Consider the following 914,407-nt stretch of genomic DNA (forward strand, 5'->3'; position numbering starts at 1 on the left):
AACAACTGGTTTTCCGGGGTGACCCTCGACTTCACCGAAGCCATAATGTCCACCCAGACAGTCGAACTCCACGTCGACGACTACTTCGGCTCGTTGAATCTGATCGTCCCCGCCGGAGCCACCGTCGATCTGAACGGCCTCGACCTGATCGGCTCCAGCATCAACAACAAGGTCCGCACCGGCCCTCCACCGGGCCCGCTGCACCTCGTCGTCCGCGGTCAGCTGCGCTTCGGTTCGGTCACCGCCAAACACCCCTTCATCGCGCACTGGCGCAAACTCATGGGCCATTGAGTTGACCTCCGAGGTCATGGCGGTGACCGGTCGGCGGACGGTAGCCTCCTGATATGACCGCTGCGGAGCACCTGGAAGAGCCCATCAAGGGCCGGATGGTGCTGCTGCCGACGCCCCCACCAGATGGGTTCACAGCTCGTGATCTGCCCCGCCTGATGGAGGTCGTCGATGGCCGATTCGAACTGCTGGACGGTGAAGTCGTGATGATGGCGCCGTCGAACGTGTGGCACAACGAAGTGGTCGACTGGTTGAAGTTCGAGTTGCGGCGGTCGGCGCCGGCAGCGATGTATGTCGGCGCCGAGCAAGGGATCAATCTCGGCGGTTCGGTTCCGGAACCGGATCTGCTGGTCGTCTCGAGGGCAGCGGTCACAGATGACTCGCTCATTTTCCAGCCTGCGGACGTGCATCTCGCTGTCGAGGTCGTCTCGCCGCGCACCAAAACGAAAGACCGCGTGTTGCGACCCGCTCAGTACGCCGAGGCCGGCATCAAGCGTTTCTGGCGCGTCGAGAGGGAGGCGGCCCGCTCGATCGTGGTCTACACCTTCGAGCTGCGCGCAGGCGGCTATGCACCGACTGGCGAGCATCGGCGCCGACTGGAGATCGATCGCCCGTTCCGCATCGATATCGAATTGCCCGATCCGACTTACTGATCGGCACGAAGCGGTCGGTGCTAGGTGTGGACGCCCAGGCGGTGGGCGAAGGCGCGCAGGGGAGTGCGGCGGTCGTTTTCGAGGAGTTCGGAGACGATGTGGCGGGGCAGGGATTGGTATTTGATCCAGTCGGGGCCGCCTACGCGTTCGGCGTGCAGTAGGGCGTCGAGGGCGCGCCGGTGGTGGCCGGTGCGGGTCCACGCGACCGCGGTGTCGGCGAGGTGGCGGGCGCGGGAGGCTTGCGGGAGGCCGATGGTGGCAGGCATTTTGTCGGCAGCGGCGAGGGCCTCGGCGTAGCGCTCGGAGGAGACGTTGACGTCTACGGTCTGCATGACGACTTGGGAAGGGCCGAAATAGGTTTCGTAGTCGCGGCGGTCGCTGCCGAGGCGCAGGGCCACTTCGCTCGCGGCTTCGATCAGGGAGAGAGCTTCAGGGACGTTCTGGGCGCGGCCGGCGGCGGTGGCGCCTTGCAGGACCAGTGAGCCGTAGGACGACAGATGGGCCGGGGTGGCGTCGCCGGTGGGTTCGAGTTCGGCGGCGGCGCGCAGGGCGACGCGGCGGGACTCGTCGTAGCGGCCCTGTACCAGCAGTTGCCAGGCGACCGAGCCGCGAATAGTGGCCAGCAGCAGCGGATCCGAGCCGCGTTCGGCGGCGGTGAGGGCCTGCCGGATGGCGAGGAACGCGGGGTCGGTCTGGCCGAGATGGACCAAGGTGCAGCCGGTGACCCAATACATCCGAGCCAGAAGCTCGTTCGCGGGGGCGACGGCCCCGTTGCGGGCGGCATGCGCGGTCGCGCGCAACTGGGTGAGCCCGGACGGCAGGATCGTGGTGAGCAGCTCGTAGCGGCCAACCCAGTACGCGCCCCACGCGTAATCGACTGTGCGGGAAGCTTCGTCGAGGGTGATGGCCTGTTCCTCGGGCACCTCGCCGAGTAGATCGTCGACCGGCGTCAGCGCGCGGCGGATGGCGACGATGCCCGCTCCGGGATTGCCGGACGGCACACCATGGCGTTTTCCGATCAGATCGGCGATATCGACGTCCAATGCGCGGGCCAGCTTCTGCAGGCTGGCGATGGAGGCGGTCTGCCGTCCACCCTGTTCGAGTTTGCGCACCAGGTCGACACTGACCCCGGCCTGATCGGCGAGCTGACGTTGCGTGAGCGCTTTGCCGCGGAAGCGCCGGATCCGCACGCCGATCGACGAATCGTCCATCTACCCAATTCCTTTGTTACATCTGTGTTTCAGGGTACCGACGCTAGGGGATAGCGCTAGCTGAAAGTGGGACATTGCGTACGACTTGTTCGTCCCGACTTCGGAATACCGTTGTTTTTCTGCAACTTTGAGAAGCAAGGGCGGCGGCAATGACAACCATGGCCATTCTCACGTGCGACAACCAACGCTCAGCCGAAAAATTAGCCTTACCGGAAGGATCCGCCACCGGATTCGGCGAGGGGTGAGCGCCGTGTTCGAAAGCTGCCATTCCCCACACGAAGTCGCGCATCTGCTGCGGCGGCGTTTCGGCCTGCCGGTGCAATTGCTCGCGGGCCGTCCGATGATCACCACCGGCTCCATCCTCGGTGCCCTGGTCATGCCACCGCACCTGGGCCAACAGGTCCTCGCGGCACTGGACCCGGACCTACAGGCTCCCGTGGTCGCCGACCCCGGCGGCCGCAACTGGACCTTCCTGGTCACCTCGCCCAGCCCGGCCAAGCCGGTGGCCATCGCCGTCCGCACCCATCTGGCCGCCCATCAGGTCACCGTTGTCCCGAGCGGCCGCTACGTCCTGCTACCCACGACCGACTCCCTGCTCGGCTGGCACTGGGCCGTCGAACCCGCCCCGGGCGCCCTGCGCCTGCCGCCGCGCTCGGCCGTCATCGAAGCCGTCCACCGCGTCATCGCGTTACCCGCACCGACCGCCTGACCGCCTGCGACCCGTCCTATCCGTTCTCGGCTGGGGCGGGTCGTGCGCGGTGGCCGCAGGCGACGGCCACTGTCCGGCATCGGCTGGGGCGGGTCGTGCGGTCAGGCCGCGGACGCGCCGAGTTCCTCGCTCCGGGTGGGGTAGTCGGTGTAGCCCTCCGCGCCGCCGACGTACATCAGGTGGGCCTCCCGGATCTGGTTGATCGGCGCTCCGGTGCGGAGCCGATCGACCAGGTCGGGGTTGGCGAGGAAGGACCGGCCGAGCGAGACGAAGTCGGCGCCTGCCGCGAGCAGGCGTTCAGCGGCCACCCTGCCGCCGTCGACGGGCAGGGGCACACCCCAGCCGAGGTTGGGATTGGCGATCACGCGGCCTGGCCAGATCTCGCGAATCTGTTGGAAGACGCTGCTTTCCGGATCGGCGAAGACGATGTGCAGATAGGCGAGGCCCTGGCCGGCGAGGGCGGTGACGAGGGCCGGGTAGATGGCCGCGGTGTCGCCCTCGTCGATGCCGTTGACGCTGACGGCGGGGGAGATGCGCACGCCGACCCGCTCCGGCCCGATGGCCGCGGCGACCGCGGTGACGACCTCGACGGTGAAACGGATGCGGTTGGCGACCGTGCCGCCGTACTCGTCGGTGCGGCGGTTGGTGTTCTGCGACAGGAACTGGTGCAGCAGATAGCCGTTCGCACTGTGGATTTCCACGCCGGCGAAGCCCGCGTCGATGGCATTGCGGGCGGCCGCGACGAAATCGTCGATGGTCGACTGGATTTCGCCGACGGTGAGCTCGCGCGGAACCACCGGATCCTGGGGGCCGCTGGGGGTGTGGATGGGCTCGGGCAGCGGGATCGGCGACGGCGCCACCGGATCCACCCCGCTGTTGTCGGGGTGGCCGACCCGTCCGCCGTGCTGCAATTGCAGGAACATCCGCCCGCCCGCGGCCTGCACCGCGTCGGTGACCCGACGCCAGCCCGCCACGTGCGCGGCGGTGTATATGGCGGGGATGTTCGCGTAGGTCTGCCCCGCCTGATTGGGTGTGGCGGCTTCGGCGATGATCAGGCCCGCGGACGCGCGCTGGGCGTAGTAGGTCGCCATGAGTGGGCGGGGGACACCGTCGGCGGCCGCGCGATTGCGCGTCATCGGCGCCATCACCAGGCGGTTCGGGAGGTCCAGGGTGCCGAGGCGAGCGGGCTCGAAGAGCTGGGCGCCGGCTGCTGTGTTCGTCATGCGGGTACGGTAAAACCTGACACTGATGTCAGAATCAAGTCCAGCGGTGAAATATGAGGTAGCGGAATGCGAATCGGGGAGCTGACACAGCGCACGGGAGTCAGCGAGCGCTCGCTGCGGTACTACGAACAGCAGGGCCTGCTCCTGGCCGAACGCACGCCCGGCGGCCACCGAGACTATCCCGAATGGGCGGTCGACCGCGTCATCCACATCCAGGAACTGTTCGCCGCCGGCCTGAACAGCAAGAAGATCGCGCAAATCCTGCCGTGCATGCGCGACTCCGACGGCGGCGCCAACGAATACGCCACCCCGGAACTGGTCACCGAACTGACCGTCGAACGCGACCGCATCACCCGCACGATCGCCGACCTCATCCGCTCCCGCGACGTCCTGGACGAAGTGATCGACCGCGCCGCCGAACGCTTCACACCTGCGAACATCGCGTAGAAAACAGCGACCCGGCGCGGGTTTCTACTCATGTGCCGCCGACCCCCGGCGCCGACCCTTGAAGCATGACTACAGCTATCGATCCGGTGCTGCTCATGCGTCTGTCGGGACAGTTCACGACGCTGGGCGCGCAAATGTGCGACCTCGGCCGAGATCTCCAAATATTGCGATCCCAGATCGCGGCCGGAGTCACTGAGGCACAGTCGATTTCAGAAGAACGCGTCGCCGAAGCCGTCCGCGCCGCCACGCGCACGCCCGCGCAGCCAGAGTCTCCTGAAGCTGAATCCGCGTCGACCACGCCGGAATCTGCACCGGCCATTCCGGAGTCGGAGTCGGCCGAGCCGGAGTCCAGGTCGCCCATGCCTAACCAGGTTGCGCCTATGTCAGGGTCTGGAGCGCCTATGTCAGGATCGGCTTCGTCTGAGCTGGAGTCGGGATCGACCACGCCGGAATCTGCACCGGCCATGCCGGAGTCCGGGTCGCCCAAGGCTAACCAGGTTGCGCCTATGTCCGCGTCGGGGTCGCCGATGTCGGTAGCGGCTTCGTCTGAGCTGGGGTCGAGGTCGGTCATGCCGGAGTCGGCGTTGCCGAAGCCTGAGTCGGCGTCGGCAACTTCCGAGTCGATGCATTCGGAAACGCAAGGGGGGCCAACGGAGGCATGGCCGACAGGACAGCGGGAGTGGTCGGCGGGGGCGCGGCCGGGGGCTCCGCAGCCGTCGCAGCCGATGGCTGGGGCGCAGGCTTGGCCGGGTGCGCAGCAGGGTGGGCACGGTGCGGCGGAACAGCGGGGTGCGGCTGGAGGGCCGGGGTATGGGCAGCGGCCGGGGCAGCCGCCTTTCGGCTGGGCGGCACCGCCGCAGGGTGCGTGGGCTCAGGTGCCGCCAATGGGGGCGCCGCATGTGCCGCCGGGGATGCGGCCGCCGGTGCGTAAGCCGGCTGGGATTCCGTGGTGGCAGCGGGAAGGTGTGATCAGCAGGCTGCTGGCGGTCGCCGGTGTGGGGGTGACCTTGGTCGGTGTGGTGATGCTGCTGGTGCTGGCCGCGCAGGCTGGGATTTTCGGGCCGGTGCCGAGAGTTGTTGCGGGCGCGGTGTTCTCCGGGGCGCTCGTGGCGGTCGGGATGCGGGTGTATGGGCGCGCGGGTGGTCACGTCGGCGGTATTGCGTTGGCGGCGACTGGTTTTGCCGGTGCGTATCTCGATGTTGTCGCGGTGACCTCGATTTATGAGTGGTTGCCTCGGGCCGGTGGTCTCGGGCTGGCCTTTGCGATCGCGGCGGGCGGTGTGGCGTTGGCGCTGCGGTGGAACGCGCAGGCGCTGGCGGTGCTGGTTGTTGCTGGGGCGGCGTTGCTCGCGCCCGTGGTTACTTCGGAATTGGTGTTGCTCGGCTTCCTCATTGTTTTGCAGTTGACCTGTGTGCCAGTGCAATTGGTGAAGGATTGGCCCGCACTGCATGTGGTGCGGACGCTGCCCGCGGTGCTGGCCACGTTGCTCTACGTGGCGATCGCGGGCTTCGATTCCGCCCAGCGGGATCGTGTGCACTGGGTGCTCGTCGCGGCGGTTGTCGTCGCACTGATCGGACTGGCGGGAACCCTCCTCGTGGTCCGTAAGCGCCCTGGCGATCTCATTGCCACCGTGGCTTTCGCGATCTCCACGATTCCGTTGCTGGCGGTGGTGGGCTTGTTCGACCGGGTGCCGAGCATGATCATCGCGGGCGCCGCGGCGGTGGTCCTGACGACGGTCGCCACGCTGGCCATGGTTCCGAAACTCGCCGCCGCGACCAAGATTCCGGCGCATACCGGGATCGCCGCCGCGGTGACCGGCGCATTCGCTCTTCTCGAAGTCTGCGTTCAGGCGACCGAGGTGCAGACCGCGCCGATCGCTTTGTTCCTGGTCGCCATCGGCTACCTCGGCGTGGCCGGGCAGCGGCGCAACCGGGTCGCCGCGGGGATCGGCGGCGTCTTCGCCCTGCTCGGCGCGCTCACCTTCCTGTCCCGGGTGGATCCGGAAACGCTTGCGACGCAACGCCTCGCGGACCAGTACCTAAATCTTCCGACCGCGCTGGCGGCGGTACTCGGTGTGGCCGTGCTCGCCGTCGCGGTGTGGGGCCTGCGCCGGACCCCGGCGCTGGACCGGGACGACACCGGGCGATCGATGCTCCTGATCGTCGCGGGCGCGGCCGGGCTCTACGCGGTCACCGCCACCACGGTCTCCATCGGCATCGCGACCGGCGCGGCCGACGGCTTCGTCCTCGGCCACAGCGCCGCCACCATCCTGTGGATGGCCGCCGCCACCTCCGCCCTGCTGTATGGCCTGCGCAACCTCGCGCGCTCGGCGGCCATCGCGAAAGTCGCACTGGGATCCGGTCTTCTGGTCACGGCCGCCGCGCTGGCCAAACTGTTCCTGTTCGACCTCGCCACCCTCGACGGACTCGTCCGAGTCGCCGCCTTCCTGGTGGTCGGCGTCCTGCTCCTGCTGGCAGGCACCCGCTATGCCCGCGCCTTCGCCGAAGCGAGCACGACCAACCCGCCATCGCGCTGACCCCCAACGGAACAGGGCCCGTCCACAGCGGACGGGCCCTTCTTCGCTGTCGTTTACTCCTGCTCGCGGCGGCGCAGCAGTTCGTTCACACTCACCGTGCGCCCGTCCTCGCCGCTGTGCCGGCCCTGCTCGGACCCCGCGATCCGGCGACGCGAGGACCGCAGCTCCGCCATCCAATTCTCGATGCTGCTGCGGCTGTCGTCCGGCGCTGCTTCGGGCTCCGGAGCAGCGTGGTGGGTGGGCCGGTGCTCTTCCGGCTCGGGTGTGAAGGGCTCGGTATTCACCGGTTCCGGCTGCGCTGGTTCCGGTGCGGGCGGCACCGTCCGCGATACCTCGGGCGCGGGGACCGGCGGCAGGACACGCGGCCGCGTCGGGTCGGGTGCGGGCGGCATCGGCACGGGTCTGGGCGGCTCGGCCTTCCGTGACTTGGGCGGCAGCACCCGCGGCTGACGCGGCGGCTGGGCCGGTGGTTGCGCCGGCGGCTGGGCCGGTGGTTGCGCTGCCGGCTGGGTCGGCGGCACCTTGTCCAAGCGCTGGGTGGGAGCCTCGGCCTCGATTTCCGCGACGGTGCGCGGCCGGCGCGGCGACTTCGGCGGGCGCTGACCGTCGGCCAGTACCGGCATCACCATGGTGACGGGGTCGGTGACCGGCGTGGTCTTCACCAAGTCGACCAGCTCGCCGCCGCCGGGCCGCTCGTCGTCGAGGATGGGTTCGCCCAGCCCGATCTTCTGCTGGATCTTCTTCATCCACTTCGGCGCCCACCAGCAGTCGTCGCCGAGCAGCTTCATGGTCGCCGGCACCAGCAGCATGCGCAGAATGGTGGCGTCGATCAACAGCGCCGCGACCATGCCGTAGGCCAGGTACTTCATCATGACCAGGTCGGAGAACGCGAACGCGCCGACCACCACGAGCAGGATCAGCGCGGCGGCGGTGATGATGCGGCCGGTCTGCGCGGTGCCGATGCGCACCGCCTCGGTGGTGGAGGCGCCCTGGGCGCGCGCTTCCACCATGCGCGAGAGCAGGAAGACCTCGTAGTCGACCGACAGGCCGTACACCACGGCGATGATCAGCACCAAGATCGGCGACATGATCGGCTGCGGCGTGAAATTCAGCAGTCCGGCCCCGTGACCGTCGATGAAGATCCAGGTCAGGATGCCGAGCGTGGACCCCAGCCCGAGCGCGCTCATCAGCGCGGCCTTGATCGGCAGCACCAGTGAACCGAAGGTCAGGAACATCAGCAGCATGGTGACCAGCAGCACCAGGCCGATCATCATCGGCATGCGGTCGACCAGCGCCTCGATACTGTCCTTGGTGATCGCGGGCGTGCCGCCGACATACATCTGGACGTCGTCGGGCAACGACATCGAGCGCAGGTAGTCGATGGTGGGGTCGGGGTTCTCCGAATCCGCCAGTGTCGCGGTGGTGCGGTACACATTCGGATTGGTGGTGGACCGCGACGGCACCTCGAACTGACCGGTGAGCCCCGGCGCGGCGTTGGCTTCCTTCCACACCTTGCCGACGCTGCTGCTGTTCGGGGAATCGAACACCAGCATGATCGGGTCGGTCTTGCGCAGCGGGAAGATCTCGTCGAAGTGCTGCTGCGCCAGGCGGGTCGAATTGTCCGGCGGCAGATAGCGTTCGTTGATACCGCCGAACGCCAGGTTCTTCACCGGGATGATGAGCAGCAGCAAGATGATGGTGATCGGCACCGCGATCTTCAGCGGATGCTGCATCACCCAGCGGGTCTGCCGGCCCCAGAATCCGCTCTCCACCTCTTCGGCGGTCTTGGTCTTGCGCATGAACTTGAACCCGAGCCAGTCCACGCGCTTGCCGAGCACCGCAAGCATGGCGGGCAGGATGGTGATCGAGGTCAGCGCGGCCAGCGTCACCGTGGCGATGGAGCCGTAGGCGATGGACTTCAAGAAGCCCTGCGGGAACAGCAGCAGGCCCGCGAGACTGGCCACGATCATGGTCGCGGAGAAGACGACCGTGCGCCCCGCGGTCATGACCGACCGGCGGACCGCGGCCTTGGTGTCGTAGCCCTCGGCCAGTTCCTCACGGAACCGGCTGACGATGAACAGGCCGTAGTCGATGGCCAGGCCGAGGCCGATCATCGAGACGATGTTGCCGACGAAGTTGTTCACCTCGGTGAACCTGGTCAGGAACATGATGATGCCGTTGGCGCCGATGATCGTCAGACCACCGATGATCAACGGCAGTGCCGCCGCGACGACGCCGCCGAAGATGAAGAACAGCAGCAGGGCGACCGCCGGGAAGGCGATCACCTCCATGCGTTTGGAGTCGTGGGCGATGGTGTCGTTCAGCGTGCCCGCGACCGCTTGCAGGCCGGCGACCTCGGTTTCGATCCCCGGAACGCCGAACTGGTCCTTGACCACCCGGTAGTTGCGCACCATGTCGGTGTCGTTGTCGCCGACGATGGCGACGGACGCGAAGGTGTACTTCTTGTCCTTGGACCCGAACAGCGAGGGCTGGGCCGGACCGGTCTCGGTCTGCCAGTAAGCCCCGTTGACCTTGGCGATCTGCTTCGGATATTCCTTGGGCAGCCGGTTCAGGCTCTCCAGGATCTTCTGCTTGAACTCCGGGTCATCGATGGTCTTGCCGGCGGGCGCGGAGTAGAGCACCAGCACATCGCCGGAATGATCACGCCCGTAGGCGGAGTCCGCGATCCGCGCCGCCTGCGTGGACTGCGACGTCGGATCGTCGAACCCGCTGGAGCTGAGATGGTCTTGTACGCCCATGCCGTAGTAACCGAGCGCCAGCAGGGCAGCCGCGACTATGCCTAGGACGGCGAAGCGCAGCCGGTAGACCAGATCGCCCCAGCGTGTGAACACTAAGCGACTCCTTGGGCGGGGCGAGAGGTGAGCAGTGCCGACAGCGGCCGGAACGGCTGCAGCCAAGCACCCTCGTCGGGCAGCGACTCGAGGCTGACCCGTGGCAATGGTTCACGGAAGACACCCGGGATGTCCTCGAGATCGATGAACTCGAGGGTATCCGATGTGACGGCCCAACTCGCGTGCTCGCGGAAGCCTAATACTTGTACGGGGATGCCGTGCGCGGCAAGTTTTTCCAGTGGCTCGCGGAAGGCCTGGCCGTCCGCGGAGGCGACCATGATGCCCGCCAGTCCGGCGCCGCGACTGCGTAGGTCGATGTGCGCCAGCATGTCGGCGTCGACATCGGAGTCCTCGTCGACCTTCGGCTTGGCGAAGACGGCGTAACCGACATTGCGCAGCGCCTCCACCCACGGCCGCACCACGTCGGCGGTGCCGGGCGCGATATTGGTGAAGACGGTGGCTTCGGCTTCGACCCGGCTCTGGCTGCCGACCGAGAGCTCGGCGGTGCGCGCGAGCAGCCAGCGGCCGAGCGCGTCGAAGCGCGGGCGGTAGGCGGCAGTCGGTCTGCCGCCGAGGATGGCGCCTAGACCCATGTCGAGATTGGGCGCGTCCCAGACGAGCAGAACCCGGCGCACGTCCGGCGTCGAGACGCTCAGAACTTCGGGGCCCTGCACCTCCCCGGCAACATCGGTGACCTCGGCGGCCAACTCACTGGCGATCATCATTCGATCTTGCCCCATATGAACTCGGTGATGGCGCTTCCGGCGCGATGTGCCTTGCCTTCGAATTTCGTGACAGGGCGGTCGAACCCGATCGGGGCGGTGTCGCGATGCTCCGCGCTGACGCCGCCTGTGGCCTCGTTGAGGCCGATGAACTGGGACTCTCCGGCGCCGACCGCCGCGATCCACTCGGCGTAGTCGGCGTGGTCGGTAGCGACGTGCAACACACCGCCGGGCCGCAGGCGGCTGGCGATGAGGGCGAGCGTGGCGGGCTGCAGCAGCCGGCGCTTGTGGTGGCGGGCCTTCGGCCACGGGTCCGGGAAGAAGACCCGGACGCCGGTAAGCGAATTCTCCGCAACCATGTTTTCGAGGACGTCGACGGCGTCGCCGCGCAGCAGCCGGATGTTGTCGATCTGCTCGCGTTCGATGCGCTGCACGAGCTGAGCCAGACCCGGCTGGTACACCTCGATGCCGATCAGGTTCAGGTGCGGCTCGGCCTGGGCCATCTCGGCGGTCGCGGTACCGGTGCCACAGCCGATCTCGATGACCAGCGGGGCGTGGCGCCCGAACCAGGCGTCGGCGTCCAACGGCTCGTCCCCGACCGGGCGGCCGATCGTGGGCCACATGCGGTCCCAGGACGCCTGCTGATTCGGGGTCAGCGCGCCGCGACGGGAGCGGAAGCTGGTGACCCGCGGGTACAGGCGGGAGCCGGTGGTGGAGCGTCGTCCGGCTTCGAGGGGGACCGCGGCTGTGGACGGCCCCGGAACCGACTCGTCAGTATGGTTAACGGCGTCGTTCACGCGGTCTATTGTGCCTTCCCGCCTCTCCGCGTATTCAGGCCAGGCCCAGGTGCGGAGGGAGACGGCGTCGGCGACCGGCGGTTTCCTGGTCGGCTGACTTGGTCGTTGTCCGGCTCACGCCGCGCGCGCGGCTCGCACCGGACGGGCCGGGACCGACTCGTCGCGCAGCGGCTGGCCCAGCACGACCCGGGCGGCGGTCGAGGCCATTTCCAGCAGCCCGCGCAGACCGGTGGGGGAGGCGAGGACCGACCAGACCGTGGTGTCGGTGTTGCCGGTCGCGGGTTCCCCGGCGATCCGGGCCGACAGCCAGGCGAGGCTGATCGGGGTGTGCAGCACCAGCATCGAGAAGTGCTCGCTGAGGCGATCGCGCACGTAGGTGACGGTCGCGCCGCCGTCGCGGTAGCGCTCCACCTGCCCGTCCACCCCATCCATGTGGATGACCTGATCGTGGACCGGCTGCACCACCAGCAGCGGACAGTCCGGGGTGGAGTGGCCCAGCCGCAGATCGTCGAACATGGCCTGGAACTCGGGGGTGTCGAGCATCTGCTCCAGCGGTTCGCCGGTGAGGAAGTCGCCCAGCTTCTGATTGGCGAGCCCGACGATGGAGCCGACCGGGGTCGAGCTTCCCGCGTGCGCGACGAACTGCTGCCCGTCGGCGGTGAGCCCTTCGCGGACCACCGCGCCGAGCACGGGATAGAGCTTGTGCAGGGCGGCGATGACGACGGCGGGCAGCCCGGCGTAGGCGGTTCCGTTGAGCCGCAGGAAGACCTGGCCGGGGTCGCCGACCGGCGCGCCGAGCACCGCGCCGACGATATTGAGCTCCGGCGCGTAGGTCGGCGCCATCTCGACCAGCCAGGAGCTGGCCATGCCGCCCCCGGAGTAACCCCAGGCCGCGACCGGCGTGCGCGAATGCAGGCCGAGCGGCGCGAAACTCAGCGCGGCGCGCACGCCGTCGAGCGCGCGGTATCCGGGTTCGCGGGGCGCGCCGAAGTTGCCCTGCGGTCCTTCGTGATCGGCGATCGACACCGCCCAGCCGCGGCGCAGCGCATTGGCGACGAGCAGCCATTCGAACTGGGTGACCGCGCCGATCGCCCGCGCGCCGCGGCGCAAAGCGTAAGAGGGCGCGCATTTCTCGGTGACCGCGTCCATCGCGGTCTGGAACGCGAGCAGCGGCCGATCGACCTCGGGGTCCGCCCCCGCGGGCAGCAGCACCGTGGTGATCGCGACCTCGGGCGTGCCGTCCATATCGTTGCTCCGGTAGAGCAGCTGCCAGGCCGAGACCTGCTGCGGGACAATGCCGAACAGCGCGAGCTCGATCTTGCGGCTGCGCAGGACGGTGCCGGCGGGCCGGTTCGCGAAACCCTTGGGCGGCCGGTGGAACGGATCCGCGCTGGGCAGCGGCGGGGTCTTGCCGGAGAGCAGCTGGGCCGAATTCAGCAGGATCTGGGTGGAATTCACCAGGATCCGCGCGGAATTGTGCAGCACCTGGGCGGCATTGCCGCGCGCGGGCATCGCGTCGATCCGGTGCTCGCGCAGCTGCTTCGGCGCGGTGTCGGCAATGGTGTCGATGCTCATCACAACCCCTCCCGCCCGCCCCGGTGGACGGACTTCTCTGTATATCGGAACAGCCTCGACATCCGTTCCGGGAATCGGCGCGAAAAGTGCATATTGTTCGAAAACGACTGGTACGCACCGTTACTCATGCTGATCCACCTGCTGAGTATGGGGGAGCGCGCGGTGTCTGTGAACCCTGGTTATAGGACTGGCGCCCGGCACTAGACTGCGGCCATGAACTCACCGACGGTGTTCATCACCGGTGCGGCCGCGGGTATCGGGCGGGCCACGGCCCTGCTTTTCGCTGCGCAGGGCTATCGGGTCGGCGCGTACGACATCGACGAGATCGGCCTCTCCCGGCTCGCCGCGGCGATCTCCGAGGCCGGTGGCACAGTGCACACCGGCCTCCTGGATGTGACGAACGCCACGCAGTGGTCCGAGCGGCTCGCCGAATTCCACAGCGCGACAGGCCGGCTCGACATCCTGATCAACAACGCCGGCATCCTGCGCTCGGGCCCCTTCGAGGAGCTCGAACCCGCCGTGCACCGCGCCATCATCGAGGTCAACGTCGTCGGGGTCATCAACGGCACGCACGCGGCGTTCCCGTATCTGCGGGACACCGCGGGCGCTCAGGTGGTGAACCTGTGCTCGGCCTCGGCGATCTACGGCCAGCCCGAACTCAGCAGCTACGGCGCCTCCAAGTCGGCGGTCAAAAGCCTCACCGAGGCCCTGGACCTGGAGTGGGAACGCCACGACATCCGGGTGCTCGCGATCTGGCCGCTGTTCGTCGCCACCGCCATGGTAGACGGAATCGACACCGGGACCACGCAATCGCTCGGTATCCACCTGACCGCCGAGGACGTGGCCGCCGGCATCTGGTCCGCCGTCCGCAAGCGCGGCCGGCTGCCGAAGGTGCACTACGAGATCGGCGCGCAGGCCAAGGTGCTGGCGGCCGCGGGCAAGTACGCCCCGAGCTGGGCCACCCGCACGGTCAACAAATACCTGGCCAAACGCTGAACCAAAGGCGTGGTCGGCGCGTGCGGCAGCGCTGCGTCTGACAGAATTGCGCAGCGAGAAGGGGGTATGGAGCCTTGCCGACAGCGACCGAATTCAATGGGCAACCGCGCGAGCGCGGAGTGCCGACACGGGAACAGGATCAGCTGGATCAGCTGCTCGTCCAATTACAGGCGTCCGGGGCGGATCCCCAGATCGGATATCACGCCGGCGTCGCGGTGAACTCCTGGCGGCGACCGCCGCGCATCCAGGTCACCGGGCGCGCGCACGCGGGCCGCACCACGGTGCTGCACGCGCTGGCGCTGATGTCGGCCGCGGAGACCGGTCCGGTGGACGAACCGGGCCAGCCCGATCCGGTGATCGACGCCGATCTCGTCGTCTACGTGCTCGCCGGTTCGCCGCTGCCCGCCGACCGCCGAATCCTGGACGCGCTGCCGCCCGAACGCACAGTGGTCGTACTGAACAAGGCCGACGCCATCGGAACCCGTTGGGCCGACGCCGTGTTCGCCGCCGACCAGTACAGCCGCGAGCTGGGGATCGTGGTGCTGCCGGTGGTCGCCTCGCTGGCCGTGCGCACCCGCGCCGGCGCGGTGTCCGATCCCGAGCTGGCCACGCTGCGCCGGCTCGCCGAGTCCGGTGATCCGTCGCTGACGCTGTCCTCGGACCTGTTCACCTCGCCGACCCTGGGCCCCGACGTCGCCGAACGCGAGCAGCTGCTGGAGCGCTGGGATTTCTACGGCATCACCTGCGCGCTGAGCGCGCTGCGCCGCGAACCCGGCCTGTCCGGACATCAGGTCATCCAGATTCTGCACGCGGTCAGCGGCGTCGATCCGCTGCATCGCCTGCTGCATCGCCGCTACGAGCAGGTGACCGCGCTGCGCGGCGGCGAGATGCTCGACGAACTCGCGCGGCTCGCGGCGCGTGCGGTCCCCGGTGTGCACGGCCGGGCCCGCGACCTGATCGAGGGCTACCTCGACAGCGACGACGCCATGTGGACGGCGCTGTGCGCGGGTGTGGCCAATCCGTCGGTCGCGCACCTGGCCGCCGGGTATCCCTCGCCCGCGCCCGCCGACGCCGACGACGCGCTGCACCGGGCGGCGCGCTGGCGCGCGGTCGTCTCCAGCGACATGTCTCCCGCGGCCCGCCGCTCCGCGCTGCGCGTGCACAACGGGTACGTCCGGCTATGGGAGCGAATGAGCAGTGCCGGACTCTGATCCCGCTGCGCCCCCAGCCGATTCGCCGGCCCCGGCCCTGCCCGCCGAGGTCGAGAAGGTGGTGGCGCGCTGGAACCCGCAGGGCGCGGCCCTGCTGACGGCGATGCGGTCCGGGAACGGCGCGGCGCGGGTCAGCCTGATCGGCCCCGATGACGCCAACACCACGCTGCTGCGCACCGAGCTGGCGCGGTTCGAACCGCGCATCGATCTCACCGACCCGATGCCCGATCCGGGCGCGGCGGTGGAGCACACGTCCCCGTCGGGCGCGGCGCCGAACACCGTCGTGCTGGTCCTGCTCGACGCGGGCAACACCCTGGGCACCGGCACCCTGGATCTGCTGCGCCGCCTGCGCGCCGACGACATCCGAATCCTGCTCGCCATGAACGCCATCCACGCCTACAGCGACTGGCGTTCGGTGCGCCGGCACAATCAGGAGCTGCTCACCGCCCACGGCTACGACGACCTGGACATCCTCCCGGTCTCCGCGAAACTGGCCGGCGCGGCCCGCGCCACCAACGACGCCAGCCTGCTCGACCGCTCCGGCCTCACCGCGCTGCACACCGAGCTGACCGCCGCCGCGGCCGGCGCCCCCGCCGCGGGCCGATTCGCGGCCGTCACCGGCCGGGTGCTCACCGACACCCGGCAGCGCATCGTCGACCAGGTCGAGAAGCTCCGCGCCGCCACCGAGGTGGACCGCTGGCGGGAGGAGCGCGCCACGCTGCTCGCCGGGCGGGACGGCGGCCGCGCCAGCGTGATGGCGGCGCTGCGCGGTCAGCTGCACCTGGCCCGGGTCGATCTGATGACCGAGGTCGGCTCCCAGGTCCGTTCGCTGCATGTCGGGGCGCGCGCCGAACTCGACCGGCTGCGCCCGAAAGAGCTGAGCGCCTACCCGGATCGCTTGCAACTGGCGGTAACCGAGCTGACCGGGGCCCTGGACCAGCAGATCGACCGCCGGCTGCTGGTCTTGGTGGACCGCCTCGACGGCGCCACCGAGCTGCCGCATCGGCGCCGTGATCAGGCGCCGCGGGTGGGCCCGGATCCCGAACCTCGGCACCGGGGTGTCGAAGATCACTTGATGGTCGCGCTCGGCGCGTCGGCGGGCGTCGGTCTGGGCCGTCTGCTGGTGGCTCCGCTGGCCCTCGTGCCGGCCCTGGATTTCGCCAGTATTCCGGTAACGCTGCTGCTCGGCGGCCTGGTCGCGTGGTGGGTGGTGCGGGCGCGCCGCCAGGTTGCCGACCGCCAGCATGTCCGGCAGTGGGTCGCCGACGCGCTGGTCAACGTCAAGGCACAGCTGGAGCAGCGAGTTGCCACGGCGCTGGTCGAGTCGGAGACCGAACTGGCCGACCAGGTGGTGCGCGCCAGTGCCGCTCGGATCCTGGAAACCGACCGTCGAGTGGCCGAATTGGAGGCCAGAATCCGCCGTGCGGGCACCGAGCAGCCAGGGCAACTCGCCGCCTGCAAACGCGATGTCGACACGCTGGATCAGCATCTTCGCCCTGTTGATCCGGCCTAAGAGTGGGTAATAAGACAGCACCCCAATTCCGTACTGGTCGTCATACCGCGTTAACCTCTAGGCAGGAACCTGGGCGTCCGCTTCGTCCTTGTACGCCGTCCAGCCGGGGCGCGCTTTACGACTGGTCGTAGCGGGAGCCTTCACCGCCAATGGTGGCGCTTGGTGTGTGCGCAGCACCCTCGACCGCCCATCTCAGGAGAGTTTTCATGACCTCAGCGACCATTCCTGGTCTGTCCGACGGCAACGCGCCTACCGCGCACCGCGAACTGCTCGCCTGGGTACAGGAAGTCGCAGAGCTCACCCAGCCGGAGCGGGTGGTCTGGGCGGACGGTTCCGACGCGGAGTGGGATCGACTAACTGCTCAGCTCGTCGAAGCGGGCACCTTCAAGAAGCTCGACGAGAAGAAGAAGCCGAACTCGTTCCTGGCGCTCTCCGATCCCTCCGATGTGGCGCGTGTCGAATCCCGCACCTACATCTGTTCCAAGACCGAAGCCGACGCCGGCCCGACCAACAACTGGGTCGACCCCGCCGAGATGCGCGCCACCATGACCGAGCTCTACAAGGGTTCGATGAAGGGCCGCACCATGTATGTGGTGCCGTTCTGCATGGGCCCGCTCGGCGCCGAGGACCCCAAGCTGGGCGTCGAGATCACCGACTCCGAGTACGTCGTGGTGTCGATGCGCGTGATGACCCGCATGGGCGCCGCCGCGCTGGAGAAATTAGGCACCGATCGCCCGTTCGTGAAGGCGCTGCATTCCGTGGGCGCCCCGCTGGCCGAGGGCCAGGCCGACGTGCCGTGGCCGTGCAACGACACCAAGTACATCACCCACTTCCCCGAGGACCGCGAGATCTGGTCCTACGGTTCCGGTTACGGCGGCAACGCCCTGCTCGGCAAGAAGTGCTACTCGCTGCGTATCGCCTCGGCGATGGCGCACGACGAGGGCTGGCTGGCCGAGCACATGCTGATCCTCAAGCTGATCTCCCCGGAGAACAAGGCCTACTACATCGCGGCGGCGTTCCCGTCGGCCTGCGGTAAGACCAACCTCGCGATGCTGCAGCCGACGGTTCCCGGCTGGCGCGCGGAGACCCTGGGCGACGACATCGCCTGGATGCGTTTCGGCGCGGATGGCCAGCTGTACGCGGTGAACCCGGAGTTCGGCTTCTTCGGCGTCGCGCCGGGCACCAACCACAGCTCCAACCCGAACGCGATGGCCACCATCGACGCGGGCAACACCGTCTACACCAACGTCGCGCTGACCGACAACGGCGATGTGTGGTGGGAGGGCCTGGAAGGCGAGCCCGATCACCTGATCGACTGGAAGGGCAACGACTGGTACCTGCGGGAGACCGAAACCCTCGCCGCGCACCCGAACTCGCGCTACTGCACCCCGATGTCGCAGTGCCCGACGCTGGCGCCGGAGTGGGACGACCCGCAGGGCGTGCCGATCTCGGCGATCCTGTTCGGCGGTCGCCGCAAGACCACCATCCCGCTGGTGACCGAGTCCTTCGACTGGGAGCACGGCGTGTTCATGGGCGCCACCATGTCCTCGGAGCAGACCGCCGCGGCCGAGGGCAAGGTCGGCACCGTGCGCCGCGACCCGATGGCGATGCTGCCCTTCCTGGGCTACCACGTCGGTGACTACATGAACCACTGGATCTCGCTCGGCAAGAACGCGGACGCGAACAAGCTGCCGAAGATCTTCTACGTCAACTGGTTCCGCCGGGGCGCCGACGGCCGCTTCCTGTGGCCCGGATTCGGCGAGAACTCCCGCGTGCTGGAGTGGATCGTCGGCCGCATCGAGGGCTCGGCCGAGGGCGAGGCCACCGCGATCGGCACCGTCCCGCACGCCGCCAACCTCGACCTCGAGGGCCTGGACGTCGACCCGGCCGATGTCGACGAGGCGCTCGCGGTGAACGCCGAGGAGTGGCGCAAGGAGATCCCGATGATCGAGGAGTGGTTCGAGTTCGTCGGCGACAAGCTGCCCTCGGGCGTGCGCGATCAGTTCGAGGCGCTCAAGGAGCGCCTGGGCTGACCTGCCCCTGACGAAATGCCAACCGCCCGCACCGTTCCGAACGGTGCGGGCGGGATTTTTTCCAGCCGCCTGTCTGTTGTGCGAGGTTTGCCAGGCGGGTGCCCTATGCTTGCGCCGACCAGTCGACGATGACGGTCCAGCCCGGCTGCCCAGAGTTGGCTATCGGCTGAACCGCTTCCCGATCGAGAGGTGGTTTGCGCATGACCGATCTGGAGTTCGGCGGACCACAGACTCCGATGGTGGCGGGCCTGGATCTCGCCGGTGCGAGCACCCCGCTACGTCGTGCCGCGGGGCGGCTGGAGGCGGTGCTGCCGCCCGGCTGGCGCGTCGAGGTCGTCGACGCGCGGACTCCGGACGGACAGCCCACCCTGCGTGTTGTTATGCCTGATTAGCCGGTCCAGCCGAGGGGCATCAGCAGCGACTTCTGCTCACAGAACGCGTCGATGCCCTCCGGGCCGTTCTCCCGCCCGAGGCCGGAATTCTTGTAGCCGCCGAACGGCGAGCTCGGATCGAAGGCGTACCAATTGATCGCGTAGGTGCCGGTGCGCACCTTGGCGGCGATCTCCGCGCCGTGCTCGATATCGGTCGTCCACACCGAGCCGGCCAGGCCGTACTGCGAGTCGTTGGCGATCGCGACGGCCTCCTCCTCGGTGTCGTAGGGAATCACCGCCAGCACCGGTCCGAAGATCTCCTCCTGCGCGATGGTGGACTTGTTGTCCACGTCGGCGAAGATCGTCGGCTCGACGAACCAGCCGCGCTCGACGCCTTCGGGGCGGCCGCCGCCGAGCACCAGGCGCGCGCCCTCGGCGATGCCCTTGGCGATGTAGCCCTCGACGCGATCGCGCTGGGTCTCCGAGATCAGCGGGCCCAGTTGCACGCTCGGGTCGGTCGCCGGGTCGCCGGCCTTCATCGTCTTCACGTGTTCGACGAGCGCGTTCAGGATCTCGTCGTAGCGACTGCGCGGGGCCAGGATGCGGGTCTGGGCGACGCAGCCCTGGCCGGAGTTCATCAGGCCGGAGAAGGCGAGCTGCGGGATGGCCGCGGCGAGATCCGCGTCCTCCAGAATGATCGCCGCGGACTTGCCGCCCAGCTCGAGCGAGACCGTTTTGAGTTGGCCGGTGGCGATTGCCCCGATTTTGCGGCCGACCGCGGTGCTGCCGGTGAAGGTCACCTTGTCCACATCCGGATGCGAGACCAGGTACTCGGCCACCTCGGCCTCGGCGGGCAGCACCGAGAGCACGCCCTCGGGCAGGCCGGCGTCGGTGAAGATGTCGGCGATCATATTGGCGGTCAACGGCGTCAGCGGCGCGGGCTTGAGCACCACCGTGCAGCCGGCGAGCAACGCGGGGGCGAGCTTGTTGACGGCGAGGAACATCGGGACGTTCCAGGCGGTCACCGCCGCGACGACGCCGCGCGGTTCCCGGGTGACCCGGGTGGTGCCGAACATGCCGGTGCGAGTTTCGGCCCAGGGGAACGACTTCGCCAGTCCCGCGTAGGTGTCCAGGGCGGCGGTCGCCGGAATCTGGTTGAGCATCATGGCGAACATCTGCGGTGCGCCCATTTCCGCGGTGAGCGCGGCGACCAGGTCCGCCGAACGCTCCTCGATCAGGCGCGCGGCGCGGGTCAGCACCTGTGCGCGCTCCTCCGGTGCGGTCTGCGGCCAGGGCCCGGAATCGAAGGCCTGCCGGGCGGCGGCAACCGCGGCGTCGACGTCGGCGCGTTCGACGACCGGGACGCTGCCCACCGGCTCGACCGTGACCGGCGAGATGACCTGGAGGCGCTCGGAGCTGGTGGGCGCGGTCCATTTGCCGCCGATGAACAAGCTGTCGTAATGCATGGGAACACGTTACAGTTTTGTCGCCCGCTTGTCTGTAACATGTTTCAGTTTTCTTTCGCGCCAGGGTGCTGAGCTGCACGAATTCCAACCTGTCGGTTCGCTTCTCGGAGAACGCACTATTGCGTTCTGTTGCTGGAGAGAGGATGCTGATAGCTACTGATCAGCTCGCTCGATTCTCGGAACCGAATGCAGGGGAGACGAGTTATGGCGGTGCAAGTTGTCGGACGGTCGGTAATGACCAGCGACCAGACCGAGCATCAAGCTAGAAGCGTGGGCAGTGGCGGCTGGGTGGTTTCCTTCTTACCAGGGCGCACGCTGACAATCGAGCAGGCCACAGCCGCAATGCAAGCCGCGGAGGCGGTGGCGTTCGTCCGGTCGCTGGCTGATCTGGTCGGGCTCACCACGTTGGAGACGGTCGGGCTCGCGATTCAGGAATCGCCTTGGAGTGAAACGGTTTCCGGCGGCGCCTGTGTCAGACGCAGCTGGCGTAGAGGATGGTTGGAGAAGTAGAGCTACTTCGTCGCCACTACGACAAGGTTGCTCACGAGTAACTCTCGGATTCGCGGGACGCGGACCAGCCACCAGGCCCAGCTTGGGTGATAGCGCGGGAACAATGCCTGGACGTCGGCGGAAGTGTTTGCCGCCCAGCGCAATCCGTCTTCCGCTCGGACCGCGAACAATGACTCTCCGAAACGGTTCTTTGGGTCTCGGCCGTGTTTTTTGCGGTACCGGCGGGCTGCGTATTCGCCGCCGAGATAGTGCCAGGGGCCGGTTTCGTGGCCGCCGAAGGGGCCGTGCCAGATCGTGTAGGACAAGACGATCAAGCCGCCGGGCTTGGTGACTCGTACCATCTCGTCGGCCATCAGCCAGGGATTCGGTACGTGTTCGGCGACATTCGACGAGAAGCAGATGTCTACCGCGTTGTCGCGAAAAGGCAGAGCCATGCCGGAGCCGCGTACCGCGCCCGCTACCTGGAGGCCGGCGGCGTGCATTTCCGACGGATCCGGTTCTACGGGGATGTATTTGGCGCCGGTGCGGGCGAACTCGTCGGCGAAGTAGCCGGGGCCGCCGCCGACATCGAGGACCGTGGCGCCCTCGAGGCCGCGGCCGGTGACGTCGCGGTAGAAGTCCGCGATCATGGTCGCGCTGTCCGAGGCGATGCCGCCGTAGAACAGTGCCGGGTCGCTCTGCTCGAACCGGAAACTGCTGAGCAGCCGCCACGAGCGCCGCAGCGTCGCTCGCCGCGCGAACCGGGACAACGGCCGCCATCCAGGCAGCGGTCCCGTCACTTCGGCAGGCTTGATGTCAGCTCTCGGCACGACGGGGAGTCTCGCATAACCGGCGCACCCGCCCTGCGGCCCGGGTTCGGTGCGGGCCCGGTCGCCGCGCGCGACCGGGCCCGCGGCGGGTCAGCCGACGCCGCTGGAGGCGCCGCTGCCGGTGGAGGTCGACGAGGTGATCAGGGCGAGCAGGATGCCGAGGAGGCCATCCATGTCGCCGCCCGCGCCACTGCCGGTTCCGGTGTTGCCGCCGGTTCTCGTTCGAATCGCTTTCATGTGTCCTCCTCATCAATGCCGAGTGCGGTACCCGACCACGCCCGCCGGGTTCGGCGGGTGGCGGGAGGTTATCGAAGACTCGCTGTGAAATGTCGGCGTTTCAAAAAACTCGTCGTGACGCATTCGCGCCATTCTTTTGCGGGGAGTTGCAGGTGGGAGGGTTGCCGTGGGGATGCGGCAAGTTATGGTGTAGCGCGATATCTTGTTCCCGGCCGTTCTGCGCGGCCTGCAACTGACGACCGAGAGAAGCTCCACCGTGCGCGAAGTCCTCCTGCTCTGCTGGCGTGACACAGGGCACCCGCAGGGCGGCGGCAGTGAGCGGTACCTCGAGCAGGTCGGTGCGCAACTCGCGGCGCGCGGGGTCAAGGTCACCCTGCGGACCGCCCGCTACCCCGGAGCAGCCAAGCGGGAACGCGTCGACGGCATCGAGATCAGCCGGGCGGGCGGGCGCTACACCGTCTATCCGCGGGCGCTCGCCGCGATCGCGCTCGGGCGGCTCGGGCTCGGACCGTTGCGCGGCCTGAAGCCGGACGCGGTGATCGACACACAGAACGGCATCCCCTTCTTCGCGGCGGTCACCGCCGGCGCACCGTCGGTGGTGCTCGTGCACCACGGGCATCGCGAGCAGTGGCCGGTCGCCGGTCGGCTGGTCGGGCGGATCGGCTGGTGGATCGAATCCCGGTTGTCCCCGCGCGTGCACCGCGACAACCAGTACCTCACCGTCTCGCTACCCTCGGCCGAGGAGCTGGCGACCCTCGGCGTGGAACGGGAACGCATCGCGGTCGTCCGCAACGGCGCCGAACCGGTGCCCGCCGGCGCGCCCACCGGCGCCGCGCAGACCCGCACCCCGGAACCGCGGATCGTGGTGCTGTCCCGGCTGGTGCCGCACAAGCAGATCGAAGACGCGCTGCAAGCCGTCGCCCGGCTGCGCGGCCGCATCCCCGGCCTGCGCCTCGACGTCATCGGCGGCGGCTGGTGGGCCGAGAACCTCCAGGCCGACGCCGACACCCTCGGCATCGCCGACGCCGTCACCTTCCACGGTCACGTCGACGAACGGCGCAAACACGAACTCCTCGCGCACGCCTGGGTGCACGTGCTGCCCTCGCGCAAGGAAGGCTGGGGCCTGGCCGTCATCGAGGCCGCGCAGCACGGCGTGCCCACCGTCGGCTACCGCAGCTCGCGCGGTCTCACCGACTCCATTGTCGACGGCGTGACCGGACTGCTCGTCGATGACGTCACCGATCTCACCGAAGCCGTCGGCGACCTGCTCGAGGACGCCGAAGGCCGCACCGTGATGGGGGAGAAGGCGCGCGCCCGCGCCCGCGAATTCTCTTGGGAGCAAACCGGAAACGGGGTGTACGAGGTGCTTGCCGCCGCCGCCCGCGGCGAGCAGGTCTCCGGGCTCGTCGCCGCGCCCGCGGTCCACCTCTGAACAGCCGCCACGGATCTTCCGCCGGGGCTGTGGACTCGCCGCGAGATCGACCCGGCTGTTAGCGTGACGCTGATGTGGTTCGGTGCCGTGAGGCCGTGGATGTTGCTGGGGGCTCGGTGTTCGGCACCTATGTCGTAGTACTCGTGATCGCCGGAGTGGTGCTGCTCGGGCTCGCGCTCTCGCTGCGCGAACTGGGTTACGCCCGGCGCGCGATCGAAGTGCTCTCCGGGATCGGCTGCCTCGGCTACGCCGGATACCTGATCTACCTCTCGGCTTTCACCGATACCGAAACCTTCGCGGTGTACTGGGGCCTGCTGATCTGGCCGGTCCTGCTGCTGATCGACGGCATCCGCGCGATCGATGTCTCCGACGTCGAAAGCCCGCGCTTCGACTACGACGACGAACCTTCCGAATCGGAGACCCGCCGCAGCACCGCCTCCCAGGAGCGCCGCGCCGCCCGCCGCGCCGCGTCCCTGGCCGCGATCCGCGACAAGCACACCGAGACCGCAGACTGACCTCGCCCGGTCCTGCTACCTGCGCCGCGCCAGAGCCGCGATGAGCAGGCCGCCCAAAAGCAGCCCCGCCCAAAGGATATGCGCGGCTCCGGCAATAAATCGGTGCGCCGCTTGCGATTCGATGACCTGAACTCCCGGCACCCGATACAGCGCAAGCTGGCTGTCGGCGTAAACCGGCTCCAACTGGCCGAGCGTCTTCGCTGAGGCGCCGAGCGGCCCCGGCGTGGTCCGCTCCACCAGCACCCAGCCCACCCCGAATCCGGCCAACCGTTCCGCTGAACCACCGTGCAACAGCAGCTCTTCCACCTGCCGCGCCCGCTCACCCTCCCCGGAGACAACCGCCCCACGCACCGGCAACACACCCGTCTGCAACACATCATTCGGCAACATCCGCGGCGCCGGATCCAACACCGGCGCCTTCCCGCTATAGGAAAACTTCCGGAACATCCCCCCAGGCAACACCGCGACATCCCCCGGCCCATCGATCCGCTCAGCCACTTGCCCCCACCCCGCCGGATAATGCACCGGCCGCACCGCACCACCGACCCCCCAGCCCAAATCGATCAGCGGCAGGATCAACATCGCGATGAATACTGTTGCGACCAAGCCGGTTCCACCACCAGCGACAGATGCCTTGTGGATGCCTGTGGACAATTCGCCGACCTGCGTTTCCCGCACCGCCGCCCCCTCCCCGGACCGACCCGCCAGCCGAACAGCGAGCGCCCGGCACCCCGCCGCCGCACAAAGCGCATACGCAGGCATCGCCAACGCCACATACTTCTGCGTGTCACGCAGCAGCCCGGCCCCCGGCACATGAACAACCAACCACTCCATAACCTCCCGCCCAACCCCGGTAGCCGCCAGCGCCGGCACCACCACAGCCACGCCGGCGAGCACCAGCAACGCCCGCCGAACCCGACTCGAATCCCCCTCACCACCAGCCCATTCGGTGCCAGCAGAACCCCCAAGAGCCGCTACACGGTCGTCTTGGCCGGTAGCCGACTTTCGTCCCGGATCGGCCGCGTGGTGGTCTGTTGTCGGCCTGCGGCCTGGATCAGTCGCACGGTCGTCTTGGCCAGTAGACGTCCCGCTGCCTGGATCAGTTGCGCGGTCGGCTCTGGCCGTAGTCGCCTCACCGCCCGGATCCGCAATGCGGTTGTCCAGGCCTGCCCTCGCCCCGCCAGTAGGTTCCGCGTCAGTGTTGGCTGGCTCGACGTTGTTGGCGGCGAGCGCAGCACCAGTGTGGGTGCCGTCGCCGCTCTTGGTGGTCGCTGTGTCGGTCGTTTCGGCTCGGTTTTGGATCGCTATGCCGGTGCTGCCGGAGAGCGCCGAGTTGGGCTCGACGGGATGGCCGAGGGGGTCGCCGTGCTGGTCGGGTCGAACGAATTCTGGGTGCGGTGGCCGGTTGGTGTCAGTCCGGGCGCTCTTCGGCCGTGCGGCGACCGCGCGAAGGCCGGTCGCGACGAGGGCCAGCAGGGCGAGGGTGCCGATCAGGGCCAAAATTGTTGTGCGGGAAGGGGGGACGGCGTCGGCGTTCCAGATGCCGCCGAGCCCGGCGAGGCTGCCGAGGGTGCCGAGGCCGGGTTCCGCGCGGGCGGCGAACGCGGCGATGCCCGCTGGGTCGGACGGTTCGGCACCGGCTCCGGACAGCACCGTCGCGGTCAGCCAGGGGGCACTCGCCAGCACGAGCAACAGCAGCGCGCCGGGGATCTGCCGCCAACCGAGTAGCGCCAATGCGGTCACACCAGCCAGCAGGGCCCCTGTCGGGGTGAGGCCAGCAGCCGCGAAACACGCCGCCAACGCGCCCCACGCCCCAACGGAACCGGCTGCGCGCCAGCGCCACCGAGCCCGCTGGACAGCTTTTGTTCGCGAGCCGGCCGGAGCGCCCTCGGTGGCAGGCGGGCCGCCGGTGGCGGGAGTTCCTGATGCGCGCCGGGCAGTCGCGGTTCGGCGCAGGCGATAGGCGGCAAGGGCGGTCCAGGGGAGGGCGGCGTAGCCGGCGAGCAGGCTCCAATGGCCTTGCAGGAGTCGCTCGGCGACGTAAGGATTCCACAGGGCGACGGTGGTGGCGACCAGTTGCGGTCCGAGGCCGACCCGCAACAGCTCGCGCACCAGGACCGCTGCTCCGTACCCAGCCGCCCACAGCGCGATCAGCAGGATCGCCTTGACGAGAACCCCGCCGTCGATACCTGGCGACAACACCGCGAGCAACGCATCCTGCGGCACTGCCCGCGGCGCCGCATCCCCGAGCCCGAGCGCCGAGTCGGTCAGATAGGACCGCGGCGTACTCACCGCGTCCCGCAACAGCAGGTACCCGGGCCCGAGCAATGGCCCGGCGATGAGCAGCGTCAGCCCCGCGCTGTACCCAGCCGGGACAAACCGCCGCCACCTGCTCCAATCACCCACGGCTCGCCACCCTACGTGCCCCTCCTTCGACCAGAGTTCTCCCGCTGACAATCGCGGCTCAGCGCCGTGGGATGTCCGACGGTGTTGTTCAGCGGCGGGTGAGGCGGGCAAGGCAGCGAACGGCGTCGCGGTGTGAGCACGGAGACCCGGCCTGGAATTCGGCGGCTGGCAGCGGGGGTCCAGTTGGGCGGGTGGTGGATCGCGTCGAGTTCGGCGTGGGGTGATTATTCCGGGGGCAAGCCGGCTGCCGCATTGGAATTTCGCGGCATTGCTTCGAGGACGACGCCCGAGGTTACGCCGCCTGGGACCTGCCAGGTGGCCGTGACATGGCCGGTGCTGCCGGCGGGTGCGAGATCGGTTGGCGGGATTCGGTTGATTCGCAGGGTGATTCGGTCGGAGGTGGGTGTTACCTCGATGGCGGGGTCAGGGGCGTTGCTGGTGTTCTGGGCCTGGGGTTGGGTGTGTCCGGCTAGTAATGCCAGGGCTTGGGTGGTGAGTACTTCGTCGGCGGGGCCGTCGTAGATCCAGCGGGTGCCGAGGACGCCGTGTTCGGAGGTGCCGATCAGAGCTTGCTCGGCGCCGGGCACGGGAGCGCCGCGGTAGGTCATCGGAACGTGGTAGGCGGTGCCGGGGTATTCGGAGACGTCCAGGACGATCATGAATTCGATGCCGACCTCGCCGGCGGGGTCGTCGAGGCGGAAGCCGCCGGCTTTGCGCAGGACCGGTGTGCGGGTACCGCGGAACCATTCCTGTTTCGGCAGCCACGTGGTCAGCAGCTCCAGCTTGGTCGGTTCCATCGTGGTGTTGTGTACGACAGCCATGTCCAGACCCTAGGCACTCGGCCCCAGGTCCGCGGCCGGAAGCGACCGCACGGTGGGCTGGGGTGCGGGTGCGCGGCGGTGAGGTGCGACGATGGGGTGTGCCTGCCGTTCGTCGTTTACCCGTTGTCGCGGATTTGACGTTGGTGACGGCGGGGGCGATGACGGCGAACGTGGCGGGGTATCTGCTGCAGGTGCTGGCCAGCCGGTGGCTGGGGGTGGCCGGATTCAGCGAGTTCGCGAGCTTGCTGGCGGTGCAGCTGCTGTGTGCGGTGCCGGCGCTGGCCTTGCAGAACGTGGTGGCGCGGGAGCTGGTGCGCGGGGCGAGTGTGCCGGCGCTGCGTCGGTTGCAGTGGCGGTGCGCGGTGATCGTGGCGGTGCTTGCCTTGGTCTTGGTGCCGTTGGTGACGCTCGCACTGGATGTGAACGTGCTCGCCTGCGCGGCCGCGCTCGGCGCCGCGCCCGCACTGGTGCTGCTGGCCGGTGAGCAGGGGATTCTGCAGGGCAGCAACCGCTTCCGGCGGCTGGCGGTGGTGCTCGGGGCCGCGGGGGTCGCCCGGGTCGCGCCCGCGCTGGTGGTGCTGGTGCTCGGCGGCGGCACGTCGGCGGCCTTGTTCGCCGCGGCGCTCGGCCTGGCCGCCGCCGCGGTGTTCGCGCGCTTCGTCGCGGGCGCGCCGCGGGTGCGGGCGGCGCTGGCCGAGCACACCGTCGGAGTGCTGCCGGTGATCCGGGCCGCGCAGGTGCAGGCCGCGCTGATGGCGCTGTCCTCGGCCGACCTGATCGTGGTCCGGATGGTCCTCGGCGACACCGACGACGCCAGCCGCTACGCGCTCGGCACCGTCGCCGCGAAGATTGCCTTCTGGTTGCCGCAAGCCGTCGGCGTGGTCCTGTATCCCCGGATGGCGCAACCGGCCCACTCGGCCCGCGCGATCCGGGACGCGCTTGCCGTACTCTCCGGAATCGGCATCGTCGCGGTGCTGGGCGCGGCGCTCGCGGCGCCGCTGGCGCCGCTGTTCGCGGGGTCGGATTACGCCCCGATCCAGGGCCTGCTCTGGTTGTTCGCCCTGCACGGCGCGATCCTCGCCGTCTTGCAGGGCGCGGTGCTGTCCGCGATCGCGTTGGACCGCACGGCACTGGCCGCGCTGGCCTGGGCCGGTCTGGCCGTCGAAGTCACGCTGACGCTGCTGTTCGCCCACTCGGTGCCCGCCCTGATCACGATCTGCGTCTGCGTCGCCGCGACCACCACGGCGGTGGTCGCCGCGACGGTACTGAGAACGGCCGACACACCGTCGGATTGAGCGCGCGCGGCGCCACTGTGTTTGCGCCCCAGCCGTTTACGATCCTCGGATGATCACCGCTGTGCACACCCTCGTCTACGCGGACGATCCCGACGCCGCCCGCGCCTTCTTCCGCGACGTACTGCGCTGGCCGCACGTCGACGCCCACGACGGCTGGCTCATCTTCGGAACCGGCCCGAGCGAGCTCGGCGTGCATCCGGCCGACATGGACGCGACGCACCACGAGATCTCGCTGCTGTGCGACGACATCGCGGCGACGGTCGCCGAACTCGCCGACCGCGGAGCGAAATTCGACGGTGAGGTGGTCGACCGCGGGTTCGGGTTGTGCGTCACGATGCGCATCCCGGGCTCCGGCCGCATGCTGCTGTATCAGCCGCGCCATCCGGTCGCCTACTCGAAATAGCCCGTCCCGCAGCTCAGATCAGCGCGGCGGCGGCTTCCGCGCAACCCCACGCCACGGTGACGCCCGCGCCGCCGTGGCCATAGTTGTGCACCAGCAGCGCACCGTCGAGCTGCTCGCGTTCGACGCGCACCGTGGGCCGCGAAGGCCGCAGTCCCACTCGATGTTCCAGGATGCGCGCGCCGGCGAGCTCCGGATGGATGCGGGAGCAGCGGGCCACGATGTCGCGGGCGGTCGCCGGGTCCGGGATCAGATCCCAGGAGCCGGGTTGCGAAGTCCCGCCCAGGATTACGTAGCCTGGCCGCGGGAGCAGATAGGTCAGTTCGGTTCCCGCCGCGGCGAACCACTCGGTGAGACCGGGGTTTTCGACAACCACGATCTGCCCGCGCACCGGCCGCACCGACGGATCGGGCACCAGCGTGCGCGCGCCGAGACCGGTGCAGTTCACGATCACCGGCGCCACCCGGGCCGCCGCCCCGAACCCGGCGACGGCGCGTTCCTCGAGCACCGCGCCGGCGGCCGCCAGCCGCCGCGTCAGATAGTCCAGATGCACCCGCATGTCCAGCAGCGGGACGGTCGCGCGCAGTCCTTGATCGAAGCCCGCGGGCAGTTCGTCGGCGGTCGCTTCGCGGGCTCCGTCCAGCGCCGCGGTCCAGGCCGGCATGAAATCGAGCGGAGTGTCGGCCTGCACTCCGGTCACCAGGCGCACGCCGGTCGACGGTGTTCCGGCCAGCCCCTCGTACTCCCGCAGCGACCGCACCGCCCACGCGCTCACCAGCTCGGCCGGATCGATGTGATAAGGCCAGATCAGCGCACCCGCCACCGCCGAAGTCGTCCACGCGGCAAGCTCTTTCGCCCACACCCGCACCCGCGCGCCCCGTTCGGCGAGGACGATCGCGGTGGTCAACCCGGCGACCCCACCACCCAGCACCACCACATCCGAGTCACTCATACCGGCACATTAATCCGGCCCTCGACCGCTGAGAAGCGTTGTGCCCAAAAAGAATTCGGCCCCCTGGCAGAAGCCGGGGGGCCGAATTCGAGTTTCCTGCGGTCAGAGCTTTCGAGTGTCGATCACCTGGGTCGGCGAATCGTCACCGCGCACCGGGCCACCCGGGGCGGGCCGGGCGCCGCCGGCCGGAGCCGAACCGCCGCGGATGCCGATGAGCGCACCGACGATCAGCAGGATGGCGCCGAGCACGCCGAGCACGATCGGCATGATCCGGCCGAACAGCGACAGCTTGTCGATGTTCTCCTTGGCGACCGCGATCTGCGACTCGATGGTGTTCTCGTCGAAGACGATGTTGCCCTTGAGCGCGGTGACCTCGGGCTTGTCGGCGGTGCGGGCGTAGTACATGTGGATCTGCTCGCCGCCCTTGATCACGGTGCCGGTCTCCGGCTCCACCCACAGGTCGCGGGTGTTGGTGTAGAACCGGGTCATGGTGACCGGGCCGTCACCCTCGACGCCCCACTTGGCGGCCGGGAGTTCCAGCTTGTTGGTCGGCGCCTTGATGACGTCCCACATGTTGGTAGCCGGGATCGACTGCTGGAAGTGGTAGACCTTCATGTTGTTGATCTCGGTCTCTTCGACGAAGTTGATGTCGAAGGTCTTGCGCGCATTGAGATCGAAGTACGGGTAGCTCTTCTTCTCGGTGCCGAGCGGGAAGCGGTACTGCAAACCCACGTGCTGCACCGGCTCGGCGACGCTCTTCATTTCCTTGTCGACCCCGACCGCGATGGACCCGTTGGGCTGCGTGGCGACCGGTTCACCGGTCTTGCGGTCGATGGTGACGCGGTCGATGCTCGCGGTCAGCAGGCCGGTGTCGCCCTGCTTGTCGGTGCGGCGCAGCGTCTGACCTGCCTGGACGGTCATCTCGGTGGCGTTGGACGGCTCCTCGACGGTGAGGAAGCGCTGCGAGACCAACGGCACGTTGCTATCGACCTTCGCCGAGCCCTCGGGCGCGGTGAGCGACTTGGCGTCGAGCACCCGGCTCTCGGATCCGGGGGCATTCTTGGCGATGGTCGTAATCTCGAGATCGAGCGGAGTTTTCGCCAGTTTGCCGACGGTGTAAGCCGGGATCATCAGCGCTAACACAATCATGAACGCGCCGAGACCCACGAGCAGGCAGGCCACCGTCCTTCTGGTTCCGGCACTCAGTGCCATGCAAACACTCCTCGTCTTAGAACACACAGGTCGTTCCGCGTACTGCGGGCAGCCCGCGGCACTCGTGAGCCCCGACACTAACAGGACCGAGTAGTAACATGCCCTGCCGAGTCGAGTTTCCGACCAAAATCGCGCTGAGTGTAGCGCGAAAAGTGAAACGACGTGTTCTCACCTGGGGAATCGATACGGCAGACTGGAGCGCGATGACCGCCACCACGCCTGTGTCCGCCGCCACGACGCCTACCCCAGTCCGATCGCGCGGGTTCGTGCCCGCCCTGGAAGGCATGCGCGGACTGGCGGCCCTCGGCGTGTTGGTCACGCACGTGGCATTCCAGACCGGAGCGACCGGCATGCCGGTCGTCGGGCGGGTGTGGGAGCGCTTCGACATGGCCGTCGCGGTGTTCTTCGCGCTGTCCGGATTCCTTCTGTGGCGCCCGCACGCGGCGGCCGCCCGTGGACTCGGGACCGCGCCGTCGGTCGGCCACTACTTCCGGCATCGCGCTGCCCGCATCCTGCCCGCCTATTGGGCCGTGGTCGTCGCTGTGCTGTTGCTGCTGCCCAGCGCGGCCGACACCGCCGGCTGGCGGGTCTGGTTCTCCAACCTCGCGCTGCTGCAAGTCTTCATCCCGCTGACCCTGACCGACGGGCTGACCCAGATGTGGAGCCTGTCGGTGGAGGTGGCGTTCTATCTGGTGCTGCCGCTGCTCGCGTTAGCCCTGGCGTGGCTGCGCGGCGCCGCGGCCCGCTGGCGGGTGCCGGTATTGACCGTTGCCGCGCTGATCTGCCTGAGCTGGAACTTCATCCCGGTGCCCACGCCGGACGCGATCAACGCCGACAACTGGCTGCCCGCCTACCTGCCCTGGTTCGCCGCGGGCATGGTGCTGGCCGAGCTGGTCGACATCCGGCTGAGCTCAGGCCCGGCGCGCTGGGTCCGCGTCCTCGGCAACCAGCCGCTGATGTGGGCGATCGCGCTGGCGGCCTTCCTCTTCTCCGCCACCAACCTCGGTGGCCCCGCCGGCCTGACGCGCGCCGAACCATGGCAATACGCGGCGAAGATGGCTCTCGGCATGATCATCGGCTTCACTCTGCTCGCCCCGCTGGTTCTCGGCGAACGCCGGCACCGCTGGCTGGAATCCCGGGTCGCCGCCACCCTCGGCCGCTGGTCCTACGGCATCTTCCTCTGGCATCTCGCGGTGCTGTCGATCGTCTTCCCGGTCTTCGGCATTCTGCCGTTCGGCGGGAACTTCGCCTGGGTCCTGTTGTTGACCATCGCCATCACCCTCCCGGTCGCCGCGGCCAGCTACGCGTTGATCGAAGACCCCGTCCGCCGCTTCGCCCGCGACCGCGACCGCGCGAAAGCCGCAGCAGTCGGGGTGCAGCCCGAGCCGGATCAGTCGCGTCGGCGGCGCGGGAGGGCAGCGATGCCCACCGCGACTACTGCGATCAGGGCCGGGAGTTGCACCCACAGAGATCCGCCCATATAGCCGCCTTGGGCACGCCAGGGGCCGGTGGACAGGGCGGCGGCCGAAACCGTCGTACCGATACCCGCCACTGCCGCAAGGTATTTCGAGGTGATTCGCGGTGCGAAGCGGGCAGCGGCGACACCGGCCGCGGTGAGGACCGCGCCGACCGGTCCGGCGATCACGGTTGCTACGACGCCTACTCCGAGCGCGCCGAGGACGCGATTTCCCCAGGTCCGGGGGATGTCGGGTACCTCGGAATCAGCCTGGGCGGCAGCCGGACTCGGCTCTGCGGCGGCGTCCGGCGCAGGCCGCGGTCGAATACCGAGTATCGCGGATAGGCGTCGCCGCCTCGGAATGGCCAGCAGCGCAAGGGGGATCAGGAGGAGGAGGCCGCCGAAGATGCCGAGGCGATACCAGCGGTCGTCCGGGAAGGAGACGGTGATCTCGCCCGCGTCCGGGGGCAGGATCCAGCCTTGCTGCCAGCCGTTGACCACGATCGGGGTGAGTTGCCGGCCCGAAGCCGTGGTGGCTTTCCAGCCGACATTCGTGCTCAGCGGCAGGACCAGGAGACGGTCCTGGGTGGCGCGCGGGGTCGCTTCGAAGCCGGTGCGGTGCAAGCGGAGCCGATCGACCGAGAACAGATCGGTGGGCCCCACGCTGACGTCGGCGCGGCCGATCGACAGGGGAAGTTCCCCGGACGAGCCGTCTTCCGTGCAGACCTGAGCCGGCACCGGCGCGCCGGACAGCAGTTCCGCCGCCGTCGCGGTGACCGTGGTGCGCACGAGCTGTCCGTCGATGTTGATCGTGGGGCCGAGCGCGCACGGAATGGTGACCGGCCGATCGGCGGGCGCGGGCGCGGGGTAGTCCGGCCCGAGGACCTCGACCTCGGCCAGGCCCGGCGGTTGCGTGATGGCGAAACCGAGTGCGGTCTTGTCCAGCACCGGCTTCCAGGACTGAATGCTGACCTCGATCTTGTCCGTCAGGTGGGGGTGCAGCGAGATCCGGGATGCCACACCGGGTTCGGCGTCCGGGTCGAGTTCACGCACCTGCGGTCCGTCGCCGAGGTTCACCGCGACCGACAGCGGTTCGGCGGGCAGCCCGCCCAGCGACGGCGTCAGGTTCAGGCCGTCGACCAGGGCCGGTTCGGGCAGCTCGATGGTGAAGGTCGGCTTGGGCCCGGCGAAGTCGCGGATGGCGTCTTCCGGCGCGGTCCAGCTGGTCCGAATGTCACCGTCGGTCGCGGCGAACGCCGCACCGCGCAGCTCGCCGACATCGGCCTGGCCGCGCGCGATCGGGCGATCGTGGTCGGTGAGCAGCGCTTCCAGCGCCGGGCCTTGCCGGGTGCGCACGGTCAGGTCCGGGGTGACGCTCATCGGTTCCGGAACCTGGAGTGTGCGTTCGAAGGTGCCCGGTTCTTCGGCGGCCAAGGCCAGCGCCTTGCTGCACCGCACCCGGTCGGGGGAGTCGAAACAGGCGCTGCGCCCAGGGAATTCCTGGCCCAGGTCCCAGGCCTGCACCTGGGTGCCGGCGGCCAGCGGCGGCAGCACGGTCCGGTGCCGGATATCCACCGGCAGTGGCGTCTCGCGCACGCTGGCGTCGTCGAGGCCGAGTTCGCTGATGCCGAATTGCCCGCCGCCGGTGCCGTTCTCGGTGCGGATCGCGGTGATGGTGATCCAGGTGGTGCGGCCGACGGGCAGCGAGATCGAGAGCGGCTCACCGGGTTCGGTGATGCGGGCGGACACGCTGCCGTTGTCGGTGCGCACCTCCACCCATTTCACCGGGGCGCCGATGGCGGCCGGGCTGGTGGTGAGGGTGAGCAGTCCGGCGGACTTGATCGGCTTGTCCAGGTCCAGCCGGAGCCATTGCCCCACGGCGCTGTCGATGCCGCTGCTGATCCAGGAGGTGGCGGGGTCGCCGTCCACTACGGCGGCGGTGGAGCTGCCCGGGGCCGCGCCGCCGAGCTGGGTGGCGTCCGAGGCCGCGCTGGAGGCCGTGATGGTGGCGCCGGACCATTCGCCGCGCACCAGATCCGCGCCGGGAACCGGGTAGTCGGGGACCAGGTTGTGGGTGCGGCGCGGGTCGTCCGGCGCGCGCAGGGCCGAGTTGTGGTTGTCGACCTTGCCGAAGTCGGTTTCCCGATCCATTGGACTGTCGGTGACCGTCACCGGCCCCTGCGGCAGGCCGGCGCGGGTCGCGTCGGCGGCGAGCAGACTGGGGACGCCCGTGTTTCCGGAGCGGCGCAGGCGTTCGAGTACCTCCGGCCCGCCCTGCACGGTCGGAACATCGCCCAGCCCCACGGTATAGGCGCCGGGGAACGAATTCGGCGCACCGGTCCCGCTGCGCACCTGGGTCGCCGTCCCCGGCGGGCGTACCTCGACGCGGTAGATCTCGATCGCCGGATACGCGGGACGCAGATCCCCGTCCGCGACCAGGCCGTCGGCGATGACGGAAGCCTCGATCGGCGAACCGAATTCGGCCACCTTGGTCAGCCCGGGGGAGCCCTCGATCGCGCGGTGCGCCAGCAACGGCCGGGTCGACCGCGAGGACTCCGGGTCCAGATCGTTGCGCAGCACCAGAACGCCGATGCCCTGATCGGCCAGCGTCGTGGCCAGCCCGGCCGACGGTCGTCCGTCGGCGATCAGCCGCTGCACCGAATCCATCGCGCGAATGGTGCCGGGCGGGTTCAGCGGCACCGAATCCCGGATCGCCCACGGCGTACTCGCCAGCGCCTGCAACGGTTCGTCGCGGGTCAGGCCCCACACCTGGCTGCCGAACGGCGCGCCCGGCACCACCAGAGCGCGAGTGCCGGAAGCATTGCGGGACAACCACTCCGCGGTCTGCTGCCAGTAGGCGGGCACCTGGTCGTAGGCGCCGCGAGGCGCCAGCTTGCCGGTCCAGGCCAGCGAGGTCGACAGGGCCAGCGCGGTCAACAGGAGTGCGGCGACGGCCACCCGCTTGTCCCGCTCGGGATGGGCGAAGGCATTGCGCCACACCGGCATCGGCACCGCGGCGGGCAGCGGAATCCGGGCCAGCAGATGCGCCAGGCCCAGCACCAGCGGCAGCCGGATCAACGGCTCCAGCTTGTGCACATTGCGCAGCGGCGCGCCGCCGGAATCCAGGAAGACGCGCACCGATTCCGCGAACGGCCCGCTCAACTCGCCGACATAGCCGGCACAGATACCGGTCAGCCCGACCAGCAGGATCAGCGTCAGCCGCCCCCGATACGGCATCGTCCGCAGCGCCAGCCCGGCCATGCCCGCGGCCGCGATCAGCCCGGTGGCCAGTACCGCGGCCGGCTGGGTGACCAGTACCGCGCCCGCGATCCGCTCGGGCGAGACGAACGGCGTCCAGCTGTCGGTGCCGCGCAGCACCTCACCCAGCGACGCCCACTGCGTCGTCACGCCGGAGGATTCGATGTAGTCCAGGAACGGCGGCGACACCTTGCCGAGCAGCAGCAACGGCACCGCCCACCAGAACACCGCCAGCACCAGCAGCGGCACCCAGGCCAGCGTGAACCGCCACCAGCGCCGGTCCGGGCGCGCGGAAGCCCACCACAGCAGGGCGGGCAGGAAAGCCGCGACGGTGGCGACGGCATTCACCGAACCCATCAGCGCGAGCGCGAGCGCACTGCCCGCGGGACTGCGGGCACCGCCGAGTTTCCGTTTCCGATACCCAGGCCCGCCCGTACCCCGCACGGAATCGCCGCGCGTTGCTGTTGCCAACGCCGCGGGTGCGAGCAGCACCCAGGGCGCGAGCATCATGGGCAGCGTCTCGGAGGAGATCGAACCGAGCGTCGTCAGTACGCGCGGCGACAATGCGAACGCGGCCGCCGCGAGCACCCGAGACCCGCGACTGCCGATACCGAGGGTCTCGCACAGCCGGACGATGCCCCAGAACCCGGCGAGCAGCAGCAGCGCCCACCAGATCCGCTGCGTCACCCAGGCGGGCAGGCCGAGCGCGTGCCCGGCCGAGAAGAAGGCGCCATGCGGAAAGAAGTAACCGTAGGCCTGGTTCTGCACCTGCCCCATGGGGGCCTGGCTGCTCCACAGATGGGCGGCGCGTTCCAGGAACCCGAACGGATTCTGCGCCAGGTCGTATTTGGTGTCGGCCACCGTGCTGCCGGGCGCTTGCAAGAACGTCAGCAGGAAGGCCGCGACCACGGTGCCGGCGAGCCAGCGTTTGCCCAGCGGCGCGGCGTCGGGCGCACCCGTCGCCGCGCTCTCGATCGAATCGGCGGGAGACGCGGAAGTCACTGGCATACGAGGTCAGGCCCGGGGCGGCGGCGTGGCGAGCGCACGCGCGGCCCCGGGCCTGCCGGGTCAGCTACTGGCATGCGAGGTCAGGCCTGCGCGGCGGCGCCGCGAGCATGCCGGAACGGAGAACGGGGTCAGCGGGCGCCGTACTCGACGTTGTTGAGCAGCGAGGAGTCCGGGTCGCCCTTGTCCAGCTCGGGGCGGGTGTTCTGCTGCACCGCCGCGGTGATCGCGAACACTGCGATCACGCCCAACACCGCGCCGGCGACCGCACTCGCAACCCCAGGAACAGCAAACTTCATCGCGGCACTCCAATACATTGATGCAGGCACATTCCGGAGCAACTTAGCAGTAGTCCAGATCACTTCCTACCCTCAGCCCGGCGATCCGCAGGTCGACCTGGGAGAAAGGCCGGAATGAGCCGAAACTTCCGGCCTGCGGGACACCGAAATGCGCGTCGGCCCGGAACTCGGCATGATCCCGGTCATGAGCGACAGACTGGTGGTCGTCACCGGCGCGGCCAGCGGCATCGGCCAGGCCACCGCCCGCGCCTTCGCCGCGCGAGGCGCCCGGGTGATCGGCGTCGACCTCGCCGACGTGGACGGTTACCGCGCGGACGTGTCCGACGCGGCACAGATGGAAGAGCTCGCCGCGGCGGTCCTGCGTGACCACGGCGTCCCCGACGTGCTGGTCAGCAACGCGGGCATCGGCATCACCGGCCCCTTTCTGGCCACCACCGCCGCCGACTGGGACCGCATCGTCGGCGTCAACCTCCTCGGCGTCGTGCACGGAGCCCGCGTCTTCGCGCCCGCCATGGCCGAGCGCGGTTCCGGACATATCGTCAACGTGGCCTCCGCGGCCGCCTTCGCTCCGTCCCGCTCGCTGTCGGCCTACGGCGCGACGAAAGCCGCCGTGGTGATGTTCTCCGAATCCCTCCGCGGCGAACTGGCCGCCCACGGCGTCGGCGTCACCGTCATCTGCCCCGGGCAGGTCAAAACTCCGATCACCACGAGCACCCGCTTCGTCGACCTCTCCACCGAGGACGAAGCCGCCGCGCGAATCCGCATGGGCGAGCAATACCGCAGAGCCTTACCACCCGAGAAGGTCGCCGCGGCGATTCTGCGAGCAGTCGACAAGAACCCGCCGATGCGCTCGGTCGGCATCGACGCCAAACTCGCCCACGGCCTCTGGCGAACCGCCCCTTGGTTGATGCGCCGCGTCGCCCGCAACGGACCGGCCGACCGCGTCGGCCGCTAGCCGTTGTGGCCCGGCTGGTTGCCGCCCCAGACCGTTGTCGTCCGGCCGCGTTGCGGCGAGCGGCCATGACATTCCCGATTGTCGCGGGCATGGCGTAGACCGAGCTGACCGCTGGTGGTGCCGCGGCCGAGTCCGGTTGCGGCGACTTCGATCCGGCTCAGTGTTCGGGCAGCGTGCAGTGCAGGCCACCGAGGAGGGTGCGGAGTTTGGCGGTGGTCTCGTCGAGTTCGGCGCGGGGGTCCGAGGCGGCGACGATGCCGCCGCCGGCGAAGGCGCGGATCGAGCGGCCGTCGGCGGAGAGTTCGGCGCTGCGGATGGCGACGACCCATTCGCCGTCGCCGTTGGCGTCGCACCAGCCGACCGCGCCGCCGTAGAAGCCGCGATCTTCTTCAGTTTCGGTAATCGCTTCCAGGGCAAGGTTTGTGGGGGTGCCGCAAACGGCGGGGGTCGGGTGCAACATGATCGCCAGGTCGAGGGCGGTGATGGAGGGATCGCGCAGGGTGCCGGTGATCGGGGTGGCCAGGTGCCAAACCTCGTGGGTGTGAACCAATTCCGGGCCGTCGGGGATGTGCAGCTCGCGGCAAACTGGGGTGAGGATGTCGCGGATCCAGTCGATGACGAAGGCGTGCTCGTCGCGATTCTTGGTGCTGGACAGCAACTCCTGTGCCCGCGCGGCATCCGCCTCCGGATCGGCCGATCGTGGCATGGTCCCGGCCAGTGGCCGCAGCGTCACGGTGCTGCCGTGCCGGGCGACGAGCACTTCGGGTGTCGCGCCGATCAGCGTCGCCCCTGGTCGCCCAGCAGGTGACAGATCGACCGCGAACACATTCGCGTGTGGATGCCTGGTGAGCAGGTGCGCGGCGACCGTCTCCGGATCCAGTGCGCTATCGGATTCGGCCAGAACGGATCTCGCGGCAACCACTTTGCGCAACGGCTGCCCGGGATCGTTCAACTGCTCGACCAGTTTCGCGACGCGCGCGATATGTTCCGCGGGGCTCGGCATTTCGGTCACCACTCGCACCGGCGGCAGATCCGGCACCGCGGCCGGCCGCCACGGCCCCGCTGTGTGCTCAGCCTGCTCGGGCACCGTCAACGCCGCCGGTCGGCTCGGATCGAACGGCAGCGCACCGACAACCAGCTCGCCCGCTCCGCTACGCAGCGCGTCGACCGCTGCCCCCACCTCGTCGAAGCTGCGGCGACTCCCGGCCGCGCGCATCACACCGCTGGGCTGAGCAAGCAGGAATCCGTCCATGGTCCCTCGACCCTAACCCCGCACCCACCGCCGATTCCGCCCCAGCGACGCACGTCTCACCCCAACCCTCCCGCCGCGCCCACCATCTCCCGGCACCGGACCAGTCCCGCCGGAAACCCCTGCGCTCGACATCCGCCATCTCCCGGCCGGACCGGACCAGCCACGCAGGCGCATAACCCTGATTGCGCCCGCCAACGATCCTGCGCCCAGTGTGGCGCGGCAAGGAGTTGCGTGACGAGATCCTGACGTTCGGTTATTTGGCTGGTTCTTTGCCGGGCGGAACCATCAGCACCGGGCGGTGGCAGTGCTTGAGGACCGCGTCGGCGACGCTGCTGTGCAGGAGTGCGCGCACGCCGGTCGCGCCGCGGGTGCCCGCCACGATGATGTCCACATCCAGCTCGTCCGCGCACTCCACGATCGTGTTCCAGATCGTCGTACTGCACTCGGCCGTCCGCGCCTCCGCGTTCAGCCCGGCGAGTTTCGCCAGCCGCACACCCTCGGTGTTGATGGTGCGGGCGTCGACGTAGGCGATGTCCTCGATCTCCTCGTCGGGCAGCCATTCCGGTTGCATGACGCCGGACAACCCCGACAGTTTCGCGGCTTGGCGCACCATCGGCTCCCAGGCGGTGAGGACCACGGCGCGGTTCGCCGAGAGGAACCGCCCGGCGTATTCGATGGCGCGCTTGGCATTTTCGGATCCGTCGTACGCGATGAGCATCAGATCGCAGGGCACGGCGACCTCCCGGTGCGGGGTTCGGCTACCTCCCAAGGTTACTCCCGGCACACCCGTCGCAGGGGTCGGCGCGCGGCCGCCGCGTACCCGGGGATGCCGGGTACGGCGCGGCGCACTAGCGTGAATCCTCATGCGGAAGACGCCTCTCGTCCTGCTCGCGGTTCTCACCTCGGTCGTCACCGGCTGCTCCGGTGGCGGCTCGTCCAATTCCGGTTCGCCGTCGTCCGAGCCGACCGCCCCCTCGGCCGGGCCCGCGACCACCGTGCAACGTGACTGCAACGCGGCCTACCTCGCCCAGTTCACCCCGCGCGAGAAGCTGGCGCAGTTGCTGACCGTGGGCGTCAGCAGCGCCGCCGACGCGGCGAACGTGGTGCGCGACGAGCAGGTCGGCGGCATTTTCGTCGGCAGCTTCACCGACAAGGCGTTCCTCGCCAACGGCCAGGTCGCACAGGTGAAAGAGGCCGCGAAGGTCCCGCTGATGGTGACCATCGATGAGGAGGGCGGCCGCGTCTCCCGGGTCAAGGACCTGATCGGCGCCGCGCCGTCGGCCCGCGTGACCGCCGAGACCATGACGCCGGAGGAGTTCTATCAGGCCACGCTGATCCGGGCCCGCAAGCTCAAGGATCTCGGCATCACCGTCGACTTTGCGCCCGACGTCGACGTGAGCAGCGAGCCGGACGACGCCGTCATCGGCGACCGCTCGTTCTCCGACGACCCGCAGGTCGTCACCAACTACGCCCGTGCCTACATCCGCGCTATGAACGAGGTCGGGCTCGGCTCGGTCATGAAGCACTTCCCGGGCCACGGCAACGGCTCCGGCGACTCGCATCAGGGCTCGGTCCGCACGCCGCCGCTGGCCGACCTGATCGGCTCCGACCTGGCGCCTTACCGCGATCTGGTCGATTCCGGCGCCGCCGTCATGGTGGGCCACCTCGACGTGCCCGGCCTGACCACCCCGAACGTGCCGGCCAGCATCAGCCCGGAGGCGATGGCGCTGTTGCGCAACGGCGTCGGCTACGGCGCGGCGCCGTTCAACGGCGTCATCTTCACCGACGACCTGAGCGGCATGAAGGCCATCACCGCCCGGATGGACATCGCGGACGCGGTGCAGGCGGCCCTGGCGGCCGGCGCCGACAACGCGCTGTGGATCACCACGGCCGCGGTGTCCGAGGTGCTCGATCAGCTGGAGCAGGCCGTGACGAGCGGGAAGCTCCCGATCGCACAGGTCGACGCGTCGGTGCTGCGGATGGCGAAGTACAAGGGCATCTCAACGCAGTGTTAAGGCCGCCTCCGTCCGGTACCCCCGGGCCGTAGGATCGCTGTCTGCCCCCGGCTCTCAGATAAGACAGGCGATCGGTGAGCAAATCGTGCCCACCGAACTTACCTTGGAGTAATATAGGGGCTTCACCTTGCGGTAGGAGACAGTGGATGGCGGGCGGAACGAAGCGACTTCCCCGGGCGGTTCGTGAGCAGCAGATGCTCGACGCCGCCGTCGAGGTGTTCTCGCGCAAAGGTTTCCACGACACCTCGATGGACGCGATCGCGGCCGAGGCGAAGATCTCCAAACCGATGCTGTACCTGTACTACGGCTCCAAGGACGAACTGTTCCGCGCCTGCATCCAGCGGGAGGGCCTGCGCTTCATCGAATCGGTCGCACCCGCGGGCAACCCGCTGCTGTCACCGCACGAGCAGGTCCGTACCGCGCTGGAAGGCTTCCTCGGTTTCGTCGACGCCAACCGCCGCTCCTGGCAGGTGCTCTACCGTCAGGCGATCGGCCAGCAAGCTTTCGCCTCGGAGATCGAGAACGCCCGCGAACGCGTCATCGAGCTCACCGCGAAACTGCTGGAATCCAGCGCCAAGCACGCCGAACCCGGCACCAACTTCGACGTGGTCGCGGTCGCGGTGATAGGAGCCGGTGAGGCCATCGCCGACCGCGTCGCCAGCGGCCGCATCGAAGTCGAAGAGGCCGTCAATCTCCTCGACGACCTCGCCTGGAGCGGCCTGAAGGGTCGCAAGAAGGCCGAATAAGCGCCGGATTCGGATTGCGCTGCCGTTAACGTCCTGCCAAGGTGCGTGAGATCAACTGGTACGGACTGGTCCGGGTGGACCGGGGGATAACGGGGCGGAATGTTCGGGATGTTGAAGCCGTGTTCGCACGGCGCCGAGAGGTATGGGATCGATCCGGCGCAGTGGCGGGCACACATGTGCGGGCTGTGCCTGGGTCTGTGTGACGGGCAGGGCCAATTGGCCCGGGCCGCGACGAATACCGACGCGATCGTGCTGAGCGTGCTGACCGAGGCCCAATTGGCCGCGCCGATGCGCCGGACCACCGCTGGGCCCTGTGCGCTGCGGGGGATGCAACGGGCCGAGGTCGCGGCCGCGGATTCGCCGGGTGTGCTGCTGGCTTCGACGGCGTCGTTGCTGCTGGGGTCGGCCAAGATTCGTGATCATGTCGAGGATCGGGACGGCTCGGTGCTCACCAGACGCCCGATGGCGCGAGTCTCCAACCGCTGGGCCAACGGCGCGAGAATCCAGGCCGAACGCATCGGCTTGGATGTCGAACCGCTTGTCGCCGCGATCAGTTCGCAGTCGGAGCTGGAGCGGAACGCATCCCGCGAGGCGAGCTCGCTCGACGCGTTGACCGTCCCCACCCAGACCTGTGCCGCCGAATTCTTCGCGCACACCGCGGTGCTTGCCGGTCGAACGGACAACATTGCTCCAATGCGCGAGGCGGGCAAACACTTCGGCCGAATTGCCCACCTGGCCGACGCCGTCGAGGATTTCGAAGACGACCTGGCGAACGGCCGATTCAACCCACTCGCTGCCACCGGCACCGATCTCCCTGAGGCCTACGACCTACTGCGCCAATCGGATTCGGACCTGCGCCGCGCCGTAGCGGTAGCCGAGCTGGCCGATGTCCCCACTGTCCGCTGGATCCTGCTCGACCCGCTGACCGCGCTGATGCGCCGCCTCGGCACCGGTGTCGGAGCGCCGATCGCCCATGTCTGCAAGACATCCCATGCCCGGCACGAACAGAATCACTACCCAGGCAGCCCGACCCAGCTGCCGCCACACCAGGAACCACCGCGCCGCCGCCCGCCGCATCGGCGCCCGGGAGTCGGCGAATCACTCGCCCTGATCATGGGCGTCTACTGCACCGGATACGCCTGCTGCGCCGATCACACCAGGCCGTGCTCCGGTGAACAGCGCCCGGCATGGTGGAAAGAGCATTGCGGCAACTGCTGCGACTGCGCCGAGTGCGCCTCCAACTGCGGTGACTGCTGCAGCTGCGGCGGCGACGGCTGTTGCTGCGACGGTTGCTGCTGCGACTGCAGCTGCTAGTTCGTCCGACGCCACTCGCCGGATTGCGATGTCCTCGACGTCCTGACAGGGTGCGTGAGATCAACTGGCACGGACCGGCCGCGTGGCCGGGAGATCGGGGCGGAAATGTTCGGGATGTTGAAGCCGTGTTCGCACGGCGCCGAGAAGTACGGAATCGATCCAGCACAGTGGCGGGCGCACATGTGCGGCCTGTGTTTGGGTTTGCGTGACAGGCAGGGTCAATTGGCTCGGGCCGCGACGAATACCGACGCGATCGTGCTGAGCGTGCTGACCGAGGCGCAGTTGGCCGCGCCGATGCGCCGGACCACCGCCGGTCCGTGCGCACTGCGGGGGATGCAGCGAGCCGAGGTCGCGGCCGCGGATTCGCCGGGTGTGCTGCTGGCTTCGACGGCGTCGTTGCTGCTGGGGTCGGCCAAGATTCGTGATCACGTCGAGGATCGGGACGGCTCGGTGCTCACCAGACGCCCGATGGCGCGAGTCTCCAACCGCTGGGCCAACGGCGCGCGGAGCCAAGCCGCGCGGATCGGCCTCGACATCGAACCGCTTGTCGCCGCGATCAGTTCGCAGTCGGAGCTGGAACGGAACGCGTCCACGGGGTCACTGGACGCGTTGACCGTTCCGACCCAGATCTGCGCCGCCGAATTCTTCGCGCACACCGCGGTGCTCGCCGGTCAGCGGGACAACATCGAGCCGATGCGCGAGGCAGGCAAACACTTCGGCCGAATTGCCCACCTGGCCGACGCCGTCGAGGATTTCGAAGACGACCTGGCGAACGGCCGATTCAACCCACTCGCTGCCACCGGCACCGACCTCCCCGAGGCCTACGACATACTGCGCCAATCGGATTCAGACCTGCGACGAGCGGTCGCGGCAGCCGAGCTGGCCGACATTCCGACCGTTCGCTGGATCCTGCTCGACCCACTGACCGCGCTGATGCGCCGCCTCGGCACCGGTGTCGGCGCACCGATCGCCCACGTCTGCAACACCTCGCACGACCACTCCGCGCACAGTCACCACCCCGGCGGTCCGCGGCGCCTGCCGCCCCGCCCTCGTCCCGGCTTGGCCGAATCCATCGGCCTGCTCGTCGGCGGCTACTGCACCGGTTACGCCTGCTGCGCCGACCACCGCCGACCGTGCAGCGGCGAACCGAAGCCGGCCTGGTGGAAGGGCGGTTGCGGCAATTGCTGCCGCGACTGCTGCGCCGACTGCGGTTGCGGCAAGAAGCGCAAGAAGAAGAAAGGCAGCGGTAACGGCGGCGGCCCCGAATGCGGCTGCGACGGTTGCTGCGACTGCTGTGATTGCAGCTGTTAGCGGCCGCGACGACCCGCGCCCCGAGTCGTCGACTCGGGGCGCGGGTCTCGTGAATCAGCTCAGCGCAGGGTCGCCGTCAGATGCGGGTAGCCCTTCTTCGGGTTCCGGATCGCCAGATCCCAGCCGCCTTCGACCTGATCCGCGTACACGTTCACCGTGGACGGCAGCAGGATCGGCTTGCCGAACTTGACCGCGTAGGTGGCCTGGTCCGGGACCCGGCCCTCGATGTTGGCGAGGATGTTGGCCGCCGACCACATGCCGTGCGCGATCGGCTTCGGGAATCCGAAAGCCTTGGCGCCCAGCGCGGAGGTGTGGATCGGGTTGTGGTCGCCGGAGGCGGCCGCGTACCGGTTGATGATCTTCTGATCGACCCGGAACTGCCGCATCGGCGGCGGGGGCACCTCGTCCGGCTTGGGCTCGGGCTTGGGCCCGCCCGACAGCGAGGTCCGCTGCTGGTGCAGGAACGTGGTGACCTGCCGCCACACCAGTTCGCGGCCGACGTTCACCTCGGTGACGGCGTCGACCAGCAGCCCCTTCGGGTGCTCGCGCAGGTTCTCGATGTGGGTTTCGAAGTCCAGCGGCTCGGCCACCGAGATGGCGCGGGTGCGCTCGATCCGGTTCTCCGCGTGCACCGCGCCGACCGCGACGAACGGGAAGTCGCGGGCCACCACCAGCTGCATGGCCAGCGGGAAGCTGAGCACGAACGGGTAGGTGAGCGGCAGCGCGTCACCGAAACGCAGACCGGTGGCCCGGCAGTAGGCGGCCAGGTGATCGGGATCGACCCGGAAGCCTTCCAGCCGCACCACGCGGTCGGGCAGCTTGTTGCCGCGCGCCGAAAGCAGCGGCACCGGAACGGCTCCCAGCGCGGCCTTGACGAAAAGGCTGCTGTTCTTGGGTGGTGCGGTGAGCGTGATCATCTGCGTCATCATGCTCCGATCAGGGACTGACCGCAGACGCGAACCACGTTGCCGCTCACCGCGTTCGATGCCGGGCTGGCGAAGTAGGCGATGGTCTCGGCCACGTCGACGGTCTGGCCGCCCTGCAGCAGCGAGCTCATCAGGCGGCCGGCCTCGCGGGTGCCGAGCGGGATGGCGGCGGTCATCGCGGTCTCGATGAAGCCGGGCGCGACGGCATTGATGGTGATGCCCTTCTCGGCCAGCTTGGGCGCTTCGGCGTTGACCATGCCGATGACACCGGCCTTGGAGGCGCCGTAGTTGGTCTGGCCGCGGTTGCCCGCGATGCCCGCGATGGAGGACACGTCGATGACGCGGCCGCCTTCCTTGAGCGCGCCGCGGGCGACCAGGCCCTCGGTGATGCGGTGCGGCGCGGCCAGGTTCACGTTGATGACCGAGTTCCAGCGGCCCTCGTCCATGTTGGCGAGCAGCTTGTCGCGGGTGATGCCGGCGTTGTGCACGACGATGTCGATGCCGCCGAAGCGCTCGGTGCAGAACTCGGCGAGCTTCTCCGCGGCGTCGGGGGAGGTGACGTCGAGCGCGAGCGCGGTGCCGCCGACCTTGTTGGCGGTGTCGGACAGTGCTTCACCGGCGGCCGGGATGTCCGCGACGACGACGGTGGCGCCATCCCGGGCGAAGACCTCGGCGATGGTCGCGCCGATGCCGCGGGCGGCGCCGGTGACCACGGCGACCTTGCCCGCGAGCGGCTTGTCCCAGCTGGCGGGGGCCACGGAGTCGGCGGAACCGACCCGGATGACCTGGCCGTCGACGAACGCCGACTTGGCCGAAAGCAGGAAGCGCAGCGTGGATTCCAGGCCGGTGGCCGCCGCGGAAGCCTCGGGCGAGAGGTAGACCAGCTGTGCGGTCGAACCGCGCAGCAGTTCCTTGGCGACCGAGCGGGTGAAGCCCTCGAGGGCGCGCTGGGCGATCTGCTCGTCGACGCTCGAGGTCAGTTCCGGCGTGGTGCCGATGACCACGATGCGACCCGACGCGGTGAGGCTGCGCAGGGCCGGCTGGAAGAACTCGAACAGCTGCGAGAGGTCTTCGATGGAGCCGATGCCGGTCGCGTCGAAGACCAGCGCGCCGTACTTGGTGCCCTGGCTCAGCGAGTCGGCGAAGGTGTAGTCGGACAACAGGTTCCGCACCGGCTCCGCGACGCGGCCCTTGCCGCCGATCAGCACCGGGCCGCTCAGCGGCGGCTCGCCCGCCTTGTAGCGGCGCAGGTTCTCCGGCTGCGGCAGGCCGAACTTGCTGGCCAGGAACTGCCCGGGCGCGGAGTGTACGAACGATCCGTAGAGGTTGGGAGCACCCTTGCTCTTGCTGGCTGCCACTGTTCCACCTTTTCTGTCGTGGTTTGTCGCGTTCGCGTCCGTGCCCCGGGCACGAATTACGCACGTCACGGGGTACGGTGTCGACAATGAACTTACTCCAGAGTAAGTTTAATGTAAACCAACACCGACGGGGCGCATTACCCCCGGACATCCGACGAGACCGTGGAGACTCGAGTGACTAGCAAAGCCCGTTCGGCCAAGAAGCCTGTGAAGCAGCCGAAGCCCGTCGCGATCGTGGGCGGCAACCGGATTCCGTTCGCGCGCTCGGACAAGGCCTACGCGCACGCGTCCAACCAGGACATGTTCACCGCCGCGCTGGATGGTCTGGTCAGCCGGTTCAACCTGCAGGGCGAGCGCCTGGGCATGGTGGTCGGCGGCGCCGTGCTCAAGCGCGTCGGCGAGCACGGCATGATCCGCGAAAGCGTGCTCGGCTCCAAGCTGAGCCCCTACACCCCCGCCCACGACCTGCAGCTGGCCTGTGGCACCGGCCTGCAGTCCATCGTCACCGTCGGCGACGCGATCGCCGCGGGCCGCATCGACGCGGGCATCGGCGGCGGCACCGACACCACCTCGGACGCCCCGATCGGCGTCAGCGACACCATGCGCGAGTGGATGCTCGACGCCAACCGCGCCAAGTCCAACAAGGACCGGCTCAAGCTGGTCGGCCAGCTGCGCCCGTCCATGGTCGGCATCGAGATCCCGCGCAACGCCGAGCCGCGCACCGGCCTGTCGATGGGTGAGCACGCCGCCATCACCGCCAAGGAATTCGGCGTCGCCCGCGAGGCGCAGGACGAGCTGGCCTACCTGTCGCACAAGAACATGGCCGCCGCCTACGACCGCGGTTTCTTCGACGACCTGATCACCCCGTTCCTCGGTCTGACCCGTGACGACAACCTGCGTCCCGGCTCCACCATCGAGAAGCTGTCCACCCTGAAGCCGGTGTTCGGCGTCAAAGCCGGCGAAGCCACCATGACGGCCGGCAACTCCACCCCGCTCACCGACGGCGCCTCCGCGGTGCTGCTGGCCAGCGACGAGTGGGCCGCCGAGCGCAACCTCCCGACCCTGGCCTACCTGGTCGACTCCGAGGTCGCCGCGGTCGACTACATCCACGGCCCGGACGGCCTGCTGATGGCGCCCACCTACGCGGTCCCGCGCATGCTGGCCCGCAACGGCCTGACCCTGCAGGACTTCGACTACTACGAGATCCACGAGGCCTTCGCCTCCGTGGTCCTCGCCACCCTGCAGGCCTGGGAGTCCGACCAGTACTGCAAGGAGCGCCTCGGCCTCGACGGCGCCCTCGGCGCCATCGACCGCTCGAAGCTCAATGTCAACGGCTCCTCGCTCGCGGCCGGTCACCCGTTCGCGGCGACCGGCGGCCGCATCGTCGCCTCCACTGCGAAGATGCTGGCGGAGAAGGGATCCGGCCGCGCGCTGATCTCCATCTGCGCCGCCGGCGGCCAGGGCGTCGTGGCGATCCTGGAGCGCTGAAAGCTCCTGCCCTGAGCTGAGTCAACCGGACCGCGCCTCGGAACATGTGTTCCGGGGCGCGGTTTCGTTCGTCCTGCTCAGCGGATGAGGGTGGTGCGTTCGGTGGCGAAACGGACCAGGGCGGGGGCGAAGCGCCAAAGGTAGTACTGGGCGCGCGATTCCGGTGTCACGGGCACGACCTTCTTGTTCTTCTGGACCGCACGGACGATCTGCCTCGCGACTCGGTCGGGGGTGTAGCCGCGGAGGCGGTAGAGGCGGTCGTAGCGGTCCTGCATGCGGGCTTCGGTTTCGGGGGAGACGCCGGACATGCGGGTGGTGCGGACGATGTTGGTGTGCACGATGCCGGGGCAGATGGTGCTGACGCCGATGCCGCTGCTGGTCAGTTCGGTGCGCAGGCAGTCGGAGAACATGAAGACCGCGGCCTTGCTGGTGGAGTAGGCGGTGAAACCCTGCTGGGGCGCGTAGGCGGCCATGCTGGACAGGTTGACGATGTGACCGCCGAGCCCGCGGTCGGCCATGGCCCCGGCGAAGGCGCGGCAGCCGTGCACGACGCCGCTGAGGTTCACGTCGAGGACGCGCTGGAAGTCCTCGGCGGAGGTCTCCAGGAAGCGGCCGGCCTGGCCGATGCCCGCGTTGTTGACCAGGACGTCGGGAACGCCGTGCTCGGCAAGCACGTCCTCGGCGTGTTTGCCGACGGCCTGCTCGTCGGAAACGTCGAGTTGGTAGGCGTGGCCTACGCCGCCTTCCTTGGCAAGCAGCGCCACCGTTTCCTCGGCCGCCGCGAGATCGATGTCGGAGACAACGATTTCCGCGCCGTCGCGGGCGAAAGCCAGGGCGGTCTCGCGGCCGATTCCGCTACCGGCCCCGGTGATCACGACCAGCTGATCCTCGAAAGGCCTGCGGTGCGCGCCCATCCGGGCCCGGCGCAGACTGCGGGCCGGCGGCGCGCCGGCGGTCGCGTCGATCAGTTCCATGGTGGCGGAGGCGAGCAGTTCCGGATGCGAGAACGGCAGCCAGTGCCCGCCTTTCACCACCCGCAGCCAGACCTCCTCGGCCCACTGGTCCTCGTCGGAGTACGCGGATTGGCGCACCGCCGGGTCCCGGGTGCCGATGATGATCTGCACAGGCACCTCGGTGCGCGCGTCGCGAGCGCGCAGCGGATTCGCGAACCAGGTCGCGCGGTAGATGCGCAACCCGCTCGTCATGTCCTGCTTGAAGGTCGGCGCGAGATGGATCTTGTCGGGTTGCGCCCCCTCGCTGTTGGAAAGCATGGTCCGCCAGCGCTCTTCGCTCATTCCGAACCGAATCGCCGCGTGCGGCAACGCGGGCAGCGCGAGAATCGTCGAATAGGCGAAGGAGCCGAGCTGGGCGAGCGGCAGCGCGATATTGCGCGGGGTCGGGCGGGCGAGCCTGCTGCGGGCCCACTGCGCGGTGTGCGCCAGGCTCGGCCCGGAGACCGAGGTGAAGGAGGCGACCAGCCGACGGGCGTCGGGGCGGCACACGACCTCCCACATCGCCACGCTGCCCCAGTCGTGCGCGAGGACGTGCACCGGTTCGTCCGGGCTCAGTTCCTCGATCACCGTTACATAGTCCTGCGCCAATGTGTCGACGGAGATATCCAGGGAGCCAGGCGGATTGGTGGACTCGCCGTGTCCGCGATTGTCCACGCTCAGCACCCGGAACCGATCCAGGAACTCGGGCGCCACGTTGTCCCACAGGTGGTGGGTGTCCGGCCAGCCATGCAGCAGCAACAGGGTCGGCCCGTCCGGCGTGCCCTGCTCGTACACCGCGATGTCTACCGCACCGTTGCGCACCAGGTGTTTGACAACCATGGACTCACCCCACATCCGGACCGCCGTTGGTCCTCGGAACTACGTCTCCCGCACCCATTCTGTCCCAGACGCGTCCGTCCCGAAACCCCACAGAATAGGCGCCCTCGCGACACGGCAGGGCCCGGTCTCGAATCACCGAGCCCCGCAGCGGAATTGGAGCGCTACTTGCCGGGCAGCTCGTTGTGGCCGCCGAAGGCCTTGCGCATCGCGGAGAGCGCTTTGTCCGCGTAGAGCGCCTCGCCGCGCGAGGAGAACCGCTGGAACAGGGCCGCCGCGAGCACGGGCGCGGGCACTCCGGTGTCGACGGCGGCGTCCAGTGTCCAGCGCCCTTCGCCGGAATCCGACACCCGTCCGCTGAAGGTTTCCAGCGCCGGATCCGCGTACAGAGCACCGGCGGTGAGATCGAGCAACCAGGAGGCGACCACGGACCCGCGCCGCCACACCTCGGTCACCTCGGGAATGTCGATGTCGTACATATAGTGCTCGGGGTGGTCGAGCGGTGTCTCCTCCGCGGAGAACTGGCCGTCGTGCTCGGCCCCGATGTTGGCCTTGTGCAGGATATTCAGGCCTTCGGCGTAGGCGGCCATGGCCCCGTATTCGATGCCGTTGTGCACCATCTTCACGAAATGCCCGGCGCCCGCGGGCCCGCAGTGCAGGTAGCCCTGCTCGGATTCCGACGGCTCGCCCTGGCGTCCGGGCGTCCGCTCCGCCGCGCCGATGCCGGGCGCGATCGACTTCAACAGTGGGTCAAGGTATTTCACCTGCTCCGACTCGCCGCCGATCATCAGGCAGAAGCCGCGCTCCAAACCGAAGACGCCACCGGAGGTTCCGATGTCGACATAGTGGATCCCCTTGGGCTGCAATTCTTTCGCCCGCGCGATGTCCTCGTGGTACCGGCTGTTGCCGCCGTCGATGACGATGTCGCCGGGTTCCAGCAGCCCCGCCAGCTGGTCCACCATCGCCCCGGTAGCGCCCGCCGGGATCATCACCCACACCACCCGCGGCGTCTCCAGCTTCGCCACGAACTCGGTCAGCTCGGTGGTTCCACTGAAGCTCTTACCTAGCTCACCCTGCAACATCTCGATGTTCTCGGGGTGCCGATCCAGGCCGACGGCGGTGTGCCCGTCCCTGGCGATGCGGCGCACGATGTTGGCGCCCATCCGGCCCAGTCCGATCATTCCCAGCTGCATGCCATCCCTCTCCTCGTGTACGGCTTCGCCGAAGCGCTGGCGGTGATGCGATCCAGTCCGTTTCCGATTGTCCCGCGTGGTGGGCCGGAAACCTGGTGAGGCGGGATGTAACACGCGTAGCGGGTCGCCGATAAACAGATCGGCTCCGCGTAGTTGCCAGACCCCCGACCCGGCAACTGCGCGGAGCCTTTCCGTATGTTTTGCGGGGCGCCGGCTGCTCGTCCGTGCTGTGCGGACGGTGTCGGCGCGGCCCACTATCGTGGGCGGAGACTCGCACCGGGCGAGTGCCTTTCACCTGACTGTATTTGTTTCAGAGACACGGGGAGGACGGTTCGTGACGAACGAGTCGAGTACCGGACGCCACGACCGCGGTCGAGGGCAGGGTGAAGTCACCTTGCGCCAACTGCTCGAGGCGAAGCGCACAGCCGCCGCCGAACAGTCGGGTGGATCACAGAACGAATCGATGCCGACGGTGCCGCTGCGGACGGTCGCGCGCGACGATCAGCGCGCGTTCTCCGATCAGCAGCGGATCGAGGACCCGCCCACCGAGGTCCTGCGCCCCGTCGCCGCCACCCGCGCGAAGCCGGCGCCCGGCTCCGGCTCCGGCGCCTGGTGGAAATCGCCGACCACCCGCCGGATCGGAATCGCCGCGGGCGCCCTGCTCGCGGTCGGTCTCATCGGCTACGCCACCGACTGGATCCGGTCCTCGGGCGAGGTCCCGCGCGGCACGGTCGTCGCGGGCGTCGACATCGGCGGGATGGACAAGGCCGCGGCCGACGCGAAACTGCGCGCCGCCCTGTCCGGCCGATCCGCTCAGGAACTGCCGATCCGCATCGGTGACGTGCAGACCCAGCTGCTGCCCAGCGCCGCCGGTCTGGCCGTCGACTGGGACGCCACCTGGGACAACATCGGCGGCCAGCCGATCAACCCGTTCACCCGTTTCGCCTCGATGTTCACGATGCGCACCGTCCAGGTCGCCAGCAGCGTCGACGACAGCGCGCTCGACCAGCAGCTCACCGCACTGCGGGTGCACGATCGCCCGACCGTCGAGGGCACCATCAGGTTCGACGACGCCAAGCCGGTCGCCGTGCCGCCGGTGCCCGGCCGCGAGCTCGACGCGCCCGCCGCTCGCACCACCCTGATCGACAACTGGGTGCTCGGCGCGGCCCTGGACCTGCCGGTGCATCCGGCGCCGGTCACCGTGCAGCCGGAGGCGCTCACCAAAGCCTTGAACGAGATCGCCACCCCCGCGGTCTCCGCCGACGTGACGTTCACCGGCAAGGACGCCACGGGCAAGGAAGCCACCGCGAAGCTCGACCCGGCTCAGATCGGGACCATTCTGTCCTTCGTTCCCGACGGCCAGGGCGGTCTCGCCGCGAAGTACGACCAGAACATCGCCATCGGCCTGCTCGCACCGCAACTCGCGCCCTCCGAGATCGAGCCGAAGGACGCCACCTTCGCCGTCGCCGGCAGCGCGGCCCGGGTCGTCCCCGCCGTCGTCGGCAACAAGGTGAACTGGCAGAAAACGCTGGATCAGCTTCCGGCGCTGCTGCTTTCACCCGCGCAGCGCTCCGCCCCGGCGATCTACGAGAAGGTCGCGCCCAAACTCACCACCGAGGCCGCCAACGGCCTCAAGATCGTCGAACCCATGGGCTCGTTCACCACCGGCGGTTTCAGCGGCCCCTCCGGCGTGAACATCCGCACCGTCGCGGCCAAGGTCAACGGCGCGGTCGTGAAACCGGGAGATGTCTTCTCGCTCAACGACTTCACCGGCCCCCGCGGCGTCGCCGAGGGCTATGTCGAATCCGGCATCATCGACCACGGCCGCCCCAGCACCGCTGTCGGCGGCGGCATCAGCCAATTCGCCACCACCCTGTACAACGCCGCCTATTTCGCCGGTATGGAGGACGCGGGCCACACCGAGCACAGCTACTACATCTCCCGCTACCCGGCTGCCCGCGAAGCCACCGTCTTCGACGGCGCCATCGACCTCAAATTCCGCAACAGCACCCCCACCGGCGTCTACATCGAAGCCATCGCCACCGGCTCCGACATCACCGTTCGCCTCTGGGGCACGAAATCGGTCGAGGTCGAGTCCATCACCGGCGAGAAGACCAAGCCCACCGAACCCAACACCGTCAAACTCCCCAAGGGCAAAGACTGCATCGCCTCCGAGGGCGCGCCCGGCTTCACCATTTCCGACACCCGCGTCATCAAGGACCGCAAAACCGGCAAAGAGGTCTCCCGCCACACCCGCACCGTCAAATACGACCCCATCCCGGTCGTGAAGTGCGAGTGAGCGTTCAGTTCATAGTGCCCTGCATAGGAATGTAGATTTCGGCCGCTTCGACGAAGCCCGACCCGGTCAACTCGGCCAAGGCCAAGGCTTCGTCGATCTTGCGGAGCGCCTTGCGCACATAGGGGCGGTCGTCCCATTGATCGCCGACCTCGTCGAGCGCTTCGGCGTTGCCGGACAGCCAGTTTCGGAAAGGGCGGATGTCCGCGGGTGTCGCGTAGCCGCCGATGCTGTAGTTACTGGAGATGGTCCAGTCGGATTCCCAATGCAGGGCGGGGAATTCTGTGGGCAGCGAGCCCAGTAGCGGCTCGTTCCCCGACAGCGGCACGTAGTCCTCGGTGTCCGCGCGCTCGGCCAGTTCGCTCGGCCACACCTTGCCGCGTTCGATCCAGCCGGGGAGCAGGGCGGCGAGAAACTCGACCACACAGAATTGGGCGTTGCCGGTGAGCGCGCCCGCGGCGGAAATATCGTCGCCGTCGGCATTGCGGATGGTTTGACGGCCCGCGCGCAACGCCAGCGCCGCATCCCGCAGTAAATCGAGTTTCCAGCGGAAACCGATGGCCAGGTTCTCGTCGGTGGGCAGCGTCCCGCTCACCTCGGGCTCGACATGATTCACCAGCGCCGGATCGATCAGTGCGATTTGGCCGCGGGCCAAGTCGTCGACCTGGTCGACAGTGGAATCGCAGTATCGGGCAACGGTTTCGGCGACCGCCGCCGGATCTTCTTCGGTGACGAAGAACGGACGGCCCCACAGGTAGAGAAAAGTGTCGAAATCGGGGCCTGCATAAGCCTTTCGGGTCCCCAATCCCCAGGCGTTCGCGCGGAACCGGACCTTCGCCTGCCGGACCGCGTGGTCGATCAGGTCGTCCAGATCATGATCGCCGCCGTGGCCGGCCAAAAACGGAACAACCCGCTGCTCGACCAGGCCGATGTCGATCGGGTGAAAGCTGATGTCGTAACCCATGAGACCACTCCTCGAACGCGACAGAACCGGCGTACTTTTCCCGATCGGCCGCCGCTACGCAAATCGGAGCTGCGGGTGCGAGACTCGTTTTGCGTGCGATGGTATCGAGGGTTGGAAAGCGAATCGAAAATGTTTATCGGACAGCGCATTTCGGTGACATGTGCTGTACGTTGCCCCCGGGGAGGTTCCGTTCAAGGGTGCTGACCCGTGTTTTTGTTTGAACGATGACAGGATCTGAATGACCACCACGCAAACCATGTCGCCGATTCAGCGTCGCAATCCGCTGCTGACGTGGCTGGTGTTTCCGCTCATCACGCTGGGGATCTACTTCCTCGTCTGGTACTACAAGATTCATCGCGAGATGGCCGACCTCAAGCGGGACCAGAACGCTCCGGTCTCCGGCCCGCTGCTGGTGATGATCTTCCTCAGCTGGACCGGTATCGCCGCCCTGATCAGCTTCTGGCGCACCGGAACCCGGATCAGCGAGGCGCAGGAGTCCGCGGGTCTGGAGGGTACCTGCAAGCCGCTGTACGGGTTCTTGCTGAACCTGGTCTTCGGCCTCGGCATCCTGTACTACCAGCTGGAACTGAACAAGATCGCCGACCGCATCGACCCGCAGCAATAGCACGCCGGTCCGCACGAACGAGCCCGGATCTCCAGGGATCCGGGCTCCGCGTGCGTCGGTGGGGCAGCCATAAGTCATTTTCGGTGTGTCGGTCGCTCGGTCTACCATTCGCGGCAGCCACCGCGTGGGTGGTCCGTGCGAAATTTCTGGGGGCGTTGTGACCGACGATCCGGTTCTCACCGAATTGTTGAAGGTGCTCGAGGGCAATCCCGAGGTGCTGCCGTTGCGGGTTCGGGTGATCGAGTTGCTGGCCGAGCGGGCACGATACGCCGACGCGCTGGCGCAGTGCGCTACGGCGCTCGGGCAGGATCCGGGCAACGAACAGGTGCTGGCACTGCTCCAGCAGTGCACTGCCGCCCTCGCGAACCCCGGGGCGCAAACGTCTGCCGCGCCGACGTATTCGGCGCCCGCCCCGCAACAACCTGTCGCGCCTGAGCGGCCCGCGGGGTTCGATTGGCAGGCCGCGGAGCGAGAGGTAGAAGACATCGTCGCTCCGGCTTTCGTCGACGGCGGGGAGCCGGTGGCAGTCGCCGCGGGTGATGTGGGGCGGTTCGGCAAATCCAAGATCACTCTCGCCGATGTCGGCGGAATGGACGACGTCAAACAGCAGTTGGATTTGTCGCTGCTCGGTCCGTTGCGAAACCCGGAGCTGGCCAGGGCCTTCGGGACCAGCGCGCGGGGTGGACTGTTGCTGTACGGCCCGCCCGGGGTGGGAAAGACGTTTATCGCCTCGGCTGTCGCGGGTGAGCTGGGCGCGAACTTCTATCCGATCGAGATCGCCGACATTCTCGATATCTACACCGGCGCGAGCGAACGGAATCTGCACGGCATCTTCGAGGTGGCGCGGCGCAATGCGCCCTGTGTGCTGTTTCTCGACGAGGTCGACGCGCTCGGGCACAAACGCAGTCAGATGTCGGGGTCGGCGACGATGCGGACCGTGGTGAATCAACTGCTCACCGAAATGGATTCGGCCACCAACGACAATGACGGGGTGTACATCCTGGGTGCTACGAACCACCCCTGGGATATCGATGTCGCACTGCGCAGACCAGGCCGTTTCGACCGGATGATTCTGGTGACGCTGCCGGATCCGGAAGCTCGCGTGAGTATTCTGCGGCACCACCTGAAAGACCGGCCCGTCGAGGGGATCGATCTCGGCGCTATCGCCAATCGAACCGAGGGGTTCTCCGGCGCCGACTTGGCCCATATTTGCACCTCGGCGACGCAACTGGCGATGGCGGACGCGATCCGCAGCGGCACCGTGCGACCGGTGCGGATGGCCGATATCGATCAGGCGCTGGCGCAGGTGCGGCCCAGCGCCGGGTCCTGGTTCGAATCCGCCCGCAGCGTAGTGGAATTCGCGAATACCGACGGCGCCTACGACGAACTGGCACGGTATATGAAACGCATGAAGCTGCGGTGACGTCCGAGCTGGACCGGGCGTGGGTGCTGATCGGGCTGGATCGGCTGGACGCGGCCCGGGAGCAGTCGGCGCTGGTGCTGGCCGGCCAGCCGGATAATCCGGACGCGCTGGCGATCATGGCGTACGTCACGCACAAGTCGGGACAATACGAGCGCGCGGCGGAATACGCGGGCAGTGCGCTGGCTCAGGACCCGACCTATGAATTCGCCTGGCGGGTCAAGGCTTTGGCGACGCTGGAGCTCGCCCGTGCCGCCACGCCGGGCGCGGAGCGCGACCGGCTGTACGCGCAGGCGGAATCGTTCGCGCGCGGTGCGGTGGACAATGGTCCGGAGCAAGCGGAAAACCACCGCGTAATGGCGCTGGTGCTACGGGATACCAATCCCGCCGCTGCGCTCGAGGTGCTGGATCACGCGCTGGAGCTCGATCCCGAAGACGTCAATGTGCACGTGGCCCGAGCGGTGGTATTGCGGTATCAGTTGCGCGACTTCGACGGTGCGGACGCGGCTTTGAATACCGCGTTGCAGCTGGATCCGGAGCACGCGGCCGCCCTGCACGAGCTGGCGCTCAACGATATCGATTTGAATCGCCCGGAGTCCGCGAAACGCCGCTTACATCTTGCCGCCCAATTGGATCCGCGGCGTGGCGCCGACGTACGGGAAGCCCTGAATTGGCTCGCGGCCGACCAGGCCCGGCGCCGTGCCGACCACAACGACGTCGCCAGGCCGGTTCCTGCGCACAGTAGCGCTACGCCCGCCGCGCCCGCCAAGAACTTGGGCTGGGTACTTTGGGGCGTGATTGTCCTGATCGGCCTCCTCGTCCGCGCGGTGTGGGGAGCCTCCGATTCGGACTCGCCCAGGGATTCCCCGACCTCGCGCTACCCGGCTCCGACGATCATCCAGATTCCGTCGCAGCTGCGGAACCCGCCCACCTTTCGAGTGCCGAACTTCCCCACTCGGACGCCGAACTGGTCGAACTTTCCACGCTCGACCCAGATTGGGATCCCGCCGACTCCGCGCTGACCGCGTGCTTCAATTGTTTGTTCCACGCGGAATCGAAATGCGTTTGTGCAGTGTGCACAGCCGCATTCGGTTGCGCCCGCTGGCATATCGAGCAGCTATTGCTAGCACTATGGTCGCCAATCGTGAACCGCCGCTGAATGTTACAGGTTCATTGATGTGAAAGATGTCTCACCGTAACTTGCCGATTGCTGAAGTCGGCTTGCCTGGCAGGGGAGTTGGGGGCTGGCGGAATGTCCGGCTACCAGGCTGAAGTTCCGCAATATTGCCGGTTTCTTCGCGCACCTCACCGCGGTATGGGTGGGCGTTGTGCGCGAGGATTGCTGGCTATCGGGGTTTACCGACCGCACGTAAGGGGTACATGGATGTTTCAGATCCGCGCGCCCGAGTGTGGTCCGGGAAGTCGATCCGGTTCGAGGCAAGGACCTCGAGGTTTCATAATGAAATCCCCGTTAACAGTCGGCTATTGGCAATCTTTCCATTCTGTGAACTCGTATTCCATTGCGCTACTTCAGTTGTGATAGGACTGACGTGGTCGTCAGTCATCTCGCTGCCGATGTGTGAATCTTTCCTGAGGGGAATCGTTTTTATGAAGAAGTTCAGCGCGTTCGTGATCGCCGGTGCTGCCGCGGCCGGCATCCTGTTCGGTGGCGCCGGTGTGGCCGGAGCCGAGGAGGAGACCCCGGTGGACACCGGCTCGGCCAAGCTGCTCACCGCGCTGATCACCGGTTCGGCCGGTGCGAAGACCGACCCGGCGGACACCGCGGAGCCCGAGACCGGCGGCACCGGCTCGGCGTCCAAGGAGCTCATCGAGGCTCTCACCAAGCTGATCACCGGTTCCTCGGCCACCAAGCCGGCCCCGACCGAGTAAGTAGCACTGTCGCGAAGTGCCCTCCCGCAGCTGCGGGAGGGCACTTTTGCGTTGCCGGGATTTTTGTTCTCCGGGATTCATATTTTTCACGTTGCTCGGACGCTGCGGGCAACCCTTCGGAACCGCGACGCTTTCGCCCAGGTAGCGGCATCTCTCCAGCTCCGTGGGGTCACACCCGGCCCACTCCGTGGGTGAACAAACTGCAACTGATCGTTTGCGCGATGTTCACCGAGGTGTGTGGAACTGACCAATTCGGGTGATAGAAAGAGCCGGTATCCGCCGCAGGCCGCGGTGCGATCTTTGTTGATGAGGGAAGAAGAGTTATCCATGAGCAAGATCCGTGCGCTGGGTGTCGCCGTCGCGACCGCCGGTTTCCTTTTCGCCGGTGCCGGTATGGCCTCGGCTGATGTCTCCACTGTCACCGACCCGGTCGACACCACCTCCGGCTCGGCCACGGGCTCGGCCAACTTCGCCACGCTGCTGAACAAGCTGCTCTCCACCGGTTCCGGCGACCCGATCAAGCCCAAGGGCGTTGCCGAGGAGACCGGCTCGGCGTCCGGCTCGGCGAACTTCGCCACCCTGCTGGCCAAGCTGCTCTCCACCGGCTCGGGCAACCCGATCCCCCCGAAGTCCTGACGCCTCGCGCGTAAGGAAAAGCGGCCCGGAGCGATCCGGGCCGCTTTCGCTTTATCCGCGGGTATTACAACGGAGTTCGCATGAGGATCACGTTGTACTGGCTGTGCACGGTCAGCAGGAAGTACAGGTCCCGGCCGGTTTGATACGGGAAGATCATCGGGGCGTAGGCGGTGGGGAGTTCCGCGGCCGTGATCAGCACCCGCGGCTCGCTCCAGGGCCCCTCCGGCGCGGGCGCGGTACGCAGCACCACCGAATTGAACGGGTCGGTAGTCAGCATGACGAATTGACCCAGATGGTCGTTCCACATCACCGACTGTTCGGCGACGCCGCCCACAATGGGCGCAGCGACCTTCACATCGGGCTTCCACTCCTTGCCGTCCCAATATTCGTAGGCATCGAGATCGGCGACAGCGGGTTCGGGCGCCCGCGAGACGAATCCGGGATTGTCGCGGCCCGCGGGCGTGCCGTACCGATAGACGAATCCGTCGCGCTTGACGAAAGCGTTCTGCTGAAAGTTCTCGAAGCCGTCGACATTCGCGCGGCGGGTATTGGGCAACTGCCCCCAGGTCTGCCCGCCGTCACCGGACACGGCGAGGGTGGAGAAGTTGGTGCTCCACTTGCCGTGGTCGCCCCATTCCCGCACCGACATCATGCTCATGTACTGCACCCCGCCCACCGAAATGCCCGCGGTCGGAATGAGACTGATCTCGATGCCCGGAATCTTCGGGCTCGGCAACGGATTCGGCACGACGCTGTCGAAGTAGATGCCGTGGGACGGATCGTGGGTGCTGCTGCGGAACAGCATGTTCGAGCTCCACGCCCACATGCTGCCCGCGAGCAGGTTGGGCATGCCCAGGCCGGCGCTGTCGCCGAACGCGGTGATCATCCGGCCGCCGCCGTCGTCCCACATGATGCCGAGGTCGGTCCCGATCATGTTGACCCGCTCGGTCTTGTTCGGGCTGCCCATGCCGGTCATCTGGAACACGGCCTGAGTCTGGCCGGGCAGCTTCGGCAGCCCCTCCCAGCCGTTCAGCACCGGAATCGGATTGATGTTGTTGGGATCGGCCGCCGCGGGTCCGGCGATGACGAGAGTTAGGGCGGCAACGCAGGCACCGGTTCTGGCCAGTGCAGACAGCGATCGGTTCATCCGGACGGTCCCCTTCTGTGGCGCGCGCGGTCTGCCCGATCATAAACAGCGCGGCCCGGGATGAACCCGGGCCGCGCTGTCTGTGTATTCGATTGTGAATCAGCCTCAGAAGGCGGCTTCGTCGAGCTCCATGATGTCGTTGTCCAGGTTCGACAGGATGGCGCGGGTCGAGGTCAGCTCCGGCAGGACGTTGCGCGCGAAGAACTGCGCGGTGGCGACCTTGCCGTGGTAGAACGCCTCGTCCGAGCCGTTGTCGAGGGCCTTGATGGCGACCTCGGCGCCGCGCAGCAGCTGCCAGCCGATGAGCAGGTCACCGACCGACATCAGGAAGCGCACCGAACCCAGGCCGACCTTGTAGAGCTCCTTCGGGTCCTGCTGGGCGCCCATCAGGTGCCCGGTCAGGGTGGCGGCCATGGCCTGCACATCCTCGAGCGCGGTGGCCAGCAGCTTGCGCTCGGCCTTCAGGCGGCCGTTGCCGGCCTCGGACTCGATGAACTTCTGCACCTGGCCGGCCACGTGGGCCAGCGCGACGCCGCGATCGCGGGCGATCTTGCGGAAGAAGAAGTCCTGCGCCTGGATCGCGGTGGTGCCCTCGTAGAGGGAGTCGATCTTGGCGTCGCGGATGTACTGCTCGATCGGGTAGTCCTGCAGGAAGCCGGAGCCACCGAAGGTCTGCAGCGATTCGGTCAGGTACTGGTAGGCGCGCTCGGAACCGACACCCTTGACGATCGGCAGCAGCAGATCGTTGACGCGGAACGCGGTGTCCTTGTCGGCGCCGGAGACCAGTTCGGCGATCTGGTCGTCCTGGTGGGCGGCGGTGTAGAGGTAGATCGCGCGCAGGCCCTCGGCGTAGGCCTTCTGCAGGGCCAGCGAACGACGCACGTCCGGGTGGTGGGTGATGGTGACGCGCGGGGCGGCCTTGTCGGTCATCTGGGTCAGGTCCGCGCCCTGGACGCGCTGCTTGGCGTAATCCAGCGCGTTCAGGTAACCGGTGGACAGGGTCGCGATGGCCTTGGTGCCGACCATCATGCGGGCGTTCTCGATGACGTCGAACATCTGGGCGATGCCGTTGTGCACCTCGCCGACCAGCCAGCCCTTGGCGGGCACGCCGTGGCCGCCGAAGGTGACCTCACAGGTGGCCGAGACCTTGATGCCCATCTTGTGCTCGACATTGGTGACGAAGACGCCGTTGCGGTCGCCCTTGGTCTCGGTCTCGAAGTCGAAGTGCCACTTCGGTACGTAGAACAGCGACAGGCCCTTGGTGCCCGGGCCCGCGCCCTCGGGGCGAGCCAGCACCAGGTGCATGATGTTCTCGAACAGGTCGTCGGAGTCACCCGAGGTGATGAAGCGCTTGACGCCCTCGATGTGCCAGGAGCCGTCTTCCTGCTTGACCGCCTTGGCGCGGCCGGCGCCGACGTCGGAGCCGGCGTCCGGCTCGGTCAGCACCATGGTGGCGCCCCAGTTGCGCTCCGCGATGATCGAAGCCCACTTCTTCTGCTCTTCGGTGCCGTTGTTGTAGAAGACCTCGGCGAAGCCGGCGCCGGCGGCGTACATCTGCGCGGGCGGGTTGGCGCCCAGGATCATCTCGCCCAGGGCCCAGCCGACGACCGACGGCGCGCCCAGGCCGCCGAGCTCCTCGCGGACCGGAACCTTGGACCAGCCGGCGTCCTCGAGGGCCTTGTAGGACTTCTTGAAGGACTCGGGGAGGGTGACGGTGTGGGTGGCGGGGTCGAAGACCGGCGGGTTGCGGTCACCGTCGACGAAGGAGTCGGCGAGCGGGCCCTCGGCCAGGCGACGCACCTCGTTGAGCATCTCCTTGACGGTGTCGCTGTCCAGGTCGCCGAAGGCGCCGCTGTCCAGCAGGGAGCCCAGGCCCAGTACCTCGAAGAGGTTGAATTCCAGGTCGCGGACGTTGCTCTTGTAGTGACCCATGTTGTCTCTCACTCTCCATTGAGTCGGGTGCGGTCGGTGGTTGGCCGTTCCCGCCCGTTCGTGCGCCTCCGGGTAGCCATGCCGTGTGCAGCTTGCTACTCGCGGGTAACTTACGTGCCATATTACCGGCGGGTAATCACTGCGGCAAAGGCTCGAGCGGGCAATGTGACGCGAAAGACACTGCGGCTCATTGCCCCTGGTTGGGACTGCGGGTAATGGGACGCTCGGCCCGTTTCCGGGCGCCCGACGGCGCTTCCGGGCTCACCGATTGCTGAACGGTTACGGTGAGGTGTGCATATCGAGACGAGCGCCGGACCGGCCGAGATCGAGCTCGACAAGCCGCGTTCCCCGGCCTTCCTGCTGCTGCTCACCCACGGCTCCGGCGGTGGCGTCGACGCGAAAGACATTCTGGCAGTGCGCGATACGGCGCTCGGACTGGGCGGGGCGGTCGCACTGGTGACCCAGCCGTACCGAGTGGCCGGAAGGCGCGCCCCTGGATCGGCGGTCAAGCAGGACGAAGCCTGGCTGGAGATCGTCGCGGCCCTGCGCAAGAAGGTGAAGAACGTGCCGCTGATCCAAGGCGGACGAAGTAATGGGGCGCGAGTGGCCTGCCGGACGGCGGTCGAGGTCGCGGCCCGCGGCGTCATCGCGCTCTCCTTTCCGCTGCACCCACCCGGCAAGCCCGAGAAAACGCGGCGCGAGGAGCTGCTCGCGGCTGGGGATATCCCGGTGGTGGTGGTCAACGGGGGCAGCGATCCGTTCGGGATCCCGGCGGCGGCCGACGCCGCCGAGGTGCGGGTCATCGCCGGACAGCCGCACTCGTTCCGCACCGGGTTCGATGTCATCCAGGCCACCGTCGAGCCGTGGCTGCGGCGCTGGTCGAAGTAGCACCGCGGGGTGACCCGCCATCCCTCGCCGGCGTGATGCGGCGCTTCGCCCGGTAGCTCGAAGATCGGTGCATGACGTTATCTCGCGCCCTCGCCGGTGCGCTGCTGGCCGCGGCGGCAGCCGCCGCCGCGCTGACCGCCTGCACGGCCGAGGCGGCCCCGGAACCCACGCTGACCTGGCAACCCTGTGCGGAGAACGGCGCCTACGAATGCGCGTCCCTGCCGGTGCCGATCGACTGGGCGAACCCGGACGGGGACGCCATCGAGCTGGCTGTGGTGCGCGACCGGGCCTACGGCTCGGACCGGGTCGGCACGCTCGTTTCCCTGCCGGGCGGCCCCGGGAGTTCCGGCGTCGACCAGATCCTGCGCGGCACACCGTTTTCCGCCGGGCTGCGGGCCCGGTTCGACATCGTCAGCCTCGATCCGCGCGGGGTCAAGCGCAGCAATCCGGTGCGCTGCGACGCGGGCCTGGTGACCGGACGGCCGAACCTGGTGCCGGACGCGGGCGGCCGCCTCGACCAAGCCCATTCCTATGCCAGGGAGCTCGCGGCCAGCTGCCGCGAGCACACCGGACCGCTGCTGGACCATCTGGACGCCGAGAGCGTCGCACGTGATGTCGAGGCGCTGCGGAAAGCGCTGGGGGAGCAGCAGATCAGCCTCTACAGCCGGTCCTACGGCACCATGCCCGCGCAGCGGTACGCGGAGCTGTTCCCGCGCCACCTGCGCGCGTCACTGCTCGACAGCGTCGACGACCACAGCCTCGGCGGCGCGGAATTCCTTGCCTCCCAAGCTCGGGCGGGACAGGACACTTTCACCGAGTTCGTGGCGTGGTGTGCCCGCGAACCGCACTGCGTCCTGCACGGACAGGACGTGCCCGGGTTGTACGGCGAGCTGTTCGCCGCCGCCACGCGCGGCGAATTACGTGATGCCAAGGGCAAGGCGCTGGCCCCGCTCGATCTGAGTAGCGCGGTGACGCAACGGCTTTACCGTCCCGAGTGGGCCGAACTGGCGCAAGACCTGCGGACGCTGGCCGCCCAGCCCCGGGGTGCGGCCGAACTTCCGGCGGCGCCGCGGCGCACCGGGGAGATCGTGCCCATGCCGCAGATCATCTTCTGCTCGGACTGGCAGTTCGACATCGCCGAGCAAGACCAGTGGCAGCGGCTGTGGCGGGCACAGCGGGACAACGCACCCACGCTGCGGTCGCACTTCGCCTGGGGCGCGGCCAGTATCTGTTCCGGCTGGCCGGTGGCCCCGAAGAACCCGCCGCACCGCCCGCTGATCCAGGACGGGCCGCCGGTTCTGATCCTCAACTCCCGGCACGATCCGGCCACACCGCACGAATGGGCGGTCCAGGTCGCGGCGCAGACGCCGGGCGCGAAGCTGCTCAGCTACGACGGCTGGGGTCACGGCATGTACGACCGCTCGCCCTGCGTTACCGCCGCCGCCGACGGCTATCTGATCGACCTCCGGCTGCCGCCGGGCGACAGCTGCCCGGCCGCCTGATCACTCCGCGTCGCCGCCGGATTCCGGCAGCGGCCGGGTGGCGACCACCAGGGCGTCGATGGCGTCGCGGCCCTCGGTGGGCCGCAGCACCCGGTCGGCGAGCCGGACCCGGACGTGGCTCGCCGCCGGTCCCAGGTCGGCGGCGATGTCCTCGGGCGTGAAGAGGATGGACGGGTCCTGCGGCCCGCCGTACCCCTCGGTGAGATTCGAGCTGTCATGTCCGAGGACGAGCAGAGTCCCTTCGGGCGCAAGCAGATTCGCGGCCCGGCGCACCACCTCGCGGCGCTGTGCGGCGGGCAGGTGCAAGAAGACCATCAGCACCAGCTCGTACGGCCCGGCGATCCCCGCGCCCGCCAGATCGGTGACATCGGCGCAGTGCCAGCTGATCCGGCTGCGCACCGACCGCGACAGCCGGGTCGCGACGGTGCGCCCCTTGTCGATCCCCACCTGCGAGTAGTCGATCGCGTCCACCTGCCAGCCATGGGTCGCCAGCCACAACGTGTTGCGGCCCTCGCCGCAGGCCAGGTCCAAGGCGCGGGGATGCTCGGGCAGCGCGCCGCCCGGCGTCTCGGGCCGCAGGATGATGGCACGTTCCAGCCCGTACACGTGCTCGACGACGGTGCTGTTCGGCGGCGCACCCCAGACCAGCTCACTTTGCGCGTATCGCGCGTCCCAATCGGCCGCTTCCATGGGTGCGAGTCTATTGACGAAGAACCGGCGGCCGCCCCAGGGACGACCGCCGGTTCGAGTGCCGCCGTGTCAGAGCGTGGTGCGCATCAGCAGAACGTTGTACTGGGTGTGCACCGTCGTCACGAAGTACAGGTCGCGCCCGGTCTGGTACGGAAAGATCGACGGCGCGTAGGCGGTAGGCAGTTCGCGGGTGTCGATGAGCACCTCCGGCGGGCTCCACGGGCCCTCCGGGCTCGGCGCGCGCCGCATGACCACCGAGTTGAACGGGTCGGTGGTCAGCGAAACGTATTGTCCGAGATAGTCGTTCCACATCACCGACAGCTCGCCGACGTTGCCCATGATCGGCGCCGCCGCGTTCACGTCGCCGCGCTTCCAGGTCTCGCCGTCCCAATACTCGTAGGCGCCGAGGTCACCCAGGGCGTCCTCGGGGACCCGGGCCACGAACGCGGCATTGTTGCGTCCGTCCGGGGTGCCGTATTCGTAGATGAAGCCGCCGCTCTTCAGGAAGGCGTTCATCTGGAAGTTGGCGTGACCGCCCTCGTTCGGCCGCCGGGTGGCGGGCAGCTCGAGCCAGGTTTCCCCGTTGTCCCCGGATACCGCGAGGCCGGAGTAGTTGGTGGTCCACTGGCCGACGTCGTCCCAGCTGGCCACCGACATCAGGCTCATGTACTGCGCGCCGTTGGCGGCGATGCCCGCGGTCGGAATGCGGCTGATCTCCAGCATCGGGATCTTCGGGCTGGCGATCAGGTCGCGCGCCTGGCCGAAGACATCGCGGACGACGCTGTCGAAGTAGATCCCGTTGGCAGGGTTCTTGGTGTGGCTGCGCACCAGGATGTTGCTGCGCCAGGCCCAGGTGCTGCCGGAGAGCAGGTTCGGGAAACCGAGACCGGCGGTGTCGCCGAACGCGGTCAGCATCTCCCCGTGCCCGTTGTCCCACATGATGCCCAGGTCGGTGCCCAGCACGTTGTAGGTGTGGGTGCTGTTGGGGCTGGCCATGCCCGTCACCTGGAATACCGCTTTGCTGCGCCCCGGCAGATGCGGCAGGCCGTTGGTGCCGTTCAGCACCGGAATCGGATTGATGGCGTTCGGGTTTGCCGCGGCTGGGGAAGTGACCGTCAGTACGAAGGCCGTGGCACCCGCGACCGTGGACAGCAGGATGGAAGCGGTCTTGTGCAAGTCGGTGAAGCCCTCCGGGTCACGCCGAAGCGGGCACGCCGACACAGACCGTCACGCGTCAAGCGCCACACTTCGACTGGCTGGCAAATCAGGCGGAATGCTAACAGCCTGGCCGGATCGGATTGTGGCGGGCATCACTATCATGCGAAATTGATATCGCAGTGTTCGCCTATTGTTTGCGGCTGCCCCTGGCCAGGCGCAGGATCAGGGGGAGCTGGGTCGCGCGTTCCAGTGCGAAGGTCCGGCGTGCCGAGGCCTGCCAGGAGCGATCGAACATGCGCTTGGCGCCGGCCACCGCGTGCGGAGACCGGTCGGCGATGCGGTCGGCGAGCTGTTCGGCGGCCTTCAGTGGATCCGCGGTGACCTCGGTGACCAGGCCGATGCGCTCGGCGTAGGCGGCGTCCACGACATCGGCGGTCATGGTCAGCATCAGCGCCTTGTCGATGCCGATGAGCTGGGATAACGAGGCCGCGCCGGTCATATCGGGCACCAGGCCGTGCTTGGCTTCCATGACCGAGAATTCGGCGTCTGGAGTGGCGAAGCGGACATCGGCGGCCAGTGCGATCTGCAGCCCGCCGCCGTAGCAGCGGCCGTGCACGGCCGCGATCACCGGCACCGGCAGCCGGCGCCACGCCCAGCAGGCCTCCTGGAAGGTGTTGGTGCCGCGCCACGGGAGCGGGACGAAGGCGCGCACGATCGCCAGTGGATCGCTGGTGGCCTTCGCGACGTCCAATCCGCTACTGAAACTGGGCCCGTTCCCGGTCAGGATCACCGCGCGAACGCCCTTGCGGGCGGCGATGTCATGCGCGGCGTCGATCAATCCGCCGAGCATCTCGAGGGTCAGGCCGTTGTGCTTGTCGGGTCGATCGAGGGCGACGTAGGCCCGATCGCCCTCGAATCGCAGTGTGACGTTGGAGCTCATCCTCGGATCTTACCCAGCAGTCAGTTCTTCGGGCGGAACCATTGCCAGGCCTGCGGCGGCTCTGTTCTAATCGAGGTCAGTTCCCGTCAGTGCTGACGGGAAGTGGAGTGGAGGAACAATGCTGCCAGCCGGAATGGATCCGCGGACACCGGTTCTCGTCGGCGCCGGACAGGTCGTGCACCGGGCCGGGGAGCCGGGTTACCCGGGGCCGGTCGAGCTCGCCGCCGAATCCTTGCGCCGCGCGGCCGCCGACAGCGGCGCCGGTGCTCGCCTGCTGCGCTCCGCCGACCTGATCGCCGCGGTCGCCCCGGTGAGCAAGCCCTATGCCGACTTGGGCGCGCTGGTCGCCGCCGAACTCGGGGCGGCCCCCAAACGGACCGTGCAATCCGCGCGCTTCGGCGGAGACGCGCCGCAACGGCTGCTCAACACCGTCGCCCAGGCGATCGCCGACGGGCAATCCGAAGTCGCGCTGCTCACCGGAGCCGAGGCCGTCGCCTCCTGGAATGCCGCGAATCGTGCGGGCGTGCAGGTGGATTGGCCCGAGCAGGCCGAAATACCCAGCGAGATCATCGGATCCGAGCGCGGGCCCAACTCCGAGATGGAGACCGCGGCCGGACTGTGGGGGCCGGTCTACTTCTACGCGCTGATGGAGACCGCACTGCGGGCCCGGCTCGGGCTCAGCGAAGCCGACCATCGGGCGCGTATCGGCGGGCTGTGGTCGCGACTGTCCGAGGTGGCCACCCGGAATCCCTACGCCTGGATGCCGACAGCGCATTCGGCCGCCGACCTGACGACCCCGTCCGCGTCGAACCGGATGGTGTCCACGCCCTATCCGAAGTTGCTCATCGCGAACCTGACGGTGGATCTCGGTGCGGGACTCATCGTGTGCAGCGCGGCCGCCGCCGACGCGGCCGGCGTGCCGCGGGACCGCTGGATCTTCCCGCACGGCGGCGCCACCGCGACCGACGAATGGTTCGTCACCGAGCGCGCGGACCTGAGCGTCTCGCCCGCCATCGCCGCGGCGGGGCAGGCCGCACTCGGGCACGCGGGCATCGGCATCGACGATGTGGCGCAGCTCGACCTGTACTCCTGCTTCCCGATCGCGGTGCAGGTCGCCGCCGAGGCGCTGGGCCTGCCGATCGACGATCCGGCCCGGCCGCTGTCGGTCACCGGCGGGCTGACCTTCGCGGGCGGGGCGGGCAACAACTACTTGACGCATTCCCTCGCGACCATGGTCGGGCGGCTGCGCGAGCGCCCCGGCGACTACGGGCTCACCACGGCACTCGGCTGGTACATCACCAAGCACGGCGTGGGCGTCTACTCGGCGAAACCGCCTGCGCGACTGTTCCGTTCGATCGAGGCCGAGGTTCCCGCCGCCAGTCGCGCGGTCGCGCCCGGGTACACCGGTCCCGCTACCGTCGAGGCCTACACCGTCGCCTACCGCAAGAGCCGCGACGGCGGCGACGAACCGGAGGCGGTCGTGATCAGCGCCCTGAACCCGGCGGGCGCACGCATACTGGTGCGGGCCTCGGATGCCGGCACCGTCGCGGCGTTCACCGGTGGTGATCCGATCGGCGCGCCCGCCGAGATCGCCGCCGCCGACAAGCTCACCCTGCTCTGAGAGGAAAACCCATGTCCGACTTGGTCTTGGTCGAACGGCGTGGCGCGATCACCGTGCTGACCGTCAACCGCCCCGAGGTTCGCAACTCCATCAATCTGGCCGCCGCACAGGCCATCGAGGCGGCGATCGACGAGTTCGAGGCCGACGACTCCGCGCGCGTGCTGGTCCTCACCGGCGCGGGCGGAACCTTCAGCGCCGGCATGGATCTCGTCGCCGCCTCCAAGGGCGAGATGCCGATGACGCAGCGCCGCGGCCCACTCGGAATCGCCGCGAAACCACCTGTCAAGCCGATGATTTCGGCCGTGGAAGGCTTCGCGCTGGCGGGCGGTTTCGAGCTCGCGCTCTCCGGTGACCTGATCGTCGCGGCCGACAACGCGCAGTTCGGCATTCCCGAGGTGAAGCGCGGGCTGGTCGCGGTCGGCGGCGGCGTGCTGCGCCTGACCCAGCGGCTGCCGCGCAGCATGGCGGCGGAGCTGGCGCTGACCGGCGGACGGGTCGGCGCCGAGCGGCTCTATCAGCTGGGTCTGGTCAACCGGCTCACCGCACCCGGCGGCGCGCTCGAGGCCGCGCTGGCCCTGGCCGCCGAGATCGCCGCCGCCGCGCCGCTGGCGGTCGCCGCGAGCAAGCGGATCATCGACGAGTCGCCGGACTGGAAGACCGACGAGGCCTTCGCGAAGCAGGGCGAAATCGCGCTGCCCGCACTGTTTTCCAAGGATGCCGCCGAAGGCGCGCTGGCGTTCGCGCAGAAGCGCGACCCGCAGTGGCAGGGGCGCTGACCCCGATGGCCGAGCGCGTCCGGGAGACGCAGGCGCAGCGCACCGCGCGTATGCGCACCCGGCTCCTGGACGCGGCCGTGCAGAGTCTCGTCGACGACGGATACTCGGGCACAACCACTTTGGCGGTGCAGAAGCTGGCGGGCGTGCCGCGCGGCACCCTGCAGCATCATTTCCCGACCAAGGCCGATCTGCTCGCGGGCGCGGTCGAGCACCTGGCCGCGCGCCGATGGGACCAGCTGACCCGGGAATTCGAGGCCATTCCGCCGGGCGCCGATCGGCTGGAGGTCGCCGTCGAGCTGACCATGGGGATGCTCAGCGGACCGTCTTTTCTTGCCGCACTGGAGATCTGGGTGGGGGCGCGGACCGATCCGGAGTTGCTGGCGGCCTTCCTGCCGCTGGAGCATCGACTGTTCGACATGATGCACACCAGCATCCGGGACGTCTTCCGCGCCGAATTCCCGGACGATCCCAGGGTTCCGACGATCACCGAGTTCACCCTCGAGATCATGACCGGTCTGGCTATGCGCGCCCTGCTCACCGGCGATGTGGATCGCAATCGGATCCTGCGGTGGCGCTGGCGGAACGCGGTGCGGATCCTGCTCGGCACCGCGCCGCCGGAATCTCTCACGGCAGCCCGCGCCGTGGGGATGCCTGTGGACAACTTCGACTAGGTGGCGGTGTCGAGCAGGACTCGCGCGCAGCCGGCGGGGTCGTCGTAGAACGGGGTGTGCCCACTGCCGCGCAGGGTGACGTGAGTCGCGTTGGGCAGCACGGCTTTCGCGCGCCGGCTCTGGGTGGCGTAGGTGAGCAGGATGTCCCGGTTGCCCCACGCGATGGTGACCGGAAGGTCGGCGAGCGCGGCGGGGTCGGGCAGGCGCGCGTCGGCGAAGGAGTCCAGCGCGGGCTGGAAACCCAGCACCCGGGCGCCATTGGCGGTGTCGATGGCGATCCGCGGGTCCACCGCCCAGGCCTTGCCGAAGACCAGGGTGAGGAAGACGGTCCGGCCCGCGGCGGTGCCGAGGATCTGGGGTAGCACCGGTCCCAGTGGCCCGAGCAGTCCGCGTGACCGGCCCAGCGACTGCTGGCACCAGATGCGACCGGCCTTGTCCCAGAACCCGATCGGTGAATAGGCGGTGACCGAGCGGGCCAGCCCGCGCGCGGCGAGGTTCAGGGTGATCAGGCCGCCCATCGAGTTGCCCGCCAGGTGCGGTCGTTCGATCCCTTGTGCGGCAAGGAAATCCGCGAGCGCGTCGGTGAGGGTGTCGACGGTGGTGCGCGGCAGCGGCGCGGATTCCCCGAATCCCGGCAGGTCGACCGCGATCACCTCGAAGGACTCGGCGAGCCTGTCGATGATCGGCTCCCACACCTGCCAGCGGCTGCCGACCCCGTGCACCAGAATCAGCGGTTCTCCCTTGCCGACCCGGTGGTGATTCAACGTCATGCGCGCGACCCTCTGATTCGGTTACTGGCAACAGGCCAATAGTACTGTAACGGGCCGGTCGCAACCTGGAAACCGCTGGCAGAAAGCCCGCTCGTCGGTACGATAAATGGTATGGCAACACGTAAGGTCACCCTCTCGCTGGACGAGGCGGCCTGGTCCTTCGCCGAACAGGCGGCGGCCCGCGCCGGAATGTCACCGTCGGCCTGGATCTCGAAGGCGGCCCGGCGCGAAGCGGTGCGTACCGGCGTCGGCCCGATCCTGGATTCGAGCGCCGAGGCCGCGGCCGACGAAGCGGAACTGGCCGCCGCGGAGCGGGCGATGCGTGCGCAGGGGTGAAATCTGGACCTACCACCCGCACGGCTCCACCCGCCGTCGCACCATCGTCCTGATCAGCAGTGACGGCATCCACGAATCGCCCCGGCGCTGGCTGATCGCCGCCGAGCTCCTGGACGCGGACCCGAACGACATCCTCGCGGTCACCGTCCCCGGCCACGGCTGGGTGCACGCCGGCAATATCGGCCGCATCTACCGCGACTGGCTGGCCGAACGCGTCGACGAGATGTCCGCCGACGACGTCGAACGCCTCGACACCGCGCTGCGCGCGGCCATGGACCTGTGATCCGTTAGGCCGCGGCCACGATGCCGACCCGCGCCTGAACGCCGGCCTCCAACCCCTCGGCGATCCGGACCGGCTTCTTCACCGGCAACACATAGGTCCGCCGCGCCTTGTCCGGGAAAACCGAGGTCGTCCACCGGGTGGCGCCGATGGTCACATTCACCTTCACCGCTCCGAAACCGTTGGCCCGGTGCGCGTACAGCTCCTCGATCTCATCGGAGACCTCCTCGGGCAACGACACGAAATGCCAGGACGCCATCCCGTCGTGCTCCCACAACTCCGCCGTGAACGAATACTCCGATGCCACCCCCGGACTGTAACTACGGGCACCGACAGAAAACTCGAATCGATACGCTGGCCGGGTGCCCCTAGTCGAGGTGACCTACGCCCCCCACGTCCCCGAAGCCACCCTCCGCGCACTCGCGGACCAGCTCCCGCACCTGGTCTCGCTCGCCGTCGAATGCCCGGAGGAGCCCTACGACCACGACCTCCAGCCCGGCGACGTGGAGATCCGGTTCCGCCCACTCGGCCCGTTCGACCGCAGCGGACTCGACGCCGTCATCGAGATCCGCTCCAAATGGTTCGAGAGCCGGGCGAGCAACCGGCAGGACCGCGTGGACGATCTGCACGAGGCGCTGGAATCCGCCACGGGCCTGGAGAACTTCGGAATCTACCTCGCCATGCCCGTCGCGGCCTGGGCGCAGAGCGAGTAGGAAAAGCAGGAAAGCCGCTGCTGGGCAGCGGCTTTCCTGGTGGAGCCGATGACGGGAATCGAACCCGCGCTGTCTGCTTGGGAAGCAGAAGTTCTACCATTGAACTACATCGGCAGTGCTTGTACGCGTCCGTGAGCTTAGCAGACGGGTCGCGGCGGGAGGCAAGTCCATTATCCGTTCGTCTGGATGGGGTGGGCCCGTCGATTGGCTATTCGCTCACTATCGGAGGAGGCTCGACGGATGAGTACGGAAGACGGGCATGTGCCCGGGCTATTCAGCCATGAGACCGCGCCGCTGACCGCGTATCCCGCGGCCGATGACAGTGGCGCCCACCATCGTCCGGTGTTCAGCGCCGACGAGTCCGCCGCGGCCAAGGACCCGGCGGCCAGAAACAGCGACTAAGGCAAACCGGGGGCGGGGGATCGCGGCAAAACGGGCAGAGCACCGGCCGCGCGGCACGGCACAGCGGGTGACCACTACGCTGCTGGGCGTGCTGCTTTCCGATCGTGACATCCGTGCGGAGATCGCCGCTGGGCGTCTCGGCGTCGAACCGTTGCTGGAGAACCTGATCCAGCCGTCGAGCATCGATGTGCGGCTGGACCGGTTGTTCCGGGTCTTCGACAACTCCCGCTACACCCACATCGATCCGGCGCAGCGCCAGGACGAGCTGACCAGCCTGGTCGAGCCCGCCGAGGGCGAGCCGTTCGTGCTGCACCCGGGCGAGTTCGTGCTCGGGTCCACCCTGGAGGTGTGCACGCTGCCCGACGATCTGGCCGGCCGGCTGGAGGGCAAGTCGAGTCTGGGCCGACTGGGGCTGCTGACGCATTCGACCGCGGGTTTCATCGATCCGGGCTTCAGCGGGCACATCACCCTGGAACTGTCGAATGTGGCGAACCTGCCGATCACGCTGTGGCCGGGGATGAAGATCGGGCAGCTGTGCCTGATCCGGTTGAGCAGCCCGGCCGAGCACCCGTACGGCAGCGCGTCGGTCGGATCGAAGTATCAGGGGCAGCGCGGACCGACGCCGTCGAAGTCCTACCTCAATTTCCCGCTGTCGGCGGACGTGGTCAACAAGGTCGAGGCGCGCTGAAAATGGTGGCGGGCCGCGGCCGGTAGCCACAGCGCGAGCAGCACCACCGTGGAGAGCGTCCAGCCGAAGAGCAGCGCGGCGTGAACTCCGGTCTCCGGGAACAACACCCACACCACGAAGCGTCCGGCGAATTGGCAGCCGAGTAGCCCGGTGATGGTCAGGCGCGCCCAGTTCCGGCCGCGCCAGAGCGGTAGCAGCAACACGGCGTAGAGCGGTGCGCCGATCAGGTGGTATACCGTGCCGACATTCCATCCGACGGGTGGAATCAGCAGGACGACAAGGTGATTGATCGCGTGCACGCCGACGCCCGCGGTCGCGATCCGCACCGGAAGCGGTGTTGTGGACATGCGCGCAACGCTAAAACCGCACCCCGCCGCCGGTATTGGACGAATCGGCCACAACCTGTGCCGACACCGGGAGCCTCGGGCGTTCCCGCTCCGGCAGATCTTCAGTCGGTGTGCGGATGAGGCGGCCAGGCGAGAGACCCGCGAATCGGTGGCAGGCACGGGTCAGGTGGGACTGGTCGTAGTAGCCGAAGTGGGCGGCGACGGCGCTCAGGTCGGGTGCGGGTGTGCCCGCCAAGGCGGTCAGCGCGCCGGAGAACTTGACCAGAGCGCCGTAGTCTTTCGGCGGCAGTCCCACTTGGTCGGCGAAGCGGCGGCGGAAATGCCGGTGACTCCAGCCGATCTCCTCGGCCAGCGCACTGACCGAGGCGCGGCCCGCTGAACGCTGTAGCAGTCGCACGGCATGGGCGACCGCCGGATCATGGGCTTCGGCATCAGCGAATTGCCCCCGCAGGAACGCGGCGACCGCAGCGAATCGGTCCGGCCAGCCGCCGGACTCGGCGAGGTGCTCGGTCAGCTCGAGGGCGGGCCGCCCCACCAGATCATCCAAACGCACTGTCGTATTGCGTAACTCGTGCAGCGGCACACCGAGCAAACGGCGCGCGGCCAACGGGTTCAGCTGAATCTGCACGCTGTGCATCCGGCCCGCGTGCTCGGCGATACCGGCGTGATCATGCAATCCGACCACCAACGCGGTGGGTTCGACCCGGCGACCGCCGAACACCCCGTCCAACGCGAACACGATCTTCACCGTGCCGCCGGGAATCTTGCGCCGCCGCACCGGTTCCGGCTCGCGGACGTCGAACCCGAAACACCGGATGACCTCGAGTCCGTCGAACAGCGCGGTGGGGGCATGCACTACCTGGCGCGGCCGCACCTGAAAGGTCCCGCGCAACTCCAGGACTCGTGCGGTATCCATCGCTCCACACTAGGTGCGAAAGAGGGTGCGGCCGAGTCCGCCTCGTCGACTGTGGAAATGAGGCGGACCCGGCCGGTGACGCAACGCCCCGGGCGCAAGCGGGTAACCCGGGGCGGCGGCGGGGACCGACGACGCAATTTTCAGTCCCCGCCACCCGCTCCCACCGCCAGGGCCGTCGTGATGACGACGGACAACGGGGGGAGCGTGTCGCCGCGTCTCGGTGGACTGACCCAGAAGCACCCTTCCCGGGTCCAGCGGCCGAGACCGGTCGGCAACATCACGGCACTGCCGATCGCGGGTATTCCGATATCGAGCCGGTTCAGTACCTCCAATACCTGTGTCCCCGGCCGGCTGTCCGGCGCGGCGAGAAAGCTCCAACGGATCTGGCGGGCCAGCATCGGACCCCTCGTCCCCTGCTGTTCCAGTGCCGCCCTGACCTTTTCGGCGCGGGCCGTGGGCAAGTGCACGACACTGACACGGCCACTGATGGGCAGCATCGCGAATCCGCCACGCTCGATCACCGGTAAGTCGTACTCGTGCCGATAGAAGGCCACCCAATCGTCGACTGTCCTGAGTTTGTCCACATTCACGGCCAACTCCTTGCCTCCTGCATCAAGGGTCGCCTGAGGAACGCGGATGCGGTAACGCCCTGCTGCCCGCATTCCGCTGCCCTTCCGCTGCCTCTGCTCGACGGCGGCGTCTCCCGAAGCCGACGCACCGCGAACTAACTCATAGCGACACCGAATTGTTTGTGGCCGTAGGCACAAAGCCCTCGTACCCTGGGAAAGAGTTCGTTCGAAGGGATGACATCGTGGTCAGGCAGTGGTCAGGAAGAGAGACCCGTGCCCTTCGCGATGCCAAGCGGATGAGTATCCGGGAGTTCGCGGCGCATCTCGGTGTGCACGAACGTCTGGTGTCGAAGTGGGAAGCCGGCGGCGCCCGGGTACACCCACGTCCTATCAATCAAGCCGCACTCGATACATCCCTGGCGAGGTCCGACGATGTGGTGCGGGCCCGGTTCGCGGACTTGATCGAGCACCTGGGTACTCCCGGCCCCAGGTCCGCTCGATCCGGCGAGCCTGGTTTCGAGACGCCGGCCGCAGCGGCTGGTGTGACGTATTCGAGCGACGCGGACCTTTTGGCTCTCATAGATGCCGGTGCGATGAGGGGCGATGCGTTAGCTGAGATTTCGGAGAGGGATCTGATCATGGCGGCTGCCCACGAGGCCAGCGAGCACGCCGGCCAGGCCGAGAGCACCAATGTGGGTGCGACCACTTTGGAACAGCTCGACGCCGATGTCACGCGCATCGCGAACGATTATGTGCACATTCCACCGGTGCCGATGATGGTCGAGATGTTGCGGGTGCGGCGCCGGGTGTACCGGCTGCTGGAGGGGCATCAGCGCCCCGCTGACACCTCGCATCTCTACCTGCTGGCGGGAACCCTGTCCGGGTTGCTCGCCAATGCCAGCACGGATTTGGGTTACTACGACGCCGCGGGCGAGCAGATCCGGGCGGCCTGGGCGTACGCGGAACTGTGCGGGCACAACGGTTTACGTGCTTGGACCCGTGGTATGCACGCGCTCATCGAATACGGGGCCGAGCGTCCGCGCCGCGGCGTACTGCTCGCGCAGAGCGGGCACGAGTACGCGGAGTCGGCGACGGCGAAGGTACGGCTGCTCAATATCGAGGCCCGGATCTGGTCGAAGATCGGCAGCCCTACCGACACCGACCGCTGTATCCGGGCCGCCGACGACGCGCGCGAGCTGGCCGCCACCGACGACCTGCACGACGAGGTCGGCGGCGTCTTCGGCTTCCCCGACGCGAAGTCGCAGTACTACGCGGGCGCCACTTACATCCATCTCGGTGAGGCCGAACCCGCGCTGACCGCGACCCAGCGCGCGATCGAGATCTACGCCAACGGTCCCTCGGAGAAGCGCTCCTACGGCGCCGAATCGCTGGCCCGGGTGGACAGCGCCGCCGCGCACCTGATCAACGGCAGCCTGGACGGCGCCGCCGAGGCCCTGCATCCGGTGCTCGGTCTGTCCGAGGACAGACGCATCGTGCAGCTGGAGGCGCGCCTCACCGGGGTGCGCCGCCGGATGGCGGCGCCCACCTTCCGCAACGCGTCGGAGGCCCGTTTCCTGGACGAACGAATCGAGGAGTTCTGCGGCGCGACGGCGGCGAAGGGGATACCGCCAGGTAACTAGCGGTGCGGGCCATCGATTGATCCGTTGCCGAGGATGGCACCATGGATCGGGTGAGCCCCAGTCATCTACCGCATCAGCCGCCGCGTGCTTTGGAGCAGTCCACGAAGCTGCAGAACGTCCTCTACGAGATTCGTGGGCCGGTACACGCGCATGCGGCACGGCTGGAGGCCGAGGGGCATCGCATCCTCAAACTCAACATCGGTAACCCGGCGCCGTTCGGTTTCGAGGCGCCCGATGTGATCATGCGCGACATCATCGCCGCGCTGCCCTATGCACAGGGCTACTCGGAGTCCAAGGGCATCCTGTCCGCCCGCCGCGCCATCGTGACCCGCTACGAGCTGGTGCCGGGCTTCCCGGAATTCGATGTCGACGACGTCTACCTGGGCAACGGCGTCTCCGAGTTGATCACCATGACGATGCAGGCGCTGCTCGACAACGGGGACGAGGTGCTGATTCCGGCGCCCGACTATCCGCTGTGGACGGCGATGACCAGCCTGGCCGGCGGCACCCCGGTGCACTATCGGTGTGACGAGTCCAACGGCTGGCAGCCCGACATCGCCGATATCGAGTCGAAGATCACCGACAAGACCAAAGCGCTGCTGGTGATCAACCCGAACAACCCGACCGGCGCGGTGTACTCGACCGAGGTGCTGCAGCAGCTGGTCGACCTCGCGCGCAAGCATCAGCTGCTGCTGCTGGCCGATGAGATCTACGACAAGATCCTCTACGACGACGCCAAGCACATCTCGCTGGCCACGCTCGCGCCCGACCTGCTGTGCCTGACCTTCAACGGCCTGTCCAAGGCCTACCGGGTGGCCGGCTACCGCTCCGGCTGGGTGGTCATCACCGGTCCGAAGGATCACGCCGCCGGTTTCCTGGAGGGCCTCTCGCTGCTCGCCTCCACCCGCCTGTGCCCGAATGTGCCCGCGCAGCACGCCATTCAGGTGGCGCTCGGCGGGCATCAGAGCATCGAGGATCTGATCCTGCCGGGCGGGCGACTATTGGAGCAGCGCGATGTGGCCTGGGAGAAGCTCAACATGATCCCGGGCGTCTCGTGTGTGAAGCCGAAGGGCGCGCTCTACGCCTTCCCCCGGCTGGATCCGAATGTGCATGAGATTCACGATGATTCGAAGCTGATCCTGGATCTGCTGCTACAGGAGAAGATCCTGATGGTGCAGGGCACGGGCTTCAACTGGCCCGAGCACGACCATCTGCGGATCGTCACCTTGCCCTGGGCGCGCGACCTCGCCGTTGCCATCGAAAGATTCGGCAACTTCCTCTCCAGCTACCGTCAGTAGCCCCTGACTTCAGGGGGTAAAACAGACCACCAGTCTGGATAAACGCCACTTTTAAATACTCACTAGCGCAAAACTCGGAGTTTTGTGTACAGTGGCTCTCGGCACTTCTAGTGCCCGGTCGGGTTGTCTACCCCCCCTGGACAACCTGGCCCTCGGGTTCGGCCGCCTACCCCCCTGGGCGCCGGCCTGCGGGCGGCGGAGACATCCCCCTGCTCTCCGCCGCCCCCTCCCGAAATCTCTTCGCGCAGTTCAGCGCCCTCTTCTTCGCACCGTCCACCGCGAGTTTGAAAATCAAATCCTTTAAGCTCGCCTGGTGACGGAGCACCATCATCACCACCACGACCATTCCGGGCCGATCGCGATCGGCGCCACCGCGGCGCGGGTGGTCATCGGGTTACTCACCGTCATCGGCATCGCCGTCGTCGTCGGCGCGTTCTTCCTCTGGCCGAGCAAGCAGCACATCGACATTCCGCTACCCATGCAGAACGCGGGCGGCGGCGCGGTGCAGACCGAAGCGGGTACCGTGCTCGCCCAGGACCGGGGCGCTTGCGGCAGCCCGTCCATCGGCAAGGTGTTCGCCGACCAGCCCGAAGCGCCGCGCAACAACAGCTACCAATGCGACCGCAGCCTCGTCAGCATCGAATCCGGGCCGCACAAGGGCAGCAAGACGCTGCTCGAAATCGCGCCCGGGCCAGGGCAACCCGAACTGAAGGCCGGCGACGAGATCCGGGTGGTCCGGCAGACCGACCCCAACGGGACGCCGCTGTACTCGTTCGAGGACTATTCGCGCGGGCTGCCGCTGCTCATGATCTTCCTGGTGTTCGTGGTGGTGGTCGTCGTGGTGGCGCGCTGGCGCGGCTTCCGGGCACTGCTCGGGCTGGTGATCGCGTTCGCGGTGCTGGTCGGATTCATGCTGCCGGCGATCCTGGACGGGAAGCCCGCGATTCCGGTCGCGCTGGTCGCGGGGGCGGCGATTCTGTACGCGGTGCTCTATCTGGCGCACGGGGTTTCGCTGCGCACCAGTTCGGCGCTGCTCGGGACGCTGGCCTCGATGCTGCTCGCCGCGGTGCTGTCCTGGGTGGCGATCGAGATCACACACCTGACCGGTCTGTCCGAAGAGCAGAACACCAACGTGGCGACCTACATCGGGCACGTCAGCATCACCGGCCTGCTGCTGGCCGGGTTCATCATCGGCTCGCTCGGCGTGCTCAACGACGTCACCATCACCCAGGCCTCGGCGGCGTTCGAGCTGGCGGCGCTGGACGAAGGCGCCTCGCGGCGTGAGATTTTCGCCGCCGCCATGCGGGTCGGGCGGGACCACATCGCCAGCACCGTCTACACGCTGGTGCTCGCCTACGCCGGTGGGGCGCTGCCGCTGCTGTTGCTGTTCAGCGTGGCCGGCCGGTCCATCCGGGACGTGCTCACCGGCGACGCGGTGGCCATCGAGATCGCGCGGTCCTCGGTCGGCGGTATCGCCCTGGCGCTTTCGGTGCCGTTGACCACGGGTATCGCGGTGATGCTGGCGCGGCCGTTCGGGCACAAGCGGCCGCAGCCGCCGGTCGCGCCGCGGCGTGCCCGGCACGCTCGGGCCTGAGCCGCGGCTAGCCCTGTGGGGGCGGGGCCGGGAACAGGTCCGGCGGAATGGTCGGGACCACGATCGGCGGAAGGAACGGCACCGTAAAGGTATTCGGGCCCGGCGTCGGCGGCGGCGGCGTGGTGGTGGCACGGCGCGGTGGCGGCGCGACCGTCGACTCGGTCTCGGTCGTGGTCGTCGCCGGAGCCACCGCGATCTGCGGTTCCAAGGTCGTGGTGCGCGGGACGCTGGAGGTGGACGCGGGCGTCGAGCCCTCGCTGCTGTTGGAATCGCGGGTCAGCACCTGCTGGCCGTAGCCGAGGCCGATGCCGATCGCGGCGATCACCACCAGCGCGCTCACCGTGAGCACGGCGCCGTTGAGTTCGCGTTTGCGGCGCGGCCGGCTCGCCAGCGCGTCCGGCAGGTCGTCGTAATTCTGGGTGCGGGCCTTGGGCGTCTGGGCCGTGCCCCAATCCTGGACCTGATCGTCGTTTCCGAGCCAGTCGTCGTCGGCGAGATCGTTCTTGCGCTTGCGCTTGCTCTTCTTCGGCTGGGCCGACAGCCAGGCGGGCGATAACTCGTCCTCGTCGAACGGCATCGCGGCGGGTGCGGGCGCGGGCGCCGCGGCGGGACGGGCGGCCGGGCGCGCCAGCAGGGCGGCGCCGCGGGCGGTGACCGTCTCCGGGTGCTCCGGGACGATGATCGGCACGCCGATCCAATGCTCGAGCACCTTGGCGATCAACGGGATCCGGGCGCAGCCGCCGATGGCGAGGACGCCGTGCACCGGGCGTTCGGCGCGGGTGATCACATCGCGGGTCATCCGGGCCGAGGACTCGACCGCCGTCACGATCAGCGCTTCGAAGTTCTCCTGTGCGAGCAGGACCAGGCCCTGTTCGCTGGGCAGCGCGACCGCGGTGTTGGACGAAAGTTGTTCCTTGGCTTCGCGGCACAGCGCGTCCAGCGCCGCCAGGCCGGCCGGGTTCTGCGGGTGCGCGATCCGGCCCGAGGCGATCTGCTGCTCGCGAATCAGCGAATCCAAGTAGTCGCCGCTGATTTCGCTGGTGCGCTCGGTGTAGCGGACCTCGCGAGTGTGGGTGTCGACGACGCTGACCGTCAGGCCGGAACTGCCGAGGTCGTAGACGACCAGGGAGTTGATGCCGCGGATTTCGCCTGTCGCCATGGCGTATTCGAGGGTGGCGTAGATCTCCGGGACCAGCTCGTAGTCGGTGATCTGCTGGCGGGCCATGGCCGCGCGGACCGACCGGGCTTGTTGCTCACCGCGATACGCGATGGCGGTGGCGCGGATCTCGGGTGTGGTCTCCAGGGTGACGCCGACCGCTTCGGCGGCCAGCTCCTCGCCGCTGTGGTCGCGCACCGGGATGGTGTGCAGGTCGAAGGCCTGCGGGTGGATGGGCGAGTTGGGGTTCACGGCGTGCGGACGCGCCAAGCGAACTGCGCCGGCCCCCACCGAAACTCCCAAACCTGATGCTTTCATCAGCTGCCCATCTTTTTTCACGCTTTCCGACATGCGAGCCCGCACCGCCGACGGCGCCGACTCCAGGGGACCTTACCGGCGATGTTCGATCCCGCTCAAGCGCCCCGTGCCCTCATTCACGACAGCGTCGAACTGCGACTCTACGGGGTGCCGAGACCCGAGTACACCCATCCCGCCGCTCTCCAGGTGGCACGATTGAGACAGTTCCGGCCGTCGATGATGGACCGCGCCCGCACCACGCGGTCCAGTTGTGCGGGGCGCAGTGCCGTGAATTCGTCCCACTCGGTCAATACCAGGACGACGTCGGCGCGATCACAGGCCTCGGCCACCGAGGTGGCGTAGTTCAGCGTGGGGAAGACGCGGCGCGAATTCTCCACGGCCTTCGGGTCGTACACGGTGACGACCGCGCCGTGCAGCTGAATCATTCCGGCCACGTTCAAGGCGGGGGAGTCGCGCACGTCGTCGGATTCCGGTTTGAAGGCCGCGCCGAGCACCGCCACGTTCGCGCCGAGCAGCGAACCGCCGCAGGCGCGGGCGGCCATGTCGACCACCTTGGTGCGGCGGCGCATATTGATGTTGTCGACCTCGCGCAGGAAGGCCACCGCGTGGTCGGCGCCGAGTTCACCGGAGCGGGCCATGAAGGCGCGGATGTCCTTGGGCAGACAGCCGCCGCCGAAACCCAGGCCCGCGTTGAGGAATCGGCGGCCGATGCGGGCGTCGTAGCCGAGCGCGTCGGCCAGCATGGTGACGTCGGCGCCGGTCGCCTCGCAGACCTCGGAGACCGCGTTGATGAACGAGATCTTCGTTGCCAGAAAGGCATTGGCGGAGGCCTTGACCAATTCCGCGGTGGCCAGGTCGGTCAGGAGGAAGGGGACCTCGTTGTCGATCAGGTCCGCGTAGATCTCGCGCACGAGTCCGGTCGCCCAGGCGGCGTTCTCGCGGTCCTGATCCACGCCCAGCACCAGCCGATCCGGGCGCAGCGTGTCCTGGACCGCGAAACCTTCGCGCAGGAACTCCGGGTTCCACGCCACCTCCACCGCGGCGGAGGTCAGGGCGCGCGCCCGATTGCCCAGTGCCGCGGCGGTTCCCACTGGCACCGTCGATTTTCCGACGATCACCGACGGCCGATCCAAGAGCGGCGCGAGCGTATCCACCACGGCGTGCACGTATTTCAGGTCTGCGGCGTACTCGCCCTTCTTCTGCGGGGTGCCGACGCCGAGGAAGTGCACGTCCGCATGCGCGGCGGCTTCGGCGTAGGAAGTGGTGAACCGCAGCCGTCCCGCGTCGAGGTTGCGCCGCAGCACCTCTTCCAATCCTGGCTCGTAGAACGGCACCACCCCGTCGGACAGCTTCGCCACCTTGCCCGGGTCGACGTCCACCCCGATCACGTCATGCCCGAGTTCGGCCATGCACGCCGCGTGCGTAGCCCCGAGGTACCCGGTTCCGAAGACTGTGCAACGCATGATCGATTGGTAATCCGCCACCATGGCCATGCCCCGACCTCGAAGCAAGGCTCGCGGCAACATCAGATGTACAAGCGGTGTGCGGTGTGATGACCTGGGCTTATGTGATCGCGCTAGCATCTGGTCGGTGCGCCGGAAACGAACGACTCCGCTTCTGCTCGGCCTCGTCGTCGTTCTCGCGACCGCGATCACCGCCCTCTGGCCGGTCTATGTTCGCCCCCGCACCGATCCGCCCGCCCCCGCCGACGCCATCCTGGTCCTCGGCGGCGCCCACGACGGCCGGGAACAACTGGGCCTGCGGCTGGCCCGCGACGGCTACGCGCCCTGGGTCGTCTTCTCCGACCCCTACACCAACAGCCCGATGATCAACCGAATCTGCCACGGCGGCTACAGCTTCCGCGTCACCTGCTTCGACCCTGCGCCGCGCACCACCCGCGGGGAGGGCCGCGAACTGGCCCGCCTCGCCCGAGCCAACAACTGGCGCAGCGTCATCGTCGTCACCTTCACCCCCCACATCTCCCGCGCCCGCTACATCCTCCAGAAATGCTGGCCCGGCGACCTCCGCTTCGCCGATCCCCGGCCGGACCTCTCCCCGGCCCGTTGGGCCTACGACTACGTCTACCAATCCGCGGCCTATATAAAGGCCTACTTCGAGGACTGCTGAGCCGGTTCCGCGCAGAATGCCTGGTCAACTGCGGGCGGGTGGCATCAGTTTGATTTCGGAGGTGGGCAGGCTTACATTGGCGCTGGTGGGCCGGTTCTGGCCTGCGGTGATGCAGTGTGGCAAACCCCTCTGGGAGGGCAGATGGAATACGACTGGTCAGCTGAAGATCTGGCCTTCCGGGACGAGGTTCGCGGCTTCCTTGAGGCGAAGCTGACGCCGGAGCTGCGGCGCGCCGGGCGGCTGGCGACGAGCGTGTACCCGGATCACGAAGCCAGCATGGAGTGGCAGCACATCCTGCATGAGCAGGGGTGGGCGGCGCCGGCCTGGCCGGTGGAGTTCGGCGGGCAGCCGTGGAGCTTGACGCAGCACTACATCTTCGGGCGCGAGCTGACGCTGGCGGGGGCCCCGCTGCTGTCCCCGATGGGCATTCGGATGGTGGCGCACGCGATCATCGCGTTCGGCACCGCGGAGCAGAAAGCCTTCTTCCTGCCGCGCATCCTGACCGGGGAGGTTTTCTTCTGCCAGGGCTATTCGGAGCCGGAATCGGGTTCCGATCTCGCGTCGCTGAGTATGGCGGCGGTCGAAGACGGCGAAGACCTGATCTGCACCGGCAGCAAGATCTGGACGACGCACGCGACCGAGGCGAACTGGATCTTCTGCCTGGTCCGCACCTCGCGCGCCGGGAAGAAGCAGCAGGGCATCACGTTCCTGCTGATCGATATGACCGCACCGGGCATCGAAATCCGGCCGCTGGTCATGACTTCCGGCGAAGAAGTGCAGAACCAGGTCTTCTTCGACAACGTGCGGGTGCCCAAAGCCAACGTGCTGGGGCGCGTCGACGAAGGCTGGACCGTCGCGAAATACCTGCTCATCCATGAGCGCGGCGGGGCGCTGTCGCCGTTCCTGCAGGTGCTGGCCGAGGACGTGGCCGCCGCGGCGGCCGAGCAGACCGGGCCCGACGGCACTCCGCTGATCCAGGATCCGGCGTTCGCGAACAAGCTGGCCGAAGCCAGGATTCGCACCGAGGTGCTCGAAATCCTGGAATACCGCACGCTGTCGGCGATGGCGCGGGGCAAGAACCCCGGCCCGGCGTCCTCGATGCTCAAGGTGCTCGGCACCGAACTGAGCCAGAAGCTCACCGAACTGAAGCTGGAAGCGGCGGGACCGCGCGGCCGGGTCTACCAGCCGCACGCGAGCATGCCCGGCGGCCCGGTCACCGAATACACCGCGCCCGCCGACGGTTACGTCAGCGGCGAGGAGTGGCAGGCGGTCGCGCCGCTGCACTACTTCAACGACCGCGCCGGCTCGATCTACGCGGGCAGCAACGAAATTCAGCGAAACATCCTCGCCAAAGCAGCATTGGGGCTCTGATGGACTTCTCACTCACCAAGGAGCAGGAACTTCTGCGCGAGGCGCTCGCCGGATTCCTCAGCGCCCGTTACGACTTGGAACGCAGCCGCAGCGCCGTGAAGACCGGCGCCGGCTGGCAGCCGGCGGTGTGGCGCGGATTCGCCGACGAGCTCGGCATTCTCGGCGCCACGCTGCCCGAGGATGCGGACGGCATGGGCGGCGGGCCGGTCGAATTGATGGTCATCGCCGAAGAACTCGGTCGCGCGCTGGTCGTCGAACCGTATGTCGACACCGTCGTGCTCGGTGCGGGACTGCTGCGCCGGACCGGCGGCAAGCAGGCGGACGCGGTACTGCGCCAGATCGTTTCGGGCGAGGCCCGCACCGCCTTCGCCGCACTCGAGCCGGCCTCGGGGCAGACCTTGCACGACGTCTCGGTCACGGCTCGCCGCGACGGCGACGGCTGGGTGCTGGACGGCAGCAAGGTGGTGGTGACCAGCGCGCCGCTGTCGACGCACCTGATCATCGTGGCCCGCACCGCCGGCGCACGTCGCGACCAGGCCGGAATCTCGCTGTTCCTCACCGAATTCGACCCGGCCGACCCGCCCGCGGGCGTCGAGGTGCACTCCTACCGCACCATCGACGACCGTCTCGCCGCCGACCTGACCTTCGCCGAGTTCCGTCTCCCGGCCGACGCACTGCTCGGCGCGGAGGGCGCGGCCTGGGCGGCGATCGAACCCACGCTGGACGAAGCGATCGCGGCGATCTGCGCGGAAGCGGTCGGCTGCATGAGCAAAGTTCTCGACGACACCGTCGAATACGCCAAGCAGCGCCAGCAGTTCGGCGTCCCGATCAGCAGCTTCCAAGCGCTGCAACACCGCATGGTCGACATGTACATGGAGCTCGAACAGGCCATCGCCGCCACCTACCTGGTGATCTACGCCCTCGACGGCAGCGCGCAAGCGCGAGCACGAGCCGCCTCCGCCGCAAAGGTCACCATCGCGCGTGCGGCCCGTTTCATCGGCCAGAACGCCGTGCAGCTACACGGCGCGATGGGCATGACAGAAGAACTGGCCATCGGCCACTACTTCAAACGCCTGACCGCCATCGAATCCGAATTCGGCACCAGCGACGCGCATCTGGCCCGCTACGCGAAGCTGACACAGTCCGCCTAGTCGTCCCCGGCTGACCGCACAGGTTGGAAGCGCAACAAATTCGGCCCCGGATCCATGGTGGATCCGGGGCCGAATTCTGTTGGTGCTGCTAGTTCTTCCGGCCGGGGGCCTTCGCGCCCGACTTGAAGCCAAGGCCGCCGGGCTTGGCGGTCGGCGGAGCCACCGCGGTGGTGCCGTTGCCATTGGTGGGCTGTTCCGCCTCGGTGGTCGGTTCCACGGGGGCGGATGCCGGTGCTTCGGCTGCCGGGGCAGGTTCGGCCTCGGTGGGTTCAGCCGGAGCCGGCTCAGCAGGGGCAGTAGTCGGGGCCGCTGCGCCCGGCGCCTTCGGGCCGGGGCGCTTGAAGCCGGACTTCATGGCCAGGCCCTTGGGCGCGACGGTCGGCTTGACCTCTTCGGCCGGGGCCGGAGCCGCTTCGGCGACCGGGGTTTCCGCGGGGGTTTCCGCCGGTGCGGCCGGGGCCGGGGTTGCCGGAGCCTTCGCGCCGGGGGCCTTCGCCTTGCCCTTCATGCCGAGGCCCTTGACCGGGGGAGCGGCTGGGGTTTCGGCGGCCGGAGCCTCGGCCGGAGCCGACTCTTCCTTCGCGCCGGGTGCTTTCGCTGCACCCTTCATCGCCAAGCCCTTGCCGGGAGCCTTGGCCGGGCCCTTCATGGCGAGGCCCTTGACCGGGGCGGCGGGCTTTTCGTCGGCTGCCGGTTCGGCGGCTTTCGCGCCGGGTGCCTTGGCAGCGCCCTTCATGCCGAGACCGCCGCCGGGTGCCTTGGCGGGGCCCTTCATGGCGAGGCCCTTGACCGGGGCGGCGGGCTTTTCGTCGGCTGCCGGTTCGGCGGCCTTCGCGCCGGGTGCCTTGGCAGCGCCCTTCATGCCCAGGCCGCCACCGGGTGCTTTCGCGCCCTTCATAGCCAAGCCGCCGCCGGGCGCCTTGCCGCCCTTCATGGCCAGACCGCCACCGGCCGGCTTGGCCGCCGGTGCCTTGGTTTCCGCCTCGGCGGCAACCAGTTCGGGTTCGGGCTGCGGTTCGGCCTTTGCCTGCTTGGGTTCCTGGATGACGACCAGGTTCTCGCCGAGCTGCTTGGCGTCGACGCGGGTGATCGCGTCCAGCATCAGCTGGGAGACGTCCACGACCTCGACCCGGTCGGCGGCGTCGATGTCGTCCTGGCGCGCGGTGACGCCGTCGGAGAGCATGACGCGGCAGAACGGGCAGCCGGTCGCGATCTTGGTGCCCGCGCCGGGCGAGGAATCGATGGTCGCCAGCGCCTCGTCGACTCGGTCGACGTTGATGCGCTTGCCGAGTTGCTCCTCCATCCACATGCGCGCGCCACCGGCGCCACAGCACATGGAACGTTCGCCGTGCCGCGGCATTTCGATCAGCGTCGAACCCGAGGCTTCCATCAGCTCACGCGGAGCGTTGTAGACCTTGTTGTGCCGGCCCAGGTAGCAGGGGTCGTGGTAGGTGACGTTCTGCGTCACCGAGGCCACCGGCACCAGCTTCTTCTGCCGCACCAGGCGGTTCAGCAGCTGCGTGTGGTGCACGACCTCATAGGTACCGCCGACCTGCGGGTACTCGTTGTTGAGCGCGTTGAAGCAGTGCGCACAGGTGACGACGATCTTCTTCTTGGACTGCTCGACACCGTCGAAGACCTCGTTCAGGGTCTCGATGTTCTGCTGCGCCAGCTGCTGGAACAGGAACTCGTTGCCCGCGCGGCGCGCGGAGTCACCGGTGCAGGTCTCGCCCTGGCCGAGCACCATGAACTTGGTGCCGGCGGTGGCGAGCAATTCGGCGACCGCCTTGGTGGTCTTCTTGGCGCGGTCCTCGTAGGCGCCCGCGCAGCCGACCCAGAACAGGTACTCGTAGCCGTCGAACGAGTCGGCGTCCTTCCCGTAGACCGGGATCTGGAAGTCCATCTCGTTGATCCAGTTGAGCCGGTCCTTGGCGTTCTGGCCCCACGGATTGCCCTTGTTCTCCAGGTTCTTGAACAGACCCGCGAGCTCGGAGGGGAACTCCGATTCGATCAGCACCTGGTAGCGGCGCATATCGATGATGTGGTCGACGTGCTCGATATCGACCGGGCACTGCTCGACGCAGGCGCCACAGGTGGTGCAGGACCACAGCACCTCGGGGTCGATGATGCCGTTGACGTCCTCGCCGCCGACCAGCGGGCGCTCCGCCTCGGCCTTGGCGGCTTCGGCGACCTTGTCCTTGTTCTCCCCGGCCAGCAGGTACGGCGCCTTGGCGTAACCGTGGTCGCGCAGCGACATGATCAGCAGCTTCGGCGAGAGCGGCTTACCGGTGTTCCAGGCCGGGCACTGCGACTGGCAGCGGCCACATTCGGTACACGTCGTGAAGTCGAGAATGCCCTTCCAGGTGAAGTCCTCGAACTTGCCGGCGCCGAAAACGGCGTCCTCGCCGAGCTCTTCGACGGCCTCCAGGTCGACCGGCTTGCCCGCGATGGTCAGCGGCTTGGCCGCGCCGAGGGCGACGCCGCCGTCGTCTTCACGCTTGAAGTAGATGTTCGGGAAGGCCGAGAACCGGTGCCAGGCCACGCCCCAGGTGATGTTGCGGCCGACCAGGAACAGGAACAGCGCGCCGGAGAGCAGCTTGATCAGGGCGAAGATCGACACCATGACCGGGCTGGCGGGCAGCAGTTTCGCGACCTGCTGGGTGAAGAAGTCCGACCAGGTGTGGGATTCGCCGTAGGTCGCGATCTTGCCGGCCTTCACGAAGACCATGCCCAGGCCCTCGACGAAGACGATGGACTCGATCACGTACGCCGGGCCGAACTTGGAACCGCTGAACCGGGACAGCCGTTCGGGCACCCGCGGATGGTTCAGCTGGCGGATGACGACCAGGGTGACGATGCCGACGACGGTGCCGATGCCGAGGATCTCGTCCATCAGGTGGTAGATGCCCCAGCTGCCGATGATCGGCCAATGGAAGTGCGGGTCGATCGCCTGCCCGTACGCCTCGAACCAGAGGATGAAGCCGGCGAGGAAGCCGATCATGACGAGCCAGTGCGCCCAGCCGACGGTGCGGAACTTGTTCATGCGCGTGTGCGCGAGGAACTCCACCATCATCTGCTTGAAGCGAGGGATGAACGGCCGCCACCGATCCGGCGCGCTCTGGCCGAGCATGACCGTGCGCGCGATCTTGCGGACGCCGTCGATGAACGACGCCCAGCACAGGAGGGTGAGCGCCGCCCCAATCACGCCCAGCGTCACTGTCAGGGCATTCATGTCGCGACCTTTCTTTCGAGGCAACACGAGTTGTCGTGGCCTGCCGACCACGGTTGGCTCGTATCGTAACCGCCAGTAAGTTACTCACGGGTAACTTATGTGACTCATTGTACGATCGGTAGTTGCGTAGTGCCCCCTCTTACTGGGGCTTGACCTGCAAATCGCCTGTGAGCAATTTCACCCGATCGGTACCCATCCCTCGTGAGTCCGGGCGAATTACCACCGTAAACGGCGGCCGCAGCGGTCCATGCGGTAAGGACAGGCTTAGTACTCAGCGTTGTACCGACTCGTGGCCGAAATGTGCTGATCGCGTAATGGATCTCGCATCTTTGCTGCGATTCGATTACGCTCGGCTCGTTCTGTTTGCATAAACCTGTCTTCACACTGCTCGGGGAGAATCCGTAAGGGCCCAACCACCTTTCGGGTTGAAGAGCGATCTCGCGTGACGAAGGCCTGGCTCGCGGACAACCCTGATGAAGGATGGAAACTGAATGAACTTCCGCAGAACCACCGCGGCTGCAGCGTTGGTCATCGGTGCGATGACCGTGGGTATGGGGACCACACACGCTGACCCGGCCGCTCCCGCTCCCGCCGAGCTCAAGTACTCGGTGAAGCTGGTGGACAAGACCGTCGTTGCGAAGCTCCAAGGGGGAACGTTCGAGCTTTCGACGGTGGAAGAACCGGCCGCTGACCCGGCCGCCAAGCCCACGTTGACCGAGGTCGCGAACATCAAGGACGAAACCGGCGCGCTCGTGATGAGCATGCCGATGAAGTTCGACGTCGCGGGCATCTCGGTGCCGGTCAAGCCGGTCGTGAAGGAAGACGGCAAGGTGCTCGAGCTGCTGCCCGAGCGTCCGGCCGCCCTGCCCGCCGACCAGGTGATCAACACCGTCAACGTCAAGCCCGTCGCCTCGCCGATCGAAGATCAGCGGGCGATGAACAACTTCACCACCCAGTTCGGCCTGGCCACCGCGGTGGGCGGCTTCGTCGGCACCGCGCTCGGTGTTGTCGTCGGCGGCATCGTCGGTTGCATCCTCGGCCTGCCCCTCTTCGGCATCGGCTGCATTCCGGCCGCCGTCGCGGGCGCCGGCATCGGCGGCATCCTCGGCACGGTCGCCATCGGCGGCCCCGCGCTGGCGCTCGCCGGTATGGATCTGCTGCAGACCATGCAGGCCGCTCCCGGCACCAGCAAGTGGAGCGACCAGAACATGAACGCGAACCAGCCGAAGTAACAGCTGGACAGCACGGCCCGAGTGGCCCGTTCCCGAACCGGGAGCGGGCCACTCGGCGTTGCACGGTCAGTCCGGCAGGTCGAGGGTTCCGTTGAACGCGACCTGTCCCGCGCGCCGTCCCAGTCGTCCGAAGCTGCGCTCGGCCATCTCGAAGGTGCCGTCCTCGCGCACCAGCAGCACGGTGCTCGCCCTGGTCCCGTGCGCCAGGTGCGCGACGAACCGCGCCGAGGCCGCCCGCTCCAGCGCCCGCGGAATCCCGGTGTCCGGCAAGTGCTCATCGGGCGCTTCGGTCCGGTCGGCCAGCACCTCGAAATACTTCTCGACCGCGCCCGGTTCGGTTTCCACCACTTTGCGCAGCCCGTCGAGGCCGTCGCGGACCTTCGGCCAGATCGGATCCGGCGCGCTCAGTTCGGCGGCCGGGCCGGGTGCGGCGGAGGCGATCGACCGGCCGTTGGACAGGCCGTGGAAGCCGGGGGCCAATTCCCGCGGTTGCCCGGGCCTGCCGTTGGAATGCCACCAGAGCGTCGCGAGATCCGAGACCACCACGTGGTATCCGTTGTAGTCGTCCGGTGCCGCAGCGACGTCCTGAAGGTACTTCCCGGGGCCATCGAGATCTTGGTCGCCGCGCAAGAAATCCATGAGCAGCGATCCGCGGGAACGAGCGTCGGCGCGTTCACCTTTCGGGTTGCGCACATTCGTGACTCCCGCGAACCGCCCGGCGGCGGTGGCGAGCCCGAGCCAGGTGCCGATCCCACCGCGCGCGCCCAGGTCCCGCCCGGCCAGCACGCCGGGCACCTCCGGCCACCACCGCATCGGCTCGGCGGGCCGGGTATAGAACTCGTCCCGGTTGGCCGCGACGATCAACCGGTACTCCGGATGCGCGCGCCAGCCCAGCAACACCAAACACATAACTAGAGAGTGCCTCAGAAATGTGAAAAGGCCGACAGCGCACGGCTGTCGGCCTTTTCACACGGCGAGCGTCAGTTGGTGTTGACGCGCAGGCCCGGGTTGTCGGAGAGCACCACGTTCAGCGGCTGCGCGAACAGCTGCGGCGCGTTGCCGGTGAGCATGCCCAGGAACTCCGGGATCGCGCAGACCGGGTAGTCGGCGACCGAGGACGCGCTGGAGATGCCGAGCGCCAGCCGGCCGGTCACGATCGGGCCGCCGCTGTCGCCGGGCAGGGCGCAGATGTTGGCGGAGAAGCTCTGGGTGAGTTCGCGGTCGCCGACCTGCACGGTCTGGTCGACGGCGTTGACCACGCCGCAGCTGAATCCGGTGCGCGAACCGGACTTGCAGACCGGGGCGCCGACCACGGGGGTGGCCACGCCTTCGATGATGATCGGCGCGGCGCCGTTCACCTTGACGCCGCTGTTGTCGAAGCGGCCCTTGTGCTGATCATCGATCCGCACGATGGAGTAATCCTGGCTGCCGAGCACCGACTTCTGGAAGGAGCCGAGCTGGTTGCCGAGCCGGTCGCCGACGAGTTCGTGCACGGCGGTGGGCTGATCGAGGGCCGGGTTGCAGTGCCCGGCGGTGATGTTGACGGTCTTGCCGCCCTGGGTGCCGTTGAAGCCGAACGAGCAGCGCAGCGAGGAGCGGCCCGCGACCGAGGCGTAGCCGTCGCCGCCGGTGAGCGAGGCGCGGTCGATCGCGCCCGCGATCGGGGCGGCCTCGGGCAGCTGCTCGGCGGCGACCGGCGGCGCCATCACCAGGACCCGGGACGGGTCGATGAAGCTCGGCATCGGCAGGCCGGGCTGGTCCACCCGCACCGCGATGCTGTTGTTGACGGTGTCGATCGCGACGCCGCGGATCAGGGCGGCGACCGGCGCCGGCTGCTCCTCCAGCCAGCGCTGGAACGCGGACTTCTCACCGCGTAGCGCGGATTCGCTCTTGGCGACGGCGCGGACCTCGAAGCCGGCGTCCTGGGCGGCCTTGCGGGCCTCGTCGGCGCCGGGGCCCTGGGTCAGCGCGACGACGGCCTGCCCGGCTTCGTTCAGCCAGGAGCCGCCGTAGACCTCGGGGAACTGACGCTGCGCGGTGGTGGCGAAGGTGGCCAGCTGCTGGGACACATCGGCCCGGCGCAGGTACTCCTCCGGCGAGATCTTCAGGTCACGGGTGACCGCGGCGATCAGCTCGGCGGGCAGAGCGGGCGCCGGGGCGGGTTCGGGTTCGGCGTTCGCCACCGCGGCAGTCGGTGCGAACAGCAGAATCGCCGCCGAAGCGGCGATCGCGGATTTCGAACGGAACTTTCCCAGACTTGGCAGACGCATGCCGAAACTATATGGGGTCCCGTCCGGTATCACTACTCCAAAGATGCTGTTTCGCCGAACTATCGATTTGCCCGCGTTATCCGGCGACTGGGCGGGTGCGAATGCTGATGCCGCTGCCCAGACCGCCGCCCGCGGAGGCGTCGATGTCGGCCAGGATCGGCCGGATCGGAATGCCCAGCGTGGCGGTGCCGCCGTAGGGCGCCAGCGCGGTGTTCGCCTCGTTGCAGTTCGGGGCGTCGGCGACGTTGGAACCGCTGGTGATGCCGAGCGCCAGCGTGCCGGAGACGATCGCGCCGCCGCTGTCACCGCCCAGGGTGCAGGCCGAGCTGGCGAAGCCGCGCACGATCCGGCTCACGCCGTCGGCGGTGTAGAGCTGGGTCTCGACCCGGTCCGCGACCACGAAGCCACAGGTGAACGTGGAGGACTGGCCGGACTTGCAGATCGGGGCGCCGGTGATCGGCTCGGCGGTGCCGGTGATGGTCAGGGTGGTGCCGTTCGCGCCGCGCACCGACGGCTGATCCATGCCCGAGCGCACCGCGCGATCGGTCAGCTGGATCACCGAGTAGTCCAGGCCGCTGTCGCCGCCGACCTTGGCCGAGACGAAGGTGCCGAGTTCGACGCTGTTCGGGATGTCCTTGACGTTCGGGTAGTAGACCGTGGCCTTCTCGTCGGCCTTGCCCAGGTTCGGGTTGCAGTGTCCCGCACTGATATTGAGCGCGTTGCCGGCCGCGTCGGTGCTGTTGAAACCGAACGAGCAGACGTCGACGCCCTCCAGCGAGGTGTCGTTGAGCGCCTTGGGCGCGCTGATGTAGGTGTCGCCGCCCATCGGGCGCCGCTCCACCGGACCGCCGCCGCCGGGCGAGAGGACGACCTTCACGTTGGCGATCAGGGTCGGCAGGTTCAGCGCGTGCCCGACGGTGGTGTTGGCGACGCTGAGCACCAGCTGGCTGTTCAGGAAGTCGATGGCGACCGAGTTGATCGCGTCGGACAGGCTCACCGGCAGCGTGCCGATCCACTGGTTCACCTGCGTCAGCGAGGTTTCCAGTTTGGCCGCGGAGACCGGCGCCAGGCGGGTCTGGTAGCCGGCGGCCGCGGCGATCTTCGCGGCGTCCGGGGAGGTCACGGCCACAACGGGTTTGCCGTCCGGGCCGATCCAGGCGCCCGCGTAGGTGTCGGGCTGGGCGGCCCGGAAGTCGCGGGCGTAGGTGCTGAGCAGCTGGGCCTTCGCGGCGCGCTCCAGGTACTCCGCGGGGGAGATCTTCAGGTCGCGCTCGATGGCCTGGGCGAGTTCCGCGGGCAAGTTTTCGACAGTCAACTGCGCGGGTTCCGACGGTTCCGCCGAGGCGGGCGTGGTGGCGAGGACGGGGGCGAGGAGAACGGTCGCGGCGATGCCGATCGAGGCTGCCTTGACCGCGGCGCGACGCGCCACCAACTTGCGCATGAAGTCCCTTCGTAGGCACAGGCGTGCCAGCTACATCCGTGCACCAGATCCGTTGGCGCGCAGTCTTCCCAGCAACGGACCGAGGTTCCGCTATTTTTCCGGCAACACCGGTCAGCGGATCACTTTAGGGCACAAACCCGAGTTGGTCTCTAGTGAATCGACCGATTCAGTTCGGGACCGGTATCAGGATCGTCGGTGGGGTCCAATCGTTTTCGGGTGGTTCCCAGGCCGGCGGCGCGCCGAAGCCGGGCCGCGTGGTGGTGGTCCGGCGCGTGGTGGTCGGCGGCGGCGTGGTGGTGGTCGGCTCGGCCGTGGTGGTCGGCGGCGGTGGCGGCGTGGTCGTCGGTTCCGGCTCTTCGGTCGTGGTGATGGTGATCGGCGGCTCGGTGGTGGTCGGCGGCGCGACGGGCTCCGGCGGCGGCGCGATCGTCGGGGTGACGGTGGCCTGATCGGACTTGGCGTCGCGCACCTGCGGGACCTCGGTGCTGTCCGTGCCGCGGAACAGCACCGCGACGCCGATGCCGCCCAGCACCAGACCGATCAGCGCCGCGACCGCGATGAGCAGCGGAATGCGATTGTCGCGTTTCTTGGCCGGTTCGGGCGCGTCGGCGGGCTGCCCGGTGAGCACCTCGGTCGGCGTCGGCGTGGACGCGACCACGGGCAGCGGCGACGCGGCGGGCAGGGCGGCCGAATAGGCCTGCGCGGACGCCGCGGCCGCGGGCACCGTGGGAATGATGTCGGTGACCACCGTCGAGTTCTCGGCGTTGGTCGGATCCGGCGGCGTGGCGCCGGCCGGGGTCGCGAGCACCGCGGCGAGCGCGGCGCGGGCGGCGTCGTAGGCGAACGCCTTGTTCGGCTCGGCGGTGTCGACCGCGGGCAGATCCGCCTCGCTGACCAGCACCACCGAACGTAGGCCCAGGTAGTCCAGGGCTTCGCGGAGCGCCTGGACGTCCTGGTTCAGCCAGTGCGCCGGATGGGTCGCGTAGAACTCGGCGGGGCCGCTGAGGTGCTCGGCGGTCAGATTGATCAGGCAGAACAGCGCGGTCGCGACCAGGTCCTCGGCCCGGTAGGCCTCGCCGTCGTCGACCGGCAGGCCGTTCGGATCACCGACGGCGGCGATGAATCCGCTGATGGAATGCGAGTTCCCGGTCGGCGGCGGGCCGCCGAGCACGGTGTCACCGTCCTCGGCCATGTGCAGGACCGACTCACGGACGACATACTGCAGCTCGCCGGCGTCGGTGACGATCGCCGCCGTGCTCTCGTCCTCGGCGATCCGCAGGCCCACCCCAGTGGCCATCCAATTTCCTCGCTTCGATCTGGTCGACCGCGCCGGAACTACACCGGTAGCGAGCCCTGCTGGTGAGCCGCACACCCCATGGCGCGAAGCATCGACAATAACTCCGAGCGTGAGGTCGCACCGATCCGGCGTCGGATCCGGGCGACATGATGCTCCACCGTTTTCGCGGAAATGTATAGCCGTGCGCCGATCTCCCGGTAGGTGAGACCGAGCAGAACCAGCTCGGCGACCTCGCGTTCGCGTTCGCTCAGCACCGCCTCGGCCTCGGCGGCGGGCGCGGGTTTCGCGCCCGCGGCGGGCCCGGGCGCGGGCACCGGAAGCTGCTGCGGACGCAGTTCGGCCCGGGCGTTTCGGGCGAGCTCACCGAGGGCGGCGGAGGTGACGGCGTCGGCCGCGGCGGCCGTGGCGGACGCGGCGGCCAGCTGGGCGGCCTCCCGGGCCAGGCCGAAGCCGCGCAGTCCGGCGACCGCGGCCTCCACCCGGGTGGCCACGATCTGTTTACGCAGCACGGCGATCCAGGTGCGGGCCGCGAGCGCGAGCGCGGCAGCGTGCCGGTCGCCCGCGGCAGCGGCGGTGTCGAGCGGGCGGGCCGCGGCGAGCAGCCGCTCCGGGTTGTGCGCCGCGATCGCCGCCTGCACCGCGTACCAGTGGAAGACGTTGGCCCAGCCGGAGGGCTGGTGTACCCGGCGCAGCAGCGCCTGTGCGGCCTCGACCAGCGGGGCGATGCGGCGTTCTTCGTGCAGCAGCACACCCGCGGTCCAGAGTTCGCCGATCGGCAGCATGGTGAGCAGGTCGGCGTCGACCGCGTCGAACAGCGGGCAGGCGGCCTGCCAGGCCCGGGTGAGCGCGGCGTGGTCGCCGGCCCGGCGGGCCAGCCCGACCACGACGCCGTGCGCGAGCAGCTGGTCCCGGATGTCGAGCCGATCCCAGGTCAGGGCGCCGGCGGTGGCCGCGGCGCCCTGCTCGTCGCCGTCGAGCAGGGACGTCCAGGCCGAGAGCACCTGGAGTTGATGGCAGCGCAGCCCGCCGGCGGTGGCGCGTTGCAGGGCATCGGCCGCGCGTTGCGGTGCGCCGGTGCTCAGGCAGAGCAGAGCCGCGATGGACACCGCGGTGCACGGCAGGAAGACGTCCGCGCCGGGGCCGCTGTCGGCGGCCTGCACCAGCGCGGAAACCGCCCCGGAGGTCCGGGATTCGGAGTCGGACTCGGCGAGGGTGTCGGCCAGGGCGACGGCGATCAGCCGGGCCTGGGTGCTGGCCTCGGTCGGCGGCCAGTTCGGCGCCGACTCCGCCAGTTTCGTCGCGGTCGCGATATTGCCCGCGAGATAGTGCACGGTCGCCCCGACCGCCCAGTCCGCGGCGGTGCGGTCCGGGCCGAGCCAGGTGTAGAGCTGGGCGGCGCGGCCGACCAGGCCGCGGCGGGTCAGCACCGCCGCGCAGATGCGCACGGCGTCGGCGAGATCGGTTCCGGTGATGCCGGAGCGGGCCAGCATCGGTTCGGCCAGGCGCATCGCGGTCTCGCCGTCGCCGGTCTGGGCGGCCGCTTCGGCCCAGCGCAGCGCCATCTGATCGGGGTCGGCGCCGGCGGCCGCCGCGGCCGCGTAATAGCGCACGGCCTCGCGACCGGCATGTTCGGCCGCGGCGCAGAGGAATTCGGCGAGTTGCTGGTCGCGGACGCCGGATTCGGCCAGTAATAACGCGGTGTGGTCGCGTAGTAGGCCGGCGTCCAGGCGGGCGGTGAACAGGCGTCGCTGCACGGCGAGGTAGCGGTGGTCGCCCAGCAGGGTGCGCAGCGGGGCGATCGCCGGTGCCAGCAGCAGGTCGGCGTCGGTGACCAGCGCGGTTGCCCGGGCTCTGTCGATCAGAGCCTGGGCGGCAGCGGGTTCCACGCCGAGTACCTCGGTGAGCTCGCTGGAGTCCAGCCCGGTGCCCGTGGTCGCGACGGCCAGGGTTTCCAGCAGGTCCGGAGCCAGATCGTCGAGCAGGGTGCGCGCCCAATGGGTGACGGCCAGGTCGACCGCGGGGATGCCGGCGTCGAGGCGGGCCGAGCAGGCCGCGGCCAGCGCGGTGACCACGCCGCCCCGGATTCCGCCGGTGTGCTGATGAATGTGCTGAGCGACATGCAGCGGCACCGTCATACCGAGCTCCCGGGCGAACGGGCCGATATCGGCGACGCCGAGCGGGCGCAGGTCGAGCACCCGGCCGCGCCGCGCCACCGCGTCGGTCAGCGCCCGCAGGTACGGATCGTGCGGCCGCGGCTGCACCGCGACGACGATGGTGCAGCGCCCGGACTCGATGATCTCGCACAGCGATTGGAGATCATCGGCGCCCAGGGTGTGCGCGTTGTCGATCAGCAGCGCCGGGCGCGGCCCGGCCGGATCGGACTCCGGGCACGGATGGCAGACGGTGTCGCAGAGTGGAATTCCCTGCTCGTGCAGCCGCGCCCGGATCGCCGCGAGCAAGGTGGATTTGCCGGTGCCGGAGCGGCCGCGGATCAGATGGACGGCCGGGGCGTGGGCGTTGCGGCGGGCCGCGGCGGAATCCAGCTCCCGGAAGATGTCTCGCGCACACGGCATCGTGTCGAATGCGATGTCAGGCACGCGAATCTCCGATCATGTTTGCCAGCGCATAGCTTACCGGCGCGTGATCGACTCTGTCACCGGTTGCGCAGTGGCGCAACATATCCGGGCCGCGTAGTGGCCTCGCCGTCGGGCAGTACCGTGCCCCGGTATCGCCGATAATCCCCCGTGTCGCCGAGACGACCGAATTCGACGCTGCGACAGTGTCGCCGGGCGTCACACGCTCTGTCATTGGTGAACCTCGTTCGAAACCGGATGCCCCGGCAATGCTGGTCTTGACAATCCGCTGCCGCGGAATTCGGGTCCGGAATGACCCACCCGTTCTGTCGGTTGCTGGCAAACCGCCGTTACCGTAAAACGCCGATTCAATTGTCTACGATGATTCGAAGCGGCGCTGCCTCTGGAGTCATTCAACTGGGCGCCCTTTTCAGATAGGGCGCGTGCGGCACGGCGCGGGGGAGTGGCCGCGGGGGATTCGCAGACCCGGCGAAGGCCGGGATCCAGTCGCCAACATGCGGATAGTCGTCACCCGCTTGGATCCCGACCTTCGCGGGGACGACGAGACCGCCCGAGCCAAGGGAATTCAGGGTCAGAACAGGGGGTCGTGCCGGATGTTCTTGGTTTGCGTGCCTGCCGCCATCAGGCGGAACTTGGTGGTCTGCACCATCGACGGGGAGCCGACGATCTGCACATCGCGGTCCGCCCACGGACCGAAGCTGGCGACCACCTTGCCGATCTGCCCGGTCATCCGCGGTTCGAGCCCGGGCAGGGGCGGTTCGGGCTCCCCGGAATCCAGATGCCACCAGGGGTTTTCATCGTATTCGGCGACCGGTGTCACGGTGAGCCACTTGTGCGCGGTGGCGAGTTTGCTCAGCGTCTCCAGGTCGTAGAGATCGCAGGGGTGGTGCCCGCCGACGAACAGGTGCACCTTCGGGTTGGTGCGGCGTTGCGCCATCTGTAAGAGCTGGGCGCGCAGCGGCGCGATGCCGGTGCCGCAGCCGATCATCAGCATCTTGCGTTTGGTGTTGCGCGGGATGCCGAGCCCGCCCAGCGGCGAGCCGAGCAGCCACTGATCCCCGACCTCGGTCTGGTTGACCATGGCCGGGCTCACCCAGCCGCCGAGCACGCCGCGGATGTGGAATTCGATCTCACCATTGGCATTCGCGGGGACCGACGGCGAGAGGTAGCGCCACATCCGCGGCCGCGCCGGGACCTGCACACTGATGTACTGCCCGGCGGCGTAGCGGATCGGCTGGTCCAGCCGCAGCCGCACCACCGCCAGATTGCGCAGCACCATCCGTCGTTCCAGGACGGTGCCGGTCCATACCGCCGGGGTGGATTCCTTGGCGGCGGCGCCGATCATGGTGTCGGCGATCAGGGTGAGACCCTCGTCCCAGGCCCGGTCCACCTCGTCGGTCCACATCTCGTTGCCGGCGAAGCGGCTCATCGCGGTCTTCAACGAGTGCGCCACCGCCTGGTAATGCTCGTCCCGCACACCGTATTTGCGATGGTCGCGGCCGAGCTGGGCGAGGAAGGGCAGGAGTTTGTTCGGTTCTTCGAGCCGGTCCAGGGTGTAGGAGATTGCCCGGACCAGGCGGTCGCGCTGGGAGTCCATTGCGGCGGGGAAGAAATCGCGCGTCTGGGGATACTCGGTGAACAAGATCGAATAAAAGGACCGGGCTAGCTTTTCGGGCCCGGACTCCTCCGCAGCAACCGCCTTGAACGTGGTTCTGATCAAAGCGACAGTCCGCGAATCCATATGCGTCACAACCCCATTCCGCGCTCGAACACAAGCCGTGCCAGCGAGTGAAAGTAGTGCGGGTCACTCAACAGCAGCCGATGATTGGAGTGTAGGGGAGGTTTGCCAGCTACGGAATCAGTTGTTTAAACATCACGCGTGTAATTCCGCCAAAACCAGGGGCCAAAATGTGAAAAGCCTTGGAAACCAACTGGTATTCAGTGTTTCGTGGCGAAATCAGCCAGTTTTTCGTTGATTTCGCTTGACCCGTTTTGCATGATTCGCCCGAATGTCACAGGAAGAGCGATCATGTGGCAACAGTCTGCGCACCGCCAGTTACCTTGTCCGGCAACCGATCCGCATCCGGCGACCTGGGCGGGCGAAGAATTCGCCGGACGATCCGACAACTACCGCTCGCCAGCTAACCTCCGTGGTCGCCAGCAAACCTGGCGTACGGTCCGCTACCGTTTGCGGGCAAACAAAACGGGCCCCGGGATCCAGTCCGCTTTCCGGCGGACCGGGACCCGGGGCCCGTGCTGTTGCTGAACAGATGCTGGCGCGTCAGCGCTGGTGTCGCGGCTTCCAGACCACCAGCGCCGTACTGCGTTGCGGAGGCGTGAAATCCGGCCGGTAGCCCGCCCGCAGCCGCTCCAGCTCGGCGGCCAGCTCACCCATCCGCTGTTGCAATTCCTCGACCTGATTGGTCAGTTCGATGATCCGCTTGATGCCGGCCAGGTTGACGCCCTCGTCCTGGGACAGCCGCTGCACCTCGCGCAGCAGCTCGACATCCCGGGACGAGTAGCGCCGCCCGCCGCCCGAAGTGCGTTGCGGCGTCACCAGACCCAGGCGGTCATACGTGCGCAGTGTCTGCGCGTGCATACCCGCCAGCTGGGCCGCCACCGAGATCACGAAGAACTCGGTCCGCGACGTCGCCCCGGAACCCGAGCCCGGCGCCTTCTTCGGATCATTGTGGGACATTACGAACCTGCCCATCCCGCACGTGGATCGAAACCGCTGGTCTTCTCCGCCTCCTGATAGCGCTTGAGCGCCTCGGCGGCTTCGTCATCCAGCTTCTGTGGCACCGCGACCTTGACGGTGACCAGCAGGTCACCGGCGCCGCCGCTGCGCTTGGGCACGCCGCGACCGCGCACCCGCAGGATGCGTCCGTCGGCGGTACCCGGCGGCACCTTCACCCCGACGCGACCCTCCAGCGTAGGCACGGAAACCGTTGTGCCCAGCACTAATTCACTGTAACTGACCGGCAGGACCAGGGTCAGGTCGTCGCCGTTGCGGCCGAAGACCTTGTCCTGGCTGACGTGCACCGTCACGAACAGGTCGCCCGAGGGCGCGCCGCGCAGGCCCGCCTCGCCCTGTCCGGCCAGCCGGATCTTCTGCCCGTCACTGACACCCGGTGGAATCCGGACCGTGATGGTGCGGGTCCGGTTCTGGATGCCGCTGCCGTGGCAGTCGACGCACGGGTCATCGATGATCGAACCCGAACCCCGGCAGTCGTCGCACGGCTCGCTGAAACCGAACGCGCCCTGGTTGCGGCTGATGATGCCGGTCCCGTTGCAGTTCGGGCAGACCCGGGGACTGGTCCCCGGCTTCGCGCCGCTGCCGTGGCAGGTGGTGCACGGCGACGGACTGGTCATGCGCAGCGGCACGGTGACGCCCTGCGCCGCCTCCCGGAAACCGAGGGTCGTCTCGGTCTCCACGTCGGACCCGCGGCGCGGGCGGCTGGTGGGGCGCTGGCCGCTCCGGTTGAACAGGCCGCCGAACAGGTCACCGAGGCCACCGTCGGCGGCGCCGCCGGCGCCGCCGAAGATGTCACCGATATTGAAGTCCTGCGAGAAGCCGCCCGCCGCATTGGGATTGAACCCGCCGCGACCGTAGCCGCCACCCGCGAACAGCCTGCGGGTCTCGTCGTACTCCTTGCGCTTGGCCGGGTCCGACAGCACGGCGTGCGCCTCGCTGACGGACTTGAACTTCTCCTCGGCCTTGGTATCCCCCGGATTGGCGTCCGGGTGCAGGTCACGAGCAAGTTTGCGATAGGCCTTCTTGATCTCGTCCTGCGTGGCGTTGGAGGAGACGCCCAGCTCCTTGTAGAAGTCCTTCTCGATCCACTCCCGTTGGCTCACTGTGCATCTCCTCCTTTCGCACTAGTCGCTGGTCGCTTCGGCATCAGCATCCGATGCCTCTGTCTCTACTGCCGGTTGCCCGGCCTCGGCCACCGGATCGGTTACCCCGACGAGCGCGTGCCGAAGCACCCGGTCGCCGAAGCGGTAGCCCTTGCGCATGACGAGCCCGATCACCGGATCGTGGCCGGAACCCTCGTGCTGCACGGCCTCGTGCAAGGTCGGGTCGAAGGGCTCGCCCTCCGCGCCGAACTCCTCGAGGCCCTGCTTGTGCAGCGCGCCGGCGAGCTTGTCGGCGACCGCCTTGAGCGGGCCCTCCAGGTCGCCGTGCGCGCGGGCCCGGTCCAGATCGTCGAGCACGCCGAGCAACTCGGTGACCACGGACGCCTTGGCCCCGTCGATCGCGGTCTTGCGATCGCGATCGACGCGGCGCCGGTAGTTGGCGTACTCCGCGGTCAGGCGCTGTAGATCGGCGGTGCGCTCGGCGAGCTCCACGCTGATCGTGTCGGCGAGTTCCTCGGAGATCACATCGGATTCGGCGCCGTTGCCGGCCACGGCGGAGTCTTCCGCCGCGGCCGGTTCCCGCACCTCACCCGTTTCGGGATCGATCTTTCGCTTGTCCACGAAGGTGACCGGCTCCTGCTCCGAGTTACCCTGCGTCACTTCTTCTCCGTGTCGATCGGCTCGTCCACGACCTCGGCGTCGACGACCTGGTCGTCATCGGCCTGGGCCGAGGAACCGTTGCCGGACGCGGCGGCGTCGGCGGCCTGCGATTCGTAGATCGCCTGGCCCAGCGCCTGCGACTCGGTCGCCAGCTTCTCCACCGCGGACTTCACGGCCGCGATGTCGGTGCCCTTGAGCGCCTCGTTGGCCTCGGCGATGGCCGCCTCGACCTTCTCCTTCACGTCGGCCGGGACCTTGTCCTCGTTGTCCTTGATGAACTTCTCGGTCTGGTGCACCAGGCCCTCGGCCTGGTTGCGGGTCTCGGCCTCCTCGCGGCGAGCCTTGTCCTCGGCGGCGTGCGCCTCGGCGTCCTTGACCATCCGGTCGATCTCTTCCTTGGACAGGCCGGAACCGTCCTGGATCTTGATCTTGTTTTCCTTGCCGGTGCCCTTGTCCTTCGCGGTCACGTGCACGATGCCGTTGGCGTCGATGTCGAAGGTGACCTCGATCTGCGGCACGCCGCGCGGGGCGGGCGGCAGGCCGGTCAGCTCGAAGGAGCCGAGCAGCTTGTTGTGCGAGGCGATCTCGCGCTCACCCTGGAACACCTGGATCTGCACCGAGGGCTGGTTGTCGTCGGCGGTGGTGAAGGTCTCCGAGCGCTTGGTCGGAATGGTGGTGTTGCGCTCGATGAGCTTGGTCATCACGCCGCCCTTGGTCTCGATGCCCAGCGACAGCGGGGTGACATCGAGCAGCAGGACGTCCTTGACCTCACCCTTGAGCACACCGGCCTGCAGCGCGGCGCCGACGGCGACGACCTCGTCCGGGTTCACGCCCTTGTTCGGCTCCCGGCCGCCGGTCAGTTCCTTGACCAGCTCGGAGACGGCGGGCATACGGGTGGAGCCGCCGACCAGCACGACGTGGTCGATGTCGCCGACGCTGACGCCCGCGTCCTTGATCACGGACTGGAACGGCGCGCGGGTGCGATCCAGCAGATCGGAGGTGATCTTCTGGAACTCGGCGCGGGTCAGCTGCTCGTCGAGGAACAGCGGGTTCTTGTCCGCGTCGACGGTGATGTAGGGCAGGTTGATCGAGGTCGACTGCGAGGACGACAGCTCGATCTTGGCCTTCTCGGCGGCCTCGCGCAGACGCTGCAGGGCCATCTTGTCCTTGGTCAGGTCGATGCCGGCCGAGGCCTTGAACTTGTCGACCAGCCAGGTCACGACGCGCTCGTCCCAGTCGTCACCACCGAGGTGGTTGTCGCCGGAGGTGGCGCGGACCTCGACGACGCCCTCGCCGATTTCCAGCAGCGAGACGTCGAAGGTGCCGCCACCGAGGTCGAAGACCAGGATGGTCTGTTCCTTGTCGCCCTTGTCCAGGCCGTACGCCAGCGCGGCCGCGGTGGGCTCGTTGACGATGCGGAGCACGTTCAGGCCCGCGATCTGGCCGGCTTCCTTGGTGGCCTGGCGCTGCGCGTCCTCGAAGTAGGCGGGGACGGTGATGACCGCGTCGGTGATCTCCTCACCGAGGTAGGCCTCGGCATCGCGCTTCAGCTTCATCAGCGTGCGCGCGGAGATTTCCTGCGGCGTGTACTTCTTGCCGTCGATCTCGGTGGTCCAGTCGGTGCCGATGTGGCGCTTGACCGAGCGGATGGTGCGGTCGACGTTGGTGACCGCCTGGTTCTTGGCGGGCTGACCGACGAGCACCTCACCGTTCTTGGCGAACGCGACGACGGACGGGGTGGTGCGCGATCCTTCAGAGTTCGCGACGACTACCGGCTCGCCGCCTTCGAGAACGGCGACGACCGAGTTCGTGGTCCCGAGGTCGATTCCGACCGCACGAGCCATGGTGGTTCCTCCTAGTTGACGTATTACGGGTGGGTGCCGGGCGCGCGGAGCGCGGCTCCAAGCACCTGTTGCGGAGCACGATCCCAGCAACGCTGAGCGTGGTCGGCTCAATCCTGCCCTCGGTCGCGCCGGGAGTCAACTTAAACTTGAGTCGCACACGCTCAACATCTAGTTCTGCTCAACCGGCCACCTGCGCGATCTATTCCCAAGGCCGCGCCGGCCGCCCCCAGCCATTCTCGTCAGGCGGCCCCGAACCGGCCACGATGTGGCCGCTTCGTAATCAAAAAAGACCGAATGGTCCGGTTACTGGAGGCCCTCGAACTGGATGCGCTCCGGCGGCGTCCCGGTCTCCAGGAGCCGGTTCACGGTCGCGTGCACCATCGCGGGCGAACCGCAGACCAGCACCTGGTGCGCGTCGAAGGCCCCGTGCGTGCCGATCACCTCGGCCAGCGTGCCTTGCAGCAATTCCTCGGGCGCGAAGCCGATATCGACCCGCGAGTGCTCGTACCAGTCGTCGGTCCAGCCCGGATCCGCCAGGCTGTCGACCACGGGAACGACTGTCAGCCAAGGCAATTCCTCGGCCAGCAGTGTCAGCATGTCGCCGGCGTAGAGGTCGCGCGGGCTGTGTCCGCCGAAGAACAGGTAGGTGCGCGGCGGCTCCGGGTGCCGGGCCAGCTCCAGGATCTGCGAGCGCATCGGGGCCAGCCCGGTGCCGCCCGCGATCATGACGATCTCGTCGCCGTCCGGGTCCACCTGGAACATGCCCGCGGGCGCGGCGATCCGCCATTCGTCGCCGGTCTGCGTTTCGGTGACCAGGGTGCTGCTGAGCCAGCCGCCGGGCACCGTGCGCACGTGGAACTCCAGCTTGCCGTCCAGCGACGGCGGCAGCGCGGGCGACAACCGCCGCCGCACCTCCGGGTGCTGCGGCACGCGTACCTCCACCGACTGTCCGGCGGTGAACGGCACGAATTCGCCGATCAGGCGGATCACCGCCAGGTCGTTGCGCAACCGGTGATGCCCGACGACCGTCGCCCGCCATTCCGGGGGCGCGATGAGGCTGGGATCGATCTCCAAAGGTCTCTCGCTTACACAGGATCGGAGGTGATGATGTGCTCAGGGGTGCCGACCGAAAGCAGGGCTCTGCGCGTATCGGCGATCATGCGGGCCGATCCGGCGATCTGGATCTGGCGGTCCGCCCACGCGCCGAAGCTCGCGACGACCGCGCCGAGGTTGCCGGTCAGCCGGCGATGCATGCCGTAGGGCTCCTCGGCGGGCGGATGCGGGAACCACCACGGGTTGGTCTTCTCCTCGCAGACCGGAACGATGGTGAGCCACGGATTGCTCTGCGAGAGCTGCCACATGTTCTCCACGTCGTACAGGTCGCAGGGGTAGTGCCCGCCGATGAAGAAGTGCACCCGCGGATTCACCCCGCGCTGACCCATCTCGATCAACTGCGCGCGCAGCGGGGCGATGCCGGTGCCCGCGCCGATCAGCAGCACGTCGCGGCGGCTCTCCCGGTCGACGTGCAGCCCGCCGAGCGGCGCCGCGATCTGCCAGCGGTCCCCGACCCGGGTCTCGTTGACGATGGCCGGGCTGACCCAGCCGCCGCGGATCTTGCGGACGTGGAATTCGATCTCCCCGTACGGATTCGCCGGAATCGCGGGGGAGAGATAGCGCCACATCTTCGGCCGCTGCGGCACCGTGATCGGCACGTACTGGCCGGCCTGATAGGGGATCGGGGTGTCGGATTGCAGCCGGACGATCGCCAGATCCTCCAGCACGCGCCGGTGTCCGACCACTGTCGCTTCCCAAAAGGGTTGCGACTTATCGGAATTGGTACCGATGGCCATGGACGCCGAAATCAGGATGGTGACATCGCGCCAGCCCTCGTGCAGGTCGCGGTTCCAGCCGGCGCCGTTGTAGGACCGGAACGCCTGTAGCAACGCGTGCCCCGCCGCGTCGTAGTGCGAGGCCTCGACGCCGTATTTGCGATGGTCGCGGGCGAGCTGCTCGAGAAACTTCTGGGCCCGCTCCCAGTCTTCGAGATGGTCCAGCACCCATTGGATCGCAGTGCACACCCGCTTGGCCTGCATATCCATCGCAGGCGGGAACAGCTCTCGGAGCTGGGGGTTCTCGGCGAACAAAAAGCCGTAGAACGTGCTGATCAACCGCTCGGGTCCGTTCGGTGATTCGGTCACCGTACGGAAGTTGGCGCGGACCAGCGCTGCTGAACGCGCATCCACGACGTGGAGCTTCCTTTCCCTCGTCTTGCCCAGGGACATACCCGTCGGCCGTGTCCGACCAGTATCCAGGAAAAACCGGAGGTCGTCAGGGTATGGCCGTGAGGAACGGTAATCCGTCGGCAAACCAGGCTGTACGCGGGCCTACGAGGGAACTGAACGCTTGGGTCAGAAGTCAGATACTCAGGACGGTTTTGCCGCGCGCTCCAGGTTTGGCGAGGACCGCGGCGGCCTGTTCCAAGGGCACTGTCGACTCGATCGGGATCACCACGTCGCCGTCGCTCACCCGCCGGAGTAGTCGGGCCAATTCCGGTGCGGCGCCGTTGGATTGGAAGTTGCCGCCCTTGATTCCGCGGTCCAGCAGCGCGGGCTGGTCCGCGGACCCGATGGTGGAGAAGACGTTGCCGCCGTCGCGCACCAGCGCGGTGAGCTCGGTGAGCTGCTCGGGCGGACTGACCAGATCGAAGAGCACGTCGACGCCGTCCGGGTAGAGCACGGCCACCTGCTCGGCCACCGAGCCCTGGGTGTAGTCGATGGTCTCGGCCGCCCCGAGCCGGTTCATCTGATCGGCCGCCGCGCCGCGCGCGGTCGCGATGACGTGCGCGCCCGCGAGATTGGACAGCTGCACCAGGAAGACGCCGACGCCACCGGTGGCGCCCACGATCAGCACGATCTCGTCCGGCTCGATCTTGGCCGCGTCCACCAGATCCTGGGCGGTGACGCCCGCGGTCGGCACCGCCGCGGCCGCCATGGTGGCGATGCCGTCGGGAATCCGGACCAGGGCCGCGTCCTCGGGCAGGACCGCGTACTCGGCGAAGGCGCCGTGGCCGGCCCGGCCGGCGAGGAACTTGCCGGCCACCCGATCCCCGGCCGCGAAGCGGGTGACCTCGGCGCCGGTCTCGACCACCGTGCCGGCGCCGTCCACGCCGAGAATCAGCGGAAAGTCGTGGGGCATTTTCCCGTCCAGGAAGCCGTCGGCGATTCTCTTGTCGAATGGGTTGACGCCGGCCGCCTCGAGCTGCACGCGGACTTCCCGCGGGCCCGGCTCCGGGACCGGCATATCGGTCAATTCAGGGGTTGCTCCGAACTCACTGATCGATACTGCGCGCATCGTTCCGCTCCTCGTTTCGGGCTGAATATGACCCATTCACCAACAATCAGAACCGTCCTATGAATCCCTACACCACCTGTGCCGTGATTCATCGCATTCGACCCGGGTGCGGCGTAGCGTGGACGATTGGCGCTGGTCAGCAGCCCCGCTGGTAGGTAGCTGAGAAATTGCAAACTTGAGCGGAACAGACTCAACCTTTCCGACGTTGGATCAGTGGAACCCACTCGACTAGCAGGAAGGTGACCGTGGACTCGTTCAATCCCACCACCAAGACCCAGGCGGCTCTGACCGCCGCTCTGCAGGCGGCCTCGGCCGCGGGCAATCCGGAGATTCGTCCGGCGCACTTGCTGGTGGCGTTGCTGGATCAGACCGACGGCATCGCCGCGCCCTTGCTCAAGGCGGTCGGAGTGGACCCGGCCGCGGTCCGGCGCGAGGCCCAGGACATCGTGGACCGGCTGCCGCGCGCCAGCGGCGCCACCACCCAGCCGCAACTCGGGCGCGAATGCCTGGCCGCGATCACCGCCGCCCAGCACCTGGCCAAGGAGATGGGCGACGAGTACGTCTCCACCGAGCATGTCATGGTCGGCCTGGCCGCCGGCGACTCGGATGTGACCATGCTGCTGAAGAAGTACGGCGCCACCGCCGACGCGCTGCGCGAGGCGTTCACCACCGTGCGCGGCAGCGCGAAGGTCACCACCCCCGATCCGGAGGGCAGCTACCAGGCGCTGGAGAAGTACTCCACCGACCTGACGGCGCTGGCCCGCGAGGGCAAACTCGACCCGGTGATCGGGCGGGATTCCGAAATCCGCCGCGTCATACAGGTTTTGAGCCGCCGCACCAAGAACAACCCGGTGCTGATCGGCGAGCCCGGCGTCGGCAAGACCGCCATCGTCGAAGGTCTCGCCCAGCGCATCGTGGCCGGGGACGTCCCGGAGTCGTTGCGCGGCAAGAACGTCGTCTCGCTCGACCTGGGCGCGATGGTGGCCGGCGCGAAGTACCGCGGCGAATTCGAGGAGCGGCTCAAGGCCGTGCTCGAGGACATCAAGAACAGCGCGGGACAGGTCATCACCTTCATCGACGAGCTGCACACCATCGTCGGCGCGGGCGCCACCGGCGAGTCCGCCATGGACGCCGGCAACATGATCAAGCCGATGCTCGCCCGCGGTGAGCTACGCCTGGTCGGCGCCACCACGCTGGAGGAGTATCGCCAGCACATCGAGAAGGACGCCGCGCTGGAGCGCCGCTTCCAGCAGGTGCTGGTCGGGGAGCCCTCGGTGGAGGACACCGTCGGCATCCTGCGCGGCATCAAGGAGCGCTATGAGGTGCACCACGGCGTGCGTATCACCGACTCCGCACTGGTCGCGGCGGCCACGCTGTCCGACCGCTACATCACCGCGCGCTTCCTGCCGGACAAGGCGATCGACCTGGTCGACGAGGCGGCCTCCCGGCTGCGCATGGAGATCGACTCGCGCCCGGTCGAGATCGACGAGATCGAGCGCTCGGTGCGCCGGTTGGAGATCGAGGAGATGGCGCTGAGCAAGGAGACCGACGAGGCCTCCAAGATCCGCCTGGAGAAGCTGCGTGCCGAACTCGCCGACGGCAAGGAAAAACTGAACCAGCTGATGACCCGCTGGCAGAACGAGAAGGGCGCGCTGGACCAGGTGCGCCTGCTCAAGGAAGAGCTGGAGTCGCTGCGCGGCGAATCCGAGCGCGCCGAACGCGACGGCGATCTGGGCAAGGCCGCCGAGCTGCGCTACGGCCGGATCCCGGAGCTGGAGAAGAAGCTCGCCGCGGCCGAAAAGGCGTCCGCCGCGGCCGGCGACGGCGAGATCATGCTCAAGGAGGAGGTCGGCCCGGACGATATCGCCGACGTGGTGTCGGCCTGGACCGGCGTCCCCACCGGCCGGCTGCTCGAGGGTGAGACCCAGAAGCTGCTGCGCATGGAGGACGAGCTCGGCCACCGCGTGGTCGGCCAGACCGAAGCCGTGCAGGCGGTATCGGACGCGGTGCGCCGCGCCCGCGCCGGCGTCGCCGACCCGAACCGCCCCACCGGCTCGTTCCTGTTCGTCGGCCCCACCGGCGTCGGCAAGACCGAGTTGGCGAAGGCCTTGGCGGACTTCCTGTTCGACGACGAACGCGCCATGGTCCGCATCGACATGAGCGAGTACAGCGAGAAGCACGCGGTGGCCCGCCTGGTCGGCGCCCCGCCCGGCTATGTCGGCTACGACCAGGGCGGTCAGCTCACCGAAGCCGTGCGGCGGCGGCCGTACTCGGTCATCCTGTTCGACGAGATCGAGAAGGCGCATCCGGATGTCTTCGACATCCTGTTGCAGGTGCTCGACGAGGGCCGGCTCACCGACGGCCAGGGCCGCACCGTCGACTTCCGCAACACCATCCTGATCCTGACCTCCAACCTCGGTGCGGGCGGCGATCCGGAGCTGGTGCTGGAAGCGGTGCGCCGGGCGTTCAAGCCGGAGTTCCTCAACCGTCTCGACGACGTGGTGATGTTCCATCACCTGGACGAGGATCAACTGCGCTCGATCGTCGACATCCAGCTGCAGCAGTTGCAGAAGCGGCTCGCACAGCGCCGGTTGACCCTCGAGGTGAGCGAGGCGGCTCAGCTCTGGCTGGCCATGCGCGGTTACGACCCGGTCTACGGCGCGCGGCCGCTGCGCCGGCTGATCCAGCAGGCCATCGGCGACACCCTCGCCAAGGAACTGCTGGCCGGTGAGGTGCTCGACGGCGACACGGTCAAGGTCGACCTGGACGCCAACCGCGACACTCTCGTGGTCGGTAAGTAGGAAACGGACGGTCCGACCTCACGGCCGGACCGTCCTTCCACGCCTACCCTGGAAGTCATGACGAACCCGAAGGATCCTTGGGGGCAACGTCCGGAGGACGCACCGACCGAGCACATCGGTCCGCCGGCTGCGCCACCCGAGTACGGCCAGGGACCGTCGGTCTACCCGTCGACCGAGCAGTACGACGCGTGGTCGCCCCCGCCGCCGAATGCCACCCAGCAGCTCCCGCGGGCCGAAAGCCAGTGGGGCGCCTATGAAAGCGGGGGCTACGGCAACCAGTACCCGCATCCCACCGTGCAGGCCCAGCGTCCGGTCCCGCCCGGTGCGACACCGCCCGGCCTGCCGCCGAACGCGGCGCCGCCGGGCCCGCCGAAACGCAACACCGGGCTCTGGATCGCGCTGGCGCTGGGCGTGATCGCGCTGATCGCCGTGGCCGGCGTGGTCGCGGGCGCGCTGCTCGGCGGCCGCGATTCCGGGTCGGGCACCGCGGCGAACACCACGGCCCCGCCGGTGTACACGGTGCCGACGCTGCCTCCGCAGTCCGGGCAGAGCACCACGGGGATCCCCGGAGTGCCCGGGTTCGACAACCTCGGCGCGACCATGGGCACCATCAACGCCAACGCCGGCGGCACCCTGACCCTGGACTCCGCCTCGGGCGGCACCGTCACCGTGCACACCGATGACATGACACAGGTGATTTCGCTGTCCGGCGCGAAGGTGTCGGACCTGCCCGTCGGTGACATAGTGATGGTGCAGGGTGACAAGAATCCGGACGGGTCCATCTTGGCCAAGTTCATCATCAGCACCGCGCTGCCCGGCGGGCCTCGATAGCGAGGTTCGGCTCGGCGCGCACTCAATGACGAACTCTGCCGGGCTGCGCCCATTAAGGTAGACGGCGATGACGGCATTGTGGTTCGGGTTGGCGGCGATCGCACTGGTAGGTGCGATCGTGCTGCTGTATTTCGATCGGGTCCAGCGGCAGCGGACCGGTCACGCACGCCAGGTCTGGGCGAAAGCCCAGGGCTACACGTATGTGTCGGTGGAACCGGCGCTGCCTTCCACCTGGCGGCGCGGTGCGCTGGCAAAGCTCGGCTACCTCTCCGCCGTGGACGTGGTATCCGGAATTCGCAAGGGCGAGAAGTTCGTGCTGTTCGATCTGGAGGACGCGGCGACTCTGGTCGCGGTGCGCCGGCAGATCGGTTCGGATATCGATGTGGACATGCGCCTGAAGACGGCCTCGCCGCCCAAGGACGCCGACCTGGAGTTGCTCGGCGCGATCGGCGACCGGGTGGTGTTCGCCACCAATCCCGAAATCGCCAGGCACGCCGTGGATCAGCGGATGGTCGCCTTCATCGAGACCCTGCCCGACACGGTGCAGATGCTGTGGTCCGAAGGCAACTGGACCCTCGGCATGCTCTCCATCGGCACCTCCGCCAAAGACTGGGAGACCGCGATCGACGCGGTGCTGCGGCTCTCGGGTCTGCTGCATGTGCTGCCGCCGGTCGCCGATCCGCGCACCGGCGCCGCCGGCCACGATCCGGGCCGTCCGCGACCGCGCAAGAGCGAGGACGAGGAGCCCGAGTTCGAGGCGGCCGAGCGCGAAGACGACTGGGACATCGAGGAGTTCGACGACGAACCCGAGCCGCGCACCCAGGAACCGCCGCGCCGCCCGTCGCTGGCCGTGGTCCCGGACGCCCGCTCCCGGACGCGTGACGAGCGCGCCGACGAAGACGACGATCCCCACGGGCGCGACGAGGCGCCCCAGCCCGGCGGACCGTTCCACCCTGGATTCCGGCCGTATCAGGGACCGGTCCCGCAATAGTTCGCTGATTGGAATGTGGTCGCGATGACCGAGAGTTCTGCTTCCGCACGCCTGCCCGGCGTCACCCGCCCGGTCGCCTTGATCACCGGACCCACCTCCGGCATCGGCCACGGCTACGCCACCCGGCTGGCCTCGCTCGGTTACGACCTGGTGCTGGTCGCCCGCGACACCGAGCGCCTGACCGCGCTATCGGGGGAACTGGAGCGCAAGTTCGGCACCCGCTCGGAGGTGCTCGCCGCCGATCTCGCCGCGGCGAAGGACCGGGCGCGGGTCGCCGACCGGGCCGCCGCGGGCATCGAATTCCTGGTCAACAACGCGGGATTCGCGCACAAGGGCGAATTCTGGACGCTGCCGTACGAGCAGTTGCAGTCCCAGCTCGACGTCAATGTCACCGCGGTGCTGCAACTGACGCACGCCGCGCTGCCCGCCATGATCGCCGCGGCCAAGGGTTCCATCGTGAACGTGGCCAGCGTCGCGGGCCTGGTGCCCGGACGGGGCTCGACCTATTCGGCCTCCAAGGCCTACGTCGTATCCTTCACCGAAGGCTTGGCGGGCGGCCTCGCCGGAACCGGTGTGCGGATCCAGGCGCTCTGCCCCGGATTCGTGCGGACCGAGTTCCACGAGCGTGCCGGTATCGAGATGTCGTCGACGCCGAAAGCGATGTGGCTATCCGTCGAGCAAGTGGTCAACGGTTCTCTGGACGATCTGGAGAAAGACCGGGTGGTGTCGGTGCCCGGAGTGCAGTACAAGGTGCTCACCACGGCGGCTGGCATGATTCCGCGAGCCCTGCAGGTGCGCATGAGTCGCGGCCTGTTCAATTCACGCGGAAGGACCTGAGAAGACATGAGCGAGGGAACCCTGCTCGATCGCGACAAGCTGGCCGCGCTGGTGCGCGAGCTGGCGGTCGTGCACGGCAAGGTCACGTTGTCCTCCGGCAAGGAGGCCGATTACTACGTCGATCTGCGGCGCGCCACCCTGCATTACGAGGCCGGCCCGCTGATCGGCCGGCTACTGCGTGAGCTGGTCGCGGATTGGGAGTTCGACTCGGTGGGCGGTCTGACCATGGGCGCGGACCCGGTGGCGCTGGCCGTCATGCACGCTCCGGGCCGCCCGATCAACGCTTTCGTGGTGCGCAAGGCCGCCAAGACGCACGGCATGCAGCGCCAGATCGAGGGCCCGGAGATCGTCGGCAAACGCGTGCTGGTGGTCGAGGACACGACCACCACCGGCAACTCGCCCCTGACCGCAGTGCGCGCGCTGCGCGAGGCGGGCGCTACCGTCGTCGGTGTGGCCACCGTTGTCGACCGGGAAACCGGAGCCGATCAGGTGATCGCTGCCGAGGGCCTGGAATATCGTTCTATCCTCGGTTTGAAAGACCTTGCCCTGGGTTAGCCTGGGCACGGTTTCCAGGGTTGTCCGGTGAAGGGTCGTGTGAGTCACCCATGGTGAGCATTGCTGTCAACAAAAATCGCGAGAACGTTGCGATGCTCGGAATCGGTGCCTACCGCCCGCAGCGAATCGTCAGTAATGACGAGGTGTGCGCGGTGCTGGATTCCACTCCCGAGTGGATCTACGAGCGCACCGGTATCCGCAATCGCCGCTGGATCAGTGGCGAGGAGACGCTGCGTTCGATGGCGGCCGCGGCCGGCGAGCGCGCGCTGAACAACACCGGCATCGACCGGTCGAAGATCAGCGCCGTGATCCTGTGCACCTCGAGCTGGCTCAAACTCACCCCGCACGGCGCTCCCACCATCGCCCACGACCTGGGTATCAACGGTGTTCCCGCATTCGACCTGACCTCGGGTTGCGGCGGTTTCGGGTACGGCCTCGGCGTTGCGGCCGACCTGATCCGCGCGGGCTCCGCCGAATACGTACTGGTGATCGGCGCGGAAACGATGACTGTCGGACTCGATCCGACCGACCGCGGTACCGCCATGATCTTCGGTGACGGCGCGGGCGCGGTCGTGGTCGGCCCGAGCGACGAGAACGGCATCTCCCCGACGGTGTGGGGCAGCGACGGCGAGCACGCCGAAGCGATCGCCCAGGACGTCGACTTCCTGGAATACATGAACAAGGCGCAGGCCATGCAGGGCATCGACCCGGAGACCGAGGCGATCGGCCGGATGTCGCTGCGCATGCAGGGCCCGAGCGTCTTCCGCTGGGCCGCGGTCACGCTGCCGCGCGCGCTGGCCTCGGCGCTGGAGATGTCCGGCGTCGCCAAAGAGGACATCGAGGTGTTCGTCCCGCACCAGGCCAATGCCCGCATCAACGAGCTGATGCGCAAGAACCTGGGCCTGGCCGAGGACATCCCGATGGCCAACGACATCGAGAACACCGGCAACACCTCCGCCGCGTCCATTCCGCTGGCGATCGAGGAAATGCTGGTCTCCGGCAAGGCCAAGGGCGGGCAGACGGCGCTGCTGCTCGGGTTCGGCGCGGGCCTGAGCTACGCGGGCCAGGTCGTCATCCTGCCGCCCGCGCCCGCCGAGCCGAGCTTCTGAGGTTCCTCCCATGCGTGCGTTCAGAGCCGGGTACCTAGCGGCCGCGGCGGTCACCGTCTTCGGGGCGGTCACCGGCCGGGAGAAATTGCAGTGGGCCGCCAAGCCGCTGCTGATGCCGTTGCTCGCCGCGGATGTGGCGACCGCCGGCGTCGAGATCGATGCCACCGATCGGAAGGTGCTGCTCGGTTCGCTCGCGGCGGCCACCGTCGGGGACATCCTGTTGATCGATCCCGACAACGACCGCCGCCTGATCGCGGGCGCGTCGTCGTTCGCCGTGATGCAGACCGGGTATTCGGCGCTGTGGTTGCGCAAGGGCGCCCGGCCGTTGCCCGCCGTCGCGCTGCCCCGGGTCGCCGCCTGGCTCGGCGCGGGTGCGCTGCTGCGGACCAAAGCGCCCACTGTCGCACTGCCTTTGACCGCCTACGGTGCGACGCTGGGTACCGCTGCCGTCCTGGCCTCGGATCCGGACCTGGCGCCCGGCGCGAAAAACGTTGCGGGGCTGAATATCCCCGGCACCGATCCGCGCAGCCGCTTGGGGCTCGGCGCTTTGCTGTTCACCGTGTCCGATGGACTGATCGTGCTGCGCCGCCTGTTCGCGCGCAGCACGCGCTCCCGGCATGTCACCGAGGGCGTCATCCTCACCACCTACGCGGCGGCGCAGTACCTGCTGGCCGACCCGCGCGCGCACCAGGTCACAGCACGAGGATGATGCGATCCCGGTTGGCGGGATCGACCCGGATCGAAATGGTCTCGCCGACGGCGACTTTCGGGCTGTCGGCGGGCATCAGGTCGAAAGTGATGGAGCCGGTGTAGGTTTCGGCGCCCGGGATGGTCAGTTCCAGTTCCAGCTGCGTCATTTCGCTGTGATGGTCGGTGCGTTCGAGGGCCCGGCGGCCTTTGACGGTGGCCCAGCCCTCCAGCCCGTGCCGCCAGAGTTCGCGGTCCGCGCGGGAGGGACGGTTGGCCAACAGCATGCCCAGGCCCAGGCAGGAGCCGAACAGGCCGACCATCGCGACCACCTGATAGGGCACGGTGCCCGGCGGGGCGTGGTGGATGAGCCAGCCGAGCCACAGGCCGAGCAGGACCAGGTACCCGGCGGTGATGCCGAGCACCGTGCGAAGAATGCGCCCGTGATCCATGCCAAGCCTTCACCCGGAAACCCTGCACCTCCAGGGTAGGTCGACAGGTGCGGCCGTGAACCGGCCTTGACGAAATCTGGTCAGCCTTTGAGACGGAGCACAGCCAGCACCCGCCGATGGTGGGTATCCGACACAGGCAGATCGAGTTTCACGAAGATATTGCCGATGTGCTTCTCCACCGCCCGCTCGGTGACGGTGAGCGATTCGGCGATCGCGTTGTTGGACAGGCCCTGGGCCATCAGTTCGAGGACTTCGCGTTCCCGCGGGGTGAGCCGGGCCAGCGAATCCTGTTGCCGGGAGGCGCCCATCAGCTGACTCACCACTTCCGGATCCAGGGCGGTGCCGCCGGTCGCGACCCGCTGCAGGGCGTCGACGAATTCGCGCACGTCGGCCACCCGGTCCTTGAGCAGATAGCCGACGCCGCTCGCGCCGCCGGCCAGCAGCTCGGTGGCATAGCGGGTCTCGATCCACTGTGAGAACACCAGCACGCCGGTCATCGGGTACTTGCGGCGCAGTTCGATCGCGGCCAGCAGCCCTTCGTCGGTGAAGGTCGGCGGCATCCGCACGTCGACCACGGCGACATCCGGATTGTGCTGTCCGACAACGTCGCTCAGGGTGGAGGCGTCGCCGACCATGGCGACCACCTGATGTCCGCGTTCGGCGAGCAGCCCGGCCAGGCCGTCGCGGAGGATCGCGCTGTCCTCGGCGATGACGATGCGTAACGGGGTGGTCATCACGGGCCTACTTTCGGCAGCAGCAGGGTCACCACGGTCGGGCCGCCGGTCGGGCTGTCCACGGTCAGCGTCCCGTCGACCGCGCGCGCTCGCGCCGCCAGGCCGGAAAGTCCGCTCCCGCCCGCTGTTTCCGTATCACCCGGGGGCAGCACGCCGCCGATTCCGTTGTCGCGCACCGTGATCGCGATCGTGCGCCCGTCGTGCGGGACGACCGAGACCCAGGCCCGGTTGGCGTGCGCGTGCTTCACCACATTGGTGAGCAGTTCGGCGACCGAGAAGTAGGCGATGGCCTCGATGGCGGGGCTGGGCCGCTGCGGCAGCGTCACCCGCAGGTCCACCGGGACGGCGCAGCGGGAGGTCAGCGTTTCCAAGGCCGGTTCCAGGCCCAATTCCAGGGCAGGCGGATGGATTCCGCGCACCAGTTCGCGCAGTTCGGTGAGCGCCTCCTTGGAACTGGCATGGGCGTTGGCGATGAGATCGCGTGGATCCCCGCCCGCGTCCAGCCGTTCCTCGGCGCGGCCCAGTGCCATGGCGATGGTGACCAGCCGGGCTTGGGTGCCGTCGTGCAGGTCGCGTTCCACCCGGCGCAGGGTTGCGGCGGCATCGTCCACGACGGCGCGGCGGCTTTCCTGTAACTCCGCCAGCTGCTTGTCGCGGGTGGTGGCCGAGAGCAGGGTGAGCGTGAGCGCCCGGTGCACCAGGCAGAGCGCCCGCACCAGCCACGGCAAGGCGAAGCACAGCACGAGGCCGATCGCCGCGACGCCGAGCACCCGCGGCCAGGTGTCGACGTAGAACGACCCGAACTGCATCAGCGAGTGGTGTTCGACGCCGTTCTCGTCGATATTGACGGGCCGCAACGCCGCCCAGAAGATCGGGGAGAGCGCGACGAACACGGTCATCGCCACGACGATCAGGGCGAGATAGCCGAGCACGAGGCCCAGCGGCACCTGCACCACCAGGAACAGCAGCGCCCGCCAGCTCGGCCGGTCGGTGAAGGCGCTCTTCAGGAAGCCGAAGACGCCGGGCTGCCGCTGGAACGGCGGCGGCGGCTCCACCGGGGTATCGAGCAGGGTCCGCGTCAGCGCCCGGTAGATCCGGCCGAAGGTGCGCCCGCCCAGCAGCGCCAGCGCCAGCAGCGGAATGCCGATGATGGTGATCGAGACGTACAGGCCGCCGCCGATGGCCACGAACAGGTAGGTGACGACCACCAGTCCGAGCGCGAAACCCGCCAGCAGATAGGCAAGCTCCTTCCAGGCCCGGACCTGGAAGGGCGCGCGCAGGATGGTGCGCCACACCTGCGGCCCGGCCGGTGGCGGCGGGTCGAGGAAGACGGTCGGTTCGGCCTGTGTCTCGGTCATGTATTCCATGCTTGTCGGTGCGGCAACGGCTTTCGAGGGAGCTGTCCGCCGAAACCATGGTGGTGCCAGCTACACCTCGTACGATCGAGGGGGTGAACGCGTATCCGGGGCCGTATTACGGTTACCCACCCTATGTCCGGCCGCCGCAGCATCCGCAGGCGAACACCGCCATGGCGCTCGGCATCGCCGCGTTGGTCGGGACGGTCATGTGCCCACTCCTGGTGGTGCTCGGCCCCTTCGCCTGGGTGCTGGGCAAACGAGCGATGGACGAGATCGACGCCGCCGAGGGTGCGCTGGACGGCCGCGGCAGTGCGCAGGCCGGGTACATCTGCGGCATCATCGCCACCGTTCTGTTGAGCCTGGGCGTGGCGGCTTTCCTCACCATGTTCATCGCAGTCGGCATATCCCTGTGATGTCGCAGACCCACCGAAGCGGAACGCTGACGGCTAACATCTCCTCATGAGTTTTCCGCCGTCGATGGACAAGTCCGGCCAGCCGGATCAGCCCTATGGGCAACAGCCGTACGGCCAGCAGCCGTACGGCCAATCCGATCCGCACGCGCAGCAGCCGCAGCAGCCGTACGGACAGCAATCCGACCCCTATGCCCAGCAGCAGCCGTACGGGCAACAGCCTTACGGGCAGCAGCCCTATGGTCAGCAGCCCTACGGGCAACAGCCGTATGGTCAGCAGCCCTATGGCGCCGCGCCGTACGGCAGCCCCTACGGCCAGCAGGAACACCCGCAGTCGACCCTGGTGCTCATCCTGGGCATCCTCGGCGTCACCCTGTGCGGGCTCTGCGCGCCGTTCGCCTGGTTCATGGGCAAGAAGGCCATGGACGAGATCGACGCCTCCGGCGGCGCCATGGGTGGCCGCGGCAAGGCGCAGGCGGGCTTCATCCTGGGCATCATCGGCTCCGCGCTGATCGCGCTGAGCCTTGTCTTCGTGATCATCGCGATCCTCGCCGGCGCCTTCAGCGCCAGCACGTACTGATCACGGCGCCGCTGGAATTAGCATCGTCGGAGTGACTCACCCACAGCCCGACACTGCCGAGCAGGTTCCCGGACCAACGGAATGGGGCGAGCATCCGCACGGTGTCGGGCCGTGGTCCGAAGAATTCGGGACCCAGGCCCCGGATGACGCGCGCCTGGACCCGGAGCTGCTCGCGCACGGCGACCGCCGCAATGTCGTGGACGCCTATCGCTATTGGACCCGCGAGGCCATCGTCGCCGACATCGACCGGCGCCGGCACCCGTTCCACGTCGCCATCGAGAATTTCGGGCACGATGCCAACATCGGCACCGTGGTCCGCACCGCCAACGCCTTCGCCGCGGCCGCGGTGCACATCGTCGGCCGGCGGCGCTGGAATCGGCGCGGCGCGATGGTGACCGATCGCTATCAGCACCTCGAACACCACGCCGACCTGGCCGAACTGCTCGCCTACGCGGCGCGGCACGGCCTGACCGTCGTGGCCGTGGACAACGTGCCGGGCGCGGTGCCGCTGGAGACCGCCGACCTGCCGCGCGACTGCCTGCTGTTGTTCGGGCAGGAAGGCCCCGGGGTCACCGAGCACGCCAAGGACGCGGCGGCGCTGACCGTCTCGATCGCCCAGTTCGGGTCCACCCGCAGTATCAATGCCGGGGTCGCGGCGGGCATCGCCATGCATGCGTGGGTTCGGCAACACGCCGATTTGTCCGACTCCTGGTAGCGAGTTGTGTAACAAATAGGCCACGTAATGTGCGTACAAGCTGGCACCATTGAGGAATGACATCGCGAAGCCCGAATACTGGGCAGGACGCTGCATCGACGCCCGAACTGTGGTCCGAGCGAGCCGATATGGCGGAATCCGCGATCATCTCCCGGCACCTGCGGGCCCTGTGGGCCTTCCCGGGCACCGAACTCGGCGTCGTCGGCTGGCCCGCCACCAAGCGGGAACGCGCCTTCGGATACTGGCACTACTGGTGGCAGGCGCATCTGATCGACTGCGCCGTCGACGCCGCCAATCGCGTGCCGACCCCGGCCCGCCGTAAACGAATCGGCGAACTGGTGCGCTCGCACCGGGTGCGCAACATCACCGGCTGGACCAACAAGTACTACGACGACATGGCCTGGCTGGCCATTTCCCTGGAACGCGCCGAACGCACCCAGGGCATCACCGAGGTGCGCGGCGCGCTGATCGCGCTGGAGAACAAGCTCTACGACGCCTGGAATCCGGCGGTCGGCGGCGGCATTCCGTGGCGGATGAACTCCGATTTCTACAACGCCCCCGCGAACGGTCCCGCGGGGATCGCGCTGTCCCGGCTCGGCCGGCACGGGCGCGCGCAGGAGATCTCGGACTGGCTGGAGGAGAACCTCCGCGACGCGGAGACCGGCCTGATCCTGGACGGCATCCACCTACCGTCCGGGATGATCGAGCGGCCGATCTTCAGCTACTGCCAGGGCGTGGTGCTCGGGCTGGAAGCCGAGCTGGCGGTGCACACCGGTGAACAACGGCACGTGGAACGGGTCCATCGGCTGCTGCACGCGGTCGAGGAGCGGATGACCACCGGCGGCGTGATCCACGGCGGCGGCGGTGGCGACGGTGGCCTGTTCAACGGAATCCTGGCCCGCTATCTGGCCGTGGTCGCGCTGATGCTGCCGGGCGAGGACCGCCCGCAGGTCGAGGATCGCCAGCTCGCGGCGGCCCTGGTCCGGAAATCCGCGGCGGCGGCGTGGGCGAATCGCCTCGAGGTGGAGGGCGAGCCGTTGTTCGGCGCCGATTGGGGCAAACCCGCCCGGGTCCCGGGCGGGAGCGCCGGTGCGGGTTTCTTCACCTCGGGCGGGTCGGTGACCGCCTCGGAGATTCCCGAGCGCGACCTGTCCGTGCAGCTGTCGGGCTGGCTGCTGATGGAAGCCGCCTATCAGGTCAGCGCCGCGGGACTCTAGCGTTCCGCGGGGGCGGATTCCACGTCGAACTCCTCGGCGGGCTTGGCCATTTCCTGCCGGTAGTGCCGGACACCGAGCACGGTGCCGATGATCAGGCCGATCACCAGCGTGGCGATCACCAGCGGCATCAGCGACGGCACCCGCTGCAGCCAGCCGCCCGCGTAGTAACCGACCAGCAGCAGCACCGGCGCCCAGATGATCGCGCCGATGGTGCTGGCCACGGTGTACTTGCGGTGATCCATCCCGGCCGCCCCGGCGACCATCGGGCACAGCGTGCGCACCCACGGGATCCAGCGCGCCACCAGCACCGCGAGAAAACCGTGGCGCTGCAACAACTCCGAGACGCGGGCCAGGTTGCGGGTGTTGATATAGCGGCCGTTCTTGCGGGCCACCAGGTGGTGGCCCGTGCGCTGCCCGATGACGTACCCGACCTGGTTGCCGGCGATCGCGGCGACCATCGCGCCCACCGAGAGCGCCCAGACCTGGGGTTCGCCGGTGGCGTGCGCGGACATGACGATGCCCGCCGTGAGGAGCATCGAGTCGCCGGGCAGGAACAGCCCGATGATCAGCGCACATTCCAGGAAGACGAAGGTGAGCACCACCGTCCAGACGAGCGTGGGGCCCGCCGAGAGGAGCGGGTCGAAGGACCCCACCGCGAGGGGCTCGACCGCGAGAAGAAGAGGCGCCGCAGCCACCGGGTCAGCGGGTCGATTCGTTGGTCGTGCCGGTGAGCTCGGCGTCGAGGATGTCCTTGGCCGGGGTGTTGCCGCGGTTCATCAGCTTCTTCGCGACGGCCATGATGCCGGGCAGGATCGAGACGAACACGATCAGCAGGAAGATCGCCTCGACGTGGTCCCGCACGAACGCCACGTTGCCCAGGAAGTAACCGATGATGGTGACGCCGCCGCCCCACAGGATCGCGCCCACGATGTCGAAGGCGACGAACTTGCGATAGGTCATCTGCGAGACGCCCGCCAGCACCGGCATGAAGGTACGCACGATCGGGACGAAGCGGGCCAGGATGATCGTCTTCGGGCCGTGCTTCTCGAAGAAGTCGTGGGTATCGGTGATGTAGTGCTTCTTGAAGAAGCGGGTGTCTTCCTTGTGGAAGATCTTCGGGCCGATACCGCGGCCGATCCAGTAGCCGGTCTGGTCGCCGAGGAAAGCCACCAGGATGGTCGCGGGCAGCAGCACCCAGATCGAGACCGGCGGATTGGGCTGCGCGGACAGCATGCCGCCGGTGAACAGCAGTGAATCACCGGGCAGGATCGGGAACAGCAGACCGGTCTCGATGAAGACGATGATCAGGATCGCGGGCAGTACCGCGTTCGCCAGCCAGGTCTCGGTGAGCAGTGTCATCGGGTCGAGGATGTTGCTCCACACCGACTTATCGGTCGCTGCCAGTAGATCGGTCGCTGCCAGCAGATTCACGCGGCCTCCTGTTCGGGGGTCGGCCGGCGCGCGTCACGTTGCACCGTTCGAGTGCCGCCAGCCCGATTACCCGGCCCACAGTACCGGGTAACGCCCCCTGGCTTAGGGTGTGCCTGACAGAATTGTCTTTTGCCGCATCAACACGGAGGTTGTCACTGTGCCCATCGCGACTCCGGAGGTCTACGCCGAGATGCTCGGTCGGGCCAAAGCGAACTCCTTCGCCTTCCCGGCCATCAACTGCACCTCGTCGGAGACGATCAACGCGGCCATCAAGGGCTTCGCCGACGCCGGCAGCGACGGCATCATCCAGTTCTCCACCGGTGGCGCGGAATTCGGTTCCGGCCTGGGCGTGAAGGACATGGTCACCGGTTCGGTGGCGCTGGCCGAGTTCGCGCACGTCATCGCCGCCAAGTACGACGTGACGATCGCGCTGCACACCGACCACTGCCCCAAGGACAAGCTGGACGGCTTCGTGCGCCCGCTGATCGCGATCTCGCAGGAGCGCGTCAACGCCGGCCTGAACCCGCTGTTCCAGTCGCACATGTGGGACGGCTCCGCGATCCCGATCGACGAGAACCTGGAAATCGCCAAGGAGCTGCTGAAGGCCACGCACGCGGCCAACATCATCCTCGAGGTCGAGATCGGCGTCGTCGGCGGCGAAGAGGACGGTGTCGAGGCCGAGATCAACGACAAGCTCTACACCTCGCCCGAGGACTTCGAGAAGACCATCGACGCGCTGGGCCACGGCGAGAACGGCAAGTACCTGCTGGCCGCCACCTTCGGCAACGTGCACGGCGTCTACAAGCCGGGCAATGTGAAGCTGCGCCCCGAGGTGCTGGCCGAGGGCCAGCGGGTGGCCGCCGCCAAGCTGGGCCTGGGCGGCGACGCGCAGCCGTTCGATTTCGTCTTCCACGGCGGCTCGGGCTCGCTGAAGTCCGAGATCGAGGATTCGCTGCGGTTCGGTGTGGTGAAGATGAACGTCGACACCGACACCCAGTACGCCTTCACCCGTCCGGTCGCCGGTCACATGTTCGGCAACTACGACGGCGTGCTGAAGATCGACGGCGAGGTCGGCAACAAGAAGGTCTACGATCCGCGCTCCTACCTGAAGAAGGCGGAAGCGGCCATGGCGGCACGTGTCGTCGAGGCGTGCAATGATCTGAAGTCTGCGGGACGGTCGATCAGCGCCTGAGCCTTTGCCTTACGGGTGTCAAAGGATTCACGCTGGCTCTTTCGAGCGACCTGCAAGCAGTCGCAAGCGGGCCGGTGAGGGAGCAATAGGAAGTTCATGAGTTTGGATGTGCGCGTGCTCGGGCCCGTCCGGTTGTTCGTCGGTGGTGAACCGGTGGCGGTCGGCGGGCCCAAGCCGCGCGCGTTGCTGGCGGCGCTGACCGTCAATCGGCGCCGCGCGGTGTCCTCGGCCGTGCTGGCCGACATGGTGTGGAACGAGGATCCGCCCGACTCCTACGCCGCGAGCTTGCAGGTGTTCGTCTCGAATATCCGTAAGGCGCTGCGTAATTCGGGGGTGGATCCGGCACAGGTGCTGCGCACCGAGTCCTCGGGCTATCGGCTGGAGATCGCTGAGGAAGCCTGCGATATCGGCCGGTTCGAGGCGGCCCGGGAGGCCGCGGCCAAGGCCGCCGGCGTCGGCGATCACGAGGGCGCGTCGCGGCTCTACGCCGCCGCGTTGCAGGAGTGGAGCGGCCGGGCGCTGGCCGATCTGGCGGGGCTGGGCTTCGCCGACGGTTTCGCCACCGCCATGGACGAGGAGCGCCTGGTCGCCGCGGCCGCTCGGGTCGACGCCGAAATCGCCTGCGGGCGGCACTCTGCGGTGATCGGTGAGCTGCGGTCGATGACCGCCGAGCATCCGCTGCGCGAACCGCTGTGGGGGCAGCTGATCACCGCGCTGTACCTGTCCGGACGGCAGGCCGACGCGCTCGCCGCCGCCCGCAAGGTCAAGGATGTGCTCGCCGAGGAGCTCGGCATCGATCCGGGTCCGGCGCTGGTGGAGCTGGAACAGCGGGTGCTGCGCCAGGAACCGTTGAACACCAGCGAGTTCCGGCGCACCGAGGACCTGCACAAGTACATGACCGAGACGGTCACCGAGATGCCGCGCACGGTCCGCAACGGACAGCTGCGCCTGCCCGACGGCCGGGCACAGGTGATCCCGCCGGCCGGGCTGCGGATCGGCCGGATGACCGACAACGATCTGATCCTGGACGATCCCAAGGCCAGCCGGTATCACGCGCACATCATGCCGAGCCGGGCCGGACTGCTGATCAAGGATCTGGGCTCGGCCAACGGCGTCTACGTCAACGAGGAAGCCATCGACAACGGTGCGCTGCTCGGTGACGGCGATGTCATCCGGATCGGCGCTACCGCGCTGGTGTTCCAGGCGATCACGTAATCCGCTGAGCCCCTAGTCGCCGGTGGATTCGCAGGCGACGCCGTCGCCGTCGCCGTCGAGGTAGGGCCAGTACCCCGGCTCGCCGCGCCGCAGGTGCCAGTTGCCGTCGGCCCGGGCTTCGGCGCAGCTGGTGTAGAACTGCTTCTTCGGTTTGCCGGCGTCGGACGGTTTCGGATCCGGCCCGATTATTTCGGCCTGCGCGGTGGCGGGCACAGGGCCGAGGATGGCGGCCGCGGGCGCCAGCCCGAATCCGGCTACCAGGCACACGGCGCCGAGGGCCGAGGCCGCACGGCGTGGATTCCTGCTGCTGTTCACGGTTTCCATCGTGCGCCGACTTCCGGATCGATGCTATTCCCGCTGCTGGCGGCTTGATCGGAAAGTCTGACCGGGATCGGGCGCACTGCCGGGTAGGGTCGTCCGCTGTGTCCAAGGCCAGGCAGCTGCTGGCCGCGGCCGGTGCCGCGGTGCTGTGCAGCGCAGTCGACCCGGTTGCTGTCGCGGCGCCGAAAACCGAACCGGTGCAGGTCATCCCGGGCGTCGGCCCATGTCTGAGCGACCCCGAGCCGGTGCACGAGGACCTGGTTCCGGAAACGCTCGAGGTGCCGATCCCGTATCCGGTGGTCACGGTGCTCCCGCCGCCGGCGCCCGAGCCCACGCCGGTGCGCACGAAGATGCAGCTGCCCATCGATCCGTGTGTGAACCCGTGCCCGGACCTCACCGACACCACCGAGCCGCCGCCGAGCCTGGCGAACCGGCTCGGCATTCCGGAGATCTTGTTGCGCCCCAATCCCTTCCACTTCGCGGTTCCCGGGCCCGGCCCGGATCCGGGCCCGGTGCCGCCCGCGCCGCCCCGGGTGGAACCGCCGACCGAGAGCGCTCCGCGGGTGCCGGGCCGCGCGGCGCCGCGGATCACCGAGGTCGTGGAGATCGCCAAGCTGACCGGCGCGAATTCGGTCAACCGCACCGACAAGCGGTGGCAGGTCGACGGCACCGACCTGGGCATCATGTGGGAGAGCGCGCCCGGTGAGATCGCCACCGCGTTCGGCGACACCGTCGGCCGCGGCTTCCATCCGCCGGGCGGCATGGGCGGGGACTGGCGCAGCAATGTGCTGGCCTTCAGCACCGATCGGGACCTGTCCGACGGGATCACCTACGACTCGATGGTGACCGACGACCGCTGTCACGCGGCCGAGGTGCTCTCCAGCCGCAAACTCGACAACGTCGAGATAACCACCATCCCCACCTCGGGCTTCGCGCTCGGCGACCGGCAGTACATGAGCTACATGTCGATGCGCACCTGGAACAGCGTGCCCGGCACCTTCTATACCAACTACGGCGGCATCGCCTACTCCGACGACCACGGCCAGACCTGGACCAAGGACCCGCACGCCCGCTGGGACAACATCTTCGGGCTCGCGAATTTCCAAGTGGCGGCGATGGTTCCGCAGGGCGAGCACGTCTACATGTTCGGCACCGCCAACACCCGGCTCGGCGCGGTCGGGCTGGCCCGGGTGGCCAAGGATCAGCTGCTCAACACCAGCGCCTACCAGTACTGGAGTGCCGGACAGTGGCGTGCGGTGGGCAGTTCCGGCGAGGTGTCGCCGATCGTCGACGCGCCCGCCGCCGAGCTGTCGGTGCGCTACGACGCCGAACGCCAGGTCTGGCAGATGAGCTATCTGGATACCGGGCGGGCGGCGATCGTGGTGCGCGAAGCGAACGCGCCGCAGGGGGAGTGGTCCGGCGGGACACCGACGGTATCGATCGCGGACCACGCCGAGCTGTACGGCGGCTTCATCCACCCGTGGTCACGCGGGCGGGAGCTGTACTTCACCATCTCCACCTGGAGCGACTACAACGTCTACCTGATGCGGGCGACGCTGGCGGATTAGGCGAAGCGCACTTCGGCCAGCGCCCGGCCGAACAGCTTGCGGCCCTCGGCCGAACCGCTCAACATGATGGTCCCGGTACGGGTTCCGGCGTCCAGCGATTTGATCTTGCCGGAGAATTCGACGGTGGTCGCGGCGTCCGCGGCGACCGGCACGAACCCGGAGAACCGCACGCTGAACTTCTCGATGGCGGTGGGATCGCCCAGCCAGGAGGTCAGATATTCGGCGGCCAAGCCCATGGTGAGCATGCCGTGCGCGACCACGGTCGGCAGGCCGACGAGTTCGGCGGCGCGATCACTGAAGTGGATCGGGTTCGGGTCGCCCGAGACGCCGGCGTAGTTGGCGAGATCGCCGCGGGTCAGGCAGGCCGAACCCGGGGGTAGCGCGGTGCCCGGGGTGAGGTCGTCGAACGCGGGCAGGGTGTGCACCAGCGCGGACGCTTTGGCCGGCACGTCCAGCGGAGCGGCGTCGGCGGGCAACTCGAGCAGCGGGCCGTTCTCCAGCACCGGGGGGCGCACGTGCATGAAGATGCTCTCCACCGCGTCCACCAGATTGGGATCCACGTCCGCGCCGCGGCGCGCCACCAGGGTGCTGGAGCCGACCTGCGCGATCTCGCCGTGCTGGTTGCGCAGCACGAACTTGACGTGGATGAAGTCGTTGTCGCCGAACTGGCGCAGCGAATCGATGAGGATCTCGGTCTGCATCCGGTCGCCGGCGAGGATCGGCCGGTAGACCTCGAAGACCTGATCGGTCTGCAGCACCTGGCTCAGGTCGTAGTCGGTGAGCACCGAGTCCATCAGGGCCTGGGTGTTGGTCATGCCGATCACCGAGGCGAAGGTCGGCGGCGCGATCAGGCCGTCGTAGCCGAGCTTGCGGGCGTCGGGTTCGTACTGATGGGCGCCATGATGGTTCTGCACGGCGCGGGCGAACTCGCGCACCTTCTCCCGGCCGACCTCATAGTGGTCACGCACCTGGAAGCGTCGTCCGGCCAGCCCAGTCGTCTGCTCGACGGCCCCGGTTCCCGGTTGCGCCATCGTTTGTTCCCTCATCATGATCCGGGCCATGTTACTGGCGTATCGGACCAGTGACCAGGTGACTGTGATGCGGGCTACGGGTGACCTGGGCCTCCGTCAGCAGGGTGTTCAGCCCGCTTGACGGAGGCTCGTGGTTCAGCTGCCGGCCGGCGGATCGCAGACCTTCCAGCCGTCGCCGGTGCGCTCCAGGTCGAAGGTGCGCGCCGACTTCTTCGATGGATCCGCCGCGGTGTAGACGGTGGCCTGGGCCAGCGCCTTGCTGTCGGTGATCTGGATGGCGTCCACGGCATCGATCACCGGGATGGTCTTCTGCTCCGCCGACAACTTGTGCACGCCGGCGAACTCGGCCTCGGGCAGCTTCGCGTAGAACTCGTGCAGCGAACCGCAGGTGCTGTTGCGCAGCGCCGCCAGGTCACCGTCCTTCAAGGCGCTGGTGTACTCGCCGATGGCGCTGCGGACCTGGGCCTCGGGCGAATTGTCCGTGCGGTTGGCGAAGGCGACCCCCGCGACCAGCGCGACGACCACCGCGGCCACGGCGCCAGCGCCGATCAGCAGGCGCTTGGACTTACCGGATGCGGGGGCGGTGGCCGGCGCGGCGGGTTCGACGCGCTGGGGCGCGGCCATCGGCTGCGGCTGCTGCGCGCGCTGCTGCGGGCCGGCGGGCTGGAACACCGACTGGACCGGCAGCGTCATCTGCACGTCCGCGGGCGACTGCGCCTGTGGCACCCGGCGGGGTTGCGGCGGCTGCTGCTGCGCGGGGCCTTGCTTACCAGGCTGTTTCGGGCCCGGCGCGGGGCGCGGGGTCATCGGCGGCTTGGAGATCGCCGGGCGCGGCGGCACGGCGTCGGTGCGAATCTTCTGTGTGGCCTGCTGATCCGGGCGGTGCTGGATCGGGAGGGCGGTGGTTTTCGGGTCGTCCTCCGGTTTGGCGACGATCTTCATCGCGATCGTCTCGGCATCGGCGCCTGCGATGTTCGGGGCGGGCGGCGGCGGGGGGACGTCGGCCGGCTCGTCGTTCGGCATCGCGGCGGTCTCGGCGTCATCGTCGGCCTGGTCGACGGGCGCGGGCTCCGGGCGCTGCTGGATTTTCATGACGACGGTCTGCGCGTCCGAGCCCGCGGGCTGGTCGTCGGATTTGGTTGCGTCCGAGCCGGTTTCGGCGACGGCGGGTGCGGCGACCCCCGGCTTGGCGTCACCCGGCTTGGAAACTGTGGGCCTGGCGACCGCTGGAATGGACTGCGGCTCGGCAGTGGTCTGTTCGCGCCGGATGACAGACGTGGCGGCATCGGCGGCACCCGCGTCGGGCGCGATCGCCTTCGGCCCAGCTTCGGCAGGCTCCGCGGCTGCCGCCTCGACCGGCGCATCGACCTTCGCGGGCTCTGCTGCCGTGGCCGGCTGGTCGGCCTTCGCGGACTCTGCCTTTGCGGGCTGGTCGACTTTCGCCGGTTCCCCGGCCTTCGCAGGCTCCGCGGCATTCGCCGACTGCGCGGCGCTTGCAGGCTGAGTGGTGTCTGCCGACTGCGTGGCGCTTGCCGACTGCGTGGCGCTTGCAGGCTGCGTGGCGCTTGCCGACTGAGCAGCGCTTGCAGGCTGAGCGGCGCCTGCCGACTGAGCGGTGCTTGGCGACTGCGCGGCAGTTGCAGGCTGAGCGGACTTGGCGGGCTCTGTCGCTTTTGCAGGCTCTGCACTCTTGGCAGCCGGTGCGGCTTGGGCCGGCTGCGCGGCCTGGGTGGGTTCCTCGGTTTTCCACTCGCTGCGCTTGGGCGCCTCGGCCTGATTCGGCATCTCGACCGTCGGCGCTGCCGAGCTCACGGCTTGGGGGCGATCATCTTTCGGCTCCGCCGCGGCCATCGGCATGGTCGGGGCGGCGGTCGAGTGCTTGACGGTGGGGTCGTCGGCGGACGGTTCCGCGGCGGCGTCGGGTCGCGCGTCCGGCGCATCCTGCGGACCGGCGGGTGCCGGGGCCGGCTTCTTCTCGTCGTTCGGGTCGGACACCTAATACCCCTCGCTCAGGCGGAACATGTGGAACTCGACGGCCAGCCTAGTGGGCATATCGGTCCTACATGCAGAATGAACCGCATGACCTCCTTCGGTGACTTGCTCGGACCGCAGCCGGTACTCCTCCCGGAAAACACGGATGCGGAGGAGGCGCTGCTCAACAAGGCCGACCCGGTGCAGGTCGCGGCCGACCACCCGGCGGCCTCGATCGCCTGGGCCTACCTCGCCGAGGCGGCGCTGACCCGCGGCGGCGCGGACGGCGCCGACGCGACGGTGAATCACGACGTCGTCTCCGCCTACGCCTTCGCGCGCACCGGCTACCACCGCGGCCTGGACCTGTTGCGCCGCAACGGCTGGAAGGGTTTCGGCCCCGTGCCGTGGAGCCACGAGCCCAACCAGGGTTTCCTGCGCAGCGTCGGCGCGCTGGCCCGCGCGGCCAAGATCATCGGTGAGACCGAGGAGTACGCGCGCTGCCTGGACCTGCTCGAGGACTGCGACCCGCGGGCCGCGGCGGAACTCGGACTCGGGTAGTAGTTGCTGGATCCGAACTCTCGGATAGTCGTAGCCCGGACGACCAGCGCAGATCGGCTGCGCAAGTCCTGGGCGCGGCTGCGGCTGTCCTGGTTGCCGATCGTGCAGTGCGCGCTCGGCGCCGCGCTGGCCTGGTCGGTCGCGCACTACATCATCGGGCACCCGCAGCCGTTCTTCGCGCCGACCGCCGCTGTGGTCTCCATCGGCGTCTCCTTCGGGGCGCGCCTGCGCCGTTCGGTGGAGCTGGTGGTCGGCGTCGCGGTCGGCATCGGCATCGGCGACCTCTTCATTTCCCGGGCCGGCACCGGGATCTGGCAGATCGCGCTGGTCGTCGTGGTGGCCATGGCGCTGGCGGTATTCGTCGACGGCGGCTCGATCATCTCGATGCAGGCCGCGAGTTCGGCGGTGCTGGTCGCGACCCTGATGCCACCCTCCACCGGCACCGGTTTCCCGCGCATGATCGACGCCCTGGTGGGCGGCCTGGTCGGGGTGGTGATGGTGGCCGCGATCCCGCTGCACCCGGTGCGCCGGGCCCGTGAGCAGGCCGCGGAAGTCCTCGCGGTGATGGGCAAATCGCTGTCCGTCTGCGCCGACGGGCTGCTGGAACAGGATCAGGACAAGATCCAGTCCGCGCTGGATTCGGCGCGCGCGACCCAGGCGCAGATCGACTCGCTGCGCTCGTCGCTGGAGGGCGGCCGCGAGATCAGCCGGATCTCCCCGCTGTACTGGAATTCGCGCACCCGCCTGGACAACATCCGCGCCACCGCCGACCCGCTCGACAACGCGATCCGCAACACCCGCGTCCTGCTGCGCCGCTCCCTGACCCTGGTGCGCGACGACGAGATCCTCGACTCCCGCCTGGTCGAGGAGGTTCGCAAACTGGCCGAGGCCGTCGACGTGGTGCGGCAGATGATGCTCGCCGACCCCGGCGACCAGCCCGATCAGGCCGAGGCCGCGCGCGTGCTGCGCCTGGTCGCCAAGGGCGCGAAACCCGAAATGGTGCAGGGTGCCGGGCTTTCCGCCCATGTGGTGTTCGCGCAGGTGCGCTCGATCGTGGTCGACCTCATGCAGGCTTGCGGCATGCAGCGGATCTCCGCGATCGCGCTGCTGCCGCCGACCGTGCCGCATCCATACGTGACGCCGGCGGACTGAGGGTCAGGTCCAGAACCGGAAGAGCCTCGAGCCCTGCCCGCTCCAGTAGCTGGGTACGCCGGACAGTTCGAAGAGCCAGTAGATCGAATCGAAGAACACCCGGTTGATCTGCGGCGTGAAGAGCAACGCGAACAGGATGAGCATGCCGAACGGCTTGAACTGATCCAGGGTCTGCCGGGTCTTGTAACTCAGCGACGGCTCCAGGACGCCGTAGCCGTCCATGCCCGGCACCGGCAGGATATTCAGCACGAACGCGGTGATCTGCAAGAACGCCAGGAAGCTCAGCGCCAGCCAGAACGGCGCCTGCGGCAGGAGTTCCACCGTCAACCGGCCGGATCCCGGTTCGGCGGCGAACCCGAACGGTTCCGGCGCGAACAGCCGGACGATCGCGAGCATCACGATCCCGCAGACCAGATTCACCGCCGGACCCGAGAAACTGATCAGCCGCTGGATCCGGGGACTGAAATTGTGGCTGTGCACATAGACCGCACCGCCGGGCAGTCCGATGCCGCCGAGCGCGATGAACACGATGGGCAGCACGATCGAGAGCAGTGGATGCGAGTACTTGAGCGGATTCAGCGTCAGGTAGCCGCGCATCTCCACGTCCTGGTCGCCGGCTCGCCACGCGGTGAAGGCATGGGCGAACTCGTGCAGGCACAGGGTGACCACCCACCCCGCGACCACCATCAGGAAGACGCCGACCCGGGCCAGATTCGAATTCGGCTCGGCGATCCAGGCCAGCACGCCGCCGGCGACGGTGACGGCGACGACCGCCAGGAACACCGGGCTCGGTCGCACCGCGGCACGGCGCTGCGGGAAGGAGTACGTCATCGGACCAGCAGCCAGGTCTCGTGATGCCGGTAGAAGCTCGAGCGCGGCACGGTCCGCTCGGCGCGGATGCCGTCGCGCGTCACGATCGCGCCGGGGGTGCCGAGCTGCGCCGCCCGGCCTTCCAGCCAGATCCGTCTGCTGAAGCGGCCGCGCTTGACCGTGGCCCGCACGCCGGGCAGGTGCAAGCTCGGGGAGACCTGCATGGCGGTGACAATGCCGGAGAACAGCTGGTTTTCGTCCACGTACGCCTCACCCTCCAATTTCGCGCCGTCCACGCCGGTGATGGTCGCCCGACCGACCAGCACGGTGCCGGTGTCGTCGCGGATCAGCGGCGTCGCGGTAGCCCGGCCGTCGATCGCGCGCTTGGCGGCGGCATTGCCGGTGCCGGTCTGATAGGCGCGGGATCCGTAGGTCTTGTCGATCGGCACATAGCCGATCTCGACGTGCAGTCGTTCGGTCTTCATCAGGTGGGTCAGCACCGCGGCCAGCGCGGCGTCCTCGCCGAGCACGATCAGCCGGGGCAGGCTGTCGGCGGCGAGGACGGGAAGCAGTTCGTCGATGACGCTGAGATCCGGGATGGCGGCCGTCGGAGTGGTGGGCAGTGCCGCGAGCGCGATCGGTACCGGTGCGCCGTCGCAGCGGAGAACGTGGGTACTCAAACTGCCGTAACCCCTCCTCGTTCCGGGCCGACACACCCGGCGCGCGGGTGGCCGACGGTGGCCGCTTCCGGCCCAACCATACCGGCCGATTCCCGTTTGTCCTGCCCTGCGACCAGGCTGGTCATAGGGCGTCGGCTAAAATGAGTTACCGGCCACCTCCTCCAGACGGGTAGGTAGCTGCAACACGAGTGTGTTGCGCCTCGAACCGTAGGAGACAACGATGCCGGCGATCGTCCTGATCGGCGCCCAGTGGGGCGACGAAGGCAAGGGCAAGGCCACCGATCTACTGGGTGGCCGCTTGCAGTGGGTGGTCCGTTACCAGGGCGGCAACAATGCCGGTCATACCGTGGTGCTGCCCAACGGCGACAAGTTCGCCCTGCACCTGATCCCCTCCGGCATCCTCACCCCGGGCGTCACCAATGTCATCGGCAACGGTGTGGTGGTCGATCCCGGCGTGCTGCTCGCGGAGCTGGCCGGTCTGGAAGAGCGCGGCGTGGACACCTCCGGTCTGCTGCTCTCCGCCGACGCGCACCTGATCATGCCGTACCACGTGGCCATCGATAAGGTCACCGAACGCTTCCTCGGCAACAAGAAGATCGGCACCACCGGCCGTGGCATCGGCCCCTGCTACCAGGACAAGGTCGCCCGCGTCGGCGTCCGGGTGGCCGACGTGCTGGACGAGAAGATCCTCACCCAGAAGGTCGAAGCCGCACTGGAATTCAAGAACCAGGTGCTGGTGAAGATCTACAACCGCCGCGCGCTCGAGCCGCAGCAGGTGGTTGATGAGGTGCTGGAGAAGGCCGAAGGCTTCAAGCACCGCATCGCCGATACCCGGCTACAGCTCAACGAGGCCCTGGAGCGCGGCGAGACCGTGCTGCTCGAGGGTTCGCAGGGCACGCTGCTCGATGTCGACCACGGCACCTACCCGTACGTGACCTCGTCCAACCCGACCTCGGGCGGCGCGGCGGTGGGCTCGGGCGTCGGCCCGAACAAGATCACCACGGTGCTCGGCATCCTCAAGGCCTACACCACCCGCGTCGGCTCCGGCCCGTTCCCGACCGAGCTGTTCGACAATTTCGGCGAGTTCCTGGCCAAGAACGGCGGCGAGGTCGGCGTCACCACCGGCCGGGCCCGGCGCTGTGGCTGGTTCGACGCGGTCATCGCCCGGTACGCCACGCGCGTCAACGGCGTCACCGACTACTTCCTGACCAAGCTGGACGTGCTGTCCGGCCTGGACACGGTGCCGATCTGCGTGGCCTACGAGATCGACGGCGAGCGGGTCGAGCAGATGCCGACCACGCAGACCGATTTCCACCACGCCAAGCCCATCTTCGAGGAACTGCCCGGTTGGTGGGAGGACATCTCCGGCGCCAAGACCTTCGAGGAACTGCCCGCCAACGCGCAGGCGTATGTGCTTCGGCTGGAAGAGCTTTCGGGCGCGCGCATCTCCTGCATCGGCGTCGGGCCGGGGCGCGAGCAGACCATCGTCCGGCACGACGTGCTCGGCTGACCGTTCCACCATCTTCTACTGGGCTGCGGCACCCGGTTCCGTTAGCATGTGGCGAGCACATGATCGGAATCGGTGTGCCTGAGCGGTTTTTGAATAAGGATGGTGTTGTCGACGTGTCGACTCGGAACCGGAAAATGTGGAACGGGTTCTCGCGGAGCACGTTTCGGGTCGCGGTCGCCGCGGTGTCGATCGCGTTCGCGGGCGGTCTGGCGGGGGTCGCCCTGGCCCAGCCCGTGCAACCGGGGGTGACAAAGCAGGCCCCGCCGGCGGCGGAGGAGCCCGCGCCGGAGGAGCCCGCGGAACTGCGATCGGCGAATCCGCAGGCCGCGCCCGCGCCGCGCGCGCCGCGGACCACGCCCAAGCCGGAGCCGACTCCGGAGCCCAAACCGCACGCGGTCCAGTTCGGTGACGTGGTAGTGCCGGTACCCACGGAGGTGCCGGCCGAGGTGGTCGATTCGGTGAATCAGGCGCTCAACGGCGGCCAGCCGCGACCCTAGGCGGGTAAACTCGGCCCTATCGCTTCGGTCTACGGCGGCAGCCTGTCCACGCGGTTGTCCGCTCCCTCGTCCTGTGTCTGGCACGGTTGTGTGATTCTCTCAATCCGGCTGCTACACACGTGAGTTCGCGGTTGGGTTCGATCATGTTCTTGTAAAGAACTACAGTTAGTACATGGCTCGGAATTGGCCGATGATCGAGCGCGAGACCGAGTTCGAGGCGATCCGGTCCGCGCTCACCGGCACGGGATATGTCGGTACGGTGCTTACCGGCGACGCTGGGGTGGGCAAAACGACGCTGGCCAGGCAGGCCACGGCGGCGGTGGGCGGCAATATTCGCTGGGTCGCGGGGACCGAATCGGCGCGCAGCATCCCGCTGGGGGTGTTCGCCCATATGGTCGGCGTCTATACCGCGCACGACCCGGTGACCTTCATGTCCGCGGCGCGCGAGGCCCTGCTCGCCGACGGGCACACCATCATCGGTGTCGACGACGCCCATCTGCTGGACCAGCTTTCGGCGACCTTGCTGCTTCAGCTGGCCATCGACAAGGCCGCGCACATCGTCGCGACCGTGCGCAGCGGGGTGCCCGTGCCCGACGCGGTGACCTCGCTGTGGAAAGACGGTCATCTGCTGCGCATCGACCTGAATCCGTTCACCCAGCGGCAGAGCGTCGACCTGGTGGAATCCATGCTCGGCGGGCAGCTGGAGGGCTTCACCGCCAACCTGATGTGGGAGTCCTCCGGCGGAAACGCCTTGTTCCTGCGGCATTTGGTGGAGGGCGCGCTGGAGGCGGGCACGCTGCGCCAGGTGAACGGGGTCTGGCAGCTGCGCGGTCGCGCCGCGGTCACCTCGGAACTCGCTGCGCTGCTGGAGGATCGGGTCGAGCAGTTGCCCGAAGAAGTGCTGCGGGTGCTGGAACTGCTCACCTTCTGCGAGCCGATCGATCTCGACGTGCTCGCCGGCCTGGCCGGTGAGGAAGCGGTCGAGGCGGCCGAAACCCGGGGCGTCATCCGGGTGGTGGAGAACGCGCACCAGTTGATCGTGCGTTACAACCATCCGCTCTTCGGTGAGGTCATTCGGCGCCGGCTCGGCATCGCCTCGGCGCGCCGCCTGCGCGGCAAGCTGTATTCCGCCTTGAAGGACCGCAAGATCAACTCCGCCGCCGACCGGATCCGGCTGGCCGAATTGGCTTTGGACAGCGACAAATCCGCGGATCTGGAGCTGTTCGAGGCGGCCGCCGCCGACGCCATCGCGCTGGCGAATCTGCCGCTCGGCGAGCGTTTCGCGCGGGCCGCGGTGGAGCGGCGCGGCGGGGTGGAAGCGGCCGATCTGCTGGCCCGTGCCCTGCTGTGGCAGGGCCATCCGATCGAAGCCGAACGCACCCTCGCCAGCTTCGATCCGGACGAGCTGAACGAAGTGCAGCTGGTGCGCTGGGGCAGCACCCGGGTCTCGAATCTGTTGTGGGCCATGGGCGATGCCGATCACGCCGACGAGGTGCTGGCGCTGGTGCGCGGCAAGGTGACGCATCCGGGCTGCACGGCCACGCTCGACGGCCTCGCCTCCGCCGTCGCGGTGAACGAGAACCGGATCGCCGACGCCATCGCCGACGCCGACACGGTCATGCAGGCGAAAAGCGTGCCGCCCTGGGCGGTGTGGTGGGCGGCGTTCGGCGGTGGGCTCGCGCTGGCGCTGATGGGCAAGGGCGAAGCCGCCCGGCAGTACGTGGCGCGCGGGCACCAGGTGGAGGGGGAGATCGACGGGCTGAACCGGTTCATGTCCACCCACGCCGAGGTGCTCGCACTGACCTTCACCGGCGATATGGAAGCGGCGAAGCGCTGCGCCGCAGCCTATTTCGGTTACTCCGCACCCGGTCAGTACCTGGCCTGGGGTATGTCGAAGATCTTGCAGGGCACCGCCGACGTCGCGCAGGGACGTTTTCCCGACGGCATCGAACATCTCGAGCAGGCCCTGGCCGCGCTCGCCGCCGAGGGTGCGGCAGCCTGGATGACGCCCGCGCGGATCCGGCTGGCCGAGGCGTATTCGGCGCTCGGCCGCACCGCGGAAGCCGCTGAGACCATCGCCGAGACCGCTCGGCGCGGTGGCCGGCACGTCGCCATCTACGACCCGCAGCTGGAGATCGCGCGCGCCTGCCTGGCCGCGGCCGAGGGCGCGGTCACCCCCGCCATCCGGCTGGCCATGGGCGCTGCCGACGCCGCGGCACGTTCCCAGCAACACGCTATCGAGGCGATGGCGTTGCACGCCGCCGCCCGGTTCGGCGAACAGTCGGTGGCGGGCCGGCTCGCCGACCTCGCCGCCCGGGTGGACGGGCGGCTGGTCCAGGTTCAGGCTCGGCACGCGGTCGCGCTGGCCGCGCACGACGGCGGCGGATTGGATGCCGCCGCCGCCGAATTCGAGCAGATCGGGGCGCTGTTGTCGGCCGCCGACGCCGCCGCTCAGGCCGCGCTGGCGCACGACCGCGCGGGCGACCGCCGCCGGCTGCACGAATCCGCCGCCACCGCCAACCGCTTGGCCGCCGCCTGCGGTGGGGCCAGCACGCCGTCGCTGCGCCAAGCCGCGCAGCCGCTGCCGCTCACCGTCCGGGAGCGCGAGATCGCGAACCTGGTCGCCGCCGGCCTGTCCAACCGGCAGATCGCCGATCGGCTCACCGTCTCGGTGCGCACCGTCGAAGGTCACCTGTACCGGGCATGCAGCAAGATGGACGTCACCGACCGGGAATCGCTCGGCGCCCTCATCCGGGGAGAATCCCCGGACTGATCGATACTTCGAATTGACAGCAACCATTCAGCAACGGATATTGTGCGTGCGCGGTCCGCAGGGACGGACCGCCTCGGCTGCAATCCTGATGGTGGTGATTCGACGTGGCTCGTCGGTACGAAACGCGCAACGCGACAGCTCGGCGTCTCGCCCGTCCCGCGGCCGGTCTGCTGCCGCTGGCCATCGCGCTCGCCTGCACGGCACCGGCGATCGCGGCTCCCGCGCCCGTCCAGCCCGGCATCACCACCCAGAACGAACCGGCAGCGCCCAAGCCCGCGCCGGTTCAGCCCGGCGTCACCGACGAGAGTCAGAACGCCCTGGCCGGCAACCCGCCGCGGCCTGACGACGACCTGACCATGCAGCGGGTGCGCCCCGCCCCGGACACCTCCGCCGCCCCGCCGATCGACGAGGGCCTGCACTGGCCGGTACCGGTCGAGCCGGTGGCTCCGATCGCCCCGCCGCCGAACATGCTGCGCATCGGCGACTTCACCAGCACCGTGCCCGCCGAGGTGCCGCGCGAGCTGCTCGACGGTGTGAACACCGCCGCGGCCGAAGCCGAGGCTTTCGTTGCCACCCAGGGCCGTTCCGTTGGCATCAACCCGAGCCGATCGGACAAGATCGCCGCGGCCACCGCCGCCGGCGCGCTCGGCGGCGCCGCGCTCGCGGGCATTCCGATGGCGGTAGTCGGTGGTGTCGGTGGCGGCGTCATCGGCGCGGGTATCGGCGCGGGCATCGGTTTCGCGGTCGGCGTCGGCGGCACCGCCGCGGCCACCGCGATCATCTCGGGCGCCGCGGCGCTCCCCACCGCGGGCGCGGGTGCGATCCCGACCATCGTCGGCGGTTTCGTCGCGGGCTGGCCGATCGCCGCCGCCAGCACCGGGGCCGGAGCCCTGATCGGCGGAGCCATCGGAGCCGCCGCCGGAGCCGCCGCCCTCGGCATTCCGTCCGCGGCAGTCGGCGGGGTGCTCGGCGGCCTCGCCGCGGCAGGCTACGCCGCCACCGCTATGTAGTGATCTCGCGACAATCGCCGGGCGGTCGCGACCGTCTGTCCGGTGTGCCCGTCCGAGTCCCAGTTCCGCTTCGGTGACCCGCCAGGGCGGGTCTGCACCCTTCCGCTCGGTGCGTTACCGTCGGTGCACCTCGAGCGTGCCGCTGCCGGCCGGCGGAGCCGTCCATCCCGTGCGGGTACGGGTTGACGTGGCCGTATTCGCGCATTCGTGGGCCAATCGCCGCCGGATCGCGGTGTCCGTGTAGGCCGTCGAAAACTGTTGATGTGGAAGGTTGTGGATGGATTTGAGGTTGCCGGTTCGGGTTGGTGCGGCGATGCTGGCGCTGGGCGTGCTGGCGGGCTGCGGGTCGGGGGCGGGGTCGGAGGAGACGACCGGGCCGTTGACTTCGGCGGTCGATCCGGCGACCCGGACGTTGAGTCCCGAGCAGGAGCGCAACGTGCGGATCCAGAAGCAGTTGCTGGACCTCGGCTGCAACACCAACAGTTGCATTCAGACCTATTTCGCCTGCATGGACGGGCAGCTCACCGGCGAGGCGTGCGAGTTCTACCAGCGGCATCCGCTGAACTGAGTCAGAAGAGCGTCGGTTCGCCGAAGCCGGGGGTGCGCTCGATCTCGAGCAGGCGTTCCTTGGTGTGGATCCCGCCCGGGGCGGAGAAGCCGTGCAGGGCGTTGTCGGCGGCGAGTACGCGGTGGCACGGAATGATCAGCGGAATCGGGTTGCGGCCCAGGGCTTGTCCGACGGCCTGGGCGGCGCCGGGTGCGCCGATGCGGTCGGCGACCTGGCCGTAAGTGCGGGTGTGGCCCGGGGGAATCGCGCGGGTGATGTCGTAGACGGCCTGGTGGAACTCGGGAATTCCGCTGATGTCCACGGGGATCCAGCGCAGGTCGTCGAGTTCACCGGCCAAGTGGGCCCGGACGCCGGCGATGGCCTCGGCGATCGCGCCGGTGGGCGCGGACTCGGGAATGGGCTCGCTGTCGGTGGAGCGGCGGCGCGTGATGCGCGCGCGGGTGGCGGCCGGACTCGATTCGGGCAGTTGGAATCGGATCACGGCACCGCCGCTCCAAGCGATCGCGCAGACGCCGATCGCGGTCTCGAAAAGCGCTGCCTCGCCAGGCAGTCGAGTGGACGCACTCATAGTGCTAAGTGTGCACGGCTGGTCTGACATCGTTGTACAGACCAGTCCACTCACTGAAAACTGGCCTGGACGGAGCCGCAGCTCGGATTCGGATTGGTCATGCGCAGCACCCGCGGCTGCCGCGGGACCGCCGGCGCGTCGACATCCGGCACATCGCTGCGGCCGTAGATCGCGACCAAGTCCGAATATTGGCGCTGAGCTTCGTAATCCGGCGCCAGAGTGGATTCGAAGAGTGGTCCGGCTCCGACGAACCGGTCGAGCCGAAAGAGGTCCTGCCGACGTGGGGGTGCGAAGTGGAAGATCGCGTAGACGAAGGCGGCGACAACGAGGAAGGTCAGTATTGCGGTCATGGAAGACAGCGTGCGCGCAACTGGCCTTGCCAAGAAAGAGCCAATCCGTGAATACTGGACTGTATGGCTACGAGAGTGATCGGCGCGGGCAGCTTGGCCAGGGATCTGGGGAACTGGCGCAGCGTGGGTGAGGACGACGAGGCGGGCAGCCGCCGTTCGGCCCGCCCGGCTTATCTGGCGCTGGCCGAGGGCATCCGTCTGCTCATCCACGACGGGCGCGCCCCGCTCGGCGTCGCGCTGCCCAGTGAACGCGATCTGGCTACCACCCTCGGCGTCAGTCGCACCACCATCACCTCCACCTACGCGCTGCTGCGCGAGCACGGGTACCTGATCAGCCGGCAGGGTTCGCGCAGCACGGTCGCGCTCCCGCCCGCGGTGCCGCACGACGGCACCCGGCCGGCCCGCAGCATCCTGGCGATGATGGCGCAGCCCGAGCTGGCCACCGTCGACATGACCTACGCCGCCATGGCCGCGCCGCTGGAGATGCAGGAGGCGTATGCCACCGCGCTGCAAGGAATTCCGGCGTACCTGGGCACGCACGGTATGGATCCGGTCGGCCTGCTCGCGCTGCGCGAGGTGGTGGCCCGGCGCTACACCGAGCGCGGCCTGCCCACCGAGCCGGACCAGATCCTGATCACCCTCGGCGCACAGCACGGACTGCGCCTGCTGCTCAACGTGCTGACCGCGCCCGCCGCCCGGGTGCTCATCGATCACCCCACCTATCCGAACGCGATCGAGGCGATCCGCGATGTCGGCGCGCGGCCGGTGCCGGTGCCGCTGCTGCCCGAAACCGTCGGCGGCGGCTGGGATCTGGACGGAATCCGCAGCGCCGCCAGGCAAACCGCCGCCACCCTGGCCTATCTGGTGCCCGACTTCAACAATCCGACCGGGCTGCTGCTGGACGAGGCGGGCCGCGCGGAGCTGGCCGCCATCGCCCGCGAGACCAGGATGACGGTCGTGGTCGACGAATCCATGGTCGACCTGAGCCTGTCCGGCGCGCCGATGCCGCCGCCGGTGGCCGCCTTCGCCAAGGGAGCCGAAATCGTCACCATCGGTTCGGCTTCCAAGTCGTTCTGGGGCGGTCTGCGCGTCGGCTGGGTGCGCACCAACCAGGCGCTGATCACCAAGCTGCTCGGCATCCGATCCACCGTCGACCTCGGTACGCCGGTGATGGATCAGCTGGCCACTGTTCACCTGCTGGAAAACGCCGGCGTTATCCTGGACCGGCGCCGCGACCAATTGCGTGCGCAGCGGGCGGTTCTCATGACCGCGCTGGCGGACGAGCTGCCCGAGTGGCGGGTCAGCCCGGGGGCGGGCGGCATGTCGCTGTGGGCCCAGCTCCCGGCCCCGGTGTCCACCGCGTTGGCCGCTACCGCGCCGAACCACGGCGTATTGCTCGCCGCGGGACCACGTTTCGGCGTGCAGGGCGCGTTCGAGCGCTTTATCCGCCTGCCCTTCACCCACCCGGAGGCGGACCTGCGGCTGGCGGTCAAGGGTATTGCCGCGACGTACGAAGCCCTGACGCCGAGGGCAGCGGAGCCTTTGCAGTCGCTGACCCTCTACTGAGACAAGAAATGCCGTGCCCAGTTCCGCGGGCACGGCATTTCTCGTCAACCTGAAAATCTAGTCGGCCCAGACCGATTCGATCGGGGTCGCCTCGTCCGGCGGCGGGGTCGGGGTGCCCGCCGGGGTGCGCGAGAAGCGCGGCGCCGGCGCGTGCTGGACGACGCCGTCGATATCGATCAGGCCGGTGCGCGCCACGATGTGCTCGTTCGCGGTGGCCTCGGTCAAGGTCAGCACCGGGGTGGTGCAGGCGTCGGTGCCGTCGAAGATCGCGGTCCACTCGTCCCGGGTCTTGGTCTTGAACTTCTCGGTGAACAGCTTCTTCAGCTCGTCCTGGCCGTTCGGGTCGATCTGCATCGGCAGGCCCTCGGGCTCGATCTCCAGGCCCTTCAGCAGCTCGGCGTAGAACTGCGGCTCGATCGCGCCGACCGCCATGTACTTGCCGTCGGCGGTCTCGTAGGTGTCGTAGAACGCCATGCCGGTGTCGAGCAGGTTGGTGCCGCGCTCGTCGGACCACAGGCCCACGCCGCGCATGCCCCAGATCATGTGCGAGAGGGCCAGCGCGCCGTCGATCATGGCGGCGTCGATGACCTGGCCCTTGCCGGAGTTCTGCCGTTCCACCAGCGCGGCGAGCACGCCGAACACCAGGAACATCGAGCCGCCGCCGAAGTCGCCGACCATGTTCAGCGGCGGCACCGGGCGCTCACCCTTGCGGCCGATCGCGTTCAGCACGCCGGTCAGGGAGATGTAGTTGATGTCGTGGCCGGCGCGGTCGGCCAGCGGTCCGTGCTGGCCCCAGCCGGTCATCCGGCCGTAGATCAGGCGCGGGTTGCGGGCCAGCGCCTCGTCCGGGCCCAGGCCCATCCGCTCGGTGACGCCAGGACGGAAGCCCTCCAGCAGCACGTCGGCCTTCTCGACCAGGCCGAGCACCTTCGCGATATCGGCCGGATCCTTCAGATTCGCCTCGACGATGGTGCGCCCGCGCCACTGCGGCCGCTCCATGAACCCCGGCAACTGGTTCGGGCGCTGCACCCGCACCACATCGGCGCCGAGGTCGGCGAGCAGCAGCGCCGCATGCGGTCCGGGCCCGATCCCGGCCAGCTCGACAACCTTGATGCCCGCGAGCGGACCCTGCTTGGCGGTGGTTGAAGTACTCACGCCCTACCTCGGTTCATCGTTGATCCTGCGTCCCCCGGACAGCCCCGGAGATGTATTGACAGTATGACAATAACGCCCCGACCCCCGCCCGCGCCCTCCGCTGTGCACGCAACCAGCAATTAGGCGAGAATTCGAGCAACCGAACAAAGACCGGAGGGGCATTTCTCGTGAGCGTGTGGGGCGAGGTCGTTGTCGGCCTGGCGATAATGATCGGCTTGCTCGGGATCATCGTCCCGATCTTGCCGGGCGTCATTTTGATCTTCGGCGCGATCCTGGTGTGGGCGATCATGACCGGTGGTGCCACCGCGTGGATCGTGTTCGCCGTCGCCAGCGTCTTCCTGGTGATCTCCGGCGTCATCAAATACACCTGGCCCGGCCGCAAGATGAAGGAAGCCGGCGTCTCCAACCGCGCCCTGTTCCTCGGCGCCATCCTCGGCATCGCCGGGTTCTTCATCATCCCGGTGGTCGGTCTTTTCGTGGGATTCGTTCTGGGCGTTTATCTTTCGGAGTACCAGCGCCTGAAGCAGGGTGAACCGGCTTGGCAGACAACCAAACACGCGCTCAAGGGTGTCGGATTGTCAATGCTCATCGAACTTTTCGGGGCGCTGCTCGCGACCGGTATCTGGCTGATCGGAGCCTTTGTCGCCTAGCTAACGCTCGATGATGGGCAGCGGGAGGGTGGCGTTGGGGTCGATCTCGGGGAGCTGTTCGCGGTGCAGGGGGAGGGTGGGCTGCTCGGCGCGGGGGAGCGGCGGGATCGACTGGGTGCGGGGCGGGAGGCGGTAGAAGTCGCGGGCGTTGTCTTCCAGGACGGCGAACATGTCGGTGCCGACGACGTCGCAGATGAGGTCGACGTCGGAGTCCTGGAAGGGGCGGCCGGCGCGGGTGCCGGGCAGGTCGGTGCCGAACATCAGGGCCTGGGGGTTCACGGCGTGGATGCGGCGCAGGGCATGGGCAACGTTCATCGAGACGCGGCCGAAACCCGTTGCCTTGACTCGCGCGCCGCGATCGACGAGGTCCAGCAGGTACGGCAGGCTCTCCTCGGACATGCCGAGATGATCGATGGAGAGCGCGGGGAGTTTCGAGATCACCGGCTGCAGCGAGGCCAGCATCGAGCCGTCGATGTAGACCTCGACATGCCACCCGACCAGCTCGTGCGCGCGCAGCGCCTGCAAGGTCATGCCGGTGATGTCGGCGGCGGCGCGCTTGAGGTTGAACCGCAGCGCGCGCACGCCGATCCGATCGAGTTCGACGATCTCGTCGTCGCCGGTCTCCAGGTCCAGCGCCGTGACCCCGACCCAGCCCGGGCCCAGCTCGGCCAGCGCCGTCTTCATGAACGTCTGGTCGGTGCCCTGGAACGAGGCGATGACCACCGCGCCACCGCCGACATCGAAGCGCGCCATGCGCTTTCGATAATCGGCGATGGTGTACGGGTCGGGCAGGTAGCCCTCGTTCTCGGTCAGCGGAAACCGCGGATCGATGATGTGGACATGGGCATCGAACACTTGTACAGAATGCCTCAGATACGGAGTTTTCGCTCCCGTGGAACGGTCTCCGTCAGACCTTGTTGGGTTCGCTGGCGCGCAGCATGTCTTCGCGCTCGACGACCTTGACCCGCTCGCGGCCCTCCGGCTCGCCCAGGGCGCGCTCGTGCGCGTCCAGGCGGTACCAGCCCTGCCAGGTGGTGAACGGGATGCCCTTGCCTTCGAGGAAGGTGGTGACGGCGTCCAGCTCCGGCTCCGGGGCCGGGGTGAAGTGGGTGCTGTCGTCGAGCAGGCAGGCCACGGTCTCGTTGGCGTCGCCCTTGGTGTGGCCGATGAGGCCGACCGGGCCGCGCTTGATCCAGCCGGTGACGTAGGTCGCCGGGAGGTAGCGCGCGGGGCCGTCGGCGTCCTCGTCGGCCAGCACGCGACCGGCCTCGTTCGGCACGGTGCCGGCCTGCTCGTCGAAGGGCAGGTTGTTGATGTTCTGCGACAGGTAGCCCACCGCGCGGTAGATGGCCTGCACGTCCCACTCGCGGAACTCGCCGCTGCCCTTGACGTTTCCGGTGCCGTCGAGCTGGGTGCGCTCGGTGCGCAGGCCCACGACCTTGCCGTCTTCGCCGAGCACCTCGGCGGGCGACTCGAAGAAGTGCAGGAACAGCTTGTGCGGCCGGTTGCCCTGGTCGCGGATCGCCCACTGCTCCAAGGTGTTGGCGACCATGTCGACCTGCTTGGAGTGCCGGCGCGCGGCCTCGGAACCGGCGTCGTAGTCGATGTCCTCGGGGTCGACGATGACCTCGATGGTCGGCGAGTGGTCGAGCTCGCGCAGCTCCAGCGGCGTGAACTTGGCCTGCGCCGGGCCGCGGCGGCCGAAGACGTGCACCTCGACGGCCTTGTTCTCCTTCAGGCCCTGGTAGACGTTCGGCGGGATCTCGGTCGGCAGCAGTTCGTCGCCGGTCTTGGCGAGCACGCGCGCCACGTCCAGCGCGACGTTGCCGACGCCGAGCACCGCGACCTTCTCCGCGTGCAGCGGCCATTCGCGCGGCACGTCCGGGTGGCCGTCGTACCAGGACACGAAGTCCGCGGCGCCGTAGGAGCCGTCCAGCTCGATGCCCGGGATGTCGAGCGCGCGGTCGGCGTTGGCGCCGGTCGAGAAGATCACCGCGTCGTAGAAGCGGCGCAGATCGTCCAGGGTGATGTCGGTGCCGTAGTCGATATTGCCGAGCAGGCGGACCTGCTCCTTGTCGAGCACCTTGTGCAGGGCGGTGATGATGCCCTTGATCCGCGGATGGTCCGGCGCGACGCCGTAGCGGATCAGACCGAACGGCGCGGGCATGCGCTCGTACAGGTCGATGCTCACTTCGGCATCGGACTTCATCAACGCGTCGGCGGCGTAGATACCGGCCGGTCCTGCGCCCACGATCGCGATGCGGAGCGGGCGAGTGGCTGCACTCTGTTCGGTCATCTCTTACGCGCACCTTCGGTAGAAAATAATGGCGTCCTTCTTAGCCTAGGCTAAGTCGACGCACGGCTGCGGTTGCCCCTGGCGATGCCGACGCGGGTGCTGCTGGCTCGTAACTGCACTGCCCCCAGGTCGCTCCCGCGCCGTACAGCCACATGGTGATGGCGGCGAGGCACGGTCTCGCGATTCTATCGGTGGCGCTATGCCCGGCCTGCACGGGTGCCGCCGACCAGGCATAAGGAATCATCGACGCATGACCGAGCAGCAGCCGACACCTGACGACGAGCCCATCCTGGTCGACCAGACCGATAAGCGGTCCATGGCGCCGTTCATCGCCGCCGCGGTCCTGGCCGCGGTCGTGCTGGTGGCGGTGTTCGCCGGCGGTCTGCTGTCCCCGGCTGAGAAAAATGTCACAGAATCCGACCGGATCTCCGCGGCCGTCAGCAACTACGTCGGCGGCCGGGCCCAGCAGGACCAGGTACCCGCGCCGGGCACCGCGTGCGCCGGGTTCGACGAGGCGAAGTCGCCGCTGGCCGCGCAGTTCGGCGGCGGCGGCCGAAAGTCGGTGGAGGTCGCCAGAATCGAAGGGCAGACCGTCAACGGGGACCGGGCCAAGGCCACTGTCACCACCAAGCTGGACGGCAAGGAGACCACCGAAACCTGGAGCCTGGTCCGTACCGACGGCCGCTGGCTGGTGTGCAACTGACACCCGGAGCGTCGCTTTCGGTGTTTGACAGCCCGGCCTCGTTCCAGGCAATCTCAGTCCAGGTCATGAGTACCAGCGCCAAGCCCCGGCTCGCTGGTCGGCAACCCTCCTCCGCGGTGGGGTGCTCCGGGTGACGACCTGGCACGCATCCGAACCCCGATGCGGCAAGTGCGGATTCACAGGAGGATCGACATGACTTACGCCGGTGACATCACCCCGCTGCAGGCGTGGGACCTGTTGCGCGAGAACCCCGAAGCCGTCCTGATCGACGTGCGCACCGAAGCCGAATGGCGCTTCGTCGGCGTACCCGACACCACCGCGATCGAGCGCCCCACCGTGCTCATCGAATGGGTCGACGGCACCGGCGCGCGCAACCAGGCTTTCGCCGACCAGCTCAGCAAAGCTCTCGACGGCCGCGCCCCGGAAGCCCCCGTGGTGTTCCTGTGCCGTTCCGGCCAGCGCTCCGCGCACGCCGCGACCGTGGCCACCCAGCTCGGCATCGCCCCGTCCTACAACGTGGACGAAGGTTTCGAGGGCCCGCTCGACGCGAACGGTCACCGCGGCGGCGCCGGCTGGCGCGCCCGCGGCCTGCCGTGGCGGCAGTCGTGAGCTCGGATTCGGTGGAGGAGACGTCATGATCACTGGTGGTGCATTCGACAAGCCGCTGCCCGAGGGTGTCGGCCCGGCGACCCTCGGCGTGCGGGGCGGCTTGCGGCGCAGCGGTTTCGAGGAGACCTCCGAGGCGCTGTATCTGAGCTCCGGCTTCGTCTACGAGAGTGCCGAAGCGGCCGAGGCGTCGTTCACCGGCGACATCGAGCACTTCGTCTACTCCCGCTACGGCAACCCGACGGTGGCCATGTTCGAGGAGCGGATGCGGTTGCTCGACGGCGCCGAAGCGTGTTTCGCGACCGCGAGCGGCATGTCGGCCGTCTTCACCGCGCTCGGCGCGCTGCTGGGCGCCGGTGATCGGCTGGTCGCCGCCCGCAGCCTGTTCGGGTCCTGTTTCGTGGTGTGCAACGAGATCCTGCCGCGCTGGGGCGTGGAGACCGTCTTCGTCGACGGTGACGACCTGGACCAGTGGGAGCAGGCGCTGTCGGTGCCGACCCAGGCGGTGTTCTTCGAGACGCCCGCCAACCCGATGCAGACCCTCGTCGACGTCCGCAAAGTGACCGAGCTCGCGCACGCGGCGGGCGCGAAGGTGGTGCTGGACAACGTCTTCGCCACCCCGCTGCTGCAACGCGGCTTCGACCTCGGCGCCGACGTGCTGGTCTACTCCGGCACCAAGCACATCGACGGCCAGGGCCGCGTGCTCGGCGGCGCCATCCTGGGCGACCACGACTACATCGACGGCCCGGTCAAGAACCTGATGCGCCACACCGGCCCGGCACTGAGCCCGTTCAACGCCTGGACCTTGCTCAAGGGCCTGGAGACGATGCCGTTGCGGGTCAACCACTCCGCCGCCTCCGCGCTGCGCGTCGCGCAGTTCCTGGACGAGAACAAGGCCGTGAACTGGGTGCGCTACCCGTACCTGGAATCGCACCCGCAGCACGCGCTGGCCAAGAGCCAGATGAGCGCGGGCGGCACCGTGGTCACCTTCGAACTCAACGCGGCGCCCGACGAGGCGAAGAAGCGCGCCTTCGAGGTCCTGAACCGCTTGCGCATCGTCGACATCTCCAACAACCTCGGCGACGCCAAAACCCTGATCACCCACCCCGCCACCACAACTCACCGGGCAATGGGCCCCGAGGGCCGCGCCACCATCGGCCTCACCGACGGCGTGGTCCGAATCTCCATCGGCCTCGAGGACGTCGAAGACCTCCTCGACGACCTGGACCACGCCCTGAGCTGACGGATCAGTCCTGCGGTGGCGGCAGTCGGCGCAGGACTTCGTCGAGTTTGGTGTCCAGGCCATCGAGCCTGTTCTCCAGGCCATCGAGCCTGTTCTCCAGGCCATCGAGCCTGTTCTCCTGACCGTCGAACCTGTTCTCCAACGCTTCGACCTTGATAGCGAGGTTGATTACTGTTTCGTGCACTTGGTCAAGCTTGGTATCCAGGGCGGCCAGGTGATTGCCGATGACTGTCAAGGTCGCCGAATCGCGTGCCCCTCCGATGTCCATGCGTACCTCCAGCTTGGCTACTCGGCTTTCGAGCTCGGCCATGTCGAGATCCTCCCCGTGATCGTACAAGCGCGGTCAGCTGTCTTCCGCTCGAATGCTGGTTGATTCGGGAAAAGAAAACACCCCCCGATGCACCGAATGTGGATAAGTCGGGGGGGTGTGGATAACTCGGTCGAACGGTTAGCCCAGGGCGCGCAGGCGCGGTGCCAGGTCGCGCTGGAACAGGTCCAGGAAGCGGCGCTGGTCGTGGCCGGGGGCGTGGAAGACCAGGTGGTTCAGGCCCGCGTCCAGGTACGGCTTGATCAGCTCGACGGCCTGGTCCGGGTCGCTGGCGACGATCCAGCGCTTGGCGATCTGCTCGATCGGCAGGGCGTCGGCGGCGGCTTCCATCTCGATCGGGTCGGTGATGGAGTGCTTCTGCTCCGGGGTCAGCGAGAGCGGAGCCCAGAATCGCGTGTTCTCCAGTGCCAGTTCGGGATCGGTGTCGTAGGAGATCTTGATTTCGATCATCCGGTCGATGGCGGCGACGTCGCGGCCGGCCTTGGCGGCGCCCTCGGCGACGGCGGGCATCAGCTTCTCGGTGTAGAGCTCCATGCCCTTGCCGGAGGTGCAGATGAAACCGTCGCCCGCGCGGCCCGCGTACCGGGCGACCAGCGGGCCGCCGGCGGCGATGTAGACCGGGATGCCGCCCTTGGGCACGTCGTAGATGGAGGCGCCGACGGTGTTGTAGTACTGGCCTTCGAAGTCGGTGCGGTCACCGGTCCACAGCGCGCGCATCAGGTCGACGGCCTCGCGCAGGCGCGCGAACCGCTCCTTGAATTCCGGCCATTCGCCTTGGTAGCCCGTGGCGATCTCGTTGAGCGCCTCGCCGGTGCCGACACCGAGCATGATCCGCTCCGGGTACAGGCAGCCCATGGTGGCGAAGGCCTGCGCGATCACCGCCGGGTTGTACCGGAAGGTCGGGGTGAGCACCGAGGTGCCGAGCTGGATGCGCTTGGTGCGCTCGCCGACCGCCGCCATCCAGGCCAGCGAGAACGGCGCGTGCCCGCCCTTGTGCCGCCACGGCTGGAAGTGGTCGCTGACGGTGGCGCTGTCGAGTCCGTGCTCTTCCGCGAGCACCGCGATTTCCACCAGTTCGCGCGGCCCGAACTGTTCGGCCGACGCTTTGTATCCCAGTTTGAGATCACCCATGTGCGCACTCCTGTCGCTTTCGCTGCCTCGGCCGGACGCGGGAGTCCCCGCTGTCGACCGACCTTCTTCGACATTAGTCAGCGGATTCGAACGGAGTTCGTAGGGTTCCACAGACACACGATGGTGGCGGGTAGCCGATAATTGACTGGTGACTCCAGACAACGAACCGATCCTCTCCTACCTCACCGATATGGACGGGGTGCTGGTGCACGAGGATCAGTTGATCCCCGGCGCCGACAAGTTCCTGGCCGAACTGCGCGCCAACAACACGCCGTTCCTGGTGCTCACCAACAATTCGATCCGCACCCCGCGCGACCTCCAGGCCCGGCTGCGCCACACCGGCCTGGACATCCCGGAGGAGGCGATCTGGACCTCGGCGCTGGCCACCGCGACGTTCCTCAACGACCAGCGCCCGCACGGCACGGCCTACGTGGTCGGCGAGTCCGGTCTTACCACCGCGCTACACGAGATCGGGTACGTGCTCACCGACAGCGACCCCGACTACGTGGTGCTCGGGGAAACCCGCACGTACTCCTTCGAGGCGATCACCACCGCGATCCGCCTGGTGGAGAAGGGCGCCCGGTTCATCGCCACCAACCCGGACGCCACCGGCCCGTCCCGTGACGGCCTGCTGCCCGCGACCGGTTCGGTGGCCGCGCTGATCACCCGCGCGACCGGCAAGGAACCGTATTACGTGGGCAAACCGAATCCGCTGATGATGCGCTCGGCGCTGCGCCGGATCGGCGCGCATTCGCAGTCCACGGTGATGATCGGCGACCGGATGGACACCGACGTGATCGCCGGGCTGGAGGCCGGGATGCGCACCATCCTGGTGACCACCGGCATCTCCACCAGGGCGTCGGTGGAGGGGTTCCCGTACCGCCCGACCTCGGTGGTGGAGTCGGTGGCCGAACTGGTCGGCCGGACCGACAAGCCGTTCGGCTAAGCCCTCTCGGCCAGCTTGTCGAGGACCTCCGCGAGCCGGGTCAGCGCCTCGACGGTGCGCTCGAATTCCGCGTAGCCGAGTTCGCTGACCACCCGGTCCGCGATCACCGCGTGCGGCGGGCTGATGCGTTCCACGGCGGCCCGGCCCGCCGCGGTGATGTCGACCAGCTTGGCCCGGCGATGCGCCGGGTTCGGGCGGTATTCGGCAAGTCCCTTGTCCACCAGCAGATCCGCGATGCGCTGCACACTCTGCCGGGTGATGCCCATCGCGCGCGCGATGCCCGACACCGGCAGCGGTTCCCGCAGCACCGCGCCCAGCACCTGCCACCATGCCGCCGTCAGCCCGGCGGGCGCGGCCAATTCCTCGGCGATGGCGAGGAATTGGCCGTTCAGTCGAAATGACGTGATCGCCGCCGTGCTGAAGAGTTCCTGTTCCGGTGTCATGCCTGGGATTTTGCCTGCTCGTAGGCGTCGAGTTCGAGATAGGCGGCCGGCTCGCTGTGCGCGAAGAGCCGGTACCAGGCGTCGAGGATGTGCGGTTCGTAGACGCCGAGCCGGCCGAGCACCTCGCGGGCGAACGCGAACGGGGCGGTCCCGGACGCGGTGATGACGTCGCGGTCGGTCACCGCGAGCTCGTCGACATACCGGTCCGCGCCCGAATATCCGCTGTAGACAAGGAATTCCGCGACATTGCTGGTGTGCCTGCGCTCGTCGAGCAGGCCTTCCTTGGCGAGTCCGAAGGTGGCGCCGCAGATCGCCGCGACCGGCACGCCGGCCTCGACGAACGCACGCGCCTTGCGCGCGAACGGCACCAGCTCCTCGCCCATCCAGGTATCGGCGCCCGGCAGCAGCAGCATGGCGCTCTCCGCCGGCGTCAGGTCCGCGAGGGCCAGGTCCGGCACGATCCGCATGCCGCCCTTGGTGGTGATCGGATCCTTGGTCAGTCCGACCGTGCGCACCTCGAACGTGCCCGGCGCGATCTGCCATTCCGGGTTGTTGATGTGCGCGGTGGCCGCGCCGATCTCCCAGTCGGCCAGGGTGTCGTAAACGGCTGCGTGAACTGTCTTCGTGGTCATGACAGTATCCTGTCATATTTGACAGTGTGCTGTCAATGGTTAGGTTCCCAGCGCGGTCGCGATGATCTCCGCGCTGTCGGCATGCAGGGCCTGCGCGGCCGTCTGGCCGGTCGCCGCCAGGTAGGCGTCGACCAGTCGATTGCCCGCCGCGTACCCGGCGCCCGTCGGCAGGCCGACCGGCGTCGCGCCGTAGCGCTCGGCGCTGGCGTCGCCGTGCACCCAGGCGGTGAAGTTCTGCATGCCGGTAACACCCAGCCCCGTAATGACTTTGGCGAAAACCGCGTCGTCGTCCAGGCTCGGCACACCGATGCGGGCGTAGCCGAGCTCGTCGCCGTAGAGCTGCCGCGCGAACGCGTCGGCCAGGCCCTCGGACACCACGTGCTCGCCAACGGTGACGGTCGCCGGGTTCCACACCACGCCGCCCGGGCTGTAGCGCAGGTTGTGGTTCAGCTCGTGCACGGCGGTGGCCGCCAGCCGTTCCACGTTCTCGGCGAAGGGCCACAGCGTCAGGACGATGAAACCGGGCATGCTGCCGTTGCCGGTCATGCCGAGGCAGGGGCCCATGAAGTGCTCGTCGCCGGGATCGCCGAGGACGAACAGCACAGTGATGTCGGGGACCTGGATGTCCGGGGTTGCGGCCAGTTGCACGGCGAGCGCGCTGTCGAGGGCCTGGTGGATTCGAGTCCAGGCGTCGGCGGTCGCCAGTGTTTCGAGCGCGTCGAGGCAGCGCTGTTCGTCGCGATCGATCGGAAAGCCGGAGGCCATGTGGTGCATGGCCACCAAGTCGATCTCGCCCGGGAAGTAGCGGTACATGTCGGTGACGGGCTCCAGCATCGAGCGCAGCAGGTCGGCGCGTTCGACGACCGGAGCCCGCAGGATCCGCCGCATGTCCGAGTAGGTGTCGAGAACGGTGATGGTCATGTTCTCGACCGTAGAAAATGACGCTACGTCAAAGTCAACGCAGCATCGGTGTCAAGCCCGGCGCAGAGCGAAGATGCGCAGGTCGCGGCTGGTGCGGTCGCGGTAGGCGGCGTAGGCGCCGGTGACCTCGACGAAGCGCGCGAAGACGCGTTCCTTGTCGGCGTCGGGGACGAGCATCGCCGTCACCGGGATGCGTTCGCCCGCGATGGCGACCGTGGCCGCCGGGTCGGCGAGCAGGTTGCCGGTCCAGGCGGGGTGCTTCGCCTGGCCGAAGTTGCTGCCGATGACGTAGAGCACGTCGCCGTCGTGCACGTACAGCAGCGGCTGGGTGCGGGGCTGACCCGATTTCCGGCCGGTGCTGGTGAGCAGGATGACGGGTGCGCCGATCGGGCCGAGCACCGTGTACTTCGCGTCGGTGCGCTCCAGCACGGCACGGTCCAGCGGCGTGATCGTGCGGATGAACCAGGACCCGGGTTTGGTCGAGGCGAACCGATTCGCGGCTCGGGAAAGAACATTCGTGCGCGAACCCCACTGCCGGTCCGGGAACTGCTCAGCCATGGGGGCGACTATATCGGCCTGGGCGGGATACCCCCTTCGGTGATGACCGTCTCGCCACCGGCTGCAATAGCCCCGGATTCACTAAGCTTCTGATCATGGCCGACACCGCCCCGTCCACTGTCTACATAGCCTCGCCCGAAGGCGACACCGGTAAATCGACGGTGGCACTGGGCGTGCTGCAGATGCTGTGCGCCACCACGGCCCGGGTCGGCGTCTTCCGGCCGATCACCCGATCCACCGCCGAGCCGGATTACATCCTGGAGCTGCTGCTCGAGCACAGCACCGCCGATATCGACTACGAGCAGGCGGTGGGCGTCACCTACGAGCAGGTGCACGCCGATCCGGACGCCGCGATCAGCGAGATCGTGATGCGCTTCCACGAGGTGGCCAAGGTGTGCGACGCGGTGGTCGTGGTCGGCACCGACTACACCGATGTCGCCAGCCCCAGCGAGCTGCGGTTCAACGCCCGGATCGCGGTGAATCTGGGCGCGCCCGTGCTGCTGGTGGTGCGCGGGTCCGAGCGCACGCCGGACGAGGTGCGTCAGCTCGCGGAGCTGTGCGCCAGCGAATTGGCCACCGAGCACGCGCAATTGGCGGCGATCGTCGCCAACCGCTGCGAGCCCGACCAGCTCGCCGAGATCGCGGTGGCGCTGAAAGGCTTCAATGTTCCCTCGTGGACTCTGCCCGAGGTGCCGCTGCTCATCGCGCCGACCATGGCGGAACTCTGCGGCGCGATCGACGGCGAAATGTACAGCGGCGACCCGGAATTGCTCCAGCGCGAGGCGCTGTCGGTCATGGTCGGTGGTATGACGGCCGAGCACATTCTGGAGCGCCTGTCCGACGGCGTCGTGGTGATCGCGCCGGGCGACCGCTCGGATGTGCTGCTCGGCCTGGTGAACGCCCATGAGGCGGAAGGCTTCCCGTCGCTGGCGGGCATCATCATGAACGGCGGCATGCTGCCGCATCCGGCGGTGGCGCGGCTGATGGCGGGCTTGAAGCCGCGGCTGCCGATCCTGGCCACCGAGCTGGGCACCTACGACACCGCCAATGCCGTGCACCACACCCGCGGCCGGATGGCGGCGGGCAACCCGCGCAAGGTCGACACCGCGCTGGCGCTGATGGAAGACCATGTGGACGCCCCGGAGCTGTTGCAGCGCATCAAGGTGCAGCGCACCACGGTCGTCACCCCGCAGATGTTCGAGTACCAGCTGATCGAACGGGCCCGCGACAACCGCAAGCGCATCGTGCTGCCCGAGGGCACCGACGACCGCATCCTGCGCGCCGCCGGACGGGTGTTGCAGCGCAAGATCGCCGACCTGGTCATCCTCGGCGACGAGACCAGCATCCGGGCCCGCGCCGCCGAACTGGGCGTCGACATCGGCGACGCTCAGGTGCTCGACCCGCGCACCTCCGGTTATCTGGAGGATTTCGCGGCCGAGTACACCGAGCTGCGCAAGCACAAGGGCATGACGATCGAGCGGGCCCGGGAAACCATGGCCGACATTTCCTACTTCGGCACCATGATGGTGTTCAAAGGCATTGCCGACGGCATGGTCTCGGGCGCCGCGCACACCACGGCGCACACCATCCGCCCGTCCTTCGAGATCATCAAGACCGTGCCCGGCGTCTCCACGGTGTCCAGCGTCTTCCTGATGTGCCTGTCGGACCGGGTGCTGGCCTACGGCGACTGCGCGGTGGTCCCGGATCCGAGTTCGGAGCAGCTCGCCGACATCGCGATCTCCTCGGCGCGCACCGCCGCCCAGTTCGGCATCGAACCGCGCATCGCCATGCTCTCCTACTCCACCGGCGAATCCGGCAGCGGCGCCGACGTGGACAAGGTCCGCGTGGCGACCAAGCTGGTGCGCGAGCGCGAGCCGGAGCTGCCGGTCGAAGGCCCGATCCAGTACGACGCGGCGATCGAGCCGACGGTCGCCGACACCAAGCTGCCCGACTCCGAGGTCGCCGGTCGCGCAACGGTTTTCGTGTTCCCGGATCTCAACACCGGCAACAACACCTACAAGGCGGTGCAGCGCAGCGCGGGCGCCATCGCGATCGGCCCGGTGCTACAGGGTTTGCGCAAGCCGGTGAACGATCTGTCCCGCGGCGCGCTGGTCGCCGACATCGTGAACACCGTCGCCATCACCGCGATCCAGGCGCAGGCGCAGGGACAGTGACTATTCATCCAGGAGGCATGATGTCCGGCCAGGCCAACGATCTTGTGCTGGTGCTCAATTCGGGGTCCTCCTCGATTAAATACCAGCTGGTGGACCCGAATTCGGGAGCGGTGGCCGCCTCCGGCCTGGTCGAGCGGATCGGCGAGTCGAACGGCGCGATCGAGCATCGAGCCGGTGACCGGGTGGTCGAGCACGAGGGCCCGATCGCCGATCACAAGGCCGGATTGCAGCTGGTCTTCGAGATGTTCGCCGAGACGGGGTACGACCTGGCCGGCGCGGGGCTGCGCGCCGTCGGGCACCGGGTGGTGCACGGCGGCGAGGTGTTCTATCAGCCGACGCTGATCACCGACGAGGTGGTCGCGGCCATTTCGGCGCTGTCCGAGCTCGCGCCGCTGCACAACCCGGCCAATGTCACCGGCATCGAAAGCACCCGCGAGCTGCTGCCCGGGGTGCCGCAGGTCGCCGTGTTCGACACCGCGTTCTTCCACGGCCTGCCCGAGGCCGCCAAGACCTACGCCATCGACGCCGAAGTCGCCGCGCGGTACGGCATCCGGCGCTACGGCTTCCACGGCACCTCGCACGAGTACGTCTCGGGCCGGGTGGCCGAGGTGCTGGATCGTGCTCCAGCCGAGGTGAATCAGATCGTGTTCCACCTGGGCAACGGCGCCTCGGCGTCGGCGGTGCGCGGCGGCGCACCGATCGACACCACCATGGGCCTGACCCCGCTGGAGGGCCTGGTCATGGGTACCCGCGGCGGCGATATCGACCCGGGCATCCTGCTGCATCTGATGCGCTCGGCGGATCTGGACGTCGACGGTGTCGACCAGCTGTTGAACCGCGACTCCGGGATCAAGGGCCTGTCCGGGGTCAACGACTTCCGGGAGTTGCAGCGCCTCATCGACAATGGCGACGCGGCGGCGCGGCTGGCCTACGACGTCTACATCCACCGGCTGCGGCGCTACCTCGGCGCATACCTCGTGGCGCTGGGCCGGGTGGACGCCATCGTCTTCACCGCCGGGGTGGGGGAGAACAGCCCACAGGTTCGCGCCGACGCGCTGGCGGGGCTGGCGGGCTTCGGCATCGAGGTCGATCCGGCCCGCAATACCGCGAAAGACCGCGCGGCCCGGCGTATTTCCCCTGATGGCGCGGGGGTCGCGGTCCTGGTGGTGCCGACCAACGAAGAGCTCGCCATCGCCCGCGCCGCGCACCGCGTGGTCACCGCCTAGCACCGATTCCCAGGAGACTCCAAGGAAACCTCACGGAATCCTCATGATTCGCACGGCATGATCAGTGGCGGATCAGGTTCGCCCGGTACCGCCGGATTCGCACCGACCATCGCACGACTTCGGGAAGCCGCCTCCCTCGCCGCCACCCGAACCGCCGCCCCGGCTGCCCCCGGCGCGGCAGCGCGTGGCCGGTGTCCTGCGGCGCCGACTGCAGACGGACTGGTCCGAGCCCGGCCGGAACCTTCCCCCGGCCGGGCTTTGCTTTGTCAGACCAGGATTCGGCGTCAGAACCAGGATTTCGCGCGAATGGTGTTGGCCAGGTCGATGAGGGCGTAGCGATGCCCGCGGCCGGGCGCGGACCGGGCCAGGGTGCGCAAGCCCGCCTCGGTGCCGTCGCGCAGATCGCGTTCGGTGAACGGTGCGCTGAACAGGGTGGCATCGGACAGCCGCGGGCGATTGCCCGCCTGCAACCAGGCCAGGGCGGCGCCGAGCACCAGGACCCGCAGCTGCACCGCGCGGCGCTCGCCGGTGGGCACGGCCTGCACTCGGGAGGCCGCGATATGCAGGGTGGCTTCGTCCAGCCGATCGACCGGTGCGGCGGTCAGCAGCAGCAGGACCGCGGTCATCCGGGCGGTCGTGAAGGCGCGGGAGGTGGCCGGGACTTCGTCGAGGGCGCGCACCGCTTCCTCGATCCGACCGGCCTCGGCGAGCTGCCGGGCCAGGCCGAACGCGGCGCTCACCACCGCGCGGTCGGTGCGCCAGACCGTGGCGTACATCCGCTCGGCGTAGGCGCGCCACTGCTCCGGATCCGTCGAATCCCAGTGGTGCAGGACCAGTTCCGCGGTCGCGGCGAGCGCCAGCTTCGGGGCGATCTCGCCGGGCAGCTGCCGCAGTACCGCATCGAAATGCCCGAAGGCCTGCTCGTAGTTCTGCTCGACCAGTTCGGTGCGGCCGAGATACCAGTCGATCCGCCAGTCGCCGGTGGGGAGCTGATGCAGCAGATGCCGCACCGCGGCGGCCTCGCCGAGATCGAGCCGGGCCCGGGCCTCGGCCAGCGTCAATTCCAGCTGCACGGTCTCCGGCGCGTTCCCGGGATCGCCCGCGGCCCGCTCCCGGGCTTCCTGCAGCGACTCCAGCGCTTGGCGCGGGTCGGGCTGCATGGCCGCGGCGAGCAGCGGCGCGGAGGGATCGGCCGGGTCGATCACCGGAATCGGCAGGGCCGCGGCGCTGTCGCGAGCCTGGAGCAGCTTGCTGCGGCCGATGCCGTCGGCGTAGGCGTCGGTCTGGCTGAGCAACTCCTCGGTGCCGAAGCTGGCTCGCTGTGGACTGAACACTGTGGACAACTGGGGATGTTCCACACCGGTGTCCAGCGCCAGGATTTCCCGCAGGACACCGGCGAGCTGTGCGTACATGGCCCGGGCGGACGGGAAGCGGTGCGCCGGATCCGGTTCGGTGGCGCACAGCAATAGCCGATGGAAGAACTCGTAGCGCGCCAGCACCGGATGCTCGGCCGGATCCGGGATGCCGTCGGCGTAGCGGCCCTGCTCCATCGGCATGTTCAGGGTGAGCACGGCCAGCGTGCGCCCGACGGTGTAGATGTCGGAGGCCACCGTCGGCCCGGTCTTGGCGATCTCCGGCGCCTGGAAACCCCTGGTGCCGTACAGGTTTCCGTACGCCTCGATGGTGGCCACCGCGCCGAGGTCGATCAGTTTCACCTGATCCTCGGTGATCATGATGTTGTCGGGCTTGAGGTCGTTGTAGGTGAGCCCGATCGAATGCAGATATTCCAGTGCCGGAAGCACTTCCAGCACATAGGCGATCGCCTCGGCCACCGGCATCCGGTCCGGCCGCCGGTAGGAGTCCAGGACGGTGCGCAGCGAGCGCCCGCCCACGTACTCCATCACGATGTAGCCGATGGATTCGCCGTCCGGGCCCGGATGCTCGACGAAATTGTGGATCTTGACGATGCTGGGATGGGCTACCTCGGCCAGGAATTGCCGCTCGGCCACGGCCACCGCCTGCGCCTCCGCGTCACCGGCGTGCAACAGGCCCTTGAGCACCACCCAGCGGTCGCTGACGTTGCGGTCGACGGCGAGGTAGATCCAGCCGAGGCCGCCGTGCGCCAGACAGCCCTGGATCTCGTACTGGTTGGAGACCATGTCGCCGGGATGCAGCGAGGGCCGGAAATCGTAGGCTGCGTCGCAGGTTTCGCAGACACCCGTGGTGCTCGCGGCACGCACGCCGGTGGCGCGGCCGACCGGGTTGCCGCAGCGCCAGCAGAACCGCTTCGCCTCGGCGACGATCGGATCGGTGAGCACGGCCGCCAGCGGATCCGCGGGCGGCACGTCCGGGATCGGCACCAGCCCCGCGCCGAGCCGCCGGACCGACGGCCGCGATCGGGCCGTCCGCACGCTGCGGCCGGAGGTGCGATGCGCCGCACCGGAGTTCGCGCCCGAGCCGGGACGGCTGTCCGCGGCGGCGAGCGCGGCGGCCATCGTGCCGGGTAGCTCGGGCTCCGGCGGTGTCAGCGGTGCCTGCGACACCGCGACGGTGGGGTCGAAGCCATGCGGGTCGTGGCCCTGCGGCTCGGCTTCGGCCGGGCCGGACGCGTGCTCCGGCTGCGGGGACGTCCAGAACCCGGCGTAGATCGGCTGGGTGCGTTCGTTGTCGGACTCGTCGTCGTTCATCGGCTCAGTCCTGGTAGGTCGGGGCCGGTGGGCCGGGCGAGGGGCCGAGCCCGGAGAGCCATTGCCGGTAGAGCCGTTCCCAGGTGCCGTCGCCACGGACCCGGTCCAGGGTGCCGTTCACGAAGCGCACCAGATCCTCGGCCCCCTTGGGTATTCCGATCCCGTAGGGCTCGACGCTGATGCTCTCGCCCACCACCTCGGTGTAGGGATCCTGCGCGGCCAGCCCGGCCAGGATGGAGTCGTCGGTGCTGACCGCGTCCACCTGCCGCTGCTGCAGCACGACCAGGCAGTCCGCCCAGGTAGGCACCGAGAGGATGGTGGCGGCGGGCTGTTCGCGGCGGATGCGGTCCAGCGAGGTGGTGCCGGTGACCACGCACACCCGCTTGCCCGCCAGATCCGACAGGCCGGTGATGCCGGAGTTCTTCATGGTCAGCACCCGCTGGTTGGCGCGCAGGTAGGTGGTGGAGAAGTCGACCTTCTGGCGGCGTTCGCAGGTGATCGTCATCGTCTTGACGACCAGGTCGACGGTGTGGTCTTGCAGCGCCCGCTCCCGGTCGGCGGAGCTGAGGCTGCGGAACTCGATGAGCTCGGCGCTGCCGAGCAGATCCTTGGCCACCTCGCGGGCGATGTCGGCGTCGAAGCCGACGATGCTGCCGCTGAGTGGGTCGCGGAAGCTGAAAAGGTTGCTGCCGGTGTCCAATCCGACGACCAGGCGGCCGCGGGCGCGAATCTTGTCCAGGGCCGCGCCGCGGGCGCCGTCGGGGCGCAGGCTGGCCGTGGGATCGCCGCATTTCTGCCCGTTCTCCGGCGCGACCGGTGTATCCGTCTGCACCGGAACGGCTTTCGCGGGCAGCGGCGGTGCGCCGAAGCTGCTGGTCTTGTTGGGCGGCCGGGAATCGGCGTCGCTGACGCAGCCGCCGAGGAATGCGGTGGCCGAGAGCAGGGCGGCGAGCAGGCCGAGCCGGGTTTTCATCGGTACTCCCGTAGTCGTGGCCAGATGCCCAGGCCGACGAAGGCGGCCGCCGCGATACCGAGCACCAGGGCGCCGGGACCGAGGAAGTCGAGGACCCGGGCGGCCTGGGAGATGTTGCCGCGCAACGTACTCCGGGTCTTGTCCAGACCGAGTTCGAGCGCGCGGTCCAGGGCTTCGACCTGGGCGGCGGCGTCCGCGGCGCCGGGCCCGGTGGCCACCACGGCGGCGCCGGTGAAGTCGCCGCGGTCCAGGGTCTCGTTCATTCGCTGATGGGCCGTGCGCCAGCGATCCAGGGCGGCCCGGGCTTCGGCGAGATGGTCGGCGGCGGGCGCGTCCTTCGGATAGCCGGCCAGCAGTTCGTTCATCCGGGTCATGCCGGTGTTGTAGGTCCGGTCGTAGTCGCCGGTCGCGTCGCGGTTGACCAGCTTCAGGGTTTCGGCGGATCGGGCCTGCTGGGCCAGGATCCGGGTTTCGGTGAGCCGGGACGCGGGCGCGGCGCCCTCGTCGCGGCCCTGGATCACCGCCGCGGCGGAGACGGAACCGGCGAGCACGGTCCAGGCCAGCAGAATCAGGACCGAGCCGCTGGCCAGCAGCAAGCCCGCGTTGAAGGTGCGCCGCCAGTGCCGGGCCAGGTCGCGCTGCACCCAGGCCAACGCGCCCAGCGTCACGATCAGCAGCGCGATGGCCAGCCAGGGCGGTCGCACGTGATGACTCTGCGCGGCGTCGACCGCGTCGGAGCGATGACCCTGTAATTCCTGCGCCATCGGCAGCAGCGTGGTCTGCATCTGATTCGACGCTTCGCTCAGATACGCCGCGCCGACCGGGTATCCGATGCGGTTGTTGGTGCGCGCGGTCTCGATCAGTCCGGTGTAGATCGGCAGCCCGGTGACGATGCCGGTGCGCAAACGATGATCGGGGGAGTTGTGGTCCACGGCCTGCCCGGACTGGGTGACCAGTTCCGCGGCGGCCTCGCCCACCGCCTGGGAGTACCGGTCCCGCACAGCTTCCGGTTCCACCCCGCCGGAGATGAACGCGGTCGCGGCGGCGGCGTCGGCGATCGAGAGCGAGGTGTAGAGCCGGTGCGCGGAGTGCGCGTTGGGTTCGGTGTTGTCGAGCAGGACGTCCAGGGCGTGCTGCCGGTCGCCGACCGCGCCCGCGGTGACCCACCCGGCCGTCAGACACAAGGCGATCAACAGCAAGCCGAAGGCGATGAGCCGGCCGGGGGAGGACTCCGCGAAGGACCGCACGTTGGCCGGGTCCAGCTGCTCCCGCACCTTGGCGACGGGGACCCCGCGAAGCTGCTTGCGCACGGACAACTGCTCGGTCCGAGCCATCTTCACCTCCGGGGATGGTCGCCGGGCGGAGCCGGCGGGGTGGGCGAGGGGAGGGTCCGCGCCTCCCTGTGCCCCTGCGTCGCAGTTTATTGTGGGCATACCGGTGCCGTGGATGTGAAACGCCCCTGGAAAACCAGTCTGCACCCACGGCGGACGAGGATGGTCGGCGATGCGTGGTGACGGGGACGGGTGGTCCAAGGACCCCAGCGGCGTTCGGCATTGGGGCCGTTTCGGGGCCGCCGGACTGTTGTTGCGCGCCCCCCTGCCCGGCGGCGGTTCCGCGGTGCTGTTGCAGCATCGCGCGCTGTGGAGTCATCAGGGCGGCACCTGGGCCCTGCCCGGCGGCGCCCGCGACAGCCATGAGACGCCGGTGCACGCGGCGGTGCGCGAGGCCTGGGAGGAAGCGGGCATCAACCCGGCCGATGTGCGTGTTCGCAGTGAGCGCGTCACCGCACAGGCTGCCAGCGGCTGGACCTACACCACGGTCGTCGCGGACGCGGTCATGACCCTGCCGACCAGCCGCAACAAGGAAAGCACCGCCCTGGCCTGGGTCCCGGAGGCCGAGGTCGGCGAGCACCCGCTGCATCCCGGTTTCGCCCTCGCCTGGCCGGCCCTGCGCGCGGCCCCGGCCCGCGTCTGCCTCGACGATCTGCCCGACGGCGATGAGGCCCGCCAGGTCGCGGCTGCCCTGCCTCGCACGGTCGACCTCGCCGATCAGGGCTTCTACTGGCTGCACGCCGAACCCGACGGTCCGGGCACGCACGCGCGCATCGTCGACAACTCCGACTCCGAAGCGCCCGCGACCGAGTCCCTGACAGCCGCGGTCCTGGCCCTGACCCGCGGCCAGCTCCTCACCTGACCACCGCGTCGGCAACCTGACCAGCCCTGGCACTGCTACGGCTGGGACCTGACGAGCGACACCGCGACCGCTCACGCGTTGGCGAGCAGCGCCGCTTTCAATTCCCGCGCGGCCGCTTCCGGATCCCGCGCCTCGGTGATCGCCCGGACCACCACGATCCGATCCGCGCCCGCGTCCAGCACCTCCGGCACCCGCTCCAGCTCGATCCCGCCGATCGCGAACCACGGCCGCGTCGGATGCGCGTCGGCGGTGGACCGGAGCAGATCGATGCTCGACGGCGTGCGCCCAGGCTTGGTCGGCGTCGCCCACACCGGCCCGGTGCAGAAGTAATCGATGTGCTCGTCGATGGCGGCCAGCCCGGCCTGCGCGCGATTGTGGGTAGAGCGGCCGATCACCACCTCGGGCCCGAGGATCCGGCGCGCGTACCAGGGCGGCAGGTCACCCTGGCCCAGGTGCAGCACGTCCGCGCCCGCGGCGAGCGCGATATCGGCGCGATCGTTGACCGCGAACAGCGCACCGTGCCGGCGGGCCGCGGCTTTCAGCTCGGCGAGCGCGCCGAGCTCGGCCTTGGCTTCGAGCGGCCCGAACTTCGCCTCACCCGCCGAGCCCTTGTCCCGGAGCTGGATGATGTCGACTCCGCCCGCCAGCGCCGCGTCGGCGAACTTGGCCAGATCCCCTTTTTCCCGGCGTGCGTCGGTGCACAGATACAGCCGTGCGGTAGCCAGCCGTTCCCTGGGGGAAAGTGATCTTTTCTGATGGGAGGGATGCACGACTCCGACGGTAGCCGCGCTACCGTTGGTATGCGAACGGGTGGGGGTGGAAAAAGGCACAGGAAAGCGGTGAACGGAATGGGGACGCTGGCCGTCGTTGGTGGCGGCGCCATCGGGCTCGGTGTGGCCTGGCGGGCGGCCGAGGCGGGCTGGTCGGTCACCGTGTTCGATCCCGCGATCGGCTCCGGGGCCTCCTGGGTGGCGGGCGGCATGCTCGCGCCGCTGTCGGAGGGCTGGCCCGGTGAGGAACGCGTCCTGGAGTTCGGCGCGGCAGCGCTGGCGCGCTGGCCGGAATTCGCCGCCCGGCTCGATGCCGAGTCCGGTGTGAATGTCTGCGTCGCGGACGAGACGCTGACCGTCGCCCTCGATGCCGCCGACGCAGCGGACCTGCGCACCATCGCCGACTGGGTCGGCGGCCGGGCCGCGGCGGGCGGCGGGGCGCTGGACGGGGTCGGCTCCGACCTGCGGGTACTGGATCGCGCCGGGGTGCGCGAGTTGGAACCCGCGCTGGCGCGCACGGTGCGCGCCGGGCTGCTCGCCACCGCGGAACCCGCCATCGACAATCGCCGCCTGCTCGACGGGCTGCGGAAAGCCTGCGCCGCCGCCGGCGTCCGGATACGCGCCGAAGCCGTCGAGAATCTCGACCTCGACTTCGATCAGATCGTGCTGGCCGCGGGCGCGGCCTCGGCCCGCCTGCGCCCCGAACTGCCGGTCCGCCCGGTCAAGGGCGAGATCCTGCGGCTGCGCCACCGGCCCGGAGCGACTCCGGTACCGCGCCGGGTGATTCGCGCCCGGGTGCACGGCAGACCGGTCTACCTGGTGCCGCGCGGCGACGGAATCGTGGTCGGCGCAACGCAATACGAAGCCGGGTTCGACACCACCGTGACCGTCGGCGGCGTCCGCGACCTGATCGCCGACGCCGAGGCGATCCTGCCCGGCATCGGCGAATACGAACTGTCCGAAGCGAGCGCGGGTTCGCGCCCCGGCAGCCCGGACAACCTGCCGCTGATCGGCAGGCTCACCGGCCGGCTCGTGGTCGCCACCGGCCACGGCCGCAACGGCATGCTCACCACCCCGCTCACCGTCGACGCGGTGCTGGGCGAGCTGGCCGGATCCCCGCTGCCGGCAGCGCGATCCGCTGACCCGCGGCGTTTCTCGACGCCCTCCGCGTCGGACTTCTCGTCATCTCTAGGAGGAATTCGATGACCGCACTTTCGGTCCCGATCGGCGTCACCGTGAACGGGCAGGACCACGAGTTCGCCGAATCGCTCACGGTGCGTGAGCTTTTGCAGCGCCTCGAGCTGCCGTGCCAGGGCGTGGCCTTGGCCGTCGACGGCGCTGTGTTCCCGAAGTCCCGCTGGGATTCCCCGGTCGGCCGGGGCTGGAACATCGAGGTGCTCACGGCGGTGCAGGGTGGCTGACCTGGACCCGTTACGCATTGCCGGCCGCGAGTTCGGCTCGCGCCTGATCATGGGCACCGGCGGCGCGGAAAGCCTCACCGTGCTGGAGGAAGCGCTGCTGGCCTCGGGCACGGAGCTGACCACCGTGGCCATGCGCCGGGTGGACGCGGCGGGCGGCACCGGCGTGCTGGATCTGCTGAAGCGCCTGGACATCATGCCGCTGCCCAACACCGCCGGCTGCCGCACCGCCGCCGAGGCCGTGCTCACCGCGCAGCTGGCCCGTGAGGCCCTCGACACCAACTGGGTGAAGCTGGAAGTGGTCTTCGACGAGCGCACCCTGCTGCCGGACCCGCTCGAATTGCTCACCGCCGCGGAGCAATTGGTCGACGCGGGCTTCAATGTGCTGCCCTACACCAATGACGATCCGGTGCTCGCGCGCCGCCTGGAGGACGCGGGCTGCGTCGCGGTCATGCCGCTGGGCTCGCCGATCGGCACCGGCCTGGGCATCGGCAATCCGCACAATATCGAGATGATCGTGGCCGCCGCGGGCGTCCCGGTGATTCTGGACGCGGGCATCGGCACGGCCAGCGACGCGGCCCTGGCCATGGAGCTCGGCTGTTCGGCCGTCCTGCTCGCCACCGCCGTGACCCGAGCGCAGCAGCCCGCCCTGATGGCGGCCGCGATGGCCGACGCGGTGCGCGCCGGATACGGGGCCCGGCTGGCGGGCCGCATTCCGAAGCGTTTCTGGGCTCAGGCTTCTTCCCCATCCCGATAACCGCACCTCCGGGTTCTTCTCATCCTCGAGGATGAGAAGACTCGGCACCTTGTGCTGACGCATCCGCGCGAGTTTTACGGAATGCTTGGCCGCATGATCGAACTGAGGGGCCTGACCAAACACTATGGCCAGACCGTCGCGGTTCAGGATCTCTCGTTCACCGTCCAACCAGGACAGGTGACCGGCTTCCTCGGACCCAACGGCGCTGGTAAATCGACCACGATGCGGATGATCCTGGGCTTGGACCAGCCCACCGCGGGCACGGCGCTGATCAACGGCATGCCGTACCACGAACTAGAGTCTCCGCTACGTGAAGTCGGCGCGCTGCTGGACGCGAAGTGGGTGCATCCGAATCGTTCGGCGCGCTCGCATCTGCGCTGGATGGCGGCGACCAACGACATTCCGGCCACCCGGGTCGACGAGGTGCTGAAGCTGGTCGGCCTGTCCGAGGTCGCCGGCAAGCCCGCGGGCGGTTTCTCGCTGGGCATGTCGCAGCGGCTCGGCCTGGCCGGCGCGTTGCTCGGCGATCCGCAGGTGCTGCTGTTCGACGAGCCGGTGAACGGCCTGGATCCCGAGGGCATCCTGTGGATCCGCCGCTTCATGCAGCGGCTGGCCTCCGAGGGCCGCACCGTGCTGGTGTCGAGCCATCTGCTCTCGGAAATGGCGCAGACCGCCGAGCATCTCGTGGTGATCGGCCGCGGTCAGCTCATCTCCGATTCCAGCACCAAGGAATTCATCGAGAAGGCCTCGGAATCGACGGTGCGGGTGCGCAGCCCGCAGCTGGATCAGCTGCGCAGCCTGCTCACCTCGAACGGGATGACCGTGCGTGAGGAGGACGGCTCGGACGCGTTGATCGCGGTGGACGTCACCAGTGACGCGGTCGGAAAACTGGCCGCCGCCAACGAGATCACGCTCTACGAGTTGTCCCCGCAGCGGGCTTCGCTGGAGGAGGCGTTCATGCGGATGACCGGCGGCGCGGTGCAGTATCACGGCGTCGGCCTGGATGAAGTGATGGGAGGTGCGCTCTGATGGGCGTGTTGACAGCGGAACGCATCAAACTGACCTCGACCAGGTCGCCCTGGTGGTGCACGGCGATCATCATCGTGCTCGGCTTGGGTCTGCCCTTGCTGTTCACCTTGATCACCAATGCCACCTACGGCTCCGAAAACGCCAGTGAGGCGCCGAGTCTCACCCCGGCCATGGCGTCCAGCGGCATCGCCGGATTCGGCGTCATGGTGCTGATGATCATGGCGGCGCTCGCGGTGACCAACGAATATCGCTTCGGCATCATCCGGACGACCTTCCAGGCCACGCCGCATCGCGCTCGCGTGATCAGCACCAAGGCCGGGCTGCTCGGCGTCTACGGCGCGGTGCTCACCGGCGCGCTGGTGGCGCTGGCCTACGTCCTGGTCAAGACGCTCGCCCGGGCCGAGCTGGCGCCGAATCTCGAGCTCTCGGGCGCGGATTCGTGGCGACCGCTCTTCGGCGTGCCGATCTACGGGTTCCTCTGTGTGGTGCTCGCGGTGGCCATCGGCGTGCTGGTGCGGCAGTCGGCGGCGGCGATCTCGCTGCTGATCCTGTGGCCGTTGCTGATCGAGGGCCTGTTCGGCGCGATCCCGTGGGTCGCCAAGAACGTGACGCCGTTCCTGCCCTTCGCCAACGCCAACCACTTCCTCGGCTCGGGCGGGGAAACCTCCATCAGCCAGTTCCACTGGGGACCCTGGGGCGGCCTGCTGTACTTCGCCGCGTTCGTCGCGATCGTCTTCGGCGCGGCCCTGTATTCGGTGAACAAGCGCGACGCCTGAGAGAGACGACCCGGGTAGCCTTCCCTCGCCACTCGGGTTGGGCCGCGACCTTGTCGGGAGGTCCGCGTGCCCCGCGCACATCGCCTGCCACTGCCCGGTGGACGGTGTGACCAGCACGGCCCGGTGCGGATTCGTCCGCACCGGGCCGTGATGCTTCTCCCAAGACTGTGTGGGATTCCGGACAAACGGGACTGTTTATCCGGACAACCCGGACAAGCCGGGGCGAATGTGAAACATATCTTTGCAAAACCGTGCTGACCAGCCAGTATTCTCGACCACAGCAATCCTCGAGTTATCCGCCGTCGGGCCTCTTGCTGTGCCCGCATCGACCGATAGTGGGGTAGCACGTTGACGACGCCGAGTAACCTGCCGACGCCTGATCTCCTGAGCTACGCTCGGGGCGTGAGGGATACACCTTCCGGCGGTACCGAACCCGTGCCGGAGCCGGAGGACAACGGGGGCGTTCCGCCTGAAGTCGTCATACCGCTGGAGTCGTCGGACGAGCCGAAGCCGCCGCGTCGAGGGGGTCCATACTTTCGCCGGGGCCAGCTGTCCGCGCTGATGTCGGCCACGAACCAGCGCCCGGACTTCATCGGCGTACTGCGCCGGGCCCGTGAGCAGCTGCCCGGTGATCCGGCTTTCGGTGACCCGCTGTCGGTTTCGGGTCCCGGCGGTCCGCGCGCGGTGGCCCGCGCCGCGGACAAACTGGTCGGCGATACGCCCAGCGCGGCCCGCGAGATCGGCTTCGGTGCCCTGCAGGTCTGGCAGGCGATGCTGGAGCGCGTAGGCCGCGGCAAAGGTAGCGCGGAAGTAACTGTCATGTTCACCGATCTGGTGGCGTTCTCCCGCTGGTCGCTCTCCGTCGGCGACGAGGCCACCCTGGAACTGCTGCGCGGCGTCGCCAAGGCCATCGAGCCGCCGATCGCCGACCGCGGCGGTCATGTGGTCAAACGCATGGGCGACGGTGTGATGGCCGTCTTCACCTCGGCCGATCGCGCGGTCCGGGCCGCGGCGCACGCCAAGCGCAACCTGGAGAACGTGAGCGTGCACGGCTATCGCCCGCAGATGCGGATCGGTCTGCACACCGGCTCGCCCCGGGAGATCGGCGGCGACTGGCTGGGGGTGGACGTCACCATCGCCGCGCGTGTGATGGAGGCGGGGGGCAACGGCAACACCATGCTCTCGGAGGCGACCTTGAAGTCGCTGCGACCGGAGACGCTGGCAGAGCTGGGTTACGCGGTGAAACCCTATCGCCGCAGCTTCTTCGCGGCGCCGCTCAGCGGCGTGCCGGAAGACCTGCGCATCTATCGCCTGTCGGAGAGTTAGCCGATTCCCCAGGCGATCGCCCCGCCGGCGGCCAGCACGGCGCACACGGCCAGCGCGATCGCGAGCGGGCGTGTGGTCTTCCAGAGCGAGTAGGCCCCGCCGGCCAGGAACCCGGACAGGGCGAGCAGCAGGATCACAGAGACGTCGGTCGACATTGTGCTGATTCTGCCGGGTTGCTCCCGACCGGGCTTACCCCGGGTAAACCAGGCCCCGACCTGCGTAGATAGTTAACAAGCACGCGTGCTTGCTTTTTTCTGGCCCGGATGTGATGCTGGGCGCTATGGGAAATCTGGCCGCGGACCCGGAGGTCATCCGGATCGGCAACTGCTCCGGGTTCTACGGTGACCGGCTCGGCGCCATGCGGGAAATGCTCGAGGGCGGGCAGCTCGACGTGCTCACCGGCGACTACCTCGCCGAACTGACCATGCTCATCCTGGGCCGGGACCGGATGAAGGATCCCGACCTCGGCTATGCCAAGACCTTCGTGCGCCAGGTGCAGGACTGCCTGGCGCTGGCGCTGGAACGCAATGTGCAGATCGTCGCCAACGCGGGCGGGCTCAATCCGGCCGGGCTGGCCGAGAAGCTGCGTAAGGTCGCCGCCGATCTCGGGCTGGACGCGAAGATCGCGCACGTCGAGGGCGATGACTTGCTGGGCCGCGCGGGCGAACTCGGACTCGGCGCGCCGCTGACCGCGAACGCCTACCTCGGCGCCTGGGGGATCGTGGAGTGCCTGAACGCGGGCGCGGACATCGTGGTCACCGGCCGGGTCACCGACGCCTCGGTGGTGGTCGGCCCCGCGGCGGCGCACTTCGGCTGGGCCCGAACCGATTACGACCCGCTGGCGGGGGCCGTGGCGGCGGGGCACGTCATCGAATGCGGCACCCAGGCCACCGGCGGCAACTTCGCCTTCTTCCAGGAGCTCGCCGATCTCGGGCGGCCCGGCTTCCCGATCGCCGAGATCCGTGCCGACGGCAGCAGCGTCATCACCAAGCACGACGGCACGGGCGGCGCGGTCACCGTGGATACGGTGCAGGCCCAGCTCATGTACGAGATCCAGGGCGCCCGGTACGCGGGGCCGGACGTCACGACGCGACTGGACAGCATCGAACTCACCCAGCAGGCCCCGGACCGGGTGCTGATCAGCGGCGTGACCGGTGAAGCTCCGCCGCCGCGGCTGAAGGTGTCGTTGAACACCCTCGGCGGCTTCCGCAACGAGATGGAATTCATCCTCACCGGGCTCGATATCGAAGCCAAAGCCCAACTGGCGCAACGACAACTGGAATCGTGGCTGACGGTGCGGCCCGCCGAGCTGGACTGGACCCTGGCGCGGCTGGACCGGCCCGACGCCGAGACCGAGGAGCAGGCCAGCGCGCTGCTGCGCTGCGTCGTGCGCGATCCGGATCCGAACAAGGTCGGGCGGGCGTTCTCCAGCGTGGCGGTCGAGCTGGCGCTGGCCAGCTATCCGGGGTGCAGCTTTACGACCTTGCCCGGCAACGGATCTCCGTACGGCGTGTATTCGCCCGGGTTCGTCGATGCCACGGCGGTGCCGCACGTCGCGGTGCTGCCGGAGGGTACCCGGGTCGACATCGCCCCGGCGACGGAAACCCTTGCGCTGGAGGAGGTTTCGGAGCCCGCCGGGCCGGAGACCTGGCCCGCCCGCGACACCCGGCGGGTGCCGCTCGGCACGATCGCGCTGGCGCGCAGCGGCGACAAGGGCGGTGACGCGAACATCGGCGTCTGGGTGCGGACCGACGACCAATGGCGCTGGCTGGTGCACACCCTGACCGTTGAGCGCGTGCGCGAACTGCTGCCCGAAACCGCCGCGTTGCCGGTGACCCGGCATGTGCTGCCGAACCTGCGCGCCGTGAACTTCATCATTTCCGGCCTGCTCGGAAAGGGCGTGGCCTACCAGGCGCGCTTCGATCCGCAGGCCAAGGGGCTCGGCGAATGGCTGCGCTCCCGTCATGTCGATATCCCCGTGGAGTTGCTGTGAGTCCTTGGAATTCACCCGAGCGCCGCGAGTTGCGCGCCACCGTACGCGGTTTCGTCGAGCGGGAGATCCTGCCGCACCTCGACGACTGGGAGCGCGCCGGCGAGATCCCGCGTGAGCTGCACAAGAAGGCCGGTGCGCTGGGCCTGCTCGGCATCCAATTCCCGGAAGCCGTCGGAGGTTCCGGCGGCGACGGCATCGACGCGATGATCGTCTGCGAGGAGATCCATCAGGCCGGCGCCTCCGGCGGTCTGTTCGCCTCGCTGTTCACCTGCGGGATCGCGGTGCCGCACATCATCGCCTCGGGCAACGCGGATCTGATCGAGCGCTTCGCCCGGCCGACGCTGGCGGGAGAGAAGATCGGGTCGCTGGCGATCACCGAGCCGGGCGGCGGTTCCGACGTCGGACATCTGACGACGACAGCGCGCCGCGACGGCGACCATTACATCGTCAACGGCGCGAAGACCTTCATCACCTCCGGCGTGCGCGCCGACTTCGTGGTTACCGCGGTCCGCACGGGCGGTCCCGGCGCGAGCGGTATCTCGCTGCTGGTGGTGGAGAAGGGTACGCCGGGCTTCACGGTCAGCCGCAAGCTGGAGAAGATGGGCTGGCTGGCCTCCGACACCGCCGAACTGTCCTACGTCGATGTCCGGGTGCCGGTGGAAAACCTGGTGGGGCCGGAGAACTCGGGCTTCTATCAGATCGCGGGCGCGTTCGTCAGCGAGCGCGTCGGCTTGGCCGTGCAGGCCTACGCGCAGGCCCAGCGCTGCCTGGATCTCACCCTGGAGTGGGTGCGCAACCGGGAAACCTTCGGCCGCCCGCTGATCAGCCGCCAAGCCGTGCAGAACACGGTCACCGAGATGCACCGCCGCACCGACGTGGCCCGCGTCTACACCCGGAATGTGGTGGAGCGCGCGGCGAACGGCGACACCGATCTGATCGCGGAGGTGTGCTTCGCCAAGAACACCGCCGTGGAGGCGGGGGAGTGGGTGGCCAATCAGGCGGTGCAGCTCTTCGGCGGCCTGGGCTACATGCGCGAATCCGAGGTGGAGCGGCAGTACCGCGACATCCGGATCATCGGCATCGGCGGCGGCACCACCGAAATTCTGACCGGATTGGCGGCGAAACGATTGGGGTACCAGTCTTGACCACACTGCGCAGCACACTCGACAGCGCGTCGCCGGAGTACGCGGCGGCCGCGACAGCCATGAGCGGCAAGCTCACCGAGATCGAAGCCGAGTTCGCCAAGGCGATCGCCGGCGGCGGCCCGGACAAGCTGGCCCGGCATCGCAAGCGCGGCAAGCTGACCGCGCGTGAACGCATCGAACTGCTCATCGACGAGGACTCGCCGTTCCTGGAACTGTGCCCGCTCGCGGCGTGGGGCAGCGATTTCCATGTCGGCGCGAGCGTCATCGCGGGCATCGGCGTGGTCGAAGGCGTCGAATGCATCATCGTGGCGCCGGATCCCACGGTCCGCGGCGGCACCTCCAATCCGTGGACGCTGCGCAAGAACCTGCGCATCAACGACATCGCGATGGAGAACCGGCTGCCGGTGATCGGCCTGGTCGAGTCCGGCGGCGCCGACTTGCCCACGCAGAAGGAAGTCTTCGTGCCCGGCGGGCGCATGTTCCGGGATCTGACCCGGCTCTCCGCCGCCGGAATCCCCACCATCGCACTGGTTTTCGGCAACTCGACGGCGGGCGGCGCCTACATCCCCGGCATGTCCGACTACACGGTGATGATCAAGGAGCGCTCCAAGGTGTTCCTGGGCGGTCCGCCGCTGGTCAAGATGGCCACCGGTGAGGAATCCGACGACGAATCCCTCGGCGGCGCGGACATGCACGCCCGGGTGTCCGGCCTGGCCGACTACCTGGCCGCCGACGAGCAGGACGCGATCCGCCTCGGCCGCTCCATTATCAAGCGGCTGAACTGGGAGAAGAAGGGCCCGGCCGCGCGCGCGGAGGTCATCGAGCCGCTGTTCGACGCCGAGGAACTGCTCGGCATCGTGCCCTCGGATCTGAAGATCCCGTTCGACCCGCGCGAGGTCATCGCCCGCGTGGTCGACGGCTCGGATTTCGACGAGTTCAAGCCGCTCTACGGCAGCAGCCTGGTCACCGGCTGGGCGGAGCTGCACGGCTATCCGGTCGGCATCCTCGCCAACGCTCGCGGCGTGCTGTTCTCCGAGGAATCGCAGAAGGCGACCCAGTTCATCCAGCTGGCGAACCAGAAGAACACGCCCCTGCTGTTCCTGCACAACACCACCGGCTACATGGTCGGCAAGGAGTTCGAGCAGAAGGGCATCATCAAGCACGGCGCGATGATGATCAACGCGGTCTCCAATTCGAAGGTGCCGCACATCTCGCTGCTGATGGGGGCCTCCTACGGGGCCGGGCACTACGGCATGTGCGGGCGCGCCTACGACCCGCGCTTCGTCTTCGCCTGGCCCAGTGCGAAATCCGCCGTCATGGGCGGCGCGCAGCTGGCCGGTGTCATCTCCATCGTGGGCCGTGCCGCGGCCGAGGCCAAGGGCATGCCGTTCAACGAGGAGGCCGACGCCGGGATGCGCGCCATGGTGGAAGCGCAGATCGAGGCCGAGTCGCTGCCGATGTTCATGTCCGGCCGGCTCTACGACGACGGCGTGATCGATCCGCGCGATACCCGCACGGTGTTGGGAATGGCGTTGTCCGCCATCCACAATGCCCCGATCAAGGGCGCCGAGGGCTTCGGCGTCTTCCGGATGTGAGGCCGCCAATGGTTATGAATGTTCTGGTTGCCAATCGGGGTGAGATCGCCCGGCGTGTGTTCGCCACCTGTCGCCGGATGGGGCTCGGCACCGTCGCCGTGTACTCCGATGCCGACGCGGCCGCGCCGCATGTCGCCGAAGCCGATGCGGCAGTGCGGCTTCCGGGTAATACGCCCGCCGAGACCTATCTGCGCGGCGAGCTGATCATCGAGGCCGCGCTGGCCGCGGGGGCCGACGCGATTCATCCCGGCTACGGATTCCTCTCGGAGAACGCCGATTTCGCGAAGTCCGTGCAGGCCGCGGGCCTGGTCTGGATCGGCCCGCCGGTCGAGGCGATCGAGCAGATGGGCTCCAAGGTCGCGTCCAAGAAGCTGATGGACGCCGCCGGGGTCCCGGTGCTGGCCGAACTGGATCCCGCCGAGGTCACCGACGCGCACCTGCCGGTGCTGATCAAGGCGTCCGCCGGTGGCGGCGGGCGTGGCATGCGGGTGGTGCGCGAACTCGCCGACCTGCGCCCGCAGCTCGAGGCGGCCCGGCGCGAAGCCGAGTCCGCCTTCGGCGATCCGACCGTCTTCTGCGAGCGCTACCTGGAGACCGGGCGGCATATCGAGGTCCAGGTGCTGGCCGACGAGCACGGCACCATCTGGGCGGTGGGCGAGCGGGAATGCTCCATCCAGCGCCGCCATCAGAAGGTCGTCGAGGAAGCGCCTTCGCCGCTGGTGCAACGGATTCCGGGCATGCGCAAGCGCCTGTTCGAGGCGGCGCGGCTGGCGGCCGGCGCGATCGACTACACGGGCGCGGGCACGGTGGAATTCCTGGCCGACGAGGCCGGCGAGTTCTTCTTCCTGGAGATGAACACCCGGCTGCAAGTGGAGCACCCGGTCACCGAGTGCACCACCGGCCTGGACCTGGTCCGGCTGCAACTCGATATCGCCGCGGGCGGCCAGCTCGCCGCCGAACCGCCGGTCATGCGGGGGCACTCGATCGAGGTCCGGCTCTATGCCGAGGATCCGGCGCAGGACTGGCAGCCGCAGAGCGGCCCGGTGCACCGGCTGGATATCCCGCTGGTCGCCACCGAATTCGACCTGCTGGACCGGCCGGGCGTGCGCTTGGACACCGGCGTGGTCGACGGCTCGGTGGTCGGCGTGCACTACGACCCGATGCTGGCCAAGGTCATCTCCTACGGCGAAACCCGCGGCGAGGCCGCGCGAGTGCTGGCCGCCGCGTTGCAGCGCGCGGAGATCCACGGTCTGGTGACCAACCGCGATCTGCTGGTGCGGGTGTTGCGGCACCCGGCCTTCCTGGCCGGTGACACCGACACCGCCTTCTTCGCCACGCACGGGCTGGACACGCTCGCAGCGCCGTTGGCGTCCGAGGCGGACGAGGCGTTGTCCATCGTGGCCGCCGCCCTCGCCGACGCCGCCGCGAACCGCACGGCCGCGAAGGTCGCGGGCGGGCTGCCCAGCGGCTGGCGCAACCTGCCCGCGCAGCCGCAGCGCAAGTCCTACGAGAGCCGGGTCAGCGGCGTCCACGAGGTCGGCTACCGGTTCGGCCGCAATGCGGTCACGGTCGAGGGCCACGACGGGCTCGCCGTGCTCGAGGCCACCCCGGATCGGGTCGTGCTGGCCGTTCCCGGCGAACGCGGCGCGGTGCGCAGGCAATTCGATATCGCCCGCTACGACGACCTGGTGTGCGTCGATTCGCCGCTGGGCCCGGTCGCCGTGCGCCGGCTGCCGCGGTTCAGCGACCCGGCCGACCAGGTCGCCACCGGCTCGCTGCTCGCACCCATGCCGGGCAGCGTGATCCGGCTCGGCGCCGAAGCCGGCAGCCCGGTCACCCAGGGGCAGCCGATCCTGTGGCTGGAGGCGATGAAGATGGAGCACACCATCGCCGCCCCGGCCGACGGCGTGCTCACCGCCCTCAATGTCACCGTCGGCCAGCAGGTCGACGTCGGAGCCGTGCTCGCGGTGGTCGAGCCCGCGGAAGCAGAAGTCGAGGAGTAGCAATGAGTTTCATCGAAACCGAAGAGCAGAAGGCGCTGCGCGGCGCGGTGGCCGCCCTGGCCGCCAAGTTCAACTACCGCGACTACGTGCTGCCCAAGGCCCGCAAGGGCGAGCCGCTCGACGAATTGTGGGACGAGGCCGGCAAGCTCGGCTTCCTGGGCGTTAACCTGCCCGAGGAGTACGGCGGCGGTGGCGCGGGCATGTACGAACTGGCGCTGGTGCAGGAGGAACTCTCCGCCCAGGGCGCGGGCCTGCTGCTGATGGTGGTGTCCCCGGCCATCTGCGGCACCATCATCACCAAGTACGGCACCGATGAGCAGAAGTCGCACTGGCTGCCCAAGCTCGCCGACGGCACCGGCAAGATGGTCTTCGGCATCACCGAACCCGACGCCGGCTCCAACTCGCACCAGATCACCACCACCGCGCGCCGTGACGGCGACGACTGGATCCTCAACGGCCGCAAGATCTTCATCTCCGGCGTGGACCAGGCCGAGGCGGTGCTGATCGTCGGCCGCACCGAGGATCACAAGTCCGGCAAGCTCAAGCCCGCCTTGTTCATTGTGCCGACCGATGCCGAGGGCTTCCAGAAGACCGCCCAGGAAATGGACATCATCGAGCCGGATCACCAGTTCACCCTGTTCCTCGACGATGTCCGGCTGCCCGCGTCCGCCCTGGTGGGTTCCGAGGACGCCGCGCTCATGCAGCTGTTCGCCGGCCTCAACCCGGAGCGCATCATGGGCGCCGCCATGGCCGTCGGCGGCGCGCGCTACGCCATCGATCGCGCGGTGGAGTACGCCAAGGAGCGCACCGTCTGGAAGACGCCGATCGGTGCGCACCAAGGCATTTCGCATCCGCTGGCCCAGGTGAAGGTCGAACTGGAACTGGCCAAACTGATGATGCAGAAGGCCGCCACCCTCTACGACGCGGGCGACGAGATGGGCGCCGCCGAAGCCGCGAACATGGCGAAATACGCCGCGGCCGAGGCGAATATCAAGGCGCTCGATCAAGCCATCCAGACCCACGGCGGCGCGGGACTGACCCGCGAGGTGGGCTTGGCCGCCATGCTCGCCGCCGCCCGCATCGGCCGGATCGCTCCGGTCAGCCGGGAAATGGTGCTCAACTTCGTCGCCCAGTTCTCGCTGGGCCTGCCGAAGTCCTACTGAGGAGACGCGATGAGTGACACCGCACCCTACGTGCGTTATGAGCTGCGCGATGGTTTCGCGGTGCTCACCCTGGACTCGCCGCACAACCGCAACGCCCTGTCTTCCCGGCTGGTCGCCGAGCTGCTGCAAGGCTTGGATCGAGCCTGGGAAGACCCGGCGGTGCGCGGCATCGTCCTCGCGCACACCGGCAACACCTTCTGCGCGGGCGCCGATCTCAGCGAGGCCGCCAACGCGGACCCGGCCGTGGCCGCGGACGAACGCACCCGCGTCATGATCGGCGTGCTGCGCCGTCTGGTGGAGATCCCGAAGCCGGTGATCGCGCAGATCGACGGCAATGTCCGGGCCGGCGGCATGGGCATCATCGCCGCCTGTGACCTCGTCGTCGCCGGTCCGGGCAGCTCGTTCGCGCTCACCGAGGTGCGAATCGGGCTGGCGCCCTTCATGATCTCGCTGACCCTGCTACCGCGCCTGGACCCGCGCGCGGCCAGCCGGTACTACCTCACCGGCGAGAAGTTCGACGCCGGGACCGCCCAGGAGATCGGGCTCGTCACGGTCACCGCCGAGGATCCGGCCGCCGAGGTCGCGCGCCTGTGCGGTGAGCTGCGCAAGGGTTCGCCGCAGGGCTTGGCCGAGGCCAAGAACCTGGTCAACGGCGGCATCCTGGCGGCGTTCGACGACTCCGCCGAGGAGCTGGCCAAGCGGTCGGCGAGCTTCTTCGGCACCCCCGAGGTGCAGGAGGGCATGCTGGCCTTCCTGCAGCGTCGGCCACCGAGCTGGGCACAATAAGCCCATGGCGACACCCCACGAACCGAAGCAGGACCGCAGCCGGGCCACCCGGCAGCGGCTGCTCGAGGCGACCATCGACTGCCTGGCCGAACGCGGCTGGGCAGCCGCCACCGTGTCGGTGGTCGCCGAGCGGGCCGGGGTGTCGCGCGGTGCGGCCCAGCATCATTTCCCGACCCGGGAAGACCTGATCACCGCGGCGCTGGAGTACATGTTCGACACCCGGATGGCCCAGTCGCAGTCCGAGGCGGTCGCGCTGGCCGAGGTCGCCGAGGGCCTGACCCGCACCCAGGCCGTGGTGGCCGGGCTGGTCGAGTCCTACACCACCACCCTGTTCAAAGCGGCGCTACAGGTGTGGACCCATGCCGCCGCGGACCCGGTGCTGCGGGAGCGAATCGTCCCGCTGGAAGCCAAGTTCGGCCGGATCGCGCATCGCCGCGCGGTGGCGGCGCTCGGGGTCGACGATTCCGATCCCGTGGCGCACCACCTGGTGCAGGCCACCCTCGACCTGGCCCGCGGCCTCGGCCTGGCCGACGTCCTCACCGACGATTCCGCGCGCCGCAAGCAGATCGTCGACCAGTGGTCGATCACCCTGCACTCCGCGCTGACCGCCTGACCAGCGTTTTCATCCGAGATGTCACACTCCTGAGCCCGGCTTCGTCTCCTCTGTGAACGCGGAAGAACACCGCGAAAGCCGGACAGAGGAGCAGAACATGTCGAACACGAAGAAGATCGCGGTGGCCGGAGCGACCGGACGACTGGGCCGCCACGTGGTGGATGTGCTGATCGAGCAGGGCCACGAGGTGGTCGCGTTCTCCCGGGCCGACGGCATCGACATCGAAACCGGTGCGGGCCTGGCCGAGGCCCTCGGCGGCGTGCAGGTCGTGATCGACGCCTCCAGCACCCCGTCCGCCGACAAGGACATCGCCACCGAGTTCTTCACGTTCTCCGCGAAGAACCTGCACGCGGCGGGGCAGCAGGCGGGCGTCGAGAAGCTGGTCGCGGTCTCCATCATCGGCATCGACCACGCCACCGGCGGCTACAACGCCGCCAAGCTGGTGCACGAGCAGGTGCTGCGGGACGGCCCGCTGCCGGTGCAGATCCTGCGCGCCGCGCAGTTCCACGAGCTGGTCGAGGTGATGCTCGGCTGGGGCACTCAGGGCGAGGTGGCCCGCCTGCCGAAGATGCGGACCCAGCTGGTCGCCGCCCGCACGGTCGCCGAAGCCCTGGTCGAGCTGGCCGTGAATCCGGCCCCGGCCGGTGCCGAGGGCCCGCTGCCCGAAATCGCCGGGCCGCGGCCGGAAACCATGGCGGGCGCCGCCGCGCTGCTCGCGGCCGAGCGCGGCCTCGAGGTCACGGTCGAAGAGGTCAGCGACCCGGCCAACCCGGACCGCGAGCAGTTCGAGGACGGCACGCTGCTGGCCGCGCCGCACGCCACCCTGGGCGGCCCCACCTTCGCGGAATGGCTTGCCGCCAAATAAGTTCCGCTCAGCAGCCCTGCGGCGCCTGACCGGCGTCGAGGGCGTACCAGGTCGAGCCGACCATGAAGCCGACCACGCCGCCGAGGATCGCGCCGGGAATGGCGCCGAACAAGAAGATGGGCAGGCCCACGATCGCGCCGATCGTGGTGCCGAGCACGGCGGCGATCGCCGAGCGGAGCTCGATGCTGTCACCGGGAGCCATGCAGGCCGCGACGGGCGTCGCCACCGGCGGCGCCGGTTCGGCCGCGACGACGGGCACGGGCGCGGGAGCGGCGGCGGCGACACCCCCGAATCCGACGATGAGCAGCACGGCGACAACGGCGCCGAGCACAGTGCAGGCCAATCTCTTGATCGTGTTCACGCAGGTTCCTGCTCGTTCGAAAGTGATTGCGCCACCGGGAATTCAGGCGCTGGAACATCTTTACCCAAAACCAGCCCGGTTCTCACGTAATCGGCGAATCGCATTACCGCATAGCGAGTCTCGCACTAATCCGACGGATGCTTGGCCGGTTTCACGTGCGAGAACCAAGCCGCCGCTTCGGCTTCCGGCAGCACCTGCTCGAAAGTGAGGTCGCCCGGCAGGTACGGGAAATACCGGCCGGCCGGCCAGTTCCGCTGATACGGCTCCGGATCGAGGACCAGCAGCCGGACGCCGTCCACCACCGGGATGTCCCAGGGCGTCCCCTCGTTCCAGATCCAGTCCCCGTCCGGCGCGACGAGGTTGAACGATCCCTTGGTGAGCACCATGCCCTCGGCATCGCGGCAGGCGGCCACCGCGTCGGCGGCCGGCGCCTCGCCCGCGACGTGCCCGCCGCCGATGAGCGCGTCGGCGAGCAGGGTGTGCAGCTGAAAATTGTCGCCGAGACCCGACATGCGGAAGCGGTAGCCCGTCCCGCTGTCCCGATGCAGGACCAGCAGGGGTTCGTCCTCGAAGACCTTCAGGAGGTAGTCGAACTCCTTGCTCCAGTGGTCGCCGGACTGCTCGGCGAACGCGTCGTGGCGTTGCCGCAGCATTTCGCGGATCGGCCCCAGGCGCTTGCGCACCGCGGGCCGCTGCAACATCGCCAGCGCCGCCATCCGCCACGAGGGGAGGGACCACCAGGCCACGACGTCGCTCTCGCCGAACAGCTCGAACAACTCCGGGATCAGCGGGTCCTGCTCCGGGTGCGGCATGTCGGTGCCGTCCATGACCTCCGGCCACCGCTGTGCGAATTTCCGCGCGCCCTCCAGGCTCTGGGCGAGGTTCGCGAGGATGCGCGGCGCGCACGGCACCGGATCCGCGCCGGATTCCACGCACGCGCCGATGATGACCGCCACATGGCCGCGGGCCACGGCGGGCACGTCGTTGAGGAAGCCGGCCAGCGCCGGCCCGGCCAGCGCGTATTCCTCGGGTGTCGCCGCGCCGAAGCGCGCTCGCAGTTCGATGTCGGCGCGCTGCATGTCCTCGGGGTCACCGCCCCGCACGGCCAGCTCGAAATTGCTTAGTGCCGTGTGGAATTCGTCCCGCACCCCGTTCACCCGCGTCACCCTAACGGCCGGGGCGGGGCCTGTCGAGCCGTGCACCGGGCCCGCCGGAGCCGGTGCACAGCCCGAGCGTTCAGCGTGGTGCGGTCAGGTCGTAGAGCGTCACGCCGTCGACCTCGGTGGCGGTGAAATGCTCCTGGACCCACTGCGTGATCTGTGCGGCAGCGCCGTCGCCGGCCCCGCGACCATCGCCGCCGATGAAGTAGTGGATCTTCCCTTGGGCCACATACTCCGTGAACTGTTCCAGGGTCGGTGCGGGATCGCTGCCATTGAAGCCGCCGATCGGCATCACCGGCAGTTCGGTGGCCAGCTGGAAGCCCGCGGCGGTCTGCGAACCGATGGTCGCCGCCACCCAGGTGTAGTCACCGCTGTCGCGTTCCAGCAGCGCGGTTACCTGGGTGCTGGGAGTTGCCGCGTCGAGAAGGCCGCTAGGACCGCCCTTTCGTCCGTCGGTTTGCCCATTCGCCCGACCGGCGGCCTGGCCATCGGCCCGTCCGGCGGCTTGTCCGTCCGCACGGCCGTCGGCCTGCCCATCGGGTCCGTCGATCCGTACGGCATTGCCCGGCCCCCTCGCGGGGGCGCCCTCCGGCCCGCCCAGCATCCGCATGCCGCCGGTGTCCGGGCCCGCGGTCGGAATCGAACCCTGATGTGCGGACGCGATCGTGTCGACGCTGTAGGCGACCGGGCCGGACAGCCCGACGAACGCCGCCGCCAGCATCGTCGCCGCCGCGAGCTTGCGCGGCGCGGGGAACACCACGGCGAGCGTGGCGAGGATGCCGACCCCCAGCACCGCCCAGCGCAGCCAGGGCACAAAGCTCGCACTGCGCGAGAGCAGCACCCAGGCCGTCGCCGTGGTGAGGCCGAGGGCGAGGGCCAGCGTGAGCCGGACCCAGAGCCGGTCGCGCGCCTGCCACAGCTGCACTGCGCCCGCCCCGACCAGTGCGGCGATCGCGGGCGCCAGTGCCACCGTGTAGTACTGGTGGAAGATGCCCGCCATGTAGCTGAACACCAGCCCGGTCACCAAGAGCCAACCGCCCCAGAGGATCAGCGCGGCACGGCGCGGATCGGTCCGGGCGACCTTGCCGCGCAGCAGCATTCCCGCGATCAGCCCGACCAGGGCGGCCGGGATCAACCACGCGATCTGCCCGCCCTGCGCGGCGTCGAACATCCGGCCGATGCCGGTGCTGCCCCACATGCCGTTGCCGCCGGGCGGCAGCTCCGCGCCGCCACCGCCGACGCTGCCGGTCTCGTTGCCGTTCAACCGGCCGAGCCCGTTGTAGCCGAGGGTCAGTTCCAGGATCGAATTATTCTGCGAGCCGCCGATCCACGGCCGCGATGACTCAGGCCACAGCTCGACTGCCAGCAGCCACCACCCGGCCGCCACGACCATGGACGCGCCGGCGGCCAGCAACTGCCAGATCCGTTTGCCCAGTTTCGGCGGCCCCGCGATCAGGTAGGCGAGCGCCAGCGCGGGCACGACCAGCAACACCTGCAACTGCTTGGTGAGGAACCCGAATCCGATGAACGCACCGGTCAGCACCAGCCAGCGGGTGCGCCCGTTCTCGATCGCGCGGGTCATCGCCCAGGCCGCGCCGATCATCAGGAACACCAGCAGCGCGTCCGGGTTGTTGAACCGGAACATCAGCGCGGCAACCGGAGTCACCGCGAGCACGAGACCCGCCAGCAGGCCGGCCGTGGGTCCGAACGGCCTGCGCACGGTCGCCCACAGCAGCGCCACCGAGGCGACGCCCAGCAGTACCTCGGGCACCAGGATGCTCCAGCTGTTCAGCCCGAACGCCCGTACCGACAATTCCATCAGCCACAGCGACGCCGGCGGTTTGTCCACCGTGATCGAATTCGCGGCATCGGAGGACCCGAAGAAGAAGGCTTCCCAGGATTCCGAACCGGCCTGTACCGCGGCCGAATAGAAGGAATTGGCCCAGCCGTTGGCATCGAGATTGCACAGATAGCCGATCAGCGTGGTGAGCAAGAGTGCAACCAATGCCGGGAGTTCCCAGCGGAATCCACGCTCGCGCTGCGGCGCCGCAGGCCGCGCCGGTGCCGGGTTCAGTGTCGCAGTCACAGTTCACCAGCCTTGACCAGGCGTTCTTGCGCTTCGAATCGCTCCGGACCGCCGCTGTCACGGAATACCCAGCGCAAACCGACGAAGCGAATCAAGGTTGCCAGCAGGTTGGCCGCGACCAAGACGAAAAGCTCCACCTGAATCGGCGCCCCCGCGGCCCAGTGGTGCAGCGCGAAAAGCGACCCACTGGTCAGCGCGAGTCCGACGCCGAAAATGGCCAGGCCCTGGAATTGGTGGGACACGACGCCATTCGATCCGCGCACGCCGAAGGTGAAGGCACGATTGGCGGCGGTATTGCCGACCGCGGTGATCAGCAGGGCGGAGAAGTTGGCGAGCTGCGGGCCGGCAATCGGTTGCAGTGCGAGATAGAGCAGCAGATAAGCCAGGGTGCTGAGCACTCCGACCAGGGCGAAGCGCACCAGCTGGCCGATCATGCCCAGGGGCACGCCGGGCACCAGCGGCTCGCGGCCGACCGACCGGCGCAACTCCTCCAGCGGTAGCGCGCCGGTGGTCAGCGCCCGGGTCAAGCGCCCGATGCCGCGCAGGTCTTTGCGCGCGGTGTCGAGGATGTCGACCCGGCTGTCCGGATCGTCGATCCAGTCGACCGGCACTTCGTGGATCCGTAGCCCCGCCCGCTCGGCCAGGATCAGCAATTCGGTGTCGAAGAACCACTCACCGTCGCGCACCAGCGGCAACAACTTGCGCGCCACGTCGGCGCGAATCGCCTTGAAACCGCACTGTGCGTCCGAAAAGCCAGCTCGCAGAGTAGTTTTCAGCAGCAGATTGTAGGAGCGGGAGATGAGCTCCCGTTTGGGCCCGCGGACCACCCGCGCCGCCGAACTCAGGCGGGTCCCGATCGCGAGATCGGAATGCCCGGAGACCAGCGGCGCGACCAAGGGGAGTAGTGCGTTCAAGTCGGTGGACAGGTCGACATCCATGTACGCGACGACCGCCGCGTCGGAGCCCTCCCACGCGGCGCGCAGCGCTCGGCCGCGCCCCTTGGCGTCGAGGTGGACGACGCGCACGTCGTCCAGTTCACGTTCGAGTAGCCGGGCCACCTGGAGCGTGGCGTCGGTACTGGCGTTGTCGGCGATGGTGATCCGGGCCGGGAACGGAAAACCGGCGGCCAGGTGCGCGTGCAGTCGGCGCACGCACACCCCTAGATCGGTCTCTTCGTTGTAGACGGGGATCACGACATCCAGCACGGGCCTGATCGCCGTCGGCCCCGCGGGTCGCGGGGCAGTCGCGGTTTCGCGAGTGGGCACTGTGGTCATGACGACCACGGTCGCCGACCTCGCTGGAGCCCGGCTGGGTCTCAGCTGTGAGGTCGCTGCGACCCCTGCGCGACTAGCTCAACCGGCGAATCCGCAGGACGGTGTCGGTGCGTACGCCGGTGGTCCCGTCCGGTGCGGTCCACTCCCGCGCGACCTCGTCCTTGGTTTCCACCTGCCATTCGCCCGGCACCTCGGCGATCGCGTCGAGCATCTCGTCGAGAGTCGGAAAGTGCACGTCGGGGTGGTGGTCGTGCTGCTGGTTCGACGCCCAGCCGGCGTGGCTGCCGATCAGCAGCACCCCGCCCGGCGCGACCGCCTCGGCGGCGGCCCGGCGCAGGATGTCGTTGCGTTCCCCGTCCGCTTCGACCGGCGAATGCAGGAACTGCGCGGACACCAGGTCGAAGGCGCCCTCCGGAAACGACTGCGTCAGGTCATGTTTCGTCCAGGTGATGCGATCGCCGACGCCCGCCGCCTCGGCGTGACCGGCGGCGCGCCCGAGCGCGGTCGCGGAGATGTCGGCGGCGGTGACGGTCCAGCCGCGCTGGGCCAGCCAGATCGCGTCGCCGCCCTCGCCGGAACCGAGATCCAGCGCGGTGCCCGGGGTGAGATCGGCGGCCTCACGCACCAGCAACGGGTTCGGGTTGCCGGTCCAGATCTGGTCGCGCTCCTGGTAGAAGGCTTCCCAGAAATCCTGCGCGGACTGGGGCGCAGTGCTGTCGGTCATGCGGGTCTCCTATCACCGGGTGGCGTCACGTGCCCGGCCATGGTGCGCCCGAACCGCACCACCGCGCCACTTTCCTTGCCGTTTCGGCAACACGGTTCCGGGCCGCGCCCAGCAGGCCGCCCAGCGCCGAGCCCCTGGTTGGTACGGTCGGATTCGTGAGACACGGCGGGCAGCAGCGCAGCGATCGGGCGATCGGTACCGCCTCGGCGGGGCCCAAGCGCGTCGACGCCCGGACCGAGCGGTGGCGCGCGCATCGGCTCGAGGTGCGCGCCGAGTTCGTGGACGCGGCCTTCCGGGCCCTCGGCAAGTTCGGGCCCGAGGTCAGCATGGGCGATATCGCCAAGGAGGCCGGTGCGGCGAAACCCAAGCTGTACCGGCATTTCGAGGACAAGACCGACCTCTACAACGCGATTGTCGACCGGGTCCGCGACATGCTGTGGGACCGGATCGTCGCCGGTGTCGACCTCACCCACGATTCGGTGCGCGACCTGGTGCGCCGCGGCGCCGCCGACTACGTGCTGGTGGTGACCGAGCACCCCAACGTCTTCCGGTTCATGCTGCACAGCCATTTCACCCAGCAGGCCGACGAATCCGAGCGGGCGCTGCAATCGGCGCGGCAGTCGGCCCGGCGTGCGGCCGAGATGTTCGCGGGCCTGCTCGACCACCGGATCGATGTGGACAGCATCGAACTGGTCACCTATTCGATCTTCGGCGCCGTCGCCTCGGCCACGGACTGGTGGATCGGCGCGAACCGCCGCCAGGATCCCGCCCTGCCTGTGGAGAAGTTCGTCGCCTACCTCGCCGAGAGCATCTCCGCCCTCGCCGAGGCCAACGCGCGCCTCAACGGCATCACGATCGATGCCGACCAACCCCTGCACCAAGCCTTCTCGGCCGAGTAACTCAACACCGCACTGCCGCAAGCCCTTCGGACCACGCTGTCCGAGTCGATGCCGCTTCGTCGAGGCCAACTGTGTTTGCGACATCTCCAGTATGAACCTGCCCACCGACAAGTTTCGCCGCCCGGATCAAGCCTCCACGATGCGGCCGCGGGCATTGCGCTCGCGCTGCCAGCGCCAGGCGAATTCGCCCGGTTGCGGAGCCGGACCAGGGAGTTCGTTGTCGGTGCGGGGGACCGCCATACCCGCGATGAGCATGGCCAGGGTGCGCCGGCGCAGCTGCGCGGTGCGCTGCAGATCCGGCATGCTGATCGCCGAGCAGGCCTCCAGCACCAAGCCCAGATCCTGTGCGTTGACCTCGGGGCGCAGCCGGCCCGAGGCGTGGGCGCGGCGCACGATTTCGGTATTGACCGCACCGGAGTGCATGACGTCGGGCAGCATCTCCTCGTCCGGGGTGAAGGTGCCCGCCAGATGGACCGTCAGCGAGTGCACGTCGGCGTCGACGACCCGCTCCAGGAATCCGACCAGCCCCTGCCAGCCGTCCGAATCTTCCAATGCCGCATCGGCTTCGGCGTTGTAGCGGCGCAATCCGTCGTGGCAGAGCTTGCGTAACAGCGCGTCCTTGCTCGGATAGCGGCGATACAGGGCGCTGATGCCCACCCCGGCCTGGGTGGCGACGGCGGCGATCGGGGCGGTGGGGTCGGCCAGGAACACGGCGCGCGCCGCCTCCAGGATGAGGCCGTCGTTGCGTGCGGCCTGTGCCTTGCGGCCGGGCAGGCCCTTGGGAGCTGGGGTGTCGGATGTCTTCGGCATGACTTCAGATTACCACTTGAAACGGAATGATCCGTTCTGCTATGTTGGAAACAGAACAAAGCATTCCGTTTCAAAAGGAGAATCTGATGAGCGCCACCATCACCCCCTTCCGCATCGCGATCGACCAGGCCGACCTGGACGACCTGCAGGCCCGGCTGGCCCGCACCCGCTGGGCCGATCAGATCCCCGGCTCCGGCGACGCCTACGGCGTGAGCGTGGATCGGGTGCGGCACCTGGTGAACTACTGGCGCGACGGCTTCGACTGGCGCAAGGTCGAGGACCGGCTGAACGCCTACCCGCAGTTCACCACCGAGATCGACGGCCAGAACATCCACTTCGTGCACGTGAAAGCGCGGCGGGACAACGCCTTTCCGCTGATCCTGACGCACGGCTGGCCGGGCACCTTCGTCGAGTTCCTCGGCGTCGTAGAGCCGCTGACCGCCGCCGGTTTCGACCTGGTCATCCCGTCGGTCCCGGGCTATGGATTCTCCGGCGTGACCACCGAATCCGGGTGGAACGATCAGCGCATCGCCAAGGCCTGGGCCGAGCTCATGGCTCGCCTCGGGTATGCGAAGTACGGCGCGGTCGGCAATGACGGCGGCGCGCAGATCTCGCCGGAACTCGGCCGGGTCGCACCGGAAAGCGTTGTCGGAGTCCATGTTTCGCAGGTGTACTCGTTCCCGTCGGGGGATCCGAGTGAAATGGCCGATCTCACCGCCGACGAGCAGCAGTCGCTGGCCACCCTGGACTGGTTCGTCAAGAACAAGATGGGCTTCAACATCCTGCAGTCCCAGCAGCCGCAGACCCTGGCGCACGCGTTGATGGATTCCCCGACCGGCCTGCTCGGCTGGAACGGTCAGCTGCTCGGCCCGGATCTGGACGACGATTTCGTGCTCACCAATATCGCGATCCACTGGCTGACCGGCACCGCGGGCTCGGCGATCCGGCACTACTTCGAGAAGGCACGGGCCGAGCAGCCGGCCGAACCGACCACGGTGCCGCTGGCGCTGTCCGGGTCGACCGGCGATTTCCACGGCATCCGGCGCTTCGCCGACCGTGATCACCGCACCATCGTGTCCTGGCGCACGCATGACGTGTACACCCACTACCTGCACCACGTCGCGCCGGAGTTGATGGCGACCGAGATCGCCGAGTTCTTCGCGCGGTATCGGTAGACAGTCGCTTATGTAGCCGAGACTCCGGACCATGGTTCGTCTCGTTCTCCGCTGATGTACTTAATCCATCAACAGCACAACAGCATTCAACAAGGAGAACAACATGCGAATCGCAGTCTTCGGAGCCACCGGAACCGTCGGCCGGGTCGTCGTCGAGCAGGCGCTGGCCCAGGGCCACGAGGTCACGGCCTTCACCCGGAACGCGGCGAACGTCACCCAGCAGCACGACCGGCTGCGCGTCGTCGAAGGCGATGTGTTCGACCCGAACTCGGTCGAGCGAGCGGTCGCCGGACAGGACGCGGCGATCATCGCGCTCGGTGACGACCGCACCGGTCAGGTGCGCTTCGGCGGCACCAAGTCGGTCATCGAGGCGATGAACCGGACCGGGGTCAAGCGCCTGATCGTGCAGTCCAGCCTGGGCGTCGGCGACAGCCGGCCGAACCTGAACTTCCTGTGGAAGTACATCCTGTTCGGGATCGTGCTGCGCAAGGCCTACATCGACCACGGCCGGCAGGAGGAATTGGTGCAGGCCAGCAACGTGGACTGGACCATCGTCCGGCCCGCCGCCTTCACCGACGGACCCCGGACCGGCGCCTACCAGCGCGGGTTCGGGCCGAACGCAAAGGGCCTGGCGCTGAAGATCTCCCGCGCCGACATCGCGGCCTTCTACCTCGAGCAGCTGACCGACCAGACCTACCTGCGCCGCGCCGTGAGCATCTCGAACTGAGCTCCACGGCCATGACCAGGCCGACCACCGCCCGCGAACCACCTGTGACCCACGACCCGGAAGGGCGTGGGTCACAGGTGTTTTCAGGCATGCTCGTGCAGTTCGCCCCAGGCCGGGAACGGGTCCGCGAACGTCCGCCAGAGTTCCTGGCCCGCAGCGAATTCGGCGTCTGTCAGCAGGGCGTGGTCGAGCCGGTCGCGCAGCGCGGCGCCGTCGAGCTTCACGCCGATGAAGACAAGCTCCTGTCCCGCGGGAACTTCCAGTGCCGACCACCAGGCGGCCGGTTCGAAGGTCAGATTCGGCCCGGCCTGCGACCACACGGCGGCGAGCTCGGGGCGGCTGGCGATCCAGCAGAAGCCCTTGCTGCGCAACATTCCTCGCAACTGCTCGAGCGCCGCCGCCAGCCGCTCGGGATGGAACGGGCGGTCGGCGGTGTAGGTGAGGCTGCTGATCCCGTATTCCTCGGTCTCCGGCACATGTCCGCCCGCGAGTTCCTCGGCCCAGCCCTCGGCCTCGGCCGCGACCGCCGGGTTGTACCTGCCGGTCTCGAGCACCTCGGCCAAGTCGACCGCGCCGCGCACGGTGCGCAGGATGTGCGCGCGCGGATTCATCCGCCGCACCGTCGCTTCCACTGTTCCCGCGGCGTTGGCGCTCACCAGATCGGTCTTGCTGATCAGCAAGACGTCGGCGAACTCCACCTGGTCGACCAGCAGATCCGCGATGCTGCGCTCGTCGCCCGCTCCCGCCTCCAGCTTCCGGTCGGCCAGCGCCTCGCCGCGCACGACCTCGGCGAGGAAGGTGGACGCGTCGACGACGGTCACCATGGTGTCCAGCCGCGCGAGCTCGCCGAGCGAGAAGCCGTCCTCGAATTCCCAGTCGAAAGTCGCGGCCACCGGCATCGGCTCGGAGATCCCGGTCGATTCGATGACCAGCTGATCGAACCGGCCTTCCCGGGCCAACCGGCCCACCGCCTCCATCAGGTCTTCGCGCAGCGTGCAGCAGATGCAGCCGTTGGTGAGCTCGACCAGCTTCTCCTCGGTCCGGTCGAGGTGACCCTGCCCCGCGACCAGCGCGGCATCGATGTTGATCTCGCTCATGTCGTTGACGATGACCGCCACCCGGCGGCCCGCCCGGTTGGCGAGGATGTGATTGAGCAGCGTGGTCTTGCCCGCGCCGAGGAAGCCGGACAGCACGGTGACGGGCAAGCGGGTGTCGAGGGAGGCAGTCATAGGCTAATGATAATCGTTTTCATTTAGCGGCCCGCGACCGGCCAGGAAGTGACGGAAATCGAGGGGAGCGGGGGTGTCGCGCCAGTCGTCTGGTCGTAGGGTCTCCTGTGTGAAACTTCTGCCGATTCCCGCCGACGGGCAGACCCCTGTTCGAGTCCTCACCATCGCGGGCACCGACTCCGGCGGTGGCGCCGGGATCCAAGCCGATTCCCGGACCATGGCGCTGTGCGGTGTGCACGCCTGTGTCGCCGTCGCGGCGGTGACCGTGCAGAACTCGGTGGGCGTCAGCGGCTTCCACGAGATCCCGCCGAATATCGTGGCCGACCAGGTGCGTTCGGTGGTCGGCGATATCGGGATCGGTGCGGCCAAGACCGGCATGCTCGCCTCCACCGCCATCATCGAGGCCGTGGCCGGCGTGTGCCAGGAAGTCGGCATCGGCCGCGACGGATCGATCCCGCTGGTGGTCGACCCGGTCGCGGCCTCCATGCACGGCGATCCGCTGCTGCACGAATCGGCGCTGGACGCGGTGCGATACACGCTGTTCCCGCTGGCCACCGTGGTCACCCCGAACCTGGACGAGGTCCGGCTGCTGACCGGCGTCGACGTCGTCGACGACGCCACCGCCCGCCGCGCCGCCGAAGCCCTGCGCGCGCTCGGCCCGCAGTGGGCCATCGTCAAGGGCGGCCACCTACGCACCTCGCGGTTCAGCACCGACCTGCTCTTCGACGGCGAACAGTTCCTGGAATTCACCGCCCCGCGCATCGAGACCGGCAACGACCACGGCGGCGGCGACACCATGGCGGCGTCCATCGCGTGCGCGCTCGCCAACGGCTACTCGGTGCCCGAGGCGGTCGAGTTCGCCAAGGAGTGGACCCGCCGCTGCCTGGAGGCGTCCTACGACCTGGGTGCGGGCCATGGTCCGGTGTCCCCGCTCTGGCGCCTGAATTACGCCTGACAGCTCATCCGCCCCGCCGCTGCGCGGCTGCCATTCCTAAATCTTCCCGAAGGCGAGCGCGACATTGTGCCCGCCGAAGCCGAAGGAATTGTTCAGCGCGTAGTCGATGCGCTGCTCACGCGGCGCGCCCGCGACGATATCGAGCTCGATCTCCGGATCTCGATTGTCGAGATTCAGTGTGGGCGGCACGATCTCGTCCCGCAGCGTGAGCAGGGTGAGGACCGATTCCAGCGCGCCGACCGCGCCGATCGAATGCCCCAGTGCGGATTTCGGCGCGTAGACCGAGGCGTGCGGCGTGGTCGCGGTGATGGCCTCGGCCTCGGAGGCGTCGCCGATCGAGGTCGAGGTGGCGTGCGCGTTGACGTGCTGGATATCCGAAACCTGAAGTCCCGCGGTCTGTATCGCCTTGCGCATGGCCCGCGCCGCGCCGCTGCCGCCCGGTTCGGAGGCGACGATGTGATAGGCGTCGGAGGTGATGCCCGCGCCCAGGACCCGGCCGAGAATGTGCGCGCCGCGGGCACGGGCGTGCGTCTCGGATTCCAGGACCAGGAGCGCGCCGGCCTCGCCGAAGACGAACCCGTCTCGATCCCGGTCGAACGGCCGTGAGGCTCGTTCGGGCTCGTCGTTGCGGGTGCTCATGGCCCGCATCATGGCGAAACTGGCGATCGGCACCGCGTCGATGTGACCTTCCACGCCGCCGGTGACCACCACGTCCGCCTCGCCGGTGCGGATCAGCCGCCAGGCGTGCGCGATCGCCTCCGAGCCCGACGAGCACGCCGACACCGGTGCGAAAACGCCTGCCTTCGCGCCGATTTCGAGGCCCACCGTGGCGGCCGGACCGTTCGGCATCACCATCGGCACGGCCATCGGCGACACCTTCCGGTAGCCGCCGGCGCGCATCGCGTCCACCGCGGCGATCAGCGCGTCGGCCCCGCCGAGCCCGGTGCCGATGGCTACCGCGAGCCGTTCACCGTCCACCTCGGGGGCCCCGGCGTGCTGCCAGACCTGGCGGCCGAGCACCAGCGCCAGCTGCTCGACGTAGGACAGTCGGCGCTGTTCGATCCGCGTCAGCCGCTCGCCGGGGTGCACGGCGAGGGTGCCGCCGATCCGCACGGGCAGGTCGTACTCGCCGACGAAATCGCTGGTCAGCGAGCCGATTCCGCTGCGCCCGGCGAGCAATCCGGCCCAGGTCGCCTCGGCATCGTCGGCCAGCGCGGTGGTCGCGGCATAGCCGGTGACGACCACATTCCGAGTTTCTGAAGCGATTGTTACAGTCACGATGACATGGATACCTGTAGCAGTCGCTACAGTCAACCCATGGCCCGCCCACTCGACCACGCCAAACGCGCCGAGCTGCTCGCCGGCGTCGTCGCCTACATCGCCGACCACGGTCTCGCCGAGCTGTCGCTGCGCCCGCTCGCCGCCGAGCTCGGCACCAGTTCGCGCATGCTCATCCACTACTTCGGGACCAAGGAGGAACTGCTGGTCCAGGCACTGGCCACGCAGCGTCCCGACATCGCCGCCCTGTTCGCCGAGGTCACCGATGCCGAGACGCTCCGGGCCCGGCTGACCGCCTTCTTCGAAGCCAACGCCGACGGCCGCGGTTCGGCGAGCGTGCGGGTGCTGCTGCAAGTACTCGGCGCGGCCTGCGCCCCCGCCGGTCCCTACGCGCGGTACGCCCACGACGCGATCGCCGTGTTCGTCACCGCCTTGGCCGCGGCGCTGGACCGGATCGATGCCATCGACGACCCGGAAGCCGTTGCGACACTGCTGATCTCCGGCCTGCGCGGCATCATCCAGGACCGCCTGATCACCGGCGACGCCGAGCGCACCACCCGCGCCGCGCGCCGCCTGATCGAGCAGAACATTCGCTGATCCGCGGCCGTCGTCCGCGCCGCGCGTGGGTAACTTGATGTTTGCCGTTAGGCGGTCAATGCTGGCTCCGACACATCCGGGCTAGGGAAGGGTCGACGTGACGGCGGATTTGCCAGCACCCAACTTCGGGGCCACGCGGTGGGTGATGCTCGCCGTGCTGTGCGCGAGCCTGCTGCTGGTCGCCATGGACGCCACCATTCTCAATGTCGCTCTGCCCTCGCTGATCGACGACCTGCACGTCGGCCAGCTGGAACAGCTGTGGATCATCGACGTCTACGGCCTGGTGCTCGGCGGCCTGCTCATCACCACCGGCGCGGTCGGTGATCGGGTGGGCCGAAAGCTGTTGTTCCTCAGCGGTTTCATTCTCTTCGGCATCGCCTCGGTGGTGGCGGCGACCGCGCAGAGTTCCGGTCAGCTGATCGCGGGCCGGGTCCTGCTCGCCCTCGGCGGCGCCATGGTGATGCCCTCCACGCTCTCGCTGATTCGCAATATCTTCGCCGACCCGAAGGAGCGCACCCTCGCCATCGGCATCTGGGCCGCGGTGGCGGGCGCGGGCGCCACCATCGGCCCGATCGTCGGCGGCCTGCTCGTCGAGGATTTCGGCTGGGCCTCGGCGTTCTGGCTGAATGTGCCCGTCGTGGTCGGCACCGTGGTGGCGGGCGCCTGGTTGCTGCCGGAATATCGGTCACCGCAATCGGGGACGCTGGATTGGCTGTCGGCGGCACTGTCCATCGCGGGAATCGTCGGCCTGGCCTGGGGTATCAAACACATCGCGAAAGGCTCGGCCGGTGGTGTGGATTGGGGAATCTTCGTGCTGGGTCTGCTTTTTCTGGCGTGGTTCGCGCGCCGCCAGCTCGTTTCGGGGGACCCGCTGCTCGATGTCCGGCTGTTTCGCAACGGGCCTTTTCTGGCCGCCGCCCTGGCCACCCTGCTGGCCATGCTCGCCATCGGCGCCGCCCTTTTCCTGATTTCCCTGTGGCTGCAATATATTCACGGCTATTCCCCGTCCCAGGCGGGCCTGCGCACCATGCCCTCGGCGATCACGCTGCTCGCCGCCTCGCTGTCCACGCCCTGGCTGATGCAGCGCATCGGCGTGCGCGGGGTGCTCGCGCTCGGGCTCGGCGCGCTCGCCCTCGGCTTCCTCGGCCTGGCGTTGAGTCCGGAACCCACCACCTATCCGGTGATCGCGCTGGTGCTGGCCACCTTCGGTCTCGGCGACGGACTCGCGGTCACCGCGGCCGCCGCGGTCCTGGTCTCGGCGGTGCCACCGGAACGTGCCGGGCAGGCGGGGGCGGTCTCGGAAACCAATTACGAACTGGGCATCGGCTTGGGCGTGGCGCTGCTCGGCAGCATCCACGCGCGCCTCTTCAGCGAGAACATGACCGACCTCCCGCTGCACGGCGTCGCGCTGGAGGAAGCCCGCGGCTCGGTCGGCGGCGCGGTCGAGGTGGCCTCGGAATTGGACCCGGCAGCGCGCTCCCAGGTGCTCGCCGAAACCGGCCACGCTTTCGACGTCGCGCTCACCATCACCTCCTATATCTCCGCGGCGATCGTCGCGGCGGTGGCCGTGGTCGCGGTCTGGCTGGTGCCCCGGGGATTTCGGGTCACCGGCGGCCATTGACGAATTTCGCCGATGTAATTCGCCCGGTTCGAAATGCAAATAATGCCGAATTGTTTCCGCGCGCTATTTAATCCCTGGTTGAATGGCCAAGGGTTCCAGCCGAGTAATTCGAAATAGGGAGACCGGAAGACCGAATTCCATGGGAGGCAAGATGGCCAGCAGTGCGAACGGCAAGCCGAGCCGCAAGACCACCACATCGCCGCGCGCGATGAAGGTCGCCGACACCGCGGACAAGGCGGCCGGCAAGCCGGTTCGGGTCGCCCGGGTGGTCGAGCAGCCGGTCATCACCATTGTCGATCGGATAAAGCGCAAGCCGGTCCGGGTGCAGCGCATGGTCGAGAAGCCGATCGTGGAAATCCAGGACAAGGTGATCGAGAAGCACGTCACCGTGGAACGCCGCACGCACAAGCCGGTGGTGAAGATCGTCGACAAGGTCATCGAGGTACCGGTGCCGCAGATCAAGGAGCGGGTGGTCGAGAAGCCCGTGCCGAAGGTGGTCCGGAAGGTCGTGCAGAAGCCGGTCATCAAGGTGGTCGAGAAGGTGATCGAGGTCCCGGTCGAGAAGATCGTCTACAAGGTGGTGCGGCGGCCGGTGCGGAAGGTCGTCACGATCTACGAGGACAAGCCGGTCATCAAAATCGTGAAGGTGCGGCGCGAGGTGGTGCGCGAGAAGGTCGTGGTGCGGCCGGTCACCAAGGTGGTCACCAAAACCGTCGACAAGGTGATCGAGCGGCCGAAGGTCATCCAACGGACCGTCGACAAGACCGTGAACTGGGAAGTCGACAAGATCGTCGAAAAGCCCCGGATCAAGGAGAAGGTCATCCAGCGACCGGTCGAGCACGTGATCGAGAAGATCGTGGAGAAGCCGCGCATCCGGCTGGTCGAGAAGCCGCGCGCCACCACCATCGAACAGACCGTGCCCCGGGTCGCCACCCCCGCCGTGCAGCAGGCGGTGGAACCGATGGTCCGCAACGGCAAGCGGACCGGTCGACGGCCCATCGATGATCTCCTGGGCAGCTCCATCGGGGTCAAAGGTCGCTGGGACGGCGACTACTGGCCCGACGAGAACGGCCGGCGCCGGCACTGAGCCCGCGCTGGGTCACCGACGGCGGTGACGATTTCGGCGCCCCTCGAAATCGTCGCCGCCCCCCGGCTTCTTACACGGACGCGATCGGCAGGTACACCTGGTTGCCCGCGCCGGCGAACTCCGCCGACTTCTCGGCCATCCCGGCCTCGATCGCCTCGACATCGGTAAGCCCTTGCTGCTCCGCGTATTCCCGCACGTCGGCGGAGATGCGCATGGAGCAGAACTTGGGCCCGCACATGGAGCAGAAGTGCGCGGTCTTGGCGGGTTCCGCGGGCATCGTCTCGTCGTGGTACTCGCGCGCGGTGTCCGGATCCAGCGACAGCGCGAACTGGTCGCGCCAGCGGAATTCGAAACGGGCCTTGGACAATTCGTTGTCCCGGTCCTGCGCGTGCGGGTGCGCCTTGGCCAGGTCGGCGGCGTGCGCGGCGATCTTGTAGGTGATCACGCCGACCTTCACGTCATCCCGGTTCGGCAGTCCCAGATGCTCTTTCGGGGTGACGTAGCAGAGCATGGCGGTGCCGGCCTGGGCGATGATGGCCGCGCCGATGGCCGAGGTGATGTGGTCGTAGGCCGGTGCGATATCGGTGGCGAGCGGGCCCAGGGTGTAGAACGGAGCCTCCTCGCAGAGTTCCTCCTCGAGGCGCACGTTCTCCACGATCTTGTGCATCGGCACGTGGCCGGGGCCCTCGATCATCACCTGCACGCCATGGGATTTCGCGATCTTGGTGAGTTCGCCGAGGGTGCGCAGTTCGGCGAACTGGGCCGCGTCGTTGGCGTCGGCGATGGAGCCCGGGCGCAGGCCGTCACCGAGGGAGAAGGTGATGTCGTACTTCGCCAGGATCTCGCAGAGTTCCTCGAAGTGCGTGTACAGGAACGATTCCTGGTGGTGGGCCAGGCACCACGCGGCCATGATGGATCCGCCGCGCGAGACGATGCCGGTGACCCGCTTGGCGGTGAGCGGCACGTAGCGCAGCAGCACGCCGGCGTGCACGGTCATGTAGTCCACGCCCTGCTCGGCCTGCTCGATCACGGTGTCGCGGTAGATTTCCCAGGTGAGCTGGGTGGGATCGCCGTTCACCTTCTCCAGCGCCTGGTAGATCGGCACGGTGCCGACCGGGACGGGGGAGTTGCGCAGGATCCACTCGCGGGTCTCGTGGATGTTCTTGCCGGTGGACAGGTCCATGATGGTGTCCGCGCCCCAGCGGGTCGCCCACACCATCTTCTCCACCTCCTCGGCGATCGAGGAGGACACCGCGGAGTTGCCGATATTGGCGTTGATCTTCACCAGGAACTTCTTGCCGATGATGGTCGGCTCGAGTTCGGGATGGCGGTGGTTGGCCGGGATCACCGCGCGGCCCGCGGCGACCTCCGCGCGCACCAGTTCTTCCGAAACCCCTTCGCGCGCGGCGATAAAGCGCATCTCGGGGGTGACGATGCCCTGGCGTGCCCAGGCCAGCTGCGTCGGCGGCCCCTCGACGTCGGGCTTGGTCCAGGTGTCGCGCAGCTTCGCGAGTCCCGCCTCCAGATCGATGGCGGCGGTGTCGTCGGTGTACGGACCGGAGGTGTCGTACACATCGAAGTGCTCACCGTTGGTGAGATTGATGCGCCGCACCGGAATCCGCAGGTCGTCGACCTCGAGATAGTGCTTGACGCTGCCTTCGATCGGCCCCGTGGTAACGGTGTCGACAGTTTCGGACGTGGCTGTGTTTACCCGCCCCGCCGACTCCGCAAGCTCCGTCGGCTGCCATCCCCGTGTTTTGCCCATGTAAATCTCTCCCTACGCCGGCATTACCCGGTCAGGTTCATACGGTCGACGGCCCTGAACGCCCGGAAATAGGGCTAGCCGTCCTCTCAGCCCGCTGGTGCGAGCCCCCGTTCGGTGTGCAGTTGTTTTCGGGCCCGACCATACCCGTTCGCTACCGCCCGGCACGCACCGAATGCCGGATTCCGGTCGATCCGCACAAGCCGCCCGGCGGTTCGCCGGGGGCCACTCGGGCGATCCACCGAGGGAGTCACAAGCCGATGTCGGTTGGGCCGCGAACCAGGGCACGGTCCTCGTGCCGGTGCGCCGGGCTGGTCCGCGCGGACCAGCATCGAGGGCGTCTCTTCGTTCGTGCCGCCACTCGACTTGGAGGACAAAAGTGCGCGTTGTACATGCCATGATCGCGGGAGCCGCCGCCGTCACGCTGATCGCCGGCGCCGGATTCACCGCCGAGATCGAATACCCGCCGAGTCTGGTGGTCGCCGACGCCGCGGAGTCGAATGCCGAGACGACCAAGGCGCTGCTGACCCAGGCCCGGATGCGGGCCAAGAGCGCGGCTCAGCGCGCCGCCGCCGCGGCCGGCGCGGCCATCGTGGAGGCGGAATGGTCCGCGCTGTCGGCGGTCAAGGCCACCGAGGTGGGTGTCGCGGCCGAGGCGGCCGCCCGGGCCGCCGAGGATGCGCACGGTGCGATCGCCGCGGGCGGCGTGGTCGAGCGCGCCGCGGCCATTCAGAGTGCGAGCGAAGCGCTCACGGCGGCGCTCGCCGCGGCGGCGCGACCCGCCGATGTCGAGAAGGCCACGCTCGCCATGGCCGCCGAGGAGAAAGCGGTCAAGGACTGCCGCGCGGTGTACAGCCGCGCTCAGCTCACCTTTCCCTCGTAGGCGTCGCGCATCGCCTGCACGTCCAGCTTGCGCATGCCGAGCATGGCCTTCATGGCCCGGTTGACGGCCTCCTTGTCGTCGCCGACCAGGAGTTCATTGGCTTCGGCGGGCCAGATCTGCCAGGGCACACCGTATTTGTCGTTGAGCCAGCCGCATTCGATTTCCTGGCCGCCGTCGGCGAGCAGGGCCGCCCAGAGGCGGTCCACCTCGGCCTGGCTGTCGCAGTTGACCAGCAGCGACATGGCGTGCGTGTAGTGGTAGTCGCCGCCGCCGTTGATGCCGGTGAACTTCTGGCCCGCCAGCTCGAAGTCGACGGTCATGACGAGACCGGCTTCGCGCGGGCCGGACTCGGTGTAGCGCTGGACATCGGTGATCTTGGCGTCGGGAAAGAGGGAACAGTAGAACTCGGCGGCTTCTTCGGCCTGGGTGTCGTACCAGAGGTTCGTGACGATTTTCTGCATGACGGGGTCCTCCCGGTCTAGTGCATGGCCTGTGCCCCATACCGACGATACGACGCCCCGAAATTCATCGCTGGGCTACCGCTCGCGCGGGCCGATGGGGAAACCGAGCGCGCCGAAAGTCGCGTTCAGGTTGATTTCGACCTGGGTGAGCAGGTCGTTGACGTCGGCCAGCATGGACACGGTGTTCTCGGTGCGGCAGCCGACCTGCTCGGGCGCGTTGGGCGCCAGGCGCGATTTCAACCAGTTGAACGTGTCGGCCATGCCCAGCGACGGCAGGGTCAGGTGCTCGCTGAGGTGGTCGCGCTTGTAGACCACGGAAGTGCCTGCGGCACACCACTGCTGGGACAGCCGGTCATTGGTCCACGCCGGCACCGCTTCGTCGAATACGCCCTGGTACAAGAAGATCGGCGCGGTCGGGGCATTACGGCCCAGCACCGTCGAGTCGAAGACCTCCTTGATCTCCGGCAGCGCCAGGAAGTCCTTGATCGGAATGTCCAGCATGCGCTGGTAGTCGATGAACATCGAGGTCAAGGCGTTGCGCGGCAGGCACTGCGCGTTGACGCGCTCCATGTAGGCCCGGCCCTCGGGGGTCAGGTGCCGGTAGGTGACCTCCTTGAACGACGGGTACGCCTTGGACAGCGAGGCCATGCCGATGCCGACCAGACTGGAGAACATCGAGCCGTTGGTGTGCAGCAGCGACACCACGTCCGAGGTGGGCGCGCCGAGCGCGATCCCCTGCACGTTGAGTTCCGGAGCATAGGTCGGCTGCATTTCCGCGGCCCAGCCCGAACCCATGCCGCCACCGGAGTAACCCCACATCGCGACCGGCGTATTCACCCCGTCCAGGCCCAGCGGCTCGAACCGTTCGGCGGCGCGGATGCCGTCCAGCGTCATATAGCCGGGTTCCTTGGCGACCGCCAGATGTCCTTCCAGCCCTTCGTAATCCGGGATGGAGACGGCCCAGCCCTGGCTGATCAGCGCGGCGAGGGCGATCAGCTCACTCTGTGAGTGGATGCCCTCCAGGCCGGGCAGCCCCGCGCCCTGCCGCAGCACGAACGACGGCGCGCAGTCGGGACTGGCGCTGTCGTAATAGAACTGGAGCGAGACCAGCGGCCGGGACCGGTTCGGATCGGCGCCCGCGGGCAGGATCACGGTGCTCACCGCGACGGCGGGCTGTTCGAAAAGATCAGTGGTGCGGTACATCAGCTGCCAGGAGCGCACGTTCAGCGGCAGCACCGTGATCACCGCGAGCCGCACCTCCCGCGACTTCAGCACGGTGCCGGGTTCCGCGGCTTCGAAGCCCACGGGCGGCTGATAGAACGCGTCCTGCGACGGCGGCGGCACCGCGGCGGCGGGCGCGGCGGTGACGCCACCGGTCAGCAGGGTGGCGGCGACGGCGACGGCCACCCCCATCATGGCCGCGACGACGCGCGATCTGCCGCGCCGAGTCCGATCTCCATTGATCACTGACACGTTCGCCTTCTTCCTCATCGACGTGAGAGTGATTACAACAGACCATCCAGTTAGGAACAAGATGCCTTGTTGAAAGACGGCCCGCTAATCTCGAAGCCATGACCCGCAGCAACTCCGCCGCGCGGCCCGCTCCCGCCTCGACCCAGGCTCCGGTGCGGCGCCGGATCCGCGGCCTGGACGCCGAACAGCGCAGTGCGCAACGACGCAGCCAACTGCTGGACTCCGCGACCGAACTGTTCGCCGCACAGAGCTTTTCGGGGACCTCGATCGAGCAGATCTGCCAGCACGCCTTCGTCGGAACGAAGGGTTTCTACGACCATTTCGACAGCAAGGAAGCCTGCTATATCGCGCTGCTGGAGCAGGTGACGGTACAGATCCAGGACCGGGTCGCCGCCGTCGCGGCCGCGGTCGCCGATCGGCCGCGCCCGGAACGCATCGCGGCGGTCCTGACGGAGTTCGTGCACGCCATCGCCGACGATCGTCGCCTGGCCAAGGTCACCTTCGGAGAGGCCGGCGGCATCTCGCCGACCGTGGAGAAACAACGTCGCGGCAACCGCCGCTGGGCCGCCGCGTTCCTCGAACAACAGTGGTCGGAGCAGGCAAACCCGGACCGTGCGAGCCTCACCCTCGCCCTGGCGACTGTCGGCGGCATGTTCGAGTTGGTCGCCGACTGGCTGCACCACCACGACGACGGCGGCGCCCCGGACACGGCCGACAGCTTGACCGCCGACCTCATCCGGTTCGTCGCCGTCGTCGACGCCGGCCGGGCGGCCACCGCCTCCTGATCAGGCGGGCTTGCCGCCCTTGGCGGAGCCGGAGCTGAGCAGGCCGAGCACATCGAGCAAGGCCTTCATCGGCCCCGAGCAGGTCGGGACGGACGGACTGGTGCAGCCGAGTTCGGCGGACCCGGAATGGGTCGCCGCGGCGGCCGTGGCCGCGAGCGGGACCGGGACGAGCAGTGCGCCCGCGAAAACGGCAGCGGCGATACGACGTTTCATAGGTGGTTCTCTCTGGTAGATCCGGCCCCTCCCGGCGCCGAACGCTACCGGCGGGCAACCCGCCGGGGCAGACCCCGATTCCGGGGCCAATGCCGTTGTGGGGTCGATGCCGTCGCGGGGTCGGCCGGTTCAGTCGTGCGCGGGCCGGATCCGGCCGCGGACCTCGCCGAGACCGATGCGACCGAGGCCGGGTCCGGGCGCGGAGGCGGTGAGGACGATCTCGTCGCCGTCCTCCAGGAAGGTGCGCTTCTGGCCGTTGACCGGAATGGGTTCGCTGCCGCCCCAGGACAATTCGATGAGCGAGCCGCGCTGTCCGGGTTCCGGTCCGGAAATGGTGCCCGACGCGTAGAGATCGCCGGTGCGGGTCGAGGCGCCGTTGGCGGTCAGGTGCGCCAGCATCTGCGCCGGTGACCAGTACATGCGGGAGTACGGCGGGTGCGAGACCTCCGCGCCGTCCCAGTGCACGGTGAGACTGATATCCAGGCCCCACGGGTCGGCGGCCCGCAGGTAGGGCAACGGTGCCGGTTCCTGGACCGGCAGCGGGATGCGTGCGGATTCCAGGGCGGCCAGCGGGGTTATCCACGCCGAGAGCGAGGTGGCGAAGGATTTGCCCAGGAAGGGGCCGAGCGGCTGATATTCCCAGGCCTGGATGTCGCGGGCCGACCAGTCGTTGACCAGGGCGACGCCGAAAACGTGGTCGGCGCAGTTCTCGATGTCGATCGGCCTGCCGAGCTCGGAGCCGGCGCCCACCACGAAACCCAGTTCCGCTTCGATGTCCAGCCGCTTGGACGGACCGAAATCCGGTGTGCCCGAGTCGGTCCGGCGTTGTCCGCGCGGCCGGACGATATCGGTGCCGGACACCACCACGGTCCCGGCCCGGCCGTGGTAGCCGACCGGCAGATGCCGCCAATTCGGCAGCAGCGGTTCCGAATCCGGCCGGAACAGCCGGCCCAGGTTGGTGGCGTGGTCGATGCTGGCGTAGAAGTCGACGTAGTCACCGACCTGCACCGGCAGCTTCAGCTCGACCTCGGCGAGCGAATGCACGGCCGCGTCCGGGATTTCGGCCTCGGCGAGCAGGCGAACCCGCTCGCGTACCTCGCGCCAGCGCCGCGGGCCCGCGGCCAGGAACGGGTTCAGGCTGGGCGCGGCGAAGACCGGATCATCCAGCGCCACAGCGAGATCGATGACCGCGTCGCCCAGCCGGACGCCGACGCGGTAGGGGCCGTTCTCGGGCGCGAAGACGCCATAGGGCAAATTGTCCGGCCCGAACTGCGATTCCGGAGCTACGTCGATACGAGTCATCACAGCGCCGGCCCCTCGTGCCGGTCGCCGTCCGGCCCGCGCCCCGACCAAGTCCACGCGTAGGCCGGGTCTTCACAGGCCAGCGCGCCTTCCCCGAGCTCGAGCGGGCGGAAGGTGTCGACCATGACGGCCAGCTCGTCGAAGAACTCCAACCCGATGCTGCGCTCGTAGGCGCCGGGCTGCGGACCGTGCGCGTAACCGCCGGGGTGCACCGACACCGAACCCTGCCCGATCCCGGATCCCTTGCGCGCCTCGTAGTTTCCGCCGCAGTAGAACATGATCTCGTCGGAGTCGACATTGGAGTGGTAGTACGGCACCGGAATGGACAGCGGGTGGTAATCCACCTTGCGCGGCACGAAATTACACACCACGAAGTTGATCCCCTCGAACGCCTGATGCGCCGGCGGCGGCTGATGGATGCGCCCGGTGATCGGCTCGAAGTCGGCGATATTGAAGGTGAGCGGATACAGGCAGCCGTCCCAGCCCACCACGTCGAAGGGGTGGGTCGCGTAGACCATCCGGGTGCCCGCGACCTGACCGCCGGGCCGATGCTTGACCAGCACCTCCACCTCGGTACCGGTCTCGAGCAGGGTGTCGCGGGGCCCGTGCAGGTCGCGCTCGCAGTACGGCGAATGTTCCAGCAGCTGACCGAATTTCGACAGGTATCGCTTCGGCGGCGTGATGTGGCTCGAGGCTTCGATCGCATAAGCGCGCAACGGTTCCGGGCCGGTGGGCACCCAGCGGTGCGTGGTGGCCCGGGGGATGAGCACCTGATCGCCCTGCCGTGCCCGCAACGGACCGAAGACCGTCTCCACGACCGCCTCGCCCGACTCCACGTAGACCAGCTCGTCGCCGATCGCGTTGCGGTACAACGGCGATGGCCGCCGTGCGACCACGTAGGAGATCCGCACGTCGGCGTTGCCGAGAATCAGCCGCCGCCCGGTGACGACGTCCGTCTCGGCCGGGACGTCGCCCGGGAACAGGTCGTGCAACCGCAGATGCCGGTGCCGCAGTGGATGATTCGGTGTGGTGCGCTGATCCGGCAGCTCCCACACCGTCGAGTCGACAATGGCGGGTGGCAGGCCGCGGTGATAGAGCAGCGAGGAATCCCCGGAGAACCCCTCCTCGCCCATCAACTCCTCGTAATAGAGGTTGCCTTGCTCGTCGCGATGCTGGGTGTGCCGCTTCGGCGGAACCGAGCCGACCTGCCGATAGAACGCCATGTCCGCATGCTAATGCGCGGTGCCGCGAAATAAAGCGAAGCTGCCGGATGGTAGGCATTTTGCACGGAATTCTGCCAGTCCATCCGGGATGTGACCGACCAATTGTCTACCTGGCAGCCAAACTCCTTGTCATCTCACTCTTTCGGCAGTCCGAACTCCGCGATGACCGGCGCGTGATCGCTGGGCGCCTTGCCCTTGCGCTCCTCGCGGTCCACGTCCGCGTTCTTGACCGCGTCGGCCAGCGCCTGCGAGGCGAGGATGAAATCGATGCGCATGCCCTCGCGGCGCGGGAACCGCAGCTGGGTGTAATCCCAGTAGGTGTAGACGCCCGGCCCGGGCGCGAACGGCCGCATCACATCGGCGAATCCGCTGTCCAGGAACGCCTGGAAGGCCGCACGCTCCGGCGGCGAGACATGGGTCTTGCCCGCGAAGACCTCCATCGACCAGACGTCCTCGTCCCGCGGCGCGATATTCCAATCGCCGACCAGGGCGACCTTGGCCGCCGGATCCTCGCGCAGCCAGCCGGTCGCGGTATCACGCAGGGCGGTAAGCCATTCCAGCTTGTAGACGTAGTGCGGGTCGGCCAGGGTGCGCCCGTTGGGCACATACAAGCTCCACACCCGGACCCCGCCGCACGTCGCGCCCAGCGCCCGGGATTCCACCACCGGGGCGCTGATCAGCGATTCGCCGGCGTCCTTGTCGAAGCCGGGCTGGCCGGGGAAGGCGAGCTCGACCTCGTCGAGCCCGACGCGGGAGGCGATGGCGACGCCGTTCCACTGGTTCACCCCGAGATGGGCGACCTCGTAGCCGAGTTCCTCGAACCGCTCGAACGGGAACTGGTCGTCGCGGCATTTGGTTTCCTGCATGGCGAGCACGTCGATGTCCTGGCGGTCCAGGAACTGCGCCACCCGATCGATGCGGGAGCGAATGGAGTTGACGTTCCAGGTCGCCAAACGCACGAAATGCCTACTTTCGGAATCGGATTCGAGGTTATCGGGGCGCGGCGTAGCGGTAGCCGTGGTGCTCGAGGAAACCCAGGTCGCGGTAGAGCGCGAGCGCCGCGGCGTTGTCGGCTTCCACCTGGACATAGGCGTGGGTCGCGCCGCGCGCCGATCCCCAGCGGATCAGCTCGGCGCACACCAGCGCCCCGAGGCCGTGGCGGCGGTGCGCCGCCGCCACGGCGATACAGCTGAGGCCGACCCAGCGGCGCAGGTCCGGTGCGGTGGTGAGGGCGGCCCGGCCGATGGCGATGGGGTCCGGCACGCCCAGGGCGGCGAAACCCAGTTTGCCGTCGCGGACCGCCGTGAGCACGTCGGACGCGGGCTGCTCGGGCACCGCCATCAGCACCGGGTTCTCGCCCCGATAGCGGTGCAACTGCAACCAGGCCGCGTCGGGTTCGGGCGCGGTCCGCACCATCGGCGGGCCCTGGGGGAGCACGAAATTATCGATATCGATGCCCAGGACGACCGTCTCGTTCCAGGTGCGCCAGCCCTGCGGGACCGGCGCCAGCCGGTCGGGGAGCAGCAACTGGAACGGCAAGCCGCGCTCGGCGTACCAGGCCGCGATGCGTTCCAGCGTCGCCGCGGCCAGCACCGCCGGTGCACCCGAACGACCCAGCGGAGCAGCGGAATTGGCGCGATTGGTGTACCCGTGCCCGGCGCGCAGCAGCCAGCCGTCGATCCACTCCTGCTCGGCGCCCGGCCAGCCGTCGGCCGCGGCGGTCTCCAAGGCGCGGATCTCGCTGGTGCGAATCGGCCTGGGGCCCAGTGCTTTCAGCGCCACCACCTGGTCGGCCCGCACCGTGACCAATTGGTCCGCACCGACTTTGACCGTGGGCGGTTCCAGCGACACCAGCTCGCCGATCACATCGGTCAGCGGTGGCGTGGAGCCCGCGGGGAGCCGATAGCGCATGACCACCCGGGCGCCGAGCGGGATCGAAGGTTCAGTTGTCATCTACCCATGATTCAGTCGTCGTGGCCGAACGGATCCGGCACGGTGCCGGGCACCCAGCTGAGTCCCGGTGTGCCCCAGCCCTCGCGCTTGATCGCCTTCTTCGCCGCCCGCGCGTGCCGGCCGATCAGCACGTCCACATACAGGAAGCCGTCCAGGTGGCCGACCTCGTGCTGGAGCATGCGGGCGAAGAAGCCCTTGCCCTCGATGTCGACCGGTTCGCCGTGCTCGTCGGTGCCGGTGACCCGCGCCCAGTCGGCGCGGCCGGTCGGGAACTGGAAGCCCGGGACCGAGAGGCAGCCCTCGTCGTCGTCCTCCGGGTCCGGCATGGTCTCGGGGATCGCGGAGGTCTCCAGCACCGGGTTGAGCACCGCGCCCTTGCGGCGGGTGGCGGTGCCGTCGTCGGTGATGTCGGGGCAGTCGTAGACGAACAGGCGCAGCGGGACTCCGACCTGGTTCGCGGCCAGGCCGACTCCGTTGGAGACGTCGAGCGTCTCGTACATGTCCGCGATCAACTCCGCCAGTTCCTCCGGTGTCTTGGTAACCGGTTCGGTCGGGTTGTGCAGAACGGGGTCACCGACGATCACGATGGGGAGGACTGCCATGAGAAACAAGCCTAACGTGTGCGCCAGGTCATCTCGGGCCCGGTGGCCGGGGCATGACACGCCGCTAATCCGTAGTAAACGAACACGCCGCGTTGGAGCTGAGCTACCCCCGGGCTGCGTGGTTGAATGATCCGCGACGTACAGGCACCATTTTCGTCTGCCGCGGTGTGAGCTCAGCGCCCGGAGGCGGCAGCGGAGCGTGACCATGAAGGGCGTCGCGAACACCGCCATAGAGACTGGAACTCGGCGAGGGAGCAAGATGGACGGCGCAGCGGCTCGGAATCTCGAGACGGTAACCGGCGGGGCCAAGGGGACGGAAGAAGGCGCAGCCGACGGGGTGGGCGGGCACAACGACGGCTTGAGTCGCCGTGAGCTGGACATCCTGGCCTTCGAACGGCAGTGGTGGAAGTACGCGGGCGCCAAGGAAGAGGCCATCCGCGAACTGTTCTCGTTGTCCCCGACCCGCTACTACCAGGTGCTCAACGCGGTCGTCGATCGTCCTGAAGCCCTGGCCGCCGACCCCATGCTGGTGAAGCGCCTGCGCCGATTGCGGGCCAGCCGGCAGAAGGCCAGAGCGGCTCGTCGCCTCGGATTTCAGGTATGACCCCACCAGTTGCGTTCACCGAAGCTGAACTGCGGCTAGGGTCGTGGGCGTGAGTGCTCCCAATCCCACCTCCGGCGGGCCGCCACTGCGCGCGCTGGCGATGGTGTTGATCGCGTTGGCCATCGTGTTCGCCGGGCTCGGTGCGATGTCGCTGTCGAATTCCGATTCCGGCACCGTGGCCGAAACGCCGTCCAGCACACCGAGACCGGTGCCGCCGGCCACCTCCGCCGCGCCGCGGACGACGGCGCCGGCCACGGCGACGACGACGGCTCCGGCGACGACCACGGCTGCGCCCGCCACCACGCCGCCGACCAGCAGCGCGCCGGAAACCACCACGCCGCGCGCCACCACCGCCGCCCCCGCGGCGACGGTGAATCGCGCTGTGCCGGTGCAGGTTCTGAACAACAGCCTGGTCGCCGGGCTGGCCTCCAAGACGGCCGCCGAACTCACCGCCAACGGCTGGACGAATGTCTCGGCCGGCAACTACGCGGGCGGGACCATCGCGAAAAGCACCGTGTACTACGGCAATACGGCTGGTGAGAAGGAAGCGGCACAGCAGATCGCGAATGAACTCGGCGTCGGCGTCGAGCCGAAAGCGGCGGGCGTGGATTCCGGCGCGGGTGTGGTCGTCATTTTGACGGGTAACTGAATACCAAGCACCAAGGGCGAAGCGCGGGTGACACGGCCCCTGCACGGTTCGACACGGCGGGCGTGGCATCATCTTGTCCGGTAACGAACGTGTTCACCCCGCTGTACTTATAAACTCGGTACTCGCAAAGGAGTTCCCCCGATGGCCCCGTCCACAACTCGTCGCCCGTCCTGGCGGACTGTGACCCCGGTGCTTGCGGTCGCGGTCTTCGGCCTCGCTGCCTGTACCAACAGCCAGGAATCGAGCGACGTCAAGGGAACCACGCCGCCGATGTGGACCGGCGCCGACGCCCCGCCCAAGGGCGAGCTCGGCAAGGAAACCGGCAGCGCGCACGCCAACCCGGGCTACAAGATCGACCTGAAGGACGCCTCCGGCGCCTCGGTCGGCATCGCGAACGTCGTGCAAGACGGCCAGCACCTGCAGTTCACCATCGAGGCGCACGGCCTCAAGCCCGGCTTCCACGGCCTGCACATCCACTCCATCGGCAAGTGCGAGGCCAATTCCGTGGCCCCCACCGGCGGCCCGGCCGGCGCGTTCCTCTCCGCGGGCGGCCACCTGCAGGTCGGCAACGCCAACGCCCGCCCCGCCAGCGGCGACCTGACCTCGCTCGAGGTGCGCTCCGACGGCGCGGCCAAGCTGGTCACCACCACCGACGCGGTCACCATGGACGACATCAAGGGCAAGGCCCTGATGATCCATGCCGACGCGGACAACTTCGGGAACATTCCCAACCGTTATCTCCAGGCCAACGGCGCCGCTGGACCGGACCAGACCACGCTAGCGACAGGCGATGCGGGCGACCGCGTCGCCTGTGGCGTGATCCAGTAACGAAGGTGGCGACATGGCCGGGGCACGAGGCGCGAACGTACCGTTCAAAGGTTCACCCCGGCCGACGATCGGCATCGAGTGGGAGATAGCGCTTGTCGACAAGGTGACGCGCGATCTCTCCAACACCGCCTCGGCGGTCTTCGACGCGGTCGGTGATCTGCGCGCCCACGACGGCACCCCGCAGATCACCAAGGAGTTGCTACGCAACACCGTCGAGCTGGTCACCGGCGTGCACGACAACGTCGCGAGCGCGGTCGACGACCTGCGCGGCACCATGGACACGGTGCGCCGCGCCGCCGACCCGCTCGGCGTCGACCTGTTCTGCGCGGGCACCCATCCCTTCGCGCAGTGGTCGGCCCAGCAGCTGACCCGCTCCGAGCACTACGACGAGCTGATCGAGCGCACCCAGTGGTGGGGTCGCCAGATGATGATCTGGGGCGTGCACGTGCACGTCGGAGTCTCGCACCGGGACAAGGTCTTTCCGATCCTGAACTCGCTGCTGCTGTCGTATCCGCATCTGCTCGCGCTCTCCGCGTCCTCGCCGATGTGGGCGGGCTCGGACACCGGGTACGCCAGCAACCGGACGCTGATGTTCCAGCAGCTGCCCACCGCCGGCCTGCCGTTCCAGTTCGACAACTGGCCCCAGTTCGAGTCCTTCGTGCACGACCAGCTCAAGACCGGGGTGTTCGAGCAGCTCGGCGGCATGCACTGGGATATCCGGCCCGCGCCCAAGTGGGGCACCATCGAGGTGCGCGTCTGCGACGGCATCTCCACCAAGACCGAGCTGGCCGCGATGGCCGCGCTCATCCACTGCCTCATCGTCGACCTGGACCGGCGCCTGGAAGCCGGCGAACAGTTACCCTCGCTGCCGCCGTGGCATGTGCAGGAGAACAAGTGGCGGGCCGCGCGCTACGGGCTGGACGCGATCATCATCGTGGACGCCGACAGCAATGAGCGGTTGGTCACCGACGATCTGAGCGAACTGCTGAACCGGCTGGAGCCGGTGGCCAAGCAGCTCGGCTGCGCGGCCGAGCTGGCCGCGGTCGCGGAGATCCCGGTCCGCGGGGCTTCGTATCAGCGTCAGCGCAAGGTCGCGGCCGCCGCCCAGGGTGATTTGGTGACCGTGGTGGATTCGCTGGTCAAGGAACTCGACACCTAGTCCGGACCGCCTGTTCAGCTGGCCAGGAGGCTGGCGTTCACGCGCCGTTTACTATGGTCGACGTGCTAGTCGAAGATCCAGGTTCCGGTGCCGGAAGTGTGGCGCAACGGTCTTCCGTGCCGCCGTCCCGGATCTGGGTCACCGCAGGTGTTTTGGCCGTCCCGGTGTTGTTGATCACACTACAGCTGGTGGCCTCCTGGCAGGGCTTCCCGGGACCGCTGGAAAGCGTGTGGCAGGACTACGCCGGTACGCCCAAGTCGATGACGGTGCCGTGGGCCGGACTGGTGCTCGCGCTGGTCGGTCTGCCGCCGCGCCGCCGGATCATCGCGGCCGGCGCGGCCGTCGCCATCGACGCGGTGTGCGCGGGCATCCGGCTGCTGGCCGGTGCGCCGTTCAGCGTGGGCAACGGACCGGTCATCGTGCTCACCGCGATCGCGGTGCTGGCCTGGTGGCGCTGGGCCGGGGTGGAACGCCGGAACGCGCTGCACGCCGCCGCCCTGGGCGCGCTGCTCATCCTCGCCACCAAGGTCGGCGATGTCTGGCTGCACGTCACCACGCTGGCCCGGCCCGCCGTACTGGACGAGTACGTGATCCTGGCCGACCACGCGCTGGGCGACCCGTCGTGGGTGATGGGCCGGGTGCTGGACGCGCTCGGACCCGCCGTCTCGGCCGTATTGCACTGGGTCTACATCGAATTGCCGGTCGCCGCGATCGTGGTCGCGGTCTGGCAGTTGCGCCGGGTCACGGCTTCGGGGTCGGCAGGAGGCGCAGCCGACGGGGTGGGTGAGCACAGCGGACGCTGGCCTTCGCATTATCTGGTCCGCACGTTCCTGGTGCTCGGCTTGATCGGCCCGGTCTTCTACGTGCTCTTCCCCGTAGTCGGCCCGATGTTCGCCTTCGGCCCGGACGGCCACGGCCTGCAAGTCGGCAACTATTGGCCCGGCGTCCTGCCGCCCCTCGATCGGAACCCGGCCGAGCTGGCCTTCGACGACTACACCCCCCGCAACTGCATGCCCTCCATGCACACAGCCTGGGCCCTATCCGTCTTCCTGCACACCCGCCGCGATCTCACCGGCGCCCGCGCCCCCGCCTGGCTGCGCTGGATGGGTTCCTTCTGGCTCTTCGGCACCCTCGCCGCCACCCTCGGCTTCGGCTATCACTACGGCGTCGACCTGGTCGCCGGCGCGGTCCTGTGCCTGACCGTCGAGTCCGCCCTCCGCGAACCCGAACGCGGCTGGGCCTGGTTCCGCATCCGCCTGGTAGCCGGCGGCGCCCTGACCTTCGCCGCCCTCCTCCTCTCCTTCCGCTTCCTGGCAGTCCCCATGGCCGAATACCCGGTGCTCTCCGGCACCGTCGTCCTAGCCGCCCTCGCCGGCGTAGCCGCCGCCTTCCACGCCACCTGGTTCGCGCACCGAGACCGCGACGCGGCCCCGGCGTCGGTCACCGACTAAGACCTTTCGCGGTGCTCAATCCACCCAGTTCTTCAGGGATTCGGTATCGAGGTCGACCCGCACCGGTTCCGGCAGGGATATCTTGGAGCCGAACGGCACGGTCAGGATCCTTTCGTACCGGCCGCCACGCGGCTCGCTGTAGACGACGAGTTCGCACGAGTCCCGATCGATCAGCAGGTATACGGGGATGCCGGTCTGCGCGTATGCGATCGGCTTCTCCTGCCGATCCCTCAGGTCGGTGTCCCGATCATGCGAGGTCACCTCGACAACAAGGAGGACCGGCTCAGGGTTGGCCCATTCGGGCTGACCGGCGAATACTCCGGTGGGTGCGAGAACGCCGTCCGGCCGCGCGCGACCGGACCGGTAGGTCTCGACCTCGAGGCCCTGCTCATAGAAGAGCCAGAGTTCGGGACGCAATAGCAGGAAGGTGCGGGTCAACCACTCGAGAATGCAGCCGTGGTCACCATCCGGCATTGCTTTAGCCCCCAGTCGTCCATCAACGAACTCCAGCCGCACACCTTCTGTCACACGATCGGCCGCGCGAGCGAGTTCCTCGAACTCTTCAGTCGTCATGGAAGACTCACTCACGGCAGTCATGTCCTCACGGTATCAATGGATTTGGATCGGCATGGAGCAAACCGACAGACACCCAAGGGTACGGTTGATGGCCTGGCCGGAAGTCCGGCCAGGCCATCGACGTGCTCGAATCGTTGTTCAGCTGGCGCTGGCCGCTCGGCCGTAGCGGGCGCGGGCTTCCCGCGGGGTCACCGTGATCGGGTTCTCGGGGGTACCCGCGGCGAGGTGTTCGGCGTAGAGGCGGGCGGTCATGGGGCCGAGGAAGTTGCCGAGGACCTTTTGTTTGGCGGTTTCGTTGGCCAGGGCTTTGACGGCTAGGCGGACCGGGAGGCGGTAGCCGAGGTCGAGGAGGGCGGGGTGGTCGAAGCCGCCGGTGACGCGCATCCATTTGGGGAGGGTGGCGATGGCGGCGGGGGCGACGAGGCGGCTGCTGGCCCAGAGTTTGGGGCCGCGGTCACGAGGGGTGTGCAGGAGATAGTGCATGCCTTGGTGGGCGCGTTCGGAGGTGCACAGTTTAGGGCGCATTTCCGCGAAGTAGTCGCGGACTTCGGCGCGCGAGGTGGGGACGTCGGCTGGTTTGCAGGTCTGCAGTTCTGCCGCGATACCGCATTCGGCCCAATACCGTTGCTCCTCTTCGGGACTCAGCGGGCCGGGGCCGTACATCTCGTAGCACTTGAGGACCGAGTGCCAGCCGGTGACGTGGATCCAGAGCTGGGAGGCCGGGTTGTTGGCGCTGTAGCGCTTACCACTGATCGGCTCGATGCCGGTGGCCTGGGCGTGCACCCGCATCAGGTGCTCGGAGGCCTCGATCGCCATGCGGCTGTCGGCGACGGCCGCGATGAGGAAGTAGGCGAAGGTGTGGTCGAGGCGGCCCTTGGGATCCTTGTAGATGCCCTGCACGTCGGCGACGGCGGCGGTCAGATCGGGGTCGAAATGTTCGAGGACGACCGCGCGCTGGAAGCCGATGACCGCGGTGGGCGCGGTCCACACCTTCCAGGTGGGTGACTCCGGTCCGAAGAACCCGTAGTCGACCTGCCGGATGGTGCGGGCGGGTGCGTCGAATTGGGGTCGCGTCATCGGCTGCTCCTTTGCAACGATGTCCTACTAATTTTAGGCGTTCATCTCGTACGCGCCGGCCTGCGCGCGGGCCTGGGCGAAGACCTGGTCGAACCGCGCCCGGTCGGCGACCGGACGCCGGACCAGATCCAGCGCCCGGGTCTGCTGGGCCTTGGTGGCGGCGGGCTTGGTGTGCAGGGTCAGCGCGTTCTTGGCGAACTCGCGCACGAACCCGTCGAAGATCTGATCCAGCACCGCGGCGTCGGTGCCCTCGATCTCGGCCTGCTCCAGCACCAGCTGCGCGTAGGGCAGCGCGGTGAACAGCTCGCCGAGCGCGAACAGGAAGTCGACGTCGCGCTGCTGCGCGGCCGTGGGGGCGGCGGCCGCGAGCAGGGTCTGGAAGGCCAGCGCCTGCTCGGTGAACACCGCCACATTCGGCACGTGCGCGAACTTCGCGAACACCGGCCGCCAGTCCCGGAACCGGATCCGGCCCAGCCCGCTGCTCGGTCCCTGCCGGAACAGGAACTCGTCGTCGGCGGCGTCGCGCCGGGTCGGGACGGCCGGGTACTGCGCGCCCGCGAACTCCGAACGCAGCTGCGGCACAGCGGCACTCGCGCGCGGGGCGAGCTTGCGACTGGACCAGCTCAGCGCGCCGGACACCGCGCGCACCGCGCCCTTGGGCGCCGCACCCGCACCGGGCAGGTAGCGCAGCGCGGCCAGGCCGGCGTCGCTGGGATGGAACATGTAGTTGGCCATGAACTTCAGCGACAGCGCCATGTTCACGTGCACCGTGCCCTCCAGGCGCGGCAGGCCGAACAGCCCCAGCATCGCCATCGGGAAGTACATGTCGTTCTCGAAGCCGCGCGCGGCGATGACGTCGGCGAGGTCCTCGATGACGCGCTGCCCCTGCCGGGTGACGCTCATCTTCTCGATCGCGTTGAACAGCAGGTAGCGGCGATCGTCGGGGGAGGCGGTGCGCAGATAGTCGATGGCCCGCTCGCTGTACAGCTTCATCGCGAGCAGCCGGGCGTAGGAGTCGGTGACCAGCGCCTGCACCTGCGGGAAGTTGGTCACCCGGTGCCCGAACAGGATCCGGTTCTCGGCGTGGTTGATCGCCTCGTGGAAAGCATGCTCGCAGGCGCCGACCGCACCGAACCCGAGGTTGAACTTGCCGACGTTGACGGTGTTCATCGCGGCGTGGAACGCGGCCTCGCCGCGGTGCAGGATGTCGTCCTCGGCGACCGGGTACTTCTCCAGATCGAAAGCGGCGACATACATCTGACTGTCCACCACATTGCGGCCCAGCTTGTAGTTCTTGTGCCGGCTGTCCGCGACGAAGAAGAGGTACCCCTCGTAATCCTCCTGCGTCGGCTTGCTGTCCAGCGCCGTCGCGCTGTCGATGATCGGCTTGTCGGCGCGCCGGCCGAACACCGAGACCATGGCGGCCAGGTTGCCGTTGCCGATGTAGTGCTTGCCGCCGGTCGCGGTGTAGCCGCCGCCGCGCTTGGGTTCGAGCACCATGTCGGTGGAGTAGACGTCGGCGCCGTGCTCCTTCTCGGACAGGCCGAAGGCGAAGATCTCACCGGAGTCCAGCAGCGCCGCGGCCTTCGCCTTGGCTTTGGCGTTGTCGCTCTGCCAGATCGGGCCCAGCCCGAGGATGGTGACCTGCCAGACGTACCAGTAGGACATGCCGTAGAAGCCGAGGATCTTGCTCAGCATGGCGATGCGGCCGGTGTCCCAGCGCTTGTTCGGATCGCCGTTGGCCTGTGCCGCCGGGGTCAGGAAGGTGGCGAACACCCGCTCGCGCTTCACGAAGTCCAGGAAGTCGGAGTACCAGACCCGTTCCCGGTCGTCGTGCTTGAGCGCGGTCTTGCCCCGGGCCTCGAACCAGTCGACCGTCGCGCGCAGCAGACGGCGGGTCTCGGCGTCGAACTCGGCGAATTCACAGGTCTTCGGGTTGAACAAGGTCATCGGGTCTCCTTGGCGGGCGGGCAACTTCATTCGCGACTGTAGCATTATTGTTCACCAATGTAGGAAATTGATCGCCGCTGCTATCTTGGTGCGCATGGGTAGCGATCAGGCCGTGGCGCCACGGCAGCGCGCGCAACATCTCGGGCCGGAACGCCGCCGGCCCCAGGTGCTCGACACCGCGCTGGAGATCGCCGTGGAACACGGCATCGCCGCGGTTACCATCGCGGCGGTGGCCGAGCGGATGACGGTGACCCGGCCGGTGGTGTACGCCTGCTTCGCCGACCGCGTCGAGCTGATCCAGGAACTCATCCAGCGCGAGGAGGACCACCTCATCAGCGGCCTGCTGGAGGCCACGCCGCGCCGCGCCGTCGATGCGGGCGAGACCGTGTTCGTCGAGGGCTTCCAGGCGCTGCTGGAGATCGCCGCCGCCCGCCCGGACTCCTGGCGGCTGCTGTACGGCAATCCCGATCCGGCGGTGGCGGATTCGTTCGGCCGCGGTCGCGAACTCGCGGTCGCCCGCTGCACCGAACTGCTGCGCCCGACCCTGCGCGCCTGGGGCACCGCGGACGCCGAGCGCAAACTGCCGGTGCTCGTCGAGCTGTGGGTGTCGGCCGGTGAGGGCGCGGTGCGCACCCTGCTTGCCGACGACGGCGCGTGGACGCCGCAGGCGCTCGGCGCTTTCGTCGGCGCGGCGGTCTATCGCGCGCTACGCCAGGCCTGAAACCGGCTCAGACGTCGTCGATTTCGTCGCCGAGCTCGTTGATCCGCAGCAGTCCGTCGCGGTGCCGCTGTTCCCGGTAGGCGGTGCGCCCGAGCAGGTGCGCGATCACCGGCGCGGTGAGCATGGTGAACAGGCCGGTGAGCGCGAGCATCCAGGCCTGCCCGTCGCTGCGGAGCTGGATGGCGGCCCCGACCAGGATCAGGATCAGCCCGATCACCTGGGGTTTGGTGGCGGCGTGCATGCGGGTCAGGGTGTCGGGGAAGCGGATGATGGCGATGGCGGCGGTGAACGCCAGCAGCGCGCCGGTGAGGATCAGCACGCCCGACACCACGTCGAAGATCAGGCTCATCGGTCGTCCCGGACGCGGAAGCGGGTCACGGCGGCGGAGCCGAGGAAGCCGACCAGGGCGAGCGCGACGATGGCGGGCACGTCGGTGGTGTCCCGGTCGTAGGCCGCCCAGACCGCCAGCCCGGAGGCGGCGATGGCGGTCAGCGAATCCACTCCCACGACCCGGTCCAGTGTGCTCGGCCCGGCCAGGATCCGGAAACTGGTGATCCCGGCGGCCGCGATGAGCAGCACGCCCGCGATCACGGTGACGACCATCATCGGGACACCGTCCGTTCGAACGCCGCGACCAGCAGCCGATCCAGCCGCCGGGTGGTCTCGTAGAACCGCTGCACCGCCGCGTCGCTGCTGACATCGAGGACGTGTACGTACACCACGCAGCGCCGCCGGTCGAGCTCGAGCACCATGGTGCCGGGGATCAGGTTGAGCAGGTCGGTGCACAGCACCATCACCAGATCGGAGCGAGTACTGAGATTGACCCGCAGCACCCCCGACACCGGCGGCGGCGCGGGCCGGATGGCGAACCAGGCGATCTGGAAACTGGATTCCAGCGCGTAATACACACTCACCACGGTCAATTCGGCAAGGGCCCACAGATTCAGGTGTCCGGTGACCGGTATCCGAGGCAGCGGCAGCGCGAAGATGACGATCGCGCCGACGGCCAGTCCGCCGAGGATATTGGCGATGCTGAGGTCGCCCCACAACGCCATGTAGACCAGCGCCAGCCAGATCAGCAGCCCGCCCCGCAGGAGGACCGATCTGTTCACCCGGAAAGCCTCGGCGTTCACCGGAACTCTCCTGGATCACCGAGGACCGCAACGATATACACCGCCGAGTCGTGCAGGTCGGTGGCCGCGCGGTCGGCGATGCCGAGGATCGGGCCGGCGAAGACGGTGAGCGCGAGTCCCATGGTTCCCAGGACCGCGGTCGCACCGACCATCAGGACCGGGATGCGGCCGGGATCGGTGCGTTCGTCGTAGAGCACGTCGTCTGTCTCCTCCATCAGCGCCGGTGGCTTCGCGGCCGCGAGATGACCTTCGGGTGCGTCGGACCGATTCCGCCAGAAGGCTTTCGCCCACACGATCGCCACCACGTACAGGGTCAGCAGGCTGGTGACGACCGACCCGGCGACCAGCACCCAGGCCAGCGCGCTGCCGTCCATCGCACCGGCCTGCAACAGCGCTACCTTGCCGATGAACCCCGAAAACGGCGGTACACCAGCCAGATTCAATGCCGGAATCAGGAACAGGACGGCGATCACCGGGCTGGCCGCCAGACCGCCGAGCCGGCGCATCGACGTCGATCCCGCCTGCCGCTCGATGATGCCCACCACCAGGAACAGCGTGGTCTGCACCAGAATGTGGTGCGCCACATAGAAAACCGCGCCCGCGAGCCCGGCCACCGAGGCAAGTCCGATGCCGAACACCATGAACCCGATGTGGCTGACCAGGGTGAAGGACAGCAACCGGCGGATGTCGCTCTGCGCGATCGCGCCGAAGACGCCGACCAGCATGGTGAGCAGTCCGCAGACCAGTAGCACGGTGTCGAACCGGCCGTCCGGCGCGAGCAGCGAGTGCGTCCGGATGATCGCGTACACACCGACTTTCGTCAGCAACCCGGCGAACACCGCGGTCACCGGGGCGGGCGCGGTCGGGTAGGAATCGGGCAGCCAGTTCGACAGCGGGAAGACCGCGGCCTTGATACCGAAGGCCACCAGCAGCACCGCGTAGACCGCGGTGCGGATCCCCTCCGGCGCCTCGCCCAGCCGCAGCGACAGCTGCGCGAGATTCAGCGTCCCGGTGCTGGCGTACGCCAGGGCGATTCCGGTCAGGAAGATCAGCGACGACAGCATCGACACCATCACGTAGGCGACGCCCGCCCGGATGCGCTCCGCGGTCGCGCCGATGGTGAGCAGCACGAACGACGCGGCCAGCAGGATCTCGAAGCCGACGAACAGATTGAACAGGTCGCCGGCCAGGAACGCCGCCGAAACACCCGCCGTCAGAACGAGATACGTGGGCCGGAAGATGGAGGTCGGCTGCTTTGCGTCGCCGTCGCGAATGTTCTGGCCGGAACCATAGGCCGAGACGCACAGCAGCACGATGTAGGAGACGAGCAGCATCGCCGCCGAGAGCCGGTCGGCCACCAGCGAGATCCCGATCGGGGTCCGCCAGCCGCCGACCTGCACCACCCCGGTGCCATGCTGGTCGGTCAGCATCAGCATCAGCGCGCTGATCACCACACCCGAGGTCAGCACGAGCACCGTGATGTAGCGCTGAATCATGCGCTGCTGCCCGAAGATCAGCGTCACGGCCGCGCCGAGCAGCGGAATCAGGACCGGCAGCGGAATCAGGACCGGCAGCAGGCCGGGCGCGAGCTGATGACTCATTCTTCCGGCTCCTCGACCTGGCGGCGGGTGGCCACCTGGACGTCTTCCGGATCGTTGTCGACCTCTTCGGAGGTGGTCAGGATGTAAGCGCGATAGGCCAGCGCGAGCACGAAAGCCGCCAGCCCCATGGTGATCACGATGGCGGTGAGCACCATGGCCTGCGCCAGCGGATCGGCCACGCCGGTGTGCACGTCGTCGGTGGCGCCCAGGATCGGCGGCGTCCCGTCCGGCCCGGCGACCGCGATGATGAGCAGGTTCACCGCGTTCCCGAACAGGATCATGCCGAGCAGCATCTTCGAGACGGCCCGTTCCAGAATCAGATAGACACCGCACGCGACCAGCACCGCGATCAGCACCAGCAAGGTCAGATTAGAACTCATGCTTCCTCGAGCTCCTTGTCCAGGCGCGCGCCCAGGCTGCGCAGTACGTCCAGCACCAGGCCCACCACGATCAGGTAGACGCCGAGGTCGAAAAACAGTGCGGTGACCAGCTTTACGTGCCCGATCACCGGGATGGTGAGCTCGAGGATCGCCGAGGACAGCGGCGGCGCGCCCAGCAGCAGCGAGGTGACGGCGGTCCCGGCCGCCAGGGTCAGGCCCGCGCCCAGGACATGTCCGGCGTCGACGGGCAGCGCCTCACCGAGTTCGTAGCGGCCACCGGCCAGGTATCGCAGGGTGAGCGCGAGCCCGGCGGTGAGCCCGCCCGCGAAACCGCCGCCGGGCGCGTTGTGACCCGCGAAGAAGAAGTACACCGACAGCACCATGATGGTCGGGAACACCAGCCGGGTGGTGATCTGGAGCACCATCGACCGATCCCGCCGATCCACCAAACGTCCTGCGGGCAGCCAGCTCACGAGGTCCGGGTCGTAGTGCGGGGAGTCCACCGCGCGCGGTGCGCTGCCGAAGCGCCGGGTCCGGAAGACCAGCGAGGCGACGCCGGTGGCGGCGACGATGAGCACCGAGATCTCGCCCAGGGTGTCCCAGGCCCGGATGTCCACCAGCAGCACGTTGACCGCGTTCTTGCCGCCGCCGAACTCATAGGCGGCGTGCGGGATCAGATGCCAGATCGGCTCGGCGCCGCGCGCGGCGGTCGCGAAAGCCGCCAGCACCGCGACGGTCACGCCGACGCACACCGCGAGCACCGCGCGGTGCGGGCGGTACGCGGCGGTGCGGCTGTCCTCGATCTCCGCCGGGAACGCGCGCAGCACCAGCACGAAGATCACCAAAGTCAGTGTCTCGACCAGGAATTGGGTCAGCGCGAGATCCGGAGCGCCGTGCAGGGCGAAGATGACGCCGCAGCCGTATCCGGTGACGCCGACGACCAGCACGCTGGCCAGGCGATTGCGTAAGACGATGGCGCCCAGCGCCATCGCCGCCATGATCGCCCCGACCGCCAGCTGGACCGGCGTGTCCCACAGCCGCAGCTGCACACGCTGGCGCGCACCCAGCATCAGCATCGCGATCGGCAGCAGGACGAGCGTGCCGAGAATGGTGGCCTGGCTCAGCGGCAGCGAACCACGCTGCACGGTGGCGGTCATCCGCCGCGACAATCGGTCCATGGCGCGCAGGGTGGCGTCGTAGGCGCGATCGGCGTTGCCCAGGCGATGGTGGGCCGCGGCGGCGATCTGCTGCCGGAAGGCGAACACCGTGGCGCCCGCCAGGAGAATCCCCGTGGTGAGCACCAGTTCGATGTTCACGCCGTGCCACAGCCCCAGGCCGGAAAACGACGTGCCCGGCAGGGTTTCCGCGTACGGGTCGATCAGCCGGCCCACCTGCGGCGAGGCCAGCCCGCCGAGCAGTCCCGCCAGCGCGAGGATCGCGGGCGGCAAGACGAACAGCTGGTCGGGCGCGTTCCAGTGCACGCCGGCCCGGTCGTCGGTGGCCGGGTCCGGCCGGCGCACGCGCGGCCGGCGCGGCGGCTCCCGATGCTCGCCGGGCAGGCGGGAGATATCGATCGGATGCCACAGCACCGGACCGGTGTCGTCGAGCTCCTCGGTGGGCCGCCAAGGCTTTTCGGCGAACGCGCCCCAGACGAACCGCACGCTGTAGGCCACCGTCAGCGTAGACGCGAGCACCACGCCGAGCAGCAACCCGTTGCGCGCCAGACCGGGCAATTGCCCCGGATCCATGACCGCGCTGAGCGCGCTTTCCTTGCCGGCGAACCCGAGCAGCGGCGGCAGTCCCGCCATACTCGCGGCCGCGAGTACGGCGATCCCGCACAACCACGGCGCTTTCCGTCCCAACCCCGAGAGCCTGCGCAAATCCCGGGTCCCCGCACAGTGATCGACGATCCCGACCACCATGAACAGGCACCCCTTGAACAGCGCGTGCGCCACGATCAACGCCACGCCCGCCAGCGCGCCCTCGGGTGTGCCGAGCCCGAGCAGCAGAATCAGGAATCCGAGCTGGCTCACCGTCCCGAAGGCCAGCAGCAGCTTCAGATCGGTCACCTGCATGGCCCGCAAGCCGGCCAGCAACATCGAGAACACCCCGAGGGTGAGCACGAGCGGATGCCACACCGGACTCGTCGCGAACACCGGCGCCAGCCGCGCCACCAGATACACGCCGGCTTTCACCATCGCCGCCGCGTGCAGATACGCGCTGACCGGGGTGGGCGCGGCCATCGCGCCCGGCAACCAGAAGTGCAGCGGCACAATGGCGGACTTGCTCAGCGCCCCGACCAGCAGCAGCGCCACCGCGACCTGGACCGCGACGCCGGTCGGCGGCTGCTTGGCGAGCAGATCCGAGAGCAGATAGCTCCCGGTGCGCTGCCCCAGAATGACGATCCCGACCAGCATCGCCAGCCCGCCCGCGCCGGTTACCAGCAGCGCCTGGATCGCCGCGCGCCGGCTCGCGGGCTGCTCCCCGTTGTGGCCGACCAGCAGGAACGACAGCACCGTCGTGGTTTCCCAGAAGACGTAGAGCAGCAGCATGTTGTCGCTGGTGACCAAACCGAACATGGCGCCCGCGAAGCCCACCAGCTGGGCGGCGAACATGCCGAGCCGCGGTTCGTCGTCGTGGAAGTAGCGCGCGCAGTAGACCAGGATCAGCGCGCCGATGCCGAGCACCAGCGCGGCCATGATCGCCGCGAGCGTGTCGAAGCGCAGCTCGATGTTCAGCTCGATGGCCGGCGCCCAGCGGATCCGAACCCGTTGATCGCCACCCCAATTCGCGATCACCCAGAGCAACGAGCCGAACGGCGCCAGCGCGAGCAGCAGAAAAGCGTTGCGTCCCCATACCCGTACGCACACCGGCGCCACCAGTGCGGCGAAGGCGTGTGCGAGCAGGATGGCGAGCAAGCCGGGCGCTCCGTGAGGTCGAAGAGGCAGGGGCGGCGGGGACTTTCGCGCGGCCTAGGCGGACGTGGCGACGGCGTCCCCGGGCGGCGCTTCGTCCGGTCTGTGTCTGTGCCGTGGACGGGCGCGATAGAGCACCAGCAGCCCGGCCGCGCACCCGGCGGTCAGCAAGAGCGCCACCCGTGCGGGCGTCCCCGGTTCGGGTAGTCCGGGCCGGTCCGGCCAGGCGATCTCGCGTCTCGGTAGCGCGGTGATCAGCGAGGGCAGGAACAGCGCCGCGATCGCGAGCACTCCGCTCGGCGGGTAGTGTGGCCGAGCCATGCCGCAGCAGTACCCGGCGATCAAAGCCAATCCGGCACTGCCGATTCCGAAGCGCACATCGCTGTTGTGCGCCCCGCTCAGCAGGTCGAACAGTCCCAGCCCCAGGATCGCCAGGATGGCCACCGTTGCCGACGGCAGCCGTGCGCCGAGGAGGATGCCGGCTCCGGTCAGCGCCAGCAGGACCAAGACCAGCCACCACGGACGCGGCGTATCGCCGAGCGCGTCCGCGGCGGCGACCAGCGGGACCGCCAGCAGTGCGCCGGTGCCATCACGTCCGGGCAGGAGCATCGCCGCGGCCAGGGCGGCCAGGGCGCTCGCGGCGATCGCCACCCCGATCTCGACGCCGTGTCCGTCGTACCGGGCCGCCTCGGTGTATTGCCGCGACAACCACTCGGTCACGGCGAGTACCACCAGCGCGAGCACCGTGGCCGCGAGGATGGGCGTGATCGGCAGCTCCACCGAGACGCCGGGTGGCGGCGGTGTCCGGCCGATCCGGGTGCGGTGGCGCAGGGCACTGATGAACAGGAAGAAGATGGCGATGGCGATGAGCGTGCGCGGCGGCGTCTCCAGGACGGAGTACGGATCCTGGTCGCGGATCTCCAGCACCTCGGCGAGGTCGCCGACCACGAAGGTGCCCGCGCCACCCAGCGCGAAGCCGAAACCCGGTCCCTGGCGGCCGGACTTCCAGCATCTCAAGGCCGCCGCGCCCAGCGCGCCCAGCAGCACCCCGCCGCACACCGAGTCCACGTAGTTCTGGGTGGTGAGCAACTCCGGGGCCGAAACCTGGCGCCCGATGATGTGATTCACCAGGAGCGCGATGGCGGCGCCGAAGGCCCACCACCACGCCGCCGCCGCGCCGACGAAGGTGCGCATCAGCACCGCGATGGCGACGGCCACGATCACGCCGATCGCCGCCCCCCGGGGCACGCTGTTGATCAGGCTGGAGATCCGGTAAGGCGTGCTGTTCTCGGTCCAGCTGAAGGTGATCGGTAGGAACAGCGTGACGCCCCCGACCGCGGCCCCGCAGTAGGCCGTGACCGAGTCGAAGAGTTCGCCGCGCCTTCGCACGCAGCGAACTTACCCCCGTTGACCTCTCGAAGCCGGGATTGCCAAAGGTTAGCTATCGGTGTCGGATTAGACCGCGGAGGCGTAGCGGCGCAAGGCCTCCACCTGAACCGGGTCCAGCGAGGGCCGCACCACCGCCCGCGCCGAGGCGATATCGGCGGCGGTCACGTCGGCCGCGCGGACATCCCGGCGCATCGCCGACAGCGCCGCCTCACGCAGCAGCGCGGCGCAGTCGGCCGCGGAGTATCCGTCCAGATCCTCGGCGAGCGCGGGCAAGTCGACGCCGCCCGCCAGCGGCACCGACCGGCCCTCGATGAGCGTACGCAGGATCGCCAGCCGCGCAGCCCCATTCGGCGGCGGCACAAAGATGGAGCGCTCCAGCCGGCCGGGCCGCAGCAGCGCCGGATCGATCAGCTCGGGCCGGTTCGTCGCGGCCAGCACCACCACATCGCGCAGCGGCTCGACGCCGTCCAGCTCGGTGAGCAGCGCCGCGACCACCCGGTCCCCGACACCGGAATCGCTGCTCTGCCCGCGGCGTGGTGCGAGCGCGTCCACCTCGTCCAGGAAGATCAGCGACGGCGCGGAATCCCGGGCCCGCTGGAACAATTCGCGCACCGCCCGCTCCGAGGAGCCGACCCACTTGTCCATCAGCTCGGCGCCCTTGACCGCGTGCACGCTGAGCTGGCCACTGCCCGCGAGTGCCCGCACCAGGAAGGTCTTGCCGCAGCCGGGCGGACCGTAGAGCAGCACGCCGCGCGGTGGGTCGACGCCGAGGCGGGCGAAGGAATCCGGATGCCGCAGCGGCCAGAGCACCGACTCGGTGAGCGCCTGCTTGGTCTCGGCCATGTCGCCGACCTCGTCGAGGCCGAGGCTGCCGATCGCGAGTTCCTCCATGCCCGAACGGGAGAGCGGGCGAATGACTTTCAGCGCGCCGAGCAGGTCGTCCTGCGCCAATTGCGGCGGCGTCTGCTCCTTGGTGCTACGGGAAGCCGCGCGTAAGGCCGCTTCCCGGCACAGCGCCGCCAGATCGGAGACCACGAAACCCGGTGTCCGCGCCGCGATCTCGTCGAGCTGCAAATCGCCGGTCGGCACCTTGCGGAGCAGCTGCTCCAGCAGTGCCTTACGGATCGCCGCGTTGGGCAGCGTAAGCGCGAGTTCGCGATCGCACAGATCGGGCGCGCGCAGCCGGGCGTCGACCCGGCTCGGATGCGCGGTGGTGGCCAGGAACGCGATGCACGGCGAGGCCACCGCCGCCCGCAATTGATCGAGGATCAGCGTGGCGACCGGCTCGGGCTGCGCGGGCAGCAGCGCGTCGATATCGCTGATCAGCAGGATTCCGCCCTGCCCGGACCCCACCTCCGCCACCGCCGCGGCGACGTGCCGCAACCGGTTGCCGCCCTCCTCCGCGCCGACGGTCGGGCCGTCCAGTTCCACCACGCGCCGTGGCGCCGCCACCGCTCGCGCCAGCGTCGTCTTGCCGACGCCCGCGGGCCCGGTGATCAGTACGCCGAGATGCGGTGTGGCCCCGAGGGTTTTGAGCAGTTCGGGTTCGTCGAGGGCGAGGCTGAGCCATTCGCCGAGCTTGGCGGCCTGGCTGTGCACGCCCGCCAGATCCTCGACCGCGACCGCCGAGAACGAGCCGCTGGTGGCGGTGCGGCCCAGCTGCCCGCCGTCGGTGGTGGCGACCGAATCCAGCGCCGCGGCCCCCGGCAGCGGCGACCCGACCTCGGCGATGTTGTGCCGCGAGATCGCGCCCGCGCCCCACACCACCGCGGTGTTGGGCTGCACGCTCACCGGGCCCGGCGGCGGATCGGTGGCCGTCACGGTGAGCAGCTCGGTGGTCCAGGCGATCCCGAAGGTGCGCGAAAGTGCCTGGCTGGCAGCCGAAGACGGCAGATCGGGGCCGAGATCACGCGGCAGCAGCGACACCGTGTCGCCGACCGTGACGACCTTGCCGAGCAGGGCCTGCCGCAGCGTCGCCGCCGGAATGCTCTGGGTGGCGTAGGCCGAGCCGCTCACCGAAATCTGCCTGGCCCCCTGCACGATCGCGGGCGACACCACGACCGTGGTGTTCTCCCGCAGCCCGGCATTGGACAGCGTGACGTCGTCGAGCAGCGCCACGCCGGCCGGTGTGCCGGCGGGTGCGATGCCGACCACGGCGGCGGTGCGGCGCGAGCCGAACAGGGCGATTCCGTCCCACTCCCGCAGGCCGAGTGCGGCCAGTGCTTCGGGATGCAGCCGCACCACCCCGCGCCGGGCGTCGGCGGCGGACGGATTCAGGCGAGCGGTGAGCGGAAGTTCAGCCACCGTGCCATTCTGCCCGCGTCGCCGCGGATGTGCGGGTGACTTTGTCTACTTGACGATCCCCGCCGCGATCGCGACCGGCTTGCTCGCGTTGTTCGACGCCAGGCATACCAGCTTGGCGGTGCCCAGGGCGACGTTCGGGCTGCCCGTGAAGCTGCTGTTCGGGTTCTCCTGCAGGATCTGCTCCACCAGCGTCTTCTGCGCGGCGCTGTCGAGCGCCTTGAAATCGGTGCAGGTGGTGCGCGAGGCGGTGCCCAGCGTGGAGGTGTCGACCGCGCTGGTGGTCGCCGCGGCGCTCGCGGTGCTGGTACTGGACGTCGAGGTCAGCGGGCCGCCTTTGCGCAGGCCGCTCGCGTCGCTGGAATCGTCGGACCCGCCGCAGGCGGTCAGTGTCAGTGCCACCGCGCCGGCGGCCAGGACCATGACGGAAATTCGCTTCATGTCGTGCTTTCCCCGGTGCCTCCGGGCGCCGGAACCTCCGGCGCGTTCGGTGCAGCGTACCGGGTGTGATCCAGCAACGATCAATGCACCTGCGACTGCCAATCGGCCGGAACCCGCTCGCGCGGACCGGGCACACTCTGATCGGCCGGGTGGCTGTGCGGCGCCGCCAACTCCGGTCCGTCGCCGTACATTTCCTCGGTCTCGTAGTTCCAGAACCAGTCCTCGCCGGGCTCGTAGCTCTGGATGAACGGGTGCCCGTCGGCCTTCGCGTGCGCGGACGCGTGCTGCGCGGGGGAGGAGTCGCAGCAGCCGACGTGACCGCACTGCGCGCAGCGGCGCAGATGCACCCACCAGCCCTGGGCGGCCTCGCATTCCACGCAGCCCGGCCCGCTCGGCGCGACCTTCGGATCGATCCCTTCGATGGCCTCAGACATCAGTTACCTCCGGTGCTGGGTTATCACGGTGCAACGGCAGTCGGACGATGAAACGCGTATTGCCCGGCTCGGATTCGACGCGGATATCGCCGTCGTGCTTGTTCACCACGATCCGGAACGAGATGTCCAGACCGAGGCCGGTGCCCTCACCGACGGGTTTGGTGGTGAAGAACGGTTCGAAGATACGGCGCAGCACCTCCTGCGGCACGCCCGGCCCGGTGTCGCCGATTTCGATGGCGGCGCAGTCGCTTTCCTGGTAGGTCCGGACGGTGAGCGTGCCCGCGCCGCCCATCGCGTAGACCGCGTTGTCGATCAGGTTGGTCCACACCTGATTCAATTCCGCCGCGTAGCAGGGGATCTGCGGGAGCGAACGGTCGTAGTCCTTGACCACCTGGATCGAATCGCCGATCTTGCGGCCCATCATCACCAGCGTGCTGTCCAGCAGTTCGTGCAGGTCCACCACCTGGAACGGGGCCCGGTCCATCTGCGAATACTGTTTGGCCGCACCGACGAGGGTGGAGATGCGCGTGGTCGAGTCGGCGATCTCGTTCATCAGCAGCTCGGTCTCGATGGTGTAGTTCAGCCAGCGGATCGCACCCTCGAACACCTTGTTCGGGCATTCCTGCAAGGCGCCGTGCACCGTCTCCAGCCAGTCGACATCGATGCCGGCCTGGACGAAGTTCGGCGCCAGATCCCAGCCGCTTGAGATGTCGTGGTCCTCGAACCACTCGCCGAGCGCCTCCTCCCGGTCGCTGGCCTCCATCGTGGTCAGCTCCGGCGCCTTGGCCACCTTCTCGGCGGCCTCCTCCTGCAAACGCACCAGCGTCACGAAGGCCTCCGGGGTGAACTTGCCCTCAGCCATCATCGCCAGCTTGTGCCGCATGCCCGCGACCCGGTCGCGCAGCCCGGAAGTCGCGCGCACCGCGGCGGCCGCCGGATTGTTCAGCTCGTGCGTCAGGCCCGCCGACAGCGAACCCAGCGCGAGCAGCCGTTCCCGTTCGGCCACCCGCTGATTGGTGTTGCGGTTGCCGTAGAACGCGCCCTCCAGCAGATGCACCGCCATCGGGAACCACTCCCGCATCATCCGGGCGAAGGCGGCCGCGTCCAGCACGAAGAAGCGGGACTGCCGGGTCACATACATCGACCCGGTGTAGTTCTGTTCGACGTTGTCGCCGAGGTAGGCGGTCCAGGCGCCCGCGTAGGCGCCGCGGAAGGCGGTGCGGTTGATCTCGATCTCGGTGCCGCCGGACAGCTTGGTGATCCGCACCTCGCCGTCGATCAGCACATAGAAGCAGGTCGCCGGGGCGCCCTCGCGGAAAACCGGTCCGGGCTCGATGTATTCGATCTTGCCGTCGGCGCACAGCTCGTCCAGCTGTGCGTCGGTCAGCTTCTCGAACAGGAACAGGGTGCGCAGCTCGGCGGGGTCACAGACCCCGTGGGACTTACGCGCCGCGATCTCTTCGGTCATTTCACCGCTCCTACGCCAGGTACCGATGCACGAACATGACGGCCATCGCGCCCTCACCGACCGCGGAGGCCACCCGCTTGGCCGATTCGGCGTGCACATCGCCGGCCACGAACACGCCGGGCACGTTGGTCTCCAAATGATGTGGCGGCCTGGGTAGCTCCCAGCCGCCCGGGCGCGAACCGTCGACGGACAGGTCCGGGCCGGCCAGCACGAATCCCGCCTGATCGCGCTTGACGACGCCGTCGAGCCAGTCGGTCTGCGGCGCCGCGCCGATGAACAGGAACAGCCGCTCGGCCTCGGCTTTCTCCTCGACGCCGGTCGCGTTGTTGCGCAACACGATCCATTGCAGGTGATCCTCGCCGTCGGCGCCGATCACCTCGGTCTCGGTGTGCACCTTGATGTTCGGGACCTGCTCGATCTGCTGGACCAGGTAGTGCGACATGGACTTCTCCAGCGAATCGCCCCGGACCACCAGATGCACCGCGCGGGCGTTGCGGGACAGGAACACCGCCGCCTGCCCGGCCGAATTCGCGCCGCCGACGATGTAGACGTCGTGGTCGGCGCATTCGGTGGCCTCGGTCATCGCCGAGCCGTAATACACGCCGCGTCCGGTGAATTCGTCCACGCCCGGCGCGGGATGCCGGCGGTAGTCGACGCCGGTCGCGATGATCACGGTGTGCGCGCACAGTTGCCCGCCGTCGGCGAACTTGACGGTGCGGGCCGACCCGTTCACCTCCAACCCGACCACCTCGCGGGTGGTGATGACCTCGGCCCCGAACTTCGCGGCCTGCCGCCGGGCCCGGTCGGCCAGCTGCGCCCCGGACAGACCGTCCGGGAAGCCGAGGTAGTTCTCGATCCGGGAACTCTGCCCGGCCTGCCCGCCGGTGGCGGTGCGCTCCACCAGCACGGTGCGCAGGCCCTCGGACGCGCCGTACACCGCCGCGCCCAGGCCCGCGGGGCCGCCGCCGACCACGATCAGGTCGTAGAAATCGCCGGCCGGGTTGACCGTCAGGCCGACGTGCTCGGCCAGCTCGCTGTCGCTCGGCTCCACCAGAGCCTGGCCGTCGGAGGTGATGACCACCGGACATCGATCGGCCCCGACGCCCGCGGCTTCCAGCAGCCGGCTGCCCTCGGCCTCCTCGGCCAGGTACCAGCGGTAGGGGAGCTGGTTGCGGGCCAGGAACTCACGTACCTGTGAGCAGCGCGGGGACCAGCGGTTGCCGATCACCTTGGTCTCGGTGACGGGCCGGTTCGCCATGCCGCGCCAGGCTTCCAGCAGGCCGTCCAGCACCGGATAGAGCTTCTCCTCCGGTGGATCCCACGGCTTGAGCAGGTAATGGTCCAGGTCGACGACGTTGATCGCGTCGATCGCGGCGGAGGTGTCGGCATAGGCGGTGAGCAGCACGCGCCGGGCGTAAGGATGCAGGTCCATGGCCTGCTCGAGGAATTCGATGCCGTCCATGCCGGGCATCCGGTAGTCGGCGATCAGCACCGCGACGGGCTGGCCGCGCAGTTTCATCTCGCGCAGGGCATCGAGCGCGTCGGCGCCGGATTCCGCGCGCAGGATCCGGTATTCGGCGCCGTAGCGGCGGCGCAGATCACGCACGACCGCCCGGGAAACACCCGGATCGTCATCGACGCTGAGAATGGCCGGCTTCGAGGCAGCTGGAGCAGTCACCTGGCCAGTATCCCGTGTGCGGGAATCGGCTGGGGCGCCCCACTCGTTCGCCTAGAGCTGATGATGCAGGACCAGATCGAGTTCGGTTGGTGTGAGCAGGCGTTCGAGCTTCTCCTCGGTCGGCCGGGCCTTCGCCGGACGTCCGTCCTCAGGTTCGATCGAAGGCAGCAGCGGAAGATCGTTGGTACGGCGACGGGGTAGGAGCGAGCGCAGTTTCACAGCCGATCACCTCACGCTGGATGGGAAAGTTGGTGGCAGTGCGTCTGTTGGACTGTCTATCAGCCATTCTGCGCCCGTCATTACATCGGGCGGTGACCAGAAGGCCAAAATGTGACCCGGTTGTATTCCAATTGGCTCCCACTATTATGTGTGACATCTCGTTACCCACACACCGGAGGCACCGTTGCCGAAGAATCTCGAAGCGTCCATCGATATCGCCGCGTCCCCGGAGCAGGTGTGGCAGGTGGTCTCCGACCTGAAGCGCATTCCGGAGTTCAGCCCGCAGACGGTGCGCACGATCCCGGTCGGCAAGATCAAGACCGGCACCTTCGCCATCAATCTGAACCGGGACGGAAAGTTGTTCTGGCCGACGACCTCCCGCGTCGTGCGGTTCGAGCCCAACTCGGCCATCGCCTTCAAGGTCCTGGAGAACCGGGCGATCTGGAGCTTCACCCTGGAGCCGACCGCCACCGGTACCCGGCTGATCCAGCGCCGTGACTCTCCGAACGGGACCACACTGTTCTCCCGTAAGTCGATCGAACTCGGGATGGGCGGTTACGAGCGCTTCGACGGGGTCCTGGTGCGGGGCATGAACGAGACTCTGCAGGGCATCAAGACCGCCGTCGAAGCGGGCCGGTAGTTACTTCCAGTTCGGGAGCGTGACCACCTGGGCCGCATAGGACAACCCGGCGCCGAACGCGATCAGCAGCGCGGTCGCGCCGGGCTTCGTCTCGCCCTTGCGCAGCATCGCCTCCATGGCCAGCGGGATCGAGGCGGCCGAGGTGTTGCCGGTCTCCTCGATGTCGTTGGCCAGCGCGCAATTCTCCGGCAGCTTCAGCACCCGGGCCATGATCTCGATGATCCGGCCGTTGGCCTGGTGCGGGATCATCGCCTCCATGTCCTCGGTGGACAGGCCGGCCCGATCGATGGCGTCGCGGCACACCTTCTCCAGTGAGTGTGCGGCCCAGCGGAAAACGGCGGTGCCCTCCATCGCGAGATAGGGGCGGACCGCGTCCAGACCCTTCTCCTCGATCTCGGTGAAGAACTCGATCCAGTCCTTGTCCTGGCGGATCGCGTGATGCTGGGTGCCGTCCGAGCCCCAGACGGTGGGGCCGATGCCCGGCTCCTCGGCCGGACCGACCACCACCGCGCCCGCGCCGTCGGCGAACAGGAACGCGGTGGAGCGATCGGTCGGGTTGATCGTGTCGGTCAGCTTCTCCACGCCGATCACCAGCACGTTCTTGGCCGTGCCGCAGCGCACCAGATCCGAGGCCAGCGCGAGCGCGTGGCAGAACCCGGCGCAGCCGGCCGAGATGTCGAAGGCCGCGGCGCCGTTCATGCCGAGCTCGGTCGCGATCCGCGGGGCGGCCGCGGGGGTGAGTAAGAGGTGGGTGGAGGTCGCCACGATGACGCAGTCGACCTGATCGACCTCGATCTCGGCGGCCTCGATGGCATCGCGCGCGGCGGCGACGCTCATGGACTGGATAGTTTCGGTGTCGTCGGCGAAGCGCCTGGTTTTTATGCCCGAACGAGTGCGAATCCACTCGTCGCTCGAGTTGATCGGCCCCGCGACTTCCTCGTTGGTGACAACCCGGGCGGGGCGATACACGCCGAGCCCGAGAATCGCGGTGTGCTCTGCTCCCGTGGTCTGGGCGATTCGAGCAGACATATGCGTCTCCTATACCTGGCGCTGCCTCATCAGTGATGCCTCTGCACAGACATGAGGCCCCCTCATATTAGCCCGGAACTCGCTCGGCGGAAGCGCGTATTCTGACTTTTGCCGGGTATACCCCCTCGAGCACGCCTTTTTGGTACGGGCGTGCGTCCCCCAATAAGTGGAGGTTTCCATGCTGGGTCTCGGGATTATCGGATGGATCATCATCGGCGGACTTGCCGGATGGATCGCAAGCAAGTTCATGGGGACGGACGCCCAGCAGGGCATCCTCCTGAACATCGTGGTCGGCGTCGTGGGCGGTTTGCTCGGCGGCTGGCTGCTCACGCTGTTCAACGTCGACGTCGAAGGTGGCGGTCTCATCTTCAGCTTCCTCACCTGTCTCGCCGGTGCGGTGATTCTGCTGTTCCTGGTCAAGCTGGTGACCGGCCGCCGCTCAGTGCACTGACAACGGTCTACGCCGTGGCCGCGTGCCACGGGCTCCGTTCCCGTAAGGTGTGATCGCTTGCGCTGGCCCTATCGTTGAGGGGCGCAAACCTTCTGCACCGAGCACGAAAGAGGAGCCTGTGGCACGCCGTCCCACCCCGCCCGGCACGCCCGATACCACTGCCGTCGGCCATGTGGTCGACCTGGTTCGGTCCGCGATTCCCCCGCTGCATCCCGCCGGGCTGCCGTTCGTCGCCGCTCCGCTCGCGGTCGCGATGCTCGGCGGCAAACGCAAGTGGGTCCGCCGGACGGGCCTGCTGAGCGCGGCCGCGATCGCGGCCTTCTTCCGGCATCCGCACCGGGTGCCGCCGAACCGTCCCGGCGTGGTCGTCGCTCCCGCCGACGGTGAGATCGCACTCGTCGACACCGCCGTTCCGCCCGCCGAACTGGGCCTGGGCGACCAGCCGGTGCCGCGGGTCAGCATCTTCCTGTCCGTGCTCGACGTGCATGTCCAGCGGGTGCCGGTCTCCGGCACCGTGCGCGAGGTGCTGCACCAGCCCGGCCAGTTCAAGTCGGCCGATCTGGCCGACGCCAGTTCGGTCAACGAACGCAACAGCATGGTCCTGGAGACCGCGTCCGGGCAGCAGCTGGTCGTGGTGCAGATCGCCGGCCTGCTGGCCCGCCGCATCGTGTGCGACGCGCAGAAGGGCGACGCGCTCACCATCGGCGACACCTACGGCCTGATCCGCTTCGGATCCCGGGTCGACACCTACTTCCCGGCCGGCACCGAACTACTGGTCCAGCCCGGGCAGCGCACGATCGGGGGCGAAACCGTCCTGGCCGTGCTGGCCGGTTCATGATGGAGGCCGCCCTGTCCCCGTCCCAGCGCTCCACTCCGACGCCCGATAAGCAGCGGCGCCGGCCGATCCGGCTGCTGCCCAGCGTCGTCACGATCCTGGCGCTGTGCGCCGGGCTGTCGGCGGTGAAGTTCGCCCTGGACGGGCGGCTCGACATCGCGCTGGCGATGATCGGTGCGGCGGCCGTGCTGGACACCCTGGACGGGCGGCTGGCCCGAATGCTGGACGCCACCACCAAGATCGGCGCGGAGCTGGACTCGCTCTCCGACGCCATCTCCTTCGGTGTGGCGCCGGCGTTGGTCCTCTACATCACGCTGCTGGACGAGAGCAGCGCCGGCTGGATCATCGCGCTGCTGTACGCGGTCAGCCTGGTGCTGCGCCTGGCCCGGTTCAACACCCTGCTCGACGACGACACCCGGCCGGAATGGTCGCGGGAGTACTTCGTCGGTGTGCCCGCGCCCGCCGCCGCGCTGATCGCGCTGGTGCCGATCGCGTTGTACGTGCAGTTCGACGACCCCTGGTGGATCGGGTTCTGGCCGGTCGCGGCCTGGACGGTGTTCGCGGCGGCGCTGGCGGTCAGCACGATTCCGACGCTGGCCATGAAGTCGGTGTCGGTGGCCCCGCAGGCCGCCGCCGGGCTGCTGGTGCTGGTCGCGGTCGCCGCGGCGCTGCTGGTGACCTATCCGATCGTGCTGCTGCTGATCCTGGTGGCGCTGTACCTGGGCCACATTCCGTTCGCCTGGCACTCCCAGCGCTGGGTGGCGGCGCGGCCGGAAACCTGGCAGCACAAGCCGGCCGAACGCCGGGCGCAGCGCCGGGCGCAGCGCCGGCGACCGGCGCTGCGCCGTCCCGCGATCCGGGGTTCCAGCGCGCGGTTGCGGCTGCGCCGTCCCGGCGCGAAACGCCCGCAGTCCGGCGACGTCAACCGCTGAGCAGGTTCTCCGGAGGATTCCGCAAGCCCCGAAAGGTACTGTCACACCTGGCAATCGAGCCGAGCACGGTGCCGAGTGCGGGAGAAGGTGACGGTGGAGTCCGACGGTCTGCGCGAATTCCCAGCGCATCGCCCGCGCTTGTTCGCGCTCGCCTACCGGCTGCTGGGCTCGGCGAGTGCGGCCGAGGAGGCCGTACAGGAAACCGCGCTGCGTTGGAACGGCGTCGGGCGCAGCACGATTCGCTCCGTCGAAACGTGGCTGACCAGTACCGTCGTGAATCTGTGCCGTACCAGGCTGGTTTCGGAGCGGGTCCGCCGCGCCGAGTATCCGGGGCCGTGGCTGCCCGAGCCGGTGCCCACCGCCCGGGGTGAACTCGGCCCGCTGGAATCCGCCGAAGAGCGCGAACAGGTTTCGCTGGCGCTGCTCAGTGCGCTGGAGCGGCTGGAACCGGTGGAGCGTGCGGTCTACGTGCTGCGCGAGGGCTTCGGGTACGCGCACCGCGAGATCGCCGACATGCTCGCGGTCACCGAGGCCACCGCGCAGCAGAGCTACCGCAGGGCCCGGCAGCGGGTGCGAGAGGTGAAGGGGCGCTTCACGATTCCCGGCGACGATCCGCGTGCACCGATCGAGCGGTTGCTGAAGGCGGCGCGGGCCGGCGATATCGACGAGCTGGAGCGCATGCTGGCCGCCGGCGTCGTGCTGACGATCGACAGCGGTGGGCGCGACGGCGTGGTGGCCGAGGCTGGGTCGGTGGCGCATTATCTGGCCGGGTTGTTCGGGTCGGAAACGCCGGGGCGGGAGGTCGGGCTCGAGGAGGTCAACGGTGTGCTCGCGGTGGTCGCGCGGGTGCGGCGGGAGCCGGTGCTGGTGCTCGATATCGAGGCCGCGGCGGACATCGTGCATTCGGTGCGCGTGGTCGTCAGTCCCGGCAAGCTGGCCTATTTCACGCGCTTGACCTGCTGATCGACGCCGTCGACACAATCGTCAACTAGTGGTTGACGATTGTGAATCGTCAACCTATCGTTGACGGCATGACTTCTTCCTTCCGTCTCGACGACCTCATCTCCGGCATCAAGAAAGCCCGCCCGGACAACGCGCTGGACCAGCTCTCCGACGCGGTCGTGGCCGCCGGTCATCTCGGCGAGCTGGCCGACCACCTGATCGGCCACTTCGTCGACCAGGCCCGCCGCTCCGGCGCCTCCTGGACCGATATCGGCGCCAGCATGGGCGTCACCAAACAGGCCGCCCAGAAGCGGTTCGTGCCCAAGGATCCCGGTGCGGCCGCGGCGGCCATGGATCCGAACGCCGGCTTCGCCAAGTTCACCCCGCGCGCCCGGCAGGTCGTGGTCGCGGCGCAGGAGGCGGCCCGGACCGCGGGCAACCCGCAAATCGCCACCGGGCACCTCATCCTGGCCTTGATCTCGGAAGCGGAAGGCCTGGGCGCGCAGGAGATCATCGCCAACGGCGTCACGCTGGAAGCGGTCGGCGCGGCTGCCCTGGCCTCGCTGCCGGCGCCGGAAGGCGAAGTGCCGCCGATGGTTCCGTTCGACGCCGAGGCGCGCAAAGTTCTCGAACTCACCTTCCGCGAGGCGCTTCGCCTGGGCCACAACTACATCGGCACCGAGCATCTGCTGCTCGCGCTGCTGGAGCAGGAGAACGGCGCGGGCCTGCTCACCGGCCTGGGCGTGGACAAGGCCAAATCCGAAGCGCATCTGCAGGAACTGCTTTCGGTGTACCTGAGCCAGCAGCCCGCGGCGGACTGAGGGATTCAGGCCGGCGAACCAGGCGCGCTGAGCCGCGAGACCGCTGCCAGGCGTACCCGGTTGGTGGCCCCGGTTTTCGCCATCAGGTTGGTGACGTGGGTTTTGACGGTGGTGACGCCGACGTGCAGGGCCGCGGCGATCTCCGCGTTGGACTGGCCATCGGCGACCAGGGCCAGGACCTCGGCTTCGCGCGGGGTGAGGCCGAATGCGGCGGTGGGGTCCGCGAGTTCGGCGGGCGTCTCGGTGCGCGCCGCGATCGCCGAATCGACCATGCGCTGCAAGACATCGGGGGAGAAGGGCCGGCCGCCGGCGGCGGCCCGGCGGATGCCGTCGAGCAGATCCGCGGGTGCGGCGTCTTTGACGAGGAAACCGCAGGCCCCGGCGGACAGCGCCGGATAGAGGTGGTCGTCATCGTCGAAGGTGGTCAAGGCGATGATCCGGGTGGCCGGGTGGTTCGCGAGAATGGCGGCGGTGGCGCGGATTCCGTCCATGCCCGGCATCCGGAGGTCCATCAGCACCACCTCGGGGCGGGTCTGCTCGGCCAGGCGCACCGCGTCGGCGCCGGTCGCGGCCTCGCCGATGACTTCGAGGTCACCGGCGGTCTGGCAGAGCATGCGCAGGCCCGCGCGGACCAGTTGCTGGTCGTCGACGATGAGTACCCGGATGGTCATGAGGCGGCCGCCGCGGTGGGCAGGTGGGCGGCCAGTCGCCAGCCGCGGCCGGTGGAGCCGGCTGTGAAGGTGCCGCCGAGCAATGCGACGCGTTCGTGCAGGCCGATCAAACCCACACCGCGTGAGCCGTTTTCAGCCGGCGCCGGGCCGGAGCCGTTGTCGGACAACAGGAAGTCGACCGCACGCTCGCCCTTCGAGATCTCCAGGCGCGCGTCGACGCCGGTGCCCGCGTGTTTGACGGTGTTGGCCAGGCCCTCCTGGGTCAGCCGCAGCAGGGTGAGGCCCACGGTCGCGTCCACGTCGGTGATGTCGCCGCCGATCCGCGTCTCGACGCGCAGTCCCAGCCGCTGGGTCCGGTGCACCGCCGTGGCGATGGCCTCCGGCAGATCCGCGGGTGCGACGAAGGATTCGCCGGTGGCCTGGGGATCGCGCAGGATCGTCACCAGTTTCCGCAGGTCCACCAGGGTGGCTTTGCCGCTGGCGTGGATGTCGTCGAGCACCTCGAGCAGGGCGGGCGGTGCATCGGGCACCGCGTGCCGGGCCACGCCGACCCGCAGCACGGTGGAGGACACGTGGTGGGCGATCAGGTCGTGCAGTTCGCGGGCGATCGCGGTGCGTTCGACGGCACGGGCCGCGGCGATCTCCGACTCCCGGCGCTGCGCGATTTCGAGAGACTCGCGCCGCGCCCGCTCCGCGTTCTCGCGGGCGGCCCGCAGCAGCACGCCGATGAGCAGCGGCGCCGCGGCCATGACGAGGGCACGATAGCCCGTGGCGGCGACGCCGCCGGTAGCCGGATGCGCCAGGTAGGCGCCCGCCAGCGCCGCCGCGGCCAGCAGCGGCCGCCAACCACCGTGGCGGGCAGCGAGTTCGGCGAGGGCGATGGCGGCGACCACCTTCGGGACCGCCGGACCGACCTGCCCGATCTCGAAGCCGATCAGCAGCAGCGCGGTCGTGGTGAGCGCGGTGGCCAGCGGCCAGCGCGGACCACCGGCCACGGCCAGCACCGCCAGCGTCGCGATCAGCCAGTCGACGGGGGCCGGTCCGTCGAGGAGCAGCAGCATGCAGCCGGCGCCGAGTGCGAACAGCACCGTCATCCGGATCGGCAGCGACCTGGCGTCCAGCAGCCACTCCACGCCACGGCCCACGCCGCTCGACTCCACCACGTACCCATAATGCCCGGTCGCCGTACCCGGGCGGCTCCTACCGAGGGAGGAGCGGACTCCGCCCCGGGGCCGCGATTCGAGCCCGCCGGACGGATTCGTTCTTCGCGCCGCACGGTCAGAGTCGAGACATGACCGATGAGATCGACAACCCCGACGTCCCGGCGGCCGCACCCGCCGCGCCGAAACCGAACCGGCGCAAGCTGTTCGGCATGACCGCTGCCGGACTCGCGGCCGGTACCGCGGTCGGGCTGGCCGGTGGGATCGGACTCGGCGCCGACTCCAACCCGCCGCGTGCCCACCATGGCGGGCAGCGCCGCTTCGCCGGAAAAGTGGTGCTGATCACCGGCGGCACCTCCGGGATCGGCGCGGCAGCGGCCCGGCAGTTCGCCGCCGAGGGCGCCCAGGTGGCGTTCTGCGGGCGGCGTACCGATCGCGGGCAGGCGGTGGAACGCGAAATTCGGGCCGCCGGCGGCGAGGCCACCTACATCCGGGCCGATGTCTTGGTGGAGAACGACATCCGCGACTTCGTCGAGGCGACGGTCCAGCGCTACGGCGGGCTGCACGTGGCCTTCAACAACGCCGGCATGACCATTCAGAAGAAGCTGCACGAATACAGCGCCGACGAGTTCGATCGCGTGCTCGGCACCAATCTGCGCGGGGTTTTCCTGTCGATGAAATACGAAGTACCGCAGATGATCCGGTCCGGCGGCGGCACCATCGTGGTCACCTCCTCCAGCAACGCCCTCGCCACCGACGCCGGTCGGGCCGCCTACACCGCCGCCAAGCGCGGGCTGGTGGGGCTGGTGCAGTCCGCGGCCCTGGACTACGCGGCCGACGGGATCCGCGTCAACACCCTCGTGCCCGGCACCACCGACACCGAGCTGGTGCGCCGGGCCGGGGGCATGGAAGCCCTGCCCGACGACGCCTATCAGGTGTTGATGAAGCAATGGGCGAAATCCAATGTGCCCGGTCTCGGCCGCCTCGCCACCGCCGACGAAATCGCCGCTTTCGCACTGACTCTCGCCTCGCCCGAGCATCCATACCTCACCGGTGCGCAACTCGTCATCGACGGCGGAAAGACCGCGCACGCATGAGCGGCGTGCGGAAGTTCCTGCGCGGCGAACACGCCTTGGCTCAGCTGATCCGTTTCGCCGCGGTCGGTGGCGTCAGCAACGTCGCCTACCTGCTGCCGTTTCTCGCGTTGCACGGCACCGGGACTCAGGTGGCCAACCTCGCGGGCTCGGTCCTCAGCACCGCGTTCGCCAACGAACTACACCGCCGCCTCACCTTCCGGTCTCGCGTCAGCTGGTACACCGCGCAGCTCAAAGGCGGTGGTACGGCCGTGGCCGCGCTGGCCGCGACGTCGAGCACGCTCGCACTGCTGGAGCTCACCGCTCCAGGGTTGAGCGGCACGGCCGCGGCCGTCGCGGTGCTGATCGTCACCGGAGTGGTGGGCGGCCTGCGCTTCCTCACCCTGCGCCATTGGGTCTTCCCCGGGGCTCCGGCGCGAATCCCGGTGCCGGCGTGATCCTCAGATATCGGGGACGTTGCGGGCGAGTTCGTCCAGCCAGGCGGCGGCGGACGCATCGCTCGGGGCGCGCCAGTCTCCCCGTGGTGAAAGGGAGCCGCCGGAACCGACTTTCGGCGCGTTCGGGAGGGTGGAACGCTTGAATTGACTGGTTTGGATGAAGCGGCGCAGGAACTCGGCCAGCCAGTGCTTGATCGTCGGCAGATCGTAGGTGTTGCGCTGGTCCTGCGGGATCAGGTCGGGCCAGCTGCCGCGCGTGGCGTCGGACCAGGCGTGCTGGGCCAGGTAGGCGATGCGGCTCGGCCGGTCGCCGAAGCGGAGCAACTGGTAGAGGTGGAAGTCTTGGAGTTCGTAGGGGCCGACGGTGGCTTCGGAACTCTGGCCGGGTTGGCTGTCGTCGCCGTTCGGGACGAGTTCCGGCGAGATCTCGGTCCGCAGAATGGATTTCAGGACGGCGCCGGCGTCCGGGCCGAACTGATCGGTGTCGGCGGACCAGGCGATCAAATACTTGATCAGGGTTTTCGGGACCGAGGCGTTCACGCTGTAGTGCGCCATGTGGTCACCGACGCCGAAAGTGCACCAGCCCAGGGCGAGTTCGCTGAGGTCACCGGTGCCGACCACCAGGGCGTTGTGCTGGTTGGCCAGGCGAAACAGGTGCGAGGTTCGTTCTCCCGCCTGAACGTTCTCGTAGGTGATGTCGTATTGCGGTGCGCCGTCGGCGGCGGGATGTTTCAGGTCGCGCAGCATCTGCGCGGCCGACGGCCTGATGTCGATCTCCTCGGCGGTCACGCCCAGCGCGTCCATCAATCGATGTGCGTCGGTGCGGGTTCGGGTGCTGGTTCCGAAACCGGGCATCGTGTAGGCGAGCACGTTCGCGCGCGGCAGGCCGAGTTTGTCCATCGTCTCGGCCGCCACGATCAAGGCCTGGGTGGAGTCGAGGCCCCCGGACACGCCGATCACCAGGCGCTCGACGCGGGCCGCGCGCATTCGGGTGCTCAGGCCCTCGACCTGGATGTGATGGACTTCGGCGCAGCGCTCGTTCAGCGCCGCCGGATCGCTGGGAACATAAGGGAAGCGCGGAATTTCGCGCTCCAGCGGTACCGCCGTCGCCGGGATCGGGAGTCCTACTTCGACCCAGCGCATCGTCGTCAATCGCTCGCGATGGTCGTGGACGTTGTCGGCGAAGCTGGTGGTACGCAACCGGTCCGCGGCCAGCCGCTGCAGGTCGAGATCGGCCAGCACCAGGCGCGGTTCGTCGGCGAATCGTTCGCCCTCGGCGAGCAGGTCGCCGTTCTCGCAGATCAGGGCCTGGCCGTCCCAGGCCATATCGGTCGTCGACTCACCGTGTCCCGCGGCCGAATAGAGGTACGCGGCGAGATAGCGCGCCGAGTGCGAGGTGCACAAGGCCCGGCGATAGTCGGCCTTGCCGATCACGATATTGCTCGCCGAGAGGTTCACCAGCACGCTCGCACCAGCGAGGGCGGCATAACCGCTGGGCGGCAGCGGAACCCAGCCGTCCTCGCACACCTCCAGGTGAAAGGTGAACCCCGCCAGGTTCGTCGCGGTGAACAGCAGGTCGGAACCGAACGGCACGCGCTGTCCGTCGATCGTGATCTCACCGCTCAAAGACTCACGCGCGGCGGCGAATTGGCGCTTCTCGTAGAACTCCCGGTAGTTCGGCAGATAACTCTTGGGCGCCGCGCCGAGCACCCGCCCTTTACTCACCGCGATGGCGCAGTTGAACAGCCGTCCCTGGCTGCGCACCGGTGCGCCGACCACCAGCACGGTGTCGATGTGCATGCTCGCCGAGACCAGCCGGTCGAGCGCCCGCTCCACCGCGTCGTCCAGGGCGTCCTGATGGAACAGGTCATCGGCGGTATAGCTGGACAACCCCAGTTCGGGAAATACCGTCAGCACCGCACCCCGCTCCGCGGCCCGCCGGGCCAGCTCCAGGGTCTGTTCGACGTTGTAGGCCGGATCCGCGACCCGCACCCGCGGCACCGCCACCGCGACCCGGGCGAACCCATGTCGGTACAGCGATTCGAACGGCACCCGCATCGGCCGCCTCCTCTCCGGAGTTGATCATGGTCGGTGTCTGATTCGCGGCGTTCACTACGCCCTCCGTGGTTACGCGGTGCTGCCTCCTCCGGGCGCTGAGCTCACACCGCGTTGCCGAATCTACGCCCGCCCGCGCAGTCCGCCACCCCAACGCGGCCAGCTGGCCTGGGGTTTCGGCTCCGGAATCAGCGAGCGCCTGCCCATGTCGGTGACGTACATCGGCAGCTGATCCGACATCGGGCCGAGCATCCCGAGCAGCTTGCCGCCGAGCGCGGCGCGGTATTCGGTCATCGTCAGCCCGACCAGCTGCCGGAACTCCACCCGGCCGTACGGCGCCTGCAGCACGCCCAGCTCCGGATCCACCACGAACCCCACCGCGTGGATCAGCGAATCCGGTCGATCCGCCGCGATCGGGCCGTTCGACTTGATGGTGTGGCCCGGCTCGAATCGCTTACCCGACTGGAAGACATAGCGCGCCAGATTCTGCAGGAACCGGACCGGCCACTGCGGCGCCCGCAGTTCTCCGTCCGCCCGCACCAGCCGGAAGGTGAACTCGAAACCCCAGCCGGACTCCGCCGGGTTGTCCCATTCCTTCTCGTACAGCTCGCTCATTCCGAAGCTCACATAGTGCCAATGCGGCACCGGCTCGCTCCGCGCGTACGCGCACACCCCGTCCAGTGGTTCCGCGCCCCCGGCCGACCACGGATCCTCGGCCCGCCACCGCCGCGGCTCGACCTCGCCGTATAACTCTCCCAGCGCCCCCTCGATCGCATCCCATCCGGGTCTACCACTCACCCGCCCAACCCTAGGTCCGCGCGGCGTTTCCCCGCATTCGAGGTCAGCCGAGGCGGGCGACCAGGTGGGCCAGCCGGTCCGCCAGCTGAACCCGCACGGCCTCGTCCCGGACCAGTCCGTCGGCGCCAACCGCCTCCCGCGACACAGTCACCCGGCCGGACGCGTCGTCGACGATCTCGGCGCCCACATAGCCGAGCACCGTGCGCAAACTGGCCACCGCGCCCTCGCCCCGGCCCTCGAAGGCGACATTGATCCAGGCGACCGGCTTGTCGCTGAGTTCGCCGCTGCCGACCGCCCACTCCAGCAGGTTCTTCAACGCGCCGGGCAGCAGGCCCGCGTACTCGGGTGTGCAGAACAGGACGGCGTCGGCGGCCGCCAGTTGCTGCCGCAGTCCGGTCACCGCCGCCGGCGCGGGCGCGTCGCCGGGGACGAACTGCGGGAGCTCGGTCAGCCCGCTGTACAGCACCGTCGTGACTCCGGCCGGCGCTGTGGCCTGCACGGTCCGCAGTGCGGCGGTGTTCGTGGACGCGTCTCGCGTGCTGCCCGAGACCAACAGGATGACCGGCTCTGAACCCATGCCGTGGCCAACGCGGGGGTGGCCGGCTTTATTCACCGCCCCTTCGTTGTGTGAAGTAACACCGGTTCATTTGTTGACCGGTTAGCTGGCGGGGCGGCGGGGGGTGCCAGCTAAGCTATAGCGATGGCGGATGACACGGATGACACGGATTCCGACCTAGTCGCGGGAGAACGTCGCTCGGACCTGCTGGCCGCGCTGTCGTACGTGTCGACGGACTATGGGCCGGACGGCGAGTACATCGTGAACGGGGATCTGCCGCCCGAGGTGGCGCCGCCCTTCATCAGGGCGATCATGCGGGTGGAAGCCGAGCTGTTGCTGCACGACGCGGAACTGGTCACGGTCGACAACGAGGAGCCGCGCACCCCGGACGAGCGTCGGACCGACGCCTTCGTCGCGCTGGTGCTGCGCATCGACGACCGTCCTTAGTCGCCGCGAGGGGGCGACCTTGCACTCGCCATCGTCGAGTGCTAGAAATGGCTTTGGCACTCTCTAGCTGTGAGTGCCAGGTCGGGCCGGTGAGACCGGGTTCCATCGACACCCTCGGTCGTCCGTCGCGGGCACCGAACCTGGCCGGCGTTAATGGGGCGATCCGACAAGCGGTCGTCCTGCGTGTCAGCCTCATTACTTGGAGGATCCACTCGCAATGGCCAAGATGATTGCGTTCGACGAAGAGGCCCGCCGCGGTCTCGAGCGGGGTCTGAATGCCCTCGCCGACGCCGTAAAGGTGACGCTCGGCCCGAAGGGTCGCAACGTCGTTCTGGAAAAGAAGTGGGGCGCCCCCACGATCACCAACGATGGTGTTTCCATCGCCAAGGAGATCGACCTGGAGGACCCGTACGAGAAGATCGGCGCCGAGCTGGTCAAGGAAGTCGCCAAGAAGACGGACGACGTCGCGGGCGACGGCACCACCACCGCCACCGTGCTCGCCCAGGCGCTCGTGCGTGAAGGCCTGCGCAACGTCGCGGCCGGTGCGAACCCGCTGGGTCTGAAGCGTGGCATCGAGAAGGCCGTCGAGGCCGTCACCGCCAAGCTGCTCGACACCGCCAAGGAGATCGACACCAAGGAGCAGATCGCTGCTACCGCGGGCATCTCGGCCGGCGACGCGTCCATCGGTGAGCTCATCGCCGAGGCCATGGACAAGGTCGGCAAGGAAGGTGTCATCACCGTCGAGGAGAGCAACACCTTCGGGCTCCAGCTGGAGCTGACCGAGGGCATGCGCTTCGACAAGGGCTACATCTCCGGTTACTTCGTGACCGATCCCGAGCGTCAGGAAGCGGTCCTCGAGGATCCGTACCTGCTGCTGGTCGGCTCGAAGATCTCGACCGTCAAGGACCTGCTGCCGCTGCTGGAGAAGGTCATCCAGGCCGGCAAGCCGCTGCTGATCATCGCCGAGGACGTCGAGGGCGAAGCCCTGTCCACCCTGGTGGTCAACAAGATCCGTGGCACCTTCAAGTCCGTCGCCGTGAAGGCCCCGGGCTTCGGTGACCGTCGCAAGGCGCAGCTCGCCGATATCGCCATCCTCACCGGTGGCGAGGTCATCAGCGAAGAGGTCGGCCTCTCCCTGGAGACCGCCGGCATCGAGCTGCTCGGCACCGCCCGCAAGGTGGTCATCTCCAAGGACGAGACCACCATCGTCGAGGGCGCGGGCGACGCGGAGGCCATCAAGGGCCGCGTGGCGCAGATCCGCACCGAGATCGAGAACTCGGACTCCGACTACGACCGTGAGAAGCTGCAGGAACGTCTGGCCAAGCTGGCCGGCGGCGTTGCGGTCATCAAGGCCGGCGCGGCGACCGAGGTCGAGCTCAAGGAGCGCAAGCACCGCATCGAAGATGCCGTGCGCAACGCCAAGGCCGCCGTCGAAGAGGGCATCGTCGCCGGTGGTGGCGTGGCCCTGCTGCAGTCGGCTCCGGCTCTGGACGAGCTCACCCTCGAGGGTGACGAGGCCACCGGCGCCAACATCGTGCGTGTCGCGCTGTCGGCTCCGCTGAAGCAGATCGCCTTCAACGCCGGCCTCGAGCCGGGCGTCGTCGCCGAGAAGGTCTCCAACCTTCCCGCCGGCCACGGCCTGAACGCCGACTCGGGCGCCTACGAGGACCTCCTGGCCGCCGGCGTCGCCGACCCGGTCAAGGTCACCCGTTCCGCCCTGCAGAACGCCGCCTCCATCGCGGCGCTCTTCCTCACCACCGAGGCTGTCGTCGCCGACAAGCCGGAGAAGGCCGCCGCTCCCGCCGGCGACCCGACCGGCGGCATGGGCGGCATGGACTTCTGAGTCCTGCCCCCAGGCAACCAGTTTCACAACCGAAGGCCGGTCCACCATTGGTGGGCCGGCCTTCGGCGTTGACAGCGGATCGGGCTACTTTGCGAACACCTCATCTAGGCTGGTCGCGGTCAACGTGCGTCGCGTCCAATAGTGCTGCTCGGCGGCAGTAGCGGTGTGGATGGTTTCCAAGATGTGTGATGGCAACTGACCGAACTTGATCGTCATCAAATCGATCAAGGTTGCGATCCGTTCTTTGGCTTCACCTCGGGCTTCGCCCCGGGCCTCACCTCGGGCTTCGCCTTCGGCGCGGAGTCGGTCGGCGGTGGTCATGAGTGCCTCCTTGGCTCGAGGGCCGATGGTCCGTTCGAAGAAATAGGCGAGGTCTTCGAGGGGTCTATCACCTGCTATCAAAATGTACGTCATGTGCGGAATGAGGGCATCGACTCCGTCCGGGGTGCTTGCGACCGCTCGAAAGTTCTCCTCCAGTGGTTCCAGGATCATCGTCATGGTCCTCGCGTCGGCGTTCTTCAGATCAAATTTGTGGAGGTAGTGCACGATATGTGCTGGTGGGGTCAGCAGCCGGGCCTGTAGTGCTGCGACGTCGATGGTGGCGATGTCGTCCAACAGAAACTGGAAACGGGGGAGATGCGATCCCAGGAGCTGGAGCATGGTCGGATCGGCGTCGTACAGATCAGCGAGTTCGGTGGGTGCCGACCACGCCCGGCCGGTGTGGTTGTTGTGCACCACCAATGGAATGACCACGGGAATTGCTCGGGCAGAGGGGTTTTGGTCCAAGTAATGGTTCCAGATACCGGTGACGTAGCTGAGCATGCGCAGCGGCATCATTCGGTCCGAACAACTCTGGTGTTCGATCAGCAGGTAGATGAACGCGTCGTGGCCGTCGCAGCGGGTCCGGAACACCAGATCGCTGTAGCTCGAGCGCAGTTCGTTGCTGACGAAACTGCACGACATTAGCTCTAGTCGGTCCCAATCCAGCCGCGCGGCAACCTCTTCCGGCAGGGCTGTCCGCAAATGCGATGCGGCGTTGGCTGGCAGGCCAAGCACTTTCCGGAAGTGTGCGTCATGCGGATTGGATGGTGTGACGGCCATGGCGCCGGACGCTACTCGGCGATCCCGTGCGACTCGCCCAAAACGCAATAATGCGTTTGCAATATTGCGATTCTGACCCGAGGGGCCTTCTGTCCCGGGAACATATAGCGCATGGCTACTGGAAGACTGCCTGATGAGGGCATGTCTGACGCCGCTTCGTTGCTAGGAGGAGGGTTCATGGGTTCGTTCGAGTACTGGCCGCCGCCCGCGTTGCCGCCCGGGTGGCATCGGTTCACGTTGTTCCACTGCCCGATCGGGTTGTGGGACATCAGGTTCGAGGATGAGCGGTACGACAGGATCAAGGGGGAGCCGCCGGAGGGGTGCACTGTCACCGAGATCGGGCGGTACTTCGCGCTGGAGTGCGCGCGGCCGGGACCGACCTTTCTGGACGCGGTGGCGACCACCTGTGCGGACATTCGGGACCGGTACGGGCTGTCGATGTACGACCTCGGCATCGAGAACGTCGACGAGTGGTCGGCCGACGGCCTGAACGGCTGGGGCGCAAAGGTTCTCGGCCAACTCGCCCTGATGTCGGTCGAGCGGGCCGAGCTACTGGGCTATCACGCCGAGGACCTGGTGCGGTTCATCCGGATCGTGGCGGGCGACGGTCGTGGCCTGGACGACGCGCGCTGGTAATGTGCGGCGCGGGGAAGGGGGCGCCACATGAATTACCAACCACAGGGCTATGCGCCATATCCGCCAGCGCAATCGAAATCCGCTGACGGTGCGGTCGGCATGGCCGCCGGGATTTTCGCGCTGCTCGTCGGGCTCGCGTACGCGGCGTTGACGTTCAACGCGGTCAGCGCGCGGCGGGAGGTGCAGCGCGACTTGGACACTCGCGTGCCCATGGATGGCAGCTACCAGGTGTTGTGGTCGGGCTACGGATTGGCGTCGGTCCTGCTGCTGCTCGGCGCGGTCCTGTTGCTCTGCCGGACGACCGTCGGCCGGGTCCTCGTCATCATCGGTTGTGTCGTCGCGATCGCCGCGACCGGGCTGTACACCCTGATCGAGCTGATCGATTCGCTGGACAGCAAGCACATGCGGGGCTCGGCGCGAGTCGTCGCCGTGATCTTCTCGCTCGGGTTCGCGATTCCGCCGGCTGCGGCCCTGGGGCTGGCGTCTGTCCGCGCCACCGGCCGCTGGATTCGGACCAAGTAGCCCCGGAGCCGCTCAGCCCGCGAGGACGAAGGCCACGAGGAAGCCTGCGGCGGTAGCCATTCCGACCCACCAGCCGCCCTCGCGGTAGGCCTCGGGCATCAGGGAGTCGGCGAGGACTGCGATGGTGGCGCCGCCGGCGAAGGCTTGGACGGTGCTGATGTGGGTGGCGGAGAGGTTGTCGGACAGGGTGTGTCCGAGCAGGGTCACCAGGACGAGCAACAGACCTGTCGCGGCCCAGAGGTAGAAGGCGCGGGCGGGGGAGAAGTCGTGCTTGTCGCGCATGAGGGTGGCACCGCTGATTGCTTCGGGCACGTTGCCGACCGCCACCGCGACCAGCAGGACCAGACCACCGCCGGAGGTGAGGGAGACGCCCAGGGCGGTGTTCTCGGGAACGCCGTCGAGGACGGTGCCGAGCATCAACGCCCAGCCGATAGCGGCGGCCCCGAGCTTCGCCTCGATGAAATGGTTTGCCACGACATAGATTCCGGCGCCCGCGAACAGCGCCGCCGCCGCGATCCAGACACCGGCTTGATGAAACGCGGGCTCGAACAGCTCCGAGGACGCGGCCGCGATCATCGTGCCCGCGCCGAACGCCATCAGCGACGCCAGCACCTGTTTCGGCAAGGTCCACCGCAGGCCGATGGCCGCCCCGATAAGCAGCGGCAGCGCGGTCCCGAGCCCGTAGAGCAGCGCTTTCAGCATGCGCCACACCCTAGGCGGCGCGCTCCCGGGCGTTCCCGCCGCCCATGTCAAGAGCAATGCTCGCTTTCATGAGCTTCGATCACTGAAATCAGATGCCTTCAACGGCAAGCACTTTGAACGGGGCGACAGGAATGCCTTCGGCCATCGGTCCGCCTTTGTCGAATTGCGACGCGGTGACCAGCGCTTTACCGCCGACATAGACCATTGTGGTTGGGATGGACAGGGATTCGTCGGTGAAGACCGCATCGCGGGTGGCGGCCGCATAATCCTCGGACAACGTCCAGCGGCTCAGGGTGTTCGTCCGGTTGTGGACAACTCGCAGCGTGGTTCCGGAGAGATCGAGCCCGTCGCCGTTCTTCAGATCGCCGCCATCGAGCCGGACCTTGTGGATGGTTGTGGATGAATCCACCGCTGTCGCAATCCGATACAGGTCTCCCGTGGGCATGTCGACGACCAGCAGGTACTTCCCGGCGGGATCGGCGACGATCCCGTTGAAGCTGAAGCCGCCGTCACGCGGCGTGATGACCTTGCTCAGATCGAAAGCCGTTGCCAGCTCCGCGGTTCCACCCTGGGCGACCTGCTCGGGAGTAACACGGTAGACGAGGGCCCGCACGGAATCGGTGAGGTACGCGGCGCCGTCGGGAGTAATGGCCAGATCGTTGACGAAACGCGGATCGGCGCCGGGCACGGTGAAGGTGGCGAGCAGAGTGCGAGTTCCGGTGTCGTACACCGAGACTCCCTTGGTCGAGTCGGTGACCCAGAGCCGCCCGGCCGGATCGACTTTCAGCCCGTTGGCCGTGCCGCGCCCGTCGGCGCCCGCGGGCAGGAACACCTCGGCTCGCGCGGCCCCGGCGGCCGCGCGGTAGATCGCTCCGGTGCTATAGGAGCCGACATAGGTTGCGCCGGTGCGCGAGTCGACGGCGATGCCCTCGGGGTAGGCGCGTTCGCCGGGAAGTTCGTAGGCGGTGCTGACGCGGGGCGCGGGCTCGCTCGACGTCGTCGAGCCGGATCCGCAGGCGGTCAGCACCGCGGCGGCGGCGAGGACGGTGGTCGCGGCGACGGGACGCGGCAGATTCATGGTCGATCCTCTTATCGAATGAAGTCACATTGAGCAACGAGGACGAACATAGATTAGAGTTCTAACTATCGTCAAGAGTCGAATGAAATGATGGACGGTTACGATGCGTGCATGACGTCGATGCCGGCCGCCGAACGCCTCGGTTCCTATCTGAAGCGCGCCGAGCAGGCGATGGCCGCGGCGAAGACGGCCGCGCTGAAACCCGCGGGCCTCACCGTCCCGCAGTACGCCGCCCTGCTCTCCCTCGACGAGAACCCGGGAATCTCCGCGGCCGCCCTGGCCCGGCTGTGCGGGGTCACCCCGCCCACGATGAACACCGTCCTGGGGAACTTGCAGGAGCGCGGCCTGATCGAGCGCACCCCGCACGCCTGGCACAAGAACGTGCTGGAGACCCGCCTCACCGCGAAAGGCGAGACGGTCATGAAGGACGCCGACAAGCGCGCGATCCACGTGGAGCGCACGGTAGCGGCCGAGTTCAGCGCGACGGAGCTGAAATCGCTGCAGAGCTTGCTGACCCGCTGCGCGGATCGATTCGACTCGATCCGCCCGGAGTAGCTAGATCGGGTCGGTCACCCGCAGTCGCTCGGCCAGTTCGTTGAAGATGTAGAAGTTCGGGATCGAGGCCACCGCCACCAGTGAGATCCAGCGCCCGTCGACCTTGATCCGCACCAGCCCGCTGCGCGCGTCGATCAGCTGGATCTGCTCCCATGGGTAGGACTCCCCGCGGAACACCAGCGTGTCCAGATTCAGCGCGATATCACCGAACTGCATGGTCTCGCCGTTGTCGATAGCCGTGACGGCGCTCGGCAGCTGGGTGGCGGTGATCGCCGACTGGATCGTCTTGCCCCACTCGCGGCCGTTGCTGAACAGGGTGTCGTCGAAGGTCGCGTACGCGCCGGGACCGGTCATCTCGAACGCGTACTCGGTCACCGCGGAGGTCTGGAACGGAATCACCCGCTGCTTCACCTGCGCGGTCTCCCAGCGGAATCCGGCGATCCGCTCACCCGAGCGGTACACCGTCATGCCGAAGTCGAACAGATCCAGCCGCGCGGACCGATGCTGCCGATTGCTGCGCGCACGCCAAGCCGCGGGCACAGCCGGGACCAGGGCGAGCAGCCCGGCGGCGGCCCCGCCCGCGGGCGCGCCGACCGCCACACAGATGACACCGAGCACCACGCAGCACCCGACGACGATGCCGCAGCCGCGTACGAACGTATCGCTCACGGGTGCGGGCAGATACGTCTGACGATGCGTACCGAGTTTCTGGTACTCGGCCATCAGGTGGATCAGTTGTGATAGCGGTACCGTGCGCCCGTCATCGGTCTCGCCCGTATCCTGCTCCAGGGTGTTCGGAGTGGCCATAGTCCCTCCACGAGGCGGTTTTCCGCGCGAAGCGTATGTCACTCGGGCCCGACTCGCCACCGCGACCCCGTGCGACGCGCCGGAGTTGGCGACGAAAGTCAGGGCGTGGCAACCATCGGAATATCCGATTTCTCTCCCACCCGGTCGAAATGCTCCTTCAAAGACGCTGTGGCACATCACTTTCAGTGCGAGCAGGGTCGTCAGTCCCGCGCGCACATCAGGATTCGGGACAGCTATGACTACGGCGCGGCCGGCGGTGGTTCCCGGCGTCGGCATGAACCCGGCAAACTTCGCGTTTCAGGGGAACCGGTCCGTTCGAAAAAAATTCTACGATTCCCCTCCAAAATTGCCCACGGGCCGCGGCCGCCTCGGTATCGTCTGTTTCGGCAAACAGCCAGTGACAGCGGAGTGGCGGCCGTTAGATCGGAGTCGTTGTATGGCAGGTGATTTCCCGCCAACTTCCGGCTAACGCGCGGTCAGCCGGAGGTTGAAGCGAAGGCCCCGATCCATGACGAGGGGATCGGGGCCTTCGGTATTGTCTGCCCCAATGTCACAGGATGCGAATACGGGACGAATGTATGCCGGGCAACCCGTAGAGGACCGGCAACGTCAGCGGCGTGCGCGTTTTCTGGAGTCGGGCCTCACGGTCTTCGCACGCGACGGCTACGCCAATAGTTCGGTGGGCGCTATCTGTAAGGACGCCGGGCTCTCCTCGCGCCAGTTCTACGAGGAGTTCACCGGCCGCGAATCGCTGCTACTCGAGCTCTACGAGCAGATCGATCGGGAGTCGCGCGAGGCGGTTACCGCCGCGCTGGACAAGAAGGCCGAAGCCAGCGCGCTCGAGATCATCGACGCGGCGGTCCGCGCCTACGTCGAAGCCATCGGGGCCGATCCGCGCAAGGCGCGCGTCGCGCTGGTCGAGGTGGTCGGCGCCGGGCCCAAGGTGGAGAAGTTCCGGTTGGAGCTGCGCCGCGTCTGGGGCTCGCTGCTCGCCAGCGCCGCCGAGGATGCCGCGATGCACGGTGAAATCCCCACCGGCGACTACGAAATGCGCGTGCTGGCCATCATCGGCGCGGTCAACTACGTGGTCGATTCGTGGAGCGGCGCCGACCCGCGACCGCCGCTGGACGATGTGATCCGAGTGCTCAGCCGGGTGATCATGGGAGCTGTCGGGGCGTAATGGAGACCGTCCCCATTCAGGTCCCGGACGGCAGCACGATTCCGGTGCGGCTGTTTCCGGCCCAGGGTGCGCACAAGCACCCCGTGACCCCCGACGCGCCCCGCCCGGTGGTGGTGCTCCTGCCCGGATTAGGCGTTCCCGGCGGGTATTACGAGTATTTCGCCGGTCAGCTGGCCGGTCGCGGCTTCGATGTCGCGATCGGTGAACTGCGCGGCAACGGCGACAGCATGCCCAAGCCGAGCCCGTCGAGCAGCTACGGTTACCACGAACTGGTCTCGGTCGACTTTCCCGCCATCCTCGAGGTGGTGCGCACCCGATTCCCTTCCAGCACTCCGTATCTGCTCGGGCACAGCATGGGCGGCCAATTCGCCGTCCTGTACGCCTCGCGCATCCGCGGGCGGCTCGGCGGGCTGATCCTCGTCGCGTCCGGAACCCCGTACCACAAGGGCTATCCGGGCGTCTTCGGTCCGGGCATCCTGTTCGGCACGGCCGCGGCCTCGCTGACGGCCAACCTGGCCGGCTTCTGGCCCGGCGACCGAATCACGGTGGGCGGCTTCGGCCGTCAATCGAAGGTACTGATCTCGGACTGGGCGCGGCTGGCCCGCACCGGGCGGTTCCGGCCGGTCGGCGCCGATATCGATTATGAGGAGCGCATCGGCCGGCTGAAACTGCCGGTGCTGTCGATCACCATCGCCGGTGACGACCTCACCCCGCCCGGCTCGGCCGAGCATCTACTCTCGAAAATGCCGAAAGCCGAAGTGACCGAATGGCATCAGCCGGAAAAGCTCGGTCACAACGGCTGGATCACCGATCCCGCAAGCACTCTCGACCGGATCGAGAAGTGGCTGCGGGACCGGTAGTCGTTCAGCGGGACTTGTTGTCCTCGCACAGCATCTGGGTGAAGAACTCGTAGATCAGGGCCGCCTGGAATGCCGACTGCTTATTGTCGGCCGCGCCACCGTGGCCGCCCTCGATGTTCTCGTGGTACCAGAAGGTGTGGCCCTGTGCTTCCAAGAGCGCGGCCATCTTTCGCGCGTGTCCCGGGTGCACGCGGTCGTCGCGGGTGGAGGTGGTGAGCAGGATCGGCGGGTACTCCGCCTCGGCGCGCACATTCTGGTACGGCGAGTACTTGCTGATGTACTCCCACTCCTCCGGCTTGTCCGGGTCGCCGTACTCGGCGACCCAGGACGCGCCCGCCAGCAGCAGGTGGTAGCGCCGCATGTCCAGCAGCGGCACCTGGCAGACGATGGCGCCGAACAACTCCGGGTACCGGGTCAGCATCACGCCCATGAGCAGACCGCCGTTGCTGCCGCCCACCGCGCCCAGCTGCCCGGCGGTGGTGATGCCGCGGGCGACCAGATCCTCGGCGATCGCGGCGAAATCCTCGAACGCCTTGTACCGGTTGGCCTTCTGCACCTGGGTGTGCCATTCCGGGCCGTACTCGCCGCCGCCGCGGATATTCGTCATCACCCAGGTGCCGCCGCGTTCCAGCCAGCCCATCCCGGAGGCGCCGCTGTAGGCGGGGGTGCGCGAGACCTCGAAGCCGCCGTAGCCCGACATCACCGTCGGGCCCGGCCGGTCCATGCGGTCGCGATGCCGGAGCACGAAGTACGGCACCATGGTTCCGTCCGCGGAGCGGGCGAAGAACTGCTCGGTCACGATGCCGTCGGCGTCGAAGTACTCGGTTTCCTGCTTCAACTGCGTGGTCTCGCCGCCGATCGAGCAGGCCAGCAGCGTCGTCGGGGTGGTGAAACCGCTTGTCATCAGCATGAATTCGTCGCCGCCCTCGAGCGGGTCCAGATTCACCACGCCGGTGGTCGCCATCGGCGGGGTGTCGGCCAGCGGCCGTCGCGCCCAGCCCTCGGAGCCCGGAGTAAGGACGTAGAGCTTGGTCTGCACGTCCTTGAGGGTGGACAGGATCAGGTGGTTCTCGGTCCAGCCGTACCCGTGCAGCGCGGTGTGCGCGTCGGGGGTGAACAGCACCTCGAATTCCCTTGTACCGGAGAGGAATTTCTCGAACTCGATGGCCAGCAGCGCGCCGGGCGGGTAGGTCTCGCCGCCCACCTCCCACGCCGACTTCAGCCGGATGGTCAGCCAATCCTTGTACCAGGATTCGCTGGCATCGCTCGGCACGTCGAGATGGCGGAGCGTGCCGTCGGCTTCCAGCAGATGGACTTCCTCGTTGAAGAAGTCCGAGGCCCGTCCGACATAGTGGCGTTCGTAGCCGGGCGTGCGGTCGTAACCGGCCGACACCGCGACATCGCCCGGCTCGCCCTCGAAAACCGTTTCGGCGGCGGCTAATTCGGTGCCGCGCCGCCAGCGCTTGGCGATCCGGGGATAACCGGAATCGGTGAGCGAGCCCGGGCCGAAATCGGTGCCGACATAGACCGAATCGATATCGATCCAGCTGATCCGCGACTTCGCCTCGGGCAGCTGGAACCCGCCGTCCGCCGCATCGATGAATTTCCTGGTCTCGATATCGAATTCGCGGACCACCTTGGCGTCCGCGCCGCCGCGCGACAGACTGATCAGCGCCCGGTGCTGCTCCGGCCGCAGCACGCCCGCCCCGCCCCACACCCAGTTCTCGTCCTCGGCGGCCGCCAGCGCGTCCACATCGATGAGCACGTCCCAAGCCGGGGACTCCTTGGCGTACTCCGCGAACGTGGTGCGCCGCCACAACCCGCGCGGATGCTCGGCATCGCGCCAGAAGTTGTACAGCCACTTGCCGCGACGACCGGGATAGGCCACCTTGGTGTCGTCGTCGAGCATGTCCAGGATGCGGCGCTCGAGCTCGCTGAACCGGTCGGAGGACGCAAAACGCCCTACGACCACGTCGTTATGGGCCCTGGCCCAGTTCAGAGACCGCTCGTCGGTCACCTCTTCGAGCCAGAGGTAAGGATCGCTCATGCCAGACATTGTCACCTGGATGACGAGTAGCAGCCGCTCGGGTCACCAATAGTGCGCCACATCGAGCACCACCCGGGAGCCGTTGCCGGGCCCGTCGAGGGTGAACACGCGGAATGGCAGCCGGGCGCGAACGCCGAGTCCGACCGTGGTCTGGCCCTCGAACGAACCCGCCCACGCGACCTGGCGGAAGGTGCTGTAGCCGGTCACGTCGGTCAGTTCGGTGCGGTTGGCGGGGTGGTAGGTGCTGTTGCCCGCGTTGTCGTAGGCCGGGGCGTAGACGGCCACGTTCAGGAAAGCGCCGCCGCGCAGCGGGACCGGGGCGCCGGAACCGTCCTGGGTCACCCGGTCCACGTAGCCGACCCGATACCCCGAGACCGGGCCCGCGAGGTCGACGACCAGGCGGTCGTAGCACTGGTGCCGGCCGGAACGGATGTTCGTCACCGGGGCGGTGGAACCGTACGGGACCGACTTGTCCAGCGAACCCCAGACCAGGCCGCAGTAGGAGGGCGTCGAACCGGCGGGGCCGGCGGTGACCACCAGGGTCGCCAGCGTCACGAGCGCGGACAGCACGACAAAGAGGGAGAATATGCGACGCATGCCGCACCAGCCTTCGGCAGAGAAACATCAGGTACCCGGTAGATCGGGCGGATCGGAGACCCCGTTAGGCACGGATCGGTCGCGGGTTCGTTGCGAAATGGGGCCGGGAACCTGCGCGGATGCGGTTTTCGTTGAGATCGATAGTCCGCGATGGAAAGGAATCCGAGTGCCGCACTTCGTGTGGGAGCAGCACTGCTGCCTGCCGCTACTGCCGTCGGCGGCCATCGCCGACGCGGCGCGCTATCCGGTGGGGTCGTACGTGTCGATCAACGTGGGGTACGCGCCGGAGTCGACCGCGGACGCGGTCGCCATGGCGGAACTGTTCCGCAAGGACGCCCTCGACGACGGCCGCTTCCGATTGGTGCAGCGCTACCGGGACATCGCCGCCTGCGCGGGCGAGTCGATCGCGCTGGCTTTCGATCTCGAGGACTCCGGGCCACTGGGCGGCGACCTCGACAACATCGAAATGTTCCACGAGCTCGGTGTCCGCTCGCTCGCCACCACCTACAACCACGCCAATGCCGCCGGCTGCGGCTGCCTGGACACCGAGGACACCGGCCTGACCGCCTACGGGCGCGACATCGTCCGCACGCTCAACGCGGCCGGCATGTTCGTCGACGGATCGCACTGCTCCCGGCGTAGCGGCCTCGACATGGCCGAGCTCACCGCGGCGCCGATGATCTACAGCCACTCCAATTTCGCTGCGCTGTGGGCACATCCGCGCAATATCACCGACGAACAGGCGCTGGCCTGTGCCCGCACCGGCGGTGTGATCGGAATCAACGGCGTAGGAATCTTTCTGGGGCACAACGCGGAATCCGAACGCGCCGAGCGCGTGGCGGCGATGGCGCGGCATATCGAGTACGGGGCCGAGCTGGTCGGGATCGAGCACATCGGCGTCGGGTCGGACTACTCGTTCGATGGCGACGAATTCAACCAGGAGATCGCGGAGCACCCGGAGAACTTCTCGGCGGAGTACACGAAATACGGTCCGCTGCAATGGACTCCGCCGGAGGACTGGCTCGGCGACGGCGAAGTCCCCGGTCTGGACGAAGTGCTCGCCGACCGGGGATTCTCCGAGTCCGACCGGGCCGCCGTATTCGGCGGCAACTTCGCCCGCATCGCGGGGGAAGTCTTCCGGGACTGAGCCGTTCAGCCGAGGCGGACCAGCATTTTGCCGGTGTTCGCGCCGGTCAGCACGCCGAGGAAGGCGGCCGGGGCCTGCTCGAGACCCTCGTACACGGTTTCCCGGGTGCGCACGGTGCCGTCGGCCAGCCAGCCCGCGGCCTTGCCGATGTATTCGCCGAAGATCGGGAAGTAGCTGCTCACCAGCATGCCGCGCAGCGTCGCCTCCTTGGTCGCGGCGTGGTACAGGTCCGGCCCGCCCGCGGCGGCACCGCCGTTGTAGCCGCTGATCGCGCCGACCAGCGCCACCCGGCCGTGCTGGCGCAGGGCGTCGACCGCGACGCGCAGGTGTTCACCGCCGACACTGTCGAGGTAGACGTCGATACCCTCGGGTGCGGCCGCCGCGAGCTGACCGGCGAGATCGCCTGCGCGGTAGTCGATCGCGGCGTCGTAGCCGAATTCCTCCAGCAGCAGCCGGCTCTTCACCGGCCCACCGGCGGAGCCGATAACCTTGCCCGCCCCAAGGGCTTTCGCGATCTGCCCGGCCACGCTGCCGACCGCGCCGGCGGCCGCGGAGATGAACACGGTGTCGCCCGGCTGGACCGGAGCCACATCGGTGAGCGCCGCGTACGCGGTCAGTCCGGTAGTGCCCAGCACGCCCAGGTAGTGCTGCGGCGCGGCCAGTTCCGGGTCGACAGGGGTGGCTGAGGCGGCGTCGAGCACCGCGTACTCCCGCCATCCGGCGAAGTGCGAAACTGTCGCGCCGACCGGGATCTCGGTGACGCGGGAGGCGATCACCGTACCGACCGCCGAGCCTTCCAGCGCTGCGCCGAGCTGGAACGGCGGGATGTAGGACGGGCGATCGTCCATCCGGCTCCGCATGTACGGGTCGACCGACATCCAGGTGTTGCGCACCAGGATCTGGCCCTCGGCCAGGGCGGGCAGTTCCCGCTCGACGAGGGCGAAGTGCTCGGCGGTGGGCGCGCCGGTCGGGCGCGCGGCCAGCTGGAACTCCCGCGAGGTGGTGGGGAGGGTGGCGGTGGTCTCGGTCAGGAGCGCGTTGTTTGTCATGCGAATGACGTTATGAGCCAGCGCGACCCGATCCGAGGTCCGCGGATGACGCGCACCGGTCCAAACGCGCCACGCTCACGCGGAGAGCGCGCGCAGCTGCGACGGCGAGGTCCCCGACCAGCGCCGGAAGGCTTTCCGCAAGGCTCGGTCATCGGTGAATCCCAAGCGGTTCGCGATCGCGGCGGTCGTCAGACGGCCCTCGCCGAGGAGGGTTTTCGCCTGTTCGTAGCGGACTGAGTCGTACTCGTGCCGCCAGGTGGTGTCGTGTTCGGACAGGTGCCGCTGCAGGCTGCGCGGGCTCATGGCGAGCCGCCGCGCGACCGTCGCCAGGGTGGGATCGCCCTGCGCGATGGCCGCCGCCAGGGCGATCCGGAACGCCTCGAGCGGACTGGGCAGCGGGCGGGCCGAGGCCAGCACCAGATCCGCGTGACTGCGCAGTAGATCGGCCAGCATCGGGTCGGCGCGGGGGAGCGGCGCCGTGGCATCGGCCGCGGCGAAGGTAATGCTGTCGGCCTCGGCGTCGAATTCGATCGCGGCGGTGCCGAACGCCTCGACCAGGACGCCGTGTTCCCGGGGCGCCGGGTGCCCGAAGGTGACGCGGGTCGGCACCACCGCGCGCCCGGTGGCCTCGCGGGCGCGGCGCAGGTAGTAGGCGAGCACATATTCGTTGACCACCGAGGCCGCCGCCGGATCGTGCGCGCTGGTGCGGAAGCCGACGGTGAGGTCGCCGTCCTGCCGCAGGTCGAAACCCTCGATGGCGGCGGTGACCAGGCGGTGGTACGGCTGGGCGGCGCGCATGGCGTCGGCCAGCGTCGCCCCGGTGGTGACGAGGTAGTCCCAGGTGGTCAAGGTTCCCAGGGGTGCGGCGGCGGCCACCGCGAGGCCCGCACCCGGACCCGGCCGGGCGGCGGCGAGCGCCTCCCACAGCTGGATCAGCGACCGCAGGGGCACCCGGGTGAGATCCCCGCTCAACGAGTGGTCGTCGGTGCCGTGGATGGCGGCGAGCCGGCTCGGATCGACCCCCGCGTGCCGGGCCGCGTCCCGGACCAACCGGACCAGCTGGGTCGAGGCCGTGCTGTCGGTCGGATCGAACGCAAGCCGTTTGCCGCCATCCGGCTCGCCGAAAACCACCCGCCCAGACTATCCAGCGCCCACGCTCGTCGCAGGTCCGGCGAATGTTCATACTGTTCGGCGCACCGGGCGGCCAGGTCGCCGCGGGTTGATGCCGGTATTTGCGGGGGGACCGGTGGGCTAACCCGGGGCGACGGAGTTAGGCTCGGGGGCGTGACTTCCCACTACGATGTCGTCGTTCTCGGCGCTGGTCCCGGCGGTTACGTCGCTGCGATCCGTGCCGCTCAACTCGGCCTGCGAACAGCGATTGTCGAGCAGAAATACTGGGGCGGTGTGTGCCTGAACGTGGGCTGCATCCCGTCGAAGGCACTGCTGCGCAACGCCGAGCTGGCTCATATTTTCCACAAGGAAGCCAAGACCTTCGGCATCTCCGGTGACGTGAGCTTCGACTTCGGCGCCGCGTTCGACCGCAGCCGCAAGGTCGCGGACGGCCGGGTCAAGGGCGTCCACTTCCTGATGAAGAAGAACAAGATCGACGAGTTCGACGGCAAGGGCTCCTTCGTCGACGCGAACACCCTCGCGGTCGAGTTGACCAAGGGCGGCTCGGAGACCATCACGTTCGACAACGTGATCATCGCGACCGGCACCGTCACCAAGCTGCTGCCGGGCACCCAGCTCTCGGACAACGTCGTCACCTACGAAGAGCAGATCCTGACTCGGGACCTGCCCGGGTCGATCCTCATCGTCGGCGCCGGCGCGATCGGCATGGAGTTCGGCTACGTCCTGAAGAACTACGGCGTCGACGTGCGCATCGTGGAGTTCCTGGACCGCGCGCTGCCGAACGAGGACGCCGACGTCTCCAAGGAGATCACCAAGGCGTACAAGAAGCTCGGCATCACCATCTCCACCGGCGCGGCCGTGCAGTCCATCGACGACGACGGCTCCAAGGTCACCGTCCAGATCAAGGACAACAAGACCGGCAACGTCGAGACCGTCACCGTCGACAAGGTGCTGCAGGCCGTCGGCTTCGCGCCCCGCGTCGAGGGCTACGGCCTGGAGAACACCGGCGTGCAGCTGACCGACCGCGGCGCCATCGCCATCGACGACGCCATGCGCACCAACGTGCCCAACATCTACGCCATCGGTGACGTCACCGCGAAGCTGCAGCTCGCGCACGTCGCCGAAGCCCAGGGTGTGGTGGCCGCGGAGACCATCGGCGGCGCGGAGACCCTCGCCCTCGGCGACTACCGCATGATGCCGCGCGCCACCTTCTGCCAGCCGCAGGTCGCCAGCTTCGGCTTGACCGAGCAGCAGGCCCGCGACGAAGGCTACGACGTGAAGGTCGCGACTTTCCCGTTCACCGCCAACGGCAAGGCGCACGGCCTCGGCGACCCGACCGGTTTCGTCAAGCTGATCGCCGACACCAAGCACGGCGAACTGCTCGGCGGCCACCTCATCGGCCCCGACGTCTCCGAGCTGCTCCCCGAACTGACCCTGGCCCAGAAGTGGGACCTCACGGTCAACGAGCTGGCCCGCAACGTCCACACCCACCCGACGTTGAGCGAGGCCCTGCAGGAAGCGATCCACGGCCTGGCCGGCCACATGATCAACTTCTGAGCCGGTCGAAAACCGCTGTGCGAGACTGACTTCGTGACGATCTCGAACGACCCGGTGCGGGTACCCTCCCGCACCGGGTCGAACTCTATGGCCTGGCTGTGGCTGGCCGTCGGCTTCGTTCTCGCCCTCATGGCCGCGGGTGTGCTGGCGCTGGTCGACACCCAGATGATTCGTTCCCAGGTGTACGAGAGCCATGCTCAGCCCGCCGGCCTCACCTACGAGAACGGCCTGGGCCGGAACTACCACGTCGAAATCGCGGAACAGCACAGCATGGTGCTGAACCGCCGCCTGCCGGACAAGATCTTCATCGGACACGGCCCGGGTGTCACCTACGGCCACCCGGTCTATCTCCAATCCACGGGCACGGAACCGTTCGAATCCCGAGCGGTCGAGTGGAGCCAGGACGGCGTGCGCATCGAATTCACCTCCGGTCATGAGCTTTTCGTCCCCGCCTCCGCGTTCACCGGTGGGCGCTGACCAAGAGACAGAGGGATTGATGCGTCGGAAGTTGCTTCTCGGTAGTGCATTGCTGCTCGTCGTGCTGCTGCTCGTCGCGGTCGGCGGCTATTACCTGATGAATTCGCGGACCTATCAGCTCGCTGGGCGGCTGGTGGATCGGGTGGATGCCAGCGCGAAGGTGGTGGCACTGACACTGGATGACGGACCGACGGGGAAGACGGCCGAGGTCCTGAAAGTGCTTGCGGAGTCGGGGGTTCCGGCGACGTTCTATTTGAACGGGCGGGATCTGGCGGCGAACCCCGAGGCCGGGCGGGCGATCGCGCAGGCAGGGCACGAGATCGGGAATCACACCTATTCGCATCGGCGGATGGTGCTCGTTTCCTCGGGAACGGTGCGGGACGAGGTGGAGCGAACCGACGCCGAGATCGCGAAAACCGGCTACCAGGGGCCGATTACGTTCCGGCCGCCGTATGGGAAGAAGCTGTGGGGGCTGCCCAGGTATTTGGCCGACCACGACCGGACGACGGTCATGTGGGATGTCGAACCCGACTCCGGGAAGGTCGCCTCGACGGACGAGATCGTGGCCGAGACGGCCGGCAAGGTGCGGCCGGGATCGATCGTGCTGTTGCACGTGATGAGCGATCAGGGTGCGAACTCGCTGGCCGCGATCCCGCGGATCGTCACCGAATTGCGGGGTCAGGGCTATGAATTCGTCACCGTGTCGAAGCTGATCAGCTGAGCATGCCGTAGGCCCCGGCGGGGGTGAACCGGGCCAGCACCCGCCGATCCTCGACCATGGCCCGGCGATATTCGTTCCAGTCCGGGTGTTCGCCGGTGGCCTCGCGGTAGTAGGCGACGAGCTCCTCGACGGTGGCGTCGTCCGGATTCTCGGCGATCGGCGTCAGCTCGACCGTGCCCTCGATGACGGCGTAGGCGAAGAAGTCGTCACGCGTGACATGCAGCGCGGCCCAAGGGTCCCGGCGCAGGTTGTGGTACTTGGCGCGGTCGGCGGTGATGGAGATGCGGATGACGCCGTCGTCGCCCACCAGGTGCAGCACGTTGGACAGCTGCGGCCGGCCGTTGCGGCGGATGGTGGTGAGCACGGAACGGCGTGCGGTGCGGGCGAAATCGACGGCTTCGGAGAGATCCATAACACAGTCAACCGCGGGTGCGGGCCGGACGTTCCCGATTCAGTCGCGGTGGTAGGCGGCCTGGGCTTCCTGAATCCGAGGCATGTTCGTTTCCAGCACCCGGATCAGCGATTCCAGATGCTCGGCGACCTGCGCGCCGATGTCGGTCAGGGTGTATTCGACCCGCGGCGGAATGGTCTCGTGCACCTCGCGATGCACCAGTCCGTCGCGTTCCAGGCCCTGCAGGGTCTGCGAGAGCATGCGCTCGCTCACACCGTCGACGCGGCGGCGCAAAGCGCTGAACCGGTACGGGCCTTCGCGCAAAGCGACCAGGGCCAGGGTGCCCCAACGGCTGGCGACATTCTGCAGAACCGGACGTGACGTGCAGTTCCGTGCGAAAACGTCGGCTTCCAGCGTGGGGTCGTCGGCCTCCACCGACGGGGTGCGCTGGGTACTCATGCAACCGATAGTACCGGACTTGACATGGGGTGCTTGCGGAATAAATAGTGCTTACTATTAGTTAGTGCATGTCGAACAGTACCTAACCTGGAGGTAGTCATGACCGTTGCAGTCACCGGAGCAAGTGGCCAGCTGGGCCGTCTCGTCGTCGAAGCGCTCGTGCGCGCCGGGTCCACTCCGGTCGTCGCGATCGTGCGCGATCCGCAGAAGGTCGCCGATCTGGCCGGGCCCGATGTCGAGATCCGGCAGGCGTCCTACGACGATCCCGCCGCGTTGGATCGCGCGCTGGCCGGCGTCGATCGCGTGCTGCTGATCTCGGGCAACGAATTCGGCAAGCGAGTCGACCAGCACACCAACGTGATTCGCGCCGCCGAACGCGCCGGCGTGGAGCTGCTCGCCTACACCAGCATCCCGAAGGGCGCCGCCAATCCGCTGATCCTCGCGCAGGAGCACATCGGCACCGAGGCCGCGCTCGCGGATTCGACTGTGCCGCATGTCATCCTGCGCAACGGCTGGTACTGGGAGAACTACCTCGGCGGCCTCGGGCACGCCGTGGAAACCGGGGTGCTGAACGGCGCCGCCGGCGACGGCCGGGTCGCCGCGGCGGCCCGCGCCGACTACGCGGAAGCCGCCGCCAAGGTGCTCACCTCCGAGGGTCACGCGGGCCGCGTCTACGAACTCGGCGGCGACGAGCGCCTCACCTATGCCGAACTGGCGCAGGCGATTTCCGAGGCGGCGGGCAAGCCGGTGCGTTACGGCAACCTGCCGGAGTCCGAGTACGCGGCGGCCCTGGCGGGCGCAGGTCTGCCCGCGCCTTACGCCAAGGCGCTCGCGGACGCGGACACCGGCATCGCTCAGGGCGTCCTCGACGTGGACTCCGGCGACCTGCAGAAGCTGCTCGGCCGTTCCTCCACTCCAGCCGTCGAGGTCTTCCGCGCGGCCCTGAGCTGACCGCCGCTCAAATCCTCAGACCCATTGCACCAGCTGGATGATGATCCCGTTCGGATCGGCCATCTGGAAGTAGCGTTCACCCCAGGGCTCGGTCTCGATCGGTGTCACGATCGGCACGCCCGCGGCGCACAGGCGCTCGTACTCCGCGTCGATGTTGTCCACGGTGAACGCGACCAGCAGGCCCTCGCCCGCCGCGCCCGCCTTGTTCGTCGGCTTGAAGGATTTCAAGCCGACGGCCAGGTAGACGACGCTCATCCCGGCCTCCGGGTGGCCGAGGGAGACGAATCCGTCGGCCGACATCAGCTCGGCGAAGCCGAGGGTGTCGATCAGGAACTTCGCCGAGGTCTGCGGGTCGGCGACGTTGAGGGAGATGGTGGATGCGGTGATGGTCATGCGGCCTCCTCGTGCTCGATGAACAAACTCTATACTTAGTACGCTGTACCTTGTAGAATAATTTCCGAGCCGCTGCACTATGAGCTGAGTCACATCGATACGATCGAGGCCCCAGCGGAGGAGGCGACTTGGCGGCAAAAGAACGCACTGGTGCGGGCGACCCGGCGCGCACGCTCGAATTGCTCTGGCGGGTACCGGGAAAGCCGGCGCGCGGACCGAAACAGCGCAGCAGTATCGACGCGGTGGTGACGGCCGCGCTGGAGATCGCGGACTCGGCCGGGTTGGAGGCGCTGACCATGCGGGCGGTGGCCGCGCGGCTCGGGCTGACGCCGATGGCGACCTACACCTATGTGCCGGGCAAGGCCGAACTGGTCGACCTGATGCTGGACACCGTCTACCAGCGGATGCCGCGCCCGGACCTGTCCGGCCTGGACTGGCGCGCGCGGGTCACCGCGATCGCCGAGGCCAACCGCGCGCTGCTGGCGCGGCATCCGTGGGTGGCCTACCTGCCGACCACCCGGCCGCCGCTCGGCCCGGGCGTCGCCGCCAAATACGACCACGAATTGCGGGCTTTCGAACGCATCGGGCTCAGCGATGTGGAGATGGACGCGGCGCTGACCCATCTACTCGGCTTCGTCACCTCGGTCGCCCGCGTCGCCATCGACACCGAACGGGCGGCCGCCGACAGCACGATGTCCGACCATCAATGGTGGGAACGCGCCGCGCCGCTGCTGGAACAGGTATTCGACACCGAGCGTTATCCGGTGGCCGCCCGGGTCGGCGCGGCCGCCGGGCAGCACCAGGACGCGGCCTACAGCGCCGGCCACGCCTGGGAATTCGGCCTCGCCCTGGTGCTGGACGGGTTGGAGACGCTGCTGATCGAGCGCTGAGCCTCAGAACCCGTCGCGCTGGATGCGCAGCGTGGTGATCGAGGAGGCCAGGCCCTCGTATTGGTTGACGAGCAGGACGATTTCGATGAGGCGGCGCTCGTCGTAGTGCGCGGCGAGCGCCGCCCAGGCGGTGTCGTCGAGGTCGCGCGTCGCCACGATCTGATCGACGGCGGTGAGCAGCGCCCGGTGCTTGTCCGACCAGCCCCCGGCGGCCGGGCCGGTGCGCAGGCGTTCCAGGATCTCGGGCGTCACACCGGCCTTCTTGCCGAGCCGGATGTGGTGATCCATCTCGTACTCGCACTGCCGGAGGTGGGCGACCCGCAGGATGACCAGCTCGGCCTCGTGCCGGGGTAGCCGGCCGCCGGGCATGAGTTTGCCGGAGTAGTGCAGCCAGCCGCGGAACAGGCCGCCGGTGCGGCCGAGCGTGCTGAACAGGTGTGCGTCACTGGTGCCTGCGGCGCGTGAAAGAATCTGCCAGACAACCCAATTGATGGGCCCGAGCTCGCGGACCCGGCCAGGGGCGATCCGTGGTTCCGTCATCGCAGTTCGCCTCTCACGTGGAGTTCCCCGCCCGTCTGGGCCAGCGCTGGCGAGCGTACCTGTGAAACCCGCGATGATCGAGAGCCGCCCGCCCGGGCGACCGGTTCGCGCTCGTCCCTAATCCCCCTGCAGTTCTCGGCTTTCGGTGGCCCCGCGCCGGTAAGGCGGGCATCATCGGAACGGGTGCGTTAGGCGAAGCAGGGCGGCCACGCGCGCTTCGAACAGGTTGGCAGGGGATAGCGATGCTGGTGAAGATCAGGGCGGGAGCGCAGCTCTCGGCGGCCGAACAGGAGTTCGTCGACTGCCTGCGTTCCTACCCGAGCACCGGCCTCGCCGCGGTGGATGTGCACGTCGGAGTGCACGGCACCCGCCAGATCGACGCGGTGGTCATCACCCCGCGCGGCCTCACCGTCGCCGAGATCCGCGGTTTCCGCAAGCGGCAGAGCGGAATTCTCAATATCACCGCCGAGGGGCCGTGGCAGGTCAGCGCGGCGCCCGCCGACCTCGACGACAGCGAAACCGATCCCGTCGACCGCCTGGAACAGTGCGTGTACGCGGTCCGCGCCAAACTGGAACGGGCACTCCAGGATCCCGGGGACGTCTGCGGTGTCGTGGTGCTGGTCCCCGAACGCGGCGCGATGGTCCGCCCGGCCCGCACCGCGATCCGGCCCGGCCTCGACGTGGTGATCGCGAACGTCGACGACGCCACCGAGCTCCGCATCTACCTGGAGGGCTTCTCCGCCGCCGCCCGTAGCTGGACCGTGGACCGGGTGATCCACGTCGCGCAGGCGCTGGGCCTGGATCACCCGCCGTCGCGGGCGGAATTGCTGGCCGACGGATTCGACGAGGTGAAACCCACCCCGCTCGGCGAGGTGACGCCGTCGGACAAACCGCCCCGCCCGCAACGTCCGCCGCACACCCCGGGCCCGCAGACCAGACGGCAGAAAGCAGGCGCGTGGGGCGCGGTGGTCGTCGCGGTGATCGGCATGATGCTCGTGTTCTGGGTAGTGGCAAAGGTTTTCGTCGACGGCTCCGCGCACCCCGACCCGGCGCCGGCGCAGACCACCTCGGTCACCCCGTCACCCCCGCCCTACACCCCCAAGAACTGCTTCCCGTTCCAAACCGCCTGCTGATCCCGTCGGCCCTGGCTAATCCCGCATGGCGCGGCCGAGTTTCGTGAGCTCCAGCGCCTGCTGTGCCCGGGCCAGCACATGGGTTCGCGACGTCTCCAGGTGTGCGAGCAGCGCCCGCAGCGCGGTGTCCGGATCCCCGGCCAGCAGGTGCTCGGCGATCGTGATGTGATCCGCCGTCATCGCGGCGATGCGTTCGGGCGTATACAGATCGAGCGTCCGCACCGGCCGCACCCGGGTGTAGACCGACGACAGCGCCTCGGTCAGCGCCGCGTTCCCCGCCGCCGCCAGCAGCGTGGTGTGGAATTGCTCGTCGGCGGCGACCAGCGCGACCCCGGGCTCGGGCGGATCGTCCCGCAGCCGCTTCCACCTGTGGAGCTCCGCGTGCACCAGCGAAAGATCGTGTGCCGCACCGGGCTCCCGCGGCTCCCAGCCGGAGAACGACGCGGGTGCGTTCGCCCGGCCCACCACGCGCTGAATCCCCCGGGTCTCCAGCAGGATGCGCAACTCGTACAGCTGATCCAGCTCACCCAGCCGGGGCCGGTACGGGTACAGGCCGTCGGATTGGCGCTCGACCAACCCGTCGGCCTGCAACCGGGCCAGCGCCTCGCGCACCGGAGTACGTGAGACACCGTAGATTTCGGCCAGTCGCTCCTCCCGCAGCCGTTCGGTGGGCACGATCGTGCCCGCGGCCAGATCCCGCCGCATGGCGTCGTACACTCGCTCGCCCAGGGATATCCGCCCCCTGCCGCTCATGGGCGACTCAGATCGCCATCGCCGAGCGGACCGCGGACTCCGCGCCCGCGCCACCGTCGCCGGTGGAACTCACCCGTCCGGACTGCAGCACGTAATAGTGTTGCGCCGCTTGCAGCGCGAAGCCGATGTGCTGCTCCACCAGCAGCACGCTCAAGCCGCCGCGCCGGGTGAGATCGATGATGGTGCGCTCGATCTCGGCGACCACCGACGGCTGGATGCCCTCGGTGGGTTCGTCGAGGATGAGCAGTTTCGGCTCGGTGATCAGCGCCCGCGCGATGGCCAACTGCTGGCGCTGGCCGCCGGAGAGCAGGCCTGCCTTGCGGGGGAGCAGTTCCCGCAGCGCGGGAAACAGGTCGAGCGCCTCATCGATCAGGGCCTTGCCGCGTTTCCGGCCGTCGGCCACGACCTGCAAGTTCTCCGCTGTGGACAGCTGGGGAAAACTTTGCTGCCCCTGCGGAACGTAGGCGATCCCGCGCTTGACCCGCCGCGACGGGGACAGCTTGGTGATGGTCTCGCCGTCGAACCGGATCGCCCCGGATTTCGTGCCGATCAGGCCGACCGCGGTGCGCAGCAGGGTGGTCTTGCCCGCGCCGTTGTGACCCATGATCGCGACCACGCTGTCGTCGGGCACGGTCACCGAGACGCCGTGGATCACCTCGGTCCGGCCGTAGCCGGAGTGGATATCGATCAGCTCGAGCATCAGGCCTCTTCCAATCCGTGCGCGGTTTCCGCGGTTTCGAGTTCGGTGCCGACCGCCGCCGCGGTGCCGAGGTAGACCTCCTGCACCTTCGGGTCGGCCTGGACCTGCTCCACGGTGCCCTCGCTGAGCACCTTGCCGCCGGCCAGCACCGTGACCGAGGTGGCGAAGGCGCGCATGAAGTCCATGTCGTGCTCCACGACCACGACCACGCGGTCACCGCCGATGCGGCGCAACAGGTTTCCGGTCTCCTCGCGCTCCTCGGCGCTCATGCCCGCGACCGGTTCGTCGAGCAGCAGCACCGAGGCGTTCTGCACCAGCAGCATGCCGATCTCCAGCCACTGCTTCTGCCCGTGCGCGAGCACACCGGCGGGCTGGTCGCGCAATGCGCCCAGTCCGGTGATCTCCAGTGCCTCTTCGATACTCGGCAGCACCGACTTGCGTCGGCGAAGTAGCGTCAGCGCTGAACGGTTGGCACCGGCCGCGATATCCAGGTTCTGCAAGACGCTCAGCTGCTCGAAAACGCTTGCCGTCTGGAAGGTCCGGCCGACGCCGAGCCGCGCGATCTGATGCACCTTCTTGCCGAGCAGCTCCGCGCCCGACTTCTGGGCCGAGCCGGTGGCGGGCACCAACCCGGTGATCGCGTCGATCAAGGTCGTCTTGCCCGCGCCATTGGGACCGATCAAGAACCGCAGGTCGCCCTGCAGCACCGTCAGATCCACGTCGGTGACGGCCTTGAATCCGTCGAAACTCACCGAGAGGCCCCGGATTTCGAGGTATTCGCTGTCCATGCCCGCGTTGCCGCCGAGCTTGGGTTCATGGGCGATTGTGGTCATCGCGATTCCACCTTCTCCGGCTCGACGGTTTCGACGGCCGGCGACTCCTGCACCACGACCGCCGTTCGGGAGCGCCGGAACCTGCTGTCCACGAAGCCTTTCAGCATCGGCCACACACCCGCCAGGCCGGCCGGAATGAACCCGACGACCACGATGAACAGCACACCTTGCAGATAGGTCCAGCCCGACGGGAACTGTTCCGAGAGCGCGGTCTGGGCCCAGGCGACGCCGATCGCGCCGAGCACCGGGCCCAGCAGCGTGGTGCGCCCGCCGATCGCGACGCCGATCAGGAAGGCGATCGAGGGCACGACGCCGATGTCGGCGGGGGAGATGATGCCGACGATCGGGGTGAACAGCGCGCCCGCGATACCGGCGAAGAAGGCCGCCACGACATACGCGACGATCTTGATATTGGCCGGGTCGTATCCGAGGAATCGGACCCGCTCCTCCTGGTCGCGCACGGCCACCAGCAGTTCCCCGTACCGGCTGTGCATGAGCTGGCGCACCAGTGCCACCACGACCAGCAGGGTGCCCGCGGCGATGAAGAACAGCATCTGACGGTTCACCGGGTCCGACAGCTTGAAGCCGAAGAACGCCCGGAAGTCCGACAGGCCGGTGAAACCGCCGATGGCTTGCTGGCCGGTGAGCAGGATGGCCAGCGCGGCGGCCAGCGCCTGGCTCAGGATGGCGAAGTAGGCGCCCTTGACCCGGCGTTTGAACACGCCGTAGCCGAGCACCGCCGCCACCAGTCCGGGCAGGATCAGGATGCCGAGGATGGCGACCGGCGCGGACGCGAAAGGCTGCCAGAACGTGGGCAATTCGCGGATGCCGGAGATCTCCATGAACTCCGGCACGTCGTTGCCGAGCCGCGCGGCGTCGGTCATCTGCAGGTGCATCGCCATGACGTAGGCGCCGATACCGAAGAACACGCCCTGGCCCAGGGTGAGCATTCCGCCCCGGCCCCAGGCCAATCCGATGCCCGCCGCGACGATGGCGAAGCACAGGAACTTGGCGAGCAGGTTCAGGCGGAAGTCGCTGAGCACCGCCGGCGCCACCGCGAACAGCAGGACGGCGGCGAAAGCGAAGCCGCTCAACGCGGTCAGCGAAGAGTGCCGCTGCAGCTTCTCGGTGAGTGTGGTCATGCCAGACTCCTTGTCCGGACAGTGAACAGCCCCTGCGGGCGGACCTGCAGGAAGATGACGATCGCGGCGAACACGATGACCTTCGCGATGGACGCGGTGGTCGAGTATTCGATGAACGAGTTGAGCAGGCCGAGCGCGAACGCCGCGATGACCGTGCCTTTGATCTGCCCCAGCCCGCCGATCACGACCACGAGGAACGCGTCGATCAGATAGCTCTGCCCGATGGTGGGGCTGGTCGAGCCGATCAGCGTCAGCGCCACGCCCGCGACGCCGGCCAATCCGGAGCCGATGAAGAAGGTGCTGATATCGGTGAAACGAGAAGAGACCCCGCTGGTTTCGGCGAGGCCACGGTTCTGCACCACGGCGCGGATCCGGCGGCCCAGCGGCGTCGTCTTCAGTACTACGGCCAGCACGGTCACGGCGGCCACGGCCAGCACCAGAATGAAGATGCGGGTCTTGGGCACCACGGCGCCCATGATGTCGACGCCGCCGCTGAGCCAGGACGGCGCCAGCACGTTCTTGGCGGGCGCGCCGAAGAGGTCGCGCGCCAGCTGCTGTAGCACCAACCCGACACCGAAGGTGACCAGCAGGGTGTCCAGCGGCCGGTGGTACATCCAGCGGATCAGGCCCATTTCCAGCGCCGCCCCCAGCGCTCCGCCGACCAGGAACCCGATCAGCAGGGAGACGAACAGCGAGACGCCCGCCGACGAGATGACCTTCTGCACAACGTAAGTCGTGTAACAGCCGGCCATGATGAACTCGCCGTGCGCCATGTTGATCACGCCCATCTGACCGAAGGTCAGCGACAGGCCCAGCGCCGCGAGCAACAGAATCGATCCCAGGCTCAACCCCGTGAAGAGCTGCCCGACAACCACATCCATGAAGGACTCCTAACGGTGTCGGCCGGACCCCGGCCCGTCACCAGGACGGGCCGGGGTCCGGCACGTGGCGAACTACTTCAGGCCTTTGGCCCAGTCGTAGGACTTCAGGTACGGGTCCGGCTGCACGGCCTTGCCCGAGTCCCACACCGTGTAGATCAGGCCGTCCGGGCGGATCTCGCCGATCCGGGCGGTCTTGGTGATGTGGTGGTTGGAGCCGTCGATGGTGACCAGGCCCTCGGGCGCTTCGAAGCTGACGCCGTCGGCGGCGGCCTGAATGTCGGCGACCTGGAAGGACTTGGCCTTCTCGACGGTGTTCTTCCACAGGAAGACCGAGGCGTAGGCGGCTTCCATCGGGTCCGAGGTCGGCTTGTCGGCGCCGAAGGCGGCCTTGTAGTCGCTGACGAACTTCTTGTTCACCGGCGAATCGACGGTCTGGTAGTAATTCCAGGCGGTGAGCTGGCCGGCGATGTTCTGCGCGCCGATGCCCGCGACCTCCTCCTCGGCGATGGACACCGAAACCACCGGCATCTCGGCGGCTTTCAGGCCCGCGTTGGTGTACTCGCGGAAGAACGCGACGTTGGAGTCGCCGTTGAGGGTGTTGAACACCGCACCGGCCTTGGCGCTGCGCACCTTGTTGATGATTGTGGAGAAATCGGTGGAGCCGAGCGGGGTGTAGTCCTCACCCTTGATCTCGATGCCGTTGGCCGCCGCGTACGCCTTGATCTCGCGGTTGGCCGTCTGCGGGAAGACGTAGTCCGAGCCGACCAGGTAAAGCGACGTCACACCCTTCTGCTTCAGGTAGTCCAGCGCCGGGATGATCTGCTGGTTGGTGGTCGCGCCGGTGTAGAAGATGTTCTTGCTGTCTTCCAGGCCCTCGTACTGGACCGGGTAGTAGAGCAGCGAGTTCAGGCTCTCGAATTTCGGCTTCATGGCTTTGCGGCTGGAGGAGGTCCAGCCGCCGAACACCGCCGCGACACAGTCGGAGCTGATCAGCTTCTCGGCCTTTTCGGCGAAGGTCTTCGGGTCCGAAGCGCCGTCCTCGAGTACCAGTTCGATCTTCTTGCCCAGCACGCCGCCGGCGGCGTTGATCTGGTCGACCGCCAGCTTGGTGGAGTTGGCGACGGTGACTTCGGAGATCGCCATCGTGCCCGAAAGCGAGTGCAGCGAACCGACTTTGATCGAGTCTTTGGAGGTGTCGACGCACGAGGCGGCGCTCGAGCCGGTGGCGGCGTCGTCCTTGGCGCCACAGGCGGTCAGCAACAGGCCGGCGAGCGCCAGCGCGGTGGGCGCGACCAAGATTTTGGTCAGGCGGGCATGTTGCCGGCGGGCGGCACGGGATTCTGGCATGGGGCGAACCCTTCTAACTTCATCAGGTGGAGCGGCGGCGCTGGATGCGCCGTGCCGAATACGCCCGCCTGCGGCACCGGCACGGTCCGTAACGGCTGCTCGCGGGTCGCCGCGGCGGCCTGTGGACCGCGCTGTATACAGCGGCTGTATTCGTGATCCGAACGGTAGCCAGAAGTTGTTGCGGCGGAATATCTCTCGGTGACGAGTCCGTTGCGAGCGTTTCGTCCAGGTGAATTAGTGCTCACCGCAAGGAGTTCCGGGAGGTGTACGAAAAGGTTGCCGGGAGCACTTGCGAAGGTCACAGTTATCTCACGGCTACCGCGTTTCGGGCCTGGGAAACCTACGGTGACGTAGTGTTTTGCCTACGGTTGCGTAGCTCGACAGCGGTACGGCACTCTTCGTTTTGTACAACGTCAGAACCCCGAATTCGTGGCTACAGGGGCCGCGGCAGTGAGTCAGGGAGGACCACGGTGGGTCACTACAAGGCGAACGCGCGAGATCTCGAGTTCAACCTCTTCGAGGTCCTCGAACTGGACAAGCTCCTCGACACCGGCGCCTACGGCGATCTCGATTCCGACACCGTCCGCGAGATCCTCGCGGAGGTGAAGCGGCTGGCGGAGGGGCCGATCGCCGAGTCCTTCGCCCCGGCCGACCGCGACCCCGTGACCTACGACCCGGCTACGTACTCGATCTCCGTGCCCGAACCGCTGCGCAAGACCGTCGAGGCCGTGCGCGAAGCGGACTGGAGCCGCCTCGGCCTGCCCGAGGGCATGGGCGGCACCGCCGCGCCGGCCGCCGTGGTCTGGGCGGTGCAGGAAATGATCACCTGCGCCAATCCGTCGGCCAGCTTCTTCAACATGGGCCCCGTGATGGCCTCGGTGCTGTTCAACGTCGGCACCGACGAGCAGAAGCGCTGGGCCACCGAGGGATACGAGCGCGGCTGGCAGGGCACCATGGTGCTGACCGAGCCGGACGCCGGTTCCGATGTCGGGGCGGGGCGCACCAAGGCGATCAAGCAGGAGGACGGCTCCTGGCACATCGAGGGCGTGAAGCGGTTCATCTCCGGCGGCGACGTCGGCGAGACCGCGGACAATGTCTTCCACCTGGTGCTGGCCCGGCCCGAAGGCGCCGGCCCCGGTACCAAGGGGCTGTCGCTGTTCTACGTGCCGAAGTTCCTCTTCGACTCCGAGACCCTCGAGCTCGGCGACCGCAACGGCGTCTATGTCACCGGCGTCGAGCACAAGATGGGCCTGAAGTCCTCCCCGACCTGCGAGGTCACCTTCGGCGGCGCGGTGCCGGCCAAGGGCTGGCTGGTCGGCGAGGTGCACAACGGCATCGCCCAGATGTTCCAGGTGATCGAGAACGCGCGCATGGTGGTCGGCATCAAGTCGACCGGCACGTTGTCCACCGGATACCTGAATGCGCTGGAGTACGCCAAGACTCGCGTCCAGGGCGCCGATCTGACCCAGATGGCCGACAAGGCCGCCCCGCGCGTCACCATCACCCACCACCCGGACGTGCGTCGTTCACTGGCGCTGCAGAAGGCCTACGCCGAGGGCCTGCGCGCGGTCTACCTCTACACCGCCGCCCACCAGAACGCCGATGTGGCGGAACTGGTTTCGGGCGCCGACGCCGAACTGGCGCACCGTGTCGACGACCTGCTGCTGCCCATCGTCAAGGGCGTCGGCTCCGAGCGCGCCTACCAGTACCTCACGGAATCGCTGCAAACCTTCGGTGGTTCCGGGTACCTGCAGGACTATCCGATCGAGCAGTACATCCGCGACGCCAAGATCGACTCGCTCTACGAGGGCACCACCGCGATCCAGGCCCAGGACTTCTTCTTCCGCAAGATCATTCGCGACAAGGGCGCCGCCCTGGCCCACATCAACGGCCAGATCACCGCCTTCCTGGACGGCCAGACCGGCCGCTTCGACACCGAACGCGCCCTGCTCGCCACCGCCCAATCCGACGTCGCCGCCATGGCCGCCACCCTCACCGGCTACCTCATGGCCGCCCAGCAGGACCCCGCCGAGCTCTACAAGGTCGGCCTCGGCTCGGTCCGCTTCCTGATGTCGGTAGGCGACCTCCTCATCGCCTGGCGCCTGCTGGCCCAGGCCGAAATCGCCGCCGCCGCCCTCTCCGAAGGCGCCACCCCCAAGGACACCCCCTTCTACCAGGGCAAAGTAGCCATAGCCACGTTCTTCGCCAGGAACGTCCTCCCCGAACTGACCGCCACCAAGGACATCCTCGCCACCCTCGACAACGACATCATGGCCCTCGACGAATCGGCCTTCTAGCCGATCAGCGGGGATTCGCAACTATCCTTACTTCATGCCGGAAGTAAGGAGGCTGTGATGGATGCGCTGGCTCGATTGACGTCCAAGGGGCAGATCACGGTGCCGAAGGCCGTGCGAGATGCCTTGGACCTGCAGGTGGGAGACAGCGTCCACTTCCGTGTGGAGGGGCAAGTGGTAGTGCTGGCTCGGACTCCGGACCTGCTCGAATTGGCGGGGAGTGTGCCGGTGCCCCCACGGATTCAGGGCAAGTCCTGGGAGGAGATCCGGAATGCGGCGTGGGCCGCGCAGTGGGGGGAGAACGAGCCGTGACGGTCTATCTCGACACCAATATCCTGGTGCGCCATCTCACGCAGGACCCGCCGGAATCAGGCAGACGTGCGACCGCGTTCCTGGCGAAAGCCGACGAGTTGCACCTCTCGGACCTGATACTGGCCGAGATCGTCTACGTAATGCAGAGCGTCTACCGCGTGCCGAGACCGCAGGTCGCCGCGTTGTCCAGAGCGATGATCGGTTCTCGGAACATCGTCACGAACGATCCCGCCCTGCTGGTCAGAACCATTGATGTCTACGAACAGCACCGGCTGGCGTTCGCGGACGCGTACCTGGTCGCTCTCGCCGAGGCATCAGCAGGATCGGCGATCGCCTCGTTCGACAGAGGTATCGACAAGGTGCCGGGCGTTACCCGGCTCGAACCCGAGGATGCGCCTCACTGATCCGGGGTCGGCCAGGCGTGGGCTTCGAGGCGGGATTGGACGCGGACGACGTCGGGTTCGGCGGGCATGTCGTTGGTGACCTTGGTGATCATCACCTGGATGTCGGTCTTGTCGGCGGGGAAGTCGCCGGTGCTGGCGAGTTCGGCGGCGATCAGGCGGACTTCGTCGTCGGAGAGGCGGCGGCGGAGCAGGGCGATCAAGGGGATGTAGTCGGATTCCGGGACACCGTCGGGGTATCCGGCGCGCAGCCATTCGATGATGGCATGCAGGAAGGGGGGCACGGCGGCTCGTCAGTCCGACTCGGTGAGCGGAGTGGCCAGGGGCCAGCCGCCTGCGGCGAGGTGTGAGGCGACGCGGGCCACGTCCTGCGGTGCGGGCTGTTCGATGGCGAAGCGGGTGATCGCGGTCTCGATATCGGCGTGGCTGATCTCGGACTTCGGGTTGCGGTCGGCGACAAGCTCTTCGGCGATGGCCACGACCTCGTAGTCGGTGAGATGGCGGTGCAGCACGGCGAACAGCGCGACGTAATCCGATTGCGGGACGCCCTGGGGGTATCCAGCGCGCAGCCAGCCGATGACGCGGCCGAGTAGTTTCTGCCGTGAGGCCTGTTGTTCCGTCATAGCGCCGCCCTTCAGGACTGTCCGAACAAGTGGATGCCGAACTTGGCGGCGAGGAAGGCCTTCGCGGTGTAGAGAATGCCGACGATGATCGCGGCGAGCACCAGCAGGAAACAGGCCCACGCGCCGGCCAGGGCCGGATAGTTACGCCGGGCCGCGCTGCCGTCGGACTGAACGCTATCCGCGGACGACCACAGCCGCACGCCGACCGCGAAGATGATCGGCAAGCCGGCGCCGAGGATCAGCGCCGCGAGCGTGACATCCCACAGGGCTTTGAGATTCGTGGTGAGCGTATGCATGCCTGCTCTCCTACTTCTTCGCCGAGCGGATACCGGCGGGCACCTCGGTGGAGGTGATCACCTTGGTCTCCACCTCCGAGACATTGACGACCTCGGTCGAACTTGGCCACTCGTTGACGTTGTGCGTGTCGACCGGGTTGCGCTTGGACCGCAGCCACATCAGCGTCGACAGCGCGATCAGGATCGCGAAGACGACCAGCACACCGGCCAGCCCGCCGATGAAATGCGCGATGGCCCAGCAGATCGCGCCGGCCACACCGGCCAGCGGCAGGGTCAGCAGCCAGGCGACCACCATCCTGCCCATCACGCCCCAGCGCACCTCGGCGCCCTTGCCCAGGCCGCTGCCCAGGATGGAGCCGGTCGCGGTCTGCGTGGTGGACAGCGGCAGCCCGAAGTGCGCCGAGGTCAGAATGATCGCAGCGGAAGCGGATTCGGCGGCCAGGCCCTGTGGGGAGTCGATCTCGACCAAGCCTTTGCCGAGGGTGCGGATGATCCGCCAGCCGCCGAGGTAGGTGCCGGCCGCGATGGCGACGGCACAGGCCGCCATCACCCACAGCGGCATCTCCGCGTCCTTGGTGAGCGTGCCGTGCGCGACCAGCGCCAGGAAGATGACGCCCATCGTCTTCTGCGCGTCATTGGTGCCGTGTGCGAGCGAGACCAGCGAGGCCGAACCGATCTGCCCCCAGCGGAACCCGGTGGTGACCTTCTCTTCGTTGGAGCCGCGGGTGATCCGGTAGACCGCGCGGGTACCGATGGCCGACACCAGTGCGGCCACGATCGGCGCGAGCACCGCGGGCAGCACGATCTTGGTGAGCACGCCCTGGGAATCACCGGTCCAGATCACCCCGCCCCAGCCCAGCGAGGCGATGGTGGCGCCGATCAGTCCACCGAACAGCGCGTGCGAGGAGCTCGACGGCAACCCGAACAACCAGGTGAGCAGATTCCACAGGATGCCGCCGACCAGGCCCGCGAACACGATCCGCAGCAGGTCTTGGCCGTGCACCGAGTCGAGCTGCACGATGCCCTTGGCCACGGTCGCGGCGACCGCGACCGACAGGAACGCGCCGATCAGGTTCAGCACCGCCGAGACCGCGACCGCGACGCGCGGGCGCAGCGCCCCGGTGGCGATCGAGGTGGCCATCGCGTTGGCGGTGTCGTGGAAGCCGTTCGTGAAATCGAAGGCGAGTGCCGTGACGATGACGATCACGAGTACCAGTAATTCGGCGGTCACGTGTCCAGTCTCCCGTATGGTCTGTCCGGATTGCCATGCGGTTGCCGTATGTCGCGCCCAGCGTATGAGCTAACGTGGATCCTCACCGCCGCGCCTTCTGGCAGCCCTGTGGCCGGTCGCCCGCGAACAATCTGTCGATCCACGCGTTCGCTTCCGGGATCCCCACGAACCCCGCGATGATGTGCTCGCCCGGGAAGATGTCGAGCTGTACCGGCACCCCCTGCGCGCACCAGTCGTCGTAGAGGTTCTCCGCTCCTTCGAGCGGAACCCACAGCTCGTGCGTGCCGTGATAGATGTACACCGGCACGGCCGGGGCGGTCTCGCCCATCCGGTTCTCGGCCAGGATTCGCTGGATCAGCGGGTCCTCGAGGGGGTCCGGCGCGTCGGTCAGCATTTCCGCGGGGACCGGCAGGATCGCGCCCAGCACCGCCTCGCCGGGGAAACAGAGGTCCTTGAAGAATTGCGCGAGGCGCCAGCCGTTGTCGTTGAGCATCCACAGCATCTCCGGGTACTCGCGGGCGACCCCGAGGGCGGCGGCGAGGAAGACACCGGAGGCGGCGTTATGGCCGCTCATGGTGTGCAGAAGAAGTTCGAAATCGGCTGGGACGCCGCCGAATACGGCGCCGACGAGAGCCAGTTCCGGAGCATAGACGGGGGCGAGCTGCGCCGCCCAACCGGCGGCGATCGCGCCGCCGGAGTAACCGGTGACGACCGCGGGCGAGTCCGGGCTCAGGCCCAATCCGGGGCTGCTGACCGACCCGCGTAGCGAATCCAGAACCGCGTGACCGGCCATTCGTCCGGCCGCGTAGGCCTGTCTGGGGCCCTCGTGGTCGGGCACGATCACCGCGTAGTTCTTGGCCAGCGGAATCTGCGCGGCGATCAGATCCGCCGACGGGCCCTTGCGTAGCTGATAGGACGGGGCGCAGGTGTGGCCCAGGGAATCGATGGCGACGTTGTAGGCAACCACCGGCCGCGCCCCCGGTCCGGTCCATGGGGCCTGTGGCACCAGCAGTGTCGCGACCACCGGCACCGGATTACCCTTGGCATCGGTGGAACGAATCAGCAGTTCGGTGGAGGTCACCGGCGTGAGCGTCAGCCCGATGCCGCCCACTCTGGTGGCGAGCACGGTGCCGGGCGCGGTCTCCTCGAAGCCGGCGGGCGGATCGTAGAACGGATCACCGATGGGCGTCGGCAACACCGTCGCCGGATCGCGCACCACCGGTCTCGCTAGCTTCTCTATCTCCTCGACCGGCGTCGCTTGTGCGGCGGTAGCACCGCCGACGCACATCACCGCTAGTAGGACGACGGCTCTGGGCGCCGTCTTTCGCAACCACTTTCGCAATGCCGAGACCCCGTTCCGAACGCGTATCGGACCAATCCCGCGAACAGTCTGGTCCATTGACCACGGCTTTCCGGGGAAGCGCACCGAAGGATTCGGAGATGTGCTCGTTGTCAGGGCAATAGAGCGCGAACAGTGTCGATGGTGTCGGCGTCGGCGGGACCCTTGTCGGGGCGATAGCGGACGACGCGGGCGAAGCGCAGCGCCACCCCGCCGGGATAGCGCGGGCTCACTTGGACACCGTCCAAGGCGATTTCGACGATCAGCTCGGGCCGCAGATACACGGTGTGCTCGTCTCGGGCGCGCTCGTGCCGCGGGAATTCGGCTGTCTGCCAACCCAGCAGCGCGTCGGTCAGGCCCTTGAAGGTCTTGCCCACCATCACCGGTTCGCCCGATTCCGGATCGCGCGCGCCCAGGTGCAGATTCGACAGATAGCCGGTGCGGCGGCCGTAGCCCCACTCGGCGCCGAGCACCATCAGGTCCAGGGTGTGTGTCGGTTTGATCTTCTGCCAGGCCCGGCCGCGGCGGCCCGCGGCGTAGGGCGCGCTCAGCGATTTGATCATGACGCCCTCGTGGCCGGAGGCCAGGACGCCGTCGAAATATTCGGCGGCGGCTTCCGCGTCCGGGCGGATCAGCGCCGGGATGCTGTATTCGGAGGCCACCTTGGTCAGGGCGGCGCGGCGGCGGGCCAGCGGGGAATCGAGCAGGTCTGTGCCGTCCAGATGCAGGCAGTCGAAGAAGTACGGGTGCAGGAGCAGTTCTCTGGTCACCGTCGCCGCGTCGGACTCGGAGACCGCCGCGCCAGCAACCGCGGTGCCGGGGGCGTCGGGGGCGGCTGCGGTGGGGGTGAGTACCGAGGTCGCGAAGCGGCTCATCGTCTCCTGGAACGGGCGTGGCCGGCCGGAATCGGTGAGCGCCAAGGTTTCTCCGTCCAGCACGACGCTGGTGCAGTCGAGCGCGGCGACCAACGCCACCAGTTCGGGCACGCGGTCGGTGATGTCCCGCAGCGTCCGGGTGAAGACCCACACCTGCTCGCCGTCACGGTGCACCTGGATGCGGGCGCCGTCCATCTTGTGCTCGACGGTCACCTCGCCCTCGAATTCGGCGAGCACCTCGTCCAGCGAGGCGCCGGGCGAGGCCAGCATCGGCTGGATCGGCCGGCCCACTTCCAGCCGGAACTCTCTGAGGGCCGACTCGCCCCCGGTGAGCGCGGCCGCGGCGGTGACCGGGAGTTGCCCGGACAGCATGTACGCGCGGCGGACCAGGTCGACCGGAACCTCCGCGGCCGCGGCCACCGCTTCGGCGACGATCGCGGTGAGCGCGCCCTGCCGGATCTCGCCGGTCAACAGGCGCAGGAGAAAGCCCTGTTCCGCCGTGGTCGCGGCGGACCACAGCGCGGTCAGCAACTCCTTGCGGCGGGTGGCCGAGCCGCTTCCGGAGACCTCGGCCAGTTCGCTGAACGCCTGGTCGACGCCCGAAACCGTCAGCGTCGCACCGGCTGCGGGACTGCCGTCCAGCCCGGTGAGCGTGCGCCAGCCGGTGCCGATGCGGCCCTGCCGCAGTTCGCCCGAGACCCACGCCACGACCGGCGCCAGCTCCTCCGTCGTGGCGGCGGCGAGCAGCGCGGAGAAGGTGGCGATTTTCGTCTTCCGGGACCGGGTGGCGCGAACGGTCTCCGAAGCCTGGACGACATCCGAGAGCAGCACCCATCGACCGTAGCGCGCCCCTGTGACAATTGGCTCAGCTCGGCTGCTAATTCTGTATTGGCAGGGGTGCGAAATGGCGCTTAAACTGGACATATGGCCAAGACTTATGTCGGGGCGCGGCTACGTCAGCTGCGGACCGAGCGGGGACTGAGTCAGGTCTCACTGGCCACCAAGCTGGAGATCTCGGCGAGTTACCTCAACCAGATCGAGCACGATGTCCGCCCGCTCACCGTCCCGGTGCTGCTGAAGATCAGCGAAGTGTTCGGCGTCGACGCCACCTTCTTCTCCTCCCAGGACGACACCCGGCTCATCGCCGAACTCCAAGAGGTGGTGATGGACCAGGAGCTCGGCATCGAAGCCGACACCCAGGAGATCGCCGACATGGTCTCCGCGCACCCGAGCATGGCCCGTGCGCTGGTCAACATGCACAACCGCTACCGCAACACCAGCGCCCAGCTGGCCGCCGCCACCGAGGACCGCTTCGCCGACGGCTCCGGCAGCGCCGCGATCAGCAAGCCGCACGAGGAGGTTCGTGACTTCTTCTATCAGCGGCAGAACTACATCCACGAATTGGACACGGCCGCGGAGAAACTCACCGACCGGATCCGGTTCCACGGCGGCGACGTGAACCGGGAGATCGCGCGGCTGCTGCGCGACCACGACGTGCGGATCGTGGAGCGCATCGACCTCGGCGAGGGCGTGCTGCACCGCTACGACCCCGAGGCCCGAGTGCTGGAGATCGCGCCGCACCTGTCCGGCGGGCAGCGCACCTTCAAGCTTGCCGCCGAACTCGCCTACTTCGAATGCGCCGAACTGCTCGAAAAGCTGGTCGAAGAAGGCAATTTCGCCACCGAGGACTCCCGCAAGCTGGCGATGCTCGGCCTGGCCAACTACTTCGCCGCCGCGACCGTGTTGCCCTACACGCACTTTCACGAGGTCGCCGAGGACTTCCGCTACGACATCGAGCGCTTGTCGGCCTTCTTCACCCAGAGCTACGAGACCATCTGCCACCGGCTTTCGACCCTGCAACGGCCGAAGCTCCGGGGCGTGCCGTTCTCCTTCGTCCGCGTCGACCGGGCGGGAAACATGTCGAAACGCCAGTCCGCCACCGGTTTCCACTTCTCCTCCAGCGGCGGCACCTGCCCGCTGTGGAACGTCTACGAGACCTTCGCCTACCCCGGCAAGATCATGACCCAGATCGCCCAGATGCCCGACGGCCGCAAATACCTGTGGGTGGCAAGAACAGTCGAGCGCCGCGCCACCCGCTACGGCCAGCCCGGCAAGACCTTCGCCATCGGCCTGGGCTGCGAACTGCGGCACGCCGCCCGCGTCGTCTACGCCGACGGCATCGACTTGGACTTGGCCACACCCACTTTGATCGGTGCGGGCTGCCGAGTCTGCGAGCGCACCAACTGCCCGCAGCGCGCCTTCCCGCCGCTGGGCAAGGTGCTCGACATCTCCGAACACCGCAGCTCCGTTTCGCCGTACGTGCTGAAATAGGCTCTCGCGGTTAGGCTGGTCGGCGATCCATGCACGGGACACGTCGGGGGGAGCACCCATGACCCAGCCGGAACCGCGCTACGAGATGCCCACCGGCATGTACATCTACGCCACCCCGGAAGGCTGGCGGCACAGCATCTTCACCGAGAACTCCATGGTCTGCGGCCACCTCTACCGCGTCGCCGCCGACGCCACCGCCTTCCAAGCCAGGCAATCGGCCACCGAAATGCTCACCGAATACGCCCGCGAATTCCACGGCGCCGACATCAGTCTCAGCTGGACCCGCGAAGCCGCCGACAAATGGATGGCCGACGTCGTCCGGAGGTCGTGACCGCAAAGATCTCAGGTCGCCAGGAGGTGGAGGAGGTGGGTTACCTCCGACTGGATGGCGGTGCGGGCGGGGGTGAGGTATTTGCGGGGGTCGGAGAGGGTCGTGTCCGGGGTGAGGGCGGTGCGGAGGGCGGTGGTGGCCTGGATGTTCAGGCGGGTGGCGAGGTTGATTTTGGTCATGCCGTGGTGGATGGCGGCGCTGAGGCCGGAGTCGGGGACGCCGGAGGAGCCGTGCAGGACCAGGGGGACGGGGACCTTGGCGGATAGTCGGGCGATGAGGTCGTTGTCCAGTTCGGCGGTGCGGGTGTGCATGGCGTGGGAGGAGCCGACGGCTACGGCCAAGGCGTCGACGGTGGTGGCGGCTACGAAGTCGGCGGCTTCGGCGGGGTCGGTGCGGGCGCCGGGGGCGTGGGCGCCGTCTTTGCCGCCCACTTCGCCGAGTTCGGCTTCGAGGAAGATGTCGCGGGTGTGGCACCAGGCGGCGATGTCCTTGGTGGCGGCGACGTTCGCGGCGTAGTCCAGGGTGGAGCCGTCGTACATGACCGAGGTGATGCCGAGTTCGGCCGCGGCGGTGATCAGTTCGAAGGATGTGGCGTGGTCCAGGTGGACGGCGAGGGGGGCGGTGCTGTCGGCGGCGATGCGCAGGCAGGCCAGGGCGAGCGGCGCCAGGCTGCCGTGGTATTTGACGGTGTTCTCCGAGATTTGCAGGACCGCAGGGCGATTCGCGGCTTCGGCGGCGGTGGCGATGGCCTCGGCGTGTTCCAGGGTGATGACGTTGAAGGCACCCAAACCGCCGGGGCGGGCGGCGGTGATCAGTTCGGGTACTGGCGTCAACGGCATGGGGGAGACTCCTAGGTGGTGGTTCGGGCTAGCTTTTCGACGACGACGGCCGGGGCGATGCGGGTCCGCAGGCAGCGATCGATTTCGCCGGCCACGGGAATGACGACGGCGGCGGCGGAGGTGGCGACGGCATTGGTGAGGATGGCCGGCCAGTCGGGGTCGCCGCGTTCGGACAGGGCGGCGATGACCGCGGCGGCGGCGGAATCACCCGCGCCGGTGGGGTTCCCGGCGAGTACCTCGGGGAGTTCGGCGACCCAGGCGCCTTCGGGGGTGATGGCGATCATGCCTTCGGCGCCCCGGGTGGCGATGATGGCGGCGACACCGCGTTTGAGCAGCGGGCGGACCGCGTGCACGATCTCGTCGGGGGTGACGGGGACCAAGCCGGTGAGGCGTTCCAGCTCTTCGGTGTTGGGCATGAGGACGACGCCGGGGATCTCGGCGGCCAGGCGCAGCGCCTCGCCGTCGACGTCGCAGATCGTCGGAACGCCGGCCTCGACGGCGATGCGGGCGATCTCGGCGGGCAGGCCCGGATCGATCCCGCCGGGTAGGGAGCCGGAGATGACGAGGCCGTTGATGTCGGGGAGCAGGCCCGCGACCCGGATCGTGAGCTGTTCGGCGGCATGCGGATTGGAGACGCGCGCGCCCGGCTCCCAGAGCGCGGTGGCGGTGCCGTCGTCGGATTCGCTGATCACCACGGTGCGCCGCACCCAGGGCAGTGCGTGCACGAAATCCACCGGCATCTCCAGCTCGGCGGCCGCGGCGAACGCATGGTCCGCGAAACCGGTTGCACGCGCGTACTTTCCGAGCTGGTTCAGCACTCTCGTGACATTGATGCCCTTGCCGCCGATGCGCTGCTCGACCGAGCGCACGCGGTGCGCCTGGCCGCGTTCGAAACGCTCCACGCGATAGGTCATGTCGTAGGCGGGATTCATTGTCACGGTGAGGATCACGACAACCACTGTCCACGTCTGAGCACCCGGCGCAAGTGCAGATCGTCATCGGCTATGACCAAGTCGGCGAACTGCCGTGTTCGCAGGTCACCGACGTCGGTCAGCCCGGCCGCCGCCGCCGGCACGGCGGTCGCCGCGCACACCGCGTCCCGCAGCGGCACATGACATTCCGTGACGGCCCACGACACGCATCGCAACAGGGTGGATGTGCCGCCGGCGATGGATCCGCTCGGCACCCGCGCGATGCCGTCGAGCACCCGCACGGACTGCGGCCCGAGCCGATACTCGCCGTCCGGCATGCCCGCCGCCTGCATCGCGTCTGTGATCAACGCCACATGGCCGGGCGCGGTAGCGAAAACCAGTGCGGCGAAGCCGGAATCGATATGCACGCCGTCGCCGATCAGCTCGACCACCGCGTCGCCCGCGGCCGCGGCAACCATCGCGGCGGCCACCGGACCGGCCGACCGGTGGTGCAGCGTGGGCATGCCGTTGGCGAGGTGCGTGACGAGGTCGCCGAACCCGCTCGGCCGCAAAGCTTCCCGGAACGAGCGGAAGTCACTGTCGGTGTGGCCGAGCGCGACGACCACTCCGTGCTCCGAAAGCAGCTGCGCCACTGTCGGATAGCCCGGGAGTTCGGGCGCGATCGTCATCATCCGCAGGTGCCCACCGGCGGCCGCGATCAACTGCTCGGCCAGCTGCGGGTCGGGATCGATTAGGAACCTAGGATCCTGCGCCCCGCACCGCGCGACCGCGAGAAACGGTCCCTCGGCGTGGATTCCGCCGATCAAGCCGTCGTCGGCCAGCTCCCGCAACACCGTCGTCTGCGCGACCATGTCGGCCGCGGCCCCGGTGACCACACTCGCCACCACGGTGGTCGTGCCCTGCGAATGATGAAATTCCGCCGCCGCCCGCGCCTCCGCGGCATCGACGGTGTCGAACCGATGCCCGAAACCGCCGTGGTTGTGGATGTCCACCAGCCCGGGCAAGACAGTCCCTTCGAACGCCGGTTCCGGCGAACCAGGATGTGCGGCGAGCCATTCAGCAAACGACTGTACGTTCGTGATTCGATCCCCGACGACGCTGACCACGCCGTCATCGAGCAGGTGTGACGCCGACACCACCCGCCCACGCACCGCGAACTCGCGGGCCGCCATCACGTACCGACCTCCAGGGCTTCGCCACACAGCTCAACCAGGCCAATTCGCGGCTGGGCCGGGTGGTTTCGGCTGGTTTCGATCCAGTGGTCGCGGCGGGGGTTCACGCGAGCTCTCCGTGGCGGGCCAACAAGGCCGCGCCCGCCAACCCCGCGCGCGCACCGAACTCGCCGAGCACCACCGCCGGTGCGGGGACCAGGCGGAGGCGCTCGGTGAGTGCTTGGTGGAGGGGGTCGGTCAGGGCCGCGCCGGCGCCCGCGAGGCCGCCGCCGAGGATGATCAGTTCCGGGCAGGTGGCGTGGATCAGGCCGACCAGGCCGTCGGCGAGGGCGTCGACGGCGTCGGCGAGCACCGCCTTCGCGTCGGTGTCGGTGTCGCGGAGGGCGAAAATCTCTGCGGCGCTCGCGGTTCGGCCGGTTCGTGTGGCGTAGGCGCGGGCGATGGACGCGCCCGAGGCGACGGTTTCCACGCAGCCGGTGTTGCCGCAGGCGCAGGGCAGGCCGTTGTCGTGCCGGACCGAGATGTGGCCGTATTCGCCGGTCTGGCCGATGCCGCCGCGCACCAATCTGCCGCCGACGGAGAGGGTTCCGCTGATGCCGGTGCCCAGGATGACCACGCACACGTCGTCGTGGCCGCGGCCCGCGCCGAAGCGCCATTCGGCCCAGCCCGCCACGGCGACATCGTGTTCGATGAGCACCGGCATATTCCAGCGCGAGCTGAATCGATCACCGATGTGCACGTCGCGCCAGCCGACGTTGGCACTGAACACGGCGATGGAGCGGGCGGTATCGATGATGCCCGGCAGCACTACCGACGCCCGGGCTACCGACGCCCGCTGTTCGGTGGTCAGCTCGGCGAGCAACCGGTCGCCGAGCACGCCCATCGTCTCGAAAGCCGCTTCGCCCTGGGGTGTTTCGAGCACGCCGGAAGCCAGCACGGCGCCGGCGGAGTCGGTGACCTCGCCCTTCATGGTGGTACCGCCGACGTCCAGCGCGAGGACCAGCGCGTCCTCCGGAACTGCGGTGGCGGGGATCGTCAGCATGTCCGTGACCCTAGCGGTCTGAACTCGCGGTTCCCCGCCTCCTCGGCAACCGCGATCCCGGCCGGTGATCCTGGGCGGCGGGCCTGGCCGGGGACGCTGCACCGGCGGTGCCCGGTACCGCGTCGGCCCGCCGTGGATTCCGTATCGTCGGACTGCATGGCGCGGCGGTTCACTGATCGAGAATGATCGAGCGGTTCAGGTTACGCGGGTGGTCGGCGTCGAGGCCGAGGTCGGCGGCGCGCAGCAGGCAGAGTTGCTGCACCCGAACCAGATCCGCCATCGGGTCGATATCGCGATGCTCGAGGTGTGCGCCGGTCACGGCGACGTCCTCGGTGAAGCCGGGTTCCAGCGCGCCGAAAGCCCACACCGCGCGACCGGGGGCGGCGATGCTGATCGGTCCGTGCCGGTACTCGGTGGCGAGGTAGCCCTCGGTCCAGGCCTGGCAGGATTCGCGCAGTTTCAGGCCCGCCTCGTCGGCGATGGCGGCGGCGAAACCCATGCCGACGAAGCTGATCTGCTCGGCGCGGCGCACCGACGCCAGTGCTTCGGCCGGGTCTTCGGCGAGCACCTCGCGGGCCTGCGCGATGACCGGAGCGAGGTCTTCGCCCAGGTGCCAGCGCAGGATCGCCAGCGTCGTCGTCGCGAATCGGGTTTGCACCACCGACTTTTCGTCGACCTCGTCGATGAGGATGGCGTCGCCCAGGTCGAGCACGGGGGTGCCGGGGCTGCTGCAGATGACGGTGCGCGGAATGTGTGCGGGGATCTGCTCCATCGCCCGCACCACCTCGGTGGTGGTGCCGGAGCGGCAGATGAACAGGTAGCGGTCGTATTCCCGGCCGAGGCGCAGCTGACTGGCGGGCCAGGCGTCGGTCAGGCCCTGACCGGCTTCTTCGCGCAGGGCGGCGATGGCGCGGGACATGAACAGGGAGGTGCCGCAGCCGACGACGGCGACGCGTTCGCCGGGTTGCGGCAGGACGGCGCGATGTGCGGCGGCGGTGGCGGCGGCCCGCGCCCAGTCGTCCGGCTGGGTCGAGACCTCGGCGGCGAGGTGCGTGGCGGAGCCTGCGGAGTGACCAGGCGTGTCTGCGGAGGTGTGAGCGGAGGTCGGCACCTTCCCAGAATCACCCCGGTGATCGTTCATGTCAACTTTACAACCAAATCAGTCACAAACGAGCACCGCGCGGGTTAGATTATCTGGCAAGGCGGTGGGTTGCTCCCCATCATCGGCGGGTCCGGCCTGTGCCGGGTGCAAATTGAAAGGTTCTGCTCGTGAAAAGAACATTCCGCGGAGTGCTCGCGGGAATCGCGATGTCCACCGGCGTCGCCCTGGCAGTCACATCCTGTGGTTTCGGCGGCGACGACAAGGCCGACTCCGACACCACGATCAACTTCCTGGCTCCCACCTACAGCGACGGCGCCACCGGCACCAAGGCCCTGTGGGACGGCATCATCGCCGAGTTCAAGAAGAAGCACCCTGACGTCACGGTGAACCTGCAGATGGAGTCCTGGGACACCATCAACGACGTGATCCGCACCAAGCTGCAGGACAAGTCGACCACCCCGGACCTGCTCAACGTGGACGCCTACGCCAGCTTCGCCGGTGACGGCATGCTGTTCCCGGCTGCCGAGATCGCCTCGCCGGCAACGCTGTCCGACATTCAGCCGGGCTTCGCCAAGAACGCCTCGCTGAACGGGACGCAGTTCGCGCTGCCGCTGTTCGCCTCCACCCGCACCCTGTTCTACAACACCGAACTGTTCCAGCGCGCCGGCGTCGCCAATCCGCCGAAGACCTGGGACGAGCTGACCGAGGCCGCCAAGAAGATCCAGGCCCTCGGCGACGGCGTGTCCGGCTACGGACTTCCCCTGGGCAGTGAGGAGGCCCAGGGTGAGACCTCGATCTGGACGTTCGGTGCGGGCGGCAAGTGGGCCGACGGCGACAAGATCACCGTCGACACCCCGGCCAACCTGGAGGGCGTGAAGGCGATGCGCGCGCTCGTCGACGCCGGTGTGACACAGCCGAATCCGGGCGCGACCGACCGCAAGGACGTGATCAACGCCTTCATCCAGGGCAAGATCGGCATGATCGAGGGCCTGCCGCCCACCATCGGCCAGATCCAGTCCAAGAACGCCGCGCTGAAGTACTCGACCGCGCCGTCGCCCACCAAGACCGGTCAGCCGGTCACCCTCGGCGTCGCCGATCACCTGATGGCGTTCAAGAAGGACGGCAAGAAGGCCGAGACGATCAAGAAGTTCGTCGATTTCTTCTACACCGCCGACGTCTACTCCGGCTTCGTGCAGAAGGAAGGCTTCATCCCGATCACCAACAGCGGTGCGGCGAAACTGGCTGGTGACCCGGTGACCAAGGCGTTCGCGGCGACCCTGCCGGTGGCGCAGTTCTACCCGAGCAACAACCCGAAGTGGGGTCCGGCTCAGGGCGCGATCCGGCAGCAGATGGGCACGATCGCGCAGGGCGCCGATCCGGCCGCGGTGCTGACCAAAATTCAGGACGCCGCGAAGTAGTCGTGGCGGTGGCGGTAGTTGTCTCGGTGTGTGGAGGGCGTTAAGTGGTTGTGAGTCAACGTAGTTCGAGGGCCAGGCAAACCCTGGGCGCATTGCCCTGGATCGGTCCGACCCTGGTGCTCATCATCGCGATCGTCGCCTTCCCGGTCGGCTACATGCTGTGGACGAGTACCCGGGACCTGAGCCAGTACGGCCAGGACCGGGGCTCGGCCGGGCTGGGCAACTACCGCGCCCTGTTCGAGATCGAGGAACTGGGCTCGGTGCTGCTGCACACCGTGGTGTGGGTGGCGGCGGTCGTCGGCATCACCCTGGTGTTGTCGGCGGCGCTGGCTCAGTTCCTGAACAAGCAGTTCCCGGGGCGCACCGCGGTGCGGATGGCGATCCTGGTGCCCTGGGCCGCGTCGGTGGTCATGACCACGACGATCTTCTACTACATGCTCGATCCGGATGTGGGCATCGCGAACCGGTTCCTGGTCGACATCGGCTTGCTGGATCGCGGTTACGGTTTCACCAAGCAGCCGACGCAGGCCTTCATCGTCGCCATCGTGGTGGGCGTATTCGTTTCCATCCCATTCACGACGTACACGATTCTGGCTGGGCTGCAAGGCATTCCGGCCGAGATCGTGGAGGCGGGCCGGGTCGACGGCGCGAGCGCGTGGCAGCGCTACTGGCATCTGCTGCTGCCGCAACTGCGTCCGGCCATCGCGGTGGCCACCATCATCAACATCATCAACGCTTTCAATTCGCTGCCGATCCTGAAGGTGCTCACCGGCAGCATCGCGGGTTTCGGCGCGGACACCACGACAACCTTGACCTTCAAGCTGATCCAGCAGAACCAGCAGCTGGACACGGCGGCCGCGATGAGCGTGCTCAACTTCGTGCTGATCATGGTGATCATCGCGATCTACGTGAAGGTGATCAAGCCGACGCGGGAGGTCGACGCGTGACGAACTCGGTAACCGAAAAGCCAGTGTCCCAAGCGATTTCGCCGAAGCCGCCGGTGGTCGAGAAAGCTCCGCGCCGGCGCTGGGGCCTGACGGTGATCGGCGTCGTCATCGCGGCGCTGTTCCTGCTGCCGTTCGTGGTGATGGTGCTCGGCTCGTTGAAGAGCGCGGCCGAGATGCTGCGCATTCCGCCGACCTACCTGCCCGAGTCCTGGCATCCGGACAACTACGCCACGATGTGGGACACCCCCGAGACGCCGCTGCCGTTCAATCTGGTGAGCACCATCATCATCTCGGTGTTCGCCACCGCGCTGGTGCTGGTGGTGGCCATCCCTGCCGCGTATTACACGGCGCGACGCCGCTTTCCGGGCCGCGCGGTGTTCCTCGGGCTGGTGCTGATCACGCAGATGATGCAGCCGACGGTGCTGGTCACCGGCCTGATCCGGGAGTTCTTCACCCTCGGCATCAACGACACCTGGCTGGCCATGATCCTGGTGAACGCCGCGTTCAATCTGTCCTTCGCGGTGTGGATCCTGCACAGCTTCTTCGCCTCGGTGCCGGTGGAGATCGAGGAGGCCGCGCAACTGGACGGGCTCAGCCGCTGGCAGATCCTCACCAAGGTCTCGTTGCCGCTGGTGTGGCCGGGCATCGTCACCGCGACCATCTTCACCGTGGTGGCCTGCTGGAACGAATTCGCCGCCAGCCTGGTGGTATTGACCACGCCGGAGAACCAGCCGCTGTCGGTCGCGTTGACCAAATTCGTCGGGCAGTACGACACCGCATGGCATTACGTGTTCGCCATCTCCACCGTCGGCATCATCCCGGTCGTCATCCTGTTCGCGCTAATCGAGAAGCGCCTCGTCGCCGGGCTCACCGCCGGCAGCGTGAAGTGATCGAGAGATGTTGCCGCGCAACGGTGTATCTGCGGTCATCTGCTTGTCCGCAGCGCTGTCAGGCCCGGTCCGCGCGGTAAACTCGAGGCGTGGCCGGGGACCCGAGGGGTGGACGCAACTACGCTGGACTGTCCAAGGAACAGCGAGTGGCCCAGCGCCGGACCAGGCTGATCGACGCCGCCCTCGAACTGTTCGGCACCCGGGGTTACGCCAGCACACCCATCGAACGGCTGTGCACTGCCGCGAATGTGTCCACGCGCAGCTTCTACGAAGACATGGGCAGTCGCGAAGCGCTGCTGATCGCGCTGGTCAACCGGATCTCCTCGGACGCGGTCGACCAGGCGATCGCCTCGCTCACTCGCAATCGCGGGGCCGGGCTTTCGGTCCGGGTGATCGGCGCCTTCCGCTCCTATCTCGCCGTGACCTGCGCGAACCAGCGCTCGGCCCGGGTGCTGTATGTCGAGGTGGTCGGCGTCAGCCCGGTGGTCGAGGACTGGCGCCGGGAACAGCGCCGGCTGCTCGCCTCGCTGCTGGTCGGCGAGGCCCGGCGCGCGGCCGAACGTGGCGAGATCAAGTCCCGGCGCTTCGATCTGTTCGCCCTGGCCGTGATCGGTTCGGTCAACGCACTGGCCCAGGAGCTGGTGCAGACCACCGTCCCGGGCGCGTCGATCTCGCTCGACGAAATCTGCGAGGAGATAGCGTTTTTCGTCAATTGCGGCCTCGGCTCGCACTGAGCTCGTTGCCACGCGTGGGCAGCACCGCGCCGTGTGGTCAGATTGGTGCCGTGGAACTTCAGATGTCCGTATGCCGGGGCGGTGTGCGATGACCGGGCCGATCGACCGCCCGCAGCGGTGGAACCGGCTGCTGGAGTTGCTGGCCGAATCCGGGCGGCTGTCGGTGGAGGAGGCCGCCGAGCGCTTGGGCGTGTCCCCGGCCACCGTGCGCCGCGACTTCACCGCGCTCGCCGAACAGCAGCTCGCCACCCGGACGCACGGCGGTGTGGTCGCCACCTCCGTCGCCTACGACCTGCCCACCCGCTACCGGCAGACCGGCGGCGAGGCCAAGCAGCGCATCGCCGAACACGCCGCGGGGCTGGTCGAGCCGTCCTCGGTGGTCGGGATCAACGGCGGCACCACGACGACCGCGGTGGCTCGCGCGCTGGCCGGCCGCACTGACCTCGCCGAAGCCGGCGGCGATCAGCTCACCATCGTCACCAACGCGCTGAACATCGCGGGCGAGATGGTGCTCCGGCCGCATCTGCGCACGATCTGCCTCGGCGGTGTCGCGCGCCGGGAGTCCTACGAACTGCACGGGCCGCTGGCCGAACGCGCGCTGGCCGAATTGCGCCTGGACTCCTTGATTCTGGGCGTCAACGCGATCACCGCCGACGGCGGCGCGCAGTGCCGGCACATCGACGAGGCCGGTGTCACCACGGAAATGGTGCGCCGCTCCCGTCAAGTCCTGGTGGTGGCGACGGCGGACAAGCTGGAGCGCACCGCGCTGGCCCGGATCTGCGGGATCGATCAGGTCGACGTCCTGGTCACCGATACCGACGCCAATCCCGCGGCCGTTGCCGAGATCCGGGCCGCGGGCGTGCGGGTCGATCTGGTCTAGCCGGCGGACACCGGCCGCGCCGGGCGCAGCGAGCGGGCCCAGACGCTGAAACCCCAAGCGACGAAACCGGCGTAGACGATGTAGAGAACGGCCGACGGGTAGTAGCCGGCTCGCAACAGCAGTGGCACGCCGACGATGTCGACCGCGATCCAGATCAGCCAGAATTCCGCCCACCCGCGCGCCATGCCATAGGTGGCCAGCACCGATCCGGTGAAGATCCATGCCTCGGCCCACGGCCCGTAGGAGCCGAGCCACTCGAACAGCTGCGCGAAGGCGATGGTGCCGAGCAGCATCGCCAGCACCAGAAACCCGCGTTCCTTGGCGGTGGCCCAGCGCGGATCGACGCCCCGATGCTCCAGCCCCGTCTCGCGGGAATGGCGATACCACTGATACCAGCCGAACACGCTGACCGCGATGAACATCAACTGCCGCCCGGCCTGCCCCGCCATGTTCAGCTGCTGCGGCGTATTGAAGACCCCGCCCACGAACACCGTGAACAGCAGCGCGTTGCCGGCGATGCCGACCGGCCAGGCCCACACTCGCCGCCGCATCCCGCCGACCGCCGAGGCCAGCCCGAACCCGTTGCCGATCACCTCGCGCCACAGGATCTCCGAGCCCGCGATATGCAGTTTGGCGTCGAGTAGCGCGTATATCGGGTTCACCAGAGGTACAACTACCAGCAGGACCGAACCCTTCCGGCACGCGCCCGGCGTAACGCTCGCGCAATCTGGGAGCTCGATGCGCAATGTCCGTGCAACCGGCCCCTTCTAGGGTGACCGGCATGAGCACGGAGATCGACCCTGATGTGCAGCGGCCGGAGGCCCCGGGAGGCACGGGGATTCATATCAGCGGACTGACGAAAACCTTCCGGGTCGGCCGCAAAACCGTGCCGGCGCTGGACTCGGTCGACCTGCACACCGATCAGGGCGCGTTCCTGTCGCTGCTGGGTCCGTCCGGGTGCGGCAAGTCGACGGTGCTGCGGATCCTGGCGGGCTTGGAGCAGCCGACCTCGGGCAAAGCGCTGATCGATGGGCAGACCCCGGCGCAGCTGATCGGCCGGCACGAACTGGGCATCGCCTTCCAGGATTCGGCGCTGTTGCCCTGGCGCTCCGTGGAATCCAACATCAAGCTGCCGTTGCAGGTCGCGGGCCTGAAGCCGGATCCGGAACAGATCGCCGACCTGGTGCGGCTGGTCGGCCTCGAGGGCTTCGAGAAGGCGAAACCGGCGCAGCTGTCCGGCGGTATGCGCCAACGGGTTTCGATCGCCCGCGCGCTCGTGGTGAAGCCGACCGTGCTGCTGCTCGACGAACCCTTCGGCGCACTCGACGACATGACCCGGCAGAAACTCAACCTGGAACTGCTGCGGATCTGGACCGAAAAGCCCGCCACCACGCTGATGGTCACGCACGGCATCGCCGAAGCGGTGTTCCTCTCCGACGTGGTCGCGGTGATGAGCCCGCGTCCGGGCAAGGTGCTGGAACTGGTCGAAATCGACCTGCCGCGCCCGCGACTACCGGAGATGATGCGCACGCCCGAGTTCCACAAGCTGCACGACTACCTGTCCGAACTGCTCTTCGGGAAGTCCGGCAAGGGCGGCGTCGCATGAAACGGCTGGGCGGACTCCTCGGCGGGACCGCGCTGATCGGCGGGTGGTGGATCGTCGCGGCCATGGGTGTCGCGGGCGGCACCGTCCCGACACCGTGGCGCGTACTGCACACCATGTACACCGACGGCTGGGGTCTCTACGGACCGAATTTCCAGATCACCGCGCAGGGCGCGCTGCAAGGTTTCCTGTGGGGCAACGCGCTCGCCATCGGCCTGGCCGTGCTGGTGATGCTGATTCCGCCGATCGAATCGCTGGCCACCCAGCTGGCCATCCTCAGCTACTGCACTCCGCTGCTCGCGCTCGGCCCGATCATTCTGGTGGTGTTCGGCGGCCGCACGCCGACGGTGTTCCTCGCGGCGATGTACTGCTTCTTCACCACGATGGTCGGCACGGTGACGGGCTTGCGCTCGGCCGACCGGACCAGCCTGGACCTGGTACGCGCCTACGGCGGCGGCCGCTGGCAGCGGCTGTACCGAGTGCAGTTGATCTCGGCGCTGCCGAGTACCTTCGCCGCCTTGAAGATCGCCGCGCCGTCCGCGGTGCTCGGCGCGATCCTCGGTGAGTATCTCGGCGGCGTGGACAGCGGCATCGGTGTCGCCCTGACCGCCGCGCAGACCGCCTACAACGTGCCGCGCACCTGGGGCATGGCGCTGGCGGCCGCCGCCCTGGCCGGGCTCGGGTATCTCCTCGTCGCTCTGGTGGCCCGCCTGGTCGCCCCGTGGACCACGCAGGAGGCACGATGAACGCGCTGCGCAGAATCGGGCGCTTCCTGTTCCCGCTGCTCACCTCGATGCTGTTGATGTTCCTGATCTGGTACGTCTTCTTGAAGGCCTTCCCGCAGGTCGGACCGCGGGTGGGCAAATCGCCGGGCGATATCTGGCGCTACCTGGTCACCGCACCCGGCGCGGCGAACGCCCGCCAGGTGATCGGCGACGAACTGCAGATCACGTTGCGCGACGCCGGCATCGGGTTCACCGTCGGCATGGCGGTGGCGCTGGTCGCGGCGGCGCTGTTCGTCTCCTTCGCGACCGTCGAGCAGACCTTCATGCCGGTGGCCATGATCCTGCGGTCGGTGCCGCTGGTGGCGCTGACCCCGATCATCGTGCTGATCTTCGGCCGGGGCCTGGGCGGGGTGACCGTGATGGCGGCGATCGTGGTGCTCTTCCCGGCGTTGGTAATGATCATGGCCGGGTTGCGCAACGCCCCCAGGCAAGCCATGGATGTGGTTGCGGCATACGGTGGCTCGCGCTGGACCGGACTGCGCATGGTCGCGATACCGGCCGCGCTGCCCTCGGTGTTCGCGGCCGCGCGCATCTCGGTGCCCGGCGCGCTGATCGGCGCGCTGATCGGGGAATGGCTGGGCAGCGGAACGGGTCTCGGAGCCGGGATCATCCGCGCCATCCCGACCTTTCAGTACAACAAGCTGTGGGCCTCGATCGTGCTGGTCACCATCGTTTCGGTGGTGCTGTACGCCATCGTCGGCGTGATCGAGAACCTCGTGCTGGAGCGTTTCGGCCCGGAGGCCGGACGACGGTGACGTCTGGAACGTGCGCTTAAAGTGTTGGAAACGGTGTCGACCTAGATTCAGCGCATGAACCCCGTGCAACGCTCTTCGTTCGGGACGGCTCTGAATCGTCGCTCCTTTCTTCGTTACTCCGCGCTGACCGGTGCCGCCCTCGGCGGCGCCGGAATACTCGCCGCCTGCGGCGCCGACGCCGCCGACACCCCGGGCGGCAGCAAGCCCGACGGTTCCAAGCACGGGTCGGTCGCCATCCAGCTGTCCTGGATCAAGAACATCGAGTTCGCCGGCGAGTACTTCGCCGACCAGAAGGGCTATTTCAAGGAGGCCGGGTTCGGGTCGGTCGACCTGATCGCCGGCGGCGCGGCCGCCACCTCGGTGGAGGCCGGGCTGGACACCGGAAAGGTGTGGCTGGGCCTGTCCGCACCGCAGACCACCGCGCCCGCGATCCTGGAGGGCCTGCCCGCCAAGATCGTCGCCACCACCTTCCAGAAGAACCCGTTCTGCATCGTCAGCTCCGCGGGCAAGCCGATCAAGTCGCCGCAGGAGATGAAGGGCCGCCGAATCGGCGTGCAGGACACCAACCAGCTGATCTTCGCGGCACTGCTCGCGGCGAACGGCATGCAGCCCGGGGACGTCACGATCGTGCCGGCCCAGTACGACCCGACACCGCTGGCCAACGGCGAGGTCGACGGCTGGGTCAGCTACGTCACGAACGAGCCGATCACCCTGGCCGCCAAGGGTTTCGCGAACACCAACTTCCTGTTCGCCGACTTCAACCTGCCGCTGGTGGCGGAGACGCTGACGGTGAAGCAGTCCACCATCGACTCCGAGCGCGACAAGCTGAAGGCGTTCCTGGTCGCCGAGATCAAGGGTTGGAAGGACGCGGTCGCGAACCCGGCCGAGGCCGCGCGGCTGGCGGTCGAGATCTACGGCAAGGATCAGAAGCTCGACCTCGCCGAGCAGACCAAAGAGGCTACGGCGCAGAACGATCTGGTCGTCTCGGCCGACACCAAGGCCAACGGGCTGTTCACCATGACCGAGCAGCTGGTGGAGCAGAACATCGCCGCCTTGCGGTCGGCCAAGATCGACATCAAGGCCGAGCAGCTGTTCGACCTGTCGGTACTGCGTGAGGTGTACGCGGAGAACCCTGGCCTGATGTGAGCACCGTGCGGCGCCGAACTACGCGGCGCCGCACGGCTTCCCGATTCACAAGGCAGTGATGAACGCCTGTTCCGCGGTGTCGTAGGCGCGGTGGTCGGTGGCCGGCGCGGTGCGCGGTGATCGGCTCTGGCCGGTGCGGCCGGAGCGGGCGGCCAGCAGTTCGGCGGCGATGGAGAGCGCGGTTTCCCCGGCGGTGCGGGCGCCCAGGTCCAGCCCGGCGGGGGAATGCATGGTGGCGAGGGTCTGCTCGTCGAAACCGCCCGCGCGGAGGTCTTCCATGCGGCGGGTGTGTGCGGCGTAGGTTCCGGCGGCTGCGAGATAGCCCAGCTCGGGCAGGCGCAAAGCGACTGTCAGCAAGGGGATTTCGAACTTCGGGTCGCCGGAGAGGACGACTATGGCGGTGCTGGAATCGATTTCGCCCGCCGCGGAGAGGGTGTTCAAGTACCGGTGCGGCCAATCCACCACGACCTCGGCGCCCGGGAAAGCCTCGGGGGTCGCGTAGGTCTCGCGGGAATCGCAGATGGTCACCCGGTACCCGAGTAGTCGGGCCTGCGTGGTGAGCGCGGCGGCGGTCGCGTTGGCGCCGAAGATGATCAGCCGGGACGGCGGCGCGAAGGAGACCACGAACAGATCCGAATCCGGTAACGCCACCAGTTCGGTGTTGTGCCGCTTGTCGGTGATCAGGTGCTGGCCGATCAGGTCGGGGTCCGGGTTCCACACCACGGTGAACAGCGTGACCCGCCGGTGCGCGGCGATTTCGGCCGCGATGGTCGGGAACTCGGGAAAGTCGCGGCGCGAGAAGGGTTCCACGAAGACATCGACCATGCCGCCGGTGCTGGAGCCGGTCTCGCTCGCGGGCACGCCGAAGCGGTGCATGCCCCGGGCGCCGGTCCGGGCGGCCTCGACGGCGGCCTGGTGCACGGTGTGCTCGACGGTGCCGCCGAGCATCGAGCCGTACACGGCGCCGTTGGCATCCACCAGCAAGGCGGTTCCGACGGTCAGCGGCCCGGATCCGACGGTCCGAACGATGGTGGCCAAGCCCCCGGTCCGGCCGGAATGCCACACCCGCAATAGGTCATCGACGATGTCGCGCACTGTTCTAGCTCCGATCCACCCATGCGTCCGCTGCCGGGAAATCACGATCGATTCCCGTCGCCAAATCGTCGCACGTGACGCACACCATATCTGCTCGAGCGACCGAATAGGTGCCCGCCCCGGAAACTCCCGCGCATTCGGCGGATATCGAGGTCCAGTGATTGTGCACGGCCACAACGAGACGCTCAGACGTGTTGTGAGACACAGTTTGAACGAGTGCCCGGCTCGGGGCGCGCGGGCGAGCGCGTTCCGGAGAGTGGGATGCGGCCATGCGCACACGGTAGTCCGGCAGCCATTTCCGGGGGGTTACGGAGAACCGACCTTAACGAAATATTTCGACACACAGCCGATGTGATCTCGCGCCTGTCGGCTAGCGGACTGCCGAGTCGTAATCGATGCTGGACCGATGACGGACGAGAGCGGTCTCGCTGGGTTGAACGCGCTGCCCGAGGCGGCGGCGACGCAGGCATTGCTTGCCTGTTGCTCCGCACCGGAATGGGCGCGCGTGATCGTCGCCGCCCGGCCCTACGGCAGTGCCGCGGAATTGTTCGCGACCGCCGACGCGGCGCTGGCGGCATTGCCGGAATCGGAGATCGATCTGGCGCTCGCGGGGCACCCGCGAATCGGCGCGCAACCCGATACCGCGGCGTCGGCGCGCGAACAAGCCGGAGTCGCGGATGCGGCGGATACGGTGCGTGTGGCGCTGGCCGAGGGCAACCGGGCCTATGAGGAGAAATTCGGCCACATTTATCTGGTGTGCGCGACCGGTAAATCCGGCGCGGAATTGCTCGACCTTCTGACCACCCGGCTCGGAAACGATCCGGCGACCGAAAGGCAGGTCATGCGAACAGAACTGGTGAAGATCAACCGGATCCGGTTGGCGCGTTTGCTGGGCGGCGCCGCATGAGTACGTTGAGCACCCATGTGCTGGACGCTGTGCGCGGAGTTCCGGCCGTCGGCATCGGCGTCGCGCTGCACGCCGGCGCGGATCAGCTCGACTCGGCGACCACCGACTCCGACGGGCGCATCGGCAAGCTGGGTTCGGACCTGCCGCCGGGGACCTACCGGCTGGTGTTCGACACCGGGGCCTACTTCGCCGGACAGCGGGCGGAGGCCTTCTTCCCGGAGGTCACCATCGCCTTCGTCGTGGCCGAGGAGCGGCACTATCACGTGCCGCTGCTGCTGTCGCCGTTCGCCTTCTCCACCTATCGAGGGAGCTGACCATGGAACTGTCCGGCCCGATCGTGCTGTCCGACAACCGATACGGCAAGGCCGAGAACCGGATCGTCCGGGTCTACCGGGACGGCTCGCGCCACGAGATCCGCGACGTGAACGTCTCCACGGTGCTGCGCGGCGATTTCGCGGCGGCCTACACCGCGGGCGACCAGTCGAAGGTGCTCCCGACCGACACCCAGAAGCAGACCGCCTACGCGTACGCGAAACTCGAGGGGCTGCAACCGATCGAGGACTACGGGCTGGCCTCGGCCCGGCGCCTGGTGGACCGGACCGAGCCGGTGCACAGCGCCCGCATCGAGATCGAAGAGTATGGGTGGCAGCGAGTCTCGGTCGGCGGCGTGCCGCACGACCACACCTGGACCCGGCTGGGCCCGGAGGTGCGCACCGCGACGGTCACGGTGGCGGGCAAGGGTGACCGGCAGCGCGCCTGGGTGATCGGCGGCGTCAAGGACCTCGTGATCCTGAAGACCACGGGGTCCGAATTCGCCGACTTCCTGGTCGACGAGTTCACCGTGCTGGAGCCCACCTTCGACCGCATGCTGGCGACTTCGCTGGTCGCCCAATGGCGTTTCGCGACCACCGAGGGCGTCGACTGGGACGCCGCCTACGCCGGCATCCGGCAGCGCATGGTCGAGGTCTTCGCCACCCAGCACTCGAAAGCTTTGCAGCAGACCCTCTTCGAGATGGGCAAGGCCGCGCTGGAGGCTTACCCGGTCCTCGCCGAGGTCCGTCTCGCCGCACCCAACAAGCACCACTTCGACTACGACCTGAGCCGTTTCGGCATCGAGAACAGGGGCGAGGTCTACCACGCCGCGGATCGGCCCTACGGCCTCATCCACGCCACGGTCGCCCGCGCCGACGCGCCTGACCCGGGACCGGCCTGGGTGGCTTGACCGGTGTTATTGCGCGGAGCCGCGCAGTAGTCCGGTGCAGGCCTGAATGATGTTCTGCACCAGCTCCGGTGCGCTCGTGTGCATCAGGCCGGCCCGCTTCTCCAGCTGACCGTCCAGCCACAGCGAGGCCAGGCCGTGCGCGATGCCCCACCAGGCGACGGACACGGTGTCGGCCCGCTGTGCCGGAATCAGCCCGGCCGTGACGCAGTCGCCGACCGCCGCGCCCAGCACGTCGAAGGCGGCCTCGCCCGCGACCATGGCATCGGGATGTTTCTCGGGCTGGGACAGCTCCGGCCGGAACATCAGCCGGAAGTACGCGGGCTGCTCGCGGGCGAAGCGCACGTAGGTTTCGGCCAGGGCGGTCAGCGCCGTCAACGGGCTGTCCGCCGCCGCCCGCGCGGCGGCGAGTTCGGCGCCGAGCCGTTGAAATCCATTGGCGGACAACGTCGCCAGCAGGGCAGCCCGATCCGCGAAGTGGTGGTAGGGCGCGCCGGTGCTGACGCCTGCCTCGCGGGCCACCCGGCGCAGGCTCACCGCCGCGATGCCTTCGGTCTCGATCAGGCGCAGGCAGGCTTCTATCAGCGCGTCGCGCAGGGCGCCGTGGTGGTAGCTGGTCCGCGTCACCGTCCGAGCCTAGGCGACGTGCTCTGGACGCTCAATCTAAACGGTGCTTAAATGATCTGAGCGGCGCTCAGATGGTGAGCGTCAGACTGGACGGACATCATGATCACACGCGTATTAGTTACCGGCGCAACAGGATTCGTCGCCGGACAGGTCATCACCGAACTACTGGAGCACGGCTACGCGGTCCGTGCGACGGTGCGCGACCTGTCCGCGACGGGCAAGCGGGCGCACCTGGCCGAGGCCGCCGCGCGTCTCGGCGGCGACCTGGAATTCGCCGCGGCCGATCTGGATCGGGAAACCGGCTGGGAAGCGGCTGTTTCCGGCTGCGCGGCGGTCTTCCATGTCGCGTCGCCCTTTCCCGCCGCACCGCCGGACAACGAGAACGAACTGATCACTACGGCCGTCGAGGGCACCTTGCGGGTGCTGCGCGCGGCGGCCGCGAGCGGCAGCGTGCGCCGGGTGGTCCTCACCTCCTCGATCGCGGCCATCACGCACGGCCACGACGTCCACGATGTGGTCCGCACCGAGGCCGACTGGTCGGTGGTGGAGAAGAGCGCCGCGTATCAGAAGAGCAAGACCCTCGCCGAGCGCGCGGCCTGGGATTTCGTCGCAGCCCTCCCCGCGGCTGCGCGCTTCGAACTCGTCGCGGTCAATCCGGGCATGATCCTCGGCCCGGTGCAGTCCGCCACGGCCACCAGCACCTCGCACGAACCGGTCCGCCTGCTGCTGTCCGGCGGTGTCCCCGGGTCGCCGCGAGTCGGCTGGGCGACAGTGGACGTGCGCGACCTCGCGGTCCTGCACCGCCTGGCCCTGGAGACGCCCGCGGCCGCGGGCCAGCGCTATGTGGCCGCGGGCGAGCATGTCTGGATGCGCGACTTCGGCCGTACGCTCGCCGCCGAATTCGGCCCGCGCGGCTACCGCGTCCCGACCCGGGTCCTGCCGGACTTGCTGGTGCGCGCGATCGCGCTCTTCGACAAGACCATCCGCCTGACCGTGCCCACCCTCGGCATCGAGGAACGGCTCAGCTCGGAGAAGGCGCGGCGCGAGCTGGGCTGGACCATGCGCCCGGTCCGCGGCTCGCTCCTCGACACCGCGGAAAGCTTGATCCAGCACGGCGTCGTCCCCGGCCCGCGCCGCGCTGCGGCACCGGTCCCGGCCCGGTCGACGAGCGCGTAGGAGACACGGAGATGTTGATGGCCACGCCGGTGCGGGTGACGGCATCTTGCCGCAGTGCTGAGTTCCCAGATTGTGGACACCTGTGCACAGGTCCGGCGGGTGGTTCGGCCGGAACCGGGCCGGGGGATGGGTCGCTCCCGATCCCGTGAAGACCATCCGGAATGCTTGTGGGGTACGGCCGGGCCGGTCGCCGCTTTCGGCGGACCGGATCCGGCGCGCCATGCGAGAAGGAGAGCAAGGGTGACGTCCACGCGGTTGCCGGAGAATGTCCGGGCCAGGATCGAGTCGATGCTGGATTCCGTCGACGCCGAACTGCAAGCCCATTACCCCGGCCCGGACGGTCGTGACCAGCCGATTCACACCGCCTACGTCGGTGCTGATCGGGCGACGGTCGAGACGCCGAAGGAATGGGGTGCGGCAGCTGTCGAGTTGCTCGACAGCCAGCAGACGCTGCTGTCCGAACTCGACGCCACCGGCTCCCTGGCCGCCGTGCGGACCCGCCTGGAGCAGGAACCGATCCAGGACATGCGGATCGACTTCGAGGACGGTTACGGCTTCCGCAGCGACGCCGAGGAGGACGCGGCAGCGGCCAACGCGGGGGCCGTGCTGGGTGCCTGGGCCAACAATGGCGCTCCCCACAGCTTCGGTATCCGGATGAAGGGTCTGGCGGGCAATGAGCGCCGCCGCGCCCTGCGCACGCTCGAACTGGTGCTGGACGGCATGGGCGGGGTGCCCGAGGGCTTCGTGTTCACCGTGCCGAAGATCCGCTCCGCCGGGCAGGCCGCCGCGCTGGCCGCCATGTGCGAGGGCATCGAGCGGGGCTCCGGCCTGGCCGAGGGCACGCTGCGCTTCGAACTGCAGATCGAGAGCCCGCAGGCGATCATCGCCGCCGACGGCACCGCCCCCATCGCCACGATGATCGCCGCCTCCGGGCAGCGGTGCAGCGCACTGCATTTCGGCACCTACGACTACACCGCCGCATGCGGCGTCGCGGCCACCGATCAGGCCCTCGACCACCCGGCCGCGGATTTCGCCAAGTCGGTGATGCAGGTGGCGGCGGCGCAGACCGGCGTGTGGATCTGCGACGGTTCCACCCAGATCGTGCCGGACGGCGATCCGGAGTTCGCCCTCCGTAACCACCACCGGCTGGTCGGCCGGGCCCTGACCCGCGGCTACTACCAGGGCTGGGACATGCACCCGGCGCACCTGGTGACCCGCTGGCTGGCGACCTACGACTTCTTCCGCAAAGCTATCGACGTGGCCGTGCCGCGCCTGGAGGCCTACCTGGATCGCCGCTCCGGCGGCGTCATGGACGAACCGGCGACGGCGGAAGCCCTGGCCGCCACCGTCCTGCGCGGCCTCAGCTGCGGCGCGCGCACGGCCGGCGAACTGCCCGCGCAGTTGACGCCGGAGACGTTGCGGGCGCTGGTCGCCCGCACGCCCCTGTCCTGAAAGCACGACCCGGAAGGCACGATGAGCGAACTATCCGACTTCACCCTCCTGCCGGATCTCGCGGTCCGGCCGCTCGGCGGCTCGGTGATCTGGGCCGATGACGAATTCTTCGCCGAGAAGGAGAATTTGATCAACCCGGGCCCCGCCGGCTATCGCCCATCGACCTTCGGGCACAAGGGGCAGGTCTACGACGGCTGGGAAACCCGCAGGCACCGCGGCAAACCGGGCGACGACAGCGCCATCGTCCGGCTCGGCGTCCCCGGTGTGATCCGCGGCGTCGTCGTGGACACGGCCTGGTTCAAGGGCAACTATCCGCCCGCGATCTCGCTGTCCGCCTTGGAGATCGACGGCTACCCGGCGGCCGAGGAAATCGCGCGGCGCACGGATTGGGTCACGCTGATCGATCGCGCCCCGGTGGCGGGGGACAGCCGCAATCCGCTGCGGGTGGACAGCGAAACCCGGTGGACCCACGTCAAACTCACCATGCACCCGGACGGCGGCGTGGCCCGGCTGCGCGTGCACGGCGAAGGCCGGCCCGATCGGAAACTGTTCGGCTTGGGCCCGCTCGACCTGGCCGCGCTGGAAAACGGCGCCCTGGTGCTGGACTGCTCGAACCGCTTCTACAGCGAACCGAACCAGATGCTCTATCCCGGCCTGGCCCGGGAAATGGGCGACGGCTGGGAGACTGCCCGCCGCCGGGACGACGGAAACGACTGGGTGCGCATCCGTTTGGCGGGCCCCGGCCTGATCCGGCTCGCCGAGATCGACACCTCCTACTTCCTCGGCAACAGCCCCGGCGCGGCGAAGCTGACCGGCACCACCACCGACGGCACCGAGGTGGAGCTGTTGCCGCGCACGGAGTTACAGCCCGACACCCGGCACCGTTTCGCGATCACGCCGATGGCGGCTTCGGTCGAAGAGGTCCGCTTGGACGTCTACCCGGACGGCGGCCTCGCCCGCCTGCGGCTGTACGGGGAGCTGGGCGCATGAGCGACCATTTGTACGGCCCCGACCGCGATTTCATCGGCTACGGCCAGCATCCGCCCGACCCGCGGTGGCCCGGCGGCGCCCGCATCGCGGTCCAGTTCGTCCTGAACTACGAGGAGGGCGGCGAGAACAACGTCCTCGACGGCGACGAGCACTCCGAGACCTTCCTCTCGGAAATGACTCCGGCCGTGGCCTTCCCGAACCGGCACATGAGCATGGAATCGCTCTATGAGTACGGCTCCCGGGCCGGACTGTGGCGCATCCTGCGCCTGTTCGAACGGCGCGGCCTGCCCCTCACCATCTTCGCGGTGGCCCAGGCCATGCAGCGAAACCCCGAGGCGGTGGCGGCTTTCCGGGAGCTCGGCCACGAAATCGCCAGCCACGGCCTGCGCTGGAAGTCCTACCAGCTCACCGATGTGGAGACCGAACGCGCGCAGCTGGCCGAGGCCGTGCGCATTCTGACCGAGCTGACCGGCTCGGCCCCGCTGGGCTGGTACACGGGCCGCGATTCGCCGCGCACCCGCGAGCTGGTCGTCGAGCACGGCGGTTTCGTCTACGACTCGGACTCCTACGCCGACGACCTGCCGTACTGGGTCAAGGTGCACGATCAGGATCACCTGGTGGTCCCGTACACCCTCGACACCAACGACATGCGGTTCGCCTCCCCGGCCGGATTCCCCACGGGCGAGCAGTTTTTCGCGCACCTCCGGGACGCGTTCGACGTGCTCTATCGCGAGGGTTCCGAGGGCAGTCCGAAGATGCTCTCGGTCGGCCTGCACTGCCGCATCGTCGGCCGACCGGCCCGCCTGGCCTCGCTGGAGCGCTTCCTCGACCACATCCAGTCGCACGACAAAGTCTGGATCACCCGCCGCATCGACATCGCCAACCACTGGCGCGCGACGCATCCCGCCTGATCCGCGAACGACGAAGGCCGCCTTCCCTTTATCGGGAAAGGCGGCCTTCGTCGTTCTGGGCCTACTTCTCGGCTTCGAGGGCCCGGCGGCGCACCCGCCGCGCGGCCGCGACCATGTTCCGCAGCGACGGCTCCAGCTGCCAGTAGTGGCGGGTCTTCAGGCCGCCGTCCGGGTTGGCCCAGAGCCGTTCCGGCGTCACGGCTTTCGCGGCCGCGGTGAGCAGCTCGTCCAGCTCGTCGATGTCCGGGATACGCGCCGAACGGCTTTCGTACACGCCCGGGCCGACGCCGTGGCTCAGGCCGTGGCCCGACGCGCAGTCCTCGGTGAGCGCGTTGAGCACCCATTCGATGGAGCGGGTCGCGACGATCGCGGTGACGTCGCAGTCCAGTTCCTCGATCGCCTCCACCACTTCGGAGCGGCCGGAATAGGAGATGTGCGTGTGGATCTGGGTCTCCGGCTTGACGCCCGAGGTCGCCAGCCGGAAGGCGCCGACCGCCCAGCGCAGGAACTCCGCCCGGCCTTCCGGGCGCAGCGGCAGCAACTCGCGGATCGCGGGCTCGTCGACCTGGATGATCGCGATGCCGGCGCGCTCCAGATCCACCACTTCGTCGCGGATGGCCAGCGCCACCTGGTCGGCGGTCTCGTACAGCGGCTGATCCTGGCGCACGAACGAGCGCGCCACCATGGTGACCGGACCGGTCACCATGCCCTTGACCGGCTTGTCGGTCAGCGACTGCGCGTAGGTGATCCAGTCCACCGACATCGCCGCGGGCCGGGAGACGTCGCCGTAGATGATCGGCGGTCGCACACACCGGGATCCGTACACCTGCACCCAGCCGAAGTGGGTGGTCGCGAAGCCGTCGAGCAGCTCGGCGAAGTACTGGATCATGTCGTTGCGCTCGTGCTCGCCGTGCACCAGCACGTCGAGACCGATGTCCTCCTGCAACCGGATGGTGGCCTCGATCTCGGCCTCGATCCGCTTGCGGTACTCCTCGTAGGACAGCCGGCCCTCGCCCAATTCGTAACGGGCCTGGCGGATCCGGTTGGTCTGCGGGAACGAACCCAGTGTGGTCGCGGGCACCGGCGGCAGATTCAGCTTGGCCTGCTGCGCTTCCCGCCGCACCTCGTACGGTTCGCGCTCGCGCATCGCCGGCGTGACCGCGTAAACCCGTTGCCGCACCGCGTGCTTCTGCTTGAAGTGCACCTCGGTGGGCCGCTTGCGCCACTTGTCCGACGGGCCCTCGGTGAGCGCCTTGGCGAGCGAAACCACCTCGCCCACTTTTTGTTTCGCGAACGCCAGCCGGTCGGCGACATTGCCCTCGATGTCGTACTCGACGAGCAGGTCGTAGGGCACGTGCAGCAGCGTGCTGCCGGTGGAGACCACCAGATCCGGACACACCTGCGCCAGCGCGTTCAGGTATTCCAGTGTCACGTAGCGGTCGGCCCGCCACACGTTCTTGCCGCTGATCACGCCCGCGTACAGGCGCTTGCGCCGGATGCCGGGGATCGCGGCCAGCTCTTCGGGCTGGATCCGGTAGCTGGACAGGTCCAGGCCGATCGCCTCGACGTGAGTCCGCGCCAGAATCCGCAGCGCCTCACCGAAATCGCCGTACTGTCCGGTGACCAGGATGCGCGGGCGCAGCGGGGCCTTGGATAGTCGCTCGTAGGCCCGCTCGAACGCGGCCAGCTCGGCGGCGCCGCGGTCACTGGTGAACGACGGCTCGTCCAGCTGCACGCAGGTGGCGCCGCGCTTGGCGAGGATCTCGAAGAGCTCCTCGTACACCGGCAGCAGCTTGTCCAGCAGGCTCAGCGTGTCGAACTCCGCCGCACCGGGCACATGGCCCGCCTTGGACAGCAGCAGCAGCGACACCGGGCCCAGCATGACCGGGCGCAGCTCGATGCCCTTGGCCTTGGCCCGGTCGAACTCGTCCAGCAGCGCCTCGGCGTGCAGCGAGAACGCGGTGTCGGGGTCCAGCTCGGGCTGGCGGTAGTGGTAGTTGGTGTTGATGTACCGGACCAGTTCCAGCGGCGGCAGATCGGGCCGGCCGCGCGCCATCAGGAAGTAGAAGTCCAGCGGATCCATCACGTCCTGGTAGGCGCGGAAGCGCTCGGGCACCGCGCCGAACATGAGCGCGTTGTCCAGGATGTGGTCGTAGAAGGAGAAGGTGTTGCCGGGCACCTGGGTCAGGCCGGTGGCGGCCAGCTCACTGAACTGGCTCTCCTGGATTTCACGGCCGACTTCGAGGAGTTCCTCGCGCGGGATCGCACCGCGCCAATAGGCCTCGAGTGCCCGCTTGAGTTCTCGGTGCGATCCGATCCTCGGGTAGCCGAGAATGCTGGATCCGTAGCCGTCGGTCACGTTCACCATGAGCGCTAATCCCTTTCGATGCCTGTGCGGCGCCCACTACTACGAATGGACGCCGCACATGTTGCGCTTGGGTTGCCGAAGTTCAGTATCAGGCGCGGTTGTACTGGTAGAAGCCGGCGCCGGTCTTTTTGCCGAGCAGCCCGGCTTCGACCATACGCATCAGCAGCGGCGGCGCGGAGTACAGCGGCTCCTTGAATTCCTGGTACATCGAATCGGCGATCGACTTGACCGTGTCCAGACCGACGAGGTCAGTCAGCGCCAGCGGGCCCATCGGGTGGGCGCAGCCCAGCACCATGGCCTTGTCGACGTCTTCCTTGGTCGCGAAACCGGACTCCACCATGCGGATCGCGGACAGCAGGTACGGCACCAGCAGCGCGTTGACCACGAAGCCGGAACGGTCGGCGGAGCGCACGCACTGCTTGCCGAGGACCTCGGCGGCGAACTGCTCGGCGCGCTGGGACACCGACTCGCTGGTCTTCAGCGTGGTGACCAGCTCGACCAGCGGCAGCACCGGCACCGGGTTGAAGAAGTGCATGCCGACCACGCGCTCGGGGTTGGCGGTGGCGACGGCGATCTTCATGATCGGGATGGAGGAGGTGTTGGAGGCCAGCACCGCGTTCGGGTCGGTGACGACCTTGTCGAGCTCGGCGAAGATCGAGGTCTTGACCTCTTCGCTCTCCAGCACGGCCTCGACGACCAGCTGGCGGTCGGCGAAGTCGCTGAGATCGGAGGTGAAGCGCAGTCGCCAGGCGGCCTGCTCCCGCTCCCGCTCGGTGATCTTGCCGCTGCTCACGCCGCGGTCCAGCGACCGCAGGATGCGAGCGCGGCCGGCGGCCGCGAGCTCCCGGGTCTGTTCGTAGACGAGCACGTCGACATGCGCCCGGGCGCACACCTCCGCGATTCCGGCACCCATCTGTCCGGCGCCGATAATGCCGACGCGCTGAATCTTCTCGCTCACGGTCCCGCTCCTGCTGGGTCTGGTCTGGCTGTGGGCTGACTTGTGGTCTGGATCAAAATATAGGGACGCCCTCCCCGCCGAGGGCTGTTCAGCGGGGAGGGCGGTACACCCCTACTGGGGATTTTCAGTTCTCAGGTGCCTGAGAACCGTGGGGACTCAGTGGAACTGGCCCTCTTCGGTGGAGCCCTTCAGCGCAGCGGTGCTGGTGTTGGGGTCAACCGTGGTGGCGATCGAGTCGAAGTAGCCGGCGCCGACCTCACGCTGGTGCTTGACGGCGGTGAAGCCACGCTCGGCGGCGGCCTTGAACTCGCGCTCCTGCAGGTCGACGAACGCGGTCATGCCCTCGCGGGCGTAGCCGTGCGCCAGGTCGAACATGCCGTAGTTCAGCGAGTGGAAGCCGGCCAGGGTGATGAACTGGAACTTGAAGCCCATCGCGCCGAGCTCACGCTGGAACTTCGCGATGGTCGCGTCGTCCAGGTGCGCCTTCCAGTTGAAGGACGGCGAGCAGTTGTAGGCCAGCAGCTGGTCCGGGAACTCGCCACGGACGGCCTCGGCGAACTTGCGCGCGACCTCGAGGTCCGGCACGCCGGTCTCCATCCAGATGAGGTCGGAGTACGGGGCGTAGGCCTTGGCACGCGCGATGCAGGGCTCGATGCCGTTCTTCACACCGAAGAAGCCCTCGGCGGTGCGGGTGCCGTCCAGGAACTCCCGGTCGCGCTCGTCGACATCGGAGGTGATCAGGGTGGCGGCCTCGGCATCGGTGCGGGCGATGACGACGGTCGGCACGCCGGCGACGTCGGCGGCCAGGCGAGCCGAGGTCAGGGTGCGGATGTGCTGCTGGGTCGGGATCAGCACCTTGCCACCGAGGTGGCCGCACTTCTTCTCCGAGGCGAGCTGGTCTTCCCAGTGCGAACCGGCGACGCCGGCCGCGATCATGGCCTTCTGCAGCTCGTAGACGTTCAGCGCGCCACCGAAACCGGCTTCGCCGTCGGCGACGATCGGGGCCAGCCAGTTCTCGACCGAGGTGTCGCCCTCGACCTTGGCGATCTCGTCGGCGCGCAGCAGCGCGTTGTTGATGCGGCGCACGACCTGCGGCACCGAGTTGGCCGGGTACAGCGACTGGTCCGGGTAGGTGTGGCCGGACAGGTTCGCGTCACCGGCGACCTGCCAACCGGACAGGTAGATGGCCTTCAGGCCGGCGCGCACCTGCTGCACGGCCTGGTTGCCGGTGAGGGCGCCGAGGGAGTTGATGTAGTCCTCGTTGTTGACGAGATCCCACAGGATCTCCGAGCCGCGACGCGCGAGGGTGTGCTCCTCGACGACGGTGCCCTGCAGCTTCACAACCTGCTCGGCGGTGTAGCTACGGGTGATGCCCTTCCAACGGGGATTGGTGTCCCAATCCTGCTGGATTTCCGCAGCGGTCTTCGGGGTGCCGGTGGTCGACATCTCTGACTCCACTTCCTCTGGGTTCTCGAACTGCTGGAGCAGCAATTTGCAGGCTTGCTAGGCCCATGGGGTGTACTTCCACACGATGGCACATCAGGAAATAGCCGTCTACCTGTTGCTAATGTGAATCTCAGCTAGGTTTCAGGCAGTGTTTGCTAACTTTGTGAAATTTGCGGGCTAATTGCAAGCATCCAACTTACCCGCCGGTAGCGCTGACGTGCGGTTTTACCGTAACGCTCGTACTGTTTGAGATCTCGCGCGGATCGGAGGCCGCGCCGAGTGGTTGTGCGGGCTTGTGAGTCGATTCACAGGTTCGGGCGGGTGCCCGCGGTGTGGGACGCGCCACCCGATGCGTCGACTCCGGTTCGGCAATCGGGCACACTGAGCCGGAATCATCTCGGGCAGGCGTCCAGTAGCGCCTCGATTCGATCGAAGGAGCCACCTTTGCGGAAACTGTGCGCCGCCGCCCTCGTCGCGGCCGCCTCCCTATTATCGCTGCCCACAGCCGGTGCCGACCCGATCCTGGGCAGTGTGGAATCGGTGACGGCGCTGGCCCCGGCGGCGACCCTGCCCGGCTCGGTGGACGCCGCGCGCCTGCTCTACCGGACCACCACCGCGGGCGCCGCGGAGACCACCGCGAGCGCCGCGGTTTATTTCCCGCCGGGCCCGGCGCCCGCCGGCGGCTGGCCGGTGATCGCTTGGGCGCATGGCACGGTCGGGCTCGGCGACGACTGCGCCTACAGCGTCGCCGGACCTTCCGCGGTGGAACGGGACTGGGCCTATCTGGGGACCTGGCTGCGGCAGGGCTACGCGATCGTGGCCGCCGATTACGCCGGCCTCGGCACGGAGGGTGAGCATCCGTACCTGAACGGGACCGTGGAGGCGCACAACGTCGTGGACGCGGTCAAGGCCGCGACCAGGCAGTACAGCTCGCTGTCGAAGAAATGGGTGACCGTCGGCCAGTCGCAGGGCGGCGGCGCGGCGGTGTACGTCGCGCGCTATGCGAGCGAGTTCGGCGGCTCCGAGCTCGACTACCGCGGCGCGGTGGCCACCGGCGTACCCGCCTATATCGAGGACGTCCTGCTGCCGCTCGGACCGGGCGTACCGCCGGTCAAGCTGGGCGCGCACAGCACCGCGTACGTGCTCTACATCCTCAACGGCCTGCGCGCCAGCTACCCGGAACTGGATATCGAGTCCTACCTGACCGATTCCGGCAAGCAGTGGCTGGCCCGGGCCTCGACCTCCTGCATCGAGCCGTTCGGCAACGAGCTCAGCGCCGCGGGCGTCGTCCTCGGCAATCTCTTCGCCCGCCCGCTGCTGCAGATCCCGGACCTGCTCGGTGTCCTCACCCGCACCATGGGCCTGCCCGAAACCGGCTACGACAAGCCGCTGTTCCTCGGTCAGGGGCTGCGGGACACCGACGTGATCACGCCGGCCACCTTGCTCTTCGCCGAGAAGTTGCAGGCCAACGGCCAGCCGGTCACGCTGCGCACCTACAACGAGGACCACAGCGGCGCGGTGAACGCGTCGCTCGTCGACTCGATTCCGTTCGTGCGCGGCCTCCTTGGCTGAGCGCTCACTCCGGCGGGAGTTGACCCGCGAGCGCGCGCAGCCCCGTGCCGATGGCGTCCGGGCCCGGGGCGTGCTCGGGGTCGACCAGCCATTGGATCAGCAGGCCGCCGATCAGGGTCTGCAGGACGGCGCCGACGGCGTTGTCGTCGCTCGCGGGGCCGAACAACTGGGAGAGTTCGCGGCGGGCGCGCTCCTGTGCGGCGCCGAGTTCGGCGCGCAGCTCGGGGTCGTGCAGGGCCTGGGGGAAGCTTTCGACATTGGCCGACCAGAGCGCCGGCTGCTCGGTGAACGATGTGGTCAGCCGGGTCAGGAAGGTGTTCAGGCGCGCGGTGGGGTCGGCGGGATCGCCGGTGGGCAGCGAGTCGAGGATCTGCTGCACCGCGGTCGCGCTGGACTCCATCATCGCCTGCGTGAGCAGCTTGTCGCGGGTGCCGAAGTGGTAGTTGATGGCCGCCAGGTTGGTGCCGGAGGCGGCGACGATGTCGCGCACGGTGGTGCGGGCGTAGCCGCGGTCGGCCAGGCACTGTTTGGCTGCGGCGAGCAGGTCTTCTCGGGTTCCCACCCTGGGCACGATAACAGGCGGACATACGGTTGTTCGTGACGGGTGTTTCAAACAAGCGTTTCTGACAAGCGTTTGAAACGTGTGTATGGTCGGGCTTATGACGGCACAGCGACTCGTTTCCCCCTTCGAATCCCGCTATTTCGGCGTCGGCACGCTCGGCAGCGTCCCGACCGGCGGCATGCCCCTGTTCATCGGATCCACGGTGCGGGGCATCGTGGACCCTCAGCTGCTGCGGCGGGCACTCGACGAACTGGCGGCAGCGCATCCGCTGCTCCGGAGCCGGGTGCGTACCGACGGCCCGGCGCGGTTCGTCCGTGACGACGACTTCCGGCCCCAGCTCGAGATCTCCGAGGGCGGCGCCGCCGAGTACTCGAAACTGGTCAACGCGGAACAGGATTGGCGGGACGGCCTGTTCGCGGCGCACCTGCTGCGCGAGGGTGCGCGGCAGCAGGTGGTGCTGGTCCTGCATCACGGAATCAGTGACGGCAGATCGGCTTTCGCGCTACTGGCCGAACTGTGGGAGCGCTATACCGCGCTGCATTCCGGTTCCGCGCTGCCGCAACCGGATTCGACGGAACTGCCGGAGGCAGTCGACGGCCGGCTGGCCACGATCGTGACCGACGCCGAGGTGACGGGCTGGCTGGATCGGATTCGCGCCGGTGCGGCCACGATGGGGCCGGAAGCCGCGCCGCGCACGCTGTTCCGGGACGGGGACGGCGCCGGCAACGACCCGCTCGGGCGTTTCGCGATGCGGCGCATCGCGTTGGATCCCGGCGAAACCGCCGCGCTGGTCGCGGTGAGCCGCGCGGCCGGGTTGTCGGTCAACAGCGTGCTGACCGGCGCGGCGCTGATCGCGTTCCGGGCACAACTCGCGCCCGCGGCGGGTGCGCTGCCGATGTTCTGCGGGCACGCGGTCGACCTGCGGCCGGAATTCCGGCCGGCGGTGCCGGCGGGAACCGTCGTCAACTACGCCTCCGGGGTGGGTACGCCGGTCGAGGTGGCGCCGGACGCGGATCCGCTCGAGGTCGGGCGGGCGGTCGCCGCGGGGATGCTGGTGGCGACGGAACATCGGGAGGCGGCGGTCTTCCTGCTGGCAGCTCAGCGGGTCGACGACGAGTTCACCGCCGCGTTGCTGTCCGCGCCGCCGACGCTGGCGATCTCCAATATCGGCCGGCTGCCGGCGCATACGCTGCCCCGGGAACTCGTCTTCGTCCGGGACGACGTCTACGCGATGGGGCCGGGGATGCCGCCCAAGCTCACCGTGTTCACCGTCGGGGACCGCCTGACTATCCAGGTCGAGTACGACACCGCGCTGTACAGCAGGCCGCAAATGGCGCGGATCAGCCATACGCTCACCGAGACGGTGCGGCGCGCCTGCTCGGTCACTCCGGCGACGGGCGCCCGATGAATCGAATCGTCATTTGGCGGGTCCACTTGCGCGGCTTCTTCTTCGGCGGTTCCGGCGGGATGTCGTCGATGTCGGTCTTGACTTCGTAGCGCCGGATATAGGCGCCCGCGAACGCCTGAACCGTAGCCGTGACGGGGATGGCGAGCAGTGCGCCGGTCGGTCCCAATATCGCCGCACCCGCCAGCACCGCGCCGAAGGCGACGGCGGGGTGCATGTCCAGGGTGGTCGCGGTGATACGCGGTTGCAGCACATAGTTTTCGAACTGCTGGTAGAGCAGGATGAAGCCGAGGATCCACAGTGCGGTGGTTGGGCTGTTCACCAGGGCGACGATCACCGGCAGCGCGCCGGCCAGGTAGGTGCCGACGGTGGGGATGAACTGGGAGAGCACGCCCACCCAGAGCGCGAGGGCGAAGGCGGACGGCACGTCCAGCACGCGCAGCGCGACGTAGTGCGCGAGGGTCGAGCACAGCGCGAGCAGGCCGCGGGAGTAGATGTAGCCGCCGGTCTTGTCCACGGCGATGTCCCAGGCGCGCAGCACATGTCGCTGCTTGCGCGGCGGCAGCAGGGAGCAGACGGCGTTGCGGAAGCGGGGACCGTCGGCGGCGAAGTAGTAGGTGAACAGCAGCACGCCGAGGGCCTGGAAGAGCACTCCGACCGCGGCCGTGCCTATGCCCCAGGCATTTCCGGCGAGACCGGTGAGCAGGCCCTGGAGTTTGTCGCTCCACTGGGTGGCGTACTTCTGGATGTCGGTGCCGGAGATGTCCTGGTGAAAAGTGTTGTTGAACCAGTCGACTGCTTCATCGGCGTACTGCGGCGCGTTCTCCACCAGGGTGGTGACCTGGTCGACGAGCAGCGCGCCCAGGGTCCACACGAAGCCGACCACGATGAGCAGCAACCCGAGGAACACCACGCCGGTGGCCGGGCCGCGCCGCACGCCGCGGGCGGCCAGCCAGTTCACCGCGGGCTCGATCGCGAAGGCCAGGAACAGCGACACCATCAGCACGGTGAGCAGGCCCTGAAGTCGTTGCAGCACCCAGAATCCGGCGATCAGCCCGGCGACGGTGGCGGCGGCGAGCAGGAACGCGCGCAGCAGCCAGGGTGGCGGGCCGGCTGTCATCTCGGCGGTGACCACCGCGTTGGTCGTCGTCTCGGGCAGCAGGTTCTCGGCGGGTTCGGTGGGTGGCGTGATGTCGTCTTCCCCAGGCACATCGTCAACGTACCCACGGGGGAGGCGGTTAGCCCGCAGGCTCGTCGCGAGTCACAGCCGCTCGCCCGGGCGGGACCGCGGGCCGAGCGGCTGCGCCCGGCTCAGGCCAGGATCACCGCGTCCGGCGGCGAGTCGCCGAGGTCGACCATCTTGCGCAGGATGGCCGGAGCCAGGGCGAATTCGAATTCCGAACCGCCGCTTTCGAATACATACGTCAGGTAGTCGTCGCGGCCGACCTGTGCCCGGCGCACCGAGCAGTTCTCTCCGACGATGACCCAGGTTCCGATGGACAAATGCTCGAACATCACGCCTCCCACCCTCTGGACTATGCCAATCTGACGCCGTGGACTATGCCAGTCATAGCGGGTGGCTGTCAATGGCAATTCGCCGGGCGCGCAACGGGCTACGAGCCGATCGAATACTCCTGCTGGAAAGCCCACCACTCCTGCGGGTACACGGCCTCGTCGAACTGCAGCACGGTCGCGTCCAGCGCGTGCACGGTGAGCCGATAGGCCAGCACCGCAGCGGGATTCGGCAGCCCGAGATGGGTGCGCTCGGTCTCGGTGGCCAGCCGGGCGCTGACCTGATCGCGGGCGTAGGTGACCTTGCGGCCGGTCGCCGATTCGACGTACTGGGCGGTGCCGCCGGACAGGCGCTCGCGGCTCAGCAGGCCGGGGGCGGTCTCGGCGAGCGCGCCGGGGAACCAGGAGGTGGCCAGCTCGCTCAGCCCGGATTCGTTGGTGACCAGACGGCGCCGCGCGATCACACTGCTGCCCTTGGGGATTCGCAGCGCGGAGGTGACGTGATCGGGTCCGTCCAGCAGCTCTGCGGACAGGATCGTCACCGACTCCTGCTCGGTGTACATGGTGCCGTAGCGCCGTGCCCGTTCGTAGCGCTCACGGGCCTGCGGCGCTATCCGGCTGTCGGCGACGAAGGTGCCCGCGCCGCGCTGGGAGATCACCAATCCCTGCTGCCGCAGTGTGTTCAGCGCCTTGGACGCGGTCGGTCTGGCGACCTTCCAGGCCGCGGCCAGTTCCCGTTCCGAGGGCACCTCCGCGCCGGGCGAGAGTTCGCCGCTCATGATCTGGTCGCGGATGTAGCCCGAGATCTGCAGGTACTTCGGGAGCACTTCTTCGATTTCCGGCACCGAACGCCTTCCGCTGGCGAGACCTCCATAGACCACCGGCCAGTGTAGCAATCTGCCGGCAGCCCAGGGTGCGCTACATCACAGGGGTACGGCACCGGCAAGTGGGGAGCGACGGATTTACCGGCCGGTAGAGTCTGGATTCTGTCTGACCTTGGGGTGCAGGCGCGTTGGTGGACCGAGCAGAAGGGGTTGCGACCCAGATGGCGGTACCGGATATCGGACAGCACAGGGCCCGTGAATTGTATGCGGCGGCAACCGGATCCGGTGGCGACCGCTTCGAGCTGGCGCCGGAGGTAGCGCAGAACCTGGCGGCCGCGTGCGACAAACTCATCGAGGATCTGCGAAAGGCCACGGCCACCGGCGATCTCGTCACGGGTGTGGCGGGTTTCCCGCAACTGCCCTCCGGGCAGGCGCTGACCAAGGGCTTCGGCGCCAAGGGGCGTGAATTCCTCGACACCGTCACCGCGTTCCAGGAGACGGCGCTGCTGTTCAAGGCCGCGTACCTGGCGGCAGGCCATCGGCTGGCCGAGGCCGACGCGGCGAACAAGGCCGCGCTGCAACTGATCTCCGACTACCTGGATCCGCGATGACGGGCCGCGCGCGGGGGTGATGGTGCTGGATGCCATGGCCGCGGCGGCCGCCGACGAAATCCGGGTCCGGCAGCGGGCGCTCGCCGCCGACGCTGAAACCGCCGGAGCTGGAATCGATCCCGGCTACGTACCGGAGCGTGAGCGCTTCGGCGGATACTCCCACCAGGAGATCTGGGACCGTGTGCACGAAGCGCTGGACCCCGCGGCGCTCGGCCGGGCCGCCGCGGCGTGGCAGGTCAACGCCGACGCCCTCGGCGCCGCGTTCGAGGGTTTCGCCGCGGTCGCCGGCCGCGAATTCGCGGACTGGACCGGGCGTTCGGCCGACCAGGCGCTGCGCGCCACCCAGGAGTTCGTCGCCCTGGGCCTGGGCGCGCAGGAGGTCTGCGACACCATCCGCCGGCTGCTGGAGCTGAACGGCGAAGCCGCCCAGACAATTCGGGGGGCGATCGCGCCGCCGCCGCGGTATCTGCCGCTGGACGATCCGGTGGCCGAGGCCGTGCACGGCGGCCGAAGACGGATGGAGCACGACCTGTCCGCCGCCGCCGCGCAGGCCGAGGCCCAGGACGTCATGACCTACCTCTACAACCCCACCATGCCCGCCACCGGCGACAGTGTTCCCCGCTTCGCAGGCGGGAGCGGCACACGGTGAGATGGGTACTCACCCCGGACGAATTCACCTACGTCTGGGCGAACGAAACGAATCTGGACCGGCGGCCCTATCCGGTCAACCTGATGCCCGCCTCGCTGGTACGCACCGAAACCGAGTACGCCGCACTGCGTTTGCCGCAGCGCTTCGCCCGCCAGGCCGATCCGGATCTGGCCGCCGCGCTCATGCTCTGCGCCCGCAACGACGCCACCACCCTGACCCTTTCCGGCGATCGCGGCGCCGATCGGGTGCTGGTCTTCGCGGCGGCCGTGCACCACCACGCCGCCATCCTGGTCGGCACGCCCGAGAAGATGACGGTGCAGATGTGCCACGCCCGCAACCTCGGCGAGCGCCTGGTCCAGATCATCGGCCCGAACCGGCCGGGCCGCCAGGGCGCGCTACGCGAAGCCCAGGACGCGGTGCTCAACCAGGGCGAGGCGAACACCAACGGGCATCGCGGCGCCAACCGGTTCCGCAAGATGCTGCGCCAGCCCACCGACGGCCGCGGCTTCCTCACGGTCACCGTGGAACCCGACAACCCGATGTCCCCGCCGACCCGGCACCGCACCTGGCTCGATATCAGCGGTGACGGCCGCTACCTGCTCACCACGTCGCACGACCTGATCCTCACCCCGGTTTCGGACGCGGACTTCGCCGCCCAGTTGTTGCGCCTCGCCCAAATCCGCTGACCGCCGTGGTTCTCTTGAGAGATGCCGAAGTGGACTCAGCCCGTGACCGAGGCTCTGCAGGCCGACGGCTTGCGCCTGGAAGATCTCGACACCTCCGGTACGCCCGGGTTCAGCGGTGACAAGAAGTCCGGCCAGCAACTGCTGGCCGAGCGCGCCACGGTGCTCTCGGGTCTGCAGGAGCGCCTCTACGCCAACGGCCGTTCCGGCGATCACCGCAGCGTGCTGCTGGTGTTGCAGGGCATGGACACCGCGGGCAAGGGCGGCATCGTCCGGCACGTCATCGGCTCGGTCGACCCGCAGGGTGTCGACCACGCCGCCTTCGGCGTGCCGACGCCCGAGGAGCAGCAGCACCACTACCTCTGGCGCATCCGCAACGCCCTGCCGCGGGCCGGCCAGCTCGGTGTCTTCGACCGTTCGCACTACGAGGACGTGCTCGTCGTCCGGGTGCACAATCTGGTCCCGCCCTCGGAGTGGGAACCGCGCTACGACGAGATCAACGCCTTCGAGCGGGAATTGGTGGAACAGGGCACCACGCTGGTGAAGGTCGCGATGTTCGTCTCGCTCGACGAACAGAAGCGGCGCCTGCGCGAACGGCTGGAACGACCGGACAAATACTGGAAGTTCAACCCCTCCGATATCGACGAACGCGCGTACTGGCCCGCCTATCACGAGGCATATCAGGCCATGCTGGACCGCACCAGCACCGACTGCGCACCCTGGTATGTGCTGCCCACCGACAAGAAATGGTTCGCCCGGCTCGCGGTCACCGAACTGCTCATCGACGCGCTGCAGAAGCTGAAACTGGAGTGGCCCCCGGCGGATTTCGATGTCGCCGAGCAGTTGCGCCGCCTCGAGAAAGCGTGATCGGTCTCACCACCGGCATTTTTCGGAAACTCTCAGGTTCACCCAGGAGGATGTGGGCCGTGCCCGACCGTGCCCGGAAGTTTCCCGCAACTACCATCGGGTCGGCAGAGCTGAAACCGGCAAGGCGAGCGAAAGGCGTGGTGAACGCACGGTGAGCAAGAAACCGGGTGGGCGAAAGAATCCGAATCCGCTGGCGAAGGTGCAGCGGGCCGACCGGAACCGCAATCTCGCGATCCAGCTCGGCGTGGCCGCCGTCATCATCGGCCTGATCGCGGCCATCGGGATCGGGATCGCGCTGAAGAAGAAGGAAAAAGACGATCCCGGGCCGACCCCGGCCATCGCCACGGCCCCGGCCGCGAACGGCATCACCGGCTCGATCACCGACAACGGTTCGATCCGCATCGGCAAGCCGGACGCGAAGACCACCGTGCGCGTCGTCGCCGACCTGCAGTGCCCGGCCTGCCAGAGCTTCGAGGCCCAGTACAAGGACGTGCTGGAGAAGAACGTCGCCGACGGCAAGATCGCCGTCGAGTACAACATCATCTCGTTCCTGGACAAGGCGTCGGGCACCCAGTACTCCACCCGCGCGGCCAATGCCTCCTACTGCGTCGCCGAGACCGATCCGTCGAAGTACCAGGCCTGGCTGGGCGCGATGTTCGCCCAGCAGCCGCTGGAGGGCGCCGGCGGCCTGAGCAACGACAAGATCATCGCGATCAGCAAGCAGGCCGGCTACGGCGATGAGATCGCGAGCTGCGTCAACGATCAGAAGTACAGCAAGTACATCAAGCGGATGACCGATCAGGCCTTCAGCGAGGGCATCCAGTCGACGCCGACGGTGTTCGTCAACGGCAAGCAGATCCAGCCGACGCAGCTGGAACAGGCGATCGCGGGAGCAGCAGGGCAGTGATCGACGCGCCACCCCGGTCCGCGTGGCTGGTCCTGCTGGGCGGACTGGTCGGCTGGCTGGCCTCGGTGACCCTGACCGTCGAACGGATCAGGCTCTACACCAACCCGGACTACCAGCCGTCCTGCAGCATCAACCCGATCCTGTCCTGCGGGACCGTGATGGGGCGCCCGCAGGCGTCGGTCTTCTTCGACGTACCCAACCCGCTGATCGGGGTGGTCGGCTTCTCGGTGGTCGTCACCCTCGGCGTGCTCGCGGTCTCCGGGGTCCGGATCCCGCGCTGGGCCTGGGGCGGACTGTGGGTGGGCACGCTGCTCGGCACCGGCTTCATCTGCTGGCTGATCTTCCAGAGCCTGTACCGCATCAACGCGCTGTGCCCGTACTGCATGGTGGTGTGGGCGATCATCACGCCGTTGCTGGCGGCGATCACCCAGATCCTGTGGGGCGGCGCGCGCGGCCCGCTGGGCGTGGCCGCCGAATGGCGCTGGACCGTGGTGGCGATCTTCTACGCGGTGGTCCTGCTGCTGGTCTTCCTGCAGTTCCAGGACTACTGGCTGACTTTGGTTTAGCCAGTAGCCGCCGTGCGGCGGTGGTAGGCGGCGTCGAGCACCCGGGCCAGCTCCTCGTTGAACTGTTCGTGCGCTTCGGTGTTGCCGAGATGGCCGGTCGGCAACACCGCCATCCGCACGAAACTGCCGGTCTGCCGGAGCATCTCGGCGATCTGCTCGGCGTGCGCCACGGGCGTCATGTCGTCGAAGGAGCCGGCCAGGATCGTGGTGGGCACCACCAGGTTCCGCGCCGACTCGCCGAGATCCATCTCCGCGAGCAGGAAACCGAACCGGGCCCGGACCAGCGCCGGGCAGGAGCGGACGATGTTCAGGCTGAAGTCGAGCAGATCGCCTTCGGCGGCGGTGCTCATGATCTGCCGGGCGAAGAGCCACTTCACCGGGGCGATCGGGGGGAAGACGATGGGGAATCCGAGGCCGAAGCGGCCCATCAGGAACGGCAGCGGGACCTTGAGTTTCAGCAGCCGGGCCGGCCGGTTGAACAGCGGCACCACGGTGGTCTCGAAGATCAGGTGCGCGGCGGCGGTATTGGTGAGCAGGACCGAATTCGCCCGCGCCGGTACCTGTTCGGGGTAGCGGCCCGCCCAGGCTTGCAGGGTCATCCCGCCCAGGCTGTGGCCGACCAGGACGGCGCGCTGATCGGCGGCCAGGGTCGCCTCGAGCACGTCGGCGAGGTCGTCCGCGAGCAGGTCCATGCTGAGCTTGCTCGAGCCGAACTGGCTGGCGCCGTGGCCGCGCTGGTCGTAGGCGATGACGCGGTACTCGCCGGCGAAGGCGTTGATCTGGGCGTTCCAGTATTCGATGGCGCAGGTCCAGCCGTGCACCAGCACGATGGCCGGTGCGTCCTCCGGGCCGTAGGAGTGCACGCGCAGCTGCGCGCCGTCTCGGGTGGTCACCGGAATGACCTGGTGGGAAACGGTCGGCGGATTGAACGCCGCGGTCGCGTAGGTACGGGAACGCAGGTTCGCACGATGGGTGTCGAACAGGGCGCTGGATAGGCCTGTCCACACCGTCGTCAGCAAGGCACGCATCGGACACTCCTTTGTGTTACTGATCGACACAGTAACGCGAAGGGGTGCCCGCTAGCTAGGGCTAGCAGTGAAAAGTTATGGAGTATTCAGCCTTACCAGCGTGGCCCCCGCTGCACCTCGTCCACTTTCGGGCGGACGTCGGCGAGGTAGATACCGGTGGCGATGATCGCGATGAAGGTGAGCAGCCCGAGGCCGCCCAGCCCGCCCGCGAGCAGCGGAATCACCAGTAGGAACAGGGAGACCCCGAGAATCGCCAGCCACAGCTGCTTGGTCTGCTTGTCCACCGCGGTGAAGGCGTCCGGACGCTGGCGGATCGCATGGATCAGCGCGAAAATCGTCGCGCCGAGCGCCAGCAGCCACAGCGCGGCCTCAATCCAGAGTCTCACGTGCAAGACAGTCACCTCACCATCCTAGGAGCAACCCGGCCGCTTCCTTGTGCACCGACCAGCGCACGCGGGGAGTCGTCCGGACAATTGTCCGCCTGGGAGGGGTCATAGCGGGCGGTTCTGTCGTGCCGGATGTGTGAAATCCCTTGAACAGCAAAGCGACCCCGCACCGGAAACGATGCGGGGTCGCTTTGCGAAAGGTTTACGCCTTCTTAGGGGCGGCCTTCTTCGCGGGGGCCTTCTTCGCGGCCGGAGCCTTCTTCGGGGCGGGGGCCTTGACCGGCTCGGGGGCCGGCACGGTCTCGGTGGTGACCTCGACGACCTCGGCCTCGACGACCGGGGCGGCGTCGACGACGGGCGCGTCCTCGACCTTGGCCGGGCGGCCGAGCAGGCCGTTGACCCGCTCCAGGGCTTCCTCGGCGCGCACGGCGGCATCCTTGTACGCGGCCTCGGCCCGTGCGGAGGCATCCTTGTACGCCGCTTCGACGCGCTCGATCTGGTCCTCGACCAGGTGGTTCGCGCGCAGCCGCTCGACGGTCTCCTCACCGCGCACGGCCAGGTCGGCGTAGAGCTCGAGCACCTTGGCCCGGTACTCGTCGGCCAGCTTCTTCAGCTCGTCGGCGGTGAACTTCTCGCGCAGCTCGGCGAGGTCCTCGGGCAGCTCCGAGGGCAGGCCGGCCAGACGCTCGCGCAGGCTCTCGAACTGGGCCTGCACGTCGGCGGGCACGTTGGCGAAGCGCTCCCGGGCCTCTTCGACCCGGCCGGTGACGTCGGTGCCGGCGGCGCGCTCACGCACCTGGGTCACCACATCGGTGACGACGGCGTAGACGGCATCGCCCGCGCCCACGGCGGCGAGCAGCGGCTTGGTTACGGTGACATTCTTTTCGGTCATAATTCTTCGTTCTCCTGGCGTGGCGGAGTTTCGTTTGTCGTACGCGGAACGGCGCTGTCCCATGCAATTCCCCCCTGCTCGTCTCCTCCGTTTTCCCGGCGAAACGATTCATAGATATCCAGCAGGACCTGCTTCTGCCGCTCGGAGATCGAGGTATCGGCCAGCAGGGCATCCCGGACCGGACTGTGCGGCCGTTGTTCCAGATAGCCAGCCCGTACGTACAACACCTCCGAGGACACCCGCAGTGCCTTGGCGATCTGCGCGAGTACTTCGGCGGACGGATTTCGCAATCCACGCTCGATCTGACTCAGGTACGGATTGCTCACTCCCGCCAGTGCGGCGAGCTGTCGCAGCGAGACTTGCGCGGCTTCTCGCTGAGATCTGATGAAACCTCCGATGTCGTGCGCTGCACGTCCCACTTTTTCTCCGACACCTTCGGATTGCTCGTCGGGTTGTGCGGTGTACTCGGCGGGAACCTCGGGCTGGTCTGCCATCACTCACCTTCTGGCGGTTGTACGGGTTCAATTCTAGGGCAGGGTGCTAGCTCTTGCAAGCACTCTGTTAGCACCAATCGGGCAAATGCCGGGCGGCGCTCGATCCGCAGTGCTCGCAATGGTTTTCGCGGCACGACTTACGGCTCGTCAGCCGTGGAACAGCAACTCGGAAATCGTGTAGATCGCGAGCCCGGCGAGCGCGCCGACCACCGTGCCGTTGATCCGGATGAATTGCAGATCACGCCCGACCTGCAATTCGATCTTCTTGCTCGCCTCCTCGGCGTCCCACTTGGCCACGGTATCGGTGACCAGGGTGGTGATCTCGGCGGCGTAGTTCTGCACCAGGTAGCGCACGCCGCGATCGAGCCAGCCGTCGACTTTGGCCCGCATCTCGTTGTCGTCGCGCAGCCGCTCACCGAGCTGCTGTACGTTCTCGGCCACCTTACGGCGCAGCGTACTGCCCGGATCATCGGCCGACTCCAGGATCAGCCGTTTGGCGGCGCGCCACGTGGCCTCGGCCATGCCGGTGATTTCCTCGCGGCCCATCACCTGCGCCTTGATCCGCTCCGCCTTTTTGATCATGGCGTCGTCGTGCTGGAGATCGAAGGCGAATTCCTCCAGGAAACGATTCGCCGCCAGCCGCACCTCATGGTCCGGATTGGAACGCACCTTCCAGGTGAACTCCACCAACTCCCGGTAAATCTTTTCCGCCAGCAGGATATTGGCGAATTTCGGGGCCCAGGACGGCGCGTCGCGCATGACGACCCGGTCGATGGTCTCCTGGCTGCCCAGCGCCCACTGGTGCGCGCGCTCGGCGAGCATGTCCAGCAGTGGCAGCTGCCGGTTGTCGGCCAGCAGTTCGGCCAGCACCCGGCCGATCGGCGGGCCCCACTCCGGTTCGGCGATCCGCTTGACGATGGTGTTGTCGATGATCTGCTGCACGTCCTCATCGCGCAGCACCCCGACGACCGCGCGCAGAAGCGTCGAACTCTCCTCCGCCACCCGGGCCGCGTGCCCCGGGTCGGCCATCCAGCGCCCGATCCGCAGCGACACCTCTGCCGACTGCACCTTGGCCGAAACCACCTCGGGAGCCAGGAAGTTGGTACCGACGAAACTGCCCAGGCTGGCGCCGAGCTGGTCTTTCTTCTTCCGGATGATCGCGGTGTGCGGGATCGGCAGGCCCAGCGGATGCCGGAACAGCGCGGTCACCGCGAACCAGTCGGCCAGCGCGCCGACCATGCCCGCCTCCGAGGCGGCGCGGACGTAGCCGACCCAGTCGCCGCCCTGCCCCCGCGATTCCAGCCAGCGGCAGAACAGGTACACGAGCGAGGCGAAGGCCAGCAGCCCGGTCGCAAACGCCTTCATCCGGAACAGGTCGCGCCGCTTGCTCTCGTCGTCGACGAAGAATCCATTGGGCACGGACGGGACGGACGGGGTGGGCGCAAGCGTCGTTGGCGCGTTCTCCATGATGTCCATTCTGCTGTGTCGTAGTGACGGGGCCCGGTCGCGCGCGGCCGGAATGTGTGGGATGCCCCGCATCGGGGACCCAAACGTGACGCAGTCCGGTAGCCGGGACCTAAGCTGGGAGGCAAAACCACCGCAGCGAAGAGCGCAAATTCACCAGGTTCCACGGAACCTCCGACCGAGGGAGCTAACGCTGTCCACCGAAGACCTTGTCGACGTCGACGCACGTGGCGAGCGTCCGGCGGCGCGCGGCACCGCAGTGGACGGCCGCAAGCGCCGATGGCGCCAGCACAAGATCGACCGCCGTGAGGAACTCGTCGACGGCACCCTGGCGGCCATCCGCAAACGCGGCAGCAACGCCGGCATGGACGAGATCGCCGCCGAGATCGGCGTCTCCAAAACCGTCCTCTACCGGTATTTCTCCGATAAGAACGACCTCGTGCACGCGACCATGCAGCGGTTCATCGAGACCACGCTGATGCCGCGGATCTACGGCGCGATCAACCTCGACGCCGCCGAATACGAGCTGGTGCGCTCGGCGCTGGCCGAATACGTCGGCACCGTCGACGAGGACCCCGAGGTCTACCGGTTCATCATGGGCAACGGCTCGGGTGACCAGTCCTCGCTGGCGGAGTTCGAGAAGCTCTTCGCCGAGGTGGTCTCCACGGTCATCATCGACCGCGGCCGGGCGCACGGCGCCGAGACCGAGGGCGCGCTGCTGTGGTCCTATGTGCTGGTCGGCGGCATCCAGCTGGCCACGCACTGGTGGACCACCGACAAGACGATGTCGCGCGATCAGGTCATCGATTACCTGACCATGATGGCGTGGAGCGCGATCGAGGGCATGATGCGCGCGGGCGGTTCGCCGGCGAAGTTCGCCCAGATGCCGCATGTGCTGCCCGAGAAGGAATCGGACTGACGCCACCGGGTGTGACGGGCGACTCGCGTGCCTTGCGCGGTTGGTTAGTCTGAGACGGATGCGGTGCGCCAGGGGGCACCGTCTGCGCGGTCGGCACCAACGGAGGTACCTCGATGGCGAAGCAAGTCCCGACTTCCCGGCTTGCTCGCGGCACCAAACTGGGTGCCGTCGCTGCCAGTTCGGTGTTGCGCAGTCAGCGCACCCGCCTGTCCATGCGCGGCAGATCCGAGGCCGTGCGCGCGAAGATGGCCGAGGAGTCGATGATCCGCACCACCGAGCAGGTGGTCATGGTGCTGGGCACCATGAAGGGCGTCGCCATGAAGCTGGGCCAGATGCTGTCGGTGCTGGATCTGGACCTGGTCCCTGAGGCGCATCGGGAGCGCTTCCAGAAGCGGCTGGCCGTGCTGCGCGACTCGGCGCCGAACGTGTCGTTCGAGGCGATGAAGCAGGTCATCGAGGAAGACTTCGGCCGCACCCTGGACGAGGTCTTCGCCGAGTTCGACCCGGAAGCGGTGGCGGCGGCCTCGATCGGCCAGGTGTACCGGGCGCGGCTGCACGACGGCCGGGATGTCGCGGTGAAGGTGCAGTACCCCGGTATCGACGCCGCGGTGCGCGCGGACCTGAAGAACCTCAACATGTTCCGCAAGGTGCTGCAGTCGGCGCTGCCCTGGGTGACGCCCGCGGTACTGGACGAGCTGCGGCTGAACATGGAGGGCGAGCTCGACTATCACGCCGAGGCCGCCACTCAGCTGGAGATCGCCGAGCTCTACGCCGGGCATCCGTTCATCGTGGTGCCGCGGTCGCTGCCGGAGCTGAGTTCGACCCGGGTGCTGGTCAGCGAGTACCTGCCGGGCCGGGGCTTCGAGGAGATCCGGCAGCTGCCCGATGCCGAACGGAATCGGATCGGCGAGATCATCTACCGGTTCTACGTGGGTTCGCTGTTCACGTTCAACGAGTTCTGCGGTGACCCGCACCCCGGCAATGTGATGCTGGCCGACGACGGCCGCGTCGGCTTCCTGGATTTCGGTCTGTTCAACCGGATGGATCCGGACTACGTGAAGTTCGAGGCGATCTGCCTGCGCGCGGCCGCCGAGGACCGCGCGGAAGACTTGCAGCGGTTGATGATCGAGCGCGGCGTGATCGAATCCCCGGAGGAGGTCGGCCCCGAGGAATGCCTGGAATACGTGCTGGCCGCCTCGGAATGGTGCCTGATCGACGAGGAGCTCACCATCACCCCGGACCTGGCCAGCGGCGCGTTCCTGCTCGCGGTCGACCCGCGCGCCAGTGAATTCGCCGGCATGAAGCAGCAGAATCTGCCGCCGGAACATCTGTTCTCCCGGCGCGCGGATTTCCTCACCTTCGGCATGCTCGGGCAGCTCAACTGCACCGCGAACTGGCATCGGGTGGCCCGCGAATGGCTCTACGACGAGCCGGCGGTCACCGAACTCGGCAAGATCCACGCGGAATGGCTGGCGGAGCATCCGCCGGTAACTCCGAAGAAGAAAACGCGCGCCAAGCGCCCCCGACGTACCTGAGCGAAAAGAGTCTTCCCCATGGCAGAGAATCGCGAATTCGACCTGATCCTGTTCGGCGCGACGGGTTTCGTCGGCAAGCTGACCGCCGAGTACCTGCGTGACGCGGCGCCGGCGACGGTTCGGATCGGGCTGGCCGGGCGGTCGCTGGACAAGCTGACCAGCGTGCGCGCCGAACTCGGTGCGGGAGCTGCCGATTGGGGCCTGATCGTGGCGGACTCCGGCGATCAGGAAGCGCTGGACGCGATGGCGGCGCGCGCCAAAGTCGTTGTCACCACGGTGGGCCCGTACCTGCGCTACGGCATGCCGCTGGTCGCGGCGTGCGCCAAGGCGGGCACGCACTACGCCGACCTCACCGGTGAGCCGTTGTTCATCCGCGATGCCATCGACGCCTACCACGACGAGGCCGTGGCCAGCGGCGCGAAGATCGTGAATTCCTGTGGCTACGACTCGATTCCGTCGGATCTGAGCGTGTACCAGCTGTACCGGGCCACGGTCGCCGACAACACCGGCGAACTCGAGGACACCACGCTGATCGCCTCGCTCAAGGGCGGCGTCAGCGGCGGCACCATCGACTCCGGGCGGGCCATGATGGAGGCCATCGCCGCGGATTCCTCGAAGGCGTCGGTGATGATGCACCCGTACTCGCTGAGCCCGGACAAGTCGATGGACCCCGACGTGGGCCGCCAATCCGATCAGGCGCTGGAGCGCGCCAGCAAGATCGATCCGAGCCTGGACGGCTGGGTGTCGACCTTCGTCATGGCCGCGCACAACACCAAGGTCGTGCGGCGCAGCAACGGCCTGCTGGGCTGGGTGTACGGCAAGAACTTCCGCTACCGCGAGGTAATGAGCGCGGGCAAGTCCGCCGCCGCGCCGCTGGTCGCCGCCGGTATGGCCGGCGGCATCGTCGCGACCATGGCGGTCGGCGCGGTGCTCTCGCGCGCCGAGGTGGGCCGCAAGCTACTGGACCGCGTGTTGCCCAAGCCGGGCACCGGGCCGAGCGAAAAAGCCCGCGAGAGTGGCTGGTTCGCCATGAAGACCTACGCGCGCACCACCTCCGGCGCGAAGTACGTGGCCACGTTCTCCGGCAAGGGCGACCCGGGCTACAAGGCCACCGCGGTCCTGCTCGGCGAGTCCGGGCTGTGCCTGGCGCTGGACACCGGCAAACAGCCGGAGCTCGCGGGCATCCTGACCCCGGCCGCCGCCATGGGCGAAGCACTCACCGAACGGCTGCGTGCGGCAGGCATGACCATTGAAGTCGAACGCGCCTGACCATACTGCGTTGCGGCGGCATCGAAACCGGTGCCGCCATGTGCGACCGGCGCGCAGGCTGTGCGCCGAGCTAGCTCCGCTTCCGGAGCTCCCCAACGACGAGGAGCCGCAATGAATCTGGCCCGCCGCGCGATGAATCACCCGGCCTTGGCGGCTGTTTACGAGCGCGCCTGGCGACCCGCGGCGTTCTTTGCCGCCAGCGGACGCACCATGGACACCGACCGCCGCGACGCGGTCCGGCAGTTGCGGCTCGGGGGATCACAGAAAGTGCTCGATATCGCTTGCGGGCCCGGCAATTTCACCAGGTATTTGAGTAATACATTGTCCGGCAATGGCTTCGCGGTCGGCTTGGATTACTCGCAGCCGATGTTGGCTCGCGCGGTCTCCGACAACACGGGCCCGCGGGTCGGCTATCTCCGCGGCGACGCCGCCCGGCTACCGTTCGCGGACGGCACTTTCGACGCGGTCTGCTGCTTCGGCGCGCTGTACCTGATCCCCGACCCGATCACCGCCACCCGCGAAATGGCGCGGGTGCTGGCACCGGGCGGCCGGATCGCGATCAGCACCAGCCACCGCGACAACTCCGCGTTCGGTCAGGTCAGCAAGGTTGTCGGCGGCTGGAGCGGGCTGCGCGTCTTCGACAGCGCGACCTTTCCCGGCCTGTTCGCGGAGCTGGGTCTGGTCGAGGTCGAGCAGCAGGTGCACGGCCTGCTGCAATACGTCAGCGCGACGCGGCCGGCCTAGATGGTGGCCGTGTCGATGACGAAGCGGTAGCGCACGTCGCTGGCGACCACCCGGTCGTAGGCGTTGTCGATCTCGTCGGCGGAGATCACCTCGATCTCCGCGCCGATCCCGTGCTGGGCACAGAAGTTCAGCATCTCCTGGGTCTGTGCGATACCGCCGATCATCGAGCCCGCCAGTGACCGGCGGTAGCCCGCGATCGTGAAAGGCTTGACCGCCAGCGGCTTTTCGGGCAGGCCGAGGATGACCAGGGTGCCGTTCAGGTTCAGCAGCCGCATGTAGCTGTCGATCGGCAGGTCCGCGGAGACGGTGTTGATGATCAGGTCGAAGCGGTTGCGCAGTTCCTTGAAGGTCTGCTTGTCGCTGGTCGCGTAGTAGTGGTGCGCGCCGAAGCGCTTGCCGTCCTCCTGCTTGCTCAGCGAATGGCTGAGCACGGTGACCTCCGCGCCCATGGCCGCGGCGATCTTCACCCCGACGTGTCCGAGCCCGCCCATGCCGATGATCGCGACCTTCTTGCCGGGACCCGCGTTCCAGTGCCGCAGCGGCGAGAACAGCGTGACGCCGGCGCACAGCAGCGGCGCGGCCACGTCCAGGCCGATGCCCTCCGGGATCTGCACCACGAAGTTCTCGGTCACCACGACCTGGGTCGAGTAGCCGCCCATGGTGTAGCCGTCCGGCTGCACCGACGGATCGACCTCGGAGTTGTAGGTCATGGTGTTGCCGTTGGCGCAGTACTGCTCCTCGTCGGCCAGGCACGGGCCGCACTTGCCGCAGGAGTCCACCATGCAGCCGACGCCGACCCGGTCGCCCACCTGGTGCCTGCTGACGGCGCTGCCGACGGCGGCGACCACGCCCGCGATCTCGTGGCCCGGCACGCACGGATATTTGGTGCCGCCCCACTCGTCGCGCGCGGTGTGGATGTCGGAATGGCAGATACCCGCGAACTTGACGTCGATGAGCACGTCGTGCGCGCCGAGCTCCCGTCGTTCGATGGTGACCTTCTCGAAGGCGCCGTCCGGCGCGGGGATGGCATAGGCTGCGGCGCTCGTCATGAATACATGCCTACCGCCGCATGCCTCGGTTTGCCAAGCACCCCCGGTGGGGATTGCCATTCGGTGGTGGTGATTGTTCCGCCACAATGGAAAAGGGTGTCCTCCGGAGGCAGGAGCGGCGATGGACGAGCAGTGGCGTTTCCTCAGCGATGACGTCCGGCCGCCGCGCACCGACCGGTCGGGCGGCGGCGGACGGGTGCTGGCGGTGATCGTGGTCGCGATCCTCGCGGTCACCACCTTCCTGGGGTTCCGGGCCGAGCTACCCCAGTGGGCGCCGTTCGCGGGCCCGGAGATCGTCGACGCGACCTATACGACCGAACCGATCCCGACGCTGGACGCGCCCACCGTCACCGCCGCCGTCCGGCCCGCCCTGGTGCATATCAGCACCTCCACCCGGCCGTTCGGGCTGGGCGCCGCCGGCTCCGGCATCGTGCTCACCGCGGACGGGCAGGTGCTGACCAGCCACCACGTGGTCAAAGGCGCGGACACCGTCACGGTGACCGACGTCGGCAACGGCGAGGTCTACCAGGCCAGCGTGCTGGGCTACGACTCCGGCGCCGACATCGCGCTGCTCGAACTGACCGGCGCGGCCGATCTCACCACCGCCACCATCGGCAACTCCGGCGACGTCCGGATGCGCGACGAAGTCCTGGCCATCGGCAACGCGGGCGGCGTCGGCGGCCAGCCGGCCGCGGTGCCCGGCGTCATCACCAACCTGGATTCCACGATCGTCGCCCTGAATTCGGCGGACCTGTCCCGAAAAGCCTTGTCCGGCATGTTCGAGATCGCCGCGCCGGTGTCCTCGGGACAGTCCGGCGGCGCACTTGCCGACCGCAACGGCGCCGTCATCGGCGTGATCACCGCCGCCTCCGGGGACCCGGCCCAGAAATCGGCCGACGATGCCAACGGGTACGCGGTCCCGATCGAGCGAGCCATGCGCATCGTGCGCCAAATCCGTTCCGGCACACCTACCGACACCGTGCACATCGGCCCCACCGCCACCCTCGGCGTCATCGCCTCCAACGCCGAGCCGAGCGGTGCGGGCGCCCGGGTCGAGGCCGCGATCTACGGGATGCCCGCGCACGCGGCCGGACTGCTCGAAGGCGAGGTCATCACCGCTGTCGACGACCACGCCGTCACCACCACCCAGTCCCTGCACGCCGCCCTGAACAGGTACCGCCCCAACGAAACCGTGGCGCTGATGGTCACCGGCCCGCGCGGCAACCGCACGGTGCACGTGCTCCTGACCGTCGGTCCACCCAACTGAGCCGGGCTGGCAGAGTAGGGCCGGTGCGACTCTTTGCCGCGGTGCTGCCGCCGGAGGACGTGACCGCCGAACTCGCCGCCGCGGTCCGGGATTTGCGGACGATCGCGGGCGCGGACCGGCTGCGCTGGACCGGGCGGCTCGGATGGCATTTCACGCTGGCCTTCTACGGCGAAGTCGGCGCGGACGCCGTGCCGGAGTTGTCGGCGCGGCTGCGGCGGGTGGCACAGGGGAGCGACCCCTTCGACCTGGCGCTGCGCGGCGGCGGGCATTTCGGGGACCGCGCGCTCTGGGTCGGCGCCCGCGGCGGTGTGCCCGCGTTGCGGCGGCTGGCCGAAGGCGCGGCGGCCGCCGGGCGCGCGGCGGGTATCGAGCCGGGGGAGAGCCGCCGGTACCGCCCGCATCTCACGCTGGCGCGCGGCTCCGGCACGGATTTCACCGATTATGTTGCCGCGCTGGAGGATTGGGATGGACAGGCGTGGACGGTCGACGCCCTGTGCCTGATCCGCAGCCGGCTCCCCAGGTCCGGGGTGCCGGGGGAGCAGCCGCGCTACGAGACACTCGAGCGGTGGTCGTTCAGTTGAAGACGACGGTGCGCCGGCCGTGCACGAGGACCCGGCCCTCGAGGTGCCAGCGCAGGCCGCGGGCCAGCACGACGCGCTCGATGTCGCGGCCCTGCCGGACCATGTCGCGGACGTCGTCCGCGTGATCGATGCGGGAGACGTCCTGCTCGATGATCGGGCCCGCGTCGAGTTCGGCGGTGACGTAATGGCAGGTCGCGCCGATCAGCTTCACGCCGCGGGCGAAGGCCTGGTGATACGGGCGCGCGCCGACGAAGGACGGCAGGAAGCTGTGATGGATGTTGATGGCTTTGCCGGACCAGTGCTCGCACAGCTCGGCCGGGAGGACCTGCATGAAGCGGGCCAGCACGACGGCGTGCGGGTCGTGGGCGTCGACGAGCTTGCGGACCGTGTCGAAGGCGGGGCCGCGCTCGGCGGGGTCTTTCGGGAATTCGACGTGATGGAATTCGATGCCGTGCGCCTCGGTCATCGCCGCCAGGTCGGGGTGGTTGCCGATGACGGCCTCGATGGTCGCGGGTAGCTCGCCGCTGGTGGCGCGCCCGAGTAGGTCGTGCAGGCAGTGCCCGTCCTTGCTGACCAGCAGGACGATGCGGCGCTTCGCCCCCGAGTCGAGCAGGTCCCACTCCGTCTCCGGCCCCAGATCCGCCGCCACTCCGGCGAAGCGATCCCGCAGTTCCGCGAGTCCGAACGGCACGGTGGCGGCTTTGATCGCCTGCCGGGTGAAGAACCACCCGCTGTCGGTGTCGGAGTGGTAGCCGGCCTCGATGATGGAGCCGCCGAACTCGGCGATGAACGAGGTGATCCTGGCGATGATGCCCGGTTTGTCGGGGCAGCCCAGGGTCAGCACGTAGCGGCGGTCGTCATCGGACAAGCTCATCCGGCCATTCTCCCAGGTGAGCCCGGACGGCCGCGCAGCCGGGATTACTGTCGGCGGCTAGAGCTTGTAAAACGGTTCGGCGTAGCGGAATTCGCCGCTGATCTGCGGTTCGTAGGCGGTGAGGGCGCGCACCTGGAAGTGTGTGGTCCAGCTCGGCTCGTCGGGGGCGATGCCGAGCCGAGCGGCGGGGACGAAACCGAACTGCGGGTAGTACTCGCGGCTGCCGAGCAGGCCGACCAGGGGTTCGTCCAGGGCGTCGGCGGCGCCGAGGGCGGCGTGCATGAGGGCCGCGCCCGCACCGGCCCCCTGATGTTCGACGCGGACGCCGATCGGGCCGAGCGCCAGCACCGGGTAGGGGCCGACGGTGGCGCGGGTCAGGCAGACGTGGCCGATCACCGTGTCGTATTCGACGACGACCAGCGACAGCGTGGGGATCCAGCCGGAATCGCTGCGCAGCCGGGCGACGAGTTCCACCTCCGGTGGTTCGGCCCGGGCGCTGCCGCCGCGCTCGGCGGCCTCCGGATCGTCCTGGTACGCGATCGCGTCACCGTTCGCGTACTGCGGTCCGAATGCGCTGCGGTGGACGGCGGCGATCTGAAGGACATCGTCGGCACGCTCGCGACGGATCAGCACGTGTCGACACCTCCAGTTGGATTACCCGCCCGTTCACCGACCATACGAGTGTGCGGGAAAGCACCGCGGCCCCGCAACGGAATTCGCCACAACACCACGCGGCCTAGACTCTGGCCCTATGGCCGACTCCTCCGTACTGACCCGGGCCGACGTGGCCGCGATGATCGATCACACCCTGCTCGCCCCGGAGGCGACCGCCGCGGAGGTGGCCGCGCTGGTGGCCGAAGCGCGCGAGCTCGGCGTCTACGCGATCTGCGTCTCGCCGTCGATGCTGCCGGTGCGCGCACCCGGCGTGGTCGTCGCGACCGTCGCGGGTTTCCCCTCGGGCAAACACCATTCGCTGATCAAGGGCGCCGAGGCCAAGTTCGCCGTGGACCAGGGCGCCGCCGAGGTGGACATGGTCATCGACGTGGGTGCGGCGCTCGCCGGTGACTTCAACGCCGTCCTCGCCGACATCATCACCGTCCGCGAGGCCACCGCCGACCGCGCCGTCCTGAAGGTGATCATCGAATCGGCCGCCCTCCCCGACGAGGCGATCGTGCGGGCCTGCCGGGCCGCCGAGCAGGCCGGCGCGGATTTCGTCAAGACCTCCACCGGTTTTCACCCCGCGGGCGGCGCGAGCGTGCACGCGGTGCGGCTGATGGCCGAGACCGTCGGCGGACGCCTCGGCGTCAAGGCCAGTGGCGGCATCCGCACGGCCGAGGCCGCCGCCGAGCTGATCGCGGCCGGTGCGACCCGGCTGGGCCTGTCCAAGTCCCGGGCCGTGCTGGCGGGCTTCCCCGCCTAATCCGTTACCCAGTCGGCCATTACGGCGGCGAGTGCCTCGGCGCCGTAATGGCAGTCCTCCGGACGGGCGTATTCGGCGGGAGAGTGCGAGATGCCGGTGGGATTGCGGACGAACAGCATCGCGGTCGGGACCTTGGCGGCGAGGATGCCCGCGTCGTGCCCGGCGGCGGTGGGCAGGACCGGGAGGTCGCCGAGCCGGCTGAGCGCGCGGTTGATGCGGGCGCGCGGCGCCGCGGGGAATTCGACCAGGGGAGTGACGGACTCGGCTGTCACGCGGAGCTCGACGCGATCGCCCGCGGCGTGCTTGCGGGCCTCGGCGCTGATCCGCTCGACCAGGCGGGTGAGGGTGGGTTCGTCGGCGGCGCGGGCGTCGAGCCAGGCCAGGATCTCGGAGGGGATCGCGTTGGCGCCGTTGGGGAGTACCCGGAGTTTGCCGAAAGTGGCTACGGCCGCGTGTAATTCGGCGGCCTGGCGGGCGGTGTGCACCGTGGCGGCGTAGGCCGGCATCGGATCGCGGCGATCGATCAGGCGGGTGGTTCCGGCGTGATTGGCCTCGCCGGTGAAGGTGAACAGCCAGCGGCCGTGTGGCCAGATGGCCGAGGCGACGGCCAGCGGCCGGTCCAGGAGATCGAGGGCGCGGCCCTGCTCGACGTGCAGTTCCACGTAGACGCCGACCCGGTCGGTCAGCGTCGGATCGGCGCCGAGGTGGCGGGGATTGCGGCCGGCGCGGGTCAGCGCCTCGGCCAGGGTGACGCCGTCGGCGTCGCGCAGCGCCAGGGCCCGTTCGGGTTTCAGCTCGCCGGTGCTGAGTTGTGATCCGGCACAAGCGACTCCGAAACGCGCACCTTCCTCGTCGGCGAAGGCCGCGACGGCGACCGGCCGCCGCGGTGCGATACCGCGGGCGCGCACCAGATCGATGGCGGCGAAGGCGGACACCACGCCCAGCGGTCCGTCATACGCCCCGCCGTCGGGCACCGAGTCCAGATGCGATCCGGTGACGAAGGCGTCCACCGGATCGCCCTGCCACCCCGCGGGCAGCCACCAGGCCCACAGGTTGCCGTTGCGATCCTCCTCGACCGGCAGGCCGCGCTGCTCGGCGCAGTCGATGAACCACTCGCGCAGGGTGAGATCCGCGTCGCTCCAGGCGAATCGGCGATAGCCGCCGGTCGACGGCTCGCGGCCGACCTCGAGAATCGATTCCCACAGCGCGTCGAAGCTCATGCTGCGTAGTGTGCGCCGCGCCGCCGCGTTCCGCCGCGGTTCCGGGGATCAGCAGCGGACGTCGGTATTGCCCTGCGACGCGGGCAGTTCCGAGCGACCGCCCGACAGCTGCACGGTGATCCCGTCATCGGTCACGCCGATCGAGGTCGGCTTCATGTCGAAGGGGTAGCTCTGCAGGCTCTTGGAGATCACGTCCACGATGCCCTGCACCAGGTCGGTCGGCAGGCCGAGGCCGAGCAGTTCCGCGGACTGCGTCTGCACCTCGACCACCCCGTTGGTCACCACCGGCTTGACCTGGAGTTCGGCCAGGCCGCCCAGTACCTTCAGGGTCAGCATGCCGCTCGACTTCGACGAGCTCACGCCGGTGACCAGGCCCGCGAGGGTTTCCTTGATGCCCTCGTTGCTCCAGTCGACGTCGGCCGAGGAGCTGCCGATGGTGCCGCCGCCCCGGCCTTCGTCCACCACCTCGAGGTCGTTGAACTTCGCGTGCACCACCATGCCGACCGCGGGGCCGAACTTGGTGTCGTCACTGTCGACGGTGACCCGGCCGACCTTGCCGTCCAGGTAGGTGATCAGCAGCGGCTTCACGCCGAAACCCACGTCGATCTTCGAGCCCATCTCCTGCTCGAACTGCGCGGAGATGCAGTTGGCGACGCGGTGGCGGGCATAGGCCTCGCCGCCGATCAGGAGCGCCGCGAGGAGCGCGACGACCACGGCGAGCGCGATCGTGAGGGTGCGCCGGCTGACCCGAGCGGGGGGTGGGGCTGTGTTCATGCCGCCGATTCTTCCCGACGATTTTGTGTCGGCTCTGTGGGCGCGCTGAGGAGTTGACTACACGCGCTGCCGGTCAGGACGGTGAACGCGCCGTCGATTGTGATATGTGACACAAGATTCGAGCGTAGCCTGATTGCCATGGCTGGCGATGCGGCGGGCCGCGCACCCGAATCCGTAGATCATGGGTGGCGTGTACTGCGGCGGCTGGCCGCCCGGCACGCCGGATACTTCACGACTCGGCAGGTGCTGCGCACCGGATGTGAAACACGTGTACGCGCCGGACTCGGCGACGGCACGGTGGTGCGGGCCGGGGTCGGCCTGCTCCGACTAGCCGAGTGGCCGGACGGACCGCTCGACGAGTACGCCATGTGGGCGGCCTGGTTCGACGGCGCCGCCGCGGTATCGCACCAGAGCGCCGCGGAACTGCACGGCCTGGGCAGCCTGCGCCCCCGATTCCTGCACCTGTCCGTCGGCGCGGGCCGCCCGCCGGTGACGCCGCGTCTGGTGGTGCTGCGCCGCTCGCTGGTCGGCACCGACGTGGAATCGGCGGGCCCGTTCTTGGTCACCACTCCGGTGCGCACGGTGCTGGACCTGGCCGAAGCCGATATCGGCCAGACCGCGCTGGACGAGGTGATCGGCGACGCGGTCGCCATCGGCCGCTGCCGCCGCGACGAAATCCATTCCGCCAGCGTGCGTTTGCCGCCCCGGGCGGCGGGCCGCATCCACCGTGCCCTCACGCGGCTGTGAATGCGCACTGAAACCGCCTGCGCGGTGCGGTATGTCGGCTATCGGGCAGGGTTGTCATCCGCATGCGCCGGACGCGCGATCGTGGCAGGGTGACTGATCATGGGGACGATGGGTCACGGTAGGTGGGATCTCGTCTTTCCGTCCGGCGCGCCCGAGCGAGTGGGCGACATGTTCGCTACCGCGGTGGTCGCGGACGCGGTCCGCGGGCACGACGCCGATCTCGCGCAATCGGTGGAAACCTGCCGGGATTGGAACCGCCGCTACCGCACCATCTTCCGGGCCATGACCGCGCTGTCCGCCTGCTCGCCGGCGCACGCCGCCGGTATCGCCGCCGATGGCCTCACCTCGGCTCGTGGCCTGCTGCGGTTCGTCACCGAGTACGTCGTCGCACCGCTGGACAGTTTCGATGTCAGCGCGGTGCAGCAGCCCGAACCCCTGGGCACCGGCCGTATCGCGGGCAGCGCGGAACCGCCCGCGCGCTTGGAGGTGCCGTATCAGGGCACGGTTCTCGTCGAGGAGACCCTGCGCGGCCGGCTCACCGACTGGCGGCATCGCGGCATCATCGAGCCCGGCTTCGCGGCCGCGATCGAGCGGGTGATCGATCATCCGGAGTGGTTGTCGCTGCCCGGCTTTCGCGTCGTCGTCGCGGGCGCGGGCGAACTGGCGCCGGTGCGTCCGCTCTTGCGCTGGGGCGCGGACGTGCTCGCCATCGCCCGGCCCGGACCGGCCCGCTGGAAAGAACTCGAGGAACTGGCCCGCGCCGGCGCCGGCGTGCTGCGTTACCCGATCACTCCCGGCCCGCGCCCGTTCAGCGGGGGACCGGGGGCCGATATCACCACCCAGTTCCCCGCGCTGATGCATTGGCTGCGTGCGCATCTCGCACCCGCCGAGGGCGGGCCGCGCCCGGTGTTCGGCGGCTACGCGAACCGTTTCGGACCCGGTGGCGTCCGGCTGGCCGCCGCCATCGACGTCCTGGCCGAGGACCTGCTCAGCTTCCGGCCGGACGCGGCGCTGGCTGTTCTCGGCTCCGCGACCGACTGCTATGCGGTACCGGAATCCGTTGTCGCCGACGCGCATCAGCGGCTGCACGCGCGCGGCGCACGGCGCCTGGGCCAGGACTTGCTGCGCGTGCTCACCAGATCGGCGCTCTACCAGCCGAATTACGGCATCCGGCTGGCCGATCGGGCGGGCGATCTCTGGAGCGTGGCCGACGCCATGATGCCCGCCCAGGGTCCGAATCACGTCCTGGCGCAACGGATCCAGCGCTGGCGCGGCGTCCTCGCGCACAGCTCGGGCCGCGATGTCTCCTGCAATGTCGCGCCCCTGATCTGGACCCGCAACCTGGCCGCTCAGCCCCGGCTGGCCGCCGCCTACCGCAGCGCGCATCGGTTCGGCATCGAGATCTTCGAATCCGAAACGGCCCGCACCCTGCTCGCGGCGAAACTCGTCGCCGATCTCTCGGCCCCGGCGGCCGATGCCGAGGTCAACCCGGAAGGCTTGTTCGCCATGGGCGCGGCGCACAGCGGCCTCTGGCGGCAGCCCTTCGAACCGCGCTCGATCCTGCCGATGGCGGCGCTGTCCGGACGCGTGCGCTCGCTGCTGCGCCGCGCCTAGACCGCCGCGGCGTCCTTCGGCGCGACCGCCGACCACGGCACCGACAGCACGCAATCGCGCATCCGCCGCCGGTACTCCCGGACCGGAAAGCCTTCCTCCCGCAAGTACTTCGACGCTTGCCGCCAGCGCACGCGCGGGCCGAACGGGGCCAGCGCCGCCGCGCGCGCCCAGGACCGGTCCGCCGCGGTGAGCAGCGTGTGCACCGGCTCGCCGGGGATGTTGCGGTGTATCAACGCTTTCGGTAGTCGCTCGGCGATATCGGAGGGCCGGTCCACCGTGAACGGATCCCAGGCCAGCGTCAGCGACAGCGGGCCGGTCCGGTCCAGCAGGACCCAGGCGCAGCGGCGGCCCAGCTCATCACAGGTTCCGTCGAGCAGCAGGCCATCCGGGGCCAGGCCGGACCGGATCGTCGCCCAGGCGGCGGGTACCGCGGACTCCGGGTACTGGCGCAGCACGTTGAACGCGCGGACGAAAACCGGTCGTAGTCCGGCCAATTCGAAGCCGCCGCGCGCGAAAGTCACCCCGTCCTGTCCAGGTACCACGCGTTCGGGATCGATCTCCAGTCCGACCACCCGCACGTCGGGCCGCACCGTACGCAGCCGGGCCGCCAACTCCAAGGTCGTCCACGGGCTGGCCCCATAGCCGAGGTCCACCACGAGTGGATCGGCGGCCGCCCGCAACCGCGCGCCGACCAGCTCGTCGTGCACCAGCCAGCGATCGCTGCGGCGCAACCGATTGACCCCGGTGGTGCCCCGGGTGATGGTCCCGAGTGGTTTGTTCAGCTGGTGGGGTTGCGCGCTTCCAGCCACTTCACCGTCTCTTCGGCTTCGGCGCGGAACAGGTCGACCAGGTTCACCAGCATCAACTGTTCCAGCCGGGGACCGACCATCGGAATGAACACCTTCGCCTCCGGCGAGAACCGCATGGTGCAGCCGGTGTCGGTGGGGAACAGGCGAATTCCGCCGCCCAGGCTGCCGGGGCCGGCCGGAATGGACGCCGAGAACTTGCCGACGGTTTCCGCGCCGTCGAACGGGCCCCAGCTCTCCTTGCGGGTGATGATCATGTCCTTGCGCATCACGGCCTGCGCGATTTCGGGGAGCATCTCCCGCGGCAGCGTGTGGTGCAGCACGACCTCGATGCCCGAGTCGCTCACGTCGAGGCTGACGACCTCGTTACCCGGCGTGTACTTCCGCATTTCGGCGACCCGCGCCTCCCAGTACTCCCGAGTCGACAACGCCTCGTAGAGCTCTTTGGTGGTGTGCAGCGGGTAGCGAGCGGAGTAATCCAATCGACGTGCCATGCCCGCACACGTTACCGGGATCGATTGCTGGCCCATCGCTCGGCGCGCATCTCACAGTGGGTGCGGGAAAACTTTGGCCGGGACCACAGCGCGCTGCCGGTCCCGGCCGAAAGTGTGATCAGTGCGCGGCGATCCAGGTGTTGGTGAACTCTTCCTCGGACTGCAACAGCTCGGTCAGGTGTTCCTGGATCGCCTTCTCGATCTTGCCGCCGAACAGCGGGATCTTCACCTCGATCTGGCCCTGCACGGTCGCGGTCGAACCGGCGCCGTCCTCGCTCAGGGTCACGGTGCCGCGCACCTGGGCGGGCGCGCCCTCGACGGTGGCCTCGAAGGTCGCCGTGTCGCCGGTCCAGCTCTCCACCCGCGGAATGATCAGATCGCCGGGGCGGACCGCGGTGATCGCGGGCGGCAGCAGCTCGGCGGCGATGGCCTGCACCATATCGACCCGGACCTGATCACCGTTGGCGCTGAAGGAATTCAGCTTCGCGTTGTCCCCGCCGACCTCGGCGATGCGGTCTTTCCAGTACTGCTCGTCGGCGAGTGCCGCACGGACGGCGGCGGCCGGGTGGGAGTAACGAGCCGTGTACGCCAAGGGTGTAGCCATGGACGAACACGCTACCGTCTGGGGCGTGCGAACTTCACGGGTGGTGTCATCGGACAACCTGCGCGATCTGCTGGCCGGAACGGGCGCGGAATTGCGTGAATCGGTGCGGCTCGCGGACCTGACGACGTTGCGGGTCGGCGGTCCGGCCACGGTCGCCGTCTGCGCCTCGACGGACACACTGGTGCGGACCGTTGGCGCGCTCGACGCAAAGGGCGTTCCGGTGCTGCTGGTAGCGGGCGGCTCCAATCTGCTGATCAGCGACGACGGTTTCGACGGCGTGGTCGTCGAGATCGCGACGGGCAACGTCGAGCTCGGCGCGGACGGCGTGCTCGCCGAGGCGGGCGCGAATTGGGACGGCGTCGTCGCCCGGACGATCGAGGCGGGCTTCGGCGGGCTCGAATGTCTTTCCGGGATACCGGGTTCCGCGGGCGCGACCCCGGTGCAGAACGTCGGCGCCTACGGCGTGGAGGTCGCGACCCTGCTGCGTCGCGTCCAGCTCCTGGAGCGCGCGAGCGGTGCGATCCGCTGGGCCGAGCCCGCCGAACTCGGTTTCGGATACCGCACCAGCAAGCTCAAGCACAGTGACGACGCGGTTGTCCTCGCGGTCGACTTCGCACTCGACCCGTCCGGTACCAGCGCCCCGCTGCGGTACGGCGAGCTCGCCCGGACGCTGGAGGTCACCGACGGCGGCACCAGGCCCGCCGCGCTGGTCCGCGCGGCCGTGCTGGGGTTGCGCGCGGGCAAGGGCATGGTGCTCGATCCGGCCGATCACGACACCTGGAGCGCGGGCTCCTTCTTCACCAATCCGGTCGTTCCGCACGCGCGCGTGGACGCGGTCCGGGCGCGGATCACCGCCCATGTGGGCGATGTCACGATTCCGACCTATGCGGCGCCGGACGGCGTCAAGTTCTCGGCCGGTTGGCTCATCGAGCGCGCCGGTTTCGCGAAGGGTTTCCCGGGGCCCGACGCGGCGGCGCGGCTGTCCACGAAACATACGCTGGCCCTGACGAACCGGGGCGCCGCCACCGCGGCCGACCTGGTGGCGCTGGCCCGCATGGTGCGCGAGGGTGTCGAGGCCCGCTTCGGCATCCACCTGGAGCCGGAACCGGTGACGGTCGGCCTGACCCTCTAACCAGGCAAAACGGGCATCATACCGCTTCGATAGCCGATCGAACCAACACTGCCGCGTAAATTCGAGGCAGTGAACAACCGTCCAGTGATCCGCAGACCGGTCGGCGTGCTGTCGATGCTTCTCCTCGTAGTCGTCGCCCTCGTCGTCGGCTGCTCGAAGGAGGAGGGCGGTCCTGCCGAGGCGGGCGGCCCGGTCGCGAAGGTGACGATCACCCCCGGCAACGACAGCGCGGACGTCAACCCGACGGCCCCGGTCTCGGTCGAGGTCGAGAACGGCGCGATCGATCAGGTCGCGCTGACGAACGCGAACGGCAAGCAGGTCAAGGGCGAATTCAGCCCGGACAAGCGCAGTTTCAAGATCACCGAGCCGCTCGGCTACGACGCCGCCTACACCTGGTCCGGCACCGCCCGCGGCACCGACAACCAGCCGGTCCCGATCGAGGGCGCTTTCCGCACCGTGGCCCCGAAGTCGATCGCCGGGGCGACCTTCCAGATCGCCGACGGTCAGGAGGTCGGCATCGGCGCGCCGATCATCCTGCAGTTCAAGGGCCATGTCTCGAACAAGGCCGAGGTGGAGAAGGCCATCACCGTCACCACCAACCCGCAGACCGAAGGCGCGTGGGCCTGGTTCCCGGACGACAACGGCGGCTCCCGCCTGCACTGGCGGCCCAAGAACTACTGGCAGCCCGGCACCACCGTGCACGTCTCGGCCAAGCTCTACGGCCTGGACATGGGCAACGGTCTCTACGGCGACTCCGACCTGACCTCCGACTTCACCGTCGGGCGCAGCCAGATCGTGAAGGCGAACGCGCCCAGTCACCGCATGCAGGTGGTCCGAGACGGGCGGGTCGTCATGGACTTTCCCGCCAGCTACGGCGAGGGCAACGAGCCGCGCAACGTCACCCGCTCCGGCATTCACGTGGTGAGTGAGAAGCATGAGCTGGTCAAGATGTCGAACCCGCCGTTCTACACCAATGTCGACGAGCGCTGGGCGGTGCGCATCTCCAACAACGGCGAGTTCATCCACGCCAACCCGGAATCCTCGGCCGCGCAAGGCAACTCGAACGTCACCAACGGGTGCATCAACCTGTCCACCGACAACGCGCACGAATACTTCGTGACCGCGCTCTACGGCGACCCGGTCGAGGTCACCGGCACCTCGATCCCGCTGTCGGCCTCCGACGGGGACATCTACGACTGGACCATCTCGTGGGAGCAGTGGAAGACGATGTCCGCGGCGCAGGGTAAGCCGGCCCAGATTTCGGCCACCCCGGTCGCCCCGGCCGCGCCCCGGTAAGCGCCGAGAACGACGCACGCCCACGGTCTTTCCAGGCCGTGGGCGTTTGCGTTCTCCGATCAGCCGCGTCGCGCGAACCGTCCGGGCTCGGTGCCCTGATCCCGCGGCCTGACAATGATTTGATCCAGATTCACATGCGGCGGCCGCGACGCCACGAACCCGACGATCTCCGCGATATCTTCCGCCACCAGTGGGTCGATGCCGTCGTAGACTTTCGCGGCCCGCTCCTTGTCGCCGTCGAACCGCACCAGCGAGAACTCCGTCTCGACCGCGCCGGGCGCGATTTCGGTGAGCCGCACCGGCTTTCCGAGCAGCTCGCCGCGCAACGTCCGGTGCAGCACCGCCTGCGCGTGCTTGGCGGAGGTGTATCCGGACCCGTTGTCGTAGTGCTGGAACGCGGCCACCGAGGTGATCGTGACGATCAGCCCGTCGCCGGAATCGATGAGCTTGGGCAGCAGCGCCTTGGTGACTCGCAGCGTGCCGAGCACGTTGGTCTCCCACATCCAGCGCCAGTCGTCGAGATCGGCGTCGGCGACGGTGGCCAGGCCCTTCGCGCCGCCCGCATTGTTGACCAGCACCGCGACATCGGCGACGGCGGCGCAGAAGGCCTGCACCGATTCCGCGGAGGTGACGTCGAGTTCGAGTGCGGTGCCGCCGATTTCGTCGGCGAGCCGCTGCAGGCGGTCCAGCCGGCGGGCGCCCACGTAGACGTGATAGCCCTGCTTGGCGAGCTCCCGGGCGGTGGCCGCACCGATGCCCGAACTAGCTCCGGTCACGACCGCGCTGCGCTTACTCATGACCACCGATCCTAGGTGCCGGCAGTTAGCCAGGCCTGCGGATGTCGCCGGAATCACCGCTACCCGACGTCGCGGCTGAGCAGATCGCCCGTCGTCTCGCGGCGCAGCAGTTCCCGGCAGTGGCCGTCCTTGATCGCGACGATCGGCGGGCGGCCGACGCCGTTGTAGGTGGAGGCCAGGCTGTGGTGGTAGGCGCCGGTGACCGGCACCGCGAGCACTTCCCCGGGATGCAGGTCCGCGGGCAGCCGCACCTCGGCGGCGAGGATGTCGCCCGCCTCGCAGTAGCGCCCGGCGATCGTGACGGCCAGGTCCGGGCCGACGGGGTGCCGGTTGGCCAGCACGGCGTCGTAGCGCGCACCGTACAGGGCGACGCGCGGGTTGTCGCTCATCCCGCCGTCCACGGTGACATAGGTCCGGCCGTTGTCGAGGTGCTTGACCGACAGCACCCGGTACAGCGTCAGCCCGGCCCGCGCGACGATGGCCCGGCCCGGTTCCAGAGCGATCCGCGGCCGCGGGAAACCGTGCCGCGCGCAGGCGGCGTCGAGGGAGTCCTCGATGACGTCGGCGAGTTCGGCCAGATCCAGTTCGGGGTCACCGCAGCGGTAGGCCACCGCGTGCCCGCCGCCGAGGTCCAGTTCGGTGAGGGTGTGGCCGCTCTCGTCGCGCACCACGGCCATGGCCGCGACCAGGCGGCGGACCGCTTCGCTGAACGGGAAGGTGTCGTGGATCTGCGAGCCGAGATGGCAATGGAAGCCGACCAGGCGCAGATTCGGTTGCCGCAGTACGCGTTCCACGGCTTCGGCGGCCAGCGCGCTACCGATCGGGAAGCCGAACTTCTGGTCGGCCACGCCGGTGCGGACGGCCGGGTGCGAGTCGATATCGATGTCCGGGGAGATCCGCAGCAGCACCCGCTGCGGTGTGGTGGCCAGCGCGGCGATCAACGGGATCTCGTGCAGTGAGTCGATGACGATCCGACCGACACCGGCCTGCACCGCCGCCTGGAGTTCGTGGAACGGTTTGCCGTTGCCGTGCAGCACGATCCGCTCCGGGTCGACACCGGCGGCCAGGGCGATGGCCAATTCGCCCGCGGAGCAGACGTCGAGGCAAAGCCCTTCGGCGGTAACCCATTCGGCGACCGCCCGGGTCAGCAGCGCTTTGCCCGCGTAGTAGATCTCGGCCTCCGGGAAATGCTTGCGATAGGCGCGGCAGCGGTCCCGCACCTCGTCCTCGGCGAGCACGTAGGTCGCGGTGCCGTACTGATCCGCGATGTCGGCCAGGGCGACCCCGGCGACGGTGATCCGGCCCTCGGCGTCGTAGTGGGTGTCGGCCGGCCAGACCGTCGGCGCCAGGCGCGGCGCCATGGTCGAGCCCAGCGAAGGAAACATGTCGAGCAGGGTCACGGTGTCTCCAGGTGTCGTCCCCGCTGTTCCGTATGCGGGGCCGAGGTCAGGACTACGCCGGTGCCGGGGGCCGCGGTATCGCCGATGACGTTGTCTTGACGTTTCGCGGGCCGATCTTGACGCCCTCTTTGCCCGGACACAGCGACCGTTAGCCTGTGGGCATGGCTATACGGGAAGCGGTCAGCGCGGACGGAACCACCCTCGTCTACCGGGTCAGCGGGCCCGCCGGCGCGCGCCCGCTGGTGCTGGTGCACGGCTGGTCGGCCAATCTGCGCTGCTGGGGCACCGCCGCCGACGAGCTGGCCGAGCGCTACCGCGTGATCGCCGTCGATCTGCGCGGCCACGGCTACTCCGATATCCCGGCCGCCGGTTACGACGACCCGAAGAACTGGGCCGCCGATATCGCCGCCGTGCTGGCCGCCGAGGGTGTCGAGCAGGACGCGGTCCTGCTCGGCTGGTCCTACGGCGGCATCGTGATCAGTGATTATCTGACCGCCTACGGCACCGGCGCGGTCGCCGGGGTGATCTACACCGGGTCGATGGCCAATATCGGCCGGGCGCCCGGCGCGGCGACCGGGACCGCGATGGATGCCGCGATCCCGGGGGTGTTCGAGGAGAGCCCGGGCCGCGCCACCCGCGCGTTCGCCGCGTTCGGCAATGCCAACACCGGTCCCGGCGCGGACAAAGGTGTCGACGCGCAGCGCCTGTTCGGCGGCAGTCTGTCCACTCCGCCCGCCGTCCGCAAGGCCCTGTTCGTCCGGACCGTCGACAACACCGAAACCCTTCGCGCCCTGGATATTCCGGTGCTGGTGCAGCACGGCACCGCCGATCCGGTGGTGCCGATCGCGAACGGCCGCTACATCGCCGAGGCCGTTCCGAACGCGCGATTCTCGATCTGGGAGGACGCCCAGCACGGCCTGTTCATCGAAGATCGGGCCCGCTTTCTCGCCGAGGTCACCGACTTCATCGATAGCCAACTAGCCTAATAGCACATACATTCGAATTAAGCACCCTGAGCGGCGTGATCGTGCTCACAAAATCGCTGTGATCGCGGTCACTTGCCCCGCTCCGGGGCGTCTGAGCCGGTGATGCACCGTGCACTATGGATGATGTGAGTCAACGCCCGGACCTACGGCCGAATCGGATCGCCGTGTTGTCGGTGCACACCTCACCACTTGCCCAACCGGGCACGGGTGACGCGGGCGGCATGAACGTCTACGTCCTGCAAACCGCCCTGCAACTGGCTCGGCGCGGCATCGAAGTGGAGATCTTCACCCGCGCGACCTCGTCGAATATGCCGCCGGTGCAGGAGGCCGCGCCCGGCGTCCTGGTGCGCAACGTGGTGGCGGGCCCGTTCGAGGGCCTGGACAAGCGCGACCTGCCGACCCAGCTGTGCCCCTTCACCGCCGAGGTGCTGCGCCAAGAGGCGCGGCACCTACCCGGCTATTACGACCTGGTGCATTCGCACTACTGGCTGTCCGGGCAGGTCGGCTGGCTGGCCCGGGACCGCTGGCGGGTGCCGCTGGTGCACACCGCGCACACCCTGGCCGCCGTCAAGAACCGCGCGCTCGCCGACGGTGACTGCCCCGAGCCCGCCACTCGGGAAATCGGCGAGAAACAGATCGTCGTCGAAGCGGACCGGCTGGTGGCCAACACCGCCGAAGAGGCGAGACAGCTGATCGAGCTGTACGGCGCCGAAGCCCGCCACATCGACATCGTCCCGCCCGGCGCCGACCTCACCAGATACCAGCCCGGCGACAAGCTCCGCGCCCGCGCCGAACTCGGCCTGCGCCCCGACGAGCAGATCGTCGCGTTCATCGGCCGCATCCAGCCGTTGAAGGCGCCCGACGTTCTGATCCGCGCCGCCGCCGTCCTGCTCGACGAGGACCCGGGCCGCAACCTGCGCGTGCTGATCGTCGGCGGGCCCTCCGGCACCGGCCTGGAACGCCCCGACTCCCTGATCCGGCTGGCCGCCGAACTCGGCATCACCGACCACGTCACCTTCCTGCCGCCGCAGCCCCCGGATCGCCTGGTCCAGGTGTACCGGGCCGCGGACCTCGTCGCGGTGCCCAGCCACAACGAATCCTTCGGCCTGGTCGCGATCGAAGCGCAGGCCAGCGGCACCCCGGTGCTCGCCGCCGACGTGGGCGGGCTGAGCACCGCCGTGCGGCATGGTGAAACCGGCCTGCTGGTGCCCGGGCACTACATCCCGGACTGGGCGGCCGCGCTCGGTGCCCTGCTCGACGACCCGAACCGGCTCCGCCGGATGAGCGCGGGCGCGGTCGAGCACGCCGGGAACTTCTCCTGGGAGCACACCGCCGACGGGCTGCTGGCCAGCTACTCCGCCGCGCTGGGCGATTTCCACGCCGCGCTCGCGCACCGCGAAGGCCACGAGGTGCTGCTCAACGGCCTCTACGGTGCTCCGGGCGCTCGCGCGCGCACTGCGTCCCGCTAGCGGAATCGGGTAACCGATACTTGTCATCCTGAGCGCAGGATCCACGAGGACAGGAGAACGACGCCGATGTCGGTGCCAGCCACCGCGCAGTTGATCGACGAGACGCTGCGCGATCGGGAAATCGAATACAGCCGCACCGGCGAGGACGTTTTCGTTGTCATCCTGCCGGGCGAGCGCAAACTGAAGACCACGGTGATGCTCACCGTCGGCAAGCACGGTCTGCGCATCGAATCGTTCGTCTGCCGTAAGCCGGACGAGAACTTCGAAGGCGTCTACAAATTCCTGCTGCGCCGCAACCGCCGCCTCTACGGCGTGGCCTACACCCTGGACCGGGTCGGCGATATCTACCTCGTCGGCCGCATCGCCACGCACGCGGTCACCGCCGACGAACTCGACCGTGTCTTCGGGCAGATCCTGGAGGCCGTCGACGGCGACTTCAACGTGCTGCTGGAACTGGGTTTCGCCGAATCCATTCGCAAGGAATGGAAATGGCGGGTCTCGCGCGGTGAATCGTTGAAGAACCTGCGCGCTTTCGAACATCTGGTGGACGCCTCCGACAAGTAGGCCCGCGCCCAATATGATCCTTCGGGCCGCCGCGAACGCGGCGGTCACGGTGCTGCTGTCGGAAGTGGGGGCCTGATGACCATTCTCGCGCTGGATGTCGGGGCGACGAAAATCGCTGTCGGCGTGGTCGGAACCGACGGGATGACCCATGAGGTCGGGCGTATCCAGGTGCCGGCGGCCGGGGTCTGGGAGGCGTGCCAGGAGCTGCTGCTGTCCGTGGCGGGGGAGGACGATGTGCCGATCATCGGCATCGGCGCGGCCGGTCCGGTGGACGCGCCGTCCGGCTCACTGTCGCCGCTCAACATTCCCGAGTGGTCGAGCGGGTTTCCGATCGTGTCCGCGGTGAAGGAGCTGTTCCCTTCCGCCTCCGTGCGTTTCGCAATCGACGGGGTGTGCCTGGCGCTGGCCGAACGGCATTTCGGCGCGGCCCGGCAGACGCCGGACGCGCTGGCCATGACGGTGTCCTCGGGCATCGGCGGTGGCGTGATCGTCGGCGGCATGGTCGCGGTCGGCCACACCGGCAACGCCGGTCATATCGGTCACATCGTGGTTCCGGGGTCGATGGATCCGTGCGCGTGCGGGGGCGTGGGCTGCGTGGAAGCCGTTGCGAGCGGGCCGTCTTCGGTGCGCTGGGCGCAGGGACGGGGCTGGACCGGCACCACCGGGGTCGAGCTGGCCGAGGACGCGGTGCACGGCGACCGCATCGCCAAGGCGGCGCTGCGGCGCGCGGGAATCGCGCTGGGGCAGGCGATTTCCTCGGCGGCGGCGTTGCTGGACGTCGACCTGGTCGTGGTCGGCGGCGGGTTCGCGCAGGCGGGGGAGCCGCTGTGGCGGCCCATGCAGGAGTCGCTCGGCGCGCACGCCCGGATCGGATTCCTCAAGGATCTGCGGGTCGTTCCGTCCGAACTGCAGGACCGGGCGACGTTGATCGGCGCCGGTCTGCTCACCGCCCTCTCAGCGCCCGCCTGAGTTCGGCCTGCCAGAATGGGCCCCATGACGTACACCCTCGTGTTGCTGCGCCACGGCGAGAGCGAATGGAATGCCCTGAATCTGTTCACCGGCTGGGTGGATGTGCACCTGACCGACAAGGGCATCGCCGAGGGCAAGCGCGCCGGTCAGCTCATGGCCGAGAAGGGTGTGCTGCCGGATGTGGTGTACACCTCGCTGCTGCGCCGCGCCATCAGCACCGCCAACAACGCTCTCGACGCCGCCGACCGGCACTGGATCCCGGTGATCCGGGACTGGCGCCTGAACGAGCGCCACTACGGCGACCTGCAGGGCAAGAACAAGGCCCAGGTCAAAGAGCAGTACGGCGACGAGCAGTTCATGCTGTGGCGCCGTAGCTACGACACCCCGCCCCCGCCGATCGCCGCGGACAACGAGTACAGCCAGGAGGGCGACCCGCGCTACGACGGCATCGAGGTCCCCAAGACCGAATGCCTGCTCGACGTCGTCAAGCGGATGGTCCCCTACTGGGAGTCCACCATCTCCAAGGACCTCCTGACCGGCAAGACCGTCCTCGTCGCCGCCCACGGCAACTCCCTGCGCGCCCTGGTCAAGCACCTCGACCAGATCTCCGACGACGACATCGCCGGCCTCAACATCCCCACCGGCATCCCCCTCGTCTACGAACTCGACGAAAACCTCCGCCCCCTCCGCCCCGCCGCCTACCTCGACCCGGAAGCCGCCGCCGCCGGCGCCGCCGCGGTCGCCAACCAGGGCGGCAAGTAACCAGCTGAACTACCGAGCGCCGTGGTCGTTTTCGACCACGGCGCTTCGTCGTCTCAGCAGTCCGCCTCGAACGACGCCTCGATCTCGCCATCGGTCGGATAGCGCACGTCCTCGATCGGCTCCAACCCCATATGCGCCAAGATCCTGTTGACGCCCACCGTCAGCTCGGTCCCCGACCGAGTGGCGTAGAGCCGCACCCCGCGAATGTCTTTCGGCATCGTGCTCTCGATGTCATCCACGCGCTTCTCCAACTTGCCGACGCGGCGATCGAGCTCGACATAGGTCATCAAATCCCCCTTGCTAGATCGAATGATGCGGGAAGGCTATCGGATACCACCGACAGGAACCAGGCCGTTCAGCGCGTTGGTTTGGCGGCGATCCGAGCAGGCAAGCCGCGGCGGCGACCGCCTAGAAGAAAAGTGGGACCGGGGCGGTTAACTATTGGCGTGGACAACCGGTTACGGTAAGCCCAGATTCTGATGTCTGAAGTGGGGGATTTGCGGCTATACGCTGGGGCTATCGTCAGCCGTGCGGCGTATGTGAACTGGTATTCACCAGATTTTCCGTTAGCCGGATGTTCTTACCGACGAGTAGGTTCGGTATGCTTCGGGCGTTCGATCAGTCCGAGAGGTGGATCACGTTCGATGAAGTACGCGTTGCGGGCCACGGTGGCTTCGGTAGCCACTGCTGTGCTCCTTCCTTTCCTCACCACCGGCGCCGCGGCGAATGCCGCGCCCGCGTCCACGGGGCCTGACGGCGGCGCCGCGGGTGCCGCCTGGACCGCCACCGAAGACGGCGCCCAGCAGTACCCCAACGTCAACATCCAGTGGGATGTGCCGATCACCATGAGTGACGGCACCGTCCTCAAGGGCAATCTGTACCGGCCCGCGGATGCGGCAGGACGGCCGATCGACACCCAGACGCCGACCATCGTCAACCTGACGCCCTACACCAAGCTGGTGTCGAACCTCGGCGACAGCGCGCTCTCCATCCCCGGCTTCTCCGACGCTCTGCTGGCGCTGTTCCGTCAGATCGACATGTCGGGCACCCCGCTGTCCGGCGTCACCGACCTGACCAAGGCCTTCGGCGGCGGCGAACTCCGCAACTTCGCGGTGGATCGGCAGATGATCAAGAGCGGCTACAGCTGGCTCGTGGTCGACGTCCGCGGCACCGGCTTCTCCCAGGGCACCTGGGACATGCTGCGCCAGCGCGAACAGCAGGACACCGTCGAGGTCATCGACTGGGCGTCCAAGCAGTCGTGGTCCGACGGCAAGGTCGGCATGAACGGCATCTCCTACTCGGGCATCAACCAGGTGCAGGCCGCGCAGCAGAACCCGCCGGCGCTGAAGGCGATCTTCCCGGTGGTCCCGGGTAGCGACCTGGTCCAGGACGTGCTGGCCCCCGGCACCGGCTTCGGCTTCAACTTCATCCCGCTGTGGCTGACCGCCATCAACGGCCTGAAGTGGGTGCCGGACGTCGCCTCCATCGTGAACGGCCAGTTCGACACCAAGTGGCTGGCCGACCGCGCCGCGGACCCGATGACCTTCATGGACGTGCTGCTCAACGTCTACACGACCACGAAGATCGACGACCTGGATCCGCGCGCCAAGGCGCTGCTCACCGATTCCGAAGGCCGCCGAAAGGATTGGTGGAGCGACCCGGGCAAGATCAAGATCCCGACCTTCGTCACCGGTGGCTGGCACGACCTGTTCACCTACTCGGAATCCAAGATCTACGAACAGATTCCGCTGCCCCCGGGCCAGAAGCAGCTGCTGATGGGCAACACCTACCACGTCAACTCGGGCAACGAGTACGGCAAGCCGGGCCTGCCCCCGCGCCTGGACGTGCTGCAGCGCGCCTGGTTCGACAAGTGGCTCAAGGGCATCGACAACGGCATCGACGGCTACGGCCCGGTGACCCTGCGTCAGCAGGGCGGCGGCTGGATCACCACCAACGGTTTCGGTTTCGGTTCGGTGTCCAGTCGTGAGGCCGATGTCGAGTCGGCACACCGCCGGATGTACCTGTCCGCGGCCAACAGCGGCACGGCCCAGTCGGTGCACGACGGATCGCTCACCGCCGCGGCCAATTCCGATACCCAGCGACTCACTGTCGCTCCGGGCCTCACCACCCTGTGCTCCAACGACGCGGCACAGGGTAGTGCGGGCGTGCTCTCGGTCATCGACGGCTGTGCGAAGGATTCCCGGGTCGCCGAACTCAACGGCCTGACCTTCACCAGCGCGCCGGTCGCCGAGGAGACCGCCATCTCGGGCCCGATCGCGGTGCGGCTCAACACCGTGCACGACGCCGCCGACGGCTACTGGGTCGTCACGGTGAACGATGTCGCGCCCGACGGTCAGTCGACGGTGCTCTCCTCAGGGCAGCTGATGGCCTCCATGCGCGAGATCGACGACGCGAACAGCGCCAAGTCGGCCAACGGCGACTACACCGATCCGCGCCCGTTCACCTCGCTGGATCGCCGTCAGCAGACGGTGCCGGGCGAGGCCACCACGCTGGATATCGCGCTGCCCGCGACCGAGGCGGTTCTGAAGCCGGGTCACCGCCTGCGGGTGGATGTCTTCGCGGGCAACTTCCCGAAGGGCCTGCCGGTGCTGCCGATGCTGGTCGACACGGGTCTCAAGCCGCAGCACGTGCAGCTGGATCCGAACCGGCCGAGCTTCGTCAACATTCCGGTGCGGGGCAAGCCTGGCTGGTGAGCCCGGCTCGCTGAAAAGCCCTGAAGCGCCTCCGTTTCCCTGGAAACGGAGGCGCTTTGTCGTTGCGCCATGCGGCATTTCGACGAGTCCGCGCCCCGTGTCCTGTGCGCGTGCACCAAATCGCGGGTCTTTCCGCGGTTTCGGAGTCCGGCGTGACTACTCGCAAGTAATTTAGGAAGTAGCTACTCCCTAAGAAAGTGAGCGCTACGACGATGCGTGCCGCATTGCGTTCCGCGGTGGTGTTATTCGCCGCCGGACTCCTGAGCCCTCTGCTGACCCCGAACGCCGCGGCCGGCCCGATCCCGGTCGGCCCGGACGGCGGCGCGGCCGGCGCCGCCTGGGCCGCCACCGAGGACGGCCCGCAGCCGTACCCGAATGTCATCATCGAATGGGATGTCCCCATCACGATGAGCGACGGCACGGTACTCAAGAGCAATGTGTACCGCCCGGCCGACGCCGCCGGCCGGCCCATCGCCGAACCCACGCCGACCATCGTCAACATGACGCCCTACACCAAATTGGGCTCCATGATCGCCGACAGCCTGATCTCGATACCGGGCCTTTCGGACGCGGTGCTGCAACTTTCGCGCGATATCGACATGTCCGGCACCCCGCTGTCCGGCGTCACCGATCTGACCAAGGCCCTCGGCGGCGGCCTGATCCGCAACTTCACCGTCGACCGCCAGCTGATCAAGAGCGGCTACACCCAGGTCGTCGTCGACGTCCGCGGAACCGGCTTCTCCCAAGGAATCTGGGACATCCTGCGGGCCCGGGAACAGCAGGACACGGTCGAGGTGATCGACTGGGCTTCGCGTCAGCCGTGGTCCAACGGACGCATCGGCATGAACGGCGTCTCCTACTCGGGCCTGAACCAGTTGCAGGTGGCGGCGAAGAACCCGCCCGCGCTCGCCGCGATCTTCCCGGTTGTGCCCAGCCGCAACCCTTTCCGCGATCTCGTCGCACCCGGAGGGGCGCTCGGCGTCGCCTTCATGCCGATGTGGCTGGCCGCGGTGAACGGCGGCAAGCTGGTGCCGGATCTGACCGGACTCGCGCAAGGTCGTTTCGATACCCGTTGGCTCGCCGACAGGATGGCCGATCCGTTCACCTTCCTGGACGCGCTCTTCAGTGTGCTGACCGCGCCGCAGATCGGTGATCTGAACCCGAAGGTCGCCGAACTGCTCGACGGGAACAGCGCGGCCCGGCGGTCCTGGGAGACCGACGCGACGAAGATCCAGGTACCGACCTTCGTCACCGGCGGCTGGCACGACGTGTTCATCAACTCACAGACCGACGTCTACCACCGAATCCCGTTGCCACCCGGCCAGAAGCAACTGTTCATGGGCGACGGCTACCACATCAGCAACGGCAACGAATCCGGCCGCCCTGGCCTGCCGCCGCGCATGGACGTCTTGCAGCGGGCCTGGTTCGACAAGTGGCTCAAGGGCATCGACAACGGCATCGACAAGTACGGTCCGGTGACGATGAAGCAGGAGGGCGGCGGCTGGATCACCGAAGGTTCCTTCCAGCAGCCGGTTTCGACTTATCGCCGGATGTATCTGTCGGCCGCCCGCAGCGGCACCGCGAACAGTGTGTACGACGGTTCGCTGTTCACCGAGCCGAGCCCGGACATCGCCCGGGTCTCGGTGGCGCCCGGGCTCACCGGTCTGTGTTCCCGGGACACCACCCAGCAGCTGGTAGGCATTCCGCAGATCATCGTCGCCTGTGCCGAGGACTCGCGGATCCAGGAGCTCGGCGGTCTCACCTTCACCAGTGCCCCGGTCGCGGAACAGGTCTCGATCTCCGGTGCGATCGCGGTGCGGTTGAACACAGTGCACGACGCGACCGACGGATACTGGGTCGCGACGGTGAACGATGTCGCGCCGGACGGACGTTCGACCGTACTGTCCTCGGGTCAGCTGGTCGCCTCGCTGCGCGCCATCGACGAATCCCGCAGCACCCGCCTGCCCAACGGCGACTACACCGAGCCGGTGCCGTACTTGTCCTTGGCCGACCGGCAGCCGACCGTCCCAGGTGAGCCGGCGCAGCTGGACATCGCGATCCCAGGAGTGAATGCCGTCCTCCAACCCGGTCATCGCCTGCGGGTGGACGTGTACGCAGGCAACTTCCCGAAGGGCCTGCCACCGATGCCGATGCTGCTCGAAACCGGTTTCCGCCCACAGCATCTGCTGCTGGATCCGAATCAGCCGAGCTATGTGAACCTGCCCGTCTCGGGCGATCCGGGCTGGTAGTTCCCGGCCGGGGCGACAGGGGGTCAGTCCTCGACGGCGAAGGCTGATTCCAGCGGTGGGAACATCGCCCGGACATCGTGGCCGCCGAACCACAGTCCCACGATGAAATTCGCGGTGGCTTCGAGATATCGGGCCCGCGACAGCCCGCCCGCGCGGACCGGATGCAGCTTCAAGTCCTCGACCAACCCGGCTACCGAGTCGAGCGCCGCCGGGTCGTCGCCGCAGAGCGGCACCGCCAGTGCGCGACCCTCGAAGGAGCGTTCGGGCCCTTCCCAGACCTCCGCCGCCAGCAGGTTGAACGCCTTGATCACGTGCGCGCCGGGCACGGTGGCGGCAATGCGCTCGGCAACGGCTTCCTCCGACAGCGGGAAAGTCGTCGGCCCGTGCGGATTCGCGAAGTCCGGCGCGAACGCGTTCGTGCAGTCGATGAGCGTGCGCCCGCGCAGCACCTCGGCATTGCCCCGCAGCACCTCCTCCAGCGCACCGACCGGCAGCCCGAGCAACACCGCCGCACCGAATTCCGCCGCCTCGGTGATACTCCCGTCTCGCGCGCCGATCGCGACCGCCAATTCCGCTGCCGCCTTCCGGTTCCGGGCTCCGACCATGACTTCGTGCCCGGCCGCGACCCACCCGCCGCCGAGGGCGCGCGCCATATTTCCGGCGCCGATGATTCCGATTCGCATATCCAGCTCCTAGCGGGGTGTGACAACTGTGGATGAATCCGGCACCGACGCTAGGGAATTCGATAGGCACCCCGAGGTGCCGAACGCCGATGGCAAGCTGGTGTCATGACAGCCGTGCTCTCCGCGCCGATCACCGCCGAAGAGGTGGAATTCCCGCCGGTCGACTACATCTCCGACTGCCCGGTCCGGATCGGCGTCGACATCCTCGGCAACTCCTGGCTACCGGTCATCGCCTATACCCTGCGCCACGGCCCGATGCGTCCCGGCGAGTTGCGCACCGCCATCGGCGGCATCAGCCAGAAGATGCTGACGCAGACCTTGCGCCGGATGGAACAGCTCACCCTGGTGCGGCGCCGCCGCTACGCCGAGGCCCCGCCGCGCGTGGAGTACGACCTCACCCCCGCCGGCCGGGACCTGTTGATTCCGATCTTCGCGCTCGGCGAATGGGTCGACAAGCACGGCCGGGCGGTCAGCGCCGCGCTCGCCGGGGCCGACGACGAGTCCTGACGGCCCGGCGCCGGGGTGACACTGCTCTCATCCACGTGCGGAAGACCCGCGACACGCCTCCGACACGCTCTGCGACGTCCCGGTGAAACAGCGCGTGAACAGGCAGCAAACGGGCTTGGAAGAGGCCATGACCTGGGGGAAACTTCATGCACCCCGGTCGGGGTAGCCGGTCGGCGACCGTACGATTCAAGGGTGAGTGTTCCGCAGGCCGTGTTGCTGGCAGTCCTCGCGGCTGTCGTAGGCCTGGCAGTCGGCGGGCTACTGATTCCGTATGTGAACGCCCGCCAAGCCGCGCGCCGGCAGGCCGACTCCGGCTTGACCATGTCGCAGGTGCTGGACCTGATCGTGCTGGCCTCGGAGAGCGGTATCGCCGTGGTGGACGAGTACCGCGACGTGGTCCTGGTGAACCCGCGCGCCGAGGAATTGGGCCTGGTCCGCAACCGGCTGCTCGAGGAGCGCGCCTGGGCGGCCGTGGAGAAGGTCCTGGCTACCGGCGAGGACGCGGAGTTCGACCTGACCGCCAAGCATCCGATTCCCGGCCGCAGCCGGATCGCGGTGCGCGGTGTGGCCCGCCCGCTCTCACCCGAGGAAACCAGCTTCACCGTCCTGTTCGCGGACGACGATTCCGAGCAGGCGCGCATGGAAGCGACCCGCCGCGACTTCGTAGCGAACGTCAGTCACGAACTCAAGACCCCGGTCGGCGCGATGAGCCTGCTGGCCGAGGCTCTGCTGGAATCGGTCGACGATCCCGAAGCCGTGCGCCACTTCGGCGAACGCGTGCTCGGCGAATCCCGTCGCCTCGGCAAGATGGTGACCGAGCTGATCGCGCTGTCCCGCCTGCAGGGCGCGGAGAAGCTGCCCGAACTCGAGGTGGTCGACGTCGACACCGTGGTGATGCAGGCGGTCGACCGCTCGCACACCGCCGCCGAGGCCGCCGGTATCACCGTCAGCACCGACCGGCCCAGCGGGCTGGAAGTGCTGGGCGACGAGACCCTACTGGTCACCGCCCTGTCCAACCTGGTCGAGAATGCCATCAACTACTCACCGCGCGGTTCGCACGTCTCGGTGAGCCGGTCGCTGCGCGGCGAGCATGTCGCGATGGCGGTCACCGACCGCGGTATCGGCATCGCCAAGGAAGACCAGGAGCGAGTGTTCGAACGATTCTTCCGTTCGGACAAGGCGCGCTCGCGCGCCACCGGCGGGACCGGACTCGGTCTGGCTATCGTCAAGCACGTGGCCGCCAACCACAACGGTGAGATCACCCTGTGGAGCAAGCTGGGCACCGGTTCGACGTTCACCTTGCGTATCCCCGCTCACCTCGAAACCGACGGCGACGAAGAGCCCGAAGTGAGCACGAGAGAAATCAGCCCGCGTCCGCAGGGACCGGGCCGACCCAATGGTGTGGAGGCACGCAGATGACGAGTGTTCTGATCGTCGAGGATGAAGAGTCGCTGGCCGATCCGCTCGCGTTCCTGCTGCGCAAGGAAGGCTTCGAGGTGACCGTGGTCGGCGACGGGCCGTCCGCGCTCGCCGAATTCGACCGGTCCGGCGCCGATATCGTGCTGCTCGATCTGATGCTGCCCGGCATGAGCGGCACCGACGTCTGCAAGCAGCTGCGCACTCGCAGCGGCGTGCCGGTCATCATGGTGACCGCCCGCGACAGCGAGATAGACAAGGTGGTCGGCCTGGAGCTGGGCGCCGACGACTACGTCACCAAGCCGTACTCGGCGCGCGAGCTGATCGCCCGCATCCGCGCGGTGCTGCGCCGCGGCGCGGGTGACGAACTCGACAGCGGCAGCGAGACCGGAGTGCTGGAGGCGGGCCCGGTCCGGATGGACGTGGATCGGCACACCGTGCTGGTCAACGGCAAACCGGTCACCCTGCCGCTCAAGGAGTTCGACCTGCTCGAATACCTGCTGCGCAACTCCGGCCGGGTGCTGACCCGCGGCCAGCTGATCGACCGCGTCTGGGGCGCCGATTACGTCGGCGACACCAAGACGCTGGACGTGCACGTGAAGCGGCTGCGGTCGAAGATCGAGGCGGATCCGGCCAAGCCGGAGCACCTGGTCACCGTCCGCGGGCTGGGTTACAAGCTCGAGGCGTGACGGGGGCGGATCCTTCGCTCCCTACGAGCGAAGGATCCGCGCTGTCTAGGGCAGGTAGGTCCAGGTCGGGCCGACGCCCGGGACCTCGACCAGGCGCAGGCTGATCCAGCCCAGGTCGTCTTCCTGCATGCACTCGTAGATCGGCACGTCGGCGTTGTTGCCGCGGCAGGCGATCGTGCGGTTGGTCCCGTACGGGCTCATGACCAGGTGCTTGCCCTGCTTGACGGCCTCCAGGGCGGCCGGGGTGTTGGCGGGCACGAATTCCGCGGTGAAATCGGCGTACTTGGCCGGATCACCGTTCGGTTCCGCGTGCGCGACGCCGGTCAGCGAGAGGGTCGTGCCGAGGGCCAGGGTGGCGAGTGCGAACGCTTTCTTCATGGTCAGCCATCCAACCGCAAACAAATGAAGCGCGCATGGCGAGCAGGTAGCCGCGGAGATTACTTACTGCTCCCGGAACTGCCGGCGGAGCTGCCGCTGGGCGGGCGGCCGCGATTGGAGCCGCCGGCGCTGCCGGGACTGTCGGGCTGGGGCCGGCGCACTTCGACCTCGATCGACCACGTGCTCTCGCCCTGCTGCGCGATGACGGTGTAGTCGATGGCGTGGACCGGTTTCCAGTACACGATGGCGGTGCCGTCCGGGCCCGGCACGGCCACCCCGAGGAATTCTCCGTTGCCGGTGAAATGTACTGGTAGGTCGGCGGATTCGCCGCTGACCTCCGCGGTCAGAGCGTATTCGCTGCCGATGTACTTGTAGCCGGATCCCGAGATCCGCAGCTGGGTGACCTCGGCGTGCGCCGCGGGCGTGGCGAGGGTGATCGCCGCCGCCAGTGCGACCAGGCCGAAACCGGTTCGGCGGCAGGGAATTCTGGATGCCTGCATGGGTCTTCTCCTGTGCTGCCCGTGGTGTCGGGCCATGGACACGGTAGATAGCGCCGGGTCCGGAACGTGTGCGATAGAACAAATACTGGACAACTGACCGGTCCGGCACGGGTTTGCGGCAGCGAGATCGGATTCTGTTGTGAATGTTCAACATTGCGAGACCCGCGCACGGCGGAGCGGGTGACCGGTCGAGGACCGGTCACCCGCTCGCCGCACCGCCCTAGCTACTGCCGGCGCTACCGGATCCGAAGCTGCCGGTGCCCGAACTCCCGGTGCCGCTGCGCTTGCTGCCGCTGCCGGAGCTGCCGGTACCGGGGGACGACGCCTTGCTCACCTCGACCACGATCGACTGGGTGTGACCACCCTGCTCGACGGTGATGATGTGCTGCCCGGCGCTGCTCGGCTTCCACTCGATGCTCGAATGACCCGGCGGCCAAGGCACTTTCGGTGCACCGATGAACTCGCCGTTGTCGCTGAAGTAGACGAGCAGCCCGACCGACGCGCCGCTGAGCTCGGCGCTGATCGTGTACTTCTCGCCGACCACCAGCTTGTCGTCGGAGACCGAGACCGAGGTGGGCGCCGCGTACGCCGACGGCGCCGCGAGCACGGTGGCCGCGGCCACGGCGGCAAAGGCGGTCAGCCCGGCGCCTGCTCGGCGCGGGGTGATTCGGGGTGTCTTCATGAGAGGCTCCCTAGCTGACGTTTCCGAGCGCCTTGCCCGCGCTGCCGGTGTTGGGCGTTCCGGGATTGCCTGGCGTCCCGGGATCGGGGTCGACCGGATCCGACGGATCGATGACATCCACGATCAGCGATTTCGTGCTGCCGCCCTGTGCGCACGTGATGATGTGGCGGCCCTTGGTCTTCGGGGTCCAGTCGATCGATGACTCTCCGACCGGCCAGGGCACTTTCGGCCCGGTGAGGTCTTGGCCGTTATCGGTCCAATAGACCAGTAGTCCGAAACCCGCACCGCCGACTGTCGCCTTCAGCTGGTAGGTGGTGTTGATCGCGTGGTTGGACCCGGACACGGTGAGGGTTTCGACCGCGGCGTGAGCCTGGGGCGCGGCGAGCACGACGATCGCCGATGCCGCGGCGAAACCGGTGAGCCCGGCGCCGAAGCGACGCATGGAATTCATGGTGTTCTCCTGTGCTGCCCGCAGGGGAGCGGGCTGTGCGCACAGTAGGTCAGCCAGTAAGTGAAATGTGCGTGTTTCGCAAAACTGACCAAGCGCCCGTTTGGTTAGGCGTGTTCGGCATTCCGCTGCGCGTGCACCGTCGCCGGATGAATCGCGACCAAACCGAGGCCCTCGCGACGCTTGCAGTGCCGGGCCAGCTCCTCATAGGCCGGTACGCCGAGCAACTCCTTGAGCTCCGGCGCGTAGGACTGCCACACCGGCTTGCTCCCGACATGCGCGTCCGGCGACCCGGAGCAGTACCAATCCAGATCCTCGCCGCCCGAACCCCAGCCGCGCCGGTCGTATTCGGTGATCGCGGTGCGCAGGATCTGCACGCCGTCCGGCCGGTCCACCCACTCCTGAGTGCGGCGGATCGGCAGCTGCCAGCAGACATCCGGCTTCACCGTGTGCGGCTCCAAGCCCTGGCGCAACGCCATGGTGTGCAGTGAGCAGCCGACGCCGCCCTCGAAGCCGGGGCGGTTCAGGAAGATGCAGGCGCCCTCGAAGCGCCGGGTGCGCAGCGCGGGCTCGTCCTCGAGTTCGTCGAGCTCGAGATAGCCCTTCTTGGTCACCTTGCCGCCGGCGTTGGTGGCCTCGCCCATCAGCTGCCAGTCGGCGGGTGTGAGCATTTTCACAGCAGCCTTCAGGCGCTGCTGGTCGTCGTCATCGGACAGGAAGGCGCCGTGCGAGCAGCAGCCGTCGTCCGGGCGCTCGGCGATGATGCCCTGGCAAGCGGGCGTCCCGAAGACGCACGTCCACCGCGACAGCAGCCAGGTGAGGTCCGCCGCGATCAGATGCTCATCGTTTGCCGGATCGACGAACTCGATCCACTCGCGCGGGAAATCGAGATCGACTTCCGGGCTGGGATCCATTTTCCCCGCTGGTCGAGGCCGGGTGGAAGCGTTTGCGGAGGCACCTTCCGTCACACGTCGAACGCTAACAGCTCCCGCGCCTCGGCTGTAGCGCGGACGGACCCAGTACCGTGTTCATGTGCGGCTCGGTGTGCTCGATGTGGGATCCAATACCGTCCACCTGCTGGTGGTGGACGCGCACCGTGGTGGCCACCCGATGCCTATGAGCTCGACAAAGGCGACTTTGCGCCTGTCGGAGAACATGGATGACGCGGGCCGGATCACCGTCCAGGGGGCTGAGCGTCTGCTCTCCACCGTGGCCGAATTCGCCAGCATCGCCGAAACATCCGGGTGTGTCGAACTGATGCCGTTCGCCACCTCCGCGCTGCGCGAAGCCAAGAACTCCGACGAGGTGCTGGCCCGGGTCCGGGCCGAAACCGGCGTCGATCTGCAGGTCCTGTCCGGGGTCGACGAGGCCCGGCTCACCTTCCTGGCCGTGCGCCGCTGGTACGGCTGGAGCGCCGGCCGCATGCTGAACCTCGATATCGGCGGCGGCTCGCTGGAAATGAGCAACGGCGGTGACGAGGCCCCCGATGTCTCGCTCTCGCTGCAACTCGGCGCCGGTCGCCTGACCAGGGATTGGCTGCGCGAGGACCCGCCCGGCAAGCGGCGCATCGCGGTGCTGCGGGACTGGCTCGACGCCGAGCTGGTCGCGCCCTCGAAACAGCTGCTCGAAGTGGGGAAACCCGATCTCGCGGTGGGTACTTCGAAGACTTTCCGGTCGCTGGCGCGACTGACCGGAGCGGCACCCTCTGCCGCGGGACTGCGTGTGCGTCGTACACTCACCGCCTCAGGTCTGCGCCAACTGATTGCGTTCATCTCGCGGATGACGGCGGCGGACCGTGCAGAATTGGAAGGCGTAAGTTCGGATCGGTCACGGCAATTGGTGGCTGGCGCATTGGTCGCGGAGGCGAGTATGCGTGCACTATCGCTGGAATCTCTCGAGATTTGTCCGTGGGCGCTGCGGGAAGGACTCATCCTGCGCAAACTGGATACCGATATGAACGGCGGACCCAGGGCGACGCACCTGCCGTCGGCGGGCGGCGCCGCGCTGCCAGGACCGTTCGCGGCGCCGGATTCGACAGAAGTGGTGTCGTCATGACTGATGAATCCAAACAGCTATCCGTCGCGGAGCTGCTCGCGCGCAACGGCCAGGGCGGCTCCGGTTCCGGCGGTGGCGGCCGGCGCCGGCGCGGTGGCCGGGGGATCTCGGTGGCCGAGCTCAGCGGCGACATGCCGGTCGTCGGCGGTCGCGGCAGCCACGCGGCCCCCGATCCCGAACCCGAGGCGCCCGAACCGGCGGCCTATCAGGCGCCCTACGAACCCGCGTCCTACGAACCGCCCGCTTACGACCCCGCGCCTTACGCGCCCGCCGCCTACGAACCGCCGCAGTTCGATCCCGTTGCACCGGAACCGGTTTCCTATACTCCGCCGGTTCCGGAACCGGAAATGCCCAGCTACTCGCCGATGTCGGGGCCGATCACCCGCTACGACCCGCTGGCGAATTTCGGTGACCCGGCCACCGCGTACCAGCCGCCGACGGCGGAGTACCAGTCCCCGGACTATCAGCAGGATTACCAGTCGCCGGTACCCGATTACCCGGCTCCCGGCCGGTCGAATCTGGTGATGCCCGGGCGGGAGATGCCGCCCGCCACGCCATCACGGCACAGCGCGCCCGCCGACTCCCCGGACCCCTACGGTCAGGCCCCGGGCCCGTATGGCCAGGCTCCGGATTCGTATGGCCAGGCCCCAGGTCCCTACGGTCAGGCTCCGGACTCCTATGGTCAGGCTCCGGATTCGTATGGCCAGGCCCCGGGCGCATACGGTCAGGCTCCGGACCCCTACGGTCAGGCTCCCGGCGCCTATGGCCAGGCTCCGGACTCCTATGGCCAGGCTCCAGGCGCCTATGGTCAGGCTCCGGATTTGTATGGCCAGACCCAAGATCCGTACGCGCCGGCGCCGGATGCGTACGGCAAGCCCCAGGATCCGTATGCCTACGTCCCCCCCGACGCACCGGCCGCCGACTCGGCCCCGCCGCTCGGCTCCGGTCGCACCGGCCGTCGCCGCAGGCACGCCGAGCCCGACGACGACACCACCGATGTCGGCCCGCCGCTGCACGATCTCGGCCACCACGACCCCGAACCACCCCGCCCGGAACCGCCGCTGCCCCGTAACGGCCGGGCCGCCCGTCGCCGCGCGCAGGCCGAGGAGGTCGACACCGGCGCCTGGTCGCCGCACGACGAGGAGGTCGATACCGGCGGCTGGTCACCCCATGACGAGGATTCCGCGCCCCTGCCGCTGACTCCGCTACCCGCGCCGCCCGAGCAGCGCCGGGCCACGCGGCGCGACAGCGGCCTGCCGGCTTGGTCGGCCCGAAGACGCAAACCGAATGCGGACGACGCACCGGAGTCCGGCGGTATCTCGACGGCCGCGTGGTCCCTGGCCAGCCAGGACCAGCAGCTGGTCTCGGGGTCCACGGTGGCCGGCGATCTGTTGCGTGACGGCGTCGAGCGCGCCGAACGCCGGGACGCCGAGCGCGAGAACGGCAGCCGGGGAAGGCGTGGCCGCTCCAAGCGCAAAGAGCGGGAGATCGATCCGGACGACGGCTACACCGATGTGCACGACTCGTTCGACGACGACGAGGACGACGACGAAGAGCACAGCGGTGGCTTCGCCGCGCGTCTGGCCGCCGGCCGGGCCCGGTTCACCCGCCGCCTCGGTGCTGACCGGGACACCGAGGACGACGACGAGCACACCGGCGGCCTCGCCACCCGGCTGGCCGGTCGCGGGTCCCGGACCGCGCGCCGGTCCGAACACGAGGCGAACCGCCGCCAGTGGGTCATCCTGGGCAGCCAGAGCACCGGCGCGGCAGTCGCCGGAATGTTGCTGTTCAAGGGTTTCGAGCGCATGTGGGAGATGCTCCCGTGGGTCGCGCTGGCGCTGGCCATGATCGTGATCCTCGGCTTGGTGGCGCTGGTGCGGATTCTGCGCCGGACCGATGACATCCTCAGCACCGTGATCGCCGTAGTGGTAGGCATCTTCGTCACGCTGGGACCGCTAGCCTTTCTACTCAGTACGAATTGAGTAGGGAGTCGCTGTGGGGCACATCGGGCAGGCGGACGACACAGAAGCGAGCGAAGTGCAGGGCGACGCTCGCGAGACCGAGCGGGCCGGATCTGGGTCGGTGGGTGAGCACGGCCCACCGGGTCGGGGCATCAAAGTAGGCCTGTCCACGGCCTCGGTATACCCGCAGAACACCGAGGCGGCATTTCGCTACGCGGCCGAAATCGGTTACGACGGTGTGGAATTGATGGTGTGGGCGGAGCCGGCCAGTCAGAGCCTGGCCACCGTGCAGTCCTACGTCCGCAAGTACGACGTGCCGGTGCTGGCCGTGCACGCGCCGTGTCTGCTGATCTCGCAACGGGTTTGGGGTTCGGACCCGATCGCGAAACTGGAGCGCAGCGTGCACACCGCCGAGGCGCTGGGGGCGAGCAGCGTCGTGGTGCATCCGCCGTTCCGCTGGCAGCGCCGCTATGCCGACGGATTCGCCGAGCAGGTGGCCGAGCTCGAGGAGCACAGCCCCGTCATCGTCGCGGTGGAGAACATGTTCCCGATGCGCGCCGACACCTTGTTCGGGCGCGGCGCGAACTCCGCCAAGCGGCTGGAGCGCCGGGGCGGACCCGGCTGGGGCCTAACGGCTTTCAGCCCGTCCTACGATCCGACCGACACGGGTTTCCGGCACTACACCCTGGACCTGTCGCACACCGCGACCGCGGGCACCGACACGCTCGCGCTGGCCACCCGCATGGGTTCGGGCCTGGCCCACCTGCATCTGGCCGACGGCCGGGGCGCCGCGCACGACGAGCACCTGGTCCCGGGGGAGGGCACCCAGCCGTGCGCCGAGGTCTGCGCCATGCTGGTGCGTTCCGGCTTCTCCGGGCACGCGGTCGCCGAGATCAACACCCAGAACGCTCGCACCACCGCCGAACGCGCCGCGATGCTGCGCCGCACGCTGGCCTTCGCCCGCGTCCATCTCAACGGTCTGGCGCCGGCCGCGGCGACGACGCATCCGCGCGCCGATCTGATCTGAGGCCAATTCACAATCCGATCCGGAATACGGATCACATTCCGGCTCGTTCTACGCTGTACGAAAGTCGTCGCACGCCACCGTGCGCGACCGACCATTTTCGAGCGACCTGCAAGCAGTCGCTACGGAGCCGTACGACAGGAGTGACGATGCCGGAGCTGACCGTCGATCTGGAGGCGCCGTTCAGTCGGGTGTGTGCCCTGACCGAACTCGCTGCCCCTGGTCGCTACGCGGGCGTCATCGACCCGACCTGGACCATCGGCAAGAAGGTGCACGGCGGCACCATGGTGGCGGGCAGCGCCGCCGCGGCGACCGCCTTCCTGCGCGGCACCGACCCGGCGCTGGCCGAGATGGCGCCCATCTCGGCGAGCTCGGACTTCCTCGGCGCGCCGGAACCCGGCGAGGTCGAATACCAGGTATCCCTCCGCAAGGTCGGCCGCCAGATCTGCCTGGCCGACGCCGAGCTGATCCAGGACGGCCGCACCTGCGTGCGCACCGCGTTCACCTTCGGCCATCTCGACGACATCGATCCGCTCTACGCCTATGAGCACTCCGACATGCCGGCCGAGCCGCCCGCCGACGCCCTCGGCTACGACGCCGATTCGCCGATGGGCAGCATCGTGCACGTCGGCCAGGGCGCGCGGGTCTTCATCGACCGCGAATGGGCGCACTTCCTCGACGGCAAGCAGGGTGAACCGCGGTTGCGGCTGTGGATGCGCCCGCTGGACGGCGACCAGGCCGACCCCGACGTCGCGATGTACTTCGCCATGATGGCGGCCGACATGAGCCCGCCGGTCCCGATGAACCTGGGCCACTTCGGCTGGGCGCCGACCGTCCAGATGACCACCTACCTGCGGCGCAGGCCCGCACCCGGCTGGCTGCGCATCATCGCCTCCAGTCACGAGGTCGGCGGCCGCATGTTCGACGAGGATCAGCTGATCCTGGATTCCACCGGAGCCGTTGTCGCGCAGAGCCGCCAGCTCGCGCTGATGCCCCTTCCCCGCTGATTCGTCCCACGACACGCCGCGATTAGGGTCTAGGCCCATGACGAGAATTGCGGTGATCGGTGGTGGCCGGATCGGTGAGGCGTTGGTCGCCGGTTTGCTCGAGTCCGGGCGGGCGGGCAAGGACCTGGTCGTCGTGGAGACCCATGCGGATCGGGCCGAGCTGATCGCCGGCCGGTTCGGCGTGCGGGTGACGCACTCGGTGGCCGACGCGGCCGTCGGCGCGGACCTGCTGGTGATCGCCGTCAAGCCCGGTGACGTGGACAGCGTGCTGACCCAGCTCGGCAAGGCCGATCTCAACGGCGGCGACCAGGATCAAGTGCTGGTGTCGCTGGCGGCTGGTGTGCCGACCGCGCGCTTGGAGGCCAAGCTGCCCGCAGGCTTCCCCGTGGTGCGGGTGATGCCGAATACCCCGATGCTGGTCGGCCAGGGCATGAGCGTGCTCGCTCCGGGCCGTTACGCCCGTGCTGAGCAGCTGGAGCTGGTGACCGACGTGCTGGCCTCGGTCGGCAAGGTCGCCACTGTCTCCGAGGCGCAGATGGACGCGGTCACCGCGGTGTCCGGTTCCGGGCCCGCGTACTTCTTCCTGGTGGTGGAGGCCATGGTGGAGGCCGGCGTGGGCCTCGGCCTGACCCGCGCCGTCGCCACCCAGCTGGTGGTGCAGACCATGGTCGGCTCGGCCGCGCTGCTCGACGAGTCCGGTCAGAGCCCCGAGGAACTGCGCGCCGCGGTCACCTCGCCGGCCGGAACCACCGCCGCCGCCCTGCGTGAGCTGGAGCGCGGCGGTGTGCGCTCGGCCTTCATGGAGGCGCTGCACGCGGCCAAGGCGCGGTCCGCCGAACAGGGCTCCGGGGACTCCGGCTCCGCGAATTAACGCCATACGACTTTTTGGTGTCCGGCGGACTCCCAGCGTGTGACGCTGATTTCTCACACCCGTCGCAGTAATCCCACTGGCACCGCTAAGCTTCAAGGAGCACGTGCGTGTCTGTTCCGCCGGTGGGGAAGCCGGTGGCGCGGACGTGCCGGAGGTCAATGGTGCAATGATGTCTAACAAGATGTCTGCGAACAGCTCGGGCTCGTCACCAGGTTCGTCAGGTCCTTCGGGCAGCAGATCGAGCGCGGGGCAACCCCTGCTCGGCGGCGGCACGCAGTTCCTGACGGTCGCCGAGGTGGCCAGTTTGATGCGTGTTTCGAAAATGACGGTCTACCGCTTGGTGCACTCGGGTGAACTACCCGCGGTGCGGGTGGGCCGGTCCTTCCGGGTGCATGCGAAAGCAGTGCACGACTATTTGGAGACGTCCTACTTCGACGCCGGTTGACAGTGGGTTTTTCGCACTGATGGTGTCCAGGTAGAAGGCGGTTTCATAGGTAGCAAGGTGCCCCGGTAGGATGAACCCTCGGTTCGTGTTCGCCTGCCGGCGGCACCGCTTCGTGGTGTCCGGTGTCTGCTGGCGGCGCGGGCACTGAAGTAAGGCGCACGTCACTGACGTGCGCGCCGAGTACTACTGAGAACGCGAGGAAACCCTATGGGTTCTGTGATCAAGAAGCGCCGCAAGCGCATGTCGAAGAAGAAGCACCGCAAGCTGCTTCGCCGCACGCGTGTTCAGCGGCGCAAACTCGGCAAGTGAGCGACTGCCGGATCTGAGCGGTCCGGCTGGGCGCCCCTGCCAGCGCAGGTAGTTCAGCGAGCCCGTCACCCTAGTGGTGACGGGCTCGTTTTTTGTGCCGAACTCCGAATCTTTGTGGGCGGTGACAGAAATCATCGTTATAAGCAGGTAAACACCCTCGGTGTCTCGGACGGTAGCGGCTACGCTGGAACCGCACACAATTCAACTGGGGGGCCTGGTAGGTGGGATCCGGCGCTGTGGGATCTGAAGTACGAGACGGCAATTCGCCCAAGGTGGTGCTCGTGACGGGCGCCAGTCGCTTCTTCGGCGGCAACGTGGTGGCCAAGCTCGCGCAGGACCCTTCGATCGAGCGCATCCTCGCGGTGGACACCATGACGCCGAGCCGGGAGCTGCAGCGCCGCATGGGCCGCGCCGAACTCGTGCGCGCCGACATTCGAAACCCGTTGATCCGCAAGGTGATCGACAGCAACGAGGTGGACACCGTGGTGCACGCCGCGATGCTGACCCGGCCACCGGCCGGCGGTACCCGCGCGGTGATGAAGGACCACAACGTGCTGGGCGCGATGCAGCTGCTCGCGGTCTGCCAGAAGGCGCCTTCGATGCGCCGGGTGGTGGTGCGTTCCACCTCCGCGGTGTACGGCTGTAGCGCGAAAGACCCGGCGAAATTCACCGAGGAAATGAGCGCGCGCACACCGCCGAAGAGTGGATTCGCCCGTGACCTGATCGAAATCGAGGGTTTTGTGCGCGGTCTCGCCCGGCGCCGTCCCGATATTTCCACGTCGATATTGCGTTTCGCGCCGATCATCGGCCCGCGGCTGGCCGGGCGGGCGGTGCAGTATTTGCGTTCGCCGCTGGCGCCGACGGTGTTCGGGCGGGACGCGCGCATGCAGCTGCTGCACGAGGAAGACGCTGTCGCCGCGCTGGTGCAGGCGGCGCGGATGGCGCCCGGCGGCACCTTCAACATCGCCGGTGACGGCGCGCTGGCGCTGTCGCAGGCGGTACGGCGTGCGGGCCGGGTCGAGCTGCCGCTGCCGTTCGCGCTGTTCCGCACCGCGGGGCGCGCCCTGATGGGGCCGGTGATGCGGGAATTCAGCGGCGAACAGCTCGACTATTTCCATTTCGGTTGTGGCCTGGACACCACGCGGATGCGGACGGAACTCGAGTTCGTGCCGCGCTGGACCACGGTGCAGGCGTTCGACGACTTCATTGGGGGCGCAGCGTCGCGACCCGTCTTCGATCCCGCGTGGATCGATGCCGCAGAAAAGAAACTGCTCGGCCTGCTCGGGGCCGGTACGGGAGCACAGTCATGAACCACGTAGCGAAAGTCATCCCACTCCACGATTCCCACTTCGAGTCCCGTCCGCGTGCGACGGCTCGGCGCTGGCCCGAACCGGGAGAATCGGCGCCGAGCCAGGTGACTTCGCTGACCGAACGGCTCGCGGCGGCCGAACCGCCGGAGCCGCAGTCGCTGTCGGATCTGGTGCGGGGCGCGCTCGGCACCGGCATCAGCCGGACCGCGGATTTCGCGCGGCGCCGGCTCACCGGCGACTACCAGGTCGACGAGTTCGGCTTCGACGAGCACCTGCTGGAATCGGTGATCCTGCCCGCGCTGCGGCCGATGTCGGATCTGTGGTTCCGCGTGCAGGTCAGCGGGGTCGAGAACATTCCGGAGGTGGGCGGCGCGCTGCTGGTCGCCAATCACGCGGGCACCGTTCCGCTGGACGGCCTGATGTTGCAGCTGGCCATCCATGACCATCACGTCAAGCAGCGGGCGTTGCGCCTGCTCGCCGCCGATCTGATCTTCGAGCTGCCCATGCTCGGCGTGCTCGCCCGCAAGGCCGGTCACACCCTGGCCTGCCGGGAGGACGCCGAAAGGCTGCTGCGCGCCGGCGAATTGACCGGCGTGTTCCCCGAGGGCTTCAAGGGCATCGGCAAGCACTACTCCGACCGCTACAAGCTGCAGCGTTTCGGCCGTGGCGGTTTCGTCGCGGCGGCGGTGCGCACCGGCGCGCCGATCATCCCGGTCTCGATCGTCGGCTCGGAGGAGATCTACCCGAAGATCGCCGATCTGAAGCCGCTGGCCCGGCTGCTCGGCCTGCCGTACTTCCCGGTGACGCCGCTGTTCCCGCACCTGGGCCCGCTCGGCGCGCTGCCGCTGCCGTCCAAGTGGTACATCGAATTCGGCGAGCCGATCCCCACCACGAGCTACGACGCGGAAGCCGCCGACGACCCGATGACCATGTTCGAGGTCACCGACCAGGTCCGCGAAACCATCCAGGGCACGCTGTACAAACTGCTCACCAAGCGCCGCAATCCCTTCACGGGCTGACGCGGTTTCACCGCACCGTCCGGATGAGCCAGAGCGGCGGGTAGGTCACCGACACCATCTCGACGTCCTCCTCCGCGCTGGTCACTCCTTGGGCGCCCATGGGCAGGTAGAGGACCTCGCCGGCCCGCGCCGTGACCGTCTCGCCCGAGGTGTGCACGGACAGCATCCCTGAGATGACGATGTGGACTTCGTCATAGGGAAAGTGGTGTTCGCCGCTGACCCCGGCCCGGACGCGCTCGAGTTTGGCACTCATAGCCGCGCCCGGATCATCGAGAACGACGGCCGAGAAGTACCCGAGATCCCCGACCTGTTCCAGCTTCTGATCCGCGCTGTCGAACACGCGGACATCCGGCGCGCCCGGGTCGGATTCGGCGAGTTGCCATGCGGGATCGGTGAATTGCCAGTACGGCGGGTAGAGAACGTACACCGCCTCGGTGTCTTCGTCGGCGCGACCGACGGCCGCGGCTCCGGTGGGGTAGAAGGCCAGGTCACCGACGCCTTGGGTCCGGGACTCGCCGCCGATCTGCCAGGTGATCGCGCCCTTGGTCACCACAAGGATCTCGTCGTAGGCGAAAGCGAAATCGAAGGTGGCGCCCTTGTCGAGCCGGGTGAACCCCGCCGTCAGCTGACCGTCGCGGGCGTCGTCGACGGCATTGCGCAGCGACATCCGGCCACCCTCGAGACCTTCCCAAGCCTCGCCCCCGGCGCTGCTGAGCCGTCGAATGCGCTGTTGCCGACCCGGATTCAAGCGGACTTCGACCGCGACGTCGAGCTTGGTCGAATTGGCTTCGACTTCGGCCCGGCCGTACTTCGTATGGAATTTCTCGACGATGGCGGCGACGCTGCCCGGATCGGTGACGGCTGTCGCGCCGGAATCGACTACCGCCGCAGCAACACCGGGGACCGCCAGCCGGACCCGCGGCGTGGCGAGGACATTCCGGTACCAGGAGCTGTCCGAACCATGGATCGGCAGCAGGTACAGCGCGCCGCGCTCCTCGACGAAGCCCACGGGGCGGTCGGTCGCCCGGCCGGTTCGCCGGCTGCGGACGGTGAGCTGGATTTCGCTGGAGCTCTGCGCGGCCAGGCGGAATTCTGCGATTCCCACGGAATCATCTCCGATCGCATTGCCCGATAAGGGCATTCGGATGCAAGGGTTCCGCTGGGTACAGCGCGCCGGGCGCGCTGTCGATTCCCGCGTCCGTCAAGCCCCGGCGACAGCCAGGGCCGACAGCGACGTGCTAGCGATCGCGGCGGCGGGTGACCGCCGCGGCTACCGCACCGCCGGCCGCGCCGAGCGCCAAAGCCGTGGGGACGCCGATCTTCGCGGCTTTCCGGCCGGTGCGGAAGTCGCGGATTTCCCAGCCGCGGTTTTTCGCGACCTCGCGTAAATCGGAATCCGGGTTGATGGCGACGGAGGTGCCGACCAGCGACAGCATCGGCACGTCGTTGTGGCTGTCGGAATAGGCGGTGCAGCGTTTCAGGTTCAGTCCTTCGCGAATTGCCAAGGTGCGCACCGCGTGTGCCTTGCCGAGGCCGTGCAGGATGTCGCCGACGAGCCGGCCGGTGAATTTGCCGTCCACGCTTTCGGCGACCGTGCCCAGCGCGCCGGTGAGCCCCAGTCGCTTGGCGATAACCTGCGCCAGTTCGACGGGCGTCGCCGTCACCAGCCACACCTGCTGGCCGGCGTCCAGGTGCATTTGGGCCAGCGCCCGGGTGCCCGGCCAGATCTTGTCGGCGATGATCTCGTCGTAGATCTCCTCGCCGAGTTCGGCGAGTTCGGCGGTGGAGCGCCCGGCGATGAACGCCAGCGCTTTCTCGCGGCCGGAGGCCATGTCGGCGCTGTTCTCTTTGCCGGTGACCCGGAATTTCACCTGTTTCCAGGCGACGTCGACCAGGTCGGAGGTCTTGAAGTATTTGCGCGCGGCCAGCCCGCGGGCGAAATGCACGATGGACGCGCCCTGCACCATGGTGTTGTCCACGTCGAAGAACGCGGCGGCGGTCAGATCGCGCGGGATCTCCGGCCCGGTGGAGTCGGCGGCGAGTTCCGCGTCGTGCAGCGACAGGGCGGCGTCGGCGCTGGCCTCACCGGCCAGATTCGCGCGCACCTCTTCCTCACTCGGCCCGAACGGACTGCGCGGCAGCCGGGTGAGCTGATCGTGCAGGCTCTGGCCGAGACGACCCTGATTCCATCTGACCGGGAATTCGCCGAAGCGCCCCGCGATGAATCCGGTCCTTTCGACCTTCTCTCGTTCCGGCACCAGTACCTCCGCCCGGCGTAGCGACTGAGGTCCACCCTAACCGGCGGCGGCGACAACGACTGGAAGGTACGCAGGGGATTTAATGAACGTCATGACCAATCCCACACATTCGGTGACTTTGCTGACGCGAGCGGGCTGCGGCCTGTGTGGCGTGGCTCTCGAGCAACTGCGCCGGGTTTGCGGCGAATTCGGCATCGAACCGCAGACGCTGGATGTCGACGAGGCCGCCGCCACCGACCCTGGCCTGCGCGCGGAGTACGGCGATCGGTTGCCGGTAGTGCTGCTCGACGGGCGTGAGCACAGCTATTTCGACGTGGATGAAACCCGGCTGCGGGCCGATTTGACGCGCTGAACCGGAGCTGTTCGCGCCGTTTTTGGACGCTTGCCTGGTCGCAGCCGAAAATGAGGCCAATTTCACCGACTTTGTGAAGGGCTGCACAAGCAGTTACGGTGGTGGCACGCGACCCGCTTGCCGAGGCTGCGGAACCGCCCCCTGAAATCCGACACTTCGACCATGGCACCGGACCGTCCCGGGCCAGAGGACGAGCAAACCGGACCTCGAGTAGTCCGGAACGAGGAGCCGATACGTGACAGAGCAGCATGAGGCGCCTGGCGGCGTCTCCGGCAGGGCTCTGCAGAAGCCGGTGTCCACGAAGGACATCCCGCAGGCCACCGTGGCCCGGCTGGCTACCTATCTCCGGGTCCTCGCCATGCTGGCCGATGACGGAGTACTCATCGTATCGAGTGAGGAACTCGCTGTCGCGGCGGGTGTCAATTCCGCCAAGTTGCGCAAGGATCTCTCCTTCCTCGGACCCAACGGCGTACGGGGTGTCGGCTATGACGTGGCCAAGTTGCGCACCAGGATCGAGGATGTGCTCGGACTCTCCGGAGGACATCGTGTGGTGCTCGTCGGCGCCGGGAACCTGGGCCGGGCCCTGGTCGGCTACGGCGGGTTCAAGCGGCGTGGCTTCACCGTGGTCGGGGTGTTCGACCACGATCCCGCGGTGATCGGGCTGCCGGTCGCCGGGCTACAGGTGCGGGACGTGGCCGAACTGCCCGCCGCCGTCGGACACCTGGAACCCACCATCGCCGTCATCACCGTGCCCGACGCCGCGGCGCAGGACGTGTGCGACCTGCTGGTCGCGGCCGGTTTGCAATCCATTCTGAGTTTCTCCCCGTCGGTGCTGATGGCGCCGGAGACGGTGGAGGTCCGGCGGGTCGATCTCGCGGTCGAGATGCAGATGCTCTCCTTCGAACGTACTCGCAACAACGAGCCCGAATCGCTGCCTGTGGCGCACGCCGGATCCGGGCGCATCGCCCGCCGCGTGCCGCCCGCCGCGCACCGGGCCCTCGAACACACGAAGTCCTCGCATCAGGCAACGGAGCCAAGCAGCAAGGGATCGGTGGTTACCCCGTGAGTGTCCTTCTCGTCGGTATCTCGCATCGGAGCGCACCGGTCTCCGTCTTGGAGAAGGTGGCGATCACCGACGCCGACCGCCCCAAGCTGATCGACCGCATGCTGGAATCCAGCCACGTGTCCGAGGCGATGATCGTCTCCACCTGCAACCGCGTGGAGATCTACGCGGTGGTCGACGCTTTCCACGGCGGTCTCGCCGAGGTCGGCGAACTGCTCACCAAGCACGCCGGCATGCCGCTGGCGGATCTGACCAAGCACGCCTACGTCCGCTACAGCGAGGCCGCCGCCGAGCACCTGTTCGCGGTGGCCAGCGGGCTGGACTCGATGGTGATCGGCGAGCAGCAGGTGCTCAGCCAGATCCGCAGCGCCTACGCCACCGCCGACGCGCAGCAGGCCGTGGGCCGCACGCTGCACGAGCTGTCCCAGCACGCGCTGCGGGTCGGCAAGCGAGTGCATTCGGAGACCGGCATCGACCGGGCCGGCGCTTCGGTGGTGTCGGTGGCGCTGGATCGGGCGCGTACGGTCCTGGGTTCGATCGAGGGCCGCACCGCGGTCGTGGTCGGCGCGGGCGCGATGGGAAGCCTTGCGGTGGCGCATCTTTCGCGCGCCGGCATCGGCCGGATCATCGTGGTGAACCGCACCATGGATCGGGCGCAGCGGCTCGCGGAGACCGCGGGCAGCTACGGCGTCGAGTCCACCGCGCTGGAACTTTCCCGGCTGACCGAAGCGATGGCCGCCGCCGATGTGGTGATCACCTGTACCGGCGCGGTCGGCGCCGTGGTGACGCTGGCCGATACGCACCGGGCGCTGGCCGATCGCGATCGGGCCGCCGCCTCCGCTCGGCCGCTGGTCTTCTGCGACCTCGGGCTGCCGCGCGATGTCGAGCACGCGGTGGCGGGCCTGCCCGGCGTCGCGGTCATCGATATCGAGACGCTGCAACGTGATCCGGCCGCCGGCGCGGCCGCCGACGACACCGCCGCCGCGCGCTCGATCGTCGCCGACGAGCTCGCCAAGTACCTGGCCGGTCAGCGCATGGCCGAGGTCACCCCGACCGTCGCGGCCCTGCGTCAGCGCGCGGCCGAGGTGGTGGAAGCCGAACTGCTGCGGCTGGATTCGCGGCTGCCGCTGCTGGCCGATCCGGAACGCGACGAGGTCGCCCGGACCGTGCGCCGGGTGGTCGACAAGCTGCTGCACGCGCCGACGGTGCGGGTCAAGCAGCTGGCGTCCACGCCCGGCGGCAACAGCTACGCCGAAGCTTTGCGTGAGTTGTTCGAGCTCAAACCCGGTGCGGCGCAAGCGGTTGCGGCACCGATGGAAATCTCGGCACTGGCCGGTGAACACCGGGGCGGCGAAGCCGGGATGGGCGAGATCAGCTTGGCGGACGACTTCACGGCAGGTCATCTCGGTGATGAGGAGGCCCAGGCATGACTGTGTTCACCCAAGCCAGCGGCTCCGCCGCCAGCCATCCCCCTGAGGCTCAGGAAATCGAGGGCAACGTGACAACCCGCGGCATTTGGCGCATCGGCACCCGGGGCAGCCTGCTGGCGCTGACCCAGTCCGGCACAGTGCGGGACGCGCTGATCGCCGCCGGCCACGAGGCCGAACTCGTCGTGGTCAAGACGCCCGGCGACCTGTCGTCGGACCCGGTCGCCAAGATCGGCGTCGGTGTCTTCACCTCCGCGCTGCGCGACGAGCTGGCCGCCGGGAACATCGACATCGCGGTGCACTCCTACAAAGACCTGCCGACGGCGCCGGACGCGCGTTTCACCATCGCCGCCATCCCGCCCCGCGAGGATCCGCGCGACGCCCTGGTGGCCCGCGACGGACTGGTGCTGGGTGAACTGCCCGCCGGTTCCCGCGTCGGCACCTCCGCGCCGCGCCGGGCGGCGCAGCTGCGCGCGCTCGGCCTGGGCCTGAACATCGTGCCGTTGCGCGGCAACCTCGACACCCGGCTGCGCAAGGTCGCCGAAGGCGAACTCGACGCGGTGGTCGTCGCCCGGGCCGGACTGGCCCGGATCGACCGCACCGACGCGGTGACCGAGGCGCTGGAACCGGTGCAGATGCTGCCCGCGCCGGCCCAGGGCGCGCTCGCGGTGGAATGCCGCAGCGACGACACCGCGCTGGTCGAGGCGCTGACCCGGCTCGACGATGCCGCCACCCGGTCGGCCATCACCGCCGAGCGGACCCTGCTCGCCGTACTGGAGGCCGGTTGCACGGCACCGATCGGCGCGCTCGCCGAGGTCGTCGAATCACTCGACGACGACGGCCGGATCGTCGACGAACTGTCGCTACGCGCGTGCGCGGCGGCCATCGACGGATCCGATGTGATTCGGGCGTCGGTCGTGGGTTTGCCGCAGGACGCGGCCGAGCTCGGCCGTGCACTGGCCCGTGAATTGCTGGAGCTGGGCGCCCGTGCGCTGCTCAGCACAGCCGAACCGGAGAACGGTTCCTCAGACTTCGCCAACCCGAGCCCAATGGAGAACAGCCAATGAGCCGCGCAACCAAGAAGCAACCAGGTCGGATCCTCTTTGTGGGGTCGGGGCCCGGTGATCCGGCGTTGCTGACCGTTCGTGCGCGCGAGGTGCTCGGGCGGGCGACGCTGGCTTTCACCGACCCCGACGTCGACAAGGGCGTGCTCGCCCTGATCGGCTCGGCCGTCGAGGAGAACGAGGACGGCACCCGCCCGGTGGACGTGCGTCCCGCGCTCGGCGAACCCGCCGAGGTCGCCAAGACACTGATCGCCGAGGCCCGCAACGGGCACGACGTGGTCCGGGTCGTCGCCGGTGATCCGCTCACCGCGGATTCGGTGATCACCGAGGTCAACGCCGTCACCCGGTCGCACATGGTGTTCGAGGTGCTGCCCGGCCTGCCCAACGCCTCCGCGGTGCCCAGCTACGCCGGCATCGCGCTGGGTTCCGGGCACACCGAGGCCGACGTGCGCGGCGAGGTCGACTGGGCCGCGCTGGCCGCCGCGCCCGGCCCGCTGGTGTTGCACGCGACCTCCGGCCACCTCGCCGAAACCGCCAGCGCGCTGGTGGAACACGGTATGGCCTCGCAGACTCCGGTCGCGGTGACCGTGCGCGGCACGACCCGCCAGCAGCGCACCATCGAGGCCACCCTGGCCACGCTGAACAGCGCCGCTTCCGAACTGGTCGGCCCGCTGATCGTCACCATCGGCAAGGTGGTCGCCGCGCGGTCGAAGATGTCCTGGTGGGAATCGCGGGCCCTGTACGGCTGGACCGTGCTGGTGCCGCGCACCAAGGATCAGGCCGCCGAGATGAGCGAGCGGCTCGTCACGCACGGCGCCATCCCCATGGAGGTGCCGACCATCGCGGTGGAGCCGCCGCGCAGCCCCGCCCAGATGGAGCGGGCGGTCAAGGGCCTGGTCGACGGCCGCTACCAGTGGGTGGTGTTCACCTCCACCAACGCGGTGCGCGCGGTGTGGGAGAAGTTCGCCGAATTCGGTCTGGACGCGCGCGCTTTCAGCGGCGTGAAGATCGCCTGTGTGGGCGAGGCGACCGCGGAGAAGGTGCGCTCGTTCGGCATCAACCCCGAGCTGGTGCCGTCGGGGGAGCAGTCCTCGGAGGGCTTGCTCGCCGATTTCCCGCCCTACGACGACGTTTTCGACCCGGTCAACCGGGTGCTGCTGCCGCGCGCGGACATCGCGACCGAAACCCTGGCCGAGGGTCTGCGCGACCGCGGCTGGGAGATCGACGACGTCACCGCCTACCGCACGGTGCGCGCTTCGCCGCCGCCCGCCGAGACCCGCGAGATGATCAAGACCGGCGGCTTCGACGCGGTCCTGTTCACCTCGTCCTCGACGGTGCGCAACCTGGTCGGCATCGCGGGTAAGCCGCACGCCCGCACCATTGTCGCCTGCATCGGGCCCAAGACCGCCGAGACGGCCATCGAATTCGGCTTGCGCGTGGACGTGCAGCCGGAGACGGCGCAGGTCGGACCGCTGGTGGAGGCTTTGGCCGAGCATGCCGCCCGGCTGCGCGCCGAGGGCCTGCTGCCCCCGCCGCGCAAGAAGAGCCGCCGCAGCAGCAGCCGCTAGGAACGAAACGCTCACTGCGCTGTGAGCGTTTCGCCCTCGGGCCGGGCGTCGCACCGGTCCGAGCCTTTTCGGGTCAGCGGCTGTATCGCATCAGGGTACGCACCAACCGGCAAGTAGTGTCCGATGGCGGCCGAATTCCGATGACTTCGGCGGTGCGCCGGATCTTCTCGTTGGTCGCCTGATCCGGCAGATAGGTGCCCGAATCCAGCAGGGCGATGGTCAACCGCATGGCCTTGAGCCTGCGGTTGTGCCGGATGTACCACTTACGCGGCCGTCCCGCCGGCAACGGCCGCTTCTCCAGCGGCACGTACGGAGCATCGATAAAGGTCGTTTTCGCGGGCAACTGCGTTCTCCCCTCGCGATCGGGGATCCTTGTGGATCCCCTCGAACACAATGTCGATTTTACTCCTACCCACCGACAAAAACGCCTGGCAGCAATGGTTTTCGCGCCCGGCTCAATCGGTGCAGACCGACTCCTTGATCTGCGGGTTGCGCCCCGTCGCCGCCGCCTTCGCCTTCGCGTTCGCCGCCGACTTGGTGGAACCCCGTCCGATGGACCAGGATCCGTCCCGCGCCTGCGCCACCGCCCCGCACTTGTTCACGAAATTCAGCGCCACCTTGCAATCGGACTTCTTGCAGGTCTCGATCGCCGCCCGCTCGGCGCGCTGCTTGGTGCTGTAGTTGCGCCCCCATCCGGTCTCCCCGGTCGACGGCGAGTAGGCGATCGCCCCCCACTCATCGGATTTCGCGTTCGCGGGCCCCGCCACCACGGTCAGCACCGCGGCGGTCACCGCCGCGCTCAGCGCGACCCGCGCCAGCACGCTGTTCCCGAACTTCTTCATGATCGTCCCCGCAATCCTTTGTGCGGCAAGCCATTGCGCCGCGTTCCCGCCAACAGTCCCGCCGGCGCCTTCTCGCCGACCGAACATTTCCTTAACGACTTTCGATCAGTCCATGGCCCACCCCGCCTCAGCGGCCATCGCGGGGGAGGGTGCGCAGGAGCTCGGCGGCGAGGCGCTGCGCGGCGGGAGCCGCTGCGCCGGGATCGCCGCCGGGGCAGGACACGTAGATCTCGAGGAACAGCAGTCCGTCCCGGAGCCAGATCTCGGCGTTGTCCGCCCGCTCGTCCACCGCGAGTTTCGCCTCCTGGCCCAGCGCACTGACCGGCTGGAAAGCGGTTCCACTCCGGGAAGTCGCGTTCGCATAGGAGCGGCGCGCCGCCGCCAGCCGTTCTTCCACGGTGTCGTAGCGGGTCGTGTCGGGCCGGTACGCCCGGATCCAGACTCGTCCGCCGCCAGGTTCGGCGGGGTCGCGCTCGAAATCGCAAGTGGCCGAATTGCGGTCGAGATCTCGGTCGTCGACGTCGGGCCGCAGCAGCGGGTCGGGCAGGATCGACGCGGGTAGTGCGCACAGGTCGGGGAGCGCGGTGTAGACCGGGTACGCGTCCTTCGAATAGCCCAGCAGCGGGCCGGGTTTCCAGACTGCGGACATGGACAGCAGCAGCGCGAGCAGCACTGCCGGCACCGCGCACAGCGCCCAGGTTTCCCACCCGCTGAGGGGTGCTTTCCATCGGCTCACCGCAGCGCCTCCGTGACCGCACGGGCGACCTCGACGACTTGCCGTTCCGCGGCGGCGGCATCCGCCGTGCCGGAGAGCGCTACCGAGACCCGGTATCCACCGACCAGCGTTCGCGCCTCGGCATCGATGTTCCCGTTGCTGACCGAAGTCCAGAAATAGCCCGGCAGGTCCGCGATGTCGACGGTGTTGTGCTCCGCGTCGTCCTGTAGCCGGACCTCGGCGAATTCCGATCCGGCGTACCGCGGCGCGCTCGCCGTGACCAGCACCGCCAGCTCCCTGCTGCCGTCCCGCTTCCCGCTGGCGGTCCAATAGCATTGCCAGCCACTGGATTCCGGCGTCACCTTTGCCCCGGGCAGCGCCTGTTGCACTTGCTCCGCGCTGAGCACCGAGCAACTGTCCACGGCGGCGGGCTTCCCACCCAGCAGCCAGGTGACGGCTCCCCAGCCGACCGAGACAGCCACCCCGACGCTGACCAGCGTGATCGTCCATTGGCGTAACCGAGGCGGCCCTTCGAACGGCGGCACGGCGACTTCCTCCGCCCTGCGCCCGATCGCCGCCCGATGACGCTCCCGCAGCGGATCGAGCATCTCCGCGAACCGGCGATCAGCGGTCGGCCGATTCGGCGCACCCACCCAAACAACGCTCCCGTCGTCCAAATGCAGCACCGGCCGCCACCGCCCGAACCCCTTTCGCGCCTCGATCGCGACAATCCGCGTCCATGGGATACGCACGTGTCCCGGCCGCCACGGTCTACCCAATTGACGGCAGCTGATCTCCGCATCGGTGAGAACCGTCTTGTTCCCACGCAGGTACAGCGCGTAAAGCACGAGCAACACCACCGGCAGCACATACGCCAGCGGACGCAATTCGAGGGACTTGTCCAGTATCGGCGTCAGATACACCGTCGGAAGCGCCGGGCCGATAGCGATCAGCGGCAGCCACCATTGAACTCGCGACGGCCGGATCACCTCGGGTCCCCGCGACGCAACGTCGAGCTCTGTCATCTCAGCGACCGTCCTGGGGGAGGGTACGAAGAAGTTCGGCGGCAATGCCTTTGGCGACGTCACCTGGTGCGAGGGGATCGTTGCCCGGCATCGCCACGTAGATGTTGATCAGCAGCACGCCGTCGCGAACCGCAAGGTCGGCGTATGCGAAGTCTTCCAAGGTGGCGACGGCGAGTTTGGCTTCCTCGCCGAATCCGCCGACCGGAGCGAAAGGCGTTCGGGTGCCGGATTTTTCCTCGTCGTAGCCGCGCCGCACTTCGATCAGACGGTCGGCCGCGCTGTCGCCGGTGTCGGCTCCGGGGCGGGACACGGCAACCTGAATGCGGCCCAGTACCGGTTCGTCGTCGCCGGGCGCGAAGACACAGGTGCTGTTGTTGCGATCCAGGTTCTGATCAAACGTCTGCGGGTGCAGAGCCGGATCGGGAAGCAGCGCTGGGGGAATTGTTGTGCACAGGTCCGGGAGTGCCGCATGGACTGGATACGCGTCCGGCGCAAAGCGCTCGGGTGAATTGGACTTGGCATAGCCCACCAGAACGGCTCCGAGCAATGCCGTAACGCCGAGAGCCGCTATCAGCCAGCCACGCTCCCATCCACTGAGTGGTGCCGCTGGGCGTCTCATAAATCCCCCTTCACGATTCGCGTCGCAGCGCGGTGACCACGGCCCGAGTAACGGCGGTGACCTTTTCTTCCGCGGCCGCGGCGCCGCCGGAAACCGGGCGGATGACGACCGCTACGAGGTATCCGCCCACCACGGCATGGGCTTCGGCTTCGACGTCGCCGCTGCTGATCGCGCTCCAGAAATAGCCGGACAGGTCCGGGGCATCCTTGACAACGTGCTCGGCGGAATTCTTCAGCCGATCTCGGCGGAACGATTTCCCGGCAGAGTGGACGCTGCGATCGGAAATGGATACCGAGAGTTTGGTAGCCGGAACGTAAGTGCTGTCTGTACGTTTTTCGGAAGTAGCCCAATCGCAGTAGCTGCCACCGTATCCGGGTTTCCTCTGCGCGCCGGGCAGGACTTCGGCAACCAACTCCGCGCTGAGCAAAGCGCAAGCGTCCGCCTCGGGTACCTGGTCGCGATTCGGCGCGTTCACCGCCCCGAACATTGTCGCGATCAAGCCCGCGCTGCCGGCGGCGATCAGCCCTTGCCGCAGCATGCTCGGCCGGTCCTTCAGCTGCGGCACTTCGATGTCCGAGGCCGCCTGACCGGTTGCCGCCAGATGCCGCTGCCGCAGCGGATCGAGCATTTCGTCGAACCGGCGGTCCGCGACCAGACCGCTCGGCGTGCCCGCATAGACGACAGTCGCGTTGTCGAGATGAATTACCGGACGCCAGCTTCCGTAGAACCTGCGCGTTTCGATCGCCACGACCTGCGACCAGGGAATGTGCGCCCGCCACGCCCGCCATGGCCTACCGAGTTGATGGACTGTGATCCCGGAATCGGTCAGGACTGTCCGGATGCTGATCAAATACACCGCGAATATCGTGTACACCAGAACCGGAAGCGCGATAGCCGCGGTGCGCACCAATACGTCGGAGGAAACCGGCCACATCATGAATGGAAAGGCCAGCGTCGGCATGGCCACCACGAGCGGCGGCAGCCACTGCGACCATCCCGGCCGGATGACCTCGTCCGCGCGCGGCGCGATCTCGAGTTCTACCAACTTCCCCCCTTGATCCCCGCGTCACGGTACAACACAGGCGCGCAGCTGGTACAGCGGAACGCTCCGCCCGCTATCGATGGCCGGGCGGCGCAGGCATATATTGAGGTCATGACCGGAATGGACCGCCCGCGGCGGTTGCGCCGCACCCCGGCAATGCGCCGGCTCGTCGCCGAAACCACCCTGGAGCCAAGGCAATTGGTGTTGCCGATGTTTGTGGCGGATGGGCTGGATGAGCCGCGTGAGATCAGTTCGATGCCGGGGGTGATGCAGCATTCGATGGATTCGCTGCGGAAGGCGGCGGTCGAGGCGGTCACGGCCGGGGTCGGCGGGCTGATGCTGTTCGGGGTGCCGCGCCCGGAGGACAAGGACGCGAGCGGCAGCCGGGCCAGTGATCCGGACGGCATTCTGAATCGCGGGCTGCGGGCACTGGCCGACGAGGTCGGTGGGTCCACGGTGATCATGGCCGATACCTGTCTGGACGAGTTCACCGATCACGGGCACTGCGGGGTGCTGGGCGCGGACGGGGCGGTCGACAACGACGCCACCCTGCACCGCTATGTCGATATGGCGCTGTCGCAGGCCGACGCGGGCGCCGACCTGCTCGGTACCAGCGGCATGATGGACGGCCAGGTCGGCGCGATCCGGCGCGGGCTGGACGCGGTCGGGCGCACCGACACCGGCATCCTCGCCTACGCCGCGAAGTACGCCTCCGCGTTCTACGGCCCGTTCCGCGAGGCGGTGGGCTCCTCGCTGGAGGGTGATCGCCGCACCTACCAGCAGGATCCGGCCAACCGCCGGGAAGCCATCCGGGAACTGGAACTGGATCTGGCCGAGGGCGCCGACATCGTCATGGTGAAGCCGGCCATGTCGTACCTGGACATCCTGCGCGATGTCGCCGATCGTTCCACCGTCCCGGTCGCCGCGTACCAGATCTCGGGCGAGTACGCGATGATCACCGCCGCCGCCGAACGCGGCTGGATCGACCGCCGCGGCGCGGTCCTGGAATCGCTGACGGGCATCCGGCGCGCGGGCGCGGACATCGTGCTCACCTACTGGGCCACCGAAGCCGCACACTGGTTGTCGTGACGCATCACCTACCGCCGATGCCGGGACCCATCCCGTCCCCGCAGCCGGCCCCGTCCATGCCCGAGGACATCGGCACGGCTCGCCAGCTCTGGTGGGGCGTGACCGGTGTCGGCGTGGTGCAGTTGATCGCCTCGTTCCTCGCGATCAGCGGTCAACGGAACGAGATCACCAAGCAATACTTCGATCAGATGCACGAGGCCGATCCCACGTTCACGATGGCGCAGGCCGAGCAGATGACGTTGGCGATAATGATCTTCGGCGGCGTCGTCGCGGGGCTGGTCCTGGTCGGTCTGACTCTGTTGTTCGCGCATCTGATGGCCCGCGGAAAGTTCTGGGCGCGCGCGGTGCTGACGATGATGGGCATCTGGCTGGTGCTGATCGCGCTGCTCAATGTGTTCGCGCACTTGTTCGGCGCCGGCTCGGTCGATACCGGCGGGGCGATGCTGGTGGCGGGCGGCGCGGCGATCGTACAAGGCGTGCTCGCGGGCGGCGCCGTCTACCTGATGCACCGCAAGGATTCGACCGCCTATTTCCTGGCGCATCGACGCCGCTGAGTCGCGTACTCGGCCAACCGATTACAGACCGGGTGGTTTAGCTACCGCCCGGTATGGGCATGTATGGTGAGGGTTGTCACAGCGGACTTGGGAACCGGTTGCCGTCGGTAAGACGTTCGGCGCCGGGGGATCGGAGGCATTGATGCGAGTGGTCATCCAACAGCCGCAGAGCATTCGGCGAGACCTGCTCGTGCTGAGTCTGCTGATCCTGTTCGGCTTGGTCACTGTCGCGCTGTTGCTGCTGCCAGGGATGGTCGGCTGAGCCGACCCAGTGTTGTTCGCCGAACCTGGCGCGCGCTGGCGCGCGGTCGCCTACGGGCCCCTCCTGTGCCTGGTCATCCTGCTCCTCGAACTGGTCACCGGTAGCCCCGTGCACTGGTTCGCCCTGCTTTTCTGTGCCGCGTTGATCGCGGGTTTCGTTGCGCTGCAAGTGATCGCCGGACAGCGCCATGTGAGTGTCGAACTGACCGAGAGCGCGCTGCGATCGGGCACCGAGTTGCTGCCGTTGACCGAGATCGCCGAGGTCCTGCCCGCGCGCGCGGACGTCGAGTACGAGGAAGAGTGGGAATCCGCCCGCGCGCTCGGTGAACTGAGCGGGGTGCCGCGGCGACGCACCGGCATCGGGTTACGCCTGCGCGACGGTAGCGTGGTGCAGGCTTGGGCCAAAGACCACCGCGGCTTGCGCGCCGCGCTCACCGCCGCGCTGCCGGCCGAGGAGAACGGAGCGGACCGTTGAGACGAGGGATCGCGTTCGGCGAACTGGCGCTGGTGGTGCTGTGCGTACTCGGCGCGGTAGCGAGCTGGAACCGGGGGCTGGTCACCACCTCGTTCGCGGCCGCCGGTGACATGCCCGCCTTCGACGCCACCCGCTACGTCGCGCCGTGGCTGCTGCTGGCCACGCTGTTGCTGGTATTCGCCGGGCTGTTCGGGATCGACGCGGTTTCCCGGATCCGTCGCGGCATCACCTAGTAGTTTGTCTGCAGGCTCGTGGGTGATCGCCTGTCGCCCAGGCCTTTTCGATGAGAGGTGTTGTTCGTGAAAACTCTGTTTGCGAAATTCGGTGTGGCCCTGGTGGCTGCCGCCGCGCTCGGACTGGCGGCCGGACCCGCCGCGGCGCAGGGGTTGCCGCTGGAACAGGCCCCGGCGGAGGAGGTCTTCGCGCCGGAAACCGGATCGGCGGGGATCTACAACAACGCCATGTGCATGCTCCACACCATCAGTGCCTCGGTGCCCTGCATGTACACCTAGTTATTCGCTCCAGTGCTGGTAGACGTCCATCACCCGGCCGCCCCGGGTGCCCGGCGCGTTGAACAGCAAGCTGATGGTGCCGTCGGGGTGTGTCGCGGACTCGGCGACGACCTGCCGCAGCGAGGCGTACACCCCGCCGTACTGGTCACGATAGATCTCGGTGTCCGGGTGCAGGCCCGCGCCGATCTTGGTCAACGGAACGAACATGGTGACCAACGCCGGCACGGGGCCCGCGGCCACCGCCACGGTCTCGTTGTGGCTCAGCCGCACCCCGGCCCGGCCCTGATCGAGCTGAAGCACCGGATCCACTGCGGCGGCTGTCCCGCTACCCAAGGCGGCGCACGCGGCACACAGTGCGGCTAGCGTGAATGTCCTGGTTATAGCGATCCGCATGGAACCCTCCCGATCGTTAGCGGATGAATCGATGGCTCGAGGTTACGCACCAGCAACCTTGCGGTGACCGATATCCGCCGAAACCAAGATCGGCGTGTTGCCACCCGCCGGGTGGGGTTCGTCACCTCGACTACACCCTGTCGTCGACCGGTTCCGGGACAGCTGAGAGACTGGGGGCCGTGAGTTCTTCTCCGCGTGTGGTTCCGGTTTCCGCTCAGCTCTTCGAACGAGCTGGTTCGGTGATTCCCGGCGGCGTCAACTCGCCCGTGCGGGCCTTCCATTCGGTGGGCGGTACGCCCAGATTCATCGCCTCGGCCAAGGGGTGCACCCTCACCGACGTCGACGGCAACGACTATGTCGATCTGGTCTGCTCCTGGGGGCCGATGATCCTCGGTCACGCGCATCCGGCCGTGGTCGAAGCGGTGCGGCAGGCTGCCGTCGGTGGTCTGTCCTTCGGCGCGCCGACCGAGGGCGAGATCGAACTGGCCGAGCTCATCGCCGAGCGCGTCGACCCGGTAGAGCGGGTCCGCCTGGTGAACTCCGGCACCGAAGCGACCATGAGCGCGGTCCGCTTGGCCCGCGGCTACACCGGCCGTTCCAAGATCATCAAATTCTCCGGCTGCTATCACGGTCACGTGGACGCGCTGCTCGCAGACGCCGGTTCCGGTGTCGCGACCCTCGGCCTGCCCACCTCGCCCGGCGTGACCGGCGCCCAAGCCGCCGACACCCTGGTGCTGCCCTACAACGACCTCGCGGCCGTCGCCGCCGCGTTCGCCGCGCACCCGGGGGAGATCGCGTGTGTGATCACTGAGGCGGCCGCGGGCAACATGGGCGCGGTCGCGCCGGTGCCGGGATTCAACGAGGGCCTGCGCCGGCTCACCACCGAGCACGGCGCGCTGCTGATCATGGACGAGGTGATGACCGGATTCCGGGTCAGCCGTTCGGGCTGGTTCGGCATCGACGGCGTCGCCGGGGATCTCTACACCTTCGGCAAGGTGATGAGCGGCGGCCTGCCCGCCGCCGCGTTCGGCGGTCGCGCCGAGATCATGAACCGGCTGGCCCCGCTCGGCCCGGTCTACCAGGCGGGCACCCTGTCCGGTAACCCCGTCGCCGTCGCCGCCGGAATGGCGTCGCTGCGCGCGGCCGACGACGCGGTGTACGCGGCCCTCGACGCCAACGCCAAGCGCCTCGGCGGCCTGCTGGGAGACGCCCTGGCCACGGCGGGCGTCGAGCATCAGGTGCAGTTCGCGGGCAATATGGTGAGCGTGTTCTTCGCCGACCGCCCGGTCACCGACTATGCCGCCGCCAAAGCCAGTCAGACCTGGCGTTTCCCCGCCTTCTTCCACGCCCTGCTCGACGGTGGCGTGTATGCGCCGCCGAGCGCGTTCGAGGCCTGGTTCGTCTCCGCGGCACTCGACGACGACGCATTCGACCGTATCGCCGCCGCCCTGCCCGCCGCCGCCTCCGCGGCGGCCGCGGCAGCAAATCCCGAAGGATCCCGCGCGTGAGTTCCGATCTCGAACAGCCCGGCGCCGACAAGCGCGAGCTAACCAGCTTCGCCCCCGATACCGCCGCCACCGGCGCCGAGTTCAGTGGTGACCCGGCCGCTGTGCAGGCCGCCGCGGCCGCCTTGGACGCCGGTCTCGCCGCCGCCGATGTCGAGGCGGAGGCCGTTGCCGCCGCCGTCGTGCACGCCGTCGCCGCGGATCTGGCCGCGGAGGGCGATGCCCGGGCCGCCGCCGAGTTCGCGGCCGCCGGCGAGCCCGACGCACCCAGCCAGGACGCGCCGTTCAGCGAAGCCGAGGCCACCGCGAGCGAGCGGCAGGTGTCCGCGCTGATCGACCGCGCCGAGGCGGACGACGCCGCCGACCCACTCAGCGATGCCGTTGTGGCGGAACAGGTTTCGGGCGAAGCCGCCGCACAGGTGGCGTTGACCGAGGGCGCCGAGGCCGCGGACGCGGTGGCGCGCGCGGGCGAACCGGAACACGAGGCGCCCGCCGAAGCGGCGCCCCGCGTCGGCGGCGCGGTCGCTCGACCCCGCGCGGTCGCGCCGGACGAAGAAGACCTGGCCCCGGTCGACGACAGTGTCGAGACCATCGTGCACGTGGTGCGCCACGGTGAGGTGCACAATCCGCGCGGCATCCTCTACGGCCGGCTCCCCGGATTCGCCCTGTCGGCGGCCGGCCGAGCGCAGGCCGGTGCGGTCGCGCGCTCGCTGTCCGACCACGACATCGCGCTGGTCATCGCCTCCCCGCTGCAGCGCGCACAGGAGACCGCCGCGCCCATCGCGGCCGAGCACAACCTGATCGTGCGCACCGACGAGAACCTGATCGAAGCCGGCAATACCTTTGAGGGCCTGCGGGTTTCGGTCGGCGACGGCGCGCTGCGCAAGCCCCGGCACTGGTGGAAGCTGCGCGACCCGTTCACCCCGTCCTGGGGCGAGCCGTACCTGCAGATCGCGCACCGCATGCTGGCCGCGGCCAACAAGGCCCGGGTCGAAGCGGCCGGGCACGAGGCCGTGCTGGTCTCGCATCAGCTGCCCGTGTGGACGCTGCGCCGTTTCCTGCAGGGGCAGCGTCTCTGGCACGACCCGCGGCACCGCCAGTGCTCGCTGGCCTCGCTGACCTCCCTGGTCTACCAGGGCGACACCCTCGTCGACATCGTCTACTCCGAGCCCGCCGGCGGCTCGGATCCCACGGTGCACGGCGCATGAAATCGGTGCTGCCCGGCAAGTCCCGTCGTCTCGCGCCGGTGCTGTTCGCGTGCGTGGCGCTGATCGCCGCACTCACGGGCTGCTCCACCGGCACCGACGCGGTGGCTACCGGCGGCACCTTCGAATTCGTCTCGCCCGGCGGCAAAACCGATATCTTCTACAACCCGCCGAGCGCCCGCGGCACCATCGGCACGCTCTCCGGCCCGGATCTGATGACCGGAAAGCCGCTGTCCGCCAGTGATTTCGCGGGCAAGGTCCTGGTCATCAACCTGTGGGGTCAGTGGTGCGGACCGTGCCGGGCGGAGGTGCCCGCGCTCGAAAAGGTCTACGAGGCAAGCAAAGACAAGGGCGTCGCGTTCCTCGGGATCAATGTCCGCGATCCGCAGCAGGACAAGGCGCAGGACTTCGTCACTTCGAACAAGGTCGGCTACCCCTCGATCTACGACCCCGCCATGCGGACGCTGCTCGCCCTCGGCGGCAACTTCCCGACCAGTGTCATTCCCACGACGCTGATCCTGGACAAGCAGCACCGCGTCGCTGCCGTCTACCTGCGCGCGCTCACCGCGTCCGACCTGCAGTCGGTCGTCGACGATCTCGCCGCGGAGGCGAACGCGTGATCCACGGCTCCACACTGCGCACCGGTGCGCTCCGATGACGGTCCTCGCGAACGTGGGCGATTCGTTCCAGCAGACCGCGGCCACCGGGCCGCTGCTGCTGGCGCTCGGAGCGTGTGTGCTGGCCGGACTCGTCTCCTTCGCCTCCCCGTGCGTGGTGCCGTTGGTGCCTGGGTACCTGTCCTATCTCGCGGGCCTGGTCGGGGCGGAAGTGCCGCCGGTCACCGTGGCGCAGGCGAAAGGCGCTGGGGCACAGCCGGGATCGGTCGCGGTCGAGGAATCCCGGCGGGCGATGCGGGCCGGACGACTCCGAGTCGCCGGTGCGGCAGGGCTTTTCGTCGCCGGGTTCACCGTGGTGTTCGTGCTGGCCACCGCCACCGTCTTCGGTGTCATCAATACCTTGAACGTGAATCGTGAACTGCTACAGCGCATCGGTGGCGTGGTCACGATCGTGATGGGTTTGGCGTTCATCGGGTTGATCCCCGCGCTGCAGCGCGACACCCGGATGGAACCGCGACGGTTCAGCAGCATCGCCGGCGCGCCGCTGCTCGGCGCGGTGTTCGCGCTGGGCTGGACGCCGTGCCTCGGGCCGACGCTGTCCGGGGTGATGGCGGTGTCCGCGGGTACCGACGGCACGACCGCCGCCCGCGGCGTGGCGCTCATCGTCGCCTACTGCCTGGGGCTCGGATTGCCGTTCGTGATCCTGGCTTTCGGGTCGGCGAGCGCGTTGCGCGGGGTGGGCTGGTTGCGCCGGAACTCGCGCACCATTCAGATCGTCGGGGGACTGCTGCTCGTCGCGGTGGGCATCGCGCTGGTCACGGGGGCGTGGGATCTGTTCGTGGCCTGGGTGCGTGACGCGTTCGTCTCCGAGGTGACTCTGCCGATATGACCGTGACCGAAACTTCCACGGCTGCTGCTCCGAAGCCGCCGCGTCAGTCGCTGCCGGGCCGGTTGTGGGCGCTGGTGCGCAACGCCTGGCGCGGGCTGACCAGCATGCGCACCGCCTTGGTGCTGCTGTTCCTGCTGGCGCTGGCCGCGATTCCGGGCGCGCTGCTGCCGCAGCGGAACCTGAACGAGCAGAAGGTCAACGAGTACATCGCGAACCGGCCGACGCTGGGTCCGTGGATGGACCGGTTCGAGCTGTTCGACGTGTTCTCGAGCTTCTGGTTCACCGCGGTCTACGTGCTGCTGTTCGTCTCGCTGGTGGGCTGCATCCTGCCGCGCTGCTACGACCACTTCAAAGCCCTGCGCACCGCGCCGGTGAAAGCGCCGCGCAATCTGTCCCGGCTGCCGCACCATCATTCGGAGACGGTGGCGCGCACCCCCGAACAGGTCATCGAGCAGGCGCGCGCGCAGTTGCGGGGCTGGCGCACCGAGGTCCGGCCCGGGCAGCGTGACGGGGAGATCACGCTGTCGGCGGAGAAGGGGTACACCCGCGAACTCGGCAACCTCGTCTTCCACCTGGCCCTGGTCGGCCTGCTCATCGCGATCGCCGTCGGCAAGCTGTTCGGGTACGAGGGCAACGTCATCGTCATCGCCGACAACGGACCGGGTTTCTGCACCACCTCGCCCGCGGTGTTCGACTCGTTCAAGGCCGGCAACGTCAACGACGGCACCGGGATGACCCCGATCTGCGTGCGGGTCAAAGACTTCAAGGCCGAATACCTGAAGACCGGTCAGGCCGAGATGTTCACCTCGAACATCCAGTACCAGGCCGGGGCCGACCTGAACTCCAACACCTGGCGCGACACCACCATCCAGGTGAACCATCCGCTGCGCGTCGCCGGTGACCGGCTGTACCTGCAGGGCCACGGTTTCGCGCCGACGTTCACCGTCACCTTTCCGAACGGGCAGACGCGCACCGAGACCATCCAGTGGCGGCCCGACGACGCGCAGACCTTCCTGTCCAGCGGTGTGCTGCGCATCGATCCGCCCGGCGGCATGTACGCCACCGAGGAGGAGCGCCGTAAGAACCAGATCGCGATCGATGGCCTGTTCGCGCCGACCGCGATGTTCCACGGCAGTCTGCTGACGTCGGCGTTCCCGAAGATGGAGGACCCGGCGGTCGCGGTCGACATCTATCGCGGCGATACCGGCTTGGACACCGGGAAGCCGCAGTCGCTGTTCGCGCTGGATCGGGAGATGATCGCGCAGGGCCGGCTCAACAAGGAGGCGCGGATCAACCTGCGCCCCGGTGAGTCCACCACGCTGCCCAACGGGACCAAGGTGAGCTTCGACGGCGCCAAGGAATTCGTGAATCTGCAGGTCTCGCACGATCCGGCGCAGCAGTGGGTACTGGTCAGCGCGCTGGCGATGATGGCCGGGCTGCTGGTGTCGCTGGTGGTGAAGCGCCGGCGCATCTGGGTGCGGGTCTATCCGTCGCCGGATGATGCCGGTACCGTTGACCAACGACGCGCCGTAGTAGAGATGGGCGGCCTCGCCAGAACCGATCAAGCGGGCTGGGGCGGCGAATTCGACCGGCTGCGCGCGCGCCTGCTGGACCCCACCAAGACCACCTCGGGAGAGTGACCATGCCGATCGACGAGACGCTCGCCGGGTACAGCAACCTCGCCTTCAAATCGGCGTGGGTTGTCTATGTGCTCATGCTCGCGCTACTGATCGTGCAGTACTCGGCGGCGCAGAAGCAGCTGTCCGAACGCGAACTGGTCACCGCGGGCGGCGGTCTCGCCCCGAACACCCCCGGCCGGATCGAGGAAGTCCCGAAGCGGCCCTGGCCGGAACGCTTCGGCAACATGGCGTTCTCGGTGCTGATGGTCGGCATCGTCCTGCACGTCGGCTCGATCGTGCTGCGCGGCTTCGCGACCCATCGCTTCCCGCTCGGCAACATGTACGAGTTCGTCGTGATGGCCACGGCCGCCGCGATGGTCGTCGGCGTCGCCTTCCTCAATGAGCGCAAGTTCCGCTCGATGTGGGTCTTCCTGCTGGTCCCTGTCCTGGTCCTGATGTTCGTCGCCGGCCAGGTCCTCTACGCCGAAGCCGCCCCCGTCGTCCCCGCCCTGCAATCCTTCTGGCTCCCCATCCACGTCACCGTGGTCAGCATCGGCAGCGGCATCTTCCTGCTCTCCGGCGTAGCCAGCCTGCTGTTCCTCTTCCGCCTGCGCCAGCCCGAAGGCGAAGAATCCAGCACCTTCGTCGGCCTCATCGCCCGCCGTCTCCCCGACGCCCGCACCCTCGACCGCCTCGCCTACAAAACCACCATCATCGGCTTCCCCCTCTTCGGCGCCGGCGTCATCCTCGGCGCCATCTGGGCCGAAGCCGCCTGGGGCCGCTTCTGGGGCTGGGACCCCAAAGAAACCTGCTCCTTCATCGCCTGGGTCCTCTACGCCGCCTACCTCCACGCCCGCGCCACCTCCGGCTGGCGCGACACCAAAGCCGCCTGGATCAACATCGCCGGCTTCGTAGCCATGCTCTTCAACCTGTTCATCATCAACATGGTGATCAGCGGCCTGCACAGCTACGCGGGCCTGAACTAGCGCAGGCGGTTTCGGCTCAGGCGCGGGAGGAGATCTGCTGGACGCCCCAGCTGTTGCCGTCGGGGTCTTCGAAGAAGAGGAAGCCGACGTTGTCGAGGGGATCTGCGGTGGGGGAAGGGTTTTCGCCCAGCACCTGGATGTCGGTTACGGTGACGTCGCGGGCTACCAGTTCCCGGTGGGCCTGGTGGATGTCGGGGACGACTAGTTGGAGGCCCTTGATGGAGCCTGGTTCCATGTGGGGGACTGCGCCTTCGCCGATCACGATGGAGCAGCCGGAGCCGGGTGGGGTCAGCTGGACGATTCGCATGTCGTCGCCGACCTTTGTGTCGTGGTCGACGATGAAGCCGAGCTGTTCGCTGTAGAAGGCTTTCGCGCGGTCGATATCCGAGACCGGGACGATAACGACCTCGAGGGTCCAGTTCATGGTTGGTCCTTTCGGAGGGGTGCTCGGTGGGGGCGAGGGTCAGCGGGGCCGGCGGGTGAACAAGGGCAGTGCCATTACAGCCGATGCCCAGAGCCAGATCAGGGAACCGCCGGTGAGCATCCAGCGGAAGTCGCTGGCGGCGAAGGTGATCGCGGAGAGAATCAGGTAGACCGTGGGGATGGCGATGGTGGCGGCGAACCAGGTGGTGCGGCCTTCCTGGCGGAAGCGGCGGGCGAAGACGATGGTGGCGGCGATCAGGGCGAGGGCGGCCAGGACGGGGGCGACGGCGTGCAGGGCGCCGTGCCAGGTCAGTGATGCGGGGGCCTCGTCGGGGGTGCCGATCGGGTAGCCGAAGCCGGGGTCGACGACGAAGACGCCGCCCGCGATCAGGCCGAAGCCGTAGGCGGCGAACAGGCGCGGGCCCCAGGTGCTGCCGATTCCGGTGGTCAGGACGCGGGAGAGGCCGAGGGCGCCGGCCAGGACCAGGAGGCCGCTGAGGATGAAGTTGGTGATCTGCATCCAGCCGAGTTCGCTGAGGCTGAGCATGCTGAGGGGGTGCTTGACCGGGTCGAAGCCTTCGCGGGTGGCCGCCTGGATCAGGACGCTGCCGACGAACAGCGGGCCTGCGATCGCGCCGCAGGTCAGCAGGGCTGTAGTGCTGGCGGCCTGCTTCCGTGCGGCGGTGCCGGCGTAGGAGAAGAAGGAGGTGGTCATAGCGGGTACTCCTGGCAGGTTTTCCGGAGCGGTATGCCGCACCGAAAGCGATTGTTATCCCTTCTGACGTCGCACCATCGCGGAATTCATCGCTGGGCCTGCGGGAACCTCAGCCGCGGCGAAATCGGTTCAGTCCTCTTGACGAATCGGCCCGGAATCGGGCCGTGACAGCAGGCGTCCGCACCTACTGTGACTTGCATGGACATCAAGTTGCAGGCGAACGTCATCATGCTCGGCGTCAAGGATGTCGATCGCGCCAAGAAGTTCTATGTCGAAGGTATGGGCTGCGAAATCGAGCAGGACTACCCAGGTTTCGTCCGGCTCGGACTGGGTGCGGGGTCCTCCGCGCTAGCCCTCTACGAGTGGGACGCGGTGGCTCAGGAAGCGGGCGTCTCGGCCACGGGTTCCGGCTTCCGCGGCTTCTCCTTCCACTTCCTCGCCGACTCCCGCGACCAGGTAGACGAGGCCATGCGCACCGCCGTCGCGGCCGGCGCCACCGTCCTCAGGGAACCCACCGAAGCTGAATGGGGCGGCTACGACGCCTACTTCACCGATCCCGACGGCTACATCTGGAAGGTCGCCACCGCCTCCTAGCTCGGCATGCGAAAGTCGCTGGGGCGGGTCAGATGTGGAACGATCGCTGGCGTGAGTGGGGTGGACCAGCGGGTGGAATCGTTGTCGTGGCCGGCGGAATGGAAGCGGAACGACAAGCGCGAGCGCAAGTATCGGGCCCGGGGTAGCGACGGCGTGCACGTCGTCTGGGTGGATCATGACGGCGTCGGTGAAGAAGGCTTGCTGGTCCCGTCGGTTCGGTCGAGCAAATTGCAGGGGATTCTGTTCACCGTTTTCGGCGGCCTGTTCACCGCGGCGGTGCTGGCGAGCGTGCCGTTCATCGTCATCGACGGTGCGTGGGACGCGATCGGCGGGGTGCTGTGTGTCGGCGCCTTCGCGGTGCCGACGCTGCTCCTCGGGATCCATTCCTGGCGGCACGCGGGCAGTAAACATCTGACCGGCTTACGACTGACACCGACTCGGGTGATCTTCGGCAGCTACGACGGCAGTCACGTCGCGATGCGCTGGGAACAGATCTCGCGAGTTCGCCCGTTCCTGAACGCGGGCACCTCTCGCCAATGGTGGAACGCGTTCGCCATCGAGGTACACGATCTGGAAGCGGTCCTGAGCCACGTCGGCCCGAAAGCCCTTCGCCTGCACCGGATGGCGAACGGCCCGGCCGCGGTGACATTGCACGACAACCATCTGGCAGTACACCCACTCCTGGCGTACCACCTGGTCCGGTATTACTTCGACAACCCAGCCGATCGCCCGAACATCACGCAAGCACTCGCGTGACGCCGGACGACCTCAACGCTCGGAAGACCCGTCCCCGTCCCGCCGCTGCTTCGACAGCCGCCACAGGAAATCGGGATCATCATCCGGCCCCAGAACCCGCTTCTGCGGGGCTCGCGGGGCCGGCTCGCCCATCCGTTCCGGACCGAAAGCCTTCCAGCACAGCACCGCGATTACTACGACTGCGATGAGTGCCAACAGGTACGTCACGTGGCTCACCTCCTGGTTAGAAGGTTAGCCGCGTGCGTGCCCGATGCACACCGCAGACACGAAATTGTTGGGTTGGACCGGGCGCGGGCATTGACAGGGACCCGCGCCCCCCGGGCACTCAGCGGACGGATGCCTCGGTGGTCAGCGAACGCAATAGCTGCAGGACTTCGGACTCACGAAACCGGCGGTGACCGCCGGGGGTGCGCAGCGACCCGAGGCGCCCGGCATGGGCCCAGCGGGTGACGGTCTTGGGATCGACGTGGAACATGGCAGCAACTTGTCCCGGTGTCAGCAGGGTGTCCTGGCCGCCGACGGTGATCGCACTCATAGCAAACCTCTCCGTTCTCGACAGTTCCCTCATCAGATGGCGCCATCGTTGCACCCCAACCCCTAGGTACGCGAACCACCTACATTTGGTAAAGGCGAAGTAATGGACAAAACGGATAAGCGCCCGACCTCGGCGATGGGTAGGGACCGAGGGCGGGCAACAGCTTCGCATACGCTGGCAGACGTGAGCGACGCAACTCAGCCAGATCGGGCATCCGCCCAGCAACCCCCGCAGCCGAACAACAAGCGGCTGGTCCGCAATCTCGCCCTGTACACCCTGGCCAGGCTGGTGCTGGTCGCGGTCATCACGGCCGTGATCGTGCTGGTGGCCAAGCTGGTGAAAGTCGAGATCCCGATCGTGGTGGCGGCGCTGTTCGCGCTGATCATCGCGATGCCGCTGTCGCTGACCCTGTTCAAGAAGCTGCGCACGCAGGTCAACGAGGACATCGCGGTGGTCGACGCCCAGCGCCGCCAGGACAAGGCGCAGCTGCGCGCCCGGCTGCGCGGCGAGGCGGAGGACAAGTGAAGTTCTGCGATCAGAGCGCACCGCGGGACTGGGTCGACAACGCGGTCCGCCTGATCGACGCCGACACCCAGCGCAGCGCCGACACGCATCTGCTGCGCTATCCGCTGCCCGCCGAGTGGGGCATTCAGCTGTACCTGAAGGACGAATCGACCCACATCACAGGCAGTTTGAAGCATCGGCTGGCGCGCTCGCTGTTCCTGTACGCGATCTGCAACGGCTGGGTCACCGAGGGCACCACCGTGGTGGAGGCGTCCTCGGGTTCGACCGCCGTCAGTGAGGCGTATTTCGCGAAACTGCTCGGGCTGGACTTCGTCGCGGTCATGCCCGCGAGCACCTCTCCGCAGAAGATCGCCTTGATCGAAGCGCAGGGCGGCCGTTGCCATTTCGTGCAGCGCCCGCCGGATATGTACACCGAGGCGGCGCGGCTGGCCAGCGAGTACAACGGCCACTACATGGACCAGTTCACCAACGCCGAGCGCGCCACCGACTGGCGCGGCAACAACAACATCGCCGAATCCATCTTCCAGCAAATGGAATTGGAGCCGTGCCCGGTCCCGGAGTGGGTCGTGGTCGGCGCGGGCACCGGCGGCACCAGCGCCACCATCGGCCGCTACATCCGCTACCGCCGGCACGCCACCAAACTGGCCGTGGTGGATCCGGAGAACTCCGCGTTCTACGGCGGCTACGAGACCGCCGACGTGGGCTATCAGACCGGAATGCCGTCCCGCATCGAGGGAATCGGCCGGCCGCGGGTGGAGCCGTCGTTCATCGGAGAGGTCATCGACCGGATGATCCACGTGCCCGACGCCGCCTCCATCGCGGCCGCGCGGCACGCCAGCGTCGCCCTCGGCCGGCGGGTGGGCGGGTCCACCGGCACCAACCTGTGGGGTGTGTGGGCGTTGATCGGCGAGATGATCGCCGCGGGCCGCTCCGGCAGTGTCGTCACGTTGATCTGCGATGGCGGGGACCGCTATTCGGGTACCTATTTCGACGATTCCTGGGTCGCCGCGCAGGGCATGAGCCTGGCCGAGCCCACCGCGATTCTGGAGAAGTTCCACGCCACCGGGGCCTGGACCGCTTAGGCCCGCATGCCGGACACCCCCGCGCTCCGCTCGGAGCGCGGGGGTGTTTTTTCTGTGGGCGAACAGCCGCAGTCGTCAATTTTTGTTGACACGAGGCCGCGCGTCAACCAAAATTGACGACATGACAGAAGCAACCAACCTGGCGGCCGCCGCCGGCAGTCCCGACCCCACGGTCGGGCTGCGCGCGGTACTCGCCCTGCGTCGGCTGCTCGAACGATTGGAAGCGATCCAGGTCGCCAACGCCCGCGAACAGGGCTGGTCCTGGCAAGCCATCGCGGAAGCGCTCGAGGTCAGCAAGCAGGCGGTCCACCAGAAGTACAACCGGAGAGGCAGGAGCCGCTGATGTTCGAACGGTTCAGCAAAGAAGCCCGCATGGCCGTGGTCGTCGCGCAGGAAGACGCGCGCGAACTGCACGCCCCGACCATCGATGTCGAGCACGTGCTGCTCGGTCTGTTGTCGCAGGGCGACGACACCTTGAAGGCGCTCCTGGCAGCGTCGGGTCTCACCCACGCGGGAGTGTGGGGCGCACTGTCCGAGCAGGGCGCCGCCGGACCGCTGGGCCAGGCCGACGCGGAGGCGCTGCGTTCCATCGGCATCGACCTCGACGCCGTCCGGGAGAGCCTGGAGGCCACCTTCGGCGAGGACGCCCTCGACCGGGCAGTGCCTGCCGAGGGCAAACGCGGATTCTTCGGGCGGGGCAAAGGCTTCGGGCACATCCCCTTCACTCGCGAGGCGAAGAAGGTGCTGGAGCTGTCGCTGCGGGAAGCCCTGGCCCGCAAGGACAACGGCATCGAAGCGGGACACATCCTGCTCGCCGTCCTGCGCGCGCCGAACGCGACCACCACCCGGCTGCTGGGTGGTTCCGAGGCGATCAGCGAGTTGCGTCCCAAGGTGCACGGACTGCTCGACCGCGCGGCCTGAGGTGTCCGGGGCGATCGGAACCGGACTGGACACCGTGTTGTGCGCGCGCCCCGTCCGCCCATCGGGCCTAGCATGGCCCCATGCAGCTTCTGATTCGGTTGATCATCAACGCAGTGGCCATCTGGCTGGCCGCCGCCTGGGTCGACAAGATCGACATCGTCTATCCGGCGGACCAGGGCAACGGCGGGAAAATCATCACGGTGCTCGTCATCGCGGCGGTGTTCACCCTGGTGAACGCCCTGGTCAAGCCGCTGGTGAAAATGCTCTCGCTGCCGCTGGTGGTGTTGACGCTCGGACTGTTCCTGCTGATCGTCAACGCCCTGATGCTGTTCCTGACCTCCTGGATCACCGACGCGTTCTCCGATTACGGCCTGCACATCGGCAGCTTCTGGGCGGCGCTCCTCGGCGGCATCATCATCTGGCTGGTCAACTGGGTGCTGGGCATCCTGGTGCCCGACAACGACTGACCGGACCGCGGCACTGCCCGGCGCGACGCACCCCCGGTGGACATCCACCGGGGGTGCGTCGCCGGTATTCGGACCTAGGCGAAGGCCAGGGCGAGCGCCGTCAGCGCGGACCACACCAGCAGGGCCAAGCCGGAATCGCGCAGGGCCGGAATGAGTTCCAGCCCCTGTTTGCCGCCGCGCACCGGGGCGTTGGCGCGCACCGCGAGCGGAATCGCGAGCAGTCCGACCAGCACGAACGGCGTCTTCGCGACCAGCGCCAGCGTCGCGATGAACGGGATCACCAGCAGCGCCAGATGCAGTGTGCGGGTGCGCGGATCGCCGAGCTTGACCGCGAGCGTGGTCTTCCCGGACTCGGTATCGGTCGGAATATCGCGCAGATTATTGGCGACCAGCACCGCGCTGGAATACGAACCGACCGCCACCGCGAGCACCACGCCGACCCAGTCGATCTTCTCGGCCTGCACGAACTCGGTGCCGAGCACCGCGATCAACCCGAAGAACACGAATACCGCGATCTCGCCGAATCCGCTGTACCCGTAGGGCTTGCTGCCGCCGGTGTAGAACCACGCGCCCGCCAGGCAGGCGACGCCGACCAGCAGCAGCCACCACGCGGTCGTCGCCGCCAGCACCAGGCCGAGCACCGCGCCGATTCCGAGGCTGATGATCGCCGCGTTCTTCACCGCGCCGGGCGTGGCCAGCTTCGATCCGACCAGCCGCAACGGCCCGACCCGCTCGTCGTCGGTGCCGCGGATACCGTCGGAGTAGTCGTTCGCGTAATTCACGCCCACGATCAGCGCCAGCGAAACAAGCAGCGCGAGAACGGCTTTCCACCACACGAATCCGTCCAGTGCGGCGGCCGCGCCGGTGCCCGCCAGCACCGGCGCGATCGCGTTCGGCAGAGTACGAGGGCGCGCGCCCTCGATCCATTGCGCTGCAGTAGCCATGCGCCGAGCCTAATGGGCGCGCCCGTCCCCGGCCTCCTGGGCGTGCGGCACACCACACGCCCCCCGCCCCGCCACGCGCCGGAAAACCAGGAGGACCGAGCGGGTGCCGCTGGCTTAGGATTGCCGAGGAATGTTGCCGGAACACAGCGGCCCGGACGGGCACAGTCGAGGGACGATGCCCGCAGGCGAATCGGTCGTGGTGGCCCTGCTGGGTGAGATCGCGCTACGCCGCGACGGCACGCTCACCGCGGTCCCGGGCAGCCGATCCCGCCTGCTGCTGGCCGCTCTGGCCCTGCACCCGGGCCGGGCCCGCAGCGCCCAGGCCCTGATCGAGGACGTCTGGGGCGAGCAGCCGCCGCGCGCTCCGATGAACGCCCTGCACACTCAGGTCTCGCGGTTGCGCTCGTCGCTGCCGGACGGTGCACTGGAGATCGGCCCGGCCGGGTATCGGCTGAGCCTGCGGCCCGACCAGGTCGACCTGCCCTTGACGGCGGATCTGCTCCGGGACGCGCGCGCCTGCCTGGACAACGGCGATACGGCGGGCTGCGTCCAGGCGGCGGCGCAGGCGCGTTCGCTCTGGCGGGGTGAACCCGCTGCCGATCTCCCGCCCGGCGGAGTGGCCGACGAACTGTCCACCACCGCCGCGGCCCGGCTGCGCGAACTCGACACCCTCGAACTGACCGCCCGTCAGTCCGGCGGCGACTTCGACGGCGCACTCCGCATCGCCCGTCAGCTGGCCGCCGAACAACCGCTCGACGAACCTGCCCAGCAGACCCTCATGCGCCTGCTGGCGCTGACCGGCCGGGGGAACGAAGCGCTGGAGTCCTTCGCCGCCTTTCGCACTCGGCTCGGCGACCAGCTGGGCGCCGACCCGGGCCGCGACCTGGTCGACCTGAACACCGCGATCCTGCGCGGAGAACCTCTGGGCAGCAACGGCATCGGGCGCCCGCCCGGTTTCGGGCCGATCCACCCCAGCACTCCGCCGCCCGGAAGCGCGCAGCTCTCCGCGGCCGGATCACCACCCGTCGAGGCACCGGATTCGGCACATGGCCGCAATGTGGCAGATCCGGCTCGCCTGGCGACTACTGATCTCGAAAGCCGGGAAACCAGTCGGCCGTCGACCGACTCGCGCGGTACCAGGGGTGTGCCCGCAACACCCGGCAGAACCTCGTCCACTAGTCGGGACCCCTATGCGGATCTAGGCGTGGCGAACCTTGCTGCGCTCGGCGTCACTGATTTTTCCGGCGAAGGTGGCAGTCGCCGAGCCGGTGCAGGCGAAGCGTTCAGTGGCGCCACAGATCCCAGTGTCCGCCGCGAGGGTGGCGCGGCTGTCGCGCCCGAGGCGTCGATGGCGAGCGGGCTGCGCGCCGCGCCGAACGCTCTGCTGGGGCGCGAAGACGATCTGGCCGCGCTCGCGTTGCTGCTGCCCGAGTCGAGGGTGGTGACCGTGCTCGGCCCTGGCGGCACCGGAAAGACCCGCATCGCCAACGAAGTGGGAGCCCGTGCGGCACAGCATCTCCCGGTGGTGCTGGTGGAGCTGGCCTCCATTCGCGCGGACAGCACCGAGGAGGGCGCGCGAGCCGAGATCGAGGGCACGATCAGCGCCGCGCTCGGTTTGAGCGAATTGCCGATGGACACCACCGGATTGCGCAAGCAGTACGTCGCCGACGCTCAGCAGCGGCTGCGTGAGGCGGCGGTCTCCGGTGCTGAGATCTACGAATTGGCTTCGCTGCGAGGGCATTACGTGCCCGAGGCGCGCCAACGCCTGCGGGACGCGCTGGCGGCGCGGCCGATGCTGCTCATCCTCGACAACTGTGAGCACCTCGTCGAAACGGTCGCGGTGGTGGTCGCCGATTTGATCGGCGCCGGTCCGCGGCTGACCGTGCTCTGCACCAGCCGCGCACCGCTGATGATCACCGCCGAGACCGTGTATCCGCTGCCGCCCTTGGCCATCGACGCGGCGGGTTCACCGGCGACCGATCTGTTCATGTCGCGGGCGCGGGCGGTGCGGCCGACGGTCCGGCTGGATCCGGAGGTGGTCGCAGAGCTGTGCCGCACCCTCGATGGCCTGCCGCTCGCCATCGAACTCGCGGCCGCGCGGGTGCGCACGATGAGCGTCGAGGAGATCAACGATCGGCTCACGGATCGATTCACGTTGCTGCGCAGCGGCGATCGCAGTTCCCCGGAACGGCATCGCACGCTGCACGCGGTGATCGATTGGAGCTGGAATCTGCTGGAATCCGATCAGCAGCTGGCCCTGCGCCGAATGTGCCGATTCCCAGCGGGATTCACGCTGTCGGCCGCCGAGGGTGTGGCGGGTGACCTCGGCGATGTCGCGGCGGCCGTGGACGGGCTGGTCAACCAGTCGCTGCTGACCGTGCTCGACGACGAGCAACTCGGCACCCGCTATCGCATGCTGGAAACGGTCCGCGAATACGGCGAGGAACAGCTCGCGCTGGCGGGTGAGTCCGATCAGGTGATGGATCGAATGGTGTTGTGGGCGCGCCGTTTCGCCGTCGAGGCCGCCGCCACCCGGGAGCAGGCCGATCAGATCCGGTTGGCGCTGTCGGTGGCCGCGGAACTCGACAATCTGCTGGCGGTGCTGCGCTACGCGGTGGAGCGGCGCGACTCGGTGACCATGTACACGGTGTTCCCGGTGCTCGGCTGCCTCTGGGTGATCCGCGGGTCGCACGTGGAAGTGATGGCCTGGGTGCGCCGCCTGCTCGCTCTCGACCCCGTCGGCGATCCGGACGAGCCGTCCATCGAGCTACAGATGACCTGCTACCTGCTGGTGTTCCTGCACCTCGCCTACATCGGCGACGACGTGCGCGCCCTGGCCCGGCTCCGGATCCGGGTGCGCCGCTTGCTGCGCCGCCGCGATATCAGCCCGCACGAACAGTTCCTGGGCCGGATCATGGTGACCCGGGCCGACGGCAAGGGCGTCGGCAGGCTGCTCGCCGGGGGCGTCCGCTCCGCCGATCCAGCCACCCGATCCAGTGCGCTGATGCTGCGCGCCAACGTCCGCGAGAACCTGGGCGACGTGCGCGGCTCCACCGTGGACGCCATTCGCGCGCTGGAGGAATTCCCGCCCGCCGAGGTCTGGAACGTGGCCATGGTGTGCCGGCATCTCGGCGGCGTCTGCGGGCAGGTCGCGCGTTACGACGAGGCGGTCACCTATTACACGCGGTGCCTCGAATTGCTCCGGAAACTGGGCACTTCGGAGGAGAGCATCGAAACCCGGGCCCACCTCGCGGCGGCCCTGGTCGGCGCCGGCCAGCTGGCCCGGGCGCGGCAGGAAATCGATCTCGCGCTCGGACCGGACGCCGCGGAGATCGACGCGATCTCCGGCGCGCCGAACCAGCTCGCGGGCATGGTCACCGGCGCCGCGGCCGAACTCGCACTGGCCGAAGGCGATATCGAAGAGGGGCTGCGCCGGCACTGGCGCGCGCTCGAGCTCTACAACTGGCCCGAGCCCACCCTCGGCCCGGGCCCCGGCAGCATCATGCTCGGCGCGATGGCCTTGGACGCGCACATCCTGCACGGCGCGGTCGCCGAATCCGGTGACCTGGCACCCCGCCTGATCGACAACGCCTTGGCGATCCTGAACCAACTCTACGACCTGCCCCAACTCGGCTCGGTAGCCTGCGCGATCGGCTCCTACCTCCTGGCCACCCGCGCCGCCCCGGCCCGCGGCCTGGAACTCCTCGGTCTCGCCACCAGAGTCCAAGCCCGCCAGGACTATCCGTCCATGCAGGTCACCCGCCACCTGGACGCGGCCCGAACCGCCGTCGGCCCCGACCGCGTCGCCGAAACCCTCAACCGCGTCACACATCTGGGGCGCAAACGCGCCGCCGATCGAATCATGGAGCTACTGCAAAAGATTCACGACGGCCGCTGAGCGACAGCGAAAGGCCGAGGGATTCCAGGGAATCCCTCGGCCTGCGCCGGTATTCAGCTGATCACGCCCGGCGCATGTACGCGCGCACCGTGATCGGCGCGATGATCAGGATCACCGCGAGGGAACCGAGCAGCGACCACGCCAGATTCGGGCCGTAGTGGTTGCTGTTCATCAGCTCCTGAGCGGCCTTGACCATGTAGTACACCGGATTGGCGTGGTTGATGGCCTGCAACCAGCCGGGCATCGAGGAGACCGGGGCGAAGGCGCCGGAGACGAAGGTCAGCGGGAACATGATGATCATCGAAATGCCCTGCACCGCCGAGGCGCTCTTGCCGGTGACGCCGACCAGCGCCCAGATCCAGCTGATCGCGAAGGAGCACACGATCACCATCAGGCACGCGGCCAGCACGCCGACGAAGCCGCCGCCGGGGCGGTAGCCCAGGATCAGGCCCATGATCACGGTGAGCGTGGTCGCGATCAGATAGCGGACCATGTCGGCGATCAGTGCGCCCGACAGCGCCGAAATGCGGGCGATGGGCAGCGATTTGAATCGGTCGAAGACACCCTTGTCCATGTCCTCACGCAGCTGGGTGCCGGTGACGATGGAAGTCAGCACCACGGTCTGGACCAGGATGCCGGGGATGAACAGGGGCAGGTAGTTGTCCACCGAGCCGAACATCGCGCCGCCGAAGATGAAGGCGAACAGCGCCGTGAACAGGATCGGCTGGATGGTGACGTCGAAGAGTTGTTCGGGGTTGTGCTTGATCTTCAAGAGCCCGCGATAGGCCATGGTCAGCGAGTGCCGCACCGTTTGGCGCAGGCTGACCCGGTTGCTGACCGCGGGGATCTCGGCGAGGGTGCGGCCGGAATCGGCTGGGGCGGTGAGGGTTGCGGTCATGCCGCGCTCCGTTCGGTGTCGTCGGAGGTCTCCGTCGCGGCCGGGCGGCCGGTGATGGTGAGGAAGACCTCGTCCAGGCTGGGTTTGGAAACGTTGATCTCTTCGACCCCGATCTCCCACTCGCGCAAGCGAATCAACAGATCGGTGGTCATGTCGGCGGTGCGCAGCGGTGCGGTGAGCCGACCGGCTTCGGGGGTGATCTGGGCCTCGGCGCCGAGGAAGTCGCTGACGATGCGGCGGGCTTCGTCGAGCTGGGCCCGGTTGACCAGGGTCAGGTGCAGCGAGGAGCCGCCGACCGAGGCCTTGAGCTCGTCGGCCGTGCCGTCGGCGATCACCTTGCCGTGATCGATGACGGCGATCCGGTCCGCCAGCTGATCGGCCTCGTCCAGATACTGCGTGGTGAGCAGCACCGTCGAGCCCGCACGGACCAGACGGCGGATGGTCTCCCACATCTGGATGCGGGTGCGCGGATCGAGTCCGGTGGTCGGCTCGTCCAGGAACAGCAGCGGCGGCGCGGAGATCAGGCTGGCGGCCAGATCGAGCCGGCGCCGCATGCCGCCGGAGAACTGCTCCAGCGGCTTGCCGGCGGCCTCGGTCAGGTCGAACTCCTCGAGCAGCTCGGCGGTCTTGCGCCGGGCGTCGGCCCGGCTCAGCCCGAGCAGCCGCGAGAAGATCATCAGGTTCTCGGTGGCGGTCAGCTTCTCGTCCACCGAGGCGTACTGCCCGGTGACGCCGATCAGCGAGCGCACGGCGGTCGGCTGCTCGACGACGTCCCGCCCGAAGATCCGGGCGTTACCGCCGTCCGGCCGCAGCAGCGTGGCCAGCATCCGGATGGTGGTGGTCTTGCCGGCCCCGTTCGGTCCCAGCACGCCGTACACCGAACCTTGCGGCACGGCCAGGCTCACGCCATCAACGGCGCGCTGCTCCCCGAACACCTTGACCAGCTCGTTCGCCTCTACGGCGAGTACTGAGGTGGGTGCGAATGAAGTCATGCGACTACAGTGCGCGGCCCGTCTTGCACCGCCCTTGCACGCCGATCACACCGGCTCTTGCACGCCGATCACACCGGCATTGCACGGCGCGCGGTCGAGCTAGTTCGCGGTGTGCTCGGTGAGCAGGAGTTCGCGGACCTTGGCGCGGTTGGGCTTGCCCGGGCCGTGCAACGGGAGCTCGTCGAGGATGGCGAGTTCGCGGGGGGCGGCGATGGCGTCGAGTTCGCGGACGACGTGGTCGCGGAGTTCGTCGAGAGTGGGCGGGGTGGCGCCCTTGGCGGGGACGACCGCTACGGCGACGCGCTGGCCGAGGCGTTCGTCGGGCAGGCCCAGGACGACGCACTCGCTGATCGCCGGGTGGGTGCCCAGCACGGCTTCGACGACCTGGGGGATGACCAGAAGGCCACCAGTCATGATGGCTTCGTCGAGGCGGCCGCTGATGGTCAGGACGCCGTCCTCGTAGACGCCGGCGTCCTCGGTGCGGAACCAGCCGGGTTCGGCGAAGGCCGGGTGGTCGGGCTGATAGCGGTAGCCGACCGCGACCATGGCGCCCCCGAGGACGACGCGGCCGTCTTCGATGCGGACCTCGGTGCCGTCGAGCGGGACGCCGTCGTAGACGCAGCCGCCGCAGGTTTCGCTCATGCCGTAGGTGCGAACCACGTTGATACCGGCGGCTTTAGCGCGTTCGTAGACGTGCGGGGGCGTGGCCGCGCCGCCGACGAGCACACCGTCGAGCTGGGCGAGCGCTTCGGCCGCGACCGGCGCGTCCAGGGCCTTGATGAGCTGGGTCGGGACCAGCGCGGTGTAGCGGCGCGGCCCGCGCATTCCGGAGATGGCTCCCGCCAGCGCTTCCGGGAGGAACCCGCCGGAGACATCGAGCACGGTCGGCTCGGTCCCGGCCTGAATGCTGCGCAGCAGCACCTGGATTCCGGCGATGTGATGGGTCGGCAGCGCCAGCAGCCAGCTGCCCGGTCCGCCCAGCCGCTCATGCGTCGCGGCGCCGCTGGCGCGCAGTGCGGCCGCGCTGAGCATCGCGCCCTTCGGCACACCGGTGGTGCCCGAGGTGGTGACCACGAGCGCGACATCCTCGTCGATCGGTTCGCCCGGGCCGAGCGCGTCGGACAGGCGACGCGCCTCGCGACGGTCGCTGGTGGGGATCGGTAGCCACGCGGGCCCGTTGCCCTCCAACGCTTCCCGCAGATGCGGCAGCACATCGCCGACACCGGACCCGGTGGGCATCGGCAGCGTGCGCAGTTTTCTACTCACGCTCGCACCTCGCCTGCCGTTGATCCTGTCGTGCCCAGAGGCAAGATGCCCATGGTTCGATCGCTGCGCCCTCTCACGGTAGGGATCGTGTCATGCCCGCGCCGCCGCACGCGGAACGGGTCGGTTGGAAAAGAAGCTCAGCTACGCCTGGCATGGTGTCTGCGATTCACTCGTCGGACGGTATGCGTCGGGTGCCCGGACATCGGCGGTCGGACACCTCGGTAATTCGATGGGTGGCAGGGCGCGAGTCACGCTGCCGGACTCGGCGAGAACGCCGCGGGTATCAACGTTATCGTCCTCGCCCGGCCCGGGGTTGGCAACTCGGCCGCCGCTACAAGATCGTTGATCAGTGATCTGAACTGCGGGTATCCCGACGGATCGGATGATCCGGCGGAATTTCGACCAGCACCACCGGTACGCCGTCGGGATCCCGCACCCACATTTCGATCAGGCCCCACGGCTCCCGCACGGGCGGGCGATCGATGGGAATCCCGCGCAGCGCCAATTCCGCCGCCGCGTCCGAAGCCGAGCGCACCTGCAACCAGATCGCCCCCTCGAACCTGCCGGGGGAACCCGATCCGCCGTGCGCCGCCACCTCGACCAGCGACTGCCCAGCGAAGAAGACGGTGCCGCCCGGATACTCCCGCGCGATCGCCAGTCCGAGCGCGTCGCGATAGAACGCGAGCGTGGCCGGATAGTCGGCGGGCCGCAGGATTATCCGGCTGCTGAGGATCTCCATCGTGTCCGTCCGGGTCAGAAGTACCAGGGGTACGGGGTCCAGTCGGGCGCGCGCTTCTCCAGGAAGGAGTCGCGGCCCTCGACGGCCTCGTCGGTCATGTACGCCATCCGGGTGGCCTCGCCCGCGAACAGCTGCTGGCCGACCAGCCCGTCGTCGAGCAGGTTGAACGCGTACTTCAGCATGCGCTGGGCCTGCGGGGATTTGCCGTTGATGTCGGCGGTCCACTCCAGCGCGACGTTCTCCAGCTCGGCATGGTCGACGACCTTGTTCACCGCGCCCATCTGATGCATTTCCTCGGCGGTGTAGGGCCGGCCGAGGAAGAAGATCTCGCGCGCGAACTTCTGGCCGACCATCTTGGCCAGATAGGCGCTGCCGTAGCCGCCGTCGAAGCTGCCCACGTCGGCGTCGGTCTGCTTGAAGCGGGCGTGCTCGCGGCTGGCCAGGGTGAGGTCGCAGACCACGTGCAGGCTGTGCCCGCCGCCCGCGGCCCAGCCGTTGACCAGCGCGATGACGACCTTGGGCATGAAACGGATGAGGCGCTGAACCTCGAGGATGTGCAACCGGCCCGCGCGGGCCTGGTCGACGGTGTCGGCGGTCTCGCCGCTGGCGTACTGGTAGCCGTTGCGGCCGCGGATGCGCTGATCGCCGCCGGAGCAGAAGGCCCAGCCGTCGTCCTTGGGGCTGGGGCCGTTGCCGGTGAGCAGGACCGCGCCGACGTCCGGGGTCATCCGCGCGTGATCGAGGGCGCGGTAGAGCTCGTCGACGGTGTGCGGCCGGAAGGCGTTGCGCACCTCGGGGCGATCGAACGCGATCCGGACGGTGCCCTGGTCGACATGTCGGTGGTAGGTGATGTCGGTCAGGTTCTCGAATCCAGGAACGGGCCGCCACAACTTCGGATTGAACGTCACGCCAGAGATTATCGTCGCGTGGCGCGCACTAGCCAGTGGGCGGTTGGCGAGACTTAGGACTTGACGGTGTAAAAAGACGCGTTACCGTGCAAGTTATGAACGATCGAGTGGAACCTGTTTCAGGCAATGGTGCGCGGCCGCGAATCGACCGCAGCATGGTCGACGAGAGCCGCTACGAGAAGCATGGCGGCTTCCCCAAGGTCTCCCAGGCCGAGATCGGGACGAACTTCGGCCCGTTCGTCGAGGCGATGCGCACCCTGCAAGATCTCGCCGTCTGCGTCGACGCGCCCGATGAGGTCTTCGGCGCGGCCCTCGCCCAGGCGAAGGAGCTGATCGATCTGCTCGAGCCGCATCGCGCTCCCGAACTCCAGGGTCCCGCCGGACGCGCCGTGAAACTTCCCGGCCGCGGTAGCCTGCTGCTCTTGCCCTGGCGCACAGTCGAAGCCGGACCGGACGGCATCACCATGGCGGGCGAGTTCCGCCGATTCCATCTGGGCGGCAACGGCGCCGCGCACGGCGGTGTGCTGCCGCTGCTGTTCGACGACCTGCTCGGCATGATCGTGCACTACGCCGGCCGCCCGATCAGCCGCACCGCGTATCTACATGTGAACTACCGCAAGATCACTCCGCTGGAAACGCCGCTCGCGGTGCGCGGGCGCGTCGACCGGATCGACGGGCGCAAGACTTTCATCACCGCGGAATTGGTCGATGAGCAGGGCGAAATCCTCGCCGATTGTGAAGGACTCATGGTTCAGCTGCTGCCGTGGCAGCCCTGAATCGGGCAGCGCCACATCTTCGCTGCCAGTGGTGCGTATAGTGGCCAGCGCTCGTTCATCGACATCGATCCGGAGGAACCTGAAAGTGGTTGCAGCACTGTCTGAATCCCTGCTCAACGACGCCAATCGTACGGCTTTCCTTGCCGATGCCAAGGAGGTTCTGGACGCCGAGGTGTCGGACAAGGGTGGTGCGTCCGGCCTGGCCGTGAAGGGCGCCTACGCGGCGGCCAAGAAGGTCAGCCCGACCATCGTGCCGGATGCGCTGGAGTCGTTGGCCCCCAAGCTCGTCGAGCAGCTGGAGCCGTTCTGGCAGGAGCACGTGGCCAGCGGCTCGGGCAAGTTCGCCGACCTGCTCGTCTCGAAGTCCGACGCGGTCGCCGAGTCGCTGCTGGCCGTCACCGACGCCCGCGCCGACGCGTCGACCCGCCCGGCTCTGCAGAAGGCCTACTCCGCCGTCCGCTCCTCGGCCAAGAAGAACGTCATCGAGGCCCTGCCGCGCGTCGGCGATCTCGTTCAGCGCCACGCCGGCTGAAATCTCTGCCCGCCGCACACCGAAAATGCCCGCCCCACGGGCACTTCGGTGTGCGGCTTTTTTTCTGCCCGGGGAACCGCTCTGTGCTGGCAGTTACTGTGAGCAGGGTGACGAAGACTCGGGACCTACTGTCTGAGAGGCTGGAGGCGTGAACCCGTCTACAGCACAGGCGCAGGTAGTCGTCGACGAACTTGTGCGCGGGGGTGTGCGGGATGTCGTCCTGTGTCCCGGCTCCCGGAACGCTCCGCTGGCTTTCGCGTTGCAGGCCGCCGACGCGGCCGGGCGGCTGCGACTGCACATGCGGATCGACGAACGCACCGCAGGCTTCCTCGCGATCGGTCTCGCGGTGGCCAGCGGTTGTCCGGTCCCGGTGGTGATGACCTCGGGGACCGCGGTGGCCAATCTCGGTCCCGCTGTGCTGGAGGCGAACTACGCGCGAGTGCCGTTGATCGTGCTCAGCGCGAACCGGCCCTACGAGATGCTCGGCACCGGCGCCAACCAGACCGTCGAACAGCTCGGCCTCTTCGGCAGCCAGGTGCGCGCGACGATCAGCCTCGGGCTGGCCGAACTCGGCGTCGACAACGGCAACGGCTGCTACAGCCAGCAGAACAGCGTGTGGCGTTCGGCGGTGTGCCGGGTGCTGGCCGCCGCGCGCGGCACCCGCTCGGGCAACGCGGGCCCGGTGCATTTCGACATCCCGCTGCGCGAGCCGCTGGTGCCGGATTCGGATGCGGTGGGCGGGCTTCCGGTGCCGGGTGAGGTCGCGCCGCTGGGCCGGGAGGCGGGCCGGCCGTGGACCGCCACGCAATACGCCACGCTCGACGTTCCGCTCGAGATCGATCTCACGCCCGACACCGTGGTGATCTCCGGTCACGGCGCCGGCCTGCGCCCGGAGCTGGCCGCGCTGCCGACCGTCGCGGAACCCACCGCGCCGCTGCACGGCCCGGCCCTGCACCCGCTGGCGCTGGCGCAGTTGCGGCCGCGGCAGGCGATCATCACCGGACGGCCCACCCTGCACCGCCAGGTGTCGCGGGTGCTCGCCGATCCCGAGGTCACCGTTTACGCGCTGACCACCGGCCCGCGCTGGCCCGATGTCTCCGGCAATGTCGTGGGCACCGGAACGCGCGCGGTGACCAGTGGCGCGCCGCGCCCCGAATGGCTCGCGCGCTGCCGCGAATTCAACGCGAAGGCGAGCCAGGTGGTGCGCGAGGAACTCGCACGGCATCCGAAGCCGACGGGCCTGCATGTGGCGGCCGTGGTGCTGGAGGCGCTACGCGACGGCGATCAGCTGCTGCTGGGCGCGTCCAACCCGGTGCGCGACGCCGCACTGGTCTCGCATCCGCGCCCGGGGATCAAGGTGCTGTCCAACCGCGGTGTCGCGGGCATCGACGGCACGGTGTCCTCGGCGGTCGGCGCGGCGCTCGCGCACAGCGGCCGCACCATCGCGCTGATCGGCGACCTGACCTTCCTGCACGACGCGTCCGGCCTGCTGATCGGCCGGGGCGAGCCGCGCCCGGCCGATCTGACCATCGTGGTCGCCAACGACGACGGCGGCGGCATCTTCGAGCTCCTGGAACAGGGCGATCCGCAGTACGCGGGCGTGTTCGAGCGGGTCTTCGGGACACCGCACGGCATGGATCTGGCCGCGCTGTGCGCCGCCTACCGGATTCCGCACCGTCAGGTCGACCCCGGCCAGCTGGCGGTGGAACTGGCCGGGAACGCGCACGGCCTGCGGGTGCTGGAGGTCGCCACGGAGCGGTCCAGCCTGCGGGAACTGCACGCTACGGTGCGCGCGAAGATCTAGATTTCCTCGGTGTACTCCGGGCCGCCCGCCGCGGCGGGTGCGTCCGGATCACCGCGGTACTCGTCGTCCAGCGGCACCGAGATCGACTGCTCGACCACATCGGCCGCGTTCGCCGTGAACGCGTCGCGATCCAGGTGGTCGGCCAGCTCGCGTGCGGATTCCTCGGATTCCGCGGCCGGATCGGGATAGGCCGGGACGGACTGCTCGATCAGGTCGGCTTCGGGAACCTCGTCCAACGTGCGGGTCGTGCTGCGATCGATCATCGTGCGCTCCTCTCCGCGACTGTGTGCTCACCGGATACCCAGAGCCCGGTGCGGGACACCCCCACACTGCGCCGTGCGGGCATATCCGGCAACCAGGCCACCCTGACCGGGCGTTATTCGCTGTCCAGCGCCCCCGTCCCGTTGGCGGGGTACTCCACCAGCGCCAAGGTGCGGTTGGCCATGAACCGCGCGGTGCGCACCGCGGTGCCGGTGCGCGTCACCTCGCTGACTTCGACTACTCCGCGCGCGATGCGCACATCTACTCGCCGCCCCGCTCGGGTGGCGGCGATTTCGTAACTGCGAGACCCGGCGCCGAAGTCGACGACGATCTCCACACGATCACCCTTCATCTTCCAATTCTCCTCTTTTCCAGCGGTTTTCGCCGTTACGACTTGGTGTCGGAGGGTGCTCGGCGATGAGTTCCGGCGGCTCGCGCCGTCTTATCGGCAGAGGATGTCCCTTGCCCGAAGGAGCCCCATGAACCCCGCATTCGACTTCGAATCCGCCGCCTCCGCGATGGCGGCGGTAGTCGCCGGTATCTCCGGTGACCAGCTGGCCGCCCCGACCCCGATGGCCGAGACCGATGTGCGCGATCTGCTCGTTCATGTGATCGGTCTGACCGAAGCCTTTCGGCAGGCCGCGACCAAGGAGGCGGTCGGCCGTTCCGAAGCGCCCCGGATCGGTCCGGAGGCCGAACTGGTTCCCGATTGGCGGGACCGTGTTCCGGCGCAGTTGAAGGCTTTGGTCGAGGCGTGGCGGGAGCCCGCGGCCTGGGCGGGCGAGACCGAAGCCGGCGGCGTCACGATGCCCGCCGAGATCATGGCCGTCGTCGCGCTGGACGAGCTGGTCATCCATGGCTGGGATCTCGCCCAGGCCACTGGTCAGCAGCTCACCGTCCGCGACTCCGACCTTGCCGTCCTGCTCGAATTCCTGCGCGACACTCCGCCGGAAGGCACCCCCGGCCTCTTCGGCCCCGTCGTCCCGATTCCGGACGACGCACCCGTCTTCCACCGCGTGCTCGCCCTGACGGGCCGAAACCCGGCATAGTCAGCAGAGTTCGCCCGCCCGTCGCCCGACCACCACCCCCCACGGAATCGCTCCGCGATGCTGTGTGGACCGCCATAGCCCGGTGATCATGCTTCGCATTAGTGTCGGGGTGTGGCGAAAACAGAGCGGCGGGAATCGGTTCGGGCCTCGCTGGACAAGCAGCCGCACGAGGTCGCGTCGATGTTCGACGGGGTCGCGAAGCGGTACGACATCACCAACACCGTTATTTCCGGTGGCCAGGATCGGTATTGGCGCTGGGCGGTGCGGAAAGCGGTAGCGCCGCGCCCCGGTGAGCGGGTGCTCGACCTCGCCGCCGGCACCGGCGTGTCCACCCTGGATCTGGCGAAGTCCGGCGCCTGGTGCCTCGCGGCCGATTTCTCCCAGGGCATGCTGCAGGCCGGGCAGTACCGGAACGTCCCGATGGTCGCGGCCGACGCGACCGCGCTGCCGTTCGCCGACGACTCCTTCGACGCGGTGACCATCTCCTACGGACTGCGCAACATCTCCGAGAGCGAGCAGGCGCTGCGCGAGATGCTGCGCGTCACCAAGCCCGGCGGCCGGTTGGTGGTGGCCGAGTTCTCCACGCCGGTGATCCCGGTGTTCAAGACCGTCTACATGGAGTACCTGATGAAGGCGCTCCCGCAGGTCGCGCGGGCCGTCAGCAGTAACCCCGACGCCTACGTATACCTCGCCGAGTCCATCCGGGCCTGGCCGAATCAGCGGCAGCTGGCGTTGCGGATCGCCGACGCGGGCTGGTCCTCGGTGAAGTGGCGCAATCTGACCGGCGGCATCGTGGCGCTGCACCGCGGGTACAAGCTCTGAGACGTGGTGAGATCACTCACGCATGAGGTTTCCGGGCGGTAAAACGCCAGGTCAGCTCCAGATCTCACGGCCGGAAATTTCTCCGGTGAGGAAAATTGTCATCTGCCGCTAACGCGGGGTAAATGGCCCGCAATGGCTGATCGCCATGATCGGTGGCATGACCGACGCAGGAAGGACTTCCGCCCGCACGGCGTGCTCGTACTGCGGCGTGGGCTGCGGCATCACGGTCGAGACCAAGCCGGGTCCGGATGGTGCGCCGGTGATCGCGAAGGTCAGCGGGGACAAGCTGCACCCGGCGAACGCGGGCCGGTTGTGCACCAAGGGCGCCACGCACGCGGAGCTGATGCGCGCGCCGGGCCGGATGGCCACCGCATACCGGCGGCCCGAACGCGGGCAGGCGCCGGTGCCGGTCCCGGTGGACGCGGCCGTGCGCGAAGCCGCCGACCGCTTGCGCGCCATCCTCGACGCGCACGGCCCCGACGCCCTCGCGCTCTACGTCTCCGGTCAGCTGTCGCTGGAAGCGCAGTACCTGGTGACCAAGCTGGCCAAGGGTTATCTGCGGACCGTCCACCTGGAAGCCAACTCGCGGCTGTGCATGGCCAGCGCGGGCACCGGCTACAAGCAGTCGCTCGGCGCCGACGGCCCGCCCGGCTCCTACGACGACTTCGAGCACGCCGACCTGTTCTTCGCGATCGGCGCGAACCTGGCCGACTGCCATCCGATCCTGTTCCTCCGCATGGCGGATCGGCTCAAGGCCGGGGCGAAATTGATCGTCGCCGACCCGCGCCGCACCGACACCGCCGCCCGCGCCGACCTGTTCTTGCAGCTGCGGCCGGGCACCGATCTGGCGCTGTTGAACGGACTGCTGCACCTGCTCGTCGACAACGACGACATCGACAAGGATTTCATCGCCGCGCACACCGAGGGCTGGGAAGCGATGCCCGAGTTCCTCGCCGAGTACACCCCGGCCCGGGTCGCCGAGATCACCGGTTTGGCCGAGGCCGACATCCGCACCGCCGCCCGGTGGATCGGCGAAGCGGGCGAGTGGATGTCGCTGTGGACGATGGGGCTGAACCAGTCCACCCACGGCACCTGGAACACCAATGCCCTGTGCAACCTGCACCTGGCCACCGGCGCGATCTGCCGGCCGGGCAGCGGGCCCTTCTCGCTGACCGGTCAGCCGAACGCCATGGGCGGACGCGAAATGGGCTACATGGGACCGGGTTTGCCCGGTCAGCGCAGTCTGCTCGTGCCCGCCGATCGCGCGTTCGTGGAAACCGCCTGGGGCCTGGCGCCCGGGACCATTCGCACCGAGGCCGGGCCGGGCACCGTCGAGATGTTCCGCGAGATGGCCGACGAGAAGATCAAGGCCGCCTGGATCATCTGCACCAATCCCGTTGCCTCCATGGCGAACCGGAAGACGGTCATCGCTGGGTTGGAAGCCGCGGAACTGGTGATCGTGCAGGACGCCTACCTCGACACCGCGAGCAACGCCTACGCCGATCTGCTGCTGCCCGCGACGCTGTGGGCCGAAGCCGATGCGCTGATGGTGAATTCGGAGCGCAACCTGACCTTGTTGCAGCGCAGCGTGGACCCGATCGGCGAGGCGCGGCCGGACTGGCTGCTGATCGCACAGGTCGCCACGGCCCTGGGCTTCCCCGGGTTCGACTACGCCTCCAGCGCCGAGGTTTTCGCCGAGATCAAGCGCTTCGCCAATCCCGCCACCGGCTATGACCTGCGGGGGATGAGCTACGAAGAACTGCGCGCGGGACCGATGCAGTGGCCGTGCCCGGAGCCCGGTCGGCGCCGCAACCCCATTCGCTACCTGAACGACGGCGTCAGCCAGGATCTTTTCGTCGACGAGGCCGGGCGGCAGCCGCGGCTGGCGTTCGCCACGCCGAGCCGCCGGGCGGTGTTCTGGCCGCGCCCGCACATGCTGCCCGCGGAGATGCCGGACGACGACTACCCGTTCGTGCTGAATACCGGCCGCCTGCAACATCAGTGGCACACCATGACCAAGACCGGCCGGATCGACAAGCTGACCAAACTGACCGGGCAGCCGTTCGTCGAAGTGCATCCCGAGGATGCCGAGCGGCTCGGGCTGGCCGCGGGCGATCAGCTCGAAATCGCGTCCCGGCGCGGGCGGGCGGTGCTGCCCGTGCGGATCAGCGACCGGGTGCGCCCCGGTGACTGTTTCGCGCCGTTCCACTGGAACGACGAGCAGGGGGAGTATTTGACCATCAACGCCGTCACCAACGACGCGGTCGATTCTGCCTCGCTACAGCCGGAATTCAAGGCCTGTGCGGTACAACTGCGCCGGGTCGCTGTCGTTCCCGCCCCGGAAACCCCTGCCGTCCTATCGCCGACCCAGCATCCCCTGGCGGTGATGCTGGGGCTCGAGGCCGGCGTCGCGCCCACCTTGAGCGATGTCGAGCAGATCTACCTGAGCGGGTATCTGGCCGCGCTGCAATCGCTTCCGGTGGCGGGCCAGCCGGTGCTACCGGAGTCCGCGCCGTTGTCCAGCCGCAGCCGGCTGTGGATCGACGGGCTGCTGGCCGGAATGTATTCCCGCACCGCCGGCGCCGAGGCGGGCGCCCCGGCCGAAGAGCTCGCGGCCAAACAGGTCACGGTGCTGTGGGCGTCGCAGACCGGCAATGCCGAGGAGTTCGCGGCCTCGGTGGCCGAGCAGCTCGCCGAATCCGGTTTCGCGCCACGGCTGCTCGCGATGGACGCCTGTGCACTGAGCGCGCTGACCGGGGATGTGCTGGTGATCACCAGCACCTTCGGCGACGGTGGTCCGCCCGACAACGGCGCGGACTTCTGGGAACGCCTGGACGACAGCGTGACCCGGTTCACCGGCCTGCGGTACGCGGTGTTCGCCCTCGGCGACTCCTCCTACGACGACTTCTGCGGGCACGGACGCAAACTCGATCAGAAGCTCGCCGAACGCGGTGCGACCCGGTTGCTTCCGCGCGTCGACAGCGAGCCGGACTACGAGGAATCGGCTGCCCGCTGGCTGGACGAGGTGCGCACCGCCCTCGGCGGTGACACCGATCCCGACGGTGGCTCGGCCGATCGTGTGGTGGAACAGCTTCCGGCGGAACGGGAGTTCGCCGGCGCCCGGATTCAGACCCAGCCCCGGCCCAGCGGATCCACGCTGCTCCTGCCGAGCGCACCCGCGCCGAGCCGTACCCGCCGACCCGGACCGGCATTGTTCACCCGCAACGCCCCGCTCTCGGCGCCGCTGGTGCGCAACGAGATCCTGTCCCGGCCCGGTTCCCCGAAGGAGGTGCGCCAGTTCGGGTTCGACCTGCGCGGCCTCGAGGCCGGGTACGAGGTCGGCGACTCCCTGGGCATCTGGCCGTCGAACTCCGAGTCCCTGGTCGCCGAGTGGCTGGCCGCCACCGGCCTCGACGGCCGTCGCGTCATCGACATCGACGACCGTGAACTGCCTTTGGCCGAGGCGCTGCGCACCCGCTACGACATCACCAAGGTCAGCCACGACCTGCTCAGCTTCCTCGCCGAGCGCAATCCCAGTGTGCGACTGGCGAAACTGCTGCGCCGCGACAACCGCAACGAGCTCGACAGCTACCTGTGGGACCGGCAGGCCGTGGATGTCCTGCGCGATTTCCCGGTGCAAGCCGATCTCGTCGAATGGCTCGGCGCCCTGAAAAAGCTACAGCCGCGCCAGTATTCGATCTCCTCCTCGCCGCTGGTCGACCCGGACGAGGTGCAGCTGACCGTCGGCATCGTCCGCTACGGCGATCCGGTCGCCTCGGCCGACCGCCGCGGCGGCGTCTGCTCTACCTTTCTCGCCGACCGCGGCGCCGACACCCAGGTCCCGATCTTCCTGCAGCGCGCGCCGCACTTCCGCCCGCCCCTGGACCCGACCGCTCCGATGATCATGGTCGGTCCCGGCACCGGCATCGCGCCTTTCCGCGGTTTCCTCCAGGAACGCCGGGCCCTGGGCGCCACCGGACGCAACTGGCTCTTTTTCGGCGAGCAGCACGCCGCGCAGAATTTCTACTACCGCGCCGAACTGGAGGACATGTTCCGGTCCGGTTTCCTCACCCGCCTCGATCTCGCCTTCTCCCGGGACCAGCGCGAGCGCGTCTATGTGCAGCACCGGATGATCGAGCACGGCGCCGAACTGTGGTCCTGGCTGCGCGACGGCGGCCACTTCTACGTCTGTGGCGACGCCGCGCGCATGGCCAAGGACGTCGACGACACCCTGCTCGCCATCGCCCGCATCCACGGCAAACTCGACGAGGACGCGGCGCTCGCTTTCAAGAAGCAGCTGATCGCCGACAAGCGCTACGTCCGCGACGTGTACTGACCTGTGCGCCACCGGAACCGTTAGACGGCAGGCGGATTGAGCCGGGCGAAGTCCGGCAGACGGTAGTACGGGTAATAGGGGTAGGGCGGTGTGGTGGCACTGGCCTTGTCCAAACGGGCGACCTGCTCGGCCTCGAGCTCCCAGCCGACGGCGCCCAGGTTCTGCCGCAACTGTTCCTCGTTGCGCGCGCCCACGATGACCGTCGCCACCGTCGGCCGCCGGAGCAGCCAGTTCAACGCGATCTGCGGCACGGTCTTGCCCGTTTCCGCCGCGATCTCGTCGAGCACGTCGACGACGTCGTAGAGCACCTCGTCATCCACCGGCGGGCCCGCCTCGGCGGTCTGATGCAACCGGCTGCCGGCCGGAAGCGGCTGTCCGCGACGGATTTTGCCGGTGAGCCGGCCCCAGCCGAGCGGGCTCCACACGACCGCGCCGACACCCTGGTCCTGGCCGAGCGGCATCAGTTCCCATTCGTAGTCGCGGCCGACCAGCGAGTAGTAGACCTGGTGCGCCACATAGCGAGTCAGCCCGTGGCGGTCCGCGGCGGCGAGTGATTTCATCAGCTGCCAGCCCGCGAAGTTGGAGGCGCCGAGGTAGCGGATCTTGCCTGCCCGGACCAGATCGTCCAGCGCCGCAAGGGTTTCCTCGACCGGGGTGTGCGCGTCGAAGGCGTGCAGCTGGAACAGGTCGAGGTGATCCACGCCGAGCCGTCGCAGCGATCCCTCGACCGCGCTGATCAACCGCGCCCGGCCGGACCCCGCGTCGTAGGGCCCGGGTCCGGTCGGCAGGCTCGCCTTGGTCGAGAGCAGCAGCTGATCGCGCCGGCCCTTGATGGCCGCGCCGAGCACCTCTTCCGAAGCGCCGTCGGAATAGACGTCGGCCGTATCGAACATGGTCACGCCGGCTTCCAGGCTGATGTCGACCAGCCGCCGGGCCTGCTCCGCATCGGTATCACCCCAGGCGCTGAACAGCTCACCTCGTCCGCCGAAGGTGCCCGCGCCGAAGCTCAAAGCCGGGACGACCAAACCTGAGGCGCCGAGCCGCTGGTACTCCATGATGACTCCTAAAGGGTCTATAGTTCCGTTAACGCGGAGAACGCTACACCCAATTGGCCACAAATGGAACTGGAGACCCATTAATGCCTGAAGAAGAGCTGTCACCAGGCTCGATCCGACCCGGCGGCCGCACCGCCCGGGTCCGCGAAGCGGTCCTGCGCACCGCCGGCGACCTGCTCGCCGAGCACGGCTTCGCTCACCTGGACCTCACCGAGGTCGCCGCCAAAGCCGAAGTCGGCAAGACCACCGTCTACCGCCGCTGGGGCACCGTCCCGGCCCTGGTCGCCGACCTCCTCGCCGACATGGCCGAGCAATCCGTCGCGCGCGCCGACACCGGCTCCCTGCTCGGCGATCTCACCGCCAACGCCCGCCTGGTCGCCGCAACCCTCGCCGACCCCCGCCAGGGCCGCCTCTTCCGCGCCGTCATAGCCGCCGCCACCTGCGACGAAACCGCGGCCACCGCCCTGCACCGCTTCTACGACATCCGTCTCACCGAGTGGGGTCCCTGCGTCGAAGCCGCCATCTCCCGCGGCGAAGCCCCGCCCGGCACCAACTCTCGAGCCGTCCTCTCCGCGGTCTCGGCCCCCCTCTACTACCGCCTCCTCGCCAGCGGCGACCCCATCACCGAAACCATCGCCGACCAATCCGCCTTGGCGGCCGTAAACGCCGTCACCGCAGGCATATTCGTCACCAGCTGAGAGAGCCATTCGCAGGTCGCCGTGCACGTGGCGGCGCGCCCGATCAGGCGGTGTGCGGCAACTGAATTCGGGTGCCGGTGACGTCGGCGTAGTGGCCCATCAGCTCGGTACAGATCGCGGGCCAGGTGCGATGCAGAACGGATTTGCGCGCGGCCCTGGCGAATCGGGCGCGAATGTCTGGATCGCGGAGGGCGCCAACGGCACTCGGGAGAAGTTCGCTGAACCGGTCGACCGGCAGCAGGTATCCGTTGCGGCAGTGGGCGATCAGGTCGCGGGGTCCGCCCGCGTCAGGGCCGATCACCGGGACGCCCGAGGACAGGGCTTCCTGCACGCCCTGGCAGAAGGTTTCGTGTTCGCCCGCGTGGACCATCACGTCGAGGGAGGCGTAGGCCTCGGCGAGTTCGGTGCCACCCAGTTCGCCGGTGAAGATCGCTGTGGGCATCAGGGCCGCGAGCTCGGCGCGATCCGGCCCGTCGCCGACGATGACCAGCTGGATGGCCGGGTCGTCGGCGAGGACGGCCAGGCGCTCGACATGCTTCTCGGGGGCGAGGCGGCCGACGAACCCGACGAGCAGTTTCTCGTGTCCCGCCAGCCACCGCGCACGGAGCTCGGCGCGCTGGGCATTGGGGTTGAACCGGGTGATGTCGACGCCTCGGCCCCAGCGGTGGACGCGTGGAATGCCATGGTCGGCAAGGTCTTCGGCGGCCGCCGTGGAGGGGGCGAGGGTGCGGGTCGCGCCTTCGTGCAGGCGGCGGGTCCAGGCCCAGGCGGCGCGGCTGGCCAGGCCGAGGCCGTAGCTCTTGGCGAAACCGGCGACATCGGTCTGATAGACCGCGATCGTCGGCAGATCCAGGCGCAGAGCCGCGCCGAGACCGCCCGCGCCGAGCAGGAAGGGGGAGGCCAGGTGCACGACGTCGGCGTCGAAATCTCGGATGGCGGCGGTGATTCCGGGCTGCGGCAGGCCCACCGGCAACGAGCTGATCTTCGGGACCATCATGGCGGGGACCCGGTGCACCGGAAAGCGACCCTGTGCGCGGGGCGCGGGCGGGACGCCCCGGACGGTGTCGGGCGCGATGATCAGCGCGTCATGGCCGTGCTGGTCCAGATGATCCAGCACCCGCAGAACTGAGTTCACGACGCCGTTCATATTCGGCAGAAACGACTCCGCGACGATCGCTACACGCACCTGCTCAGACTGACCGGCGCAGCGCGCCGGGCCTCGACGGCGACGTGAAGCGCATGGAAAGTTCCGGCGAACTTATCTGCGCCGCATGGTTCAAACGTGCGGCGCGCGCCAGCGCGGATCGCCCAGATTCTCCGGGGTCGTGATCGTTTCCAGCAGCGTGCGCAGGTTCCGCACCGCCGCCGCGCCATGCGTTTTGACGAGCTTGCGCTCCACGCCGCGATGGAATCGGCGGGCCGCGGCCAGCGCGCTGTCGCCCTTCTCGCTGAGATAGAGCAGCTTCGCCCGGCCGTCGCTGGGGTCGGGCCGGCGTTCCACGTACCCTCGCTTCTCCATCTCGTCGACCAACTGCGCCGCGCCCTGCTTGGTGATCGTGAGCCGATCGGCTAGCTCGCTGATGTTCATCGGACGCAGGTCGAGACTGCGGAAGACGTAACCGTAGGAGGGCCCGGCATCGCCGAAGCCCCGTTCGGCCAGGGCTTCTCGCAGCTCGTGCACGAATTGCTGGTAGCCAAGGCCGAGCAGAATTCCCAAATCCAGGTCTTGCGCGGAACGAGTCATGCCGCCATGATAGTCAAGTCAACTTGTTCAAGTTAACTTGTCTATTTAAGGAGCCGTATGCACCTCATCACCGCCGCCGACGCCCCGCAGTTCGAACTACCGCACGCACAGTTCAGCGGCATGGCCTCGCCCAGTCGCGGCTCGTCGCAGCTGTGCACCTGGCGGCTCACCGTGCCGCCGAACCTGGAAACCGGAGCCGCCCACGTCCTGGACCGGGACGAGGTCTTCATGCTGATCTCGGGTCAGCTGGAAATCAGCGGTCAGCTGCTCGAGGCGGGCGACGCGCTGGTCGTGCCCGCGGGCAGTCCGATCGCGGTCGGCAATCCGGGCGCGGAGCCCGCGGTCGCGCACATCGCGATCGCCGCGGGTTTCCAGGCCGAGATGGCCGACGGCAGCAAGCTCAGCCCGCCGTGGGCGCAGTAGCGCGCCGCCGCATCCGCCGGATCACCCACAGGGCGGGCAGCGCCACGCCCCAGGCCACCACGATCACCGAGGCCGCGGGCAGCAGCGCGACTCGCGCGTCCCGCCCCGCGACCCGGACCAGATCGGGATCCTTGCGGCTGTACTCGACCTTGATCCGCTCACCCCGGGTGAGATTGGTCGGGTACAGCACGCCGACCTTCGGGTTGTGGTTCTTCCCGTCCGGCGTCACATAGCTGACCGTCGAACGCAGCCGCCCCGCCGAGAGCACCTCGGCCGTGGTGGTGCCTTTGTCGGAGCTGATCAGATAGTCGTCGCGCCACGCGGCGAACACCAAGAGGACCATCAGCACACTGATCACCGTCGCCGTGGCGACCACGGCGGTAAAGGTCCGGCGCAGGCGCACATCCCGCGCATCGCCCCCCACGGAATCGCTGCGCGATGCTTCAGACCGCTTGGTTTCCGACACCAATCCAGCCTACTGAGCACCTCCACTAACCTGGCGCCCATGTCCCGAAAATTCAGCTTCACCGTGCCCTACAGCATCCCGGTCGAAGATCTTCACCGGGCACTTACCAACGACAACGCCTGGCAGACCCGGTTCGCCGAAGCGACGACTGCCACTCTCGAGCTCGCGCATCCCGACGGCGCGGACACCATTCGCATCCATATGACCGAAAAGGCCAGCGAGGACAAGATTCCGAGCCTGGTCACCAAGGTGCTCAAGAGCGAGCTGCACTTCACCCGCACCGACAACTGGGGCCGTCTCGACGGCGAGATCGCCCGGGGCACCGTCGTGGCCGCGACCGGCGGCATCAACTCCGAGATGTCGGGCACCTACGAAATGCGCCCGACCGCGGAGGGTTCCGAGATCGAGGTGGTCGGCACCGTGGATGTGAAGGTCCCGCTGGTGGGCGGCGCCATCGAGCCGCTGGCCGAGCAGTTGCTGCACCGCGTGCTCAACAGCGAGCGCGAGTTCATGCAGGAATGGGTGGCCAGCCAGGCCAACGCCTGACCTTCCTGCCGCGCCACCCCACTCCCGCGCCGGGTGCTCAACGACGAGCCCCGGCGCTCTTCGTCCCGCTATTCGGTGCAGGCCTCGAAATCGCCCATCGCCTTCGGATCGAATTCCTTCGGCTCCACCAGCACCAGCCAGTTGCCGGAGTTGTCCCGGATGACCGCCTCGGTGCCGTACGGCCGTTCCGCCGGTGGTTGCACGAACTCCACCCCTTTCGCGGTCAGCTCCTCGAACGCCTTCTGACAGTTATCGGTCCGCAGCCCCAGTGCGCCGTGCGTCCCGTTGGCCAGCGCCCGCCGGATCGCGTCGGCGAGATTGTCGTCGAGCGGCGGCCCCGGAACCATCAATGTCACTTCAAGTTCGAGATGATCCGGCTGCGCCACCGTGACCCACCGGAACCCGTTCTCGCCCATGGTGACGTCGCTGGTCTCCACGAAACCCAGCTTGTCCACGTACCACTGCTTGGCCTCGGTCTGATCGTTCACATAGACCGTCACCAGGGAAACATTCGAAATCGTTGTCATGCGTCCAGGCTATTTGCCCAGGCCACTCCCGGGCTTCTCCGAAATTGCGCAACTACGGATCGCCGGGTTTCCGGTCGGAGAGGCCGTGCATGAAGATGTAGCAGCCGGGGATGTGCGGGGCGCCGCCCGCGAACTTCGCCTGATATTCGGAGGGGCTGACGCCGACCAGCTGGCGGAACTTGGTGCTGAAGGAGCCCAGGCTGCTGTAGCCGACCAGCATGCAGATTTCGGTCACCGTCAGGTTGGTGGCGCGCAGCAGATCTTGGGCGCGTTCGATGCGGCGTTCGGCGAGGTAGACCGCAGGGGTCCGGCCGTAGACGGCGGCGAAGGCGCGCAGGAAATGGAACTTGGAAATTCCTGCGGCGGAGGCTAATTCGTCGAGGTCGAGGGGGTCGGCGTAATTCCGGTCCGCCAGGTCCCGCGCTCGCCGCAAATGGGGGAGCAGATAGAGCGCGGGCAGGCCGGACATCAGGCGAAGGGTTGCAGCTCGTCGTGGCGCATGGACGCGCGGCCGGCCAGTCGCCAGGCGCGGGCGGTGATGTCGAGGTCCTCGTCGGTGACCAGGTTGCCCATCACCCGGACGGCGGTGCGCTGCAGGTACTTCGACCGCATCACCGGCGGACCGCCGAGCGGGACCATGCGCGGGTGGGTGGCCAGGCCCGCGATACGCCGGGCCGCGGAGAAGGTCCGGCCGTAGCGGGCCCGCAGCAGTTCCGGCCAGATGTGCGTGAGATCGGGTTCGTCGAGCAGTTCGGACAGCATGTGGCCGCCTTCGAGCCCGTAGTCGATGCCCTCACCGTTGAGCGGATTCACACAGCCCGCGGCGTCACCGATGAGCACCCAGTTGCGGCCTGCCACATTCGACACCGCGCCGCCCATCGGCAGCAGCGCCGAAGCGACCGCGCGCAGCTCTCCTTCGAATCCCCACTCCTCGAAGCGCTGCGAAGTGTAGTGCTGCAGTAGCGGTTTCAGCGCGATGTGCGACGGCCGGGCCTCGGTGGCCAGCGACCCGACGCCGATGTTGACCTCGCCGTTGCCGAGCGGGAACACCCACCCGTACCCGGGTACCAGATTGTTCTCGGCGTCGCGCAACTCCAAATGCGAAGTGATCCATTGATCGTCGCTGCGCGCGGACTTGATGTAGGCGCGCGCCGCGGTTCCGTAGGCGTACTGCCGATGCCATGTCCGCCCGAGCTTCTTGCCGATGGGGGAGCGCACGCCGTCGGCGACGACCAGCGTCGCGCACTCGATCGTGCGCGTGCCGTCCGCTGTCTGCACCGTCACCCCGGTGACGCGGTCGCCCTCGCGGGTGACATCGATCACCTTCGTGCCGTCCAGCATGGCCGCCCCGGACTTCACCGCGGTCTCGCGCAGCTTGTCGTCGAGTTCGGTTCGGGGAACGGCGCTTCCGTAAGTCGGGAAGGAACCGTCGGGCCAGGGCAGCAGGGCCTCGCGGCCGAAACCGGTCATCCGCAGACCGTGATTCACGGTGTGCGCGCGGACCCAGTCGCCCAGCCCTAGCTGCTCGAGCTCTTTGGTCGCGCGCGGCGTCAGCCCGTCACCGCAGGTCTTGTCCCTGGGGAACACGGCGGAATCGATCAGCAGCACCTCGCGGCCCGCACGCGCGGCCCACGCCGCGGCGGCCGAGCCGGCCGGGCCCGCGCCGACAACCAGAACCTCGGTGACATCCGGTGAACCCATGCGCTCAATACTTGCAGGACCGTGCTGTTCGTGTCGACGCGGTGTGCCCGCCAACACGGCGAATCCGGCGCGGCCGAGCCGTCTCGCGCGTCCACGATATGGAAGGCTGGTTGGTGCACCACATAGTGACGGTGTTCATGGGCCGCGTGGCTGGGACACGCTAGGTTCTTACCGTGGGGTCGGACGCATCGCTGGGAGAAGAAATGAGCACATCGGCTGTGGATGAGCAGAATACGGTGGTGGCCGGGGTGGACCTCGGTGACCTCGAGCTCGCGAACACCGTGCGCAACGGCCTGGAGCAGGTCGAGAAACTCCTGATCGACGAGCTGTCCGACGGCGAGGACTTCCTGCAGGAAGCGGCGCTGCACCTGGCCAAGGCCGGCGGCAAGCGGTTCCGCCCACTGTTCACCATTCTCACCGGTCAGCTCGGCCCGAATCCGACCGATCCCGCGCTGATCACCGCGGGCACCGTCGTCGAACTCGTGCACCTGGCCACCCTGTACCACGACGACGTGATGGACGAGGCCCCGATGCGCCGCGGCGCCGCGAGCGTTAATTCCCGCTGGGGCAACAGCATCGCGATCCTCGCCGGCGACTACCTGTTCGCGCACGCCTCCCGGCTGACCTCCACCCTGGGCCCGGACGCCGTGCGCATCATCGCCGAGACCTTCGCCGAACTGGTCACCGGCCAGATGCGGGAAACCATGGGCGCCCGCGAATCCCAGGATCCGGTCGAGCACTACCTGCGCGTGGTCTGGGAGAAGACGGGTTCGCTGATCGCCGCGTCCGGTCGTTTCGGCGGCACCTTCTCCGGCGCCGACACCGACCATGTCGAACGCCTGGCCCGCCTCGGCGACGCCGTCGGCACCGCCTTCCAGATCTCCGACGACATCATCGACATCTCCTCGGCCGCGGAGCAGTCCGGCAAGACGCCCGGCACCGACCTGCGCGAGGGCGTGCACACCCTGCCGGTGCTGTACGCGCTGCGCGAGGAGGGCGCCGACGGCGACCGCCTGCGCACGATGCTTACCCACCCCGTCGGCTCCGCCTCCGACCATCCCCGTGTGCTGGCCCGCCCCCTGGAGACCGACGCCGAGGTCGAGGAGGCCCTGGTCCTGCTCGGCCGTTCCCGCGGCATGGTGCTGGCCAAGGAGAAGCTGCAGGGTTACGCCGACATCGCGCACACCGAGCTGTCCGCGCTGCCCGCCGGCCCGGCCAACGACGCCCTGGAGCGACTGGTCCGCTACACCATCGAGCGCGTCGGCTGAGCCACACATCGCGCGGGAACCTTGCCCGCCGTCCTATCGTTGACCTCGTGTAATGCCAGCGCAGTGACGATGGCCCAGGGCTGCCCGACGCGACTGCTCATTTCGCGAGGACATGGGTAACTCGTCGGGTACCGGCTAACTCGGCCACCACGTCACCGCGGCCGCCAGCGTCACTGTCGTGGCACTCGAGTCTGGCCTGAATACGCGGAGAGGCGGATGAGCGAGGTATGCACGGCGGTTACGCGAACGGCTTGAAGACCTTCGGGCTCATGGTCGGGCTTTCGGCGCTGATCGTGTTCGCCGGGGCCATGTTCCGCAGTCCGACGATCTTGGTCATCGCGATCCTGATCGCCGTCGGCACGAACGCCTACGCCTACTTCAACAGCGACAAGCTCGCGTTGAAGGCCATGCATGCCCAACCGGTGAGCGAGCTGGAAGCGCCCGTCATCTACCGCATCGTGCGCGAACTCGCGACGACCGCGCGCCAGCCCATGCCGCGGCTCTACATCTCCCCGACCAATGCCCCCAACGCCTTCGCCACCGGCCGCAGTCCGCGCCATGCCGCGGTCTGCTGTACCAGCGGCATCCTGCAGATCTTGGACGAGCGGGAGCTGCGCGCGGTGCTCGGGCACGAGCTGTCGCACGTCTACAACCGCGACATCCTGATCTCCTCGATCGCGGGCGCGCTCGCCGCCGTCATCTCCGGCCTGGCGAACCTGGCCTTCCTGGCCTCGATGTTCGGCGGCAACCGCGACAACGGCGGCGGCCCGAATATCCTCGGTGTGCTTTTGATCTCATTACTGGGCCCGATCGCGGCGACCCTGGTGCGGCTGGCCGTCTCGCGCTCGCGGGAGTTCCAGGCCGATCAGTCCGGCGCCGAATTGACCGGCGACCCACTCGCTCTCGCGTCGGCGCTGCGCAAGCTGGAGCGGGGCGTACAGGCCGCTCCGCTGCCCCCGGAGCCGCAATTGACCACCCAGTCGCACCTGATGATCGCCAACCCGTTCCGCGCCGGCGAGCGGGCCGCGCGCTGGTTCTCCACCCACCCCCCGATGGCTGAGCGCATCGCCCGCCTGGAAGAACTGGCGGGCGGCCCGCGCGATCACTGAAATCGCAAGCCGCCCAGCCGTTTTCGCGTCTATCGGTAGTTGACGAACTGCAGCGCGATACCGAAATCCTCACCCTTCAGCAGCGAGATCACCGCCTGCAGGTCATCGCGCTTCTTGCTGCTGACTCGCAATTCCTCGCCCTGGATCTGCGCCTTGACGCCCTTGGGGCCTTCGTCGCGGATCTTCTTGGAGATCTTCTTGGCGTGCTCGGTGTCGATCCCCTGGACCAGCGTGCCGGTGATCTTGTAGATCTTGCCGGAGGCCTGCGGTTCGCCGGCGTCGAACGCCTTGAGCGAGATATCGCGGCGGATCAGCTTCTCCTTGAACACCTCGAGCGCTGCCCGGACCCGCTCCTCGGCCTCGGCGGTCAGCACGATGTTCTCCTCGCCGGACCATTCGATCGTGGCGCCGGTGCCACGGAAGTCGTAGCGGGTGTTCAGTTCCTTCTCCGCCTGATGCAGGGCGTTGTCGACCTCCTGCCGGTCGACCTTACTGACGACATCGAACGACGAATCGGCCACACTGCGCTCCTGTTCCTGACGGTACTCCGGACATCGTTAGTTCTACCCGGAAGCTCGACGGTAGTCCCGCCGCATCGCGGCACGGGCACTCCGGGCAGCACGGTGATGCCACGTGGAGCACGCCTTAAACCGGCATTGTGCAGCCGGTTTGCATTGAGGGTGCGGGTTCGATGTATTCTCGTCACCGCGCCTAGCGTGATGGCAGATTGCCCGAGCGGCCAATGGGAGCAGACTGTAAATCTGTCGGTGAAAGCCTACGTAGGTTCGAATCCTACATCTGCCACTCCACTCGATAGAGGGCTCGTGCTCGTAGAGAGCACGAGCCCTTTCTCGTTTCGTCGTGTTTTTTGGGGGTGCAACCCCCAAAACCCGCCCGGCGGGGCTGCGCCCCCCGGACCCCCTCCTTGGCTCTGGTCCGGATGGCGATCTCCCGCTAAACCGGCTCTGACCAGCCGATTTGGAGGGTGGACCCGGGAGTGTGTAATCTCGTTCAAGACTTCGCCGCGCCGAGTCAGTCAGTGAGACCCGGAGCGGATGCTGTCATGCCCCCTTAGCTCAGTCGGCAGAGCGTTTCCATGGTAAGGAAAAGGTCAACGGTTCGATTCCGTTAGGGGGCTCGCCGGATTGCCGGTGGTGACCGACTCGGCATCGCTACGTGTCCCACACTGTGGGGCTGGGTGCGACGACACCAATTGGCAATGCGCACCGTGGCGGTGTAGCTCAGTCGGTAGAGCAAACGACTCATAATCGTTGTGTCGCCGGTTCAAGTCCGGCCATCGCTACCAATAACCCAGACCGCTAGGTTGACGCGAAAGAAGGAAAGTCGTGGCCGCGAAGTCCACCGATGTCCGGCCAAAGATCACCTTGGCCTGCGAAGAGTGCAAGCATCGCAACTACATCACCAAGAAGAACCGGCGCAACGACCCGGATCGCTTGGAGATCAAGAAGTACTGCCCGAACTGCAACACCCACCGGGCGCACAAGGAATCCCGCTAACCCCGGGATGACATACAGCTAGAGCTGCTCGAGGCCGGACGAGAGTCCGGCCTTAGCGCTATCCAGGGCAAGAGCGATATACGGACCGACGCTAGTGACTGCTCGCAGGTCACTCGAAAAGGTCAGCCGCCATTCGCGGTCACGCCGGGATCCCTTGTAAGTCGGCGTGATTGCTCCGCCGACTCCGGGCTGCGGGGTCAGATAGGTACAGTCCTCCCGTGACAATGAACACCACCGGTACAGCAGACGAAGTCCAGGCGAGTGTCGAGTTCGACGCCGCCGCCCATGCGGCGGCCATGGTCGGTCACCACTACCGCGTCGACGACTACTACGAGGTCGGCCGCGAGAAGGTCCGCGAATACGCCCGCGCCGTGCAGGACTACCACCCGGTGCACTGGGACGAAGATGTCGCGCACGAGTACGGCTACGAGAGCCTGGTCGCGCCGCTCACCTTCATCTCGCTGGTCGGCATTCTGGCCCAGCGCAAGCTGTTCGAGCAGATCGTCACCGGCTACGACCTGAGCCAGATCATGCAGACCGATCAGATCCTGGAATTCCACCGGCCGATCAAGGTCGGCGACCAGCTCACCTGTGACGTCTACCTGCACTCGTTCCGGCAGGCCTTCGGCGGCGACATCATCGTCACCAAGAACATCGTCACCGACCAGCACGACGAGCTGGTGCTCACCACCTACACCACGCTGATCGGCCGCAGCGGCGGCGATATCGACCCGAACCTGCAGGGCGCCGTGCGCGGCGTGCTGATGCACGGCATCGGCGGCGAGCTGCCCGACCACCGGCCGCGCACCAACGGCCTGGACGGCCACGCGATCCCGGCCAAGGCGCCGAAGATCGAGCCCTCCAAGCACGCACTGCGTTTCGAGGACATCGCGGCCGGCGACGAGCTGCCCGCGCGCACCGTCCGGCTCACCCGCGGCGATCTGGTCAACTACGCCGGCGTCTCCGGCGACGCGAACCCGATCCACTGGAGCGACGAGGTGATCAAGCTCGTCGGCCTGGACAACGTGGTCGCGCACGGCATGCTCACCATGGGCCTGGGCGGCGGTTTCGTCACCTCGTGGCTCGGCGATCCGGGCGCGGTCAAGGAATACAACGTGCGCTTCACCAGCCCGGTCTTCGTCGGCGCCGACGAGGCGGCCGAGGTCGAATACACCGGCAAGGTGAAGTCGGTCGATCCGGAAACCCGCACCGCGGTGATCGCGATGGTCGCGAAGTCGGCCGGGCGCAAGATCTTCGGGCGCGCGACCGCGACCGTGCAGCTGTCCTGAGCGAGCCTGGCGACCCCGGATTGGTAATTCGCGCGGCAGGTAACGTAGACTCGTGCTCCGGGGTCACCAGCCGCTGCGCGCTGCTCTCGAGCAGCGCGCGTGTCATGTGACAACCGGAAAGCTATAACTGAATACACAAGCGGTTGGACGCTTTACAACGGTCCAGCCAAAGGGGCGTAGCTCAATTGGCAGAGCAGCGGTCTCCAAAACCGCAGGTTGCAGGTTCAAGTCCTGTCGCCCCTGCCCTAATGCCAGCGACGAGAGAGGATCGACGTGGTCGACGAGCGGGATACTCGCCACGACGCGGCCGACGATGGCGATGACAGCGCCACGGTGGCTCGGCCGAGTGGTAAGCGGTCCGCGCGCCGGGGTCGCGGTTCCGCCGCGGACACCGGATCGATCGCCACGATCGATCGCCCGTCGCTGAAAAAGGCAGACAAGACCAAGGCCGAGAAGCGGGGAAACCCGTTCAAGCGCCTGAGCAAGTTCCTGCGCGAGGTTATCGCGGAACTGCGCAAGGTGATCTGGCCCAACCGGAAGCAGATGGTCACCTATACGACCGTCGTTCTGGTGTTCGTGATCTTCATGGTCGCGTTCATCAGCGGGTTGGACCTGGCGTTCATCAAGGGTGTCAACTGGCTGTTCGGCTAGCCTGGGACTCCGGTGCAGCGCCGCTACGCCGAGAAGTTCGGTAGCCGATAGTCCGGCAGGCAGACGATGTACGTGACGACACAGGAAGTGAGTGCCCAGTGAGCACCCCGGAGAACGACACAAACGACGAGTTCCCGGTCGACGACGCGGTGGAAGCCGCCGAGACCGCCGGGGAATCCGCTGCTGTCGACGAAGCCGAGGCTGCTCCGGCCGCGCCTGAAGCGCCCATCGACGCCGAGCCGGCTGATCCGGTTGCCGAGATGACCGCCGCGCTGCGTCGCGCTCCGGGCGACTGGTACGTCATCCACTCCTACGCCGGCTACGAGAACAAGGTGAAGGCCAACCTCGAGACCCGTGTGCAGAACCTGGACCTCGAGGAGTACATCTTCCAGGTCGAGGTGCCCACCGAAGAGGTCACCGAGATCAAGAACGGCCAGCGCAAGCACGTCAACCGCAAGGTGCTGCCGGGCTACATCCTGGTCCGGATGGAACTCAACGACGAATCCTGGGGCGCGGTCCGCAACACCCCCGGCGTCACCGGTTTCGTCGGCGCCACCTCGCGTCCGTCGCCGCTGACCATCGCCGACGTGGTGAAGTTCTTGGTCCCCGCCGCGCAGCAGCAGAAGAAGCCGACTGCCGCCGAAGCCGCCGCCGGCGCTGCCACCTCCTCCGATGTGGCCCCCAAGCCGACCATCGAGGTCGACTTCGAGGTCGGCGAGTCGGTCACCGTCATGGACGGCCCGTTCGCGACGCTGCCCGCCAGCATCTCCGAGGTCAACGCCGAACAGCAGAAGCTCAAGGTGCTGGTCTCGATCTTCGGCCGCGAGACGCCGGTCGAGCTGGCGTTCACCCAGGTCGCCAAGATCTAGTTTTTCGAAAATGGGGCCCCGCCGTGGGCCCCATTTTTGTACGACGGGACCCGCTCGATAGTCGAGGTCGCGATCCCGGTAAGGTATATGGGTTCGTGCGTGAATCCAGGAAAAGTCGTCCTGGCTTCGCCGCGCCCGCCTAAGGCTTACGGCAACCGTAAGGAACCGAAACCAAGGAAGAAAGATGCCCCCCAAGAAGAAGAAGCTCGCCGGGCTCATCAAGCTGCAGATCGAGGCCGGTAAGGCGAACCCGGCTCCGCCGGTCGGCCCCGCGCTCGGTCAGCACGGCGTGAACATCATGGAGTTCTGCAAGGCGTACAACGCCGCCACTCAGCAGCAGCTCGGCAATGTCATCCCGGTCGAGATCTCGGTCTACGAAGACCGCACGTTCGACTTCAAGCTGAAGACCCCGCCCGCCGCCCGGCTGCTGCTCAAGGCCGCCGGTGTGCAGAAGGGTTCGGCTGAGCCGCACAAGACCAAGGTCGCGAAGGTCACCATGGATCAGATCCGGGAGATCGCCAAGACCAAGCAGGAAGACCTGAACGCCAACGACATCGATCAGGCCGCGAAGATCATCGCCGGCACCGCGCGCTCGATGGGCATCACGGTCGAAGGCTGAAAAGCCGCAATCCATGTGGGAGGGCCGGCCAGGCCCGGAAACCACATCTGAACTAGAAACAAGGACAGAGCAACATGGCAAAACGAAGCAAGGCGTACCTCGCCGCGGCCGAGAAGGTCGACAAGGACAAGCTGTACTCCCCGCTGGCCGCCGCGCGGCTGGCGAAGGAGACCGCCACCACCAAGACCGACGCGACCGTCGAGGTCGCCGTTCGTCTCGGTGTGGATCCCCGTAAGGCCGACCAGATGGTCCGCGGCACGGTCAACCTGCCGCACGGCACCGGTAAGACCGCCCGCGTCATCGTGTTCGCGGTGGGCGACAAGGCCGCCGAGGCCGAGGCCGCCGGTGCGGACGCCGTCGGCGCCGAGGACCTGATCGAGCGGATCCAGGGCGGCTGGCTGGACTTCGACGCCGCGATCGCCACCCCGGATCAGATGGCCAAGGTCGGCCGCATCGCGCGTGTCCTGGGCCCGCGCGGTCTGATGCCGAACCCGAAGACGGGCACCGTCACCCCCGATGTGACCAAGGCCGTCAACGACATCAAGGGCGGCAAGATCAACTTCCGCGTCGACAAGCAGGCCAACCTGCACTTCGTCATCGGCAAGGCGTCCTTCGACGATGCCAAGCTGGTGGAGAACTACGGCGCCGCGCTGGAGGAGATCCTGCGTGTGAAGCCGTCGACCGCCAAGGGTCGCTACGTCAAGAAGATCACGGTTTCGACGAACACCGGACCGGGCATCCCGGTGGACACGAACCGTACCCGCAACCTCCTCGAAGAGGATGCGGTCTAAGTAGCACCCGGCTGTAACGCCTGAAGGGCGGGAACGCGAATCGCGTTCCCGCCCTTTGCTATCGGCGGACTACTCGGAGTCTTCGGACTTCCGCCAGCCGAGCAGCACGGATTCGCCCTCCTGGACGCCCCAGGGCAGGAAGATCGCGACGATCACGGCGCAGACGACCACCGCGCCCGCGGCGACCAGCGAGGCCGCGTGTGATCCCTCCAGCGCGGCGGATTTCATTGCGGTGATGAGGTTTTCGCGCTGGCTCTCCAGGAAGGAGGGCAGCTCCTTCTTGCGGATCTCCAGGACGCTGAGCGGGCTGGCCTGGACGAGACTCTTCTGGTCGTCGTTCATGATCGTGGCCGGCACCTTGGCGATCAGCGGTTCGACCCGAGTTGTGTAGTAGGAGGCCACGATCGAGCCGAGCACCGCGACGCCGAGCGTGCCGCCGATCTCGCGGGTGGTGTCGTTGACCGCCGAGCCGGCGCCGGCCTCGTCCATCGGCAGTGCGCCCATGATGGATTCGGTGGCCGGGCCCTGCACGATGGCCAGGCCGAGCGCCATCGCGACCATCGAGGGCAGGACGTCGGTGAGGTAGCCGCTGGTCACGGTGACCTGGCCGCCGAGGTAGAGGCCCAGCCCGGTGAGCAGCAGGCCGAACACGATGACCGGCGTGGTGCCGAGCCGCTGCGCGAGCAGGGTGGCGACCGGTGCGCCGATCGCGACCGAGAACGCGAACGGCAGTGAGGCGATACCGAATTCGAGCGGGGTGTATTCGCGCACGCCCTGGAAGTACTGGGTGATCAGGAACAAGAACCCGAACATCGAGAAGTAGCCGATCGCGATCGACAAGGCCGGCAACGAGAATCGGCGGTTGCGGAACAGCCGCATGTCGAGAATCGGTGCGCGGGTACGCAATTCCCAGGCGATGAAGGCCGCCGAGAGCGCCACGCCGAGGGCGGCGGTGCCGAGCGTGGTCAGGGACAGCCAGCCGTTGTGCGGCGCCTCGATGATGGCCCACACCACCAGCGTGATGCCCGCGACGGACAGCGCGATGCCCGGCAGATCCAGCTTCCCGGCGTGCGCGGAGCGCGATTCCGGCACCCAGAACCAGGTGGCGGCCAAGGCGATCATGGCTACCGGCACATTGATCCAGAACACCGAATGCCAGGAGAAGTGCTCCAGCAGCCAGCCGCCGGAGATCGGGCCGATCGCGATGGCGAACCCGGCCATGGCGGTCCAGGCGGCGATCGCGAGCGCGCGTTCGCGGCGGTCGGTGAAGATATTGATGATCAGCGCCAGGGTCGCGGGGAACACGGCCGCCGCGAAGACGCCCATGGCGGCCCGCGAAGCGATCACCGCGCCCATGGATTCGGAGAGCGCACCGGCGATCGACATGGCGGCGACGCCGGCCAGGCCGAGCATCATCATTCGTTTACGGCCGTAGCGGTCGCCGAGATTGCCGAAGGCCAGCAGCAGGCCGGCGAACGTGAGGGTGAACGCGTCCACCACCCATTGCAGGCCGCTGACGCTGGTGCGCAGCTCGACCCCGATGGACGGTAGCGCCACGTTGACGATGGTGTTGTCGAGGACGACCAGCAGTTCGGCCAGGCAGATCACGGCCAGGGCGAGAAAGCGCTGCGCTCGTCGTTCCAGCAGCTGTGGTGGATCGACTATGGAGGTTGCCATAGTTCAGCAGCTAAGCAGTAAGTGTCACCGTAAGTAACACCTGCAAGCGGCGACTTCGGCCACATTCAGTAGTCGATTGTGATCGGGAACACAACGATGGAATGGCGGATCGGCACCCGTTCGACCCCGTTTTGGCAGATGGGGGGAGGTGCCTGTACCGTAGGAGCAAGTAATCGACCAGTTCGATAACTACCCAATCCGTTCTACCGAAGACCGTTGGTCGCTGCGCCCGTCCGGGCGCGGTCGAAGGTCCGGCAATATTGCCGGCGGCCCACGCAGGGATGAACCGAGGTTAGGGAAATGATTCGGTCAAACGAATGATTCCTGTGCGCCCCGGAACGCCTTGCGTTCGGGGCGCTTGCATTTCCGCCGGCCCCTGGTTTTTGGAAGTTCGATACGAACCGACCATCCAGAGAGGAGGCGAAGTATGGCAAAACCCGAGAAGGTCACCGCGGTCGCGGAGATCACGGAGCAGTTCAAGAGCTCGACGGCCACCGTTGTCACGGAATACCGTGGCCTGTCGGTCGGCAAGATCACCGAGCTGCGTCGTGCCCTGGGCGACAACGCCACTTACTCCGTCGCCAAGAACACCCTGGTCAAGCGCGCTGCCGCCGAGGCTGGCGTCGAAGGCCTGGATGACTTGTTCGTCGGTCCGACCGCTATCACCTTCATCAAGGGTGAGCCGGTCGACGCCGCGAAGGCGCTCAAGGCTTTCGCCAAGGACAACAAGGCGCTGATCATCAAGGGCGGCTACATGGACGGCGTCGCGCTGTCCGTGCCCGAAGTTGAGCGGATCGCCGACCTGGAGTCCCGCGAGGTCCTGCTGGCCAAGCTGGCCGGCGCGATGAAGGCCAACCTGTCGAAGGCTGCCGCTACCTTCGCCGCTCCGGCGACGAAGATGGCCCGCCTGCTCGTGGCCCTCGAGGAGAAGCAGCGCGCCGGTGGCGCCGTTGCCGATGCTCCGGCCGCCGACGCCGAATAAGTCACCCAATACCCCCAAACATTTCATCGCCGCTCACGCGGAGATGACCCCATCGAAAGGAAATATCAATGGCTAACGTTGACGAGCTGCTCGAGACCATCGGCGGAATGACCCTGCTGGAGCTGTCCGAGTTCGTGAAGGCGTTCGAGGACAAGTTCGACGTGAAGGCTGCCGCTCCGGTCGCCGTCGCCGCCGCCGGCCCGGCCGGTGCCGCGCCCGAGGCCGCTGACGAGCAGGACGAGTTCGACGTCGTGCTGGAGTCGGCCGGCGACAAGAAGATCCAGGTCATCAAGGTCGTTCGCGAGATCGTCTCCGGCCTGGGCCTGAAGGAAGCCAAGGACCTGGTCGAGGGCGCCCCGAAGGCGATCCTGGAGAAGGTTGCCAAGGATGCCGCCGAGGCCGCCAAGGCGAAGCTGGAAGAAGCCGGCGCCAAGGTTGCCGTCAAGTAATTCAGCTGAATTGCTCGAAACGAGCGGTCCCGATTCCGGGGCCGCTCGTTTTGCATTTCCGGACTCGCATACCGGCGGTCCTTACCTGGCACGGGTGTCTGGGTTACTCTTCGGTCAGGTTGGGGTGCGCCGCATCTCGCACGTGAGATACAGTGACCGGACCCACTGTGACGTGACACACCGCGAAGACCGCGCGCGGTTCGGCACGTGGGGGGCTCGCTGAAGAATTTGTGGAGGTTGGCGTGGGCGTCGAAGTCAGGACCGAAAGTGTAACCAAGTCCTTTGGTTCGCAGCGTATTTGGCAGGACGTGAGCATTACGCTGCCGTCGGGCGAGGTCAGTGCGCTGCTCGGCCCGTCCGGTACCGGTAAGTCCGTCTTCCTGAAGTCGTTGATCGGCCTGCTGCGCCCCGAGCGCGGCTCCATCTTCATCGACGGCACCGACATCACCACCTGCTCCAACAAGGAGCTCTACGAGATCCGCAAGCTCTTCGGTGTGCTGTTCCAGGACGGCGCGCTGTTCGGCTCGATGAACCTCTTCGACAACACGGCGTTCCCGCTGCGTGAGCACACGAAGAAGTCCGAGACCGAGATCCGCAATATCGTCATGGAGAAGCTGGAGCTGACCGGTCTGCTCGGCGCCGAGGGCAAGCTGCCCGGCGAGATCTCCGGCGGTATGCGCAAGCGCGCCGGTCTGGCCCGTGCGCTGGTGCTGGACCCGCAGATCATCCTCGTCGACGAGCCCGACTCCGGTCTGGACCCGGTGCGTACCTCGTACCTGTCGCAGCTGCTGATCGACATCAACGCCCAGATCGACGCCACCATCCTGATCGTGACGCACAACATCAACCTGGCCCGTACCGTGCCCGACAACATCGGCATGCTGTTCCGCCGCCAGCTGGTCATGTTCGGCCCGCGCGAGGTGCTGCTCACCTCCGACGAGCCCGTGGTCAAGCAGTTCCTCAACGGTCGCATGATCGGCCCGATCGGCATGTCCGAGGAGAAGGACGAGGCGCAGATGGCCCGCGAGCAGGCCATGGTCGACGCCGGTCACCACCACGGCGGCGCCGAAGAGGTCGAGGGCATCATCCCGCAGATGAAGGCGCAGCCGGGTATGCCGGTTCGCCAGGCGGTTGCTCGTCGCCAGGCCCGGGTCCGGGAAATCATGCACACGCTGCCCCGCGCCGCGCAGGACGCCATCCGCGAGTCGCTCGCCGGGGAGGGTGACACGCAGGTGCTTCCCGCCTACACGCAGGCGGGACCCAACTACGACGGTGGCACACCGGAATTGGGCGGCGGATACGACACGACCGTGCGCCACAACACAACTAAAGGGTAACCAGCAGGTAGCATTCGCCGGGTGAACCCCACCCTGGTGCGTTTCCGGACTCCGGTCGAGTCTGCATTCGGCCAGGCAGGCAACATCTTTGCGCTCCTCGCCGATGTGGCGCGCAAGACGTTCAAGCCACCGTTCCAATGGCGTGAGTTCATCGAGCAGTCCTGGTTCATCGCCAGCGTCTCGATCCTGCCCAGCGCGCTGGTCGCGATCCCGTTCGGCGCCGTCGTCTCGCTGCAGACGGGTTCGCTCGTCAAACAGCTCGGCGCCGAATCCTTCACCGGCGCCACCAGTGTGCTGGCCACCGTGCAGCAGGCCGCTCCGGTGGTCACCGCGCTGATCATCGCGGGCGCCGCGGGTTCCGCCGTCGCCGCCGATCTCGGATCGCGCACCATCCGCGAGGAGATCGACGCGATGGAGGTGCTCGGCGTCGACCCGATCCATCGGCTGGTGGTACCGCGGGTGCTCGGCATGATGCTGGTCGCGGTGCTGCTCAACGGGTTGGTGTCGGTGGTCGGCATCGCCGGCGGCTACTTCTTCAACGTGCTGCTGCAAGGCGGCACGCCGGGCGCCTATCTGGCCTCGTTCTCCGCGCTGGCGCAGCTGCCGGACCTGTGGATCGGCGAGATCAAGGCGCTGATCTTCGGGCTGCTGGCCGGAGTCATCGCCGCGTATAAGGGCTTGCATCCCGGCGGGGGCCCGAAGGGCGTCGGTGAGGCCGTGAACCAGTCCGTGGTGATCACCTTCCTGGTGCTGTTCTTCGTGAATTTGGTGCTGACGCTGGTCTATTTGCAGGTTGTCCCGGCAAAGGGAGCCTGAGCCATGGCGACCCAGTACCGAGCTCCGGTGGTGGCGAAGTCCATCCGCCTGGCCGAGCGGGCCGCCAAGGCGCCGGTGACGCTCATCGATCGCGCCGGTGAGCAGATGCTGTTCTATTCGCGCGCCATCGCCTGGATTCCGCGGACCGCGGTGCACTACCGCAAGGAAGTGCAGCGGTTGCTGGCCGAGGTGACCTTCGGTTCCGGTGCGCTCGCGGTGATCGGCGGGACCATCGGCGTGATCGTGTTCATGTCCGCGTCGGTGGGTTTCGTGGTCGGCCTCCAGGGTTTCAAGGCCCTGGACGCGCTCGGCACCTCGGTGCTCACCGGCTTTCTCACGGCTTATATCAACACGCGCGAGATCGCGCCGCTCACCGCGGCTTTGGCGTTGTCGGCGACGGTGGGCTGTGGTTTCACCGCGCAATTGGGCGCGATGCGGATCTCGGAGGAGATCGACGCGCTCGAGGTGATGGCGGTGCCCGGCATTCCGTTCCTGGTGACCACCCGGGTGATCGCGGGCTTCCTCGCGGTCATTCCGCTCTACATCGTGGGCCTGCTCGGCACCTACCTGGCGTCGCGGACGGTCAGCATCTGGTTCGAGGGGCAGTCCAGCGGCGCCTACGACCACTATTTCAGCCTGTTCCTACCACCGCAGGACGTGCTGTATTCGTTCCTCAAGGTGCTGATCTTCGCGTTCGTGATCATCCTGGTGCACTGCTACTACGGGTTCAACGCCAGTGGCGGGCCGGCGGGCGTGGGCATCGCGGTGGGGCGGGCGGTGCGCTCGGCGATCGTGCTCGTGAACGTGCTGGATTTCTTTCTCAGCCTGGCTATCTGGGGGACGTCGACGACGGTGCGGATCGCGGGATGAACCGGGTGGAGCGGTGGCGCGCGACGGAACCGATCCGGATCCGTCTGCTCGGCGTCGCGTTCTTCCTGATCCTCGCGTTGTTCGTGTGGGTGTGCGTCGCCGTCTACGACAAGCAGTTCGTGAAGTCGGTGGACGTCGAGCTGGTCACCGACAGCGTGGGAAACGCGCTGACCCGCAATGCCGAGGTGAAGGCGCGCGGGGTGACGGTCGGGGAGGTGCGATCCAGCCGGTCCCAGGACGACGAGGTCATCCTGGATCTGGCCATCGATCCCGGCAAGGCCGCCATGATCCCGGTCAACGCGACCGCCCGCCTGCTGCCCAAGACCCTGTTCGGCGAACGGTATGTGGACCTGGTGATCCCAGGTGCTCCCAGCGCGCAGCACCTCACCAATGGCGTTGTGCTGCAACAGGATCGAAGCGGCAACGCGATCGAGTTGAGCCGGGTCTTCGACGACCTGCTGCCGCTGCTGCAAGCCATCCCGCCGCAGGATCTCGCGGCGACGCTGGGTGCGTTGGCGCAGGCACTGGTGGGCCAGGGCGATGAGCTCGGCGCGGGCCTCGACGACCTGGAGAATGTCTTCCGGCAGGTCAACGGTGTGCTGCCGGAATTGCAGGATGGGCTGCGCAGCCTGGCCACTGTCGCGGGCACCTACTCCGAGGCGCTGCCGCAGCTGATCGACGCGCTCGACAACCTGCGCACCACCAACGCGACGATCGTGCAGCGCCGCGGCCAGCTCGACGAGCTGTACGCGATCCTCACCCCGGCCTCCGCCAGCACCGCGGATTTCCTGATCGCCAACCGCGACAACATCATCGACCTGGCCGCCGACTCCCGGCCCGCCCTGGAGATGCTCGCCGAGTACTCGCCGACCTACACCTGCGTGATGGCGAACTTCGCCAAGATGAAGCCGCGCATCGACGACATCTTCGGGCAGGGCACCGATCGGCCGGGTTCGCGGGTGAGCATCGAATTGACCAATACCCGCGGCAAATACCTGCCGAACCAGGATGAACCGCGCTGGCTCGACACCCGCGGGCCGGCCTGTTTCGCGGAGTTCCCGGTGGGCGTGGACGCGGGCCAGTATCCGGGCGGGCCGAACAACGACGGCTCTTATCAGCCGCCGACTCGCTACCCGGGCGATCAGACCATCGGCTTGATGACGGCCCCGCAGTACGCGATGTATCCGACGCTGGCGGGCACACCCAGCGAGCAGCGCTCGCTCGGCGCGATCTACGGTGCGGCGCACGGGGTTTCGCCGGAGCAGGTGCCGAGCTGGCTGACCCGGGCCGGGGCGCCCGCCTTCCGCGGCAGCGAGGTGAGCGTGCGATGAGGCCGATGTTGCGTGGTGCGGGACCAGCTCTGCTCAAACTGATCATCTTCGTGATCGTGACGCTCATCGCGACCACCGTCCTGGCGCTGTCCATCGCCAACTACACCGGCGGCGGCACCCCGTTCAAAGCGGTGTTCGCCGACGCCACCGGGCTCAACAAGGGCGACGAGGTGCGCATCGCCGGCGTGCGGATCGGCAAGGTCACCAAGGTCGCTATCAAGGACAGGCGCCTGGCCCTGGTGGAGTTCCAGGTGCAGGACCGCAGCTGGCTGCCCGCCTCCACGATCGCCGCCATCCGGTACCGGAATCTGGTCGGCCAGCGCTATCTCGCGCTGGAACAGGGGACCGGCGCGCAGGGCCGGAAACTGAACAAGGGCGCGACCATCCCGATCGAGCACACCAAGCCCGCGCTCGATCTCACCACGCTGTTCAACGGTTTCCGCCCCCTGTTCCGCACCCTCACCGCCGAGGACGTGAACAAGCTGGCCTTCGAGATCATCCAGGTCTTCCAGGGTGAGCAGGGCACCATCCACGATCTGGTGGCGAGCACCGCGAGCCTGACCAACAAGATCGCCGACAAGGACGCGGTGATCGGCGATCTGATCACCAATCTGACCCGGGTGCTCGACGCGGTCAACAAGCGCGACGACCAGTTCGACGAACTGATCGTGAACACCTCGGCGCTGGTCGCCGGGCTGTCCGCGCAGCGCGACGTGATCGGGTCGTCGGTGAGTTCGCTGGGCAACCTGGTCTCGGCCACTTCCGACCTGCTGGTGCCGGTGGTGCCGACCTTGCAGGGCTCCATCGCCGGATTGAGTCAGCTGACCGGCACGGTGAACGCCCGCTCCGGCGAGGTGAACCAGTCGCTGTCGAACCTGCCGCGGAAGATGGAAAAGCTCGGCCGGGTAGGCAGTTACGGCTCCTGGTTCCAGTTCTATCTCTGCGGTATCGACATCGTGGTCGGCCCGGGCGCGGTGGACGCCCCACAGTTGAACCTGCCCGCCGCGATGCCGACGATCAATCAGCCGCTGTACACCAACGCGGCGCCGCGCTGCTCCGGGAAGGCCCGCTGATGGACGACCGGATCCTGCTCGGTAAACGCAGCCCTGCCTTTCTGGGCACGCTCGGGCTGTTCCTGATCCTGTGCGCGACGGTGTCGGCGTTCTACCTGGACCGGCTGCCGATCATCGGCGCGGGCACCCGGTACACCGCGGAATTCTCCGAGGCGGCGGGCCTGAAGAAGGGCAACGAGGTCCGGATCGCCGGGGTGAAGGTCGGCTCGGTGCACGACATCAAGCTCGACGGCGACAAGGTGCTGGTCGACTTCCGCACCCAGAACGCCTGGATCGGCAATCAGACCACCGCGTCCATCCAGATCAAGACGGTGCTGGGACAGAAGTATCTCGCGCTGGATCCGCAGGGCCCGGCGGCGGCCGACCCGGCCAAGCGGATTCCGTTGTCGCGCACGGTAACTCCCTACGACGTGATGGAGGCGTTCACCGACGCCACCCGGCAGATCGAGCAGATCGACACCGCGCAGCTGGCCACCAGCATGCGGGTGCTGTCCGAAGCCTTCGCGACCACGCCCAGTGAATTGCGCGGCTCCATCGACGGTCTCGGCCGGCTCTCGGAAACCTTGGCCAAGCGCGACGAGCAGCTGAAGAAGCTGTTCGCCGCGACCCGGCAGACCACCCAGGTGCTCGCCGATCGCAACGCCCAGTTCGAGCAACTGCTCGCCACCGGCGGACAGTTGTTCGCGGAGTTGAACATCCGGCAGCACTCGATCCGGCAACTGCTCACCGGCGCGCGGACCGTCGCGACCGAATTGAGCACGCTGGTGCGCGACAACGAAGCGCAGATCGGGCCCGCGCTGACCAATCTGCGCGGCGCGATCGATCTGCTCAACGCCAACGAGCAGAACATCTCCAAGACGCTGGAACTCGCGGCGCCGTTCTACGGGCTCTACGCCAATGTGCTCGGCACCGGCCGCTGGTTCGACGCGGTGATCGTCAACCTGATGCCGCCCGCGCTGCCGGAGCTCCCCGGCTACCGCGATCCCGTCCGGAACATGGGAGGCAGCTGATGGCCGGCAAGTGGCGCGCACCGCTGACCGCCGTACGGACGAGCAGCCGGGGCGCGAAAACCATCGCGCTGCTGGCTGTTGCCGCGGTGGCGTTGTGCGGGACGGTCTGGTGGCTGGATTCCCGGTTGAACACCACGCACATCACCGCCTACTTCGATCGCGCCGTCGGCATCTACGAAGGCTCGGACGTGCGGGTGCTCGGCGTCGCGGTGGGCCGCATCGATGCCATCGAGCCGATGGGCGACCAGGTGAAGGTCGTGATGAGCGTGGATCGCAGATACGACATTCCCGCCGACGCCAAAGCCGCGCAGGTCACGCCGTCGGTGGTAGCCGACCGCTATATCCAATTGATGCCGGTCTACCGCGACGGCCCGAAAATGCCTCGCAACGCGGTGATTCCGAAAGAACGCACCGTCACGCCGGTGGAAGTGGACGAGCTTTATCGGAGCATCACCGAACTCACCGAGGCACTCGGCCCGAACGGGGCCAACAAAGACGGCGCGGTGAACGATCTGGTGCGTACCTCGGCCGCGAATCTCGCGGGCAACGGCGAAGCGCTGGGCCGCACCATCACCGAACTCAGCAAAGCCGCCAAGCTGCTCGCCGACGATCGCGGCGATATCTTCGACACGATCAAGAATTTGCAGGTCTTCGTCAGCATGCTGGCGGAAAACGATCAGCAGGTCCGGCAATTCAACGCTCAGTTGGCCGACCTCGCCGGCTTTCTCGGCGACGAACGCGAAAACCTCGGCGAGGCATTGCACCTGCTGTCCATCGCGCTCGGTGACGTAGCCCGCTTCCTGGACGAGAACAACGCGCTGATCGGCGACAACGCCGTCGCGCTCACCTCGCTGACCCGGACCTTGGCCGAGCAGCGCGACGATCTGGCGACGGCGCTGCCGGTGCTGACATTGGCGCTGAGCAATCTGATCAACGTGCACAACGGCGAATCCGGCACCCTCGACATGCGCGCCAATTTCACCGATCTGCAAGACCCGTTCGGGGTCATCTGCAAAATGATCGACCTGTCCAAGCTGATGCCCGGCGACCCGAAATTCGAGGCGGTGGGGCGGCAGATGCGCCCGATCATCGAGCACTGCAAGGAGATCGCCGACCAGATCACCGCCGGCGTCCAGACGCCCTCGCTGATCCTGCCGTTCGGCATTCTCAGCGGGGAGAACCAGCAGCGGAATCCGGTGCCGGGCACGGTACCCGGCACGCCGTCCGACCAATTGCCTCCGTCGCGGCAGCCGGGAGGTATCCGGTGATATTCCGGAAGGTCTGGGCCGCGAGCAGTCTGCTCGGTCTCTGCGCGATCGTGCTCACCGCGTGCGGCAATGGTATTTACAGCGTTCCGCTGCCGGGTGGCGCGAATATCGGCAAGCACCCGATGCGCCTGCAGATCGAATTCGACGATGTGCTGGATCTGGTTCCGCAGTCCGCGGTGAAAGTCGAGGGCGTGCCCGTCGGCCGGGTCGAGGCGATCGACCTGGGACCAACCGGCTGGACCGCGAATGTCCGTGTCGTGGTGAATGATTCCGTCGATCTGCCGGCCAACGCCCGCGCCGAGGTGCGGCAGTCGAACTTGCTGGGCGAGAAGTTCATCGAACTGTCCACGCCGGCCGACGCGGTTCCGGCCCGGCTGGTGAGCGGCGCGGTGATCCCCGTGGACCGCACCCGCGCCGCCGTCGAGATCGAGCAGGTGCTCGGCGCGCTGTCGCTGTTGCTCAACGGCGGCGGCGTGGCCCAGCTGGCGCCCATCGTCTCGGAACTGAACAAAACCCTGGGCGGGCGCGAGGATCGGGTCCGTTCGCTGCTGGAGCAGGCGAACACCCTGATCGGCGGCTTGAACCAGCAGGTCGAGGACATCACCCGGGCGATCGACGGCCTGGCCGTGCTGAGCAGCCGGGTCGGCGCCCAGACCGGTCAGATCGACAAGATCCTGGCGGAACTGCCCGAAGGCATCAGGATCCTGGATGAGCAACGGCCCCAGTTGGTTTCGCTGCTCGCACAATTGGATCGGGTGGGTCAGGCCGGATTCGACGTGATCAACACCTCCAAGGACAACCTGATCCGCGACCTCACCTCACTGCGACCCACGCTGCAGCAATTGGGTGCGGCCGCACCGGATCTGGTGACCGCGTTCCCGCTCATCCCCACCTATCCGTTCCCCGACTCCTCGCTGCTGGGCACCTTCGGCGGCCAGGTCAACACCTGGCTGTCGGTGGACCAGCAGATCGGCGTCACGCTGGGCAATCTCGGTGTGGGCAAACCGGACCCGGTCTACGTTCCGCCGCCGTACGGCCCGCCGGTACCGGTGAATCCGGCTAATCCGTACTACAACGGCAACGGGCCCCGCCCCGGCTGGCCGACCGTCTTCGCGGCCATCCCGGTCCCGAGAAGTCTGGTGCCGGAAGGGACGCCGAATCGCCTGGGCCCGGTCTTGGAGGGCTTGGGCGTGACACCGCAGGGGATGGGGCCGCGATGAGTCGTCTGGTGCGCTTTCAGCTGATCGCGTTCGTGGTGATCGCCGTGCTCGGCGTCGTCTATGTGGGCGCCAAGTACATCCGGCTCGATCACATGCTCGGTTTCGGGCAGTACACGGTGCGGATCCAGGCCGCCCAAGCCGGTGGGGCCTACAAAGGAGCCGAGGTCACCTATCGTGGCGTGGCCGTGGGCCGGGTCGGCGACCTGGAACTCACCGGCGACGGCGTGATCGTCCCGCTCGTCATCGATACCAGCGCGCCGCGGATTCCGGCGACGGCGAAAGCCGTGGTGGCCAACCGTTCCGCGATCGGCGAACAGTTCGTCGACCTGCAACCGGACAACGACAACGGCCCGTATCTGCGGGACGGCTCGGTGATCGAGGGGCTGGACACCCCCGTCTCGGTGGAACGGCTGATCACCAGCGTCGACCACTTCACCAGCACCGTCGACCTGGCCGCGCTGAGCACCACCGTCACCGAACTCGGCAAGGCCTTCGAGGGCAAGGGCGGCGATCTGCGGACCCTGGTGAAATCGCTGACCGAGTTCAGCGCGGCCTTCGACGAGAATCTGCCGCAGACCATCGAACTCATCCGCGCGAGCCGCATCGCCCTGGAAACCCAGGCCGCGCAGTCCGGCGAGATCTTGCGTTTCAGCGACGGCCTGGACCGGCTCAGCGCGCAACTGCGCTCCAGCGACCCCGACATCCGCCGGTTGATCGGCACCGGCACCGACGCGGGCTCGGCCGTCAGCGACCTGCTGCAAGAGAGCGGTCCGGCCCTCACCGAGGACCTGGCCAACCTGCGCAGCCTGCTACAGGCCGTCTCGCCGAAGTTCTACGCGCTGCGCCCGCTGCTGCAAATGCTCCCGCAGCTGTCCATCGGCGCCTCGGCCACCGCCCCCGGCGACAACACCAGCCACTTCGGCTTGGTTCTGGAGGTGAACAACCCACCCGCCTGCACCGTCGGTTACGAGGGCACCCAGGCGATTCTCGAGGAGATGAAGCGCCGCGATCCCGACTTCGACGACACCGTCGACGAATTCCCGTTCAACAAGGACGCGAAATGTACGGTGCCCTTCGGTAATCCGACGGCCGTGCGCGGCGGCCTGCGGGCCGAACTGGCCGATCCGGCCATCGCGCAGCCATGGGACAAGACGCCCAAGACCGATCCGCCCAAGCTCAACCTGAACCCGATCGCCGTGCAGCTGGCCACCCTGATGGGGGTCACGCCCAAGCATTGACCGCAGACCGAAGACGTGAGGTGTGTGCGCAGTGAGTGTTGATTTGTCGAAGGAAGTTCCGGAGAACGCCGAGCTGACAGCGGAAGCTCCGCCCGAGTTGCCCGCGGCCCGCAAGCCGGCGCCTTTCGTGGCGACCGCGCTCGCCGCGGGCGCGCTGGCCGTCGCGGTGGTGGCGGCGCTGTGGTTCGGCACGGGTTGGTTGCAGGCGGCCTATTTCACCGACGGCCCGCGCGCGGCCGCCCGGGACAGCGCGCTCGACGCCGCCCGCCAGGCCGCCCTGAATATGACCTCCATGCGCCTGGCCGATGTACCCGGTTCGCTCGCGCTGGCCCGGTCCTCGATGACCGGCGAGATCCTGGCCTCGGCGGAACAGAACACGGCCCAGTCGGTCCAGCTGGCGACCCAGACCGGGGTCGAGATGTCCTCCAAGGTGCTCGGCGCGGCCCTCACCTCGCTGAACAGCGAACGGGACAAGGCGGCGGCGCTGATCGTGCTGCAGGTGACCGAGGCCAAACCCGGCGCCGCGGTGTCCAACTATCGCTACACCTGGAATCTGGAGATGACCAAGGTCGGGGAGGTGTGGAAGGCCGAGCAGGTGGCCTCGCTGACCCAGCCGGCGCTGCTCGACGGCCCGGTCGCCGGCACCGCACCGCAGGAGGGACCGAAGTGACCGCCCGCCGTCCCGTCAACCGGGTCACCTCCCGCCCCCTGGCCGGCGCCCGCCCGGCGGTCGCGCCGGAAACCGCCGCCGCGGCGCCCGCCGGGCGCGGTTTCGTCCTGCGCGCACCCGATCTGCCGGCTCGCTCGTCGTGGTTTTCGGTCCTCGCGTGCCTCGGCGTGACCGTTCTGCTCGCCGGAATCGCGGGACTCGCGGCCCTGCGCCCGGGCGTCGACGACAGCAACGCCGCCTTCCTCGACGCCGAGGCCACCGAGGAGGTCCGGGCCGCCGCCGAGCACGCCCTGCGCACCATCTACGGCTACGACCTGAAGCAGATCGACGGCTATGAACAAGCGGTACGCCAGGTGGTCACCGGGAAGATGCTCGCCGATCTGGAGAACTTCTCCGGCACCACCGTCGACGCCATCAAACAGGCCGAGACCAGCGCCGATGCCAAGGCCGACCCGATCGGCGTGACCCTGCTCGACGGCGAACGGGCGGAGTTGCTGGTCAACCTGGTGATCAGCGCGAACAAGGGCGGTCAGGCCCAGCAGAGCGTGGCCGGTCCGGTGGTGCTGCACATGAGCAAGATCGACGGGCGGTGGCTGGCCAGCGACATCGTGGACCGGTGAGCAGGGCGAGATGCGCCGGTGGAGCGGGCGATCTCGGATAACCGGCTGGTCGGTCCTGGCACTTGACGGTTTTCGCCGGAGCCGTCACGCTATTCACAACAGCGGCAGCTGTCACAGTGGCTCCAGATGCCCCGTTGCTCTCGACGCAGCCAGCGATTCGAGCACGGCGCAGGCGCCAGCCGCGCCGGTTTTGCACCCGGCGCGCCAGCCACGCGGACGCTCGTCCGGGTGGTATTTTCACACCTGGCGGAGGTGTGCCTTTGACACCACCGGGTCAGGTGGTGTAAGTTTGGACGTTGCGCTGGCTGCCTCCTGTCCATACCTCGATTTGCACACGTAAGTTCCACCCCTTCCGGTGTTACTTCCGTTGTTTGCTGTTCGGGTTTCGTTCGGGTTGTGACCAGCGGAATTCGAAAGCGAAGCAAGCGACGGCCGCGGACCACCACGCGGCGCGCGTGAGGTGCTGGAAGGACGCATCTTGGCAGTCTCCACCCAGACCAAGGCAGTTGCCGGAATCCCCGGAGCCCCTAAGCGGGTGTCTTTCGCGAAGATCCGTGAGCCCTTGGAGGTGCCCGGACTTCTCGATCTACAGACAGATTCTTTTGCATGGTTGATCGGCTCGCCGTCATGGCGTGAGAAGGCCGCCGCGCGCGGCGACGGCGGTCTCGTCGGTGGGCTCGAGGAGGTGCTCGAGGAGCTCTCGCCGATCGAGGACTTCTCCGGCTCCATGTCCCTGTCGTTCTCGGATCCTCGTTTCGAAGAGGTCAAGGCCTCCATCGACGAGTGCAAAGACAAGGACATGACCTACGCGGCGCCGTTGTTCGTCACCGCGGAATTCATCAATAACAACACCGGTGAGATCAAGAGCCAGACGGTCTTCATGGGTGATTTCCCGATGATGACCGACAAGGGCACGTTCATCATCAATGGCACCGAGCGCGTCGTCGTTTCGCAGCTGGTGCGTTCGCCGGGCGTCTACTTCGACCACAGCGTCGACAAGACCACCGAGAAGGACCTGCACAGCGTGCGCGTCATTCCCTCGCGTGGCGCGTGGCTGGAGTTCGACATCGACAAGCGCGACACCGTCGGTGTCCGCATCGACCGCAAGCGCCGTCAGCCGGTCACCGTGCTGCTGAAGGCGCTGGGCTGGACGAACGAAGAGATCGTGGAGCGCTACGGCTTCTCCGAGATCATGATGTCGACGCTGGAGAAGGACAACACCGCCGGTCAGGACGAGGCGCTGCTGGACATCTACCGCAAGCTGCGTCCGGGCGAACCGCCGACCAAGGAATCCGCGCAGACCCTGCTGGAGAACCTGTTCTTCAAGGAGAAGCGCTACGACCTGGCGCGCGTCGGTCGCTACAAGATCAACAAGAAGCTCGGCATCCACGTGGGCGAGCCGGTCACCAGCTCGGTGCTGACGAAGGAAGACATCGTCACCACCATCGAGTACCTGGTGCGCCTGCACGCCGGCGATCGGATGATGACCGCCCCCGGCGGCCAGGAAGTTCCGGTCAACGTCGACGACATCGACCACTTCGGTAACCGTCGTCTGCGTACCGTCGGCGAGCTCATCCAGAACCAGATCCGCGTGGGCCTGTCCCGCATGGAGCGCGTGGTCCGCGAGCGGATGACCACCCAGGACGTCGAGGCCATCACGCCGCAGACCCTGATCAACATCCGCCCGGTCGTCGCCGCGATCAAGGAGTTCTTCGGAACCTCCCAGCTGTCGCAGTTCATGGACCAGAACAACCCGCTGTCGGGTCTGACCCACAAGCGCCGCCTGTCGGCGCTGGGCCCGGGTGGTCTGTCCCGTGAGCGCGCCGGTCTGGAAGTCCGCGACGTGCACCCCTCGCACTACGGCCGCATGTGCCCGATCGAGACCCCGGAAGGCCCGAACATCGGCCTGATCGGTTCGCTGTCGGTGTACGCGCGGGTCAACCCGTTCGGCTTCATCGAGACCCCGTACCGCAAGGTCGTCGACGGCCGCGTCACCGATGAGGTCAAGTACCTCACCGCCGACGAAGAGGACCGCCACGTTCGCGCGCAGGCCAACTCGCCGGTCGACGCCGAGGGCCGCTTCCTCGAGGACAAGGTGCTCGTGCGCCGCCTCGGCGAAGAGGTCGAGTTCGTCACCGCCGCGCAGGTCGACTACATGGACGTCTCGCCGCGCCAGATGGTTTCGGTCGCGACCGCGATGATTCCGTTCCTCGAGCACGACGACGCCAACCGTGCCCTGATGGGCGCGAACATGCAGCGTCAGGCCGTGCCGCTGATCCGTTCCGAGGCGCCGCTGGTCGGCACCGGCATGGAGCTGCGCGCCGCGGTGGACGCCGGCGACGTCGTGGTCAACGAGAAGCCCGGTGTGGTCGAAGAGGTTTCGGCCGACTACGTGACCGTCATGCACGACGACGGCACCCGCAAGTCCTACCGGATGCGCAAGTTCAACCGCTCCAACCAGGGCACCTGCTCCAACCAGCGCCCCATCGTCGATGAGGGTGTCCGGGTCGAGCAGGGCCAGGTTCTGGCCGACGGCCCCTGCACCGAAAACGGTGAAATGGCCCTGGGCAAGAACCTGCTCGTGGCGATCATGCCGTGGGAAGGCCACAACTACGAGGACGCGATCATCCTGTCGCAGCGCCTCGTGGAAGAGGACGTCCTCACCTCGATCCACATCGAAGAGCACGAAATCGACGCCCGCGACACCAAGCTGGGCGCCGAGGAGATCACCCGGGACATCCCGAACGTCTCCGACGAGGTGCTGGCCGATCTGGACGAGCGCGGCATCGTGCGCATCGGCGCCGAGGTCCGCGACGGCGACATCCTGGTCGGCAAGGTCACCCCGAAGGGCGAGACCGAGCTGACCCCGGAGGAGCGCCTGCTCCGCGCGATCTTCGGTGAGAAGGCGCGCGAGGTGCGCGACACCTCGCTGAAGGTGCCCCACGGTGAGTCCGGCAAGGTCATCGGCATTCGCGTGTTCTCGCGCGAAGACGACGACGATCTGCCTCCGGGCGTCAACGAGCTGGTCCGCGTCTACGTGGCCCAGAAGCGCAAGATCCAGGACGGCGACAAGCTGGCCGGCCGGCACGGCAACAAGGGTGTCATCGGCAAGATCCTCCCCACCGAGGACATGCCGTTCATGCCCGACGGCACCCCGGTCGACATCATCCTGAACACCCACGGTGTGCCGCGTCGTATGAACATCGGCCAGATCTTGGAGACCCACCTCGGGTGGATCGGCAAGGCCGGCTGGGACGTTCATGGCGCCGACGGCGTCAAGCCCGACTGGGCCGCGGCCCTGCCGGAGGAGATGCTGGCGGCTCCGCAGGACTCCAACATCGCGACCCCCGTCTTCGACGGCGCCCGCGAAGAGGAGCTGACCGGTCTGCTCGCTTCGACCCTGCCGAACCGCGATGGTGAGCGCATGGTCGACGAGAACGGCAAGTCGATCCTGCTCGACGGTCGCTCGGGTGAGCCTTTCCCGTACCCGGTCGCGGTCGGCTACATGTACATCCTGAAGCTGCACCACCTGGTCGACGACAAGATCCACGCCCGTTCGACCGGCCCGTACTCGATGATCACCCAGCAGCCGCTCGGTGGTAAGGCGCAGTTCGGTGGTCAGCGCTTCGGTGAAATGGAATGTTGGGCCATGCAGGCGTACGGCGCCGCGTACACCCTGCAGGAACTGCTCACCATCAAGTCCGACGACGTGGTCGGCCGCGTGAAGGTCTACGAGGCCATCGTCAAGGGCGAGAACATTCCGGAGCCGGGCATTCCGGAGTCGTTCAAGGTGCTCCTCAAGGAACTCCAGTCGCTGTGCCTCAACGTCGAGGTGCTGTCTTCGGACGGCGCCGCGATCGAGATGCGTGACGGTGACGACGAGGACCTCGAGCGTGCGGCCGCGAACCTGGGCATCAACCTGTCCAGGAACGAAGCCGCCACCGTCGACGACTTGGCGAACTGATGCGTTCGGCGTCCCCCTGTCGCCCGCTCGCGCGGGCGACAGGGTGGCGCGCTCGACCCACTAGTGAACTTTTGCTCGAATTCGACCCGAACAGGGGAAAGGAAGTTACGTGCTAGACGTCAACTTCTTCGATGAACTCCGGATCGGCCTGGCCACCGCCGAAGACATCCGCCAGTGGTCCTACGGCGAGGTGAAGAAGCCGGAGACCATCAACTACCGCACGCTCAAGCCGGAGAAGGACGGCCTGTTCTGCGAGAAGATCTTCGGACCTACTCGCGACTGGGAGTGCTACTGCGGTAAGTACAAGCGCGTCCGCTTCAAGGGCATCATCTGTGAGCGCTGTGGCGTCGAGGTGACTCGCGCCAAGGTGCGCCGTGAGCGGATGGGCCACATCGAGCTGGCCGCTCCGGTTACCCACATCTGGTACTTCAAGGGCGTTCCCTCGCGCTTGGGCTACCTGCTCGACCTGGCGCCGAAGGATCTGGAAAAGATCATCTACTTCGCCGCCTACGTCATCGTCGGTGTCGACGAGGAGCTGCGCCACAACGAGCTCAGCACCCTCGAGGCCGAGATGGAGGTCGAGAAGAAGGCGGTCGCCGATCAGCGTGACGCCGACCTGGAGGCCCGCGCCCAGAAGCTCGAGGCGGATATCGCCGAGCTCGAGGCCGAGGGCGCCAAGTCCGACGTGCGCCGCAAGGTCAAGGACGGCGGCGAGCGCGAAATGCGTCAGCTGCGCGACCGCTCGCAGCGCGAGCTGGATCGTCTCGACGAGATCTGGAGCACCTTCACCAAGCTGTCGGTCAAGCAGCTCATCGTCGATGAGGTGCTCTACCGCGAGCTGGTCGACCGCTACGGCGAGTACTTCACCGGCGCCATGGGTGCGGAGTCCATCCAGAAGCTGATGGAGAACTTCGACATCGCGGCCGAGGCCGAGAACCTGCGGGAGACCATCCGCAGCGGTAAGGGCCAGAAGAAGCTGCGCGCGCTCAAGCGCCTCAAGGTCGTCGCGGCCTTCCAGACCAACGGCAACTCGCCGATGGGCATGGTGCTCGACGCGGTGCCGGTGATCCCGCCGGAGCTGCGCCCGATGGTTCAGCTCGACGGTGGCCGTTTCGCCACCTCCGACCTGAACGACCTGTACCGCCGCGTGATCAACCGCAACAACCGCCTCAAGCGACTGATCGATCTGGGTGCGCCCGAGATCATCGTCAACAACGAGAAGCGGATGCTGCAGGAGTCCGTGGACGCGCTGTTCGACAACGGCCGTCGCGGCCGTCCGGTCACCGGTCCGGGTAACCGCCCGCTGAAGTCCCTGAGCGACCTGCTCAAGGGCAAGCAGGGTCGTTTCCGGCAGAACCTGCTCGGTAAGCGCGTCGACTACTCCGGCCGTTCGGTCATCGTCGTCGGTCCGCAGCTGAAGCTGCATCAGTGTGGTCTGCCCAAGCTGATGGCGCTGGAGCTGTTCAAGCCGTTCGTGATGAAGCGTCTGGTCGATCTGAACCACGCGCAGAACATCAAGTCCGCCAAGCGGATGGTCGAGCGTCAGCGTCCCCAGGTGTGGGATGTCCTCGAAGAGGTCATCGCCGAGCACCCGGTGCTGCTGAACCGCGCGCCCACCCTGCACCGCCTCGGCATCCAGGCTTTCGAGCCGCAGCTTGTCGAGGGCAAGGCGATCCAGCTGCACCCGCTCGTCTGTGAAGCGTTCAACGCCGACTTCGACGGTGACCAGATGGCCGTGCACCTTCCGCTGTCCGCGGAGGCGCAGGCCGAGGCCCGCATCCTGATGCTGTCCTCGAACAACATCCTGTCGCCGGCCTCCGGCCGACCGCTCGCCATGCCCCGTCTGGACATGGTGACCGGCCTGTACTACCTGACCCGCCTCGTCGATGGCGCCAAGGGTTCGTACCAGCCGGCCGGCAAGGACAGTGCGGAATTCGGCGTCTACTCCTCGCCCGCCGAGGCGCAGATGGCCGTCGACCGCGACGAGCTCACCGTGCGTTCGCTGATCAAGGTCCGCCTGACCGAGCAGCGTCCGCAGCGCGAGATCGAGGATGTCCTGTTCCCGGACGGTTGGAAGCGCGGCGACGCGTGGACCGCCGAGACCACCCTGGGTCGCGTGCTGTTCAACGAGTTGCTGCCCGCGGACTACGCGTTCATCAACGAGCAGATGCCGAAGAAGCGGCAGGCCACGATCATCAACGATCTGGCCGAGCGGTACCCGATGATTGTCGTGGCGCAGACCGTCGACAAGCTGAAGGACGCGGGCTTCTACTGGGCCACTCGCTCGGGTGTCACGGTCTCCATGTCGGACGTTCTGGTTCCGCCGGAGAAGACCGAGATCATGGAGCGCTACGAGGCGCAGGCCGATCAGATCGACAAGAAGTACCAGCGCGGCGCGCTGGATCACACCGAGCGCAACAGCGCCCTGGTGAAGATCTGGCAGGAAGCGACCGAAGAGGTCGGTACGGCCATGCGGGCGCACTACCCGCCGGACAACCCGATCATCACGATCGTCGAGTCGGGCGCGACCGGTAACTTCACCCAGACTCGTACCCTCGCCGGTATGAAGGGCCTGGTTACCAACCCGAAGGGTGAGTTCATCCCGCGGCCGATCAAGTCCTCGTTCCGTGAGGGCCTGACCGTTCTCGAGTACTTCATCAACACCCACGGTGCCCGTAAGGGTCTGGCCGACACCGCGCTGCGTACCGCCGACTCGGGTTACCTGACCCGTCGTCTGGTGGACGTCTCGCAGGACGTCATCGTGCGCGAGCACGACTGTGGTACCGAGCGCGGCATCGTGGTGCCGATCGCGGAGAAGATGGCCGACGGCAGCATCATCCGCGACGCGCACGTCGAAACCTCCACCTACGCACGGACGCTCGCGACCGACGCGGTGGACGCCAAGGGCAACGTTGTCGTGGCCAAGGGCGCCGATCTCGGCGACCCGGCGTTGGACGCGCTGCTCGAGGCCGGCATCACCGAGGTGAAGGTCCGCTCCGTGCTGACCTGCACCACCGGCACCGGCGTGTGCGCGACCTGCTACGGCCGCTCGATGGCGACCGGCAAGCTGGTCGACATCGGTGAGGCCGTCGGTATCGTCGCCGCGCAGTCCATCGGTGAGCCCGGTACCCAGCTGACCATGCGTACCTTCCACCAGGGTGGTGTCGCGGGCGATGACATCACCGGCGGTCTGCCTCGTGTGCAGGAGCTCTTCGAAGCGCGTGTGCCCAAGGGCAAGGCGCCGATCGCGGAGATCTCCGGCCGGGTGCGCCTCGAGGATGACGATCGTTTCTACAAGATCACCATCATCCCCGACGACGGTTCGGAAGAGGTTGTCTACGACAAGCTCTCCAAGCGGCAGCGGCTGCGGGTGTTCAAGCACGACGACGGCACCGAGCGTCTGCTCTCCGACGGTGACCACGTCGAGGTCGGCCAGCAGTTGCTGGAAGGCGCGGCGGATCCGCACGAGGTGCTGCGCGTGATGGGCCCCCGTCAGGTGCAGGTCCACCTGGTCCACGAGGTCCAGGAGGTCTACCGCTCGCAGGGTGTGTCGATCCACGACAAGCACATCGAGGTCATCGTCCGGCAGATGCTGCGGCGTGTCACCATCATCGACTCCGGCGCAACGGAATTCCTGCCCGGTTCGCTCACCGAGCGGGCCGAGTTCGAAGCCGCCAACCGTCGCGTGGTCGCCGAGGGTGGCGAGCCGGCTTCGGGTCGCCCGGTGCTGATGGGTATCACCAAGGCGTCGCTGGCCACCGATTCGTGGCTGTCGGCGGCGTCCTTCCAGGAGACCACTCGAGTCCTGACGGACGCGGCTATCAACTGCCGCTCCGACAAGCTCATCGGCCTCAAGGAGAACGTGATCATCGGCAAGCTGATCCCGGCCGGTACCGGTATCAACCGCTACCGCAACATCCAGGTGCAGCCGACCGAGGAAGCCCGTCAGGCCGCGTACGCGGTGCCGTCCTACGACGACACCTACTACAGCCCGGACAGCTTCGGCGCCTCCACCGGCGCCGCGGTGCCGCTGGACGACTACGGTTTCAGCGACTACCGCTAACCAGTAGCCAGGCAAGCGCTTTCGGCCCCCGCTCCCTTCGGAGCGGGGGCCGAAGTGCGTTGTATGTCAGTCCCACCAGACACTGAGCACCCTGTGGCGGGTATGCCCACACCCCAGTGCGAAGGACAATTCTTCGACGTTGTCCTGCACCGCTACCTCGTCGGCCTGCCACTTGTCTGTTTCGGCGACGCGGGCCAATTCCTTTGCCTTGTCGAGGTCTTCGGTCAGCACGACAAGTGTGTCGACATTCCATAGATCGCCGCGCAGATCACGTAGCTTGATCAACGAACCTGACGCGAACCAGTCACGATGCTCCTCGTGCGCCAGGCCGAACCGATCGATGTAGACCGCCAGCCAGAGATCGCGGTGCCGTTCCAGGCTGCCCGCAACCAGCTCCCCGTCGAAGTTGTTGAAGCTAGATCTGCGGATCAATTCCAGCTGAATTTCTTGGACAGTTGCTTCGGACAAGCTCGGACCGTTCATCACTCGCTCCCTCTGCCGTCTGTGACCGCAGCCCATCGTAAGTGGATGGGGTTGCGATGAAGGAGCCCCGGCGTTGATGCAGGTTGTGGTGGTCGACGCGCTCAGGGCCCTGGGCTGGCAAGGCTCGAGAGCTGAAGTGGACTGTAGTCCGGAACATTTCGATAGCCGTGTGAGTTATTCGGGGCATGGAGTCGTTGGTTTCCGAGCGTCGAGTCTGGATCGATAAGCAGCATCCGGAGGTGTATCGGGCGTTGACGGGGGTGGCGGTTGCGGTGCGGGCGGCGGGGACGCGGGCCGGGCTCGATCGGAAGCTGATCGAGCTGGTTATGGTGCGGGTTTCGCAGCTCAGTGGGTGTGCGAGTTGCTTGGATAAGCACCACGCCGCGGCGTTGGCGGCGGGGGCGTCCGAGCGCCAGTTGGCAGTGTTGCCGGCGTGGCGGCGGACGGAGTTTTTCTCCGAGGCCGAGCAGGCGGCGTTGGCGCTGGCGGAGGTGACTGCGGTGTTGCCGGAGGAGGCGACGGTGCAGCGCGAGTACGCTTTCGCGCGCCAGTATCTTTCGGACGAGCAGATGTCTGCGGTGATCTGGGTGGCGACGACGATCGCCGCGTTCAATCGCGTTTCCATTTTGAGCAGACATCCGGTACGACAGCAGAAGGAGAAGCACATGAGTGAGTCGACTCCGGAGGCCACGGTCGCTCGCAACGACGAGAAGAAGCGGTACGAGGTCTTCTACGACGGCAAGCTCGCGGGGTTCGCCGAGTACGAGGAGCGCGGCGACGAAACGGTGTTCACGCACACCGAGATCGATGACGCGTTCTCCGGCAAGGGGCTCGGGAAGGTGCTGGCCAAGGTGGCCATCGAGGACACCATCGCGCTGCAGCGCGTGATCCGGCCGCTGTGCCCGTTCATCAGGGCCTACCTGGAGAAGCATCCGGAATACGACGCGCATGTCATCGGTAAGGGCGTTATTCGTGAGTGATCTCGAGGAGCATCCGGCCGAGCAGCTCTGCGAGCCGACCGCGGGTCCCGGCCCGGTCGCCGAGCTGTTCCCGGCGCGTGAGGTGCCGCTGGGCGGGGTGCGCGGCGTGTTCGTCGAACGTGTGCTGCCGCAACGGGATCTGCCGACCGTCGGGGCCTGGTGCTTCTTCGACCATTTCGGTTCGCCCACGGTCACCAAGACGGATGCGCCGCCGGACATCGATCCGCACCCCCACATCGGTTTGCAGACGGTGACCTGGCCGTTCACCGGACAGATCCGGCACCGTGATTCAGTCGGCTCGGATGTGGAGATCCATCCGGGCCAGCTGAACCTGATGACCTCGGGTCGCGGGATCGCGCACTCGGAGTACTACTCCGCCGACGCCCCGGCCGGGCACGGACTACAGCTCTGGATTGCGCTGCCGGGCAACGCGACCCGGGTCGACCCGCATTTCGAGCAGCATCGTGACCTGCCGGTATTCCGGGCCGACGGCATCGAGGCGATCGTGTTGATCGGTTCGCTCGCCGGTCACGCCTCGCCCGCGCGGGCCTACACCCCGATCGTCGGCGCCGACGTCCGCCTGGAGCGGGGCGCCGCGGTGACGCTTCCGCTGGAACCGGGCTTCGAACACGCGATCATGGTGATCGAGGGCGAGGTGACGGTCGCGGACACCGAACTCGCCGCGGGCCCCTTGCTCTATCTGGGCACCGAACGAAACGAGCTGCGGCTCACCAGCTCCGGCGGCGCGCACTTCCTGCTGATCGGCGGCGAACCGTTCGGCGAGGAACTGGTGATGTGGTGGAACTTCGTCGGCCGCAGTCACGAGGAGATCGTGGCGGCCCGAAACGACTGGGAGAACCACGATGTCGCGCGCTTCCCGGACATCGCGGGCCACACCCCGGAGCAGCGTATCCCGGCCCCGCCGCTGCCCGCCCTGCACTTGAAGCCGCGCAAGCGCCGCGTCGGTTCGGATCGCTCCTGAATTCGACAGCCGTACACGGCTATTCGGCCTCGGCGTGGCAATCACGCTGAGGCCGAACAGCTTCCGGGTCAGCCGGCGAGCAGCCGGTCCAAGGCGAGGTAGCTTTCGTTCATGCCGGCTTCCATGCCGGAGCCCAGCATGCCGTCGCGTTCTTCCTGGGTGTGGAAGATGCTGTCGGTGACCACTTTGGTGCGGCCGTCGCCGAGGTCGACGAACGTGGTGGTGTCGATGCTGATGTGGGCGGGCATGCCGTCCCATTCGAAGGACTGCACGATGCGTTCTTCCGGGGTGATCTCCCGGAAGCGGCCTTCGAAGCCGTGGGTTTGGCCGTCGGAGTGTTCGACGAAACGCCAGTGCCCGCCCTTGCGGAATTCCCAGCGCTCGATGTCGAGCTGGTGGCCGCGGCCCCACCACTGGGCCAGTTGCTCGACCCGGCTGTAGGCGGCCCAGACGCGCTCGCGCGGGGCGTCGAAGACGCGCTCGACGTGGCAGTCGCGATCGCCGGAGGTGGTGACGACCGCTTCTTTCGTGGAGGTGCTCATTGGTTGTGCTCCGTTCGCTCGAGAAATTCACCGAGACGGTCCATCCGGGCTTCCACCATGCGCCGATAGTTCTGCAGCCACGCCACTTCGCGGTCGAAGATGTTCTCGCCGAGCCGGCAGTACCGGACTCGACCGCGTTTTTCGGTGACGATCATGCCCGCGTCCTCCAGCAGTCGCAGATGCTTCTTGATGCCGGTCAGGGTCATGTCGAAGCGGCCGGCGAGCTCGGTGACGGACGCGGGCCCACGCCCGAGGTGCTCCAGGATCCCCCTGCGGGTGGGATCCGCGAGCGCCGCGAACGATGCGCCTAGGAAGTCATACTGAACCATCTAGTTCAGTGTTGCGCGGCGCGAGGACGAAGTCAAGAGGCCCTCGACCGAGGCCGATTTGTCTACTACGGTGTGTCGTAGAACGGGATCGGACAAAGGGGGCGTCATGGAGAACACCACGTGCTGCATCGTCGGCGGCGGACCGGCGGGCATGATGGCCGGGCTGTTGCTGGCCCGCGCCGGGATCGAAGTCACCGTGCTGGAGAAGCACCGGGACTTTCTGCGCGACTTCCGCGGGGACACAGTGCATCCCGCGACCCTGCGCCTGCTCGACGAGCTGGGCCTGGGGGCCAAGTTCGCCGGCCTGCCGCACAGCAAGCTGGCGCAGATGAAGATGCATTTCGGTGACCGCACCATCGTGGCCGCCGATTTCGGCCGGATCCCCGGCCCGCACCGCTACATCGCGATGGTGCCGCAGTGGGATTTCCTGGACCTGCTCGCCGCCGCGGCGGCTCAGGAGCCGTCCTTCACGCTGCGCATGGCCACCGAAGTGACTGGGCTGCGGACGGATTCGGACCGGGTGACCGGCGTCGACTACCGCACCGCGGACGGTGCGCACGGCAGCCTCGCCGCGGATCTGGTGCTCGCCTGCGACGGCCGCGACTCGGTCGTGCGCACCGCGGCCGGGCTGCGGCAGACCATGTTCGAAGTGCCGATGGACATTTGGTACGTCCGCGTCCCCATGCCCGCCCGGCGTCGCAACGAGAGCATGGTGTTCGCGAGCTTCGGCGACGGCCGGGCCGCGGTGACCATGGATCGCGGCGACTATTTCCAAACCGGGTACCTGATCGAGAAGGGTGCCGACGCCGCCCTGCGCACCCATGACATCCAGTGGTTCCGTACCGAATTGGCGGCGCTGTTCGATTGGCAGCCGGACACGCTCACCGCGATCCGCTCCTGGGACGACGTCAAGCTGCTCGAGGTGTCCATGGGCCGGCTGCGGCGCTGGTACCGCGACGGCCTGCTCTGCCTCGGCGACGCCGCGCACACCATGTCGCCGGTCGGCGGCGTCGGCGTCAACCTGGCGATCCAGGACGCGGTGGCGGCGGCGCGCCTGCTCGCGGGCCCGCTGCGGCGCGGCCAGGTGCCGACAGCGGACCTGGCCCGGGTACAGCGGCGACGGAGCCTGCCGACCGCCGTGATGCAGAAATCCCAGCTCGGCGACCATGACTCACTGCTGCGCCCAGCCCTCGCGGGCACCCTCACCACGCCGCCGGCCGCGCTCCGGCTGATCGACAAGTTCCCGCCGCTGGCCGGGTTGACGGCCTACCTGGGCGGCATCGGCATCCGGACGGAGCACGCGCCGGACTACGCGCGGCGTCCACTGACGGTCGGCTGACATCAATGCGTCAAACAGCCTGGAGCCCTGCTGAAGTCGGTCCGCGGCCGGTATCTTCGTACCGACGAATCGGCGCTAGGGGAAGAACACGATGAGGATCAGCAGAATCACCGCGACCGCACTCCTGAGTTTGGCGGCTACCGGCCTGGCGAGCGGAGTGGTGCAGGCGGAGCCCGCGCCCGCGCCGCCCGCGCAGGTCGCTCCCGCCGACGACGCCCCGCTGGATCTGCGGGGCAGCTTCAAGGAGGTCGGCTACCAGGTCGCGGTCGCCGAGGATCGCAAGTCCACCGTCACCACCCTGCAAAATGGCCGTTTCGCGCTGGTCGCCGACGAGAAGGTCGTGACGGTCGCCGACAGCGCCGGCCAGATCATCGCCGCGCTGCCGATGACGATCGATGTCGAAGGCCGCAAGATCGACCTCCGCCCGGTCATCGACGAGGCGGGCGCGCGCCTGTCGCTCGCGCCGAACACCCCGGTGGACGGGCCGGTGCGCGAGATCAGTTCGCAGGAGCGCTTTTTCGCCGATATCGAGCGCTATCAGCCGCAGATTCTGGAGGGCGCGGCCATCGGCGCGGCGATCGGCTTCCTGGCCGGCTTCCCGTTGGGGCTGTTCGTGTTCGACGTGGTCACCGTGCCGATCGCCACGGTCGTCGGCGGCGTCATCGGCGCCTTCGCCGGTCTGCACCAGGCCGGCGGGCAGGAGTCCATCGACGCCGCCATCGCTTACATGACCGGTCAGCCATAAATCCGCCGTAGCTATTGCGACGCTCGTCACAGTCCGGCTATCCTCAGCGAATTCTGACACCCGCCGGGTTCAGATTTCCGGCTAGGGCTAGCCGGATGAGTGATGAGGACATTGCATGAATTCTCCACTGGTATCGGTGGCGCTTCCGCTGGCGCTGGCCGTGATCATGTTCGGCCTCGGTCTGTCGCTGACCGTCGACGATTTCCGGCGCATCGCGTCGAACCCGCGGCCGGTGGCCATCGCGCTGGCCTGCCAGCTGGTGCTGTTGCCCGCGGCGGCCTTCGGGCTGGTGCTGCTGTTCGATCTGTCCCCGCTGCTCGCCGTCGGCATGATGCTGCTGGCGGCCTCGCCCGGCGGCACCACCGCGAACCTGTTCAGTCACCTCTTCCGCGGCGATGTCGCGCTGAATGTGTCGCTGACAGCGGTGAATTCGATCGTCGCGGTGGTAACCCTGCCGCTGGTCACCAATTTCGCCATCGACTACTTCGAGCCGGGCGGCAGCGCGGGGCAGGTCGGGCTGCAATTCGGTAAGGCAGCACAGGTTTTCGCGATCGTCCTGATCCCGGTCGCGCTGGGCATGTTCACCCGGCGACGGGCGCCCGGTTTCGCCGAACGGATGGATCGCCCGGTCCGGATCGGCTCGGCGGTGACCCTGCTGCTGGTTATCCTGGGCACGATGCTGGCCGAACGGGAGAACCTGACCGGTTACCTGGTCGACGTCGGCGCCGTCACCACGCTGTTCTGCCTGATCAGCCTGACCGCCGGCTACTTCGTGCCGCGCTGGCTCGGGGTGACCGACCGCCAGGCGATCGCCTGCTCGATGGAGATCGGCATCCACAACAGCACGATCGCCATGACGGTGGCGATCAGCGTGCTCGACAGTACCGAAATGGCGGTCCCGGCAGCGGTTTACGGTGTGCTGATGTTCCCGCTGGCGGCCGCGGTCGGCTGGCTGATCACCCGGCGCGCCGCGCGGCCGGCCGAGGCGCCCGCGCAGGCGTAGGGGTCACTTCCGGCGCGGCCGCAGCACGGCGGTGAATGCCGAAGCGGCCACCTGCTTTCCAGTGTTGTCGGTGATGGTCACCGGCACTTCCAGCTCGATGTCGACCTGGTCCGCGATCTGCGCGCGGACCTTCTCGAGGGTTTCCGGCTCGATGTCGGAGATCGCCAGGAACGGCCCGGCCGTGCCCTTGGCGCGAGCCAGGTATTCGATCCGGCCGTTCCTGGCGACGATGAACGTCTCGGCCATCAGGTCCACGATCCCGGACACCGACGCGCCCATCGCGGCGGTCTCCGCCAGCCCGAAGAGCACGGCGGCGTGCAGATCGCCGTTGTGGTTGAGGTGCTCCGGCTTCGGTTCGATCGACACGATGTTGTGGCCGGGGCCGAACTCGACGCCTTCGATGCCGGTGTACTGGATGAATCCCAGCTTCTGGAACCCAGCCATCACCATTTCGCCCACGGCCGCGCTGTCCATCGAAACTCCCGCATCACCAGAAATGAAACCTGTTCTAGTTTCATACCCTGTAGCACGGCAGTTGTCCACCAAAGCGATGCCGAGCAGGCCCTATGCGTCGGTGAATCGCCGCATCTGCAATGGCTCGGCCAGGATGTCCTCCATGTCGGCGATGCACTGCTTCAGGTGCGGAGTCTGGAAATGCTCCGCCAGCGCGGCCACGTCCACCCATTCCTCCAGGAGCACAACGCGACTCGGGTCGGTCGGGTGCAGGTACAGCTCGTAGCCGAGGCAGCCCTCCTCGGCAAGCGTCGGTTCGATCATGTTCTGCAGGGTTTCCCGCAAGGCGGCTTCTTGACCGGGCTTGGCGGTGAAACGGACGTTCAGGGACAGTGTGGACACGTCTGTGCTTCCTGTTCTGTTGCGCTGCTTGCTATTCCCGGCCCGCCGAGGTGAAGGACATGTCGGCGTAGCGGGGGCCGGCGACCTTTCCGGCGATCGGCTCCAGGCCGGCCAGCTCGTCGGTGGTCAGGACCAGTGTTGCGGCAGCGACGTTTTCCGCCAAACGCTTGCGGCTGCGGGTGCCCGGGATCGGGACGACCGGCAGGTTGTGCGCCCCGGCCTGGGCGTGCACCCACGCCAGCGCCACCTGGGCCTGGGTGACGCCACGGTCTGCGGCGATGGCGGCCAGCGGCGCCAGCAGTTCCGCGTTGTGCACGGCGTTGTCGCCGGAGAAGCGGGGCATGTTGCGGCGGAAGTCCGTCGGGTCCGCGGTGCTCAGCCGGCCGGTCAGGAAGCCGCGGCCCAGCGGCGAATACGGCACGAACGCGACGCCGAGGTCCGCGGCGGCGGGCACCGCGGTGCGCTCGACATCGCGGGAGAACAGCGACCACTCGGATTGCACGGCCGCGATCGGATGGACGGCGTGCGCCGCGCGCAGTTCGTCGCCGGTCACCTCGGACAGGCCGAGCGCGCGGACCTTGCCCTGTGCGACGAGTTCGGCGAGCACGCCGACGGTGTCCTCGATCGGCGCCTGCGGGTCGCGGCGGTGCATGTAGTACAGGTCGATGACGTCGATGCCGAGCCGGCGCAGGCTGTCGTCCACGGACTTGCGGATATAGCCGGGGGAATTGTCGAAACCGCGGTAGGCGGGGTCTTCGGTCTTGCGCACGATGCCGAACTTGGTGGCGAGCACCACCCGGTCCCGGTTGGCGCGCACGAAATCGCTGAGGAATTCCTCGTTGTGGCCGGAGCCGTAGATATCGGCGGTGTCGAACAGGGTGATGCCGAGTTCCAGCGCGTGGTCCAGCGTCGCGCGGGATTCGGTGAGGTCGGACTCGCCGTAGAACTCGCTCATTCCCATGCAGCCCAGGCCCTGCCCGCCGACCTCGATGCCGTCGGTGCCCAGAGCGGTGACCGGAAGAGTCATTTCTGAATTCCTTTGCTGTCGTGCGCGATGAGTAATGCCGGCCGGACCGCCGAGTCGTCGCCGGAGTACAAGGCGATCTTGTAATCCAGCACTTCGACGGTCCTGCGGAGTTCCTCGATCTGGGCGAGCACTTCAGCGCGGGTGTCCCGGAACATCTGCAACCGTTCCGGCAGCGTCGCATCGCCGGACCGCACCAGCTCGGCATAGCGGACCATGTCGGCGACCGACATCCCGGTGGTGCGCAAGCGCCCGATCAGCGCCAGCCACTCCAGGTCACGGTTGCTGAATCGCCGCTTTCCGGTGTGGTCGCGGCCGACGTAATCCATCAGCCCGATCCGCTCGTACCAGCGCAGGGTGTCCCGGCTCAGCCCGGACCGCTCGGCGACCTCGCCGATCGAATACCGCGGCCGATCATGGTCGGTGACACTGCTCTGACCTGCCGGAAGACCCATCTACCCTCGCCCTTCTCGAAGAACATGACCGACGCTACCCACCTGGAGTGCACTCCAAGCAAGGCCAATTCTTCACGAGTCGAGGGGCGGTCGCTCAGTCGTACTTGGGCAGCTGCTGCACGGCCCACCGGTTGCCGTCGGGGTCGGCGAAGAAGGTGAACAGGCCCCAGCCGAAGTCCTTGACCGGGGTGGCCTCCACGCCGGCCGCGACCAGCTGCTGATACGCCTGCTCGGCGTCGGCGACGACCATCTGCATGCCCTCGACGCTGCCGGGAGCGGCTTCGGTGAGCCCGGTGCCGATACAGATCGAGCAGCCCGAGCCCGGCGGGGTCAGCTGCACGAAGCGGACGTCGTCGCTGGGGGAGTGATCATGGTCGGCGTTGAAGCCGATCGACGTGTAGAAATCCTTCGCGCGGTCGACGTCGGTGACGGGAATCGCGATGAGTTCGATTTTCCAATCCATCGCCTCAGCCTCCCACCGGGCACCGCCGCACGCAGCGGAAATCGGCCGATTCCCAGACAACGGGACGCCCCGGATTTCCGCGCCTACCCTGGGGAACATGGCTAAGGAAATTGATCGTGTCCGGGCTCGTTCGGCATTGGCCACGGTCCGGGAAAGTCCCTTCATCACCGCGGTCGCGGTGGCTCCGGTGCTGCTCGCGCTCGGCGTGGTGTGGTGGCTGACGAACGGGTTCGTCGCCTTCGTGCTGCTGCTGATCCTCGGCGGCGTCGTCGTGGTCGGCGGCAAGCTGCTCAAGTAGTCAGCGCGGCACGTGGAAATAGGTGAGCTCGCCGGTACCCGGATCCACCTCGGCCCAGGGCCGGTCGAATTCCAGCACCGCCAGCGCTGAGGTGGGGAACTTCCGGCTGAGCTCGATCGCCTGCTCGGAGTTGCGGTTGGCGGCCAGCTCCCACGCGGTCCACGGCATCCCGGGCGCGTGCCCGATCAGCATCAGGGTCGACACGTCGTCGTCGCAGATCTGGACCAGTTCGATCAGCGTGCGCGGAGACGCCTCGTAGATGCCGCGCTCGAAGACCACGGGGGCCTGGATTCCGGTGGCGGCCAGGGTTTCCCGTGTCCGGACCGAGGTGGAGCAGCGCGCCGCGTCGACCGGCGGCTGGGTTTCGCGCAGCCATTGCCCGGCCAGGCCGGCTTCGCGCAGACCACGGGTCGCCAGCGGGCGCTCATGGTCGCCGACGCCGTCCGGGTAGCTCGACTTGCCGTGCCGCATGAGGATCAGAGTCCGCGCCATGCGCATACCGTAAGGCCGATCCCTCGCTGTCTCACGATGTGGTGGGGGATTGACGCGCACGAGAGCCGCTGTGATAGGACCGTGGCAGTCCGGAGAGAGGCGTACGCCACTCTTCAGGCACACTGAAAGCGGCGTCACAACCGCGCACGCTCGACCCTGTGACACCGCCGGTCCACCGCAAACCCCCGGGTGGCATACAGCCCACGCACATTTCGAGGATCTGCACACTATGGCCTACGTCATCACGCAGCGTTGTTGCAACGACGCCAGCTGCGTCTCCGAGTGCCCGGTCGATTGCATTCGTCCCACCCCGGATCAGCGGGAGTTCGCGACGACCGAGATGCTCTACATCGACCCCGACACCTGCATCGACTGCGGTGCCTGTGTCGACGCGTGCCCGGTGGAGGCCATCTTCTCCGAGGACGATCTGACCGCGTCGCTGGCCCGCTATCGCGACATCAACGCCGCCTACTTCCAGCGGCATCCGCTGGAGTCGAATTTCGATCCGATCGTGACGCCCGCGCGTCCGCCGAAGGAACTCGGCACGCTGCGGGTCGCCATCGTCGGCGCCGGGCCGGCCGCCTGTTACGCGGCCGACGAGCTGTTGCGGCGCTGCGATGTCGAGGTGGAGATGTTCGACCGGCTGCCGACCCCGTGGGGTCTGGTGCGCAACGGCGTCGCCCCGGACCATCCGGGCACCAAGACCGTGTCGAGCCTGTTCGAGTCCGCGTTCCGGCGCGAGACCCTGCAGTACTACCTGAATGTGGAAGTGGGCACCCACATTTCGCACGAGGAACTGCTGAAGCACCATCACGCCGTCGTGTACGCGGTCGGCGCCGCGTCCGACCGGCGGATGAACGTGCCCGGCGAGGATCTGCCCGGCAGCCACTCGGCCACCGAGTTTGTCAACTGGTACAACGGTCACCCCGATTACGCGGATCGCCAGTTCGACCTGTCGGCCGAGCGGGCCGTCATCGTCGGCAACGGCAATGTCGCCCTCGACGTGGCCCGCGTGCTCACCGTCGATCCCGACGAGCTCGCCAAGACCGATATCGCCGACCACGCGCTGGATGCCCTGCGGCGCAGCAATATCCGCGAGGTCGTCGTGCTCGGCCGCCGTGGCCCGCTGCAGGCGGCCTACACCTCGCCGGAGTTCCTGGCGCTGGCCCACCTGAAGGGTGTGGACATCGTCGTCGAGGACGCCGACCTGGAACTGGACGCGACCAGCCGCGCCGTGCTCGACGACCCGGACGTGGAACCGCACCTGCAACTCAAGTACACCCTCGCCAAGGAGTACGCCGCGGGCCGTCGCGATCCGGCCAACCGCCGCATCGTCTTCCGCTACCTGGGCTCCCCGACCGCCGTCACCGGCGTCGAGCAGGTCGAGGGCCTCGAGTTCGTGCACAACGAACTGGTCGAAGAGGGCGGCCAGGTGGTGGCCCGCGCCACCGACCGCGCCGAAGCCTTGGAAACCGGTCTGGTGCTGCGCTCGATCGGCTACAAGGGCGAACCGGTCGCCGACCTCCCCTTCGACGAGGGTCGCGCCGTGGTCCCCAACGAACACGGTCGCGTCCTCGGCGAGGACGGCGCACCGCTCGCCGGCGTCTACGTCAGCGGCTGGATCAAGCGCGGTCCGCGCGGCGTCATCGGCTCCAACCGCACCGACTCCGAAGAGACTGTGGAACAGCTTGTTTCGGACTTCACCAGCGGAAAGCTGAACAAGCCCCAAGCCGACCGCGCCGCCCTGAAGGCCCTCATCGCCGAACGCCAGCCCGACCTGGTCGACCGCGCGGGCTGGAAGTCCATCGATCAGGCCGAGAAGACCGCGGGCAAGGCGGCACGCCGCCCCCGCGTCAAGTTCACCACCCGCGAAGACCTGCTGAAAGCCGCTCGCGGCTAGGGGATTTCGCTCGTCTCAGCTCCGTCCGAGCCGTGTGATCAAGCCGTGTACGTGGGACTCGGCGGCGGCTCGGGCGGATGCGGGGAGCCCGGATTCGAGGGCCTGCAGGATGCCGCGGTGCTCGTGCAGGGCGGTGCGGCGGTTTCGGGCGGAGTGCCAGAGGTCGCCGCGATAGAGGTGGGCCTGGGCTTCCAGCCGGGACAGTTCGTCGGTCAGAGGTTTGCTGGCGGCAGCGTCCCGGATCAGGCGGTGGAAGGCCAGGTCGAGCTGGGTGTCGCGGGCGGTGTCGGCGGCGCCGTGCAGGTTGTGCTCCTGTGCGGCAACGAGATCGGCCAGTTCGTCGAGATCGGCGTCGGTGAGGCGGGTGGCGGCGCGTTCGGCGGCCAGGCCGTCCAGTACGGCGCGGACCGCCAGCACGTCCCGGATCTGGCCGTCGTCCAGGACGGCGACCCGCGCGCCCGCGTGCGGCACGTTGACGGCCAGACCCTCGTAGATGAGCTGCTGGACGGCTTCGCGCACCGGGCTGCGGCTGACCCCGAGCCGGGCGGCCAGCGCGGGCACGCTGAGCGGCTGACCGGGTTCGAGTTCGCCGGAGAGGACCAGCTGGCGGACTTGCCGGTGCACGTGCTCGCCGAGCAGAGCCCCCGGCGGCGCTTCCGGATCGGTCATGACAGTGGTCCCCTTCCTGCGGGCGTCGAAGCTATCCTTGCGGCCGATAGTTGGCCCGCACCCGCTGGGTGAGGAAATCGGCGGCGGTGACCGGGGGATAGGTGCCGCCCGGCCCCTGGATGACGGCGTCGCGGTCGGCCTGGGCGAAGTACGCGATGCTGTAGCGCTCTCCCTGGTATTCGCCTTCGCCCGGGCTGCGGACCCGGTGGAAGTTGGACGGCAGCAGATCATCGCTCCAGCGGGTGAGCATATCGCCGATATTGCAGGTGATCAGGCTGGACGACGGCGTGATCGAGGTCCACTCCTGCTCCTGCATCTCCCGGCCCGGGCACACCTGCAGCCCGCCCTGACCATCGCGCTGGAAAAGCAAAGTGAGGCAGTCGAAGTCGGTGTGCGCGCCGGCCCGCCAGCGACCGGGTACACCGCGCAGTTCGGCGGGGACCGCGAAGTAGTGCAGCAGCCGCAGGGTGCTCTGATATTCCGGCGATTCCGGGTTGTGCGCCGCGGTGAAATGGTCGCGGTCCATCCCGAGACGATCGGCGAAACAGGACAGCACGCGCATGGCCACGGTCCAGGCCTGGTGCTCGAAAGCCAATACAGCGCTACGGAATCCGGGCAGTTCCGCCGAACTCGGCCACAATCGGTCCATGTGCGGGCGGGTGATCTGGTACGACTCCTTCTGGTCGGGCACGCCGATCGACGGCCGCACCTGACTCATGCTCTCCCAGCCCGCGTTGTTCGCCTTGACCAGCGGATACCGGCCTTTCACCGAGTCCGGGAGCGCGAAGAACCCCGCAGTGCGGGTGAATACGTCATCGATCAGGGTCTGCGGAATTCCGTGCCCCGACAGCTGGAAGAAGCCGATCTCGGTGGCGGCCTGCCAGAGTTCTTCGGTGATCTCGGCGCGGCGGTCCTCGAAGTCGGTGAGGTCGATGACCCGGATCTCGCGGTCGGTCTCGGTGCCGAGGCCGCCCATCTGCTGCTCCCGGGAGACTTCGGACAGGTCGTAACTGGTGGCCATGCTCAGTTCCTTACGGTCGGATCGAGGAATTCTTTGGTGACGAGGGCCCGGGCGGACAGTCCGTCGGGTACTTGTGCGCCGCCGCGGCGCAGGATCGGGGCGAACTCCGCGATGACGCGTTGCACCCGGGCCTCGTCGAAGCTGCCGATGACGCCGTCGGTGTCGGGACCGACGAGTCCGCCGGAAATCAGTGCACGGGAGCCGAATTCGGCGAGCTCGGCACTGTAGGGGCTGAAGTTGAGGCTCTGCGAGACCACGTCGACCACCACGTCGTCGACCGGTGCCGGATCGGCCAGGAACCGCGCGGTCGAGCGCTGGATCATCGGCACCAGCCGTCGCAGGCAGGGCCGCAGCTCGTCGAGCCGGTCGGCGCGCACGTTGACGGTGCGGGCATAGCCTTCGTAGCCGACGTCGCGCAGCAGCTGGTAGCCGACCGGTTTGCCCCAGGCCCGCACTTCGTGCTCGTAGACGTAGGGCTCGGAGTTCACGAAACCCTGCTGCGCGAACGACGGCCCGGCCACGAATCTGGACGGCGAGTTGTCGAAGGAGCTGTCGATCTGCCCCGGCTGCAGCAGTCCCCGCGCCACCAGCCAGTCGGGGTACAGCTGCCCCTGTGAAACCACTACCGGCGCACCGGATTTCCCGATGTCGGCGATACCGCGCCAATCCGGATGGGTGCCCGGATCCCACATCAGCATTTGCGGGCTGGCCCGCAGCAACGTGGTCACCGCGACGATCGGCTGCGTGGCCGCGGCGGCGATGCCGTGTTCGGAATGGGCCAGCCCCAGCGTGATCGAGGAGTCGACATACATCTGCGAGGGCACCGTCTGGAAGCCGATGGCCGGCCCGCCCGCCCGGATCTCCAGATCGACTCCGGTGTCCTTGCCGTCGATCGCCAGCGGGCCGGTGACCAGGTTGCGGTCGGAGTCGACCCGGTAGCCGGGACCGAGCAGGCCGAAGATCGGACCGGAATCGGTCTCCGGCTCCCATTGCAGCTGAACGACAACCTTTTCCGGGCAGATCCCGGAGAGCAGCTGTTCGGCCGCAGCGGCGGGCAGGTCGGGGGCGGTCTCGGTCCCGGAACCGGAACAGGCCGCGCTGGAACTGATTACGGCGGCCGCGAGGGCGAACGCGCCGAAGGTACGAATACGCATGGCATCCTCCAGATAGGGGCTAGCGACCGGCGGCGTGCCAGCCGCCGGTGGTGATCCGCTGTGCGGCAGTGAAAATCGCGAACACGAGTACGCCGAACAAGCCGGCCAGCAGCAGCGCCGCGAGCAGGTCCTCGGATTGCAGCCGGGCGCGGTAGTTGTCCAGCAGGGTCCCGATACCCGGGCGTCCCTGCGCGAAGAACATGTCGCCGATGATCGCGCCGGTCACCGAAAGTCCCGCCGCGGTACGCAGACTCGTCATGATCGAGGGCAGCGCCGCGGGCAGCTCCAGCGCGACCATGGTGCGGATCCGGCCGGCTCGGCCCAGGGCGAACAGCTCCCGCAGGTTGCCGTCCACCGATTGGATGCCGAACAGCGTCATCGCGATGATCGGATGGATCGCGATGAGCACGCAGACGATGGTGCGCGAGCCGAGTCCGTACCCGAACCAGAGCCCGATCAGCGGCACCACGGCCAGCACCGGGATCGCCTGGAGGACCACCGAGTAGGGGTACACCACGCGTTCGATCGCCTTGGCCTGGCTCATCAGCACCGCGATCGCGACGCCGAGGACGGCCGAGAGCGCGAGCCCGGTCAGCGCCACCCGCCCGGTCACGCCGAGCGCTCGCAGCATCACTTCGAGCTTGGCCGGGTCGGCCAGGGATTCGGTGAACACGGCGTGCGGTGGCGGCAGGAGGAAGCGGCGCTGTGGGCTCAGCACCAGCAGGGAGACCGCGTACCAGGCGGCCAGCGCCACACCGAAAGAGACGACGGGTGCGAGAACTTTGGTGAGGCGAGGCATCAGCAGGCCGCTTTCAAGGAGTCCGAGGTGCGTGCCACCAGCTCGGTGAACGCGGGATCGAAGCGCGACTCCCGGCTGCGCGGGTAGGGCAGATCCACATCGATCACCTCGTGCACCCGGCCGGGTCGCGCGGACATGACCACCACCCGCGAGGCCAGGAACACCGCCTCGGAGACCGAATGCGTGATGAACAGCGCCGTGAACTCGTGGTCCCGGTAGAGGCGCAGCAGCTCCTCCTGCATGCTCAGGCGGGTCAACTCGTCCAGGGCGCCGAAGGGTTCGTCCAGCAGCATCAGTTCGGGTCGCAGCGTCAATGCCCGCGCCAGCGAGACCCGCATCCGCATACCCCCGGAGAGCTGGTGCGGCAGACTGGTCGCGAAGTCGGTCAATCCGACGGCGCCGAGGGCGGTGGCGGCGCGGGCTCTGCGGGTCTTGCGGTCCAGGCCTTGCAACTCGGCGGACAGCTCCACGTTGCGCAGCACCGTGCGCCAGGGCAGCAAGGTCGCCTCCTGGAAGATGAAGCCGATCGAATCGGTGCGCACCGCAACCGATCCCGTGCTGACCCGCGTCAGTCCGGCGGCCAGCCGCAGCAGCGTCGACTTTCCGCAGCCGGAAGGCCCTACCACCGCGACGAATTCGCCGGTCCTGATGTCGAGATCGATGCCGGTCAGGGCCCGGGTGTCGCCGAATGTCTTGCCCGCCTGGGCGAATGAGACGTCGAGGCCGGACAGCAAGGTCCGGGCATCGGCGTCGCGTCTGGTGTCGAAGAGTGTCACTGTTCGTGCCTTCCCGCGCCGGGTCGATCTTTGTTGCGTGCAACCCGTGCGCAAGATCAGTATCGTTGCCTTGAATTACATGTAATCGCCGCGCGGTTTCCGGCTGATTAACTTGTCATCGCATGCTGATCAGTTGGCGCCCAAGCAGTTCGGCATCCACCCGGGTGCTGCGGCCGTCCCGGATGACCGGTTCGCCGTCCACCCAGACCGTGTCGACCACTCGCGCGGACGCCGCGGTGAGCAGCGTCGCGCCGGGATCGAGCACCGGCAGGCAGGCGAAATCCCGGTCGAAGCGGAACAGGGTGAGGTCGGCGCGGTCCCCGGCGCCGATCCCCGGGCCGTGGCCGGGCCGGCCGAGCGCCCGCGCCGCGCCGCTGGTCGCCATCCGCAGCATGTCGTCGAAACCCAGCAGATCAGCGCGTTTCCGGGTGACTCGCTGCAAGTAGGAACCCATGCGCAGGGCCAGGAGCAGGTCCTGCGTGTCGTTGCTGGCCGCGCCGTCGACGCCGAGCCCGACCGCGATACCCGCCGCCAGCATGTCCAGCACCGGCGCGACGCCGCTGCCCAGGCGCATATTGCTGATCGGGTTGTAGGAGACCGCGACGCCGCGGTCGGCGAAAACCGTGCGGCCGTGCGCATCCAGGTTGACGCAGTGCACCGCCAGGGTGCGATCCCAGAGGAACCCGGAGTCGTCGAGATAGTCGACGGCGCCGCGGCCCGCATGCAATCGGCACATTTCCTCGTCGGTTGTGGTCTCCAGGACATGGATCGATACGGTCTTGCCGCCGCGTACCGCGAACTCGTGAGCGGCGGCCATGCCCTCGGGCGTCAGGCACCGCGGATTCGGCACCGCCAGCGCCGTGCTGATGCGCGATCCCCGCAACCGCGCGTCGAGTTCCTCGATATGCGCGAACACCTCCGGCAGTGGTTGCATCAGCCGCGGATCCAGACCCCAGCGGCGCGAGGCATCGGCCCGATCGGCGAGACCGCGGCCGAGGATCACCCGGATCCCTAGCTCGTTCAAGGCGCGAATCATCGCGTCGTGCACCGCTTCCGAGCGATTCGGCCACATGTGCTCGACTACGGTGGTGACGCCGCCGCGTAGCAGCTCCAGCCCGCCGGCCAGCGCCGACAGATAGGTCTGCTCGGGTGTGGCCGCGACGGTGCGCTCGCCGACGCACCGCAACCAGGCCAGCAGCGGCAACCCCTCGCCGAGGCCGCGCAGCACCGCCTGCTGCAGATGCGTGTGGGTGTTGACGAAGCCGGGCACCAGGTGCCCGCCGCTGCCGTCGGCGCGCGGGAGTTCGGGGTGCGCCCGCCGGGCGTCGGCGCCGATTTCGGTGATGACGCCGTCCCGGATCACAACGTCCTGTCCAGGTTGCCAGCGCGGATCCGGTTGGCCGCGTAGGTAAACGGTGACGTCGGTGATAACAGTGGACTGAGCGCGCGCGGGCACCATGCGGCATTCCTCCTCGGAAATGCGGCTGGTTCGCCCGCCGGTTCAGCGGTCCGCGTCGCCCGTTGCAGCCATGAACGACGTGCCGGCAAGCCTAAAGGCGGTGTATTGCGCGGTTGTTAACCTTCAGGGCTTGAGATCCGCGCCCGGTTGCAAGATCTCGACGACCGGTTCCTTGTCGGCTTCCAGGAAGGCGAGCAGCGCCAGGGCCTCGGCTTCGACCTCGGCGCATTCCGCGGCCGACCAGGGGCGGGCGGGACTGATCCGCAAGCGCGCGACGCCGCCCTTGGGGAAGATCTTGTAGATCCCGGCCAGATAGCCGTCGAGGAAGATCGAGGACACCAGGCTGGCGAAGGCGCGCAGTGGCGGAGCGTTGCCGTCGGGGACGATGCGGGTCCGGTCCTGGTGTGCGAGCACGGCGTTGTCGTACCAGCCGAGCAGGCGCACCGGTGCGGGCAGATCGGGATCGGCGAGTTCGGCGTCGGCCAGATCGTAGAGGGTGCGGCCGCGCTCGTCGCTGTAGGTGCGCAGCCGGTCGCCGAGTTGGTCGACGGCCTTCTTGATGCCGGTCAGCCGGGACCAGGCCTGCATGTCCATCGTGCTGGCCGGACCGAAGGCGCGCAGATAGCGAACCAGCAACTCCGCCAGCGGATAAGACGGGTCCGGCGGCGCGCCGAGCCAGGGCTCGATCCGGGACCAGACCGGCCTGCTGTTGTCCTTCCACTTGCCGCGGGGCGGGGTCTGCAGGACCGGGAGCTGGTACAGCCAGGTTTGCAGCACCGCGCCAGGATCACGGTCCGGATAGAGTTCGGCGGCGCGGGCGCGCATCTCGGCCGCCGGCATGGGTTCGTCGCCGAGGACCGCCTCGCCGTTCTTGCGCACCTCCGCCGGGTCCAGTCCGACCATCGCGCCGAAGTTGAAACCCTTGCGGAACGGCGTCTTTTCGAGCTCCGGCTGGATGTGCGGGGCGATCCGCAGTGCGTCCGGCGGCGTCACCAGGTGAATGGTGCCCCGCATCAACGTGATCCGGACCAGGGAACGGTCGTCGAGCGCGTCCGAGACCGTCGCCGGATCGAAATCCGCTATCCGGCTCCACAGCCCGACGAACGGCGGCGGAACATCCTGTGCCTGCAGGCCGACCAGATGCTCACACATCTGGTGTGCGGTCAGCGTGGACCGCTCCAGCAGGTGCTGGCGCGCGAGGAGCGTCCGATTCAGGACCCGATTCGACAGCTTCATGATGCGCTCACAGTACGAGCCCGCCAGGCCGCTGTCGCCCGCAAAACCGTGACGGGATTCGCCGCCTGGGCGCGGCGGTCCCCGCGCCCAGGCGCCGGGCGCTCAGCGCAGAGTGACGACGACCTTGCCGGTCGCGGTCCGGTTGTCCAGGGACGCAACGGCTTCCGCGGCCCGCTCCAGCGGGTACAGCACCGGCTGCGGCGGCGTGATCTTCCCGGCGGCGAGCAGCGGCTCCACCTCGGCCCACTGTTCCTGCAGGTAGCCCGGGTGGGTCATCACCCACTCACCCCACGCGGCGCCGGTGACCTCGACGTTCTTGAGCAGCAGGCGGTTCACCTTCACCGTGGGGATCTCGCCCGCGGTGAAGCCGACGACCAGCAGTCGCCCGGCCGAACCGAGCGAACGGATGCTGTCGGTGAACCGGTCGCCGCCGACCGGGTCGAGCACGATGTCCACGCCGCGCCCGCCGGTGATCTCCTTGACCGCGGCCAGCCAGCCCTCGGCTTGGGGGCCGGCCGGAGGCGTAGCCGACGGGGTCGGTGGGCACAGCACCACGTCGGTGGCGCCGTTGGCGCGCGCGACCTCGGCCTTGGCCTCGGTGCTGACCACCGCGATCACCTTGCCCGCGCCCAGCGCCTGCGCCATCCGCAGCGTGGAGGTGCCGATGCCGCCGGCCGCGCCGTGCACCAGCACCGTCTCGCCCGGGGCCAGCCGGCCCCGGTTGCGCAGGCAGAAGTGCACGGTCAGATCGTTGAACAGGATGCCGGCGCCGGCCTCCAGCGAAATGTTGTCCGGCAGTTTGAACACCATCTGCGCGGGCGCCACCGCGACCTCGGCCATGGCATTGCCGAGCAGGGTCAGCGCGACCACCCGGTCACCGGCTTTGACGTGCGCGTCCGCCGGGGCTTCCCGCACCACGCCCGCGATCTCGCCGCCGACGACGAAGGGCAGTTCCGGCTTCATCTGGTACAGCCCGCGGGTCATCAGCACGTCCGGGAAGGCCACTCCCGCCGCGTGCACGTCGATGACCACCCCGCCGGGATAGCCCGCGGGCTCCGGGATGTCCACCACCTCGATCGCTTCCGGTCCCTCCAGTTTGCTGACCTGAGCTGCGCGCATGGGCCGACCTCTCTGTCCTACCGCGGCGACGCGTTCGGCCGCCGACAACATCGTGACCAACATAACCGGAGCATCCGAAGGCGTCTGCCCGCAGATGCCCTTCACGGGGATGCCGGCCGGAGCGCCGCCGGTCGGCCAATGGTTCGGCGCCGAATCCGGTGCGCCGCGGCCTGTCCACACGGTGGGATTTTGGCTAAGCTTGCCGCGAATTCAGGTCGGGGAGAAGGGGGTTTTCCATGGCAGGACCGAAAGACGACCAATTGCAGGTCAGCACCGAGGCGCTACAGAAGTTCGCGACCAATCTGCGCACCGAGGCGACCGATGTCAGCAGTCTCGGCGCCGGCGAAGGCTTCAACTTCGCCTCGGGGGCATTGCCGGGCACCGACTTCGGCACCGTGGTCACGAGTGCGACCGACACGCTCAACAACTGCCTGACGCGCATCAACGAGCGCCTCTCCACGGTCGCGGACAACATGCAGAACGCGGCGGGCAAATTCGAGCTGGCCGAAGAAGAGTTCACGAACAAGCTGAAGACCATCGGCCTGGAGGTGAAATGACGCTCACTATCCCGGATGTCGCCAAGTGGGAGCCCACCAAGCTCACCGCCGCCGGCACGCACGCGAACACCGTCTCGACCAAGCTGGACGGCCTGTTCACCAAGAGCGTCACCGACACCCAGGGCCTGACCTGGTCTGGCACGGCCGCGAGCGCGGCGACCGCGCGCATGGAGATCGAGAAGACCCGCGGCTCGGCCGTGAGCGCCGCCCTGCTGGAGCTGCAGACCGCGTTCAACGAGCAGGTGGAGAACCTGAACAACGCGAAGTCCAAAGTGCTGCAACTGCGCGACGACGCGCTGAACCAGAAGCCGGCCTTCGAGGTCTCCGACGCCGGCGTGGTCACCGCCACCGCGCGGATCGCCGAGATCCGCAAGGCCGAATCCGACGGCCGCGGTGGAGCCGACCTGGCCGTGCTCAATGAAGAGCTGGCGGCCGCGCAGCGGCAACTGGACATCACCAACGCCCTGGCCGCCGCCGAGGGTGTCGCGACCGCCGCCAGAGCCAAGGTCGCCACCGCGGTCGCGAAGCTACAGACCGCCTATGACGGCCTCGGCGACCCGAAGCTCGGGGTGGAGCAGGCGCCGACCACGCCGGCGACCACCCAGCAGCCGGTCACCACCCAGCAGCCGAGCACGCAGAGTCCCAGCAGCAACCTCACCTCGAATACCAATGGATCCGGTTCGGGCAGCCAGTACACCAGCGACGCACCGACCACGATGCCCACCGGCGAGCAGAAGGAATGGATCGAGAAGGCGATCCAGGAGCTGCGCGCGGCGGGCTACGACATCAGCGACAGCGACGCCGCCATCATCGCCAAGATCATCGAGAAGGAATCCGGCGGCAACCCCAACGCGATCAACCTCTGGGACAGCAACGCGGCGGCGGGAATTCCGTCCAAGGGCCTGATGCAGACCATCGACCCGACCTTCAATGCCTACAAGCTGCCCGGCCACGACGACATCTACAACCCGGTCGACAACATCATCGCCGGCAGCCGCTACGCCATCGAACGCTACGGCTCGCTGTCGAATGTTCCCGGCATCGCGGCAATGAGCAAGGGCGGCAGCTACGTCGGTTACTGATCCGACGCCCGGGTGGTGCTACGCGCGGGTACGCCGATCTCGACGCGAGGGTGTGACGTACGCCCCGTAAAGTCGTCTCAGAAGAGCACCGCAAGAAAAAACGCGGCACATCGTGCAGCGCGAGGAGCACCAGTGTCACTCGATCAGCCACTCGCCCCGATTCCCCAGGGCACGGGCTTCGCCTCCGCGTGGCCCGTCCGGGCTGGTGATGTGGATCCGTATGACCGCTTGCGGTTCGACAGTGTCGCCCGCTACTTGCAGGATATCGCCTGGGAGCAGCTACATAAGACCACGTTGCATCGCACCGATCCGAGCTGGATCGTCCGGCGCACGGTCATCGATGTGATCCGGCCGATCCAGTGGCCCGACGAGGTGCAGCTACTACGCTGGTGCTCGAGCATGTCGACGCGGTGGACGAATATGCGGGTGCGGATCACCAGCGGTAACGGCGGCCTGATCGAGACCGAAGGCTTCTGGATCAATATCAGCGAGTCGAACAACATGCCCGCCCGGATCAGCGACGAGGGCCTGGCATACCTAGCGCAAACCACGCAGGAACATCGGCTGCGCTGGCGCCCCTACCTCACCGATCCGACCCCGCCGGAATCCGACACCGATCTGCCGTTTCCGGTGCGCGCCACCGACATCGACAGTTTCAACCACGTCAACAACGCCTGTTACTGGCAGGCCGTGGAGCAGTTCCTGGTCGAATATCCGAAGCTGGTGGCGGCCCCGCACCGCGCGGTCATCGAGTACGTCGCGCCGGTCCTGGCACGTCAGCATGTGACCGTGCGCAGCCGCTACGAGCCGGGCGATCGCTCCGGGCGCCCGAGCCTGCGCCTGTGGTTCGTGGTCGGCGGCACCACCACGACCGTGGTGCGCGTGATGCCGTTGCCCGGCGCCTGATCAGCGGTCGTGCGGCTCCCGGTAGGCGGGCGCCTTGCTGCTGTGCGTCGGGGTGAGGGTGCGCAGCAGCGGCAGCGTGCGGCGCGGCACCACGGTGGAGAGCACGATGACGCTGTGCGAGCGCACCACCGAGCTGGTGCGGTCGATGCTCAGTAACACCGTTTGCAATCCGGCATGGGAGTCGGCGCCGATCCGGCACCACACATCTCCGGATCCGGTGGTCGCGTACGCCTCCAGCACCCCCGGAATCGCGTCCAGTTCGGCCGCGACCAGGTCCAGCGCGCCCTGTGCGATCTCCAGCGTCACGAACGCCTGCACGTCGAAACCCGCTGCGGTGACGTCGATCTGCGGATCGTAGGAGGCGATGACGCCGGACTCCTCCATCCGCCCGATCCGCGATTGCACCGTCGCCCGGGCCACCCGCGTGCGCCGGGACAGCTCCAGAATCCCCGCCTTCTGGTACTCGTGCATGGCGGTGAGGATGGCGAGATCGAGCTCGTCCAGTTTCGCCGGCGTACGCGACATTGCGGCCTCCCTTGGTGTACAGCCTGTGCTATTCAAATTGTCCAGCATCAGCGAGCTCCAGCTAGCCGAATTCGCCACAGTGTCTATAGAAAAATGTCGCTGTTGCCTACCGCCATGTGACGCCGGTCTCCTAAGGGTATGACCATCGAGCACCTGCCCTCCGACGGCGAGCTGCGCGGCCTCGTCGGCCTCGTCGACCATGACACCAGTGTCGATCCGTTCCCGGTCATCGGCTGGGACGCGCTGGTCTGGGTGGTCGGCAACGCCACCCAGAGCGCGCACTTCCTGCAGTCCGCCTTCGGCATGCGCCTGGAGGCCTACTCCGGCCCCGAGACCGGCAACCGCGACCACAAGGCCTATGTCTTGCGCAGCGGCGCAGCCCGTTTCGTCATCACCGGCGCGGTCGACCCGGACAGCCCGCTGATCGGTCACCACGACCGGCACGGCGACGGCATCGTCGACATCGCCCTGGAAGTGCCCGACGTGGACCGCTGTATCGAGCAGGCGCGCAAGCAGGGCGCGACCATCCTGGTCGAACCGCACGACGACACAGACGAATTCGGCACCGTCCGCTCCGCCGCCCTGGCCACCTACGGCGAGACCCGGCACACCCTGATCGACCGTTCCCGCTACGACGGCCCCTATCTGCCCGGCTTCGTCGCCCGCACCGCCGGCTACGAACCGCGCCCCGGCCGCCCCGCCCGGCTGTTCCAGGCCATCGACCACGTCGTCGGTAATGTCGAGCTCGGCAAGATGGACCACTGGGTCGAGTTCTACCGCCGCGTCATGGGTTTCACGAATATGGCCGAGTTCGTCGGCGACGACATCGCGACCGACTACTCGGCGCTGATGAGCAAGGTCGTGGCGAACGGCAACCACCGGGTGAAGTTCCCCCTGAACGAGCCCGCGGTGAGCAAGAAGCGCTCGCAGATCGACGAGTATCTGGACTTCTATCGCGGCCCCGGCGTCCAGCACATCGCCCTGGCCACCAACGACATCCTGACCTGCGTGGACGCGCTGCGCCGCGAGGGCGTCGAATTCCTGGACACCCCCGACACCTACTACTCCGACCCGGAACTGCGCGCCCGCATCGGCCACGTCCGCGTCCCGGTCGAGGAACTGCAGCGCCGCGGCATCCTGGTCGACCGCGACGAGGACGGCTATCTGCTGCAGATCTTCACCAAACCGCTCACCGACCGCCCCACCGTCTTCTTCGAGCTGATCGAGCGGCACGGCTCGCTCGGCTTCGGCAAGGGCAACTTCAAGGCGTTGTTCCAGGCCATCGAACGCGAGCAGGAGGCGCGCGGGAATCTGTAAGCGACCCAGGAGCTCTCGTCCGGAGCCGTCGCCCCCGAACCCAGTAGAGTTCGTGGCATGCGGATCTCGTCGGCGCTCATCACCGGTATGGCCTTGGCGTTGACGCTGTCGGCCTGCGGGGCCGGCGGCGGCTCCGATGCGGACGACACTCCGCTACGTCCGCCGCCGCGGGTCGCCTCACTGGGCCCGTTCGTCGGCGAATGCGGTCACGTCACCGACCAGGAGATTCAGGACATCGCTGGGCTGGGGCGGATCTCCCGGGTGTTCAAGAACGCCACCGGGTGCAACTGGCAGGCCGCCGGCGCCGTCTCGCCGAGCGTCACCTTCGCTTCCTACCGGGGCAGCCCGATCGATCGCGAGAAGGCCTGGGTGAGCACCGCGGGGCGGGCGCCGGAGACGATCGAGGTGGGCGGTCGCCCGGGCTGGAAGGGCCTGGACCCGAGCGGGAAGATCTGCGATCTCGCCGTCCAGCTCGACGACGACTTCTTCGAGTGGTCGATGTCCTACGGCCTGTTCGCGGCCACCGCGAACCCGTGTGACAACGCGTACAAACTGGCCGAGCTGACCGTGCAGCGGCTCAAATGAGGGGGACTACAGGGATGGGGTTGTCCAGTGTCGCCCGGTCCGCCGGTATCGCGTTGAGCGCCCTCGCGGTGGCGCTCACGGCCGGCTGCGGGCAGACGGTGCCGGGTACGGCCTATCCGGCCGGCGGGAGCGGCAGCGGGTCGATCAACACCAACTTCGACAAACTGCTGCGCGAATGCGAGGTCGTCTCCCAGGAGAAGATCGGCGAGGCGGTCGGGAAGTCGCAAATCGTGCAGAGCTCCTTCAACGGCGCGGTGTGCATGTGGGATGTCGAGGACGCACCCGGCGGCGTGGCAATGGTCACATTGGCGTGGTATGAGGTCGGTTCCCTGAACAATGAGAAGGCGAACAACGACAAACTCGGCTACACCAGCGAGAACATCACCGTTGAGGGCAGTCGCGGCCTGCAAACCCGGCGCCCGAACGACCCGGACTCTTGCGGTGTCACCGCAAGCGCCGCCGACACCGGCGTCGTGAGCTGGTGGATCAACTATCGACCGGGGGCAAGTCACCCCGATCCGTGCGTGGGCGCCAAGCAATTGCTCGAGTTGACCTTGAACAGGGCCCGCTAGCTGGGGGATTTCGGACCCCGTTTTGCACCTCTCTCGAGGTCACGGGTATCGTGGACCGCTGTGCCCGGAAGCATGCGGGCAAGTTCGTGATTCGACGTAAGCCAGCGAAAGCGGCCGACCTTCTCGGCGTGCCCGGAAAAAGGTCGTTACTCGGATCGCGACACGCCCGACCTCGGGACGCGAGAAACGTGGACGGACGTGCGAGTTCGATAGCTCGAACCACAAAGACATGAAGTTCCAGACACCGCGTTAGACAAAAACAAGGAAAGCCGGTCTATGCCAACCATCAACCAGCTGGTCCGCAAGGGTCGCCGCGACAAGGTCTCCAAGACCAAGACCGCGGCCCTCAAGGGGAGCCCGCAGCGTCGTGGCGTGTGCACCCGCGTGTACACGACGACCCCGAAGAAGCCGAACTCCGCGCTGCGTAAGGTCGCGCGCGTTCGCCTGACCAGCGCGGTCGAGGTCACGGCGTACATCCCGGGTGAAGGCCACAACCTCCAGGAGCACTCGATGGTGCTCGTGCGTGGCGGTCGTGTGAAGGACCTCCCCGGTGTTCGCTACAAGATCATCCGCGGCTCCCTCGACACCCAGGGTGTGAAGAACCGCAAGCAGGCCCGCAGCCGCTACGGCGCCAAGAAGGAGAAGAGCTGATATGCCACGCAAGGGCCCCGCACCCAAGCGTCCGCTGATCAACGACCCGGTTTACGGTTCGCCGCTGGTCACTCAGCTGGTCAACAAGATCCTGCTGGACGGCAAGAAGTCCACCGCCGAGCGCATCGTCTACGGCGCGCTGGAGCAGGCACGCGAGAAGACCGGCACCGATCCGGTCGTCACCCTCAAGCGTGCGCTCGACAACGTCAAGCCCGCCCTCGAGGTGAAGCCCCGCCGCGTCGGTGGCGCCACCTACCAGGTGCCGGTGGAGGTCCGTCCGGGCCGCTCCAACACCCTGGCGCTGCGCTGGCTGGTCAACTACTCCCGCGCCCGTCGCGAGAAGACCATGATCGAGCGCCTGGCCAACGAGCTCCTCGACGCCAGCAATGGCCTGGGTGCTTCGGTCAAGCGTCGTGAAGACACGCACAAGATGGCCGAGTCCAACCGGGCCTTCGCGCACTACCGCTGGTGATTACCCCCCGGCCCATCGCTCGTGTGGGGGCCGGAAGGTAGTCACAGTCGGGGGCGGCACTTCGGTGCCGTTCCCGACGTTGACATAGTGGACCTGACCAAGGTCCGACACCCGAAGATCCCAACACGCTGATATACGACAAGCAGAGCGGGGAAGATTTCCGTGGCACAGGACGTGCTCACCGACCTCAACAAGGTCCGCAACATCGGCATCATGGCCCACATCGATGCGGGCAAGACCACCACTACCGAACGCATCCTCTTCTACACCGGTATCACCTACAAGATCGGTGAAGTCCACGATGGCGCCGCCACCATGGACTGGATGGAGCAGGAGCAGGAGCGTGGTATCACCATCACCTCCGCGGCTACCACGTGTTTCTGGAAAGACAACCAGATCAACATCATCGACACCCCCGGGCACGTCGACTTCACCGTCGAGGTGGAGCGTTCGCTCCGCGTCCTCGACGGCGCCGTCGCGGTGTTCGACGGTAAAGAAGGTGTCGAGCCGCAGTCCGAGCAGGTGTGGCGCCAGGCCGACAAGTACGACGTCCCGCGCATCTGCTTCGTCAACAAGATGGACAAGCTCGGCGCGGACTTCTACTTCACCGTGCAGACGATCAAGGATCGCCTGGGCGCGAAGCCGCTGGTCATCCAGCTGCCGATCGGCGCTGAGAACGACTTCGAGGGCATCGTCGACCTGGTCGAGAACAATGCCAAGGTCTGGAAGGGCGAGACCAAGCTCGGCGAAGAGTACGAAGTCGTCGAGATCCCGGCCGACCTGAAGGAGCGCGCCGAGCAGTACCGTCAGGAACTGCTCGAGACCGTCGCCGAGTCCGACGAGGCGCTGCTGGAGAAGTTCTTCGGCGGTGAGGAGCTCTCGATCGAGGAGATCAAGGGCGCCATCCGCAAGATGACGGTCAACTCCGAGCTCTACCCGGTGCTCTGTGGTTCCGCGTTCAAGAACAAGGGCGTGCAGCCCATGCTCGACGCGGTCATCGACTACCTGCCCTCCCCGCTGGACGTCGAGGCCACCACCGGCCACGTGCCCGGCAAGGAAGACGAGCTGGTCACCCGCAAGCCGAACGTCGACGAGCCGTTCGCGGCGCTGGCGTTCAAGATCGCCGTGCACCCGTTCTTCGGTGAGCTCACCTACGTGCGCGTCTACTCCGGTGCGGTCGCCTCCGGCGCCCAGGTCGTCAACTCGACCAAGGGCAAGAAGGAGCGCCTGGGCAAGCTGTTCCAGATGCACTCCAACAAGGAGAACCCGGTCAGCACCGCCTCGGCCGGCCACATCTACGCCGTGATCGGTCTGAAGGACACCACCACCGGTGACACCCTGTCCGACCCGCAGAACCAGGTCGTCCTCGAGTCGATGACGTTCCCGGATCCGGTCATCGAGGTCTCGATCGAGCCCAAGACCAAGTCCGACCAGGAGAAGCTGGGCACCGCGATCCAGAAGCTGGCGCGCGAAGATCCGACGTTCTCGGTGAAGCTCGACGCGGAGACCGGCCAGACCGTCATCGGCGGCATGGGCGAGCTCCACCTCGACATCCTCGTGGATCGCATGAAGCGCGAGTTCAAGGTCGAGGCGAACGTCGGTAAGCCGCAGGTGGCCTACCGCGAGACCATCACCAAGACGGTCGAGAAGCTCGAGTTCACCCACAAGAAGCAGACCGGTGGCTCCGGCCAGTTCGCGAAGGTCATCATCGCCCTCGAGCCGTTCGTCGGCGAGGACGGCGCGACCTACGAGTTCGAGAACAAGGTCACCGGTGGCCGCGTTCCGCGCGAATACATCCCTTCGGTGGACGCCGGTGCGCAGGATGCCATGCAGTACGGTGTCCTCGCGGGCTACCCGCTGGTGAACCTGAAGGTCGTCCTGCTCGACGGCGCGTACCACGACGTCGACTCGTCGGAAATGGCCTTCAAGATCGCCGGCTCGCAGGCCCTGAAGGAAGCGGCCCGTAAGGCCGGTCCGGTGATTCTCGAACCGCTGATGGCGGTCGAGGTCATCACGCCCGAGGACTACATGGGCGATGTGATCGGCGACCTGAACTCCCGCCGTGGCCAGATTCAGGCCATGGAGGAACGCAGTGGTGCCCGTGTCGTCAAGGCGCTGGTTCCGCTCTCGGAGATGTTCGGTTACATCGGTGACCTGCGGTCGAAGACCCAGGGCCGAGCGAACTACTCCATGGTGTTCGCCCAGTACGCGGAGGTTCCGGCCAACGTGTCCAAGGAGATCATCGCCAAGGCGACCGGCGACTAATAGCCGGGAGTCAGCACGACCCCCCTTTATAACCGCACTGCTGCAACTGCACGCACCAACAAGTCCAGGAGGACACCACAGTGGCGAAGGCGAAGTTCGAGCGGACGAAGCCGCACGTCAACATCGGCACCATCGGTCACGTCGACCACGGCAAGACCACGCTGACTGCAGCGATCACCAAGGTGCTGGCTGACAAGTACCCGGATCTGAACGCGGCGTTCGCGTTCGATCAGATCGACAAGGCGCCGGAGGAGAAGGCTCGTGGTATCACGATCAACATCTCCCACGTCGAGTACCAGACGGAAAAGCGCCACTACGCGCACGTCGACGCTCCGGGCCACGCGGACTACATCAAGAACATGATCACCGGTGCGGCGCAGATGGACGGCGCCATCCTGGTGGTCGCTGCTACCGACGGCCCGATGCCGCAGACTCGCGAGCACGTGCTGCTCGCCCGTCAGGTCGGTGTTCCTTACATCCTGGTCGCGCTGAACAAGTCCGACATGGTCGACGACGAGGAAATCCTCGAGCTCGTCGAGATGGAGGTCCGCGAACTGCTGGCCTCGCAGGAATTCGATGAGGAAGCGCCGGTCGTGCGCGTCTCCGGCCTCAAGGCGCTCGAGGGCGACGAGAAGTGGGTCGAGTCGATCGTCGAGCTCATGAACGCGGTCGACGAGTCGATCCCGGAGCCGGTCCGTGAGACCGACAAGCCCTTCCTGATGCCCGTTGAGGACGTCTTCACGATCACCGGTCGTGGCACCGTCGTCACCGGTCGTATCGAGCGCGGCATCCTCAACGTGAACGAGGAAGTCGAGATCGTCGGCATCCGCGAGAAGAGCACCAAGACCACCGTCACCGGTATCGAGATGTTCCGCAAGCTGCTCGACCAGGGCCAGGCCGGCGACAACGTCGGTCTGCTGGTTCGTGGCATCAAGCGCGAAGATGTCGAGCGTGGCCAGGTTGTCGTGAAGCCGGGCACCACCACCCCGCACACCGAGTTCGAGGGCCAGGCGTACATCCTGTCGAAGGACGAGGGTGGCCGCCACACCCCGTTCTTCAACAACTACCGTCCGCAGTTCTACTTCCGTACGACTGACGTGACGGGCGTTGTGACCCTGCCCGAGGGCACCGAGATGGTCATGCCCGGTGACAACACCGAGATGTCCGTCAAGCTGATCCAGCCGGTCGCCATGGACGAGGGCCTGCGTTTCGCGATCCGTGAAGGTGGCCGTACCGTCGGCGCCGGTCGCGTCACGAAGATCATCAAGTGAGTCTCTGACTTACTGACACCGAACGGCGTCGCTCCCTCGGGAGCGGCGCCGTTCGGCGTTTTCCGGGAAGTTGATCTCTAGCAGGGGTTTTCCGGGGCAGGCTGGTGAAAATCCCAGGCGCACGGGGGTTCTCGGGGGCTATCGTCGAGCTTGGGGGGTATATCCACCAGCTAGTCCAGGGAGAAGGTGTTCCGGTGGCTAAGGCGAAGTTCGACCGGACCAAATTGCACGTCAACATCGGCACGATCGGTCATGTCGACCATGGCAAGACGACGCTGACCGCGGCGATCACGAAAGTGCTGACCGACAAGTATCCCGGGCTCAATTCGATGGCCGCTTTCGATTCGATCGACAAGGCGCCGGAGGAGAAGGCGCGCGGCATCACGATCAATATCGCGCATGTCGAATATCAAACGGAGCGCAGGCATTACGCGCATGTGGATGCGCCCGGTCACGCCGATTACGTGAAGAACATGATCACCGGTGCGGCGCAGATGGACGGCGCGATTCTCGTCGTGGCGGCTACCGACGGGCCGATGCCGCAGACCCGTGAGCATGTGCTGCTGGCGCGTCAGGTCGGGGTGCCCTACATCCTCGTCGCCTTGAACAAGGCGGACCTGGTCGACGACGAGGACATCCTGGAGCTGGTCGAGCTCGAGGTGCGCGATCTGCTGAGCGCACAGGAGTTCGACGAGGACGCGCCGATCGTCCGGGTTTCCGCGCTGAAGGCCTTGGAGGGCGATCCGGCGTGGACCCAGTCCATCATCGAATTGCTCGACGCCGTAGACGAATTCATTCCCGAACCGGTCCGCGAGACCGACAAGCCCTTCCTCATGCCGATCGAGGATGTCGTCACCATCACCGGCCGCGGCACCGTTGTCACCGGACGGATCGAACGCGGCGTCCTGAAGCTGAACGACGAAGTCGAGCTCGTCGGCATGCGCACGAAGCGCATCAAAACCCACGTCACCGGTATCGAGATGTTCCACAAACTCCTCGATCAGGGCCAAGCCGGTGATGCCGTCGGGCTCCTGCTCCGCGGCGTGAAACGCGAAGACGTCGAACGCGGCCAGGTAGTCGTCAAGCCTGGAACCACCACCCCCCACACCGAATTCGAAGCCCAGGTCTACATCCTCGGCAAGGACGAAGGCGGCCGCCACACCCCCTTCTTCAACAACTACCGCCCCCAGTTCTACTTCCGCACCACCGACGTCACCGGCGTAGTCACCCTCCCCAAAGACACCGAAATGGTCATGCCCGGCGACAACACCGAAATGACCGTCAAACTGATCCAGCCGATAGCCATGGACGAAGGCCTCCGCTTCGCCATCCGCGAAGGCGGCCGCACCGTAGGCGCCGGCCGCGTAACCAAAATCCTCGTCTAATCCTCACCGCCCCACCGAGTCACGCATCCGCCTGCGTGGTTCGTGCGGGCTGGCGTTGGATTTGCCAGCGTGGGGGTGGGGCGGTGGCGGAGCGGGCGATGGCTCGGCGCCAGCGGGTGGCGGTGGCGGTGAAGTCGTCCAGGTCGGAGGTGGTCCAGCGGACGAATTGGCCGCCGAGGTCGCGGAGCGCGTCTTCGCGGCCGTCTTTGGATTGGCCGTCGAATTCGCCGATCACGTTGTGCTGGGGGAGGAAGAAGTTCACGCGGGCGACGAAATTGCCGTGCTCATCGCGGATTTCGGTGTGCAGCTCGGGTGTGGGGAGGAAGGCGTAGTGCATGGCGACGCGGCTGCGTGATTCGCCGGGGCTTTCGCTGCGCGGATCCATGAAGAGGATGGCCTGCCGGGCCTGCGACAAACCGCGCCGGCGGTGCCAGCGCTGGAGGGCGTCGATCAGCTGGTCGGTGGCGAGCGCGTAGGTTCGCATCGCCGCGTCGCCGGTGACTACGGCCGCGCAGAACGAGGTGGTTCGGGCCAAATCCGCGACTGTCCGGGCCGGAGTCGTCGTCAAGATTCCGTCGACGAGCACCACCTCGTCCGCGTCGTATCGCGTGCTGTGCAGGTGCAGGCTTTTCGTCAGGCGCCCACCGGTCACCCGATTCACAGTCGCATGCACTTGTCCGCCGGGCGGTTCGAGCAGCGGCAATCCGTGCAACACCGCCGCCGATTGATGACTGATCGCGACACCCGCACCGACAGCCCTCGCCGCCGCTCTGATCGCCAGCCGATGCCGTCCGTACGGATCAGCGGGTCCGTTCGAATACGCGTACGCGCCGGGGCGCAACCGCGTCAGCCGGCCACTCGCACAGGCCCGGCGCAAGGCGTAATCCGTGACACCGCGCTCCAACGCGGTTTTGCGAAGCAACAGTTCCTCGGTCATGCCGCAATAGTGCGCCACTCCCACTCCGGCATCAGGTGATTCAACCCGCCCCTGTGGATAACTTCCGCCCTGTGGATAACTGCGAATCCCGATGCATTGCAATGAGTTCGGCTGTCGGTCCGGTGCCATCCAGACGTCGGAAAAGAGAATCTGAGAGCGGCCTTGCGGCGTCAGGGTTTGGCGCCGAGGAGGCGGCCGGGTTCGAAATGGGCGGCCGAGGAGGGGAGGGTGCCGGGGCGACCGCTGGTGAGGACGGTGACTTCGCCGGTGCCCGGGGGGAGGTTGAGGGCGTCGAGGCGGCGGAGGGTTTGGGCGGCTACGGCTTGGGCGCTGTCGAAGAGTCGGACGCCGGGTGGGAGGGCGGCGATGATTTCGTCGATGACCAAGGGGTAGTGGGTGCAGCCGAGGACTACGCCTTCGACGTCGGCGGGCGATTGTTCGGCGGCGCGGGCGATGGATTCCTTTGCGGCGGTGAGGTCGCCGCGATCGATCGCGTCGGCCAGGCCGTGGCAGGCGACGCCGACGACCTTGGCGTCACCGGCGAACTGGGCGATCAGGTTGGCTTGGTACTTGCTGGCGGTGGTGGCCGCGGTCGCCCACACCGCCACCGAATTGCAGACGGCCGCAGCGGGTTTGATAGCGGGGACGGTGCCGACCACCGGTACGCCGGGGCCGACTTCGGCGCGGACGTGCTCCAGGGCGGTGACGCTGGCCGTGTTGCAGGGCAGCACGATGACCTGCGCCCCGTGCCGCAGCGAGTTCCGCGCCGCTTCGACGACCCGGTCGGCCACCCACTGTTCCGGCTTCGGTCCCCAGGGCGCGCCGTCCGGGTCGGACTGCAGCAGCAGATCGACCTCGGGCCGCAGTTTGCGCAGCCACGCGGCCGTGGGTAGCAGCCCCAACCCGGAATCGATGAGCGCGACGATCACCTGACCACCGTATTACAGTGCCTCCGCCGCACCCCCATCGAAGCCTTAGCGTTCCCATAAGCCATCCGGCGCGAACCGCGGCCGGGCGGTGCGGTCGGGTCTAGGTGGTGGCCGGGGTGAGGAGTTCGGTGACCGGGGTGCGGGTGGCCAGTTTGGCGCGGGTTTTCATGACCTTGGCGGTGAGGCCGGCGCCGACGACGCCGGTGAGGATGCCGTCTTGGGAGTAGTAGACGAGGAATTTGCGGCCGTCGTCGCTGACGATGGTGACGTCGTCGGCGGCGTTGGGGGTGCCGAGGGCTTGGATCTTTACCTCGTATTGGTCGCTCCAGAAGTACGGCACCTGGGCGGCGGTGGGCGCCGCGAGGCCGAGCAGGGCGCAGCTGAGGAGTTTGGCCTGTTCGCCCGCGTTGGTCCAGTGTTCGACGCGCTTGCGGTGGCCGGTGTCGTGCAGCCAGGCGGCGACGTCGCCGACCGCCCAGACGCCGGGGGCGGAGGTGCGTCCGACCTCGTCGGTGAGGACACCGCCGCCGACGGCGGGTTCGGCGAGTTCGATACCGGAGCCGGCCAGCCAGTCGGTGACGGGCCGGGAGCCGACGCCGATGACGACGAGGTCGGCGGGGATCTCGGCGCCGTCGGAGAGCCGGGCGCCGCGCACGCGGCCGGAGTCGTCGGCGAGGAAGGTGTCCAGACCGGTGTTGCAGCGCAGGTCGACGCCCTCGGCCCGGTGCATGCGCGCGACCAGCGCGCCGACCTGTTCGCCGAGCACCGAGGCCAGCGGTGTCGGCTGGGGTTCGACGAGCACGACTTCGACGCCGCCGGCCCGGAAGCTGGCCGCCACCTCGCAGCCGATGAATCCGGCGCCGACCACGAGAGCCTTTTTCGCGCCGGCCAATTCGGCGCGCAAGGTCGAGGCGTCGGTGTGATCGCGCAGGACGTGCACGCCCTTCAGGTCCGGCAGTCCGGGCAGCCGGCGCGGACGCAGGCCGGTGGCGATGATCAGCTGGTCGTAGTCGAGCAGGCTGCCGTCGGCGAGGCGGACCTGGCGGGCGGCGGTGTCCACGCCGACCGCCGCGGTGTCGAGTCGCAGCTCGATCTGGTTCTCGTCGAAGAACTCGGCGGGCCGCAGCGTGGTGTCGTCGGTTTCACCGCGCACGAACTGCTTGGACAGCGGCGGGCGGTCGTAGGGCAGCCGGGATTCCTCGCCGATCAGGACGATTCCGCCCGCGTAACCCGCGCGGCGCAACTCCTCGGCGGAACGCAATCCGGCCAATCCGGCTCCGACGATCACAATCGGCGCTGTCATACCGCCCTACCTTTCGATGCCAGGACGGTGTGACCCGCCGGAAACTGGGATACCCGCGCGCGGCCTCGGTGCAACCTCGCTGTCCGTGCGTCCACGATTCTCACCCTAACGGTTGCTTGGTTTGCCGGATTGTGTGGGCAGTCACATCTGGGTGTCGGTGCGAAACCGTAGCCAAAAGAGTATTGATCGGGCGGTCAATCAGGTCTATACCGGGAGGTACGAACAGTTTCGAAGCCTTTAGGAGGCACACCATGTTCACCGATAGCCGTGCACAGGACGGCCTTGCCGTCGCACTCGGCGTAATCGCCGCACTGTCCACCCTCTGGGTCGCGACCAACGACAACGCGTTCTGGGCGCTGATCATCCTCGGCGCGCTGATCGCGCTGACCGGTCTGGCGCAGATCTACCGCGCGTCCATGGCGGCGCTCGACTACGCGATGGCGCTGTTCGGCGCGCTGCTGTTCCTGTCGCCCTGGGTGTTGGACTTCACCGCCTACTCCGGCGCATCCTGGACCGCATGGGTAGTCGGGGTAGCGACGGTAGTGGTCGCGGTGGCGGCGCTGCCGACGGTGTCGGGTCGCCTGCACAACATGGCGCCGCACCACTGATGCAGATGCCGAAACCCCCTCGACGGGGGGATCGAGCCGGGCGTCGCCGTAGCGCGAAAGTGGACGGCGACGCTCGACAGCTCATTCTGGATGCCGCCGAAAGGCTTTTCGCCGCCAAGGGATTCGACGCGACGCCGACGGCAGCGCTGGCCGCCGCGGCCGGGGTCCCGAAAGGCCTTGTTTTCTACTACTTCCCGACCAAGGACGCGATCCTGTCGGCCCTCATGGCCGAACGCGTGCCCGCACAGCCGATCGACGACATCGGCACTGTCGTCGCGCCCGGCGATCCCGCGGCCAGTCTCGTCAACCTGGATGCCGCGCTCAATCTTCGCGACCACCATTCCTCGGTGCTGCGCGTGATCATGTGGCGCGAGGCCGATACGCATCCGGATGTCCGTCTGCAGCTGCGTCAGCTGCGGGATCAGCTGCTGGAGCTGACCGTCAAGGTGCTGGAGGCCAGTGCGCCGACCAAGGTGCGGCCCGGCACGGTGAAAGCTTGTGCGACGGCCTGGGTCTCGGCGATGTTCGCCATGGCGAGTACCGATCGCCTGCAGGCGTTGGACGGGGTGTCGCTGCCGCACGCCGATGAGATTCTGAATATCGCCCAGGTGGTGGCGGCCGGTATGACGCAGTTGGGTTGACCGGCTCTACCAGGTTTCGCGCCGGTGGGAAGGGGCCACGCGCCGGAGTTCGGGAGTGTCCGTGCGCGCGACCTGGCCGGGGGCGTCGGTGCGCCAGCGATGCTGACAGGACGGGCAGGCCCAGCGGGGTTCGGTGCCGGTGATCACGCAGCCGCCCATTTGCGCTAGGCCGGCCTCGACCTTGTCCATCACCGCGGCGGAGGGAAAGCCGTAGATGATCGGGATTCCGTCGGTGCCGCACTGCGGACAGTTTGCGTGTTCGGCCATCTGTTCAGTGTGCACCCCGGGGTGCACTGGCCGGTGTCGCCCGGTTTGCCCTACCGAGTGAGGAAGCCGGTGACATCCGGCGCGAAGCGCGGGTGTTTGATCGCGCCCATGTGACCGGCGCCGGGATAGATGATCAAGTGCGAGTGGGGGATTCCGTCCGCGGTGCGCCGGAAGTTCTCGACCGGATAGAAGCCGTCGCGCTCGCCGCCGATCACCAGAGTCGGGGCTGTGACATCGGCGAGCCGGCCGTCGAGGTCGAAAGCGTCTTCGGCAAGGACGAAGGCGAGGGTGTCGGCGGGGTTCTTCGGGCGGGCCAGCGGGTCCAGCAGCCACATTCCGGCGGCGGCGAGACGGGCCACCACCGGATTGGCGAAGCCGACCGAAGCCATGTGGTGCAGCGCACGTTCGCCGCGTGCGGCCGCCTCGCCGAACTTCACCTGTGAATCGGACGCGGCACGCTCCAGCCGGTAACCGGAGGAAGCGATGACGAGCTTGCGCACGGCCTCGGGGTGATCAGCTGCCAATTGCAGCGCCACCGAACCGCCGGAAGAAATGCCGAGAACATCTACGGCACCGCCGAATTCGGTACGCAACGCCTCCGCGTGCTGCGTCGCGATGTCGGCCATGGTGGTGCCCGCCGCCATGCCCGGCGCACGCCCGACGGCGTAGACGCGGAAGTTGCGGGCCAGCGGTGCGAGCGCCTTGAGCTCGGCGTCCCGCATCCATCCGGTCGGGTTGGCGTGATCGGCGGAGAACCAGCGCAGGAACACCAGCGGGTCCCCGGAACCCATTGCAAGATAAGGCAACCCGTGCTTCAGTGTGCCTTCGGCGACTGCCAGTTCCGCGGCGAGGGTGGATCGGCCCATCAGTTCCTCCTACGCTTTGTAGTACGTAAATCCGAGACTACTCGCGGTCACCGACAGGTTCGGATGTCCCCCAACGATATTCGCAAGCAGGGCAGGCCCAGCGCGGATCCGGACCAGGCCCGGTTCCGTAGGCGTACAGACCGTCGTCGAGCGGGTCGAGGAGTTCCGGTAGGAAAATGACAGGACCGTAGAGGATGGGGATTCCTTCGGTCTCGCACCGGGGACAGTGGGGCATTCGATCTCCCTAGCAGCGCATCGCAGCCACTATTGAACCTCGGCTTCGTGAAACCTGCGTAGGCCGGACCAGCGTCGTTTGCGGCGGCGGGGGGCGGGGCTGACTTCCTGGGGCCGTGCGAACAGGGCTGAGAGTGCGCGAGCCGCGCCTTCCTGGTCTTGCCAGAGCTGCCCGCATTGCGAGCATTCCCATTGTGGGTCATCGGCCGACACCACGCAGCCCCCTAGTCGGAGCTGCCCGCGGACCGCCATGACTCGCGCTGTGGCGATCGGTAGTCCATACAAAATCGGTATTCCGTCGTGCCCGCACTCCGGGCAACGACCTGAGCTTGCCATTCTTCCGTGTCCTTCCCGCACCGGTGGGGTAGCCGGGTTATCGGGTCGCTACTACGACACGTACCCGCGACACGCCTGGGCAATCAGGACAGCGCCGCCGCCGAACAAGCGGCGGCGCTGTCCTGTTGTCAGCCGGCCTTCGCGATGATCTCCTTGGCGACGGCCGCGGGGACCTGCGCGTAGGAGTCGAAGACCATGGCGTAGTTCGCCCGGCCCTGCGTCTTGGAACGCAGGTCACCGATGTAGCCGAACATCTCCTTCAGCGGCACCCGGGCCCGGATGACGCGCGCGCCTCGACGCTGCGTCATCGCCTGCACCTGGCCGCGCCGGGAGTTCAGGTCGCCGATGACATCACCCAGGTAGGCCTCCGGGGTGACGACTTCCACGGCCATGATCGGCTCCAGCAGTGCCGGATGCGCCTTGGCGATCGCCTGGCGCACTGCCTGCGCGCCCGCGGTGCGGAACGCCAGCTCCGAGGAATCCTGTACGTGCGCGGCGCCGTCGAGCAGCGCCACCCGCACATTCATCATCGGATACCCGGCCAGCACTCCGGTGCGCAAAGCATCTTGCGCACCGGCGTCGACCGCGGGAATGTATTCCCGCGGCACCCGCCCGCCGGTGACCCGGCTCTCGAACTCGTAGACCGCGCCGTCCTCGCCCGCGAAAGGCGCCACCGCGATCACGACTTTGGCGAACTGGCCGTGTCCACCCTGCTGCTTGCGATGGGTGTACTCGTGCCGGTCCACCGCGGCCGTGATGGTTTCGCGGTAGGCCACCTGCGGCTTGCCGACGTTGGCCTCGACCCGGAACTCCCGCTTCATGCGGTCGACCAGGATGTCGAGGTGCAACTCGCCCATGCCGCCGATGACGGTCTGCCCGGTCTCGGCGTCCACCTTGACCGAGAAGGTCGGATCCTCGTCGGCCAGGCGCGCGATGGCGGCGCCCAGCTTCTCCTGATCGGACTTGGTTCTCGGTTCGATGGCCACCTGGATGACCGGGTCCGGGAAGGTCATGGATTCGAGCACGATCTGGTCGTGCGGGTCGCACAGGGTGTCACCGGTGGTGGTGTCCTTCAGTCCGATCACCGCGCAGATCTGCCCGGCCGTCGCCTCCTGGATCGGGTTCTCGGTGTTCGAGTGCATCTGGAACAGCTTGCCCAGGCGCTCCTTTCGTCCTTTCGTCGAGTTGACGACCGCGGTGCCGGTGCCGGCGCGGCCGGAGTACACCCGCAGGTAGGTGAGCTTGCCGAAGAACGGATGCGCCGACACCTTGAACGCCAGCGCCGCGAACGGCGCGGTGCTCTCGGGTGCGCGGTGCACGGCCACGGCTTCGTCGACCGGCGAATGTCCCACTGCCACACCAGCGTCCAAGGGCGAGGGCAGGTAGTCGACCACCGCGTCGAGCAGTGGCTGCACGCCCTTGTTCTTGAACGCCGAACCGCACAGCACCGGATAGGCCGCCGACCGCACCGTCAGGTGACGGATCGCGCCCTTGATCTCCGCTACCGACAGTTCCGCGCCGCCGAAGTACTTCTCCAGCAACGCCTCATCGGTTTCGGCGACGGTCTCCAGCAGCTCGTGCCGGTACCGTCCGGCGAGTTCGCGCAGCTGCTCCGGGATCTCGGCGATCTCGTAGCGCTCACCGAGCTCGGTCTCGCCGCGCCACAGCAGGGCCCGCATGCCGATCAGGTCGACGACGCCTTCGAAGGTGTCCTCGGCGCCGATCGGCAGTTGCACCACAAGGGGTTTCGCGCCCAGCCGCTCCTGGATGGTGCGCACGGTGTAGAAGAAATCCGCACCGAGCTTGTCCATCTTGTTGACGAAGCAGATCCGGGGCACGTCGTACCGGTCGGCCTGCCGCCACACCTGCTCGGACTGCGGCTCAACGCCTTCCTTGGCGTCGAAGACCGCGACCGCGCCGTCGAGCACCCGCAGCGAGCGCTCCACCTCGACGGTGAAGTCGACGTGGCCCGGGGTGTCGAGGATGTTGATCTGGTTGTCGGTCCAGAAACATGTGGTCGCCGCGGCGGCGATGGTGATGCCGTGCTCCTGCTCCTGCGGCATCTTGTCCATGGCGGAGGCGCCGTCGTGCACCTCGCCGATCTTGTAGGTGACGCCGGTGTAGTACAGGATGCGTTCGGTGGTCGTCGTCTTGCCCGCATCGATATGCGCCATGATGCCGATATTCCGGACCCGGCCCAGATCGGTGGCCATTGCACGCGTCATGGGAATCCCCCACTCCATCAACTGGTTTCGTCTGTTGGTAGACGCTCGCCTAGGTGGTGCGTTCCGGGGGACGGCACGAGCAGTCGGTCTGCGGCGCTGCGACAGCGCGCCTGCGAGACACCTGCCGTAACTACCGCGAATGCGGACGTGCTGTAACCATGCCCCCATGTCTACCGGCCCCGGCGGGTCTTGTCGACCGAATATTCGAACCGGGTGTTGGATGTTGTTCGTGACTGGAGAACTGACGGCCGCACAGGTGCGGGCGGCGCTGGCGGAAGTCGCCGATCCCGCCGACGCGATCCATCTGCAGCGGTTCTTCAAGACCGGGCCCGGGGAGTACGGCGAGGGCGATGTGTTCCTCGGCGTCCGCGTGCCGGCCACCCGCGCCGTCGCGAAACGCTTTGCGGGACTGCCGCTCTCCGAGCTCGAGGACCTGCTGGACAGCCCGGTGCACGAGGAGCGGCTGGCCGGTCTGGTCATTCTCAACGCCCGGTTCGCCAAGGCCGCGAAGCCGCGCACCCTGGATGTGGCCGCGCAGGAAGAGATGGTCCAGTTCTATCTGGACGCGGTGCGGCGCGGCCGGGTCAACAACTGGGATCTGGTCGACGTCTCGGCCGAGAACATCGTCGGACCGTGGCTGCTCGAGCGCCCCCGGGATCTGCTTTTCCAACTGGCACAGTCGGATTCGCTCTGGGAGCGCCGCGTCGCCATGCTCTCGACGTTCGCTTTCATCAAGGCGGGCGACGCGTCGACCACCTTCGAACTCGCCGAACAACTCCTGGACGACCGCCGCGATCTGATCCAGAAAGCCGTCGGCTGGATGCTGCGCGAGGTAGGCAAGCGCGTCGACCGGCTGCTGCTGATCGGTTTCCTCGACAAGCACGCGGCCCGGATGGGCCGCACCGCTTTGAGTTACGCGACCGAGCATCTGACGCCGGATCAGCGCGCGCACTACCGCGCGCGCTGATCGCTCAGAACTGGATCTTGAGGTGGTCGGTCACCGGCCGCGCCTGGCAGCCGAGGATGTAGCCGTTCTCGATGTCCTCGGGATCGAGGATCTCCGCATTCTCCATCTCCACTTTGCCTTCCAGCACGGTGCAGGCGCACGACCCGCACTCGCCCTCCTGGCAGGAGTAGGGCACGTCCAGGCCCTTGGAGAGCATGATGTCGACCAGCGTCTGCTTGCGCGGCCAGGACAGCTGGTGCACCTCGCCGTCGAGCTCCACCTCGACGGTGGCGGCGTCGGCGGCCTCCTCGTCGGAGACCTCGGCGGGCGCCTGATCCGCGAACGGGTCGCCGGCGAGGGAGTTGAAGACTTCGGCGTGCGTGCGGTTGCGCGGCACCTCGAGCTGGGCGAGCGCGTCGTGCACCCGATCCATGAACGGCTTGGGCCCGCACATGAACGCCTCGTAGGAGGTGTACGGCTGGACCAGCGTGGCAAGTCCGTCCACGGACGGCAGGCCCTGCAGGTGCTCGAGCCAGTGGATAACGGTGAGCCGCTGGGTGTGCTTGTCCGACAGCTCGCGCAGTTCGTCGGCGAAGATCACCCCGTGCGGGTCGCGATTGGCGTACACCAGCACGATGCGGCCGTCGCCGCGCGCGAGCGCCGACTTCAGGATCGACATCACCGGGGTGATGCCGCTGCCCGCGCCGAACAGCAGCAGGTCCTCGTCCAGGTTCTTGGGCGTGAAAACGCCGGAGGGCGGCAGGACTTCGAGCTGGTCGCCCGCTTTGACGTTGTCGCACAGCCAGTTCGAGCCGTACCCGCCCTCGGTCCGCTTGACCGTGACCTTCGGCTTGTCGTCGGTGTAGGGCGAACTCGCCAGCGAGTAGCAGCGCGCCACCGAGCCGGTCTGGTCGCTCGGTACGCGCAGGGTCAGGAACTGGCCCGGCTTGTAGTCGAACTTCGCGCGCGACTCCTCGGGGACGTCGAAGACCAGCGAACAGGTATCGGCGGTTTCCTCGATCACCGCGGCGACCCGCAGCACGACGGAGCGGGAGCCGTGGGGAACTTCGACCGTTGTCATCGCTGCCTCTCGAACGTGGTCTGGTGGCCTGGGGCCAAAACTAGAACGTGTTTCAGTTTCATCGTACGTCGGGGTCGGGCTGCCGGACAAGCTGAGCCTCCAGACCGGCGATGAGAACCTCCATGCCGAAGTCGTAGGCATAGCGCCCGCGCAGGTCGGTGATGTACTTCGTGGCCCGGTCCACCACCTCCGGCAGCGCCACATCCGAGATGGGCGAGCGGTCGCGCGGGTTCACCCGGCTGCGGCCGAAGAGATAGGTGTGGATGGTCGCGTACGCGGCGAGCACATTGCGATCGCTGAACCCGGCCTCGGCCAGGATCTCCATGATCGCGGCGATCAGGTCCAGCTGTTTGCCGAGCATCTGCTCGATCAGCACATCGCCGAGTCCGGGATGCTTGCGCAGCTTCTCGTCGATCTGATCGATGAGCTCGCGCAGCCGCTGCTGCCAGGGCCCGGATTCCGGTGGTGGCTTGCGCACTCCGGCCAGCGCGGCGGAGGCGACCAGGTCCAGCAGCTCGCGTTTGTCGGCGACGTAGTAGTACGGCGCCATGGGGGAGACGCCTAGTTCGCGGGAGAGTCGCCGCATGGACAATTTCTCCACGCCGTCTTCGCGAACCACACGCAATGCGGCTTCGACGATCTCCGGCTCCGACAGCGTATTGCCGCTCCCGCTGGCCTGCATCCGTCCGACTCCCATGCCACCTCTGCACCGCGGGCGTGTGGCGCCCGTCACGTTCTGTTCAGCTGCTTTCCACCGGAAGTCTAGAGTGCGGACTACCGGGGCGGTCCTCGCGCAGGGTGCTGGGGGCGGACTGGGGAGCATGGCCCGAGCCTGGGCAGCCGCCCGCGCGGTCGCAAGAAACAGTCCCATCGATTGGAACGTGTTTCATTTTTGTACCGCTTCTGGCTATCGTGTGACTGGTACTACACACACGGAGGTTGTCATGATGCACACGTTCCACGCACCGAGCGACACCGAGAGCGCCGAGCTCGTCGAGGAAACCCTCATCGAAGAGGTCTCCATCGACGGCATGTGCGGCGTCTACTGATCCGGCGGTGACCAGAATGCTCGATCTCGATACCCCTTGGCAGCTGCATCCCCGGGTCTCGCTCCGGCCCGAGCCGTTCGGCGCGCTGCTCTATCACTTCGGCACGCGCAAGCTGTCCTTCCTGAAGAACCCGAAGATCGTCGAGATCGTGCGATCGCTGCCCGAACACGGCACGGCTCGTACGGCACTGGAGGCGGCCGGGATCTCCGGCGATCGCGCCGCGCCGTACCTGCGTGCGCTTGCGCAACTGGCCGAGGGTGAGATGATCGTCGGCGCGCCGGCGCGTGTGGCCGGTGCCGCGGGCGTTGTGCCCGCGCCGGCGCATGCCGTCCGGCCTGATGCGGGGGTGGTCCCGCGGTCGGACGGTGCCGCCGCGGACAAGGCCGTGCGACTCATTGATCGGTTCGAAACCGGTCTGGCCGCCCCGATCTGCCTGACCTGGGAACTGACCTACGCCTGCAATCTTTCCTGCGTGCACTGCCTGTCCTCCTCGGGCCGGCGGGATCCGCGCGAGCTCAGCACCGAACAGTGCAAGGCGCTGATCGACGAGTTCCAGCGCATGCAGATCTTCTACGTCAACATCGGCGGCGGCGAACCGACTGTGCGACCGGACTTCTGGGAGCTCGTCGATTACGCCACCGCGCACGATGTCGGAGTCAAGTTCTCCACCAACGGTGTTCGGATCACGCCGGAAGTCGCGCAGCGGCTGGCCGCGAGTGACTATGTGGATGTCCAGATTTCGCTGGACGGCGCCGACGCGGCGGTCAACGACGCGGTTCGCGGTCCGGGCTCCTACGACATGGCGATCCGCGCGCTGGAGAACCTGGCCGCGGCCGGATTCAAGGACGCGAAGCTGTCGGTGGTGGCGACCCGCCACAACATCCCGCAGCTCGACGAGTTCAAGGCCATCGCCGACAAGTACGGCGCCACACTGCGTTTGACCCGCCTGCGGCCCTCCGGTCGCGGCGCGGACGTGTGGGACGAGCTGCACCCCACCCAGGACCAGCAGCGCATGCTCTACGACTGGCTGGTGGCCAACGGCGACGGTGTGCTCACCGGCGACTCGTTCTTCCATCTGTCCGCGTTCGGCGAGGCCCTGCCCGGCCTCAATATGTGCGGCGCGGGCCGGGTGGTGTGCCTGGTGGATCCGGTGGGCGACGTCTATGCCTGCCCGTTCGCCATCCACGACACCTTCCTGGCCGGAAATGTGGTGTCCGACGGCGGTTTCCAGAGTGTGTGGAGCACCTCGGAGCTGTTCTCGGAGCTGCGTACGCCCAGCGGCGGTGGCGCCTGCTCCAGTTGCGCGCACTACGACGCGTGCCGGGGTGGCTGCATGGCGGCGAAGTTCTTCACCGGACTGCCCGCCGACGGCCCCGACCCGGAATGCGTTCAGGGATACGGCGAGGCGGCGCTGGCGGATTCGGGACGCACGATTCCGCGTTCCTCGGTGGACCATTCGCGCAAGACCGCGCGAAAGCCGCGCAAGTCCGGGCCGATTCCGTTGACGCTCACCACCCGTCGGCCGTCGCGGTCCTGCGACGAGAGTCCGCTGGGCTGAAATGTCCGAGTTGCCAGTAATGCGCTGGCATCGGGAAACTGATGGGCCGACGCGCCGGGCGCCTTCAATTGCCATTGGTTTGCTGAATGGTGGAATCTGCGCCGTGGCAATCACATCGCAACGCACGCGCAAAGATTTCCGTCCGATTCCGGGTGCCAATGATGCTTACGCGTGAAAACCCGCCTAGCATGCCAGGAATGCGCCAAGATCGTCTGCCCGATGGATTCGGGGTACGGATCGATCCACGAGTACGTGCGTACTCCGGGGGCCGCATCCTGATCGGCGGCTCGCCCGCACGGTTGCTGCGACTTGCCCCGGAGGCGGCCGAGATGATCGGCGACGGGTATCTCGAGGTCACCGATCCGAAGTCCGCCAGCGTTGCCCGGCGACTGCTCGACTCCGGTGTGGGTAATCCGCGTCCGCGGTTGCTGCCCTCGCTGGAGGACGTGACAGTTATCGTGCCGCTGTACAACAACGCCGAGGGTCTCGTGCGTTTGCTGGCGGCGCTACGCGGCCACAACGTGATCGTCGTCGACGACGGCTCGGATCAGCCGGTGCAGATCCCGCGCAATCGCGGGACGCGCTGCCGGGTGACGGTGCTGCGGCACGATCGCCGGCAAGGTCCGGCCGCCGCGCGCAATGCCGGACTACGCGCGGCGACAACGGACTTCGTCGCCTTCCTGGACTCCGACGTGGTGCCGCGCAGCGGCTGGCTCGAGGTGATGCTCGGGCACTTCAGCGATCCGGGCGTGGCGCTGGTCGCGCCGCGCATCGTGGCGCTGGATCCGGAGTCCACCACGCTGGCCCGCTACGAGCACACCCGCTCGTCGCTGGATCTGGGCCGGCGCGAGTCCGCCGTGCACTCCCGCGGGCTGGTGTCCTATGTGCCGAGCGCGGCGTTGCTGGTGCGGCGGCGGGCGCTGCTGGCCGAGGGCGGCTTCGACGAGTCCATGCAGGTGGCCGAGGACGTCGATCTGTGCTGGCGGCTGGAGAAGTCGGGCTGGCGGCTGCGCTACGAGCCGGCCGCGCACGTGGCGCACGACCACCGCGTCTCCTTCCGGTCCTGGTTCGGCCGAAAGATGTTCTACGGCACCGGGGCCGCGCCGCTGGCGCACCGGCACGAGCCCGGCATGGTGACGCCGCTGTCGCTGCCGACCTGGACGGTGGTCGCCGCGTTCCTGTTCGGCACCTTGTCGAAGTGGGGACTGTTCGGCGGTGTGATCACCCTCGTGACGGCGCTGGTGCGGCTCCGCCGCGTCTTCGCCGGGCTGGACAATCCGACCCGGATCGCGGCGATCTATCTGTCGCGCGGATTCTTCTCCGGCATATGGCGTTTGGCGTCGGCGGTGTGCCGGCACTACTGGCCGGTGACCTTGCTGGCGATGCTGTTCTCGCGGCGGATCCGGCGGATCGCGATCACCTTGGCGCTGGCCGACGGGTTGGCGGATTGGTTCACCCATCGGGATGCCGGCGGGCTGGATCCATTCCGCTATATCGCCTACAAGCGGCTCGACGACATCGCCTACGGGTCCGGGCTGTGGCTCGGCGCCTACCGGGCGCGCAGCGTCGAGGCGTTGAAACCCACGGCGCCACCGCACTGATCGATGGACGCGGTAGCCCCGGGGGACGGCGGGAGACATAGCCGAAGGGGTGGGCCGGATCGGCCTGGCACGGTCATCGTCGGCGGCGGTACCGCGGGGTGTGTGCTGGCGGCTCGGCTCAGCGCGGATCCGGACCACACCGTGTGCCTGCTGGAGGCGGGCCCGGTGTGGGCCCGCGCCGCGGAGTTCCCCGCGGACCTGCGGCTGGCGGGCCGGATGCCGATCGGCCCGGCCTCGCCGTGGGTGTGGCGGTATCCGGTGCGCCTGGCGGAGGGGCCGGTCGAGGGAAATATCGTGCGCGGCAGAGTGCTCGGCGGCTCGTGCGCGATCAACGGCGGTTACTTCGTCCGCGCGCTCGCGCGGGACTTCGCGGCGTGGGGCCGGCAGTGCCCGGAATGGTCTTTCGAGGCGGTGCTGCCGGGGTATCAGCAAATAGAGCGCGATCTTGATTACGGCGAGTTACCCGGGCACGGCAGCGGCGGTCCGATTCCGGTTCGGCGGGCCGTAGATCCGGTACCGGTGAGTGTCGAATTCGCGACGGCGGCACTGGCGGCGGGGTTTCCGGAAATACCGGACCTGAACGCGCTACCGGAGACGCTGCCGGACACCGGCGTGGGACCGGTGCCGTGCAATGTCGATTCCGGAATGCGCGCGGGATCCGCGACCGAGTATCTGCTGCCCGCGTCGACCCGGCCGAATCTGACGGTCCGGGGCGCGACAATGGTGACTCGCATTCGGTTTCGCGGTACTCGGGCGGTCGGCGTCGACTTTGTGCGGGACGGGCGGCCGGGCACGATCGAGGCGGATCGCATCGTGTTGTGCGCGGGCGCGGTGGAATCGGCGGCATTGTTGCTGCGCTCCGGGGTCGGGCCGCCCGAACAGCTTCGAGCGCTGGATATTCCGGTGGTGTGTGCGGCTCCGGTCGGCGCCTGGTTCACCGACCACCCGGAGATCGGCATCGACTACCGGGGCGGCACGGCGCCGGCCTCGGACACTGTCGCACTGGAATATGTGCTTGCGCTCGGGGACGTCGAAATACGCCCATACGCAGTGGGTTTCGGGCCGGATCCGGAAACCCGGCGGCTCGGCGTCGCCTTGATGCGGCCGCGCTCGGCGGGGGAGTTGCGGCTGGTCTCGGCCGATCCGGCGGTCGCACCGAGCATCGATTATCGCTACCTCGCAGCCGAGTACGACCGCGAGCGGTTGCGGGCGGCGGTGGGCGTCGCGACGGAGCTACTGCGCGGAATTCCCGGTGCCGCGGTGCCGGTCCGGCCCCCCGATAATTCCTGGTTACGCGCAAATCTCGGGACTTCCCAGCATTTGTCCGGCACCTGCCGGATGGGACCGGCGACCGACGAAAACGCGGTGGTGGACCAGCGGTTCCGCGTGCATGGTCTGTCCGGATTGGCGGTGGTGGATCTGGCGGTGGTTCCGGTGCCGCTGAGCCGGGGGCCGCAAGCCACCGTGCTGATGATTGCCGAACGGGCCGCCTCGGGCCTTCTCGAACGGGTGTGAAAGACGTGCAGGTCACAAAACTCGGTGATCCTAACCGGATGTGACCTGGCAGACAAACGGGAATTTCCACCCTGCCCCTGGTATATGCGCCGGTAAAGTCAGCGCCGGAAAGAAAGGCAAATGGTCAGCAATCTCGCAGGTGGGCGGCCCCCACGGCACGGCGTCGAACCGGGCACCCAACTCGGCGCCCTGGAAGCCTATGCCGCACAAGCCCATGGATACCTCACCGCCGGTGACGACCAGCTCTCGCAGCTGGCCGGTTTGCTGCGCCCACTCGTGCTCGAGTCCTGGCTGCGCAGTGTGCGCACCGGAATCGACCCGATGGACCCCGGCAGTGAACGTGGTCTGCGCGGCGCGGACCTCCAGCGCTACCGCGACGCGCACCCCATCGCGCCGCTGTTGCCGCTGATCGACAAACTGCTCGTACAGGACACTGCCAGAACGGGTTTGATCGTCGTGGTGGCCGACCAGTTCGGCCGTGTGCTGTGGATCCACGGCAACCCCGAGCAGGTCGCCGTCGCCACCGAGATCGGCCTGCGCGAGGGCGACGACCTGAGCGAGCGCCGGGTCGGCGCCAACGCCGTCGGACTCGTGGTGCGCGCGGGCCGGGCGGTCTGGATCCACGGCCCCGAACACTTCCTGCACCGCCTGCACCAGCTGACCGGAGCCGCGGCGCCGGTGCACGATCCGGACGGCCGCCTGGTGGGTGTGCTGATGATCGCGGGCGGGGTCCGGGTCGCCAAGCCTGAGATCCTGGCCTTGGTGAAGGCGACCGCGACCGCCGCGGAGATGGATCTGCTGCTGGCGGCGATGCGCGGGGCCCAGCACGCGCCCCGGGATCCGGCCCCGGCGGATTCCGGCCGCCTCGGGCTCGACGTGCTCGGCCTCGGTCAGCCGCAACTGAGCAAGTCGGGCGATCGAGTTCCGTTGTCGCAGCGGCACGCCGAGATCCTGTTGCTGCTCGCCGAACACGCTGAGGGGCTGGGCGCCGACCATCTGGCGCTGTTGCTCGACGACACCGATCTGGACAACGGGACCATCCGCGCCGCCATGTCGCGGTTGCGCACGGTGGTCGGGGCGAATGTGATCGGTTCGCGCCCATACCGTTTGCGGGCGCATGTCGCAACCGATGTCGAGGCGTTGCGGGCGGCATTGGACTCCGGTGATGTCGAATCCGCATTGCAGCTCTATGCCGGACCGGTGCTGCCGCGCTCCACCGCGCCCGGAATCGTGGACCTGCGTGACGAATTGCGGGTGCGGTTGCGTACCGCTGTGCTCGGTTCCGGTGACGCCGCTGTGCTACGGCGTTGGACGGCGGGTGCGGACGGCCGCGACGATGCTGCAGCATGGGCCGCCTATCGTGCCGCCGTTGATCGTGATTCACCACTGTATGCGCAGATCGAGGCCAAGATCCGGGTCCTCGATCGGCGGCTCGGCGCCGATGCAACGCGGATGCAACGTTCCGGCTCATAGTCTGCACTTCTGAAAGTGCCCTGGCTCACATCGGGGCGTTCCGGGCCTTGTCGCGCCCTTGTTTTTCCGCCGCTTCCGGCCACTGGACAACTGACCAGAATATTTTGTCGGATTTAGTTCCTTTTTATTCACCAAGGGCCTAATGTTCGGTTTGCGCGGAACATGCGTGTGATGCAGGAAACACCGTCGCGGCAAACGGAACCGGCCGCGGCTGACCCATTCGAGCGAAACATCTGTGGTGACACGGGGCCTCGGGCCTCTGGTTCGCGCTGCCCGAAAGAAGGAGGCTCTGGTGCCCGGTACCCCGGAGCAGTTTCCGCTGGCCCCCGCTCAGCTCGGCCTCTGGTATGCGCAGTTGCTCGAACCCGAGGTGCCGATCAACATCGCGCAGTACGTGGATGTCCGGGGCGAGCTGGATGTAGCTGCGCTGCAAGAGATTTCGCGGGACGCGGCGCTGGACTACCAATCCACCATGGTCCGGCTCGGCGAGTCCGGCGGGCAGCCGTATCAGTGCTTCGATCCCGAACTGCCGATCGAGCTGCCGCTGATCGACTTCCGGGGTCATCCGGATCCGGCTGCCGCCGCCCAGGATTGGATGCGGGCCGACGCCGGCGCGCCGATCGACCTGCTCCGGGACCGGCTCTTCGCCGGGGCGATCCTGCGGGTGGGCGAGCAGCGCTGGTTCTGGTACTTGCGGGCCCACCACCTGGTGCTCGACGGCTACGGCGCGCTGACCAATACGATGCGGGTGGCCGAGCGCTACACCGCGCGGGTGCTCGGCACCGAGGTCGAGCCGGTGCGACCCGCGCCGCTGGCCGAGCTGGTCGGCGGTGAACTGACCTACCGGGAGAGCTCCCGGTTCATGGCGGATCGGGCGCACTGGGCGCAGCGGGTGGCCGGGCTGGACGCGGTCACCAGCCTCGACGGGCGCACCGCGCCGCGGGCGGCGGCCAACCTGATCGCCGGCCGCGCCCTGCCGGACGACCTGGTCGAGCGCATGAACCAGGTTGCGGCAAGCCAGGATTCGACCATCGCCGTGGTGCTGCTGGCGGCCTTCGCGAGCTACCTCGGGCGGTTCACCGATCGCGACGACGTGGTGCTCAGTCTGCCGGTCACGGCGCGGACCACCGCGGCGATGCGGCGGTCGGCGGGAATGCTGTCGAATATCGTGCCGCTGCGCGTCGGGGTGGGACGCGCGGTGCGCTGGTCGGAGGCGCTGCGGGCCACCCGGGTGGAGCTGGCGGGGGCGCTGCGGCATCAGCGCTACCGGCACGAGGACATCCGGCGGGACGCCGCCCACGACGCCCCGCGGAATCGGGCGCTGTTCGGGCCGCTGGCCAACATCATGCTGTTCCAGCGGGATCTGACGCTCGGCGCCACCGTCGGCCGGTATCACGTGCTCTCCACCGGCCCGGTGGAGGACTTGAGCCTCAATGTCTACTACGGCGAACGCGACTGTGTGCACGTCGATTTCGAGGCGAACCCGAATCTGTACGCGGCCGAGGATCTGGCCCGGCACCACGCACGGTTCCTGCGGTATCTGGAACGGCTGGTCGAGTCCGGCCTCGACACACCGCTGGGCGCGGTGGATGTCGCAACCGAACTGGAAGTCGAGGTGAGCACCCGGCTGTGGAACACGACCGATTTCGAGGTTCCGGGCAGTGGTGCGGCGACGCTGGTTTCGATGTTCGAGGCGCAGGTGGCGCGGACGCCGGACGCGGTCGCGCTGCGCTTCGGGACCGAGACGCTGAGCTATCGGGAGCTGGCCGGGCGCGGTAATCGGCTGGCCCGCTGTCTGATCGAGCATGGGGCCGGGCCGGAGACGGTGGTGGCGCTGCACCTGCGGCGGTCGGTGGACCTGGTGGTCGCCATGTACGCGATCCTCGCGGCCGGCGCGGCCTACGTGCCGCTGGATCCGGATCATCCGGCGGAGCGGACCGCGCACATCCTGGAGACGGCGCGGCCCCGCTGCGTGCTGAGCACCGAAGCCGATCGGCCGGCCGGTGTTCCGGGCGTGATCGTGCTCGATGATCTCGATCTGTCCCGATACCCGGACGGGCCGGTGTGGGAGCGGGAGCGCACCGCCGCACTCGCGCCCGCGCACCCGGCGTACGTGCTCTTCACCTCTGGATCGACGGGCCTGCCGAAAGGCGTCGCGGTCAGCCACGCGGCGATCGTGAATCGGCTCGTCTGGATGCAGCACGCCTATCGGCTGCGCGCCGACGACGTGGTGCTGCAGAAAACCCCCGCGACCTTCGATGTGTCGGTGTGGGAGTTCTTCTGGCCCTTGCAGATCGGCGCCACCCTGGTGCTGGCGGCGCCGGACGGGCATCGCGATCCGGCCTACCTGCGGGCGGTGATCGCCGAATTCGGCGTGACCACCGCGCATTTCGTGCCCTCCATGCTGGAACTGTTCCTGGCGGGAGAGCAGCGCCCGCGAGAAACCGGTCTGCGGCGGGTGTTCGCTTCCGGGGAGGCGTTGCCCGGCGCGCTGGCCCAGCGGTTGCGGGTGCTGACGGGGGCCCGGCTGCACAACCTGTACGGTCCCACGGAGGCTGCGGTCGACGTCACCTTCCACGAGGTGACCGATGCCGATACCCTCGCGGTGCCGATCGGCGCACCCGTGTTCAACACCCGGGTGTATGTCCTGGACAGCGGCCTTCGGCCGGTCCCGGTCGGAGCTCCGGGTGAGCTGTATCTGTCGGGGGTACAGCTCGCCCGGGGTTACGTGGCGCGGCCCGCGCTGACCGCCGAGCGTTTCGTGGCCGACCCGTTCGGGGCCGGGGCGCGGATGTATCGCACCGGGGATCTGGTGCGCTGGACCCCGCGCGGGGAACTGGAATACCTGGGGCGCACCGACTTCCAGATCAAGCTGCGGGGGCTGCGGATCGAGCTCGGCGAGATCGAGGTCGTGCTCGGCGCGGTCGACGGTGTGCGGCGTGCGGTCGCGGTGGTGCGCGAGGAGCAGCTGGTCGCCTACGTGGTGGGCACGGTCGAGGTCGAGCGATTGCGGGCCGCGGCCGTTCGCGCGCTGCCCGCCTACATGGTGCCTGCCGCGTTCGTCGTGCTCGAGACGCTGCCGGTGACCGCGTCCGGCAAATTGGATCGGGCCGCGCTGCCCGCGCCCGGCCGGATCGCCGCGCGGTACCGGGCGCCGGCGACACCCGTCGAGGACGCGGTGGCGCGGGTCTTCGGCGAGGTGCTGGGCCGGGAACGGGTCGGACGCGATGACGACTTCTTCGCCCTGGGCGGAAACAGCCTCACAGCCACCCAGGTCTCGGCGCGGTTGGGCGCCGACCTGGGATGCCGGCTCGGAGTTCGCGAATTGTTCGGCGCCGCCACGGTGGCCGAACTCGCCGGACTGATCGAGCGGGCCCAGGGAACCAGCGGCGGCCGCGCGGCCGTGTTCCTGCGGTCACGGCCGCGGCCGCCGCTGGTTCCCCTGTCGCCGGCGCAGCAGCGGATCTGGTTCCTGAACCGGTTCGAAGGCGGCGCGGACTACAACATGCCGTTCGTGGTCCGGCTGCGGGGCGCGGTCGACCTGGACGCGCTGCGGTCGGCGCTGGAAGACGTGGTCGCCCGGCACGAGGTGTTGCGCACCGTTTTCCCGGCCGTCGCCGCGTCCGAGGTGGGTTTCGCACAGCAGGTGGTGCTCGCCGAGACCGTGCTGATCGGTGCGCCGGTCGCGATCGAAGCGGAGGCGCTGGATCAGCGGTTGCGGACCTTCGCCGCGGCCGGGTTCGATCTCGAATGCGAGATTCCGATCCGGGCCCGGATTTTCACGGTCGACGACGACAGTTGCGCACTGGTGCTGGTGTTGCATCACATTGCCGCCGATGGACTTTCGCTACCCGTGCTGGCGCGGGACGTGATGATCGCCTATGGGGCAAGGCATTCCGGTCGCGCGCCGGAGTGGACGCCGCTGCCGGTGCAGTACGCGGACTACAGCCTCTGGCAACGGGAACTGCTCGGTGCGGCCGATGATCCCGAATCCGTGCTGTCCCGGCAAGTGGCGTTCTGGACCGATGCGCTGGCCGGTGCGCCGGACCAGGTGGAGCTGCCCGCCGACCGGCCGCGGCCCGCGATCGCCTCCGGAGGTGGTGCGGTGCACCGGTTCGAGCTGCCGGCGGCGGGCATCGCGGAGCTGGCTCGGGCGCACGGAGTTTCCCCGTTCATGGTGTTGCACGCCGGGTTCGCGGCACTGCTGTCGCGGATTTCGGGCAGTGGCGACATCGTCCTCGGCACACCGGTCGCGGGCCGGGGCGATCGGGCGCTGGACGACCTGATCGGGATGTTCGTGAACACCCTGGCGCTGCGCACGCCGATCGATCCCGCCGCGCCGTTCTCCGCCCTGCTCCAGCAGGTGCGTGACATCGATCTCGCTGCCTTCGGACACGCGGAATTGCCATTCGAGCAGCTGGTCGAGGCCATCAACCCGGTCCGCTCCCGGGCCCGGCACCCACTGTTCCAAGTGCTGCTCGCCATGGACACCGCGGCGGCAATCCGATTCGAATTGCCCGACTTGTCGGTCTCCAGCAGTAGTGTGAACACCGGAGTGACCAAGTTCGACCTACAACTCACGGTCACTGACGGCTTCGCCGGTGCCGAGCACAGGGAAGGTTCGGCACCGGCGGAGGTTCCCGCCGAACTCTCCTACGCCACCGATCTGTTCGATGCGGCGACGGTCGCGGGGTTCGCGCGATGGTTCACGGTGCTGCTGCGCGCGGTGGTCGAGAATGCCGACACCGTGGTCGCCGATCTGCCGCTCCTGGATGCCGCCGGGCAATTGCGGGCCCTTGAAGCTGGTGTCGCGGCAGTGCATTCCGGAGTTCGGCGATACGAAGCCGCGGAGTTTTCCGGGGACGTGCTCGAGGCATTCGAGGCGCAGGTGCGCCGGACGCCCGATGCGGTCGCGCTGATCGATGGTGGACGGGCGCTGACCTACGCGGAGTTCGCCGCCGAGGTGCACCGGCTGGCCCGGATGCTGATCGAGGCGGGTGTCGGGCCGGAAGCGCTTGTCGTACTCGGTATGCGGCGCTCGGCGGAGTTCGTCATCGCGGCATACGCAGTGCTCACAGCGGGTGGGGCCTATGTTCCGGTGGATCCGGACCAGCCGTCCACCCGGCTCGCGCACGTGTTGTCGACCGCGGCACCGGTGTGTGTTCTTACCCGCTCGGCCGATGGGTGGATGGGGGGACTCACGGCGGCGATACCGGTAGTCGCGATCGATTCGATCGACTCCTCGGCATATTCGCCTGGGCACTTGACTGATTCGGAGATCCCGCGCACTGTGCGGGCGAGCAACACCGCATACGTGATCTTCACGTCTGGGTCGACGGGACTGCCGAAAGGTGTTGCGGTACAGCGGGCGGCGCTGTCCAACCAGATCCGGTGGATCGCCGGGGAGTATGGCATCGGGGAGCCCGATGTGGTGCTGTTCAAGACGCCCGCGACTTTCGATGTGTCGGTGTGGGAGCTGTTCGCGCCGTTGGTATCCGGAGCGCGCATCGTCGTTGCCCGGCATGACGGGCATCGCGACAGTGCCTATCTGGCCGAGATGATCGACGCGCATACGGTGACGATGACCTCGTTCGTGCCGTCGATGCTGTCAGTGTTCGCGTCCGCCGTGGACGCCGAGCAGATCGCCTCCCTGCGAACGGTTTTCGTGGCCGGCGAGGCGATGACCGGGGCAGCGGCCGCCGCGTTCGCCGAGATCAGTGCGGCACGGCTGTACAACCTGTATGGGCCGACCGAGTTCACCGTGCACGCCACGCACGCTCCTGTGGTCAGTGCGGAGGCCGGACCGGTGCCCATCGGGCGCCCGGTCGACGAGAGCCGGGCGCTGGTGCTGGACAGCCGGTTGCGGCCGGTGCCCGACTTGGTGGTCGGCGAGCTGTACCTCGCCGGTGTGCAGGTGGCGCGGGGCTACCACGGACGGGCGGAGCTGACAGCCGAGCGATTCGTCGCCGCTCCTTACGGACCGGCCGGGGACCGGATGTACCGCACCGGTGATCTGGTGCGGCGCGACCGGAATGGCGTGCTGGAGTATCTGGGCCGCAGTGACTTCCAGGTGAAACTGCGCGGGCAGCGAATCGAGCTCGGCGAGATCGAAGCAGCCTTGCGCGCGGTGCCGGAAGTGCGCGCGGCGGCGGTGCGGATATTCGCCGCAGCCGCAGGCGAAATGCTCGTCGCCTACGTGGAATCCCCTCTCGCGGAGCAGGATCTGCCTGCGGTACTGGGTGACCACCTGCGAGCTGTGCTGCCTTCGTACATGGTGCCGTCCGCCTACCTGGCGCTGGACGCGTTGCCCCTGACCAGCTCCGGCAAGCTGGACCGAAAGGGCCTCCCGGATCCGGTACTGGGGGCCACCGAGTTTCGTGCCCCGTCGACCCGCTTCGAACTGGTTGTCGCAACGGTGTTCACGCAAGTCCTCGGTGTACCGCAAGTCGGGCTGGACGACGACTTCTTCGCCCTCGGCGGCAATTCCCTTGTCGCCAACCGAATCGTCGCCCGCATCGCGGACACCATCCAGGCCGACGTACCGATCCGCCTGCTGTTCGAGCACCCCACCGTCGGTGCGCTGGCAGCCCACCTGCCCACTACCGGTACGAGGAACCGACTACCACTGGTGGCAGGCCCCCGCCCCGACCGAGTCCCGCTGTCCTACGCCCAGCAGCGAATGTGGTTTCTCAACCAGTACGACGCCAACTCCTCAGCAAACAACCTCGCAACCGCGATAAGACTCACCGGCGCCCTCGACCTCGCCGCGTTGACCGCCGCCGTCACGGACGTGCTGACCCGCCACGAAGCACTGCGAACGAGATACCCCGCAGTGGAGGGCATTCCGTATCAGGAGGTATTGGCTGCTGACCAGATTCGCCCCGACCTCGAACCTGAAGAAGTCTCCGCCGCCGACCTATCCACACGAATTCGTGCCTTCGCAGCAGAACCGTTCGCCGTGCACGAGCAGCCACCCATCCGACTGGCGCTGCTGCGCCCGATCGACGCACACCCGCCAGCCGATTCCGCGGGAGTCGGGGCTACGGCCGGAGGGAAGACCAATGTTGCGGGGGCCCTGGCTGATTCGGCTGATGACGTCGTGCATGTGCTGGTGGTGTCGATGCATCACATTGCCGCGGACGGGTGGTCTATCGGGCCGTTGACGCGGGATTTGATGGTGGCGTACGCGGCGCGGTGTGCCGGGACGGCACCGGGTTGGGCGGCGTTGCCGGTGCAGTATGCGGACTTCGCGTTGTGGCAGCGGGCGGCGCTCGGGAGCGAGTCGGACGCAGAATCGGTTATTGCTCAACAGGTTCGGTACTGGGCCGGGGAGCTCGAGGGGTTGCCCGAGGAGTTGGGGCTGCCTGCGGATCGGCGGCGGCCGGCGGTGGCGTCGGGGCGGGGGGCGCGGTACTCGTTCGGGATTTCGGCGGAGACGCGGCGGCGGTTGCGAGGGGTGGCCGAGGGGGCGAATGCCTCGGTGTTCATGGTGTGGCAGGCGGCGTTCGCCGTTGTGCTGGCGCAGCTTTCGGCGCAGCGGGATATCGCGATCGGTACGCCGGTGGCGGGGCGTGGGCACGAGCGGCTGGATGAGCTGGTCGGGATGTTCGTCAACACGGTGGTGTTGCGTACCGAGGTGCGGCCGGAGGTGTCCTTCGCCGATTTGGTCGCGGCGGTGCGGGATCGGGATTTGGCGGCGTTCGCGCATGCGGACCTGCCGTTCGAGCGGTTGGTGGAGGTGCTCGCGCCGGAGCGAACGGGGGCGCGGCATCCGCTGTTCCAGGTGATGCTGGATTTCCAGAACACCGCGCAGACTGCACTCGAGCTGGCCGGTCTCACCGCGGCGCGGCTGGAGATCGACACTCGCACAGCGAAATTCGACCTGCAGCTCACCGTGCGGGAGGCGGCGGCCGGGTTCGACGCCGTGTTCGAATACGCGACAGATCTGTTCGACGAAGCGACCATCGCCGCGTTCGCCGGGCGGATGGTGCGGGTGCTGGACGGCGTGTGCGCGGATCCGGGGCAGGCGGTCGGGGACATCGAGTTGTTGTCGGCGGCCGAACGGTCGCTGGTGCTCGACGTTTGGAACGACACGGCGTACGAGGTGGATTCGACGGCGACGCTGGTGTCGCTGTTCGAGGCGCAGGTGGTGCGGAGTCCGGCGGCGGTGGCGGTCGCGTTCGAGGGCGCCGAGCTCACATACGCGGAATTCGCGAGCCGGGTGCATCGGCTGGCGCGGTTGCTCGTCTCGATCGGGGTCGGGCCGGACAGCACGGTCGCTGTGGCCATGCGCCGGTCGCTGGATCTGCTGGTCGCGATACACGCGGTCGTGGTCGCGGGTGGCGCGTATGTGCCGGTGGATTCGGAGCATCCGATCGAGCGGATCGCGCATGTGCTGGACAGCGCGGCACCGGTCTGTGTGCTGACCCGGAGTGACGACGGGCTGGAACTCGATGCCGACGAGGCGTATTCGCGGTTGTGGGCTGTGCTGGATGTGGATCAGTTCGACACCGGCGAATACTCGGACGCACCGCTGACCGACGAGGAACGACTCGGGGCGCTCCATCCGGAGAACACCGCGTACGTGCTGTTCACCTCCGGGTCCACCGGCAGGCCGAAAGGTGTGGCGGTTTCGCATCGGGCGATCGTCAACCGCCTGGTGTGGATGCAGGACACCTACGTGCTGACGGATGCCGATGCGGTGTTGCAGAAGACACCGGTCACGTTCGACGTCTCGGTGTGGGAGTTGTTCTGGCCGTTGCAGATCGGCGCTCGGCTCGTGGTCGCGAAGCCGGATGGGCATCGGGATCCGGCCTACTTGGCCGAAGTCATCACGGATGCACAGGTCACGGTGGCGCATTTCGTGCCGTCGATGCTGAGCTTGTTCGTAGCGGAACCAGCTGTAGCGCGGTGTGATTCGCTGCGGCTCGTCTTCGCCTCGGGCGAGGCGCTCCCGCCGGGCCCGGCTCAGGCCGTGCGCGAGCTCACTGGTGCGCGGGTGTTCAACCTCTACGGTCCGACCGAAGCCGCCGTCGACGTCACCAGCCACGAGGTGATCGACGCTGACGCGCACACCGTCCCGATCGGCGCACCGGTGTTCAACACCCAGGTGTTCGTGCTGGACAGCCGGTTGCGGCCGGTCCCGGTGGGCGTTCCCGGCGAGCTGTACCTCGCCGGTGCGCAGCTCGCCCGCGGCTATGCCGGGCGACCGGATCTGACCGGAGACAGGTTCGTAGCCAATCCCTTCCGGTTCGGCGAGCGCATGTACCGCACCGGAGACCTGGTCACCTGGCGTGGCGACGGCGAGCTGGAGTACCTGGGGCGCACCGATTTCCAGGTGAAGTTGCGCGGCCAGCGGATCGAGCTCGGCGAGATCGAAGCCGTGCTCGCGGCGGCCCCTGGCGTCGCCCAGGCGGCGGCGATCATTGCCGCCACCGCGCACGGAGAGCAGCTGGTCGCCTACATCACCGCTACGGCCGACCCGGCGGGCTTACCGGAAGCGGTGCGTCGCAGCGCGGCTCGGGCGTTGCCCGCCTACATGGTCCCGTCGGTGGTCCAGGTCCTCGACGAGTTCCCGCTGAACTCCGCCGGCAAGCTCGACCGGAAGGCGCTGCCCGCGCCGGTCGTCGAGCTCGCGGCCTTCCGGGCGCCCGCGACCACCGCGCAGGTCACCATCGCGGCGATCTACGCCGAGGTTCTCGGTCTCCCCGCCACGCACCGCGTCGGCCTGGATGACGACTTCTTCGCGCTGGGCGGCAATTCGCTGACCGCGACCCAGGTGGTGGCCAGGGTCGGGGCGGCGTTGGACGCACACCTGCCGGTGCGGGTGCTGTTCGAGGCCCCAACGGTGGCGGAACTGGCAGCCCGGGCCGCGGCACGGCAGGGGAGTGGCCGGATGGCGCTGGCGGCGCGGCAACGACCGGCGCGGATCCCGTTGTCGGCGGCCCAGCAGCGAATGTGGTTCCTCAACCGGTTCCTGACCGGCGGTGACACCGGTCCCGGCGACGCGGTGAACCATATTCCGGTCGCGTTGCGGCTCACCGGTCAGCTGGATGTCGCGGCACTCTCGGCGGCGCTCAGCGACCTGATCGCGCGCCACGAAACCTTGCGGACGGTCTATCGCGAGGGTCCGGACGGCGCGGAGCAGATCATTCTGCCCGCGCCGCAGGATGTCTCCGAGCTTCGAGCGATCGAGGTGCTCCAGGCTGATCTCCGCACTCGGCTGTCCGGTTGCGTAGCGGCGATATTCGACCTGAGTCAGGAGCCGCCGCTGCGCGCGCATTTGTTCAGCGAGACCGAGACCGGAGCGCACGTGCTCCTGCTGGTCCTGCATCACATCGCCGCCGACGGTGTTTCTCTCGCACCGCTGGCGCGCGACCTGATGACCGCCTACGCCACCCGGCGCGCGGGATCGGCGCCGCAGTGGGACGAGCTGCCGGTGCAGTACGCCGACTACGCCCTATGGCAGGCCGAAACCCTGGGCGTGGACACCGAACCGGGCACCGCCGCGTACCAGCAGCTGGACTTCTGGCGGCGAACCCTGGCCGGTCTGCCCGAGCAACTCGAGCTTTCCACCGACCGGCCGCGCCCGGCCGAGACAACTTATCGTGGCGCGACGCACCGGCTGCGCATCGACTCCGACCTGCACGGCGAACTGCGCGAGCTGGCCCGCAAGCGGGAAGCGACCCTGTTCAGCACGGTGCACGCCGCGCTCGCGGTGCTGCTGGCCCGGCTGTCCGGCGCCGGCGATATCGCGGTCGGCACACCGGTCGCCGGCCGGGGCGAGGCCGCGCTCGACCAGCTGGTCGGGATGTTCGTCAACACGCTCGTGCTGCGCACCCAGATCGATCCGCGGGCGCGATTCGAGACGCTGCTCGACACGGTGCGTGCCCACGATCTGGACGCGCTGTCCCATGCGGACCTTCCGTTCGAGCGGCTGGTCGAGGTGCTCGCACCGGCCCGCGCGCGGAACCGGCATCCGCTGTTCCAGGTCGCGCTGACCTTCCAGAACTTCCCGCTGCCCCGCCTGGAGCTCGACGATCTCACGGTCTCGCCGCTCGAATTAGACACCGCCGCAGCGAAGTTCGATCTCCAGTTCACCGTGCTGGAATCCGATGACGCGGACGGCCGCGCCGACGGCATGGACATCGAGATCAGCTACGCCACCGACCTTTTCGACGCCGACTCGATCGCGGTACTGGCCCGCCGATTCACTCAGGTGCTGGCGGCCATCGCGGCCGACGCGACCGTGGTGGTCGGGGACATCCAGCTGCTCAGCGGTGAGGAGCAGCAGCGGGCGCTGTACGAATGGGCGGGCGCCGGTGTGGCGGGCACGGTGGTGCGGGAGACGCTCGCGGACCGGTTCGCGAGTGCCGCACTGCTCGACCCGGCTGCCGTCGCGGTCCGGGCCGGGGAGATCGCGCTGAGCTATGCCGATCTCGATGCCTGGTCCAATCGCCTCGCTCGCAAGCTGACGGCCGCGGGCGTGGGGCCGGAAACCCTCGTGGCGGTCGCGCTTCCGCGCACGGTCGAGTTGGTCGTGGCACTGCTCGCGGTGATCAAAGCCGGTGGTGGCTATCTGCCCATCGATCCGAACTATCCCGCCGATCGCATCGAGTACGTACTCGACGACGCGCGCCCGGTCTGCGCGATCAGCAGCGCCGCAACGGGTCTCCCACGGGACTGGTTCGGCGGCCCGGTCATCGATCTGGACGTCACCGACCTCGAATCGCTGGACGCCGCACCGTTGACCGACGCGGACCGGCGCGCACCGCTGGATCCCGGGCACACCGCCTACGTCATCTACACCTCCGGCTCCACCGGACGGCCGAAGGGTGTCGTCGTCCCGCACCGTAATGTGCTGCGGCTCTTCGACAACACCCAGCGCCACTTCGATTTCGGCGCCGCGGATGTGTGGACCATGTTCCACTCGTACGCCTTCGACTTCTCGGTGTGGGAGCTGTGGGGCGCGCTGCTCTACGGCGGCGAGCTGGTCGTCGTCGACTTCTTCACCTCGCGGTCGCCGCAGCAGTTCCGGGAATTGCTGGTCGGCGCGGGTGTCACGGTACTCAATCAGACCCCCTCGGCGTTCTATCAACTGATCGCCGCGGACGCGGACGCCGAGCCTGCCGAATACGCCTTGCGCACAGTCATATTCGGCGGTGAGGCACTGGAACCGCAGCGTTTGTCCGCCTGGTTCGAGCGGTATCCCGAGCAGCCGCGCCTGGTGAACATGTACGGCATCACCGAGACCACGGTGCACGTGTCCTACCGGCCGATCGCACCCGGTATCGGATCGGCGAGTGTCATCGGCAGTGCGATACCGGGTTTGGTGGTCCGCGTGCTCGACTCCCGGCTGCGCCCGGTACCGGTCGGGGTGCCCGGTGAAATCTATGTCTCCGGTGGCCAGCTGGCCCGCGGCTACCTCGGTCGCCCCGCGCTCACCGCGGCCCGGTTCGTCGCCGACCCCTACGGTGCGGCCGGGACGCTGGCCTACCGTTCCGGTGACCTGGCGCGCTGGACCGCTAACGGCGACCTCGAATACCTGGGCCGCGCCGACCAGCAGGTGAACCTGCGCGGCTTCCGGATCGAACTCGGTGAGATCGAAGCCGCGCTGCTCGACACCGCCTCGACCGTGCGGGAAGCGGTGGTCGTGGTGCGCACCGATCTGGTCGACGAACCGCGCCTGGTCGCCTATGTTGTCGCCGGAGCGCTCGACACCGCGCGGCTGCGCAAGGATCTGGGCCGGGTGCTGCCCGAGCACATGGTGCCGGCCGCGATCGTGGTGCTTGATCGAATCCCGCTGACCGTCAACGGAAAACTGGATCGGGCGGCCCTGCCCGCACCGGCCTTCGAGGCCACGACCTATCGTGCGCCGGCCACGCCGGCGGAGGAGATCGTCGCCGGGGTGTTCGCCGAAGTGCTCGGGTCCGCCGATCGCGTCGGCGCCGACGATGACTTCTTCACCCTCGGCGGGAGCTCGCTGCTCGCCGCCAAGGCTGTCGCCCGGATCGGCACGGCGCTGGGACGGACGGTCTCGGTGCGCGCGCTGTTCGAGGCATCCCGCGTCGCCGACCTAGCCGCCCTGGTGACGGCAAGCGCCGCGGAGGCGCGGCCCGCGCTGGTCGCCGGGGTGCGGCCCGATTCGTTGCCGCTGTCGCCCGCGCAGCAGCGGATGTGGTTCCTGAATCGGTTCGACAGCGGGTCGATCGCCTACAACATTCCGATGGCGTTGCGGCTGACCGGTGCGGTGGATATCGCCGCACTGCGTGCCGCGGTCGCCGACGTGATCGCGCGGCACGAGTCGCTGCGGACCAGGTATCCGGAGGTGGACGGCGTCGCGACGCAGGTGATCCTGCCCGCGGACCAGGCCCTTCCGGACCTCGAGGTATTCGTTGTCGCCGAAGACACACTGCTGGAACACATCCGGCAGCTGGCCGTGACGACGTTCGACATCACCGCCGAAGTGCCGGTACGGATGCGGCTGTTCCAGACCGGCGCGACGGAGTTCGTGCTCGCAGCCGTGCTGCATCACATCGCCGCCGACGGATCCTCCCTCGCGCCTTTCGCCCGTGACCTCATGCTCGCCTACACCGCGCACCTCGACGGAGCCGCACCCGTGTGGTCTCCGCCGGCGGTGCAGTACGCCGATTACGCGCTGTGGCAGCGGGCGCTGCTCGGCGCGGAGGACGATCCGGAATCGCCGGCGGCGCGTCAGATCGGGTACTGGACCGAGGCGCTGGCCGGGATTCCCGATCAGCTCGCGCTTCCCACCGACCATCCTCGCCCGGTCCGGCAAAGCCTGCGCGGCAAGAAGGTCGAGCTCACCCTCGACGCGGAACTGCATGCTGCTCTGGTCGGCCTCGGCCAGCGCAGTGGCGCAACGCTGTTCATGGTCGTGCACGCCGCGTTCGTGGCACTGCTCAGCCGGTTGTCGGGTACCGGCGACATCACGGTCGGCACGCCGATCGCGGGCCGCGGAGCGGCCGAACTGGACGACGTTATCGGCATGTTCGTGAACACCCTTGTCCTGCGCACCCGGGTCGACGGGGCCGAGACCTTCGCGGAACTGCTCGCACGGACGCGTACCGGCGATGTGGCGGCGTTCGCCCATGCCGACGTCCCGTTCGAGCGGCTCGTGGAAGTGCTGAACCCGGAACGGTCCACCGCCCGTCACCCGCTGTTCCAGGTCGGCTACTCGTTCCAGAACCATGAGCGCGGCGAGCTGCGGCTGCCCGGCCTCGAGGTTCGAGCGCTCGAATACGACAGCGGCGTCTCGCAATTCGACCTGCACCTGTTCGCCGTCGACAACTACGGCCCGGACGGGTCCGCCGCCGGTTTGGAACTCGCCCTCGGCTATGCGACCGACCTCTTCGAAACAGGCACGGCTGAACGCATCGCCGGCCAACTTCGCCATGTGCTGGAAGATGTTGCGGCACAACCGGAAACCGTCATCGGCGACTTGGATCTGCTCGGCTCGGCCCGCGCTCGCCTGCTCGACGACTGGAACCGCACCACATATCCGATCGAACCCGCCACCCTCGCCGACCTGATCGAGGCACAGGTCGCACGCTCCCCCCACGCCGAAGCGCTCATCGACGCGACCACCGAGAACTGGCTCAGCTACCAGGATTTCGATGGCGCCACGAACCAACTGGCGCGCAAACTGATCAGCGTGGGCGTCGGCCCGGAAACCACCGTCGTTCTCGCCATGCGACGCTCGGTGGAACTGGTCGTCGCAATGTACGCGGTAGTCCGCGCCGGCGGCGCCTACGTCCCGATCGACCCGGACCATCCCACCGACCGAATCACCCACATCCTCGACACCGCGGCCCCCGCCTGCATCCTCACCACCGCACGCGACGGCCTGCCCATCGAAACCACCATCCCCGCATGGGAAATCGACCAGCTCGCCCTGAGCGACCTCGCCGAAGACCCCATCCGCGACAGCGAACGTGTCCGCCCCCTACGCCCGGGCCACCCCGCCTACGTGATCTTCACCTCCGGCTCAACCGGCGTACCGAAGGGCGTCACCGTCCCGCACTCCGCGATCGTCAACCAATTGACCTGGCTCCACGAAAAATTCGCCCTCAACGGCAACGACTGCGTGCTACTGAAAACCCCCGCGACCTTCGACCTCTCAGTCTGGGAATTCTGGTCCCCCCTCGTTACCGGCGGTCGCCTCGTAGTCACCCCACCCGGCACCGAACGCGAACCCGAACGCCTACACGACCTCATGACCCGCCACGGCGTCACCGTCCTACACGCAGTCCCTTCCCTGATCGGCATGCTGCTGGCCACCAGCGCGGACGCACCACTTCCCGCGACCCTCCGCCACGTACTCGCCATCGGCGAAGCCCTCCCCCCAGCAACCGCCGCAGACTTCCTCCGCCGCGCCGGATCCACTCCGGAGGCTGGTGGCTCGGGAGACGTGGTTCCCGTGGATGTCGCGAAGGTGCTCGCCGTGGCCGCCGGTGCGGAGATCAGTGCTGCTGATGCAGCGGACATGTTGGACGGTTTGGCGCGGTATCGGCGTGATGCGGGGGTGCGGCAGTTCGATCGGGCTGCGGGAGCCGGTGATTCACGGGTTGGTGAGGTGACGGTCGATCGCGTCGCGCTGCCGGTGCGCAAACCTGTGGATGGTTGTGCAGAAATCCGGGGTGCCCGGCTTTTCAATTTGTATGGGCCGACTGAGGCTGCGGTGTCGATTACCGCGTACGAGGTTGTGGATGAATCGGCGCAGGTGGTGCCGATTGGGGGGCCTGTTTGGAATAGCCGAGTTTATGTGCTGGACGGGCGATTGCAGCCGGTGCCGGTGGGTGTGGCGGGGGAGTTGTATCTGGCGGGGGTGCAGTTGGCGCGCGGGTATCACGGGCGGGCGGGGCTGACGGCGGAGCGGTTTGTCGCGGATCCGTTTGCGGGGGTGGGGCGGATATATCGCACCGGGGACATGGTGCGGTGGCGGGGGGACGGCGCGCTGGAGTATCTGGAGCGGGCCGACTTTCAGGTCAAGATCGGCGGGTTCCGGATCGAGCTCGGGGAGGTCGAGGCGGCGTTGCGGCGGTTGCCGCAGGTGCGGGCGGCGGTTGCGGTGGCGCATCGTGGGGTGAAGCTCGTGGCCTATGTCGAAGTCGTTCAACAGGATTCGGAGAGCATTGATCTGCGAGCGGCAGTGTCCGCCGAATTGCCCGGCTACATGGTGCCCGCCGCGGTCGTGGTGCTGGAGTCGTTGCCGCTCAACGCGAACGGGAAGGTCGATCGGTCGCAGCTGCCGGAACCGGTGTTCGCCGTCGCCGAATTCCGGGCCGCAGGCACCGAGCTGGAGCAGTTGGTCGCGGTCACCTTCGCGGAGGTGATCGGGTGCGTGCGAGCCGGTCTCGATGACGACTTCTTCGCGCTCGGCGGCAACTCGCTGCTCGCGACCAAGCTCAGCGCTCGCCTCGGGGCTGCCTTGGGTACGCAGGTGCCGGTGGCCGCGGTGTTCGAAGCGCCGACGGTCGCGGCGCTGGCCGCGGGGCTCGCTGTCCTCGAATCGGCGCAGCTTCCGCCGCTGGTGCGGCGCAACGCTTCCGGGCCTGCCGCGTTGTCGCCGGCGCAGCAGCGGATGTGGGTGCTGAACCGGCTCGCGCCGGACAGCTCGGCCTATAACATCCCGGCCGCCGTCAAACTCACCGGAGCGCTCGACGTGCGCGCGCTGACAGCCGCGCTGGCGGATGTGGTCGCCCGGCACGAGACGCTGCGCACTCGCTATCCCGACACCGCGGACGGCCCGATTCAGGATGTCGTTCCCGTCGCGGCGGCCACCGCTGACCTGACGCCGGTTCCCCTGCGCCGCGGTGACGTCGGCGCGCGCCTCCGCGAGTTCGTCGCAACCGGATTCGATGTCACGGCCGCGCCCCCGGTGCGCGCCGCACTCTTCGAGATCGCCGACGCGGCACCGGAGTGGATCCTCGTCGTCGTCCTGCACCACATTTGCGCGGACGGCTACTCCGTCGCGCCGATGACGCGGGACCTGATCGGCGCGTACGCCGAACGAGTAGCAGGCCGTGCTCCCGGATGGACGCCACTGCCCATCCAGTACGCCGACTACAGCGACTGGCAGCGCACGCTGCTGGGCGCGGCCGACCACCCGGACAGCCGCCTGAATTGTCAACTCGACTACTGGACAAAGGAATTGGCGGGACTCCCGGAGGTCCTGGCACTGCCGACCGACCGCCCGCGCCCAGCCCGCCGCGAAATGACCGGCTCCGAAGTGCGATTCGAGGTCGCGGCCGATCTGACCACGCGCCTCGCACTGGTCGCTCGCGAGCACGGCACCACCTTGTTCACGGTCCTGCACGCCGCGCTCGCGGTCCTGCTGTCCAAGCTCTCCGGCAGCGCCGACATCGCGATCGGCGCACCGGTGGCCGGTCGCGGGCCGAAGGAGCTCGACGACCTGATCGGCATGTTCGTCAACACCGTGGTGCTGCGGACCGAGCTCGATCCGCGCGCCGAGTTCACCCAGCTGCTACGCCAGGCCCGGGATCGGGACCTGGCCGCGTTCTCGCACACCGATGTTCCGTTCGAGCAGGTCGTCGAGACTGTCGGCGGGAACCGGTCCAGCGCCTACACGCCGCTGTTCCAGGTGATGTTCACCTTCCAGAATCTGCCGGAAGGCCGCATCGCACTGCCCGGGCTCGAGGTGGAGGTGCTCGAACTGGACCTCGGCGAGGCGAAATTCGATCTGCATCTCACCGGCATCGAGCGGTTCACCGCCGACGGCGCGTCGGCCGGCCTGGATATGCGGTTCGGTTACGCCACGGACATTTTCGACGCCGAGACCATCCAGCTCTACGCCGAGCGCTTGCTCCGGGTATGTACCGCTGTCGCCGAGGATCCGGCAATCATCTTGCGGGCCATCGATATTCGGACCGAGTCCGAACAAGGCAAGACCGCCGCGGCACAGCCGGAACCGGCCCTCGCGGACCTGCCCGAGCTGGTCGCCGCGGCGGCCCGGCTCGCACCCGGCGATGTCGCCTTCACCCACGGCGCGCACACGGTGTCCTATCGCGAGCTGGACGCGAAGCTCCGCACTGTCGCCAAGGCGATGGGCACGGCCGCTACGCCGGAAACCCTGGTCAATGTCGGTCTCGCCGGGCTGGTGCCCGGTGTTCTCGCCGCACTCGGCGGTGATGGCCTCGCGCAGGCCATCCGCGCCTTGCTCAGCGCCGCCCAGGCCGTGGTCGCACGGCCGGCGCAGGTTATCGATTCGGAAGGAAACAGCTGATGTCGCAGACGGATTCGGCCACATCCCGCGCCCAGGGCGCCCGTATCGAGCCACGCCCACATCCGGCGTTGCGGCGGGCCTACGGCATCGAGGACCTGCCCGGCCTCATCGCCACCGTCGCCGAGCTGGCGCCGGACCGGATCGCGTTGCGCCACGGCGACACCGCGCTCACCTACGCGGCGCTGCACACCGAGATCGCGGTGCTGGGTGCGGCGATGGGCGGCGGGCTCGGCGCGGATGTCCTGGTGTCGGTGGTCGTGTCGAGTCAGCTGCCCGAGCTGCTGGAGTCGACGGACGGAGCGCTCGGCGTGGTGCTCACCGAACTCGTGGACGACGCGCTGACCGCGGCCGGCCCGGTCCTGCCGACCAGTTTCGCTCCTATCGAAACGTTGGCGAGCGAGTTCGAGGCGCAGGTGCGCCGGACACCGGACGCCGTGGCGCTCGAATACCGCGGCGCGACAATGACCTACGCCGAACTCGATGCCGCGGCCGAGTCCCTGGCCCGGCGCTTGGTGCGGCTTGGCGTCGGACCGGACGCGCTGGTGGGCTTGGCGGTACGCCGATCCTTCGAGTTAATAATCGGGATGTACGCGATCGTCAAAGCGGGCGGCGCGTACGTCCCGATCGACCCGGAGCATCCGGCCGAGCGCATCGGTTACGTGCTGGAGGTGGCCGATCCGGTCCTGGTGCTCACCACGACAGCCGACGAGCCGCCCTTGCCCGCGGGCGTGCCGGTGCTGCGGATCGACGAATTCGAGCCGGTGGACGCCGATGCCGGGCCGCTGCCCAGTCTGGACCCGGACAACCTCGCCTACGTCATCTTCACCTCCGGCTCGACGGGCAAGCCGAAAGGCGTTGCCGTGTCCCACCGTTCGATCGTCGCGAACCTGCACTGGCGGCAGCGCGGCTACCGGCTCGGCGAAACCGATGTGGTGCTGCAGAAGACGCCTTTCACCTTCGACGTCTCGGTGTGGGAATTCTTCTGGCCGTTGCAGATCGGCGCGCGCCTGGTCATCGCCGAACCCGACGGCCACCGTGACCCGGCCTATCTGGCCCGGACCATCGCCGAAACCGAGGTCACCGTCGCGCATTTCGTGCCGTCGATGCTCGCGGTGTTCGTCGCCGAGCCGCTGGCCGAGGCCGCCGCGGCGACGCTGCGGCTGGTGTTCGCCTCCGGCGAGGCGCTGCCCGCCGCCACCGCGGCCGCGTTCCGGGAGATCAGCGGTGCGACGCTGCACAACCTGTACGGCCCCACCGAGGCCGCGGTGGACGTCACCGCGCACGAGGTGACGGCGGCGGACCGCACGACCGTCCCCATCGGCGTCGCCGCCGACGACACCGAACTGCTTGTCCTGGACGACAATCTGCGCCCGGTCCCCGGCGGCGTGGTCGGCGAGCTGTATCTGGCGGGCGTGCAGCTGGCGCGCGGCTATGTGGGCCGGTCCGGGCTGACCGCGGACCGCTTCGTGGCGAATCCGGAGGGTGCGCCCGGCGACCGCATGTACCGCACCGGCGACCTGGCACGCTGGGTGACCGACTCGGACGGCGGCCCCGGCGAACTGGAGTACCTGGGCCGCACCGACTTCCAGGTCAAGCTGCGGGGGCTGCGCATCGAACTGGGCGAGGTCGAGGCGGCGCTGTCCCGCCGCCGGCAGGTCGCCCAGGCCGCGGTGGTGCTGCACCGGCACGCGGGTGGCGACCATCTGGTCGGGTTCGTGGTGCCTGCCCCGGGCCTGGTGCTCGACACGGCCGAGATTCTCGAGGACGCGCGTAAGCAGCTGCCCGAGTACATGGTTCCGTCGCTGCTGCTCGTACTCGACGAGATGCCGCTGAACGCGAACGGCAAGCTCGACCGGCGCGCACTTCCGGAGCCCGAATTCGCCGACGCCGCGATCGAATACCGGGAGCCGGCCACCGCCGCCGAGCGCGCGGTAGCCGAGATCTTCGCCGACCTGCTGGGCGTGCCGCGCGTCGGCGCGGCGGATGACTTCTTCGCGCTGGGCGGCAATTCCCTGCTCGCCGCCCGCGCCATCGCCCGGGTATCCGCGGCCTTGGGGACGGTTGTGGATGTTCGCGATTTCTTCGATACGCCGACGGTCGCGGCGCTCGCGGCCCGCACCGGTGGCACGGCGGCCCGTCCGCCGTTGGTGGCCGCCGACCGGCCGGACCGGATCCCGCTCTCCCCCGCGCAGCGGCGCATGTGGTTCCTCAACCGGTACGGTTCCGGCTCGCATGTCACGGCTGTGGACAACATTCCGCTGGCGCTCCGGCTGCGCGGCCCGCTCGATGTCGCGGCGCTGTCGGCCGCGGTCACCGATCTGGTGGCCCGGCACGAGATCCTGCGCACGGTGTATCCGCAGACCGGCGCCGGGCCCGTCCAGGTGGTGCGAGCGGTCCATCCGGCGTTCGATCTCGCCCCGCGCGACGTACCCGCGGACGCTGTCACCGGCGCGATCCTCGAAACCGCCACCAAGGGTTTCGATGTCGCCGAGGAAATCCCGATGCGGGTGTGCCTGCTACGCAGCGCCGCCGACGATCACACGCTGGTGTTCGTCGTCCATCACATCGCCGCCGACGGTGTTTCGCTGGGCCCGCTGATGCGGGATCTCGTCACCGCCTACGCCGCGCGCGCGGCCGGTCGGGTGCCCGCATGGGTACCGCTGGCCGTGCAGTACGCCGACTACGCGTTGTGGCAGCAGGCCGTGCTGGGGGAGGCCGAGGACCAAGATTCCCCGGCCGCTCGCCAACTCGCCTTCTGGCAGACGGAACTGGCGGATCTGCCCGCCGAGCTCGCGTTGCCCGCCGACCGGCCGCGGCCCGCGACCGTCTCCTACCGGGGTGCGACCTATGCCTTCGCCCTCGACGCGTCCCTGCGGACGGCTGTGGACAACACCGCACAGCGTTGCGGGGCGACGCCCTTCATGGTGCTGCACGCCGCGCTCGCCGCACTGCTGGCCCGGTTGTCCGGGACTACCGACATCGCCATCGGCACCCCGGTCGCGGGCCGCGGTGAGCGGGGGCTCGACGACCTCGTCGGCATGTTCGTCAACACCCTGGTGCTGCGCACCGAGGTCCGGCCGTCGCACACCTTCGCCGACCTGATCGCCCACGCCCGCGAGCGGGACGTGCGAGCTTTCGCGCACGCCGATATCCCGTTCGAACAGCTGGTGGAAGCGCTGAACCCGGCCCGCTCCCGAGCCCGGCATCCGCTGTTCCAGGTAGCGCTGTTCATGCAGAACATGGCCCCGGTCGCCCTGGCGCTGCCGGGCCTGGACACCGAGCTCGCCGACTTCGACTCCGGCTTCTCGAAGTTCGATCTACAGCTGACGCTGACCGACAGCGCCGACGGGTACCGAGCCGAATTCACCTATGCCACCGACTTGTTCGACGCGGCGACGGTCGCCGAATTCGGTGCGAAGTTCGTCCGGCTGCTGCGCGCGGCCGTCGCGAACCCGGCCACGGTGATCGGCGATATCGAGCTGCTGGACGCGGGCGAACTCGATTACGTCACCGCCAGCTGGAACGCCAGCGGGCACCGGGTGCCCGACCGCTTCCTGCACGAGGGTTTCGACAACCAGGTCCGCCGGACACCAGCGGCCGTGGCGCTGCTGGCCGACGCCGATCCCGACAGCGCGCTGACCTACCGCGAACTCTCCGATCGGGCCAACCGGCTGGCCCGGCTGCTGATCGCGGCGGGCGTGGGGCCGGAAACCCTGGTGGTGCTGGCCATGCCGCGGTCGGTGGAGCTGGTGGCGGCCATGTACGCGGTGCTGCGCGCCGGTGGCGCGTATGTACCGGTCGACCCGTCGCACCCGGCCGAGCGCATCGGCCACATCCTCGCCACCGCGCGACCACATTCGGTCTTGACTACGCGCGCAGCGGGATTCATCGCCACCACGGCGGTGCCGGTGCGCTACGTCGACGAGCTCGACCTCACGGATTACTCCGACGGCACCCTCAATGACCGGGAACGCCTTGCCCCGCTGCACCCGGAGCACCCGGCCTACGTCCTGTTCACCTCGGGCTCGACCGGCAAGCCGAAGGGCGTCGCGGTCAGTCACCGCGCCATCGCCAATCAGCTGGCCTGGATGCACGACGAGTACCGCCCGCGCACCGGGGATGTGTACCTGCAGAAGACCGCGACCACCTTCGACGTCTCGCTGTGGGGCTACTTCCTGCCGCTGCGTGCGGGTGCGACCTTGCTGCTCGCCACCCCGGACGGTCATCGCGATCCGCGCTACCTCGCCGAAACGATTGCCCGCCACGGCGTCACGCTCACCGACTTCGTGCCGTCCATGCTGTCGGTGTTCGCGGCGCACGTCGAACCTGGCGAACTCGATTCGCTGCGTGATGTTTTCGTCATCGGGGAGGCGCTGCCCCCGGAGACGGTCGCGGCCTTCGGCGCGGTCTGCGCGGCCGGGCTGCACAATCTGTACGGACCCACCGAGGCGGCGGTCTCGATCACCTCTCGCGAGGTGACCGGGGTGGACTCCGGGCCGGTGCCGATCGGTGAGCCGGAATGGAATTCGCAAGTCTACGTCCTGGATTCGCGGCTGCACCCGGCGCCGATCGGGGTGCCCGGCGAGCTCTACCTGGCCGGTGCTCAGCTGGCCCGGGGCTACCACGGCCGGGTCGATCTCACCGCGGATCGCTTCGTGGCGAACCCGTTCGGCTTCGGCGGCGAACGCATGTATCGCACCGGCGATCTGGTGCGGTGGACCCAGGACGGTGAGCTCGTCTACCTGGGCCGTGTGGATTTCCAGGTGAAGTTCCGCGGGCAGCGCGTCGAACTCGCGGAGATCGAAACCGCGTTGCTGGCCGTCCCGGCGGTAAGTCAGGCGGCGGTCCGGCTGATCGCCGCGGATACCGGCGACTACCTGGCCGGCTACGTCGTTCCCGCGCCCGGTGCGGATCTGGATCTGGATCTGGATCTGGTTAAAGAGATACTGTCCCAGCGCCTTCCGGCATACATGGTGCCTACCGCGCTGGTCGAGCTGAGCGAATTCCCGGTCAATACGAGCGGCAAGCTGGACCGCAACGCCCTCCCGCTGCCGGTCCTGCGGGCCAAAGCCTTCCGCCCACCGGTCGACGCGGCGCAGCGGCTGGTCGCGGCGGTGTTCGGCGAGGTGCTGCGGGTACCCCGAGTCGGGGTGGACGACGACTTCTTCGCCCTCGGCGGCAGTTCGCTGGACGCGACTCAGGTGACCGCGCGCACCGGCGAGGCCGTCGGTGTGCGCATTCCGGTGCGAGCGCTGTTCGAGGCCGCCACCGTGGCCGGGTTCGCCGCCGTGGTGGACGAGCTGAGCCGAACCGGTGCGACGCGACTGCCGCTGACACGGCAGGAACGCCCGGAGCGGATCCCGCTGTCGCCCGCCCAGCAGCGGTTGTGGTTTCTCAACCGGCTCGAAAGCCAGGACGGTGGTGCGGGCGTCTACAACTTGCCGGTGGTGCTGCGGCTGCGCGGCCGGCTCGATGCCGGCGCGCTCGAACAGGCCGTGCTGGACGTGCTGGCCCGGCACGAATCGCTGCGCACCTGCTTCCCGGACCACGAAGACGGGCCGTACCAGGCGATTCTGGCGGCCGAGGACATCGAGCTCAGCTTGGCTCCGGTGCGGGTGGGGCACGGGGAGCTGAACGCCGCGATCACCGCGGTCGCTCGCGCGGGCTTCGACGTCACCACCGAGATCCCCGCGCGGGCGGCGCTTTTCCTGATCGATCAGACCGACGATGCCCGCGGGCTGCCCGGCGACGAATACGTGCTGGTGTTCGTGGTGCATCACATCGCCGCCGACGCGCTGTCGATGACGCCGCTGGTGACCGATCTGGTGCGCGCCTACCAGGCCCGGTTGCTCGAGCACGAGCCCGACTGGGACGAATTGCCGGTCCAGTACGCCGATTACAGCCTCTGGCAGCGGCGTCTGCTGGGGTCCGGAGAACGCGCCGGTGATCCGGCGCGGCGGCAACTGCGGTTCTGGCGGGACGCGCTCGCCGGGCTGCCGGGGGAAGCGCCGCTGCCGGCAGATCGGCCGCGACCGGTACGGCCGACGAATCATGGTGCGGCGGTGGGTTTCACCGTCGACGCCACCGTCGCGGCCGGCTTGCGCAGGCTGGCCGAACGGCAGGGTGCGACCCTGTTCATGGTGCTGCACGCGGCTTTCGCGGCGACGCTGGCGCGGCTCGGCGGGACGGCTGACATCGTCCTCGGTTCGCCGATCGGTGGTCGCGGCGAGCGCGAGCTCGACGCGCTGGTCGGCATGTTCGTCAACACGCTCGTGCTGCGTACGGAGGTCGCGCTCGACGTTCCGTTCGCTGATCTGGTCGGCAGCGTCCGAGACGCGGATCTCGCCGCGTTCGGCAATGCCGATCTGCCGTTCGAGCGAGTGGTCGACGCCATGGCGGTGGAGCGCGGGACCGGCGCGCACCCGCTGTTTCAGATCATGTTCAGCTTCGGTGGCGTGGGGCTGGAACCGGGCAACGCGTTCAAGGTGCCGTGGCTGACCATCGAGCCGATCGAAATCGAGGACACCACTGCGAAATTCGATCTGCACCTGGTCCTGAACGAGCAGGCCGACGCGACGCTCTCCGGAAGCCTGCGTTACGCCACGGATCTGTTCGATCCCGCGACGGCCGCGGCCGTCGTCACCCGGCTGGAGCGCATGCTCGCCGGGGTGGCGCTGGGGCCGGAAACCCTGGTCGGCGATATCGAGCTACTGGACGCGGCCGAACGCGCTGAAGTGGTGGATCGCTGGAACGCGACGACGCACGCCGTGGACGAAAACCACACGCTCCCTGGGCTGTTCGCCGCGCAGGCGCGGCGCACGCCGGAGGCGCCCGCGTTGACCTTCGAGGGGACGACGCTGTCCTATGCCGAGGTGGCGGCACGGGTGTACCGCCTGACGCGCTGGCTCATCGATCAGGGTGTCGGTCCGGAAAGCCTTGTGGCGCTGGGTATGCAGCGTTCGGTCGATCTGGTCATCGGCATGTACGCGATCAGCATGGCCGGCGGCGGCTACGTGCCGCTGGACCCGGATCATCCGGTGGAACGTATCGGGCACATCCTCGGCACCGCGGCCCCGACCCTCGTGCTCACCGCCGGTGCCGACCTGGATATCACGGTGCCGCAGTCCAGGATCGATCTGCTGGATCTGAGCGAGTACTCCTGCGCACCCGTCACCGACGCCGATCGGCACGCGCCGCTCCGGGCCGCGAACACGGCATACGTCCTCTTCACTTCCGGGTCGACCGGCGTGCCCAAAGGCGTTGCGGTCAGCCATGGCTCGATCGTCAACCGGCTGCTGTGGCTACAGACGGCGCACGTGGAGCTCGGCCCGGATGACGCGCTGTTGCAGAAGACGCCGGTGACCTTCGACGTCTCGGTGCCGGAATTCTTCTGGCCGCTACAGGTCGGCGCCCGGCTGGTGCTGGCCCATCCGGACGGTCATCGCGATCCCGGATATCTCGCCGAAACCATTCGGCGAGAATCGATTACGGCAGTGCATTTCGTCCCGTCCATGCTGGCGGTCTTCGTCGCGGAGGCGTCCGGCGAGCTGACCTCGCTGCGCCACGTGTTCTGCTCCGGCGAGGCGCTGCCCGCGCCCGTCGCGCAACGGATGCGGGCGCTGACCGGCGCGCGCGTGCACAACCTGTACGGGCCGACCGAAGCGGCCGTCGAGGTCACCCGGCACGAGGTGAGCGATGCCGACGTCACCGGCGTCCCGATGGGCGGGCCCGGGTGGAACACCCAGGTGTACGTGCTCGACGCCCGGCTGCGGCCGGTACCGATCGGCGTTCCGGGCGAGTTGTACTTGGCCGGTGCGCAGTTGGCGCGGGGCTACCTCGGCCGATCCGATCTCACCGGAGATCGCTTCCTGGCCAATCCTTTCGGGCCCGCGGGTGATCGCATGTATCGCACCGGCGACCGGGTCCGCTGGAACACCCGCGGTGAACTGGAGTACCTGGGCCGCACCGACTTCCAGGTGAAGCTGCGCGGCCTGCGCATCGAGCTCGGGGAGATCGAGACGGCGCTGCTCGCGCTGCCCGCGGTCGCGCAGGCGGTGGTGCTGGTCCGCGACGATCACGGCACCGGCGATCGGCTCGTCGGATATCTGGTTCCCGCCGCACCACTCGAGCTCGACGCCGTGCGCGCCGCTCTCGCCGCGGCACTGCCGGGATACATGGTGCCCGCGGACTTCGTGGTGCTCGAGGCCTTACCGCTCAGCGCCTCGGGCAAGCTGGATCGCACCGCGTTACCCGCCCCCGTCCTCGAATCGGCAGGCTTCCGCGCACCGGAGTCCGACGCCGAATGCCTTGTCGCCGAGACTTTTCAGGCGCTTCTGGGCGTCGACGAGGTGGGCGCCGACGCCGACTTCTTCGCCCTCGGCGGCAACTCCCTCATCGCCACCCAGCTCGCCGCGCGCCTGAGTAGAGCCACCGGAACCCCGGTGCCGGTGCGCGCCGTCTTCGACGCGGCGACCGTCGCCGCGCTCGCGGATCGTCTTACGCTGCGGACCGGCGCGAACGCGGATACCGTACCGGTGATGTTGCCGCCGCTCGTCCCGCAGAACCGCGACGACGCCATCCCGCTCTCGATCGCGCAGCAGCGGATGTGGTTCCTCAATCGATTCGACAGTGCCAGTGCGGGATACAACATCCCGTTCGCCTTGCGGCTGACCGGCGCGCTGAATGTCGGTGCCCTGCAAGCGGCTATCGGCGACGTGATCGGCCGGCACGAGACGCTGCGCACGATCTATCCCGAGCACGACGGCGACGCCACCCAGCTGGTGCTGCCCGCCGGCACCCGGCTGGTGGACCTGGTGGTGCGGACCGTGGCGGTCGCCGATCTGCCGCAGCTGATCGCCACGGTCACCCAGGCCGGTTTCGACGTCACCTCCGAGGTGCCGCTGCGGGTGCGGTTGCTGCGACTGGACGACGGCAGCGCCCGCCCGGACCATGTGCTGCTGTTCGTGGTGCACCACATCGCCGCGGACGGTTGGTCTTTCGGGCCGCTGACCCGTGATCTGACCGCCGCCTACGTCGCGCGCTGTGCGGACTCCGCCCCCGCGTGGGCGCCACTTCCGGTGCAGTACGCGGACTTCGCGCGCTGGCAGCGGGATGCGCTCGGGTCGGCCGGTGACCAACACTCGGTGCTGGCGCGCCAACTGGCCTACTGGACCGATCGGCTGACCGGCCTGCCCGAGGTGCTCGGCCTGCCTTCGGACCGGCCGCGTCCCGCTGTCTCGAGCAACCGCGGCGCGGCGTGCACCGGGCACCTGGATTACGCGCTGCATCAGATGGTGCATGATCTGGCGGCCGCGCACCGGGTGACGCCGTTCATGGTGCTGCACACCGCCTTGGCCGTGCTGCTGAGCCGCCTGAGCGCGACGACCGACATCGTGGTCGGCGCGCCCGTCGCCGGACGCGGTGCGCAGGCCCTGGACGAGTTGGTCGGCATGTTCGTCAACACCCTGGTGCTGCGCACCGAGGTGCGCCCGGACGCGACCCTGGCCGAACTGCTCGCCACCGTCCGCGACACCGACTTGGCCGCGTTCGAGCACGCGATCGTGCCGTTCGAGCAACTGGTGGAGACGCTGAATCCGGCGCGCTCCCAGTCGCATTCGCCGCTGTATCAGGTGGCGCTGACGCTGCAGAACCACAGTAGGCCGGACTTCAAGCTCCAGCGCTTGGCCATCGCGGCGCTCGAGGTGGGCCCGGCGCCGATCCAGGTGGATCTGGACTGGACCCTCACCGACCGCTACGACGCCGACGGCAACCCCGGCGGCATCGATATCCACCTGCACTATGCGCTCGACCTCTTCGACGAGCACACCGCCGCCGGCTTCCTGGACGCGTTCGAGCGGGTGCTGCGGGCCATGGTGCGCGACACCCGCACCTTGGCCGGGAATGTCGAGATCATGTCGGTCGCCGAACGCGGCCTGCTGCTGTCGGACCGCAATGCCACCGCGCGTCCGCTGCTGCGCGAAACGCTCGACGATCTGCTCACCGCGCGGGCCGGGGCCGAGCCCGGCGGGATCGCGGCGCGCTACGAAGGCGACGAGATCACCTATGGCGACTTCGCCGGTCGCGTGAATCGACTGGCACGCTGGCTGATTTCGGAAGACGTGGGGCCGGAGACCATCGTCGGCCTGGCGGCTGCGCGGTCCATCGACATGCTGGTCGCCATGTACGCCATCGTGCGGGCGGGTGCGGCGTACCTGCCGATCGATCCGGCGCATCCGGCCGACCGCATCGCCATGGTCGTCGACAGTGCGGCGCCGGCGCTGATATTGGCGGTGGGCGGCGCGGAGCTGCCGCCGCTGGACGGTGTCCGCGTCGTCGATGCGTCGGCATTGGACCTGTCCGGGTTCGCCACCGGCACTGTGCACGACGACGAACGGCTCGGCCGGCTGCGGCAGGGCAACACCGCCTATGTGCTGTTCACCTCCGGGTCGACCGGGCGGCCCAAGGGCGTCGCGGTCACCCACCGCGCCATCATGAACCAGCTGCGCTGGCTGGAATACCGCTACCAGGTGACGGCCGCCGACCGCATCCTGCAACGCGCTCCGTTGACCTTCGACGTCTCGGTGTGGGAATGCTTCCTGCCCATCGCCGTGGGCGCGCCGCTCGTGATCGCTCGGCCCGGTGGACATTTGGACCTCGACTACTTCGCGGGCCTGCTGCGCGAACACGGCATCACCATCGCCGAGTACGTGCCGTCGGTCCTCGCGGCGCTGATCGGCGAGGGCATGGGTGACGCACTGCGTTCCTTCCGGCACTTGCACTGCGGCGGTGAGGCCTTGACGCCGGATCTGCTCGCGCAGATCCGCGGCAGCTTCGACGGCGCGGTGCACAATGCCTACGGCCCCACCGAAGCCGCGATCTCGGCGATCTATCACGAGTTCACCGACTCGGACGCGGAATCCGGGCGCGAGGTCGCGATCGGCAGGCCGTGCTGGAACACCCGCGCCTACGTGCTGGACCGGCGGCTGCGGGCGGTCCCGATCGGTGTCACCGGCGAGCTGTACCTCGCGGGTGACCAGCTGGCCCGGGGGTATCACGGCCGCTCCGGGCTGACCGCCGAGCGGTTCGTCGCGGATCCGTTCGGGGTGCCCGGGCGAGTCATGTACCGCACCGGTGACCTGGTGCGCTGGAATCGCGACGGAGATCTGGTCTACCTGGGCCGCAACGACTTCCAGATCAAACTGCGCGGCCAGCGGATCGAACTCGGGGAGATCGAATCCGCGCTGGCCGCCGTGCCCGGCGTGGCCAACGCGGCCGTGGTCGTCGCGAAGGACCAGGCCGGATACGACAATCTGGTCGGATATGTCAGCGGCGCAGCGCTTTCGGCGGACGACGTGCTCGACGCGGTGCGCGGTCAGCTGCCCGCCTACATGGTGCCCGCACATCTGGCGGTGCTCGCGGAGATGCCGCTGACGACGGTCGGCAAGCTCGACCGCGCCGCCCTGCCCGCGGTCGAGTTCAGCGGTACCGCCGCGGGATTCCGGGCACCCTCGGAGGGGGTCGCCGCCGTGCTCGCGACGCTCGTCGCGGATCTCCTCGGTGGCGATCCGCGTATCGGCGCCGACGACGACTTCTTCGCCCGCGGCGGCAATTCCTTGCTCGCCATGCGGCTGGTCGCCCGCGCCAACGCCACTTTCGGCTCCGGACTAACCGTGCGCGAGGTGTTCGAAGCCCCGACTGTCGCGGAACTAGCCGGACGGGTAGCACTTTCGGCCCGGCTCGGCGCACAGTCCGAGCAGCCGGTACTCGGTCCGCGTGTGCGACCTGAACGGATTCCGCTGTCGCTGGCCCAGACCCGGATGTGGCTGCTCAATCGGATCGACCCGGAGTCGGCGGTCTACAACATCCCGATCACCATCCGGCTGGCCGGCGCGCTGGACGCGGCCGCACTGCGCGCCGCGCTGTGCGATGTCGTCGCACGGCACGAATCGCTGCGGACGGTGTTCCCCGCCGACGCCGCGGGTCCGACGCAGCTGGTCCGGCCCGGCGCGGAGTACCCGCTCCGCACCACCGAGGTAGCCGAGGACGGGGTGCGCCCGGCGATTCTGCGCTGCGCCGCCCAGGGCTTCGACCTCCGCACCGAACTGCCGTGGCGCGCCGAATTGTTCCGGATCGCACCGCAGGACCACGTGCTGGCCTTCGTGGTGCACCACATCGCCGCGGACGGCGTCTCGACCGCGCCGCTGGCCCGTGACCTGATGGTGGCCTACACCGCCCGCGCCGCCGGCGCGGCTCCGCAGTGGGCGCTGCTCCCAGTGCAGTACGCGGACTTCACGCTCTGGCAGCACGAGGTCCTGGGCTCGGCCGCGGAGCCGGACTCCCTACTGGCCCGCCAGATCGAGCATTGGCGGGCCGAGCTGGACGGGCTCGCCCCGGTCCTGGAAATGCCCGCCGACCGCCCGCGCCCGCCGGTGGCGTCCGGTCGCGGTGCGACCGTGGCGTTCCAGGTACCCGCGCGGCTGACTTCCGCACTGTCGGAGTTGGCTCGCAGGCACGGTGTTTCGACGTTCATGGTTCTGCATGCCGCCTACGCCACCCTGCTGTCCCGGATGGCGCGTACCGAGGACATCGCGATCGGCACCCCGGTCGCCGGTCGCTCCGAGGAAGCTCTGGACAACCTCGTCGGCATGTTCGTCAACACCCTTGTTCTGCGCACCCCGATCCACCCTGAGGCGACCTTCACCGAATTGCTCGCCCAGGTGCGGGCCATCGATGTGCGCGCGTTCGCCAACGCCGACCTCCCGTTCGAGCGTCTGGTCGAAGAGCTGAATCCAGTGCGTTCACAAGCCCATTCGCCGATCGTGCAAGCCTTGCTCACCTTCGAGCATCGCGACGACACCGTGCTGCGACTACCCGGGCTGGAGGTTTCGGCATATCCGCTCGACAACCAGGTCGCCCAGTTCGACCTGGCGCTGGAACTCAGCGAGCATGCCGACGGCGCCGGCACCGCCCTACGCGCGGTGCTGCGCTACGCGACCGATCTCTTCGACGACGCCACCATCGCGGGTTTCGGCGCTCGGTTCCTGCGCGTGCTGGCGGCCGTGGCCGCCGATGCCGGAACCCGACTCGGCGACATCGAACTACTGGACTCCGGCGAACGCGCCCTGGTCCTGCGGCATTGGAACGACACCGCTTTCGAGGTCGACACGACCGCGACGCTGGCGTCGTTGTTCCAGGCGCAGGCCGCGAAGACTCCTGATGCGGTCGCGCTCACGTTCGAGGGGACGAGTCTGTCCTACGCGGAGTTCAGTGGCCGGGTGAATCAGCTTGCCCGGCATTTGATCTCACTCGGTGTGGGCCCGGATTCGATGGTCGCGCTGGGTATGCGCCGCTCGCTGGAGTTGGTGGTCGGCATGTACGCGGTCGCCGTGGCTGGTGGTGCGTATGTGCCGTTGGATCCGGATCATCCGGCTGATCGCACGCGGTATGTGCTCGACACGGCCGCACCGGTGTGTGTGCTCACGACCACGGGTGATGGGTTCGATGCTGGTGCCGTGCGGTCCGTGGTGCTGGATCTGGTGGATTACTCCAGCTACTCCGCGGAACCGATCGCCGACGCCGAACGCCGAGGCGTGCTGCGTCCGTCGAACACCGCGTATGTGATCTTCACGTCCGGTTCGACGGGCCGTCCGAAGGGTGTCGCGGTCTCGCATGCCGCGATTGTGAACCGCCTGCTGTGGATGCAGGACCGGTACGCCTTGCGCTCCGACGACACGGTGCTACAGAAGACCCCAGCCACCTTCGATGTCTCGGTGTGGGAGTTCTTCTGGCCCTTGCAGATCGGCGCGCGGCTGGTCGTCGCCAAGCCGGACGGCCACCGGGATCCCGCTTACCTGGCGCGCGTTATCACCGAACAGCACGTCACCACCGTCCATTTCGTGCCGTCGCTGCTGGCGGTGTTCCTCGGCGCGCCCGCCGTGCCGAGGACATTGCGGCGGATTTTCGCCTCGGGTGAGGCGCTACCGGCCGCGACCGCGCAACGGGCCCGGGAACTCACCGGAGCGCGAGTGCACAACCTGTACGGGCCCACCGAAGCCGCCGTGGATGTCAGCTTTCACGAGGTCACCGCCGCCGACACTGTGTCGGTGCCCATCGGCAGACCGGTATTCAATACCGCACTGCTGGTGCTGGATTCGCGCCTGCGGCCGGTGCCCATCGGTGTCCCGGGTGAGCTATACCTGGCCGGTGCGCAATTGGCGCACGGCTATGTCGCACGACCGGACCTGACCTCCGACCGGTTCGTCGCCAACCCCTACGGTGCGGGCGGCGAGCGCATGTACCGCACCGGCGATCTTGTCGCTTGGACATCCGACGGCGAACTGGAGTACCTGGGCCGCACCGACTTCCAGGTCAAACTGCGTGGCCTGCGCATCGAGCTCGGTGAGATCGAGGCGGTGCTGACAGCGATCGAGGGGGTCGCGCAGGCCGCGGTACGGCTCGTCTCGGATGGCGGCATCGATCATTTGGTGGGATACCTGATTCCCACCGCGGACGGGGACGACCTGATCGACCGCGCCCGGCTATCCGCCGCCGCGGCGCTCCCCGCCTACATGGTGCCCGCCGCCTTCGTGCTGCTGGACGCGTTCCCGCTCAACGCCTCCGGCAAACTGGACCAGAAAGCCCTGCCCGCACCGGTTTTCGAGGCCGCCGCCTTCCGGGCTCCGGCCACCGCGGCGGAGGAACTGGTCGCCGGAATCTTCGGCGACCTGCTCGGCCGCGAACGGCCCGGCGCGGACGACGACTTCTTCGCCCTCGGCGGCAACTCGCTGATCGCCACCCAGGCCGTCGCCCGGCTCGGCGCGGAACTCCAAGCGGAGATCCCGCTGCGGCTGCTGTTCGACGCGCCGACCGTCGCCGGTCTCGCCGCGGCGGCGGCACGGTTGACCGGCACCGGTCACCGCCGGCCGCTCACCCCGCAACCACGCCCGGACCTGATCCCGCTGTCCCCGGCGCAGCAGCGCATGTGGTTCCTGAACCGCTTCGACCCCGCCGATACCGTCAACAACATCCCGGTCGCCATGCGGCTCACCGGCGCCTTGAACACCGCCGTCCTCACCGCCACGATCGCCGACGTGGTCGGGCGGCACGAGACCCTGCGCACGCTGTATCCGGATCTCGAGGGCATCGGCTACCAGCGGATTCTCGACCCCGCCGAGGTGCCCGCTGTCACCGTCATCCCGGCGAACACGCGGACCGTGGCCGCCGCGCTGGCCGACTTCGCCGCCGGCCCCTTCGACGTGACCAGCGCCGTCCCCGTCCGCATCGGCTTGGCGCGGCTCGCGGAGCGCGAGCATCTGCTCGCCCTGGTGATCCATCACATCGCCGCGGACGGGTTCTCCATGGGCCCGCTGGCCCGCGATATCGCCCTCGCGTACGCGGCGCGAGCGGCCGGGGCGGCGCCCGAGTGGTCCGATCTGGCGGTGCAGTACGCCGATTACGCGCTGTGGCAGCGGGACTTCCTCGGCGCGGAGTCCGATCCGGAATCGGTGGCGGCACAACAGCTCCGGTACTGGCAGCAGGCATTGCACGGGCTGCCCGCTCAGCTGGACCTGCCCGCCGACCGGCCACGGCCCGCTGTCGCGAGTCATGCCGCCGCCTGCACCACGGTGCGCGTGGACGCGACGGTGCTGCGTGGCATCGACGCTGTCGCCGCGCACCACGATGCGACCCCGTTCATGGTGGTGCATGCCGCCCTGGCCGTGCTGCTCGCCCGCCTGTCCGGCGCCGCCGACATCGTCATCGGCGCACCGCTGGCGGGACGCGGCGACGCCGCGCTGGACGATCTGGTCGGCATGTTCGTCAACACCCTGGTGCTGCGCACCGAGGTGCCCGGCTCGGACACCTTCGCCTCGGTGCTGCGCCGGGTCCGCGAAGGTGACTTGGACGCGTTCGCGCACGCCGACGTGCCGTTCGAGCGCCTGGTCGAGGTGCTGGATCCGCCGCGTTCGGAAGCCCGGCATCCGCTGTTCCAGGTGGCGCTGTTCTTCCAGAACCTGGCAACGGCCGCGGTCGACCTCGACGGCTTGACCGTAGCCGAGTACGAATTCGACTACCGCAGTAGCCGTTTCGATCTACAACTGACCGTCTCGGGCGATCTGCTCCGATTCGACTACGCCACTGATCTGTTCGACGCGAGCACCATCGCCACCCTCGCCGCCCGGTTCCTTCGCCTGCTGGCCGAGGTGACCGCGGATCCGAGCCAGATCGTCGGTGACATAGACCTTTTCGATGCCGGGGAACTGCACCGCGTGGTCGAGGAGTGGAACGACTCCGCGCACACCGCCTACGTCGCCGAACTGCTGCACGACGAGTTCGAGGCCCAGGCCGCCGCCACCCCGGACGATCCGGCCCTGGTCTATGTCCCGGACGGCGGCGCGGCCGCGACGGTGTTGAGCTACGGCGAGCTGGACCGGCGTTCCAATCAGCTGGCCCGCCACCTTCTCTCGATCGGCGTCGGCCCGGAAGCGCTGGTGGGGCTCGCGATGCGCCGTTCCATCGATCTGGTGGTGGCCATGTACGCGGTGCTCAAAGCCGGTGGCGCGTATGTGCCGATCGACCCGGATCACCCCGCACAACGGATAGCGCACATCCTGGATACGGCCCGGCCCGCGGCCGTGCTCACCCGGGCCTCCGATCGCGTAGATCTCGGCAGCCACGGTCCAGTCGTCGAAGTGGACACCGTCGAGTTGCACCGGTATGCCGATGATTCGATCACCGCCGGTGAGCGCACCGCGCCGCTGCATCCGCAGCACCCGGCGTATGTCATTTTCACCTCCGGATCGACCGGAAAACCGAAGGGCGTCAGCGTCTCCCACGCGGCCATCGTCAACCAGACGACCTGGATGCAGGCGGAGTACGGCTTCGGCGGCGACGACGTGTACCTCCAGAAGACCGCCAGCACCTTCGACGTCGCACTGTGGGGCTACTTCCTGCCGCTGCGCGTCGGCGCCACCCTGCTCATCGCCACGCCCGACGGCCACCGCGACCCCGGCTACCTGGCCGAGGTGATGCGCGCGCACGGCGTCACCGTCACCGATTTCGTGCCGTCCATGCTGAGCGTCTTCGCCGGCCACATCACGACCGCCGGCACGCAGGCCGCGCTGGCGGCACTGCGCACGGTCTTCGTCATCGGTGAGGCGCTCCCCGCCGAGACGGTGCGCGCGTTCGGCGCGGTGAGCGCGGCCCGCCTGCACAACCTGTACGGCCCGACGGAGGCCGCGGTGAGCATCACCTACCGCGAGGTGACCGGCGAGACCGACCGCACCGTCATGCCGATCGGCAACCCGGAGTGGAACAGCAAGGTGTACGTGCTGGATTCGCGCCTGCGCCCGACCCTGCCCGGCGTGGCGGGGGAGCTGTATCTCGCGGGCGCCCAGCTGGCCCGCGGCTATCACGGCCGCGCCGATCTGACCTCGGATCGCTTCGTGGCCAACCCCTTCGGCGCGCCCGGCGAACGGATGTACCGCACCGGCGACCTGGTTCGCTGGGAACTCGTCGACGGCGGCCCGGCCGCGGAACTGATGTATCTGGGCCGCACCGACTTCCAGGTGAAGTTCCGCGGTCAGCGCATCGAGCTGGGGGAGATCGAATCGGTGCTCGCCGCGGTGCCGGAGGTCGCGCAGGCCGCCGCGGCGGTGGTAGGCGAGCACTTGGTCGCCTACCTGACGCCGGTGTCACCCACTGCCGCGGCCACCGTCGCCGATCAGGTGCGCGCCGCCGCGGCCCGTGCGCTGCCGTCGTACATGGCGCCGTCGGCGGTGGTCGTGCTGGACGCGTTCCCGCTCAACGCTTCCGGAAAGCTGGACCGGAAAGCCTTGCCGGAGCCGGTGTTCGACAGCGTCGCCTACCGCGCGCCCGGCACCGGAACCGAACGGCAGGTGGCCGAGACCTTCGCGGAAGTCCTCGGCCGCCAGCGGGTCGGCGCGGACGACAGCTTCTTCGAGCTCGGCGGGAATTCGCTGAGCGCCACCCAGGTCCTCGCGCGGCTCGGCGAACGGCTCGGCCGGCGAATTCCGGTGCGCGCGTTGTTCGAAGCGCCGGTGGTGCACGCGCTGGCCCGGTACCTCGAGGCGGAGGGCGCCGCCGCGCCGTTGCCCGCGCTCCAGGCGGGCCCGCGTCCACAGGTCATTCCGCTGGCCCCCGTCCAGCGCGGCATGTGGTTCCTCAACCGGCTCGATCCGGAATCGGCCGCCCACAACATCCCGGTCGCGGTGCGCATCACCGGCGAACTGGATGTGGCGGCGCTGGAAGACGCGTTCCTCGAGGTGATCACCCGCCACGAGGCCCTGCGCACCCTGTACCCGGTCGGCGCGGACGGCGCGGGCCACCAGGTCATCCTGCCCGCCGAACCGGCCCCGGTCCGCCTGGCGGTGCGCGCCGCCGACCAGGTACCGGACCAGATCCGGGAATTCCTCAGGGCTGGTTTCGATGTGACCACCGAGGTGCCGGTGCGCGCGGTGTTGTTGCGCGAAGGCCCGGCCGCCCACGTCTTGGTCGCTGTGCTGCATCACATTGCCGCCGATGGCTTTTCGGTCACGCCGCTGCTGCGTGATCTGCTGGGCTCCTACCTGTCCCGGGTCCTGGGCGGCGCACTGCCGGGTCCGCGACTCGCGGTGCAGTACGCCGACTACGCGCTGTGGCAGACCAGGGCGTTGGAAACCACTGCCGCGGAACAGCTTTCGTTCTGGCGCGAAACCCTGCGCGACCTGCCCGAGGAACTCGCGCTCCCGACGGATCGCCCGCGCCCGGCGATCGCGTCCAAACGCGGCGGCACGATCCGCGCCCGGATCGGCGGCGGAGTCGGTGCGCGGGTGCGCGAACTGGCCGTGCGGCACCACGCGACTCCGTTCATGGTCGTGCACGCGGCCCTCGCGACGCTGCTGTCCCGGCTGTCCGGTTCCACCGACATCGCCATCGGCACCCCGGTCGCCGGTCGTGGCGCGGCCGCGCTGGACGACCTGGTCGGCATGTTCGTCAATACCCTGGTGCTGCGCACCCACCCCGTCGCCGGACAGTCCTTCGCCGACCTGATCGCCGAGACCCGCGCGGTCGACCTCGCGGCCTTCGCCCACGCCACCGTCCCCTTCGAACGTGTCACCGACGAGCTGGGCGTCGCGCCCTCGCAGGCCCGGCATCCGCTGTTCACCGTGGCCCTGAGCTATCTGAACACCGGCGCGGGCACGGTCGGGCTGCCCGGCCTGGAGCTGTCGGCGGTCGAATTCGACGAGGCGGTCAGCCGCTTCGACCTCCAGTTCACGGTGGCGGCCGAGCTCGATGCCGACGGTCATCTCGCCGTCGAACTCGACTACGCGACCGATCTCTTCGACGCGGGCACCGCCGCCGGTCTGCTGCGGCGTTTCGGCCGGATCCTCGGCGGGCTCAGCGCCGACCCGAACGCGCCCCTCGGCGCGGTCGACCTGCTGGCTCCGGCCGAGCGGGCCGAGTTGCTGGGCCGCCGGGGCAAGAGCCCGGTCCCGGCGCAGACCCTGGCCTCGGTGCTCGGGGCCGCGGTGGCGCGCAATCCGCACGGCGTCGCGGTGCTGTACGGCGATCTGCGCCTGTCCTACCGGGCGCTCGACGAGCAGTCCTCGCGCTTGGCGCGCATGCTGATACGGCACGGTGTCGGCGCGGAAGACGTGGTCGCCCTGGCTATTCCGCGATCACCGGAGTCGGTGCTCGCGGTGTGGGCGGTGGCCAAGACCGGAGCGGCGTTCGTGCCGGTCGACCCGGCCTATCCCGCCGAGCGGATCGCGCACATGCTCGCCGATTCCGGTGCGGCGCTGGGCTTGACCGTGCGCGCGGCGGCCGCGGCGCTGCCGGGCGACGCCGAATGGCTGGTGCTCGACGCACCGGTCACCGCCGCCCGGATGCGGCACTGTAGTGCCGCCCCGGTGACTCCCGATGAACTGGTGCGCCCCGTTCGTCCGTACAACCCGGCGTGGATGATCTACACCTCCGGCTCGACCGGCACCCCGAAGGGCGTGCTGGCCACGCACGCCGGTATCGCCGGAGTGGCGGTCGCGCAGCGTGATCGGTACGCGGTCGGCGCGGGATCGCGGGTCCTGCATGTCGCCTCGCCCAGTTTCGACGCCTCCATGCTGGAACTGCTGCTCGCGGTCGCTGCCGGGGCGGCGCTGGTGGTCGCGCCCGCCGGGGTCTACGGCGGTGCGGAGTTGACCACGCTGGTGCGAGACCAGCGGGTGACGCACGCGTTCCTCACCCCGGCGGTGCTGCAAACCCTCGACCCGGCGCGGCTGCCCGAACTCGCGCACGTGACCGTCGGCGGCGAGGCCTACGGCCCGGAGGTGGTGCGGCGCTGGGCGACCGGCCGCACGTTCTACAACACCTACGGCCCGACCGAAACCACGATCATCGCCACCATCAGCGCACCGCTGCGGCCCGGCGAGCCGATCGACATCGGCAGGCCGATCCACGGGATGTCGGCAGTCGTTCTGGACGGGCGGTTGCAGCCGACGCCCGCCGGGGTGACCGGCGAGCTGTACCTGCGTGGACCCGGTCTGGCGCGGGGATACCAGGCCCGGCCGGCGCTGTCGGCCGACCGGTTCGTCGCCGATCCCTTCGTGCCCGGCGGGCGGCTGTACCGCACCGGCGATCTGGTGCGCTGGATCGGCTCCGGGGCCATCCAGTACGTGGGTCGCGCGGATCAGCAGGTGAAGGTGCGCGGCCTGCGGATCGAACTCGGTGAGATCGACGCGGTGCTCGCCGCGCACGAATCCGTCGATTTCGTGACCACGGCCGGACACACCGGCAGCGGGGGCGCGACCTCGCTGGTCTCGTATGTGGTCGCCGCCCCGGGGCACACGATCGATGCCGGCGAGCTGACCGCTTTCGCGAGTAGGTCACTGGCGGCGTACATGGTGCCGTCCAGCATCATGGTGCTCGACGCCATTCCGTTGACGCCGGTCGGCAAGCTCGACCGGAAAGCGCTGCCGGAGCCGATCTTCCAGGCCGCCGAGTTCCACGCGCCGGAGAACGCCGCCGAAAGCGCTGTCGCCGAGATCATCTCCGAGGTGCTCGGTGTGGACGGCCCGGTCGGCCGCGCCGACGACTTCTTCGCGCGCGGTGGAAACTCGCTGACGGCAACCCAATTGGCTGCCCGGCTGGGCGCGCGGTTCGAGGTCACCGTCGGGGTCCGCACGATCTTCGAGAACCCCACGGTGTCCGCGCTGGCCGCTGCCCTGGGCGACAGGCCGGTCGCCACCGCGGCCCGGCCGCGGCTGACCAGGCGCGGCGGCGACGGACCGGTGCCGCTGTCCCTGGCTCAGCAGCGCATGTGGTTCCTGAACCGCCTGGACCGCCAGTCCACCGCCTACAACATCCCGCTCGCGATCCGGTTGACAGGCGAGCTGGACGTGCCCGCGCTCAGCGCCGCCATCGCCGACGTGGTCGAACGCCACGAAGTGCTGCGCACCGTCTACCCGCAGCGGGATTCCGGTCCGGTCCAGGTCGTGCTGCCGCTCGCGGACGCGCCGATTCCGGTGCTGGCTCCGGTGCCGGTCTGCGCCGACGACTTGCCCACGGCGATCGCCGATTTCGTCGGCGCGGGCTTCGATGTCACCGAATCCGTCCCGTTGCGCGCGCGCCTGTTCGTGCCCGAGACGCCTACCCGGAGCCGGCCGCACTCCGCCGACGCCGAGCGGGCCGAACCTGCCGCACCGCAACGGGGCGCCCGGGTCGCCGAAGCCGCGGGCGAACCCGATCTCGGCCGCCGCTGGCAAGCCGTGGTCGCCGGTGTGCACGCCGTCGTGGACGCGGCCCGGGCGGGCGCCTTCGGCAGCCTCGACCCGGATACCCAGCCGCAGCGGGTCGCCGAGGTGGCGGCGCCGGCCTACCTGGCCCGATCGGCCCAGGAGCACGTAATGGTCGTCGTGCTGCACCACATCGCTGCCGACGGCTCCTCGCTGGTTCCGCTGGCCCGGGATCTGATGGTCGCCTATGCCGCCCGCAAGACGGGCCACGCTCCGGCGTGGTCGCCGCTGCCGGTGCAGTACGCCGATTACAGCCACTGGCAGCGCGCCCTGCTGGGTTCCGAGGAGTCGCTGGATTCGGTCATCTCCCAGCAGCTTTCGTACTGGACCGGCGCGCTCGCCGGGCTCCCGGCGCAACTGAGCCTGCCCACCGATCGGCCGCGCCCGCCGCTGGTCTCGACCCAGGGCAGGCACGTCGACTTCACTCTCGACGCCGCCCTGCACGCCCGCCTGCGAGACCTGGGGCGCGACACCGGAGCCACGCTGTTCATGGTGCTGCACGCCGCGTTCGCGGTGCTGCTGTCCAGGTTGTCGGGGACCGCGGACATCGCGGTCGGCACACCCGTCGCCGGGCGCGGCGAGGCGGAGCTCGACGACCTCGTCGGCATGTTCGTCAACACCCTGGTGCTGCGTACCGAAGTGCCCGCCACCGCCGGCTTCGGCGCCCTGCTGGCACGCGTCCGCGCCGCGGACCTCGCCGCCTTCGCGCACTCGGATGTCCCGTTCGAGCGGCTCGTGGAGGTGCTGAACCCGGAGCGCTCCACCGCCCGGCACCCGCTGTTCCAGGTCGGCTTCTCCTTCCACAATCAGGCCGAGGCCGACCTCGAACTGGACGGATTGAGTGTCGCGGCTGTCGATTTCGACTCCGGTGTATCTCAGTTCGACCTGCACCTGGTGATCACCGATCGCTACCACCCGGACGGCGCGCCGGCGGGTATGGCCGCCTCGATCACCTACGCGACCGCGCTCTTCGACGAATCCACGGTGGCGGGATTCGCGGGCCGTCTGCACCGGCTGCTGGCCGTGGTGTGCGATGCGCCGGACCTGCCGGTCGGCGACCTGCCGCTGCTGGACCCCGCGGAGTCGGAGCGGGTACTCACCGCCTGGAACCAGGCCGATCGAGTGTTCGCTCCGGGCACGCTGGACGCCGGATTCCAGGCGCAGGCGGCGCGCACTCCGGAGGCGATCGCGGTCGACGACGGCGAAAACCTGCTGACGTACGCGGAGTTCGCGGCGGGCGTCAACCGGCTGGCCCGGGTGCTCATCGCGCGCGGCATCGGCCCGGAATCGCGGGTGGCCCTGGCGATTCCGCGCAGCATCGACCTGCTGACCGCCATGTACGCGGTGGTCACGGCGGGTGGGGCCTACGTGCCGCTCGACCCTGCGCATCCACTGGACCGCACCGTGCGGGTGCTCCTGGCCGCCGACCCCGAACTGGTGCTCGTCTCCACCCGGCAGCCGCTGCTGCCGCCGGAGGTCTCCGAACACGAGCTGCTGCTGGATATTTCGGTCGTCGACGAGGCCATCGACGCGAGCCCCGTGACCGACCGGGATCGCCTGGGCGCGCTGCGCCCGGAGCACATCGCCTATGTCATTTTCACCTCGGGCTCCACCGGCATGCCGAAGGGCGTCGCGGTCTCGCACGCCGCGGTCACCCATCAGCTCGACTGGATGCAGTCCGAATATGTTCTGGACAGCGGCGATTCGGCCTTGCTGATGACCTCGGCATCCTTCGACCTCTCGGTGTGGGAATTCTGGTGGGCGCTGCGGACCGGCGCGCACGTGGTCCTGGCGCCGCAGGACGCGCAGCGGGACCCGGCGGCTCTGCTGGAATTGCTCCGCCTCGAAGAGGTGTCCACCGTGACCCTGGTCCCGTCGCTACTGGCCATGCTGGCCGAGGCATCCGGGACACGGCGACTACCCGGTGCGCTGCGCCGGATCCTGGTCATCGGCGAGCCCTTGCCCGCCGCGACGGTGGACCGGGTGCGACCGCTGACCACCGCCCGGATCGACAACCTGTACGGCCCCACCGAAGCCGCCGTCTCCGTCACCCGGTATCGCACCGGCGCCGAGACCGCCGCCGTCGTCCCGATCGGCACCGTCGAAGACGGCAACCAGGTCTATGTCCTCGACGACCGTCTGCACCCGGTCCCGGTGGGCGTCACCGGCGAGCTGTATCTCGGCGGCGCGCAGCTGGCCCGCGGCTACCACGGGCGTTCCGACCTGAGCGCGGAACGCTTCGTAGCCAACCCCTTCGGGGTCGCGGGCACGCGGCTGTACCGCACCGGCGACATGGTGCGCTGGGCCGCCGACGGCAACCTCGACTACGTCGAACGCCGCGACTTCCAGGTGAAGGTGCGCGGCTACCGCATCGAACTCGCCGAAATCGAGCACGTACTGCGCGCCCAGCCGGGTATCGGGGATGTCATCGTGGTGGCGCACCAGTCCGGCAGCGACAACGCCTTGCTCGCAGGCTATTTCACGGCGACAGCGGCGGTGGAGCAGAGCGAGTTGCGCTCGGCGCTCAGCGAAGCGTTGCCCGGCTACATGGTTCCGGCGGTGCTCACGCAGCTGGACGCACTGCCGCTCAACGCGAACGGGAAGGTCGATCGGGGCGCGCTGCCGCGGCCCGAGCTCGGCGAGCGCGAGTTCCGCGCCCCTGCCACCGATCTGGAGCGGACGGTCTGTGCCGTCTTCGCCGAGGTCCTGGGCCTCGATCCGATCGGCCTCGACGACAACTTCTTCGAGCGCGGCGGCAACTCGCTGCTGGCGACCAGGCTGTCGGTCCGGTTGAGTTCCGCACTGGCCGAGGAGGTTCCGGTCGTCTGGCTGTTCGCGGCGCCGACCCCGGCCGCGCTGCTGGCCCAGCTCACCCTCGCGCGATCCGGCCGCGGCCAGGTCGACGCGGACGCCGCCTTCGACGTGCTGTTGCCGCTGCGGCCCGGCGGCTCGAAGGAGCCGGTGTTCTGCCTGCATCCCGCGGGCGGCGTCGCCTGGTCCTTCGCCGGGCTCGCCGCGCACATCGACCCGGACCGCGGCATCTACGGCCTGCAATCGCCGGTCCTGAATTCCGAGGCCCCGCTGCCGGATTCGATCGAGGACTGGGCCCGGCTCTATGTCCGCGAGATCCGCGCGGTGCAGCCGGACGGTCCGTACCACCTGCTCGGCTGGTCCCTCGGCGGTGTGCTCGCGCACGCTGTCGCCATCCAATTGCAGGACGACGGCCGTCATGTCGCGCTACTGGCCATGATGGACAGCCCGCGCACGGTGGCCGCGGACGCGACCGCGCGCATCCCGGTCGCCGACCTGCTCGGTGGTCTGCTCGGGGATCAGGCCGCGGCGGCCGATCTGGACCTCGACCAGCTCTCGGCCCGCCTCACCGACTTGCCCGAACCGTTCGCGTCGTTCGGCGCGCACCGCCTCGCCCGCCTGCTCGACGCGGGCGCGCACTCGCTGTCCCTGATCACCCGCTACCGGGCCCGCCGCTACAAGGGCGATCTCGTGTATTTCACCGCGGCACTGGACGATCCGACCGGCGCCGCCGGCGCGTCCAGCTGGTCCGAGGCCGTGGACGGCACCGTGCACAACCACGCCGTCCAGGCCACGCACTGGCGCATGACCTCCGGCTCAGCCCTGTCCCGCATCGGGCACGTCCTGACCACGCTGTGGTCGACCGGCGCCTGACCCCCGGCTCCCACCAGGAAGGCAAGTTCCATGACCAACCCGTTCGACGACCCGGACGCCCAGTTCTACGTCTTGATAAACGACGAGGGCCAGCACTCGCTCTGGCCGGTCTTCGCCGCCATCCCCACCGGCTGGACCATCGCGCACGGCGCGACCACCCGCACCTCCTGCCTCGACTACGTCGAAGCGCACTGGCTCGACATGCGACCCAACTCGCTGATCGCCGCCATGCACCCCGAGACCGCCTGAATAGCGGGGCGCGCCGGCCACATCCCCCCTTGCCACCGGCGCGCCCCGCACCCCGGGGCGGCTCTCAGAGCAGTTGCTTGCTCTTGCGCATGCGCCGGCGTACGTCCGCGACCAGCGTGTAGCTGGGGCTGTGCCGCAGGAAGCGCGGAATGAAGCGGTTCACGAAACCGACGAAGACGAACAGGTGCTCGAAGCGGCGCTGGTCGGTGGCGGTCCATTCGACCTGGAGCTGTTCGCGGAAGTGCGGCGCCAGAAAGCCGATGGTGAGGAACTTCAACAGGTTCCGGAACGGCAGCCGCAGATACCAGTGGATCATCCGCAGATTCAGCAGATCGTCGAGGTAGGAGCGGACGTAGTCGTCGAGCACCGCGTGCCGGCTGGCCTCGTTCCAGTAGACGTCGAAGTCGGCCCGGGTGGCCGGCCACATGTCCTCGGTGACCTGCAGGGTGGTGCCCAGCGTGGACGAGGTGCGGTAGAACGCCTCGGCCTGCTCATCACTCATCCGGCCGTGCAGCAGTTGGTAGGTGTCCTCGAAGCCGATGTAAAGGCTTGCGGCGACCCATAATTGGAGATCGCGGTCGAAGGCGTTGTATTTCACCGCCGCGCCGGGCGCCGAATGAACCTGGCGATGAGCGACATTCACGGCCTCGCGGTAGGCCAGCCGCTCCTCCTCGGTGCCCAGGATCGCCACGGCCAGATACTGGGTGGTGGTGCGCGCCCGCTTCCACGGATGTTTCAGCAGCGCACCGGATTCCACTTTGCTCTCGGCCACGCCGTAGCCGACGCCGGGCCGCGCCATCTGCATGACCACATTGGCGGCGGCGCCGGCGAAGGCCCAGAAGTCGAGCGCGTCGGACAGTTTCAACGGTCGCTTGGTGACCGGGCGATGTGCCGAACCGATCTGGATCCGGGTCCGATCTTTGGTCAGCGGTTCGAGTTCCTGGTGCTCAGCGGACTGGGCGACGGCGCTCATGATGAGTCCTATGTTACTAGAAATTCTCGGTTGTTCTGCCGCACTCTACCGGCTTGTTCTGCACTACAGAGCGGGATTGCTTGAAATAAGTATGCTCAAGTTCTTCCAAATTCGGATGTGTTCTGCGTAACATACCGAGCCATGCCCATGCTCCAGAAGCTGGATCGCTTGTTCAGCTACGAGATGAAGGTCTCCGAGTTCCTCGGCACCCTCATCCTTCTCGGCATCCCCTATGGCCTGATCGGTGTGATCTGGTCGCTGACCCACACCAGTCACCTGAAGGACATGCACGGCATCGACGTCGTCATCTCGTTTCTGGGGTCCATCGTGTGCTGGCCGGTGCTCACCTTCTCGAATGTGGTTATGACCTGATGATGCTGCTGGTCCGGCTCATCGACATCTTGGTCATCGTGATCAAGATCCTCGGTGGGCGCATGAAGGTCAATCCAGTACTGCGCCTGGGGCTTTGGCTCACCGTGCTGAGCGTGGCGGCCGCCGGGATCGCGACGCTGGGCTTCGGACTGGTGCTGTTGCAGCAGGAATTGAGTGGGGGAGCATGACGATTACCGAAACGCGCGCGATTGCCGAACAACCGCCGCGGCAGACCGATCTCGAGCTGGCGCTGCGTGATCTGCGGGGGCTGTGGCAGCGCCATCCGCAACGCTCGCTGGAGACCCTCGGGCGCCAGGTGATGCTGGGCCGCGACGCGGTGCTCGAACTGTTCCGCGCCTTGGCCGCGCGCCGGTTCCCCTATCAGGAATTCATCAAGCAGTGCGCGTTCATGTCGAACGTCTCCGCCGCGCCGACGGTGGTGGTCGCGATACCCATCGCCGTGGTGGTGTCGATTCAGGTCGGGGCGCTGGTGAATCAGGTCGGCGCGACCACCTTTATCGGCGCGGTCGCCGGGCTCGGCATCATTCGTCAGGGTGCACCGCTGGTGACTTCGCTGATGATCGCGGGCGCGGTGGGTTCGGCCATCTGCGCGGATCTGGGCTCCCGCACCATCCGCGAAGAGATCGACGCCATGCGGGTGATGGGCGTCGACCCGGTCCGCCGTCTGGTCGCGCCGCGGTTGGTGGCGGCCGTGCTGGTCAGCATGCTGCTGTGCGGGTTCGTCGTGTTCGTCGGGTTCGCGACGTCCTACATGTTCAACGTCTACGCCCAGGCCGGGACACCGGGCTCGTTCATCGCCTCGTTCGCTTCGTTCGCCGTCGCCAACGATCTCATCGTCGCCTTGGTGAAGGCGGCGATCTTCGGCGCGCTCACCGCGATCATCGCCTGCGACATCGGATTACACGCCAAGGGCGGACCCGGCGGCGTCGCGAACGCGGTGAACTCGGCGGTCGTGACCTCCGCGCTCATGCTGTTCGCGACCAACATCATCCTCACGCAGCTGTACAACACCCTCTTCCCGACCAAGGTGATCTGAGGTGGGCAGCAGATACACCCCGCCCGCGCTGAAACCGTTCCGGGCGGCCGGCGTGGTCGCGGGCGCGCCGTACCGGGCGAATCAGCGGCTGGGTCATCAGGCCATCACCTTCTTCCAGGCGCTGGCCGCGATTCCCTTCGTGACCAAGCACTATCGCAAAGAAGTGCTGCGCCTGACCGCCGATGTCGGCTGGGGCAACGGGTCGCTGGTGGTCGGCGGCGGCACCGTCGGCGTGGTGATCATCCTGTGCGCTTTCGGCGGGATCACCGTCGGCATGGAGTCGTTCACCGCGCTCAATCTGCTCACCATGGGCCCGCTGACCGGCGCGATCTCCGGCTTCGCCACCACGCGTGAACTCGCCCCGATCCTGGCCACCCTGGCTTTCGCGATCCAGGCCGGTTGCCGGTTCACCGCCCAACTCGGCTCCATGCGGATCTCCGAGGAGATCGACGCGCTGGAGTCCATCGCCATCCGCCCGCTGCCGTACCTGGTGAGCACCCGGATGATCGCCGCGACGCTGACCATCGTCCCGCTCTACACCGTCGGCCTGGCCACCGCCTATCTGGCCACCAAGCTGTCGGTGCTGTTCCTCGGCGGCACCTCGGCGGGCACCTACGACCATTACTTCTTCCAATTCCTGCTCGGGCCGGACGTGTTCTTCTCGATCCTCAAGGTGGTGGTGTTCGTGCTGCTCGCCACCTTCATCCAGTGCTACTACGGCTTCGTCGCCACCGGTGGTCCGGAGGGCGTCGGGGTGGCGGCCGGGCAGGCCATCAAGATGGTGATCGTCGTCATGGTCTTCGCGAATCTGTTCATGACCCTGGCTATCTGGGGCATCGACCCCGGCTTCCGGATCTCGGGATAGGGGGCCGCGATGTTGCTCGATCCCAGTGGCCGCGGCCCCACCGCCCGGCAACTCACGCTCGCCGGTATCGCGATGGTGCTGGCCTTCGCGGTGGCGCTGGCGGTGCTGATGCTCCGCTACAACGGGTACTTCGACAAGAAGGTCCCGGTGATCGCCGAACTGACCAGCACCGGTGACGGCTTACCCGAGCTTGCCGACGTGAAGTTCCGCGGCATGGTGGTAGGCAGCGTGGCGGAGGTCGAGGTGGTCGCCAAGGGCGCCCGCCAGCGCGCCAGCATTCACCTGAAACCCGCTGTCGCATCGACCATTCCGGCCAACGTGACCGCGCGTCCGATACCCAACAACATCTTCGGCGTCACCGCGATCGAGCTGGTCGACAACGGGGACTCGCGGGCCAAGCTGGCCGCGGGGGCGATCATTCCCGAGGACACCAGCACCGGCACCACCCAGTTGCAGACGACGCTGACCGTGCTGCGCGACGTGCTCGACAATATCCAGCCGGAGAAGCTGGGCCGGGTACTGGCCACACTGGCCGCGGCGCTGGATCCCGGTGCGCGCGTGCCGGGTTCGACGATCGAGCGGCTCGACAACTGGCTGACCCAGGTGCACGCCACCCCGGGCATCGGCAACCTGCTCGGCGACCTGGGCCGGGCGACGACGGAATTGAGCCGGTCCGCGCCGGAGCTGGTCGGGGTGCTGGCCGAATCCGTGACCGCCGCGCGCACACTGACCGAAGGCCGCGCCAATCTCATCGCGCTGCTGTCGAATGCGAGCAACACCATCGATTCGGTGAACGGCTTGTTCGCGGCCAATCCGAACTCGGCGAAGGAGCTCGTGCCCGGTCTGGACCAGCTCTTCGGCAGCTTGGCCCAGGACACCGAGGCGATTCCCACCACCGTGCGCAACCTGAACGACGCGCTGGCCAAGCTGGCGACGGTGTTCCACTTCGGGCCCAGCAAGCAGATGGTGTGGGCCATGGACGTGAGTTTCACGCCGTTCCAGCAGTACACCGCCCAGGATTGCCCGCGGTACGGGGAGCTGGCCGGTCCGCGCTGCGGTGGCCCGACGGTGCCGGAAGTCGCACCGGCGCAGGAATATCCGGCCCAGTTGACGCCGCGCTGGCTCGACGCCGCCGGCCCCGCGCCGGTGCCCGAGGTCCCCGGACTGCCTGGTGTCTCGATTCCGGGTGTCCCCGGCGTCTCGATCCCCGGTCTGCCGGGCATCGCGATTCCCGGCCTGCCCGCTATTCCAGGGCTGACCGCGCCCGCGGCGGACAACCGAGCCGTTCCGGGTGTGCGCCCGATCGCGGCCGGGCGCGGTTACGCCGGTGTCGCCGCGATCGTCGGTGGTCAGCCGACCGCCGCGCAATTACTGCTGCTCACGCCGCTGCTCGCGGGCGGCAGTGTGACCGTGTACGAGACCTCGGGGGGTAACCGGTGAAATCTGGGAAAGCACTGGCCGGGTTCAGCCTGTTCGCGGTGCTGGCCATCACGCTGACCTACACGATCTGGTCCACCCTGCAACGATCCGTGCCGGGGGACACCAGTACCTACTCGGCGACCTTCTCCGATGTGATGGGCGTGCGGGTCGGCGACGACGTGCGGATGGCGGGCGTGCGGGTCGGCCGGGTCGACAAGATCGATTTCGAGCCGGACTACAAGGCGCGCATCGATATCCGGATCCAGTCCCGGCAGCGGCTGAGTACCTCGACCAAAGCGCTGGTGCGGTACCAGAATCTGATCGGCCAGCGCTATATCGCGCTGACGCCGGGCCAGGACGAGGGGCAGCCGCTGGCGGCCGGCGGGCACATCCCGCTGGAGCGCACCGAGCCGTCCTTCGACGTGTCCTCGCTGCTCTCGGGTTTCGAACCGCTGTTCAGCGTCTTGCAGCCGGATCAGATCAACTCGTTGTCGGAGACCCTGATTCAGGCGCTGCAAGGTGACGGCGTTTCGCTCAGCACCCTGATCACCCAGGCCGCGGATCTCGCGGCCACCTTCGGGCAGCGTGATCGCATCCTCGGCGATGTGATCAGCAACCTGAGCAGTGTGATCGCCGGATTGGCCAATCGCACAAAGGAATTGGAAACACTGATCACGCAATCGCGCGCACTGGTGGAGGCGCTGTACGCGGAGGGCGAATCCCTGAAGAGCTCTGTCGATCAGGTCGCGCACTCCACTAATTCCCTTGTCGCGCTGATCGATCAGGTGAAACCGGATCTGGCGCGGGCGCAGAACGACGCCACCACCGGCGTCGCGCTGCTGCTGCTCAACGGCGCGGCGCTGGACAAGGCGGCGGTGCAGCTCCCGTCCCTGCTGAATGCCCTGGCCCGGTTCACCAGTTATGGCGGCTACGCCAATGCCTATATCTGCCGCCTCGACGTCTCGCTGTGGGGTGTGCTGCTGCCGCCTGGGCTGATCTCGCAGATCGGCGGCGAATCGCAATCGGAGGTGTGCCGATGAGGATCCGGGTACCGCGTTATCGGGAGAACCGGCCGCTGTGGCTGGGTGTGCTGGCCGCGGCCTTCGTGGTGGTGCTGCTGGCGGGGTCCAGCGCGCTGTCCCAGGCCCGGGTGAGCGACAAGACGATTCAGGCGGAGTTCGCGCAGGCCGCCGGACTGCGCGCGGGCGCGACGGTGGACGTGTCGGGGATCGAGGTCGGCGCGGTGCGGACGGTGCGGCTGGTCAACGACAAGGTGATCGTCGATCTGCGGGTGCGCCGGGATCTGCGGCTGGGCGCGAACGCCCGGGCCGCGATCAAGATGTCGACCATCCTCGGGCGCCTGCATATCGAGCTCACGCCCGGTGACGGTAAAGGCCTGCCGGACAATACGATCCGGCTCGTCAACACGTCCGTGCCCTACAACCTGGGCAAGGTCATCCAGGATCCGCAGTACAAGCATTCCTTCGAACGGATCGAGCGCATCGACCCGGTGAAACTCCGGCAGTCGCTGGACCTGCTGGACCGGCAGATGGGTGACTCGCCGCAGCTCACCGTCGCCGCGCTGGACAGCATCGGCGCGCTGGCCAAGGTGATCAACGACCGCCGCGACGAGGTCGACTCGCTGCTGAAGAATCTGGACGCGGTCGCGCAGCTGGTGTCGGACAACCGGAACAGTGTGCTGCTCTTGCTGACTCGCGGCGAGGCGATCGGCAACGCGGTCGCGCTGCGCCAGAACCTGTTGCGCCAGTTGCTCGACAATGTCGCCCAGCTCTCGGGGCTGTTGCAGGAGATGGGCATCGAGAACAACGGCCAGCTCGGCCCGCTGATCCAGAACCTGAACACGATGACCGAGGGCTTGCAGAAGAACCGGGAGAACCTGGACCGGCTCTACGAGATCATGCCGGTGGCGGTGCGCCAGTTCAACAACGCGCTCGGCAACGGTCCGTACGGAGATGTCTGGGCCCCTTGGGTTTTCCCGGACAACTGGCTGTGTTTCGCGCAAGCGGTTCCGGGGTGCAACTGATGGTGAATGTACTGAAGCTGGCCGTGCTCTGCGTGGCGGCGTCCGTGGCCTCGGGGTGTTCGCTGCTGCCCGACAGCCTGAGCAAGCTGCCCGAGCAGTATCTCGGCGAAAGAATGCACATCAGTGCGGATTTCGAGAATGTCGCCGGGCTGTACGCGGGCAACGAGGTGGCGATTCTCGGCGTGCCGGTCGGGCAGGTGGACACGGTGCAGGCCAAGGGCAGCTATGTCCAGGTCACCATGTCCATCGACAAGGATGTGCCGGTCCCGGCGGAGGCGATCGCGGCGCTGGTGTCGCCGCAGCTGATCACCAACCGGCATGTCGAGCTGGCGCCCGCCTATACCGGCAGCGGGCCCACGCTGGCCGACGGTGCGCATATTCCGCTGGCGCGCACCAGGACTCCGGTCGAGCTCGATCGGATCCTGCAGAACTTCGATCAGCTCGGCGCGGCGCTGAAGGGTGACAACGAGAACGGCCCGATGGCGAGCCGGGTGCTGTTCCCGCTGCTGGACGGCAACGGGGACCGGCTCGCGCAGACGCTGGACGCGCTGTCCTCGGCGTTCGAGGTGTCGCTGGCGAACAAGGATCAGATCGCCAATACGATCATCAAGCTCAACGAGATCACCCAGATCGTCGCGGCCAACGATCAGACCGTGCGCGATTTCAGCGGCCGGCTGACCGAACTCGTACAGCTGATGGGTGACCAGTCACCGGGCTTGCACGCGGTGCTCACGCAGCTGAACGATTTCGTCGCCAATACCTCGACGGTGGTCGGCCAGAATCAGGATCAGCTGGCGGGCGCGCTCAGCCGATTCGTCACCATCACCGAGCAGATGCGCGCGAACGCGCGCGGATTGACCGAGATCGTGGACGTCACACCGCTGTTCTTCCAGAATCTGTCCAACGCGATGAGCACCGAGCATCGGGCCCTGCGCCTGCACGGCCTACTCGACAAGGCCGTGCTCGACGGTGAGGCGCTGGCCCTGTTCTGCGAGCGCATCCAGATGCGCCTGGACGGCTGCCGCACCGGCAAGATCCAAGACATGGGACCCGACTTCGGGCTCACCGCCGCACTGCTGGGGATAACCAAATGATCAGGCGAATCTGCGCGGCGCTGCTCGTCGCGAGCGCCGCGAGCGGGTGCGCGGTCACCGTCGACAACGTGCCGCTGCCCAAACCGGGCATCGGGGCGCCGGGCTACCACATTCACGCCACGTTCAAGGACGCGCTGAATCTGCCGGACCGCGCGCACGTGAAGATCGGCGGCACCGATATCGGCGTGGTCACCGGCATCGACACCACCAATTTCCTCGCCGACGTGGAAATGCTGATCCGCGAAGACATTCGGTTGCCGCGCGGCACCATCGCCGAACTGCGCCAGGCCACCCCGCTGGGCGACATCTTCATCGCGATGACCCTGCCCGAAGCGCGGCCGGACGCCGAAATCCTGCGGGCCGGCGACGTCATCGGCACCGAGCACACCGCCGCCGGCGCGTCCGTGGAACAGCTGATGGTGTCGATCTCCATGCTGCTCAACGGCGGCGGGCTCAATCAGGCCGCGAAGATCACCGCCGAGATGAACTCCATGGTGGGCGGCCGGGCGCCGCAGCTCGCACATCTGCTCACCGAGATGAGCAGCGTGATCACCGCGCTCAACCAGCGCACCGGCGATATCGACAGCATGCTGAGCGGACTCACGGTGCTGACCGGCGAGTTGGCCGCGCGCAAAGCCGAACTCGGGCAAGCCGCGGACACCTTTCCCGGCCTGCTCGGTCTGTTCGCCGCGAACAACCGGGACATCGCCCAGCTGATCAGCAAGGTGTCGGTCACCATGGCCGCGCTCGGCGACTTCACCGAGACCACCGGGCCGGAGTTCGTCAGTCTCTTCGACAGCATCCAGAAGCTGATGTCCGGATTCACGCAGATGGGTGACGAACTCGGGCAGGCGCTCGAGCGTTTCGATCAGCTCTATCCCTCGATCATGGCGTCCTACCAGGGCCCGGCGCTGTCGGTGGCGGCGACGGTGTCGTTCCTGAGTATCGGGGCGCTCACCGATCCCGCCGGCAGCCGCGCACCGGAGCTCGGCGACGTGCCCGCCTTCGTCGGCAGCCTCGCGCAAGTGCTGGAGAAAGTAATCGGGCGGCTCCAGAGTCCGCCGCAACAGGGTGGTCCGCGATGAGAATTCCGTTGTGGGAGTGGCTGGTTCGCCGCCGCATCGCGGTGGCCAATGTCGGGCTGGTGCTGGTGTTGATCGCCGGTTCGGCCTATCTGGCCGGGGCGGTGCTGCGCTTCAACCCGCTGCCGAACCGCTACTCGGTGACCGTGGAGCTGGCGAATTCCGGTGGGCTGCTGGCCAATAACGACGTCACCTTCCGGGGCGTGCGGGTCGGCCGGGTGAGTGAGGTACGGGTTTCGGGCGCCGGTATCGCGGCGGTCGCCGAAATCGATGGCGGAGCGCGGATTCCGGTCGGCGGCGTGGTGGCCGTCGGCCGGTTGTCCGCGGCCGGTGAGCAGTACCTGGACTTCCGGCCCGATGCCGACACCGGCCCATATCTGGCCGACGGGTCGGTGGTCGACATGTCCGCCACCAAAACGCCGGTGACCGTGCAGTCGGTGCTCGCGAATATGAGCGGCCTGATCGGCGGCATGAATCCGCAGCGGCTCAACGTGATCATCAACGAGCTCGACAAGGCGCTGGCGGGCGGCCCGGATCGGTTGCGCAACATGATCTCCGGCATCAGCCGCGCGATGGCCGGGCTCAACGATCTGCTGCCGCAGACCCGGCAGCTCATCGAGAATCTCGAGGTGATCGCCGAGACCACCTCGCACGCACAGCCCGATCTCACCACCCTGACCACCGGCGCGGGCGCGCTGTTCGAGCAGCTCACCGCCGCGGACCAGGAGGTGCGGGCCTTCCTGGAGCTGGCCCCCGGTCAGCTCGCCACGCTCGGCGGATTCGTGCGGGACACCCACGACCCGATCACCAATCTGGTCACCAACTTCGTCGCCATCACCAAGGCGGCGAAACTGCGCGCCCCGGCCATCGCGACCCTGTTCCCCGCGCTGCGCGAAGGTTCGGCCGCCCTGGGTATTCCGGTGTGGGACAACGCGTTCCATACCCTGGTGGATCCTTGGCCCCGTCCGACCTGCGATTACGACACCATCCCCGTCGTGCCGACGCTGGCCACCACCGATACCCGGGTGCGCCTCTACAACTACTGCGTCACCGACAATCCGGCCCTACAGGTCCGCGGCTCGGCCAACGCACCGCGGCCCAATGTGCCGGACAACGGTTCCGGCCCGCCGCCCGGTGTGACCGGAAATGAACTCTCCCAGCCCGCCCCCGGCAGATAGGAACGAAATCGTATGAGTGACAAGGACACCGGTAAGGCAGCAGACGAGACTGTGTCGCTGGACAAGGAAGTCGAACCCGAGACGCCTGAAGATTCGGCGGTGCAGGAGAAGACAGCGGAACCACGCATCTCGGCAGGTGCTCGCACGATCGCCCTGCGGGCCGCGGCGGGCGTCGCGATCGGCGCGGCCGTCGCGTCCTCGGTCTACTTCTTCCTGGAGGATCGACAGGCCGACAACCTGGCCCAGGCGCGCGAGGAAGCGCAGGCAGCCGCCTGCAAGTACGCGCCGATCCTCTCCGACTACGACGCCAAGAATCTGGACACCTACTTCGCGGCCGTGCTGGACGGCGCCACCGGCGACTGGAAGAAGCAGTTCGGCGACACCAGTAAAGAGCTGAAAGAGGTGCTCTCCCAAGGGCAGGTGGTGTCCAAGACCACCGACGTCCAGTGCGCCATCAAGACCGGCGACGAGAACTCGGCCGAGGCGATCGTGGTCATCGGGCAGACCATCACCAGCCTCGGCACCCAGGGCAAGCCCGCACCCGGCCAGCTCTCGATGGTCATGCGCCTGGAGAAGTCCGGCGGCAAGTGGCTGGTCAACAAGGTGAACTCGCCGCTGGCCCCCGCGCAGCAGCAGTAGTCAGGCGGCGGGCCGCCCGAAGAGGATGGCCTGCATCAGATGGGTGACCCGGGAGCGGTCACAGATCGGGTTGTCGGGGCCGAGCCACTGGCCCAGGTCGACCACCAGCGCGAGGGCCGCGTGCACCAGGACGCGGGCTGCGGCGGCGGTCAGTTCCGGGCGGACGGCGGCCAGGAGTTTGGCCCACTCTTCGACATTGAGCCGCTGGATGTTTCGCAGCACCGTGCGGTCGTCGGCCGGGACGTTGCTGATCTCGGCGTAGTAGACGAAGGTCAGTTCCCGTTCCTCGAACGAGCCCGCCACATACAGCTCGATCAGGCTGGTGAGCGCCTGCTCCGGGCCGTCGGACTCGGCGATGGCGGGCCCGATCGCCGCCGAAACCCGGTCTGCCGCACGGCGGAACGCGGCGGCGAGGATGTCGCCCTTGCCGCGATAGAACCGGTACACCGCCGAGGAGGCGGGCAGCCCGGCGGCGGTGGCGATGTCCTCGACGCTGACATTGGGGTAGCCGCGCTCGTGGAACAACTCGATCGCGCGCTTCAGCAGCAGCTCGTGTTTGAACGTGAGCGGAACCTCGGCCGCGCCAACGGCTTCCGGCTCGTCGCCGATCGGGGGCAGCTCGGCCTCGAAGACCGCCGCGCAGGCCGAGCGCAGCAGGTTCGCCAAGGCGCGGGCGGGCACCGAGACGTGGTGATCGGAGATGCTGCCGATCACGCTCAGCGCGGCGGTCGCCAGCACCGCACGGTCCGCGCCGTTCAGGCCGGGCCGGGTTTCGCCGAGCAGCTCGCCGAGCACCGCGTAGGTGCGGACCAGGTGCTCGATCAGGATCTGATAGTCCTCGGGTTCCAGGTAGCGGCTCTGCCAGCGCAGCAAGGCGGCGCTGCGGCGATTGGTGATGGACTTCGCGATCAGCGCGTCCACGATGTGCTGAAGTTTGTGTGCCGCAGTCGAATTCGCCAGCTCCGCGGGCAGCCGGACCGCTTCGGCGCTGAGCGCGCTGAGCCGCAGCGCCTCCTCCCGGAACAGTGCGTACTTACTCGGGTAGTGCCGGTAGAGCGCGGTGGAGGTGATGTCGAGCCGGGACGCGATGTCCTCCATGCTCACCCCGTGGTAGCCGAGCGCCCCGAACGCCTCGGCGGAGGCCGCCGCGATCTGGGCTCGCCGATCCCGCGGCCGCCGGCGCACCCGGGGCGTCTCACCTTCTCGTGCGGCACGGCGATTCTCGGCACTCATCCCGCGATGTTATCCCACGCAATCGATCGGAACAGCGCGTTACAAGAAAGCCCTAAGAGGGGCTGGAGCACGGCATCTTCGAAATAGTCTGCAAAGAATTGCCGTTAACATTGACAATGTGGGGGCGGTTACTTTCCGGGCCGCCCGAACAGCACCAGTTCCATCAGCGCGCAGACCCGGGCCTGGCCCGCGAACGGCTCCGCGTCGAAGGCCCGGCCCAGGTCGATCACGAGCGCGAACGCCGCGTGGATCAGGAACCGCGCCTCGGCCGGGGAGAGCTCCGGCCGTACCTCGCGCAGCAGCCGCGCCCACTCCTCGACGCTGAGGCGCTGGATATTGCGGAGCGCCGTCCGGTCCTCCGGCGGAACATGCTGGAACTCCGTGTAATACACGAAGGTGAGATCGCGCTCGGCGAACGAACCCGAGACGTAATGCGTGATCAAGGCGCGCAGCGCCGCCTCGGGGCTGTCCGCCGCGGCCACCGCGGGACCGATCGCGCCGGAGACCCGCTCGGCGGCCCGCCGGAACGCCGCGGACAACAGGTCGGATTTGCCCCGGTAGAACCGGTACACCGCGGAGGCGGCGGAAAGCCCCGCCGCGGTGGCGATGTCCTCGACGCTGACATTCGGGTAGCCGCGCTCGTGGAACAGTTCCACCGCTTTGCGCAGCAGCAGCTCGTGCTTGAACGAATCCGGGATCTCGGCGGCCACCATCGGTTCGGCGGCCACGGCGGGCGGCAGCTCGGCCTCGGCCACCTTCCAGCACGCCGAACTCAGCAGGCGGGCAAGCGGTTTCGCGGGCAGCGCGGCGTGGTGGTCGGCGATGCTGGTGATCGTGCTCAGCAGGGTGACGCGCAGCGCCCGGCGGTCGTTCTCGTCGAGTTCGGGCCGCAGCGCGGCCAATTGCGCGCCGAGCGCGTCGAGCACCTCGCTCTGCAGGCCGGCCAGGATCTCCTGGTCCTGCGGCTCCAGATAGCGGCCCTCCCAGCGCACCAGGGTGACGCTGGCCCGGTTCTCGATGGTCGCGCCGATCAGCGCGTCGATCACCTGCCGCAGGCGCTGGGCGGGGGCGGGGGAGGGGGCCGCCTCGGGCAGGCGCACGGACTCGGTCATCGCGTTGCCGACGCGCAGCAGTTCCTCGCGGAACAGCGCGTACTTGCTCGGGTAGTGCCGGTACAGCGCGGCCGAGCTGATGCCGAGACCGGAGGCGATGTCCTCCATGCTCACACCGTGGTAGCCCAGTGAGCCGAACGCGGCCGCCGACGCCGCCGCGATCTGCGCGCGCCGATTCTTGGGCCGGCGCCGAACCTCCCGTGGTGCCGGGTCGCCGCTGACCGCCTTACGCGCCGTACGGCGATTGTCGACACTCATGCCGCACATGGTATCGGCCTGCTCCGGCCGGTGATTTGCCCAGGTCGCCGAGCACGGCCGACAAGGTTCGCCTTGCTAACATTGCGTCTCGCTCATTCGTTAAGGACCTGATGTGCAGAAGCTCTTCTTCGTCACCGCGGTGACCGCCGCCGCGTTGAGCCTCGCCGCGTGCGGCGGCGACATCGCGACCGCCGCACCCGCCGCATCCGAAGTCCCCACCCCGGCGCCGACCACCGCGGTCCCGGTCGGCACCGTCGAACCGACGGCCCTGATCATGATCGACCCGGACGGCGACAAGTGGAACCGGGCGCGCACCGTCCGGGAGGCGCGCCGGCTCGTCGAATCCGTCCGCGAGGCCGGCGCCCAGCTCCCCGCCAACTTCTGCGAACAGGGCTATATCGAAGGCCTCGAGGGCGGCGGGCAATTCCCCTCCGGCAAGCAGGCTTGGCTGGACGCCTGCGAAGAGGGCGTGCGCCAGGCGGGTTGATCCGCCCTTCGCGAGCTATGGATGCTGTTCGGCGTACCAGTCCAGCAGATCGGGGTTGTCGACCGCGCTGCGTTCTACGACGCGGGACGGGTCCGCGCCCTGGAACAGCTTCTTGATCGGGACCTCGAGCTTCTTGCCGGTGCGGGTGTGCGGGATGCCGGGGGCGAGCAGGATCTCGTCCGGGACGTGGCGCGGGGAGACCTCGGTGCGGATCGCGGTGTTGATCCGGGTTTTCAGGTCGTCGGTGAGCTCGGTGCCGGGCGTCAGGGTGACGAACAGCGGCATCCAGTAGCCGCCGTCGGGTTGTTCGGCGCCGATGACGAGGGCCTCGGTGATTTCCGGGAGGCGCTCGACGACCTGGTAGATGTCGGCGCTGCCCATGCGGATGCCGTGCCGGTTCAGGGTGGAGTCGGAGCGGCCGTGCACGACGACGCTGCCGCGGTCGGTGATCTCGATCCAGTCGCCGTGCCGCCAGACGCCGGGGAACATGTCGAAATAGGCGTCGTGGTAGCGGTTTCCGTCCGGGTCGTGCCAGAAGTGGATCGGCATCGACGGCATCGGCTGGGTGATGACGAGCTCGCCGACCTCGCCGCGCACCGGCTTGCCTTCGGGATCGAAAGCCTCGAGCGCGGTGCCGAGGTAGGGCGCGGAGAGTTCACCCGGCCAGACCGGGACGGTGCGCACGCCGCCGAGGAACGCCGACACCACGTCGGTGCCGCCGCTGATCGACGAAACCTGCACGTGGTCACCGATATTCTCGCCCAGCCACAGCGCCGAGGACGGCGGCAGCGCGGAGCCGGTGATGCCGACGGTGCGCAGTGCGCTCAGGTCGTGCTCGGTGCGCGGGACCGCACCCGCCTTGATGCAACCCAGCACGTAGCCCGGGCTGGTGCCGAGCACGGTGGCCCGCACCTCGGCGGCCATGCGCCACAGCGCGTCCGGGCCGCCATGGGTGGGGCTGCCGTCGTAGGTGACGATGGTGGCCCCGGTCAGCAGGCCGGCGACCTGGAAGTTCCACATCATCCAGCTCGGGCTGGTGTACCAGAAGAAGGTGTCGTCGGGTCCGATATCGGATTGCAGCGCAACGGCTTTCAGGTGTTCGAGCACCACGCCGCCGTGGCTGTGCACGATGCCCTTGGGTAAACCCGTGGTGCCGGAGGAGAACACGATCCACAGCGGGTGGTCGAAGTCCAGCACCTCGGTCTCGATGACGGCGGCGTTGTTGCCGGTGTCGGCGACCGCCTCGGCCCAGGAGATGGTCTCGGGCACCGCCAGGCCCAGCTGCGAGATCGCGATGGTGGCCCGCACGGACGTCAATCCGCTTTGCAGAGCGGCGATGTCGGCGCGCTTGTCGTGTGCCTTGCCGCCGAATCGGTATCCGTCGGCGGTGACCAGCACGGTCGGCTCCAGCTGGCCGAGCCGGTCCAGGGCCGCCTTGGCGGAGTAGTCCTGCCCGCACGCGCTCCACACCGCGCCGATGCTCGCGGTCGCCAGGAACGCGATCACGGCCTCGGGGATGTTCGGCAGATAACCGGCGACCCGATCGCCCGGCTGGACGCCGAGTTCGCGCAGGGCGCGGGCGAAAGCGGCGGTGCTGTCGATCAATTCGGCCCAGGACACCTCGCGCGGCTCGGCCTGCTCCGAGAGTGCGACGATCGCGGGCCGATCGGTGCGGAACTGCCGCACGATCTGGTCGGCGTAGTTCAGCTTGGTGCCCGGAAACCACTGTGCCCCCGGCATTTCGGTGCTCGCCAGCACTTCGCCGTCGATCGCGCCGAGCTCGAAGTAGTCCCACAGTGCGTGCCAGAAGCCGGGCAGGTCGTCGACCGACCACTGCCACAGCGCCCGATAGTCCGGCGCTGCCACACCTGTCCGAGCCTCGACGAACCGCGCGAAATCGGTGACCCGGGCGGCGGCGATATCGGCTTCGGTGGGCACCCACTGGGGTTTCATAAGTACTACCTTTCGTGCTGGCTAACTGGTTTGCGCGCGCCGCAGGACCTGCTCGGCGTGCCGCAGGACCGGTGCGTCGACCATCCGGCCCTCGAAGGCGAAGACGCCGCGATGGTTCGGCACCTCGGCGAGTAGCCGCCGGGCCCAATCGATCTCGGTGTCCGAGGGCGCGTACGCCGCCCGGATGACCGGCATGTGGCTGGGATGGATGGCGACCTTGGCGTCGAAGCCCACCGCCACCGCGTCCTCCGCTTCGGCGCGCAGCCCGTCCAGGTCACCGATGTTCAGGTACACCGAGTCGAGCGCGAACTTGCCGTAGGCCTTGGCCGCGAGCAGCGCGGTGGATCGCACCTGCCGGGCCACCTCCCGGTAACTCCCGTCGGCGTACCGGCTGGAGGTGCCGCCGAGCCCGGCGACCAGATCCTCGGCGCCCCACATCACTCCGATGGCGTTGTCCACGTGCACGGCCTCGGCGACCGTGAGCGCGCCCAGCGGCGACTCGATCAGCACGATCACCTCGCAGTGCGCGAGCGCTCGGACCTGTTCACCCGATTCGCATTTCGGCAGCATGACCCGCCGATACCCGGTCTGCGCCAGCGCATGCAGGTCGAGGGCATGCTCCTCGGTGCCGTACGCGTTGACCCGCACCACCGTGGTCTCCGGGTCCAGCGGGGTGTCGACGAGAGCTTTGCGCGCGGCCGCCTTGTCGGCGGCGGCGACGCCGTCCTCGAGATCGAGGATCACCACATCGGCTGCCGCCGCGGCCTTTTCGAACCGTTCCGGCCGATCGGCCGGGCAGAACAGCCAGGCGGCGCCCGCCATCTCCCACCTCATGCCGGCCGCTTCCGGACCAAAGTGCTGCGGGTGGCGGTGGCCACGATGTCGCCGTGCTGATTGCGCGCGGTGTGCACCAGCGTCACGATCCCCTCGCCCGGACGGGATTTCGACTCCCGCTTCTCGGTGACCACGGTCTCGGCGTACATGGTGTCACCGTGGAACAGCGGTTTCGGGAAGCTGACCTCGGAGAACCCGAGATTGGCCACCAGGGTGCCCTGGGTCAGCTGCGCGACCGACAACCCGATCAGGGTGGACATGGTGAACATCGAGTTCACCAGCCGCTGGTTGAACGGCGGCTGGTGGTCGGCGAAGGCCGCGTCCAGGTGCAGCGCCTGGGTGTTCATGGTCAGCGTGGTGAACAGGACATTGTCGGCCTCGGTGATGGTGCGTCCGGGCCGGTGCGCGTAGACCGTGTCGGTCTCGAACTCCTCGAACCAGAGGCCGCGCTGTTCCACGGTTTTCACAGCCCCAACTCCCGACCGATCAGCATCAGCTGAACCTCCGTCGTACCCTCGCCGATTTCCAGGATCTTGCTGTCGCGATAGTGCCTGGCCACAGCGTATTCGTTCATGAAGCCGTAGCCGCCGAAAATCTGGGTGGCGTCGCGGGCATTGTCCATCGCGGCCTCGCTGCCCACCAGCTTGGCGATGGCGGCTTGCTTCTTGAACGGCTTGCCGGCCAGCATCAGCGCGGCCGCGTCGTAGTAGGCGGTGCGGGCCGCGTGCGCGCGGGCCTCCATCCGGGCGATCTTGAAGGCGATGGCCTGGTTGCGGCCGATGGTCCGGCCGAACGCCTCGCGCTCCTTGGCGTAGCGCACGCTCTCGTCGACGCAGCCCTGCGCCGCGCCGACCGACAGCGCGGCGATGGCGATCCGGCCCTCGTCGAGGATGCGCAGGAAGTTGGCGTAGCCGCGGCCGCGCTCGCCGAGCAGGTTCTCCTCGGGCACGCGGACGTCGGTGAAGCTGAGCGGGTGGGTGTCGGAGGCGTTCCAGCCGACCTTGTTGTAGGCCGGTTCGGCCACGAAGCCGGGGGTGTCGGTGGGCACCAGGATGGTGGAGATCTCCTTCTTGCCCTCGCGCAGACCGGTCACCGCGGTCACCGTCACCAGCCGGGTGATGTCGGTACCGGAGTTGGTGATGAACTGCTTGCTGCCGTTGATGATCCAGTCACCGCTGTCGAGGGTGGCGGTGGTGCGAGTACCGCCCGCGTCGCTGCCCGCACCCGGTTCGGTGAGACCGAACGCGGCCAGCACGCGCCCGGAAGTCAACTGCGGCAACCACTCCTGCTTCTGCTTGTCGTTGCCGAAGCGGAAGATCGGCATCGCGCCGAGGGAGACACCGGCCTCCAGGGTGATCGCGACGCTCTGGTCGACCTTGCCGAGTTCCTCGAGCGCCAGGCAGAGCGCGAAGTAGTCGCCGCCCATGCCGCCGTACTCCTCCGGGAACGGCAGGCCGAACAGGCCCATGTCGGCCATACCCTTGACGACTTCGTACGGGAAGGTGTGGTTGGCGTCGTGCTCGGCCGCGACTGGGGCCACCACCGAATTGGCGAAGTCGCGGACGGTCAGGGCCAGGTCACGGTAGTCCTCGGGCAGGGTGCCGGTGGATAGGAAGTCGGTCATGCGGGAAGTCCTTCGGGTGCGGAGGTATTCGATGCGATACGGGCCAGCGGCTGGTCCAGGCGGACCTGGGTGCCCGCTGCCGCGAGAATGTCGACGGTGCCCGCGGTCGGCGCGGTGAGCGTGTGCTCCATCTTCATGGCCTCGACCACCACGATCGGGGTGCCCGCCGCCACGGTGGCGCCCGCTTCGACGAGCACCGCGATCACCGAACCCGGCATGGGGCTGCGGATTTCGGCGTCACCGACCTGTTCGGCGTCCTTGCGGACGCGCTCCTCGGGCACGGCGCGCAGCATCGCGACTCCGGTCGGGCCCGAAACCCACAGCTGCGCCTCGTGTTCGGCGACGCGGTAGTCCTGGCGCAGGCCGTCCAGCGTGACGGCGACGCCGCCGTCGACGTAAGCGACTGTGAGCGAGCACGGTTCGCCGCTGTTCAGGTGGACCGATGCCGCCGCGGGCGTGCCGCAGAGGTACACGTGCTCGGTGCGCTCACCGCCGGTCAGCCGGATGGTGGTGGGTGCGGGGGAGCCGATGCGCCAGCCGGTGGGCAGTTCCCACGGATCCGCCGGACCGGCGGGCCAGTCGCGCAGCCAGTGGTAGGCGGCCGCGGCGACGAACATATCGTCGCCGACCTCGGCCGGCTGAAAATCGCCGAGCCGGCGATCCAGCAGCGCGGTGTCGAGCCGACCGGCCGCCACCTCCGGATCGGCCAGCAGGAAGCGCAGGAACTCGATATTGGTGGTGACGCCGAGCAGCACCGTATCGCCCAGGGCCCGATCGAGTTTCGCGATCGCGGCGGTGCGGTCGGCGGCGTGCGCGATGACCTTCGACAGCATCGGGTCGTAGTCGCTGCCGACCACGGTTCCGGCCCGCAGGCCCGAATCCACCCGGACCCCGGCGCCTTCCGGCTCCGACAGGCCGAGCACCGTGCCGCCGGTGGGCAGGAAGCCGCGGCCGGGGTCCTCGGCGTACACCCGGGCCTCGATGGCGTGCCCGACCATGCGGATGTCGTCCTGCTCCACCGCGAGCTTCTGGCCGGCCGCCACGCGCACCTGGCATTCCACCAGGTCCACGCCGGTGACCAGCTCGGTGACCGGATGCTCCACCTGCAGCCGGGTGTTCATCTCCATGAAGAAGAACTCGTCCGGCCGGTCGGCGGACACGATGAATTCGACGGTGCCCGCGCCGACGTAGTTCACGCTGCGCGCCGTATTGCAGGCCGCCGCACCGATTCTGGCGCGGGTCGCGGCGTCCAGCAGCGGTGAGGGCGCTTCCTCGATCACCTTCTGGTGCCGGCGCTGCAAGCTGCATTCGCGTTCGCCCAGGTGCACGACATTGCCGAACTGATCGGCCAGCACCTGCACCTCGATGTGGCGCGGACGGGTGACGAACCGCTCCAGGAACAGCGTGTCGTCCCCGAAGGCGGCGCCCGCCTCGCGGCGTGCGCTGACCAGCGCGGCGGGCAGTTGCGCCGGATCCTCGACCATGCGCATGCCCTTGCCGCCGCCGCCCGCGGACGGCTTGACCAGCACCGGGTACCCGACCTCGGTCGCCGCCGCGATCAGCTCGTCGTCGGTCAGGCCGGGCCGGGCGATACCGGGCACCACCGGCACATCGAAGGCGGCGACGGTGTTCTTGGCGGCGATCTTGTCGCCCATGATCTCGATCGCCCGGGCGGGCGGGCCCAGGAACACCACCCCGGCCTCGGCCAGCGCGGCGGCGAAAGCGGCGTTCTCGGAAAGGAATCCGTAGCCGGGGTGCACGGCCTGCGCGCCGGTGCGCACGGCGGCGGCGACGACTTTGTCGATGGCCAGATAACTGTCGCGCGCGGGCGCCGGGCCCAGCCGCACGGCGGTGTCGGCCTCGTGCACATGGCGGGCGTCGGCGTCGGCGTCGCTGTATACCGCGACGGACCGAATTCCCATGGCGCGCAACGTCCGGATGACGCGCACCGCGATCTCGCCGCGGTTGGCGACCAGCACAGTGTCGAAGCCGACAGGGTGAGAAGTGTTCAGCATGTCGCTCACATCCGGAAGACGCCGTAGGAAACGGGTTCGAGCGGCGCTTGCGCGCAGACCGAAAGGGCAAGTCCGAGTACGGTTCTGGTATCGGCGGGATCGATGACGCCGTCGTCCCAGAGCCGGGCGGTGGAGTAGTACGGATTGCCCTGGTGCTCGTACTGATCGCGGATCGGCGCCTTGAACGCCTCCTCGTCCGCGGCCGACCACGGCTGCCCGTTCGCGTCCAGCTGATCGCCGCGCACGGTCGACAGCACCGAGGCCGCCTGCTCGCCGCCCATCACCGAGATCCGCGCGTTCGGCCACATCCACAGGAAGCGCGGCGAATACGCGCGCCCGCACATGGAGTAGTTGCCCGCGCCGTAGGAGCCGCCGATCACCACGGTCAGCTTCGGCACCCGGGCGCACGCCACGGCGGTCACCATTTTCGCGCCGTGCTTGGCGATGCCGCCGGCCTCGTAGTCGCGGCCCACCATGAAGCCGGTGATGTTCTGCAGGAACAGCAGCGGGATCTTGCGCTTGTCGCACAGTTCGATGAAATGCGCGCCCTTCTGCGCGGATTCACCGAACAGCACGCCGTTGTTGGCGACGATGCCGACCGGGTGGCCGTGGATCCGGGCGAAGCCGGTGACCAAGGTCTTGCCGTACTCGGCCTTGAACTCGTGGAACCCGGTGGCGCCGTCGGTGATCCGGGCGATCACCTCGCGCACGTCGTAGGGCGTGCGGAGATCGGTCGGCACGACGTCGTAGAGCTCGGATTCCGGCGCGGCCGGCGCGGTGGCGGGCAGCACATCCCAGGGGGCGGCCGGGCGCGGGCCCAGGGTGGCCACGATCCGCCGCACGATGCGCAGCGCGTCCTGATCGTCCTCGGCCAGGTGGTCGGTGACTCCCGAAGTGCGGGAATGCAATTCGCCGCCGCCGAGCTCCTCGGCCGTGACCACCTCGCCGGTCGCGGCCTTCACCAGCGGCGGTCCGCCGAGGAAGATCGTGCCCTGATTGCGCACGATCACCGCCTCGTCGCTCATCGCGGGCACGTAGGCGCCGCCGGCGGTGCAGGAGCCGAGCACCGCCGCGATCTGCGGAATGCCCTGGGCGCTCATGGTCGCCTGGTTGTAGAAGATGCGGCCGAAGTGCTCGCGGTCCGGGAAGACCTCGTCCTGGCGGGGCAGGAACGCGCCGCCGGAGTCGACCAGGTAGAGGCACGGGAGCTGGTTCTGCAACGCCACTTCCTGGGCGCGCAGATGCTTCTTCACCGTCATCGGGTAGTAGGTGCCGCCCTTGACGGTCGCGTCGTTCGCGACGATCACGCACTCGCGCCCGGAGACCCGCCCGATGCCGGTGATGATGCCCGCACCCGGGCATTCGTCGTCGTACATGCCGGTGGCCGCCAGCGGGGACAGCTCCAGGAACGGGCTGCCCGGGTCCAGCAGTTGATCCACCCGCTGCCGGGGGAGCAGCTTGCCGCGCGCGAGATGCCGCTCGCGGGCCTTGGCCGGGCCGCCGAGCGCGGCCGTGGCCAGCCGCTCGCGCAGGTCACCGGTCAGCGCCTCGAGAGCGCTGCGGTTCCCCGTCTGTTGAGTAACCACCATCACGGAAGTCCTGTCGGTCAGTTAGTCGCCGATAACTGGAATTCAGGTTAATCTTGATTAACCGAGTTGTCCAGGATGGTCGAGAGGAGTACGAGTGACCAGCGCGGATTCTGTTGCGCCCACGCGCCGCGAGCAGTTGAAAGCGCAGCGGCGCGGTCAGCTGCTGGAAGCCGGTGCCCGGTTGATCGCCGAGCGCGGGTTCCTCGGCATGCGCCTGGACGACCTAGGCGCGGCCGTCGGGATCAGTGGTCCCGCGGTGTACCGGCATTTCCCCAACAAGGAAGCGCTGCTGGTCGAGCTCCTGGTGGGAGTCAGCCAGCGGCTGTTCGACGGCGGTAAGGCCGTGGTCGCCGCCGCCGCTTCGGCCCGGGAGGCCCTCGGCGCACTGGTCGACTTCCATCTGGACTTCGCGCTCGGCGACCCCGAACTCATCCGGATCCAGGACCGCGACCTCGAGAACGTCCCGGTCGCACCGCGGCGGGAACTGCGCCGGACCCAGCGCCAGTACGTCGAGGTCTGGGTCGGCGTGCTGCGCGAACTGCATCCGGAGCTCGCGGAGGAGGCGGCGCGGGTGCGGGCGCACGCCGTCTTCGGCCTGATGAACTCGACGCCGCACAGCGCGACCCGGGCCACCGCCGCCCGCGCCCGGCCGATCCTGCGGCAGATGGTGCTGGCGGCGCTCGGGTGAAGCGGCCGCCCCTCATGCGGCCGCTGCCCGGTCATCGCGCGCTCCAGCCTCCGTCCATCGTGTAGGAGGCTCCGGTGACCATGCCCGCTTCGCCCGAGGCCAGCCAGCCGACCAGGGACGCCACCTCTTCCGGTTCTACCAGGCGTTTGACCGCGCTCTCGGTGAGCATGATCTTCTCGATCACCGCTTGCTCCGGGATGCCGTGGGTGCGGGCCTGATCGGCGATCTGCTTGTCCACCAGCGGCGTTCGCACATACCCGGGGTTGACGCAGTTGCTGGTCACCCCGTGCGGTCCGCCTTCCAGCGCGGTTACCTTCGAAAGCCCTTCGAGCGCGTGCTTGGCCGTCACGTAGGCCGCCTTGTAGGCGGAGGCGCGCAGGCCGTGCACCGACGAGATATTGACGATCCGGCCGAATCCGGTGCGGTACATGTGCGGTAGTGCCGCACGGACCAGCAGGAACGGTGCCTCCACCATGAGGGTGAGCAGGTGGCGGAACTGTTCGGGCGGGAAGTCCTCGATCGGGGAGATGCGCTGCACCCCGGCGTTGTTCACCAGGATGTCGATGTCGAGCCGGAGGTCTTCCAGCGCGCCGACCTCGAGCAGGTCGACCGCCCATGCCTTTCCACCCAGGTCGTGGGCGAGCTCCTTGGCGCCGGTCTCGTCGATGTCGGCGATGGTGACGGTGGCGCCGCGCGCGGCGAGCAGCCGGGCGCAGGCCGCGCCGATCCCGCTCGCCCCGCCGGTCACCAGCGCGGATTTGCCGATGAGGTCACTCATTTGGCCACCGCGGGCTCGGCGATCAGGGCGCGATCCGCTTCGTCGACGCTGGCGAGGTCCAAACCCTTGGTCTCCTTGGCGAACAGCACGGCGACCGCGGTGACCGCGGCGGCCCCGGCCAGGTACCAGGCGATCGGCACCGCGGAGTCGAAGGTGTTCAGCAGCCGTACCGCGATGATCGGCGCCAGCGAACCCGCTACGATCGAGGTCACCTGATAGCCCAGGGACACACCGGAATACCGCATCCGGGTCGGGAACATCTCGGCCATGATGGCGGGCTGGGCGGCGTACATCAGGGCGTGGAATACCAGGCCGATGATGATCGCGGACATGATGACCACGTTGTGGCCGCTGTCCATCATCGGGAAGGCGAAGAAGCCCCAGGTGCCCGCGGTGATCGCGCCGGCCAGGTAGACCGGACGGCGGCCGAACCGGTCGCTGAGATGTCCCGCTACGGGGATCGCGAAGAAATGCACGGCGTGCGCGGCGAGCAACCACCACAGGATGACCTTGGTGTCGGTGCCGACGTGCACCTTCAGATAGGTGATGGTGAAGGTGACCACCAAGTAGTAGAGGATGTTCTCGCCGAAGCGCAGGCCCATCGCGGTGAAAACGCCACGCGGATAACGCTGCATGACCTCGACCACGCTGAACGAGGTGGCCTTGATCTGCTCCATCTCCTGCTGCGCCGCGACGAAGATCGGGGCGTCGGTGACCTTGGTGCGGATGTAGTAGCCGACCAGCACGACCACCGCCGACAGCCAGAAGGCCACGCGCCAGCCCCAACTCAGGAACGCGGCATCGGAGAGCGTCGAGGTCAGCGCCAGCAGCGCGAGGGTGGCGAGCAGATTGCCCACGGGCACACCGGCTTGCGGCCAGCTCGCCCAGAAACCGCGCTTGGCGTTCGGACTGTGCTCGGCGACCAGCAATACCGCGCCGCCCCACTCACCGCCCACCGCGAAGCCCTGAATGAAGCGCAGCGTGACCAGCAAGGCCGGCGCCCAGTAACCGATCTGGGCGAACGTGGGCAGACAGCCCATCAGGAACGTCGCCGCGCCGACCAGCACCAGGCTGAACTGCAACAGTTTCTTGCGGCCGTACTTGTCGCCGAAGTGGCCGAACACGATGCCGCCCAGCGGACGGGCCGCGAAGCCCACCGCGTAGGTGACGAACGCGGCCAGGATCGCGTCCAGCTCGCTGGTGCCCTGGGCGAAGAAGACCTTGCTGAACACCAGCGTCGCCGCGGTGCCGTAGAGGAAGAACTCGTACCACTCGACGACCGTGCCCGCCATGGAGGCGGCGACCACCCGTCTGAGTCCGGAGGGGTTGTCACCCGGATCGCTGCCGGTCGGTCGCACGGGATTGCGCACGCTCATCGAAGATCTCCTAACGATCGGCCCATATCCTCGGTGTTCCCGTTGTGATGGGCCCCACAATTTCTAGCTGGGGATGAGTATTCGTGCAGATATGGACCGGCCGCAATGGCCAAATACGCACGGGGCATCTGCAATGATGCAGATATGAGTACCGGTCGACCCAGTGCCGACGACCTGTTGATCCTGCTCGCGGTCGGCCGGTCCGGCCGGTTCGTCTCGGCCGCCGAGGAACTGGGGCTCAACCACACCACGATTTCCCGGCGGATCGCGGCGCTGGAGGAAACCCTCGGCGGGCGGGTACTGACCCGGGTCACCGGCGGCTGGGAGCTGACCGAACTCGGGCGGGCGGCGCTGATCGCGGCCGAAGCGGTGGAGTCGGCGGTGAAATCGCTGACCGCCGACACCGGCGGCACCCGGGTGCTGGAAGGCGTGGTCCGGATCTCGGCCACCGACGGGTTCAGCGCCTACCTCGCCGCGCCCGCCGTGGCCGCGGTGCAGCGACAGCATCCCGGCATCTCCGTCGAAATAGTCACCGCGACCCGGCGCGCCTCGCAGCAGCGTTCCGGCTTGGACCTCGAGATCGTCGTGGGCGAGCCACAAGTGCTGCGCGCCAAGGCGATTCGATTGGGTGACTACTGCCTGGGGTTGTACGGTTCGCAGGACTATCTGCGCGAGCACGGCATCCCGGGCTCGACCGAGGACCTGGCGCGCTACCCGCTGGTCTACTTCATCGACTCCATGCTTCAGGTCGACGACCTGGACCTGGCCGCGAATTTCGCCACCGCCATGCGCGAATCCATCACGTCCACCAATGTTTTCGTGCACGTCGAGGCCACCCGGGCCGCGGCCGGGCTGGGTCTGCTGCCCTGCTTCATGGCCGACCGGCACCCGGACCTGCTCCGCGTGCTGGGGGACCGGATCTCGGTCCGCCTGACCTATTGGCTGGTCACCCGGACCGAGGCGCTGCGCCGTCCGGAGGTCGCCGCCATCGTCGACGCGCTCTGCGACCAGGTCCGGAGTCAGCGAAACATACTGCTCGGTTCGTCTGTCGGAGCGCCGGTGGGCGGGAGGTATAACCTGGCGCAGTCGGCCGCCCGTGAGGAACCACTGTGAAATACGTGCCCCGAATCGCCCTCTTCCTGGCGATTCCCGCTCTGCTGTTCCTGCTCCCGTGGTGGACGCTGGTCGGCGCGACCAGCTCCGGTACGGCGTTCTGGATCGGGAGCGCGGTGTTCCTGGCCGGTTATGTGTGCCTGCCCGCGGCGATGTTCCGGGGTCACGGACCGGCGCAGTCGGACCCGGCGTCGATCGTCGGCGACACCCTGCTCGGCGTGCTGTGGGTGCTGTTCAGCTGGTCGCTGCTCGGGAACGTCGCCGGGCTCGGATTGCTGGCGGCCGGCGTGCCCGATCCGGTCCGGTCCCAGCTGGTCGCGGCCGGCGTACTGGTGGTGAGCGCGGCGCTGGTCGGCTACGGCGTGTACGAGGCGCGGCGAGTGCCCCGGGTGCGCACAGTGGAGGTGCCGATCCGCGGTCTCGGCGCGGGCCTGGACGGGCTGCGCCTGGTAGTCGTCACCGATACCCACTTCGCGGCGTTGAACCGGCTGCGCTGGTCGGAGCGGGTGGTCGAGGTGGTGAACTCGCTGCAGCCCGATATCGCCTGCCACGCGGGCGATCTCGCCGACGGCTCGGTCGCGAAGCGGCATCCGCAGGTGGATCCGCTCGGCAAGGTAGAGGCCCCGCTGGGCCGGTTCTACATCACCGGCAATCACGAGTACTTCGGTGATGCCCAGGGCTGGATCGACCACATGGCGTCCCTCGGCTGGCAGCCCATGCACAATCAGCACGAGATCGTGACGCGCGGCGGCGACCGCCTGATACTCGCGGGCATCGACGACCCGACCGGCGTCGGCCTGCCCGGCCACGGTCCGGACCTGACGGCGGCCCTGGCGGGTGCGGAACGCGGGCTGCCGGTGGTGCTGCTCGCGCATCAGCCGCGTCAGGTCGTCGAGGCCGCGGCGGCCGGTGTGGCGCTGCAGATTTCGGGGCACACGCACGGCGGCCAGATCTGGCCGTTCCACTACCTGGTCCGGCTGGAGCAGCCGGTGGTCGCGGGCCTGTCCCGGCACGGCGACACCCAGCTGTACACGAGCCGGGGCACCGGCTTCTGGGGCCCGCAGCTGCGCGTCTTCGCGCCGAGCGAGATCACGGTACTGGTCCTGCGCACCGCTTAACCCGCGCCGAAAAGGCCGGTGGCACAGCATCTTCTGCTGTGTCACCGGCCTTTCGCGTTGCTGCTCAGGCCGCGCGGGCGGTTGCTCGGGATCGGGTGAGGGTGCCGTCGGTCATGGTGTAGACCGAGGTCATCTGGGGGAGGTGGGTGCGGTCGTGGGTGACCAGGAGGGTGGCGGTGTGGTGGGTGCGGGCTACCTCGAGGATGAGGTCGATGATGGCGGCGCCGCGTTCGGTGTCGAGGGCGCTGGTGGGTTCGTCGATGACGAGGAGGGCGGGGTCGTTCATCAGGGCGCGGGCGATGTTGACGCGCTGGCGCTGGCCGCCGGAGAGTTGGGCGGGGCGTTTGGCGTGCTGGTCGGCGAGGCCGACGGCGGCGAGTAGATCCCTTGCCTTGGCGCGGGTTTCGCGGCGGCGGGTGGGGGAGGTGAAGCGGTGCTGGCCGAGGTGGGACATGGCCTCGAGTTGTTCGGCGGCGGTGAGTGCGGGGATCAGGTTCGGCTGCTGGAAGACGATGCCGATGGCGGAGCGGCGGACGGCGGCGGCTTCGCGGCGGGTCAGCTGGGCGAGATCGATGGTGCGGTCCGGGGTTTCGAGGCGGATGCGGCCGGAGTCGGGGCGGATCAGGGTGGCGGCGGCGGCGAGCAGGCTGGACTTGCCGGAGCCGGAAGGTCCGGTGATGGCGGCGATTTCGCCGCCGGCGACGGTGAGGCCGACGCGGTTCAGGGCGGTGAGGCGGTCGGCGCCGTCGGGGTAGGTGAGGGTGACGTCGTCGAGGGTGAGGGCGGTCATGGTGTGCTCCAAGGGAATCAGCGCGCCGCGCCGAGGGCGGTGAGTGGGTCGGTGGTGAACAGGAAGCGCAGGGCGAACGCCGCGCCGACCAGGCCCAGGACGATCAGGGCGGCGGCCGGTAGCAGGGTGGTGGCCGGGCTCAGCACGAAGGGGAGCGCGTCGCCCATGAATGTGGCCGCGGCGACGGTGATTCCGAGGCCGAGGCTCACCCCGGCGGCCAACACGATCGCGGCCTGGCCGAGTGCGTCGCGGACCAGGGAGCCGGAGGTCGCGCCCAAAGCCTTCAGGGTGGCGATGTCGGGCATCCGCTGCACCGTCCACACCGTGAAGAACGCGCCGATCACCAGGGCGGAGATCGCGAACAGCAGCACCGTCATCAAGGTGAGCGAACCGTTTTCGGCCTGATAGGAGGCCAGCGCGTCCAGCGATCCGGGCACGGTGGTCGTGGTGGTGTGGGCGGCGGCGTTCGCCGCGGCCACGTCGGCGATGCCGGATACCGCGAGCACGGTCGCCGCGCCGCCGCGCGGGCTCACCGATTGCCAGTCGGCGGGCGTCATCCAGACGACGGGGGTGTGGCTGTACCAGTCGTCGCCGTCGATCGCGGCCACGGTGAAGCTCCGGCCGCCGAGGCCGACGGTGTCGCCGGCCGCGGCATGCAGGCTCTTGGCCGCGCCGTCGCTCAGCACGACGCTGCCCGGATCGGTTGCCGCACGGTTGCCAACGGTGCTGGGCGCGGCCCCGAAGAGGGCGACCTGCGCGGGCGGCGACCCGGCCCGATCGGCCTCGGCGCGGCTGATCCCGACCGGCTCGACCGTGCCGGTGGCGCCGGCGGCGCGCTGCCACGCCGACACCTGTTGCGGACTGAGCGCGGACGCGTCGAACGACGGTCCCGCGCCGGTGTCGGCGAACACCAGCTGGTCGGCCGACAGCGATTCGACCGCCGAAATATTCTGGTGCGCGAGCCCGGCGGTGAGCCCGCTGAGGAAACTCACCAGCAGCGCTACCAGCGTGACGACCAGCGCTATCAGGCCGAATCGGCCGCGCGCGGCCCGGAGATCTCGCAGTGCTACGAACATGACTTCACCCTCCCGCGAATTCGAGTCCCGGCCATCGCGCGGGGGAACGAGCCCGCCCCGATCGAAGGGTGGTCGGCCGATTACGTCTTTCGGTGGATGCCGTCTGGGTAGCCGCACATAAGCTGACAAGGTGCACTCTTCGCCGCTCACCCCTGTCTTCACCGCGCTGCGGCTGGGCCTGCATGTGCTGGTGACGGCGTTGGCGGCGGTGACGGCGGTCCGTGCGCTGCTGCCGGAGTCCGAGCACCCGGTCCCGGTGCTGCTGCTCGTCGCGGCTTTCCTTATTACCTACTTCGCGGGCTCGAAGGTCGGCCGCCGACCGGGCGGAATCCTGGCCTGGCTCGGCCTGCTCACCGTCCTGTGGCTCTGTCTCGTGCCGCTCGCGCCGGACGCCGGGTATCTCGCGTTCGGACTGTTCTTCCTCTACCTCCACCTGCTGCCGCGCCCGTGGAGTCTGCTCGCCGTGGTGGCGGCGACCGGGGTCGCCGTCGCCGGGTTCGGCATGCAGCGCGGCTGGGCGGTGGGCGGGGTGATCGGACCGGTCATCGGCGCCGCCGTCGCGGTCGGGATCGGCCTGGGTTATCAGGCACTGTTCCGGGAGTCGGCCGAGCGGCAGCGGCTGATCGACGAATTGCTCAGCACCCGGGAGACGCTCGCCGAGCAGGAACGCAACGCGGGCAAGCTTGCCGAACGCGAACGTCTCGCGCAGGAGATCCACGACACCGTCGCCCAGGGCCTCAGCAGCATTCAGCTGCTGCTGCACGCCGCCGAACAGTCGGCCCCGGAACATCCCGCGCTGCAACAGATTCAGCTCGCGCGCGAGACCGCGGCCGAGAACCTCGCCGAAACCCGCAGGCTGATCGCGGAATTGGCCCCGGCCGCCTTGGACGGGCAGTCCCTCGCGCAGGCGCTGGAGCGCATCTGCCTACGCGCTGAAGGGGTGACCGCCCAGCTGGTCGTCGAAGGCGCGCCCGAACGGCTGCCGATGCCGATCGAAGCCGCGCTGGTGCGCATCGCCCAGGGCGCGGTGTCGAATGTCGTCCAGCACGCGCAGGCTGATCGAATGCGCCTCACCCTCACCTACTCCGACGACGAGGTGTTCCTCGACGTCGTCGACAACGGCGTCGGCATCGAGCCCACGGTCCTCGCGCACGCGCCCACGGGCTCCTTCGGCTTGGCCGCGATGCGGTCCCGGGTGGAGCAGCAAGGCGGAACCTTCGCGGTCGAATCCGAGCCGGGCCACACCGCTGTCACGGTGTCGTTCCCGTTCGATTCGAATGTTTCGGGAGAGCGCGCATGATCCGACTGCTGCTCGCCGACGACCACGCCATTGTGCGGGCCGGTCTGCGCGCGCTGCTGGAGGGTAGTGGCGACATCACGGTTGTCGGCGATGTGCCCTCCGCCGAAGCGGCCGTTGCTTTCTGCGCCACCACGCCGGTAGACCTGGTGCTGATGGATCTGAGCTTCGGTCCCGGTCGTTCGGGCGTCGACGCCACCACTGAACTGCGCGTGCTCCCGCAACCGCCGAATGTCCTGGTGGTCACCAACTACGACACCGACGCCGACATCCTCAGTGCCATCGAGGCGGGCGCCTGCGGGTACATCCTGAAGGACACCCCGCCGCCGGAATTGCTGGCCGCGGTCCGCTCGGCGGCGGCGGGCGAGAGCGTGCTCTCCCCGGCGGTCGCCTCCAAGCTGATGACGCGCGTCCGCCGCGCCGACACCACCCTGAGCCCCCGCGAAATCGAGGTGCTGCGCCTGGTCGCGGACGGGAAGTCCAACCGGGAGATCGCCAAGGAGCTGTTCCTGAGCGAGACCACCGTGAAGTCGCACCTGGTGCACATCTACGCGAAACTCGGTGTCCGCTCGCGTACTTCGGCGGTGGCCCGCGCCCGCGAGCAGGGTGCGATCTGAGCGGTTACCGCGGGCGGAGGACGATCAGCCCGGGCACCGTGCGGGCGTAGTCGAAGAGGGGTGAGTCGACGACCTTGATGTTCTCGGCCAGCGAGGACGCGTTGCGGAACACCGGCCCGTTCGGGGTCATCACGAAGATGCCGACGTGGGTGACGTCCAGACCGGCTTGATCGGTGTAAGCGCCGAGGTAATCACCGGTGCGGAGCTGACTGACCACGGCGTCGTCCACCGCGGCGCTCGGAATGAAGGTCATCGGCCGATCGACCACCGGAACGCCCGGAAGATACTGCCCGCCATCGGCTTTCGCGTTCAGGTGCTTGGTGACGGCGACCGCCGCCGGGCTCAGGGCGCCGGTGATGTCGGTGGCCGCGATCCGGGGCGTGGCCGCCCAATCGGTGAAGAAGTGCTTGCGCGCCCGGAAATCGACCGCGCCGCCGGCATAACGGGTTTCGACGAGGTTCGCGGTGAACTCGTCGCGGGTCGCGGACCTGCTCAGCGCCTCCACGTAATCGAGGTAGGTGAAGCAGTCCACGCGGCGGAAGTCGACCACCAGCTCCTCGGGCCGGTTCGCCGAGCCGATCAGCATGTTCGCCCCGTACGGCGTGCCCAGGAACCGGCTCGACAGCGCCTCGATCAGCTCGCCTTTGCTCCGCGCCTGCTCGCCCCGCACCGCCAGCAGCTCATCGATCTTCCGCGCGGTGACCTCGTCGATCGCGGGGGCGGCGTGTGCCGAGGGCAGCGCGATGACGAGCGCCGTCAGGATGAGCAGTATCCGGGCGATGCCGCGCGCAGCGTTCATACCAAGACTCGCCTCCAGCAAGTAGGTGCAGGGCCGCCACCCACGGTAGCCCGTAATCTCAGCCGCATGGCCTCCCTCTCGGATCCGAAGGTGCGTGCGTTCCTCACCCACGCCACCCGCACCGGCAAAGTCGCCTTCGTCGCCCGCGACGGCCGTCCGATCGTCACGCCGGTCTGGTTCGTCCTGGAAGCGGACACCGTGGTCTTCAATACCGGCAAGGACACCGCCAAGGGCAAGGCCTTCGCCCGCGACCCGCGCATCGCCTTCTGCGTCGACTTGGAGGAAGCCCCGTACGGCTCGGTCCAGATCCAGGGCGCCGTCACCCTCTCCGAGGACCCGGCGGAGTTGCTGCGCACCGCCACCGAGATCGGCGGCCGCTACATGGGCGCCGATCGCGCCGAGGAATTCGGCAAGCGCAACGGGGTTCCCGGCGAGCTCGTGGTCCGCCTGCATCCCACCAAGGTCATCGCCTCCTTCGACGCGACCGCCTGAGGCCGCCGCCCGCCGGACTGCATAGACTGCGCGCCATGACCGTGCACTTCATCGGGGCCGGGCCGGGGGCTGCGGACCTGTTGACCGTGCGCGCGGTCGAACTGCTGCGCCGCTCGCCCGTCTGCCTTTTCGCGGGTACCTACCTGGATCCCGAGGTGCTCGCCCACTGCGCGCCCGGCACCGAACTGATCGACACCCAGCACCTGGACATCGACCAGATCACCGACCACCTGGTGCGGGCCCATCGGGCGGGGCAGGACGTGGCCCGCCTCTGCTCCGGCGACCCGTCCCTCTACTCCGCGCTGACCGAGCAGACCCGCCGTCTCGACGCGCACTCCGTCCCCTGGGACGTCACGCCCGGCGTCCCCGCCTACGCCGCCGCGGCCGCACTGCTCGGTACCGAATTGACCGTTCCCGAACTGGTCCAGTCGGTCGTGCTCACCCGCACTCAGGCGCGCTCCACCGCGATGCCCGAGTCCGAGGCGCTCGCGAACTTCGCCCGCACCGGCGCGACCCTGGTCCTGCACCTGGCCATCACCCGAATCCGGACGCTGGCCGGCGAGCTGATCGCCGACTACGGCCCGGACTGCCCGGCCGCTGTCGTCTATCGCGCCAGCCAGCCCGATCAGCTGATCCTGCGCGGCACCCTCACCGGCATCGCCGATCAGGTCGAGGCCGCCGGCCTGCGGCAAGCGGCGATCATCCTCGTCGGCCGCGCTCTCACGCCCGCGCTGGACTGCACCGTGTCACACCTCTACGACCCGGCCCGCCGCCGCGACGGGTGACCGTCAGAAGTAGGTGAGGACCTCGGCGTCGAATTCGTCGGTGGCCGGGATGGTAAGGGGCGGGCGGTAGTTCTGGCTTCGGACGTGCTGGACGAACTCGTCCGGGAAGGCCAGGCGGTAGGTGGTGAGGTAATGGATGGAGTCCACCCGCCAGATCCATCTGCCGTCCGAGATCAGCGACGGCCCGCTGGGAATCGTGATGGTGTTGTCGACCAGGTCGAGCACGTCCTCGAGGACGTCGAAAACCGGTGTCGCCGCACGCATGTACCGCAGAATCTCCTGCTGATCACCCAGCGCCTGCGTCGCCTGTGACTCCCGCAGCAACGGCAGCTGCTCCTTACCCTGGTACATCTCGCGGTAGATCCCCACGGTGCTCAACAACGCCATCGCTACGTCCCCCTCGGTTTTCGGGTCGATCTTGTGCGTCCCGAGGCTACCGATTCGGGGACGCCGCCGTAATCGGCTGTTCGCGTAGGCTCGCGTCGTTATGCTGACCCTTCTCTTGGCCCTCGCCGGGTTCGCATTCCTCGATTCTCTCGATGTGCTGGTGGCCGGGGTCATGACCGCGGTCGTCGTCGACAGCCGGTTGGCCCGCCGGTCGCCGGTCCCGGGTGGGCTGAGCTTTCTCGCCGGGGTTTTCGCGATCACCACCACCTTCGGGGTGGGGACCGTGCTGGGGTTCCACGCGCTGAGCGGATTGATCGACATCGAGCTCACGCCCAGCCTGCGGTATTGGGGAGAGCTGGGGATCGGGCTGGCGTTGATCGCTGTCGCGGCGTTGCCGGTGACCGCGCGGGCGCAGCCGCCGGAGTGGACGGTGCGGATGCGGCGGCGGCCGTGGCTGCTGGGGCTCGCGGGGATGGCCATCGGGCTGGCTCAGGCTCCGACCGCCGTCCCTTATGTGGCGGGTCTGGCGATGATCTCCGCGCAGGATCCGCCGGGCTGGCCGCTGATAGTCATCGCCTACTGCGCACTCGCGCTGCTGCCGCCGTTGTTGATCTTGTTGATCGGCACCCGGCGCACGCCCCGGGCCCGGCTGATCTATCGCGGAGTGGTCCGGGCGATGACGCGGTACGGCCCGATGTCGGTGCGGATCTTGTTCGTTCTCCTCGGTGCGGCGCTGCTGGTGGACGCGCTCCGGCACGCGCATCAGCTCTGGTAACAGCGGTCCCCCGGGCGACTGTGAGATCGCCGACAGCAAATCCAGCAAACTCGTGACGACGCGTGTGCCAGGCATCATGCTCGCTGGCTATGGATCTTGGTTGGTTCGGGGCAGGCGGCGACGGTAGATTGTTTCGGTGGTCTGCAGCGAAGGTCCCGGCGGTGCCGGTCGGTGGGTATTGGTCTTGGTCGATCCCATGTAACGAGATCGACCTTGGACAGATAGTGCCAATGAACATTTTTGTGCCTGATTGATTATGAGAACTGAACCTGGACACGCGGGCGCCACGCTTCGATAGGTGAGCGTCCTGTCCGGGTGTCGTCGGGGAGCGCTTGCGTGGTGTTCCGGAAGCGAGGTTTCGGTTGGACCGGCTGGATGAGGGCGGGAACAGCGACTTTGGTGTGGAATTTTTCCCACTGTCGCCCGCGCAGCTGGGCATCTGGTATGCCCAGCACGTCGATCCGCAGGTGCCGATCAATATCGCCCAGTATGTCGATCTGCGCGGTGATCTCGACGTAGACACGCTGACGCGGGCCAGCGTCGGCGCTTCGCACGAGTTCGGCTCGGGTTTCCTGTGCATCGTCGAGCGTGACGGCGAGCCGGTGCAGTTCGTCGATCACTCCATCGGCGCCTGGGATCGCGTCACCTACATCGATCTGCGCGGCGAGCCCGATCCCGAGGCCGCGGCGCACGCGTGGATGCGGGCGGAGTACTCCAGCCCGATCGAGCTGACCACCGACCGGCTCATCAAGGCCGCCGCGCTGCGGCTCTCCGAGGACCACTGGTTCTGGTACACCCGTGCCCATCACATCGTGCTCGACGGCTTCGGCGCGATGAACTACATGAACCGGATCGCCGAGCTCTACCACGCCTTCGTGACCGGCGCCGAGCCGAAGCCGCCCAAGCTGACCGATCTGCCGACCCTGTATCAGCACGAGATCAGCTACCGCGAGAGCACGCGCTTCGAGTCCGACAAGCAGCACTGGGCCGAGCGGGTGGCGGGTCTGGAGGAGGGCACCACCCTCACCGGCCGCAACGCGGGCCCGGCGCCGCTGAACGGGATCGCGAGCGCGGCGCTGAACGACGCGCAGAACGAGCGGCTCACCGCCGCGATCACGCGGCACGATTCGAGTTCGGCCCCGCTGCTGCTGGCGGCGTTCGGCGCGTACCTGGCGCAGTGGACCGGACGCGAGGACGTGATCCTCAGCCTGCCGGTGACCGCGCGCACCACCGCGGCGATGCGCCGCTCCGGCGGCGCGGTATCGAATATCGTGCCGCTGCGCCTGCACCTCGGCTACGACACCACGGTCGGCGATCTGCTCAAGCAGGTGACTGTCGAGGTCTCCGGCGCGCTGCGTCATCAGCGCTACCGGCACGAGGACATTCGCCGCGACTCGGCCGGCGACGGCGTGGTGACCACGGAGTTCTTCGGTCCGTGGGTGAACATCATGCTGTTCAACGACGAGCTGACCATGGGGTCGCTGACCGGCGCCCTGCATGTGCTCTCCACCGGAGCCATCGAGGACCTGGGCGTCAATTTCTATACCTCCCAGGGTGGTTCGCGGTCGCACATCGACTTCGAGACCAACCCGAACCTCTACACCGAGGCCGAAGCGCGGCAGCACCATGCGCGGTTCCTGGAATTCTTCGACCGTTTCCTGGCCGCGGACGCCGAGGCGAAGGTGTGGAGCCTGCCGGTCACGACCGAGGCCGAGCGCGAGCAGACCCTGCTGGATTGGAACGACTCCGAGCACGAGGTCCCGGTCACCACGCTGCCGGCCCTGCTGGACTGGCAGATCCCGCTGACCCCGGACCACACCGCCCTGGTCTTCGAGGACCAGGAGCTGACCTACGCCGAGTTCGGCGCCCGGGTCAACAAGCTGGCCCGGTTCCTGATCGCCGACGGCGTCGGCCCGGAATCGCTTGTCGCGCTGGGTATGCGGCGCTCGCTGGAGCTGGTCATCGGCATGCACGCCGTGCTCAAGGCCGGTGGCGCCTACGTGCCGATCGATCCGGACCACCCGGCCGATCGCACCGCCTACATCCTCGAGTCGGCCGATCCGGTCTGCGTCTTGACGCTGTCCTACGACGATCTCGAACTGCCCGAGCAGATGCGCCGGGTGCCCATCGACACCCTGGACACCTCGGCGTATTCCGAAGCGCCGGTGACCGATTCGGATCGGCTGGCGCCGCTGCGCCCGGACAACACCGCCTACGTCATCTACACCTCGGGCTCCACCGGCCGTCCCAAAGGCGTCGCGGTCACCCATCACGCGATCGTCAACCAAGAGCTGTGGATGCTCGACGAGTACCGGTTGACCGCCGAAGACGTCTACCTGCAGAAGACCGCGACCACCTTCGACGTGTCGCTGTGGGGCTATTTCATGCCGCTGATGGTCGGCGCGAAGCTGGTCATCGCCAGCCCCGACGGCCATCGCGATCCGCTGTACGTAGCGGACATGATCGAACGCCACGGCGTCACCGTCACCGACTTCGTGCCGTCCATGCTGACGGTGTTCGTCGCGCACGCCACCCAGGCCCAATGCGCCACGCTGCGTGCGGTGTACGTGATCGGCGAGGCGCTGCCGCCGGAGACCGCCGCGGGCTTCCGCGCGATCTCCGCCGCCGGCCTGCACAACCTGTACGGCCCGACCGAGGCCGCGGTCTCGGTCACCTACTGGGAGGCCACCGCCGCCGACACCAGCACGGTGCCGATCGGTATCCCGGAGTGGAATGTCGAAGTCTACGTGCTGGATTCGCGGCTGCGACCGGCCGCGATCGGCGCCCCGGGTGAGCTGTATCTGGGCGGGCGGCAGCTGGCCCGCGGCTATCGCGGCCGCCCGGACCTGACCTCGGACCGGTTCGTCGCGAACCCGATCTCCGGCAACGGTGCTCGCATGTACCGCACCGGCGACCTGGTGCACTGGAACGCCGCCGGCGTGCTGGAGTACATCGGGCGCACCGACTTCCAGGTGAAGTTCCGTGGCCAGCGCATCGAGCTCGGCGAGATCGAGACCGTCACGCTGGCCCATCCCGCGGTCAGCCAGTCCGCGGTGCTGGTGGTCGATACCGCGACGGGTCAGCAACTGGTCGCCTATGTCGTGCCCGCGCCGGGGCAGTCGATCGATCCGGTCGAGCTGACCCGCTTCGCCGCCGAGCAGCTGCCGTCCTACATGGTGCCCGCCTCGGTGATGGTGCTCGAGGCGTTCCCGCTCAACACCTCCGGCAAGCTGGACCGCCGGGCGCTGCCGGATCCGGTGTTCAGCGCCGATGCCGCCGGTTTCCGGGCGCCGCGGACCCAGGCCGAGCACATCGTGGCCGGCATCTTCGCCGACGTGCTGTCCCAGGAACGCCTGGGTATCGACGACAACTTCTTCGATCTCGGCGGTAACTCGCTGGTCGCCACCCAGGTGGTGTCGCGGATCGGCGCGGCGTTCGGCACCCAGATCGGTGTCCGGGCGCTGTTCGAGACCCCGACCGTCGCCGGTATCGCCGCGCGCGCCGAAAACGCCACTCCGGCCGATGGTTCGCGTCCGCCGCTGGTCGGCCAGCAGCTGCCCACCCGGGTGCCGCTGTCGCTGGCCCAGCAGCGGATGTGGTTCATCAACCAGTTCGATCCGGCCGCCCCGACCTACAACCTGCCGTTCGTGGTCCGCCTGCGCGGCCACGTCGACATTCCGGCGTTGCAGGACGCGCTCAACGATGTGATGGCACGCCAGGAATCGCTGCGCACGGTGTTCCCGGAATCCGGGGACGGCGGCTACCAGCAGGTGGTCCCCGACGACGAGATCAACCTCGCGATCTCGGTGCAGGCCATCGACGAGTCCGAATTGCTGTCCACGCTCACCGCTTTCGCGGCCACCGGCTTCGACGTGTCGCGGGAACTGCCGATCCGGGTGCGGATCTACCAGGTGACCGGCGGCTCGACCAACGGCACGCCGGATCACGCGGTCGCGTTCGTGGTGCATCACATCGCCGCGGACGGTTTCTCGTTCGGGCCGCTCTCGCGCGATGTCGCCACCGCTTACCTGGCGCGCGCCGCGGGGGAGGCCCCGGCGTGGGCGCCGCTGCCGGTGCAGTACCAGGACTACAGCATCTGGCAGCGGGAACTGCTGGGCTCGGAGGCCGATCCGGGTTCCATGGCCGCGCGCGAGATCGCTTACTGGCGACGGCAATTGGCCGGTCTGCCGGACCAGCTGGATCTGCCGACCGACCGCCCGCGCCCGCCGATGCAGAGCTTCCACGGCAGCCGGGTGAGCTTCCAGATCGACGCCGAGCTGCACACCCGGCTGTCGGCTTTGGCGCGGGCACAGGGTGTTTCGCTGTTCATGGTCATGCACGCGGCACTGGCGGTGCTGCTGGCGCGGCTCTCGGGCACCAGCGACATCGCGATCGGCACGCCGGTCGCGGGCCGTGGCGAGCAGGCGCTCGACGACCTGATCGGCATGTTCGTCAACACGCTGGTGCTGCGCTCGGACGTGGACGGCAACCAGCCGTTCACCGAATTGCTCTCGCGCACCCGCGAAACCGATCTCGCGGCGTTCTCCTACGCCGACATCCCGTTCGAGCGCCTGGTCGAGGTGCTCAACCCGACTCGCTCCCAGGCCCGGCATCCGCTGTTCCAGGTGATGCTGTCGTTCCAGGAGATGTCGCACGCGACACTGGAATTGCCGGGGCTGACCGTCACCGCCGACGAACTCGATGTCGACATCGCCAAGTTCGATCTGCAGTGGACCGTCACCGAGGAGCACGGCGGCCAGGGCGAACCGGCGGGCATGACCGCCGTGGTCTCCTACGCCACCGACCTCTTCGACGCCGGCACCGTCGCCGAGTTCGCCAACCGCTACCTGCGGGTGCTCGAAACCGCCGTCGCCGCACCGGAATCCAAGGTGCAGGACATCGACATCCTGGATGCCGGGGAACGCGCTCAGGTGCTCACCGGCTGGAACCGGACCGCGCACGAGGTGCCCGCCGGGACCCTGGTTTCGATGTTCGAGGCGCAGGTCGCGCGGACACCGGACACGACCGCACTGACCTTCGAGGGGACAGCTCTGTCCTACGCCGAGTTCGGCGCGCGGGTGAATCAGCTGGCCCGGCATCTGATCTCGGTGGGCGTCGGCCCGGAGTCGATGGTCGCGCTCGGCATGAGCCGCTCGCTCGAACTGGTCATCGGTATGTACGCGGTGAGCGTCGCGGGCGGCGCGTATGTGCCGCTGGATCCGGATCATCCGGCCGAGCGCACCCACTATGTGCTCGAGACCGCGGCGCCGGTCTGTGTGCTGACGACCTCGCGCGACGACTTCGACGCGGGCGCGGTGCCCGCGATCGAGATCGACACCGCCGATCTGTCGGAGTACTCGGCCGACCCGATCGCCGAGACGGAACGCCGCGGCGCGCTGCGTGATTCGAATACCGCGTACGTCATCTTCACGTCCGGTTCGACGGGCCGTCCGAAGGGTGTGGCGGTCTCGCACGCCGCGATCGTGAACCGCCTGGTGTGGATGCAGTCCGAGTACGGGCTCACCGCCGCCGACGTGGTGTTGCAGAAGACGCCCGCCACCTTCGACGTGTCGGTGTGGGAGTTCTTCTGGCCCTTGCAGATCGGCGCGCGACTGGTCGTCGCCAAGCCGGACGGGCACCGGGATCCCTCGTACCTGATCGACGTCATCACCGAGGAGCAGGTCACCACCGCGCACTTCGTGCCGTCGATGATGTCGGTGTTCGTGGCGGAGCTGCATCCGGACGAATGCCACAGTCTCCGTAATGTTTTCGCCTCCGGTGAGGCGCTGCCCGCCGCCACCGCGCAGCGGTTGATGGCGATGACCGGTGCGCGGCTGCACAACCTGTACGGCCCGACCGAGGCCGCTGTCGACGTCACCTATCACGAGGTCACGGTCGCGGACACGGTGTCGGTGCCGATCGGTGCGCCGGTGTTCAACACTCAGGTGTATGTGCTGGATTCGCGGTTGCATCCGGTTCCGGTGGGTGTCGCAGGTGAGCTGTATCTGGCGGGCGTGCAGTTGGCGCGCGGGTATGTGGCGCGTCCGGATTTGAGCGCGGACCGGTTCGTCGCGAACCCGTTCGGCGCCAGTGGTGAGCGGATGTACCGCACGGGTGACCTTGTCACCTGGACCGCTCAGGGTGAGCTGGAGTACTTGGGGCGTACCGACTTCCAGGTGAAGTTGCGTGGTCTGCGGATCGAGCTCGGTGAGATCGAGGCCGCGCTGACGGGTCTGGGTTCCATTGCTCAGGCTGTGGTGCTGGTGCGTTCGGATGATCGCCTCGGCGACCAGTTGGTCGCGTATGTGATCCCCGATCCCGCCGCCGTCGCGGTGGACGCGGGGCTCGACATCGACGCCGTCCGGCTGGAGCTGGCCGGCGAACTGCCCGCCTACATGGTGCCCTCGGCGTTCGTCGTGCTCGACGAGTTCCCGCTCAACGCCTCCGGCAAGCTGGATCGTAAAGCGTTGCCCGCGCCCGTGTTCGAGGTCAAGACCTTCCGCGCGCCCTCGACCCCGATCGAGGAGATCGTCGCCCAGATCTTCGGCGAGGTGCTCGGCATCTCACGCATCGGCGTCGACGACGACTTCTTCGAACTCGGCGGCAACTCGCTGATCGCGACCCAGGTCGCCTCCCGTCTCGGCATCGCCCTGGACACCCGGGTGCCGGTCCGCATGCTCTTCGACGCCTCCACGGTGGCGGCGCTGGCCGCCCGGGTGGAGTCGCGCGCCGGCGACGGCGCCCGCAAGGCCCTGGTGGCCCGCGAGCGTCCGGAGGAAGTGCCGCTTTCCCTTGCGCAGCAGCGCATGTGGTTCCTGAACCGCTTCGACACCGAGTCCGCGGTCAACAACATCCCGGTCGCGATCCGGCTGTCCGGCGAACTCGATGTCGCCGCGCTGCAGGTCGCGGTGATCGACGTGATCGACCGGCACGAGTCGCTGCGCACCGTCTTCCCGGAGACCGTCGGCGGCCCCGTACAGGTGGTCCTCGACGCGGCGCAGATCGTTCCGGATCTCACCCCCTACCGGGTGACCGAGGCGACGCTGTTCGAGCACCTGATCGACCTGGCGTCGATGGCGTTCGACGTCACCAGCGAAGTGCCTTTGCACGCCCGGCTTTTCGAGATCAGCGACACCGAGTACGTGCTCGGTATGGTGATGCACCACATCTCCGCCGACGGCTGGTCCATGGGCCCGCTGGCGCGCGATGTCATGGTCGCCTACGCCGCGCGCACACTGTGGGAGCCGCCGGCCTGGTCGGCGCTGCCGGTGCAGTACGCCGACTACTCGCTGTGGCAGCGCGAGGTGCTCGGGTCCGAGGAGGACCCGAAGTCGTTGATCTCCAACCAGATCGCGTACTGGGCCCGCGAACTCGCGGATCTGCCCGACGAATTGGTGTTGCCCTCGGACCGGCCCCGGCCGGCGGTGGCCAGCTACCGCGGCGGCACCTACCCGTTCGTGATCTCCGGCGACACCCAGCGCGCGTTGATCGAACTGGGCCGCAAGTACAACGCCTCGCCGTTCATGGTGATGCACAGCGCCCTCGCGGTGCTGCTGGCGCGGCTGTCGGGCAGCGACGACATCGCCGTCGGCACCCCGGTCGCGGGTCGCGGCGAGGCCGCGCTCGACGACCTGATCGGCATGTTCGTCAACACCCTGGTGCTGCGCACCCGGATCCAGGAGACGGCGAGCTTCGCCGATCTGCTGGCCACCGCCCGCGAGACCGACCTGCACGCCTTCGCGCACGCGGACGTCCCGTTCGAGCGCCTGGTCGAGGTACTCAACCCGGCGCGTTCGCAGGCCCGGCATCCGCTGTTCCAGGTGATGCTGGCGTTCCAGAACACCAAGCAGGCCAACCTCGAGCTGCCCGGCCTGTCCATCAACGGCATCGACTACGACGCCGGCCTGGCCAAGTTCGACTTGCAGCTGACGCTGCAGGAAATCCAGGACGAGCAAGGCGAATCGACCGGAATGTCGGCCGAGTTCTCTTATGCGCTGGACCTTTTCGACGAAGGCACGGTCGCGGCCTTCGCCGCCCGGCTGGACCGGATCCTGGCGGCGATCATCGCCGACCCGGACGTCGCGGTCGGCGATATCGACCTGCTCGACGAGTACGAACGGGACCTGGCCCTGCTCGGCTGGAACCACACCGGCCGCCACTTCGACACCGCGGGCACGCTGGTCGCGGAGTTCGCCGCCCAGGTCGAGGCCACTCCCGACGCCGTCGCGGTCGTGGATCCGGAGACCGGTTCCGCACTCACCTACGCCGAGTTCGCGAGCCGGGTCAACCGGCTGGCGCGCCGCCTCATCGCGGCCGGGGTCGGCCCGGAATCCCTGGTGGCCCTGGGCTTGCGCCGCTCGGTCGACCTGGTCGTCGCGGCCTACGCGGTGCAGACCGCCGGCGGCGGCTATGTCCCGCTGGACCTCGATCAGCCCGCCGAGCGCATCGGCTACGTGCTGGAATCCGCGGCGCCGGTGTGCGTGCTCACCACGTCCCGGGACGAGTTCGGCGCCACCGGTCTGCCCACGCTCACGGTCGACGACGAGGACCTATCGGGCTACTCCGCCGCCATGGTCACCGATGCCGAGCGCATCGCCCCGCTGCGCCCGCAGCACCCCGCCTACGTCATCTTCACCTCGGGCTCGACCGGCCGCCCGAAGGGTGTCGCGGTGCCGCATGCCGCCGTGGTGAACCAGATCCGCTGGATCACCGGCGAATACGGCATCGGTGCGGACGATGTGGTGCTGTTCAAGACGCCTGCCACCTTCGACGTGTCGGTGTGGGAGCTGTTCGGCCCGCTGTCCACCGGCGGCCGCATCGTCGTGGCCAGCCCGGACGGCCATCGCGACCCGCAGTACCTCGCGGACGTGATCGAAGCCGAGCGGGTCACCATGACCTCGTTCGTGCCGTCCATGCTGACCGTCTTCGCGGGCAGCGCCGACACCGCGGGCGGCGCGGCCAAACTCGCGTCGCTGCGCACTCTGTTCATCGCCGGTGAAGCCTTCACCGGCGATCAGGTGAAGGCGATCCGCCGGGTCAGCTCCGCCGAGCTGCACAACCTGTACGGCCCCACGGAATTCACCGTGCACGCCACGCACGCCCCGGTCGCCGCGACCGTCGAGGGCGCGGTCCCGATCGGCCTGCCGGTCTGGAATGCCCAGGCGTATGTGCTGGATTCGCGTCTGCACCCGGTTCCGGCCGGTGTCGCGGGCGAGCTCTATCTGGCCGGCGAGCAGCTGGCGCGCGGCTACTACGGCCGGGTCGACCTGACCGCGGATCGCTTCGTGGCCAACCCCTTCGGGACCAATGGCCAGCGTATGTACCGCACCGGTGACCTCGTCACCCGCACCGCCGACGGCTCGATCGTCTACCTCGGCCGCACCGACTTCCAGGTGAAACTGCGCGGCTTGCGCATCGAGCTCGGCGAGATCGAAACCGCGCTCACCGCACACGAATCCGTCGCGCAGTCGGTGGCATTGGTGCGCTCGGACGCCCGTACCGGCGATCAGCTGGTCGGTTACGTCGTCCCCGCGGGCGACGCCGTCCTCGACTTGGACGAGCTGCGCGTACACCTGAGCGCGCTGCTGCCGTCCTACATGGTGCCCGGCGCCCTCGTCGTACTCGACGTCATGCCGCTCAACCCGAACGGCAAGCTGGACCGGAAAGCCTTGCCGGAACCGGTCTTCGAGGCCCGCGAGTTCCGTGCCCCGGGCACCCCGATCGAGCAGATCGTGGCGAACACCTTCGCCGAGGTGCTCGGTCTGACCGAGCGTCCCGTCGGCTTGGACGACGACTTCTTCGACCTCGGCGGCAACTCGCTGATCGCCACCCAGGTGGTCGCCCGCCTGAGCGGCGCCCTGGACACCCGGGTGCCGGTCCGTCTGCTGTTCGAGGCGCCGACCGTCGCCGCGCTGGCCGGTCGCCTGGAGGCGCACGCGGGCACCGGCGCCCGCCCGGCACTGGCCCCGGTCGAGCGCCCGGAGCACCCGCCGCTCTCGCTCGCGCAGCAGCGCATGTGGTTCCTGAACCGCTTCGACTCCGACTCCGCCGCCAGCAATATCCCGGTCGCGGTGCGCCTGCACGGGCAGCTGGACATCGAGGCGTTGCGGCAGGCCGTCGCCGACGTCATCGCCCGGCACGAATCGCTGCGCACCATCTACCCGTCGCACGAGGGCGTCGCCTTCCAGCAGGTGCTGCCCACCTCGCAGGCGGTGCCCCGGCTGGACGTCGACTACGTCTCCGAGGGCGAAATCGCGCCCGCGCTCTACGATTTCGCGATCGAGGGCTTCGACGTCACCGCCCAGCCGCCGGTCCGGTTGCGCGTCTTCCAGGTCGATGCCCGGCAGGGCGGCGGTCACCGCTGGCGCGACACCACCCAGGACTACGTGCTCGCCGTCGTCGTGCATCACATCGCGGCGGACGGCTTCTCGATGCGCCCGCTGGTGCGCGACCTCATGGCGGCCTACGTCGCGCGGCGCGCCGACTCGGTGCCGGGCTGGTCGCCGCTGCAGGTGCAGTACATCGACTACGCGGTGTGGCAGCGCGAAACCCTGGGCTCCGAGGAGGATCCGGGCTCGCTGATCGCCGCCCAGCTGAACTACTGGCGGGACGCGCTCGACGGCCTGCCCGAAGAGCTGCGCCTGTCCACCAAGCAGCGGCCCGCCGTCGCGTCGTATCACGCCGGCACGCACCGCTTCCGGGTGCCGGCCGAGCTGGTCGACGAGCTGAACCGGGTGGCGCACGCCAACGGGACCACGCTGTTCATGGTGGTGCACGGCGCGTTCGCCGCGCTGCTCGCGCGGATGAGCGGCACCGAGGACATCGCCATCGGCATCCCGGCCGCCGGTCGTGGCGAGCAGGGTCTGGACGACCTGGTCGGCATGTTCGTCAACACCCTGGTGTTGCGCACGAATGTCGATGCGGCGCAGTCGTTCACCGAGCTGCTCGCGCAGGTCCGGGAACGCGATCTGCAGGCGTTCGCGCACACCGACCTGCCGTTCGAGCGCCTGGTCGAGGTGCTCAACCCGGCCCGTTCGCAGTCCCGGCATCCGCTGTTCCAGGTGATGCTGTCCTTCCAGAACCTGGGCCGGACCGCGCTGGAACTGCCGGGCCTGCGGGTCTCGGAACTCGAGATCGACCAGCCGACAGCCAAATTCGACTTGCAGCTCTCGCTCGGCGAGGTGCCCGGCGCGGGCCACGAGTCGGCCATGGACGCCGAACTGGTCTTCGCCACCGACCTTTTCGACACGCAGTTCGCCTACGCCTTCGCCGACCGCTTCGTGCGCGTGCTGGCAGGCATCGCCGCCGACCCGGCGGTCACCATCGGCGACCTCGATCTGCTCGACAACGCCGAGCGCACGCTGGTGCTGCATCAGTGGAACGACACCGAATTCGCCGTCGACGCCGCGCTGACCTCGCCGGTCGGCGATGCCGCCGCGACCCTGGTGTCGATGTTCGAAGCCCAGGTGGAGCGCACGCCCGAGGCGACCGCGCTCACCTTCGAGGGGACCAGTCTGTCCTACGCCGAGTTCGCCGCGCGGGTGCACCGCCTGGCGCGCTGGCTCAAGCAAGCCGGGGTGGGCCCGGAATCGTATGTGGCCCTGGGTATGCGGCGTTCGCTGGACCTGCTGACCGGCGTCTACGCGGTGCAGGCCGCGGGCGGTGCGTACGTGCCGCTGGATCCGGATCATCCGGCCGAGCGCATCGAGCACATCCTCGACACCGCCCGCCCGGTCTGCGTCCTGACCTCGGGCGCGGATCTGGAAGCCACAGCGAGTCGTCAGGTCCGCATCGACGAACTGGACCTGTCGGAGTTCTCCGACGCGCCGCTCACCGACGCCGAGCGGCACCGTCCGCTGCGCCCGGGCAACACGGCCTACGTCATCTTCACCTCCGGCTCCACCGGCCGGCCCAAGGGCGTCGCGGTCTCGCACGCCGCGATCGTCAACCGCATGGTGTGGATGCACGCCCAGTACGGGCTCTCCGCCGAGGATGTCGGCCTGCAGAAAACGCCGTCGACCTTCGACGTGTCGGTGCCGGAGTTCTTCTGGCCCTTGCAGATCGGCGCGCGCCTGGTCATCGCCAAGCCGGACGGGCACCGCGATCCCGCCTACCTGGCCGAGCTGATCCAGCGCGAACAGATCACCACCGCGCACTTCGTGCCGTCCATGCTGAGCGTGTTCATCAACGAGGACGCGGCCGCGCACTGTGTGTCGCTGCGCCACGTGTTCTGCTCGGGCGAGGGCCTGCCCGCGCCCGCCGCGCAGCGGATCCGGGAACTGACCGGCGCCCGCGTGCACAACCTGTACGGCCCCACCGAAGCCGCGGTCGAAGTGACCTTCCACGAGGTCGTCGACGCCGATATCAGCTCAGTGCCGATGGGCGCGCCGGTGTTCAACACCCAGGTGCTGGTGCTCGACGCGCGCCTGCACCCGGTGCCGGTGGGCGTCCCGGGTGAGCTGTACCTGGCGGGCGCACAGCTCGCCTACGGCTACGTCGGCCGGCCCGACCTGACCGCGGACCGGTTCGTCGCCAATCCGTACGGCGCGCCGGGCGAACGTGCCTACCGCACTGGCGATCTCGTGGTCTGGACCCCGAACGGGGAACTGGAATACCTGGGCCGCACCGACTTCCAGGTGAAGGTCCGCGGTCTGCGCATCGAGCTCGGTGAGATCGAATCCGCGCTCACCGCACAGGGTTCGGTGTCCCAGGCCGTGGTCGTGGTGCGCCATGACGAGCGCACCGGCGATCAGCTGGTCGCCTACCTGGTGGCGAATCCGGACCGGGCCATCGACATCGAGTCGGTCAAGGACACCCTGGGCCGGCAGCTGCCGGCCTACATGGTGCCCGCCGCCTACCTCGTGCTCGAGGAGTTCCCGCTCAACGCCTCCGGCAAGCTGGATCGCAAGGCCCTGCCGGAACCGGTGTTCGAGGCGCGGGAGTTCCGCGCGCCCGCCACCCCGGTGGAACAGATCGTCGCCGGCGTCTTCGGCGAGGTGCTCGGCGTGGACCGGGTCGGCCTGGACGACGACTTCTTCGCCCTCGGCGGCAACTCGCTGGTCGCGACCCAGGTCGCGGCGCGTCTCGGCGAGGCCCTCGACACCCAGGTGCCGGTGCGCCTGCTGTTCGAGACCGCGAACGTCGCGGCCCTGGCCGCGCGCGTGGAATCGGCTGCGGGACAGGGTGGCCGGGCTCCGCTGACCGCCCGCCCGCGCCCGGATCTGGTGCCGCTGTCGCTGGCGCAGCAGCGCATGTGGTTCCTCAACCGGTTCGACAACCAGACCGCGGTCAACAACATCCCGGTCGCCATCCGCCTCACCGGCGACCTGGACGTGCCCGCTCTCAGCGCCGCCATCGGCGACGTGCTGGCGCGCCACGAAGCGCTGCGCACCGTCTACCCCGAGGTGGAGGGCACCGGCTACCAGCAGGTGCTGCCCGCCGACGAGGTGCGCTTCGAGCTGACCGCGCAGCCGGTCACCGCGGCCGGATTGTCCGCGCGCATCGTCGAACTGGCGAGTGTGCACTTCGACGTCACCACCGAGATCCCGTTCCGCGCACAGCTGTTGCGCCTGGACGACCGCACCTATGTCGCGGTGCTGGTCATGCACCACATCAGCGGTGACGGCTTCTCGCTGCGCCCGCTGCTGCGCGATGTCGTGCTCGCCTACACCGAGCGCTCGCGCGGTGCGGCGCCCGGCTGGGCGCCGCTGGAGGTGCAGTACGCCGACTACGCGCTCTGGCAGGCCGAGGTGCTCGGCGCCGAGAGCGACGCGGAATCGGTTGCCGCGCGCCAGATCTCGTACTGGTCCGAGCAGCTGCGCGACCTGCCCGAGCAGATCGAGCTGCCCGCCGATCGCCCGCGCCCGGAGGTCGCCGCCAATACCGGTGGCCTGCACGCCTTCTCGATCGACGCCGAACTGCGGCAGGCGCTCGAGGACACCGCCCGCGCGCACGGCGTCACCCTGTTCATGGTGCTGCACGCCGCGCTCGCGACCTGGGCCGCAAGGCTTTCCAACAGCACCGACATCGCCATCGGCACCCCGGTCGCCGGGCGCGGCGAACGCGCGCTGGACGACCTGGTCGGCATGTTCGTCAACACCCTGGTGCTGCGCAGCGAGGTCGACCTCGGCGCGAAGTTCAGCGATCTGCTGGAGCAGGTGCGCCGCACCGACCTGGCGGCGTTCGCGCACGCCGACGTGCCGTTCGAGCGGCTCGTGGACGTACTGAGCCCGGCCCGCTCGCAGGCGCATCATCCGCTGTTCCAGGTGGCGCTCACCTTCGAAGCCGCGTCGGCCTCCGACATGGGCACCGTCGCGCTGCCCGGTCTGGACCTCGATGTCGTCGAATTCGACGCGGGCACGGCCAAGTTCGACGTGCAGCTGACCGTCGGCAGCACCCGCGACGGCGCGATGGCGCTGTCCTGGAACTACGCCACCGAACTGTTCGATCCGGAGACCGTCGCCTCCTTCGCCGATCGCCTGGTGCGCATCCTGCGCAGCGTCGCCGAGGATGCCGCGATCGTCGTCGGCGATATCGATCTGCTCGGCGAGGCCGAGCGGCTCGATGTGTCGCAGCGCTGGGTGTCCTCCGGAACCGACACGGCCACCGCACGTTTCGCGGATTCCGAACTTACGCTGGTCGACCTGTTCGACGAGATGGTGGCCGCGCACCCGCATCACACCGCCGCCAAGTTCGGTAACGAGGCGCTGACCTACAGCGAACTCGACCGCCGCGCGAATGTGCTGGCGCGCAGGCTGATCGCCGACGGCGCGGGCCCGGAGTCGCTGGTCGCGGTCATCCTGCCGCGCTCGCTGGACCTGGTGGTCGCGCTGCTGGCCGTGGTGAAGACGGGTGCGGGCTATGTGCCGGTCGACCCGACCTACCCGGCCGACCGCATCGCCTACGTTTTGGCGGATTCCCGGCCGACCAGCGTCATCCTGGACTCCACCGTCCAGGTGACCGTGCCGGCCGAGCTGCCGAGCGTGGTGCTCGACGGGTTCGCCGTGGAGACCGGCGATGTCGAGGACGCCGAGGATCATCCGATCACCGACGCCGATCGCAACGCGCCGCTGTCGCCGGATCACGTCGCCTATGTCATCTACACCTCCGGCTCCACCGGCCGCCCCAAGGGCGTCGCGGTCGCGCACCGGAATGTGGTGCGGCTGTTCGCGAATACCGATCGCGACTTCGGCTTCGGCGCCGAGGACGTGTGGACGCTGTTCCACTCCTACGCCTTCGACTTCTCGGTGTGGGAGCTGTGGGGCCCGCTGCTGTTCGGTGGCACCGTGGTGGTCGTCGATTACTACACCTCGCGCTCGCCGGAGCAATTCCTGGAACTGCTTCGCGTGGAACGGGTTACGGTGCTCAACCAGACGCCGTCCGCGTTCTACCAGCTGGCCGAGGCGGATCGGAACGCCGCGCCGGGGGCCGCGCCGCTGGCCTTGCGCTACGTGGTGTTCGGCGGCGAGGCGCTCGAATTGCGCAGGCTCAGCGACTGGATCGCGCGCCACGGCGACGGCCTCGCGTCGGGGACCGGGCCGCTGCTGGTCAACATGTACGGCATCACCGAGACCACGGTGCACGTGTCCTACCGCGCGCTGGACGCCGCGACCATCGCCGCCGCCTCCGGCAGCATCGTCGGCCGCGCCATCGCGGGTCTGCGGGTGTTCGTGCTCGACCACCGGCTCAAGCCGGTTCCGGTCGGCGTCGCGGGCGAAATGTATGTCGCCGGGCCGCAATTGGCGCGCGGCTACCTGCGCCGGCCGGACCTGACCGCGACCCGGTTCGTGGCCAATCCGCTCGATGTCGACGGCTCGCGCCTGTACCGCTCCGGTGACCTGGCGCGCTGGAACCGCTTCGGCGAGCTCGAATACCTGGGCCGTGCCGACGATCAGGTGAAGGTCCGCGGTTTCCGCATCGAACTCGGCGAGATCGAAGCCGCCGTGCTGGCCCAGCCGGGTATCGCGCAGGCCGCGGTGATCGTGCGGGAAGATCAGCCGGGCGATCAGCGCATCGTCGCCTATGTCGTCTCCGAACCGGACGCGACGCCGGATCTCGACGTGGTGCGGGCGGGCGCCGGTGAGCGGCTGCCGTCCTACATGGTGCCCGCCGCGCTGGTGCGGCTCGAGTGGATTCCGCTGACCGTCAACGGGAAGCTGGACCGCCGGGCGCTGCCCGCGCCCGCGGTGCAGGCCCGTAAGTTCCGGGCGCCGGTCACGCCTGTTGAGGAGACCATCGCGGCCGTCTTCGCCGAGGTGCTGGATCTGCCGCGCGTCGGTGTCGACGACGACTTCTTCGAACTCGGCGGCAACTCGCTCATCGCGACCCGGGTGGTGTCCCGGATCGGTGCCGCCCTCGGTACCACCGTCGCGGTGCGCGCGCTGTTCGAGGCCTCGACCGTGGCAGCGCTCGCCGCCCGGGTGGAAGCGCATACCGGCGGCGCCGCGCGCGCCCTGCTGGTCGCGCGGCCGCGCCGGTCCGACGACCTGGTGCCGCTGTCGTTCGCGCAGCAGCGCATGTGGTTCCTCAACAAGTACGACACTGCCTCGGCGGCCTACAACCTGCCGCTGGCCATGCGCCTGACCGGTGCGCTCGACGTCGAGGCGCTGCGGCTCGCGGTCGCCGACGTGGTGCGCCGGCACGAGTCGCTGCGCACCCGCTACCCCGAGCACGGCGGCAGCCCGGTCCAGGTGATCGTCCCGGCCGAGCACATCGAACTCGATCTGCGTCCGGCGCCGGTCGAAGCCGCCGAGCTGATCACCGCGGTCACCGAGTTCGTCACCGTCGGGTTCGACGTGGCCGAAGAGGTTCCGCTGCGGACCCGGCTCTACCAGGTCGCCGCCGACGAGCACGTGCTCGTCGTGGTGGTGCACCACATCGCCGGTGACGGCTTCTCCATGGGCCCGCTGACCCGCGACGTGATGACCGCTTACACCGCGCGCACCCAGGACAGCGCGCCCGGCTGGGCGCCGCTGGCGGTGCAGTACGCCGACTTCGCGCTCTGGCAGCGCGACGTGCTCGGCAGCGAAGACGATCCGGATTCGCTGCTGGCGCGTCAGGTCGCCTACTGGCAGCAGGCGCTGGCTGGTATCCCCGACGAGCTGACGCTGCCCACCGACCGGCCGCGACCGGCCGTCGCCTCGCATCGCGGCGCCACGGTGCAGTCCGAACTGCCCGGCGAACTCGTCGCGGCGCTGGAAGAGATCGCCCGCCAACGGGGCGCGTCGCTGTTCATGGTGATGCACAGCGCCCTGGCGGTGTTGCTGGCCCGCCTGTCCGGTACGTCCGACATCGCGATCGGTTCGCCGATCGCGGGCCGTGGCGAGCAGGCGCTCGACGATCTCGTCGGCATGTTCGTCAACACCCTGGTGCTGCGCACCGGAATTCAGGGTTCGGAGTCCTTCGCCGAACTGCTGGATCAGGCCCGGGCCACCGACCTGGACGCCTTCGGCAATGCCGACGTCCCGTTCGAGCGGCTGGTGGAACTGCTCGCGCCGGAACGTTCGCAGTCGCGCAACCCGCTGTTCCAGGTGGCGCTGGCCTTCCAGAACCTGGATCGCACCAGCCTGGAACTGCCCGGCCTGACCGTGTCCGCGCTCGATCTCGACGAGAGCGTGGCCCGCTTCGACCTGCAGTTCACCTTCGCCGAGAACGCTTCGGGGACAACCACGCTCGCGCTCACCTACGCGACCGAACTGTTCGACGAGGCGACCGCCGCCGGATTCGCGACGCGGTTGCGGCGGGTGCTCGAGGCCGTCGCCGCCGATCCGGCGATCACGGTCGGCGATATCGAGGTGCTCGACACCGCCGAGCGCACCGACCTGCTCGCCCGTACCGGCGGCCCGGCCATCGCCCCGCGCACCCTGCCCGACCTGCTGGTCGCGGCCGCCGCGCGGAACCCGCAGGCCCCCGCGATCGTGTACCAGGGGACGACTCTGTCCTACGGCGAGCTCGACGAGCGCTCGAACCGCCTGGCGCGCTTGCTGATCGCCGAGGGCCTCGGCACCGAGGACTTGGTCGTGGTCAGCATTCCGCGGTCCACGGATTCGTGGTTCGTCTCGCTGGCGGTCGCCAAGACCGGTGCGGCGTTCGTGCCGGTCGACCCGACCTACCCGGCCGACCGGATCGAGCACATGCTCACCGATTCCGGTTCGCCCATCGGCCTCACGGTCGCCGCCGTGCGCGCCGACCTGCCGCAGTCCACCCGCTGGCTGGTGCTGGAAGATCTCGATCTCGACGGCTACGACGGCGGCGAGATCACCGACGCCGACCGGATCCGTCCGCTGCGCACCGACAGCGCCGCCTACGTCATCTACACCTCCGGCTCCACCGGCCTGCCCAAGGGCGTCGTGGTCTCGCACGCCGTGCTGGCCAACTTCGCGACCGCGCAGATCGAGCACTACAAGCTCGATTCCACCAGCCGCGCACTGCAGTTCGCGTCCCCGAGCTTCGACGCGTCGATCCTGGAACTGCTGCTCGCGCTCGGCCCCGGCGGCGCGCTGATCGTGGTGCCGACCGGCGTGTACGGCGGCGAGGAACTGACCGAGGTGATCCGCCGCGAACGGGTCAGCCATGTCTTCATCACCCCCGCCGCACTGGCGACCATGGCGCCGGACGACCTGGACGACCTGCGGCTGCTGGCCGTCGGCGGCGAGGCGTACTCGCCGGAGCTGATCGCGAAATGGGCTACCCCGTTGGCGGACGGCACTATTCGCCGCTTCCACAACGTGTATGGCCCGACGGAGACCGCCATGGTGGTCAACATCAGCACCCCGCTGGCCGCGGGCGATCCGATGCCGATCGGTGGCCCGATCCGCGGCATCGGATCGCTGATCCTGGACAACCGGTTGCGCCCGGTACCCGTCGGGGTCTCCGGCGAGCTCTACATCTCCGGCATTCAGCTGGCGCGCGGCTACCACGCCCGCCCGAGCCTGACCGCCGACCGTTTCGTCGCCAACCCGTATGCCGCCGGCGCGCGCATGTACCGCACCGGTGACGTGGTCCGCTGGACCGCCGACGGCGCGGTGGAGTACGTGGGCCGCAGCGACTTCCAGGTGCAGGTCCGCGGTTTCCGCGTCGAGCTCGGCGAGATCGACAGCGCCCTGAGCGCGCACGAGACCGTCGACTTCGCCGCCACCCTGGGCCACAAGAACGCGGCCGGGGCCACCCTGCTGGTGTCGTATGTCGTTGCCGCGCCGGGTCGTTCGATCGATATCGCCGCGTTGACCGCGATGCTCGAGGCCCGGTTGCCCGCCTACATGGTGCCGTCGTCGATCATGGTGCTCGATCGGGTGCCGCTGAACCCGGTCGGCAAGCTGGACCGGAAGGCGTTGCCGGAGCCCGTGTTCGCGGCCGAGACCGGCTTCCGCGCGGCGCGCACCCCGATCGAGCAGACCATCGCCGAGGTGTTCGCCGAGGTGCTGGGCCTGGAGCGGGTCGGTGTGGACGATTCGTTCTTCGCGCTCGGCGGCGACAGCATCGTCTCCATTCAGCTGGTCTCCCGGGCCAAGGCACGTGGCGTGGTTTTCTCGCCGCGGCAGGTCTTCGAGCAGCGGACCGTGGCCGGACTGGCCGCGGTCGCCGAAACCGCCGAGGCCGCCGAGGCTTCCGCGGTCGTGCTGGCGGAACTGCCCGGTGCGGGCGTCGGCCCGATGCCACTCACCCCGGTGGTGCGGTTCATGGCGGAGCGGCCGGGCGGCTTCGGCCGGTTCAACCAGACCATGGCGCTGGAACTGCCGATCGGCATCGATCGGGCGGGTATCGCCAAGACGGCCGGCGCGGTCATCGATCGCCACGACATGCTGCGCGCGAGTTTGCGCCGCGACGGTGACGAGTGGATCGTCGAGACGGCCGCGCCCGGCACCGTCGATGTCGGCGCGCTGATCGAGCGGGTCGAGTTCGACGCCGCCGTGACCGACGAGGAACTCGTCGAGATCGCCACGGCCGCCCTGGATTCCGCGCTGGATCGACTGGATCCGGCCGCGGGCGTGGTGATCCGGTTCGTGTGGCTGGAGCCCTCGGACGCGAGCCGGATGGGCCGCTTGATCGTGATCGCGCATCACCTCGTCATCGACGGCGTGTCCTGGCGCATCCTGGTGCCCGACTTCGTCGCGGCCTGGGGGCAGCTCAGCGCCGGTCAGGAACCCGAACTCGTGGCGCCCGCGACCTCCATGCGGGCCTGGGCGCACGCGCTGGTGCGCGAGGCCGAAAGCGCCGGGCGCACCGCCGAACTCGACTACTGGCGGTCGGTCGCGGGCGCGCCCGACCCGCTGCTCACCGAGCGCCCGCTGGATCCGGCGCGCGACACCTCCGGTCACCTGGAGAAGCTGAAGGTGGAGGTGTCCGCCGAGGTCACCAAGGCCCTGCTCACCACGGTGCCCGCGCTGTTCCACGGCGGCGTCAACGACGGTCTGCTGACCGCGCTGGCCCTGGCGACCGCGAAGTGGCGGGCCCGCCGCCTCGGCACGCGGGCCGCGGACGCGCTGCTGATCCGCCTCGAAGGCCACGGCAGGGAAGAGGAAGTCGTTCCGGGCGCGGACATTTCGCGCACGGTCGGCTGGTTCACCACCATTTTCCCGGTCCGCTTCGACCTGTCCGGCATCGACATCGATGCCGCGCTGGCCGGCGGCCCGGCGCTCGGCCAGGCCGTGAAGGCGGTCAAGGAGCAACTGCTCGCGGTACCGGACAAGGGCATCGGTTACGGCCTGCTGCGCTACTTGAACCCAGCCACCGCGGCCGAGTTGCCCGCGCAGCTGCCCGGTCAGGTCAGCTTCAACTACCTGGGCCGGGTCTCGGACAACGATGTGCCCGACGCGCTGCGCGGCTTCGGCTGGATCCCCGCGCCCGAGCTGGGTGCGCTGGGCGGGGCCTACGACGCCGACATGCCGGCCGCCGCGCCGCTGGACATCAACGCCATCGTGGTCGGCGACAAGCTGACCGCGAACATCGGTTACCCGTCGACGCTGCTGGCGGCCGGCGAGGTCCGCGAGTTCGGTGAACTGTGGACGACCGCGCTGGAAGCGGTTGCCCGGCATGCCAATTCGGCTGACGCCGGTGGGCACACGCCGTCCGACTTCGGGCTGGTGCGTACTACGCAAGGTGATATCGACAACTGGGAGCAGCGCTTCCCGGCGCTCGCCGACGTATGGCCGCTGGCCGCGCTGCAGGCGGGTTTGCTGTTCCACGCCCGCTTGGCCGCGAGCTCGGTGGACGTCTACACCGCGCAGGCGGTGCTGACCCTGACCGGTCACGTCGACCCGGCCCGCTTGCGCGCCGCCGCGCAGGCCCTGGTGGATCGCTACGAGAACCTGCGTACCGCGTTCGTCACCGACAACGCGGGCAACCCGGTGCAGCTGGTGCTCGACAGCGTCCGCGTGGCCTGGGCCGAGCACGATCGCACCGGCACCGGCGAGGCCGCCGACCTCATCGACGCCGACCGCCTGCTGCGCTTCGACCTGACCGCGCCGCCGCTGATCCGCTTCACGCTGATCCAGACCGGGGCGCACAGCTGGCAGTTCGTGGTGTCCAACCATCACATCCTGCTCGACGGCTGGTCCATGCCGCTGCTCATGCGAGATCTGCTGGGGCTCTACGCCTTGCACGCCGATGCCAGCGCGCTCCCGGCCGTGCGTTCCTACCGGAACTTCCTGGAATGGACCGCGCAGCAGGATCATTCGGCCTCCGTGGCCGCATGGGCCGAAGCGCTGCGCGGCGTCGGCGAGCCGACGCTGCTCTCGCGCCCCGACGCCGGTCGCGAGATCACCGCGCTGTCCGGCGAGTACTTCTTCGACCTGGACGAGGCGCGGACCGCGCGGCTCACCGAACTGGCGGCCACGCTCGGCGTCACCGCCAACACGGTGTTGCAGGTGGCGTGGGGCATCCTCGTCGGCCGCCTGACCGGACGCGACGACGTGCTGTTCGGCACCACCGTCTCCGGCCGCCCGGCCCAGCTCGCGGGCGTCGAGAACATGGTGGGCCTGTTCATCAACACGGTCCCGGTGCGGGTGCGTTTCGACGCGTCGGAACCGGTGCGGCAGTTGCTGACTCGGGTGCAGGGCGAGCAGGCCGATCTGCTCGACCACCACTACGTGGGCCTGGCCGACATCCAGTCGGCCGCGGGTGTCGGCGGGCTCTTCGACACCCTCGTGGTGTTCGAGTCCTATCCGGTCGACGCCGAGGGCATCCAGGCCCAGGCCGCCGATATCGACGGCATGGCGGTCACCGGCCTGGACGCGGCCGACGCCACGCACTACCCGCTGACCCTGATCGCCCAGCTGGATTCGCGACTGCGGATCCGCGCGGGCTACCTGCGGGACCTGTTCGACGAGCAGACGGTGCGCCGGGTCGCGGATCGCCTGATCCGCGTCCTGACCGCGATCATCGCCGAACCCGCCGCGGCCGTGGGCGATATCGAACTGGTCGACGCCGCCGAGCGCGAGCTCGTGCTGTCCGGCTGGAACGACACCGCGCACCAGGTCGACGCCGCCGCCACGCTGGTCTCGATGTTCGAGGCGCAGCTGGCGCGCACCCCGGACGCGACCGCCCTCACATTCGAGGGGACCACGCTGACCTACGCCGAGTTCGCGCGCCGGGTGCACCCGCTGGCGCGCTGGCTCATCGATCGCGGCGTCGGCCCGGAAACCGCTGTCGCCCTGGGCATGCGGCGCTCGATCGACCTGGTGGTCGGCATGTACGCCGTCGTGCTGGCCGGCGGCGCCTATGTGCCGCTGGATCCGGATCATCCGGCCGAGCGCACCGAATACATTCTGGCGACCGCCGATCCGGTGTGTGTGCTGACCTCGGGCAGCGATCTGGAGATCGATACCGCGCAGGTGCGCATCGATCTGCTGGATCTGTCGGGCTACTCGGACACGCCGATCGCCGCCGCGGAGCGCCGGACCGCGCTGCACCCGGACAACACCGCGTATGTCATCTTCACCTCCGGTTCCACCGGTAAGCCCAAGGGTGTCGCGGTCTCGCACGCCGCGATCGTGAACCGCCTGGTCTGGATGCAGGCCGAATACGGGCTCACCGCCGCCGACGCGATCCTGCAGAAGACGCCCGCCACCTTCGACGTGTCGGTGTGGGAGTTCTTCTGGGCCTTGCAGATCGGCGCGCGCCTGGTGATCGCCAAGCCGGACGGGCACCGCGATCCGGCCTACCTGGCCGAGATCATCGCCACCGAGCGCGTGACGGTCACCCACTTCGTGCCGTCCATGCTCGCGGTCTTCGTCGCGGACGGCGCCGCGGCGCAGGCTGATTCGCTGCGCATGGTCTTCGCTTCCGGTGAAGCGCTGCCGCCCAAGCCCGCGCATCGTTTGCGTGAGCTCACGGGCGCGGCGCTGCACAACCTCTACGGCCCCACCGAAGCGGCCGTCGACGTCACCTACCACGAGGTGACCGCCGCCGACACCGACACGGTGCCGATCGGCGCCCCCGTGTTCAACACCCAGGTCTACGTGCTGGATTCGCGGCTGCGGCCCGCTCCGGTGGGTGTCGCGGGTGAGCTCTACCTCGCGGGCGACCAGCTGGCGCGCGGCTATGTGGCGCGTCCCGACCTGTCTGCGGACCGGTTCGTCGCCAACCCGTTCGGCGCCGGCGGCGCCCGGATGTACCGCACCGGTGACCTCGTGGCCTGGACGGCCGACGGGGAGCTGGAATACCTGGGCCGCACCGACTTCCAGGTGAAGCTGCGCGGTCTGCGCATCGAGCTCGGCGAGATCGAGTCCGCCCTCACGGCGCTGGACGAGATCGCCCAGTCGGTCGTGGTGGTCCGGAGCGATCAGCGTCTCGGCGATCAGCTGGTCGCCTATGTCGTTGCCGCGCCGGGCCTGCCGGTCGACACCGACCTGGTGCGGGAGGACCTGGGCCGGCAGCTGCCCGCCTACATGGTGCCCGCGCTGGTCATCGTGCTCGCGGAGTTCCCGCTCAACGCCTCCGGCAAGCTGGATCGCAAGGCGCTGCCCGCGCCGGTGTTCGAGGCCGCGGTGTTCCGCGCGCCGACCACGCCGGTCGAGGAGATCGTCGCCGACACCTACGCGCAGGTGCTGGGCGTGGAGCGGGTCGGCCTGGACGACGACTTCTTCGCCCTCGGCGGCAACTCGCTCTCGGCCACCCAGGTCGCGGCCCGCCTGGCCGCGGCCCTGGACACCGATCTCGGTGTCCGGGAACTGTTCGAGGCGTCCACGGTGGCCGCGCTGGCGGCCCGCGTGGAGTCGCGGGCCGGTGGCGGCGCTCGCGCCGCGCTGACCCCGCAGCCGCGCCCGCAGCGGGTGCCGCTGTCGCTGGCGCAGCAGCGGATGTGGTTCCTGAACCGCTTCGACCCCGAGTCCACGGTCGACAACATCCCGGCCGCGGTCCGGCTGTCCGGCCTGCTGGACCGGCAGGCGTTGCAGATCGCGGTCGCCGACGTGCTGGCCCGCCACGAGTCGCTGCGCACCTACTACCCCGAGGTAGAAGGCGCGGCGCACCAGCAGACGGTGCCGACCGGCCAGGTCATCCCGGATCTCGCTCCGGTCGAGGTGACCGAAGCCGAACTGCCGCTGCGGCTTTCGGAGTTCGTGCGGACCGCGTTCGACGTGACCGCCGAGGTGCCGTTCCGGGCCCGCCTGTTCGAGGTGAGCCCGACCGAACATGTGCTCGCCCTGGTGGTGCACCACATCTCGGCCGACGGCTTCTCCATGGGCCCGCTCACCCGGGACGTGATGATCGCCTACGGCGCGCGCGTCGAGGGCGGCGAACCGGCTTGGCGTCCGCTGGAGGTGCAGTACGCGGACTACGCGCTGTGGCAGCGTGCGGTGCTCGGCGCCGAGGACGACCCGGAATCGGTGATCTCCGACCAGGTTTCGTACTGGAAGCAGGCGTTGCGCGGGCTGCCCGAGCAGCTCGACCTGCCCGCCGACCGCCCGCGTCCGGCCGTGGCGTCGGGCCGCGGCGCGACCCACGCCTTCGAGATCGCGCCCGGAACCCACGCCGAGCTGGTGGAATTGGCGCGGACCCGGGGCACGACGCTGTTCATGGTCGCGCACACCGCGCTGGCCGTGCTGCTGTCCCGGCTGTCCGGTGAACCGGACATCGCGATCGGCACCCCGGTCGCGGGTCGTGGCGAGCGCGCGCTCGACGACTTGATCGGCATGTTCGTCAACACCCTGGTGCTGCGGACCCCGATCGACGGCGACGCCAGCTTCACCGACCTGCTGCGCACGGTGCGCGCCACCGACATCGCGGCGTTCGGGCACGCCGACCTGCCGTTCGAACGGCTCGTCGAAATCCTGAACCCGGCGCGTTCGCAGGCGCGCAGCCCGCTGTTCCAGGTCATGCTGGCGTTCCAGAACACCGGTCAGACCTCGCTGGAACTGCCGGGCCTGACCGCCAGCGGCGTCGAGATGCCGATCGACACGGCGAAGTTCGATCTGCAACTGGTCATGACCGAGCAGCCGGAGTCCGGCATCGCCGCCGAATTGATCTACGCGACGGATCTTTTCGATCCGGAGACGATGGTCGCCTTCGGCCGCCGGTTCAACCAGTTGCTGGCCGCCGTCGCGGCCGAACCGGATCGGGCTGTCGGCGATATCGACCTGCTCGACGCGCGGGAAGCCGAGCGCGAGCTGCGCGGCTGGAACGACACCGCGCACAACCTCTTCCCGCGGGTCAGCGGCGAGACCTCCTACACGGCGCCCGGTCTGCGGCGCAGTGACGAGGGCGGCCTGACGCTGGTCGGCGAGTTCGCGGCCCAGGCCGCGGCGACCCCGGACGCGGTCGCGATCGTCGACCCGGCGACCGGTACCGCGCTGACCTACGCGGAGTTCGCCGCGCGGGTACGCCGCCTCGCCCGCCGCCTGATCGCCGACGGTGTCGGCCCGGAAGCCCTGGTCGCCCTGGGTCTGCGGCGCTCCGTCGACCTGGTGGTCGCCGCGTACGCGGTACACGAGGCCGGTGGCGGCTACGTGCCGCTGGACCTCGATCAGCCCGCCGAGCGGGTCGCCTACGTGCTGGAGTCGGCCGCGCCGGTGTGTGTGCTGACCACCTCGCGCGACGGGTTCGAAAGTGCGCTGTCCATCGATGACCTGGACCTGTCGGAGTTCTCCGACGCCCCGGTCACCGACGCCGAGCGGCTGGCCCCGCTGCGCCCGCAGCACCCGGCCTATGTCATCTTCACCTCGGGTTCGACCGGTCGCCCGAAGGGTGTGGCGGTGCCGCACGCGGCGGTGGTGAACCAGATCCGCTGGATCACCGGCGAATACGGCATCGGCGCCGATGATGTGGTGTTGTTCAAGACGCCGGCCACGTTCGATGTGTCGGTGTGGGAGTTGTTCGGGCCGCTGTCCACCGGCGGCCGCATGGTCGTCGCGACGCCGGACGGGCACCGTGACCCGCAGTACCTGGCGGATGTCATTGCCGCCGAGCAGGTCACGATGACCTCGTTCGTGCCGTCGATGCTGACCGTCTTCGCCGGAGCTGTCGGCGACAGCGACCTCGGCTCGCTGCGAGCCCTGCTCATCGCGGGTGAGGCTTTCACCGCCGACGCGGTGCACGCCATCCGCCGGGTCAGCTCGGCGGAGCTCTACAACCTGTACGGCCCTACGGAATTCACCGTGCACGCCACGCACGGTCCCGTCGCCGCCGACATCAGCGGCGCGGTCCCGATCGGCCTGCCGGTCTGGAATGCCCAGGCGTATGTGCTGGATTCGCGTCTGCACCCGGTTCCGGCCGGTGTCGCGGGCGAGCTCTACCTCGCGGGCGAGCAGCTGGCGCGCGGCTACTTCGGCCGGGTCGACCTGACCGCGGATCGCTTCGTGGCCAACCCGTTCGGGTCCGGCGCCCGGATGTACCGCACCGGTGACCTGGTCACCCGCGGTAAGGATGGCGGCATCGTCTACCTGGGCCGTACCGACTTCCAGGTGAAGCTGCGCGGTCTGCGCATCGAGCTCGGGGAGATCGAAACCGCGCTCACCGCACACGAATCCGTCGCGCGGTCGGTGGCGCTGGTGCGCTCCGACGATCGCACCGGCGATCAGCTGGTCGGTTATGTCGTGCCCGCCGACGGCGCGTCCGTGGACGTGCCCGCCCTGCGCGCCCATCTGGCCGCGCGGCTGCCGTCCTACATGGTCCCGGCCGCCCTCGTGGTGCTCGAGGAGATGCCGCTCAACGCGAACGGCAAGCTCGATCGCAAGGCGCTGCCCGAACCCGCCTTCGAGGCCAGGGAATTCCGGGCGCCGTCCACTCCGATCGAAGAGATCGTGGCGAACACCTTCGCCGAAGTCCTCGGCCTGGAACCGCATACGGTCGGCTTGGACGACGACTTCTTCGATCTCGGCGGCAACTCGCTGATCGCCACCCAGGTGGTGGCCCGCCTCGGCGCGGCCCTGGACACCCGGGTGCCGGTCCGCCTGCTGTTCGAGGCGCCGAACGTGGGCGCGCTGGCCGCCCGGATGGAAGCGCACGCCGGTACCGGCGCGCGCGCCGCGCTGGTCGCCGGACCGCGCCCGGACACCATTCCGCTCTCGCTCGCGCAGCAGCGCATGTGGTTCCTGAACCGGTTCGACGCCGACTCGGCCGTCAACAACATCCCGCTCGCGGTCCGCCTCACCGGTGACCTGGACATCCCCGCGCTGCGGCAGGCGGTCGCCGACGTGGTGGCCCGGCACGAGGTGCTGCGCACCGTCTACCCGGAGACGGCGGACGGTCACGGCGTGCAGGTGATCCTGCCCGCCGGGCACAATCTGCCGGATCTGACCCCGATCCCGGTGCCGGAGAACGAGATTCCGCAGCGCGTCAGCGACCTGGTGCTGACCGGCTTCGACGTCACCGCCGAAGTTCCGGTGCACGCCGAGCTGTTCCGGGTCGACGGCACGGACACGCACGTGCTGGTCTTCGTGGTGCACCACATCTCCGGCGACGGCTGGTCGGTGCGTCCGCTGGCCCGGGACGTGATGATGGCCTACGCGGCCCGCTCCCGCGGCGAGGCGCCGGGCTGGGCGCCGCTGCCGGTGCAGTACGCCGACTTCGCGCTGTGGCAGCGGGAAACCCTCGGCTCCGAGGACGATGCGCAGTCGCTGATCGCGCAGCAGGTGTCCTACTGGACCGAGACCCTCGCCGGTCTGCCGGACCAGCTGGATCTGCCGTCGGATCGTTCGCGTCCGGCCGTCGCCACCAACCACGGCGGCGTGCACGAGTTCGCGCTCGACGCCCAGCTGGTGCGCGACCTGGACAGCCTGGCCCGCGCGCACGGCGCGAGCTTGTTCATGGTGGTGCACGCGGCTTTCGCGGCGCTGCTGGCGCGGCTGTCCAACGGCGACGACATCGCCATCGGCACCGCGGTCGCGGGCCGTGGTGAAGCGGTACTGGACGACGCCATCGGCATGTTCGTCAACACCCTGGTGCTGCGCAGCGCGGTGCACCCGGCGCAGTCGTTCGCCGATCTGCTCGCGCACACCAAGGACACCGACCTCGCCGCGTTCGGGCACGCCGACCTGCCGTTCGAGCGGCTCGTCGAGATCCTGAACCCGGCGCGCTCCCAGGCCCGCCACCCGCTGGTCCAGGTCATGCTGTCGTTCCAGAACACCGGCGCGGCCGCGTTCGAGCTGCCCGGTCTCGAGGTCGCCGGCGTGCCGCTGGACGTGGTGACCGCCAAGTTCGACCTGCACCTGAACCTGACCGACCGCCTCGGGGCGGACGGGACAGCCGACGGCATGAGCGCCGAATTCGCCTACGCCACCGACCTGTTCGACGGAACCACCGTCGCCGGGTTCGCGGAGCGCCTGGTGCGGCTGCTCAGTGCGGTGGTCGACAACCCGTCCGTGCCGCTGGGTGCGGTCGATCTGCTCGACGCCGCCGAACGCGCGCAGGTCGTCGACGGCTGGAACGACACCGCTTTCGAGGTCGACGCGACCGCGACGCTGGTGTCGATGTTCCAGGCGCAGGCCGCCAAGACCCCCGATGCGATCGCCCTGAGCTTCGAGGGGACGAGTCTGTCCTATGCCGAGTTCAGTGGCCGGGTGAATCAGCTTGCCCGCCATTTGATCTCACTCGGTGTGGGCCCGGATTCGATGGTCGCGCTGGGTATGCGCCGCTCGCTGGAGCTGGTGGTCGGCATGTACGCGGTCGCCGTGGCTGGTGGCGCGTATGTGCCGTTGGATCCGGATCACCCGGCTGATCGCACGCGGTATGTGCTCGACACCGCGGCACCGGTGTGTGTGCTCACGACAGCCCGCGACGATGTCGACGCGGGCTCGGTTCCGGTCGTCCGGATCGACCTGCCCGCCACCGACGCGCCCGCCACCGCTGCGGAATCCGATGCCGCCGTGGACTACTCGGCCTACTCGGCGGAATCCGTCGCGGACACCGAACTCCGTGCGGCGCTGCGTCCGTCGAACACCGCGTATGTGATCTTCACGTCCGGTTCGACGGGTCGCCCGAAGGGTGTGGCGGTGTCGCACGCCGCGATCGTGAACCGCCTGGTGTGGATGCAGCGCGCCTACCACCTCGATGGTGAAGACGTGGTGTTGCAGAAGACCCCGGCCACCTTCGACGTGTCGGTGTGGGAGTTCTTCTGGCCCTTGCAGATCGGCGCGCGGCTGGTCGTCGCCAAGCCGGAGGGGCACCGCGATCCCGCCTACCTGGCGCGGGTCATCACCGAACAGCACGTCACGACCGCGCACTTCGTGCCGTCGATGCTGTCGGTGTTCGTCGCCGAGGAGGCGGCCGCGTCCTGCCGCACGCTGCGCAATGTCTTCGCCTCCGGTGAAGCGCTGCCGGCGGTCACCGCGCAGCGCCTGCGCGAGCTGACCGGCGCCCGCCTGCACAACCTGTACGGCCCGACCGAGGCCGCTGTCGATGTCACCTTCCACGAGGTGTCCGACGCTGATCTCGCCTCGGTGCCGATCGGTGCACCGGTGTTCAACACTCAGGTGTACGTGCTGGATTCGCGTCTGAATCCGGTTCCGGTAGGTGTCGCGGGTGAGCTGTACCTCGCGGGTACTCAGCTGGCCCGCGGGTACGTAGCGCGTCCGGATCTGAGCGCCGACCGGTTCGTCGCGAATCCGTTCGGTTCCGGTGGCGAGCGGATGTACCGCACCGGTGACCTTGTCACCTGGACCGCTCATGGTGAGCTGGAGTACTTGGGCCGCACCGACTTCCAGGTGAAGTTGCGTGGTCTGCGGATCGAGCTCGGTGAGATCGAAGCCGCGCTGACGGGTCTGGCTTCCATTGCTCAGGCTGTGGTGCTGGTGCGTTCGGATGATCGCCTCGGCGACCAGCTCGTCGCCTATGTCATCGCGGCAGCCGATCATTCGATCGACACCGAAGCCGTGCGCGCCGAACTCGGCGGCGAGCTCCCGGCCTACATGGTCCCGGCGGCGTTCGTCGTGCTCGACGAGTTCCCGCTCAACGCCTCCGGCAAGCTGGATCGTAAAGCGTTGCCCGCGCCCGTGTTCGAGGCCAAGGTGTTCCGCGCGCCGTCCACCCCGATCGAGGAGATCGTGGCGGGCGTCTTCGAGGACGTGCTCGGTCTGACCCGGGTCGGCGCCGACGACGACTTCTTCGAACTCGGCGGCAACTCGCTGCTGGCCACCCAGGTCACCGCCCGTCTCGGCGCGGCTCTGGACACCCACCTCGCGGTCCGCGACCTGTTCGAAGCCTCCTCGGTGCATGCCCTGGCCGTGCAGGTCGAGCGCAACGCCGGTTCCGGCCGGGCCCGGCCGCGCCTGATCGCGCAGCCGCGCCCGGACCGGGTCCCGCTGTCCCCGGCGCAGCAGCGGTACTGGTTCCTGAACCAGTTCGACACCGCCGCCTCGGCGGTCGACAACATTCCGCTGGCCGTGCGCCTGTCGGGTGCGCTGGACATCCCCGCGCTCTCCCAGGCCATCGCCGACGTGCTGGCCCGGCACGAGGTGCTGCGCACCACCTACCCGAACTCGGCCGACGGACCGCAGCAGGTCATCCTGCCGGTGGCCGCCGCGCCCGAGCTGGTGGCCGTGCCCGTCGACGAGGCCGACCTGGTCGGCACCGTGATCCGCTTCGCGCTCACCACCTTCGACGTCACCGCTCAGGTGCCGCTGGACGTGGCGCTCTACCGGATCACCGACACCGAGCACGTGGTCGCGTTCGTGGTGCACCACGTCGCCGCCGACGGCGCCTCGATGGGCCCGCTGGCGCGCGACCTGATGGCCGCCTACGCCGCCCGCGCCACCGGCGAGGCGCCCCTGTGGCAGCCGCTGCCGGTGCAGTACGCCGACTACGCGCTGTGGCAGCGCGCGGTGCTGGGTTCCGAGGAGGATTCGGAATCGCTTGCCGCCCAGCAGGTCTCCTATTGGCAGCAGACCCTCGCGGGCCTGCCCGATCAGCTGGAGCTGCCCGCCGACCGGCCGCGGCCGCCCGCGCAGTCGTTCCAGGGCAAGGCGATTCGCTTCGAGTTGTCCCCGCAGCAGCACGCCCGCCTGCACGAACTGGCGCGCGCCAACCAGGCGTCGCTGTTCATGGTGGTGCACGCCGCGCTCGCGGTGCTGCTCTCGCGGCTGTCCGGCACCGACGACATCGCCGTCGGCACCCCCATCGCGGGTCGTGGCGAAAGAGAACTCGACGATCTGATCGGCATGTTCGTCAACACCCTGGTGTTCCGCACCCAGGTGCGCCCGACAGCGACATTTGCCGAGCTGCTCGCCGAGGTCCGGGAACGCGACCTGGAGGCCTTCGCCAACGCCGACGTGCCGTTCGAGCGGCTGGTCGAGGTGCTCAACCCGGAGCGCTCCACCGCGCGCAATCCGCTGTTCCAGGTGGGTCTGTCGTTCCAGAACCTCGCCGAGACCGAGTTGACGCTGCCCGGCCTGACGGTGAGCGCGGTCAACTTCGATTCGCAGCTGGCCAAGACCGACCTGCACGTCACCCTCTACGACCGGTACGCCGAGGACGGCACGCCGGCCGAGGTGATCACCGAATTCGGTTACGCCATCGACCTGTTCGACGAGGCCACCGTGCAGAGCTTCGCGGACCGGTTCGTCCGGGTGCTGGACGCGGTGCTCGCCGACGTCACGACGCCGGTGGGCGAGATCGACCTGCTCGCCACGGACGAGTCCACCCGCATCCTGCGGTCGTGGAACGACACCGCGCACGCGGTGGACACCGCCGCGACCCTGGTATCGCTGCTCGACGCGACCGTCGCGGCGGCCGCGCCCGGCACGATCGCCCTGGTCACCGCGACCGAGCAGGCCCAGCCGGCGCCCGATCAGCGCTTCGCGATGCTGTCGTACGCCGACCTCGACGCACGGGTGAATCGTCTGGCGCGCTACCTCATCGAACGTGGGGTCGGCGCGGAGGACCGGGTAGCCCTGGCCATCCGCCGCTCCGCCGACCTGGTGATCGCCATGTACGCGGTCGCCAAGGCCGGTGCGGCCTACGTGCCGATCGATCCGGATCAGCCCGCGGATCGGGTCGACTACATCCTCGGTACCGCCGCGCCGGTGTGCGTGCTGACCACCGGCCGCGACGGATTCGACACCGCCGCAACGGAATCGGTGCGGATCGACGAGCTGGAGCTGTCCGGATACTCGGCCGCCCCGGTGACCGCGGACGAGCGGGTCCGGGCCTTGACCGCGGCGAACACCGCGTACGTGATCTTCACGTCCGGTTCGACCGGTCAGCCCAAGGGCGTCGCCGTGCCGCACGGTGCGATCGCCAACCAGTTGTTGTGGAAGACCGCCGAATTCGGGCTCGGCAGTGAGGACGCGGTGCTGCTCAAGACCGCCGCGACCTTCGACCTGTCGGTGTGGGAGTTCTGGTCGGCGGCGGTCAGCGGTGGCCGCCTGGTCATCGCGAGCGCGGACGGGCACCGGGATCCGGCATACCTGAACGAGTTGATGCGGTCCACCGGTGTCACCACCCTGCACGTGGTGCCGTCCATGCTGGACGCGCTGCTCACCGAAAGCGAAGGGCGGCTGCCGGATTCGCTGCGCCGGGTGCTCGCGATCGGTGAGGCGCTGCCCGCGGCGACCGCGCAGAAGTTCCGCCGCGGCAACCCGTCGCAGCCGGGGCACGCCGCGTCGCTGTTCAACCTGTACGGCCCGACCGAGGCCGCCGTCTCGATCACCAGTCATCTGGTGACCGACGCCGACGAGGGCTCGGTCTCCATCGGCGCGCCGGAGTGGAACAGCCAGGTGTACGTGCTGGACGCGCGTCTGCGTCCGGTGCCGGTCGGTGTCTCCGGTGAGCTCTACCTCGCCGGTGCGCAGCTGGCGCGCGCCTACTTCGGCCGCCCGGACCTGACCGCGGAACGTTTCGTGGCCAACCCGTTCGGGACCGGCGAGCGCATGTACCGCACCGGCGACCTGGTGGCCTGGAACGCCGGCGGCGAGCTGGATTACCGGGGCCGCACGGACTTCCAGGTGAAGATCCGCGGTTTCCGGATCGAACTCGGCGAGATCGAGGCCGCGCTGCTGGCGCTGCCGCAGATCGCGCAGACCGCGGTCCTCGCGCACACCGATCCGAACCTGGGGGATCGGCTGGTCGCCTACCTGGTGCCCGCCGCGTCCGAGCTCGAGCCGAGTGCGGTGCTCGCGCAGGTGAAGTCGGCGCTGAGCTCGGCGCTGCCGTCCTACATGGTGCCCGCGGCCTTCGTGTTCCTGGACGCGCTGCCGCTCAACGCGAACGGCAAGCTGGACCGGAATGCCTTGCCGGAGCCGACTTTCGAGAAGACCGCGTTCCGGGCCCCGGAGACCCCGCTGGAGCAGATCATCGCGGGCGTCTTCGCCGACGTGCTCGCGATCGAGCAGATCGGCGCGGACGACGACTTCTTCGGGCTCGGCGGTAACAGCATCCTGTCGATCCAGCTGGTGTCGCGGGCCAAGGCGCTCGGCGTCGCGTTCAGTGTCCGCGACGTGTTCGCCCAGCGCAGTGTCGCCGCGCTGGCCGCGGTCGCCACGCTGGTGGACGACCCCGACCTGTCGCGTCTGGTCGAGCTGCCGGGTGGCGGCGTGGGCGAGATCCCGCTGCCGCCCGCCTTGGCCGCACAGCTCGCCGACGGCGTCGCCTACCAGCACTTCGCGCAGTCGGCGCTGCTGCCGCTGCCCGCCGCGCTGGACTGGGACACGCTGCTGGAAGCGCTCACCGCGATCGTCGACCGGCACGACGCGCTGCGCACGCGCCTGCGTCCGGCGGGCGCGGGCTGGCTGTTCGAGGCCCTCGAGCCCGGCGCGGTGGATGTCGAGCCGCTGGTGCACGAGGCCCGCGTCGAGAAGGGCGCGAACCTCGCCGAACTGGTGGCCGCCGAGCGCGCGGCCGCGGCCGGTCGCCTGGACCCGGCGAACGGCGTCATGGCGCAGTTCGTGCTGTTCACCTTCGCGGACCACCGCGACGACGAATTGCTGGTCGTGGCACACCGTTTCGTGGTCGACGGCCCGTCCTGGCAGGTGCTGGGCGCGGACCTGACGCTGGCTGCCGAACAGCTCGGCGTGGACGCGACGCTGTCGCTGCCGGCCACCGGAACCTCGCTGCGCCGCTGGGCGACCAGCATCGCCGAGACCGCGGAAACGGCGGCGCCGCAGCGGCTTTCGGCGCCGATCGGGGACCGGGCGCTGGATCCGGCGCTGGACACCGCCGCGACGGTCGAGCGGATCCAGGTCACCCTGCCCGCCGAGGTCACCGCGGCGGCCGGCGCCGGGATCGCGGCCCGCTACCGCGGCACCGAGACCGACGGACTGCTGGCCGCGCTGGCCATGGCGCTGGTCCGCTGGGGCAGCCCGGACCTGCTGATCGAGCTCGACCGCGACGGCCGCGCGGCCGTCGCGGGCGCGGATCTCGCGCACACCGTCGGCTGGTTCACCCGTCCCGGCACGTTCCGGCTGGAACTGACCGACGCCGAGGCGGCCTTCACCGGCGGCGCGACCACCGGCACGGTCGTCAAGTCGATCAAGGAACAGCTGCTGGCCGGGCCGGTGGACGTCTCGGCCCAGATCGGCTTCCACTATCTGGGCACGCCGGCCACCGAGATCAGCACTCAGCTGGATCCGGCGATGCCCGCGCCGCGCAGCCTCGACATCGAGGCGATGATCGTGGCCGGTGAACTGCGCGCCACCTTCGCCTACCCGTCGGGTGTGCTCACTCGCGATCGGGTGCGGGAGCTGGCGGATCTGTGGGTGCGGGCGCTCACCGCGGTGGCCGAGCACGCGCAGCGCCCGGACGCCGGCGGCCGCACGCCATCGGATATGCCGCTGGTCCGCGTCGGTCAGACCGACATCGACCTGTGGGAACGCGCCTACCCGGAGCTGACCGAGGTGTGGCCGGTGACCCCGCTACAGTCCGGTCTGCTGTTCCACGCGCTGATGAGCACCGCGACGGTGGACATCTACACCATCCAGGCCGTCGTCGATCTGGGCGGCGAACTGGACGTGCACCGGTTGCGCGGCGCCGCGCAGGCGCTGCTGGATCGCTACCCGAACCTGCGCACCGCGTTCGTCACCGATTCCGCGGGTCAGGCCGTGCAGATCGCCGTCGACGGCGTCGAACTGCCGTGGCAGGAAATCGATCTCACCGACGTGCCGGAGTCCGAGCGGACCGCCGAACTGGACCGCCTGCTCGAGGCCGACCGGGCGAACCGCTTCGACATGGCGGCCCCGCCGCTGGTCCGGTTCACCCTGGTCCGCTCGGACGCGCAGCAGTGGCACCTGGCCATCACCACCCATCACGTGCTGCTCGACGGCTGGTCCATGCCGCTGCTCATGCAGGACCTGCTGGTGCTGTACGCGGTGCATGGCGAGCTGTCCATGCTGCCGGCGGTGGCGCCCTACCGTTCCTTCCTGGAGTGGCTCGGCACCCGCGACATCGACGATTCGCTGCGCACCTGGGTGGCGGCCTTCGACGGTCTCACCGAGCCGACCGAGCTCGCGCCGCAGCCGCGTACGGCCGAGACCTACGACAGCGGCCAAGTGGTCGTCGATTTCGACGCCGACCGCACCCGCCGGTTGACCAAGCACTGCGCCGAACTCGGCATCACGGTGAACACCCTGGTGCAGGCCGCGTGGGGCATCACCCTGGGCCGGCTCACGGGTCGTTCGGACGTGGTGTTCGGCGCGACCGTCTCGGGCCGCCCGGCCGAACTCTCGGGCGTCGAATCGATGGTCGGCCTGTTCATCAACACGCTCCCGGTCCGGGTGCGCATCGATGATCGCGGCACCGTCGAGGATCAGCTGCGGACGTTGCAGCGCGATCAGGCCGACCTGCTCGACCACCACTATGTCGGCCTGGCCGACATCCAGCGGATGGCCGGCGCCGGTTCGCAATTCGACACCCTGCTGGTCTTCGAGTCCTACCCGATCGACCGCGAGGCGATCGCCGCCGCCAGCTCCATCGACGGCATGTCGGTCACCGGCGTGGCGGTGGACAGCTCGACGCACTACCCGCTCACCCTGCAGGTAGCCGCAGAATCCACCATGGAGTTCACCTTCGAGTACCTGACCAGCCGCTTCACCAGCGATGAAGTACGGACCCTCGCGGTCCGCCTGGTCCGGGTGCTGGAATCGCTACTCGGCGACCCGGCCGGCTCGATCGGTGACATCGACATCCTCGACGACACCGAACGCGCCCAGCTGCTCGCCGAATCCGGGGTCGCCGCGACGGCGCCCGCCCAGGATCCGTCCCGGGTCGGCAACCGGACGCTGGCCAAGGTGCTCGCCGAGGTCGTGGAAGCCGATCCGGAAGCGCCGGCGCTGCTCGACGACGGCAACGAGGTCGCCTACCACGTCCTGGACCGGCGCTCCTCGCAGCTGGCCCGCGTGCTCATCGAGCACGGTGCGGGTCCGGGTGACGTGGTCGCGATCGCGCTGCCGCGGTCGGTGGACTCGGTCGTGGCGGTCTGGGCGGTGCAGAAGGCCGGCGCCGCGGTGCTGTTCGCGAGCGGTCTCCGGATGGACGAAATCGTCGGTGCGGGAGCCGCGTTCGGCATCACCTTGGAACCGGTCCCCGGCCCGGTGCACTGGCTGGTGCCGAGTGCCGCGCAGGTGCAGTCGGCCTTGGCCGCGGCCGCGAGCCACCCGGTCTCCTATGCCGATCGGGTCCGCCCGCTGGCCGAGGACAGCCCGGCGTTCGTCCTGCCGGGCGCCGTGGTGCTGACCCAGATCGAGGCGCTCGACCTGGGTGTCGGCCTGCGGGACGACAACGGCATCGACTACGAGTCGACGACCTTCACCACCGCGGAATCCGGGAAGGCGGCGCTCTGGGAGTTCCTTGCCGCCGCCACGGCGGGTGCGCTGTCGGTGCTCCCGGCGGGCGAGGACGTCGCGGCCGACCTGGCCGACGGTGAAGTCAGCCACTGGTTCGCCGCGCCAGGCGAGGACACCGGCGCCGCCGACGCGGCGGTCACCGTCATCGTGACGGAGTAGATCCGGCAGCGAAAGGCCGCCGCCCGTTCGGGCGGCGGCCTTTTGCGCGCATGGCTCAGGCGCTGATCGCGTGTTCCTCGGCGAAGACCTTGCGGCACACCGGGGCACAGAACCCGTAGGTGGTGCCCTCGTGGGTGAGAGTCAGCTGGGTCGTGGCCAATTCGACGGTCATGCCGCAGATCGGGTCGATCACGAAACCTTCCGGGGCTTGCGGGATCTCGCCGGAACTTCGGAATTCCTCGGTCATGAGTTTGGTGAGCTCGGAGCTGGTCGTAGTGCGGCCCAGCAGGCCGATACCGTGTTCGCGCAAGCCGACGATCTGCACCACGCAGTGCGGATCGCGGGTGAGGCGGCCGGAATCGGTCTCGGTCTCGGCGATCGTCTCGGTGATCAGCGGGATGACGTGGCCGCCGAAATCGCTGTTGTTGCTCCAGGATCCGGGCACGGTGAGCCGGACCAGGTAGCGCGGCGCGGCGGCCGGATCCGGACCGCCGGTGACCCAGGTGCCGGGCGCGTGCACCAGCACATGGGTCAGCTCGCGGGCTTTGGCCAGCACCGATTCCGGGGCGTCGGGCGCGGTGGTCAGCTTCCGGAGCAGCCGCTCGGCCAGCGCCTGCCGGTCGGCCGCGGCCATGGTCCCGGACACGAACAGTTCGACGGTCATCATGCGGATACCGCTTTCGTCGCGGCCAGGGCCAGGAGTTCGTCGACCGACCACTGATCGTCGGCGTGCGCACCGTGTTTCGACGCCAGGACCCGGCCGCCCGGTGCGATCAGGAAGTCCGCGGGCAGCCCGAGCCGTCCGCCTTCGGGTTCGGCCGGCGGCGCGATTTCCCGCTTGCGCAGGACGGCGACGACGGTATGCGCGACGCTGCGCAGGATGGTCGGCCAGGCCCGCGGGTCGAGCAGGGCGCGCCGCCCGGATTCGACGCCGAACTCGCGGTACAGCGCCCGGTCCGGGTCGGCGATGAAGTCGAACGGGAAGTCGCCGGTGTATTTGCGCAGTTCGGCCGCGCTGGAATGGAAGACGACCACCTCGCGGATGTTCGCGGCGGTGATCTCCTGGTGCCGGTGGACCAGCGAGCGCAGATGCAGGTTGCACACGGGGCAGCCCGCGAAGCGCCGGAATTGCAGGTGTATCAGGCAATCCGGGTCGGGGATGGGTAGCTGTGCGCCCGTGACGGTGCTGAGCACGCGGTCGGACACGGTGGTGGGCAGTGGCATGGTCGGCCTCTCGACGGATCGTAGGTGTACGTAGTACGCCTACGATCCAGTATGCGCGTAGCTTGTACGCTGTCAACCCATGCCCCGCCCTCGCTCCCTGACCACCGCGGATCTGGCCGCCGCCGCGCTCGCGGTGCTCGACCGGGACGGTCTGTCCGGCCTGACCATGCGCGCGGTCGCCAAGGAACTCCACGTCGCGACCATGGCGCTGTATCGCTATGTCCCCGACCGGGATCGGCTCGAGGTGCTGGTGGTGGATCAGGTGCTGGGCGGGGTCGACCTGTCCGTTCCGCCCGGCGACTGGCGCGACCAGCTGCGCGCCCTGCTGGACCGGATGCGCGTCGCGGTCACCGCGCATCCGGCGGCGGTGCCGCTGCTCATGCGCCACCGGCAATCCGCCGCGGCCACACTGCACATCATCGAGGCCATGCTCGGGGTCCTGGCCGCGGCCGGCTTCACCGGCCGCGACCGGGTGCTCGCTCAGCGCACGGTGATCGGCTACCTGCTCGGGTTCTTGCAGAACGAGCACTACGCGGCGCTGGCCGGTCCCGGCACCGCGGCGATGGCCGAGCTCGCCGCCGCCGAGTTCCCCTATCTCACCGAGACCGCCGCCGAGGCTCGCAGGCTCGGGCCCGCGGCGGAGTTCCACGGCGGTCTCGACATCGTGCTGCGCGGTCTGACCCTGCCGGAGAGTTAGCTCAGTCGACCGGCATGGTGGCGGCCATGGCGTGGGCGCCCGCGTCGTTGAGATGCATGCCGTCGCCGGAGTCGAACTCGGGCCGGATGAAGTCGGGCCGTTCGGGATCGGCCACGGCCGCGGCCACATCGAAGACTCCATCGAAAACGTCCGTGCCGCGCAGCCATTCGTTCACGGCTCGGCGGGTGGGCAAGGTCTCCTCGATCGGCATGCCCGGGTAGACGCACCCGGCGTAGGGGCCGATGGTGGCGGCGTGGATCACCAGTCCGGCCGCGTGCGCGCGCTCGGCCAGCTCGGTGAAGCCCGCGATGAGTTCGGCGGCGGTGGCCGGCGGCTGACCGGCCATAGCGCCGAGGATCAAGTCGTTGATCCCGAAGTTGACCAGGACGCGGGTGGCGCCGGGAACCGCGCGGACGTCCCGATCGAAGCGAGCCAGGCCGGATTCGCCGATCTCGGTGCTCAGCAGGCGATTTCCGGCGATGCCCTGATTCACGGCCCAGCCGTCGGTCAGGCGCTCGTTGAAGTAGTCCACCGAGCGGTGGTTCGCGCCGAGCGTGGTGCCCACGCCTTCGAACCACGAGTCGCCGAACGCGACGGTCACCGAGCTCTCGGCGCGCACGTCGATGCCGGTCACGAAGAACCGGGCCGGAACCTCTTCGCTGAGCGTGAGACTGGCCGCGGCGGTCTCGTTTCCGTTTGTCACATAGGCGATTTCGGCGGGCTCATGCGAAAAAGTAGCCAGCCCGGTCGATTCCGGGAGATAAAGGCTGAGCAGCAGATCGGTGCCCGCGGTGACGGCCAGGTCGATCGGATCGGAGACCGCCTCCGCGCCCGCCGGGATGACCAGCCGATCGCGACCCTCGAACAGCAGCGGCGCATCGCTCTCGGCCACGATCTCGTCCGCGTTCTTGCGCAGGGCGAGGCGCGCCGCGCCGACGACGAGCGGCGCCACGCCGTAGCGGTTGGTCAACCGCACCCGCACCTGCGTGCCGCCGCCCGCCATGCGCAGCACCTGCCGCACCGTCTGATCGGCGAACGACCGCGATTCGTTGAGCTTGATCTGCTCGTAGGGGCTGATCACGGCGGAACGGAACCCGGCTACCCAGCTGGACATGACTGCCTCCAAATAGTTGACGTGAGGAATATTGCTTGAGCAAGTTTTATCAAGGAGATGTTCCTCATGTCAACTATCCGCGTAGCAATCAGTGCGGTAGGTTGGCGGCATGGACCTCTTCGACGACCCGCGCCTGACCACCATGGGATTGCTGTTCGAAGCGCAGGACGGCCTGGTCAAGAAGCTGGAGCCGACATGGAAGGCGAGCGGACTGTCCGGGCTGGACCTGAATGCGCTGCTGCGCCTGAGTCGTTCGCCGGAGCAGCGGCTGCGAATGACGGACCTGGCGATGCAGACCTCGCTGTCCACCAGCGGCGTCACCCGGTTGGTCGACCGGCTGGAGCGGGCCGGGTTGCTGCGGCGCGAACTGGATCCCGGCGATCGCCGTAGCTCCTACGCGGTGCTCACCGCGGCGGGGGAGGACCGGGTCGCAACGGTCCTGCCCGCCTATATCGAGGCCATCGAGCGGTGGTTCACCGGGTTGCTCACCCCGGAGCAGTTGGACGGGCTGACCTCCGCGCTACGGGTCATCCGCGATGAGGTCAACCCGGAGGCGACGTCCCGGACCGACTGATCAGGTCGATTCGCGGTACTTACGGACCTTGGTGAGGTTGCCGCAGCGTTCCATCGAGCACCAGCGCCGGCGGCCGGGGCGGGAAGCGTCGACGAAGAGCAAGCCGCAATTCTCGCCGGCGCAGATTCGGATGCGGTCGGCCAGGGGGCCGGTGAACAGATCGATGGCGTCGCGGGCCAGGGTGGACAGGGCGGCCCGTGCGGTGGGGGAGGCGTAGCCGACGGTGCCGTCGGCGTGCATGCAGGGGGTCAGGGGTGGTTCGGCGGCGGCCGTATTGATTGCCGCGATGTCCTCCGGCCGTAAGGGATTTCCCGTGGCCAGCCCGTAGGCGGCGTGTGTGATGCCGGCGCGCAGTGTGCGCAGCGCGGGCAGGTCCGACTCCTCGGCGGACAGCTCGTCGAGTTCGAGCAGGACCGCGACCCAGCGCCGCAGATCCGCGACGGTGTGCACGATTTCCCAGACGGCGAGCTCGCCTTCGCCGCCGGTGTGGACCAGGTCCAGTGCGGGACGGCCGCTGCGGAAGCGGCGGCGCAGATCGGGGGAAAGTTCCGCTCGGGATTGCATGACACCACTTTAACTGGTTACGGTAGGAACATGACAATCGCAACGCACATCAACCCGGAAAATCTGCACAGCAACCCGGCATTCACTCAGGCGGTACGTGTTCCGGCGGGCGCCGACCTGCTCTATATCGGTGGTCAGAACGGCGTCGACGCGCACGGGCAGGTGGTCGGCGCGGATATCGGCGCGCAGTCGCGGCGGGCGCTGGAGAACGTGCAGGCGTGTCTGGACGCGGCGGGGGCGTCCCTCGACGACGTCGTGAAATGGACCATCCTCATGGTGGACGGGCACGACCTCTATGCGGGATTCGGTGCCTTCCAAGAGGTTTGGGGCGGTCGGCCGAACCCGCCCGCGATCACCGTCGCCAAGGTCGCCGGTCTCGCGGTACCGGGCGCGCTGGTCGAAATCGAAGCGGTGGCCGCGATTTCCGCGTCAAGCCCGGTTTCTTAGGATTAGATCCGTCCTAAGTCGTTCCTAGGCTCATAGTCATGAGCAACGACATCAAGCAGTTCCGCATCGACATTCCGCAGCAGCAGCTCGATGACCTGCGTCATCGGCTCGACAACGCAATCTGGCCGGCCCCGCTGCCGGGTGATGACTGGGACACCGGCGTCCCGACCACCTGGCTGCGCGAGCTGGTGGACTACTGGCGTACTAGCTACGACTGGCGGTCGGAAGAGGCGAAGATCAATGCCTATCCGCAGTTCACCACCGAAATCGACGGGCAGATCATCTATTTCCTGCACGTCCGCTCGCACGAGCCGAACGCCGTGCCGCTGCTGCTGACCCATGGCTGGCCCGGATCGGTGGTCGAATTCCTCGACCTGATCGGACCTTTGACCGATCCGGTGGCGCATGGCGGGGACCCCGCCGACGCCTTCCACGTGGTGATTCCCGCGCTGCCCGGCTTCGGCTTCTCCAGCCCGGTCCGCGAAAAGAACTGGCCTATCGACAGAATCGCGACCGTCTGGGCCGAGTTGATGAACCGGCTGGGCTATCAGCGGTACGGCGTGCAGGGCGGTGACATCGGCGCGGGCGTCAGTCCCGAGGTGGCGCGCGTGGTGCCGGACAAGGTGATCGGGGTGCACACCAACGGAGCCCTGGGGTTCCCTGATCTGCCGTTGCCCGACGACGAAATGGCCAGTTTGACGGACCTGGAACGCGACCGGATCAGCCGCATCGAAGCATTCATGAACGAGGAATTCGGTTACATCGCCATTCAATCCACCCGCCCGCAGGCCTTGGCGTACGGTCTGGTCGACTCGCCGATCGGTCAGCTCGCCTGGATCATGGACAAATTCCGCGAATGGACCTACCCGCGCGACGTGGACCCGGACAAGATCATCGACCGGGATCGCCTGCTCACCAACGTGATGCTGTATTGGCTGACCGGCACCGCGGGCTCCGCCGCCTTCGTCGGCTACGCACAGGGCCAGCCCTGGGGGCCGCCCAAGCAGAATTCGGGCGTCCCCAGCGCTGCCATCGTCTTCGCCCACGACGTCGGCATCCGCCGCTTCGCCGAACGCGACAGCACAGTCACCCGCTGGACCGACGTCGATCGCGGCGGTCACTTCGCCGCCCTGGAGGAGCCGGAGATGCTGCTCGCCGACGTGCGCGAGTTCTTCCGGGATCTTCGCTGACTCCGGCATGTCGCCGCCCGGATCGTCCGACAATCGGTAGGCAGGACAGTGGCAAGCGGGAGTAGTCGCCATGACCGAGCCGATGCGGATGACCGATGAGCATCGAGAGGAATTCTGGCGTCGGTGCGGGTGGTCGCCAGATCTGCCCGCCGACCAGCGGCAGGAGATCGAACGGCGCTGGGACGATCAATCCATCGACCTCGCGGAACATTTCGGCTGGTAGCGCGATTCAGGCGAGTTCGCCCGCCGCCTGCCAGGAGTTGCGTTCGGCGGTGAAGGCTTCGGCCTGGACCGCACGGAACTCGGCGATGGATCCGGCGTTGTCGGTGAGGAATTTCCGGTAGTCGGCGAGCCGGAACTTCCCGTCCTCGGCCCGCACCTCGACCTTTCCCGCCGCGAAATCGGCGCGCATGTCGAGAAGTTCGTCCGCCTCGACGGGGTACCAGCGAATACGGTCGAAATAGCGGAGCAGCCAGGGGTTTTCGTCGGCACTCCGGCCAGGCCGCCAGGCATGGTTCCAAACTTGTGTAGTGCGGCCGACGAATTGATAGCCGCCGGGGCCCTCCATGCCGTAGATGCAGAGATACGCGCCGCCGATGCCCACCGCGTTCTCCGGCGTCCAGGTGCGCGCCGGGTTGTACTTCGTGGTGACGAGACGGTGTCGGGGATCGGTCGGAGTCGCCACGGGCGCACCGAGATACACGTCGCCGAGACCGAGCACCAGGTATTCGGCGTCGAAGACGGTCCGGTAGACATCCTCGACGGTCGCCAAACCGTTCATCCGGCGGATGAATTCGATGTTCCACGGGCACCACGGGGCGTCCGCGCGGACGCCGTGCATATAGCGTGTGATCGCCTCGCGGGTCGACGGATCGTCCCAGGACAGCGGGAGATGCACGGTGCGGCTGGGCACTACGAGGTCCGCCGCGGCGGGGAGGTGCTGCTCGGTCTCGGCGAGCAAAGCCAGCAGGCGCGGGATCGGCAGGACGTGCGGGTCCACCCGGACTTGGAGCGAGCGGACGCCGGGCACCAGCTCGACGATGCCCCTGACGCCCGCCGCGAGGAGATGCTCGTACAGGGCGTGCACGCGGGCCCGCAGGGTGAGATCCAGTGTCAGCCGGCCATATTCGACCAGCACGCCGTCATCACCCTGGCGGCGGTAGGTGACGCCGATCTCGTCGTCGACCGCCGCGCGGCACAGGACGCCGTTATCGCCGTCGCCGCCGTCGGACAGCACCAGCGGCAGGTTGGCCCGGCGGCGCGCGCCCAATTCCCGGACGGAGGCGGCGTTCTCGCTGCGAATCGGTACGAACCGGACCTTGTCGCCGGGGGCGAGCTGGCCGAGTTTCCATTTGTCGGCCGCGACGACGGTGACCGGGCAAACGAATCCGCCGAGGCTCGGACCGTCCGGGCCGAGCAGGATCGGGGTGTCGCCGGTGAAATCCAGTGCGCCGATGGAATACGCGTTGTCGTGGATGTTCGACGGATGCAGTCCGGCCTCACCGCCATCGGTGCGCGCCCACTCCGGCTTCGGGCCGATCAATCGGACACCGGTGCGGTCGGAGTTGAAGTGCACCTCGTAGTCGGTGCCGGTGATGGTGTCGACGTCGTTGCGGGTGAAGAACTCCGGAGCGCCGTGCGGGCCCTCGGTGACAGCGAGTTCCCAGCGCTTGGTCAGCACCGGCTGGTCATCCATCGGCACCGCCGCGGCGATCCGCTCGGTCGGCGCACCGAGCGGAAGGCGTGTGCCGGCGCGCAGTGCGCCGCCATCGCTGCCGCCGAACTTCCCGAGAGTGAAAGTGGCAATGCTGCCCAGGTATTCGGGCAGCTGGATGCCACCGGCGATCAGCACGTAGGTCCGCATGCCCGGTCCGCGAATCGCGCCGACGTCCAGCACGCCGCCGGCGGGCACCTCGACAGTCCGCCAAAGCTCCACGGGCGCACCGTTCACCGTGACATCCGCCGGCGCACCGGTCACACAAACCCACGTCGGCTCCGCGAACCGCAGGGCCGGCCCACCGAGCGTGCACTCCAAACCGCTTGCCCCCTCCGGGTTTCCGAGCACCCGGTTCCCGAGCCGGAACGAAAGATCATCCATCGGCCCTGACGGCGGCACGCCGATATGCCAGTAGCCAACCCGTCCCGGCCAGTCCTGCACCGTGGTCAGCATGCCCGGCCGGACCACCTCCACGCAGGCCTGCGATGTCGATGCCATCTGCGTGGCGCAACCACTTTCGAACAAGCTGGTCGCGGCCATCTCGGCCAGGGGCCTGTGGGAGCTGGTGGCGGTGGCGATCTCGGTGGTGTTGTCGGGCTCGTAGGAGATGGTGGCGGTGGCCATTTCGCTGCCGCTGCTGCGGTCGTCTCGGCTGGTGGCCGATTCTGTCCGCGGCTCCGCGGTACCTGTGGCATCGAGTCTCGGGTGGTGATCGGCGATTGCTGCCGTGCTGCCTACCGCGACATCGGCGGCCGTCATCGCGAGACCACCATTCGAACCGGGGTCGGGTTGAAACCGTTGCAGGGGTTGTTGATCTGGGGGCAGTTGGAGACCAGGACCAGGGTGGCGGTCTCGGCGCGCAGGGTGACTTTCTTGCCGGGAGCCGAGAGGCCGTCGACGATGCCGAGGGTGCCGTCCGCCTCCACCGGTACGTTCATGAACCAGTTGATGTTGGAGACCAGATCGCGTTTGCCCAGGCCGTGTTTCATGGCTTCGACGAGGAAGTTCTCCACGCAGGCGTGCTGGTGGCGGGTGTGGTGGCCGTAGCGGAGGGTGTTGGATTCCTGGGAGCAGGCGCCGGCGATGGTGTCGTGGTTGCCGACCTCGTCCGCGAGCACGGTCATGAGTGCGGTGCCCGAATCCGTCAGCAGCACACTGCCGGTGGTGAGGAAGATGTTGCGCTGCGCGGTGATGGTGGCCTGCGCGCTGTAGCGGTCGGTGTGGTCGGCCGCGTTGTAGAGCAGACAGTCGACGGCTTGATTGCCGTGCAGGTCGATGATTTCGAGTACATCACCCGCCGCGACGACGGTGGACCACGGGGCGCAGGCGGGGACGGTTTCGTCGAGGACGATCGTGCGGGACAGCGTGGCGTTCATGCGCGTGCCTCCAGAGTGCGTGCGGTCCAGGCGGATTCGGTGTTGTCGATGGCGCGGAGGTACTCCGGGTCGGCGTTGGTCAGTGTGTTCAGCTCGTTGGACGCGGACCAGGCGACGAGGTCGAGATCGGTGGTGGGCCGGTCGTCCAGCGGATGCGGGGCGTTGGCGACCAGCAGCACGACAGGGAGGTGCACGAGCAGATCGATGGAGCCGCCCGGCCCACTACCGCCGCTCGCCACCAGCGCGCCATCGGATTCGACGCGCGCGCCACGGAAGAACGACACCGTCGGCGCGATGTCGCGAGGCTCGAGGCCCTGCTTCACTCCGGCCAGCCGAAGCTGTTCGCGCCCGGCAGCGGTCGGCCCGCACAGGGTGTCGTGCTGCCCGGAGGTGTCGGCGACGAGGGTCGCCAGCACCCGGCCCTGATCCGACAGCAGCGGATGGCCGGTCGAAAGATAGGCCTGCCAAGGCACTTTGACGGTGTCTGCCACATTGAGCCGCTCCCAGGGGGCGTCGGCCCGGAGCAGCAGCAGGTGTGCGCACGCCGCACCGTCCGGGTCGGCGAATCGAATCCGCGTCCCACGCCCCAACACCACATTGGCGTAACCACCGCCCGGAATTCGCTGAGCCCAGGTCACTCTCGATGCGGCAACGTCCGCCAGCTCGGGTACAACGAAATTCGCGGCCGCCGCCTGCGCACGAGCGTGAGCTCGCGCGCCCGCGGTCGAGGATGTGCCCTGGTCTGTCATGATTCGCTCTCTTTCAGGTCCGCGCCTTGTGGGCTCGCCATCCCGGCTTGCCGAAGCGCGCGACAACGGATGTGTGGGGGTCAGGCCGGTTGGACCGCGGGTTCCGAAGCCTCGGCCGGGTCAGTCGCCTCGATCGCAACCGTTGCTTTCCGGCTCACGAACCGGTAGACCGCGAATCCGACTGCCGCGCTGAGCATCACGAACAGCGGTGCGGACCAGAGCAGCCACCAGCCGCCGCCCTGCGGCGTGTAGATCTCCGGTCGCGGCCAGGCCAGGTTGATCGCCATCGCGATACCCCAGACCACCGCGCCGATGTTCACCGCGATACCGAAGCGGCCGAGCGAGAACAGTCCTTCCTCGGTGACCTCGCCGGGCCAGCCGCGCAGCCGCTGCCGCAGCATCGGCGCTGTCACCAGCAGGTAGGCGATGTAGAACATGACGATGCAGACGCTGGCCAGGGTGGCGAAGATCGCCGCGTTGCCCAGGTTGATCAGCAGCAGCGCGATGCCGGCCGCGCCGAACACCACCGCGGGCAGGATCGGGGTGCCGAAACGCGGGTGCACCTTCGACAGGGCCTGGGCGAAGGGCAGTTTCCCGTCCCGTGCCATGGAGAACATCAGCCGCGAACCGGCCGTCTGAATCGCCAGCGTGCACACGAACACCGCGACCGCCACGGCGCACAGCAGGACGGTGCCCGCCGGACTGGCGAGCTTGGCGGTGATGACGTAGGCCAGTCCACCGGCGGCCAATTCACCATCGGTGAGGCTGGGCGCCGCCATCAGCGCGCCCAGCAGCATGAGCCCGCCACCCAGACCGGAGACCGCGAGCGCGGACAGGATGGTGCGCGGGGCGACTTTGCGCGGATTCTTGGTCTCCTCGGCGAGCTCACCGGCGGAGGAGAACCCGAGCATCACGTACGCCGCCATCAGGCCGGACACCAGGAAGGCGGCCATGTACCCGCCGGGCGCGGCACCCTCGGTGTTCAGCACGACCCCGGGCCCGCGCTCAGCGTCGACGAAGAACAGGCCGATCACCGCGGCGACGCCGATGATTTCGATGGTCACGCCGATGGCGTTGATCCGGGCCATGACGTCCACCCCGATCACGTTGATGAGCGTGGTCAGCACCATCAGCACGCTGCCGAGCAGCACCGCGTTGGCCGCGCCGGAGGTCGAGGTGAGCGCCGGATCGTCACCGATCAACTGGAATCCGATCCACACCGACGGCAGCACCACTTGCAGCGCGATCGCGGCCGCGGCGGCGGTGACGATCTGCGCGATGATCATCGACCAGCCCGCGAACCAGCCGACCAGGTCACCGGCCAGGCGGCGGGACCACTGGTAGATCGATCCCGAGATCGGGTAGTGCGCGGCCAATTCGGCGAAATTCAGCGCCACCAGGAACTGTCCGGCGAACACGAGCGGCCAGGTCCAGAAGAAGGCCCCGCCGCCGAAGGAGTATCCGAGTCCGAAGAACTGGAAGATCGTGGTGAGGATGGAGACGAAGGAGAACCCGGCCGCGAACGAGGCGTAGCGGCCCAGCTTGCGGTGCAGGACCGGCTCATAGCCGAAGCCCGCCAGGTCGGCGCTGTCGGAATCGGACGATGGGGCGAGTGTCGTGGCCATGGGTTCCTCCGGCGTGTGGCCAATATCTATCAGGTGACAGTTTTGCGTCCGCGATCGCGCTTTCGGTGTCGCGCGTGTATCGCTTCCGGGAACGCCGGTAACTTCTGTGTTGCCACGATTTCTATCGAATGACAGAAACCTCACCGCGGGAGAGCGGCCGGCGGAGAGCGGCGCGTTGCGATGCCAGAATGGGCAGGTGACAAACCCTGGTCCCGGTCGCCCCCGGCTCGAGCAACGCACCCGGCGCGGGCAGACGCCGCGCGCGGAGATCCTCGACGCGGCCGGAGAACTGTTCACCACCAAGGGCTATGCCAACACCTCGACCCGGGCGGTCGCCGACGCGGTCGGCATCCGGCAGGCCTCGCTCTATCACCATTTCGGGTCCAAGGACGACATCCTCGATGCCCTGCTCGCCGAGACCATCACCGCGCCACTGGAACTCGCCGAGCGGCTGCGCAAGGACGCCGATCCCGCCCCGGTCCGGCTCTACGCCCTGGCCCTGTTCGACGTGCGGCAACTCTGCGCGGCCCGCTGGAATCTCGGTGCGCTGTACCTGCTTCCGGATCTGCGCACCGAGCGCTTCGCCGCTTTCCGGCTGCGGCGGGACGAATTACGCGGCCACTACGAGGCTTTCGCGCGCGATGTGCTGGCCGAGGCGGGCGCGGCGGGTATCCCCGGTGCCGAGGTGCTGCCGTTCCGGCTCGTCGAAACGGTGATCAGCATCCGCTCCGACGAGGGGGCGGCTCCGGACTACGCGGTACGCACCATCCCCGACGCGACGCTCCGCATGCTCGGCTGGACCGGCGATCTCGACGAAATCCGCCGCACGGCAACCGAACTCCTGGCCGCCCACTAGGTCAATCGGCGGCCGGCGACGCACGCCACTGGTCGAGCGCGGGCGTGAGGTAGTCCACCAGTACCGGCAATTGCGGTGTGAGCGTGAGTGTGGCGATGATGCGCAGCATGCCCACCGCGTTCACGAAGCGCAGCACCTCCTCGTTCAACGGCCGCGAGCCGTTGCGCCGCGCGCCGCGGTTGTAGGCGGACTCGTACACCGGCCCGAGCGCCGCCAGATCCCACTCGACGGGCCCCAGGGTGATCAGCTCGAAGTCGGAGTAGAGGTCACCGTCCACCCCGGAGAAGATGTTCGCGGGCGGCGAGTCGCCGTGAATGGGCTGAAGATCGATCCCCGGGTACGCCGCCTCGAACGCGGCGCGGGAGCGCACCAGCGGTTCCAGCTGCCGCCATTCGCGCCGTGCGCGGTCCAGTTCGGCCGGATCGATGAGGTCGGGGTGCTTATCCAGCTGTCCGAGAGCTTCGGTGACGAACTGCGGATCGGCCGCCGACAGAAAGGACAGCGGACCGGGGTAATCCCGCAGCGCCGCGTGCAGATCGGCGACGCTGTCGGAGTTCGCCACATAGTCGGGTTCCTTGTCCCGGTCCTCCGCGACGAACTGCCAGAACGTCATCGAGAACCCGCCGCGTTGCACGGGTTCCAGCGGTACCAGCGGGCTGGGCGGGATCACGGGCGTGCCCCGGCCCGCGAGCCAACTGGACACATCCAGTTCCGAGCGCTGGCGGCGCGCAAGGGAATCCAGGCTCTCGCAGTGCGGCAGGACGGTCGGGACCCGCACCACGACCGGGGCCGGTGCGAGATGGACCACGACGGAGAACACGTCGTGCAGCACCGCGGCATCGACCACGGTGAGTCCCAGTTCGCGCCCGGCGCCGACCGCCGCGTCGACGGCGGCCGCGGTGCGGCGGGCCAGGTCCTGTGGTGTCGCGAAATCCGTCACCGCCCCATCGTCGCAGGGGCGGCCTCAGCCTTTGCCGCGGCCCGCCTTGAAACCGAAGTCCCAGTTGTACATCCGCGCGATCTCCATGACGCCCGCGCCCGGCTGACCCGCGGGCGGGCGGATGAAGGTGCCTTCGCGGCGGACCACGAACTCCCCGTTGATGTTCTCGATATGCGCGAGCACCGCGTCCCGGGAATCATCCTGGCAGCCGTCGAGGGTCATCTCGATCGGCGTCGCGTTCACCGGGTAGAGGGTGACGGTGGCGTGCACGCCGCGGAAGTCCTTGGCGCCCTCGTAGATCGAGGAGAACACCAGGATCCGGCGGAACTGGCTGGTGAAATCCAGGTTGATGTCGAGGTTCTCGCCGGTAGTGCTGGCTCCGGTGCGATCGTCCTGGTCCAGCCGGATATAGGGCGGGCGGGTCAGGTCGCCGAAGGAGCGGTCCAGCGCGCGCACCGAACCGATGCGGCCGTCGGCCAATTCGAAGAAGCAGCACAGGTCGAGGTCGAGGCCGCCGTTGCCGCCACGGGAACGCCGGCCGAAGAGGCCGCCGCCGCGGGCGGGCTGCGTGGTGGTCCAGTTCAGGTTGACCCGCATGGTGCCGCCGGTCGCACCCGACTTGGTCAGCGAGACCGAAGGCGCTTCCTTCGTGAGCGAGATCTTGCTCAGATTCACCGGAGCGCCCGCCGGCGGCGGCGGTGCGAACTGCTGCTGCGGCGGCTGCTGATATTGCTGCGGCGGCTGCTGGTACTGCGGCGCGGGCGGCTGCTGGTACTGCGGAGGCGGTGGTGCGTAAGGCTGTGCGGGCGGCGCGTATTGCGGCGGCGGCACCGGCTGCTGGGCCGGCGGCGGCGCGTACTGCTGGGGCGGCGCGGGCGGCGAATACTGTTGCGCCGGCGGCGGAGTGGGCGCGTCATCGACGGAAATGCCGTAGTCCGTGGCCAATCCGGCGAGGCCGGAGTCGTAGCCTTGGCCGACCGCGCGGAACTTCCAGGCGCCCTGACGGCGGTACAGCTCACCGAGCACGAAGGCCGTCTCGGTGCTGGCGCCTGCGCTGTCGAAGCGAGCTACCTCGGCGCCGTTGTTCGCGTCGACGACGCGGACATACAGGCCCTGGAACTGCCCGAAGGTGCCGCCGTCGGAAGACGCGGCGATGACGATGGTCTCGATCTGCGGTTCCACCTGGCCCAGGTTCACCCACAGGTTGTCCAGCACCGTCGGGCCCTGCTGCTTGCCCTCGTGCCGGACCGCGCCGGAGGCGTGCTGCGGCTGGTTGTAGAACACGAAATCGCTGTCGGAGCGGACCTTTCCCCCGACCAGCAGGAGTGCGGACGCGTCCGCGTCCGGAACCCCGGGCCCGGACTGCCACCCCAATTCGATGCGGACCACGGGCATCGGCACCGGAACGTTGGCGCCCTTCATCATCGACACAGCACTCAAACTACTGGACCCGCCCCGGCCCGTCACCCCATATCCGGCGGGGCCGGTTCACCGTGTCGGCGGCGCGATCTTCCAGTGCGTGCTGAGCGCGGCGGCGATCTCCGGCAAGAGCGTCACCGGAATCTTCTTGCGCCGCAGCATCTCCCGGATCTCGTTGACCTGTTCACGTTTCCGCAGGTCATAGGCGCCGGACACCGGACCGGCCACCGGCGGGATGGACAGCAGCACCAGCTCCCCGTGCTGTTCGTCACCCCCGGCCAGATCCAGCGCCAGCGACCAGCGTTCCCGGTCGTCGAGCGTGAACCGCCCGGCGACTACGCGCTCCCAGTCGAGCGGCGTCTCGCGCCACGGCGTCCGCAGATAGATCGCTCCGTCGGTGAGCACGATCGCGTCCCGCGCGAACAGCGCCACCAGCACCGCGCCACCGGCCACCACTCCCGCCAGCGCCCCGGTGAACACCCGAGACAACCCGAACACGGCCACGACCAGCAGGCACAGCAGCACGGCCACCAGCAACCCGATGCCGATATACAGCGCTATCCGCCGCCCCGGCACCACACCCGCGCGCACCATCGTCCACCTCCTGCGTCAGCGGCTTCACGCTACCGCCTGCGCAGTGCAGGTCAATCCCTCCTGGCCAGCGGACCCCAGGATGATCAGCGCGCCCCCGGCATTCTCGATCACCGCGAGCACCGCGCCCCGGCGCTACGCCTCCAGGGCGACCGCGGCTTCGCCGGTGTAGACCAGGAATTGCAGGCTCTCCTGGAAGTAGAGCTGCACGTTGTCGGCGTCGTGCGCCAGGTAGCCGATGGACAGGTCCTGGCCCAGGTTCAGATCGAAATCACCGCCGCGGGTGGTGAGTACGAAGGCGCCGTCGATGGCGGGCGCCCAGATGATCTCGCCCTCGGGGATGAGGCGTTCGATGTGCGTGCGGATCGGGTGGCCGTGATCGGAGGTCTCGCTGACCGCGGTGAAGAGATCGGCGCTGAGCAGCACCGAATAGGGACCGTCGACACCGGCCAGCCGCAGCGCGGTCAGCGCCTGGGTGACGGCCTCGGGGACCTCCTTCGGATCCGTCGGCACCTTGATCGACTCGTTGGACGAACCGGCCCGCACGCCGGTGATCCCGGCCGCCGCATAGCCCTCGAAGATGGCGCGGTCCTCGGCGAAGGCGATCTTGCGGGCGGCGTCCTTCACCGGGTCCAGGTCGGCGTCCTGCGCGCCCTTCTCGACGTTGTCGAGTTCGACGCGGGACAGCGTGAACGGCACCCGCAGCTCCACCAGCGGGGCGACCACGCGCTGCCGCGCCTGCACGCCGTCGTCGGGCGCGGCGATCGGCTGGGTGCGGCCCAGGCCGACGGCGTTGTAGTCCTCGCCGTGCGGACCGGACAGATCGACCACGCGGCGGCCCGCGATGTGACGCTTGAAGGTGCGGCCGGCTTCTTCCTCGATCGCCTTCCAAGCCTCGGAAGTGATGGGCGCCAGCTCGCGATGGAGGTTGTTCATGACCTGCTCCTTTTCAAAGTGCCGATGCCGAGTGAGCCGCTGCCGTTGTTTCGACTGCCATTGCTGTGAACGTCGGGGGCCGGCGAAGATTCCCCGGGGGCTGCCGCGGGCTCGGGCAGGTCCTCGAAGAAGTCGGCGGACGGTGTAAAGAATTGAGTACCCGTCACAGCTGTGGAGAAATCAAGGATGCGATCGTGGGCGGCGTCCTCGGTGCCGAGGAACATCCGCACGAGCATGCTGTCGGCGACGTCGGGGGAGGCCGCGTACGCGATGTAGTACGTGCCGAACTCGCCGGACTTGACGCTGCCGAAGGGCATATTGGCGCGCAGGATCTTGCGTTCCGCGCCGGTCTCCGGGTCGGTGACGACGTTCAGCGCCACATGCGAATCGGCGGGCTTGTCCTCGTCGGACAGCTCGAAATCCTCCAGTTTGGTGCGCCCGATCACGCGCTCCTGCTCGGGGACCGGCAGCGCCCGCCAGGCGGTCAGGTCGTGGGTGTACTTCTGCACGACCACGTAACTGCCGCCGTCGAATTCGGGATCCTCGTCCCCGACCAGCGCGGCCGATTTGGCGAGCGGCCCCTCGGGATTCTCGGTGCCGTCGACGAAACCGAGCAGATCGCGCTGCTCGAAATAACGGAAGCCGACCGTTTCGTCGACGATGGTCGCCGCGCCTGCCAGCCGCTGCCCGATCGTCATCGCCAATTCGAAAGCCGCGTCCGGGGTTTCGGACTTGATGTGGAACAGCAGATCGCCCGGCGTCGCGGGAGCCTGATGCTTCGGGCCGAAGTAGCCGGGGAACTCGCGCAACGCGGCCGGACGCGGGCCGCTGAACAGCCGGTCCCACGCGGCGGAGCCGATCGAGGTGACGATCGTCAGCCCCGAGCCCGGGACCCGGAAACCGACGGAACGCTTGAGTCCGGACAGGTCCGCCAGCAGCTCGCGTACAGCCGGCTCGCCACCCTCGTCGATGGTCACGACCAGGAAGGTCGCGCTCGGTGAGAGGGGATCGAGGATCGGCTGTGGCTCACCCATGATCAACAGCCTAGTGGCCGGAACCGCCCGCCCGACCGCTCAGCGTGGCCTTACTTGGCAACTGTGAGCAGGAACGCAACGTCCTCGTTGGCCTTCACACTGTGCCTGGCCTTGGGCACGACCAGCAGGTCACCGGCCGAGCCCTTCCACTCGTTGCTGCCACTGATCAGGGTCAGGGTGCCGCTGAGGACCAGCAGCGTGGCATCGCCCGCGTTGTCGTGCTCGGCCAGGCTCTGGCCGGCCGACAGGCCGACCACGGTCTGCCGGAGCGAGGCGGCGTGACCGCCGAAGATGGTTTGCGAACTGCGCCCGCTGGTGGCGGTGGCGGCCAACTTGAGCTGTTGGCGGGCGACCGCGGTCAGCGATTTCTTATCCATAAAAGATTGCCTTTCGCATCACTTCATAGGTGCTGGGCTGGCATATCCAGGAGTATGCCCGACCGGCGCGGGCCGCGGGCCGGGTTTGGGTGGGGCGGGTCAGCGGGTGTAGCGCACGATCCGGAACCGCGGACCGCGTGCGGATTCTCGCCAAGGCTCGGGCGCCGCTTGCCATTCGGGGCCGATCGCCGGGGCGTAGGCATCGCCCTCGACTCTGGTGTCCACCTCGGTGACCAGCAGGTCGGTTGCGAATGCCATGGTGGCGCGGTAGATCTCGCCGCCGCCCATCACCCAGACGTCGGCGCCGTCGGCCAGGGCCAGCGCCGCGTCGATGGAGTCGGCACGCTCCGCGCCCTCGGCCGACCAGTCGGACTGCCGGGTCACCACGATATTGCGCCGGCCCGCCAGCGGACGGAACTTCGGCGGTAGCGAGTCCCAGGTGCGCCGGCCCATGATGACCGGATGCCCCCAGGTCACGGCCTTGAAGTTGGCCATGTCCTCGGGTACTCGCCAGGGGATGGTGTTCTCGAATCCGATGACGCCGTCGGGCGTCTGGGCCCAGATCAGGCCGATCTTGCGCGCGGTCATACCGCCACCGGCGCCTTGATCGCCGGGTGATGCTGGTAGTCGACGATTTCCACGTCTTCGAAGCGGTAGTCGAACAGCGACGGGGCCTGATTCAGGCGCAGCGCCGGGAACGGGTACGGCGACCGGCGCAGCTGCTCGGTGACCTGCTCGACGTGATTGTCGTAGATGTGGCAGTCGCCGCCGGTCCAGATGAAATCGCCGAGCTGCAGGCCGGTCTGCTGGGCCACCATGTGGGTCAGCAGCGCGTAGCTGGCGATATTGAACGGAACGCCGAGGAACAGGTCCGCGCTGCGCTGGTACAGCTGGCAGGACAGTTTTCCGTCGGCCACGTAGAACTGGAAGAACGCGTGGCACGGAGCCAGCGCCATCCGGTCCAGGTCGGCCACGTTCCACGCCGAGACGATGATGCGGCGCGAATCCGGGTTGCCGCGCAAGGTTTCCAGGACCTGACTGATCTGATCGATGTGCCCGCCGTCCGGCGTGGGCCAGGAGCGCCACTGCACTCCGTAGACCGGGCCCAGCTCGCCGTCCGCGTCGGCCCACTCATCCCAGATGGAGACGCCGTGCTCGCGCAGCCAGCTGACGTTGGAGTCGCCGCGCAGGAACCACAGCAACTCGTACACAATCGACTTCAGATGCACTTTCTTGGTGGTGACCAGTGGGAAGCCCTGCGAAAGGTCGTAGCGCAGCTGATGCCCGAACACGCTGCGGGTGCCGGTCCCGGTGCGGTCCGCCTTCGCGGTGCCGGACTCCAGCACCAGCCGGAGCAGATCCTCGTACTGCGTATCGGTGGTCGCCACGGGTGACGAGCTTAGTGGGAGCCGGCCATGGAAAGCTCTCCGCACATGCGCAAGCTCTACGTGATCGGCATCGGCGCGGGCGACCCCGACCAGGTAACCGTGCAGGCCATCAAGGCCATGCGCCAGGTCGAGGTGTTCTTCGTCATCGGCAAGGGTGCGGAGAAACAGGAACTGCTCGACGTGCGTACCGCGATCCTGTCCGAGCACCTGGACCGGCCGTACCAGATCGTGGAGATTCCGGATCCGCCGCGCGACCGTACGCCCGCCGACTACCAAGGGGTGGTCGAGGATTGGCACGATCGGCGATCGGCCCTGCTCCGGGCGGCTTTCGACGAGATCGAGGGTGTCGGCGGGCTGCTGGTGTGGGGTGATCCCTCGCTCTACGACAGCACGTTGCGGATGGTGGAGCGGGTGCTGGCGGGTGGGGCGGTGTTCGACTACGAGGTGATCCCGGGCGTGACCAGCGTGCAGGCGCTCGCGGCCCGGCACCGCGTGGTCCTGCATCGGATCGGCGAACCGGTGCACATCACCACCGGGCGGCGGCTGCGGGAGGAGGGCCTCGGGTCGGCCGCGGTGGTCATGCTCGACGGCGAGTGCTCGTTCACCGAGGTGCCCGGCGCGGACATCCACATCTGGTGGGGCGCGTACCTGGGGATGCCCGACGAGGTCCTGATCGAGGGTCCGCTGCGGGCGGTGGAGCAGGAGATCGTGGATGTCCGGGCTCGGCTGCGCGCCGAGAAGGGCTGGATCATGGACGTCTATCAGTTGCGACGGGGCTGATCACCAGGCCTTTGTCGGTGCCCCCGGGTAACCTGTGACACGTGCCTGAACTGCCGGAAATCGAGGCGTTGGCGCAGTTCCTGCGGGAGCATGCGGTCGGCGCGGTGGTGGGGCGTGTCGACGTGGCGGCGCTCAGCGCGGTGAAGACCTTCGACCCGCCCGTCACGGCGCTGTCCGGCCGGGATGTGACCGGCGCGGGCCGCTGGGGGAAGTTCCTGGGGCTGGATTGCGGTGGCCTGTGGTTGATCACGCACCTGTCCCGGGGCGGATGGCTGCGCTGGCTCGACGAGCCGAGCCAGACGCCCCCGAAACCGGGCGGGAAGAGCCCGCTGGCGTTGCGCGTGCACTTCTTCGATCCCGAGGGCGGCACCCCGGCCTTCGACCTGACCGAGGCCGGGACCAAGAAGCGGCTGGCGGTCTACGTCGTCGAGGATCCGAAGCTGGTGCCCGGCATCGCGCGGCTCGGGCCGGACGCCCTCGAGGTCACCGAGGAACAGTTCACCGAAATCCTGCGCGGAGCATCGCAGCGCATCAAGACGGCCATCGTCGACCAGACCTTGATCGCCGGGATCGGCAATGCCTATTCCGACGAGATCCTGCACACCGCCAAGGTGTCCCCGTTCGCCAGCACCAAAACCATGCCCGCGCAGAAGGTCTCGGAGCTGTACACCGCCATGCGGGAGGTGCTCACCGATGCGGTCGAGCGCTCCGTCGGCCAGGCCGCCGCCCGCCTGAAGGGCGAAAAGCGTTCCGGCATGCGGGTGCACGCGCGCACCGGCCTGCCGTGCCCGGTGTGCGGCGACACCGTCCGCGAGGTCTCGTACGCGGAACGTTCCTTCCAGTACTGCCCCACCTGCCAGACCGGCGGCAAGGTCTTGGCCGACCGCCGGATGTCCCGCCTGCTCAAATAGGTAGCCGCGCTAGGTGAGCGTCGAGGCGCGGATGCCCTGCCAGGCAATACGTTTGGCTTGATCGGGATCGTGTTCCAATCGGGTCGGATCGTCGATGATCAGTGTCGTGCGCCGTTCTTCGGTGTAGGCGGGCCAGGAGGGGAGCGGTGCTCCGGTGCGGGCGAATTCCAGCCAGTTGTCCTGGAATTGGCGGGTCACCGCCTGCAATCCGCGTCGCCCGCCTGCGGCGGTGAAAGCCCGCCCGATCGGCCCGTCGGTGGCGCCGAACACCGGAATCAGGTCGGTGGCGTGGGTAGCGCCGACCTTCGCGAGATGCAGTGCGCGCGGCGCGAAGTCGTAGCGGTAGGCGTAGGTGGGCGCGTACCGGCTGTGGGTCTCCATGACGGTGACCGAAGGCCGCCAGAAGACGTAATCGCCGCCCATGCGCACGGCTACCTTGTCTTTCGGATAGCCGGGATAGGCTGCGGTGACGCGGGATTCGGCAGTGCCGTCCGCGTGCGTGAACACGGTGTGCAGCCGCGCCGGCGTGGTCGGCAGGCCGTCGGCGAACCGGGCGAACAGCGTGCCCTCGTCGCGGCAGGTGCCGATGATGAGCGGCAGCCGATGGGCGGTGCCGTCGGCGAACGCGTCGATCGGCGACTGCGGCAGGAAATCTCCGTCGATGACCGGGGAGGCGGCGAACAGTCCGGGGTGCTCGTGCAGCACCTGGCCGATCACGCGGGCGACCGCTTTCCGGATGTCGTTCGCGGAGGACTCGGTCAGGACCCGGACGGCGTCGGCGGGATCACCGCCCAAGGCGCTCAGGCAGCGCCGGGCGAAGGCGCGCGCGTCCTCGGCGGTCATCGCCCAGTCGGCCGGCGGGCTCTGCGCGATACCCCGGTGGAAAAGACCTTTCGCGGCCGGTGTGGCGAACAAGGCGAGTACCGCATGCGCTCCGGCGGATTCGCCGAAGACGGTGACATTCTCCGGATCGCCGCCGAAGGCCGCGATATTGCGCCGCACCCACTGCAAGGCGGCGACCTGATCGCGGAGCCCGAGGTTCGACTCGAAAGGACGTTCGGGCGTGCCGAACTCGCTGAAATCGACGTATCCGAACGCACCCAGCCGATAGTTGATCGACACCACGATCGCATCGCCGCGCAAGGCCAGCCGGGCGCCGGAATACAAGCCCAGCGCCGAGGTGCCCATCAGGTATCCGCCGCCGTGGATGAACACCAGCACCGGACGCGGCGCAGACGCGGGCGTCACGGGCGCGGTGACATTCAGCGTCAGCGAATCTTCGCTGGTGGGCTGGTATTGGCGCGGGCCGATGCGCGCGCCCGCGCGATGCTGCATGGCGGCGAAGCCGAACTCGGTCGCGTCCCGGACGCCGGTCCACGGCCGCACCGGTTGCGGTGCGCGAAAACGCCACTCGCCCACCGGCGGTGCGGCGTAGGGCAGGGCGCGCCAGCGTAGGACGCGGCGGCCGCGCCGACCCCGCACAAATCCGTCAGAGGTCTCGATATCGGTCAGTGCCACCATCAGTCGATGGTATCGGCGGGCGGACGGTGGCCCAGACGGACTTGACCAGATCGTGTTCCAGAAAGCGTCGCGCGCGCACCGGTCCGGTCACTCCGGCGAGTCGATATCCCGGGCGATCAGGGCCGCCGCGAAGAGTTGGGCGTGGTCGGGGCGGCCGGGGTCGTAGCCGGTGAGCGTCGCTATCCGGTTGAGCCGGTAGTTCAAGGTATTCCGGTGCACCACAAGTGATTCGGCTGCTTCCTGCCGGTTGTAGCCGCGTTCGATCAGCGCGCGCAGCGTAGCCAGCAGATGCTGGTGCTCGGCCAGCGGCTGCAGTAGCGACAGCAGCCAGGACCGGGCGGGACCGGGCCGGGCCAGCTGGTATTGGAGGGCGAGGTCGGACATTCGGTACACCCCGGTGGGCCGGTGTAACCGGTCGGCCAGCCGGACGATCTCGCCCGCTTCCTCGGCCGCCGCGCAGACCTGGGCGGGGCTGCTCGCGACGGCATGTCCGGCTACGGTGCGCAGTCCGGTGCCGCTCGCCATGCGTGCCACGAAAGTATCCAGCTTGCCTGGGGATTCGGTGTCCGAGGACGGTAGGAGTACCACGCCGCCGGTGCGTTCCATCGTGCTCAGCGCACGCGGTGACAGCGCTTCGATCTCGGTGTGCGCGAGCCGCAATACCGGGCGTCCGGCCCCGGTGGCCTTGCCCTCGGGTTCGGCGAGGCGAAACACCAGTACCTGGAAGCCGCCGTCCAAGGGAATCCCGAAACGCTCCGCCAGCAGGTCGGCGGACTTGCCGTGGACAAGCGCCTGGGCGACAGCGCGTTTGGCTTCGCGCTGCTCCCAGTGCAGGTCCTGGCGTTCGCGTAGATAAGCGCCCGCGACACCCGGGGTCACTGCGCCCAGGTAGCCCAGCACATACGGCACCAAAGCCAGCAGCTGCTCACGCTGAGCGGCCGTAGTCGCCAGCGCGGCAACCGAATTCCAGGCCGCCGCGGCGCCGTGGTGATAGACCGACAGGACGGTGTCGAGCGGCACCCCTTCCCGGGCCCGGTGCACCGCGATCTCGATCAGCTCGGTGACGTCCTCTTCACGCGGCACCCGCCCGTCGACAACCGAGTTCAGGAAAAGGCGCAGATTCGCCTCGGCCGCCTGGGGCAATGCGATGCCGACGAGTTCCGCGGGCAGATCCTGATAAGCGGGGACCTCCCGGAAAACCCCGGTCAGGGTTTCCCGGACCATCCCGGGCAGCAGCGTCCGCAGGAAGTCGACGAACTCGGCGCCGATGGCGGATTCCGGTGGCGATGTCATTTGACATTGTTCGCACAGACAAACATCCACGCGCAATAGCGGCAGGCGAGCTGATTCTTTCGTGCACGGCGCCAAAGGGCGATCCCGTCGAATGCACAAACTCGGCGGGTGAATCCTTGTCGAGCGAACGGTGACCTGCGCTATATCCGTCTGGGACGGTGTAGCGGTTCAATGCCGTACAGGAAAGAGAATTCGATGAGAGCACGCCGGATCCGCCTCGCCGCCGTCGCGGCCGCCGTGGGACTTCTGCTGTCGATGTCGGCCCAGCTCGCCGCCGCCGACACCGCCGGTATCCGGATCGAGCCGGTGCCCGCGCTCACGTTGCCGCCCGAACTCGACGAATTCTATGCTCCGGCTGCGGGAATCGTCGCTGCCGCCGCACCGGGGCAGGTGCTGCGGGCGCGGGCGATCGCGCCCGCGTTCTTCGGCATCGCGCACCTGAACGTCGATGCCTGGCAGCTGCTCTACCGGACAACCAATAGTTTCGGCGAGGCTATCGCGACGGTGACGACCGTGCTGAAACCGCGTGGGGCGCGGCCCGAGGGCGGACGGAAACTGCTCTCGTATCAGATCGCCGAGGACAGCGCCGCGCAGTATTGCGCGCCGTCCTATGTCATCCAGGCGGGCTCGATTCCCGCCGATTACGTGAACGCGGCGGAGGTTCTCATCCCGATCGCCGCGGGTATCGGCCAAGGCTGGACGGTCGCGCTCCCCGATTACGAAGGCCCGAATTCCTCGTACGGCACCTCCAAGCTCAACGCGCAGACCACGCTGGACGGTATTCGCGCGGTACAGAGTTTCGAACCCGCGCAACTGTCGGGCGTGGCAACCCCCACCGCCCTCTGGGGGTACTCGGGCGGCACCATACCGAGCTCCTTCGCCGCGGAGATCGCCCAGGATTATGCGCCGGAACTCAATATCGTGGGCATCGCGGCGGGCGGTGTCGCGGCCGCGGACTTCGCCGCCGCCCTGCGGCACAATAATCGCGGCCTCTACACCGGCTTGCTCACCGGCGTCTTGGCCGGAATGGCGAACGAGTATCCAGAGTTTCGCCAGCTACTCCGCGAGAACGTGGACCCGCTCGGCCAGCTCCTGATCGCCAGCAAATTCGTGCTCTGCCACCCGATGGGCACCGCCCTCGTGCCCTTCTACGATTTCCTCGCCGCATTCCGCGGCGGTGACCCGCTGAGCCACCCCGTAGTGCAGAAGATCATCGCCGAGAACTCGCTCGGCCAGCGCACCCCCTCGGTCCCGGTGTACATCTACCATGCCCAGAACGACGAAATCCTCCCCAACGCCGGCGTCGATCGCCTCGTCGACAAGTACTGCGCCGAAAACGCCCCCAGCGTCACCTACGTCCGAGAACTCTTGGCCGAACACATCTCCGGCGTCTTCACCCACCTCCCCGGCGCCTTCCACTGGCTCCGCGACCGCCTCGACGGCCACCCCGCCCAACCCGGCTGCACCATCACCAGCCCCACCACCATCGCCACCACGCCCGAATTCACCCAGGGTCTGACCGAACTCGTCCCCACCGCTCTCCAAGCCATCGTCGGCCAAGCCATCGGCGCCAACCGCTAGGGGCGGCATTCCGAGCAGCCGGTGGCATGAACGTCGGAGATGACTCGCCCGCATGCTGGGCATACCTCGTTCAGCATGCAGGCGGGTTCGCCGGTTGTGTCGTGCCGGGACGGGGGCGTTCCGCTCGCGTTCCGATCGTCCGCGGCGGCCGGTCGGTCGCGTTGCGGGCTGGATGGCGTGTTCACTCGGGTCGGTCGCCGGTGTCGGCGGGGTCGGTGGGGGTTGCGCCGCCCTCGTCGGACCAGTCGGAGCGGTCACCGGAACCCTTGGCCGGGTCGCTTTGGACGTCGTCGTCGGCCTTGTCCGGGCCGTTGCCGGTGTCGGTGGTCTTCGGCTCTGGATTGCTCATTACGGCGAACTACCCCGCGGGTCGGCTCGGAAACGGATCAGGTTATTGGAGGTAGCCCTCGACCTGGCCGACCGTGTTGACCTGTGCTTCGTCAGGGGAGGCGCCGGCGTCGATGCGCGCCCGCCGGTGCCGGAGCAGATCCCAGCACTGATCGAGCAGGACCTCCAGTTCGGCCAATTGCTTACGTTCGCTGACCGGGTCCACCTCGTGGGCCGCCGCCTTCGCGCGGAGCTCGTGCTCCGCGTCGACCAGTTGCTTGATTCGAGCCAGGACATCCTGTTCGGTCATGCCGACCATGCTATGCCCGCCTGGCTGTGTCCGCCGTGACCACACACGTGCTCGCGACCACACCTATGCGGTCGCAGCTGTGTGGTCGGGGTGACGCGGGTGCAGTCACGTTTCGGCGCGTGCGGTCGCGCGGACCGGCACGGCCTCACGTGCCGGGTGTTGTCGCGATGACGTGTGCGAGGCAGTCCGCGGCGATGGGGATGGCGGTGTGTAGGTCGGCTGAGGAGAGGGCTGCATAGCCGAGGGTGATGCCGAAGGTGTGGACGCCGAGGGCAGGGGGCAGGTTGATTGGTTTGGGGGAGGAGGGCATTCGGGGGTGGGGGTTTTCCTGGGCGGCGAGGTGGTGGCGGGCGAGGCCGTCGAGGGCGACGCCGTGGGCGCGGCCTTCGGTGACGGCGCGATCCTCGGCGGCGGCGGAGGGGAGCGGTACGACCACGTGCGAGCCGGCGTGGTCGCCGAGGACGGTCAGGCCGCGGTCGCGTAGGGCGCTGACCAGTAGTTCTCGGCGGGGCGGGAGGGTGCGGCGGAGGCGGCGGAGGTGGCGAGCCAGGTCGCCGTGGCGGGCGAGTTCGGTGAAGACGTGTTGTCCGGCGGGGCTGGGGCCTGTGCCGGTGCGTTCGCGATAGGTGAGCACGGCGTTCGCGATGGCGGGGGCGGCGACGAGCCAGCCGACACCGAGTGCGGGGGACAGGATTTTGCTGGTGGTGCCGAGGTGGATCACCACGTCCGGTGCCATCGCGGCGAGGAGCGGCAAAGGTGCGGTGTCGTAGCGTAATTCGCCGTCGTAGTCGTCTTCGATGATGGGAATGCCAGTGCGGCGGGCGAATTCGACGAGCTCTACGCGGCGGGCCGCGGGCATTCGCGCGCCGAGCGGGAATTGGTGCGCCGGAGTGCAATACACCGCCTTGACCCCGTCCGGGATCAGGTCGACACGCAGCCCTTCGGCGTCACACGGCACCGGGTGCACAGATATTCCGGCAGCCAGAAACGCGCCCATCGCGCGCTGATATCCGGGATCTTCCATTGCGACGACATCGCCGGGACGCAGCACGGCATTCGCGAATTCACTGACCGCCGAACTGCTTCCGGCTGTGGACAGCACCATCGTGGCACTGCTGGCCTGTAATCCGCGGTGCCGCAGTAGATGTTCGACGACGGCGTCCCGGTAGTCGGGTTCACCGGCGCGGTCCTTGCGACCCACGGCGGAGTTGTCCGCGGCTGCCCGCCAGGCCCGCCGCCACGCGCTCTGATCCAGGGCTTCGATACACGGCGCACCGGGGAACAGGTCGAGCAACTCCAGCGCCTGGTTCGGTCCGGCGACCGGCTCGGCCCTGGACGGCGTCGCCGCGGGGGCGGTCGTCAGGTACGTGCCCGACCCCTGCCTGCCGATCAGCCAGCCCTCCGCGTGCAGCTGGTCGTAGGCGGCGGCCACCACGGTGCGGCTCACCCCGAGCTGCTTCGCCAACGCCCGCGACGACGGCAGCCGATCCTCGGCGCGCAGCACACCGCTCGTCGCCGCTTCCCGTAAACCATCGGCGACCTGCACCGACAACGGTTCAGCCGCCGTCCGATCGAGCACGAGCGGGAGTTCCTCCAGCACCGCCCACCTCCTGATTGGCCTGCTCAAATTCTCGCGAATTGGCTATTCACGAATGCCACTTATCCCCGCAAGCTTGTCATATGAGCACGACAGCCAGCACCCGGACGCCTCTCTCGCCGACCCCGCGCAGCACCGTGACCCGCCTCAAGGATCGCGCCCGCACCGACCGGGCCGACCTGGACGCCGTCCTCGACGCCGGCCTGATCTGTCACCTCGGCGTCGTCCTCGGCGGCAGCCCCGTCGTCCTCCCGACCGTCTACGGCCGCGACGGCGACACCATCTACCTGCACGGCTCCACCGGCGCCGGCAACATGCGCGCCGCCTGCACCGGCGATATCTCCCTCGCCGTCACCCACGTCGACGGCCTGGTCTATGCCCGCTCCGCCATGCACTTCTCGATGAACTACCGCTCGGCGGTCGTCCGCGGCCGCCCCGTGGAAATCACCGACCCGGACCAACGCCTGCACGCCCTCCAGGTCATCGTCGAACACGCCGCCCCCGGCTCCTGGGACCGCGTCCGCCCACCCTCCAAGAAAGAACTAGCGGCCACCATCGTCCTGGCCTTGGACCTCACCGAAGCCTCCGTGAAAATCCGCAACGGCGGCCCCGGCGACGACCCCTCCGACATCGCCACCGGCGGCGTCTGGGCAGGCGTCCTTCCCTTGCAACAAACCTGGGGCACCCCCATCCCGTCCCCCGACCTCGACCCCGGCATCGAAACCCCCACCACCGTCCTCGACCGCACAACCGCCGCGCCGGCAATGGTTTGACCGCAGCCGCCGAGCAGCCTCAACGCCCCTCGGGGGTGCGGCGTGCGGTCAGCCGGCCGAGATCGATGGTCAACGCAAACGGAGCTTCGACGTGCACGACCCCTGTGACGCGTGGCGTTATGTGATAGACCCCCGCGTCGTCGAGGGTATAGACGGTCAGCCCGGCCGACTCACCGTGCAGGATGTCGACGACCCAGTAATGGGCGATGCCGTTTGCCGCATACTCGCCTGCCTTGATCGCGTAGTCGCGGACCGCGGACTCACCCGAGGAGGCGACCTCGATCGCGAGCACGATCTGCGCACTCAGAATCCGGGACTGCTCATCGACCTCGACGGGAGCGACCACGATATCGGGGACGCGTCGCGGTGAAGGTCCAACTGGAAGTTCGGCCTCCAGCTCCGGGAATGCCTCCAGGCCGGAGGGGAGTTGGTGATCGAGCTGGGCAACCAGTCGCTTCACTGCGCGGCTGTGCGGTGGAGCCGGACGAGCGTTCACGAGCAAGAATCCGTTCTCGATCTCGTAACGATGGCTGGTATCGACAGGCAGAGCGTCGAATTCTGCCACGCTGATCGGCTGCCTGTTCGAGATCGGCGCCATCTCGGCCGTCATCGTCCCGCCTCCGTTGTCGTATCGAGGTCACCATCATCGCACCCCAACCGATCGCCGTGCGGATCTCACCACAGCAGAATCGACGGACCATCACTGGGCAGCCTGGAAATAGGCGCGTATGACGGTGTGATGACCGATGATTCCGAGCTGCAAGCGTGTCTTATTCGGCTGCTTGTGGCGGCCGACCCGCATTGGGAAAGGCCGGTGGGGCGGGGCGGGGTGGGTGATGACGTCTATCGGCGGTTTCAGCTGTTGGAGGCGACGCGGCTGCAGTTGAGTGGGGTGTTGTGGGCGCGGCCGGAGTGGGTGGTGGCGAGGGGCGGCGAGGTGTTCGCGGTGATCCTGCTCGATGACGGGTGGTCGAGTCAGCTTGTGCATCCGTTTGTTGCCGCTGTGGGTCGGCGGGTGGTTTTGGAGCGGCTGATCGGGGCGGTCGAGGATGAGGGGCTGCCGTATCAGCTGCGGGCGAATGCGGCGCAGGCCGCGTACTGGGTTCGCTGCTGGGAGCCGAGGGAACTTCAGGAACTGCGGCGGGCCGCGGTGGTGGCGGGGGCGGGCTCGGCCGCGGAGGTCAACGCCTATGTGCAACGGCACCGGCGACCTGAGCGGGTGGCGGATGACATCGATGATTTGTGGCCCCGGTTCTGGCGCAGCTGTGTGGTTGTCTTTGTGGGCTGCGAGGATTCGACGGTTCGGCGCAGGCTGCAAACGGCGTTTCCGCTCGAATCAACCTGCTATCCGGACGAGTTCGCTGGGATGATCCGGGCCGCCATGGTCATCGCCGAGGCTGATGCCGCCGCATTCGAGCGCTTGTTGAACGGTTCGACAGGTTTCGGACATTCGATCTGATTGGCCACTTGGAATCACCAGTGCGACAGCGGGATTCCCAGTGTGTCGATGAGTTCGGTGAGCGCCGCGGGTGACTTGATCTCCGGATCCAAAGCGACCAGGGCCAAGGTGTAGTGCTCGCCGATCTGGCACAGATAGCCGGACAGGCGGGTGCGTGGGAGGTGTTGCAGGCCAGGGTGGATGGCGCGGGCGGCGACGCCGGTGCAGTGGTGGGAGCCGAGGGTGGTGAGGGTGTCGGGGAGGGGGCCGATGTTGGAGCAGAGGATGTCGCGTTCGCCGGCTCCTTTGGCGAGGGTGTGCGCCCAGCGGTCGGGGATTACCTGGAGGATCTCCTCGGGCAAGCCGCCTGGGCTGGACATGCGGTGTTCGTAAGCCTCGCGGGCCTTTTCGCGGAGGGTGGCCGGGTTGTCGGCGCGGGTGATGGTGATCGCGGTCATGGCGAGGTCGTTGTCAGCGCGCGGTTCGTCGCGGGTGTCGACCGGGAGGCTGGCTTCGATCTCGTCTCGCGGGAATCCGCTGTTCCACAACAAGTTCGCGATGATCCAGATGAACAGGCTGTTCGCGGTGCCGCCCTGGTCGGCGGCAAACCGGTCCCATTCGGTGGTGGGGCAGTGCAGGATCGCGCTGCGGGGAGCGGAATCCACGGCGAAAGCGCGGCCGGTATCGGTGGTGCTGGGGCGTTCCGGGAGGCCGTTGCGCAGCGCGCGTGCGGTGCCGCGGAGGACGATCGACCACTGGCGTCGCGCGTCCGTCCAATCGGAGCTGTTATCGGGGGAAACATCTTGCACCACAACAGCATCCGAGTTTCGGGCAGCGCTGGGTGCAGGCTTCCGTGGGGAAGTCGGACGCGAATCCGGCTTCCCCACGGAAGCCGACTCCGGGTCGCCGAGATCGGTACCCATGATCCCCGCCAGTGCGGCGTCCACCGCGTGCACCAGCCCCCGCCCGTCGGCGAGCGCATGCGAACAGGTCAGCGACACTACTGTGCCGCCGTCGTCGAGCAGTGTCGCCGACAATCGCCAACCAGGCCCGAACTCCGGATCGAGACCGCCGCCCTGCGTGTCGGCCCAATCCAACAGCGCCGCAGCAGGAATCGGCGTGGCCGAGTAATCCAGGGGATAGGCACGCAGCGTCGCCTGCCACCCCCGGCGCGCGCCCGGCACCCGCGCCCGAATCACCCTGCGCCCCAACTGCCCCGCGCTGAGCGCCCGATGCACCTGCTCCAACAGCGCCGGTTCGACGCGATCGACCGTCCGCCACAACCCTTGCAGCGCAATGGGAGTACCCATCCCGCGGTGGGTGCGGAGGAAGATCTCGTCGACGACGCTGAGGCGTTCCATCAGGGTTGCGGCGCTCCGTGCCGTCCCGCGCCCGCCGCGAATCGCGCCGCGCCTTCCAGCGCGCCGTCCATCAGGGCTTTCAACCCGTGCTGGAACTCGTTGCGCAGCGCGGCTTCCTCGTCGAGACCGTCCTGTTCCAGCATCGACATCCGATCCGAGCGCAGGCAGGTCTGGGGGAGCCCGGCGAGCTCGGCGGCGAGCTGTTCGGCGGCCTTGCGCGCCTCGCCGGTCGGTACGACGCGGTTCACCAGGCCCATCTGCAGGGCTTCCGCCGCGTCGACGGCCCGGCCGGTGAGCACCATGTCCATGGCGCGCCCGTGACCGACGATGCGGGGCAGGCGGATGGTGCCGCCGTCGATCAACGGCACACCCCAGCGGCGGCAGAACACGCCGAAGGTGCTGTCCTGCTCGGCAACTCGCAGGTCGCACCAGAGCGCGAGTTCCAGTCCGCCCGCGACCGCGTAGCCGGAGACCGCGGCGATCACCGGCTTGGACAACTTCATCCGGGTCGGGCCCATCGGCCCGTCGCCGTCTTCGGCGGCGTGGTTGGAGCGTTCGGTGCCGAGCGCTTTGAGGTCCGCGCCCGCGCAGAAGGTGCCGCCGTCACCCCAGAGCACCGCGACCGCCGCGTCCGGGTCGGCGTCGAAGGCGCGGAACGCCTCGGCCAGCGCCGCGGCGGTCGGGCCGTCGACCGCGTTGCGGGCCTCCGGCCGGTGCAAGATCACCGTGGTCACCGGTCCGTTGTGTTCGACTCGCACACTCATTGCTCGCACCCTTTCGCCGCCCTGCGTCCCCTCGACCCTACGACCTGACCGGCCTTGTGTGAAGAAGTGAATCCATGTTTCACTTCTTGCGTGGTGTACCGCAGGACCCCGGCCGTGCAGGCCAGACTCGACGCGCAGGCCGCACTCATCGTGCAGGCCGCGACCCGGGTGCTGTCGCGGGACGGTTTCGCGGGACTGTCCATGGCGGCGGTCGCCAACGAGGCAGGCGTGGCGACCGGCACCGTCTACAAGCACTACGAGGGCAAGACCGATCTGGTGACCGCGGTGTTCCGCCGGGTGGTCGCCCGCGAGGTCGAGGCGGTGCGCGCGGCGGCCGCCGCGGGCACCGCGACCGAACGCGTCGCCACCGCCGTGGAAACCTTCGCCGGCCGCGCCCTGAAGAACCCGAAACTCGCCTACGTGCTGCTCGTCGAACCGGTAGACGCCGTGGTCGACATCGAGCGCCTGCACTTCCGGCACGCCTTTGCCGAGGCTTTCGAATTCGCTGTGGCCGAAGGGGTCTCGCGCGGCGAGCTGCCGCCGCAAGACGCCCGCACCAGCGCCGCCGCGCTGGTCGGCGCGATCGGCGAGGTGCTGGTCGGCCCGCTGGCCCACGCCCCGCACGGTGAATCCGTTGTCCCAGAACTCGTCTCGTTCGCGCTGCGCGCCCTGGGCGCCACCCGATAGGAGCACTCGATGCCGACCCATGAAGTCTTCAATCAAGTCCCCGACATCACCCCCTTCGATGTCTCGCGCAACCCCGCGCTGCTGGAGGGCCTGCACCGCGAGGGCGCGGGCTGGGCCGAGCCGGAGCTGCGCGAACTCGGCGTGCGCGCGGGCTCGGCCGAGGTCCAGGAGTGGGGCCGGCTGGCCAACGAGTACCCGCCGGTGCTGCGCACCCACGATCGTTACGGCCACCGCGTCGACGAGGTCGAGTTCCATCCGCACTGGCACGACCTGATGAATGTCGCTGTCGCGCACGGCTTGCACGGCTCCCCGTGGATCGATGACCGCCCGGGCGCGCACACCGCCCGGGCCGCCAAGTTCTACACCTGGGGCGCGGCCGAAGCCGGGCACATGTGCCCGATCTCGATGACCTACGCCATTGTCCCGGCGCTGCGCCATAATCCGGAGTTGGCCGCCAAGTACGAGCCGCTACTGGCCTCGCGCACTTACGATTTCGGGCTGCGTGAACCCAGCACCAAGGCCGGGTTGATCGCGGGCATGTCGATGACGGAGAAGCAGGGTGGCTCCGACGTCCGCGCCAACACCACCACCGCGACCCCGCAACCCGACGGCAGCTACCGCATCGTCGGCCACAAGTGGTTCACCTCGGCGCCCATGTCCGACATGTTCCTCACCCTTGCCCAGGCCCCGGGCGGTCTGTCCTGCTTCCTGCTGCCCCGGGTGCTGCCCGACGGCACCCGCAATCCCCTGCGTATCCAACGGCTCAAGGACAAGCTGGGCAACAAGTCCAACGCCTCCTCCGAGCTCGAGTACGAGAACGCCACCGGCTGGCTGGTCGGCGCGGAGGGCGCGGGCGTGAAGACCATTATCGAGATGGTCAACATGACCCGCCTGGACTGTGTGATCGGCTCGGCGACCGGCATGCGCACCGGCGCGGTGCTGGCCGTGCACCACGCCCGGCACCGGGAAGTGTTCGGCGCCAAGCTGATCGACCAGCCCGCCATGCGCAATGTGCTGGCCGACCTGGTGATCGAATCCGACGCCGCGACCACGGTGATGATGCGCCTGGCCGGCGCCACCGATCGCGCCGGGAGCGATCCCGCCGAGGCCGCGCTGCGCCGAATCGCCTTGGCGGTCACCAAGTATTGGGTTTGCAAGCGCGCACCGGCGCACGCGGCCGAGGCGCTGGAATGCTTCGGCGGCAACGGCTATGCCGAGGAATCCGGCATGCCGCGCCTGTATCGGGAGGCCCCGCTCATGTCGATCTGGGAGGGCTCCGGCAATGTCGCGGCCCTGGATGCCTTGCGCGCCATGGGCCGTCAGCCCGAATCGGTCGAGGCGTACTTCGCCGAGGTGTCCCTCGCCAAGGGCGCGAACCCGCACCTCGACGACGGCATCGCCCAGCTCGGCAAGGAGCTGTCCGATCTCTCCGACATCGAGTTCCGCGCGCGCCGCGTCGTGGAACTCATGGCACTGGTGTTGCAGGGCGCGCAACTGGTCCGGCACGGGCACTCCGCCGTCGCCGACGCCTTCTGCGCCAGCCGCCTGGGCGGCGACTGGGGAATCGCCTACGGCACCTTGCCGACCGGCGTCGACACCGCCGCCATCCTCGAGCGGGCTTACGTCGCCTAGGCGAGTTGCGGGCCGGCAATCGGTTCGTTACCTTCGGTTGGCTAACGACCACGCAGGCCGACGCGACCCGGAGGACGACAGAGCTCGATGTGTGCGGACAGTGCTGAAATAGCTGGGGATTCTTTGCATTTCGGACATGCGATCGACCGCTCGCGAGGGGTGTCGTGAGCCGCCACGGCAAACGCCGTCACGCCCGGCCCGAGCCTGTGCGGCCGCAGTGGTTCGACGAGCAAGAGCGATCTTCCAGTTATCAGCCAGATCCGGGTCCCCGCAGACGCGGCGCGCACCGGATGCCGCCACCGCCACACGCACTGCGCGGCCGGGCTGTCGCCGTCGCGATGGCGGCGGGCGCGCTGGTCTCGGCCGGTCACCTCTGGCGTGACCTGCAAAAGCCCGCGGACACACTGCAATACCAAGCCATGGCGCAGCCCCGCGCGGTCGCGCCCAGTGTCGAATCCGAGCTGCTCGAGGAAGCCGCACCGGCCGAGCTCGGCCAGTTCGGCGACGTCCTGCACAACGGCGAGAAATTCGCCGAGCACCTGCAAGCCGAACACGACGCCGCCCTGCGCCCGCTGTTCACGAAGTTCGCCACCGGCATCTTCAGCTCCGGCTACGGCCAGCGCTGGGGCGTCCTGCACGGCGGCGTCGATGTCGCCGCGCCCATCGGCACGCCCATCTTCGCGGTCGAGGACGGCACCGTCATCAGCGCGGGTCCGGCCGAAGGCTTCGGCATGTGGGTCCGAGTGCTCGGCGACGACGGCACCGTCTCCGTCTACGGCCACATCAACACCGCCCTGGTCGATGTCGGCCAGCGCGTCCTGGCGGGCGACGAGATCGCGACCGTCGGCAATCGTGGCGAATCCACGGGCCCGCACTGCCATTTCGAGGTGTGGCTGCACGGCACCGAACGCATCGATCCGCTCCCATGGCTGGCCACCCGCGGTATCAGCCTCGGCCCCGAACGCGGCTAGGGCCGGATCTGTGCGTGCGCGCCGTGACCGAGCGCACGCGGTGATCCGGCGCACGGTTTGCACTCAGCTTCGGCAGGTGCGGTCTAGCGTCGGAAACATGGCACGTACAACGAAGTACACGCAGTTCATCGCTCTGCCCGCCGAGTCGGTGTGGAGCGTTGCCGGGGACCTGCAGCGGTGGCCGGAATGGAATCGGGGCGTCGTTTCGGTGCGTCTGCACGGGCCGGTCGCGGTCGGGACGACGGGGGATTACCTGCCGAGGGGGCGCGCCAACGAGGCGGTGCACGGGCGGTTCGCGAAGCCGTTCACGATCACCGCGGTGGTCCCGGGTCGGCAACTGACGCTGGAGCAGCCGGAACCCGCGGGGACGATGCGGATTTCCTGGACGTTGACGCCGCGGGACGGTGGCACCGAGATCGCGCAGGAGCTGACCTTCAGCGGGCCTTCCGCGCCGGTCGCCCGCGCGGTCGTCGGCACCTTGCTGGAGCGCGACGCCCGCGTGTGCTTCGCCCGGCTCGCGCGGCTGGCCGGCATCGCACCCGCGGAATCCGGGCTGACCACCGTAATCGCCGGTGGCACCGGAGCTTTGGGTAAGCAGATCGCCGCCGATCTCACCTGCCGCGGATACCGTGCGGTCATCCTGACCCGGCGCCGCGATCCGGCGCTGCCGTTCGAGCAGGTGGAGTGGGACGGCAAGACCGTCGGCGAGTGGGTTGCGGCGCTGCGTAATCCGGGCCCGACGGCCCTGATCAACTTGGCGGGCAAGCTCGTCGACTGCCGCCCGACCGAACGCAATATCGCCGAACTCCGCAGCAGCCGAGTCGATTCCACCGCCGCGCTGGTCGCGGCGGCCGCCACGCTGCCACAGCCGATCGACTACTGGTTGCAGGCCAGCACCACCGCGATCTGGTCGGACGCGGGCGAAACCCGCTGCACCGAAACCACTCCGCTGCCCACCGGGCTACCTCAGATGACCGGTGTCGCCGAGCCGTGGGAGCGAGCCTTCGAAGGCGCGAACGCCGAGCACTGGACCATCCTGCGCACCTCCATCGTGCTCGACCCGCAAGCTCCGGCCTTGAAACGGCTCGCCCAACTCACCAAGGCCGGCCTGGGCGGCCGCGTCGGCAGCGGCGACCAATGGTTCAGCTGGATCCACGTCGAGGACTGGCTGACGATCGTCCGCGCCGCCCTCGGCCTCGACCCGGACCTCGCCCTCCCGAACGGAATCCTGGTCGCCGCCACCGACTTCCCGGTCCGCAACCGCGACCTGATGGCCACCCTGCGCCGGCAGCTACACCGTCCACCGGCCCCGCCCACTCCGGCCGCGATGCTCGCCATCGGTGCGGTAGTCCTGCGCACCGACGCGGCCCTCGGTCTGACCGGCCGGCACGCCACCTCGAAGGTCCTGCGCGAGGCGGGCTTCAACTTCCAGTACCCGACCCTCGACGAGGCTTTGACAGACCTTCTACCGCATTGAGCGCAGGTCAGAGCTTCTCCAGCGGGCTGTGCTGCGGAATCAAGCGGACCTTGCCCGACTCGCCGAAGTCGATGAGCACGGTCGCCAAGGGGCCCGCGCCATCGGCGGAGACCACGCGGCCGAGACCGTACTTGTCGTGCGTGACCCGATCACCTACGGCGAGCACAAGGTTCTTGTTGCCGCGCGGCGACGCACCGCCGGGGGCGGGGCGGCGCGGGCCGCGGCTCTGCACGCCGGGGCGGCTGTCCGAGGACCAGCCGTCGCCGCGAGTCCAATCCCGCTCCAGGCCGTCGTCGTCACCGCGGCGACGGAAACCGCGGGTCACCGGTGACGGCGCGGGCTCCAGCCGACGCCAATCCATCAGGTGGCCCGGGATCTCCTGCAGGAAACGGGATTCCGGGTTCTGGGACGGCTGGCCCCAGGCCGAACGGATGATCGCCCGGCTCAGGTACAGCCGCTGCCGGGCCCTGGTGATGCCGACGTAGGCGAGGCGGCGCTCCTCCGCGAGTTCGGCGGGATCGCCGAGCGCGCGCATGTGCGGGAACTGCCCGTCCTCCCAGCCGGTCACGAAAACCACCGGGAATTCGAGGCCCTTGGCGGTGTGCAAGGTCATCATGGTGACCACGCCGGTGCCCTCGTCGGGGATCTGGTCGGTGTCGGCGACCAGCGAGACCCGCTCCAGGAACGCGGCCAGCGAACCCGGGTCGGGTTCCCCCTCGCCGGCTTCGGGCAGCATGCCCTCGGCGCGGGCGGCCTCGGCGTTGTTGTGCGCCTCGGAGCTGAATTCCCGCGCTACAGACACCAATTCGTTGAGGTTGTCCAGCCGCGCGCCGTCCTGCGGATCGTCGGAGGCTTCCAGCTCGGCGCGGTATCCGGTGCGGTCCAGCACCGCCTCGACCACGTTGCCCACATCCGGGAAGTCCGCATCCGCTTGCACCCCTGCCGCCCGGATCTCCTCCAGCAGATCCAGGAATCCGGCGATGGCCCGCTGCGCCCTGGTGTTCAGCAGCGCCACCTTGCCGTCCGCGGCGTCGCGCAACGCCGCGGCGAAACCGATGTCGCGCTGCTCGGCGTGCACCGCCACACACGCTTCGGCGCGGTCGCCGATGCCGCGGCGGGGGGTGTTCAGGACGCGGCGCAGACTCACCGCGTCGTCCGGGTTCTCCAGTACCCGCAGGTAGGCGACGATGTCGCGGACCTCTTTGCGCTCATAGAACCGGACGCCGCCGACCACCTTGTAGGGCAGGCCCATCCGGATGAAGATCTCTTCCAGCGCCCGCGAATTGTTGTTGGTGCGGTAGAACACCGCGACGTCGCTGTAGTTCGCGTCACCCTGGTCGACCAGCCGGTCGATCTCGCGGGCCACGAACGAGGCCTCGTCGTGCTCGTTGTCGGCGACATAGCCGACGATCAGATCGCCCGCGCCGGAATCGGTCCACAGCTTCTTGTCGCGCCGGTTCTCGTTACGCGAGATGACCGCGTTGGCGGCGGACAGGATGTGCTGGGTGGAGCGGTAGTTCTGTTCCAGCAGAATCGTTTCCGCGTCGGGGAAGTCGCGTTCGAATTCCTCGATGTTGCGGATGGTGGCGCCGCGGAAGGCGTAGATGGACTGATCCGCGTCACCCACGACGCACAGCTCGCTCGGCGGTACCGCCTCGTCCCGGCGCACCGGCTCGAAATCCGGGTCCGCGGCGGCCGCGCCCGCGTCGACATCGTCGAGCTCCGGGCGGCCGTGATGGCCGACCAGTTCGCGCACCAGCACGTACTGCGCGTGGTTGGTGTCCTGGTACTCGTCGACCAGGACATGCCGGAAGCGGCGCCGGTAGTACTCGGCGACCTGGGGATGCTTTTGCAGCAGCGCGACGGTCTCGCCGATCAGGTCGTCGAAGTCGAGCGCGTTCGCCGCGCGCAGCCGACGTTGATATTCGGTGTAGACCCGCGCCACCAGTCGCGGCAATTCGCCGCTGTCATCGGTTTCGGCGTCGGCGGTGGCCTGGACCGGATCGATCAGCTCGTTCTTCAGATTGGAAATGGCGGTGGCCAGCAGCCGCGCCGAATACTTCTTCGTGTCGATGTCGAAGTCGCGGCTGATCATCGTGAGCAACCGCCGGGAATCATCGGCGTCGTAGATGGAGAAATTCGAATTCAAGCCGGGCAGCAGCCCGGCCTGCATGCGCAGGATGCGCACACAACTGGAATGGAATGTCGACACCCACATGTTGTTGGCGCGCGGTCCGACCAGGCCGGTGACCCGCTCCCGCATCTCCGCGGCAGCCTTGTTGGTGAACGTGATGGCGAGGATCTGGCCCGGGGTGGCGCCGCGGGCGGCGAGCAGATACGCGATGCGCCGGGTGAGGACGGCCGTCTTCCCCGAGCCCGCGCCCGCCACGATCAGCAACGGCGCACCGGTGTGCACGACCGCGGCGCGCTGCTGCGGGTTCAGGCCCTCCAGCAGCCGCTCGGCCTCCTCGGTGCGGCGCTGTTCCCGCTCGGTCCGGCGCAGCTCCTGCTCGTCGGCCCGGCGCTGTGCTTGCGCGGCGAGCGACCCCGGCGCCCCGGCCGGACCGGTATCGACCTGCGCGTTCTGGGGAGCGTCGGAGTGCCGGTTACGCCCGGCCTGAGTCTGAGGAGCCACCGTGATGTCCATTGCCCATCCACGCTACCGGCGGGCACCGACAAGGCAGAAGCCCCGGCCCCGCGTCCAGGGTGCCCTCCCGCCGATGGCTAATATCTAGTGAACGCAATGTGCCGTCGGGCCGGGAAACCGGTCGCTTCCGGGGCTCGCAGATTCACAAATAGAAGTGTTTTGCATTGCTTCGGACCCGTGGCAGACTGGCGACATGATTTGCGCCACCGCGTCTACGCCGCACCGGTTACCAGCCGGGTATCGCCGCCGGACGCGATTCAGGTAGCTGAGCGCACTTTCCGGGGGGACGATGGAAGACCACCAGGTCTAATCACGGGTGAAAGAACCGGAGCGGACGGTAACAGCCCGCGCGCGCCAGCCGATCCATGTTCTGACACGAGGAGATGAATGATGAGCACCCCTGCCACGACGCACGGCTCCGATGCGGCACTCCCGCAGACCGAGGCTGAGATCGACAAGCTCCGCAAGGAGATCGACCAGCTCGACGCCGAGATCCTGGCTGCCATCAAGCGCCGCACCGAAGTCTCGCGCATCATCGGCCGCACTCGGATGGCGTCGGGCGGCCCGCGACTGGTGCACAGCCGCGAAATGAAGGTGCTGGAACGCTTCAGCGAGCTCGGCCAGGAAGGCCACACCCTCGCCATGCTGCTGCTGCGTCTCGGCCGCGGCCGCCTCGGCCACTGATCCAGCGGGACAACCGTTTCCCCCAGGCCGCCCCGGGTGTTCATGCACCCCGGGGCGGCTGTTTTTTGTGCTCAGGTGAGGGCGATGTACTTCGTCGAGAGATATTCCTCGATGCCCTCGGTACCGCCCTCGCGGCCGAAGCCGGAGGCCTTCACGCCGCCGAAGGGTGCGGCCGGGTCGGAGATGACGCCGCGGTTGACGCCGACCATGCCGGATTCCAAGCTCTCCGCGATGCGCAGGGCCCGGTCCAGGTCGCGGGTGTAAACGTAAGAGACCAAGCCGAATTCGGTGTCGTTGGCGGCGTCCAGCCCGGCGCGTTCGGTGTCGAAGCCGATGATGGGCGCGACCGGGCCGAACACCTCCTCGCGCAGGATGCGGGCGTGCGGCGGAACCTCGGTGAGGATGGTCGCCGGGTAGAACCAGCCCGGTCCGCCGGGCGCCTTGCCGCCGAGGCGGACCTGCGCGCCGGCCTCGACCGCATCCTCGACGAGTTCGGTGACCGTGTTCAGCTGGTCCTCGTTGATCAGGGGGCCGAGGGTGGTGTCCGCGTCGGTGCCGGGGCCCAGCCGCACCTGGCTGGACATCGCCGCCACCAGCTTGGTGGTGAATTCCTCCAGTACCCCGTTCTGCACGTGGAAGCGGTTGGCCGCCGTGCAGGCCTCGCCGCCGTTGCGCAGCTTCGCCAGCATCGCCCCCTGCACCGCCGCGTCGACGTCGGCGTCGTCGAACACCACGAACGGCGCGTTGCCGCCGAGCTCCATCGAGGTGCGTAGCAAGCCGTTCGCGGCCTGCTGGACGAGCTTCTTACCGACCTCGGTGGATCCGGTGAAGGTGAGCTTGCGCAGCCGCGGATCGTCGAGCAGCGGCTGCGTGACGGCACTGGAACGGCTGGTGGTGACCACGGACAGCACCCCCTCCGGCAGCCCGGCCTCGGCGCAGAGCTGGGCCAGCGCCAGCATGGTCAGCGGCGTCGCCGAGGCGGGCTTGACGATCATGGTGCAGCCGGCGGCCAGCGCGGGCCCGATCTTGCGGGTGCCCATGGCCAGCGGGAAGTTCCACGGCGTGATCGCCAGGCACGGCCCGACCGGCTGCTTGTGCACCATGATCCGGCCGGTGCCGGATGGGGCGTGCAGATAGCGGCCGTGCACCCGCACCGCCTCCTCGGCGAACCATCGGAAGAACTCGGCGCCGTAGCGCACCTCGTTGCGGCTCTCCGGCAGCGCCTTGCCCATTTCCAGGGTCATCAGCAGCGCGAATTCCTCGGCGCGGGCGGTGAGCTGTTCGAAGACCCGCCGCAGGATCTCGCCGCGCTCCCGGGCCGGGGTGGCGGCCCAGCCGGCCTGCGCCGCCTCGGCCGCGTCCAGGGCGCGCATCGCGTCCTCGGGAGTCGCGTCGGCGACCCGGGTGAGCACCGCACCGGTGGCTGGATCGTGCACCTCGAAGGTGGCGCCGCCGGTGGCGTCGACGGGCCCGCCGATCCACAGCTGCGTCGGTACGGCTTGCAGAAGTTCGCTCTTCGACACCATGCGCCCAGCCTAGGCCGCGGCGACTTCCGGAAGCCGCCGAAACCCGACGCGGATTGTGCCGCAGCGCATCCCCACCTGCTCCGGCGGGTGGTTCCCGTGCGCGATGGTAGGGCTGCCAGTAACCTCGGCAGACGTGAGCAGCGACATCACCGCATCGGCGGCCTGGCGGAAACTGCACGAGCACTACGACGGCGTCGCCGAGCGACACCTCAGAGAGCTCTTCGCGGACGACCCGGCACGTGGTCGGGAGCTGACCGTCGCGGTCGGTGACCTGCACATCGACTACAGCAAGCACCGGATCACCCGGGAAACCCTGCACCTGCTGGTGCAATTGGCCGAGGAAGCCGGCGTCGCGCGCCGCCGGGACGCGATGTATCGCGGCGAGCACATCAACACTTCCGAGGACCGCGCCGTCGGCCATATCGCGCTGCGCCTGCCCGCGGGCGAGCCGTTGACCATCGACGGCGCCGACGCGGACACCGAAGTGCATGAAGTCCTGCGTCGCATGGGCGATTTCACCGACGCGCTGCGTTCGGGCCAGTGGCGCGGCGCGACCGGTGAACGCATCTCCACCGTGGTGAACATCGGCATCGGCGGCTCGGACCTCGGCCCGGACATGGTGCACAAGGCGTTGCGCCACTACGCCGACGCGGGCATCGACGCGCGCTTCGTCTCGAATGTCGACCCCGCCGATCTGGTCGCGAAACTGCACGGCCTGGATCCGGCGAAAACCCTGTTCATCGTTGCGTCCAAGACGTTTTCGACGCTGGAGACGCTGACCAACGCGACCGCGGCCCGGCGCTGGCTGGTGGCCGCGCACGGCGAGGACGCCGTCGCCAAGCACTTCGTGGCGGTCTCCACCAATGCCGATCGGGTGGCCGAATTCGGCATCGACACCGCCAACATGTTCGGCTTCTGGGATTGGGTCGGCGGGCGCTACTCGGTCGATTCCGCCATCGGGCTCTCGGTGATGGCCACCATCGGCAAGGAACGCTTCGGTGAGTTCCTGGCCGGAATGCACGCGGTGGACCAGCATTTCGCGACCGCGCCGCTGGAACAGAACGCGCCGGTGCTGCTCGGCCTGCTCGGGGTCTGGTACTCGAACTTCTTCGGCGCGGAATCGCGTGCGGTGCTGCCGTATTCGAACGACCTGGCCCGCTTCCCCGCCTACTTGCAGCAGCTCACGATGGAGTCCAACGGCAAGTCGGTGCGCGCCGACGGTACCCCGGTCACCACCTCCACCGGCGAGATCTTCTGGGGCGAACCGGGCACCAACGGCCAGCACGCCTTCTACCAGCTGCTGCACCAGGGCACCCGGCTGATCCCGGCCGACTTCATCGGATTCGCCCGTCCCACCGACGATCTGCCGACCCGCGACGGCACCGGCAGCATGCACGACATCCTGATGAGCAACCTGTTCGCCCAGACCAAGGTGCTCGCCTTCGGCAAGACGGCCGCGGAGATCACCGCCGAGGGCGCCGACCCGAAGGTGGTGCCGCACAAGGTGATGCCGGGCAACCGCCCCAGCACCACCATCCTCGCGCCGCAGCTGACCCCGTCGGTGGTGGGCCAGCTCATCGCCCTCTACGAGCATCAGGTGTTCGTCGAGGGCACCATCTGGGGCATCGACAGCTTCGACCAGTGGGGCGTGGAACTCGGCAAGCAGCAGGCCCTCGAGCTGGCGCCCTTGCTCACCTCGGCGGAGGCGCCCGCCGCCCAGGGCGATTCCTCCACCGACGCGCTGATCGGCTGGTACCGGGACAACCGCTAGGCCTTACTCCAGGTAGTACCGCCCCTGATGGCCGCGCAGCACCAGATCCGCGCGGCCGCGGGTGGCGGCGATCCGGTCGGCGTTGCGAAAGTCGCTGTCATGCACCTTCAGCCGGGCGGCGCCGACGGTGCGCCCCCCGCGAATGTGGCGGCGCAGCAGTCTTTTCTCCAGCAGTCGCCGGTCGGCGTCGAGGTACCAGCATTCGTCTAGCAACTTGCGCACCGCCGACCATTCCTGCCCTTCGGCATCATCGAACAGCAGATAGTTGCCCTCGGCGACGATCACGCGCTGGTCCGCGAAAACGATGCCGCCGGGTGTGGGTTCGTCCACCCTGCGATCGAAGGTCGGCCACGGTACCGGCGCGCCGAGCGGCTCGTCTCGCAGCCGGCGCAGGTTCTGCACGAACCCGGCGGCATCGAAGGTATCCGGTTCGCCCTTGCGCGTCAGGTTGCCCGCCGCGCGGAGTTCGGCATTGGACAGGTGATATCCGTCCATCGGCGCGACCTCCGCGACCGGCCCGCCCGCCCGGGTGTTGATGGCATCTCGCAAACCTGCCGCGAATGTCGATTTCCCGGCTCCGGGCGGCCCCGCGACGCCGAGTAGGTACCGATCCGGTCCGGCGGCTGCCAATACCCGCTCCGCCAGGTGGCCCCACGACATCGCCGTCATTCCGGCAACGCTACTCGCGGGCCGCCCCGAAATCAGTTGTTGTGACGGCGATTCAGCGCCGCGGCGTCAATCGCGCTGGACACCGAGGCCGATGCCCCGGGTGGCCAGCCACGGCACCGGGTCGACCTTGTCGACGCCGTTGAGCCAGACTTCGAAATGCACGTGCGGACCGGTGGAGAAGCCGCGATTGCCCATGGTGGCGATCTGATCGCCGGCCATGACGCGCTGCCCCTGGTACACCGTCGCGGTGTCGATGTGGCCGTAGATGGTGACGGTGCCGTCGTCGTGCAGCAGCCGCACCCACATACCGAAGCCGGCGGCGGGGCCCGCTTCGATCACGGTGGCGTCGGCGACCGCGTAGATCGGGGTGCCGATGGGACCGGCGACGTCGATGCCCAGATGCTGGACGCCCCAGCGCGCGCCGTAACCGGAGGTGTAGTTGCCCGCGGCGAACTTCGCGAACAGCGGCCGCAGCTTCGCGGCCTCGGCGGCGGCGAGCTCTTCGGCGTACTTGCGGCCCTTCTCCAGAATGTCGGAGAACTGACCGAAGTTGGTGGGCGCGGAGACGTTGAGGACCTGCGGTGCGACCGCGGAGGCGCCGGGCTCTTCCAGGCTGACCGACTGTGCGGCGATCTCGTGGATCTGGCCGGAGGCTTCGTAATCGATGCTCTGCGAGGGCTGTTCGGGGGAGGCCATCGCGCACTGGCCGGCGGCGACGACCGCGCCCGCGGCGACCGCGACGACCGCGGCGCGGCCCTTGAGGGCGGCCGGCGGTGCGGGCATCCGGTGCGCGCCGCCGCGGCGGGGCTTGGTGACGGCGGGCAGTTCGGTGGATTCGGGGGCCCATTCACCGGTGTCCGGAGTCCAGTTCGCGCCGGCGTCGGGCACCCACTCGTCCTCGGCGGCCGGGGCCCAGGTGTTCTCGGGTTCCGGCGTCCAGGATTCGTCCGCGGCGGGCGCCCAATTGTGCTCGGGTTCCGGCGACCACGCGTTGTCGGCAGCGGGGGCCCAGTTGTCGTTGGACGCCCAGGCGCCGCCGTCGGACCACGAATCCTGCTCGGCCCACTCGTTGTTCGTGGCCCAGGCGTTGTTCTCGTAGCCGCCGTTGTCGTAGGCGGCGTAGTCGTCGTACTGCTCTTGGTGTGCGGGCTCGGCGGCGGGGGCCGCGGCGGCGTACCGGCTGTTCGACGACGGGAAGGAGCGGTGACCGGTATCGGCTACGGCGGCAAAGGGTTCGTTGTCGTCACGATAACGATGTCCCGAGCGAGTGCGATTTCCGGAAGCGAAGGTGGAGCGATGATTCATCGGAGATGCCACATCGTGAAGCGGTTGGACCTGGTGGAGCGGGGAGGAACCGGCGCCCACAGGGAACGGTGAACCTGTGGAGTGCTGCTGTGCGTCAAGCTTGCCGTCCTCCTGGTTGTGACCGAGTTGTGACATCGACCGCAATGACGGTAACGAAACGATTGCAGGGTCCGCAAGCGTTGCGCCCGATCGGTACAAACATGTGAGATTGATCACGGTAACGATACGTTAGGTCTCACGGTGCGCAGGGCACCCTGGTGAGGTTAATCGACGACATTGCGTAGTACACACGCGCCGACGGGCGGGATGTCCTGTCTAACCTGGCGCGGCGTCAACAAGCTACTCGTCGGTAGCCTTGGCCAGCGGTTTCTTCGCGCCGCTGATCTGCTCGTGACCTGCGCCACTTACGATGAACGTGGCCGATTGGCCTTCCATGTGACTGGTTAAAGTCCGAGCCGACCCGCTTCCGACGTCGGGCCGCCAACAAAGACGTTGTCATAGCAACGCAGACGAGACGGTGAGTACATGGATCTCTTCGAATATCAGGCGAAGGAGCTCTTCGTTAAGCACGGAGTGCCTTCGTCCGAGGGCCGCGTCACGGATACAGCCGAAGACGCCCGCGCCATCGCCGAGGAAATCGGCAAGCCGGTGATGATCAAGTCCCAGGTGAAGGTCGGCGGCCGCGGTAAGGCCGGTGGCGTGAAGTACGCCGCCACTCCGGCGGACGCTTTCGAGCACGCCTCGAACATCCTCGGCCTGGATATCAAGGGCCACATCACCAAGAAGATCCTTGTCGCCGAAGCCAAGGACATCGCGGAGGAGTACTACATCTCCTTCCTGCTGGATCGGTCCAACCGCACCTACCTGGCCATGTGCTCGGTCGAAGGCGGCATGGAGATCGAAGAGGTCGCCGAGAAGACCCCCGAGCGCCTCGCGAAGGTTCCCGTCGACGCCGTCAAGGGCGTCGATCTCGCATTCGCGCGTTCCATCGCCGAGCAGGGCCACCTGCCCGCCGAGGTGCTCGACGCCGCGGCCGTGACCATCCAGAAGCTGTGGGAGGTCTTCATCGGAGAAGACGCCACCCTGGTCGAGGTCAACCCGCTGGTGCGCACCCCCGAGGGCGAGATCCTGGCCCTCGACGGCAAGGTCACCCTGGACGAGAACGCCGAGTTCCGGCAGCCGGGCCACGCCGAGTTCGCCGACCTCGACGCGACCGACCCGCTCGAGCTCAAGGCCAAGGAGAACGACCTCAACTACGTCAAGCTCGACGGTGAGGTCGGCATCATCGGCAACGGCGCCGGTCTGGTCATGTCGACCCTGGACGTCGTCGCCTACGCCGGCGAGAACCACGGCGGCGTCAAGCCCGCCAACTTCCTCGACATCGGCGGCGGCGCCTCGGCCGAGGTGATGGCCGCGGGCCTGGACGTCATCCTGGGCGACGCGCAGGTCAAGAGTGTGTTCGTGAACGTCTTCGGTGGCATCACCGCGTGTGACGCGGTCGCCAACGGCATCGTGAAGGCGCTGGAAATCCTTGGCGCCGAAGCGAACAAGCCGCTGGTCGTGCGCCTCGACGGCAACCGTGTCGAGGAGGGTCGCAAGATTCTCGCCGATGCCAACCACCCCCTGGTGACGCTGGCGCAGACAATGGACGAAGGCGCCGACAAGGCCGCCGAACTGGCTGCCGCCCGCTAACGACGGCCGAGTAAGGACAAACAGAGAATGTCTATCTTCCTGAACAAGGACTCCAAGGTCATCGTCCAGGGCATCACCGGCGGCGAGGGCACCAAGCACACCGCGCTGATGCTGAAGGCCGGCACCCAGGTCGTCGGCGGCGTGAACGCGCGCAAGGCCGGCACCACGGTGTCGCACACCGACGCCGACGGCAACGCCGTCGAGCTGCCGGTGTTCGCGACCGTCGAAGAGGCGATGAAGGAGACCGGCGCGGACGTGTCGATCGCCTTCGTGCCGCCGAAGTTCTCCAAGGACGCCATCATCGAGGCCATCGACGCGGAGATTCCGCTGCTCGTGGTCATCACCGAGGGCATCCCGGTGCAGGACTCCGCCTACGCGTGGGCCTACAACGTGGAGAAGGGCCAGAAGACCCGCATCATCGGCCCGAACTGCCCCGGCATCATCACCCCGGGTGAGGCGCTGGTCGGCATCACCCCGGCCAACATCACCGGCAAGGGCCCGATCGGCTTGGTCTCCAAGTCCGGCACCCTGACCTACCAGATGATGTACGAGCTGCGCGATTTCGGCTTCTCCACCGCCATCGGCATCGGCGGCGACCCGGTCATCGGCACCACCCACATCGACGCCATCGAGGCGTTCGAGAAGGACCCGGAGACCAAGCTCATCGTCATGATCGGCGAGATCGGCGGCGACGCCGAGGAGCGGGCCGCGGCCTACATCAAGGAGAACGTGACCAAGCCGGTCGTCGGCTACGTCGCGGGCTTCACCGCGCCCGAGGGCAAGACCATGGGCCACGCCGGCGCCATCGTCTCCAGCGGCGGCGGTACCGCGCAGGCCAAGCAGGAGGCCCTCGAGGCCGCGGGCGTGAAGGTCGGCAAGACGCCGTCCGCCACCGCCGCCCTGGCGCGCGAGATCCTGGAAAAGGGCTAGATCAAAGCCTGATTCGCGAGAAATGTACGAAGGCCGCTCTCAGAACCTGAGGGCGGCCTTTGTATTCGGCGTTTCGGCAAGGCGTCCGGTTGGTTGAGGGTGACCTCAGCGGACGAGTGCAGTAGCGTCAAGAACGGTTCCAGACGTGTTAAGCAAGAAAACGATCGACCTAGGAGACGACGACATGTCATACCCGACCGGGGGCTCCGGGTACAACACACCCGCAACGCCTTCCGCACCAAGCACAAGCAACCTCGGCCAAGCGGCCAGTGGCGGCGGCTCAGGTGCGAGCGCTTCCGGGTCCGAGGGCAAGGGACTTCCGTTCTTCCTGCTGATCGGTGTCGCCGCGCTCGGTGCGCTGAACTTCCTGCTCGGATTCCTGCCCTACGCGTCCGTGATGGATGAGGGAGTCAGCGGTTTCCAGATCGGCCTCGCCGGGCCGCTCGGGCTGCTGCTGTTCAGCGGTCTGCTCGCCGGGCTGTCGTTGCTGCCCGAGCAGAATTGGAAGGCGATCTCGGCTGCCGCGGCGGTGGCGGGTTTCCTCGGCGTCGCGGTCCAGGCTTTCAGCCTCCCGAATGGCTTGGACACCGGAATCGGCGCGTGGGTGCTGCTGTTCCTCGGCCTGGTGCAGGCCGGGCTGGCCGCCGCGGTGGTGCTGTTCGCCATGGGCATCGTGAAGGCGCCCGCGCCGAAGCCGGCCCAGCCGAGCCAGCAGGGCCAGCAGGCCGGATACGGTGCGCCGCAGGGCGGTTACGGCCAGCAGTCCTTCGGCGGCCAGAGCCAGGCGGGTCAGCCGTATGGGCAGCAGTCCTTCGGCGGGCAGCAGGGCGGCCAGGCCGGTTACGGCAGCTCCACCGGCGGCCAGTACCAGCAGCAGCCGTCCTACGGTCAGCAGGGCCAGTCCTACGGCCAGCAGAGCCAGCCGGGTCAGCAGCAGGCCGGTTACGGTCAGCAGCAGCCGTCCTACGGCCAGCAGCCCGGTTACGGTGCGCCGCAGCAGGGTTCGCCCTACGGCCAGCAGCCGCGTCCTGACGAGAGCGCGACCCAGCACTTCGCCAGCCCGCAGGCCGGTCAGCAGCAGTACGGCAGCACGCCGTCCTACGGTCAGCAGCCGGGGCAGGCCGGTCAGCCGTTCGGCGGCGAGCAGGGCGAGGATCCGGCCAACAAGGCCACCCGCGCCTTCCGTCCCTCGGATGACCAGCAGCAGTAGTACCTGAACCGCGGAGCCGGTGCTCGCCAACTTCTTTGGCGGGCACCGGCTCTGTGTTTCCATGCCCCTTGCCCGCACCTCCCGGCGCGCCTGGCTCGCTCGGAGTTCCAGAGATGCGACGCTGAATTGTCATGAGCTCATCTAGAAACAGCCTCGAGCGCTGGACCGGCGGCGCCGAGGAGAGCGATACCGCGCGCGGCGCCCGCTCGGCCAGGTCGCGCAAGCCCGATACCGGTGCGGACGGCCCCTTTCTGGCGCTGACCCCGGAACGCGGGCGGGCCCTGCTGCTGGTGGCCGCGCGCCCGGCGGCACTGACCTTGACCGCGATGACCGTGCTCGTTTTCGCGACCTTGCTGACCGCGCGCAGCGGCCTGACCGGTACGGCGGGCGCTATCGCGGCGAGCTGGCTTGCGGCGCATCAGGTTCCGCTGGTGATCGGCAGCACCCAGCTGGGGCTGCTGCCCTTGCTGCCGACCGGCCTGGTGCTGTGGCTGACCTGGCGTGAAACCCAGCGTGCGGTCGAACCGGACAGTTCCCGCGCCGATCTCATCTGGCTGGCCGGGGCCGCGGTGGCGGGCCCGCTGCTGGTCACCGCCGTCTGCTCGGCCGTCGCCGAGGACGCCTCCGGCGTGGTCGCGCTGCAACCGCCGAACGCCCTGGCCGCCTTCGGCTGGGTGTTCCTGCTGCAACTGCTCGCGGCGGCGGCCGGCATCGCGAGTCGCACCGGCCACCAGCTGGTTTCGCGGCTGGATCTGCCCGAGTGGGTGATCTCCGCGGGTTATGCCGCGCGCCGCACCACGCTGCGCCTGCTCGCGGCCGGGGCCGCGGTGACCGTGCTGTCGTTCCTGCTGCACTGGTCGCGCATCGACGACACCTACCGGGCCGCGGGCAACGCGGTGGGCGTGCTCGGCCTGACGGTGCTGTCGCTGGCCTATCTGCCCAACGTGGTGCTCGGCGCGGTCGGCGTGCTGGTCGGCGCGGGCGCGCAGTTCGGCGAAGCGTCGATCGGCCTGTTCTCCGTTGTGGGCGGCCCGATTCCGGCGGTGCCGGTGCTCGCGGCGCTGCCGTCCGGTCCCGCGGCGACCTGGTGGCTGGTGTTCCTGCTGATCCCGGCGGCGCTCGGCGCGCTCAACGGCCTGGACTGCGGGCGCACCTCGCCCGATCAGGTCACCGCGCCGTGGGCGACGCTCACCTCCGCGGCCCTGACCAGCATGGCGTTGACGCTGCTGGCCGGGATCAGCGGCGGCGTGCTGGGCAGCTTCGGCCGGGTCGGGCTGGAACTGCCGGTCTTCGGGCTGCTGGTCTTCGGCTGGCTGGCGCTCGCCGGTTACGTCGGCCTGATGTTCACGCGCTGGTTCGTGGTTCCGGTGGGGACCGTGCCGCGGCTCGCGAAACCGGCGCCGGTGGCCGCATATGACGAGGACTACGACGACCACAGCTACTACGACGAACAAGGCGAGTACGACGAGCACGCCTACGACGAGCACGACAGCTACTACGACGACGATCCCGAGGGCCGCTTCCACGACGACGACGACTACTACGACGAGGACTACCCGGACTACGACGGTCCCGATCTCGAGGTCGAGGTGGACGGCGAAGTCGTCGAGGAGGAGGAGGCCGAGATTCCGGTGACGAGTGAGTCGGCAAGCGCCACCACCGCTCCCGACATCGTCGACGCCGAGGTGGTCGACACCCAGGAGACCGACCCGGACCCGGATCCGCGCCCGTACTTCCGCAGCCGCTAGGCCGCGGCCCGCGGGGTAGTGACCGGTCGAAAGTGAGCTGACCGACACCATTAGGCTCTACGACGGCGGCAGTCAGGTTGCCCGCCCTCCCACCGATTCGCAGGAGTAGAGCCCTGAGCGTACCCACCCCGTCGACTTCGCAAGCTCTAGCGTCCTCGACTGCCTCGTGGGTGCCCACCGCGGCACCGGCCACCGTCGTCGTGCTCGCCTCGGGCACCGGATCGCTGCTGCGCGCCCTGCTCGAGGCCGCGAGTGCCGCCGATTTCCCGGCGAAGATCGTCGCGGTCGGCGTGGACCGGCACTGCGCCGCGACCGAGCACGCCGAAGCCGCCGGCGTCCCGCACTTCAAGGCCGCTCTGCCGGACTTCGCAGACCGGGCTGCGTGGGATGCCGCGCTGACGGCGGCGGTCAGCGAATATCAGCCGGATCTGGTCGTCTCGGCCGGCTTCATGAAGATCCTGGGCCCCACGTTCCTGGAACGGTTCGGCGGCCGGATCATCAACACCCATCCCGCGCTGCTGCCCGCGTTCCCGGGCGCGCACGGCGTGCGCGACGCGCTCGCTTACGGGGTGAAGGTCACCGGTTCGACGGTGCACCTGGTCGATTCGGGTGTGGACACCGGGCCGATCCTCGCCCAGGAGGCGGTCGCGGTGCTGCCCGCCGATGACGAGGCGAGCCTGCACGAGCGCATCAAGGTTGTCGAGCGACGGTTGCTGGCGGAGGTTGTCGCCGCCGTCGCGACGCGAGGCATTGTCTCCGACGGACGAAAGGCAGTAATACCCAATGAGTAGCCGCAGGCCGATCAAGCGGGCGCTTATCAGCGTCTACGACAAGACCGGGCTCGTCGAGCTCGCGACCGGCCTGCATGCCGCCGGGGTTGAGCTGGTGTCGACCGGTTCGACGGCGGGCAAGATCGCCGCCGCCGGTATCCCGGTGACGAAGGTGGAAGACCTGACCGGTTTCCCGGAGACCCTGGAGGGCCGGGTCAAGACGCTGCACCCGCGCGTGCACGCCGGCATCCTGGCCGACACCCGCAAGCCGGATCACCTCGATCAGCTCGTCGAGCTGGGCGTGGAAGCCTTCGAGCTGGTGGTGGTGAACCTCTACCCGTTCACCCAGACCGTCGCCAGTGGCGCGTCCATCGACGAGTGCGTCGAGCAGATCGATATCGGCGGCCCCTCCATGGTGCGCGCCGCCGCGAAGAACCATCCGTCGGTCGCGGTGGTCGTCGCCAGCGGCGACTACACCGAGGCGCTCGCCGCCGTGCAGTCCGGCGGCTTCACCTTGGCCCAGCGGACCGCGTTGGCGGCCAAGGCTTTCCAGCACACCGCCAGTTATGACGTGGCCGTCGCGAGCTGGATGACCAACGTGGCCGTCCCCGCCGCCGCGCCGGAATCCGAAGCCGCGCATCAGTTCCCGGCCTGGATCGGCGGCACCTGGACTCGCGAGGACGTGCTGCGCTACGGCGAGAACCCGCATCAGGCCGCCGCGCTCTACGTCAGCGAGGGCGGCCCGGCCGGTCTGGCGCAGGCACAGCAGTTGCACGGCAAGGAGATGTCGTACAACAACTACACCGACGCCGATGCCGCCTGGCGCGCCGCCTACGACTTCGACGAGCCCGCCGTGGCCGTCATCAAGCACGCGAACCCGTGCGGCATCGCGATCGGCGCGGATATCGCCGAGGCGCATCGCCGCGCGCACGCCACCGACCCGGTCTCCGCCTACGGCGGCGTGATCGCGGCCAACCGTGAGGTCTCGGTCGAGATGGCCGAGCAGGTCGCCGAGATCTTCACCGAGGTCATCGTGGCCCCGGGGTATGCCAACGGCGCGGTGGAAGTCTTGCAGCGCAAGAAGAATGTGCGCGTGCTGACCGCCGCGCCCGCGCAGCGCAAGGGCGCGGAACTGCGTCCGGTCAGCGGCGGCGCGCTGCTGCAACAGCGCGACATCCTCGACGCCGAGGGTGACAGCGCCGCCAACTGGACCCTCGCCGCCGGTGCGGCCGCCGACGCGGCGACGCTGCGTGATCTCGAATTCGCTTGGCGCGCTTGCCGTGCCGTGAAGTCCAACGCGATCCTGCTGGCCCACGAGGGCGCCGCCGTCGGCGTCGGCATGGGTCAGGTCAACCGCGTCGACTCCTGCAAGCTGGCGGTCGAGCGCGCCGGTGACCGGGCCAAGGGCTCGGTAGCCGCGTCCGACGCCTTCTTCCCGTTCTCGGACGGTCCGCAGATTCTGGTCGCCGCCGGGGTCCGCGCCATCGTGCACCCGGGCGGGTCGATCCGGGACAAGGACACCATCGAGCTGTGCCGGGAGCACGGAATCACCCTGTACCTCACGGGATCCCGGCACTTCGCGCACTGACCCGTAAACCTCGAACGCCACGCCGGACCAGGTCCGGCGTGGCGTTCGGCTTAATCGGTGGAACTACTCCTCGCCCGCCTGGCGTCGGCGATCGAGGTCGGTCTGCCGGGCATCCTCCTGACGGCGGGCTTCCTGACGCTGCGCCTCGGCCCGTTCCCGCAACTGCCGCAGGAAGGCCTCGTCGTCGTCCGGATTCTGGGGCACGTAGCGGCCCGGGCGGTCGTACTCGGCGTACCGGGTGGTCGAGCGCGGCTTCGCGTCGACCGGGCGGCCGAGCAGCAGCCAGAGGATGGCCCCGATGGTCGGGACCAGAATGATGATGAGCAGCCAGAGGCCCTTCGGCAACTGCCGGACCTCGGTATCCGGGCTCATGATGACGTCGATCAGGCAGTACACCCAGAGGGCGAGCGTGATCAGACCGACAACGGCATAAGGCATGTTTCCCCTCCTCGCACCGCAACTTCCGCGGGCGCACAACGCGCCGTACCGTATCAGACCCGAGAATGGCGCGCACCAGGGCGTTTCGCGCCGCCGGGAGCTGTGTGTTTCGTAGGCTGGCCGGATGATCAAGGGCGCGGTGACGCGGTTCGTGGTGATCGGCGCGCTGGCGCTGGCGACGGTCGCGGCCGGCGGTCAGCCGGCGGGCGCGGGGGCGGCGGTACCGCAGACGGTGCCCGCGCTGAAGAGCTGGGCTGCGGGTGGCGGCGAGTTCACGCTGGGCGAGCACGCGCGGGTGCGCTACGCCGCGGCGACCCTGCGCGAGACCGCGACGGAATTCGCGGCCGGACTGCGTGCGGCCACCGGCAAAGACGTCGAGGCCCAGGCGGGTGCGTCGGGCGACGCGGGGGATATCGTGCTGCGGATCGCGGCGGTCCCCGATGCGCCCGATACGCCCGCGGCCTACCGGATCTCGGTGGGCGGCACCCTCGATCTCCAGGGCGCGGGGGAGTCCGGCGCGTTCTACGCGACTCGTTCGGCGCTGCAACTGCTGCGCCGCGGCGCCACGATTCCCGGTGGCGTCGTGACGGATTGGCCCGACTACGCCGAGCGCGGGCTGATGCTGGACGTGGGCCGGGAGTTCATGCCGGTGCCGATGCTGCAAGCGCAGATCCGGCGGATGGGCATGCTCAAGCTGAATATGCTGCACTTGCACCTGTCGGACAGTTTCGGCTTCCGGCTGGAAAGCGCCCGGCGTCCGGAAATCACCGCACCCCAGCACTATTCGAAGCAGGACATCCGCGATCTGGTCGCCTATGCGGCGCGGTATCAGGTCGAGATCGTGCCGGAGGTCGACTTCCCCGGGCATATGAACGGCATTCTCGCCGCTCACCCGGACTTGAAACTGCGCAGCGCGGACGGCGTCGCGTCGGAGGCCGCGATCGACATCTCCGACCCGCGCAGCTACGACCTGATGCGCGACATCCTGGAGGAGTTCCTGCCGCTGTTCCCCGGCCGCTACTGGCATCTCGGCGCGGACGAGTTCCTGCTCGACGGCCTGAAAGTGCGCGGCTACGACGATTATCCGCAGCTGGGGGCCTACGCCCGCGCCACCTACGGGCCACACGCGCAACCGGTGGACGCCTTCCTCGGGCTGATCAACTGGGGCGCGGACATCGTGCGCGCGCACGGCAAGCGCCCGCGGATCTGGAACGACGGCCTGCACACGGGGGCCGGGACGCTGACCATCGGCAGCGATATCGTGCTCGACTACTGGAGCCGCGCCGGTGTGCCGCAGCTGCCGCTGCCGTTCTTCGGAATCGCCCGGACGCCACAGGATCTCATCGCGGCCGGTCATCAGGTGAAGAACGCCGCGTTCCTGCCCACCTACTACGTGGCGGGCGGTCCGGCCGCGGCGATCGCGAATCAGCCGCCGGTGCTGGGCTACGAGCTGTGGGATCCCGCGGTCTTCGTGGACGGCAGCCGCTTGGACGCGCGGCAGAACGCCGCCAATCTCGGTGCGAGCCTGCATGTCTGGTGCGACGACCCGACCGTGCAGACCCCGGACCAGATCGCGGTGTCGATCACCGTGCCGCTGCGCGTCATGGCACAGAAGACCTGGGGTCCGCGACACCCGGCCGGCTACGCCGAGTTCACCGCGCTGTCCGACGCGATCGCCGAGCCGCTGCCCTGACGCGCCGGAATCAGGCCGCGCTCAGCACTTTCCGATCACCCAGCGGCGCCTTCAGCTGGATTTCCAGCGTCCCGAAGATGGCGTCCATCGTGCACATGCGCCCGACCGCGTCGGCCCGGGAGCCGGACCGCAGCTCGATGGTGACGGCCTTGCCGGTTTCGGTGGTGGTGGCGTCCACGCCGTAGCACGCGGGGTTGCCGGTCTGGAAGTTGATCGCGATCCGGTCGGCCCCGAGCCGGGACCACGAGGTGAACGGAATCGGGTGTGCGCCAACGATGGTGGGGTCGGCGGTGAAGAGCTTGCCGGGCTCGGGACTGGTGGCTTCGGTCGGTGTCGCGGCGGCGGCGGTGCTCGTCGCGCTCGAGTTCTGTTGTCCGCCGGTGTCGTCGGAACCGCCGCACCCCGTCAGGGGGACGGCCAGCGCGACGGCGGCGATGAACAGGCGGGCTCCCGGCATCCGATGCATGCGGCCGAGCTTAATCGAGGCGGGTTGGTCAATTTTCGGCAAATCGCGGGTCGGAATCCCCGGCCCGGCTTCGGACCCGCGTTAGATTCGCCCCGATGCACGCCGGAAGCGGGCGGGCATCGCTGTGGGCTGCATTCCTCATTCGGCGAAAGGACCATCATGGGCGACACGCTGCGCGTTGGCGAAGAACTCGGGCTCGGCCAATCTCTGACGAACGGTGCGTACACCCTGACACTGCAACCGGACGGCAACCTGGTGCTCTCGGAGCCGGACGGCAATGTCGTGTGGGCCGCTCAGACGCACGGCCAGGACGTGCAGAAGGCCGTCTTGCAGCCGGACGGCAACTTCGTGCTCTACAAGGGTGATGGTGCGGCGGCCTGGTCCACCGAGACCAACGGCAAGAGTGTCGACCGGCTGACGGTGCAGGCGGACCGCAACGTCGTCCTGTACGGCGCGGACGGCGGCGCGGTCTGGGCCACCGACACCAAGACCGACAACCCGATCGCGGCCGAGGCGCCCGCCGCGCCGCCGGCGGCCGAGGGCGGCGGCCGGTCCTACACCGTGGAGCCGGGCGACACCATGTGGGCGATCGCCGAGCGTTTCCTCGGTGACGGCAACCGCTTCCAGGAGATCGCCGACGCCAGCGGCGTCGCCAACCCGGACTCGATTCAGCCCGGCCAGGAGCTGAAGATCCCGTAGCCGGAAACGGCGAGAGGGCCCCGAATCCCTTCGGGGCCCTCTCGTCTGTCCGCCTACCGGCTGGTGAACGGAAGCAGCGCCATTTCGCGCGCGTTCTTGACCGCGACGGCGACCTGCCGCTGCTGCTGCGGGGTCAGTCCGGTGACGCGGCGGCTGCGGATCTTGCCGCGGTCGGAGATGAAGGTGCGCAACAGGTTCACGTCTTTGTAGTCGACGGTTTCGATCCCCGCGGCGATGAGCGGGTTCTTCTTCGGGCGCCGGGCCTGTTCGGCGCGAACCTTCTTCGAGGGTGCTCGCTTGACTGCCATTTCCGGGTTTCCTTCTGCGGGATCGGTACTTTTACCAGCTCGACTTGCTCACACCGGGGAGTTCGCCCCGATGGGCCATCTCGCGCACACGCACACGGGAGAGTCCGAACTTCCGGAGGTGACCGCGCGGACGTCCGTCCGCGGCGTCCCGATTGCGCAATCTTACCGGACTGGCGTCCCTGGGCAGCCGCTGCAACGCGGCCTGCGCCTCGGACCGCCGGTCCTCCGGCGTGCCCGGCTTGCGGATCAGTTCCTTGAGTTCGGCGCGGCGAGCCGCGTAGCGCGCCACCACTTCCCGGCGCTGTTCATTGCGCGCGATCTTGGATTTCTTGGCCATAGATCAGCGCTCCTCGCGGAAGTCCACGTGCTTGCGCACGACGGGGTCGTATTTCTTCAGCACCATGCGGTCGGGGTCGTTGCGCCGGTTCTTGCGCGTGACGTAGGTGTAGCCGGTGCCCGCGGTGGACTTCAGCTTGACGATCGGCCGCAGCTCGGTCGATTTCGAGGCCATCGCGCGCTCCTAGATCTTCTCGCCGCGGGCGCGCAGGCGGGCGACGACCGCCTCGATGCCGTCCCGGTCGATGGTTTTGATGCCCTTGGTGGAGACGGTCAGCGTGACGCGCCGATCCTCGCTGGGCAGGTAGTAGGTCTTGCGCTGGATATTGGGGTTCCAGCGCCGGTTGGTCCGCTTGTGCGAGTGCGACACGGACTTGCCGAAGCCGGGCTTACGCCCGGTGACCTGGCAATGGGCCGACATGCGGGCTCCCTCCAGTAGATGACAATCATTTTCGACAACGACTGATTCAGACTGTACCGTTGCTCCTCGGTTAATGGAAATCGTTGTCGAAAGGAGTTCCGGTGGCTGTTCTCGAACGCACGCCGGTCGTGCTGATCGCGGGCTTCGCGGGACGGGCCACCGCGGGTGTGGACCAGCTCGCCGCCGCATTGCGGGCGCGGGCCGGCACGGTCGTCGTCCGGCACGAGCTGAGCGAGCTACGCGAAGGCATCGTGCGGCGCACGGTGTGGCAGGACGGCCGGGAATGCACCGAGGTGCTGGAACTGGCGCACGGCTGCGTCTCCTGCACGCTGCGCGCCGACCTGCTGCCGCTGCTGTGCCGGCTGTCGGCCCGGGATTCGGTGGATCGCATTGTGCTGGCACTGGATCCGGCCTTCGAGGCCGAAGCCGTGTGCCAGGCCATCGAGGGCGTCGTGGTCACCGGGATCGTCGGCCGCGTGGACGGCCCGGCCGGTCGTGATGTGCGCGTCGAAGCCGTGCTGACCTGCCTGGACACCCAGACCTGGCTGGCCGATGCCACCGGTGACGAAAGCCTCGCCGAGCGGGGGTTGGCGGCCGCCGACGACGACCGCACGGTCGCGCAGGTGGCCGTCGGGCAGGTCGATTTCGCCGACGCCCTGGTGGCGCTCGGTCCCGCCGTCGACGCCCTGGAACAGGCCCGGCTCGCGGAGGTGCTGGCCCGGCTGGTGCCGGACGCGCCGGTCTGCTGGACCGACGACCTCGCCACCGTCGGCCCCGCCGAGATCGAACAGCTGCTGGGCCGGATCCCCGCCGACGCGCGGCGCGGCCGGACCTTCGACGCGCACGCGCCGCTGTTGCGCGGCCAGCCGCCGCTGGGCACCGAGCACGGCGTGACGCTCATCGAGTTCGCGGCGAGCCGGCCGTTCCACCCGGAACGGCTGCACGAAGCCCTGGACGTGCTGTTCGACGGCGTGGTCACCGCGCGCGGCCGGATGTGGCTGGCCACCCAGCCGGACGAGGTGGTGTGGCTGGAGTCCGCGGGCGGCGGCCTGCGGGTCGGCGGCGCCGGTCGCTGGCTCGCCGCGATGCCGGCGGACGAAGTGGCGCAGGCGGATCCGGCCCGGCGCGCGCTCGCGGCGCTGCGCTGGGACGAGACCTTCGGCGACCGCGACATCTCGCTGGTGATCCTGGCGCACGACGCCGATCCCGCCGATATCCGCCACGCCCTGCACTGGGCGCTGGTGGAGGACGACGAACTGCGCCTGGTCGAGCGCGCGCCCGAACGGGTGGCGCAGTGGGAGGACCCGTTCGGCGACTGGCACCAAGACCCGTGCGCGGATCCGGAATTGGACCCCGCGCCGTCGAATTCTCAGAGAGGAGAAGGTAAGTGAAAGCAGGAATTCATCCGGACTACCACCCCGTGGTGTTCGAGGATCAGAGCACCGGCAAGCGGTTTCTGACCCGTTCGACCGCGACCAGCGCGCGCACCGTCGAGTGGGCGGACGGCCACAACTACCCGCTGCTGGTGGTGGACGTGACCTCGGACTCGCACCCGTTCTGGACCGGCACCCACCGCGTCATGGACACCCAGGGCCGGGTGGAGAAGTTCGAACGCAAGTACGGCCGCCGCGCGCCGCGCGCGAGCAAGGAGAACTGACATGGCGGTTCCGAAGCGGCGGATGTCGCGGTCCAACACCCGCAGTCGCCGGGCCCAGTGGAAGGCGACCGCGCCGGATCTGGTCGAGGTCAAGGTCGGCGGTGTGGCGCACAAGGTGCCGCGCCGACTGGTCAAGGCGGTGCAACTCGGCCTGGTCGATCCGGCGCGACTGTAGGCCAACCAGCCCGGTCCGATGATGGCTATCGGTCAGCTATTGATGGCGGAGAAATCACCTGGAGTTTTTCCGAAAGCCCAGCTAGCGGACCGATAACCATGGGGGGAATTGCGTACTGGGAGTTGGTTTTTGGTGACCGTAAAAGTCCCAATGCAGTGATGAAATCGTGTCGTGCCGCCGGTACATTCATTCGCGAGGGCGGGTTCTCCCGGGCAACCGAGAGAACCCGCTCATCGCCAAAATTGGCGCCCCGTCGACTTGCTATCTGGCCCGATCGCCTTGGCCGGGCAGTCCGGGTAGGTCAGGGATCAGCGATTCGAGCCGGGAACCCACGGCTGCCGCCGGTCCTTCGATCAAGGACAGCGGCCAGGGCCAGCGCGGCCCCTCCAACCGCCGCACCTCTTCCACCAGCTCCGCGGTCGTCGCCTCCAATTCGCTGACCTGCGTCCGCAACGCCTCGGTATCGCCCTCCAGCTCGTCGATCCGGCGCAGCGCCGAAGCCACGCCGTCGACCAGCGTCAGATTCCGCCCCTCGGCGTCGGTGCCGAGCTGCGGCCACCCGGCCAGGCCCGGCCCGCGCAACTGAATCTGGATGTCCCGCAGCACTTCGTCTTGTTCCGGCGTCACGTCAGGCTCCTCCTGTACGAAATCCCACTGCCCGAAATCCACGGTCTCGGCGACATTCACATCACAGAGCACCCCGCCCACCACCCGCTGCTCCAGCGTCTGATGAATATTGCGGCGCGACTCCACATTTCCGCCCGACCAGGCATCGGTCTGCCACGCCCACAGCGCGTGCCCGGAATCCAGCGCCCGGCGCAACGGCCAATATCCGCCGTAGATACCGACATTCGCGCGGCCGAGCACCGTCGCCGCGCCGTCCAGGTAGGCGTTGATCGGGACCTGCTGCTGCGGCGTGGCATCGAAATCCACCGAGAAATAGATCGGCCGGTCGGTCCGTCCGCCACAGCGCAGCACCTGCGCCAGGCCCAGTTCCGCGTCCAGCGCGCCCGCCTCGTAGCCGTCGAGCATCCGATCGGCCGTGGTCTCCCAATTCGACGCGATCGAAACGCCGTGCGCCCGAAGGTCATCCGCCTCGGCGGGCGTGAGCAGCTTGCCCGGCAGCGTCGGCCCGCCCGAGCTGAGATAACGCACCACGAAATCGAATCCGGCCGCCCGGATCGCCGCACCGCCCGGACGCCCACCCGCATAGTCCAGCCCGAACCGCATGTCTCCCACTGTAAGTCGCGCCCGCACGCGGTCGCGCGACTTCGCCCGATATGTCGCGCCCGGCCGTGCCGACACGCGCGACTTCGCCCGATATGTCGCGCCCGGCCGTGCCGACACGCGCGACTTCGCCCCGCTCGGTTGTGTCGACCTGCGCTGTTTCGGGCAGGTCAGCCCGGCTGGGCCAGCGGCGTCTCGTCGGTCAGCGTGGACTCGAACGGACGGCGCAGCGGCGCCAGCAGCACCGCGGCGATCGGGACCGCCAAGGTCAGCAGTCCCACCACGAACGCCGGATAGGCGAAGTCGAACAGCTCGATGCCGTTGGGCACCGGCACGCCCGGCTCGATATCGACCTCGATCGCGGACATCGCCAGCACTTGCGCGGCCACCACGGTCGCCCCGGCCAGCAGCGCCGCGCCCACCCGTGCCCGCACCGATTCGCGGTAGGTCAGCGTCAACCACAGCGCGCCGACGAAGCCGAGCACCGCGACCACCCCGACGAAGTACAGCGGCCAGGTCGACACGGTGACCGTGCCACGCACGCGTACCGCGTGCACGCCCAGCATCACCGTGGTCACCAGCCCGAGCGCCGCGATCGCGCCGCCGGCCAGCGAGCGGGTCAGCTGGGACCGGTTCCCGGCGAGCACCAGGCCGAGCAGGCAGCCCAGGGTGGCCGGCGCCAGCGCCGCGGCGATCGGGCCGACCTCGTAGCGCACCGGACTGTCCGACACCGAGAAGCCCAGCAGCAGCACCAGACTCGCCAGCCAGAAGCCGATCCCGCCGATCGAGGTCGCGCCCACGGTCAGCCAGCCCAGCGCGGCCCGCGCCGAGATGTCCGGCGTGCCCGCGTGCCGGATGCAGATCAGGCCGATCAGCGTGCCGAGCGCGGACACCCCGAAGGCCAGCCCGAGCATCCAGTTGCCCATGGCGAAGTAGTCGATCTCAGACATGCCGGCCGGTCCGCTCGAATTCCTGTGCGGTCAACCGCATCAGGGCGTACTCGGTGATCGCGGCCAGCGTGCGCCGCACCTCCTCGGCGCTGCGCGCGTCGATATCGATGATCGGCACGCCCTCCCGGATCGACAGCGCCTCACGCACCTCGTTCAGCGGGAACCGCGGCGCGCCGGGGAACCGGTTGATCGCCACCAGGAACGGCAGCTTGCGCGACTCGAAATAGTCGACGGGCGCGAAACTGTCCTCGATCCGGCGGGTGTCCACCAGGACGACCGCGCCGATCGCGCCGCGCACCAGGTCGTCCCACATGAACCAGAACCGGCGCTGCCCCGGCGTACCGAACAGGTACAGCACCATGTTGTTCGGCAGGATGATCCGGCCGAAGTCCATGGCCACCGTGGTGGTGGTCTTGTCCGGGGTGGCCGCCAGGTCGTCCACGCCATCGGAGGCGTCGGTGACCAGCGCTTCGGTACGCAGCGGCACGATCTCGGAGACCGCGCCGACGAAAGTCGTCTTGCCGGCGCCGAATCCGCCCGCGATGACGATCTTGGTCGACGCGGTGCGGGCTTCTTCGAGCCCGAAAGTGCTAAAGGGCGCGGATTCCACGCAGGGTCCTCTCCATCAGGGCACGGCGCTCGTCGTAACTCGCGTCGTCGGTCAAGGTCGAATGCACGCGCAGGGAACCGGCGACCACGAGATCGCCGATCATCACCCGGACCAGCCCGAGCGGGCGCTCCAGGCGGCCCGCGATCTCGGCGACGGACAGCCGCTGGGTACCGAGGTGCAGGATTTCCATCCGGATATCGCCGGCGGGCCAGGTCGGGTAGGACGGAAAGGACACCGTCTCGATCACCGCCTCCAGCGGCAGATCGACAGCGGAGGCGGTGCGTCCTCCGGTGAGGGCGTAGGGCCGCACCCGGCCAGGCCGGCGCGGCGACTCGCCAGTGCTGTACGGGTCGACAGGGCTGGGCACAGGCGGACTCACACGGTAGATCGGGCGGTGGCCTGAATGACCGTCCCGACCCGGTCGACGAGCAGGGCCATCTCGTAGCCGATCCGGCCGATGTCGTGCTGCTTGGTGGCCAGCACCGCGAGATGCGAAGCCGTGCCGACGCTCATCACCAGCAGATAGCCGCGCTGCATGTCCACGATCGACTGCATCACCTTGCCGCCGTCGAACAGCTGCACCGCACCGGTGGCCAGGCTGGCCAGGCCGGCGGTGATGGCGGCGAGCTGCTCGGCGCGCTCCTCCGGCAGATTGTCGCTGGTGGCCTGGAGCAACCCGTCCGCGGAGACCAGGACCGCGTGCGAGACGCCGGGTACTTCGCGAGCGAACCGCGCGACCAGCCAGTTGAGATTGGCGTTGTTGGATTCACTCATACAAATTCCCCATGTTCGTGTTGGGCGTCGGCGGCGCGGCGACCGCTGAAGACGCCGTTCAGGTGGCGGGTCAGGTTCTCGCGGATCTCTTCCGGGTCCCGGATTCCGGACTCGGCACTCGGGTCGACGCTGCCGGGAACCAGCTGAGCGCCGGGCCTGCGGATCGGCAGACCGCCACGGGTCCGGCCCGAGGAGGCCGGGGTGCTGGCTTCGGCCGCGGCCTGCCAGCCGGAGTCGGCGGGCGAGCTCCATTGCGCGCCCGAGGAATCCGAGGCCGCCGAGTCCACCAGCCACTCCGAGACCATGCGCTGGTAGATCGGCGCGGCGCCGCCGCCGTCATCCGGATCGGCGGGCACCGGCTCGAAAATCGGTGGGCCGAAGGTGCTCTCCGGCTCGGGTTCGGGCTCGGGCTCGTCGGCGACCGGGTGCAGCGCCGCGGTCGGGGCCGGGTCGGTCACCGGCTCGATGTGGCGCGGCACCGCGTCCAGGCCGAAGCGGGACTCGTAACCGGCCGGGGTCGAGATCTCGGGCGCGGGTTCGGCGGCGGGCTCGGGTTCCGGGTCCGGCGGCAGCGGTAACCGGCGCGGCAGACCGGAGGCGGTGAGCTGCGGCGGAGCGGGCGCCTCGGCCGGTTCCGGATCGGGGACCGGTTGCAGGTGCGGCAGCGTCGAGGTCTGCAACGGCACCACGGGCGCGGTCGGGTGATCGGACTCGGGCAGCGAGACCAGGCGCGCGGGCAGATGCACCGCGGCGGTGATGCCGGTGCCGTCGGTGGTCGAGGTGGTCCGGCGCAGGCTGACCTGGATGCCGTGCCGGGCCGAGAGATTGGAGACCACGAAAAGGCCCATGCGGCGGGCGGTCTCGAAGTTGACCTGGCCGCCGGAGGCGAGGCGGTAGTTGGCGGCCTCCAGGTCCTCCTCGGACATGCCCAGTCCGCGGTCGGTGATCTCGATCAGGTAGCCGCCGTCCATCGTGCGGCCCACGCCGACCCCGACCCGGCGGTCCGGCGGGGAGTACCGCAGCGCGTTGTCGATCAGCTCGGCGAGCAGGTGCTCGATGTCGACCGCGGCCGCACCGGCGACGACACCGGTGGGCACGGCGCCGATTTCGGCCCTTTGATAGTCCTCGACCTGGGAGATCGCGCTCCAGAGCATGTCCGAGAGGCCGACCGGCTCCAGATGACCGCGGCGCAACGGGGTGCCGGCCAGCACCAGCAGATTGTCGCCATTGCGGCGCATGCGGGTGGCCAGGTGATCGAGCCGGAACATGCTCTGCAGGCGGATCGGGTCCTCTTCGTTGCGCTCGAGTTCCTCGATCAGGGTCAGCTGCTGTTCCACCAGCGACTGGCTGCGCCGGGACAGCGTCTCGAACATCTTGCCGATCTGTAGTCGGAGCGCCGCGAGATTGAGGGCCTGTTCGTGCATTTCGTCGACGGCGCGGGCGAGCTGCCCGATCTCGTCGCGGCCGGTGACGCCGACCGGGGTGATCTGCGGGGCGGTGCCGCCGGAATAGACAAGCGCCAATTCCTCGGGTAGCCGGACGTGCGCGGTGTCGAGCACGTCGTGGCGTAGTCGGCGGATCGACATGACCAGGGCCTGAGCCACCCACAGCGCCAGCGCCAGGCCGGCCAGCAGGGTGCCGATGATGATCGAGGTGTCGCGCATCGCGTCGGTGCGGGCGCTGGTCAAGGCGGCGCCCAGCACCCGCTCGACGGCTCGCGCCCGTTCGGTCGAGGCCAGTTCGTAGGTGGCGGAACTGGTGCGCATCGATTCCACCAGCTCGGCGGACCGGGCCGGATCGGCGACGGTCTGCAGCCGGGTCATCGCGCCCGAGACCAGCTTGTCGTTGTGCGGGGCGTCGTCGGGATTGGTCTGGTCGTAGGCCCGGATCATGGCCAGCTCCGAGCCGATCACGGTCAGCAACCGGCCGGCCAGCTGGCTTTGCTCGGCGGGAGTGGTCTTGCCCGAGGTGAGCATGCCGATGATCAGCTGTTCCTGCGCGAAGATGCGGCGCGCGGCGACCAGCGAGGTGACCTGCAGCATGTAGCGCTGCGCGCCGTTGTAGCCGGAGGTCACGCCGTCGGAGGTGGCCATGGCCTTGTCGACGAAGGTCAGGATCCAGTCGAGCTGCGTGGCCAGATCGGCCGGCGGCGTGGTGCGGGCCTTGTCCCGCATCGACTTCGCCCCGGTGATCGCCTCATTCATTTCGCGGACCAGCTGGGGATGGACTTTAGGCAGGCGCAGCACCGATTCCAGATCGGCGATCGCGCGATCCAAGCGGGTGTTGGCCTTGACGATCCGGGGGTCGGTGGCCGGGTCGGTGCCGGCGGTACTCACCGCGGTCGACGCCAATTCCGCGGTGGCTCCGGCGAATTCGATGATCTGGTGGACGGCGGCGTTGTACTCGCTGGCCTGGCGCACCTGCTGCATGCCATCCAGATGGTTGTCGACGCGCAGCACTGCGAAGGACATGGCCAAGATCACGGGTGGGAGCAGCGCGATGGCGACCTTGCGGGCAACCGACCAGTTGGAGAAAATCGCCTGCCAGGATCGCGGTGCAGCTTCCATCCCGCCTCTATCCCTCAGCTCTCTCGATTAGGTCCCCCGGCTCACATTCGGCAGCGGTGCCTGTCCATAACCAACCAGAGGTCTTGTTAAATGGCACGTGAAACATACCGTGTCCGGTCACTAGCGGCAATTGAAACCAGCGGCAGGCTCGAGCCAGCAATGCCGCACGGGCAGAGTGGTTTTCGGTCGGCCGGAGTCCGGCACACGATCGGAGGTTTGCTGAAGGATGTCCAGAGCTGCCCGGCGTGTCGATACCGCCCCTCTCAGTGCCCTCTCAGTCGTTAGGGCCAAACTGGTCGCATGCGCATTCTGGTAGTCGACGACGATCGCGCCGTCCGGGAATCGCTGCGCCGGTCGCTGACCTTCAACGGCTATACCGTCGACCTCGCGGTGGACGGTGTCGATGCCCTGGAGAAGGCCGCCGCGCAACGACCCGACGCCCTCGTTCTCGATGTGATGATGCCGCGCATGGACGGCCTGGAAGTTTGCCGCCGCCTGCGCAGCACCGGTGACGATCTGCCGATTCTGGTTCTCACGGCCCGGGATTCGGTCTCCGAACGGGTCGCGGGCCTGGACGCGGGCGCCGACGACTATCTGCCGAAGCCGTTCGCGCTGGAGGAACTGCTGGCCCGGTTGCGGGCGCTGCTGCGCCGCCGCGCCACCGACTCCGAGGAAGCCTCCGAGGCGATGCGGTTCGCCGATCTGTCGCTGGACCCGGTCACCCGCGAGGTGTGGCGCGACAGCCGCTCGATCAGCCTGACCCGCACCGAGTTCTCGCTGCTGGAAATGCTGATGGCGAACCCGCGCCGGGTGCTGACCCGCAGCCGGATCCTGGAGGAGGTGTGGGGTTACGACTTCCCGACCTCCGGCAACGCGCTCGAGGTCTACATCGGCTACCTGCGCCGCAAGACCGAGGCCGAGGGTGAACCTCGGCTGATCCACACCGTGCGCGGCGTCGGTTACGTGCTGCGCGAGACCCCTCCGTAGGCCTGGAGTCATGGCACGAAGTATTCCCCGTCGCCCGGTGGTCGCCACGCTCGGCCAGCGCCCGCACGACGCGGAGATGCGCGCGCCGATGCCGCTGACCCGGTCGGTGTCGCTGCGGTGGCGGGTGACCTTGCTCGCCGCCTCGGTGGTGGCCATCGCGGTCGCCGTCACCTCCATCGCCGCCTACGCGATGGTGGAGCGGGCGCTGTACAACGACGTCGACTCGCAGCTGAAGGCGCGCGCCGAGACGATGATCAACAACAATTTCGAGAATCTGGGCTTCCAGTCCATCGTGCTGGCGGGCTTGTTCTCCAATGACGTCGGCGTGGCCCTGATTTTCGCCGACCACAAGCCGTATATGCCACCACAGCAGACGGTTCCGCCGGTCGGCAGCCAGGAACTCGCGGTCGCCGACGGCAAACTGGCCTCCTCGCTGCGTACCGTGCACAACCAGCGGGTGCTGGCGATGCCGACGAATTCCGGCGCGACGCTGATCATTTCGCAACGCCTGGAGCCGACCCGGGAGGTGCTCGACCGGCTGGCCTGGCTGCTGTTCGTGGTCGGCGGGTGCGGTGTCGTGCTGGCCGCGGCCGCCGGTACCGCGGTGGGCCGCACCGGTTTACGGCCCATCGCCCGGCTCACCTCGGCTACCGAGCGGATCGCCCGCACCGACGACCTGACCCCGATCCCGGTCACCGGCGACGACGAATTGGCCCGGCTCACCGAGAGTTTCAACACCATGCTGCGCGCGCTCGCGGAATCCCGGGACCGGCAGCGCCGCCTGGTCGCCGACGCCGGGCACGAGCTCAAGACGCCGCTCACCTCGTTGCGCACCAATATGGAGCTGTTGATCGCCTCCAGCCGCCCGGGCGCCCCGAGCATCCCCGAGGAGGACATGGCCGAGCTGCGCTCGGACGTGGTGGCCCAGATCGAGGAGCTGTCCCAGCTGGTCGGCGACCTGGTCGACCTGGCCCGCGAGGACGCCCCCGAAACCGTCTACGACCGGATCGATCTCGGCGAGGTCACCGAACGCGCGCTGGAACGGGCGCGGCGGCGGCGCGGCTCCATCGAATTCGTGGCCGAACTGCGCCCGTGGTTCATGTACGGCCACGAGGCGGGCCTGGAACGCGCGGTCCTGAACGTGCTCGACAATGCGGCGAAATGGAGTCCGGCCGGTGCGCAGGTGCATGTCGCCATGCGCGAGACCGGGCGCGGACTTTTGGAACTCGCCGTCGACGATGCCGGTCATGGAATTCCGGCCGCCGAACGCGAGCTGGTTTTCGAACGCTTCTATCGGACCACCGCCGCGCGTTCCATGCCCGGGTCGGGCCTCGGATTGGCCATCGTCAAACAAGTCGTCACCAAACACGGCGGCACCATCACCATCGACACTTCCGACCGGGGCGGCGCGCTGATCCGTATTGTGTTACCTGGTGAGGGGGCTGCGCCGGGCGTGCTGCCGGAAATGGACGACGCCGCCGCGGACCTCTCGGAAAACTGAAAGCAGGGTCAAAGCAGGATCTCAGTCCACTCTTATCCGTCGCCGCCAAGGTAGGTCGCAGACGCTAGGGAGAAACGAGAAGCCATGACCGAGGAAGAAAAAGCCGGTACCAGCGGTCCGCAGCCGACCGGGCACAACCAGGGCGCGCACCCGGAGAATTCGGGCCAGACCGGTTGGGGCACATCTTCCCAGCCCTATACGCAATCCGGTCCGTATTCCACCGGACAGTATTCGATGCCGCATTACCAGGCCCAGCCGTTCCCGGGCCCGGAATCGGGCCCGGAATACGCTGCTGCGCCCGGATATCCGAACCCGCCGCACCCCGGTGCCCCCTACGGCTTCCCGGCGCCGCAGCAGCCGCGTAAGCCGCTGCGCACCAGCCTGGTGGCGGGCGCGGTGGCGCTGGCACTGGTCAGTGGCGGCATCGGCGGCGTGGTGGGCGCGGCGGTCACCCATCGGGACGGCTCGGGCACCTCGGTCACCAACGCGCTGGACGCACCCCGCCCGAAGGTCAAGGACGTGTCGAACGCACCCGCCGGATCGGTCCAGGCGGTGGCGCAGAAAGTCGTGCCCAGCGTGGTGATGATCAAGGTCGCCAGCAATCGCGCCGAAGGCGAGGGTTCAGGCGTGATCCTGTCCTCGGACGGCCTGATCCTGACCAACAACCACGTGGCCGCGGGCGCGGGCGCGGGCTCCAAGATGGAGGTCGTCTTCAGCGACGGCAGCACGGCTCCGGCCACCATGGTCGGCGCCGACCCGGTCTCCGACCTGGCGGTGATCAAGGCCGAGAAGACCGGCTTGACTCCGATCGAATTCGGCAATTCCGCGGATCTGCAGGTGGGTCAGTCCGCCATCGCCATCGGCTCGCCGCTCGGCCTGGCCGGCACCGTCACCACCGGCATCGTGTCCGCGCTGAATCGCCCGGTCTCCACCAGCGGCGAGGGCACCTCGAGCCCGAATACGCCGAACCCGGTGATCGACGCGATCCAGACCGACGCGGCCATCAACCCCGGTAATTCCGGTGGTGCGCTGGTCGATTCGGACGGCAAGCTGATCGGCATCAACACCGCCATCGCCAGCCTGGGCGCCAACGAGATGGCCGGTCAGCAGACCGGTTCCATCGGTCTCGGCTTCGCGATTCCGGTCGATCAGGCCCGTCGCGTCGCGGACCAGCTGGTCAAGACCGGTCACGCGACCTACGCCCAGATCGGTGTCAAGCTGCGCCCGGAGGACGACCGCGCGCTGGTCCTGGAGGCGACGCCGGACGGCCCGGCGGCCAAGGCGGGCATCCCGGCGGGTTCGGTCATCACCAAACTCGGTGACCGGCCGATCGATTCCGGCAATGCCCTGATCGCGGCGGTCCGCTCGCATCAGCCCGGTGACAAGGTGAAGGTCACCTACACCGATGAACAGGGCAACAACCCCAAGACCGTCGAGGTCACGCTCAGCGGCGCTCCCGCGTAAGGCTGGAAAGGTCATGTTGATGTCGAGTCTCGACCTCAGTGCTGTTGCCAACTCAGCCGTCGAACCGGGCGCGGCAGGCGCTACGGTGAGCAGCATGGAAATCGATGCTCCTGTGGCGGGGCGTGCACTGGTGGTGGTCGTGGACGATCGGACGGCGCATGGAGGTGTGGACTCGCTCGGACCGCTGGTCACCGAGCTGCTCACCGAGGCGGGTTTCCTAGTCGACGCATCGGTTTCGGTGCAGGCCGACGAGGTGGAAATCCGTAATGCGCTCAATACCGCGGTGATCGGCGGTGTCGACCTGGTGATCTCGGTGGGCGGCACCGGGATGTCCCCGCGCGATGTCACCCCCGAGGCCACCGCCCAGGTGCTGGACCGCGAGCTGCTCGGCATCACCGAGGCGCTGCGTGCCTCCGGCCGGGTCGCCGGCTCCCTGGACGCGGGCCTCTCGCGCGGGGTCGCCGGTATCTCCGGCAGCACCCTGGTCGTGAACCTGCCGGGCACCCGCGCCGCGATCCGCGATGGCATGGCAACCCTCGGGCCGCTGGCCAGCAAGGCGATCGGCGAGCTCTCCGGATTGGCCGAATAATCAACGGCACCGATTCTTCCGACGACCCTCGCCCGGCCCGCCGCCGGGCGAGGGACGCCGCGCGTTTAGCCGAGATTTTCGGCGACGCCCTTCCCGATACCACCCGCGATGAACGCGGGGACGACTCCGAAGCGTCATCGTCTTCCGATGATTGGCTGCGCTCCCAGGTGCCACCGCACCACGGTTGAGCTTTATCTACGGCCGCGCTCCGTATTACGAACGGATATATGGCCGCGGCTGCCTCACTGTTTTTGTATTTCGACTGTGATGCAGGCCATTTCGTTACGGCGCTGACTCGTATCCGCGAATGGCCTTGTTGCGCCGCGCATGGTTGATTAACCCGTTCCGGGACCCTTCTCTGCTGCATCTATGCACGTCAAGCGATATGGCGATGTTTGACCCTGTGATCTACATCACAATGTTCTTTACCAAAGCCCGCGTTGCCACGCTGTTACCTACGGTTTAATCTTCGCCCAGAGCCACCCAACTATGGACCCCACAGGCCCGGGTACGTCACGAACGTTGCCGACCCGGCGGAACCATGGCTCGGTTCCGTTGCCAGCTAAGGCCGTTGCGCCGAAATAACGGTCGGTTACACACCGGCAACAAACGGACGACAAACTGAGCTGGGCCTGAGAGGACCATCCAGCCTCGATGGTCGAGGTTGACTGTTAGAACCTGATGAGGGGAAGTATGAGCGAGAACCGCACCAACGGTCTGCGTCGCGGTGCCGGCGTGGCCGGTGCTGCCGCGGCCGTTGCCATGGGTCTGTTTTCGACCGGCGCTGCCAATGCTGATGTCTTCGTGCCGTTGCCGGACGGCCAGAAGACGGGTCCCGGCGTGACCATTACCCGCACGGGTGAGCACGCTGTCGTCATGCCGGGCATCACCAACAACGGTGTGTCCCGCGAAGTGCGAGTGTCGGGCAACGCGACCGCCGACGTGACCGCTACTCCGGAAGGCACGCCCGGTCCCTGGAACGGCGCGGACAACAGCCCCGGCACCAACAACTCCTCGACACACGGCGCGTCGACCATCACCACCGGCTACATCGTCGGCTGCCAGGTCAGCATCGGCGATGAGGCGGTCAGCCTCAGCGGTGGCGTCAGCGTCAAGCCGGACAGCCTCGGCCTCTCCGGCGGCTTCAGCCTGGGCCTGGGCCCCGGCCAGGTCGGCTGGGTCGCCATCGAGCAGAAGGACATTCTGAAGGCCGGCGTCTACTCGGTCGAGTACGAGGACATGCTGATCGGCATCACCGGCTGCGCCGGATACGCGCAGGCGCGTTCCTACACCGTGGTCGAGATCATCGGCGATCACTACTCGAAGACCACCCTGTACGGCCAGCCCTTCTCCATCGGCTGACCCCGTCTTCGAATCGTCGAATCCTCTTCTCGCCGAACACTAAACCCCTGAGGGACTAACATGATCAACCGTAAGAACCTGGTGAAGGCTGCCGGCGCGGGTGCCGCCGCGGCTGTCGCCATGGGCCTGTTCTCCACCGGTGCGGCCAACGCGGATACCTTCGTGCCGCTGCCCGGTGCCACCATGACCAAGACCTTGTCCGACGGCACCGTCGTGAGCATCAACCTGTTCAACGAGTCCGCGAACATCAACCCGTCCATGGGCGCTACCCCGGTCCACCGCAACGCGTGGGCCTCGGGCACCGCCTCGGTCGAGCTGTCCGGCGGCGGCGCTTCGGCCGGTGGCCGGATCTACCCGGGCTACCTCGTGGGCTGCCAGGTCAACATCGGTGGCGTCGGTGTCGATGGCGGCGCCGGTCTCGACATCGAGAGCGACGGCGAAGGCGGCGCGAAGGGCACCCCGAGTGCTTCCGGTGGCGCGGCGCTCTCGCTCGGCCCCGGCCAGTCCGCGACGTTCTACGTCCTCGACCGTGAGGTCGCCGACGACTTCGGCAACGAGTCGCACTCGCGGAACAACCGTTTCAAGGGCACCACCGGCTCGGTGAGCTGGGCGGACTCCACCATCGGCCTGACCGGCTGTGGTGGCTACGCGCAGGCGCGTGCCTTCGTCAAGGTCAAGGTCGAGACCGACAACGTCATGTCGTACGTGACGATCTGGGGCACCCCCTTCAGCCTCGGCTGATCTGGTTCGCCAGACCGGAAAACCTGAGCAGGCCCGTCGCTTTCGCGGCGGGCCTGCTTTTTTGGCTTGGGGTGGCGGGGTTTACACCTCGCGGATCGTGGTCGTGCCTGTGCTCGAACCGGTTTCGGTACTCGAGTTCGCCGCGGCGTCGCGCTCGGCCGCGAGCAGATCGCGGATCTCGGTGAGCAGGGCGATCTCGGTGGCCGCCGCTTGCTTGGAGCCGAAGCGCGCCATGATGCGGTTCGCCGGGGTCACCAGCACGAAGTACAGCACCGCCGCGATCAACAGGAAGTCGATGACGGCGCCCACGATCGTGCCCAGCTGGATGAAGGTGGCCGGCTTGTCCGCCACCAGCTGGAAGCCCCAGCCGAGATCGTTGGTGCCGCCGAAGACCGCGAGCAGCGGCTTGACGATGCCGTCGGTGAAGGAGCTCACGATGGCGGTGAAGGCGGTGCCGATCACGACGGCTACCGCTAGATCGAGCACGTTGCCGCGGAAGATGAAGTCTTTGAAACCCTTGAGCATGGCCGAATCTCTCCTGTTCGGATGGAACTGACTGGCTGCGCGGAGCCGCGAGTGGTTGCCGATGCTAGTGACCTAGCGGAAGACGACGGTCAGCGCGGTCCGCAGTGAGGCCGCCGCGACGGCGGTGGCGTGCGCGGCGTCCAAGGCCAGGAGTACCACCGGCTCCGGCTGCCCACGCCGGTCGGCCGGGCGCGAGACCAGCACCACGGCCGCGTCCCGGGCCAGCGTGCGCGCGGGCCGGTCGTCGCCGTCCTCCGTGCCTACCACGTCGACGCGGTCGCCGGCGCGCAGGATTTCCGCGACGGCGGTGTCGGCGAGGCGAATCGGGACGATGCGCGCGTCCGGTGCGCCGCCCGCCACGGCCGCCAGGCGCGGGCCGACGACGCGCAGATCGGTGAAGACCTCACCGGCCCGCATCGCGCCGGTCAGCGTGGCGCCCAGGAGCTCTCCGGCGTCGCGGACGGCACCGGCCGGGAGGGAGCCGGAGGCGTGCGGCGCGGTGCGGATGTCGCCGGCGGTCAGCAGTCTGCCTGGCGGTAGATCGTGATCGGCGACGATCACCTGCGCGGGATGGGTCTCCGGATCGCCGCGGAGAAACAGCACCGCCGCCAGCACGGTGAGTGCGGCGGCGAGCAAACGGCGGACCAGGAGGAGGTCAGCCCAGGGTGGGCGGTGGTCGAGAACCGTGCGCAGCGGGTGCTCCCGGCCGAGATCGGTGCGCGATGTCATGGCCGGATCCTATGACCACGAGCCCGGCGCCACGCCCGGGAAAAGACCTGCCTGTGGATAACTTTCAGGCTGTGGAGAACTCAGCTGGCGGCGGCCGCGGTGCTGGTGGAGGAGCTGCTGGTGGAGCCGTTGCCGCTCGACGACGAGCTGGATTCCGAGCTCTTCGCCGGGCCGCTGTCGGACTTCCCGTTGTCCGACTTCGCGGGCTCGCTCGCCGTGGAGGCGCCGCCGCGGCTGTCGGTGCGGTAGAAGCCGCTGCCCTTGAACACGATGCCGACCGAGTTGAACAGCTTGCGCAGCTTGCCCGAGCACTCGGGGCAGACGGTCAGCGCGTCGTCGCTGAAGGACTGAACGATGTCGAAGCGGTTGTCACACTGGGTGCACGCGTACGAATAAGTTGGCACAGGATCCTCCGCTGGTCTCGTCGAACTGGCACTCTACAGGCGACAGTGCCAACATCGCCAATCCTGCATTCATTCCACGGTACCCAGCCGGCGCAGCCCGCCCCGGGGCGTGAGCGCCCAGCCCATGCGCAGGTCATGCGGTTCCTCGGGCAGCCGGGGGACCAGTTCGGCATCGCGCACGACCGCGGTCAGCCGGGCGTCCGGCCGGGCCGCGGCCAGGGTGCGGTCGTAATATCCGGCCCCGCGCCCGAGCCGGACGCCGCGCAGGTCCACCGCGAGCGCGGGCACCAGGATCAGCTCCGCGCGCGCGACGGCCCCGGCGCCGAGCAGTTCCCCGATCGGCTCCAGCAGTCCGAACCGCGCGGGCTGCAGGCTGTCCGGACCGGTGTACTCGGCCCACTGCAGCGGCCCGGGCGGGCCCGTCACGGGGAGCAGCACCCGCGACCCGCCCACACACAGCGCGTCCAGCAGTTCGCGTGAACCGGGCTCGCCGCGCACCGGCACATAGGCACAGACCCAGCCGTTCACTGCGAGTTTGCCCGCGATTTCAGCCAATAAGCGAGCCTCGTCTGCATGCTCGGTGGCGAGCTGGGCACTCCGTTGCCGAAGAATTTCGGAGCGCCATGCATGTTTATCGGCCTCACCGGGCATCTCCATGATGATCACCATATGCTCACCCGCATTACGCCCCATCGCCGCCAGACGGCGCTGGGGCCGATGTGATGGATGGATAGGGTATGCCCATGACAGCAAATGCCGGACACTCCGCAGACGGCCCGGTGTCGTGCTTCCGCACGGCCGTCGTCCCCGCGGCCGGACTGGGAACGCGGTTCCTACCCGCGACCAAGACGGTGCCCAAGGAGTTGCTGCCGGTGGTGGACACCCCGGGCATCGAGCTGGTCGCGGTGGAAGCCGCCGATTCGGGCGCCGACCGGCTGGTGATCGTCACCTCACCCGGCAAGGACGGCGTCGTCGCGCACTTCGTCGAGGACTTGGTGCTGGAGAGCACACTCGCCGAGCGCGGCAAGTTCAAGCTGCTGGAGAAGGTGCGCAAGGCGCCCGGCCTGCTCGACGTGGTCTCGGTGATCCAGGAAGAGCCGCTGGGCCTCGGCCACGCCGTCGCGCAAGCCGAGAGCGTGCTCGACGACGACGAGGACGCCATCGCCGTCCTGCTGCCGGACGACCTGGTGCAGCCCTGCGGGGTGCTCGACGTGATGAGCCGGGTGCGGCGCAAGCGCGGCGGCAGCGTGCTGTGCGCCATCGACGTGCCCAAGGATCAGGTCAGCTCCTACGGCGTCTTCGACGTGGCGACCGTGCCGGACGCGGTGAACCCGAATGTGATGCGCGTCAACGGAATGGTGGAGAAGCCCGCCCTGGCGGACGCGCCGTCCACCTATGCGGCCGCCGGCCGATACCTGTTGGATCGCGCCATCTTCGACGCGCTGCGGCGGATCGAGCCCGGCGCCGGCGGTGAACTGCAACTCACCGACGCCATCGCGCTGCTGATCGCGGAGGGGCATCCCGTGCACGTGGTGGTGCACCGGGGGTCGCGGCACGATCTGGGCAACCCGGGCGGTTATCTTCGTGCCGCGGTCGATTTCGCTTTGGAACGCGAGGAATACGGCCCGGCGCTGCGGGAGTGGTTGCAGCACCGGCTGAGTCCGGAGTGGGATCCCCAGCTGACACCCTACGACTGAGATCGGTTTCGCTGTCGGCGCGCGGTCGGGTACGAATGAGAGTTCACCTGCCGCGCGCCGAACCGCATTCGCGGAGCCGCGGTGACACCATCACTGGGTGCGCGGCGGGATTCAGTGCGACGCCAGATCAGGGAAGGGCTCGATGCGCTCGGTTGAGGATCAGCAGATCAAGGTGACCGCGGCGGCGGTCGCGCCCCGGCCGGTCCGGGTCGCGATCTCCGAGGCCCAGGGCCTGCTGTGCGCCGAAGACGTGGTCACCGAACGGCCGTTGCCCGGCTTCGACCAGGCCGCGATCGACGGTTACGCGGTGCGCAGCGTCGATGTCGCCGCCGCCGGTACCGATATCCGCAACGAGGACGGCGAACTCGTCGATCTGACGCTGCCGGTGGTCGGCGAGGTGGTCGCGGGCTCGCGGCAGCCGATCCGGTTGCAGCCGCGCCAGACCGTGCGGGTGGATACCGGCGCGCCGCTGCCGACGCTCGCGGATGCCGTTCTGCCACTGGACTTCACCGACGGCGGCCGGGCGCGGATCAAGGTCTATGAGACCGTGCGCTCCGGCGATTACGTGCGCCGTGTCGGCGATGACGTGCAGCCCGGCGATGTCGCGGTGCGTGCGGGCACCATCATCGGGCCCGCGCAGGTCGGTCTGCTCGCCGCGGTCGGGCAGGACAAGGTGCTCGTACATCCGCGGCCGCGGCTCTCGGTGATCTCGGTCGGCGGCGAACTCATCGACATCGATCGCACGCCCGGACCGGGCCAGGTCTACGACGTCAACTCCTATGCGCTGGCCGCGGCCGCGCGCGACGCGGGCGCCGACGTGAACCGCGTCGGCATCGTCAGCACCGACCCGGGTCAGCTGCGCGATGTGGTGGAAGGTCAGCTGGTGCGCTCCGAGGTCGTGGTGATCGCGGGCGCGGTCGGCGGCTGGGCCTCCGAGCAGGTCCGGGAAGCGCTGGAGGGGCTGGGCGAGCTGGAGATCGCCCGCGTCGCCATGCATCCCGGCTCCGTGCAGGGCTTCGGCAGGCTGGGCCGGGACGAGGTCCCGACCTTCCTACTACCGTCCAATCCGGTTGGCGCGCTGGTGGTTTTCGAGGTCATGGTGCGGCCGCTGATCCGGATCGCGCTCGGGCGGCGGCATCCGATGCGCCGGGTCATCCGGGCCCGGACCATCACGCCCATCTCCTCGATGGCGGGTCGCAAGGGCTATCTGCGCGCGCAGCTGATGCGCGACGAGACCACCGGCGATTACCTGGTGCAGCCGCTGGGCGGCGCGGCCGGTTCGTCCTCGCACTTGCTGGCGACGCTGGCCGAGGCGAACAGTCTCATCATGATCGAGCCGGACGACACCGAAATCCGGACCGGTGACGAAGTCCGGGTCGCGTTCCTCGCCCAGCGCGGCTGATCGGTCGAGGAGCGGATGGAGTCGATGAACGTATTCCGGGTCACGCAGCATCCGGGATGGCCCGCGCGGCTGGGCCCGGTGCGGTGCGCGGCGGGGCAGGTGACGCTGCGGCCGGTGCGGTTGCGGGACGCGGCGGCCTGGAGCCGGATCCGGCTGCGCGACCGGGATCATCTGGAGCCGTGGGAGCCGACCGGGCGCGGCGCCTGGGAGGCGCGCAATCACGCGTCGAACTGGCCGTCGCTGTGGTCCAGCCTGAAAGCCGAGGCGCGGCGCGGCGCGATGATCCCGTTGGTGATCGAGGTCGACGGCAACTTCAGCGGGCAGCTCACCGTCGGCAATATCGTGCGCGGCGCCCTGCGTTCGGCGTGGATCGGGTACTGGGTCGCCAAGGATCTCAGTGGCCAGGGGGTGGCCACCGCGGCGCTCGGGCTCGGGCTCGACCACTGCTTCGGGCCGGTCGGCCTGCACCGGGTGGAGGCCACGGTGCGGCCGGAGAACCTGGCCAGCCAGGCCGTGCTGCGCAACGTCGGGTTCCGCGAAGAGGGTTTGCTGCGCAAATATCTCGACGTCGACGGGGCCTGGCGCGATCACATGCTGGTCGGGATCACCATCGAGGAAGTCCTGGGCACCGTCGTCGAACGCCTGGCGCGCGACGGCCGAGTCATCCTGCCCTGACGGCGGATTCGAAGGTGCGGTAACCGCACAAGATATCCCCGCGATGCACAAACAGCCGGAAGAAACGCTTGAAACCGGGGATTCTTGTGACAGATGTGGCGTATGTGCACGGCGCGCCTGCCAGATGTTGATGCGTCCCCGAATTAACCTACGGACGTCAGTGGTGCGTTTTCGCGCCGGCGGAACCAGTGGGGACGGAGGTGTGAAAAGGGAAGATGCCGAATTCGATTCTGTGGATCGGGTTGGTCGTGCTGTGGGTCTTCGTGCTGTTCCCGATACTCGCCGACCGGCACCCCCGGATCCGCCAGACCACTGACGCGGCACTGGCGACGAGAGTCCTGCACCGCGGCGGCTCCAAGCGGCGCATGAAGTCCGGCCCCGCCGCCGGGCACGACAGCGACCCCGATTACAGACCGAGTCGTGCGCACAGAAAGTTCTTCCCCAGCGATGATGCGGAGCACCGGATGAACCCGGCCGATCAAGTCACCGACCCGGAGGACGAGTTGACCGGTGCCACACCGGAACTCGAGGCGAGCCCGAGCGCCGCCCGCGAAACCGTCAGCGCCGAGGTCGAACTGGCGGACGACGAGGCTCTGGAAGCCGAACTGGCCGACGAGGCCGAATTCGCCGAAGCGGACCTCGAATTCGACGTAACCGGCGGAACCGCTGCGGACAGCGCGGATTCGGCCGATGATGACGACGTGGCGGAAGAGCGCACCGAACCGGAGACGGTCGCCATGCCGCCTGCCCGGAGTGCCGCGCCCGCCCGCCTCGAGGACTTCGATCCCGAATACCACGACGATGAATTCGACGCCGCGGACCCCGATTTCGTGCCTTCCCGGCGCGGCCGCGGCGGTTTCGATCCGGAAGCCGACGCCATCGCGCGCGCCGCCCGCTACACCTTCCGCCAGCGCGCCGTCCTCGGCCTCCTGCTGGGCGCCATCGCCTGCGGCGCCCTCGGCGTCGTCCTCAGCGCGGTCTTCTGGTGGGCCAGCGGCCTGTGTGCCGTCGTCCTGGCCACCTACCTCGGCTACCTACGCAAGCAGGTACGCATCGAAGAGGACATCCGCCGTCGTCGCGCCGCCCGCCTCACCCGCGCCCAGCAGCAGGGCGAGCCCCCCGTCGAAGACCCCCGCCAGGCCGAGGCCCGCGCCCGCCGCCGCACCATCGACCGCGAGACCGCCCGCGCCCTCCGTCGCCGCTCCACCCTGTTGGAAGCCGACGACGAAGACCCCATGTTCGAACACCTCGACACCTTCGACCCCGCCACCGCCCGCGCCCTGCGCGACCGCCACGGCGCCGGCGACTACCGCCACGCCGTCGGCGAGTAATTCCGCACCTCAAATAGGCGATTCGGTATCCCGGCACCTTGCCTGATACAGTGTCTCAGCGCGGTTCCCCCGGGATCCGCACGGGGCTATAGCGCAGTTGGTAGCGCGTCTCGTTCGCATCGAGAAGGTCAGGGGTTCGATTCCCCTTAGCTCCACAAAGGCCCAGCATATGCTGGGCTTTTTCTTTTGGGGCGACCTGGAAATGATAACTTCTCAGTTAGGCATCGCCGAGTAGGTCACCACGAGGGGCGCGTGGTCGGAGAGCCGCTCGGCGGGTGAGGGTTCCTTGTCGACTACGACAGCCGTCGCGAGGCGGGCGAGACCGGACGTCGCGAGTTGGTGGTCTACTCGCCAACCCACATCCTTGGTGAACGATCGACCCGCCCAACTCCACCAGGTGAGTGGACCCGGGCGATCGCCGTGCACCTGTCGCACCACGTCGACGAGTCGGCGCGTGCCGAGAACCGAACTGAACCACTCGCGGTCGGCAGGCAGGAAGCCGTCCATCGTGCGGGCGGCACGCCAGTTGGTGACATCGTGCCGGGTGTGCGCGATGTTCAGATCCCCGGTGAGGACGAACTCGCGTCCCGTACTCAGCGCAGCGAGCCGGTTCCGGTGCACTTCGCGGGCGAACGCCGCGAGAAACCTCTGCTTACGTTCGTACTTGACTCCACCGTCGGGCAGTTCGCGCATCGATCCGGGGCGCTGGAGATGCGCGGGCAGACCACCCTTGGGGAGATAAAGCGAGGCCACCGTCACCGGGCGGTCGGCCAGGTCTACCTCGATATAGCGTCCCTGCGTGGCGAACTCACCGAGTCCCCGGGCCCTGGGCGGGTGAGTCACCCACGTCCGCACGGCAGCGGCGGGAACCCTCGTCAGTACGGCCACACCGTTACGACCGGCCACGGAACCGACGTCCACCGCCGCCGAATATCCCGGGAAGTTTCCCACATCGGCTGCGGGACAACGCAGCTCCTGCAACGCGACCACATCCGCCGACCTGGCCCGCAACCACTGATCGAATCCACGACGACGTGACGCGCGGATTCCGTTGACATTGAAAGTGGCGACAGTGAAAGAGTCAGCGACCGACGAACCCATGGCAACACTGTGCCGGAGCCCGATACGTCTCACCCGGGCAGCTCCGGTACCGACCTGCAACCGGTCGTGTTCTGCTCGAATCAGCGCAGGCTCTCATCGGCTACTGAGCGCCGCGCACCAGATGGTGGCGACCGGAAACACCAGAAACCCGTAGAAGAACACGGATAACATCGGCGACTCGATGTATGTGACCGTGTCAGGTTCCGTCACGAAAGCCAGCGCCGCTATCCCGACCCCGTGACCCATCAGCGCAGCGCCCGAGCCAACGGCTACGAGGGCTCGCCCCGCCCTCGATCCGGAAATCAACAGCACGACACCGACACCGAGCAGCAACGCACTACTGCCGAAGAACCAGGTGATCGCATCACACATCTCCCCGCGGACAGGGTCGGCCCCCGAGAAGTCCTGCGCCGCCGAGTGCGCGTTGACCGCGGCGAGCACCATGGCCGGCACCCCCGACGCGCCTAACCACCCCGCCGCGAACGCATTGCCGTTCGTCGCCCGCTCCTCCTGCACGTGCGCCTTCGCCTGCCCTGATGCCGATTCACTCATGCACCAAGACGCTATGCGGTACCGCCGATCGATTCCTTTTCGAAACCTGAACGCTCCACGGGCTATAGGGCGGAGTGCAGCCGACCACCGCTCACGGCCTCGGCGATTGTTTCGACGAATGGTTTGACGAGGGGGTTCCTTCCTGCGGTCGGCCACAGGAGCCCGTAGTCGATGGGGGGCGAGTCATGGAGGGGCACGATCACCGTCTGTGGCGCGTGGAGAAGCGCTGCGGCGTGTAGTGCGACGATGGTGACGGCATTGCCTTGACTGACGTGAACCAGCACTTCGGCGCAGAAGTTCGTCGTCGGCCCGTGTGGGATCGGCCGCCCCGTGGGCGTGTGTCGTGGAAAGTGGTGGTCCATCCAGTAGCCGGGGACGAGTCCACCGACGATGGTGATCAGTGTCGTGTCGGCCAGGTCCTCGGTTGACACCGCCGCGCGTCCGGCGAACGGATGGCGTTGGGACATAAGCAGTCCGCGCGGTACGGAACAGATGGTCGGTCCAGCGGTGATGTCGGGTTCGGCGATGGGGAACTCGCTGAGCTGCAGATCCACTGCGCCTGAGCGCATGCGGCCGAGTGGATCGGTGAGCGGGATCTCCGCGATCTCGACAGTGATATTCGGGTGCCGGCGCTGAAAGACCGCTGCCGCCCGCATGATCAGTTTTCCGCACCAGGGTGTGGAAAACCCTACCGTGATCGTGCTTTCGACCTCGCCGGCTTGGCTTGCTGCGAAGACGCTGGCCACAATGTGATCGTAGGCAGGCCGTAATTCGTCGCGTAGTTTCATGCCCAGTGGGGTGAGTCCGACGGTGCGGCTGTTGCGTTCGAACAGCGGTGCACCTATGCGGCGCTCCAGTTTTCGGATCGTCTGGCTGATCCGTGCCGTCGTGACGCTCAGTCGCGCCGCTGTCCTGCCGAAGTGCAATTCCTCGGCAAGGGTGAGAAATGCCTCCAGTTCGAGACGTTCCAGCACGTTGCTCCTCGATTCGTCAGCGCCGGCTTTTGCTCTCGGCGAGCTGGACGAACTCGGTGACCGCGGTGGGTACTTCCTCGCCGAAGATGTTCTTCAACAGGGGCAAGGAGATCAGTGACAGTGGTCCCCGGGTCTCGAGGCGCCAGGTGACCGCATAGCGCCCGTCGGCCTGGCGTTCGATGGTGTGGTGCCAGTCGGTATGTGTCCACAGCAGGCTCTCGAAGCGGTCGGTGAAGCTCACATTCGGTGTCACTTCGACGATTTCGTACCGGACCGGGTCCTGGCCCTCGACCTTGACGGTGCCCGTGGTGCCCGCTCGGAAGGGGCCGTCGATGTCGATGTACTGCAGACCGTGATCCCACTCGGTACGCGCGGGCACGTCACTCCACAGCTCCCACATGACATCTGGGTCCGCCTCGGTTACGCGGGTCACGGTCACGATGTGGGAATCGCGCAGCGAACCGAGTACCGCCAGCACCGTGGCGACGGCGATGACGAGCAGTGGTGCGCCCAGCGCGAGGTTGCGACGACTCATGGTCCTACTTCCGTTCCGCCCTGCACCCAGAGCGTGTGATACAAATGTGTCAGACATTTGTATCACACGGATGATCAAGGAGGTGGACCAGGTCGGCATGCTGCATTCGGCTAGTTAGGCACTTGCATGAACGGGTTGGCGGCCGCTGTCACCTGAAGAGTGCGTCGATGACGTCGACCGAGCCGGCGCCGCCGCTGCCGCCGCCTACGGAACCCGCGTTGGCGATCTGGCGAGTGCCGAGCACCAGCTGCTGACCCGCGCCGGGGCCGCTGATGATGCCGAGGGTGCTGATGGCGTTCTGGCCTACCGGTGAGGTGACCCAATTGCCCGAGACGACGCTTACTGATCCATCGGACCAGGCTATGGTTCCGCCGGCCGGGTTTCCGCCCGCGCCGGTTCCGGAGGAGCTGCCGGTGACGACGTTGAACGGGTAACTGATATTCAGCATGGCCCCGGTGACGCCGGGTAGCTGCGGGCTGCCGCAGTCGGTGAGTCCGCCGGTGACGTTGGTGTTCATCCCGGCGCTGCCGCTACCTGGAACGTTGGTGGTGGTGAGCTGGCCGCCGTAGCAGCCGCCGACGATCGGATCGGCGGTCGCGAAACCGGTCAGCACCGGAAGAATCAGAGTCGCGCCGAGAAAAGCTGCTGCGGAACGATGGAATCGCATTTCAGCACCTTTCGTCGTGATGCGTAATGCGCATCTCGATGGCAGTACAAAAACGACAAAGCCCATCGTAGGCCGATATCGAATTTCGGCCTGCTCGGCAATCGAAGCCGCTGGTCAAACCGCATACGACCGACTGTGCTGCCAGCTGCCGAAAGCGCGGATCAGCTCGGTTTCGGTGCCGGTACGCCACACGAAGACCCACCGGCAGACGGGTGCGCTTGTCATCGGCAAGTAGACGATGCCGGGGCGCTGGTAGTAGCGCACGCAGTGTTCCTGCACCAGGGTGACGGCGCGGCCGGCGGCGACCGCCACCAGCATTTCCTGGAATGTGCGCACCAGCGGACCGCGGGGGATGGGGCGACCGGACGGTGTGCACGGCGGGATCAGTTCGTCGGCCCAGTAAGTGGGCGCGGTGGTTCCGATGTCGCACAGGATGTGGTCGCCGAGATCTTCCACGTCGACGATCTCGCGCCGGGCCAGTTCGCACGTGCTGGAGACGGCAAGCCACATCGGCTCGGTGAGCACGGTGGCGCCGATGGTGAGGTCGGGTTCGCGGACCGGCAGCCACACCAGTTGCGCGTCGACCTCGCCGGCGCGGAGCGGTCCGAACGGGTCGGCGAAATGCGCTTCGCGCAGGGTCAAGTCGACGTCGGGGTGGGCGTCGGTGAAGGCCGTCAGCCACGGACCGATGACGTGGCCGAGCGCGCCGAGCACACCCACGGTGAGCGTGCCGTCGAAGCCCCGTGCGGCGGCGCGCGCACGTTCCAGCGCCGACTCGATCAACGCACTGCCCTGCCGCAGCTCCGCGCGCAGCCGCTCGCCGAGCGGCGTCAGCCGCACCATGCGGCTCGACCGGATGAAAAGTGCTGCGCCGATACGGCGTTCCTGTTTCTTGATCGCATGACTGACCCGCGATTGGCTGATATGCAACCGCTGCGCGGTCCGGCCGAAATGCAGCTCGTCGGCCAGCGTCAGGAAAATCTCGATGTCCCGCATTTCCACGGGGGCCTCCATGATCATGACCGGAGAGTCATAGTGAGTTCCGGAAACGTGCGTTGATCAGCACTGTTGTCGCCGTCAAGGTGAATGTGCCGTATTCGCTACGTCTTTCGGGAGCACTCCTTGACACTCGTCTATCTCGCCGCGGCGCTGGCCGTCGGCGGCCTACTGGCTTTGCAGGCTTCGGTGAATCTGCAGTTGGGTAAGGCGGTGGGCACCCCGTACGGTGCGGCCGCCGTGCAATTGGCGGTCTCGGCCGCGGTCCTGGCCGTCGTCGCCGCCGTTGCGGGCGGGATGGGCGCCTTCGGCTCGCTCGGGGATGCCCGATGGTGGATGTTGCTGGGCGGCATCGCCTCACCGATCTACATCACCAGTGCCATCGTTTTGTTTCCACGCCTGGGTGCGTTGGCTTCGGTGGGGTTGTTCGTGACCGGGCAGATGTTCGCCTCGATCGCACTCGACGTCGGCGGCCTCCTCGGCGTCGAACAGCGACCGCTCGGCCCGGGCATGCTGCTGGGTGGGGCCGCGGTGCTCGCCGGAATCGGGGTGGTGATCCGCAGCCAGCTGGCCGGGGAGCCGACGCGGACGACCATGTCGGCCAGGATCGGCTGGATCGGTCTCGGTCTCGCCGCGGGCGCGGTGCTTCCGGTGCAGGGCGCGGTCAATGCCGCGCTGCGACACGAGCTCGACGACCCGTTCGCCACCGGGCTCTGGTCGTTTCTCGTCGCGACAGCCGCCATCGCGATCGCGGTGATCGTCCTGGTCGCTACCCACCGCACCCCTCGGCCACAGATCGCCGCGCTGGCGCAGGTCCCGTGGTGGGGGTGGCTCGGCGGGGTCGCCGCCGCGACCTACGTGACTGTCACCTTCTCGGTCATCCCGCACATCGGCGCGGCGACGACCATCGCGCTGACCGTTACCGGCCAGCAGCTCATCTCGGCGGCCATCGATCACCACGGCTGGTTCCGGCTGCCCGCCAAACCGGTCACCACAGTGCGGCTCGGCGGGCTGGCAGCGCTGATCGTGGGCTGCGCGCTGGTCCAGCTGGCGTAGCGGATCCGGCGCCGAGCCGCGTCCACCAGTTACGAAACTCTTGATATCGAAACTCACAGTTTCGTATGCTGCCACCGAGTGGCTGGTGAGACAACCGGATCACCTCACACGCGCTTCGACCAGACCGTCGCGGGCAGCAGACCCGTGCTCAGCGCGGAAGCCGCCATCGACGCGATCAGCCGGCTGAGTTCGGTGGCGTGCGCCGGGTCTTCGTCGAGGACGACCAGCCACGCGAACAGCGGACCCAGTAGCAGCGCCTGGACGATGGCGGGGTCAGGCCGGGCCGCCAGCTCACCGCGGGCGACTGCCCGGTCGAGCACTGTCGCGATGACGCCGCGTTCCACCATCAGAAAGGTCTGCGCGAACCGGGCCCGCAGCTCGGGATCGGCCCGGATATCGGCAAGCAGGCCACTGAGCGTGTCACCACCCGGCCCGACCACCTGTGTGGCGATCTGCTCGGTGAGCGCGGTGAGATCCCCGGCCAGGCTCCCCGTGTCGGCGGGGGGTTCTTCTTGAAGGTCGTGCAGGAGCGTCGCGAAGGTCATCTCCTGCTTGGTCGAGTAGCGGCGGTAGATCGCGGCCTTGCTGACCCCGGCAGTGCGGGCGACCGCGTCGACGGTCAGGCCGCCGTATCCCCGTTCCCCGATCACCTCGCGTACCGCTGCGGCGACGGAGGTGTCCACCCGTGCTTCGCGAGGTCGTCCGCCCTGTTGCTTCGCCGCCGCCATATCGGCAGCATACGAAACCATTAGATACGCCGCTCCGACCCGAAGCGGCGGGCCTCGAACCTGAACGGGACGCAGTGTTCCCGGCGCTACCGGCCGCCGACGGCCTGTTGCCGCGCGGCGCTCGCAGCTTGACCTGCGCTGTCGCCGTGCCGCACCTGACTCCGGTTCGCCTAAAATCCCCAGGTCGACTGGCTGGGGATTGATTCGGAGCTGAGGTACGAATGCCGCGTTTCGGTGTGCTGGGACCGGTCGTCGCCTGGGATGAGGCGGGGGCCGCGCTCGACCTCAAAGGGCCGCGGCACCGGGCGGTGCTGGCTCGGCTGCTGGTTGCCCGCGGGCGGGTGGTGCCGGTGAATCTGATCGTCGAGGATTTGTGGATCGATCCGCCCGCGGGAGCCAAAGGCGCGGTGCAGACCTTTGTTTCGGCGTTGCGGCGGGCGCTGGAGCCGCACCGTCGAGCGCGTACGGCCGCACGGCTGCTCGTCACGGAAGGGCCGGGATACGCGCTGCGCGCTGATCCGGATTCAGTCGACGCGTGGCGGTTCGAGGCTGCGCTCGCCCACGCCGCGACCGGTACGCCACGGCGGGCGCTCGAAGAGCTCGAGCAGGCGCTGGGGTGGTGGCGCGGTCCGGCCTACGCGGACTTCGCCGAGGAGGCGTGGGCCCGGGCCGAGCGCGGCCGCTTGGAGGAGTTGCGGCTGTCCGCGGTGGAGCGGCTGGCGCGTGCGCGCCTGGACCTCGGGCTCGCCACCCAGGCGGTGCCGGACCTGGACGCGCACCTGGCCGAGCATCCGTGGCGGGAGGAAGCATGGCGGCTGCTGGCGCTCGCGCTCTATCGTTCCGGTCGCCAAGCCGAGGCGCTGGCAGCTCTGCGCCGGGCCCGCGAAAAGCTCGCCGAGGACTTGGGCATCGACCCCGGGGATGAGCTCATCGCGCTGGAAGCGGACATCCTCAGGCACGAGGACCAGCTCGGCGCGGTGACGGCGGAGAAAGTATGGGAACAGGCGGCCGCCGCCTATGACCGCACGGTGGCGGCGGGCTCGAAGGCCCGGCTCGAATCGACCGTCGGACTGCTGCGCGGCCTGGCGATCAGCGGCGGCGGCGGACTGGCGGCCGCACGGCAGCAACGGCTCGGAACCATCACTGCCGCCGAACAATTGGACGACCCCGAACTCACCGCGCGGGTGATCGGGAACTACGACGTCCCTGGCATCTGGACCCGCTCCGACGATCCGGAGCAGGCGGCCCAAATCGTCGCGGCGGCCCAGCGCACCCTGGCGCGGCTGCCCGCCGAGACACCCGGCGCCACGCGGGCTCGACTGCTGGTCGCCATCGCCCTCGAATCTCGCGGTACGAACGCCGCCGATGGGCTGCGGGCCGCGCGGGCGGCCGAGGAGATCGCCCGCCGGCTCGACGATCCCGCCCTGCTCGCCTCCGCGTTGAGCGGCCTGTTCCTGCACACCTTCCACCGGGCCGGCCTCGCCGCCGAGCGTGACGCGATCGGCCGGGAATTGGTGGCCTTGTCGGCTCGGCACGGGCTGGTGACCTTCGAGATCCTCGGACATCTGATCCGGATGCAGGCCCTCGGCGCTCGCGCCGAATTCGAGGGCGCGGACGAGCACGCCGCCGCTGCCGACGACCTCGCCCGGCGGCACGAAGCTCCGCTGACGACGGTTTTCACCACCTGGTACCGCGCGATGCGCGCCGCGGCGACCGGCGCACCGAGCACCGCCGCGGAAGCCGGCTACCGAGCCGCCGCGCGGCTGCTCGCCGACAGTGGCATGCCCGGAGTCGAACACGGGCTGCTCCCGCTGGCGCTGCTGTGTCTCCGGGTCGGGCACGGACAGGAGGCCGAGTTCGACGCCGGAACCGACTGGGGCCCGTACGAGCCGTGGGCGCGCCCGCACCTGCTGCTGGCGGACAACCGTGCCGACGCCGCCGCCGCGGCACTGCGCCGGACCCCCGAACCACCGCCGGACCTCCTGCTGGAGGCCCTGTGGTGTCTCACCGCACGCGCGGCGGTCCGGGTCGGCGACTACCCGATGATGGAACGTGCGCGGCGCGCGTTGTCCACCGCGGCAACGGAAATCGCCGGGGCCGGGTCCGGCGTGCTGACCGCCGGGCCCGTCTCGGGTTACCTCGGCGAACTCAGCGCGGCACTGGCTGCCCGGCCGGTTTCGTGAGCAGTTCCCGCAGCGCCCCGGCGACTGCCGCCGGGGCCTCTTCCGCCATGAAATGGCCCCACGGAACCGTGGTGTGCGTGAGGTTTTCGGCCCAGGCGCGCCAGAGCTCGGCGGCATCGAAACCCAGCGCGGCGCCCCAGTCCTGTTGCAGCACCGCGACCGGCATCCGCAGCCGGTTGCCGGCGTTCCGATCGTGCTGGTCGTGTTCGACGTCGATGGTGGCCGAGGCTCGATAGTCGGCGACGATCGAGGGGATGGCGGCCCGGGACGCTTCGAGATAGGCGGCGCGAATGTCGGCGGGGATGGCCGTCGGATCCTGGGTCCACGCGTCGAGGAAATGGCCGAAGAAGGCGTCCGGTGCGCCCGCGATCAGCTCTTCGGGCAGCCCGGCGTTCTGGGCCATCAGGTAGAGGTGGAAACCGACTGCCGCCGAACGCCCGTGCAGCACTTCCCACATGTCCAGCAACGGCAGCACATCGAGGGAGGCGAGCTGGGTGATCACCTCGGGATGATCCAGGCCGGCGCGGATGGCGACCAGCGCGCCCCGGTCGTGCCCGGCCAACGCGAAGCGCTCGAACCCGATAGCCCGGCCGAGCGCCACGATGTCGGCGGCCATCGTCCGTTTCGAGTAGGTGTCGCCGTCGCCCGCGACCGGCTTGTCGCTGGCGCCGTAACCGCGCAGGTCCGGGCAGATCACGGTGTGATCGGCGGCCAGGTCGGCCGCCACATGCCGCCAGCACAGATGGGTTTGCGGGAACCCGTGCAGCAGCACGATCGGGTCACCGCTGCCGCCGACGGCGGCGTTGAGCGAGACGCCGTCGGCGACGGTGACGCGTCGATAGTCGAATCCGGGAATCGTGAGTGTCATCGGAGAGCCCTTCACAGCTTGATCGGCAGGACCGCCTCAGGCTGCCCGCGCCCGATCAGCAATGACTGAGCAGCGCGGGCCAGGCGCCGGATTCGCCTTCAGGGCGGTGACGCTCCGCTATAGAGTGCGCGGGGTGAGCGAACAGCAGGAGTCTGCGGAACCGTCTTTCCGGGTCGAGCATCGGATGGTCGGTGACGCGGCCGTGGTGGCGATCTTCGGGGAGGTCGACGCGGACACCGCGCCGTTGCTGGCGGAAGCGGTACGGGAGGGCCTGGATCGGACGCGGGCGCCGTTCTGCGTGCTGGATTTGACCAACGTCGATTACCTCGGCGGCGCGGGATTGCAGACGCTCGCCAAGACCCGGCATGAAGCCGAAAGGCGCCGCGAGCCCTTGCGAGTCGTGGTGGATGCGAACCGGCCGGTGATCCGGCCGCTGGAGATCACCGGGCTGGAAGAGGTGCTGGCGCTGTACCACAGCGTCGACGAGGCGCTGGGGCGTTAGGGGGCGGTGTTGATCGGGGGGACGTTGGGGCGGTCGAGGGGGAGTTCGGCCCAGACGGTTTTGAATCTTCCGTAGCGCAGGACACCCCAGGAACTGGCCAGGCGGTCGATGACGATCAAGCCGCGGCCGCCGTGCAGGTCGGGGGTACGCAGATGCGGTTCGCCGGCGCCGCTGTCGTCGACCTCGACCCGCAGGCGCGGCGGCGCGGCGTGCAAGGCGAGTCGGCAACGCCAGGGCGCACTACCGTGCTCGACCGCGTTGGCCACCATTTCGTCGACCACGAGCACCGCGTCCTCGACCAGCACGCCGGTGTCGGGGGCGAGCAGCGTCCGGACCGCATCGCGGATCTGCCACTGGGCGGTGGTCTCCAGATCGAAATCCTGCCCCTGCTCTTCACCACCGGGCAGGGCCCACAGCGGTCCACTCAATTGCGCCATCCTCCACTCGCCACAGGCCAAAGATCACGCCCGAGATAACGCCCGGCTACCCACGATCGTGCCGTAGAAACCCCCGGTTGGTCAGCAGTCTGTGAATCCGTGGTTGGGCTTAGGCTGAAACTTCACGAGATGAACGGGAGACTACGGTGTCCGACACGACGGTAGCCCAGGTGCTGGCCGAACTGGCCACGCTCGAGGATCCGAAGATCCGTGCGGTGAACGAGAAGCACGGTGACGATCACGGCGTGAACCTCGGTCACCTGCGCGCGGTCGCGAAAAGACTGAAGACACAGCAGGATCTCGCGCGTGAGCTGTGGGCGACCGGTGACACCACGGCGAAACTGCTGACCACGCTGATCTGCCGCCCGAAGGCGTTCGAGCGGGACGAGCTGGACGCGATGCTGCGCTCGGCGGGCACGCCCAAGGTGCAGGACTGGCTCGTGAACTACGTGGTGAAGAAGAACCCGCACGCCGAGGAGCTGCGTGCGGCGTGGTTCGCGGACCCGGATCCGGTGGTCGCGAGCGCCGGATGGGCGCTGACCACCGAGCGCGTGGCCAAGCAGCCGGCGGGCCTGGACCTCGACGGGCTGCTCGATGTCATCGAGGCGGACATGAAGGACGCGCCGGATCGTCTGCAATGGGCGATGAACCACTGCCTGGCGCAGATCGGCATCGAGCACGCGGAGTACCGCGCCCGCGCGCTGGCGATCGGGGAGCGCCTGGAGGTGCTGAAGGACTACCCGACGCCGCCCAATTGCACGTCGCCGTTCGCGCCGATCTGGATCACCGAGATGGTGCGCCGGAAGGGCTGACACCCGTCTGACATCGCAGTTCGCCGTCATGACACGCGTCACCTGATTCTTGACTAAAAATTCAGTCAGGAGTTAGCCTGGCGATTGCCGAACAGAGGAGAAGCGACATGCGACGGCGCACATTCGTACAGACATCGATGGCTGCGATCAGCAGTTTCCTGGTGACCGGTTGCGGCGACGAGGCCGAGCCGGCGGACGACGGGAGAAAGTGGATGATGCCCGAGGAAGGCGAGCCGCACGCGCGGACCTGGATGGCTTTCGGTGCGAGCGAACGCATTTGGGGCGCTGACCTGGTGCCCGTCGTGCAACGCGACCTGGCCGCCATCGCGACGGCCATCGCCCGCTTCGAACCGGTGTCGATGCTGGTGCGGCCCGGCGAAATGGACCTGGCGCGCGGACTGACGAGCGGCGCGAACGTCGACCTGGTGCCCGCGGAGATCGATGATCTGTGGATGCGCGACACCGGCCCGGTGTTCGTGCGCGGCGCCGGCGGCCGCGCCGGCGTGGACTTCAATTTCAACGGCTGGGGTGACAAGCAGGACCACCGCCGCGACGCGAAGGTGGCCCGGATCGTCACCGAGCGCGCCGGTGTCGAACGCTTGACCACCGACCTCGTGCTCGAGGGCGGTGGCCTCGAGGTCGACGGCGAGGGCACCGCGATCATCACCGAGAGCTGCGTGCTCAACAACAATCGCAATCCGGGCTGGAAGAAGCGCGATGTGGAGGAGGAGCTGGCCTATCTGCTCGGCATCGAGAAGGTGATCTGGCTGCCGGGCATCGCGGGCGAGGACATCACCGACGGGCACACCGATTTCTACGCGCGTTTCGCGAGCCCTGGCGTGGTGGTCGCGGGCTTGGACAACGACCCGGATTCCTTCGACTACGACGTCACCCGCCGCCACCTCGACATCCTGCATCAGGCCACCGACGTGCACGGCCGTCCCTTGCGCGTCGAGGTGCTGGAGGGGCCGTCCGAGGTGCGCGGGACCGGGGACGACTTCGCCGCCGGATATATCAACTTCTACGTCTGCAACGGCGCCGTCATCGCCCCGGAATTCGGCGACCCGCACACCGACCCGGCCACCCGCGCCACCCTGCAGCGGCTGTTCCCCGATCGCGAGATCGTGCAGCTGAATATCGACGGGATCGCGGCCGGCGGCGGCGGTATCCACTGCACCACGCAACAGGAACCGGCCGCCTGACCCCTACTGTGAGGAATCGTGTCAGAGCGTCGAACCCAGATCCTCGAAGCCGCGGTCCGCGTCATCGCCCAGGACGGTGTGCGCGGGCTGCGCATCGAAAAACTCGCCGCCGCGGCGGGCGTCTCCACAGCGCTGATCTATTACCACTTCAAGGACCGCTCGGGCGTCCTGTACGCGGCGCTCGAGCACATCAACCACCGCGCCCAGGCCTACACCGACCCGGCCGGCGCCGACCCGCGCGCCCGGCTCGAGGCCATGCTGCTGCTGGAACTCCAGGACACCGAGCACGTCCGCGAGACCAGCATCGCCTGGGGTGAACTCCGCGCCAGCGCCGTTTTCAACGAAGACCTGCGCGCTCCGCTCCGAACCACCACCAGCTCCTGGAACACCGATATCGAAGCCCTGCTGCGCGCGGCCCAGGCTCCGGACGCCGTGGCCGGCGCCGAACGCCTGACCACCCTGGTGGAAGGGCTCAGCGAGCGCTGGCACAGCGGGTCTCTCGACCTGGACCGCGCTCGTGCACTGCTCACCGGAGCGATCGCGCTCGAGCTACGAAGCTAGTTACTTCTTGGCTATTTAATGCTTCTGCGGCAAGGTGGGTAAGGGAGCTCGGCCTGGCCAGTACTTCGACTGTTTCGGAAGAGGAGTCCTATGTACTACAGCAGCGGCAACTACGAGGCGTTCGCGCGACCGCGCAAACCCGAGGGGGTCGACGACAAGAAGGCGTGGTTCGTCGGGGCGGGCCTGGCATCGATGTCGGGGGCGGCCTTCCTCATCCGGGACGGGCGGATGGCCGGCGGCCGGATCACGATCTTCGAGGAATTGAAGTTGCCGGGTGGGGCGCTGGACGGAATCAAGGAGCCGGAGAAAGGGTTCGTGATCCGGGGCGGGCGTGAGATGGAGAACCATTTCGAGTGCCTGTGGGACCTGTTCCGGTCGATTCCGTCGATGGAACTCGAGGACGCCAGCGTGCTCGACGAGTTCTATTGGCTGAACAAGGACGACCCCAACTTCTCGTTGCAGCGCGCCACCGTGCGGCAGGGCGAGGACGCGCACACCGACGGCTTGTTCACGCTCGGCGACCGCGGGCAGAAGGACGTGGTGAAAGTCTTCCTCGCCACCCGTGCGGAGATGGAGAACAAGCGGATCGACGAGGTGTTCTCGAAGGAGTTCCTGGAGAGCAACTTCTGGATGTACTGGCGCACCATGTTCGCCTTCGAGGAATGGCACAGCGCGCTGGAGATGAAGCTGTACCTGCATCGCTTTATCCACCACATCGGCGGCCTGCCGGACTTCTCGGCACTGAAGTTCACCAAGTACAACCAGTACGAATCGCTGGTGCTGCCGCTGTATCGGTGGCTGCTCGATCAGGGCGTGACCTTCAAATTCGATACCACGGTGACCGACATCGACTTCGACATCACCGCGGACCGCAAGCAGGCGACGCGGCTGCACTGGATATCGGAGGACGTGCAGGGCGGCATCGAGCTGGGCCCGGACGATCTGCTGTTCATGACCATCGGCTCGCTGACCGAGAATTCCGACGAGGGCGACCAGCACACCCCGGCGAAATTGAACGAAGGCCCCGCGCCGGCGTGGGATCTCTGGCGGCGTATCGCGGCCAAGGACCAGTCTTTCGGCCGCCCGGACGTTTTCGCCGGTGATATCGCCAAGACCAAGTGGGAGTCGGCGACCGTCACCACGCTCGACGAACGCATTCCGCGCTACATCCAGAAGATCTGTAAACGCGATCCGTTCAGCGGCAAGGTCGTCACCGGCGGGATCGTCACCGTGCGCGATTCGGCATGGCTGATGAGCTGGACGGTGAACCGGCAGCCGCATTTCAAGCAGCAGCCCCAGGATCAGATCGTGGTGTGGGTTTATTCGCTGTTCGTGGACAAGCCCGGCGACTACGTGCAGAAGCCGATGCAGGAGTGCACCGGCGCGGAAATCACCCAGGAATGGCTGTACCACTTGGGAGTTCCGGTCGAAGATATCCCGGAGCTCGCCGCCTCCGGCGCCAAATGCGTGCCGTGCATGATGCCGTATGTCACCGCGTTCTTCATGCCCCGGCAGGCGGGCGACCGTCCGGACGTGGTGCCGGAGGGGTCGGCGAACTTCGCGTTCATCGGCCAGTTCTCCGAAACCACCCGAGACTGCATCTTCACCACGGAATACTCCGTGCGCACCGGGATGGAGGCGGCCTACCAGCTGCTCGGCATCGAACGCGGCGTGCCCGAGGTCTTCAACTCGACCTATGACGTCCGCAAACTGCTGGCGGCGACGAGCAAGCTGCGCGACGGCGAGGAAGTGCGGCTGCCCGGCCCCGCGCTGGTACGCAAGAAGCTGCTCGCCAAACTCGACTCCACCGAGATCGGCGAAATGCTGAAGGAGTACGACCTGGTCGCAGACGAATAACGTCCGTCGAATCGGGTCCGCCCCGCTGATCTTCCGGCGCATGCTGAGGGCAGGCGGCGGTGCAGTGGGTCCCGCCGATGCGGACTCCGAGGAGTTGTCGTGAACGGTTTCGCGCAGGCGGCGGCCCTGATCGGCGCGATCGCCTATGTCGGGGCGGCGCCCCTGGAGATGTTCTTCTACGACCGGCCGGTGGTACGGCGGTTCTTGCACGTGGCGACCGAGAATGTGGCCGACGTGCGAATGTGGGCCTTCGTGGTCGGCTTCCGCAACCTGCTCGGCGGGCTCGGGACGATTCTCGGGCTGATCATTCTGCACAACGGCGACGAGGTGGTCGGCCGGACCGTGGTGCTGGCGGGCTGCTGGTACATGCTGCTCGCGAGCCTCGCTATGGGCGTGGCCGACCTGCTCGGGTTGTGGCGCCCGCGCGGCGGCAGCGTGCTCGGCACGATCGGATCGAGCCTGCCGCCGCTGGTGGCGATCGTGGTAGCCGCCTGGGCGGGTTAGCGGGCGGGGATCGTCGTGAAGACGGCGCTGGCACTGTCCTGCCGGAGGTAGACGTCGGCGGGCTCGGGTCCGTAGGACTCGATGCCGGAGTCGGGGAGATAGTTGTAGTCGACCAGGGTCAGATCGAGCGGCCCGGCGGGCGCGACCAGTTCTACCTCGAGGCCCTCGGCCGGCGGCGCGTGGAACTGGATGCCCTTCTTCGGTAGCGGAGTCACGTCGCGGCCCGCTACCCGCAGGGCGAGGGGCGCGGCGGTGTAGCGCAGGGCGATGCTGGTGGCGGCGCGCTGCGAACGCAGGCGCATCCGGATCGTGCGCTTCTCGGAATCGGTGGTGTCGGACAGGATTTCGGCGATCGGCGGTGGCAGGGCCTGGGTGGGTGCGGGTCCGCTCGTGACGGCGTCGGACCAGAGTGCGGCGTATCGGGGTCCGGGTGCGGTGTCCTCGACGAAGGCGCTGGTCCAGCGATCCGGTGTGCTGCGTGAGAGCCAGCGCGCCTGGCCCTGATCGGCGTCGAAGGCGTAGATGAGCTGGGCGGTCAGCGGGTGCTGGGCGTCGGTGCGGTCGACGGCCAAACCCGCCGCGGTGAGCGCGGCGGCGAGGACGACCGCGGTGGCGGGGATGGCCCAGCCGCGCCGGGCGGGCCAAGCGTGCGTGAGGGTGAGCGTGAGCAGCCCGCCCAGCAGGATGATGGTGGGTGCGGCGAGGAAGGCGGCCGCGGCGACGCCGGTTTGCAGCGCCGCCCAGAGGCTGCCGAGGAACAGGGCGGAAGGAATCAGGAAAACGGTGAGCACCGGAAGCCGCCACCGATCCGGCACGGCGAAGCCGGCCGAAACACCCAGGGCGGCAGCGACAACCGGTATCACCAGTACCTGGGCGGCAGCCGGGGCGGCGAGCGCGAACAGCGCCGCGAGCACGCTCAGGCAGCACAGCACCCCGGCCGCGGTGGCGGTGGCGCCCAGCCAGCGCCGGGAGAGCGCGAACCAGGCGGCCAGGATCGCGACCGACAGCACGATGACCGCCGCGTAGAAGAGCTCGGGCCGATACGGGTCGACGAACAGCGGCCGGTACTCGGGCTCGATGGCCTGCACGCCCTCCCAGTGGCCGTAGACGGCCGCCATGGCGATCGGGACGGTCACGAGAAACAGTGCCGCGGCGCCGAATACGCGTTTGAAGCTGGTCTCCCCGGCGCGCCGGACCCGCCAGAGCACCCAGCCGCTCGCCACGACGCTCACCAGCGCGAGCGCGATGATCACCCAGATCGGCAGCACCACAAGCACTCCGAAGGGCAGCGAGAAATAGGCGGGATCGTCGTCGTGGGACGCGGCGGCGAGGTCGCGGTCGCCGAGGTCGCGGGTCAGCGCCAGGCTGTTGTCGCCCATCTGCTGCAACGTCGCCAGCGGAACGTGGGCCGGGTCGTCCAGCCGGTTGTGGTAGTAGGCGCTGCGCCCGGCGTAGGCGAAGTCCAGCACCTGCGGTCCGGCCGTTTCGAAGGACGCGAAATCGGTGTTGCTGGAAGTCTGTTCACCGGCCAGCGCGGTGGACAGCGAGTCGGCATTCGGGCGCGGAGTGTCAGCGACCGCGCGGATCAGGGCGCCGTCGGGCCGGGTCGATCGCCACATGAACACCGGACCGCCCGCCCCGCGTGCTTCGTGATTGATGATCACGTCGCCGCGCAGATCCGGGTTCGCGGTGACGAACGCTTCGGCGCCGAGCAAGCCGGTTTCCTCGGCGTCGGTCAGCAGGGCGACCACGTCGTTGCGCAGCGTCGTCCCGCTCGCCCGCAGCGCGCGCACGGTCTCCAGGACGGCGGCCACGCCGACGCCGTCGTCGTTCGCCCCCGGGCTGGAGGCGACGGAATCGTAGTGCGCCGCAAGATAGATCGTGCCGGTCGAATTCGTGCCGGGCAGCCGGGCGACGATGTTGTCCGCTCGTCCCATCCCGACGACGTCGCGGGCAAGCGCGCCGGGGTAGCGGCCGATGCCGGTCTGAATCTCGGTCTGCAACCCCAGGTCTCGCAACTGTGCGACGAGATGATCACGCACCCGGGCGTGTTCGGCGGTGCCGACGGGGTGCGGCCGCTGCGCGATGGCTTCGACGACCCGGAAGGCCCGGCCCGCACTGAACACCTCGGCGGGCGCCGACTCGGGCTCATGGCCGTGCGGTTGTTGCTCCCACGCGGCGGCTGCCGCCACCGCCAGCAGGATCACGAATGCCAGGAAACCGGAAAGCCGTTGTCCTATCCGCACTCCGCCAGCGTATCCCGATCTCAGCGCAGGGCGAGAGCGATGAACTGAGTGACCTGCTTGTCGTTGAAGTTGTCGTCGCTGACCAGCAAGAGCGTGCGTTCACCGGTGGGCAGGCGCGGGCCCCAGACGCTGCCCTCGATGTTGTCGACGGTGCTCAGGCCGAGATCATCCAGGTCGGCCAGCAGACGTTTGGCGACTGGGCGAGCGTTGGTCAGGGGCGCGTTCAGGACATTGGTGGCGGCGCTGAGATCGGCCTCGTAGAGCCGGATGCGGTTGCCCGCGCCCTCGACGAAACTGCGTTCCACGACAAGATATTTCGCCGGATCGAGCGGATCGGCGGCGAGGATGGAGGTGATGCCGTTGCTGCCGGTGCCCTCGGTGAAGACCGGGTCGATCGGATAGGCGTACTGGGCGAGCAGCTGGCCGGTGCGGGCCTGCACGGTGATCCGGTTCAGGGCGCCCGCCCCGGCGGTGGGCATCGGCCCGTCTTGGAGCAGCGGCGCTTCCAGCGCGCTGACGAACAGGGCGCCGCCGCCGGCGAAGGTCGCCGCCTCCAGGGCCCCGTTGCGCTGCGGACCCGAATCCGGCCGCATCCGTTCGTTGTCCGGGATCGGCAGTTCGGCCTCGAAGGCGCCGTCGGGCCGCGCCACCCGGACCGAGGGATCGAGCAGGCCGCTCGCCGCCCGCTCACCCTCCTGGGTCCAGAAGTAGTTCCCGGTCCAGGGATCGACCCGGATCTCCTCCGGATCGACCGTGTTCAGCGCGTACGGTGCGCCGTTCGCCCCGAGCAGCGGCCGGGTCCCGGTGAACTCGATCGGCCCGATGCCGGTGCCGTCCACCGCGATTCGCGCGGTATAGAAACGTGCGGGTTGCAGCGCCGAGCGATCATCGCTGATCAGCACATACGTACCGGCCTGCGGCAGTGCGTCGATACCGGAGAGCCCGCCCACGGTGGTCCCGTGGAAATCGAAGCCGAACGGAACGACCCGTTCGCCGAGTAGTCGGACCGGCGGGGTGGCGGCGGTGGCCGTCGGCGCGACGGCCGCGGTGAGCGCGCACGCGAGGATCAGCAGCAATGGTCCACGACTTCGCATGCGCGCCAAACTAACCGGCCGATCGAACCGGGAAGTGAACGCCGGCCGAACGATCTAGTGGGTCGTCTCCCGCTTCGGCAGCTTCCAGCCCGCTCGCGGGAAATGGCAGGTGTAGCCGTCCGGGAAGCGCTCCAGGTAGTCCTGGTGCTCCGGTTCGGCCTGCCAGAACGCGCTCGCCGGAGTCACCTCGGTGACCACCGCGCCCGGCCACAGGCCGGAGGCGTCGACGTCGGCGATGGTGTCCAGCGCCACCCGCTTCTGCTCGTCGTCGAGGTAGAAGATGGCCGAGCGGTAGCTGGTGCCGATATCGTTGCCCTGCCGATCCATGGTGGTCGGATCGTGGATCTGGAACAGGAACTCCAGCAGCGCCCGGTAGTCCGTCTGCGCCGGGTCGTAGACGATCTCCACGGCTTCGGCGTGACCCGGGTGGTTGCGGTAGGTGGGGTGGTCGTTCTTCCCGCCGGTGTAGCCGACCCGGGTCGAGAGCACCCCGGGCTGCCTGCGGATCAGGTCCTGCATGCCCCAGAAGCAGCCGCCGGCCAGGATCGCTTTGCGCGTGTCGGTCACGCTTCCTCCTCGGTGAAGTGAGTCCGGTACACCCCATACAACCAGCTAGCGCGCCCGGATAGTTCCGGCCCTGGTCGGGGCGGATCCGGTAGCGTGCGCTGGTGAGCATCGAACACGACACGATCGTCGGTGAGGTCCGCGCCCTGCACGAGGACCTGGCCCGCTGGCTGGGCACGCCGGACGCCGGCGACGGGCTGGCGGCCTTCACCGGCCAGCAGCATCCGGACTTCACCATGGTCACCCTCGACGGCGCGGTCGTGCCGTTCGCGGCGCTGGCCGCCGGATTGGCGGGCGCGGGTAATTCGACGCCCGGCCTGACCATCGACATCACCGATCTCGACGTACTGCACCGGTCGGCGGAGTGCGCGGTGGTGCGGTTCCGTGAGGTGCATCATCGACCCGAGGGGCCGGTCGAACGGCTCACCACCGCGGTCCTGCTGCCCGACCCACAGGCGCGCAACGGCCTGCGCTGGCGCGCCGTGCACGAGACCGCCGCCGCGGGCTGATTCCTCCGGCAATCGGCGTCGCGATTGACGATTCGGGCCTGGCCAGTGAGTATGAATCATGGGCAACAATGCGGTGTACAGCCGGCGAACAGCCGGATGTGTTCGAGCGCAGGCGGTTTGACGCGTGCGTGACGAATCCGACGTGGCCCAGGCTCAGGTCTTCTACGACCTGCTCAGTGCCGAGGCCGCCACCTTGAGCACGGCTCTGGAAGCCGACCTCACCCGGCGTGGGGTGCCGCGGTCGAGCACCGAATCGCATCTGCTGCGCCGGGAGCTGCGCGAGGTGCAGCGTTGCCTCGAGCAACTCCGGGATCGGTATCCCGAGGTGCGCGACCGGCGCTGAGCTCTACTGATCACCCTGGGGGAGATGGACTTTCGCCTCGTCGTAGCCACCCGATACCGCGGTGGCGGCCGGGCCGTACACCGTGTGGATGACCCCGGTGCTGAAGGTCTGGGCGGACAGCAATGCCAGCGGGATCGGGTCGCCTTCGTCGAACAGGCGTTGCCCGGTGCGCACCACGATGGGGTGCACGAGCAGGTGCAGTTCGTCGAGCAGACCGGCGGCGAGCAGCTGCCGGACGATCGAGGGTGAACCGCTCATCGCGATGTCGGTGGCGCCCGGCTGCTGCTTGAGCGCGGTGACGGCCTCGATCAGGTCGCCCGAGAGCTGCTCGGAGTTGCGCCAGGTGAACTCCAGCCGCTGATGCGAGACGACGATCTTGCGGGCATCGCCCAGCGCCTTGGCCATCACGGCGTCCTCTTCGCCCGCGGCTTCGCGCGCTGGCCAGGCGCTGGCGAAGCTGTCGTAGGTCTCCCGCCCGAGCAGCAGGGTGTCGGCGGCGCCGAGCTGAGCGCCCACTGCCGCGCCCATCTCGTCGTTGAAGTACGGGAAGTGCCAGTCCTGCGGGTCGGCGATGACGCCGTCCAGCGAGATGAACAGGCCTGCGGTGATCTTCCTCATGGGTCTCTCCTGGGTTCGTCGGGCCGCTGCCGGATTCTCGGTCAGCGGAGTCAGTGGTGCAGACGACGCGCCGCCGCCGGATTAATCGGCGGCGGCGCGCGGTGTCACCGGACCCGGGTGAACAGGCGGCCCGCCAGGTCGACGCCGACCACCGCGCCCCGTTCGTCGCGGCTGAAGAAGCCACGGTGCCCGGCGAACGCGCCGCTGGTGATGATGTAGTCGTCGCCGTCGCCCGGCAGCAGGCCGAATTCGAACGGTGCGTGATCGGCGGGGAGTTCCCCCTCGGCGGCGGCGCGAATCTCCGGCTTGATGAGCACCTCGAGCGTCAAAGCTGTTCCGTTCGTGGTGATATCGAAGGTCATGGCATCGCTCGCGTAGTGGCCCGCCACCTCGGCCGCGCGGTCGGCGTCGAAGGGGATCGGCTCCGGGTCGCGGTCGAGCAGGCCGAGGTAGTGTTCCAGCGCCCAGCGCACGACGGCCTGGTTCGCGGGGATACCGTCCGGGCCCGCGTTGGTCATGACGATGAGGGCGAAGTCGCGGTCGGGGACGATCAGCAGTTCGCTGAACTGGCCGATGCTGGAGCCGCCGTGCCCGATGGTCGCGACGCCGTCGATCTCCCGCAGGAACCAGCAGGTGCCGAAGGCGTCGCCGAGCGAGCTGCCGCGCAACTCGACTGTCGGCTGCCGCATTTGCCGCACCACACCCGCGGGCAGCACCGGGGCGCCGTCGCCGAGATGAAAACGGGCCCAGCGCAATTGATCGGCCACCGTGGACGCGACGCCGCCGCCGGCATTGTTGGCGCGGGTCGGCTTCCACGGGCGGGCGATGCTCAGGGCGCCGTCGGCGCCGATGTCGTGGCCCACGGCGAAGCGGCGGGTCATCGCCTCGCGCTCGGTGAAGACGGTATCGGCCAGACCCAGCGGCTCGAGCACGATCGAGGCGACAGCCTGCTCGTAGGTCTGACCGGTGACCTTCTCGATGACCCGGCCCAGCACGTTGAACCCGGCCTGGCTGTAGGAAGCGCGCTCGCCGGGCGCGCCGATCATCGGCAGCTCGGCCAAGGTCGCCACGAACTTCGCCAGCGCGTCCTCGCCCTCGCCGGTGTCGTTGATGATGCTCCAGTCCATACCGGAGGTGTGATTGAGCAACTGCGCCACGGTGATTCGCGCGGCGGCGTCCGGGTCGGAGAGCACGAACTCGGGGACGTACCGGCGGACCGGCGCGTCCAGCTCGATCATGCCGTCGGCGACCAGGCGCATGATGACGGTCGCGGTCAGCGGCTTGGTCACCGAACCGAGCTGGAACAGGGTGTTCGCGTTCACCGGCAGCGGGTTCTCGATGCTGGTCACACCGTGGCATCCGAAATGCTCACGGCCACCGGCCCAGACACCGATCGCGATGCCGGGAATCCCGAACTTGGCAGCGGTTGCTTCGGCGATCTCGCGCAGTGCGTCGACGGTCATGGTGTCCTCCGGCTTTCCTCGGTTCCGTGGGCGGTTCGCCCTGTGGTCACCAAGGTGCCGGGGTGCGCTGACAGCCCGCCGACAGCGCGCTGACAGCCCCGTTACCGCTGCTGCGCGGGGGTTTACACCCAGCCGCGGCGACTGCCCGGCATCCCGGCGTTGCCCTGCGGATCCGGGACGACGCCGAGGATCTGATGCAGGCCCAGCCCGCCGTCCTCGAAACCCAGTGCGGAGGCGGCCATGTAGAGCCGCCAGATCCGGGCGCGCCCCGGACCGACCATGGAAACGGCGCGGTCCCAGTCTTTTTCGAGGTTGCCGACCCAGTGCCGCAACGTCAGGGCGTAGTGCTCGCGCAGGGATTCGACGTCACGAACCTCGAAACCCGAACGCTCCATGGCCAGCACGACCTCGCCGACATCGATGAGCTCGCCGTCCGGGAAGACATAGCGGCCGATGAAGGAGCGGCCCTGCATCCGGGAACCGCCGATCGAGGAAATGGCGTGGTTGAGCAGGCGGCCCTCGGGACGCAGCAGGGCGCGCAGGGTGTCGAAGTACTCGCCGGTGCGCTTGGTGCCGACGTGCTCGAACATGCCGATCGAGGAGATCGCGTCGAACTCCTCGCCGCGCAGGTCGCGGTAGTCGGAGAGGCGGATCTCCACGCGATCTTGCAGGCCCGCCTCGAGGACCCGCTTGCGCGCCAGTTCGGCCTGCTCGGCGCTGATGGTGACGCCGACGACCTGGGCGTCATAGGTGGACGCGGCGTGCATCGCCATCGAACCCCAGCCGCAACCGACGTCGAGTAGCCGCATCCCGGCCCGCAGGCCCAGCTTGCGGCAGATCAGGTCGTGCTTCGCGCGCTGGGCGTTTTCGAGCGTCACCGCGGGATTCGCGGGGTCGTACCCGGTGTCCTCCGGGCCGACGAACCGCGCGCACGAGTAGGTCATGCTCGCGCCGAGCACCAGCCGATAGAAGTCGTTGCCGACGTCGTAGTGGTGACTGATCGCGGCCGCGTCACGCCGTTTGGTGTGCAGCGCGCCGCGCAGCGGGCGCACCTCCTCCGGCGGCGGCTTCGGATGGTGGGTGAGCGCGCCGAGCTTGCCGGCCGCGCCGACCGCGCGCACCGCCGCATCCCAGCCCAGGTCGGCGTCGTTCGGCGCCGACTGCTGCAACGTGCGCAGCACCGTGAACACGTCGCCCTCGAATTCGAGTTCGCCCGAGACATAGGCCCGGGCCACACCGAGTTCGCCCGGCGCCCACACCAGATGACTCAGCGCGTCCTTGGAACGGATGCGCATGGTGCCGCGGGATTCGCTGCCGGGGACCAGCGTGCTGCCATCCCAGAATTCGAATCGGATCGGTGGCTGCGCGCCCAGCGCGGTCCGTAGTAGGGGCGCGAGCGTGGCGGCGACGGTGGCTTTCTGGCCCATTGCTCCACTATGGCCCGTGACCTGCGTACAGGTGGGCAACGACGCGGAGTCAGGCGATGCGCAGGCCCTTGTCGAGATCGCCGTCGAGCAGGGCCGCGCCGAGCGTGGTCAGCTGGTGCCGCATGGCGTTGCGCTGGCGGTGACTCTCGATCAGGCCGGCCTCACGCAAGATCGAGGCGTGCTCGCTCGCGGTGGCGGGGGTGACGCCGAGCTGGCGGGCGAGTTCGGTGGTGCTGCACCCCTCCGCGATCGCCTGCAGCGCCGCGGCGCGGGTGCGGCCGAGCAGGGAGTTCAACGCGTCGTTGGGCGCGCGCGGACCCCAGGCGGCCGCGAAGTCGGCGATATCGCGGATGGCGGGCACGATCAGGGTCATCGGCAACGTCTCGTCGATCGCCGAGTGCAGCATGACCGGTTCCGGCCACACGAACAGGGCGGGCACCAGCACCAGCCCGCGTCCACCGAGGTGGCGCTCCTGACAGTTCTTCCGGGTGGCGACCTCGAGTACCGGTGCGCGCCAGCGGGCGTAGGGGGCCAGGGTGGCGAACAAGCCTTCGACGCCGTCGGTGGCCATGGTGCGCGCCATCCGGTCCGCGGCCACCTCGAGATAGGACTGCACGTGGGTCCAGCGGTCGGCGAAAGCGACCGAGTGGAAGGACTGGAAGGCATTCGCGACCTCGCCCAGCGTGCGATTGTCGCGATCGGGCAGATTCGCCGCCCAGTCCGGCAAGCGCGTTGGGCGTGGCCACCATTCGCTGGTGGCCACGCACGCGACCTCGCGCCGCAGTTCCTCGCGGGACGCCAGGTGCAGCGCGGTAATGCCTTCGGACATGGTCCGCGCGCCGCGGGTCGGTGTGATCAGGTCGAGAAAACAGCCGTCCGCGGGTACGAGATCGGCCAGCACACCGAAGTTCTCGGGCATGGCGCTGACCACTTCTGAGCGCCAGCCGTCGAAAAGCTGTGTGCGACCGCGCTGCACCGTCCGGGTGGCCAGCAATGTTTCGCCGAGCGCGCCCAGCGGCGCACCGATCCGTACCCGCAACAGATCATCCGGGGTGAAGTGCAGCCGCTTCATCCGTTGCCTCGCAATCTCTCACCGGTCACGCTACGCCCGATCACCGACGTCCGCGGCCCGGCGCCGGATTGAACGGGTCCAGCTTGATCAGCATCTCCGGCACCGATGGCGGCTCGTGCTCGACCGGCGCGACCCGCCGGAACCGCACGCCCCGCAACCACTCCCGCCCGCGCCGCCACACGTCGGCACCGTCCAGCAATACCAGCGTGGCCATCCCGTCGGCACGCACAGCTGCCTGGTTCATCATTTTCAGCCTCCTGGTTAGCTTCCGATGAGAGCGTATGAACCAGGGGAACCCCGCGCACCACCATTCGGCCAGGGCCTAAACACCCAAGATCAGGGTCTTCCCGGAGGCGAGTGCAGGGCCCGGCCTGCGACGATCGGCGCTGTGAAACTCCCTGGGCTGCTCTTGGTTTCCGCGCCGCTGTGTATCGCCGGCTACGGGGTCATCCGGTTGGCGGGGCGGGCCGACGGGCACTACGGGCCGGGGCCGGACTGGCAGGCGGCGCACCTGTTCGGTCTGCTCGGGATGGTGCTGTTCATTCCGGTGGTGCTGAATCTGGGCCGCGAACTACCGCCGAGCCGGTGGCGCGACGGCGTCGTCGCGCTGACGCTGGCCGGCCTGGGCGGCACCATCGTTCAGTTCACCGCGGACATCTCGTTCGCGGCGCTGGCAGCGAACAAGGCCGACATGGCGCGGCTGAGCAACCAGTTCTCCGACCTGCCCGGCGTTCGCCCGCTCGTCTATACCGTTGTCCCGCAGCTGTTCTTCCTGGGACTGGTCGTGCTCGCGGTCCTGCTGGTCATCGGCAAGAAGCTGCCGAAGTGGAGCCCGCCGCTGCTGCTGGCGGGCATCCTGCTCTCGGTGTTCAGTCTCGACTTCCTCCCACTGACCGGCGCGGCCATCCTGCTGGCACTGCTGCCGCTGGCCGAGCCGAACGTGCTGGGACGCGTGCGATTACGCGCCGGCCGCTGAGCCGAACCAGTGCTCCAGCGCCGCGCGCAGCGTCGCCGCGGCGGTCTCGGCCGGCTCGCCGAGCGTCGCGGCCCAGGCGATGTGGCCGTCCGGGCGGATCAGCAGGGCGTCGGCCGGCTGGTCGCCGGCCTTGGCGGCGTGCAGGTCGACCCGGTGCGACCACCGCTGGGCGATCTCGCGCAGCTCCGGCCGGTCGGCGAGGTCGAGGAAGACCGGCCGGCCGCTGGGCAGCAGCGCCGCGACGCTGGTCGTCCCCGGCTCGGTGTGCAGGGTCAGATCGGGCGCGAAAGTGCCGGTGAGCGCGTGATGTTCGGCCCCCGGCATCGGGTAGCGCACGTCGGTGCCCGCGATCATGGCGCCGACCCGGCGCGCGGCAGGCTCGTCGGCGAGCAACTCCTGGACGATCGCGCGCAGCGCCTCGGCCGCCGAGTCGGTGCCGCGCCGCAAAGCCACCTGGGCCCGGGTCTGCTGCCGGGCGCGCGCACCCGCGAAGTACCGCTCCTCGTGATAGGTGTCCAGCAGACCGGCCGGCGCCCAGCCCTGGACCGTGGCGGCCAGCTTCCAGGCCAGGTTGACCGAGTCGATCATCCCGACGTTGAGTGCGGTGCCGGTGGCAGGCAGCAGGTGCGCCGCGTCGCCGGCCAGCAGCACGCGCCCGTCGCGGTAGCGCTCGGCCTGGCGGTCCTTGAAGGTGAAGCGCGACAACCGGGTCGGATCCGACATCGGCAGCTCGACGCCGAGCACGCGGCGCACGCTGGCGGCGAGCTCGGTCATGGTCAGCGGCTCGTCATCGTCGTAGTCGGCGGTGTCGTCCTCGACGGTCTGCAGGAACACCCCGCCCGGGTTGGCCGCGAACGCGAACTGGCCGCGGTCGGTCCGGTTGAAGCCCGCGAGGAGCACGCCCAGCCCGGGGATGTCGAGGTCGCCGTTGTCCAGCAGGACCGACGCCGGGACGCTGACCTGGGCGACCCGGTTGACCTCCGGGTAGGTGGTGCCCGGGAAGTCGATACCGGCGAGATCGCGGATCCGGCTGCGGCCGCCGTCGCAGCCCACCAGGTACTGCGCGGTCAGCTGGTACGGCCCGTCCGGACCGAGCACCTCCGCGGTGACCGCGGTCGCGTCCTGGCCGAGGCCGGTGACCTGGTGCCCGCGGCGGATCTCCGCGCCGAGCTCCAGCGCGCGGTCGGCGAGTAGTCGCTCGATCTGCATCTGCGGCAGCGGCACTGCCCGCAGCGGCGAATCCGCCAGCTGGGTGAGGTCCAGGTGGGTACCGCCGAACGGAAAGCGCGGCGGCAGGTGCGGGTTGCTGCTGGCGGCTTCGAAGCGATCCAGGATGCCGCGGTTGCGCAGCACGTCCAGGATCTGCCCGGCGATGCCGCTGGCCTTGGGCACGTCGCGGGGCAGCGCGTGCTTCTCCAGCACCAGCGGCCGTACCCCGGCCAGGCTCAGTTCGGCGGCCAGCGTCAGACCGGCCGGGCCGGCGCCCACGATGATCACGTCGAAATCCGTCACTCAGGTACTCCCAAACTCGCAGGTTCTGGCTTAGGCGGGCAATTCTGCGGCATGACGGGGGTCTTGCCGCAAGCCCCCCGGTGCGCTATACCTTTAGAAGGGGAAACGATCGCTGTGTTCGCGATCCGGCAAACTTCAAGCCTCGGTGGTGCCGGGGATTCCGTCTTCCACGATGTAGCTCGCGCGTGTGTGTACCGGTGCGCCCGGCCGGGTGACGAACGGGACCACTCGGAAGTCGGTGCGGCACAAAGATTTCTCCAGTGTCAGTCGCAGGTAACCGCGCTGGGCGTTGAAGAACTTCAGGTCCGGGTTGGCGGCCAGCAGTCGGCGACCGTGCTCGGTCATATCCGCGCCGTTGCCGTTGGTGCTGATCGAGGTGCCGGTGAATTCGGTCCCGACCACCGGGGATTCGGGGTGGGAGAAGTCACTGCGGAGGTTGCTCGCGCAATTCTCGTGCTTGTCGCCGGTGACGACGACGAGATTGCCGACCTGCCGCTCGGCGGCCGCGCCGAGCACGCGGTTGCGGTCGGCGACGTAGCCGTCCCAGGCGTCGGTGGAGACCCGGACGTCCGGGCCCGGATCGGTGTCGACCTCGCTCATCGCCACTTGATTGCCGAGGAGCTGCCAGCGCGCGGGTGAATCGGTGAAGCCGTCGATCAGCCAGTCCCGCTGTGCCGCGCCCAGGATGGTGCGGTCGGTGTCGAAACGTTCCGCACAGCCGGTGACCGGGTTCTGGCTACAGGCGATCGGCGAGCGGTACTGGCGGGTGTCGAGCATGGTGACGTCGGCCAGGTCGCCGAAACGGTAGCGGCGGTGCAGGCGCAGGTCCGGGCCGGAAGGCATTTGCGCCAGGCGCAACGGCTGATGCTCGTACATGGCCTGGAAGGCATCGGCCCGCCGCCGCTGGAAAAGCGGTGGGAGCCACGAGATGTCGAAGCCGAGGCCGGGATTGTCGCCCGCCCAGTTGTTGTCGACCTCGTGATCGTCCATGGTGACCAGCCACGGGAACGCCGCATGCGCGGCTTGCAGCGGCTGCTCGGCTTTGGCCTGGGCGTAGCGCAAGCGATAGCCGCGCAGATCGACGGCTTCGCCGCGCTGAAAGGCTTGCGGCGCGGTGCCTTCCCGCCGATGGTTCCAGGCCCGCTCGTAGATGTAGTCGCCCAGGTGCAGCACCAGATCGACGTCCTCGCGCGCGAGGTGCTCGTAGGCGGTGTAGTACCCCGACGCCCAGGACTGACAGGACGCGACCGCCAAACGCATACGCGCGGTGGCGGTTCCAGCGGCCGGAGCCGTGCGGGTGCGCCCGGTCGGGGAGATCGCCGAGCCCGCTCGGAAACGGTAGAAATACCAGCGATCCGGTTCCAGCCCGTGCACTTCCGGATGCACACTGTGCCCGAGCTCGCGGGTCGCGACCGCGCTGCCCCGGGTGGCGATCCGCTGGAAGTTCGCGTCATGGGCGACCTCGTACTCCACGGTGACCGGATGGTGCGGCATCCCGCCGAGCCCGTCCGCCGCGAGCGGATCCGGCGCCAGCCGCGTCCACAACACCACGCCGTCGGGCAGCGGATCCCCGGACGCCACCCCGAGCGCGAACGGATAACTCCCGCGCCAGCGCGGCGCCGGGAACAGCGCGCTGCTCGCGGTGGCCGCACCCGCCAGCCCGGCGATGCCGAACGCCAGCACCGCACGCCGTGACAAAGACATACATCAGGGTACGTGCGGCCCCCGAGCCGCCGCACTGCCGCGCAGGGTGGCCTAAGTAAGCTGACGGCTTCACCTCAACCTCGGGAAAGAGACCATGACGCAGTTCGAGAACGTCAGCGTGGCGAAGAAGGCCAATGTGTACTTCGACGGCAAGTGCGTCAGCCATGCGCTGACCCTGGCCGACGGCACCAGCAAGTCGGTCGGCGTCATCCTGCCCGCCACCCTGACCTTCACCACCGGCGCGCCGGAGATCATGGAGCTCATCGAGGGCGAATGCAAGGTGACCCTCGCGGGCGAGACCGAGCCGGTCACCTACCGCGGCGGCGAGTCCTTCAAGGTGCCGGGCGACAGCTCGTTCCAGATCGAAGTGCTCGACACCGTGCATTACGTCTGCCACTTCGGCTAGATCGCACACCGGCCCGGGCAGGTTTAACCTTCGCCGATCGCGGCATGCTCGGAGTGACTTCTCCGTCGTCGGAAGGGAGCTGCTCATGTCGGGTCGGCTGGAAGGTGTCCGGGTTCTGATCGTCACCTCGAATACCGGGGTGGAACGGGACGAGTTGGTGGTGCCGCTCGGGCAGCTGCGGGCGCTGGGCGCCCAGGTGATCCACGCGGCTCCGAAGAACGCGGGCGTGCAGACGTTCCGGCACGACACGCAGCCCGATGACGAGCTGCAGCCGGACGCGTCGCTCGATGACGTGCAGGTCGAGAACTTCGAGGTACTGCTGATCCCCGGCGGGACCGTGAACGCGGACAAGCTGCGGCTGGCGGATCGGGCGGTGGCGCTGGCGAAGGATTTCGCCGCCGCCGGTAAGCCCATCGCCGCGATCTGCCACGGTCCGTGGCTGCTTGTGGAAGCGGGGCTGGTGGCGGGCAAGACGCTGACCTCGTACCAGTCGGTGCGTACCGACATCACCAACGCCGGTGGTAAGTGGGTGGATCAGTCGGCGGTGCGTTCGCCCGAGGACGGTTGGACGCTCATCACCTCTCGCGACCCCGGCGACCTGGGCGACTTCCTGGAAGCGATCAGTGAAGTGGCGGAATCGAAGGGGTAAGGCGAGGCGAGGCCCGGGTTCCGGGCCTCGCTTGCTGATCGGCACGCCGTTGTGCGGGATGCGTCGTCGAATCCGGCGATCAGCACGTCTCGCGCAGTCGCGGCACCGGGGCCGGCGCGGGCGAGCTCAGCGAGATGGCCTTACCGACCAGCGTCGCGTCGTCGACCGCGTGCGCGTTGAACCTGCCTACGCTGGTCCGGGAAACCGTGTGCACCAATGGTTTATCGGCCGATGAGGGCATGCCCTCCGCGGCGTCGTCGGTCAGATTGACCGGTCGCACCAGGACCCAGTCCAGCCCGCTCGACCGGACCAGCGCTTCCTGTCGCTCGGTGTCATCGATCTGCGGCGCCAGGATCAACCGGTAGAACAGACGATTGGTACGGGTCAGTCCGGGCTTGGAGTCGCCGACCCCGAATGCGCTCTGCACCACCAGTTTCCGCACACCGTGCCGGCGCATGGCCTCGATGACATTCCCGGTACCTCGCGACCGGACATCTCCGGACGTATGAGCGGGACCGAGAACCCTTACCCGCATCGGGTTTTCGCTGATGCCGAGGATCACGACGACCGCGTCGTGTCCGGCGACCGCACGTTCGACATCGGCCGGTTTCATGGCGTCACCGATCGTGTAGCGCAGCCGCGGCTGTTGCGCGGCGTCCGGGCGACGGGTGAACGCGGTGACCTCGTGGCCGGCGGACAGCAGATGTTCGACGGTGGCGCGGCCGGATCCACCGGTCGCACCGATTACCAGAACCTTCATCAGGGAGCTCCTCGAGTTGAGAGTGATTGCCTGACATCCAGTGTTGGTCCTGGAAACTGGACGCACCATGGCAGTTCGTCGGCATTTCATGCCCGATCGTCCGGGCTGATGGACGTTCGCTACCTCGGCTCACATACTCAGAACATGCAAGTTGAACCGGTGTGGCGTTCGGCGGATTCGCTCGGCCAGGCCCTGCACCTACTCCGGATGAGCGGTGTCTTCTACGGCCGCTCGGATTTCACCGAGCCCTGGGGCGTCGCCCTGCCGGTCTGGCCGGATTGCGTGATGTTCCATTTCGTGGCCGAAGGCACCTGCTGGCTGGAGGTGGAACCCGCTGGCGGCCAATGGCTTTCCGCTGGTGACTTGGCCCTGGTCCCGCACGGCGCGGGTCATCTGCTGGCCAGTGCGCCCGGCGTGCACGGGACCGCGTTGGACGCGCTGCCAAGGGAATTGGTGAGCGAGCGCTACGAGATTCTGCGCCACGGCGGTGGCGGTACCCCCGCGACGGTCATCTGCGGCGCGGTGCGTTTCGACGATCCGGCCGCCCGGCATCTGCTGGAGCTGCTCCCCGAGGTGATCCGGGTCCGCCGCACCGATTCACCGCAGGGCGCGTGGATCGACGCGACCCTGAGATTCATTGCGGCAGAGGCGAAACAGCTGCGCCCCGGCGGCGAGACGGTGATCACCCGGCTCGCCGACATCCTGGTGATCCAGGCCATTCGCTCCTGGATCGAGGAGGATCCGGCAGCCCGCACCGGCTGGCTGGGCGCGTTGCAGGATCCGCGCATCGGCCCGGCCATCGCCATGATCCACCGCGACCCGGCCCGCGCCTGGACGCTGTCGGCGCTGGCGTCGGAGGCCGCGATGTCCCGCTCGGCCTTCGCCGCCCGTTTCACCGAACTCGTCGGCGAACCCGCCATGCAGTACCTGACCCGCTGGCGCATGCACGTGGCGCAAACCAGCCTGGAACGTGAGGACATCGGGCTCGGCGAACTCGCGCACCGCCTCGGCTACCAGTCCGAGGCGGCCTTCAGCCGCGCCTTCAAACGGGTCGTCGGATGCGCGCCGGGGGCGGTGCGCCGTAGTCGTGTCGAAGCCAGCGCCTCGGTAGCGCATTAGCCGCCCTGCCGACCCTGGCAGGCGGGAGCTTCACAGCGCGTCGGCTTGGGCGTTTCTGTGCACGGAGAAATACGTCTTGTCGTGCGGTAGTAGCCAATTCGGCCCGGTGAAGAATTGCTTCGCGGCCTCGTCGTCGAAGACCAGGTAGCGCAGGTAGGCCACGGCGGTGCCGGCGGACAGGTAGGCGTCGAGCCCGTCGACCGGCGAGAAATGGCTGACGCCACGGGCGTTGGCGATCCACGCCGGGGCGGCGAAGGTCAGGTTGTACTGCCACCAGCGCACCCACGCGAAGTCCGGGACCACGAAATCGTTGTAACCGGTGAGGAACAGCGTCGGCACACCGATCAGCGAACCGACCGCCAGCGGTCCGGGTTCGATGGCGAGCACGCCGGCCACCCGCAACTCCGGATCGATGGCCGCGGCGACGCGCGGGAACAGCGTCCCGGCCTGCAAGGCCGCCTGACCGCCCGCGGAGTGCCCGCCGAAGACAGTGCGGCTCAGGTCGATCTTGTTGTGCAGCGGGGAATTCGGATCTCGGTCTGCGAGCAGGGCCGCCGCCATGCCGAGCGCGGGCACATGGACCAGCGAGTTGACATAGTCGTAGGGGATCGTCACGACGAAACCGTGGCTGACCCACTGCCGTGCGAGGGCGTCGTACATGCCCGGATTGGAATTGATCCCGGGGGTGAACACCAGCAGCGGCGCGGCCGTCAGGTCGGCGATGTCGGCCGGGTAGTAGGTGTTCACGCCGATCGGCGACTCCAGGCCGTTCGGGAACGCTTGGGTGCAGGTCATGTCGTCGCGGTTGCCCAGCAGGTGCACCACGACGTGCTGCACCATGCCGAACAGTGATTCCTGGCAGGGATTGGTCCGCACGGCGGTCGCGACCGGATGCGGTCCGATGGTGTTGAACAAGCTCTGCGCGGTAGCGCCGGGGGAGATGTCCTCGGCGGCAGCGGTTCCGGCCGGAACCCAGATCGCCGCCGCGGTCAGTGCGACCGCGGTCGCCGTTCGCAGCCGTGCGCGAATACTCATATCCAGGACCACCTTGTCCATTGCGCCCCCACCGGGCTCCCCGTAGTTTGTGAAACCATCCGGTCTCGAATCACAGAAGATACTCGGGAGTGGCCTGCGACACAATAGAGGTATCGGTTGCCGTGAATTTGCTTGTGGCTCAGTGGCATTCGGCGCGGCCGCCGATGCGGGGACGAAGCTGGAGCGGTTGCCGGGGCGCCGCGGGGCGCTCTGCCGGACATTCGTCCAGTTCAATGCCGGTGCCGGCCCGGCGACGCGTCACGCCGGCGAGCGCTACCTGTCGGCCTGGGTTGATAGCATGGCCTTTCTAGCCGACCGGATGCGGGCAGCGAACCGGAATGCCACCGCGAGAGAGTCCTTTCCATGCAGTTTGAAATAGTCGAGCGGGACGAGACGTGGGTCGCCGGGCTGCCGGTCCGTAGCCCCAAACGCGCGCTCGGAGAACTGCGCGACCATGATCTCGAAGCAGCCTGGGCGGCGGTGCTGCACCAGGATCTCGGCGGTCCGCTGGCCAGTGCCTTCACCGACTACACCGGCGAGCTCAGCACCTACAACACCCAGATCGTCGGGTATCAGTGCAGCTCGTTCGACGAGGTCACCCGCGGTCACCTGGTGGCCCGGCTGCCGCGCGGCACCTACGCCCGCTTCTCCTCGGTCGGTAACTTCCCGCAGGTGATGACCGACCTGTGGACCCAGATCGCCTACGCCGAGGAACACAAGCGAATCCGGCGCACATACACCGGCGACTTCGAGTGCTACCCGCACGCCTACAAGATCGAGCTCTATCTCGCGGTCGAGGCGTCATGAGCTACACCATCGCGGTGCGCAACGCTGCGCTCTACGGCGGCTTGGTGGTGCCTCGGGTGCGCCCCAGCTTCAAGGTCAGCAACAGCGATCTGATCGAGTTCCTCAAAGACCGGCTGCGCGAGCGTTCCGGCGACAAGCAGCCGATGTACACGGTGTATGTGCCGGATCCGGCGGGCAACTACAACGCCATCGTGTGCTTCGAATGCCGTGCGCCGGAAGAGGTTCCGGTCGGCGATCTGCTGGTGCGGGTGCCCAAGGGCGTCTACGCGCGGTTCGAGCCGAACGGTGATTACCACGATCCGGTGGAAGATGTCTGGGCTCAGGTCGACGACGCGACGGCGTCGGCCGAGATCACCCGCGCCTATCGGGAAGAGATCGAGATCTGGCGCGGCCCGCAGTCGGTCGAGCTCTTCATCTCGATCCTGATCTAGTTGCGGAAAGTTAACCTAATCGGAACCGACTGGTCTTTAGATTCCAGCTTCGGCTAGTCCATGATCGTTTGACCTGCGGGAATTTCCGGTCGGCCGATTTGTTTTCGGAAGATTAGCCAGACGCCTGGTCAATTCCTGTCGGATGACGGATACTGCCCTAGGCAAACTCGTGCCGGCAGCCATGGATCGGAGGACGTGCGCAGGCATGAACGGTGACGCTGGTCCCGATGCGGACTATCGGCCGCTGATCCTCGACGAGTCGGCACCAGACGATGCACCCATGCTCGCTCAGCTCCGCAAGTCGGCCCGGATCCGCATTCTCGATCTGCGCGACGTGCTGCGCGTGGAACTCGGCAAGGTCACGAACCCGGTCGAGCAGGAGCCGGCCGACCGGTGGGTGTATTACCCGTGGCGGCGCACGGTGGTCGGGTTGCTCGACGAAATCTCCTATCGCGCTATCCGGCTCGATCGCAACCGCAACAAGCTCACCCGCGAGGAGCAGCGGCGACTGGGCGCGCAGCGGATCGGCGTCGTCGGTCAGAGCGTCGGCCACGCCTGCGCCTACACCATCGCCCTGGAGGGCGGCTGCGGCATGCTGCGGCTGGCCGACTTCGACGAGATCGAACTCTCCAACCTGAATCGGGTGCCGGGCAATATCTTCGATATCGGCGTGAACAAGTCGATCGTCACCGCCCGCCGGATCGCCGAACTCGACCCGTACCTGCCGGTGGAGGTCTGCACGGCGGGCGTCACGGAGGACTCGGTGGACGAATTCCTCACCGGGCTGACCGTCGTCATCGAGGAATGCGATTCGCTCGACATCAAATTCGCGGTCCGCGAGGGCGCGCGCCGGCACCGCGTCCCGCTGCTCATGGAGACCAGCGACCGCGGCCTGTTCGACGTCGAACGCTACGACCTGGAACCCGGGCGGCTGCCGTTCCACGGTCTGCTCGGCACCACCACCGGCGCGGATCTGCGCGGCCTGAGCACCAAGGACAAGGCGCCGCACGTCATGCGGATCCTCGACCCCGGTGAGCTGTCGGCGCGGATGGCGGCGAGCCTGGTCGAGATCGACGAAACCGTCACGACCTGGCCGCAACTCGGTAGTGAGGTGCAGCTGGGCGCAGCCGTCGTGGCGGCGGCGGTGCGGCGGATCGGACTGGGGCACAAGCTGTCCTCCGGACGCGTGCGCGTCGACTTGGAGCACGGGCTGGACGCGCTGGCCGAGCCGGAACCGGTGGAGGAGACGGTGTTCGACGGCGCCGGGCCGAGTCCGGAGGCCACGGCGGACACGCCGATCGCGCGGGTACTGGAATGCGCGCAGCGCGCCCCGTCCGGGGGCAATACCCAGCCGTGGGTGCTGCGCGGGGACGAGTCCGGGCTCCGGATGGATCTGGTGCGCACGCGTTCCTCGGCCCTGGACATCGGCTATCGCGGTAGTGCCGTAGCGATCGGCGCGGCGCTGCACAATGCCCGCGCCGCGGCGGCTGCGCACGGTTTGCTGGGATCGCACAGAGTGTTCGAGGACGATGCCAGCGCACTCACAGCACTCCTGCAGTATGGCTCGGGCGAGGACGCTCTGCTGGCGCGTGACTACCCGGCCGCGCTGTCCCGGGAGACGAACCGGCGTCTGGGCAATGGTGCGGCAATCTCCGACCAGGTGCTGGCGAGCCTGACCGCGGCCGCCGCCGCCGAGGGCGGGACCCTCCGCTCCGTCACCGGCCGCGCCGATATCGACCTGGCCGCCGACCTGCTCGGCAACTCCGACCGCATCCGCTATCTCACGCCGCGCCTGCACGAGGAACTGTTCGCCGAACTGCGCTGGCCGGGGGAGGATCCGCTTACCGGTATAGACGTGCGCAGCCTCGAACTCACGCCCGTCGAACAGGCCAAGATGCGGATGGCGCGGCGCACGGATGTGATGGCGCGGCTGCGCGAATGGTCGGCCGGCACCGCACTCGGCGAATACACCCGGGATCGGGTGCAGTCCAGCTCCGCGGTGGTGGCGGTGACGCTGCCCTGTCCCGGGCACACACCGAGCCTGCCGGACTACGTCCGAGCCGGTGCGGCCGCCCAACGGGTCTGGCTCGAGGCCGGGCGGCGCGGCCTGGCGGTGCAACCTGTCTCGCCGGTGTTCCTGTACGCACGGCATCCCGAGGAGTTGATCGCGATTTCCCCCGATTTCGCGGATACACTTACTTCACTTCAGGGCCGTTTCCTGGACCTGCTGGGAGTGCCTGAACATGAGATCATGGCATTGGTGCTTCGCCTGAGCTACGCGGCAGCAGCCACGGTCCGCAGCAGGCGGCTCCCCTTCGGGGAGGGCCTCCGGCGGGGCCCGTGGGGCAGCTCGGTTCCTTCGGGCGCGGGCGACCGCAGCTAGCACGATCGGAGACAGGGTGCCTCGCCGAACGCTCGACTCGTTGGTGACCGAAGTCGCCGCCGAGTTGATGGGCGTCGACGCCACGACCATGGTGGCGGCGAGTGAACGCGTGCTGGCCAAACTGGTCGAGCATTTCGACGTCGACTTCAGCTATCTGCGTCATACCGAACGCGAACGCCGGGCCACCGTGCTGATCGCGGAATGGCCGCATCGCGCCGAGGTCCCCGACCCGGATCCGCTGAAGATCGTCTTCTTCGAGAACGCCGACTCGGTGTTCCGCGAACTCGAGCACGCCGTCGAGCCGATCATCGTTCGCCCCGACCAGCACACCGCCGACTATCAGGAGACGATTCGCCGCTCCTCCGGCATCCCGACCGTCGCGATGGCCGCGGTGCCGCTGATCTCGCGCGGCGAATCCACCGGAGTCCTCGGCTTCATCAAGCAGGGCGACCGGGATTGGAGCACCCGGGAACTCAACGTGCTCAAGGCGATCGCCGCGCTGTTCGCACAGGTGCAGGCGCGGGTGGTGGCCGAGGAGCGGCTGCGCTACATCGCGCTGCACGACGATCTGACCGGGCTGGCGAACCGGCGGGCGCTGCTCGAGCACATGGAGGAGCGCCTGCGCGCGGGCGCGCCCGGACCGGTGGCGGCACTGTTCCTGGACCTGGACCGGTTGAAGGCGCTCAACGATTTCCTCGGCCACACCGCCGGAGACAACTTCATTCGCACGCTGTCCTCGCGGCTGCGGGAGAACCTCGACGGGCAGGACATGATCGCCCGGCTGGGCGGCGACGAGTTCGTCATCGTGCCCGCGAAACCGATGGACGCCGTCGCCGCCGAGCTGGAGGCGACCCGGATCCAGCAGCTGATCGGGCGGCGCGTGACCGTCGGCGGCGAATCCGTCAGCCGCGGCGCGAGCGTCGGTGTGGCCGTGGGGATTCCCGGCGAGACCACCGTCGCCGACGTGCTGCGGCGCGCCGACCACGCGCTGCTGTCGGCGAAATCCGGTGGCGGCAACGGGGTCGCGGTGTTCACCGACGCCATGCGCGCCCAGTTCGAATTGCAGGACGACGTGGAGCTGAACCTGCGCGGCGCGGTGTCCGACGGGTCGCTGCTGCTGCATTTCCAGCCCGAGGTCGATCTGCGTACCGGGCGGATCGTGGCGCTGGAGGCGCTGGTCCGGTGGATGCATCCGACGCGCGGCCTGCTCCCGCCCGCCGCCTTCGTCACCGTCGCCGAGGCCACGAATCTCGCTGGCGAGCTGGGCCGCTGGGTGATCCGCTCGGCCTGCGCCCAGTTCGCCGAATGGCGCCGGCGCGGGCTCGCGTCCAATGTCGTCATGCGCATCAACGTCTCCCCGGTCCAGCTGGTCAGCCTGGATTTCGTGGAGCGCATCGAGGACATCCTGCGACTGTTCGGCATCGACGGCAGCTCGGTCTGCCTGGAGATCACCGAACACGTGGTGGTGCAGGACCTCGCCCGCACCCAGGTCACACTGCGCGGACTCAAGCGGATGGGCGTGCAGATCGCGATCGACGATTTCGGCACCGGCTACAGCTCGCTCTCACACCTGAAAGCGCTGCCGGTGGACGCGGTGAAGATCGATCGCGGCTTCGTCCAGCGGCTCGGGGCTAGCACCGACGACCTCGCCATCGTGAAATCCATTATCGGGCTGGCCGGTTCGTTCGGTCTCGGTGTGGTCGGTGAGGGCGTCGAAACCGCCGTCGCCGCCCGCACCCTGGTCGGCCTGGGTTGTTATCGCGCCCAGGGCTTCCTGATCGCCCGGCCGATGCCCGCCGACGAAGTCGAGGAGCACCTCGCGATCGGCCGGATACCCCTCGACCTGGAGCTTCCGCGCGCCGGGCGCGGCACCGCCCGCTGACTCGACACACCAACCTGGGCAAACGGTTCTTTTCCTCCTGTTCACCCCCCGTTGCGCAGTACGGCCCCCGCGAACACCAAATCCGTTGAACGATCGGGGAGTGCGCATAGTCCAACTCGCGAACTTCTACGGACCACGCTCCGGCGGGCTGCGCACCGCACTGCATCATCTCGGCGAGGGCTACAGCGCGGCGGGCCATGAGGTGGTCTTGATCGTTCCCGGTTCCCGGCGCACCGAGGAGATTCTGCCGAACGGAGTTCTGCGAATCACCCTGCCCGCCTTGCCGATTCCCTGGACCGGGGGTTATCGCGCCGCTGATCCGCGCCGCGTCGCGGACGTGCTGTCCGGGCTCCGGCCGGACGTCCTGGAGGTCTCGGACCGCCTCACACTGCGTGGGTTCGGCCGCTGGGCGCGCAAACGCGATGTGGCCGGTGTGATGATCTCGCACGAGCGCCTGGACCGCCTGCTCGGGCAGGTCATGCCTCGCTCCGCTGCCCGCCGGCTCGCCGACCTGGCCAATCGCCGCACTGCCGACGAATACGAAATCGTAGTTTGCACAACCGATTTCGCTCGGGCCGAGTTCGAGCGGATCGGTGCGCGCAACGTCGAACTGGTCCCGCTCGGAGTGGACCTGGAGTTGTTCAACCCGCACCGTCGCGACCGCCGGCTACGCGCCGATCTCGGCGTCCCCGGGCACCCCCTGCTGGTGCACTGCGGTCGCCTCTCGGTGGAGAAGCGGGTGGACCGCAGCATCGAGGCCATCGCCGAACTGCGCAGGTCGGGCTCGGAGGTGCGCCTGATCGTCGCCGGCGACGGGCCGCGCCGCGAAGCCCTGGAACGCCGCGCCCGGTCGATCCCCGCTTTATCCGGCGGGCCGCCCGCCGTACATTTCACCGGCTTCATCACCGAGCGCGCCATGGTCGCGAAACTGCTTGCCACCGCCGATATTTCCCTCGCGCCCGGGCCGCACGAAACCTTCGGTCTCGCCGCCCTCGAAGCTCTCGCCACGGGCACGCCGGTGGTAGCCAGCCGCTCCTCCGCCCTCGCGGACATCGTCACCCCGGCCTGCGGTGCCATCGCCGCCGACGACCCCGCCGCCTTCGCCGACGCGGTCACCGACGTCCTGGCGCTGCCCCCGATCCAGCGCCGGAAAGCCGCCCGCACCAGAGCCGAACAATTCACGTGGCCTCGCGCTGTCGACGGCATGCTCGCCGTCCTCGGCCGATAACGGAGGGGCGGGTGGCTGATCGGCCCGCGCTGTCGGCCAGGACCCCAAGATTGAGGGGTGTGGCAGGTGGTGAATCGGGCTTTGGGGGAGGCGTGGGGCAGTAGCCTCCCGGGAAAGTGAAACGGCTACGAGAACGGAGTCGCGGTGCGCAGGTTGGGGCAGCGGCGGGCGGGGCGGCGCGGGGTGCGGGGGGCGAAGACGCTGGTGACCGGTGCGGCGAGCGGGATCGGGCGGGCGACGGCGTTGGCCGCCGCCGCGGCGGGCGCCGAACTGGTGCTCACCGATATCAACGCGGCGGGACTGGCGGAGACGGTGGCGCTGATTCGAGCGGGCGGCGGGGTCGTCTCGGCCAGTCGCGCATTCGATATCACCGACTACGAGGCGGTCAAAGCGTTTGCCGACGAGGTGCACGCCGGGTCGGGCAGTCTCGACATCGTCATGAATGTCGCGGGGCATTCCATTTGGGGGACAGTGGAAAACCTGGAGCATCAGCATTGGCGGCGGATGGTCGAGGTCAATCTGATGGGGCCGATTCACGTGATCGAGAGTTTCGTGCCGGAGATGGTGCGGGCGGGCAAGGGCGGCGCGCTGGTGAACGTGTCCTCGGCGGCGGGGTTGATCGCGTTGCCGTGGCACGCGGCCTACAGCGCGGGCAAGTACGGGATCCGGGGTGTGTCCGAGGTACTCCGATTCGACCTGGAACCGCACGGTATTTCGGTGCATCTGGTCGCGCCCGGTGCGGTGAACACTCCGCTGGTGCGCTCCTTCGAGCTGGTCGGCATCGACAAGGAGGAGCCCCGGGTCGCCAGGCTCACCAAGGAATTCACCAAGCACGCGGTGGAACCGGAGCAGGTGGCGCAGGCGATTCTCCAAGGTATCGAACGTAATCGGTTCATCGTCTACACCTCGCCGGACATTCGCTTCGGCTACTGGTGGGCCCGGAAGTTCGCGCTCCCTTACGAATTCGTGATTCGCCGGATGAGCGCGCGGTTCACCCGGTTGCTGGCTGCTTCCCGGGCTGGCAGTTGACGGCGGGTTTCCCGGGCGGGCAGTTGATGTGGGTGTCGAGCACGACGGCGCCCGGCCCCTGCGCGCCGAGCTGATCGCGCTCGTTCACCAGTTTGCAGCTGCCCAGGGACAGGCAGCCGCAGCCGATGCAGCCGGTCAGGTTGTCGCGCAAGCGAGTCAGCTGGGTGATGCGGTCGTCGAGGTCGCTGCGCCAGGTGGTGGACAGCGTCTCCCAGTCGCGGCGGGTGGGCGTGCGGCCCTCGGGAAGTTTGTCCAGGGCCGCGCGAATTTCGCTGAGCGGTATGCCGACTCGCTGCGAGATGCGGATGAAGGCGACGCGCCGCAACGTTTCTCGCGCGTAGCGGCGCTGGTTGCCGCTGGTCCGGCGGCTGGTGATCAGGCCCTCGCGTTCATAGAAGTGCAACGCGGATACCGCGACTCCGCTACGCTCGGACAGCTGCCCGGGGGTCAGCTCCTTTGTTCGCCAATCGGCTGTCGTCATGCACGCTCCTCCATTCACCTAAACAATACTTCAGGTTAGGGTGGGCTGGTGCCGGAATCGGCGCAGCCGCCGTGAACCGCACGACATCCACGCGAATTCCGTGCTCAGCGGCCTCCGGAGAACTACGGTCGGACCATGGGAGCAGACGCACACTTACGGGGGGCGGGCCCACAGGGCGCACGGCTCGGCGTGACCTCCGAGGTTGGAACCCTGCGTACGGTGCTGCTGCACCGGCCGGGCGACGAACTGCGGCGGTTGACCCCGCGCAACAACGACCAGCTGCTGTTCGACGGCATCCCCTGGGTGGAGCGCGCGCAGCAGGAACACGACACATTCGCTGGAGTGTTGCGTGACCACGGGGTCGAGGTACTGCTGCTGTCGGATCTGCTCGCGGAAACCCTCGAGGTCAGCGGGGCGGCGCGGATCCAGGGCATCTCCTCGGCGGTGGACGCCCGCAAGCTCGGGCACCAGCTCGCCGACGAACTCGCGGCGTTCCTGCGCGGGGTCCCGGCCCGGGAGCTGGCCGACCTGCTGATGGCCGGCATGACCTTCGACGAGCTACCCTTCGGCCCGGACGCCGCCTCGCTGGTCCGCCGGATGCACCACGGCGGTGACTTCGTCATCACCCCGCTGCCGAACCTGCTCTTCACCCGGGACTCCTCGTTCTGGGTCGGGCCCCGGGTGGCGATCACCTCGCTGGCGCTGCCCGCCCGGATGCGCGAAACCTCGCTCACCGACCTGATTTACGCCTTCCACCCCCGCTTCCTGGGCGTGCGCCGGGCCTACGAATCGCACACCGCGCCGATCGAAGGCGGTGACGTGCTGCTGCTCGCGCCGGGCGTGGTGGCCGTCGGCGTCGGCGAACGCACCTCGCCGGCGGGCGCGGAAGCGCTGGCGCGCAGCCTGTTCGATGACGATCTCGCGCACACCGTGCTGGTGGTGCCGATCGCGCAGAACCGCGCCACCATGCACCTGGATACCGTCTGCACCATGGTCGACACCGATGCCGTGGTGATGTATCCCGCGGTGCGGGACACCTTGCAGGCGTTCACCATTCATCGCGAAGACGACGGCGGCGTCAGCATGCGTGGCCCCGACCCGTTCCTGCCCGCCGCGGCGGAGGCGATGAGCATCGGGAAGCTGCGGGTCATCGACACCGGGCTGGACGGCGTCACCGCCGAACGCGAGCAATGGGACGACGGCAACAACACCCTCGCCGTCGCGCCGGGTGTGGTGATCGCCTACGAACGCAACGAAATGACCAATGTGCGGCTCGCCGACGCGGGGATCGAGGTGCTCCGGATTCCCGGATCGGAGCTCGGATCCGGACGCGGTGGTCCACGCTGTATGTCCTGTCCACTATCCCGAGATGCCGTGTGAGCCCGCCATGTTCACTCTTTCGATCGATCATGATTCTTCGGTTCCCCCGTACGAGCAGCTACGGCTGGGGGTGTTGGCGCAGGTTCGCTCAGGCGAGCTGACCGCGGGCACCAAGATCCCGACGGTGCGGGCGCTGGCGGCACAGCTCGGGCTGGCGCCGAACACGGTGGCCCGCGCCTATCGCGAGCTGGAAGCGGACGGGGTGCTGGAAACCCGGGGCAGGCAGGGCTCGTTCATCGCGTCCTCGGGCGACCCGACCCGGGATGCCGCCGGACGTGCGGCGACCGACTTCGTGGCGGCCATCCGCAGGCTCGGCGTGGACGACGAAACCGCGCTGCGCTACATCACCTCGGCGCTGGAAGCCTAGCGCCAGCTCGGCAGCCAGAGATGGTCGTGCCAGTTGGTCGTGGTGATCGGCAGGGCCGTGAGAATCGGCCACAACCAGATGAAGTTCGCGATCACCAGCCCTAGATACAGGCAGACCGTGAGCAGCCCCAGGCTGCGCTGCTCGTTCGGCAGGAACCTGCCCGCCGGAGTGCGCGGAATCATCGAGCCCAGGCTGGAACGCACGAGTTCTCTTGCCTGGCCGAGGATATCGCCGAGGACCAGCGCCACGCCCATCATCAGGAACGGCGCGAGGGTGACCGCGTAGAAGTAGTACATCTGCCGGTCCAGGGTGAGGAACCAGGGCAGCAGGGCCGCGCCGTAGCCGACGAGTACCGCCGCGTAGCGCCAGTCCCGCCGCACGGCGGTGCGCCAGATCATCCAGCCGAGCACCGGGAACGCGATCCACCAGATGGCGGGCGTGCCGATCAGCATCACGGCTTTCACACACTGGGAGGCGCCGCAGCCTGTCACATTGGTGTCGGCGTAGTAGTAGAGCATCGGCCGCAGCCCCATCGGCCAGGTCCACGGCTTGGATTCCCAAGGATGATGGTTGCCGGCCGAGTTGGTCAGCTCGGTGTGGAATTCCAACGTCCGCGCGCTCCAGTACCACAGCGAGCGCATCGCCTCCGGGGCGATGTGTGACCAGAATCCCCCGGTCCCGATCGGGTCCTTGGACGCCATCGGATTGCCGACCGAGTAGCGGAAGACCCCGGTTTCGCTGGAGAACCACGCCCAGTAGGTGGCGAGGTACACCCCGAGCGGAATGAGAACGAGCGCGTACAGCGCGGGCCCGACATCGCGCACCGAGGTGCCGACCCAAGGCCGCCGCACCCCGTAGGCCCGGCGCGCTGCCACATCGAAGAACACGCTGAGCAGGCCGAACGCCATGATGAAATACATACCGGACCACTTGGTGCCGCAGGCCAGTCCGAGCAGCACCCCCGCGCCGAAACGCCACCATCGCACGCCTAGTCGCGGTCCCCACTCGCTCGCGCCGATGCGGCCCTGTAGATCCACCAGCGCCATGCGTCTACGCACGTCGTCGCGGTCGACGATGAGGCAGCCGAAGGCCGCGGTCACGAACAGCGCCATGAAGATGTCGAGCATGCCGATGCGCGAGGACACGAACAGCACACCGTCGGCGATTGCCAGAATGCCCGCGATCGCGCCGATCAGCGTGGAGCGGGACAGGCGGCGCACGATGCGGATGATCAGCAGGACCAGGATCGTGCCCGCGAGCGCCGCGGTGAAGCGCCAGCCCCACCCGTTGTAGCCGAACATCCACTCGCCGATGGCGATCATCTGCTTGCCGACCGGCGGATGCACCACCAGCCCGTAGCCCGGGTTGTCCTCGACGCCACCGCCGGTCAGCATCTGCCAGGCCTGCGGCGCGTAGTGCTTCTCGTCGAAGACCGGCGTCCCCGCGTCGGTCGGATAGTTCAGCATGGTGAACCGCGTCACCGCCGCGATCACCGTCAGGAACGCGGTAACCAGCCAGCCGCGCACGGTATCGGTCGGCCCGAAATCCGGCGACGGCCGCAACGGCGCGGGACTCGACCACGAAGGCACGATCCCGAACGGTGCGGTCGCGCGGGAGGTCACCTGGGTCACGCCCCGATGTTATGCGGTCCGGCGGACAAGGTCGCGCACCGGCAACCGCGCCGCCGCCGCGATCCGCAACGACCTGGCAGTTCGCCAGGATCATCCGGAACTGGTGGCGGGGAGCCATCGCGCGATGCCACCGCAGCTATCGGATGATCTTGTGGACGGTGGGGTCTGGCGAGGCGGCGATTGGGGGCGAGGGAGGTTTGGGGTGGCCTACTAGGCTCGAGGGCGGTTCGGTGGGTGCCGGAGGCAATGGTTCAGACGGGAGCGCGGTGGCGGAGGATTCGACGGCAGTGGGCCGGCTGGTGCTGGCGGCGACGCCGATGGGGGACATCGGGGACGCATCGCAGCGGCTGAAGGACGCGCTGGGGTCGGCCGATGTCGTCGCGGCGGAGGACACGCGTCGGACCAAGTCGCTGGCGAAGGCGCTCGCGGTGGAGATCACCGGGCGGGTAGTGAGTTTCTACGACCATGTGGAGGCGGCGCGTATTCCGGCGTTGCTGGCCGATATCGAGGCCGGGCGCACCGTGCTGCTGGTGACCGACGCCGGGATGCCGTCGGTGAGTGATCCCGGGTACCGGTTGGTCGCCGCGTGTGTGGAGTTGGATCTGCCGGTCACCTGCCTGCCCGGGCCGTCGGCGGTGACCACTGCGCTGGCGTTGTCCGGGCTTCCGGTCGAGCGATTCTGCTTCGATGGCTTCTCGCCGCGCAAGGGCGGCCAGCGCCGGGAGTGGTTGCGCACCTTGGCCACCGAGTCCCGGGCTTGCGTCTTCTTCGAAGCTCCGCACCGTCTGGCCGACTGCCTCGCCGACGCGGTCGAGGTGCTCGGACCGGATCGCCGCGCCGCCGTCTGCCGCGAACTCACCAAGACCTACGAAGAGGTGAAACGCGGCACCCTCGCCGAACTCGCGGCCTGGGCCGTCGAGGGTGCGCGCGGTGAGATCACCGTCGTGCTGGAGGGAGCGCAGCCGAAATCCGCAGATCCCGCCGATCTGGTCGAGGAGGTGGAATCCCTGACCGCCGAGGGCATTCGCCTCAAGGACGCTTGTGCCCAGGTGGCCGGCGAATACAACGCCTCCCGTCGCGAGCTGTACGACGCAGTCCTCGCCGCCCGCCGCGACGGCGAGCACTAGCTGGGCGGTGTGCTGTCCGGTAATTCACTCCAGCGTTTCCCGGCTGGTCCTGGCCGCCGGGCGTCGCGGGCAGGGATGATCGGAGGATGACCTCTCTGGAAAGCAAGGCCAAGGCGTTTCTCGCGCTGCATCGTCCCGGGGATCCGGCGGTGCTGCCGACCGTGTGGGACGCGTGGTCGGCGGAACTGGCTGTCGCCGCTGGGTTTTCGGCGCTGACGATCGGCAGTCACCCGCTGGCGGAGTCGATCGGGCGGAAAGACGCCGAGAACATGACCTTCGCCGAGTCGCTCACCCGCGTCCGCCAGATCACCGAAGCGGTGGACGTCCCGATTTCCCTCGACATCGAATCCGGCTACGGCCTCGAACCCGCCCAGCTCATCGAAGGACTGCTTGGCGCGGGCGCGATCGGCCTGAACATCGAGGACACGGTGCACAGCGAAGGCGGCCGCCTGCGCGGGGCCGAGGAGCACGCCACCTTCGTCAACGAACTGCGCCGCTACGCCGACGCCGCGAGCGTGCACGTCGTGGTGAACGCTCGCACCGACCTCTTCCTCCGCCAGGACGGCGACGAAGCCGACCGCGTCGACCGCGCCATCGCCCGCCTGAAGCTCGCCGCCGCAGCGGGCGCGGACGTCCTCTATCCGGTCGGCCGCCACTCCAGCGAAGACCTCCGCCGCCTCACCACCGAACTTCCGTTGCCCGTCAACGCGATCGGCATCCCAGGACAACCGGCCAAGGCCTACTTCGCCGAGCACGGCGTAGCCCGCGTCAGCTTCGGCCCGTACCTCCAGTACGCCCTCGCCGAGGAAGCCAAGCGTCTCTTGGAGGGCTGGAAGTAGGCCCGCAGCTGCGCCGGTCTAGCGCTCGAGGGCTCGATACCTCTTGAGCAGGGCTGTGATTCGGGCGTAGTCGCCGTCGCCGTTGAGCTCGGTCAAGAGGTCGTCGGGGCACAGCTCGTAGAGCTCACCCCAGTACCGCTGCCTGCGGTTGTCCCAGATGCGATAGCCACCTGGGACGCCGCGGGCTACGTAGCGTCTTCTAGCGATGTTCCCCCCAAGTGCCGCTTACTCTTTCGGTTCCACGTAGCGCGGGTAGACCGGCTCCGGGGCGGGCAGCGGGACGCCCGCTACCAGCGGGGTGCCGATGTCGGCGAAGGTGCGGTTCTGCTGCGCGAGCAGGTCGAGGATCTTCGCGGCGGAGCCGGGCAGGACCGGCTGCACCAGGAGGGCGACGATGCGGACCACCTCGAGGGTGACGTAGAGGACGGTGGCCATGCGGGCCAGGTCCTCGGGCGTGCCGGACTTGCGCAGCGCCCAGGGGGCCTGGGCGGAGAAGTAGCGGTTGGTCTCGGCGAGCACCTTCCAGATGGTGTCCAGGGCCAGATGCATCTGCTGGGCGTCGTATTCGGCGCGCACCTTCGTCAGCAGCGCGTTGGCCTGGTCCAGCAGGGCGCGGTCCTCGGCGGTGAACTCGCCGGGGGTCGGCACCTTGGCCTCGCAGTTCTTGTTGACCATGGTGAGGCTGCGCTGCACCAGGTTGCCGAACTCGTTCGCCAGGTCGGCATTGATGCGCGACACGATGGCCTCGTGGCTGTAGCTGCCGTCCTGGCCGTAGGAGATCTCCCGGAGCAGGAAGTAGCGCACCGCGTCCAGGCCGTACTCGGCGACCAGTTCCAGCGGGTCGACGACATTGCCGACCGACTTCGACATCTTCTCGCCCTTGTTGTACAGGAACCCGTGCACGAACACGCGCTTCGGCAGTTCGATGCCGGCCGACATCAGGAACGCCGGCCAGTACACCGTGTGGAAGCGGGTGATGTCCTTGCCGATGATGTGCAGATCGGCGGGCCAGAACCGCTGGAACGCCGCCGAATCCGTGTCCGGGAAGCCGACACCGGTGATGTAGTTGGTGAGCGCGTCGACCCACACGTACATCACGTGATCGGGATGCTCCGGAACCGGCACACCCCAGTCGAAGGTGGTGCGCGAGATCGACAGATCCTTCAGACCCGCCTTCACGTAACTCGCCATTTCGTTGCGAGCCGTTGCGGGCGCGATGAATTCGGGGTGCTCCTCGTAGAGCGCGAGCAGCTTGTCCTGGTAGGCCGAGAGCCGGAAGAAGTAGTTCGACTCCTCGGTCCATTCCACCGGCGTCTTGGTTTCGGTGGAGATGCGGCTGCCGTCTTCCAGCAGCGTGGTCTCCTCGTCGGTGTAGAACGCTTCGTCGCGCACCGAATACCAGCCGGAGTAATTGCCCAGGTAGATATCGCCGTTGGCGAGCATCCGCTCCCAGATCGCGACACACGCGGCCTGATGGTCCGCGTCGGTGGTGCGGATGAACCGGTCCTGGGAGACATCGAGCGTCTTGTCCAGCGCTTCGAATACGTCGGAATTGCGCGCCGCCAGTTCCTCGACCGGCACGCCTTCGGCGACCGCGGCCTGTTGCATTTTCTGGCCGTGCTCGTCGGTACCCGTCATGAAGAAGACGTCGTACCCGTCGAGCCGCTTGAACCGGGCGATGGCGTCCGCGGAGATGTACTCGTAGGCATGCCCGATATGCGGCGCACCGTTCGGGTAGGCGATGGCCGTGGTGACATAGAAGGCGGGACGGTCAGCTGCGCTCATGGTGTGTCTACTGTAATGCGCGTGCTAATCGACGCTCACGTGAATATCCCCGTAGCCCAGGTGCGGGTATGAGCGGCAAACGGCCCGCACCGGATTTGCCGGAACCGCTCGCGCCGCTCGTCGACGCGCACACCCATCTCGACGCGTGCGGCGCGACCGACGCCGAGTCGATGAAGGTGATCGTCGATCGTGCGAACTCCGTGGGCGTCGGAACGATCGTGACCGTCGCCGACGACTTGAAAGCCGCGCAGTGGGCGGTCCGGGCCGCGCACTGGGATTACCGCGTCTACGCCGCCGTCGCGTTGCACCCCACCCGCGCGAACGCGCTCGACGACGCCGCGAAGGCGGAGTTGGAACGCCTGGCCGCCGATCCGCGCGTAGTCGCCATCGGCGAAACCGGCCTGGACTACTACTGGCCCGGCAAGCTCGACGGCTGCGCCGATATCGAAACGCAGATCGAGGGTTTCCGCTGGCATATCGATCTCGCGAAGCGGCTGGGCAAACCGCTGATGATCCACAATCGCGAGGCCGACCATGATTTGCTGGCCGTCCTGCTGGACGAGGGCGCGCCGGAAAAGGTGATCTTCCACTGCTTCTCGTCCGACACCGCTATGGCGCTGTCCTGTGTGGCCGAGGGCTACCTGCTGAGTTTCTCGGGCACGGTCAGTTTCAAGAACGCGCACGAATTGCGGGAAGCGGCCAAGGTGGTGCCGGACGAAGCGATTCTGGTGGAGACCGACGCCCCGTACCTGACGCCGCATCCGTTCCGCGGCGCTCCGAACGAGTCGTACTGCCTTCCGTACACCGTGCGGGCTCTCGCCGAGCTACGCGAACAGGACCCGCTGGAGCTGGCGAAGATCAGCACGGCCAACGCCCGGCGGGTGTACGGGATCTAGATCGTCGGCGATCCGGCCAATGGTGTTACCCCGCAAGGGGACTTGATTCCAGGATTGTGGTATACATCACTATCCTGGCCACGTTTCGTGATTTACCTGCGGCTGCGAGATTTGATCGTGATATTCAAAGCCGCAGTTACGCGCCCTGCGGTTGTCCACCCCCACTCCCCTCGTTATCGTCCTGTGACCATGTATCACTTAACGCGGATCAACCAGTCCCGCTCGCCGCTGCTGTACGCAGCGGTCGCAGCGTTGCTGATGACGTTGATCGTCGGGTCCGCGATGGCGATCGTGAATCGCAAGCACGTGACGATCATCGTCGACGGCGCCCAGTCCATCCAGCCGACCATGTCCCGCAATGTCGCGGGCGTGCTGCGCGCCGCCGGGTTCGATGTCACCGATCGCGATCTGGTCCGCCCCGGCTTGGCCGCCAGCGTCGCCGACGGCGCCACCATCGTGTTCAACCGGGCCCGCCAGGTCACGCTGACCGTCGACGGTAAGCCGCAGCAGGTGTGGACCACCGGCCTCACCGCGGGCGAGGCGCTGGAGCAGCTGAAGATCCCCGGCGACCGCTTCGTCGCCCCGGCCCGCACGGCGCCGCTGCCGCTGGCCGGCGCGACGTTGCAGGTTGCCAGCCCCCGCCCGGTATCGCTGCTGGACGGCATCGGCAATTTCGTGGACGTCCGCATCGCCGGGCGCACCGTCGGGGAAGCGCTTGCCACGGCGGGCGTTCCGCTGATCGAGCAGGACAGCGTCGAGCCCGCCGCCGAGACTCCGCTCAGCGACGGCCTGCGCATCACGGTCACCCGGAAGCGGGTCGAGAACCTGACCGAGACGCTGCCGCTGGATCCGCCGGAGAACGTCATCGAAGACGTCACCTTGAACATGAGCCGCACCGTGGTGGAGAACAAGGGCGTCCCCGGCGTGCACGACGTCACCTTCGCGGTCACCAAGGTCAACGGCGAGGAGGTCGACCGAAAGCCGATCTCGTCCAATGTCACGGTGCCCGCGCAGCCGAAGACGGTGCGCAAGGGGGCCAAGCCCGGCACCGAGGTGCCGCCGGTGAAGGACGGCACGGTCTGGGACGCGCTGGCCCGCTGTGAGGCGACCGGGAACTGGTCGATCAATACCGGCAACGGGTACTACGGCGGTCTGCAATTCGATCAGAGCACCTGGGAACGCCAGGGCGGTCTGAAGTACGCGCCGCGTGCCGACCTCGCCACGCGTGAGGAGCAGATCGCGATCGGGGAAGTCACTCGGGCGCGGCAGGGTTGGGGCGCTTGGCCGGCCTGCACCAGTCGCCTGGGCATGTAAACCCGTCGAATAACACTGCGGCAGTGGGCATTTGCCCGATTTGCGGGCGCTGAACTGTGCGGAGCTTTAGGAAACCCTGTGGGTTCTCTAAATAGCCCGGAAATAACCCGAACTCAACTGTACGCTCGTCCAGGTTTTGCTAATTGGTCGGGTGTAGAGGGGTTTTGGATGCGAACAGTTGCCGGTTGGAAGCGCGGGATCGCGGTTGCCGCCATGTCTGCCAGCGCCGCGTTGCTGGTGAATGTGGCTCCCGCACACGCGGAGACGCCGGGCGCGGTGATCTCGGTGACCGCGCAGCCCGGCGGCTGGCGCGGCATGCCCGCCGGCACCGTCAGCGAGGTCTTCGACTATTGGATGACCGGATCCGACGGCACCCCGCAACCCGCCAGCGGCGCGGTCTTCGTCCCGGCGGGCACGCCGCCGCCGGGCGGCTGGCCGATCATGGCCTACGACCACGGCACCAGCGGGCTCGGCCAAGGCTGCGGCGGGCAATCGAATCCGCGCAGCGCCCGCGAGGACGCGATCATCCAGCGCATGGTCAACCAGGGCTTCGCCGTCGTCGCCCCCGACTACCTCGGCCTCGGCAACTTCGACACCGGCCCGCACCCCTACCTGGAGCAGCGCACCGAAGCCACCGCCACCCTCGACCTGCTCCGCGCCGCCCGCGCCACCCATCCCGAACTCTCCGCGACCTGGGGTGTGATCGGCTTCTCCCAGGGCGGCCAAGCCGCTCTCGGCACCGGCCACCTGCAAGCCACCTACGCTCCCGAACTGGACTTCCGCGGCACCATCGCGGTCGACCCGGAATCGGATGTGGAGAAGGTGCTGCCGCTGGCCGGTCCCGCCATTCCCCGAGTCGAAGGCACCGACGGCGTCCTCGGCTTCTACGTCGCCATCCTCGCCGGCCTGCGCCAGGCCCGCCCCGATGTCGACGTCGACAGCTACCTGACCCCGCTGGGCAAGTCGGTCCTCGACGACGCGGGCACGCAATGTTTCGGCGACATCTACGCCCGCGTCCAGGGCCTCAGCATCGGCGAACTCATGGCCAAGCCGCTCGCCGACGACCGCATCCGCACCGCCCTCAACGACTACATGACCGTCCCCACCGCCGGTTACGACGCCCCGATCCTGCTGCTGATCAACGTCACCGACAAAACCGTGCCCTCCCCGCTGCACGGCGCCCTCGTCGCCCAGCTCGCCGCCAACGGCGAGAACTTCCACACCATCACCGGCACCGGCCAGCACTGCGAACTGAACCCCGCCATGCTCGCCGGCATCGACGCCTTCCTCGCCGGCATCAAGGCCACCCCCGCCCAGGCCTGAGCCGACCCCCGAACCCGCCGGGATGAGACTCCCCGTCTTCCCGGCGCGCTGAGGCCGGGACCCAACGCACCGTGGGTCCCGGCCGAAAGCATGCCCGGGGCACGGACCCGCACGTTGGCATGGCGGGGTTGACGGCAAGCGCTGGTGGCGGTGCCCGGTGGGCGCGGCAATGTGTCGTGAGCTTGCTGGGCGGTAACGGGGGCGTCTTGAACTGCGATTTCGCAGGTAGCGGGGTTGTGGAAGGACAGGCGATGAACTTCGTTAACGGGATTTCGAACGCGGCTTATCAGTTCATGATCGGGGCGCCGGAGCATGTGTGGATGGGGTGGCTGTTGTACGCGTTCGGGCTGTAGGAAAGTGCGCGCCGCGCTCTCCGTGGGATCCGGTGGGTGCGGCGTCTTGCTGCCTGGGCGGTTGCGCAGGGCGGAGATGCGGGGTTGGTAGGTTCTACTGGTGTCCGAATCTGATGTTTCCGCTCGTGGGAGCGCCGCGCTGCTGGGTCCCGCCGAGGTGCGCACGCTGGCCGAGCGGTTCGGCGTTCGGCCGACCAAACAGCTCGGGCAGAACTTCGTGCACGACGGGAACACGGTGCGGCGGATCGTTTCGGCCGCCGGGGTCGGGCGCGCGGACATTGTGCTGGAGGTCGGCCCCGGACTCGGGTCGCTGACGCTGGCTCTGCTCGACGTGGTCGATTCGGTGGTCGCGGTCGAGATCGATCCGGTGCTCGCCAAGCACCTCCCGGTGACTGTCGCGGACCGCGCGCCCGAGTTGGTCGATCGGTTGCAGGTCGTCGAGGCCGACGCGCTGCGGGTCACCGCCGCCGAGCTGCCCGCCATGCCGACCGCCCTGGTCGCGAACCTGCCTTACAACGTCGCGGTCCCGGTGCTGCTGCACCTACTCGCCGAATTGCCCAGCATCACCACCTCTTTGGTGATGGTCCAAGCCGAGGTCGCCGACCGCCTGGCCGCCGAACCGGGCGGCCGCATCTACGGCGTACCCAGCGTGAAGGCGGGCTTCTTCGGCGAGGTCCGCCGCGCGGGCCACGTCGGCACCCAGGTCTTCTGGCCGGTCCCACGCGTCGAATCCGGCCTGGTGCGCATCGAGCGCTACGCCGAACCCCCGTGGCCGACCGACGAAGCCCACCGCCGCCGCGTCTTCGAAGTCGTCGACGCCGCCTTCGCCCAGCGCCGCAAAACCCTCCGCGCCGCCCTCGCCTCCTGGGCAGGCTCACCTGCCGAAGCCGAACGCCGCCTGGTCGCCGCCGGCATCGACCCCACCGCCCGCGGCGAAACCCTCGACACTGCCGCCTACGTCCGCCTGGCCGCCCAAGCCTGACGCCCCTCGTCATCTCGGCAGGGTCTCGCTGGGACATGTTGTGTCGTAACGAGTGCGTGCGGCCGCACAGGCCGCATGGTCACCACACAGCGGTAACCGCGCAGGTGAAGTCACTCGCAGTGCTGTAACCAGCTCCACCACAGCGCACTTCGACCAGGCGCAGCCTCACCTCGGAGTCGTCTGACCCGGTGAAAGCGCTCCGGAAGGTCGGCTGTTGAGCGCAACCATGTTGTGGTTGAGCATGGTTGGGTGGTCATGCTGTGCGTGAGTGGGCTATGGCGCGGCCGGGTTGAGGTGGATTTACTGGGCGGGAATCTTGTTGCGGGTGAACGTGATCGGCTGGGTGCGGAGACCGCGGAGGACTGGGCTGGCGATGCGGGTCGGCGGGGCGGACGGTGCGATGTCCGGGAGACGGCGGGCGATTTCCTCGAGGGCCGCGGTGGCTTCGATGCGGGCCAGGGCATTGCCGATGCAGTAGTGGATGCCGGAGCCGAACGCCAAGTGCTCGTTGATGTTCGGACGGTTCAGCAGGAATTCGTCGGGGTCGGGCCAGTGCTCCGGGTCGCGGTTGGCCGAACCGAGCAGCGGGATGACGTACGCGCCCGCGGGAATCACGGTGTCGCTCAGCGTCACTTCGGTTCGCGTCACTCGCATCAGGCCTTGACCAGGACCGTCGAAACGCAACGCTTCGGCGATGACCGCCGCCGCCAATTCGGGATTCGCACACAGTTGCTGCCGCAGCGCGGGCCGGTCGAAGACGGCGAGCATGGCGTTGGCGATGAGGTTGGTGGTGGTTTCGTTGCCGGCGGCGAGCAGCAGGATGCAGAAGGTGACCAGTTCCCACTGGGTGAGGGCTTCGTCGCCGTCGCCGGTGATCAGGAGGCTGATCAGGTCGTCGCCGGGGTCACGGCGGCGGTGGCGGATGGTGCGCAGGAAGAACCAGGAGATCGCGATCGCGCTGCGGAACATGGGGATTCGCGGTCCGCCGGTGAGCAGCCCGTTGATCAGATCGTCGGACCAGCGTTTGAAGTCGTCGTTGCGTTCGGTCGGCACGCCGAGCAGTTCGGCGATCACCGTGGTCGGTAACGGCGAGGCCAGGTCGCGCACCAGGTCGGCGGAGCGGTCGACAGCCAGCATGTCGTCCACCAGTCGCGCGGTGATCGCCCGGATCCGCGGTTCCCAGGCCGCCATCCGGCGCGGGGTGAACGCACGGCCGACCTTGCGCCGCAGGATGGTGTGGTCCGGGGGATCACTGGTGAGCAGTACCCGCACCGCCGAGATCCGAGACAGGATGCCCGTCAACCACTTCGGCAGATCCAGGCCCGGGTTGAAGGGATCGGATTCGAGTCCGCCGACCTCGGAGGAGAACCGTTCCGGGTCGCGCAGCACCGTGCGCACATCCGCGTAGCGACTGACGATCCACAGCTCCGGCTCGGCGGAGTGGTACACCGGCGCCTCCGCACGCAACCGGGCATAGCTCGGATACGGGTCGGCGATGTTCGCCGGACTGTTCAAATCGAAACGATGCGTCATGGATTCCCCCAGTGCACTGCGCAACAGCTCAGTCTGCACTCGAACCGCACTGCGTGCGTGGGATTCCCGGAGATTCGAGCTCAGTTGTGGTGCCCCGAGTGGTTGCCGGGCGCGGTGGAATCGGTTGCCGTGGCGGTGAATTCGGCGGTGTGCACGGAATCGCCGTGGGCGAAGTCCAGATAGAGGCGGTAGTCGCCGGCGCTCGGGGCGGTGGTGTGAAAGACGACCTCGGGCCCGGGGGGAGTCTTCCCGATCTCGCCTTGGGGATGGGTGTGCAGGTAGGCGAGATCGTTGGCGCGCAAGGCGACCAAGTGCGCGTAGGCGCCCAGATAGGGCTGAAGATCGGTGATGGGCCGTCCGTCGCGGGTGATGGTGAAGCGCAGTTCGCTGCCCGCGGTGCTCTGTTCACCGTTCAGCGTCACCTGATAGCCGTCCACCGTGGTGATTCGGGACGGCGGTGGAAGCGGTTGCAGCGCAACGTCTCCGGTGACATCGACGGACTTGCCGAGAACGAGATCGCGCCCGGTGGCCTCCGGGACGAAGTCGGCGAAGACCCGGTAGCTGCCCGGCTCGGCCCAGGTCCAGTCGATCGACCAGCCGCCTGCGGCGTCCATGACCGGATGCGCGTGCCGGTACTGGGTGCGGTCGGAGCGCACCACGATGAGATGCAGCTGCTTCTCGTGCTGGGTGCGGAATCGGGTGACCGGGGCGCCGTCCGGCCCGGTGATCCGGAAGCGCAGTGTCCCAGGCTGATTCGGCTCGGCCGGGGCGGTCAGCTCGGTCAGGGTGTAACCGGACTCGGTGTCGCTGAGCCCGGTCGCACTCTGCTGCTCCGCGTCCACGGCGTCGCCGCCCGGGTCGCCCACCAGGGCGCCGATCCCGAGCGCGACGCCGAACAGCGCGACGAGCGCGCCGCCGACCGCGGCCAGCTTCAGCCGGTCCCGCATCAGGCGACCTCGTAACCCGCCTCGTCGACCGCGGCGGCGATATCGGCATCGGCCACCGGCGCGCTGCTGCCGACCCGCACGGCGCCGCTGGCCAGATCGACGTCGACGCTGGTCACGCCATCGATCTTGCCGATCTCCGACTTCACCGCGCCGACGCAGTGTTCGCAGGTCATGCCTTTGACGGTGTAGGTGGTGGTAGCCATCGTCCGACTCCTTCGCTCGTCCTCGATCGTACGGTCCAGGGATAGCCCCCGACCAAGTCCCAACATACCCATGGGGGGTATCTAACGCAAGCGGGCGCTCAGTGCGACGCCGGCCAGGACGGCCAGCTCGCCAAGGCCATTTCGGCGACCGTCGTCAGCTCGGCCGCGGTCGCCCCGTCCCGCGACGCCTGCGACATGCCTTGCAGGACAGTGCCGACGTAGCGCGCCAGCGACCTGGCGTCGGCGTCGGCGGGTAGCAGGCCGGCGTCGATATCGGCCTGGATGTGGCCGGTGAACACCTCGATGTTGTGATTGCGCAGGCCGCGCAGCATATCTGCGACCTCGGCGCTGGTGGTGTTCAGACCCGCGCTCATCACCAGGCAGCCGTGCGGGCATTCCGGCCGGGTGTATTCCACGGCGGCTTCGCGCAGCATGCGGCGCACCGCCGCGGTCGCGGTCGGCTCTTCCTCCAAGGCTCGCGGGATGAAACCGCCGTAGCGGGTGGCGAAGGTCTGCACCACTTCGGCGAAGAGCTTGGCCTTGTCGCCGAAGGCGGCGTAGAGGCTGGGCGCGCCGATGCCGAGCGCGGCGGTCAGGTCGCCGATCGAGGTGGCTTCGTAACCGCGGGTCCAGAACAGTCGGACGGCCTTGTCCAGCGCTTCGTCCCGATCGAAGGAGCGGGGTCGTCCGCGGGTCGGTGTGGCCATGTCAAACATTTTATAGCGCTCACTAGATAATGTGCTAACGTCCTTTCTGTAGTGATCGTTAGAGAAAGGAACGCGCCATGGGTGCACTGACAGGTAAGACGGCTCTGGTCACCGGCGGCAGCCGCGGCATCGGGCGCGGCATCGCGGAACGGCTGGGGCGCGACGGAGCGCGGGTTGCCGTGCACTACAACGGTAATGAGGAAGCGGCCAAGGAAACCGTCGCCGCGATCGAAAAAGCGGGCGGATCCGCCTTCGCCATTCGCGCCGAACTCGGCGTCCCCGGCGACGCCGCCGCGCTGTGGACCGCGTTCGACGCGCACGCCGACGGCCTGGACATCTTGGTGAACAACGCCGGCATCGACGGCGTGCGGGAGCCGCTGAGCGGCACCGAGGAAGCCGACTTCGACCGGGTCTTCGCGGTCAACACCAAGGCGCCGTTCTTCGTCACCAAGCTCGGCTTGGACCGGCTGCGCGACGGCGGCCGCATCGTCAACATCTCCACCGGCCTGACCCAGGGCGCGCGGATGCCGCAGCTCATCGCCTACACCATGACCAAGGGCGCGATCGACTCGTTCACCCAGATTCTGGCCAAGGATGTCGGCGCGCGCGGCATCACCGTGAACGCGGTCGCGCCCGGCGTGATCGATACCGATATGAACGCGGGCTGGCTGCGCAATCCGGACACCGAGGCGGAGGTGTCGGGCTGGTCGCCGCTCAATCGGATCGGGCAACCCGACGATGTCGCCGACATCGTCGGCTTCCTGGCCTCCGAGGATGCACGGTGGGTTACGGGACAGTGGATCGATGCCACCGGCGGCGTCCTGCTGTAACCGAATCACACCTATGAGGTGAATGCCTCGTCTCGGGGCCGCCCGGCGTCGGGACTACCCATTAGAGTTGGGCACCGTGTTGTCAGTAGTGCCCAGCCCCGTCACCGTGCGCGCGCCGTCGAAGGTGAACCTGCACCTCGGAGTCGGCGACCTGCGCGCGGACGGGTACCACGACCTGACCACGGTGTTCCAGGCGCTCTCACTCAGCGATGACCTGCACATCTCGCCCGCCGCCACGCTCACCGTCAAGGTGACCGGCGAGGGCGCGGCCGACGTGCCGACCGACCGCACCAATCTGGTGTGGAAGGCGGCGGTCCGGCTGGCGCACCTGGCCGGCCGGGTGCCACTGGTGGAAATCGCTATCGCCAAGGGCATTCCGGTGGCGGGCGGGATGGCCGGCGGCAGCGCCGACGGCGCCGCCGCGTTGGTCGGGTTGAACGAACTCTGGGATCTGGGATTGCCCCGCGACGAATTGCTGGCGATGGCGGCGGAATTGGGTAGCGACGTTCCGTTCTCGCTACACGGCGGGACGGCGCTCGGCACCGGGCGCGGGGAACGATTACTTCCGGTGCTGTCGCGCAACACCTTTCACTGGGTGCTGGCGTTCGCGAAGGGCGGGTTGTCGACGCCGTCGGTGTTCGCGGAACTGGACCGGTTGCGGGAGATCGGAGACCCGCCGCGCCTGGGGCCGCCCGAGCAGTTGATGCAGGCGCTGGCTTCCGGCGACGCGAAACAGCTTGCGCCGCTGCTGGGTAATGACCTGCAAGCCGCGGCGGTCTCGCTGAAGCCGGAGTTGCGGCGGACGTTGCGGGCGGGGGTTGCCGCGGGGGCGTTGGCCGGGCTGGTTTCCGGGTCGGGGCCGACCTGTGCGTTCCTGTGTGAAAGCGAGGAGGCGGCGGTCTCGGTGGCGGCGGAGCTGGCCGGCGCCGGGGTCGCGCGCAGTGTGCGGACCGCGAGCGGCCCGGTGCCCGGTGCCCGGATCTTGCCGCCGGATGCCCAGGTCAAGCACTGAATCTCAGGCGATTACCTCGGCCAGGCGGTCGATCTGGCTGGGGTCGCTGCCGTAGCAGTAGAAGATGATCTCGTCCGCGCCGAGTTCTTCGAATTGGGCACTGGCCGTGCGGATTTCGCCGGGTGTGGTGCGCATGCCGGCGACCATGTAGTCGGCGCGGCCGCTGAATTCGTAATAGGCGCCCATCGCGGCGCGGGCTTCCTCGACCAGGGCGGGGGAGCCCAGGGCGACGTTGAGCTGGGCCACGATGCGGGGCGCGCCGGCGCGGCCGTGGTCCTTCCAGGAACGGCGGACGGTGTCGAACAGGTCCCCGGCCCAGGAGGGTGCGGCGGCGGCGAGGAACCCACCGCCCCAGCGGCCGACGCGATCCAGGGCGGCGGGCCGGAAACCGCCGAAGAGGAGTTCGGGGCCTTCGGAACGCAGGGGCGCGGGGCCGATCGGGCCGCAGTCGCCGCTGTGCGCCGCGCCGGACCACAGACGGCGCATGGTGTCGAGCTGATCATCCATGCGCCGGCCGCGGGTGCGCAGGTCGGTGCCCGCGGCGATGTGGTCGTCGGCCCGTCCGCCGACGCCGAGACCGAGCACGAAGCGCCCGCCGGACATGCGGTCCAGCGTGGCGGCCTGCTTGGCCAGCAAGGCCGTTTCGCGTAGCGGGCCGATCAGGACCTCGGTCTGCAGTTTGATGCGGGAAGTCGCGCCCGCGAGCACGCTGAGCGCGACCATCGGCTCGGGGTTGTCGTAGACCAGCCGGTCGAGCAGGCCGAGGGTGCTGAACCCGGCCGCTTCGGCGCGACGGGCCCAGTCGACCAGCAGGCCGGGGTCGGAGATGGGCAGGCCGAGGCCGTACTGCATAGAAAACCTCCAGGTGGAGCGAGTTCGCGGATGCTTCAAGGCGTTCGAACGCTGTCCGTAACGAACGGCGTTCGTTGAGAGTGAGGCTAAGCGAACAATGTTCGTTCCGCAACCTTTGTAGGCTGGTCCTTCCCGCGCCGGGCGACTGGCGACGACTGGCCTGAATACGCGGAGAGGCGGACCGAGCTTCATGTCCAACCTGATCAACCTGGAGCAGGTCTCCAAGAGCTTCGGCATCAAGCCGCTCTTGGACAACGTCTCGCTCGGTGTGCACGCGGGCGAACGGATCGGCGTCGTCGGCCTCAACGGCGGCGGCAAGACGACCCTGCTCGAGGTGCTCACCGGTCTCGAGGCCCCGGACAGCGGCAGGGTGAGCCGGGTCGGTGGGCTGCGGATCGCCGTGGTCACCCAGCGCGGCGTGCTGCCGCCGGGGTCGACCGTCGGGTCGGTGGTGCTGGCGGGTTTGGCCGATGATCAGATGACCGACGGCGTGGCCGAGCACGAATGGGCCTCGAACCCGCGGATCCGCACCGTGATCGAGGGCATCGGCATCGAGGGCCTGGGCATGGACGCCTCCGTCGACAACCTGTCCGGCGGCGAGCGCCGCCGCGTCGCGCTGGCCGCCGCGCTGGTGCGTGACCTGGATCTGCTCGTCCTCGACGAGCCCACCAACCACCTCGACGTCGAAGGCGTGCAGTGGCTGGCGCAGCATCTGCTGAACCGCCGCAGCGCGCTCGTCGTCGTCACCCACGATCGCTGGTTCCTCGACACCGTCGCCACCAACACCTGGGAGGTCGTCGGCGGCAAGGTGGAGAGCTACGAGGGCGGCTACGGCGACTGGATCTTCGCCCGCGCGGAAAGGGCAAGGCAGGCCGACGCTTCCGAAGCCCGCCGGCAGAACCTGGCCCGCAAGGAACTGGCCTGGTTGCGGCGCGGCGCGAAGGCGCGCACCTCGAAGCCGCGCTACCGGGTCGAAGCCGCCGAAGCGCTGATCGCCGACGTGCCGCCGCCGCGCGACAGCGTCTCACTGGCCGCCTTCGCCCGCAAACGCCTGGGCCGCGTGGTCATCGAGCTGGAGGGCGTCACGCTGACCACCCCGGACGGCCGGGAACTGGTGCAGGACTTGACCTGGCGGCTCGCGCCGGGTGAACGCGTCGGCCTGGTCGGCGTCAACGGCTCCGGGAAGACCACGCTGCTGCGCGCGCTCGCGGGCGGCGCGGAACCGGCCACCGGTAAGCGGATTCAAGGTCAGACGGTCCAGATCGGCTGGCTGCGACAGGAACTCGACGACTTGCCCACGGATATGCGGGTGCTGGAGGCCGTGCAGCAGGTGGCGCAGCGCATCATGCTGGGCGACAAGGAGATCTCCGCCGGTCAGCTGGCCGAGCGGCTCGGTTTCACGCCCGCCCGGCAGCGCACGCCGGTCGGTGATCTCTCCGGTGGTGAACGCCGCCGCTTGCAGCTGACCCGCATTCTGATGGCCGAGCCGAACGTGCTGCTGCTCGACGAGCCCACCAACGATCTCGACATCGATACGCTGCAACAGCTCGAGGACCTGCTCGACAACTGGGCGGGCACCCTGGTCGTGATCTCGCACGACCGGTACCTGATCGAACGCATCGCGGACTCCACCTGGGCCCTGTTCGGTGACGGCAAGCTCACCAACCTGCCCGGCGGCATCGACGAATACCTGAAGAAGCGCGCCGCGCAGAACGCACCCGTCATGGCCCGCCCCGCCGCGGAATCGTCGGCACCGGTGACGGATTCGGCCGCGTACCGCGCTGCCCGCAAGGAGCTCGGCAAGCTGGAGCGCCTGATCGGCAAACTCGACGAACGCGAAGCGAAATTGCACGCCGCGCTGGCCGACGCTGCCACCGACGCGGACAAGCTGATGTCGCTGGGCGCCGAACTCAAGCAGGTCCGCGTCGACAAGGAAGCGGCCGAGGAACGCTGGATGGAGCTGGCCGAGGACGCCGAGTGAGCGTTACGCCGATCCGGTAGCGGTCCGGACGATCTCGGGCAGCGGATCCGCGAACTGCCAGCCCTCGGCGAGCAGTTCGTCGACCGCGGCCACAGCCGCGTTCAGCCGGGTCGCCCGGTCGCCGCGCATGATGCGGAACCGCTTGCCGGTGCGTGCCAGTTCCTCGCGGAAGCGGCCGGTCATCCACGGCCTGAGGTGCTCGCCGTCGCGGAGGCCGTCGTCTTCGAAGGGGACGTCCGCGTCGTCGGTCAGCAGGTACAGATCCCGAGGTGTGCCGGCGGCGATCCGCTCGACCTCCGCGTTGCGTGCGCCGAGGTAGCGCTCGTGCCAGATGCCGGTCGCGAAAGAGTCGGTGTCGCAGATCAATACGGGTGACCCGCGCCGGGCGGCGCTGTCTTCCATCGCATCCTGGCGGCGGGCGATCACCGGGAACTCCTCGGTGCTGAAGGATATGTCTGCCCAGGTGGCGGCTGGGTTTTCCCGTTGCGCGGCGGCCAGCTTCTCCGCGCTGTACCTGCGCCCGTACTCCTCGACCCAGCCGGTCTCGGCCCAGATCCCGCCACGCCGCCGGTAGTGGGCAGCCAGCTGCGTCGACAGTGTGGTCGTCCCAGTGGATTCAGCGCCGAGCACCACGACCCGCCGGGTCAGGGCGGCGCGTACCGCCGGGCCGAGGAATTCCCAGCAGCCCACCGGGTCCGCTCGCACCGCGGTGCCCGACACCGGAAATCGTCTCCGCGCCAGGTCGACGCAGATCTCCTCGGCGTCGAACCGCCGGGCCAGCTCCGCGCCGTACCCCTCCGAGGTGAACACCGCATCGATCGGATCAGGCACGGCCGCACGAAATATCGCCATGTGCGCGTCCCAGATCGCCGGATCGTCCAGGTCGACGTGCACGTCGTCGACCGCGCCGACGACCTCGGTGTCCGGGTGCGCCTCGCGCATCCACGCGACCCGATCGGCCAGCGAAATCGATTCCACGGCCGACGCGCACACCAGGACGGTGAGCCGCTCGCACCGGGCGGTCGCGCTGCGCACCAGATGATGGTGCCCGGCATGGGGCGGATAGAACTTACCGAGCACCAGCCCGTGTTCGAATCGGGTCATGCTGCCGCTCCCAGCGATTCACGGCTGCCCGTCGCACTGCCCGCGATCGACCGCCGCCACCGCAGCAGTCCGACCACGCACAGCACGAGGAACCCGGTGTACAACAGCGCCGTCAGATAGAGATCCTTGTGGATGTACAACGGGATGTAGACGAGATCCGCCGCGATCCACAACCACCACGACTCCAGCAGCTTCCGGCACTGCCCATAGGTAGCCATCAGCGAAAGTCCGGTGGTCAGCGCATCCCAGAACGGGACGCTGGAATCGGTGGCACTACTGAGCAGCATCGTCAGCGCGAATACCCCTGTCGCCCCGGCAGCTACGAGCGCCACCCACTCCGTACTCGTGGTCCGGCGCACCGCCAGCACCTCCGCGGACCCGGGCCCACCCCCGTGCGTCCACATCCACCACCCATACCCCGCAAGCGCGATGAACACGACCTGCAACCCGGCGTCCGCGTAAAGCCCGGCCTGCGTGAACAACACGATGAAGAACACATTGTTGGCGATCCCGACCGGCCAGTTGGCGATGTGCTGCCGCCCGACCAGCCAAACACACACCGCACCCGTCGCGAACCCGAGTATCTCGGTCCAACTGGTAGCCCAACCCACGATGCCCTCCCATTATAGTCGAATTGACTATAAGTTTGGGCCCTTGGTCCGTCAATCCGGGAGCAGACCGTGTTCCATAGCGAATACCGCTGCGCCCGCGCGGGTTCGGCGGCCGGTTTTGTCGTAGATGTGGGCGAGGTGGTGGCCGACTGTGCGTTCGGAGACGACGAGTTCGGCGGCGATCTGACGGTTGGAGAGGCCGCGGGCGGCGAGACGGAGGACGTCTACTTCGCGTTCGGTCAGGCCGCAGGGGAGTTCGGTGCGGGGTTTGCGCAGGCCCGCGGCTTCGATGACGGCGGCGCAGGCGGCGGTGTCCAGGGCGCCGGAGGCCGCTTCAGCCATCAGTAGTTTGGCGGCGTCGTCGCCGGAGAAGGCCGGGCGGTGCGGGCGCGCCTCGGTGAGCGCGGCGAAAACATCCGCGGCGCCGAGGATTCGGGCGGGACGGGCAAGGTCGTGGCTGCGGACGCCACGGTGGTAGCCGGTGCCGTCGAGACGTTCGTGGTGGCCGGCGGCGAGATCGGCGAGGTCGGTGAGCCCGGGGCAGCGGCGCAGGACGCGGTCGGTCCAATAGGTGTGCAGGCGAACGCGTTCCCAGTCGCCGAGGCTGAGCGGACCGGGCCGGTCCCAAATGGCGGTGGAGACGGCGGCGCGGCCGATGTCGTGCAAGAGCGCGGCGGCGCGCAGCGTGTCGAGTTCGGCGGCGGACGAACCGGCGAGTTCGGCCGCGCCGCGGGCAAGGTCCGCGACGTGGCCCGAATGGCCCAGCAGCCAGCGGCCTTTCAGGTCGACCACGATCGCCAGCGCGAGGCACAGTTGCAGGCGTTCGGCGGGCCGGATGTACACCGGCACACCAGGTTCGGCGTGCATCACGGCGGTCAGCGCGTCCGGGACGTCGAGACAGTCCCACAGCGCGTCGGCGGCGAAAGCGTCTACGAGTTCAGGGTCTAGATGCCCGCCCGCGCGGCGGCGTAGCTCGGCTTCCGCACCGCGACGACCCTGGCCCGCCGCCGCGAGTACCGCCTGTTCGGCGAGGTGCACGATCCGGCCGGTGAGCGAGATCTGGTCGCCGCGCAGGTGTTCCGGCGCGCCGCGACCGTCCCAGCGCTCCTTCACCTCGGTCAGCGCGAGCACCGCCGCATCGGGCAAGCCGAGCCGCGGGCCGAGCGCCCGGCTGACCTCACAGACCGAGCGGACCGCCGCGGCGGTGTTGGCGGGCGGGGAGGAGACGTAGCGGTCCCGGACCTGCGGCTGAATGTCCGGCGCCCACGAACCGAACTGCTCCAGCTGCGCGGCGAAAACCGACGAGTCGCCCGGATCCAGGACGTGATAGGCCTGTTGGAAGGCGATGTCGTCGGCGAAGGCGGCGGCGTTCTCCGAAGCCCGGCTGGTGCAGCCGATCGCGCCGAGCAGCGCCGCGTGGAAGACGGTGCGGCGGTCGGCCTGATCCAGGCCGATCCGTTCCGCCAGGGTGGTCGCCACCAGGCAGGTGGCCAGGCCTTTTTCGAACGGGGCCCCGGTCGCCAGGTCGGTGGTGAGCGAGAGCGCGGCCAGGACCTCGGTGACCCGGATGGAGGGTGCTGGACCAGTCACCCTCCAACCGTATCGCGGTCCCGATCATCTTGAATCGCAATAAAATTCAGACTCCTATATCTGCCGGAACGACAAGCCGTTCAGCGAGCGCCCAGCATGTCCAGCGTGCGCTGGGCGATCGGCGCGTGCAGCGGCGAGAAATAGGGATTGATCCGCAGTGCGTCCGCGAGTGCGGCAGCCGCCTCCTCGGTCCGCCCCAGCGCCGCGAGGATCATCCCGCGGTGGTAACCGAGCGTCGCGTTGCGCCAGCCCAGAGCCCCGGCTCGGTCGGCGTAGATCAGCGCCTCGGTATCGCGGCCGGCCTTGTGCAGCGACCAGGCCAGCACGTCCGCGGTGATCACGCTCTGCCTGCGCCCGAATTCGAGCTGCGCCATCCGTACCGCCTCAGCCGGATCCCCGTGGTCGGCGGCGAGCAGCGCCGCGTCGACATTCTCGGTGGCGCCCTGTGCCTCGAGTTCCCTGATCTGGTCGGCGACCGCCTGGTACTCGGCGGCGGCCTCGTCGAATCGGCCCGCCGCCTGCAGCAGCTCACCGAACTCGATCAGATACCCGGGCAGCGGGGCCCGGTCGGTCAGGGCGCGGTACTGCGCGACCGCGGTATCGATGTCGCTGCGGGCGGCGTAGAGCTGGGCCATGCCCTGCCGCAACGCGAGGTGCTCCGGGGCGGCCAATAATCCGGCCTGGTAATGACTTTCGGCCACGTCCAATTGCCCGGCATCGAAGGCGAGCGCACCGAGGTGATAGCGGCAGAAGGCGATCTGCTCGGTGGTGTGCGCCGCGGCGAGGGCCATGCTCAGCGCGTCGCGCGCCTCGTCGACCCGGCCGTGCAGTTCCAGGTCGTAGGCGGCGCGGGTGAAGGACGCGACGCCGGGTCGCAGGTCGAGCATGCGCTGGACCGCCGCGGTGGCGGCCGCGGCGTCGCCGAGCTGGGTGAGCGCGTCGGCCAGGACGCCGTAGGTGTCGGCGTTGTCCGGCCGCAGCGCCAGGGCCTGCTCGGCGTAACCGCGGGCCGCGCTGAATTCGTGCAGCGCGTTGGCGAGCACCCCGAGCCCGATCAGCGCTTCGGCGTTGTCGTCGGGCCGCAACTCGATCGAACGATCCAGCGCCTGCTGGGCGCGGCCGAAGTGCTCCGGATCACCGGTGACGCGCGCCAGTTCGACATAGGCGGCGCCGAGGTTCGCCCAGCCGGTCGCGTTGCCGGGCAGGCGGTTCAGGCGTTCGCGCTGCCGTTCGATGTCGGCCGCGAGTGGCTCCTCGATGGTGGCGATGGCGACCGGCCCGGTGCGGGAACGGCTGGAATCGGCCACGGTCACCACCGCGATCGAGGCGATCAGGGCGATCGCGAGGAGCAGCAGCAGCGGGGGTCTGCGAAGTCGGCGGGAAAGCATTCCGGACATGACGAGTCCTCGAATAAAGCTGGGATGAAAGGGAAGTCGGGGTACCGGGCGGCGGGAACCGCGTTGTTCCCGCCGCCCGGAGTCGGTGGTCAGGCCGGCGGATCGCCGGCGCGCCGCCGTCGCATCAGCAACCAGCCGCCACCACCGGCGACGAGCAGTGCGCCGGCCGCAGCCCCTCCTGCGGCCAGCGGCATCCAGGACATGCCGGTGTCCTGGGACTGCGCCGCCGCGGGTGCGATCCCGGGCACTGCCGAGGCGGACGTCTTCCGGGCCGGCGCCGGCAGGGCGACGTACGGGAAGGTGTCGGAGAACGCGACATCGTTGACATCGACCTGGTCGCCGGTGGCCAGCGCGTCGACCAGCTTGCCGGTCTGCGCCGCGCCGACGATGGCCTGCAACTCGATATCGACCACGTCGTCGGCCAGCCGCCGCCCGTTCGGGAACCCTTGCAGGTCACCGGCGAGCACGCCGAGCCGGTTCGGCTGCGCCGTCAACGGCACGGACATGTTGAGCCGCAACATCTCCGAGGGCCGGAACGCCTTGGGATCGGCGTCGGCGTTGAGGATCTGCGAATTCAGATCCGCCTGGATCGGCGCCGGGGTGTTGTCCAGCGTCGGAGCGTTCTTCGCGATGCCGGTCAGGAAGATCTCGACCAGGTCGTTGCGCGGCGTGGCGGGCGCGGGCACTTTGTAGAGGGCTTCGAGCAGCCGGGCCAGCTCCGGATCGGTAACCCGTTGCACCACGGCGGGAATGCCGGCGTCGGCGCTGGGGGAGAGGCTGTTGAACGCGTCCTTCAAACCATTCGGTACCACCACCTCGTTCACCAGCGGGTTGCCCAGCCGCGAGACCTGCACGAAATCGCCCATGGGCGTGGCGGTTCCGGGCGCCAACTGCAGCGTGCGCCGCTCGGTATCACTCCACACGCCGATCACCGGATTGCGCTTCGCATCGCCCTTGAGCGCCAGATCCTTCATCGGCACCCGCAGCACGATGGTGTTCACATTGGTCCCGGCCAGCGTGTCGGTGCCCACCTCGGACAGGTCGCCGCCGTAGAGCAGGTCGAACACCCGCAGGTCCAGGAAGAACGGATCCTCCGCGGCGCCCACGTACACCGTGCCGCCGCCGGGCAGGGTCTTGGTCGCCTCCGACCGCAGGACACCGTAATCGGGCATCGAGGCCGGACCGGTGTAGGAGGGCGCCGACACCCCGGTGGAGATCGGCCGCCAGTCGTTCGCGCCATGACTCACCGAGAGCGTGTAATTCTGCCGGTAGAGCAGGTTTTCGTCGTTCAGTCCGGTGACCGGGCCGTTGTTGTAGAGGAAGGTCTTGTTGCCGCGCCGGTCGTCGGTGGTGAAGGTGACGCGATAACTGATATCCGGCTTGCCGTTGCCATCGTTGTCGATATTGATGTCGTGGTTGGCGTCGGTGGCCCACGGGTAGAAGTTCGGGCCGCCGTTGGGCTCCTGCAAACCGAACCAGTTGGCGACGATGGTGACGGTGTCGGGCTGGTCCGGGCTGACGAAGGCATACACGTCGGTGTTGTCGCCGGCCGGATCGGCGGCGATCAGCGGGGCTTCCCGGTGGCTGGACGCCGCGGCCGTCGGCACGACGAGACCGCCGGTGCCGCTGAGCACGGCGACACCGGCCGCCGCCAGGGCGATACCGGCGCGGCGCAGGCCGCGCTGGGGTGTTCGGGGCATGAGAGTTCCTAGGGGGAAAGGCAATAAGGCTGCTGGCTTCGAGCCAGTGCAGCCCATGGTGCGTGCCGTGCCGCCCCTGCCGCATCGGTCGATCGACCTATCCGATCGCCCGCGATGGGTCTCGCTACTCGGCGCCGGAGGCCCGATCCCCGTCCACCACGATCGGCAGGCAGGTCTGGATGAAGTCCGCGCCGAAGTCCGTCAGGATGATGCTGCGGTAGAACACCTTGGTCCCGAAACTGGAGCGCTTCAACAGATTTCGCGCGGTCGGCTGGGCTTCCAGGAGCTGGTAGCGATTCGGGTTGCCGACCGGTTCCGAGACGAACTCGATCAGGCCGAGCCGGGCCAGATTGGGCAGGTACTGCTGGATCCGGTTCGGGAACCGCAGCCCCGCGTGCTCACCGATCAGATTGAGCCCCGACACCCGGCGTTCCGAGCCGAGCGCGCGCGGGCGGCCCGCCCGGATATCGATCGCGGGCTGCGGGCCCTCGGTGTGCAGGAAGCGCAGAATGCGCGCTTCGTCGGGCGTAAGATCGGCGAGCATTCGCGCGAAAGCCGGGTGAATGCCGGGCTGTTCGGCCTGCGGGCTCGCCGACAAGCGCAACAGCGCGGCGCCCTGTTCCCGCAGCGCGGGCACCTCGACGGCCTCGGCGCCGGCGCCGGGAATGCCCAGCGCACGTCGTACCGCACCCTTGAATTCGGTTTCGGCCTCGGCGAGCACCTCGGCCGCCGGCGCACCGGCCATGCTGCCGCGCACCACCGTCTTGCCGACATCGGCCGCGGTGCCCACACCCCATGCGGTGACCTTGGACGCCGCCGTAATGGCAACGCGCGCAACGCCGACACCGGCCCGGACCGTCTGCCGGGCCGACGGGCGGGTGCGCGCGGGTTGTTCGGGAACTGGCAGGGGCGTTACCGGCCGCCGCGCGATCTCCGCCGACGGCTTCGCGTCGGTGGACCGCTCGACGGCCGAAAGATGGTCGCCGGCGTCAGATTCCGTCATAGCCATGATGTCGCCACTCCCGTTCCGAAGATCAGGATATGAGCGTATCCGGCGAACAGGCCCAGCACACCGCCATGCAGAAAAAGCAGCCATTCATCCTGCTTGATGGCCGAGCGCAGCATGTCCACGAAGTCCGGGGGCGACAGCTGCGACATCTGCTTGGCGATGTAGTCGTTGATCTGGCGGCCCTGGCGCACATTGAAGTCCGGGTCCGCGAAGGCGATCGGCGCGATGGCCTTGGCCTCGTTGGTCAGCGTCTCCTGCAGCGAATCGTATTCGCGGCTGCCGAGCATGAACTTGACCGCGGGCCGGGCCGGGCCGAGCGCGCGGTCGGCGGCCGGGCGCAGCGTGTCCTCCAGCATCTGCATGGTGCGGTCCGAGCGCGGACCGTTGAGCAGCTCGTCACCGATATTGGCGACGGTCACCACTTGACTGGAGACCAATTCCGCGTATCCGTCCGTGATTTCGGACTGGCGCTTGATCAGCAGGCCTTGACGCCACGGGCACCACCACTTCGGGTAGGCCGGCGCGAAGATCATGTTCAAGCCCACGTAGTTGACCACCCAGCCGATGATCACGCCGCCGATCGGCAGCACCACCAGCGAGGACCAGCCGGTCACATGCAGGACCGCGACCAGCACCAGACCCATCGGGGCGCCGAAGTAGAAACCGAAGTTCTGCATGAACCGCAACTCTTTGGCGCCCAGCACCTGGAACAACGTATTCAGCAGATGCGGGCGCGCCTGGAAGTAGCGGATCACCATTTGCTTGACGTCGAGCAGCTGATCGATATTCGCGCCGAGTTCCTCGGTGAGTTCGCGCAGAATATCGGGCAGTTGCTGGCGCACCCGGGCGTGCACCATGTCGCGCACCTGGGTCGGCAGGTTGTACCAGAGCTGCGGATGCTCGCGGCGCAGGATTTCCTCGACGATGTCCTGGATCTGGGTCTCGGCGATGTTGGTCAGATGTTCGGCGAGTTTGTCGGGCTCGAGTTCCCGATAGAAATCCGCGACGCTGCCGAGTTTGGCCAGGCCTTTGTCCACGGCGATGCTCGCCATTTTGTCCGCCCGCGAGGGCACGATGCCCTGCCAGCCGATGCGGCCGTCGTAGCTCAGCAGCGGCAGCACCTGAATTCGCTTGGGCAGGAACGGAAATACCGCGCGCAGGCCGGGCAGGTGGAAGCCGTGGAAGGCGATCGGCTTGAACAGCATCAGGATGCCGGTCCAGTTGGTGATGTAGCCGATGACACCGGTGAACAGTGGGATCGTCAATAGTTCCAGGAGGATCGTCGGGTGCACCCCGAACACGCTCTCCAACACGACACCCTCCTGCCGATACTCCGATGACCGCCGCTTCATCGGGCCCTCAAACTAGCACCACGGTGTCCGAATTGTTGAGGCAGCCACCTGCGCCGTACCAGACAGCCGGAGACCTCAGTCACAATCGGCGGCCGGAATGTCGCATCCGACGGGTGCGCCCGGGACAATGATCGCGACCACATTTCCGGTGCCGGGGTCATCGGTTGTGACCCGCGCGGCTCCCGGTTCGGCATACCCGGGGCGTCGGCGGGCAATAATCTGTGGGCAGATTCGTTCATTGGGCAGCAATACATCGGAGATGACGTGGCAGACGACAGGACCGGACAGGACATCACCCGAGCCGGTTCCCGCTCCGTAGAGCGCAGCTCGGATGTCGAACAACGCCAGATCAGCAACGAGGCACGGCTGATCCGCGGCGTGTTCCGGGCGGCCGGCCTGGCCGCCGGTACCGCCGTGCGCGGCGGGACCTGGGCGGTCAACACCTCCTTCGAGGTGACCAAGGAGATCGCGCAGGCCGCCCTGGACGGCGAGTCCTCCGCCGATATCGCCGAGCGCACCGGCAACGCGCTGCGCTCCATCGCCCGCAGCGCGCTCGGCGTCACCGAGGGTTCGGTGCGCGAAATCGTCAGCTACGTACCGACTCCCGGCAACAACAACAACGGCCCGAGCCAGCAGCCGGCCCTGACCATGGGTTCCCAGGTGCGCTCGGCCAGCACCGAGGAACTGCGCCGGCGCGGCGACGCGCTGCTGGCCCGTTCCGCGGATGTCTACTTCACCGAGGACGTGCACCCCGCCTACGACCGCATCCTGGATCAGCTCGCCCCCGACGAGGCCCGCATCCTGCGTTTCATGGCGCTCAACGGCCCGCAGCCCGCGGTGGACGTCCGCACCAACCGCCCGCTCGGCATCGGCTCGGAGCTGGTTCGCGGCGATCTGACCTCGGTCCCGGAGCAGGCGGGCGTGCGCTACCCGGACCGGTCGCGCTCCTACCTGATCAATCTCAGCCGGCTCGGCCTGACCCTGACCTCGGACGATCCGGTAGTGCTGAGCCGCTACATGGTGCTCGAGGTGCAGCCGGTGGTCGAGGCTGCCCTCAAGCAGGCCGGCCGAGCGCCGAAGATCGTGCGCAAGAGCCTCCGGCTGACCGAATTCGGCGAGGACTTCTGCCGCACCTGCTTCAGCATCGGCAGCTGATCGTCGCGTCCGCCGGAATTACGGAGATTTCCGATCTTCGGCCGAGATTGATAGCTAGATGATACAAATCTCCTGAAGCATCGCGGCTTCAGATGGGATTGTTGAGGTATGGGATCGGCCGAGCAGCACCTAGGTAACCGGGGGACCGATGATGTCTCGGCCATCAGCCGCCTGAAATACCGGTATCTCCGGACGCTCGACACCAAGTCCTGGGATGAGTTTTCCGAGACGATGATTCCCGAGGCGACCGCTACCTACAGCGAGTACCTGCAATTCGAATCGCGGGACGCCTTCCTGGCTTTCATGCGGAACACCCTCGGCCCGCATGTCATCACCGAGCATCGCTGCGACCATCCCGAGATCGATGTGGACGGCGATACCGCAATGGGCACTTGGTATCTCGCCGACACCGTGCTGATCCCCGCGCACAATATGCTGCTGCGTGGGGCGGCGTTCTACAGCGACAAATACGTGCGCTGTGAGGACGGGCGGTGGCGGATCGCGCACACCGGGTACGAGCGGACCTACGAGGTCGTGCTCTCGCTCAGCGACCTGCCGAGCCTGCGCCTGACCTCTAGCCGGTGGGGGCTGATCGCCCGCGAGGACGGCATCGCCTCGGTCGAAAAGGACCCTGGCCCAACGCCGTAGCGCGTCAGTCCGCCGCGGCCACCAGCGGTTCCAGCGTCATCTTCGGCATTTCCTTCTCGATGTACTGCAACCGCCACTTGTCGCTGAACAGCACCAGCAGCACGCCGTCGCTGCGGGTGAAGACCTCGACGCCGCGCTGGCGGCCCAGCTCGTCGGCCGAGGCGGCGTCGGTGCGCCGGGCGATCGTGTAGGGCAGGAAGTCCAGATGCGTCTCGACGTTGTATTCACCCAGCATGCGGGCGGTGACGACCTCGAACTGCATGGGACCGACCGCCGCGAGCACCGGCGAGGCGTCACCGCGCGCCTCGTTGCGCAGTACCTGCACCACGCCCTCGGAATCGAGCTGGTCGATGGCCTTGCGGAACTGCTTGTACTTGCCCGCGGACTGCGCGCGCAGGGCCGCGAAATGCTCCGGCGCGAAGGACGGAATCGGCGGGAACTCCACCTTCTTGTCCACGAACAGGGTGTGGCCGGGGGCCAAGGCCGTGGCGTTGACCAGGCCGATCACGTCGCCCGGGTAGGCGGTGTCGACGGTGGTGCGGTCCCGGCCGAACACCGTCAGCGCGTATTTGGTCGCGAACGGACGGCCGGTCTGCGCGTGCGTGACGACCATGCCGCGCTCGAACTCGCCGGACACGATCCGCATGAACGCCAGCCGGTCCCGGTGCGCGGTGTCCATACCGGCCTGCACCTTGAAGATCACCGCGCTGAACGGATCGACGGTCTGGCGATCGGCGCCGTTCACATCGGCGCGGGGGCCGGGCGCGGGCGCCAGGGCGACCAGTGTTTCCAGCAGCTGGCGCACGCCGAAGTTCAGCATCGCCGAGGCGTAGATGACCGGGGAGGTCTGGCCCGCGAGGAACATCTCCTGATCGTGGTCCTGACCGGTGGCCGAGAGCAGTTCGCTCTCCTCGGCGGCGGTGGTCCAGGCCTCGCCCTCGCGGGACTGCGCCTGCTCCGGCGTGAGGGATTCCTCGGGCGCGATGGTCGCTCCGCCCGCGGTGCGGGTGAAGTGGATGTACTCCTCGGCCTCGCCCTCCGCGCCGCGGCGCAGCAGCCCGCGGAAATCGCCCGCGATACCGACCGGAAGGAACAGCGGGGTCGGCGTCAGGCCGATGCGCTCGTTGATCTCGTCGAGCAGCTCCAAGGGCGCCTGACCAGGGCGGTCCCACTTGTTGATGACGGTGATGACCGGGATGCCGCGGTGCCGGCACACCTGGAACAGCTTCAGCGTCTGCGGTTCCAGGCCCTTGGCGGCGTCGATCAGCATGACCGCGGCGTCGACGGCGGTCAGCACGCGGTAGGTGTCCTCGGAGAAATCCGAGTGGCCGGGGGTGTCGACCAGGTTGATGACATTGTCGATATCGGACCCGGCGGCGCGGTAGTTGAACTGCAGCGCGGTAGAGCTGACCGAGATACCGCGGGCCTTCTCCATCTCCATCCAGTCCGAGACCGTGGACTTGCGCCCGGCCTTGCCGTGGATCGCACCCGCCTCGGAGATCATCCGGGCGTGCAGCGCCAACGCCTCGGTGAGCGTGGACTTACCGGCGTCCGGGTGCGAAATCACCGCGAAGGTGCGGCGCCGGGCGACCTCGGCGGGCAGAGTCAACGGCTGAACCTTTCACGGGTAACGGACAACCGTTCCAGCTTAGGCGGTCCGCGCACCATGGCTCCGACCCGGGGTTTCTGCGCAAATGTACGGCGCCTGACCTCCCGATTAATTCCGGGCCATCACCTTGCGGTACAGTGTTCGGGTTGTCTCGGCGAGGGTGTCCGCAGACGTTTCTTGCAATCGACGCAGGCGAAGTTTGTGACACCGTGATCGACGCGGCGCGGCTCCATGGCCGTCGTCCTCGTTGTCTTTTCGCCCGACGAGTAGACCAACTTGCCAGGGCTCGGACCCTGGCCCACAGCTGACAGCCACCGTAGAGCCGTAGGAGTAGATCTAGTCATGTCTGACGCCAACCTTCTGGAAGCCGCCGTTCGCACCGAGTTCGGCAAGGGCGCCGCCCGCCGCACCCGCCGTGCCGGCAATGTTCCCGCCGTTCTCTACGGCCACGCCACCGATCCGCAGCACCTGTCGCTGGACGCGCAGGCGTTCGCCGCCATCCTGCGTCAGCACGGCACCAACGCGGTGCTGAACCTGGTCATCGACGGCAAGAAGCAGCTGGCGCTGACCAAGTCGGTCGTGGTCCACCCGATCCGCCGCTACATCGAGCACGCCGACCTGCTGGTCATCAAGAAGGGCGAGCGGGTCACCGCCGACGTGCACGTCAGCCTGGTCGGCGACGCCGCCAGCGGCACGCTGGTCCAGCAGGACACCACCACCATCGCCATCGAGGCCGACGCGCTGAAGCTGCCCGAGGCCATCGAGGTCTCGGTCGAGGGCCTCGAGGCCGGCACCCAGATCAACGCCGGTGACCTGAAGCTGCCCGCCGGCGTCACCCTGGCCGCGGATGCCGAGACCCTGGTCGTCAACATCATCGCCGCCCCGTCCGCCGAGTCCCTCGAGGAGACCACCGAGGCCGAGGGCGAGACCGCCGAAGCCGAGGGCGAGAGCGCCGACGCCGCCGAGAGCGCCGAGTAAGAACCCCCTGGTCTTAGATGACCGACTCCGTGCCGGCGCTCGTAGTCGGACTGGGCAACCCCGGTCCCGAATACGAGCGCACCCGGCACAACATCGGCTTTCTGGTCGCCGACGTGCTCGCGGAGCGCGTCGGCGGCCGTTTTGCCGTGCATAAGAAGTCCGGCGCGGACCTGCTGCAGGCGCGCCTGGACGGCCGGCAGGTGCTGATCGCCAAGCCCCGGTCCTTCATGAACGTCTCCGGCCGCCCGGTCGCGGCGCTGGCCAAATTCTTCTCCGTGCCGCCCACCGAGGTGATCGTCGTGCACGACGAACTCGACCTGCCGTTCGGCGCGATCAAGCTCAAGCGCGGCGGCGGTGAGGGCGGGCACAACGGATTGCGTTCCGTCTCCAGTGCTTTGACCACCAAGGACTACCTGCGCACCCGCATCGGCATCGGCCGCCCGCCGGGTCGCCAGGACCCGGCGGACTACGTGCTCAAGCAGTTCGCGACTCCGGAACGCAAGGAAGTCCCGGTGATCGTGGAGCAGGCGGCCGACGCGGTGGAACTGTTGCTGCGCGTGGGTCTGGAGACCGCGCAGAACCAGCTGCACTAGGCGCGGGTGGCGAGGACCAGGGCGAACCGGTCGTCCGGATCGGTCCAGGCCTGAGCTGTCGCGAAACCCGCTGTGCTCAGCTCTTTTTCGAGACCGTTCAAACGGAACTTGGCGGAGATCTCGGTGCGCAGCTCCTCGCCTCGCGTGAACTGCACCGTGAGATCCAGATCGCGTACCGCTACCGTCATGTCCTCGGTTGCCGCCAAACGCATTTCGATCCATTCCTGTTCGGCATCCCAGAGTGCGACATGGGTGAACTTCTCCGGTTCGAAGTTCGCGCCGAGTCGATTGTTCAAGACGTGCAGCACATTCCGGTTGAACTCGGCGGTCACGCCGGCGGCGTCGTCGTAGGCGGGAACCAGGATCGCCGGATCGATGACCAGGCCCGCGCCCAGCAGCAGGTGCTCACCCGGCTCCAGCACGTCATGAATGCCTTGCAGGAATTCGGCGCGCTCGTCCGGGACCAGATTGCCGATGGTGCCGCCGAGGAACGCGATCATCCGCCGGCCGCCGCCGGGCAGATTGTGCAGGGTGTCGGTGAAATCGCTGACCACGCCGTGCACGGCGAGACCCGGGAACTCGGCGGCCACCTCATCCGCCGCGGCGCGCAACGCTGATGTCGAAACATCCTGGGGCACATAGGTCTTCAGTGGGCCCTCGGCGCTGAGCGCGGTGAGCAGCAGCCGGGTCTTGGCGGCCGACCCGGCGCCGAGTTCGACCAGCACCTCGGCCTGCGCGGCCCGGGCGATCTCGCCGACCACCCGTTCCAGCAGCGCCCGCTCGGTGCGGGTCGGGTAGTACTCCGGCAGTTCGGTGATCCGTTCGAACAGCTCGCTGCCCCGGGCATCGTAGAACCACTTGGGCGGCAACGATTTCGGCTCCGAGGTCAGGCCGAGCCGGGCATCGCCGCGCAGCGCCGCGGTGAGGTCGTCGTCGGATAGGTGGATCTCCAGTGTCGGTGCGGTCATAGTGGTACGCCTTTCGGTGATACTCGAAGGTGTTGCCAGGAAAGAAGATTCAGCAGCCGGTTCACGGCGCGCCCGCCGGTGCGCCGGCCCGCGCCAGCGGCTCGACCGAGAGGTGGCCGGGCCGGGCCGTGATCACGCAGCGGTCCGGAATCGGCTGCCAGCGTGGATCGTCGTCGTACGGTTCGGAGGACAGGATCGCGAACTCCTCGGTGACCAGCGCCGACAGCGCGTGATGAACCGTTGTCGCCCACAGCTGTTCGCCGTCGCCGAGCAGAAAGTTCAGCCGCGCGTCCGCCACATGCTGAAGCACCGTGGTAGCCAGCAGCGCCAGCGCCGCCCCGGGCGAGGCCACGAAACCCCCGGGCCCCGCCGAATCCAGCAGGTCACCCAGCAGCACCCACAACGCCGCCGAATCGGTCGCGGACTCCGCCTCCAGCAAATGTGCCGTCTGGAACAACCGCGTCGCCCCCCACTGCGTCGCAGCGGTATCCAAATCCGCTGAAACAGCGGTGACTACCCGCCGCCACTGCGGCACCACCCCGTTATGGCTGAACGCCCACCGCCCACCCACGAACGGCGCACAAGCCGCCCGCTCCACCGGCATCCCCACCGTGGCAGACCGGATGGAAGCCAGCACCGCCCCCGACTTCAACTGCGGCAGTACCTCTTCCACCGCCGGATCAGTCCAGATCGGATCCGAATTCCGGTACCGGCTGACCACCAGCCCCGCCCCGGCCCCGGAATCCGGCACCCCACCCCGCCCAGACGTATCCCCGCGCCCCGCGGTCAGGTCCTGTGCACCGGCTCTGTCATTCGCCGCCGCCTCGACCGCCGCCGTGTCAGCTGCCGCCGAAGACGTCGCCTCGACCACCCGCCACCACGCCACCCCGAACCCATCCGCGTTGATGGTTCCCCCACCCCGCATCTCCCGCGGAGCCCACGCTTGCGTCCGCAGGGAATGCGGCCCCCGAGTGAGCAATTCGCCAACAGCGGTCTCGGACCCCACGTAACCCAAATGCCGACACATCAGCGATCACCCTCCGATCCCGAATCGGCGTTCCGCCATCGCGTTCCGCCAGTCCTGGTCACCGGGTTGTGTCCGCCGTGCTGAGCACCGATTCGTAGTGTGCATCAGAGTTCCTCGGGTCGCAGGTCGCGGGCGAGGCGGAAGCCGGCGAAGATCTGGCGGCGGATGGGGTGGTCCCAGTTGCGGAAGGTGCTGCGGCAGGCGACGGGGTCGGTACCGAAGGAGCCGCCGCGCAGGACGCGGTAGTCGCCGCCGAAGAAGACATCCGAGTACTCCGCGTAGGGGAAGGCCTGGAAGCCGGGGTAGGGGTCGAAACCTGAAGCGGTCCATTCCCAGACGTCGCCGATCAGCTGGTGCACGCCGGACGGGGACGCGCCTTCCGGGTAGGCGCCGACTTCGGCTGGTTCCAGGTGGCGCTGGCCGAGATTGGCTGTGCGGGAGTCGGGTTCGGTGTCGCCCCAGGGGTAGCGGCGGGAGGCGCCGGTGGCGGGGTCGTAGCGGGCCGCCTTCTCCCATTCGGTTTCGGTGGGCAGGCGTTTGCCCGCCCAGTTGGCGTAGGCCTCGGCTTCGAACCAGCAGACGTGCAGGACAGGCTGGTTCGGGTGCAGCGGGGTCGGGACGCCGAATGCACGCCGCCACCATTGCCCGGCGGGGTCACGCTCCCAGAACTGCGGTGCGACCAGCCCGGCTTCCTGGCGGTGCGTCCAGCCGCGGTCGGACCACAGCTCCGGTCGTTCGTAGCCGCCGTCGTCGAGAAAGGCCAGGTACTGCTCGTTGGTTACGGGGACGGCATCGATGGCGAAACCGGGCACATGTCTGCGGTGGGCGGGGCGTTCGTTGTCGAGCGCCCATGGTTCGGTCGAGGTGCCCATGGTGAATTCGCCTGCGGGAATGACTATCTCGCGGCCGACCAAGCCGGACACGACGCCGGTCGGGGCAGGCGGCGCGTTGAGCACGGCGGCCCCGGAGCGCAATTGGTGTGTGGCGAGCATGGTTTCGTCGTGCTGCTGCTCGTGCTGGGCGATCATGCCGAAGGCGAAGCCGCCGTCGACCAGTGCGTCACCGCGTAAAGCGCTGGCTTCCAGGACGTCCCACACTTTCTCGCGCACGGTGCCGACGTAGCCGCGCGCCTGGGTGGGATCGAGCAGCGGTAGCGCGGGCCGGTTGGCGCGCGCGTGCTTGAACGCGTCGTACAGCTCGTCGATATCGGAGCGAACAGCCTCGCGCCCGCCGACATCGCGCACCAGCCACAGCTCTTCCTGGTTGCCGATGTGCGCGAGGTCCCACACCAGGGGACTCATCAGCCGCGAATGCTGTGCCACCAGTTCGTTTTCGTCGAGTACGTCGGTCAGGGCCAGGGAACGCCGACGCGCCCGGGTGAGCACTTCGGCGATCCGGCTACGCAGCTGCTCGGTGCCGTTGTTGTCTGTCGCGGGCAGATGATTGGTCACGAGGGTTCTCCAGAATCGATGCGGCCGCGCTGAACAAGGGAGACTTCGCACCCCTGGGGCGTCCCGGCATGGCGTAGGGACGCACGGCGCGCGTGTGGATGACTGTGGGTAATCCAGAAGTGGGGCTTCACGAATCGGGCCCCATCGCGGCGTCAGCCGTGGCGATTTCGGTGCGGGCGGTGTGGAGATCTCCGGTCGGGGTCTGTCCCCGGCGACATCGGCGCGATGCGTCGCCGAGTTCGGCAGCGGCGGAATCGGTTCCCGCGTGTGCCGCCGCCAAATCGAGCAGATCCGCGGCGATGGTCCGGATCTCGGGATCGGCGAGACCGCGGCGGGCGGCGTCCAGCCAGGCCCCGGCGAGGGGAGCGGCCAGCGCGGTCGCCTCGGCGACCACCGCCGGGGTGGACACGAGCGCGTCGACCGCGTGAATCGGTGTCGCCCAGCCGTCGTCGGGCTGGGCATCCAGGTATCGGATTTCCAGATGCCCGGCGGCGCGCACCGGTGGAAAGAGCGTCGTCAGGTGGTAGTCGAGGTCGGCAGGCCCAGGGCGGCGGCCGACTTCGTCGTCGAGCGCGCCGGAGAGCCAGTCGGCGAAGGTGGCGCCCGGCGGCGCGGCCCAGCTGTCACCGCCGGGCTGGCGGACGCACAGCAGCGGCACATCGAGCGCCCAGCGGCTATACGACCCGATCGGGTCGGACCAGTCCTCGGCGGGTGGACGGGTGCGGGCGTAGTCCAGCCGCAGCCAGGTGCGCATGCGCTGCGAGGCCCAGGCGCCCGCGGGGGCGCCGCGCAGAAAAGGGGAGCACGCGAACGCGGCGAGCAGGGCCGGGCCCAGGACATACAGCGCTTTCCAGCGGGCCGCGACTTCGGCGCGGTCCGCCCCGGCGTCCACGCTGACCTGGGTGGCGGCGGTATTACACATCATCAGCTTGCCGAACGGGCCGATTCCGCCGAAGGACTGCTCCATGGCGTGATAGCGCGGTAGTCGCAGCAACCGTTTGGGTCGGCGATCGGCGTCCGCGGCCAGGGAAACGGTGCGGATGGCCCGGGATTCGAGGAGGTCGCGCAGCAGGCGGGTGTCCGCGCTCAGCTGCTCGCACAACTGTGCGGCGGTGGCGAACGGTGCGCTGGAGAGTTCGATCTGACCGCCGGGTTCGATGGTGACCCGGCTGCCCCCGGGCAATGCGTGTGCCGGTGAATCGGGGGCGACGGACCGCGGTGCGTAGGGTCCGAGGGCGGCTGCCAGTGCAGTCAGCTGCGGGCGGGGGGCGGCGGCGGGGCCGGATGCCGAACACTCACCCTGCACGGTGAGCCACTCGAGTTCGGCACCGATCAGTGTGGGTGGGCCCAGCTTGAAGCAGACACCGCCGACATAGGCTTCCGCCGCGGCGCGCGAGGACAATTCCCCCGACGTGGTGACGCGCCCGGTCGATACCGACTGCGCGAGCGTGACCGCCATCCCAACCTCCACCGTGTTCTAGGTTCGTGTTGCTTGTGCGAGCCCACTCGAGCCGGGCCGACCCAAACCAGCGTAGCGAGGGGGACCGACAAGAAACTGAAGGAAATCTGAACTGACACCCAGATGGCCTAGATTCGAGGCATGACCTTCAGCGGGTTCCCCCTGGCGGGACTGGACTTCTACGAGGATTTGGAAGCCGACAACTCCAAGGCTTTCTGGACCGCGCACAAGCACGTCTACGACGAGTCGGTACGTGCACCGATGGTCGCGCTGACCGCCGAACTGGAGCCGGACTTCGGGACCGCGAAGATCTTCCGCCCGTATCGTGACGTGCGGTTCTCCAAAGACAAGGCGCCGTACAAGGACCATCAGGGCGCGGTCGTGAGCCCGGCGCCCGGGGTCGGCTGGTACGTGCAGATCGGCGCGGCCGGGCTGTTCGTCGCGGGCGGGTTCTACACCGGCACGCCGGACCAGATCGCACGACTGCGCGCCACCATCGACGACGAAGTGCGCGGCGCGGAACTGGAGGCGATCCTGGCTGAGCTGATCAAGGCCGGTTTCGCCCTCGGCGGGGAGAAGCTGAAGACCAAGCCCAAGGGCTTCGAGGCCGACCACCCGCGCATCGACCTGCTCCGGCACAAGGCGATCAGCTGCAGCAAGGAGTACGGCGCGCCCAGCTGGCTGGACACGCCGCGCGCGGGCAAGGAGATCCGCAAATCCTGGGAGACGTTGCGGCCCCTGGTCGAATGGCTCAACGCCGTAGTCGGCTAGTGCAGATGCATCGCGGTGGCCGCGCGCCGCAGTTTGCCGGAGGACGTCTTCGGTAGCGCGCCCGGCCCGAGAACCGCGACGGTGCGCGGGCGCACGCCGACCTCCGAGACCACCTCGTGCACGATCTCGCGTTCCATCCGCTTGACCTCGTCGGCGTTCTGATAATCGTTGGATTCGACTACCACGGCGAAACTCTCGCGCTTCTGACCGGCGTCCAACCGCACCGCGACCGCGTTGCCCGGACGCACGCCGAGCACCCGCATGGCGGCGCGCTCGATGTCGGTCGGGTAGATGTTGCGCCCGCCCATGATGATGACGTCCTTGATCCGGCCGCACACCACCATCAGGCCCTCCTCGGTGAAGTAGCCGATGTCACCGGTGTCGAGCCAGCCGTCGGAATCCTGGGCCGGACGGAAGCCCGTCACCGTCACATAGCCGGAAGTGACTGCCGGACCACGCAATTCGATGACGCCGACCGAGCGGGTCGGTAGCGGCTGCCGTTCGGAGTCGACGATGCGGCCCTCGAGTCCGTCGACCAGATACCCGAGGGTCGGAAGCCTGCGGACATTGCCGTGGTGCGCGTGCTCGTCGGGGATCGGCACCGCCTTGCCGAGCGCTTCGAGCAGATCCGCGTCGATCAGGTCGAGCACCTGTCCCTTTCCCGGATCGGGAATCGACACGGCCAGCGTGGTTTCCGCCATCCCGTAGACCGGGGTGAGCGCCATCGGGTTCAGGCCGAAGGGCTTGCCCGAGGCGGCGAGCGCGTCCATGGTGTCGGGATCCACCGGCTCCGCGCCGTTCCACATGTACCGGACACAGCTCAGATCCAGCGAGCCGGGCTCGGCCTGCTTCAGCCGCCTGGCCAGCAGCGAGTAGGCGAAATTCGGCGCCGCCGTGACGGTGCCGCGGTACTTGTGCACCAGTTCGGCCCACAGCAGCGGCCGCATCAGGAAGTCGATCGGCGTCACGCACACCACTTCGGCGCCGAACTGCATGGGCACACTCAGGAATCCGACCATGCCCATGTCGTGGAACAGCGGCAGCCAGCTGACCATCACGTCCTGATCGAGCTGGTACTTGACCCGGTTGAACATGTCGTAGGCGTTGACGAAGAAGTTGCCGTGCGTGATCTGCACGGCCTTGGGCGCTCCGGTCGACCCGGACGTCAACTGCTGCAGGGCGATATCGGCTTCGCCGGTGGGCAGCGGGTCGGTGTCCGGCCCGTCGGGGAGCTGATCGATGCGGACCACCGCGATGCCGTGTTCCCGCAGAATCGATTCGGCGGCCTCGAACGGCGCGCCGAGCACTACGGCCCGCGCCTCGATCATCTGCAGCACGGTTTCGGTGTCCCGGGCCCACACCACCAGATCGGTGCGCGGGGTCGGCTGGTGCAGCATGGTGATCGAGGCGCCGCGCATCCAGATGGCCTGACAGGCCGGGGCGATATCGACCGGCATGCCCGCGAGCACGCCGACCGCGTCGCCGTGCCCGATCCCGGCCTCGGCCAGCCCGCCGGCCATGCGCCGGGCCAGCCGGTGGATCTCACCCCAGGTCTGGCGTTTCGGCGCGCTCGGCTCGCCGGTCACCAGTCCGCGCTGGGAAGACTGTGCGGTCGCGTACATCTCGTCGGTGAACCTGCTCAACGTCCGACTCCCTCATCGCCGTGCCGGGCTGCTGCTCCACTCCACTATCCCGCGCGATCGGAGCGGCGTTAACCCGTTTCGCCGCACCGAGTCAGCGCGGGGCGAAGTGAGCGGCGTAGCGGTCGACATAGGGGCGGCCGGAGCGGGCGGCGAGTTCGCGCATCAGTTCGTCTGTCGCGGTGCGCGGCGTGGTCTGCTGGTCGGCGGCGAAGTAGTAGCGGGGCGCGCCGATGCTGATGCGAATCTTGGCGGGCCGCAAGATCTTGCTGCCGCGCGGGTTCATCCGGTCGGTGCCGGACAGCACTACCGGGACCACCGGCGCGCCGGTGGCCATGGCGACGCGCAAGGTGCCGGTGCGGCCCCGATAGATCCGGCCGTCCGGGGAGCGAGTGCCTTCCGGGTGGATGGCCCAGATGCCGCCGGAATTCAGGATTTTGGTGGCGGCGGCCAGGGCATCGGCCGCCGCGGTGCCGCCGGTGCGGTCGACCGGAACCTGGCCGGCGACGGTGTAGAACCAGCGCTGGAACCGCCCTTTGAGCCCGGTGCCGGTGAAGTACTCCTGCTTGGCCAGGAAGGTGACGCGGCGCGGCAGGATCAACGCCAGATACAGCGAATCGATCACCGCGAGGTGGTTGGCCGCGATGATCACCGGGCCGTCCGCCGGAACATGGTGCAGGCCTTCCACCTTCGGCCGGCCCAGCAGCCGCAGCAGCGGCCCGAGCAGGACGTGTTTGAACAGCCAGTACCACATGGATCTTCCTCCCGAACAAGTCTGTAGACACTGTCTACAGGAAAGCGGTAGACACTGTCTACACTTACCGCCATGGCCGAGACCGAAACTCTGCGTGCGCGACTGATCGGCGTCGGCGTCGAACTGCTGGAAGAAGTGGGCGCGGGCCGGCTCGGCCTGCGCGCCATCACGCGCGCCGCGGGCGTCTCGCACGGCGCACCCCGCCGCCACTTCCCCACCCACCAGGCGCTGCTCGGGGCGATCGCCGCCCGCGGCTTCGCCGACCTCATCGACCAGTTCGCCGGGATCGACCCCGCCGGTACCGCCCGGGACCGCCTGCGCGCCATGGCCATCGACTACGTCGACTTCGCTTCGGCCCGGCCGGAAATGTTCACGCTGATGTTCCGGCACGATCTGCTCGAAGGCTCCGGCGAGAACCTCCGCGCCACCACCATGCCGATCTTCGACCAGTTCACGACATTGGTCGCCGAGGTCACCGGCGCGCCCGACCCCGGCGCGCGGGCCCTGGCGCTCTGGACGAACCTGCACGGTATCGCCACGCTCCAGGCCAACCGCAGCCTCGCGTTGATCGCGCCGACCGCCGACCCCGGCGCACTCCTCGCTCAGGTCCTCGAACTGCACCTCGCCTGAGCTCCGCGGGAGAAAGCGGCGACGCTCAGCGGCGGGGCGGCAGCGGGATTCGGGTGAGGTCCTGCGCGACGACTATCTCGCCGGAGAAATGCTTCTCGGCTTCGGCCAGGTGCGGTTCGAGTGATTGGTAGCGCTGGGAGAAGTGCGTCAGCACCAGTTTGCGGGCGCCGGCTTCGGCCGCGACGCGGGCGGCTTGGGCGGCGGTGAGGTGACCGTACTCCTCCGCGAGACGGGCATCGGCATCCAGGAAGGTGGCCTCGATGACGAGCAGATCAACCCCCGCGGCCAGTTCGTAGACGCCGTCGCACAAGCGGGTGTCCATGACGAAGGCGAAACTCTGGCCGGGGCGCGGGGTGCTGACCTCGTCCAGAGTGACGGTCCGGCCGTTGATCTCGAGGGCGCCGTCCTGCTGGAGCCGGCCGACCGCGGGTCCGCGCACGCCCAACGCACGCAGGCGTTCCGGAAGAATCCGCCGGCTGCTGGGTTCGCTGAGCCGGTACCCGAAGGTGTCGACCGGATGGGAGAGCCGCGCCGCCGTCATGGCGAACGGCGCGTCCGGCGCGTCGAGTGGCCCGGCGGCGGCGATCGGGTGCGGAGTCAGTTCCACATTCCGGCGGAAAGCCGTGGCATTGCACAGCCTTTCGAAGTACATCTCGCCCGATGCCGGATAGTAGGCGTGCACCGGGTGCGGCACCTTGTCCAGGTTGATGCGCTGCACGATGCCGGGCAGGCCCAGGCTGTGGTCGCCGTGGAAGTGGGTGATGGCGATGCGGGTGATGTCGGTGACGGAGACCCCGGCGTAGGACATCTGCCGCTGGGTGCCCTCGCCCGGATCGAAAAGCACACCTTCCGAGCCCCAGCGCAGCAGGTAGCCGTTGTGATTGCGGACCTTGGTGGGGACCTGGCTGGCGGTGCCGAGGACGATGAGTTCGCGCTGTGACATCGGGCCCTACAGCTCGGCGACGGCCGCGACGAAGCGGTCGAGTTCGTCGAAGCTCACGAAGCAGTGCGGCGAGGCGCGCACCACCGCGGACAGCCCGCGGGCGGTCATGTCCAGCAGGGTGGAGCTCGCGTGGCTGACCGTGACGGTGATGTCCTGCGCGGCCAGGCGATCACGCACGTCGACGGGAGCGACGCCGTCGACGGTGAACGAGACGATGCCGCTGTGCCGCAAGCCGAGGTCGCGGACCGTGACGCCGGGGATCTCGGGCAGCGTCTTGCGCAGAAGTTCGGCCCGGGCGGCCACGGCGGCGAACACCTCGTCAGGGCCGAGGTCGAGCAGGTAGCGGACGGCGGCGCCCAGGCCGAGGCGCCCGGCTACATCGCATTCCCAGAATTCGAATCGGCTTGCGTCCGGTGCCAGTTGGTAGCTGTCGGCGGCGGTCCACTGTGCGCCGTGCAGGTCGAGCCGCTGCGGTTCGAGGGTGGCGGCCAATTCCGGGCGAACGTACAAAAATCCGGTGCCGCGCGGGCCGCGCAGCCATTTGCGACCGGTGACCGAGAGCGCGTCGACGTCGAGTTCCTGGACGTCCAGGGCGATCTGACCGGCGGACTGGCAGGCGTCGAGCAGCACCAGCGCGCCGGCCGAATGTGCGATCCGGGCGGCTTCGGCGGCCGGGTTGACCAGGCCGCCGTTCGTCGGGACATGCAGGACCGAGACGAGTTTCACGCGCTCGTCCACCATCCGGGACAGGGCGTCCAGATCGAGCTGCCCACTGGGGTCGGTGGGGATCTGCTCGACCTGGGCGCCGGTGGCGCGCGCGCGTTGCAGTGCGGCGATGCCGTTGGAGGCATAGTCGGAGCCGGAGATCAGGATTCGGTCGCCGGGGCCCAGCGGCACCGAGTAGAAGAAGTCGGCCCAGGCCCGGGTGGCGCTGTCGCTCAGCGCGATACCGCTCGGGTCGGCGTTGAGCAGTGCGCCGATATCGGTTTTCACCGCGGTCAGATCGTCGAGGCGCTCGTTCGCGGCGCGGTAACCACCCACCTCGGCTTCGCGCCGTAGATGTCCGATGACGGTATCGAGCACGACTTGCGGCGGCAGCGAAGAACCGGCGCTGTCCAGGAAAACCAGCCCTGAATCGGACCTGCACCCAGGTGTATCGGCCCGCACGCGACTCTCGTCCAGCATCGACTTCCTCCACAAGCGTTCAACGACTCCGCAAGCTCTGCGGCGTCCAGAATATTCACTGCGGTGTGGAAATCCGATCGCTTGGTCGCTACCTGATCCAGGAGTGGTGTGTCAGTAAGTGTCGCGGTCGTTGTAGTAGTCGTTGTCGATCACGCCGCCCCAGATGAAGAAGGCGAAGATCAAGCCCAGGACCAGGCACACCGCGGAGGCGATGGCGGCCCACTTGCCCAGCGACTCGCCCTTGTTACGACCGACCAGGCCCAGGACGATGCCCGCGGGCCCGAACAGGATCGGGCAGAAGAACAGCGCGAGCGCGGCGCAGACGAAGCCGATGATCGAGAACAGCTGCGTGCCGGACCGCTGCTGCGGCGCGCCGTACGCGCCCTGCGGGTACTGGCCGGCCTGGTACGGGTACGGCTGACCCGGCTGCGGCGGCTGGCCGGGTTGCCCCGGATACTGCGGGTAACCACCGGTTTGCGACCCGGGCGGGTAGGGCTGACCTCCCGGATACGGTTGACCCTGCTGATACGGCTGACCCGGGTAGGGCTGATTGGGCTGGCTCTGTTGCCAGGGCTGTTCCGGGTAGGGCTGATTGGGCCGGCTCTGCTGCCAGGGCTGCTCCGGGTACGGGGGATACCCCCCGGCCTGCGGCGCCGAACCGGGCGTCTGCGGGTAACTCTCGCCGGTGTAGGCCGGCTGACTCGGCGTCGAACTCGGCGACCCGGACTCGCCGGAGGTGGGTTCCGACGACCACTGCTGTGCCGAGGCGGGTGTCGCCCACTCCGTCCCGGCCGGGAGGATCGTCGTCTCCTCGGCTGGATTCGGCTTCGATAGGGAAGGGGCGGGTTCGGATTCCTGCCCCGACTGCGGGGCGCTGCCCGTCATCGGTTTCTGCGACTCGTCCGGGTTCTGCGGGTTGGTCATAGCGCTCTCCTCGTGAAAGGTGTCAGCTGCCGAGTACCACTTCAGAACAAAGTCACTATGCGCAATCGCTACCGGTTCGAATCTTTACAGATCCGCGTCGTCGATGATGTCCACCGCCGCCACCTCGGCGGGTCGTTCGTCTTCGCGCCGGGCCGCCGCGGCCCGGTCGCCCCGGTGCCACTCCTGCTCGAGTTCTTCGCCGATGCCGAGCCTGCCGTCGGCCTCGTTCTCACGGTCGCGGATCCGCAGATGCGCGGGCGGATCCTCGATATTGCGCTGATACGCGCGGATCTCATCCGCCTGGTCGTCGTCACCCATGTCTTGATCGAGCCGTTCGCTGTTCATGCGCGCGTCCTTCTCTGGGGATCAGTACACGTCACGAGCCTAGTCGCGCCGGACGACGGTGACGAGGACGACGCGTCCGCTCAGTACGTCGTCGAGGACTCGAGTCCGTTGATGAAGGCGAAACCCAGGACCAGCAGGATCACGCCCAGGACGATGGTGACACCGTTGAGGATGGCCGCCCATTTGCCCAGCTCCTCGCCCTTCACGTGACCGACGATGCCGAGAACGACGCCCAGCGGCGCGGAGATCAGCGAGGGGACACCGCAGAAGGCGAGCCCGAGGAAGGTGCAGGCCACGCAGGCGAAGCTGATGATCGACCAGATCGGCGTCTGGGAGGGCTGCTGGTACGGCGGCGGGTAGGGCACGCCGTAGGGCTGCTGCGGGTAACCCGGCTGCTGGTACTGCTGGCCCTGGGCGGGGTACGAGGGCGGCGGGGCCGGCGGCGGAAAGCCCGGGTACGACGTCGGATTCACCGGTTGCGCGACGGGCGGGGTGTACGCGCCAGGGGCCGGCTGCTCGGGCTGCCAGACCTGGGTGGGGTCGGCCTGGCTCGGCTGCCACACCTGGGTCGGGTCCGCCTGGGGCGCATCCTGTGGCTGCTGCGACTTCCACAGATCGATGGGCTGCTGCGGATCCTGCGGTGTGCTCATGTGAGTTCCCCTCCCGGAATGAATCGCCCACCATACTCACACGTCGGCACCGGGCGGGCAAACAGCAAACGGCCCGGACATCGAGTCCGGGCCGTTGCCGAGTTGGATCAGGCGTTGCCGTTGAAAAGCCCCGTCACCGAGCCGTTTTCGAAGACCTCGCGGATGGTGCGCGCCAGCAGCGGCGCGATGGACAGCACCGTGAGCTGCGGGAACTTCTTGTCCTCGGTGATCGGCAGGGTGTTGGTGACCACGACTTCCTTGGCGCCGCAGCTCGACAGCCGCTCGGCCGCCGGCGCGCTGAGCACACCGTGGGTGGCGGCGATGACGACGTCGAGCGCACCCGCCTCCTTGAGCACCTTGACCGCGCCGGCGATGGTGCCGCCGGTGTCGATCATGTCGTCGATCAGGATGCAGGTGCGGCCTTCGACCTCACCGACCACGCGGTTGGCCACGACCTGGTTGGGCACCAGCGGGTCGCGGGTCTTGTGGATGAACGCCATCGGAGCGTCGGCGAGATTGTTGGCCCACTTCTCGGCGACCTTGACGCGGCCCGCGTCGGGGGAGACGACGGTGACGTTCTCCAGCGGGTAGTTGTTGCGGACGTAATCCACCAGCTGGATCTGCGCGTGCATGTGATCGACGGGGCCGTCGAAGAAGCCCTGGATCTGGTCGGTGTGCAGGTCGACGGTGATGATGCGGTCCGCGCCCGCGGTCTTGAGCAGGTCGGCGACCAGGCGCGCGGAGATGGGCTCGCGGCCGCGGTGCTTCTTGTCCTGGCGGGCGTAGGGGTAGAACGGCAGCACCGCGGTGATGCGCTTGGCCGAGCCGCGCTTGAGCGCGTCGATCATGATCAGCTGTTCCATCAGCCACTGGTTCAGCGGGGCCGGGAAGCTCTGCAGCACAAAGGCATCCGAGCCGCGCACGGATTCCTCGAAGCGGACGAAGATCTCGCCGTTGGCGAAATCGCGGGCGGTCTGCGGGGTGACGTGGACGTCGAGTTCCTTGGCGACCTGCTCGGCCAGCTCAGGATGAGCGCGTCCCGAGAAGAGCATCAGGTTCTTCTGGTTGTCGATCCATGACGCGGTCACTGCTGGTTGCCATCCTTTTGCTCATTGCCCGACTCGTCATCTTTATCGGCGGACCCATTCGCCGCCTCCGCCGCACGTGCCGCGGCCGTCCCGGGACGGTGACGCTGCACCCAGCCCTCGATATTCTTCTGCGCGCCTCCGGAGACCGCCAGAGCCCCTGGGGGAACGCTTCTGCGCAGTACAGTACCTGCCCCGGTATAGGCGCCGTCACCCACCGTCACCGGCGCGATGAACATGGTGTCGCTGCCCGTACGTACGTGCGAACCGACCACCGTGTGATGTTTCCGCACCCCGTCGTAGTTGACGAACACGCTCGAAGCGCCGATGTTGCTGTACTCGCCGATGGTGGCGTCGCCGACATAGGTCAGGTGCGGCACCTTGGAGTGGGCGCCGATGGTGGCGTTCTTGGTCTCGACGAAGGCGCCGAGCTTGCCGGAATCGCCGACCACGGTGCCCGGACGTAGATAACTGAACGGCCCGATGCTGGCGCCGGGCCCGATCGCGGCCTGTTCGCCGTGTGTCCGAATCACTTTCGCGCCGTCCCCGACCATGACGTCGGTCAGCGTGGAATCCGGTCCGACCTCGGCGTCCTCGCCGATCACGGTGCTGCCGAGCAACTGCACACCCGGCTTGAGCACCGCGTCGCGGCCGATCCGCACCGCCGCGTCCACCCAGGTGGAGGCCGGATCCATGATGGTGACCCCGGCGCGCATGTGGCGTTCCAGGATGTAGCGGTTCAGGGTGCGCGCGGCCGCGGACAGCTGCACCCGATCGTTGACGCCGGTGACCTTGGCCGCGTCGACCAGGCGGGCGCCGTGCACCGGATGACCGGCCTCGCGGGCCAGCTTCAGGACATCGGTGAGGTAGAGCTCGTGCTGCGCGTTGGCGGTGGACAACCGGCCCACCATGGTGCGCAGCACGCCCGCGTCGAAGACGTAGACGCCCGAGTTGACCTCGGTGATCGCCGCCTGCTCGGGGGTGGCGTCGGCGTGCTCGACGATCTCGCTGACATGCCCCTCGGCGTCCCGGACGATGCGGCCGTAGCCGTTCGGGTCGTCCGGGACGAAGGTCAGCACGGTGACCGCGGAACGTTCGGGGTAGCTGCGGTGCTCGTCGAGCAGCGCGGACAGGGTGTGCCCGTCCAGCAGCGGCACGTCGGCCGAGGTGACCAGCAGGTCACCGTCGAAGCCGGCGGGCAGCGCCGTGAGCGCGCATTGCACCGCGTGACCGGTGCCCAGTTGTTGTTCCTGCAAGGCCGGAATGATCTCGCGGCCCATGACGCCGGCCTCCGCCGCTACCGCGGCGCCGACCTGTTCGCGGTCGTGGCCCACCACGGTGATGAGGAAGGCGGGGTCGATCTCGTTCGCCGCATGCAGCGCGTGCGCGAGCATGCTCCGACCGGCCAGCGAATGCAGCACTTTAGGGGTCTTAGACCGCATTCGCGTCCCGGCTCCGGCTGCGAGAACGACGACGGCGGTCTGCTGTGGCATGAATCTCCCTCGGCTGCCTGTCATCGTGCATGGCGGCGATAGGCCATCGTGCCGCCGATGTGCTCCGCCGCCAGGACTCGAACCTGAACTATCTGAACCAAAATCAGAGGTGCTGCCATTACACTACGGCGGATTGCCACACCGGCGGATCAACACAGAACCCACCGCTGTGCCAGCGGCACGGGAAAGATCCTCGCATACTAGTCGGCCTCCTCGCGAATCTTGCGGGGGCTCGGGTGGGGCGTGTGGCGAACCTGTCTGGCACAGTTGTGCCCAGTAGTGCTGGTCGTAGCCGAGGAGGCACGAGGTGACTTCGCGTGAGCCGCAGCGGGTAGCGCGTCCGCGGATGACGGGGACCCAGAGACGGCAGCAGTTGATCGAGATCGGTCGCGCGCTGTTCGCCGAGCGCGGGTACGAGGCGACCTCGATCGAGGAGATCGCACAGCGCGCCCAGGTCTCGAAACCCGTTGTGTACGAACATTTCGGCGGCAAAGAGGGCCTCTACGCGGTGGTCGTCGACCGCGAGATGTCGATGCTGCTGGACATGATCACGTCCTCGCTCACCCATCATCGGTCCCGGGTGCGGCTGGAACGGGTCGCGCTGGCGCTGCTGACCTACATCGAGGAGCGCACCGACGGATTTCGAATCCTGGTGCGCGACCAGCCCGTAGCCACCGACGACGGCCGGTACTCCAGCCTGCTCAACGAGGCGGTGAACCAGGTTTCGCACATCCTCGCGGGCGATTTCGAGCGCCGCGAGTTCGACACCACCCTGGCCACGCTGTACGCGCAGGCGCTGGTCGGCATGGTGTCCACGGCCGCGACCTGGTGGCTGGATGTGCGCGAGCCGCCGAAAGAGGTTGTGGCAGCGCATTTGGTGAACCTGTGCTGGAACGGATTGAGCCACTTGGAGGCCAAGCCGCGGCTCAGTTCACAGGGGACCACCGGGGTCTACTGGGCCCAGCGCGAGGGCGATTGAACCGCGGTGTTCCGCCCCGGCGCCGATTCCCCTAAGGTAACTAGCGAATTGCGCTGCGCCCCCAGTGGAATGCTCGAATTCGTTGTCGCACGCCCACCTGGTGGTACGGTTCACCCATCCTCTGGGTGCTGTTCGAGCGGTATGTCGGTCTAATTCGGGATGTCGGTCTACTTCAGGATGGCTGGTTTTAGGGATGACAGGCGGATCTGATGGCTAGGCAAGCGCGCGCGGAGATCACCCGCGACTCCGTCCTTGCGGGCGCTGCCGATGTCTTTCTGCGCTTGGGCTACGCCAACGCGAGCCTCAGCGAGATCATCGCGCAGTCCAATGTGACCAAGGGCGCCTTGTACTTTCACTTCGGCTCGAAGGAAGAGCTAGCGCGCGCCGTGGTGGATCAGGGCAACGAGCGACTGGTCAGCTCGTGCCAGGGTTTCTTCGATCCCCGGGTGCCGGCGCTGGAAGCGTGCATCGGCATCACCTATGTGGTCGCGGACCTATCGATGAACGATCCGATGGTCGGCGCCATGCTCAAGCTGACCCACCAGATCGGTGACTACCGCGGCGCCCAGGGCGACAATATCGCCAAGACCTGGGGCGATACCTACCGCTTGCTCTCCGAGCGGGCCATCGCCCAGGGCGATCTGGATCCGGAACTGGATCCGGAGGTGGTCGGCCTGCTGCTGCAGGAGGTCACCGCGGGCGTGCACATCGTCGCGGTCGGCACCGAGTCCATCGATCAGATGGCGACGCGCATGGAGCGGGCCTGGTATTTCCTGCTGCCCAGCATCGTTCCGAGCGAAAAGCTCTCGTACTTCAGGGAATTCGCGGCACGCAGGTTGCGCCGATACGTCCCCTGAAACCGCCTGCCAGTCGGCTTTGCGGTACGCCAGGGTGAACGCCGAGCGCAGCGAGGCAAGCCCGAAGCAGTGCGGCACCGGGGAAGCGAAGCGCCCCCGGTGCCCCTCCGGAACCTGGTCGCCAGGAAGAAAGCCGAGCGCAGCGAGGTGTCTTCCTGGCGACCCCACTAGACTCGGTTGGCCGTTCTAGAAAGCCCGCCTGAGCTCAGGAGTCTTGATGTCCACGCTTCGTCCACCTCTTGCCGGACTGGCCGCGGTGGCCGGGGCCGACACTGCCCTGCGCACGGTCGCCGAGCTGGTCGGCAAGTCGGCGGTGGAGCTGGTCGCGCCGAGTGCGGTCCGGCCGTTCGTGGCCGCCACCATCGCGGCGAAGCAGCCGCTGGTGGTGGTGACGGCGACGGGTCGCGAGGCCGATGACCTGACGGTCGAGCTGGCGGAGATCCTCGGCGACAGCGTGGCGCAGTTCCCGTCCTGGGAGACGCTCCCGCACGAGCGGCTCTCGCCCGGCGCGGACACGGTGGGTCGCCGGCTGGAGGTGTTGCGCCGGCTCGCCCATCCCGAGGACGCGCTGTTCCCGGAACCGCTGCGGGTCATCGTGACCACCGTGCGCTCCCTGATGCAGCCGATGGCGGCCGGGCTCGGCGATATCGAGCCGATCGTGCTGCGTGTCGGCGCGGAACTCGACTTCGACGAATTGCTCACGCGTCTGGTCGAATTCGCGTACTCGCGGGTCGACATGGTGGGCAAGCGCGGCGAGTTCGCGGTGCGCGGCGGCATCCTCGATCTGTTCCCGCCGACGGCGGATCATCCGGTGCGCGTGGAGTTCTGGGGCGATGAGATCACCGAGGTGCGCGCGTTCTCGGTCGCCGATCAGCGCTCGCTGTCGGAGGTAGACCTGCCCGCCGTGGTCGCCTCGCCGTGCCGGGAACTGCTGCTGACCGCGGCGGTGCGGGACCGGGCGGCCGCGGTCGCCAAGGCCAACGCGGCCGACGCGGCCCTGGTGGAAATGCTGGACAAGCTCGCCGAGGGCATTCCGGTCGAGGGCATGGAGGCGCTGCTGCCGGTGCTGCAGCCCGGCGAATTGCGGTTGCTCACCGAGGTGCTGCCGGCGGGCACGCACCTGCTGGTGTGCGATCCGGAGAAGGTCCGCACGCGGGCCGCGGATCTGGTGCGCACCGGCGAGGAATTCCTCGAAGCTTCTTGGACCGCAGCGTCATTCGGCGGCGCCGCGCCGCTGGGTGGGCACGGGCTCGATCTCGCCGCGTCCGGTTATCGGGCCCTGCCGGAGATCCACGAGAGCGCCGACCAGCACGATCTGCCCTGGTGGACACTGAGTCCGCTGGAGTCCGGTGATCCGGCCGAGGTGGTGCTGCCGGTCGCCGGCGGCACCTCCGCGCGGGGTTCCGACGAACTCGTCGCGACCATCTTCGCGTCGCTGCGCGCACATGTCGCGACCGGCGGGCGCGCGGTGGTCGTGGTCGCGGGACACGGTACGGCACAACGCATTCTGGAACGTCTGGCCGATGCCGACGTGCCGGCCGCGGCGCTCGAGCCCGGCGCCGAACCGGGCGCCGGAGTGGTCGGCGTGCTCTGTGGTTCGCTGCACGACGGCCTGGTGTTCGCCGACGCCGGTCTGGTGGTCGTCGCCGAATCCGATCTCACCGGCAACCGGGTCACCGCGCCCGGCGAGGGCAAGCGGATGCCGGCCAAACGGCGCAACCAGGTCGATCCGCTCGCGCTCAGCGCGGGCGACATGGTGGTGCACGATCAGCACGGCATCGGCCGGTTCGTGGAGATGATCGAACGCACCGTGGGCGGGGCTCGTCGCGAATACCTGGTTATCGAATACGCGCCCGGTAAGCGCGGTCAGCCGGGCGATCGGCTGTTCGTGCCGATGGAATCGCTGGACCAGCTCTCCCGCTATGTGGGCGGCGAGATGCCGAGCCTGTCCAAGCTCGGCGGCTCGGACTGGGCGAACACGAAACGCAAGGCGCGCAAGGCGGTTCGGGAGATCGCCGGCGAGCTGGTGCAGCTGTACGCGGCCCGGCAGGCCGCACCCGGGCACGCGTTCGGGCCGGACACCCCGTGGCAGCAGGAGATGGAGGACGCGTTCGCGTTCACCGAGACCATCGATCAGATGACCGCCATCGCCGAGGTGAAATCGGATATGGAGAAGGCAGTTCCGATGGACCGCGTGGTGTGCGGCGACGTCGGCTACGGCAAGACCGAGATCGCGGTGCGCGCCGCGTTCAAGGCGGTGCAGGACGGCAAGCAGGTCGTGGTGCTGGTGCCGACGACCCTGCTCGCGCAACAGCATCTGCAGACCTTCACCGATCGCGTCGCCGGATTCCCGGTCACCGTGAAGGGCCTGTCCCGCTTCACCGATCCCGCCGACGCGCGCGAGGTGATGGCGGGCATGGCCGACGGATCGGTCGACATCGTGGTCGGCACGCACCGGCTGTTGCAGACCGGTATCCGCTGGAAGGATCTCGGCCTGGTCGTGGTCGACGAGGAACAGCGCTTCGGCGTCGAGCACAAAGAGCACATCAAGGCGCTGCGGACGCATGTGGACGTGCTGACCATGTCCGCCACGCCGATCCCGCGCACCCTGGAGATGAGCCTGGCCGGCATCCGTGAGATGTCGACCATCCTCACCCCGCCCGAGGAGCGCCATCCGGTGCTCACCTACGTCGGCGCGTACAACGACAAGCAGGTCACCGCCGCCATTCGCCGCGAACTGCTGCGCGACGGCCAGGTCTTCTATGTGCACAACCGGGTGTCCTCGATCGACAAGGCGGCCAAGCGGATTCGCGAGCTGGTGCCGGAGGCGCGCGTGGTGGTCGCGCACGGTCAGATGAACGAGGACACGCTCGAACAGACCGTGCAGGGTTTCTGGGAGCGCGAATTCGACGTGCTGGTGTGCACCACCATCATCGAAACCGGCTTGGACATCTCCAACGCGAACACGCTGATCGTGGAACGCGCTGATGCCCTGGGCCTTTCGCAGCTGCACCAGCTGCGCGGGCGGGTCGGGCGCAGCCGGGAGCGCGGTTACGCCTACTTCCTGTACCCGCCGGAGAAGCCGCTCACCGAGACCGCCTATGACCGGCTCGCGACCATCTCGCAGAATTCCGATCTCGGTGCGGGTATGGCGGTGGCCATGAAGGACCTCGAAATCCGCGGCGCCGGAAACGTGCTCGGCGCCGAACAGTCCGGGCACGTCGCGGGCGTCGGGTTCGACCTGTATGTGCGCCTGGTCGGCGAGGCGGTGGAGGCCTACCGTGCCGCCGCCGACGGCAAGCCGATCACCACCAGCGAGGAAGTCAAGGAGGTGCGCATCGACCTGCCGGTCGACGCGCACATCCCACCGGACTACATCGCCAGCGACCGGCTGCGCCTGGAGGCGTACCGCAAACTTGCCTCCGCCCAAGATGATTCGGCGCTGGCCGCGGTGGTCGAGGAACTCGTCGACCGCTATGGTGCGCTGCCCGTCGAGGTCGGGCGTCTGGTCTCGGTGGCGAAGCTGCGCTTGCTGGCCCGGGCCTACGGCGTCACCGAAATCGCGGTCACCGGAACCACCTTGAAGGTCTCGCCGCTGCTCAACCTGCCCGACTCCAAGCAACTGCGGTTGAAGCGGATCTACCCGAGCGCGAACTACAAGGCGGTCAGCGGCGTGGTCTCGCTGCCCCTGCCGCGCATCGAGGACAGCGTCGGCGCGGACCGGGTGCGCGATGTCCAGCTGTTGCAGTTCGTCGCCGATCTGCTGCTCGCGCTGGATGGAAAAGCCCAGGGCGCGGTCGATCTCACCGTCGCCACCGAAGCCACGGCGGCCCGATGAGCTCCGGCCGCGAGGAATCGGTGCTGCGCGCCGCCCGCAACGCCGCCGCCGGCAGCGACACCGCCGTGGTGGCGCGCGGCTTGGCCGGCGCCGTCGAGGTGATGGACCGCCTGTGGAACTTCGGCGGCTGGGAAGTCACCCAAACCCACGACTCGCTGCGCCCCTACCTGCTCGAGGAAACCTACGAACTCCTCGACGCCATCGGGCACAACGACGCCGAGACCATCAAGGAAGAACTCGGCGACCTGCTGCTCCAGGTTCTCTTCCATTCCCGAATCGCCCAGGCCGCAGGCGAATTCACCGTTGACGACGTAGCCGCCGTCCTGGTCGCCAAACTCGTCAACCGCAGTCCGCAACTCTCGGGCACCCCGATCGACCCGCACGCTCCCTTGGAAACCAAGATCGCCGCCCAGGAAAAGGCCTGGGAGGAGCGCAAATCCAGCGAGAAGTCCCGCCGCTCCTGCCTCGACGGCATCGCCATGGCCCAACCCGCCCTGGCCCTCGCCGAAAAGATCATCGCCCGCAGCGCCAAAGCCGGTCTCCCGGAAGACCTGATCCCCGAAGACCTGCGGGTAGTCCACCTGGGCGGCCCGGACAGCGCCGAGGAACGCCTCCGCAAAGCCACCCTCGCCTTCGCCACCACCATCCGCATCGCGGAGGACGCCGCGGAATCCGCCCGCGGGAGCCGCGCCGTCCTCACGCCCGCCGATTGGCGGCTGTTCTGGCCGCACTGATGGTGACAAAGATCGGTACACCGCCTAGGCTGTGAAAGCAGATCGCTATAACTTGACTTACGGGGGTGGATGTCATGGCACGACCACACACCTACGAGGACGTGGATCCCGAAGCCGCGCTGAAGTATTCGGTGCAGCGTCTCGGCCCGCGGTACTCCGAAGTCGTCGAGGGATTGATCGTCCTTTCCGAGCCGATGTGGGATCACGAGAAAGTGGTCGATCAGATCCGGGACCAGTTGCGCGAGAAGGTCCGTGAGCTCGATTGCCTGATGGGTTCAGGAGACCTGGATCTACCCGGCTCGCTCAACTGGTTCGTGCCCGACCTCGCGGTGGTGCCGGCGGTCTTGGCGGAGGGAGCGGGTGCACTCCTTCCGGAACAGACTTTGCTCGTGGTCGAAGCGACCTCCGAGTCGAACGCGGAGAATGACCGGAGCGTCAAACGCAAGCGCTACGGGCAGTACGGCGCACCGTTGTACTTGCTGCTCGATCGACAACGGCTGGAGTGGACGCTCTTTTCCGAGCCGCACGCTCTGGGCTATGCGAAGCAGGACGGCCCGCATCCCTTCGGCACCACCATTTTCCTCCCTGCTCCGTTCGAACTGGAACTCAACACCAGCCGCCTTTGATCCCCCGAAAATCGGATGCTGTCGCCGCAGGGTGGCTGCTATCTTCGCGCGGTCGTATTCGATCTACCGAGGAGGCCATCATGCGCCCCGACGATTTCCAGGTGCCGTTTCGAGCGAACCAGCAAGCGGCGTAGGGGGTTCCCTTAGCGAGACGCGGGTCAAGCGTGGCTCGCGCACGGTCGGCGTCGATAAAGAGCTGATCGAGAAGCTCGGCGGTAAAGATCCCTGTCCGTGTGGTTCCGGGCGGCGGTTTCAGCAAGTGCTGTCGCTCGACCGGTCGGTTCGACGACACCCAGGGCCACTATTACGTCCGCGACTAGGAGTGCATGCACCTGGCGTCGAAGCTACTGATGCACGATGATCTCGTCGCCGAGGGTGATCGTGCCCGCGGTGTTTACGGCGACCTTGATGCCGAAAGTGACACCCCCGCCCGGATCGCGGCGGTAGTCGGCGAGCGTGCGGAGCGGTTCGGGCCCCGCGCGCTTGCCGGTGGGCTGGTCGACGACGGTTACCTGGCAGCGGACGTCCGGTTTCACCCAGCGCAGGTGGGTGTCGCCGAGGGTGAAGTCGCGGATGGTGTCCTCGAAGTAGGGGGCGGGCCAGCCGGTCATCACGATGTTGGGGCGGAAGCGTTCCATCGGGACCGGGTCGGCGCCCTTTTCCAGGATGCGGGCGTTCAGGTCGTCCAGGGACGAGTCCGAGGTCAGGTGCAGTGGGGTGGAGTCGGTGAAGGTGATGTCGCCGTGCCAGTCGTCGACGGCGCGGTGGTGGTCCGGTGGGACGCGGACCAGGCGGACGTCTTCGTCCAGGAGATCGCTGGCCCAGGCCGCGACCTCGTCGCCCTGATCGATCGCGTCGCCCTCCCAGACGTTGTGCACGTTCACCGTCAGCCGGGGGCCGTCGAGACGGACGTCGAGGGTGTGTGTGTCGACGTCGAGGGCGGCGAGGGTGAGTTTCGCGCCGTCGCTCGCCAATTCGGGGCGGATGACCGACAGCCGTGGCGTGCTGCGCTGGCTGCGGAACAGGCCGTCTGGGCGGACGAACATGTAGGTGCGGTCGTGCGCGATGCCGGTCGGCAGGATCTCCGCGCGGGTCAGCGGGCTGCCCGCGCAGCCTTTGATCGGGTAAACGAAGAGTTCGGAAACAGCCGCCACTCAGCCGACCCTAGTGCGTCGGGCCCGGCGTGCCTGGAGCCAGTGCACGAATACTGGACTGGAACGCGCGCATCCGGGATGGCTGAGCGCGTAGCGTGAGCGGAAACGGATCGGCCGCTGGAGGTGCCAGATGCTGAGTGTGTTTTCCGCGCCCGGACACTACGTGCAGGGGCGCGACGCGACGGCGGCGCTCGGCAGCGAACTGGAACGGCTCGGCATCGCGGGGCCCGTCCTGATCGTCGCGGGCAACAGTGCGTTCGGGCTGCTCGCCGCGAAGTGGGACCAGTCGCTGACCGACGCGAAGATCGCCTACGCGGTGCATCGGTTCGGTGGCGAATGCAGTCGCGGCGAGATCGCGCGGATCGCGGCGGCGGCCGGTGCGCACGGCAGCACGGCGGTACTGGGTGCCGGCGGCGGGAAGGTGATCGATGCGGCGCGAGCCGTAGCCGCCGATCTCGAGCTGCCGATGATCAGCTGCCCGACCACGGCTTCCAGCGACGCGCCGTGCAGCGCGCTGTCGGTGATCTATACCGACGCAGGCGAATTCGAGCAGTACAAGCTGGTGGCACGTAATCCCGCGCTGGTACTCGTCGACACCTCGGCGGTTGCCCGAGCTCCGGCCCGGCTGCTCACCGCAGGCATGGGCGATGCCCTGGCCACCTGGTTCGAAGCCCGCACCTGTATCGCCGGGCAGGTGCGGAACATGCGTGGCGGCGCCTCTACGCGCAGCGCGGGCGCACTCGCCGAACTCTGCTATCGGACCTTGCTCGCCGACGGCGTATCCGCGCTCACCGCGGTCGAAACCCACACGGTCACACCGGCGCTGGAACGCGTCGTCGAGGCCAACACGCTGCTGTCCGGCCTCGGTTTCGAGTCCTCCGGCCTGGCCGCCGCCCACGCCGTGCACAACGGTCTCACCGCGGCCCCGGAAACCCGGCCGTTCCTGCACGGCGAAAAAGTGGCCTTCGGAGTCCTGACCCAGCTGATCCTGGAAGGCGCACCCACCGAGGAGATCGCCACCGTGCTCGCCTTCTGCACCTCGGTGGGCTTACCCAGCACCCTCGCCGACCTCGGTTTGGCCCACGCGGATCGAGAAACCCTGTCCGTCATCGCACACCGCGCCGTCGCGCCCGGTGAAACCATCCACAACGAACCCTTCGAGGTCGACGCCACCATGGTCCTGGACGCCCTGCGCACCGCCGACGCCCTCGGCCGCGGCTGAGCGATCAGTCGGCCTGCGCGGTAAACGGTGTGGGCGCCCGCGGCGATGTCTCGTACAGCAACCCTTCGCAATCAAACGTCCGACACCGAACCCTCACCTTCTCGCAAGAGTGTCGTCACCGTGTGTCGGGAACCCTGTAAATGGGCCTTCGCTATTCTGGCGGTGGAACCCGAAGCCAACACGTAGCGATCGCTCCCAGATCGCTCGACATGATCGGCGGGCAAACCCGCCGGGAGGGACCTCGGTCCGGTGCGCATCAGCAGAGTCGCGGAGCACCCGCGACCGAACCATGTGTTGTTCCACTTCAGCGACACCCATCTGGTCGCCGGCGACGGCGATCTCTACGGTGCCGTCGACGCGGAACAGCGCCTGCGCGAAGTCATCGATCAGGCGGCGGCCACGCATATCCAGCCGACCGCCATCGTGTTCACCGGCGATCTCACCGACAAGGGTGAGCCCGCCGCCTACGACAAGCTACGGGCGATCGTGGAACCGTTCGCGCGGCACGTCAGCGCCCCGATCGTGTGGGTGCAGGGCAATCACGACGATCGCGGGACGCTGCGCCGCAAGCTCCTGCGGGAGCGCCCGTCGGCGGCCCCGCTGGATCGGGTGCACATGATCGACGGGTTGCGCATCATCGCCCTGGACACCTCGGTGCCGGGCCACCACTACGGCGAGATCTCCGCCGAGCAGCTGGCGTGGCTGCGTTCGGTGCTGGCCGAGCCCGCGCCCTTCGGCACCATCCTGGCCATGCATCATCCGCCGGTGCCGTGCGTGATGGACCTCGCGGTCACCGTGGAGCTGCGCGATCAGCGCCGCCTGGCCGATGTGCTGGACGGTAGCGATGTGCGCGCGATTCTGGCCGGGCACCTGCATTTCTCGACGTCCGCGACGTTCGCGGGTATCCCCGTCTCGGTCGCGTCGGCCACCTGCTACACCCAGGATCTCGGCGTCGCCGACGGCGGCCAGCGCGGCCGCGACGGCGCGCAGGCGTTCAATCTGGTGCACGTCTACCCGGAAACCGTCGTGCATTCGGTCGTGCCGATCGAGAAGGGCGCGACCGTCGGCACCCCGGCCACGCCGGAGCAGGCGGCGGAGCGACTGGCCGAGGCGGGCATCGTCATCCCGCCCGCGGCCCGGATCCCCTTGTTCATGCGGCGCCAGCAGCCGACTCCGGAATCGGATGACGAGCCGGTGCACTGAGCCCCCGGTGTTCCCAGGGCGCCGGATCCGGGAAATACCCTGCCAGGAAGTCCGAAACCCGCTGGGTCCGTTCCGCTTCGGAGACCTCCGGGAAGCTGCCGTCGTTGAGGCAGAAGAAATCGACATCGCGATCGCGCGCCAGCCCGTCGAGCAGTTCGAGCCCGTCGCGGCTGGTGGTATCGACGTACCGCATGCGCGCCAGCTCCTGCGGTACCGCGCGCCCGGTGAGCAGCGCGTAGTAGTGGTAGAGCGAGTTGGTGACGGAGATGTCGGTGGCGGCGCGGAACCGGCTGGTCCGGGTGCGCGCGAAGTCGGCCTCGAACACCTCCTCCATCTCGTGTAACACGCTGCGGCGCAACGGCACCGGCGTGTGCTCCAAGTGCCGCGTGATGACGTGTCCGAACCGGTCGGCCAGCAGGGCCCGATTCACCCGGGCCGCGTTCTCGAATCCGCTGCGGCGCTCGTGGTTCCGGCCCGGGCCGATGCGGGTGCCCGCCTCGATGAACCGGCTGATCCCGGCGGGGCTGAAGAACATCGAGGGGCGTACCGGCCGGGCGAAGAACATGTCGTCGTTGGAATACAGGAAGTGCTCGGACAATCCGTCGATGTGCTGCAACTGGCATTCCACCGCATGGGAATTGAAGATCGGCAGTCCGCTGGTGTCGCTGAAGTGATCGACCGCGCGCACCACCGTCACCTTCGGATGCTCCGAAAGCCAGCCGGGGACCGCGGAATCCGTGGCGATGAAGACGCGCCGGATCCAGGGCGCGTTCTTGTGCACCGCGCGCAGCGCGAATTTCAGTTCGTCGATCTGCCGGATGCGGGCGTCGGCGTCGTCACCCTCGCCGACTACCACCTGGGCCAGCATGCCGGCCCGCCGGGCCCGGAACTCCGGATCGGAGCCGTCCACCCAGGAGAACACCAGGTCGATGTCGAAGCCGACATCGGTCGGCTGCGGTGCGAACATTCCGTCCAGCGTCGGCCAGACTCGGTCGAACAGCCGGATCTGGGTGTAGTCCACGTCGGCGAGGTCGAAGATGTTGCGGGTCAAAGCATTCGCGCGCGGGCATTCAACGGTGTCGCCGTGGAAGTCCCACAGCTCCACTTCCACGTGGTGCGCCGGATCGTGGTCGCGGCCGATACGGAAAATATTGTGGGCCAGTTCGATACAGGAGAACCCCGCCGCTACCGCGGTCGCCGTGACGCGCCGCACCATCGCCTGGTGCGCCGCGTCGGTGGCCAGGCCGAGCCGGTGCCGGCTGTCCCGGATCAGCAGAAACGGCACCTCCGCGGCCGCCAGTTCGGACCGCAGGTACGCGAGGTCCGCGATCGCCGCCTCCGAGATCGCCAGATTCCCGGCCGGCTGCGCGGCGCCGGTCAGCATTCCCGGGTTCACTGCTCCCATATCCATCATCGGTGTTGTCCGCTCCGTTCGTATTTCGTTCGCCGTGACTCCTCCCCCGGGGCACCGCACCGGAAAATTCAGACGACGGCGCCGCCGACACGTGTGGCGTCGGTTGCGGGGCCGCCGGATCCGGCGCGGTCGAAGTCAGGGATGCGGAACGGTGCCGTAGGGCAGGAACGAATCGCTGGGCCGATAATCGGACGGCAGGTAGACCATGTCGTTCTCACCTCACTCGAGCGCGGGACGCCGCGGCGCCATGGAGGTGTGCTGGTCCAGCGCACGGCGGGCGACCGAGCGTGGCGACAGCACACGCAGGGCCGGACAGTCATCGGCCGGCGAAGAGAAGAATTCCTGATGAACACAGGGTTGATACGAATGATGCATCCCCATCGCCCGTCCGTCAATCGGGATACGGCGCGCTGTCCCGGACAGGCCGTCCCCTGTCGAAAATAGGCAAGGCTTGCCTGGTCAGGGCACCTCGCCGAAAGATCACGCACACCAGCGAGCAAGGGCCACAGCGCTTTAGACTGGCTGCAGTACGACCCGGAGCAACGATTTCGTGAGGTGACGAAGATGGCAGCAGGAGCGACTCCCGCGCAACGTCAAGACCACTCGACAGGTGGGTCGGCCATGGAACATCCCGAACTCGACGTCTTACCGGTGTGGCCACGCGACACCATCGCGGTGCTGGTGACCACCGATCCCCTTCCGCATGCGATTCCGGTCTCCTGGCCCGTCAGAGCCGGCGCTCGGCGCATTCTGCTGAGCCTCAAGTTCGATCGCGGTTCCCTGGCCCGGCTGCGTAAGGCCCCGGATATCGCGCTGCTGATTCTGGGCGGCGGTGATGTGGCGCTGTGTGCCCGCGGGAAGGCGAAGGTGATCGCCGAAGAGATGCCGGGTGCGCCGGAATACGTGGCCGTCCAACTCGACGTCGAAGTGATCGACGATCACCGGCAGTCGGCTTTCGCTGTGGCCCAGGGGATTCAGCGCAATGTGCTGGACGACAGCGAACTGACGGCGCTCCAGGGCCGGGTGGCGACCTTGCGGGAATGGGCCGACCCGCTGAACTGAGCCGACAAACGGCGGGACAACGGTAATAATCAGGATGGAAGGCGGCGCGGATGCGCCGAATGGAAGGGGATCATGTCCGTCACACTCGCCAAAGGCGGCAATGTTTCACTGTCGAAACAGGCGCCGAATCTCACCAGTGTCGCGGTAGGGCTCGGCTGGGACGTGCGCACCACCACCGGGGCCGACTACGACCTCGATGCCAGCGCCCTCGCGACCGGTGCGAACCTGAAGGTGCTCTCGGATCAGCACTTCATCTTCTACAACAATCTGAAATCGCCGGACGGCAGTATCGAGCACACCGGTGACAACCTCACCGGTGAGGGCGAAGGCGACGACGAGGTGATCAACGTCAACCTCGCCGCGGTGCCGCCGGACATCACCAATGTCTTCTTCCCGGTCTCGATCCACGACGCGGACGCGCGCGGCCAGTCCTTCGGCCAGATCCGCAACGCCTTCATCCGGGTCGTCGATCGCAGCAACGGCGCCGAACTGGCTCGTTACGACCTCTCCGAAGACGCGTCCACCGAAACCGCCATGGTCTTCGGCGAGCTGTACCGGCACGGCGGCGAATGGAAGTTCCGCGCCATCGGCCAGGGCTACGCCTCCGGGCTCGGCGGCATCGCCCGGGACTACGGCGTCAGCGTGTAATCAGTCCTCGTAGACAGGCGGGCGCCGGTCCTTCCGCGCCCGCATGGCTTCGTCGAAGTTGTCGGTGGTCAGGCGGACGTAGATCTGCGCCATGCCTTCGTGCTGCATGTGGGATTCGAAGCTGCCTGCTTCCATGCCGCTCCACAGCATGCGTTTGGTGAGTTCGGTGCCGACGCGGCTGTAGCGCAGGATCTGGTCGGCCAGGTCGTAGCTGGTCTCCAGGAGTTCGCCGACGGGGACCACGCGCGAGACCAGGCCGATACGCTCGGCTTCGGCCGCGTCGACATCGCGACCGGAGAGCATGATCTCGAAGGCGCGCGAGGAGCCGATCGCGCGCGGCAACAGGTAGCTGAAGCCGAGCTCGGCCGAGGTCAATCCGTTGTTGATGCCGGCGGCGCGAAAGTAGGCCCCCTCGGCGGCGATTCGGATATCCGCGCCGACGCTCAGACAGAACCCGCCGCCGATGGCCGCGCCGTTGACGGCGGCGATAACCGGCTGGTGCATGCGCCGCAGCGCCAGCATCACATCGTTGAACAGGTCCATGGACCGGCGCGCGATGCTGGTCCGGGTCAACCCGGACACACCCGGGATCGCCCCGGAATGTTGCAGATCCGCGCCGGAACAGAAGCCCTCGCCTGCCCCGGTGAGCACCACCACCCGAACGTCGTTGTCCGCCGCCACCGCCTGCAGCGTCTCGCGCAGCGGCACCATCACGTCAAATGCCATGGCGTTCATGCGTTCCGGGCGATTGAGAGTGATCAGCGCGATCCCGGGCCGCGGCTTCTCGACGATCACGAACGACATGGGCACTCCTCTAGAACTGAAACCTGTTCTAGAACCTACGCGAGAAGTCGCCCGCCGCGCGCGGATTCGTGATCAGCTCGCGCTGGGCAGCGTTTCGCGGATCAGGACCGGCTCGACCGGTGCCTTCGCCGCGAGCAACGCGAAGTAGCGGCGGAGCATCAGGACGGCGGTGGTGGCCAAGCCGGCGGTGAGGCCCCACCAGACGCCCGCCGCGCCGAGGCCGAGCGGGAAGGCGAACAGCAGCGCGCTCGGCAGGCCGACCATCCAGTAGCCGATCAGGGAGAGCCGGAATCCGGCGTTGGTCGCGCCGAGCCCGCGCAGCAGGCCGGTGCCGATGTTCTGGGCGGCGTCGAAGAACTGCAGGATGATGCCGATCAGCAGGAGGGTGCGGGCGATGTCGAGGGTGCTGGTGTCGCCCGGCTCCAGGAACGGGCGCAGCACCAGGTTCGGGATGACGACGTAGGCCGCGCCGGTCACCGCCGCGACGATCGCCGCGTGCCGCAGCGCCAGCCAGGCGATGGCTTTCGCGTGCAGGCATTCGTCCCGCGCCACGGCCGTGCTGACCAGGATCGACGCGCCGTGGGACAGGCCGATCGCGACCTGGAAGACGATGTAGATGATCTGGTACACGACATTGTGCGCGGCCAGCGCCGCCGGGCCGATGCTGCCCATGACCAAGGCGAGCACCGAGAACATGCCCGCCTCGGAGCCGTAGGTCAGCGCGATCGGGGTGCCGAGTTTCAGTTCGTCGCGGACCGCCGGCCAGTGCACCGGCCAGGGGCGGACGGCGAGCGTCGGGCCGAGTTCGTCGTCGTAGCGCACCATCGCCCAGAAGAGGCCGAAAGTGATCAGGTAGACCAGCGAGGTGGCGACGCCGACACCGGTGAGACCGAGCGCGGGCAGCCCCGCCCAGCCGTGGATCAGTGCCAGCGCCAGCACGAGATTCAGCGCGACCGACCCGAGTGTCACCGTCAGCAGCGCCTGCGGGCGCTGCATGCCGACGGTGTACTGCCGCAGCACCTGGAACCACAGGCACGGCAGCAGGCCCGGCGCGAGCGCCACCATCAGCGGGCGCGCTTCGGCGAGCACGCCGGCGTCCTGCCCAAGCCAGTGCAGCGACCAGCCGAGACCGATCAGGAGCGCGCCGCCGAGAATGCCCGCGACGGTGGCGATCAGGAAGCTGGACCGCACCACGTCGCGCACCGCGCGGTCGGCGGTGTGGCCGTTCTTGCCCGCGGTGCTGACCTCCGCGGCGATCCGGTTGCCGGTGCCGGTGATCAACCCGACGCACATGGTGCGGATCTGGTTGAACAGCACCAGCGCCAAGCCGCCCGCCGCGACCTGACGCACACCGAGCGTGCCCATCAACGCGATGTTGGTGGTCGACACCGCGATCTGCGCCAGCTGCGTCAGCGCGATCGGCGTGGCCAGCGCGGTGAGTCGCTTGGAGTCGGCGCGGTACTGCGACAGCATCACCGCGCGCCCCCCGCTCCGGGGGCCGGCGGGGCCTGGTGGCCGATTCTCATCGGGCGTCCACCAGTTGGTCGGCCGGAGCGTAGCGGTCCAGCAGCGTCAGCACCTCGCGTTCGGTGGCGGCGTCGAGCAGGTCGCGGTCGTTCATCCAGTCGTCGTCGAAGACGGTGTCGAGGTACTTCTCGCCGCCGTCGCAGACCAGGGTGACCACGGTCGACCCGGCCGGGAACTCCTCGAGGCGGGTGAGCCCGGCATGCACCGAACCGCCCGCGGACCCGCCGATCATCAGGCCCAGTTTCGCGGCGACGGCCCGCGCGGTGGCGAAGGCCGCCACGTCCGAGACCTTCACGCCCTCGTCGAGCAGCGAATAGTCGACGGCGGTGCCGATGGTCGCGCCCGGCGGCGTGCCGGTGCCCGACTGCCAGTACGGCCCGCCCGGCCCGCCGAACGCGATCGAGCCGACCGGTTCCACGCCGATCACATGCGGAGTGCAGCCGAGCTGACGCAAGCGCGTGGCGGTGCCGAACAGCGAACCTCCGGTACCCACCGCCGAGAGCAGGATGTCGACCTGCTCCACGTCCGCCAGCAATTCCTCGGCCACGGGGTAGTAGCCGACGGCGTTGGCGTCGTTGTTGTGCTGTTCGGTGAAATACGCGTCGGGCAGCCCGGCCGCCATCGCCTCGGCCAGGTCTTCCCGGGCCGAGGTGGCCAGGTTGTCGTCGTCCTCGTCGGCGACGAAGACCAGTTCCGCACCCATCGCTCGCATCGCTCGCAACTTGTCCTTACAGGCGTGATGATCGACCACTGCAGTAAAGCGATACCCACGTTCGGCAGCAACTACCGCGAGGCCGAGCCCGGTGTTACCGGATGTCGACTCGATGATATGCCCGCCAACCGGCAGCAACCCACGCCGCTCGGCATCGTCGACCATGGCCCGGGCCATGCGGATCTTCGCCGCACCCGTCGGATTGAACTGCTCCAGTTTCAGCAGCAGCCGGGTGCCGGCGCCGGTTCTGGCCAGTTCGAACAGCGGGGTGCGGCCGATCAGATCCGTCACGCGCGTGACGAGCGGCATGGGTGTCTCCTCATCAAGGGTCTGCGGGTGGTGCGATGAAAGCGGGGTCGCTCAGGAGTCGAGCGTCCAGCGGAAGCGGTCCCCGGGGGCGTCGTGCAGCACGACCTTCGGTGGAATCGGCAGGTCGTGAAAGGCGGACTCGTTCGAATCCATCTGGTATCCGGCGGTATTCGGGTAGACGAGTAGATCGCCCACCTCGGCGCGGCGCGGCAGCGGGATCCGCCGCCAGCTGAGCATGTCGGATTCCAGGCAGGTGGCGGCGCCGACCGCGGCCGGTGTGGGCTCGCCCGAACGCCGCGGCCACAGCACCGGATCCGGCAGGAACTCGCTGTCGAACCACTGCTCGGACAGGCTCAGGCTGGAGCCGTCCACGGTCAGCAGCTGATACGGCTGCCCGTCCGCCTGCCGGGGCTTGCCGCCCTGCACGCGGAACACGGTGCTGCCCGCGCCGTCCAGCAGCGCCCGGCCCGGTTCGATGGCCAGCCGGATATCGTTGTCGCGCAGTCGTTCTCCGAGACCGTTGTGCTCCAGAATCGCGGAAAGCATGGCGGGTCCGGGGGCCGGGAAGTGATACGGATAGAACGAGTCGAAGTTCTTGCCGGCGTGGAACCAGTCGCGGTTCACGCTGTCGGAGAACTCGTTCCACGCCTGCTCCGGAACGTAATCCACGCCGAAACCGCCACCGATGGAGATGGTGGTGACCGGATGGCCGAGTTCCCGCGCGGCCAGGCAGTGCTCGATGAGCTCCTCGGCGTGCTCGGCGCGCGCCACGGCGTCATACCCGGTCAGATGAAAACTGAAGCCCTCCAATTGGATCGGCTCCAGCCCCACCGGCCCGGCGGCGCCGATCACGGACATCGCCGCACCGATCTCCGTGCCGGACAAGCCGAACCGGCTGTCCGATCCCGACGGCAGCACCCGCAGCAGCACCCGCGCCGGCGCCGCGGCCGACGCGATCCGCCCCAGCCGCTCCAGTTCGTCGAGCGCGTCCAGAGCGATCAACGCCCCGTGCCGCACCGCCAGCCACAACAGGTCATCCGACTTGGCCGGTCCCGTCACCATCAACTCGCTGCCGCGCACTCCCTGCGCCAGCGCCGCCCCCAGCTCCCCGGCACTGGAAACATCGACACCCGTGCCGTTCTCGGCACACACCCGGGCGACACAACCAGCCTTGTTCGCCTTCTTGCCGTAGTAGATCGCTCCATCCACCCCCGCGTCCACGAACACCTCGCGGAAACCATGAATATTCCGCGCGATCCGCTGCGGATACATCACATGAAACGGTCCACCCACGGCGAAAGCGATGTCCTCCAGCAGATGCTGATCATCGAGCACCCGCTGTTCCCAGACATCCCGATGCGCCGGCAGCGGCAGCGCGGCAATGCCTGCCGCCACCTCTGTCGCAACGGTCTCGGCTGCACCGGCGCCATCCGAACCGGCCTCCGCGTCAGCAGCGACCGACAGCGCACCGACCGGAATACCCGCGTCCGCCACGGTCTCGCCCACACCGGCCGGAACGCGCCGATCCCACCTGGCCCGCGCAGCAGGCGGCTCCGCCGACGCACGCATCGGCGAAACAACCCGTCGCGCAGCCACTTCTACATCCGGCGACGCAGAAGTATCCCGCTCGTAGTCGTCGGCCCAACCGCCATCTGCCGTCCTGTCCGTGCGTCGAACGTCTCCCGAACGATCGCTTACCGGAGCGGCAGCCGCCGCCGACGATTCGGCCGCAACAGAATTCGCAGCAGGCTCGAGATCGGCCCCTGCCGTGGGCTCAGCGTCGGCGATCACTGCTGTGGACATCGCGGATGAGCTGTCATCCGCGATGTCCGATACGCCCACCGCCTCGTCGGCCGCATCCTGGTCGCCCGGCTCGTTCGATATTGCGTCGGCAGCCTCGTCTCGGTCACCGTCCACGTCATGTGCAACGGCGGCCTCGTTCGTGGTGGCGTCTTCTAGGAAGGGCGCGTCCGGAGTCGATGATGGCTCAACCGCAGCGGACTTCGCAGCTGCGTCGACATCGGTCCCGGCACCGGCATCATCGCTTTTGATCGCTTCAGGCGACGACGCGAGCGAGCCTTCGTCCGCGATGGGATCGTCCATTGCATGATCGGCCGCACCACTACCGTCCGGCTCAGCTATCGACGCGGCGGCGTCCTCCGATGGGCCCGTAGGCTCAGCCGCGAATTCGTCCATGGCCGCGGCATGGGGGGATGCATCGTTCCCTTCGCCCGTGGTCGCATCAGCAGGAAACTCCGAAACGAGATCGTCCGAGCTGAAGTTCAGTGGATCGTCGATCGCACTGGCAGAGGCATCTTCGAGAATCGCTGCCTGCGTGGCGATTTCCTCTGTCGCCGCGAACGCAAAATCATCGGGCGTGGAATCGCTGCTGCGGGCGTCGCCCATTTCGTCGGTAGGCGGCTTCGAAGCCACTTCATAGTCGACGTCGACGGACGACTGAGTGTCCTTCAGAGTGGTCGCAGCGGCCGGGGCATCGTCTGTGTCCCCCAGGGCTGTTGCCTGGTCCACCTCGTCAGTTGTCACACCGGCGGAGAGATTCGGCGCGCTCTCGTCAGCGCAGAATTCGTTCAGCGGATCCACGGACGGCGCCGTGCTGCTCGACTCGTCGCCGGCCGCCGCGGTCTCCGGTTCGGCCAGAGCTGCTGCGGTGGGCATCGAAACCGTTTCGGGAAGGTCGGTTTCGGCTGGTGCGGTGCGCTTGCGGGGTTTGCGCTTCTTGGGCTCGGGGCGTGCGGCGTCGGCCGGTGGCGTGCCGGTGGTCTCCAGCTCGGCTTCGGCCGTCGACACGCGAGGGTCGGGTTCCGGGTTGGGGACGTGGGGGTCCGGTGGTTCGGGGATGCGGGGGTCCGGGGTGGCCGGGCCCGGGTCGTGGGCGGCCTTGGTGGGCGTAGGGGCGGGCCCCATGTCGAACAGCGCCAGGTCGTCGGTGTCGAACAGGCCTACGGTGAGTTCGGCGGTGGAGTCTAATCCCACAGGGGCACCTCCGTGCCGCGTCCTTCGGCGATGGCGCGCTCGGCGAGGGCGTGCGCGACTGCGATATCGGTGAGCACGAGTCCAGAGTTGTAGACGAAGATCTTCTCTTCGTCGCTGCGGCGCGCCACGGCACGGCGGGACAATATTTGCGGCAGTTCCGCGTCCACCGTCCGGAGCCTGCCGTCCGGGCCCGCCATGTCGGTGCCGGTGAGCTGCATTTGCTCGGCGCTGGTGGCGACTACCCGGTCGGCGTCGATCAGCGTGGACGGGGCCAGGCCGTAGCCGACCAGGACCACGGTGGAACCCGGCGCGAGGTCGGCGGATTCGAGCGCGACCTCGGTGCCGGGGCCCGCGGTCGCGAGCACCACGTCGGCCTGCGCGGCCGCGGCCTGGGCGTCGGTGACGCTTTCCAGCAGCGCGTGCGGGTGGTGCTCGGCCAGCTGCCGATGGACCGCGTCGATGCCCTCCGGGTGGGTGCCGTAGAGCATGAGCTTGCGCAGTCCGGGATTGGCGGCGAGCAAGTGCGGCAACGCGTTCCGGCCTTGCGTTCCGGTGCCGATCAGCAGCACGCTCTCCGCGCCCCGGCGCATGGTCTCGCGCACCAGCAGCGCGGACACGGCGGGGGTGCGCAGCGCGCCGACACGGGCGCAGTCCATCATGGCGATCGGCGCACCGGTGGTGTCGTCGTAGAGCGTGATGGTGGTGTAGTACCGCTTGGTGCTCCGGTCGTGGCCGGGGTCGAATTTGTAGGAGGTCTTCATGGCCACGACACGCCGGCGACCGTCCCGGCCGAGCATCGCGTAGGCCACCGACCAGCCGTCCGGATTCGCCACGCTCAATTTGCGTGGATTGTCCGAAAGTCCCTCGGCGAAGGCCAGATACGCGTCCTCCACGGCCCGCACCACTTCGGCCGGGCTGATCGGGACCTCGGCCAGATCGGTCCGGCTCAGCACGCGCAGCGGCGTCGCACGATCACGAGTGTTCAACGGTTCCTCGATCATCTCGGTCCCAACCTGCTCCCGCCACCGCATCCATTCGTGCTGTGCCCGCCGACTCCGTCGACTGACCACCGCCAGCGAACGGGGCGACAATTCGCTGGCCGTACCCATTCTCGTCGGCTTCGGCGGCGCGGCGCCGCCGTTCGGGCAGGCGGATGTTGACCCGCTTGAGCCAGCGGTCGGTGCCGTCGTAACGCGCGGTGAAGGGCACCCGGCCGTGGACGGCGACATCGTTGTCCACCAGCAGCAGCTCGCCGGGATGCAGTGCGGCAGTGACGCAGACGCGTTCCAGCTCGGCGGTGAGCCGGGCGTAGGCCTGGCGGAAGTCCGGGCCCGCGTCGTCGAGCGGGGTGTAGGCCGGGTCGTAGCGCAGCGTGAGATCGGCTGCGCTGCCAGATGTTTCGGACCAGACCGTGGGCAGTGGCGCCGCGGTGTGCCGTTCGTGTCCGGCGCCGTAGGAGACATCCGGCAGGATCGGCAGCGTCGGAGTTTCGAGCAGCCGCCGCTCGTCGGCGCTGAGCTCGACCCGCCGCACCGAGGAGACCGTGGTGCCGACCAGGTCGGGGTTGCGCAGGCAGCCGAGCATGAGCAGATTCGCCCGCGCCGGGTGGAACGCGTCTTCGCTGTGCGGGCACAGCAGCGTCTTGCTGCTCGCCCCGGACTGCTCGTCCTCGTGGCCGGGTGTCGGCAGAATGTTGTTGACCAGGCGCCCCTCCTGCTGGCCTTCCCAGCCGAAAGGCTCACCCGCACAACGGGCCAGCAGCAGCATGACGATGTCGAGCTCGCTCCAGCGCACCGCGTCCCGCCAGCTGCGCGGTGTGGGCCCGAGCTCGTCGTCGGACAGCGGCAGGCTGCTGACGATGGTGGCGCCGGCCGTCGTCGCCGGCGCGCGCATGGCTTCCCGCACGGCGCCGGGTAATTCGGCGGCCCGCCGGTTGATGTGCGCGGCGAGCGCCGGATTGGTCAGCGCCCGGCCGACTCCGCCGGGTTGCGCCGCCAATGTGGTGCAGATCTCACGTGCGAGCGCACGCACCGCGTGCCCGGCCTCCGGGGGGAGCTCGCGTCGTTCGATGTCCTGCGGGTGAAGCGTCTTACGTTCGGAGAGAACGCTTTTCACCAGGAGGTCCCTTCTTCGCATCAGTCGAAAAGCGGGTGAAGACGTATCGCACTGCGAAGCTAGTACCTCGCGTCGGCTTAAGCAAGGCTTACCTAAGCGAGTCTAGAAAAATAGCAAAGACGCATGAGAGAGTAGAGCGCACCGGGGCAATCAGTCCAGCGCGGCGCGTGACCAGCGAAAACTCTGGTCGGGGTCAGCTCAGCAGGGCATGCGTGGCGGGGTGTGCTGGTGCGGCGAGAATCACTGTGGCCGAGCCGGATTCGACGACCGCACCGTGGTCCAGGACGGCCATGTCGGTGCAATGCCCCGCGACGAGTCGCATGTCGTGAGTGATCACCAGCAGGGCTGTTCCTCGGCGGGCGCGAATTCGGTCGAGCAGGTTCATGATCGACGCCGCGGTCGAGTGATCGAGCGCGGAAGTGATCTCGTCGCAGACCAGCACCGCGGGGTCGGCGGCGAGGGCGCGGGCCAGGGCGACGCGCTGGCGCTGGCCGCCCGAAAGCTGGTGCGGGTAGCGGTCGGCCAGTTCCGGTGCGAGTTCCACCGCACCGAGGAGCTCGGTGATCTGTTGCCGCAGTGCCTGTTTCGGGACGCCGCCGATTCGGCGGAGCGGACGGCCCAGGGTCTGTGCGACGGTGCGCCGTGGGTTCAGGGCCGACAAAGGATTCTGGGTGACCAGCTGAATGCCCTTCTCGTCCTGCCGGATTCGCCTGGCCGCGCCGACCGGCAACGGCCTGCCGCCGAGCTCCAGCGTGCCGGTCGCGCGCTGATGCAACCCGGCGATCACGCGTGCGAGGGTGGTCTTCCCGGCGCCGGACGCGCCGACCACCGCCAGCGCGGATCCGGCGGGCAACTCCAGGTCGATCGCCGAGAGCACCGGCTTCCCGCCCGCCTCGGCGGCGATACCGCTGGCGCGTAGGACGATCTCTTGTCGGTCCGCGCCGTTAGCATCTGCCGCATGAAAGCCATCGGTACCTTCTCCGTCACCGCCTTCGTTCCCACCGACGTCGTGCCCGACCCGCCGATCGACACCGCCCTCCCCGTCGGCGTCGTCAGCATGGAAAAGGAGTTCGCCGGGGAGCTCACCGGCCGCTCGGCCACCCTGTTCACCTCCGCCTTCGATATGGCCTCCGGCGCGGGCACCTACGTCGCGATGGAATCCTTCGAGGGCGTCCTCGGCGGCCGGGCGGGCGCCTTCAATTTCGTCCATTCGGCGACCACCGGCGGCACGGACCGCACGGACGAGTTCTTCCTCATCGTCCCCAACAGCGGCACCGGCGAGCTCGCCGGCATCACCGGCACCGGCGGGCTCAACGTCGACGCCGAAGGCGGGCACCATATCTGGTTCGACTACGAACTTCCCGGCGCGTAGTCCGGGGAGCCAGGGTGTGCCCAGCTCGATGAGGTTGTCGGCCACGGCGTGAATGGTGGCGGTGTCGTGGCCGGACAGCAGGATCGCGACACCGCGTTCGGATGCGATACGGCGCAGGAGCCGGGCGATGTCGGTGCGCAGGGTGCCGTGCAGTCCGGCCAGCGGTTCGTCGAGTACGAGAACTCCGGTGCGGCGCACCAGCGCCCGCGCCAACGCGACGCGGCGCTGCTGCCCGCCCGAGAGCTCACCGGGGTACTTGCGCAGATGCTCAGCGGAAAGACCGACCAGTCCCAAGGTCTCGAGCAACGCCGCCTCGGACGAGTCGCACGCGACCTCGGCCAGCAGCTTGCGCACGCGCATCAGCGGATTGAGCGCCGAGCCCGGATCCTGGCCGACGTAGGCGATGTGGTCGCGGCGGAACCGTTGCAGGGCAGCGGGCTCCAAGGCGAACACATCCTGACCCGCCACCACTGCCGAGCCCGCCGATCGCGTCGCACCGGTCGGAACGTGGCCGAGCAACGCCCGTATCAGCGTCGTCTTGCCGGACCCCGACGCGCCGGTCAGCGCGGTCACAGTCCCCGGCGCCAGCCGGAATGTGATGCGCTCGAACAGCTCCTGGCCATTGCCCCCCGCTACCGCCAGCCCATCGACGACCACGACGTCACCAGCTGATGAAGTCTCCGCCGCTGCACCGACGCCACCCTTCGTCACCCTTCCGGCACCGGGCCCCGTCACTACCGCGTCGTTTTCGGACGCCCTGGTGGATGGCGCTAACTCACCAGCGGCCTGCGCTGTTGCTGCGGGTGTTGAGGTGAATCGCGAGGTCAGCGCTGTCGTGTCGGGAGACGCGGCGCTGGGGGCGAAACGTGGTTCGGTGCGGCCGAATCCGTCGACCGCGAGATTCACGCTGACGGCGACGATCGCGATGGCGAGGCTGGGGGCGAGGACGGACCAGGGGTTGAGCAGGAGGCCCGAGGTGTTCTCGCGGACCATGACCGCCCAGTTCGCAGCGCCCAGGCTGGTGGGTAGTTGCAGGAACGAGGCGGTGCTGACCATGTAGACGCCGACGACGAAGCGCAGGCCGAGCTGGGCGGTGAGCACTTGGCGCAGGTTGGGGATGACTTCGCGGAAGACCAAGTGTGGCAGTCGCTCACCACTCGCTTCGGCGCTCTCGACGTATCCGCTGGCCGCGATGCCAGCCGCGGCGGCAGCGAAAACCCTTGCGCAGTAGGGTGTTCCGAACAGGAGCGCGACCACGACCAGTCCGTAGGTGCCCGCGTCCGGCCAGGACGTCAGCACCAGCAGGATGCCGAGCACGGCGGGCATCAGCATCGCGAAGTCGGTGGCGCTCTCGATGACCGCGCCGACTCGGGGGCGGAGCGCCGCGACGGCGCCGAGTACGCAGGCCACTCCCGTCACGAGGATCGCGATCACCGCGGCCACGATCAGCAGACCCCAACCGCCATAGAGCAATTGGCTGAACACATCGCGGCCGAGACGATCGGTCCCGAGCCAGGCCTCGGCGCTCGGCCGGTCGAACGGGATGCCGACGGCTTCCTCCGCCGGGCGCGGCGCCAGCGTCGGACCGAGCGCGGCGCCTGCGACAACGAGCAGTGCGGGCAGGATCGCCAGGGGTGTTGACACACCTGCCCGCCGCGACAGCCGCGGCGGCCATGAGCGCGACACGTGTGTTCGCCACTGCGACAGCCTCATCCGCGCCCCCGCAGCGACCAAGCGCGGATGCCGTCGGCAACCGCGAACATCAGCATGATCACCACGCCGGACAGCGCGACGACAGCGGCGACGACCGAGGTATCCCGATCGGCGACGGAACCGGCCAGCACGGCGCCGAGTCCCGGGTAGTTGAAGATCGTTTCGACCACCAGCGACCCACCGAGCACCATGCCGACAGTCGTCGCGAAGCTGGCCACGACAGTGGGTGCGGCAAACGGGAGGACATGCCGGACGAGCACGACGCGCGTGGAAAGCCCGTCCAACATCGCGCTTTCCACATGCGGCGCCTGCGCGGCCTCGGCCAGCGCGGCCCGCACCACCCGCGTGTTCCAGCCGATCTGCGGAATCGCGAGTGCGAGCACCGGCAGCACCAGCATGTCAGCGCTGACCGGGAACCCCTGTCGGTCGGTGATCGTGACGGCAGGCAACCACCCGGTCGCCAAGGCGAACACCATGATCAACAGTGTCGCCAGCACGAACTCGGGAATCGCCGCCGCCACCGTGGTCGCGGGCTGCAACGTCCGGTACCAAGCCGTGGCGATAGGAGACCCCTGCCGGGATGTCAGTTCTGCCGACCCGGCTCTGCGCAGGCTGAGTGGCGGTGCGGCGGCGGCCCACCACGCGCCGATCAACAGCGAGACCACGACTGTCACTACCAACGCCAGTCCACCGAGCAGCAGTGTCGGCGGGAACTTGTCCGCCAGTAGCTCATTGATCGATCGGCCCCGCGCGGTGCGGCCGAAGTCGCCGGTGAGCACCCCCGATATCCAATCGAGGAAGCGCACCGCCAGCGGCCGGTCCAGCCCGAGTTCGTGCTCCTTGCGCGCGACCTGCTCGGCTGACGCCTCGCGGCCGAGGACCGCGCGGCCGGTACTGCCCGGCAGCAGGTCCACGGCGACGAAAACCGTTGCCAGCAGGGCGATCAGGAGACCGAGGCGCCGGAACAGCAGTCGCGCGAAGGGTTTCACTCCAGCCAGGCCCGTTCCAGCTGGACGCGGGCGAAGCCGCCGAGGGCCGGAAGGTCGCGCACCTTGGCGGAGGCGATATCGATGCCGTCGGCCATGCCCCAGACCAGGTAGCCGCCGCGGTCGTATTGGATGCGCTGCAAGGTTTTGCAGGCAGTGCTGAATTCCGCGTCATCGCGGGCGGCGAGCGCTTGCGCGGTAGCCGCGTCGAATTCGGCGTCCTTGAAGGCGGTTTCGTTGCGGTTGGACCGGCTCGCGAGCAGTTTGTCGGCGTAGAACAGCGTGGAATCGTTGGTGCCCCAGGACACCGTGTAGAACGGCGCGTTCAGCCAGGTCTGGTCGTAGAAGGCATTGGATTCCTGCACGACGACCTCGAGTTTCACCCCGATCTCGGCGAGCTGGGTGGCCACCACCCGGGCCGACTCCACCTCGCCGGGCGCTTCGGCCTTGGTGACCAGCGGATAGCTCTTGCCGGTGTCGAAGTTCGCCTCGCGCAGCAGGGTTTTCGCGCGCTCGACCTCGCGGGCGCGCTGGGGAATGCTGGTGTCGTACTGCGGGTCGGCGGTGCCGAGAATGTCGTTCGCGACGGTGCCGTAGCCCGAATGCACCTGGTTCACCAGGGCTTTCCGGTCGACGCCGAGCCGGACGGCGGTGCGCACCTTGGCATCGGCGAACGGCCCGTCCGCGGTGCGCATGGCCACGCCGAGCATGGTGTCGTTCGCGCGCCGCACCACTTGCAGATCACCGCGCCCCTCGGCGGTGCGTCCGGCGATCGCGCCCACATTGGAGGCCAGGTCGATCTGCCCGCCGAGCACCGCGTTCCCCAGCGCCGTAGCGCTTTCGAACATGGTCACCTCGATGGCATCCAGCAGCGGCGCCGGCCCGTACCAGCGCTCGTTGCGCACCAGCCGCGCGTTGCCGCCCTGATAGGACTCCAGCCGGAACGGACCGGTGCCGATCGCCTGCGTGAAGTCGGTGGTGCCGGCTTTGACGACGAAGGTCATCAACCGAACCAGCAGCGGCAGCTGGGTATTGGGCTCCGGGACCGCGAGCACGACGCGATTCGGGCCGTCGGCGTTGATGTCGGCCTCGGCGACCGGCATTTTCGAGGCCCCGCCGACCGAACGCAGGCGGCGCAGCGACCACACCACATCCTCGGAGGTGACCGGCGATCCGTCATGGAAGGTCGCGCCCTCGGCGAGGGTGAAGGTCCAGCGCTTGCGCTCGGTATCCGATTCCCACTTGGTCGCCAGCCGCGGGGCCACGGTGGGATCGCCGCCCGGCACGGTCAGCGCGTCGTAAACCAGTGCGGTGATGAGAAAGTCGCTGTCATTGCTGAGGTTGGCGTGCGGGTCGCGCTCGATCCGCGCCGCGGTGCCGACCGCGCCGACGCGCAAGGTGCCGCCGCGGGCGGGCCCGCCCGCGGTGCCGCCATCCGAGCACGCGGCCAGCAGCAGCAGTGCTCCGGCTCCTACGCCGCCGCGCAGAAGCTGTCGCCGGTTCCAGTCCATGGTGCTGCCTCCCTCGGGGTACCGCGAGCCCACCGGAACGCGCCGGGGGCCAGGTCAGGCTAGCCTAATTCGGGTCGGGGCTCGCTGGATATCGGTCCGGCCCAGGCCCGCTCGGCGCGCGCACCGCCAAAAGGCGCGTGCCGCACCCCTTTCGAACACAGCTTGCGGACCTGCGACGACGCGCCGTAGGGCAATGCTCACCGGCCCCGGTTTGCGTTGTTTGTCGCAATCCGGGGGAGCACTCCGAAACACCTGGATGATGGAGGGGTGCTCTTGAAAATGACCGGCGTTGCGGCCGCTGCGATGGTGACCTTGGCACTCGCCGGATGCGGGGGTGTGGGCACGCTGACACCGATCCCCGAGGGGATACCACCGGGCCCGGGTGTGCCCGTGCCCGTGATCGACCTCGACGCTCCAGGGCGCTCGGCCGCGCAGCTGGCGGACTGGGCCGACGGGCAGAGCGGTCTCGGGATACCGAACGTCGCGCTGGAGGCGTACGGCTACGCCGCCGCGGTGCTGGCCAGATCCAGACCGGATTGCGGCATCGCCTGGACCACGATCGCCGGCATCGCGAGCGTGGAGAGCAAGCACGGCACGCACGGCCGCTCGGAGCCCGACGGTGACGGCGCGGTGCGCCCGCCGATCATCGGCATCCCGCTCGACGGTGCGCCGGGCGTCGCCGAAATCAGAGACACCGACGGCGGCAAGCTCGACGGCGACACGGTGTACGACCGGGCCGTCGGACCGTTGCAGTTCATCCCGGAAACCTGGAAGCGCTGGGGCGTGGACGCCAACGGCGACGGTTTCGCCGATCCGCAGAGCATCGACGACGCGGCGCTCACCGCGGCCAGATACCTCTGTGCCAGCGGCGGCGACCTGACCTCCGAAGTCGGTTGGCATCGGGCGCTTCTGACCTATAACCAGTCGAATCAGTACATGCACACCGTCCGCGATCGCGCCGCCGCGTACAGCGTGGGCCGGCGCGTGTGAGGCCCGCGCCTCGACAGTTGCAGGGACTTTTTGAGAGTGTGCCAAGGGTCGGGCCCCGCAGCACTGCGCTAGGCTCGGCACCGCACGGCCCCATCCCGTCAACTGCCGTGCCACCAGCCGAAGGAGTGTCGTTTTCGTGGCAATCATCGAACAGGTCGGAGCTCGCGAGATCCTGGATTCGCGCGGAAACCCCACTGTCGAGGTGGAAATCGCCCTCGACGACGGCACCTTGACCCGCGCGGCCGTGCCGTCCGGCGCCTCCACCGGTGAGCACGAAGCCGTCGAGCTGCGCGACGGCGGCGACCGTTACCAGGGCAAGGGTGTGCAGAAGGCGGTGGAGGGCGTCCTCGACGAGATCGCCCCCGCCATCATCGGCCTGGACGCGGTCGAGCAGCGCACCGTCGACCAGGTCCTGCTGGATCTGGACGGCACCCCGGACAAGTCCCGCCTGGGCGCGAACGCGCTGCTGGGCGCCTCGCTGGCCGTGGCCCGCGCCGCCGCCGAGTCCTCGGGCCTGGAGCTGTTCCGCTACCTCGGCGGCCCCAACGCCCACGTGCTGCCGGTCCCGATGATGAACATCGTCAACGGCGGCGCGCACGCCGACACCGGCGTGGACGTGCAGGAATTCATGATCGCCCCGATCGGCGCCCCGACTTTCAAGGAGTCGCTGCGCTGGGGTGCGGAGATCTACCACTCGCTGAAGTCGGTGCTCAAGGCCCAGGGCCTGTCCACCGGTCTGGGCGACGAGGGCGGTTTCGCGCCGGACGTCGCAGGCACCCGCGCCGCGCTGGACCTGATCTCGGTCGCCATCGACAAGGCGGGCTACAAGCTCGGCACCGACGTCGCGCTCGCGCTGGACGTCGCGGCCACCGAGTTCTACACCGCCGGTAGCGGTTACAAGTTCGAGGGCAGCGTGCGCAGCGCCGCCGAGATGAACGAGTTCTACGCCGAGCTGCTCACGGCCTACCCGATCGTGTCCATCGAGGACCCGCTGTCGGAGGACGACTGGGACGGCTGGGTCGCGCTCACCGACGCCATCGGCGACAAGGTGCAGCTGGTCGGCGACGACCTGTTCGTCACCAACCCGGAGCGCCTGGAAGAGGGCATCGCCAAGGGCGCGGCCAACGCGCTGCTGGTGAAGGTCAACCAGATCGGCACCCTGACCGAAACTCTGGACGCCGTAGAGCTGGCGCACCGCAATGGCTACAAGACGATGATGTCGCACCGGTCCGGTGAGACCGAGGACACCACCATCGCCGACCTCGCCGTCGCCGTGGGCTCGGGCCAGATCAAGACCGGCGCCCCGGCCCGCTCCGAGCGCGTCGCCAAGTACAACCAGCTGCTGCGCATCGAGGATGCCCTGGGCGATTCCGCGCGCTACGCCGGCGATGTCGCGTTCCCGCGGTTCGCGTTCGAGGGTTAATTACTAGGAGAAGATCAATGGCGGAGCGACGTGCGCGCGGTACCGGATCAGGACGGCCGAAGAAGGCCCCGGACCGCCGCACGTCGCGCGCTGCCCCGCGGCCCGCGGCCGCCAAACGCACCCGCCGGCGGGCGGATTCGACCACCAAGGTGCGAAAGACGGAGCCGCGGAAAACCGCCCGCGCGGACAAGCACGAACGCACCATCCTCGGGTTGCCCACCGGTAAGGCGGTCATCCTGGCCGTGGTGGTGTGCGCGCTCGCGTTGACCCTCGCGGTCCCGATGCGCACCTATTTCTCCCAGCGCGCCGAGGCCGCGGAACTGGCCCAGCAGCGCCGGGATCTGGAGGCCGACCTGGCCCGGCTGCGGGATCGCCGGGCCCAGCAACAGGATCAGCGCTACATCATCTCCGAGGCGCGCAACCGGTTGCGGCTGGTGATGCCGGGGGAGACGCCCTACATCGTGCAGGTGCCGGGCATCGAGGCGCCCGCGCCGCCGCCGGCGCCGACGCAGGCCAAGACGCCGGATCCCTGGTACACCGAACTCTGGGAGACCATCTCCCAGCCCCAGACCCCCGCGGCGGAACCGGTATCGACGCCGGCGCCCGCCGCCCCGCCCGCAGCCGATTCGGAAGGACCCCGGTGACAGCACCGACCGAACGCGATCTCGAAGTCATCGCCGGCCAGCTCGGCCGCGAACCCCGCGGCGTGCTCGCCGTCGCCTACCGCACCCCGGACGGGCTGCCCGCGGTGGTGAAGACCGCGCCCCGGCTGCCGGACGGCACTCCCTTCCCGACGCTGTACTACCTGACCGATCCGCGGCTGACCGCCGAGGCGAGCCGGCAGGAGTCCGCGGGTGTCATGCGGGAGATGACCGAACGGCTGGCGCACGATCCGGAGCTGGCCGCGGCCTATCAGCGCGCGCACGAGAGCTACCTGACCGAGCGGAACGAGATCGAGTCGCTGGGCACGGATTTCACCGGCGGCGGCATGCCGGAGCGGGTCAAGTGCCTGCACGTGCTGATCGCGCACGCCCTGGCGAAGGGGCCGGGCGTGAACCCGTTCGGCGACGAAGCGGTCGCGCTGGCGGCCGACAACGGGTTGCGCGGCACCGCGATTCCCGCCGACTGGCCCAAATACGAAGCGGGACAAAACCTATGACACGGGTAGCGGCTGTCGACTGCGGCACCAACTCCATTCGACTGCTGATCGCCGACGTGCTGGCAGACGGCACGCTGGCAGACGTCCATCGGGAGATGCGGATCGTGCGGCTCGGTCAGGGCGTCGACGCGACCGGTGCGCTGCATCCCGAAGCGATCGAACGCACCCGGGTCGCGCTGGCCGATTACGCGCGGTTGATGCGCGAGGCCGGCGTCACCAAGCTGCGCATGGTGGCCACCTCCGCCACCCGTGACGCGTCCAACCGCGACGACTTCTTCGCGATGACCCGCGCCGAACTCGGCGCCGTCGTGCCGGGCGCGGAGGCCGAGGTGATCACCGGCGACGAGGAAGCACGGTTGTCCTTCACCGGCGCGATCGGCGAATTGGCCAGTACCGAAGGGCCTTTCGTCGTTGTCGACCTCGGCGGCGGCTCCACCGAACTGGTCTTCGGCGACAGCAAGACCGGTGTCGAGGCGGCCTTCTCGGCGGACATCGGCTGCGTGCGGATCACCGAGCGCTGCCTCCCGGGAAATCCGCCCACCCCCGAACAGGTCTCGGCCGCACGGGCGTTCGCGGCCGAGCGGCTCGCTGCGGCCTTCGAACGAGTGCCGGTGGACGGCGCCCGGACCTGGGTCGGCGTCGCGGGCACCATGACCACGATCGCCGCCATCGCCCTGGATCTGCCCGAGTACGACTCGGAGCGGGTCCACCTCACCCGCCTGACCCTCGACGAGGTTCGTGCCGTCTGCGACCGCCTGATCGGGATGAACCACGATCAGCGCGCCGCGCTGGGGCCGATGCACCCGGGCCGGGTCGATGTCATCGGCGGCGGCGGTGTCATCACCGAGGTGCTCGCCGAGGAACTGGCGCGCCGTGCGGGCATCACCGAACTCGTCGTGAGTGAGCACGACATCTTGGACGGCATCGCGCTGTCCATCGTCTGAGCGCGATCTCTCTTCGTTCCTGAGCCCCGGCTGCCGCCGGGGCCAGAGGTCGTTGCGACACGCCCGAAACCGGTCTCGAGGTCAGTTAGAGCCGATTGCTATGGAGATAATCTCCAGCAAATTTTTCACAGGTCATCACCCTGGGAGGTGAACGTGGCGCAGGTCGCGTACCGCGGCTGATTGCGCACCGGCGGTCCGTTAACCAGCGCAAACTGCCCGATGCGGCACCAGATTTTCGCCCCCGGTGCACAGGCGTTACGTCACTCCGGACATACCCCATCGGACATTCAGATCCGCGGCACGCCGAGGGTGATTTGCTGCACAGTTGCGATTTATGCCAATCTCTCGGGTATGTCCCAAAGTGTGGTACCCGATCGTGAGGTGGCTGGTCGGACTCTGTTCGGTCACCCGATCGGTCTGACCAACCTGTTCGGCGTGGAGATGTGGGAGCGTTTCTCGTTCTACGGGATGCTCACCATCCTCGGGTACTACCTGTACTACTCGACCACCGAAGGCGGCCTCGGGCTCGACAAGGCCACCGGCGTCGGCATCGTCGGCGCCTATGGCGGGCTGGTCTACCTATCCACGGTGCTCGGCGGCTGGATCGCGGACCGCGTCCTCGGTATGGAGCGCACCGTCTTCTACGGCGGCGTCATCGTGATGTGCGGCCACCTCGTGCTCGCGGTGATCCCGGGACTCGCGGGCGTAGGGATCGCGTTGCCGCTGATCGCGCTCGGCTCGGGCGCGCTCAAGGCCAATGCCTCCTCGCTGCTCGGCACGCTCTACCCGAAGGGCGACGCCCGCGTCGACGGCGGCTTCACGCTGTTCTACCTGGGCATCAATATCGGCGCCTTCGTCGGCCCACTGCTCACCGGCTTGCTGCAATCGCGCGTCGGCTTCCACTACGGCTTCGGCGCCGCCGCGCTCGGTATGGCGCTGGGCCTGGCCCAGTACGCGATCTTCCGCCGCAACCTCGGCACGGCCGGTCGGGACGTGCCGAACCCGCTGCCGCGCACCGAGGTTCCGAAGCTGGCCGCCGTGCTCGCCGCCGCCATCGTGCTGATCGCGCTCGCCTGGGCCACCAAGCTGGTCACCCTGGACAATCTGGCCGACGTCACCACCGTCGTCATCGTCCTCGCCTCGCTTGTCTACTTCGCGGTCATGCTGACCAGCGCGAAGGTGGACGCGGTCGAGCGCACCCGGGTGCGCGCGTTCATTCCGCTGTTCATCGCCAACGCGGTGTTCTGGTCGCTGTTCCAGCAGATCTTCACCGTGCTCGCGGTCTACTCCGACGAGCGGATGAACTGGAGCATCTTCGGCTGGGAAGCGCCCTCGAACTGGATCGGCTCGGTCGAACCGGTGTGGATCATCGCGCTCTCACCGCTGTTCGCGATGATGTGGACCAAGCTGGGCAGCCGGGCCCCGAGCACCCCGCGCAAGTTCGCCTTCGGCGTCATCGGCATGGGCGCGGCGTTCCTGCTGTTCGTCCCGCTGGCCGGGTACTCCGGCAAGAGCGTGCCTGCGCTGTTCGTGCTGCTGATCATGGGCGGGTTCGCCGTCTCCGAGCTGCTGCTCTCGCCGATCGGTCTGGCGGTTACCACGCAACTCGCCCCCAAAGCCTTCCGTGCGCAGATGATGGCTCTGTACTTCTTCTCCGTCGGAATCGGTACCTCCATGGCTGGGGTGCTGGCCCGTTTCTACTCCGACGAAAATGAGACCACTTATTTCGGTCTGATCGGCGCGGCAGCCATCGCCGCGGGTCTGGTTGTCCTCGGGCTGGCCCCGTGGATCAGCCGGCGTATGGAAGGCGTCCACTAGCCACCGCGGCCAGTGCGCTGAAGCTCAACCCCTTGTTGAAGGAGAAAACAGTGGCGATCCAGGAAACGCCGGACAAGGTTCCGGTGCCCCGCCGCACGGGACTGTTCCGGACCAAATCGGTGGAGCAGTCCATCCGGGACACCGACGAACCCGACTCGAAGCTGCGGAAGGACCTGACCGCCTGGGATCTCACGATCTTCGGCGTCGCGGTCGTGATCGGCGCGGGCATCTTCACCCTGACCGCGCGCACCGCGGCCAACGTCGCGGGCCCCTCGGTGTCGCTGGCGTTCGTGCTCGCCGCCATCGCCTGTGGTTTCGCCGCCATGTGTTACGCGGAGTTCGCCTCGACCGTCCCGGTCGCCGGCAGCGCGTACACCTTCTCCTACGCCACCTTCGGTGAGCTCGCGGCCTGGATCATCGGCTGGGACCTGATCCTGGAATTCGCGCTCGCCGCCTCGGTGGTCGCCAAGGGCTGGTCGCAGTACCTGGGCACGGTGATCTCCAGCGAGACGACCGTGAAACTCGGGTCGATCACCTTCGACTGGGGCGCGGTGCTGCTGATCGCGATCCTCGGTGTGCTGCTGGCGGTGGGCACCAAGGTGTCCTCGCGGGTGTCGGCCATCGCGGTCGCCATCAAGCTGGCCGTGATCGCGCTGGTCATCGTCGTCGGCATCACCTACTTCAACAAGGACAACCTGTCCCCGTACATCCCGCCGGCCGAGCCGGCCGGTGACGGCGGCAGCGGTATCCATCAGTCGCTGTTCTCCCTGCTCACCGGCGCGGGCAGCAGCAACTTCGGCTGGTTCGGCCTGCTCTCGGCGGCCAGCCTGGTGTTCTTCGCGTTCATCGGCTTCGACGTCGTCGCCACCGCGGCGGAGGAGACCAAGAACCCGCAGAAGGCGCTGCCGCGCGGCATCCTCGGCTCGCTGGCCATCGTCACCGTGCTGTACGTGGCGGTCTCGGTGGTGCTCACCGGCATGGTGTCCTACAAGGACCTGCCCGACGACGCCACGCTGGCAACGGCGTTCGCGATGCAAGGCGACACCTGGGCGAAGAACCTGATCTCCATCGGCGCACTGGCCGGCCTGACCACCGTGGTCATGGTGATGTACCTGGGCCAGACCCGCGTGCTGTTCGCCATGTCTCGCGACGGCCTGCTGCCGCGCAAGCTCGCGCACACCGGCAGCAAGGGCACCCCGGTCCGGCTGACCGTCATCGTCGGCGTGATCTGTGCGGTGCTGGCCGGTTTCGTCGACTTCGGCACGCTGGAGGAGATGGTCAACATCGGCACGCTGTTCGCCTTCGTGCTGGTCTCGATCGGTGTGCTGGTCCTGCGCAAGACCCGCCCCGACCTGCCGCGCGGCTTCCGCGTGCCGTGGGTCCCGGTGATCCCGATCCTGGCCGTGCTGTCCTGCCTGTGGCTGATGCTCAACCTGTCGGTGGAGACCTGGCTGCGGTTCGTCATCTGGATGGCGATCGGCATCGTGCTCTACTTCGTCTACGGTCGCCGGCACTCGCTGCTCGGTAAGGCCGAGGCCGAACAGAAGTAACCCGAACCCGGAAGGGGCCCGCGAATCCTCGTGGGCCCCTTCCGTTCGCGTGGACGAGTCCCGCCGAACCAGGGTTGCGACCAGATAGCGGCGATCTTGTAGGAGTTGCCAACCGCCGCTCTCCGGACCCGATTCACCGAATCCGAGCGGACCCGCCATCCGCCGGTCGAGCGTCCAATTCCGGTGTGGCGGACGCGATCCCGGCAGTCCCCACCGCCGCCGCGACCGCCGCCATCCCTGCGCCGACCAGTGAGTTCTCTGCCATCCGCAAGTAACTCACCGATCGCCGCATGATCAGACCATAGCCGACAGCTATCGAATTCCCGCTATCATGGCCACGGTGTTTGCCGGTCCGTCGCCAGGGAACATTGACAGGTATGGCCGCCAGAATTCCGGTACAGCCGTACGAGTCGGTAGTCTGAACCCCCACGCCCCCATAGCCCAATTGGCAGAGGCAGCGGACTTAAAATCCGCAAAGTGTCGGTTCGAGTCCGACTGGGGGCACAAAGATGGCTTCGGTGCTACGTCGCTAATTGAAGCGCGTCGGGGATGGCGGCGAAGGCTTCGTGCAGGCGGTTGAGGAGGTCGGGTCGGCCGCCGGCGCCGTTGGCGGCGACCCAGCCGCGGCCGGCATGGCTCCAGGCGGTGGTGGCCAGTTCGGCGAGGATGCGTGGACGCAGATCGTCTTCCGGGAGGGCGAGTTTGGCGATGAGCTGCGCGACGACCTGGTTTTCCACGCCGGAGCGGGTGTAGTCGATGTGGCCGAGCACGCTGGGTGCGGTGAGGGCCAGTCGGCGCGTGGCGATGTAGCGCTCATCCCAGTCCGCGGGGAGTTCGGCGGCGGTGTCGAGGAGGGCATCGCGTAGTGCGGTGAGGGCCGGGCCGGTGAGTTCGCGGTCGGCCAGCGCGTCCAGATAGCCGGTCCAGAGCTCGGTTTCGGGCTCGATGGCGACGGCCTCCTTGGTGGGGAAGGCCCGGAAAAAAGTGCTGCGAGAGACCTCTGCGGCGTCGACCAGTTCCTCGATGGTGGTGGCGGCGAAGCCTTTCTCCGCGAACAACCGCAGGGCGGCGTCGGCGAGAGCGCGGCGGGTGCGGAGCCGCTTGCGTTCACGCAGCGGCAGGGCGCGGTCGTCGATCGGCATCTCGAGATCCTAGCGCAAGAAGAACCTCAGGCACGAAAGAAACTCAGTTCAAATTGGTACTTGCGCACGTATGGAACTCAGTGTCATTATTGGTCGCAGCAACGAGCAGCACCCCGACCAAGGAGATCGCAATGAGCACCACCGCCCTCGCCACCCTGAACCCGGCGATCATCGGCCAGGCCGAGAAGCACCACACGGCCATCCTGACCCGGGCCCTGTCCGGCACCACGCTCAACGAGCAGCGCTGGATCACCCTGAACCAGGCCCTGGTCGCCGGGCCGGTCGAGCGCTCTGCCCACATCGCCAAGATCGCGGGAATGACCCAGTGGGAATCCGGCACTGTCGCCGACGCCGTGACCGCCCTGGTCGAGGGTGGGCTGCTGACCGAATCAGCCGGCGGCCGACTGGAAATCACCGCGGCCGGTCGCGACATGGTCGCCCAGGTTCGCGGCGCGTCCGGCAAGATCTTGGGCCCCGCCTACGGCGCGGTATCCGAGGAGGAGCTGGCTATCGCGGCCCGCGTGCTGGTGACCATCACCGCCCGGATGGCCGAGGAACTGGCCCACGCCTGACCTTGATCGGTCTCTGAAGCACCTGAGTAGAAATGGATTTCACCAATGTTCCACAGAACTGCCACCTTCGGCGTCGCGGTCTCGATCGTCGGCGCGGCGCTGCTGCTCACGGGTTGCGGCGGAGCGACCGGCGGCGCCGGGTCGCACTCGAGCAGTCCGGCCGCGGCTACGAGCACGACCGACTCGGCCCGACCCGCGCCTGCCGTCCCGGCCACGCTGAGCCCGGCGATCATCGGCCAGGCGGAGAAGCACCACACCGCGGTGCTGTCCCGCGCACTCGCCGGAACCACCCTGGACGAGAAGCAGTGGATCGTGCTGAACCAGACACTGGCCGCGACTGAGCCGGTCGAGCGGACGGCCCACATCGCCCGGGTAACCGGACTTACTCAATGGAATCGCGCCGACGTCGAGACCGCCCTGCAAGCACTGCTCGATAGCGGCCTGCTGCAAGCCATTCCGGGCGGTGCGGTCGAGCCCACCACCGCCGGCAGGTCCCTCGCCGACCAGGTCCGAGCCGAATCCGGCGCGATCGTGACGGCCGCCTACGGTGCGGTCGCTTCCGAGGATCTGGCGACCGCGGCCCGCGTGCTGACCACCATCACCGCGGGCATGGCCCAGGAACTGGCCCGCTGAATCGAATCAGCGAATGTTGGAACGTCTCGAACTGGAAGCCTTTCTCGCCCTCGCCGAGGAATTGCACTTCGGCCGGACCGCCGCACGCTTGTGCGTGACCACGCCGCGCATCAGCCAGGCGATCCGAAAGCTGGAGCGCCGCATAGGCGCACCGCTGTTCGAACGCAACAGCCGCGCCGTCCGGCTGACACCGCTCGGTAAGCAACTGCGCGACGAATTGCGGCCCGCCTACGACCAGATCTCGGCGGGCATCCTGGCGGCAAGCCACGCCAAACCCGCCATCACGGTCGGTTTTTCCTCGCCTTGGTGCGGAAATTTGGTCGCGCGGACGGCGAATGCTTTTCGCACGCGGTACCCGAACGCCGCCGTCGGGATCGAGGAGATCCAGCTGGCCGATCCACTCGGCCGCATGCGCTCAGGCGCGGTGGACTTACAGCTCACCGAGTTCCCGATCGCCGAACCCGACATCACCATCGGCCCGATCATGTTCTCCGAACGGCGGGGGCTGCTGGTGCCGCGAGAACATCGGTTCGCTGGACAGGAGTCGGTGTCGCTCGAGGACCTGGCCGACACGACACTGATCACGATCGCCGGCGAACTTGTTCCGCGGAACTGGATGGACCACCACTTTCCCCGCCGCACACCGTCGGGACGGCCGATACCGCATGGTCCCGCGACGACCTCCTGGGCCGAGGTTCTGGTTCACGTCAGCCAGGGCGTCGGCGTCGGTACGGTCGCGTTACCAGCCATGGTCTTCGATGCCTGGCCGCAGACGGTCGTCGTCCCTTTTCGCGACGCGCCGCCGATCGAGTACGGCCTCCTGTGGCCGACCGCGGGGTCGAACCCGCTCGTGGCGCCGTTCCTGGCGGCGATCGCCGAGGCCGCGGTAGCGCGGTGACACACGGGTGTGCGCACCGTTACCGATCGCTTAGCGCTGCGTTGCCGAAATCCCGCTTGTCGGGCGACCTTTCGGCTGGCGATGCTGAGTGCACGTCCCAGCAAGCTCGAAAGGCTGTCCATGCGAAAGATCATCGAATCCACCTTCGTCACGACCGACGGAGTTGTCGGCGAACCGCACCAGTGGGGTGCGCCGTACTGGGATGAGGAGCACAGCGAATACGGGACCAGGTTGCTGTTCGCCGCCGACGCGCTCTTGCTCGGCCGCGAGACCTACCAGGGATTCGCACAGGTGTGGCCCACTCGCCCCGCCGAAGATCCCTACACCGCCCGCATCAATGCCATGCCCAAATACGTCGCGTCCCGCACTCTCGCCCAACCGGACCTGACCTGGAATGCCACTGTCCTGCAAGGAGATACCGTCGACGCGGTGCGCGCCCTCAAAGAACAGGACGGTGGCGACATCCTCAAGTTCGGCACCGGGTCGCTCTCCCAGACGCTGCTCGAAGCCGAACTCGTCGACGAGTACCACTTCTGGATCTTCCCGGCCATCGCCGGCACCGGCGAGCGGCTCTTCGACGGCTACGCCGATCTCACCCACCTCCAATTGCTCGGCACGACCACCTTCAAATCCGGCATCGTCGTGCACCGCCTCGCGCCACGCTGATCACCCCTGGGCCCAAAACCGCAGGGCAGTCGCGAAGATAGGTCGATCGACCGATTCGGGGGTCGGCGGGTGCCGCGCATCATTGGCGCGTGCTGCGAATGCTACGAAGAGTCCTGGTCATGCTCGGTTGCGCGGGACTTGTGCTGCTGGGTAATCCGATTGCCGCGTCGGCGCATCCGATGCCGGGGAGCAAGGTCGTGCTCGACGTCGGGGAGACGGCGATCGATGCGGAATTGCTGATTCCGGCGGGGAATCTCGCGGAGGCCAGCGGGATCGATCTCAATCTGCGGACACAGTTGTCGGACGAGGACATCGGTGGGCTGGCGAGCTATCTACGCGAGCACTTGCGGCCGGCCACGCCGGAGGGGGTGCCGTGGGCTGTCGAGATCGGCGGTATGCGACTGGATTATGCGGATCAGACGGTGCTCGGCTCATATAAAGAACTCGTCGTTCAGGCGGTGCTGACGCCGCCGCCCGGCGCGGACTTGCGCCGGTTCGTGCTGGGCTACGACGCCGTGATCCACAAGGTCGGCACGCACATCGCCCTCGTCTCGGTTCGGCAGGACTGGCGTGCAGGGCAAGTCGGCGGCGACGACGCCAGGCAGGTCGGTGTCGTGCGCATAGATGCCGGTTCGATGACCGTGCCACCGCTTTCGGTGGATCTGGCCGACGCGGGCGCGTGGCGGGGATTCGCCGGTATGGTGCTGCTCGGCGGTCATCACATTCTGGAAGGCACAGATCACCTGTTGTTCCTGTTCACCCTGCTGCTGCCGGCGGTGCTGCGGGCCGAGGGCGGTCGGTGGCGGCCGGACAACCGGGTGCGGCACGCGGTGCGGCACATCCTGGCTGTCACACTCGCTTTCACGGTCGGGCATTCGGCGGCGCTGGTGGTCAGCGCGCTGACTCGGCTGGAACTCCCGGCGGGCCCGATCGAGACACTGATCGCCGTGACGATCCTGGTGGGCGGCGCGCACGCCATCCGGCCGCTGTTCCCGGGCCGGGAAGCCGTCGTGGCCGGAACATTCGGGCTGATCCACGGGATGGCGTTCTCGTTCACACTGGCCGAGTTGAATTTGTCCAGTAGTCAATTGGCGCTCAGCGTGCTCGGGTTCAATCTCGGTATCGAGGCGATTCAACTGCTGCTGGTCGCGTTTGCCTTGCCGCCGTTGCTGGTCCTGGCCAGCACCCGCGCCGAGCCGGTCCTGCGCGTCGGCGGCGCGCTCGTGGTGATCATCGCGGCCCTCGGCTGGGCCTTCGATCGGCTCGGTTTCGCCAATCCGATTGCCCGGGCCGCGGATCAGGCCGGGACCATGCTGCTGCCGGGCCTGGTCACCGTGGCGGTGGCCGCCGCCGTGGTGCTGGCTGCCCGGATCCTGTGGAGCCGTCAGATCCAACGATTCGCCATGGGTTACCGCTAGATTCTCAGTGCACCGATGAGGTCGCCCGACGTCACAGCCCCATCGTCGAAGTATGTATCGCTCACCAAACCTAAGGAGTGGTTCATGTATACGAGGTTCGCGGTCGCTGTTCTCACATCCGTCGGTGTCGCCGCAGGCCTGCTGTCGGCCGCGCCGGCCCAGGCCGATCCCGTGCTGGACGCCCAGCCGGTCGCGGTGGCCGGCACGTTGCAGGGTGTCGATCACGGGGTTTCCTACAGCGTGCAGGCCCAGCCCGACGCCGCCGCCCTGGTCACCACCGTGTCCGGTGGTGCTTTCACGCTCGATGCCGATCGCTCGGCTGTCGTGCTGCGCACTGCTTCCGGCGAGCCGGTCGCCACTATTCCGTTGTCGGTCGCGGCCGGCGGGCAGCAGTTCCCGCTCGCCGCCTCCATCACCGAGGACGGGCAGCGGCTCACGCTGGCGGCCACCACGCCGGTCCTGCGCCGCGAGAACTTCAATTCCTCGATCGACTGGTGGAACTACGAATTCAACCGGGCCCTGCCCTGCGCGGGCGCGGGCGCCTTGATCGGCGCGGCGGTGGGCCTCCTGTTCATCATCATCGGCGTCATCCCTGGCGCGCTGATCGGCGCGGTCATCGGTGAAATTCATTGCGGCGGACAGGATCTGATCGACTCCGGCTACGCCTACTGGGGTGGCCAGCCGTAATCCGGACGGAAGGGGGTCCGCGCCAGGGCACTTGGCGCGGACGCCCATCCTCGCGCTGATCAGTGGATCAGCAGCGGGAGGCGGCGATGCCGTCGCACGAAGATGCTCGGGACCCATTCCGGCGGGTCGGCCGGGTCCAGGGCGATCCCCGCGGTGCGTCGCAGCAGGGCCGTGAGTGCCGCTGTCGCTTCGAGTTTCGCCAGCGCCGAGCCGATGCAGAAATGCGCGCCCTTGCCGAAGGCGAGATGCTTTCGGGCGTTGGGGCGTTCGAGATCGAAGGTGTCCGGCTCGGGGAAGGCGGCCGGATCGCGGTTGGCCGAGCCCCACAGGAGCAGCAGATGGCTGCCGGCGGCGAGGGCGGCGCCGCCGAGGACGGTGTCGGCGGTGACGTGCCGGTGGTGGGCGCGGAACGGGGATTCCCAGCGCAGGGCCTCGTCGAGGAACGCGGGGAGGAGTTCGGGGCGGGCGCGCAGGCGTTGCTGTAGTTCGGGTTCGGTGGCCAGGACGCGGGCGGCGTTGGCAATCAGCCCCGCGGTGGATTCGCCGCCCGCCCCGATCAGCTGGACCAGGATCAGAACGGCGACGTCCGGGCCGACCGCGGCATCGCGGCAGGCGTTGGCGAGGACCTCGAGCAGGGTCGAACCCGCCTGCGGCGCGGCCGCTTGCGCGGCGTTCAGTTTGTCGTGCAAATAGGCGGCGAGGGCGGCGGCCGAGCTGACCAGCTCGGGTAGCCGCGCTGAAGAGACTGTGCCGCCCAGCATTTCGGTGCTGTCGTAGGCCCAGATGAGCAGTTGCGGGACGTCTTCGTGCGGCAGGCCGATGATCTCGGCGACCAGCGCCAGCGGCAGGCGGTCCGAGATTCCGGTGGCCCAATCGATCCGGCCGCCGCGCAGTTCGGCCGTCCACAACTGGTCCACCAGCTGCTCGATCACCGGGCCCAGGGTGCGAATTCGTTTGGACAGCAACGGCAGGACGAGCTTGCGGTGCGCGGCGTGCACCGGGTCGTCGGCGGTGGCCAGCACATGCAACGCCTGCCCACCGCCGTCCAGGTCGAAGGTGATCGGCGGGCCGTCGGGCCGTTGCACCAGCAGGCCGGTCAGGTGCGAGGAGAAGTCCGCGGTCCGCGCGGCCGCTTCGGTGACCAGGTCCCAGGACGAGACGAGGTGGAAGTCGGTGCCGGGCACGGTGTACACCGGCCGCTGGGCGCGCAGGGCGGCCAGCAGGGGATACGGGTCGTCCAGATGGCACTGGTCGAAGATGTCGATCTCGCCTGGTGACGCCGTCGTCATGGGTCGCTCCCGCTGTCATGGAACACGTTCGGAGCGCTCACCGTGCGCGGCGCCGGAATGACTGTCAATCGGCGTCTCGCATTGCGACGGGAAGCACGGCCGGCCAGTGCCGAATACAGGAATCGAGCCTGGCCGAACTGAGACTTCTCTGGCACTGTGTCTCACTGCGAGACATCGGTGCCGGTTCGAGGAGTTGAAGCAATGTCGGAGCGGGTGGATTGGCTGGCCGGTGGCCCGCGCGGCTCGGTCGCGCTGGAGCGGATCGAAGCCGCCGCCGCCGAGCTGTTTCTCGAACACGGCATCGACACCGTCGGTATCGCCGACATCGCGGCCCGCGCGGGTTGCTCCCGGGCCACGCTGTACCGCCACGCCGGCGGCAAATCCGAGCTCGTGCACCGGGTCCTCACCCGGGCGGCGAGCACGGTGGCCGAGCGGGTCGCCGCCGCCGTCGAGCCCTACCGCGGCGCCCGCCGCGCCGTCGAAGCGATCCTCGCCTCGGTGGCGGCGATCCGCGCGGATCCGGCCCTGGCCCAATGGCTGAGCCGGACCCGGGCCGGGGCGACCGACGAACTCCTCACCACCGCACCGGAATTGCGCCGGGTCGCCACCGCCCTGACCCGGATCGCCCCGGACGACGAAGCCGCTCAGTGGATCGTGCGAGTCGTGCTGTCCTTGCTCACCTGGCCCGCCGCGGACGCCGCCGCCGAACGACGCATGGTCGAACGCTTCGTCGGGCCGTTGTTCCGCACCCCGGACGGTCTCAGGGGATGAGCACGGTTTTGCCTTTGGCGCCGCCCGGCAGCGCGTGCGCGCGGGCCGCGTCGGCCAGCGGGATCTCCTGTTCGACATGCACCCGCAGTTGACCGGATTCGGCGAGTGCCGCGAGCGCGCCCAGCTCCTGCGCCGCCGGCTGGACGAATACGACTTCCAGCCGAATCCCGTGCTGCTCAGCCTCTTCCGGTGTGAGTCCGGAGTTGTGGCCGACCGTGGTGACCAGCAAACCGCCCGGCTTCAGCAGCGCCAGTGAGCGCGCGGTGTAGTCGCCGCCGACCAAATCCAGCACGACGTCCACCGTCTCGGTCGCTGTAGTGAAATCCGTTGCGCTGTAATCGATCAGCTCATCCACGCCGAGTCCGGCGAGGAACCCGTGCCGCACCGCACGGGCGGTGGCGATGACATGGGCGCCGCGCGCCTTCGCGATCTGCACCGCAAGATGCCCCACGCCCCCGGCCGCGGCGTGCACCAGCAGCCGCTGCCCGGCTTCGATCCGCGCGATCTGCACCAGCGCTTGCCATGCGGTCAGTCCGGACAGCGGCAAGGCCGCGGCTTCGGCCATCGACAGCGCGGCGGGCTTGGCCACGAGCTGATCGACCGGCGCCACCACATACTCCGCGTACGTGCCCGCCGGCGCGGGGAACTTGATCAGGCCGAACACCTCCGCGCCGACCGCGAATCGGTCGGCGTCCGCGCCTGTCGCTTCGACGACCCCGGCCACATCCCAGCCCAGGACCAGCGGCGGTTCGGGGAACAGCGGGAAGTGCCCGGCACGTGTGGCGGCGTCGACGGGGTTCACGCCCGCGGCGCGCACCCGCACCAGCACCTCGCCGGGGCCGGGCTCCGGGCGGTCGATCTCGGTGCCGCGCAGCACTTCTGGGCCGCCGAAGGTGGTCTGGGTGATGGCGAACATCGGAGCCTCCAAGGGTTAGTTGTCATGAGGACTATTGCTGAAGCAGATACTACGCATGATTTATTCCGCAGCGCAACTAATTCTCGCGCCGAGCGGGCTGTTAGCGTCGCGAGCATGAGGTTCACCCGTCTTTGCGCCGCCATCACGATCGCGCTGATCGCGCCGCTGTCCGCGCAGGCCGCGGCGCACGCGGAACCCAGCGGGTTCCACCTGCCGAGTGGGTTGGTGGAGACGCCGGTCGCCGCGCCGGAGAGTTTCAGCCTGATCATCGCCTACGCGTTCGGTAACCGGATCCCCGCCGGAGCTGATCCCGCGCGCACCATCGGCGAGCCGGGACCGGTCAACGAGGCGCTGGCGGAGGCTGTCGTCCGGGCGCGTGCGGGCCGGGACATTCCGGTCTACGCGCAGGTCGAGATTGCCGAGGTGCTGACCGCGAAGTACGGCATGACCGATGTCGTGTCCATCGACCCGCGACGGAATCCGGACGGCACGCTGGTCTACCTGTCGACGCTGGGCGTCGCCGAGCAAGTCGCCGGAATGCGCGGCGCCGCATCGGAATCCGATGTCGCCGGGGTCGTTGCGTTCCACGATCACCTGTGGCGCGCCACCTACAGCACCACGGTCACCGGGTTCGCCGCCTTCGCGCCCGCGGGCATCGCGATGCCGAGCCGGTACGACCCGCAGTCGGGGCAGGCCTGGACCACCGGGCCCGAGAAGTACCTGCCCGTCGACTATCTGGGCCGCGCGCAGTTGTTGCAGGCCACCGGTTTCCGGGGTTTCAGCTGACCGCGCGCAGCGCCTCGGGCGTCAGGTCCTTGCGGGTGGGGTAGCCGTCCACCGCCATGATCAGGTCGGCCTCCGCGAGCAGCGAGCGCAGCACGTGCACGATGCCGTCGACGCCGCCGAGCGCGGCCCCATAGACATACGGTCGGCCGATGCCCACCGCCGTCGCGCCCAGCGCGAGCGCCTTGACGATATCGGCGCCGCTGCGCACGCCGGAGTCGAACAGCACCGGCACGCCATCGGCCGCGGCCACGATCTCGGGTAGCACATCGAGCGCCGGCAGACCGCCATTCGCTTGGCGCCCACCATGATTCGAGCAGTAGATGCCGTCGACGCCGCCGTCGATCGCGCGCCGCGCGTCCTCGGGATGGCAGATGCCTTTGACGAGCAGCGGCAGATCGGTGAGCGAGCGCAACCAGGGCAGGTCGGCCCAGGTGAGCGGGTTGCCGAAGAGCTGGATCCAGCGCAGGATCGCCGCCTGCGGATCCTCCTCCGGCGTCCGCGCCAGCCCGGCCCGGAACACCGGATCGGTGAAATAGTTGGCCAGGCAGTGCCCGCGCAGCTGCGGGAAGTTGCTGGTGGACAGATCCCGCGGCCGCCACCCGGTGATCCAGGTGTCGAGCGTGACCACGATGCCGCGGAATCCGGCCTGTTCGGCGCGCTGCACCAGGCTGGCGGCCAGCTCCCGGTCGGTGGGCGTGTAGAGCTGGAAAAACCCTGGCGTATCGCCGAATTCGGCTGCCACCTGCTCCAGCGGATCCACCGTCAGGGTGGAGGCGACCATCGGCACGCCGGTGCGCGCGGCGGCCTGAGCGGTCGCGATATCGCCGTGCCCATCCGGCGTGCACAGGCCGACGACACCGACCGGCGCCAGGAAAACCGGTGCGGGCAACGTCATTCCGAACAGTTCGACGGAGAGGTCGCGTTCCTTCGCGCCGACGAACATGCGCGGTACCAGTCCCCAGCGGTCGAACGCGGTGACGTTGGCGTCCTGGGTGCGCTCGTCGCCCGCGCCGCCCGCGACATAGGACCAGATCGACGGCGGCAGCGCGGCCTGCGCCCGCTCACGCAACTCCGCGTATTTCATCGGCAGCGTGGGCAGGACGCCGCCCAGACCGCGGAAGTAGATCTCGTTCTGGTAATCGCCGAATGCCATCGGTGCGACCTCTCTCGCGGTGCTGGTGTACCGGGATAGAGTCCGATATCGGAAGCTGTGCCGACCAGAAGTGCAGGATATGAATCAAGTGGCCGCGAATCATGCAGGATAATGACGATCTCCTGTCCGAGGACGAGCTCGCGCTCATTCATGCCCTGCAACTGGCCCCGCGCGCCTCGTGGGCCGAGCTCGGGCACGCGCTCGGCGTCGACCCGGTCACCGTCGCGCGCCGCTGGCAGCGACTGACCGCCCGCGGCGCCGCCTGGGTCGGCGTCTCACCCGGCCCGCGCCTGTTCGATCGGGTCTGCCTCGCCTACCTCCGAATCGATTGCGCGGCAGGACAAGCCGGCGCGGCAGTCGAAGCGCTCGCGCGGCATCCGCACCTGGTGACCCTGGAACGCGCCGCCGGACCGCACCACATTCTGGCCACCGCCGGCGCGGCCGACCTGGCGGCCATGTCGCGCTACACCCTCGACGTGCTGCCCGCGCTTCCGGAGATCACCGCCGTCCGCGCGGACCTGATCACCCACATGTTCACCGAGGGCGGCGACTGGCGGATCGACGCGCTCGCCCCGGAGCAGCGCACCCGGCTGGCCGCCCCGGCCGCGCGACCACCGTCGAAGCGCGACCGCGGCCGCCTCACCGACCAGGACCGCGCCCTGCTCGACGCGCTCGCCCAGGACGGCCGCGCCGCCTACTCCGCACTGGCGGCCCAGCTCGGGACCGGCGCCGCCGCGGTCAAACGTCGCATCGACGAACTGACCCGGCTCGGCCTGTTCCGCTTCCGTTGCGACTTCGCCCGCCCGCTCGGCGGCTGGCCCGTCGCGGTCACGTTCTGGGCCACCGCACCCACCGATCAGCTGCACCGCATCGGCCACGCCCTGGTCGAACTCCCGCAGATCCGCAACTGCGCCGCGATCACCGGCACGCACAACCTGCTGTTGCAGGCCAGCCTGCATTCCGTCGCCGATGTCCTCGCCTTCGAAAACCAGCTCGCCGCAGCGCATCCCGAGCTCACCATCGGTGAACGCGTCGTCACGCTGCGGCACGACAAGCTACTCGGCCGCGTTCTCGACCCGCAGGGTCGCTCGATGTCGGTGGTCGCCCCGGATATCTGGAGTGCTCCCGGCAACCGGGTTCGAAACGGCTGACCCGGTGCTGCCGGTGCGCCGCTAGGCGTCGATTTGCGCGATCCGCTGGCTCCCGCGCCGATCGGCGACCGGCCGCGGCATCCGGACATCGCGGGCCGATCCGGCATCGCCGATCGGATTGTCGGCACGCTGGGCCGGCCTGCCCCGCTGCGGCGCCGGTTGCCGCAAGCCCCAGTCGGCGGACTGGCGGTTGCGCACCTCGTCGGTGGTCGGCCAGTGCGCCGCCGGGTCGCGCGGCTCGCGATCCAGGCGTTCGTCGCGGGTGCTGCGCTCGTCGATCTCGGCGAAGCCGACCAGGATGACCAGCATCATGAGCACCAGCGTGATGGTGACGATGAGCGGGGTGAGCAGCTGCGTGGGTTCCACGCCGCTGTCCGGAGTCACCGCGGCATGGTGGGAGCTGTGCGCGGCGTGCATGGAATACATTCCGGTGTAATGCATTCCGCAGACCGCCAGGCCCATGATGGTGGCCGCGCCGACGGTGGCGAGCAGGCCGCGCACGTGCAGCATGAACCACAGCGCGGCGGTCGCGGCGACTACCGCGATGACGATCGACAGCGCCACCGTGCCGAGCGCGTACTCCATGTCCATGCCGGTCTTCATGGCGAACATGCCCAGGTAGTGCATGGCGGCCACGCCGAGTCCGGTGATCGCGCCGCCGATCGGCAGCGCGACGATCTCGCGCCGGCCGCGCACCACGATGGACAGCCCGATCCACACGAACACGATCGCGATGGCGGCGCTGAGCAGCGTCATCGGGACGTCGTAGCGGATGGTGGCGCCGGGGATGGAGAAACCCAGCATGGCGGTGAAGTGCATGACCCAGATGCCCGCGCCGCCGAGCGAGATGGCGGCCGCGCCCAGCCAGCCGACCGGCCATTCGGCGAGCCGGGCGTGCGAGGTGCAGCGCAGGCCGAGCAGCGAGCCGAGAACCGAGATGAGATAGGCCACGACCGGGGTGATCCAGCCGTAGCTGAAGTGATCGAATTCCATTGGTGCTCCGTTGTTCTCAGCCGAGCAGATGCGACGGGGTCGCGGTCGCGCAGACCTTGTGGACGAAGTTCTGCCGCAGCTGGTGATAAGGCGACGCGGGGGCGAAGTTCTCGCTCATGCGGGCGAGTTCCTCGGTGCGGTAGGCGGCGAGCGGTTTGACGGCCTCGTCCGCGGCTAGGCGGCGCTTCTTCGCCACCACCCGCTCGGTCAGTTCGGGCGAGTCGGCGAGCGCCGCGGCCTCGGTGCGCACCCAGGCCCAGAAGGCCGCGGGGCTGCCCGGGATCACCTGATCGACCAGGCCGAGGGCGCGGGCGGCGCGGGCGCCGACCGGAAGTGCTTGCTGAGTAAGGCGTTCGGCGGTCTCGGCCCCGACCCGGCGCGGCAGCGTGTAGGTCCAGTACTCCGACCCGTAGAGGCCCATCAACTTGTAATGCGGGTTCACGACGGCGGATTCGCGGCACCACACCTCGTCGGCGGCCAGCGCCAGCATGATGCCGCCGGCCGCGGCATTGCCCGGCAACGCGGAAATCACCAGTTTGTCGGTGGTGGTGAGGATGGCCTCGACCAGATCGTCCATCGCGTTGATGTTGCGCCAGGACTCCTCGCCGGGATCGGCGGCGCCCTCGATCACGTTGAGGTGGATGCCATTCGAGAAGAAGTCGCGTTCCGGACCGAGAACCAGCACATTGACCGGGCGGGTGCGGGCCTGCTCGTAGGCGTAGAGCAGGCGGCGGCACTGGCCGGTGCTCATGGCGCCGCCGGCGAAGGCGAACTCCAGGTAGCCGACCGAATCCTGTTCGCGGTAGCGGATTTCCGACCAGGTGTCCCGGGTGGCGGCCGCGGCGGGGGAGACCGCCACCTCCGGAACGAACGGCAGCAACTCGCCGAGCGCGTCGGTGGCGGGCTGTTTGAAGGTCGGGGGTCCACCCGGGGAGCGCCGGGCTCGCAACTGCGGCAGCCACACGGCGCCGTCGATGGTGGCTCGGCAGATCGCGCCGTCGCGGGTCGCGACGACGGTGCCGGGTTTGCCGCGCAGCTGGTCCTCGTTGTGGCCGCCGTGTAGGAAGAATTCCCGGCCGAACAGTTCGTCGAGCACACCCGGCTGAGAGTCGGCGGCACGCAGTTTGCGCAGCACGGTGGCGGTGTCGTCGGCGTTCCAGTCGATGCGCCGGTGCGGCTGCGCGTGGTACGGGCGCAGTTTGCCCTTGACGTCGGAGCGGTTGTAATCCAAAGGCTCCGGCTTGAATTCGCCGCCTTCGAAGCGCTCCACCGCCAGCAGCACCGCGGTCAGCGCGGCGTCGGCGACCTCGTTGCGGTACAGCGCGCTCTTGCCGACCGCGGTCACCGCGAACGGCACCGACGCCCAGATCGGGCCCGCGTCCATCTCCGCGACCGCCTGGAGCACCGTCACGCCCCAGTTACGTGCGCCCTCGGCGATCGCCCAGTCCAGCGACGACGGCCCACGGTCGCCCTTGGGGCCGGGGTGCACGATGAGCACGGTGTGCTCGGTCCAGATGTCTTCCGGGATCGCCCTGGTCAGCATCGGTGCGAGGATCAGCTCGGGCTCGAAACGTGCGACACCTGCGCGGAGTGGTTCGTCACCTAACGCCAGTTCGACCCCGACGTGGTGTCCACGAGCCCGTAATTCGGTGTGGACGCGCTGAGTGAGGCTGTTGAACGCGCTGGCGACCAGCAGGATGCGCAAGGTTTACTCCATCAGGCGGATATCTGCGACACGGGGGTGACGTCCCGGTTGTCCGGTTCGGCACCAAGGGAAGTTAACCGTAACCAAGCCGTTATGCACCTTGGTCAAATGACCGATCGGTTATCTGGCATTCCCGGCCTACCTGCTGAAAGTGCTGGTCCGCAATGCTTTTCGTAGGGCAGATTGCATAGTGATAGCGTCTGGCTAATGTGTTCTTTAGAACAAGTTGATTAGAACTCGAACCCACTGGGTATTCGGTCTGCTTCGAAATCGCCGAATCGCGGATTGCCGCTCGAGTGCCCTGACTGTGTCGCCGTGGCGGGTCGCCGCGCTACATCGCTGGGTTTGCCCCGGCGTAGCCGACGGTGTGCTCCGTGGACGCGCGGGCGGGAATCGCCACCGGGCGGGGCTGCTGGAATCGGGTGCGGCCTGGTCGAACGCAGGACAGGCAGACCTCCGAATCGCTACTGTCCGAATATATTCCGGGGCAGTCGGATGAGGGTCGCCCCGGTTCTGCTCGATGTCAGGAGAACGCAGTGAGATTCACAAGAGCTGGTGCGTTGATCGGAGCGGTGCTATTGGCCACAAGCCTGGGCCTCTCCGCATGTGGAACGGACGACAGTGCCGAGGACGGTTTGGTCACGGTCAACGGCGGCGAACCGCAGAACCCGCTGGTGCCCGGTAATACCAATGAGAACCAGGGCGGCCGGGTTATCGACCGATTGTTCGCGGGCCTGAAATATTATGACGCCAACGGTGTCCCGCACGACGAGATGGCCGAGAAGATCGAGACCACCGATCGCAAGAATTACAAGATCACCATCAAGCCGGACTGGAAATTCACCGACGGCACCACCGTGAAGGCGAAGAACTTCGTCGACGCCTGGAACTACACCGCGCTCGGCACGAATGGTCAGTTGCAGAGTTACGTTTTCACGCCGATCCTCGGATTCGACGAGGTGTCCGCCGAAAAGCCCACCGCGCAGACGATGAAGGGCCTGAAGGTCGTCGACGACCGCACCTTCACCGTCGAATTGCAGTTCCCCTCCATCGATTTCGAGATCGGCCTGGGCTACGCGCCGTTCTATCCGCTGCCCGACGCCGCGTTCAAGGACATCAAGGCCTACGGTGAGGCGCCGATCGGCAACGGCCCCTACAAGTTCAAGACCTGGGAACACAACGTCAAGATCGAGGTGGAGCCGAACCCGGACTACCCGGGCGGCCGCCCGGCCAAGAACAAGGGCCTGCGGTTCGTGCACTACCAGTCCTTCGACACCGCCTACGCCGACCTGCAGGCCGGCAACCTGGACGCCCTCGACACCATTCCGCCGAGCGCCCTGGCGACCTACAAGCAAGACCTCGGTGACCGCGCCATCACCAAGCCGACCGCGCAGAATCAGCACATCGGCGTGCAATCCAATGTGCCGCATTTCTCCGGCGAGGAGGGCGTGCTGCGCCGCAAGGCGATTTCGATGTCGATCAACCGGGAGCAGATCGCCGAGAAGATCTTCAGCGGCACCCGTAATCCGGCGCGGGACTTCACCGCGAGCACGCTGCCCGGCTTCAACGGGAACCTGCCCGGCTCCGAGGTGACGAAATACAACCCGGAGGAAGCCAAGAAGCTGTGGGCCCAGGCCGACGCCATCTCGCCGTGGTCGGGGACCTACGAGATCGCTTACAACAGCGATGGCGGACACCAGGAATGGATCGAAGCCGTCGCCAACAGCGTGAAGAATATTCTCGGCATCGAGGCGGTCGGCGCGCCGTACGCGACCTTCCGCGACATTCGCGCGCTGATCACCGGGCGCACCATCGGCAAAGCCTTCCGGTACGGCTGGCAGGGCGATTACCCGACGATGATGCAGTTCCTCACCGCGAACTACTACAGCTACTCCGGCACCAACAATGTCGACTACAAGAATCCCGAACTCGACAAGCTGTTCGACGCCGCGCTGGCGGCGGCGACGCTGGAAGAGTCCTACAAGATCATCGCGCAGGCGCAGACGCTGATGTTCCGGGACATGGTCGATATCCCGGTGTTCGATTATGTGGCCAATGCCGGACGTTCGGACAAGGTGCGCAAGGCCGAGCTCGCGTGGAACGGGCTGTTCGATTTCGAAGGCATCGAGAAGTAGGCCGGGGAGAACGCAGTGAGATTCACGAGAGCTGGTGCGTTGGCCGGGGCGGTGCTGTTGGCCACAAGCCTGGGACTGTCCGCATGCGGGAACGACGACGACAGCGCCGCCGGCGGGATCGTCCTCGTCAACGGTGGCGAGCCGCAGAACCCCTTGGTACCGACCAACACCAACGAGAACATGGGCGGACGGGTCGTCGACCGGTTGTTCGCGGGCCTGAAGTACTACGACGTCAACGGCGTCGCGCACAACGAGATGGCCGAGAAGATCGAGACCACCGACCGCAAGACCTACAAGATCACGATCAAGCCGGACTGGAAGTTCACCGACGGCACCACGGTCAAGGCGAAGAACTTCGTCGATGCCTGGAACTACGGCGCCCTCGCCACCAACGCCCAGTTACAGAACTACGTGTTCACCCCGATCCTCGGATTCGACGAGGTGCAGGCCAAACCGCCGAAAGCCCAGACGATGAAGGGCCTCCAAGTCGTCGACGACCGCACCTTCACGGTCGAATTGCAAAAGCCGTCCATCGATTTCGAGACCGCGCTGGGGTACGCACCGTTCTATCCGCTGCCCGACGCCGCGTTCAAGGACATCAAGGCGTTCGGTGACGCTCCGATCGGCAACGGGCCCTACAAGTTCAAGACCTGGGAACACAACGTCAAGATCGACCTGGACGTGAACCCGGACTACCAGGGCGGCCGCCCGGCCAAGAACAAGGGCCTGCGGTTCGTGCACTATCAGTCCTTCGACACCGCCTACGCCGACCTGCAGGGCGGCAACCTGGATGCCCTGGACACCATCCCGCCCAGCGCGATCTCCACTTATAAGGCCGATCTCGGTGACCGTGCGATCAGCAAACCCACCGCGCAGAACCAGAAGATCGGCATTCAGCCCACTGTGCCGCATTTCGCCGGCGAGGAAGGCGTGCTCCGACGCAAAGCGATATCGATGGCGATCAATCGAGAACAGATGGCCGAGAAGATCTTCCAGGGCACCCGCCTGCCTGCTCGCGACCGCACCTCGAGCGTGCTACCCGGTTACGACGGGAATCTGCCCGGCTCGGACGTGCTGAAGTACAACCCGGAGGAGGCCAAGAAGCTGTGGGCGCAGGCCGACGCGATGTCGCCGTGGTCGGGTAGATACGAGATCGCCTACAACGCCGACGGCGGGCATCAGGAATGGATCGAAGCCGTCGCCAACAGCGTGAAGAACGTGCTGGGCATCGAAGTGGTCGGCGTGCCGTATCCGACATTCCGCGACATCCGCACGCAGATCACCGGCCGCACCATCGGCAAGGCCTTCCGCTACGGCTGGCAGGGTGACTACCCGACGATGCTGCAGTTCCTCACCGCGCATTACTACAGTTATTCCGGCTCCAACAGTGTCGGCTATCAGAACCCGGAGGCGGACCGGCTGCTGGACGCCGCGTTGGCCGCGGGTTCGCTACCGGAGTCGTACAAGATCATCGCCGAGTTCCAGACGCTGCTGTTCCGCGACATGGTCGACATCCCGATCTTCGATTACGTGGCGAATGCGGGACGCTCGGACCAGGTGAAGAAGGCCGAACTCACCTGGAACGGGTTATTCGATTTCGAGGGGATCGAGAAGTAGATTGCTCGGCGGAGTGGGACTCCCGGTCCGGGAGTCCCACTCAGGCCGGATCGAAGGAGCACAGGTCGGTGTCGCCGGAAAGCCGCTGATAGACAGCGCGATAGCGCTTGCTCCTGGTGTGGTCCAGCCCCGGCGCGTGCTTTGCGTAGCGGACCGTCACGTCGGCGGCGATCTCGCTCTGGCTGCTGTCGGCCCAGCGGTAGTTCGTGATCTCGGTGATCTGGCCCAGGCCGCGGGCGGCGGCATCGGCGCGCATTTCTCGCTCGAGGGCCTGGCGCTCCGGCGTCTGGGGCCCGGCCGTGAGCTTCCGGTTCAGCGCGCCGCAGGTTAGGGCGTAGAGGTCGAGCGGGTTGCCGTTGTTGAAGGCCTGCACGGCTTTCCGGGTGAGTTCCGGGATCTGCTCCAGGGCGACGGCGAGCGTCCCGTCGGTGCTGGGGATCTCGGCCGCGCACGGCGCGGACGCCCACACGACGAGCACGTCGTCGTTCGAAAGCCGCACGCCGCCTTCATAACCCGTGGCGGTGGCGAAGGACTTGACCCGGTCCTGATCGTCCTTCATACGGTAGCCGTCGCGCTTGGCGAGCGCGGTCACCCTGTCCTGTGCGGCGCGGACCAATTCCGGTGCGGGATCTCGGAATTCGTCCTGCGCGCGCAGTTTCCAGGGCGGGCCGACCGTCATCGCGGAGGCATTGGTGCGACAGCCGGTGCGGCCGGCTTCGACGCTGTAGGACCGGCCCGGATCCGGCGACACGGCCAGCAGATTGCCGAACATCGCGAACTCGGCCTTGTCCACGGTGAGCCCGGACCGGTCGAGGATCTCCTGCTCGGTGGGGCCGCCGGTGTACGGGTCGCACGCCGCCGCGGTCGACAGCAGCGCGACCGCGACCAGGACGGGCACACCGAGCAGCAATTTCATGACGCCAGGATCCTCGGTCCCAGTTCGGCGTTGTCGGTGACACGCGGATCGGCGTACGGCTTCTTGCCCAGCCGCTGCGCGGCCTGCGCGGCGAGCAGATCGGCGACCTCGTCCTTCAGATCGCCGTCGTCGCCGAGATCGATGTCCACATAATCGGTTTCGATGCCGCGCTCCCGATAGGCGTGCACCTCGGAGCCCGTGATGACGCCCGCGATATTGCGGAAAGCGGTGGAATTCGGATCGTCCCAGTACTTTCCGTGCCCGTCCGTTCCGAAGACGACCTCCTGCTTGCCGTCGCCGTTGTAGTCGCCGTAGTAGCCGGTGTCCAGGCGGGTGACGCCGGGCATCTCGTCCGGGTCGGTGCCCTGTGGATGGCCGCCGTGCGGGTTGCTCTCCGGGATGCCGGGCAGGTCCAGCCAGGACGGCAGGCCGGTGTCGCGGGGCGCGGACTGGGCGGCGCCGATCAGGTCGCCGGGGGCGGTCATGGCGTAGCGCTGCACGTTCGGGTTCGGGTTGTTCCATGCCTTGTCCTCCACGCCGGTACCGGCCGAGGAGGCGTGCAGGATGCGGTCGGCGCGCAGACCCTGCTGCTCGGCGGTGCCGACGATCGAACCACCATAGGAATGGCCGACGTAGGTGACCGGAGTGCCCGGCGCCTGCCGGCCGACCTCGCGATCGACCTCCTTGCCGAACTCGACCAGCTTCGGGGCCATGTCCGCGGCGTACTTCGGGTTCATCGCGCCGGACGGGCCGAGATCCTGCGGGAAATCGCCCTCCATGTACAGGAATACCGGGCCCTTGGTCTGGTCGGCCAGATTCCAGGCCGCGGCCTGGTTGGACGCCGAACCGTCCAGATCGGTCGAGGTGCCGGGCACGTAGACGCCGACGCCCTTGGTGTCCGAGGTGAATTCGCCGACCATCTCGATCATGTGGCCGGTGCCCTCGTCGGCCCGGAACATGATGAACTTGCGGTCCAGCTTCGCGTCGTCGGCATCGCTGACACCCGCGGTGCGGACCAGTTCGAGTTCGGGTTGCTTGTCCGACTCGGACTGCTTCAGCACCTTGTCGGTCTTGGTCGGATCGTCGATCGGCGTGAGCAAGCCCTCCAGCCGTTTGATCCGATCCTGATCCGGCTCGGGCTTGTGCTTCTCCTGCTGGATGGCGTTGCGGAGGTTGATCTCGTTGGCCGCGATGCGGACCGGGAACGGGACGCCGTTCAGGTTGCCCAGCACGTCCGGATTCGCGATGACCAGAGCCCGGATATCGGACGGGCTCAGCTGCGCCAGCGCGGCCGCGCGCTCGTCGGCGGTCATCGCCGCCAGTTGCGTGACGACGTCGTCCGGATCGCGCGGGACGCCCTGGAACATGATGTCCTGCTGGCCCTCCCGGATCGCGGCCAGATCGGCCTGGATGGCGCGCAGCCGTTCCCCGTAGCTGGTGTCGATGCGCTCGATCTCGTCCAGGCCGGCGAGGATATTCAATTGGAAGACACCGGCCTCGGTGTTTCCGCCGGCCGGATGCGTGACCAGGCCGGTGTCGCCGACTGTGCAGCCCGCGGTCTGCGCCGCCGACTGCTGCGCCAGGACGTAGGTGCGGGCGGTCTCGAATTCCCGGTGCGCGTCCTCGGCTTCGTCGGCGAACTGCACCAGCAGTCCGCGCACCTCGTGGGCGTGATCGATCTCCTCGTTGGTCCGCCGCCAGGCGGCGTCCTTGGTCTGCCCGCGCCACTCCTGCGCGGCGTCCATCGCCCGCGACGAATCGGTGAGCGAGTCGTACAGCGTCACCGCGTTCTCGTTCGCGACCTTCGCCGCTTGCAGCAGCCCCGCGAGGTTCCAGGCCGCCAGCTGCGGCAGCGTCGGCCGCATCAGCGCGCCTCCAGCTTCCCGAATGCCGCCGCGACCTCGGCATCCCGCTCGGCGATATCACCCGCGAACCTGTCCACCAGTTCCGCCATCGTGGTGAACCTGCTGGCGATCGAAACCGCCGCCTGCTGCGCCGGATCCGCGCTGTCGCGCACCGCCGCCAGCACCGCACTGCCCTCGCCGCCGACCGCGGACAACGCCGACCACGCCAGCCCGGTGAGGTCCCCGGCCTCCCGCCGCCACGTCGCGGAAATGTTCGTCAACTGTTCGGGCCGCACCCCGAACTGAGCCTCGTTGCCCACATCTCTCCCTAGTCGTCGCCACAACAGTGCGTTCTCTCACTTCGACGCAGCGCGGGCAAGATCGGTTCCACTTTCCCCGGCGGAGAACTACGATTGGTGTCAGTCGTATGCGAGCGCCGGAGGGGTCCATGGAGCGCGATCACGAGTTCACCGTCACCCTGCCCGAGGCGGGCACCTACCTCGTCAAGCTGCTCGAAACCGTGCAACTCGAGGAAGCCGACGGCCAGACGATCGGTCACTGGCCGGCCTTCCAGCTCGACGCGAAGAACGACAGCGCGGCGCAGGTGTACGACGAACTGCTCGGCGGCCTGCAACAGCTGATCGGCGCGGGCCCCGGCTCGCCGGAGTTCGAACCCTTCGCCGCCTACGTCCGGGAGCACGGCACCCGCCTGTCGGATGCGGAGGCCACCGCCCGCGAGGTAGCCGAACTCCGCGACATCACCGTCCGCTGGCACGTCACCGACGACGAGCAATACACCGTCCAGCTCTGGCAGGACCTCGAGCTCCAGCGCGCCGGCGACGCCGTCACCGTCCGAGCCTTCGAGCTGACCGGCGCCGGCCGGCACACCGGCGAAGCGCTGCAAGCGTTGACCCGCGCGGTCAGCGAAGCCTGCGGCGAGCACAACGCCCCCGGACCCCGCTTCGCCGAACTCACGGCCTGGGTACGAGCGCACGGCGAACAGATCCCCAGCGAGGTTCTCGCCCAGGAAGCCGCGGAGAAACAGGTCTACCTGGCAGCCCGCGACAAGCTGACCGCCATCACCCCGGAGGACATCGAAGCCGAAAGCTCGACCGGCGTCCCCTTACTGGTCGACTTCTGGGCCGAATGGTGCGGCCCGTGCCGCCAGGTCACTCCGGTGCTGGTCGAACTCGCCGCACAGTGGGCCGGCCGGGTTCTCGTCCGCAAGATCGATGTCGACCGATACGAAGGCATTTGGGAGCGCTTCCAGTTCCGCGGCATCCCCGCCATCCTGATGTTCAAGGACGGCAAGGAAATCCACCGCGTCATCGGCTTCGGCGGCAAGCAGCACTTGATCGCCGAAATCGAACCACATCTCTGACCTGTTCCGTTCAGGTCATCGGGCGAGGCGGTCTTTCAGGGCTCGTGCGTCTCGTGGGGCCATGACCTTCGCGTCGTTGTCGAAATAGGCGTAGACGTCGCCGTGCTGGGCCCAATCGCGAATCTTTCCGGCCCACATGTCGAGTCCCTCGTCGGTGTAGCCGCTGACGTAGAGCTCTTCGTGACCGTGTAGACGGATATAGGTGAAGTCGGTGGTGATTTCTTCGAGGGCGGGATATTTGCCCGCTGTATCCGCGATGACCAGTGCGATGCCGAATTCGCGGAGTAGCGCGGGGAATTCGGGGGTGTCGAAACTGGGGTGGCGGATCTCCAGAGCGTGGCGGAGTGGGCGGTCGGCGTCGGGGGTGAGATAGGCCGGGTCGACGCGGTCGTCGTGCTGTGCGGCGATCTTCGCCGCCTCGGCCGTGCTGCGGGGAAGGCGGCCGAAGAAGTCGGCCAGCACAGCCGGATCGAAGCCGAAGTTCGGCGGCAATTGCCACAGGAACGGGCCCAGTTTCGGACCCAGCGCGAGCACGCCGGAGGCGAGGAAATTCGACAGCAGGGTGTCGCCGTCGCGCAGCCGCTTCATATGGGTGATGAAGCGGCTGCCCTTGACGGCGAACACGAAGTCGTCCGGGGTCTGCCCGGCCCACTTCTGGTAGCTGGCCGGTTTCTGGAGAGCGTAGAACGAACCGTTGATCTCTACGGTGTCGAACTGCTCTGCCAGGTAGGCGAGTTCGCGGCGCTGCACCAGGCCCTCGGGATAGAACGCGCCCCGCCACGGCGGGTACAGCCAGCCCGAGGTGCCGATGCGGATCTCGCCCATCCGGCCATAGTGGCAGTTATTTCGGCGCGCGGGTCGCCGCAACGCGGCCGACCAACCAGGCGACCAGGCCGGCCGCGAGGAAGGACAGTAGCGACGCGCTCATCCAGGCCTGCTTGGTGAAGCCCAGCGCTTCCTGGATATTCACCCAGAATCGGGTCCACGCGCCCGCGTCGCCCGGGTTGATCAGCTGGTACACCGACAGGCCCACCAGCCACGCGACGACCATGCCCCAGCGTGACGGCGCGTCCTCCTCGGTGTTCCAGGAACCCTTGGCGCGCAAGAAGAAATCCGCGACCAGCACGCCCAGCAGCGGCACGAAGACCGAGCCGATCAGGCCGAGGAAGCCGAAGTAGTCGTCCATCTGCAGCCACAGCGCGAGCACCGTGATCAGCACGCCGAGCCCGATCGAGAGGACGCGGCGGTCGATGCGCGGCCACAGGTTCTGGATCGAGACGGCGGTGGAGTAGACGTTGGCGAAAGACTGATCCGCCTCGCGGAACACCAGAATGAAGAAGAAGAACGCGCCCAGCGTGACGTGCAGGAACGGGCCGTAGGTTCCGCTGTCGCTGGTGGCCAGCGCCAGCGCGAGCAGGCCGAGGATGTAGGCGACGATCTGGGTCAGCGCATAGGAGCCGCTGGCCGCGCCGAACGCCGCCCGGCTGCTCTTGGAATGCCGGGTGTAGTCGGCGGCCACCGGCATCCAGGAGATCGAGACGGCCAGCGCCGCGTCGGTCGCGATCCAGAACAGACTCCAGTCGACGCCGAACGGGCCGTTACCCTTCGGGCCCGGGTTGGTGGTCAGGTCGGGAATCCCGGCCCGGAAGAACTGGATGTAGAACCAGGCCAGCGCGATCACCACGCCGATGGTCACGAACCGGCGCAGCATCCGCACCGAGCCGAGCGGCCAGATCGTCAGCACCGTGGTGATCACGCCCGCCGCCACAACGTACAGCCAGCGCGGCCCGCCGCCGAACAGCTCCTCCGCGGCGCTGCCGATGACGATCAGCTCGAAGGTGCCCCAGCCGATCAGCTGGGCGATGTTCAGGATCGTCGGCAGGTAGCTGAGTTTCGCGCCGAACAGGCCGCGCAGCAGCACCATCGCCGGTTTGCCGGTCCGCGCGCCCGGGACCGCGGCCAGGCCGAGCATCAGCCCGCCCACGACGGTGCCGATGATCATGGCGACGATGCCCGCGGCGATGGACAGTTGCAGCGCACCGTCGGTGTTCGGGGCGAGCACCGTGTACGCGCCGGAGAACGCGAACAGGCTGACGCCGAGGTTCGCCCAGAACGCGCTCTGATCCCAGAACGACAGCACCCGGGGTGCGGGCTGGTCGAGGGTGAGCGGCGCTTCGTGCGCTTCAGTTGGAGCAGACATAACTACGAGCACTTTCCCTACGTCGGCATTACCCGGACAGGTTCGCGCGGTCGGCGAAGCTGATCTTTTCGAGCGACCTGCAAGCAGTCGCTACGGCTAGGTCTCGCCCTCTCAGCCCGGCCGTGCCCGAGCTCCCGCAGTGGATGGTCCGGCCGAATAGTACACGCGTCCACTTCATTCGTGGGATGTCTCGTTATCCCTGATCACCGTGGGTATGGACAGCTGTGGATAGATCTTGTGCGGTCCCCTGATCGGTAGGCTGCAATGGTGCTGCCGGGGTGGAGGATTCGCCGAACCCGGAGCGGAGACCATGGGGCGGGTGCGGTGCGAGCATTCTTCAGGGCAATCGGTGCGCGATGGCGGGGTTGGTCGCGGTGGCGGCGGGCGGGGGTGATCGCCGGGCTGGTGTTCGGCCTGCTGCTCACGGCGGTGGGCGGGCTGGCCCTGGCGCTGCGGCTGGAATATGCGGGCGATCCGCCCGCGGACGCGCGGACCCGGGGCCGCGACGCGGTGTGGCTCGGTCACGCCTGGGTCGACGGCCGCAAGACCGAGGCCGATATCGCCGCCCTGGTGACGCTGCTGTCCGGCACCGGCATCAAGGAGCTGTTCGTGCACACCGGTCCCTTCGCGCACGACGGCAGCGTCCCGGACGACCTGCATCCGCGGGCCCGCTGGTTCGTCGACGCGGTGCATCGCAGCCTGCCCGGAATCCGGGTGCAGTCCTGGCTCGGTCAGCTCGTCGAGCCGGAGTTCGACGACCTCGACATGGGCGATCCCGCCACGCGCGCCAATATCACGGCCTCCGCGCGCAAGGTGCTCGACCTCGGATTCGACGGCGTGCACCTGGATCTGGAGCCGGTCCGTTCGGGTTCGGGCGACTTCCTCTCGATTCTCGAACAGGTCCGGACCGTCACCCGGAGCCGCAACGCGCCGCTGTCGGTGTCGGCGCCGCAGATCGATCCGCTGCCCGGCCTGCACTCGGTCGGCATCGCCCTGCGGGACCACGGAAAGTGGTGGTCCCAGGCTTATTTCGCGGATGTGGCGCGGCGCGTCGATCAGGTAGCGGTGATGTCGTACGACACCGCGATGCCGACCCAGTCCCTGTACGGCGGATACGTCGCACAGCAGACTTCGCTCGCCTTGGCCGTCACCCCCGCCGAAGTCGACCTGCTGATGGGCGCTCCCGCTTTCTGGGCCGACGACCCCGGCCACCACGGGTCCGCGGAAACCGTGCCCGCCGCGCTCCGCGGGATCCGTCTGGCCCTGGGCCGCGGCGACCGCCACCGGAAAACTTTCGGCGTCGCCCTGTACGTCGATTTCGCTGCGACGCCCCAGGATTGGGCCGCCTACCGCCGGGACTGGGGCCAACGATCCTGACTAGAGGCCTTTGGGTCTTGTTTTCCCGCGTCCGGGGGTTTCCCATAGAGGGAGCCAACGTCGACGTTCGGGGGTGTTCTGATGCGCGCCGCACCGGTCCATGGTGAGTACGTCTTCGACAACGCGAATGAAAAGGCCGCGGAGCAGTTTCGGCTGCTGTGCGACATCCTCAACGCCCACACCGTAGGCGTGCTCCGGGAAACCGGGGTGACCAGTGGCTGGCGCTGCTGGGATATCGGCGCGGGCAACGGCAACATCGCGCACTGGCTGGCCACCACGGTCGGCCCCACCGGGTCGGTGCTCGCGACCGATCTGGAACCGCACCACATTCCGCCGCACGACAGCATCGAGATTCGCCGGCACGACATCCGCGTCGACGATCTGCCCGGCACCTTCGACCTGATCCACGTGCGGCTGGTCCTGATGCACCTGCCCGAGCGCGAAGCCGTGCTGCGGCACCTCACCTCGGCGCTGGCTCCGGGCGGCGTGCTGGTCGTCTCGGACTGGGACGGCCCGCAGCAGGATTTCGTCATCACCGCGCCGAACCCGGAGGCGGCGGCCGCGGTCGGCAGGTTCGGCGACGCCATGCACGCCGTCGCCGGTCTCGCGGGCATCGATTTCTCCTGGGCCCGGCGCACGCCCACCGTCTTCCACGCCGCGGGCCTGTCGGATGTGTGGTCCACGGGCATCGGCGAGATCTGGCCCGGCGGCAGCCCCGGCTGCGCCCTGTTCCGCCTGCACACCTTGCTGCTGCCGGGCCCGCTGACCGCAGCCGGTCTGGCCCCGGGCGATCTCGACACCCTGGGCGAGGCCTTCACCCGGCCCGACCTCCGATTGTGGTCGCTGCGGATTTACACAACCACCGGCCGCATGGCCGCATGAGCGGCGTTGCCGACCTTGCAATCGGTACCCCGGTACAGGCTTACCGTGGTGATGTGGAAGAAATTGCCTGGGTTTCCGAGGCCTGCACCTTGCCGACGGCGGAGCAACCGACGCGGGTCGCCGCGTTCGACGAGTTCTTCGCCGAAGCGGTGCGGGAGATGCGGCAGCCGGAGCACACCCGGTTGGAGTTGGTGGTCGACGCGGCCTATGCGGCTCGCGCGCGCGAACTGGCCGCACTCGAAACCGCCTGCTGCTCGTTCTTCGCCTTCGAATTCGGCGGCAGCGGTGCGGAGCTGATCATGTCCATCGAGGTGCCCGCCGGTCGAGCCGAAGTGCTGGCCGGGCTGCGGCGGAACCTGGCGCGGATACTGGCGGAACGGGAAAGACCATGAGTGACACGGGGTTGCGGAGCGGTCAGCTGGCCGTCGCGGCAGGCGTGAATGTGCAGACCCTGCGGTACTACGAACGCCGTGGCCTGCTGCGGGAGCCGCGGCGCTCGCTGGGCGGGCACCGGGTCTATCCACCCGAGACGGTGACCCTGCTGCGCGTGATCAAGGCCGCGCAGCGACTCGGCTTCACCCTCGACGAGGTCGCGGACCTGCTGACAGCCAGCGGATTACGCCGCTCCGGCACCGGCCTGCGCCGCCATGCCGAAACCAAACTGGCCGAGGTCGACGCGAAACTCGCCGAGCTCACGGCAATCCGTGACACGCTGCGCGCCACACTGACGGCGGGCTGTGACGACCTGCTCGTTTGTGCGGAAAACTCCGGCTGCCCAGTGCCATTCGCGCAGCCGGGCTGACCGCGCCGCCGCGACCGCCGGAAATCCAGCTGCCGCAGGACTCCGCGCCTGCCATCATTGCCGGATGGGGAGTGTTCTGATGACCGGGGATCTGCACGGCAATACCAGCCATGCCATCGACCTGTTGCAGGTCGCCGTGCGCGAAGAGTGCGAAAGAATGTTCGTCCTCGGCGATTTCGGCGCCTGGGAGCACACCGCCGCCGGCCGGCGCTACTTCGATGTGGTGGACCGGGTGGCGCGCAAGAAGAAAGTCCGGGTGTATTTCCTGGACGGCAATCACGATAAATCCTCGCTGCTGCACGAACTCTACGGCTCCGAACCGGATGACGAAGGCTTCCTGGTGTGCCGCAAGAACATCCGCTACGCGCCCCGCGGGCACCGCTGGACCTGGGAGGGCACCCGGTTCGCGGCGTTCGGTGGCGCATACTCGGTGGACAAAGGCTGGCGGCTGGCCGCGGAGGCGCAGCGCGAGCGAAAAGCCGAGCGCCGCAGGCAGTTCGGTTCCGCCCGCCGACCGGCGACCGAAGGCACGCTGTGGTTCCCGGAAGAGCAGATGACCGACGCCGAATGCGCGGCCCTGCTCGCCGCCGACTCCACCCCGGTGGACGTGCTGCTCACCCACGACAAGCCGCGCGCCGCCGACCCGGACTGGAACCGCAAGAACCTGCCCGAATGCCTGCCGAACCAGGATCGCGTCCAGCGCGTGGTCGATGCCCTGCGGCCCCGGCTGGCGTTGCACGGGCATCTGCACTACCGCTATACCGACCAGGTCGGCGACACCCGCGTCGAAGGTCTCGGCGCCGACCCGGAGGCTTCGCATCCGATCGGTTACGAGAGCTCGGACTCCTGGCTGGTGCTGCCGCTCCCGTACGCGCCCGAGGTGGCCGCGGAACGGGAAATCGCCTGAGGCGAGCGGTTATCCGGCCAGGCAGGCGTCGCGCGCGGTGTTCTTGCTCGCGTTGAATTTGTCGACCGAGGCATTGAGCGTGTCGACGTTCACCCGGCGTTCCACGTTGTCGGCGACGGTGTTGCTGTCGTCGCGGTAGGTGCGCAGCGGATCGGCGATCCGGGGCGGCAACTCGCTGGTCAGCTTGGCGGTCAGCTCGGTGGCGCCGCTGCGCAGCGTGTTCACGGCGTCGGTGGCCTTGGCGTCCTCGTCGGAGGCGCCGGCTTCGCCCGCGGCGATGTAGGCGTTGAACGAGGTGATCGACTTCGAGGTGACCTCGGCGAAAGTGTCGCAAGCCGTTTCGATCGCCGACTCCACCGCGGCCGCCTTGGACGACGACGCCGCGATCGACGACGAGATCGAGGAAGCGGTCACCTCGGAGGTGTAGGACGCCAGCTCGGTCTGGTTGGCCTCGGCGGCGCCCTCGATCTGTTTGGAGCAAGCGCCGAGGAAGATGATGCCGGTAGCGGTCGCGGCCGTCGCGGCGGCCAGGCCGGCGCGCTCTAGTCGTCGCATCGTGTACGCCTCTCTGATGTCCCTCGGGGGCCCGATGACGCTGCGCGGTCGGAATCGGACGTTTCGACGGTACTGGGTCGGCGGCATTCCCGTCAGCTGGGCTGCCAACCGATACCCATCCGTACCCCGAAGGGGCCCGTGACCTGGGAGAGTCACGGGCCCGGTCACGCCTGCGTCAGCTCGGGAGACCGGCGAGCATGCCGTTCATCGTGGCGATCTCGGCCTGCTGCGCGGTGCGCACCGCCCGGGCCAGCGCCACCGACTCCGGATTGACACCGCCCGCGATCTCGGTGTCGGCCATGGCGATCGCGCCCTGATGGTGCTGGATCATCAGTTCCAGCCACTGCCGGTCGAACGCGGTGCCGGAGGCGGCGCGCAGCGCGTCCAGCTGCGCGGTGGACATCATGCCGGGCATGGTCGCGCCGTGCCCGGCGTGCTCGCCCGTCGCGCTCGGCACAGGTTTGCCGAAGCTTTGCAGGAGCTTGCTGATCTGCTCCATCTCCGGCGACTGCGCCTGCTCCACCGCCGTGGCGAGGGCGAGCAGCTGCGGGTTCTGGCTGCGGCTGGGCACCAGCTTCGCCATCTCCACGGCCTGCGCGTGATGCGGGTACATGCCTTGCAGGAAGGCGACATCCGCGTCGTTGAAATCGGTGCGCGCGCCCGGCGCGGAGGTGGCCGCCGCGCTCGACGACGCGCTGTGGTCCATGCCGGGCATGGAGCCGGAATCGTCGCTACAGCCGGCGGCGATCAGGCCGATCGCGGCGACGGCCAGGGTGATTCGGGTACGACTGTTGAACATGCTTGTACTCCTGGGGAATTGGGGGTGATTCGGGAAGGGCGGAGCGCCCATCAGATCCGCAGAATCGACAATTCGGCCAGGGATAGGACAGTCCACGGCGGCGGGCGTTCCCGCTCGGCTCGCCACTGCCGCGGCAGCGTCAGCGGGCCGCCGGCGGAGCCTGCGGCGACGTAGTAGAGCAGGACGAGCAGCAGCGCGAGCCCGAGCGCGGTCAGGATGAAGACGCAGCCGTGCAGGCCGGCGTGGCCGGAATCGCAATCGGCTCCGGCGCAACCGGTTCCGGCCGGGGCGGCGGATTCGGGGGAGTGCTCGTGCGGCGCGGTACCGGCGTCCATGGGGACGCCGGAGTGCCGGTCGGACGACTGCGAGTGGTCCGCGGTGATCGTCGTGTGGTGGCTGGGCGGAGTGAAGACGCCCGCGTGCATGGCGACGATGCCCGCGAGCAGCGCCAGCACTGCCAGCATCCGGGTGGCCCCGGACGCTCGAAGCAGTGGATGCTGGTCGACCACGGCGCCGAGTGTAGCGACCTCCCGGGACCGGTCGCAAATACCCCTAGGCCGTATTGGTAGGCGCTACGGCGTCGCGATATCGATCACCAAGCGGGTCGGGTTGCTGAGCGTGCTGACCGTGAACGGCGGCCGATCGGCGTTCACTCCGATGAACGATTGCGTGGTGCCTTCGAAGACGGCGGTCCGGTACACCCCGGCGATGCCGGGCGCGATCGGATCGGTGGCCGGATCCGGCCCCGAATACGGCTCGACACCGCTGTCGAACGGATAGGCCGACCCGGTGATCTGCACCTCCAGAATCGACTGCCCCGCCACCTCGATGACCTTGCCGCTGCCGTCCTGCACGGCCTGATCGGCGTAGCGCACGATCCAGCCGGGGGTGCCGGGGCCGCCGAGGTCGTAGACGACGCGGTCGTAGCCCGGCTGCCGCCCGATCCGGACCCCGGTCACCGTGACGCCGGACTCGGCCGACGGCGCCTGCTCCTTGGGCAGCGCGTCCCGCGGCACCTGCGTGGGCGAGTCGATGAAGGTGCTGGTCGTATCTGGCGGCACCGCTTCGGAGCCGCGGTCGTCGCAGCCCGCGAGCAGGACCGCGGCAGCCGTGGCCAGCAGCACCATCGTGTTACGCATGGGGCAGATGTTACTTAGAGAAACCGTTATCAGGGGGACCAGCAATCGCCGTGTCGCGCACCCACTTCCGGGCACCCGGTGTTCTGTCGAATTGCATTGTGAGACTTAGCATTTCGAATCTCACACATTTCCTCTCGGAACTATTTCGGCCGATTGGCCGGGGTGAATGAGACATTCGGGCAACGATCTAGCACACTTGACGTGTGGGAGATGTCGAGGATGTCCTAGGCCGGCTGCGGCGCTATCCGGATGTGGAGGCGCTGAACCTCTATGCCGTCGATGCCGCCGATCGGCTGATTCTCGATGTCGCCGAAGAGCACCTGGCCACCGCTGGTAGCGGCAAGGTTGCTGTAATCGGCGACAGCTACGGCGCGCTCACCCTCGGCGCGGTCAGCGCGCACGATCTGCGCGACGTCCGCGTGCATCAGGATCTGCTCACCGGCGAACTCGCCCTGGCGAACAACGCCCGGACCCTGGGCCTCGCGGATCGCTATCTCGCGCACGGGCTCAACGAGAAACTGCTCGCCGACGCGCGCGTGGTTCTGCTGCGCCTGCCGCGTGTGCTGTCCGGGCTCGCGGAGGTCGCCGACGCCATCGCGCGCTACGCCGATCCCGAGGTGACCGTGATCGCCGGCGGCCGCGACAAGTACCTGACCAAGTCCATGAACGACGTACTGGCCGAATACTTTTCGGAAGTACGGGCCAGCCGCGGCCGGCAGAAGTCGCGCACGCTGCTGGTGTCCGGGCCGAAAACCGTGGGCGCGCCGCAGTTCCCGATGTGCGAGCGAGTCGAGGACCTCGCCATCGACGTCGTCGCGCACGGCGCCGCGTTCTCCGGCGCCCGGCTGGATATCGGAACCAGGTTCCTACTACAACACCTGAAACTGATGAAGCCGGACGCCCGCGACGCCATCGACCTCGGTTGCGGCACCGGCATTCTCGCCGTCGCCCTGGCCAAAGCGCGCCCGTCGATCCGGGTGGTCGGCACCGATCAGTCCGCGGCCGCGGTGGCCTCGGCGCGCGCGACGGTGGCGGCCAACCACGTCGACGATCGCGTCACCGTGGTGCGCGACGACGCCATGTCCTCGGCCTCGGACAACAGCGCCGACCTGGTGCTGTGCAACCCGCCGTTCCACGTCGGGGCCGCGGTGCACACCGGCTCGGCGATCAAGATGTTCGTCGAGACCGGCCGGGTGCTGCGACCGGGCGGCGAGCTGTGGACCGTGTACAACTCACACCTGAATTACCGCGGCGTAGTGGAGAAGATGGTGGGCCGCACCGAGGTCGTCGGGCGCAACCGTAAGTTCACGGTGACTCGGTCGGTCCGTGGCCTGCATGACGCCCAGCAGCGGTAGAGTCCGATATGTCCAACTCGGGCAAGCCCCACCTGGGAACTTGCCAGCGGGCATACGCGTTGAACCAGGTAGTTGGCACTCTGAAGGGAAGGGACGCAGTGCGTACCACGAGCAATCCGGTTTTCAAGAACCTGCCCAAGCAGCAGGGCGGCGGTGGCTACGCCAACTTCGGCCAGGGCATGCCCGGCGCCCCCGCGGGCCAGCCGTACGGCAACCAGTACCCGCCGAACCAGTACGGTCAGCCCGGCCAGAACCAGCCTTACATCCCGCCGGCCCAGGCCACCCGGTCGATCACCATCGATGACATCGTCACCAAGACGGCGATGGTCCTCGGCGTGCTCTCGGTGACCGCGCTGGTCTCCTACATTCTGTCCGCCACCAGCACCAACAACTCGCTGGCCATGCCGCTGATGCTGGTCGGCCTGATCGGCGGCCTGGCGTTGTCGCTGATCGCGATCTTCGGCAACAAGACCGACAACCCCGCGCTGGTGCTGTCCTACGCGGCCTTCGAGGGCCTGTTCCTCGGCGCGGTCTCGTTCGTGTTCGCCAACATCGTCAGCGTCGGCGGCACCGGCATGATCGCGCAGGCCGTGCTCGGCACCTTCGGCGTCTTCGCGGGCATGCTCGTCGTCTACAAGACCGGCGCCATCCGCGTCACCCCGCGCTTCACCCGCATGATCATCGGCGCCATGATCGGCGTGGTGGTGCTGATGCTGGGCAACCTGGTCGCCAGCTTCTTCACCGACGGCGGCTTCGGCCTGCGGGACGGCGGCCCGGTCGCCATCATCTTCAGCCTGGTCTGCATCGCGATCGCCGCGTTCAGCTTCCTGCTGGACTTCGACGCCGCCGACGACCTGATCCGCGCGCAGGCGCCGGAGAAGGCGGCCTGGAGCGTCGCGTTCGGCCTGACCATCACCCTGGTCTGGCTGTACCTGGAGATCCTGCGTCTGCTGAGCTACTTCAACAACGACTAGCGGTAAACGAAAGGGCGGCCAACCGGAATCCGGTTGGCCGCCCTTTCGGCGTTCATCAGGTCAGGAGAGGCGCTCGATGACCATCGCCATGCCCTGGCCGCCGCCGACGCACATGGTCTCCACACCGAACTGCTTGTCGTAGGTCTGCAGGTTGTTGATCAGCGTGGTGGTGATGCGGGCGCCGGTCATGCCGAACGGGTGACCCAGCGCGATCGCGCCGCCGGACACGTTCAGCTTGTCCTCGTCGATCTTCAGCTCCCGGGCCGAGCCGAGCACCTGCACCGCGAAGGCCTCGTTGATCTCGAAGAGGTCGATGTCGTCGATGCCCTTGCCGGCCAGGCGCAGCGCGTTCTTGACGGCCTCGATCGGGCCCAGGCCCATGATCTCGGGGGACAGGCCCGAGACGCCGGTGGACACGATGCGCGCCAGCGGGGTCAGGCCCAGTTCCTTGGCCTTGGTGTCGCTCATGATGACCAGCGCGGCGGCGCCGTCGTTGAGCGGGCAGCAGTTGCCGGCGGTGATGGTGCCGTCCGGGCGGAAGACCGGCTTCAGACCGCTGACGCCCTCGTAGGTGACGCCGGCGCGCGGGCCGTCGTCCTTGGCCACCACGGTGCCGTCGGGCAGGGTGACCGGGGTGATCTCGCGCTCGAAGAAGCCGTTCTTGATGGCCTCCTCCGCGCGGTTCTGCGAGCGCACGCCCCAGCGATCCTGGTCTTCGCGGGTGATGCCGGTCAGGCGAGCGACATTCTCGGCGGTCTGGCCCATGGCGATGTAGGCGTCGGGCAGCAGGCCGTCTTCGCGCGGGTCGTGCCAGTCCACGCCGCCCTCGGCGGTCTTGGCGGTCCGCGCCTGCGCCTCGTCGAACAGCGGGTTCTTGGTGTTGGGCCAGCTGTCGGCGGAGCCGTTCTTGTAGCGCGAGACGGTTTCCACACCGGCGGAGAGGAACACATCGCCCTCGCCGGCCTTGATCGCGTGGAACGCCATCCGGGTGGACTGCAGCGAGGACGCACAGTAGCGGTGCACGGTGGTGCCCGGGACGGTGTCGTAGCCGAGCATGACCGCGACGTTGCGGGCGATGTTGAAGCCCTGCTCACCACCCGGCGAGCCGCAGCCCAGGATCAGGTCGTCGATCTGGGTGGGGTCGAGAGCCGGAACCTTCTCCAGCGCGGCGCGCACGACCTGCACGGTGAGGTCGTCGGGACGCATATCGACCAGCGAGCCCTTCATGGCGCGGCCGATGGGCGAGCGGGCGGTCGAAACGATAACTGCCTCAGGCATGAGGGCTCCTTCGGTACTGCGGCGTGGCGAGCTCAGTTTTGTACTGGCGCATCTATGTGTACCGAACTCCCGGATTCCGGGGTCAGGCAGGTACGTCGAAGCTCGCGTGCGCGGGCACGCTCGCGTTGTCGGTGGTGACGATGACTTCGACGCGACCCGGCCCGGTGTCCTGGAACAGCGAGTAGAGGATGCTGCCGTAGATGCCCACCACGACCGGGTTGCTGTAGGCGCCGGCCGCGCCGGTGCTCAGGTTGCGCCAGGCGACCGTGGTCCGCACTTCGCACAGCGGCGCGAAGGGGTAGCTGCCGGGCCCGACGCCCGCGACCGGATCGGCGCGCATATTGATGATGGCCCGGCCCGGCCACTGCGGGCTGGTGTCGGCCCAGGTGCGGACGCTGGTCCAGCACAGACCGCCGTGCGCGAGCGTGGGAACCGCCGGAAACGACGTCGTGGCGGCGTTCGCCGCCGCGGCCGGAACCAGGGTGAGAGCCGCCGTGGCGAGCAGGGCGGCACGAGCGATGTTGGGCTGCCTCATGTTTGCGAATCCTATGCGTGCGATCCCCGCTTTGCGCTCTGCCGCCGCGCGCCCGCGCGGCGGGCTGAAATCCCCGGGAAATGGGCCTCTGCAACGATAGAGCCCATGCGCATCGCGAACCATGTCGTCGACCTCATCGGCAATACGCCCCTGGTTCGGTTGAACTCTGTGGTGGAACCGGAGGCCGGCCTGCTGGCCGCCAAGATCGAATACCTGAACCCGGGCGGCAGTTCCAAGGACCGCATCGCGGTGAAGATGATCGACGCGGCCGAGGAGGCCGGGCTGCTGAAGCCGGGCGGCACCATCGTCGAGCCGACCTCCGGCAATACCGGTGTCGGGCTGGCCCTGGTGGCGCAGCAGCGCGGCTACAAGTGCGTGTTCGTCTGCCCGGACAAGGTCTCCGAGGACAAGCGCAATGTGCTGCGCGCGTACGGCGCCGAGGTCGTGGTGTGCCCGACGGCGGTCGCGCCCGAGGACCCGTCCAGCTACTACAACGTCTCCGACCGGCTGGTGCGCGAGATCGACGGCGCCTGGAAGCCGGACCAGTACTCCAACCCGGGCGGCCCGGACAGCCACTACGAGACCACCGGCCCGGAGATCTGGCGCGACACCGAAGGCAAGGTCACCCACTTCGTCGCGGGCGTCGGCACCGGCGGCACCATCACCGGCACCGGCCGCTATCTCAAGGAGATCTCCGGCGGCAAGGTGCAGATCGTGGGCGCGGACCCGGAAGGCTCGGTGTACTCCGGCGGCACCGGCCGGCCGTACCTGGTCGAAGGCGTCGGCGAGGACTTCTGGCCCTCGGCCTACGACCCGGCCATCCCGGACGAGATCATCGCCGTCTCCGACGCGGACTCTTTCGAGATGACCCGTCGCCTGGCCCGCGAGGAGGGCCTGCTGGTCGGCGGCTCCTGCGGCATGGCGGTCGTGGCGGCCATCGAGGTGGCCCGCCGGGATCCGGCCAACGTGGTGGTTGTGCTGCTGCCGGACGGCGGCCGCGGCTACCTGTCCAAGATCTTCAACGACCAGTGGATGAGCTCCTACGGGTTCCTGCGCACCCGGCTCGACGGCAGTGTCGCCGAGCCGCTCGTCGGCGACGTGCTGCGCGGCAAGTCCGGCGCGCTGCCGGATCTGGTGCACACCCATCCGTCGGAGACGCTGCGCGATGCCATCGAGATCCTGCGCGAGTACGGCGTCTCGCAGATGCCGGTCGTCGGCGCCGAGCCGCCGGTGATGGCGGGCGAGGTGGCGGGCAGCGTCACCGAACGCGATCTGCTCTCGGCGGTCTTCGAAGGCCGTGCGCATCTGACCGATTCGGTGGCCAAGCACATGAGCCCGTCGTTCCCGCTGATCGGTTCCGGCGAACCGCTCTCGGCGGCCACCAAGGCGCTCTCGGATACCGACGCGCTGATGGTGGTGGAGGATGGCAAGCCGGTCGGCGTCATCACCCGCCACGACCTGCTCGGATTCTTGAGCACGGGCAGCATAGGGCACTGACCCGATAAACGCACGCGGCGATTCGGTCGCCGAATCATAGCGACCGAATAACCATTTCTCAGCGCACGGCAAATTCCTGGCAAACTGCTGGTTTAGCACTTCGTGGCGGGGTAAAACAGCTGCGAAGGTCGCCTCGGCAACCGTCAGGCGTCGTCGAATAGCAGCGAAGGGAAGCGCCGTGCAAACCTCCAATTTGGCTATCGATATCGACTTCCGGCAGGGGTGGTCGGACGCGTGGAGCGCGATCGCGACGTTCGTACCCAAATTCGTCGGTTTCCTGGCAATCCTGTTCATCGGCTGGATCGTCGCCAAGGCCATCGCCTCCATCGTGCGGCGGGTGCTCGACCGCGTCGGTTTCGAGAAGCTGGTGGACCGCGGCGGCATCAAGAACCTGCTGGCGCGCAGCAATTGGACCGCCTCGCAGATGCTGGCGAAACTCGCCTACTACGCCGTCCTGCTGATCACGTTGCAGCTCGGCTTCGGCGTCTGGGGCCCGAATCCGGTCAGCGACATGCTCAACGGCATCGTCAGCTGGCTGCCGAAGCTGGCCGTCGCGATCGTCATCGTGATCGTCGCCGCCGCCATCGCGCGGGTGGTGCACGAGATGGTGTCGGCCGCGCTGGGCAGCCTGTCCTACGGCCCGATGATCGCGCGGGTGGCCTCGGTGTTCATCTGGGCGCTGGGCATTATCGCCGCGCTGAACCAGGTCGGCGTCGCCACCGCGGTCACCGCGCCGGTCCTGTGGGCCGTGCTGCTGACCGTCGCCGGTGTCCTGATCGTCGGCGTGGGTGGCGGCCTGATCCGTCCGATGCAGACGCGCTGGGACGGCTGGCTGGACAAGGTCGAGGGTGAGATGCCGGCGCTGCGCGGCCATGCGGAGGCCTACAAGCGTGGTCGCGAGGATGTCTCGCGGGAGCAGGCTTGGCAGGACCAGTCGGCGACCACCACCGCCCGCTACACCAGCACCACCGGCGAGCCGACTCGCCAGAACGGCTGAGCTGAAACGTAATTCGCGGAAAACGCAAATGTCCGCCGTGAGCCTCGGCTCGCGGCGGACATTTGTTTTTCAGCTGATGTATTGCGCTTGGACGCACACCGCGGCGAGCCGCAATTGCATCCAGTCCGCCGCGGTCCAGTCCGTCGGCGGCGCGCCGGTCATGGGCGTGGCGATCATTTCGGCCAGGTCCTGGGCGGTCGCGGGCTGATGTTCGCGGGCCTGATCGAGCAGGCCGCGCACATATCCGGCGAGCAGCAGCAGCGGTGGCACCTCCGCGGAATCCTCGACGCCGTGGTCGAGAATGTCGCGAATAGCCGCACCGTGCTGGTCGAGCACCGCCGACAACGCAGGATTCTCCGCGGCTGCCGCGAGCGCCGGTTCCCCGTGCGAGTCGTGCAGGCGGTTCATAATTCTGCGCGCCGACACTTCGAGCAACGCGGGGCCGAGCAGGAACATTGGCCGACTGTAGCAATCATGCAGCGTTTATCAAAATGTGATCTTCCACCCATTTATCGGCGACGCCGAAAGTGTTTGTCAGCGAAACGCATTCGCGTCCGTGAGCGCTTTTCCGAGGACCAGCTGATGGACTTCGGCGGTGCCCTCGTAGGTCAGCACGGACTCTAGATTGTTCGCGTGCCGCAGCACCGGATAGTCCAGCGTGATGCCGTTGGCGCCGAGAATGGTGCGGCACTCCCGGGCGATCTTGATGGCCTCCCGCGTGCTGTTCAGCTTTCCCGCGCTGACCTGGTCGGACAGCAGTTCGTGCCGGTCCTTGAGCCGCCCCAGATGCAGCGCCAGCAGCTGGCCCTTGCCGTACTCCAGAGCCATGTCGGCCAGCTTGGCCTGGGTCAGCTGATAGGCCGCGAGCGGCTTGTCGAACACCTCGCGGGTGCGGGCGTAGTCGATGGTGGCCGCCAGGCAGTCCCGGGCCGCGCCGAGGGCGCCGAAGATGATGCCGAACCGGGCCTCGCTCAGACAGGCCAGCGGCGCGGCCAGCCCGCGCGATTCCGGCAGCACCGCGTCGGCGGGCAGGCGCAGGTCGTCGAAGTCCAGTTCCGCGGTGACCGAGGCGCGCAGCGACAGCTTGCGGTGCATCTCGCGCGCGGTGAACCCGGGGGTGTCCGTCGGCACCAGGAAGCCGCGGATCTTGTCCTCGGTCTGCGCCCACACGATCGCGACATCGGCGACCGACCCGTTGGTGATCCACATCTTGGACCCATTGAGCACCCAGTCCGCGCCGTCGCGCACCGCGCGGGTCCGCATGCCGCCGGGATTGGAACCGAAGTCGGGTTCGGTCAGGCCGAAGCAGCCGATGACGCGCCCCTCGGCCATCCCCGGCAGCCACTGCTGCTTCTGCTCCTCGGAACCGAACTTGTGGATCGCGGTCATCGCGAGCGAGCCCTGCACCGAAACCATGCTGCGCACACCGGAATCCACGGCTTCGAGTTCCTGGCAGGCCAGGCCGTAGGTGGTCGCCGACATGCCCGCGCAGCCGTACCCGTCCAGGTGCATGCCCAGCAATCCGAGCTTGCCGAGTTCGGGCGCCATGTCCCGGGCCGGGAACGTGCCGGCCTCGAACCAGTCCGCGATGTGGGGTCGCAACTTCTGCGCGGCGAAGTCTCGGACGGTGTCGCGGATCTCGCGTTCCTCGGCACTGAGCAGGGAGTCGGTGGCGAACAGTTCATCAACGCTGAGCATGGGCCTCACGCTACCGCCGCGCCGCCCAACTCCGTGCCCGAAGGCGGCGGCCGAATCGGACCCATTTAGGCTGGCGCTATGAGTGCTGAAGGGTTGGGATTCGCCACACGAGCCGTGCACGCCGGATTCGATCCGGATCCGCAAACCGGCGCGGTCAACGTCCCGATCTACGCGAGCTCGACCTTCGCCCAGGACGGCGTGGGCGGTATGCGCGGCGGCTTCGAGTACGCCCGCACCGGCAACCCCACCCGCCAGGCGCTGGAAGCCAACCTCGCGGCCCTGGAGTCCGGCCGGTTCGGCCGCGCCTTCGCCTCCGGCATGGCGGCCACCGACTGCGGGCTCCGCGCGATCCTGCGCCCCGGCGATCACATCGTCATCCCGGACGACGCCTACGGCGGCACCTTCCGGCTCATCGACAAGGTGTTCAGCCACTGGGGCATCACGCATTCCCCGGCCGCGGTCTCCGATCTCGACGCGATGCGCGCCGCGATCCGCCCGAACACCAAGGCGATCTGGATCGAGACCCCCACCAACCCGCTGTTGAACATCGGCGATATCCCGGCGCTGGCCGAGATCGCGCACGCCGCCGGCGCCAAGCTGGTGGTGGACAACACCTTCGCCACCCCGTATCTGCAGCAGCCGCTGCTGCTCGGCGCCGACATCGTCACCCATTCGACCACCAAGTACCTGGGCGGTCACTCCGACGTGGTGGGCGGCGTGCTGGTCACCAACGATCCGGAACTGGACGCGGCGTTCGGGTTCCTGCAGAACGGCGCGGGCGCGGTGCCCGGCCCGTTCGACGCCTACCTGACCATGCGCGGCGTCAAGACACTCGCGCTACGGATGGAACGGCACAGCGACAACGCCGAACTGCTGGTCGAGTTCCTCGCCAAGCATCCGGCCATCGCCCAGGTCATCTACCCGGGTCTGGCCGAGCACCCCGGCCACCTGGTCGCGAGCAAGCAGATGCGCCGCTTCGGCGGCATGATCTCGGTCCGCATGCACGGCGGCAAAGCCGCGGCGCTCGACTTCTGCGCGCGCACCAAGATCTTCACCCTGGCCGAATCGCTGGGCGGCGTGGAATCGCTGATCGAGCACCCCGGCGCCATGACCCACGCGTCCACCGCGGGTTCGATGCTGGAGGTGCCCGCGGATCTGGTCCGGCTCTCGGTCGGCATCGAGGACGGCGCGGATCTGCTCGCCGATGTCGAGCAGGCGCTGGCGGGATAGGACCTCGGACATGACGAAGCGGCCGCACTCGAGATCGGGTGCGGCCGCTTGCGTCTGTGACGGGTTTTCGGTGACCGCGAGGTCAGCTGTGGTAGGGCTCCGCGCTGACCAGGGTGACCTTCATGATGTTGCCGTTGGGCAACTGGTATTCGCGGGTCTCGCCGACCTTGGCGTCGATGAGCGCCCCGCCGAGCGGCGACGCGGGGGAGTAGGTCTCCAGCTTGGAATCGCTGAGGCCTTCTTCGCGGGTAGCGATCAGGAAGGTCTCGGTGTCGGATTCGTCGCCGTCGTAGTAGACCTTGACGACCGAACCGGGCAGCGCCACACCGGACTTGGTGGGCGCGACACCGACCTTCGCGTTGTTCAGCAGTTCCTGCAGCTGGCGAATGCGCGCCTCCTGCTGACCCTGCTCTTCACGCGCGGCGTGGTAGCCGCCGTTCTCCTTGAGGTCACCCTCTTCACGGCGTTCATTGATCTCGGCAGCGATGACGGGACGGTTGGCGATGAGCGCGTCGAGTTCGCCCTTGAGCCTGTCGTGCGACTCCGGGGTCAGCCAGGTCACTTGCGTCTCAGTCATCTCGATCACTCCCTAGTAGTTGTTCCCGGCGAGCCGGGATTCCCTGTAACTGCCGCAGTACCCACCCGGGAGCGGGCACGCACCAGCCGACGACCAGTTTTCGATCGGTGGGGGTTCGAAGAACTCCGACAGACCTTGGCCCAGGGCAAACCCGAGAACCCTGAACGCACTGCGCTGGCCGCCAATGCAGCAAACACGGCTCCGAGGTCCGGAACCGTGTATCACGCCATTTTAGCATGAATCACAAACATGCAGGTCGGAACTTGTTTTGTGTCCGAGGGGTGCCGTTTGTTCGCCGGATAGGTCCGGTTGATCACCCGGCTCGGAGGTAACCCGGCACCTGATCGGCGCATCCGTAGACGTTGCCGGCAGATGGCCGGGAGGACGACCTGACGGTTGTGGTCATCTCGACCGTACCGCTGTCCGACGGCGGGATCAGCACCTCGCGGCGCCCGATCTCGGCGCTGTCGCTCGACATCACCCGCACAAAACAGACGATGGGCTGCTGCGGATCCTTGCGGGTGACCTTGAACCGGACCGTCATGGTGGAGTCGTCGATCTGCTGGTAGCCGAGCCCCTCGGCCTCGATGTCCTTGGGCCCGTACTTCTGATAGCCGAGGAAGGCCACGCCGATTCCGGCCACCACCACCGCGATGCTGAGCGCCCACGGGATCCACGGCCGTCCGGCGCGCGGAACTTCGCCATAGCGGTCGGCGTGTCGCGCTGACGCTGTGTCGGGCTGCCGGGGCTCCGCGTCGGTCATTGCTGATCACTCCGGGGGGTAGGTCGGAACAAAAGTGGGTCGGATGGAACTATAGGGAACGACCATCCGACACCCGCGACCGAGAGCGATGGTGAACGAAATCGTGAGTGGCCTTCGCCTCATGGCGGTGCACGCCCACCCGGACGACGAGTCCAGCAAGGGCGCCGCGACGACCGCACGTTACGCCGACGAAGGACACGACGTCCTGATCGTGACGCTGACCGGCGGCGAACGCGGCAGCATCCTGAACCCCGCCATGGACACCCCCGGCGTGCTGGACCGCATCGACGAGATCCGCCGCGAGGAAATGGCCGCCGCCGCCCGCGCGCTCGGCGTGCGCCAGACCTGGCTCGGGTTCGTCGACTCCGGCCTGCCCGAAGGCGATCCGCTGCCGCCGCTGCCCGAGGGCTGCTTCGCGCTGGTGCCGCTGGAGGAAGCGACCGAGGCGCTGGTGCGAGTCATCCGTGAGTTCAAGCCGCACGTCGTCACCACCTACGACGAGACCGGCGGCTACCCGCACCCCGATCACATCCAGTGCCACCTGGTGTCGATGGCCGCATGGGAGGCCGCCGGCGATCCCGAGCGGTTCCCGGACGCGGGCGCGCCCTGGACGCCGCTGAAGCTGTACTACGACCACGGCTTCTCGATGAAGCGCATGGAGATCTTCGCCGCGGAGTACGAGCGCATCGGCGAGCCGTTCCCCTTGCAGGAGTGGCTGGACCGGATCCGGCAGTACGCGGTGGAGCGCGGCGACGTGATGTCGCGGGTGACCACCCAGATCGAATGCGGCAAGTACTTCCCGCAGCGGGACGACGCCCTGCGCGCGCACGCCACCCAGATCGACCCGAACGGCGCGTTCTTCGCGATCCCGACGGAGATGCAGCAGCGGCTGTGGTCCACCGAGGAGTTCGAGCTGGCCAAGACCCGGGTGCGCACCGCCATCCCGGAGAACGACCTGTTCGCGGGTATCGAGGAAGTCCAGGCCTGATGTTGCTCGCAGTGCTCGCCCAGACCCCCGGCACCCCGACCGGTCCCGAATTCGGCAAGGCCTCGCCGCTCGGCCTGGTGATCGTGCTGATCCTGCTCGCCGGGACCGTCCTGCTGGTTCGCTCGATGAACCGGCATCTGAAGAACCTGCCCGAGACCTTCGAACCGGAGCATCCGGAACCGGATCAGGAAGCCGACGAGGGCACCGAGCCCGGAATCACGCGGCTGTCCAAGGACGAGTCCGGCACCGAGGGGCACGCGCAGCCGAGCTGACTGCGGGCAGGCTCCTGACCTGCGGTTGTTACATTATTTCGGGTCGGTACGTCATCGAGATACCAGACGGCCTTCCACACCGAGGGCCTCGTACTCGAGGAGATACCGATGATGAACGCACCCACCGTGGACCAGGTCTCGCTGCCCGTCGCGGACACCAAAAGCGCACTGGCGCGGATCAATTCCGTGGTCGGCAGGACCCCGGCCGCGCGCGCTCGATTCGGCGCTTTCGCCGTGACTTCGGGCATCGTGCTCGCCGAGTCCGTCGTCGGCGCCTACTGGGATCTGGCCCGCGTCCCGTATGTGGCGGAGACCTTCGCCGGTCTGCAGTACCCGATGTATTTCGCGACCATCCTGGGCGTCGCCAAGGTCGGCGCGGTCGCCGCGCTGGTGGTCCCCGGTTTCGCGCGGCTCAAGGAATGGGCGTACGCCGGGCTGGTCTTCGTCTACGGCGGCGCCGCGTTCTCGCACCTCGCCGTCGGCGACCCGGCCGCCAAATGGATCGGGCCGCTGGTCTTCACCGGCTTGACCGTGGCCTCATGGGCCTTGCGCGCCCCGGCGCAGCGCGATCCGAAGCCGCTGACCAAGGCCTTCCGATTCGGCCGCTAGCCCGCTCGCGGGCAGCGCGGTGAATCTCGTTGCGGCGCTGTGCCGGATAGTGTCCTTGACATCGAATCCGATTCCCGCACAGCGGATTCGCCCGGCGCGGCGCGGGTCAGCGCGCCGACGCCGGAATCGGGTGACCTGGCGCACATTGACGGCGGCCGATATGGGAAGTAACACAGTTGTTTTCAGGGCTGCTCACGCTGGGTAACCCGATCCTGCGGTTGCCGCCACTTGTCAGCCGCTCGTGCTATCAATGCTGCAACCGCTCGAGCGAAGGAAGCCCATGGAAACTGCGCCTACCCGTCCCGCCGGAGTGATCGGCCAGATCGATCGTGCGCTGGATGTCACCGGACAGATCGTCGAAGCGGTCCAGGAGGCACAGCTCGCGGCGGCCACCCCGTGCCGGGAATGGGATGTGCGCACCGTCCTCAACCACACCGTGGGTGGGATGCATCTGTTCGCCGCGGCGCTGAGCGGGATGGACGCGGGCGCCGGCCACGAAGACGATTGGCTGGGCTCGGACGCGCAGGGCGCCTTCGCCGCGGCGGCCGAGATCGACCGCGCCGCCTGGCATCGCCCGGACGCCCTGGACGGCACGATCGAGAGCGCGCTGGGCGCGCTGCCCAGCTTCTACGCGGCCGCCGTGCATCTCACCGAACTGGTGGTGCACGGCGTCGATATCGCGGTGGCCATCGACCGGCCCGATCTCGCCGACGACCAGCTGTGCGCGGAGTTGCTCGGCCTCATGGCGGAGCAGGGCGGGCTCGACGCCTTCCGCAAGCCGGGCATGTTCGCCGCCGAGGTCGAGATCTCGGCCGCGGCGCCCGCGCACCGGCGGCTGCTCGCCTACGCCGGCCGCGAGTGGAACTAGATCCGTCGCGCCGGGTGCCGCAGAATCGTTTTCGTCTTGGGGCCGAGGGTTTTACGCGGATCCGACAGGTAGATCTCGTGGTGCCTGCCGTTCATCGTCAATCCCTCGGCGGTCATGAAAGCGTCCATCCGGGCGAGGGTTTCGGGCTCGGTCGAGTATGGGCCGACATGCAGCACCTGTAGGGCCAGGCCCTCGTGTAGCCGTTCGAAGACCACTGGCTTCTCGACCATGTCGGCCGCCATCTGCTCGGTGACCACCTCCGGCATCCGAATGATCAACTGCCAGTGCCATTCCGCACGCGGCACGGTCAGCGCGGGCTGATCGGATTCCACCCACCACAGCCCTTCCAGCTTCGGCACCACGAAATCCTGGTCCGCCGCCTTGGCGAGTTTCTTGATCCCGTAGGCGGCCCGGTACAGCGCGCTCAGGGCCTCGGTGTATTCGGGCCCGGCGGGCGCGCCGACCCCGGTCACCGTCAGGTAGTCGTAGGCCTCGAAGGTCCGCAGCTCGACGTCGGTCGAAGCCGTGTAGTAGTGCTTGTCGCTCTTGGCGAGATCGATCTTCACAGCGATGCTCCTCTCGGTTCTGCCTCGAGCCTGCGCCCTCCCGCGACTGGAGAGTCAAGCCGATTATCGAATCACCGGTCCATGTAACCGTGAATTAGCTGATCGGTGGGTCAGACTGGGCGCGTGGCCCTCCTCCCACCGGACCAGCCTGCGGCGGACTGGTATTCGACGCCCCGGATGCCGCGGTGGCTGCCGCGCGCGATGGTGCTGGCGTTCCTGCTGCTCGGCCTCTTTCAGCTCGGCAACTGGGCGGTGCACCGGCTGCTCGGGCTGTTCGTGCTGGTGCTGGTCTCGTTCTTCGTCGCGCTGGCGATGGAACCCGCGGTCGACCGCCTGGCGGGGCGCGGGATGTCGCGCGGTCTGGCCACCGGCCTGGTGTTCGTCCTGCTGTACGCCTGCGTGGCCGGGTTCACCGCGGCGCTCGGAGTGCTGCTGGTGCACACCGTCAGCAGCGTGGTCGACGAGCTGCCGCGCCTGCTCAACGAGGCGGTCGACTGGGTCAATCGCACCTTCCATCAGGACTTCACGGTCGCGAAGCTGCGCGCGCGCCTGACGGACGAATCCAGCGTCATCGGCGGTTACGCCCAGCGCGCGGCCAACCACGCCTGGGGCCTGTCCTACACCATGCTGGGGGAACTCGGCCGCTTCCTGACCGTCGCCCTGTTCAGCATCTATTTCACGGTGTACGGACCGCGGATGCGGCGCGCGGTCTGCTCCTGGCTGCCGTCGCGGCGGCAGGACATGATCCTGCGGGCCTGGGATCTCGCGATCGAGAAGACCGGCGGCTACCTGTACAGCCGGGGCCTGCTCGCGGTGATCTCGGCCGTCGCGCACGCCCTGTTCCTGCTGGCGCTGGGCCTCCCCAACGCGATCGAGCTCGGCATCTGCTTCGGTGTGATCGCCTCTTTCGTCCCGATCGTCGGCACCTACCTCGCGGGTCTGCTGCCGATCCTGGTCGCGCTGACCATCCATCCGATCGACGCGGTCTGGATCCTGCTGTTCGTAGTGCTCTACCAGGTCTTCCAGGACTACGTGCTACAACCGCGCATCACCGCGCACACGGTCGACGTGAACCCGGCCGTCGCACTGCTGGCGGTGATGGCGGGCGGCGCCCTGCACGGCGCGATCGGCGCACTACTCGCCATCCCCGCCACGGCCACTCTGCAAGCTTTCCTCAGTCTCTACGTCAAACGCTACGAGGTCGCCGAGGACCCGCGCATCGATCGCGTCGGCCGCCGCGTCCGCGAACCCGAAAAGGAGGACCCCGCATGATGATTCGTCTCCGCCGCGCCTTGACCGTGGCCGCCTGCTCCGTCGCCGCCCTCGTGCTCCCCGCGACCGCGCCCGCCGGCGCCGAGATCGTCGGCGTCATCGTCTACAACACCGGCAGCGAGGGCCCGGTCATGGGCTGCCCGCAAACCATCCAAGCCGGAATCACCGACCCGGACGGCAGCCGCTACGAGATCACCGACAATGGAAATCCGTTGTCGCCCGTGCAGATCGACGAGCACGGCGACCCGTTCGTGCTGTGGACTCCCGCCGGCCTCGGCTGGCACACCATCGAGGTCCGCCAGTTCAAGCCCGGCGGCGCGACCGCCACCGGTCGCCTGGACATCGACGTCCGCCGGATCGGAATCAACTCCGGCAGCGTCTGCCTGGTGAACGGCCTGCCGTTCCCGATCAACCCGCGGACCGGCTCCTTGTTCACCTGAGATCAGCCGAGCGCCGGGGTGTCGTAGAGGGTGAAGTCGCCGTCGGGGCCGGAATCGACGCCGACGAAGCGGCCCGGCTGGATCGGGTTGTTGGCGAGGAATCGGATGACGGTGCCGTCGGGATCGATGATGTCGAGGAAGGCGCCGTAGGCGCCGCGGTCGGTGACTTCGGAGTGTTCGGCGCCCAGTTCCTTGGCGCGGGTGGCGAGTTCGTGCAGGTCGGTGACCGAGTCGACCTCCAGGGCGAAGACGTCGAAACCGGCGAGATCCGGCTTGTTCGCGCAGAATTCGCGCTCGCGCAGGGCGATGCCGAAGCCGGAAGGGTGCATGAGCTGGGCTCCGCGCAGGACGCCTTGCTCCTTGAACTCGGCGGCGAGCTGGAGGTCGAGCAGGTCGCGGTACCAGGCGACGCTGCGGGCGAGGTCGGTTACGGGCAGCTTGATGTGGCGGATGCGGGACAGCGCGGGCATGACAGGAATGATGCCTGCCCGGTGCGGTGGCCCCTAGGCGTTTCGGGGAGACACGTCGAGTTCGGGTAGCCGGGGCACCGAGGCGACCAGGCGGCGGGTGTAGTCGTGCCGCGGTGCGTGCAGGACCGAGTCGACAGCGCCGGATTCGACGACGCGGCCGTCCTGCATGACGACTACGCGGTGCGCGATGTGGTGCACCACGCCGAGGTCGTGGGAGATGAGCAGCAGGGCGGTGCCGAATTCGGCCTGCAATTCGGCGAGCAGATCGAGGATCTGGGCCTGGACCGAGACGTCGAGAGCGGAAACCGGTTCGTCGGCGACGAGCAGCGCCGGGTTGGGGGCGAGAGCGCGCGCGATCGCGACGCGCTGGCGCTGGCCGCCGGAGAGGGTGCGGGGGTGCCGGTCGAGGAGGTCACGGCTGAGGTGAACGGCGTCGAGGATTTCGCGTACTCGGTTGGCGCGGGCGCGCTTTCGGACGCCGATGGTGTCGAGGCTTTCGCCGATGACGCGCTCGACGGTGTAGCGCGGGTCGAAGGAGCTCAGCGGGTCCTGGGCGATCAGTTGCGCGGTGCCGCGGTGCGGGCGCAGTTCTTTCTCGCTGAATTCGCTCCACGGTTCGCCGTCGACGATGACCTGGCCGGAGGTGGGTTCGATCAAGCGCAGTGCGATCCGTGCGGTCGTGGTCTTTCCGGAACCGGATTCGCCTACGATGCCGAGGGTTTCGCCCGCGAACACGTCGAAGTCGACGTCCTCGACCACGGTCCGGGCGGTCGGGCCCGAGCCATAGGTCTTGCGAAGTTTCCGGACCGACAACACGATTCGGTGCTCGTCGACCGTGCGCGGCGGCAACGGCCGGCGGTCGCGGAGATCGGCTGCCGGGTCGTCGGAGAGCGCCAGCCTCGTCCCCCGCGAGGCGGCCGAGGGCACCGCAGCCAGCAGTTTCCTCGTGTAGGGATGCGCCGGCCGGGTCAGGACATCCTGGGCGGATCCGGCTTCGACGATCCTCCCGTCCCGCATCACCAGCACTCGATCGGCGAGCTCCGCGACCACGGCCAGATCATGGCTGATCAGCAGCAGCGCGTTGCCCGCGGCTTTGCGCTGCCGCAACAGCTCCAGAATCTGCTGCTGCACAGTGACATCGAGCGCGGTGGTCGGTTCGTCGGCGATGATCAGGCGGGGATCGCCCGCGATCGCCGTCGCGATCAGCACGCGCTGGCGCAGCCCGCCGGAGAGTTCGTAGGGGTACAGCCGCAGGCGTCGCTCGGGCTCGGGGACGCCGACGTCGGTGAGCAGGCGGACGCTGCGCGCGGTGCGCTCCGGCCCGCGCAGCTCGGTCAGCGCGCGCTGCACCTCGGACAGTTGCGCGCCGACCGTGCTCAGCGGATCGAGGGACACGAGCGCGTCCTGGAGCACGAATCCGATATCGCTGCCCCGGATTCGGCGCCAGTGGCGCTCGCGGTAGGCGCGTGCGTCCTGCCCGAAGAGCTCGAGCCGTTCCGCGCGCACCACCGCGCCGGGTCCGGAAAGCCCGGCCAATGCCCGTGCGGTGACGGACTTTCCGGACCCGGACTCGCCGACGATGGCGACCGCCTCGCCCGGATCGATCCGCAGGTCGATGCCGCGCACGACATCGGGTTTCCCCGCGAATCCGATCCGGAGATCGGTGATCGACACCAAACTCCGCGCGCTCACGTCGTAGCCCTTCCGTCGTAGTGCCGTTGCCAGTGCCGGCCCAGGGAACTCACCGCGAGGACCGTCGCGGTGACGGCGAGGCCGGGCAGCACCGCGATCCACCAGGCGACGCGCAGATAGTTGCGGCCCTCGGCGAGCATCGCGCCCCATTCCGGTTCCGGCGGTTGCGGTCCCATGCCCAGGAAGCTCAGTCCGGCCGCGCCGAGGATGGCGGTGCCGAGGCCGATGGTGGCCAGGATCGGGACCTGGGCCACCGCGTGCGGCAGCACGTGCCGGCGCACCAGCGTGGCCCGGGTGAGCCCGAAAGTCCGGGCCTGCTCGACGTACCCGGACTCCTGCACGACCAGGGTTTGGGCACGCACCACCCGGGCGAAGCGCGGGATGGAGGCGATGCCGAGCGCGCAGATCAGGTTCGCGGTGCCCGGCCCGGTGAACGAGATCAGCACCAGTGCCAGCAGCAGATCCGGGAACGCGGAGATCACGTCGAGGAAGCGGGTGATCAGTTCGTCGAGCGCGCCCCGGGCCAGCCCGGCCAGCAGCCCGAGCGCCGTACCCGCGAGGACCGCGATCGCGACGGCCGTGCTTCCGATGAGCAGCGAGTAGCGCGCACCGTGGACCACACGGGTGAAGACATCCCGACCCAGATGATCGGTGCCGAACCAGTGCTCCGCGCTCGGCGCGAGCTGGGCGGCAAGGGGATCGGCGGCGAGCGGATCCGCACCGGCCAGTACGGCGGGCGCGATCACCGCGATCGCGACCAGACCGGCCGTCAGCCCGGCCACGGCGACGCTCGGCCGGACACCGAATCGCTTCGCACGCGCGGTGATCCGGCCGGCAGTCGCGCGCGGCGGTTCGATGGCCGTCATCGGGCCCCTCCGCTTCGGGAACCGCGGCGCAGGCGCGGATCGAGCCACAGGTACGCCAGGTCCACCAGGGTGCTGATCACCACGTAGACGAACGCGGACAGGATCGCCACGGCCAGCACCACCGGAAGATCCTGGGTGAGAACGGCTTCGACCGTGACCCGGCCCAGACCCGGTCTGCCGAAGACCTCCTCGATGATCACCGCCCCGCCCAGCAGTCCGCCGACCAGCCAGCCGGTCAGGGTCACCGCGGGCAGCGCGGCGTGGCGCAGTCCGTGCCGCAGCCGCAGTTCACTCTCGCGCACCGACCAGGATCGCACCGTCACCGCGAACGGTTCGTCGAGCGCCCGCTCGAGTCCGTCGCGCAGCACCTGGGAGATGACCGCGCCGAGCGCGAGCCCGAGCGCGAGCGCGGGCAGCACCAGCGCGGACAGTCCCTTGTTCGCCGCTACGGGGAAAATCTTGAACTGGAAGCTGAAGACCGACAGCAGCACGATGCCGAGCCAGAACGGCGGAGTCGAAACCAGCGCCAGCTCAACGGCATTCGCGACGGCGCGCCCCCGTCGCCGCCGTGCGGTCGTGGTGGCCACGACTACCGCGAACACCAGCGCCACCAGCAACGCGGCGCCGGTGAGGGCCAGGGTGGGTCCGGCTTGCGACGCGATAACCTCCGAGACCGGGCGCTGCAACACATACGAACGCCCGAAGTCGCCGTGCGCCACGTTCCACAGATAGCGGGCGTACTGGACGGTGGCCGGGCTGTCCAAACCCCACTCCGCCCGGATGGCCGCCTCGACCTCTGGGGTGCGTGGTTGTTCGCCGAGCAGGACGTCGATCGTGTCGCCGGGCGCGAGGCGAACGCCGAGGAAGGACAGCGTGGCCGCCCCGAACAACACGCCGACGCCCGAGAGCATCCGTAGCACGATCTGTTTCGCCGGCCCGGCAGCCGCACCGGGCACTTCGCCGACGCCGGGTTCCCCTGTTCGCGGCGCGGTGAGCTCGAGCGTCACCGACACCACCCCGGCACGGTCCGCCGCGCCGCCTCAGCCACGGTCGACCCAGATGTTGTAGGAATTCTCCGGAAGCTGCTTGTACGGACGGAATCCCGCGCCGTGCACATGCGTGGCCGCCGCGATCTGGTTCTCGGGAATGTAGAGCGGCAGCCCATAGGCCTTGTCCACGAGGGCGAATCGCTGCAACTGACCGTACTGCCGAGCCCGCTCGGCGGTGTCGGTGGTCGCGGCGGCGGCCTGGAGCCAGCGGGACAGTTCCGGATCGCCGGCGCGGCTGTAGTTCAGCGTGCCCTTCGCTGTCGGTGGGTACCAGTGGTTTTCGATGTCGATGCCTCCGGTCAGGGTGTCGGAGTTGGCGATCGACCCGAAGGTGTTGTTCTTGCGCAGTTCGGCGTAGGTGCCCAAATCGACGTAGGAGACCTTCAGATCGATGCCCGCGTGTTGCCTGGCCTGCGCCTGCACCGCCTGTAGCAGCACCTCACGCTGATCCCGGACGGTGGACTGGGCCTGGACCAGCTCGATGGTCAGGCGCTGGCCGTTCTTGGTCCGGAAGCCCTCGGAATCCTTGGCCGTCCAGCCGGCTTCGTCGAGCAGCCGGTTGGCGGTGTTCTTGTCCGCGCCGTAGGTGCGTTCGATGCTCTTGTCGTAGAACAGCGTGTCGACGCTGGAGGCGATGCCCCAGCCGCGCGTGCGCTGGCCGCGATAGATCGACTGCAGGATCGCGTCGACGTCGACCGAGGCGTTGAGCGCCTTGCGGACCTTCTCCTCGGCGGCCGGGCCGAAGGTGGCGTTCCAGTACAGCGTGTACGGGCTGCCGTTGTTCAGCGAGCGCTGATAGGTGAACTCGGGATTCCCCTCGAACAGCGACGCGTCGTTGCCGGAGACGCCCTCGATGAGATCGACCTGGCCGGAGGTGAGCGCGCCGGTGCGCACCGAGGACTCGGGCAGGAACCGGTAGATCACCTCGTCGAGGTAGGCCGGGCCCTGGTGGGCGGCGTTGCGCGGCGCCCAGTTGTAGTCCGGGTTCTTCCGGAAGCGCAGTTCCTGACCCTTGACGTAGCGCTCGAGGATGAACGGACCGGTGCCCGCGATCTCGGGCCCACCGGCCTTGAGCTGCGGCTTGTCCCAGGCGGCGGGGGAGATGATGTCGAACCCGGAGGCGAAGTCGAGGAACGGCGCGTACGGGTTCTTCAGGGTGAAGACCACCGTGCGCTCGTCCCGCGCCTGCACCCCGGCGAGGTTCGACAACGGCCCGGAGGAGAACCCGCCGGAGTAGGCCACGTCCTGCATCGTGGTGAAATTGCGCGCCACCGCGGCGGCGGTCAGCGGATTGCCGTCGGTGAACCGCACGCCCTCGCGCAGCGTGAAGGTGTAGGTCAGGCCGTCCGGCGAGACCTCGTGGCCGGTGGCCAGCCAGGGGACATAGCCGCCGTCCGGGGTGCGCGCCAGCAACGTCTCATAGGTGTTGCGCAACATCAGCTTGGTGTTGCTCTGACCGTTGAGGTGCGGGTTGAGCGTGGTCGGCTCGGTCTCCACGCCCCAGGTCAGCGACCCGCCGCTGCGCGGTTCTCCCGATCCGCCGGACCCGCTGCCGGACCCGCCGCACGCGGTCACGACCAAGGCTGTCGCCATGAGAGCCGTTGCCAGCCGCCAATTCCGCTTCACCGCGGGGTGCTCCTGTCTTCGATGAGGAATAGTGGTTGATCGGTAGTGATGACCGCGCCTTCGGTGGCGGTCACGGTGACGATTCCGGGATGGGTCGCGGTGAGCTCGTGTTCCATCTTCATGGCCTCGACCACGCCCAGTAGCTGGCCTTTCTCGACGGCGGTGCCGGTTTCGACGTGCAGCCGGACGACGGTGCCGGGCATGGGCGAGCGGATCTCGGGGTCCGCCGCGGTCGAGCCGAACGAGCGGTACTCCGCGTAGCGGACGTCTCGGGAGACTCCGGCGACCTGCACCGCCCAGGTCTCGCCCAGCCGCCGGACGACGGCGGGCGTCGAGCCCACCGCGATCGTGTCGCCGGTGGTCCGGGCGCAGACCACGCCCGGCCCCGCGGTGGCGGCGCGCACGCGCACCGCCGGTCCGTCGTAGCCGCTGATCCGCACGGTGAACGGCCGCCCGTCGACCGACAGGTCGATGCCGCCGAGGTCGTGATCGGCGGGATCGAGCCACGCCCGATCGCCGGCCGGCGCGCCCGCCGACCACGGCGTGGCCCGGTCGGGCGCGGACAGTGCGGCGGCTACCGCCAAGGCGCTCAGCAGATCCGGGTCCGCGAACTCCGCGAGCGGGTCGATCCGATCCAGGTAGGCGGTGTCGTGCTCGGCGGCCGCGAGAACCGGGGAAGCGAGCACGTGCGCGGCGAACCCGAGGTTGGTGGAGATGCCGGTCCAGCGCAGTTCCGCGCAGGCGGCGCGGGCGGCGGCGAGGGCCGCGTCCCGGTTCGCTCCGGTGGCAACGAGTTTGGCGATCATCGGGTCGAATCCGCCGGTGACGGTGAGGCGGCGCGTGAAGGCCCGCTCGATCCGGAGCTCCGGCCACCGCGTCACCTCCAGGTCGCCGGGACACGGCAGGAACGACCGGAACGGGTCCTCGGCGTACATCCGAACCTGCACCGCGGCACCGTGATAGGTGATCTGCTCCTGCGTCGCGGGCAGCGGCTCGCCCGCGGCGACCCGCAGCTGCCACTCCACCAGGTCGATGCCGGTGATCTCCTCGGTGACGGTGTGCTCGACCTGTAGTCGCGTGTTCATCTCGATGAAGAAGAACTCGTCGCCGACCAGCAGGAACTCGAAAGTGCCCGCGCCGACGTAGTTCAGCGCCTGCGCGCCGCGCACCGCCGCCTCGAAGATCGCGTGCCGGGTGGCTTCGGGGATGCGCGGCGCGGGCGCTTCCTCGATCACCTTCTGATGCCGCCGCTGCAACGAGCAGTCGCGATCGAAAAGGTGCACAGCACTGCCGAATTCGTCGCCGAAGACCTGGACTTCGATGTGCCGCGCGTGTTCGACGTAGCGTTCCAGGTGCAGGCGGCCGTCGGCGAAAGCCGCTGTCGCGGTGCGGGTCGCGGACGCCAGCGAGGCGCGTAGCTCGTCGCGAGTCCGCACGACCGACATGCCCTTGCCGCCACCGCCCCCGGCCGGTTTGACGATGAGCGGATACCCGACGTCCGCGGCCGCGCGGACCAGGACCTCGAGGTCGTCGGTCGCCTGCCGCGTCCCGGGGAGCACCGGGACACCCGCGTCCGCCATGACCGTCAGCGCGGAGGCCTTGTCGGCCATCGTCTCGATCACCCGGGAGCTGGGGCCCACGAAGACCAGTCCGGCCGACCGGACCGCCCGCGCGAAGCCGGCGTTCTCGGACAGGAAGCCATAACCGGGATGTACTGCGTCGCATCCGGTTTCGGTCGCGGCGCGGACCAGCGCGGCGGCATCGAGATGGCCGCTCGCGCCGGCGAGCCGCACGGTCGCCACCGCGCCGTCGTGATAGGTCAGGTCGCGATCCTCGTCGGCGCTGACCGTGACGTAGTCGATGCCGAGCCGGTCGCAGGTGCGGGCGATCCGGGCGGCGACCTCGCCCCGATTCGCGATGAGCAGTGTCGAGATCACAGGCGGAACACCCCGAAGCTGCCGGTGGCGGCCGCCGGCCGGTCCCAGCGTTCGTGGGCCAGGGACAGGGTCTGGGCGAGCCAGGTCCGGGTGTCCTCGGGCTCGACGACCGCATCGATCCACATGCGGGCGGCGATGTAGGCCGGATGGGACTGGCGTTCGAAGCTGTCGATGATCGGTTGTTTGATCTTCGCTTCCTCGTCCGCGCCGAGCTCCTTGCCTTCGCGACGCAGCTTGTCGCGCTTGAGGATCGCCATCACGGCGGCGGCCTGCTCGCCGCCGACGCCGGTGGAGCGGGCGTTCGGCCACATCGCCATGAACTGGCCGCCCATCGACCGGCCCGACATCGCGAAATTGGCCGCGCCGAAACTGCCGCCGATCACCAGCGAGATCTTGGGCACGGTGGCGCAGGAGACCGCGTTGACCATTTTCGCGCCGTGTTTGGCGATGCCCGCGCGCTCGTACTGCTCGCCGACCATGAATCCGCTGACGTTGTGCACGAACAGCAATGGGATGCGGCGCTGATCGCAGATCTGAATGAAGTTGGTCGCCTTGAGCGCGCTGTCCGGGAAGATGACGCCCTGATTCGCGACGATGCCGACCTCGTAACCGGCGATGCGCGCGGTCGCGCACACCATGGTGAGTCCGTAGTCCTTGCGGTACTCCACCCAGGAGGCGGCATCGACGACGCAGCGCAGAATCGCGCGGACGTTCATCTCCTTCTTCGTGGTAGCGGGGATCAGCGCCGGCAGCCCGGCTGGATCGTCGGCCGGTTCCAGCGCTTCGAAGGCGGGCGGACGCACGGCGTCGCCGGGCGTGCGGGCGACGATGTCGCGGATCATCGCCAGCGCTTCCTCCTCGTTCGCCGCGAGATGGTCCGCCACAGCGGTTTCCCGGACGTGCAGGTTCGCGCCGCCGAGAGTCTGGGCGTCGACCTTGATGCCGGTGGCGGCTTCCACCAGTTGCGGTCCGCCGAGAAACACCGTGCTGAGGTCCTGCACCATCACCGTTTCGTCGCTCATCGCGGGGATGTAAGCGCCACCCGCGGTGCAGATTCCGAGCACCGCCGAAATCTGCGGCAAGCCCAGCGCCGACATCTCCGCGATATTGCGGAACATCTTCCCGAGGTGTTCCTCGTCCGGGAAGATCTCCTCTTGCAGCGGCAGGTAGATGCCGCCGGAATCGGCGAGATAGACACAGGGCAGCCGATATTCGCGGGCCAGCTTCTGCCCGCGCAGCTGCTTCTTGATGGTGAGCGGGTAGTAGGTCCCGCCTTTGACGTGCGGGTCGTTCGCGAACACCATGCAGGGCCGGCCGTGGATGGCGCCGATCCCGACCACCAGCGCGGCCGCGGGCAGATCGGTGTCGTAGACCTCGTGCGCGGCCAGCGCGCCGATCTCCAGGAACGGCGTTCCCGGATCGAGGATCCGGTTGACCCGTTCGCGCACAGAGAGTTTCGCGTCGCCCGGACGACGCCGCGGCGTGACGATCCCGGCGATGTGCTCGCGCAGTACCTGGCGCTGCGCTTCGAATCCGGTGTTGTTCTCGATGGTCAAAGTCATGCGAGCTGCTCCTCCCGCTCCTGATGCGCGGACAGGCTGGCGGTCAGGGTGTCGGCGAACCGGCGGATGGTGCCGGGCTCCAGATCGCCGCGCAGCATCAGGCGCAGGCCGGAGCTGCCGCGGCGGATGATCGGGAAGAAGATGGGTGAGGTGTAGAAGCCCGCGTCCAGCATGTCGCGCGCCACGGCCACCGTGGTGTCCTCGCGGCCGATGCTGACGAATCGGATCGGCAAGCCGTCCCCGGCGAGATCGGTGTCGACCAGGGAGTCGAACAGCCGGACCCGTTCGCGCAGTGCGGTTTGCAGTCGGTCGACGGTGCCGTCGTCGTGCAGGTCGCAGGACGCGACGATGGCGCCCAGCCCCGCGGTGTTGATCCGCTGCGACCACATCAGCGGCCCGCTCGTGCGCAGCAGCGTGGGCTTGCGGGAGTCGTCGCCGGGCGGACCGAAGAAGATGACGCCGCCGCTGGCGCCGAATCCCTTGTTGAGCGAGGCGATTACGAGGGTCCGGTCCCGCCAGCCCTGGTATGCGCCGAGGACGTAGCCACGGCCGCCGGGTCCGAGCGTCGAAATGCCGTGCGCCTCATCGAAATACAGGAACAGGCCGTACTTGTCCTGCAACCGGTGCAGCTCGGCCAGGGGTGCGCCGCCGCCCGTGCTGTAGACGCCGTCGGCGACATAGGCGACTTGGGAATGCTTGCGGCACAACTCTTCCAGCGCCGCGATGTCGTTGTGCGCGATGGTGACCAGCTCGGTCTCGTCCGCGACCAGCGGCTTCATCGCGTTCAGGCAGAAGTGCGCGTTCTTGTCGAAGACGACCAGCGGCGGCTGACCGCCGGTGAGCTCGCCGGAAGCGAGCAGCGGCAAGGTGGCCCACGCCGCCGCCGCGCACGAGGACACCGTGACGGCCTGCGCGCCGAAGGTCTGGGAGAGGCGCTGCTCGGCTTCCTCGAGCAGGGAGAGCCGGATCCGCATCCGGGAGATGGAGGAATTGATGGTCGCCGTCTCGTCGAGTCCGCGGTGCGCGCCCGCGATGATCCGCGGGTCGCTGTCCAGTCCGAGATAGGAGTACGAGGAGAAGTTGACGATCGTCCGCCCGTCGCGGTCGTGCACCTTCCCGTCCCGCATGTCCGCGGCGACGATGTCGACCAGCCCGTGCGTGGCGCTGTCGTCCCAGAAGGTGTTGCTCGTGTGGAGCTGCCTGCGGATATTGGCGAATTGGTGTGTGCCCATTCGGTTATTCCTTTGTCGGCGGAGACACCGTGACGACGAGTACGTTCACGGCGGCGAGCAGGGTGATGGCGAGGGACCAGGCGATCAGCCCGGTGAGTGCGGGGCCGGCCAGCGCGGCGACGCCCGCCAGGCCCTGCTGGATCAGCGCGCACCAGGTGACGGCCATCGCGCCGCCGGCGACCAGATGGCTGACGGCCTGCGCCGCGCTGTTGGGGAACAGGGTGGCCTGGCCGAAGGTCGCGGTGAGGTACCCGGCGAGGAAGATCGGCAGTGCCGGCGCCCGGGGCAGGTCGAGCAGCCAGACGACGGCGATGAGCGCGCAGCCCGCGAGCATGATCCAGGCGCCCTGCCGCATCATGGCGCGCGCCCCCAGTCGGCTGACGCTGCGCCGGACATAGGTCGCCCCGGCCAGGTAGGCCGCGCCGTAGAGGGCGCCGAACAGGCCGAAAACCCAGGGCGGCAACCCGAATCCGTCGGCGAAGAGGAACGCGGATTTCTGCTGGATCATCACGATGACGGCGAATCCGATCCCGCCCGCGCCCGCGGCGGCGACGAACGTCCGGTCGCCGAGGAGCCGTCGAGCGGTGCCCTTGGCCGGGGATTTCGGTTCCGGCGGCGGCAGCGAGACGCGCAGCGCGTAGGCGACCGGGACGACGGCGAGCGCGGCCAGCACGGCGAAGCCGTACCGCCAGCCGAGAGTTGAGGTGACGATGCCGCCGATCACCTGCCCGCCGCCGAGCGCCGCGACGAACGCCATCGACAGCAGCGCGAGTTGGCGCGCCAGCTCGGCGCCGCTGAACAGGTCTTTGACCATCATCCGGCCGACGACCGCGATGCCGCCCGCGCCGATCGCCTGAACAACGCGCAGGGACAGCAATTGCGGTGCGTTCGTGATCAGCGCCAGACCCGCGCTGGCGAGGATGAAGAGCAGCCCGGCCGCGACGAAGGCGGGCACCCGGCCGAAGCGTTCGGCCGCCCGCCCCCACGCCACCACCGGCAGCGCCGCGAACACCACGAACACGGCCACCGACAGTTGCAGGGTGCTTTCCCCGGCGCCGATGTCGGCGCCGAGCGCCGGCATGCTCGGCAGGTAGATCGTGGTCGCCATCTGCGCGACAACGACTGCACCGCAGGCGGTTGCGACAATGGCCCGGTGTGGCGCCGGGGAAGTCGATGTCCCGCCGGTCAGCTGCCGCACATTCATGCACACCCCTCCACCCACGGCAGTCCGGATTTCGGAGCCGTCTACAGGTCTACGTGGGTGGCCGGTGGTCCGAAACGGTTCCGCTCGCGCTGATTCGAGGGCAGCCAAAGTTCCTGTAACTAGACGCTATTCGTGTCGCGTCCGAACTCCAGCTAATTTCCAGCAACTTTACTGTACGCTCACGCCCGCCAGTAGCTGGGTGGCATCCGCCATCGCAGTGTGAACCGTTGCTTCCTTTCGAGATGGGTGGCGTTGTGACTGCAGGTGTGGAGGTTTCTGTCGACGCCGCGCAAGATTCGATCGCGGTGATCGGAATGGCCGCCCGAGTGCCGGGCGCCCCGAATGTCCAGGCGTTATGGGAACTGCTGTGCACCGAGGGTAACTCGATCGGCGAGGTGCCGGCGGCGCGTTTCACAGTGGACGACTACTACGACCCCGCGCCCGCGACGCCGGGGCGGATGATGAGTCGCTACGGCGGTTTCCTCGACGGCATCGAGGAATTCGACGCGCAGTTCTTCGGCATCTCCCCGCGCGAAGCCGAATGCATGGACCCGCAGCAACGATTGCTGATGGAGGTGGCGTGGGAGGCGTTCGAGGACGCCGGCCTGACGCTGGACGGCGCGGCCACGCTCAACGCCGCGGTGCTGATGGGCGTGATCACCAGCGATTACTGGGATCGCCAGTCGCACCGGATCCAGGATCTGGACGTGCACACCGTCGGCGGCAGCACCCGGGGCGGGAACGCCGGGCGAATCTCCTTCGCGCTCAACCTGCGTGGCCTGAGCGTCGCGGTCGACGCGGCTTGCTCGTCGTCGCTGGTCGGCGTGCACCTGGCGGTGCGCTCGCTGCGCTCGGGGGAGTGCGATGTCGCCTTCGCCGGCGGCGTCAACCTGATCCTCAACCCGGATCACGCGATCGGCTTCTCGCAGGGCCGGATGATGGCGCCGGACGGTCAGTGCAAAGCTTTCGACGCCCGCGCGGACGGCTATGTGCGCAGCGAAGGCGCGGGGGTCGTCGCCCTGAAACTGCTGTCCCGGGCGATCGCGGACGGCGACCGTATTCACGCGGTGATCCGGGGGAGCGCGGCCAGCAACGACGGACACGGCGAGACGTTCATGGCGCCGCAGGTCGCGGGTCAGAGCGCGGGCCTGCGGTCGGCGTATCGCGACGCCGGGATCGATCCGGGCAGCGTCGGCTACGTCGAGGCGCACGGCACCGGCACCAGCGTCGGCGATCCGGTGGAAATCGGTGCGTTGCACGAGGTTCTGGGCCGAGCCCGCCCGGCCGGGCAGCCGCTGCTGGTCGGATCGGTCAAGACGAACATCGGGCACACCGAGGGGGCTGCGGGCGTCGTGGGCCTGATCAAGGCGGCACTGTGCGTACGTGAGGGTTTCATCCCGCGCAGCCTCAACTTCCAGACGCCCAATCCCGCCATTCCCTGGGCCGACATCAACGTCGAAGTCGCGGCTCGCGCGCGCCCATGGCCGGCGGCGAACGGGCCGCGGCGGGCCGGGGTGAGCAGTTTCGGCATCACCGGAACCAATGTGCACGTGGTGCTGGAGCAGCCGCCGACGGTCCCGGCCGGTACCGCGGCCGCGGCACGTCCGGTCCTGCTGCCGATCTCCGCGCGCAGCGAGCAGGCGCTGACCCAGCTGGCGGCCGCCTATCGAGACCTGCTGCTGGACCGGGCGATTCCCCTACCCGACGTGGCCTGCTCGGCCGCGCTCCGCCGGACCCACCATGCCCAGCGGCTCGCCGTCGTCGCGGAGTCGCACGCGGAGGCGGTCGAACTGCTCGACGCCTACGCACGCGGCGCCTATACCGCGGGCATCGCCTGCGGTGATGCCGAGGACGACATCGATGCCCCGCACGCGACCGCGTGGATCTTCCCGGGTCAGGGCGGGCAGTGGCTGGGCATGGGGCGCGAGTTGCTCGTGACCGAGCCGGTTTTCGAGGCGAAGATCGCGGCCTGTGAACTGGCGATGGCCCCGCACATCGAATGGTCGCTGACCGCGGAACTCCTCGCCGCCCCGGCGGATTCGCTGCTGGACCGGATCGATGTGGCCCAGCCGGTGATCTTCGCGGTGCAGGTCGCGCTGGCCGCGCTGTGGCAGGACCGGGGATTGGCGCCCGATGTGGTGGTGGGGCATTCGATGGGTGAGGTCGCGGCCGCGCACGTCGCCGGGATTCTCGATCTGGACGATGCCGCGTTGCTGATCTGCCGGCGCAGCGCGTTGCTGCGCACCACCAGCGGCCAGGGCGTGATGGCCGCGGTCGACCTCGCACCCGACGCGGCGCGGGAACTCGTGGCCGCGCGGCCCGGGGTCTCGGTCGCGGTCTGCAACGGCCCGGACTCCTGTGTGCTCGCCGGTGACGAGGCCGCGATCACGCGGATCCTCGCGGAGCTCGACGCGTGCGGGGTATCCGGCCGCCGGGTCAACGTGGATGTCGCCTCGCACAGTCCGCAGATGGATCCGCTGCGCGCCGAGCTGCTGGAGCTGCTGGCCCCGATTCGGCCGCGGACGGGCCGCATTCCGCTGCGCTCGACGGTGCACGGAGAGGTCGTCGACGGGACGGCGCTCGGGCCCGGATACTGGATGGACAACCTGCGCGAGCCGGTGCTGTTCGGCACGGTCATCCAGCGGCTCGCGGACACGGGTGTCGATACCTTCGTCGAATTCAGCCCGCACCCGCTGCTGGTGTCGGCGGTGCAGCGCAATCTGCAGTTCCGAGGCAGGGCCGGGATCACCGTCGCGACCATGTCCCGGGACAGCCACGGTCCCACCGCGCTGCTCGAGGCGATCGCGGAGCTGTACGTCGCGGGACGGCCGGTTCCCTTTGCGGCCCTGGTCGATTCGAAGGCCAGATATGTTCCGCTCCCGGCCTATCCGTGGCAGCGCGAACGCTACTGGCGGGACGAGCTGGGGCTGCCCGGCGTGGCGCCCGCGAGTGGGCTGGTGACCAGCACGGCGGTCCCGGCGCATCCGATGATCGGCTCCTATCTGCGGCTGGCTCCCGGGGATTCCTATCTCTGGGACGTCGACCTGGATCTGGGCCGCCTGCGCTACCTCGCCGAGCACCTCGTCCACGACATTCCGATCCTGCCCGGCGCCGCCTATCACGAGCTGGCGCTCGCGGCGGGCCGCCAGATCCACGGCCCGACCGCGTTCTCGGTCCGTGAGCTGAGCTTGGAGCGCGCGTTGTTCCTCGCCGCGGACGCTCCGTCCCGGCTGCAGATCTGTTGCACCGAAGAAGATCTCGGCGTGTACCGCTGGGACTGCTACACCGAGGACGGCGGCTGGGTGCTGGTGGCCACGGCGGTGCTGCACAGCGAACCCGACCTCGCCGCCGCGGTGGCCGTCATCCCGCCGGATCCGGCGGCCTTCCCCGAATGTCTGGATATCGCGGAACATTACGCGGCGTCCATGGCCCGGGGGATCGTGCAGACCGGACCCTTCCGAACGCTGACCTCGCTGCGGCGCGCACCGGGGCGGATCCTGGCGGAGTTCACCGTCGACCCGTCGATCGCGGCGGACCTCGGCCGGCACGTCCTGCATCCGGCGCTGCTGGATTGCGCACTGCAACCGCTGATGTCGCTGCTGCACGGGACCGAGGTCGCGCACGACACGTATCTGCCCGTCGGCACGGCCCGATGCTATGGCCAGGGCCAGCCGACGCCGGGCGCGGCGCTGTGGTGCACCGTCACCCGGACCTCGCCCGCCGACGAGGTCGATCTCGTGCGCGGCGACATCCTGATCGGCGACAGCTCGGGGCGCCACCTGCTCACCATCGAGGATTTCCAGCTGAAGCGGCTCGGCGGCGACCTGCCCGAACTGTTCCGGCAGCGAGCGGGCAATCTGCGCTACGACCTGAGCTGGGTGCCGGTCGAGCCATGCGCGCCGAGCGCCGCGGCGGGCACGGTGCTGGTCATCGGCGACGACGCGGCCGTGCGTGATGTCCTGGTCCGGCACGGCGTCGACGTGGTGTGCGCGGCGCCCGCGGCGGATTGGGCGGCCCTGGTCGAGGATCACGTACGGACTGTGCTCTACGTGCACGCCGGCGCCGATATCGAGAAAACCCGCACCGCTGTGGAATTGGTACAGGAGCTGGCCACCCTGCCGATTCCGCCGCGGCTGTGGTTCATCACCCGGGATGCGCACGCACTGTCCCCCGCCGCCGAGGTCGATCCCCTGCATACCGCCCTGTGGGGTCTCGGTCGTGTGGTGCGCTACGAGATTCCGGATGTCCGGTGCTCGATGCTGGATCTGCCCGCGCTGCCCACGGCGGCCGAGTTGTCCGCGCTGTGCGCCGAAATCTGCGCGGACGGACCGGAAGACGAGATCGCGCTGCGTGGCGACGGCCGGTACGCCGCTCGGCTGATACCCGGGCATCTGCCCGAGGAGCAGGAGACACCGGTGCGGTCCGACGCCACGTATCTGATCGCGGGCGGACTCGGCGGCGTCGGATTGCTCACGGCCCGTTGGCTTGTCGACCACGGCGCGCGGCACGTCGTGCTCACCGGACGCGGTGCGCCCGACGAGGTGACCAGCCAGCACCTGGCGGGTTTGGCGCTCGACGGCGCCGACATTCGCGTCGTCCGAGCGGATGTCGCCGACTTCGATCGGATGACCGAGGTCTTCGCCGACATCGCGGCGACCATGCCGCCGCTGCGCGGCGTGGTGCATTCCGCGGTCGTGCTCGCGGACGGCATCCTCGCCCAGCTCGGCGCCGAGAAGTACCTCGCGGTGATGCCGCCCAAGGTGCACGGGGCCTGGAATCTACACCGGCTCACCGAGCATCTGGACCTGGACTTCTTCGTCCTGTACTCCTCGGCGGCGTCGCTGATCGGCTCACCGGGACAGGGCAATTACGCGGTCGCCAACGCCTACGTCGACGGGCTCGCGCACTACCGCGCCGCCCGCGGCCTGCCCGCGCTCAGCGTGAACTGGGGGCAGTGGACGAACACCGGCCGGGTCGCCAAGGCCGAGCACGATCTGCGGCTGGCCGAGCGCGGCTTCAAGGGATTCGACCCGGCCGACGGGTTGGCCATCCTCGGCCGGCTGCTGGGCGGGCCGCACGTGCAGACCGCGGTGATGTCCTTCGACCCGATCGTGTGGGCCCGGGACTTTCCGGCGCTGCGCAGCGGATCACTGCTGCGCGATCTCGAGACCGATTCGGGGACAGCTGTTTCCGTCGTCAACCGGATGGATCTGGAACTTCAGGACGACGTCTCGGCGCACGCGCTGATCACCTCGTATCTGTGCGGGCAGATCGCCAAGGTGGTCAAGACCCCGCCGGCGCGCGTGCAAGGCAGCCAGCGTTTGAACCGTCTCGGCATCGATTCGCTGATGGCGGTGCAACTGCGCAACCGGATCGCCGAGGATCTGGAAACCACGATCCCCGTGGCGATCTTCCTGCAGCGCGGGACGATCGCCCAGGTGGCGACGCACATCCTCGACGCCATCCGGACACCGGACGGGAGCGCCGAGGCAGCACTGAACTGACCGCGCACGGCGACGGCCCGCGCCTGCACTCAGGCGCGGGCCGGCACCGGCCGGATCAGAGGGTCGCGAGGTCGAAGGCGGCGGCCATCGCGGCGTAGCCTGCGGCGTTCGGGTGCTTGTGATCGCCGGAATCGAAAGCGGCATTCAGCTTTTCCGGGTCGGCCGGGTCGGCGACGGCGGCATGGAAGTCGACCACCGCGTCGTATTCGCCACTGGTGCGCAGCCATTCGTTGAAGGCCCGGATCTTGGCCGCGGAGGTGTCGTTGTAGTACTCGGCGCCCTTCATCGGCAGCAGGGTCGCGCCGACCACGGTGAGCCCCGCCCGGTGCGCGCGGGCGATCAGGTCGCGGTGGCCTTCGATGAGCTGCTCCACGGTCACCCGCGGGTTGGGCTTGTAGGTCGGCAGGTCGACTTCGGAGAAGCCGATGTCGTTGAGTCCGCCGAAGACGATCACTGTGCGTACACCGCTTTTGGCGAGCACATCGCGGTCGAAGCGGTGCAGGCCGCTCTCCCCGAACCAGGCCGAGTCGCTGCGGATCATGTTGCCGCCGATGCCGGCGTTGAGCACGGTGCGCGGCGTGCCGGCCGCGGCGAGGCGTTCGGCGAGCGCGTCGGGGTAGCGGTTGTCGGCGTCGTTGTCCGAACCGAAGCCGTCGGTGATGGAATCGCCGAACGCGGCGATCGTTCCGGCGGTGCTGGTGCTGCCGGTCATCTCCAGATCGCTGAGGTAGTACCAGGAGTGGGTCGCCTCGGTGAACGCCGCGCCGTCCGGGTCCGCCACTCGGTTGCCGGCGGCCCGGAAAGTGCTGGCGTAGCCCTGGGCGTGGAAGGTCGCGGGTCCGGTCTGCTCCGCTAGGTGCAGCGTGATCGTCGCCGATTCGAACGGCGCCAGGCGCAGTTCCGCCGAGTCGCTGGTCACCTGCTGACCGGCTGCGACTGTCACCGCCTCCGCGCCACCGAAACGCAACGGCCGCAGGGTATCCGGGTGCACCCGGGCGCCGTCCTCGGTGCGGCCGATGGTGGCCGCGGCGATCCGCAGGTCGCCTGGACCGTAGCGGTTGGACAGGGTGATGCGGGCCGCGGTGCCGCCGCCGGTGACCCGGATGACCTGTCGCACAGTCTGATCGGCGAAACCCGTCAGGGACCAGTTCGGCTCGAAGCCGATGCTGGGCTGTTGCATGGGGACCGCCCAGGCGGTGGTCCAGGTGTTCGCCGGTCCGGGGTCGGCCGTGGTGTTCGCGTAGACAGCGGCTGTGGCGGTGACCGCGACGGCGGCGGTGGCCATGGTGAGCAGTTTCCAAGTACGCATTGCCTCTTCCATTCTCTGAGTTGTGTTGCTGAACAGGGGATTACGAGCGGCGATCGAGCGCACCGGAGAGGAGCGCGACGGCGAGGGCCGCGGTGGCCAGCAGCGCGCCGATCCAGAGCGGCGCGGTCAGGCCGAGACCTCGATCGATGGCGGCGGCGCCCAGCCAGGAGGCGACGGCGATGCCGATATTGAAGGCGGAGATATTGGCCGCCGAGGCCAGCGGCGATTCGCGCCCGGCGGACTCCAGGACGCGCATCTGCACGGCGGGCACGAGGGCGAAACCCGCCGCGCCGAGCGCGAAGAGGGTGAGCGTGGCGCCGACCGCGTGCTGCGCGGTGAACCCGAAGAGCAGCAGCACCACGGCCAGCGCCGCCAAAGCGCCGGTCAGAGTGCGCATCAGCGCCTTGTCGGCCAGGCGGCCACCGCCGATATTGCCGGCGAACAGGCCGAGCCCGAACACCACGAGCAGCCACGGCACGGCCGCCTCCGGCAAGCCGGTGACCTGGGTCAGGATCGGCTGTAGGAAGGTAAACGCGGCGAATACGGCGCCGAAGCCGAGCGCGGTGATCAGCAACGCCAGCCACACCTGCACCCGTGCGAACACGGCCCATTGCGCACGCAGACCGTCGGATTCGTCGCGCGGCTGACGCGGAACCAGCAAGGCCGTCGCGAGGAGCGCGAGGACGCCGACGGCGGTCACGGCCCAGAAGGTGGCGCGCCAGCCGAAGAGCTGACCGAGCCAGGTTCCCAGCGGCACCCCGGCCACATTCGCCACGGTCAGTCCGGTGAACATCAGCGCGATGGCGCTGGCCCTGCGGTCCGGCGCGACCAGACCGGCCGCGACGATCGAACCGATGCCGAAGAACGCGCCGTGGGTGAGGGCGGCGACGATCCGCCCGGTCATCAGCAAGCCGTAGCCGGGTGCGAGCGCCGAGAGCAGATTGCCCGCGACGAAGATGCCCAGCAGCACCGAAAGCATTGTCTTGCGCGAGATCCGGGCGCCCGCCGCGGTCATCAGCGGAGCTCCGATCGCGACACCCGCCGCGTAGCCGGAGACCAGCAGACCCGCCGTGGGGATCGAGACGTGCAGATCCGCGCTGATCACGCCGAGCAGGCCCACGATCACGAACTCGGTCAGTCCGATGCCGAAGGCGCCGAGCGCCAGCGCCAGCAGGGCCAGGGGTGCTCGTCCCGCGGTTGCCGGTTGGGGCGCCGCCAATGTCGTTGTCATGCTGGGTTGAACCACACTAATGGGAAAATTGTTCCATTAGTGTATTGCCGGGTCCGAGCGGGCGCACTACTGGCCGGCGAGCACCGCCGCGATGGTCTGGGCCGCCGCCGGGAAGCCCTGCGGGTTCGGGCCGGTGAAGTTCAGTCGCAGGAACGGGCCCGAAGGTTCGGCCGGGAACCACTGGTGCCCGGGGGCGACGTACACGCCTCGGGTTTCGCAGTCCCGGACCAGTCGATCGGTGTCGGCGCCGTCGGGCAGGCGGGCCCACAGATGCAGTCCGCCCTTGGGCACGTGGTCGATATGCAGGCCGGGGGCGTGCTCGCGCAGACTCTCGGCGAGCAGGTCGCGCCGCTCCCGGAGCTGACCGCGCAAGCGGCGCAGATGAGTTCGCCAGCCCGGATCGGTGACGACTCCGAGCGCGGCCTCTTGCAGGACACCGCTCACATACAGGGACTCCGCCGAACGGTCGGCGAGGAGTCGCTCGCGGACCGGACCACGAGCGATGAGCGCGCCGATCCGGATGGCGGGGGACATGCTCTTGGTCAGCGAGCGGAGGTAGACGACGTGGCCCGCGGTGTCCCGGGCGGCGACCGGCCGGGGATCGGAATCGATGCCGAAATCGTGGGCCCAGTCGTCCTCGACCAGGAACGCGCCGTGCGCGCGCACCAGATCCGAGATGACCTCGGCGCGGTCCGGAGACCATTGGGCCCCGGTCGGATTCGCGTAGTTCGGCTGGACGTAGAGGGCGCGCGCCCGGGTCTCGCCTAAGGCTCGGTCGAGGGCGTCCGGGTCGGGGCCTTCGGCGTCGCTCGGCACCGGAACCAGGTGCGCGCCCGCTTGCCGCGCGGCGAGGATCGCGCCCCAGTAGGTCGGCGATTCGATCAGCAGCGGCTGCCCCGGGGGGACCAGGGCGCGGAAGATCGAGGTGAGTCCGCTCTGGCTGCCGGGGACGACGAGCACATCGTTGGCCGTGGGCCCGGCCAGTCCGGCCGGCGTCAGGTCGGCCAGCTCGGTCGCGAACCAGGAGCGGAGGTCAGGCAGCCCGGCGGAGGTGGAACGGGAGGTCGCCGACGCGCCCCGGGCCGCGCGGACCAGGGCCGCGCGGACCAGCCGGCCGGGCAGCAGCTCGGCTTCGGGATAGCCGGAGTGGAGTTCCTGCGCGCCCGGCGGCGCGGTGCGCAGGGCGGCCGCCGAACCCGGGGAGGTGCCGCGCGGCGAGCCCAATGCGGCGGTCTGCCAACCGTAATCCTGCGGCCGGGCCGAGCGCGGGGTTCGGACGAAGTTGCCCACGCCCGGCCGGCATTCGATCAGGCCCTCCGCGGCGAGTGCGCGAATGGCCTTCTGGACCGTGACCGGGCTGGCCGCGTACTCGGCGACCAGGTGCCGGGTGGACGGCAGCCGCGCGCCTGGGGCGGCGGTCCCGATCCAGGCGCGGATTCCGTCCGCTAAGCGACTGCTGCTATCGTTGAACATGTCAGTTCAGAGTAGCGCTACTGTCAATATCGACACTCCGCTATCGCTCAGATCGGCCGGTTTGGCCTGGGGCTTCGTGGGCGTGGCGGCCTTCTCGTTCACCATGCCCCTCACGCGCGTCGCGGTCGGCGGGCTGTCTCCGCTGTTCATCGGATCCGGCCGTGCGGTGGTCGCGGCAGTGCTCGCCGGGATCGCCCTGGCGGCCACCCGCCAGGCCGTTCCGAGGGGAAATCACTGGCTGCGGCTTGCCGTCGTCGCGGCCGGAGTGGTCGTCGGTTTCCCGGTCCTCACCTCCTACGCCCTCACCGTGACACCGGCGAGCCACGGCGCCATCGTCGTCGGCCTGCTGCCCGCGGCCACCGCCGTGTCGGCCGTACTCCGCACCGGCGAACGTCCCACCCGCGCCTTCTGGCTCTTCTCCCTGGCGGGCGCGATCGCCGCGGTCGGCTTCGCGCTCCTGCAAGGCGGCGGCCTCGGCCGGCTGCACTGGGCCGACCTGCTCCTCTTCGGCGCTGTGCTCTCCGCCGCGATCGGCTACTCCGAAGGCGCGCTGCTGGCACGCGAGATCGGCTCCTGGCAGACCGTGTCCTGGGCACTGATCCTGTCGTCGCCGCTGATGTTCACGCTGACCGCCGTCGCTGTCGCCGAGCAGCCCCCGTCCGCGACTCCCCTCGAATGGGCTTGCTTCGCCTACCTTTCCGCGATCAGCATGTACCTCGGCTTCTTCGCCTGGTACCGCGGCCTCGCCATCGGACCGATGTCGCGCGTCAGCCAAGTCCAGCTCGTTCAGCCCATCATGAGTATCTGCTGGGCGGCGCTGCTGCTCGGCGAGCACATCGACGCGCTCACCTTCGCCGGCGGCCTCGTGGTCATCGCCTGTGCGGGCGGCGCGGTGCGCAGCCGGTTGCGTCCGGCTTGATCAGCCGGCGGTCCACAGGCGCAGTTTCTCCGGGTTGCGGATCACCCAGATGCGGGTGATCCGCTGGTCGGCGATGTCGAAGGCGTAGACCGAGACGATGCTGCCGCCGAGCTCGGCGACCAGGCCCGGCTGGCCGTTGACCGTGCGTTCGGCCAACGTGACCTTCGCGCCGCGGGCGGCGATCTCCATCCAGCTGCGCGCGATCCGCTCGCCGCCGATGATCGGTTCGCGGAAGGCCGGAGCGCGTCCGCCGCTGTCCGCGGTCGCCGTCGCGTTCGGATCGAGCAAGTCGACCAGCGCCGCCAGATCGTTTGTCTCCCAAGCACGTTTGAAGTCCCGGACCACCTCGGAGCGCTCGCCGGCCGACGGGCTGCGCGAGGTATCGATGCGGCGGCGGGCGCTGGAGGCGAGCTGGCGGCAGGCCGCGGGGGTGCGGCCGACGATGTCGGCGATCTCGGCGAAGGAGTAGCGGAAGACGTCGTGCAGCACGAACGCCACCCGCTCGGCGGGCGTCATCGAATCGAGCACCACCAGAAAGGCCATGCTGATCGACTCGTCGAGGGTGACCCGATCGGCGGGATCGGCGGAGCCGCCGAACCACTCGGAGTGTCCGGGCACCGGCTCCGGAATCCATTCGCCCACATACTGTTCCCGCCGTTTGCGGGCTGAGCCGAGCAGGTCGAGGCAGATGCGCCCGGCGACCGTGGTCAACCACGCGCCGGGCGCCACCACCTCCTGCCGCCGGGGCTCAGGGAGCGCGTACCAGCGCGCGTAGGTCTCCTGCACCACGTCCTCGGCTTCGGTCAGCGAGCCGAGCAGTCGATAGGCGAGGTTGATCAGCTGGCGGCGTTCACTGATCACCGCGCTCAGCTGCGGATCGGTCATGGTGTGCGGCTCCTTCGGTCGACGCCCCTTACCGGAACCGACGAAACAGCGGCCCGAATCGTCAGGCCTGACATTCCGCTCGGCTACGTCGTCGGAAGGTGGTATCGCTTTCCAGCAGAGCAGGAGTTCCGGACATGATCAAGATCGGCATCATCCTGGGCAGCACCCGGCCCAACCGCAACGGCCCACAGGTCGCCCAGTGGGTCCTGGACACGGCATCGGCGCGCGGCGACGCCGAGTTCGACCTCATCGACCTGCGCGATCACCCGCTCCCGCACCTCGACGAGCCGGTGCCCCCGATGTTCGGCCCCTCGGTGCACGCGCACACCCGCGACTGGGCCGAGCGGATCGCCCCCTTCGACGGTTTCGTCCTGGTGACCCCGGAATACAACGGCGGCATCCCTGGCGTACTGAAGGACGCCCTGGACCACCTGTCCGCCGAATGGACCGACAAGGCAATCGGATTCGTCTCCTACGGCGTCAGCGGCGGCGCCCGCGCGGTAGCCCAGCTGCGCGGCATCTGCAGCACCCTGGGCATGGCCGACGTCAGCCGCCCGGTCGAACTCTCGGTCCTCGCCGATTTCGAGAACCACACCACCTTCACCCCGCGCGACCACCACGTCACAGCCCTGCACAAAACCCTGGATCAACTCCTCGCCTGGAGCGCCGCCCTGGCCCCCTTGCGATCCGCCACAACCACTTTCGCCACCTCCTGAGGAGCCCGGCCATGACCACCCAGTCAGTCACCGAAGAAGCCCGGATCCGCGGCCAGATCGACAAGCTGATCGCCGGTCTGCAAGCCAAAGACCTCGACACCCTCGCGCAGCTCTACACGCCCGATGTCCTCTCCTTCGACATCGAGCCGCCGCTCCAGCACGCGGGCCGCGCCGCCAAACTCCAGAACTGGTCGAAAGTCTTCGAGTTCTTCGACACCGTCACCTATGAACTCCGCGACCTGTCGTTCACAGTCGGCGCCGACATCGCCTTCGGTCACGCCTTCGGCCGCCTCAGCGGCACACTCCGCAACGGACAGCCGACCGCCGGCATGTGGGTCCGAGCCACCTTCGGAATGCGAAAGATCGACGACGCCTGGCTCATCGCCCACGATCAAGTCTCCGTGCCTCTCGACATCACCACCGGTAAAGGGGTCCTCGACCTGGAACCCTGATGCTTCACGGGATGGTGATGAAGCCTTGGGCGGCCATCCATTCGCGGGCGACGGTGGCGGGTTCGCGGCCTTCGACGTCGACCTTGCGGTTGAGGTCGGTGACGGATTCATTGGTCAGCAGGCGGGAGATCGGGGTGAGGACTTCGATCACCTTGGGGTGGGCTTCGGCGAAGTCCGCGCGCATGACCAGGGCGGCGTTGTACTGCGGGAAGAAGCTCAGGTCGTCTTCGAGGAGACGGAGGTCGAGGGCGGGGATGCGGCCGTCGGTGGCGGCTACCGAGCCGAAGCGGCATTGGCGGGCGTCGGCGGTGGATTGGTAGACGATGGCGTCGTCGACGACCTGTTTTTGCACTTTGCCGGCATCGATGCCGTATTTGCGGACCACGCCCGGGAATCCGTCCTGGCGGACGCTGAATTCGGTGCCGACGCAGGTGGCCGCGGCGGCGGGGTCGGTATTCACCAGGTTCGCGTACTGAGACAGGGTTTTCACGCCGGTTTCCTCGGCGGTGCGGGCGCTGGTCGCGATGGCGTAGGTGTTGTTCATGGGAGCCATTGCGGCCCAGACCATTCCGTGGGCCGTGCGATCGGCATCCCGGACCGCCTCGAACTGCGGTTGCGAACCGGCGACGGGGGATTCGTTGCCCAGATAGTTGATCCAGCCGGTGCCGGTGTAGTCGTAGGCGATGTCGACCTGGCCGCGGACCTGGGCGTCGCGCAGGCTGTTGGAGCCGACGATGTCAGTCAGGTCGCGGACCTCGGCTCCGGCCGCGTCCAGCGCGAAGGCGATGATCAAGCCGAGGATTTCCTGTTCGGTGAAGTCCTTGGAACCCACTGTGATTCGCACGCCCTGGAGCTCGGGGATCGGCTGGATGCTGCCAGGATTCACTACCAGGGGAACCGAACGACCGGCTTCCAGCCCGCAGGAGGCGACTAGCACTACGGTGAGCATGGTCGCGAATGCCACACAGCCGCGCCGGATTCGCGCTCTCATCGCAGCCCCTTGGGTCCGAGATAACGTTCGGCCAGAGCCCCTACCCAGTCGACGAGCAGCGCCAGCGCGACCGCCAGCAGCGCGCCGAGCCAGAGGGTGACGTTGTCGCGCAGCTTGTAGCCGGTATCGATGAGAATGCCCAGGCCGCCTGCGCTAACCAGGAACGACAGCGTCGCGCTGCCCACTGCCAGCACCAGCGAAGTCCGCAGTCCGGCAAGGATGTACGGCACGGCGAGCGGGAACTCGACTCGGCGCAGCACCGTCGTGGCCGACATGCCCTGCCCGCGTCCAGCATCGATCAGGGTGGGATCGACCTGCTGATAGCCGAGGATGGTGTTGCGCAGCACCGGCAACAGCGCCAGCAGCACGATCGGCGCGACGCCGATCCAGAAGCCGGTGGTGCGGGTGATCAGATAGAACAGCACGATCAGGCCGATGGCCGGCGCGGCCGCCCCGATATTGGCGACGCCGACGAAAAGCGGTGCAAGACGGCGCAATCGGGGCCTGGTGAGCGCGGTGCCGAGGGGAACCGCGAGGACGAGGACGATCGCGACCACCGTCATGGTGATGAGCAGATGCTCCCAGGTGACGGTGGCGATATTGCTCGCGGTGAGACTGGCCTGCTGGGTGGCGGTGAGCTCCCGAGCGAACGCCCACACCAGCACGCCCGCACTGAGCAGCACGGCGAGCACCGGCTGCGCGAAGAGCCGGATCCGTTCGGCGCGGCGTTCGGTCTGCGCGGTCATGCCGAGCCGGTGTGGGTCGCGCGGAGGGCCGACAGGTGCGAGACCAGCGTGTCGATGGTGATCAGTCCCGCGTACACCCCGCGGCGGCCGGTGACGACGGCGTTCGCGGTGCTGTCGGCGAGCAATGCCTCCAGAGCGGCCTGGAGCGTGGATCGCAGCGAAACGCCCTCGCCCACCGGCGTTCCCACGTGATGCAAGGATTCCGCTTGTTCGAGCAAGGGGACTGTGACCCAGCGCGAAGGACGCCGTTGCGCGTCGAGCACCAGCCCGAAGTCCTTGTCGCTCTCGGCGATCGCCGCGCGCAGCGCCGCCACCGAATCGGTCTCCAGCGCGGTCGCGCAAGCCCCGAGCTCGACATCCTCGACCCGGGTGAGCGTGAGTTGTTTCAGCGCCGCGTCGGCGCCCACGAAGCCCGCTACCGTCGCATCCGCGGGCTCGGCCAGGATCGCCCCCGGAGTGTCGTATTGCAGGACACGAGACTGGTTGCCCAGCACCGCGATTCGATCCCCGAGTTTCACGGCCTCGTTGAAATCATGGGTGACGAACACGATCGTCTTCCGCAATTCCGCTTGCAGCCGCAGTAATTCGTCTTGCAGCAGCCCGCGCGTGATCGGATCCACCGCGCCGAACGGCTCATCCATCAACAGCACCGGAGGATCCGCGGCGAGCGCCCGCGCGACACCGACCCGCTGCTGCTGACCGCCGGAGAGCTGCCGTGGATAGCGATCCCGGAACGTGCCCGGATCCAGCCCGACCAGATCCAGCATCTCGTCCACGCGAGCACTGATCTTCTTGCGGTCCCACCCGATCAACCCGGGCACGGTGGCGACATTCTTCGCGACCGTGAGGTGCGGAAACAGCCCGGCCTGCTGAATGGAGTACCCGATCCCACGGCGCAACTGATCCGGATTCACCGCCGCGGCGTCCTGCCCGCCGATCGTGATCGTCCCCGAACTGGGTTCGATCAGCCGGTTGATCATCCGCATCGTCGTCGTCTTCCCGCACCCCGACGGCCCGACCAGCACCACGGTCTCCCCGGCCGGGATGGTCAGCGACACCTCCAGCACCGCCGGATCCCGTTGCCCGGAATAGCTTTTGGTGACCGCGTCGAGCACGATCTCGACCCCGGACACGGCCGGTTCGACGGTCTCACTCACGAATACCCCCGGGTGTGGTCAGTCGTCCGGCGAGGACGAGCAGGAGATCGAGCAGCAGCGCCAGCACGACGATCAGCACCGTGCCGGTCAGTGCCTGCGGCACCGCGGTCGGTGTGCCGAGCCGCGACAGCCCGGAGAAGATGAGATTGCCCAGGCCCGGGCCTTTCGCATAGGCGGCGATGGCCAGAATGCCCATGATCAGCTGCGTGCTGATCCGCATTCCGGCGAGGATGGCCGGCCACGCCAGCGGCAGTTCGATCACCGCGAGCACCCGCAGCCGGTTCATGCCGACGCCGCGCGCCGCATCGGTGACGGCGGGATCGACGGACGACAATCCCACGATCGTATTGCGCAGAATCGGCAGCAGCGCGTAGAGCACCAGCGCGGTAATGGTGGGCGGAACACCCAGCCCGAGAACGGGAATCAGGATCCCCAGCAGCGCGAAGGACGGGATGGTCAGGATGATGCTCGCGGCGGCGGTCGCGGCCGCCGAGCCGGCGGGACTGCGATAGACCAGCGCCCCGATCGCGATCGACACGACCGCGGCGATCAGCACCGACTGCACCACCGCCGAGACATGCAGATAGGAATCCGTCATCAATTGCTGACGGTGGTCGGTGACGTAGTCCCACAGCGTATCCAGTGCCCTGCCCTCCCTCAGGTCGGCATCGCGGTGAGCCTATCGTCAAAGCGGCTACGCTGCTGAGCAATTCAGGACAACACCGCCTGGGGCGCGTGACCTCATGACTCCGCGCCGCTGGGGCCGCGCCGGCTCTGCCCAGGCAGCCACGGCCATCCGGTGAGATCGCTGACTCGGTCCAGCAGGCTCCGCCGGCTTCCGGAATCGGTATCGCCGACCGGGTCCTCGACCGCGTCCAGATCGGGCAGCCAGGCGGTGGCTTCGTCGAGCAGCGATGCGGTCCATAGCTTGTCGTTGTCCAAGGACAGCTGCCGCGCTTCCCGCAGATACGGCCGACCGTCGTCGCCGAGCAGATGGCAGGCCATGGCGCGGGTGGCCAGTACCGCTGCCCGGTAGGCCGGGACGAGATCGCGCGCGAGCACGGTCCGGCACAGTGCCTCGGCCTCGGCCCCGTGACCCTGCCGCACCCGGGCCAGAGCCAGGGTGGACTGGAAGAACTCGTCGCGAGGGTGCTCGGCAAGGTATCGCCGGAGTCGTACGGCCGCGCGGTCCACCGCGTCGGCCGGCACGTCCGGCCAGGTGAGCACCGACATTTCGACAATGAATTCGGTCCGCGCGCCCGCGGATTGCGCCGGCGGATCGTCCGCGTGCAGCGCGAGCAGATCGTCGAATCGGCCGTTCTGGCGCAACATTTGGGCGAGGACATGGCGGCTGGTGGTGAATCGCGGTATGCCCAGCCGATACCACCGCAGGAACTCGTCGATCCGATCGGCCCGGTCGCGGAAGTCCGGGTCTGCCACGAACCCGGCGAGATCGAAGGTGTGTGCCCGGCGGATGACGGGAATGAACAGCCGCGCACCGGCATTCATGGAGCCGGTGCGCCGATCGAAGGCCGGAACCAGGTCGGTGATCGCGCCGTGCAACGCTCCGGCGGCCAGCACGGCGCCGAGGCCGGGCGCCAACGGCAAAGCCGCCAAGACGGGAATCGACACCACATTGGTGAGCGGGCCCGCAGCGATGGTCGCGAGGAAGGCCCAGCGCTGCGTCGGCTGTACCTGGACCGCGACCGCGCCGGTGAGGATGTTCGGGGCCTTCTGGACCATCCGTGGTCCGAGCACCGCGGCTGTGCTGAACTGCGCGAGGAGGAAGAGGAACGCCGCGAGCATGACGCCCGCGAAGTAGAGGCCCAGAAGCGTCAGCACCGACCGCGCGCTCACCTCCCGGCCGTCCGCGAACCAGAAGTAGCTCGCGATCGGCAGCGCGACCAGCGCGCCGAGGCCCTCCATCGCGAAACTTTTCGCACCGCCCTGCCAGAACCCCCGCATTTCGCTCCCCATGCGCACAACGGTACCCACGGGGTCCGACACGGGCACACCCATTTCGCCGGTACTGTTCGCCGAGAATCGTGCCGCTCGAATCGGTGCGGGGAATGCGGAAGCCGGTGCCGGCGTTGGGAGAAGTTATGTCGGAGCGACTGACGGTCATGGCTGTGCACGCCCACCCTGACGACGAAGTCCTCAACACCGGAGGTGTTTTCGCGCGCTACGCCGAGGAGGGGATCCGCACGGTCCTGGTTACCTGCACCAACGGTGAGCAGGGCGACGGGCCCGAGGGTGTGAAACCCGGTGCGCCGGGCCATGATCCGGCCGCGGTGGCCGCGCAGCGGCTGGGCGAGCTGCGCGCGTCGGCGGCGCTTCTCGAGATCGAGCACCTCGAACTGCTGGGTTATCAGGATTCGGGAATGGACGGCTGGGACGCCAACGCCGATCCGCACGCCTTCGCCAACGCGCCGGTGGCGGCCGCCGCCGGCGAACTCGCCGCGCTCATCGAGAAGTACCGCCCGCAGGTCATCGTCACCTACGACGAGAACGGCGGCTACGGCCACCCGGACCATATTCAGGCGCACCGCATCACGGTCGCGGCCACCGAGTCCACCGGTATCCCCGCCAAGCTCTACTACGCGGTCGTGCCACGCGAAGCCACCCAGGAAATGTTCGCCGCCGCCAAGGCCGGCGGCATGGACATGGGCGATTTCGAACCCCCGGCCGACTTCGGCACCCCGATGGCCGAGATCACCACCGTGGTAGACGTCGCCGGCTATACCCGCCGCAAGGTGAAAGCCCTGGAAGCACACGGCAGCCAAGGCGACAGCGGCTTCTTCCTCGGCATGCCCGAGCCGATCCAGGACCTCATCCTGGGCACCGAATATTTCGTCCGGCACTACAACCGGATCGCCGACGCCCCCGACCAGGAAACCGACCTGTTCGCCGGTCTGCGCTGAAACCCGTTCTGCCGGTTGACCACTGCTCGTAAGAGCCGTCGACGGGCTGCCTTCGAGATCGACTCTGTTGCAGCAGCGTTCACACAGAATTCAGAACGCCGAGTTGACAAGTTGTCCATCGGCAGCGACAGTGTTTGCGACTGCCGATGCGGCGGGCTGTTCGATGGGGATCGGGGGAGTCAAATGCTGGTTTATCGGAACAAGGCGCTGCCCGTCTCGGGTATCAGATTTCAATGCGAGGTGCTCCCATGACGGGTGGGTTCTATAATCATCTGGACGATCCAGACGAGTTCTGGGACGAAAAGCCACTCGGCGTGTCGAAGTCCCAATCGGTCAATAAAATCGACGTCTCGCCGCCGAATCCTTCCGCTTCCTTCGGTGCGGCCCCTCCGACGTCCACAAGCCGTTCTGAAAATGCGGCTTCGAATTCACTTTCACGTGCAGGTATGTTCGAGATGACCCTCGACGACCGCCGCCTTCCAGTGCATGTTTCGGTCAAGCGCAATATTCATAGCAGTCTTGATCCGATCCATTTCTCTGCCGCGGCGATGACTGGATACACTATTGCGCTGTGGAAAAAGCTTGCGCCGTCGATCGTCCAGAGAGATGTAGCAGCGGCCAGTACCCTCCCCTCTCGGCGGGCCAAGTTCATCGCGCTCCTCAACGCTAAGTCGGCGGCGGAGTTCGAGGTTATCGAAAACGCCACGTGGGGAAATTGCAATTTTATCGGAAGCGGCCCTACCACAATAACCGGGCAGCCCTCGGTAACTGCGGAAGCTGGTCTCGGAAGTGTAAGTTCCATCCATATCGACCCGCATTGGGCGGCCACTGCTCGGCCATCGGACATCGCACACGACATCGTGCAATGCGCAGACCAAATCCGCCAGCAGCGGCCCACCTTCCACGAAGAAGGGGGATCCTGGGCGCATCTAAGTGACGATGAGCTCGAGAATCAAGTCAGAGAATATCGCCAGTTTTTGACCAGGAGCCATTGATGACAGATTTCTCAACAGACCTCAGCGCCTTGTACACCGCCGCCGATGCATGGAGCGATGCCTCGGGAGTCCTCACCACCGCGGCCGCCGCGGCAGAGGCAATTAGGGTCAGCCACGCCAATGTGCAGTGGGGGGTGTTTCAAGACAGCTGGAACGCTTCGGTCAATGCTGCCGACTATATGAAAAATAGGCTGACAGAGGGCAGTACCGAGGCGGCCGCGATTGGAAATGTGCTGCAGCATGTAGCAAAGGTTTACCACGAGCAGGATGAGAACTTCAAAACCGCTATTGTTAATGTGACGACGGATTAGGCAATGACAGCACCAGCAAGTCAGACCACAGTAACTCTCGAGACGCTCAGGCAGACGCTGACGGACTTCTCTGCGAAAATCGACGAAATTCGCCAGCAGCCCGACAAGGTCGACGAGGCATTCAAAGCGGTTGCTATCGCAATGTCGGCCGGCGAGGGCGGTCTGTTAGGTCCGGTATTCGCCGTTGCGGGCGGTGTCTACGGTTGGATAACCGAGGACGACCTTTCGGGCTACTGCAGCGAGAACAAGGAGAAGATAAAGAAGGGTATCGAGAAACTACTCGAGGAGCTGGCTGATGCTATCGAGGCACTGCAAGCCCCAATTGCCTTTCTGCAGACCAGCGATGACTGGCGTGTCCTGGGTACAAAAGTCAGTGACGCGCAGAACGACGAGTTCGCACGCGGTGATCTGACGGGATTCTGGTACGGTGAAGCCTTCAGTGCCTATATGAATTCCAGAGGGCTTCAGGATGCGGCATACAGTTCGGCCGTAACGGCTTGCGGCCAGGTGGCCGACGGCATGAGCGCAATCGCGAAGGCCGCCTGGGATTTCTATACAGAAGTTGTCAAGGAGCTTACGGAGTTTATTACAAGCTTCGTTTCCGCCGTTGGAAAGATTGCCGCCGTGGTTTCCGTTATGGAAGGCGTGGCGGACTGTATCGATTTGCTCAAAATTATGACCGACAGTGCAGTGAGTCTTTTCAAGACTTTCACAACGACGCTGATGACGCAATTTGATGTGCTTTCGAAGATCACCGCTGCGATGAACAACCCGAAAGGTATGGCCAACAATAAATGGCCGGGAAGTTCGTCGACTACTTTCAACACCGACAAACCGACTCAAACCGATTGGCGGGCTACGGAGCGGCCTGCGTCATGAGAATTCGAATGTCAGCTACGGTCGCGATGCTTGCACTGCTCGCGACAGGCTGCGGAACTCTGCGCGCAGATAAAGACGTCGAGTTATCGTCGGGTAGCACCCACACGGCACAGGAACTCTGCGAATTCCCGACACGTTTTTTCGCTACCCAGCTCGAGCTTGATAACCTCCGATCCGAGGTTCTTCATGCTGGATCCAAGGATAAATCTCAGGCGATCGGTTTCACGAAGGTCTGCGGATATTTTACGGCGGATTCATCGCATATCGGTGACATCATGCTCGGTTATTCAGCGCCTGCGAGCGCCCCGACTACATCCCAAAGTCTGCCGAATCGAACGCTGACGATCGACGGAGTAACTGTTTTCGAGTTCCCGAGGCCGGTGTTGTCGCCTGCGGGGCCTTCGGGAAGTGCCCCGGTCGAGCTTGTTGCTGAAATCGATGGATGGGAGGGGCGATTTTATTTTCCGGGGGGAGATGAGCCCGCGATACAGGCAGCCGCAAGGATGCTTCTGGACATGATCAAATCGTTGAGGGGATAACCCCGATCCGGGCTGCGCTGAGGGTGGCTATCGGCTGGGTGCATGGCGGTTACGGGTCGCGTCGCGCTCGCTGATGGCCTCACCGACCATGGCGCGCACCGCATCTCGCAGTCCATAGAGCGGGTGATGGCCGGCCGGGCCCGCGCCGGGGTCCTCGCGTAGTTCCTTGATCAGCGACCAGCACAGCGCCAGCATGACCAGCACGAACGGCAGGGCGACGAGGATGGTCGCCGTCTGCAACGATTTCAGGCCGCCCGCGACCAGCAGGACCGCCGCGACCGCGGCCATGAGCACGCCCCAGGTGACGACCAGCCAGGAGGGCGGGTGCAGGGCGCCGCGGCTGGTCAGCGAGCCCATGACCAGCGAAGCGGAGTCGGCGCTTGTCACGAAATAGGTCATGATCAAAATCATCGAAACCCATGAGGTGACGGTGCCCAACGGCAGCGCGTCGAGCATGCCGAACAGCGCCGCCTCGGCGTCGGCGGCGTGCTGGGTGAGATCGGCCCGGCCGGTCGCGGAGAGCCGGATCGCGCTGCCGCCCATGATGCAGAACCACACTGCGGTCACCGCGCTGGGCACCAGCATCACGCCGACCAGGAATTCGCGAATGGTGCGGCCGCGGGAGATGCGCGCGATGAAGGTGCCGACGAACGGCGCCCAGGACACCCACCACGCCCAGTAGAAAATGGTCCACGCGCCCAGCCAGTCCGGGTCGGCGTAGGCGCTGGTGCGGGTGGCCATGGGCAGCAGATTGAACAGATAGTTGCCGATGCTGGCGGGCAGGCTGTCGAGGATGTAGACGGTCGGGCCGAGCACCAGCACGAACAGCATGAGCAGCGCCGCCAGCCCGATGTTCACCGTGGACAGCCACTTCACGCCCTTGTGCAATCCGGAGAACGCGGAGACCACGAAGGCGGCGCCGAGCGCGGCGATGATGATGAGCTGCACGGTGGTGGTGTCGGGAACGCCCGCGGTCAGGTGCAACCCTTTGGCTACCTGGAGGGTGCCCAGCCCGAGACTGGTGGCGGTGCCGAAGACGGTCGCGAAGACCGCAAGCAGATCGATGCTCTGCCCGACCCACCCGCGGGCCCGGCGTTCGCCGATCAGCGGCACGAAAGTCGCCGAGAGCCGATTGCCGCGCCCCTTGCGGAATCCGGCGTAGGCGAGCGCCAGGCCGACCATGCCGTAGATGGCCCACGGAGTCAGCGTCCAGTGGAACAGCGAATATTGCAGCGCCGTCTTGGCCGCCGCGGTGGATTCCGGCGCGATATCGGTGGCCGGCGGCGGCTCGACGAAGTGCTGCAACGGTTCACCGACGCCGTAGAACATCAGCCCGATGCCCATGCCCGCGCTGAACATCATGGCGATCCAGGCCAGATTGCTGAACTCGGGTTCGGAATCGTCCGCGCCGAGTCGGATCCGCCCGAGCCGGCTGACCGCGACCACCACGCCGAGCACCAGGAACACATCCGCCGCTACGACGAACAGCCAGTCGAAATTGCTGAGGATCCAGCTCAGCGCGGTGCCCGAAGCGGACTCGAAACTGTCCGCGCCCGCGGCGGCCCAAGCCGAGATCGCGATGACCACGCCGACGCCGATGGCGATCAGGCGCAGGTCGGGCGTGGGCGGCTGCTCCGGCTTGTCGATACCCATGGCCCGCAACTATCCCGGACCGCTAACAGTTGGTTATCTCGACGCGCCGAGATTGCGGTCGGTTCCGGCCAAACCGGAGCGGCGCGCGTATCGAACTCTCCAAGAGCCCGGTTCAGCGAGATCGACGTTCGGAGCCCCTGTCATGGCGGACCCGCAGAGTTCCCACACCGCGAGCAATGACCCCGCGCACGCGCGCGATCTGCCCCAACTCCTGGCCGCTGTCGCCGCCGGCGACCGCGACGCCTTCACCCAGCTCTACCGCCGCACCCAATCCCGGGTGTTCGGGCTGGCGCTGCGGATAGTGCGCCAGTACGCGGCCGCCGAGGAAGTCACCCAGGAGGTATATCTACAAGTCTGGAAGGCCGCCGGACAGTACGACGAGCGGCTGGCCAGCCCGCTCGGCTGGATCATGATGCTCACCCATCGAAGATCGATAGACCTCGTCCGCGTCGAAGCCCGGTCCAGTGCCCGCGAATCCGCCTACGGCTTCCGCAATCTGGGCCGAGAGCACGACACCGTCGCCGAAACGGTCGCCCAGCGTCTGGAAGAGCAGGCGATAGCCGACAGCCTGCGAACCTTGACCGCCGTGCAACGAGAAACCCTCACCCTGGCCTACTACGGCGGATACACCTACCCCGAGGTCGCCGAATTCCTCGGAATCCCGCTCCCCACAGTCAAATCCCGCATTCGCAACGGCCTGCGACGGCTGGAGCTCTGCTTGGTGTGAGCCCGTCAGAAACACACGTCCGGGGCGGTTGTGTGAACAACGGGGAGGTTCAGATGAGCGACTTCGTCCCGGTCGCCGTCCCCTCGACCGGCAAGCCCGGCACCGGCAGCTTCGGCTTCTAGAAACGGCGAGGCCGGAGCTCGCAGTTGACCATCGGCGTGCGGCGTCACGCCGATGGTCACCGTGCTGCCGGCCCGTGTGCGGCGCGGGATGCCATAGTCTCCGAAAGGTGGTGCTGCCTGGAGCGATCCGGCGCAAGCGTGCGGCCTGGGGGCCCATGATCAGGTGGTAGGTTGCCTAGTTGGGTGGCGGGACGCTTGATTGTTGATGAAGGGGTTGGGGATGAGATTGACAGCGGGGATTATTGGTCTCCTCATTGCGGTCGCCGGGGCGGTGATGATGTGTTTCGCCTATATGGCACAGCATGATTTGCGCGATGAGTCGGCCCGACTGACACGAAATCTGGGCTGGAGTTGTCAAGCGAACCGGGACCGCCCAGAGGTGCAGGAGTGCACGTGGGGCTATTGGGACTCGCCGACCAATAGGACCGCTGGCGAAGACATCAGGCCGACCCAAGAACGAACAGGTGAGCTCATCAGTAATGTCGTGCTGATCGGCGCCGCGCTCTTCGTCGGTGGTCTGGTATTGACGGGCGGGGCGCTCGCCAGTGCTGGACGAAGCCCAGCCACGCCCGTGGCCGCACCGCCTCAGCAGCCGTACGCCGCCGCGGCGGCGCCATGGCACGGCCCTTCGTAAACCGAGTCAGCACGTGAGTGGCTGATGCGCACAGCTCGACCGGCGGATGTGCAAGGCTGAGTGCATGAATCGATTGGCCAGTGCGACATCGCCCTACCTGCGTCAACATGCCGATAACCCGGTGCATTGGCGGGAGTGGGATGCTGCCGCGCTGGCTGAAGCGGCGCAGCGGGATGTGCCGATTCTGTTGTCGATCGGTTACGCGAGTTGCCACTGGTGTCATGTGATGGCGCATGAGTCGTTCGAGGACGCGGCTACGGCCGCGGTGATGAACGAGAACTATGTGTGCGTCAAGGTGGATCGGGAGGAGCGGCCCGATCTGGATGCGGTGTATATGAATGCCACCGTGGCGATGACCGGGCAGGGGGGCTGGCCGATGACGTGTTTTCTCACGCCGGCGGGGGAGCCGTTCTATTGCGGGACGTATTACCCGAAGGTGGCGCGGGGTGGGATGCCGTCGTTCACGCAGTTGCTTGCCGCGGTGACCGACACGTGGGAGAACCGGCGGGACGAGGTGGACAAGGCTTCGGCGCAGGTGGCGGCGGCGTTGCGGGCGCAGGCGGCGGGGTTGCCCGATGCTGATCTCGCGGTGAACGCGGAACTGCTGGATCACGCTGTCGGGGCGGTGCTGCGGGATGAGGACCGCGAACACGGCGGATTCGGTGGGGCGCCGAAGTTTCCGCCGTCGGCGCTGCTGGTGGGGCTGGTGCGGAGTTGGGAGCGCACGGCGAATCCAGAAGTGCGGGGTGCGGTGACACGGGCCGCCGAGGCGATGGCGCGGGGCGGGATCTACGACCAGTTGCGGGGCGGGTTCGCGCGGTACGCCGTCGACGCGGCCTGGGTGGTACCGCATTTCGAGAAGATGCTGTACGACAACGCTCAATTGCTGCGCGCCTACACGCATCTGGCGCGGGCGGAATCGAACCCGTTGGCGGAGCGGATAACCCGCGAGATCGTGCAGTTCCTGGTCGATGATCTCGGCACCGAGCAGGGTGGGTTCGCGTCCGCGCTGGACGCCGATACGCATCTCGAGCCCGAGGGGCCGGGCGTCGAGGGCGCTACCTACGTGTGGACGCCCGCCGAGCTGGCCGGTGAACTCGGTGCAATTGATGGCGCCTGGGTCGGTGAGCTTTTCGGCGTGACGACGGCAGGCAACTTCGAGCAGGGCACCTCGGTCCTGACGCGCTACACCGATCCTGATGATCAAGCGCGATTCGACGGGCTCCGGGCAGCTTTGGTGAATGCCCGGGACCGGCGTCCACAACCGGCTCGCGACGACAAGGTGGTCACCGCCTGGAACGGTATGGCGATCACCGCGCTGGTCGAGGCGGGTTCGCTGTTCCAGCAGGAAGATTGGATCGCCGCCGCCGAGCGGTGCGCGCGTTTCTTGTTGTCGGAGCACGTGGTCGACGGTCGGGTGCGCCGCGCCTCGCTCGGTGGGGTGGTAGGCGCTTCGCCCGGTGTTCTCGAGGATTACGCCTGGCTCGTCACCGGCCTGCTGGCGCTGCATCAGGCTACTGGCGAAATCGAATGGCTCGAGCATGGACAAGCATTGCTGGACAAGGCAATCCAGCACTTCGCCGACCCCGAAGTAGCGGGCAGCTGGTTCGACGCCGCCGACGATGCGGAAGTCCTCGTCACTCGGCCACGCGACCCCGTCGACGGCGCCACCCCCGCAGGCGCTTCCGCCCTCGCCGAAGCCCTGCTCACCGCTTCCGCTCTCAGCGCCCCCGAAAAGGCCGTGCACTACCGGGAATTGGCCGACATCACCCTCGCCCGCGCAGCCGTCGTCCTGGCCCGCGCCCCACGCTCGGCAGGCCAGTGGCTCACCGTCGCCGAGGCTGCACTGGCCGGTCCGCTCCAGGTCGCGATTGCCCTGCCTGCCGACGACCCCAGCGCCGCAAAGGAATTACTGAGCACTGCACACAACGCAGCGCCCGGCGGAACGGTAATCATCGCTGCCGCCCCGGATTCGGTGCCGCTACTCGCCGACCGCCCTACCGTCCACGCACAGCCCGCCGCCTACGTCTGTCGAGGCTCGGTCTGCGATCTTCCGGTAACCAGCGCCACAGACCTTCGCACGGCCCTGCAACGCCGGTAGCGCCCCAAGAGAGCTCATTTGCACGTTGCTCGGGCCGGGTTTGCTCGTCCAGGCCCGCCCGGCGCACTCAACTGGGTTGGCCGGACGGCGCTCATTCGTCGGGGTTGGTTTGGGCGGGCTCGCCTTGTGCGGAGTGCCGGGCTTTCGGCCTTTCGCCATCCCGGCGGCAGCGACGACGGCGTTGATCGACAGCCCGCGCAGTCTGCGGTCGTCCGCGACGTGCACACCCGCGTCCAGTAGCGCGGTCCGGGCCCCACTCGCACGGATCTTCGGTGCCGCTACTCGCCGACCACCCTGCCTCAGCGCAGCAGTGAGCGCGAAGTCGGCGCGAGGAACAGCTGCTCGGTCGGCGCGGACACCCGCTTGTTCAGGTCCGGTAGTACCGTCTCGGTCCACTCCGGCGACGCTTCCAACGTGTCGAGATAGGTTGTGCGCGTGGCGGTGTCGGGGAACAGGGCGAACCATACGAGTACCGGTCCGGTGCGAATCGGGAGCTGGGTGAAATCGTTGGGGCTGGGATCGGTGACGTACACGCCGATCGGTGTCAAGCCGAGAGCCGGGCGCACCCGGCTCTCGAAGAAGCCGGTGAACTCGGCAGGATCGCCCGCCACGTGATGGATCACCGCCAGTGCCCTGGACTTCGGTAGTTCCGCGGCGTCGATCGACGGGCGCTGCCCGGTCAACCGGAATGCGGACGCAGCGGTCGCGGGGCGCAGGAGCCGCGCATTCGTGGTGTCCAGCATGGTCGCCCGAGCGGCCGGGGCATGCGTGCGCCAGGGCATCCCGTCGAGATAGAACGCGCGCAATGCGGCGGTGCGCGCGGCGATGTCCCGAAACGCGCGGAGCCACACGAAACGGTCCGGATCCGACTCGTCCCGGAACTGCCCGGCGACACGGATCCCGACGTCCTCCTGCGTCTCCACCAGCTCCCGGTCGAACAGATCGATCATCGTGTCGCGCATCCCCGGCCGCAGCGTGTACTGCCGCAATTCGACCAGGGGCCAAGCATTTTCCGTCATGTGCCGACCCTGTCAGCCACGGTGCCGCCCTTCGAGTAGGCGAGTGGCCGACATTCGTCAATATCTGGCCATCGGCGGATCAGGGCCCTGCCGGGGCCGAGTCGGTCTCGGTGACGAGCGTGCGGATCTCGGTGACCGGCCCGCGCTCGATAGCCGGGTCGGCCGTGCCGGACGGTGTCGCCGGAACCGCGTCGGGCGCACCGTCTTCGACGATGTGTCCCGAGTAGTCGACATCGCTCCAGCAGGAGGTCGGTTCGGGCATCCCGCGCAGCTGGATCCGTTGGTAGAGCTGCCATTTCGCTTGTTCGTGCGGTGCCGCGGCCTCGATCACCGAACTGCTCACCAGGATTCGGCGCGGCACCTCTTTGGCCTCGGTGGTCAACCGGGCGGCCTCGTTCACAGCGTCGCCGATCACGGTGTATTCCAGCCGCGTGTCGGAGCCGACGTCGCCCGCGAACACCTGCCCGCGGGCGACCCCGATCCCGATATCGAGTTCACCACTGGCGAGCACCTCGTCCCGGATCCGCCGGGCCGCCCGCAACGCCGGAGTCGCGTTGTCGCCCAGCGTGATCGGCGCGCCGAAGATGCAGAGCGCGGCGTCACCCTCGAACTTGTTGACCAGTCCGCTGTTCTCCTCGGTCGCGGTGACGACGATGGTGAGCAAACGGTTCAACTTCGCGACGAACTCGTGCGGCGACAGCCCGGTGGACAGCGCGACCGAACCGGTCACGTCGACGAACAGCGCGGACACCTCGCGCACGTCGCCCTTGAGGTTCACGTCCTGCTCGGCCAGCGCCCGCTCGGCCACTTCGGCGCCGACATGCCGGCCGAACAGCGCCCGCATCCGCTCTCGTTCCCGCAGATTCGCGGCCAGTTCGTTGACCGAGTGCTCCAGGCGGCCGATCTCGCTGGTGCTGCCGATCGGCACCCGGACATTCAACTCGCCCTGGGTGATCCGATCCAGCGCCTGGCGCAGCATGCGGATGGGGGAGGCGACCGCCAGCGCGAGCAGCGCCGTCGCCAGCGCGCCGACCGCCAGTCCGACCGCGGCCAGGTAGATCGCGGTGCGAATCCGGTCCTGCGCCGCGGACGCCGGATCGGCGAGCACCACGATGAGCATCATCATCGGCAGCGCGCCCGCCACCGCCCAGCTGAGCACCAGGCGCACCAGCACCGACGAACTCCAGTGCATGGTCGCGCCGAGCACCCGCGCGAGCACCGGAATGGTGGGCCGGATCAATCGATCCACGACGAGGAAGGTGATGCCCGCGGATTCGAGCGCGCCGATGGTGAACAGCGCCGCGGTGATCCCGCGGTCGTCGTGCACGGTGACGTGGGTGAACACCGCGGCGGCCACGATCACGCCGGGAATCCAGATCGCCAGTGCCCGCATGGTGATGGCGAACGGCAGCCGCAGCAGCCGCCGCGCCTCCTCGGGCGTCGGTTTGCGCGACTGATCGAGCCAGCCGAAGTAGACGCTGCGGTCCCGGATGGCGAGCGCGACTCCGGCCAGGAAACCGATCGTCGGATAGATCGCCACCAGGGCGAGGGTTCGCATCCAGTTCTCGCCGAGCTTGTCGAAGAAGTTGCTCAGCCAGAGTTCGGTGACGATGACCGCCAGACCACTGAGGTTGGCGGTGATCACCACCGCCGCCAGACCCCAGCGCGCCCGCAGCGCCCACAGCACCAGCTTGGCGATCGCCCGGCGCGCCCGGTTCCTCGGGAGCGGGGGGTGCACGGTCAGCTCACGAACACCGGCGCCGGTGCTCGCGTCGTCCGTGCCCTGCTCTGCCATCGCCTGTGCCGTCCGGTCGTCGAAGTTTCGCTGCCGACTTTATTGCGCCGGACCGGTGGCAGGTGTGCGGACACCGAACTTTCAGCGCAGAACGACCATCCAGATCGCGATGTAGTGGGTCAGCGCCGCCAGCACCGTGGCGGCGTGGAAGAACTCGTGATGCCCGAACACCGCCGGCCACGGGTTGGGCCACTTGGTGGCGTAGAGGATGGCGCCGCCGCTGTAGATCAGCCCGCCGATCAGCAGCAGGATGAGCGGCGCGATACCGATTTGGGTATGCAGTTGACCGGCGACCGGCACGATGGCCCAGCCGAGCAGCAGATACAGCGGCACCCCGACCCAGCGCGGCGCGGTCGGCCAGAGCAGTTTCAGCGCGACGCCGGCCAGGGCGCCCGCCCACACCACCGCGAGCAGGATCTTGCCGGTCCGGCCGGGTAACCCGAGCAGCGCGAACGGGGTGTAGCTGCCCGCGATGAACAGGAAGATCATCGAGTGGTCCGCGCGCTTCATCTGGATGCGCTTCTGCACGGTCGGCCAGGTCACCCGGTGGTAGACCGCGCTGACGCCGAACAGCAAACAGACGGTGAGCCCGTAGACCAGCGTCGACCAGCCCGCGGTCGCCGAGACGGTAGCCGCTTTGGCGACCAGCACCGTGCACGCCACGGCGGCAATGCCGACCGCCCAGGTGTGGATCCACCCGCGCATGCGCGGCTTGACCAGTGCGTCGACCAGGGTTTCTCCGGACTGCGCAAGTTCGGTGGCAGGGCCTGATTCGGACACGAGCAATCTCCTAGTTGACTGGTGAGTAACCTACGGTACCGTAGGTTTGTCTATGGTGCCAGTGCACGCCGTCGATGCCGCGATCGGGCCGGTGGGGCGTAGGGTTGGACGCCGTGGAGTTCCCGAGTCGGGTGCGTGGCCTGCCCTACCGCATCTACGAGGCCCGGCTGTCCAAGCAGCTGGCCGGCAAACAACATCCCAGACACGTCGCCGTCATGTGCGACGGTAACCGCCGCTGGGCCCGGGAGAACGGTTTCACCGATGTGAGTCACGGCCATCGGGTCGGCGCGCTCAAGATCGCGGAGCTGGTCGGCTGGTGCGCCGAGGTCGGGATCGAGATGGTCACCGTCTATCTGCTCTCCACCGAGAACCTGCAGCGCGATCCCGAAGAACTGGAAACCCTCTTCGAGGTGATCACCGACGTCGTCGAGGAGTTGTCGGCGCCGGAACAGAATTGGAGCGTCCGGATCGTCGGCAGCCTGGAGGGGTTCCCGGAGCTGATCGCCAAGCGCCTGCGCACCGCCGCCGAACGCACCGACGGGCGCGACGGCGTGCACGTCAACGTGGCGGTCGGGTACGGCGGCCGGCAGGAGATCACCGACGCGGTTCGCAAGCTGGTGCGCCAGGAGATCGCGGCGGGGGAGCACGGCGAGGACCTGGTCCAGTCGATCACCGTCAACGCGATCGGGCAGCACCTCTACACCTCCGGTCAGCCCGATCCGGACTTGGTCATCCGCACCTCCGGCGAGCAGCGACTGTCCGGCTTCCTGCTCTGGCAGAGCGCGTACTCCGAGATCTGGTTCACCGAGGCCTACTGGCCGGAGTTCCGCCGCGTCGACTTCCTGCGCGCGCTACGCGACTTCGCGGCGCGGCACCGCCGCTTCGGCGTGTAACCGGTACCTCGGGTCCCGGGTTTCCGCCGTTTTCCCGTGCCGGGCTGCCCGGTTCGCGTAACTTCCGATTCATGGACGAGCCGGCGCCCTACATCAGTTACGAGGACTTCGGCCGCCGCTTCCTCGAATACGCGGTCTCCGAGGCGCGCATCCTCGCCGCCTTCAGCCAATTGACGGGCGCCGCCTTCGATTTCGGCCCGATCGGCGTCGGCCCCGCCCGCCTCGCCAAGGTCACCGCCAACGTTCAGCTCGGCGAACCCCGCCTCACCCGCTATCTCGACGAGCTGATCACCTTCGAACTGGTCATCCCGCTCGCCCTGGACATGCTCATCGACCTCACCGTCGACCGCCACACCTTCGACGTAGCCGGCACCCTGCACCTGCACCTGACGGCCCGCACCGCCGACCCGCTGCGCATCCTCATCGACATCGCCGAACCCCGCCCCAGCGATGTCCGCATCAACGTCGAAGCCGACACCCTGCGCGCCCAGCTCCTGCGCATCTTCGCCAGCGTCGACCACGAAATCCGCCGCTTCGTCGCCAGATACATCGCCAAGGAAATCCGCAAACCCCACATCGCCGCCGCCCGCGACATCGATGTGGCGGCGCGGCTGGACGCGGCCTGGAAGCTATAGCACTACGCCGGGCCCGAAAATCCACAGCAGAAACGCGACGGCCGCCCAGCCCCCGGCCAGAAATCCCGCCGACTCCGGTCGCAGGCGCGGGAACCGCAGCCACACGAGGGCCGAGAGTGCGAGGGTGACCAGCGGCGCGGTGCGTTCCTGCCAGGGGATCGGCAGGAAGTCGTACTCGTAGGCGTACAGCACGAAGAACCACCACCCCAGGAAGATCGACAGCGCCACGGTCGCGACCCGGAGCGCGAGGCCGAGGATCCGCCGCGGCGTCGAAGGCCGTGTTTCCTGTTCGGACTGTGTCATGGCTTGTTCCAATTCAGTACGGGCCGGGAAACCAGTCGTCCCAGAGCATGTCGTAGAGCAGGATGAGATCGTCGGAGGAGGGGTACGTGGCCGGCGACAAGGGTTCGGGCCAGGGCGGGCGGAGCGGAGCCGCGGGGTGGGGTGGCTGCTCGGCTGCCGCGGGCGGGGGATAGACCCGCCGCGCCGGCTCCGGATCTTCGAGCACGACCGCGTAATCGTCGTCATCGTCCAGTGCCGAGACGAAGGGCCGAATGAGGTGCCCCATCGAATCCTCGAACAGCTCAACGGGTTCCGCATCGTCGGACTGGTCCACTGCGGAGTCGTCGTCGACTTCGGCCGCAGCGTCCGCCGGAACCTCGGGTGCCGCCTCGGCCGGTTTCGCGCCGACCTCCACGGTGACCGACTCGTCGGGGGTAGCCGCCGTGTCTCGGGCCTCCGCCAACGCGCGCTGTAAGCGCTCGACCTCCCCCATGACCCCACCTTTCGTTTCACAGGCAGCTTAGGCCGTTGGTGTCCGCGAAGGTGTTGAACAGCAAGGTCTTTCGCCGCTCACCCGAGCCGGATCGCGGCTCGGAGGCCGCCCTGTCCGGATCGGCCACAGCGCACCGGTGGGGTAGGGCGCGGGCCGAAGCTGTGAGGGTCCTGAGAATCGTGGGATGAAAACGAGCTTTGGCTCACACTGTTCGCTTTCTCGCTGGATCCGTGACATGGTTGGTGGGTGAGTACGGGCTCATTGAAGTGATTTGTCCGGCTCATCTACAGAAAAGAATGAATACCAAAATGGCTCAAGGCAGTGTGAAGTGGTTCAACAGCGAAAAGGGCTTCGGCTTCATCGCGCAAGACGGTGGCGGCCCTGACGTCTTCGTTCATTACTCGGCGGTGGCCGGCTCGGGATTCAAGTCCCTTGAAGAAGGCCAGCGCGTGGAGTTCGAGGTCGGCCAGGGACAGAAGGGCCCGCAGGCCCAGGACGTCCGCGCCATCTGATTTCAACTCAGCTTGGTAAAGAGCCCCGCACCCCCAGGGTGCGGGGCTTTTGCGTGGTCAGAGCTTGCGCAGGCGGATCCGGTTGATGCTGTGGTCGGCGTCCTTGCGGAGCACGAGGGTGGCCCGGGGGCGGGTCGGCAGGATGTTCTCCACCAGGTTGGGGCGGTTGGTGGAGTTCCAGATCTCCTTGGCCGCGGCGGTCGCCTGGTCGTCGGTGAAATTCGAGTAGTGGTGGAAGTGCGCCTTGGGATCGGCGAAACCGGTCTCGCGCAGTGCGAGAAACCGCTGGATATACCAGTTCTCGATGTCCTCGATGCGGGCGTCGACGTAGATGGAGAAATCGAACAGGTCCGACACCATCAGGCGCGGACCCGTCTGCAGTACGTTCAGACCCTCGACGATGAGGATGTCGGGCTGGTGCACGCAGTGCAGCTTGCCGGGCACGATGTCGTAGGAGATGTGCGAGTACATCGGCGCGCACACCTCGGCGGCACCGGACTTCACCTCGGTGACGAAGCGCAGCAGCTTGCGGCGGTCGTAGCTCTCCGGAAACCCCTTGCGGTGCATGATGCCGCGCCGGGTCAATTCCGCTGTGGGGTAAAGGAATCCGTCGGTGGTGATGAGATCCACGCGCGGATGATGGTCCCAGCGGGCGAGCAGCGCCTGGAGCACGCGCGCAGTGGTGGACTTGCCGACGGCCACGCTGCCGGCGACGCCGATCACGAACGGAACTTGCTGGTCCGGGTGCTTCTCCCCGAGAAAGGTCGCGGTCGCGGCGAACAGTCGCTGCCGCGCGGCCACCTGCAGATGGATGAGACGAGCCAGCGGAAGATAGACCTCCGCCACCTCTTCGAGGTCG

824 protein-coding genes, 8 tRNA genes, 3 pseudogenes and 3 riboswitches (2 of these 838 cut by a window edge) are annotated in these 914,407 nt (G+C 68.3%); of the genes and pseudogenes, 435 read left to right on the forward strand and 400 right to left on the reverse strand.

All coding sequences use genetic code 11. The features are described 5' to 3' along the window. A protein-coding gene (locus AB0M14_RS18515; protein ID WP_364998937.1) for a DUF1707 domain-containing protein crosses the window boundary here: on the forward strand, positions 1–291 show its 3' portion. 351 nt of this gene lie to the left of the window's left edge; only the last 291 of its 642 coding nucleotides appear in the window; its start codon lies beyond the left edge, outside the window; it ends in the stop codon at positions 289–291. Positions 292–344: 53 nt separating this feature from the next. Continuing rightward, positions 345–941: a Uma2 family endonuclease gene (locus tag AB0M14_RS18520; RefSeq protein ID WP_364996328.1), complete on the forward strand. Its 597-nt coding sequence runs from the start codon at positions 345–347 to the stop codon at positions 939–941. Between the two features lie 20 nt (positions 942–961). Here the strand turns inward: AB0M14_RS18520 and AB0M14_RS18525 are convergent, their stop codons facing one another. After that, a complete protein-coding gene (locus AB0M14_RS18525) occupies positions 962–2,152 on the reverse strand; it encodes a helix-turn-helix transcriptional regulator (protein ID WP_364996330.1) in 1,191 nt (396 codons plus the stop codon). 250 nt (positions 2,153–2,402) lie between these two features. Between AB0M14_RS18525 and AB0M14_RS18530 the strand changes: the two genes are divergently transcribed. Continuing rightward, on the forward strand, positions 2,403–2,861 hold the full coding sequence (locus AB0M14_RS18530) for a hypothetical protein (RefSeq protein WP_364996334.1): 459 nt from the start codon (positions 2,403–2,405) through the stop codon (positions 2,859–2,861). 101 nt (positions 2,862–2,962) lie between these two features. Here the strand turns inward: AB0M14_RS18530 and AB0M14_RS18535 are convergent, their stop codons facing one another. Further along, positions 2,963–4,084, reverse strand: a complete 1,122-nt coding sequence (locus AB0M14_RS18535; protein ID WP_364996337.1) for an alkene reductase — start codon at positions 4,082–4,084, stop codon at positions 2,963–2,965. A 66-nt stretch (positions 4,085–4,150) separates the two neighbouring features. Between AB0M14_RS18535 and AB0M14_RS18540 the strand changes: the two genes are divergently transcribed. Together AB0M14_RS18540 and AB0M14_RS18545 are read left to right on the forward strand one after the other, a co-directional pair. Beyond that, complete coding sequence (locus AB0M14_RS18540) at positions 4,151–4,531, forward strand: MerR family transcriptional regulator (protein ID WP_364996340.1); 381 nt, start codon at positions 4,151–4,153, stop codon at positions 4,529–4,531. Between the two features lie 884 nt (positions 4,532–5,415). After that, the gene (locus AB0M14_RS18545) at positions 5,416–7,068 is read left to right on the forward strand and encodes a DUF2339 domain-containing protein (RefSeq protein ID WP_364996342.1); all 1,653 of its coding nucleotides are present in this window, start codon (positions 5,416–5,418) and stop codon (positions 7,066–7,068) included. Between the two features lie 53 nt (positions 7,069–7,121). Here AB0M14_RS18545 and AB0M14_RS18550 read toward each other — a convergent pair whose 3' ends face one another. The 4 genes from AB0M14_RS18550 to AB0M14_RS18565 form a co-directional block, all read right to left on the reverse strand. Beyond that, positions 7,122–9,920: an MMPL family transporter gene (locus AB0M14_RS18550; protein WP_364996344.1), complete on the reverse strand. Its 2,799-nt coding sequence runs from the start codon at positions 9,918–9,920 to the stop codon at positions 7,122–7,124. Continuing rightward, positions 9,920–10,642, reverse strand: coding sequence for an NYN domain-containing protein (locus AB0M14_RS18555; RefSeq protein WP_364996347.1), 723 nt, complete (start codon positions 10,640–10,642; stop codon positions 9,920–9,922). Before AB0M14_RS18555 ends, AB0M14_RS18550 begins: the two co-directional genes overlap by 1 nt. Continuing rightward, complete coding sequence (gene trmB, locus AB0M14_RS18560) at positions 10,642–11,439, reverse strand: tRNA (guanosine(46)-N7)-methyltransferase TrmB (RefSeq protein WP_364996349.1); 798 nt, start codon at positions 11,437–11,439, stop codon at positions 10,642–10,644. The genes AB0M14_RS18555 and trmB overlap by 1 nt, the downstream gene beginning before the upstream one ends. 114 nt (positions 11,440–11,553) lie before the next feature. Next, entirely contained in the window at positions 11,554–13,014 is a 1,461-nt protein-coding gene (locus AB0M14_RS18565) for a lipase family protein (protein WP_364996352.1), read from the reverse strand. Between the two features lie 213 nt (positions 13,015–13,227). Between AB0M14_RS18565 and AB0M14_RS18570 the strand changes: the two genes are divergently transcribed. The 5 genes from AB0M14_RS18570 (at position 13,228) to AB0M14_RS18590 (ending at position 19,159) form a co-directional block, all read left to right on the forward strand. Then, entirely contained in the window at positions 13,228–14,010 is a 783-nt protein-coding gene (locus tag AB0M14_RS18570) for an SDR family oxidoreductase (RefSeq protein WP_364996355.1), read from the forward strand. A gap of 119 nt (positions 14,011–14,129) precedes the next feature. Beyond that, entirely contained in the window at positions 14,130–15,221 is a 1,092-nt protein-coding gene (locus AB0M14_RS18575; RefSeq protein ID WP_364996358.1) for a hypothetical protein, read from the forward strand. After that, a complete protein-coding gene (locus tag AB0M14_RS18580) occupies positions 15,208–16,734 on the forward strand; it encodes a hypothetical protein (protein ID WP_364996361.1) in 1,527 nt (508 codons plus the stop codon). The genes AB0M14_RS18575 and AB0M14_RS18580 overlap by 14 nt, the downstream gene beginning before the upstream one ends. A gap of 206 nt (positions 16,735–16,940) precedes the next feature. Further along, positions 16,941–18,767 carry a phosphoenolpyruvate carboxykinase (GTP) gene (locus tag AB0M14_RS18585; protein ID WP_364996363.1) on the forward strand — a complete coding sequence of 609 codons (1,827 nt, stop codon included), beginning with the start codon at positions 16,941–16,943 and terminating at the stop codon, positions 18,765–18,767. Positions 18,768–18,967: 200 nt separating this feature from the next. Next, a complete protein-coding gene (locus AB0M14_RS18590; RefSeq protein WP_364996366.1) occupies positions 18,968–19,159 on the forward strand; it encodes a hypothetical protein in 192 nt (63 codons plus the stop codon). Here AB0M14_RS18590 and AB0M14_RS18595 read toward each other — a convergent pair. Beyond that, entirely contained in the window at positions 19,156–20,604 is a 1,449-nt protein-coding gene (locus AB0M14_RS18595; protein WP_364996369.1) for an aldehyde dehydrogenase, read from the reverse strand. The genes AB0M14_RS18590 and AB0M14_RS18595 overlap by 4 nt on opposite strands. A gap of 204 nt (positions 20,605–20,808) precedes the next feature. Between AB0M14_RS18595 and AB0M14_RS18600 the strand changes: the two genes are divergently transcribed. Next, positions 20,809–21,114, forward strand: coding sequence for a hypothetical protein (locus tag AB0M14_RS18600; RefSeq protein WP_364996371.1), 306 nt, complete (start codon positions 20,809–20,811; stop codon positions 21,112–21,114). Positions 21,115–21,116: 2 nt separating this feature from the next. Here AB0M14_RS18600 and AB0M14_RS18605 read toward each other — a convergent pair whose 3' ends face one another. Continuing rightward, entirely contained in the window at positions 21,117–21,863 is a 747-nt protein-coding gene (locus tag AB0M14_RS18605; RefSeq protein ID WP_364998939.1) for a methyltransferase domain-containing protein, read from the reverse strand. Between the two features lie 150 nt (positions 21,864–22,013). Further along, positions 22,014–22,160, reverse strand: coding sequence for a hypothetical protein (locus AB0M14_RS18610; protein WP_364996373.1), 147 nt, complete (start codon positions 22,158–22,160; stop codon positions 22,014–22,016). A gap of 256 nt (positions 22,161–22,416) precedes the next feature. On the opposite strand from AB0M14_RS18610, the gene AB0M14_RS18615 reads away from it, so the two are divergent. Then, the gene (locus AB0M14_RS18615) at positions 22,417–23,592 is read left to right on the forward strand and encodes a glycosyltransferase family 4 protein (protein WP_364996376.1); all 1,176 of its coding nucleotides are present in this window, start codon (positions 22,417–22,419) and stop codon (positions 23,590–23,592) included. Positions 23,593–23,687: 95 nt separating this feature from the next. Continuing rightward, the gene (locus AB0M14_RS18620) at positions 23,688–24,107 is read left to right on the forward strand and encodes a hypothetical protein (RefSeq protein ID WP_364996379.1); all 420 of its coding nucleotides are present in this window, start codon (positions 23,688–23,690) and stop codon (positions 24,105–24,107) included. A 15-nt stretch (positions 24,108–24,122) separates the two neighbouring features. On the opposite strand, the gene AB0M14_RS18625 is transcribed toward AB0M14_RS18620, so the two are convergent. After that, positions 24,123–26,513, reverse strand: a complete 2,391-nt coding sequence (locus tag AB0M14_RS18625) for a hypothetical protein (protein WP_364996381.1) — start codon at positions 26,511–26,513, stop codon at positions 24,123–24,125. Positions 26,514–26,737: 224 nt separating this feature from the next. Beyond that, positions 26,738–27,334 carry a 1,4-alpha-glucan branching protein gene (locus tag AB0M14_RS18630; RefSeq protein WP_364996384.1) on the reverse strand — a complete coding sequence of 199 codons (597 nt, stop codon included), beginning with the start codon at positions 27,332–27,334 and terminating at the stop codon, positions 26,738–26,740. Positions 27,335–27,492: 158 nt separating this feature from the next. Between AB0M14_RS18630 and AB0M14_RS18635 the strand changes: the two genes are divergently transcribed. Beyond that, on the forward strand, positions 27,493–28,629 hold the full coding sequence (locus tag AB0M14_RS18635; protein ID WP_364996386.1) for a polysaccharide biosynthesis protein: 1,137 nt from the start codon (positions 27,493–27,495) through the stop codon (positions 28,627–28,629). Positions 28,630–28,678: 49 nt separating this feature from the next. Continuing rightward, the gene (locus AB0M14_RS18640) at positions 28,679–29,032 is read left to right on the forward strand and encodes a VOC family protein (RefSeq protein WP_364996389.1); all 354 of its coding nucleotides are present in this window, start codon (positions 28,679–28,681) and stop codon (positions 29,030–29,032) included. A gap of 13 nt (positions 29,033–29,045) precedes the next feature. Here the strand turns inward: AB0M14_RS18640 and AB0M14_RS18645 are convergent, their stop codons facing one another. After that, entirely contained in the window at positions 29,046–29,981 is a 936-nt protein-coding gene (locus AB0M14_RS18645; protein WP_364996391.1) for an FAD-dependent oxidoreductase, read from the reverse strand. Between the two features lie 102 nt (positions 29,982–30,083). Beyond that, complete coding sequence (locus AB0M14_RS18650; RefSeq protein WP_364996394.1) at positions 30,084–31,193, reverse strand: DUF3068 domain-containing protein; 1,110 nt, start codon at positions 31,191–31,193, stop codon at positions 30,084–30,086. A gap of 203 nt (positions 31,194–31,396) precedes the next feature. Here AB0M14_RS18650 and AB0M14_RS18655 point away from each other — a divergent pair, with 203 nt between their 5' ends. Beyond that, the gene (locus AB0M14_RS18655; RefSeq protein ID WP_364996396.1) at positions 31,397–32,677 is read left to right on the forward strand and encodes an acyltransferase; all 1,281 of its coding nucleotides are present in this window, start codon (positions 31,397–31,399) and stop codon (positions 32,675–32,677) included. On the opposite strand, the gene AB0M14_RS18660 is transcribed toward AB0M14_RS18655, so the two are convergent. Next, positions 32,584–36,909, reverse strand: a complete 4,326-nt coding sequence (locus AB0M14_RS18660) for an alpha-(1->3)-arabinofuranosyltransferase (RefSeq protein WP_364996398.1) — start codon at positions 36,907–36,909, stop codon at positions 32,584–32,586. The genes AB0M14_RS18655 and AB0M14_RS18660 overlap by 94 nt on opposite strands. Before the next feature lie 134 nt (positions 36,910–37,043). Then, positions 37,044–37,211, reverse strand: coding sequence for a DUF2613 domain-containing protein (locus AB0M14_RS18665; protein WP_356972122.1), 168 nt, complete (start codon positions 37,209–37,211; stop codon positions 37,044–37,046). A gap of 184 nt (positions 37,212–37,395) precedes the next feature. Here AB0M14_RS18665 and AB0M14_RS18670 point away from each other — a divergent pair, with 184 nt between their 5' ends. After that, complete coding sequence (locus AB0M14_RS18670; protein WP_364996400.1) at positions 37,396–38,166, forward strand: SDR family NAD(P)-dependent oxidoreductase; 771 nt, start codon at positions 37,396–37,398, stop codon at positions 38,164–38,166. 157 nt (positions 38,167–38,323) lie between these two features. Here the strand turns inward: AB0M14_RS18670 and AB0M14_RS18675 are convergent, their stop codons facing one another. Then, positions 38,324–39,418, reverse strand: coding sequence for an isochorismate synthase (locus AB0M14_RS18675; RefSeq protein WP_364996403.1), 1,095 nt, complete (start codon positions 39,416–39,418; stop codon positions 38,324–38,326). 253 nt (positions 39,419–39,671) lie between these two features. Beyond that, entirely contained in the window at positions 39,672–40,151 is a 480-nt protein-coding gene (locus AB0M14_RS18680; protein ID WP_364998941.1) for a universal stress protein, read from the reverse strand. Between the two features lie 130 nt (positions 40,152–40,281). Here AB0M14_RS18680 and AB0M14_RS18685 point away from each other — a divergent pair, with 130 nt between their 5' ends. The 4 genes from AB0M14_RS18685 to AB0M14_RS18700 all read left to right on the forward strand — a co-directional run bounded on the left by AB0M14_RS18685 (position 40,282) and on the right by AB0M14_RS18700 (position 44,804). Continuing rightward, on the forward strand, positions 40,282–41,433 hold the full coding sequence (locus tag AB0M14_RS18685; RefSeq protein WP_364996405.1) for a glycoside hydrolase family 3 N-terminal domain-containing protein: 1,152 nt from the start codon (positions 40,282–40,284) through the stop codon (positions 41,431–41,433). Between the two features lie 146 nt (positions 41,434–41,579). Next, complete coding sequence (locus tag AB0M14_RS18690) at positions 41,580–42,179, forward strand: TetR/AcrR family transcriptional regulator (RefSeq protein WP_209885723.1); 600 nt, start codon at positions 41,580–41,582, stop codon at positions 42,177–42,179. A 99-nt stretch (positions 42,180–42,278) separates the two neighbouring features. Continuing rightward, entirely contained in the window at positions 42,279–43,493 is a 1,215-nt protein-coding gene (locus AB0M14_RS18695; RefSeq protein ID WP_364996409.1) for a DUF5685 family protein, read from the forward strand. A 105-nt stretch (positions 43,494–43,598) separates the two neighbouring features. Then, positions 43,599–44,804: a DUF5685 family protein gene (locus tag AB0M14_RS18700; RefSeq protein WP_364996411.1), complete on the forward strand. Its 1,206-nt coding sequence runs from the start codon at positions 43,599–43,601 to the stop codon at positions 44,802–44,804. Positions 44,805–44,863: 59 nt separating this feature from the next. Here the strand turns inward: AB0M14_RS18700 and AB0M14_RS18705 are convergent, their stop codons facing one another. After that, positions 44,864–45,730, reverse strand: coding sequence for a MaoC/PaaZ C-terminal domain-containing protein (locus tag AB0M14_RS18705; protein WP_364996413.1), 867 nt, complete (start codon positions 45,728–45,730; stop codon positions 44,864–44,866). Beyond that, entirely contained in the window at positions 45,730–47,088 is a 1,359-nt protein-coding gene (locus tag AB0M14_RS18710) for a 3-oxoacyl-ACP reductase (protein WP_364996416.1), read from the reverse strand. The genes AB0M14_RS18705 and AB0M14_RS18710 overlap by 1 nt, the downstream gene beginning before the upstream one ends. Positions 47,089–47,262: 174 nt before the next feature. Between AB0M14_RS18710 and AB0M14_RS18715 the strand changes: the two genes are divergently transcribed. Further along, positions 47,263–48,576 carry an acetyl-CoA C-acetyltransferase gene (locus tag AB0M14_RS18715; RefSeq protein WP_364996418.1) on the forward strand — a complete coding sequence of 438 codons (1,314 nt, stop codon included), beginning with the start codon at positions 47,263–47,265 and terminating at the stop codon, positions 48,574–48,576. Between the two features lie 77 nt (positions 48,577–48,653). Here AB0M14_RS18715 and AB0M14_RS18720 read toward each other — a convergent pair whose 3' ends face one another. Together AB0M14_RS18720 and gnd are read right to left on the reverse strand one after the other, a co-directional pair. Continuing rightward, positions 48,654–50,408 carry an SDR family oxidoreductase gene (locus AB0M14_RS18720; RefSeq protein WP_364996421.1) on the reverse strand — a complete coding sequence of 585 codons (1,755 nt, stop codon included), beginning with the start codon at positions 50,406–50,408 and terminating at the stop codon, positions 48,654–48,656. A 161-nt stretch (positions 50,409–50,569) separates the two neighbouring features. Continuing rightward, positions 50,570–51,598, reverse strand: coding sequence for a phosphogluconate dehydrogenase (NAD(+)-dependent, decarboxylating) (gnd, locus tag AB0M14_RS18725; RefSeq protein WP_364996424.1), 1,029 nt, complete (start codon positions 51,596–51,598; stop codon positions 50,570–50,572). A 334-nt stretch (positions 51,599–51,932) separates the two neighbouring features. On the opposite strand from gnd, the gene AB0M14_RS18730 reads away from it, so the two are divergent. Then, positions 51,933–53,897: a VanW family protein gene (locus AB0M14_RS18730; protein ID WP_364996426.1), complete on the forward strand. Its 1,965-nt coding sequence runs from the start codon at positions 51,933–51,935 to the stop codon at positions 53,895–53,897. A 4-nt stretch (positions 53,898–53,901) separates the two neighbouring features. On the opposite strand, the gene AB0M14_RS18735 is transcribed toward AB0M14_RS18730, so the two are convergent. Then, positions 53,902–54,858: a hypothetical protein gene (locus AB0M14_RS18735; RefSeq protein WP_364996429.1), complete on the reverse strand. Its 957-nt coding sequence runs from the start codon at positions 54,856–54,858 to the stop codon at positions 53,902–53,904. Between the two features lie 238 nt (positions 54,859–55,096). On the opposite strand from AB0M14_RS18735, the gene AB0M14_RS18740 reads away from it, so the two are divergent. From AB0M14_RS18740 to AB0M14_RS18760, 5 genes are all read left to right on the forward strand, one after another. Then, positions 55,097–55,483, forward strand: coding sequence for a DUF4234 domain-containing protein (locus tag AB0M14_RS18740; RefSeq protein ID WP_364996431.1), 387 nt, complete (start codon positions 55,097–55,099; stop codon positions 55,481–55,483). A 157-nt stretch (positions 55,484–55,640) separates the two neighbouring features. Then, complete coding sequence (locus AB0M14_RS18745; protein WP_364996434.1) at positions 55,641–56,906, forward strand: ATP-binding protein; 1,266 nt, start codon at positions 55,641–55,643, stop codon at positions 56,904–56,906. After that, positions 56,903–57,925: a hypothetical protein gene (locus tag AB0M14_RS18750; RefSeq protein WP_364996438.1), complete on the forward strand. Its 1,023-nt coding sequence runs from the start codon at positions 56,903–56,905 to the stop codon at positions 57,923–57,925. Before AB0M14_RS18745 ends, AB0M14_RS18750 begins: the two co-directional genes overlap by 4 nt. A 586-nt stretch (positions 57,926–58,511) precedes the next feature. Beyond that, entirely contained in the window at positions 58,512–58,793 is a 282-nt protein-coding gene (locus AB0M14_RS18755) for a hypothetical protein (RefSeq protein WP_364996441.1), read from the forward strand. A gap of 327 nt (positions 58,794–59,120) precedes the next feature. Beyond that, entirely contained in the window at positions 59,121–59,429 is a 309-nt protein-coding gene (locus AB0M14_RS18760) for a hypothetical protein (RefSeq protein ID WP_364996444.1), read from the forward strand. Between the two features lie 64 nt (positions 59,430–59,493). On the opposite strand, the gene AB0M14_RS18765 is transcribed toward AB0M14_RS18760, so the two are convergent. Together AB0M14_RS18765 and AB0M14_RS18770 are read right to left on the reverse strand one after the other, a co-directional pair. After that, positions 59,494–60,576, reverse strand: a complete 1,083-nt coding sequence (locus tag AB0M14_RS18765) for a DUF4185 domain-containing protein (RefSeq protein ID WP_364996447.1) — start codon at positions 60,574–60,576, stop codon at positions 59,494–59,496. A gap of 105 nt (positions 60,577–60,681) precedes the next feature. Next, complete coding sequence (locus tag AB0M14_RS18770; protein ID WP_364996450.1) at positions 60,682–62,508, reverse strand: acyl-CoA dehydrogenase; 1,827 nt, start codon at positions 62,506–62,508, stop codon at positions 60,682–60,684. Between the two features lie 291 nt (positions 62,509–62,799). On the opposite strand from AB0M14_RS18770, the gene AB0M14_RS18775 reads away from it, so the two are divergent. Both AB0M14_RS18775 and AB0M14_RS18780 read left to right on the forward strand, forming a co-directional pair. After that, a complete protein-coding gene (locus AB0M14_RS18775) occupies positions 62,800–63,396 on the forward strand; it encodes an alpha/beta family hydrolase (RefSeq protein WP_364996452.1) in 597 nt (198 codons plus the stop codon). A 71-nt stretch (positions 63,397–63,467) separates the two neighbouring features. Next, positions 63,468–64,898, forward strand: coding sequence for an alpha/beta hydrolase (locus AB0M14_RS18780; protein ID WP_364996455.1), 1,431 nt, complete (start codon positions 63,468–63,470; stop codon positions 64,896–64,898). On the opposite strand, the gene AB0M14_RS18785 is transcribed toward AB0M14_RS18780, so the two are convergent. The 3 genes from AB0M14_RS18785 to AB0M14_RS18795 all read right to left on the reverse strand — a co-directional run bounded on the left by AB0M14_RS18785 (position 64,899) and on the right by AB0M14_RS18795 (position 67,686). Further along, positions 64,899–65,588: a class I SAM-dependent methyltransferase gene (locus tag AB0M14_RS18785; RefSeq protein WP_364996457.1), complete on the reverse strand. Its 690-nt coding sequence runs from the start codon at positions 65,586–65,588 to the stop codon at positions 64,899–64,901. It abuts the gene before it with no gap. Between the two features lie 69 nt (positions 65,589–65,657). Then, the gene (locus AB0M14_RS18790) at positions 65,658–66,764 is read right to left on the reverse strand and encodes a DUF4185 domain-containing protein (protein ID WP_364996460.1); all 1,107 of its coding nucleotides are present in this window, start codon (positions 66,762–66,764) and stop codon (positions 65,658–65,660) included. Positions 66,765–66,933: 169 nt separating this feature from the next. Next, complete coding sequence (locus AB0M14_RS18795; RefSeq protein ID WP_364996463.1) at positions 66,934–67,686, reverse strand: crotonase/enoyl-CoA hydratase family protein; 753 nt, start codon at positions 67,684–67,686, stop codon at positions 66,934–66,936. Positions 67,687–67,804: 118 nt separating this feature from the next. Between AB0M14_RS18795 and AB0M14_RS18800 the strand changes: the two genes are divergently transcribed. From AB0M14_RS18800 to AB0M14_RS18810, 3 genes are read left to right on the forward strand one after another with little or no spacing between them, the layout of a single operon-like run. Then, on the forward strand, positions 67,805–69,307 hold the full coding sequence (locus AB0M14_RS18800) for an acetyl-CoA acetyltransferase (RefSeq protein WP_364996466.1): 1,503 nt from the start codon (positions 67,805–67,807) through the stop codon (positions 69,305–69,307). Positions 69,308–69,318: 11 nt separating this feature from the next. Further along, a complete protein-coding gene (locus AB0M14_RS18805) occupies positions 69,319–70,083 on the forward strand; it encodes a crotonase/enoyl-CoA hydratase family protein (RefSeq protein WP_364996469.1) in 765 nt (254 codons plus the stop codon). 5 nt (positions 70,084–70,088) lie between these two features. Continuing rightward, positions 70,089–70,754 (forward strand): TetR/AcrR family transcriptional regulator, encoded by a 666-nt coding sequence (locus AB0M14_RS18810; RefSeq protein WP_364996471.1) that lies wholly within the window; start codon positions 70,089–70,091, stop codon positions 70,752–70,754. Here AB0M14_RS18810 and AB0M14_RS18815 read toward each other — a convergent pair. Then, positions 70,751–71,524, reverse strand: a complete 774-nt coding sequence (locus AB0M14_RS18815; protein WP_364996474.1) for an alpha/beta hydrolase — start codon at positions 71,522–71,524, stop codon at positions 70,751–70,753. The genes AB0M14_RS18810 and AB0M14_RS18815 overlap by 4 nt on opposite strands. Positions 71,525–71,635: 111 nt before the next feature. Between AB0M14_RS18815 and AB0M14_RS18820 the strand changes: the two genes are divergently transcribed. Together AB0M14_RS18820 and AB0M14_RS18825 are read left to right on the forward strand one after the other, a co-directional pair. After that, complete coding sequence (locus tag AB0M14_RS18820) at positions 71,636–71,860, forward strand: hypothetical protein (RefSeq protein ID WP_364996476.1); 225 nt, start codon at positions 71,636–71,638, stop codon at positions 71,858–71,860. Then, positions 71,847–72,143 carry a hypothetical protein gene (locus AB0M14_RS18825; RefSeq protein WP_364996478.1) on the forward strand — a complete coding sequence of 99 codons (297 nt, stop codon included), beginning with the start codon at positions 71,847–71,849 and terminating at the stop codon, positions 72,141–72,143. Before AB0M14_RS18820 ends, AB0M14_RS18825 begins: the two co-directional genes overlap by 14 nt. A 4-nt stretch (positions 72,144–72,147) precedes the next feature. Here the strand turns inward: AB0M14_RS18825 and AB0M14_RS18830 are convergent, their stop codons facing one another. Beyond that, on the reverse strand, positions 72,148–72,447 hold the full coding sequence (locus AB0M14_RS18830) for a DUF1905 domain-containing protein (RefSeq protein ID WP_364996480.1): 300 nt from the start codon (positions 72,445–72,447) through the stop codon (positions 72,148–72,150). Positions 72,448–72,502: 55 nt separating this feature from the next. Here AB0M14_RS18830 and AB0M14_RS18835 point away from each other — a divergent pair, with 55 nt between their 5' ends. Beyond that, entirely contained in the window at positions 72,503–72,853 is a 351-nt protein-coding gene (locus AB0M14_RS18835; RefSeq protein ID WP_364996482.1) for a hypothetical protein, read from the forward strand. A gap of 40 nt (positions 72,854–72,893) precedes the next feature. On the opposite strand, the gene AB0M14_RS18840 is transcribed toward AB0M14_RS18835, so the two are convergent. Continuing rightward, positions 72,894–72,967: transfer RNA gene (locus AB0M14_RS18840), tRNA-Gly, on the reverse strand. A gap of 126 nt (positions 72,968–73,093) precedes the next feature. On the opposite strand from AB0M14_RS18840, the gene AB0M14_RS18845 reads away from it, so the two are divergent. Both AB0M14_RS18845 and dcd read left to right on the forward strand, forming a co-directional pair. Further along, positions 73,094–73,255 (forward strand): hypothetical protein, encoded by a 162-nt coding sequence (locus tag AB0M14_RS18845; RefSeq protein WP_364996485.1) that lies wholly within the window; start codon positions 73,094–73,096, stop codon positions 73,253–73,255. A gap of 88 nt (positions 73,256–73,343) precedes the next feature. Beyond that, complete coding sequence (gene dcd, locus AB0M14_RS18850; protein ID WP_364998943.1) at positions 73,344–73,943, forward strand: dCTP deaminase; 600 nt, start codon at positions 73,344–73,346, stop codon at positions 73,941–73,943. On the opposite strand, the gene AB0M14_RS18855 is transcribed toward dcd, so the two are convergent. The 3 genes from AB0M14_RS18855 to AB0M14_RS18865 form a co-directional block, all read right to left on the reverse strand. Then, a complete protein-coding gene (locus tag AB0M14_RS18855; protein ID WP_364996487.1) occupies positions 73,889–74,290 on the reverse strand; it encodes a hypothetical protein in 402 nt (133 codons plus the stop codon). The two genes, dcd and AB0M14_RS18855, sit on opposite strands and share 55 nt — an antisense overlap. Before the next feature lie 10 nt (positions 74,291–74,300). Next, positions 74,301–75,206, reverse strand: a complete 906-nt coding sequence (locus tag AB0M14_RS18860) for an AraC family transcriptional regulator (RefSeq protein WP_364996489.1) — start codon at positions 75,204–75,206, stop codon at positions 74,301–74,303. A gap of 140 nt (positions 75,207–75,346) precedes the next feature. Next, positions 75,347–75,796, reverse strand: coding sequence for a hypothetical protein (locus AB0M14_RS18865; protein ID WP_364996492.1), 450 nt, complete (start codon positions 75,794–75,796; stop codon positions 75,347–75,349). Between the two features lie 617 nt (positions 75,797–76,413). Here AB0M14_RS18865 and AB0M14_RS18870 point away from each other — a divergent pair. From AB0M14_RS18870 to AB0M14_RS18880, 3 genes are all read left to right on the forward strand, one after another. Continuing rightward, on the forward strand, positions 76,414–77,415 hold the full coding sequence (locus tag AB0M14_RS18870; RefSeq protein WP_364996495.1) for an XRE family transcriptional regulator: 1,002 nt from the start codon (positions 76,414–76,416) through the stop codon (positions 77,413–77,415). Between the two features lie 41 nt (positions 77,416–77,456). Then, entirely contained in the window at positions 77,457–78,713 is a 1,257-nt protein-coding gene (locus AB0M14_RS18875; protein WP_364996498.1) for a pyridoxal phosphate-dependent aminotransferase, read from the forward strand. A gap of 310 nt (positions 78,714–79,023) precedes the next feature. Continuing rightward, positions 79,024–80,307, forward strand: a complete 1,284-nt coding sequence (locus tag AB0M14_RS18880; RefSeq protein ID WP_364998945.1) for a YibE/F family protein — start codon at positions 79,024–79,026, stop codon at positions 80,305–80,307. 7 nt (positions 80,308–80,314) lie between these two features. On the opposite strand, the gene AB0M14_RS18885 is transcribed toward AB0M14_RS18880, so the two are convergent. Both AB0M14_RS18885 and AB0M14_RS18890 read right to left on the reverse strand, forming a co-directional pair. Next, positions 80,315–81,754, reverse strand: a complete 1,440-nt coding sequence (locus tag AB0M14_RS18885; RefSeq protein ID WP_364996501.1) for an Hsp70 family protein — start codon at positions 81,752–81,754, stop codon at positions 80,315–80,317. A 167-nt stretch (positions 81,755–81,921) separates the two neighbouring features. Beyond that, positions 81,922–83,244 carry a UDP-glucose/GDP-mannose dehydrogenase family protein gene (locus tag AB0M14_RS18890; RefSeq protein ID WP_364996504.1) on the reverse strand — a complete coding sequence of 441 codons (1,323 nt, stop codon included), beginning with the start codon at positions 83,242–83,244 and terminating at the stop codon, positions 81,922–81,924. 127 nt (positions 83,245–83,371) lie between these two features. Between AB0M14_RS18890 and AB0M14_RS18895 the strand changes: the two genes are divergently transcribed. From AB0M14_RS18895 to AB0M14_RS18905, 3 genes are all read left to right on the forward strand, one after another. Further along, positions 83,372–83,908, forward strand: coding sequence for a YdcF family protein (locus AB0M14_RS18895; protein ID WP_364996507.1), 537 nt, complete (start codon positions 83,372–83,374; stop codon positions 83,906–83,908). A 141-nt stretch (positions 83,909–84,049) separates the two neighbouring features. Beyond that, complete coding sequence (locus AB0M14_RS18900) at positions 84,050–85,279, forward strand: acyl-CoA dehydrogenase family protein (RefSeq protein WP_364996509.1); 1,230 nt, start codon at positions 84,050–84,052, stop codon at positions 85,277–85,279. Beyond that, entirely contained in the window at positions 85,279–86,430 is a 1,152-nt protein-coding gene (locus AB0M14_RS18905; RefSeq protein WP_364996512.1) for an acyl-CoA dehydrogenase family protein, read from the forward strand. Before AB0M14_RS18900 ends, AB0M14_RS18905 begins: the two co-directional genes overlap by 1 nt. Before the next feature lie 88 nt (positions 86,431–86,518). Here the strand turns inward: AB0M14_RS18905 and AB0M14_RS18910 are convergent, their stop codons facing one another. Further along, on the reverse strand, positions 86,519–89,662 hold the full coding sequence (locus tag AB0M14_RS18910; protein ID WP_364996515.1) for a heterodisulfide reductase-related iron-sulfur binding cluster: 3,144 nt from the start codon (positions 89,660–89,662) through the stop codon (positions 86,519–86,521). Between the two features lie 491 nt (positions 89,663–90,153). Between AB0M14_RS18910 and AB0M14_RS18915 the strand changes: the two genes are divergently transcribed. Beyond that, a complete protein-coding gene (locus AB0M14_RS18915) occupies positions 90,154–90,894 on the forward strand; it encodes a hypothetical protein (RefSeq protein ID WP_364996518.1) in 741 nt (246 codons plus the stop codon). A gap of 66 nt (positions 90,895–90,960) precedes the next feature. Here AB0M14_RS18915 and AB0M14_RS18920 read toward each other — a convergent pair whose 3' ends face one another. The 13 genes from AB0M14_RS18920 to AB0M14_RS18980 form a co-directional block, all read right to left on the reverse strand. Further along, a complete protein-coding gene (locus AB0M14_RS18920; protein ID WP_364996520.1) occupies positions 90,961–91,803 on the reverse strand; it encodes an NRDE family protein in 843 nt (280 codons plus the stop codon). Between the two features lie 71 nt (positions 91,804–91,874). Beyond that, positions 91,875–93,164 (reverse strand): S1 family peptidase, encoded by a 1,290-nt coding sequence (locus AB0M14_RS18925; RefSeq protein WP_364996523.1) that lies wholly within the window; start codon positions 93,162–93,164, stop codon positions 91,875–91,877. A 76-nt stretch (positions 93,165–93,240) separates the two neighbouring features. Then, complete coding sequence (locus AB0M14_RS18930; RefSeq protein ID WP_364996525.1) at positions 93,241–94,605, reverse strand: S1 family peptidase; 1,365 nt, start codon at positions 94,603–94,605, stop codon at positions 93,241–93,243. 166 nt (positions 94,606–94,771) lie between these two features. Further along, a complete protein-coding gene (locus tag AB0M14_RS18935) occupies positions 94,772–95,902 on the reverse strand; it encodes a hypothetical protein (RefSeq protein ID WP_364996528.1) in 1,131 nt (376 codons plus the stop codon). 38 nt (positions 95,903–95,940) lie between these two features. Next, positions 95,941–98,499 carry a LuxR C-terminal-related transcriptional regulator gene (locus AB0M14_RS18940; protein ID WP_364996530.1) on the reverse strand — a complete coding sequence of 853 codons (2,559 nt, stop codon included), beginning with the start codon at positions 98,497–98,499 and terminating at the stop codon, positions 95,941–95,943. A gap of 568 nt (positions 98,500–99,067) precedes the next feature. Continuing rightward, a complete protein-coding gene (locus tag AB0M14_RS18945) occupies positions 99,068–100,237 on the reverse strand; it encodes a globin domain-containing protein (RefSeq protein WP_364996533.1) in 1,170 nt (389 codons plus the stop codon). A gap of 540 nt (positions 100,238–100,777) precedes the next feature. Beyond that, a complete protein-coding gene (locus AB0M14_RS18950) occupies positions 100,778–101,194 on the reverse strand; it encodes a helix-turn-helix transcriptional regulator (RefSeq protein WP_364996535.1) in 417 nt (138 codons plus the stop codon). After that, positions 101,194–102,354, reverse strand: a complete 1,161-nt coding sequence (gene dnaJ, locus AB0M14_RS18955; RefSeq protein WP_364996538.1) for a molecular chaperone DnaJ — start codon at positions 102,352–102,354, stop codon at positions 101,194–101,196. Before dnaJ ends, AB0M14_RS18950 begins: the two co-directional genes overlap by 1 nt. Before the next feature lie 21 nt (positions 102,355–102,375). After that, positions 102,376–103,014 carry a nucleotide exchange factor GrpE gene (gene grpE / locus AB0M14_RS18960; RefSeq protein WP_364996541.1) on the reverse strand — a complete coding sequence of 213 codons (639 nt, stop codon included), beginning with the start codon at positions 103,012–103,014 and terminating at the stop codon, positions 102,376–102,378. After that, entirely contained in the window at positions 103,011–104,858 is a 1,848-nt protein-coding gene (gene dnaK / locus AB0M14_RS18965; RefSeq protein WP_364996544.1) for a molecular chaperone DnaK, read from the reverse strand. Before dnaK ends, grpE begins: the two co-directional genes overlap by 4 nt. Positions 104,859–105,161: 303 nt before the next feature. Then, positions 105,162–105,932, reverse strand: coding sequence for an FAD-binding oxidoreductase (locus AB0M14_RS18970; RefSeq protein ID WP_364996547.1), 771 nt, complete (start codon positions 105,930–105,932; stop codon positions 105,162–105,164). Between the two features lie 11 nt (positions 105,933–105,943). Beyond that, positions 105,944–107,101, reverse strand: a complete 1,158-nt coding sequence (locus AB0M14_RS18975) for a globin domain-containing protein (protein WP_364996550.1) — start codon at positions 107,099–107,101, stop codon at positions 105,944–105,946. Between the two features lie 172 nt (positions 107,102–107,273). Further along, positions 107,274–108,209 carry an NADP-dependent oxidoreductase gene (locus AB0M14_RS18980; protein ID WP_364996553.1) on the reverse strand — a complete coding sequence of 312 codons (936 nt, stop codon included), beginning with the start codon at positions 108,207–108,209 and terminating at the stop codon, positions 107,274–107,276. 245 nt (positions 108,210–108,454) lie between these two features. Between AB0M14_RS18980 and clpB the strand changes: the two genes are divergently transcribed. The 7 genes from clpB to AB0M14_RS19015 all read left to right on the forward strand — a co-directional run bounded on the left by clpB (position 108,455) and on the right by AB0M14_RS19015 (position 116,042). Then, positions 108,455–111,010: an ATP-dependent chaperone ClpB gene (clpB, locus tag AB0M14_RS18985; protein WP_364996556.1), complete on the forward strand. Its 2,556-nt coding sequence runs from the start codon at positions 108,455–108,457 to the stop codon at positions 111,008–111,010. Positions 111,011–111,067: 57 nt separating this feature from the next. Continuing rightward, complete coding sequence (locus AB0M14_RS18990; RefSeq protein ID WP_364996559.1) at positions 111,068–111,841, forward strand: DUF5666 domain-containing protein; 774 nt, start codon at positions 111,068–111,070, stop codon at positions 111,839–111,841. A gap of 67 nt (positions 111,842–111,908) precedes the next feature. Continuing rightward, positions 111,909–112,832, forward strand: coding sequence for a hypothetical protein (locus AB0M14_RS18995; RefSeq protein ID WP_364996562.1), 924 nt, complete (start codon positions 111,909–111,911; stop codon positions 112,830–112,832). A gap of 24 nt (positions 112,833–112,856) precedes the next feature. Next, entirely contained in the window at positions 112,857–113,669 is an 813-nt protein-coding gene (locus AB0M14_RS19000) for an SDR family NAD(P)-dependent oxidoreductase (protein ID WP_364996565.1), read from the forward strand. A gap of 21 nt (positions 113,670–113,690) precedes the next feature. Then, the gene (gene pyrE / locus AB0M14_RS19005; RefSeq protein ID WP_364998947.1) at positions 113,691–114,224 is read left to right on the forward strand and encodes an orotate phosphoribosyltransferase; all 534 of its coding nucleotides are present in this window, start codon (positions 113,691–113,693) and stop codon (positions 114,222–114,224) included. A 50-nt stretch (positions 114,225–114,274) separates the two neighbouring features. Next, on the forward strand, positions 114,275–115,333 hold the full coding sequence (locus AB0M14_RS19010) for a beta-ketoacyl-ACP synthase 3 (protein WP_364996568.1): 1,059 nt from the start codon (positions 114,275–114,277) through the stop codon (positions 115,331–115,333). A 10-nt stretch (positions 115,334–115,343) separates the two neighbouring features. Further along, positions 115,344–116,042, forward strand: coding sequence for a lysoplasmalogenase (locus AB0M14_RS19015; protein WP_364996571.1), 699 nt, complete (start codon positions 115,344–115,346; stop codon positions 116,040–116,042). Here the strand turns inward: AB0M14_RS19015 and AB0M14_RS19020 are convergent. The 3 genes from AB0M14_RS19020 to AB0M14_RS19030 form a co-directional block, all read right to left on the reverse strand. After that, the gene (locus AB0M14_RS19020; protein WP_364996574.1) at positions 116,026–116,472 is read right to left on the reverse strand and encodes a hypothetical protein; all 447 of its coding nucleotides are present in this window, start codon (positions 116,470–116,472) and stop codon (positions 116,026–116,028) included. The genes AB0M14_RS19015 and AB0M14_RS19020 overlap by 17 nt on opposite strands. An 80-nt stretch (positions 116,473–116,552) precedes the next feature. Further along, the gene (locus tag AB0M14_RS19025; protein ID WP_364996577.1) at positions 116,553–117,206 is read right to left on the reverse strand and encodes a response regulator transcription factor; all 654 of its coding nucleotides are present in this window, start codon (positions 117,204–117,206) and stop codon (positions 116,553–116,555) included. Beyond that, positions 117,206–118,564, reverse strand: a complete 1,359-nt coding sequence (locus tag AB0M14_RS19030; RefSeq protein WP_364996579.1) for a sensor domain-containing protein — start codon at positions 118,562–118,564, stop codon at positions 117,206–117,208. The genes AB0M14_RS19025 and AB0M14_RS19030 overlap by 1 nt, the downstream gene beginning before the upstream one ends. Before the next feature lie 92 nt (positions 118,565–118,656). On the opposite strand from AB0M14_RS19030, the gene AB0M14_RS19035 reads away from it, so the two are divergent. From AB0M14_RS19035 to AB0M14_RS19050, 4 genes are all read left to right on the forward strand, one after another. Then, positions 118,657–118,977: a DUF4190 domain-containing protein gene (locus AB0M14_RS19035; protein WP_364996581.1), complete on the forward strand. Its 321-nt coding sequence runs from the start codon at positions 118,657–118,659 to the stop codon at positions 118,975–118,977. Positions 118,978–119,023: 46 nt separating this feature from the next. Then, a complete protein-coding gene (locus AB0M14_RS19040) occupies positions 119,024–119,554 on the forward strand; it encodes a DUF4190 domain-containing protein (protein ID WP_364996584.1) in 531 nt (176 codons plus the stop codon). A gap of 31 nt (positions 119,555–119,585) precedes the next feature. Further along, positions 119,586–120,269 carry a TrmH family RNA methyltransferase gene (locus tag AB0M14_RS19045; RefSeq protein WP_364996586.1) on the forward strand — a complete coding sequence of 228 codons (684 nt, stop codon included), beginning with the start codon at positions 119,586–119,588 and terminating at the stop codon, positions 120,267–120,269. A 128-nt stretch (positions 120,270–120,397) separates the two neighbouring features. Further along, on the forward strand, positions 120,398–121,486 hold the full coding sequence (locus AB0M14_RS19050) for a glycoside hydrolase family 76 protein (RefSeq protein ID WP_364998949.1): 1,089 nt from the start codon (positions 120,398–120,400) through the stop codon (positions 121,484–121,486). Here AB0M14_RS19050 and AB0M14_RS19055 read toward each other — a convergent pair. Together AB0M14_RS19055 and AB0M14_RS19060 are read right to left on the reverse strand one after the other, a co-directional pair. Next, entirely contained in the window at positions 121,483–122,181 is a 699-nt protein-coding gene (locus tag AB0M14_RS19055) for a DedA family protein (protein WP_364996589.1), read from the reverse strand. The two genes, AB0M14_RS19050 and AB0M14_RS19055, sit on opposite strands and share 4 nt — an antisense overlap. 4 nt (positions 122,182–122,185) lie before the next feature. Beyond that, positions 122,186–122,845, reverse strand: a complete 660-nt coding sequence (locus AB0M14_RS19060; protein WP_364998950.1) for a VTT domain-containing protein — start codon at positions 122,843–122,845, stop codon at positions 122,186–122,188. A gap of 229 nt (positions 122,846–123,074) precedes the next feature. On the opposite strand from AB0M14_RS19060, the gene fbaA reads away from it, so the two are divergent. Both fbaA and AB0M14_RS19070 read left to right on the forward strand, forming a co-directional pair. Next, positions 123,075–124,109, forward strand: coding sequence for a class II fructose-bisphosphate aldolase (fbaA, locus tag AB0M14_RS19065; RefSeq protein ID WP_364996592.1), 1,035 nt, complete (start codon positions 123,075–123,077; stop codon positions 124,107–124,109). A gap of 96 nt (positions 124,110–124,205) precedes the next feature. Beyond that, a complete protein-coding gene (locus AB0M14_RS19070; RefSeq protein ID WP_364996594.1) occupies positions 124,206–125,324 on the forward strand; it encodes a BTAD domain-containing putative transcriptional regulator in 1,119 nt (372 codons plus the stop codon). A gap of 12 nt (positions 125,325–125,336) precedes the next feature. Here the strand turns inward: AB0M14_RS19070 and AB0M14_RS19075 are convergent, their stop codons facing one another. Continuing rightward, positions 125,337–125,639: an excalibur calcium-binding domain-containing protein gene (locus AB0M14_RS19075; protein WP_364996597.1), complete on the reverse strand. Its 303-nt coding sequence runs from the start codon at positions 125,637–125,639 to the stop codon at positions 125,337–125,339. A 152-nt stretch (positions 125,640–125,791) separates the two neighbouring features. Between AB0M14_RS19075 and AB0M14_RS19080 the strand changes: the two genes are divergently transcribed. Continuing rightward, positions 125,792–127,213: a DUF4185 domain-containing protein gene (locus AB0M14_RS19080; protein ID WP_364998952.1), complete on the forward strand. Its 1,422-nt coding sequence runs from the start codon at positions 125,792–125,794 to the stop codon at positions 127,211–127,213. Here the strand turns inward: AB0M14_RS19080 and AB0M14_RS19085 are convergent. Then, entirely contained in the window at positions 127,210–128,244 is a 1,035-nt protein-coding gene (locus tag AB0M14_RS19085) for a fused (3R)-hydroxyacyl-ACP dehydratase subunits HadA/HadB (RefSeq protein WP_364996599.1), read from the reverse strand. The two genes, AB0M14_RS19080 and AB0M14_RS19085, sit on opposite strands and share 4 nt — an antisense overlap. Positions 128,245–128,379: 135 nt before the next feature. Continuing rightward, positions 128,380–130,239, reverse strand: a complete 1,860-nt coding sequence (locus AB0M14_RS19090; RefSeq protein WP_364996602.1) for a hypothetical protein — start codon at positions 130,237–130,239, stop codon at positions 128,380–128,382. A gap of 84 nt (positions 130,240–130,323) precedes the next feature. Between AB0M14_RS19090 and AB0M14_RS19095 the strand changes: the two genes are divergently transcribed. Both AB0M14_RS19095 and AB0M14_RS19100 read left to right on the forward strand, forming a co-directional pair. After that, on the forward strand, positions 130,324–130,773 hold the full coding sequence (locus AB0M14_RS19095) for a DUF3151 domain-containing protein (RefSeq protein WP_364996604.1): 450 nt from the start codon (positions 130,324–130,326) through the stop codon (positions 130,771–130,773). 3 nt (positions 130,774–130,776) lie between these two features. Continuing rightward, positions 130,777–131,925: an FUSC family protein gene (locus tag AB0M14_RS19100; protein ID WP_364996607.1), complete on the forward strand. Its 1,149-nt coding sequence runs from the start codon at positions 130,777–130,779 to the stop codon at positions 131,923–131,925. A gap of 3 nt (positions 131,926–131,928) precedes the next feature. Here the strand turns inward: AB0M14_RS19100 and AB0M14_RS19105 are convergent, their stop codons facing one another. Together AB0M14_RS19105 and AB0M14_RS19110 are read right to left on the reverse strand one after the other, a co-directional pair. Further along, the gene (locus AB0M14_RS19105; protein ID WP_364996609.1) at positions 131,929–132,756 is read right to left on the reverse strand and encodes a site-2 protease family protein; all 828 of its coding nucleotides are present in this window, start codon (positions 132,754–132,756) and stop codon (positions 131,929–131,931) included. Continuing rightward, complete coding sequence (locus AB0M14_RS19110) at positions 132,753–133,415, reverse strand: hypothetical protein (protein WP_364996611.1); 663 nt, start codon at positions 133,413–133,415, stop codon at positions 132,753–132,755. Before AB0M14_RS19110 ends, AB0M14_RS19105 begins: the two co-directional genes overlap by 4 nt. A 220-nt stretch (positions 133,416–133,635) precedes the next feature. On the opposite strand from AB0M14_RS19110, the gene AB0M14_RS19115 reads away from it, so the two are divergent. The 5 genes from AB0M14_RS19115 to AB0M14_RS19135 all read left to right on the forward strand — a co-directional run bounded on the left by AB0M14_RS19115 (position 133,636) and on the right by AB0M14_RS19135 (position 139,773). Next, on the forward strand, positions 133,636–134,925 hold the full coding sequence (locus tag AB0M14_RS19115) for an adenylosuccinate synthase (protein WP_364996613.1): 1,290 nt from the start codon (positions 133,636–133,638) through the stop codon (positions 134,923–134,925). A gap of 113 nt (positions 134,926–135,038) precedes the next feature. Then, positions 135,039–135,422, forward strand: coding sequence for a hypothetical protein (locus AB0M14_RS19120; RefSeq protein ID WP_364996615.1), 384 nt, complete (start codon positions 135,039–135,041; stop codon positions 135,420–135,422). Positions 135,423–135,594: 172 nt separating this feature from the next. Next, entirely contained in the window at positions 135,595–138,195 is a 2,601-nt protein-coding gene (locus AB0M14_RS19125; RefSeq protein ID WP_364996617.1) for a LuxR C-terminal-related transcriptional regulator, read from the forward strand. Positions 138,196–138,299: 104 nt separating this feature from the next. Then, the gene (locus AB0M14_RS19130) at positions 138,300–139,205 is read left to right on the forward strand and encodes a hypothetical protein (RefSeq protein WP_364996619.1); all 906 of its coding nucleotides are present in this window, start codon (positions 138,300–138,302) and stop codon (positions 139,203–139,205) included. A gap of 289 nt (positions 139,206–139,494) precedes the next feature. Next, positions 139,495–139,773 (forward strand): hypothetical protein, encoded by a 279-nt coding sequence (locus AB0M14_RS19135; protein ID WP_364996621.1) that lies wholly within the window; start codon positions 139,495–139,497, stop codon positions 139,771–139,773. Position 139,774: 1 nt separating this feature from the next. Here the strand turns inward: AB0M14_RS19135 and AB0M14_RS19140 are convergent, their stop codons facing one another. Together AB0M14_RS19140 and AB0M14_RS19145 are read right to left on the reverse strand one after the other, a co-directional pair. After that, the gene (locus tag AB0M14_RS19140) at positions 139,775–140,341 is read right to left on the reverse strand and encodes a methylated-DNA--[protein]-cysteine S-methyltransferase (RefSeq protein WP_364996623.1); all 567 of its coding nucleotides are present in this window, start codon (positions 140,339–140,341) and stop codon (positions 139,775–139,777) included. A gap of 50 nt (positions 140,342–140,391) precedes the next feature. Beyond that, entirely contained in the window at positions 140,392–140,691 is a 300-nt protein-coding gene (locus AB0M14_RS19145; RefSeq protein ID WP_364996625.1) for a hypothetical protein, read from the reverse strand. Between the two features lie 63 nt (positions 140,692–140,754). Here AB0M14_RS19145 and AB0M14_RS19150 point away from each other — a divergent pair, with 63 nt between their 5' ends. Next, a complete protein-coding gene (locus tag AB0M14_RS19150; RefSeq protein WP_364996627.1) occupies positions 140,755–142,257 on the forward strand; it encodes a PLP-dependent aminotransferase family protein in 1,503 nt (500 codons plus the stop codon). A gap of 57 nt (positions 142,258–142,314) precedes the next feature. On the opposite strand, the gene AB0M14_RS19155 is transcribed toward AB0M14_RS19150, so the two are convergent. Next, entirely contained in the window at positions 142,315–143,412 is a 1,098-nt protein-coding gene (locus AB0M14_RS19155; protein WP_364996629.1) for a CaiB/BaiF CoA-transferase family protein, read from the reverse strand. 167 nt (positions 143,413–143,579) lie between these two features. Here AB0M14_RS19155 and AB0M14_RS19160 point away from each other — a divergent pair, with 167 nt between their 5' ends. After that, positions 143,580–144,062 carry a DUF456 domain-containing protein gene (locus AB0M14_RS19160; RefSeq protein ID WP_364996631.1) on the forward strand — a complete coding sequence of 161 codons (483 nt, stop codon included), beginning with the start codon at positions 143,580–143,582 and terminating at the stop codon, positions 144,060–144,062. On the opposite strand, the gene AB0M14_RS19165 is transcribed toward AB0M14_RS19160, so the two are convergent. Both AB0M14_RS19165 and AB0M14_RS19170 read right to left on the reverse strand, forming a co-directional pair. Further along, entirely contained in the window at positions 144,063–144,917 is an 855-nt protein-coding gene (locus AB0M14_RS19165) for an amidohydrolase family protein (RefSeq protein WP_364996633.1), read from the reverse strand. A 52-nt stretch (positions 144,918–144,969) separates the two neighbouring features. Next, positions 144,970–146,358, reverse strand: coding sequence for an FAD-dependent oxidoreductase (locus AB0M14_RS19170; RefSeq protein WP_364996636.1), 1,389 nt, complete (start codon positions 146,356–146,358; stop codon positions 144,970–144,972). Between the two features lie 250 nt (positions 146,359–146,608). Between AB0M14_RS19170 and AB0M14_RS19175 the strand changes: the two genes are divergently transcribed. From AB0M14_RS19175 to AB0M14_RS19185, 3 genes are all read left to right on the forward strand, one after another. Further along, a complete protein-coding gene (locus tag AB0M14_RS19175) occupies positions 146,609–147,061 on the forward strand; it encodes a hypothetical protein (RefSeq protein ID WP_364996637.1) in 453 nt (150 codons plus the stop codon). A gap of 61 nt (positions 147,062–147,122) precedes the next feature. Further along, positions 147,123–147,238: riboswitch (SAM riboswitch) on the forward strand. A gap of 15 nt (positions 147,239–147,253) precedes the next feature. After that, entirely contained in the window at positions 147,254–147,670 is a 417-nt protein-coding gene (locus AB0M14_RS19180; RefSeq protein WP_364996639.1) for a rhodanese-like domain-containing protein, read from the forward strand. A 25-nt stretch (positions 147,671–147,695) separates the two neighbouring features. Then, positions 147,696–148,910 carry an O-succinylhomoserine sulfhydrylase gene (locus tag AB0M14_RS19185; RefSeq protein ID WP_364996642.1) on the forward strand — a complete coding sequence of 405 codons (1,215 nt, stop codon included), beginning with the start codon at positions 147,696–147,698 and terminating at the stop codon, positions 148,908–148,910. Positions 148,911–148,914: 4 nt separating this feature from the next. Here AB0M14_RS19185 and AB0M14_RS19190 read toward each other — a convergent pair whose 3' ends face one another. Beyond that, positions 148,915–149,220, reverse strand: a complete 306-nt coding sequence (locus AB0M14_RS19190; RefSeq protein WP_364996644.1) for a hypothetical protein — start codon at positions 149,218–149,220, stop codon at positions 148,915–148,917. Positions 149,221–149,358: 138 nt separating this feature from the next. Continuing rightward, positions 149,359–150,369: a glucose-6-phosphate dehydrogenase (coenzyme-F420) gene (fgd, locus tag AB0M14_RS19195; RefSeq protein WP_364996646.1), complete on the reverse strand. Its 1,011-nt coding sequence runs from the start codon at positions 150,367–150,369 to the stop codon at positions 149,359–149,361. A 190-nt stretch (positions 150,370–150,559) separates the two neighbouring features. On the opposite strand from fgd, the gene AB0M14_RS19200 reads away from it, so the two are divergent. Continuing rightward, on the forward strand, positions 150,560–151,315 hold the full coding sequence (locus AB0M14_RS19200; protein ID WP_364998953.1) for an HAD-IIA family hydrolase: 756 nt from the start codon (positions 150,560–150,562) through the stop codon (positions 151,313–151,315). On the opposite strand, the gene AB0M14_RS19205 is transcribed toward AB0M14_RS19200, so the two are convergent. Genes AB0M14_RS19205 through AB0M14_RS19220 form a run of 4 tightly spaced genes read right to left on the reverse strand, consistent with a single transcriptional unit; the run spans position 151,312 to position 153,869 of the window. After that, entirely contained in the window at positions 151,312–151,758 is a 447-nt protein-coding gene (locus tag AB0M14_RS19205; RefSeq protein ID WP_364996649.1) for a MarR family winged helix-turn-helix transcriptional regulator, read from the reverse strand. The two genes, AB0M14_RS19200 and AB0M14_RS19205, sit on opposite strands and share 4 nt — an antisense overlap. Continuing rightward, entirely contained in the window at positions 151,755–152,390 is a 636-nt protein-coding gene (locus AB0M14_RS19210) for a type 1 glutamine amidotransferase family protein (protein WP_364996652.1), read from the reverse strand. Before AB0M14_RS19210 ends, AB0M14_RS19205 begins: the two co-directional genes overlap by 4 nt. A 39-nt stretch (positions 152,391–152,429) precedes the next feature. Continuing rightward, positions 152,430–153,311: a DUF2268 domain-containing putative Zn-dependent protease gene (locus AB0M14_RS19215; RefSeq protein WP_364996654.1), complete on the reverse strand. Its 882-nt coding sequence runs from the start codon at positions 153,309–153,311 to the stop codon at positions 152,430–152,432. A gap of 51 nt (positions 153,312–153,362) precedes the next feature. Then, positions 153,363–153,869 (reverse strand): nitroreductase/quinone reductase family protein, encoded by a 507-nt coding sequence (locus AB0M14_RS19220; RefSeq protein ID WP_364996657.1) that lies wholly within the window; start codon positions 153,867–153,869, stop codon positions 153,363–153,365. Positions 153,870–153,964: 95 nt separating this feature from the next. Here AB0M14_RS19220 and pta point away from each other — a divergent pair, with 95 nt between their 5' ends. Next, on the forward strand, positions 153,965–156,043 hold the full coding sequence (gene pta, locus AB0M14_RS19225; protein WP_364996659.1) for a phosphate acetyltransferase: 2,079 nt from the start codon (positions 153,965–153,967) through the stop codon (positions 156,041–156,043). A gap of 20 nt (positions 156,044–156,063) precedes the next feature. Continuing rightward, entirely contained in the window at positions 156,064–157,269 is a 1,206-nt protein-coding gene (locus AB0M14_RS19230; RefSeq protein ID WP_364996662.1) for an acetate kinase, read from the forward strand. A 284-nt stretch (positions 157,270–157,553) separates the two neighbouring features. Here the strand turns inward: AB0M14_RS19230 and AB0M14_RS19235 are convergent, their stop codons facing one another. Genes AB0M14_RS19235 through AB0M14_RS19245 form a run of 3 tightly spaced genes read right to left on the reverse strand, consistent with a single transcriptional unit; the run spans position 157,554 to position 162,263 of the window. Further along, positions 157,554–159,956 carry a serine/threonine-protein kinase PknG gene (locus AB0M14_RS19235; protein WP_364996664.1) on the reverse strand — a complete coding sequence of 801 codons (2,403 nt, stop codon included), beginning with the start codon at positions 159,954–159,956 and terminating at the stop codon, positions 157,554–157,556. Between the two features lie 4 nt (positions 159,957–159,960). Then, complete coding sequence (locus AB0M14_RS19240; protein ID WP_364996666.1) at positions 159,961–160,929, reverse strand: glutamate ABC transporter substrate-binding protein; 969 nt, start codon at positions 160,927–160,929, stop codon at positions 159,961–159,963. Continuing rightward, the gene (locus tag AB0M14_RS19245; RefSeq protein WP_364996669.1) at positions 160,926–162,263 is read right to left on the reverse strand and encodes a hypothetical protein; all 1,338 of its coding nucleotides are present in this window, start codon (positions 162,261–162,263) and stop codon (positions 160,926–160,928) included. Before AB0M14_RS19245 ends, AB0M14_RS19240 begins: the two co-directional genes overlap by 4 nt. A 169-nt stretch (positions 162,264–162,432) precedes the next feature. Here AB0M14_RS19245 and AB0M14_RS19250 point away from each other — a divergent pair, with 169 nt between their 5' ends. Then, a complete protein-coding gene (locus AB0M14_RS19250; protein WP_364996672.1) occupies positions 162,433–163,122 on the forward strand; it encodes an NUDIX hydrolase in 690 nt (229 codons plus the stop codon). Positions 163,123–163,193: 71 nt separating this feature from the next. On the opposite strand, the gene thiE is transcribed toward AB0M14_RS19250, so the two are convergent. Then, the gene (gene thiE / locus AB0M14_RS19255; RefSeq protein ID WP_364996674.1) at positions 163,194–163,892 is read right to left on the reverse strand and encodes a thiamine phosphate synthase; all 699 of its coding nucleotides are present in this window, start codon (positions 163,890–163,892) and stop codon (positions 163,194–163,196) included. Between the two features lie 78 nt (positions 163,893–163,970). Here thiE and thiO point away from each other — a divergent pair, with 78 nt between their 5' ends. The 6 genes from thiO to AB0M14_RS19285 all read left to right on the forward strand — a co-directional run bounded on the left by thiO (position 163,971) and on the right by AB0M14_RS19285 (position 169,198). Continuing rightward, complete coding sequence (thiO, locus tag AB0M14_RS19260) at positions 163,971–165,098, forward strand: glycine oxidase ThiO (RefSeq protein ID WP_364998955.1); 1,128 nt, start codon at positions 163,971–163,973, stop codon at positions 165,096–165,098. Continuing rightward, entirely contained in the window at positions 165,095–165,313 is a 219-nt protein-coding gene (gene thiS, locus AB0M14_RS19265) for a sulfur carrier protein ThiS (protein ID WP_364996676.1), read from the forward strand. The genes thiO and thiS overlap by 4 nt, the downstream gene beginning before the upstream one ends. Continuing rightward, positions 165,306–166,067 carry a thiazole synthase gene (locus AB0M14_RS19270; protein WP_364996679.1) on the forward strand — a complete coding sequence of 254 codons (762 nt, stop codon included), beginning with the start codon at positions 165,306–165,308 and terminating at the stop codon, positions 166,065–166,067. Before thiS ends, AB0M14_RS19270 begins: the two co-directional genes overlap by 8 nt. 93 nt (positions 166,068–166,160) lie before the next feature. Beyond that, positions 166,161–167,096, forward strand: a complete 936-nt coding sequence (locus tag AB0M14_RS19275) for an ATP-binding cassette domain-containing protein (RefSeq protein ID WP_364996682.1) — start codon at positions 166,161–166,163, stop codon at positions 167,094–167,096. Further along, positions 167,096–167,872 (forward strand): ABC transporter permease, encoded by a 777-nt coding sequence (locus AB0M14_RS19280; RefSeq protein WP_364996685.1) that lies wholly within the window; start codon positions 167,096–167,098, stop codon positions 167,870–167,872. Before AB0M14_RS19275 ends, AB0M14_RS19280 begins: the two co-directional genes overlap by 1 nt. A gap of 561 nt (positions 167,873–168,433) precedes the next feature. Next, entirely contained in the window at positions 168,434–169,198 is a 765-nt protein-coding gene (locus tag AB0M14_RS19285) for an adenylate/guanylate cyclase domain-containing protein (protein WP_364998957.1), read from the forward strand. On the opposite strand, the gene AB0M14_RS19290 is transcribed toward AB0M14_RS19285, so the two are convergent. Further along, entirely contained in the window at positions 169,195–169,353 is a 159-nt protein-coding gene (locus AB0M14_RS19290; RefSeq protein WP_364996687.1) for a hypothetical protein, read from the reverse strand. The genes AB0M14_RS19285 and AB0M14_RS19290 overlap by 4 nt on opposite strands. Before the next feature lie 125 nt (positions 169,354–169,478). Here AB0M14_RS19290 and AB0M14_RS19295 point away from each other — a divergent pair, with 125 nt between their 5' ends. The 8 genes from AB0M14_RS19295 to AB0M14_RS19330 all read left to right on the forward strand — a co-directional run bounded on the left by AB0M14_RS19295 (position 169,479) and on the right by AB0M14_RS19330 (position 179,361). Then, the gene (locus AB0M14_RS19295) at positions 169,479–171,191 is read left to right on the forward strand and encodes an acyclic terpene utilization AtuA family protein (protein WP_364996689.1); all 1,713 of its coding nucleotides are present in this window, start codon (positions 169,479–169,481) and stop codon (positions 171,189–171,191) included. Next, positions 171,188–172,336, forward strand: a complete 1,149-nt coding sequence (locus tag AB0M14_RS19300) for an acyl-CoA dehydrogenase family protein (RefSeq protein WP_364996692.1) — start codon at positions 171,188–171,190, stop codon at positions 172,334–172,336. The genes AB0M14_RS19295 and AB0M14_RS19300 overlap by 4 nt, the downstream gene beginning before the upstream one ends. Beyond that, on the forward strand, positions 172,333–173,931 hold the full coding sequence (locus tag AB0M14_RS19305; protein WP_364996695.1) for a carboxyl transferase domain-containing protein: 1,599 nt from the start codon (positions 172,333–172,335) through the stop codon (positions 173,929–173,931). Before AB0M14_RS19300 ends, AB0M14_RS19305 begins: the two co-directional genes overlap by 4 nt. 8 nt (positions 173,932–173,939) lie before the next feature. After that, complete coding sequence (locus tag AB0M14_RS19310) at positions 173,940–175,934, forward strand: biotin carboxylase N-terminal domain-containing protein (protein WP_364996697.1); 1,995 nt, start codon at positions 173,940–173,942, stop codon at positions 175,932–175,934. Between the two features lie 2 nt (positions 175,935–175,936). Then, complete coding sequence (locus AB0M14_RS19315; protein ID WP_364996699.1) at positions 175,937–177,097, forward strand: acyl-CoA dehydrogenase family protein; 1,161 nt, start codon at positions 175,937–175,939, stop codon at positions 177,095–177,097. Positions 177,098–177,106: 9 nt separating this feature from the next. Then, the gene (locus AB0M14_RS19320; RefSeq protein WP_364996702.1) at positions 177,107–177,883 is read left to right on the forward strand and encodes an enoyl-CoA hydratase family protein; all 777 of its coding nucleotides are present in this window, start codon (positions 177,107–177,109) and stop codon (positions 177,881–177,883) included. Between the two features lie 4 nt (positions 177,884–177,887). Next, positions 177,888–178,496 (forward strand): TetR/AcrR family transcriptional regulator, encoded by a 609-nt coding sequence (locus AB0M14_RS19325; RefSeq protein ID WP_364996705.1) that lies wholly within the window; start codon positions 177,888–177,890, stop codon positions 178,494–178,496. A 97-nt stretch (positions 178,497–178,593) separates the two neighbouring features. Further along, the gene (locus AB0M14_RS19330; protein WP_364996708.1) at positions 178,594–179,361 is read left to right on the forward strand and encodes an NAD(P)H-binding protein; all 768 of its coding nucleotides are present in this window, start codon (positions 178,594–178,596) and stop codon (positions 179,359–179,361) included. 7 nt (positions 179,362–179,368) lie between these two features. Here the strand turns inward: AB0M14_RS19330 and AB0M14_RS19335 are convergent, their stop codons facing one another. From AB0M14_RS19335 to AB0M14_RS19355, 5 genes are all read right to left on the reverse strand, one after another. Further along, positions 179,369–179,722, reverse strand: a complete 354-nt coding sequence (locus AB0M14_RS19335) for a hypothetical protein (RefSeq protein WP_364996715.1) — start codon at positions 179,720–179,722, stop codon at positions 179,369–179,371. Positions 179,723–179,847: 125 nt separating this feature from the next. Then, entirely contained in the window at positions 179,848–180,879 is a 1,032-nt protein-coding gene (locus tag AB0M14_RS19340) for a hypothetical protein (RefSeq protein ID WP_364996717.1), read from the reverse strand. Between the two features lie 79 nt (positions 180,880–180,958). Next, positions 180,959–182,968, reverse strand: a complete 2,010-nt coding sequence (locus tag AB0M14_RS19345) for a glycosyltransferase family 39 protein (protein ID WP_364996720.1) — start codon at positions 182,966–182,968, stop codon at positions 180,959–180,961. Continuing rightward, positions 182,965–184,242 (reverse strand): bifunctional glycosyltransferase family 2/GtrA family protein, encoded by a 1,278-nt coding sequence (locus tag AB0M14_RS19350; protein WP_364996722.1) that lies wholly within the window; start codon positions 184,240–184,242, stop codon positions 182,965–182,967. Before AB0M14_RS19350 ends, AB0M14_RS19345 begins: the two co-directional genes overlap by 4 nt. Before the next feature lie 73 nt (positions 184,243–184,315). After that, entirely contained in the window at positions 184,316–184,966 is a 651-nt protein-coding gene (locus tag AB0M14_RS19355; RefSeq protein WP_364996725.1) for a class I SAM-dependent methyltransferase, read from the reverse strand. 155 nt (positions 184,967–185,121) lie between these two features. Between AB0M14_RS19355 and AB0M14_RS19360 the strand changes: the two genes are divergently transcribed. Next, positions 185,122–185,865, forward strand: a complete 744-nt coding sequence (locus AB0M14_RS19360; protein ID WP_364996727.1) for a TetR/AcrR family transcriptional regulator — start codon at positions 185,122–185,124, stop codon at positions 185,863–185,865. Between the two features lie 126 nt (positions 185,866–185,991). Here the strand turns inward: AB0M14_RS19360 and AB0M14_RS19365 are convergent, their stop codons facing one another. Continuing rightward, positions 185,992–186,675 (reverse strand): helix-turn-helix domain-containing protein, encoded by a 684-nt coding sequence (locus tag AB0M14_RS19365; RefSeq protein ID WP_364996730.1) that lies wholly within the window; start codon positions 186,673–186,675, stop codon positions 185,992–185,994. A gap of 86 nt (positions 186,676–186,761) precedes the next feature. Between AB0M14_RS19365 and AB0M14_RS19370 the strand changes: the two genes are divergently transcribed. Both AB0M14_RS19370 and AB0M14_RS19375 read left to right on the forward strand, forming a co-directional pair. Beyond that, entirely contained in the window at positions 186,762–187,850 is a 1,089-nt protein-coding gene (locus AB0M14_RS19370) for an epoxide hydrolase family protein (protein ID WP_364996733.1), read from the forward strand. A gap of 103 nt (positions 187,851–187,953) precedes the next feature. After that, entirely contained in the window at positions 187,954–188,577 is a 624-nt protein-coding gene (locus tag AB0M14_RS19375) for an SDR family oxidoreductase (protein ID WP_364996735.1), read from the forward strand. Positions 188,578–188,660: 83 nt separating this feature from the next. Here the strand turns inward: AB0M14_RS19375 and AB0M14_RS19380 are convergent, their stop codons facing one another. After that, positions 188,661–189,806: a GTP-binding protein gene (locus tag AB0M14_RS19380; protein ID WP_364996738.1), complete on the reverse strand. Its 1,146-nt coding sequence runs from the start codon at positions 189,804–189,806 to the stop codon at positions 188,661–188,663. Positions 189,807–189,915: 109 nt separating this feature from the next. On the opposite strand from AB0M14_RS19380, the gene thiD reads away from it, so the two are divergent. Continuing rightward, positions 189,916–190,761: a bifunctional hydroxymethylpyrimidine kinase/phosphomethylpyrimidine kinase gene (gene thiD, locus AB0M14_RS19385; protein ID WP_364996741.1), complete on the forward strand. Its 846-nt coding sequence runs from the start codon at positions 189,916–189,918 to the stop codon at positions 190,759–190,761. 36 nt (positions 190,762–190,797) lie between these two features. Here the strand turns inward: thiD and AB0M14_RS19390 are convergent, their stop codons facing one another. After that, complete coding sequence (locus AB0M14_RS19390; RefSeq protein ID WP_364996743.1) at positions 190,798–192,039, reverse strand: KasA/KasB family beta-ketoacyl-ACP synthase; 1,242 nt, start codon at positions 192,037–192,039, stop codon at positions 190,798–190,800. A gap of 39 nt (positions 192,040–192,078) precedes the next feature. On the opposite strand from AB0M14_RS19390, the gene AB0M14_RS19395 reads away from it, so the two are divergent. The 3 genes from AB0M14_RS19395 (at position 192,079) to AB0M14_RS19405 (ending at position 195,344) form a co-directional block, all read left to right on the forward strand. After that, complete coding sequence (locus tag AB0M14_RS19395) at positions 192,079–192,636, forward strand: TetR/AcrR family transcriptional regulator (RefSeq protein WP_364996746.1); 558 nt, start codon at positions 192,079–192,081, stop codon at positions 192,634–192,636. A 97-nt stretch (positions 192,637–192,733) separates the two neighbouring features. Then, entirely contained in the window at positions 192,734–194,257 is a 1,524-nt protein-coding gene (locus AB0M14_RS19400; protein ID WP_364996748.1) for an MFS transporter, read from the forward strand. Positions 194,258–194,408: 151 nt separating this feature from the next. Beyond that, entirely contained in the window at positions 194,409–195,344 is a 936-nt protein-coding gene (locus AB0M14_RS19405; RefSeq protein ID WP_364996751.1) for a hypothetical protein, read from the forward strand. A gap of 70 nt (positions 195,345–195,414) precedes the next feature. Here AB0M14_RS19405 and thiC read toward each other — a convergent pair whose 3' ends face one another. Then, on the reverse strand, positions 195,415–197,109 hold the full coding sequence (thiC, locus tag AB0M14_RS19410) for a phosphomethylpyrimidine synthase ThiC (RefSeq protein ID WP_364996753.1): 1,695 nt from the start codon (positions 197,107–197,109) through the stop codon (positions 195,415–195,417). Then, positions 197,102–197,230: riboswitch (TPP riboswitch) on the reverse strand. It overlaps the preceding gene by 8 nt. 255 nt (positions 197,231–197,485) lie before the next feature. Between thiC and AB0M14_RS19415 the strand changes: the two genes are divergently transcribed. Further along, complete coding sequence (locus AB0M14_RS19415) at positions 197,486–197,989, forward strand: hypothetical protein (RefSeq protein WP_364996755.1); 504 nt, start codon at positions 197,486–197,488, stop codon at positions 197,987–197,989. Here the strand turns inward: AB0M14_RS19415 and AB0M14_RS19420 are convergent. Then, positions 197,968–198,450: a VOC family protein gene (locus tag AB0M14_RS19420; RefSeq protein ID WP_364996758.1), complete on the reverse strand. Its 483-nt coding sequence runs from the start codon at positions 198,448–198,450 to the stop codon at positions 197,968–197,970. The genes AB0M14_RS19415 and AB0M14_RS19420 overlap by 22 nt on opposite strands. Before the next feature lie 75 nt (positions 198,451–198,525). Beyond that, entirely contained in the window at positions 198,526–199,923 is a 1,398-nt protein-coding gene (locus AB0M14_RS19425; protein WP_364996760.1) for a lipase family protein, read from the reverse strand. Between the two features lie 98 nt (positions 199,924–200,021). On the opposite strand from AB0M14_RS19425, the gene AB0M14_RS19430 reads away from it, so the two are divergent. Further along, positions 200,022–200,708: a TetR/AcrR family transcriptional regulator gene (locus AB0M14_RS19430; protein ID WP_364996762.1), complete on the forward strand. Its 687-nt coding sequence runs from the start codon at positions 200,022–200,024 to the stop codon at positions 200,706–200,708. Here the strand turns inward: AB0M14_RS19430 and AB0M14_RS19435 are convergent, their stop codons facing one another. The 6 genes from AB0M14_RS19435 to AB0M14_RS19460 all read right to left on the reverse strand — a co-directional run bounded on the left by AB0M14_RS19435 (position 200,709) and on the right by AB0M14_RS19460 (position 206,001). Beyond that, complete coding sequence (locus AB0M14_RS19435; RefSeq protein WP_364996765.1) at positions 200,709–200,921, reverse strand: hypothetical protein; 213 nt, start codon at positions 200,919–200,921, stop codon at positions 200,709–200,711. Between the two features lie 129 nt (positions 200,922–201,050). Continuing rightward, positions 201,051–202,223 (reverse strand): fumarylacetoacetase, encoded by a 1,173-nt coding sequence (gene fahA / locus AB0M14_RS19440; protein ID WP_364996767.1) that lies wholly within the window; start codon positions 202,221–202,223, stop codon positions 201,051–201,053. After that, a complete protein-coding gene (locus tag AB0M14_RS19445) occupies positions 202,223–203,446 on the reverse strand; it encodes a cupin domain-containing protein (protein WP_364996769.1) in 1,224 nt (407 codons plus the stop codon). The genes fahA and AB0M14_RS19445 overlap by 1 nt, the downstream gene beginning before the upstream one ends. Before the next feature lie 134 nt (positions 203,447–203,580). Then, the gene (locus AB0M14_RS19450) at positions 203,581–204,405 is read right to left on the reverse strand and encodes an exodeoxyribonuclease III (RefSeq protein WP_364996772.1); all 825 of its coding nucleotides are present in this window, start codon (positions 204,403–204,405) and stop codon (positions 203,581–203,583) included. Positions 204,406–204,436: 31 nt separating this feature from the next. Next, positions 204,437–205,399, reverse strand: a complete 963-nt coding sequence (locus AB0M14_RS19455; protein ID WP_364996774.1) for a GNAT family N-acetyltransferase — start codon at positions 205,397–205,399, stop codon at positions 204,437–204,439. An 11-nt stretch (positions 205,400–205,410) separates the two neighbouring features. Continuing rightward, positions 205,411–206,001, reverse strand: coding sequence for a peptide deformylase (locus AB0M14_RS19460; protein WP_364996777.1), 591 nt, complete (start codon positions 205,999–206,001; stop codon positions 205,411–205,413). A gap of 259 nt (positions 206,002–206,260) precedes the next feature. Between AB0M14_RS19460 and AB0M14_RS19465 the strand changes: the two genes are divergently transcribed. The 5 genes from AB0M14_RS19465 (at position 206,261) to AB0M14_RS19485 (ending at position 210,692) form a co-directional block, all read left to right on the forward strand. Continuing rightward, complete coding sequence (locus AB0M14_RS19465) at positions 206,261–206,605, forward strand: DUF3263 domain-containing protein (RefSeq protein WP_364996779.1); 345 nt, start codon at positions 206,261–206,263, stop codon at positions 206,603–206,605. A gap of 49 nt (positions 206,606–206,654) precedes the next feature. Further along, positions 206,655–207,254: a LytR C-terminal domain-containing protein gene (locus AB0M14_RS19470; RefSeq protein WP_364996781.1), complete on the forward strand. Its 600-nt coding sequence runs from the start codon at positions 206,655–206,657 to the stop codon at positions 207,252–207,254. Positions 207,255–207,395: 141 nt separating this feature from the next. Next, positions 207,396–208,082 carry a superoxide dismutase family protein gene (locus AB0M14_RS19475; protein ID WP_364996783.1) on the forward strand — a complete coding sequence of 229 codons (687 nt, stop codon included), beginning with the start codon at positions 207,396–207,398 and terminating at the stop codon, positions 208,080–208,082. A gap of 13 nt (positions 208,083–208,095) precedes the next feature. After that, entirely contained in the window at positions 208,096–209,241 is a 1,146-nt protein-coding gene (locus AB0M14_RS19480; RefSeq protein ID WP_364996786.1) for a glutamate--cysteine ligase, read from the forward strand. 131 nt (positions 209,242–209,372) lie between these two features. Further along, a complete protein-coding gene (locus AB0M14_RS19485; protein ID WP_364998959.1) occupies positions 209,373–210,692 on the forward strand; it encodes a DUF5933 domain-containing protein in 1,320 nt (439 codons plus the stop codon). A gap of 15 nt (positions 210,693–210,707) precedes the next feature. Here the strand turns inward: AB0M14_RS19485 and AB0M14_RS19490 are convergent, their stop codons facing one another. The 3 genes from AB0M14_RS19490 to AB0M14_RS19500 form a co-directional block, all read right to left on the reverse strand. Then, positions 210,708–211,265: a Uma2 family endonuclease gene (locus tag AB0M14_RS19490; RefSeq protein WP_364996788.1), complete on the reverse strand. Its 558-nt coding sequence runs from the start codon at positions 211,263–211,265 to the stop codon at positions 210,708–210,710. 141 nt (positions 211,266–211,406) lie between these two features. Continuing rightward, on the reverse strand, positions 211,407–212,345 hold the full coding sequence (locus AB0M14_RS19495; protein WP_364996791.1) for an oxygenase MpaB family protein: 939 nt from the start codon (positions 212,343–212,345) through the stop codon (positions 211,407–211,409). A gap of 33 nt (positions 212,346–212,378) precedes the next feature. After that, positions 212,379–214,295, reverse strand: a complete 1,917-nt coding sequence (locus AB0M14_RS19500; RefSeq protein ID WP_364996794.1) for an acyl-CoA dehydrogenase family protein — start codon at positions 214,293–214,295, stop codon at positions 212,379–212,381. A 94-nt stretch (positions 214,296–214,389) separates the two neighbouring features. Here AB0M14_RS19500 and AB0M14_RS19505 point away from each other — a divergent pair, with 94 nt between their 5' ends. Then, entirely contained in the window at positions 214,390–215,016 is a 627-nt protein-coding gene (locus AB0M14_RS19505) for a TetR/AcrR family transcriptional regulator (protein WP_364996796.1), read from the forward strand. Positions 215,017–215,023: 7 nt separating this feature from the next. Here the strand turns inward: AB0M14_RS19505 and mnhG are convergent, their stop codons facing one another. The 13 genes from mnhG to AB0M14_RS19570 form a co-directional block, all read right to left on the reverse strand. Continuing rightward, complete coding sequence (gene mnhG, locus AB0M14_RS19510) at positions 215,024–215,365, reverse strand: monovalent cation/H(+) antiporter subunit G (RefSeq protein ID WP_364996799.1); 342 nt, start codon at positions 215,363–215,365, stop codon at positions 215,024–215,026. Then, positions 215,362–215,622 carry a monovalent cation/H+ antiporter complex subunit F gene (locus tag AB0M14_RS19515; RefSeq protein WP_364996802.1) on the reverse strand — a complete coding sequence of 87 codons (261 nt, stop codon included), beginning with the start codon at positions 215,620–215,622 and terminating at the stop codon, positions 215,362–215,364. The genes mnhG and AB0M14_RS19515 overlap by 4 nt, the downstream gene beginning before the upstream one ends. Then, positions 215,619–216,149: a Na+/H+ antiporter subunit E gene (locus tag AB0M14_RS19520; RefSeq protein WP_364996805.1), complete on the reverse strand. Its 531-nt coding sequence runs from the start codon at positions 216,147–216,149 to the stop codon at positions 215,619–215,621. The genes AB0M14_RS19515 and AB0M14_RS19520 overlap by 4 nt, the downstream gene beginning before the upstream one ends. After that, positions 216,146–217,750, reverse strand: coding sequence for a Na+/H+ antiporter subunit D (locus tag AB0M14_RS19525; RefSeq protein ID WP_364996807.1), 1,605 nt, complete (start codon positions 217,748–217,750; stop codon positions 216,146–216,148). The genes AB0M14_RS19520 and AB0M14_RS19525 overlap by 4 nt, the downstream gene beginning before the upstream one ends. Next, positions 217,747–218,130: a Na(+)/H(+) antiporter subunit C gene (locus AB0M14_RS19530; protein ID WP_364996810.1), complete on the reverse strand. Its 384-nt coding sequence runs from the start codon at positions 218,128–218,130 to the stop codon at positions 217,747–217,749. The genes AB0M14_RS19525 and AB0M14_RS19530 overlap by 4 nt, the downstream gene beginning before the upstream one ends. Next, entirely contained in the window at positions 218,127–221,048 is a 2,922-nt protein-coding gene (locus AB0M14_RS19535) for a Na+/H+ antiporter subunit A (protein ID WP_364996812.1), read from the reverse strand. The genes AB0M14_RS19530 and AB0M14_RS19535 overlap by 4 nt, the downstream gene beginning before the upstream one ends. 54 nt (positions 221,049–221,102) lie before the next feature. Continuing rightward, positions 221,103–222,434, reverse strand: coding sequence for a hypothetical protein (locus AB0M14_RS19540; RefSeq protein WP_364996814.1), 1,332 nt, complete (start codon positions 222,432–222,434; stop codon positions 221,103–221,105). A 66-nt stretch (positions 222,435–222,500) separates the two neighbouring features. Next, positions 222,501–224,738 carry an AAA family ATPase gene (locus AB0M14_RS19545; protein WP_364996817.1) on the reverse strand — a complete coding sequence of 746 codons (2,238 nt, stop codon included), beginning with the start codon at positions 224,736–224,738 and terminating at the stop codon, positions 222,501–222,503. A 45-nt stretch (positions 224,739–224,783) separates the two neighbouring features. After that, the gene (locus AB0M14_RS19550) at positions 224,784–225,176 is read right to left on the reverse strand and encodes a hypothetical protein (protein WP_364996820.1); all 393 of its coding nucleotides are present in this window, start codon (positions 225,174–225,176) and stop codon (positions 224,784–224,786) included. 80 nt (positions 225,177–225,256) lie between these two features. Then, on the reverse strand, positions 225,257–225,610 hold the full coding sequence (locus AB0M14_RS19555; RefSeq protein WP_364996823.1) for a UBP-type zinc finger domain-containing protein: 354 nt from the start codon (positions 225,608–225,610) through the stop codon (positions 225,257–225,259). Next, positions 225,603–227,078, reverse strand: a complete 1,476-nt coding sequence (locus AB0M14_RS19560; protein WP_364996826.1) for an ATP-binding protein — start codon at positions 227,076–227,078, stop codon at positions 225,603–225,605. The genes AB0M14_RS19555 and AB0M14_RS19560 overlap by 8 nt, the downstream gene beginning before the upstream one ends. Before the next feature lie 10 nt (positions 227,079–227,088). Beyond that, positions 227,089–228,756 (reverse strand): FAD-dependent oxidoreductase, encoded by a 1,668-nt coding sequence (locus AB0M14_RS19565; protein WP_364996828.1) that lies wholly within the window; start codon positions 228,754–228,756, stop codon positions 227,089–227,091. Positions 228,757–228,807: 51 nt separating this feature from the next. After that, entirely contained in the window at positions 228,808–228,975 is a 168-nt protein-coding gene (locus tag AB0M14_RS19570) for a hypothetical protein (RefSeq protein ID WP_364996830.1), read from the reverse strand. A 184-nt stretch (positions 228,976–229,159) separates the two neighbouring features. Between AB0M14_RS19570 and AB0M14_RS19575 the strand changes: the two genes are divergently transcribed. Continuing rightward, positions 229,160–229,615: an SRPBCC family protein gene (locus AB0M14_RS19575; RefSeq protein WP_364996832.1), complete on the forward strand. Its 456-nt coding sequence runs from the start codon at positions 229,160–229,162 to the stop codon at positions 229,613–229,615. On the opposite strand, the gene AB0M14_RS19580 is transcribed toward AB0M14_RS19575, so the two are convergent. Next, entirely contained in the window at positions 229,616–230,644 is a 1,029-nt protein-coding gene (locus AB0M14_RS19580; RefSeq protein WP_364996834.1) for a beta-ketoacyl-ACP synthase III, read from the reverse strand. A 178-nt stretch (positions 230,645–230,822) separates the two neighbouring features. Between AB0M14_RS19580 and AB0M14_RS19585 the strand changes: the two genes are divergently transcribed. The 5 genes from AB0M14_RS19585 to AB0M14_RS19605 all read left to right on the forward strand — a co-directional run bounded on the left by AB0M14_RS19585 (position 230,823) and on the right by AB0M14_RS19605 (position 234,625). Beyond that, entirely contained in the window at positions 230,823–231,095 is a 273-nt protein-coding gene (locus AB0M14_RS19585; protein ID WP_364996836.1) for a GlsB/YeaQ/YmgE family stress response membrane protein, read from the forward strand. 118 nt (positions 231,096–231,213) lie between these two features. Further along, positions 231,214–231,933 (forward strand): phosphatidylserine decarboxylase, encoded by a 720-nt coding sequence (locus AB0M14_RS19590; RefSeq protein ID WP_364996839.1) that lies wholly within the window; start codon positions 231,214–231,216, stop codon positions 231,931–231,933. Next, positions 231,933–232,862, forward strand: a complete 930-nt coding sequence (locus tag AB0M14_RS19595) for a phosphatidylcholine/phosphatidylserine synthase (protein ID WP_364998960.1) — start codon at positions 231,933–231,935, stop codon at positions 232,860–232,862. The genes AB0M14_RS19590 and AB0M14_RS19595 overlap by 1 nt, the downstream gene beginning before the upstream one ends. Before the next feature lie 75 nt (positions 232,863–232,937). Beyond that, a complete protein-coding gene (locus tag AB0M14_RS19600; RefSeq protein ID WP_364996842.1) occupies positions 232,938–233,825 on the forward strand; it encodes a sigma-70 family RNA polymerase sigma factor in 888 nt (295 codons plus the stop codon). Positions 233,826–233,893: 68 nt separating this feature from the next. Further along, on the forward strand, positions 233,894–234,625 hold the full coding sequence (locus AB0M14_RS19605) for a Clp protease N-terminal domain-containing protein (protein ID WP_364996845.1): 732 nt from the start codon (positions 233,894–233,896) through the stop codon (positions 234,623–234,625). Positions 234,626–234,630: 5 nt separating this feature from the next. Here AB0M14_RS19605 and AB0M14_RS19610 read toward each other — a convergent pair whose 3' ends face one another. Both AB0M14_RS19610 and AB0M14_RS19615 read right to left on the reverse strand, forming a co-directional pair. Next, the gene (locus AB0M14_RS19610) at positions 234,631–235,296 is read right to left on the reverse strand and encodes a response regulator transcription factor (protein WP_364996848.1); all 666 of its coding nucleotides are present in this window, start codon (positions 235,294–235,296) and stop codon (positions 234,631–234,633) included. Next, positions 235,293–236,459 (reverse strand): histidine kinase, encoded by a 1,167-nt coding sequence (locus AB0M14_RS19615; RefSeq protein WP_364996851.1) that lies wholly within the window; start codon positions 236,457–236,459, stop codon positions 235,293–235,295. Before AB0M14_RS19615 ends, AB0M14_RS19610 begins: the two co-directional genes overlap by 4 nt. Before the next feature lie 128 nt (positions 236,460–236,587). On the opposite strand from AB0M14_RS19615, the gene AB0M14_RS19620 reads away from it, so the two are divergent. After that, complete coding sequence (locus tag AB0M14_RS19620; RefSeq protein ID WP_364996854.1) at positions 236,588–237,553, forward strand: SDR family NAD(P)-dependent oxidoreductase; 966 nt, start codon at positions 236,588–236,590, stop codon at positions 237,551–237,553. After that, positions 237,550–237,987: a GtrA family protein gene (locus AB0M14_RS19625; RefSeq protein ID WP_364996856.1), complete on the forward strand. Its 438-nt coding sequence runs from the start codon at positions 237,550–237,552 to the stop codon at positions 237,985–237,987. The genes AB0M14_RS19620 and AB0M14_RS19625 overlap by 4 nt, the downstream gene beginning before the upstream one ends. 3 nt (positions 237,988–237,990) lie before the next feature. Here the strand turns inward: AB0M14_RS19625 and AB0M14_RS19630 are convergent, their stop codons facing one another. The 3 genes from AB0M14_RS19630 to AB0M14_RS19640 form a co-directional block, all read right to left on the reverse strand. Next, a complete protein-coding gene (locus tag AB0M14_RS19630) occupies positions 237,991–240,045 on the reverse strand; it encodes an NAD(+) synthase (protein WP_364996859.1) in 2,055 nt (684 codons plus the stop codon). Between the two features lie 120 nt (positions 240,046–240,165). After that, positions 240,166–240,840: a suppressor of fused domain protein gene (locus tag AB0M14_RS19635; RefSeq protein WP_364996861.1), complete on the reverse strand. Its 675-nt coding sequence runs from the start codon at positions 240,838–240,840 to the stop codon at positions 240,166–240,168. A 43-nt stretch (positions 240,841–240,883) separates the two neighbouring features. Continuing rightward, the gene (locus AB0M14_RS19640) at positions 240,884–241,417 is read right to left on the reverse strand and encodes an NADPH-dependent FMN reductase (protein WP_364996864.1); all 534 of its coding nucleotides are present in this window, start codon (positions 241,415–241,417) and stop codon (positions 240,884–240,886) included. 123 nt (positions 241,418–241,540) lie between these two features. Here AB0M14_RS19640 and AB0M14_RS19645 point away from each other — a divergent pair, with 123 nt between their 5' ends. Continuing rightward, a complete protein-coding gene (locus AB0M14_RS19645) occupies positions 241,541–241,843 on the forward strand; it encodes a hypothetical protein (protein WP_364996866.1) in 303 nt (100 codons plus the stop codon). Positions 241,844–242,060: 217 nt separating this feature from the next. After that, positions 242,061–243,686, forward strand: coding sequence for a chaperonin GroEL (groL, locus tag AB0M14_RS19650; RefSeq protein ID WP_364996867.1), 1,626 nt, complete (start codon positions 242,061–242,063; stop codon positions 243,684–243,686). A gap of 84 nt (positions 243,687–243,770) precedes the next feature. Here groL and AB0M14_RS19655 read toward each other — a convergent pair whose 3' ends face one another. Then, positions 243,771–244,787 carry an Rpn family recombination-promoting nuclease/putative transposase gene (locus AB0M14_RS19655; RefSeq protein WP_364996869.1) on the reverse strand — a complete coding sequence of 339 codons (1,017 nt, stop codon included), beginning with the start codon at positions 244,785–244,787 and terminating at the stop codon, positions 243,771–243,773. A 177-nt stretch (positions 244,788–244,964) separates the two neighbouring features. On the opposite strand from AB0M14_RS19655, the gene AB0M14_RS19660 reads away from it, so the two are divergent. After that, positions 244,965–245,423 carry a hypothetical protein gene (locus AB0M14_RS19660; protein WP_364996873.1) on the forward strand — a complete coding sequence of 153 codons (459 nt, stop codon included), beginning with the start codon at positions 244,965–244,967 and terminating at the stop codon, positions 245,421–245,423. A 99-nt stretch (positions 245,424–245,522) separates the two neighbouring features. Continuing rightward, positions 245,523–245,945: a hypothetical protein gene (locus tag AB0M14_RS19665; protein ID WP_364996875.1), complete on the forward strand. Its 423-nt coding sequence runs from the start codon at positions 245,523–245,525 to the stop codon at positions 245,943–245,945. 12 nt (positions 245,946–245,957) lie between these two features. On the opposite strand, the gene AB0M14_RS19670 is transcribed toward AB0M14_RS19665, so the two are convergent. Both AB0M14_RS19670 and AB0M14_RS19675 read right to left on the reverse strand, forming a co-directional pair. Then, positions 245,958–246,647, reverse strand: coding sequence for a ZIP family metal transporter (locus tag AB0M14_RS19670; protein ID WP_364996878.1), 690 nt, complete (start codon positions 246,645–246,647; stop codon positions 245,958–245,960). 88 nt (positions 246,648–246,735) lie between these two features. Further along, positions 246,736–247,725, reverse strand: a complete 990-nt coding sequence (locus AB0M14_RS19675; RefSeq protein WP_364996880.1) for a superoxide dismutase — start codon at positions 247,723–247,725, stop codon at positions 246,736–246,738. A gap of 111 nt (positions 247,726–247,836) precedes the next feature. Here AB0M14_RS19675 and AB0M14_RS19680 point away from each other — a divergent pair, with 111 nt between their 5' ends. Continuing rightward, complete coding sequence (locus AB0M14_RS19680; RefSeq protein WP_364996882.1) at positions 247,837–248,280, forward strand: MarR family transcriptional regulator; 444 nt, start codon at positions 247,837–247,839, stop codon at positions 248,278–248,280. Here AB0M14_RS19680 and AB0M14_RS19685 read toward each other — a convergent pair whose 3' ends face one another. Continuing rightward, positions 248,281–249,087, reverse strand: a complete 807-nt coding sequence (locus tag AB0M14_RS19685; protein WP_364996884.1) for a DUF6585 family protein — start codon at positions 249,085–249,087, stop codon at positions 248,281–248,283. Between the two features lie 547 nt (positions 249,088–249,634). On the opposite strand from AB0M14_RS19685, the gene AB0M14_RS19690 reads away from it, so the two are divergent. Both AB0M14_RS19690 and AB0M14_RS19695 read left to right on the forward strand, forming a co-directional pair. Next, the gene (locus AB0M14_RS19690; protein WP_228538823.1) at positions 249,635–250,267 is read left to right on the forward strand and encodes a TetR/AcrR family transcriptional regulator; all 633 of its coding nucleotides are present in this window, start codon (positions 249,635–249,637) and stop codon (positions 250,265–250,267) included. Beyond that, positions 250,267–251,127: an alpha/beta fold hydrolase gene (locus AB0M14_RS19695; RefSeq protein WP_364996887.1), complete on the forward strand. Its 861-nt coding sequence runs from the start codon at positions 250,267–250,269 to the stop codon at positions 251,125–251,127. Before AB0M14_RS19690 ends, AB0M14_RS19695 begins: the two co-directional genes overlap by 1 nt. A gap of 4 nt (positions 251,128–251,131) precedes the next feature. Here AB0M14_RS19695 and AB0M14_RS19700 read toward each other — a convergent pair whose 3' ends face one another. Together AB0M14_RS19700 and AB0M14_RS19705 are read right to left on the reverse strand one after the other, a co-directional pair. After that, the gene (locus AB0M14_RS19700; RefSeq protein ID WP_364996890.1) at positions 251,132–253,174 is read right to left on the reverse strand and encodes a prolyl oligopeptidase family serine peptidase; all 2,043 of its coding nucleotides are present in this window, start codon (positions 253,172–253,174) and stop codon (positions 251,132–251,134) included. Between the two features lie 42 nt (positions 253,175–253,216). After that, positions 253,217–253,771 (reverse strand): hypothetical protein, encoded by a 555-nt coding sequence (locus AB0M14_RS19705; protein ID WP_364996893.1) that lies wholly within the window; start codon positions 253,769–253,771, stop codon positions 253,217–253,219. 166 nt (positions 253,772–253,937) lie between these two features. Here AB0M14_RS19705 and AB0M14_RS19710 point away from each other — a divergent pair, with 166 nt between their 5' ends. Further along, complete coding sequence (locus AB0M14_RS19710) at positions 253,938–254,918, forward strand: membrane dipeptidase (RefSeq protein WP_364996895.1); 981 nt, start codon at positions 253,938–253,940, stop codon at positions 254,916–254,918. 5 nt (positions 254,919–254,923) lie between these two features. Here AB0M14_RS19710 and AB0M14_RS19715 read toward each other — a convergent pair whose 3' ends face one another. After that, positions 254,924–255,967, reverse strand: a complete 1,044-nt coding sequence (locus tag AB0M14_RS19715) for an NADP-dependent oxidoreductase (protein ID WP_364996898.1) — start codon at positions 255,965–255,967, stop codon at positions 254,924–254,926. Between the two features lie 75 nt (positions 255,968–256,042). Next, positions 256,043–257,098 carry an AraC family transcriptional regulator ligand-binding domain-containing protein gene (locus AB0M14_RS19720; RefSeq protein ID WP_364996901.1) on the reverse strand — a complete coding sequence of 352 codons (1,056 nt, stop codon included), beginning with the start codon at positions 257,096–257,098 and terminating at the stop codon, positions 256,043–256,045. A 153-nt stretch (positions 257,099–257,251) separates the two neighbouring features. Between AB0M14_RS19720 and lpdA the strand changes: the two genes are divergently transcribed. Genes lpdA through AB0M14_RS19735 form a run of 3 tightly spaced genes read left to right on the forward strand, consistent with a single transcriptional unit; the run spans position 257,252 to position 259,853 of the window. Continuing rightward, positions 257,252–258,655 (forward strand): dihydrolipoyl dehydrogenase, encoded by a 1,404-nt coding sequence (gene lpdA / locus AB0M14_RS19725; protein ID WP_364996904.1) that lies wholly within the window; start codon positions 257,252–257,254, stop codon positions 258,653–258,655. Positions 258,656–258,688: 33 nt separating this feature from the next. Next, positions 258,689–259,132, forward strand: a complete 444-nt coding sequence (locus AB0M14_RS19730) for a hypothetical protein (RefSeq protein ID WP_364996907.1) — start codon at positions 258,689–258,691, stop codon at positions 259,130–259,132. A 19-nt stretch (positions 259,133–259,151) separates the two neighbouring features. Beyond that, positions 259,152–259,853: a polysaccharide deacetylase family protein gene (locus AB0M14_RS19735; RefSeq protein WP_364996909.1), complete on the forward strand. Its 702-nt coding sequence runs from the start codon at positions 259,152–259,154 to the stop codon at positions 259,851–259,853. On the opposite strand, the gene AB0M14_RS19740 is transcribed toward AB0M14_RS19735, so the two are convergent. Both AB0M14_RS19740 and AB0M14_RS19745 read right to left on the reverse strand, forming a co-directional pair. Beyond that, the gene (locus AB0M14_RS19740) at positions 259,846–260,265 is read right to left on the reverse strand and encodes a PPOX class F420-dependent oxidoreductase (protein WP_364996911.1); all 420 of its coding nucleotides are present in this window, start codon (positions 260,263–260,265) and stop codon (positions 259,846–259,848) included. The two genes, AB0M14_RS19735 and AB0M14_RS19740, sit on opposite strands and share 8 nt — an antisense overlap. A gap of 39 nt (positions 260,266–260,304) precedes the next feature. Continuing rightward, positions 260,305–260,703, reverse strand: a complete 399-nt coding sequence (locus AB0M14_RS19745; RefSeq protein ID WP_364996914.1) for a helix-turn-helix domain-containing protein — start codon at positions 260,701–260,703, stop codon at positions 260,305–260,307. A 99-nt stretch (positions 260,704–260,802) separates the two neighbouring features. Here AB0M14_RS19745 and AB0M14_RS19750 point away from each other — a divergent pair, with 99 nt between their 5' ends. After that, positions 260,803–261,654 (forward strand): SDR family oxidoreductase, encoded by an 852-nt coding sequence (locus AB0M14_RS19750; RefSeq protein ID WP_364996917.1) that lies wholly within the window; start codon positions 260,803–260,805, stop codon positions 261,652–261,654. Positions 261,655–261,669: 15 nt separating this feature from the next. Here the strand turns inward: AB0M14_RS19750 and AB0M14_RS19755 are convergent, their stop codons facing one another. Further along, complete coding sequence (locus AB0M14_RS19755) at positions 261,670–262,047, reverse strand: VOC family protein (RefSeq protein ID WP_364996920.1); 378 nt, start codon at positions 262,045–262,047, stop codon at positions 261,670–261,672. 128 nt (positions 262,048–262,175) lie between these two features. Between AB0M14_RS19755 and AB0M14_RS19760 the strand changes: the two genes are divergently transcribed. Next, positions 262,176–262,937, forward strand: coding sequence for a TetR/AcrR family transcriptional regulator C-terminal domain-containing protein (locus tag AB0M14_RS19760; RefSeq protein ID WP_364996923.1), 762 nt, complete (start codon positions 262,176–262,178; stop codon positions 262,935–262,937). Positions 262,938–262,940: 3 nt separating this feature from the next. Here the strand turns inward: AB0M14_RS19760 and AB0M14_RS19765 are convergent, their stop codons facing one another. After that, positions 262,941–263,477: a carboxymuconolactone decarboxylase family protein gene (locus AB0M14_RS19765; RefSeq protein ID WP_364996926.1), complete on the reverse strand. Its 537-nt coding sequence runs from the start codon at positions 263,475–263,477 to the stop codon at positions 262,941–262,943. Positions 263,478–263,719: 242 nt separating this feature from the next. Here AB0M14_RS19765 and AB0M14_RS19770 point away from each other — a divergent pair, with 242 nt between their 5' ends. Next, positions 263,720–264,610, forward strand: a complete 891-nt coding sequence (locus AB0M14_RS19770; RefSeq protein WP_364996928.1) for a nuclease-related domain-containing protein — start codon at positions 263,720–263,722, stop codon at positions 264,608–264,610. A gap of 15 nt (positions 264,611–264,625) precedes the next feature. On the opposite strand, the gene AB0M14_RS19775 is transcribed toward AB0M14_RS19770, so the two are convergent. The 6 genes from AB0M14_RS19775 to urtA form a co-directional block, all read right to left on the reverse strand. Further along, the gene (locus tag AB0M14_RS19775) at positions 264,626–265,363 is read right to left on the reverse strand and encodes a GntR family transcriptional regulator (protein ID WP_364996931.1); all 738 of its coding nucleotides are present in this window, start codon (positions 265,361–265,363) and stop codon (positions 264,626–264,628) included. A gap of 7 nt (positions 265,364–265,370) precedes the next feature. Then, positions 265,371–266,063, reverse strand: a complete 693-nt coding sequence (gene urtE, locus AB0M14_RS19780; protein WP_364996934.1) for an urea ABC transporter ATP-binding subunit UrtE — start codon at positions 266,061–266,063, stop codon at positions 265,371–265,373. Further along, positions 266,063–266,896, reverse strand: coding sequence for an urea ABC transporter ATP-binding protein UrtD (gene urtD, locus AB0M14_RS19785; RefSeq protein WP_364996937.1), 834 nt, complete (start codon positions 266,894–266,896; stop codon positions 266,063–266,065). Before urtD ends, urtE begins: the two co-directional genes overlap by 1 nt. Next, the gene (urtC, locus tag AB0M14_RS19790) at positions 266,893–268,038 is read right to left on the reverse strand and encodes an urea ABC transporter permease subunit UrtC (RefSeq protein WP_364996939.1); all 1,146 of its coding nucleotides are present in this window, start codon (positions 268,036–268,038) and stop codon (positions 266,893–266,895) included. The genes urtD and urtC overlap by 4 nt, the downstream gene beginning before the upstream one ends. Continuing rightward, a complete protein-coding gene (urtB, locus tag AB0M14_RS19795; RefSeq protein ID WP_364996942.1) occupies positions 268,035–268,919 on the reverse strand; it encodes an urea ABC transporter permease subunit UrtB in 885 nt (294 codons plus the stop codon). Before urtB ends, urtC begins: the two co-directional genes overlap by 4 nt. 72 nt (positions 268,920–268,991) lie before the next feature. Beyond that, positions 268,992–270,266 carry an urea ABC transporter substrate-binding protein gene (gene urtA, locus AB0M14_RS19800; RefSeq protein WP_364996945.1) on the reverse strand — a complete coding sequence of 425 codons (1,275 nt, stop codon included), beginning with the start codon at positions 270,264–270,266 and terminating at the stop codon, positions 268,992–268,994. 470 nt (positions 270,267–270,736) lie between these two features. On the opposite strand from urtA, the gene AB0M14_RS19805 reads away from it, so the two are divergent. Genes AB0M14_RS19805 through AB0M14_RS19815 form a run of 3 tightly spaced genes read left to right on the forward strand, consistent with a single transcriptional unit; the run spans position 270,737 to position 273,276 of the window. Then, positions 270,737–272,563, forward strand: coding sequence for an acyl-CoA dehydrogenase (locus AB0M14_RS19805; protein ID WP_364996947.1), 1,827 nt, complete (start codon positions 270,737–270,739; stop codon positions 272,561–272,563). 57 nt (positions 272,564–272,620) lie between these two features. Next, the gene (locus tag AB0M14_RS19810; protein ID WP_364996949.1) at positions 272,621–272,872 is read left to right on the forward strand and encodes an AbrB/MazE/SpoVT family DNA-binding domain-containing protein; all 252 of its coding nucleotides are present in this window, start codon (positions 272,621–272,623) and stop codon (positions 272,870–272,872) included. Further along, positions 272,839–273,276: a PIN domain-containing protein gene (locus tag AB0M14_RS19815; RefSeq protein WP_364996952.1), complete on the forward strand. Its 438-nt coding sequence runs from the start codon at positions 272,839–272,841 to the stop codon at positions 273,274–273,276. Before AB0M14_RS19810 ends, AB0M14_RS19815 begins: the two co-directional genes overlap by 34 nt. On the opposite strand, the gene AB0M14_RS19820 is transcribed toward AB0M14_RS19815, so the two are convergent. The 6 genes from AB0M14_RS19820 to AB0M14_RS19845 form a co-directional block, all read right to left on the reverse strand. Beyond that, a complete protein-coding gene (locus AB0M14_RS19820) occupies positions 273,270–273,557 on the reverse strand; it encodes a DUF3349 domain-containing protein (RefSeq protein WP_364996954.1) in 288 nt (95 codons plus the stop codon). The two genes, AB0M14_RS19815 and AB0M14_RS19820, sit on opposite strands and share 7 nt — an antisense overlap. Before the next feature lie 9 nt (positions 273,558–273,566). Then, positions 273,567–273,896: a DUF3349 domain-containing protein gene (locus AB0M14_RS19825; protein WP_364996956.1), complete on the reverse strand. Its 330-nt coding sequence runs from the start codon at positions 273,894–273,896 to the stop codon at positions 273,567–273,569. A gap of 11 nt (positions 273,897–273,907) precedes the next feature. After that, entirely contained in the window at positions 273,908–274,192 is a 285-nt protein-coding gene (locus tag AB0M14_RS19830; RefSeq protein ID WP_364996959.1) for a hypothetical protein, read from the reverse strand. A gap of 10 nt (positions 274,193–274,202) precedes the next feature. Further along, positions 274,203–275,423 carry an inorganic phosphate transporter gene (locus tag AB0M14_RS19835; protein WP_364996962.1) on the reverse strand — a complete coding sequence of 407 codons (1,221 nt, stop codon included), beginning with the start codon at positions 275,421–275,423 and terminating at the stop codon, positions 274,203–274,205. A gap of 82 nt (positions 275,424–275,505) precedes the next feature. Continuing rightward, complete coding sequence (locus tag AB0M14_RS19840) at positions 275,506–276,639, reverse strand: lipase family protein (protein ID WP_364996965.1); 1,134 nt, start codon at positions 276,637–276,639, stop codon at positions 275,506–275,508. 236 nt (positions 276,640–276,875) lie between these two features. Beyond that, on the reverse strand, positions 276,876–278,468 hold the full coding sequence (locus AB0M14_RS19845) for an ATP-dependent DNA ligase (protein WP_364996968.1): 1,593 nt from the start codon (positions 278,466–278,468) through the stop codon (positions 276,876–276,878). A gap of 93 nt (positions 278,469–278,561) precedes the next feature. Here AB0M14_RS19845 and ramB point away from each other — a divergent pair, with 93 nt between their 5' ends. Both ramB and AB0M14_RS19855 read left to right on the forward strand, forming a co-directional pair. Then, positions 278,562–279,968, forward strand: coding sequence for an acetate metabolism transcriptional regulator RamB (gene ramB, locus AB0M14_RS19850; RefSeq protein ID WP_364996971.1), 1,407 nt, complete (start codon positions 278,562–278,564; stop codon positions 279,966–279,968). Positions 279,969–280,026: 58 nt separating this feature from the next. Next, complete coding sequence (locus AB0M14_RS19855) at positions 280,027–280,299, forward strand: hypothetical protein (RefSeq protein WP_364996974.1); 273 nt, start codon at positions 280,027–280,029, stop codon at positions 280,297–280,299. Positions 280,300–280,310: 11 nt separating this feature from the next. On the opposite strand, the gene AB0M14_RS19860 is transcribed toward AB0M14_RS19855, so the two are convergent. The 5 genes from AB0M14_RS19860 to AB0M14_RS19880 all read right to left on the reverse strand — a co-directional run bounded on the left by AB0M14_RS19860 (position 280,311) and on the right by AB0M14_RS19880 (position 285,395). After that, positions 280,311–281,138: a class II fructose-bisphosphate aldolase gene (locus AB0M14_RS19860; RefSeq protein WP_364996977.1), complete on the reverse strand. Its 828-nt coding sequence runs from the start codon at positions 281,136–281,138 to the stop codon at positions 280,311–280,313. 11 nt (positions 281,139–281,149) lie between these two features. Continuing rightward, positions 281,150–282,088, reverse strand: a complete 939-nt coding sequence (locus AB0M14_RS19865; protein WP_364996980.1) for a hexose kinase — start codon at positions 282,086–282,088, stop codon at positions 281,150–281,152. Beyond that, on the reverse strand, positions 282,085–283,242 hold the full coding sequence (locus AB0M14_RS19870; protein ID WP_364996982.1) for an amidohydrolase family protein: 1,158 nt from the start codon (positions 283,240–283,242) through the stop codon (positions 282,085–282,087). The genes AB0M14_RS19865 and AB0M14_RS19870 overlap by 4 nt, the downstream gene beginning before the upstream one ends. A gap of 103 nt (positions 283,243–283,345) precedes the next feature. Then, complete coding sequence (locus AB0M14_RS19875; protein WP_364996985.1) at positions 283,346–284,284, reverse strand: ROK family protein; 939 nt, start codon at positions 284,282–284,284, stop codon at positions 283,346–283,348. Positions 284,285–284,453: 169 nt separating this feature from the next. Further along, positions 284,454–285,395: a sugar isomerase gene (locus AB0M14_RS19880; RefSeq protein WP_364996988.1), complete on the reverse strand. Its 942-nt coding sequence runs from the start codon at positions 285,393–285,395 to the stop codon at positions 284,454–284,456. 158 nt (positions 285,396–285,553) lie between these two features. Here AB0M14_RS19880 and AB0M14_RS19885 point away from each other — a divergent pair, with 158 nt between their 5' ends. From AB0M14_RS19885 to AB0M14_RS19905, 5 genes are all read left to right on the forward strand, one after another. Further along, positions 285,554–286,804, forward strand: coding sequence for an extracellular solute-binding protein (locus AB0M14_RS19885; protein ID WP_364996991.1), 1,251 nt, complete (start codon positions 285,554–285,556; stop codon positions 286,802–286,804). A 92-nt stretch (positions 286,805–286,896) separates the two neighbouring features. After that, positions 286,897–287,751, forward strand: coding sequence for a sugar ABC transporter permease (locus tag AB0M14_RS19890; protein WP_364996994.1), 855 nt, complete (start codon positions 286,897–286,899; stop codon positions 287,749–287,751). After that, entirely contained in the window at positions 287,748–288,641 is an 894-nt protein-coding gene (locus tag AB0M14_RS19895) for a carbohydrate ABC transporter permease (protein ID WP_364996997.1), read from the forward strand. The genes AB0M14_RS19890 and AB0M14_RS19895 overlap by 4 nt, the downstream gene beginning before the upstream one ends. Before the next feature lie 89 nt (positions 288,642–288,730). Continuing rightward, the gene (locus AB0M14_RS19900) at positions 288,731–289,375 is read left to right on the forward strand and encodes a TetR/AcrR family transcriptional regulator (RefSeq protein WP_364997000.1); all 645 of its coding nucleotides are present in this window, start codon (positions 288,731–288,733) and stop codon (positions 289,373–289,375) included. A gap of 88 nt (positions 289,376–289,463) precedes the next feature. After that, positions 289,464–290,255, forward strand: a complete 792-nt coding sequence (locus AB0M14_RS19905; protein WP_364997003.1) for a DeoR/GlpR family DNA-binding transcription regulator — start codon at positions 289,464–289,466, stop codon at positions 290,253–290,255. On the opposite strand, the gene pnuC (AB0M14_RS19910) is transcribed toward AB0M14_RS19905, so the two are convergent. Continuing rightward, a complete protein-coding gene (pnuC, locus tag AB0M14_RS19910; protein WP_364997006.1) occupies positions 290,252–290,917 on the reverse strand; it encodes a nicotinamide riboside transporter PnuC in 666 nt (221 codons plus the stop codon). The genes AB0M14_RS19905 and pnuC (AB0M14_RS19910) overlap by 4 nt on opposite strands. A gap of 119 nt (positions 290,918–291,036) precedes the next feature. Between pnuC (AB0M14_RS19910) and AB0M14_RS19915 the strand changes: the two genes are divergently transcribed. From AB0M14_RS19915 to AB0M14_RS19930, 4 genes are read left to right on the forward strand one after another with little or no spacing between them, the layout of a single operon-like run. Beyond that, on the forward strand, positions 291,037–291,861 hold the full coding sequence (locus AB0M14_RS19915) for an ABC transporter ATP-binding protein (RefSeq protein WP_364997009.1): 825 nt from the start codon (positions 291,037–291,039) through the stop codon (positions 291,859–291,861). Beyond that, positions 291,858–292,604 (forward strand): ABC transporter permease subunit, encoded by a 747-nt coding sequence (locus AB0M14_RS19920; RefSeq protein ID WP_364997011.1) that lies wholly within the window; start codon positions 291,858–291,860, stop codon positions 292,602–292,604. Before AB0M14_RS19915 ends, AB0M14_RS19920 begins: the two co-directional genes overlap by 4 nt. Next, positions 292,601–293,398: an ABC transporter permease subunit gene (locus tag AB0M14_RS19925; protein WP_364997013.1), complete on the forward strand. Its 798-nt coding sequence runs from the start codon at positions 292,601–292,603 to the stop codon at positions 293,396–293,398. The genes AB0M14_RS19920 and AB0M14_RS19925 overlap by 4 nt, the downstream gene beginning before the upstream one ends. Positions 293,399–293,452: 54 nt before the next feature. Then, entirely contained in the window at positions 293,453–294,544 is a 1,092-nt protein-coding gene (locus AB0M14_RS19930; RefSeq protein ID WP_364997015.1) for an ABC transporter substrate-binding protein, read from the forward strand. Between the two features lie 45 nt (positions 294,545–294,589). Here AB0M14_RS19930 and AB0M14_RS19935 read toward each other — a convergent pair whose 3' ends face one another. Continuing rightward, on the reverse strand, positions 294,590–295,639 hold the full coding sequence (locus tag AB0M14_RS19935; protein ID WP_364997017.1) for an XdhC family protein: 1,050 nt from the start codon (positions 295,637–295,639) through the stop codon (positions 294,590–294,592). 406 nt (positions 295,640–296,045) lie between these two features. Between AB0M14_RS19935 and uraD the strand changes: the two genes are divergently transcribed. From uraD to pucL, 3 genes are read left to right on the forward strand one after another with little or no spacing between them, the layout of a single operon-like run. After that, positions 296,046–296,546 (forward strand): 2-oxo-4-hydroxy-4-carboxy-5-ureidoimidazoline decarboxylase, encoded by a 501-nt coding sequence (gene uraD, locus AB0M14_RS19940; protein WP_364997019.1) that lies wholly within the window; start codon positions 296,046–296,048, stop codon positions 296,544–296,546. Continuing rightward, a complete protein-coding gene (gene uraH / locus AB0M14_RS19945; protein WP_364997021.1) occupies positions 296,543–296,860 on the forward strand; it encodes a hydroxyisourate hydrolase in 318 nt (105 codons plus the stop codon). Before uraD ends, uraH begins: the two co-directional genes overlap by 4 nt. Before the next feature lie 2 nt (positions 296,861–296,862). Continuing rightward, positions 296,863–297,768: a factor-independent urate hydroxylase gene (pucL, locus tag AB0M14_RS19950; protein WP_364997023.1), complete on the forward strand. Its 906-nt coding sequence runs from the start codon at positions 296,863–296,865 to the stop codon at positions 297,766–297,768. A 6-nt stretch (positions 297,769–297,774) separates the two neighbouring features. On the opposite strand, the gene AB0M14_RS19955 is transcribed toward pucL, so the two are convergent. Continuing rightward, positions 297,775–298,392 (reverse strand): TetR/AcrR family transcriptional regulator, encoded by a 618-nt coding sequence (locus AB0M14_RS19955; protein WP_364997025.1) that lies wholly within the window; start codon positions 298,390–298,392, stop codon positions 297,775–297,777. A gap of 99 nt (positions 298,393–298,491) precedes the next feature. On the opposite strand from AB0M14_RS19955, the gene AB0M14_RS19960 reads away from it, so the two are divergent. The 4 genes from AB0M14_RS19960 (at position 298,492) to puuE (ending at position 302,921) form a co-directional block, all read left to right on the forward strand. Then, positions 298,492–299,568, forward strand: a complete 1,077-nt coding sequence (locus AB0M14_RS19960) for an aldehyde reductase (RefSeq protein ID WP_364997027.1) — start codon at positions 298,492–298,494, stop codon at positions 299,566–299,568. A gap of 240 nt (positions 299,569–299,808) precedes the next feature. Continuing rightward, positions 299,809–301,020 (forward strand): aldolase/citrate lyase family protein, encoded by a 1,212-nt coding sequence (locus tag AB0M14_RS19965; protein ID WP_364997029.1) that lies wholly within the window; start codon positions 299,809–299,811, stop codon positions 301,018–301,020. A gap of 21 nt (positions 301,021–301,041) precedes the next feature. Further along, positions 301,042–302,010 carry an allantoicase gene (gene alc, locus AB0M14_RS19970; protein WP_364997031.1) on the forward strand — a complete coding sequence of 323 codons (969 nt, stop codon included), beginning with the start codon at positions 301,042–301,044 and terminating at the stop codon, positions 302,008–302,010. Continuing rightward, positions 302,007–302,921 carry an allantoinase PuuE gene (gene puuE / locus AB0M14_RS19975; protein ID WP_364997033.1) on the forward strand — a complete coding sequence of 305 codons (915 nt, stop codon included), beginning with the start codon at positions 302,007–302,009 and terminating at the stop codon, positions 302,919–302,921. The genes alc and puuE overlap by 4 nt, the downstream gene beginning before the upstream one ends. 61 nt (positions 302,922–302,982) lie before the next feature. Here puuE and metE read toward each other — a convergent pair whose 3' ends face one another. The 3 genes from metE to aceA all read right to left on the reverse strand — a co-directional run bounded on the left by metE (position 302,983) and on the right by aceA (position 307,693). Continuing rightward, positions 302,983–305,289, reverse strand: a complete 2,307-nt coding sequence (metE, locus tag AB0M14_RS19980) for a 5-methyltetrahydropteroyltriglutamate--homocysteine S-methyltransferase (protein WP_364997035.1) — start codon at positions 305,287–305,289, stop codon at positions 302,983–302,985. A gap of 88 nt (positions 305,290–305,377) precedes the next feature. Then, on the reverse strand, positions 305,378–306,247 hold the full coding sequence (locus AB0M14_RS19985; protein ID WP_364997037.1) for a 3-hydroxybutyryl-CoA dehydrogenase: 870 nt from the start codon (positions 306,245–306,247) through the stop codon (positions 305,378–305,380). Positions 306,248–306,403: 156 nt separating this feature from the next. Further along, positions 306,404–307,693, reverse strand: coding sequence for an isocitrate lyase (gene aceA / locus AB0M14_RS19990; RefSeq protein ID WP_364997039.1), 1,290 nt, complete (start codon positions 307,691–307,693; stop codon positions 306,404–306,406). 444 nt (positions 307,694–308,137) lie between these two features. Here aceA and AB0M14_RS19995 point away from each other — a divergent pair, with 444 nt between their 5' ends. Then, positions 308,138–309,265 carry a lipase family protein gene (locus AB0M14_RS19995; RefSeq protein WP_364997041.1) on the forward strand — a complete coding sequence of 376 codons (1,128 nt, stop codon included), beginning with the start codon at positions 308,138–308,140 and terminating at the stop codon, positions 309,263–309,265. Between the two features lie 4 nt (positions 309,266–309,269). Here the strand turns inward: AB0M14_RS19995 and AB0M14_RS20000 are convergent, their stop codons facing one another. After that, a complete protein-coding gene (locus AB0M14_RS20000) occupies positions 309,270–309,827 on the reverse strand; it encodes a TetR/AcrR family transcriptional regulator (RefSeq protein ID WP_364997043.1) in 558 nt (185 codons plus the stop codon). A 97-nt stretch (positions 309,828–309,924) separates the two neighbouring features. On the opposite strand from AB0M14_RS20000, the gene AB0M14_RS20005 reads away from it, so the two are divergent. Beyond that, positions 309,925–311,235, forward strand: a complete 1,311-nt coding sequence (locus tag AB0M14_RS20005) for a condensation domain-containing protein (RefSeq protein WP_364997045.1) — start codon at positions 309,925–309,927, stop codon at positions 311,233–311,235. On the opposite strand, the gene AB0M14_RS20010 is transcribed toward AB0M14_RS20005, so the two are convergent. The 3 genes from AB0M14_RS20010 to AB0M14_RS20020 all read right to left on the reverse strand — a co-directional run bounded on the left by AB0M14_RS20010 (position 311,210) and on the right by AB0M14_RS20020 (position 313,589). Further along, the gene (locus AB0M14_RS20010) at positions 311,210–312,442 is read right to left on the reverse strand and encodes an AI-2E family transporter (protein WP_364997047.1); all 1,233 of its coding nucleotides are present in this window, start codon (positions 312,440–312,442) and stop codon (positions 311,210–311,212) included. The genes AB0M14_RS20005 and AB0M14_RS20010 overlap by 26 nt on opposite strands. A 101-nt stretch (positions 312,443–312,543) precedes the next feature. Further along, positions 312,544–312,747, reverse strand: a complete 204-nt coding sequence (locus tag AB0M14_RS20015; protein WP_364997049.1) for a hypothetical protein — start codon at positions 312,745–312,747, stop codon at positions 312,544–312,546. A 98-nt stretch (positions 312,748–312,845) separates the two neighbouring features. Further along, complete coding sequence (locus AB0M14_RS20020) at positions 312,846–313,589, reverse strand: GntR family transcriptional regulator (RefSeq protein ID WP_364997051.1); 744 nt, start codon at positions 313,587–313,589, stop codon at positions 312,846–312,848. 200 nt (positions 313,590–313,789) lie between these two features. Here AB0M14_RS20020 and AB0M14_RS20025 point away from each other — a divergent pair, with 200 nt between their 5' ends. The 6 genes from AB0M14_RS20025 (at position 313,790) to AB0M14_RS20050 (ending at position 317,851) form a co-directional block, all read left to right on the forward strand. Continuing rightward, the gene (locus AB0M14_RS20025; protein ID WP_364997053.1) at positions 313,790–314,179 is read left to right on the forward strand and encodes a hypothetical protein; all 390 of its coding nucleotides are present in this window, start codon (positions 313,790–313,792) and stop codon (positions 314,177–314,179) included. 19 nt (positions 314,180–314,198) lie between these two features. Further along, positions 314,199–314,828 (forward strand): hypothetical protein, encoded by a 630-nt coding sequence (locus tag AB0M14_RS20030; protein ID WP_364997055.1) that lies wholly within the window; start codon positions 314,199–314,201, stop codon positions 314,826–314,828. Next, positions 314,825–315,514, forward strand: a complete 690-nt coding sequence (locus AB0M14_RS20035; protein ID WP_364997057.1) for an ESX secretion-associated protein EspG — start codon at positions 314,825–314,827, stop codon at positions 315,512–315,514. The genes AB0M14_RS20030 and AB0M14_RS20035 overlap by 4 nt, the downstream gene beginning before the upstream one ends. Positions 315,515–315,535: 21 nt before the next feature. Continuing rightward, positions 315,536–316,378 carry a polyphosphate kinase 2 family protein gene (locus AB0M14_RS20040; protein WP_364997059.1) on the forward strand — a complete coding sequence of 281 codons (843 nt, stop codon included), beginning with the start codon at positions 315,536–315,538 and terminating at the stop codon, positions 316,376–316,378. A gap of 151 nt (positions 316,379–316,529) precedes the next feature. Then, positions 316,530–317,285, forward strand: coding sequence for a thioredoxin domain-containing protein (locus AB0M14_RS20045; RefSeq protein WP_364997061.1), 756 nt, complete (start codon positions 316,530–316,532; stop codon positions 317,283–317,285). Beyond that, entirely contained in the window at positions 317,282–317,851 is a 570-nt protein-coding gene (locus AB0M14_RS20050; protein ID WP_364997063.1) for a vitamin K epoxide reductase family protein, read from the forward strand. Before AB0M14_RS20045 ends, AB0M14_RS20050 begins: the two co-directional genes overlap by 4 nt. Here the strand turns inward: AB0M14_RS20050 and AB0M14_RS20055 are convergent. The 5 genes from AB0M14_RS20055 to AB0M14_RS20075 all read right to left on the reverse strand — a co-directional run bounded on the left by AB0M14_RS20055 (position 317,848) and on the right by AB0M14_RS20075 (position 322,016). Beyond that, complete coding sequence (locus tag AB0M14_RS20055) at positions 317,848–318,879, reverse strand: alpha/beta hydrolase (RefSeq protein WP_364997065.1); 1,032 nt, start codon at positions 318,877–318,879, stop codon at positions 317,848–317,850. The genes AB0M14_RS20050 and AB0M14_RS20055 overlap by 4 nt on opposite strands. A 92-nt stretch (positions 318,880–318,971) precedes the next feature. Then, entirely contained in the window at positions 318,972–319,271 is a 300-nt protein-coding gene (locus AB0M14_RS20060) for a DUF2516 family protein (protein ID WP_364998962.1), read from the reverse strand. Between the two features lie 196 nt (positions 319,272–319,467). Continuing rightward, entirely contained in the window at positions 319,468–320,157 is a 690-nt protein-coding gene (locus AB0M14_RS20065) for a heparin-binding hemagglutinin (protein WP_364997067.1), read from the reverse strand. Further along, a complete protein-coding gene (locus AB0M14_RS20070; protein WP_364997069.1) occupies positions 320,154–320,651 on the reverse strand; it encodes a helix-turn-helix transcriptional regulator in 498 nt (165 codons plus the stop codon). The genes AB0M14_RS20065 and AB0M14_RS20070 overlap by 4 nt, the downstream gene beginning before the upstream one ends. 147 nt (positions 320,652–320,798) lie before the next feature. Continuing rightward, positions 320,799–322,016, reverse strand: a complete 1,218-nt coding sequence (locus AB0M14_RS20075) for a DUF445 family protein (RefSeq protein ID WP_364998964.1) — start codon at positions 322,014–322,016, stop codon at positions 320,799–320,801. 358 nt (positions 322,017–322,374) lie between these two features. Here AB0M14_RS20075 and AB0M14_RS20080 point away from each other — a divergent pair, with 358 nt between their 5' ends. From AB0M14_RS20080 to AB0M14_RS20095, 4 genes are all read left to right on the forward strand, one after another. Continuing rightward, positions 322,375–323,034, forward strand: a complete 660-nt coding sequence (locus tag AB0M14_RS20080) for a TetR/AcrR family transcriptional regulator (protein WP_364997071.1) — start codon at positions 322,375–322,377, stop codon at positions 323,032–323,034. A gap of 113 nt (positions 323,035–323,147) precedes the next feature. Then, positions 323,148–324,569: an AarF/ABC1/UbiB kinase family protein gene (locus AB0M14_RS20085; protein ID WP_364997073.1), complete on the forward strand. Its 1,422-nt coding sequence runs from the start codon at positions 323,148–323,150 to the stop codon at positions 324,567–324,569. Positions 324,570–324,587: 18 nt separating this feature from the next. Beyond that, positions 324,588–325,838 carry a saccharopine dehydrogenase NADP-binding domain-containing protein gene (locus tag AB0M14_RS20090; RefSeq protein WP_364997075.1) on the forward strand — a complete coding sequence of 417 codons (1,251 nt, stop codon included), beginning with the start codon at positions 324,588–324,590 and terminating at the stop codon, positions 325,836–325,838. 111 nt (positions 325,839–325,949) lie between these two features. Further along, positions 325,950–326,582, forward strand: coding sequence for a methyltransferase domain-containing protein (locus AB0M14_RS20095; protein ID WP_364997077.1), 633 nt, complete (start codon positions 325,950–325,952; stop codon positions 326,580–326,582). Here AB0M14_RS20095 and AB0M14_RS20100 read toward each other — a convergent pair. Beyond that, positions 326,579–327,631 (reverse strand): NAD(P)-dependent alcohol dehydrogenase, encoded by a 1,053-nt coding sequence (locus AB0M14_RS20100; RefSeq protein ID WP_364997079.1) that lies wholly within the window; start codon positions 327,629–327,631, stop codon positions 326,579–326,581. The two genes, AB0M14_RS20095 and AB0M14_RS20100, sit on opposite strands and share 4 nt — an antisense overlap. 121 nt (positions 327,632–327,752) lie before the next feature. Between AB0M14_RS20100 and AB0M14_RS20105 the strand changes: the two genes are divergently transcribed. After that, complete coding sequence (locus AB0M14_RS20105) at positions 327,753–328,898, forward strand: S1C family serine protease (RefSeq protein ID WP_364997081.1); 1,146 nt, start codon at positions 327,753–327,755, stop codon at positions 328,896–328,898. A 23-nt stretch (positions 328,899–328,921) separates the two neighbouring features. After that, positions 328,922–329,479 carry an RNA 2',3'-cyclic phosphodiesterase gene (gene thpR, locus AB0M14_RS20110; RefSeq protein WP_364997083.1) on the forward strand — a complete coding sequence of 186 codons (558 nt, stop codon included), beginning with the start codon at positions 328,922–328,924 and terminating at the stop codon, positions 329,477–329,479. On the opposite strand, the gene purU is transcribed toward thpR, so the two are convergent. Both purU and AB0M14_RS20120 read right to left on the reverse strand, forming a co-directional pair. Then, the gene (gene purU, locus AB0M14_RS20115) at positions 329,472–330,353 is read right to left on the reverse strand and encodes a formyltetrahydrofolate deformylase (protein ID WP_364997085.1); all 882 of its coding nucleotides are present in this window, start codon (positions 330,351–330,353) and stop codon (positions 329,472–329,474) included. The genes thpR and purU overlap by 8 nt on opposite strands. Positions 330,354–330,410: 57 nt before the next feature. Further along, positions 330,411–330,986, reverse strand: coding sequence for an N-acetyltransferase (locus tag AB0M14_RS20120; RefSeq protein WP_364997087.1), 576 nt, complete (start codon positions 330,984–330,986; stop codon positions 330,411–330,413). 118 nt (positions 330,987–331,104) lie between these two features. Between AB0M14_RS20120 and deoC the strand changes: the two genes are divergently transcribed. Next, positions 331,105–331,773: a deoxyribose-phosphate aldolase gene (gene deoC / locus AB0M14_RS20125; RefSeq protein WP_364997089.1), complete on the forward strand. Its 669-nt coding sequence runs from the start codon at positions 331,105–331,107 to the stop codon at positions 331,771–331,773. On the opposite strand, the gene AB0M14_RS20130 is transcribed toward deoC, so the two are convergent. Continuing rightward, on the reverse strand, positions 331,770–332,993 hold the full coding sequence (locus AB0M14_RS20130; protein WP_364997091.1) for an allantoate amidohydrolase: 1,224 nt from the start codon (positions 332,991–332,993) through the stop codon (positions 331,770–331,772). The genes deoC and AB0M14_RS20130 overlap by 4 nt on opposite strands. A gap of 48 nt (positions 332,994–333,041) precedes the next feature. Further along, positions 333,042–333,767, reverse strand: coding sequence for a DUF2993 domain-containing protein (locus AB0M14_RS20135; protein ID WP_364997093.1), 726 nt, complete (start codon positions 333,765–333,767; stop codon positions 333,042–333,044). 138 nt (positions 333,768–333,905) lie between these two features. On the opposite strand from AB0M14_RS20135, the gene AB0M14_RS20140 reads away from it, so the two are divergent. Both AB0M14_RS20140 and AB0M14_RS20145 read left to right on the forward strand, forming a co-directional pair. After that, a complete protein-coding gene (locus tag AB0M14_RS20140) occupies positions 333,906–334,514 on the forward strand; it encodes a hypothetical protein (RefSeq protein WP_364997095.1) in 609 nt (202 codons plus the stop codon). A gap of 108 nt (positions 334,515–334,622) precedes the next feature. Beyond that, positions 334,623–336,128: a hypothetical protein gene (locus AB0M14_RS20145; protein WP_364997097.1), complete on the forward strand. Its 1,506-nt coding sequence runs from the start codon at positions 334,623–334,625 to the stop codon at positions 336,126–336,128. On the opposite strand, the gene AB0M14_RS20150 is transcribed toward AB0M14_RS20145, so the two are convergent. From AB0M14_RS20150 to AB0M14_RS20160, 3 genes are all read right to left on the reverse strand, one after another. After that, on the reverse strand, positions 336,125–336,937 hold the full coding sequence (locus AB0M14_RS20150) for a class I SAM-dependent methyltransferase (RefSeq protein ID WP_364997099.1): 813 nt from the start codon (positions 336,935–336,937) through the stop codon (positions 336,125–336,127). The two genes, AB0M14_RS20145 and AB0M14_RS20150, sit on opposite strands and share 4 nt — an antisense overlap. After that, complete coding sequence (locus AB0M14_RS20155; RefSeq protein WP_364997101.1) at positions 336,907–337,428, reverse strand: DUF2505 domain-containing protein; 522 nt, start codon at positions 337,426–337,428, stop codon at positions 336,907–336,909. The genes AB0M14_RS20150 and AB0M14_RS20155 overlap by 31 nt, the downstream gene beginning before the upstream one ends. 118 nt (positions 337,429–337,546) lie before the next feature. After that, positions 337,547–338,032 (reverse strand): DUF2505 domain-containing protein, encoded by a 486-nt coding sequence (locus AB0M14_RS20160; RefSeq protein WP_364997103.1) that lies wholly within the window; start codon positions 338,030–338,032, stop codon positions 337,547–337,549. Positions 338,033–338,072: 40 nt separating this feature from the next. Here AB0M14_RS20160 and AB0M14_RS20165 point away from each other — a divergent pair, with 40 nt between their 5' ends. Further along, on the forward strand, positions 338,073–339,164 hold the full coding sequence (locus tag AB0M14_RS20165; RefSeq protein WP_364998965.1) for a UDP-N-acetylmuramate dehydrogenase: 1,092 nt from the start codon (positions 338,073–338,075) through the stop codon (positions 339,162–339,164). Positions 339,165–339,233: 69 nt separating this feature from the next. Next, positions 339,234–340,460: an Ig-like domain-containing protein gene (locus tag AB0M14_RS20170; protein WP_364997105.1), complete on the forward strand. Its 1,227-nt coding sequence runs from the start codon at positions 339,234–339,236 to the stop codon at positions 340,458–340,460. Between the two features lie 59 nt (positions 340,461–340,519). On the opposite strand, the gene AB0M14_RS20175 is transcribed toward AB0M14_RS20170, so the two are convergent. Both AB0M14_RS20175 and lysA read right to left on the reverse strand, forming a co-directional pair. Next, entirely contained in the window at positions 340,520–341,257 is a 738-nt protein-coding gene (locus tag AB0M14_RS20175) for an SDR family oxidoreductase (protein ID WP_364997107.1), read from the reverse strand. Positions 341,258–341,316: 59 nt separating this feature from the next. After that, the gene (gene lysA / locus AB0M14_RS20180; protein WP_364997109.1) at positions 341,317–342,657 is read right to left on the reverse strand and encodes a diaminopimelate decarboxylase; all 1,341 of its coding nucleotides are present in this window, start codon (positions 342,655–342,657) and stop codon (positions 341,317–341,319) included. Between the two features lie 161 nt (positions 342,658–342,818). Here lysA and AB0M14_RS20185 point away from each other — a divergent pair, with 161 nt between their 5' ends. The 5 genes from AB0M14_RS20185 to AB0M14_RS20205 all read left to right on the forward strand — a co-directional run bounded on the left by AB0M14_RS20185 (position 342,819) and on the right by AB0M14_RS20205 (position 347,407). Continuing rightward, positions 342,819–343,643 carry an alpha/beta hydrolase gene (locus AB0M14_RS20185; RefSeq protein ID WP_364997111.1) on the forward strand — a complete coding sequence of 275 codons (825 nt, stop codon included), beginning with the start codon at positions 342,819–342,821 and terminating at the stop codon, positions 343,641–343,643. Positions 343,644–343,759: 116 nt separating this feature from the next. Beyond that, positions 343,760–345,112: a D-inositol-3-phosphate glycosyltransferase gene (gene mshA / locus AB0M14_RS20190; RefSeq protein ID WP_364997113.1), complete on the forward strand. Its 1,353-nt coding sequence runs from the start codon at positions 343,760–343,762 to the stop codon at positions 345,110–345,112. A 66-nt stretch (positions 345,113–345,178) separates the two neighbouring features. Then, positions 345,179–345,676: a YbjN domain-containing protein gene (locus AB0M14_RS20195; protein WP_364997115.1), complete on the forward strand. Its 498-nt coding sequence runs from the start codon at positions 345,179–345,181 to the stop codon at positions 345,674–345,676. Positions 345,677–345,751: 75 nt separating this feature from the next. Further along, positions 345,752–346,645, forward strand: a complete 894-nt coding sequence (locus AB0M14_RS20200) for an ROK family protein (protein ID WP_364997117.1) — start codon at positions 345,752–345,754, stop codon at positions 346,643–346,645. 24 nt (positions 346,646–346,669) lie between these two features. After that, complete coding sequence (locus tag AB0M14_RS20205; RefSeq protein ID WP_364997119.1) at positions 346,670–347,407, forward strand: phosphoglyceromutase; 738 nt, start codon at positions 346,670–346,672, stop codon at positions 347,405–347,407. Positions 347,408–347,460: 53 nt separating this feature from the next. On the opposite strand, the gene AB0M14_RS20210 is transcribed toward AB0M14_RS20205, so the two are convergent. After that, positions 347,461–347,694 carry a hypothetical protein gene (locus AB0M14_RS20210; protein WP_364997121.1) on the reverse strand — a complete coding sequence of 78 codons (234 nt, stop codon included), beginning with the start codon at positions 347,692–347,694 and terminating at the stop codon, positions 347,461–347,463. Positions 347,695–348,051: 357 nt separating this feature from the next. Here AB0M14_RS20210 and AB0M14_RS20215 point away from each other — a divergent pair, with 357 nt between their 5' ends. Together AB0M14_RS20215 and AB0M14_RS20220 are read left to right on the forward strand one after the other, a co-directional pair. Beyond that, positions 348,052–350,121, forward strand: coding sequence for a CocE/NonD family hydrolase (locus AB0M14_RS20215; RefSeq protein ID WP_364997123.1), 2,070 nt, complete (start codon positions 348,052–348,054; stop codon positions 350,119–350,121). Positions 350,122–350,333: 212 nt separating this feature from the next. Beyond that, complete coding sequence (locus AB0M14_RS20220; protein WP_364998967.1) at positions 350,334–352,370, forward strand: CocE/NonD family hydrolase; 2,037 nt, start codon at positions 350,334–350,336, stop codon at positions 352,368–352,370. Between the two features lie 23 nt (positions 352,371–352,393). Here the strand turns inward: AB0M14_RS20220 and AB0M14_RS20225 are convergent, their stop codons facing one another. Next, entirely contained in the window at positions 352,394–353,053 is a 660-nt protein-coding gene (locus AB0M14_RS20225) for an NAD(P)-binding domain-containing protein (protein ID WP_364997125.1), read from the reverse strand. A gap of 105 nt (positions 353,054–353,158) precedes the next feature. Between AB0M14_RS20225 and AB0M14_RS20230 the strand changes: the two genes are divergently transcribed. The 3 genes from AB0M14_RS20230 (at position 353,159) to AB0M14_RS20240 (ending at position 355,665) form a co-directional block, all read left to right on the forward strand. Beyond that, complete coding sequence (locus AB0M14_RS20230) at positions 353,159–353,560, forward strand: helix-turn-helix domain-containing protein (protein WP_364997127.1); 402 nt, start codon at positions 353,159–353,161, stop codon at positions 353,558–353,560. A gap of 243 nt (positions 353,561–353,803) precedes the next feature. Further along, entirely contained in the window at positions 353,804–354,979 is a 1,176-nt protein-coding gene (locus tag AB0M14_RS20235) for an ATP-binding protein (protein WP_364998969.1), read from the forward strand. Further along, complete coding sequence (locus AB0M14_RS20240; protein ID WP_194816147.1) at positions 354,976–355,665, forward strand: response regulator transcription factor; 690 nt, start codon at positions 354,976–354,978, stop codon at positions 355,663–355,665. The genes AB0M14_RS20235 and AB0M14_RS20240 overlap by 4 nt, the downstream gene beginning before the upstream one ends. A 45-nt stretch (positions 355,666–355,710) precedes the next feature. On the opposite strand, the gene AB0M14_RS20245 is transcribed toward AB0M14_RS20240, so the two are convergent. The 5 genes from AB0M14_RS20245 to AB0M14_RS20265 all read right to left on the reverse strand — a co-directional run bounded on the left by AB0M14_RS20245 (position 355,711) and on the right by AB0M14_RS20265 (position 358,587). Next, positions 355,711–356,043, reverse strand: a complete 333-nt coding sequence (locus AB0M14_RS20245; RefSeq protein WP_364997130.1) for a hypothetical protein — start codon at positions 356,041–356,043, stop codon at positions 355,711–355,713. A gap of 59 nt (positions 356,044–356,102) precedes the next feature. Continuing rightward, the gene (locus AB0M14_RS20250) at positions 356,103–356,543 is read right to left on the reverse strand and encodes a hypothetical protein (protein WP_364997132.1); all 441 of its coding nucleotides are present in this window, start codon (positions 356,541–356,543) and stop codon (positions 356,103–356,105) included. 220 nt (positions 356,544–356,763) lie between these two features. After that, complete coding sequence (locus tag AB0M14_RS20255; protein WP_364997134.1) at positions 356,764–357,225, reverse strand: hypothetical protein; 462 nt, start codon at positions 357,223–357,225, stop codon at positions 356,764–356,766. A gap of 10 nt (positions 357,226–357,235) precedes the next feature. Then, positions 357,236–357,676 (reverse strand): hypothetical protein, encoded by a 441-nt coding sequence (locus AB0M14_RS20260; protein ID WP_364997136.1) that lies wholly within the window; start codon positions 357,674–357,676, stop codon positions 357,236–357,238. 104 nt (positions 357,677–357,780) lie between these two features. After that, positions 357,781–358,587, reverse strand: coding sequence for a hypothetical protein (locus tag AB0M14_RS20265; RefSeq protein ID WP_364997138.1), 807 nt, complete (start codon positions 358,585–358,587; stop codon positions 357,781–357,783). Between the two features lie 118 nt (positions 358,588–358,705). On the opposite strand from AB0M14_RS20265, the gene AB0M14_RS20270 reads away from it, so the two are divergent. The 9 genes from AB0M14_RS20270 (at position 358,706) to AB0M14_RS20310 (ending at position 367,674) form a co-directional block, all read left to right on the forward strand. Next, positions 358,706–359,728, forward strand: a complete 1,023-nt coding sequence (locus AB0M14_RS20270) for a Ppx/GppA phosphatase family protein (protein WP_364997140.1) — start codon at positions 358,706–358,708, stop codon at positions 359,726–359,728. Continuing rightward, entirely contained in the window at positions 359,725–361,710 is a 1,986-nt protein-coding gene (locus tag AB0M14_RS20275) for a hypothetical protein (protein ID WP_364997142.1), read from the forward strand. Before AB0M14_RS20270 ends, AB0M14_RS20275 begins: the two co-directional genes overlap by 4 nt. A gap of 100 nt (positions 361,711–361,810) precedes the next feature. Next, positions 361,811–362,716 (forward strand): sugar phosphate isomerase/epimerase, encoded by a 906-nt coding sequence (locus AB0M14_RS20280; protein WP_364998971.1) that lies wholly within the window; start codon positions 361,811–361,813, stop codon positions 362,714–362,716. A 146-nt stretch (positions 362,717–362,862) separates the two neighbouring features. Then, positions 362,863–363,720 (forward strand): thioesterase family protein, encoded by an 858-nt coding sequence (locus AB0M14_RS20285; protein ID WP_364997144.1) that lies wholly within the window; start codon positions 362,863–362,865, stop codon positions 363,718–363,720. Between the two features lie 37 nt (positions 363,721–363,757). After that, the gene (gene proC, locus AB0M14_RS20290) at positions 363,758–364,591 is read left to right on the forward strand and encodes a pyrroline-5-carboxylate reductase (RefSeq protein WP_364997146.1); all 834 of its coding nucleotides are present in this window, start codon (positions 363,758–363,760) and stop codon (positions 364,589–364,591) included. Positions 364,592–364,772: 181 nt separating this feature from the next. Further along, positions 364,773–365,036, forward strand: coding sequence for a helix-turn-helix domain-containing protein (locus AB0M14_RS20295; RefSeq protein WP_364997148.1), 264 nt, complete (start codon positions 364,773–364,775; stop codon positions 365,034–365,036). A gap of 207 nt (positions 365,037–365,243) precedes the next feature. Then, positions 365,244–365,345 (forward strand): AURKAIP1/COX24 domain-containing protein, encoded by a 102-nt coding sequence (locus AB0M14_RS20300; protein WP_003402602.1) that lies wholly within the window; start codon positions 365,244–365,246, stop codon positions 365,343–365,345. Positions 365,346–365,620: 275 nt separating this feature from the next. After that, on the forward strand, positions 365,621–366,655 hold the full coding sequence (locus AB0M14_RS20305) for an NAD-dependent epimerase/dehydratase family protein (protein ID WP_364998973.1): 1,035 nt from the start codon (positions 365,621–365,623) through the stop codon (positions 366,653–366,655). Further along, positions 366,652–367,674 (forward strand): lysophospholipid acyltransferase family protein, encoded by a 1,023-nt coding sequence (locus AB0M14_RS20310; RefSeq protein WP_364997150.1) that lies wholly within the window; start codon positions 366,652–366,654, stop codon positions 367,672–367,674. The genes AB0M14_RS20305 and AB0M14_RS20310 overlap by 4 nt, the downstream gene beginning before the upstream one ends. A gap of 7 nt (positions 367,675–367,681) precedes the next feature. On the opposite strand, the gene AB0M14_RS20315 is transcribed toward AB0M14_RS20310, so the two are convergent. Together AB0M14_RS20315 and AB0M14_RS20320 are read right to left on the reverse strand one after the other, a co-directional pair. Then, positions 367,682–368,779, reverse strand: coding sequence for a nitroreductase/quinone reductase family protein (locus tag AB0M14_RS20315; RefSeq protein WP_364997152.1), 1,098 nt, complete (start codon positions 368,777–368,779; stop codon positions 367,682–367,684). Positions 368,780–368,912: 133 nt separating this feature from the next. Next, positions 368,913–369,836, reverse strand: a complete 924-nt coding sequence (locus AB0M14_RS20320) for an HAD-IB family hydrolase (protein ID WP_364998975.1) — start codon at positions 369,834–369,836, stop codon at positions 368,913–368,915. A gap of 187 nt (positions 369,837–370,023) precedes the next feature. Between AB0M14_RS20320 and AB0M14_RS20325 the strand changes: the two genes are divergently transcribed. The 5 genes from AB0M14_RS20325 to AB0M14_RS20345 all read left to right on the forward strand — a co-directional run bounded on the left by AB0M14_RS20325 (position 370,024) and on the right by AB0M14_RS20345 (position 375,406). Next, entirely contained in the window at positions 370,024–370,284 is a 261-nt protein-coding gene (locus AB0M14_RS20325) for a glutaredoxin family protein (protein WP_364997155.1), read from the forward strand. Between the two features lie 280 nt (positions 370,285–370,564). Further along, positions 370,565–371,350, forward strand: coding sequence for a redox-sensing transcriptional repressor Rex (locus AB0M14_RS20330; RefSeq protein ID WP_364998977.1), 786 nt, complete (start codon positions 370,565–370,567; stop codon positions 371,348–371,350). Beyond that, positions 371,347–372,777, forward strand: coding sequence for a glutamyl-tRNA reductase (locus AB0M14_RS20335; protein WP_364997157.1), 1,431 nt, complete (start codon positions 371,347–371,349; stop codon positions 372,775–372,777). Before AB0M14_RS20330 ends, AB0M14_RS20335 begins: the two co-directional genes overlap by 4 nt. Then, positions 372,774–373,841 (forward strand): hydroxymethylbilane synthase, encoded by a 1,068-nt coding sequence (gene hemC, locus AB0M14_RS20340; RefSeq protein ID WP_364997159.1) that lies wholly within the window; start codon positions 372,774–372,776, stop codon positions 373,839–373,841. Before AB0M14_RS20335 ends, hemC begins: the two co-directional genes overlap by 4 nt. Beyond that, a complete protein-coding gene (locus tag AB0M14_RS20345; RefSeq protein WP_194816133.1) occupies positions 373,838–375,406 on the forward strand; it encodes a bifunctional uroporphyrinogen-III C-methyltransferase/uroporphyrinogen-III synthase in 1,569 nt (522 codons plus the stop codon). Before hemC ends, AB0M14_RS20345 begins: the two co-directional genes overlap by 4 nt. A gap of 73 nt (positions 375,407–375,479) precedes the next feature. On the opposite strand, the gene AB0M14_RS20350 is transcribed toward AB0M14_RS20345, so the two are convergent. The 6 genes from AB0M14_RS20350 to AB0M14_RS20375 all read right to left on the reverse strand — a co-directional run bounded on the left by AB0M14_RS20350 (position 375,480) and on the right by AB0M14_RS20375 (position 379,652). Further along, the gene (locus tag AB0M14_RS20350; RefSeq protein ID WP_364997162.1) at positions 375,480–375,749 is read right to left on the reverse strand and encodes a hypothetical protein; all 270 of its coding nucleotides are present in this window, start codon (positions 375,747–375,749) and stop codon (positions 375,480–375,482) included. 112 nt (positions 375,750–375,861) lie between these two features. Then, positions 375,862–376,248 carry a DUF4189 domain-containing protein gene (locus AB0M14_RS20355; RefSeq protein ID WP_364997164.1) on the reverse strand — a complete coding sequence of 129 codons (387 nt, stop codon included), beginning with the start codon at positions 376,246–376,248 and terminating at the stop codon, positions 375,862–375,864. A gap of 127 nt (positions 376,249–376,375) precedes the next feature. Beyond that, positions 376,376–376,984 carry a hypothetical protein gene (locus tag AB0M14_RS20360; protein WP_364997166.1) on the reverse strand — a complete coding sequence of 203 codons (609 nt, stop codon included), beginning with the start codon at positions 376,982–376,984 and terminating at the stop codon, positions 376,376–376,378. Continuing rightward, the gene (locus tag AB0M14_RS20365; protein ID WP_364997168.1) at positions 376,981–377,988 is read right to left on the reverse strand and encodes a hypothetical protein; all 1,008 of its coding nucleotides are present in this window, start codon (positions 377,986–377,988) and stop codon (positions 376,981–376,983) included. The genes AB0M14_RS20360 and AB0M14_RS20365 overlap by 4 nt, the downstream gene beginning before the upstream one ends. Position 377,989: 1 nt before the next feature. Continuing rightward, positions 377,990–378,517, reverse strand: a complete 528-nt coding sequence (locus tag AB0M14_RS20370) for a hypothetical protein (RefSeq protein ID WP_364997170.1) — start codon at positions 378,515–378,517, stop codon at positions 377,990–377,992. 100 nt (positions 378,518–378,617) lie between these two features. Then, a complete protein-coding gene (locus tag AB0M14_RS20375; protein WP_364997172.1) occupies positions 378,618–379,652 on the reverse strand; it encodes a hypothetical protein in 1,035 nt (344 codons plus the stop codon). Positions 379,653–379,760: 108 nt separating this feature from the next. Here AB0M14_RS20375 and hemB point away from each other — a divergent pair, with 108 nt between their 5' ends. The 5 genes from hemB to AB0M14_RS20400 all read left to right on the forward strand — a co-directional run bounded on the left by hemB (position 379,761) and on the right by AB0M14_RS20400 (position 382,540). Continuing rightward, positions 379,761–380,738, forward strand: a complete 978-nt coding sequence (gene hemB / locus AB0M14_RS20380) for a porphobilinogen synthase (RefSeq protein WP_364997174.1) — start codon at positions 379,761–379,763, stop codon at positions 380,736–380,738. Continuing rightward, entirely contained in the window at positions 380,735–381,292 is a 558-nt protein-coding gene (locus tag AB0M14_RS20385; RefSeq protein WP_364997176.1) for a hypothetical protein, read from the forward strand. The genes hemB and AB0M14_RS20385 overlap by 4 nt, the downstream gene beginning before the upstream one ends. Positions 381,293–381,563: 271 nt before the next feature. Then, entirely contained in the window at positions 381,564–382,028 is a 465-nt protein-coding gene (locus AB0M14_RS20390; RefSeq protein ID WP_364997178.1) for a hypothetical protein, read from the forward strand. After that, complete coding sequence (locus AB0M14_RS20395; protein WP_364997180.1) at positions 382,025–382,261, forward strand: hypothetical protein; 237 nt, start codon at positions 382,025–382,027, stop codon at positions 382,259–382,261. The genes AB0M14_RS20390 and AB0M14_RS20395 overlap by 4 nt, the downstream gene beginning before the upstream one ends. A gap of 66 nt (positions 382,262–382,327) precedes the next feature. Continuing rightward, positions 382,328–382,540, forward strand: coding sequence for a hypothetical protein (locus tag AB0M14_RS20400; protein WP_364997182.1), 213 nt, complete (start codon positions 382,328–382,330; stop codon positions 382,538–382,540). Here AB0M14_RS20400 and AB0M14_RS20405 read toward each other — a convergent pair whose 3' ends face one another. Further along, complete coding sequence (locus AB0M14_RS20405) at positions 382,541–382,933, reverse strand: hypothetical protein (RefSeq protein WP_364997184.1); 393 nt, start codon at positions 382,931–382,933, stop codon at positions 382,541–382,543. 179 nt (positions 382,934–383,112) lie between these two features. Between AB0M14_RS20405 and hemL the strand changes: the two genes are divergently transcribed. The 6 genes from hemL to ccsB all read left to right on the forward strand — a co-directional run bounded on the left by hemL (position 383,113) and on the right by ccsB (position 389,754). Next, positions 383,113–384,441 carry a glutamate-1-semialdehyde 2,1-aminomutase gene (hemL, locus tag AB0M14_RS20410; protein WP_364997186.1) on the forward strand — a complete coding sequence of 443 codons (1,329 nt, stop codon included), beginning with the start codon at positions 383,113–383,115 and terminating at the stop codon, positions 384,439–384,441. A 557-nt stretch (positions 384,442–384,998) separates the two neighbouring features. After that, entirely contained in the window at positions 384,999–385,646 is a 648-nt protein-coding gene (locus AB0M14_RS20415) for a histidine phosphatase family protein (protein WP_364998979.1), read from the forward strand. After that, the gene (locus AB0M14_RS20420; protein ID WP_364997188.1) at positions 385,643–386,263 is read left to right on the forward strand and encodes a TlpA disulfide reductase family protein; all 621 of its coding nucleotides are present in this window, start codon (positions 385,643–385,645) and stop codon (positions 386,261–386,263) included. Before AB0M14_RS20415 ends, AB0M14_RS20420 begins: the two co-directional genes overlap by 4 nt. A 34-nt stretch (positions 386,264–386,297) precedes the next feature. Then, positions 386,298–387,149, forward strand: coding sequence for a cytochrome c biogenesis CcdA family protein (locus AB0M14_RS20425; protein ID WP_364997190.1), 852 nt, complete (start codon positions 386,298–386,300; stop codon positions 387,147–387,149). Beyond that, complete coding sequence (locus AB0M14_RS20430; protein ID WP_364997191.1) at positions 387,146–388,789, forward strand: cytochrome c biogenesis protein ResB; 1,644 nt, start codon at positions 387,146–387,148, stop codon at positions 388,787–388,789. Before AB0M14_RS20425 ends, AB0M14_RS20430 begins: the two co-directional genes overlap by 4 nt. 2 nt (positions 388,790–388,791) lie before the next feature. Then, entirely contained in the window at positions 388,792–389,754 is a 963-nt protein-coding gene (ccsB, locus tag AB0M14_RS20435; protein ID WP_364997193.1) for a c-type cytochrome biogenesis protein CcsB, read from the forward strand. 16 nt (positions 389,755–389,770) lie between these two features. Here the strand turns inward: ccsB and AB0M14_RS20440 are convergent, their stop codons facing one another. Both AB0M14_RS20440 and AB0M14_RS20445 read right to left on the reverse strand, forming a co-directional pair. Further along, the gene (locus AB0M14_RS20440; RefSeq protein WP_364997195.1) at positions 389,771–390,178 is read right to left on the reverse strand and encodes a VOC family protein; all 408 of its coding nucleotides are present in this window, start codon (positions 390,176–390,178) and stop codon (positions 389,771–389,773) included. Positions 390,179–390,217: 39 nt separating this feature from the next. Further along, positions 390,218–390,892: a DUF998 domain-containing protein gene (locus AB0M14_RS20445; protein ID WP_364997197.1), complete on the reverse strand. Its 675-nt coding sequence runs from the start codon at positions 390,890–390,892 to the stop codon at positions 390,218–390,220. A gap of 198 nt (positions 390,893–391,090) precedes the next feature. Between AB0M14_RS20445 and AB0M14_RS20450 the strand changes: the two genes are divergently transcribed. Together AB0M14_RS20450 and AB0M14_RS20455 are read left to right on the forward strand one after the other, a co-directional pair. After that, positions 391,091–391,486 (forward strand): VOC family protein, encoded by a 396-nt coding sequence (locus tag AB0M14_RS20450; RefSeq protein WP_364997199.1) that lies wholly within the window; start codon positions 391,091–391,093, stop codon positions 391,484–391,486. Positions 391,487–391,537: 51 nt separating this feature from the next. Continuing rightward, complete coding sequence (locus AB0M14_RS20455) at positions 391,538–392,242, forward strand: hypothetical protein (RefSeq protein ID WP_364997201.1); 705 nt, start codon at positions 391,538–391,540, stop codon at positions 392,240–392,242. A gap of 12 nt (positions 392,243–392,254) precedes the next feature. Here AB0M14_RS20455 and AB0M14_RS20460 read toward each other — a convergent pair whose 3' ends face one another. Further along, a complete protein-coding gene (locus AB0M14_RS20460; protein ID WP_364997203.1) occupies positions 392,255–392,449 on the reverse strand; it encodes a hypothetical protein in 195 nt (64 codons plus the stop codon). Positions 392,450–392,567: 118 nt separating this feature from the next. Continuing rightward, on the reverse strand, positions 392,568–392,777 hold the full coding sequence (locus tag AB0M14_RS20465) for a BldC family transcriptional regulator (RefSeq protein ID WP_209886541.1): 210 nt from the start codon (positions 392,775–392,777) through the stop codon (positions 392,568–392,570). A gap of 183 nt (positions 392,778–392,960) precedes the next feature. On the opposite strand from AB0M14_RS20465, the gene AB0M14_RS20470 reads away from it, so the two are divergent. The 5 genes from AB0M14_RS20470 to AB0M14_RS20490 all read left to right on the forward strand — a co-directional run bounded on the left by AB0M14_RS20470 (position 392,961) and on the right by AB0M14_RS20490 (position 395,772). Continuing rightward, the gene (locus AB0M14_RS20470; RefSeq protein ID WP_364997206.1) at positions 392,961–393,302 is read left to right on the forward strand and encodes a DUF4229 domain-containing protein; all 342 of its coding nucleotides are present in this window, start codon (positions 392,961–392,963) and stop codon (positions 393,300–393,302) included. Beyond that, the gene (locus tag AB0M14_RS20475) at positions 393,299–394,384 is read left to right on the forward strand and encodes a PLP-dependent cysteine synthase family protein (protein WP_364997208.1); all 1,086 of its coding nucleotides are present in this window, start codon (positions 393,299–393,301) and stop codon (positions 394,382–394,384) included. Before AB0M14_RS20470 ends, AB0M14_RS20475 begins: the two co-directional genes overlap by 4 nt. A 121-nt stretch (positions 394,385–394,505) precedes the next feature. Next, positions 394,506–394,727 (forward strand): helix-turn-helix domain-containing protein, encoded by a 222-nt coding sequence (locus tag AB0M14_RS20480; RefSeq protein WP_364997210.1) that lies wholly within the window; start codon positions 394,506–394,508, stop codon positions 394,725–394,727. Beyond that, positions 394,727–395,305, forward strand: a complete 579-nt coding sequence (locus tag AB0M14_RS20485; protein WP_364997212.1) for a Clp protease N-terminal domain-containing protein — start codon at positions 394,727–394,729, stop codon at positions 395,303–395,305. Before AB0M14_RS20480 ends, AB0M14_RS20485 begins: the two co-directional genes overlap by 1 nt. An 80-nt stretch (positions 395,306–395,385) precedes the next feature. After that, positions 395,386–395,772 (forward strand): phage holin family protein, encoded by a 387-nt coding sequence (locus AB0M14_RS20490; protein ID WP_364997214.1) that lies wholly within the window; start codon positions 395,386–395,388, stop codon positions 395,770–395,772. A 74-nt stretch (positions 395,773–395,846) separates the two neighbouring features. Here AB0M14_RS20490 and AB0M14_RS20495 read toward each other — a convergent pair whose 3' ends face one another. Further along, positions 395,847–396,716: a 1,4-dihydroxy-2-naphthoate polyprenyltransferase gene (locus AB0M14_RS20495; protein ID WP_364997216.1), complete on the reverse strand. Its 870-nt coding sequence runs from the start codon at positions 396,714–396,716 to the stop codon at positions 395,847–395,849. Between the two features lie 175 nt (positions 396,717–396,891). On the opposite strand from AB0M14_RS20495, the gene AB0M14_RS20500 reads away from it, so the two are divergent. Beyond that, complete coding sequence (locus tag AB0M14_RS20500) at positions 396,892–400,614, forward strand: BTAD domain-containing putative transcriptional regulator (protein WP_364997218.1); 3,723 nt, start codon at positions 396,892–396,894, stop codon at positions 400,612–400,614. A gap of 61 nt (positions 400,615–400,675) precedes the next feature. Here AB0M14_RS20500 and AB0M14_RS20505 read toward each other — a convergent pair whose 3' ends face one another. The 5 genes from AB0M14_RS20505 to AB0M14_RS20525 form a co-directional block, all read right to left on the reverse strand. Continuing rightward, the gene (locus tag AB0M14_RS20505) at positions 400,676–401,512 is read right to left on the reverse strand and encodes an ABC transporter permease (protein WP_364997220.1); all 837 of its coding nucleotides are present in this window, start codon (positions 401,510–401,512) and stop codon (positions 400,676–400,678) included. Further along, the gene (locus AB0M14_RS20510) at positions 401,509–402,504 is read right to left on the reverse strand and encodes an ATP-binding cassette domain-containing protein (protein ID WP_364997222.1); all 996 of its coding nucleotides are present in this window, start codon (positions 402,502–402,504) and stop codon (positions 401,509–401,511) included. The genes AB0M14_RS20505 and AB0M14_RS20510 overlap by 4 nt, the downstream gene beginning before the upstream one ends. 99 nt (positions 402,505–402,603) lie before the next feature. After that, positions 402,604–403,743 (reverse strand): o-succinylbenzoate--CoA ligase, encoded by a 1,140-nt coding sequence (gene menE / locus AB0M14_RS20515; RefSeq protein ID WP_364998980.1) that lies wholly within the window; start codon positions 403,741–403,743, stop codon positions 402,604–402,606. A 373-nt stretch (positions 403,744–404,116) separates the two neighbouring features. Further along, the gene (locus AB0M14_RS20520) at positions 404,117–404,509 is read right to left on the reverse strand and encodes a VOC family protein (protein ID WP_364997224.1); all 393 of its coding nucleotides are present in this window, start codon (positions 404,507–404,509) and stop codon (positions 404,117–404,119) included. A gap of 14 nt (positions 404,510–404,523) precedes the next feature. Next, positions 404,524–405,417: a 1,4-dihydroxy-2-naphthoyl-CoA synthase gene (locus AB0M14_RS20525; protein WP_364997226.1), complete on the reverse strand. Its 894-nt coding sequence runs from the start codon at positions 405,415–405,417 to the stop codon at positions 404,524–404,526. Positions 405,418–405,572: 155 nt separating this feature from the next. Between AB0M14_RS20525 and AB0M14_RS20530 the strand changes: the two genes are divergently transcribed. From AB0M14_RS20530 to menD, 3 genes are all read left to right on the forward strand, one after another. Continuing rightward, positions 405,573–406,193, forward strand: a complete 621-nt coding sequence (locus AB0M14_RS20530) for a PaaI family thioesterase (RefSeq protein WP_364998982.1) — start codon at positions 405,573–405,575, stop codon at positions 406,191–406,193. 85 nt (positions 406,194–406,278) lie between these two features. Continuing rightward, positions 406,279–406,725, forward strand: a complete 447-nt coding sequence (locus AB0M14_RS20535) for a hypothetical protein (protein ID WP_364997228.1) — start codon at positions 406,279–406,281, stop codon at positions 406,723–406,725. A 148-nt stretch (positions 406,726–406,873) separates the two neighbouring features. Then, positions 406,874–408,529: a 2-succinyl-5-enolpyruvyl-6-hydroxy-3-cyclohexene-1-carboxylic-acid synthase gene (gene menD, locus AB0M14_RS20540; RefSeq protein ID WP_364997230.1), complete on the forward strand. Its 1,656-nt coding sequence runs from the start codon at positions 406,874–406,876 to the stop codon at positions 408,527–408,529. Here menD and AB0M14_RS20545 read toward each other — a convergent pair. Together AB0M14_RS20545 and AB0M14_RS20550 are read right to left on the reverse strand one after the other, a co-directional pair. After that, positions 408,526–408,792: a hypothetical protein gene (locus tag AB0M14_RS20545; protein WP_364997232.1), complete on the reverse strand. Its 267-nt coding sequence runs from the start codon at positions 408,790–408,792 to the stop codon at positions 408,526–408,528. The genes menD and AB0M14_RS20545 overlap by 4 nt on opposite strands. A 113-nt stretch (positions 408,793–408,905) precedes the next feature. Further along, complete coding sequence (locus tag AB0M14_RS20550; RefSeq protein ID WP_364997233.1) at positions 408,906–409,142, reverse strand: hypothetical protein; 237 nt, start codon at positions 409,140–409,142, stop codon at positions 408,906–408,908. A gap of 127 nt (positions 409,143–409,269) precedes the next feature. Between AB0M14_RS20550 and AB0M14_RS20555 the strand changes: the two genes are divergently transcribed. From AB0M14_RS20555 to AB0M14_RS20565, 3 genes are all read left to right on the forward strand, one after another. Beyond that, positions 409,270–409,839, forward strand: coding sequence for a TIGR03086 family metal-binding protein (locus tag AB0M14_RS20555; protein WP_364997235.1), 570 nt, complete (start codon positions 409,270–409,272; stop codon positions 409,837–409,839). Between the two features lie 111 nt (positions 409,840–409,950). Then, positions 409,951–410,661, forward strand: a complete 711-nt coding sequence (locus tag AB0M14_RS20560) for a demethylmenaquinone methyltransferase (protein ID WP_364997237.1) — start codon at positions 409,951–409,953, stop codon at positions 410,659–410,661. A 145-nt stretch (positions 410,662–410,806) separates the two neighbouring features. Further along, a complete protein-coding gene (locus AB0M14_RS20565) occupies positions 410,807–414,997 on the forward strand; it encodes a bifunctional nitrate reductase/sulfite reductase flavoprotein subunit alpha (protein ID WP_364997239.1) in 4,191 nt (1,396 codons plus the stop codon). A 20-nt stretch (positions 414,998–415,017) separates the two neighbouring features. On the opposite strand, the gene AB0M14_RS20570 is transcribed toward AB0M14_RS20565, so the two are convergent. After that, the gene (locus AB0M14_RS20570; protein ID WP_364997241.1) at positions 415,018–416,052 is read right to left on the reverse strand and encodes an aldo/keto reductase; all 1,035 of its coding nucleotides are present in this window, start codon (positions 416,050–416,052) and stop codon (positions 415,018–415,020) included. A gap of 83 nt (positions 416,053–416,135) precedes the next feature. Between AB0M14_RS20570 and AB0M14_RS20575 the strand changes: the two genes are divergently transcribed. Further along, on the forward strand, positions 416,136–416,750 hold the full coding sequence (locus AB0M14_RS20575) for a TetR-like C-terminal domain-containing protein (RefSeq protein ID WP_364997243.1): 615 nt from the start codon (positions 416,136–416,138) through the stop codon (positions 416,748–416,750). Positions 416,751–416,793: 43 nt separating this feature from the next. Here AB0M14_RS20575 and AB0M14_RS20580 read toward each other — a convergent pair whose 3' ends face one another. After that, entirely contained in the window at positions 416,794–417,936 is a 1,143-nt protein-coding gene (locus AB0M14_RS20580) for a glycosyltransferase family 1 protein (RefSeq protein WP_364997245.1), read from the reverse strand. 90 nt (positions 417,937–418,026) lie between these two features. Then, positions 418,027–418,494, reverse strand: coding sequence for a MarR family transcriptional regulator (locus AB0M14_RS20585; protein WP_364997247.1), 468 nt, complete (start codon positions 418,492–418,494; stop codon positions 418,027–418,029). 57 nt (positions 418,495–418,551) lie between these two features. Between AB0M14_RS20585 and AB0M14_RS20590 the strand changes: the two genes are divergently transcribed. Further along, a complete protein-coding gene (locus tag AB0M14_RS20590; protein ID WP_364997249.1) occupies positions 418,552–418,917 on the forward strand; it encodes a cupin domain-containing protein in 366 nt (121 codons plus the stop codon). Here the strand turns inward: AB0M14_RS20590 and AB0M14_RS20595 are convergent. Then, a complete protein-coding gene (locus AB0M14_RS20595) occupies positions 418,895–419,341 on the reverse strand; it encodes a DUF3592 domain-containing protein (RefSeq protein ID WP_364997251.1) in 447 nt (148 codons plus the stop codon). The two genes, AB0M14_RS20590 and AB0M14_RS20595, sit on opposite strands and share 23 nt — an antisense overlap. Before the next feature lie 81 nt (positions 419,342–419,422). On the opposite strand from AB0M14_RS20595, the gene AB0M14_RS20600 reads away from it, so the two are divergent. Then, on the forward strand, positions 419,423–419,929 hold the full coding sequence (locus tag AB0M14_RS20600) for a DUF2505 domain-containing protein (protein WP_364997253.1): 507 nt from the start codon (positions 419,423–419,425) through the stop codon (positions 419,927–419,929). Between the two features lie 68 nt (positions 419,930–419,997). Here the strand turns inward: AB0M14_RS20600 and AB0M14_RS20605 are convergent, their stop codons facing one another. From AB0M14_RS20605 to AB0M14_RS20615, 3 genes are read right to left on the reverse strand one after another with little or no spacing between them, the layout of a single operon-like run. Next, positions 419,998–420,456, reverse strand: coding sequence for a VOC family protein (locus AB0M14_RS20605; RefSeq protein WP_364997255.1), 459 nt, complete (start codon positions 420,454–420,456; stop codon positions 419,998–420,000). A 52-nt stretch (positions 420,457–420,508) separates the two neighbouring features. Continuing rightward, positions 420,509–420,925 carry an AraC family transcriptional regulator gene (locus tag AB0M14_RS20610; RefSeq protein ID WP_364997257.1) on the reverse strand — a complete coding sequence of 139 codons (417 nt, stop codon included), beginning with the start codon at positions 420,923–420,925 and terminating at the stop codon, positions 420,509–420,511. Continuing rightward, positions 420,925–422,157, reverse strand: a complete 1,233-nt coding sequence (locus AB0M14_RS20615) for a geranylgeranyl reductase family protein (protein WP_364997259.1) — start codon at positions 422,155–422,157, stop codon at positions 420,925–420,927. Before AB0M14_RS20615 ends, AB0M14_RS20610 begins: the two co-directional genes overlap by 1 nt. A 203-nt stretch (positions 422,158–422,360) precedes the next feature. On the opposite strand from AB0M14_RS20615, the gene AB0M14_RS20620 reads away from it, so the two are divergent. Continuing rightward, positions 422,361–423,425 (forward strand): polyprenyl synthetase family protein, encoded by a 1,065-nt coding sequence (locus tag AB0M14_RS20620; RefSeq protein WP_364997261.1) that lies wholly within the window; start codon positions 422,361–422,363, stop codon positions 423,423–423,425. Positions 423,426–423,652: 227 nt separating this feature from the next. Beyond that, positions 423,653–424,534, forward strand: coding sequence for a zinc metalloprotease HtpX (gene htpX / locus AB0M14_RS20625; protein WP_364997263.1), 882 nt, complete (start codon positions 423,653–423,655; stop codon positions 424,532–424,534). A 29-nt stretch (positions 424,535–424,563) separates the two neighbouring features. On the opposite strand, the gene AB0M14_RS20630 is transcribed toward htpX, so the two are convergent. Next, on the reverse strand, positions 424,564–425,055 hold the full coding sequence (locus tag AB0M14_RS20630; RefSeq protein ID WP_364997265.1) for a YajQ family cyclic di-GMP-binding protein: 492 nt from the start codon (positions 425,053–425,055) through the stop codon (positions 424,564–424,566). 200 nt (positions 425,056–425,255) lie between these two features. Between AB0M14_RS20630 and AB0M14_RS20635 the strand changes: the two genes are divergently transcribed. The 10 genes from AB0M14_RS20635 (at position 425,256) to rplA (ending at position 430,270) form a co-directional block, all read left to right on the forward strand. Continuing rightward, positions 425,256–425,338: transfer RNA gene (locus tag AB0M14_RS20635), tRNA-Tyr, on the forward strand. A gap of 261 nt (positions 425,339–425,599) precedes the next feature. Then, positions 425,600–425,672, forward strand: a tRNA-Thr gene (locus AB0M14_RS20640). A gap of 92 nt (positions 425,673–425,764) precedes the next feature. Next, positions 425,765–425,840: transfer RNA gene (locus tag AB0M14_RS20645), tRNA-Met, on the forward strand. A gap of 40 nt (positions 425,841–425,880) precedes the next feature. Beyond that, positions 425,881–426,051, forward strand: coding sequence for a 50S ribosomal protein L33 (rpmG, locus tag AB0M14_RS20650; RefSeq protein WP_209886623.1), 171 nt, complete (start codon positions 425,881–425,883; stop codon positions 426,049–426,051). A 224-nt stretch (positions 426,052–426,275) separates the two neighbouring features. Further along, on the forward strand, positions 426,276–427,340 hold the full coding sequence (locus tag AB0M14_RS20655) for a fused (3R)-hydroxyacyl-ACP dehydratase subunits HadA/HadB (RefSeq protein ID WP_364998983.1): 1,065 nt from the start codon (positions 426,276–426,278) through the stop codon (positions 427,338–427,340). 170 nt (positions 427,341–427,510) lie between these two features. After that, a tRNA-Trp gene (locus AB0M14_RS20660) sits at positions 427,511–427,583 on the forward strand. Positions 427,584–427,613: 30 nt separating this feature from the next. After that, positions 427,614–427,991, forward strand: coding sequence for a preprotein translocase subunit SecE (gene secE, locus AB0M14_RS20665; RefSeq protein WP_364997268.1), 378 nt, complete (start codon positions 427,614–427,616; stop codon positions 427,989–427,991). Positions 427,992–428,089: 98 nt separating this feature from the next. Beyond that, positions 428,090–428,860, forward strand: a complete 771-nt coding sequence (nusG, locus tag AB0M14_RS20670) for a transcription termination/antitermination protein NusG (RefSeq protein ID WP_364997270.1) — start codon at positions 428,090–428,092, stop codon at positions 428,858–428,860. Positions 428,861–429,044: 184 nt separating this feature from the next. Beyond that, positions 429,045–429,479 (forward strand): 50S ribosomal protein L11, encoded by a 435-nt coding sequence (gene rplK, locus AB0M14_RS20675; RefSeq protein ID WP_364997272.1) that lies wholly within the window; start codon positions 429,045–429,047, stop codon positions 429,477–429,479. A gap of 74 nt (positions 429,480–429,553) precedes the next feature. Next, entirely contained in the window at positions 429,554–430,270 is a 717-nt protein-coding gene (rplA, locus tag AB0M14_RS20680; protein WP_364997274.1) for a 50S ribosomal protein L1, read from the forward strand. 69 nt (positions 430,271–430,339) lie between these two features. Here rplA and AB0M14_RS20685 read toward each other — a convergent pair whose 3' ends face one another. Beyond that, positions 430,340–431,947, reverse strand: a complete 1,608-nt coding sequence (locus AB0M14_RS20685; protein ID WP_364997276.1) for an MFS transporter — start codon at positions 431,945–431,947, stop codon at positions 430,340–430,342. 427 nt (positions 431,948–432,374) lie between these two features. Between AB0M14_RS20685 and rplJ the strand changes: the two genes are divergently transcribed. From rplJ to AB0M14_RS20760, 15 genes are all read left to right on the forward strand, one after another. After that, positions 432,375–432,929 (forward strand): 50S ribosomal protein L10, encoded by a 555-nt coding sequence (gene rplJ, locus AB0M14_RS20690; RefSeq protein WP_364997278.1) that lies wholly within the window; start codon positions 432,375–432,377, stop codon positions 432,927–432,929. 68 nt (positions 432,930–432,997) lie between these two features. Beyond that, positions 432,998–433,378, forward strand: coding sequence for a 50S ribosomal protein L7/L12 (gene rplL / locus AB0M14_RS20695; RefSeq protein WP_364997280.1), 381 nt, complete (start codon positions 432,998–433,000; stop codon positions 433,376–433,378). Between the two features lie 230 nt (positions 433,379–433,608). Further along, a complete protein-coding gene (locus tag AB0M14_RS20700; protein ID WP_364997282.1) occupies positions 433,609–434,715 on the forward strand; it encodes an ATP-binding cassette domain-containing protein in 1,107 nt (368 codons plus the stop codon). A 21-nt stretch (positions 434,716–434,736) separates the two neighbouring features. Continuing rightward, positions 434,737–435,531, forward strand: a complete 795-nt coding sequence (locus AB0M14_RS20705) for an ABC transporter permease (RefSeq protein WP_364997284.1) — start codon at positions 434,737–434,739, stop codon at positions 435,529–435,531. Positions 435,532–435,636: 105 nt separating this feature from the next. Next, positions 435,637–436,401 carry an ABC transporter permease gene (locus tag AB0M14_RS20710; protein ID WP_364998984.1) on the forward strand — a complete coding sequence of 255 codons (765 nt, stop codon included), beginning with the start codon at positions 435,637–435,639 and terminating at the stop codon, positions 436,399–436,401. After that, positions 436,398–437,732, forward strand: coding sequence for an MCE family protein (locus AB0M14_RS20715; RefSeq protein ID WP_364997286.1), 1,335 nt, complete (start codon positions 436,398–436,400; stop codon positions 437,730–437,732). Before AB0M14_RS20710 ends, AB0M14_RS20715 begins: the two co-directional genes overlap by 4 nt. Beyond that, positions 437,729–438,805 (forward strand): MCE family protein, encoded by a 1,077-nt coding sequence (locus tag AB0M14_RS20720; RefSeq protein ID WP_364997288.1) that lies wholly within the window; start codon positions 437,729–437,731, stop codon positions 438,803–438,805. Before AB0M14_RS20715 ends, AB0M14_RS20720 begins: the two co-directional genes overlap by 4 nt. Further along, entirely contained in the window at positions 438,805–439,815 is a 1,011-nt protein-coding gene (locus AB0M14_RS20725) for an MCE family protein (RefSeq protein WP_364997290.1), read from the forward strand. Before AB0M14_RS20720 ends, AB0M14_RS20725 begins: the two co-directional genes overlap by 1 nt. After that, on the forward strand, positions 439,815–441,083 hold the full coding sequence (locus AB0M14_RS20730; protein WP_364997292.1) for an MCE family protein: 1,269 nt from the start codon (positions 439,815–439,817) through the stop codon (positions 441,081–441,083). Before AB0M14_RS20725 ends, AB0M14_RS20730 begins: the two co-directional genes overlap by 1 nt. Beyond that, positions 441,080–442,303: an MCE family protein gene (locus tag AB0M14_RS20735; protein WP_364997294.1), complete on the forward strand. Its 1,224-nt coding sequence runs from the start codon at positions 441,080–441,082 to the stop codon at positions 442,301–442,303. Before AB0M14_RS20730 ends, AB0M14_RS20735 begins: the two co-directional genes overlap by 4 nt. Beyond that, positions 442,300–443,541 (forward strand): MlaD family protein, encoded by a 1,242-nt coding sequence (locus AB0M14_RS20740; RefSeq protein WP_364997296.1) that lies wholly within the window; start codon positions 442,300–442,302, stop codon positions 443,539–443,541. The genes AB0M14_RS20735 and AB0M14_RS20740 overlap by 4 nt, the downstream gene beginning before the upstream one ends. Positions 443,542–443,572: 31 nt before the next feature. Further along, positions 443,573–444,211, forward strand: coding sequence for a hypothetical protein (locus AB0M14_RS20745; RefSeq protein ID WP_364997298.1), 639 nt, complete (start codon positions 443,573–443,575; stop codon positions 444,209–444,211). Beyond that, positions 444,208–444,831, forward strand: a complete 624-nt coding sequence (locus tag AB0M14_RS20750; RefSeq protein WP_364997300.1) for a hypothetical protein — start codon at positions 444,208–444,210, stop codon at positions 444,829–444,831. Before AB0M14_RS20745 ends, AB0M14_RS20750 begins: the two co-directional genes overlap by 4 nt. A 460-nt stretch (positions 444,832–445,291) precedes the next feature. Then, on the forward strand, positions 445,292–448,795 hold the full coding sequence (locus tag AB0M14_RS20755) for a DNA-directed RNA polymerase subunit beta (RefSeq protein ID WP_364997302.1): 3,504 nt from the start codon (positions 445,292–445,294) through the stop codon (positions 448,793–448,795). A 109-nt stretch (positions 448,796–448,904) separates the two neighbouring features. After that, positions 448,905–452,858 carry a DNA-directed RNA polymerase subunit beta' gene (locus tag AB0M14_RS20760; RefSeq protein ID WP_364997304.1) on the forward strand — a complete coding sequence of 1,318 codons (3,954 nt, stop codon included), beginning with the start codon at positions 448,905–448,907 and terminating at the stop codon, positions 452,856–452,858. A 66-nt stretch (positions 452,859–452,924) separates the two neighbouring features. On the opposite strand, the gene AB0M14_RS20765 is transcribed toward AB0M14_RS20760, so the two are convergent. Beyond that, the gene (locus AB0M14_RS20765; protein WP_364997306.1) at positions 452,925–453,326 is read right to left on the reverse strand and encodes a hypothetical protein; all 402 of its coding nucleotides are present in this window, start codon (positions 453,324–453,326) and stop codon (positions 452,925–452,927) included. Between the two features lie 209 nt (positions 453,327–453,535). Between AB0M14_RS20765 and AB0M14_RS20770 the strand changes: the two genes are divergently transcribed. Continuing rightward, positions 453,536–454,321, forward strand: coding sequence for an N-acetyltransferase (locus AB0M14_RS20770; RefSeq protein ID WP_364997308.1), 786 nt, complete (start codon positions 453,536–453,538; stop codon positions 454,319–454,321). Next, complete coding sequence (locus AB0M14_RS20775; RefSeq protein WP_364997310.1) at positions 454,314–455,303, forward strand: pirin family protein; 990 nt, start codon at positions 454,314–454,316, stop codon at positions 455,301–455,303. The genes AB0M14_RS20770 and AB0M14_RS20775 overlap by 8 nt, the downstream gene beginning before the upstream one ends. Before the next feature lie 68 nt (positions 455,304–455,371). Here AB0M14_RS20775 and AB0M14_RS20780 read toward each other — a convergent pair whose 3' ends face one another. Together AB0M14_RS20780 and AB0M14_RS20785 are read right to left on the reverse strand one after the other, a co-directional pair. Then, positions 455,372–455,845 (reverse strand): SRPBCC family protein, encoded by a 474-nt coding sequence (locus AB0M14_RS20780; protein ID WP_364997312.1) that lies wholly within the window; start codon positions 455,843–455,845, stop codon positions 455,372–455,374. Then, positions 455,842–456,174 (reverse strand): metalloregulator ArsR/SmtB family transcription factor, encoded by a 333-nt coding sequence (locus tag AB0M14_RS20785; RefSeq protein ID WP_364997314.1) that lies wholly within the window; start codon positions 456,172–456,174, stop codon positions 455,842–455,844. Before AB0M14_RS20785 ends, AB0M14_RS20780 begins: the two co-directional genes overlap by 4 nt. 106 nt (positions 456,175–456,280) lie before the next feature. Here AB0M14_RS20785 and AB0M14_RS20790 point away from each other — a divergent pair, with 106 nt between their 5' ends. From AB0M14_RS20790 to AB0M14_RS20800, 3 genes are all read left to right on the forward strand, one after another. Next, positions 456,281–457,513 (forward strand): FAD-dependent oxidoreductase, encoded by a 1,233-nt coding sequence (locus AB0M14_RS20790; RefSeq protein ID WP_364997317.1) that lies wholly within the window; start codon positions 456,281–456,283, stop codon positions 457,511–457,513. Between the two features lie 91 nt (positions 457,514–457,604). Further along, positions 457,605–458,258 carry a hypothetical protein gene (locus AB0M14_RS20795; RefSeq protein WP_364997319.1) on the forward strand — a complete coding sequence of 218 codons (654 nt, stop codon included), beginning with the start codon at positions 457,605–457,607 and terminating at the stop codon, positions 458,256–458,258. A 115-nt stretch (positions 458,259–458,373) separates the two neighbouring features. Then, complete coding sequence (locus tag AB0M14_RS20800; protein WP_364997321.1) at positions 458,374–459,261, forward strand: bile acid:sodium symporter family protein; 888 nt, start codon at positions 458,374–458,376, stop codon at positions 459,259–459,261. Between the two features lie 3 nt (positions 459,262–459,264). Here AB0M14_RS20800 and AB0M14_RS20805 read toward each other — a convergent pair whose 3' ends face one another. From AB0M14_RS20805 to AB0M14_RS20825, 5 genes are all read right to left on the reverse strand, one after another. Then, positions 459,265–459,735: a DUF4442 domain-containing protein gene (locus AB0M14_RS20805; RefSeq protein ID WP_364997323.1), complete on the reverse strand. Its 471-nt coding sequence runs from the start codon at positions 459,733–459,735 to the stop codon at positions 459,265–459,267. Between the two features lie 90 nt (positions 459,736–459,825). Further along, positions 459,826–460,116, reverse strand: coding sequence for a putative quinol monooxygenase (locus tag AB0M14_RS20810; protein ID WP_364997325.1), 291 nt, complete (start codon positions 460,114–460,116; stop codon positions 459,826–459,828). Positions 460,117–460,147: 31 nt separating this feature from the next. Further along, positions 460,148–461,143: an aldo/keto reductase gene (locus AB0M14_RS20815; protein ID WP_364997327.1), complete on the reverse strand. Its 996-nt coding sequence runs from the start codon at positions 461,141–461,143 to the stop codon at positions 460,148–460,150. Beyond that, positions 461,140–461,595, reverse strand: coding sequence for a MerR family transcriptional regulator (locus AB0M14_RS20820; protein WP_364997329.1), 456 nt, complete (start codon positions 461,593–461,595; stop codon positions 461,140–461,142). Before AB0M14_RS20820 ends, AB0M14_RS20815 begins: the two co-directional genes overlap by 4 nt. Positions 461,596–461,689: 94 nt before the next feature. Then, positions 461,690–462,058, reverse strand: a complete 369-nt coding sequence (locus AB0M14_RS20825; RefSeq protein WP_364997331.1) for a VOC family protein — start codon at positions 462,056–462,058, stop codon at positions 461,690–461,692. A 97-nt stretch (positions 462,059–462,155) separates the two neighbouring features. On the opposite strand from AB0M14_RS20825, the gene AB0M14_RS20830 reads away from it, so the two are divergent. Continuing rightward, entirely contained in the window at positions 462,156–462,356 is a 201-nt protein-coding gene (locus tag AB0M14_RS20830; protein ID WP_209886722.1) for a hypothetical protein, read from the forward strand. Here AB0M14_RS20830 and AB0M14_RS20835 read toward each other — a convergent pair whose 3' ends face one another. Further along, a complete protein-coding gene (locus AB0M14_RS20835) occupies positions 462,357–462,848 on the reverse strand; it encodes a histidine phosphatase family protein (protein ID WP_364997333.1) in 492 nt (163 codons plus the stop codon). A 229-nt stretch (positions 462,849–463,077) separates the two neighbouring features. On the opposite strand from AB0M14_RS20835, the gene AB0M14_RS20840 reads away from it, so the two are divergent. Next, positions 463,078–464,748, forward strand: a complete 1,671-nt coding sequence (locus tag AB0M14_RS20840) for an FAD-dependent oxidoreductase (RefSeq protein WP_364997335.1) — start codon at positions 463,078–463,080, stop codon at positions 464,746–464,748. Between the two features lie 15 nt (positions 464,749–464,763). On the opposite strand, the gene AB0M14_RS20845 is transcribed toward AB0M14_RS20840, so the two are convergent. The 8 genes from AB0M14_RS20845 to AB0M14_RS20880 form a co-directional block, all read right to left on the reverse strand. After that, positions 464,764–465,417 (reverse strand): GntR family transcriptional regulator, encoded by a 654-nt coding sequence (locus AB0M14_RS20845; protein ID WP_364997337.1) that lies wholly within the window; start codon positions 465,415–465,417, stop codon positions 464,764–464,766. 31 nt (positions 465,418–465,448) lie between these two features. Further along, on the reverse strand, positions 465,449–466,438 hold the full coding sequence (locus AB0M14_RS20850) for a 2-oxoglutarate and iron-dependent oxygenase domain-containing protein (protein ID WP_364997339.1): 990 nt from the start codon (positions 466,436–466,438) through the stop codon (positions 465,449–465,451). 2 nt (positions 466,439–466,440) lie between these two features. After that, a complete protein-coding gene (locus tag AB0M14_RS20855; protein WP_364997341.1) occupies positions 466,441–467,592 on the reverse strand; it encodes a nitrate ABC transporter substrate-binding protein in 1,152 nt (383 codons plus the stop codon). Positions 467,593–467,611: 19 nt separating this feature from the next. Beyond that, complete coding sequence (locus AB0M14_RS20860; protein ID WP_364997343.1) at positions 467,612–468,391, reverse strand: ABC transporter permease; 780 nt, start codon at positions 468,389–468,391, stop codon at positions 467,612–467,614. Next, the gene (locus AB0M14_RS20865; protein ID WP_364997345.1) at positions 468,391–469,167 is read right to left on the reverse strand and encodes an ABC transporter ATP-binding protein; all 777 of its coding nucleotides are present in this window, start codon (positions 469,165–469,167) and stop codon (positions 468,391–468,393) included. Before AB0M14_RS20865 ends, AB0M14_RS20860 begins: the two co-directional genes overlap by 1 nt. Before the next feature lie 115 nt (positions 469,168–469,282). After that, positions 469,283–470,626: an amidohydrolase family protein gene (locus tag AB0M14_RS20870; RefSeq protein WP_364997347.1), complete on the reverse strand. Its 1,344-nt coding sequence runs from the start codon at positions 470,624–470,626 to the stop codon at positions 469,283–469,285. 123 nt (positions 470,627–470,749) lie between these two features. Next, positions 470,750–471,862 carry a winged helix DNA-binding domain-containing protein gene (locus AB0M14_RS20875; RefSeq protein ID WP_364997349.1) on the reverse strand — a complete coding sequence of 371 codons (1,113 nt, stop codon included), beginning with the start codon at positions 471,860–471,862 and terminating at the stop codon, positions 470,750–470,752. A 102-nt stretch (positions 471,863–471,964) separates the two neighbouring features. Further along, positions 471,965–472,981, reverse strand: a complete 1,017-nt coding sequence (locus tag AB0M14_RS20880) for an NADPH:quinone oxidoreductase family protein (RefSeq protein ID WP_364997351.1) — start codon at positions 472,979–472,981, stop codon at positions 471,965–471,967. Between the two features lie 236 nt (positions 472,982–473,217). On the opposite strand from AB0M14_RS20880, the gene AB0M14_RS20885 reads away from it, so the two are divergent. The 3 genes from AB0M14_RS20885 (at position 473,218) to AB0M14_RS20895 (ending at position 475,526) form a co-directional block, all read left to right on the forward strand. Beyond that, complete coding sequence (locus tag AB0M14_RS20885; protein WP_364997353.1) at positions 473,218–473,538, forward strand: type VII secretion target; 321 nt, start codon at positions 473,218–473,220, stop codon at positions 473,536–473,538. Next, positions 473,535–474,620 (forward strand): transglycosylase SLT domain-containing protein, encoded by a 1,086-nt coding sequence (locus AB0M14_RS20890; RefSeq protein WP_364997355.1) that lies wholly within the window; start codon positions 473,535–473,537, stop codon positions 474,618–474,620. Before AB0M14_RS20885 ends, AB0M14_RS20890 begins: the two co-directional genes overlap by 4 nt. A 132-nt stretch (positions 474,621–474,752) precedes the next feature. Next, a complete protein-coding gene (locus AB0M14_RS20895) occupies positions 474,753–475,526 on the forward strand; it encodes an acyl-ACP thioesterase domain-containing protein (protein ID WP_364997357.1) in 774 nt (257 codons plus the stop codon). Here the strand turns inward: AB0M14_RS20895 and AB0M14_RS20900 are convergent, their stop codons facing one another. After that, entirely contained in the window at positions 475,527–476,051 is a 525-nt protein-coding gene (locus tag AB0M14_RS20900) for an Lrp/AsnC ligand binding domain-containing protein (protein WP_194816047.1), read from the reverse strand. It abuts the gene before it with no gap. Between the two features lie 138 nt (positions 476,052–476,189). Here AB0M14_RS20900 and hppD point away from each other — a divergent pair, with 138 nt between their 5' ends. The 8 genes from hppD to tuf (AB0M14_RS20940) all read left to right on the forward strand — a co-directional run bounded on the left by hppD (position 476,190) and on the right by tuf (AB0M14_RS20940) (position 484,569). Then, positions 476,190–477,368, forward strand: coding sequence for a 4-hydroxyphenylpyruvate dioxygenase (gene hppD, locus AB0M14_RS20905; protein ID WP_364997359.1), 1,179 nt, complete (start codon positions 476,190–476,192; stop codon positions 477,366–477,368). A 57-nt stretch (positions 477,369–477,425) separates the two neighbouring features. Further along, positions 477,426–477,953, forward strand: a complete 528-nt coding sequence (locus tag AB0M14_RS20910) for a DUF3558 domain-containing protein (protein WP_364997360.1) — start codon at positions 477,426–477,428, stop codon at positions 477,951–477,953. 14 nt (positions 477,954–477,967) lie between these two features. Next, positions 477,968–478,525 (forward strand): DUF3558 domain-containing protein, encoded by a 558-nt coding sequence (locus AB0M14_RS20915; RefSeq protein WP_364997362.1) that lies wholly within the window; start codon positions 477,968–477,970, stop codon positions 478,523–478,525. A gap of 276 nt (positions 478,526–478,801) precedes the next feature. After that, positions 478,802–479,176 carry a 30S ribosomal protein S12 gene (gene rpsL / locus AB0M14_RS20920; RefSeq protein ID WP_019049359.1) on the forward strand — a complete coding sequence of 125 codons (375 nt, stop codon included), beginning with the start codon at positions 478,802–478,804 and terminating at the stop codon, positions 479,174–479,176. Between the two features lies 1 nt (position 479,177). Further along, positions 479,178–479,648 carry a 30S ribosomal protein S7 gene (rpsG, locus tag AB0M14_RS20925; protein ID WP_030525248.1) on the forward strand — a complete coding sequence of 157 codons (471 nt, stop codon included), beginning with the start codon at positions 479,178–479,180 and terminating at the stop codon, positions 479,646–479,648. Positions 479,649–479,810: 162 nt separating this feature from the next. Next, complete coding sequence (fusA, locus tag AB0M14_RS20930) at positions 479,811–481,913, forward strand: elongation factor G (RefSeq protein WP_364997364.1); 2,103 nt, start codon at positions 479,811–479,813, stop codon at positions 481,911–481,913. An 80-nt stretch (positions 481,914–481,993) separates the two neighbouring features. Then, positions 481,994–483,184 (forward strand): elongation factor Tu, encoded by a 1,191-nt coding sequence (gene tuf / locus AB0M14_RS20935; RefSeq protein ID WP_356973505.1) that lies wholly within the window; start codon positions 481,994–481,996, stop codon positions 483,182–483,184. Positions 483,185–483,378: 194 nt separating this feature from the next. Beyond that, positions 483,379–484,569 carry an elongation factor Tu gene (tuf, locus tag AB0M14_RS20940; RefSeq protein ID WP_364997366.1) on the forward strand — a complete coding sequence of 397 codons (1,191 nt, stop codon included), beginning with the start codon at positions 483,379–483,381 and terminating at the stop codon, positions 484,567–484,569. A gap of 19 nt (positions 484,570–484,588) precedes the next feature. Here tuf (AB0M14_RS20940) and AB0M14_RS20945 read toward each other — a convergent pair whose 3' ends face one another. The 3 genes from AB0M14_RS20945 to AB0M14_RS20955 all read right to left on the reverse strand — a co-directional run bounded on the left by AB0M14_RS20945 (position 484,589) and on the right by AB0M14_RS20955 (position 487,738). Then, positions 484,589–485,506: a type IV toxin-antitoxin system AbiEi family antitoxin domain-containing protein gene (locus AB0M14_RS20945; protein WP_364997368.1), complete on the reverse strand. Its 918-nt coding sequence runs from the start codon at positions 485,504–485,506 to the stop codon at positions 484,589–484,591. Between the two features lie 170 nt (positions 485,507–485,676). Beyond that, positions 485,677–486,435: an aspartate/glutamate racemase family protein gene (locus AB0M14_RS20950; RefSeq protein WP_364997370.1), complete on the reverse strand. Its 759-nt coding sequence runs from the start codon at positions 486,433–486,435 to the stop codon at positions 485,677–485,679. A 100-nt stretch (positions 486,436–486,535) separates the two neighbouring features. Beyond that, positions 486,536–487,738 carry an FAD/NAD(P)-binding oxidoreductase gene (locus AB0M14_RS20955; protein WP_364997372.1) on the reverse strand — a complete coding sequence of 401 codons (1,203 nt, stop codon included), beginning with the start codon at positions 487,736–487,738 and terminating at the stop codon, positions 486,536–486,538. 251 nt (positions 487,739–487,989) lie between these two features. Between AB0M14_RS20955 and AB0M14_RS20960 the strand changes: the two genes are divergently transcribed. Continuing rightward, a complete protein-coding gene (locus AB0M14_RS20960; protein WP_364997374.1) occupies positions 487,990–488,346 on the forward strand; it encodes an SPW repeat protein in 357 nt (118 codons plus the stop codon). After that, positions 488,346–488,987: a TetR/AcrR family transcriptional regulator gene (locus AB0M14_RS20965; protein WP_364997376.1), complete on the forward strand. Its 642-nt coding sequence runs from the start codon at positions 488,346–488,348 to the stop codon at positions 488,985–488,987. Before AB0M14_RS20960 ends, AB0M14_RS20965 begins: the two co-directional genes overlap by 1 nt. A gap of 6 nt (positions 488,988–488,993) precedes the next feature. On the opposite strand, the gene AB0M14_RS20970 is transcribed toward AB0M14_RS20965, so the two are convergent. From AB0M14_RS20970 to fusA (AB0M14_RS20980), 3 genes are all read right to left on the reverse strand, one after another. Then, the gene (locus AB0M14_RS20970) at positions 488,994–489,254 is read right to left on the reverse strand and encodes a hypothetical protein (protein WP_364997378.1); all 261 of its coding nucleotides are present in this window, start codon (positions 489,252–489,254) and stop codon (positions 488,994–488,996) included. Between the two features lie 50 nt (positions 489,255–489,304). Beyond that, positions 489,305–490,120 (reverse strand): alpha/beta hydrolase, encoded by an 816-nt coding sequence (locus AB0M14_RS20975; RefSeq protein WP_364997380.1) that lies wholly within the window; start codon positions 490,118–490,120, stop codon positions 489,305–489,307. A gap of 698 nt (positions 490,121–490,818) precedes the next feature. Then, complete coding sequence (gene fusA, locus AB0M14_RS20980; protein ID WP_364997382.1) at positions 490,819–492,915, reverse strand: elongation factor G; 2,097 nt, start codon at positions 492,913–492,915, stop codon at positions 490,819–490,821. A gap of 220 nt (positions 492,916–493,135) precedes the next feature. On the opposite strand from fusA (AB0M14_RS20980), the gene AB0M14_RS20985 reads away from it, so the two are divergent. Further along, positions 493,136–493,882 carry a DNA alkylation repair protein gene (locus AB0M14_RS20985; protein WP_364997384.1) on the forward strand — a complete coding sequence of 249 codons (747 nt, stop codon included), beginning with the start codon at positions 493,136–493,138 and terminating at the stop codon, positions 493,880–493,882. Between the two features lie 4 nt (positions 493,883–493,886). Here the strand turns inward: AB0M14_RS20985 and AB0M14_RS20990 are convergent, their stop codons facing one another. Together AB0M14_RS20990 and mftR2 are read right to left on the reverse strand one after the other, a co-directional pair. After that, positions 493,887–494,942 carry a ferredoxin--NADP reductase gene (locus tag AB0M14_RS20990; protein WP_364997386.1) on the reverse strand — a complete coding sequence of 352 codons (1,056 nt, stop codon included), beginning with the start codon at positions 494,940–494,942 and terminating at the stop codon, positions 493,887–493,889. Positions 494,943–495,000: 58 nt separating this feature from the next. Then, a complete protein-coding gene (mftR2, locus tag AB0M14_RS20995) occupies positions 495,001–495,639 on the reverse strand; it encodes a mycofactocin system transcriptional regulator MftR2 (RefSeq protein WP_364997388.1) in 639 nt (212 codons plus the stop codon). A gap of 247 nt (positions 495,640–495,886) precedes the next feature. Between mftR2 and mftA the strand changes: the two genes are divergently transcribed. From mftA to AB0M14_RS21040, 9 genes and pseudogenes are all read left to right on the forward strand, one after another. Continuing rightward, positions 495,887–495,991: a mycofactocin precursor MftA gene (gene mftA / locus AB0M14_RS21000; protein WP_307869552.1), complete on the forward strand. Its 105-nt coding sequence runs from the start codon at positions 495,887–495,889 to the stop codon at positions 495,989–495,991. A gap of 16 nt (positions 495,992–496,007) precedes the next feature. Beyond that, positions 496,008–496,250 (forward strand): annotated as a pseudogene (gene mftB / locus AB0M14_RS21005) (mycofactocin biosynthesis chaperone MftB); the annotation flags it as partial. 87 nt (positions 496,251–496,337) lie between these two features. Next, positions 496,338–497,549, forward strand: coding sequence for a mycofactocin radical SAM maturase (gene mftC, locus AB0M14_RS21010; protein WP_364998986.1), 1,212 nt, complete (start codon positions 496,338–496,340; stop codon positions 497,547–497,549). 197 nt (positions 497,550–497,746) lie between these two features. Then, the gene (gene mftF / locus AB0M14_RS21015) at positions 497,747–499,150 is read left to right on the forward strand and encodes a mycofactocin biosynthesis glycosyltransferase MftF (RefSeq protein ID WP_364997390.1); all 1,404 of its coding nucleotides are present in this window, start codon (positions 497,747–497,749) and stop codon (positions 499,148–499,150) included. Between the two features lie 75 nt (positions 499,151–499,225). Then, a complete protein-coding gene (gene mftG / locus AB0M14_RS21020) occupies positions 499,226–500,665 on the forward strand; it encodes a mycofactocin system GMC family oxidoreductase MftG (RefSeq protein WP_364998988.1) in 1,440 nt (479 codons plus the stop codon). A gap of 120 nt (positions 500,666–500,785) precedes the next feature. Beyond that, positions 500,786–502,138 (forward strand): GAF domain-containing protein, encoded by a 1,353-nt coding sequence (locus AB0M14_RS21025; protein WP_364997392.1) that lies wholly within the window; start codon positions 500,786–500,788, stop codon positions 502,136–502,138. A 292-nt stretch (positions 502,139–502,430) separates the two neighbouring features. Further along, on the forward strand, positions 502,431–520,403 hold the full coding sequence (locus tag AB0M14_RS21030; protein WP_364997394.1) for a non-ribosomal peptide synthase/polyketide synthase: 17,973 nt from the start codon (positions 502,431–502,433) through the stop codon (positions 520,401–520,403). Beyond that, positions 520,403–545,872 carry a non-ribosomal peptide synthase/polyketide synthase gene (locus AB0M14_RS21035; protein ID WP_364997396.1) on the forward strand — a complete coding sequence of 8,490 codons (25,470 nt, stop codon included), beginning with the start codon at positions 520,403–520,405 and terminating at the stop codon, positions 545,870–545,872. The genes AB0M14_RS21030 and AB0M14_RS21035 overlap by 1 nt, the downstream gene beginning before the upstream one ends. A gap of 30 nt (positions 545,873–545,902) precedes the next feature. Continuing rightward, positions 545,903–546,121: an MbtH family protein gene (locus tag AB0M14_RS21040; protein ID WP_364997398.1), complete on the forward strand. Its 219-nt coding sequence runs from the start codon at positions 545,903–545,905 to the stop codon at positions 546,119–546,121. Between the two features lie 64 nt (positions 546,122–546,185). Here AB0M14_RS21040 and AB0M14_RS21045 read toward each other — a convergent pair whose 3' ends face one another. Continuing rightward, positions 546,186–547,094, reverse strand: a complete 909-nt coding sequence (locus AB0M14_RS21045) for an oxygenase MpaB family protein (protein WP_364997400.1) — start codon at positions 547,092–547,094, stop codon at positions 546,186–546,188. 147 nt (positions 547,095–547,241) lie between these two features. On the opposite strand from AB0M14_RS21045, the gene AB0M14_RS21050 reads away from it, so the two are divergent. The 11 genes from AB0M14_RS21050 to AB0M14_RS21100 are packed head-to-tail and all read left to right on the forward strand — an operon-like array spanning position 547,242 to position 556,844. Further along, the gene (locus AB0M14_RS21050; RefSeq protein ID WP_364998989.1) at positions 547,242–547,466 is read left to right on the forward strand and encodes a hypothetical protein; all 225 of its coding nucleotides are present in this window, start codon (positions 547,242–547,244) and stop codon (positions 547,464–547,466) included. Beyond that, positions 547,466–547,654 (forward strand): hypothetical protein, encoded by a 189-nt coding sequence (locus AB0M14_RS21055; protein WP_364997402.1) that lies wholly within the window; start codon positions 547,466–547,468, stop codon positions 547,652–547,654. The genes AB0M14_RS21050 and AB0M14_RS21055 overlap by 1 nt, the downstream gene beginning before the upstream one ends. Next, positions 547,651–548,523, forward strand: a complete 873-nt coding sequence (locus AB0M14_RS21060) for an ABC transporter permease (protein ID WP_364997404.1) — start codon at positions 547,651–547,653, stop codon at positions 548,521–548,523. The genes AB0M14_RS21055 and AB0M14_RS21060 overlap by 4 nt, the downstream gene beginning before the upstream one ends. Before the next feature lies 1 nt (position 548,524). Further along, entirely contained in the window at positions 548,525–549,388 is an 864-nt protein-coding gene (locus AB0M14_RS21065; protein WP_364997406.1) for an ABC transporter permease, read from the forward strand. A gap of 9 nt (positions 549,389–549,397) precedes the next feature. Continuing rightward, complete coding sequence (locus AB0M14_RS21070) at positions 549,398–550,828, forward strand: MCE family protein (RefSeq protein ID WP_364997408.1); 1,431 nt, start codon at positions 549,398–549,400, stop codon at positions 550,826–550,828. Further along, positions 550,825–551,847, forward strand: coding sequence for an MlaD family protein (locus tag AB0M14_RS21075; protein WP_364997410.1), 1,023 nt, complete (start codon positions 550,825–550,827; stop codon positions 551,845–551,847). The genes AB0M14_RS21070 and AB0M14_RS21075 overlap by 4 nt, the downstream gene beginning before the upstream one ends. Then, positions 551,844–552,851 (forward strand): MCE family protein, encoded by a 1,008-nt coding sequence (locus AB0M14_RS21080; protein ID WP_364997412.1) that lies wholly within the window; start codon positions 551,844–551,846, stop codon positions 552,849–552,851. The genes AB0M14_RS21075 and AB0M14_RS21080 overlap by 4 nt, the downstream gene beginning before the upstream one ends. Then, positions 552,851–553,945 (forward strand): MCE family protein, encoded by a 1,095-nt coding sequence (locus AB0M14_RS21085; RefSeq protein ID WP_364997414.1) that lies wholly within the window; start codon positions 552,851–552,853, stop codon positions 553,943–553,945. The genes AB0M14_RS21080 and AB0M14_RS21085 overlap by 1 nt, the downstream gene beginning before the upstream one ends. Continuing rightward, the gene (locus tag AB0M14_RS21090; protein ID WP_364997416.1) at positions 553,942–555,030 is read left to right on the forward strand and encodes an MCE family protein; all 1,089 of its coding nucleotides are present in this window, start codon (positions 553,942–553,944) and stop codon (positions 555,028–555,030) included. Before AB0M14_RS21085 ends, AB0M14_RS21090 begins: the two co-directional genes overlap by 4 nt. Beyond that, a complete protein-coding gene (locus AB0M14_RS21095; RefSeq protein WP_364997418.1) occupies positions 555,027–556,205 on the forward strand; it encodes an MCE family protein in 1,179 nt (392 codons plus the stop codon). The genes AB0M14_RS21090 and AB0M14_RS21095 overlap by 4 nt, the downstream gene beginning before the upstream one ends. Positions 556,206–556,217: 12 nt before the next feature. After that, on the forward strand, positions 556,218–556,844 hold the full coding sequence (locus tag AB0M14_RS21100; protein WP_364997420.1) for a hypothetical protein: 627 nt from the start codon (positions 556,218–556,220) through the stop codon (positions 556,842–556,844). On the opposite strand, the gene AB0M14_RS21105 is transcribed toward AB0M14_RS21100, so the two are convergent. Both AB0M14_RS21105 and AB0M14_RS21110 read right to left on the reverse strand, forming a co-directional pair. Beyond that, on the reverse strand, positions 556,845–558,077 hold the full coding sequence (locus AB0M14_RS21105; protein WP_364997422.1) for a helix-turn-helix domain-containing protein: 1,233 nt from the start codon (positions 558,075–558,077) through the stop codon (positions 556,845–556,847). 128 nt (positions 558,078–558,205) lie between these two features. After that, positions 558,206–559,447 (reverse strand): TetR family transcriptional regulator, encoded by a 1,242-nt coding sequence (locus AB0M14_RS21110; protein ID WP_364997424.1) that lies wholly within the window; start codon positions 559,445–559,447, stop codon positions 558,206–558,208. Positions 559,448–559,559: 112 nt separating this feature from the next. On the opposite strand from AB0M14_RS21110, the gene AB0M14_RS21115 reads away from it, so the two are divergent. Beyond that, a complete protein-coding gene (locus tag AB0M14_RS21115) occupies positions 559,560–559,934 on the forward strand; it encodes a hypothetical protein (protein WP_364997426.1) in 375 nt (124 codons plus the stop codon). A 15-nt stretch (positions 559,935–559,949) separates the two neighbouring features. Here AB0M14_RS21115 and AB0M14_RS21120 read toward each other — a convergent pair whose 3' ends face one another. The 6 genes from AB0M14_RS21120 to AB0M14_RS21145 are packed head-to-tail and all read right to left on the reverse strand — an operon-like array spanning position 559,950 to position 567,949. Further along, entirely contained in the window at positions 559,950–561,887 is a 1,938-nt protein-coding gene (locus tag AB0M14_RS21120; protein ID WP_364997428.1) for an acetoacetate--CoA ligase, read from the reverse strand. A gap of 21 nt (positions 561,888–561,908) precedes the next feature. Continuing rightward, positions 561,909–562,721, reverse strand: a complete 813-nt coding sequence (locus tag AB0M14_RS21125; protein WP_364997430.1) for a CoA ester lyase — start codon at positions 562,719–562,721, stop codon at positions 561,909–561,911. Next, complete coding sequence (locus tag AB0M14_RS21130; protein ID WP_364997432.1) at positions 562,718–563,188, reverse strand: MaoC family dehydratase; 471 nt, start codon at positions 563,186–563,188, stop codon at positions 562,718–562,720. The genes AB0M14_RS21125 and AB0M14_RS21130 overlap by 4 nt, the downstream gene beginning before the upstream one ends. After that, a complete protein-coding gene (locus AB0M14_RS21135) occupies positions 563,185–564,345 on the reverse strand; it encodes an acyl-CoA dehydrogenase family protein (protein ID WP_364997434.1) in 1,161 nt (386 codons plus the stop codon). The genes AB0M14_RS21130 and AB0M14_RS21135 overlap by 4 nt, the downstream gene beginning before the upstream one ends. Beyond that, positions 564,342–566,360 carry an acetyl/propionyl/methylcrotonyl-CoA carboxylase subunit alpha gene (locus AB0M14_RS21140; RefSeq protein ID WP_364997436.1) on the reverse strand — a complete coding sequence of 673 codons (2,019 nt, stop codon included), beginning with the start codon at positions 566,358–566,360 and terminating at the stop codon, positions 564,342–564,344. The genes AB0M14_RS21135 and AB0M14_RS21140 overlap by 4 nt, the downstream gene beginning before the upstream one ends. A 5-nt stretch (positions 566,361–566,365) precedes the next feature. After that, complete coding sequence (locus tag AB0M14_RS21145) at positions 566,366–567,949, reverse strand: carboxyl transferase domain-containing protein (RefSeq protein WP_364997438.1); 1,584 nt, start codon at positions 567,947–567,949, stop codon at positions 566,366–566,368. A 94-nt stretch (positions 567,950–568,043) separates the two neighbouring features. Here AB0M14_RS21145 and AB0M14_RS21150 point away from each other — a divergent pair, with 94 nt between their 5' ends. Further along, complete coding sequence (locus AB0M14_RS21150; protein WP_364997440.1) at positions 568,044–568,637, forward strand: TetR/AcrR family transcriptional regulator; 594 nt, start codon at positions 568,044–568,046, stop codon at positions 568,635–568,637. A 31-nt stretch (positions 568,638–568,668) separates the two neighbouring features. On the opposite strand, the gene AB0M14_RS21155 is transcribed toward AB0M14_RS21150, so the two are convergent. After that, complete coding sequence (locus tag AB0M14_RS21155; protein WP_364997442.1) at positions 568,669–569,415, reverse strand: 3-hydroxybutyrate dehydrogenase; 747 nt, start codon at positions 569,413–569,415, stop codon at positions 568,669–568,671. After that, positions 569,412–570,791: an MFS transporter gene (locus tag AB0M14_RS21160; protein WP_364997444.1), complete on the reverse strand. Its 1,380-nt coding sequence runs from the start codon at positions 570,789–570,791 to the stop codon at positions 569,412–569,414. The genes AB0M14_RS21155 and AB0M14_RS21160 overlap by 4 nt, the downstream gene beginning before the upstream one ends. 144 nt (positions 570,792–570,935) lie before the next feature. Between AB0M14_RS21160 and AB0M14_RS21165 the strand changes: the two genes are divergently transcribed. Together AB0M14_RS21165 and AB0M14_RS21170 are read left to right on the forward strand one after the other, a co-directional pair. Next, positions 570,936–571,904, forward strand: coding sequence for a LysR family transcriptional regulator (locus tag AB0M14_RS21165; protein WP_364997446.1), 969 nt, complete (start codon positions 570,936–570,938; stop codon positions 571,902–571,904). Next, complete coding sequence (locus AB0M14_RS21170; RefSeq protein WP_364997448.1) at positions 571,901–573,022, forward strand: metallophosphoesterase; 1,122 nt, start codon at positions 571,901–571,903, stop codon at positions 573,020–573,022. Before AB0M14_RS21165 ends, AB0M14_RS21170 begins: the two co-directional genes overlap by 4 nt. A 64-nt stretch (positions 573,023–573,086) precedes the next feature. Here AB0M14_RS21170 and AB0M14_RS21175 read toward each other — a convergent pair whose 3' ends face one another. Beyond that, a complete protein-coding gene (locus AB0M14_RS21175) occupies positions 573,087–573,812 on the reverse strand; it encodes an ABC transporter ATP-binding protein (RefSeq protein WP_364997450.1) in 726 nt (241 codons plus the stop codon). A gap of 17 nt (positions 573,813–573,829) precedes the next feature. After that, a complete protein-coding gene (locus tag AB0M14_RS21180) occupies positions 573,830–574,888 on the reverse strand; it encodes an ABC transporter permease (RefSeq protein ID WP_364997452.1) in 1,059 nt (352 codons plus the stop codon). A 130-nt stretch (positions 574,889–575,018) separates the two neighbouring features. Here AB0M14_RS21180 and AB0M14_RS21185 point away from each other — a divergent pair, with 130 nt between their 5' ends. Further along, positions 575,019–576,188, forward strand: a complete 1,170-nt coding sequence (locus AB0M14_RS21185; RefSeq protein WP_364997454.1) for a sensor histidine kinase — start codon at positions 575,019–575,021, stop codon at positions 576,186–576,188. Beyond that, positions 576,185–576,802: a response regulator transcription factor gene (locus tag AB0M14_RS21190; protein WP_364997456.1), complete on the forward strand. Its 618-nt coding sequence runs from the start codon at positions 576,185–576,187 to the stop codon at positions 576,800–576,802. The genes AB0M14_RS21185 and AB0M14_RS21190 overlap by 4 nt, the downstream gene beginning before the upstream one ends. A 4-nt stretch (positions 576,803–576,806) precedes the next feature. On the opposite strand, the gene AB0M14_RS21195 is transcribed toward AB0M14_RS21190, so the two are convergent. Further along, positions 576,807–577,601: a DUF1460 domain-containing protein gene (locus tag AB0M14_RS21195; protein WP_364997458.1), complete on the reverse strand. Its 795-nt coding sequence runs from the start codon at positions 577,599–577,601 to the stop codon at positions 576,807–576,809. Positions 577,602–577,667: 66 nt separating this feature from the next. Here AB0M14_RS21195 and AB0M14_RS21200 point away from each other — a divergent pair, with 66 nt between their 5' ends. Further along, entirely contained in the window at positions 577,668–578,093 is a 426-nt protein-coding gene (locus AB0M14_RS21200) for a PPOX class F420-dependent oxidoreductase (RefSeq protein WP_364997460.1), read from the forward strand. A gap of 35 nt (positions 578,094–578,128) precedes the next feature. Then, a complete protein-coding gene (gene cobM, locus AB0M14_RS21205) occupies positions 578,129–578,878 on the forward strand; it encodes a precorrin-4 C(11)-methyltransferase (protein WP_364997462.1) in 750 nt (249 codons plus the stop codon). Positions 578,879–578,881: 3 nt separating this feature from the next. On the opposite strand, the gene AB0M14_RS21210 is transcribed toward cobM, so the two are convergent. After that, a complete protein-coding gene (locus tag AB0M14_RS21210) occupies positions 578,882–579,265 on the reverse strand; it encodes a hypothetical protein (protein ID WP_364997464.1) in 384 nt (127 codons plus the stop codon). 100 nt (positions 579,266–579,365) lie between these two features. On the opposite strand from AB0M14_RS21210, the gene AB0M14_RS21215 reads away from it, so the two are divergent. After that, the gene (locus AB0M14_RS21215; protein WP_364997466.1) at positions 579,366–580,040 is read left to right on the forward strand and encodes a GAP family protein; all 675 of its coding nucleotides are present in this window, start codon (positions 579,366–579,368) and stop codon (positions 580,038–580,040) included. Positions 580,041–580,441: 401 nt separating this feature from the next. Then, a complete protein-coding gene (locus tag AB0M14_RS21220; protein WP_364997468.1) occupies positions 580,442–617,404 on the forward strand; it encodes a non-ribosomal peptide synthase/polyketide synthase in 36,963 nt (12,320 codons plus the stop codon). 55 nt (positions 617,405–617,459) lie between these two features. On the opposite strand, the gene AB0M14_RS21225 is transcribed toward AB0M14_RS21220, so the two are convergent. Together AB0M14_RS21225 and AB0M14_RS21230 are read right to left on the reverse strand one after the other, a co-directional pair. Next, on the reverse strand, positions 617,460–618,071 hold the full coding sequence (locus AB0M14_RS21225) for an ATPase (RefSeq protein WP_364997470.1): 612 nt from the start codon (positions 618,069–618,071) through the stop codon (positions 617,460–617,462). Next, positions 618,068–618,628 carry a peroxiredoxin-like family protein gene (locus AB0M14_RS21230; protein WP_364997472.1) on the reverse strand — a complete coding sequence of 187 codons (561 nt, stop codon included), beginning with the start codon at positions 618,626–618,628 and terminating at the stop codon, positions 618,068–618,070. Before AB0M14_RS21230 ends, AB0M14_RS21225 begins: the two co-directional genes overlap by 4 nt. Positions 618,629–618,707: 79 nt before the next feature. Here AB0M14_RS21230 and AB0M14_RS21235 point away from each other — a divergent pair, with 79 nt between their 5' ends. Beyond that, positions 618,708–619,325: a TetR/AcrR family transcriptional regulator C-terminal domain-containing protein gene (locus AB0M14_RS21235; protein WP_364997474.1), complete on the forward strand. Its 618-nt coding sequence runs from the start codon at positions 618,708–618,710 to the stop codon at positions 619,323–619,325. 1 nt (position 619,326) lies between these two features. Here the strand turns inward: AB0M14_RS21235 and AB0M14_RS21240 are convergent, their stop codons facing one another. Beyond that, entirely contained in the window at positions 619,327–620,439 is a 1,113-nt protein-coding gene (locus AB0M14_RS21240) for a GDSL-type esterase/lipase family protein (RefSeq protein ID WP_364997476.1), read from the reverse strand. A gap of 109 nt (positions 620,440–620,548) precedes the next feature. Between AB0M14_RS21240 and AB0M14_RS21245 the strand changes: the two genes are divergently transcribed. Further along, entirely contained in the window at positions 620,549–621,013 is a 465-nt protein-coding gene (locus AB0M14_RS21245) for a MarR family transcriptional regulator (RefSeq protein ID WP_364997478.1), read from the forward strand. Here the strand turns inward: AB0M14_RS21245 and AB0M14_RS21250 are convergent, their stop codons facing one another. After that, positions 621,014–621,577, reverse strand: coding sequence for a CGNR zinc finger domain-containing protein (locus AB0M14_RS21250; protein WP_364997480.1), 564 nt, complete (start codon positions 621,575–621,577; stop codon positions 621,014–621,016). A 30-nt stretch (positions 621,578–621,607) separates the two neighbouring features. Here AB0M14_RS21250 and AB0M14_RS21255 point away from each other — a divergent pair, with 30 nt between their 5' ends. From AB0M14_RS21255 to AB0M14_RS21265, 3 genes are all read left to right on the forward strand, one after another. After that, positions 621,608–622,024 carry a RidA family protein gene (locus tag AB0M14_RS21255; protein WP_364997482.1) on the forward strand — a complete coding sequence of 139 codons (417 nt, stop codon included), beginning with the start codon at positions 621,608–621,610 and terminating at the stop codon, positions 622,022–622,024. A 38-nt stretch (positions 622,025–622,062) separates the two neighbouring features. Next, entirely contained in the window at positions 622,063–623,214 is a 1,152-nt protein-coding gene (locus tag AB0M14_RS21260; RefSeq protein ID WP_364997484.1) for an epoxide hydrolase, read from the forward strand. 70 nt (positions 623,215–623,284) lie between these two features. Further along, positions 623,285–623,437: a hypothetical protein gene (locus AB0M14_RS21265; protein WP_364997486.1), complete on the forward strand. Its 153-nt coding sequence runs from the start codon at positions 623,285–623,287 to the stop codon at positions 623,435–623,437. Between the two features lie 6 nt (positions 623,438–623,443). On the opposite strand, the gene AB0M14_RS21270 is transcribed toward AB0M14_RS21265, so the two are convergent. The 4 genes from AB0M14_RS21270 to AB0M14_RS21285 all read right to left on the reverse strand — a co-directional run bounded on the left by AB0M14_RS21270 (position 623,444) and on the right by AB0M14_RS21285 (position 628,681). After that, positions 623,444–625,429 carry a 5-oxoprolinase/urea amidolyase family protein gene (locus AB0M14_RS21270; protein ID WP_364998991.1) on the reverse strand — a complete coding sequence of 662 codons (1,986 nt, stop codon included), beginning with the start codon at positions 625,427–625,429 and terminating at the stop codon, positions 623,444–623,446. A 257-nt stretch (positions 625,430–625,686) separates the two neighbouring features. Then, entirely contained in the window at positions 625,687–626,307 is a 621-nt protein-coding gene (locus AB0M14_RS21275) for an urea amidolyase associated protein UAAP2 (RefSeq protein ID WP_364997488.1), read from the reverse strand. After that, complete coding sequence (locus AB0M14_RS21280) at positions 626,304–627,056, reverse strand: DUF1989 domain-containing protein (protein WP_364997490.1); 753 nt, start codon at positions 627,054–627,056, stop codon at positions 626,304–626,306. The genes AB0M14_RS21275 and AB0M14_RS21280 overlap by 4 nt, the downstream gene beginning before the upstream one ends. Before the next feature lie 80 nt (positions 627,057–627,136). After that, positions 627,137–628,681, reverse strand: a complete 1,545-nt coding sequence (locus AB0M14_RS21285; protein WP_364997492.1) for an amino acid permease — start codon at positions 628,679–628,681, stop codon at positions 627,137–627,139. A 196-nt stretch (positions 628,682–628,877) separates the two neighbouring features. On the opposite strand from AB0M14_RS21285, the gene AB0M14_RS21290 reads away from it, so the two are divergent. Beyond that, entirely contained in the window at positions 628,878–629,537 is a 660-nt protein-coding gene (locus AB0M14_RS21290) for a TetR/AcrR family transcriptional regulator (protein WP_364997494.1), read from the forward strand. A gap of 1 nt (position 629,538) precedes the next feature. On the opposite strand, the gene AB0M14_RS21295 is transcribed toward AB0M14_RS21290, so the two are convergent. The 8 genes from AB0M14_RS21295 to AB0M14_RS21330 form a co-directional block, all read right to left on the reverse strand. After that, positions 629,539–630,477 (reverse strand): aminoglycoside phosphotransferase family protein, encoded by a 939-nt coding sequence (locus AB0M14_RS21295; RefSeq protein WP_364997496.1) that lies wholly within the window; start codon positions 630,475–630,477, stop codon positions 629,539–629,541. A gap of 24 nt (positions 630,478–630,501) precedes the next feature. Then, positions 630,502–631,902, reverse strand: a complete 1,401-nt coding sequence (locus AB0M14_RS21300) for a TerD family protein (RefSeq protein WP_364998993.1) — start codon at positions 631,900–631,902, stop codon at positions 630,502–630,504. 63 nt (positions 631,903–631,965) lie between these two features. Continuing rightward, complete coding sequence (locus AB0M14_RS21305; protein ID WP_364997497.1) at positions 631,966–632,490, reverse strand: hypothetical protein; 525 nt, start codon at positions 632,488–632,490, stop codon at positions 631,966–631,968. Positions 632,491–632,622: 132 nt separating this feature from the next. Further along, positions 632,623–633,423, reverse strand: coding sequence for a family 1 encapsulin nanocompartment shell protein (locus AB0M14_RS21310; protein ID WP_364997499.1), 801 nt, complete (start codon positions 633,421–633,423; stop codon positions 632,623–632,625). Continuing rightward, the gene (locus AB0M14_RS21315) at positions 633,420–634,457 is read right to left on the reverse strand and encodes a Dyp-type peroxidase (protein WP_364997501.1); all 1,038 of its coding nucleotides are present in this window, start codon (positions 634,455–634,457) and stop codon (positions 633,420–633,422) included. Before AB0M14_RS21315 ends, AB0M14_RS21310 begins: the two co-directional genes overlap by 4 nt. Positions 634,458–634,507: 50 nt before the next feature. Continuing rightward, on the reverse strand, positions 634,508–634,834 hold the full coding sequence (locus AB0M14_RS21320) for a cupin domain-containing protein (RefSeq protein ID WP_209886933.1): 327 nt from the start codon (positions 634,832–634,834) through the stop codon (positions 634,508–634,510). 99 nt (positions 634,835–634,933) lie between these two features. After that, the gene (locus AB0M14_RS21325) at positions 634,934–635,422 is read right to left on the reverse strand and encodes a dihydrofolate reductase (protein WP_364997504.1); all 489 of its coding nucleotides are present in this window, start codon (positions 635,420–635,422) and stop codon (positions 634,934–634,936) included. Continuing rightward, entirely contained in the window at positions 635,419–636,222 is an 804-nt protein-coding gene (locus AB0M14_RS21330) for a thymidylate synthase (RefSeq protein WP_364997505.1), read from the reverse strand. The genes AB0M14_RS21325 and AB0M14_RS21330 overlap by 4 nt, the downstream gene beginning before the upstream one ends. A gap of 45 nt (positions 636,223–636,267) precedes the next feature. Between AB0M14_RS21330 and cobF the strand changes: the two genes are divergently transcribed. Together cobF and AB0M14_RS21340 are read left to right on the forward strand one after the other, a co-directional pair. Next, positions 636,268–637,002, forward strand: a complete 735-nt coding sequence (gene cobF, locus AB0M14_RS21335) for a precorrin-6A synthase (deacetylating) (protein WP_364998995.1) — start codon at positions 636,268–636,270, stop codon at positions 637,000–637,002. 41 nt (positions 637,003–637,043) lie between these two features. Beyond that, positions 637,044–637,913 (forward strand): DNA-formamidopyrimidine glycosylase family protein, encoded by an 870-nt coding sequence (locus AB0M14_RS21340; RefSeq protein ID WP_364997507.1) that lies wholly within the window; start codon positions 637,044–637,046, stop codon positions 637,911–637,913. A 9-nt stretch (positions 637,914–637,922) separates the two neighbouring features. On the opposite strand, the gene AB0M14_RS21345 is transcribed toward AB0M14_RS21340, so the two are convergent. Both AB0M14_RS21345 and AB0M14_RS21350 read right to left on the reverse strand, forming a co-directional pair. Then, complete coding sequence (locus tag AB0M14_RS21345) at positions 637,923–639,434, reverse strand: carboxylesterase/lipase family protein (RefSeq protein WP_364997509.1); 1,512 nt, start codon at positions 639,432–639,434, stop codon at positions 637,923–637,925. Between the two features lie 87 nt (positions 639,435–639,521). Then, complete coding sequence (locus AB0M14_RS21350) at positions 639,522–640,727, reverse strand: helix-turn-helix domain-containing protein (RefSeq protein WP_364997511.1); 1,206 nt, start codon at positions 640,725–640,727, stop codon at positions 639,522–639,524. A 195-nt stretch (positions 640,728–640,922) separates the two neighbouring features. Here AB0M14_RS21350 and AB0M14_RS21355 point away from each other — a divergent pair, with 195 nt between their 5' ends. Continuing rightward, positions 640,923–642,308 (forward strand): lipase family protein, encoded by a 1,386-nt coding sequence (locus tag AB0M14_RS21355; protein ID WP_364997513.1) that lies wholly within the window; start codon positions 640,923–640,925, stop codon positions 642,306–642,308. A 181-nt stretch (positions 642,309–642,489) separates the two neighbouring features. Here AB0M14_RS21355 and AB0M14_RS21360 read toward each other — a convergent pair whose 3' ends face one another. The 3 genes from AB0M14_RS21360 to AB0M14_RS21370 form a co-directional block, all read right to left on the reverse strand. Beyond that, positions 642,490–642,657, reverse strand: a complete 168-nt coding sequence (locus AB0M14_RS21360) for a hypothetical protein (RefSeq protein WP_364997515.1) — start codon at positions 642,655–642,657, stop codon at positions 642,490–642,492. Positions 642,658–642,699: 42 nt separating this feature from the next. Next, positions 642,700–642,945 (reverse strand): DUF2630 family protein, encoded by a 246-nt coding sequence (locus tag AB0M14_RS21365; RefSeq protein WP_364997517.1) that lies wholly within the window; start codon positions 642,943–642,945, stop codon positions 642,700–642,702. Positions 642,946–643,090: 145 nt separating this feature from the next. Then, the gene (locus AB0M14_RS21370; RefSeq protein ID WP_364997519.1) at positions 643,091–644,545 is read right to left on the reverse strand and encodes a PLP-dependent aminotransferase family protein; all 1,455 of its coding nucleotides are present in this window, start codon (positions 644,543–644,545) and stop codon (positions 643,091–643,093) included. Positions 644,546–644,625: 80 nt separating this feature from the next. Here AB0M14_RS21370 and AB0M14_RS21375 point away from each other — a divergent pair, with 80 nt between their 5' ends. Then, positions 644,626–645,315: a pyridoxamine 5'-phosphate oxidase family protein gene (locus tag AB0M14_RS21375; protein WP_364997521.1), complete on the forward strand. Its 690-nt coding sequence runs from the start codon at positions 644,626–644,628 to the stop codon at positions 645,313–645,315. 19 nt (positions 645,316–645,334) lie between these two features. Here the strand turns inward: AB0M14_RS21375 and AB0M14_RS21380 are convergent, their stop codons facing one another. Continuing rightward, positions 645,335–645,925 (reverse strand): Uma2 family endonuclease, encoded by a 591-nt coding sequence (locus AB0M14_RS21380; protein WP_364997523.1) that lies wholly within the window; start codon positions 645,923–645,925, stop codon positions 645,335–645,337. 129 nt (positions 645,926–646,054) lie between these two features. On the opposite strand from AB0M14_RS21380, the gene AB0M14_RS21385 reads away from it, so the two are divergent. Continuing rightward, the gene (locus AB0M14_RS21385) at positions 646,055–646,774 is read left to right on the forward strand and encodes a hypothetical protein (RefSeq protein WP_364997525.1); all 720 of its coding nucleotides are present in this window, start codon (positions 646,055–646,057) and stop codon (positions 646,772–646,774) included. A gap of 14 nt (positions 646,775–646,788) precedes the next feature. Here the strand turns inward: AB0M14_RS21385 and AB0M14_RS21390 are convergent, their stop codons facing one another. After that, positions 646,789–648,114, reverse strand: coding sequence for a hypothetical protein (locus AB0M14_RS21390; RefSeq protein WP_364997527.1), 1,326 nt, complete (start codon positions 648,112–648,114; stop codon positions 646,789–646,791). After that, complete coding sequence (locus tag AB0M14_RS21395; protein WP_364997529.1) at positions 648,114–648,878, reverse strand: crotonase/enoyl-CoA hydratase family protein; 765 nt, start codon at positions 648,876–648,878, stop codon at positions 648,114–648,116. Before AB0M14_RS21395 ends, AB0M14_RS21390 begins: the two co-directional genes overlap by 1 nt. 90 nt (positions 648,879–648,968) lie before the next feature. Between AB0M14_RS21395 and AB0M14_RS21400 the strand changes: the two genes are divergently transcribed. The 4 genes from AB0M14_RS21400 (at position 648,969) to AB0M14_RS21415 (ending at position 653,645) form a co-directional block, all read left to right on the forward strand. Beyond that, the gene (locus AB0M14_RS21400) at positions 648,969–649,565 is read left to right on the forward strand and encodes a TetR/AcrR family transcriptional regulator (protein WP_364997531.1); all 597 of its coding nucleotides are present in this window, start codon (positions 648,969–648,971) and stop codon (positions 649,563–649,565) included. Between the two features lie 9 nt (positions 649,566–649,574). Further along, positions 649,575–651,197, forward strand: coding sequence for an acyl-CoA dehydrogenase family protein (locus AB0M14_RS21405; RefSeq protein WP_364997533.1), 1,623 nt, complete (start codon positions 649,575–649,577; stop codon positions 651,195–651,197). 290 nt (positions 651,198–651,487) lie between these two features. Continuing rightward, positions 651,488–652,168 carry a M23 family metallopeptidase gene (locus AB0M14_RS21410; protein WP_364997535.1) on the forward strand — a complete coding sequence of 227 codons (681 nt, stop codon included), beginning with the start codon at positions 651,488–651,490 and terminating at the stop codon, positions 652,166–652,168. A 97-nt stretch (positions 652,169–652,265) separates the two neighbouring features. Then, positions 652,266–653,645: a DUF1731 domain-containing protein gene (locus tag AB0M14_RS21415; protein ID WP_364997537.1), complete on the forward strand. Its 1,380-nt coding sequence runs from the start codon at positions 652,266–652,268 to the stop codon at positions 653,643–653,645. A 7-nt stretch (positions 653,646–653,652) separates the two neighbouring features. On the opposite strand, the gene pcrA is transcribed toward AB0M14_RS21415, so the two are convergent. Beyond that, the gene (pcrA, locus tag AB0M14_RS21420; RefSeq protein WP_364997539.1) at positions 653,653–656,292 is read right to left on the reverse strand and encodes a DNA helicase PcrA; all 2,640 of its coding nucleotides are present in this window, start codon (positions 656,290–656,292) and stop codon (positions 653,653–653,655) included. A gap of 390 nt (positions 656,293–656,682) precedes the next feature. Between pcrA and AB0M14_RS21425 the strand changes: the two genes are divergently transcribed. Further along, entirely contained in the window at positions 656,683–656,976 is a 294-nt protein-coding gene (locus AB0M14_RS21425) for a chorismate mutase (protein WP_194815952.1), read from the forward strand. A 71-nt stretch (positions 656,977–657,047) separates the two neighbouring features. Here the strand turns inward: AB0M14_RS21425 and AB0M14_RS21430 are convergent, their stop codons facing one another. Further along, entirely contained in the window at positions 657,048–658,502 is a 1,455-nt protein-coding gene (locus tag AB0M14_RS21430) for an NAD-dependent succinate-semialdehyde dehydrogenase (protein WP_364997542.1), read from the reverse strand. A 133-nt stretch (positions 658,503–658,635) separates the two neighbouring features. Here AB0M14_RS21430 and pgi point away from each other — a divergent pair, with 133 nt between their 5' ends. Then, a complete protein-coding gene (gene pgi / locus AB0M14_RS21435; protein ID WP_364997544.1) occupies positions 658,636–660,273 on the forward strand; it encodes a glucose-6-phosphate isomerase in 1,638 nt (545 codons plus the stop codon). A 3-nt stretch (positions 660,274–660,276) separates the two neighbouring features. Here the strand turns inward: pgi and AB0M14_RS21440 are convergent, their stop codons facing one another. Together AB0M14_RS21440 and AB0M14_RS21445 are read right to left on the reverse strand one after the other, a co-directional pair. Then, entirely contained in the window at positions 660,277–660,942 is a 666-nt protein-coding gene (locus AB0M14_RS21440) for a nucleoside/nucleotide kinase family protein (RefSeq protein ID WP_364997547.1), read from the reverse strand. 66 nt (positions 660,943–661,008) lie between these two features. Then, the gene (locus AB0M14_RS21445; protein WP_364997549.1) at positions 661,009–662,247 is read right to left on the reverse strand and encodes a M23 family metallopeptidase; all 1,239 of its coding nucleotides are present in this window, start codon (positions 662,245–662,247) and stop codon (positions 661,009–661,011) included. 525 nt (positions 662,248–662,772) lie between these two features. On the opposite strand from AB0M14_RS21445, the gene sucC reads away from it, so the two are divergent. From sucC to purH, 6 genes are all read left to right on the forward strand, one after another. After that, a complete protein-coding gene (sucC, locus tag AB0M14_RS21450) occupies positions 662,773–663,939 on the forward strand; it encodes an ADP-forming succinate--CoA ligase subunit beta (protein ID WP_364997551.1) in 1,167 nt (388 codons plus the stop codon). A 27-nt stretch (positions 663,940–663,966) separates the two neighbouring features. Then, entirely contained in the window at positions 663,967–664,869 is a 903-nt protein-coding gene (gene sucD, locus AB0M14_RS21455) for a succinate--CoA ligase subunit alpha (protein WP_364997553.1), read from the forward strand. A 184-nt stretch (positions 664,870–665,053) separates the two neighbouring features. Next, positions 665,054–666,079, forward strand: a complete 1,026-nt coding sequence (locus AB0M14_RS21460) for a DUF5336 domain-containing protein (RefSeq protein ID WP_364997555.1) — start codon at positions 665,054–665,056, stop codon at positions 666,077–666,079. A 131-nt stretch (positions 666,080–666,210) separates the two neighbouring features. Then, positions 666,211–667,827 carry a DUF6350 family protein gene (locus AB0M14_RS21465; protein ID WP_364997557.1) on the forward strand — a complete coding sequence of 539 codons (1,617 nt, stop codon included), beginning with the start codon at positions 666,211–666,213 and terminating at the stop codon, positions 667,825–667,827. Between the two features lie 170 nt (positions 667,828–667,997). Continuing rightward, a complete protein-coding gene (gene purN, locus AB0M14_RS21470) occupies positions 667,998–668,618 on the forward strand; it encodes a phosphoribosylglycinamide formyltransferase (protein ID WP_364997559.1) in 621 nt (206 codons plus the stop codon). After that, the gene (purH, locus tag AB0M14_RS21475; RefSeq protein ID WP_364997561.1) at positions 668,611–670,185 is read left to right on the forward strand and encodes a bifunctional phosphoribosylaminoimidazolecarboxamide formyltransferase/IMP cyclohydrolase; all 1,575 of its coding nucleotides are present in this window, start codon (positions 668,611–668,613) and stop codon (positions 670,183–670,185) included. Before purN ends, purH begins: the two co-directional genes overlap by 8 nt. Positions 670,186–670,248: 63 nt before the next feature. Here the strand turns inward: purH and AB0M14_RS21480 are convergent, their stop codons facing one another. Next, a complete protein-coding gene (locus AB0M14_RS21480; RefSeq protein ID WP_364997563.1) occupies positions 670,249–670,623 on the reverse strand; it encodes a PLD nuclease N-terminal domain-containing protein in 375 nt (124 codons plus the stop codon). A gap of 124 nt (positions 670,624–670,747) precedes the next feature. Here AB0M14_RS21480 and AB0M14_RS21485 point away from each other — a divergent pair, with 124 nt between their 5' ends. Then, complete coding sequence (locus AB0M14_RS21485; RefSeq protein WP_364997565.1) at positions 670,748–672,316, forward strand: beta-N-acetylhexosaminidase; 1,569 nt, start codon at positions 670,748–670,750, stop codon at positions 672,314–672,316. Positions 672,317–672,326: 10 nt separating this feature from the next. On the opposite strand, the gene AB0M14_RS21490 is transcribed toward AB0M14_RS21485, so the two are convergent. Beyond that, positions 672,327–672,782: a hypothetical protein gene (locus AB0M14_RS21490; RefSeq protein WP_364997567.1), complete on the reverse strand. Its 456-nt coding sequence runs from the start codon at positions 672,780–672,782 to the stop codon at positions 672,327–672,329. A gap of 159 nt (positions 672,783–672,941) precedes the next feature. Between AB0M14_RS21490 and AB0M14_RS21495 the strand changes: the two genes are divergently transcribed. Continuing rightward, complete coding sequence (locus AB0M14_RS21495; RefSeq protein WP_364997569.1) at positions 672,942–673,481, forward strand: LysM peptidoglycan-binding domain-containing protein; 540 nt, start codon at positions 672,942–672,944, stop codon at positions 673,479–673,481. Positions 673,482–673,534: 53 nt separating this feature from the next. On the opposite strand, the gene rpsR is transcribed toward AB0M14_RS21495, so the two are convergent. From rpsR to rpmB, 4 genes are read right to left on the reverse strand one after another with little or no spacing between them, the layout of a single operon-like run. Next, entirely contained in the window at positions 673,535–673,789 is a 255-nt protein-coding gene (rpsR, locus tag AB0M14_RS21500) for a 30S ribosomal protein S18 (RefSeq protein WP_011211513.1), read from the reverse strand. A 31-nt stretch (positions 673,790–673,820) separates the two neighbouring features. Continuing rightward, on the reverse strand, positions 673,821–674,126 hold the full coding sequence (gene rpsN, locus AB0M14_RS21505; RefSeq protein WP_364997571.1) for a 30S ribosomal protein S14: 306 nt from the start codon (positions 674,124–674,126) through the stop codon (positions 673,821–673,823). 3 nt (positions 674,127–674,129) lie between these two features. After that, positions 674,130–674,300 carry a 50S ribosomal protein L33 gene (gene rpmG, locus AB0M14_RS21510; protein WP_194815936.1) on the reverse strand — a complete coding sequence of 57 codons (171 nt, stop codon included), beginning with the start codon at positions 674,298–674,300 and terminating at the stop codon, positions 674,130–674,132. A 9-nt stretch (positions 674,301–674,309) separates the two neighbouring features. Continuing rightward, the gene (rpmB, locus tag AB0M14_RS21515) at positions 674,310–674,546 is read right to left on the reverse strand and encodes a 50S ribosomal protein L28 (protein WP_364997573.1); all 237 of its coding nucleotides are present in this window, start codon (positions 674,544–674,546) and stop codon (positions 674,310–674,312) included. Positions 674,547–674,647: 101 nt separating this feature from the next. Between rpmB and AB0M14_RS21520 the strand changes: the two genes are divergently transcribed. Genes AB0M14_RS21520 through rpmF form a run of 3 tightly spaced genes read left to right on the forward strand, consistent with a single transcriptional unit; the run spans position 674,648 to position 676,378 of the window. After that, the gene (locus AB0M14_RS21520) at positions 674,648–675,937 is read left to right on the forward strand and encodes a GTP-binding protein (RefSeq protein WP_364997575.1); all 1,290 of its coding nucleotides are present in this window, start codon (positions 674,648–674,650) and stop codon (positions 675,935–675,937) included. Next, positions 675,934–676,203, forward strand: a complete 270-nt coding sequence (locus AB0M14_RS21525) for a type B 50S ribosomal protein L31 (RefSeq protein WP_364997577.1) — start codon at positions 675,934–675,936, stop codon at positions 676,201–676,203. Before AB0M14_RS21520 ends, AB0M14_RS21525 begins: the two co-directional genes overlap by 4 nt. Before the next feature lies 1 nt (position 676,204). Then, entirely contained in the window at positions 676,205–676,378 is a 174-nt protein-coding gene (gene rpmF, locus AB0M14_RS21530; protein ID WP_364997579.1) for a 50S ribosomal protein L32, read from the forward strand. 261 nt (positions 676,379–676,639) lie between these two features. On the opposite strand, the gene AB0M14_RS21535 is transcribed toward rpmF, so the two are convergent. From AB0M14_RS21535 to AB0M14_RS21560, 6 genes are all read right to left on the reverse strand, one after another. Next, positions 676,640–677,608 (reverse strand): DUF1906 domain-containing protein, encoded by a 969-nt coding sequence (locus AB0M14_RS21535; protein ID WP_364997581.1) that lies wholly within the window; start codon positions 677,606–677,608, stop codon positions 676,640–676,642. A 167-nt stretch (positions 677,609–677,775) separates the two neighbouring features. Next, positions 677,776–678,555, reverse strand: coding sequence for a hypothetical protein (locus tag AB0M14_RS21540; RefSeq protein ID WP_364997583.1), 780 nt, complete (start codon positions 678,553–678,555; stop codon positions 677,776–677,778). Continuing rightward, a complete protein-coding gene (locus AB0M14_RS21545) occupies positions 678,548–679,165 on the reverse strand; it encodes an ATP/GTP-binding protein (RefSeq protein WP_364997585.1) in 618 nt (205 codons plus the stop codon). The genes AB0M14_RS21540 and AB0M14_RS21545 overlap by 8 nt, the downstream gene beginning before the upstream one ends. After that, positions 679,146–679,532, reverse strand: a complete 387-nt coding sequence (locus AB0M14_RS21550) for a DUF742 domain-containing protein (protein ID WP_364997587.1) — start codon at positions 679,530–679,532, stop codon at positions 679,146–679,148. Before AB0M14_RS21550 ends, AB0M14_RS21545 begins: the two co-directional genes overlap by 20 nt. A gap of 8 nt (positions 679,533–679,540) precedes the next feature. Then, positions 679,541–679,939 (reverse strand): roadblock/LC7 domain-containing protein, encoded by a 399-nt coding sequence (locus AB0M14_RS21555; RefSeq protein ID WP_209887038.1) that lies wholly within the window; start codon positions 679,937–679,939, stop codon positions 679,541–679,543. Then, positions 679,936–682,506, reverse strand: coding sequence for an ATP-binding protein (locus AB0M14_RS21560; RefSeq protein ID WP_364997589.1), 2,571 nt, complete (start codon positions 682,504–682,506; stop codon positions 679,936–679,938). Before AB0M14_RS21560 ends, AB0M14_RS21555 begins: the two co-directional genes overlap by 4 nt. A gap of 300 nt (positions 682,507–682,806) precedes the next feature. Here AB0M14_RS21560 and AB0M14_RS21565 point away from each other — a divergent pair, with 300 nt between their 5' ends. The 7 genes from AB0M14_RS21565 to AB0M14_RS21595 all read left to right on the forward strand — a co-directional run bounded on the left by AB0M14_RS21565 (position 682,807) and on the right by AB0M14_RS21595 (position 689,150). Continuing rightward, positions 682,807–683,493, forward strand: a complete 687-nt coding sequence (locus AB0M14_RS21565; RefSeq protein ID WP_364997591.1) for a response regulator transcription factor — start codon at positions 682,807–682,809, stop codon at positions 683,491–683,493. 76 nt (positions 683,494–683,569) lie between these two features. Next, a complete protein-coding gene (locus AB0M14_RS21570) occupies positions 683,570–684,994 on the forward strand; it encodes a HAMP domain-containing sensor histidine kinase (protein WP_364998997.1) in 1,425 nt (474 codons plus the stop codon). An 84-nt stretch (positions 684,995–685,078) separates the two neighbouring features. Further along, positions 685,079–686,458, forward strand: coding sequence for a trypsin-like peptidase domain-containing protein (locus tag AB0M14_RS21575; protein ID WP_364997593.1), 1,380 nt, complete (start codon positions 685,079–685,081; stop codon positions 686,456–686,458). A gap of 19 nt (positions 686,459–686,477) precedes the next feature. Further along, positions 686,478–687,047: a MogA/MoaB family molybdenum cofactor biosynthesis protein gene (locus AB0M14_RS21580; RefSeq protein WP_364997595.1), complete on the forward strand. Its 570-nt coding sequence runs from the start codon at positions 686,478–686,480 to the stop codon at positions 687,045–687,047. Beyond that, positions 687,044–687,235 carry a hypothetical protein gene (locus AB0M14_RS21585; protein ID WP_364998999.1) on the forward strand — a complete coding sequence of 64 codons (192 nt, stop codon included), beginning with the start codon at positions 687,044–687,046 and terminating at the stop codon, positions 687,233–687,235. The genes AB0M14_RS21580 and AB0M14_RS21585 overlap by 4 nt, the downstream gene beginning before the upstream one ends. 505 nt (positions 687,236–687,740) lie before the next feature. After that, positions 687,741–688,409 carry an MspA family porin gene (locus AB0M14_RS21590; RefSeq protein ID WP_364997597.1) on the forward strand — a complete coding sequence of 223 codons (669 nt, stop codon included), beginning with the start codon at positions 687,741–687,743 and terminating at the stop codon, positions 688,407–688,409. A gap of 60 nt (positions 688,410–688,469) precedes the next feature. After that, on the forward strand, positions 688,470–689,150 hold the full coding sequence (locus tag AB0M14_RS21595; protein WP_364997599.1) for an MspA family porin: 681 nt from the start codon (positions 688,470–688,472) through the stop codon (positions 689,148–689,150). Positions 689,151–689,231: 81 nt separating this feature from the next. Here the strand turns inward: AB0M14_RS21595 and mscL are convergent, their stop codons facing one another. The 4 genes from mscL to AB0M14_RS21615 all read right to left on the reverse strand — a co-directional run bounded on the left by mscL (position 689,232) and on the right by AB0M14_RS21615 (position 691,477). Continuing rightward, entirely contained in the window at positions 689,232–689,675 is a 444-nt protein-coding gene (gene mscL, locus AB0M14_RS21600; protein ID WP_364997601.1) for a large conductance mechanosensitive channel protein MscL, read from the reverse strand. Between the two features lie 72 nt (positions 689,676–689,747). Further along, complete coding sequence (locus AB0M14_RS21605; protein WP_364997603.1) at positions 689,748–690,404, reverse strand: SAF domain-containing protein; 657 nt, start codon at positions 690,402–690,404, stop codon at positions 689,748–689,750. Between the two features lie 80 nt (positions 690,405–690,484). Beyond that, positions 690,485–690,808 carry an FmdB family zinc ribbon protein gene (locus AB0M14_RS21610; RefSeq protein WP_364997605.1) on the reverse strand — a complete coding sequence of 108 codons (324 nt, stop codon included), beginning with the start codon at positions 690,806–690,808 and terminating at the stop codon, positions 690,485–690,487. A gap of 69 nt (positions 690,809–690,877) precedes the next feature. Continuing rightward, the gene (locus AB0M14_RS21615; protein WP_364997607.1) at positions 690,878–691,477 is read right to left on the reverse strand and encodes a 5-formyltetrahydrofolate cyclo-ligase; all 600 of its coding nucleotides are present in this window, start codon (positions 691,475–691,477) and stop codon (positions 690,878–690,880) included. 74 nt (positions 691,478–691,551) lie between these two features. Between AB0M14_RS21615 and AB0M14_RS21620 the strand changes: the two genes are divergently transcribed. The 5 genes from AB0M14_RS21620 to AB0M14_RS21640 all read left to right on the forward strand — a co-directional run bounded on the left by AB0M14_RS21620 (position 691,552) and on the right by AB0M14_RS21640 (position 696,068). Beyond that, positions 691,552–692,505, forward strand: a complete 954-nt coding sequence (locus AB0M14_RS21620; protein ID WP_364997609.1) for a UTP--glucose-1-phosphate uridylyltransferase — start codon at positions 691,552–691,554, stop codon at positions 692,503–692,505. 142 nt (positions 692,506–692,647) lie between these two features. Beyond that, the gene (gene glp, locus AB0M14_RS21625; protein WP_364997611.1) at positions 692,648–693,907 is read left to right on the forward strand and encodes a gephyrin-like molybdotransferase Glp; all 1,260 of its coding nucleotides are present in this window, start codon (positions 692,648–692,650) and stop codon (positions 693,905–693,907) included. A gap of 24 nt (positions 693,908–693,931) precedes the next feature. Further along, the gene (locus AB0M14_RS21630) at positions 693,932–694,582 is read left to right on the forward strand and encodes a GNAT family protein (protein ID WP_364999000.1); all 651 of its coding nucleotides are present in this window, start codon (positions 693,932–693,934) and stop codon (positions 694,580–694,582) included. Positions 694,583–694,797: 215 nt separating this feature from the next. Further along, positions 694,798–695,913: a gephyrin-like molybdotransferase receptor GlpR gene (glpR, locus tag AB0M14_RS21635; RefSeq protein WP_364997613.1), complete on the forward strand. Its 1,116-nt coding sequence runs from the start codon at positions 694,798–694,800 to the stop codon at positions 695,911–695,913. Positions 695,914–695,995: 82 nt separating this feature from the next. Continuing rightward, positions 695,996–696,068 (forward strand) — tRNA-Ala (locus AB0M14_RS21640). Positions 696,069–696,126: 58 nt separating this feature from the next. Here AB0M14_RS21640 and AB0M14_RS21645 read toward each other — a convergent pair. From AB0M14_RS21645 to AB0M14_RS21670, 6 genes are all read right to left on the reverse strand, one after another. Then, positions 696,127–697,014 (reverse strand): exodeoxyribonuclease III, encoded by an 888-nt coding sequence (locus AB0M14_RS21645; RefSeq protein WP_364997615.1) that lies wholly within the window; start codon positions 697,012–697,014, stop codon positions 696,127–696,129. 93 nt (positions 697,015–697,107) lie between these two features. Continuing rightward, on the reverse strand, positions 697,108–697,566 hold the full coding sequence (locus AB0M14_RS21650; protein ID WP_364997617.1) for a hypothetical protein: 459 nt from the start codon (positions 697,564–697,566) through the stop codon (positions 697,108–697,110). A gap of 62 nt (positions 697,567–697,628) precedes the next feature. Next, a complete protein-coding gene (locus tag AB0M14_RS21655) occupies positions 697,629–698,540 on the reverse strand; it encodes a LysR family transcriptional regulator (protein ID WP_364997619.1) in 912 nt (303 codons plus the stop codon). A gap of 16 nt (positions 698,541–698,556) precedes the next feature. Then, positions 698,557–699,075: an SRPBCC family protein gene (locus tag AB0M14_RS21660; RefSeq protein ID WP_364997621.1), complete on the reverse strand. Its 519-nt coding sequence runs from the start codon at positions 699,073–699,075 to the stop codon at positions 698,557–698,559. Between the two features lie 148 nt (positions 699,076–699,223). Next, the gene (locus AB0M14_RS21665; protein WP_364997623.1) at positions 699,224–699,742 is read right to left on the reverse strand and encodes a hypothetical protein; all 519 of its coding nucleotides are present in this window, start codon (positions 699,740–699,742) and stop codon (positions 699,224–699,226) included. A gap of 114 nt (positions 699,743–699,856) precedes the next feature. After that, on the reverse strand, positions 699,857–700,762 hold the full coding sequence (locus tag AB0M14_RS21670) for a LysR family transcriptional regulator (RefSeq protein WP_364997625.1): 906 nt from the start codon (positions 700,760–700,762) through the stop codon (positions 699,857–699,859). A gap of 102 nt (positions 700,763–700,864) precedes the next feature. On the opposite strand from AB0M14_RS21670, the gene AB0M14_RS21675 reads away from it, so the two are divergent. Beyond that, positions 700,865–701,794: a DMT family transporter gene (locus AB0M14_RS21675; RefSeq protein WP_364997627.1), complete on the forward strand. Its 930-nt coding sequence runs from the start codon at positions 700,865–700,867 to the stop codon at positions 701,792–701,794. A gap of 104 nt (positions 701,795–701,898) precedes the next feature. Here the strand turns inward: AB0M14_RS21675 and AB0M14_RS21680 are convergent, their stop codons facing one another. Continuing rightward, entirely contained in the window at positions 701,899–702,522 is a 624-nt protein-coding gene (locus AB0M14_RS21680; protein ID WP_364997629.1) for a TetR/AcrR family transcriptional regulator, read from the reverse strand. A 221-nt stretch (positions 702,523–702,743) separates the two neighbouring features. Here AB0M14_RS21680 and AB0M14_RS21685 point away from each other — a divergent pair, with 221 nt between their 5' ends. Next, complete coding sequence (locus tag AB0M14_RS21685) at positions 702,744–704,705, forward strand: BTAD domain-containing putative transcriptional regulator (RefSeq protein WP_364997631.1); 1,962 nt, start codon at positions 702,744–702,746, stop codon at positions 704,703–704,705. On the opposite strand, the gene AB0M14_RS21690 is transcribed toward AB0M14_RS21685, so the two are convergent. Continuing rightward, complete coding sequence (locus AB0M14_RS21690) at positions 704,671–705,573, reverse strand: alpha/beta hydrolase (RefSeq protein WP_364997633.1); 903 nt, start codon at positions 705,571–705,573, stop codon at positions 704,671–704,673. The genes AB0M14_RS21685 and AB0M14_RS21690 overlap by 35 nt on opposite strands. Positions 705,574–705,706: 133 nt before the next feature. Between AB0M14_RS21690 and AB0M14_RS21695 the strand changes: the two genes are divergently transcribed. Beyond that, the gene (locus tag AB0M14_RS21695) at positions 705,707–706,075 is read left to right on the forward strand and encodes an anti-sigma factor antagonist (protein WP_364997635.1); all 369 of its coding nucleotides are present in this window, start codon (positions 705,707–705,709) and stop codon (positions 706,073–706,075) included. Here the strand turns inward: AB0M14_RS21695 and AB0M14_RS21700 are convergent. Further along, positions 706,072–706,503 carry an ATP-binding protein gene (locus AB0M14_RS21700; RefSeq protein WP_364997637.1) on the reverse strand — a complete coding sequence of 144 codons (432 nt, stop codon included), beginning with the start codon at positions 706,501–706,503 and terminating at the stop codon, positions 706,072–706,074. The genes AB0M14_RS21695 and AB0M14_RS21700 overlap by 4 nt on opposite strands. A gap of 155 nt (positions 706,504–706,658) precedes the next feature. On the opposite strand from AB0M14_RS21700, the gene AB0M14_RS21705 reads away from it, so the two are divergent. From AB0M14_RS21705 to AB0M14_RS21725, 5 genes are all read left to right on the forward strand, one after another. Next, positions 706,659–707,324: a DNA alkylation repair protein gene (locus AB0M14_RS21705; protein ID WP_364997639.1), complete on the forward strand. Its 666-nt coding sequence runs from the start codon at positions 706,659–706,661 to the stop codon at positions 707,322–707,324. Between the two features lie 107 nt (positions 707,325–707,431). Continuing rightward, entirely contained in the window at positions 707,432–708,526 is a 1,095-nt protein-coding gene (locus AB0M14_RS21710) for an agmatine deiminase family protein (RefSeq protein ID WP_364997641.1), read from the forward strand. Between the two features lie 18 nt (positions 708,527–708,544). Then, the gene (locus AB0M14_RS21715; RefSeq protein ID WP_364997643.1) at positions 708,545–709,087 is read left to right on the forward strand and encodes a TetR family transcriptional regulator; all 543 of its coding nucleotides are present in this window, start codon (positions 708,545–708,547) and stop codon (positions 709,085–709,087) included. 90 nt (positions 709,088–709,177) lie between these two features. Beyond that, positions 709,178–710,944 carry an oleate hydratase gene (locus tag AB0M14_RS21720; protein WP_364997645.1) on the forward strand — a complete coding sequence of 589 codons (1,767 nt, stop codon included), beginning with the start codon at positions 709,178–709,180 and terminating at the stop codon, positions 710,942–710,944. A gap of 99 nt (positions 710,945–711,043) precedes the next feature. Continuing rightward, a complete protein-coding gene (locus AB0M14_RS21725; protein ID WP_364997647.1) occupies positions 711,044–711,448 on the forward strand; it encodes a DUF1304 family protein in 405 nt (134 codons plus the stop codon). On the opposite strand, the gene AB0M14_RS21730 is transcribed toward AB0M14_RS21725, so the two are convergent. From AB0M14_RS21730 to msrA, 3 genes are read right to left on the reverse strand one after another with little or no spacing between them, the layout of a single operon-like run. Next, positions 711,445–713,694 (reverse strand): M20/M25/M40 family metallo-hydrolase, encoded by a 2,250-nt coding sequence (locus AB0M14_RS21730; RefSeq protein ID WP_364997649.1) that lies wholly within the window; start codon positions 713,692–713,694, stop codon positions 711,445–711,447. The two genes, AB0M14_RS21725 and AB0M14_RS21730, sit on opposite strands and share 4 nt — an antisense overlap. A gap of 20 nt (positions 713,695–713,714) precedes the next feature. Next, positions 713,715–714,788: an esterase-like activity of phytase family protein gene (locus AB0M14_RS21735; protein WP_364997651.1), complete on the reverse strand. Its 1,074-nt coding sequence runs from the start codon at positions 714,786–714,788 to the stop codon at positions 713,715–713,717. A gap of 54 nt (positions 714,789–714,842) precedes the next feature. After that, positions 714,843–715,355, reverse strand: a complete 513-nt coding sequence (gene msrA / locus AB0M14_RS21740) for a peptide-methionine (S)-S-oxide reductase MsrA (protein ID WP_364997653.1) — start codon at positions 715,353–715,355, stop codon at positions 714,843–714,845. A gap of 101 nt (positions 715,356–715,456) precedes the next feature. Here msrA and AB0M14_RS21745 point away from each other — a divergent pair, with 101 nt between their 5' ends. Beyond that, positions 715,457–715,861, forward strand: coding sequence for a hypothetical protein (locus tag AB0M14_RS21745; RefSeq protein ID WP_364997655.1), 405 nt, complete (start codon positions 715,457–715,459; stop codon positions 715,859–715,861). A gap of 124 nt (positions 715,862–715,985) precedes the next feature. After that, positions 715,986–716,204, forward strand: a complete 219-nt coding sequence (locus tag AB0M14_RS21750) for a hypothetical protein (RefSeq protein ID WP_364997657.1) — start codon at positions 715,986–715,988, stop codon at positions 716,202–716,204. Positions 716,205–716,207: 3 nt separating this feature from the next. On the opposite strand, the gene AB0M14_RS21755 is transcribed toward AB0M14_RS21750, so the two are convergent. The 5 genes from AB0M14_RS21755 to AB0M14_RS21775 all read right to left on the reverse strand — a co-directional run bounded on the left by AB0M14_RS21755 (position 716,208) and on the right by AB0M14_RS21775 (position 721,028). Then, the gene (locus AB0M14_RS21755) at positions 716,208–716,822 is read right to left on the reverse strand and encodes a dihydrofolate reductase family protein (protein ID WP_364997659.1); all 615 of its coding nucleotides are present in this window, start codon (positions 716,820–716,822) and stop codon (positions 716,208–716,210) included. A 104-nt stretch (positions 716,823–716,926) separates the two neighbouring features. Next, positions 716,927–718,285, reverse strand: coding sequence for a serine hydrolase domain-containing protein (locus tag AB0M14_RS21760; RefSeq protein ID WP_364997661.1), 1,359 nt, complete (start codon positions 718,283–718,285; stop codon positions 716,927–716,929). A gap of 122 nt (positions 718,286–718,407) precedes the next feature. Beyond that, complete coding sequence (locus AB0M14_RS21765; RefSeq protein ID WP_364997663.1) at positions 718,408–719,712, reverse strand: cyclopropane-fatty-acyl-phospholipid synthase family protein; 1,305 nt, start codon at positions 719,710–719,712, stop codon at positions 718,408–718,410. A gap of 49 nt (positions 719,713–719,761) precedes the next feature. After that, a complete protein-coding gene (locus tag AB0M14_RS21770; RefSeq protein ID WP_364997665.1) occupies positions 719,762–720,784 on the reverse strand; it encodes a winged helix-turn-helix domain-containing protein in 1,023 nt (340 codons plus the stop codon). 40 nt (positions 720,785–720,824) lie between these two features. Then, complete coding sequence (locus AB0M14_RS21775) at positions 720,825–721,028, reverse strand: hypothetical protein (protein WP_364997667.1); 204 nt, start codon at positions 721,026–721,028, stop codon at positions 720,825–720,827. 144 nt (positions 721,029–721,172) lie between these two features. Here AB0M14_RS21775 and AB0M14_RS21780 point away from each other — a divergent pair, with 144 nt between their 5' ends. Beyond that, complete coding sequence (locus AB0M14_RS21780; protein WP_364997669.1) at positions 721,173–721,760, forward strand: hypothetical protein; 588 nt, start codon at positions 721,173–721,175, stop codon at positions 721,758–721,760. Here the strand turns inward: AB0M14_RS21780 and AB0M14_RS21785 are convergent. Together AB0M14_RS21785 and AB0M14_RS21790 are read right to left on the reverse strand one after the other, a co-directional pair. Further along, a complete protein-coding gene (locus AB0M14_RS21785; protein WP_364997671.1) occupies positions 721,743–723,272 on the reverse strand; it encodes an FAD-dependent monooxygenase in 1,530 nt (509 codons plus the stop codon). The genes AB0M14_RS21780 and AB0M14_RS21785 overlap by 18 nt on opposite strands. Positions 723,273–723,407: 135 nt before the next feature. Continuing rightward, on the reverse strand, positions 723,408–724,976 hold the full coding sequence (locus AB0M14_RS21790; protein ID WP_364997673.1) for an alkaline phosphatase D family protein: 1,569 nt from the start codon (positions 724,974–724,976) through the stop codon (positions 723,408–723,410). Between the two features lie 94 nt (positions 724,977–725,070). On the opposite strand from AB0M14_RS21790, the gene AB0M14_RS21795 reads away from it, so the two are divergent. Both AB0M14_RS21795 and AB0M14_RS21800 read left to right on the forward strand, forming a co-directional pair. Then, the gene (locus tag AB0M14_RS21795; RefSeq protein ID WP_364997675.1) at positions 725,071–725,382 is read left to right on the forward strand and encodes a pyrimidine/purine nucleoside phosphorylase; all 312 of its coding nucleotides are present in this window, start codon (positions 725,071–725,073) and stop codon (positions 725,380–725,382) included. Positions 725,383–725,467: 85 nt separating this feature from the next. Further along, positions 725,468–726,031 (forward strand): type 1 glutamine amidotransferase domain-containing protein, encoded by a 564-nt coding sequence (locus tag AB0M14_RS21800; RefSeq protein WP_364997676.1) that lies wholly within the window; start codon positions 725,468–725,470, stop codon positions 726,029–726,031. A gap of 79 nt (positions 726,032–726,110) precedes the next feature. On the opposite strand, the gene AB0M14_RS21805 is transcribed toward AB0M14_RS21800, so the two are convergent. Next, complete coding sequence (locus tag AB0M14_RS21805; RefSeq protein WP_364997678.1) at positions 726,111–726,791, reverse strand: NAD(P)-binding oxidoreductase; 681 nt, start codon at positions 726,789–726,791, stop codon at positions 726,111–726,113. Between the two features lie 144 nt (positions 726,792–726,935). Between AB0M14_RS21805 and AB0M14_RS21810 the strand changes: the two genes are divergently transcribed. Further along, the gene (locus tag AB0M14_RS21810) at positions 726,936–727,910 is read left to right on the forward strand and encodes an AraC family transcriptional regulator (RefSeq protein WP_364997680.1); all 975 of its coding nucleotides are present in this window, start codon (positions 726,936–726,938) and stop codon (positions 727,908–727,910) included. A 30-nt stretch (positions 727,911–727,940) separates the two neighbouring features. Here AB0M14_RS21810 and AB0M14_RS21815 read toward each other — a convergent pair whose 3' ends face one another. Continuing rightward, entirely contained in the window at positions 727,941–728,945 is a 1,005-nt protein-coding gene (locus AB0M14_RS21815; RefSeq protein ID WP_364997682.1) for an alpha/beta hydrolase, read from the reverse strand. Between the two features lie 363 nt (positions 728,946–729,308). Here AB0M14_RS21815 and AB0M14_RS21820 point away from each other — a divergent pair, with 363 nt between their 5' ends. From AB0M14_RS21820 to AB0M14_RS21845, 6 genes are all read left to right on the forward strand, one after another. Further along, complete coding sequence (locus AB0M14_RS21820; RefSeq protein ID WP_364997684.1) at positions 729,309–729,752, forward strand: GyrI-like domain-containing protein; 444 nt, start codon at positions 729,309–729,311, stop codon at positions 729,750–729,752. Continuing rightward, on the forward strand, positions 729,749–730,183 hold the full coding sequence (locus tag AB0M14_RS21825) for an effector binding domain-containing protein (RefSeq protein ID WP_364997686.1): 435 nt from the start codon (positions 729,749–729,751) through the stop codon (positions 730,181–730,183). Before AB0M14_RS21820 ends, AB0M14_RS21825 begins: the two co-directional genes overlap by 4 nt. A gap of 205 nt (positions 730,184–730,388) precedes the next feature. Then, on the forward strand, positions 730,389–732,566 hold the full coding sequence (locus AB0M14_RS21830; RefSeq protein WP_364997688.1) for an Rv1355c family protein: 2,178 nt from the start codon (positions 730,389–730,391) through the stop codon (positions 732,564–732,566). A gap of 43 nt (positions 732,567–732,609) precedes the next feature. Next, a complete protein-coding gene (locus AB0M14_RS21835; protein ID WP_364999002.1) occupies positions 732,610–734,448 on the forward strand; it encodes an EAL domain-containing protein in 1,839 nt (612 codons plus the stop codon). Between the two features lie 100 nt (positions 734,449–734,548). After that, positions 734,549–735,676 carry a glycosyltransferase gene (locus AB0M14_RS21840; RefSeq protein ID WP_364997690.1) on the forward strand — a complete coding sequence of 376 codons (1,128 nt, stop codon included), beginning with the start codon at positions 734,549–734,551 and terminating at the stop codon, positions 735,674–735,676. 144 nt (positions 735,677–735,820) lie between these two features. Then, on the forward strand, positions 735,821–736,705 hold the full coding sequence (locus tag AB0M14_RS21845) for an SDR family oxidoreductase (RefSeq protein ID WP_364997692.1): 885 nt from the start codon (positions 735,821–735,823) through the stop codon (positions 736,703–736,705). Here AB0M14_RS21845 and soxR read toward each other — a convergent pair. After that, complete coding sequence (gene soxR, locus AB0M14_RS21850; RefSeq protein ID WP_364997694.1) at positions 736,668–737,186, reverse strand: redox-sensitive transcriptional activator SoxR; 519 nt, start codon at positions 737,184–737,186, stop codon at positions 736,668–736,670. The genes AB0M14_RS21845 and soxR overlap by 38 nt on opposite strands. A gap of 135 nt (positions 737,187–737,321) precedes the next feature. Between soxR and arcA the strand changes: the two genes are divergently transcribed. Then, positions 737,322–738,566, forward strand: a complete 1,245-nt coding sequence (gene arcA / locus AB0M14_RS21855; RefSeq protein ID WP_364997696.1) for an arginine deiminase — start codon at positions 737,322–737,324, stop codon at positions 738,564–738,566. A 7-nt stretch (positions 738,567–738,573) separates the two neighbouring features. Further along, entirely contained in the window at positions 738,574–738,933 is a 360-nt protein-coding gene (locus tag AB0M14_RS21860; protein WP_364997698.1) for a GntR family transcriptional regulator, read from the forward strand. Here the strand turns inward: AB0M14_RS21860 and AB0M14_RS21865 are convergent. After that, complete coding sequence (locus AB0M14_RS21865; protein ID WP_364997700.1) at positions 738,930–740,564, reverse strand: phospholipid carrier-dependent glycosyltransferase; 1,635 nt, start codon at positions 740,562–740,564, stop codon at positions 738,930–738,932. The genes AB0M14_RS21860 and AB0M14_RS21865 overlap by 4 nt on opposite strands. A 266-nt stretch (positions 740,565–740,830) precedes the next feature. On the opposite strand from AB0M14_RS21865, the gene rsmI reads away from it, so the two are divergent. Together rsmI and AB0M14_RS21875 are read left to right on the forward strand one after the other, a co-directional pair. Next, positions 740,831–741,691 carry a 16S rRNA (cytidine(1402)-2'-O)-methyltransferase gene (rsmI, locus tag AB0M14_RS21870; protein WP_364997702.1) on the forward strand — a complete coding sequence of 287 codons (861 nt, stop codon included), beginning with the start codon at positions 740,831–740,833 and terminating at the stop codon, positions 741,689–741,691. Positions 741,692–741,777: 86 nt separating this feature from the next. Then, positions 741,778–742,530 (forward strand): isocitrate lyase/phosphoenolpyruvate mutase family protein, encoded by a 753-nt coding sequence (locus AB0M14_RS21875; protein ID WP_364997704.1) that lies wholly within the window; start codon positions 741,778–741,780, stop codon positions 742,528–742,530. A gap of 225 nt (positions 742,531–742,755) precedes the next feature. Here AB0M14_RS21875 and metG read toward each other — a convergent pair. After that, positions 742,756–744,318: pseudogene (gene metG, locus AB0M14_RS21880) on the reverse strand (methionine--tRNA ligase); the annotation flags it as partial. 65 nt (positions 744,319–744,383) lie between these two features. On the opposite strand from metG, the gene AB0M14_RS21885 reads away from it, so the two are divergent. The 4 genes from AB0M14_RS21885 (at position 744,384) to rsmA (ending at position 749,183) form a co-directional block, all read left to right on the forward strand. After that, positions 744,384–745,211 carry a TatD family hydrolase gene (locus AB0M14_RS21885; RefSeq protein ID WP_364997706.1) on the forward strand — a complete coding sequence of 276 codons (828 nt, stop codon included), beginning with the start codon at positions 744,384–744,386 and terminating at the stop codon, positions 745,209–745,211. 189 nt (positions 745,212–745,400) lie between these two features. Continuing rightward, positions 745,401–746,525: a transglycosylase family protein gene (locus AB0M14_RS21890; protein WP_364997708.1), complete on the forward strand. Its 1,125-nt coding sequence runs from the start codon at positions 745,401–745,403 to the stop codon at positions 746,523–746,525. Positions 746,526–746,738: 213 nt separating this feature from the next. Continuing rightward, positions 746,739–747,848, forward strand: coding sequence for an alpha/beta fold hydrolase (locus AB0M14_RS21895; RefSeq protein WP_364997710.1), 1,110 nt, complete (start codon positions 746,739–746,741; stop codon positions 747,846–747,848). 453 nt (positions 747,849–748,301) lie between these two features. Continuing rightward, positions 748,302–749,183, forward strand: coding sequence for a 16S rRNA (adenine(1518)-N(6)/adenine(1519)-N(6))-dimethyltransferase RsmA (rsmA, locus tag AB0M14_RS21900; RefSeq protein WP_364997711.1), 882 nt, complete (start codon positions 748,302–748,304; stop codon positions 749,181–749,183). Positions 749,184–749,483: 300 nt separating this feature from the next. Here the strand turns inward: rsmA and AB0M14_RS21905 are convergent, their stop codons facing one another. From AB0M14_RS21905 to AB0M14_RS21920, 4 genes are all read right to left on the reverse strand, one after another. Further along, complete coding sequence (locus AB0M14_RS21905) at positions 749,484–750,740, reverse strand: cytochrome P450 (protein ID WP_364997713.1); 1,257 nt, start codon at positions 750,738–750,740, stop codon at positions 749,484–749,486. A 56-nt stretch (positions 750,741–750,796) separates the two neighbouring features. Next, on the reverse strand, positions 750,797–751,663 hold the full coding sequence (locus AB0M14_RS21910; protein WP_364997715.1) for a hypothetical protein: 867 nt from the start codon (positions 751,661–751,663) through the stop codon (positions 750,797–750,799). Then, the gene (locus AB0M14_RS21915; protein WP_364997717.1) at positions 751,663–751,866 is read right to left on the reverse strand and encodes a copper ion binding protein; all 204 of its coding nucleotides are present in this window, start codon (positions 751,864–751,866) and stop codon (positions 751,663–751,665) included. The genes AB0M14_RS21910 and AB0M14_RS21915 overlap by 1 nt, the downstream gene beginning before the upstream one ends. A 98-nt stretch (positions 751,867–751,964) precedes the next feature. After that, positions 751,965–752,573 (reverse strand): TetR/AcrR family transcriptional regulator, encoded by a 609-nt coding sequence (locus tag AB0M14_RS21920; RefSeq protein WP_364997719.1) that lies wholly within the window; start codon positions 752,571–752,573, stop codon positions 751,965–751,967. Positions 752,574–752,650: 77 nt separating this feature from the next. Between AB0M14_RS21920 and AB0M14_RS21925 the strand changes: the two genes are divergently transcribed. Further along, positions 752,651–753,403 carry an SDR family oxidoreductase gene (locus AB0M14_RS21925; RefSeq protein WP_364997721.1) on the forward strand — a complete coding sequence of 251 codons (753 nt, stop codon included), beginning with the start codon at positions 752,651–752,653 and terminating at the stop codon, positions 753,401–753,403. A 76-nt stretch (positions 753,404–753,479) separates the two neighbouring features. Next, positions 753,480–754,415: a 4-(cytidine 5'-diphospho)-2-C-methyl-D-erythritol kinase gene (locus AB0M14_RS21930; protein WP_364997723.1), complete on the forward strand. Its 936-nt coding sequence runs from the start codon at positions 753,480–753,482 to the stop codon at positions 754,413–754,415. 3 nt (positions 754,416–754,418) lie between these two features. Here the strand turns inward: AB0M14_RS21930 and AB0M14_RS21935 are convergent, their stop codons facing one another. Continuing rightward, a complete protein-coding gene (locus tag AB0M14_RS21935; RefSeq protein WP_364997725.1) occupies positions 754,419–755,267 on the reverse strand; it encodes an LLM class flavin-dependent oxidoreductase in 849 nt (282 codons plus the stop codon). Positions 755,268–755,457: 190 nt separating this feature from the next. Here AB0M14_RS21935 and AB0M14_RS21940 point away from each other — a divergent pair, with 190 nt between their 5' ends. Continuing rightward, positions 755,458–757,248 carry an ABC-F family ATP-binding cassette domain-containing protein gene (locus tag AB0M14_RS21940; RefSeq protein ID WP_364997727.1) on the forward strand — a complete coding sequence of 597 codons (1,791 nt, stop codon included), beginning with the start codon at positions 755,458–755,460 and terminating at the stop codon, positions 757,246–757,248. Positions 757,249–757,251: 3 nt separating this feature from the next. Here the strand turns inward: AB0M14_RS21940 and AB0M14_RS21945 are convergent, their stop codons facing one another. From AB0M14_RS21945 to AB0M14_RS21975, 7 genes are all read right to left on the reverse strand, one after another. Continuing rightward, positions 757,252–758,352 carry an AAA family ATPase gene (locus tag AB0M14_RS21945; RefSeq protein WP_364997729.1) on the reverse strand — a complete coding sequence of 367 codons (1,101 nt, stop codon included), beginning with the start codon at positions 758,350–758,352 and terminating at the stop codon, positions 757,252–757,254. After that, positions 758,349–758,963, reverse strand: coding sequence for a nicotinamide riboside transporter PnuC (gene pnuC / locus AB0M14_RS21950; RefSeq protein WP_364997731.1), 615 nt, complete (start codon positions 758,961–758,963; stop codon positions 758,349–758,351). The genes AB0M14_RS21945 and pnuC (AB0M14_RS21950) overlap by 4 nt, the downstream gene beginning before the upstream one ends. Positions 758,964–759,014: 51 nt before the next feature. Then, a complete protein-coding gene (locus tag AB0M14_RS21955; protein WP_364997733.1) occupies positions 759,015–760,553 on the reverse strand; it encodes an HD domain-containing phosphohydrolase in 1,539 nt (512 codons plus the stop codon). Between the two features lie 80 nt (positions 760,554–760,633). Further along, positions 760,634–761,950, reverse strand: coding sequence for a tetratricopeptide repeat protein (locus tag AB0M14_RS21960; protein WP_364997734.1), 1,317 nt, complete (start codon positions 761,948–761,950; stop codon positions 760,634–760,636). Between the two features lie 89 nt (positions 761,951–762,039). Then, on the reverse strand, positions 762,040–763,650 hold the full coding sequence (locus AB0M14_RS21965; protein ID WP_364997736.1) for a DUF4331 domain-containing protein: 1,611 nt from the start codon (positions 763,648–763,650) through the stop codon (positions 762,040–762,042). 124 nt (positions 763,651–763,774) lie between these two features. Continuing rightward, positions 763,775–764,653, reverse strand: a complete 879-nt coding sequence (locus AB0M14_RS21970) for an Abi-alpha family protein (RefSeq protein ID WP_364997738.1) — start codon at positions 764,651–764,653, stop codon at positions 763,775–763,777. Next, the gene (locus AB0M14_RS21975; protein WP_364997740.1) at positions 764,650–765,972 is read right to left on the reverse strand and encodes a hypothetical protein; all 1,323 of its coding nucleotides are present in this window, start codon (positions 765,970–765,972) and stop codon (positions 764,650–764,652) included. Before AB0M14_RS21975 ends, AB0M14_RS21970 begins: the two co-directional genes overlap by 4 nt. 303 nt (positions 765,973–766,275) lie before the next feature. On the opposite strand from AB0M14_RS21975, the gene AB0M14_RS21980 reads away from it, so the two are divergent. Next, positions 766,276–767,166 (forward strand): DUF4393 domain-containing protein, encoded by an 891-nt coding sequence (locus AB0M14_RS21980; protein ID WP_364997742.1) that lies wholly within the window; start codon positions 766,276–766,278, stop codon positions 767,164–767,166. A gap of 108 nt (positions 767,167–767,274) precedes the next feature. Next, the gene (locus tag AB0M14_RS21985) at positions 767,275–767,814 is read left to right on the forward strand and encodes a nuclear transport factor 2 family protein (RefSeq protein ID WP_364997743.1); all 540 of its coding nucleotides are present in this window, start codon (positions 767,275–767,277) and stop codon (positions 767,812–767,814) included. A gap of 4 nt (positions 767,815–767,818) precedes the next feature. Here AB0M14_RS21985 and AB0M14_RS21990 read toward each other — a convergent pair whose 3' ends face one another. Further along, complete coding sequence (locus AB0M14_RS21990; RefSeq protein WP_364997745.1) at positions 767,819–769,423, reverse strand: peptide chain release factor 3; 1,605 nt, start codon at positions 769,421–769,423, stop codon at positions 767,819–767,821. Between the two features lie 342 nt (positions 769,424–769,765). Between AB0M14_RS21990 and AB0M14_RS21995 the strand changes: the two genes are divergently transcribed. After that, on the forward strand, positions 769,766–770,401 hold the full coding sequence (locus tag AB0M14_RS21995; RefSeq protein ID WP_364997747.1) for a 50S ribosomal protein L25/general stress protein Ctc: 636 nt from the start codon (positions 769,766–769,768) through the stop codon (positions 770,399–770,401). A gap of 17 nt (positions 770,402–770,418) precedes the next feature. Beyond that, entirely contained in the window at positions 770,419–770,994 is a 576-nt protein-coding gene (gene pth / locus AB0M14_RS22000; protein ID WP_364997749.1) for an aminoacyl-tRNA hydrolase, read from the forward strand. Here pth and egtD read toward each other — a convergent pair. From egtD to egtA, 4 genes are all read right to left on the reverse strand, one after another. Further along, a complete protein-coding gene (egtD, locus tag AB0M14_RS22005) occupies positions 770,991–771,962 on the reverse strand; it encodes an L-histidine N(alpha)-methyltransferase (RefSeq protein WP_364997751.1) in 972 nt (323 codons plus the stop codon). The two genes, pth and egtD, sit on opposite strands and share 4 nt — an antisense overlap. A 61-nt stretch (positions 771,963–772,023) precedes the next feature. Beyond that, positions 772,024–772,989 (reverse strand): ergothioneine biosynthesis protein EgtC, encoded by a 966-nt coding sequence (locus AB0M14_RS22010; protein ID WP_364997753.1) that lies wholly within the window; start codon positions 772,987–772,989, stop codon positions 772,024–772,026. A gap of 104 nt (positions 772,990–773,093) precedes the next feature. Then, positions 773,094–774,440, reverse strand: coding sequence for an ergothioneine biosynthesis protein EgtB (gene egtB / locus AB0M14_RS22015; protein ID WP_364997755.1), 1,347 nt, complete (start codon positions 774,438–774,440; stop codon positions 773,094–773,096). Between the two features lie 127 nt (positions 774,441–774,567). Next, the gene (gene egtA, locus AB0M14_RS22020) at positions 774,568–775,899 is read right to left on the reverse strand and encodes an ergothioneine biosynthesis glutamate--cysteine ligase EgtA (RefSeq protein WP_364997756.1); all 1,332 of its coding nucleotides are present in this window, start codon (positions 775,897–775,899) and stop codon (positions 774,568–774,570) included. Between the two features lie 141 nt (positions 775,900–776,040). Here egtA and AB0M14_RS22025 point away from each other — a divergent pair, with 141 nt between their 5' ends. Next, the gene (locus AB0M14_RS22025; protein ID WP_364997758.1) at positions 776,041–776,670 is read left to right on the forward strand and encodes a DUF2461 domain-containing protein; all 630 of its coding nucleotides are present in this window, start codon (positions 776,041–776,043) and stop codon (positions 776,668–776,670) included. Here AB0M14_RS22025 and AB0M14_RS22030 read toward each other — a convergent pair. Further along, the gene (locus tag AB0M14_RS22030) at positions 776,667–778,313 is read right to left on the reverse strand and encodes a fatty acyl-AMP ligase (RefSeq protein ID WP_364997760.1); all 1,647 of its coding nucleotides are present in this window, start codon (positions 778,311–778,313) and stop codon (positions 776,667–776,669) included. The genes AB0M14_RS22025 and AB0M14_RS22030 overlap by 4 nt on opposite strands. A 91-nt stretch (positions 778,314–778,404) precedes the next feature. Further along, entirely contained in the window at positions 778,405–779,064 is a 660-nt protein-coding gene (locus AB0M14_RS22035) for a lysophospholipid acyltransferase family protein (protein ID WP_364997762.1), read from the reverse strand. 72 nt (positions 779,065–779,136) lie between these two features. Between AB0M14_RS22035 and AB0M14_RS22040 the strand changes: the two genes are divergently transcribed. Next, on the forward strand, positions 779,137–779,694 hold the full coding sequence (locus tag AB0M14_RS22040; RefSeq protein WP_364997764.1) for a TetR/AcrR family transcriptional regulator: 558 nt from the start codon (positions 779,137–779,139) through the stop codon (positions 779,692–779,694). Between the two features lie 25 nt (positions 779,695–779,719). Here AB0M14_RS22040 and AB0M14_RS22045 read toward each other — a convergent pair whose 3' ends face one another. The 8 genes from AB0M14_RS22045 to AB0M14_RS22080 all read right to left on the reverse strand — a co-directional run bounded on the left by AB0M14_RS22045 (position 779,720) and on the right by AB0M14_RS22080 (position 786,452). Further along, on the reverse strand, positions 779,720–780,637 hold the full coding sequence (locus AB0M14_RS22045) for a ribonuclease Z (RefSeq protein WP_364997766.1): 918 nt from the start codon (positions 780,635–780,637) through the stop codon (positions 779,720–779,722). Between the two features lie 6 nt (positions 780,638–780,643). Then, positions 780,644–781,822, reverse strand: a complete 1,179-nt coding sequence (locus AB0M14_RS22050) for an aminotransferase class V-fold PLP-dependent enzyme (RefSeq protein WP_364997768.1) — start codon at positions 781,820–781,822, stop codon at positions 780,644–780,646. Positions 781,823–781,933: 111 nt separating this feature from the next. After that, a complete protein-coding gene (locus AB0M14_RS22055; protein WP_364997770.1) occupies positions 781,934–782,746 on the reverse strand; it encodes a hypothetical protein in 813 nt (270 codons plus the stop codon). A gap of 84 nt (positions 782,747–782,830) precedes the next feature. Continuing rightward, positions 782,831–783,091 carry a hypothetical protein gene (locus AB0M14_RS22060; protein WP_364997772.1) on the reverse strand — a complete coding sequence of 87 codons (261 nt, stop codon included), beginning with the start codon at positions 783,089–783,091 and terminating at the stop codon, positions 782,831–782,833. 80 nt (positions 783,092–783,171) lie between these two features. Then, positions 783,172–783,741, reverse strand: a complete 570-nt coding sequence (locus AB0M14_RS22065) for a hypothetical protein (protein WP_364997774.1) — start codon at positions 783,739–783,741, stop codon at positions 783,172–783,174. Positions 783,742–783,848: 107 nt separating this feature from the next. Continuing rightward, positions 783,849–784,829: a ribose-phosphate diphosphokinase gene (locus AB0M14_RS22070; protein ID WP_364997776.1), complete on the reverse strand. Its 981-nt coding sequence runs from the start codon at positions 784,827–784,829 to the stop codon at positions 783,849–783,851. Beyond that, on the reverse strand, positions 784,826–786,319 hold the full coding sequence (gene glmU, locus AB0M14_RS22075) for a bifunctional UDP-N-acetylglucosamine diphosphorylase/glucosamine-1-phosphate N-acetyltransferase GlmU (RefSeq protein ID WP_364997778.1): 1,494 nt from the start codon (positions 786,317–786,319) through the stop codon (positions 784,826–784,828). Before glmU ends, AB0M14_RS22070 begins: the two co-directional genes overlap by 4 nt. A 62-nt stretch (positions 786,320–786,381) precedes the next feature. Then, positions 786,382–786,452: transfer RNA gene (locus AB0M14_RS22080), tRNA-Gln, on the reverse strand. Positions 786,453–786,665: 213 nt separating this feature from the next. Here AB0M14_RS22080 and AB0M14_RS22085 point away from each other — a divergent pair. From AB0M14_RS22085 to AB0M14_RS22110, 6 genes are all read left to right on the forward strand, one after another. Continuing rightward, complete coding sequence (locus AB0M14_RS22085; RefSeq protein WP_364999004.1) at positions 786,666–787,298, forward strand: TetR/AcrR family transcriptional regulator; 633 nt, start codon at positions 786,666–786,668, stop codon at positions 787,296–787,298. A gap of 209 nt (positions 787,299–787,507) precedes the next feature. Then, positions 787,508–788,155: a TetR/AcrR family transcriptional regulator gene (locus AB0M14_RS22090; protein WP_364997780.1), complete on the forward strand. Its 648-nt coding sequence runs from the start codon at positions 787,508–787,510 to the stop codon at positions 788,153–788,155. Between the two features lie 217 nt (positions 788,156–788,372). Next, positions 788,373–791,993, forward strand: coding sequence for a transcription-repair coupling factor (mfd, locus tag AB0M14_RS22095; protein WP_364997781.1), 3,621 nt, complete (start codon positions 788,373–788,375; stop codon positions 791,991–791,993). A 101-nt stretch (positions 791,994–792,094) separates the two neighbouring features. Continuing rightward, on the forward strand, positions 792,095–792,727 hold the full coding sequence (locus AB0M14_RS22100) for a MazG family protein (RefSeq protein ID WP_364999006.1): 633 nt from the start codon (positions 792,095–792,097) through the stop codon (positions 792,725–792,727). A gap of 101 nt (positions 792,728–792,828) precedes the next feature. Continuing rightward, a complete protein-coding gene (locus AB0M14_RS22105) occupies positions 792,829–793,353 on the forward strand; it encodes a Uma2 family endonuclease (RefSeq protein WP_364997783.1) in 525 nt (174 codons plus the stop codon). Next, a complete protein-coding gene (locus AB0M14_RS22110; RefSeq protein ID WP_364997785.1) occupies positions 793,265–793,714 on the forward strand; it encodes an SEC-C metal-binding domain-containing protein in 450 nt (149 codons plus the stop codon). Before AB0M14_RS22105 ends, AB0M14_RS22110 begins: the two co-directional genes overlap by 89 nt. Here the strand turns inward: AB0M14_RS22110 and AB0M14_RS22115 are convergent. Next, on the reverse strand, positions 793,698–794,507 hold the full coding sequence (locus tag AB0M14_RS22115; protein WP_364997787.1) for an MOSC N-terminal beta barrel domain-containing protein: 810 nt from the start codon (positions 794,505–794,507) through the stop codon (positions 793,698–793,700). The two genes, AB0M14_RS22110 and AB0M14_RS22115, sit on opposite strands and share 17 nt — an antisense overlap. Before the next feature lie 130 nt (positions 794,508–794,637). Here AB0M14_RS22115 and AB0M14_RS22120 point away from each other — a divergent pair, with 130 nt between their 5' ends. Together AB0M14_RS22120 and AB0M14_RS22125 are read left to right on the forward strand one after the other, a co-directional pair. After that, positions 794,638–795,729: a glycerol dehydrogenase gene (locus AB0M14_RS22120; protein WP_364997789.1), complete on the forward strand. Its 1,092-nt coding sequence runs from the start codon at positions 794,638–794,640 to the stop codon at positions 795,727–795,729. A 249-nt stretch (positions 795,730–795,978) separates the two neighbouring features. Continuing rightward, the gene (locus AB0M14_RS22125; protein ID WP_364997791.1) at positions 795,979–796,932 is read left to right on the forward strand and encodes a phosphodiesterase; all 954 of its coding nucleotides are present in this window, start codon (positions 795,979–795,981) and stop codon (positions 796,930–796,932) included. Here AB0M14_RS22125 and AB0M14_RS22130 read toward each other — a convergent pair. Further along, the gene (locus AB0M14_RS22130) at positions 796,880–798,316 is read right to left on the reverse strand and encodes a stealth family protein (RefSeq protein WP_364999007.1); all 1,437 of its coding nucleotides are present in this window, start codon (positions 798,314–798,316) and stop codon (positions 796,880–796,882) included. The two genes, AB0M14_RS22125 and AB0M14_RS22130, sit on opposite strands and share 53 nt — an antisense overlap. A gap of 594 nt (positions 798,317–798,910) precedes the next feature. Here AB0M14_RS22130 and AB0M14_RS22135 point away from each other — a divergent pair. Beyond that, positions 798,911–799,408, forward strand: a complete 498-nt coding sequence (locus AB0M14_RS22135; protein ID WP_364997793.1) for a hypothetical protein — start codon at positions 798,911–798,913, stop codon at positions 799,406–799,408. A 72-nt stretch (positions 799,409–799,480) separates the two neighbouring features. Beyond that, positions 799,481–800,056: a TerD family protein gene (locus AB0M14_RS22140; RefSeq protein ID WP_364997795.1), complete on the forward strand. Its 576-nt coding sequence runs from the start codon at positions 799,481–799,483 to the stop codon at positions 800,054–800,056. Here AB0M14_RS22140 and AB0M14_RS22145 read toward each other — a convergent pair whose 3' ends face one another. From AB0M14_RS22145 to AB0M14_RS22175, 7 genes are all read right to left on the reverse strand, one after another. After that, a complete protein-coding gene (locus AB0M14_RS22145) occupies positions 800,057–800,860 on the reverse strand; it encodes an enoyl-CoA hydratase (RefSeq protein WP_364997797.1) in 804 nt (267 codons plus the stop codon). Between the two features lie 72 nt (positions 800,861–800,932). Continuing rightward, a complete protein-coding gene (locus tag AB0M14_RS22150; protein ID WP_364997799.1) occupies positions 800,933–802,333 on the reverse strand; it encodes an MATE family efflux transporter in 1,401 nt (466 codons plus the stop codon). A gap of 49 nt (positions 802,334–802,382) precedes the next feature. Next, positions 802,383–803,408: a cysteine synthase family protein gene (locus AB0M14_RS22155; protein WP_364997801.1), complete on the reverse strand. Its 1,026-nt coding sequence runs from the start codon at positions 803,406–803,408 to the stop codon at positions 802,383–802,385. Positions 803,409–803,459: 51 nt separating this feature from the next. Beyond that, on the reverse strand, positions 803,460–806,216 hold the full coding sequence (locus AB0M14_RS22160) for a hypothetical protein (protein WP_364997803.1): 2,757 nt from the start codon (positions 806,214–806,216) through the stop codon (positions 803,460–803,462). Between the two features lie 176 nt (positions 806,217–806,392). Beyond that, positions 806,393–807,403 carry an ornithine cyclodeaminase family protein gene (locus tag AB0M14_RS22165; protein ID WP_364997805.1) on the reverse strand — a complete coding sequence of 337 codons (1,011 nt, stop codon included), beginning with the start codon at positions 807,401–807,403 and terminating at the stop codon, positions 806,393–806,395. Continuing rightward, a complete protein-coding gene (locus AB0M14_RS22170; protein WP_364997807.1) occupies positions 807,375–808,517 on the reverse strand; it encodes a TauD/TfdA family dioxygenase in 1,143 nt (380 codons plus the stop codon). The genes AB0M14_RS22165 and AB0M14_RS22170 overlap by 29 nt, the downstream gene beginning before the upstream one ends. Positions 808,518–808,710: 193 nt before the next feature. Further along, the gene (locus AB0M14_RS22175) at positions 808,711–809,394 is read right to left on the reverse strand and encodes a dipeptide/oligopeptide/nickel ABC transporter ATP-binding protein (protein ID WP_364999008.1); all 684 of its coding nucleotides are present in this window, start codon (positions 809,392–809,394) and stop codon (positions 808,711–808,713) included. A gap of 81 nt (positions 809,395–809,475) precedes the next feature. On the opposite strand from AB0M14_RS22175, the gene AB0M14_RS22180 reads away from it, so the two are divergent. After that, positions 809,476–809,889, forward strand: coding sequence for a DUF3224 domain-containing protein (locus AB0M14_RS22180; RefSeq protein ID WP_364999009.1), 414 nt, complete (start codon positions 809,476–809,478; stop codon positions 809,887–809,889). A gap of 168 nt (positions 809,890–810,057) precedes the next feature. On the opposite strand, the pseudogene AB0M14_RS22185 reads toward AB0M14_RS22180, so the two are convergent. From AB0M14_RS22185 to AB0M14_RS22195, 3 genes and pseudogenes are all read right to left on the reverse strand, one after another. Beyond that, positions 810,058–811,602 (reverse strand): annotated as a pseudogene (locus tag AB0M14_RS22185) (ATP-binding cassette domain-containing protein); the annotation flags it as partial. Continuing rightward, entirely contained in the window at positions 811,599–812,591 is a 993-nt protein-coding gene (locus AB0M14_RS22190) for an ABC transporter permease (protein ID WP_364997809.1), read from the reverse strand. The gene AB0M14_RS22190 and the pseudogene AB0M14_RS22185, both read right to left, overlap by 4 nt. Continuing rightward, entirely contained in the window at positions 812,588–814,099 is a 1,512-nt protein-coding gene (locus tag AB0M14_RS22195) for an ABC transporter substrate-binding protein (RefSeq protein ID WP_364997811.1), read from the reverse strand. Before AB0M14_RS22195 ends, AB0M14_RS22190 begins: the two co-directional genes overlap by 4 nt. Positions 814,100–814,402: 303 nt before the next feature. Between AB0M14_RS22195 and AB0M14_RS22200 the strand changes: the two genes are divergently transcribed. The 8 genes from AB0M14_RS22200 (at position 814,403) to AB0M14_RS22235 (ending at position 822,487) form a co-directional block, all read left to right on the forward strand. Beyond that, the gene (locus AB0M14_RS22200) at positions 814,403–815,089 is read left to right on the forward strand and encodes a lytic murein transglycosylase (protein ID WP_364999010.1); all 687 of its coding nucleotides are present in this window, start codon (positions 814,403–814,405) and stop codon (positions 815,087–815,089) included. 136 nt (positions 815,090–815,225) lie between these two features. Then, on the forward strand, positions 815,226–816,512 hold the full coding sequence (gene eno, locus AB0M14_RS22205; protein ID WP_364997813.1) for a phosphopyruvate hydratase: 1,287 nt from the start codon (positions 815,226–815,228) through the stop codon (positions 816,510–816,512). Between the two features lie 17 nt (positions 816,513–816,529). After that, a complete protein-coding gene (locus AB0M14_RS22210) occupies positions 816,530–817,156 on the forward strand; it encodes a septum formation initiator family protein (protein WP_364997815.1) in 627 nt (208 codons plus the stop codon). Further along, positions 817,153–817,671: a DUF501 domain-containing protein gene (locus tag AB0M14_RS22215; protein ID WP_364997818.1), complete on the forward strand. Its 519-nt coding sequence runs from the start codon at positions 817,153–817,155 to the stop codon at positions 817,669–817,671. The genes AB0M14_RS22210 and AB0M14_RS22215 overlap by 4 nt, the downstream gene beginning before the upstream one ends. After that, positions 817,668–818,615: a Ppx/GppA phosphatase family protein gene (locus AB0M14_RS22220; RefSeq protein ID WP_364997820.1), complete on the forward strand. Its 948-nt coding sequence runs from the start codon at positions 817,668–817,670 to the stop codon at positions 818,613–818,615. The genes AB0M14_RS22215 and AB0M14_RS22220 overlap by 4 nt, the downstream gene beginning before the upstream one ends. Before the next feature lie 351 nt (positions 818,616–818,966). After that, positions 818,967–820,433 carry a peptide MFS transporter gene (locus AB0M14_RS22225; protein WP_364997822.1) on the forward strand — a complete coding sequence of 489 codons (1,467 nt, stop codon included), beginning with the start codon at positions 818,967–818,969 and terminating at the stop codon, positions 820,431–820,433. A gap of 50 nt (positions 820,434–820,483) precedes the next feature. Next, entirely contained in the window at positions 820,484–821,983 is a 1,500-nt protein-coding gene (locus tag AB0M14_RS22230; RefSeq protein ID WP_364997824.1) for an amino acid permease, read from the forward strand. 430 nt (positions 821,984–822,413) lie between these two features. Further along, positions 822,414–822,487 (forward strand) — tRNA-Leu (locus AB0M14_RS22235). A gap of 17 nt (positions 822,488–822,504) precedes the next feature. Here AB0M14_RS22235 and AB0M14_RS22240 read toward each other — a convergent pair. Next, positions 822,505–823,125, reverse strand: a complete 621-nt coding sequence (locus tag AB0M14_RS22240; protein ID WP_364997826.1) for a helix-turn-helix domain-containing protein — start codon at positions 823,123–823,125, stop codon at positions 822,505–822,507. A 131-nt stretch (positions 823,126–823,256) separates the two neighbouring features. Between AB0M14_RS22240 and AB0M14_RS22245 the strand changes: the two genes are divergently transcribed. From AB0M14_RS22245 to AB0M14_RS22270, 6 genes are all read left to right on the forward strand, one after another. After that, positions 823,257–823,697: a hypothetical protein gene (locus AB0M14_RS22245; RefSeq protein WP_364997828.1), complete on the forward strand. Its 441-nt coding sequence runs from the start codon at positions 823,257–823,259 to the stop codon at positions 823,695–823,697. A gap of 45 nt (positions 823,698–823,742) precedes the next feature. Continuing rightward, positions 823,743–824,330: a hypothetical protein gene (locus AB0M14_RS22250; RefSeq protein ID WP_364997830.1), complete on the forward strand. Its 588-nt coding sequence runs from the start codon at positions 823,743–823,745 to the stop codon at positions 824,328–824,330. A gap of 13 nt (positions 824,331–824,343) precedes the next feature. After that, positions 824,344–825,228 carry a LysR family transcriptional regulator gene (locus AB0M14_RS22255; RefSeq protein WP_364997832.1) on the forward strand — a complete coding sequence of 295 codons (885 nt, stop codon included), beginning with the start codon at positions 824,344–824,346 and terminating at the stop codon, positions 825,226–825,228. Positions 825,229–825,348: 120 nt separating this feature from the next. Beyond that, complete coding sequence (locus AB0M14_RS22260) at positions 825,349–825,894, forward strand: dihydrofolate reductase family protein (RefSeq protein WP_364997834.1); 546 nt, start codon at positions 825,349–825,351, stop codon at positions 825,892–825,894. A 98-nt stretch (positions 825,895–825,992) separates the two neighbouring features. Further along, positions 825,993–827,312 (forward strand): HupE/UreJ family protein, encoded by a 1,320-nt coding sequence (locus tag AB0M14_RS22265; RefSeq protein WP_364999011.1) that lies wholly within the window; start codon positions 825,993–825,995, stop codon positions 827,310–827,312. An 84-nt stretch (positions 827,313–827,396) separates the two neighbouring features. Continuing rightward, entirely contained in the window at positions 827,397–827,999 is a 603-nt protein-coding gene (locus AB0M14_RS22270; RefSeq protein WP_364997836.1) for a hypothetical protein, read from the forward strand. A 59-nt stretch (positions 828,000–828,058) separates the two neighbouring features. Here AB0M14_RS22270 and AB0M14_RS22275 read toward each other — a convergent pair whose 3' ends face one another. Then, positions 828,059–829,288 (reverse strand): cytochrome P450, encoded by a 1,230-nt coding sequence (locus AB0M14_RS22275; RefSeq protein ID WP_364997838.1) that lies wholly within the window; start codon positions 829,286–829,288, stop codon positions 828,059–828,061. A 201-nt stretch (positions 829,289–829,489) separates the two neighbouring features. Between AB0M14_RS22275 and AB0M14_RS22280 the strand changes: the two genes are divergently transcribed. After that, the gene (locus tag AB0M14_RS22280) at positions 829,490–830,059 is read left to right on the forward strand and encodes a helix-turn-helix domain-containing protein (protein ID WP_364997840.1); all 570 of its coding nucleotides are present in this window, start codon (positions 829,490–829,492) and stop codon (positions 830,057–830,059) included. On the opposite strand, the gene AB0M14_RS22285 is transcribed toward AB0M14_RS22280, so the two are convergent. Next, positions 830,049–830,975 carry an NADP-dependent oxidoreductase gene (locus AB0M14_RS22285; protein ID WP_364997842.1) on the reverse strand — a complete coding sequence of 309 codons (927 nt, stop codon included), beginning with the start codon at positions 830,973–830,975 and terminating at the stop codon, positions 830,049–830,051. The genes AB0M14_RS22280 and AB0M14_RS22285 overlap by 11 nt on opposite strands. A 114-nt stretch (positions 830,976–831,089) precedes the next feature. Between AB0M14_RS22285 and AB0M14_RS22290 the strand changes: the two genes are divergently transcribed. Next, a complete protein-coding gene (locus AB0M14_RS22290; RefSeq protein WP_364997844.1) occupies positions 831,090–831,761 on the forward strand; it encodes a hypothetical protein in 672 nt (223 codons plus the stop codon). Here AB0M14_RS22290 and AB0M14_RS22295 read toward each other — a convergent pair. Next, positions 831,754–832,914, reverse strand: a complete 1,161-nt coding sequence (locus tag AB0M14_RS22295) for a lactate 2-monooxygenase (RefSeq protein ID WP_364997846.1) — start codon at positions 832,912–832,914, stop codon at positions 831,754–831,756. The two genes, AB0M14_RS22290 and AB0M14_RS22295, sit on opposite strands and share 8 nt — an antisense overlap. Before the next feature lie 101 nt (positions 832,915–833,015). On the opposite strand from AB0M14_RS22295, the gene AB0M14_RS22300 reads away from it, so the two are divergent. Beyond that, entirely contained in the window at positions 833,016–834,065 is a 1,050-nt protein-coding gene (locus AB0M14_RS22300) for an AsnC family transcriptional regulator (protein WP_364997848.1), read from the forward strand. 21 nt (positions 834,066–834,086) lie between these two features. Here the strand turns inward: AB0M14_RS22300 and AB0M14_RS22305 are convergent, their stop codons facing one another. Together AB0M14_RS22305 and AB0M14_RS22310 are read right to left on the reverse strand one after the other, a co-directional pair. Continuing rightward, on the reverse strand, positions 834,087–835,058 hold the full coding sequence (locus AB0M14_RS22305; protein ID WP_364997850.1) for an MHYT domain-containing protein: 972 nt from the start codon (positions 835,056–835,058) through the stop codon (positions 834,087–834,089). Between the two features lie 16 nt (positions 835,059–835,074). After that, positions 835,075–836,763, reverse strand: a complete 1,689-nt coding sequence (locus tag AB0M14_RS22310) for a hydrogenase maturation protein (protein WP_364997852.1) — start codon at positions 836,761–836,763, stop codon at positions 835,075–835,077. A 536-nt stretch (positions 836,764–837,299) separates the two neighbouring features. Here AB0M14_RS22310 and AB0M14_RS22315 point away from each other — a divergent pair. Together AB0M14_RS22315 and AB0M14_RS22320 are read left to right on the forward strand one after the other, a co-directional pair. Continuing rightward, entirely contained in the window at positions 837,300–838,898 is a 1,599-nt protein-coding gene (locus tag AB0M14_RS22315; RefSeq protein WP_364997854.1) for an ABC transporter substrate-binding protein, read from the forward strand. A 15-nt stretch (positions 838,899–838,913) separates the two neighbouring features. Beyond that, positions 838,914–840,515: an ABC transporter substrate-binding protein gene (locus tag AB0M14_RS22320; RefSeq protein ID WP_364997855.1), complete on the forward strand. Its 1,602-nt coding sequence runs from the start codon at positions 838,914–838,916 to the stop codon at positions 840,513–840,515. Between the two features lie 40 nt (positions 840,516–840,555). Here the strand turns inward: AB0M14_RS22320 and AB0M14_RS22325 are convergent, their stop codons facing one another. Genes AB0M14_RS22325 through AB0M14_RS22335 form a run of 3 tightly spaced genes read right to left on the reverse strand, consistent with a single transcriptional unit; the run spans position 840,556 to position 843,595 of the window. Further along, positions 840,556–841,431: a hypothetical protein gene (locus AB0M14_RS22325; RefSeq protein WP_364997857.1), complete on the reverse strand. Its 876-nt coding sequence runs from the start codon at positions 841,429–841,431 to the stop codon at positions 840,556–840,558. Continuing rightward, positions 841,428–843,296, reverse strand: coding sequence for an alpha/beta hydrolase (locus AB0M14_RS22330; protein ID WP_364997859.1), 1,869 nt, complete (start codon positions 843,294–843,296; stop codon positions 841,428–841,430). The genes AB0M14_RS22325 and AB0M14_RS22330 overlap by 4 nt, the downstream gene beginning before the upstream one ends. Next, entirely contained in the window at positions 843,296–843,595 is a 300-nt protein-coding gene (locus AB0M14_RS22335) for a hypothetical protein (RefSeq protein WP_364997861.1), read from the reverse strand. Before AB0M14_RS22335 ends, AB0M14_RS22330 begins: the two co-directional genes overlap by 1 nt. Before the next feature lie 128 nt (positions 843,596–843,723). Here AB0M14_RS22335 and AB0M14_RS22340 point away from each other — a divergent pair, with 128 nt between their 5' ends. Continuing rightward, positions 843,724–844,656 carry a thioredoxin domain-containing protein gene (locus AB0M14_RS22340; RefSeq protein WP_364997862.1) on the forward strand — a complete coding sequence of 311 codons (933 nt, stop codon included), beginning with the start codon at positions 843,724–843,726 and terminating at the stop codon, positions 844,654–844,656. Between the two features lie 15 nt (positions 844,657–844,671). Here the strand turns inward: AB0M14_RS22340 and AB0M14_RS22345 are convergent, their stop codons facing one another. Continuing rightward, positions 844,672–845,481: a DUF72 domain-containing protein gene (locus AB0M14_RS22345; RefSeq protein ID WP_364997864.1), complete on the reverse strand. Its 810-nt coding sequence runs from the start codon at positions 845,479–845,481 to the stop codon at positions 844,672–844,674. Between the two features lie 16 nt (positions 845,482–845,497). Further along, positions 845,498–846,856 carry a cytosine permease gene (locus AB0M14_RS22350; protein ID WP_364997866.1) on the reverse strand — a complete coding sequence of 453 codons (1,359 nt, stop codon included), beginning with the start codon at positions 846,854–846,856 and terminating at the stop codon, positions 845,498–845,500. Beyond that, positions 846,853–847,004: riboswitch (TPP riboswitch) on the reverse strand. It overlaps the preceding gene by 4 nt. Before the next feature lie 242 nt (positions 847,005–847,246). Between AB0M14_RS22350 and AB0M14_RS22355 the strand changes: the two genes are divergently transcribed. From AB0M14_RS22355 to AB0M14_RS22375, 5 genes are all read left to right on the forward strand, one after another. Then, complete coding sequence (locus tag AB0M14_RS22355) at positions 847,247–848,233, forward strand: hypothetical protein (RefSeq protein ID WP_364997868.1); 987 nt, start codon at positions 847,247–847,249, stop codon at positions 848,231–848,233. Positions 848,234–848,314: 81 nt separating this feature from the next. Continuing rightward, positions 848,315–849,115, forward strand: coding sequence for a methyltransferase (locus AB0M14_RS22360; RefSeq protein ID WP_364997870.1), 801 nt, complete (start codon positions 848,315–848,317; stop codon positions 849,113–849,115). Positions 849,116–849,168: 53 nt separating this feature from the next. After that, positions 849,169–849,507: a hypothetical protein gene (locus AB0M14_RS22365; RefSeq protein WP_364997872.1), complete on the forward strand. Its 339-nt coding sequence runs from the start codon at positions 849,169–849,171 to the stop codon at positions 849,505–849,507. Further along, positions 849,504–849,917 (forward strand): MerR family transcriptional regulator, encoded by a 414-nt coding sequence (locus AB0M14_RS22370; RefSeq protein ID WP_364997874.1) that lies wholly within the window; start codon positions 849,504–849,506, stop codon positions 849,915–849,917. The genes AB0M14_RS22365 and AB0M14_RS22370 overlap by 4 nt, the downstream gene beginning before the upstream one ends. A gap of 64 nt (positions 849,918–849,981) precedes the next feature. Beyond that, the gene (locus AB0M14_RS22375; RefSeq protein WP_364997876.1) at positions 849,982–850,824 is read left to right on the forward strand and encodes a metallophosphoesterase; all 843 of its coding nucleotides are present in this window, start codon (positions 849,982–849,984) and stop codon (positions 850,822–850,824) included. A 9-nt stretch (positions 850,825–850,833) separates the two neighbouring features. Here AB0M14_RS22375 and AB0M14_RS22380 read toward each other — a convergent pair whose 3' ends face one another. The 4 genes from AB0M14_RS22380 to AB0M14_RS22395 all read right to left on the reverse strand — a co-directional run bounded on the left by AB0M14_RS22380 (position 850,834) and on the right by AB0M14_RS22395 (position 853,317). Beyond that, a complete protein-coding gene (locus AB0M14_RS22380; RefSeq protein WP_364997878.1) occupies positions 850,834–851,379 on the reverse strand; it encodes a hypothetical protein in 546 nt (181 codons plus the stop codon). Positions 851,380–851,554: 175 nt separating this feature from the next. Further along, a complete protein-coding gene (locus tag AB0M14_RS22385; protein ID WP_364997880.1) occupies positions 851,555–852,178 on the reverse strand; it encodes a DUF305 domain-containing protein in 624 nt (207 codons plus the stop codon). A gap of 50 nt (positions 852,179–852,228) precedes the next feature. After that, a complete protein-coding gene (locus AB0M14_RS22390) occupies positions 852,229–852,687 on the reverse strand; it encodes a DUF6153 family protein (protein WP_364997882.1) in 459 nt (152 codons plus the stop codon). 63 nt (positions 852,688–852,750) lie between these two features. After that, positions 852,751–853,317 carry a hypothetical protein gene (locus AB0M14_RS22395; protein WP_364997885.1) on the reverse strand — a complete coding sequence of 189 codons (567 nt, stop codon included), beginning with the start codon at positions 853,315–853,317 and terminating at the stop codon, positions 852,751–852,753. A 203-nt stretch (positions 853,318–853,520) separates the two neighbouring features. Here AB0M14_RS22395 and AB0M14_RS22400 point away from each other — a divergent pair, with 203 nt between their 5' ends. Beyond that, positions 853,521–854,672 carry a methyltransferase gene (locus AB0M14_RS22400; RefSeq protein WP_364997887.1) on the forward strand — a complete coding sequence of 384 codons (1,152 nt, stop codon included), beginning with the start codon at positions 853,521–853,523 and terminating at the stop codon, positions 854,670–854,672. Positions 854,673–854,770: 98 nt separating this feature from the next. Next, a complete protein-coding gene (locus AB0M14_RS22405; RefSeq protein ID WP_364997889.1) occupies positions 854,771–855,646 on the forward strand; it encodes a Bax inhibitor-1/YccA family protein in 876 nt (291 codons plus the stop codon). Between the two features lie 60 nt (positions 855,647–855,706). Here the strand turns inward: AB0M14_RS22405 and AB0M14_RS22410 are convergent, their stop codons facing one another. Next, complete coding sequence (locus AB0M14_RS22410) at positions 855,707–856,924, reverse strand: acetyl-CoA C-acetyltransferase (RefSeq protein ID WP_364997891.1); 1,218 nt, start codon at positions 856,922–856,924, stop codon at positions 855,707–855,709. A gap of 82 nt (positions 856,925–857,006) precedes the next feature. Next, a complete protein-coding gene (locus AB0M14_RS22415; protein ID WP_364997893.1) occupies positions 857,007–857,459 on the reverse strand; it encodes a hypothetical protein in 453 nt (150 codons plus the stop codon). A gap of 105 nt (positions 857,460–857,564) precedes the next feature. Between AB0M14_RS22415 and AB0M14_RS22420 the strand changes: the two genes are divergently transcribed. Together AB0M14_RS22420 and AB0M14_RS22425 are read left to right on the forward strand one after the other, a co-directional pair. Continuing rightward, positions 857,565–858,956, forward strand: coding sequence for a cystathionine beta-synthase (locus AB0M14_RS22420; RefSeq protein ID WP_364997895.1), 1,392 nt, complete (start codon positions 857,565–857,567; stop codon positions 858,954–858,956). A gap of 178 nt (positions 858,957–859,134) precedes the next feature. Next, entirely contained in the window at positions 859,135–859,953 is an 819-nt protein-coding gene (locus AB0M14_RS22425) for a hypothetical protein (protein WP_364997897.1), read from the forward strand. A gap of 69 nt (positions 859,954–860,022) precedes the next feature. Here the strand turns inward: AB0M14_RS22425 and AB0M14_RS22430 are convergent, their stop codons facing one another. Further along, positions 860,023–860,409 carry a DUF6401 family natural product biosynthesis protein gene (locus tag AB0M14_RS22430; RefSeq protein ID WP_364997899.1) on the reverse strand — a complete coding sequence of 129 codons (387 nt, stop codon included), beginning with the start codon at positions 860,407–860,409 and terminating at the stop codon, positions 860,023–860,025. Between the two features lie 78 nt (positions 860,410–860,487). Next, the gene (locus AB0M14_RS22435; protein ID WP_364997901.1) at positions 860,488–861,651 is read right to left on the reverse strand and encodes an acyl-CoA dehydrogenase family protein; all 1,164 of its coding nucleotides are present in this window, start codon (positions 861,649–861,651) and stop codon (positions 860,488–860,490) included. Between the two features lie 78 nt (positions 861,652–861,729). Between AB0M14_RS22435 and AB0M14_RS22440 the strand changes: the two genes are divergently transcribed. Next, on the forward strand, positions 861,730–862,881 hold the full coding sequence (locus tag AB0M14_RS22440) for a cystathionine gamma-synthase (RefSeq protein ID WP_364997903.1): 1,152 nt from the start codon (positions 861,730–861,732) through the stop codon (positions 862,879–862,881). Between the two features lie 82 nt (positions 862,882–862,963). Here the strand turns inward: AB0M14_RS22440 and greA are convergent, their stop codons facing one another. After that, entirely contained in the window at positions 862,964–863,458 is a 495-nt protein-coding gene (gene greA / locus AB0M14_RS22445; protein WP_194815435.1) for a transcription elongation factor GreA, read from the reverse strand. 313 nt (positions 863,459–863,771) lie between these two features. Next, positions 863,772–864,221 carry a DUF4307 domain-containing protein gene (locus AB0M14_RS22450; RefSeq protein WP_364997905.1) on the reverse strand — a complete coding sequence of 150 codons (450 nt, stop codon included), beginning with the start codon at positions 864,219–864,221 and terminating at the stop codon, positions 863,772–863,774. Positions 864,222–864,342: 121 nt separating this feature from the next. On the opposite strand from AB0M14_RS22450, the gene mca reads away from it, so the two are divergent. The 4 genes from mca (at position 864,343) to AB0M14_RS22470 (ending at position 866,958) form a co-directional block, all read left to right on the forward strand. After that, on the forward strand, positions 864,343–865,209 hold the full coding sequence (mca, locus tag AB0M14_RS22455) for a mycothiol conjugate amidase Mca (protein WP_364999013.1): 867 nt from the start codon (positions 864,343–864,345) through the stop codon (positions 865,207–865,209). Next, positions 865,209–865,481 (forward strand): hypothetical protein, encoded by a 273-nt coding sequence (locus AB0M14_RS22460; RefSeq protein WP_364997907.1) that lies wholly within the window; start codon positions 865,209–865,211, stop codon positions 865,479–865,481. The genes mca and AB0M14_RS22460 overlap by 1 nt, the downstream gene beginning before the upstream one ends. A 108-nt stretch (positions 865,482–865,589) precedes the next feature. Next, a complete protein-coding gene (locus AB0M14_RS22465) occupies positions 865,590–866,090 on the forward strand; it encodes a DoxX family protein (RefSeq protein ID WP_364997909.1) in 501 nt (166 codons plus the stop codon). Positions 866,091–866,370: 280 nt separating this feature from the next. Beyond that, entirely contained in the window at positions 866,371–866,958 is a 588-nt protein-coding gene (locus tag AB0M14_RS22470; RefSeq protein WP_364997910.1) for a TIGR03086 family metal-binding protein, read from the forward strand. Here the strand turns inward: AB0M14_RS22470 and AB0M14_RS22475 are convergent. Then, positions 866,955–867,524 (reverse strand): GyrI-like domain-containing protein, encoded by a 570-nt coding sequence (locus AB0M14_RS22475; RefSeq protein WP_364997912.1) that lies wholly within the window; start codon positions 867,522–867,524, stop codon positions 866,955–866,957. The genes AB0M14_RS22470 and AB0M14_RS22475 overlap by 4 nt on opposite strands. A gap of 123 nt (positions 867,525–867,647) precedes the next feature. Between AB0M14_RS22475 and AB0M14_RS22480 the strand changes: the two genes are divergently transcribed. Together AB0M14_RS22480 and AB0M14_RS22485 are read left to right on the forward strand one after the other, a co-directional pair. Then, positions 867,648–868,796, forward strand: coding sequence for an AI-2E family transporter (locus tag AB0M14_RS22480; protein WP_364997914.1), 1,149 nt, complete (start codon positions 867,648–867,650; stop codon positions 868,794–868,796). Continuing rightward, positions 868,793–869,236, forward strand: a complete 444-nt coding sequence (locus tag AB0M14_RS22485) for a hypothetical protein (protein WP_364997916.1) — start codon at positions 868,793–868,795, stop codon at positions 869,234–869,236. The genes AB0M14_RS22480 and AB0M14_RS22485 overlap by 4 nt, the downstream gene beginning before the upstream one ends. A gap of 2 nt (positions 869,237–869,238) precedes the next feature. On the opposite strand, the gene AB0M14_RS22490 is transcribed toward AB0M14_RS22485, so the two are convergent. Genes AB0M14_RS22490 through AB0M14_RS22530 form a run of 9 tightly spaced genes read right to left on the reverse strand, consistent with a single transcriptional unit; the run spans position 869,239 to position 880,874 of the window. Continuing rightward, positions 869,239–869,706 carry a VOC family protein gene (locus AB0M14_RS22490; RefSeq protein WP_364997918.1) on the reverse strand — a complete coding sequence of 156 codons (468 nt, stop codon included), beginning with the start codon at positions 869,704–869,706 and terminating at the stop codon, positions 869,239–869,241. A 33-nt stretch (positions 869,707–869,739) separates the two neighbouring features. Next, positions 869,740–871,398 (reverse strand): ABC transporter ATP-binding protein, encoded by a 1,659-nt coding sequence (locus tag AB0M14_RS22495; protein WP_364997920.1) that lies wholly within the window; start codon positions 871,396–871,398, stop codon positions 869,740–869,742. Next, positions 871,395–872,264, reverse strand: coding sequence for an ABC transporter permease (locus tag AB0M14_RS22500; protein WP_364997922.1), 870 nt, complete (start codon positions 872,262–872,264; stop codon positions 871,395–871,397). Before AB0M14_RS22500 ends, AB0M14_RS22495 begins: the two co-directional genes overlap by 4 nt. Next, positions 872,261–873,271, reverse strand: coding sequence for an ABC transporter permease (locus AB0M14_RS22505; RefSeq protein ID WP_364997924.1), 1,011 nt, complete (start codon positions 873,269–873,271; stop codon positions 872,261–872,263). Before AB0M14_RS22505 ends, AB0M14_RS22500 begins: the two co-directional genes overlap by 4 nt. Positions 873,272–873,304: 33 nt before the next feature. Further along, complete coding sequence (locus tag AB0M14_RS22510) at positions 873,305–874,939, reverse strand: ABC transporter substrate-binding protein (protein ID WP_364997926.1); 1,635 nt, start codon at positions 874,937–874,939, stop codon at positions 873,305–873,307. Next, a complete protein-coding gene (locus AB0M14_RS22515) occupies positions 874,936–876,876 on the reverse strand; it encodes a biotin carboxylase N-terminal domain-containing protein (protein ID WP_364997928.1) in 1,941 nt (646 codons plus the stop codon). Before AB0M14_RS22515 ends, AB0M14_RS22510 begins: the two co-directional genes overlap by 4 nt. Further along, positions 876,873–878,438, reverse strand: coding sequence for a carboxyl transferase domain-containing protein (locus tag AB0M14_RS22520; RefSeq protein ID WP_364997930.1), 1,566 nt, complete (start codon positions 878,436–878,438; stop codon positions 876,873–876,875). Before AB0M14_RS22520 ends, AB0M14_RS22515 begins: the two co-directional genes overlap by 4 nt. Then, positions 878,435–879,670 carry an aminotransferase class I/II-fold pyridoxal phosphate-dependent enzyme gene (locus AB0M14_RS22525; protein WP_364997932.1) on the reverse strand — a complete coding sequence of 412 codons (1,236 nt, stop codon included), beginning with the start codon at positions 879,668–879,670 and terminating at the stop codon, positions 878,435–878,437. The genes AB0M14_RS22520 and AB0M14_RS22525 overlap by 4 nt, the downstream gene beginning before the upstream one ends. Positions 879,671–879,674: 4 nt before the next feature. Then, positions 879,675–880,874 (reverse strand): MFS transporter, encoded by a 1,200-nt coding sequence (locus tag AB0M14_RS22530; protein WP_364997934.1) that lies wholly within the window; start codon positions 880,872–880,874, stop codon positions 879,675–879,677. Between the two features lie 254 nt (positions 880,875–881,128). Between AB0M14_RS22530 and AB0M14_RS22535 the strand changes: the two genes are divergently transcribed. Then, positions 881,129–886,378 carry a type I polyketide synthase gene (locus AB0M14_RS22535; RefSeq protein ID WP_364997936.1) on the forward strand — a complete coding sequence of 1,750 codons (5,250 nt, stop codon included), beginning with the start codon at positions 881,129–881,131 and terminating at the stop codon, positions 886,376–886,378. Between the two features lie 55 nt (positions 886,379–886,433). Here the strand turns inward: AB0M14_RS22535 and AB0M14_RS22540 are convergent, their stop codons facing one another. From AB0M14_RS22540 to AB0M14_RS22550, 3 genes are all read right to left on the reverse strand, one after another. Beyond that, on the reverse strand, positions 886,434–887,687 hold the full coding sequence (locus tag AB0M14_RS22540; RefSeq protein WP_364997938.1) for an SGNH/GDSL hydrolase family protein: 1,254 nt from the start codon (positions 887,685–887,687) through the stop codon (positions 886,434–886,436). Between the two features lie 40 nt (positions 887,688–887,727). Beyond that, on the reverse strand, positions 887,728–888,918 hold the full coding sequence (locus AB0M14_RS22545) for an MFS transporter (RefSeq protein ID WP_364997941.1): 1,191 nt from the start codon (positions 888,916–888,918) through the stop codon (positions 887,728–887,730). 66 nt (positions 888,919–888,984) lie between these two features. Continuing rightward, complete coding sequence (locus tag AB0M14_RS22550) at positions 888,985–890,391, reverse strand: PLP-dependent aminotransferase family protein (protein WP_364997943.1); 1,407 nt, start codon at positions 890,389–890,391, stop codon at positions 888,985–888,987. Here AB0M14_RS22550 and AB0M14_RS22555 point away from each other — a divergent pair. Further along, positions 890,390–891,310 (forward strand): DMT family transporter, encoded by a 921-nt coding sequence (locus AB0M14_RS22555; protein WP_364997945.1) that lies wholly within the window; start codon positions 890,390–890,392, stop codon positions 891,308–891,310. The genes AB0M14_RS22550 and AB0M14_RS22555 overlap by 2 nt on opposite strands. Here AB0M14_RS22555 and sigJ read toward each other — a convergent pair whose 3' ends face one another. Then, a complete protein-coding gene (gene sigJ / locus AB0M14_RS22560; RefSeq protein ID WP_364997947.1) occupies positions 891,311–892,195 on the reverse strand; it encodes an RNA polymerase sigma factor SigJ in 885 nt (294 codons plus the stop codon). A 134-nt stretch (positions 892,196–892,329) separates the two neighbouring features. On the opposite strand from sigJ, the gene AB0M14_RS22565 reads away from it, so the two are divergent. Continuing rightward, positions 892,330–892,911, forward strand: a complete 582-nt coding sequence (locus AB0M14_RS22565; protein ID WP_364997948.1) for an NAD(P)H-dependent oxidoreductase — start codon at positions 892,330–892,332, stop codon at positions 892,909–892,911. An 11-nt stretch (positions 892,912–892,922) separates the two neighbouring features. Beyond that, positions 892,923–893,363, forward strand: a complete 441-nt coding sequence (locus AB0M14_RS22570; RefSeq protein ID WP_364997950.1) for a nuclear transport factor 2 family protein — start codon at positions 892,923–892,925, stop codon at positions 893,361–893,363. Between the two features lie 4 nt (positions 893,364–893,367). On the opposite strand, the gene AB0M14_RS22575 is transcribed toward AB0M14_RS22570, so the two are convergent. The 5 genes from AB0M14_RS22575 to AB0M14_RS22595 all read right to left on the reverse strand — a co-directional run bounded on the left by AB0M14_RS22575 (position 893,368) and on the right by AB0M14_RS22595 (position 898,234). Next, positions 893,368–894,354: a glycine betaine ABC transporter substrate-binding protein gene (locus AB0M14_RS22575; RefSeq protein ID WP_364997952.1), complete on the reverse strand. Its 987-nt coding sequence runs from the start codon at positions 894,352–894,354 to the stop codon at positions 893,368–893,370. Then, entirely contained in the window at positions 894,351–895,100 is a 750-nt protein-coding gene (locus tag AB0M14_RS22580; RefSeq protein WP_364997954.1) for an ABC transporter permease subunit, read from the reverse strand. The genes AB0M14_RS22575 and AB0M14_RS22580 overlap by 4 nt, the downstream gene beginning before the upstream one ends. Further along, the gene (locus AB0M14_RS22585; RefSeq protein ID WP_364997956.1) at positions 895,097–896,257 is read right to left on the reverse strand and encodes an ATP-binding cassette domain-containing protein; all 1,161 of its coding nucleotides are present in this window, start codon (positions 896,255–896,257) and stop codon (positions 895,097–895,099) included. Before AB0M14_RS22585 ends, AB0M14_RS22580 begins: the two co-directional genes overlap by 4 nt. After that, positions 896,250–896,900, reverse strand: a complete 651-nt coding sequence (locus tag AB0M14_RS22590; RefSeq protein ID WP_364999014.1) for an ABC transporter permease — start codon at positions 896,898–896,900, stop codon at positions 896,250–896,252. Before AB0M14_RS22590 ends, AB0M14_RS22585 begins: the two co-directional genes overlap by 8 nt. Before the next feature lie 98 nt (positions 896,901–896,998). Beyond that, complete coding sequence (locus tag AB0M14_RS22595; protein WP_364997958.1) at positions 896,999–898,234, reverse strand: hypothetical protein; 1,236 nt, start codon at positions 898,232–898,234, stop codon at positions 896,999–897,001. A 125-nt stretch (positions 898,235–898,359) separates the two neighbouring features. Between AB0M14_RS22595 and AB0M14_RS22600 the strand changes: the two genes are divergently transcribed. The 5 genes from AB0M14_RS22600 to AB0M14_RS22620 all read left to right on the forward strand — a co-directional run bounded on the left by AB0M14_RS22600 (position 898,360) and on the right by AB0M14_RS22620 (position 901,902). Further along, positions 898,360–899,178: a PIG-L family deacetylase gene (locus AB0M14_RS22600; protein ID WP_364997960.1), complete on the forward strand. Its 819-nt coding sequence runs from the start codon at positions 898,360–898,362 to the stop codon at positions 899,176–899,178. Positions 899,179–899,426: 248 nt separating this feature from the next. After that, the gene (locus AB0M14_RS22605; RefSeq protein WP_364997962.1) at positions 899,427–900,173 is read left to right on the forward strand and encodes a hypothetical protein; all 747 of its coding nucleotides are present in this window, start codon (positions 899,427–899,429) and stop codon (positions 900,171–900,173) included. After that, positions 900,173–900,484: a hypothetical protein gene (locus AB0M14_RS22610; protein WP_364997964.1), complete on the forward strand. Its 312-nt coding sequence runs from the start codon at positions 900,173–900,175 to the stop codon at positions 900,482–900,484. The genes AB0M14_RS22605 and AB0M14_RS22610 overlap by 1 nt, the downstream gene beginning before the upstream one ends. 3 nt (positions 900,485–900,487) lie before the next feature. After that, positions 900,488–901,363, forward strand: coding sequence for a hypothetical protein (locus tag AB0M14_RS22615; RefSeq protein WP_364997966.1), 876 nt, complete (start codon positions 900,488–900,490; stop codon positions 901,361–901,363). Then, positions 901,360–901,902 (forward strand): hypothetical protein, encoded by a 543-nt coding sequence (locus AB0M14_RS22620; RefSeq protein ID WP_364997968.1) that lies wholly within the window; start codon positions 901,360–901,362, stop codon positions 901,900–901,902. The genes AB0M14_RS22615 and AB0M14_RS22620 overlap by 4 nt, the downstream gene beginning before the upstream one ends. Positions 901,903–901,929: 27 nt before the next feature. Here AB0M14_RS22620 and AB0M14_RS22625 read toward each other — a convergent pair whose 3' ends face one another. Then, on the reverse strand, positions 901,930–903,555 hold the full coding sequence (locus AB0M14_RS22625; protein ID WP_364997970.1) for a BCCT family transporter: 1,626 nt from the start codon (positions 903,553–903,555) through the stop codon (positions 901,930–901,932). A 142-nt stretch (positions 903,556–903,697) separates the two neighbouring features. Here AB0M14_RS22625 and sigK point away from each other — a divergent pair, with 142 nt between their 5' ends. The 3 genes from sigK (at position 903,698) to AB0M14_RS22640 (ending at position 907,139) form a co-directional block, all read left to right on the forward strand. Further along, positions 903,698–904,282 carry an ECF RNA polymerase sigma factor SigK gene (sigK, locus tag AB0M14_RS22630; RefSeq protein WP_364997972.1) on the forward strand — a complete coding sequence of 195 codons (585 nt, stop codon included), beginning with the start codon at positions 903,698–903,700 and terminating at the stop codon, positions 904,280–904,282. 342 nt (positions 904,283–904,624) lie between these two features. Continuing rightward, on the forward strand, positions 904,625–905,038 hold the full coding sequence (locus AB0M14_RS22635; RefSeq protein ID WP_364997974.1) for a hypothetical protein: 414 nt from the start codon (positions 904,625–904,627) through the stop codon (positions 905,036–905,038). Positions 905,039–905,102: 64 nt separating this feature from the next. After that, entirely contained in the window at positions 905,103–907,139 is a 2,037-nt protein-coding gene (locus tag AB0M14_RS22640) for a thioredoxin domain-containing protein (protein ID WP_364997976.1), read from the forward strand. A 299-nt stretch (positions 907,140–907,438) separates the two neighbouring features. Here AB0M14_RS22640 and AB0M14_RS22645 read toward each other — a convergent pair whose 3' ends face one another. From AB0M14_RS22645 to AB0M14_RS22655, 3 genes are all read right to left on the reverse strand, one after another. Then, positions 907,439–908,158, reverse strand: coding sequence for an NIPSNAP family protein (locus AB0M14_RS22645; protein WP_364997978.1), 720 nt, complete (start codon positions 908,156–908,158; stop codon positions 907,439–907,441). A 79-nt stretch (positions 908,159–908,237) separates the two neighbouring features. After that, positions 908,238–909,953, reverse strand: coding sequence for an adenylate/guanylate cyclase domain-containing protein (locus tag AB0M14_RS22650; protein ID WP_364997980.1), 1,716 nt, complete (start codon positions 909,951–909,953; stop codon positions 908,238–908,240). Positions 909,954–910,034: 81 nt separating this feature from the next. Continuing rightward, positions 910,035–910,658 carry a hemolysin III family protein gene (locus tag AB0M14_RS22655; RefSeq protein WP_364999016.1) on the reverse strand — a complete coding sequence of 208 codons (624 nt, stop codon included), beginning with the start codon at positions 910,656–910,658 and terminating at the stop codon, positions 910,035–910,037. Between the two features lie 149 nt (positions 910,659–910,807). Between AB0M14_RS22655 and AB0M14_RS22660 the strand changes: the two genes are divergently transcribed. Next, positions 910,808–911,626, forward strand: a complete 819-nt coding sequence (locus AB0M14_RS22660) for an isoprenyl transferase (protein WP_364997981.1) — start codon at positions 910,808–910,810, stop codon at positions 911,624–911,626. Between the two features lie 71 nt (positions 911,627–911,697). Further along, positions 911,698–912,261, forward strand: coding sequence for a hypothetical protein (locus AB0M14_RS22665; RefSeq protein ID WP_364997983.1), 564 nt, complete (start codon positions 911,698–911,700; stop codon positions 912,259–912,261). Here AB0M14_RS22665 and AB0M14_RS22670 read toward each other — a convergent pair. Both AB0M14_RS22670 and AB0M14_RS22675 read right to left on the reverse strand, forming a co-directional pair. Continuing rightward, positions 912,256–912,564 carry a hypothetical protein gene (locus AB0M14_RS22670; protein WP_364997985.1) on the reverse strand — a complete coding sequence of 103 codons (309 nt, stop codon included), beginning with the start codon at positions 912,562–912,564 and terminating at the stop codon, positions 912,256–912,258. The genes AB0M14_RS22665 and AB0M14_RS22670 overlap by 6 nt on opposite strands. Before the next feature lie 13 nt (positions 912,565–912,577). After that, positions 912,578–913,036 carry a hypothetical protein gene (locus tag AB0M14_RS22675; protein ID WP_364997987.1) on the reverse strand — a complete coding sequence of 153 codons (459 nt, stop codon included), beginning with the start codon at positions 913,034–913,036 and terminating at the stop codon, positions 912,578–912,580. Between the two features lie 308 nt (positions 913,037–913,344). On the opposite strand from AB0M14_RS22675, the gene AB0M14_RS22680 reads away from it, so the two are divergent. Next, a complete protein-coding gene (locus AB0M14_RS22680; protein ID WP_364999018.1) occupies positions 913,345–913,548 on the forward strand; it encodes a cold-shock protein in 204 nt (67 codons plus the stop codon). A 57-nt stretch (positions 913,549–913,605) separates the two neighbouring features. Here AB0M14_RS22680 and coaA read toward each other — a convergent pair whose 3' ends face one another. Continuing rightward, positions 913,606–914,407 carry the 3' portion of a type I pantothenate kinase gene (gene coaA, locus AB0M14_RS22685; protein WP_364997989.1) on the reverse strand. Its footprint extends 131 nt past the window's final position, so only the last 802 of its 933 coding nucleotides appear in the window; its start codon lies beyond the right edge, outside the window; its stop codon occupies positions 913,606–913,608.

This window comes from Nocardia sp. NPDC051832, assembly GCF_040681285.1.
In the GTDB taxonomy this organism is placed as follows: domain Bacteria; phylum Actinomycetota; class Actinomycetes; order Mycobacteriales; family Mycobacteriaceae; genus Nocardia.

What these genes read in the sequence shown, in the direction of transcription:
- AB0M14_RS21235 (WP_364997474.1), top strand. Translation starts at nt 618,708, where the DNA reads ATGCCCCGCCCTCGCTCCCTGACCACCGCGGATCTGGCCGCCGCCGCG.
- AB0M14_RS21615 (WP_364997607.1), bottom strand. Translation starts at nt 691,477, where the DNA reads ATGGTGATCATCATGGAGATGCCCGGTGAGGCCGATAAACATGCATGG.
- glpR (WP_364997613.1), top strand. Translation starts at nt 694,798, where the DNA reads ATGCCGAATTCGATTCTGTGGATCGGGTTGGTCGTGCTGTGGGTCTTC.
- AB0M14_RS19660 (WP_364996873.1), top strand. Translation starts at nt 244,965, where the DNA reads ATGGGTTCGTTCGAGTACTGGCCGCCGCCCGCGTTGCCGCCCGGGTGG.
- AB0M14_RS20175 (WP_364997107.1), bottom strand. Translation starts at nt 341,257, where the DNA reads ATGAGTAAGCGCAGCGCGGTCGTGACCGGAGCTAGTTCGGGCATCGGT.
- AB0M14_RS20840 (WP_364997335.1), top strand. Translation starts at nt 463,078, where the DNA reads ATGGCCTACGTCATCACGCAGCGTTGTTGCAACGACGCCAGCTGCGTC.
- AB0M14_RS20855 (WP_364997341.1), bottom strand. Translation starts at nt 467,592, where the DNA reads ATGCGTATTCGTACCTTCGGCGCGTTCGCCCTCGCGGCCGCCGTAATC.
- AB0M14_RS20430 (WP_364997191.1), top strand. Translation starts at nt 387,146, where the DNA reads ATGACCGTGACCGAAACTTCCACGGCTGCTGCTCCGAAGCCGCCGCGT.
- AB0M14_RS18695 (WP_364996409.1), top strand. Translation starts at nt 42,279, where the DNA reads ATGTTCGGGATGTTGAAGCCGTGTTCGCACGGCGCCGAGAGGTATGGG.
- AB0M14_RS18795 (WP_364996463.1), bottom strand. Translation starts at nt 67,686, where the DNA reads ATGAGCTCCAACGTCACACTGCGATTCGAGGGCGATCGGGCCTACGTC.
- egtD (WP_364997751.1), bottom strand. Translation starts at nt 771,962, where the DNA reads ATGACCGCACCGACACTGGAGATCCACCTATCCGACGACGACCTCACC.
- AB0M14_RS22145 (WP_364997797.1), bottom strand. Translation starts at nt 800,860, where the DNA reads ATGTCGTTCGTGATCGTCGAGAAGCCGCGGCCCGGGATCGCGCTGATC.
- AB0M14_RS20325 (WP_364997155.1), top strand. Translation starts at nt 370,024, where the DNA reads ATGACCAATCCCACACATTCGGTGACTTTGCTGACGCGAGCGGGCTGC.
- AB0M14_RS19310 (WP_364996697.1), top strand. Translation starts at nt 173,940, where the DNA reads ATGGTTATGAATGTTCTGGTTGCCAATCGGGGTGAGATCGCCCGGCGT.
- gnd (WP_364996424.1), bottom strand. Translation starts at nt 51,598, where the DNA reads ATGCAGCTGGGAATGATCGGACTGGGCCGGATGGGCGCCAACATCGTG.
- AB0M14_RS21720 (WP_364997645.1), top strand. Translation starts at nt 709,178, where the DNA reads ATGTACTACAGCAGCGGCAACTACGAGGCGTTCGCGCGACCGCGCAAA.
- AB0M14_RS21250 (WP_364997480.1), bottom strand. Translation starts at nt 621,577, where the DNA reads ATGCAATCCCGAGCGGAACTTTCCCCCGATCTGCGCCGCCGCTTCCGC.
- rplJ (WP_364997278.1), top strand. Translation starts at nt 432,375, where the DNA reads ATGGCAAAACCCGAGAAGGTCACCGCGGTCGCGGAGATCACGGAGCAG.
- AB0M14_RS20025 (WP_364997053.1), top strand. Translation starts at nt 313,790, where the DNA reads ATGGCGGTACCGGATATCGGACAGCACAGGGCCCGTGAATTGTATGCG.
- AB0M14_RS21230 (WP_364997472.1), bottom strand. Translation starts at nt 618,628, where the DNA reads ATGCCACTGCCCACCACCGTGTCCGACCGCGTGCTCAGCACCGTCACG.
- AB0M14_RS19655 (WP_364996869.1), bottom strand. Translation starts at nt 244,787, where the DNA reads ATGGCCGTCACACCATCCAATCCGCATGACGCACACTTCCGGAAAGTG.
- rplL (WP_364997280.1), top strand. Translation starts at nt 432,998, where the DNA reads ATGGCTAACGTTGACGAGCTGCTCGAGACCATCGGCGGAATGACCCTG.
- AB0M14_RS19705 (WP_364996893.1), bottom strand. Translation starts at nt 253,771, where the DNA reads ATGCGTCGCATATTCTCCCTCTTTGTCGTGCTGTCCGCGCTCGTGACG.
- AB0M14_RS19505 (WP_364996796.1), top strand. Translation starts at nt 214,390, where the DNA reads ATGGGTAGCGATCAGGCCGTGGCGCCACGGCAGCGCGCGCAACATCTC.
- rpmB (WP_364997573.1), bottom strand. Translation starts at nt 674,546, where the DNA reads ATGTCGGCCCATTGCCAGGTCACCGGGCGTAAGCCCGGCTTCGGCAAG.
- ccsB (WP_364997193.1), top strand. Translation starts at nt 388,792, where the DNA reads ATGCCGATCGACGAGACGCTCGCCGGGTACAGCAACCTCGCCTTCAAA.
- AB0M14_RS21080 (WP_364997412.1), top strand. Translation starts at nt 551,844, where the DNA reads ATGAGGATCCGGGTACCGCGTTATCGGGAGAACCGGCCGCTGTGGCTG.
- arcA (WP_364997696.1), top strand. Translation starts at nt 737,322, where the DNA reads ATGGGAGCAGACGCACACTTACGGGGGGCGGGCCCACAGGGCGCACGG.
- AB0M14_RS21240 (WP_364997476.1), bottom strand. Translation starts at nt 620,439, where the DNA reads ATGTCCAGCTGGGTAGCCGGGTTCCGTTCCGCCGTGATCAGCCCCTAC.
- AB0M14_RS21885 (WP_364997706.1), top strand. Translation starts at nt 744,384, where the DNA reads ATGAGCGGCAAACGGCCCGCACCGGATTTGCCGGAACCGCTCGCGCCG.
- AB0M14_RS22330 (WP_364997859.1), bottom strand. Translation starts at nt 843,296, where the DNA reads ATGCGGCCGACGCTGCCGCAGCTGGCGGCCTGGAACCTCGCGGGGCTG.
- AB0M14_RS21460 (WP_364997555.1), top strand. Translation starts at nt 665,054, where the DNA reads ATGTCATACCCGACCGGGGGCTCCGGGTACAACACACCCGCAACGCCT.
- AB0M14_RS21565 (WP_364997591.1), top strand. Translation starts at nt 682,807, where the DNA reads ATGCGCATTCTGGTAGTCGACGACGATCGCGCCGTCCGGGAATCGCTG.
- AB0M14_RS19315 (WP_364996699.1), top strand. Translation starts at nt 175,937, where the DNA reads ATGAGTTTCATCGAAACCGAAGAGCAGAAGGCGCTGCGCGGCGCGGTG.
- AB0M14_RS22180 (WP_364999009.1), top strand. Translation starts at nt 809,476, where the DNA reads ATGAAAGCCATCGGTACCTTCTCCGTCACCGCCTTCGTTCCCACCGAC.
- AB0M14_RS19645 (WP_364996866.1), top strand. Translation starts at nt 241,541, where the DNA reads ATGGCGGATGACACGGATGACACGGATTCCGACCTAGTCGCGGGAGAA.
- AB0M14_RS21325 (WP_364997504.1), bottom strand. Translation starts at nt 635,422, where the DNA reads ATGACCGCGCGCAAGATCGGCCTGATCTGGGCCCAGACGCCCGACGGC.
- AB0M14_RS21160 (WP_364997444.1), bottom strand. Translation starts at nt 570,791, where the DNA reads ATGAGCGTGCGCAATCCCGTGCGACCGACCGGCAGCGATCCGGGTGAC.
- AB0M14_RS22520 (WP_364997930.1), bottom strand. Translation starts at nt 878,438, where the DNA reads ATGACTTTGACCATCGAGAACAACACCGGATTCGAAGCGCAGCGCCAG.
- AB0M14_RS22430 (WP_364997899.1), bottom strand. Translation starts at nt 860,409, where the DNA reads ATGTTCCTGCTCGGCCCCGCGTTGCTCGAAGTGTCGGCGCGCAGAATT.
- AB0M14_RS20160 (WP_364997103.1), bottom strand. Translation starts at nt 338,032, where the DNA reads ATGGCTACACCCTTGGCGTACACGGCTCGTTACTCCCACCCGGCCGCC.
- AB0M14_RS20850 (WP_364997339.1), bottom strand. Translation starts at nt 466,438, where the DNA reads ATGGCCACCAGTTACGACCTGTCCGAAGTCTCCCGGGAGCAGCAGATG.
- AB0M14_RS19105 (WP_364996609.1), bottom strand. Translation starts at nt 132,756, where the DNA reads ATGACGTACTCCTTCCCGCAGCGCCGTGCCGCGGTGCGACCGAGCCCG.
- AB0M14_RS21390 (WP_364997527.1), bottom strand. Translation starts at nt 648,114, where the DNA reads ATGGAACGCCTCAGCGTCGTCGACGAGATCTTCCTCCGCACCCACCGC.
- AB0M14_RS18555 (WP_364996347.1), bottom strand. Translation starts at nt 10,642, where the DNA reads ATGATCGCCAGTGAGTTGGCCGCCGAGGTCACCGATGTTGCCGGGGAG.
- AB0M14_RS22575 (WP_364997952.1), bottom strand. Translation starts at nt 894,354, where the DNA reads ATGAGAGCGCGAATCCGGCGCGGCTGTGTGGCATTCGCGACCATGCTC.
- AB0M14_RS22640 (WP_364997976.1), top strand. Translation starts at nt 905,103, where the DNA reads ATGAATCGATTGGCCAGTGCGACATCGCCCTACCTGCGTCAACATGCC.
- glp (WP_364997611.1), top strand. Translation starts at nt 692,648, where the DNA reads ATGCGCTCGGTTGAGGATCAGCAGATCAAGGTGACCGCGGCGGCGGTC.
- AB0M14_RS19395 (WP_364996746.1), top strand. Translation starts at nt 192,079, where the DNA reads ATGGCCCGCCCACTCGACCACGCCAAACGCGCCGAGCTGCTCGCCGGC.
- menE (WP_364998980.1), bottom strand. Translation starts at nt 403,743, where the DNA reads ATGCCCACCGGGTCCGGTGTCGGCGATGTGCTGCCGCATCTGCGGGAA.
- AB0M14_RS22260 (WP_364997834.1), top strand. Translation starts at nt 825,349, where the DNA reads ATGCGAAAGATCATCGAATCCACCTTCGTCACGACCGACGGAGTTGTC.
- AB0M14_RS21665 (WP_364997623.1), bottom strand. Translation starts at nt 699,742, where the DNA reads ATGCGATTCCATCGTTCCGCAGCAGCTTTTCTCGGCGCGACTCTGATT.
- mca (WP_364999013.1), top strand. Translation starts at nt 864,343, where the DNA reads ATGGCGGTGCACGCCCACCCGGACGACGAGTCCAGCAAGGGCGCCGCG.
- AB0M14_RS18675 (WP_364996403.1), bottom strand. Translation starts at nt 39,418, where the DNA reads ATGGACGGATTCCTGCTTGCTCAGCCCAGCGGTGTGATGCGCGCGGCC.
- AB0M14_RS21940 (WP_364997727.1), top strand. Translation starts at nt 755,458, where the DNA reads ATGTCCAACCTGATCAACCTGGAGCAGGTCTCCAAGAGCTTCGGCATC.
- AB0M14_RS21570 (WP_364998997.1), top strand. Translation starts at nt 683,570, where the DNA reads ATGCGCGCGCCGATGCCGCTGACCCGGTCGGTGTCGCTGCGGTGGCGG.
- AB0M14_RS20575 (WP_364997243.1), top strand. Translation starts at nt 416,136, where the DNA reads ATGCCTGAAGAAGAGCTGTCACCAGGCTCGATCCGACCCGGCGGCCGC.
- AB0M14_RS22035 (WP_364997762.1), bottom strand. Translation starts at nt 779,064, where the DNA reads ATGTGGTACTGGCTGTTCAAACACGTCCTGCTCGGGCCGCTGCTGCGG.
- AB0M14_RS21775 (WP_364997667.1), bottom strand. Translation starts at nt 721,028, where the DNA reads ATGAACCAGGCAGCTGTGCGTGCCGACGGGATGGCCACGCTGGTATTG.
- AB0M14_RS19150 (WP_364996627.1), top strand. Translation starts at nt 140,755, where the DNA reads ATGGCTACGAGAGTGATCGGCGCGGGCAGCTTGGCCAGGGATCTGGGG.
- urtB (WP_364996942.1), bottom strand. Translation starts at nt 268,919, where the DNA reads ATGGATGTGGTTGTCGGGCAGCTCTTCACGGGGTTGAGCCTGGGATCG.
- AB0M14_RS22255 (WP_364997832.1), top strand. Translation starts at nt 824,344, where the DNA reads ATGTTGGAACGTCTCGAACTGGAAGCCTTTCTCGCCCTCGCCGAGGAA.
- AB0M14_RS18805 (WP_364996469.1), top strand. Translation starts at nt 69,319, where the DNA reads ATGTCCGACTTGGTCTTGGTCGAACGGCGTGGCGCGATCACCGTGCTG.
- AB0M14_RS18655 (WP_364996396.1), top strand. Translation starts at nt 31,397, where the DNA reads ATGACCGCCACCACGCCTGTGTCCGCCGCCACGACGCCTACCCCAGTC.
- AB0M14_RS19680 (WP_364996882.1), top strand. Translation starts at nt 247,837, where the DNA reads ATGACGTCGATGCCGGCCGCCGAACGCCTCGGTTCCTATCTGAAGCGC.
- proC (WP_364997146.1), top strand. Translation starts at nt 363,758, where the DNA reads ATGACGAGAATTGCGGTGATCGGTGGTGGCCGGATCGGTGAGGCGTTG.
- AB0M14_RS21560 (WP_364997589.1), bottom strand. Translation starts at nt 682,506, where the DNA reads ATGGAAGCTGCACCGCGATCCTGGCAGGCGATTTTCTCCAACTGGTCG.
- AB0M14_RS21395 (WP_364997529.1), bottom strand. Translation starts at nt 648,878, where the DNA reads ATGAGTGTGCGAGTCGAACACAACGGACCGGTGACCACGGTGATCTTG.
- AB0M14_RS22195 (WP_364997811.1), bottom strand. Translation starts at nt 814,099, where the DNA reads ATGGACTGGAACCGGCGACAGCTTCTGCGCGGCGGCGTAGGAGCCGGA.
- AB0M14_RS21425 (WP_194815952.1), top strand. Translation starts at nt 656,683, where the DNA reads ATGAGCACCCCTGCCACGACGCACGGCTCCGATGCGGCACTCCCGCAG.
- AB0M14_RS20040 (WP_364997059.1), top strand. Translation starts at nt 315,536, where the DNA reads ATGCCGAAGTGGACTCAGCCCGTGACCGAGGCTCTGCAGGCCGACGGC.
- AB0M14_RS19250 (WP_364996672.1), top strand. Translation starts at nt 162,433, where the DNA reads ATGCGTGGTGACGGGGACGGGTGGTCCAAGGACCCCAGCGGCGTTCGG.
- AB0M14_RS20545 (WP_364997232.1), bottom strand. Translation starts at nt 408,792, where the DNA reads ATGATCGATCGCAGCACGACCCGCACGTTGGACGAGGTTCCCGAAGCC.
- uraH (WP_364997021.1), top strand. Translation starts at nt 296,543, where the DNA reads ATGAGTACGTTGAGCACCCATGTGCTGGACGCTGTGCGCGGAGTTCCG.
- AB0M14_RS20845 (WP_364997337.1), bottom strand. Translation starts at nt 465,417, where the DNA reads ATGACCGATCCGGAAGCGCCGCCGGGGGCTCTGCTCGGCGAGCACGTG.
- AB0M14_RS18950 (WP_364996535.1), bottom strand. Translation starts at nt 101,194, where the DNA reads ATGTCCCACAATGATCCGAAGAAGGCGCCGGGCTCGGGTTCCGGGGCG.
- urtE (WP_364996934.1), bottom strand. Translation starts at nt 266,063, where the DNA reads ATGCTCGAGCTGATCGATATCCACTCCGGCTACGGCCGGACCGAGGTG.
- AB0M14_RS19375 (WP_364996735.1), top strand. Translation starts at nt 187,954, where the DNA reads ATGCGAATCGCAGTCTTCGGAGCCACCGGAACCGTCGGCCGGGTCGTC.
- AB0M14_RS20605 (WP_364997255.1), bottom strand. Translation starts at nt 420,456, where the DNA reads ATGACAACGATTTCGAATGTTTCCCTGGTGACGGTCTATGTGAACGAT.
- AB0M14_RS21755 (WP_364997659.1), bottom strand. Translation starts at nt 716,822, where the DNA reads ATGAGGAAGATCACCGCAGGCCTGTTCATCTCGCTGGACGGCGTCATC.
- AB0M14_RS18770 (WP_364996450.1), bottom strand. Translation starts at nt 62,508, where the DNA reads ATGGGTCACTACAAGAGCAACGTCCGCGACCTGGAATTCAACCTCTTC.
- AB0M14_RS19145 (WP_364996625.1), bottom strand. Translation starts at nt 140,691, where the DNA reads ATGACCGCAATACTGACCTTCCTCGTTGTCGCCGCCTTCGTCTACGCG.
- AB0M14_RS21685 (WP_364997631.1), top strand. Translation starts at nt 702,744, where the DNA reads ATGCCGCGTTTCGGTGTGCTGGGACCGGTCGTCGCCTGGGATGAGGCG.
- AB0M14_RS21910 (WP_364997715.1), bottom strand. Translation starts at nt 751,663, where the DNA reads ATGCGGGACCGGCTGAAGCTGGCCGCGGTCGGCGGCGCGCTCGTCGCG.
- AB0M14_RS22135 (WP_364997793.1), top strand. Translation starts at nt 798,911, where the DNA reads ATGGCAGCAGGAGCGACTCCCGCGCAACGTCAAGACCACTCGACAGGT.
- AB0M14_RS20520 (WP_364997224.1), bottom strand. Translation starts at nt 404,509, where the DNA reads ATGGAGATCCTCAGCAGCCGGATAATCCTGCGGCCCGCCGACTATCCG.
- mshA (WP_364997113.1), top strand. Translation starts at nt 343,760, where the DNA reads ATGGATGATGTGAGTCAACGCCCGGACCTACGGCCGAATCGGATCGCC.
- AB0M14_RS20555 (WP_364997235.1), top strand. Translation starts at nt 409,270, where the DNA reads ATGAACCCCGCATTCGACTTCGAATCCGCCGCCTCCGCGATGGCGGCG.
- AB0M14_RS18915 (WP_364996518.1), top strand. Translation starts at nt 90,154, where the DNA reads ATGAACTTCCGCAGAACCACCGCGGCTGCAGCGTTGGTCATCGGTGCG.
- AB0M14_RS19960 (WP_364997027.1), top strand. Translation starts at nt 298,492, where the DNA reads ATGATCACACGCGTATTAGTTACCGGCGCAACAGGATTCGTCGCCGGA.
- AB0M14_RS18565 (WP_364996352.1), bottom strand. Translation starts at nt 13,014, where the DNA reads ATGAGCATCGACACCATTGCCGACACCGCGCCGAAGCAGCTGCGCGAG.
- AB0M14_RS19380 (WP_364996738.1), bottom strand. Translation starts at nt 189,806, where the DNA reads ATGACTGCCTCCCTCGACACCCGCTTGCCCGTCACCGTGCTGTCCGGC.
- AB0M14_RS19875 (WP_364996985.1), bottom strand. Translation starts at nt 284,284, where the DNA reads ATGCTGACGATCCCCGCCACCGCAGTTCCGGAGGACGCGCTGGTCCTC.
- AB0M14_RS19630 (WP_364996859.1), bottom strand. Translation starts at nt 240,045, where the DNA reads ATGCGGGTGCCGTTCGAATCGCTGTACCGACATGGGTTCGCCCGGGTC.
- AB0M14_RS22200 (WP_364999010.1), top strand. Translation starts at nt 814,403, where the DNA reads ATGGTGACCTTGGCACTCGCCGGATGCGGGGGTGTGGGCACGCTGACA.
- AB0M14_RS18685 (WP_364996405.1), top strand. Translation starts at nt 40,282, where the DNA reads ATGCGGAAGACGCCTCTCGTCCTGCTCGCGGTTCTCACCTCGGTCGTC.
- AB0M14_RS21040 (WP_364997398.1), top strand. Translation starts at nt 545,903, where the DNA reads ATGACCAACCCGTTCGACGACCCGGACGCCCAGTTCTACGTCTTGATA.
- AB0M14_RS18980 (WP_364996553.1), bottom strand. Translation starts at nt 108,209, where the DNA reads ATGCGCGCAGTATCGATCAGTGAGTTCGGAGCAACCCCTGAATTGACC.
- AB0M14_RS19085 (WP_364996599.1), bottom strand. Translation starts at nt 128,244, where the DNA reads ATGGCGCAACCGGGAACCGGGGCCGTCGAGCAGACGACTGGGCTGGCC.
- urtD (WP_364996937.1), bottom strand. Translation starts at nt 266,896, where the DNA reads ATGACCACAATCGCCCATGAACCCAAGCTCGGCGGCAACGCGGGCATG.
- AB0M14_RS19175 (WP_364996637.1), top strand. Translation starts at nt 146,609, where the DNA reads ATGACCGAGCAGCAGCCGACACCTGACGACGAGCCCATCCTGGTCGAC.
- AB0M14_RS18700 (WP_364996411.1), top strand. Translation starts at nt 43,599, where the DNA reads ATGTTCGGGATGTTGAAGCCGTGTTCGCACGGCGCCGAGAAGTACGGA.
- AB0M14_RS20620 (WP_364997261.1), top strand. Translation starts at nt 422,361, where the DNA reads ATGAGCACATCGGCTGTGGATGAGCAGAATACGGTGGTGGCCGGGGTG.
- AB0M14_RS22550 (WP_364997943.1), bottom strand. Translation starts at nt 890,391, where the DNA reads ATGTTCAACGATAGCAGCAGTCGCTTAGCGGACGGAATCCGCGCCTGG.
- AB0M14_RS18585 (WP_364996363.1), top strand. Translation starts at nt 16,941, where the DNA reads ATGACCTCAGCGACCATTCCTGGTCTGTCCGACGGCAACGCGCCTACC.
- AB0M14_RS21415 (WP_364997537.1), top strand. Translation starts at nt 652,266, where the DNA reads ATGGCACGTACAACGAAGTACACGCAGTTCATCGCTCTGCCCGCCGAG.
- AB0M14_RS19115 (WP_364996613.1), top strand. Translation starts at nt 133,636, where the DNA reads ATGCCGGCGATCGTCCTGATCGGCGCCCAGTGGGGCGACGAAGGCAAG.
- hppD (WP_364997359.1), top strand. Translation starts at nt 476,190, where the DNA reads ATGACCATCGAGCACCTGCCCTCCGACGGCGAGCTGCGCGGCCTCGTC.
- AB0M14_RS20985 (WP_364997384.1), top strand. Translation starts at nt 493,136, where the DNA reads ATGTTGTTCGTGACTGGAGAACTGACGGCCGCACAGGTGCGGGCGGCG.
- AB0M14_RS21140 (WP_364997436.1), bottom strand. Translation starts at nt 566,360, where the DNA reads ATGCTGAACACTTCTCACCCTGTCGGCTTCGACACTGTGCTGGTCGCC.
- AB0M14_RS22345 (WP_364997864.1), bottom strand. Translation starts at nt 845,481, where the DNA reads ATGGGCGAGATCCGCATCGGCACCTCGGGCTGGCTGTACCCGCCGTGG.
- AB0M14_RS19855 (WP_364996974.1), top strand. Translation starts at nt 280,027, where the DNA reads ATGACCCAGCCGGAACCGCGCTACGAGATGCCCACCGGCATGTACATC.
- AB0M14_RS20250 (WP_364997132.1), bottom strand. Translation starts at nt 356,543, where the DNA reads ATGCAGGCATCCAGAATTCCCTGCCGCCGAACCGGTTTCGGCCTGGTC.
- AB0M14_RS20885 (WP_364997353.1), top strand. Translation starts at nt 473,218, where the DNA reads ATGGCAGGACCGAAAGACGACCAATTGCAGGTCAGCACCGAGGCGCTA.
- AB0M14_RS20480 (WP_364997210.1), top strand. Translation starts at nt 394,506, where the DNA reads ATGACAGAAGCAACCAACCTGGCGGCCGCCGCCGGCAGTCCCGACCCC.
- AB0M14_RS18670 (WP_364996400.1), top strand. Translation starts at nt 37,396, where the DNA reads ATGAGCGACAGACTGGTGGTCGTCACCGGCGCGGCCAGCGGCATCGGC.
- AB0M14_RS19530 (WP_364996810.1), bottom strand. Translation starts at nt 218,130, where the DNA reads ATGAGTTCTAATCTGACCTTGCTGGTGCTGATCGCGGTGCTGGTCGCG.
- AB0M14_RS21860 (WP_364997698.1), top strand. Translation starts at nt 738,574, where the DNA reads ATGTTCACTCTTTCGATCGATCATGATTCTTCGGTTCCCCCGTACGAG.
- AB0M14_RS21825 (WP_364997686.1), top strand. Translation starts at nt 729,749, where the DNA reads ATGAGCTACACCATCGCGGTGCGCAACGCTGCGCTCTACGGCGGCTTG.
- alc (WP_364997031.1), top strand. Translation starts at nt 301,042, where the DNA reads ATGAGCGAACTATCCGACTTCACCCTCCTGCCGGATCTCGCGGTCCGG.
- AB0M14_RS18630 (WP_364996384.1), bottom strand. Translation starts at nt 27,334, where the DNA reads ATGGCTGTCGTACACAACACCACGATGGAACCGACCAAGCTGGAGCTG.
- AB0M14_RS20550 (WP_364997233.1), bottom strand. Translation starts at nt 409,142, where the DNA reads ATGAAGGGTGATCGTGTGGAGATCGTCGTCGACTTCGGCGCCGGGTCT.
- AB0M14_RS18760 (WP_364996444.1), top strand. Translation starts at nt 59,121, where the DNA reads ATGAGCAAGATCCGTGCGCTGGGTGTCGCCGTCGCGACCGCCGGTTTC.
- AB0M14_RS19040 (WP_364996584.1), top strand. Translation starts at nt 119,024, where the DNA reads ATGAGTTTTCCGCCGTCGATGGACAAGTCCGGCCAGCCGGATCAGCCC.
- AB0M14_RS22065 (WP_364997774.1), bottom strand. Translation starts at nt 783,741, where the DNA reads ATGAGCACACCGCAGGATCCGCAGCAGCCCATCGATCTGTGGAAGTCG.
- AB0M14_RS22250 (WP_364997830.1), top strand. Translation starts at nt 823,743, where the DNA reads ATGTTCCACAGAACTGCCACCTTCGGCGTCGCGGTCTCGATCGTCGGC.
- AB0M14_RS20495 (WP_364997216.1), bottom strand. Translation starts at nt 396,716, where the DNA reads ATGGCTACTGCAGCGCAATGGATCGAGGGCGCGCGCCCTCGTACTCTG.
- AB0M14_RS18690 (WP_209885723.1), top strand. Translation starts at nt 41,580, where the DNA reads ATGGCGGGCGGAACGAAGCGACTTCCCCGGGCGGTTCGTGAGCAGCAG.
- AB0M14_RS21025 (WP_364997392.1), top strand. Translation starts at nt 500,786, where the DNA reads ATGGTCAGCAATCTCGCAGGTGGGCGGCCCCCACGGCACGGCGTCGAA.
- cobF (WP_364998995.1), top strand. Translation starts at nt 636,268, where the DNA reads ATGCGCAAGCTCTACGTGATCGGCATCGGCGCGGGCGACCCCGACCAG.
- mftR2 (WP_364997388.1), bottom strand. Translation starts at nt 495,639, where the DNA reads ATGGGAGTCGGACGGATGCAGGCCAGCGGGAGCGGCAATACGCTGTCG.
- greA (WP_194815435.1), bottom strand. Translation starts at nt 863,458, where the DNA reads ATGACTGAGACGCAAGTGACCTGGCTGACCCCGGAGTCGCACGACAGG.
- AB0M14_RS20055 (WP_364997065.1), bottom strand. Translation starts at nt 318,879, where the DNA reads ATGCGTGCCTTGCTGACGACGGTGTGGACAGGCCTATCCAGCGCCCTG.
- AB0M14_RS18875 (WP_364996498.1), top strand. Translation starts at nt 77,457, where the DNA reads ATGGATCGGGTGAGCCCCAGTCATCTACCGCATCAGCCGCCGCGTGCT.
- pucL (WP_364997023.1), top strand. Translation starts at nt 296,863, where the DNA reads ATGGAACTGTCCGGCCCGATCGTGCTGTCCGACAACCGATACGGCAAG.
- AB0M14_RS19560 (WP_364996826.1), bottom strand. Translation starts at nt 227,078, where the DNA reads ATGACCGAAGAGATCGCGGCGCGTAAGTCCCACGGGGTCTGTGACCCC.
- AB0M14_RS21770 (WP_364997665.1), bottom strand. Translation starts at nt 720,784, where the DNA reads ATGAAGCGGCTGCACTTCACCCCGGATGATCTGTTGCGGGTACGGATC.
- hemB (WP_364997174.1), top strand. Translation starts at nt 379,761, where the DNA reads ATGACCGGAATGGACCGCCCGCGGCGGTTGCGCCGCACCCCGGCAATG.
- AB0M14_RS19030 (WP_364996579.1), bottom strand. Translation starts at nt 118,564, where the DNA reads ATGACCGAGACACAGGCCGAACCGACCGTCTTCCTCGACCCGCCGCCA.
- AB0M14_RS20345 (WP_194816133.1), top strand. Translation starts at nt 373,838, where the DNA reads ATGAGCCGCGCAACCAAGAAGCAACCAGGTCGGATCCTCTTTGTGGGG.
- AB0M14_RS19490 (WP_364996788.1), bottom strand. Translation starts at nt 211,265, where the DNA reads ATGACGACTGAAGAGTTCGAGGAACTCGCTCGCGCGGCCGATCGTGTG.
- AB0M14_RS19430 (WP_364996762.1), top strand. Translation starts at nt 200,022, where the DNA reads ATGACCCGCAGCAACTCCGCCGCGCGGCCCGCTCCCGCCTCGACCCAG.
- AB0M14_RS19690 (WP_228538823.1), top strand. Translation starts at nt 249,635, where the DNA reads ATGTCACAGGATGCGAATACGGGACGAATGTATGCCGGGCAACCCGTA.
- AB0M14_RS18910 (WP_364996515.1), bottom strand. Translation starts at nt 89,662, where the DNA reads ATGAATGCCCTGACAGTGACGCTGGGCGTGATTGGGGCGGCGCTCACC.
- AB0M14_RS20005 (WP_364997045.1), top strand. Translation starts at nt 309,925, where the DNA reads ATGACGGCACAGCGACTCGTTTCCCCCTTCGAATCCCGCTATTTCGGC.
- AB0M14_RS22385 (WP_364997880.1), bottom strand. Translation starts at nt 852,178, where the DNA reads ATGTTCAACAGTCGTACCCGAATCACCCTGGCCGTCGCCGCGATCGGC.
- AB0M14_RS21100 (WP_364997420.1), top strand. Translation starts at nt 556,218, where the DNA reads ATGAGTGACAAGGACACCGGTAAGGCAGCAGACGAGACTGTGTCGCTG.
- AB0M14_RS20910 (WP_364997360.1), top strand. Translation starts at nt 477,426, where the DNA reads ATGCGGATCTCGTCGGCGCTCATCACCGGTATGGCCTTGGCGTTGACG.
- AB0M14_RS18600 (WP_364996371.1), top strand. Translation starts at nt 20,809, where the DNA reads ATGGCGGTGCAAGTTGTCGGACGGTCGGTAATGACCAGCGACCAGACC.
- sucD (WP_364997553.1), top strand. Translation starts at nt 663,967, where the DNA reads ATGTCTATCTTCCTGAACAAGGACTCCAAGGTCATCGTCCAGGGCATC.
- AB0M14_RS21820 (WP_364997684.1), top strand. Translation starts at nt 729,309, where the DNA reads ATGCAGTTTGAAATAGTCGAGCGGGACGAGACGTGGGTCGCCGGGCTG.
- AB0M14_RS21090 (WP_364997416.1), top strand. Translation starts at nt 553,942, where the DNA reads ATGATCAGGCGAATCTGCGCGGCGCTGCTCGTCGCGAGCGCCGCGAGC.
- AB0M14_RS19460 (WP_364996777.1), bottom strand. Translation starts at nt 206,001, where the DNA reads ATGGCAGTCCTCCCCATCGTGATCGTCGGTGACCCCGTTCTGCACAAC.
- AB0M14_RS21120 (WP_364997428.1), bottom strand. Translation starts at nt 561,887, where the DNA reads ATGAAACCCCAGTGGGTGCCCACCGAAGCCGATATCGCCGCCGCCCGG.
- AB0M14_RS20145 (WP_364997097.1), top strand. Translation starts at nt 334,623, where the DNA reads ATGGGTCACGGTAGGTGGGATCTCGTCTTTCCGTCCGGCGCGCCCGAG.
- AB0M14_RS21810 (WP_364997680.1), top strand. Translation starts at nt 726,936, where the DNA reads ATGCAAGTTGAACCGGTGTGGCGTTCGGCGGATTCGCTCGGCCAGGCC.
- AB0M14_RS18900 (WP_364996509.1), top strand. Translation starts at nt 84,050, where the DNA reads ATGGAATACGACTGGTCAGCTGAAGATCTGGCCTTCCGGGACGAGGTT.
- AB0M14_RS22275 (WP_364997838.1), bottom strand. Translation starts at nt 829,288, where the DNA reads ATGACGACGGCGTCACCAGGCGAGATCGACATCTTCGACCAGTGCCAT.
- AB0M14_RS19140 (WP_364996623.1), bottom strand. Translation starts at nt 140,341, where the DNA reads ATGAGTGCGTCCACTCGACTGCCTGGCGAGGCAGCGCTTTTCGAGACC.
- AB0M14_RS19295 (WP_364996689.1), top strand. Translation starts at nt 169,479, where the DNA reads ATGGGAAATCTGGCCGCGGACCCGGAGGTCATCCGGATCGGCAACTGC.
- AB0M14_RS21125 (WP_364997430.1), bottom strand. Translation starts at nt 562,721, where the DNA reads ATGAGGTGGGAGATGGCGGGCGCCGCCTGGCTGTTCTGCCCGGCCGAT.
- AB0M14_RS21300 (WP_364998993.1), bottom strand. Translation starts at nt 631,902, where the DNA reads ATGATGAAGGGCGCCAACGTTCCGGTGCCGATGCCCGTGGTCCGCATC.
- AB0M14_RS18890 (WP_364996504.1), bottom strand. Translation starts at nt 83,244, where the DNA reads ATGCGTTGCACAGTCTTCGGAACCGGGTACCTCGGGGCTACGCACGCG.
- AB0M14_RS20800 (WP_364997321.1), top strand. Translation starts at nt 458,374, where the DNA reads ATGAATTCTCCACTGGTATCGGTGGCGCTTCCGCTGGCGCTGGCCGTG.
- AB0M14_RS20445 (WP_364997197.1), bottom strand. Translation starts at nt 390,892, where the DNA reads ATGACCACCTCCTTCTTCTCCTACGCCGGCACCGCCGCACGGAAGCAG.
- cobM (WP_364997462.1), top strand. Translation starts at nt 578,129, where the DNA reads ATGACCGTGCACTTCATCGGGGCCGGGCCGGGGGCTGCGGACCTGTTG.
- AB0M14_RS21890 (WP_364997708.1), top strand. Translation starts at nt 745,401, where the DNA reads ATGTATCACTTAACGCGGATCAACCAGTCCCGCTCGCCGCTGCTGTAC.
- AB0M14_RS20200 (WP_364997117.1), top strand. Translation starts at nt 345,752, where the DNA reads ATGACCATTCTCGCGCTGGATGTCGGGGCGACGAAAATCGCTGTCGGC.
- AB0M14_RS18595 (WP_364996369.1), bottom strand. Translation starts at nt 20,604, where the DNA reads ATGCATTACGACAGCTTGTTCATCGGCGGCAAATGGACCGCGCCCACC.
- AB0M14_RS19870 (WP_364996982.1), bottom strand. Translation starts at nt 283,242, where the DNA reads ATGGCGGCCCGCGAGTTCGCGGTGCGTGGGCGGGTGGTGTCGGCGTCA.
- AB0M14_RS19285 (WP_364998957.1), top strand. Translation starts at nt 168,434, where the DNA reads ATGTCGGCCACGAACCAGCGCCCGGACTTCATCGGCGTACTGCGCCGG.
- AB0M14_RS18520 (WP_364996328.1), top strand. Translation starts at nt 345, where the DNA reads ATGACCGCTGCGGAGCACCTGGAAGAGCCCATCAAGGGCCGGATGGTG.
- AB0M14_RS21445 (WP_364997549.1), bottom strand. Translation starts at nt 662,247, where the DNA reads ATGAATCATCGCTCCACCTTCGCTTCCGGAAATCGCACTCGCTCGGGA.
- AB0M14_RS19180 (WP_364996639.1), top strand. Translation starts at nt 147,254, where the DNA reads ATGACTTACGCCGGTGACATCACCCCGCTGCAGGCGTGGGACCTGTTG.
- AB0M14_RS20790 (WP_364997317.1), top strand. Translation starts at nt 456,281, where the DNA reads ATGGAGAACACCACGTGCTGCATCGTCGGCGGCGGACCGGCGGGCATG.
- glmU (WP_364997778.1), bottom strand. Translation starts at nt 786,319, where the DNA reads ATGCCACAGCAGACCGCCGTCGTCGTTCTCGCAGCCGGAGCCGGGACG.
- AB0M14_RS19435 (WP_364996765.1), bottom strand. Translation starts at nt 200,921, where the DNA reads ATGAAACGTCGTATCGCCGCTGCCGTTTTCGCGGGCGCACTGCTCGTC.
- AB0M14_RS20425 (WP_364997190.1), top strand. Translation starts at nt 386,298, where the DNA reads ATGACGGTCCTCGCGAACGTGGGCGATTCGTTCCAGCAGACCGCGGCC.
- AB0M14_RS20505 (WP_364997220.1), bottom strand. Translation starts at nt 401,512, where the DNA reads ATGACCGCAACCCTCACCGCCCCAGCCGATTCCGGCCGCACCCTCGCC.
- AB0M14_RS19745 (WP_364996914.1), bottom strand. Translation starts at nt 260,703, where the DNA reads ATGAGTACCCAGCGCACCCCGTCGGTGGAGGCCGACGACCCCACGCTG.
- AB0M14_RS20140 (WP_364997095.1), top strand. Translation starts at nt 333,906, where the DNA reads ATGGCTGGCGATGCGGCGGGCCGCGCACCCGAATCCGTAGATCATGGG.
- AB0M14_RS22140 (WP_364997795.1), top strand. Translation starts at nt 799,481, where the DNA reads ATGTCCGTCACACTCGCCAAAGGCGGCAATGTTTCACTGTCGAAACAG.
- rpsL (WP_019049359.1), top strand. Translation starts at nt 478,802, where the DNA reads ATGCCAACCATCAACCAGCTGGTCCGCAAGGGTCGCCGCGACAAGGTC.
- AB0M14_RS22420 (WP_364997895.1), top strand. Translation starts at nt 857,565, where the DNA reads ATGCGCATCGCGAACCATGTCGTCGACCTCATCGGCAATACGCCCCTG.
- AB0M14_RS22650 (WP_364997980.1), bottom strand. Translation starts at nt 909,953, where the DNA reads ATGGCAGAGCAGGGCACGGACGACGCGAGCACCGGCGCCGGTGTTCGT.
- AB0M14_RS20230 (WP_364997127.1), top strand. Translation starts at nt 353,159, where the DNA reads ATGACAGCCGTGCTCTCCGCGCCGATCACCGCCGAAGAGGTGGAATTC.
- AB0M14_RS20880 (WP_364997351.1), bottom strand. Translation starts at nt 472,981, where the DNA reads ATGCGCGCAGCTCAGGTCAGCAAACTGGAGGGACCGGAAGCGATCGAG.
- AB0M14_RS21735 (WP_364997651.1), bottom strand. Translation starts at nt 714,788, where the DNA reads ATGCGAAGTCGTGGACCATTGCTGCTGATCCTCGCGTGCGCGCTCACC.
- AB0M14_RS18930 (WP_364996525.1), bottom strand. Translation starts at nt 94,605, where the DNA reads ATGCGCAAGTTGGTGGCGCGTCGCGCCGCGGTCAAGGCAGCCTCGATC.
- AB0M14_RS20860 (WP_364997343.1), bottom strand. Translation starts at nt 468,391, where the DNA reads ATGCCTCGCCTCACCAAAGTTCTCGCACCCGTCGTCTCTTTCGGTGTG.
- AB0M14_RS21350 (WP_364997511.1), bottom strand. Translation starts at nt 640,727, where the DNA reads ATGACATCGCCACCGGAATCCGCCATCGGCGCCGAGTTCGTCGACTTC.
- rpmF (WP_364997579.1), top strand. Translation starts at nt 676,205, where the DNA reads ATGGCGGTTCCGAAGCGGCGGATGTCGCGGTCCAACACCCGCAGTCGC.
- AB0M14_RS20420 (WP_364997188.1), top strand. Translation starts at nt 385,643, where the DNA reads ATGAAATCGGTGCTGCCCGGCAAGTCCCGTCGTCTCGCGCCGGTGCTG.
- AB0M14_RS21805 (WP_364997678.1), bottom strand. Translation starts at nt 726,791, where the DNA reads ATGAAGGTTCTGGTAATCGGTGCGACCGGTGGATCCGGCCGCGCCACC.
- AB0M14_RS21985 (WP_364997743.1), top strand. Translation starts at nt 767,275, where the DNA reads ATGGGATCGGCCGAGCAGCACCTAGGTAACCGGGGGACCGATGATGTC.
- AB0M14_RS21795 (WP_364997675.1), top strand. Translation starts at nt 725,071, where the DNA reads ATGACGCAGTTCGAGAACGTCAGCGTGGCGAAGAAGGCCAATGTGTAC.
- AB0M14_RS21285 (WP_364997492.1), bottom strand. Translation starts at nt 628,681, where the DNA reads ATGGCCACGACACTCGCCCCATCGTCCGATTCCGACAGCGCCGACCTG.
- AB0M14_RS19365 (WP_364996730.1), bottom strand. Translation starts at nt 186,675, where the DNA reads ATGCCGAAGACATCCGACACCCCAGCTCCCAAGGGCCTGCCCGGCCGC.
- deoC (WP_364997089.1), top strand. Translation starts at nt 331,105, where the DNA reads ATGGCCGACTCCTCCGTACTGACCCGGGCCGACGTGGCCGCGATGATC.
- AB0M14_RS22040 (WP_364997764.1), top strand. Translation starts at nt 779,137, where the DNA reads ATGGCCGAGACCGAAACTCTGCGTGCGCGACTGATCGGCGTCGGCGTC.
- AB0M14_RS19070 (WP_364996594.1), top strand. Translation starts at nt 124,206, where the DNA reads ATGAGTTTGGATGTGCGCGTGCTCGGGCCCGTCCGGTTGTTCGTCGGT.
- AB0M14_RS22450 (WP_364997905.1), bottom strand. Translation starts at nt 864,221, where the DNA reads ATGACCGACGCGGAGCCCCGGCAGCCCGACACAGCGTCAGCGCGACAC.
- AB0M14_RS19515 (WP_364996802.1), bottom strand. Translation starts at nt 215,622, where the DNA reads ATGATGGTCGTCACCGTGATCGCGGGCGTGCTGCTCATCGCGGCCGCC.
- AB0M14_RS22220 (WP_364997820.1), top strand. Translation starts at nt 817,668, where the DNA reads ATGACACGGGTAGCGGCTGTCGACTGCGGCACCAACTCCATTCGACTG.
- AB0M14_RS21630 (WP_364999000.1), top strand. Translation starts at nt 693,932, where the DNA reads ATGAACGTATTCCGGGTCACGCAGCATCCGGGATGGCCCGCGCGGCTG.
- AB0M14_RS20685 (WP_364997276.1), bottom strand. Translation starts at nt 431,947, where the DNA reads ATGGCAACCTCCATAGTCGATCCACCACAGCTGCTGGAACGACGAGCG.
- AB0M14_RS19550 (WP_364996820.1), bottom strand. Translation starts at nt 225,176, where the DNA reads ATGAAGCGAATTTCCGTCATGGTCCTGGCCGCCGGCGCGGTGGCACTG.
- AB0M14_RS21190 (WP_364997456.1), top strand. Translation starts at nt 576,185, where the DNA reads ATGATCCGACTGCTGCTCGCCGACGACCACGCCATTGTGCGGGCCGGT.
- AB0M14_RS19555 (WP_364996823.1), bottom strand. Translation starts at nt 225,610, where the DNA reads ATGTCTGAGGCCATCGAAGGGATCGATCCGAAGGTCGCGCCGAGCGGG.
- AB0M14_RS22210 (WP_364997815.1), top strand. Translation starts at nt 816,530, where the DNA reads ATGGCGGAGCGACGTGCGCGCGGTACCGGATCAGGACGGCCGAAGAAG.
- AB0M14_RS21175 (WP_364997450.1), bottom strand. Translation starts at nt 573,812, where the DNA reads ATGACCGCCCTCACCCTCGACGACGTCACCCTCACCTACCCCGACGGC.
- AB0M14_RS21310 (WP_364997499.1), bottom strand. Translation starts at nt 633,423, where the DNA reads ATGAACAACCTCCATCGCGAGCTGGCGCCCATCACTTCCGAGGCTTGG.
- rplA (WP_364997274.1), top strand. Translation starts at nt 429,554, where the DNA reads ATGGCAAAACGAAGCAAGGCGTACCTCGCCGCGGCCGAGAAGGTCGAC.
- egtA (WP_364997756.1), bottom strand. Translation starts at nt 775,899, where the DNA reads ATGGCGGTCACGCTCGCGCAGTCGGTATCGACCGGGCGCGTCACCACG.
- AB0M14_RS22300 (WP_364997848.1), top strand. Translation starts at nt 833,016, where the DNA reads ATGCAGGATAATGACGATCTCCTGTCCGAGGACGAGCTCGCGCTCATT.
- puuE (WP_364997033.1), top strand. Translation starts at nt 302,007, where the DNA reads ATGAGCGACCATTTGTACGGCCCCGACCGCGATTTCATCGGCTACGGC.
- AB0M14_RS22485 (WP_364997916.1), top strand. Translation starts at nt 868,793, where the DNA reads ATGATGATTCGTCTCCGCCGCGCCTTGACCGTGGCCGCCTGCTCCGTC.
- AB0M14_RS20955 (WP_364997372.1), bottom strand. Translation starts at nt 487,738, where the DNA reads ATGACAGCGCCGATTGTGATCGTCGGAGCCGGATTGGCCGGATTGCGT.
- AB0M14_RS22165 (WP_364997805.1), bottom strand. Translation starts at nt 807,403, where the DNA reads ATGATCGAGGAACCGTTGAACACTCGTGATCGTGCGACGCCGCTGCGC.
- AB0M14_RS21465 (WP_364997557.1), top strand. Translation starts at nt 666,211, where the DNA reads ATGAGCTCATCTAGAAACAGCCTCGAGCGCTGGACCGGCGGCGCCGAG.
- AB0M14_RS22580 (WP_364997954.1), bottom strand. Translation starts at nt 895,100, where the DNA reads ATGACCGCGCAGACCGAACGCCGCGCCGAACGGATCCGGCTCTTCGCG.
- AB0M14_RS18995 (WP_364996562.1), top strand. Translation starts at nt 111,909, where the DNA reads ATGACGGCATTGTGGTTCGGGTTGGCGGCGATCGCACTGGTAGGTGCG.
- fusA (WP_364997382.1), bottom strand. Translation starts at nt 492,915, where the DNA reads ATGACGCGTGCAATGGCCACCGATCTGGGCCGGGTCCGGAATATCGGC.
- AB0M14_RS22100 (WP_364999006.1), top strand. Translation starts at nt 792,095, where the DNA reads ATGGACCGCCTGTGGAACTTCGGCGGCTGGGAAGTCACCCAAACCCAC.
- urtA (WP_364996945.1), bottom strand. Translation starts at nt 270,266, where the DNA reads ATGCCAGAATCCCGTGCCGCCCGCCGGCAACATGCCCGCCTGACCAAA.
- AB0M14_RS21920 (WP_364997719.1), bottom strand. Translation starts at nt 752,573, where the DNA reads ATGGCCACACCGACCCGCGGACGACCCCGCTCCTTCGATCGGGACGAA.
- AB0M14_RS22655 (WP_364999016.1), bottom strand. Translation starts at nt 910,658, where the DNA reads ATGCGCGGGTGGATCCACACCTGGGCGGTCGGCATTGCCGCCGTGGCG.
- AB0M14_RS21815 (WP_364997682.1), bottom strand. Translation starts at nt 728,945, where the DNA reads ATGAGTATTCGCGCACGGCTGCGAACGGCGACCGCGGTCGCACTGACC.
- AB0M14_RS22465 (WP_364997909.1), top strand. Translation starts at nt 865,590, where the DNA reads ATGATGAACGCACCCACCGTGGACCAGGTCTCGCTGCCCGTCGCGGAC.
- AB0M14_RS22380 (WP_364997878.1), bottom strand. Translation starts at nt 851,379, where the DNA reads ATGCGACGACTAGAGCGCGCCGGCCTGGCCGCCGCGACGGCCGCGACC.
- AB0M14_RS22595 (WP_364997958.1), bottom strand. Translation starts at nt 898,234, where the DNA reads ATGGGGAGCGAAATGCGGGGGTTCTGGCAGGGCGGTGCGAAAAGTTTC.
- AB0M14_RS21135 (WP_364997434.1), bottom strand. Translation starts at nt 564,345, where the DNA reads ATGACCGACTTCCTATCCACCGGCACCCTGCCCGAGGACTACCGTGAC.
- AB0M14_RS22060 (WP_364997772.1), bottom strand. Translation starts at nt 783,091, where the DNA reads ATGAACAGCGAACGGCTCGATCAAGACATGGGTGACGACGACCAGGCG.
- AB0M14_RS21430 (WP_364997542.1), bottom strand. Translation starts at nt 658,502, where the DNA reads ATGGTGTCGAAGAGCGAACTTCTGCAAGCCGTACCGACGCAGCTGTGG.
- AB0M14_RS19350 (WP_364996722.1), bottom strand. Translation starts at nt 184,242, where the DNA reads ATGACCACAGTGCCCACTCGCGAAACCGCGACTGCCCCGCGACCCGCG.
- AB0M14_RS21485 (WP_364997565.1), top strand. Translation starts at nt 670,748, where the DNA reads ATGATCAAGGGCGCGGTGACGCGGTTCGTGGTGATCGGCGCGCTGGCG.
- AB0M14_RS21965 (WP_364997736.1), bottom strand. Translation starts at nt 763,650, where the DNA reads ATGCCCCGAACACCCCAGCGCGGCCTGCGCCGCGCCGGTATCGCCCTG.
- hemC (WP_364997159.1), top strand. Translation starts at nt 372,774, where the DNA reads ATGACTGTGTTCACCCAAGCCAGCGGCTCCGCCGCCAGCCATCCCCCT.
- AB0M14_RS18735 (WP_364996429.1), bottom strand. Translation starts at nt 54,858, where the DNA reads ATGGGTTACGACATCAGCTTTCACCCGATCGACATCGGCCTGGTCGAG.
- AB0M14_RS22090 (WP_364997780.1), top strand. Translation starts at nt 787,508, where the DNA reads ATGGCTAGGCAAGCGCGCGCGGAGATCACCCGCGACTCCGTCCTTGCG.
- AB0M14_RS21055 (WP_364997402.1), top strand. Translation starts at nt 547,466, where the DNA reads ATGATGCTGCTGGTCCGGCTCATCGACATCTTGGTCATCGTGATCAAG.
- AB0M14_RS22085 (WP_364999004.1), top strand. Translation starts at nt 786,666, where the DNA reads ATGACGGGGACCCAGAGACGGCAGCAGTTGATCGAGATCGGTCGCGCG.
- AB0M14_RS22540 (WP_364997938.1), bottom strand. Translation starts at nt 887,687, where the DNA reads ATGCGTACTTGGAAACTGCTCACCATGGCCACCGCCGCCGTCGCGGTC.
- sigJ (WP_364997947.1), bottom strand. Translation starts at nt 892,195, where the DNA reads ATGACCGATCCGCAGCTGAGCGCGGTGATCAGTGAACGCCGCCAGCTG.
- AB0M14_RS20900 (WP_194816047.1), bottom strand. Translation starts at nt 476,051, where the DNA reads ATGTCGCGTACGCCGGCGAAACTGGACGAGCTCGATCTCGCCATCCTC.
- AB0M14_RS21215 (WP_364997466.1), top strand. Translation starts at nt 579,366, where the DNA reads ATGCTGACCCTTCTCTTGGCCCTCGCCGGGTTCGCATTCCTCGATTCT.
- AB0M14_RS19320 (WP_364996702.1), top strand. Translation starts at nt 177,107, where the DNA reads ATGAGTGACACCGCACCCTACGTGCGTTATGAGCTGCGCGATGGTTTC.
- AB0M14_RS20510 (WP_364997222.1), bottom strand. Translation starts at nt 402,504, where the DNA reads ATGACTTCATTCGCACCCACCTCAGTACTCGCCGTAGAGGCGAACGAG.
- AB0M14_RS18945 (WP_364996533.1), bottom strand. Translation starts at nt 100,237, where the DNA reads ATGGATTCGCGGACTGTCGCTTTGATCAGAACCACGTTCAAGGCGGTT.
- AB0M14_RS22615 (WP_364997966.1), top strand. Translation starts at nt 900,488, where the DNA reads ATGACAGCACCAGCAAGTCAGACCACAGTAACTCTCGAGACGCTCAGG.
- AB0M14_RS20530 (WP_364998982.1), top strand. Translation starts at nt 405,573, where the DNA reads ATGGTCGACGAGAGCCGCTACGAGAAGCATGGCGGCTTCCCCAAGGTC.
- thiS (WP_364996676.1), top strand. Translation starts at nt 165,095, where the DNA reads ATGACCGCACTTTCGGTCCCGATCGGCGTCACCGTGAACGGGCAGGAC.
- AB0M14_RS18535 (WP_364996337.1), bottom strand. Translation starts at nt 4,084, where the DNA reads ATGACGAACACAGCAGCCGGCGCCCAGCTCTTCGAGCCCGCTCGCCTC.
- AB0M14_RS20780 (WP_364997312.1), bottom strand. Translation starts at nt 455,845, where the DNA reads ATGAGCACCTCCACGAAAGAAGCGGTCGTCACCACCTCCGGCGATCGC.
- AB0M14_RS19455 (WP_364996774.1), bottom strand. Translation starts at nt 205,399, where the DNA reads ATGACAACTGAACCTTCGATCCCGCTCGGCGCCCGGGTGGTCATGCGC.
- AB0M14_RS21490 (WP_364997567.1), bottom strand. Translation starts at nt 672,782, where the DNA reads ATGCATCGGATGCCGGGAGCCCGCCTGTTCATCGCCGCCGTCGCGCTG.
- AB0M14_RS18820 (WP_364996476.1), top strand. Translation starts at nt 71,636, where the DNA reads ATGGCAACACGTAAGGTCACCCTCTCGCTGGACGAGGCGGCCTGGTCC.
- AB0M14_RS22375 (WP_364997876.1), top strand. Translation starts at nt 849,982, where the DNA reads ATGGGGAGTGTTCTGATGACCGGGGATCTGCACGGCAATACCAGCCAT.
- AB0M14_RS21535 (WP_364997581.1), bottom strand. Translation starts at nt 677,608, where the DNA reads ATGCGGTTCGGGCTGGACTATGCGGGTGGGCGTCCGGGCGGTGCGGCG.
- AB0M14_RS22500 (WP_364997922.1), bottom strand. Translation starts at nt 872,264, where the DNA reads ATGACGGCCATCGAACCGCCGCGCGCGACTGCCGGCCGGATCACCGCG.
- AB0M14_RS19695 (WP_364996887.1), top strand. Translation starts at nt 250,267, where the DNA reads ATGGAGACCGTCCCCATTCAGGTCCCGGACGGCAGCACGATTCCGGTG.
- AB0M14_RS21195 (WP_364997458.1), bottom strand. Translation starts at nt 577,601, where the DNA reads ATGAACGCTGCGCGCGGCATCGCCCGGATACTGCTCATCCTGACGGCG.
- fahA (WP_364996767.1), bottom strand. Translation starts at nt 202,223, where the DNA reads ATGACTCGTATCGACGTAGCTCCGGAATCGCAGTTCGGGCCGGACAAT.
- AB0M14_RS22340 (WP_364997862.1), top strand. Translation starts at nt 843,724, where the DNA reads ATGGAGCGCGATCACGAGTTCACCGTCACCCTGCCCGAGGCGGGCACC.
- AB0M14_RS20450 (WP_364997199.1), top strand. Translation starts at nt 391,091, where the DNA reads ATGGACATCAAGTTGCAGGCGAACGTCATCATGCTCGGCGTCAAGGAT.
- AB0M14_RS20975 (WP_364997380.1), bottom strand. Translation starts at nt 490,120, where the DNA reads ATGGGCCGATCCACCCTCGCCGCGGAACTGGCAGTCGCCGAAGGCACA.
- AB0M14_RS22325 (WP_364997857.1), bottom strand. Translation starts at nt 841,431, where the DNA reads ATGAAATTGCTGCTCGGTGTGCCCGTCCTGGTCGCGGTCGCGCTGCTG.
- AB0M14_RS18920 (WP_364996520.1), bottom strand. Translation starts at nt 91,803, where the DNA reads ATGTGTTTGGTGTTGCTGGGCTGGCGCGCGCATCCGGAGTACCGGTTG.
- AB0M14_RS19010 (WP_364996568.1), top strand. Translation starts at nt 114,275, where the DNA reads ATGGTGAGCATTGCTGTCAACAAAAATCGCGAGAACGTTGCGATGCTC.
- AB0M14_RS19480 (WP_364996786.1), top strand. Translation starts at nt 208,096, where the DNA reads ATGGCCGGGGCACGAGGCGCGAACGTACCGTTCAAAGGTTCACCCCGG.
- AB0M14_RS19050 (WP_364998949.1), top strand. Translation starts at nt 120,398, where the DNA reads ATGGCGGAATCCGCGATCATCTCCCGGCACCTGCGGGCCCTGTGGGCC.
- AB0M14_RS18610 (WP_364996373.1), bottom strand. Translation starts at nt 22,160, where the DNA reads ATGAAAGCGATTCGAACGAGAACCGGCGGCAACACCGGAACCGGCAGT.
- AB0M14_RS21320 (WP_209886933.1), bottom strand. Translation starts at nt 634,834, where the DNA reads ATGGATAAGAAATCGCTGACCGCGGTCGCCCGCCAACAGCTCAAGTTG.
- AB0M14_RS19420 (WP_364996758.1), bottom strand. Translation starts at nt 198,450, where the DNA reads ATGCAGAAAATCGTCACGAACCTCTGGTACGACACCCAGGCCGAAGAA.
- AB0M14_RS21800 (WP_364997676.1), top strand. Translation starts at nt 725,468, where the DNA reads ATGTCGGGTCGGCTGGAAGGTGTCCGGGTTCTGATCGTCACCTCGAAT.
- AB0M14_RS19670 (WP_364996878.1), bottom strand. Translation starts at nt 246,647, where the DNA reads ATGCTGAAAGCGCTGCTCTACGGGCTCGGGACCGCGCTGCCGCTGCTT.
- AB0M14_RS22410 (WP_364997891.1), bottom strand. Translation starts at nt 856,924, where the DNA reads ATGCCTGAGGCAGTTATCGTTTCGACCGCCCGCTCGCCCATCGGCCGC.
- AB0M14_RS22150 (WP_364997799.1), bottom strand. Translation starts at nt 802,333, where the DNA reads ATGCTGTCGCAGTACCGCGCCGACTCCAAGCGACTCACCGCGCTGGCC.
- AB0M14_RS20875 (WP_364997349.1), bottom strand. Translation starts at nt 471,862, where the DNA reads ATGAAGCTGTCGAATCGGGTCCTGAATCGGACGCTCCTCGCGCGCCAG.
- AB0M14_RS18810 (WP_364996471.1), top strand. Translation starts at nt 70,089, where the DNA reads ATGGCCGAGCGCGTCCGGGAGACGCAGGCGCAGCGCACCGCGCGTATG.
- AB0M14_RS18645 (WP_364996391.1), bottom strand. Translation starts at nt 29,981, where the DNA reads ATGAGTGACTCGGATGTGGTGGTGCTGGGTGGTGGGGTCGCCGGGTTG.
- AB0M14_RS22025 (WP_364997758.1), top strand. Translation starts at nt 776,041, where the DNA reads ATGACCTTCAGCGGGTTCCCCCTGGCGGGACTGGACTTCTACGAGGAT.
- AB0M14_RS22680 (WP_364999018.1), top strand. Translation starts at nt 913,345, where the DNA reads ATGGCTCAAGGCAGTGTGAAGTGGTTCAACAGCGAAAAGGGCTTCGGC.
- AB0M14_RS21270 (WP_364998991.1), bottom strand. Translation starts at nt 625,429, where the DNA reads ATGGCATCGACATCGCAGGCCTGCGTGGAGGTGGTCCGGCCGGGCATG.
- AB0M14_RS19700 (WP_364996890.1), bottom strand. Translation starts at nt 253,174, where the DNA reads ATGAGCGATCCTTACCTCTGGCTCGAAGAGGTGACCGACGAGCGGTCT.
- AB0M14_RS21995 (WP_364997747.1), top strand. Translation starts at nt 769,766, where the DNA reads ATGTCTGACGCCAACCTTCTGGAAGCCGCCGTTCGCACCGAGTTCGGC.
- AB0M14_RS19580 (WP_364996834.1), bottom strand. Translation starts at nt 230,644, where the DNA reads ATGTCTGCTCGAATCGCCCAGACCACGGGAGCAGAGCACACCGCGATT.
- AB0M14_RS19770 (WP_364996928.1), top strand. Translation starts at nt 263,720, where the DNA reads ATGCTGGTGAAGATCAGGGCGGGAGCGCAGCTCTCGGCGGCCGAACAG.
- AB0M14_RS20835 (WP_364997333.1), bottom strand. Translation starts at nt 462,848, where the DNA reads ATGGCGCGGACTCTGATCCTCATGCGGCACGGCAAGTCGAGCTACCCG.
- AB0M14_RS22280 (WP_364997840.1), top strand. Translation starts at nt 829,490, where the DNA reads ATGTCGGAGCGGGTGGATTGGCTGGCCGGTGGCCCGCGCGGCTCGGTC.
- AB0M14_RS18845 (WP_364996485.1), top strand. Translation starts at nt 73,094, where the DNA reads ATGAGTACGGAAGACGGGCATGTGCCCGGGCTATTCAGCCATGAGACC.
- AB0M14_RS19200 (WP_364998953.1), top strand. Translation starts at nt 150,560, where the DNA reads ATGGACGGGGTGCTGGTGCACGAGGATCAGTTGATCCCCGGCGCCGAC.
- AB0M14_RS19915 (WP_364997009.1), top strand. Translation starts at nt 291,037, where the DNA reads ATGAGCACGGAGATCGACCCTGATGTGCAGCGGCCGGAGGCCCCGGGA.
- AB0M14_RS21915 (WP_364997717.1), bottom strand. Translation starts at nt 751,866, where the DNA reads ATGGCTACCACCACCTACACCGTCAAAGGCATGACCTGCGAACACTGC.
- thiO (WP_364998955.1), top strand. Translation starts at nt 163,971, where the DNA reads ATGGGGACGCTGGCCGTCGTTGGTGGCGGCGCCATCGGGCTCGGTGTG.
- pcrA (WP_364997539.1), bottom strand. Translation starts at nt 656,292, where the DNA reads ATGGACATCACGGTGGCTCCTCAGACTCAGGCCGGGCGTAACCGGCAC.
- AB0M14_RS19740 (WP_364996911.1), bottom strand. Translation starts at nt 260,265, where the DNA reads ATGGATCTCTCCGAAGCCGTCGATTTCGCCCGCACCGCACGCCGTTCC.
- AB0M14_RS20440 (WP_364997195.1), bottom strand. Translation starts at nt 390,178, where the DNA reads ATGAACTGGACCCTCGAGGTCGTTATCGTCCCGGTCTCGGATATCGAC.
- AB0M14_RS19190 (WP_364996644.1), bottom strand. Translation starts at nt 149,220, where the DNA reads ATGGCCGAGCTCGAAAGCCGAGTAGCCAAGCTGGAGGTACGCATGGAC.
- AB0M14_RS18640 (WP_364996389.1), top strand. Translation starts at nt 28,679, where the DNA reads ATGATCACCGCTGTGCACACCCTCGTCTACGCGGACGATCCCGACGCC.
- ramB (WP_364996971.1), top strand. Translation starts at nt 278,562, where the DNA reads ATGGCCAAGACTTATGTCGGGGCGCGGCTACGTCAGCTGCGGACCGAG.
- AB0M14_RS19620 (WP_364996854.1), top strand. Translation starts at nt 236,588, where the DNA reads ATGACCGATGAGATCGACAACCCCGACGTCCCGGCGGCCGCACCCGCC.
- AB0M14_RS20490 (WP_364997214.1), top strand. Translation starts at nt 395,386, where the DNA reads ATGCAGCTTCTGATTCGGTTGATCATCAACGCAGTGGCCATCTGGCTG.
- AB0M14_RS19210 (WP_364996652.1), bottom strand. Translation starts at nt 152,390, where the DNA reads ATGACCACGAAGACAGTTCACGCAGCCGTTTACGACACCCTGGCCGAC.
- AB0M14_RS19445 (WP_364996769.1), bottom strand. Translation starts at nt 203,446, where the DNA reads ATGGCGTTCTATCGGCAGGTCGGCTCGGTTCCGCCGAAGCGGCACACC.
- AB0M14_RS21595 (WP_364997599.1), top strand. Translation starts at nt 688,470, where the DNA reads ATGATCAACCGTAAGAACCTGGTGAAGGCTGCCGGCGCGGGTGCCGCC.
- AB0M14_RS21225 (WP_364997470.1), bottom strand. Translation starts at nt 618,071, where the DNA reads ATGATGACCGTCGAACTGTTCGTGTCCGGGACCATGGCCGCGGCCGAC.
- AB0M14_RS18755 (WP_364996441.1), top strand. Translation starts at nt 58,512, where the DNA reads ATGAAGAAGTTCAGCGCGTTCGTGATCGCCGGTGCTGCCGCGGCCGGC.
- AB0M14_RS19525 (WP_364996807.1), bottom strand. Translation starts at nt 217,750, where the DNA reads ATGAGTCATCAGCTCGCGCCCGGCCTGCTGCCGGTCCTGATTCCGCTG.
- AB0M14_RS21305 (WP_364997497.1), bottom strand. Translation starts at nt 632,490, where the DNA reads ATGGTGCGCGCGGGTGTGGTGCCGGGGCGGCGGATAGCGCTGTATATC.
- AB0M14_RS22370 (WP_364997874.1), top strand. Translation starts at nt 849,504, where the DNA reads ATGAGTGACACGGGGTTGCGGAGCGGTCAGCTGGCCGTCGCGGCAGGC.
- AB0M14_RS22350 (WP_364997866.1), bottom strand. Translation starts at nt 846,856, where the DNA reads ATGTCTGCTCCAACTGAAGCGCACGAAGCGCCGCTCACCCTCGACCAG.
- AB0M14_RS19675 (WP_364996880.1), bottom strand. Translation starts at nt 247,725, where the DNA reads ATGAATCTGCCGCGTCCCGTCGCCGCGACCACCGTCCTCGCCGCCGCC.
- AB0M14_RS20970 (WP_364997378.1), bottom strand. Translation starts at nt 489,254, where the DNA reads ATGGCCGAACACGCAAACTGTCCGCAGTGCGGCACCGACGGAATCCCG.
- mftF (WP_364997390.1), top strand. Translation starts at nt 497,747, where the DNA reads ATGCGCCAAGATCGTCTGCCCGATGGATTCGGGGTACGGATCGATCCA.
- AB0M14_RS21830 (WP_364997688.1), top strand. Translation starts at nt 730,389, where the DNA reads ATGAACGGTGACGCTGGTCCCGATGCGGACTATCGGCCGCTGATCCTC.
- AB0M14_RS20655 (WP_364998983.1), top strand. Translation starts at nt 426,276, where the DNA reads ATGAACACCACCGGTACAGCAGACGAAGTCCAGGCGAGTGTCGAGTTC.
- AB0M14_RS20500 (WP_364997218.1), top strand. Translation starts at nt 396,892, where the DNA reads ATGCCCGCAGGCGAATCGGTCGTGGTGGCCCTGCTGGGTGAGATCGCG.
- AB0M14_RS18570 (WP_364996355.1), top strand. Translation starts at nt 13,228, where the DNA reads ATGAACTCACCGACGGTGTTCATCACCGGTGCGGCCGCGGGTATCGGG.
- AB0M14_RS19355 (WP_364996725.1), bottom strand. Translation starts at nt 184,966, where the DNA reads ATGACCGACAGCACTGCGCCCCAGTCCGCGCAGGATTTCTGGGAAGCC.
- AB0M14_RS22305 (WP_364997850.1), bottom strand. Translation starts at nt 835,058, where the DNA reads ATGGAATTCGATCACTTCAGCTACGGCTGGATCACCCCGGTCGTGGCC.
- pta (WP_364996659.1), top strand. Translation starts at nt 153,965, where the DNA reads ATGGCCGACACCGCCCCGTCCACTGTCTACATAGCCTCGCCCGAAGGC.
- AB0M14_RS18590 (WP_364996366.1), top strand. Translation starts at nt 18,968, where the DNA reads ATGACCGATCTGGAGTTCGGCGGACCACAGACTCCGATGGTGGCGGGC.
- AB0M14_RS22270 (WP_364997836.1), top strand. Translation starts at nt 827,397, where the DNA reads ATGTATACGAGGTTCGCGGTCGCTGTTCTCACATCCGTCGGTGTCGCC.
- AB0M14_RS19205 (WP_364996649.1), bottom strand. Translation starts at nt 151,758, where the DNA reads ATGACACCGGAACAGGAACTCTTCAGCACGGCGGCGATCACGTCATTT.
- AB0M14_RS22470 (WP_364997910.1), top strand. Translation starts at nt 866,371, where the DNA reads ATGGAAACTGCGCCTACCCGTCCCGCCGGAGTGATCGGCCAGATCGAT.
- AB0M14_RS18925 (WP_364996523.1), bottom strand. Translation starts at nt 93,164, where the DNA reads ATGCGTCTGCCAAGTCTGGGAAAGTTCCGTTCGAAATCCGCGATCGCC.
- rpsG (WP_030525248.1), top strand. Translation starts at nt 479,178, where the DNA reads ATGCCACGCAAGGGCCCCGCACCCAAGCGTCCGCTGATCAACGACCCG.
- AB0M14_RS19930 (WP_364997015.1), top strand. Translation starts at nt 293,453, where the DNA reads ATGAACCCCGTGCAACGCTCTTCGTTCGGGACGGCTCTGAATCGTCGC.
- AB0M14_RS20300 (WP_003402602.1), top strand. Translation starts at nt 365,244, where the DNA reads ATGGGTTCTGTGATCAAGAAGCGCCGCAAGCGCATGTCGAAGAAGAAG.
- AB0M14_RS21095 (WP_364997418.1), top strand. Translation starts at nt 555,027, where the DNA reads ATGAGAATTCCGTTGTGGGAGTGGCTGGTTCGCCGCCGCATCGCGGTG.
- AB0M14_RS22240 (WP_364997826.1), bottom strand. Translation starts at nt 823,125, where the DNA reads ATGCCGATCGACGACCGCGCCCTGCCGCTGCGTGAACGCAAGCGGCTC.
- AB0M14_RS19020 (WP_364996574.1), bottom strand. Translation starts at nt 116,472, where the DNA reads ATGGATCACGGGCGCATTCTTCGCACGGTGCTCGGCATCACCGCCGGG.
- AB0M14_RS19280 (WP_364996685.1), top strand. Translation starts at nt 167,096, where the DNA reads ATGGGCGTGTTGACAGCGGAACGCATCAAACTGACCTCGACCAGGTCG.
- AB0M14_RS22265 (WP_364999011.1), top strand. Translation starts at nt 825,993, where the DNA reads ATGCTACGAAGAGTCCTGGTCATGCTCGGTTGCGCGGGACTTGTGCTG.
- AB0M14_RS19860 (WP_364996977.1), bottom strand. Translation starts at nt 281,138, where the DNA reads ATGCCGTTGACGCCAGTACCCGAACTGATCACCGCCGCCCGCCCCGGC.
- AB0M14_RS20195 (WP_364997115.1), top strand. Translation starts at nt 345,179, where the DNA reads ATGTCGGTGCCAGCCACCGCGCAGTTGATCGACGAGACGCTGCGCGAT.
- AB0M14_RS21105 (WP_364997422.1), bottom strand. Translation starts at nt 558,077, where the DNA reads ATGAGTGCCGAGAATCGCCGTGCCGCACGAGAAGGTGAGACGCCCCGG.
- AB0M14_RS18740 (WP_364996431.1), top strand. Translation starts at nt 55,097, where the DNA reads ATGACCACCACGCAAACCATGTCGCCGATTCAGCGTCGCAATCCGCTG.
- AB0M14_RS21590 (WP_364997597.1), top strand. Translation starts at nt 687,741, where the DNA reads ATGAGCGAGAACCGCACCAACGGTCTGCGTCGCGGTGCCGGCGTGGCC.
- AB0M14_RS19775 (WP_364996931.1), bottom strand. Translation starts at nt 265,363, where the DNA reads ATGAGCGGCAGGGGGCGGATATCCCTGGGCGAGCGAGTGTACGACGCC.
- AB0M14_RS21045 (WP_364997400.1), bottom strand. Translation starts at nt 547,094, where the DNA reads ATGAGCGCCGTCGCCCAGTCCGCTGAGCACCAGGAACTCGAACCGCTG.
- metE (WP_364997035.1), bottom strand. Translation starts at nt 305,289, where the DNA reads ATGGTGAACGTGACCGACGGCTACGGATCCAGCATTCTCGGCTACCCG.
- AB0M14_RS21710 (WP_364997641.1), top strand. Translation starts at nt 707,432, where the DNA reads ATGCGACGGCGCACATTCGTACAGACATCGATGGCTGCGATCAGCAGT.
- AB0M14_RS20915 (WP_364997362.1), top strand. Translation starts at nt 477,968, where the DNA reads ATGGGGTTGTCCAGTGTCGCCCGGTCCGCCGGTATCGCGTTGAGCGCC.
- AB0M14_RS19585 (WP_364996836.1), top strand. Translation starts at nt 230,823, where the DNA reads ATGCTGGGTCTCGGGATTATCGGATGGATCATCATCGGCGGACTTGCC.
- AB0M14_RS20585 (WP_364997247.1), bottom strand. Translation starts at nt 418,494, where the DNA reads ATGACTCGTTCCGCGCAAGACCTGGATTTGGGAATTCTGCTCGGCCTT.
- AB0M14_RS22055 (WP_364997770.1), bottom strand. Translation starts at nt 782,746, where the DNA reads ATGACCAACCCGCAGAACCCGGACGAGTCGCAGAAACCGATGACGGGC.
- AB0M14_RS18765 (WP_364996447.1), bottom strand. Translation starts at nt 60,576, where the DNA reads ATGAACCGATCGCTGTCTGCACTGGCCAGAACCGGTGCCTGCGTTGCC.
- AB0M14_RS20070 (WP_364997069.1), bottom strand. Translation starts at nt 320,651, where the DNA reads ATGGCAGACCAGCCCGAGGTTCCCGCCGAGTACACCGCACAACCCGAC.
- AB0M14_RS20945 (WP_364997368.1), bottom strand. Translation starts at nt 485,506, where the DNA reads ATGACCGAGGAACTGTTGCTTCGCAAAACCGCGTTGGAGCGCGGTGTC.
- AB0M14_RS19290 (WP_364996687.1), bottom strand. Translation starts at nt 169,353, where the DNA reads ATGTCGACCGACGTCTCTGTGATCCTGCTGCTCGCCCTGTCCGGGTTC.
- AB0M14_RS19465 (WP_364996779.1), top strand. Translation starts at nt 206,261, where the DNA reads ATGGACGGCGCAGCGGCTCGGAATCTCGAGACGGTAACCGGCGGGGCC.
- AB0M14_RS19370 (WP_364996733.1), top strand. Translation starts at nt 186,762, where the DNA reads ATGAGCGCCACCATCACCCCCTTCCGCATCGCGATCGACCAGGCCGAC.
- AB0M14_RS19475 (WP_364996783.1), top strand. Translation starts at nt 207,396, where the DNA reads ATGGCCCCGTCCACAACTCGTCGCCCGTCCTGGCGGACTGTGACCCCG.
- AB0M14_RS21385 (WP_364997525.1), top strand. Translation starts at nt 646,055, where the DNA reads ATGACCGATGATTCCGAGCTGCAAGCGTGTCTTATTCGGCTGCTTGTG.
- AB0M14_RS21145 (WP_364997438.1), bottom strand. Translation starts at nt 567,949, where the DNA reads ATGGTGGTTACTCAACAGACGGGGAACCGCAGCGCTCTCGAGGCGCTG.
- AB0M14_RS19495 (WP_364996791.1), bottom strand. Translation starts at nt 212,345, where the DNA reads ATGACGCGACCCCAATTCGACGCACCCGCCCGCACCATCCGGCAGGTC.
- AB0M14_RS21790 (WP_364997673.1), bottom strand. Translation starts at nt 724,976, where the DNA reads ATGTCTTTGTCACGGCGTGCGGTGCTGGCGTTCGGCATCGCCGGGCTG.
- AB0M14_RS22440 (WP_364997903.1), top strand. Translation starts at nt 861,730, where the DNA reads ATGAGTGCTGAAGGGTTGGGATTCGCCACACGAGCCGTGCACGCCGGA.
- AB0M14_RS20730 (WP_364997292.1), top strand. Translation starts at nt 439,815, where the DNA reads ATGGCCGGCAAGTGGCGCGCACCGCTGACCGCCGTACGGACGAGCAGC.
- AB0M14_RS21580 (WP_364997595.1), top strand. Translation starts at nt 686,478, where the DNA reads ATGTCGAGTCTCGACCTCAGTGCTGTTGCCAACTCAGCCGTCGAACCG.
- AB0M14_RS21945 (WP_364997729.1), bottom strand. Translation starts at nt 758,352, where the DNA reads ATGACCCGATTCGAACACGGGCTGGTGCTCGGTAAGTTCTATCCGCCC.
- AB0M14_RS21355 (WP_364997513.1), top strand. Translation starts at nt 640,923, where the DNA reads ATGAGAGCACGCCGGATCCGCCTCGCCGCCGTCGCGGCCGCCGTGGGA.
- AB0M14_RS20465 (WP_209886541.1), bottom strand. Translation starts at nt 392,777, where the DNA reads ATGAGTGCGATCACCGTCGGCGGCCAGGACACCCTGCTGACACCGGGA.
- AB0M14_RS21895 (WP_364997710.1), top strand. Translation starts at nt 746,739, where the DNA reads ATGTCTGCCAGCGCCGCGTTGCTGGTGAATGTGGCTCCCGCACACGCG.
- AB0M14_RS22295 (WP_364997846.1), bottom strand. Translation starts at nt 832,914, where the DNA reads ATGGCATTCGGCGATTACCAGAACGAGATCTACTTCCGCGGTCTGGGC.
- AB0M14_RS22360 (WP_364997870.1), top strand. Translation starts at nt 848,315, where the DNA reads ATGCGCGCCGCACCGGTCCATGGTGAGTACGTCTTCGACAACGCGAAT.
- AB0M14_RS20600 (WP_364997253.1), top strand. Translation starts at nt 419,423, where the DNA reads ATGTCCCGAAAATTCAGCTTCACCGTGCCCTACAGCATCCCGGTCGAA.
- AB0M14_RS21155 (WP_364997442.1), bottom strand. Translation starts at nt 569,415, where the DNA reads ATGAGTGACCTCATCGGCAAATCCGCGCTGGTGACCGGCGGGGCGAGC.
- AB0M14_RS20565 (WP_364997239.1), top strand. Translation starts at nt 410,807, where the DNA reads ATGATCGGTGGCATGACCGACGCAGGAAGGACTTCCGCCCGCACGGCG.
- pth (WP_364997749.1), top strand. Translation starts at nt 770,419, where the DNA reads ATGACCGACTCCGTGCCGGCGCTCGTAGTCGGACTGGGCAACCCCGGT.
- AB0M14_RS20225 (WP_364997125.1), bottom strand. Translation starts at nt 353,053, where the DNA reads ATGCGAATCGGAATCATCGGCGCCGGAAATATGGCGCGCGCCCTCGGC.
- AB0M14_RS22525 (WP_364997932.1), bottom strand. Translation starts at nt 879,670, where the DNA reads ATGGGCACACACCAATTCGCCAATATCCGCAGGCAGCTCCACACGAGC.
- AB0M14_RS18705 (WP_364996413.1), bottom strand. Translation starts at nt 45,730, where the DNA reads ATGACGCAGATGATCACGCTCACCGCACCACCCAAGAACAGCAGCCTT.
- AB0M14_RS19610 (WP_364996848.1), bottom strand. Translation starts at nt 235,296, where the DNA reads ATGACCATCCGGGTACTCATCGTCGACGACCAGCAACTGGTCCGCGCG.
- AB0M14_RS19665 (WP_364996875.1), top strand. Translation starts at nt 245,523, where the DNA reads ATGGCCGCCGGGATTTTCGCGCTGCTCGTCGGGCTCGCGTACGCGGCG.
- AB0M14_RS20610 (WP_364997257.1), bottom strand. Translation starts at nt 420,925, where the DNA reads ATGTCCGGCCTGCCCGCGCTCTATCTGCTCCCCCATTTGCGGCGAGCG.
- mscL (WP_364997601.1), bottom strand. Translation starts at nt 689,675, where the DNA reads ATGCTCAAGGGTTTCAAAGACTTCATCTTCCGCGGCAACGTGCTCGAT.
- AB0M14_RS21260 (WP_364997484.1), top strand. Translation starts at nt 622,063, where the DNA reads ATGAGCAACGACATCAAGCAGTTCCGCATCGACATTCCGCAGCAGCAG.
- AB0M14_RS20135 (WP_364997093.1), bottom strand. Translation starts at nt 333,767, where the DNA reads ATGAACACAGCCCCACCCCCCGCTCGGGTCAGCCGGCGCACCCTCACG.
- AB0M14_RS18870 (WP_364996495.1), top strand. Translation starts at nt 76,414, where the DNA reads ATGGCGGCTGCCCACGAGGCCAGCGAGCACGCCGGCCAGGCCGAGAGC.
- AB0M14_RS21315 (WP_364997501.1), bottom strand. Translation starts at nt 634,457, where the DNA reads ATGGGTGAGCCACAGCCGATCCTCGATCCCCTCTCACCGAGCGCGACC.
- AB0M14_RS18990 (WP_364996559.1), top strand. Translation starts at nt 111,068, where the DNA reads ATGACGAACCCGAAGGATCCTTGGGGGCAACGTCCGGAGGACGCACCG.
- AB0M14_RS19925 (WP_364997013.1), top strand. Translation starts at nt 292,601, where the DNA reads ATGAACGCGCTGCGCAGAATCGGGCGCTTCCTGTTCCCGCTGCTCACC.
- AB0M14_RS18545 (WP_364996342.1), top strand. Translation starts at nt 5,416, where the DNA reads ATGGGGGCGCCGCATGTGCCGCCGGGGATGCGGCCGCCGGTGCGTAAG.
- sigK (WP_364997972.1), top strand. Translation starts at nt 903,698, where the DNA reads ATGGCGGACCCGCAGAGTTCCCACACCGCGAGCAATGACCCCGCGCAC.
- AB0M14_RS19235 (WP_364996664.1), bottom strand. Translation starts at nt 159,956, where the DNA reads ATGAACGACGACGAGTCCGACAACGAACGCACCCAGCCGATCTACGCC.
- AB0M14_RS22110 (WP_364997785.1), top strand. Translation starts at nt 793,265, where the DNA reads ATGCGAAGCAGGACGGCCCGCATCCCTTCGGCACCACCATTTTCCTCC.
- AB0M14_RS21680 (WP_364997629.1), bottom strand. Translation starts at nt 702,522, where the DNA reads ATGGCGGCGGCGAAGCAACAGGGCGGACGACCTCGCGAAGCACGGGTG.
- AB0M14_RS20105 (WP_364997081.1), top strand. Translation starts at nt 327,753, where the DNA reads ATGGACGAGCAGTGGCGTTTCCTCAGCGATGACGTCCGGCCGCCGCGC.
- AB0M14_RS20815 (WP_364997327.1), bottom strand. Translation starts at nt 461,143, where the DNA reads ATGACTCTTCCGGTCACCGCTCTGGGCACCGACGGCATCGAGGTCGGC.
- AB0M14_RS19325 (WP_364996705.1), top strand. Translation starts at nt 177,888, where the DNA reads ATGGCGACACCCCACGAACCGAAGCAGGACCGCAGCCGGGCCACCCGG.
- thiC (WP_364996753.1), bottom strand. Translation starts at nt 197,109, where the DNA reads ATGGGCAAAACACGGGGATGGCAGCCGACGGAGCTTGCGGAGTCGGCG.
- AB0M14_RS19185 (WP_364996642.1), top strand. Translation starts at nt 147,696, where the DNA reads ATGATCACTGGTGGTGCATTCGACAAGCCGCTGCCCGAGGGTGTCGGC.
- AB0M14_RS19640 (WP_364996864.1), bottom strand. Translation starts at nt 241,417, where the DNA reads ATGGGTTCAGAGCCGGTCATCCTGTTGGTCTCGGGCAGCACGCGAGAC.
- AB0M14_RS19240 (WP_364996666.1), bottom strand. Translation starts at nt 160,929, where the DNA reads ATGAAAACCCGGCTCGGCCTGCTCGCCGCCCTGCTCTCGGCCACCGCA.
- AB0M14_RS19000 (WP_364996565.1), top strand. Translation starts at nt 112,857, where the DNA reads ATGACCGAGAGTTCTGCTTCCGCACGCCTGCCCGGCGTCACCCGCCCG.
- AB0M14_RS18650 (WP_364996394.1), bottom strand. Translation starts at nt 31,193, where the DNA reads ATGGCACTGAGTGCCGGAACCAGAAGGACGGTGGCCTGCCTGCTCGTG.
- AB0M14_RS20485 (WP_364997212.1), top strand. Translation starts at nt 394,727, where the DNA reads ATGTTCGAACGGTTCAGCAAAGAAGCCCGCATGGCCGTGGTCGTCGCG.
- AB0M14_RS21380 (WP_364997523.1), bottom strand. Translation starts at nt 645,925, where the DNA reads ATGACGGCCGAGATGGCGCCGATCTCGAACAGGCAGCCGATCAGCGTG.
- AB0M14_RS21690 (WP_364997633.1), bottom strand. Translation starts at nt 705,573, where the DNA reads ATGACACTCACGATTCCCGGATTCGACTATCGACGCGTCACCGTCGCC.
- AB0M14_RS18800 (WP_364996466.1), top strand. Translation starts at nt 67,805, where the DNA reads ATGCTGCCAGCCGGAATGGATCCGCGGACACCGGTTCTCGTCGGCGCC.
- rpsR (WP_011211513.1), bottom strand. Translation starts at nt 673,789, where the DNA reads ATGGCAGTCAAGCGAGCACCCTCGAAGAAGGTTCGCGCCGAACAGGCC.
- AB0M14_RS21670 (WP_364997625.1), bottom strand. Translation starts at nt 700,762, where the DNA reads ATGATCATGGAGGCCCCCGTGGAAATGCGGGACATCGAGATTTTCCTG.
- AB0M14_RS20255 (WP_364997134.1), bottom strand. Translation starts at nt 357,225, where the DNA reads ATGAAGACACCCCGAATCACCCCGCGCCGAGCAGGCGCCGGGCTGACC.
- AB0M14_RS20365 (WP_364997168.1), bottom strand. Translation starts at nt 377,988, where the DNA reads ATGACAGAGCTCGACGTTGCGTCGCGGGGACCCGAGGTGATCCGGCCG.
- AB0M14_RS22570 (WP_364997950.1), top strand. Translation starts at nt 892,923, where the DNA reads ATGACCACCCAGTCAGTCACCGAAGAAGCCCGGATCCGCGGCCAGATC.
- AB0M14_RS20085 (WP_364997073.1), top strand. Translation starts at nt 323,148, where the DNA reads ATGGCGAAGCAAGTCCCGACTTCCCGGCTTGCTCGCGGCACCAAACTG.
- AB0M14_RS20795 (WP_364997319.1), top strand. Translation starts at nt 457,605, where the DNA reads ATGAGGATCAGCAGAATCACCGCGACCGCACTCCTGAGTTTGGCGGCT.
- AB0M14_RS21540 (WP_364997583.1), bottom strand. Translation starts at nt 678,555, where the DNA reads ATGTCTGAGATCGACTACTTCGCCATGGGCAACTGGATGCTCGGGCTG.
- purU (WP_364997085.1), bottom strand. Translation starts at nt 330,353, where the DNA reads ATGAGCTTGTCCGATGACGACCGCCGCTACGTGCTGACCCTGGGCTGC.
- AB0M14_RS20260 (WP_364997136.1), bottom strand. Translation starts at nt 357,676, where the DNA reads ATGAATTCCATGCGTCGCTTCGGCGCCGGGCTCACCGGTTTCGCCGCG.
- AB0M14_RS19015 (WP_364996571.1), top strand. Translation starts at nt 115,344, where the DNA reads ATGCGTGCGTTCAGAGCCGGGTACCTAGCGGCCGCGGCGGTCACCGTC.
- AB0M14_RS21210 (WP_364997464.1), bottom strand. Translation starts at nt 579,265, where the DNA reads ATGGCGTTGTTGAGCACCGTGGGGATCTACCGCGAGATGTACCAGGGT.
- AB0M14_RS19625 (WP_364996856.1), top strand. Translation starts at nt 237,550, where the DNA reads ATGAGCGGCGTGCGGAAGTTCCTGCGCGGCGAACACGCCTTGGCTCAG.
- AB0M14_RS21660 (WP_364997621.1), bottom strand. Translation starts at nt 699,075, where the DNA reads ATGAGTCGTCGCAACCTCGCGCTGGGCGCACCACTGCTCGTCATCGCC.
- AB0M14_RS22120 (WP_364997789.1), top strand. Translation starts at nt 794,638, where the DNA reads ATGCTGAGTGTGTTTTCCGCGCCCGGACACTACGTGCAGGGGCGCGAC.
- AB0M14_RS19500 (WP_364996794.1), bottom strand. Translation starts at nt 214,295, where the DNA reads ATGACCTTGTTCAACCCGAAGACCTGTGAATTCGCCGAGTTCGACGCC.
- AB0M14_RS22435 (WP_364997901.1), bottom strand. Translation starts at nt 861,651, where the DNA reads ATGCTCAGCGTTGATGAACTGTTCGCCACCGACTCCCTGCTCAGTGCC.
- AB0M14_RS22660 (WP_364997981.1), top strand. Translation starts at nt 910,808, where the DNA reads ATGCCGCGATCGGGCCGGTGGGGCGTAGGGTTGGACGCCGTGGAGTTC.
- AB0M14_RS20075 (WP_364998964.1), bottom strand. Translation starts at nt 322,016, where the DNA reads ATGAAGGCGTTTGCGACCGGGCTGCTGGCCTTCGCCTCGCTCGTGTAC.
- AB0M14_RS20275 (WP_364997142.1), top strand. Translation starts at nt 359,725, where the DNA reads ATGACTGATGAATCCAAACAGCTATCCGTCGCGGAGCTGCTCGCGCGC.
- soxR (WP_364997694.1), bottom strand. Translation starts at nt 737,186, where the DNA reads ATGACGACAGCCGATTGGCGAACAAAGGAGCTGACCCCCGGGCAGCTG.
- AB0M14_RS20240 (WP_194816147.1), top strand. Translation starts at nt 354,976, where the DNA reads ATGACGAGTGTTCTGATCGTCGAGGATGAAGAGTCGCTGGCCGATCCG.
- sucC (WP_364997551.1), top strand. Translation starts at nt 662,773, where the DNA reads ATGGATCTCTTCGAATATCAGGCGAAGGAGCTCTTCGTTAAGCACGGA.
- AB0M14_RS20570 (WP_364997241.1), bottom strand. Translation starts at nt 416,052, where the DNA reads ATGGAGTACCAGCGGCTCGGCGCCTCAGGTTTGGTCGTCCCGGCTTTG.
- AB0M14_RS21110 (WP_364997424.1), bottom strand. Translation starts at nt 559,447, where the DNA reads ATGAGTGTCGACAATCGCCGTACGGCGCGTAAGGCGGTCAGCGGCGAC.
- AB0M14_RS21405 (WP_364997533.1), top strand. Translation starts at nt 649,575, where the DNA reads ATGCCGACCCATGAAGTCTTCAATCAAGTCCCCGACATCACCCCCTTC.
- AB0M14_RS21760 (WP_364997661.1), bottom strand. Translation starts at nt 718,285, where the DNA reads ATGACCGTCGACGCACTGCGCGAGATCGCCGAAGCAACCGCTGCCAAG.
- AB0M14_RS20890 (WP_364997355.1), top strand. Translation starts at nt 473,535, where the DNA reads ATGACGCTCACTATCCCGGATGTCGCCAAGTGGGAGCCCACCAAGCTC.
- AB0M14_RS20710 (WP_364998984.1), top strand. Translation starts at nt 435,637, where the DNA reads ATGCTGTTCTATTCGCGCGCCATCGCCTGGATTCCGCGGACCGCGGTG.
- AB0M14_RS19920 (WP_364997011.1), top strand. Translation starts at nt 291,858, where the DNA reads ATGAAACGGCTGGGCGGACTCCTCGGCGGGACCGCGCTGATCGGCGGG.
- AB0M14_RS19245 (WP_364996669.1), bottom strand. Translation starts at nt 162,263, where the DNA reads ATGGCTCGGACCGAGCAGTTGTCCGTGCGCAAGCAGCTTCGCGGGGTC.
- AB0M14_RS21360 (WP_364997515.1), bottom strand. Translation starts at nt 642,657, where the DNA reads ATGAGCAATCCAGAGCCGAAGACCACCGACACCGGCAACGGCCCGGAC.
- AB0M14_RS21200 (WP_364997460.1), top strand. Translation starts at nt 577,668, where the DNA reads ATGGCCTCCCTCTCGGATCCGAAGGTGCGTGCGTTCCTCACCCACGCC.
- AB0M14_RS20725 (WP_364997290.1), top strand. Translation starts at nt 438,805, where the DNA reads ATGGACGACCGGATCCTGCTCGGTAAACGCAGCCCTGCCTTTCTGGGC.
- AB0M14_RS18525 (WP_364996330.1), bottom strand. Translation starts at nt 2,152, where the DNA reads ATGGACGATTCGTCGATCGGCGTGCGGATCCGGCGCTTCCGCGGCAAA.
- AB0M14_RS19715 (WP_364996898.1), bottom strand. Translation starts at nt 255,967, where the DNA reads ATGACAAACAACGCGCTCCTGACCGAGACCACCGCCACCCTCCCCACC.
- AB0M14_RS20185 (WP_364997111.1), top strand. Translation starts at nt 342,819, where the DNA reads ATGGCTATACGGGAAGCGGTCAGCGCGGACGGAACCACCCTCGTCTAC.
- AB0M14_RS19685 (WP_364996884.1), bottom strand. Translation starts at nt 249,087, where the DNA reads ATGGCCACTCCGAACACCCTGGAGCAGGATACGGGCGAGACCGATGAC.
- AB0M14_RS21960 (WP_364997734.1), bottom strand. Translation starts at nt 761,950, where the DNA reads ATGTCCGGAATGCTTTCCCGCCGACTTCGCAGACCCCCGCTGCTGCTG.
- AB0M14_RS20265 (WP_364997138.1), bottom strand. Translation starts at nt 358,587, where the DNA reads ATGGATCCCAGCCCGGAAGTCGATCTCGATTTCCCGCGCGAGTGGATC.
- dnaK (WP_364996544.1), bottom strand. Translation starts at nt 104,858, where the DNA reads ATGGCTCGTGCGGTCGGAATCGACCTCGGGACCACGAACTCGGTCGTC.
- AB0M14_RS21255 (WP_364997482.1), top strand. Translation starts at nt 621,608, where the DNA reads ATGACAATCGCAACGCACATCAACCCGGAAAATCTGCACAGCAACCCG.
- mftA (WP_307869552.1), top strand. Translation starts at nt 495,887, where the DNA reads ATGATGCACACGTTCCACGCACCGAGCGACACCGAGAGCGCCGAGCTC.
- AB0M14_RS22620 (WP_364997968.1), top strand. Translation starts at nt 901,360, where the DNA reads ATGAGAATTCGAATGTCAGCTACGGTCGCGATGCTTGCACTGCTCGCG.
- AB0M14_RS20245 (WP_364997130.1), bottom strand. Translation starts at nt 356,043, where the DNA reads ATGAAGAAAGCGTTCGCACTCGCCACCCTGGCCCTCGGCACGACCCTC.
- AB0M14_RS19215 (WP_364996654.1), bottom strand. Translation starts at nt 153,311, where the DNA reads ATGACCATCACCGTTCTCGACACCTACTCGGACATGCGGCGGATCCTG.
- AB0M14_RS20220 (WP_364998967.1), top strand. Translation starts at nt 350,334, where the DNA reads ATGCGTGCCGCATTGCGTTCCGCGGTGGTGTTATTCGCCGCCGGACTC.
- AB0M14_RS22050 (WP_364997768.1), bottom strand. Translation starts at nt 781,822, where the DNA reads ATGCTGGACGAGAGTCGCGTGCGGGCCGATACACCTGGGTGCAGGTCC.
- AB0M14_RS21265 (WP_364997486.1), top strand. Translation starts at nt 623,285, where the DNA reads ATGACCGAGCCGATGCGGATGACCGATGAGCATCGAGAGGAATTCTGG.
- rplK (WP_364997272.1), top strand. Translation starts at nt 429,045, where the DNA reads ATGCCCCCCAAGAAGAAGAAGCTCGCCGGGCTCATCAAGCTGCAGATC.
- AB0M14_RS22010 (WP_364997753.1), bottom strand. Translation starts at nt 772,989, where the DNA reads ATGTGTCGGCATTTGGGTTACGTGGGGTCCGAGACCGCTGTTGGCGAA.
- AB0M14_RS20030 (WP_364997055.1), top strand. Translation starts at nt 314,199, where the DNA reads ATGGTGCTGGATGCCATGGCCGCGGCGGCCGCCGACGAAATCCGGGTC.
- AB0M14_RS20820 (WP_364997329.1), bottom strand. Translation starts at nt 461,595, where the DNA reads ATGGGTCTTCCGGCAGGTCAGAGCAGTGTCACCGACCATGATCGGCCG.
- AB0M14_RS18780 (WP_364996455.1), top strand. Translation starts at nt 63,468, where the DNA reads ATGACGTTATCTCGCGCCCTCGCCGGTGCGCTGCTGGCCGCGGCGGCA.
- AB0M14_RS20825 (WP_364997331.1), bottom strand. Translation starts at nt 462,058, where the DNA reads ATGGATTGGAAAATCGAACTCATCGCGATTCCCGTCACCGACGTCGAC.
- AB0M14_RS21650 (WP_364997617.1), bottom strand. Translation starts at nt 697,566, where the DNA reads ATGAGTGAATCGGCATCAGGGCAGGCGAAGGCGCACGTGCAGGAGGAG.
- AB0M14_RS22285 (WP_364997842.1), bottom strand. Translation starts at nt 830,975, where the DNA reads ATGTTCGCCATCACCCAGACCACCTTCGGCGGCCCAGAAGTGCTGCGC.
- AB0M14_RS20990 (WP_364997386.1), bottom strand. Translation starts at nt 494,942, where the DNA reads ATGACAACGGTCGAAGTTCCCCACGGCTCCCGCTCCGTCGTGCTGCGG.
- uraD (WP_364997019.1), top strand. Translation starts at nt 296,046, where the DNA reads ATGACGGACGAGAGCGGTCTCGCTGGGTTGAACGCGCTGCCCGAGGCG.
- rpmG (WP_194815936.1), bottom strand. Translation starts at nt 674,300, where the DNA reads ATGGCCTCGAAATCGACCGAGCTGCGGCCGATCGTCAAGCTGAAGTCC.
- AB0M14_RS22155 (WP_364997801.1), bottom strand. Translation starts at nt 803,408, where the DNA reads ATGCCGCTCGTCACGCGCGTGACGGATCTGATCGGCCGCACCCCGCTG.
- AB0M14_RS20830 (WP_209886722.1), top strand. Translation starts at nt 462,156, where the DNA reads ATGGCTAAGGAAATTGATCGTGTCCGGGCTCGTTCGGCATTGGCCACG.
- AB0M14_RS19125 (WP_364996617.1), top strand. Translation starts at nt 135,595, where the DNA reads ATGGCTCGGAATTGGCCGATGATCGAGCGCGAGACCGAGTTCGAGGCG.
- AB0M14_RS18665 (WP_356972122.1), bottom strand. Translation starts at nt 37,211, where the DNA reads ATGAAGTTTGCTGTTCCTGGGGTTGCGAGTGCGGTCGCCGGCGCGGTG.
- AB0M14_RS22490 (WP_364997918.1), bottom strand. Translation starts at nt 869,706, where the DNA reads ATGCCCGCGCTGTCCCGCATCCGCCACATCAAGCTGCCCGTAACCGAC.
- AB0M14_RS20295 (WP_364997148.1), top strand. Translation starts at nt 364,773, where the DNA reads ATGTCTGCGAACAGCTCGGGCTCGTCACCAGGTTCGTCAGGTCCTTCG.
- AB0M14_RS19230 (WP_364996662.1), top strand. Translation starts at nt 156,064, where the DNA reads ATGTCCGGCCAGGCCAACGATCTTGTGCTGGTGCTCAATTCGGGGTCC.
- AB0M14_RS19220 (WP_364996657.1), bottom strand. Translation starts at nt 153,869, where the DNA reads ATGGCTGAGCAGTTCCCGGACCGGCAGTGGGGTTCGCGCACGAATGTT.
- AB0M14_RS20095 (WP_364997077.1), top strand. Translation starts at nt 325,950, where the DNA reads ATGAATCTGGCCCGCCGCGCGATGAATCACCCGGCCTTGGCGGCTGTT.
- AB0M14_RS20130 (WP_364997091.1), bottom strand. Translation starts at nt 332,993, where the DNA reads ATGAGCTTCGACGCGCTGTGGGAATCGATTCTCGAGGTCGGCCGCGAG.
- AB0M14_RS18855 (WP_364996487.1), bottom strand. Translation starts at nt 74,290, where the DNA reads ATGTCCACAACACCGCTTCCGGTGCGGATCGCGACCGCGGGCGTCGGC.
- AB0M14_RS22610 (WP_364997964.1), top strand. Translation starts at nt 900,173, where the DNA reads ATGACAGATTTCTCAACAGACCTCAGCGCCTTGTACACCGCCGCCGAT.
- AB0M14_RS22600 (WP_364997960.1), top strand. Translation starts at nt 898,360, where the DNA reads ATGTCGGAGCGACTGACGGTCATGGCTGTGCACGCCCACCCTGACGAC.
- AB0M14_RS18905 (WP_364996512.1), top strand. Translation starts at nt 85,279, where the DNA reads ATGGACTTCTCACTCACCAAGGAGCAGGAACTTCTGCGCGAGGCGCTC.
- rpsN (WP_364997571.1), bottom strand. Translation starts at nt 674,126, where the DNA reads ATGGCCAAGAAATCCAAGATCGCGCGCAATGAACAGCGCCGGGAAGTG.
- AB0M14_RS21070 (WP_364997408.1), top strand. Translation starts at nt 549,398, where the DNA reads ATGTTGCTCGATCCCAGTGGCCGCGGCCCCACCGCCCGGCAACTCACG.
- AB0M14_RS20960 (WP_364997374.1), top strand. Translation starts at nt 487,990, where the DNA reads ATGTTCACCGATAGCCGTGCACAGGACGGCCTTGCCGTCGCACTCGGC.
- AB0M14_RS21605 (WP_364997603.1), bottom strand. Translation starts at nt 690,404, where the DNA reads ATGACATCGCGCACCGATCTCGGCCGGGAGCACCCGCTGCGCACGGTT.
- AB0M14_RS21765 (WP_364997663.1), bottom strand. Translation starts at nt 719,712, where the DNA reads ATGGGCCAGAAAGCCACCGTCGCCGCCACGCTCGCGCCCCTACTACGG.
- fgd (WP_364996646.1), bottom strand. Translation starts at nt 150,369, where the DNA reads ATGGGTGATCTCAAACTGGGATACAAAGCGTCGGCCGAACAGTTCGGG.
- AB0M14_RS22670 (WP_364997985.1), bottom strand. Translation starts at nt 912,564, where the DNA reads ATGACACAGTCCGAACAGGAAACACGGCCTTCGACGCCGCGGCGGATC.
- AB0M14_RS20155 (WP_364997101.1), bottom strand. Translation starts at nt 337,428, where the DNA reads ATGGCACGTCGATTGGATTACTCCGCTCGCTACCCGCTGCACACCACC.
- AB0M14_RS19595 (WP_364998960.1), top strand. Translation starts at nt 231,933, where the DNA reads ATGGAGGCCGCCCTGTCCCCGTCCCAGCGCTCCACTCCGACGCCCGAT.
- AB0M14_RS19765 (WP_364996926.1), bottom strand. Translation starts at nt 263,477, where the DNA reads ATGACGGAACCACGGATCGCCCCTGGCCGGGTCCGCGAGCTCGGGCCC.
- aceA (WP_364997039.1), bottom strand. Translation starts at nt 307,693, where the DNA reads ATGTCGACCACCGGCACCCCGAAGACCGCTGCGGAAATCCAGCAGGAT.
- AB0M14_RS20355 (WP_364997164.1), bottom strand. Translation starts at nt 376,248, where the DNA reads ATGAAGAAGTTCGGGAACAGCGTGCTGGCGCGGGTCGCGCTGAGCGCG.
- AB0M14_RS20210 (WP_364997121.1), bottom strand. Translation starts at nt 347,694, where the DNA reads ATGACCTATGTCGAGCTCGATCGCCGCGTCGGCAAGTTGGAGAAGCGC.
- AB0M14_RS18860 (WP_364996489.1), bottom strand. Translation starts at nt 75,206, where the DNA reads ATGGATACCGCACGAGTCCTGGAGTTGCGCGGGACCTTTCAGGTGCGG.
- AB0M14_RS20285 (WP_364997144.1), top strand. Translation starts at nt 362,863, where the DNA reads ATGCCGGAGCTGACCGTCGATCTGGAGGCGCCGTTCAGTCGGGTGTGT.
- AB0M14_RS22245 (WP_364997828.1), top strand. Translation starts at nt 823,257, where the DNA reads ATGAGCACCACCGCCCTCGCCACCCTGAACCCGGCGATCATCGGCCAG.
- AB0M14_RS21575 (WP_364997593.1), top strand. Translation starts at nt 685,079, where the DNA reads ATGACCGAGGAAGAAAAAGCCGGTACCAGCGGTCCGCAGCCGACCGGG.
- AB0M14_RS22545 (WP_364997941.1), bottom strand. Translation starts at nt 888,918, where the DNA reads ATGACAACGACATTGGCGGCGCCCCAACCGGCAACCGCGGGACGAGCA.
- AB0M14_RS20310 (WP_364997150.1), top strand. Translation starts at nt 366,652, where the DNA reads ATGAACCACGTAGCGAAAGTCATCCCACTCCACGATTCCCACTTCGAG.
- AB0M14_RS20205 (WP_364997119.1), top strand. Translation starts at nt 346,670, where the DNA reads ATGACGTACACCCTCGTGTTGCTGCGCCACGGCGAGAGCGAATGGAAT.
- AB0M14_RS22645 (WP_364997978.1), bottom strand. Translation starts at nt 908,158, where the DNA reads ATGACGGAAAATGCTTGGCCCCTGGTCGAATTGCGGCAGTACACGCTG.
- AB0M14_RS21050 (WP_364998989.1), top strand. Translation starts at nt 547,242, where the DNA reads ATGCTCCAGAAGCTGGATCGCTTGTTCAGCTACGAGATGAAGGTCTCC.
- AB0M14_RS21555 (WP_209887038.1), bottom strand. Translation starts at nt 679,939, where the DNA reads ATGAGTGAATCCAACAACGCCAATCTCAACTGGCTGGTCGCGCGGTTC.
- AB0M14_RS21060 (WP_364997404.1), top strand. Translation starts at nt 547,651, where the DNA reads ATGACGATTACCGAAACGCGCGCGATTGCCGAACAACCGCCGCGGCAG.
- AB0M14_RS19275 (WP_364996682.1), top strand. Translation starts at nt 166,161, where the DNA reads ATGATCGAACTGAGGGGCCTGACCAAACACTATGGCCAGACCGTCGCG.
- AB0M14_RS18815 (WP_364996474.1), bottom strand. Translation starts at nt 71,524, where the DNA reads ATGACGTTGAATCACCACCGGGTCGGCAAGGGAGAACCGCTGATTCTG.
- AB0M14_RS20090 (WP_364997075.1), top strand. Translation starts at nt 324,588, where the DNA reads ATGGCAGAGAATCGCGAATTCGACCTGATCCTGTTCGGCGCGACGGGT.
- groL (WP_364996867.1), top strand. Translation starts at nt 242,061, where the DNA reads ATGGCCAAGATGATTGCGTTCGACGAAGAGGCCCGCCGCGGTCTCGAG.
- AB0M14_RS21620 (WP_364997609.1), top strand. Translation starts at nt 691,552, where the DNA reads ATGACAGCAAATGCCGGACACTCCGCAGACGGCCCGGTGTCGTGCTTC.
- AB0M14_RS21495 (WP_364997569.1), top strand. Translation starts at nt 672,942, where the DNA reads ATGGGCGACACGCTGCGCGTTGGCGAAGAACTCGGGCTCGGCCAATCT.
- AB0M14_RS20720 (WP_364997288.1), top strand. Translation starts at nt 437,729, where the DNA reads ATGAGGCCGATGTTGCGTGGTGCGGGACCAGCTCTGCTCAAACTGATC.
- AB0M14_RS21970 (WP_364997738.1), bottom strand. Translation starts at nt 764,653, where the DNA reads ATGACGGAATCTGACGCCGGCGACCATCTTTCGGCCGTCGAGCGGTCC.
- AB0M14_RS21440 (WP_364997547.1), bottom strand. Translation starts at nt 660,942, where the DNA reads ATGACGGCGATGTCGTGGGGCCACCTGGCGGAGCGGGTATTGGCAGCC.
- AB0M14_RS18785 (WP_364996457.1), bottom strand. Translation starts at nt 65,588, where the DNA reads ATGGAAGCGGCCGATTGGGACGCGCGATACGCGCAAAGTGAGCTGGTC.
- AB0M14_RS19810 (WP_364996949.1), top strand. Translation starts at nt 272,621, where the DNA reads ATGGATGCGCTGGCTCGATTGACGTCCAAGGGGCAGATCACGGTGCCG.
- AB0M14_RS19825 (WP_364996956.1), bottom strand. Translation starts at nt 273,896, where the DNA reads ATGACGGAACAACAGGCCTCACGGCAGAAACTACTCGGCCGCGTCATC.
- mfd (WP_364997781.1), top strand. Translation starts at nt 788,373, where the DNA reads ATGTCCACGCTTCGTCCACCTCTTGCCGGACTGGCCGCGGTGGCCGGG.
- AB0M14_RS19095 (WP_364996604.1), top strand. Translation starts at nt 130,324, where the DNA reads ATGACCTCCTTCGGTGACTTGCTCGGACCGCAGCCGGTACTCCTCCCG.
- AB0M14_RS22555 (WP_364997945.1), top strand. Translation starts at nt 890,390, where the DNA reads ATGTCAGTTCAGAGTAGCGCTACTGTCAATATCGACACTCCGCTATCG.
- AB0M14_RS21275 (WP_364997488.1), bottom strand. Translation starts at nt 626,307, where the DNA reads ATGAACGCCACGCTGTCCCGCACGATCGTCCTCGACGAAACCGTCCCC.
- AB0M14_RS21165 (WP_364997446.1), top strand. Translation starts at nt 570,936, where the DNA reads ATGAGTACCGGTCGACCCAGTGCCGACGACCTGTTGATCCTGCTCGCG.
- AB0M14_RS19750 (WP_364996917.1), top strand. Translation starts at nt 260,803, where the DNA reads ATGACCGTTGCAGTCACCGGAGCAAGTGGCCAGCTGGGCCGTCTCGTC.
- AB0M14_RS19830 (WP_364996959.1), bottom strand. Translation starts at nt 274,192, where the DNA reads ATGCATACGCTCACCACGAATCTCAAAGCCCTGTGGGATGTCACGCTC.
- AB0M14_RS21410 (WP_364997535.1), top strand. Translation starts at nt 651,488, where the DNA reads ATGCCGCCACCGCCACACGCACTGCGCGGCCGGGCTGTCGCCGTCGCG.
- AB0M14_RS21480 (WP_364997563.1), bottom strand. Translation starts at nt 670,623, where the DNA reads ATGCCTTATGCCGTTGTCGGTCTGATCACGCTCGCCCTCTGGGTGTAC.
- AB0M14_RS18540 (WP_364996340.1), top strand. Translation starts at nt 4,151, where the DNA reads ATGCGAATCGGGGAGCTGACACAGCGCACGGGAGTCAGCGAGCGCTCG.
- urtC (WP_364996939.1), bottom strand. Translation starts at nt 268,038, where the DNA reads ATGACCACACTCACCGAGAAGCTGCAGCGGCACTCTTCGCTGACCGCG.
- AB0M14_RS22290 (WP_364997844.1), top strand. Translation starts at nt 831,090, where the DNA reads ATGAGGTTCACCCGTCTTTGCGCCGCCATCACGATCGCGCTGATCGCG.
- AB0M14_RS19605 (WP_364996845.1), top strand. Translation starts at nt 233,894, where the DNA reads ATGACTTCTTCCTTCCGTCTCGACGACCTCATCTCCGGCATCAAGAAA.
- AB0M14_RS21085 (WP_364997414.1), top strand. Translation starts at nt 552,851, where the DNA reads ATGGTGAATGTACTGAAGCTGGCCGTGCTCTGCGTGGCGGCGTCCGTG.
- AB0M14_RS22395 (WP_364997885.1), bottom strand. Translation starts at nt 853,317, where the DNA reads ATGCGTAACACGATGGTGCTGCTGGCCACGGCTGCCGCGGTCCTGCTC.
- AB0M14_RS19025 (WP_364996577.1), bottom strand. Translation starts at nt 117,206, where the DNA reads ATGACCACCCCGTTACGCATCGTCATCGCCGAGGACAGCGCGATCCTC.
- AB0M14_RS22225 (WP_364997822.1), top strand. Translation starts at nt 818,967, where the DNA reads ATGTCCCAAAGTGTGGTACCCGATCGTGAGGTGGCTGGTCGGACTCTG.
- AB0M14_RS21875 (WP_364997704.1), top strand. Translation starts at nt 741,778, where the DNA reads ATGACCTCTCTGGAAAGCAAGGCCAAGGCGTTTCTCGCGCTGCATCGT.
- AB0M14_RS21345 (WP_364997509.1), bottom strand. Translation starts at nt 639,434, where the DNA reads ATGGTGGCACTGACCGATATCGAGACCTCTGACGGATTTGTGCGGGGT.
- AB0M14_RS19330 (WP_364996708.1), top strand. Translation starts at nt 178,594, where the DNA reads ATGTCGAACACGAAGAAGATCGCGGTGGCCGGAGCGACCGGACGACTG.
- AB0M14_RS20405 (WP_364997184.1), bottom strand. Translation starts at nt 382,933, where the DNA reads ATGCGGATCGCTATAACCAGGACATTCACGCTAGCCGCACTGTGTGCC.
- AB0M14_RS22130 (WP_364999007.1), bottom strand. Translation starts at nt 798,316, where the DNA reads ATGCTGACCGGCGCCGCGCAGCCGGCCGGGAATCTGGCGATCTCGGAG.
- AB0M14_RS19905 (WP_364997003.1), top strand. Translation starts at nt 289,464, where the DNA reads ATGACCGGGCCGATCGACCGCCCGCAGCGGTGGAACCGGCTGCTGGAG.
- AB0M14_RS22045 (WP_364997766.1), bottom strand. Translation starts at nt 780,637, where the DNA reads ATGTCACAGCGCGAACTCATCGTCCTCGGCACCGCCAGCCAGGTCCCC.
- AB0M14_RS22415 (WP_364997893.1), bottom strand. Translation starts at nt 857,459, where the DNA reads ATGAGGCAGCCCAACATCGCTCGTGCCGCCCTGCTCGCCACGGCGGCT.
- htpX (WP_364997263.1), top strand. Translation starts at nt 423,653, where the DNA reads ATGCACGGCGGTTACGCGAACGGCTTGAAGACCTTCGGGCTCATGGTC.
- AB0M14_RS20100 (WP_364997079.1), bottom strand. Translation starts at nt 327,631, where the DNA reads ATGACGAGCGCCGCAGCCTATGCCATCCCCGCGCCGGACGGCGCCTTC.
- AB0M14_RS22565 (WP_364997948.1), top strand. Translation starts at nt 892,330, where the DNA reads ATGATCAAGATCGGCATCATCCTGGGCAGCACCCGGCCCAACCGCAAC.
- AB0M14_RS20870 (WP_364997347.1), bottom strand. Translation starts at nt 470,626, where the DNA reads ATGGTGCCCGCGCGCGCTCAGTCCACTGTTATCACCGACGTCACCGTT.
- AB0M14_RS22460 (WP_364997907.1), top strand. Translation starts at nt 865,209, where the DNA reads ATGTTGCTCGCAGTGCTCGCCCAGACCCCCGGCACCCCGACCGGTCCC.
- AB0M14_RS21925 (WP_364997721.1), top strand. Translation starts at nt 752,651, where the DNA reads ATGGGTGCACTGACAGGTAAGACGGCTCTGGTCACCGGCGGCAGCCGC.
- AB0M14_RS21365 (WP_364997517.1), bottom strand. Translation starts at nt 642,945, where the DNA reads ATGACCGAACAGGATGTCCTGGCTCGAATCAAGCAACTGGTCGACGCG.
- AB0M14_RS20215 (WP_364997123.1), top strand. Translation starts at nt 348,052, where the DNA reads ATGAAGTACGCGTTGCGGGCCACGGTGGCTTCGGTAGCCACTGCTGTG.
- mnhG (WP_364996799.1), bottom strand. Translation starts at nt 215,365, where the DNA reads ATGAGCCTGATCTTCGACGTGGTGTCGGGCGTGCTGATCCTCACCGGC.
- AB0M14_RS20785 (WP_364997314.1), bottom strand. Translation starts at nt 456,174, where the DNA reads ATGGTTCAGTATGACTTCCTAGGCGCATCGTTCGCGGCGCTCGCGGAT.
- AB0M14_RS20065 (WP_364997067.1), bottom strand. Translation starts at nt 320,157, where the DNA reads ATGACCGAAAAGAATGTCACCGTAACCAAGCCGCTGCTCGCCGCCGTG.
- AB0M14_RS22675 (WP_364997987.1), bottom strand. Translation starts at nt 913,036, where the DNA reads ATGGGGGAGGTCGAGCGCTTACAGCGCGCGTTGGCGGAGGCCCGAGAC.
- AB0M14_RS21035 (WP_364997396.1), top strand. Translation starts at nt 520,403, where the DNA reads ATGTCGCAGACGGATTCGGCCACATCCCGCGCCCAGGGCGCCCGTATC.
- AB0M14_RS20615 (WP_364997259.1), bottom strand. Translation starts at nt 422,157, where the DNA reads ATGGGTTCACCGGATGTCACCGAGGTTCTGGTTGTCGGCGCGGGCCCG.
- AB0M14_RS19405 (WP_364996751.1), top strand. Translation starts at nt 194,409, where the DNA reads ATGGCCAGCAGTGCGAACGGCAAGCCGAGCCGCAAGACCACCACATCG.
- AB0M14_RS21245 (WP_364997478.1), top strand. Translation starts at nt 620,549, where the DNA reads ATGGACCTCTTCGACGACCCGCGCCTGACCACCATGGGATTGCTGTTC.
- AB0M14_RS21180 (WP_364997452.1), bottom strand. Translation starts at nt 574,888, where the DNA reads ATGTTCGTAGCACTGCGAGATCTCCGGGCCGCGCGCGGCCGATTCGGC.
- AB0M14_RS22635 (WP_364997974.1), top strand. Translation starts at nt 904,625, where the DNA reads ATGAGATTGACAGCGGGGATTATTGGTCTCCTCATTGCGGTCGCCGGG.
- AB0M14_RS21375 (WP_364997521.1), top strand. Translation starts at nt 644,626, where the DNA reads ATGAGCACGACAGCCAGCACCCGGACGCCTCTCTCGCCGACCCCGCGC.
- AB0M14_RS22530 (WP_364997934.1), bottom strand. Translation starts at nt 880,874, where the DNA reads ATGAATGTGCGGCAGCTGACCGGCGGGACATCGACTTCCCCGGCGCCA.
- AB0M14_RS20715 (WP_364997286.1), top strand. Translation starts at nt 436,398, where the DNA reads ATGAACCGGGTGGAGCGGTGGCGCGCGACGGAACCGATCCGGATCCGT.
- AB0M14_RS20805 (WP_364997323.1), bottom strand. Translation starts at nt 459,735, where the DNA reads ATGGACAGCGCGGCCGTGGGCGAAATGGTGATGGCTGGGTTCCAGAAG.
- AB0M14_RS21935 (WP_364997725.1), bottom strand. Translation starts at nt 755,267, where the DNA reads ATGCAGTACGGCCTCGGCCTGCCCATCTCCGACCCCGGCCTGCTGGTC.
- AB0M14_RS22605 (WP_364997962.1), top strand. Translation starts at nt 899,427, where the DNA reads ATGACGGGTGGGTTCTATAATCATCTGGACGATCCAGACGAGTTCTGG.
- AB0M14_RS20015 (WP_364997049.1), bottom strand. Translation starts at nt 312,747, where the DNA reads ATGTTCGAGCATTTGTCCATCGGAACCTGGGTCATCGTCGGAGAGAAC.
- AB0M14_RS20740 (WP_364997296.1), top strand. Translation starts at nt 442,300, where the DNA reads ATGAGTCGTCTGGTGCGCTTTCAGCTGATCGCGTTCGTGGTGATCGCC.
- AB0M14_RS18720 (WP_364996421.1), bottom strand. Translation starts at nt 50,408, where the DNA reads ATGGTTGTCAAACACCTGGTGCGCAACGGTGCGGTAGACATCGCGGTG.
- AB0M14_RS22625 (WP_364997970.1), bottom strand. Translation starts at nt 903,555, where the DNA reads ATGGGTATCGACAAGCCGGAGCAGCCGCCCACGCCCGACCTGCGCCTG.
- AB0M14_RS19060 (WP_364998950.1), bottom strand. Translation starts at nt 122,845, where the DNA reads ATGACACTGCTCACCGAGACCTGGCTGGCGAACGCGGTACTGCCCGCG.
- AB0M14_RS21645 (WP_364997615.1), bottom strand. Translation starts at nt 697,014, where the DNA reads ATGGGTTCGTCGGTCGCTGACTCTTTCACTGTCGCCACTTTCAATGTC.
- AB0M14_RS18935 (WP_364996528.1), bottom strand. Translation starts at nt 95,902, where the DNA reads ATGGCCACTGGGGTGGGCCTGCGGATCGCCGAGGACGAGAGCACGGCG.
- AB0M14_RS18635 (WP_364996386.1), top strand. Translation starts at nt 27,493, where the DNA reads ATGACGGCGAACGTGGCGGGGTATCTGCTGCAGGTGCTGGCCAGCCGG.
- AB0M14_RS21280 (WP_364997490.1), bottom strand. Translation starts at nt 627,056, where the DNA reads ATGACAGACCAGGGCACATCCTCGACCGCGGGCGCGCGAGCTCACGCT.
- AB0M14_RS22665 (WP_364997983.1), top strand. Translation starts at nt 911,698, where the DNA reads ATGGACGAGCCGGCGCCCTACATCAGTTACGAGGACTTCGGCCGCCGC.
- AB0M14_RS20965 (WP_364997376.1), top strand. Translation starts at nt 488,346, where the DNA reads ATGCAGATGCCGAAACCCCCTCGACGGGGGGATCGAGCCGGGCGTCGC.
- AB0M14_RS19735 (WP_364996909.1), top strand. Translation starts at nt 259,152, where the DNA reads ATGCGTCGGAAGTTGCTTCTCGGTAGTGCATTGCTGCTCGTCGTGCTG.
- purH (WP_364997561.1), top strand. Translation starts at nt 668,611, where the DNA reads ATGAGTAGCCGCAGGCCGATCAAGCGGGCGCTTATCAGCGTCTACGAC.
- AB0M14_RS19755 (WP_364996920.1), bottom strand. Translation starts at nt 262,047, where the DNA reads ATGACCATCACCGCATCCACCATCTCCCTCAACGTCGCCGACCCGCAG.
- AB0M14_RS19170 (WP_364996636.1), bottom strand. Translation starts at nt 146,358, where the DNA reads ATGACCGAACAGAGTGCAGCCACTCGCCCGCTCCGCATCGCGATCGTG.
- AB0M14_RS20590 (WP_364997249.1), top strand. Translation starts at nt 418,552, where the DNA reads ATGCACCTCATCACCGCCGCCGACGCCCCGCAGTTCGAACTACCGCAC.